Origin of the sequence: Chitinophaga agrisoli, from assembly GCF_008386695.1 — a bacterium.
Classification (GTDB): Bacteria; Bacteroidota; Bacteroidia; order Chitinophagales; family Chitinophagaceae; genus Chitinophaga; species Chitinophaga agrisoli.
On record NZ_VUOC01000004.1, the window covers coordinates 444,168 to 1,366,913 of the forward strand.

Below are 922,746 nucleotides of genomic sequence, written 5' to 3' on the forward strand. Positions count from 1 at the left end.
CGTTTAATACCGGCGAGGTGAACTTACCGGTAAGCAACGGCTTACCATTCACGATCCTCACTGTTTCCTGGTAACGGTCATATACTGATCCGGGCAGCAGGTCTACTTCTCTTGCATTATAACCGCCATATCCCGGAGGCCAGCCCCAATTTAGATCGTGCGCTTTAAACAGCTTCTCCAGCTCTGCGGATTTCCGCGCATTAAATAGTTTATAACCCTCCTCACAAATATCCCTTGGCACTACGCCCTCACTGTCAAAGGTTGCAATGAACTCATCCAGCGTGTACTCGGGTTTTATCACGGCGCCGGCATCAGGTACCGCTTCCGCCAGCACGGCTGTATTACCGGATTCAATCTTCAGTTTTCCCGAAGGAGACTTTACATATTCTATCTCTATATATCCATCCGCTTCCAGTTTTTCCCAATCCCAGGATCCGTCAGATGGGAACTTAAAGCGTGTTTGGACGCCGCCGCCCTCCCAACCGTGCCAGGGGATAATGTCAGCATCTTCGCCTTTGAATGGCAGTTTCTTTTTGATCGTGATCCGTATATACAGATCATAATCCTTCTCCATGCCTTTTAAGGCGCGCGCTTCGTAACTGAACGGCTGGCCGTTTAATACCGGCGAGGTGAATCTACCGGTAAGCAACGGCTTACCATTCACGATCCTCACTGTTTCCTGGTAGCGGTCATATACTGATCCGGGAAGCAGATCTACCTCTTTAAAATTATAACCGCCATATCCCGGAGGCCAGCCCCCGTTGAGATCATGCGCCTTGAACAGCTTCTCCAGCTCTGCGGATTTCCGTGCATTGAACAGCTGATAAGCTTCTTCAGAAATCTCTCTCGGCACTACGCCCTTACTGTCAAAGGTTGCAATAAACTCATCCAGCGTGTAGTCCACCCTTTTAGACCCTGCTACCACTTCCTCAAATGCCTTGGACCTTGCCAACACCTCATCCAGCTGCAGCTCGTCCTTCACCGCCTGCGGAACAGTGGCATCCGCCTCCAGCGCCGCGGCTTCCGCTGCTACCGGTTTAAAGGCTTTGTACACTGCTTCGCCCACTACCTGTGTAATACGGGCTACACAATAGTACTTGTTGGCTGCGGACCACGCATCGAGATATTTATGGGTAGCAGGATATTTATCGCGTATCTCCCTGTATCTTCCTGTGTTCTCGAATAGCCCATGCAGCGCCACTTCCAGGTCTGCCGCAGCCAATACCCATCTCCAGCCTTTGACAGCATTTAATTCGCCTATCCCCAACATTACAAAGGGGATATTGATAGAGAAGCCTGTAAACTGTGCAGACGCCTGGTTTACCCTTTCTTTATACAGCGAGTAAAACCGCATGGCGGAGATCTTCAGTCCATTCGGGTAATCAGACTTCTTATAAATGGTAGTACCGTTAACCTTCAGGTCTTCATGCAACAGTAGTATAACGCTGCTATAGGCGTCTATGGTAACATTACCATTGTAGGCCGGATCGTCATCCGGTAGTATCTCATTGGCAAAGCGGCTGCGGTAATGGAATTGCAACTGGTTCCCGGACATAGCCATGGGCGCGTAATCCACATAGGCCTGCCTATTTAGTATATTATCCAGCCAGGAGTCCTGGGAAATGTAATTGAATACATTTCCGTCCTCCACCGCATGATCTTTTACCTGGCTGTTGCTTTGCAGGTAACTGATCAGCGTATTGAAGAAATCGCTGTAAAGAAGCCCGTGCCCGCCTGCAAATTCTTTATCCAGTATCTCCAGGTAAGCACTATCGTGGAAGGTAGCCAACAGGCTTTCTGCCTGCGTGCTATCCATTTGCGCCATGAGCTTATAGATCGAGCCCGCATGGCCGCCATTGAATTTACCCGGTTCGATGTCTTTTATCAACACTTCCAGCGCCACATTTCTCCTGTCCCATGCCAGCGTCTGGCAATCGTAGTCTGATATATTTGCGACCGCTTTCTCTACCAGTGTCACACTACAGCGCACAGTAAGCGTATCAAAGAAGCTCTTGTCATCCGCATTATGCGCAGTAACGTAATCAGACAGGTCCGTAAGCATTTCCCGGAAGAACAGCGGTTGCTGCGCTTCGTTATCATAGTAACCTGCCAGGCGGCCATCGGCCTCACCGTCTATTTTCGCGCCCCAGATCCCGTTTGATACCCTGTCCGTGATCGTACCTCTTTCTCCCTGAACCAGCTTTTCCGGTTTAGCCCAATCGTCCTTCACGGAGGTGAATGCCGAGAAATATGCCGGGAAGGCTTTTCTTATCTGCGCAATTTTGGAGATATAGATCAGCGAAGGTTTTGCACAATAGCCGGAGGCCATACTTGCCACCGTTTCATCATAGCACCACTGGCAGTCTACGCTTTGAACATTGAGCTTATAGGACAGCTGTTTGCCGTTTGCATCCTTCAATACAGTATTAGCAGCGGAGAAAGGCTGTACCGGGAAATCTATCTCATTCTTAGCGGCAAACGATACTTTGGGATCATATTGCGTAAGACCAGGCGCGGCCAGCTTATAGGCCACCAGCGAGTTTTCACAGGGAAGGGCCATGATCACGCCTTCCAGCTGTTTCGCATCCACCTTATTTTCGTATACAACGCCAGCCGCATTCTTATAAAGCACACTACCGTTAATGGCCGCGCTGTACTTTTCACCCTTCCATTCAAATCCCTGCAGTACGCCGGTGGTCAGGTTATGGGTACCTCTGAAATCGGTAATGCCAAAATGGAAAATAAAGTTGCTGGCTTCTTTAGGCAGGCAAATGTATTGGCCCGCATAGGTCACAAAGGTCCAGGTATTATCCTTATCCAGGAAGCTGGCGGGCAGGCTTTTTACCGTTTGGCTTTGCGATTCTCCATCCCCCTCAAACACGCCCCACACATTCCCCGGGTCATGCACCACATCCCATTGATACTTCAACAACCCATAGCCATCGTTATAATCCATGAGATTATCGGTGCTCCCCTTAGCCAAACCTATCCCTGCGCTGAACGTATGTTCCAACGTGTACGCGCCGTGCCCCGTCTCATGCGCTACCGTACGGCCTATATCCGCTGCCGCCGCGCCTTTTGTAAAGATGAGCCCAAACTGGCTCTGGCGCGGCATCTTACCCAACAGGTCCCCATCCTTCAAAGCCGCTTCATTCACCAGGAACAGGTATACCGCATCATCATCCAGGCTGCGGCCTTTGCTGTAAGCCTGTTTCATGGCCTTTTCCTCGCCGGTGAAATTATTGCTCAGGAAAGCACTCTTTGTATCCTGCAGTATTTGATTATGATCCAGGTCCCAGCTGGTATCACCGCGGAAGCTGTTATCGGTGATTACACTATAATCAACGGCTATTGTATTATAGGCTTGTTGCAGCTTGCTTAAGATCTCCTGCTCCGGCACGGTGGCGCCGCCAACCGGGATCAATACCACTTTATGTTGTAAGGGCGCGTAACTGGCTACCAGCAGTTTACCCAGGCTTTTGTATTTGCTGCTATCCTGGTATACGGCATATACTTCCTGCGCATCGCCCGCAGGGCCGCCGGTAATAGTGACCGTATAGCTGTTACCCTTCCTTTCAACAGGATAGCTAATGCCTTTACCACTTACAAAGCTGATCTTAGCCGCCAGATCTGAAGCGGCATTCTGCAGGGTGGCAATAACGGTTTCCTGCACGCCGGGCGTTATGGCCTTGGCGCTTACGCGGTATTTGCCGTCGGCTAGTTTTTCGTAGCTGGAGTCCAGCACCGGTTTACCGGCATAGCTGTCTTTCCACGCGTCAAAGGCGTATTTGTTACCGGTACCGGCGGCAAAACTTACCATGCCCTTATCCAGGCGCAGCGTATCCAGCGCAGCCAGGGCGGCGGTATTGCCGGCCAGGTCATGATTACGGGCGCCTGCGGCTGTTACATGGCCGTTCTTGTCTATGTTATAGAGGTTACCATCCGCATCTTCTACTACCATGGGCAGGGTTTTGCCCTTGTCCTGGTAGTTGAACACTTCCTGTGGGTTACCGTCTTTATCTGTGAGGGTGATGGTACCAGCCGCGGTATCTACTTTTATCTGCTGCGGGCTAAAGATGTGGAGGTTCGTTTTAATATCCGGCACGATATCGCCGGTTTTCACCTGGCCTACATCATTACCGCCACGCTCCTCTTTTACGGCGTCGCTGGTAAATTTATCGATGCCCTGTGTTACGGCCTGCATCTCTCCTTTTGTCATCACCATGTTTTCGTTGATGGTGATCTTGTTAAAGGTGAGGGACAGGCCAATACCAAAGCCGGGAGTGATAATACGGCCCTTGCCGCTGAATACGCCGTTAGCGCCGCTAACCTCCGTAAGTATTACATCAAAGAAACCATTCTTTACAATATTACCTATGCTGGCGCTGGCCAGGGGTTTTGCATTGGCTGCCGGCGGCGTAGGGCCGCCATCGTTACAGTCAAATGCGCGGGCGGAATCTGTCGTCACTTTTACCAGCTCGCTAAGGGGGCCGTATACGCCGGCTACTTTCCATTGCAGCTGGGCTTCATAAGTGCGGCCCGGTTCCAGGCTGTTGAGGTCCAGGACGGTATCGCGCTGTTTTTCTTCCGTATGCCAGTCAAACTCTACGCCGTCTTTCTTAGCCGCGCGGTATTGGATCCGGTAGGATTCTACATCGTAGAACACGTTCTCCGGCGCCAGCGGCCAGTAAAGGTGTACGGTACGTTCGCCGGTGGCTTTGCCGTAGAATTTGGGCTTGCCAATATTGTTGGCGGTAAAGGGATTGGTACCCAGGTAGGTGAACTTACAGCTCTGGCTAAGGCCCTGGTTACTGAACAGGTCACGGCCGCTTTTATCACGGGCCTGCACTGCCCATACGTATTCCATGCTGTCTATAAGCGCAGGCTCACCGGGCCCATAGACAATGGTATTGCTTTCTGTAACGGTAGTATATAAAGGGCGCGCGCTGCGGAGGATATAATCCGCATTGCTGCCTTTAGGTTTTATTTCATAAAGAGAGAAAACATATTCCGTAGCGCTGTTTGCAAAAGGGCTGGGCGTATTACGACTGCTCCAGTTAAAGGTAAGGAACTGGGGATCGTGTTTTTCCACGCGGCTGCCGCAAACGGGCAGGTTCAGCAAAGGCGGGTCATTCTTCTGGAAGAAGAAGATATTGGCCCCGGTATTACTTACCTGTACCTGCGGACGGTTATAGTCAAACGCGGTAAAGCTAATGCGGTAAGCGCCCTCCGGTAAGGATTTGGTGCGCTCATAATCGTTGGCGCTAAAACCGTTGCTGAATACAATGTTCTGCGTTTGCAGGTAATCGTACAGGTCTGTACCGCCAATGATGGTGGGCACGCCGGCGCTGAGCGTAAGGGCTCTGGGCCGGAAAGTGGGCGCGCTGCGCATGATCACGGCGCCATTCCTCTCTACCGTCATCTGCAGCCGTATATCATAAGAGGGCTGCGTAAGATCGTTCTGCACCAGTATTACGCGCAACTTATCGCTGCCTGGCACGGCATAATCCGGCAGATACACGCTGTAAGGCGGTATGATCTGCGTACTGGCTGTTATAGGGTATTGCCCCTGCGCCTGCGCGGTCTGTTTTACTGTTACAAACAACAGCAGGCATAACAGGTATCTGAATATATAGGACATGCCGGATCTTGAAGTATACATTGGTATCAAAACGAATAGGTATAGTTGATGGTAGTGGTCAGTTCATTATAACCGGGCTGTGAGGCGGCTGCGCCCCGCATAAGCCACATAACGGTAGCGCCGAAATTATGCGTGTGCCGGTTGGGGAATAGCTTTACCTGTTTTCCTTCTCCCGTGCTGGTTGTTTGCTGCCGCGGCTTGGGCGAGTAGTTAAGGCTCAATCCCGTATTGAACAAGGAGCTGGTGGTGCTGCTATTCAGACCCGCTGTTTCTGTAGTGGCCTTTGTGACGTTATAGGTAGCCGTTACCCCGGTACGCAGCGTTTTATCAAAGTACTGTTTATTAACGCTTACGGCAGGGCCCATGAACGTAGTATTCAACCCTGCGGCCGTGTTCTTGTAATAGTTCACGGCCCCTGTCATGGACAATGCCTTGGGCTGCAGGTTATAGGAATAACCAAGGTTAGCCGTAAAGAAACGGCTCAGGCTCTCTACCGCATCTGCCGCCGTGCTTTTATCGCTCGCGTACTGGTAAGAGGTATTTAACGTGATGGCATGCTGCCGCTCTTTGGTGCCGGTACGGTACATGACCATACCGTTATAGGTGTTATTCACCTGGTAAAAATCAAGCGTATCCAGTGGGTTGTTAAAATAAGGATCGATCAGCGGCCGTATGCGGGTATAGTTACTGAAGTTGGAGTATCCGCCGTTAAAGGCCCAATGTTCGTTAGGCGTAAAGCCGGCATTGATATTGGCCACCCAGCGTTTGGTATCGCTTGTCTTGCTATCATCCAGGTTATTTACCTGCATGCCGGCATTGGCGGAGAGGTTCAGCTTTCCGCCCAGCAGCTGCACGGTAGGCGCTACCGTAATATTGCGCATATCATTCACCACATTATAAGCGCCCAGTGTTACAAAATCCGGCGCTACCCGTTCATAACGCAGCTGTACGGTATAAAAGCTGCCGGTATATCCCAGGCCGGCCTGCAGGGCGTCAAAATAGCGGGTGGTGGCGGTAGGCCCCAGCAGTTTGCCCAGCAGGTTGGAGGTGCCCCGGGTGCTGTCGAAATTATCCTTCTCTGCCCGTACATCGCGGTTAAGGGCGGAAATGGAATATTCCATATCTACAAACACCCGGCCTATAAGGGTCTGGCGCACATTAAACGCCACGGCCAGGTTTTCCCTGGGCGTAAGGGTGGCGTCATCCGGTATATAGGGAACAGAGGCTGCATTGTCTTTGGCATGGAACAGGGAAATGCTGTAGGCGTTACCGTTATCCTCATAACCCAGCTTAATACCCTCCCCTTTGCGTTCAAAGGCCGCACGGCTATAACTTTCCGGGCTCAGCACGTCAAAAGGCACCGCTTTCAGCAAGGTGCCATACATGGCGGAGATGCGCCATTTACCAGGGCTCAGCTCCAGCCCTACCCCATCAAACATATGACCGGCCAGCGTATAATTGCTGAACTGCATGCTGGTAGTGCCAAAATAAGCCCTGGCCCATTTATAGGAAGGCGCAAAACGGAACTGGTTAAACGGCTGTGAGTAGTTACGCCCCTGGTTGCTGTAGTTAAAGGAAAAAGGCATATCATACCCAAACAGGTTGATGTTGATATTACCATTGAGATACCAGGCCAGCGGATCGCGCCGGCTTTCAATACCGCTGGCGGTATAGGCCGTGGCGCTGGCGTTAATGGATCCGCTCATGGAAACGCCTTTTTTTACGCCCAGCTGGTCCAGCGCCTGTGACCAGGCATTGGGCGCAGCTGTGAGCATTAAAAAGCTTAATATGGCATAGGATAGGTACCGGTTCATGTTTTTCTTCAATTCTTTTATCTCGTGATAATAAACCGCACGTCCCGGCTTTCGTTTTCTGCAATTACTCTTAATATATAGGCGCCCGGGATCACATTACCCAGCGCAAACTGGTCATCTATCTGCACGCCGGGCGAATACTGTTTGATAGCAGCACGGGCGCCGTTCACATCTATCACATATACCACTACCTGCTGCGATCTGTTCAGCTTGATCCTGAAACGGAAATTGCCGTTGTTGGGATTGGGCGACAGCGTAACCGTATCGATCACATGTACCGGCATAGAATAACCCGGGCCTGCAATAGGATCATACGGACTAATGGAGACCTCTTTCTGCAGCGTATAGGTACAACCGCCAAAAAGGGCTTCCATCCGGATCCAATAAGTACCGGCTGCTGAGAACTTAATAAGCGGGGTACTGCCGTCCATGCCCAGGAAAGTAGCTTCCGGAGCGTAGGTCCAGGTGATATTATCCGGCGCAGGCAGGCTGATATCTTTTATAACCAGTGTATCCGTTGCGTTCTTACGGGTGGCTACCAGGAAGTTCACATATGGTTTTACATTGTTCTTTTGAATGGTCAGGTCTTTGCTGATGGTACAGCCATTGGCATCCTGCACGGTTACTTTATAGTCGCCGGCATCCAGGTGCTCAAAGCTGCCACTGCCCTGCCAAACCCCTTCGTTCAGCATATACTGGTAAGGGGTGGTACCACCTTCTACCGCCGCATTAATAGCGCCATCGCTAACACCGTCGCAGATGGCAGGGGCCGTAGTTTGCAGGGTAAGCAGGTCCGGCTGCTCTACCTGGTAGGTATAGGAATCCCCACAACCGGTACCATCGGTTACTTTAACGGTATACCCGCCGGCGCGCAGCCGCTGAGGGTTAGGGCCGGTAATGCCCGGCGTGGTCCATTGGTAATTATAGTTGCCATCGCCGCCGGTCACATTTACTTTAAGTGCGCCGTTGGTCTCGCCAAAACAGTTTACCGGCGTAATATCTGTAGTTACCGCAATGGCAGGCAACAGGGCTTTAATGGCAGCGGTATTGCCGGCTATACAACCATTGAGGTCCAATACCTGCAGCTTGTAGTTGCCGGCTGATAATGCCTCAAACTGGGGCTGGTTGGCCCAGCCGCCGTTATTGATTGAGTAGGTATACGGCACCCGGCCACCGCTTGCCTCCACGCTGATCTTACCGGTGGGATTAGCGCCACAGAGCAGATCATCTACCTTAGTAACAGTGAGCGCCAGCGGAGCGGCTGCCTGTTTCAACTCCACATTATCCGTTATGATACAACCGCGGCCATCTTTTACTTTGATGGCATAGCTACCGGCGGTTAAACCGGTATAGTTACTGTTGGGCGTATAAGCGCTGTTATTGATACTATATTGGTATCCCGTATAAGCGCCGCCGTTACCACCCGTCACAGCCAGGTCAATAACGCCGTCTGCCAGTCCGTAACAGGAGATCTGTACGCCATTAAAATCAGAAGTGGTGACGGTAGCCTTTAATGCTGCCGCGGGCGCGGTAATGGTAAGGGGATCTGATTCCGTAGAGGAACAGCCCACCGCATCCGTTACCCGTACCTTATAGGTGCCGGGGGCCAGCGGCGTAGTATTATCAAAAGGCAGGAACGCGCCGCCGTTCAGCGAATACTCGCTGGTGAGCGCGCCATTACCGCCATGCGCCTGTATATTGATGGTACCCTTTTCACCAAAACAAACAATGTCGTTGCTTACCACGTTGTCAAGGCTGATGAGCGGCACCAGGGCATTTACCTGTACCGGCAGGGAGATGCCGCAGCTATTGGCATCCCTTACCTGTATAATATAGTTGCCCGCTCCCAGACCGCTGAACACCGGATCTGTTTGCCAGTTGGTATTATCAAGGCTATACTGCAGGCCGCCAGCACCACCGGTGCCCGCCACCGTAATACTGCCGTTAGTAGCCAGCGCGCAGGATACATCCTGTTTGCTTACCAGGGTAATATCCAATGCCAGGGTGGCCTCTGTAAAGTTATAGGTAGCGTTCACCTCGCAACCACGGCCATCCTTTACGCGGATGATATGGCCGCCGGCCTTGATGCGCTCTATACGCGCCGCTGCCGTAAACGGACCGTTATCTATGGCATAGGTATAACCGCTGTAGGCAGCGCCATTACCGCCCGTGGCGGTGATCTCCGCATAACCGTTATCACCGCCTTTGCAGGAAATATTATATCCGCTGTAATCAGACAATGTAGCGGTAAAACTTACCGGCGCTGCAGGCGTAGTGATAGATAGTACATTGCTGTGATCCGTCGTACAACCCTGGCCATCCGTTACCCGCAGGGCATAATTGCCGGCAGGCAGGCTGGCGCCGCTGGTATAGGCTGTTTGGGTAGCCCAGTTGTCTGTACTGGTCCAGTAATTAAATACGCCATCGCCACCGGTGGCAGACAAGGTAATATTACCGGTGGCGCCAAAGCACACAATATCTTTTACTACCGCGTTGGTGATACTTAACTGCGGGTAGCTGTAATTAATGGTGATCGTAGTATCCTTGCTGCAATTGTTCGCGTCCGTTACATGCAGGGCATAGACCCCCTGGGGCAGGTTGCCCATGGGTTGGTCTAACGGCATGGGCTGCCCGTTGATGGTAAGCGTGTAAGGCTCTGCGCCGCCGGATACCGGGGCCAGGATGCTGCCGGTGGCTTGTCCGTAACATTTTATATCCTCCTTGCTGGCATTGAACATGATGGAAGGCTGGGTAAGCCGCACACTACGGGATATTACACAACCGCGGGCGTCCATCACCTTAAAGATATATATGCCCGCAGCCAGGCCGGTAAAGGTGCCGTTTGTCTGCAGGGGCCCTGTATCCAGCTGGTAGTGGTAGCCGGTATAGGGACCACCGTTACCACCGGTAGCTGTAAGGGTAATACGGCCATCCCTCGCATTCATACAGGACACGTTAAATCCGCCATTATACACGGATCGGTCTATCGCAAAATCCAGCTGCCCATCCGGCAGGGAAATATCATAGGTATTGCTGGCCTCCGCGGTACATCCCTTCGCATCTTTTACCTGCAGGGTGTAAGTACCGGGGGTGTATAAACGCGTATCTTTTGTAAAGATGGTATAGTTGTTACCACCGTCTACAGACCAGCCAAAGGAATAATTTGGCGTGCCGCCGGCAGCCGTGATCTCTATGGCAGCGCCTTCATCACAAATAGCCTCTGTTACTTTAACATCAGTGATGGACAAGGCCGGCGGCTCAGTGATCGTTACTTCGTCAGAGGTAACGGTACAACCGGTAGACCTGTTATCGTTTATTATTACACGGTAAGTACCGGGTTTCAGGGCGTCGATCTTAGTATAGGAGCTAAACCAGAATGGATCTGTTACCCAGGCGCCGTTCACCAGTTGTTGCCAGGTATAGCTGTAGAAGGTGGAACCACCGCTTACCAGCGCGATAACCTCGCCGTTACTGGCGCCGTTACAATCAATATCTCTGGTCTGCAGCTGCACCTGTAAGGGGCGGCGCTCGTATACATCAAAAGTTTGCGTAATCTGGTCTGAACAGCCGGGCAGTTGGTTGGTCAGCTTTACGGAGTAACTGCCCGCGGTAAGACCGGTAAAATTACCGGTGGTGGATGTTACCGCGGTACCGCCGGTTTTGGTAAGCGTAAACTGGTAGCTGCCGGAGCCGCCGGCGGCAGTAAACTGCAGGCGGCCATCGTTTCCGCCAAAGCAGGTAACGGAATCGCGGGCGGTGAGCTGTAAAGACAGGGCGGTGGCCGTATTAACTGTTATCGGGCGGCGCACTCCGCCGCATAATGGCTGGTCCACATCCAATATCTCTACAGAGTAATTATCACCGCTAAGGCCGTTAAAAGTATAGCTTTGGTTAGTGGTGATACCGGATTGCTGCAGCAAAGTGGTTGCGCCCCGGTACAGATTGTATCTATACCGCAGGCCGGGCGTCACAGCTGTTACCGTGACGCTGCCATTACCCGGCACATTACAGGTAGGCCTTACAGATGTAACGCTGCCATCGATAATCTTGGGAGATCCTACTTCTATCAAAGCGCTGATGGCGGTGGCATTGCAGGTACCGCCATCGATCACCGCCGCGTAATATTTACCAGCTGGCAGGCCTTGCCAAAACATCGTAGCCCCATTACCAAACGCCTGCTGGCGTACGGTATTATGCGCTTCATTCTGCAGCGTAAAATAATAGCCGTTGGCAGGATTAGAACCAGTGGCGGTTACGCCAATGCTGCCATCCGCATTACCGGCGCAGGTAACGGCTTTTGTTTGCGGGGCGCCGTTATCAGTTACCTGTAACTGGGAAAATGAAGCAACGTCTATGTCAGGAATGGCCGTCATACAGTTGCCTACGGTACCGGAAGGGTTCAGCAACCATAAGGTATAGGTCCCGGCAGCGAGGATAGGCCTTGTTTGCACGCCTGATGAAATGCTCACGGCCCCCAGGCTTTGATCCGGTATTAAGCCACAGTTCTCCAGGTCCGGGTCGCAGGGGGTGGTCACATTACCGGGGCGCACCAGCCAGCGCATATTACCGGTGCCGGTGATATCACTGCCAGCCACCGTTATGCTCGCCGTAGACAGGCCAAAACAGCTCTTTGTTACGATAACCCGGTCAGGGTCTACGGTAGGCGCCGGCGGAGCAATAGTATAAGAGCCCGTTGCTGCGGTATAATTGGAATAATACACTTTTCCCGCACTCGCATACCTTGCCCGGATCCGGCAGCGGAAACGTGCATTGTGCACCGCTGTCCTTATTTCCGGGATCTTATCCGCCGGCTTAAAGTACAAGAGAAAACTAGCCGAACTGGTATCCATCTCCTGCCAGTTACCCGTGTTATCAAGACTATACTCCCAGCACAAAGCCGTAGTTACCACAGCATTTGAAAAGAGGTGCAGATCAGTATTTTCGGAGTACAGCTGCATCTGTTCATTGCCACAAACAGTAGCGGGCGCGGTTACCGTAATATCCCGGGGCGGCAGCATGTCATACGCGAAACGCGCGTTCATACAGCTATACGTTGCATAAGGGCCAAAAAACGGCACATCGGCGCCTGTTCTCCTGATGGGATATAACTGCCCTGCGCTGATGGTGCCGGATCCCCCTGAGCCACAGGACATACCAAACTGCCCAAAAAATGCTACCGGACCTCCCCATAAACGGCCCTGCCCGTCTTCCGGGTCCAGCACCCCATCCGCCAGCTGATAACTTTGCAGGGACGTGACGGTGATATTGGTGGGCGCGTTAAAATCAGTGCCGGGCTGAGAATTGATAAACAGGTTCGTTGTCCGGTTTTGCGCCCGGACGGTGAAACTGCCTGTCATGCCTAAGCATATCAGCAACAGCACCTGTAAAGACCTACGCGTAAAATTATCTCTCATTGCAATGTTTTAAAATTTAACCTCCAGCACCCGGCTCATCTCCGTTTTCACATCCCCTTTCAATACCGCGGTGATCCTGTACCGGTATATATTACCCAGGTGCACCTCTTCATCCGCCCATTCATGCGGGCCTTCGTTCTGCGTAGCATACAGCGTAAAGGGCTCGTTATTTTTTGCGCGGTAAATGCGGTACTGTTTCACATCCTGCAGCGTATGCCGCCAGCTAAGCAATACCTGGTGCTTCCGGTCGTTCACGGTGGCTTTCCAATCCGTGATAGCGGCGCGTTTACCGGTCTCAAACCATACATCGCCGCTTAATTCCCTTGCCTGGTTACCGGCGCCGTCCCAGGCGCTGAGCTCATAGTAATAGGTATTGCCCAGCTGTACGGCGGTATCTGCAAAAGCCTCGCGTTTATTGGTGGAGTCCCAGGCGGCGGCCAGCCCACGGGTACTGTCTTTTGTATTAATACGGTATAGGGTATACTTCACTACATCTGTACTGGCGCTGTTACGCCATTGCAGCACAATAGCGCGCAGGCTGTCAGACCGGAAGGCATTGGTGATCAGCGGTGCGGATGGCGCAATGGTATCCGGTCTTTTGATCTCCAGGAAAGCCGTGTAGTCAGAGGTGTTATAGTTCTTATCCACCGCAATAATGCGGTAGTATACTTTCGAAGTAAGGGTATGCAGGGTAACCGTATCTGTAAACTGCGGCTGCGGCATAATATCCCGGGTTACCTCAATGAACTCTTCTTTAGCGCTATTGGCGCGGAACACGCGGTACCCCTGCAGGTCTTTTTCCCGGTTCTGCGCCCATTGCAGGGTAACAATACCCAGGGAGTCTATTTTGCCCGCCAGGCCGGTAGGCATAGCCGGGGGAATGGTATCTATGATCTGTGCAAAATACGGGAAGGAATAGATGGTCTTCCCGTTTTTAGTAACACCTTTTATACGATAGTAATTAGTGCCCTGGGGCTTCTCATCCACAAATTCATATACCGGCGTTTTAAACGTGGCAATAGGCAAAAACGGCCCTTTACTGTTATCCGCGCGGGTAACCATTACCTGCGACAACTGTTTGGACAGCTTGCCCGGCAACTGCCAGCGCAACGTTATCTGCTTATTATCCTTTACGATGATGGTATCTACAATGGGGCGGTCTGCCACATCCGTAACGCCTGTACCTTCTACCGTTTGCGACCAGGGGCCGTTATCCCCAAAAGGTGTGATGCCCCTTACGCGGTAGCTATATTTTGTTTCGTTATCCGGCAGGGAATCCTGGTAGTAGGAAAAACCAGCCGCATCCGGGCCAGTAGGCAGTATGGGCAGCGGCGTTACCGGGCGGAAATTTTTACCGTCCGTAGCGCGCTCAATAGTATACGCCGTATACAGCTGTTTGCTGTAGCTGGTCAACCAACCCAGGGTAGCTGTTCTGTCCGCACATACAATGGCCAGCTCCTGCGGCCTGACCAGCCGCGTAGGCTCATCCAGCGAAGCGGCAACGATGGCAGTATCAATCACCAGGTTAGCCGGCTGTTTGGCCAATGCAATACGGTATACATAGCGTTCGCCTCGTTTTACATTATGATCTTCCAGGTAAAGACCGGCGCTCTTGGCTACGTCTATAGACATATCGCAGGAGAGCAAGGCCATGGCCATACGCCAGTTCAGCTGATTCTGGTTCTCAAACCAGGCGCCAATACCTTCTTCCGGTCTTATCTTCTCTACCTTGTCGCCATACAGCATTTCTGCCACCACGGCAATACGCGGCTCCTGCTGGGCGGCTGTTTCCATCTGGAACAGCGTATAGGGCGCCAACGGCCTGGGCGTAAGCAGTACAGGCTTAGGTTGTTCTATCAACTGGCCGTTGGCGGCAATGGTGAAACGTTCTACCGTATAGCCATATTTGTTACCCATTTCCCAGGCTACATAACTAGCCGGCGACCAGCGCAGCCGGATGGTCCTTTTATCTGGCTGGGCATCGGCCACACCCACAATACGGTGCTCCTGCTGGGCAGCAGCATCCGGCAAACCAACCAGCAACAACAGCAGCAAAAACAGGGCGGAGGATAGTATGCGGTACATGGATGTTATAATTTGTAGTAAATGTTTTTAGTGACGGACGAGGTGATCTTGTTAACGCCGGGCAGGTTATACCGCAGCTCCACGGGATAGTTCATATTGCCATCCGGGTCCGGGAAAAGGCTTACCAGCAGGCGTTTTATGGCTGCTGATGCGCCGCCGCCATTAATATACAGGCGGTTGGCCTTATTCAGCAGCTCATGATAATCATCATTCGCCACCATGGACACATAATACATAAAGCGGCTGGCGCCGGGCTTTGACTGGGCAAATCCGCCGGTGATATCGGCGTCCATCAGCTGGTACAGCGAGGCGTCGTTATTATATAACTTCACCGCGCCCAGGGGCGGCACGCCGCCGGTAGCGGCCGTATCGCGGGATACCGTGAGCGAGGGATGGAAGGGATAACCATTATATAATAAGGGCAGTATTTTATTCTGCAGCCAGCTGTTATTGGTACCGGCCCGTAACTGCACCAGGGGCCGGGTGGCAAACACCGCATCGCCCTGGATCTCGAACTTGTCAAATGTTTCCGGCACAATAAACCGCTGGCCAATAACGGTAACAAGACCGGTAGCCACATCCCATATATTTTCCCCTTCGCCGGCCGCGTTCATTTTTTCGGTAAAGCTGCTATAGCGGCTGGTGCGGAAACTATAGCTGATCACCTCTTTGCTGATACCGGATACGGCGTTGCCTTTTAAGGTAGTTTGCGTGATGGTGGTGGTATCCCCATCCGCAGAGATCCCGGTTTGCGCCTGCCTGGTAACATTATTACCGGCCGTCTCCCCATCCCGCGAAGTACGCATGATATTAAAGGTGTAGATCGTTTCTTTGGAAAGATTATCCGGCATCAAGAAATTCAGCTGGGCAGCGTTTTCATCATAGCTCAGCTTTACCGGTACCGGGGCGCCGGTAGCCGGCGTAAGGGCCGCGGTGACCTGCCATTTCTTGCCCTTCGCATCTACGGGCCGGAACAGTTCCGGTATGCCACGCTTTAATTTAATATAGCCGCTGCCGTATTCCTTTGGCAGGAAATTGAACTGCCGTTTTACCGGGTAGGCATAGGCCACATTATCCCAGTCAATATGATCCGGCGATTCACCGGTAGTGAAAGTAGCGGCTTTGGTTTCGTAATCTGTTTGTTTACTGTCATTCTGCAACGCATCCCAGGCCGCGCCGTTCTGCCTTTCTATATGGATCTTAGCAGCAGCGGTGAGCGTGCTTAACGGCGGCAGGATATCGCGCAGGGTGAGCGCGGCGGAGTTACCATCCGCGCTGATCTCCGTAGCGCCTTTTATTTCCGCGCTGCCGTTCATCAGTTTCAGCTCATCCAGCTGTATGCGGTAAGTGGCCACTTCGTCAAACTCATTGAGCATGGAAAAAGGTTTGGCCACCGGTATATTAAAGGCCACCTGCGGCGTGGCAAACACGCTTACATCCGTACCCTTGTCATCCGGTTTAATATCGCTGATGACCATGATATTCAGCTCTTTGGCGCCTACGATCTCACATTGTGAGCCCAGCTCTACCCTGATATTGGCGTTGCCTTTAATAAGGCCGCCCAGCACCGCGTACTTAACGCCTACATTGCCGCTGAACCAGCTGGGGTTAGGCAGCTTGGCCTGCAGCAACACGGCGGCGGCGAGGGAGGCAATGGAGAAACCGCGTTTTTTACCAAATACCTTTACGCGGATGCCAACATCCCCTTTCAGGAATACATAGGCCTGGCCCGCGGCATACCAGCCATTTAAACCGATCACGCTGTTGCTGCCTTTACAACGCGCCTCGCCATAATCCCGTAATAATATATCTGTACCGGCGCCAATGGCAAACTCGCCATATACGCCATAATCGAATTTAAAACCTGCTTTAAAATGCGCGCCAAAACCAAACCCTTTACCGGTGCTCATGGTATTTTCCATGGCCATGAAATTGGTATTGATATTGTCAAACAGCTCGCTTACTTCCTGCGGCGGCGGTGGCATATCTTCCACATGGCTGCCCATCATGAAATAGGATTTCACCTCTGCCAGGCCGGCAATGGACAGGCCAAACATCTGCGAAGGACGGCCTATATAGAAATACCAGTCATCCTGGCCAATATGCAACGCCGCCTCTCCCACCAGGCCATCCTCATTGATACCTTTGAGGATGCCGGCTATGTTTACATAGGTTTTCATATTGGCGTCGAACGTACTGTTCACATTATCATAGCGCATCTTAAACTGCACCCATACCGGCGCGGTCTTATCCGCCGCCGCATCCTGCTGGCTGCTGGCCTTTATAGGCAAATGCACCACATAACCGGCGCCGTCAAACTGGGCATAGCGGAAACCGCCGTCTGTACCAAACTGTACTTCCAGGGCCACATTCACATTTACCACCATCTGTTGTACAAATGCCATAGATACGCCGCCCATAAAACCAAGGCCGGCTTCTTTTACCGGCACATACTGGAATACCTCGGTGAGGTCTTTCATGCCGCCGTTTTTATCCATAGCATTACGGGTGCTGTAAGGATCAAAATTGGAAGGCCTTTCCATATGGTAAGACATGCCGCCCATTAACCCGGTGAGCTGCAGCATGGGCGGTATGGGAATGGTAACCCCAATATAGGCGTCTACATGCCAGTAGCGGTAATCATCCTTAGAACCAAAATAGGCCGTGGCCTTGGCTTTGGGGATGGGCCCCGGTATGGAGAAATCCAGGTAACCGCGGAAGCCATTGCCATACACCGGATGATTGTCGAAAATGCTGAGGATCCCGTGCAGTTTAAACGCGGTAACCTTTACTTCCAGGTCAATATCATTGATGGTTACCTTATCCAGGGACCAATGCGTGGTGATTTTCTCCACCGGGCTCCCACCCACCGTAATGGTCTGGGTTTCCTTATCCTGTTTGGCCGTTACTACAAAGGAAGTGGCAGCTGCGAAGCCTTTGTCCTTTGAATCCATAAAGCTGAGCCTAACGGTACCGCCTACCCCGATCTTACCTTCGGAAATACCAATATGCAGGCTGTCAAAACCAATAGGGAAACCGCTCATTTTAGAGCTGCCGCCGCTGTTGGTGATATCAAAAGCGCCGCTGTGCACATAAGGGCTTTGGGTAGAAAGGGTCAGATCCTGGAAAGCGATGTTATTGACATTCAGCACGCTTTTGTTAAGCGTTACCTTTCCGTTCAGGGTGGCCACCGGCAGAAAATCCTTTTCTGTTTTGGACACTTCTATACGGGAGTTCTTATTAAGGGTGATGGTACCGGCAAAGAACTCATAGTTTTTATCCGCGGTGGTATTGATCGCAAATGAGTAATAGGTGTCGTTGCCCCGCATGCTCACGGAGGCGGCATAACCCAGCGGGTCTTCGCCCAGGAAACCGATCTTCATCAGGCCGCCCAGCTCTCCGCCGTTCAGTTTATTCTTGCTAAAGCTAAGGCCCACTTTATCTATGGACAAGGGCCAGCCGCCGGCGCTGGCTTCGCCCAGCGCGACGATATTGGTGGCGGTGATAGTGCCGCTAACACCCTGGTCATCTATAATAAAGTTCTTTACCGTTACCGCCGGCCGGCCTTTTTGGGTGGCCAGCTGTTTGGGCAGGCCCACTTCCATTTCCTGGAGGTAGAAGCCGCGCCACAGCAGCGGACTGCCGGCATCTTCCAGCATATCCTTGGAGGGGGTGAAACCGGCGGGGTTGGCCAGATCGCTCATATCCGCCACGGCGTTCTTTACTTTAAAGCTAAAGTCCTGCAGGCCGGCAATATGAAAAGCCGGTATGTCTACCGTGGCCATGAGGTTGCTCAGATCCGTTACATTTACTTTCAGCGCCGCCCTCACTTTATCCGCGGCCTTATCTTCCGGCTGCAGCCAGGTTTTGTCAAACTCGAAGGTAGCGTTGATATTGGCGTCCTTAAAGCCTTTACAGTCCCATTCCACATAGTTGCTGCCATCCCCGGGAAAAACCAGGTCCAGGTGCTCATTCAGCGGAATATCCTTGCCTTTGAGCAGCACCAGTTTGGTAGACTTGCCTGCGCCTATGCCGCCGGGCGTAAATGCGATATCCTTGCCGCCAAAGATCAGTTCCGCTGTGGTGCCGGGAAACGTAAACCGGAAATAGGCATTGAAAGAAGCGCCGGCGGGCGTTACCCGTGCGCTATCGATAGCGATCACGTAGGTCTTTCCATTGATCTCACGCACCAGGCCCACGGGCAGCTCTCCCATTTCTTCGCTGGTAAGGGTGCTCAGGAAACGGCTTTTCTCCTTTATTCTATTGTAAAGCGCAGTAATGTATCCGTCTATATCGCTGGTCTGTGAAGTATCTACCGGGTTTGTCCATGCAGCGGCTGCGTAACCGGGTTTCCAACAGGTTAACAAAACCACCAATATCACCATCCAAAGCGCGGGCATAGGGCCGCAAATTTTTATTCGCATGCTGTCTTAATAAAGATATATCCCCCCAAAACAAGGGCTCAATTAAACAGCAAAAATATATTAAAACGTCATAATGTAAATATTATTATAATGCGTATAAATGTAATAATAATATAAAACCCACGTAACCATATTGTTACGTGGGTCTTTTTTTTGAAGAGGCCGCTGCATAGGCACTTATTTTAGCGGCGGCTTCGCATGATTATCGTAGGCCGGTTGCAGTTACACCGTTTGAGTAAATATCCTGTGTATTGCATCGTAACTGCTTAGCAACGTTACTGCAACTGCATTGCAACGTTACTCCCTACCACCAGATGCGGGGTAGCGTTACCCTGCCACGCCTTGGTACCCTTTCACAGCCGCAGCAATTTCAATGTGTTTACCACCTGTTTTGTATCCTCATCGTAGATCGTTAGCATGTATACGCCACTGCCGGGGCTTGCCGGGGTGATGATAGCCCTTGTTTGTCCGGTAATACGCTGATTCAGTACCGGGCGGCCCTGCTGATCATACAATGATAAGATATACCTGCCGGCTGGCGACAGGCCTGTTACGGTAAACTGCTGGCTAAAGGGGCTGGGGAATGCGGTAAGCGTTCCTTTCTCCGGCAGCCCGGTCATCTTGGCGGCAAAAGCCTGCTGCAATGCGCCATTAATGATGAAGCTGCGGGAAATGCTGATCGTATCCAGCGGGTGCCAGAAAGTGACCTTCAGCTGATGGGCGCCGGGGGTATAAGCCGCCGGGTCTATGATAAATGTGTTATCCGGGTTCACCGGCAGCACGGTAGCGCCATCTACCACCACGCTCACCTCCGTATGCCAGCGGGTGGCCGGATAATTGGCAATAAGGATCGTATCCGGGTCACCGGCAACGCTGTATTGGGCCTCCAGGGTACGCAGGATAGGCGGTGTGCTTAATACCGGGTAGATCTGTAACGCCACAGAGGTATCATACTTCGTATACGTAAGCCCGTTAAATGCCTTCCATTGCAGCGTATCTACGCCTACGATGCCGGGATTGGGCGTATATTTCATACTATCCAGCTCTGCCCGGGTGATCACGTTGCTGCGCCCCCAGAATACCACGTCTCCTTTTACCGTAAGGCGGCCAAACCGCGGCTGGGAAGTGATCTGGACACTTTCCAGCTGTCCCGGCCCGGTATGCGGCCCGTTATAATGATTGATAAAATCATTGGCCGTAAACTGGATAAACGTATTCGTGAAGGCCTGTTTGCTAAACGGCGTAATATTCTGATCCAGTAAGGTATCCGTGGCAATCAGGTACAAGATGCTATCCTGACGCATGTACCAGCGGTCACTGTTCAGGTAAACCTTGTGGCTGAGATTAGTGGTAATAAGCCTTGGGCTGCTATCGCGGGGAATATAATACAAGCCGCCGGGATTGAGGGCTTTTGTGACCATCAGGTCCCCATTGGGCGCAAGCCCTTCTATAAATGTCATGGCAAAATCGTTATACTTACCGCCCAGCTCTTCAAATGCTACGCGTGTATTGCCGGTGGAATCCCGCAGATAAGTAAGGGTATGCGCAAATCCCCCGCCTTCCCGCTCCCTGTACACCCAGGCGGTATAACCATTACTGATGGCCTGCTGTTCCTCATAAAGGTTTTCATCTGTGGCGGCCGTCTGACCAAGTGTATCAATGGTGCTTCCGTTGTAGAGGGAAACAATGGCACGGCCCTGTAATGCCGATAAGAACAGTATCCGGCCCTCATCCGGCATGGGAAAATTGAGATACAGGGGTCCTAAGCCCGGCGTGCTGAGCACGGTAGTAATGCTGCCATTTTCGTATTTATAGAGCACATGATCTTTAGTGAATACCACCATGCCTTCTTTTGACACATTGGTTTTCGTCTCATACATATCTGTGCTTATACTATCGGCAATTAAAACATTCTGTTTAGTGACCAGGTTCCTTAGATACAGGGCGCCAAAGGCCGGGCCGGGTCCCTGGCTGGGCCCCTGGATGCGCAGCCAGCTCACGTAATTGCCCGCCACCTTTACCATATCAGCACTTGGGTCTACCAGTGTTAAGGCGCCCTGGTTCCATTCATAAATGGCAACGGAATGGAAGGCATCGCCGGGGTAGGTAGTAAGAATTGCGCCGGTGGGCGTGCTCCATACATCGGCTTTTTGACCACCAAGCGGGATCAATGTGTCCGTATGCTGCTGCACATTGATAAGACGGTAAGTAGAATCCTTTGCGATCAGCAGGTGATCATACTTAAAATCACGGATAGTATAACCGGTGGGCGCTGTATAGTACCGGGACAGCAACGGGTTATTATCATTATTCTGGGCAAAAAGGTATTGCTGGCATAATAATACCAGTAACAAGAGGGGGTAGCGTTTTCTCATGGTTAATCCGGGTTGATAGATTGAGCAATAGAATAGATTATAAATATAATATTCCCCCGCTGCGCCGCAATTGCTTGTTCTATGTATAAATAAAGTAAAAGGCGGCGCAATTGTTTACTTAAACAAGTATAAACATTGCACCGCCTTGCAAAGGCTTATGTTAAGGGAAAATTACCTTTTTACGGCTACGGTATTTATCAGCTTACCGATGGGCTCAATCGTGATCTCCACCACATCCCCTTCCTGCAGGGTAAACCCGCTGTCCGGCACCAGGCAGGTGCCTGTCATCAGGTAGCAGCCATCGGGGAAACTGCATTCGCGGAACAGGAATTCCGCCAGCTCCTCATGCGTGCGTTTCATCTGGCTGATAGGCACCGCGTCTTTATACTGCTGCTCGCCCGCGCGGAAGATCTGCATCTGGATAAGCGTATCTGAAGCAATGGGATTTTCCGGCACCATCAGGCAGGGGCCAATGGCCGCGCTGCGCTCATATACCTTGGCCTGCGGCAGGTACAGCGGGTTCTCTCCTTCTATGCTGCGGGAGCTCATATCATTACCAATAGTGTAGCCCTGGATAGCGCCGGTGTTATTGATAAAAAGCGTTAATTCCGGCTCCGGCACATCCCAGGTGGAATCTTTGCGGATATGCACATTATGCCCATGCCCTACCGCGCGGCGGGCGGTGGATTTAAAGAACAGCTCCGGTCGCTCTGCTTCATATACCAGGTCGTAGAAAGTAGCGCCGCCGGAATCTTCTGACTCTTCCATACGGGCTACCCTGCTGCGGTAGTAGGTAACGCCTGCAGCCCAGATCTCCTGCAGCCCGATAGGCGGCAACAGGTGTTGCCGGATGGCGGTTTCCACATCTTTAGCGGCAGGCTGGCCTTCAACGGCAGCCTGCAGGTGTTTAAAAAGATGCGGCGTATTCACCAGGGCGTCCCAATCCTGTTCAATATGCGTATAACGGTCACGGTAGAATGCAAACACGCCGTCTGTTGTGTTATAAAGCAGAAAGTATTCCATATCTTTTGTTTCAGTTTATATCCTATTTCATGCCAGCAATTTCGCTGATAGAACGTTTAAAGAGTTGTTGTGCCAGGGAGTCCATGACGGCCTTCTCCCCTTCCAGGTGCACCGTGGTCTGACGGTATACCATAGAATCACCCGGCGCCAGCGGCCTTGCGGCTGAAGAGGATTCCAGCTCATAGAAAGGCCCCATCTGCGTACCATCTGCCAGCGGACCATCGTTATAACAATTGGCCACATCTCCTTTATAAGGTTCTTTTTGTTGTTCCCATTTGGAGTTTACATAACGCCCGCCGGGCTGTATGCTAAAGAGGATAAGGGTGATAGCCCCGCTTTCCGTATCCACGCTGCCAGACATGGGCAGGGCCACTTCCGGCGCCAGGCCTATCTTGCCCCGGTGACGGCCATCCGCCTTCATGAGCAGGATGCTGTCCTTTACCTGGAGATAATCCGGCGGGATCTTGCCAAAATAATCGTCGTGGATACCGGCATGCGCATCCGGCCCGCCTTTAAAAGGCACTACGATCATGGTCTTATCAGAAGGCGTATACATGCCCAACAGCCAGATGGACAAGAGACCGGTACTTTCCTGCCAGGCCTTACTACCCTTATTCACGAGTGTATTTTCTGTTTGATAGGCCACTGCTTTTACGCCTGCGGGCAGATCGATATGCAGCTGCGCGGGCAGGGTCTCTTTTTCCAGCAGGCGGATGCTGCGGGTAATGCCTACATTGAATGTGGTACCGGCATAGTTCGTTAACGTACCCTCTTTCACGTAGGTCACGGCATCACCGCTTTGATCACGCAGCTGAAAAACAGCGGTATCGATAAGACCGGGCGTTTGCCAGGTATCAAAATTCATAGGCTTGCCGGACGGGAAGAACAGCCCGTACTGGCCGCCCTCCGGCCCCAGCCAGAAACGCTCTTCGCCGCCATAGGCATTAATATGCGGGTTATATTTACCGGAGGAGATAAGCTGGTAGTTCAGCCATCCATAGCTTTTGCCGGCAAGGCCATTGGCGCTGCTGGTCATTACGCGGGCCTGGTAACTGCCGGTAACGGCTACCATGCCGCTGTCTGCCGCATGCTGCAACAGTATCACATCACCCGGCTGACGGCGCAGAAAGGCCACATCATCACCAAAAGTATTGCCGCCCTGCGGCGGTTGTGTGGATTGTGCCGGTGGTTTTGTACCGGACTGACAAGCGAATAAACCCAGGAACAGGCAGTAGTGAACAAACCTCATATTAATTACTAATTACGAATTACTGATTACGAATGAAATGCAGCGGATATGGTTCCGCGTGCTGTGGGATATTTGTTTTTCATGTTAGGGCTGCAGATGTTTTGCAGCCGTGGAATTTTTATCCCATTAAAATACTAATTAAATTGAATGGCAGGCATAATTTTTAATCCGCCGCCGCTTATCCCAATTACTGGCGCATATGGCCGGTTATTTGTAACTTATATAACAACATATCATCTCCTGTTGCCATGCCCGTTAAACCGGTGCTTTATATTATCCTGTTACATGCTTTTTTGCTGCCGGCAAGCGCCCAGCAGGTGCGGCTGGTTACGCTGGATGAGCTGGAACGGCGGTTTACCGCGGGCGGCGATACCACGTATGTGATCAATTTCTGGGCTACCTGGTGTGGCCCCTGTGTGGATGAGCTGCCACATTTTGAAAAGTTCCGGCAAACCTTCAAGGACGAGCCTGTAAGGGTATTGCTGGTAAGCCTGGATGCGCGGTCCAAACTACGGGGACAGGTACTGCCTTTTGTGAAGAAAGCCAGGCTGCAGAACGAGGTGATACTTTTAAACGAAACAGATCAACAGCAATATATAGATCGCATTAGCCCGGAATGGTCCGGCAGCCTGCCTGCCACCCTTTTTGTCAACAAAGGCAAACAACTGCGCCGGTTGCAGGAAAGGGAATTCACCTATGACCAATTGGTAGCAACGTTCCGATCACTAAAATAATACCGTTATGAAACGCTTACTCATGCTCTCTTTACTGGCGCTGGCGCTGATGGCCCTTGCGCAGGAAACAGGTTACCAGGTAGGCCAGGTGGTAACCGATTTCACCCTTAAGAATACAGATCAGCAAACCGTATCGCTGGCCGGCTATCCGCAGGCCAAAGGTTATATTGTGATCTTTGGCTGTAATACCTGCCCCGTATCCCGCGGATACGAGAACCGGATGGTAGCCCTGCAGGATAAGTTTGCGGCCAGGGGCTACCCGGTGATCATGATCAACCCCAATGACCCCGAAGCCCAGCCGGGGGAATCTTTTGAGGATATGCAGCAGCATGCGCAGAAAAGCAAGCTGAACTTCCCCTACCTGGAAGATCCCGGACAGGTGATCACCCGGCGTTTTGGCGCGCTGCGCACGCCGCATGTATTTGTATTGCAAAAGACCCCAAAGGGGAATGTAGTGGCTTATATTGGCGCTATAGACAATGACCCGGATAATGGGAATAACAGTAAGATCAATTATGTGCAGAATGCGGTAACCGCTTTGCTGGCCGGGCAACAGCCGGAGGTAACGTTTACCAAGGCGGTAGGATGCGGGGTGAAGAGCAGGAGGAGTTAACATTAAAATGCAAAGGTCCATCATGCCATAGACTATCCTTTACTATGCACGATGGACCTTGTATATGGTGAGTAAGCTGCTTAGAAATTCCAGCCGGCTTTCAGGCCAAAGAAGCTCATATTGCCGTCTTTGAACCACATTTCATATTTGGCCTGCAGGTCAAAGCCTAATACGCGCAAACCTAAGCCGGGAGAAAAGATAGCAGCGGTGGTCTTATTGTCGCCGGTAATATTGGCAACGCCGCCTTCTGCTTTCAGATACAGCAGGGGCAGGAATTTATATTTCAGGCCCAAACGTACGGGAACAGCATTCAGGGCATCATACTTGGCAGAGCCCACGCCCGGAACGTCGAAAGATTTACCGCCAAAACGCATATAGCTTACGGAACCGGTTACGCCCAGGCCGGCTATCAATTTAATATCTGCTCCCAGACCAATACCGTAGCCGGTATTATAGACATCCTTCATGTCGCCAACCGGGAATCCTGCTTCCACAAACGGGCCGATACTGAATCTTTTCAATTGTGCGTTGGAAATGCTGCTGGTCGCGCAGAGGATCAACAACATGCAAGTGATGGTAGAAAGGATCTTTTTCATCAAACTGTTTTTTACAGGAAAGGTTATTATAAATTTTATGTAAATGTAAGTAATTATTTAATATTATAGATACGGGAATATATCCCCCTTTAACGAGGACGGCCCAACGCCCATTCAACCATTCCCTGTTAATAAGTGTTAACTGATTAAACTATCCATGGGGCCGCCCGTCTTTATAAAGGAAAAAGGGGTAGCCAGGCATTAGCTGTTAACTACTGTTAACGACTGTTAAATACTACTAACAAAATATACAGGCGATCTGATAAGCACAGTTATTTGCATGATCCGGCTATCCCTATACCACCTTTCTACTCATAGCCGATGGCATTATGTATTACGAACAGGAAAAACCATGAACAGAATAGCAGTCTTGATGGCGATGCTACTCATCGCCGGCGTGCGGCCCCTCTTGGCACAGCAGGACACCACTACCGCCGGGCTACCGGATAAATGGACACTGCAGCAATGCCTGGATTATGCACGGGCGCGCAATATACAGCTCAATACCCTGCGGCTAACGGAGCAATCGAGCCAGCAGGACCTGTTACAGTCCAAAGCAGCCAGACTGCCCAGTCTTTCCGGCACCGTATCCCAATCTGTTACCAATTCCAAGAACACCAACCCGGTGGTGGGCGGTTTCCAGACACAGTCCAGCCTGGCCAGCAACTATGCCCTTAACTCGCAGGTGATCCTGTACCAGGGCGGCTATCTGCGGAGCGATATCAAGGAAAAGGGCCTGTTACTACAGGCAGCCAACCTGGATGTATTACAGGCGGAGAACGATATTACCCTGCAGATCACCCAGGCTTATCTGAACATCCTGCTGGCTAATGAGAACATTATTTATGCCAAAGAGCTGGTACAGACTTCCACCGCGCAACTGGAACGCGGACAACAGCTGTTCAACGCAGGCAGCCTGGCCCGCAAGGACTTTGTGCTGCTGCAGGGCCAACAGGCGGCAGACCAGTACTCCCTGGTAACAGCAGAGAATAGCTACCGCCTGAACCTGCTGACGCTGAAGCAGATCTTACAGCTGCCCAGCACTTTTACTTTCACCATTGTGCAGCCGGACAGCCTGCGGGCCACTAAACCGGTACCCAGCCTGGAAGAAGCCCAACGGCAGGCATTGCTTACCCGGCCGGAAGTCAAATACGGCGAGGTATCCCTGGCCATTGCAGAAGTAGGCCTGGAGAAAGCCCGCTCCGGCTATAAACCCACCCTGAGCCTGGGCGCTGCTTTATCCAGCGGTTTTTCTGATAATAACTCCACCGCCTATTGGCAGCAGCTGGATAATAACTTTTACCAGCGCGCAGGCCTTACCCTGGGCATCCCCATCTTCAGCAACCGGGTAAACAAGACCAATGAGGCCAAGGCTAAAATATCCATAGACCAGGCTAAATTATCACTGCAAGGCACCAAAACGGCGCTGACGCAGGTGGTAGAGCAGGCATACATTAACCTGCAGAATGCGCAGGCGCAGTATACCGCTGCTCAAAGACAGCTGGAGGCGAATGAAGAAGCTTATCATATCAGTATAGAGCAGCTTAAAATAGGCGCTATGAATATTGTAGACCTGCAGGTGCAGAAGAACCTGTATGTGCAGGCGTTGCAGGCGTTTATACAGGCTAAATACAGCGCGATATTGAATACAAGGATCTATGAATTCTATATGGGGGAACCAGTGGCGGAGAATTAGTTGATGTGCAGATGTGCAAATATGCGGATGTGCAGATGAATTTATGTATAGATGAAATCTTAAGGTTATAAAAAAGACAAATCAGTTCAAATGAAGCGATATAAATGGTTGATCATAAGCATAGCCATCATATTGATAGTAGCTATCTGGTTCTGGAAGTTCAGGAGTAAAGCCGCACCGGTGCTAGTGGAAACGGAAAAGCCAACCTACGGGTTCATTGCCAATGCCATTACGGCCACGGGCACTATACAGCCGGTTGATACGGTGTCCGTAGGTACCCAGGTATCCGGCACCATCAAGTATATCTATGCCGATTTTAACACCACGGTAAAAAAGGACCAGTTAGTAGCGGAGCTGGATAAATCCCTGCTGCAGGCGCAGGTAGACCAATACAAGGCCAACCTTAGCGCAGCGCGGGATCAGCTGGCGTACCAGCAAAGCAATTTTGCCCGGCAAACGCAGCTCTTCCAGGTAGGCGCTATCAGCAAAGCGGATTTTGAAACGGCGCAGTTCCAGTTTAACAGCGCCAAAGCCAATGTAGCCGCCATACAGGCGCAACTGGCCTCCGCTACGCAAAACCTGGCTTATACAAACATTTACTCTCCTATTGACGGCGTGGTGCTAAGCCGGAATGTAAATATAGGCCAGACCGTAGCCGCCAGCTTCAATACCCCTACCCTGTTCATCATCGCCAAAGACCTGACCAAAATGCAGGTACAGGCCAGCGTAGACGAAGCAGATATTGGCAATGTGGAAAAAGGCCAGCGCGTAACATTCACCGTTGATGCTTTCCCGGACGATGTATTTAACGGCACCGTACAGGAAGTACGCCTGCAGCCCAGCACCAGCGCCAACGTGGTTACCTATGTAACCATCATTGACGCGCCCAATAATGATCTTCGCCTGAAACCGGGTATGACGGCCAATATCACCATCTATACCAAAGAAGTCAAAAACGCCATGCTGGTAAGCGCCAAAGCGCTGAAGTTCAAACCAGACTCCGCCCTGCTGAAAGACTATATTATCGTAGGCCGCGGCGATACCAGCCACGCGCGTAAAGAGCCCGGCTTTTACCGCAGCAAACGTCCGGATACGCTGAAAACAGCAACCGATACCAGCAAACGCCTTACCTCTCCGGATGAAGCAGCCCACCCTGCTTCCGTATGGCTGAAACATGGCGATACCATCATCCGCAGGCGCATCCTGACCGGCATGAATGATGAAACGAATGTGCAGGTAGTACATGGGCTGGATACATCAGATATTATTGTGAATGACGCCAGGCAGGTAACGAAAAAAGAGAAGGCCGCGGCTGCCAAAAGCCCTTTTATGCCATCAAGACCAAGAAGAGGGGGGAGATAATGTGCGGATGTGCGGATGTGCTGATGGATTGAAGCGGATAAGATGATTGCATGATGATTTAATGTGCAACTATGAACAACAGTAATAACAACAATAAGATACTGGAGATAAAAGAGCTCAAACGGGAGTTCCGGATGGGCACGGAGATCGTCCGGGCGTTGAAGGGCGTAAGCTTTGATGTATCCCCGGGGGAGTTTGTGACCATCATGGGTAGTAGCGGCAGCGGTAAAACCACGCTGCTGAATGTGCTGGGTTGCCTGGATAAACCGTCTGACGGCACTTACCTGCTGGATGGCGTAAATATAGGCCAGCTATCGCGGGATGAACTGGCCCGCCTGCGCAACCGGAAGATAGGTTTTGTTTTCCAGGCATATAACCTGCTGGCCCGTACCAGCGCCCTGGAGAATGTGGAACTGCCGCTTTTCTATAACTCCGCACTCACTGCCAGCGATAGAAGGGAACGCGCCATTAAGGCCCTGGAAGCCGTGAAACTGGCAGAGCGCCTGGATCACATGCCTAACCAGCTTTCCGGCGGACAACAACAGCGTGTGGCCATTGCCCGCGCCCTGGTGAACGAGCCGGTGATGATATTGGCGGATGAGGCTACCGGTAACCTGGATACCCGTACTTCTTACGAGATCATGGCGCTGTTGCAGGAGCTGAACCAGAACGGCAAAACGATCGTGTTTGTAACGCACGAGCCAGATATTGCCGCTTTTAGCAGCCGAACGGTTATGCTGCGCGATGGCCGGGTGATCAAGGATAGTAAGAACGAAAATATTAAGTCGGCGCGGCAGGCGCTGGCAGATTTGCCGGTAACGGATGATTATTGATGTGCTGATATGCTAATGTGCTGATGTGCTAATGAATCGAAGCGAATGTTGATGATTGAATGAAAATTAGCTTCCAATACGCAACCAGCATATTAACATACAGGATATTAACATTAGCACATTAGCATATCAGCAAATTAGCACATTAGACCATGAACTTCTTTAATCTTATACGTATTGCGTTAAGGGCCTTGCAGCGGAATAAGCTGCGGGCATTCCTGACAATGCTGGGCATTATCATAGGCGTGGGCGCTGTGATAGCCATGGTGGCCATTGGGCAGGGCTCCAAACAAAGCATACAGGACCAGCTGTCCAGTATGGGCTCTAATATGATCACCATACGGCCTAACAGTAATAGCACGGTAGGCGGCGGCGCGCGGCTGGATGCCACCAACCTGCAAACGCTGAAGCTGGAGGATGTACAGGCCATAGAACGGCAGGCTAAATTTATAACGGCGGTCTCACCGCAGGTATCCGGCCGGGGGCAGGCCATCAGCGGCGCTTTAAACTGGCCTACCTCTATCCAGGGCGTAGCGCCCAATTACCTGGATATACGCGATTGGGAACTGAAAGACGGCGTGCCCTTCTCTGATAACGATGTAAAAGCGGCCAGCAAGGTTTGCCTGATCGGCCAAACGGTGGTAGAGAACCTGTTTAGCGCCGGCGAAAGTCCCGTGGGCAAAACCATCCGCTTTAACAAGATCCCTTTTAAAGTGATAGGCGTATTGAGCGAGAAAGGCGAAAACGCTTTTGGACAGGACCAGGACGATATCATACTGGCCCCCTATTCCACCGTACAGAAACGTATCCTCGCCATCCCTTATATACAGAATATTTATGCGGCGGCATTGGATGAGAACAGCTCTGCACAAGCTACCGCAGAGGTATCGGAGATATTACGCACCGCACATAAGCTAAAGGCGACCGATGATGACGATTTTACCGTTCGTACACAGGCGGAGCTGATCAATACCTTTAGCTCTACCAGCCAGCTGCTGACAGTGCTGCTGGCGGCCATTGCGGGCATTTCACTGGTGGTGGGCGGTATTGGCATCATGAACATCATGTATGTATCTGTAACAGAGCGTACCAAGGAGATAGGTTTACGAATGTCCATTGGCGCCAGGGGGATCGATATCCTGTTACAGTTCCTGATAGAGGCGATACTCATCAGCATCACCGGCGGTATCATCGGTATTATACTGGGTATTACGGCATCAAGGCTGATCACCGTGTTCCTCTCCTGGCCTACGCTGGTATCAGAGAGCTCTATTGTGTTGTCATTCCTCGTGTGTACGGTAACGGGGGTGTTCTTTGGATACTATCCGGCGGTAAAGGCGTCACGGCTGGATCCGATAGAGGCGCTGCGGTACGAGTGATCATTTACAATCATAAAAGGAGCGGGCGTTGAACCTTATGGTTGAACGCCCGCTCCTTTTTTGTTAGTATGCATATCATTTCGCCATTGCGGTGATCTCGTCCAGCTTTGCACTAAACTTATTCATCGCTCCCGCTACTACCTGGATCTGTTCCTGTGCTTCTTTCCAGTTACGTTGTTCGATCGCCTCGCGGATGCCGGGGAGCGTTTTCACCCCATAACCCGTATAAAAACCCGGGGCATAAATGGTGTGTTTGAACCAGGGCCTTTTAGGCAGGCCTTGCGCTACCAACAGGCTTTGCTCCGCCTGGAACAACGCTTCGTTTACACGCTGCCGTGTACCTGCCGGCACCGTAGTATGCGATAAGGTATCGCTTAAGGCGCTGCTGGCCCTATCCAGCGTTACCAGGGCGTTCTGCAGGGCGGAGAAATCCAGGAACGGCACTTCCGCTTTGGCTACCGGCGCGGTAAAAGGTTTGGTAGGATCAGCCGCCAGCTGGTAAGTGCGGTCTTTGATCATTTTATTCTCTATCAGGGTGCTTTCCCGCAGCTGGTCTGCCTGGTCTGTGAGCTCTTTTACATAGCCGCTGATGGTTTTGTACAGGTCTGTGAAATCAAAAGGCAACACTTCCGCATCTGCCAGGCGCAGCACCGCATGACCGGCCACCTGGGCCAGGGCAACGCCATAGCTGAAGTCCGGGTCTTTAAACCGGGTATAATCATCATAAGAATCGTAGATAGAATGATACTCGCCGCCATCATCCTCCCCGCCAAAACCCAGGTTAAGGGAAGGGATGCCCAGGTGCTGGAAGAACGGGGAATAGTCAGAGCCGGAGCCCAATGCGCCCAGGCTCAGGGTTTTCTTCTCCATCACGTTCTTGCGGGCCGCAGGCGCAGCCATGACGATATTGGCCGCCCGTCTCCGTTCATATACGCTTACTTTGGTCTGCGGGTCTGTTACGTCTCTGGCAACACCGTCCATCAGCTTTGTGAGCGCATGCGAGCCGCCCGCGCCCAGGAAACCGCGGCCGTTACCGTCTGTATTAATATAGGCCACTGCTTTCTTTTGCAGCTCTGCCGCATGGTCTTCCACCCATTCTGTGGAGCCGATAAGGCCCGGTTCTTCTCCATCCCAGGCGCAGTATACCAGCGTGCGTTTGGGTTTATAACCTGCTTTTACCAGCCCGCCAATGGATTTGGCTTCTTCCAGTAAGGAGGCCAGGCCGCTGATGGGATCTCCAGCCCCGTTTACCCACGCATCGTGGTGGTTGCCACGTACGATCCACTCATCCGGGTATTCCGCGCCTTTCATGGTAGCCACTACATCATACGCGGGCACCATGTTCCAGTTGGACTCTACCTGCAGGTGCACCGTAGCTTTGCCCGGACCGGTGTGGTAGGTAATGGGCAGCGCGCCACGCCAGTCTTCCGGCGCTACCGGGCCTTCGAGCGCTGCCAGTAAAGGTTGCGCGTCATGATAGCTGATGGGCAGCACAGGTATCTTCAGGATAGTGGCCGCTAGTGAGCGCTCCAGGCGTTTAGCACTGGCCGTAGCGCCTTCGCCGGGCGTTAAGGGATCACCGGGATAAATGACCATATCCATCACGGAGCCGCGTTGTACGCCATATTCGCTTTTGAAGGCGCCTTTGGGGTATACTTCCCCTTCGTAATAACCGTCTTCTTTAGGATCAGAATAGATGATACAGCCAATAGCGCCATGTTCCGCCGCTACTTTTGGTTTGATCCCCCTCCAGGAACGGCCGTAGCGTGCAATGGCGATCTTGCCTTTAACACTTACGCCCAAACGCTCCAGGCGCTCGTAATCTTCCGGAAGGCCATAGTTCACGTATACCAGCTCCGCGGTCACGTTACCATCGCCGCCCCAGGCGTTATAGGTAGGCAGCTGGCCCTCCTGGCCGGAGGTAGCATCTTCCGGCAGGGCGGGCTCCTTTAGCAGGGCCTTGTATTTGGTAGGCGCTGTGAGCTCCAGTACCCTTGTTTTAGGTGTGGGGAACAATACCTGGTAAGTTTCTATGCGGGCATCCCAGCCGTAGCTTTTAAACTTTTCGAGGATGGTATTGGCCACTACTTTTCCTTCCGCAGAGCCCAGGTGATGCGGTTTGGCGGATAATGTCTTAATAGTAGCGCCTACATTGGCGCTGCTAAGCTGTTGGTCGAACCGGGTTTCCAACTGTGCGGTGGCTGTTTTCTGCTGAGCGGCTGCGGGATACAGGTATCCGAGCGCTACAACTGCCATGGCAAGCGTAATAGGTTTGTGCATCGTCATTAATTTGTTTCGCAGATGGTAAGAGATCGTTTAGATTTTGGTTGGCACGGGTTATCGTGTCCGTAGCATGTTAATAATACGCCGAATTAGGAGATTATGCAAATTAAATGGGATGGGTGATGGATGGCCAGGGTTGGCGTAAGCAGGGTTTAGCGCACAGGCTTTTATTGCGGTACCCGGCCGGTGCTATCTGGCTGCGGCGTGTGTACGCTATCCGGTAATGCGGGCGCGGCGGTGCTGTCTGTTACGGCAGTCCGGCGGGTGGTATCCGGTTTAATGCCATAGAGGATGCTATCGGCCTTGGCAGGAGAGATCTTTTCTGTAGGCGCATCCCGAGGCCCCTGGCTGGGGAGGACGCCCATCTTCTGCATATCCTGCCGTTCCTTTTTGCTGAACAGCTGCTGGGGATGTTTTTCCCGCCGCAGGCCTTCATCAAAACGGGATTCCGCGCCAATGGCGGGCGCCTGGTATATATGTTCCTTCTTCTGGAAAACGCTCCTGGAAAAAATGCCCCTGGAACAACTATACAGCAGAACGGCAAAAGACAGGATGGTTACTACACGCAGTGAAGAACGCATATGGCCTGTGTTTAATACGATTGGATATAATAATGACTCTTGGGTGTTAACGCGGGATTGGAAGGGTTTATTGTGCGGATGGGTGGATGGGCGGATGGGCACATCCACCCATCTGCACATTATAACACGATGGCTTCCAGTATATTATCGTTTGTTAAGGTGTAGAAGGTGGTTTTCTTTTTGCCATCTTTCGTGGAGTACAGCTTATTCCGGTTAGAGAAGTAATAGGTGAGTTTTGAATACCCAAACCATAGAAAGTCCATTTGCGGCACATTCTCCAGGAGCTTGCGCCGTTTTCCGCCCTGCAGGTCATAGGCGAACATGCTGCCGTTGCTGTTTTGTTTCTCGGATTTGTAGTATATCAAGTATTGATCATTCTGGCCCCAGCCGGCAGTATTAAGCCTATCCGCATTCACGAACCATTCCCTTTTACCGGCGCTGGCAACATCAAGGGTCCTGGCCGTTTCAGATTTAAGGTCATACACTTTCAGGTACTCCGTTTGCTGCGTTCCCTTATTAAAATTTTTGGTATCAATAAAGCTTAAGCGCTGGCCATTACGGGAAACCGTGAGATTAGTGATAGTAGTGCCTGGTGACAAGTAAATATCCTTACGGTCACCGGTGGTCAGGTTGATACGGACCAGCTTTACGCCGGGAGCATGCCTGCCGTTCAGGTCTGCATTCGCGTTCGTAGGGTTATAAGCCACATACGCATAATTGCCCCTTACTGCCAGTTCCAGCACGAAGGATAATTTTGATGCGATCAGTTTACTGGAGCCATTGGCGGAGTTTAGTTTGTAGAGATTCTCTCCATTTGTCCAGTAGATGATATTGCCGGCGCCTACGCCCCAATAGGTCATAAAGTCGATATTGGCGTTCTTTAAGACGGTATAATCGCAATGTAATTTTTTAGCGGTGCGTTTGTCGTGGTCTATTTGCACGAAATCTACGCCATTTTTGCCACTGGCTGAGAATAACCGGAGGAAGATCTGTTGGCTGTACAGACGGGTGCTGCAGGCTAATAATACTGCCAATAGGTAGTATTTCATAGGACTAATGGGATGAGTTAGTATTAATATCTGGTGGGCGAAGGTACGAAAATATGGGGCTTTGTGATAGCTTATCATGAAATAATATAAAAAAGAGCCCTGGATAACTCCATGGCTCTCATTATTTCAAGTAGATTTAAGCGTTCTATCATAGACTTTTGCATGATATCCTGTTAGTGGGATAAAAGCAATATGACAACTTAACGGTGTGGTATAGACACTACACAATATATGCCTAGCAGCACATTTGCTAATACAGCACAGGCAACTATTTTGTTAAAGGCCTTAGCATTTAAACTGCTACAATCGCCCGTGGCATGCCGGTAAAATACAATATAGAACAAAGTATACATTACATTAAGGCACAACAAATAAAGCACCACAAACGGCAGCATAAAAAAGCTCACAGCGGCGCTATTTAAAAACCTCATAAGTACCAGGCAAATCACACCCGTTATAACAGTGTAAATGTTAAAGATCATTCTGTGTGATTCCCACCATTTCCTTATTTCTTTATTCATGACAGTAATTAACATTAAAATCTTTAGTACTCCCGCATAAACAAATTGTGCTATTGAACAGGCAAATATTCCCCTTCAATAGCACAATCAATTATTTATGTTTAGCAAGATACGTCACTTCACCACAAATCCCTTCTCCAGCACCATCTCATTCGCATTCTTCCCAACTGCCACGGTATACTGTCCCTTGTACAGCTTCCACTGATGCGTATTCAGATCCCATTTCTGCAGATCGCTTACCGGTATACTTAACTCCACGGTCTGTTGTCCGCCCTTATTCACGGTCACACGTTTAAAGGCTTTCAGCTCTTTTAAAGGCATCCTGTCTACCTGTGGGTAACGGATATACACCTGTACTACTTCATCGCCATCATAGCTGCCGGCGTTTGTTACGTTTACGGATACACGGATGGTATCGCGCAGCTTATAATCGGCTTTAGGCGCCTGTGACCAGCCATAGTTAAAGCTAGTATAGCTAAGGCCAAACCCAAACGGATACTGTACCGGGCCGTTATAATAACGGTAGGTACGGCCTTTCATGCTATAGTCCTTATAGTCCGGCAGATCGCTGAGGGAGCGGTAGAACGTAACGGGCAGACGGCCAGAGGGCGATACCTTACCAAAGACGATATCTGCCAGGGCGCGGCCACCTTGTTCGCCGGGATACCAGGCCAGGATGATAGCGTCTGCATACGGCTCAATGGCAGAGATATCTACGGCGCTGCCGGCGGTCACTACCGCAATAAGCGGCTTTTTGTGCGCGGCACGCAGCTTTTTCATAAAGGCGATCTGTGAGGCAGGCAGGCTTAGCGTAGCTTTATCGCCACCGGAAGCGGACAGGAATGCATCTCCCTCCTCGCCTTCCAGCACGGGCGTGAGGCCTATAACGGCAATGGATACATCGCTGTTCTCAGCCGCCCATATACCGCCAAAATGTACGGTGTCCTTATAATCGCTGCCCATGTCATATTGTACCGCAGTAGCAGGGCCGGCGGCAGCGGCAATACCTTCTGCAAAGGTCACCAGGTTGCCATTGATGCCATGGTAGTTAGCCACCAGCGCATCCGGGGCGGCAGCATTGGAGCCCAGTACCATGATGGAGCTGTATTTCTCTGGTTGCAGCGGCAGTACGCCGTTGTTTTTGAGCAGTACCATACCCTGTTCTGCCGCTTTACGGGCCAGGGTAATATGATAATCGTTATGCACGCTGTCTGCGCCATAACGGTTATAAGGCGCCAGGCCGTTATCGTCGAACATGCCCAGTTTCATCTGGGTACGCAGGTTTTCTACTAACGCGCTGTCTACATCGGCTTGGGTCAGCATGCCTTTTGTTACGGCTTCTTTTACATCTTCTTGCAGGATAGTGCCACATTCCATATTTACATGGGCTTTTACAGCGGCAACGGCTGTCTCCAGGCGGGTGGGTATGGCTTTGTGACGCGCATAGATATCGTTCAGCGCGCCGCAGTCCGTTACCACCTGGCCATTGAAGTTCCATTCATCGCGCAGGATGGTTTGCAGCAGGGTTTTACCCGTGCAGCAAGGTTCGCCGTTTACGCGGTTATAGGCGCACATGACAGACGCCACATTAGCGTCTACCAGGTGTTTAAAGGCGTATAAATAAGTTTCGCGGAGGTCTTTTTCATCTATCAACACGTTAAACGTGTGCCGGTCTGCTTCCGGGCCGCTGTGCACGGCAAAATGTTTGGCGCAGGCGGCTGTTTTTAGGTGGGCAGGATCGGTACCCTGCAGGCCGGTGATAAAAGAGGTACCGATGGAAGCGGTCAGGAAAGGATCTTCGCCATAGGTTTCCTGTCCCCTGCCCCAGCGCGGATCGCGGAACAGGTTGATATTGGGCGTCCAGAAATCCAGGCCCATGTACCACAGGCGGCGGTTCATGGCTACGGACAGGTTATACTTCGCGCGAGCTTCGGTAGAGATGGTATTGGCCACTTCCTGTACCAGCGCCTGGTTAAAAGTAGCAGACATACCAATCGCCTGCGGGTAAATAGTAGCCTCGCCGGCGCGGGCAATGCCGTGCAGTGCTTCATTCCACCAGTTATAGGTGGGTATCTGCAGCCGGTCGATAGCCGGGTTCTGATAGCCTAATAAAGAGATCTTCTCTTCCAGGGTAAGCGCTTTCAGGAGGTCCTGGACGCGTGCGTTTACGGGTGCCTGCGCATTCCGGAATAAAGGTTGCTGCTGGGCGGTTACCTGCGTTATGGCCACCAGTAATAGCAGTGTTAAAAGTCTGTACGTTCTATTCAACATGAGAAAAATTTACGAGTTCACTGTAAGCGGGGAACAAAATAGGTAATCGTGGGTAATTAAGAAAGGGGAATCTGGCAGGTGGCAATAACAACCGGATAACATTTAGCCATCCGTTTAGCACACTATTTGCAGCTACCCTAATATGGAAAAGCATATCATCACCATCGTACTGAACGATAAGCCGTACCAGCTTTTTATTTCCATTGACCACCAGGAGGAAGAGATCACATACCGTGTAGAACCGGGCGCTGACGAGGCAGAACTGGAAGAAGTGATCCCTGACAAACTGGAGTTCAAAGTAAATGGGCATATTAAGTTTGACGAACGGCTGAAGACTGTGGAAAGCGAGCAAATAGCCCGCCTTATCTGGCAGGAAATACTGGACAAACTCAAGTAGATCCGCGCCTGTGGCGGAATGTAATAAAGCGGTATAAAGTGAGGCGCATACACACTCCTCCCTTTGTACCGCTCATTTTTTCCCGGCAGCCACAACGTGTATTTATTTCCTCATTATCGTATCTTTCTGCAAAACTCAACAGATGCAAGCAGGATTCATTGGATTAGGCAATTTAGGCATAGCCATAGCAGAAAATTTATTAATGCACCGCCAACCGTTATATGTATATAACAGAACGGCAGCAAAAGCGCAACCATTGGTAGAAAAAGGCGCGGTGATCTGTACCTCCGTAAAGGAACTGGCAGCTACCTGCGATGTGGTGATCAGCATCGTATCTGACGATGCGGCGCTAAGGCATATCACAGAAGGCCCGGAAGGCATTGCGGCTAATCTTAAAGCAGGCGGTATACATGTATGTATGAGCACCATCCTGCCAGCTACCGCTACCAGCCTGGAAATAGTACACCAGCAACATGGCAACCACTATATCACCGCGCCGCTGATGGGCCGCCCGGATGCCGCCAGGGCCCGGAAACTGAATTTCCTGGTATCCGGCGACAATGCCGCGCTGGAACAGGTAAAACCATTATTGACAGAAGCCGGCGGAGCCGCTATATGGGAATTTGGCGAAGCTGTGAGCGCAGGGGCTGCCGCCAAGCTATGCAGTAATTTCCTGGTGCTCTCCAGCGTAACGGCCATGGCGGAGGGGATCCAATTAGCCCGCCAGAGCGGTATTGATCCTGCACAATGGCTACAGATGCTGACAAGCACCCTTTTCAGCGGGCCGGTGCACCAGGGTTATGGCGCGGCCCTATTAAAAGAGGGCCATCAGCCGGCTGGTTTTAGCTTAAAGCTGGCCCTGAAAGATGCTAACCTTATCATTGCACAGTCACAAAATGCCCATGCTGCCATGCCGGTAGGCAAACAGGTGCAGACCTTGTTACAGCAGGCAGTAGCGGAAGGGTTTGGGGATTATGATGTAACGTCTGTTAAGGACGCCATACGGGATTAATGCCTGTATGCTGGTCTTTAGCCGCCGGGAAACAGTGACCGGCGGTTAAAGACCAGGTTTCGTTCCATCAACCTAATCCCGGGCCAAAAGGCTGCGGCGTATCTGCCGCCTGATCCTGGATGGCTTTCCAGATCTCCTCTGTAATACGCCTGCCTTCCAGGCTCATCACCTTGGGAGAGCATCCCAGGCCGTCTTTGGTCGTAAACAGGATCAGGTTATCGGGCAACTCGCCGTCAAAAAGGGTGGATAATTCTTTATCTGTGACATAATAGGCCGGCTTGCCGTTATAGGCTTCCTGCTCCACATGCAGATCATGCAAGCGGCCATTGATCTTTACATTGATAGTTTGGGACGACATGTGTGATGTTTAACTGAAAGGGCCACAAGGATCATTCCAGTCTCAAACTTTTCACGGGGTCCATCAACGCAGCCTTTATACTCTGGTAGCTAACGGTAAGGATGGTCATCAGCACTATTCCGGCAGCCGTTATTACAAATGCCCACCAGGGTAATGCCACATGGTAATTGTACCGCTGCAGCCAGGTATCCATGCTATAATAAGCAAGAGGCGCAGCAATACCAAGCGCGATGGTTACCAGCACAATAAAATCCTTGCTGAGCAGGCACCATACATTAAATACAGAGGCGCCCATCACCTTACGCACCCCTATCTCCTTAAACCGCTGCTCCGCCATAAAAGAGGCCATTCCAAACAATCCCAGGCAACTGATAAAAATGGCCAGGATGGCAAAACAACCCGCCAGCTTGCCGGTACGCTCCTCATTGCTGAATTTCTTTGCATACTCATCATCCGCAAAGCGATAGGAGAAAGGGCTGGCAGGCGCATAGATCTTACAGGCAGCTTCTATCTTACGCAGCGCTGCATGGGTGCTTAGCTTTGGATTGATGCGGAGATTGATATATCCCTCGTTATCGGGACTAATGAAGAATAACGTCTGTTTCATGGGATCATAGGGCGATTGCATGACCATATCCTTTACCACCCCAATTACGCTGAGCTCCCGTTTGCCCACGCGCAGGACCTGCCCTACCGGATCTTTAAGACCCATATATTTTACAGCGGCTTCGTTCAGGATCACGGCCGTTGAATCTGTGCGGAAAGCGGCGGAGAAATCCCTGCCGGCGGCTAACTGCCAGCCAATGGCTTTGCCATAGTCTGTTGTTACCCGGATATTGTTAAACTCAACACTCATATTAGGGTCTTTGCCTTTCCAGCTGACATCGCTCCGCTGGTTATTAACGCCGGTAACCGGGCTGGAAGACTCCGCGATGGCGGTAACGGCCCCGGATTGCAGCAGGTCAGCCTGCAAGGCATTAAAATGATCGTGCAGCTCATTGCTGCTGGTGGCTATCTGTAATAAACCGTCGCGGCTATAACCTACGGGGCGGTCCTTTACAAACTGTACCTGTTTAAAAACGATCATGGTACCGATGATGAGCACCGCGGACACGGTAAACTGCATCACCACCAGCACCCGGCGGGGCGTGGCCGCAAACCGGCCTGCTTTAAAAGTGCCTTTTAACACTTTTACCGGTCTGAACGAAGAGAGGTACAAAGCGGGATAACTGCCGGCTATCACGCCGGTAAACAGCGTAAAGCCGATACATATTAACCAGAACAGCGGGCTGCCCCAGCGGATAAACATGTCTTTCCCCACCAGCTGGTTAAACAATGGCAGCGTAAGGGCCACCATCAACAGGGATAATATAAATGCCAGCACGGCCACCAGCAGGGACTCTGCATAAAACTGCCCTACCAGCTGCATCCGCAGGGATCCAATGGCCTTGCGGATGCCCACCTCTTTTGCCCGTTTCTCGCTACGGGCGGTGCTAAGGTTCATAAAATTGATACAGGCCAGCAGCAGCACAAATAAACCCAGGATCCCAAACAGCCATACATACTGCACGGCGCCGCCTTTATTAATACCATTCTTAAACGAGGAAAACAGATGCCATTTGCGCATGGGCTGCAGGAATATTTCCGTTTGCAGGCCGGCCTCACCCGGCGCCTTGCCCCGCATGATATGGCTGATCTTCTCTGATACCCGGTCCATATCCGCATGATCGGTTATCTGCACATAGAGCAGGAAATAATCGTCTGTCCAATCTGTAGCCGCCCGCGCCAGCCAGTCTTCTGAATTTATATAATAATCCCAGGGAGCTATAAAATCAAGGTTGTGTAAAGTAGTGTTCCGGGGCAGGTCTTCATACACGCCGGACACCAGGAAACCGGCTTTGTTATCGATCCTGACCATTTTGCCGCTGGGGTCTGCGGCGCCAAACAATGCGGTGGCTACGGATTGGGAAATAAGCAAACCGGAAGGGCCTTGCAAACCTTTACGGGAGCCTTTTAGCATCTGCAGTCCCAGCATCTCCGGCGCATCTGATCCCATATAGCTGCCACGGTAGGATACTTTTTTCTCGCCGGCGCTCAGCACATGACTATCTGCCCAGCTGGAGACCACGATGTGTTTAAAATCGCTGCCGTATTGCTCCCGCATAGCGGCATGCAGCGGCAGGGGAATGGCCGCGCCGGTGCCTATATTCCCATTCACGGTGCGGTGTTGCATTACCTGGGCAATGCGGTCATAATTGCCGTGGTAGCGGTCAAAAGAAAGCTCGTCCCATACCCACAGGCCTATCAGCATAGCTACGCCCATGCCCACGGCCAGGCCGGTAATGTTTATGAAAGAGTGTGCTTTGTGTTTGCGCAACCCGCGCAGGGCAGTCCTGAAATAGTTCTTCAGCATAATGGCGGCATTAGGCCAGCGGATGTTCAAAAAAAATGCCTGACCAATGGCTGCTTATCAATCAACCATTTACGTTATACACGCTGTGCAGTAACGTCCATTTCCGGACAAAGACTGTCCCCAGCCGTACATCACCAGCTCATAACGACCCTTACCCCTTCGCTGCGGTTGATGAACATCACCAGGGCGGTATGCGTATCCTCGTCCCATTCTATTTCTATCTCCTCCGGCTGTTCGCCGGGTCCCGCAATGGTCACACTGGTAGGCTCCGCGGGCAGCAATACGCGCATAGCGTTCTGCGTGCCGGAAGGGCTGCGGGCCACAAAAGAATAGCTATGATCAGAAGGCCTCTCCTCCTCGTATACACGGGCAGCGCCGCATAATACTTTAGGATGTTTACGGTCCTTTACCCGGTTCAGGTTATAGAGATAGGCCTGTTCACCGGGGCGTACCACTTTCTCTGCCAGCACAGGCAACCCGGGATCAAATAGGTCGATCACCGGGCCAGGCAAATGCAGGGGTTGGGTACTTATGCTTTCGTCCATTACGGCGGCAATATCATAGGGGCCGCGTTCTACATAAAAATAGTGTTTGGTCTCCAGCGGACCGGCCTTCGCATCCTGCTCATAGGCCTCGCTAACAAGACGCACAAATTCGCCGTCTTTGCCGGGCTCCAGCACCAGTTCCTTAGGATCCTGGCGGATGATGAATACGGAGCCTTTGCCGCAGGTATAACGGGTGGTACCTTCTACCGGCAGGATGCGCAGCTGGATGAACAGGTCTTCTGAAGGAGCGCTGTAATGCAGGTTATCGCTGTTCCACCATTCCTTTACCTGCTGGAAAGGATCGTTATCCCGCCCGTAATAGATCAATACCCCGCCTTTCTCTACCCATTCCGTCAGGTATTTATGTACTTCCTGCGACTGTGGTTTCATATTGGAATAGCTCATGATGAGCACCTTCAGATCTTTAAGGGTGGCGGGGAAGGATAGGTTCTCCATATGCACCATCTCTACCGGAACGCCTTTTTTGAGCAGTGGCAATGCCATACCATAGAAATTAGACAGCTGCGGATCCTCATAACTGGCATGGGTGGGAAAACGCTGGAACATCAGGGAATTGCCCATCAGCACACCGATTCCTTTAGAGCCGTTCACCCGGTTTTTGGAAGCCGGCAGGTCGTTGAGGGAGTTAACCATTACCTGCATCTGCGTTGCGTAAGCAGGCGCAATGGGCTGCGGTTCGTTCATCCCTTCCACCTTGAATTTACCCAGGTAGATGCGGTTAGGCCAGGGCATTACCTCAAAATGGTCTACGGCGGGGTACATGATCTCTGCGGTAAAAGTAGCCTGGTAATTACGTTTATAATCATCCCAGCTGCGGCGGGCGTCTTCGATTGGATCTGTGAGGAAATACATCTGCCGGCCGGTGGGCGCGGTCATGGATAACATAGTGCCATATTCCAGGAAGGCGTTCTCGAACACCCTTTCCTTTTTTACGCCATTATAATACACCGGCTCCCGGGAGGTGCCGGTCCATACCTGCGCAATATACCCATCCATACCCGGCAGGGCGGCCAGGCTGGCTTCCGGGCTTACAATCTGCCAGGAGGCGTAGTTGATCAGGGAGTGGGTAGGCACAAAACACTTTACGGTGCGGCCCAGGCTTTCGCCATAGGATTTAGCGTAGGCAAACACTTCCTTTAAGGCATTGAAATATAAATGGTATTTAAGCTTGGACGAGAGATAGGTGGCCTCCGGCGATTCGTGCTGGGCCATCCAGGGAAAACCATAGAACTTTTGCCATTCCCGGTCAAACGCAGCGCCATACCCGGCCCTGGCCCAGAACTCCGGCTCTTCCAGGTAGATGGTGGTAATACCGGCGTCTATCACCTTTTTGATGATGGACTTCATATACTGGAGATAATTGGCGGAAGGCAGGATATACGGCACATTATGGCCATGCCAGATGGTATCGCCGCGGCGCTGGATCTGGGCGTCTTCCCAGTGGGTCTTGCCATCGAATTTGCCCATAAAATAATCCTGGTACTCGCCCCAGGCAATGCCCGTCATGAACTGCACATTATAACCCTGGGCGCGGTACCCCTGCACCCTTTCCAGAAAATCCGGGCTCATACCGTATACAATAGCGATATCTGAGCGCACATCATAGGCCGGTTTCCAGGGCGCCGCGATCTGGAAAGAGGTTTTTTCTTTCAGCTCCTGCGCCTGGGCGGAAAAAAACAGGCAGCAACAGGCAGCGATCAGGATACATCTCAACGTTGGCACAGTCAATGGGTTTTATAAGTGATGGTTCCGGTTAAAAAAACAAGATACAAAATCCGCTGGCTTGTCTACAAAAACGCCCCTCTCATCTACTACTTTGCCGGCAAGGCCCTGCTATGGATAAATTTGTTAACTTATAGCTGCATCATGAAGAGCACAAATGCTACATACGGTATCCTTGCGTTACATGTACTTATCTGGGGCGCGCTGCTGGCCCTGCCCCATCTGCTGATCAGCAGCGGACAAACAGCCCCGGGCACCCTGCCGGGGGATTTCTGGCTGATCAGCAGCCTGATACACATCGGGGCCTTTTACCTGAATGCCTATGTGCTGTATCCCCGCTGGATGACCCGGCAGCGCTGGTGGCTGTACATCCTGAGCCTGGTGGCCATTGTGCTGGGCGTTAACTATATTAAAATTGGCATACTTACTACTTTCTACCCCAGCATCCCAATCGGCGGCTCTACCCGGCCTATGCTGTTTTTCCCGGTCTTCCTGTTCCTGGTAGCCAGTATTGTATACCGGCTGGTGATCGATAAGATCCGTTATGAGAAAACGCAGAAGGAGCAACAGGCGGCCCAGCTGGCTATGGAGCTAAAGTTCCTGCGCTCGCAGATCAGCCCCCATTTCCTGTTCAATGTGCTCACCAACCTGGTATCCCTGGCCCGGAAAAAGTCTGACCAGATGGAGCCTTCCCTTATTATGCTCTCTGAGCTGATGCGGTACATGCTCTATGACTCTGAAGGAAAAAAAGTGCCGCTTGATAAGGAAATTGCCTATCTGAAAAGTTATATAGAGCTGCAGAAACTGCGTTTTGGGGATGATACCCGTATTACGACCGAGATTGAACTGGCGGACAATGGCCACCATAGTATTGAGCCCATGCTGCTGATCCCTTTTGTGGAAAATGCCTTTAAACACGGCATTGGCTGGATCGAAGACCCGTTCATCTATATAAAGCTGGTAGTGGCGGAAAACCGGCTCACCTTCACCGTTAAGAATAAGTTCAGCGCCAATGGCGCCACTGACAGCAAAGATAGCAATTCCGGCATAGGGCTGGCCAATGTAAGCTCCCGGCTGAAGCTGCTGTACCCGGACCAGCACATACTAGCCGTGCAGCAGGAAAATGATATCTTCGTTACCGTACTAACCTTACAGTTAAAATGATGCAATGCCTGGCCATAGACGATGAAAAGCTGGTGCTGGAACTGTTGGAAGATAATATCCGGCAGGTGCCTTTCCTGCATCTTGTAAAATCCTGCCGCAATGCCATGGAGGCCACCGCTATATTACAAAACACACAGATTGACCTGTTATTCCTGGATATCCAGATGCCGGGGCTGAACGGGTTGCAATTCCTGCAAACCTTGCCCCACCCGCCCATGGCCATACTGGTAACGGCCTACGAACAGTATGCGCTGGAAGGTTATAACCTGGATGTAGTGGATTACCTGCTGAAGCCCGTATCGTTTGAGCGTTTTATGAAGGCCTGTAATAAGGCCCATGACCGTTTCCGGCGGCAGCAGCTACCGGCCTCCCCTGCCCCGGCGGAAACAGCGCCGGATCATTTCTTTGTGAATGTGGAATACTCCCTGGTAAAGGTGACGCTGGCGGATATACTGTATATAGAGGGGCTGAAGGATTATATCAAGATCCATGTAGCCTCCTCCAAAAAGCCGGTGATCACCCGGATGAGCATGAAAGCCATTGAAGAGAAACTACCCCCTGCCCAGTTTGTGCGTACCCATAAGTCCTTCATTATTGCCGCCCCGCGTATTACAGCTATTAAGCGGGACCTGGTTTGCCTGGGTGAGCTGGAGTTGCCCCTGAGCGAGTTTTATAAGGGGAATTTGGAGAAGGTGATCAACCGGTAACAAAAAGTTGCTGCCTGCTATAAGGCCATCAATTTTAACGACCTGCGCACGCTGAACCCCCAACCTGCGGGTGGATAGCGCCCTGCAGGATAAAAAAGGCTACTCCGCGGATATTGGTTTCCGTAAAAGCACGGGCCTGCTGCATTTTGATGTGAGCCTGTTCCTGATCAATTACAACAACAAAATAGGCAGTATCCTATCTACCGATACCGTAAACTTCCTGATCTATAACCTGCGCACCAATGTGGCGCAATCCCGCCATTACGGGCTGGAATCTTATGTAGAAGCAGATGTATGGCGTTGGTTGCATGGCCTGCAAAGCAAGACCAGCGTAATGTTGTTCTCTAACTTCTCCTTGATCAGCGCTAAATATGTACATAGCAAGGAAACGGTGATAGAAGGCAAGCGGGTAGAGTTTGTGCCGGATGTGGTATTTAAGACAGGGTTAGCGTTGCGCCGGCCTAAATGGGCGGCCAGTTACCAGTTCTCTTATACCGGGAAACAGTATACGGATGCCACGAATGCTATTTTCACGGCAAATGCAATAGATGGCCTGGTGCCGGGATATAAGGTGATGGATCTTTCTGCCGAGTATCATTTTAACCGCATGTTTACGGTGAGCGGGTCTGTGAATAATTTGGCGGATGCCAGGTATTTTACGCGGCGGGCGGATAGTTACCCGGGGCCTGGGATTGTGCCGGCAGATGCAAGGAGTTTTTATGTGACGTTACAGGTGCATTTGTAAAGGTAATACCACAGACGTTACTAACATAATACGGCTATGAGATACAAAAGATCCTCATAGCCGTATTAGCTAACATTAATTGCCCGCAGCGATGCTGCATTTAATTTAACGGCAGGTAAGCCTCCACTGACGCTTACGCTTACATTGCCATTCTAATGCCAAAGGCATCCTGCAATGCTCTTTTATAGATTCCCGGGCCTCAATAACCGCGTGATATAAAAACTGAGTACGAAACTAGTCAAACATACAATATGGATCAGGAAGCTAATACTCTTCAAATCCAGTCCTGCAAGGATTTCCTTTATTAACTCGAGCGTTAGGAACTGATTAGCGAATATCAGTGGGAAAATATTGATCAATACTATACAAACAAGTGCTCTTATGAGTACCACTCCCTTGTCTTCTGCAATTCTGTTTTGCACAAAAAATCGTATCAGCTGCACTACAATCATACCCAAAACCAACTCCGCAATATAAAACCAGAATAGATATGACAATATCTCAAATGATACAATATTGAAAATAAATTTTGCCAGTAGTATTATAAGCAAAGCACATACATGGTATACTACAATAAACAAAAAAAGATTTCTCATAGTGTTTGACTTAACATTCCTGCCATAATGATCATTACTTTCATCAACGTATTTATTAACAGCTTTCACCTGGTTGTCTTCCACCCTATCGGCCGACTTCATCCTTTCATAGACAGAAAACAGGCTAATATACATGCAACTGAAACCATCAGCCAGGCAGTTGTTTTACGCATTCTTTAATCAGTCAGATTTTGGGTGGACAAGTTTCATCACAGGCTGCTTTATGTATTCCGTTAATAAGTCTGTTAACAATGACTGTAAATTATCGCCATCCCGCCTGATCATCTTCTTTTGTTTCTCCACTGGGAACGTTATAAATATTGTATACTTTTTTTCAGTCCTGGCCCCATCCATTTTGATTGTCAAAATATCCTCATTTGCGCCTACCAATTCCACGCATTCCATCAGCTTTTCGATGGAGATATTGTCAACGGCTAGTATCTCTTTTATCTTGTTTATGTAGGTTAGCATATTTATGTTGCGATAAGGACTGTAAGATATAATTATTTTATATTGATTGATATAGCCGCTCTCAGGTCATATTGTTATTAGTTTTTACCCTTAATATCAGCGTCACAGTCAGGAAAGTAATCAGGATAACCACTATCCCCCATCCCCCTTCCTCTGATTCCGCTATCCAGTGCAGTGTAACCGTCCACCAGGATGGCGATGATCGTATTACGCCGATTGGCGCTGTTACTACATCGTTAAACAACCGCTCATCCATCTTCCTGGTAACCGGCTCCTCCGGCTCCTCCATGAAATAGATATCCTCATTCAACACCACATACCACTGCGCCCGCTCAATGGCCAGGATATTCAATACCCATACAAAATCACCATACGTGGCATCTGCTGTAAATTTAAAATGTACGCCACGGACGGTGTCGTTACGAGCCATTATCTCGCGGACAGACAATTGCGCAAAATCCAACCTGATCCTATTATATGCCTGGTTGCCCGTAAGTACGATATCTACGTAATTACGCTGTGGGGGAAAATGGCCCCCGGCATCCATTAACCATTCCGGATGTGCTTTAAACAGGGGCGCTATCATGATAAAATCCATTGTACGGGGCCGCGGTTCCTGCTGGAACAACGTACACAGGATCAATACAAAGGGCAGGTAAATAAAGCTGATAATGCCCGGGGTATAGAAGATCTTCCGCCATTTATAAATATTCATACGACCAGGTACAGGTTTTCATAAAGATGCAACGCCACCACAATTCCATATCGCAACAATTCTCCTTTTTGTCTCCACAACTCCCCCATAGCTATATTCCGCCCCAACCGCCTTGGCAGGCCCGCTAGTTTTGTGTGTATAAAACATACGCCATATGAAACCGATCGTACTGTTATTAAGCATCTGGAGCCTTTGCCTTAGCGCTACCGCCCAGATATCCATTTCCGGGCAGGTAAGCAGCCAACAGGGGCTGGCCATTGCCGGCGCCAGCGTAAGCATCAAAGGCGCTACGGCCGGGGCCACTACAGACAGCAGCGGGCATTTCCATTTTACTACCAAGCTAACCGGTAAACAAGTACTGCGGGCCAGCTCCATTGGGTATAAAAAACAGGAACAGGACATCCTTATCGCGGATAGCGGTATTACGGTGGATATTATCCTGCCGGCCAACCATCAAACCCTGGGCGAGGTGGTAATCTCTGCGGGCGCATTTGAAGCCAGCGATAAAGCTAAAGGCGCTTCTCTTACACCCATGGACGCCATGACCGTAGCCGGTAATGGCGGCGATATAGCCAACTCCCTGCGTTCCCTGCCGGGCGCACAACAGGTGGGCGAGCGGGAAGGCCTGTTTGTAAGAGGCGGCACCAGCGAAGAAGCCAAACAATTTGTAGATGGCACCCTGTTAAAGAATCCCAACTACAGCAGCGTGCCGGGCGTGCTGCAGCCGGCTCGGATCAACCCTTTCCTGTTTAAGGGTGTGCTGTTCAGCACCGGGGGCTACTCTGCCCAATATGGCCAGGCTATGAGCAGCGCGCTGATACTGGAGACCATGGACCTGCCGGACGAATCGTCTGCCAGCCTGCACCTGTTCCCTACCAGCAGCGGATTAGGGTTTCAGAAGCTAGCTAATAACAAACAAAGCAGCTATGGCCTGAATGTAAACTATGGCAACCAGGCAGCTTATAACAGCATCGTAAAACAAAGGCCGGATTATTTCCTGGGACCTGAATACGGGAATGCGGAAGCCAATTACCGGGTAAAAACCAGCAAGACCGGTATGCTTAAGATCTATGTGAACGCCAGTTTGAGCAATATAGGACTGCGCAATCCGGATGTAGACAGTATGGCGCTGAAAAGCGCATTTAAGCTGAACAGCAGCAATGTATACACCAATATCAGCTACCGTGAGATGCTGGGCAAGGACTGGAAGCTACAGGCCGGCGCGGCCTACAGCTATAACCAGGATAAGATAGGGCTGCAATTACAGGATGGCGCCCATCAACCGGTATACCTGGCGGGCGCGCCCTATGCCTGGAAGAACCGGGATATGAACACCACTACCAATTTTGCACAGGGACGCGTAGTGTTATCCCGGCTGTTCTCCCGGAACCAGGCCTTACATATCGGCGCAGAGCATTTTTATGCGGAAGACCGGTACCACAGCGGAGATAGCTTATACCCGCTCACGGATCAGCTAACCGCCGGTTTTGTGGAAGGCGATATTTACCTGGCCAATAACCTGATGGCCCGGGTGGGCGTTCGCGGAGAGCATTCTACCCTGCTAAAAAAATCTACCGTTGCGCCTAGGGCCAGCCTGGCCTACCGGTTCGGGGATGGCGGGCAGTTGAACCTGGCTTATGGCATCTTCTATCAGAAACCGGAAAACCAGTTCCTGTATCAGCAACGTGATCTGCGGTTTTCAAAGGCTACGCATTACCTGGTGAATTATACTAAAAAAGCCGGTAACCGCTTGCTACGTTTGGAAGCTTACTACAAACGCTACGCAGAATTACCTAAAACCATACCCTTTGTAAACAGCAACGGCAGCGGCGACGCCAAAGGTATTGAGTTGTTCTGGCGGGATAAGCGCAGCATCAAAAACCTGGACTACTGGATCAGTTATACTTACCTGGATACCAAACGCGATTACCTGAATTACCCATATGCGCTGCAACCATATTATGCCACTCCGCATACCGCTTCCGTAGCCGTGAAGCGCTACTTTGAGAATATTAACCTGAACGTAAACCTGGTCTACAATTTTGCCACCGGCCGCCCCTATTATGATATCCGCTCCCCGCAAGGGAATGAGCATACACAGGTGTTTGACCATGGCACTACGCGGGCTTATCATAATATTAATCTTAGCGGCGCTTACCTGTTTAATCTCTTCAAGGGCAAATGGAAACATCCGGGTTTTGGCGGTATTGGTTTTGGCGTGAATAATATACTGGGCACGCGGCAGATCTTCAACTATCAATACAGCTATAACGGCATGAATAAAATACCGGTGATACCCACCGCTGCACGGAGTTTTTACCTGGGCGTGTTTATGAGCTTTGGGATAGACAGGACAGAAGATTTTATCAATGATAACCTGTAGGCAACAACGCCGTCGATGGAGGTCCTCACGGATAAACTACACCATACTTTATTTCATCATTCATTATTTATAATTCTTATTATCATGAAAAAAATGTTTTTAATGCTGACCGCGGTAGTTATGTTACTGCAGGTCTACGCACAGGATAACCAGCTGACAGCAACGGTAGCCCAACTGGATAAAGCGAAGACTGTAAAAGATTACCAGGCGCTGGCGACGAAATTTGCATCGGCCGCTAATACACAAAAGACCAACTGGCTGCCCTTCTATTATGCAGCTTACTGTAACGCCAGGATCGGGTTTATGCTGGAAGACGATGGAGAACGCGTAGAACCTTTTGCCAATGACGCGGAAACCTATGGCAAACAGGCAGAGGCCCTGCTTAAGGGAAGCACTGACAAACACCAACAGGCCGAGTTATACGCCGTGTTATTTATGGTATACCGCAGCCGGGTATTCATCAACCCCATGACCTATGGCCGGGAATATGGCATCCGTTCACAGCAATACCTGGATAAGGCCGCGCAACTGGACCCGCAGAATCCGCGTGTGCTGTACCTGCAATCCTGGGTAAAATACTATACGCCAAAAATGTGGGGCGGCGACAAGGAAAAAGCCAAAACGCTGGCCACGGAAGCGCTCAGCAAGCTGCAGGCGCAAACGGCCACTGGCGAACAGCCGCACTGGGGCAAGGCAGAAAGCGAAGAAATATTAGCGAAATATAACCGCTAGGGTTTTATTTACGATAGATGTAGAACGGGCGCTCCATTATTGGGGCGCCTTTCTGGCTACCTGCAGTACTGTCGCAGGCCCTTTACGATAAATTTGTAATTTAGCCCCCACAAAACTACCGGTATGCTTTCTGTGAGCTATGAAGCCTTTTACGAGACCGCCCGCCTGCTGAGCTTTTCCAAAGCGGCAGAGGTGCTGTATATGACACAACCCTCCGTGAGCAAACATATACGGCTGCTGGAGAACCAGTTTAACCTGAGCTTCTTTGAGCGTAAAGGCAGCACCGTACAGTTAACCGCCGCCGGTAAGATCCTTTTTGATCACCTAAAGCAGGCCAAGGAGCTGCAACGTAATATGCAGTTCAACCTCAGCAGCCTGTATGGGCGGCAGCAGGCTAAAGGATCGCTGGTGGTAGGCGCCAGCACTACGGTGGCCCTGTATGTGATACCAGGCATCCTATCCAGTTTTCACCAGCAATATCCCCATATCCAGCTGCGGCTGCTGAACAGTAATTCTGAGAACATCCTGCGCGCCCTGCTGGAGCAGGAAATAGACCTGGGTATTACCGAGAGCCGGAACAAACACACCACCGTGCAGTACAAGTTCTTTATGAAGGACGAAGTAATACCGGTTTGTCATCATAAAAGCCCGCTGGCCAAGAAAAAGCGGGTAACAGTAGAAGAGCTGAAGAACATTCCCGTGGCCCTGCGGGAACGCGGCAGCGGCACCCTGGCCGCAGTGGCGGAGGCGCTGGCCCCTTTTAACATCTCTATACAGGACATTAATAACCGGATCATCCTGGGCGGCACGGAGGCCCTAAAGAACTTCCTGATGAGCGATACCTGCCTGGGATTTTTGCCGCAGCGCTCCGTAGAGCATCTGATCAGCACCGGCGAGCTGGTACGCATTGATATTCCGGGGTTAAGGATCCAACGCTCCTTCTTTTTTATGCAGCGCCAGGGCACCAATAATGACCAGATCAACAACACCTTCATCAAACTGGCTAAAAAGCAGTATAACCCCAGGTAATAGTATATGCCTTTTTAGTATAACCTAGGAATAACACTTCTGACTACATTTGAGGTGTGGATATGCTTATGAGCAAATGTGCAGGCGAATTGCCGCGGAACTACCTTGCACCATTTGCGGGATAATATTTGCACACCGTCTGAATATTCCCACATTATTTATTATGAGAACAATAGAAACGTTGTCGCTGTTGTCATCGCTTGAATGCAGCAACTGCGGCCAATATCACGACCCGCATAAATTGCACCAGACTTCTGTATGTTGCAACGCGCCCTTAGTGGCTGCTTATGATTCTTCTGATGTATTCCCGCTTTCAAAGGAGGTGCTGCCTGCGCACTCTGATAATATGTGGCGTTACCTGGAAATGCTGCCGGTTTTCGATGTGAATAATATCGTTACCCTTGGCGAAGGCATGACGCCCTTACAGACCTTATACCGCATACCTCAAATGCTGGGGTTTGACAGGTTATACTGGAAGGATGAGTCGCTGAACCCCACCGGTTCCTTTAAGGCCCGTGGTTTAAGCGCGGCTATCTCCAAAGCAAAAGAGTTTGGCGTAGAGAGCTGTATTGTGCCCACGGCTGGTAATGCGGGCGGCGCTATGGCGGCTTATTGCGCTGCTGCCGGTATAGATGCGGTAGTGGTCATGCCAAGGCATACGCCTAAGATCTTTAAGGAAGAGTGCTGGATGTACGGCGCAGAAGTGATCCTGGTAGATGGTCTTATCAATGATTGCGCAGCGGTAGCGGCTAAGATCCGCGAGGAACGCGGCTCCTTTGATGTGTCCACTTTTAAGGAACCCTACCGCCTGGAAGGCAAAAAGACCATGGGCTATGAAATAGCGGAACAGCTGCATTGGAACCTGCCGGATGTGATCCTGTATCCAACCGGTGGCGGCACCGGCCTGATAGGTTTGTGGAAAGCGTTCCAGGAAATGCTGGCCCTGGGCTGGATCCCTGATAAGATGCCCCGGCTCATTGCTGTACAGGCGGCTAATTGTCAGCCGATAGTAGCCAGCTGGCAAGGCATACAGCCTAATGCGAAGAAGTATAACGGTCAGCCTTCTATTGCCAATGGCCTGGCGGTGCCCCGCCCGTTTGCGGAGCCGCTGATCATGGACGTGTTGAAACAGTCCCATGGTCATAGCCTGGCGATCACTGAAGATGATCTCAAAAAATATATGCAGCTGCTGGCCCGTAAAGAGGGTATGCTGGCTGCGCCGGAAGGCGCCGCCCTGGTAGCTGCCTTGCCGAAACTGCTGGAAGAGGGGTTGATATTGCATGATGAGAACATCCTGCTGCTCAACACCGGCTCCGGGTACAAATACCTGGAGAACCTGCAGATACCGGTCTGAAAGCGTCTTTTATCTTTAAGCATTACTTATCATCCCCGGCGGCCGCTTTTCGGCTACCGGCCATTTTTAGATAAGCCGCTTTTATTATTTCGGATAGGACAGTTGAACAATAAAAGGGATCACTCAACAGCCGTGGAAACGCGGCTGTTTGTTTTTTTTGGACAATTTTTTCTGTATGCAAAAAATAATGTAAATTGATTATCAATACACAAAATCTAAACGCGAACCGAAGCACGATAGCACAGCAAATCTGAAATATCATTATTTACCAAGACTGTTATGCCACTACGCCCATTGGGCGCCACGTTATTGTATTGCTATGTTGCTATGTTAGCCTGTAGTTTAACCATTTACCATAATAATTAACCAAAATTGATTATCCATGAGCAAAAAAGTCAGCACACTCCTGGCGGCCTGCCTGTTAACCGGGGCCCTCTTTGTTTCCTGTCAGAAAGATCAATCCAGCAATCAAACGCCTGCTACTGTTTCACAAGACGCGCTGAGCCGTATCAGCGCACTGGGCTTTAATGTAGCGGATGCCCGCAAGGTAGAAGGCGGCTACCTGGTAGAAGGCGATATCCTGCTGAGCGAAGAAGACCTGGCCAGCACGCCGGCTACGCCTAATTTACGGATTGCGGAAACGGAGCAGTACCGCACCAACAATCTTGTTACTTCCCTCCCACGCACTATTACCGTACGGGTAACCGGCCTGCCGGACGCTTATGTACAAGGCACAGACGAAGCTATCCGGCGCTATAATGCGCTGAACCTGCGCATCCAGTTCCAGCGGACCACAGGCCGCAAGGCGGATATTACCATCCAGGGCTTTTACCAGGGCCCCAGCGGCGGGTTTATTACCCTTGGCTCCTCCGGGTTCCCCACCAAAAATGGCAGCCCGTATAAAACGGTGTCTATGAATACGCACCCGGACGCTTATGGCTCCAACCCGGATGTGTTATATGTAGCCTCTGTGATACAGCACGAAGTGGGGCATTGCATTGGTTTCCGGCATACGGACTATATGGACCGTTCCTTTAGCTGCGGCCCTGCCGGCGCGGGTAATGAAGGCGCCAGCAATATAGGTGCTGTGCATATTCCAGGCACGCCTACCGGTCCGGACCAGGCCTCCTGGATGCTGGCCTGCTCTAATGGCGGCAACCGTACTTTTAATGCCAATGATGTGATAGCGCTGAATTATTTGTATTAAGCGGTTGGCGGTTAGCACTACTGCACGCAGATGATATAATGAAGAGAGGCAAGGTGATGTACCTTGCCTCTTTTTGTATCATTTAATAACGTTGTTAAAAACCAGCATGGGCGACAGGCATTTTCTTTGCCGGCCCATACAAGGGCATACCGCTTCTTACCCCCGTATGCTGTCCATTCTCCAGCTCGAGCTGGCCATTCACCAGCACATACTGAAAACCGGTGGAGTACTGGTGCGGTACATCAAAAGTGGCTTTGTCGATGATCTGTTGTTCATCGAAGATCACGATATCTGCGGCCATGCCTTCGCGCAGCAGGCCCCTGTCCTTTAGCTGGAATTTCTGGGCGGCCAGGGAGGTCATACGGCGGATGGCTTCTTCCAGCGGGATTAGCTGCGCCTCCCGTACATATCTGCCCAGGATACGGGCATTGCTGCCGTAGGCACGCGGATGGGGCATACCTTTGCCGGGCGTAGGCACGCCGGCGTCTGCGCCTACCATACAGAAAGGATATTCCATAATGTAGCGCACATCCTTTTCATCCATGCCATGATAGACCATCTGCGCGCCGCCTTTTTCGATCATATCCATGATGGTCTCCGCTTCGTTCTTTGCATTGCTTTTGCGGCCCATCAGTTTGTTGATATCGGTGATGCTTTTGCCGTTGTAGGTGCTGTCTGCGGAGTAGTTAGCCACTACGCAATAGCTGTAATTCTTGTATTTATAATCATGCAGCTGCTCCAGCATTTCCTTTTTGATCTGTGCACGGATAGCGGGATTGTGCAGGCGGGCGTTTACGGAGTCCTGTCCGCCGGCCAGGGCCCAGTCTGGCAAACGTACGCCCAGGTTGGTGCTGCTGGCGGTATAAGGATACTGGTCAATGGTTACATCCCAACCTTCTTTACGGGCTTGTGTGACCAGGTTCAATGTTTCGTGCGAGCGGCCCCAGTTGGCTTTGCCGCTTACCTTAAAATGCGAGATCTCTACGGGCATATTAGCCGCTTTGCCAATACTGATGGCTTCATTTACGGCATCTACCACGGTGTTCTCTTCATTGCGGATATGCGAAGCGTATACGCCGTTATATTTAGCGGAGGCCTTTGCCAGGCCTACTACTTCATCTGTTTTGGAGAATGCGCCGGGAATATAGATGAGGCCTGTGGAGAAGCCTACCGCGCCATCTTCCATGGCTTTGGCCACCAGGGCTTCCATCTGCTGCTGTTCCGCGGGCGTGGGCGCGCGGTTGTCCCGGTGCATGACCTGCTCACGCACTGTATTATGCCCTATCAGGGAAGCGATGTTCATACCGGGATGCAGGCTATCCAGGCGGCTGAAGAACTGCTGCAGATCACGGGCAGAGCTGCCGCAGTTACCGGTAACGATGGTGGTAACGCCATCATAGATATAATTATCCGCCGTAGGGCGGTCAAAAATGCCGGACTCCACATGCCCGTGCACATCAATAAAACCGGGGGCTACGATCATCTTTTTTGCATCGATCTCTTTGGCAGCGGTGTAGCCGGACAATTTGCCTACGGCCAGGATCTTACCATCCTTTACGGCCACATCCCCATAAAACCAGGAGTTACCGGTACCGTCTACGATCCGGCCATTGCGGATCAGCACATCGCAGCTTTGCTGTGCAAATGCGGCGGCGGTGAATAACAGCTGTATGCCAATAGTCAGTGCTATGGCTCCTTTTCCTGGTGTCTTATTTTTCAAGCGTTTGATCATACGTTGTACTATTTTTTGCTGTTTGCAGTAAATACGCGGATGAAGTTGCCGCCTAAGATCTTTCGTACGTCTTTTTTTGAGTAACCCCGTTCCAGCAGCGCTTTGGTGACCAGGGGATAATCCTGCACGCCGTTCAGCTCCCTGGGCGCGGAGTCTATGCCGTCAAAGTCTGAGCCTAATCCTACATGATCCACACCGGCGAGTTGGACGATATAATCAATATGATCTATCAGCAAACTTAGTGGCGCGCGCAAATCCTGTACTTCCGCAGCATATTTGGCGGAAAGGGTTTCCATGATCTCGTATTCCGCTTTGCCGGCGCTTTTCATGGCGTCTGCTTCCTGCTTATGGACGGCCAGGAAATTGTTCATTTTACGGAAGTAACTGCTATCGAGGAAACCGGAGTAGAAGTTTACCTGTATTACGCCGCCGTTCTGCCCCACGGCGCGGATCTGGTCATCTTTCAGGTTACGGAATACGGGGCAGATATGGTACGCGCAGCTATGTGATACGAGCACAGGTTTGGTGGTAATATGGATCGCATCCCAGAAGGTCTGTTCACCTACATGGGAAAGATCTACCATCATACCCAATGCATTCATATGCTGTACCAGCTGTTTGCCAAAATCATTAAGGCCTTTATGCGGAAGGTTGGCTTGTGTTTCATCTTTTGCGGAACTGGCCCAGGAAGTGGAGTTGTTCCAGGTAAGCGTCAAATAACGCGCGCCGCGTTTGTAAAGGCTATCCAGCTTATCCATACTCTCCTCTATCATATGCCCGCCTTCCACGCCGATCATGGCAGCCAGTTTATGTTGTTTAACGGCTTTCTTTAATGCGGCCGGCGTAAAAACCATGGCCATTTCATTGGGATGGCGGGCAGCGATGGCATACAGGGAATCTATTTCTATGTTGGCAAATTTAAACGCGGTATCCTTACCAAAACGCTCATCGCAGAAGATGGAGAACATCTGCACATCTACGCCGCCTTTGCGAAAACGGGCCAGGTCTGAATGCGTACGGCCGCTGAGGTCCTGCCCTATATCCAGCCCTTTCATGGTAGCGCTGGATAACACATCGTTATGCGTATCCACCAGTACGGCCTTGTAATGTAATTTCTCATAAGACTGAGCGGCCACCGTTAATACAGAAAATAAGCAAACGCCGCCACATAGGGCCAGGCGCTTATAATGGGTCATCAACATCAAGCGTTAGATTTGGTTGTCAATATGTCCCTTAAATAAAACAAAAAACCGCATAAAACATAATGTTTATGCGGTTTTTACAGGAGTGGTCAGTTTTATAATGCGATCTTCTTACCTTCTTTAGCGGACTTGCGGGCAGCTTCCAGGATCCTTACCACGATCAGGTTATTCTCCAGGGAAGAGAGGTCGTTGCCGGGTTTATAGCCCTTCTTTAACACATCTTCCAGGTAAGTGAGGTTATCCTGGTATTTGGCGGTCTTTACCGGTACGGTATAGGTGCTATCCTTCTGGCGGCCCGTCATATCATTCATATTCAGGGCATGCAGGTAACCGGTCTTTCCAAATACTTCCATGTCCTTAATGCTATAGGGCCAGTTCCAGGACGCTTCTATGATACCGGTAGCCTCCGGGTATTCCAGCAGGATGGTAGCGTCATCGTCTACCTTGGGATAAACATCCGGTTTTATCTGGTGGGTAATGGCCATAACCGCTATGGGGGCTTTACCGTGCATGAGCCAAGTCATGAGGTTAGCGCCATAACAGCCAAAATCCACCAGCGCACCGGCGCCGTTCTTTGCGGGATCTGTAAGCCATTTCAGGAAATCCGGGCTACAGCCTATTTCTTTAGGGCCCTGGTGGCCGTCGTGTACGATCATTTTACGGATAGGGCCAATGGCCTGCTGATCATTCACCATCTCGTTCACCTGCTGGTTGGTATTGTACCAGGTTGTTTCGTAATTGGTGAGCACAGGCACATGGTATTGTTTGGATAGCGCCTCAATACGCTGCGCCTGCTGTACGGATACGGCCAGCGGTTTCTCTACCATTACGGGGATGCCTTTAGGCGCGCAGGCTTCTACTACGGCCAGGTGGTCCACAATGGCATTATAAGCCAATACAGCGTCTGGTTTTATCTTTTGCAGCATGGAGGGCACATCGTTGTAGAAGATATTATCCGGCAGGTTATACCGTTTCTTCATGCGGGCTATCAGCTGGGCGTCATTTTCGGCAATGCCGATGATCTTTACTTCGCCCTTCCTGTAGCGGGACAGGATCAGGTGCACATGGTCATGGTTCAAACCGGCCAGGGCCACCTGCAGGGATACCTGCTGTGCCGTAGCGGCAAAATGGAACAAGAGTACGATTAATAATAAACGGCAGCGCTTCATCAGATCAGTTTTAATGTAAAAATTCTGCTTACAAAGTATAAAGTAAAAGTATGCGGGGCATACTATTAAATTAATGAGTATGGGCTAACGCATCTTTACCCTGAGCACATAGTTATCCGCGGTGATATACAGCACTTTATCATCTTCTGCCAGGGCGCAGTTGGAGGTAGCTACCGGCGCTTTGATCTTACCCAGGAGTTTGCCGCCGCTGTTAAAGATCCATACGCCGCCCGGGCCTGTTGCGAAAATATTGCCCTGGCGGTCTATTTTAAACCCATCCGGCAGGCCGGTCTCTGTTTTGGCTTCTTCGGTCACATCGCGCAGCAAACGCGGGTTCACCAGGGAATCGTTCTCCGCTATATCAAACATGTACCATACGGCTTTGTTGGGGTCTGAATTGGCCACGATCAGCGTTTTCTCATCTGGCGTAAAGGCCAGTCCGTTGGGGCGTGTAAGGGTATCCGTAAGCAGGGTTACCTTACCGTCTGTACTCACTTTAAATACGCCGTGGAACGGCAGCTCGCGGGCAGGGTCTTTCTCCTGCTGCTCCATGCCATAAGGCGGATCGGTAAAGAACAGATCGCCGTTGCTGCGGAATACCGCATCATTGGGACTGTTGAATTTTTTGCCGTCATAGTTATCCGCCAGCGATACGAACCGGGATGCGGGATGGTCCAGCGGGGCATCCATACGGGCCATGCGGCGGTCGCCATGCTGGCACATCACCAGTCTGCCTTGCTTATCCAGGATAAGGGCATTGGAGCCCAGCTCTCCCCCACGGGGTTTGGCCCCGGTATAGCCGGAGGGTGTGAGATAGGTTTCCAGTCCGCCGGCCTCCGTCCATTTACAGATCTTATTCTGCGGAATGTCTGAGAACAGCAGCATATTAGCGCCAGGGATCCATAAAGGCCCTTCGGACCAGTCGAATCCTTCTGCGATCACTTCTACCTTAGCGTCTTTGCTGATGATGGAAAGCAGGCTGCTGTCTGCCTGTTCAATGGTTCCTATTGTTTTCATACCGGGTTGTTTGCATGCACTGAAAAGCAATACTGTAATAACGTGGAAAATATAATAGCGCCTCATACGGGAATTTGTTATCTCTTCTTAAGCGGCTCCAACAAGTATGCGAGCCCGTTGGTCTTGATCACGTACAATGTTTCCAGCAGCATACCCAGTTTGCCTTTGGGGAAACCGCCTTTACGCGGAAACCATTCCAGGTAGGATACGGGCAGGTCGCAAAGCACGGTATCTTTATACTTGCCAAAGGGCATCTTCATGGTCACTAACTGTTGTAACAGTTCCGGGTTAGGCTGTGCTGATTCCATAGGGGTCAAATTTATAGAAATAAACGAGTAATTTATGGAAATTACCGTATCTATGCATCCTGAGTACATATTTGAGGCCTTATTCATTAATTAAACCCAATTCCCTTACCCAAATCAAAATGTAGTAGCATTATGAAGATCCATTTTGTGCTGGCACTACTGTGCAGCGTTACCCTCATGTCTTGTTACAAAACCCAATTGTCCCCTGCAACAGCTGTTAATGATCCGCGTGAAAAGAATGGGACCGGCCAACTGGCGTTGGCGGGCGTAACCTATTATGTAGCCACTACAGGCAGTGACGCCAATGATGGCAGCCTGGGCGCGCCTTTCCTTACCATCAACAAAGCGCTTACGGTAGTAGCGCCGGGCGATGTAGTGCAGGTACGGGGCGGCACTTATAACGAAAAAGTGCATTTCCCGGTGAACGGCGCCAAAGCCAACCCCATCACCCTTACTGCCTACCCGGGCGAAACGCCCGTGATCAGCGGCCAGGGATTAAGCGTAAGCGGCACCGAAGGGCTTATTACCCTGGACAGCGCGGCGTACATTAACATCAACGGACTGGAGATCACCGGGTTGAGCGCCAGCAGCGGCACGCCGGTGGGGATCCTGATCATGCATGGCAGTGATTACATCCATCTTACTAACAATCACCTGCATGATATAGACAATGCAGGCGGCAGCAGTTATGCCATCCTGGTGGATACGGAAGAGGAAGCCATCTGGATGGAGATTGACGGCAACACGATCCATGACTGTGCTACCGGAACCGGCGGCAACCTGGTGCTGAATGGTTTCATCACCTCGTTCTCTATTACCAACAACACCATCTATAACGGTGTTGGCACCGGTATTAGCGCTACCGGCGATTTTGCAACGAACGGTTCCTTTTCTCCTGTAAACCATGGAGATTTTACCGGAAATACCATTTACAACCTGCATGGTACGGACGCCACGGGCATCTTCATCAGCAATGGCCTGGATATGATCATAGACCGGAACCGGATATCTGATACGGACCAGGGCATAGTGCTCACCAGCGTAAACCCTAACTGGTTCACGCAACAGAGTTATATCCGCAACAATTTCGTGCATAACTGCAGCCGTAGCGGCATATCACTGGGCCACCCCAGTGCCGGCGTCAATAGCATCATGAGTAACAATTTTGTGGTGAATAATACCCTACTCTTTAACGGCGCGGCAGGTAGTGATGCGGAACTGACGGTATGGAGCAATGCCAGGCAGAACTACATACGCAACAATATTATCTACGCGCGGCCGGCTGGTATTTTCTTTGACCTGAATCCCGGTGGCACCATTTCAAATACAGGCAATAATGCCTACTATACCATCGGCGTCCAACAATGGCGAAGGAACGGCGCCATCAGCAACACACTGGCCAACTGGAAACTGGCCAGCGGTGTGCAGGAGATAAGCTCCACGGAGGGCATAGACCCCCTGCTGGTTAGTACCGTGGCCGGCGCAGAGGATCTGCACCTGCAACCTAACTCCCCGGCAAAAAATACAGGGTCGTTCAGCTATTCTGGTACGCTAGACATTGATGGTCAACCCCGTGTCGTGAACTTTACAGACAAAGGGGCCGACGAGCTCCAATAAGCAGGAAAATCCGGGAGTGCATCTCCCGGATTTTTCTTAGTTTCACCGCTATTATGTTTAAGCAGGAAATCTATTCAGCCAGAAGAAGCCAACTAAAGGCCACTGTTAACCAGGGCCTTATTTTATTGTTAGGCAACGAGGAAAGCAGTATGAACTACAAGGACAACCTGTACCATTTCCGGCAGGACAGCTCCTTCCTGTATTTCTTTGGTATTGACAGGCCCTCGCTGGCGGCGGTGATAGATCTTGATAATGACCGGGAAATTGTGTTTGGCGATGAGCTGACCATGGACGATATTATCTGGACGGGGCCTAAGGAAACCATCCGGGAGCAGGCCGCAAAAGCAGGCGTTGCAACTACCCAGCCCTGGGCAGCCTTAGAAAGCCTGCTAAAGAAGGCGCTGGCTGCCGGGCAAACCATCCATTTCCTGCCACCCTACCGGGCTGATAACGCGCAAAAACTTGCCGACTGGCTTACTATCCCCTACCATACTTTAAAAAGCCGCGCCTCTGTACCGCTGATCAAAGCGGTGATAGCACAACGGGCCATAAAAGCGCCGGAAGAGATCGCGGAGATCGAAAAGGCAATTGGCATTACTGTAGATATGCAGCTGGAGGCCATCCGCCACGCACAGGAAGGCATGACGGAATCCCAGCTGGCCGGCCGTTTAAACGGGGTAGCCATCAGCGCCGGCGGCAATCTTTCTTTCCCTATCATCCTTACGGTGAACGGGCATGTATTACATAACCACTACCAGGATACGGTATTACAGGATGGGCAGATGGTGCTGTGCGACTGTGGCGCAGAAACGAATATGCATTATGCCGGCGACCTGACCCGCACCTTTCCGGTGAATGGCAGTTTTAGCACCCGGCAACGGATGGTGTACGATATTGTAGCCGCCGCACAACAAGCAGCCATTGATGCGCTACGCCCCGGTATCCTGTTCCGGGATGTGCACCTGCTGGCCTGCGAAAAGCTGGCAGAAGGGCTCAAGGACCTGGGGCTGATGAAAGGCGATGTAAAAGCCGCCGTAGCCGAAGGCGCACATACCCTGTTCTTCCAGTGCGGCCTGGGTCATATGATGGGCCTGGATGTACATGATATGGAAGACCTGGGCGAACAATATGTAGGCTATACGGAAACGCTGCAGAAGAGCACCGAATTTGGCCTTAAATCCCTGCGCCTGGGGCGTGCCCTGGAACCGGGCTTTGTGCTGACAATAGAACCGGGATTATATTTTATACCGGAGCTGATAGATAGCTGGAAAGCTTCCAAAGTACATACGGACTTCATTAATTACGATAAGGTGGATGCGTTCCGCGATTTTGGCGGCATCCGCATAGAAGAAGATTTCCTGATCACGGATAGCGGCAGCCGTTTACTGGGTAAACCGCTGTACAAAACCGCGTCTGCTATAGAAGCGCTGCGATAGACCGACTAACTGAAATGACCATAGAAAAGCCTACAAACATAGGGTTATTTACCACCATCCGGCGCCTGGGCGGCCTGCAGTGGCGCCTTAAAAAACAGGAGCGCTATTTTAATGAACAGCTGCCACCCATACTGGCATCACTAAGCGCCGGCCCAGACGGAACACTCAGTACCGGTACCATTAAACGGATCAATAAATACTGGCAGTTATCACTGAACGTGATCTGCAACAGTCTTTATGAACTTACCGGCCGTACCCTCAGCGATGCGGAACAGCGCCGTATCCTGCTGCTTAGCATCTTTGGGCCATTGTATGACGATCTGTTTGATGACCAGATCCTGCACTATGAACAGATAGCCGCCTTTACCCTGGAACCGGAGCAACATACGCCTGCCAGCTTTAAGGAACACGTAGTAAAAACCGTGTATGTGCAGGTGCTGCAGGAATCGCCTGACCGGCAACGGGTGATCAAACACCTGCACGATGTGTTCATCTGGCAGAAGGCTTCCCTGAAACAGCTTTCGCCGGATATTGACGAAGCGGAGCTATACGAGATCACCTACAAAAAAAGTTATTACTCCGTACTCTTAGCCTACTCTATACTGGACCACTACCCTACGCCCACCATGCTGGAAATGCTTTATCCCATGGCCGGGCTGTTACAGCTTACCAACGATGCGTTTGACGTGTACAAGGATGTACAGGGCGGCGTATACACCATCCCTAACCTGTACCGGAATTTTGATAAGCTGCAACAACATTTTATGGCCGATGTGGCGAAGTTTAACCATACGCTGCGCGACCTGCCTGTTATGCAATCCGCCAAAGCCGCGTACGCCATCACCATCCACGCTTTACACGGTATGGGTTGTATTGCCATGGAGCAGTTAAAAGCCGTTACCCGCGATGTGCAAAGCACGGCGGAACTGGCTACCCTGAGCCGGCAGGCATTGGTATGCGATATGGATTCTTTCCGTCAGAAATTAAGGTGGGTAAAACAAGTACGTGACCTGGTCAATTACCGGCAGTAACGGGCGCCGCCATACGGTGCAGCAATTCCGCTGTAGTTAACACGGTGGCAAATTCATCCTGTAAAGTAGCCAGGGTGAGCTGGTGCACCAGCTCTGCGTCAAAACGCTGCCCGTTTACGCCTGTTTTATTGAAGGCGGCTGTTGCATCGGAGATGATGAAGGTGTGATAACCCAGGTTGCCCGCCATACGTGTGGTAGTGGATACACAATGTTCTGTGCTAAACCCGATGACTATTACGGTATCTATTTTTTGTTCTTCGAGACGGGCCTGCAGATCCGTATTGATAAAGGCGCTGTTCACACTTCTCACTAATACCGGCTCTCCCGGCAGGGGCGCTACTTCTTTTTTAAAGGCAAAACCGGTATGCTGCGGTCTTAACGGCGACAGCGCATTTAAAGAGCTATACTGGATATGGAATAGGGGCAGCTGGTGCTGCCGCCAGTAAGCCAGCAATTCCTGCGCGCGTTGTTCTGCCTGCGGGTTATTACGCTCTCCGCCATAATATTCCTTTTCATCAAATCCCTGCTGGATATCGATCAGCAGTAAGGCCGGACGGCCCTGGAGTACATCTTGCATATATTGGGTTTTAGCATGTTAAAATAAATGCGCCTTCCTTATCCGCTGAAGCTGCCGCACGTTCTCAAATCCGCATTGGGCGGCAATGGCATCCATGGTGATACCTGGCGTGTGCTGTAAAGTACGCGCCCGTTCTACCCGCAGCAGGGTTATATACTCATGTACGCTGATGCCCGTTTGCTGTTTAAAGGTGCGGGTAAGGTTACGGCTGCTCATATTCACTACCTGCGCCATCTCCTCTATCGTGCTTTTGGTGGCCAGGTGCTCAATCAGCCAGTCCTGCAACTGGTGAATACCCTGGTGCAGATGGTTGCGGTAGTTGAGGTATACGCTTTCCTGGGTATGCTGTCCGCTGCGGCGGAAATATACCACCAGCTCCCGCGCGATCTTATGTACAAACAGCGCATCATGATTCTCTTCGAGTATAAACAAGGCCAGATCTATGCCGGCGCTGATACCCGCGCTCGTGTAGATGTTGTCATCCTTTACAAACAACTGATCATCCAGCACCTCTGTATTACGCAACTCTTTCCTGAACTCTTTGAGCATGCTCCAGTGGGTGGTGCATTTGCGGCCGTTGAGCAAACCGGCCCTGCCCAGCACAAAGGAGCCGATGCAGACGGAGCAGAGGTTCACCCCTAGCTCATGCTGTTGCCGCAGCCAGGCGTAAAAATCATCCCATTGCTGCTGGTGCCGTTTATCCGGCAGCAGGCGTTTGTCAAAGCCGGGTATAAAAAGATAATCCCCTGCTTGCAGGGATAATTGGGAATAATGCTCCAGCCTGGCGAAGTGCAGGCCGGAGGCATCATCTATATCAGGTTGAAAGGCGCAATATAACAGCTTGTAATTACCACCCAGGCGGGCTGCTTCGAAAAAGGTCTGTATAGGGCCCGACAGATCGAGCATGTGTACGCCCGGGGGGATGAAAAAGACAATTTGTGTGTGATGGCCCATATGATCTGTGTTCTGTACAAAGGTAAGGGGGTTGGTATTAGTGGGAAAGGACAAATACCCGACATTTTGGGCCATGGGGAGAAAAGGAGGCAATAATTCGTACATTAGCGCGTCATGGTTAAGTTCTCCACCACCATATTAACCTTTGGTCAAAACGGCGATAAAACCGGCTGGACCTATGTAATAGTGCCGGTAGATATTGCGCAGCAGATAAAGCCTAATAACAAAAAGTCTTTCCGGGTAAAAGGCAAACTGGATAAACATCCTATTACCGCTGTGGCGATGTTGCCCATGGGCGGCGGCGATTTTATGATCCCGCTGAATGCGGATATGCGTAAAGCCATTGGCAAACGCAAGGGCGCTACGTTGCAGCTGCAGCTGGAAGAGGATACGAACCCCAATGCTGTAAGCAGCCCGGAGCTGATGGAATGCCTGGCGGATGATCCCGAAGCGCTGGCATTCTTTAATAAACTGACCATGTCTCACCGGAACTATTTTATGAAGTGGATAGAGAGCGCGAAGACGGAATCGACTAAAGCGAAACGCCTGGCGCAAACAATGGTGGCGCTGGGTAAAGGGCAGAACTATCCCGAGATGATCCGCGCGCAGAAAGCGCAGAAAGATGATCTGATGGAGTGGTAGGATCCCTGCCTTCACATAAAAAATCCCCTAAATTGTTGTCTAGTTGCAAACGATTGCATATCTTCATACCGTACGGTAATGGTGAACACCTATAGCACCAGATAGAAGAGATAAAACACGTCAGCTTAACAATGAAAACCTTACCATGCCGTATCTCCGCCTTACATCATACAATGATCGTGCGCCGTCATCCGCACCCATCGTGTAGTGTACCATACCATCGTTTAACCTGGCCTTGAAACCAATAATAACCATGAAAAACCTACTGTACAGACACGTCATCACGGGCGTATATACCAGTACCGTATATACGTAGCAACGGTATCACAAACCGGTGCGTACCAATTATTCACCTATAATTTTTATGTATGATCCATTCCACCACCGGGGCGGGAAGGGTGCTGTTACGCCTTTGCCTGCTCCTGCTGCTGCACTGTACTATGCAGCCAGCCCTGTATGCCACTGACCGGTTTGTCACTACCACCGCCCAGCTGAATACCGCCATTGGCGCAGCACAGCCGGGAGACAACATCATCCTCAAGAACGGTACCTGGAATAATGTGACCATTAACTTCAGCTCTACGGGCACCGCCGCCAACCCTATCACCCTGCGGGCAGAAACAGCAGGATCAGTCACTATCATCGGCGCTTCTACCATGACCATCACCGGCAGCTACCTGGTAGTGAGCGGGCTGCAATGGACCAATGGCAATATAGACGCCAATATCCTGACCATCAAAGGCAGTAATAACCGGGTAACCCAATGCGCTATGATCAATTATAACGCTGGCAAAAAATGGATCGTGCTGGATGGTTTTAAATGCCGGGTAGACCATTGCCGTTTTGAAGGTAAAAATACCATTGATCCCACCATGCAGATAGAAGTACGCGATAAAACGGCGGACTATCACCTGGTGGATCATAACCATTTTGCACATAGGCCCCTGCTGGGCGGCAACGGCGGGGAAACTGTGCGCGTGGGATACAGCGGCCAGATGGACAATATCTCCCGTACGATCTTTGAATACAACCTGTTTGAAGAATGCGATGGCGAGAATGAGATCATCTCCAACAAATCCTGCGAGAACCTTTACCGTTATAATACCTTCCGGCGCTCCAAGGGACAGTTCTGTTTCCGCCATGGCGACCGCAATATAGTGTATGGCAATTTCTTCCTGGGAGAAGGCGTATCCGGCACCGGCGGTATCCGCGTGATAGGCTCTAAGAACTATATCGTCAATAACTTTTTCTATAACCTGGATGCGGCCAACAGCACCGGTGGCGCGGTGATCGTGCTGCAAAAGGGAGAAAGCTATTCCGCCGGCGAAGTACGTTTTAACGCACAGGTAGACAGCTGCGTGATCGTATACAATACCATTATTGATTTTACCAGCGGCAGCGCGCTGCATCTGAACCAGGGCACCCGCCCGCTATCGCCCCTGCATGTGGTGGTGGCTAACAACATCATCAAAGACGCCAATAATACCCTGATTGCCGGCATTACCGGTGATGAGACCTGGATCGCCAACATGACGCAGGGCCCATTGGGTATTAACAAACCGGATGGCATTTATGTAGCGGATCCGCTGCTGGAAGCCGCCAGCTGGCGCCTCAGCTCCGCCTCCCCTGCTATTGACGCCGGCGTGGCCGGATGGGGCAAGGTGCGCACCATTGATGGCCTGCCAGTGGATATAAAGATGGAAAAGGATCTTGATGGCCAAACCCGTACCAGTAAAAAAGATACCGGTTGTGATGAATATGTGACCGGCGCAGCTGCCAACCGGCCTTTAACGGCTGCGGATGTAGGCCCGGCCTACCTGGGCGGTCCTGCTGCGCAGTAATAAATAACTAAGGAAGGGCAACCGGCCGGCCGGTTGCGCCTTCCGCTATTGAACATCGCATGTTACTAACCTATATATAGCATCGTTTCTATCAAACCTAAACCATATGCGAAAGATCAACACCCTATTCTTACTGTTCAGCTTTATGCTGTGCGCATCGCGCAATGTCTTTTCCCAAACGCCTGTAGCCCGCAACGGACAGTTACGGGTGATAGGCACCAAACTATGTAACCAGTCCGGCAACCCTATCCAGTTGCGCGGCATGAGCACCCATGGCATACAATGGTATGGCTGGGGCAGCTGTTTAACGGAAAACTCGCTGAATGCGCTGGCCAATGACTGGGGCGCGGACATTCTGCGTATTTCCCTGTATGTGCAGGAAGGCGGTTATGAGACCAACCCTTCCGGTTATACGGCGCAGGTGAACACCCTGGTAGAAGAAGCCACGGAGCGCGGCATGTACGCCCTGGTAGACTGGCATCAGCTGGATCCGGGCGATCCCAATTACAACCTGGCCCGCGCCAAAACGTTCTTTACGGCTATTGCCAACCAGCACAAGAACAAGAACAACATTATTTACGACATCTGTAATGAGCCTAATGGCGTAAGCTGGAACACCATTAAGTCCTATGCAGACCAGATCATCCCGGTGATCCGCGCCATTGACCCGGATGCGGTGATCCTGATCGGCACCCATGGCTGGTCATCCTTTGGGATCTCTGACGGCCGTACGGCGCAGGATATCGTGAACAACCCGGTCACGTTCCCCAACATCATGTATACTTTCCATTTTTATGCGGCCTCGCATCAGAATGAATATTACAATGAGCTGAACTGGGCTTCTGACCGCCTGCCGGTGTTTGTAACCGAGTTTGGCACCCAGGAGTACACCGGCGATGGCCCGAATGACTTTACCATGTCCCAGCGGTATATTGACCTGCTGCGTACTAAAAAGATCAGCTGGACCAACTGGAACTACTCTGATGATTTCCGCAGCGGCGCCGTGTGGACCACCGGCACCTGTTCCAACGGCCCCTGGACCACTGCCCGTCTGAAACCCGCCGGCGCCTGGATCCGAGAGCGTATGCTGAACCCGGCGGATGATTTTCCGGGCGGCACCACGCCCCCACCCTGCGTACCGGTAAGCGCCAGCACAGATGATGGTAACGTGCCGTCCAATGTACAGGACAACGACTATAATACCCGCTGGTCTGCCGATGGCAATGGCCAGTGGATCCAGTTCTGCCTGAACAGCAGCGCTACTGTTACCGGCGTGGATATTGCTTTTTACCAGGGCAATACCCGTACCGCCACCTTTGATGTACAGACCAGCACCGATGGCAGCAATTTTGCCAATGCCGCCACCAACCTGCACAGCAACGGTACTTCCAATGCCCTGCAAACCTTTAGCTTTACCGGCCGTACGGCTAAATATGTGCGTATCATTGGCCGCGGCAACTCCGTAAGTACCTGGAACAGCTATACGGAAGTACGTATCCGTACCACCACCAGCCTGGCCGCCAAAACTGCGGATTTCACGGGCGCGGCTAAAACAAGCGCGCAGCCGCTGGAAATAAAGACGTATCCTAACCCCTTCCGGGGCAATATAAGTGTCAACTTTACGTTAAAAGAAGCGAGCTTTACTACGCTGGGTATTTTTGATATGAATGGCAAAGCAGTAACGCCGCAGGTTAACGAGCGCCTGCCAGCCGGCCAGCATAACAAATCCCTGCAAGCGGGCAATATACCTCCGGGTACATACCTGCTGAAAGTGATCACTAACGGAAAGGTTACCACGAAAAAATTATCGAAGCAATAACGTCCTGACTTTCCTCAAATAAAAGAAGGTGTCTCAACGCGAACTGAGACACCTTTCTTTTTTAATGAGGGAAAAGAAGGCGGCCGGCGTTCTGCTAGTCCGCCAGCCGGGGCCTTCATTGGACTGAAAAAAGATTTCAATAACCGGGGTTCTGCTCTGCCGCCCGTTCATCCGGCGTTAACGGCACGCCATCTTTAAACAACCGGTCTATATGCTGCTGCGGTATGGGCCGCAGCTTATGGAAAGGCAGTATAGCGCCCGCGGACGGATTAAACAGCTTCGTTCTTTCCACCAGGCTTTCTGTACGGGCCAGGTCCATCCAGCGGTAGAACTCACCCAGCAGCTCCCGTGTTCTTTCATTGAGCATAAAGGCGATAAAACGTTTTCCCTTGTCGTTGGCGGAGGGCGGGTAATTCTCGTGCGGATCGTTCACGTCAAAAGCGGCTTCTGTTACCTGTACCAGGTTTTCCGTGCCGTTCAGGTCTCCCATGGCCCCGCCTTCCGAGATCCAGTACTGCGGCGATTTAGGCTCTCCCTGTTTATAGGCCGCGCGGCGGCGCAGGGTATTTATGTATTCCAGCGCGCGGGCATAATTGCCCTGGCGGCCGTAGGCTTCTGCGGCAATAAGATAGGTCTCGCCCAGGCGGGCATAGATGCCATCACGGCCGGCGGTCTCTGTAGAGATATCCAGGCGGGTGGGATCCAGGTGTTTGACCAGGGTCAGGAAATCCTGTTTGTTGAACTTGTTGCGCGGGATCCACAGGTAAGGCTTCTTTGCGATGTCCGCATCGCTGATGTTCTTGTGCATAGTGAGGAATACGGCGGTATCGCCTAAATGGAACTTGGGCTGTCCTACCAGCGAGGGGTCCGGCGCATTGGCGGCCGTCCATTTGGGAATGCTGGGCTCGTGATTGGACAGGTATACCGTGCGGAAGCTTTTATAGAAGCGGGAATCATTCTTACGGTCAAAGATATCCATGGTATAGTCCGTAGGCATGAGGCGGCGGAAAGGGCGGCCATTAAGGATATCCCGTTGCATACCAGGTTTACCCACATCGTACACCATCTGGAAATACAGGTGCGCCCGGTTGCCGGAGCCATTAAGCATAAAGGCGTTATTATTGAACTGGGCGGCCAGGATCACTTCCCGGTTCTCCTGGTTGTTGATGTTCCAGAGATCGGCATAGTTATCCAGCAGTTGGTAAGGCCCGTCTGTGATCACCAGGTTAGCCCAATAGGCGGCGCTGTCCATATCCGTGCCTTTTTGCCCGCGCTGTTCTGTTACCGCGCTGCCCCTGGTCAGGTACACCTTGGCCAGGAAATGCCGGGCGGCGCCTTTGGTAATACGCCCGTACTGGGATTGGGTAGCCGGCAGGATGGATTCCGCAAAACGCAGGTCGCTGATGATGCTTTCATATACCGCGGGCACCGGTGTGCGGGAAAATTCCAGCCGTACGGTAATATCGCCCTGCAGCGTTAGCGGCACCGCGCCAAACTGCTGTACCAGCATGAAATAATAGAACCCGCGCAGGAAGCGCAGCTCCGCAATGCGCAGGTTCTTGTTTGTTTCGTTGATATAAAATTGCTGTCCATTAATACCGGGGATCTTTTCAATGCCGATGTTACAGGCATTGATGGCGCGGTAGTAGGCTGTCCACATATCATGCAGGTAAGCTGCGGATGATGGGTTCAGCTGCGCCGTATAGTCGTCAAAATATTTGTTCTGCCCGTCGGCTGCCTGGGTGTACTCGTCCACGCCGTAGTTGAACAGGGTAAAACTCTGTTCCCCGTTAAACAGGTAGCGCAGCTCGCTGTAGGCGCCATCTACCAGGTCTTCTATACCGGCTTCTGTTTCGTAATACTCGTAAGAGATCTGTGTGACCATCTCTTCATCCAGGAACTTTTTACAGGCGCCCAGCAGTATAAGGGCCATGATTATATATAAGCTCTTTTGCATCGTATTCAGTTTATGGGTGGATGGGTTAGAAACCTACGCGCAGGCCTATCACCATGCTTTTATCGCTCAGGTTGTTTTCTATCAGCTGGTCGTTCACGTTCACCATATAGTTGGCGGAGAACTCAGGGTCCAGTCCTTTGAAGTCTGTGATCAGCCATTGATTGTATGCCGTTACGTATACCCGCAGGCTTTGCATGCGCAGGCGGGTAAGCCAGCTTTTAGGCAGGTTATATGCCAGCGATACATTCCGCAGTTTGATGAAGGAGGCCTTCTGGTAGAGATAGGATTCCGGGTAATCGATCCGCTCCTGGTCCTGGCGGGGCCGTGGGTACACATTAGAGGGGTTGATGGGCGTCCAGTAATCCAGCTTCATCTCTGTATAACGGCCGGCGAGGGAGGGGCGGTAATAAGCGCTGGCCACCATCTGCCCCATACGAGCGTAAAAGAAGAAGGAGAGCTCCACCCCTTTGTAGGCAAACGTGTTCACGATACTGCCGGACCAATCCGGCACGTTATTGCCAATGATCATCCGGTCGCGGGCGTCTATCACCTTATCATTATTTACATCCAGGATCTTGGCCTGGCCCGGTTTACGGTTGTATACGGAGGCTGCGTCTGCCTCATTGGTTTGCCAGATGCCAATAGGTTTCCAATCGTAATACACCGTAGTTGGCTGCCCTATAAACCAGCGGTTGGCGATATCATCATTCTGCATACCATACAGCTCTGTGATCTCTTCTTTGTTTCTCGCAAAAACAAGGTCTGTATTCCAGCGGAAGCCGCCATTGGTTTCCAGGTTTACGGTAGAGAGGCTTATTTCCACGCCGCGGTTGCGGGTAGAGCCAATGTTTTCCTGTATAAACCCAAAGCCGGATGCTGTGGGCACCTGCCGGTCCATAATAAGGTCTTTTGTTTTAGCCTGGTACCAGTCTACGGTACCGCTTATACGCCCTTTGGCAAAAGAGAAATCCACGCCGCCGTTCAGCTGGTAAGTAGCTTCCCATTTCAGGTTAGGATTGGCGATCAGGTTGGGCAGGTATCCCCAGGCGGGATTATCGCCCCATACATAACGTGTTTTTGCCAGGCGGCCCTGCACCGTATAGGGGCTTATGGCGGAGTTGCCCGTTTTGCCATAACCTACGCGCAGCTTCAGCTCATCCAGGAAAGAAAGCCCTTTGAGAAAAGACTCTTCCTGCATTTTCCAGGCCAGCGCAAAAGAAGGGAAGAACTCCCATTTATTACCGGGGGCCAGCACGGAGGAGCCGTCAAAACGGCCGGACACGGTGAGCAGGTAGCGGTTCAGCAACGTATAGTTCACCCGGCCCATGTAAGACATCAAGCGGCGGCGGGTATAGTCGCTGCTAAAAGCATCCGGCCCGCTGTTATTGGTAGAGCCCAGGTTATAGAACAGCTGCTTATCATAGGGCAGATTGGTGACCGTGATACCGGAGGCCTCATAGCGGTCATTCTGGATACTATGCAGCAGCGTAAGGCCCAGGCTATGCCGGCGGTTAAATGTTTTATCATAATACAGCAGGTTTTCCAGCACATAGGAGAAACGTTGCTGCTGATCGTAAATGGCCTGGGAGGTGCCGCGGTTACGGTTAGTGCTCAGCGATCCATAGAACTGCCCGCGGCGGTAATGGCGGTAATCCGGCCCAAAGTTCATGCGGAAACGCAGACCATCCAGCAGTTGTACCTCGCCATAATAACTGCCCATCACATGGGTGGTACGGCGCTCGTCAATCACGTTCTCCAGGTTAAACAGCGGATTAAAGATAAGCGGGTCGCCACCGGGCTGATAGATGCGCTCACCTGTGCTATCGTAAGGAACAGCTATAGGCAATTCCCCAATGGCATTAAAGTACATAGGCGCGCCATATTGCTGGTTGGCCACACTGGCCATGGTAGAGCCGCCTACGCGGATGATCTTACTCACGTTATAATCCAGCCCCAACCGCACGTTATAGCGCTCAAAGGACTGCGTTTTCTGGATACCGCTTTCGTTATAATACCCCAGGGAAAGCACTACCCTTACTTTCTCCGTACCGCCGGATACGCTTACCTGGTGGTCTTGTTTGATGCCCGTGCGCAGGGCCAGCTTAGCCCAGTCTGTGGTACGTACTTTCTTTGGATCGTATACCGGTACTGAATCAAAAGAGCCAAAACCGTAGGCCGCAAACTGCTGCCGCTCCTGGTCTGTTGCCGCGCGGTATTTAGGGATTAGGTTAGCCTTATCTACCCACTCATATCCCTGCGCCACGGATTCCCACATATACGGGTCCGATTTGAACAGGAAATTATAATCCTGCACCGGGTTAGGGAATGGCGTGGTATAATCATCCAGCCGGCTGTTATTGCGGTAGGCCTCCCGCCGCAGCTCCGCAAACTCGCCGCCGTCCATCATATCCAGGGTGGTTAACGGTTTGGAGAAACCTACATATCCATCATAGGTAACGGAAGGCGCGCCCGCTTTACCTTTTTTCATGCTGACCAGGATCACGCCATTGGCGCCCCTGGAACCATAGATGGCGGTAGCGGATGCATCTTTGAGTATTTCGATGGAGGCAATGTCTGAAGGGTTAAAATCATTGATGCTGGAGCTATCCGGCAAGGGTATGCCATCCAGCACCACCAGGGGATAGTTGGTAGCTTTGAGGGAGCGGTTACCGCGGATCCGGATCTGCGGGTTATCGCCGGGCCGGAAGCTGCTGGCCGCCACATCTACCCCCGCAGCACGCCCCTGCAATGCCTGGGAGATACTTTGTACCGGCACCTGTTTGAGCTGCTGGGCGCTTACCGAGGAGAGCGAACCTGTTACATCACTTTTTTTACGGGTGCCATACCCTACGACCACCACCTCTTCAATAGCGGCCAGGTCTTGCGAAAGCGTGATGTTGATGGAACTACGGTTGTTGATGGCTTCCTCTTTTTTTACATAACCAATAAAGGAAAATACCAGCGTGCCCTGGTTATCGCTGACGGTGATACGGTAATGGCCGTTCTGGTCTGTAACGGTACCTGTGCTGCTGCCTTTCAGGGCCACGGTCACGCCCGGTAGCGGACTGTTGGTCTCTGCAGCGGTGACCCGGCCGGTGATTGTGAGCGGCGGTATTACCGCAGCGAGTGAACGGAGGCTGCTACAGGCGAGTAAGGCAAAAATGAAAATTGCCGCAAATGGGAAGGGCGTCCCACTGCGTGATGTGGATGTACACATAGTGTTTCAGATTTTGGGTGTTCGTGGAATCGGATATACGTACTACACTACAGCGGGTTCACAATAAAAGTCGCAATACAGGTTCGTTGGCGCTAATGTAGGATAAAGCGAGTGGGAGAAGAATGGAAAATTGTACAGATGTATGGAGAAATTGGTGGGAAGCCGGGAGAAAAATCGTAACTTAGGTAATCCGAAAATGATATTATATGAAAAGGAAACTAAAGAAAGTAGTAGTCCGGCATTATGGCAATAGTATCATGAAGATAGAAGAACCTGCAGTTGATTACCATGCCCGCCGCGCAGATAATTTTTTTCTTCGCCAGCTTAAAAATAGCGATCTCAGCGAAATAGAAGACCACAATTTCGATATTTTCTTCTCCATAATAGGAGAAAGAGCTGCCACCAATGCTATTAATGAAAACAGGGCTTTGGGACTACCAATTACCTATTTAAAAGATGATTGGGTGGTACGCGAAATGCCAGACGGCAGTTTTGAATACATCGAGCACATCCCCCAAAAACCACAACAGCAATTTAAGAAAGGCCAGGTACTCCATGTTAAAAAAACGCACTAAACGTTTGCGGGTTTTTGCCGGCCCTAATGGCTCCAAAAAGATAAGATTTGGCGCCGAATAATCCCTAACCATCTTCCTACAACCGCTCATAATCCGCCGGCGTATCCACATCCACACTGCCTAATGGAAACGGCACCGCGGTAACCTCATCCTCATATTGATATAATAATTTTTTAGCGCCCTCCTCTCCTGCCAGCGATAACAGCGCCGGAAAGAATGCTTTATCAAACAATGCCGGTACGCCCATCGTATCATTATAGTAGCTGGCGATGATCCCTTTACCGGTTTCCAGCTTTTTGAGCATGAGGCCGTTGAGATGCGCTGCTTCTACATAGGGTTGATCGCAGAGCATGAGGATCACGCCGGTGGCGGCGGGGGCTTTTTGTTGCAGGGCGGAGATACCGGTGCGGATGGAGGAAGCCAGTCCCTCCTGCCAGTTGGGATTATCTATGATAGAGACCCTGTCTGCCGGGAGGTTTTCCGGGGAGATGATCACGGCGTGCGCGCCTTTGACCACGATCACGGGTGTGCAGTGCGATTCGATGGCGGTGTCGATGGCGTGCTGCAGCAGCGTTTTACCTTTAAATACCAAATTCTGTTTCGGGGCGCCCATCCGGGTGGAGGCGCCGGCCGCTAATATGATCAATCCTGTCATGATAAAGCTGATATCGTTTATACAGCGCTGGAAGTGACCGGCGCAGTGATAGGTGAATGGATAGGTGCGTTCTTGTCGCGCAGGGAGGTACCTTTAAGACCTGCCAGTACCGCTTTTATCTCTGATAAGACGGAGAGCGCGATCTCTTCGGAGCCTTCAGCGCCAATGTCAAGGCCTGTGGGGCCGTATACTTTTTCCAGCTGCTCCGGGAGGATGATCTCTCCGGCTTCGCGCAGCTCGTCCAGCATACGTTCCAGTTTTTTCTTGGGGCCCAGGGAGCCTATATAAGCCAGCTGCAGGGGCAGTAATTGCCGCAGCATGGCCAGGTCGTAGTTATAGTTGTGCGTCATGAGCACGGCGGCTGTACGCTCGTCGATATCGAGCTGCTGCAACGCCTGATCCGGTTTGGATACCAGCACACGGCCGGCTTTGGGGAAGCGCTGCGCGGTGGCGTAGGCAGGGCGGCCGTCTATCACGGTGGTGTCCCATCCCAGTACGGTGGCCATGGCGGTGAGGGGAATGGCATCGTTGCCTGCGCCAAAGATGAGCAGGCGCGGCGCCGGTTCCAGCACCTCTATAAAAGCGGTGAAGGTAGCGGTAAATGTATATTCCCGGGTACGGTGCAAGCGGGTGCGGAGGGCTTCGCGGGCGTCTTCTACCAGGGCATTATCCGGCCAGTCTGCATTATCCAGGAAGGCATTGCGCGTTATGCCGGTTTCTGTGAGCAGTAAAGCGGTGCCTGGCTGCGCGCCTTTTTTATCTTCCAGGGAAAATAACGTAGTAAGCACCGCGGTCTGGCGTTGGTGCAGCCATTCCTTTAACAGCTGCAGCGGATGCTGCGGGTCTGCGGTAAGGATAGGTTCTATTAATATATGGATGATGCCGTTACAGCCCAGTCCTACCCCTAATTTGGCGTCGTCTTCGTCTGTTGTGTCATAGGTTACCAGCATGGCTTTCTGTTTGTACATCACCTGCTGGGCTTTCCGTAGTGCATCTCCTTCCAGGCAGCCGCCGCTGATAGCGCCGGTTAGCTGGCCGTTTTCCGTTATCAGCATACGGGCGCCGGGGCGGCGGTAGGCAGAGCCTTCTACCAATACCACCGTAGCCAGGGCCGTTTGCTGTCCTTGCTGTTGTGCCTTATCAAAAGCGGCCACAATATCTTTGAGCTCCTTCATCATATCGCTAAATTACGAAATACCGGGAAGTTCTGCATGGGGAGCTGGGCGTTGTTCGTCGTTCATTGCCGCCGTTAGTCGAAAATTGGGTACCCAGGCTGCAACGGCATCTACTATTATTTTTTTGAAAAGTGATCATAACAGGTTTATCGGACGCCTGCCACATTAATGGAAATAGGTGATCATAAGGCTATCCTGCCCGCTGGCACTGGACGCGATGTTTTTCTTTATAAGCCGCTGATGAGTATCATACTGGTTTTGAATAGTCGTGACTTCCGTAATATTGAGATACTGCCGCACCTTACCGGTACTGTTATGCTCACTGAATATATATTCCCAGAAAAAGGTTTCTTCCACAAACATCACAAACAGGCCGTCAATGTAGTGCAGCGGATTCTGGTACGCGTCAAATGTAAAGGTTGTTACCTCCCGGGAACCCCAGTCCTGCGTCCAGCGCTGCAGGTCATTGCGATGGTTAAATGTAAGGGTATCCAGGTCTGTGCCACCAGTGGAATTGCGTGTTATGGTGGCAATATTCCCGGAGGGCCCGTAAGTTAACGTGATCACGGAAGGAAATGGCTGGTAGAAGGCGTATAGATAATAAGTAAACCCGATGATCCGGCCCTTCTGGTCATACCGGATATCCGCATTGGTGGATTCAACGGCGCCATTCCGTATAAGGGCTACGGAATCGATCCTGGCGCCATGGCGCGCCACCTGGTATACATAGGAAAATCCGTGCACGCCGGATACAGCGATAGTGTCTATAAAACCATCATGGTCGTACCGGAAGGCATAATTACGATCTCCGTATTTCAGCTCTTTTACCAGGAACCGTTTGTCTTTGGGGATGTTGGGGAGATCGTGTTTGTTGCAGGCGGCCATGAACAGGGCAGCACATGCAAAGGCAATAACAAAACATTGTTTTTTCATAATGAGGGATTTTATGTTAACAATAAGTCTGCTTATTTGAGGCAGGTGCAGCGTGTAACGGGAAAAAGGGGTAATGTCCGGGGTGTAAGGGGCTATAGGGACCCGGGGTACGACCGGCAGATGGTACATCGCCATCTGCCGGTTTGTCCCGATTGATCAATATACAAAAAAATATTGACGCTTGTTAGAAAAATGCACCCATTATTTTGTCAGGGTGCTGACCTGCTGTTTCAGCTCAGCTATCTCTTTTTGTTGCCGGATCATATACAGGGTGAGCTCTTCGACCTTCTGCAACAATTTCCGGTTCATTTCTTCCACATCCATGCCATTCTCCTTTATTTCCGCGGCGGGCGGCATATCCGGCAGGTGTTTGTTGGTTTTAATGAACTGTTCTACTTCTGCGAGGGAAGGTAAGGCATAGTTTCCTTCAAAGACATAGTCCGGCCAGGTGGTGAACGTTTTTACTATTATCTTAGTAAAAATGGCATCCCCATTTACGGCCAGCTTATAACCCCTGGTATCTGTGGTGCCTATTCCCACATTGCCGTTAACAGCGTTGCGCGCGCCGGCCAGTATAATATCACCGTTGGATTTGAGCAGCAGGGGCGCATAGTATCCGCCGCCTTTATTCAGCGAATAGAATTCCAGGGTAGGACCTGTAAGGTCCGCGCTGAAATAACCGTCTTTGCGCAGGGAGGCTTCCCACAGCTGCGGCTTGCCTGTGGCGATGTTTGTGACCGTTTTTACGCTCAGCTTAAAATCTGTATAAGCCATGCCATCACCATCGCTGGTGATATTGAAAACGCCCCGGGTGGCCCCCATGTCCACCGTTACCTTATCTCCTGTGGCGGACCCTCCTATTCCAACATTGCCGGTCGTGGAAAGGCCGCCTTTGACGGACAAATTACCGAGACCATCCAGGAACATAAGCAGGTCCGTATCCAGGGAATAATCAATGGCGCCATTATCGTGCGCGAGCCAGCGATAGCGGAAACTATTGGCCTTTGCGCCAGTGAGGCCAAAGTTGATAGATCCATTGCTCTCGTTAACAAGGCCGGAGCGGTAATTGGATGTAAACAACCTCGTGGTGATGGTGTTAACATACGTGTTAGGGAGATTGATCGTCTGGTATGTGCCAACCTGGGCCTGGGCGGCAAGGCCGGCGAATAATAGGGTCGAAAAACCAAAGACTGCTTTCATCATAATATATCAGGTTACATTTAATACTGTGGTTGTGTGGGCGTCTGTTCCTCCCGGACATGCAGATTACCATCTATGTTCTTATATGATATTACTACTCCTGCTTTAAAAGTAACTACGCCGTTCCCATAGGACCATGTCTCATCATCTTTATACTTCATAGTAGTTTACTGCCGTTGTTCAGGTCAGGGTGGTATAACTTGGAAGGCTTCCGGTGGGCTGCCTTAATGGCTTCAATGTCCGCAAAATCCTCCAGTTCCAGGATTTCGTAATAGTTAGTCATGATAATAGGTACGGGTGAATGGGCTCAATCAAATGACGATCTTATCCGGCAAAAATATGCATTCTGTTGCAAATGACACAGGCGGACAAGACTGCGGGCGGAGGAATAGCTGATTATTTACCTGGACCTACTCATCTTTTTTGTTGATAACTTCGGATCTGATATAACTTCTGACGACTTCATAATTATCTACCGGCTGGCCGTCAAAGTTATCGTCATCAAAATCCCAATCGACCGTTCTGTTATAATAAACCTCCCATTCAACGAACGGAAAATATGCAGGGGTTTCCGTTATCCAAAAGTTCCCGTAGCCGCCGGAATAACTTCCCACTGGTTTAAAATAGGCATTAAAAAGACGTCCGTCAACGTTTTGGAAATAAAAGCTCCGAAGCTTGAACGTGTCTATCATGAATGGGTTAGTAAACTGGAAGACGAAAAAGACCAACGCGCCAGCAACAGCTACCCCAATAAATCTCCTAAGCGTTATCGAGCGTCTGGATCCATCGCCTCTCCTAAACAAAAATACCTCCGTTAAAGTAAACAACAGACTGAAACAAATGATATCTGTCCAGAAGCCGGTCAGTGAAATATCTGTGAATATAATCACGCACAAATAAAATACCAGCAGTATAGGGATGATCTTCTTAAAACGGGTGCTCATAATTCATTGACAAATATCCTGTAAAGATATCAAACACACATTATGTAACAGATTTAATTGTAATTTAACGCACTTAAATCCCTATACTGAAGATCCCTATAAATGCAATGAAAACAGCTCTTTTTTTAACCGTCCTGCTCTTATGAAAAGGGCCATGGGAAGACGGCACCAAAGATAATAAACCATGTTACAAAGCAGCTCACCCCGGATGATTGGAACGCTTTATTGAAAGGCATTCACTATGCAGATTTCTGGGGATTGAAGACAGATAACGGCAGGGAAGGCTGCGATGGCTCAGAACTGGTGGTGACAGGATATACAAAGCCAGTAAATGGTACGGAAGGAAAATATAACATGGTTCGCCGCTGGGCCGCAGAATCGACCGCCCTTGCGGCCGTATTCAATAAGTTCCTTGCATGTTCCGGCGTGCGGGGAGGCTGCTTCTATCTCGATGAAGATGAAATATGAAGCCGCTGGCCATCAGCAGCTTTAAGTTGCCAATAACCAACGGCCTATTTCCAAAAACCTTTTTACTTATACTTCCGTTTTCTTCTGCATGCTAAACACCTCTTCATGTTTAATGAAGGGCTGCGACCTTAACCGTTGTCCGGTGGCCGCGAATATGGCATTACTCAATGCGGCGGCTACCGGCGGCAGGGCGGGCTCTCCCAGGCCTGTGGGATCTATGGTGTTTTCCATAAAATGTATCTCTACGGGAGGCGCTTCGCGCATGCGGATCAGGCGGTATGTGTCGTAGTTGTGCTGGTCCGGTTTGCCTTTGGTGAGGGTCAGCTCACCGTACATGGCGTGGCCCAGCCCATCGATCATGGCGCCTTCTGCCTGGTTCATAGCGCCGGTTTTATTGACCACGATGCCGCAGTCAATGGCGCAGTAGATCTTATTGATCTTCAATTGTCCGTTTACGTTAGCCAGTTCCACCACCTGCGCAGCATAGGAGCTAAAGGAGAAATGGGAGCCAAAGCCCAGGTATACGCCCGGTTTATTAGTACCCCAGCCAGCCATTTCCGCCGCTTTTTTGATTACGGCGGCATAGCGGTCCGCATCGTAATCCACTTTGCCTACGGGATTTGCTTTTGCCTGCGCCAGCAGTTCCAGGCGCAGTTGCACCGGATCTTTGCCTGTGCTGTGGGCTATCTCGTCCAGGAAGGACTCTTCTGAGTAGGCAATATAGTTATGGATGGGCGCTCTCCAGGGACCGGTGGTCACGGGCGATTTGTACTCATGGGTATCCACCTGCAGGTTGGCAACAGCGCCGGCGGGGAAATTGTTTTCCCGGGCGGTATTGCCGGTTACGCCAACGGAGTGGTGATGCCAGGCGATAAGCTTATTATTGGCGTCTACCGCGGCTTTGTATTTATACAGGGCCATGGGCCGGTAAAAACCGCCGCTCATATCATCTTCACGTTTCCAGATCACGTTTACGGGCGCTTTGGCCAGCTGGGACACGGCTACTGCCTCTTCTATAAAGTCTGTCATCAATCTTCTGCCAAAGCCGCCGCCCATGCGGGTGGTCATCACCGTGATCTTTTCCTTGGGGAACTTGAATTTATCTGCGATGGTATTACGCGCTTTTTCCGGCAGCTGTATAGGACCGTGCAGCTCTACCCCGCCGTCTTTTACGTGGGCAAAGAAATTCATGGGCTCCATGGTGTTGTGCGGGATGAAAGGACATTCGTAGGCCGCCTCCACTATCTTTGCCGCGCCGGCAAATCCTTTTTTGATATTGCCATCCTTACGTTTGGGCTCATCCGGCAGTTTGGCCAGCGTTTTCTCGAAGTTCTTTTTATAGTCGTCTGTGCTTTCGAGCGTACCATCGTCTTTCCATTCCGCCTTAATGGCTTTGGCGGCCTGCATTACTTCCCAGGTGCTGCGGCCCAGTACGGCTATTTTGTTATCGAAACGCACTACGTTGGATACGCCGTTCATCTTACGCGCGGCGCTATCGTCAAAAGAGACCAGTGTTTGTCCAAACGCCGGCGGGCGTACGATGGTAGCGTACAACATGCCTTCGCGTTTGGTATCGATACCGTATTTCTGTTTACCGGTCACAATGTCTTTCAGATCATAATTGGTTTTGCTGGTGCCCACGATCTTAAAGGATTTTGGATCCTTCAGTTTTACGTCTTTAGGTACCGGCATGGTAGCGGCTTTTTCTGCCAGCTCGCCATAGGTAGCTTTTTTACCGCTGGCCTTGTGGTATACCACGCCCTCTTCCGTGGTACAGGCAGCAGGGTCTACTTTCCATTTATCTGCCGCGGCATTTACGAGTAATTGGCGGCCGGTTGCGCCTGCCTGACGGAAAGGGGCCCAGCTGCTTTTTACGGAGCCGCTGCCGCCGGCCACCTGGCGGGTATATTTATCTGTGTCCAGGGCGGCCTGTTCGATGATCACCTTTTTCCAGTCCACATCCAGCTCTTCCGCTACGATCATGGGCAGGGCGGTTTTTACGCCCTGGCCTATTTCCGGGTTGGGGGCCATGATAGTGATGAGGCCATCGGTCCCTATCCTGATAAACGCGTTGAGTGTTTGCATGGTAGCCGGGCCGCTGGCGCCGGGATGACAGGCAGCCAGCCATTCCATCCCGATCAGTAGTCCGCCGCCGGCGGTGGCGCCTATCTTCAGGAAATTCCTTCTGTTCATCGTGGCGTTACTCATGATCACCTCCTTTAGCCGCCAGCTGTATGGCTTTTTTGATCCGGTTATAGGTGCCGCAGCGGCAGATATTGCCGGACATCATGTTATCAATTTCCGCATCGGTAGGGTGCGGTTTATCTTTCAGGAAGGAGGCAGCGTTCATGATCTGTCCGGCCTGGCAGTAACCGCATTGCGGCACATCTGTTTCTTCCCAGGCCAGCTGCAGCGGGTGATCGCCTTTTTCCGACAACCCTTCGATGGTCACTACTTTCTGTGTGCCTATGGAAGAAACGGGAATAGAGCAGGACCGCACTGCCGTGCCATCCAGGTGCACTGTGCAGGCGCCGCACTGCGCAATACCGCAGCCATATTTGGTGCCGGTTAATCCCGCAAAATCGCGGATCACCCAGAGCAGCGGCATCTGAGGGTCTACATCTACTTTGTAGTCCTCCTTGTTGATGGTTAAATTGAATACAGCCATATTGATGCTAATGTGGATTTAGAGGGTATTTCCAGAAATATAGCACAATATTCCAGACTGGTAAAGTGAAAATACATTGACGGTAAACAAGGCTGCAGACCGCCTGCTACTACTTACCTATTTAATTAAATAGCAGGCATAAAAAAGGGGCTGAAACCCGCTATAGGAGCCAGCCCCGTTATATATACAAATACTACTCGTTAAGCATTCACGCCGCCGTCAACTGTTAAGGTTGCACCATTAATGGAACGGCCTTCTTCGCTGGCTATTAAAGCAACCATGGCTGCAATATTTTCCGCGGAGCCATATTTGGGGATGGCCATTTTGCCGCGCTGATAGTCCGCATACTGGCCGTTGGCCGGGTTCATATCCGTATCTGTGGGGCCGGGCGCCACCAGGTTTACGGTGATCTCCTTTGCGCCCAGATCGCGGGCCAGGCCTTTGGTAAGGCCTATCAGCGCTGATTTACTCATGGAGTAGAGCGTCATGCCCGGCGCGCCTACCAGGTCTGCCAGGTTACTGCCCAGGGTGATGATACGGCCGCCGTTGGGCATATGTGGCAGGGCAGCCTGTATGGCTACGTATACCGCCCTTACGTTTATGTCCATCATACGGTCATAATCCTCCATGGTATGCGTTTCAAACGGCCGGGCGTCAAAGATGCCGGCGCTGTTAACGAGGATGTCTACACGCCCAAGCTCCGCTACCGTTTTATTTACGGCGGCGGTCACCGCTTCGGGATCGGCGTTATCAGCCGCAATGACCAGGCTTTTACGGCCTGTAGCGTCAATTTCTTTGGCTACGGCCTGCGCTTTCTCCGGGGAGCTTACATATGTAATGGCTACGTCTGCGCCTTCTGCCGCCAGGCGTTTTGCAATAGCTGCGCCAATACCACGACTACCGCCCGTTACCAGGGCTACTTTATTTTCTAAACGTTTCATAGATTGATGTTTTGAGTCTTTATAGATGCTAAATAATGTGTTATTATACGGGCAAGCCGGCCCCCCGTCCTGTTATAAATTATCTATAACAGAACGATCGTTCAATAATCAGACATAAAAAAAGGCTTAATGCCTTACTACTTCAATTAAGAAGTCTGCCATCTGCCTGACCAGCTTTTTGTTATTGGAAATAATATTTGTCTGCCACAGCCCGGTAAAACTGGCTACAATGAAGTTTGCCAGCATCACGGTGTCTCTTTCCGCGGGGATCTCGCCGGCGGCCTGCGCTTTTGCCAGCAGCTCCTCACACACTTTTATGAGCCGGGCGCCATCTTTTTTCAGCACGCTATGCACTTCCTTATCCCCCTCTGCCAGCTCGAAGGATGATTTTACCACCATACAGGCTTTGCCTTCTTCAATTGCGCGGTCCATGGCCCTGCGGATGATACACTCCACCGCTTTAATGGGCGAGGGCGCATCTACTGCAGCGGCTTTATAATCCTCCAGCGTATCCGCGCCATAATTGGTGAGGCATTGCATAAACAGGGCATGTTTATCGCCATAGGTATCATAGATGCTGCCACGGTTCAGGCGCATTGCTTCTACCAGGTCCTGCATGGAAGTGGCATGGTAGCCCTTTTCCCAAAACAGGTCGCGGGCTTTTTCCAATCTTTCTCCGGGATCAAATGCTTTACTACGTGCCATGATGTTGCAAAATTACAATACTTGAACGAATGTTCCAAATAGCAATTACAGGGATTGTTCTTTTACATAGGTGTTAAGGGCGCGGCTCAGGGCGGTGGTGATCTTACCGGGCTGGCCGTTGCCAATCACCAGCCCATCCAGCTGCAATACGGGCATCACATGTTTGGTGGTGCTGGTGATAAACGCCTCTTTGGCTTGCAGGGCTTCTTCCAGCGTTACATCCCGCTCTTCTACCGGGTAGATAGCCCGGGCCAGCTCCAGCGTTTTTTTGCGGATCACCCCTTTGAGCACATTACGGCCGGCGGTTACCACGGTATCATCCTGGGTAACGATAAAAAAATTGGCGCGGGGGCATTCTGAGAGCAGGCCGTGCCGGTGATAAAGTATATCGTCTACCCCTTGTTCTTTTATAACAGGTTGCATCCAAACGGCCACGAGGTAGTCGATGGTCTTTATTTCCGGCAGCTGGCGCTGGTGTACATGGCTGATGAGCCGGAGGCCTTTCTGAAAAGCTGCTTCTGCGGGCATTTTCAGCTCGTACTGGGTGATGACCAGGTTGGGAGCGGTCATACTGTACCCATCTTCTGCATAACCGCCGGTGAGCAAGATCTTGATACCGGCATCCGGCGCGCCATTGCGTTGCAGGAGCTCCGACAAGATAGCTTTTAAGCCTTCGCGGTCCTGCGGAATGGCCAGGCGCATATAGCTGGCGGAATTATAGAAGCGGTCCAGGTGATCATCCAGGAAAATGGGGCGGCCATTGAGGACCTTACAGAAATCAAAGATGCCATAACCGCGCTGGAGGGCGAGATCGGACACGCCCAGGCTGGCCTCCGTGGCGGGCACAAAACTATGGTTGACGAACGAGTATAACACCTGCTTTATTTTTGTTGAAGATACTGCGCTGGATTTTATTTGCATAGCGGTATCTTGCGGCGATAAAGACCGCTGTTCCATGGATCTGCAAAAAGCTATTATCCAACGCCTGCTGGCCTATGCCGCACAACGGGATGTGCCGCCGCAGGAGCTGTGCGCCCTGGCGGACATATCCCTGCAGGCGGTGCAGCACAACAGCAGTACGCCCCTGGCCCTGAGACCGCAGCAGCTGGAAGCTTTATGGCAACATGCCTGCGCGCTGAGCAAGGATGCGCTGTTTGGCCTGCACCTGGGCGAATCTATGCAGGCAACTGCATTAGGCGCGGTGGGGCTGATCATACAACACAGCGCCACTGTAGGCGAAGCGCTTACGCAGGCGGCGGGTTTCACCCATCTTATTACGGATCTGTTTGGCATGCAGGTAAGCCATGATAAATTGGGCTGCCGGGTGGAGTTTATTCCTTTTGCCACTCATTCAACCGCTACTGGTTTTGCCTTCCGGCAGATGATGGACCTGTTCATGGCCTATACCCTGCATGAGCTGGATGGGCTGGTGCTGGAAAAGATAAGCCCTTTGCGTGTGAAGATGCCCGTAACGGCGGAACATCTCCCGGAATACCAGCGGGTGCTGCGCTGCCATACTGTTGAACATTCGCCGGACTATGTGCTGGACTTTGCGCCCCGGTTATGGGAGCTACCCATCCTGAGCGCCAATTATGAACTGCAGCAGCTGTTGCTGCAAAAAGTAAGCGCCCTGCAGGATGGCATCTCCCAGATCCCCCACCTGCGCACCCGGCTTAGCAGTTACCTGCTGGCCAACGCCTACCTGGGCATTCCCACCCTGGAAGACCTGGCGGCTAATTTCAACACCAGCGCCCGCACGCTGCAGCGCCGCCTGCAGGAAGAAGGCATCACCTACCAGCAGCTGGCAGAGGGGGTGCGCAAGTCACTGGCCCTGCATTACCTGGCCTCCGGCACCTATCCTATAAAAGAGATCTCCTATATACTGGGTTATAATGAGCTAAGCGCGTTTACCCGGGCATTTAAACGCTGGACCGGCAGCAGCCCGGCCAATTATCAGAAAAATTAGATAAATTGTAGTTACTAAACAGGAAGCAGTAGCATCCTTCCTGGCCTTCAAGTAACCACCGCATTCCATATGTTATGAAAGATGCCTGTCGTTTGTTCGACTGTCTTACGCATTTTCCCGACCATGCCCCATTGCCGGATATGCTGGCTGCCAAGGAGCAGGGCGCCTGGAGAAGCTATTCCTCCCAGGAGATCACGGATACCGTTATACGCCTGAGCGCCGGCCTGTTGCAGGCAGGCATCAGCGGACGGGATATGGATCCGGAGCACCGGGATAAGATCGCCATTATCTGTAACAACCGCCCGGAATGGGTGATGCTGGACCTGGCCGTACAACGCTGCGGCGCGGTACTGGTACCCATCTACCCTACCATCCATCTCACAGAGCTGGCTTTTATATTAAAAGACGCCGCCGTAAAGATGGTCTTTGTGCAGGACGCGGAACTATTCCGCCAGGTGCAGTATTTGCAGGCGCAATTGCCGACGCTGGAGACCATCTACAGTTTTGACCCCGTAACAGATGCGCCACATTGGTCGCAGCTACCCGAGCGGGCAGACGCCGCCTCCATAACCCGGGCAGCAGCTATCGCCAATAGCATCCGCGAGGAAGACCTGGCCACTATCCTTTACACCTCCGGTACTACGGGCACTCCCAAAGGGGTGATGCTGTCGCACGGGAATATCCTCAGTAATATAAAGGCCTGTTTGCCATTGATCCCTCCTTTTACGCACCGGCCCCGGGCGCTGAGCTTTTTACCGCTGAACCACATCTTTGAAAGGATGATGACTTACCTGTACCTGTTCCAGGGTATACCGGTGTATTATGCGGAAAACCTGGACGCCATTGGCGAGAACCTGCGGGAGGTTTGTCCGGATGCATTTACCACCGTACCCCGCCTGCTGGAAAAAGTATATGAGCGCATCATGGAAAAAGGCGCGCAGCTGACAGGCCCTAAAAAGCGGCTCTTCTACTGGGCGCATGACCTGGCCTGCCGGTATGAGATCAACCAACCGCAGGCACTTAGTTACCGCCTGCAACTGGCATTGGCTAACCGGCTGGTATTCAGCAAATGGCGGCAGGCGCTTGGCAATAATATCAAAGGCATTATCATAGGCGGCGCGGCCTGCCAGGTACGGCTGATCCGGCTGTTCACCGCCGCCCGTATTCCTATACTGGAGGGCTATGGGCTTACGGAGACCTCGCCAGTGATCAGCGTGAACCGTTACGAAGTAACCGATCGTATGTTCGGCACCGTTGGGCCCCTGTTGGATGGTATTGAGATAAGGATAGCGGAGGACGGGGAGATCTTATGCAAGGGCCCCAATGTGATGATGGGTTATTATAAACGCCCGGACCTGACCGCAGACACCATCCGGGACGGCTGGTGCCATACCGGGGATATAGGCGAGCTGATAGCAGGTAAATACCTGAAGATCACAGACCGCAAGAAGGAGATCTTTAAAACCAGTGGAGGCAAATACGTAGCCCCGTTGCCGGTAGAGAACAAACTAAAGGAATCACTATTTATAGAACATGCCATGGTGCTGGGCGCTGACCGGAAATACACCGCTGCGCTGATCGTGCCCGCGTTTAGCCCTTTACGTGCCTGGGCCACGCGGCACGGCATCCCCTTCAGTTCCAACGAAACATTAATCCATCACCCAAGGGTGATTGAATTATATACAGGTATCGTGACGGGCTTCAACCAATACTTTAGCTCACCGGAGCGGGTGAAGAAATTTACCTTGCTGGCGGATGAGTGGAATGTAGCGAATGGGGAGCTGACGCCGAAGTTGAGTTTGCGAAGGAAGGTGATATTGGAGAAGTATGGGGAGGCGGTGGAGGGGATGTATGCACCTTAAAACAGTTCCAGCTGCTGGCCGTTCGAGGGCGGTAAGATCTCTCCGAAATTGGATAAGCCGACGCCCAGCAGGCGGATCTTCTTATCTTCCGGATCAGTGCCGAGGAGCAATTGTTTTGCGGTGGACAGGATGGTTTGCAGGTCATTGAACGGCTGCGGAAAAGACTGATTACGAGTGATCTGCCGGAAATCACTGTACTTTATTTTAAGCGTAACGGTGCGCCCTTTCAGATTATACTTTAACAGGCGCGTATGTACGATCTGCGCGATCTTATCCAGCGCTTCATTCATTTCATCGATGGTGGTAAGATCATAGGCGAAGGTATCTTCTGCGCTCATGGATTTTGTTTCGCGGTGGGGCTCCACGGGGCGGTCGTCCAGACCGCGCACAATGCGGTAATAAAAGCGGCCCGTTTTACCGAAGTGCTGTACCAGGTCTGACTCTGAGAGCTTTTTTAGATCTGCCCCCGTGTACAGGCCCATACGTTTCATCTTATCTGCCGTGACCTTACCTACGCCATGGAATTTTTCCACGGCCAGTTTTTCCATAAAAGCCTCCACGCCGGATGGGCCAATGAAGGTGAGGCCGTCCGGTTTCTGGAGATCTGAAGCGATCTTGGCTACGAACTTATTGACAGACACGCCCGCGGAAGCGGTGAGCTGTAATTCGTCCTTAATGGCCTGTTTGATCAATTTGGCGATCTCGATGGCGGAGCCTATCTGTAGTTTGTCTTCTGTAACATCCAGGTAGGCCTCATCGAGGGATAACGGCTCTATGAGATCCGTGTAACGATGGAAGATCTCGCGGATATGGCGGGAGACCTCTTTATATACATCGAACCGGGGGCGTACAAAAATGGCTTCCGGACATAACTGCTGCGCTTTTTTGGAAGGCATGGCGGAACGCACCCCAAATTTGCGTGCCTCATAACTGGCGGTGGCCACTACCCCGCCCCGCCCTTCTGGTGAGCCGCCTACTACAATGGCTTTGCCGCGCAGCTCGGGAAAGTCCCGTTGCTCTATAGATGCGTAAAAAGCATCCATATCGATGTGGATGATCTTACGCAGCGGTGGTGGAGTGGTGGTTTGCATGACGGTTTGGCGGTACAAAGATAAGGGAAGACCGGTACCCATCACAGGCCCATCAACCGGGGCAAGGCTGGATTGATCCTGTATAGCTTTTTCAGCTTGTTCTCATCAAAGGCATATAACCTATCATCGATAAATAGTTTTTTGTATGGGGTAACCCAAATATAACCCGCTAGCTTTCCTTTCCGGAAAAACTCAATACCCAGCCTGATATCCAGATAGTTAGCAGATAATTTTTGCAGGAATTAATCCTTTATTCCGTTTTGAAACAGGGCATAGGCTGCATCTGCATTGGCACTATCCAGCACAATTATGGTGTCTGCCTGGTTCCGTACCAGGTCTCTTGTTATACGAACGGTGAATGTTGCCTTCATATGGAGGGGAAAGACCCTTGCACTATCAAAATCCTGTGCAATGGCCTTGTAACCAGCCCAAAGGATCAGTATTACTGTAAATATGATAAACCTGTTCATATTATATCCCCGTTAGTGTTTTTGCGTTTGATCCTCCGTTTATAACGTACAAATATAAACAGGAACAACCTGGCATCCCCCAAAATGCAAGGCCCAATTGCACTGCGATACACTGATGCACCGCGGCGCAATTGGGCCTTTGATATCTAACAGGATAACCTATTTACATTACATTATTGTCCCCGGGTTTACTGTTTAACCAGCTTTTGCTGCGATAAGCGCTGGTTACGGACCATCAGCTCCAGCACATAAATGCCGGGGGCTAAAGCCGCCGGCGCCTTTATATTCATTGTATTGGCGCCAGCATTCAATTTTTCCCGGGTTGTAAGCACTGTTCTGCCATTTATATCAACCAGCCTTACCTGTACCTGTTCCGCTGTTTTTAACTGTACCTGCAGGTTCAGGTCTTCATGGAACGGGTTGGGGCGTACGCGAACGCTTCCCATGGGGCTGAGCTGTACGGTATCAGAGTAGGTAATCTGACCGCTTTTTTGCACCACTTTCAAGCGGTAGTTGCTTAAACCGGTAAGCGGGTTGGACTTGTCAATCAGCTGATGTTTAGGGAGCTTAGTTATACCGGAGTTTACCCTGGCTACCGGGTTAAACTGGCTGCTGTTACCGGCGGCGTATTCCACTTCATAATGGTCGATATTATCTTCTTTTTCCACAGACCATTGCAATAGCGGCTGGTTGTTGCTGAGGGTACCGGTGAACATAGGCGTACAACCACAGATCACGCCATCGGAGAAAAAGCAGTTGGATTCTATGCCGTTCTGAGCCGGCATATTGGCCGGCAAGGTTATTATGGCGCCATCTATACCGGGGTAGATAACCTGCGGATAATTGCAGACAGGTTTTAGCGGGTCTGTTGTTACCTGGAATTTTATCACCACATTATTGCCCGGTACAACCATGCCGGTCGTCGCCCCGGTGGAATTGACCAGCCGGCCGCCTGTAACGGTAAAAGGCATTTTACCGTTTACGTCCGCCACGGGAACACCATTCATGGTGGTGGAATTGGCAAGATAATGGGCAAATCCGGGAATGGTATCAAACACTTTTACGTTGGTGGCACTCATATTGCCGATGTTGCCCACTTCAATGGAGTACTCCACAGTATCGCCGGCGAGGACAAAGAGATGTCCGCTTTTATTCAGATAAGACTGGTTGGCTGTCATTAAATGCGCCAGTACAGGAATGTTAACACTGGCGAAATCACTATTTATATAGCCGGAGGCGCCCACAAGCGTAGCCGTCATGGTAACCAGGTTAGCGGTAAATATGCTGGAAGGCGCGACGCCTGATGATGGCGGAAAGTTACCACCGATATACAACGTGCCATTATTATCCATTGCTGCCGATTTGATACCGGAAGCAGGCAGGTTGCTGATGGTGCCCATGTAAAGCGTTACCAGCGTAGCGGGGTTTATCCGGTACAGTTTACCAGAACCGGAAAGCAGATATAATTTTCCTTCGGAAGCGGCAAACAGATCCCCGCCGGTTTCCGCCAGTACGTCGTTGGCGCCATTCGAAGGATCATTCACCAGGGGCCCCAGGTTGAGAATGTTTGGAGCGCCGGAGCTGGTGATGCTAAATTGTGTCAAATCCTGGCCATTATCTGTAAGCGCGTAAAAGAATCCATTAGATGCCGCCGTCATCTTGTCAATAATGTAACCGGGACCACTCAGATCCGGTTCTACCTGAAACCCGCTATATGTTTGTGCATTGGGATTATTATTGGTTGGAAAGTAAATAAAATTGAGATCGCCGCCCACAGGGACCTGATATCTGTTAATAAAATAGAGCCGCTGCCCGGTGATGTCCATAGCGATGGCGCGTGTATCACTTAATAGGGAGCCACTTTGATATTGTACCCCGGTAAGCGCATCAAAACAAGGGTTTGCACGGCCATTATACAAGAACGTTCCAAACTGGTCCCTGAGAACATAATAAGTCGAATCGTCGGGCTGCTCATCAGTGACCTGATAAATTATGCCGGCCTTAGGCCCGCCATCAATATGGCTGGATGCTCCCGTGGCATTTTGAACAATATTATTTACGCCCTGGGTTCCCCTTAGTGTGGCGTAATCCGTTATAAACCCTGCGCTGGCGCTTACCTGCGCATTGAAATCTATTGTTGTAGTTGCGCCGGCAGCAAGACTACCAGTGCCTATTAATGTTCCCGCAGGGTTGGAAAAGCGCATTTTGCCACTGGCATCCGGTACCGGAACGTTGTTTACCCTGGTAGTGCCTAACTGGTAGGTGACGCCTGCCGGGATAGCATTGTATAATTTAACGTTCGTGAGTGTTGTGCTTCCAGTGTTTTTGGCCGTAATAGTAAACTTCAGGATGTTGTTAACCCCGGGGTTATCGGCGCTTCCCCCGGCTGTGGTGTTTGTACGGGTGATGGTTAACGAGGCTTGCTGAGCGCGCAGCGCGGTGCTGGCGCTTGCCAGAAATAACAATAGGACCAAAAAGGGTTTGATAGGATAAAATTTTTTGTACATAAAAAAGGATTATGGGTGAATGAATAAACTGTCAAACAGGAAGATATGCAGCTAATACTGCTGGCAAGGTTCACGGGTTGAACATATACTGGTTTTTCATTTACGGGCTTGTGCTGAAGGAGATGGAGCTGCGCTTAACCGGTTATTTAGAGGATACAATTCAGGGCTTCATCTTATCTCATAGGCAGGGCCACACGTATTATTTATTTACAATATAAAGCTACATAAATTTCTGATCCGCGGAGAGAAATTTTGGTAGGTGACTGTCAGGAGATTAGAGGTGGATAAGCTTTTTTGAATAGTTTAGTTTTTGAATGGCGGTAGCTTTTTTATTTCCGGTTGGTAGCTATAACAAAACGACGGAACGTTCGTCCATCGACTTCTCCACTATGATGAACTACGCCATCCAGGACTCCGATAAGGTGGTGGTTGTGCTATCCCGGGCCTATAAACGGAAGGCGGAGGAGAATAAAGGCGGCGTAGGCGTAGAGTATAACCTGATCCTGGGTGATATTGATAAACATACGAACAAATATTGACTCGCCGGAAGGTGGGGAAACGGCGTATATTTTAATAGATGAGGGTTATCTGCAAAAGCAGCTGGCGGAGTTGAGGAAATTATTGTCTATATAAGGGCTGGCAACAACAGTTCCCCCTTACGTGTGATAGGCGGTTTACATTAATTTGTTTTTTTTGCACTATTATTACTGTAATTATTGGGACTAACCATTGATCTGTACCGAAATCAGACCTATATTATGTGAACGATCCCGTGAAGCTTCTGGTACGCATCACCCCCGTCTTTCTTGAAAACCCCTGCGCGGGCTGGTGATCTGTCACGGCCGGCAATAAAACGTTCAAAATACCAATACCTGTTTTACAAATCCCGTATTTATGAAAAGAGCACTCTTATTCTTTTTTGTGGCATTTAATTTCCTGTACGTAAAGACCTTTGGCCAGATCGTGGATATCGATTACCGGGCGGCCTATAAACGGGCGGCGTTGGTAAATCCCCAGAAGGATTACAAAGAAGCAGATGTGCAGGTCCTAAAAAACGGCTTCGTGGACTTTCTTACCGATGGTAATATCCTGGCATCTGCACGCTTACTGCGCATCAACATTGGCGAGCGGGATAAATTCTACCTGCCCCTGTTCATTTACACCGGCGCCTCCGGGAATGCGTTTGGCAGCGACAAATTAAATGAGACCACCGTTTCTAATTTATTAAACCCCATTGGCGGTACTGTAAACCTATCGTTTAGCGGGTTGCAGTTAATCATTCCATCCACCACGGTCACAAGACTTGAGTTTGCCTACCAGGCAGGCGGGCGGTTGATCAACGGGAAAGACAGCATTACGGGTGAAAACCTCCATTTCTTTAATGGGATGATCAATGCCGGCCTTTCTTTCCAAACCGGCGCCTGGACGCCTGACGACCCCGAAAATATGGGCATCTTCTACGCACAGGCAAAGTTTGTAGCCGCCATTTCATCACAGGGGGAATATGAGCGCATGTTTGGGAAGGGTTTGATCGACAATGGCTATCTATTGGGTTATGCCATTGATGCGGGAATAGAAATAAACCGGGTTATCAGCGCAAAACTGGGCGTTTATCAGTATACAAATCACGGCAATATTGAATTATTAAAATCGCCGGTGGTAAAGTTCTCACTGGATTATACCCTGCGTAAATAACAGATAGCTCATTCACCTCAAAACATTGGTTATGAAACGGCTTACTTTACTTGCGCTGGCGCTGACCGCTTTTGCGGCCTGCGGACAGCATGATACCTATTATGGCGAGAACGGGGAACCATGCCTGGATACCGGCACTGTACAACTGCTGCTGCCATCCGGCGCTCCTATTGAAACCTCCGCCTGTCTTTGCACAGACAGCCTTATACTTATGGAAGGCGATATTGTGCTGCCAGAAGATGCTGCCCTCCCTCCGCTACGTGGCACTATCACTATTGGCAGGCTTTGGGCAGATGGGGTGGTACCCTATCAGCTATCAGCGGAGCTGCCCAACCGCATTAAAACAAATATACAGGAAGCCATCGCCCACTGGCAGGAGAAAACAAAGATCCGTTTTGTGCCTTATGATAGTAAAAGGGATGCGGACTATATTGTTTTTATTAAACACGCTTCTGCCACCACCGGCGCTTCCAATGTGGGTAATTACCATGGAAAACAATATATCCGCCTTGGCTCCCAAACGTCAAGGGCCGTTGCCATCCACGAGATAGGTCATAGCCTGGGGCTGTTTCACGAGCAAAGCAGGCCAGACCGTGACCAGTATGTTACGATCAAGTGGGACAATATCCGGGTAAAACACCAGGGCAATTTCAAGATAAAGGGGGAAGCAGTTGGACCTTATGATTTTCACTCCCGTATGCATTATCCCCCCACCACCTTTGCGCGGAACCGTAATAAACCCACCATCGTTCCCAAAGATCCCGCCAACCAGATCGAAAATGACGGCTGGCTGAGCCCAGGGGATATACAGGCAGTGAACACCCTTTATCATTTCTAAAAATAACTATGTATGAAGCAGATCATATTGACCGCCGCCTGCCTGCTGGCATTTGTTACCACGATCCTCAGCCAGGCCATAAAAAAGGATACGCTTTTCCCTTTTGAGCTGATCCCCCGCGACACCGCGTTTCCAACAGGGCGGCTATTGTTCAATGACTCCAATGAGGAATTCCTGCTACCCCGGCAAATTGACACCGCGATAATAAACGCTGCCATCCGGTCCAGGCAGCCATTGGTCATCGATTACCATGAAACCGACAATTCAATACAACGGATAAAGCCACTAGCTGTTCCGGGACAACAGCTATTTAAGTGGGTATACCCCCAGGCGGACTCCGTTGGTTTTAAATATGACAAAAAGAAAGCCTTCCAGCTGAATGAGAAAGTATTCGTGGATCTTTTTGCGCCACCACCTCCGGCGCTCCGCGATATTATCGGCATTGACAGTTTACCGCTATTGTTTAACCTGTTCACCAGCCGGTCCTGTGAGATCATACAGACCTGCAACCGGGACAATCCGTGCATCACATTTGACTATAAAACAGATGGATGTTATGCAAGGGCGCATCTGATGCGGAAAATAATGGCAGACTCTTTTCAGCTTGACTCCCGGAAGATATTTGTATATGGCGCTCTACGCGCTGTTAATACCGGCGCATGCGGCGGCAGTTGCGTAAAATGGGGCTACCATGTAGCGCCTATTATCAAAGCGGCCGATGCAACCGGGGCGGTTACCGAATGGGTGATGGACCCCTCGCTCTCGGCCCAGGCCCTCACAAAAGAGGCCTGGATGGCATTGCAGCAATCCAGGTGTTGCAATACCTGCAATGCCGGCACAGTAAGCAGGTCTGAAATTACAGATGGCGCGCAATATTTTCCCAATGGCACTAAAGATCCCAACTATGTAAAAACGCTGAAAACATTACGTGACTATTGCAGGAGATGTCATTGAGCGGTGAAGGGGACTGGTTTTGGTTTGCAGGCGGTTTTGCCTATTATTCCCGCACAATCCCTATATTTGACTACGCAAGCAAACCAGGCGCAGCAGACCAGACAATACATGAAGGACAATAGCTAATCCCAATTTCAGCCACCACCCCATGTTTCATTCCGCTAAACCCCCAATTATCTCATATGCGTTACGATTCTCTACCGCAGCTGGAAGAGCGTTTCCGTACGGAAGCCGCCGCCTTCCTGAAGCCATTTGCATTGCCGGTACCCAATGAGCCCGGCCTTACGCTGAACGGCGTATTGTACAACCCGCCCAAACGGGATTATTTCTTTTCCGCGGAGCACCCCAAACAGCGGATCGTGCTGCATTTTACAGCGGGCAATACCCGCTCTGACATGATGAGCCTTACGCAGGATGGCCGGCATGTATCTGTACCATTTGTGATTGCCCGGGATGGCACTATCTACCAGCTCTTCCCTTCTGCCGCATGGTCTGGCCATCTGGGCGCCGGCGTGGGCAACCAGGGCACGGGCAATGCGCAGGATAAAGCGTCCATTGGTATTGAGATCTCCAATTATGGTTACCTGGTACCACGGGATGGCAACCTGGAAACGGTGTACTCCCGCGTTAAAAATACCAGTACCGGCGCGGTGAGCCCTCCGGACCCGTACTGTACCCTGGCGCAAAAGGAGGCATACCAGCAGATCACTACGCCTTTCCGGGACCAGACATTCTATGCGTCCTTTACGCCGGAGCAGCTGGAAAGCGTGATCATCCTGCTGCTGTTCCTGACCAATAAGTTCAATATTCCCCGGCAGTTCCTGCCGGAAGATAAACGCTATATCACCACTAATGATGTATTACAGTTTAAAGGCATTGTGTCGCATATCAATTACCGTAGTTCCGGTAAATGGGATATAGGCCCGGCCTTTGACTGGGCCGGCCTGATAGCCGGCGTACAGGCGCCGCAATTTGTGCCAAAAGCAGCCGGTACCCGTGGCCTGGTGATTCCTGCTCTGAGCAGCGAGGAGGAAATTAATGCGCTGTTCCCTGCGCAGAAGGGTTTTGTGAACGAGTTGGCGGAGGCCACCGATAATGAAGGATACGATCCAAACATGTTCGAAGATGCCCCCGTACACGACGAAGGCCATGGCGCTGGTAACGGCAAACTGCGCGCATTGCTGATAGGCATCAATGATTATGACAAGGTGAACCGGCTAACCGGCTGTTTGCATGATGTAGAAGAGATGGAACGCTACCTGCGTGAGCGCAGCAGTTTTAGCCCGGCGGCGGAAGACATCCGGATACTCCGGAATGAGGAAGCCACCCGCGCCAATATCATCGAGGGCATCCACAGTTTCCTGGCGGAAGGCGCCCAGCCGGAAGATACGTTGATGCTCTATTATTCCGGCCACGGGGTACAGGAGTTTGCGGACCCGCTTTGGGAAGAAGCGGATGATACGCTGGAGTGCCTGGTATGTTATGATGGCGGCGTAACGGACACCGCGGATTTCCTGCTGGCGGATAAAGAGCTGCGCTACTTGCTGCATGGGCTTTATGAACAAACCAAAGCGCATATCATCACCATATTTGACTGCTGCCACTCCGGCGATAATACCCGTGGCGAAATGATCAGCGCCGCATTTAATGGGGAGATGGTGCAAAGCCGCCGCGTGCCCTATATAGCGCCCCGGCGTAACTGGGAGCAGTTTGTATTTGCTGCACAGCTGCCGTATGCTGCTGTGCAAGGCAAAAAAACGGCGGAGTTCCTGCCGGAAGGCGCGCATGTGCAGATGGCCGCCTGTGAAGATGATCAGCTGTCCATAGAAATAAACCGGGCCGGCGTGTTTACCAAAACGCTGCTGGCCACGCTGGATGCCGTGAACAGTAATATCTCCTACTCCACCCTGCGCGACCGCATCCGGCAATCTATGCGTTTTGCCTACGATCAAACGCCCCGGGTATATGCGGCTAAAAATGCGCCGGCCCTGCTGGCCAAAGGTTTTCTGAACCAGCCGGTAGACCAGCATACTTTTGTGTCTGAGATCACGTTTAACCAAACGGCCGGCTGGCAGCTGAATTTTGGCGCTATCCATGGCCTGCAGAAAGAGAGCACCGTAACAATCGTAGACCGCCATGATGCGCAAAAGACCTATAAAGCCACGATCCGCGAGATCAATGTAGATTTTGCCAAAGTGGATGTGGAAGGCAGCGAACAACCGGATACCACCGGCGCGCATAAAGCCGTGGTGAAGGGGATCATGAGCGGCGCGCTGCAACTGGAGCTTGATAACGTGAATGGCCATCCGAAAGATATGGAGCAGCTGGTAACCCTGCTGCAGACAGACGCGGATAACTACTATAGTTTTGCTTCCGGCGGACAGGATGGCCCTACCAACCGTGCGCCGGATTATACCCTGCATATCCGCGGGGGCGACGCCGTACTTACCCGCCCCGCAGATCCCTACCGCCCCATGTTCCGGCCCATTCCCCTGGTTACCGCGGATGATAATGAGCTGGTAGCAGCGGCGCTGCAGCAGGTATCCCGCTGGCATTTTATCAGGAACCTGCGCAATCCTGACCTACCGGCTGGTTTCCCCGTTAGCCCGCTGAACGTACAGGTGAACCAGGTAGCGCTGGATGGGACCAAACAACCTGCGACCATCAACAACGATACCGTAACGCTCAACTATGCGTATGATACGGAGCTCAAATTATGGGCTGGCCAGGTGGAGATCACCATCACCAATACCACCCAGCAGCCGCTGTTTGTGGCGGCCGTATTCCTGAGCAACCTGTTTGGCGCCACAACCGCTTTTTTAGCCGGCGATGGCGTGATGAAACTGGAGCCCGGTAAACCGGAAACGCTGCACCTGGATAACAGCACCTACCTGGAGCTGGAACTGGAGACCTATGTGCAGGAATATAACTGGCCGGATACCACTGAACATTTTAAATTTATAGTAAGCACGGAGCGTTTTAGCGCAGACGCGCTACAGCTGGACCTGATGGAGCCGCCGTATACCACGGATGATTTCTACCCCGCCGGCGAGCAGATGGAAGCAGACCGCGGTATTAAAGCCACCAGAGGCGGCCCCATACCGCTGAAAGGCTGGACCACCCAGCACCTGCAGATACAGTTCATTAACCCGCTATACAATACCATCAGCGCGCCTACTTTACAGGCATTGATGGAACACGAAGAGACCGCCTATTATGCTTCCGGGCTGTATTATAATATGGTACTGGATGAGAACGGGCAGCCTACCCGACTGGAGCTGAAACCGGAGATCACCATCATTGCCCAGAAAGGATTTGCAGGCGAGGTAGGGCTTTGGCTGGCCAACCAGGTGGAAACGCTGGTACGCCGCAAACTTTACAAACGGCTGAAGAAAACGGACCGGATCCGGATCGTGGCAGAAGGCGACTCCTGGTTCCAATACCCTATTGTGGTACAGGATACACTGGACCATCTGTACCGTATTTATGCCATCCGCAGCCTGGCGCTGGCGGGCGATACCCTCGAACATTATATGGCCCACCGGGATTATGTGGCCGCCATTGGCGAAGAGGAAGCCCATATCTTCCTGGTGAGCGGCGGCGGTAATGACATACTGGGCAGCCAGTTTGAAGGCTTCCTGCGGGAAACGCCGGATCCCACGGATAATACGCCCAAACGTTATCTGCAGGACTCTTTCTTTACCAAACTGCAATTACTGGAAGACTGGTATGTAGAGATGTTCCGCGAGCTGCTGATCCGCTACCCGGACCTGCATATCCTGAGCCATAGCTATGATTATATCATACCCGTGGATACGGAGCAGTTCCCGAAGAAAAAGAGCTGGCTGGGACAGTATATGGTTAAAAAAGGCATAGTGCCGCAGGCAGAAAGGGAGCAGCTGATCCGGTATATCCTGGATGAGTTTAATGTACACCTGAAACGCGCGCTGGACCAGTTCCCTGATAATGCGACGTATATAGACGCCCGCGGGCTGGTGAACCGGGAGAGCTGGCATGATGAGATACACCCCACGAATGAAGGGTTTGGGTTGATAGCGGACAGGTTTACTGCGGCGATCAGGAAGCGGAAAGAGGCGGGAGCGACGGCAACGGAGGCAGGGGGCGTATGATCAGATAATGTGCATCCCTATATATATGTAACGCCCGGGACATGATGCCCCGGGCGTTGTTTTTATAGCCTGGTGAGGGAACAGCCTGTTGCTTAATCCTGCGGCGCGGCTACATCTTTGTCTACATTTACTACTTCTAACTCTATCATGCTGCTTTCCGGATAAACGTACACGCCAGGAGGCGCCTCCGTTCCGTCTTCAGCGTCAACCGGCCGCAATTCGCGCGTGAGCCCAAAAGAAATAAACCCGTCTTCGTCTACTTCACAACGGATGGCGGAGAAAGCAAAGGCCAACGGCGTAGGCCCGGTAAATGAAATAGAGGTGCTGCCGGAAGATTTTACCGTTATACCGGCATTGAGATCCCCTATGATCTGCTGAATGGCCGGCACATCTATCTGCACGCTATTATCGCTCAGCTTCTCTGCGTTAATTGTAAAGTTGTTACTTACGATAGTAGAATCAACAATAAGGCAAGTAGCTTCCTGCTCCATAAAAAGCCTGGCGGCGGGATTCTCCTTATTGAATTGTTTGCCAGCAAAGAAATTTCCTAATTCGCCGATATCCAGGTGATGCCGTTTCACATCCTGGAACGAGAACGATACTTTTTGTACCCCGGAGAAGCTGGCCTTTAAACTGGCTCCTTCCATGCCCATGCCTCTTAAAAAGCCAGAAAGCAGTTCAAAACCCAGGTCAAAATCTACTTCTTTTGTTTTGGTACCGCTAACGTCTGCCATTTGCGAAATGTCAGGCTCCTTATCAAAGGGCGTAGTTACTGTTAAGAGGTTTTCTATGCGCCCAAAGAATTTGTGGGTATCCCCTTTTGCCGCGATGGCGCCCAATGGTTTAAAACGTTCTTCCGGAATACGGATAGGCGTTGCCTGGAATGTTTTCTTTAGCAGTTTCATTACGGGATCTCCCGAACATAAATTAAATACGCTCATACAATTTGGTTTTGGGGTGAGATTTATCACACATTATTGTGGGATTCGATTTCATTGGCCAGCGAGGGAAAATGCTGCTGTACATGCGCTAAAATAGCGGTGAGCTGCGTGCCTACATTGATGTAGGCTGTTGTTTTTCCCTGGAATTGTACATTTTGGGCATGCAGCGAAGCCCGGTGCAATGCTACTACCTGCCATTGATCATTTAATACGGGCGACCCGGAGGAGCCGCTTTCCGTATCGGTAAAATACCGCAGATCATTTGTGGTGGCGGCGCTTACCAGATTATTGCGGATGGCATATCGTTTTCCGAGGCCGCCCGGGTGTTGAATAATATTAACGGGGATAGGCTCATTACCCAGGCTTACCGCGGCGGCAGCCCTGCGCAAGGGCCGGCGGTTGGTTGCCGGGACCCGCAGAATAGCATAATCCAGGGTTTCATCCCAGCCTTCCAACGATACAGTATTCATCACCGATCCTTCGATGAGATCACTGTCAAAATCCAGGATGGCCTTAGTATGCTGCGCCTGTAATTTGAGATCTGACACCGTTGCCGGCGGCTCCTCTTCCTTGCGCGCGTTTATAACATGATGATTGGTCATGATCAGCGACCCTGTTAATAACCAGGCCGTTCCGTTCGCCAATATAAAATCGCCGCCGGGCAGGGTACGTTGCGTGCCATTTTCAAAAGAAGGCACTTTTAATTTCATCACCGCTGCACCGGCCTTTACGGCTTCCTGCATAAATCCATAGGTCACCATATCATTTTTGTAAATGATGACCTGTTTTCTCTCCGGTACCTGGGTTATATCTATCTTTGGCGCGCCACTAGCCCGCTGTATCACTATTTGTTTTTTCTCCTTTATGATATTCTGCTGTACCGGGGCGCCTGCCAGCAAAAAGTCCGCGTTGCGGAGATAGATCTCGAGCGGAATATCGCCATTGGCCAGGCGCTCTACCATGTTCATGAACCCCAGATCCATGAGCAACTGCGCATTAGCGGGCAGGCCGCCCGGTATGCCTGCAAAGAAAAAAGGGTTGATGCCCCGGAACAATGTTCCCCGCAGCGCGTTGGTATCTATACCGCTGGCGATCATCGCATTGGCGATGTCCAGTATTTCTTGTTGTGTGAGTAGTGCCATCAGACTAAAGCTTCAAATCTCATGTTATCTTCTTCTTCCTCCCAGGCCTCCCGGTAAGGTTCCATACCGCGCAGGTTTTCTGTTAACAGCAAATGCGCGGAGATCTCCACTTGCGGATCTGCCTCCAGTGCAAAGCGGGCTGCTGTTTCCGGAAATTCATCTGCCAGGAGCTGTACGATCAGGGAGCAGATAAATGCCGGTCTGTTGGCGGCGGAGAAGTCCATACGACTGCATGCCGTGCTAAGCCGGTTCCGCAATATGGCGGCGCCTTCGGGATCGTTGGTCAGGAACACCTGGCGCAGGATCAGCCGCTGACAGAGAATGTGGACCAGCGGCAGCGGATCTGATGCATTTGCCATGGCTATCTCCGCATTGGCCAGGTATTCATCCGCGCGTAAATGATCGTTTTCCATCAATGCTACCTGGGATAACAGCCACCATAATTCCGCCAGCCGGCCCCTGTTGGAGGAGCGGGTCAGCTGTTCAATGCCCTGCTTTAGTACCGCTGTTGCATGGGACAGGTCTTCGAGCAGCATATCAGTTTTTGCCTCCAGCGCAAACAAAGGGCTGGCCTCTGTGCGCTCCCTGCGTTCGAAGAGCAGTTCCCTGGCCCATGTTAATTGATTTTCCTGTAAGGCCCTTTTTACTTTACGGGTAACGTTACGTTCCCAATCCGCCACATCTGCATTCAGCAGAATTTCGCGGGGCACCTCAATATTCACCCGGGTGGAAAGCCAGGCTTTCATACGGTCCGAATATTCTTCGAGGTTAGATATAACGGATGTTTCGATACCTGGTATCCAGCGCTCCGCCAACTGCCAGGTTTCATCTTCGTCCAGCACCAGCCGGTGGTACATTTCCTCCGCCCGGTCTGTAAGATCATCCTTCTGAAAATAGAACATGACAACCGCCCGGTGCAGCGCGCGCACTTCCGTAAATTTATCCTGCGTGAGCAGGCGGATCATTGCCTGGCGGATCTCCGGCCGGTAGATCAATGTGCCTGCGCTGCCTGTTTCCACGAGGGCATGCTCCCGTTTTAATTCTTCAAACAGCTGTGTGGCATGATCCATATCCGCTACCTCAATGCCGCAAACCGGCGCCAGTACTTCCCAGATCAGCTCAGGATATACCACCCGCAGCACCATGCCGGGGTGGGCAATCTTGCGCAGGTCCGGGTTATGGATATGCTCCAGGATCCTTTTGTAAAGCTGGCCCTGGATCAGCTGCTCGTCTACCTGGAACAACAGCCATTTCCGGGTATTGAGCCCGGTGATGCCTTTTTTACCGGCCGCCTGCTGGTCTGTTTTAATAAGACCCGCTGCCAGCCGCAGGGATAAGGGATTTCCGCCCACCTGGTCCGCCACCGCCTCTGCCACGTCCTTATCTGCAACACCCATTTTTCCCAACAACGTTACCCTATCTGTTCTTACCAATCCATCCAATGGAATTTCCATAACAACACCGGCATACTGCGTCCATGACTTCAGTGTGCCCCTGCCTGTAATAATTACTTTGAACTGAGGATAATATCCGACGATGGTGGTGAGCATGCGCCAGAAAGCGTTCAGGTCTTCGCGATTGCGGTACTGCACTTCCTCAAAGGTATCCAGGGTTAACAGTACCGGCGACATGGCGGCCTGGTTAGCCCGTGCGCTGTTCAGCTGAACCAACAGATAGGCAAACTGCTCATACAGGGACGTTTCCGTGGCATGTGATTCCTGGATCCGGATACCTTTTGACACGGATGTATGCCTTCTTTCCACTACATCGCTTACACTATCCCTGTACCTGCGAACGCTATCATGAAAGGCCTCTATCTCCTTTGTATGCTCCGGAAACTGGAGCCCGAGTTGCGCCGCCATTTCGACCAGCACCGTAAACGGCCGGTCGATACGCAGCCCTTGCTGATCAAAGGTGAGGTAGGCAAAAGGAATACGATCCGGCCCGGAGAGCTGAGACAGTTCCGACAACAGGCGGCCTATCAATGCAGACTTGCCAATGCCGCCGGGGCCATAGATGGATAAAATGGGCTCTGTGCCCTCCTGCATGAGCTTACCCCACAGATCAGCTACCGCTCCCAGAAAACGTTTAGTTTCGTTCGCCAGTCCCAGATATTTGCGCAGTGTTTCCAGCTCCCGCTGGCGCCCGGTAAAATTAGCATCGACCAGGTGCTCAAACGGGGACAGGATACTTTTGCGGCGTACCAGGTCCTGCACTACTGCAGGATCTGGCAGGCCCGGTAACAGCCCCTCTACCCAGATCATGATCTGGCGCAGGTTCACCAGCTGCTGGTAGCCCATACCTTCCAGCGGCGCCAAGGTTCCTGACCGGAGGTAACCCTCCCACATATTTTGCAATTCCGTGCACTCCCTGTTGGGGTTTGCGGCCAATGCTGCGTTCATGGCGGCACGCGAGCCCAGCATGTGCAGCGCCTGTTTCCGGATCTCCGGTTTCAGGGTGTACAGCTTATGCGGCGCCTCACCCGAAATATAGACCAGGTCTCCGTACATCAATTCCGCCACTTGTTTGTGCTCCCATTGCGCAGCCAGCGGGCGCAGCGTGCCCGGGGAAAACAGGTGCAGCACAGCGGCCGCCTGACGGTAAGACCAGCGCTGCTCCTCACCGGTATCCTGCGGCGCAGCCTGGCTATCCGGCAAGGCTGCTTCCATATCCGGCAACATAGCGCGCCCCTGCAGCGCTGTTTTTAACGACCTTTTAGCCGTATACTTGTCTAACAGCTGTTTAGTAAGATCCTGCATAGTATCAATGCTAATTGGAACTATTCCGTAAATCTGTAATGCGGTCTTGTAGTTCTTTCATCCCATCCTTACCCGGCGGCAACCCGTCCAACATCACAAACAATATTGTTTCAAAGTTGACTCCCGGCCGGGTACGTAAGATCTCTTCTATTTCTATGATAGCATAATGAAGCGCACGTAAGCGCCAGTTCAACATCATCATACGGTTGCTATCAACAGGCAAACTGTTATAGATAAATGCTTTGACGCGCTCGATGGGTAAACCTACCGGCGCATGGGCAATAATTTCAGCAATGGCAATATCAATCTCCGCCACCGGACAGGCGTCTGTTTTATCCTGCTCAATAAGACCTGCATCCACGGTAAGGGTTGCACGATCGATCCCGATCAGGATAAGGCGGCATGTTTGCGGGAATACGCCATTTGGCACTTCGGCGCTGAGGGCCAGCAGAAAATCCCTGGCGTCCTGTCTTACTTTTTCATGCTGAAAATTATCCAATACGAACCAGCTCTGCCACCTGGTTTGGGCGGCTTCGCTCAGTACCCACAAGGCCAGCCGTTGCGCGTATAATTTGACATTGGTATTTTTTTCCGGCGCTGTTGATAATGGCCGGCCCATGAGAGACACCAGTTTTTTTGCCACTTCTTCCGCGCCCAGATCGGCTGCCAGGTCCGGATCAAATTCAACGATATAGGGTATGATACTTAATTGCGCACCGGGTTGCGGCGTATTTGTAAAATGGGAAATATATTTTACTGAATATGATTTTCCGCTTCTATACTCCCCATTCACCACCAGGATAGGCCTTGTGTTGGTAGCTGCCGTACTGAATTTTTTTAAATGTGTGCGCAGCGACCTGCGGTTTACGAATGGCGCGCCATCCATGAGAATAGTGCTATCCAGCGGATTAGCCAGCGGCGGCGGCGGTATACTGATCCGTTGCAGGATGGCCGCCACGTTAGGATCCACATCCCGGTAAGGCGAAAGTAATATGGATAACCAGGTAGGATTACTTCTCCATCCATCATTCATACAAAGATGGACTGCCTGTACTATCAGCACCCCCGGCGCGCCTTCTCCCAACAGCCCTGGAAAGGCGGTGCCTACGAAGCCTGCCGTCAGGGCGCTCCGGGGCTGCCCTGAGGGCCCGATGAACCTGACCAGCAGGTCGATCACATACTGTTTTTCTGTTTCGTCTTTAAACATAGGTCAGTTTATTCAGTGTACCATGATTGCCAGGGAACGCGTACCATACCTAGCGGCGTGGGGCCGGTTTCCGGCGCCAGCACCGGCTGTATTTCCTGTGCGCGGGCGATGGGCCTGGAGAGATTATCCCAATCAAATAAAAACACTTCCGTATAGTATTTGGTAATAGGCCTTGAGTAGAAGACCAGGCTGGTATCACGGTTATACTGCGTACCATCGGAAGACCAGTTATTACTACCTACCACGGCTATCTTCCCATCTACCAGCACGCCTTTATTGTGCATTTTGTTCTTTTGCATACGGAACATACTGCGTTTCCAGTGGCGGGTGGCAATGAGCAGGTCTGCGCTTTCGGCTTTCTGGTTATTGCTGACCAGTATGCGCACATCCAGCCCATCCTTCATTTTTTGTGTGATGGCGCTGATAATATCGTTGAAGATGGCGGCAGAAGGTTGATTGATATAAGAGAACTGCAGGTAAAGGGATTGTTCCGCGCCCTGGATCAGCTGCAGGATGGTGGCCGCGTAATTATCAGGGCTCATCAGCGGCATTACTTTTACCGGCTTACCGGTAGCGGCAAATGTTTTGGGCAGGAAGGGATGGGGTTGTATCACATCCGCTTCTGCTTCCAGCATGGATTCCGGGATCAGGAGGTCCGGCATAAGCGGCGCCGCCTCCGGTAGTGCACCCTCGCGTGCCTTTTCCATATCATACAGGATGAACTTTTCGTACATCTGCGCCAGGGGCTCGTCTTCGATGATCACATGCCACTCGCGGTTGCCGTTCTTGTAGGTAAAGTTTTCCGTTCCGGGTTTTAACACCGGCTGGCTGTTGGGGCTCCAGTTGCCGCTGGACAACCAGAACGCGCTGGAATCACGCACGGCCACTTTGGTATGATAAGAATTATTAAAGATCCTGTTGGGCCCTCTTACCAGCGCCGGCACCAGCTGCAGGCGATCCCCCCAATGCTCCCGCAGCGTTTCTTCGATCGTAAGATCGTTCTTATCCACCTGGAGGATCATATTCAGCGTTGCATCTGTTTCGCTGCCCAATGCGGTAACGGCGTCTATGATATGTTGCGCATAAAACTCGTACATGGCCACCGTGAGGCTGGTGGTGGTACCATCCAGGAAAGACTTTAAGGTAGTCCACCCGGAGTCTGGACCTATATGACAGGTGATATTGGATACAGACATTTCTTCGAGGGCTACCCTATCTGCCGGCGGTGGCTCATAGTTAATAGCCGGCGGGCCAGCTTCCGCCACCGCATTTTCCCAGGCGCTCAGGGGCAGTATGCCCTGCAGCTGTTCCTGTGCGGAAGCAGTACGTAACTCTATAGCGATACCGTTCAACTGAGCCGGTAAACCTGTGGGTGAGGCGCCTGGTTGTGTGACCACGAGGATCACCGGGTCTGGCGTATCTGTGCGCTCTTTATTGCTAAAACCGGGGCGTACGCCCAATACGCCATCTACCTGCAGCTGATCGCCCAGATCCCTTATGGCGTCAATGACCTTTTCTATTGATGGCGGCGAAGGCTGGGGCGATACCTCGCCATTTTCGATCCGGATAATGCCCTGGTAGTTGCCCATACATGCTATTTTAAAAATGAGTGATCAGTACATTTCATCAATCCCTTTTCCAGGATTCCAGGTTATTGTATACCTGGTCTGTTATACGGGTGCCTGAGTTAGCGGTGAGCCCGCCGTAGGCATGGATGGCCACGGCAATCCGTTTTCTATCCTTGATCCGGTACACGACGGTGCCGCTTTGTCCGCCATAGGTATCTGCCGCGTAATACACTTTATCCGCCTTCACGGTGCCGACATTCCTTTTATCGTACCAGATGGTGCCGGAAGATTTATCTGATGGATAACCGGCCACATTGACCATTAATTTATTCAGCTCATCATCCGGGTAAACGCCATACCCAAATGTGCCCAGCTCCTGCGGGAAGGCGGCCGGCAGGATAATAGCGCCATAGTCGTAGTTTTCCAGGCCTTTATCGCCCCAGCCCTGCACGGTCCAGAACTCGCTGGCGGTGATGCCTCCAAACGGCAGCTCGTTCCCATTACGCCCCGGCATTACCTGGATCTTTTTTACCCAGCCATCTCGCCCGGGTATGTCGCTGTGTTTGATATATACACAGTGGCCGGCTGTGATGAGCGTACGCGGGCTGATGAACCATGCGCTGCCTACCCATTGGGAATTATCTGCCGCCGTTATCAATAAAGATGCGGATGCGCGCCAGGGATATTTCCGGTTGTCCTTTACCTGGATCCTTTCATCTGTTCCGATGATGGCTTCCCGTAACGGAACCGGCTGAAAAGAGGCCACGCCAATATCTGCGAGCCCGGTTGTATCCGGCGCTTTAAAATCGATCTGCACCATTCCCATTTCGCGGATGATCCGGGGCACCAGCTCCGTGCCTTCTGTTTCATCGATCTCCTGCTCTTCTCCCACTCCTGCGGAGCCAATGGTTTCCCTTAATGCATTTACGGTGGATTCTGTTGCGACAATATTAGTCATAGGGGTATGCAGGCTTACTACCTGTGGAGTATTAGGCATATAGTTAGGATTTGTAAATGACTACATTTAATTGATTCCTACGAGCATTGAGATCAACCAGGCATTTGGGATATACGTTCCTTCTATCTGTCCGTTAAAGATTGAAATATTATCAGTCAGGGGCCCTACTGTACCAGATTGTAACTTAATTGAAAGCGTTCGATGTTTTGAGGTTAAAATTTTTTCGAGGTTACGGAAATAATATTAGCTATTTTTTTGAAACTGGACAAATTTTTCTTGCAGGCTGTTATCAGCTATCACTGCTGTTTCCCTCTCCCGGCTCTTCCGCCATGTCATAATTCTCATCCGGCGCCTCCGTTTCCCAGTTGTCATATTGCTGCTGATATGCTTCCATGTCAAAATCCTCTTCCACGTCTTCTGCTGGATCCTTTTTGTTGTCCTGTTGTGTTAACGCATGTAAACGCTGCATCTCCAGCATCTCTGGCGTTATTTCCTTAGGCCCGCCGGAATTATCTATCTGCTTAAACCATATCACCACCTGGTTGGCCATCCGCATAGCATACCCCGGTTTCACGGCGCCATAACCAAAATGAAGATTACCGGCGTTTATCAGATAGGCAATATTGCCTTTACCGATCAGCTCTATATCAAAACATGTGCGGTTTTCATTATCCGGATCTTTGGCGTTCTGGAGGGTACTGATCACGATCAGTGTAGCCTCAGCGCCCAGCAATGCGAGTATCTGCGGAATATCGCCTGTATCCAGCAGCTCATCTGCCGCTACCTTCTTGTTTTCCCGGATGGTCTTTCCAATTTCAACGATCCTTTCAACGGATGTGGGCAATTTGAGCACGCGCACGATCGAAAAGATCAGGCAATTATGCAGTTCGCCATCTGCATTGTAGAGTTCCATGTATTCATCCAGGCCAACTTTTTCGCCAGAGAGCGAAAAACTTTGCTGTTGGCCGAATGTGAGCAGGCTTTCTTCCCTGGCTCTCCGGAGGGCATCCCAGCCACCGAAGCCGGGGAAATGACTGTCTTCATTATTTGACACGGGGACCGGCGGGGATGCTAACAATTCGCCCAGCGCATCTTCCATTACCCATCCCATGCTAAGCAGCACTTTTATGACAACCTGCTGTTCATGCGAATCTTTTTCCGGCATATGCAGCAGCCGTAGTATCATATAGGTGTTGGGGGCCTGATTGGTCTCTTTCCAGGTATAGGTCAGCATCTCCATAAAGTCCGGCAGCTGTTTTACCTGCAGGCGGCCCAGCACTATCTGTAAAAACGGCATTACCTGTTCCGGCACGCCTATTCTTGCCAGGGCGGCTGCGGTGAAAAAGGCGATCTTAAGATCCTGCAAAGCCTCTGCCGCCAATGGCTGCAGCAGCTTTGCGGGGGCCACGCCATATTTGTGGATGAGCAGCTCCAGGATGTGCAGCGCCTGATCCGGGCCATTCATCGCTACACGCGCCAACGGCCCTTTCATAGCGGATAAAATCTGCGACTCGCGGGCGCGGAACAGCGGGTATACCTGCTCCTGCTCCTTAAAGAGGATATCCCAGATCTTATCTCCCTGGTCTGCCAGCTGGATCAGCTGGTCCAGGAGATACTGCTCTTGTTCCGCGAGCTCCGGTTGCGGGGGCAGCGAGGGCTGTTTACCTGGTATTGGCTCCTTCTCTTTAGGCACCAGTGCAGGATCTGTACTTTCCGGCTCCACATCCTCCGGGCGGAAGACAACCAGCTGTTCCGCCTCCTCCATTTTCTTTTGTTTGATCAACGCCTGTTCCAGCGTTTGGATCTGGGCAATAAAGCCCTGGATACTGATCCATTGTACGGTAGGATCCTGGCTCTCGTCTTCCTGCATAGTGTCTGGGCCGGAAGTTTCCGGGCTTTTTTTCCGGAGGGCCGCCAGGCGTTCTTTGAGAAAAACCAGCGCCAGCGTGAGGCGTTGTTTTTTAAACCCTTCCAGACCGCCTATGTCTGTGCCCTTTTCTCCCAGCTCCTGCAGGTATACGGTCACATAATCATCATATCCCGGCGGATCTATCTTTGCGGTTGGATCAATAGCAGCTATCAAACCGGGCAGCTTTTTGAAATAAGCCATCAGCCGGTTCTTGCTACGTTTTTTATCAGACAGTTTAGGCAGTTTATCGTATTGCGCTTCTAACAGCCGGATCTTATGCAGGTATACTTTGGCCGTCATCTCATCGCTATGTTCCTCTTCTGTTTTATCCGGTTGGTTTTGTTGCTGTATGGTCCTGAGCAGATCCCGTATATACTGGAAAGCAAACATGTTGATATTTGCCTGTTTGGCGGTATCCTCCGCTTTTTCATCTTCTACAAATGCCTGGCTCAGTAAAGCCATTACGGCCTCCTCGTCCTTAGGCGCGGTGGAGAAGATACCGCCTACGGGGAAGTGATCACTGAAATGCTGCCAGTATTTGGAGTGCCGCAGGTCTTCCGCATCTGTGGTAACCATTTTGCCGCCCGGCCGCATGATGCCCGCTTTGGTGGTTTGCCAGCCCTGGTCTATAAAGAAATCAGCGATCTGCAGCTTACTCCATTCTGTAAGCGGATCTTCTTTGGGGTTGGTACCTGATATGGACTGTGTGAGGTGCAGGTCCAGCGCTTCTACGCGGTGTTTGGTGGTGGTTTTGTTCACATTTCGCAGGATCTGTTTTTCTTTCCTGTATTCTGTGAGCATGATCAGCTTTTTATCCCTTTCTGCCTGCAGCAGGGTCTCTTTCGTGAACAGGGCGTCCAGCTCCTCTACGGAGCCCACCTCGTACTTCTTTAAAATGATGTTGATAGCGGCTTCCGCATCCGAGATCCAGCCATTCCTCAGCTCCATGAATTTCTGGCTTTTCAGGTCCCTGGCAGCTATTTCCTGCTTTGCGGTAGCGATGATGCCCAGCTGGGTCTCCACTTCCTGCAGGTCTTCCCAAAAAGTGACCATCCATTCCTTTTTCCGGGTGAGCTGGTCAAATTGCCTGTCGGTACCCTCTTTCACCTCGTTTACGGTCTCTTTATTCTCCGCTTCTTTTTTATCATCCCTTTTGCGTTTCCTGCTTTTTTCCGCCACCACGGCTTCCGCGGTGAGGTAATAATCGCCGCCAATGATCAATGGTATTCCCTTATCCTTTGCCTGTGCGGAGAGCGTAGCCAGGCCTTTTTTAATTTCGTTATAGATGTTGATGCGGTTAAACTCCGCTACGCCGGAATCTGTTTCCGGTGTAGTATGCACCACGCCTATCCATACTTTCTCTTTTTTATCCGAATCCTTCACCGGCCTTTCCAATTCATAGACCATTATGGGCCGGTAGCTGCCGGCGCTTTTGTCCCAATCCACATCTTCGTAAGGCGCTGGTTTTTTCTCCTGTTTCTCTTTCTCTTCGTCTTCCTGTTTATCCTGCTCCTCTGCTTCCTTTACCGATATTTTATTCCCTTTGGTATTTACATAGAATATGGCGGACACTGTAAAACCGGAGCCTTTGCGGATGAGGATGGGGTAATACTCTTTCTGCGGATTTTCTCCGCCGGACACCATCTGCGGGCCGGTATCCATATCATAGGATGATCCGGACTGCTCGAGCAGGGAGGGATTATTGACCTCCTGTAATACCATGATATCCAGCCAGGAGTTGTTGGCGAACATCTGCTCTGCCTGTAAGGCAATATTGCGGGTGTGCAGGGCCCTGGCCAGCTCCTCTATCTCTGCGCGGTTGAGCAGTTTACGCAGCAGGCCTTTTTTCTCCTGGAGGGATTCCAGGCTAATCAGGCGCTCCTCCTCCGTTCTTGGGTCTGTGTCGTCTTTTGACGGCCCTTCCTGCACATAGGAAGACATATTTCTCAGGAAAGTAGCCGCTTTTATATCCGGCCCCCAGATCTTTGTGACCGATTTAAGCACGTTGATCAGGTTATCCAGGTATTCGCGGCCAAATGCCCGGAAATCCTTTACTTTTTGCGCCAGCGGCGCTTTTTTGAGGTTATCTTTCAGTGCCTCTTCATAGGCTTCGTTCCATTTGAAATTGATATACTCGCCCAATCCCGCAAACAACCCGCCGGAGCCGGCCAGCTGCTCTTTGGCCGCCAGCGCACCCCTTTCCAGCCGCTCCCTGGTGTCTTTACGGTTATGGACCCCTTTCCAGAGCTTATCATTCCCTTTGTACTTTTCTATGGCGGCTATAAAGGCCTCTGCCTCTTTGCGGAATACATCCCAGTCTTCCATTACCTTCCGGAACTTTTGCAGGATCTGTTGCAGCCGCTCCTGGAAACCGCGCCGGGTAATGGCTTCTACGGGCTCGTCCTGATCGGTTTCGTCTGTGTTGCCTTTTGCTTTGCCTTTGGGTTTAGGGGCCGTTTCTTTTACTGTTTCTTTATCGCTGAAGTGGGCTACGTTCCAGGTAACGATACCGATCTGGCTTTTCTGTGGTGTTTTTAATTCCTTTTCCGTTTCCATGGCCTGGGAGCCCAACGCCTGCTGGAGATCGATATTACCGGGGATGATGGGGCTTGATTCGCTGGTGAACTTTGTGTCAGTGAGTTTTTTCTTTTTCCTGACATGATCATCCTGTTCTTCGCTGTTGTTCCCTTCTTTTGTTTCGCCCTGTGATCCGAGCTCCTTTTTTTCTTCGTCCGTCATGAAAGTGGACCAATTGTGGCCGTAGACCTCTACCAACATTTCCTCTATCTGCAGGCGTTCCATTAACTGCTCCGGTCCCATAGCCTCGCTACGCGCGAAGAACAGCGCCGCTTCCATCTCCGGGTAATTATCCCGGTTAAAATAGGGCAGGTCTTTGCCGGATTGCTGGTACAGGGCGTATAACTCCGTGGTATCTCCGTTAACGTCCTGGTCGTTGCCCATTGTTTCGCTGGCCCGTACTTTTATGCGCACCCGTTGTATGACGGGTTGGGTGGTTTTGGATTGGCGCTGTACTACGGTATGCCAGGGGGTGATGGGTGTGTGCTGGGGTGATGGGGTGTTGGTAATTGGCAGCCGAAAGGGTGTGGGGGCGGCGGGTATGTTGGTAGGCTGCCGTTGGATGATGTTGGCAAGCGGTGGTGGCGGCGGTGTGGCGCCGGATGGTTGCTGTGGTGTTTGTGATGCCGGTTGCAGCTGGACGGGCGCGGGTATGGCTATTCCGCCAGCAGCAGGTTGATGTGCTGAGGAGCGAATAGGTACAGGCGTAGCCGGCGTTTGCTGGTGTTGATCTGGCATGCGGTTGAGGGAACAGATTAGGGACAATCGTGTTATGGCGGAAAGCTACAAAATTTCATGGGTAAGGCATATTTTTCGCTAAAATTTTCAGCGGGCTGTGTTTTGGCTGGGTCTCCCTCCCCATTTTTTCCTTATCTTTATCTCAACACCCCATAACGTTAACGCACCCAAATGTGAACCGCAATGCACGCCAAGCACCCCAAAAACGCTGAACCGCAGCCTGCCGCTGCTTCCCAACATGCTATACAGCCACCGCAAACCGCACCCTTGCGTATTATGCCGCAACTGACCGTAGGCGCTATCGATGATCCTTACGAGCGTGAAGCCGATGCCATGGCCGACCGGGTCATGCGCAAAGCCCAGCCTTTTGCTATTCAGCGTAAATGCGCCCATTGTGAAGAAGAAGAGAAAGCCCAGCGTACACCGTTTATCCAACGGCAGACCACCACTAACGATACAGCCACGCAGGCCCCGGATAGCATAACCCAGGGCATCCGCTCCAGCGCTGGTAAAGGCGCAGCCATGAGCCAGGACACCCGTTCTTTTATGGAATCCCGCTTTGGCGCGGACTTCTCCGGCGTGCGTATCCATACAGGCAGCGAAGCCGCCGGCCTGGCGGACAGCATACAAGCCAAAGCGTTTACTGTAGGTAACGATATCTGGTTTAACAGCGGGGCCTACGAGCCGGGTACCGCAGCGGGCCAGCACCTGCTGGCGCATGAGCTCACGCATACACTACAGCAAGGCGGCGCCATCCGCCGGCAGACCAAAAGCACCAAATGCCCGGATGCCGTAGTGGAGCAGCTGAACAAGGAAATGCATGAATATTATAATAAAAACCGCAGCTGTACAGACCAGGGCGATACCTGCGTAAGCGCCACCGCCAAGGTGGCCGCGGGTTATGGCGCGGTGATGGGCCGGGTAATCCTGCAACAGAAATGTTTCTCGCCCGGTGACCTGGATTACGAGGAGCATATGAAAAAGATCTCCGAGACCTTCAAGACCCTGCGTAACTGCGAGCGTATCATGATGGAAAAGTGTGGGCCTCCCATGCTGGCGGCAGCCGCTGCGGCGCTGGCAGCCGTAGGCGCTAAAAAAGGCGCGGGTAAGGCCCTGAAACGTATGGCAGAAAGCATGGGAGGCAAGGTAGCCGGTAAAGCGCTGATATATGCATCTGCCGCAGCGGCGGTGCTGCTGCTGATGTCTGGCAAGGCGGAAGCCAAGATCTCCCTGGAGGGCGATGATCCGCTGGTAGCACTTTTTAAGGCCATGGAACAGGATGGGGAGCCAGTGCCGGAAGAATTCAAGGCCCTGATAGCAAGCGATCCTGAGCTGAAGAAAGCCCTGGAAGACGCCGCCCGTAAAGGCAATATGTCTGAAGCGCAGAAGGCCATGGCGAAAAGTTATACGGACTTCCTGCGTAAACATATGGATGAATTCAGCGAAGAAGAGCTGAAGGCGCTGATGAGCACTACAGAGCAGGTAAGCGGACAGCTACCCAAAGACCTGAAAGTGGAGGATCTGAAACAGGCCCTTAAACAAAAAGCCGCCCAGAAAGCCGGCGAGGGTAAAGGCGGCGCCGGTGGCGGCGGAGCAGCCAGCGACAGCCCGCAACAGGTAGCAGACGCGGTAAAGGATATCACCAAAGGTGTTCCCCTGCCCCAGCCTGCTGCAGACGCCCTTAAAGAAGCTGCCAAAGCAGAAGGCAGCACGCCCCAGCAAACGCCTGTTAAACCGGAGACCACGCCACCGGCTACCGATGCGTTTAAAAACCTGAGCGAAGAAAACCGGAAAAAGATCCAAGGGGCGCCTGCCCCGGTGGCAGATCTGTTTAAAGCTTTTACCAGCGCTACGGAAGGCGATGTAAAACTCTCTGACGAAGCGGTGAAACAATTCTTTGCCGTAGTGCCGGCAGACCTGAGCAAAGAGGAATCCGCCACGCTGGCTGGCCAGTTAACTTCCTCTACTGGCAAAACACTGGCCCAACTGATAGAGAACCTGCGTAAAGGCGTAGAAGCCGTACGTAAAACCAAAGATGCCCCCGCAGGCGGCGAAACCGCCGGCCAACCCGCAGACCCGGATAAACCGGCGCAAACGGAAGCGGACCAGATAGCGGCACTGAAAGAGATGGCCATTAAAACAGATTTCAGCAAATTGCCCATGAACCAGGTAGTGATCCGGGATTTTGTGAGCAAGGTGACCGGCACGCGCTTCAGCTCTTATGTATTTGTGAATAATAATGGCAAAGGCATGGTGGCGGTGATTAGCGGGGAAGTGGCCGGCGGCAAAGATGTGACCAAACTAAAAAAAGGCGAAAAATTCACTATCAAGATCACGTCACTGTCCAAATTCGTGGATAAACAGGGCGTAACCCATAACATAAAGATAGACACTACGTTCACGATGTCTAAATAAACAGCTTCATGGAACATCATACCAAACCCCAACCTGCCAACGATATACGGCCCGCCGCTACGAATGTGCAAGCTACGCCGGCGAGCTTTCAACGTATTATGCCCCAACTGACCGTAGGCCCGGTAGACGATCCCTATGAACGGCAAGCCGACGCCATGGCGGACCAGGTAATGCGCAAAGCGGAGCCATTTGCCATCCAACGGAAATGCGCACATTGTGAGGAGGAAGAAAAAGCGCAGCGTATGCCTTTTATCCAGCGGCAGGCTAATGGCGACAGCGCGCCCGCTTCCGAAGCGGTTACGCAGGGCATCCATTCCAGCGCCGGCCAGGGCCAGGCATTGGCCACCGATACCCGCTCGTTTATGGAATCCCGTTTGGGCGCGGATTTTTCCGGGGTACGCGTGCATACGGACAGTCAGGCGGCGGAGCTGAACCAGGAGCTGCAGGCTAAAGCATTTACCGTAGGTAAGGATATCTGGTTCAACAGCGGTAACTACCAGCCCGGCTCCACGGAAGGCCAGCACCTGCTGGCGCATGAGCTCACGCATGTGCTGCAGCAAAGCCCTGCCATCCAACGGAAAGAAGATCCCAAGGCGGTGACTGAAGCCTGTCTGAAGAACAAGGACAGCATACTACCCGGCAAAACGGGCCTGGTAGGCGCTATTGACCGGGACCTGATGCTGGAAGCCATGTTGGGATCCGAACGGGCGGAGATAGAAGCCGCCATCCGTAAAGACCCCGCCGCGCACCTGTTTGTATGCGAGTATGGGATGACCGCCATTGCCGCGCTGATAGAAACCAGCCAGGGCAAGACCTTTAATGTGCCCGCCGCCAGAAAAGAAGCTACCGATCCAACCAATAAGGAACACTACAGCCGTAAAAGCCTTTCCGGCTGGCGGATAGCCGACCGGCGTAAAGAGCAGCTACGATCCAGCGCAGATGACCTGGGTGGCTGGGCAGAGCGCCAGCATAAAGGCAATAAAGACATTCCTACGGCATCTGCCGCTTTGAATATGCCGGCCGCACAGGTAGCGGATATCACGGCCATGATCCACAGCGTAGAACAGCTAAGCCGCAGCTTTGGCAACCTGTCGCCCATGATCGAAAAAGGACAGCAACAACTGGATGATATCTTTAATAGCTTCAAAGCGCTGGGCGATGCCCGGATCACCGAGGACTATGGCACAGAAGTAATAGATGGGCTGGAGAAAACAGATGCACTGATCGACGCCGTAGGCCGTACCATCTTCTCCATCAGCGCCGGCCGTACGGACCTGGATACGCTGCTGACTGCCGTAAGCGGTATTAAACAAGACAGTAAGACCATCCAGGACAATGCCCGCCAGGAACGCCGGGCGCTGGTGAATGGGGGATCGCCGGATTTCTCTTCTGTAAAATCCTCTATTAACCAGGTGCGCCGCGGCTCGCTGAAAGACCTGCGCGAAGCCTATAAGCAAGCCACCCAATCCCTGCCGGATATCTTTAAACACGCGGAGCCGCTGCTGTTTGTGCTGCGTTATTTCCGCGCGCTGAATGACCCTAAGGCCACACCGCCTTCAGAGGCCGATATGAAGAAATTCAAGGACAGCATTGCTATCATTGAAACCTCGCCGTTCTTTGGCGGTGGCCCGGTGAATGTGGGCGCTGACCTGATGAAGAGTGTGATAGGTTTTATAAGCAGACAAGTGAACATGCGCCTGCAGATGCAGAGCGGTACCGGCGCCCTGCCGGGGATGATACCTACGCTGTCTGAAGCGCAGGCTTATTTTGCCACGCTGGATAAACCGGGCATCAGCAATGCTGTTGTACGCAAGGCCTATACGGATTTTGCCACTGCCTGGTTCCAGCACCGGGTGATCACCACACCGGCAGATATGGCAGTGGACGCGGTAGACGATGTGTTTAAGATGCCGCCCAGTATCGCGGGCGCGCGGTCTATTGTGTGTAGCGGTTATGCCCAGATGGGCGCTGCGCTGATGTTAAAAGCGGGCGCTAACAGGTCTATTACGTTCACTACGGCAGTAAGGGCTTCTGATGAACAGATCAAGGCCAACCAGATCAGCGATGGCCATGCCATTGCGAAGATCACACGGCAGGGTAAGAGTTTCTTTATTACCAACTATCTCACGGCTGATACAGAGACTGAGGCGATGAATGTAGCCTGGCAGTTCCCGAATTTGCCATTGCATAAGGCTACTGGGCCGACGAATAAGGCATCGCTGGATGCGCTGGTGGCGAAGCTGGCGAAGAAGATGTGATACTGCTCCCCCTACAATGAAAAAACCACTGGCGCGAACTTCCAGTGGCTTTTCGTCTGATCTGTAAATACCGAGGTAACTAACGGATGTAAGCCGGTTTACAAACGGATGAATCGGGGGAGATAACGAACATATGTATTACTTGGTATGATGCGGTTTTAATTCCAGGTGGATAGCACCGCTGATATCCATATAGTAGCTGTCTACCTTACCATTGTCTTTCAGACTTTTCAGGAAGGCCTCCAGCGGTTCTGTTCTATTGATCGCGCCTGAGTAGGTGAGCTTTGCCAACTCTTCACTATCAAACTTAATCTGTACGTCGTACCAGCGTTCCGCCACTTCGCATACATCGCGCAAGGGCTGCTGGCGAAAGCGGTACAAGCCATACAGCCAGCTCACTACGTGATGGTCTGACAGGTCTGTTACGGTAAAACTATTGGTAAACTCATCCAGGGTGGCGGTTTGGCAGGGCGCTATCTTCACAGGCGCGCTGTTGTTCTGCGCTACCGTTACGGCGCCGGATAACAGGGACAGCTTAAACCTGCTATCGTAGGTGTTGATGTTAAACGCGGTGCCCAGCACATTGATATCCCCTTTCTGGGTGTGTACAATGAAGGGCTGATCCGGGTTATGGGCAACGGTGAAGAAGGCTTCGCCATCCAGGTACACTTCGCGCTTTTGGCCATTGAAGGCAAAGGGGAAGCGCAGGGAGGTAGCTGCGTTCATATGTACAACGGTGCCGTCTGCCAGGGTAACGCTGTAAGTGTTGCCGGCGGGCACACGCAGGGTATTGAGCTTATCTTCTTTGGCGCCATGATCTTTGGCCGTGAAACGCAGCATATTGCTGTTAGTCTGGATGCGGGCCGTTTGCGTGTTGATCATATCGCTGGCGCCCGTTAAGGGAAGGGAGCCGCCTTTGGCCAGCTGCAGCATGACGCCATTTTGCGGCATGGTGATGGCGCTGATGGCGGCCTCCTCCTGCTGATGCATGGATAGCGGGATATACAGGGCGGCGCCCGCGGTGGCCACGGCCACCAATACGGCGGCGGCTACGTTGAGATACCGTTTTTTGCGGGTAGGCTGCAGGTCTGCCAGGCTTTCATCCAGGCGGCTGCTAATGTCTATATCCTTGAATGCGTGCCGGAAATGAGTGCCCAGGGGGGCATTTTCCTTAACGAGGAAGGTCTCTTTGACGTCTTCAAGCAGTTGACGTGCTATGGCGCTGCTGCGCAGCGTACGTTCGATGTACAACTCTTCTTCCCAGCTGGTACAATTTTCCAGTTGGCGTAGCAAGAGCACTAAAAATTCATCCTGGTCAAAAAAATGCATAACCACAATTTGATTGTTCGCAATAGGGATTTTCAACCTGGGATATGGTCTAAAAAAGGGGTCATGCCGTTTAACGTGTGCTCACTCTTCAGTTTTCAAGGCAATAGGCATTTCAATGGTACATTTCAACTTTATATTCACATGTACCTCTATTATACCCCCTAAACAATGAAACGTACTATCCGGTTCAAATTTTTTTTCGGCGTTTCAACATAATTCTATGATTCTTAATACTGGGGTAACAAAAAAGTCCCGCTCTGAGAGCGGGACCTTCGTACCTATTGGCAAAAAATATAATGGGTGACTACTGCAGGTGCAGCACATCATGGCTATCGAAATAATAGGAGATCTTACGGGTTTTGGCCAGGTTATCCAGGAAAACAGCCACAGGTTTATGGCGGTCCATCATCCCAGCAAAACGTTCGCCGGCCAGGTTGGGATTGTCTATCACTACTTCCAGCCCGTACCAGCGGGGCAGGATGTTGGTGATCTGCTCCAGGGAGGCATCGCTGAAATAATATTTGCCCTCGCGCCAGCTGAGCACTTCTTCCGGGTCGAAGGTTTGCACGGTGATACCTTTATTTAAGGTATACGTGGCGGATCTGCCGGGCTGGAGCTGCACCTTATTATTGCCGGCATCGAGCCTTACGGCGCCATCTACCAGGGCTACCTCTACGGTGCCGGGGTCGTAAGCGTTTACATTAAAGGACGTGCCTAAGACCTGTACGGTACCATAGGGCGTATGTACGAGGAAGGGCTGGTCTGCCTTGGGGGCCACTTTCAGGAAGGCCTCCCCTGCTATGGTAATTTCGCGGGTGGCGCCTGTGAACCGGAAAGGGAACTGCAGGCTGGTAGCCGAGTTTAACCATACTTCCGTACCGTCTGACAGGGTAATTTTATAATCTTTGCCGATGGGCACTTTCAGCTTATTAAGGGCGGTGGCGCCGGCGGGGTTGCCTGCCAGCGTGTAGGCCATCGACTTGCTGGTGCTGTTGAGCCGGGCCTCGTCCGTTTGCAGATCCTGCTGGTCTTGCGAGAGGTTAATGGTTTTACCATTGGCCAGCTGCAAGGCGATGATCTTCTTGTTTTCCGGCTGTACCGTGCTACGGTCTGCCATGGGTGGCGGCACAGGCGCAACGGTATGTGTGTTCTGGTAGTACAGCAGGGCGGCGCTACCGATGACCCCGGCCACAATAGCGGCGGCCCACCCGGCATGCCGGAGCATACGGATGACGGGTTTTCGTTTAGGCTGGTGCTGAGGGTGGCTGGTGATCTCCTCCGCGGGGATCCAGGGCAGGTTTTCATAGCGGCTAAAGCTCTGCTGAACATCTTCTGGTGAGAATCTGGACTGCAGCTCTTTCCAGGTTTCCCTGACGGCCGGGTCTTCTGCTATCAGTTGCTTTAAATACAGCGCTTCCTCCTCGCTGATATCACCAGTGAGCCAGGAGGTCATTAACGCATGTATATGGCGCGGGTCACGCTTCATCATGTCTTAATACAGGTTTCCGATGGTAATTGTACTACCGGCGGGTGAATTTATACTTTTTTTAATTGGGTCCTCAGGATCTTCACAGCTCTAACTAATTGATTTTTAACGGTGTTGGGACTAACCCCCATTACGGTAGCTATTTCAGTGCGGCTTTTATGCTGAATGTAGGCTAACTCAAATACTTTGGCAGACAGGGGCGGCACCTTATTAATGGCGGCAGCGAGGGAGGCGCCCAGCTGTTGCTGGCGTTCCTGTGCTTCCAGCCGGTTTTCCGGGGGACAGACCACTTCCGGCGTTGGCATGCTATCCATGCGGCGCTGGCGGGTTTTCCGTAAACCCAGGCGGTCCATACACCTATTAAAGATAATACGATGCACGTAATTTTTTATCACCACCTCTTCCCTTTTATTCTGATCCGGATCTATTTTGGCATAGAGCTTCTTTTCCCAGAAGTCGATAAAGAATTCCTGTACCAGATCCTGTGCTTCCATTTCGTCGTCTAACAGGGAGATGGCTACGACCATGAGATATTTACGGTATTTCTCGTAAAAGTCAGCAAAGGCGCCCGTGTTACCGGCTTTAAGTTGTGTCAATAATATAAGGTCCTGTTCGTACACTGGCATGATTTGGTTGTGATTACTGTACGTTGTGCCTAATGGTAATATGGTAAAGATAATATTTTACCTTAAGAACAAAGTGAATTATTAGTTAATAAGTGGCTAAAATGCATACATAGGGGTGTTTTTTGCAAATGTTTGGTTAACGGGTAGTACGGGGGATTTTTGGGGCGGTATAGTTTATAAAGGCTTAAAAATAATTTAATGAAAGTTTAATGCGGGGGAAGTAGTACGAGCGTTTTGGATAAGGAAGCTACTTCTCTGTGAGCGCAACGGAGTGCAAATTAAATTTGCTACTACCTAAGGAACCATGTTTAGTAATAATTGACCATATACTTTATTTTCCCTCTCTTTTCCCATTTGCTATAGCACTCCAGTTTCTCATAAGAGATATCGATCCCTCCGTTTAGAAAAAATTACTGATCCAACCAAATCCACGTGTATGCTTAAACTGTTACTTCGAGGCCGTGTGCTATGCGGTTCTCTATGCCAACTATTTTCCCTAGTCTGTGTAAGTTTTTGTTTTTCTAACGTTTCTGTAGCTTCTGTTGTTGATCATCGCTTAGTCGGTGATATTATAGCTTCTTCTCTTTTTCAGAATGAGCATCCAGTTACGCTGACGGGGAATGGGATTCCATTGCGGGCTGTGTTTAAGGCCATTAAAAAGCAGACGGGTTATGCGGTGATGTATAGTACATCTGCGACTTCTTTGAATCAGGATGAAAAGGTGACGGTGAATTTTAAAGAGACACCGTTGGATGACGTGCTGGGCACTTTGTTTAAGGGAAGAAATCTGGAATGGCAGTACAGTGACGATATACTGCTGATCCGTAAGAAAGAATTTACCGTGCCAAAAAAAAACGAAGTGGATAGCACGGTTACACCGGTTTCTCTAACCGGGAAGGTGACAGATGCCAATGGAACGCCGTTGCCTGGGGTGACGGTGATACTCAAAGGGACGAGCTTAGGGACGACAACGGATGGAGACGGGAGGTTCTCCTTGCCCAAGGTTGATATTGGAAAAATTCTAGTCTTTTCCAGCATTGGTTTCGAAAGAAGGGAGACCACAGTGAAGGGGAAAAGTCTTCTGGTAGAGATGGCCACACTGATGAGCACGCTGGATGAAAAGGTGATTATTGCATATGGAACGACGACGCAAAGATTAAGTACAGGAAACATCGGTGTAGTAAGAGCTAAAGACATCGAAAAGCAACCTGTAACTAATCCGCTATTAGCATTGCAGGGCAGAGTACCAGGGCTGTTTATTACACAGACAAATGGATTACCAGGAGGTGGCGTTACTGTACGTATACAAGGGCAAAATAGTATTATGAACGGCAGCGATCCATTGTATGTAATAGATGGTGTGCCCTATTCTTCGCAACTTCCAGGCACTGGTCTAGATGGCATTTTGGGTACTTCGGGAGGGCCGATACTAACAAATATTACAGGAAATGGAAATCCCTTGAGTTACATTAATCCTGCCGATATTGAGAGTATCCAAGTGCTAAAAGATGCTGACGCCACCGCAATATATGGCTCGCGCGCAGCCAATGGAGCCATCCTCATTACGACCAAAAAAGGCAAAGCTGGACCTATAAAGTTAGATATTGATTTTCAGCGCGGCTGGGGAAAGATAACACGTAGGCTGAATATGCTCAATACTCAACAGTATCTACAAATGCGAAAGGAGGCTAAAATGAATGACAGTGAACCCATTTATGAAACTGATTACGACATTAATGGGCTCTGGGATACTACACGATATACCGACTGGCAAAAAGTTTTAATCGGTAAAACCTCGCAATATACACACGCCAACGCAAGTATTTCTGGCGGCACAGCAGTTTCACAATATCTCATAGGAAGCAGTTATCATAGAGAAACTTCCGTATTTCCCGGCAATTTCGTCGACGAAAGAGCATCAATACACTTCAACATTACGAGCGTCTCTTCCAATCAAAAATTCAACATCCAACTATCTGGAAATTATCTAGTAGACAATAACAAGCTACCAAGCGCAGATTTAACTAATCAAGCACTGTTATTAGAACCTAACGCTCCCCAGCTTTATAACGCCGACGGCAGTCTCAACTGGGAGCCAGATGTCACCGGCTTTTCGAGTTGGAATAACCCTCTCCGGCTTCTACACCAGACTTATAAGAACAAAACTAATAATCTACTGGGCAACATCAATTTAAGCTATCACATTCTCCCCTCACTTGAATTTAAAAGTAGCTTAGGCTATACTAATATGCAAACAAATGATTTCCAATCCCAACCCATAACAACTGTAAAGCCTGAATCCCGTCCATTTTCTTCAAACTTGGCAAGATTCGGCAACAGAGTCCTTAACTCTTGGACCGTTGAGCCCCAAGTCATTTATGATAGGAATTTCGGAAAAGGCAAACTTAATGCACTGTTGGGCATGACTATCCAGCAAAATAGCAATAAAGGTGAGACGTTACTCGGCGAGGGATTTAGTACAGAACTCGTATTAGAGGATATTAAATCAGCGGCATCTGTTGCCGTCCTCTCTTCATTTGCTACAAAATATAAATACAATGCCTTCTTTAGCCGCTTGAATTATAACTATAACGACAAATATATAGTTAATCTCACTGCTCGCAGGGATGGCAGCAGCCGTTTCGGCTCCGAAAACCAATTTCACAATTTCGCAAGCGTAGGCGCTGCCTGGATCTTTAGCCAAGAAAACCTCTTTAAAAAAAGGATCCCAGTTCTCAGCTTCGGTAAACTGAGAGCCAGTTTTGGCACTACGGGAAATGACCAAATTGGTGACTATAATTTTATGAATCTCTATTTTCCTATCACCGCTGGAGTAGCATATCAAAATGTGACCTCCATCGCCCCGCTTGGCCTCCCCAATCCATATCTGCAATGGGAAGAAACTAAAAAGCTACAATTAGGAATAGATCTCGGCCTTTTTAAGGATCGGATATTAATTAATGCTGTCTATGCACGTAATCGTTCTTCTAACCAATTACTACCCTACAGGCTTCCGACTATGACAGGCTTTTCGGTGATAAATAAAAATCTGCCAGCCACAGTTCAAAATACCAACTGGGAATTCTCATTAAACACCGTAAATTATCGCAAGGAAAATTTCACTTGGACGAGCTATATTAACCTCACTGTCCCACAAAATAAGCTCATTTCATTTCCTACACTTGCAACATCCACGGTTGCCTCCAGCCTGATTATTGGTCAACCAATTAACATCACCAAAACTTTTCCCTTTCTGGGAGTAGACCCTGAAAGCGGGAAGTATCAATTCTCTGATAAAGATGGCAAACCGACATTCTCTCCAAACTTTTCCACTGACAGAACGGCCATCATTAATACCTCTCCAAAGTTCTATGGAGGTTTTCAAAATAGCTTCAATTACAAAAACTTCCAGCTTGATATCCTATTCCAATTTGTGAAGCAAACGGGAGCAAATGTTCTATTCTTCAATGGAAATCTTCTTCCTGGTCAATTCTATCCTGGTTTCAGCAACCAACCAAATACTGTTTTAAATAACTGGAAAAAGACCAACGACATCGCTCCAATTCAAAAATACAGCACCTTATTTGATGAAACCGTCATAACTACTAGTAGTTATGCCTACAGCGATGCATCTTACGTACGGCTGAAAAATCTTTCCATTTCCTATCAAATACCAAATGAATTGACGCGAAAAGCACATCTAAAAAGCAGCAGGTTATACATGCAAGGACAAAACCTTATAACAATTACCGGCTATAAAGGATTGGATCCCGAAAACAAGGGCAACAATTCTCTTCCTCCATTACGAGTAATAACATTTGGTTTGCAAATAGGGCTTTAGAACGTAAACATTTTTCATACTTCTTTAAATGCAAAACGGATTTTATGCAATTTAGAAATAAACCTTATCACACATATCGACACTTATACACAAAAAAATATTTCGCGGTAAGCTTCCTCCTTCTTTTACTAATGATTATTTCAGAAGCTAGCATTCTAACAAGCTGTAAAAAACTAGTTGAGGTCGAGCCCCCCGTTACAAGTATCACTGGCACTAACGTCTACACCTCCGATGCAACCGCAATTGGAGTATTATCTGGGATCTATTTAACGATGAGCTCTGGAAATATAGCATTTGCAACTGGCCCGCGAGGAATCTCATTCTATTCTGGTCTATCAGCCGATGAATTATCGTTGTACGATGGTATAGCCAGCAACTCTGCAAGTTACCACTATTATAGAAATTCACTATTCGCCAATAAAACTACCACAACTCCGGGCACAGAGTTTTGGTCTCCAGCCTACAATTTAATCTTCGTCTGCAATTCTGCAATTGAAGGCTTAACCAGTTCCTCTACCTTGACGACTCAGGTAAAGCAACAATTGACAGGAGAAGCAAAATTCCTGCGCGCGTTTTTCTATTTCTATTTGGTCAATCTTTACGGCGATGTCCCTTTAGTTCTCACATCAGACTATACCGTGAACTCGACTCTTCGTCGCTCGCCCAAAGAAGAAGTCTATAATCAGATTATAATCGATTTGAAAGATTCCCAAGCTCTACTTAATGAGAATTATCTAAATGGAAAACTGGAAAAATATTCAGATATTCCTGAAAGAGTACGTCCTACCAAGTGGGTCGCCACTGCTCTACTCGCTCGAGCTTATTTGTATCTAAAGGATTATAAAAATTCCGAAATGGAAGCCACGAGAATAATCAACAATAGAACTCTTTTTGGCCTAACCCCTTTGAATAGTACATTTTTAAAAAATAGCAATGAGGCTATCTGGCAATTGCAGCCAGTTTTAAGTGGATGGAATACTGAAGATGCTTTAGCCTTCATCATTCCCGAAACCGGACTAAATGATAATCCTGCTTACCTAAGCGCGGGTCTATTAAATAGCTTCGAACTAAATGATCAAAGAAGAAACAACTGGATTGGCAATGTAACTATTAGCAATGATACATTTTATTTTCCTTATAAATACAAAGTCAATATGCAAGACGCCCCGGTCACCGAATACTTAATGGTTTTTAGATTGAGTGAGCAGTATCTAATAAGAGCAGAAGCAAGAGCTCAATTGGGAAATGCTACAGAGGCGGTAGCAGACTTGAATGCAATTCGCAAAAGAGCGGGGCTCGCCAACACGACCGCTGTTACAATACCCAATATTTTAAAGGATATCTATCATGAACGAAAAGTGGAACTCTTTACAGAATGGGGCCATCGTTGGTTCGATCTAAAAAGAACAGGAGCCGTGAATGAGGTTATGAACACAGTCACACCATTGAAAGGTGGGATTTGGACTTCTAATGCCGCACTATATCCGCTGCCACTAAACGAGATTCTAAAAAACACAAATTTAACACAAAATCCAGGATATTAGCCATCCTAGATGAGAGTTGAAAGTAGTTCTTTGACTATTGATCTTTCAATGGTCATCCGATCTTGATAAGCGGCCCAACTTAGGCGATGTAATATTTTTCACCGATAATACTCAGCGCTGGTTTTGACACCGTCTCAATCACATTGAGGTCTCCATCGTGTCTTCCCATTATTGTATTCTTAACACCAACCTGATCCGATTCGTAGTCAGATCTTTTTTTAAAGCCTACAAGCACGCTCTACCTTGAAGCAGCTAAAGATGGTTGAGCACAACACATGATCACTTGTTGCTGCGGTATCTGCGCATAGAAAGTTGGAGCTTAATCGAGGCGTTTAAGGAAATAGGAAAAATTTTTCGTCACAATGCCATGGGATGGTGCACAAGGTCAAGTAATATACGCAATCCCATATTATTCTAATCACAATTATGCATTAGGTATCGAGCAGCACAGCCAAAACGGGTTAGATAATCCGGTGGCAGCTGTATCTGGCGAAAACGAATATTGTTTAAGGGACAAGAACAGAAGGCAAGTAGGGTATTATCGTAAGACGTCATGACTCTAATTGACATGCTCTGGTTTACTAGGGCATTCCAAAAACGCCTTCGAATATCGAAGGTCTAATATCCATTAAAACCAAACCTTTGAACATGAGAATATTAATCCAATTAGCAATATGTATTCCACTTATCGCAAACGCCCAACAAAATAACGGTATTAAATTCGAGGAATCGCTCAGCTGGGACCAAGTTAAAGAAAAGGCAAAGGCCCAGAATAAATACATATTCGTCGACTGTTATACGACCTGGTGTGGCCCCTGTAAGATGATGGACAAAAAAGTCTACTCCAATGACACTGTTGGTAACTATATGAACAACAAGTACATATCAATAAAAATACAAATGGACACATCAGCACGGGACAACGAACATGTTAAGAAATGGCATACAATCGCTAATTTCCTTCGCCAACAAACTAAAATACCTGCTTATCCCGCCTACCTATTTTTTTCACCCAATGGCGATATGGTACACAAAGATATCGGATATAAAAGCCCAAGCAATTTTGTTGATTTAGCCAGTATAGCCACTGATCCCAATAAACAATACTATACTCTTATTGAAAATTATCGGAGCGGAAAAATGGACTTCTCCGAAATGCCATACCTAATTTCGATGGCTACAGCGCTAATGGATAATGAACTCGTTAGCGTTATTGCACAAGATTATATTGACAACTATCTTCTAAACTTAGAAGAAGACACCCTTTACACGAAAAAAAACATACTGTTTATTTCCAACTACATCAACAGTTCAAAAGCCAAATATTTCGCTCTTTTTTCCCGCGAAAGTGAGAGAATAGATGCCGTAATGGCGAAAAAAGGGTATTCCCAAAAGATTGTGGACCAAGTAATTAAAAATGAGGAAATTATTCCCGTGCTCACGGTCGCAAGTCAAACGGGAGAAGAGCCAAACTGGAATAAAGTGTATAAAATAATTCAAAAGAATTTCAGCACTGAATATGCAGAACGAAATATCCTAACAGGAAAAGAACTTTGGTATAAATATAATGCGGAAAAATATGATAAAAACTGGTCAGAGTACATTAAATATGCTATCCAAAAAGTAGAAAAATATGGAACCGACACTACTGATTTCTGGCAAGATAATTACCTCAACGACATCGCTTGGTTCGGAATATTTCTTCATGGAAATGATATAAAACAAATAGGCACAGGTATTAAATGGATGAAAAACGTTATCCAAAGAAACCCAAATCAACCAGGCTTTAAGGATACCTACGCAAATTTGCTTTATAAGGCAGGCCATACTAGGGAGGCAATTTCCCTGGAAGAGGAGGTCGTCAAACAAGACCCTCAAAACGCCGAATTTAGAACTACTCTCCAAAAAATGCAGAGAGGAGAACCAACTTGGACTATCCCTGAAGTTAAGCACTGACTGCAAAATAACATTCCAAGTATTTAGGCGCATCATCGATTTTATAAAAGTGCTTGTTCATCCATAAATTATTTGTAACTTAAAAAAACCCTGAAGTATGTTCACCTCTTTGAAACCATTCAACTATGAAGTTTTCCTTTGCACTTTATACCCTAATCATCGTTACAGTCAACTCCTTCGCTCAAAAGCCTCGGCTAGACACCCAGGTCTTGAACAAATGGCCATATCTTTACGCACCCAGCATCAGCAACGATGGGAAGTATGCCTCCTATACAATAGGAAAACAGCCCACCGCGAATCATACCTTAGTCGTCCAAAGTACTTCTGGCTCATGGAAAAAGGAGTACGTGAACGCATCTGAAGGCCTATTCACACCGGACAACAAACGGTTCATTTACGCCTCAAAGGACACATTATTTTCTGTTAAACTGGGTAGCGATACTGCGATTTATTTAGCTACCATTAAATCGTACAAACGACCGCAAAGAAAAAAAGATGCATGGTTAGCCTATCTTTTGAAGAACCCTCAAAACGAATTAATACTTGTAAATCTTCTTTCCGGCGAAGAAAAGCACTATTTCGCCGTCGCAGACTATTTCTTTGATGACACGGGGAAAGTACTACTTTTAAAATCGACTAATGACGAAACTTCAAGCTTCAACACTAATCTTAAATGGGTGGCCCTTCAAGGGAATAACGAACATATTATATGGTCTTCAAAATCCCTCCCATATAACTATCGATTCGATTCAAAAGGATCGCAATTAACATTTATGACAACAGAAACAATAGACGGTCGGTCCACTAATTCGATTTGGTATTACAAAAACGGGAATGATAAAGCGACAATATACGCAAATGATCGATCTACCTCGATAGGGTCAGAATTGTCAATATGTAGCGACCCTCCAGAATTCAGTGCAAATGGACGCTATATATTTTTTAACTTACAACCTGTAGTAGAAACCTATACGCCCAAACAGAATAGAGTTAATGTAGACATTTGGAGCACCGAAGACCTACAACTCCAATCAACCCAACTGCTTGATCCAAACGTGCTGAATAAATACACTGCAGTAATTAACATTGACAACAACCAGATACGTCAATTAGAGAATGATGACGAAAGAATACTTACCCATCCATATCAGTTAACGGGAGACTTCATAGTTATAGAAGACAAACATTCAAGTGATAAGTTCTGGTTAAATAAATACAGATCATACTATTATGTTTCACTAAAGAATGGTTCTAAAAAATTATTAAAAAAAGGCCGCCTACTTTCTTTCTCATTCTCACCGAAGGGAAACTATTTGATTTATTATGACACAAATCAGCACCACTATTTCAGCTATAATATAACAAACAACCAAACAACGAACATTTCAAAGGGGATTTCCACTAAGCTTGATAATGAGTATAGTGATACACCTATTTTCGAAGGACCAGTAGGTGTGGCCGGTTGGATAACATCAGACACATCATTATTGGTCTATGACAATTATGACGTTTGGCGTTTAAGCCCCACGAAAAAAAGGGCTCCACTTAACATTACAAACGGTTATGGACAACGTAATCATATCAAACTTAGATTAGTATATGAAGAGGATACACTAGAAATTGCTAGTGGAGACCAATCTCTTTTATTAACAGCTTTCAATACAATCACCAAAGATAATGGTTTTTATGTTACGTCCTTGGCTAAACAGGGAACCCCCAAACTGTTAACAACAGGCCCTTGGATGTTGTATCACTCTAGTTCTCAACTTCCAAGGGGATTATCCCAGGAAATGCGCCCTCTAAAGGCGTCAAATGCGACGTGTTGGCTCGTACAGCGTCAGTCCGCTACTGATGCCCCGAATTATTATATGACAACTAATTTTAAAAGCTTTCGAGCCCTAACAGCCCTACAACCCCAAAAAAAATATAACTGGTTAACAGCTGAACTAATCACATGGAAGCAACCCAATGGAAAGGTTTCTCAAGGAATACTATACAAACCAGAAGATTTTACGCCAGATAAACAGTATCCCATTATCTTTAACTATTATGAAAAAGTATCACATAGCTTGCATCAATATCTACAACCAGGATTTACTGAAGGCAGTATAAATATCCCTTGGTTTGTAAGTCGTGGCTATCTGGTATTTACCCCAGACATTAATTATACAATTGGCAAACCCGGTGCAAGCGCCCTAAAATCAGTCGTTTCTGCTGCGAAATATTTGGTAAAATTTCCTTGGGTAAATGGTTCAAGGATGGGTATTCAAGGCCATAGCTGGGGAGGATACGAAACAAATTACATTATTTGCCACACGAATCTTTTTGCCGCAGCTGCTTCAGCGGCTGGGCTCTCCGACTTCGTCAGTGGCTATGGCTCTTTGCTACTGGGGTCAGGGGAAAGTGCTCAATTTCTGTACGAAACACACCAAAATCGAATGGCGGCAACGCTTTGGCAGCGACCTGAGCTATATATAGATAACTCCCCCATTTTTAAAGGTAACGCAGTAACAACACCTCTACTAATTATGCACAATAAAGCCGATGCCATTGTTCCATGGAACCAAAGCGTTGAATTCTTTACAGCACTACGTCGCCTAAATAAAAAAGCATGGATGTTACAATATGATAAAAGCGGTCACACTGTCACTGGACAGAACGCAGCAGATTATACCATTCGCCTCACGCAGTTCTTCGATCACTATTTGAAGGGAGTTCCAGCCCCTATGTGGATGACAAAAGGTGTTCCTGCGTCAAGGAAAGGTGACGTTATGGCCTTCGAACTTGACACAACTGATTTTTGAAGTCGCGTTAATGTGCACATTACACGCAAATATTTTTTATTATTTTTCGTAACAAGAATGGCTCAAAGAAGTTCCCCTTTGCGATAGGCTAAGATCAGCACGACCGCACATTTGTTGCTTAGTGTAAAGCTTAGGGACCACGTATTGATATATTGAATGTCTCACCTAATTTTAAAACTTGTTCTGTTGCCCATGATTGGATATAGCCATTGCCTCCAAATCTAAAATATTGAGCTTAAACATATCACTGCGTGGTTCCCGAAGGCTATGCACTCCTAAATAGAAGAGACCGCCTCTTATTTGAGACGGCCCCTTCGACAGAGAGCAATGAAAACACATAAGAACAAGAACAAACGAGATTCAATCCTCATGAATGTTTTCACTTTAAAGAGTACCTATCAATAAACAGTTATCTGTTTATTGCTCACGCTGTATATTGCCAGATAATGAACATGGTGTGTCATCAGTACACAAATTAAGATCACTCACTTGGACATACTTAACATTAGTTCCTGATGTAAAAGTTCTATTTTGTATGCCATTGGGGCAAACACTAGATCCACTTGGTCCAGTACAAAATTTCAAACCATTTACTCTACTAGCATTAAGGGCGAGAGCACCACCAACGATTGCCAATACACCAATAGCGGTAAACATAATTTTAATCTTCTTCATAAACTAAGCGCTTTTTAGATCAAAAAGCAAAACTTTAACTTAAATAAAAATGCCTACTCGTTTATTAAGGTTTTCGGCTTCCCCTTTTGCTCGTAACAGCTTCAATTAGAGTCTCTCTAATCATCAACCACATAACCATCTTCGAAGTCCTGGCTTAACGGCTAACGACACTTTATTGAGTACTTCAAATACTCAGACGACTCCACATCGACAAACTGTACATTAAATCTTGCCACCACCCCATTTTACCTCCACACTGCAAGGATAATCTCGTATGAATACTCCTTGCCGTTTGGTTAAAGTATCCGATCATTTAATATTTTCTCCATTTAAGAACATAAAATTTAAGACAGCACACAAAGAGCATTATAACACATCAACCACAGTTGATTCTTTCTGTCCCGAAAATCTAAAATAAACTGTATATTCACCACACCAGCAATTCGCCTCATATATGTTTTGATACTTACCATCGAACATTACAACAGGGACATCTTAACGGCTTTCGCTGATAAAACCTAACCATGCATAAGCTATTTAACGATTTCCATATTGAACTCCATCATGCAACGTTGTTCCTCTTAATACCATAACGCTCACTCTTTTTCCGCAATCACCTTTATCCTTTCAGCAAAAACACTCCCTAAAAAAGCTCCTTTTAGCTTTCTATCTGTTCCATAAATCGCCATATATGGGACACCTTTTATTTGAAAGTATTTCGAAAAAAAATCATCAACATCCAGTCCCATTGAAACATTCGGATACTTCCCCAATTGATACTTTTCATAAAAAGACTTCATTTCAGAAAACTCATAAGATGTAAAAATTAAAAATTTTATCTCCTTTAGAAGATCCATTCTTCGGATAATTTCTTCCATTTGGGCACGACAAAACGGACAATTAGGGCTAAAACAGAATAACACTACAGGATACCCAGTTGGGGTATCATTTACTTTTAAGTAGGTAATACTATCTTTGAGTAGTAGCCTAAATTCCGGAAGGGATGTTCCTTCTAAACCAGTTTTTTCAAGTTCTTTTACTCTACATCCGACTATCGCAAAAACAAAAGCGATAAATATTATAGCTCTCATGCTAAATAATTATTAATAGAAAAAAAACTTTGAACCAAAAGCTCTTGAATATCCTCTACTCACACACCTTTAATTTTCATCTTAGTTCATTCTTCTTTTGAGACAGACAACGATATCTTAGCTATGTATTGTATTATCAATATAACAAACACGATAGTAATTATCATTGGAAATAATTGATACCGCAATTCAATTGGAGCAGCTATTACACCAAAAAACAGATTACTCATCCATACCACAAGAAATAACCACAGAAAACCCTTGCCCGAAAAAACACTTTTACAAAAACCAGATAAGTATATAAATGCAGCAAAACCAAGCACTACAAAAATATTAGCCAGTGCCCAAAATATGGAACAATATTCAGTTACCAGTATTCTTTTATCCTTGTAGTATGTTGACACTTTATTACTTTTCAATTCAAACCATCTTACTACAATTGGATCCACCGTCTCCATCCGTAGATTATAAACACTTAAAAATTTGGCTGGAGGAACATAATACTTAATCAAATTTGGCCATAGATAATATCTCATAAAACCAAACGGATGTTTCAAAATAAGATACCAGCCATATTCTGCATACAAAGGAGCGACTTTGGCCCATCTTTCAAAGTAGGGCAAAGAACTATCAGCAGCTGTTTGGGAATGCAAATACGTTACCAAAGGCGATTGTTCGTCCCATAAATAGTAAATAGCTACCTCCCTATCTGGCCTTACAACAAGGTCACGAATAGAGTCCATATGCCGATTCACTAGCACATGAAGCGGCCGGAATTTCAAAGGTACCATCTCGGGCGCGTCAGGTATTGCATGTGCATATCCGTACAAGGCATTGGCTGCGATCTGCCAACCACCAAAGGCAGAATATTGATTAGTCCCTGTTTCCGTATAGTAATGGTATTTAGTATGCCAGATAAAGCCGCCCAGCAGTAGTACAATAAGACCTATATTAACCAATTTTCCGCGTACACACAAGGGCGCTAGTAGTATTACAGAAATGCTTATTAACGGGTAAAACAATGCATTATATCGAACTATAAAAGCCAGAAGTAATGTCAATGAATGAAACAATAACAAACGTCTAGTGGGAAGATAAAGTATTGTTAACAATTGCGTGAACCATATGAGGCTCAATCCAGCAAACAAGGCATCGCTAGAAACCAAATTACTAACATGAGGCAACAATGGGTTCAACACACTGCACCCAATTATTATCCGGAAGGTCCATTTCCCTATAAAAACCAAATATTTTATAGTAAACAGAAAATAAAGCACCGCAGCTTGTAATAAAATGTATTGAAATGAAATCAATGCAAAATGAGAGCTAGTAAAGCTACTGACTAAACGCAAGAACTTTGAATACCCTATAGCCCACATATTGATACTTTGGTTATCTAATGCGGCGACAATATAGGAAATGGAATCCGGTGGCATAAAATTGGGATATGGATACAAAGTCTTAAACAATATAAATTGCGCTATCACAAGCAGCATGGAAAATTTAACAAGCATCCTATTCTCCATATCCTGCCTTAGCCATATTAGAAATGATTTATGCGCTATATTTCTTTCCGTTAACATAATATAAACTACGTTTATTTTACATCTAGACAGCCTGCGAATATCTTCTTAAATCTGAAATTATGTCCCCATTTTGTACGGAAAACTTTGTTTCGCTTCTATTTTCCCCACCGCCCACAAGTAGTCTATCAATAAAAAAGTGAAGACAACGGTAACCACTATAAAAAATGACTGAAACCGCAAAGCAGCTGAGGAGGATGAAATTGTAAATACAGCATTTAAAGACCATATTATTGTTCCCAACAACAGTCCCTTATTAAACAGAATGCTTCTCTTAAATCCTTTAAGTAACGTAAAACATACTATACCGACTATTAGCACCGTGTTGGTCAAACCAAATAAAATGGGGTAAAAATACAATACTTCTACGTTCGGGCTCCGCAATCTTGTATAGACATTATTGGTTTTGTAATTAAACCATCGCTGAGCAATGGAGTCTACATGGCTATATCCAGAGTTATAGCTATTTAAGTACTCCAACGGTGGCGCATAGTACCTAATTGCATTTGGCAGAAGAAAGTACTTACAGTACTCCCAAGGGTACTGTTTTATAATGCATATACCATAATCTGCATAAATCGGTGCCACAGTTGCCCATTTCTTAAGCCTACTGGCAACTGTATCGTCTTTGAATCTTATGTCCTTATATTTAGATAACGGTAAACTTGCGGACCACATATAAAAGGTACCAGCCTTAATAGCCTCATTCGGGTATCGCGTAAAATCGCGTGTGCTATCAAAATGCGTACGAACCATATTGTCTAAATCCCTAAATCTAGCAGGCACCGGCTTACGATTGGTGTTGTCGACATACCTATAAGCATACATAGCGTTATTTGCTACTTGCCAGCCGCCAAAAGGCGAGTATTGCCAGACTCCCGTTAATTCTTTATACCTATTACCTGTATAGAAAACAAAAATTGAACACACTAATACGCTAGCGACAATCCCTACAATTTTCCTTTCAGTCACCTGATTGGACAATAAGAAAGCAAGCGCAGATATCGCAGGATAAATTAAGGCATTGTAGCGAACCGAAAAAGCAATAAACAGTACTAGAGTATGCCAAATAAGTATTTGCGTATTAGGACGATGAATAATCCATATTAGCAGCCCCAGCCAAATAAAACTGACTGCTGCAAAAAAAGCGTCACTAGATATCAAATTGGCCAAATATAGAAAAAGCGGATTGATTATAATAAAGCCTATTAATACTATCCGTACTAGTCTTCCTGGCTTATAAAAATAAAACAGAGTGAACAAAAAGAATAAACAGCTACACTGTATAAATAAATATTGAAATGCTACAAGCCCAGTGTCTGAACCACAGAACACACTAAATAACCTCAGAAACCGAGAATAACCAACCATATAAAAATTAATATCCAAATTATCGTATGCCGTTTCCAGATAGGCGAAAGAATCTCCGTGAATATAGCTTGCGTATGGATAGAAATACTTGAATACAATGAACTGAGTGAGAACCGTCATTGCTAGTAAGCAAAGAGCCAATCTTTTTCGCCGGGCTCCAAATAAATATCGCTCAAATGACTCTTCAGGAATTATATATGGCATTACACGCACTTTGTCCATAACTAACAAATTGATATAAAACTGGTATTTAGCTTAAACACTTCTAAACTGTCCATCGCCTATCATGATTTCTCGATTATTGCCCTAAAGTCTCCATCCGTACTTAATAATACACCACACAGTCCTCACGCCATCCTTCCACCCAATCTTCTTTCCTTCCTGATACGTCCTCCCATAATAAGATATACCCACCTCATAAATCCTTACCCTCGGTACCTTCGCTACCTTCATCGTAACCTCCGGCTCAAATCCAAATCGCCTCTCTTGCAGCACTATCCCCTGAATAATATCCGTCCGGAAAACCTTATAGCCCGTCTCCATATCCGTCAAATTCAAATTCGAAAACATATTGCATAAGAACGTCAATATCGCGTTTCCTATAGAATGCCAAAAGAAAAGTATTCGATGCGCACTTCCGCCCATAAACCTTGATCCGTACACCACATCTGCAAACCCGTTCACAATCGGCTTAAGCAATGTATTATACTCCTCAGGATCATACTCCTGATCTGCATCCTGTATCAGCAAATATTCCCCCGTAGCATGTAAAATCCCTGTATGTATCGCCGCGCCTTTTCCCATATTCACCTCATGAGCCAAATACTTCAACGGCAGTTCTGGGCTCGTTAAACTATATAACTTTACCGCCTGTTCTGTCCCATCCTTAGAACAGTCATTTACGATAATTACTTCCTTCTCGATATTTCGTATTAACTCCACCTGCCGAATCTTATCCAAGATCAGCCCGATAGACTTCTCCTCATTATAAGCCGGAATAATAATCGACAACTTACGAATGCCTATCTTAGCCGCTGATCGTCCATTGGAAGAACTATAATCCGCCTGCTGCCCGTTCGTAGGCGCAGTTGTAGCTGCGGGAGCTTCTGGCATCGGCGCCGGCGGATCTATTTGACTCAAAATTGTCTCCATACAATAAATTAATAAGCTGAACACCGCACTCATCTCCCTCCTTCCCTTCTGAATTGGCCGAAGGGAGGCAGTACGATAATAAAAATGAAAAAAGCAACATGTAAATTCAGTGCAGCAAAGTCTACAAGCTGAGCCTACCGGTAAAGCGGTAGTATATGGGAGTATTCTCCTTTAGTCGTAAATATGTGATGGTAAATAACAAACCATTACCAGGATTTTTATGTGGAATGAGGTATAACATAGTAATAGTCTAGATTAAGTCAATCGGTCATTAATGATTATGATGTAAAGATGCACCTAATATTTTGATCCGGAGGTAGACTATCAGTTCAATTGAGGTGGAAAATCAGGTCAATTTTTTTTAGTCCACTTCTCATTCCATACAAAGGATTTGAACACGAAAAAGTTGTCATATGCCAAATTTTAGATACCAAACTATCCTTTAAACCCTACAGCTCTATAATTTCTTGACATTTGACAAGTTTTTGAATTAATTCATTTCCTATATTCGCGCTGCTGCGTTCTCACTCATTTTGGCATCCCCTATCACGACTAATATGACAACTGGTGTATACCAGGCAATAGAAGGATTAACTACCCTAATCCTCTCTTAATGCCTTGCTGCGCCTTATTGGATAGCTATTTATTAACTAAAACGATCAATTATGAAAATCCACCGCTCTCCTCTCAGGAGGAAACTATCAAGGATGCGGCATTTACCGACACTCTTTCCGCCCAGCTTCAGCAGAATACCCAATGCCTCTGCTGCTAAGGAGTAAACAGATCGTAAAGATCTTCTACGCATCGCCACATGAGTTGCGCCTCATGCGCAAATACGGTATCATTTCCGCCGTAAAAAGGAAAAGCTGTCATCATTACAATCCAAATGACGTATTGGATTTATTACTAACACAAAATTTGAATTAATGAATTACATCTCCCACTTAAATGCCTTCTTCCAGCTGCAGCGTAACGGATCCAATCTTGCGGCGCCGGAATTCTGTTTGTATATGGCGCTATTCGATCAATGGAATACCAGGCGGTTCGAAAATCCCTTCATACTGGATAGCAACCGCCTGATGACCGCAAGCGGCATTCAATCAGATAATACCTACCGCAAGTATCTCAAAGCATTGCAGGAAAAGGGATATATCACGTATACGCCCGGTCCAAACTTTGCCTGGGTCACGATGCGGCCACTAATGCCTGCCGCACCAGATGCGGGCACCCCTCAGCTGATGGGGAGGCAAACCAACCATCTCCCGATGATGCAGAGGGCAATTCGTGCGCTGATACCCAGCAGGACATGAGGGGTAACCCGGATACAACTCAATCTGCTCCCCCAACAGATGCGCCTAATAGTAAACAATCTTTAAATCGGGTAGATGGGGAGAGACGGGGGCACACTCCAAAATCACATTTTAAAAATTCAGGCCAAAGAAATCCCGAAACTTCCGCCGCGGCCTCCTCATCCCGTGCGCCAAACTCCAGCGAGGCATCTGGCTTCAATAATTTCGCTACAGTGCCATCGCCACCTACCCTCGAGGAGTTAAAGCCTATTTCGCCGCTAACTGCTACCCTCCCAACGAGGCGGCCTGCTTTTTCTACCATTACGAGAACACTGATTGGCATACCAGGGACAATAAACCCGTCAGAAAATGGCGCGCCGTAGCAGAAAAGTGGGTATCAAATAATATCAGCGAGCAAAGATCTAATAACAAAAAAAATAATAATTCATCTTACAATGCAAACAAAGACTATGGAGCCTTTTAACTACGAGCAAGCTCTCCGGGTGATTATAAAACGGGGTAAAGCCCTTTGTGGTCCCGATTATGATATATCTGAGGAACAGGAGCCCATTGTGCGTAAATTGCTCACCTGGTTTTTGCACGATGAGGCCCAGGCGGCCGTGGAAGGTATCTCATTAGAGAAAGGAATTTTACTCAGCCGGCCTGTTGGTTGTGGCAAAACAACTATCATGACCATCCTTCAGAGCCTGAGCAGAAAAAAGCGTCCTTTTATGATAGTAGCCTGTTATGATGTAGCAATCGACTACGCGGATATGGGATCCCGGCTATCAAACCGCATACTCGTAACTCGTTTGCGGATGCCAGAACGCCATTAACCATATGCTTCGATGACCTTGGAGCGGAGGAGGAGTTATCACATTTCGGCACCAAACCAACTATATTTCTATAGCTCATTTGCCGTTATTTTTTCATGAAACCGCCTACAGACATCCACCACTCTCGACTGTAGGGAAATAACCCGTGAAAATCAAATCACTGCAACACTCTAGCACCAGTTTCCTGTAACTTAGCTAAAAGCCCCGAGGATAACGATAAGACGACCGTTAATCCGTCAGGGGCTCATTAACCCGGTTCCGGGCTAATGTTAATAACCAATATCTCCTGGCTCGGTTGTATTAACCTTCCGATTTTTGTCGGCGCCCTCTGCTGGCTAGCAGGGGGCTTTTTGATTATTTAAAAGCCCTGCTACCGCCCCGGCCATCTAACCACGAAACCTACTACTCCCAAGCAGCCTACCGTCCACAAAAAGGAGAGGGCCACATCAAATGATGCAGCCCTCTTGCCATCAATCATTACCTCACATTAAACCCAGCAACACAAACCATCAATAAGTAGCGCTTCCGGACTTCTTCCTACCTCCCTTCTTCACCGTCAATGCCGGCGGAGCCACCTCTGGTCCAGGATCAGGAGCAGCAGGCGTAACTACGCTGTTCTCCACGGTTAACTGGCTCACTGCGCTTAACACACCGCCGCCAACCACCAGATACGCAGCCACTGACACTACTACCTGGGGCAAATTAGCGGCTACGCCTAATACTGAGACGCCGGCCGCTGTTAATACCAGCCCCGCAGCCCGGAGCTTTTTAAACAGCCGGGGCGTGGGCGCTGCCAGCCTTTGTAAAATGTTCATGTGATTGAATTTTAATTGTGAAACCATACATCTGAAAACCTTGCAAAGGCGTCTATGCCGCGGTGCTTATCTCCACAATAGACAGCGCGTTGAAGGACTGCGTTTTCAATTCGTAGTCCTTGTCATTGGTGTCTATGGAGAAGCGCAGACCAAGGAACAGGAACACCGGCCTGGTAGTACCTGCAGCAAAGGCATTGCTCAGGGTAATAGCGGGCACCGTTGCCATACCCAACGCCAGCTCCTGGGATTCCAAGGTATTGACGGTCTTGGCCCCGGTCACAAAATCGATCTCGGCTACGCCGGATAAAATCGTGACATGGGTGGCGCCGAGTGGCCGTTTCATCATCCTTTCCGGAATAAAATCCGGGATATTGATGGTAGCCGTGCCGGCAGCCCGGTCTATCACCGCGGAAAAAGGAGCAAAGAGGATAGAGCTCAGCTTTGCCCCTTTGTTGAAATTAAAACCTCTCAGCAGCGGGATGCCGCCGGATGTGATAGTTCTCATGCCACGGTCACTCAGGCGATCCGCGTTAATCACCTTCTTCATTACTTCCACCACACGCGAGAAGGTTTCCTTGTCATTGGCAATATGCGACATTGCCCTTGCTGAATCGAACAGCATTTTCCCAGTTTCTCCACTGTGGCCAAACTCGGCTGCATTTTCGCGGACGCGCACATACTTGGGATTGTTTTTGAAGCGCTTTTTTTGTTTACTTGCCATAAAATTTTTTTTTAAACTATTAATAATCTGCAGCATGTTCCGGGGCACATGCTACTTAAGCCCTCATCATGATGAAACTCTTTACTGAAATGAATTTCAGGTCATCTTATACGGTGATATTTTTTCGCTTTATTTTGATAATGCAATAGTAAACCGCATCGCAGGCTGAAAAAAATTCACCTAACGTTTCTGGCGTTTTTATCATATTTTGGTCAAAGTGGGCATTATTGATGCGAAGGATCTATAGATTATACAGACCAACCATTCGATGGGGAAAAACGGCCGTCTTAATGCCGGCCTTTCTAAGCAAAGAGGCATACAACGCCCAGGTGGTGACAGCCGGACATACGCAGCGAAACGACATTTTGTTATGCGGAAAATTCAGTAAAGAGTAATCAGTGATGGGGCAACAATGGAGCTCGGTTGTGTTATTGGGGTTTTAGAGGGAAACGTAGAAAAATTACGGAGAAATTAATAGGATCTACTATTCGTATTAAATGAAAAAGGGCCTTTCGGCCCATTCCAATTCTATATAGCCAGACCCAATGACTGATCTGATCAGATACTTAAGGATCACATACCATTACCCTTATCATTTCCCATAAGACGCCGGATAAAGGCTACCAGCTTGTTAATGGTTCTCCCCCATCCATTGGCGCTGACGGTTCTCTGACCATTTGCAAGGTGGTTACTATCCCTCTTTACCGGCATTGGGGCGGGCGGATCAATTTGACTCAAAACTGTTTCCATAAAAATTGGTTAGGGTAAAGTAACCGCGCCACCTCCCTCCTCCTCTTCTGAACTGGCCTCAGGAGGCAGCACGGTAATAAAAATGAAAAAAGCAGTATGTAAATTCAGTGCAGTAAAAGTCCATAAACTGCACCTACCGGTAAAGGCAGTAAATGGTTATTTTTAGTTTGGTAAAGCTTTGCCGTTAATGATTACGATGTAAAGATCGCTGAATATTTTTGACCTCCCGGTAGACAATCGGGTCAATTTTGGTGGAAAATCAGGTCAATTTTGACCATTTGGGCTGCAAGGTGGGCAATCTGGGGTCAGGCGCCTGACAGCTGGCCCCAAAAAAGAAGGGCCGCGTTGAATGCCCCTTTCTAACATTCTAAAACAACTATGAAACAAAAGAAAACAGACGCCAGACAATGGCTTTTACGCCGGAGGACTGACTTCAACGATAGACAGCGCATTGAAGGCTCTTCCCAATAGCTTGTAATCCTTATTATTAATGCTCGTAATAAAACGCAGGCCCAACATCAGGAACACCGGATTGGAGCCGTTTGCCACAAATTCATGGTTCAGGGTAATGGGATCCCCGGTTGGCGCGTCCGATGGCAGCACTATTGATTTTGTTCCATCGACCATCTTTTCACCTTTCGTAAAATCGATCACTGCCGCACCGGATACGATGATAACATGTGTGGCGCCGGCCGGCCGTTTCATCATCCGCTCAGGGATAAATCTGGGAATAGTGATCGTAGCCATGCCGGCGGCCCGGTCTATTCCTGCAGCAAAAGGAGCGAAAAAGATGGATGTCAGCTTTGCATCCTGGTTAAAATTAAAACCCCTCAGCAGCGAAATACCATCTGACGTGATGGTTCTCATGCCAAGACCATGCACGCGGTCCTTTTCGATCACCAATCTCATGACCTGGTGCAATCTCGAGATAACTTTATTATCAAGGCCATCGGCAGATACGTATTTCGCTGAATCGAGCAGTAGTTTACCGGCTTTCGTACAACGGGCAAATTCAGCCGCAACTTTTCTGGTCTGTTCGTATACGGGATCATTAAGGAAGCGTTCCTTCTCTATGCCTTTCATAAAAAGTAGCTTTAAAAGGTTAAATAATCTGTATCCTGCTCCTGGATACATACCACCGAAGTCCTTATCACAATGAGACCTTTGTTGGAAAGGATCTGAGTGATATTATACTCCAATACTTTATTCTTTTCGGTTGATGGTGCAATAGTAAACTACCGCTGAACGTGAAAAAAATTCACCTGACATTTCTGGCGTTTTTATCCGTTTTTGTGCAAAACGGGCGTTTTGGACAGGCGGGGTTTCTATCTCTGTGGGTAAAAACCAGGCATTTCAAATAAGAGAATTATACGCCATGGTGGAGGATCTACCCATCTAAATCCCAGGTTCTTCAGGGATATCACAAACGGTGAAAATCCAGCCACTTCCCCTTGCTTAATACATTATAAAAACACATATACTTTGGATATATTTCCGGTTGAGCATGTTTATTAACGATTTAATTTGCTGCCTGTAAAACACCATATCAATTTGAGATTAATTGTCTACAAACAAACATATCCATGATTCCTAATGAACTTAACCCTGACCAGCAAATGATCAAAGACGCGGTTTTAAACACAGTATTAGCCATTCTTGCCGGCAAGGGCCAACTTACGCCCCTGCTTAGCAGCCGCGAGATCATCCGGATCTTCCGGTTATCCGCCAGAGAGCTCTGTATGTTACGTGAACGCGGGCTTATACCCACCGCTAAGATCAGCCGCAGCTTCCGGTATAACCCGGCCGATGTACTTGAACTATTACTTCATCAAGATCTGAATTAATATGGTCTGTCATTATTCCTTTGCCTCGCCCAGGGATGACCACCTGCGATACTTAATAGCCGCCAGATACGGTGGTACACCTTATCGCAGAGGCGATTGCTCTTAACAATTTTTTACACCAAATCAATCTTACATGAAAAAGAATATACCTCAGCGGGTGGTTATTCACTCAAAGGACATCCAGAATCTTACCGGGAAAAGCCGGCAATACGCAGGACAGTTGCTCCATGATATGAAGAAAGAACTTGGAAGAGAAAAGCGTCAATATATTACGGTCGCGGAGTTCTGCGCGTTTACAGGTATAACAGTTGAAGCAGTTATGAAGTCTATGAGAAACTAAAATGAATGCTCATCCGCAATATTGGTGTTATTGAATATAGCCTCGTGTAGCGGATGAGTATTTACATTTGATTAACAGCTTGATATTGACATTATCAATATTTTTATGACCTCAAAATACTATTGAAGAACCAAACCCCGATTGTTATGTTATCGTATCTTATGAAAACCCTGGATGGCGTACACCGTCCTTTATCATTCGAGCTAAGAGAAGCTATTGCCGGCATCGTTCAGCACGCTAACTTCCGTAAAGGCGAGTACCTCCTTAAGCCCAGACAAACCTGTAACTACCTCTATTTTGTGCAATCCGGACTAGTAAGGGCCTACGAAAAAGTGGAAAATGGGGAGATCACCCACTGGTTTATGCAGGAAGGAGATATGATCACCGCTCCCGAAAGTTTCTTCAACCAGGTTCCCAGCGATGAATATGTACAAGCACTGGAGGATGTAGAAGTGTATTATATTTCCTATGAAGAAACAATGCGTCTTGTTGCGGAATACCGGGAATTTCTGCTGATATATGCTATACTGATGGTCCGGTATTATCTCAAAAGTATACAACGGGAACGGGGATTGAGGCGATCTGCGGCAATCCGGTTTGCATCATTTGCTGTAAATCACCCCGAGTTAGCCAAACGGGTACCGCAGAAGTATATTGCCTCGTTCCTCGGGATGACAGAGCGGACTTATGGGCAGGTGAAGAAAGGAAGTACATTCAGACCATGGGTATTATTATCCTTAATTTATATGCAACTGTTAAGCTTCTTTCATTGGCGGTAGAGATACGGGCAATTGTTGCCTTAATAGGAAAAGTCCCCTCATTGTACCACATCTTTGGCTTCGATACTACTATAGGGATTGAGTATCCCTTCGGGATCCGAGCACAGGGGTCTAATTCCGGGCGCCAAGTGCCCAGAATTGCCCTACCTGCAGACTCTTGTGACAACTACACACAGATAATTAACCTTACAATATAATCGTGCAGCTCCTGGCGCCGGGCCACATCCTTGGTAATGGCCAGCCGGCGGTGCAGGTTGCTAAGCGCACACATATTGCAATGGCAATCAAGACGCGGGGAATAGGTAAATACCTTACCGCAGACCATACAGATGAACTGTCCATATTCGGCCTCCAGGGAGGCACTTCTGTACCATAATAACTCCATGGTTAAAAACATTTAGATGGTAAAAAAAAAGCAAGCAGCAAAAAACAGCTTAGCGACCAGCCATTAGCGGCGTAAGCCCAGGCCAAAAGGAACGCGGAATAAATGCGTGGATTGATGCCGATGATGACTTGATGCGGCTGGTGCAGGATGCCCGGGCGGAGCGAAGCGGAGACGGGGTTAGCTGAGAGTTAGCACTGAAGCTTTATGCCGAACCTTTTGGCGGCCCTGTGCGTGGGACGCCGCAATAAATTTGCGAGGCTGTTTTTTGGCAGGTAGTTTAGTCCTTTTGCTGGAATAACTTTAGCACATTCTATGAATAGAAGATAAACGTTTGACCGCGAACAATCTGGGAGTACTTTCTCATATTTGCCCTATTAAGTTTGAAATTCTCTCTAACCTAGCGGAGTAGTTTTGGGAAAGCGTAAATATTTTACACCACCATCATGCATTGCCAATTCGGTGTATTTAAGAGATCTATTTATTTATCGTAAATCTTCAGTATATTGACTGTAACTATACCTAACCGTTGAAAACTTACATTCCAAATATTCGGGTAGAGAGCTTGGGCGAATGGTATTTTTTACTCCTTTCTTATAAACAATAAGCTCATCATTCGCTATTTGATCAAGACAAGTAAGAACTAAATGCTTTTTAAGACCAGAACTAAAATTCATATCGCAACTTAGTGCATAATTAAGCTTATCAATGTCCAAATAGTTGATTCGGAACGGTCCTTGAAATTCATTCTTTTTGTTAGTCTCAAATTGGCAATTTTTCAGTTCAATTTTAGGTCTGTATTCTGCGAATGGTCCATTTCCATGACGCGTTTGATAAGCTCTAGAAACGTACACCACCTCTATTTCCGAATGTCTATCCCAATTATTATTAGCCAGTAACTCAATGGCATTCTGACAGGTTGTGTTGCTCTTTGTAATGTAGGGGTAATTTCCAAAATTCCTATCTAATAAAATCCCCTGAGCCCCTTCAAAGATGAAAGTTCCCCATTTGTTAAATGTATTAAAGATCTCCTTTTCCTGGACCATTTGAATAATGTTATTAGTCATTAGACCATAAAGTTTTTCTATATACCCCTCAAATTTCCGGTCCTCCGAATTATGATCAAATTGATCAAAGTCAAACCTTGTTTCCTCATTAATCTTATCTTTATAATACTTTCTAATTTCCTTTAAGATCTTACCACGTTGCGAAACGGACAGTAGATCATTAAAAACTAGCGTCAGCCCAGTATTATCCAGTCTATCAATGGTAGCACCAAACCCTAGCCCGCAACTCCCATATTTTCCGGCTCCACGGGTTGCTTCCAGTGCTCTGTTATAAAGTACATCATAATGAGTTGTTATTGGGCACAAATTATCCACGTATAATTTTGGGACAACGGAGAGTGTTTGATATTCATAAAGCAAATATGCAGGGGAAAGCGTACAAAAACGACTCCAGTATGTTGGCACATTTCGAAGCGTACCAGATCCAAAGCTGGAGAAAACATGTTTTTGGCCCATTTTAGTTACAACTGTATGGCCTGCCTGATGCCCTCCGTTATAACGTATAACTATTGGGTTCTGAGAATTCATGCATAAATAGTCTGTTGTTAGCCCTTTCCCCTCATCCCCAAATGCCAAACCCACAACAATAAACGTTTTAACCGCCATCAATTACATTTTAAGAGAAGCTTTACCAAGAGGCCTTGTATACAGCAGTTGACAAATCATTGGTTATCTCGCAATTTGAACCCTCAAGCATCAAAAGATCTACCTCATTTATATTCTCCGCCAATAGTACCACTCTTTTACCAATTGCCCTCGCATAGCCCACTTCGAATAAAGTCCCTGGGTCCAAACCATTAACTATGGCAAATATAACGTCAGCACTTTTTATGCCTTCTAAGTCCTGGCACGCAATGTCCAACGATTCTCCAAATCCAACATCATGAAATGGAGAAAACACCTGGTTTCCAAAACTTAATAAACAACTCCTGACTTCATTGATCAACCATCTCTCAGCGATGTTAAAAAAAGGTCCAGCAAGATATATTTTCTTTTTTTTCGATCGATCCGATAAAGCTTCGTAATGAGGGATATCGGTAGGAAGTGGTAGAAGCCTAGATTCACAATAATATGCCGTGAAACGCGATGCATACATCGCGGAGTCAAATGCAGACTCTTTCTCAAGCATCCATTTCCAAGCAAAAGCGGCCGAAAATATATCACCTGATCCAATAGGCCAAACAGCTGATGTAGCAAAAACCGGTATTTTATGAATTCCACTGTCTTCTATGACTAACGCTCCACTTGATCCATTTTTTATGACAACCACCTCCGCTCCCTGGCTTTCCAAGAGGCTTCTTCCTATTTGCTCCAGGTCCACACTGTCTTTAAGTCCAGATATCAAACGCGCTTCATTCTGATTAACCAAAATTGCCAAATGTTCTGCAGTAGATTCAGTTTCTCTGAACCCTATACTATTTTGGGCATCATAAACTGCAAAGTCGCAAGAAACCTTGGCGGTTGCCTCTATCATTCCGTAATAAAGAATATTTTCCGCATCGATATCTGGCAAACTTACTTTTGGGCGGTCAAATATGGAAGATTGAAAAATAGGTGAAGATAATGGATGATAGTAATGGAACGAGACTGTCTCCTCAATAAGCTTAAAATTTGACACAATATTAAAATTATCGCATATACTTTTAGCAGCATCATATTTGTCTTTGCCAATACAGCTTGTAAACGATATTTTCTTACCGGTGTTTGACAATGCCACGGCCGCCCTCAACCCCGAACCGTACAATTCACGGTATTGGGGCTCGATACAAAGTTCTAGGTACGTACCTCCTAAAATTTTAAACATAAATAGCTATTTTTGAGGTTTAACTACAACCTCGCAAGTATTTCCTCGTTTATTCTTGACAAGGGCAATGAAGACTTTTCCCTTTTTAAGGCATTTAACTACCTCTTCCGATTCTGCCAGAATCAGATCGCCACAAATCTCATCCTCTAGATTATAAACAGATATACTGTTCTTCAGCCCCAGTCGCACAGAGAGACGGTCTCCAACATTCACCTTTCTTACTCCTGGTTTGACATTTTGGATAAGTGTATTCAGAACTAATCCATCGCAGTCATCTCCATTGGCATTTCCATTTAATTCAGATGCTGACCGTGTTATTGGGTTCGTGTATTGAGAGTAGGGTTCGGCATCGCGCTGATAGTTACTGCGGCCACCGCCTTTTGCTGTCATATTATATTAATTAATGTTTATTATAACTACTTTAAATATATAGCTTAGCTATGGGTGGAGGCAGTAACGTCATCCACCACTCTTTTTCCGAGGCTGTTGAGTGACACCCCACTTTTTACGGCTGCAAATATGTCCTTTACCCAGCGACGACCATCGGAATTACGCCATCTGCCGAGGCCAAATTCCGACGACGATTCGAGATATATGAGAACTGCAGCATCGCATTGAAACCGTTTTACAAATTCTTCCAGAACTTGTTCATCAGTTAAGTCATTAAGGTAAGCTTGCTTCTTTAACATGGAAATATATTTAATGAATACACAAAATTAACGGACTAGCATCGCGCAGCCTATGGGATTAGATTTGTATCACCATAACATTATTATCACCTCGGCTATCACCTTTTGAGTAAGTTTAGTATATTTTGCCGACAGCTCGTTTCCTGACCTATTTCTTTCTTTGTTTAACACAAATACAAAACATGCATTATTAGCAAGTACTTCAACGAAGAATATTAATACGTTTATTTTGAGGAATCTCCAATCTAATCGTTCCAATACAACAAATCTGTTTGAACAGTACATTCAAATCGATTAATAATTGACTTCTTTGATTGCTGATCGCCCTGACGTGAAAGATACTAGTTCCATATAATTTGAACGATTTGAGCCAACAACTTGTGCCTCTCCTCAATCTCATCAGGGCCAAATTTAGACGGTATAGCACGCATATTAAGCTGATGCGCTCTAATCAGCTCTAATAAATCAAGCTTCGATTTATAAGTATCTGCTCTCAACGTCTCGTTCCAATACAGCGTATTAGCATAAGACCTCAGTTTATTCGTGTAAACTTCATCATTGCTCGATTGATTGTCCCGTCCCTTTAGCAACAACAGCCCACCCAGTCTATTACGTTCTCTATAAAACAGCTCCTCGTCTTCATCAAAAAGAGCGAAGTTTTCGTCGTTATCAGCGATAATATGCTCAATATGAAACCCGTTTACCGAGCCAGTTTTGGTCACGAGATCACTAAATGTGTGCTTCATTTTCAATTTCATTCCAACTGCAAGAAATTCTTCGATCCGCGCGTAGAAATACCGCAAAAATCGACTAGGCAAATCTTTACCGGTAATATCTTTAAAATATAGATAAGAGAAAGCCTTATCTATCGTATTTACTTCGTTATGATAGTTAAGTTCTTTAATCAAATACGTATCAAAAATGTACCGATAAGCAGTTACATCCGCGTCCCTTATTTTAATAATTATTTCCCATACAATATCGTTGAACCTATTACTATCATATGCTCGTTGTAACCTCAATAGTGAAAAAAGCCTGTCCATTTCTGCTGATATGGTCATTATCTTCTCTTCTTCTTGTTCATCATTTAGTCGACAACAGGACATAAAGAGCATAAACTGCGTATCTTGATCATTCAGCTGATTGTAGTAGACATGGGGATACTTAGGATCCAGCTGATTGTAAGCTGTTAATATTCTAATATATAGATCACTATAATAGGTAAATTCGTTTTGCAAAAAATGCTTAATGGCACCAGGGTTATTCTTTAATTTTAACTTTTTGTTAAAGTCATCAGTAAAAATAACTCTATGATAATTACTCTCGGAAACTTTATTAAAGTCAGCCTTATTGTCAGTATACCTTGCCCTAATAAACGACCAAAAGAAAAAATCAATTTCATTTTCATTTTGTAAATTTATCGCTTGCACCTTTGCCTCCCATAATTCATTAAGTGCCAATCTATCAAGATCGATCTTATCCACCAATCCAAGTAATTTCCCTTTCAATATTTCGTAGGGTTTTAGCTTCACACCACGATCGTTAATCACCTCAAAAACCATTGGAACGTTTGTTTGCTCTACTGTTAGATTAATCAGCACAAGTCTATACAGGAAATAAAATATGAACGTTTCAAGTTTTTGTTTTGATCTTATATCATCGTCCAACCACTTGGAAATAACAGCGTAGTTGGCAAGTATATTCTCTGCTCCTAAACCCGACTTAGCAGGTATTTTCTTTAAATCCTCATCGCTTTTAAGCAATCCTTCCAGAGTTGAAATATGTTTTACATGATTCATCCAGAACTCCTTTTTCGGACCAGAATATCCAATTATCTTCCTTTCAACCCATGGCATTAATTCAGAATCGTATTGTTTAGTCATATGGTACAACTTCAACAAAATCAGTGTTAACGTAGTTAATCTCTGTTGCCCATCAACTACGTATACTTTTCCTTCAATAACATTTGTCACATAGGTATTTAGATAATACCACGGATAGTAAGCCGTTACCACCTCTTTTGATGGAATTAACTCTTCGTGCTCTCTAGATGAATATTCAAGATTGAATTTGAAGAAAATATCATCTAAAAGCCGCTCGACAGGATCCCTATTCCATTTATACTCACGTTGATAAAAATCAATATAGTAAGTAGTGCTCGCGAATAAGGTATCAATATTTTGTTTGTCTGGTGATATATCCATATATAGCAAATTTTCCTCCCGTTGCTGATTCAACAGGATGCACAAGAGATAAGTTTTTTTTGATTTATAAGCAGGTACTGCTCATGGTTAGCTTAAATGGTTATTGTAATTTTGAGTTTATGGAATACACTATCGCACCGGTATAGGTGTTTCTGGCTTTGCAAATAATGACACGGGTAAAATTGAACTTGGACGACAAATAGAAGTATTGTCCTTACTCAAAATTACACTTATTTATGAATTAACCAAATGAATGGTGGGTTGACAAGCAAAATCTTAGCAAGAGAAATAATTTGACGCCGTTCTACCATTCCATACCCATTAAATCCCCTATCAGCGATATTACTCCTCATGATTATGCCGATGTACCAAGCCATGTTATGTCCACCGGTCTGCGCGATGTCTCTAACTGATACTAACTTAATTCTGAAGACATTATAATATTTAGTAAATTTACCGCAACCTAATTAAGCGGACAATATACCTATACGTCTATGAGAGACTATTATTACATCCTGGGAATCGAATCCACAGCAACCGAAACAGAAATTAAATCTGCCTACAGAAAACTCTCCCAAAAATTCCATCCTGACAAAAACAATGGAGAATCGTTTTTTGAGGAAAGATTTAAAGCTGTACAGGAAGCTTATGAGACTCTATCCAATGCCGCCAGGAGGAGGCTATATGACGAGAAGCTAAGACAATTTAACTCCTCAAAGGTAAATAGCGACGATTTGAAAAGATTCGAAGAGGCATTAAAAAGAAAGTTCGAAGAGGAGTTTAGGAAGCGGGAGCAAGACCTTAGAAACGACTATACAAGGAAAGAGCAGCGTCTCAAAGAAGAGGCCGAGCAAAATAGGCGTGCCCAAGAGGAGGTCACGCAATCGGAGGCCGCCTCTCAAGATAACGGGGGGAGCTATGTGATAGTTACCTGCGTATCAATTGTAATTGCCATTATCATATTGGGTGTATTCCTGAATAGGCAACCCAGCGCCTCCAATACTCCTCCCCCAGCCGTCTCCGACCATCCAACCACGCCCGCCCCTGATTTTGTAAAATTAGTAGACGATTGGAACAAAGCTCATAACACAAGGGACATAAGCCTTTTTTTTGTGCTTTTTGACAATTCTGTTCTTTTGTATGGCACACAATCGGACAAAAATACCTGTATTGAAAGCAAACTTTCGCTATTGAAGAAATACAGGTACTTTAATCAGCAGATTAATGGTGGTGTACAAACTGAACTACAGGAAAATGGAGACGTGAAATGCTTGTTTACAAAACATGTCACTATAAATGAAGAGCTAGATAAAGAATATGCTGCATACCTGATATTCCGGAAGGTGGGATATGATTGGAAGATCATTACAGAGGGCGACTTAACAACAGATAAAAATCTAGCTAAAAAAAAGCAGGCCTTAACACAAGGTGAGGTAAAAGGAGACTTCAATGGAGATGGCCAAACTGAATCCGTATCCGTAGTTCCACCGAAGGAAGACGACACCGGGATGGATTGCGTTGGAGATTGCACCACCTATTTACAGTTCTCAGATACAAATCTTCCCGGAATAAAAATTGAAAATAGTCTGGGAGGCATGGTAAGCAATGTAGGGGATCTTAACGGGGACGGAAGAGATGAATTAGGCTTTTTACCGGGATGGTTCACTAGCTGTTGGAGGCAGTATCACGTATTTACCTATAAAGATGACAACTGGTTGAATGCGGTCCCGTCCTTTTCCACGCACTGCAACCAATGGGAGCAAGGCATTAAACCAATCGAAACCGATATAAATATATCCGGGAATGTGATCATCAGATATAGCGAATTCACCGGGGATGACATTGTTGTAAAAAATAAATCCGTGCCAATAGAATAGCTCGTTACATATTAAGCTTGTCATACACATATATTAAAACCCACTATGCAATTGGCATAAAATCTGGCGACAGTATAGATAATTGGTTCTGCATTGCTATTAATCCGTACACTACAAACTCCTTCATTAAAACTTAAATGCATGGCGCCAGGTTATAGCATGTTTTGTTTCTACCGTCATCGCCAGCCTGTTATTATATACTTATATTGATACCTTCCTATCGTGGGAGGATAAAAACTCCGCTGCAATCGCCTAGCACCACGTCTCCGTAACTTAGTCAAACGAGACTAGAAAAACAGTAAGACACTCCCTGATCAATGAAAACCGACAGTAAACTGATAATAACGCACATCCCGGCAAGGTATGATTACCTTTGGATGCTTGTTGGCTAGCTCTGTCTTCTGGCAGAGGGCCTTTTATAGTTTAAAGATTTTATCAATACTTGGCTATCCAACGATAAAAAAGCTTACTGGCTGCCGTTGGTGGCAGGAGCGGTAAGGGTGGAGATCTTTAGATACAATGAAAAAGGGCCTTTCGGCCCATTCTGATTCTATATAGCCAGATCCATAGATTGATCTGATTAGATACTTAAGGATTATTATCAATATTTCGCCTGTTATTGCCAGTAATGCCCCGGATAAAGGCAAGCACCCTGTTAAAAGCCCGCTCCCATCCATTGGCACCGATCATCCACTGAGCATTTCCATGCCCATTAGCCTCCATCTTTACCGGCATTGGGGCTGGCGTTGACTCAAACTGTTTCCATAAAAACAAATTAGTTAAGGTAAGATGCCGTACCACTCCCTACTCCTCTTCTGAACTGGCCTCAGGACGCAGCACGGCAATAAAAATGAAAAAAGCAGTATGTAAATTCAGTGCAGTAAAGTCCATAAACTGCACCTACCGGTAAAGGCAGTAAATGGTCATCATAATCATATCACAAATTCTTCCTATGCAATATTCCGGTAAAGGCACGTCTTATACTAACCAAGGCATAATATATTAGGTGATACCCATAAGCCAGCCGTTAATGATTACAATATAAAGGTCGTTTAATATTTTCATCTCCCGGTGGACAATCAGGTCAATTGCGGTGCAAAATTGAGTCAACTGCGGTGTTTTCCCGGCCACCAGACGACCACCGCGGACAGGCAAAAGGATTATTTCCCATCTCATGTTATCATATCTGATGAAGGACGATGTACACCGTGCTTCACCACCTGAGCAGTAAATTACTCCGCGGTGGGAAACGGGTTTCACGGCTGGTCGGATCTATGAAATGACCATCATTTATTTCTGCCAGCTCTTTATCCGAAGCCTGCAAGTCTACAGCATCTTCCATTCTTTGGTCCAACTCCCGATGGCAATCACCTAATGCCTATGCAACTTTCCACCTCCGCCTGCAGCTGCAATGACCGGCCTAAATACCATTGTAATATTAACCAACTTAGGTATACCAAAATTATTAACCAAATAAAGAGCCGTTATTAGTAGTACAACCGGTTTAAATTTGCGTATAGTGTTATTAGAAAGAAATTGAAACTATGATCGTTCAGATCTTTGGTGGGAAACACCCAAAAAAACGATGGTGCAATATCTGGCCACTATTAAACCTACCTGCGTTCATCTCTAGCAATCGAAATTTAGGAGCTGGAAATAGGTGAAAATGAAAACAAATAAAATAATAATACAATTATTAACGAAGCGTTCACTACTAACAGTTATTAGTTACCTAACATTGCATATGATTTCATCTCTTATAAGATGAAATTATAATAATCATATTATTTCACCCCATAATCAAGAGAAAACTATTCCGTCGCCGTTGAAATTTATATGTAATGCTGAGAATATTAACAAAGGACCATTATGCCCCTATCCTCAAGATTCCCTTTTTATCTGTAAGAATGGTCGGTTCCTGGCGCCAACTTAGACATACAGCGTATGTCCCAGGCGATAATATCCTAAAGCCTGTAAGCTTACAGCATATATATCAGGGAGATTCGTGTCATATATAGCCGATCAGCAAGGTATCCACATAGATACTCATATATAAAACCACCATTAGTGAAATTCCACACGAATATGCGCAGGCGACACCCTGCCTATTTCCTGTTTATTTCCAAAAACGATGGTGATACACCCTATAAATATTATGGACAACCAATAAAATCAAACTGTACAGATGGGAAGACTAACAACACGCTACAAATCAGCCAATAATTATAGAATAGATAAACCAATAATTTTTATGAAAAAGAAATGGCAAGAAAGCGACATCAGCGCACTAATTGAAGAATTTGAACAACTGCTCTTTAAGAACAACATGGGAATCGCCACCGAAGAAGAGAACTGCCGTTTAAGTGAACTTATCAAGATAAAGGAAGTGCGAGCATGGTATTACAAAATCAGAGACAGATATCCAAATGCACAGTTTAAGATCGAATGTGAGCCGAAACGCAGGCAAATGAAGCGTATTGTAGCATCCATTGTTTCCTTGTTACTATTCTGTGTATTATTATATGCGATTCATCTCGTTACGAAAGACCCTACGCCTGCACGTAAATCAGAGCACGGATTTTACGGCACGCCGTTAAAAGATCTCGTAACAAAAGCCAGCAAGCAATATGGCAAGACCATCGTCCTGGACCAGCCTCAGATCGGAGACATACCTGTAAGTGGCGGGTTTGAGTTTGAGAGTGATATACGACTGGACGATTTTCTATACAATTCAACTTACCCCTACGATCTGAGGTATTATACAGATTCGTTGGGAGTAATTCATATCTCATATTAATTGCCATAATACTGCTCCCCCAGGTCATGGTTCCAGATCATGTCCTGGGGGAAAATTGGTACGCATGGTTGACCTTACAGACATTTATCATATTAACAAATTACGCCATGACGTCGCATTGACAAAACAGGGATGGTACGGACGTTCTCATTTTCCAGTATATTTTATTAGAATGATACTAAATGTTTATGGCCGTTCGATTAGTTGGCCGTCAAATTTGCAAATGTTATGGTACCATATCTCATCACCATAAAAATCTGTGCATGCTCACTTACTGAAAAATGAAAAGCAAATGCCGTGGCACATCGAACCAGCCTAACGATGCTCACTGTTAATATACGCCTGATGCACACGGCTATCTACCGCACGCCGGACTTTTAACGCTCACGGGACACAGAAGCGCTCCATAGCTGTGCACACTTTCGTATTAACCAACCACTAAATAATAATCTAAATCAATGATGGGAAGAGAAAATTTCAACGTCAAGATATTCCTTGACCTGCTGGAGAAGAAGCAACTTGGCTTTACAATAGACGAAGAGGACCACTATTTAATCGAGCTGATAGCCACAAACGATGAGGCGGAATATTGGTATAAAGTTTACACACGCCAATTTCCAGAGCCGCGGCTCAATCTTGGACGCAAACGGGCCGTTACAACAAATTACCCGATAATAATATTCGCACTCCTATTACTCGGTATTTCCGTATATGGATACTTCTATCTTAATAAAAAAGCAGCACCGGTACAGAGGATAGAACAGCGGTTCTCCGGTACATCATTTAAAGATATAATGGAGGAAGCTGAAAAGGATTATGGAGTACATATAGTCTTTGATGAGGTCAACATCCAGGAAATGCGTGCCAGTGGCGTCCGCGCCCCGGATAAAATATCGCTTGTCCAGTTCCTTGATTATCTGACCCAGCCCACTGGCCTAAGATATTATAAAGATCCATCGGGCACCATTCATATTTCAAGGTAAGGAGGAAATAGCCGTGCGTTCCGCAAGGATACCAATACCTGCTGCTACCGCGGCTGTCAAAAAAAATGACCGGGGAACACTGCCCCGGTCATTTTTTCCTGCTTCAAGGCAACCGGTAATAGGGCGTTTGGCACGCATCCTGGTACCAGGTGCGGGTGGCCGCTCCAAAAGCCGTAGTACAGACAGTACCCGTTACTGAAGGGCCGCAAACATCGGGAAGCGTGGTAAAGGGGAAACACGCCGCGCCCAGGTTACTCTGTTTGTACCGCCCCTGCAGGAATACTTTGGCTTGCAATTTGACCGTTGCCGAAATACCAGCAACCATAAGACACACGATTAATACTCTGATTTTTACATTTTTCATACTCCAAGGTTTTAAGTATTAGAAAATAAAAGATAACACATGCTATCTGCATCATTCAAATACCACAACGAACATCAGGCTTAGCCTATACGGCGCCTTGTCCGTCCCGGAAAGAGTAAAAACTGAAGTAGCCAAAGATTAAATAGCGCCTGTGAAACGGTTAGTGATTTCCTTCTGATCCTAAAGACTGAGCTGGATCCCCGCTGTCATGACCCTTAGCGAAGGGTAGATATCCTCATCGGTAATTAGTTCCGGGTCCCTCCCCTTGTAATTTGTTATAGTGAAAAGATTTACGCCCTGTAAATATAGCCTGCAGCTGCTGATCTTCATCCTCTTTAAAAGCCTATCTGACCATTGATACCCTAACATCAGGCTTTGCAGCCGCAGATAGTTCACCGCTGCTATCCGCTTATCGCTTAATAGCGCAAATTTATAAAGCCGTCCCGCCACTGTTCCTGTGTTGGTGGTATACCTTTGAACCGGAACATTATCTCCCCCCTCCTGCCATCTATCCAGGACTGTTACCGGCTGATTATACATTGTTCCGGGGGCCTCCGGCGCTAATCCAAAGTCAGCGTTGTAATTATTCTGCCGGGCAAACCTGAACAGGAGATCCAATTGAAATCCTTTATAGACGATGTTATTTTGAAATCCGCCATAGAACACGGGAACCAGGCTTTTAGCATAAGGTCTTTTTTGAATAACTTGCGGATCACTGCCACCATATGCAAATTTGTATAAGCCGGCGCCGGCATCTACCCCCTCCATTCCATAGGTAAGCGCTACATCCAGCGGCGCTCCAATACGGTAAAAATTCCGATAATCCTGCTCTTCAATATGCGGAAAATCTAAAAGTTTGGTGTCAGGGAAAGATATGTTGATGGAGCTATTGATCCTTAAGGGGCCAGAACGGAACCATTGAGCCGCCACATCCACTTCCACCCCTCTATTTACGATAACTGCCGGATAATTAACGGGAATACCGACATTGAGGGCATTTGAATACACGGCAGTTAACAGTTGGTCCCAGCTCCTATTATTATAGTAGCAAATAGTCCCGGTCAGCTTATCATCTAAAAAGCCCATTTCAACGGCAATTTCCGCTTTGCGGATTTTCTCCGCATGAGGGGCGCGTGCAAGTGAATTCCCAAAGCCGGCCAGAAGATCCATTAGCACTATTTGTTTACTGGTATCCGCCCTCTCCCGGTACTGATCATTTCCTGAATACCCCCAACTGCCATGAAGCCGCCCGTAGCTAAAGAAACTGCTATCATTGAACCAACGTTCCCTGCTAAATACCCAGGCAGCGCCTACGGTCCCATATACGGCGCTATAGTTCTGATTATTTATCCTGTTCGAATTGTCCCTGCTTGCGGTAAACGTTACTATATATTTATCGTTCCTTTTTACCTCCGCCCTCGCATAAATAGATCCAGCACGAAAATTACTATCCGGTTTAAAAAGCTCCAGGGTTCCAATTGCGCCGGATCTACCATAGAGGGAAGCATCATTTGCGAAATACTCCTGCACACCTTCCTGCTGCATATGCTCCCAGAATAACCTGGTACCGAACAGCACACTAACGCGGGTATTGTTAAACTGTTTTTTCCATTGAGTGCTTGCATCGAACATTGTTGTCTGATAGCGGTTATCCAAAAAATTGGAATATGCGGTCATGCTATCCTTCGGATTAAACGAGCTCATTGGATATACCTGCACTTGCCGGTTCTTCATGTAATTAAAGCCGAATGCAGCGTTGATCAGCCATCCTGCCGCAGGTGCATATGTATTTCTTATGAATCCCTGCCCGATGCTGGACTTTTCCGTCGATTTCTGTAAAAAATTAACATATGGATTATTCCCAAAATCATTCGCGAAGTTCAGCTTTCCACCGGCATACAACTCCGGTGTTGTTGGAGGGGTGGTTGAAAAGGACGTCACGTCTACCGCCGGTAATATATTCCTATCTGCTACATAACTTACCGAGGCAGCCGTCTTTATTTTTCCTTTTTTGTCGCTATAATTGAGTTGCGCCCTTCCACTCCCTTTCCTGTAATTAAATTGGGAAGACGGGTACACCGTACTTTCTGCTCTGTATAACCCGCTCAACCGCCAGAACAGCTGCCTCCGGCTGCCCTTAATTTCCAGACTGGCATCTGTAATATGAGCAGTTCCTCCGATCATCCTTCTCTGCCAATCTGTATACTTAGTAGTATCCCAAAGCAAAATGTCGTAATCACTGATCGTGGAAGCAGCCCTGCCGTCATTTCTAATTGCCTGCCGCCTCATTTCTGTATACTGTTTACTATCCAGGAGCCGCAGGAACCTGGTGGCTTGTCCTATCCCGGAATAGATATTTACCGTAAGCGACTGTTCTCCGGGCGCCGGCGTCTTACTAATTATAAGAATAACACCATTAGCGCCTTTAGTTCCGTATAATGCAGTAGCATCAGCATCTTTCAACACCTCTATACTTGCGATATCGTGGATGGAAAGCAGATTTAACGGACTGGAAGCAATATTGGCAAGCGGGATCAATTGCACATCTTGCTGGAGTATCGTCTTTTGCTTTTCAAAAAAGTTATTCGTCAGAAGAGGCGGCAACGGCACCCCATCTATCAAAATTAATGGATCAGTAATGCTTTCAATACTATTCCTGCCCCTTAAGCGGATATTATATCCGCCACCTGGTAAACCAGTTGTTTGGTTAATATAAAGCCCAGATACCCTACCTTGTATTATACTTAACACATTACTGGCGGGCTGGGTCTCTATATCCTTTTCGCTTACGCCGCTTATAGAAGCGGTCAACTGGCGCTGTTGCGTACCACTTACATCTATCAACTTCAGGGGCGCCACCAGGGCAATCAATTGAATGCTGATGGAATCTGCATAGGAAGAAAGCAGCATTGGCTTGTAACCAGATTTTCTCACCTGCAGGATACTACCTCGTTTCATATCCGCCAATTTGAATCTTCCGTTTGCATCGGTTACGCTGCCGATGGTATCGGTAAATACCGAAACGCCAGGTAATGGCCGCATCTTCTCGTCACAGACAATACCGGTAACAGACCGGGTATTAGCCGCTACTATAATTCTACTAAGGGCGGTATCACTATTCTTTTTTATAGGAAAGATCACAAACGTTCCTCTGCGATAGGACCATGTTAACCGTCTTTTATTTAAAAGCCATGCTAATGCCTTGTCGAGGGGAACATTTTTGAAGTCAACGGAGATGATTTCATAGCTATCCAACTGTTCATCATTGTAGAATGCCTGTAACCTGGTTTGTTCCCAAACCGTCTCGAAGAAGTCTTTTATCCTTATTTTCCGGGCTGTGTATGTAATTGTCCGCTCACCAGGAGGAATAACCTGTGATTGCGCTGTTAGTGGAATTGCTGTTAGAAAAGCCAGAATGGCTATTATACTGAATTTGGGGATTAGGCGCCGCATTCACATGTTTCTTTTGGCCTGTAGATTAATATACGATGCTTCCAATAATACGGTTTTTTATATTTAAAATAAAGTGGCGATGGGTGATTGGCTAACATAACACCTACTTAAATAAGCGAGTGAAATACCGCAGACCAGCAACGAATTCATATTTAATTCAATTTCAATTTATGTTCATATAGCATATATAATTTTCTTAAAAACAAATAACCTGCAAGCAGTGGTATTAAATCCAGTACTACAGCACTTGTTGAAACTTATACTGAAATTAAGCAATCACCCGACTCATAATGGTACTCACTCCTATTTTTTGCGTTATTAGCCGTGATAACAACAATCTTTTCGTATAGGTATCAAAAACATAATTTGCCCGATATGTTATTAATACAATTAAAAGAATAAACCGTCTCAGCCACGCGCCATTGGTCGCGAACGATATTGCTTTAGACAGCACCCTATCATCAAATATATTAGGTGATAATTACAGCATCTTAATACCAACTGAATAAATACTTAAACAAACTCATGTCTGGATGCTCCGGCGGTTATTTGCCGTCATTCAAAAAAGCTCAAGCCTTCCTTGCAGCCCACTCCCCTTTAGAACAATATTGACGTATCCTGATCCAGCGACAGCGTCGTATTGATTTTTCTATCCGGGATCTACAAAACGTATTCCATAAAACAAGCATTGGGATTACAACAAGAAATCTGATTTAAAATGAAATGGGAAAAATTACTATCAGCCAAACGTTGGGGAAATGAGGCCAATTACAGCGAGGATCATAATGAAGCCAGATCAAATTTCACAAGAGATTACGACAGGTTAATATTCTCCTCCCCTTTCCGGAGATTGCAGAATAAAACGCAAGTTTTCCCACTCCCCGGAAGCATATTCGTTCATAATAGATTGACACATAGCCTGGAAGTGGCAAGCGTTGGACGATCCTTAGGAAACATCTTTTACAATAAGATAAAAACCAGGGACCCTAAAGTCGATGAGTCAGTTCAATTCATGAGCGAGATAGGAAATATTGTTGCAGCCGCGTGCCTCGCCCATGACCTGGGAAACCCTGCCTTTGGACACTCTGGAGAAGCAGCGATCTCAAGGTACTTTACGGATGGTGATGGCAAAAAATACCAAAATACCTTAACCGATAAACAATGGAATGACCTCACTCATTTTGAAGGAAATGCAAATGCATTCAGAATGCTCACTCATCCATATATCGGAAAAGGGTATGGGGCATTCTGCTTAACCTATTCTACGCTCGCATCAATCGTTAAATATCCATGTTCATCAATTGCGGGTCACGACAAAACAAAAATAAACAGAAAAAAATACGGCTTCTTTCAGTCCGAAGAAAAGTCGTTCGAAAAGATAGCGGCAGAACTGGGCTTAACAAGAACACAGGAAATCCCCTTGATTTACAAGCGCCACCCACTGGTATATCTGGTAGAAGCAGCGGATGACATTTGTTACACAATAATTGATCTGGAGGACGCCCATCGATTAAAAATATTGACATATCCTCAGGTCGAAGAGTTATTGTTTCCTCTATGCGAGGATGACAAATTAAGGAACAGACTAGATAACATCGAAGACCTTGACGCAAAGGTCAGCCTTTTAAGAGCAAAGGCCATTAACTCCCTTGTTTTGGATTGTTCCGAAAAATTCTTTGATAATCAAAATGTAATACTTCAAAGCGAATACAATAAATCACTAACTGAAGATTTAAAACCAACATTACAGCCAATATGGGATAATATATGCAAAATATCGAGGGAAAAGATCTACAACTATTCCTCTGTTGTACAAATTGAAGTAGCCGGCTACAAGGTTATCGGCGGGCTGTTAGAGGAGTTTATACCCGCTCTGATTAACAACAATACTCATTATTATGAAAAGCTCGTCAAGTTAATACCGCCTCAATTTAAAAGTAAAACTCCCGATACTTATTCGAATATCCAAAGTGTTCTGGATTTTATATCCGGGATGACAGATCTATATGCCGTCGAACTATTTAGAAAAATAAAGGGTATTTCATTCCCTACTATTGACTAATTACTCAAACGAAAAGCATGCCTAACGATCCCAGACACCTAACAAAAAGCCGTTTCAAGCTGGCCCTCGAATGCCCGGCCAAACTTTATTACACAAACAAGCAAGAATATGTAAATAAAAAGCTAAATGATACTTTTCTTCAGGCCTTAGCCGAAGGAGGTTTTCAAGTAGGGGAACTGGCCAAACTATACTATCCAAACGGGCAAAACGCTGAGGCCCCTGATCACGAAGAGTGCCTCAGGATCACAAATGAGTTATTACAACAGGAGAATATAGTAATTTTTGAGGCTGCTTTCCGATTTGAAAATCTTTATATCAGGGCCGATATCGTAATAAAAGAAGGTAATACTCTGCACTTAATTGAAGTTAAATCCAAATCCTATGATCCCGATACCGATAGCATCACGACATCGAAAGGTTCGATCAGCTCCAAATGGAAGTCTTATATTTATGATATAGCTTTCCAAAAGTATGTAGCTACCAAATCGTTCCCCCAATTTAATGTGACCGCTTTTCTTTGCCTGGTTGACAAAAGTAAAAATGCTTCCATCGATGGCCTAAACCAAATGTTCTTACTATCAAAAAGTGATGGAAGAACCCGGGTAATCGTGCGCAAAACAGAAAACGCTGCCGATTTAGGACAAAAGATATTGATTGAATTAAATGTGGACGATATCGTCAATAGCATATTAACGTCTAAAATATTACCGGATAACTTCTACGATAGTTTCGATAACAGAATTGCCTCCTACTCTAAACATTATTTCAACGATACAAAGATGGACGCAGCAATTACGGGTCAATGCAAAACTTGCGAGTTCAGCGCCACTTCAAATGATATAGCGTCAGGGCATAAATCAGGCTTACACGAATGTTTAACAACGATTGCTAAATTTCAAGAAGCTGATTTTGAAAGGCCTCTGTTATGGGATATCTGGTATTTTCGCAAGACAAATGAATTCATCCAATCCGGAAGATATTTTATGGATCAAATATCAGCGCAGGATCTGGAAAGCAGATCCACAAAAAAACAGGTTCCAGCCGGGCTATCAAGAGTAGACAGACAGGCTCTGCAGCTCGAAAAGGCTGTCTCAGGTGATCACCAACAATTCATCGATACCAACGGGTTGAGGACCGAAATGGATAAATGGACTTTCCCACTTCATTTTATTGACTTTGAAACCACCGCCGTTGCAATTCCCTTCAATTCCGGACGCAGACCTTATGAGCCAATAGCCTTTCAATTCTCACATCACCAGGTAAATAAAGATGGAACTATTGAACATGCCGGAGAATGGATAAATACCCAAGCTGGTATCTTTCCTAATTTCGAGTTCATTAGAAATTTAAAATCCCAGTTAGAGAAAGACGAAGGTACCATTTTGAGATATGGGCCTTATGAGAATTCAATACTAAACTCAATTTATACCCAACTACAAAATTCGACTGAAAAGGATAAGGACATATTAATGGAATGGATTAAAACCGTTACTCAATCTAAAGCGGACAGCGCAGAAAGTTGGCAAGGTAACAGGAATATGGTTGATCTGCTGGATCTGGTAAAGAGATATTACTACCATCCCTCCACCAAAGGCTCAAATTCCTTAAAAGATATATTACCTGCCGTATTAAATGAAAGTAATTATCTAAAGGAAAAGTACGCTCAACCGATATATGGACAAACAATCGGGAGTCTGAACTACAAAAAACATTCATGGATCAAGCTAGATGAAGAAGGCCAGGTTATCAATCCGTATGCCCTACTTCCAAGGATAATTGACGGCTATAACAACGATACCCTGGACACAATCGCGGTTGATGACGAGGGAGAAATTTCTGACGGCGGCGCCGCAATGATCGCATATGCGAAAATGCAGTTTACAGAAATGACTGATAAAGAGAGAGAAATGATCTCTAAAGCGCTGTTGAGATACTGCGAACTGGATACGTTTGCCATGGTGATGATCTGGGAGGCCTGGACTCATTGGTGTAAATAATTATACGACTCCAATCATTTGTATTATCTGAGCTATCATATTATCTTAATAAAAACAGATTAAGGGAAAACTACCTATCTCAATCTAATCCTCTATTTAAATCTACTGAGATTCTAAAACATTCGCTCTTTCCCACAATTCTTCGGCGGATACCGCTGGATCAAGGCCAACATGCTTCATCCATATGGCTAACCATTGAAACATTCGATTCGGACTTTCCAGTCCGTTCTCACCAGTTAACCGTAAACTGCACAACAGGATCGCCTCCATCATTTTTGACAAATTATCGGAGGACTCTTTCCAATCCTCCACAATTCCAAGAATGGTGCAAAAATTTAACGTCAGGCGAAGATCATTAAATTCTAATTTTCTGTGGCCCAACTCATTTATCAAAAGCCAAGCCCATTCTGAAATGGTTCGACCATATGGCGTCAGGCATATTACCTTCATGATATAGAATAATTTTACAATAACCCGTCCAGGATCATCCCTAACACACCCTGGGTTGCTCTGTGTTGCAGAAAATCGCACGATGTATTCCAAGATCGAATGTCGAAGATCTACCAGCGCGTACGCAAACGCCGTTTCATCCAAAGATGGATGGACGGCTATTTCAGGATACTTTTCAATATACATTCCCAAAGTCCAAATAGTACGGCCGATATACTCTCCGTGTCCAATATCTTTAAAGCCCTCAATCGTCCTGAAAAAATATGGAAAGCTTTCCAACTCATGGCCAATCTTATAAAGACATCTGGCGTAACAATGCAGATTAGCCAATAGATCATCCTTGTAAAAATGTTCCTCCATAAAAGGGAGTATCGCATCAAACAGGACAATAGCTTTCTGAGGCTCCTTCAGTTGGTAATAAGCCATAGCCATTTCGGCCTTTATATAGTTCGCCTCATGATCATGCATCTCCGAGTCATTATTATTTTTATCTATCTCCACAAGACGTAGGGCTTCCTCATACAAGACAATGGCGGCTTTGTGATTACCTTTATTACGCTCAAGATTCGCGCGGGCCTTAGTGGCCATTATCCGGATTGAAAGGATCTGCGTGCTTTGCGCGAGCTCATCTAACTCATCTATAGTCTTCTCCTGTCCTTCAATATCAAACTGTCTTGATTGCATCGACGTCAATCCCAAATAATTATTAGCGGCTCCTTCAAACTCGCCTAGCTCCAAACTGGCCTGAATCCCCGCCCTATTTAGTATTACTCCATATTCAAAAAATCCTCTTAAAAAACAATATCTCCCTAACAAATCATTTATAAGCTGGATGATAACAAGATATTTATTACGCTGCTCCTGGTCCTGATCTGCTCTGGAAACAATGATCTCTTCGCGTGCTATCCGAAACCCTTCTAAAAGATTAAGCAGCTCTTCATCAATCCATCTAAATATCAAAGCTAGATTTCCGTTATTGCCACCACCGGAAAAGCGCTCACTCACAAACCAACACTGCCATACTATCTGATTAATGGCTGCATTTCTTAACTGAACAAAACCTGTCGTTTCCAACATTTTTTCTTTTAAAAAAGGTCGAACAGGGTTAGCGACAAATATTCTATCCTCTTTAACTTCCACAAAGAAAAATTGCATGAGAACAGCAACGGCAGTAGAAAAATCCGGCACCTGAGTATGAAGCGTTACTAACTTTAGGTTCAACCCACCAATAAATACTTGCAAATATTGCAAAGTCTCCTTCTGTTCTTCCGTCAATATATCATAAACGGTCGATAGACAGAGATCAAGCGCATTAGATTTATCATGCTTATTCAACATAGGTCGTTTGAGCGCCCCTGTCTTTTTCAGTTGCGCTACAACTTCCGGCTCAGATTTATAGAAAATTAACAGTGAAGCCACAAGCTTCAACGACAGCGGATGTCCACTGCAAAAATCGAGCAACCACCTTGGGTTCCCCCCAATTATCCCCGCATGTCCCACCATCAACGTCTCTAATAGTTGAAGGCTTTTTTGCACATCCAGGCCATCCACCGCAACTATTGTTTTGGGATAATCTATAAGTGACAGATCAATCTGGGAAGTCGCTATTATCTTTGGCGCCTGGGTTTGAGCAAGAAGTGTCCGGATAAATTCTTCTGTCTCGCTCCGTTGATGGATCAACAGTTTCTCCAAACTATCAAATACAAGGACTATCTGTAGCTTATCAAGGATTTCAAACAGCGAACTGCCAATATGTTCGCCCGTCAAACGAGATAATTGATTAATTAATACAATATTCAGATCATTAACATTGTTCACTGTTTCAACATCAATCCATAAGACGTGGCAATCAGCAGGTATACTTTTCAACGCATTTAGCAACAACTCTGTTTTGCCGATGCCGCCCAAGCCCTCAATTACTATGAACCGTTTCAGCGAAATCGCCCCGATCAATTCCGCTAGCTTTTCCTCCCTTCCTATAAATACCGGATGTGGGTTAGGGGCTTTAAACATTGTTCCAGCGTCCAGATCCCGCCTTAGTTGATCGCGCAGTCTTTCTATTAGCCTATCTTTTGTTTCTCGTAGTAACTGCCTTGAAATAACAGCATTATCGGCCTTAGTATGTTCTTCCTTTGCAACACGCACCAGATTATGATGATGGTGACTCAGCGACTCTGCATATCCTACGATGTGAGCGTTTTCTAAGGGATAGCCCTTTCCTGTGATTGGGCATTTACCTTGTATTTCTGTTTTCAGATAATCCTCAATATACCTAGGAATAGCTGGCCGCATCTGATCCGGGGCCGACCAGGGTTCCTTAAGGTACCCGTCAAATTCCAGGAGTTCCTTCTCTACAAAATAATTTTTACCTGCTATTACTTTGGACGCCAATTTCCTGGTATGCCCCAGGTTCAACTTAGGAGCATTTCTCACATAGGCATATAATAACTCTTTTGTAATCCCCAAAAAAAGGGCGGCTTCTGTGTCATTTAATAACTTCTCTATAGCTTCCATAGCTTAAAAATTATACCCCCAAAATAATCGTCATTTTCCCGTATGCTCAAAGTTAGTAGACATAGGTGTCTGTTGGTCATATATAAAATTTTTACCTGACTATATATACGATTGAGTATCCAATACGGATTCACGGGCAGCAAAATACCTCCGTCTGAACTTTAATAAGCTTCCCCAACCTCACCGCGTTAACAACTAATTCACATTTAAGTCCCCCAAATAATTGTATCCTTGCTGCCGCGTCTTGTTCCACACTTTTCAGGAGTACAGTGATAGTTAAAGAGAATAAGGAACTGACCACGTAAACCAATCGCTCATATTATGTTCACGTTACGCTTCGAACTCAAAAAACCTCGCCGCAGATCTACTTCGGAACTCTTTACACAAAGAATTTAATACGATTTTATCTCCAGGCAAGCGAATGTAAACTTCCCGTTATGTGAATCTCATGTGAAAACAGGGTTTTCAGCGATCATTATTACTATATAGGAACCACGTATAAAACTAACCAAAACAATCAACAACACCGCGTTATGGCAAGGATCATAAAGCCCCCCTATTTTGAATCGGTTGTAAATGCCGGAGAAAAGCGCCTGCTTGATTACCTGGAGGTAAACCTCCCGGACAGCTTTTACCTGGTGCCTAATGTGGAGATCGCCTCCACCAATCCCCGTAACAACCGTATTCAGTATTGGGAGTATGACCTGTTGGTCGTTAGCCCGCATGCCATTTATAATATAGAGAATAAGGACTGGAAAGGCCGTATAGAGGGAGATGACAACTATTGGTATATAAATGACCGCCAGCGCCAAAACCCGTTGAAGACCGGGAGGCAAAAAACAGCCGTCTTAACCACCCGGCTCAGAGAGCAGGATTCCTCCTGGGGGAGGGCATGGATCCAAAACATGGTCACGCTGTCTTATCCAAACACGTTTACCCCGTCCTTATGGCAGGAAGCCGGCCGGCTCAGTTTCCAGCTCAATGAGCAGCTGATCAGCTTTCTGACAGACCCCGCAAATGTGGGTAAAACAGAAAATGATATTGCAGACATTTACAGGGATATTGTAAAATACCTGGATGGTAGCCTCAGCAAAAAAGCGCCGGATGCAAAACGGGAGGTAGCAGGGTATGAAATAATAGAAATATTGCAGCAGGAGCCCAACTTCACGGAATACCTGGTAAAACCCAAAGGCGTGATCTCCTCTATTCAAAAAAGAGTAAAAGAATACTCTTTACAGGTAGCGGGCCTCTCACAACAAGCGCTCCTCCGGCGGGAAGAAGTTATAAAGAACCAGTATAAGGCCCTGCACAAGATCAAGGCAAAACCTTTTATCCTTAATGTGGAGTTTAAAATAGATGAAGAGAACCACCTGTTTTACGAAATATCTGATTTCCTGGATGAGAATTCCCTAAGGGCGGAGGCCAGGTCTAAAACATTCACCTTCCAGGAAAAGATCGGCATTCTCCGTAATATAATGGCCGCCCTGAAGGAAGCCCATAAGGAAAACATCTTCCACCGGGATATTAACCCGGATAATATCTATGTGATCAGCGGTTATGCCTATCTGGGGAATTTTGGAAAGTCTTACTTTACGGATCATAACCACCAGGGGTATACGGTAATGGCCACCATCAACGAATCTAATGCCACCCCCTATCATCCATTGGAGTTAACGGTTGGGAATGCATCCCGCGCCTCTGATATCTATTCGCTGGGGGTGCTCGCCTATTGGCTTTTTGTGGGCGAAGAACCATTCAATACCCCTTATGATCTTGACAGGATGGGTGGAAAGCTGTCTATAGATAAACTACCCTCTTCCCTTAACAAGGCTTTGCCCAAATGGCTGGATGAGCTGTGCAACCAAACCATTCTCACGGATGACCTGAAGCGGATTGAAAGCATTGAAGCAGCAGAAATGCTGATCGAAGAATCTTTAAAAGAGAATGATAGCCTCGCTCCTACCCCACCAAATCCCCCCATCATTCAAACGTCTTCCATAGGCGCCTATGATCTGAAGGTGGGCGATAAGATAGGGGATTATGTTATTCATCAGATCTTAGGTAATGGCGGGTACTCAAGGGTCTTTAAAGTGAAACACCAGTTACAGGGGAAATATTATGCGTTAAAACTCTTTCATGAAAGTGTGAACGCAAGTTCCGTTATTGATGAATATAATGCCCTGGTAGGGTTAAGTCATCATAATATAGTCCGGTTTGTATGGAATGGCGAAACGCCCAACGGACAATTTTATACATTGATGGAGTTCCTGGAAGGGGAAAACCTGAGTACCTACTCAAAAACGGACGCCAGGCTGCCCATTTACAGGGTATATCAGCTGGCCAGGGATATCCTCAGCGCGCTCACCACCATGCAGCGCCTTGCCAAGCCCATCCTGCACCGGGATATAAAACCCCAGAACATTATCTGGGACAGTGAAAAACGCTTTGTGCTGATAGACTTTAATGTGGCGTCTTTTGTTGATGATAACCGGGACTTTGTAGGCACCAACCCCTACCTGGCGCCAGATCTTATTACCGATGGCTATAAAGTGAACTGGGATAAGTCCGCAGATACTTTTGCCCTGGGCATTACGCTCTATGAGCTGGTGTGCAAACAATACCCCTGGGCGCCCAAGAAAATGCCGGCCATGAGCATTGCCCCCATCCATCCCCGGGAATGGGAGCCCCGCCTGTCCACCGCTTTTGCCGCATTCCTGAACAAAGCGGTGAACCCAAGATCGGCGGAGCGGTTTCCCAACGCCCAGGAGATGCTGAACGCCCTGCTGGCCATTGGGGAAGATGATATCATGCAGGAGCCCGGCATACCCGTGCCTTCCATAAAGACCCGGGATAATGAGGGGAATTTCATTAAATATCTTAACTCCCTGTTTAGCCAGTCCAAAGCGGGGAACTTTGGCACCCGGGCGAGCGAAAACATCAGCGGATTTGATAAGCTTACCTACACCGCGTCAAAACTGGATAAGAAGCTGCTGCCGGATATACTCGCCGGCAAATACAAGCTGGTGATCATTACCGGCAACGCCGGAGACGGTAAAACGGCTTTTATTAAACGGATAGAACACGATCATTCCATAAAAGACCTCCGCCTGCACCACCATAAAAACGGCGCACAGTTTAAGATAGGCGGGGTGCCGTTTGAAAGCAATTATGACGGATCGCAGGACGAGCTGCAACAGGCCAATAACGAGGTGCTGGAACGTTTCTTCAGCCCGTTTTCAGATCTGTCAGATTATAATAATGCCGCTGAAGGCAGGATCATCGCCATCAATGAAGGGCGCCTGGTAGAGTTCCTGAAAACCACCAATAAACATAGGTTCCTGCATGATACCATAGAAAACTATTTTTATAACGAAGGGCATCATGAGCTGCCGCCCGGTTTGATGATCATTAACCTTAACCTGCGGTCCGTAGCCGCCCAGGACAGCCAGGAGCCCAGCCTGTTAAGAAGCCAGATCAAAGCGCTCACCAATAAAGAGCGCTGGCATAAATGTGATAGCTGCGCTTTGGCGAAAAAATGTTTTATCCGGTATAATGTCGCCTCCTTTAATGACTCTGCCGCAGGTGAAGAGGTTATTACGCGGATGGAATGGCTGCTTAGAACCGCCAGTTTTAAACGGGAGCTGCATATTACCATGCGTGACCTGCGCTCGTTTATTGCGTATACCCTTACCAGGGACCATGAATGCGCGGATATTGAAACGCTGCTCTCCAACACCCAGACAAAACCGGAGCATTACTGGCAATATTATTATTTTAATATCACCAACCCATCCGTTGACGACTCGGGCAACCAGGACAGGCTCATAAAACTGCTACGGGAAACAGATATTGGCGAGGTAGCCATCCCGGACCGCGACCGTGACCTGTTCTTTAGCCATCATCAGTCCAACGACTACCTGGAGTTCTCTGACCGGGGATCAAGCCTGATCGATGAGTTCAATCAAAATAAGATCTGGGGGCCGGCACATGAGCAAGACAGCGCACTGATACAAAGGATCCGCACCAACCAGAAAGTATTTATCCGCCATCAGTATTTTGAAGGAAAATCGCAGCTGCTTTCTGTGGAAAACGGTTATGCATCCGCCGCCACCGATTCCTCCGAAACCATGTTCTCCTCCTACCTGCTTAGATTGCCCTACCACTCCGTTTTTAAATTTGTACGGGTGCTGGCACAGGGGGATGACGGCGCCTATACCAAATCCAGTATTTCAAGAGCGATATCCCTTAATGAAGGATGCGACAACCGGGGCATAGATAAGGACCACCTGGTACTGGCGTCCACGGATATCCGGGACCCCTATAGCAAATCTTTCAGGTTATTTGATCTCAACGATTTTGAGCTGTTTGTGAACAGGACCGATCACCTGGTGAAATACCTGGAATATGCGCCGGACAGCCTCACCTTCCGGCACAGATCGCAAAAGCATATTAAACTGACCATTTCCCTTGATCTCTATGAGATGCTTTATTTTATTCAGCAGGGCTTTAGCCCCTCATTAAATGACCTGAGGGGGAAATTCGTGGAATTGATCATTTTCAAAAACCTGTTGGAGAACCTGACTTATAAGGAAGTAGTAGTGACCAGTGACAATATGGATTTTTTCCGGATCAGCAAAGACGGGAGCCGTCTTTACATAGCACCAATGCAAGCATAGTTATGGGCATAAAATTAAACAGGGATGAGACCTCGTTCCGCAATGAACTGATCTTCACCGCGGACGCAAAGGCCGTAAATATAGACAATACGCTGGTGAACCTCTATATGCTCCTGAAGCACAATGGGATAAGACCCAAACAGCGGTCCGGGGAAAAGAACAATTCATTCGTGGACCTGGAAACATTGAAAGTTGTTTTCTCCAAACTGGAGGAAGAAGGCGCTATAACTGGATTTAGCAGCAACCCGGAGGCCGCCGAGCTATGGATGCGCAGCAATCTCGTAAACATGGTGTATAGGGGGAACCTGGATAAAGAGAAGATCTCTTCCCTAAGACCCATTCACCTGGAGAGCTATAGGGTTAGAAATGCGGCCAATACGAGGGACTACAATACAGCCGACCAGGTTTACCTGATGCTGAACGCCAACCCCGCTGTAAGGGAAGAGCTAAAACAGTTCTTAATGGAAGGCTGGAACCAGGCCACCGGCGAGATCACTGCCGGATCTGAACTGGATGTGGACAGCCTGGGCTTGCTGCACATCATCAAAAAAGTTAAACAAGGTTTCCTGGACAGCAGCTCCAGCCTGAACCAGATCCGGCCGCTGCTGCATGAGCTTTCTGAGCTTTATTGTGACGATGTAAAAAGATTGCTGGTCTATAAGCGATTAATACCCAGGAATGTGTTGATCGACTATTTTAAGACCCTCACCTCGTTCCATCTCTCCATTTACATGCAGAAACTGATCTATACGCTGCCTCAAATGGTGGAATCAGGTTCTGATGCGGCGAGGGCGGACTGGAATATAGTTGTGGACGCCACGGATAATTTTGAAAGCAAAGTGGCCCGTATTTCCGCGGGTGATGCGGAGGCGCTGAGCAATAATATGTATGATTATATTAAATCCACTTTCCAGATCAACGCCGCACTGAGAAGGTTAAAATTGGACAAAAACAATTCAGACCATCTTGCCAAGGCCCTTCGCATCCTGAAGGACAAACCACAGGATTTTGAAATATACTTTGAGACCCAGTGGGATAACCTGTATAATATCCTGAATGAAGAAGATAAAGCGCCGATAAATGATATTGTGAAATATGAGGCCACCTATTTTGACCGCTATATTGAACTGATCCTGAAAGCGAGAAGCGCCTACCAGTTCCGCTATCATATGCAGCTGCTTGACAACCTGTCTCAAAAGAATAATGAGCGGGGTTTTATTGCCCAGGGCCGCAGCAGGAAACACCCCAGGAGGTATGTGATGGGCACCCGGTTACTGGAAACACTTGTTCAGATACTGGTCCTTGAGCCGGATGGGGCCGGATTTCAGACAAAAGTGCTGGCCATAGAAGACCTGATCCAGAAGATCAGGGAACGGTATGGGCTCATCATCAATGGCCTGTCTGAAGAGCGGTTCAAAGACGCCAACCTTAACACACACCTTGCATTTAAGGAAAATGTGGAGGCATTCAAATTAAAACTCCGGCAAATAGGATTCTATAACGATCTAAGCGACGCCTATATACTTCAAAGAATAAGACCCCGCTACGAACTAAATGCTTAACGGAATGCAACAGACAACGCAGATAAATACCTATTATAAACGGATCATTGACCTGATACTGGAGCTGTATCATGATGATCTGAGCAAAGCTATTCCAGGCCATTGTATGAAGATCACCGGATTGGGCCTGCATGAGCTGGAATTCCTATGGGAACTGATCCGGAGCAAATACAGCAATATCAATACCTTTATCATTGGCGAACAATCCACCGCTGATGAAAGGTTTATCACCGCCACCAAACTTATTGAATTAAGGAATAAACAAGACGCGCCGCTGTTAGTGCTGGTGCCATCCAATAGCCGCACATCCGCGGAAGACTCCTATGGAAATGCTACATTCAAAGAAATATCCCTGGAGGGCATTGAGCAAAGACTAAGGGAACAACTGATCAATAATATTCCCCTGGAATTTTCCGCCATCCTGAAGAACGAGATCCTGGGATCGCTTAATATGTCGCAGGTAGACCCGGTGAACGTTGTTAACTACTTACTTTCCCTGGAACAAACAGGATATTCAACAACCTCCATCGGCAACCAGCTGTATCTCCTGAACCTGTTGCCGGACGCCGCATTATTGCTGCAGCACGATAAGATACGATCCCGACTGAACTTCAACAATAAAAGCACTACGCTGCTGGCCACCTTTCATAAGCCGCTGTATGACCGGATTGCCGAACTGCCATTGGAATCCAACTCGCTTCAGAAAGAGCTGGTAACATTCCTGAAGACTGAAAATAATGCCAGGAGTGCAGCCGATATATGCCGCATTGTGTATCAACACTATCCTAACCTGAATTTTTCCAACTGGCAGATCCCTGACCTGGATTTCCGGCATATCAAACTTTTTGCCGAAGAGATCAGGTCCGTTGATTTCTCGCAGGAGGAAGGCCGGCAGGTGCTTAAAGCGCAGGAGCGTACTTCTACTAAAGTAAGGGTAAGATTCTCTATGAGTCAAAACCCTAAAGAGATCTCCGGCCTTGCCTATTTTAAGGTGATCCTTATGGCGGTGAATGGCGGCGCCGGCGATGAGATGCAGGTAGTACGGAAGATCAAGAACTCCACATCCAACAAGCCCTACCGGGATGTTACCGTGGAGCTGAACCCGAATATGATGGAAGAAGGCTCCTATTTCTTTAAAATATGGGCGGAGGACGAGCATGGCAATATACTTAACAGCGATGATGATTTCAAAGAGCCTAAGATCCAGGCCGCCTGGAAAGAGGCGAAAGAAAAAAACAGCGCTACCCTGAAAAGCGCTTTCGACTATAAACTTACCAGCGACACCAGCGATTTTGATTATGTGGTGGAAGAAAATTCCGAACGGGAAGAAAACCAGCGGAAGGACAAACTGAACAATATACTCCAGGCTTTCTTCAAATTCCGGATCGAGAAAATAAAATCAGAGGGAGAAACGGAAACGCCCAGGCCCTCCGAAACCTCCAACCTATGGATCACAGACCCGTCAAAACATACGTCTACTTTCCATATCAATTATTCAGACAGGCATAACTACCAGGTGAACCTGTCTTCCAAATTGCGGATGATAGAAGACCTGTTCCTAAAGAACAAGGAATGTTTTGGATGCATAAAAGTGCATCTCAGGAACAGCTCATCCGCCATAGGATTTGAATCCATGAGCTTCATCGCCAGCGAGATCTCGTCCCTTATACCCAAAGAGATCATCGCCCTCCGGAGCGGCATATATACCCGGATCCAGCAGTCCAACGCTGCCGGAAACGGCGTTTTAGAAACGGCTGATATCTTTAATTTCCCGGACCTGATCAGCGAATATATTCAAAAGCTCACGGAGTGGACCACGGGGCTGCAGCTGCAGATCCTGGAAGCCGATAAACAGGACGCTGAACAACCCAGCATCCAGGACCTGCTGGCAGCAATACAGATGCTTGACCTGGTGAAGGTTAAAACAAAACTGCCGGATGGTAAACCGGTGGAGGCATTTTTACTGTCTCCGCTTCACCCGCTGCGGTTAGCCTGGTGGACTGAACTGATGGACGTTTTTGCGGCATGGGAAACGCGCACACAAGGTTACCCGGGCTATAAGGAATCCTGGTCCAAGGGATTGGCCAACTTATTTGAAGGCCAGCTTACGCCGGAGAACAACCCGCTGATCTTCGTTGAGCCGGGTACGTTTAAGGCGTTCCATTACTCCGGCGAGCTGGCATATGGCTGGGGCCTGTACCTGAACGTACTGACGGAAGAGCCCCAAAATGGGATCACCTCCGTTTCCCGGCAGATGAAACATTATTTCCGGCAGCTGTTCAATATCACCAAAGAGAACTATGTGGAGACGGAGATCAACCAAAGCCTGGTGGTAAGGCATATCAGGAATTACCTGTCGCAGCACCCCTATACCGACAAACTGATCATCAACCTATTTAATGCGGGAGACGCCGGGGTATTTGCGGACTCGCTGGTGGAGCTGGAAAAAGAAACCAGTTTTCAGCATATTAAGTTTGAGGTGAGGATATTTAAAGGAGATGATAACATCATTGAACATGGCGAAGCGCTGAGAACCCTGATCAACCCGGAATCGAATACCACGGAAGAGGCGGAAGCATTTTCACAGCCATCATCCAACAGGTTATTCCCTAAGATGCGGTTTTCCATCAACAATATCCTGGATTATCTTAAATCTCCCGCGCAGTTCTCGTCCCATCTGAGTTTCTTAACCAGCCCCTTCCCTATTACAGTAGAGCTGATCAAACCCTATAAACATGACCGGAACTTTTATCTGAATGGCCTGATAGTGGCGCCCACGATCGTTGTAAATGAGTCTGGCAATGAGATAAAGTGGAACAGGTATATACAGGAAAAAAGCGTGCCCGATCATCAGCCATCCGGCTGCAATGGGGTTAGCCTGTTTAACCATCTCCAGACGTTTATTGCCGGCGCATTGGCGTCGAAATTTACAGAGTCTGTGCCCTCTACCCGGCTACGGCTGAATGATAAGGAAAAAGTGCTGCTTACCCATTTACATGATTACTCAGACTGGGTGATCACTTTTGATAAGAACCTGGGGCCGCAGATGTTTGACCAGCCTTCTAAAGATGGCAAAATACCTTTTCTGCTGGATTATGTTCCGGGGGAAGAGGTGACCGGTATATCTTCCTACCTGACCACCCGCCCTACTTCTGAAATACTGGGGCTCCTGGGACCGCATTTCGAGGAGTTCAATATTGACATCCATAACCCGGAAGATGAGAAAAAAGTAAAGATCCTGCTGGAAGACCTGAGAGCGCTTTCCAGCTCGCTGGTGTTGCAGCTTAATTCTTCCAGGAACAAAGCGTTTGAGGTGGTGGGATCTGCCTTTACCAAAAGGGTGCTTGAAAAGAAAGGCTTGCTGAAAGAATCGTTTCTTATCCCCATTGACCTGCATCATAACTTATTTGAAAGCCTGCCTACCGAAAGTAAAAGCAGGGCCGACAGCCTGCTGGTCTCCATAGACCCTGAGACGAGGGAGATCCGGATCACCGTTATAGAGATCAAATGCCGGAAGAGTATAGGAACCGCCGAGGCGGACGGCCTGAAACTGAAGATGCGCGAACAGATAGAAAATACCATACTGGCCTTACGCATGCATTTTGACCCTGAATACCAGCGCTCATTTGACCGGCTGGACCGGGAGATCAAAAACAAAGAATTTAAATCATTACTGAACTTTTATATTGAACGGGCATACCGGTATGAATATCTCAGCGAAAGCGCCTACGCCAGCTACAGCACGTTCCTGCAAACGCTGAATGCCGGGTTCCGGCTGTCATTCAAACAACTGGGGCTGATCTTTAACTTTTCCGCCAGCAAAAAACATTACAAGGAATCTGTTGACGATGACCTGACATTCTTCACATTTGGCGGCAACCTCATAGAACAGATCCTTGATCCCAATTCTGACCTGAATACCAACCGGCTGGAAGATGTGGAACTGGATAATGAATTAGGCGCGGCCGTTGGGATCAACACTCAGCTTCGGCCATTTGTAGCGCAGCTTACCTCAAAACAACCCGAACAGGAGGAACCTGCACTGCCTGAAATTGCGGAAGAGCCGGTCCAAAACCTGTCCGATAGCGAGCTTGTTGCCGCTGAGATCATGGCCAGCAGCCATGCCGGCATTGAAACCGGCGCCCCTAAATATGATATACTGGTGGGTAAGAACTCCGTGAGCGAGCAATATGGCATATTGGGAGAAAGCGCTCATGGCAGAAAGATTGCCATTGATCTGAGCGAAACAAATACGATCAGCCTGTTTGGCGTTCAGGGAGGAGGAAAAAGTTATACCATTGGCACCATATCAGAAATGGTATTGAAACAGATCAATCATGTAAATAAACTACCGTCGCCGCTGGCAGGGATCATTTTCCATTATAGCGAAAGCATGGATTATGAACCGGAGTTCACTTCTATACAACAACCCAATGACAAACAATCCGAATTAAGCAAGCTGAAAGAGCGGTATGGCGCGCAGCCGGACCGGATCGATGATGTAGTTATACTTACGCCCAAAGATAAGATCGAGGAAAGAAGGGCGGAATACCCTTCTATTGACGTAAAACCCATTGCGTTTAATTCCAAAGAGCTCAATGTACAGGACTGGATGTTTTTGCTGGGCGCTGTGACGAATGACTCTACCTATATTAAACAGCTAAAGGCGATCATGAAAACGCTTAGAAAGGACCTGACATTATCCGGGATCACCCAAAGCGTGGAAGATTCCGTATTATTAACCAACGCTCAAAAAGCGCTGGCCAGGCAAAAGCTAAGTTTTGCGAGGGAGTATATAGATGACCAGTTTATGCTAAGGGATATGCTGAAACCCGGCCGGATGATCATTGTGGATCTCAGGGATGAGTTCATTGTTAAAGACGAGGCGCTGGGACTGTTCGTTATTATGCTCAATATTTTCTCTTCCGTTAAAAATGTTGACGGCACTCATTTTAATAAATTCATCGTTTTTGATGAGGCGCATAAATACATGGATAATAAAGACCTCACGGGCAATATTGTTGACGCCATCCGGGAAATGCGCCATAAAGGGGTGAGTATTATGATTGCCAGCCAGGACCCGCCAAGTTTGCCGAATGAAATTATTGAGCTGAGCTCGATAGTGCTGCTGCATAAATTTAACAGTCCGCAGTGGCTGAAGCATATCCAGAAATCTGTTACACAATTATCCTCCCTCTCCCCCTCTGATATGAGCGCTCTTTTACCCGGAGAGGGATTTTTATGGGCTACAAGAGCTACGGATCGTGGCATCTTGTCAAACCCGTTAAAAATATCAACCAGGCCCAGGGTAACTAAACATGGGGGCACCACCATTCAAGCCATCGGAGAAAAATGAATATATTAACCATCTCCCACAAAGGAAGAAGAGCATTTAACCAGGATCTGATCTTTACACAAACCTATAATGACGGCTCTTATCTGCTGGCCGTGGCAGATGGTATGGGGGGATACGAACATGGCGGGCTGGCCGCTCAACTGGTTGTTGACAATATTACTGCCTATCTTTCCACGGTTGATGTCATTAACGCTTTCCAGATCCAGAAAGCTATTAATAAATCGAATCTTGCGATTCGCCAGAAAAGCGCAGATCTTTCCACAAAGATGGGGGCTACGGTTGGCGGGGTGGTGATTAATAATGCAACGGTTCTATTTTTTTGGGTCGGCGATGTGAAGGTGTGGCATTTCCGGGATCATGGTTTAATTGCGGAGACGGTTAGTCATAACCTGGTGAATAACCTGGTGGCTAATGGCGCGGTGGCGGCAGTGTCTCAGCTGTCTAAGTACAAACATGTTGTTACGCGTTCTATCCAGGGGGATATTAAGCCCCCGCTGGTTGAAATATGTATGGGTGATTTTCAGGTTGACAGGGATGTGATCATTGTTTGTTCCGATGGGGTGCATGATGTGTTGGATGGGTTGCAGATGGAGGGTATTTTGCGGAGTAATGGCAGTGCAGCGGGGGCGTTTGAAGCGGTTAAGCTGCGGTTGCTGGATGAGGGGGTGGATAATTTTTCGCTGATCGTTTTGTCTCAGTGAGTGCAGAGCGATCTTAGATCTATTTGTCCTCCCCAGCAGCATCAAATAACAAAACACGCGTTAAAAGGATTTGCAGAAATTATCGAAAGCCTCTTTATGTTCGGTCCAGTCCGGGTGATCCCGGAACGTTTCTACCAAACCTTTAAGCATGGTTTGCAGTCTGGTTAAAAAATCAGCGGGTAATCTGTTGTGTAGTTCGGAAATGACAATCACCACGCTAATACCTGCTTCCAGGAAAGCTTTCGGATGCTGCATGCGGTCTGCTAACGGAATCATCTCGGACAGTAGCAACCGGAGGCCACCTTCTGCATTAGCATTGATCTTAATATTAAAGTAGATAGACCGCCCAATTGTCTTAGCTTGTATAAGTAATAGTTCCTCGAAAGGATGCTGTATTGCCAGCGATTTAATATCATCGTAGCAGGCCGTAGCTCCAGGGTTTATACAAAGATGATATACGGCATTTGCCTGCTCAATAAGTATTTCTTTTTCCTGGTATTGCATTCCCAGTGAGCGCAGTTCCTCATAATAAGGAAGAATGTAATGGAAGTCTATTGCATGTAATCCGGCAATTATAGCCGAATAAGTACGTACAACAGCCATTACTAGTTCTTTGGTGGAATTTTCCGTTAGAACCTGTTTAATACTTTCAAGATAGTATGCCGATACAGGCAGGTTAGATAAGCCAAAATGAACGATTATGAATGCACAGGACTCAAGCTGCTGGGAAACGATCCGGTCCGTTTTCGCTTTTTGGGATATCAATTCAATTTCACTGTAGAGGGATTGAACAAGTTCTACTTCATTAGTACAGGCCGTTTTGATCAAATAATGCGCCGAAATAACATGAACAACGTACAAGTCATCTAATGTAAATTGTTGTGTAAGCTTTCGCATATCCTCATAATAAAAAACCGCCTTGTTAAAATCTTTCTCGCGGTGGATTTCAACCATGTATGCAATAGCCTGCGCATATTTAACCAGCAATTCAGGGAAAGCATGGGCGAATGCCAATTCCCTGATCTCCTCGTAATAAGGTACGATATCGACCGATGTGTCATCAAAAAGATGAGTAATAATATTCAATGCAGCGTTTGCCTGTAAATGCATCAACTCGTTTGTCAGGTATTTTTGGGCCAATGATTGAATTGATCTATAGCAGCTTATTACGTAAGTTGGTTCAGATTTGCCTAAAAAACCCATGGTATTAACAGCCGTTTGGGCCTGGTACAATATTATTTTTTCGACAGGTTTTTCACTTGACAGATCGCTTATGTACTCATAGAAGGCTTTTGTATTTCCGTGATTGTGATTTCCGAATTCAGCAGATAAATTAAAAGCCAACCTAGCTAATTCTGTATATATGGTTTCCAATGGATGGATGGCAGCCATTTTTTTGCATTCTTCAAAGTAGTAAAGCGCCTTTGCTGGATTATCCGCTGCAAATGAAAATGCCAGTCTGCCTGCACAAGTGGCCTGTATCGCCACTATTTCCTCTGTGGGGTGAGCCAGGGCGATAGCGCTGATATCATCGTAAATTTTGAGCGACATAGCGGGTTCCTTATCCAGGAAAGCCCTCAGGAGAATAGTAGCAATTTTGCAAATGTCAGTGATCCAGGGTGTTTCAATAACATTCCGCTGGATCATAAACAGGCAATCTTCATAAACAGGTAATAACAGTGAAGGGGGCTGATTGCAGAAGTGTTGCATAATGGCGCCTACAAGGACCATCTGCATGCCAAAGACAGGTTCCACATTCAGCTCTCTGGCCAACGCTGAATAAGCATTATATACATCCAGCGTTGCATCAAAATCTCCATTTTTCGCTATGACCGGGAGTATTTCTTTGGCCGCCCATACCCAGATATGCTTGTGTTTCTGAGAGCTCTCTGGCCCCGGCGACCGCATCATGTCTGTTTTGAGGGGATGACCATAGAAGTCGTTATACACTCTTTTACAGGTTAAGAACATTTCGAAGGCATAATTCTCCCATGCAAATGTCACTAACTGTTCATTCTTTTCTTTGTCTTTCAACGGGTGTACCTTATCCGGCGCTAACTGTTGTAATATCAAATACTCTCCAACAATATCAGGTTCATATGGCCGATAAGATTTAGTGTCGGGCTCCACCTCAATGTAGTGGGCAATACATTTGAACAGCTCCGTATTTACCTGCTCCGGCTTGGGAAGCCAAGCAAAACCCATACTGGTGATGGTAGCTACATCAGCCTGTTTCAAACCGTTCGTCATAGTAGCCAGCGCCACCAGGTTTTTGTGCTGTTCTATAAGTACCGGATCATTATACTGCACCCGCCAGATATGCTTTTCCTCCCTTGAGAGCTGGTACTGCACCAGGTGCTCTACATTCCAGTTTCTGATGTTCTCCCCGTCTGACAACGCTATTGCAGCAAAAAAAGCAAATAAAGGGCGGCCCTGTTTATCTATGCTTTTCAGTCTGGCCAGGGTTTGCTCCCGGTCAGGCAGCACCTTATTTGCCTGTGTTAAGGTAAAGTCCATGATCTTCCATAGTGCCGCATCCCCTAATTCGGGTAATACAAGAGGGGCTGCATTAAAGACAGGGGGTATATCTTTCAGGAGCTGGTAACTCTTTTCAAACTCCTCCCACCATTTCCCTTCTGCGTACCGCTCCAATAAAAGGAACCTGACGGGATGTTTTAGCTGCAGCATCCTTTCCTTCAAAATGGTCAGGATGTTGATCAAACGCTCGTAATAACCTGCGGCATAGTCCACAATGATCAGCGTAGGAGCTAGTGGCTGCCAGTTGTTCCAGTCAATATTCAGTTGCTGGCTGTTCAATAGCCCTGCGTCCCATTGTTTACCGTAATAGCTCATGTTATAACATAACTCGAGCGCCAGCCTGCTCTTGCCGGAACCGCCAGCCGCGGTTATGACCCACCATTCCAGTCTTTTGGGGCTGTCAATGAAATTTTCTAATGTTTCCAGCTCCTGCTCCCGTCCTACAAATGGCGTATACCTTGATTTAAAATGGGCATTGTGATAATCTATTCCTTCAAAATTATACCGTAAGCGCAGTGGCGATTCAAGCAGGGTTAATACTTTGTCAATACTTTCACTTGTTTCAACGCAATCCTTTCCTATTTCCTTCAGCTCCGCCGCCATACCGGCGGAAACGCTTCTAATGATATTCGCATTTTCTGCAATTCCGGCCAGCCATTCCCTTTCAACGCTTGCACTAAGATCTTTGTCGGCAGTAAGCACTGCATGAAAATGGCCGCTCATAAAGGAAAAAAGGGTGAACTGGCTCTCGCCCTCGACCCATCCGTCCCGCAGCATCTTTTCCAGGGATGGCGGCACACATCCTTTTCCCTTAGCATACAAATGGGCATTCAGTTCGTAGATCAGGCTATTGCTTAAATGGCAATCGATATCTTCGATGGACGATGTCTCATGTAAATGATCCAGTTTTTTCAGCAGATAACCGTACACCTTATCTGTTGTATTTTCTTCCAGTGGGCTATAGGACAGATCTTGTGCTTTCTTTAGCTCATTTTTCAGGTATCGTATTATTTCTTCAAGCGCCTGCCTTTCAGTATTGTTATCATATAAGCTATTCCTGTAGCATAGTTTTGCAGGGTAGATCGCTGCCAGTAAAAACGATTTCCTGATATTTCTCTGGATCGTAATATCGGCAGATAACCCGTCTTGCTTCAATTTGTTAACAAGGGATACTATTTTTTCACTTGCATAATTGCCGGTAACGCCGTTTACCAGGTTGCCCAGGAAACCGCCTATAACATCGCATACACCAACGTCGTCACTGTTGCCAATTGTTTTAACGGATTTATTAACGATCCTGTAGCCTATTCCGGCTAAAAAAAGTAAATCAAGGGGCATAAGATACCTAATTATTATTTCCCTTTTGCAATACGTGTCGCCCTCACGAAATCAATTGTGGGCTGAATTGCATTCACAAGGTTGAAGCAACACCTGACTCTACCCATCACTGCTATTAACCTTTCTTCAATCCCCTCTGGATAAATACTTAACTTCTTCAACGCCTCGCAACAATCTGAAAAATAATAAGCCTTATCACAATAATGAGGAGCGTCAGACAAACATGCGTTTAAAATTAAGTCACCGTATTTTGTCATGATGTCGGCCCCCAGGCGGCCGTACAAAATATTCCGGAAAATGCTCTTTTCCCGGTACATATCGTCCAAATCCCCCACAACCATCAATACGTTTACAGGTACTCCTTTTATCTTTAGTTGTTCAATAGCCGCCTCAGAAGCTATATATCCCTCCAGTTCAGGTAAATTTGAGATTCTTTCTATTACCTCAACAATGGCCCCGGCACTTTCGATAGGTTGTTGATTAATATTCCCTATTGCTGTGACGACATCATCAATAACATAATCATTTCGTTCTTTCAGTTTTTCAAAAAGCACCGGCAATGCACTTGCAGCATCATTCCCAAATTTAGCAAGCAATTCCAGCAGCTCTTCACAGTCGAAATCGTTACAATGCTTTAAATCTTCAACCAGATACGGTAGTACTATTTTACTTGAATCCGGATATGATTGGAGCGCTTTATAAAAATAACGTTTAGTCTTTTGTCCCACATTGGGAAGCGCATTAAATATCGCGGGCACTGCTTTGGGACCGATATTACCCAATGCTGTAGACAGAGGAAAGTAAAGTTCTGTACCTTTATCGTTTCGCATGAGGTCAACCAACACAGGAATCGCCTCTGCTGCAGAAGGCCCATAGCTACCTATTGCGTAAATGATACTCTCTAAGGACTGATCGAGCTGTTTATTATCTTCTGCCTGTTTAATTATAGCCAAATAAAGCTTCAATACCTCTGGAGATCGCCTCCCCCGTTCAGCCAAAACGCCAGCCAGTTCCGCCTTAAATTCAAGACTTGATCTTTCCGTGTTTAAAGAGTCAATAATAATCTTTGATGGATCAAAGGGCATAGCAACCAGACTCTTTCGGGCAAGATCTGCGGGACTGTCATCGTAATTCCCACCTTTAGCCTGAAGACAGTGAATAAGATAAGGAACTGCATTTTTCCCATATAGCTGCATTTTCTCGTTGCAGTCGTCCCTCAGATCATGCCCTTCATACACCGCCTCTGCCATTATCTCCATAGCCCTGGTATTCAATAAAGACGGAGGCAAAGCAACGGCGGACATAATCCTGATATCATTATCTTCACTGTTAAAATTATTGATCAGGAACGTATTGACTTCCTTCGATGCAAATTCGGGTCTGCTTAACGCTTGTAAAATGGCCACTTTTGACCATTTATTATTTACTCTCTGGCAGCTGCCGATCAATTCTCTGCCTGTAGTTCGTCCTGTATAAGAAAGCAATTCAGTGCAAATTGCATCGTGCAATTCATCTGTCCCGAAGTTAACTTCAGATGGATGGGCTTCAAATATTGCATCAATACAATTAAGTGCCCTGCTACCGAATGCACTTAATTCAAAAACTGCCCTCAATTTTTCTGTATAAGGATTCTTTTTGAAACAAATGACGTCTTGGAGGCTCTTCATTCTCGTTGCAGACAGGTCCATGTTTCTCCCTAATACCCTTGATACATAATTTAACCTGGTTCCAGCATTTTTAGCAGGAAGTATTCCTAATGGGCTGTTGTATGTTCTATTAGCTATTCTGCTATTTCTTATACCGGCATTGGCTGTTCTTTCAGCAAGCACAGCCGAATTAAATAAATTCACAATTTCCCTACCGGGGAAATATAATGAATGTACCCCATTTCCTGCCGCTATCAACAGCTGTTCTCCTCCAGGACTGAATAAGACCCTTTCCACAGGATTCGTGAAAGACAAATAAGAATAATCACCTACGGTATTCGATATTGGCCAGATCCTGACTGATCTGTCTCTGCTGCCGGAAGCTACATATTCCCCATCGCGGCTAAAGGCAACTGAGCTAACATAACGGGAATGCCTTCCTAATATACGCTCGTAGTTATCAACAAATGAATAGTGATATACTTCCCCAGTTCTGCCAGCTGCAACTATCGATCTGCCATTGGGGCTTATATCGAACGAGTAACCTGTGATGTCCTTTATATACAGAAATGACTTCGCCAGTTTCAAGCTTACAATCCCAATTGCCGGGCCATCATGATAACAAGGAAATGCGAAGGCCTCCTCATTGTCAGAGAACTTTAGCTCTTCCATATTGGGACCAGCGGTTCCAACAAAATCGTATGACTGATAAGGAGAATTGGGGTTATCTGTGTTCCAGATAACGAGTTTTTGATCGGACAAATTATACCAAACAAAATATTTTCCACTAGCAGAAAATCTACCGAATGCTGTTCGTGAAGAATCCACTTTCCCCGAAAACCCGTGCAAGATAAGCCTGGATGACTGCACCACCTCCACAAAATGCTTCATATCTCCATCTAAAAAATAAAGTTTTTCAGTGGAATCAAGAGCACTCCGTTTAATTCTTTCAATTGGCCTTAATCGTCCTTTCCATTCCCACACAGTAGCACTATCACCATAATCAATTGAATAAAGGATATTCTTTTCCTTATCGAAAATAATATCCCGGCAGAGTCCCAGTTCCTGCCTGATCACAGCCCGGGTAAGATCCCCTCCCTCATCCCATGTAACATCGGGAACAGCTTTTTCATTTCTGGGGCGCCAGGGATTACTCGAAATATTGAATCGAAGGCTTTCTGAAAGGTTATAAGCCAATAGCGTTCCATCTGTGCTTGCCGAAATAAGGCTACCGGATCTATCGAATTGGGCTTTCACAACGCCCCTTTTACTTCCCCAAAGGGCAATATTACTACTTTCGTTCAATGACCACAGTCTGGCAGAATTATCCTCACCGCTCGTTACAAGCCATTTTCTATCCGGGCTTATTGACAAACAATTAATCTTTCCAGTATGTCCAATAAAGTCCTGGGCTCCAAAATTCCTCCACGCTGTATTACCATCAAGTACAATGTTGTTTCTACCGGAATCGCCCTTTAATGATAACAGCGTAATAAGATTGTCACTCCGTGTAACAGCAATATTATTGTCGTCAACAAAAATAACCTGCTCGCAATACGCCTGAGCGCTTACGGTAAATGAACTGACGATCCAATCATCTCCCTCCCGCGTCAGTACTGTGACCCGGTTATCGTCTCCAACACAAGCAATTTGCCGCCGGTCAGGACTTACTGACATATCGTTAATTGAAGACCAGTGTCTCCCTATTTTTCTTCGGGTATTATTTTTTAAGTCGATAATATATACGTCATCAGTTCCATCTCTTACAATTTCCTCCTTATTGAGCATCAGCGTTATTGCCCTGTAATGACCGAATGAAGATAGTTCTTCGTCTCCCACGTCATGCATTATTTTCCCGCTGCTAAGGTCAATCCATGTTCTCAGATGATGTGGCATAGCGTTACTTATTGAACGCATGTAGCTTTCAGATGCATAGCCACTTAGTATCATATATTTCTCATCACTGGTAAAGTCAATCCTGGAATAATTGCGGGCATCATAGACAGAAGAATCCCGGACACTCAGAAACCCGCCCTGATTTTTAATAGCAATACTCCTTATACGAATGGTATCCAGAGGTTTTAAGGTGTTCGAAAATTTAATAACACCTGCTTCATACTCGTATTTTGCATCAAGGTTAGCGCCTTTTATGAGCTCATACTTAAGTTGCGTTGCTGCATATAAATACTTTCCATCGGGGCTGAAGGCAAACGCCATAAACCTTCCATCAACTTCGGCAACCGATTTTTGCTTTCTGTTTAACAATTTTAATTTCGCCTCCTGCCGGTAATTATCAACAAATCCCAGGTAAGCAACTATATTTTCGTCAGCAGGGTTTATGCTAAAGTCTGATATCGCATCCATTTTGTCCAACAAGGAAGGAGGTATTTTATTCAAAACCTGGGAAATTAATAACTCTGCTTCGCGGGATCTTCCAATTTTCAGGCTGCTATCGATGTTGACAATCGCCGTATTAAAGTCATTATTGGATAAAGCGATCCTGGCTTTCGCCAAATACTTATCACCTAGTAGGTTCTGGGCTATTTCATATTGTTTTTTTGTCTCCCTGTTTGCCTTCTTTTCCCGTTCCCCAAGGTCTATGGCAATTTTCTTTTGCCGCAATGCTTCGTTTCTTGCTTCAACTGCTGAATCTCTTTCTGCCCTGATAAGATCAAAAACGTATAAGATCGTCCTATCCGCCTCTGGTGCGGCCTCCGGATCACAGATTTTATAAGCTCTTAATTTTGTCAACGCTAAGCTAAAGTCCCTTTTTTCGATTGCTGTATTTGCTTTCTGCAATATAAGTAAACAGTCTTTTGTACTTTGACTGAATACTTTAAATGGGGGCGCCCAAAGAAGAACAATAATCAGATATCTCATATGGGTGTCATTTTGATGATGATGGCTGCCATCCTACTGCCTTGTTTTACTTATCCAGCTTAAATGCCTCTACATATGATTGAAAACCGGTCCGACTAACTTCTTTCCGTATGGTAGGATCTGCCGACAGCTGCTTATATATGTTATAGGCGTTGCTAAATTGAATTTTGGCGAGTCTATGCTCTTTCGCTTCCATGTAGACGATCCCATTCTGCACATTCTCTTTAAACCGGGCAATTTGATAGCTTTTAAGGTTGTTATCAGCCGCATTTTTTAATACAAATAGAAATATAGCTGCGGCTGTCAGCAAAACGAATGTAATCGTCACCGCCGACACTGTAACCCTTTTGGACCGGATTTTCCGGGCATAAGCTTTAGACACAAAGGCATTCTCCGCTTTGTTGAGCTGATCTCCGATTTGATCTTTTACCTGCAACAGCTTGGGATGCTTTGACCATGAATCCAGATAACCTTTCTGTTCCTCAACAGAAGCCGAGGCAAACCTGGAACTGATGTCACTGACAGATTTCAGTAATTGTATTTCTTCCTGAATATTAGTATTCAGGACATTATTTCTCCTTTTTAACCATTCCGCCAGTATTCCCCATGATCTTAACAATGCATCATGTGATGGTTCAATAAATGGTTGATTTTTTTCGTCGACATCCGTTTTCAGTAAGCCCGCCGACACCAAATTTCCGGCGATAGACTTGAACCTGGCCGTTTTACCAGCGTTGTCGAATTCAAGCTCATCATTCTCCGTGAGTCTTTCAATATGCGTATAAATCCGCTTTTTAGATATGCGTCCTGATTCGAAAGATATCATTCTATAAATAAGGTATCTAAAAAACGTTTCGGATACGGAATCTCCGCTTAACTTCTTATATTCATTTGTAGCTTTACGGTCTAATATACCACTCAGGCCTCCAAACTTATCATATACCTCTTCTAATAAATTATTTCCATCCCGGTTTTCGTAGATTTCACTTAACGCCATGGATAGCAACGGTAGCGAGCCCGGGTTCTGATAAGCATCATCGACTATTCTATCAATAAATTTATCGGATGATTTACCATTATTGCCAATGCCTTTAAATTCGAGGACTTCCTGCACTGCGGGTTGTACCACAATTTCCTCAATTTCTTCCCTTAGAAAAGGCGGCACTATAAATCGATATTTTCCTGCATTTTCCTTTTCGATATTTAGCAAAGCGGACTCTCTGAACTGGCTCTCGAAGTCGGTTCTAATGGTTATAACCACCAGGTGCCTGCTGACAAGCCCGAGCAGTTCCATTTCAAAATCCGTTCGTTCACTTTCCTCCGTACTCGTAGTGATCAATTCCTCATACTGATCCACAAGTAGCACTTCCCGTTCCTCTGAAGCTTTGAGTTTGTTTAGCAGGCTTCTATTAGAAGTCATCGGTGTTTTACCTGGCCGGATCTCATGCACTGTCTGGCTTTTCTTATAATACGCCAGCAGCCCCGCCTTTGCCAAAGAGGATTTACCAATACCTGAAGGACCGGCCAATACGATTAGATTATACTGCTGCGCAGCCTCGATCAACCCAATATTTTTACCAGCGCCATCATGCCACCCATCCAGGACACGTTGCCGCCCATAGAATATAGAAGCATCACCAATATTATAAGAATCCAATCCCTTATAGGGGTTGGTCTTTGTAACGCTTTTTAAGTCAGCAATACCATCTTTCATAGAAGGATTGATGAAAAAAAACTCGCCCTTTCCATGCTGATCTTTGCTGGCATCAATTATTGGAAACAGCATTGGCAATTGCCGCTTATTACCTTTGATGCCGGCGTTGTATAACCGTTCAAAGATCCTATTTTGCAGGTAAAAACTTAATTCAGTGGCAGTGATAATACCATCAGGAGGAGCATTTCCAAAACTTAAGTCAGCTGAGCCATCCTTCAGCGCTTTCACCAGTACTTCCGCAAAAGGTGAAAGCATACCTTTATCATCACCTTCGCGCTTTCCCAGGCGAAGCGTATCTACGGCCTTCTGGTCATGAGCCGAGGATGTTAAAACCTGCCAGGCCTTATTAGTTGCATACTGTCTAAATCGCTCGAAGTAAATATTTTTGGGCACATCGCATATTATGCCCCGCGTCCTATTTGCCCATCGAAATGCACCCGCATAGCAGCAATCGAGGATTAAAAACAAATGCTTACATTTTAAATTGTTTAACACTTTAAATATATCACTCATTTTCAGGAAAGTATCCCATTCTCCAGGTTGCGCATCAGCAGCCAGTAAATATCCCTCCGGCTCGCCTTCGCTGTCTATTGCAATACCATGGCAGCCGAAATATATTATAATACGTCCCGTTTCTTCAACGTCAATGCTGGAAAGGAAAGAAAGGATCTCAAGTGAAGTGGGTGAAGCCACATCTACTCCCGCGTTTTGCTTTACATTATCATGCCGATCGCGGATATCGAAAGAAGTAAACCCATGATATTTCTCTAAAACCTCCTTTATCGCCCTTACGTCATTTGACGGGCTTTCCAGGTCGTTGATCGAGCTGGAGGAATACTTGTCTACAGGTATAAAGTAGGCTTGACTGGAAGAGAAATATTGATTTATTGAAACCTGGGGCATATAAGGAATTATTTATGTTGTAATGCTGATTTCCTATAGTACAGGGGCACCGATAACTGATAGAAGTATGCCGGATGGCACTATAAAAGGAGAGAAAGCGTTACATAAGGCTGCAGTTTAGTTATCTTTGGGGTAAGATTCTACATCTTTTTTCTTCGATAAACAGTCATTTTGATTGATAGACAAGGTCAAATTACACCAGTTCATGATATTTACCAAAAAATTCCGGTAAGGAGCACTACTTTCCTCCATAGATCTCCAGATCGACCACATAGGAACTCTTTGTGATATGCCAGAGGCTGATCTGCCCAACTGCAACACCGTTCCTGTTTTCAATATCCCAGTCCCGCCGTTCTTCATCTTCATCCTCCTGTTCGCTGACCTTATACCGCTTGCTGGTCAGGCTAGCGATAATGCGCGCCACAATGGCCTCCGCAGCCGCATTATCCGTGCCATAATAATATTCTGCCTCCAGGCTAAACGTTCCCTTTTTTTTGTTATAGTGAATCTTTGTTTCTGTAGTAGACGGTATCTGGATCTTACTGCGGTAGTAAATATCATCGGCCGGCTCATCATCCAATATTGTTCCCACATTCCCGATATAGTCTGAAAGATAACCCCGCAGCCGGATCAACCCATCGAGAACAACATTGTCATCACCGTTTCCCGCATCGCTATAATGTTGGGCAGCCACTGTCTGCTCACCTTTATCAGACAGGCTGGAGCAGAATAAAAGTGACCCGCCCTCCCCGGGATATACAAACCGCGGCATGAGCTCCCTGCTAGCCATCCATTGCATACTATCTGCGATAGTCCGGGACTCCCCGGCCGGCAGGGTGATGGAATACCCTTTTGTGGCGCGCAGGTCCCAATAAAGGGTATTGGACGGATCGTCCCGCAAAACCGTATAGATCTGGCTATAGAAATTAACTGTTATAGTCCTGGCGCCCTGGTTGTATATTTTGTGATTATAGAACAAAAACGGATGGCTGGATTTAGTATCCCAATCCCACGTCGTATTGATAATGATATCCCGGCAGTTGACCATTGGGTCATGAATGATCTTTTTTGCATGTCGCATGGACCAGGTGACCAGGTTATCACCGGGAAGATAATACAGGATCTTCTTATACGCCTCCTCCGTTGCCCTATATGTTTGGTTATACGCGTTTGTATTTCCCGGAACATCCGGATTATTAATGATCTCTCCATATAACCATATATTTCCATAGGCAATACCATCCCTTAATGCAAGCCGCCGCTGTTCGCTTGTTGGATGGGAATTATTGAAATTGTAATTCTGCCCTAAGTCAAAGATAGCAGTAAGCCCTGCGTACATTTCGTTTTTCAACACATCCAGCTTTTGCTTAACCCGGGGATCGTTTATGTTGCTGATGCGGGCGTCTTCCATCCACTTAAAAAATTCTTTGGCCATCATTTGATAAAGCAGGAAGCCGGCAATGATATCAGCTTGGCACTCCATAAGCAATCCACTGGCAATAGTATGATAAAAACGATACTGGACCTGGTGCCCTAATTCATGCGCCAGTAAGAGCCGGATCAGGGCGGTTTGATGTTGTTTGCCAACCTTGCGGACCATCTCCTGCAGCTGGGGGATATTGAGCACCACCCGGCCTCCCTGCAGGGATGAGGAAGACATGTTTGCCTCGTAGTCAAATTCCAGCCGTGCGGCCGGATCTTTTGCATAGTACTTAAGCGTATCGAAATCATACCGGATCTGATCAGTTAGCTGATGATCCTGCGCCAGCGCCGGTGCACCTGACAACAAGACGAGGAGGCAGGCCGCTGAGGCCAACAAGAGGAGCCTAGGCGCTACTGTTATCTTTTTCATAACAAAATATTGACTGGATAATGGATATAATAAAACAAGCCACTCCAATTACGCATAATACGTACAGACAGAACATAATGTAAAAATGCGTCCGGATCTCGGCTATGGGCCATATAAGCTGCGTATCCCCTTCCCTTGCACTTACAAAAAGCTCGTCATCTACAAAAGGAAGCCCAAGTTTTTTAGCCACTTCTTTTTTTTGTTCGACCGCTTCCGCAAACATGGTTTTACCTGTTGCCAGCACTTTGTTGTTATAGAATTTAACGGACCAATTGTTCCGGGTAACGGCGTATAGGCCAATGAAAACCAGGCAGATAATAAACGATGCGATAGCCACCCGGTACCATAATCTATAGTCTTTATGAGCGGACCGCTTTTTTATAACGATAAATATAATGGCAATGAGGCCGGCAATAATAAACCGGGTAAGCGGCGTTACCGGCGAGGTATCGTTCCGGTTCAATAAGGGCGGCGCGATCAGGAATGTACCTGCTATGGCCATGATCCAGATAGCGGCTTGCGCAAATCCGGCCCATTTGCTTTTTATATAATCCGGGAACATGGAGATGGATTTAAGGGATATTAAACTCTACCAGGCTGTCTTTTTCCGGGCTGATCTCTATTGCCAGCGTTTGCAGGACGTTATAATCGTTTGACCCTGTGATCCACATCTCATAATAACCGGGCACCATTTTATCCGTAGCCGGGCTGGAAAGGCCCAGGAAATTATACCGTGGGCGCTCATAGTTGACCTTATATCCCAATGGAGCATACCGTACCCGCAGGGAGCTGATAACATTTCCATTCCTTTTGGTTACTACTTTTACCGCTATGAGATCAGTGGCCACCGTTGAGCCCAGTTTCCCGGACCGTGTGCCAAACTTAAGGTTGAGATCTTTAGAGAGCATGCCGAGCAATTGTCGTTGTTGCCCCGCATCCTGTTGCTCAATTCCCTGGCAGAGGTCAATGATGTCATCCAGCGTTTTGCCGTACAGGACGGGAAAGTCCTTCGTATAGAGACTAACATTGGTAATAGCGTCCGCAATGGCATGCTGGCAGGCCTTAAGCAGCTCTTCTGTTTCCGGGGAGGGGTTGGTGATCCTGCTGATCCCGTCGCTGATCATTTCCAGTTTATCCGTGATAGCATCCTGGTTTATTCTGCCCTGGCCGGCAGCTATGAAGCGCAACATCAGCAGCAGAACCAGACAATATATACGGAGCATAGTTTCAGGGTTTTATATAAAGTCCGATTACTCTGTCATCCTCAGTAAAGGTGGCCTCCAATGTGGCGTTTTCATTCTTAAACTTACAACGTAGCTTTACCTGGTTAAACCCTTGTACAGTTGCCATGGTAGTGGATAATACCTTTTCAAACGGGCCATTGACATCAATAGTGCTTTTCCATACTTCAGCGATCTTTTCCGCAGGCAGGCCGGCTTTGAGGCTGGAGTGGAAATCCTTTCTTACGTCATCATACTTTTCGCTTACCAGGTTATTAAGGATCTCATTGGTTATCTTTTTCCGGCTTTCTTCATCATTACCGGGATGTAGATTGGATTTGCCTGCATATAGCGTAAACGCCAGTGCAATAATGGACAGTAAAAGGATGAATCTTTTCATATGTATAGCTTTTATTAGAGATGAACAATTTGGATTGGATCAATACGGTATAGGACCGTGCCCTGTAAGCACACAGTTATAAATTTATTATTGGGGCCCCGGCTAATGGCTGATAACAATCTATAATGAATGAGTGAGCACACCTAAGGCAGTTTTTATTGGCAAGGTTTTGAGGTTATTGCTTTAGGTTGAAAATGTTCAACTAATTCCATGCTGTTCTGGGGCTATCGGTATTTTAACATCGAAAATGTACGAATTGTTTTGGTTACTTTCAAAATTTTGTAAATCTGTTACCGGCTTTTGCGAACAGCACCCAGTTTTCCGGGCGGCAGATTGTGATGACAGCTATCAGGAATGCGGCTTTTGGGTAAACTGATCCATATGCGCATCCACATAATCCACGATCTTTTTGAAAAATTGTTTTTTATACGCCTCCTGGTAAAAGTAAGCCTTGATCTTATCCGCTGTTTTCAAGTCCTTATGGGCTGAACGAAAATCCGCCAATTTTTGCTGTGGGTTGCCGGCCGGATCATTCAGGATGCTGGTCTTTTTAGCAAAGCTGTTCTTTGTACGTAAAAACTCATCCAGGCATTTTGCATAGTCCGCGGAGATAACCCCTGCCTGCAGCTCCTTAAAAACCTCCGTTACCGCAAAGGCAAGCTCGGGGTAATTAAAAAAGAACTGATAAACGCCACCGTTATCCGTTTCGTTGTTGAATATCACTACAGTATATAACAATTTCTGTCCTTTCGTGAGGCTGTCCAGGTATTGCTGGCGGCTGGCCACTTTCCCTTCCGCCAATACCGGCAGCGTATCCAGCAGGCCACTTACATAGACCCAAAACTTGTTACTATACTGATCAAAATGCTCCCAGGAATATTTCGTATTCACTTGCTGCAGCCATTGGCTGTTATAAGCCGGCGCAAAAATAACTGTATCCTGGTTGCCCGCATAAATACTAAAAAAACGGGATGGAGCGGCCGGTTCCGGAGAGAGCGCAGCTTCCGCAAGCATTTGTTGTGCGGCCACCGCCGGTGCTGCTCTTTTCCCAATCAAACTGATAACGGACAAATAGATAAAAATAGATACTGCGGTTATGACGGCAAGGGATAGGATGATGATCCTGGCTAATTTCATAGGATGTATTTGCTCAAATATAAACATTCAGATATAACAACCGGACCAAATGCAAAATATTGCCGCGGGGTGCAGGCAGCTGCCGGCGATCAAAATTAATTTAATACCTTACAGTAGCTATTACGCCAATCCCTCAAAAATATGCCACACAAAAAAAGGAATGCTGACCCGGCGCCTGCTTCTTCCGCTGCCGCGTACCATCATCGCTCTTCAGGACTATCCCAGCCCGCCGTTGCGGCGCTTCAGCTGACTGCGGCAGGAAATCAGCCCGGCAATGAAGACCAGCATGCCCGGAACATATTGCCCTTCCAGTTAAAATTCAATAACACCGGCCAGCCGGATAACCTGGCGGCCAGCCGGCGCCGTTCCCCGAAGCCTGGCCTATTGTTCAACAGAAAAACGACCGGGCTAATGCCGCCAGGCAGCTGCAACCGGCAGCCCAGGTAGAAACGGCCGCTGACCGGGGCCATTTTATACAGTTTAAAAAGCCTAAGCCCGTTAAGGAGATGCTGTACGACCGGATCCTCAAGCACCCAGGGGCAAAAGCGGAGATCCAGGGGCTGCTGACCGCTGCCCGTAAACCGCTTCCTTCTGATGAGCAAAAGGACCAATCCGTATTTGCCGATGCGGCCCAAGGCGGCTACTCCGTGCTGGACAAAGTTATTGGCGCCTATGCCCCATATGTGCCCCGCACTAAAACACTGATCAAAGCCTGGCTGGACAAAGCCGCTACTTACGGTAAGAAAAGCAACGGGGTGAAGTATTTCCTGAAAAAGTTCCGGGAGGCAGCCACCAGCGAAGCCGACGAGGTAGCAGCCTTATTGCAATGGTATTTTAAACAAGCCCGCGACAAAGGCGAAGCCGCCGCTTTAGCAGGCGCCTTCATGCGCCTGAAAGGGCATCAGCAGGATGGCAGCTTTGACGACTCTGCCATTGATGCTTCTTTCTTAGACGCCGGCAGCACGGATACCGTTAAAGGCGAGATCAGCGGCCCGCAGGGCATTTACAAGGACGGCGATACCTTTGACGTGGAGAACAAACGCGCCAACGCCATGCTGGAGCGGACCAAGGGCATGACGCCTATACAGCGGTATTATACCATTGCCCGGTACATCATAGAAAACCATGCAGACGGCGCTGACTATAAACACCGCACCGCACTAATCCTGGAAGATTATCTACGCACTAACCTGCTAGCCTATATCTACCAGGTACCGCCGCCCACGCCGGGCCGGCTGGATGGCATACGGCTGACCAATGATGTGAAGTATGCCAACGATAATAGCGTTGTGCCTACCACCGCCGGTATCTATACGAATGTACAACAGGCCTGGAACCAGATAAGCCGGGCTGTTTCACCGGCCATACTCGAAACCGCCGGGCAATGCGGCGTACGGGTAAGGCGCCGGCAAAGCATCCGGGATTATTTGTTTATGCGGGCTTTTGCCAGCAACCGGCAGATCTCTGTTGGCGAGAATGGCACCATTGGGCAGATACTGCATGAATACGGGCATCATATCGAAGATTATGGTAAAACCAGCCGCTGGCTGAAGCTGCAGCAACTGCTGCATGAGCGGAGTAAAGGGCTGGATCTGAGATCTATATTCCCGGTATCTATTCCCGGGGTGATAGGGACAGAGGAACTGCAGTATGCCGCTACCATGCCCGCTGCAACGTATGCCGGCGGATATTTTGGGTATAGCGCTAAGTATTATGACTGGGGAAGCACGGAGCTGGTTTCTACGGTATTGGAGGTATGGAACAGGCCGGATAGGATTGTGAACATTGCGCTGGCGGATCCGGATCTGTTTATGGCGGTACTGGGGGTGCTGAGGGGGTAGGGAGAGTGGTCAACCACTATTTCCCATACCTTGTCGCTTCGTTCCTGATATAGGCTATCAATCTATCCACTAAAATATACACCCTGGTATAGGGACAAGATCTGGAAGGCAGCCTGCCCTTATGCAACTGCTCAAGTTCATATGCCCAAGATAAAGCCCGGTCCACATTCCCTTCTGTATGTATACGCTTTATAAGAGCGACACTGTTCTTTTGGTATTCTACACCCAGATAATCTGATAGCTTCGCGATATAATCACTTCGGTGGAGAGCGCTTTGTAAAAACTCAAAATGCAGTATATACCATAATTCAAAAGACTGGTTAGAATGGGCGCTCTCTATTTCTTCCCGTTGGGCAAGCGCTATGGCTTCATGAAAGTTTTTATCCGGGAAATCATCTTTATCGTACACCGCCCACACTTCATCAAATTTTGGCAGTTCGGGATTTTTCAACCTTTCGTTACGCATTGCTATAGCCTTTCTCACCACATTAACAGTATTGTCACCAGCTCCCTTTACTGAAACAGTCTCAATAAGATGCCGTGGCAACATGCCAGCTAAATATTTAAAATAATTTGGTTCTGTTCTTATTCCCTCGCTTACAATCAGAAAATACTTGCGTTCTTCCCTTTCATCGACCTTGGGCATTGTTCCCTTACTGGCGGTTAACTCTCTTAACATATCAGCAAAAGAAGGCTCCTTTTGCTTATTTCTTTTCCCCATCCTTCAGTAGGCTTTCAAAGTTTTCAATAAATGGTATGCCACCGTATTTGCCCTCAAGGTAGTTCTTATCGAATGGGGTTTCCTTCCGGACTTTATATTCAACGAGATTTACTATTTTGGTGGCAGCAAATCTGTCTTTTTCCACTATATAGATTTGATCACGCCTCAATAAATCTCTATCCATAATGGCTGTATCATGGGCCACAGCAAAAAGCTGCGCCTCAGTTTTTATATCGTTTGCGTTAAATACCCGGATTATTGCTTTAGTAAGTAAGGTATGCAGTCTTGCATCCAGCTCATCTATTACCACAACCCGGCCATTCTTCACTGCATACAGTATGACTCCTATGATATTATAAAACTTTTGGGTACCTTCTGACTCGTGAACCGCCATATCGAATGCGATTTCATCTATTACATTTCCTAGTTCATCATAGGCGTAGTGTTTTGTGAGGACGGGACTAGCATCCTGATCAATTACACGGCCTACTGACTCCTTTAAATTATCCGGGGTATTCATTAAAATCCTTTTCTTATCCTCTTCGGTGATTTCTATCACTTCGATGGAATTGATGCCGAGATCAGCTTTTTGCATCATCTGATTGATCAGGACTTTGTATTCAGGGTCTTTTATCAGTTCGTTAGTATGTTCTTTGTACTCGTCATCCATTAATCCATGGATAGTATAGATGTCATAAAACCAACTATATATGTTCTTTGCCAGTGGAACAGCCCATTGATCCGCCACAGACAAGAAAAGTGCATTTTCGTTGCACTTTGTTTCCAGGTGCTCAGCATTCAGAAATTTTTTATACTCAACCTGAAACCTCTGCCCGATCCTGAGAAATATTGACGTTTGCGTAGTTGCCTTCACTTCCAGCAGCCATTCTTTTCTAATCGATTTTTCATCCGCCTCAAATCCGTACCTATATCGTTTATTCTTTAAAATGAATTCCGTTTCAAAATATGACGGTTGCTCTCTTGTATCTGCATTAAGGTCAAACGGTATTACGGGAACGCGCCTGGTACTGTTGTAGCCAGCAGAATCTAAAATCAAAGCCCTATATATCACAAAGGCATCTAAAATCTTGGACTTACCACTTGCATTAGCGCCATAAAGCAATACCGTCTTTAATAGCTTGGTTTTCCCCTTCTCAAAAACATTCGTATCCTGATGTTCATTGATAGCAGTAGCAGCAAAATTTATAACTATCGGATCTTTAATAGATTTATAATTTCCGACCTTAAAATACACTAGCATTTGTGCGGATTTCCTACAAATTAATGCAATTATTTATTATAATCTCCAAAAAAACCGCCCAGTTTGCATAAAATCCGCATAAATAACAAATTTCAATAACAGGCAACCATCTCCAGCTTTCCAGCGAATGCATAAAAAAGCCGCTCCAACAGGAACGGCCTCCATCAAAAAATACTTGAATTCAAAAACTACCGGTTTCGCTTCCGGACCACAATTTATTGTATGAGATTTAAAGATATACCATCTACTAAGAGGGTAAAATCCACGATCTGGTTACTGCGCTTCATCAAACGCCGTCTTCTTATTCCGCATAGCCGTCTGCCACCCATTTGGGAAAATAGCATGCTGGTTTTTCACCATCTGCTCCATCTTTTGCCGTACCGCTGCCTGTATCGACGCCGGCAGGTTGTAAAACGCGGCATCTACCTGGGTAGATCTTTCGTCGTCCAATACCCCGTTCTGGTGCCGGATAGCCACTTTCTGTCCTCTATAGTAGATCAGGATCTTAGCGCGCCCGTCGTCATAACCATTTGAGCCGCGGGTGCCATATATAATGATAGGATCTACCAGGCCATCATGATCATAATCCAGGAACTCCACATACTTGGTCCAAAACCAGATAGAGCTTTCCTCATTCACCTCCGGGGTGAAATTGTCATTTAACTCCCAGGTCTTAGTGAATTTCCCGTCTACCATCTTCAGGTTCACGGCTTTTATCCGCTGGTTGATGGTATCGTGTTCCGTAACGGTGTTGCGGCTTTCGGTGAGCACACAATAGTACTGCCCGGACTGATCCGCATATTGATACACCCTGTAAATGGGATATGACATTTTAAATTCCTGCCTAACATTGTCCGTGATCAGCGCAGCCGCTTTAGCGGAACTGAGTATGACAGGCGCCGGAAAGGACGTTTGAGCAATGGCGTGGTGAACGTTGATAACCAGGAGCGAAAGAAATAGTGTATAAAAGCCTTTCAGGCATTTGGGATGTAGATGGGTAACGAAAAATGTTCTCATAAAAAAGGGCAAAGTTTGCGAAAGATAAAGGGATTATTATTTGGAAGCAAATTTCGAAAAATTGCTGCCTAATAAAACCGCCTTCTTCATTTCACAAACACGCTTTACAAATATGCCGGCTTATTTCCTCTATAAGCCCGCTGTCTATGATATTTTCCTCGTACACTGCGTGCAGGCAGTCGTCTTCCGTGGAGAGGAACAAAATATCATGCCCGGCCACATGGGCCATTATCCGGCAGTCGCCGGTTTCGTGGCTTAACGTTACCGTAACATCGTAGTTAATTCCCTTATACGGAATGGTGACCTGGTGGGTATCCATGTTTTTATAGTTATGAAGTTGAGCTTTAGGTGTTTCAAGTCGCCGTACCCTTCAGTTCCCAATGATCCTTGATCAACTGCCCCTCCCGGTCATATTTAAGCGTGCGGGCATACCGCTCGCCTTTTATATTCCCATCCGGGCCTCGTTTGCCGATAAAGAGCAAGATCGCATGGCCGTTTCCGTCCGTTTTAAAGGAAAGATCATTGCCTTTATATTCCATGTCCACCATGGTGGAGGGTGGGTAAGACTGTCCCAGCTTTTTTATCAGGTGCTCACGCAATTTCATACACTATACTTTTGAGCTGTTTTACAATTATTTACCTCTCCCCGTCTTTTCTTGCAGCTCTTCGATCTTTTTGGACGCCTGCGCCTTGGTCATGTTTTCATCGATCTCTTCCTTTGCTTCTGTTGCCAGGGTATGCAGATAAGAGCGCTGGGCGGCTGTCATGGGCTCGTCTCCTGTAGTCCATTGGTCCGGGTCTTTAGCGGCGTTTCCCTGCGGGTTCTGTATGTCGTCTTTATTTGCCATATACTAACAATTTTAGTAAATAGGGCCACCAAAACTGTGCCATGCCAGATGTGTTGCAAATTGCCCTACCTTTGCTGCTCACAAAAAATCCCTTTCCGCATAACCCGGCAATCCTATGAAGGTAAAATTACCCGTGCCAACTGACACCCCCGAATTCTTCGAAGCATTTAAAAAACGCAGCAATAGCTACTGGGGATATGTTCCTCCCGACGGACCCTACGGTTACGAATTTAAAAAAGGCACGAAATGGCGGCCTGGTCTTACAGACGCTGCGCTAAAGGAATTTGAGCACGCCATGGGTTTCGCTTTTCCCACCCCGCTCCGCAATTTCTACAAAACAATGAATGGATTGGACACACGGGGTACCTGGGAAGACGAAGAAGGGAAAGTGCATTACCATGGAGGATTTTATTCATTTCCGGATGATCTCCAAATAATCAGGGAAACCATACAATGGATCTATGACGCCAACGGCGTAACGGAGGAAAAATTAGTGGCAGATGGCATTTCAAGGATCTTCCCTATATATGCGCACAGGTTCTTATTGATTGATGAGCCGTTGCACCCGGTATTGTCCATGTACGGGAATGATGTTATATATTGGGCGGACAGCCTGAGTAAGACCATTTTATATGCAACCTTAGGAGTGGGTGAAAGTAAAGGATTCAGGAGTAACTACGATACCCAGGTAAAATTCTGGGTAGAGAATAAATAAACTATGCAGCTTTTGACAGCATTTATAGTAGCAAGTATCCTAACCTGCTTTGGGATACCACAAAACGTACACCCACAACAGCCACCATGCCCCACGGAATATGATTCCCTGCTGAAAAAGCGTGTATATATTTTTGTTGATAAGCCGCCAATGTATCCCGGAGAGGATGGTGAAATGGCACATTTCATACTGGCTAATTTCGTTTATCCGGAGCAAGATGTTTTCCAGGCCTCCTTTCAGCTCCAGTTTGTGATTGATGTTACCGGAAAGCTGATCGCGCCGGGCATACAGAATAAACAGCCGGCTCGTTACACCAATGCGGAAAAAGAGTTGCTCCGGGTGTTGTCCATAATGCCTAAATGGCGACCGGGAGAATGCAGGGGTAAAAAAGTGCCGGTAAAAGTAATGTTACCATTGCGGTTCTGATCTTCCAGGATGCAAATCCACTGGTGTTTTTGTATCTTGTCGCCCTATATCATTGCTTAAACGGGGGATAAACCGGTTCCTATGCCTATGAGACGCCTATGCCTGCTCATGATGTCATGTATTATCATCCATTCAAGTTCCTGGTAATTATATGCAACGCTGCATTGGACTACACTGATATGGGTAAGTCTTAATTAAACTACTATACTATGAAGAACAAAAGGGTGCTGGGGGCGTTATGTATGCTCAGTTTCTCTATTACCAGCTACGCACAGCAGTACAAAAGGCAGGAAACCGCCACCGATCTTGCGACGACAAACCACCATATTTTCATGAATGACAGCCATCAATATCTTGTTGTCAGTTTTCCCTATGATGAGGAAGATGGCAGGGAGGTATCAGTGGCAGCATACGATGGCAAGATGAAGCAGGTGTATATGAACAAGCTGGATCAGTTTTCCAGGCAGGAATATCTTACGGGCACTTATAATTCCGGGGGGCTTTTTTTATTTGGTAAAACCTCCGCCGGTCAGGTAATGTGCACCCGGGTAGATGACAAAACAGGAACCGCGGCCGGCGCGCCTGTCACGCTTTACACGGCCAAGGAAGGCAAATTTGAATATGGGATCAATACCGGCAAATCCGCCGATAGCTCACACTATTTTAACGTGCATGCCTATCGTGAAAAGGGCCAGGAAGGCTGGACTGTAGAGGGCGTCGTAATGGACCGGCAGATGAAAGTGCTGTCGCCCTTCCGGTATGCCACCCCTGAAACCGACGACGAGGTGAAAACATGTTATTACCAAATGGCCAATGATGGTACGATGATCATTGTGTTTAAAATGGAGCAAAAGACACAAAAAGATAATTATACTCCTTACAAATACACCGTTGTACAGATAAACAGCAAAGGCAAGTCAACCACTTCAACGCTGAATGGCTTGCCGGTGGGCGCATTTAGCTGTACCAGCTGGAAGCTGGACGGCAGCACGCTCCGCTACACGGGGCTTATGGCAAAAACAAAAAAAGCCGGGTGTACCCATTTTATCACAGGCACGTATGACCTGCAGGCAAAAAAGACGATCACCACGACGGAAACGGAGCTTAAACAGCTGGTAACACCCGCCCAGACATCCAGGTATACAAAGGACATAGCGGAAGACGGGCTGCCATCGGACGCATTCCTGGCAGACAATATCAGCTTTAGCGATGGCTCCCGTGCCATGGTCTTCCAGACCTACAGCAGCTATACTTACCAGAGCTATTATGCCAACGTACATGGCGGCAACAGCTTTAAACCATCCTACAGTGTGAATATGAAAACGAGGGGTAATCTTTATGTGCTGCGGCTGAATGCGGATTACGAGCCGCAGTGGATAAAAGCCGTAGCCATGGACCAGGAGGAGCCGGACCTTGACCTGCACCTTGGCGCCACTTGTGTGCCGGACAGCAAAAATGGCCTCCAGGTATTCTTTTACGATGTTGAGAAAAACGCCAGCGCAGAGCCGGAAAAACGAGTGGCAAAAGTAGGCGCGTCAGATATTAAACATGATAAGCTGGCGGCAGTATCCATTAGTGCGGAAGGAAAAATGAAAAAGTCTTTCCTGTATGATATTGATGAGAGCGATTATCATTTGTCGCCGGAACGGGCATTTTCATTGGTGGATAATCAGCTCGTGTATATAGCGATCCGGCATAAAGGCTTGTCATTCACCGCCCGGAAACTGTTTACCCATGCACAGTACCATCTGGGTACAATAAGCGTGCAGCCATAACAGCAGACAGACGGGATATTATTTATAAAAGCGGCTGTAATGTGATATTACAGCCGCTTTTTTGCTAAGTTGCCGTAGTTAACCTGCCCGGTTTTATGTATATTGTCTTACCCATTTAAAACAATAACCATGCAACAGCGCCTCTCCCTCTTACTCCTGCAGCTTTTTGTATTTACCGCTTTATATGGACAGGATATCAACTACGGAAACAATCCTGCCGCAGGAAAATATGTACCTGTGAACGGTATTCAAATGTACTGCGAGGTGTACGGAGCAGGCAGGCCATTGGTGCTGATGCATGGGAACGGCGGCTCCATACGCACTCAAAAGAACCGCATTATCTTCTTTCAGCAGTATTTTAAGGTAATAGCTATAGACAGCCGCTCGCAGGGGAAAAGCCTTGATCCCGCAGGGAAAAGCCTCACCTATGAGCAAATGGCCAATGATATCAAAGTGCTGCTGGACAGTTTACAGGTAGACAGCGCCTATGTGTGGGGGCAGAGTGATGGCGGCATCCTGGGGCTTATCCTGGCATCCGAATACCCGGTAAAGGTGGCGAAACTGGCGACTTTTGGCGCCAATATCTTTCCCGGCAAAAAGGCTGTTTACCCGGAGATCGTAAATATGATCAAAGACACGCTGAAAACGACCACGGACTTTCAGACACGGAAGCTGAATGAGCTGATGGACCGTCAGCCCCATATAACGACCGCGGCCCTGAGAAGGATCGCGGCGCCCACGCTGATCATGGCAGGCAACCGGGATGCCCGGCGCCACGCATTTTGGGGCCTATGAAAAACCGGATCTGTTTAATATGGTATTGCTTGATTTTTTCCAGCAGCCTTTTACGAACAGGTCAAGTGTGGATATATTTACAGGGAAACACTGACGGCGCCTTACTGATATAAGTATACATCACCAATAATATTACCCCAAAGCTTAAAGTGTAATAAAATCTAATCAGAAAAGATAACAAACTTTTTGGCCCGTTAACCAAACAGAATACGCATTTCACCAACTGAAAGATAAACCCAAATTGCTTTTCATTAATGTTGTGTCACTCAACATTGAGTGCGTTCTATAACTCCCTACACCCCTATTTTCCATCTTCAAAAATTCAACGTAATGAAAACAAACATCTACTTATCGCTTCTGATGATTGCCCTTTTATTTACCGCCTGCAGCAAAAATGATCACCCTAATGCCCCTATTACCTGCCAGGTAGAAAAGGTAACGTATGCCAATTTTGGCCTGCCGGATTCCGCCGTGTTCACCTATAATAAGAAAGGGAACCCCGTGAGCATAAAAAGGGGCCAGAATACCACCGGCTACCCCGATCTGTTATTCCGGTATGACAAACACGACCGCTTAACGGAGTTCATAGGTATTTATGCCGACGGCGATATTTATGAGTTCCGGCATAAATATGCGTTTGACTATAAAGACAGGATCGTGAGCGATACCCAGTATGTATTTGGTTCACTGAGCGGCCAGCCGGACGCGCACCCGGCTACCCTTGCCAATATAGCCACCTATCAGTATGATGCCCGGAACAGGATCATCCGGATGGACCTTATGTGGACTGCTTCTCCGGGCTCCGTTTCCACCTACAATTATATCTACAACCAGCAGGGTAATATTGAAAAGATCACGGACGCCAGCGGGCAGGTAATTTTTACGCCCACTTATGATGATAAGATCAACATGAACAACCTGCATCCTATATGGCAGTTCCTGGCACGGGATTACAGCCGTAATAATCCTTTTACGGCAGAAAACTATGACCCCGAGGGCCTGCCTACCAAAATAGACTTCACGTCCAAGGGTAACACGTTCTTTGCGGGCATCTATTTTACTTATATGTCCCTGGAGTATAAATGCCAGTGACCGGGGTTTAGCCCCTGACTGTATTTTCCAGCCCGAATTTGAAAGCGCCAGCTGTGCCTGTTATCACGATGTCTGCGCTGATGATACCGGAAAGATCGATTTCCGCAGGCGCCTGTGGCAGGCTGTTGACGCTTATCTCCAGGCCTTCTTCTGCCTGTGGCAGCACGCCTATCCAGATAACCGGGCGGATACCAAGCGCGCCCTGTTGTTCCGGCAGCACAAAGGGATAGCCATCCCCCTGGCCCAGCGGACCTATCCCCAGCCAGGCGATCGGAAGCTTATCTGGCACGGCTGCATCGCGTTTGAAAATAATGATCCGGGAATTGTGCAGATCATTGGATTGATTAACGAGCGTCAATTGAATATCCGGCATAACATAGGATTTTAGAGGACCAAAGATAGCCGGTTGCGGAGGATTTATAGCACAGATGGCGGCAAAGGCGGCTTAAGCAGCACGAGCGGTAGCTTTTGCGGGATGAAATTTATCCCTATCTTTCGCCCTACCTAACTATTCCTATGCATTGCTACGATTTTATAACAGACGAATATCAATACCAGCTCAAGGCGCACGCAGCGGCTACCACCCGCTCCGGACGGTTTGAGGACGTGCTCAGGAACTATAAGAACCTTTTTCTGGCTGGCATCGGCCAGCTTAACACCACGGCGCCCTCCGCGTTTATGTCCCTCCGGCTCCAGGAAACCCCTGGTATGAGCGAATGGTTTGATAGCCTTCTGGGGCTGATCAGAACCGATATGGCGAACATCACCAAAATATTTGACGAAGTGATAGACGCCCATCAGCTGTGCCTGCGGAGCAAACATTACCTGGCAGTATTGAAAATGCAGGATCTGCTGGAATGTTTTGACCTGCTGCAGCCGGCCGGTCCATTAAAAATAGCCGCATTTTACCGCGGCCGGGCCATTAGCTTCACCAAAGGCCAGTACTGGAAAGTGGCCGAGGGTGTGGATTGCCGAACCGTGCCGCCCTATTATCACCTGCCGTTTAATATGAGGAATTTATGCGGTCATCACCGGTTCAGTATCTCCGGCGTACCTATGTTATACCTGGGCAACAGTATTATGACGGTGTATTATGAGCTGGGGAACCGGAACCTGGATGCAAAGAACATAGGTATATCCCAATATGGCCAGCTGATAAATGACGACGGAGGGCCTGATAAACAACGCTATTTTGATATTACCAATGACCTGTTTGACCGCATCAACAATATTTTTAGCGGGGTGCTGATCAACGGCGATAAGGCGGTACCGGCGTTTGACGAAGCGGGTAGCCATGCGTTGGTTAAATTATTCCGCCGTTTTATATTGTCCCAGTTATGTACTTTTCCCAGGGCCTCCGACGGCCCTTTTGCAGAAGAATACCTGATCCCGCAAATACTTACGGAGGCGGTGAAGATGCTTCAATTTGACGGCATCCTCTTCCCTTCCACTGAATTTAACCGGGCCGGCGAGATAGTGATCCATTCAGAGATACAGGATCACAGCTTTAAAAATAACCTGGCCGTATTTACGGAGTATGACGGCGTACAGAATTTTGACCGGAAAATTGGCCGGCAGTTTTACCTGCAGGTGGAGAATTTTGAGCAGATAAACGGGATGGACCATGGGGAGGCGCTGGATAACGTGATAACGCTGCTGCAACAGGCCAACCAGATGCTGGCCGTGCGGGTGGCGGGGGAGCTCTCCTACCGGACCGCTATGTTAATTGAAAACATCCGGCGTAAGCTGGAACTGTATGCCGGTTTGTATATCAATGGGCAAAGCTACCTGGATACCTTTGCGGGCAGGATGGAGATCCTGTATATGGAACCTTATATCATGGCCTCCATTGGGAAAGCGCTGCAGCAGATACCGGTGGATAATGATAAAATGAGTATGGTGGAAAGATAAACGGCTGCACCTTTGTAAGGCACAGCCGCTTTTACCTGATCTGATCATTTTCTTTACTGCACAATGATGGTGCTGGTATGTGCTACCACGCCATTGCTCCATTTAATATGGCGACGATGTGAGCCCGGAATTAGGGTTCACGCCCAGGTAGGTAAAGCCGCCAATACTGTAAAAAGCCCCTGGCCCCTGCACCTGGATCATAAAGGTGTTAACGCCATCAGGCGGAACCTCCGCCCGTATCATGGCATCGGACACAATACGGAACCCCGCGGCCCGCCGCGCAATGGTCACTATCATTACGTTCGATAAACCGCTGCCCACAAGGGTGATGCTGTCACCAACATACCCCTGGCCGGGAAAAAAAGTCGTGATCACCGCTTCTCTAAACATGACGCCGGCGTTATCGGCATGATGATCCGGACCGGAACTAACGCTTGCATCTGTGTGTGATGGGACGAAAAAAAGGGTGGACAATAAGGCAATACAAAGCGTGGCTTTTTTGATTGCCTGTGGATAGAAACATGGCATACAAGAATCGGTTAAAATGGTTATAGGCTAAAATTAATAATTTTATTCATATTTAACCAGGATGGTTTTGATAAATGCAGCTGTAATAAACGCATAGTGCGTAGCAGGCCGTCTGTTTTTTTCAGTATATTCAGGTATGAGACAAACATCCCCTCATACTGATGAGCTGCGGCCATGGCAGACAAGGCTGCATGAAATCATTTACGAATCTCATACCGCCGCGGGGAAAGCATTCGATATCATCCTGCTGATCTTCATTATTGTTAGTATTACAGTAGTGATGCTGGATAGTGTAGCGGCGTTGCATATCCGTTATGGCAGGCTTTTCTTTGTACTGGAATGGTTTTTCACCTTGTCTTTTACAGTGGAATACGTGTTAAGGCTGATCTGTATCCGCCAGCCCTGGAAATATATATTCAGCGCGTTGGGGGTAATAGACTTGCTGGCAATCATTCCCAGCTACCTGAGTTTTGTTTATGTTGGGTCGCAATCGCTGCTGGTATTCCGTGCGCTTCGTTTGTTAAGGGTATTCCGGATCTTCCGGCTGGTTCATTTCCTGTCCGAGATGCAGTTTCTGCATGTAGCCATTCTGAATAGTATCCGGAAGATCAGCATCTTTATCCTGTTTGTGCTCAGCACTGTTGTTATCCTGGGCTCCATCATTTACCTGGTGGAGGGGCCCGCCAACGGGTTTACCAGTATTCCGCAGTCTGTTTACTGGGCCATCGTTACCATTACAACCGTGGGGTATGGCGATATAGCGCCTGCAACGCCGTTAGGTAAGCTGATCGCCAGTTTTATTATGTTACTGGGGTACGGGATCCTGGCGGTGCCTACGGGTATTGTTACGACGGAAATGGCGCTGGCGGCCAAAGCGCGGAGACAGGCAAATGAGGCGTGCCCGGGTTGCGGGCGGGAGGGGCATGATCATGATGCGCGGTTTTGTAAGTATTGTGGGGCGTTACTGTAAGAAGTTAAATACAAACTTCCTCTTCTCTTCATCTAACTCTATTTTTACAGGCGGCACATTAAGTCCATAATATTGCGCTAACCAACCTCTCATAGCACAATATATTCCCTCTTCTTGAAAGTGAGCAGCATTAGTATCCAGGGATTGAATATAAAAGCATACCTGAGAACCACCTATTTTCTCATATATCTCATTGGACACATCCCTTATTGCCTGAACTACATACTTATCAATATCCTCCTCTGACAAAAAAGGTATTGGATGGTTCACTCTTAGATAAATTCTCTCCAAAACCGATAAATCGCTATCTAAAATCTGTGGCGACCTGAGCTCTTCCACATCTATGAACATAGCGATACCAATCCCCTTTTTCAAAACAGCAAATTTGAATATCATGATTTATAATTTAGCGCTCACAGCGCTGTGCAACATTATAGTTGCCAAAGTATTTGTCCATAATATACTCTAACATACATATATAATACATCTTTTTTTTCCCTCCTTGCACAGTTTCTGATTAAGTATGACCTAACCCGGTAGTTTTAGTGTTCAAGTAATTAGTCAGCTTCCTCTTTATAAGAAAAGCCAGTGTATATAAGATTTTAAAAAAAGTTGAAAAAAAATTGCGCAATCAAATGGTTGTACATATATTTGCAACCAAATGGTTGTATATGATAGAACGACGAGACGTTTTTCAAGCAATAGCGGACCCCACGAGAAGAGCCATTGTCGTCCTGATTGCATTACAGGCAATGACGCCCAATGCTATTGCCGACAATTTCAAAACCACACGACAAGCTATATCAAAACATTTGCGGGTACTGACCGAATGTGAACTTGTAAAACAAGAGCAAAAAGGCAGAGAAATTTACTACTCTCTTGAAATTGAAAAAATGAAAGAAATAGATCAGTGGTTAGAACAATTTAAAAAGATCTGGGAAAGCCGGTTTAATCAATTAGATAACTTATTAACAACAATTAAAAAAGAAAAAAAATGAGCAACTTACTATTTGACTTTATAGTTGACAAATCAACTAATTCCGTATTCGTAAACAAAGAATTTAACGCAGAACAATCTTTAGTTTGGGACGCATTTACAAAACAGGAACTGCTTGACCAGTGGTGGGCTCCAAAACCCTGGATGTCAAGAACAAAGTCAATGGATTTCAAAGTTGGCGGAGAAAGATTGTATGCTATGGTAAGCCCCGAAGGACAAGAGCATTGGGCCATGCACAGATATACTTCCATTAGCCCCGAAACCAATTTCAAAATGCTCAATGCATTTGCAGATAAAGATGGAAATCCCCAATTGCCGGGCTCTGATTGGGATTTTAATTTCAGTGAACAAAGCGGTATAACAAAAGTTAGCATTGTTATTTACAATGATTCTCTTGAACGCATGGAGAAAATGCTTGAAATGGGCTTCCAGGAAGGATTTACTATGACGTTGAATGAGCTGGAAGAATTATTGAAGCAGGTGAAAAATTGAAATTTTTACAAAAGTGTTAGCTTGAAAAGCCTTATCTGAAGAGCATTTTTCAACAAGCTAATAGTAGGTATATCAGATTAGGTTAGTTCTTCCCGGCCGGGATTATTATTATCTTCCATTTTAAGTAGTTTTCTGGTTAAGCGCGCCTTGTTCCAGATAGTTTCACCTGTGGATCGATCTGCTTTTCATTTTTTAACTGAAAAAATTCATTTTATCCTATACGGATTTAATAGATGGAAGGTAATCTGCCTACTGTGATATAATCCCAAAAATCCCCTTCATCAGGGAAGTTAATCTCTCCTAAAAACCATCTATTATTATAATATAAATCATTCAATACTCTATAATACTTCATCATTGCAACTTCCTGGTCAATAATTATCCATTACCATTTCCCGACTGCTTCATCGCATCCATATACAAAAGAAACAGTTCCGCAATTGGTACGGCTCTCCGCGATACTTTATTCACGTCTTTGCCCTCTACAGAAAACAGGAAAGGATAAAAGCTATATCCTTTATTGCCATCGAGCTGGCTTATTTCCTGTTTCCAATCTTTCCAGCGAAGCGACTGATAAAAGTTATCCAGCTTGCCATTAAAGCAGAACAACAGGAATTCGGAATAGGTTAATTCCATATCTATCCATTGCAGGTGTTCCGGAGACAGGTAGTATACGCTTCCCCGGTCATTACCCAGCCCACCGCCATTCACCGCAAAGAAACCGCCGGCTACATCATCCGCTACAAGGAGGAACGGCGAGGCATCGCCAAACTCTTTGAAGGTGCGCCCTTTATTCCAGTCTGGCATGGAACGGTCCAGCTGCGCGCTGCCTGATCCCAGGATACGGAGCCAGCCATGATCTACCAGCAGGCCGCCGGTATGGTAAATGATCGCGCCCATGGGAGAACGGGTAGTCACCTGCGTGTGATACAGCGCCTCTTTAGCGCGGGCAGGGTCGCAGGGCAGTATCTGTATATCGTTGGTAGCAGAATCTATCCAGGATCGAACGAGGGGCCAGCCTGGCTCTGTCGTATTGATCAGTTCTTCCAGTGTACGCATTTTTTTCTGTGCATTAGTGGAGGAAAAGATAAAAAATAACGGAATAAAAAGGTATAGGTGTTTCATATTGTTTGGAATAACAGGCCGAATGACCGGGGTAAAATTACCATGTGGCAGGGAATTTTTCTAATTTGCCGGAAATTATATGATATCCTATGCCCATGAAAAGTATTTTACTGCTGGCCGGTTGCTTGCTGCTGTTGTTGAATGCCAGCCGTGCCTCCATCCCATCAACACTTTCTAACAAAGAGAAAGAATACGCGCTGGCGGATTCCATGCATTTTCACCATGAGATCATCGAATTACTGCATTTCACTTTCACTGGCGAATTTGCGCGATTTACCGGAAAAACACCTACAAATGCTTTGGCGTTCATCTGCAAGGGCTTTTGGACCCTCCACGATCTTTTGTTGATCAACGCTTATTTAAAAACGATGGGATACCAGTTCTTCTGGACCCAGCAGTCTCATGAACACCTGCGGCCTGATACGTTTGTTCTGATCCAATCCACAGATCAATTTGACATACTGCGCCTCCAGGGCACTTGCAGCCCGCGCAACTCCCTTACCACACAGGGCATTATCAGTACCCTGCAACGGTGGTATAAAAGCGGAGCATTTAATATTATAAGCGCCAACAGCCGCTGGATAGAAGCGAGTTTCGTACTGCTGCCAACACCAACAGACCTGAAAACACTTGTGCAGGAGGAAAGCCGCTTATGCCCGGATATAATGAATGAAAAAGGCATCACGCTGAAGATACTGGAAGAGCGGCATAAAAGATCAAAGGGGTTTTCGCTGCAGTGGGTGGCAGATGACAATAAATATCCCGCTTCCCTCCCATATGCAATTATCATTTTCTTCATATGCACACTGGGAGTAATTTTATTAATTTGGCGCCGGAATTGATACAATTATCAACGGAAACCTTATGCCTCTAAAAAACCTTACCAAACTATTGGCAGCCGCCATGGCAGCCCTATTCAGCGCCTGTGCGCCTAAAAGCGGGCAACCGCCCGCAGTATCTGTGGCACTTGCAAAAGATTATACACTGGCAGACTCCCTGCATTTTGACCATGCTATTATCGATGATCTAAGAAAAGTGACCGATGCTGCATTCAGCAGGCTGGCTTCTAATCCAGATGTGGATGATAGTACTAAACCGCTGCAGCAGGAAGCGCTGCAATTTCCTGTGGACGGCAAAAAAGCGAAAGAGCTGGTGCTGTCTGTACTGGCTGATTTCCGGAAGAAGGGTTACCTTATTTTTTGGTCAGAGCAACATTTTGGCCATGACCAGGATATGATCGCCGTGCTGAAATCCACGGACCAGTTTGACATTGTCCGGTTCCGTGCTACTAATGGCGCTAACTATCAAATTACCACTGATAGTATAATCAGCACGCTTCAGCATTGGTATGAGCAGGCGCCTTTTGAGATCATAGGGGCGGATATGGAAAGTGTGGAAGCGCATTTTACCAAACTGCCGGAAGATGTGACTGCATTTGCGAAAGAGCAATATGCGTTTTGTCCGGATATTGTGGATCAGGGTACTGGAACGCTGGAAACGCTGGAAGAGGAGATTGGGAGGACGCGGATGTTGTTCCTCTGGTGGGATTAAGTGAGTTAAAACGGCCGTCTCAATATTGCGGGACGGCCGTTTTTGCTGATAACAGCTTCATGCCGGCACGTTGATAAGAGAATATTGCAAGAAAATTTTTTATATCAGAAAAATCCCTACATTTGATCGCTTTTCTTTTTGGTATGTAACCCAAGTATCATTACTAAAGCACGATAATTTGTTTATTAACCAATTTGTTAACTAATAAAGCGTTCCATTCCGTCCTTTGAGATGTATTAAAAATTGTTAACCGGCCGGAAGGTGTTTTTAAAATCTATAACCCTCATACCCGATTTTCTTCCAAACAAACATTCATATTTAAACCCTAAGTACCATGAAATCAAGATTATCATTTCTCCTGGCCATTGCCGTTGGCGCAATTGTAAGCATTACCAGCTGTACGAAAGACCCCGTTGACCCGGTTCAGCTGCCGGCCATTACCACAGATGCCGTAACCGGCATTTACACAGACACCGCCGTGGCCCACGCTACTATTACGTCCGATGGCGGCTCCGAAATAACGTTAAGCGGCGTATGCTGGAGCACCGACTCACTGCCCATTATCACAGACGGCCATAGTATAGATGGCCATAGCACGGATGGCGCTGATGATGGTTCATTTACCAGCAAAATCACAGGGCTAACGCCTGGCACTATCTATTACGTGCGCGCTTATACCAAAAATGCCAGTGGCGTTGCGTATGGACAAAGCATCCGTTTCTCTACCTGTGCATCTGATATTGATGGCAATATTTACCGCACGGTTATCATTGGCGAACAGCTATGGATGCAGGAGAACCTGCGCACCACACATTACCGCAATGGCGATGCTATTAACAAGGTATTGGATGGCTACTGGTGGGAGTATTATGTAACTAATCACACCGGCGCTTATAGCAGTTATAACTATGACGATGCTAATGCACCCGTGTATGGATTGTTATATAACCACGGTACTATCACAGACACCAGGAATGTTTGCCCGGTTGGCTGGCATTTACCTACCAATGAAGACTGGCAAACATTGTCAAATTACCTGGGCGGCGACCAGGTAGCTGGTGGAAAAATGAAGGAAGCCGGTACAACGCATTGGCAAGCTCCTAATACCGGCGCTACCAACAGCAGCGGATTTACGGCTTTACCGGCAGGTAATGTTGGTTATGGCGGTTTTTATGCCATGGGGCAGAACTGCGGTTTTTGGTCGGATTATAACCAGGTATTCTCGTATTCGGTGGGCCTTTATTATCAGAGTGAGTGGATTGCAGTTAGCGATAATGGGCCGTCTATACTGGGTTTGAGTATCCGGTGTATTAAAGATTGATGCGTGATTTGCAGCTGATATAAATATCCATCCCCGGCTATACGCAGCCGGGGATTGTGCTAATCCATCCGTAAACTCTTTACCGGATTAGCCACTGCCGCCTTTATAGCCTGAAAACTTACTGTTAACAGCGCAATTACCAGCACCGCCACGCCAGAGAGGGCAAACATCCACCAGCTGACCGGTATCCGGTATGCAAATTCCTGCAGCCATAACCGTGTAGCCCACCAGGCAATGGGTGTAGCAATGACAAAAGCAATCACCACCAGTTTCAGAAAATCTTTTGACAGCAACTGTGCGATCCCCGCCACGCTGGCGCCCAGCACCTTGCGCACGCCTATCTCTTTGCTGCGCTGCTCCGCGCTAAAGGCGGCCAGGCCAAATAAACCCAGACAGGAGATCAGGATGGCCATGCCGGTAAATGAGTTGATGATGCGGGACAGGGTGATCTCCGCTTCATATTGCCGCTGCACATCATCATCCATGAAAGAATAGGAAAAAGGTGAGCCAGGCACATCCTTTTGCCAGAGGGCGGCTATTTGCGCCAGCAACGCCTTATAATCCCGCGTATTGGTACGGGCGATCACGGTAGGCCAGCTATAATCCACCGGTTTTTGTTTCCATACCAGGAACCCGGTTACATCGTTATGCAGCGAGGTATAGTTAAAGTCTTTCATCACCCCCACGATCTCAGCATCCCGGGATTGACTATCGTACAGATGTATGCCTACCGCCGTGGCAGCCGTTAATCCCAGCTGCCGGGCATAGGTTTCGTTGATCAGCACTTTCGAGGAATCTGTAGGCCGGAAATTGCGGCCATTAATGATCCGGATGCCGCTGGCGGGAGCGAAATGCTCGTCCGTTATCACGTAATCCACTGCTTTTGCCTGGGCCTCCTTTTCGCCATTGAGGAAAAAGCCATTGGAGAAAAAGACAGGTCCGCTGAGGCTCACATTGGCATTGCTGACGGCCTTTATACCGGCCAGTTGCCGGAGATCGTTGATAAAAGCAGGGATACCGTTCATATTCTCCTCGGTATGAAAGGAGAAAACAAGCTGCTGGTTTTGATCAAATCCCAGGTCTTTATGCCTGATATAATTCAGCTGGCTATAGATGACAATAATACCGGTGATGAGCACAATAGACAATACAAACTGGAATACTACCAGTGTACGGCGGATACCTGCCGCGGACACATGATTGGTGAAATTACCCTTGAGCACTTTTATTGCCTGGAAAGTGGAGAGGTAAAACGCCGGATAACTACCCGCTACAAAACCGGTCACTATTACCAGCGCTGCCAGCAGCGCCCAAACCTGTATATCCTTTAGAAAGGAAAGGCCGATCTCTGCCTGCGTGATGAGGTTAAGATAGGGCAACAGCAGCAGCAACAAAGGCAATGCGATCAGCACGCCTATGAAGGCCAGCAAAAATGATTCTCCCAGGAACTGTTTGACCAGGTCCCTCCTGCCGGCGCCGGCCACTTTTCTTACGACCACTTCCCGGGCCCGTTTGGCTGCCCTGGCGGTGGACAGGTTCATAAAATTGATGCAGGCTACCAATTGTATGAGAATGGCGATGAGCAGTAAGATGGTCAGGAACGTGGGGCTAACCGGTTTAGTGGGCTGATACCGCAGCAGGCCCGTAGTGGTATGGATAGCGGTAACCGGCTGCAGGTACAAATGAAATGCTTCGCCCCCTTCTTTCAGCTGATCTCCGGCGTAGCGGTTCACCAATGCAGGGAACTTTTTTTCCAGCGATGTTATATTGGCGTCTGGCCGCAGCTTTACATAAGAGGCAATAAAACCGTTCCTGGTCCAGGCATCCGTATGTAGCGCATAATCGCCCAGGAAACCGCTGTTCATGGTGATGAACATATTGGCCTGTATATGTGATTTGCCCAGACTTTCATCTATCACCGCCGTAACTGTAAGATCCCGTTTGAAATATACGTTCTCCATGGTGATGGTCTTGCCAACCGGGTCTTCTGCTCCAAACAATTTACGGGCTGTTGTTTTCAGCAGTACGATGCTATTGGGCGCTTTTAAGGCTGTTAAGGGGTTGCCGTATACAAAATGATAGCTGAATACATCAAAGAAAGTGGAATCTACATACACGGCCTCTTTTTCGTACAGCGCTTTTGCCTTGTAACGCAGCAGGTGCTCATCTGATTGCAAAAAGGGCACCACCCGGGTAAACTGGTCCACTTCCGGAAAGTTTTCTTTGAGCAGTGGCGCTACCGGCGCTACCACCGTGGCATTATTATAAGTGATGCCATGCGTAATGGAGGTCTCCAGGTTGTTGATCCGGTATATATCTGCCGCGTGCACATGGTGTTTGTCATAACTATACTGGTCCTTTACATACAGCATGATGTACAGGCAGCACAGGGTACCCACGGACAATCCAAAGATGTTGATAAAGCTGAATGCCTTATTCTTCCGCATAAAGCGGAAAGCGGTTTTGACATAACTCCTGGTCATGGAAAGGGTGGTTTGTATGTTGGACGCTAAGACAATGCCATTTTATAAATAACTGACCAGCAGCTCGTTCCAAGCGGCTGGTTGTCCGTAAATGAGACAGGGCGCGTTCGTTTATGAACAGCTTACGCTGTTCTCAAATTCTTTACCGGGTTCGTTAGCGCAGCGCGGCCTACCTGGAAGCTGATAGTGAGCAGTGCTATCAGCAAAGCGCCGGCGCCTGCCACCAACAATACCCATCCGTCAAGGCTGGTCCTGTACGGGAAATGCTGCAGGAACAAACGCATGAAAAACCAGGCCAGCGGAGAGGCGATCACGATAGCCACCAGGATGAGCTGCACAAAGCCCCAGGTGAGCAGCGAGGCGATGCTGGCGACACTAGCGCCGAGTACCTTCCGGATACCGATCTCCCTGGTGCGGTTCTCTGCCATATAGGATGATAACCCTAACAGCCCCATGCAGGAAATAAAGATAGCCACGAATGCAAATAGTTTGATGAGCATGGCAACATTCCTGGACTGATGGAATTTGGCGTCATAATCTCTGTCAGCAAATTGCAGGTCAGTGAGGAACCCGGGATTGTATTTCTTTAATATGGCTTCTGTACGCAGGATGTTTTCCGGCAATGAGCCGCCCGCGTTCAGGCGTATATTGATATATCCTGTACTAACGCCGCCTTTTATCAGTACCGGCTGGGCAACCTGGTCCGGATCTCCTACTAAAAAATCCTTTACCACGCCTACGATCTTCCAACGCTCCTCTTCGTCCCGGATAATTTGTCCGACAGGGTCTTTAAACCCGAGGGCTTTTACGCTGGCCTCATTGATGACGCAGGACAGCGTATCATCCGGGTACTTTTCGATGTCTATATCCCTGCCGGCTATGAGCGAGAGGCCATTGGTCCGGATAAAGCCGCCATTTTCCATCATCAATACAAACCCTGGATTGGCGTTGGGATCCATGCCATCCCATTTAAGGCCGGATTCTACGCTGGCAATGCGGGTAACGGTGGCGCTGGACGCAGCGACAGACAAAGCGGCGCCGCTGCCGGTGAGCTCATTTTTAAGGGCGGTATAATTACTGCGGAGCGCAGGCGTAAGCGCATGATAGACGAGATCGTCCCTGGTGAAGCCTACTTCGCGTTGCAGCTCATGCTGTACCTGTTTCTGGTAGATGACGGTAAAATTGATCAGCAAAATGGAGAACACGAATTGTACAATGACCAGCACTTTACGCGGGGTGACGAGGGCATTGCCATTCTGGAAATTACCTTTCAGCACCTGTATAGGTTTGAAGGAAGAAAGGTAGAAAGCGGGGTAACTGCCGGCCAGCAGGCCTGTAAGCAGCACAAAGCCCAATGCGGCCAGCCAGAACAAGGGCGAGGCCCATAGTATTGATAGCTGGGCGCCGATAAGCGTGCTAAAATACGGCAAGGCGAGTTGTACCAGCAACAACGCGATGAGACCAGCCATGAGGGCTATTAGAACAGATTCTCCGATAAACTGGAGGATAAGCGCTCCCCGGACGGCGCCGGTCACTTTTTTTATGCCTACTTCCCTGGCCCGTTTTTCGCTCCTGGCCGTGCTGAGGTTCATGAAGTTAATACAAGCGATCAACAGGATGATGGCTGCCAGGCCGCCCAGCATGCGCAGGTTACTGATATTTCCGCCTGAGGGTTGGCCGTTTTCGAACCGGTTTTCCAGGTAGACTTTTGTGAGCGGGTAAAGAAAAGTGGTTTGTTCTGTAAGCGAAGGACTTCTACTTGCTCCTACCCTGGCGATCTTCCGGTTAACAACATCCAGGTTAACGCCGGGCGTGAGCTCAACAAATGTAGTGACGATCTGAACGTTCCAGGCGCCATCTCCATGTAAATAGGCCCAGGACAACAGGTAATCAAATTTGAACTGTGTATTGGGCGGCAGGTCTTTCAGCACGCCGGTGACCGTAAAATTATCGCCTGTGGGCGTAGTGATGACCTTGTTGATAGCGTTTTGGCTGCCGAAAAGTTTGGCTGCCAGCTGCGCTGTGATAACGATATCATTGGGGCCTTTTAAGGCGGTTTGCGGATTGCCTTGCAACAGGGGGAAACTGAACATGGAGAGAAAAGCCGGATCAGCGAAGTCGCCGTTTGCGGGTAAAATCGTCTCGCCATTGCGGAGCACTTTAGCGGAGCCGGTTAGCCTGGCCACATTCTTTACTTCCGGGTAGTCTTTCAGGGCGGGCCCTAAAAGGCCGGAAGTAACATTCCAGCAGGATACCGCACCGTTTACGATCCCTTTGGTATAGGCTTCGTAAATATGCGCTTTCTTTTCATGAAACTGGTCCATGCTCAGGCCAAATTCAATATTCAGGAGCAGCATGATGGCGGCGGCCATACCCAGGGCTAAGCCGGTCATATTGATCAGGGAATGTACCTTGTTCCTGGCAAAATTGCGGATGGCGATCTTGAAATAGGTTTTAAGCATAAGCGGACTGCATTGGCTATGGCAGGCAGCGATAAAAGTGCCAGAATGATGGAGGGACTGGAAATCAATGAGATAAAGATGCTGTTGGATGTGGAATGTCCGGTTTTAATACATGGGAGTGTTCATAAGTGTACAGGCCTAATCCAATTTTATGCTGCTAGCTATTGCATTTGCAAGCTTTTGCGTTTTCCGCCTGTCTTCCGGTTGAGTGCAAAAGCATTTAATCCTAACACGGGTAAATCCCTTCTTGCTGTAAAAAATCCTATGTTCAGTAACGAAGCCCGTCAGCGTTGCTCTCAAAGTATCTTCATGCATAAAGGATATCATTTCCGTACCATGTTGAAAAATGATACCGCTGTCCAACATCTCCGTACCCGGATCTAGTAAACGTGACAGCCACAGCTCAGCAGACAAATCTTTATTGGTGAAATGCCTGGGGAGCATAGCGCTATCCTCCTTAATTTCAACCTTGATATTTATAGCTGAATCTTTACTTGTGAAATAACCCAGATATCCGGCCTCGCGCTCGAAATTGGGCGGTCCCTTTGTTTCTTTGATACTGTCCGGCAGTGCCATTCTAAAGGCATTATCATAAAACGACATTTTATTTCCGCCGTTCTCTGAACAGGCAACCAATAGTATCAACAAGAAAGTAATGCTATTTTTCATTTTTATTGTTAAGCAGCATATAAAAATAATAATAAATGCGAGCTGACTGTTATTAGGGTTATATTATCAAGAAAAACGGTTAGAAAATAGATTATTTGCTATATTATAGTATCTATTTCCGGCCATTAAACCCACCCTCATGAACAAGGAAATAAGTGCATACAACAGCGAGCAATTGCCCCCGGACAAAGCCATATGTAAAAAACTGGCACAGGAGATCGACAAACATCTCCCGGATGCGGAGAGCAAGATCTGGCACCGGCATCCTGTCTGGTTCCTGAACGGTAATCCTATTGTTGGATACAGTAAATTAAAGGACAGCCTGCGGCTGATGTTCTGGAGCGGCCAGTCATTTGATGAAGCCGGGCTGTTGCCGGAGGGCAGCTTTAAGGCCGCGGAGATCCGTTATACAGATGTAAAGCAGATCAATACGGATGACCTGGCGTGCTGGCTGGCAAAATCGCGGCAGATCCAATGGGATTATAAAAATATTGTGAAGCGGAAAGGCGTGCTGGAGCGGCTGCCGGATACTGATAAGTAACCGCTTTCTATGAAGAAGATATTATTGCTCCACATTGGCTTGATCCTGATCTGCTCCGTGCAGGGGCAACTCAACTATGCCTATGAGGAGGCCATTGCAAGGGCAGGGGTATAAAACAAGATGACAACCCCGGTTTTCACCAGGATTGCCATCATTGATACTAACTAAACTAACCGGGCCTAACCCTTTTAATGCCAGAACAGGCTTTTACTGCTATGCCTTCTGAACTTCCTGATTGCTTCTATATTGCTGCGGAGCATTTTGTTCTGATTGGAGGATTTTGCCTGTTCGTAGGCGCCCACTGATTTGAATGCCATCACCATATCATAATCCATACCTACCTGGCCGGAATCAAAAGGCACATCGCCAGCGTTATCCCTGAACCATAGGTTCCACTGCGCGCTGCCCGGCGTGTACACCAGTAACGAATCTGAAGTAGGGAACGGCGCTGGTAAGAGGAATGATTTAAAGGTATCCTGTGCAGGCAGATGGCAGCTCATACAGGAAGACAGGGCCAGGTTGGTATACTTTTTCTTGGTATTAATATCATAAGCCACCTGGGCCACTGCGCCATCATTGGGACCGCTCAGACGGCCGCCCCAGCCCAGCGTTTCTTTACTGTAGGCCGGCGCTTTAGGATTGATCACGGTTTCATTCAGCTTAGGATAGGGAGGCGCCATAGGGCTGATCACATCCGGATCATTGCCCCACATAGCGCCCAGCGGCACCATTTTATCCCAGGGAGAGCCTTGTGCGTCTTTATCATATACAAAGGTGGAATATACCCATCCTGTTTTAGGCGCGGTTTTGCTGTCCTTTACAATAACATCCAGCTGGAAGAAGCTTACCTTACGCATTTGGTAACCCGTTCTGGGATCTGCCGTAGTGGGCACGGTATCATAGATGTTAAAGGTTTGCGCATGCTCCAGCACCGGCCATTCCGGCGCGTTAATATTGGAAAAGGCCAGCTTTACGATCACACTGCCTTCCGGGAACTGGGCGGCGTTGTTCACCAGGTTCACTTTCTGACCCGTTTTGCCCCAGATCTGCCCTACGGTATAAGCCGCGGTGGAATCGTATAAAACGAGGGTATACCCAGCCTCATCTTCTCTTAAAGTCTTGAACATATTCTTAGGGTTCCCATTACCAAAGTAGGCGCCCAGGATAGCCTCGCGTTGTGACCCCAGCCAGGGCTCATGGAACCAGCCGTTTTTGGCGGCAGACCAGTTGGCATTATCTGTAAAGAATGGCATCAACCGGGGCGCTATATAGGTCTTTAACGAATCCATATAGGCGAATACGTTTGATTCGGAAATGGGCTTTCCGTTTAAAGCCTGCTGCCAGGATGGGTTATCTACCACTGTAACGTTGGCGGGATAATCGTGGCTGAGCACAAACAGCGAATCTGCGTACTGCTGTTTGGAAGGCACGGAATCGCGGTGGTTCAGGAATGCGCCGCTCTCCACGGTAGCTGGTCCGGCAGCCTCCATGGCGCTTTCTGCTGGCTTGTTGTTACTGGCGCAGTTGTAGGCAAGCACGCCCATTGCCACCAGGGCAAACAGCGCGCCTGTAATGCTTGATTTTTTCTTCATATTGTATAGGGTTTGATCTGATAGCTTGTTAATGGTTGGCCAAACGTCATCGCGATTCGGGGTCAAAGATAGCGGGGGGATTGTTAGCTATGGGGGAGATAGCAGCAGTGGTTGGCTGATGGGAATAAGTGGTATGGTGAGGGGTATAAGCGTGCGGGAGGATCGGTTATTCATCCAGCTGTATGCCCTGTGCTTCGATGCGCCGCCTTAGGGCCGGGCCCACAAAGTCATATTTGTCATAAAACCGGACGCAGTCTTTTAATGTTTGCAGCTGGCCGAGGATGGGCAGGATATGCACTTCGAAGTCTGTCCGGCATTCATCTATAAACGCGGCCAGCCTGGTATTATTGGTGATGGTATATCCCAGTCCGCTCCTATACCCGTGCCGGCGCCGTTCTTCCGGGAGATAGGCGTTTTCTCTTACGGGGGTGATGATATCAAAATAGCCTGCTTTTTTCTTTTCCTTATCCCGCAAGAGGGCTGTCAATGCAACGCCTATATTGAAACAAAAGCTCAGGTCTTCTTTGCTGTTCCATTGTGAATTCTGGAGATTGATCACGATGAAGAAATCGCCCTTGTTTTTCCACCAGGTTTGTGCGTTGGTACTATAACCGTGCGCTTTTAATGTGGGTTTTAAATAAGATTTGATAAAAGCTGCTTGTATTTCTTTGGCTGTCATGACGGTTATTATATTTCGCCGGCTAGCGGCAGTAATAATACGCAATAATAGCTAATATCATTATTTAAACACCCCTTTTGCTGTTTACGGAGATTGGCATGGCATAGCTAAGAAAAAAATTTTAATTTAGGCTTTACCCGTTTTCCGGGCAACAACCAAAATCGAGATGATAAGATCCATTGCCTATTTATGCGTTTTATGCCTGATGACGGTTTTCGTACAGGCACAACAGATAGCCTACACCGTTACGCCAGTACAGGCGGACAGTCCGTATTTTAAAGTGGAATTAAGTTACAGCGGATCGCATACCGATTCCCTGGAGTTTCACCTGCCCGCATGGACGCCCGGCTATTATCAACTGATGCATTATGCCGCCGCGGTGCGCAACATGCACGCACAGGACGGGACCGGGCATTCCCTGACCTGCCGGCGGTCTGGCGAAAACAGCTGGCGGCTGTATACGCGGGGTAATACTGTTTTCACCCTGCAATATGAGGTACGCGCTACCCGCCCTTTTGTGGCGGCTAATTTCCTGGCGGCGGACCGCGGGTTTATTTCCCCCGCCGGGATGTTCCTGTATCCCGCGGGCGGTATCGGCCATCCGGTTAAGCTGACCATCCACCCGGCTGCAGGGTGGACCCAGGTGGCCACCGGGCTGGAACCGGTAAAGGGCCAGGCATACAGCTATACAGCTGCCAGTTTTGACGAGCTCTATGATAGCCCTATCCTTATGGGCCAGCTGGAGACGCTCCCTTCTTTTGAGGTGGATGGTAAACTGCACAGTTTTGTGGCCTACCAGCCCGGCAATTTTGACAAAGCAGCATTTATGCAGGACCTGCAAGGGATCGTTAGCGTAGCCGCGGCCATCATGAGGGATCTGCCCTATAAACATTATACCTTCCTGGGCATTGGGCCGGGGCGTGGCGGTATAGAGCACCTGAATTCCACGGCGGTTGGTTTTGATGGCAGCCAGCTGGATAAACGGGAAGAAAGGATCAGGCTGTATCATTTCCTGGCGCATGAATACTTTCATCATTATAATGTGAAACGCATCCGGCCTATAGAGCTGGGGCCATTTGATTATGAACATGGCAGTAAGACCCGGTTGCTATGGCTGTCTGAAGGGTTTACGGTCTATTATGAGTACCTGGTAGTACGGCGGGCGGGTTTTACCACGCGGGAGGAGGTACTACAGGCCTTACAGAAAAACATACACGCGTATGAGTCCAAACCCGGCCATCTGCTGCAGTCTGTGGCCGACGCCAGTTACAATACCTGGCATGATGGCCCTTTTGGGGCCGGCGACAGCAGTATCTCTTACTATGACAAAGGACCTGTACTGGGCGCCATGCTGGACCTGCAGATCCGTCATAACACCCGGAACCGGTATTCGCTGGATGATGTGATGCGTGCGCTGTACCGGGAATTTTACCAGCAAAAAGGGCGTGGATTTACGGAAGCGGAGTTCCGCGCTACAGCAGAAGGTATAGCCGGAGGCTCCCTGGCTGAATGGTTTGACTATGTTAATACCGTTAAGCCACCTGATTATAAACGGTATTTTGGATATGCGGGGTTGGATGTGGACAGCAATTTTGCGATACGTCCGCGCGCTTCAATGGATACACTGCAGGCAGCTATATTGAAGGATTGGCTGCGATAATAATTATTCCATGTTGAATGCGAGTCTTTTCTTCATCTCTTCCAGCACATTATAGATGATCAGACAACGGCCATAGTGCATAAGCATGGCGAACAGCCGGCCGGTAAAATTAGGCTGATGCAGGCCCGGGAACTCGCGGCATTCTGTAAAACGATGTTCGTAGATACTGCAGCAATTGTTATCCAGGAAATGGCAGGGAATGGTATTCATGACCATATTGCCACTGCCGGAGCCGGTTTCGATATACTGTTCCTTTACGTCTGCTTCACTGCGGTTCAGCAAATTGGCCAGGCCGGTCACTTCCTCTGCTGTGACATTGATCATGAGCGAGCGGCAACAGTTACCACAACTGGTACAGTCTATCTGCGGGGTAATAGCGGCATCCAGCTCCTGTACCAGCTGATCGACCGCTGCGGGCTCCTGCGCGCGCAGGAATGCCTTAAACGACTGGTTTTCAGCTTCCTTCTCCCCTGCTGCCTGTGCAATAGCGTCTAGTTGCGTAACGATGTTCATGGCGGCAAAGGTATGTAAAAAGGGAAAATGCCTGTGCTGCCGTAAAACAGGACGCCGGAATGGTAACATCTACCGCTCCGGCGTTTGTTGTTTTGTCCTTAGTTATGCGTATTTAATATTCTGCAGCGTGAATTCGAAGGGTTTTGCATCCGGGCCGCTACCGCCGCCGGTCATTACAATATCCGCGCTGGCGAGACCGAACAGCGAGATCTCTGTGTTTACCTGGGAGATGATGGCGCTGTTCATTACCTCGCCTTCTTCTACCTGTGATACGACGCCTACCCATATGGTGGGTTTGAATTCGAATACGGCTTTCTGACCGGGCGCTACGCTTGTTTTGGTAGCGGTGAGCTTACCATCACGATATACGTTGGCGTTAATGGTTCCCTGGGCCAGCGCATTCAGGATCTCTATCTCATTAGGGTTGCTGGCGGTACCGGTAGCAGTTAATACGTCGCCGGAGGTATCGCGTACCACGGAGAACTGCTGGCCATCCTGGGCGGGCTGCTGCGGGCTGTAGTTGCCCCAGGCATCGCCGGCGCCTACGCTAACGTTCATGGAGTAGGTAAATGGATGCTGCCAGCCCTGACCCAGGTTGCTGATCACCTGCCAGGCCACTGCCAGCTCCTCTACAGAAGTAACGGCGTTTTTCTGGAAGATAACGATCTGGGAATTGTTATGATCGTTGGACTGATTAATGAGATTGAGTTTGATGGCTGTCATAAAATAGGGATTTAGGATTGAAGGCTTGTGAAACCGGGGTGAAGGTAAGGAAGGTTTGCGGGATTTTTTGCGGGGAGGGTGGTAGTGGTGAGTTGGGAGGAATGAGTGGCGGGTGGGGAGGTATGAGACGGCATAAACAGCGGCCGCCTTATACATCCGGCAGCCGCTGTAAGATCAGAAAGCAGGTTTTCTTATTGCTATTCACATCTGCTTAACGCAAGTATACAAGCCCGGGCCAATTCCTCATTGGACACCTCAAAAGGAACATTGATGGTTGGCTCTTCCTTACTCTTATTTACAAACCCTTTGTCGGGAGGTTCTGCATGTTTCGTAGGCGTAAAAATTACAACACCCCGTTTCAGCTCAATATCACAGAAAAAAGTATTCCTTGCATCCAACTCCTTCTGGGATTTTAGTCCCATTTTTTTCAAGAATTCCTTACTTTGTTCAGACCAATTCACCGGATCTGGCACCCTTTCATCACCAACAACATCAAGCACTGACTTTATTGCCTCGCCCAGTGTGTTTTCATTGAAATCAGCTTCATTTATTTGTATATACGGATCTGATGCAAGTGCAAAACCACTGACTGCCAGCTTGTTTGCATGCAGCCAATATCCTTTCTTTTTAAGCTTGTAAATTGCGGCAGTTGCCATGATTATTTCATTGTTGTATAAATCTAAGTTTAAATCCGATAATTGACGTTAGCATATCATATAGCTCTGGCAATCTGCGCCATTAATTAAGGGCTGTACGCCTGAGGCGCTGAACCCGGTGGAACAGGCGTATCGGGATCACATTGTCCCTATTCTTTGCAAACGAGGGCGCTATTGCAATATCTCCGTAAGCTTGTCCAGCATTTTACCCCAGGCGGCTTTGGATGGTTCTACAAAATCGGCCCATTTGGAAGACATTTCGTGGGTGAGGGTGAGCTCGCATCCGTTGATGATGGGCGCGATCTCAATCACGACGCGTGAGGCTTCGCCGGAGGGATCGTCCATGACCTGCCAGGTAAAAACCAGGCGGCGCGGGCGATCGATCTCTATGTATTCTCCTGTATGGTTAAGCTCCTGCCCCTGCCGGCGAACGACGTAAGAGAATTTGCCGCCTTTGTAAGGCTCATTGGCGAGCGAGACGATCTCTTCCGGGCGGAGCTGCGGGCCGAACATGAACTGACCGATCATGGCGGTATCGAGGAAGGCGTCGAAAACACGTTCGGGAGGAACAGAGAAGAGCGCGGTGGCAACGGCGTGGACAGGTAGATTGGTGGACATTACTGTGCGTTTTAATGGTAAGAAAGATAACAAAAAAAGCAACGAAACGGTTTAAGTGGGTAGCCCCGAATATTATGCCAAACCTTAAAGTATAATTAAACCTAATCGAACCTAACAGCCAACGTTTTTCCCCGCTTACGAACCAGAATATACGTTTCACTAATTTTCCACCGCTTCCCCATCCCATTTTTACTAATGTTGTATTATTCAAAATAACGGAGTTGATACTGTAGCCCATTACACCCCTCATTGATAATCCCTTAAACCTGTTCACGTATGAAAACATTCATGGTAGCCCCTTACTGTACCTTTCTTATGGTGACAGCCCTGCTGTTTACCGGTTGCAAAAAAAACGATCAGCCGCATGGCCCCGCACATTGCCAGATCTATAAGGTCAAATTCTATCAATCTTTTAACAGGATGGATTCTGCGGTGTTCACCTATAACAAAAAAGGAGATCCTATCCGTATAACAAGAGGGCTTAACAGCACCGGCGCGCCGGATGCGCTGTTCTGGTACGACAAACGCGGCCGGTTAACGGACTATATTGGCATTTACGCTGGTGGAGATAATTATGAGTTCAGGCACCGGTATACATATGACTATAAGGACAGGATCGTTATCGATACCATGCATGTATTCGGGTTCCTGAGCAGTTACCCGGGCAGTATATCGAGCGTTACCACATATAAGTATGACGCACAGGACAGGATCATCCGGATGGACCGGCGCATGCCTGACTATCCCAAAGCGGGTTATTCATACCTGTACACCTATAACCAACTGGGTAATATTGAAAAGATCACAACAGGCGGAGGTTATCTATCTGCTACGCCTGTTTATGACGATAAGATCAACATGAATAACCTGCACCCGGTATGGCAGTTCCTGTCAATGGATTATAGCCGTAACAACCCGTTCGGGTCAACAGGCCGGGATGAGCAGACAGGCTATGATCAATATGGACTACCCATTGACATAGACAAGGGCTGGGGATCAGAGGGTGAGTTTGTGAATATTTTCTATAGCCGGATGATGGTGGAATATCAATGCCGGTAAGCTGAACGGCCTCCCGGTAATCATTGCTTGCATCGGGATCAATCTCCCTGGCCGGCGTGATTGCCGGGAACAGCCGATCTTTCCCAGGGCTGTTTTATTTTAAGCAAGAGGATGATGTAGGGAATTTTTATTAAGGTCCAAAACAGCTCCGTGACTATATAACGGGCTGGCGTATGCCCGGAAGCCAAATTTTGCACCATACCGGCGGTGCTGGCTATGATCGAAAGCCCGGTTACAACTACAGCAAAGACGATGGCATATTTTCTTTCCAGTAAAATTAACAGGTTTGATAAAAAGATCACTACTCCTATCGTTAGGCTTAACAGGCCCACCACCATCCTTAGCCAGTCCTGACTGGGATCGTCTCCCCACGATGTCAGGACCAGACGGTAAAAGTCAAAAATATTGTACATGTATTTGATCCCCAGGAAGAGAAAAACCCATACGTAGATCTTCAGCGCTAGTGGCAGGAGCTTACTGCGGCGCACATATCTTTCCTGGAGAAAATCCTGGTCAAAAATGGAGGGTGGTTCTGGTTGCATAGGGATACGAAAATTTGCGGCGGGAAAGATAACAAAAAGGGAGCACGCCGGGAGTTATATCTAAAAAAAGTATATTTGATAATATAATCAGACCTATGGGAATTACGAAGATCTATGCCGACATGCAGGACAGGGAATCCGTAGCATGGAAAAAGCTTTGCGAATATATTGAACTGGTTGCAGCTGAAGGCAGAACAGAATTTTACCCGCGGGAGTATTTGGGAACGGAACTTTTTTACCAGATCCATAGTTTGCCCGAAAGTATTGCCAAGCTGAAAAGTGTAACAAAGCTGCGGTTGTATGGCAGCAAACTAACCCGCCTCCCACCGGAGATAGGGCAAATGAGCGCGCTGGAATATTTGAATCTTGATCCTTCCGATGAGCTGTGCTGGTGTCCCTACGAGCTCGTGTACTGTAAGAATCTGCGGGACAGCGACGTACGCACCAGGGCTTTATACGGCAACTTCAAGGGCAGGAAGCCATTTCCTGATCTGAATGAATATACAGTGCGATATACCAGCGACCGGGTTTGTTGTAGCATTTGCAAAAAAGAATTGGGCTATGACCAGGTAAACCAGGCGTGGATCTCCTTATGGATTGGCACAGATGTAATGCCGTTGCTGGCTAACCTATGCTCACCGGCATGTGCAGACGCCCTGCCTACTCCCCCGCCCGGGTATATTCCTTACGCGCATAAGGGGGGCCGGACCATTAGTCAAAAAGGGCTGGATCCTGAGCTTGACGCCTGGCGCTTCCTCTGCGAAAAAAACCCAGAGGGTTTTGTGCGGACCTATGATCCGGAGCACAAGTATAAGCCAACATTATCCTGGTGAACCAGCGATCATGAACGGATAGGATGATAGCCGGCGTATGGTACGCCGGCTATCGTATTTTTATCTTATTCTTCCAAACCCCATTTTTCGATCAGGCTGGCGTTAAAGCTGCCTTCTTCTTTTACGTTGGGCGCTCCTGTGCCGGTAGTGATGAGTGCCTGCAGGCTATCCTGAATGTAATGGGTCCATGCTTCGCGGCATACTTCGTAACATTCATACTGCGGCACCAATCCCTGATGGGTGAACTGCACCTGCGTTTTACCGTCTTTTTCCGTGATATCGAAGATGATCTGCGTGTTTTTCCATTCGGTCTTGTCTTCCGTGAATTTGAAGTAGTTATCCAGCACCAGCCAGCTTACTTTTTGTGCAGGGATCAGTTCAGTGATCTTTATCCTGCAGCGGTGCATATCTGTGTATTGATACAGGAATGCGCTGTTGAGCTGATCTGTGCTGCCTTCGATGTTCTGTGACCACCATCCGCGTACATTATTGATGGCGTCAAAAGCTTGCTGCGGCGTTTGATCAACGGTGAAGGTGGTGGTAAAATCCTGGTTTTGCATGGTTTTGTGTTTTTGGGTGTTTAGAATGGTGTGTATTTGTTAAGGCGAAGGTAGGATGGGAAGAGGAAAGGGAGGGGATAGTAATTGGCCAATGTGGCGGGTGGATTTGGTCAATATAGAGGCAGGGGCCGTAGCCCCTACTCTATTTTTTTCATGTTATCACCCGGGGTCCTGTCCACCAGCATTGCAAACGGATCAATCCCTATCGTTACAGGCTTATCTTTGACCGCGATGGTGAGCTTGTGCGCGCCCCGGGTGAATTTGTATCTTTTAAGGTATAACACGTTTGCCTGTGTTTGCCCATTCTTTCCGGTAGCAGGCGCCCCAAAAATGCCGATATCGATATAGTCATTGAGCGCTGCGGCCGGCACGTCCTTCCCCTTATCATTTGTCCAGGTTTTGTCTACATATACGGTAAACGTCAGGTTGTATCCGTGCTTGCCTGCCATGGGCGTCATAGTTGCCTTTTCTATGCGGTTATCATACACGGTTATCTTTTGCCAGGTATCTGTAAGGTAATATTGTAATGAATCCGGTACCCGTTGCTGCAAATAACGGTACAGGTCGTTAGCGCCTGCAAATGGCGGCTGGTCTTTAAAAGCGTAAGCCGCTCTGAATGCGCGGAGCGCATGATCTATGCTGTCTGCTCCTATGAGGCTGCGTAACCCGTATAATACCACGCTTGCCTTGCCGCTCCATTCAAACCATTTGCTGGCCCGGATAAGGGGCCGCTCCGTTCCCTCCCGGTGGCGGTGCGCAAACAGGTAAGACCATTGCTGGTCCAGGAGTACGGCCCGCATATTTGCTTTCCCGTATTTGCTTTCCGCCATTACCAGCGCATCGTAGCTGGCCAGGCCTTCCGGTATGACCAGGGAGCCTGCCGTTGCGTTAGGCGCCACCTGGAACCGCCACCATTGCTGGGCAAGCAGCCGCGTAGTGGCAAAATACACGTAATCGAACTGGTTGGGATCTGTGAAATGAGCATTCCATCCATTGTTTTCCATATAGGCGTCCAACGTAGCGGTGGATGACTGCCGGGAGGCGTAGATAGAACTTTCTGCCAGCCGGATGTTCTGGAAAGGGTAAGCGCTATAGGCCGCGCTGAAATGCCGCAAGCCATCCTTATAAGCTGCTATAATACGGTCAATATTATCATGGTGGGCGGGGTGATAGTACACATCGATATACACCTGATGGTCCAGTTTAACGCTGTCCCGGCGGTTGGCAAAGCGGGCAGAGATAATGCCCAACGGCAGGTACATACCCGGGCGATCCTGCACATAATGAAAATAATTGCGGCCATTCCGGCGCCATTGTTTTACGAGCACACCGTGGGTCAGCGCGGTTTGATCGCCGGCAGTGCTGACGGTAACATCTAAACGGAATAAGTCTGCAGTGGCGCCGGCCTTCAGCGTGCGCATACCAACCGGATCGTCCTGGGCGATCTCCTCCTCATCTTTGGGTGGCAGGCCTGCCTTCTTACGCATATCGGCGCTGCTGATCTCATCCTCTTCGTCGTACCCCAGGCCAGGCAGGCCACCGGCAAAGAAAAAACCGTTATGCAAATATTGCACCGCATACACACCGTTGGCGAACCCATTATGCTCAATAGCAGAGCGGACCTGCAGCACCAGGGAATCGCCCGGCGCCAGCGCCCGTGGGAAGCGGTATAGCCGGAAGGGGGCAGTATCCTGCCTGGGCCGCAGCCAGTTGAAAACACCACGCGGATACAGCAGCGGGCTGGTATAGGGCAATGGCTGATGGTTTAACGTAATGGAATAAGCGCTTAGCTCATCGCCATCCAGCAACATAGCGGGGATAGGCTGTGCCGTTTTATTCATGATGGTGACCAGCGCGTTTGTAATTGCCTGCTGTTTATCCGGGAAAAGATCCACCTCCATCTTTATGCGGGTAACCTTGGGTAAGGAAAGCGACTGGTACTTTTTAAGGGTTCTTTCATACATCACAGCGCGGTCTTCCTGCTCCCCTTTTGTAAGGTAATTATTCCGGTAGCTGATGTTATAATAGATATATGCGCCCACCATTAAAAACAGCGGCAAAAGCACGGCGGCAAAGATGCGCGTGGTACGGTTAAACCTTGCAGGAATAAGCTGCAAGCGCTCTTTAAAGGAGCTATTTACTCCCCGGTAGTAAAACAATGCCGCTACAATTATCAGCAGCCCGCCATTAAGCAGCCAGTAAAGGTTGAACCATCCTACAGGGCCGGCCATATGCCCCATACCGTCCATATCTGAGATGGGCGCCGGAGGCGTATACCCGTATAGCAACAGATGATAGTCGAACGTTCCCGTGGAATCCAGGAAGAAAAACGCCACCCATAGGGTGACGCCCACTGCATAAGCGGCAAACTTGTTATTGATGACAACGTGTATAAGGTAACAAAATACGACGGACAGCAATAACTTAGGCAACAGTATCCATGCTATATAACCGGCATAGGCTATCATGTTCAGGTGCATAAAACCTTTTGACAGCTGCACCACTACCCCCACCACCAGCGGTATCAGCGACAGGGCCATACTCATGATCAGTAAAGGGATAAGTTTGGCTCCGTTCAACACCCAATTGGGCGGCGGCAATGCATCGTTGATGAACGCATACCGGGTAAGGCGGTCGCGCTGCAGCGTTTCACCGGTGTAGAACATAATGATAAAGAAGATAAAGAATGGAAAGGTATTATTAAAGATTGCCAGTAAGGTAACAGTACGGGGAAAGTCCGGCGCGCCATAGTTCCGTTCCCCCAGCCAGAACACAAAGCCAAGGAACAAACTGCCGCTGGAAACGATGATCCAAAAATAATTGTCCCGCATAATGTTCAGCAGCTCCAGCCTTATGAGGCCTGATAAGGTGCGGCGCTCATATCCGCCGGTAAAACTTATTGCCGGTACAGGCATTATTCTATTAGGGACGGCCACCACTTCGTCAATAGCCGCCTTATCCCGTTTGCCGCTGAAGAACCTTTCGAAGTTGAATCGCAGATAGGTAAAGAGCAGGATGACGGCGCCCAGGCCCGGCCAGAGTAACCGGTTAATGGCCAGCGGACCGGTTAAACGTATGAGCTGGTTATTCTGCTCTGCCGATACAGCTGTCATCATTTGATACCGCACGCCATTAATACCGAAGGGATCGGCTATGCTGATCACCGCAACATTATCCGTATGATTGAGGAAGAACAGCGCAACGAAGTAAAAAAGGAATAACAGGATGCCGCCGAAATAGATCACCTTCACATTCCGGGTAATGGCCACCAAACCAAAAAATAAGGAAGCGGTAAAAAACAGGTTGGGCAATGCCAGCGTAAAAAACGGGTAGAGGTAATACACCAGGAGGTTAGGACCATATTGATCCGGCACTGTTCTACCGGTGAGCGGCCCTATCACGGTTCCCAGCCACACACCCGGCAGTATGGCCAGCGCGATAACGGCCATCATCGTGAACGAACCAAGGTAGCGGCCCCAGAAATAGCCCGCTTTTGTAACGGGATAGGTAAGGTAATAATCCCTGGTCTGGTATTCTATATCCCGGTAGATGGCGGCGCCCATTACCGATGAACTGACGAGCATCATCATCATGGTCATAACCGAGCACCAGAATGCGATGAGGTAGGGCGAATTAATGTGCGCTTTCTCCGCTACCGGCAGCATACCCGCGGCAAAAGAGATAACGGTGAACAGGAATATGGCGGCAAAGTAAAGGTAAAAGGCGGGCCTGCGGATCCGGCAGCGGATCTCGAACAGGAATATTTCCAGGAACATATGTAATTTTTTTTAGTGCATTTACCGGGCGTTCACCTCCACGCGGCCGGCGATATTGCTGAAGTATACATCTTCGAGGTTGGGCGTAGCAGTTATAAAACCGTGCTGTGGGGGCATATCCTGTAAAATACGGATGTGGAGCTTACCGGTCTTGAGCTGGGTGGAGATCACATTGTATATGCTGCGGTAATGGCCGATCTCCGCGCTGGCCACCGCTTTGGTAAAAATCTTTCCATGTAGCTCCTGTACGGCGCTTTCCGGATCGCCGGCGTAGCGTACCTCGCCCTGGCAGATAATGGCAAACTGGTTGCAAAGGGTACTTACATCTTCCACGATATGGGTGGACAGGATCACGATGGTATTTTCGCCCAGTTGGCTCAGGAGGTTATAGAAACGGTTCCGCTCTGCGGGGTCAAGACCGGCCGTGGGCTCATCCACGATGATCAGACGGGGATCGCCGATGAGCGCCTGGGCGATGCCAAAACGTTGTTTCATGCCGCCGGAGTAAGTACCCAGGTGTTTCCTGCGATCGCCCAGCAGGTTCACTTTCTCCAATAACGCCAGCACCAGCTCTTTACGTTCCACACGATTGCCCACACCTTTGAGCCGGGCGATATGATCCAGCATCTGCTCTGCAGAGATGCGGGGGTACACGCCAAACTCCTGGGGCAGATAACCCAGCAGCTGGCGCACGCGGATTTTTTCTTTTAACACATCCAGATCATCGAGGAATACGGTTCCCGTATCCGCTTCCTGCAGCGTGGCAATAGTGCGCATCAGGGATGATTTGCCTGCGCCGTTGGGCCCCAGCAAACCAAACATACCGTTGGACAGCGTAAGCGATACGTTCTTTAACGCATGTACGCCGTTGGCATAAGTTTTTGACAGAGAATTGACGGTTAATTTCATGGCTGCGTAGTTTTTAAAATATGTTGCGCTGCGCCGCTGACGATCAGCTGGGCACTGTCGGCTATATGATAATCGAGTTGATCTATACCGCCGGCCCTGATCCAAAGGCGGCTGCCATGGCGGATATCGAGCCGGGCTGTGCCCAGGCGGTTGTTTTCGCCAAGGACGATGCTGGAAGCGCTGCCGCTGCTGAGGCCCGCCACGGCATCCACCACAGCAATGGTGTCATTACTGAGCAACAGTTTGCTGCCGTGGTCCTGGATGATACGGAGGGAAGGGCTGCTAAACCCGCTGATCTCTGTAACGCGCCGGGAAAAATCTTTGGCCACCGTGTCCGTCAGCTGCTTGCTGCCTATCGTGTATTGCGCATCCGCAATAAATGCAGACAGCTCCGGGCAGGAAATGTACATCACATCTTCGTGCCCCGTGTAATAGAAATTGTATTTAAAATGGGCGTATATGGTAAGGGTGTCTCCATGGCGGGTAGTCTTTATCAGGTCCATTGCCTTTGGCGAGGCCAGTACTTTAAATGGCCCCTTTACCAGTTTTATATTGATAATGCTGGCTGATCTGAGGTTGATGACCTTAAAATCCTGCAGCTGCAAATTTACATAGCCGCTGTAGGGTTTCCTGAACTGACCCGTGTTATACGCTGCCCTGAGCTGAAAGTCATAGATGGTTATCGACACCAGGACCAGTATGACTACGGCTATAAATAGTTTATTACTTGTTTTCATCCTTGCTGTATTTAGGAATTATGGCTTCCGCCCTTTCTGAAATTTGGTATACAACTTACTGATCTCTTCGATGGAGATATCCAGCAGGTACATGTTCTTAAAGAATTCCGGGAGATTCTGCCGCAGAAAGTCCTCTTTACGGTAGGCCTTTACCTTCGCAAAAGCGTCTGCCGCCACAAACAGTCCCAGTCCGCGCTTATTGTATATGATCTCCTGGCCCTGCAGGAACTCATAGGAGCGCATGACGGTGTTGGGGTTTACTTCCAGCTCCACGGCCATATCGCGCACAGAAGGTATCTTCTGATCCGCAGGCCACTTGCCCATCAGTATCTGGTCGCAGACAAATGCCGCTATCTGGAGGTAGATCGCTTCGTTTTCCTTAAATTCCATGATGTTGTTCTTTAAACCTGTTTCTCCCGGAGCCTGCAATAAGCAGCTGTCCAGATCAATACCACTATTAAACACAATACCATCATTACCCAATTGAACTGCACATCTGATAGGGAGACGGAATAATATTCGCCATGCTCTGAAAACTCCAGGTAGCCAAATGGTACCGCCATGAAGACCTGCTGCTTTACCAAAGACCCTAAGAGGAAGGTGTTGCAAAGAATAAGCACCAGCATGCTGATGAAAAAACAAAAGGCCGTCTTAATAAAATGCAGTTTATCAAAAGCAATGGCGCCATATAAGCTGATGGCGTGCAGCAGCGAAAAGATGATAAAAAGGACCAGGAACTTTTCCTGGAAGACATTAAATATCACCATATCAAACCCCGGCCAGCGTCTTATATTAATCAGCGCCAGGAGGACCAGGTAAAACATTACCGTATATACCACAATGAATACCGCATAAGAATACACCCAGCTTACCAGGTATTTTTCGAACGCGGAAGCCGGCAGGGTGAGCGCGGGTATGGCTTTCCTTTTATCGCCCATATCAGAGAAAACGGTGCTGGTGAAAATGCAGCCGGAAACTGGCATCAGCAGCATGAACAAGGAGGTTTGAATGCGTGCGTCCATAGGCTCTTGCATCGTATAAACGATAAAAGCGCCGCCAACTATCATTACGCCGGCCAATACGCTTACTGACATAAGGTAAGTACGGTAATGTTCCGCGCTATGTTTGATGAGCAGGCGCGAGAAACGGGTAAGGCTGAAAAAGTTATTCATGGAACGGAGCGGGATTTAATACGTTTAACAGGTTATTGTTACCGCTGACGGCAGCATTAAAGAGCAGCTCCAGGTCCATTTTACTGACCTTGCCATTGGTGTTACGCAGAATAGCGTGTTTGCCTTTGATCGTTTCTTCTTCGTACAGCACCGGCAATACGGCCGTATCGTCAAAAACGCCAAACACCAGCTTTTCCGTGATCTCGTCTACCGACTGCTCTACCACAATGCGGTGATCATTGAGGATCAGCACTGTATCTATGAGGCTGTCGAGATCGCGTACCTGGTGCGTAGATATGATGATGCAGCGATCTTCGCTGAGCACCGATGCGATGAGTTTGCGGAAGGTTACCTTGGAAGGGATATCGAGGCCGTTGGTAGGCTCGTCCATGATCAGCAAGCCCGTATTGGCAGCCAGGCCAAAAGCGATAATGGTCTTCTTCTGCTGGCCGTATGACATCATACTCATGGGCTGACGCTCATCAATGTCCAGCGTTTGCAGGTAGGTGTAAAAGTCCGCCGCGCTGAACCTGGGATAGAACCCGGCCGTACGTTTGAGGAATTGCGCGGGCGTTAGTACGGGCCCATATACCTCTTCCGCAATAAAATACAGTTCCTGTAATACCGCAAGGGACCTGGAACTGCTGTTTTTGCCATTGATAAGACATTGGCCGGAAACGGGGAAGGCCAGGCCAACAATATTTTTTAACAAGGTAGACTTGCCGGCCCCGTTCCTGCCAAGCAGCCCATAGATATGCCCCGCGCCCAGCGTAAGGTTCAGATCCTTAAACAATGGACGTTTACGGTTATAGCTGAAGTTTAGATCACTGATCTGCACCATTGTAACAGTGTATTAGTTAGGTAGTACACTGCGAATGTAGTAAAAGAAATGAAACCTGCAATGGAATTTTATTTTTGGGGAAGGATATAGTGAGTGTAAGGAGGTATGGGAAGCTATGGGCGTGTGGATTTTTGGAAAGCATCCGGGTACGCAACAGGCGTTACGGCAACTGGTGGCGGAGAACAGGGAGCAGCTGGAGGAGGAGGATAATGCTGATGTGCGCCGGCAGCTGGTGAAGTTGCTGGATGGGTTTACGACGAAGTGAATATTAACGCCGCTCTTCCTCCGTGCGGTGATCTGCATATATAGGATAGTCATATTCATCCCGCTCTCCTGAGAACACGATCTTTTGGTCATCCAGCCAGCCGATGGTATTGTTGATCGCCAGATCCAGCCGGGGAAAAAGCGGCGCGAGCTCCTTTAGCTGTTGCGCGATAGGGGTTCTCTCCCCATGGACGTAATAACCCATCTCCACCCTTAAGCCAAATTGGAGGCCTAAATACTCCAGGAAAAAGTATCCCTTGTAATACATGTCATAAAAGGACATCAACAATTGGGGCAGCGTTTCATCGTGCTGTAATGTCCTTACCAATTTCCGGCGCAGCCGCCAGGTCTCATAGGCTGCCATACCAGTTGCCCTTAGCAGCATTGCATGTAGGTCCCGTCTTGGGAAAGGGGTTGTATAGTTATAAGCTATCAGCTCGAAATAGTCATCCGGAGGCAATATAGTTTCCAGCTCTTTATTGGCATATAACCATGTTTCAAATGCCGGGATGGGCATATCGCCTTCCAATGTTTCGAAGAATACCTGTTGTATATGTGCCGGTAGTTGCATGCTTTGCCTGTCTTTATGCCAAGGGCGGAAATTACAATTCTTTTCCGTATACCGGTTTTCTTCTCAAAATTCCCTATTTTAACCCTCCATCTAACCATCTTAAAACCCGTTTCATAATGCCACGTAAAAAACTCATTACCGTTCTTTATTGTAGCTTATTCCTTATTGGCAGCGCTATCCAGCATTCCTGCGCACAATCATCGCTTAAAACAAAATGGGCAGCCGGCGTTTCCAAAGGGACGCCTTTACCGGAATACCCGCGTCCGCAGCTGCAACGCGCCACCTGGCTTAACCTGAATGGCAGCTGGCAGTATAGCATTTACCCAAAATCCCAGCAGCCGGGGAATTATGCCGGTAATATCCTGGTGCCGTATGCGGTGGAATCTGCGCTTTCCGGTGTACAGAAAACAGTAGGCAAGGATAGCATGCTTTCTTACAAACGCAGCTTTACGCTGCCATCTAATTATAAAAATAAACGGATCCTGCTGCATTTTGGAGCGGTGGACTGGCAAACGACCGTGTTTATTAACGGCCGGCAGGCCGGTACACACGAAGGCGGCTATGATCCGTTCTCTTTTGATATTACTGACCTGTTAAAGAAATCCGGCGCGCAGGAGATCGTGGTGAATGTGTGGGACCCCTCTGACGACGGCCCCCAGCCACGCGGCAAACAAGTGAAAAACCCGCATGGCATCTGGTATACGCCAGTTACCGGCATCTGGCAAACCGTGTGGATAGAACCAGTAGCGCCCACCTATATTACGGCGCTGAAGCCTACGCCGGATATTGACAAACAATCCCTGCAGCTGGCGGTGAGCACTCAAAACCTGCAACCCGGCGATGTTATCAAGGTGAGCGCCACGGATGGCGGACAGGCCGTGGCCAGCGAAACGCTGACTGACAACGGAGCCGTTACGCTGCAGGTCCCGAATGCAAAATTGTGGTCGCCCTCCTCCCCTTTCCTGTATGACCTGACCGTATCCATTGTGCGTAAGGGTAAGGTGATAGATGAAGCAGGCAGTTATTTCGCCATGCGGAAGATCGCTATTGCCCCGGACGAAAAAGGCGTACAGCGCATGATGCTGAATAACCAGTTCGTATTCCAGTTTGGCCCTTTGGACCAGGGCTGGTGGCCGGACGGTCTTTATACCGCGCCCACGGATGAGGCGCTGCGTTTTGATATTGAACAGACCAAGGCCATGGGCTTTAATATGATCCGTAAACATGTAAAGGTAGAACCGGCGCGCTGGTATCATTATGCAGACTCCCTGGGCATGCTGGTATGGCAGGATATGCCCTCCGGCGACCTGGGTAATGGCTGGGAGAACCGGCCCGGCGTAACCGGCCGCGGTACGGATAAGAATCGCGATCAACGGTCTGAAACCATTTACCGTACGGAATGGAAAGCTATTATGGATGCGCTCTATCCTTTTCCCAGCATAGTGGTATGGGTGCCTTTTAACGAAGCCTGGGGCCAGTTTAAAACGGAAGAGATCACCAAATGGACTATGGAGCACGATCCCTCCCGCCTGGTGAACAGCGCCAGCGGCGGGAATTTTTACCAGGTTGGGCATATGATCGACCTGCACAGCTATCCTGACCCGGCGATGCCACGGGCTGACCTGTTTGGCAAACAACAGGCATTGGTGTTAGGCGAGTATGGTGGCCTGGGACTGCCGCTGAATGGCCATACCTGGCGCCAGGAGGATAACTGGGGGTACAGGACGTTTAAGAATGCGGATGAGATGCTGAAGGTGTATAGCGGTTTTTGCGACCGCCTGAAAAAGCTGATCGGAGAAGGGTTGTCTGCGGCGGTGTATACACAGACTACGGATGTGGAGATGGAGGTGAATGGATTGATGACGTATGACCGGGAGGTGATGAAGATGAATGAGGAGGGGTTGAAGGCGGCGAATGAAGCGGTGGTGAATACGAAATGATAACAATTGATTTTAAACGGCACTGCAGGTAATGTTAGTACAGCGTGGGCTGATGGTGACATTACCTGCAGCACCCCAAATATCAGTATTAAATCATCGGACAATAATGATAATTATATTAAAAATTTACTATGTTTGCAACCCTTAGCCAATACTTCTTATGAAGAGAATGTTATGCCTAGAGAAATGATTGGAATGATCCCTATTCAATTATCGTGAGTTAACCGGGTTTCACATGAGAAAATTGTTTATCAGCGATTGCAGCCTGCAAAAAGATGCATGAGTTGTCTTTATTGGTGGGCATCGGTACAGTTCTACTACATCAAATTATCAATTCCCTGTCATAATAATTAATTGGGCATACACCGGTCATTATTAAATATTAAATATCAATCTATGAGAAAATTGTCCCTGGCAGTGTGCGCACTGTCCGTATCCCTTTTTGCCTGTAAAAAAGACGTGGCTCCCGGAACACCTGCCGCCCCCGGCGACGATAAAAAAGTAGCTCTTACTATCCGGACAAATGATTTCCTGCAGCAGGTGGAGGCAATCCCCGGCGCTAACAATAAAACTGCTGGTACAGCGGGAACCGCCGGCGATACTGCACTGGCCACGAAAGTATCCTTTATAAACTACCTGCTGTTTGACGGCGCCGGTAACCTGCTGCACATGAGAAGCCAGCAGGCAGACTGGGATCAGGATTTCGGTACTATTACTGACAGCGCGGCGCCTGGTAACTATACGATAGTTATGACGGCATCCCAGAAACCGGTGGATGAGGGGGCAGTTAGCCAACTGTCAACCTTCATTTTTTATGTACAGTTGGCAGGCATGGGATTCATTGATGCCACGCCTGATATCTTCTACAAAAAAGAAAACATTACTATCACCAACTCCTCTGATCCTGTAGACGTAAACCTGGCTATGGACCGGTTAGTTGGTAACCTCCAAGTGAACATTCTTGATATGCCGCAGCCGGCCGATGGAGATACCACCGCTTCCATACAGATCAGCTCAGAAACGCCCCAGTTCATGGCGTCATCAGGTATAGCCAATTGGGGCACCAGTGGTATTGTTAAGGCAAACGTGAAAAGGGTTGGCCTGAACGCCTTCTCTGCGTATGTGCTGAATACAGTATCCGCTTTTGACGTTACCATCCATTATGTGGATCATACCGGTCAGCCGCAGACTAAGGTCATCAGCAATGTACAGTGTTACAAGAACCGCAGGACCATCCTCAGCGGCTACCTGTTTGGTGGCGCGCCCGCAAACTCCGGCATAAAGGTTACACTCCTCGACTCCTGGAGCGATAATGATAATGAAGTACAGTTTTAATTTCCTGATGCTATTAGAGCCGCCAGGAGACGAGACGCTATTGGCCAGGCGCGTATCTGCCATAAAAGGCCATTGCAATTGCTTAGAAAGGTTACCGCAACTGCATAGAAAGGTTACTCCCTACCACGAAATGCCCCTGCCATAGTAATTAATATTTGACGGAGACAGCGGCCAATGAAAGCTTACCAAACAGGAAATACGGCTTTCTGTTTGGTAAGTTTCAAAAAACAGCCACTATGCCAGCTGTTTCTCCTTTTCCGCAGCCGTTTTATACACCGCATCTGCCACCAGCGCCACTGCCGCCAACAACAGCAGCATCGGAAAATACTGATACCGTAGTGCCGTATCGCCGCTAAATACGCTGCATACAAAATTCACCAGCCAATAGCCGCCAAACAGCCATACCGTCCGCTGGAAGGCGCCATCATGATCGCGCAAACCCGGTAAACACAACAGGCAGCCCAGGAAACAGATATTGCAGATAAGGAACAGGATGGGAAACAATCCCAACACCTTGCCTTGCCCTATAACGGACACGGGTTTCAGCAGATTGCTTTTATATGCGAACCATTCCTGCGCAGGCTCTGCCGCCACATTGGAGCCGCCGTTGTACATGGCATATTTTTCCAGCGGCGGCAGGAAATAACGGCCCGCAGCCGGCCACATAAAATAACGCGCATATGCGCCGGGGTGATGACGGATAAGATAACGGCCGTAGGGGCCAAATACCGTAGCTGCTTTGCCGTAGGCCAGTACCCGGCTATAGTCATTAGTGAGCTTGTAATGCTGATCCCTGTAACGTTTAAGCGGCGCATCCAGCTGTTGCAGGAAATAATGACCTTCTGCAAAAGCAACGGAACCATCAAACCCGGCCGGCAGTTTTGCAAAGTAAGCCTTCGCGGTGCTATCCAGCTCCCGGCTTTCCGCCGGCAAGGCAGCCGTATCTACCCGGATATGCCCATACATATGCAAGGCATTATTGGCCGATTGCCAGCCATTTGCAAAAGCCAGCTGTGGCGCACCGGTCATTTCCCGGGCCGCCTGGCGGGTATAGAGCACATAGGGCAGGATCAGCAACAACGGCAATACAATGCCCGATAATTTTATCCAGGCCTTTTGACGGGACAACAGGAAGGCCATGGCGCTTATCAGCAGATAATAATACGCACGGGTATCCAGCACAAACAATAACAGCAACACGATGGCCACCGCCAATACCTGGCGCCGGTGCGGCGACTGGATGACCCGCACCAGCTGTGCCAACCAGCACAGGCTGAGCCCCGTAAACAAGGCGTCTGCGCTGATATGATTGCCCAGGTAAAGACTAACCGGGTTAAACAGCAGGAACACAAAGAGTATGTTCCGCGCGGTACGTGCCGGTTGGTACAGGTACAGGAAGGTAAAGAAGGCATAGAGCGCCGCCAGCTGCAGGAACATGTACTGGAAGATCACCACAGCTGTATCTGAACTGGTAATGGCATGGAATAAGGCCAGGAACCAGGCATAACCCATGGGTTGTATGCTTACTTCAAGATGGGTACGCGCGGCGAAAATATAGCTATAGGAATCAGAGTAGAAATCCGCGAAGGGATACAATTGTTTAAACACGATGAGCTGTACTATGATCCCGATAAGCGCGATGACCAGGTACCAACGGGCGCCACGGGACAATACATAACGGGGAAAAGAGGACAGACCGTTTTCATGTCTTTTCATACTGGTTAAAAATTGAGGTTAGTGAGCGGATTAAAACTGTTCCGCCTCGACAGGCAGAACTTTATATCCCTCAAAATAACAGACACATCCGGGATAGATCCCGTGTGACCGAAGATCTTTGGGTTATTGTTCCATTGTAAAGGTCTGAAGAATAATTGGGGGGGACGGTAGACTATCAGGTCAATTTGAGGAAAATCAGGTCAATTTGTTGTCTGAATTAGTGATGGGGGGAGGAATGGAGAATTGTCGTGGCGCTGTCACGACAATTTTAGCTGGTCATATGTTTCAGGGCTTTTACCTACAATGCTCCGCTATCAGCTGGTCCACCTCATTTCCATAACGGGCGGTGTAATGCAGACCGGCTGCCCGTTGCAGATCGTCGCAGGCTTTATCCTGTTGTTTCAGCGCCAGGTATACCAATGCGCGGTTCTTATAGGCGTATGAATTATCGGGATAGAGGCTGAGGGAATGTGTGATATCCTTTAAGGCGTCCTGCAGTTTGTTAAGCTTGTATTCGGCATACCCCCGGTTGTTATATGCGAGCGGCTGATCAGGGTCTATTTCCAGCGCATGGTTGAATAGGCGAATGGCTTTTTCGTAGTCTCCCAATGACAGGTAACGGAAGCCCAGGTTGACATTAGCCGGCATATCATCTGGCGAGATATGGATAGCGCGTTCCAGGTACAGGATGGCCTCCTGTTCCCTTCCCAGGTCGTCCAGCACGCCGCCCAGGCTTGACAGGACATCCACATTTGTAGAATCAAAATGGAATCCTTCCATATAATCATCATAAGCGCCCTGGAAATCCCTTTTCATTTTGCGGGCGCTTCCCCGGCTGCAAATAAGTTGGTAACGCATGGTGTCACCATCTACATGAGCTATGGCGAGGTTGTAATCCCTGATCGCCTTGTCCGGCATTTGCATGTCCATGTAGAGGCCAGCTCTATGGGCATAAAATATACTTCTCTTTGGAGACATTTTGATAGCGGTGTTAAAATCCTCCAGCGCACTGTCTGCCTGTTTTTTTTCCTGCTGCAACAGGCCTCTCAGATCATAGAATTCCGGAACATCCTTATGTTTTTTCAGGAGCTGACCGGCGATGGATTGGACAGAATCCAGTTGCTTTGCCGCCAATAGGTCCAGCGAATGGTCAAAAAGGGCGTTGTCGGCATCAGACACCCGGGGATTTGTGCAAAACGGCAACGCCAGTAGTATTAACAGACGGGAAAAGACTTTCATACAGGGATAAGGATATGCGCAATGTTACAATTTTAACTGATGTGATCAAAATGGGTACATATCCTGACCGATCCCTGGGGCACTGATCCGGCCGTATGGTCATTGGATATCAACACCCTGGAGGCGGTTATGGTACGCCGTTTCACCGATTATGCTGATAAACCGTATACGGATGCCGTTATCTGGTAAATAAACCCCATATATCCTCTCCTTTCCTCCCTAATAGCTAAATTTGGCTAAAAACCAAATTTCCGGTATCTTCACGGGATTACTTAGATCGTTATTTGTGCAGATTGACAATACTGACAGATAACCATTAACAACTAACACTGGAGAGTGATTCCCTGTTAGTAAGGCAAACCGGCTTACGCCAGCCGCAAAGGGCTGAGAGCCACATGGCTAACCACTAACAACACCAACCACTACCCAACTAACAACTGAACAACTTGTATTTTCACGAATTTGGCTTTGACGACGATCTGCTGGAAGGTATTTATGCCATGGGCTATGAAACAGCCACCCCAGTACAGGAACAGGTGATACCGCCCATTATTGATGGCCGGGATATTATCGCCTCCGCGCAGACAGGCACCGGTAAAACAGCCGCTTTCCTCCTCCCGGTACTCCATAACCTGCTTACGCTTCCCCGCGACGAACATAGTATTAATGCCCTGGTAGTCGTGCCTACGCGCGAACTGGCCATCCAGATCGCACAGACGCTGGAAGGGATCAGCTATTTCACTAATCTCAGCTCTATTGCCGTATATGGTGGTACGGGCGGCGAATCCTTCGCTATGGAAAAGAAGGCGCTGTCCAAAGGTGTGGACATTGTGATCTGCACCCCCGGGCGCATGATCGCCCACCTGAACATGGGCTATGTGAACCTGAAGAAGCTGAAATACCTGGTGCTGGATGAAGCAGACCGCATGCTGGACATGGGTTTTTTTGACGATATCATCAAGATCATCTCCTTCCTGCCCAAGGAAAGACAGAACCTGATGTTCTCCGCCACCATGCCGCCCAAGATAAAACAGCTGGCACTGAAGATACTGGTAGACCCGGTGAACGTATCCATTGCGCTGGGCAAGGCGCCGGAGAAGATAGCCCAGGAAGTCTTTATTGTACACGAACAACAGAAGATACCGCTGATCAAACAAGTGCTTTCGCACAAACAGTTTGACAGCACCATCATCTTCTGCTCCAGCAAGCATAATGTGAAAGAGCTGTATGCGGAATTGAAGCGCGCGAACTTCTCTATAGAGCTTATCCACTCCGATCTGGAGCAGGAGAAACGCGAACAGGCCCTATTAGACTTTAAGAACAAGAAGCTTAAGATGCTGGTAGCTACCGACATCCTGAGCCGCGGTATAGATATCGAGGATATTGATCTGGTGATCAATTACGACGTGCCCAAGGATGCGGAGGATTATATTCACCGTATTGGGCGTACTGCCCGCGCGGCGTCTGAAGGTACTGCCTATACGTTTGTGAGCGGTAAAGAAATGGGCCGTTTTGCTCGTATAGAAAGAACGTTGGGCCGCCCGGTACCGCGGGGTGTGATCCCTGAAGACCTGGGCCCCGCACCTGTTGAACGGCCCCGCGGTGAAGGCGGTGGCGGCAGAAGGCAGGATGGCGGCAGACGATCTGACGGGGGCCGGAAGGGCGGCGGTAAAGGCGGTAACAGGAATGGCAGGTCTAATGGTAATGGTAATGGCGGAAGAAGACCGGAGGGTGAAGGAAGGCCACGCCAGGATGGACAACGCCGTGAAGGCAGACCGGAAGGCGAAGGAAGGCCACCGAGGCAGGATGGACAGCAAAGGGAAGGCAGACCGGAAGGCGAAGGAAGGCCGGAGGGCGAAGGAAGGCCACCGAGGCAGGATGGACAGCAAAGGGAAGGCGGCGGTCATCGCAAGCCGCGTAATGGTAAGCGGAAGCCCCCGCAGGAGCGTAATGCTTCTGGTAATGGAGAGGCCGGCAGGGCTGCCAGTGAAGAGCAGCAAGCAGGAAATCATTGATGAATGGGCGGCAGGTGCAGATCTGCCGCTTTATATTTGTGAGAGCGGGAAGATTTGTGAGGGGGGTGAAGCAGGCCGGCTGTCAATGAGTTGTTAATAAGCGAGTGAAGGGATCGAGGGGATGTAAGGCGAAAGAATGGGCCACATCTCCACGAGACTGGCCCATTATATTTCTACAGTTTATCGTTATTTCCTGGTAAACAATGATGTAGTAGTTACGACAGTTTGTCTGCCCTACTTAAACAGCAACTAAATCAGCACAAGCGTGTTAGCCTATATATTCATTCAGAACGTTTATTAAAGCAGCCCGCAAATCCTCCCCATCACTCCTAATTATCTCTCTTCCCTTGTTTGGAAATGATATAAATACTGTATATTGATTCCTAGTTCTCTCTCCATCAAATTTAATTGCTGCAACATCTCCATTTGCTTTAACCAAATCGAAACATTCGATCAGCTTTTCAATAGTAATGTCTTTTTGCGCTAGTATATTCTTAATTTCTTCCATACTTTTTATTTTACTAAGATACTTGCAATTTGTGACACATCTGTAATATTCCCCTCCGCCACCTGAGTCGCAACATTTAGCATATCAAGCTCACCAATTGTTGACAATCCATGCTGTTTTGCGAATAATTTGAAAGCAAAAACAGCCGTTCTCTTATTCCCATTTTCAAACATGTGACCATGAGAGATAGACCTGAAAATAGCGGCCCCCTGTTCTGCGGGAGTTTCATAATACATTGCTGTATGAATTGCGGTTGAAAGATCTCCGTTGTAAAATCTTCCTGCTCCTTCAGTAGTTTTGTTAAAGGAAATTACCTCAGTAGCAAATTCCGTAGCATCAAAACTGGCCTCAGCCCCTAGTCTCCCCATAAACGTTACACCTAAATATGTTGCGCCCTGGAGTACCTTATATGTAGCAAACTCCCATGATGCTGCTTCAAGCGTTGATTTTACTACTAAAAAGCTCTGCCCTTCCGCCGTTTCAAAAGTCTTTCTGATCCTCTCCTTCTCCAGGTACCGCCACCTGTACATATCCTGGCAGCCCACGCAGGGATCCTGCGCTGATATTGTAGGTGTTTTCTGGATATCTGCCGAAATATCGGTTAGTGGCGGTGGCGCCTGCGTTTCCAGTGGTTTAAGATCCGGTGGGCGTAAGTTGTCGCGCCCAGATTGGCTCGTAGGGCTTTTTTGAGGATTTATCTTTGCAAGCTCCCTCGACAAATCATTTTTGTCTAAATCAAGAAAACCTTGTGTAACGAAATGCAAATTCAACAATTCACCACCACTATTGACTACTTCTCCCGGGAGACGCTGCCCAACGTATTCATAGGGTTTTGAGGTGTATGTGAAAGCTATTTCTTCCTCTGTATTACCTCCAAACAGCCTTTTAAAGAACCTTGTAAACCAGTTGCCACCATCGCCAGGATCATTTCCCAACGGGTCGGTAAATCCAACAGGATTATTAAAATTACTATTATAGGGGGAGATACCTGCATATTTTCCGGCTGCCGGATCTACTTGCCACCACCTGCCGGTCTGCGGATCCAGATTGCGGTACATGGCGTCATATACTTCCAGATCAAAATCACCGATCTTCTCTATGCCATTATACAGGTAATCATTCTGCAAACGGTTTAAGGCCATACTACTTAGACCCCTGATCTGCAGGCCAAATGGATAATAGGAGTCTTCCTGCAACAGATGTCCGGTAGTATGTTTCACTACCAGGTCATCGAAATAAACATCTGTTGGGCTCTCATTGCTGACATATACATACAGATATCCGTTTTTATTGATATTCATGCTGGCAGCCAGGGGCGCCACAGCATCCGGCTGACTTACCCTTACTACCCCACCGTTCACCATTTTGAAATTATCATCAAACAGCACGTAGTTAAGATAAGCCTTGGGGACTGTTGATGGAGGATTACCGTCCTGTGTGTTATCAACATAGGTGTTAAAGTCCTCCTTATTTAAGATCAGGCCGTTTGAATTGCTCTGTAATATGTTATTTTTTCCGTTTGGAATAACGCTGGCAGGCCCTAACAATAAATTTATCAGCTGGCCAACGATCAGGTCTGCCGGTTGATCCGGGGTATTGTTACTGGCAGCATTTACCGGATAGTAAGACATAACGCCCATTTCCACCTGGTCACCAGCCATCACTTTCAGCACTTTGGCTGTCCCAATCTTCCTGTCGGCATCATTGCCATTGAGGCGGATAAACTTACGGTTAGTGGTGCCATTGTAATCGTAAAATTTATTGCCAACGGGTATGGGGTCCACATTTTTTGGGAAGGTAAACATTTCACGTTCAGGTGCAATTGGCTGCGGTTGCGGATTGTCTTCATGTGTAGCCTTATAGTAAACAATGTTGCTTTCTTCCGTGATAACAGTTCTTGTATTGCCCAGATGATCTGAAATAAAATAGTCATATACGAGGGCGCCATTACTATTCCGCCTTACCCTTCCTTCTGGCTGGGGGAATAACATTAGCACGTCGTCTTTATATACAAACCCGTTGATATAGGTGTATGTGATCGTGTTGGTACCATCTTTCACAATCTTCTGCAACTTCTTACCGGTGGCATCGTATACGAAGGTTATGTTCTTATTGGGATCACTATCTATACTGATCTTCTCCGGTTTATCCAGCAGGTAACTATACGTTACCGTAATTCCTTTATTTTTATCCTTTATCAGGTTGCCGTTTACGTCATAACTGTAATCATCTGTTCCAGTACGGCCGCTATAGTTCTTAAAGTCGCCCTGCTGCTTATTCCCCTGTAAATCTGTTACGCCATCTAGCCGGTTACTCCATTCTCCGTTCTCGTAGTTATATGTCATATCGTCTATGCCAGACTTCACATTTCCCAGCAGCATGCCATCCTGTTTCATCTGCTTGATATTGCCATTTTCGTCATACGATGGTATGCTCACCTTGTAATCCACGAGATCGTTTGTCCAGGCACTTCCGCTATTTTGTGTATAATCTGCTTTGGTAAGGCGGCCTATGTTATCAAAATCATATCCATAGGCATGGTATTCATCTGGATTACCTTTTCTTCTCCAGGTCACGCCGGATGTATTACCGTCCAGACGCGGCATGGCAAAACCATTGTCATAGAACAGTTCCATACCAAAATAGTGGGAGGTATTCTTATCCCTTGCATATTCTGAATTGATCCCCTTTAGCTGTCCCTGGAGGTCATAATCATAGTTCAGGGTTTCCAGCGCGCCTAATTTTCTGGTCTTTATCCGCCCAGCCTCATCGTAGGTGAATTCAGACACGACTTTGGTCTGTGGTGTGGAGCCATTGTACAGTGTGTGATACACCTTCGAAAGCCATCCTGAGGCTGTATATTCGTAACGCAGCTGTACAGGGGTTTCAGGGTTGGCAGTACTCCTGGGGTTTTTGTGCATCAAATAAGAAGAAAGCACTTTCCCGGAGAAGTTATACTGGGTGGTCATAATATCAGTTCCACCGCTTATATTCTCACTTTGCGCCTGTATGGCCCTACCCTGATCATCATAAAATACAGTCTGGGACAGCCATTGATCTTTCCCAACGACCTTCACCTTTACACCGGTCACCTGCCCTGTGGGGTTACTGGCAGGCGTAACCGGCATTGGATACAGGTTGCTACCCGCGTTGACATTAAAGGCGGTATTGAATTTTTTAGCGCCGGGCCAATCATAGTTGTCATAATAACTTATCACCAACGGCTCAAAACCCGTAATAGATGGGAGGGGGTTATTAGCGATGATCGTCTCCACTGTTCCGGTAGCGGATGGATTTACCTGTGCATCGAACGTTCCGTTTGTACCACTATCAAAACCCGGGAGAAAACTAACACTGTTCGTTGCCTGATAGGTTGTACTTGCCGGCGTATTTTCATCAACGAATAAGTCAATAGGCGGTGGATTGGTATAGCTTATACTGGCGGAAGGCTGCTCTGTATTCATAAGCGCCTGCAGGCTTTCCCTGGTGGCGCTGACATTTTTGTATAACGCCGCCATAATACGGCGATCCTGGCCATCATACAGGCAGAGCATCCACTCTCCCAGCCCTCTGCCACGCAGTACAGGATCCTGTGTAAATACCAGCCGGTCCCGCACGTCGTACACCATATATACCGGCCCTGCCTGACCGGGTGTTTCCGCGATAATTATCCGGCCCTTTTCGTCATACACATATTTAGACCCCAACTCTTTCAGCACGTTGGAAGCGGCCGTTGATGCGGCAAAGTTCCAGACATTGGAAGTAGTGCAATATTTGATTGCCAATGGAGGAAGCACATAACGGAGATTTCCTATTACATCATATACAAAATAAGTCCGGAGCCCATCTCCTTCCCTATCGGCGTTCAGCTGCGCAGATTTCATCACAACTCTTCCGTCTTTATCGGAGAATTCATATATCCTGGCGCCCTGCGCGTCTGACGTTACGTTAACCTTCAGTGTTCCCGTCTGATAGACGCCACTGCTAGCGGGCATGTCTGTAACATTATCCCCTATTGACCATATACGTACGTTGTCATAGTCATAGTTCATCCTTATGGTTTGCCGTTGCCCTGCGCCATTACCAGCATAGCTTCTCCCGGGTATAGCAGTCTTCGCTGTCCTACTGATCGGAGAAGGTTCCAATTCATCTACGGCATAATAATAATCCTCCTGACCGCCGGTTAAGGTATTGAAGAACAACGGCTGCTGTGTAGCGGCATCGGTACGGAGCTTACCTGCGTTATTTGCATCTGTAGGGGCTATGTACGGCAGATAGGACAACGTCTTCCGGCCAAACTGGTCGTACGTGCCAACGGCTGCAATATCCTTACCTGAAATATTTGCTTTGTACTGGATACGTTGCACCGGCCGGCCGAGCCCATCCAGGTAGGTAGTGCTTTTCTCAAAATCCTGCACGGGGGTAAGATTTGCTATTTGTGCGGGATCTGTTATACCAGGCTTACATATAACCGTACTGGATACTGTATTGAGATCATCTGATGTTATACTGCCATAGGCAGGAATTGTAAATTTGGGCGCAGTAGCCGTTATGGTACTGACGGCGGGCTTATTAAGCACTTCATTTTTTGTCAGAACCTGCAGGGTATTGGACGCGCCTGTTTCCGTACCGGAAGTTACTTTTCTCCTGTAATAGGTTGTTTTGCTGACTGTGCCTGGCTGATAAGCTGCAGCCGTAGCCCCGCTGATAGCGCTCCAGGATATCTCGTCTGCAGATGATTCCCATTGATAGCTGTAGGCGCCTGTGCCGCCGCTGGCAGCGGTTACAGATAACAATTGTGAAGGGGAAGTATTGGATGTAATGATCTGTGAAGGAGAGATCCGGCCTGATTGTAAACCGGCAACGTCTCCCATGGTAATTACATTGGAGTAGGCGAACAACGGACCATTTGCATCTATTGCTTTTCTTCTCAGATATATTTTACCTTTTAAAAAGTTACTACCACCGCCATTTATTGTGGTGGCGCCTGCCACCTCGGACCAGTTGGTTCCATCAAAAGATTCCTCCCATTGGTATTGATAAGTACCACTTCCTCCGGTTGGAGTTACCGTATTAACCACCGTACTATAAGGGAAGTACTCATTCTGCTTATATTGCGTTGTGACAGCAATGGAGCCGCCGGCTACAGCCGGGTAGACATGTACCGTCCAACATTTTAGCACCTGCACACCGTTTTGCGTATAGGTAACCCGGACTTCACTCGAATATCCGGCGCTGGTCCATTTTACGCCCGTATATCTACCATCGGGCCGCTGGTCAACAAGCACTCCATTTCCACTAACCACGCTCCAGAAGGCGTTCGTATAGGAACCTACAGAATAAATATCAAATCCGGTAGTTAATCCAACATAAGCAGCTGCGGGATATACCTCACACTGGGCAAACAACCTGGCGGTAGTAATTAGCTGAAGCAGGAACACCAGCGATCCTATCAACAGGGTACGATAAATATTTCTCATATAATTGATCTCAAGAGGTTATTGTTGATACTTGTATTCATGAGCAGCTATGATATTGCGTTGCCTGTCCCTCACATATTTCAGTTTCCCAAGGTTATCATACTCATAATACGTTGTGATATTGTCGTTACCTGTTTGAGTGGAGACAGTGAGCCAATCGTTAAATGTTTGTGTGGTCATGCTGGCATCCTTTGGCGCTAATCTGAGCTCGTCAATATAGCCGGTACCATTCACCGAAACGGAGGTAGCGCCGGATATGTTGATACGTTTTAAGGTCCAGCCGCCAACCGTAGGCCCGGTTTGTTCAGACTTTTTCGTCCCCCCGGTGACCGTGACTGTTCCACCTTTACTCCAGAAGGAGATTGTTAATTCAACGGCGGCAGTCAATCCGGTTTTAACTATAGACGTTACCTGCGAGAGATTAATTGCCTTTTGTCCGGTTGGCGCCGTAGCATCAGCAATTATTGGCGTTGCGCCCGCTACAGGTGTTATTGTCCAATTTCCCTTGGCATTGTCTTCAAAACTACTGTAAGCCACTACACTCGAACCAGCATTGAGCACTTTAGCAATGACCAGTTGTCCATTGTCGTCATAAATATTACTTTCCAGCCGCCCCTTGTTTGCTGTTTGTATTATGCGCCCCGCGTTATCGTAGGTATAGGTTTCCTGCAGTCTAAACAATCCTGTATTCCTGTTGAGTTTTGTGGGATCAAAAGACCCTATTACACTTTCTGATACGGGCGTGGCACTAGTCAGCTTATAGCCTTTAACCGGTCTCAGATCGCCGTTGGGAATAGCCTGCAAATCTGACACTTCAGCGTCCAGCAATCTGGGCTCAACACCATCTTTAAGCAGCCATGTTTCGATGGCCAGCGCCTGGCCGATCATATTTTTATCTTTTAGCTGCGTTAATACACCGGTAATGTTATAGTCGTAAGGATAATAGGTCCTTTCCTCGATGGTTTCACCCAGACTGTTTGTTGTTGTTTTCTTCTTAATATCATGATAGACCGGATCATAGGTATAGTCTGTACGATCCATCATGTAATCATTGGCATTGCTATAGCTTTTCTGTATGGTAAAGTCGAGCTCCATGCGGCCTATTAATGGATAATAGTATTCTGAGTCAAACCAGATCTTATCGATGTTGGCCAGATAATAGTCTGCAGGACACAACAAGATCCTTGAAGCGGTATATTTTAATGACTGGCAGTCGCTTGTTTTATATTCAGCCACATGATAGGAATACTTATTGTATGCCTCTGAGACCGGCTGGCCGGCCTGATTGTAAACAACCGTACGTTTTAACAATCCATAGGCCCAGGGGAAATAGCGTTGTCTGGCTGAATAAGGCGGTTTAAAATCCGGGACTGGTATTGCAAAGTCCTTGTCAGAGGTATATTCATATACTGTTTTCCCAATATTATCCGCTGCCGTGCCTTTGTATACTTCCACCCTGGAATAGAGAAATGGCAGCGGGTTCTGATTTTTGGGATGATGGCTATAAAAGTTGCTTGTTACGATCTCTTTTGTAGTGGTGCCGGAGAAAAAGAACTGTTTCACAATGAACAGCACCGCGGCAACGAAGACCTCTGTGGCCACATTGAAGGCTATCGCATCTTTTGGTTTTAACACGATCCTGTTATTGCGAAGATATGACGTCATAAAATCCTCCGTTACGGCGCGGGCAAGCGTCATACTTGGGTATGCAGCGTAGTAGCTTCCGCTGCCGGGGACTACCATATAGGTGCGCGACTCCCCCTGGTTCACCGGCGCCTCGTATCCCCAACCGGAGGATTTGCCGACTTCGTCCACATACCGGTATTCGTTCACTATATTTTTTGCAGGATCAATTTTATCGAACTGAGTGACCTTTTTTACCCGGATTCCTCCCATTGCAACATTCGCATTGTTGCTAAGTGCGGTGTTACCCTCATATTCATATTCCAATGTTCCGCCCGTAGGGTATTTGACCGACTTTAATGATCCATTTACGGCTGTTAAAATATTTACTACCCTGAAACGGCTGGCATACAGGTTTTGGAGGTTTTTGTAAATATCCAGGTTATTGTCATAGGGGTAGGTAACGGCGGGATTATAGTAGCCCCAGTAATCCTGCGACGCGGCGTTGCGGGGAGGCACCCAACCCAAAAGACCACCGGATGCGCCGATATTGTAGGAGAACACGTATGGCTGATCAACGGCGTTGGACCGTCCCGTTTTCTGCAGAGAAAGTAGACATAGACGCGCGTTGCCCACCTCATCTGCAGGAAAACTATAGTTGAATGCCCGCAGGGCTGCTTTTGAGAAATATTGATAGGTGAATAGGAACCCTTCGTTTTCTGTAGTGCCGTTTTTGATCGTGATCTGTTTTAAGGCCTTGTCTCCGGGTAAGTCCACTCTCTCCGTATCAAAATATTTAAATACCACCGTTGTGTTGTTTGGCAAGTTAATAGCAGTAATCCTCTTGACAGTGCCGCTGAATCTGGACTGAAACCATTGTGTTGTTTCCTTATAATCACCATCACCTATGTCTTCCGTTGCATTCACAGCGGACTGGCTTGCCATGTAAGCCAGGTCGTAGGCTTCGTAACTGAATGTGATCTTTTTACCGGTCAGCGGGTTCACTATCTCTGACAGATACCAATCCGTTACGATTGCATAATTATTGACATTATAATTTGTACGGCTTAAATAATAGGATTTATTGGCTATTACCGGATCCGTAAAGAACTGTTGGGGCGGCGCACTCTCATAGGAGATGATCTTACTTAGATTTTTGTCGGCGAAAACAAATTGAATCCCTGAGGGTGTTGTGATAATGAACTTACTGATACGGGTAATGATCCTGGCGGCGGACATATCCTCCTCCACTTTTTCGAATTTCAGATTTGTTTCCTTTAAGGACCTGATAGTCCCGTCGCTGCCGATTACAAAACGTCCCTGTTCGCCTTCGAACCGGAAATTGAACACATCCTGTTCCCTGTCTGCGATTGTTTGCGCATCGTGCTTAAAATAATGAAGCGCAGCAGAGGTAAGCGGTAGCCACCCTATTTTTTTGGGCACCGCTGTAAGATCCGTGTGCGTGAGGTACCCGGGGGCGGCTGCATCATAGATGCCGAATGAGGTAGCCACCTGATCATCCGGATCGCCAACAGTAGACCTGGATATGACGCCTCCATATTGCAGCTCCCAGCCCAGCCCGACACTTGAGGCCAGTTCATCCACTTTAACACCCCCACCTCCTGTATAATTCAGGTTAATAGACGTAGAAAGCCTGTTACCATCACTATAACTATAAATGGGAAAATTGAATTCCGCTTTACCTGTGGGTAGATTTACCTGCCCATGGGATAAGTTAAAGGTTAACAGTAGTACTCCTAATAAAAAATGATACTTGTGCATAGTATGTTATTTACCTTGCTGTTTTTTTTCTAATGTAGTCAACCGGTTTTCCAGTGCGTTGTTCTTTTCATTCAACTGAATGATATACAAGGTCAGCTCCTCCACTTTCTGCAACAGTTTTCTGTTCATTTCTTCCACATCCATGCCTTCCTTTTGAACCTCTGCTGCCGAGGGCAGGTCTGGCAGGTGCTTATTATCCTTTATGAAACGGCCTACTTCCGCCAGCGAAGGCAGGGCATAGTTCTCCTCAAAAACATAATCTGGCCAGGTGGCAAAGGTTTTTACTTTTATTTTGGTGAAAATTGCATCGCCGTTCACTGCAAGGCGGTATCCTTTGGTATCGTAGGTACCGAGGCCGATGTTCCCAATGAAGGCCCCGGGGGACAATAGCACAAGCTCTTCTTTTACCTGGTAGCCTTCTGGCGCTGCTGACTGACGATCGCCCGCGTATGCCCAGGTTCCGGTCGTCGTTTCCGTTATTAAGGGGCTCCCTGTTCCAGTATATTGCGGCAATATTGCGTAAAACTCAAATTGACCAGGGGTAATCTGTTTGATCGTCAGCGCGCTCACGATCTTAGCCCTGCCTGTGCAATAAAAGGTGGCAGCGCCCATAAAACCATTGATCGCACTACTCCCATTGCTGGTACGGAAATGAATAAAACATTCGCCGTTCTGATCAATATTGGCGTTATATCCCACACCGGAAGCGATTCTTATAATAGCGTCCTGACCGTTTTGAGGTATAGTGAGTGTTCCGATTTTGTACCAACCGCCCGCGTTTGTTGATACATTAGGCAGGGTGTGAGCTACTACCCCCTGGGCATTCACAAACCGCGGGAGAGAGAGACTTAAAAGAAGAATGACAACAAAATGTTGGAGTTTCAGGATGGGATTTATCATTTTATTCAGTATTTTTTTGCTTGTAACAGGACACACTCTACCTGGCGTTCTTTTACCACCGGATTGTCGCCGCTGGTTAAATTTGCGCTGATCATACTTCATTGGTCATTGCCAATGATTTATACAGGCAAAGTTGTGACTCAGGTACGCAAGGTATCTGCATACCGTTCTCTGGATCTCAAGGTATAATTGCATATAACATGCGGGATCTTTTTGGCAACGCTTAGTTACTATGGAACATCCACGTTAGTTCGCATTTAACAATTGTAGAAAGTCCGGGTTATTTTCTCACGGGTAACAACAGTACTTTCCAGGTATAGTTCGGGCGCAAAACAAAATCATTTTTATAAAACTTGCAACCCCGTTTTTTATATAATATTTATTTACATAAGTATTATATGAAATATCGACATCCCGCGTATTTGATACATGGCATTTGTAGCATGAAGGTGTTATGTAAAACTAAAAATGTTATACCAGGGCGAATGTATGCGGCCGTTTAGGCATCGGTGCGCCTTATTTCGCCAGCAGAATACTACATCTTTCAACCCATATGGGCTGGGAAGTAATATTGAAACAGGGCTGCCTGCGGTAAACAGGCGGCCCTTAATTTTTTGTGGAGGCTCCCTCCTACTCTTCTATCAACCTGATCCCTGTTTGCGTAAACTCGATCTTCTTTTGTTTGTACAGCGCGCCGGTGGTCATTTTAAATGTTTTTTTACTCATGCCAAAGAAGGCATAGATCTCTTCCGGGTCTGATTTATCATGGTAAGGCAGATAACCGTTATTCTCCTGCAACAAGCGGATGATCTTACCGCTTTCGTCTTCCACTTTTTTGTAGCCTGCCTGGCCTAATACCACATCGATCTTGTTTTCTTCTTTAATGGCTTTTACAAAGCCCTTCATGCGGTCGCCGATATCTACGGGGCGGAATACCTCGTTAAAATGCAGCAGGCCCGTATGGCGCTGGTTGATGATCACTACGTAACCAATCTGTGTACGGCGGTAGATGATAAGGTCTACAGGGTCCAGCTCTTTTACGGTGAGGGTATCGTTGCTCAGGTAAGGATCTATTTTTTCTGTGGCGGCTATGCGGCCGGTGAGATTGTCTATGTAGATCATGACCAGGTATTCCTGGCCTTTGCGCATGCGCTGCAGCTGCTGGGATTTGGGCACAAAGAGGTCTTTCATCAGGCCCCAGTCCAGGAAAGCGCCCTGGTCTGTATCGTCAACCGCCTTGAGGCTTACGATATCGCCTACAATGCCTTTGGGCCGTTCTGTAGTGGCGATGAGCCGGTTCTCGGAATCGTGGTACAGGAATACTTCCAGGTCGTTGCCGGGCTCTGTACCGGCGGGCACATAACGTTTAGGCAACAGGATCTCTACGCCATCGCCGCCATCCATGAATACGCCGAAGTCGGCGGCTTTTTTTACTTTGAGTGTATTATAAACCCCTATGTTGATCATGCCGCGAAGTTAGGATTTATTTCGCCAGTACCGCTGCTATCGCGGTCAGCTCTTCTGCGGCAAAAGGGGCGGCCTTGATGCATTGCAGGGTATCCCTGAGCTGTGCCGCGCGGCTGGCGCCCACCAGTACGGAAGTAATGCGCGGGTCCTTTAGCAGCCAGCTAAGGGCCATCTGGGCCAGCGTTTGTCCGCGTTGTTTAGCCATGCCATGCAGGGCGTTGATCTGTTGCAGGCGGTTTTCCGTTACATCCTGTTCTTTGAGGAAGCCATGTGGTTTGGCGGCGCGGGAATCCTGCGGGATGCCGTTCAGGTATTTATCTGTGAGCAGTCCCTGTGCAAGGGGGGAAAAGGGGATACAGCCTACGCCCTGCTGCTCCAGCAGGTCCAGCAGCCCATGCTCTACCCAGCGCTCGAACATCGAATATTTAGGCTGATGGATGAGACAGGGCGTACCTAACTCCCGGAGGAGGGTAATGGCGCGTGCAGCCTGCTCTGCCGGATAGTTGGAGAGGCCTACATACAAGGCCTTGCCCTGGCGCACGATGAGGTCCAGGGCGGTCATGGTCTCTTCCAGCGGCGTTTCCGGGTCCGGGCGGTGATGGTAAAAGATATCTACATAGTTGAGCCGCATACGTTGCAGGCTCTGGTCCAGGCTGGATACGAGGTATTTCTTTGAGCCCCAGTCGCCATAAGGGCCGGGCCACATGGTATAACCTGCCTTGGTGGAGATGATGAGCTCATCGCGATGAGCGCGGAAATCGTTGTGCAAGATCCGTCCGAAGTTCTCCTCTGCAGATCCGGGCGGAGGGCCGTAATTGTTAGCCAGGTCAAAATGGGTGATACCGTTGTCAAACGCGGTGAAGAGTATTTCCCGGTAATTTTCCGGTACGTCTACATGTCCGAAGTTATGCCAGAGGCCTAAAGATATCACCGGCAGTTTAAGGCCGGATCTGCCGCAGCGGCGGTATTCCATCGCGGAATAACGGGAAGAGGAGAACGTCATGACGTAAAGTATATGAAGGATGAATATACATCACAACGGACAATACAGGCTGATATATTTCTTGATGATCCCTACGCGGTCCTGCAGGTAGCGGGTGTTGAAGAAATAGTTGCTCCAATCGTCTTTATGCTCATACTGGAAGCCCAGGTAGAACACCCAGAATATGAAGCCCAGGTAAGGTACGGCGGCGGCTTCCGCGGCGGAGAAGGGTTGTACCTGGCGGTAGGCATCCAGGAACAGGGCGAAGGCGCGGTCCGCTTCCGGTTGGGTCATTTTCTGGGTGGCGGTATGAAAGAAGAAATGCATGTAGAAGGAAGTCACGTCGTGCGCCAGCCAGCCTTTGCCGGCAAAGTCGAAGTCGAAGAAGGTGATGTTATCCTGCTCATCGAAATGGAAGTTCTTGGGCAGGAAATCATAATGGCAGTACCCGGTAGTAAAATCTGCTGTACCCAGGGTATCCAGTTTTTGGATGATCTGGCTGGCAGTGGCGGTCAGGTACGTATGTCCTTCCGGGTAGTCTTTAAATGCGGGGGCCAGGGTTTGCAGCGGTTGCAGCAGCATGCGTTGCAGGTCATAGGTCTCGCGCTCATGCTGCAGGGTGATGGCGGCGCTGACCTGGTGGAAACGGGCCATTTCACGGCCCAGTGCTGTAAGCTGGGCATCGGTGAAATCATATACAGTGCGGCCTTTGGCATATATAAAGAGCACGCCGTAACGCGGGCCTTCTGCCGCATTGAAGTGTTGCAGCTGCTGCCCTTGCAGGTCTGTGATGGGATAGGCCAGTTTAACGCCCTGGGCGTACAGCGTGTTTAGCAGTTCCAGCTCTCCCTGTATGCCATGGGTATCGCGGTGGGAATGGCGGTATACTTTGAATATGTAAGCCGGGTCGTCATCCCTGGTGAGGATATAGGTATCGCTTACGCCATGCATGAGCAGTTTGCAAAACAGACCGGACAGGCCGTAAGCAGCAGCGATATGATCATTTAAGGCAACGGAGGATAAGGTGGAGTACTGGGCGGGGAAAGTATGCATGGGTTAAAAAATTGAGGGCGCAAGGTAAACGAAAAAGTTTAGTTGCGCCCTCTATGGAAGGAGATTTTTTATTACAACAGCAGTACGTCTATCCTGTGCGCCTGTACCATCTGCGCATTCTTTGACCAGGAGAATACGGTAAAGTAGCCATCCTGCGAGGCTACCAGCGCAAGGGAATCCCGCTGGTCATGCACAAACTGGGCCGCGCTGAGGTGGCGGGTGCCTCCCAGGCTGCTGGGATGGATGAGCCGGGGCGTGCTGTCGAGGATAGGCTCCATAAACTGCATCTGGTCCACCGGGGTAGCATAGGCCGCCCGGGTGATCTTGGCCCCGAAGGTGAGCAGCTCGTGACGGTCTGTGATCAGGGTGGCGCCGTCTACGGCGGTAAGGCCGGCTACGTTCTCCACTTCCCTGCGCAGGGCGTTCTGCCAGTAAATATCGCTTACGCTGCGGCTGCAGTTCTGGCGTACCAGGTCTGCAACGCCGGAGAACGCGGGCGCTACCGGGTATTGCAGGGGATGGATGATGGAGGCTTTCCAGCGGTCCTGCAATGCGGGCGTTACCAGCAGGATACCGCCCCGTCCGTGGGCGCGCATGCTAACGGCGATCTGGATGAGGATGTTCACCGGGTCGTTCCATACGGCTGCGGTACTGCTGAGGCCCAGCAGGGAGGTGAGTATCTCCGGGCTATCCGGGAGGAGGCCAATGTTCTCATCCACGACCTTTATCTGGTCGCCACGGAGCACGGCTACGTTGGTGAATTTGCCCAGGCCAATGATGCGGCGTTGTTTTACGACCAGCAGGGCCGGTTCTGATACGTCCAGCACAAAGCAATAATCCGGCAGGCGGATGGTGGTTCCCCAGATATAGAGCTCTGTGCCATCGTGCCAGACGCCCACGTGCACGCCGGCGCGCTCTACGCCGGGCGCCAGTTTGCTCAGCACTTTAGGCGTAAGCTGCAGCGGGCGCTCGAACAGCAGTGGTTTACCCGCTTGTGCGGGGGGCAGAAATGCCAGGGATATCTTGGTGCTATTGCCTTCTTCTTTATGCAGGCTGGCCCAGAAGGCCACATCGATCAACTTCTCTACCACGCGGGCGTCCGGAGCGGCAGCCAGGTTCTCTTCCCCGTTTTCCTGTGCGGCTGCCAGGTGTTTGTAGAAATGAGCGGCTATCAGCCCGGCCACTTTGGAGGCGGCCTGATAGGTGCTATTTTTGTCTGATATCAATTCCATACGAAAACTATTGGATCCGTTGCCCGGAAAGGGCAAATTGCTCACTTTTTTTACAAGACAAAGTTAAACTTTTTTTGGGGCAACAGCGACGCGGTGGAAGGCGGGCTGGCGGCGGGAGTTTCAAAAATTAAAATGCCACCAGCAGTCAGACGCTTTTGGTGGCATTTTTATGGAAAATAGCTATCGTTTAAGCGATTGCAGGTTTGCTTATTTCTTCAGGTAGGTGAAATGCCCTGATTCCACACGGGTTTCGGCATCTCCGTCCAGGAAGGCTGCCTGCGTACGTTTGACCGTATTGGGGGAGCCATCTGTATTATAAGTATACTCGTAAGTACTGGTAATATCGCCAGACAGCCTTGTGGTGGTATAGCGCCAGCCAGCCAGCAGGTGGCTGGAGAAGTAATACGGTTTGTTCTGATCCAAATATGGCACCAACCCCAACAGACGGAAAGGGTTGATCTTATCCAGATAGGTATAAGTAGTGATATCGGTCTCGCCGGTGGAACCATCACCGAAAATGTCTACTACCTTTACAACGTCGCCGCCATCGTAGGTGAACAGGTTGGTAACAGTCAGCATATTAGCACGAAACTGGTACCGCTCCGTCATTTTGCCTCTTATATCGTATATGATCGAATCATGATTTCCGCCATCACCGATCAGCGTGCTGATATTACCTGTATTGTTATAAGCCAGCCGGGAGGCCAGCGTGCTATCACCGGTCAGATAGGGCTTAAAAAAGAAGCGGTCTGCCGTGTCGCCCTTGTAAACCACGTAATATTGGCCAATATTGTTTACCGTGCCCACGCTATTATAGCTGAAGTCTGCATAACGGCGCAGCGTGTTATCCGTATTATAGTCAAAGACGAGGCTATCCCAGTTCGTCACCAGGCTGGCCACCAATAAATTGGAGCCCATGGGAGGATCAACGATGATGGGAGGAGATTGATCATTCTTACTGCAGGCAGCATACATAAATGCTATACCCAACAGGGTAAGCAGGCGTAATTTTTTCATTGTTGCAATTTTGTCTATTATTTGGGCAGATAGGTGATATCAGTTGCTTCCGTGTACACAGTGGGATCTCCTTCAGTTACCTCAGAGGCAGCGAAATGAACCGGGTAACCGTCGCTGTTATATTGGTACTCATAAGTAGTAGTATAGCTATCAGATCCATCTACCAACACTTGTTTTTTTACATTATTCTCAGAATAGTAATAGGGCAGCTCGAAGCTGTTGGTGAAGATACCCAATGTTCTGCCTGTGAAGGGATTCCATTTATCGTCGTAGGTATAGGTATATGTTTCCGTATACGGATTGCCAAAATTAGAATTGGTCATGATCACCTTTGTCACGTTCTTACCTTCCCAGGTAAAAGTCCATACAACACTGTCTGTTTTAGCGGATGTGCCATACATACGTTTGTCAATAATGTGGCCGTCGCTGTTATAGTTATATGCAGTAAATCCGCCATTGGCGGCAGGGGTTACATCATTAGTCCTGATCACCTGGCCGGCGTTATTGTATACAATTTCAAACCGTGGCTCTCCGGCAACATCCGCTGCTGCTCTTGACAGGTAGAGGCTTTTTATACGGCCATTTTCATAGTGCGGGTAGTAAATAAAAGTGTTAATATCAGCCACTCTGCCAAACTCGAATGCGCCCTGGCGTTTCAGCGTTTTGTCTGCATTATATTCAAACACCACGCTATCACCGAAGGTGGTATGGGTTGCCATGCTGGCCACATACGCAATATCGCGCGCGGGCTCCGGCGGGGGGGTGTTTCCGTTGCGGTCAGGCGCATCGTCTTTGGAACAGGCTGCAAACAATAGGGCAAAACCTGCCAGGCATAGGAACGGTACTCTTGTCATGTTTTGTTGTGTGAAGTTGTGCTCAAATGTTGTTTGTTATAAGATGGTAATAGTCTTACGGTATTTTCCGGGTTAAAATTGCGCCTGTTAATAATGCTTGTCCCGGGCATGGGTCAAGTGCTGTTATAACGGCCTATACCTCCAAAAAGTTACAGTTGGGACTTGCATGATCGTTATGCTGCTGGTCATCATTCACTGAACGGGTCTTAACAATGTGCTGCCGGTGACTACCAGCGGCATGGTTTGCGTAACTATCATATCCGGGTACTAATTTCCGGTCTCAAAGTTAAGCATAATATTTAAACATCATAGATACCCATATTATTGTATGCCTGGGGGGAAATAAGCAGAAGATCTCCACAGTTTTTGCGGCCCTTTTTAAAATGCCTTTTCAGTATCAACCAATTAAAGGTTTTTCAAGACAATGTGCATAACTATCGGCCCATTTAACATTACGATAAAATATAACGTATGGGCAAATAACATATATTTGTACCCGTTAGTTCAGTTAACCCTTAAGACATTTATTTATCCCTTATGCCTGAATCAGTACATGGCGCTAAAGACATCCGGTTATTCACTTTTAATATAATTGGATTAATAGCCCTGCCTTGCATCTTTTCCGGGAACCCGTGCATAGAGTCTTTTGCAGAACGGAAACCATTCATTAACACTGCCGATACGCCAGTATTGCCGCAGTTGCCGGTAACGGACACCATCAGCTTCTCTATTGTGGGCGATATGATGGTAGGCTCCAGCTATCCTTCTTCCCTCCTGCTGCCTGTGGACACAGAGGGGAATATCCTGCAGCATGCCATGCCTTTTCTGCAATGCACAGATCTTCGTATAGGCAACCTGGAGAGTGCCGTATCTGATAGCGCAGCGGTGTACAAACAATGCGGCATGACCCAGTGTTTTGCATTCCGTACGCCGGTGAAATGCGCGCAATGGTATAAGGAAGCAGGGTTTGAATACCTCAATCTTTCCAACAACCATTCCTTTGATTTTGGCAGTACCGGCGTGCAACATACACTGGCATTTTTGCGGAATAATAATATCCGCACCAGCGGCGTAACGCAGCATCCGATCGATACTTTAACGATACGGAATGTACGTATCGGTTTTGTATCCTTTGCACCGCATAATAATTGCCTGGACATGAACAATGATTCTGTGGTACAGGCTTATATTGCGCAGGTACGGCCGATGTGCGACCTGCTGGTAGTATTCTTCCATGGCGGCGCAGAAGGCGCGCAACGCATGCATACGCCGCGTAAACGGGAGATCTTTTACGGGCAGAACCGCGGCGATGTAGTACACTTCAGCCGGTTATGCGTAGACGCCGGCGCGGATATGGTGATAGGCTCCGGTCCGCATGTAGTGCGCGGTATGGAACAGTATAAAAAGAAACTGATCGCTTATAGCCTGGGGAACTTTGCCACCTATGGGCAGTTTAACCTGAAACATCCTTCCAATGTAGCACCGCTGCTACAGGTGAAGATCACGAATAAAGGCACGCTGGTGGATCACCAGGTACTTTCTTTTATACAGGAAGGAGAAGGTGTTCCCAAACCGGATACGGCACAACAGGCATTTAAGCTGATACGCTCTTTATCTAAACAGGATTTTGGCTATAACGAAGTGAAAGAGACCTGGGCGCCGGAAGCGGTGCTGCCGGCTGTGGAGGCTACCAGCTTACAGGCTGCTGTGGGGCGTTTGCAGACGGCTAGATGCGTATCCTTATAATTACGGCAAACTTATTAGCAAGGCGCTTGTTACCGGTGGGTAATAAGCGCTTTTTGTTTTCAGGCGGTTGCGGATGACGCCGCCATTTATCATCAGCTATTAGATTCTCTGGAAAAAGATATTATTTTAGTAGCGTACTATTGTGAGGCTACTTAATTCCACCTGTTATGACCACGTTTAACATCAACTCCGGCGGCGTTGCGCAAAATACTTTTGACGCTATTGTGATAGGCTCCGGCATCAGCGGCGGATGGGCCGCCAAGGAGCTCTGCGATCATGGCTTACGTACACTGGTACTGGAAAGGGGCCGCAATGTGGAGCATATCAAGGATTACCCTACCGCTACCAAAGCGCCCTGGGAGTTTAAACACCGCGGACAGCTGACCAAAGACTTCCTGCAGGAGAACCCGCTCATCAGCAAAGCGGCAGGTTTTAGCGAGGATACCGCGCATTTTTTCATCAAGGATAAAGATCACCCTTATATACAGGAAAAACCATTTGACTGGATCCGCGGTTACCAGGTAGGCGGTAAATCGCTGACCTGGGGACGCGCCTGTCAGCGTTGGAGCCCATTTGAGTTTACCGCGCCGGAGCGTTATGGCTACGGCATGAAATGGCCTATAGACTACGATACTATTGCGCCCTGGTACTCCCATGTGGAGCAATTCATTGGCGTATGCGGCACGAAGGACGGTATAGCAGCTATGCCGGATGGCGAGTTCCTGCCGCCATTTGAGCTGAATTGCGGCGAAGCGCTGATACAAAAAAGCATACGTGAAAACTTTAAGGACCGTCACCTGGTGCATGCACGCTGGGCGCATATTACGGAGCCCAAACCCATACACCTGGAACAAGGCCGCGTAAAATGTGTGGCCCGTAACCTGTGTATGCGGGGCTGCCCGTTTGGCGGGTATTTCAGCTCTGTATCCTCTACCCTGCCCTGGGCAAAAAAAACAGGACATCTTACAGTGCGGCCTTTTTCCGTGGTGCATTCCATCATCTATGACGAAAAGAAAGGAAAGGCCACCGGCGTACGTGTGATAGATGCGAATACAAAAGAGACCACTGATTTCTTTGCCTCCGTGATCTTTGTCAATGCATCTGCGCTGAACAGCAACCTGGTGTTATTGAACTCTACATCCGGGCGCTTTCCAAATGGACTGGGCAATGATAACGGGCTGCTGGGCCATTATGTGGGCTTTCATAACTACCGCGCTTCTGTGAACGCGGAACTGGATGGTATGGAAGACAAATATTATTTTGGGCGCAACCCCACAGAGCCCATCATCGCCAATTACCGTAACCTGGAAAAACAGGATACGGATTATGTAGGCGGCTTTACCACGTTTATGGGCGCGCACCGCAGCCGGCTGGATGAATCGCGTTGTACGGAAACCATTGGCGCTACCTATAAAGAACAGCTAACGGAACCCGGCGGCTGGAAAGTGTATATGTACATGCAGGGTGAGACCATTCCCAAAGCCGCCAACCATGTACGTTTGAGCAAAGATCAGAAAGACCAGTGGGGCATACCGCTGCTGGTCATGTCTGTAGGATATGATGATAACGATGAAAAGATGATCAAAGACTTCCTGTCGCAAAGCACCGCCATGCTGGAGAAAGCAGGTTGTAAAAACATTCAGCAGCATGATAACCACCAGGCCCCCGGCCTGGATATACATGAACAGGGCGGCTGCCGTATGGGCAAGGACCCGGCTACTTCGCTGCTGAATGAGCATAACCAACTGCATCACTGTCCGAATGTGTTTGTAACCGATGGGGCCTGTATGACCAGTACCGGCAATCAAAGCCCGTCCCTGCTGTATATGGCATTGACCGCGCGGGCAGCCAATTATGCGGTGAGCGAGCTGAAGAAACGGAACCTGTAGTAAAAGCGGCCGGCGCTGGCCGGCTCCTATTTGCGGAAAAAGTGTTACATTCAGTATTATTATCAACCCCAATACACTACTTATATGTATTCCCATGCTACCCAAAGGCAGACCGGGGACACTTATAGCGCCTCCCCTGCCGGGCACGCCAACGGCGCCTGCACTGCCAATACGCCTAAGATCCAGACAAAACTTACGGTGAACACACCGGGAGATCATCATGAACAGGAAGCAGACGCCATGGCGGACAAGGTGATGCGCATGCCGTCGTCCTCCTCCTGGCTGCAGCGTAAATGCGCGGCGTGTGAGCAGGAAGAAGATCATCACGCGCAGCGTACACCACAATCATCCTCCATAACTCCCTATCTGCAGGCCAAAGGCGGCGATGGTGGTATGGTGAGCGATACGGTACACCAGGGTATAAGCGCTTCACAGGGGCGTGGCAGGCGTATGGATGACAGTACCCTGGACTTTATGTCCGGCCGTTTTGGGGCTGATCTTAGCCAGGTAAATATCCATACCGGCGGAGAAGCGGCACAGCTAAGCGAAGCCCTTAATGCACGGGCTTTTACCACCGGCAATAATATCTATTTTAATAAGGGGGAATATAACCCCGGCACCGCTGCCGGTCAACATTTGCTGGCGCATGAGCTGACCCATGTATTACAACAAGGCGGCGCCAGCACTACCGTACAAAGGGATGATAAAAAGGACCCTAATGCAGAGGAAGCCATCAACCTGGAAAGAGATATACTCAACAGCGCTGCCTATAAGGGCTTACAGGCCGATTCCCAGTCGCGGGTAACCCAGATCATTGCCATTGCCAAAACAAAGCCCCTGGGGCAGGATAAGGGCCAGCGCAACTACTATTTCAAGAAGCTGCAGATAGCGCTTACTACGCCTTTTAACGGCACAGAAACCGGCAAAACGGAATACGATTGCTCTGATAATGCAGAGAAAGAGAATAAAAAGGCGGTGGATGAAGCGCTGAAAATAGAGAAAGAACAATGGAACGGTTTCCTGTGGAATATGGAAGAAAACCTGGTAGCGGAAAGAAAAGATAAGATGGTGACCCGCGCCGGCAAAGGCGGTAAACTGTACCGGGTAGACGCCACCAATCTCCGGAGCATACGGGTGCTGATAAAGGTGCGGCTGATAGGCGCGGACGGCGAAGTAAGGAAAATAAAGGCGCTGGAAGATGCTATAGAGCGCGAGGTATGGAAATCCACCAAAGGGTATTACCTGGATATTGAGTTTGTAGACGCGCCGGGTAATGATGTATTTGATATGACCGTTAAATTCTGCCAGTGGGCCAATGCGGGCAACTGGGCCTCCAAACCGGTGACATTATCCCATGAGGTGCATCATGCGCTGGGACTGACAGACCGCTATGACTATATAGAATCGCATTCCAAAAACAAGGATATGAACGTGGCTATGCGCCTGGTATGGTTCCTGGCGCAGATGAATAAACCCACCAGCGACCGTGACAAGTTCAGCAAAATGTCTACCTCTTCCAATCCGCTATTGGCTGAAGATGTTTGCGCCGTAGCGTTTGCGGATGCCGCGGAACGCAAGAAATGTATTGACGCCCGTAAGGACCTGGATCCTTCCAATGTACCTCCTATCTAAGGAAAAAGGCCTGCCCTTTTGGCAAGCCTTTCCTACATTTCTATCGAATAATCCCGTACGCTTAAACGGGGTGGGTTACAACCAGGCTACCTGTGCAGGCCTTTCTTTTTCAGGTAGGCCAGCAGCTCTTCCGGCAGGTTGGTCTGGATACAGTTGGCATATTTGAAAGTAGCCATCATTGCATCAAAACCGCTGTCTTTCTGCTTTTCTTCCATATCATCATACTTGCCTAAGGCATTGATCCAAACGCGCTCGCCATGCTCGCGCACGCGGGCCATCAGGGTATCAGAGTAGAAAGAGTCATCGATATGGATGGCGGCGTATTTGCCGGACTCCATGATCTTCTCAGTCTCTGCTGCGTTATGAGAACGGGGCATGATGGGGATATTCTTATCCATATCATGCAGCATAGGCGCATATTTGGCGGCATACAGGAAGAACAGTACCTGCGGGGCAGTACCGGTGCTTTCTACCAGGTCTACGGTCTTTTTAGCGGCTTCCGGTGTACCTTCCTTGAAGTCGATATCCAGCATGGCTTTGCCTTTTACTTCGTTCAGGGCCTCTTCGAAAGTAGGTATCTTTTCGTTAGAAGGCTGACCGTTGAACAGCAGTGGGAACTGCTGCAGCTCTGCATAAGTATAATCACGGATCTTGCCGGGTTTGCCCGTGGTACGGGTAACGGTGGCATCGTGCATGATCACCAGTACGCCGTCTTTTGTTTCGTGTACATCCAGCTCAATCACATCTACGCCAATACGGATGGCTTCACGGATAGCGCCGATGGAGTTTTCCGGGTATTTGGCGTGGGCCGCACGGTGGGCGGTTACCAGCACCCGCTCCGGATGATGATAGAAGTCTTCCAGGATATTGTCCAGGTTAGACTGCGCCTGTACCATCAGGCCGCTGCATAACATACAAGCTAGGATCGAAAAGGTACGCTTCATTGGGTTATGAGTTGTTCGTTAATAAAGTAAGCTGTTTACAGGTATCCGTCGTTCTGCGGGAACTCTACGGTAGAAAGGTCACGCTGGGCCTGCGGTATCGGGCGCAGTACATGAAAAGGCTTTATGTTTACCGCGTTAGGATTGTATTTCTTTACGCGGACTACCAGTTTACCGGTACGCACCAGGTCCATCCAGCGGCCTTCTTCGCCACCCAGTTCGCGGGCGCGCTCGTCCAGCACCGCGTCCATATCCAGCTGGGCAGCTGATAAAGGCGCAATGGTGGTACCTGGTTTGGCGGCACGCTGTCTTACTTTGTTGAGGTAGGTGACGCCTTCTTCCGGTTTACCATCCAGCATGAGCGCTTCTGCGGCCAGCAGGTAGGTATCAGAGAGACGGTATACAAAGTAATCGCGGAAACCGTTCAGGTCCTGGGGAGAGGCACGGGTGGGATCGTCGTGCTTTTTAACGCCCCAGTGCATGTTGTCGTTGTTAGGCGCTACCAGGGAAGTTACGCCCGGGCTGATCTGCCATACCACAGTATCGCCCAGCTTTTTGCCGGCGGGCAGGTTAGCCGGGTTGTTATAGAACCAGTACATACGGAAGGTAACATCAAAACGGCTGTCGTTCTTATCAAACAGGTTACGGAAGAACTCTGTAGGACGGAAACGGGTATAGGGACGGCCGCCCTGGTTCACATCGCGCAGCAGACCAAACTGGTCATAAGCGGGCGTGAAGAAGGCATTACCCTGGTTACCGGAGCCATTGAACAGTGCATTATTGATATACTGCACCGAAAACAAGATCTCTGCGTTCTTCTGGTTGTTATAATCAAATACGCTGGCATAAGAAGGCAGCAGCTGGTACGGGCCATCGCTGATCACCTTTTTAGCGGCAGCGGCAGCGCCGGCATAATCTCCCTGCAGCAGGTCTATTACAGCCAGCTGGTGGAGGGCAGCGCCTTTGGTGATACGGCCATAGTCAGGCTGTGTCCAGTCCAGGTTATCTACTGCAAACTGGGTATCCTCATGCATTTTTTTCCAGATATCGGCTTTGGGCGTACGGCCCAGGTCGTTCACCACACCTTTGGTCTCATGCTCCGTAAACACCACATCGCCAAACTGCACGGTGAGCCAGTAGTAGAAGTGGGCGCGGATGAAACGTACTTCGGCTTTATAGCGGTTCTTCAGCGTTTCGTCCATAGGCACCGCATCAATACGGTCCAGGAGGGTATTGGCGGAGTTGATGGTAGCATAGGCGTTATTCCACAGATCGCCCAGGTAGCCGTTGGAGGCATTCAGCGCGGTGCCATAATCATCCATGAATTTATAACCGCCATCTTTACCGTGCTGGAAGATATCGGTGCCCATGGTGGTGATGGTAAAGCCCATCTGGGAACCATAAATATTACGCAGCCCGCTGTATACGCCGGTAACGCCGTTGGCAATACCTGCGGCATCGCTGTAAATGGCTTCCGGCACTGGTTTATACAGGTCTTTCTCCTCCAGGCTGCAGGCGCTGAACCCCAGCCATGCGCATAGCACAGGAATTGAGTATTTTAAAAGTCTTTTGCGTTGCATACAACTGTTTTTGATCATCATTAAAAACCAGCATTCAAGCCGATGGAATACATCTTTGTAACCGGGTACAGGGCGCGGGTGCCATCTGATTCATATTCCGGGTCCTGGCCTTTGTAGGAAGTGAAGGTGAACGGATTTTCCGCGCTTACATTCAGGCGCAGGTTATGGATACCGGCGCGCTGTAGCCATGCCTGGGGCAGGGTGTAAGACAGCATCATGTTCTTTACACGTACAAAGCTGGCGTCTTTAAAGGCGAGCGTAGAGCCCAGGTACACGCTTTCCTGGTTCTTATCCGGGCGCGGGTTATCGTTGGTAGGATTTTCCGGCGTCCAGTAGTTCACATCCAGGTTGTTGTAACGGCCAGCCAGGCGGTTGTTGTTCTCATACCACTGAGAGTACAGCATATAGTCCTGACGGGTATTCAGCACTACGGTCAGTTCCCAGCCTTTATAGAGAAAGTGGTTGGTCAAACCGCCGGTCCAACCCGGCATTAAGGAACCGATCACTTTACGGTCCTTATCGGAATAGGTCTTATCTCCGTTTACATCTTCGATCTTGATCATACCAGGTTTAAAGCCGGCAGCGGTAGCAGCAGCCGCTTCTGACTCCTGCCATACGCCTACTTTGTTATAATAGTAGATCACGTTGATAGGTTGGCCAATCAACCAACTGTTACCCAGATCATCTTTACCATCACCATACAGTTGCACGATCTGGTTTTTATTGAAGGCAAAATTCAGGTCTGTTTTCCATTGGAAACCACTGGGGGTGGTCAGGTTCACCGTAGAAAGACTTACTTCCCAGCCTTTGTTGCGGGTAGCGCCAATGTTCTGTACGACCATTGTATAACCAGTGCTGCCAGGTATGCTCCGGGGCAACAGCAGATTGGATGTATTAGCGATATAATGTTCTACCGAGCCGGATATACGGCCTTTGAATACGCTAAAGTCCACGCCAAAGTTCAGCTCGCGGGTATACTCCCAACGCAGGTCCGGGTTGGCAATAGTGGTAGGCACAAAACCGTTGAACCCTGTTTCTCCAAAAGAATAGGGACTCTTTTCGAGGATAGCAAAGGTTTTATATGGATCAATGCTGTTGTTACCAGTGCTGCCGTAACTTACACGCAGTTTCAATGCGTCTATATTACGCGCATGCTGCATAAAAGGCTCTGCATCTATACGCCAGGCCGCAGCCGCGGAAGGGAAAAAGCCCCATTTATTGCCGGGCGCAAATACGGAGGAACCATCCGCACGGGCGGTCAAGGTCAGTAAATAACGATCTTTATAATCGTAGTTCACACGCGCCATGTAAGACAGCAGCAATTTTTTATAATAGTCGCTGGATACGCCGGTCACTTCGCCTGCTGATTGCAGGTTGTGATAACCCTGCGCTTCATAAGGCAGTTTGTTTACGCTGATGCCAGAGGCGTTGCCTATCTCCTGCTGAGAGCTTTGCAGCAGCGTTACATTCAACCCATGATCCTTATGGAAGCGATGGTTATAACGCAGGATGTTCTCGATGGTGATAGCAAATACATCGCCGGTGGTGTAGCTGGCGGTAGGGTTACCACCCTGGTTAGCATCGGTAAGGCTGCCTTTGAAGATACCTTCGCTAGAGGTTTCCAGCTCAGGGCCTACGTTCAGGCGGTAGGTAAGGTCTTTTAAGATATCCCATTCGCCAAACAGGCTGGCGAGCACGCGGGTCTTATAACGCTGATCGATGGTATTTTTGATCACCATCAGCGGGTTCACACGCTGACCTTCATCATTGGTAGGACGGAACGTTAAAGCGCCGGTGCTGTCATAAGGCACACCCAGCGGGCTGGTGCGGAGCGCGTCATCAAATACGGTGTTGTCAGTAACGTTCTGCACAGAGCGCGTTACGAAAGAAGATACCCCAAAGCGAAGGCGGTCATTTACCTGGTGGTCCAGGTTGATACGAAGGGAACCGCGTGTATAATCCGTTTTATCGATGATACCGTTTTCCTTAAAGTAGTTGAAGGAGATGGCGAACTGTGTACGTTCTTTACCGCCGCTGATAGACAGCTGGTGGTTCTGGCGGTTACCCTGGTGGTAGATCAGGTCCTGCCAGTCTGTAGAGCGGCCCTTAGCAATGGATTCCAGGGCGATGTCGTCAAATAAGGTGTTATCTGCCGGGTACTTGTTATTAGGATCGGCAGTACGGGCAGCTTCGCGGCGCAGTTGTGCAAACTGTGCACCATCCATCAGGTCCAGTGTTTTGGTAATGGAGGTGATGCCGTAATAAGCATCATAGTTTACGTTGGTCTTGCCAACTTTACCACGTTTAGTGGTGATAAGCAGTACGCCGTTAGCGCCGCGGGAACCGTAGATAGCGGTGGAGGAAGCATCCTTCAGCACATCTATGGAAGCGATATCATTAGGGTTAATTTCATTGAGGCTGGCGTTCTGCAAGGGAATACCATCCATTACGATCAGGGGATCATTTTTACCCTGTATAGAACGCTGGCCGCGTATAAGGATAGAAGCAGAACCACCGGGCTCATTGCCACTGCTGGCAATATCCACGCCGGCGATCTTGCCTTTAAGGCCCTGGATGGCGTTAGTAACGGGCAATTCACTGATCTCTTTCCCCTGCACGGTTGACATAGCGCCGGTTACATCGCGTTTCTTTTGTGTACCGTAACCTACTACCACTACCTCTTCCAGGCCTTTGATATCTTCTTGTAGCACGATGTTCAGATCGGCAGTGGCAGTGATCTCACGGCTAATGTAACCGGACATAGATACCACCAGCACCTCTCCTGCGGCCGCCTGTACGAAGAAAGCGCCTGTACCATCGGTCACGCTGCCGCGGCCGGCGCCTTTCACCTGCACCGTAACGCCGGGAAGGGGCGCGCCTTTACCGTCCACTACCCTTCCTTTAAGCTTATCATCGGCCGCTTCCTTCACTACGGCCTTTACGGGGGCCGGGGCCGTTACTTCCTTTTCGAGGATGATCACTTTACCGTTCTGTACCTTGTAGGTAAGGCGGGTATTGCGCAACAGCTCGTTCACCACCCAGGCAATATCTTTCTGGCGGGCGTTGATGCTGATGGCTTTGTAGGGCGCTACTACCTGCTCATTATAGATGAAGAGGTAGCCGCTTTTCTCCTGGATGATGTTAAATGCTTCCTTCAGAGATTTACGCTGAATGGCGAGATCCATTTTCTCTTCCGGTACCTGTCCCCTGGTTGGGGCGGCCTGCATCAGCTGTATGCCAAGGAGCATTCCCATTAATAACAGATGCCCTGTTCTCATGACCTGCTTAATTACAGATACAACATTACTGGTACAAATTTTCATACCTTTGTACGGGTTTTAATAATTGATCAAATCGTTATTGAAAATCAGCCGGAGGATCAATTGGTGATTGGCGTTACGGATTGACCACTTCCAGGCATTGCGCCGGTGAGGATTGCCTTACCGGTTTTTTTATGTGTGTATGTTATCCTTTTACATAGGCGGTGATTTTTAAGGTGATCATTTATTCAGCATGATAGTGTTCCCGTTTACCTGGTAGTGCAGGTTATTAGCCATGCTCAGGGCTTCCAGTACTTCGTTCAGCGGATCAGCTGCCTGGAAGCCGGCAGTGATGCGGTATGCCGCCAGTGATGCATTTGCAAAGCTGATCTTTACCTGGTATTTATACTCCAGCTGCATGGCGATGATATCGAGGCGTTCATTATCAAACAGCAGGCGGCCGCTGGTCCAGCCGTTGATGGACTTTGCATCGATATGTTGCTTTTCCCATACCTGGTCTTTTGTGTGCAGGGTCATCTGCTCATCCGGCAGCAGGATCATCTCCTGCCCTGCCAGCTGGCGTAAGCTATCATCACACCTTACGGATACCTTACCCTGCTGCACCGTTACCTGTAACAATGCGAGGCGCTCATAGGCCCGTACATTGAACACCGTGCCCAATACCCGGGTACGTATACCGCCGGACTTTACGAAGAAAGGATGGTCCGGGTCCTGTTTTACGTCGATATTCATTTCGCCGGTGAGGAGCTGTACTTCGCGCTCGTTGCCTTTAAAAGCGGCGGGGTAGCGTAAACGGGTACCGGCGTTGAGCCATACAATAGAGCCATCGCTCAGCTGCAGGCGTAACGGATTGCCGTGTGCAGCATAAGCCTCCTGCCATTGTATTTTGGCGGGACGTAATTGCTGTACCAGCAGGTAGCCGATACCCAGTAATAATACCAGGGCGGCAGCTACCCTGAGCAAGGGGCGCATGCGTATTATTTTACGCGGCTGCTGTATGCGTTGTAAGAGTTGCTCCTGCAGTCCGGCCTGCTCCGGAGGCGCAATATCGCGGCGTGCGGAAAGTTGCTGCCGGTACCATTCTTCTACCAGTAGTTGCTCTTCCGGCGTGCATTGACCTGCCACGTAGCGCTTTAATAAATCTTTCATTTGTTGGTTATGATGCCAGCGTTTAAGCCAGATACGTATAATAGACAGGTGAAAGGAACGGAAGGGGTAGATGGGTGTATTAAGCTAATGTTAAGAGAATTTTGGGGATGGTGGGTGGTATTAATATGGTATAACGGCAGATCGTACAAGCATAGACGACGGAAGGAGCCAGCATAGTGCAAGGAAAGAGCAAGTCAAGGTGGATAAAAGGTGGACTTTGTATGGAAATTGGGCGAATTTCAGGCGGAAGGTGATTGATGAGGGGTGGATAAGGGGGAGAGCGTGATGCGATAGATTATTGAGGGAGATTTTGGCGATGGATGTAGTGGTTTGAGGAAGATTTGGGGATGATTATAGTGTTTTGAGAAGCGTAAGCGGTGGATGGAGGGCGGGGAAAGCGCGATTTTGATGGCAATGGGCATGAGGGGGCAAATCGCTTGCATTGAGGTAACAGCAATATTGATTGTTGATAAACACGGCTGAGGGTATATCCAGCATCCTGGAAGGAATACCGGCAATATACCAGGATGAAGGACGGCCTATTCCAGTTGCGGAAATGACGGCGACAATTTGCTGTAAGCGTTGGCATTGGCAAAACCGGCCAGCGTATGCGGCATGATGTAGCGCTTCTGCGCCTGGCCGTATGCCGGGCGTTTGCCTTTACCCTTCTTCCCTACCGGCTTTTGTACTGGTACAACAGGCGGTATAACGGTTACGATGTCTGCGGCCATATAACGGCGGTCATGGAAGGGATAGACCTCACCGTTGCAGCTGGTGCAGGCACGTAGTTGCAGGACCACGAACAATGTGCCTTTACCGGGTACAGAAAGCGGGAGATCCAAGCCATTAAAGGGCTGGTCCTGCCCTTTGCAGGATGTATCCAGTTGAATGACTTCGAGGGACTCGTCTATGCCGGTTATGCAGCGCTCTGCAAAGTTGATGCGCACGGCTATGGCATGGACTTCCATATGGGTGGCTTTTTGGGGCATGCGCACCAGCTGGGCGGGTATTTGCAATATACCTTCGGGTGTGTAGGTAGCCGGCTGATTTAATATACCTTCCAGGCCGGTATGAGGATTAAAGCGGAAACCTTTTAGCGACTGCAGCTGATGGTGCTCCGGGTTTGGCAGGGTTTGCGATAAGCGCTGCGATAGCTGATCTGCGGTGGCGTGGCCAGCGAAACGATCGTTTGCAGGCGTATATGATGGAGACACAGGCGGTTCTTTGGCCGCCAGTATCATCGCGCGGTTTAAACGGTTGACCAGCGTACCATCGCTACGGGTATCCAGCAGTGGGACGATTGCCTGGCGGATCAGTTTTCCCTTGCGGCTGATAATGCCGAATGCGTGGGCGGCCTGCCGGGTAGCCGCGGTTTGATGTACGTATTCCGGACGCCGGCGGATGATATGGTCTTTGTTCCGGCGGTAGCCGGTGAAATCACCCAGCTTGCCGGTGAATTTGATAATGCCTGATTGCTTTGCCATAATACATTAAGTTTTTCATTATGAGGTTATTGTTTTTAATGAATAGCATTCAATTTAAGGAAAATGGAGGGATTGCTAAAATTGATTTTTTTTAGCAGAAAGGGGCGGTGGAGGGTGTGCGGATGTGCAGATGTGTGGATGTACGGATCGAGGTAGTCAAGCATGTGGTGAGACGGTAGAGCGTGTGGTGAGGCGGCGGAATTCGGGGAAGTGGCAAGAACTATCAAAACAACAATGGAAAATGCGACAGCTTATGCTTTAGCGTGCGGATGGCATTACTGATCTGTTTCTTTACGGTTTCCTGGGAGAGCTGCAGCTGGCCGGCGATCTCTTTATGAGAGAGGGCGGTTTTCCGGCTCAGTTCAAATACTTCGCGCATGCGGGCGGGCAGCTGGCCTATTTCATATTCTATGTAGGCGGCAAGCTCTTTTTCCGTCATGTGCTGAAGGGTGGAATGATCTGCGCTGGAAAGGAATTGTTTGAGGGAATCCAGGTGATGGCGGTAGGTACGTTTATGCGCGAGCAGGTTAAGCACGCGGTTGCGCACCGCGGTATATAAATAAGCGGCCAGCGGTCCTGATAACTCAATACCGCCGGCTTTTGTCCATATTGTAGTGAAAATTTCCTGTACTACATCCTGGGCATCCTGTTCGTGCTCGAGCATGCGGTATGCCTGGTAATAGAGCACGCCCCAGAAGCGTTTGTACAACTCTTCAAATGCGGGCGCTACGCCTTGCTGGAACTGCAAAAGCAGCTCCTCATCATTTAGTTCACTTAATTGACCAGGAATAGCGACGTGATACATACTGTCCTTGCGTTACAGGCTGCAATATGCGCCTCAGTGCAGGCAAAATTACTCCGGGTAGCGGGATATTTTATATTAAATTAGTATGAACACATGCGCGGAGGCAGCCTACTGCATGGTAAGCAAGGTAACATGTGCGGCAACCGCCTGCCAAACGCCCTTCCTTTTTATATAGAGGTCCGAGTAACAATTTGTGCCATGCATGGTCTGCTGATCTGTCTGAATTGAAAAGTGTGTGTACGAAGTGACCAGCGCTGTTTGTCCGAATACTCTTATGGTGGTGCTGTCAATTTCGGCGGTGGTTGTTATATCTGCCGCGCCTACATTCCGGATGATGTCTGTTTTGTTTAGCTTATTGCCCTTAGGTGCGATCATGATCATATCGTCTGCCAGGATCTGCTGCATGGCAGCCGTGTCTTTTGTGGCATAGCTGGCGATCCAGTTACGATTGAGCCGGCTGATAATAGCGCTGTCTGATTCCTGGCCAAAGCTAGTGAATGGGATCAGTATTAGTGAGAGTAAAAATAAATGGTGCATTGCACGATAAGTTTTAATAAAGATAATTATTCAGCTTATACGCGCTCCGGCTTTTCGTACTAAAAAAAAGAACCGTTCCCAATACCGGGAACGGTCCGTTGTTCACTTACACTATAACAACAAAAACAAATTACCTGGACAGTTCTTCAAATTCTTCGTCGCTCAGGTCTATTTCTGCCGCCTTCAGGTTTTCCAGCAGGTGTGCAAGGGAGCGGGTGCCGGGTATGAGCAGGATGTTGTCTGCACGTTTCAGCAGCCATGCCAGCGCTATCTGGGCGGTGGTTGCCTTATGACTGGCGGCGATACGGTCAATCTTATCCGCCATGGATTCCGGGCCGCTGGCCAGCGGGAACCAGGGAATAAAGGCCATATTGCGGGACACGGTGTAATCCAGCACGTCTTCCCACTGGCGGTTACCCAGGTTGTACAGGTTCTGTACGGATACGATGGGCAGGATCTTCTCTGCCTGTTCGATCTGCGCCACGTTCACTTCTGACAGGCCCACAAAGCGGATCTTGCCGGCTTTAACGGCATCCACCACAGGGGCGAGGGTTTCCTCTACCGGTACATTAGGATCAAAGCGGTGCAGCTGCCACAGGTCGATAGTATCTACCCTGAGGCGTTTAAGGCTGCCTTCGATGTTTTCACGGATAAAGTCCGGTTTGCCATTGGGTATCCACTGGCCGGGGCCGGGGCGGTTAAAGCCGCCTTTAGTGGCGATCACCAAGCCGGGTTTGTAGGGATATAAAGCGTCTGCGATAAGGGATTCGTTCAATTTGGGCCCGTAGGCTTCTGCGGTGTCTATGAAGTTCACCCCATCGGCTACCGCGGCCTGCAAAACCTTTTTTGCATTGTCGCGGTCTGCTGCCTCGCCAAAGACGCCTTCGCCGGTGAGCTGCATACCGCCATATCCCATTCTGTTGATCTCGAGCTGGCCACCCAGTTGGAAGGTCAATGATGTTTTGCTTTTTGTTGTCATTTTGATTAAAGTTTATGGGTATAAAGGTGGGATAAAATTCCGGAGGGATCGTTGTTAAAAACAAAGGTTAACTTATGAATATCAAAGATGGGGTAGCGATGGGACCGCTGTAAGAAAAACGGGGCTGTATCTTACGATACAGCCCCGCCTGTTAGAATGTCTATGATATTATTTAAAAAGATCGATGGTGGCGCCTATCTCATAGGTACCGTCTACATAAGTGCGGATACCGCCTGTTTGCGTGGTGTACATTACCTGCAACCTTACCGTTTGCGCGATATTCACACCAGCGCCGGCGGTGATGCTTTTAGTGGTATGGTACATGGCCATTACGTTGGCTACATTATTCAGGAAGCCTACGTTAAAGCCGGCATCCAGGATATTGTCGTACCCTCTTACGCCGCGATAACAAAGCTTAGGCTCAAAGCTGCTTACTGCGCCCTGTTCCGGTGTGAACTTATAGGAGGCGGCGGAGAAAAAGATGGTACCGCCATCTACGGCTTTATTATCACCGGTAAACAAACTTCTTACGTTAGGCAAGGCGGCCTGGATGTTCCAGTGGCCATCTGTATAGGCCATGCCGTATTCGCCTTCAAAGTAGTTGTCACGGCGGTTAAAAGCGCCCAGTGACGGATCGTCCGCATCCCCGTTCACGCTCTTATAATCCAGGCGCTGCACACTTACAGCCAGGGAAAGGCCAAAGTGCAGGGTTTGCCCGTTATCGCCCAGGGGCAGATGGTAACCATAGGTAAGCGCCACGCGGGTGCGTTGCATCAAGCCTGCTTCATCGTTGAAGAGGTGGATGCCGGCTCCTACCCTACTACCCAGGAGCATGTCTGCGGAGAAGAACTGGGTGCGCGGGGCGCCGTCAATCCCGTTCCACTGGTTGCGGTAGGCCCCGTTTATATGCAGGCCGGTATCTGCGCCCGCCATGGCCGGGTTGGCCAGGTACTGGTTCTGGAAATACTGGGTACCGGAGGGCTCCAGCAGGGCCTGGGTGTTACTCAGGCTCTGCGCCATAGCCTGCTGGCTGCAAAGGCCTGCGGTCAGTAATACACAACAAAACAGTAACGCACGCATATGATTAGTATATAAAAATGAATAACGCATGATATCATAGTTTAACCGGATCATTGCTCGTCCCGGATGATGGTGATATAACCTTTCGCCGTTTTAGCTCCGTCATTAATCCTCAGTATATAATAGTAAGTGCCTTCTGCCAGCGGTTTGCCGTTGAGGGTGCCTAACCAGTCGTTGGCGTAATTCCGTTGCTGGAACACGATACGGCCGGAGCGGTCAAACACCTGTACCTCGTTGTTTGGATAGCTGTCCAGGTTACGGATCACCCACTTATCGTTCCTGCCGTCGCCGTTAGGCGTGAGGATGTTGGTAGCGTCTACCTTGAAGTCCTCTATTACGGTGATGCTGATGCTGGCCGTACCAATACAGCCTGCGGCGCTGGTAGCGGTTACTTCGTAAGTGGCGTTATCCTTTGCCTTGGCTTCCAGTACAGCGGTCTGCTGACCGCTGATGATGCCGTCTATATTGGTCCAGCTGTAAGTGCTGGCGCCGGTGGCGGTGAGGTGGATCACATCGCCTTTGGACACGCTATTGCCTTTATCACTGTTGATGGTGATAGCGGGCAGGTTATTCACCGTAATGGTGAAGGTGCGGCTCAGCTGATCTACAGCGCCGTTGGCGGTACCACCATCGTCCTTAATGGTAACGGTGATGGTAGCTGTGCCGGTGGTTACGGTGCTCTTGAGCTGGTAACTCAGTACACCGGCTGTACTTACGCTCAGCGCATCGAAATAAGGCTGGTTAGACGTTGCCGTGATGGTATATGTCTGACCGGCTTCTACCGCAGACGCGCCAGTAAGTTGGATGGTATGTACATCTGTACCGGTACATACGCTTACATTGCTGATGGCATCCAGGGTAGGCGTTTTATTTACAAATGCCAGGATCACATTGATGGGGATGGCGGTGGCGCCGCTGGTATTGAGCCCATCACTTACCGTTACGCCCAGTACCACGGTGGTACCTGCTTTCGCATCCAGGAGGCTGGCATTCTTCACCGTGATCTTACCGGTGGCATTATCCATTGCAAAGGCGCCGCCGCTCGGGTCTGATGTGATGGTCCAGTCCTGGAATACGTTGCTGGCGTCTGTAGCGGTTATTGTACCTACCGTTGTGCCTACCGGCTCGTTGTTATTTACGGTGAGAGTCTGGGTGTTGATCACCGGCGCTGTTTTATCCACCGTGCGTGCCAGGTTACCGGAGGCGGTATTGTTATTACCACCGTTGTTCACCGCAACATTGGCAGGTACGCTGAGGTTCAGCAAACCATCCGTACCCGGTGTTACTGTCAATGTGTATACGGTATTATCACTGGTCTGCAGGTTGCTGACAGTGGCGTTCACCGCGGTTATACCCGTTGTTGCAAAGCCTGTTACGGCCTCGCTGAAGGTAATGGTAGCGGTAAAGGGCGCATTCACGCGCGCAGCGGCCGCAGATACGATCTGTACGGATGGTTTGGCGGTATTTATACGTACCCCGCTGGTATTGGCAACCCCGTTCAGCGTAAGCACCGCGTTATTGGCAGATGCATCACGGATCCAGCCGCTGTGCAGTATTAAAGCTGTACCCAGGTTGATGCCGTCGAGGTCCATATCCCCATCTACAACGGTGTAGTTGAAGAGCAGATCGCCATTGGTACCGCCGCCACTAACGAAGTTAGCATACACGGTCTTACCATCGAGGATCAGCGGCAATTGTATCTCCTGCGGGGCGGAGGCCATCACGTTCACCGTTTCGCTATAGTGTACGGTGAAGGGAAGTACATCGCCGGCTTTATAATATTTATTAGCCGGTACATCTACGGAGCTGATCGCAGGCGGTGTACCGTCATAATAATAAGAAATGCCGGAAGATGCCGCATTACCTGTACCGGCTACGTTCACCGCTGCATTGGCGGGCACCTTGATCGTTACGGTACCCTGTGCTGCTGGCGTTAAGGTCATGGTATAAGTAATGTTATCGGTCGTTGCGAAATTGGTCAAGGTGGCATTTGTCACCTGTATATCGGAGATATCGAAGCCGGTTACCTTTTCGCTAAAGATAACGCTGAGAGTGAAAGGCGCGTTTGTTACGATACCGGAGAACGTAACGGCCGGTACTATGCTGTATACATATACGGTGCTGGTATTAGGCACGTTATGCAGGGTCAGCAACGCATCATTGCCGATGGCGTCCCGGATAGTGGCGCCATTGAGCTTCAGGTCAGGCGCCAGTTCGATACCATCCAGGTCCTGATCTCCGGGCAGTATGTTATAGTGGAAAGTCAGGGAATTAGCGCTGGTAGCGGTTACAGTAGCTTCGCGGGTAGCGCTGCCTATCAGCACCTCCAGTACAGGTGAGCCGGTAACGGTCACGGTCTCGCTGAAGTATACAGTAAAGAAGAGGTCATTGCCATTTTTATAGTAACCTGGCAATGGCGCGCCTACAGAGGCAACCACCGGTGAAGTGGCGTCTATCTTCACGACATTGGCGGAGATATTATTCAGTACCAGGAGGGCATCATTGCCTGCGGGGTCTTTTATAGTACCGCCAGCCAGCTGGAGGTTAGCGCCCAGTGCGATACCATCCGCATCCAGATCGCCTGGTACCACGGTGTAGCTGAAGCGGAGCGTATTGGTACCGGTACCGCCGGTATAGGTTGCCTGTCCGTTACGGCTGGTCATTATAATATCCAGCTGAGGCGTACCTGTTACTGTTACAGTTTCATTATAGTGTACGTCGAAGTTGAGCACGTCTCCTGCTTTATAGGTGGCAGTAGATGGTTTGTCAACAGCTGTAATGGCCGGCCCTGTACCATCGAAGGTGACGGTAAGCGAACTGGAAGCTGTATTTGGATTACCGCCTATATTAAAGGCTACGCCTGCAGGAACAGTCATTGTTATGTTGCCGCCTGTTGGCGTTATTAATATGGTATAGGTGATGCCATCGTCTGAAGTATTCAGGTTCGATGCAGTGGCATTCGTGACATCCAGGTCAGTTGCCGCGAAACCAGTTACTTTTTCGCTGAAGGTAGCGGTGACCTCAAAAAATCCGTTCACCAGGGGCTGCGGGGCGCTCAGTGTTACAGACGGGATATCTGTATTTACGAACACACCGGCGGTGGGATCAACGTTGTTCAGCGTAAGCACCATATCGTTGCCGTTAACATCCTTCAAACTACCGCCGGCATTCAGGGCGATGATACCAGCCGGCTGGATGCCGTCCATATCCTTATCACCCGGTTGTACGGTATAAGTGAAATTCAGCAGATCGGTGCCAGCACCGCTGGTAAGGACCAGCTGTTTAACAGCCGTGCCGATGGTCACATCTATGGTGGGCGCGCCTGTTACATCTGTAGCTTCGCTGGTATGTACTTTAAATGTGAGCACTTCACCCGCTTTGTGATAGCCATCAGCAGGCACTTCCACGGAAGTAACCACAGGCGCTACGGCGTCTATTTTCACTACGCTGACGCCAACGCCATTTAATGTGAGGTTAGCATCATTGCCGGCGATGTCTTTTATGGTACCGCCTGCAAGCTCCAGCGCTGTACCCAATGTAATGCCATCCGGATCATTATCGCCGGATTGTACCGTGTAGCTGAAATGAAGATCCGTGGTTCCACTGCCGCCTACAAAACCCGCTTGCCCGTTTCCACTATTCATTACAAAAGGTAACACTGGCGTACCGTTAACGACTACGATCTCATGGTAACGTACAATGAAGTCCAGTATATCTCCTGCTTTATAGGTATCCGTGACCGGCACCGCTACTATTGTGATCTGCGGCGGCATATGATCGTAGGTAACATTCACATCACCGGAACCGCTATTAGGATTGCGGCCTATATTGTTGGCTGCGCCTGGCGGAACAGACACGATCACCGGACCATCTCCCGATGGCGTTATCAGCATAGTATAGGTGATACCGCCGTCTGTTGTATTCAGGTTGGACACAGTGCCGTTTGTGATATGCACACCAGCTGCTGTGAAGCCAAATACCTCTTCGCTGAAGGTAGCGGTAACAGTAAATGGCGCATTCACTACGGCAGGCGCGGTGGTAGAGAGGTTTACGGTAGGCGTGGTTGTATTTACGCGCACATTGGTAAGATCGCCCACGCCATTCAGCGCTAATACCAGGTCATTGCCGGCTCCATCTGTGATGATGCCGCTATTCAGCACCAGGGCAGTAAGGGCGATGCCGTCCATATCCTGTTCGTTCGGTTGTACGGTATATTTAAAGGTGAGGACATTGGTGCCGGAACCAACATTAAAATCAGCCTGCACATTAGTAGTACCAATTGTTAAGCTTAGCTGCGGGGTAGCCGTAACTATTACCGTCTCGCTGGTGTGCACCTTTAATTCGAGCACTTCGCCTGCGTGATAATATTTATCAGCCGGTGCATCCACGGAAGTAATGGTGGGCACTATGCCATCTACTATTACAGTGGGGTAGCTGCCAGCCACTGCCGGAACAAGGTCGTTGCCGGCATCGTCGCGGATAGTGCCGCCGTTCAGGCTTAAGGCACTGGCCAGCGTTGGTCCGTCCAGATCCAGGTCTGTGGATTGTATTGTATAGGAGAAGGTAAGGCTGTTTGTACCCGTACCGGATACATAACCAGCCTGGCGATTTTGGCCGCCTATGTCAACACCCAGGTAAGGAGCACCAGTTACGTTTACAGTCTCACTGGTGGCTATCGTGAAGGTGAGCACATCGCCTAATTTATAAACACCGGTGGGCAAGGTAACGTTGTTCACTACCGGAGCGGTACCGTCATAAGTGCGGCCCAGCGGACCGGAAGCGGAATTGGGATTGCCAGCAAGATTCGCTACTACGTTTGCGGGTACCTCTAAGACTACCAGACCATCGGCCGTTGGGGTGATCAGCATATCGTAGATAGCCGGCCCGCCCCCGGCTTGTGCAGGCGTGCCAACGGTAGCCGTACCTGCGAGTATATGTACATCTGATGCCTGGAAAACAAATACGGGTTCGCTGAAGGTAACTCTTAAGACAAACGGCGCATTCACTAACGCAGGAGAGGAGGAAGTAAGTGTAACGGAAGGTATGACCGTATTGACCAATACCTGATTGGTGGGATCTACGTGCTGGAACGTCAGATCCGCATCGTTGCCTGCAGCATCTTTTATAGTACCGCCATTCAGCTCCAGCGCGCCAGCCAGCTGAATGCCATCATCATCATTATCTCCTGACACTACGGTATATGCGAATGTGAGGGTATTGCTACCGGAACCACCTGTCAGGGCAGCATGTACGATAGTTCCGCCAATGGTAACCGGTATATACGGGGTGCCTGTTATGTTTACATTTTCGCTGGCGTGTACTTTGAAGTTGAGCACATCGCCCTCTTTATAATATGCGTTATTGGGTACATCCACGCTGGTAAAGTTTGGCGCAACCGCATCTATGATCACACCGCTATAGTCGCCGGCAGGCAGATTAAGGATAAGGTCATTACCGGCAGGATCACGCATTGTGCTGCCATTCAGCACGATCTGGCTGGCTACTACCGGCCCATCCGGGTCATTATCGCCAGCAGCTACGGTATAACTAAAGGTGAGGTGTTCCGAATCGAAACCACCAGTAAGAACGGCATTGCGGTGCGTGGTACCTACGGTAATATCCAGGTAGGGCAACTCGCCGGAAGGACCGGGTGTGATCTGTTGTATTTCGGAGAAGTCAACAATGAAGTTGATCACATCGCCCAGCGTATATGTTCCGGGTGTAGCGGATATGCCGGTAACTGTAGGGCGCGTGACGTCATAGAAAACAATGAGCTCATTGGACGCCGGACTAGGATTGGTGCCTATGTTGTGCGCCGCGCCGGGAGGTATCTTCACCAGTACCGAACCCTCTGACGTTGGCGCCACATGTACGGTGAATACCTTGTTATCGGATGTGTTAAGCCCGCTAATCGTGGCATTGGTAAAGTTAATATCAGCTAAGTCAAAATCTGCCACCGCATCGGTGAAGGTGATGGTGACGTCAAACGGATGATTTAACAGCGTGCTGGGCGTGGATAAGGTAACATTGGGTATGACGGTATTTACAAGCACCCCGTTAGTGGGGGCTACGCCATTCAATGTAAGCACCAGGTCATTACCGGGTACATCCCTGATAGTGCCGCCATTAAGCTCCAGCGGAGATACGATCTCAATGCCATCATCATCGTTATCACCATTCGCCACCGTATATATGAACTCCAGCGAAGTGGTACCGGAGCCGGATGAGAAATCTGCGCGCCTCACAACTCCGCCAATATTCACGTTGAGGTACGGGCTACCATTTACAACCACATTTTCGCTGGTATTTATGGTAAAGCGGAGCGGGTTACCCTCAACGTAATATTTCGGAGTTGGCACCGCCATGGAAGTAACAACAGGCGGTACAGCATCTACCAAAACAGCTACGTAGTTATTGATGGCTGTAGGGAGTGTGGCGTTGTTGTTCAGGGCGTCTTTGATAGTGGCGCCATTGAGATCGATGGGATTCTCGGTAATGCCATCCAGGTCCAGGTCCCCATTTACTATGGTATAGATGAAGGTGAGCACCTTGCCTGCGCTGCTGGTAAGCGGCACATTGCGCGTATTACCGCCTATGGTGAGTGGCAGTATAGGTGTGCCTGTCACTACCAGGTCCTCATCAAAGGTGAAGGTAAAGGTAAACTGCTGGCCTAACCTATAGACTCCATTTGCCGGGTGGGTTCTGGAAAAGACAGCCGGGCCATGGGTATCGTAGTTGAAATTATATGGAGCGGATGCCGTGTTGCCGTTGGTGGCGATGTTATGTACGACATTAGCTTTCACTGACACGCTGCCAGCGCCTTCTGCATCGGCGGTTGGCGTGATGGTGACCGTCCATTTTTTATGATCTGACGTGCTCAGGTTGGTGATGGTACCGCCTGTGATGTCGAAACTGGCGGCTGTGAGATCGTCTGTTACCGTTTCATCGAAATCAACGGAAATGTCGAATGCTGCGTTATATGGAGAAGCGGTGGCCGGCGTGATGGTAGGATCAGGATGTGTTGTATTGATCTTGATCCCGCTGCCATCGCCAACGCTGTTCAGCGCTGGTACCATGTTATTGCCTGCTGCATCCCTGATGGAGCTGCCGGGAGGGAAATTGAGATTGGCGCCCAGTGTAATACCGGTTTCGGTATTATCGCCGTCCACTATATTATATGTAAAAGTGAGTTGGTTGCCAATGTTGCCAGCATACAACGCCTGCCGGGTAACTCCACCGATATTCACATCCAGGGTTGGGGTACCTGATACGGTTACCGTTTCGCTGGTATTTACCAAAAATACAAGCGGCGTTCCCAACTCATTAATATAATAACCGTTGTGGGAGCCAGGGCCTGGCATGGTTACGGATGCAACGGTGGGCGGGCGGCCATCTATTAATATACCAGTATAGTGGTTGGCTACGCCTATTACAGCGTTGTTACCGACAACGTCCTTGATGCTGCCGCCGTTCAATGCGATCTGGGCGTCCAGGTCAATACCGTCGAGGTCCTGCTCGCCAGCGGCTACAGTATAATTAAAGATCAGTGTACGGGCATTTGCGCCGGCTGTGTAGGCAGCCTGCCTTGTATTGCCGTCTATAATAATTGGCAGTGTAGGCGCACCGGTTACAACCACGTCCTCATCATAGCTGATGGTGAAGCTGACCACGTCGCCGGCTCTGTAATACTTACTAGCGGGCGGAGTGACGGTAATAGCAGGGGCCTTGGTATCCCAGGAAATGCTGAGGGGCGTAGTGGCAGACAGGTTGCCATTGCCGGCTGCATCGTGTACTGTATTAGCCACCACGTTTACTGTACTGCTATTTGTCTCGCCGTTAAGCGGCGTCAGGATGATATCCCAGGTCCTGTTATTAATCTTTGTCAGGGGGCCAACGTTGACTCCCGGGAAACCCAGGTCAGACATATTCAGGTCGTCTACCAGGTCTTCGTCAAAGGTAACCGTGATCGTAAATGCACCGGTTACCGGGAAAGTCGCGGCAGTGGTGATTGTGGGGGTAGGATGTTTGGTATCCACCTTTACCTGTGATAAGTCCGGCGCCGTACCTAAAGACAACAGGGCGTCGTTGCCTGCCAGGTCTCTGATAGTACCGCCGTTCAGCACAATGGCAGGCGTCATGCCGATACCATCCATATCGTTGTCACCGTCCACTACCGGATAACGGAACAGCAGGTCGGTCGAGCCGGAGCCGCTAACATAGGTAGCCTGGCGGGTAGTGCCACCGATATTTATACCGATGGAAGGCGTGCCAGTAACGGTGACATTTTCACTGTATTTAACCGTGAAGTCAAGGTTCTGCGTTGCGCGATAGTAGCCATTGGCAGGCGAAGTAAGGGATACGAAGCCGGGCGACGTATAGTCTGTTGTCCATGTCCAGGTAGCGGGCATTGCATCGGTGTTGCCTAATGCATCTTTGGCGCTTACCAGTAATGTATGACTACCCTCCGTAAGGGTGGCAGGAAGATCGTAAGGGTTAGTAACGGTGGCGAATGCCCCTACTCCATCGAGCTGCGCTAAGTAGGTAACGCCTGATTCGACAGGTGTTACGCTGAATGTGAAATGCCCTCCATGGTTATTGGTAGGGTTAGCCGGTCCTGCGTCTATATTGGTATTAGGCGCAGTTTTGTCGATGGTATAGACTTCGCCGGAGGTATAGGTGCCGCCGAAGATGGTGGGATTAATACCCGTACCCGGCACATCCAGGCGGATGGTACCGCTGCCGCTACCTGTATTAACGGTTACTGTATAAGTATCGCCGCTACCAGTAACGGTTGCAACAGAAGGGCCTGTTACACCGGTTGAAGTAAGGCTGAATGCGGCATTTGTTACGTTTGTAGCGTTACCGCTGAATTTAACGGTATATGTAACTGAGGCAGCATTGGTAGGATTAGCAGATGCACGGGTAACGCTGGTAACGGTGAGGGGTGGCGTTAGTTTCAGAAAACGCCCCTCTCCGGAGGCGCCGCCATCATTCACAAAGATGTTACCAGTGTTGCCTACTACGATGCCCCATGGGTATTCCAGACCTGTTTTGCTAAGTGTGGTAGCAGGGCTGGTAGGCACTTCCACGCCGGTTTGCAGGCCTGTTATCGGTGCTGTATATTTTACAATATGATAGGTCCCATTAGCACCAAGGGCGCCAACAGACTCTAGCGTATACACATTATTTTGTGCATCTACCGTGAGGGAAGAGATATTCTTGCCGGAGGATATTGTGGTAGCCACATTGTAATTAGGGGGTGACAGCTTCAGCAGCTTACCGCCGCCGTTTTCGATGCGGTCGAAAATGTAGATGTTATCCAGGCCATCCACTGCAATGCTCCAAGGATAGGTAGTTGGCTGCCCAGCAACGGTGGAACAGGGAATCCCATCATACAACAGGTCTGGGGCGGCGTTTTCCTGACCAACTTTATATCGCATGAGTTTGTAGGTATCATTGGATGGGTCAACGTCCCCGCGATTATCAAACTCCATTGTCAGCAATCTATTAACATTATCAAATGCAAGGGCACAATAAAAATCACCGCTACGCATCAGGTGCGGGGTATAGGTAACTGCATCCAGCTTTGTGATCTTCCAGCCAGAGAGATTTATCTCTGTAACGAAAACGTCGCCGTTATCGTTCACAGCGAGGCCCCAGGGGTATTGGTCTGCGGCGGCAGTCGGACTATAGAGTGGAGTGCCGGCACCACTGCCGTCTGGCGGAAGCTTAACCACTTCGTATGCAGAGTTAGCCGCATTTTCCCGGACCATAAAAATGTTACCGGCGTTATCTCTTGTCAAGGCGCGATAGCGGCCACCGGTCTGTAGGGAGGTGACAGTATACGCTTGCCCATAAACGTCAACACCCGCCAGCAGGCAGGTGATCATGAGCAGCAGTATGTTCAGACTTTTAGTAAAAGTATGCTTCATATGGATCTATTAAATACAGAGGAAGGGATTTTGCCAGCCGGAAATGTTGTCATCGTGTATGGCAGCCAGTTCTTTAGCATCGAAACGCATTCCTTTTCCCTGATCAACAATGATTTTGCGAATATTAGTGGAGCTAGTTGTTATTTTAATGATATTGGATAAAGGCAGGGCAAAGCCGGAGGCGGGGTAAAAATTCTTTTCACCACGGGGTCCTTTGATAATGCCGGTACGTAATTGCTGCTTTACCGCATCCCAATCTTTCTTCTGGGCATAAGGCAGCACTTCTTTCCATACCAGTCCGGCTTCATAACCCATTAAGGCATATATATTGGCGGGTTGATTGGCGAGTGTTTCAAATTTCTTTACAAAGGCCTGGTTGGCTTTACTTTCATCTTCACGCATCCATAACTGGGAGGTATATATTTCAAGGTTGGCATGTTTTGCATCTTCCAGTATGTCGTCATAGGCCATTGTTTCTGCTACCAGCAGCGGCACTTTTTTATGGAGGCCGCTTTGTACCCATTTTTGCAAAAAACGGGTGCCCATAGTGCCGCAGAAAACAGCGTGCACATAGGCTGGGTGTTGTTTTTCCCATTTGGCGAAAATGCCATCTACGTCCAGTTTGAGGGGATCATTTTCATCAAAAGGCAGCACGGATATTTGCAGTTCCGTACCACCGGCGCTAAATACGCCTTGCTGGAAAGTACTGTTGAGGTGATAACCGGCCTCGTATACGGGCATGATCATATGCCCACCGGGGCCAAAGTTATTGTGCGCCCAGTGGCCCAGCGCATATTGCGACTGCCACAGCTGGTGTGAAGCATAGAATACGTCCGGGCTGAGATAAGGGAAATGCGGTACATATTCCCCCATATCGAAAAAGAAAGCAGGTCTTTTTTCTTTTTCAATCAGGGGAATCAGACCGGGAACGGATTTATAGCTGATAAGGCCGGATAAAATATCGACACGATTAAAGAAAAGCAGCTTACGGGCCGCTTCTTCGTTCATTTTCATGCCGCCCATCTGCGTGTATTCCGGGATAAATTGTATTACGCGTTGTGTAGCCGGATCTAATCCCATCCCCAGCATCCAGCCTGCGAACAGGTGTTGTGAGTAGAAAGGATAGACACCCGAATAGGGCGTAAGGAATCCGACGGTCAGATGAGGGTGCATGTGTTTAAACTTGATAGTAACATTAATAATTTGCCAGCATTAGTTCCTGGAAGGGAAAATACCTGCAGTAGCGATCAGGTAAGAGATAGCCAGTATAGGATTTTGAATGCTAAAAGGCTGTGTACCACCGCTAATGCCAATCTGGATCGTTCCACCTACTTTACCGGGCGCCAGGGTGGTAGTATTATCCTGGGCAGCATAACCGGTGATGGGCAATGCGCCGGGGCCAGTACCCTGGTTAGGCAGCTTAGCAGGCACCATGTTATTAGCTGGCGTAGAGGTTGTACCCGGAGCGGTGCTTGCAGACGGGATAGAAGTCGCCTGGCTCAGGTCCGCAACGTGGTTGTGCGCAGGCATGTTGCCGATGGTCAGCGTGGTGCTGGTAGTACCAGTTACTTCACCAAGGCTGTAATTGCCAAGACCAGGCGCCTGGCCCCAACCCACAGCCGCTCTGCCACGCAGATCAGGCAATGCAAAAGTTGTTTGTCCATTACCACCATAAGTGGTTCCCAAAATAGAAAACAGGGCAGTGTTCTGGGCGATCGACAGGATTTGGCCGTTGCAAAATAACCAGCCGCGGATCTGAAAGTTTCCGCCGAACGCCATAATCATAGCTAGGTACGGTTCCATAGTGTTCTTGTGATGTGTGTGTTAAACAATAAATAATGAGAAAATGTTTAGTATGCTTTACGGTTATTTATTTGATTCTGAGGGTATTATACTGACACCAGGGCACGCGCTCCCTGCACTCTTTATCATTGCACACGACCAAAATGTATAAACCGGGAATGGAGTTTATCCATATTTTAAACGTGGGTTCCCAGGTAACAAGGACAAAATAAGTAAGTAGGAGGCTTCTCAACAATAGGGCTAAAACTACCTTAACTGCAGGTAAAGATATATTTTTCTTTTTATCAAACTAGCAAATTTTGTCATAGATGCCTAATTTGCAGGTATAAGTGGAACACTGTTATGCACGGGAGATATAGAAAAGATATTTATGAAGGCCTTGAAGTGGCTATTATTTTAAAGAAGGATCAACGTACCGGTAAACTTACCCGTGGGGTGGTGCAGGATATACTGACCTCTGCCCCCTATCACTCAAGAGGGATTAAAGTACGGTTGGAAGACGGGCAGGTAGGCCGGGTGGCAGAGATCGAACCGGAAGCAGATTGAGCGGTAGCTGATTGCCTGGATTTTAAGCGAATTTTAACAAATATGCCACTTTCATGGCGGTGAATTTCCTGGTAAAAGTGTAACTTTAACACTCGTTCACCAAAAAAAAGGAGGTATTCATGCAATCTACAGGATATTCATGGAAACCTTCAGTTAGTATCGCCTAACTGGGTTGCTCCATATAAGAAGACTGTTTTAGACGCGGACGCGTCTCCCGGCCACCGGTATACCGGTGGCCTTTTTTATGCCGGCTGGAAATTAACGGGGAATTTTCCGATGCAGGCTACTCCCCTGCTGCTATGCCTTAATTACTACTCATATTCAGCGCCCGGCAATATTTCTTCCGGTAATCCTGGGGGGTAAGACCGGTGATCCGTTTAAAGATCTTCCGGAAAGCCTTTATATCATTATACCCTACGTTGGCCATCAGGTCGCTGATATTCTGGGCGCTTTTTTCCAAAGCTTTTTTAGCGGACTCTATTTTTACCCGTTGCAGGTATTCCAGCGGGGTGCTGCTGGTGGCATGTTTAAACCGGCGGATGAAGTTGCGTTTGCTCATGTTGCTGCGCTCCGCTATCTCCTCTATGGTGATCTGGAGGTGATAATGCTCCTCTATATAGGTCTGGGCCTTACGGATCTCCTCATCTTCATGCTGTTGTTGTCCCATAAACATGGCAAAATGGGCCTGGTTTACGCGATCCATATCTATGGAGAACATTTTGCTGGCCATGACGCCTACTTCGCGACCGCAGAACTTTTCTATTAAATAGAGCATCAGGTTCAGGGAAGAGAAAGCTCCGCCGCTGGTATAGATGCCGTTCTGATCCGTGATCACCAGGTCTGGTAGTACGGTGATATCCGGGTAACGGCGCCGCATGTCCTCGGCGGCCGTCCAGTGGGTAGTACATACTCCGCCGGATAAAAGGCCGGCCTCTGCCAGGAAATAGCTGCCCAGGCATAAACTGGCTATCTCTGCTCCCCTGCGGTGCATCGCATTGATCCATGCGGGCATGGCCCGGTCTTTTTCCAGTGCCGCATCTGCACTGCCGTAAAAGGCGGGCGCTATCACGAGGTCCGTATAGGCTACTTCTGACAGGGTGCGATAGTGGAAAAACTGACCGGGGATATGTAGGGCCGTATTAATGGGCTTTTCGCTAACCAGGGATACTTTAAAGGCCGGGGGCTGGCCAATTTCCTGCAGGATGCGGTTAGCGCCGGAGAGGAGGTCCAACGTACCGGCAATCGATGACAATACAGTATCCTCATAAATAAGCAACGCTATTTCCTTCATAGACTAACTTGTATGAGTGAATAACAAATTTACTTATTTAAACGGCGCAAATACACCCATTGTTACCGTTTATTGTACGCTTATCTTGATCACCACTTTTTTTACCTGGGTGGGCGTACCGGCCATTATGTTGGGCATATGCAGGTCTGTGGGGAAGAAAACAGCGAAATAACCCTGTTCCAGGTGGGAGAAAAACGGCGGTCTTTCTGCGAACAGCATATAGTCCTTGTCTTCATCATAGGCTTTGGAGGGTTGCTGTTGCTGCAGGAAATCATGACCGATCAGTTCTGTGCCTTTTACGATGTACTGCACATCTATGTATTTGCGGTGGGATTCCATCTGTTCATTGGCAGGGTCTACGGTCTCATATTCGTTGATGATGGCAAAGATGTTATCGCCGTCTATCTCATATTTCCCTTTTTCGAGAGCGGCAAGGTCTGTGGCGGCCAGGTATTCAAAGGCTTTTACAAATTTCTGGCCCAGGGCATGGTAGCGTTGGGCATTAGCTAAGGTATCGAGTATCATAGGCGGGTAAGATAGGCTGTTATATGCAAAAAAGCAAAGCCCGCGCCCGGCGCAGGCTTGCTTTGTCCAAAGCACCATCATCACTCTACTGATGCACATGCACGCTCGTTGTTCACATATCAGGTGTACCGGTTGCAGGTTTAGTAATCCATCCTGTAATAATTGGCCAGGAAATTAGCTTCGTGATTGGGTAACACCTGGAATTCACCGGGGGAGGTTTCCTGCACGTCTTCCGCCATATAAATCCTCCCGCATTCTATCTCGCCAAACTTGCAGCCTGCCAGGAGGAAGTCCTGGCTGGCGCCGGCGAATATGCTGGGATAACCTGTTTCATCCAGGTAAAACTGGTAGTACACATCGTCCCTGTCTGCGGCTTTTACGGTAAATGTGCCAATAATGGCCAACACAAAGGCCACGAGGCCCATACGGATCTTTTTCATAGTTCTTGGATAGGTTATTATTATTACAAAGGCGCCTACTCTATTCTACAGGTTTTCGGCTACGCCCTGCTTGTTGCAACAAGATCTCAGATGCGTTCCTGTGCGGGCGTGAACCGCATCACCTTTGCTTCTTCGCGAACCAGCAATTGCAACAAGAAACCCGCCAGTGCGACGAGGGTAAAGATCATATTGAACTTCAGCTGGGCAGGCCAGGATGTAAAGCCGAGCAATCCCTGGCAGGCGCAAGGCACATCGTAATGGCTGTTCAGCAGAAAAATAATGTAACTGGATAAACCGGTCATGAGGATCAGGGAAAGGGTAAAACCTGCAAAATAAGTGCGCGCCCGTATGAGCAGCACAGCGGTTATAAGCTCTACCGCGGGTAATGCCCAGGCAATAAAACCGGCAAAAGGTGATAACAGGGGGTATTCCATCAGCTGGTGGCGGAACGTGGAATAGTCCAGCAGTTTGATCAGGGCTGCATGTGTGAACAGTACGATCAGCAGCAGCGCAATAATATTGATTGTTGTCTTTCTCATAGGTAAAGAGATTTAAATGTTAGTTACTTAGTATTTCAATCTTGATGGTATTCACCATCGCATTATTGTTTTCCTTATCATAGAAAGTGAGCAGGTACATGCCTGCGGGCAGACCGGAGGTGGCGATATTGGTATCGCCGGTAATTGTCCAGGTACCGTGTATCCTGCCGGCTATATCACGCATCACCATCCTGAGCTGATGTTTGATGCCGTAGGTGCTAACCCTGAAGTTGCCGTTATTGGGGTTAGGCCCTACTGTTATCTCTATGTTCCATGGCACTGGTTTTACCGGGGAATAGAAGATCTTTCCGTCTTTTCCAAAGATCTTTAACCGGTAATAGGTCCAGTTGTCGTACAGGTTATCATCATTATAGGCGTATTTGTTACCCTGACCGCTGCCATTAAATGCACGGGGGGCAATACGCGCCACTGTATAGAAGCTGTCTTCGTTTTCCCGGCGGCGTTGCAGCTCGTACCGCAACAGATACCTTTCTTTATAGGCAGTCCAGCGGGTGGTGACCCATCTTCGCGACTGCCGGAAAGCTTCAAAGAACAGGTCTACTTCTGATGATATACCATGTTTATTCTGCACGGTTACGGAGAGGTAATTATTTACCTCCAATCCACCTGAGAATAGACGTTTATTCATGTAGGCATTTGGAAGCGGGGCGCCGCTGGTCAATCTGCCTGCGCTGATACCTTCCTGCGCGGGCAAAGTATCCCAGCCGGTAGCTGCCATGTAGCGGGCAACAAAGCTGCTGTCGCGGCCCGGCGAGAAGGCGCTTCCCTCCTGCTGACGGTCGTACTGCAGCCACACGGTCATGTCGTGCCCGATAGCCGCGTCGCCCCCGATATTCCAGGTTTTCAACACATAATCTTCAGTATAAGCTGCGCCGGTGACGGCCTGCTGGTATACGCTATCGAATACCCTTGCATGCATCTCATGCGGAGCGCCGCCGTTGTTTGTTAAAGCCATTGGCGAGTAGCTGTCTGTACTGGCGCCCAGGGGGAATACCACCATACTATCCGATGTTCCGATCTGCTCCCGGTACAGGAAGCCACCACCTGGCTCCGTACCTGTTACCACAAAGCTCTTTTCGGAATAGCCGGTGATATTGCCCGGGTACCTTTCTCCTACCACTAAGTTCCAACCATTCAACAGCACGTGTCCTTCTTCAAAATGTAGTGTATGCCTTACTTTCAGATCGGTGAGATCATCCAGCAGCAGGCCGTTTTTATTTGCGATGGCCAGGTTAGGGAAGCTGGCGCCGGCCTTAGCACCGGCGCTGTAGCCTCCGTATATATACTGTGCCCCCATGTTCGTTGTTTTTGGCTGCAGGAAGCGGAAGATGCCGCCTGTGCCCCGCAGCGTGCTATTGTTATAGTCATTTTCATCCGGCAGGAGCGCATCGTTGCTGTTCTCCCATTTAGCGCCGTAAAAATTGATCACTGTCCCTTTTACTGAGCCAAAGCGGCCGTCGTTCTTCACGTTGCAAAAGATGCCTACGGTATCCTTTCCCAATACTGCTATATCTGCCTGCGGCGGGATATAGAGCCCATTCTGCGCATGCCCTGCTTTAGCGGCTACTATCAGCAACATGATCATATGAAGGATAATTTTTTTCATCAGAGATTAATAACCGTTACATCAAATGTCACAGTGCCTAGTTTCTGATTACCCAGGGTACCGGCTCCTGAGTTGATAAAATTGATAGTAACGGTGTTTACCGCACTGACATAAGCATAGCTGATGGCCAGTCCAGTGTTTAACGCAGCCCTGGGATTTACGATCACAGAAGCGTTCAGATTGGCGCCGGTTATTGTTACTGTTTTGGTCAAGGGAAACAGGTAGGTTATATTGGTAGTATTGTCCGATAAGGTAGCGTTACCTTTGATAATATTGGTCAATACCGTACCTGCCGCGCCTAGTTTAAAATTACCGCCTACATCCAGCTTAGCCTGCGGGCTTGTTGTTGCGATGCCTACTTCGCCGTTCGGCTCTATGCGCATCGCCTCATTAGTAGTGGCTGTGCCGCCGCTGAATAAGATCAGGTTCTTGCTGCTACTACCATTACCTATCACCATATCATTGCCTGTACCGTAGAGATAAGTGGTATTGTTGCCCTGCAGTATATCTGAGCCACCAAAACCGGCGGAGTTAATACCCATGTTGATATAGTTCTGCGTTTCATTACCATTGTTGGCCGTGGCCACAATATCTGAGCTGGAGTTAGGCCCGCCCTGCGTGTTCTGGATATTGAACTGCAGGTAGTTGTTAATACTGCCCTTTGCCGTGATGAGGTTATAAGATGTGGTAGTACCCGCATCTATCAATAACCGCTCCGGGTAGGTGTTTGTGAATGAGCTGCTGCCTATACCCACATTACCTGCGGTATTGATCCGCATGCGCTCTGTATTGTTCGTAATAAAAGGCAGGTCGTAGTTGCTGGTGGTACCCAGGTTCTGGATGGCGCTTACACTATTACCACCCTGCAACCACGCTGCGCCTGCTCCTGAAGCCAGCGATATCACGCCTGTTGCATTGTTGTAGGCAATACCGCTTCCCGCACTCAATTCAGACCGCACCTTCAGGTGAAAGTTTGCAATGTTCCCTGTGTCTACTGTTGATAATTTATTGTTGAATGAGGTCCAGTCTGTACTGCTTAAATACCCGTTTGTTGTACCAGAAGCCTGGCTGATGCCGATCGTTCCGTTGTTGAAGGTAATGGGAGCTGTTCCGGAGAACAGTCCCCTTACCTTTTGACTAAAGCTGGCAATATTGTTTGTATCTATGGCGCTGAGCTGTTTTTTCCATTGGCCCTGGCTGCGTACCCTCAGGGTATTATCACCCTTAAAGTAGAGGATGGTGCCATCCGGGGCAGTGGTGAGCGGCGCCACGGTAGTATCTGCGATCCTTGTTAATAATAGCCCCTGGTTACTGCTTTCTAACTCCAGCACCGCTGACTTGTTCATGCCGGCCGGATTACCCAGTTTCAGCTGTTGAGCTATGGACAGTAAGGGCAGGCAAAGCAATCCCATTACCGGCAGCAGGTGGTAAAATTTGAATTTCATAGCAACCGATTAAGTGGTGGTGGAGAGAATTTTATTATGCGGTTACTATTTCTTTATCACAAACCAGTTGGTACCGTCCGTTTGCAGTGTTACGAATGTCCAGTCGTTATAGATGATATAATTATTGCCTCCATCTATGGTGCCGCCGGTGGTAGCGATGGTCACTTCCTTATCTATACCGCCGGTACCTATTTTCTTGATGGTATACATACGGCCTGCAATGTTGGTTGGACTAGGCAACGTAACGGTGAGCGCGGCGGTGGTAGCGTCTGCCAGGATGGTATTGTCTGACTCGGAGGCTGCATAGTTGCTGGTAGCCTTGGTTAGGTTAGTAGACATAGACCCTGTAACCTGGAAGGTAGAATTGGCTTTATTGCCTGTGGTAATACCTACGGCCAGGGAGTCCTTGAAGATCTTATCACCACCAAAGGTCTGGTCTGTGGTGTTGACAGCGCCAGGATGAGTAGCATCTGCAGCATGCAGGGTAAGCGTACCGTTGCTGATGCTGATACCGTTGTTATCTGCCGTATTGCTGAATAAGGTGTGCAGGATCTGGAAGCGGGCGGACGAGTCGAAGCGTGCCCAATCCGCATATGAGAGCAAACCGCGGGATGTAGTACCGTTGCCATTCTGCGTAGGCAGGTTGAACGTATGTACGCCGGCAGCGGAAGTAATGGTCAGATCTTTTGTAACGGCGCTGTCTATGGCAAAGGTTTGTGCCGTATCCCGCAGGCCATTCAGCGAAGCGATGGCATTATTGAAGGCAGATGCTGCGATAGTACGCTGTAACAGTTGACCGCTAGTAGGGTCTATCACTATTACCTGTACCTGGTCTGTGCCGGTGGGAATGGTCCCGGAGGCCACTTTAATGTTACCATTGGCCATAAAGCGCAGGCGTTCCGCGTTCTGGGTCTTAAAGATCAGGGCCTGCTGATCAGTGGTACCGAGGAAGTTCTTTGTAGAGTCGAGACCTGCATTACCAGTGGTGTTCCAGTTACCGGCATTGGCTACACTATCTACGGACATGCGCTGCCATAAATTATTCTTGCGGATAAAGAGGCTGGCGGAATCCGTAACGTAGATGATCATACCATCCGGCGCTGCGTTCAGGGGAGCGGAAGTCAAGTTGGTACCCGGAATACGCGGTAGCAGTAAACCCTGACGGCTGCTCTCCAGTTCGAGGATGGAGGCTTTATTGATCTGGCTTGGATTGGAGCCAACTTTTAACTGGCTGAATGCTGTGCCGGAGATCAGCAATAAGAGGGCGGCGAGTATACGTGCTTTCATGGTAGCTATTTGTAGGTGTTTGGTTTATTATCTGATTCGTGTGTCGGTTATTCTGTGCTTTGGAGGCAATGAGCCCGCCGTATTACTACAGCGGCTCATTGATCCAAACGTGTTAATGAAAATCAACCTCAGCAAGCAAACTATTTCATAAGGGTAAATCGGGTGTATTAGCAGGACAGCCCTTGTATTTGTGTTCCATATCCGGTCATCTCGTGTGCTGTATGATGATGTAAAAGTACGTGGGGGGAAGGGGGTGGAAAATGATGGAGGTTAGTGGTGGGGTGATTGTGGTCAGGGGGTGACGGCTCAAGTCAAATATAATGTTGTTTTAATGCATATAACGATTAGTATGTTGGATTTTTTGTAAAAATTATATTCTTTTGTACAGTAATCTATATCTAAAAGAAGCAACATTTTTAGCTATGAAAATATTCCGGCAGTCTATATTTCTTTGTCTATTGTTTTTATTAGGTAACCGGAGCATTCTTCGTTCACAAACTAAGAAGATAAGATTCACCAAGGCGGCAATTGAGTACGAAAGTTTTTTAACATCAACATTTGAGGCTGTAAAATGTCAATACTTTGAATCTACATTTAAGGAAACCATAACAACAATAGCTATCGAAGAGCAAAAGAAAGTTGATAGTTTAACTATTATGGCGATGAAGATGCAGCCAATTGCGCCCACAAAATCCATAGATGTGAGATTGAAATTTATATTATTGGGAGATGGTCATAAAGCATCCTACTGTATGGACAGGTTTGGAGTATTTGTGGATGGCGATGGAAAATTCTTTGAGAATAAGTTACTGTATCGTTTTATTATTAGTAAGATGCTACCCGGGATATGGTGAGAAAAGGCGATCTTCATCTGTATTAATTATTGAAAGCTATTGATATAATCACAGCAAATGAATAAAAATCCCTTCGCATTTAAGAATCTTTTTATTATATACACATTCGGAGGTCTGCCCTTCATGTTGCTATTAGGTTTTTTATCGCTTTTCAAGATGGCGCCTATGTACCTGAACGATGAACCACGTTACGGGCTATTGGGGCTGGCTCTTTCGATCTTATATGTACCATTTTTTGGATTGGTGATGGCTTTTGTAAACTGGATATATTTAAACATAGGGCGGTATTTTTATAATAAATGGTTAAGCATATTGAAAAAGAATAAATAATTTAACTTAACTAAAGCCACTTCGAACTGACTTTAAGCCGCAAATACAATGTCTACTTATGTTCAAAAATAAAATCCGCAGCATTCACTGCGGATTTTATTTTTTCTATTATTTATATACGCTTTCTATACCACTACCCTCTCCTCCAGCCTTAAAAACTGCTTACTCAAAATCTGCCACACAATCACCAGCCACATCACCACACTGGGCAACGCCTTCAGTGCATAAGGCACTACAAAATGATGCTTTACCCAAGGCGTTACCAGGTCTGAATGGGAAAAGCTAGTCCCTATCAATGCAAAAATAAAAAACGCATTCACCCATTTGGTGGGCTTTTGCAGTACGTACCAAATACAGGTGCCGAGGAAGGCAATGATATACGTAGGCGATTCTGAGCTGGTGCTAAAGATAACGGTAAACAGCAGCACAGATGCCAGCAGGTACAGGCAGTAATTGACATTCTCTTTCCAGCGCAGGCGCAGGTAATGGGAAGCAAATAACAACAGGGCCGGTACCAGTACCCATAGGTTACTGAAGTATTTGAGGCGGAATACCCGCTGGATAATTCCCTGCGCGGAGATGTTCTGCAGCAGGATACCTTCGTCCAGCTTAAAGTTCTTCTGGTTCTTTACCACCAGGGCTGTCCACCAGTCCTTATAGGTGTTGATGATATACTGCGCGGAAGAGAGGGCCATCGGCAATACAAACAATACCACTCCCCACAGCAGCATGCTGCCGATAAGGCGCCAGCGGTGTTTGCTGAAGAAGAAAAAGGCCAGGCCTACGATACCGTATAATTTGGTAAGGGTACCTATGACTATAAAAAAAGCGGCCCAGAAATCCTTACCCCTGAGGATGAGCGCAAAGCTAAGGATGATACAGGCGGCTATGGACACATTAAACTGGAAGTAGCTGCTGGCGGCCATCAGCTCATGGCTGGCGAAAATAAGCACCAGGTTTTGCTGAAAACGTGTAATGGGTAGCTGGCGGATGGCGTAGTACAGGAACAATGCATTGGCGGCCACCCATAACATGGCGCCTATGGAAAAGGGCAGCAGGGCAAAGGGCGCAATGATAACACTGAATACCGGCCCGTAATTATTTACGTCAAAATACTCCGGGTAGGCCATGTACAGGTTTTGCTGCGCCCGCACGTGCAGGAATACATGCCGGAAGATGATGAAATTGTTTGTTTCACCGGCAATCAGCTCTCTGGCGGCAATGACAATGGACATTCCGAACCATAGGGAAAGGGCGAGCCAATCCTGCTGCCCTAACCAGTTAAGTGTGAGCCGTTTCTTTGACGGCATCGTATTATTTTTTTCCATAATTGTTCGCAAAAATAGCTTTATTACCGGGGCCTGGTAAACTTATTTTCGTTTGTTACCTGCAGGCCGTGTTCCCGGAACCAGGCTATAAATTTATCCCATTTGTCCTGGTTGGCGATGCGCCAGTCTTCGAACTCCTGCTGGCTACCCAGGCCCAGGGCCCAGTAGTTGTAGGCGTCCAGGTAGCCCAGGCTGCGCAGCTGCCGCTGGTAGTCGAAGATGGGCACGGGAACGGTGAGCTCTTTGCCTTGTTGTGCGTATATGTCCAGGAAGCGGGTGCGGATGCTGTCGAGGGTTTGGAGGTTGATGATCTTCTCCCCTACTACGGACAGCATCAGTGATTGTTCGTATACGCCGGGAAAGGAGCGGTTAAGGGCGCTCATGAGCTGTTTGGCCAGGTCTTCCGGGCCGCTTTTGGGGTCCCATCCTATATTGATCGTGTTATCTTTATGGAAACTAACGGATACGCTGGTATCGTTAGGGAATTGGATCTCTGATTTATAGGTATAGTACAGCAGTTTGCTGATCTCTTCCGTACGTTTGGAGCCCCGCTCCAGGTTGATGAAGATCTCGCCATAGATCATACCCCATACCTCTTCTTCGGACTGGCTGCAGAATATTTTGGCGGCCCAGTAGTAGTTGGAGGTAAAAGTGGGCTCGCCGTTTATACCCGCTTCAAAATAGGCCAGCGCCCTGCCGTATTGTTTGGCCTTCATTTCCATAATGCCTCTTTCCAGGTGCAGGGGACCGGAGCCGGGAAAACGTTCCAGCCCATCGTCATAGCTGTCTATGGCTTTTTTAGGCTTACCCAGGTAATCATAGCAATTGCCCAGGAGCTGGTAAACGCGGTCAGAGACATCCTTATGTTTCTGCAACTTTTTCAGGAGGTCCGCTGCGGCATTATAATCCTTGGTGAGGTATTTGGCGTAGGCCATTTCGTAGGGGAAGTCGATATTGTCCGGGAATAGTTTCCGGCCTTCTTCCAGCAGTATCAGGGAACTGTCTACCTGGCCATTATCCATAAGCGTTACGGCGGCCTGTAACCGGTTGTTGGCTGATTGCTGGTCAGTATCCGACTGGGCGGCGGTGTTTTGGACGCATAAAGCCCCGGCGATAGATAATAAAGAAAAGAGTTTTCGCATACGGTATAGGAATTTAAATTGTCACCCCTTTTGTGGGTGTTTTGCTGTTATGATGCCAGAAGGCCTTAAATTCCATAATGAGGTTTATGGTTTTACCACAGCAATGATCTGTTGCAAGGCTTCCTTATTATCCTTGTGGGCCGTTATTAAGCCAATATTGGCGGTAGCAAAATTAACCAGCTGCTCAGTGGCCAGCTCCGAATGATTATGTTTTTTGTGGCGGATATACAGTATGATCGCCTCTATAGTGCGGATAATGCCGAAGGGGAATCCCCACCAACCCAAAACGAGGGATTGGAGCAAGGCCCCGTTGTTGGCTTTGTCCAGACAAGTGGGACAGCCCACCTTCACCTGCTTTTTGTAACTTGTAAACAGGATAAAGCTCATTACCTCGGCCGTAAGAGTAGCATTCAACGGCGTTGCATTGCTATTACATCCCGGACAGTTCAGGTTCCGGACAAGCATGCAATATTGGTCTACCTCCGATACTGTATACGCTTTATTCTGCGCTTCCAGCGCTTCAGATAAGCGGGGATGAGGCAGCCGCCTTTTCTCCAATTCCGCTTTGGCGGCTTCCAGCGCCTGGGGCGTAAGGCCACTGGCGTCCTGGGTCACGAAATTTATCAACTCATTGTCCGACATTTGCGCATACTGCGCTTTTACTAGTTGGATATCAATTCCTGTACTCATGTGGATAGGGATTATCTTCCAAATGTATATATTTATATTTATAATACATAAAATCCTTTCAATGTCAGAATCCCCCCTTTAGATTGTCGGATTTATACCCCTTCCGCTTATTTGAAGCATAGTAAGTTTACAGTGCAATAAATCACGTATAAAATGCAAACGAAACAAGCCACGCTCCGCTCATTTGAGACCACCTTCACCTCTTTACTCCAGATCCTTTCTGCTTTTAACCAGGAACAGCTGAATACCGTTCCTTTTGAGGGCAGCTGGACAGCAGGCCAGCTAGGCCGGCACCTGCAGAAAGGGGCGATAACAGATACGCTCACCGGCCCATCCAAACCCACTATGCGGCAGCCGGATGAAAAAATGCCCATCATCGAAAGCATTTTCCTGGATTTCAATACCAAAATGCAATCGCCGGATTTTGTGCGGCCGGAGGATATGGTATACGACCGGGACCGGCTGATCCATGAACTGTCGCAGATAGTGGCGCGTACAGAAGCTGCCATCCAGGTACAGGACCTTACCCTCACTTATACGGAATTTGACATACCCGGGATTGGCGAAATGACCCGGATGGAATGGATACATTTTGGCGTTTGTCATGCGCAGCGGCATATCCGTCAGCTTAAGAACATTTATGAGCATGTAGTGGGCGGGAGGGCTTAAAATCCACACTTTGTCCCCTGTGCCCAGTTAACCCGTAATGCCTGAAACAGCCTGCTCAGTGCGGTTTTGCTCCATTCCCGGAAATGGAATGCCGTTTGATCAATAATTCCCTTTTTAACAAAGCAGCGTATCAATTTGTAATAGTAACGGCAGTGTACGCCAGCAACATATTATAAAAAGGAGCAATTATTTCTTATCGCAAAAAAACCGCTAATGGAGTCAATTGAACCATCAGAGAAACCAGTCATTACGAAAGGCATTGATCATTTTTTCTTTAATTTTTACAATATCCTGAAATTCATAGGCCGGTTCTTTGTGGAGGCATTCCGGCCTCCGTATGAGATACGGGAGTTTATCCGGCAGTGTTATTATATTGGTAATAAGTCGCTCCTGCTGATCACCCTTACGGGTTTTATCACCGGCCTTGTATTCACGAAACAGTCACGTCCTTCGCTGGCGGAGTTTGGGGCTACCTCCTGGCTGCCCTCCCTGATCTCCATTGCAGTGCTGCGCGCCCTGGCGCCGCTGGTAACAGCCCTTATCTGCGCGGGCAAGGTAGGCTCCAGCATTGGGGCGGAGCTGGCCTCTATGAAAGTAACGGAACAGATAGACGCCATGGAGGTATCCGCCATCAATCCTTTCAAATACCTGGTAGTGACCCGTATTATGGCCACCACGGTATGCCTGCCCATCTTAATGTTCTATAACGGCATTGTAGCCATGTTTGGATCTTTTGTGGACATACACCTGAATGAGCAGACCAGCCTCACCACTTTTTTCCAGAACGGTTTCCAGAATATCTCTTTCCTGGATTTCACCTCCTCGCTGATCAAGGCCACGGTATATGGCTTTACAGTGGGCATTGTGAGCTGCTACCAGGGCTACCACGCCACACAGGGCACGCAGGGCGTAGGCAAGGCCGCCAACGTATCTGTGGTGATCTCCATGTTCCTGATCTTTATTGAGGAGGTGATTATTGTACAGGTGATCAATGCTTTACGGTAAAACGACGATCGTATGAAGGATTTTACGCCAGAAATAGATTGGAATGATAAAGTGATCTCTATCCGGGGATTGTATAAATCCTTTGGCCCCAATCATGTACTGCAGGGTATAGACCTGGACCTGTACAAAGGGGAGAATATTGTGGTGCTGGGCCGTTCCGGTACCGGTAAATCTGTGCTGATCAAGATCATTTCCCGGCTGTTGTACCCGGATGCCGGCACGGTAAATGTATTGGGACAGGAAGTGCCCAACCTGGACGTGGTGACCCTGCGGGAACTGCGGTTAAAGGTGGGCTTCTGTTTTCAGAACGGGGCTTTGTACGACAGTATGACCGTGGGCGAAAACCTGGCCTTCCCCCTGCGGCGGAATATGCCAGGCATGAGCAAGGCAGAGCGGGACAAACGGGTAGCATTGGTACTGGAGGCCGTAGGGCTTTCACAGACCGTTGACCAGATGCCGTCTGAGCTGTCCGGCGGACAGCGTAAGCGCATTGGCATTGGCCGCACGCTGATCCTGCGGCCGGAGATCATGCTGTACGATGAGCCTACGGCCGGCCTGGACCCTATCACCTGCACAGAGATCAATAACCTGATCAACGAGGTGCAGCGCCGGTTTAAGACCAGCTCGATCATTATTACCCATGATCTTACCTGCGCCAAGGCCACCGGGGACAAGATAGCGGTAATGAAAGGAGGAAAGTTCATCCGCCAGGGCAGTTTTGACGAAGTATTTGGCAGCAACGACGATGAGCTGATCCAGGAATTCTATGACTATAACTTTATACAATAAGCTATGAAAGAAACAAGCAGAAGCAGAGCCGTTAAAGTAGGCATATTCACGTTCCTGGGGTTGGTGATCTTTGCCGCCGGCATACTGGTACTGGGCGGACAACGGAAATCATTTATCACATCGGTACAGGTAAAGACCGTCTTCAGCGATGTGGGTGGCCTGGCCAAGGGGAATAATGTATGGTATTCCGGCGTAAAAGTGGGTCTTATCAAACGGATCACTTTTATTGATCATAACCATATAGAAGTAGTGCTGAATATTGACAAGAACTCCCGCCCTTTTATACATAAGGATGTAAAAGCCCGCGTAAGCTCAGACGGGCTGGTGGGCAATAAGATCATTGCCCTCAGCGGCGGCACCGAAGCGGCGCCTGTGATAGAAGACGGTGATGTAATTGGCGTTGCCAGCAGCATCAGTACGGACGAGATACTGGATACCCTGCAGGTGAACAATAAGAACCTGGTAGAGATCACCGGTAACCTGGCGCGTATTTCCCGGCAGCTGATCGCCGGACAGGGCAGCCTGGGGCGTTTACTAACGGATACGGGCGTATATATGAACCTGAACAACTCATTGGCTACGCTTAACCATGCCGCCGTGAATGCGCAACGCCTTACCAATAACCTGGCCAGCTATAGCGCGCGCCTGCAAACCAAAGGCGTGCTGGCTAATGACCTGGTAACAGATACGGTGGTGTTTGGCCGGCTGCGGAATACGGCTAATAATATGGATTCCGTTACCGCGCGGGCCAATGATGTAGTGGCAGACCTGAAGGCGGCCAGCAGTAGTATCAGTACAAAATTGAACAGCAGCGAATCACCGGCAGGGGTGTTATTAAATGATGACAGCGCGGCGCATGACCTGCTGCTTACTCTCCGCAACCTGGCCAGCAGTACGGGAAAGCTGGATACGAATATGGAGGCGGTACGGCATAATTTCCTGTTCCGCGGGTATTTCAGGCGGTTAGAAAAGAAGCAGCGCAAAGAGCAGGAAGCAAAGGAGAAAGCGGAGCGGGAAGCGGCGGAAGCGGCACAACGCAGCGCGCAATAATTACACAGTCCTGGCCCGTTCCACATCTTTACTATAATATAATTCTTCTGGTATCTGCGCCAATGCAGAGGCGTGTACCTGTTCCCCTAATCCATAGAATTGCTGAAAACTCATGATCAGCGGCCGCCATTTATCCGGGTCTACCTGGTTGGGATGACCGTCCATGATGATATCTGTATGCAGGTGTACGCGTTGTATGCGTAACTCAATATTTACGATACGGCCGCGCTGCGCCGGCTCCTCTTCTGCTACACCATGTATGGCGGCTACGCGGGCTTCCAGGTGTACGGGGCATTCCTGTACGCGGGGCGGTGTTACGGTTACTGAAGGAATGGGCGTAAGGCCCGCTACGCGGAATTTCTCCTGTTCATAATGATATCCTTTTTTTTGTTTGGCCTCCGGTACGGGATTGCTGCCGGTAGTACGGGCCAGGCGATTGACGGCGGCCACCTGGTGTACGGAAGGAAGGTTGAGCACACATTCGCCGGTGCGTATAATGTTCTGTGTAGTTTTGGAAGAGGCGGCCAGGCCCAGGATACAGCGCCAGCCCAGCCAGAAGGCGGATGACATAGGCGCCAGGTTACATGATAAGTCCTCGTTAACGGTGCTGATAAGCACCACCGGCGTACCAAAATAGAGTATGGCCGGTTCACTGCTGATAAACATAACAGGTGACGGTTTTATTTACCCGTCAAAGCTAGCGATAGCCATATGGCAGCACAACCCGTTATTTGCGGTTAAAATTCCGGCACTTCAATTTCCGGCAGCAGCACTTCCAGTTTTTGTAAGGAGTGATAAAAGGCGGCTTCCATCTTTGCCTGTTTGGTGAGCTTAAACAGGAACTGGCGAACGGGGTCCCGGGCTATATAATGTTCCAGCGTGAGACGGGTGGTTTGCTCGTCTATTTTATCCAGTATATAATGGGTGACCTGTCGTTTCTTTTCATCTGTTTCGCCAAAGACGATACGTGTGGCGGGGTCATAAAAGAAGCTGCTGGTGTATACGAACTCCTGGCCATGTTCCGTTACCACGCGGTGGCGGGTGCCTACGCCGGGCAGGAAATGGTTCACTTCATCTACCAGCTTCACCCCTTCCTGCCAGCGGTGACGGAATTCGAAATGTACGGTGGTATAGTAAAGGGATTTGATGTCTACATTGTATTCGCGGGATACGCTTACCATTTTTATCTTATCAGCCGGCTCCAGCTCCGGGGAGGCGTCTTCCCGGATATCATCCTTTAGCGCGCTGAGTTGGGTATAGTGGAAAGGAATGTTGCCGGTCTCTGTTTGTTTGGCGCTGGTATTCCAGCGCATCCATTGGGTAAGGCCGGCCGGCTGCTCGTCCTGCAACAGGCTTTCCGTTACCAGCCAGTATTCATGCTGATCAATATCGTTTTTGAGCAGCTGGTGCGCCACGATAATGTCTTTACCAATCAGCTTGCTGAAGTTCTTTACATTGTAGCTGGTAAACTCCCCGTAATGCGAGATGACCTTGAGGCTGAGATCAATGGCGGATACGCAGGCGGAACACTGGCACAGACGGCGGTGCTCATAGGCATACAGGTGGCGGTGGAATGCGGTGAACATCTTCTCTACCTGGCCGTACAGCTTTTGCAGTTCCAGCGGTGATCCAAACTTGTAAAAAAGGATGGCATCCCCTTCGATCTCGGAGATCTCCAGGCCTGTTTCGTTGGCATTGATCAGGATCTCCAGCAGTTCCTGGATAATAAAACGGCTATGCTCAATCTCTGTTTCGTTAACAAACCGGGTAAAGCCACTTATATCCGGAATAAATAGCAGCCCTTTGTTTTCCATTTTTTATTTTAAAGTTACTATAATTCCAAGGGATGGGAAACAAAAAAGCCACTGTTGCCAGTGGCTTAATGATTTGCTTACCCTACCGTTTAAAAGGTCTTGTTATTAACCTTCGTGGGGCGGTGCGGCGTTGGGGTCCATGAACACATATTCCCACAGGTGGCCATCGAGGTCTTCAAAACCATGGCTGTACATAAAGCCATAATCCTTTGCCTCCGGATAAGGAGTAGCGCCGCCGGCTGTGGCCTTGCCGATGATATCGTCTACTTCCTGACGGCTGTCTGTGCTGAGACAGTTGATCACTTCTGTGGTTTTGGTGGCATCCGCAATCTCTTTTTTGATGAAGCCTTTAAAAAACGGCTCCGTAAGCAGCATGTAATAGATATCCTCGCTGACAATCATACAGGCTGCCTGTTCGTTGGTATACTGGGGATTAAAGGTGTAGCCTAGTTTGCCGAAGAAATCCATTGATTTGTTCAGGTCTTTTACGGGTAAATTAACAAAGATTTTTGTTGCCATGATTTTGCGCGTTTAAGTTTATGATGCAAACATACAGCGATTGCGGAAAACGGATCGCGTGTGAACCCGACATTTTGAGGGGCTGTTCACGACATGCCGTTTAATAGCTGCCATCGCTGATACGAAACCTATCCAGTCTTACCTCATCCTTCTTATCAAGTAAGTGCATAAAGGGCTTCTCCCCTATGTAGCTGGCCCAGTACGTGAAGCTGCTGGCGGGCCCCAGGATATAGTCACACTGCGACATCAGGTAATGATCTGCCACCACGGGGTTGTCAGAGATGGTTACGTTGCCAAATGTACGGATATACAGTTCCTTATCCAGCGCATCGTCATTGGTGAAGATGATCACTTTACAGGGTTTGCCGATACTGGCTTTGAACTGGCTGATCTTTTCCAGGTAGGTATCGTCCTCAAAATAGAATACGCCGTTATAGAACTCTTTATAATCGCCGCGCCGGATGTGCAGGGCCAGGATCACCTCATCCGGCGAGGTCCGTTGCAGGTATTTATCGCGCAGGGCCTGTTTGTCGATGGCGGGATCAAAGAGGTGCTGGTACAGCTGGCGGTATTTTGGCACTGTTTCTATGCTGCGGAAGAACCAGCCTTCGCAGAACAGTTTGCGGCCGCGCAGCAGCTGTAGTTTTTCGCGGTAAGCGGGGCGCTGCTCCTGGTCGTCGAAGTTAAGGACGTTCATCATCCGCAGCCATTTGAGCGGCCGGAACAGCTGCCATCCTGTGTAATCCAGCTTAGCTTTGCGCAGGTTGGGATAATCGTTGTAATACTTCTTCAGCCGGGGATTACGGAACGGGATATTATGTTCCCTGCAAAAGGAGTCCAGGTGGATAAACTGGATAAAATTGTTGCTTGTCTGACCATACAGACTGGTAAGCACGACCATGGGTCTTCTTATTTCAAGGTATAGTAATAGGGTTTCCTGCCGTACAGTTACTTCAGGTCAGGGCAAATATAATGCGGCGGTTTTTAACGTGCAAGGGATTGCCGGCTAGTCTACTATGAAAGGCAGATGAACATCCTGGTAAGCAGGTTTCTGCAACTGCAGTTTCAGTTTTTTGAATGTCTCTGACGGGCCTTTGGTGGCAAACAGGTTTACGAGCCAGGCGGGCAGGCTGCCGCCGGGATCTGTTTCCAGCGTGTAGTCTATAGTCACCGTTTTTTTGCCAACGGGTGTGATGACCCAATGGCCATAAGAGCGCTGCACGCGTACAATATTCTTTTTCTCCGGCACATAGTCCGCCACGGTGGGCCCGTTGATGGTGACCACCTTTGTCTGCGGGTCCTGGGAAGTAATGAGATGGGCCACAAAATCGCGGTTGCTGAGGGGCCACGGCAGGCTTACTTCTGAATAGTAGAAAAGCTCCGAAGGGCTGACCTGTTTTAACAACGTGCTGGATTTGGTACTGTAGACCCATTCGGCCCCGGTGTTAACGTCTAAAATAACGGCTACCAGCTGGGATAAAGTGGCTGGTACGGTACAGCGTACCCGGATGGCTTTAAAGGGGGAGCTCTCTACGTTCTTTGTGTAAATCTCGACATCTCCTTCATGGGCCTTTAAGGTCCATTTGGACTGTCCGTTGGCGTATAGGCAGACTATTAATGCCACACAGGTTAAGATCATTCGCTTGTTCATATGCAATAAGGCCAGGTTGATAGCGTCTAATTCCTTTCTGAGCAACAAAATTACGGAGGAATGGGGATTTATCGCCTTAAAATAAATGGGATACTAAGCGATTAGTTTACAGGCATTTAGCTTTTGCTTTGGTGGGATGGTTACCTTTAGAAAGTGCGTTATCAAGATAAAAACAATGGGCCGGCTTGAATAAGCCAGCCCTTTCTTCACGCTATTGAACAATGAAAAGCGCATGGGTCTTTGCGCTCAGAATAAACGTTACGATAGGCGCCGGATTAGGCAGGCTATGCGGATGATGTTTAAACCCGGGTTTGTGCATCACCGTTATTTCCCCGCCGGCTTCCTTGAAACGCCGCTCAAATAATAAGGTATTTTCTTCCGGCGGCACCGCTTCATCTGCATCTGCACACAGGATGAGGACCGGGTATTTGCCGGCCACAATTTCTTTGATCTTATCTACCGGGCTGCCTTTAAACTGGCGCAACTGCTCATCGGTAGTAATGTTATAATCCTCTTTAAATTGGGCCAGCACAGGAGGATCTGCCGGACGGCCGCCCAGCAGCCCCATGGGCCAGCTTTTAAGGTCCAGCACGGGATTATCTATATACACGCAGGCTACCTTATCCGGGTTCGCCGCCGCCCAGTTGAGCACATAGATACCGCCGCGGCTCATACCTTCCATGGCGGCCTTTTTCCCCAGCCCGGCTTTTTGCAGCAGGGCGTAGAACTGGTTCCAGGTATTGATAGCTACGGAGTTGCCCAGCAGCTCCGCCACATCGCAGTATACTACGTGAAAGCCTCTTTCCAGCAGGGCAATATCTGTTTGCGGCTCATGGCCCCAGAAACGCGCCCGCCAGATCCAGGGATGGCCTTTGGCAGCGATGGTGGGTTTTACCACTTTACAGGCATGGCCATTGAGGGTAAAGTCCGCGCAGGCATAGCCGTAAAAGGAGCTGGTGGTACTGGTTTGTGTGATATGCGGAAAGATATCGAACTGCCGGTCCTGTGGCACTATTAGCTGGGCATACAGGCGTTTGGCCATGATACCGGAGCCTTCCGCGTTAGGGTGGATCTTATCCGGGAACAGGGCCGGTTTATCTACCAGCAAGGAATGCATATCCAGTATTTCCAGGTGTTGTTCATAAGCCACCTCCTGTAAACGGGGGATCACATCGCGCATGATCACCCGGTCCCAGATGCCGGTAGTATCTGTTACAAAGGACACTACGGGCAAGAGCAGGATGATACGCGGATGCGAGGGCAGTTGCGCAAAGGCCTGCACCATATCTCTGCAATCCTGCTGGTACCCGCTGAGGTGCACGCGGTTTATTAGCTTGGCATCGTTGCCGCCCAGGTCTATGAAAACGATATCCGGGTTGCTTTGCAGTGCCTGCTGATATTCTTTAGTGGCCCAATAGGGATGGTCTCCCTTACGCAGCATGGTGGTACCGCTTACGCCGTAATTGCTGACTGCATAACCGTTGCCTAACATGGTTTGCAGCTGGGCGGGAAAAGCGTTGTGCTCCCGGTCATTTACGGTGGCGCCATAGGTGATGCTGGCGCCTATACAGGCCACTTTCTTAATGGCCCGTACAGGAAACGCAGCGGATATTATAATAATAAACAGGACAGTCTGCTTCATGATCATTTGCATAGCTGTTTTAAGATGCTTACCCACGGGTAAACGTATACGTTTTGCCGGGCTGGGTAGCCACATCATATAACACCGTTTCCTTTAGCCCCGGCGCGGGCAGTTTAACCTTATCAGATACAATGGTTGGCGCGGTAGCATCTGTACGGAAAAACGGGTTCGGGTTATTAGACGACAAAACCTGTGATAAACCTTTGCCCGTTAATACATTTGGCACCCGCAGGCGCAAATTGCCGCCCAGGGTGGAGCGGATACTGAGTTTTACCAGCTGTCCTTTTTCCCAAACCATCTCCTGGATCTCAAAGCCACCGCGGGCCCGCAGGCCGCTTACATGGCCCTGCTGCCAATCGTCCGGCAGGGCGGGTAATAGGTTCACCGTGCCATCGTGACTTTGCAGCAGCATTTCTGTAATGCCCGCTGTGCAGCCAAAATTGCCATCTATCTGGAAAGGCGGGTGCGCATCAAACAGGTTATCGTAGGTACCGCCGCCGCTGTTCTCTCCCTTGTTAAGGCCGGCAGGCGTAAGCTGGTTCTTTATCAGCTGCCAGGCATGGTTACCATCCAGCAGGCGGGCCCAGAGGTTTACTTTCCAGCCCATAGACCAGCCGGTGGAGATATCGCCGCGTTGTACCAGGGTGGTGCGGGCGGCGTCAAACAGTTCCGGGGTGCGGTAGGGCGATACCTGGCTGGCCGGGTACAGGCCAAACAGGTGGGAAACGTGGCGGTGTTTATCCTGCGGGTTATCCAGGTCCTGCAGCCACTCCTGCAACTGGCCATACTGGCCAACCTGCATAGGCGGCAGGCGTTTGCGCGCGGCCGTTACCTTAGCGATGAAGTCCTTATCCATATTCAGGGCTTCCGCCGCATGGATGGTGTTGGTGAAGAGATCAAAGACCAGCTGGTTATCCATCGTGGCACCTGCCGTGATAGAAACCCCGGGATGCGCCTTAGGGCTGTTTTCCGGCGAGATGGACGGCACTACCACCAGCCATTGGTGGGTTGGCTCTGGTACCATATAATCCAGGTAGAACTGCGCGGCTCCTTTTAAAGCCGGGTATACGGTCTGCAGGTATTGTTTATCTCCGTTGTACAGGTATTTCTCCCAGAGGTGCCGGCTTAGCCAGGCGCCACCCATGGGCCAGATAGCATAAAAGATAGGGTCCACGGGGCCGGTTATACGCCAGAGGTCTGTATTGTGGTGGGTTACCCATCCGCCGGCCCCATACATGACGCGGGCGGTTTCCTGCCCGGTAACGGAGAGGTCCTTTACCATCTGTACCAGTGGCTGGGCCATTTCCGGGAGATTAGTTTCCTCAGCCGGCCAATAATTCATTTCTGTATTAATGTTGATGGTATACTTGCTGCCCCAGGGCGGATCCATTTTGTTGTTCCAGAGGCCCTGTAAGGTAGCAGGCTGGCCTCCCGGCTGTGAAGCTGCGATCAACAAATAACGGCCAAACTGGAAGTATAAGGTAACGAGCTGCGGATCGTTGGCGTGGGCAAAATCATGCAGGCGGACGTCTGTGGGATTCTTTATGGAATCTGTAGTACCGAGGTCCAGCTGCACGCGGTTAAAGTAGCGTTGATAAGCGCTAATATGTTCTTTAAGCAGCTGTGGATAATCCTTTCCCATGGCCTGTTGCAGGTAAGCGGCCGCACGTTTGGTCTCGTCTGCACTGATATCCGCATAGTTCACGAAGTTGGTAGCGATGGAGATATACAGCGTTACGGCATTGGCATTGTTTACGCTGATGGTTTCGCCGGTGGGTGTTATCTTCCCTCCTGTTGCTTTTATCTTTACTAATGACTGGAACTTTACTTTGCCGGGCACGCCTTCTTTATCACTGCTGATGCCGGAGAGCTGTAATTCATCATTACCTTTTGCGGTGATGGTTGACTTATGTTCGCTGTGCAGGGAGGCGGTAAAACTGATGCTGCCGGGTTTACTGGCGGTCAGGCGTACTACGATGGCCTGCGCGGGTACGGAGGCCAGCACCTCGCGGGTAAAGCTGATACCATTTACCGCGTAGGTGGTTTTGGTGACAGCCGTCTGCAGGTTGAGCTCGCGGTAATAACCGCTTACGTTCTCATGACCGGGAAAATCCAGGTACAGCTCCCCTACCGTCTGGTATTTCATGCCGTTGGCTTTTTTGGTCTGGACCGTTTGTCCGGCCAGCTGGCTGGCTTCTTTGAACTTATTATCAAAGATCAGGCGGCGGATCTCCGGCAGGGCTGCCCTGGCGTCTGGATTGTCGTTGCGGTTAGGGCTGCCGCTCCATACGGTAGATTCATTCAGCTGGATGATCTCGCGTTCCGTATTGCCGTATACCATTGCGCCCAGGCGGCCGTTGCCCACGGGCAGCGCTGCTTCCCATACCTTGCCGGCGGGTTTGTTATACCACAGCTTCAGGTTGTTTTGCTGCGCGGCTACCGGGATGGCCCCAAGCGCCAGTAACAGGCATACGGCGATACTGTTTTTCAAACTCATCATAGCGTGTGTTTAATGCTTATTGATCGTAGAGAAGTCTTCTTTATTGGGCGCCTCTCCCCTAACCACCTGGCTGGTAATGCCAGCCAGTGTGAGGTACCAGTCAGACGGGAGGTTCTTTCCATCCTGGTCCAGTGATACAAAGCTGGCGTTTGCCGGTTTGCTGGCAGTGGTGGGCGCTACTTTAAACATGGCGGTACCTTCATCCACTTCGTCATACATGGCAATGTAGACCATGTTCACACCGGCTTTCACTACGTTGTAGGATTGCCGCCAGAAGAATTGTCCGCCGTTGCGCGGGATCTGGTTAAAAGGCGTTCTGCCATGGCGGAGATTATACCAGGAGAAACCCGGCCATATCACCGGCATGTAATCTATTTTTTGCTGATCACAGTAAGCTTTATCCGGCACTACGGAAGTGCTGGCAAATTTATCTGCGCCTTCCTGATCCTTGTACCGTCCTACGGACCAGGGGCTGATGACATCCAGTTTGTTATAGATGGTTTTCCACGGGTCTGTATGCCCCAGCCAGGTATTGTTCAAACCGCCCATGATGGTAGCGCGGTATTTTGTTTCCGCGCTGTTGTGGAACCAATCCAGCAGGGAATCTGTACCGGCAGCAGTAGCAAAGGTAGTATGGTCAAAGCCCAGGCCCCAGATGGCCACCAGGGGTTTGCCTTTATGATGGAGATAAGACTTGCCTTTTGTTACGTTCAATGAGTCTACCAGGTATTTCCAATCTGCGGTTATCAGCTCGCGCCAGCGGGGACCCGCGCCGGAAATATCGTACATGATACAGTATACGCGGTCATATTTTTCGCTGGCCCGCTGTACGTTACGCACTACCTGGTTAAAGTGTTTGCGGCCATTAGCGCCTTTTATTTCTGTCACGAAACGTTGTTCAAATACACCGTCCAATGCATGCTCCTGCATCCATTTAAAATGGAGGTCTACGGTAGCGTATTTATAGGCGGAGAACAGCTTGGCTTTTTTACCATCGGCATAAGACATGTTAGTAGCTTCCAGGGCCTGGACCGGGTACTCGCTCATATCCGGCCAGTAGTCGAAGGTGGCGTGGGCGGAGTCTGGTTCGTTGTTGCGGAACCAGTGTTTCCAGGCGCCGTTGCCGGAACCGTCGTTGGGGGTGCCAAACCATCCCTGGTAGCCGAACATCACTTTTTTATCGAGGGTAGCCGGATCGGGTTTGTAGGATGTATTGTTTATGTGTGTGGCATTTGAAGGCGGCAGGGGCTGCTGCCTGCTGCTAAGCGCAAATAACAAGATAGCGGCCATAAACAGGCCGGGAATGTACCGTTCCATGCGTGAAATTTATTTGATGCGGAGGCTGAGATCAGTAAAGACATTCCATGCCCTTACTGATCTCTGTCCCCTTACAGTTTATAATTGGGTTGTTTGCTCATCCACAATTTCAGCGTGCCGCCGGCAACAAGGTCCTTGTGCTGGAGCAGCCTGTTCGTATAGGGCTTTCCGTTCAGCTCCATACGTTGTATATAGATATTTTCCGGGCTGTTGTTGATAGCTTCTACGGTGAAGGCTTTCCCGGAAGGGGTTTGGATCACCGCTTTATCCACTGCCGGGCTGCCTATTACATAAGCGCCGGAGGCAGGGAATACCGGGTAAAAGCCCATGGAAGAGAATACATTCCAGGCAGACATTTGCCCGCAGTCTTCGTTGCCGATGATACCATCCGGCTGATCACGGTACATCTCTTTCATGATATAACGCACTTTCTCTTCCGTTTTCCAGGGCTGGCCAGCCAGGGCATATAAGTAAGCAATATGATGGCCCGGCTCGTTGCCGTGTGCATACTGGCCTATGAGGCCGGTGAGATCTGCCAGGGTATGGCCTTCTGCTTTTAGCTGTAAAGTAAAGAAGCTATCCAGCCGGGCAGTGAAGGCATCCCTGCCACCCAACAGCTCAATAAGGCCCGGTACATCACCAGGCACCAGCCAGAGGTACTGCCAGGCATTCCCTTCCGTATAATCCGGGAAGGGGGCCTTCATGGGATCGAAATTGGTCCGTTTGCTGCCATCTGCAAAAATGCCGCGGAAGAATTTTGTTTCCGGGTCATAATACAGCTTGTAGTTCTTTGCGCGTTTCTGGAAGTAGGCGTAGTCCTCTTCATGGTGCAGCGCTTTGGCCATAAGGGCGGTGCTGGCGTCACTTACGCCATATTCCAGGGCGCGGGCTACGGAGCCGCGGAACTTATCTGCCGGAATGGTCTTAAAAGCCTTTACATACATGAGGCCCAGGCTATCGCCCATGGCGGTGCCTTTTACAGCCTCGTAGGCTTTATTTATATCAAAACCTTTGATGCCTTTAAGGTATGCTTCCGCTACGATCTGCATGCTGCTAATGCCCACCATGGTGCCGGTTTCATTGGCATTGAGGTGCCAGATGGGCAGTTTGCCCTGCTGTTGGTAAATAGCCAGCATACTGTTGATCATATCCGCCGTGCGCTCCGGCTCTATGATGGTATACAGCGGATGCGCGGCGCGGTAAGTATCCCACATGGAGAGGATGCTGTAGTTGGCAAAAGGCGCTTTTTCATGCACCTGTTTATCTGCGCCGCGATAATCGCCATTCACATCATTGAAGAGGGCGGGGTCTATCATGGTATGATAGAGGGAGGTGTAGAAGATACGTTTCTCCCGTTCGTCCTTTGTTTCTACTTTGATCTTTGAGAGCTCTTTATTCCATTTAGCGTCTGCCGCGGCGATGATCTGGTGGAAGTTCCAGCCGGGCACTTCCGCCTGCATGTTGGCGAGGGCATTGTCTGCGCTTACGGGCGAGATGCTTACTTTCATCTGCAGGGTAAAAGGCGCATCATCAAAGCTCATAAGACCTTTGATGGCTTTGCCCTGGCCCTTTTGACCAGTCTGTAAAGTATCTTCATTATATACGCTGAACTGTTTTACCGGGATGGAGGTGCGGATAGCGAAATACACGCGCTGATCCTTTGCCCAACCGGATGAATAACGGTAGCCTTTAAACGTAGTAGCATCTACCTGTTCAATGTAGGTGTTGGTGGCACGGTCTGAGGTACCTTCTTTCAGATCAACGATCACCCTTGCGATAGCGCCGCCGGGAAAATGGTATTGATGGCAGGCCGTACGTTCTGTGGCGGTCAGCTCTGCCTTGATGTGATAATCATCCAGCAGTACGGAATAATAACCGGGTCTGGCCTGCTCCTGCCGGTGGCTGTATAAAGAGGAGTAACCTGTTCTGTGATTGGCCTCTGTGCCTTTATCTGTTTTTATATCACCGGTGTAGGGCATGATCACCAGATCGCCCAGATCGCCAATACCGGTACCGTTGAGGTGCAGGTGGGAGAAACCGATCATGATACTATCGCCGTAATTATAACCGGAGTCCCAGTCCCAACCTTTGAAGATATTGGCAGGGCCAGCCTGTACTGCGCCAAAAGGCACGCTGGCGCCTACGAATACGTGTCCATGCCCACCAGAACCAATGTAGGGATCTACATAACGGGTGAGGGATTGTGCGCCAGCGTTTGTAAGGCCGGCGCACATGAAGCCTGCTAATAGATATTTTCCGATCATACTGTTATTTTTCCAATTCTTCTAGTGTCCAGAAACCCTGCCTGTTTGCATTCTGTGCACGTACTTTCTTTACGTCCGCTACGGATACCACCGGCGAGAACTCGCGTTTGCGGGGGCCAAAGGAATAGCGTACATAACTGAGCACGGCGGCGATCCATTCATCATTGTTACCAGCGCCAAAAGGCGCCATTATATCTGTATAGTTTTTGCCGTCAATAGGGCCGGTGAGGCCATTGAGCAGGATCTTCATCAGCTTTACATCATCACCCCCTACCCTTTTAGAGTCTACGAAAGGCGGCGCTGCCGGCGTACCGGTACCTACTACAATGCCTTTACCATCCGGTCCATGACAGGTGGAGCATAATTGTTTGTAGATGTTAGCGCCCTGCAGGATCAGGTTACGATGCGTTGCGGGCATGCCACCCAGGCGGCGGCCAAATAATTTGGTATTGGTATTGATCTCCATGCTATTGGCTACGCTCTGCATAAACTCCTTGTCAGTTGCCTGCTGTAACAGTTCACCGCTAAGGGTTTTGGCGGAAGCATCCTTGCTGTTATAGAGGGATAAGGCCAGCTGCACCTGTACATCGCCGGAAGCATCGTTCTTTAATGCCGCCAGTTGTGCCAGCACGGTCTCATCGTTTTGTTGTAGGTACTGTTCGCTGATCCATACGGCGGTTCTGCGTACCTGGGCATCGTTGTCCTTAAATGCCTGGAATAAGGTTGGCTTGTCGATGGCGTTGAGGCCTTCCAGTGTCCACAGGGCGTGGATACGGGCCAGGGCGCCACCGCGTTTGCCGATGGTAGGATGCGTGCCCAGGGCTACCTGCTGCAGCGCGGGGATCAGGGAGCGGTCGTTACGGGCGATGATCTCTTTCTGTGCGTTCTCTCTCCACCAGCCGTTTGGATGATCGAGGTAAGAGAGCAGCTGTTCACCGCTATCCTCTAACAGATGCGGTTTGGGACCGGGTTTAAAACAATCGTGCACTACGCGGTAAATGCGGCCGCGGCCTATGTTCTTATCCAGGCCTTTGCTGATGATACGCGGGCGCAGGAAGCTGCCTTCCCTGGTCCAGTTGCTTTCCTGGATAATGCCATGGTACATATCCACGATATACAGGCAGCCATCCGGACCGGTGGCGGTATTTACGGGGCGGAAATTCATATCCGTAGAGGCGATGAATTCCTGCTCGTTATAAGCGTTCTTCAGAAATACTTTACCGTTTACGTCTGATACCTTGGCCCGGCGGATGAGGCGGCCTACCGGCTCACAGATGAGCAGGTCGCCTTTCATATCCGGCGGCAGCGCATCACCACGGAATACGGACTGGCCGCAGCTGGCCGTAAAGTGGTTAAGCGTAGTATCCGGGCGAAGGCGGTGCATACCGCCCTGTACATCCGGCGTGGCGATGATGGGCCATACGGCGTTAAATTCATCATTGAACTGATCGCGGGGATTCAGTATTCCATAAGCAGGATTGATCTGGAAGCCCACGGCGGGGATCTCTGCGCCCGCGCTGGAGAAAAACAGGCGGCCGTAATCATCATTACCAACGCCCCATTGCCCGCCGGGAGAGTTAGCCAGGGAATCTGCCACCAGCTGTCCGCCGCGGTATTTGTAACGTACGGGATCGCAGCTTACATAGATCCAGTTATCCAGGTTCCATACCAGGCCGCTTTTCTGGTGTTCCAGGTTGCGGGTATCCGGCGCGTCATTCTTATAGACCTGGATCTTTTCATCTGCTTTGCCATCGCCGTTTTTGTCCTCGTAGCTGAAGATGTTATAGGTATACGTTTCGTTGACCAGCAGCTTGTGCCCTACGCACAGGAGCATACGGGGCAGCACCAGGCTGTCTATAAAGGTGGAACGTTTGTCCATACGGCCATCGCCGTTGGTATCTTCCAGCAGGGATACCTGGCAAATGGGCTGATTTTCATCTGTGCCATCGATGTCCTTCATGTACGTGCGCATTTCCGCCACGTACATTTTAGCGTTGCCATCCCATACAATCGCTACCGGTTCCTGGATCATTGGCTCGCTGGCAACCAGCTCTATATGATAACCGGGTTGGGTATAAATGGTTTGCATGGCGGCCTTTACATCCTTATAGGCCGGGTCCGGGCGCGGGTTTACGATCACCTTGCCAGTAGCATCACGTTTAAGGGCGGGTTGTGTGGTCTTGCACTGGTATACGGCAAAGCTTACTATCAGCAATACGGCTATCATCCATAGTTTGTTACGTTTGCTCATGGGTACTGCTTTATTTGTTCAGTGAAAGGATATATTGTACCATTTTCTTTGCATCGGCCGCTGCCAGCGTAGCATGGGGCGACATGGGCACGGGGCCCCAGTTACCGGCGCCGCCGTTGATCACCTTTGTGGTGAGCAGGGCGATATTATCATCCGTGGCTTTGTATTTTTTGGCTACATCCAGGTAGGCAGGGCCTACCAGCTTGGTATCTTCTTTATGACAGGCCAGGCAATCAGATTTTGACAACAGGGCTTTGCCTTCTGTTGCATCCTGCGCGGAGATAGCCGGTTTGGCGGCCGCTTTTGCAGTAGCTGTTTTGGCAGGGGCTTTTTTAGCGGGCCCCTGTTTAGCCTGGGCATTGACATCCGTAGCATTAAAAAGGGCCATACACATTACAGCGGCCAGAAAGAAATGTTTGGTCATATTTATATCAGTCTTTAGTCTATCGTTATACGCCGTTTGTCAACAGCCGTTAGTGGTTGCGCACCAACGGCTGCCGGCAAACATCATGCGCCCGGTATATTCACCTGTTTGGCCACGTTATAGTTATACCGTTTATTCACGTTATCCGCCGTTCTGGCGCCTACCCTTATATAATATGGGCGGTTGCCGCCCAGCGTGCCTTTGGTGGTGATGGTAACTGTTTGTCCCAGCACGTTATTGCCTTCTGCGCCATTATACTTTACCTGGTTGGAAAACCGGTTATCGTAGCTGGCATTGCTGACAAACTCCGTGGTGGATACATACAGGAATACATCGGTTACATTAAATTGATAGGCCGGGTTTGTGGTACCGCGGGTGAACTTGCACTGTATGGTAATGGTCTTGTCCGGGTTCACTACGGGCTCTCCTATCCATTCCACTTTCAGGAACGGCTCTACCTGGAATTCTACATTTGTTACGCCCTGGATGTCAACTACCTTGCTGTTATCAACGATGGGGGCCGTTGTTGTGACCAGCGGTACAAAAGCGCCATCCATGGGGTACAGTTTAAACTTGCCTTTGAACACCTTTGAGTTATTGAAGGTGCCATCGTACTTGACGTTAAAGTACTGCGGGATCACGCCGGCGCCATTGTTCCAGCTTTGTTCCTCTGCACGCAGGCGGATGCCGCCTGACTCTGTTTGTATGGGCTGCCCGGTGCTCAGGTCTATGATCCGGCCGGTGAGCGTTTCCGCGGGCGCGGTGTAATTATCTTCCTTACTGCAGGCGCTAAAGGATAGCAGCGCCATGCAGGAGAGGATCGTATACAAGATATTTTTTTTCATCGGTTAATGTTTGATTTTGTGACGAGCGGATGGAACCTTTCCGGCTCCCCGCCTGTTTGTTCTACCATCGCCAGTAAATGCCTACTGGTTCTGTACCAGTTTCGGGTTTTTGGTGATCTCCGCATCCGGTATCGGCTCATAGTACCACACCGGGTTAAAGGTGTACTGCTGGTTACCCTCGTACCGCCTTTTGTCGTAGATGTATTTGCCGTTACCCGCTACATAAATGGGGTGCAGCACCATCCATACCCGGTTCTGGATCTCCGCATCCGCGGTACGCCAGCGTTTGATATCCCACCAGATCTTATTCTCAAAGCCCAGCTCCTTGCGTCTTTCATTGCGGATGATGTTGATATCATTCAGGTCTGCCGCGCTGGCGAGCAGGTTGGCCCCTGCCCTGTCGCGGATATCGTTGATACACTGAAAAGCATCCTGCTGGTAGTTGGCGTCTGTTTGTCCGGCAGCCTGTAATTCATAATCTGCCTCTGCGCGGTTCAGCAGCACTTCTGCATACCGCATCTCTATCCATGGCTGGAAAGATTTGTTTACGATCACATCTGCCACAGGTTTGCGCTGATCCAGGTATTTACGCTGGAAGAAACCGGAGATAGTGCCTGCGCCTACTGGCACATTGAAGGTACCGCTTAAGCCGCCGGCGTTCAGGCTTTGGCCATTACCCAGGTCCACAATGGGCGAAGGCAGGTTATTGCTGTTCACCGCCGGCACCATATTGGGATTGTTGGCGTAAGGATTAGTGGTATTTGGATATGGCGGCAGGGCGCCCGGGAAAGGGCCTATACCGCCGCTGATATCACCTTTATAGATACCCCGGCGCACGTCTATCACCTCGCCTTTAAAGGTAGCGCCAGGCATAAGCACGGTGGCCAGCAAGCGCGGTTCCGCATTTTTGAAGAAGGCGTAGCGGTCATCGTAATAGGCGTATTTGCCGGTAGTAGCATCTATCGTTTTCAGCGTGCCGTCGGCGTTACGGGGAAGACCGTCAAACAGCTCCACGTAATCCAGTGTGGGGTTCATGTAGGAGCTGTAACCATCCTTGCCTTTCATCTGGTTGGGAATGGCAAACAGGTCAAAGCTGTGTACGGCATTCAGATCACTGTACTCTTTGGCAAAGATCACTTCCTTATTGGAGGCGGTCACGTCAAAGAACAGGTTGTAATAATTATCCTCTTTATTGGCGGTAGCGCGGTACAGCATGTAACCGCCGGTTTCCACCAGTTTGGAGGCCTCATAACTGGCCTTGAAATAACGCACGGCCTCTGTGGCGGGTATACCCTGCACCTGTTTGCCGGTGTTAGGATCTGAGATGTTCTTGGTATTGTATTTGGCAATGGAACCGGCAAACAGCATGGCCCTGCTCTTAAGCGCTGCGGCGATGTATTTGTTGGCCCGGCCCCGCTGCTCGCTGGTGGGATTCATAAGCAGGATGGCGGAATCCAGGTCCTTTGCAATGTAATCATACACTTCCTGCTCCGAGTTGCGGGGCAGCTGCAGTTGCTCCAGGCTTTCCTGGGGATAGTACTGCACCTCTGTGGTGATAGGTATGCCGCCATACCTTTTTACGAGCTCAAAATAGGTGAAGTCGCGGATAAAGCGGGCCTCGCCCAGCCAGTGGTTTACCTGGTTGGGGTTAAAGTTGAACGCATAACCGGGCAGTGTTTGTATAAAATAGTTGGCGTTGCGGATAATGATATACGCATCCGCGTAGTATTTGGTAAAGCTGCCGGTAGCGCCGCCTACGTTGCGGTTCATCATCTCGCCGGTAAGGTTATTGATGCTGAGGATGTAGTTGAACTGGTTGTAACCATCGTTCATATTATACTTAAAATCCTCTATGGGCAGGCGGTTATACAGGCCTGCGAAATAAGCGGTCACACCGCCCTGGCTGGCAAAGGCATCCTTATCCTGCACTATATTATCCGGCAGGATGCCCAGCTTATTGCAGGAGCATAGTGTAAAAAGGGCAATTATGATCAGATATATCTTTTGCATTGTTAATTGGCTTTAGTTGAAACAACAGTTAAAAGTCCACGCTCATCCCCACGTTATACGTTTTGTTCAGCGGGTATACGTAGCCGTACTGGTATGACGGGTGCTCAGGGTCTACATAACGCACCCCTGTTACTGTCAACAAATTATACCCGTTCACGTACAGCCTGGCTTGTTTCAAACCAGCCTTCCTTGTAATAGACGCCGGAAACACATAGGTATAACCGATCTCTATGCTTTTTAACCTGGCATAGGATGCATTTTTCACCGCGTAGGTGGAGTTGGCATCGTACCCGGTGCCTGTCAGGGCAAAATAACCCGGCACATACTGGGTGTTAGGATCGTAGGGGTCCGCATTGGGATCTGCGGGGTGCCAGCGGTCCATGTATTGCTCCAGCGCGTTACCGTTAAAGTTGAGCGGGGTGGCCAGGGCCTCCGGGTAGGAGATCCATTTCTGGGCGGCGCCCTGGATCAGCGCATTCAGGTCAAAGCCTTTATAGCTGAGCCCTATGCTAAGGCCAAAATTGATAAGCGGCGGATTGGGCGAGGTAGAGCCAAGGTCCGTATTGCCGTTATAGGTAGAGGCAATGGGATGACGGTCCAGGTCATCGATATAACCGTCCTGGTTCCAGTCTTCGTATTTATAGTCCCCGGGAACGTTGCTGCGGTTGCCGCCGCCGTTATCCACATGGTAGCCGTAGATATCGTTAAAGGAATCAAAGCGGCCGGCCTGTCCCCAGCCCCACCAGATATCATTATAGCGGTCGTTTACGTTATTGCGCCAGTTATCATAGGAGTTACCGGCTACGGCGCGCTCATAATGCTGCCACCTGGTGCGGGAGTACGAGATATTGCCGCTTACGTTGTAAAAGATCTTACCAAAATGGCTGCGATGGGTAACTACCAGTTCCACGCCGGAGCTCAGGTCGCTGTTGAGGTTTTCCTGTGGCAGCGCGGCGCCCAGGGAGCCGGGCAGGGACAGCAGGCGGTTAGCCAGCAGCCCATCGCGGTTGCGGCGGAACCAGTCGAACTGGAAGCCAAACAAACCTTTCCACAGGTCTACATCCAGACCAAAGTTGAGGGTCTTGGATTTAAACCAGGTAATGTCCGGGTTGGGCAGTACGCGGAAACCCAGGGCATTGGTATAGCTGCCGTCAAACACGGAGCCGCCGGGCAGGCCCTGCAGGTTACCGGAAGACGGATAGTCATAACCGGTAAGGTATTGGAAGCGCAGGCCGCTGGCATCGCCCATGACGCCGTAGGAGGCGCGGAACTTGATATTATCGATGAACGAGAGGCGGACATTATCCCGGATAAAACTTTCCTCCGAAATACGATATCCCGCAGTAACTGCGGGAAAGAAACCCCATTGGCCGGTGGGCGCAAAACGGGAAGAGCCATCATAACGGCCGCTCAGGTCCAGGAGGTATTTGGCATCGAAATCGTAGTGCACCTTGCCTACAAAACTTTTAGTGGCATAGTTAAAAAGGCCATTCAGGTCCTGGGTGCCCACCTGGTTGGCGGTAGTACCGGTGCCCAGCTGGTCCAGGGTGCCCAGTACCAGGTATCGGCTGGCGTTGAAGTTGTCCTGTTTCTGGGTACGCTCTTCGTAGAGGCCCAGCAGTTCTACATTATGCGCACGGGCAAACGTGTGCGCATAGTTAAGGGAGAATTGCAGCATGGTATTAGGCGCTGCGGAATAAGACCTGTATACGTTGGAAGGCGTTTGCAGCGGTTTGGGCGTGTACGCCGTGCTATCCCCCACCTTTATGGCCTGGTATACGTTAAATGATTTTGCAAAGTTCTTGTTATCTGACAAGGCATAGTCGTAGCTGTATAATGCTTTGGCTTTTAATCCCTCTATAAAAGGCACCTCATAGTTCAGGCTAAACGCGCCCTGGAAGGTATTGGTGGTGGAGCGTTTGTAACCGTCAATAGCTGAATTGGTGAGCGCCAGCACGTTAGTGCCGTTATCATCCAGATAGTTGATATAGGCGGGATTGTTATTCGCATAGAGGGAATAGGTGGGCGGGTGCCGCCACAAGGCCTTGAAGATGCTCCAGGAGTCTTCGTAGGGCGCATTACGGATATCAGAGATACCGGCCAGCTGCAGTTCCGCAGTCAGGTTGCTGGAGATCTTTGCCGTGATGTTGGAGCGTACATTGTACTTTTTGTAATTGAGATCGCCGGATTTCCAGAAACCCTGCTGGCTCAGATACCCCAGGCTCACAAAATAGGTAACCTTGTCTGACCCGCCGGTAGCGGTAAGGCTGTGCGCCGTTTGGGGAGCCGTGTTGCGCACCACAGCCCCGTACCAGTCTGTGCTGGTCTTTGTGCCATTGGCATAGGCGTCAAAATCTGCCTGCGTGTAAACGGGCGCGCCGCCGTTCACGTTGTGCATGGCCCTTTCGTTAAAGAGCTTCATCCAGTCAACCGCGCCCAGTACTTTGGGCAGGCCGCTGGGCTTTTGCATACCAACGGTAACGGTGTAGTTGAGCTGCGTGGTGCCTGCCTTTCCTTTTTTGGTGGTGACCAGTATTACGCCATTGGCCGCCTGTACGCCGTATACGGCTGCGGCGGCGTCCTTGAGCACAGAAATGCTTTCGATGTCGTTAGGATCCAGGCGGTTAAGGTTACCACGGGGCACCCCATCGATGATGATGAGGGGCGCGCCCAGGCCGCGGATATCGAAGCTGTTGCTGAAGGAGCCCGGCTCTGCGGAGTTCTGTACCACGCGTACGCCGGGCAATTTGCCGGAGAGCATGTTCAGTACGTTCTCGTTCCGGGTGGTCTTGATGTCGTCGCCCTTAATGGTGGCGATGGAGCCGGTGATAATGGCTTTTTGCTGCTGGCCGTAGCCTACCACCACTACTTCGCCCAGGCTGCTGTTGTTGCGGGACAAGGCAATGCTAAGTTCCTGATCCCCTGCGATGGCTTCTTTTGATTCGTAGCCGATGAATGTGATGACTAAGGCGGCGCCCCTGGGTGCGGAGAAGCTAAAGCGGCCGTCTGTTCCGGTGACGGCCCCGCCGGTTCCGTTCTTTACTTTAACGGCGGCGCCAATGAGCGGCTCGCCGGCGTCGTCCGTGACCCTGCCCCTGACGGCTATGCTTTGTGCATAGCCCTGCATGACTAATATACATGCCAGTACCATGAATAGCATTCTTTTCATACGTGGTGTTTAAAAATTAGGATTTAGAGAATGGTTTGTTATTCAGCGCAACAATTTAAGCGGACACCGATTAACAAATGCTTAATTGCGGATTAACCGGGCCCGGGAGGCTATTAATAAACCCACTAATTAGTACACTAATGGCTTAAAAAGCGCTTAGCTGTCAGGCTGTTATCCTATTTTAAACACGACGTATGGGAGTTTTATTATTGGTGGCATTATCCCGTTTAGCAGGATTAGCTGACCGTTATTGAGCAGGTTTATTTGTTCCCTTGTTCCAGAAAATAAATGTGCCCCTGTCTGTGGAGGTGACGAGATCCACTTTACCATCCTTATCAAGATCGGTAGCCAGTACATCTGACCCGGCCCCGGAACGGTTATGTATCAGCTCCGGTACCAGCCTTGCACCGCCAGGGGCCTTCGCATCACGTACGGTACGGAACCAATAGAGCACAGGCGCGCCGTAGGGGTCCGGATCAAAATAATTATCAAGATGGGACCAATAGCGTTTGCCGGCCACGAAATCCATCACGCCATCGCCATCCACATCCGCAAAGGCGGTACCGTGCAGTTGGGAGAAGCTGATATCGCCCGGTTTAGCGCCGGTGAGATCGTCCATCACCATGTGTTGCGTAAAGCTGCCGTTCTGCTGCTGCTCAAACCAGGCCAGGCCAAAACCGTGGGCATTGAGGCTGGAGACCACATCGTTACGGCCATCGCCATTTACATCGTATACCGCCATAACGGCCCCGCCAGCGCCGGTGCTGCGATGCCCGTAGCGGGCAAAGGCCGCGGGATGGTACTGCCAGGGCTGACCGTTATCTGCCGTCGGTTGCTCCCACCAGCCGTTGGGATTGACAACATCCGTACGGCCGTCGCCGTTAACATCCCCCACGCCAATACCGTGGCCCATCATGTAACCGTTGCCGGATATGTTATGTACTATCCAGGGTTTGGCAGGATCTGCCGGATCAGGTTTTGCGTAGCGCAGCGTGCCATCCGCCCCATATACCAGCTCCGGTCTACCATCGCCGTCTATATCGCGGAATACGGTGATCTCTGTTTGTACGGAGGGGATCACTTCGAACTTATCCCAGCGGCGGGAGGCGCCCCGGGGATTGAGGTATACCGTAGCACGGGGCGGGCCGGTGAAGATATCCGGCCATCCGTCGCCGTTAAAATCAAATGTATACTGGCAGTTGATCTCTGTAAATTCTTTGGAGGGATTGTAGGCGGCCGCGGGGAAGATCTCGCGCATGCGGGTATAGTCCGGGCCAAAATAGATATAAGGGCCTGCCACGATATCCGTGTTGCCATCCTGGTCAAAATCTGCCGCGGCAGCGCCCCAGGAGTAATACATATCGTTGATGCGCTGTACTTTAAAACGGGGGCCGGTGGTTTCCGCGGGCAATATTTTCTGCGCAATATCCTTCACCCCTATCTCTTTGAAATGTACGGTACCGGTACCTGCTGCATAGAGGGCCACCGGGCCGTAACCGCCGGCATGGTCTTCCGCCGCGGCGCCCATTTCGCGGCCATCGTTGAGGAAGCTGCGGATAATGGAGGCGTCTATAAAGATCTCCGCCTGGTTCCAGGCGTTGTTACGGATGGCGGTTTCCGGGCGTTGTAAAGGCAGCTCCGGCCCTGCGGGGCGCGGGCGGTTAGGCCGGTTGTTGTTAGCTGTTTGCGTAGTAGCCGGCGGCGCCAGGCGTACGATGCTGCCGGCAGGGCGGAGTTTTTCGCGTAGTAGTTCATGGCCTTGTTTATCGAGCGCTATGCGGTAGGTAGCGGCTTCATTGTCTTTGATGGAGACGAGTACGCCGTTGGTGGTATCGTTCCGGGTTTCCAGGCGGAAGAGGAAACCGGCTTCTGTACCTGGCGGACAGGTGAACCAGGCGTGGAAGCCGGCATCCTGGTAGCTGCGGTTAAGGAGGAGGAAGCCGGCGGAGGTGTTGGTGGCGGCAGTGATCTCACCATCCTGCGCGCGCCATTGTGCGCTGCCCAGGGCTTGCCAGTCTTTTAACTGGGAACCGGTGAATGTGTAATCCGGAATGAAACTCCAGCCGGCATTGGGCGGTGGAGGGACATTGGACGATATGCTGCTTTGTGCCTGTGCGGCCATCACCCAACCAGCGTATAATAACAAGAGTGCAAATCCTTTCATGAACGGGAATTGTTTTAGATGGGCTTTTCTCAGATATTATTTTTCACGTGCGTGATGAGCCAATCCCCTACTTTTTCATAATCGATATCCTGGTATTCCGGGCTCCATTGCTCTACGGAGTACACGCCTTTAAAGCCGTGTTTTTCCGCCAGCTGTACGCATTTGTCAAAATCATAAGAAACGTGCTCCAGCTGATCATTGAACTGCATAGCTTTAGCGGAGATGAGGTATGCATAAGGCATGATCTTTTCCAGCGATGCAAACATACGCTCCGTTGGATAGTTGCCAAAATCCGGCAGGGTGTAGATATTCTGCGGGCCGGCTTCTTTTACGATACGGATATGGAGGTCCGGGTTCATTTCTATACCAAAATGGTTCTCCGTTAGCAATACCAGCTTTTTGCTTTTGGCGTACCGGTTGATCTCCTGCATGGAGGCAATGCTTTTTTCTATAGCGCCATTGGGCCTGCCAGGGTTTACCCGTACACATTGTGAACCCAGGTAAGACACCGCGTCTATCCAGCCTTTTACATGCGTGAGACTGCGCTGGCGAGTGGCTTCGTCTGTGGAAGCCAGGTCGTAGTCGCTATCTACCTGCACATTTACCAGGCGGCTGCCGGCGGCTTTGATCTTTGCCTTTAGCCCGCTGAGGTAAGGCTTGTCCAGGGATTCAAAGTGGTTGCTCCAGTACTCCAGTTGCCGCATACCAAAACGTTGGCGGTAATAAGCCGGTACGTCCATTAAAGTGAGCTCCTGCCGGATAGTGCTGATCTCCTTAGGCAGGGTTTGTTTAAAACGGTAGCGGAACAATACCGTGCCCATGGCAATACGATCCATTTTATCCGCTATTACACCCGCGCGTGCAAAAGCGGCGGATGTCCAGACGGATAGTACCAGGCCGGAGGATTGAAAAATGAAACTACGTCTATTCATAAAGAAGGTTTTGATGTTATTTTCACAATTTTACCCTGGTGCTCTCCTTGTCCTCTCTTAGTGCTCTCCTTGTCTTATCGTTGATCCCCGGTATTCCGGGTAAAATCGTATCATAATCCCACAGCATCTTTGGCATATATTTGCAGGTTATTCCGGTAAAGCATATACTACATAACTCCGTGGCAATGCACCTGGCTCCTTAGACCGGTCTACGCTTTCTTCTGTAAAAGGCGCATTGGCGCTTACTACGATATACTGTTTTCCTTTTATCGCATACATAGCCGGCATGCCCTGGGTATCCCAGGAAAGATCCGTGCTCCATAATACCTGGCCGTTATCCGCATCAAACGCATACAGCTTACCCCCTTTGGCCGTGGCGAATAAGAGGCCGGTGGAGGTAACGATCATACCTTTACGCTGAGAGCCATTGGGGATGCCGGTGTTTTGTGCGCCCATCTTTGCGGCCCGCGCATCCTGCCCCAGGGGCGTACGCCATTTCACCGTACCGGTATTCAGATCATATGCTACGATCGATGCCCAGGGAGGGCTCATCAGATTGGAGTATTGCAGGCCGTAATCCGTTACGTAATGGGTTTGCGGGCCAGGTACGCCTTCCGGGTATGTGCGTAAAGGTTTGGCCGGACGTTCGGCAATCTCTTTTGGCACCGGTACCGCGCCGGCGGCTACTACCGGGCCGCTGGGTATTACAGGTTCCGGTCTTGGGGGACGGGCACGGGCCGCTTCTGCACCGGGAATGCCGGCCAGGTAGCCGTAGAGGTCTGTCACTGTTTTCTCGTCTATATGCTGGAAGCCCGGCATCTGGCCCTTGCCTGTCGCCAGCACCGTCTTAAATGTCTCGAAATTTACGCGGCTGCCCAGGTTCAGTAAAGAAGGCCCTAGGCCGCCGGCGCGGGTCTCTCCATGGCAGGACTGGCAGAACTGCGCATAGGTGGCCTGTGCGCGGTTGTTGCGCGCAGCCGTCATAGGCCCGCCGCTGGGCTCCAGCGCTTCCAGCTTAAATACGGAAGGATAATCCTGCGTAGCTACGTATACGATACCCCTGGCAGGGTCGGAGGCGGTATTGCCCAGGTTAGCCCCGCCCGTAGCGCCGGGGATGATCATGGTTTCGTATTTGTCCGAGGGCGGGGTGAATAAGCCTGCCCTTCCGGCTGCCAGGCGTTTGAGCCAGCGCTCTTTTTGCTCCGGGGTGAAATAAGGGTTCAGGTCATCTGCCCTGACCGCCTGCCGCGTAAAAGGCGGCACCACCGTCGGGAAAGGCTGTGTAGGCCAGGCATGCTCCCCGGGCATTTCGCTCGCCGGTACGGGACGTTCTTCTATAGGCCATAAGGGCTGGCCGGTCACCCGGTCGAATACGAAAAGGAAACCTTGTTTGGTAGCCGCAGCTACGGCATCTACCCAACGGCCATTATGCCGGACGGTGATCAGCTGGGGCGCAGCGGTGAGGTCGTAATCCCAGAGATCATGGTGTACCGTCTGGTAATGCCATAGCCGTTTGCCTGTCCTGGCGTCCAGCGCCAGCAGGCAATTGCCAAACAGGTTGCTGCCGGTACGGTCAGCGCCGTAGTAGTCATATGTGGGCGAACCTATAGGGAAATAGGCGATGCCCCGGCGCTCATCCACCGTGATCTCTCCCCAGGTGTTAGCGCCGCCGGCGTATTTATAAGCATCTTTTGGCCAGGTGTCATAACCGTATTCCCCCGGATGCGGGATGGTATGGAATACCCATTCCAGTTTGCCGGTGATAATATTATAAGCACGTACATGGCCTGGTGCAGAGAAGAGATTCTCCCCCGGTGAGGAGCCGAGGAGGATCAGGTCTTCAAATACGCAGCCAGGGGTAGTGCTCTGTACCCTGGCGATGGTGTTAGGGTCCCGGCCGAGGCCTTCTTTTAATGACACGTAGCCATTGACGCCGAAATTGGTTATTGACTTACCGGTGGCGGCGTCTATTTCCTGTAAAGTGTTGTTGATGCAGAAGATGAGGCGGCGGTCTTGTTTATCCTTGCTTTCCCAGTAGTTTAACCCGCGCCAGGTGATGCCGGCGAGGTTAGCATGGATCCAGATCTCTTTACCCGTGGCGGCGTTGAGGGCAACCAGGGAGTTATTTTTGGCGAGTACGTACATGATGGTGTCGATGATCAGCGGGTTGTAGAGGTATTGGACGCTGTCGGCGGTTGGGTAGGTCCACGCTATTTTTAGCTGGGTTACGTTAGATCTGTTGATTTGGCGGAGATCCATGAATTTGGATTGCGCCGGGTTGCCGCCGTATTGATGCCAGCCGGTGTTTGCGGTTTTGTGCAGGTGGTTGTGGCGGTGGGCGGTGTTGCAACTGATGGTTACAGCGAGCAGGAGCGATAGGTGGATTACGTTTTTTAGCATAGTTTTAAGGGAGGCACGTGGATGTTTGTTATTGTTGGTGTGGTGATAAAGTTAGCCGGGGGTGGTTAATAAAAGACTAATAAAGGGTTAATAAGGGCGTTAATGGGGAAATTAATGCGAAGATTTTGGCGGTTAAACGTTTTTCAGGACGGTACCTTGGTGTAGCGGCGGTGGGCTGCTTGGTGGGTGGCGCAGCGGTGGGCCGCTTGGTGGGTGTAGCGGCGGTGGGTCGCTTGGTGGGTGTCACGGCGGTGGGCCGCTTGGTGGGTGTCACGGCGGTGGGCCGCTTGGTGGGTGCAGCGGCGGTGGGCCGCTTGGTGGGTGCAGCGGCGGTGGGCCATGCCGGACAGGGTCAAAATGGCCTGCGCCTGCCGCGGGTAGTTCGTTTTGCAGGTAGGCTGGGTGAACCCGCGCCAGCCAAGGGCCATATTTGACTCCTGTCCGGCAATGCAAAAGGCTGCTGTTCAAGTGTGGTTTGAACGAGAGAGGGCGATGTGCTTCATTTCTGTTCTTCTTACCTACCTTTTACCTACCTTTTACCTACCTTTTACCTTTTACCTCTTACTCTTACTCTTACTCTTACTCTTAGTCTTAGTCTTAGTCTTAGTCTTAGTCTTACTCTTACTTTTAGTTTTCCCTCCTTACTCTTACTCTTATTTTTACTCTTTCTCTTTCTACTTCCTATTTACTCTAATATCTCCTGGAAGTTCTTTTCGAAATCTTCTCCGTATAGGCGTTTGTATTCTTTTCCAAAATGCTCAAAAGTATCCCTGGCTAAGGAGTGTTTGCCCAGGTAGGCCAGAGATTTGCATTTGATGCTCATGGTGTCTTCGTTTACGGGGTCGAAATAGGCTACGTAGTTGGCCAGTTTGATGAGGAAGTCCGGGTCTTCCTTCAGGTCGATGGAGGTGGCGAAGTGCATGTAGGTGTCGATGATCTCGTTGGAGACTTCGGATTTGAAGGGATCGAGCCATTCGTGTTCATCGTTGGAAAGGAAGCTGCCGCGCTGGATGATATCTGCCAGGCTGGTCATACGTTGTTTGGTGAGCTGGCTTTTGTCGCGCACGATGTCGAGGTAGTGGCTGTAGTCAATGTAGACCTGGTTGGGATCAGTGTCTATTTTCCAATATCCGGTGTCTTTGGAGATGCGGATATGGCCTATTCTTTCCAGGATGTGTTTTAGCTTGGCGATGTTGACGGAACGGTTGTTGCGGGCGCTGGCGTCGCTTTTGTCAGACCAGAGGAGCTCTTTGAGTTTTTCTGAAGAGATGCCTCTTTCGCGGCGGATGCTGTATAATAGTATTACCAGGAAGAGCTCACGGATGAGGGGAGTGAATAGTTTGGTCACTTCTTCGCCCGCGCTGTCTACGATACGAAAATCGCCAAAGAGGTAGATGCAGACTTTGATGAGTGGTTGTGTGGGTAACGGCGCTGTATGCTCCGGTGATAGTGGAGCGGGTGTTATCGTTTGGCTATCGTCCTCTTCGTGTATTGGTGTGGCAGGTATTTTCGTTACCGGTACTTGTGGAAGCGGCTCCGGTTGCACGGGTACAGGAGAGTGCCGGTGTGGCGGCATGACCGGTATGGCCGGTGTGGCCGGTTTCGCCGGCGGCGCTGCCTGTGCCTGCTTTTTTCTTCGCTGCAGGTACCAGGCGCTCAGGGCCAGCAGCAGTATGGCGGCGGCGCTGAGCAGGTAAGGCAGCCGGTGTGTTTGCCGTATGGGCGCCGGCGGATGGAGCGGCAATGGAGGGCCATAGAGCGTGTATATATTAACGGTAGTATGTTTACGTTCTTCATCGTAGAAGAGTGCGGGCACGATAAAACGTTTGCCGGTGTTGTCATAGTACAGGTCTGCAAAAGAGCGGATGTCGTGGAAGCGGTAGGGCAGCTTGTCCCCTACGGCTTCGAAACTGGGTTGCTCCAATGACCCGTGGATAAGTTGCAGCTCAGAATCGTATTTATGTTTGGGGAAGATGAGACCGTAGTAAGTGTGGGTGGCTTCGTCAATGACGAGGGAGTTGGCGAATACGTATTCCTCTGTGTCTACTTTCAGGTCGTAGATCTTTTTGAAGGAGCGGGTGGTGGCGTCAAAATAATTAAGATCGTAGAGGTTTTTGGGATTGAGCACCTGCTGGCCGGATACGTTGCCGTAACCGCCCATGATATAAGCGCCATGTGCGGCGGCGCCTAATGCGGCCAGGTAACGGGGCGTCATGCTGCCCTGTATACCTGCTACGGTGCTGAGTGTGGCCGTGGGTATCTGATAGCGGTAGATATCACTTTTGTATAAAAAAAAGCCGTAGCCATTAAAGGTATAGAAAGAGCTGTCTGCCGGGGAATAGTATTTGTTGAAATGGCAGTAGTTGGTACCGTCTGTCTGCTCCGGCAGCCGGGTATTCCAGGCCAGGGTTGGCAGGTCCAGTATGGCCAGGTCCTTCATGTGGATGGAGAAGGTGTAGATCTTCTGTTCCTGCGGCAGGTACCAGGATTGGTACTTGGCGGACATGAACTGTGGGCCGGTGCTATACGCGGCGGCCGTTAGCCTGTTCTGCGGAATGGCATAACTGAACAGCGAATCCTTGCCTAAGATATAAAGGGTTTCTGTGCCCTGGTCAAATGCAACGCTGGCAGCCCCGGGGATCGTAAAGGACTGCATGGCCCGCCAGTTGGTGTGCAACTTCTTTACCCATAAAGGGTTAGTGACAATACCGTAGCTGTTCCTGCCCAGGGAGTCCGTGGCCATATTGCCGGCGTCCTCATTGAGTGGCCAGCAGTGCCGGAGTTTTTTGTCTTCCAGGATGCGTACGTTACGGATCATCATGGGCGGCACGTCAGTATTCTTAAAGCTTTTATAATCGTTGGCCCCAAACAGCAGCTTATAACAGTTACGGCCACGCAGGGCCAGGGGCTGCTCAAAGGCGCGCCCGTCCGCGATCACGCGGAGGGTGCTTTTGGCCGCATCAAACTGCAGGCGGATATTATGCCAGGTATCCGTTGTGCCAATACCGGGCATATTGAATGCGATGGTAGAAAAGGTCTCTCCTGTTACAATCTTAAAGTGTTTGTTGTCAGGGCTTTTATCGTAATCATAAATAAGATCGGTATTACGGCCGTCGTCGGCTATCATCCGGAGGATGTATCCAAAGTAGTTTTTCTGGTTGGGAATGAAAGATATCTCAAAGGATAGTTCAAAGCCATCATCAAAACAGATGGCCTTTTCCATGCCCAGCGCCAGCCCTGTGCGCTGATCCTGGATTGCCTCATGACTGCGGAAGTCCAGGCCGTGTGTTTGCCCCTGCACATGTACAACCGGCAGCAAAAGGATCAGTATGCCGGCGAGTAAATTGTGGAATTTGATCATTGCCCGGTTTTACCCAAATAATTTGTTAGACCATCGTTCGCGTTATAACTATAGCGTGATACAGGGTCGTAATTTAGGAAGTTTTTAAATATTTTTTGTCACCCGTTTTGTGGTGTATGTTCCAGCAGTGAGGACCAACGGCTTACTAAACCGGACAAAACAAAAAAACGATGGATAGCGCTCCGGCAGTGCTGTCCATTCCTTATTTTTGTATATACTGAACCGTATTTGTAGCCTTTATCCGGTAGCCCTCAAAGCCCTTACCGATCTGTAACTGTATTTATTGATCCACGTTCATCAAAACTCTCCATAATGAGAAGCCCTATGTACAAAAAATGTCTGTTGGCGCAACGCATGTGCCTGCTCACTATTGTTAGCCTGTTTTTATGGCCTTTTATCACCCAGGCCCAGCGGCAGCTGGTATGGGAAGACAATTTTACCGGCGGCGCGCTGAACTCCCAGTACTGGACCTATGAAACCGGCGATGGTTGCGCCAAAGGCAACTGCGGCTGGGGAAATGCCGAGCTGGAGTATTATACCAACCGCACGGAGAACGTGCGGATCGAGAACGGCCGCCTGGTGCTGGAAGCGCGGCGCGAGACCATGGGCGGCAAACCCTTTACCTCTGCCCGTATCAAGACCAGCGGAAGGGTATCTTTCCGTTATGGCGCGCTGGAAGCCCGTATTAAAGCGCCGCAGGTGAGCAATGGCCTGTGGCCCGCCTTCTGGCTGCTGGGCGCTACCGGCGGTACCTGGCCGCGCAACGGCGAGGTGGATATCCTGGAAATGGGGTTTGCCGGCGCCCTGGCCGCGGGTAAGGCCGACAAGACCGTTAGCGCCGCCGTACACTGGTGGACAGAGAACCCCGGCGGTTATACCGGGCATGCCACCTATGCCAAAGACACGGTGAATGAAGCGGCCAACCTCAGCGATGATTTCCACCTGTACCGGCTGGAGTGGGACCCGCAGTTCATCACCATCTTCCTGGATAACAGCCCCTACTACCGGATTGCCATTGATGGCAACAACGGGTTTGAAGCTTTCCGCAACCCGTTCTATATCATACTGAACCTGGCGGTAGGCGGCAATTATCCCAATATTCATACAGCCGCCGGCGTTACCGCGCCCCTGCCCGGCCGTATGGAGATAGATTATATAAAGCTGTACCAGGATCTTACCCAGGGCGAAGAGCTGATACTGGGCAGCAACAATGCGCCGGAAGGCAACTACGGCATCTTTACGGATAACACGCCGGTAGACAGCAAAGTAACGTTTGGGCAGGGCGCTAACCTGTTCCTGTGGAATAATATCACCAATATTACGAGCCCCGCCCCTGCCCCGTTTGAAGGCAGCAATGTATGGGCATTTCATGCCAATGCCGGTACCTGGTACGGCCTTGGCGTAGCCAATGACATGATCAACATGAGCAATTACGCCGGCGGCAGCCTTAAATTCCATATGAAGACCAGCTCCTCTGCCCCGTTTAAAGTAGGTATTGCTACAGACGCCGGAGAAGGCTGGGTGAACTTTACCGGCAACGCCTACGGATTGGTACGTGATGGCCAATGGCATGAGGTCACCATTCCCGTAAGCGCTTTTGGCGCGGTAGACCTGGTGCAGGTTACCCAGTTGTTTATGTTCTCCGGCGATGCGCCGGCCGCAGCGGCTGATTTCTATTTTGATAATATCTATTATACCGGTGGCGTATCCGATAATCCCGCGCCTAAGGTGTCCATCACCAACCTGGCCAATGAAGCGGTATTCACCACCCCGGCTGCCATCAATATACAAACCAATGCCAGCGACGCCAATGGCAGCATCAGCAAGGTGGATTTCTTTAATGGCAGCGTATACCTGGGCAGCAAGACCAGCGCGCCTTTTAATTTTACCTGGAACACATCCACCCAAACTGTGGCCACCCTTATTGCCAAGGCTACCGATAACCAGGGCAAGACCACTGCTTCCCAACCGGTAACGGCGCTGGTAGCGGGGCCCAATAATACGCCGCCGCAGGTAAGTATCAGCGCTCCCACTGCCAGCACGCCGTACCGCAAGCCGGCCAATGTGGTGATCAATACAAATATTACGGATAATGGGCTGATCTATAAAGTGGAGTTCTATAATGGAAGCACGCTGCTTGGCACGCTGAATAAACCGCCTTATAATTTCACCTGGGCCAATGTGGATCAAGGCAGTTATACCTTGACCGTAAAAGCTACGGATAACGGTAAACTAAGCACTACCTCCGCTCCGGTAACGATCACGGTGCAGGATAACAAGATCGTGGCGGATAAATTCGGGGTGTACAGCGAGGATGCGGCTATTACGGAAAAGCTTACTTACGGGCTGGACGCCAACCTGTATGTATGGAATAACCTCACCACCATTGCCGGCGCGGCGCCCTATGAGGGCGCACAGGTGATGGCCTTTACCGCGGCAGCCAATAACTGGTTTGGACTGGGCGCCTCTCATGATGTGCGCGACCTGACGCATTTTGCCAATGGCAACCTGAAATTCCGTTTCAAGACCACGTATCAGGGCTCTTTCCGTTTTAGCGTGATCTCCCTGAACGGGCAAACGGATATCAATTTTGCCGGCGGCGAGCAAAAGCTGGGATTGGTGCGTGATGGGCAGTGGCATGAGGTGATCATCCCCGTTAGCTCGCTTACCGGCACCAACCTGGCCACTGTTTCGCAGGCATTTACTTTCTCCGGCGATGCGCCTGCCACTGCTGCTAGCTTCTATATTGATAACGTGTATTATGAAACCTCCACGCCTACCGGCAATGGGCCTAACCTGGCGCTGAACAAACCGGTACGGGTATCCGGATCAGAGAACAGCACGTTCACCGGCCCTAATGCGGTAGATGGGAATACCGGCACCCGCTGGTCCAGCGCGTTCAGCGATCCGCAGTGGATACGGGTAGATCTTGGCGCAGACTATGATATCAACCGGGTAAAGATCACCTGGGAAACAGCTGCCGGCAGGGACTACCTGGTACAGGTATCTAATGATACATTGAACTGGAATTTGTTAAAGAATGTAAGCGGTAATACCGCACTGGTGAATGAGCATACAGGGCTTAGCAACCATGGGCGCTACCTGCGCATCTATGGCACAGCGCGTACAACACCGTATGGTTATTCCATTTTTGAGCTGGAAGCGTATGGGGCATTGCACAGTGCGGGCGCACGGCTGGTTGGCATGGGTAGCCAATCATCCACCGTCCCCGCCACATGGACCGCCGCAGTATATCCGAACCCGGTAGTAAATGACCAGGCGCAGATCCGCAGCAGTGAAGCGATCAAACAGGTGAAAATAGTGGCGCTCACCGGACATGCGTGGATGACCGGTCTATCACAACAAGGTAAGATAGCAGGCACCTACCGGATCGATCTGCGGCAATTACCGGCGGGTATGTATATGGTGCAGCTGATGAATGAAAAGAATGAAGTGTTGGTATTGAAAGTGGTGAAGCAGTAAGATCTGCTATAAGCGAATTGGCCCCGGAGTCTGATACTTTGGGGCCAATTTATATTTAATCGTGTTTTGTTTATAATTCCATCTTACGGATCTGCGCGATCTTTAATAACGTAGCCAGCATCTCCCGGGGGAAGAACGGTTTATTAAGGATATCGAAAATACCCATGCGGGCGAACTTGCGGCGCACTTCCGGCATAATATCCGCCGTAAATACAACGATGTGGATCTCATGGTATTTATTACGGATGATCTCTGCCAGCTCATAACCATCCATACCGGGCATGTGCAGGTCTACCAGCGCAACATCGTAAGTGTTCTCTTCTAATAGTTCCAGCGCTTCCTTACCTCCCTGAGCACAGTCTGGCAAAATGCCAAAATACTCCAGCTGGTTTTTGGCCACCATGATATTGATGGGATTATCCTCCACAAAAAGCACGCGTAAATTCCTGAACCGTTTTGAATAGGCGGAGAGCTCCGTGAGCTGCGCCCGTTTGGGCAGGCGGCTTTTTTTGATGGGCAGCTCAAACACCAGGTCAAAATAGAACTCTGTGCCTACGCCGGGCGTACTTTCCAGGTACAGGCGGCTGTTATGGAGCGCCACCAGCTTGCGGGTAATGGTGAGGCCCAGGCCTGTACCTTCCTGCTCCCTGTAGGCGGCTTGCTGTACCTGGCGGAAGCTTTCGAATACAGTTTCATGGTATTCCTCCGGGATGCCGATACCGGTATCCTTTACGGAAAAATGCACGGTGATCTTGTTCTTTTGCTCAGACTCCAGCAGCTGCAGAGAGATGGTGACCGTTCCTGTATCCGTATACTTTACGGCGTTGCTGACCAGGTTATTCAGGATCTGCGCCAGGCGGATGGGGTCTGCCAGCACTTTATCCGGGATCTCCTTGCCTACCTGGCTCACCAGCTCTATGCCTTTGGTAAGCGCCAGGGATTTAAACTGGTTCCTGATATTACGGATCAGCTGGTGCAGGGAGATTTCTGTATAGGTGAGATCAAACTGCTCCCGCTCCATCTTGTTGAGGTCCAGTATATCGTTGATAAGCTGTAAAAGATGATCTGCGGAAAAGAGCAGGTTATGGATATACTCTTCCTGCTCTGCGGTATAGTTTAATTTAAGCAGGTTGGTGATGCCGATGATACCATTGAGCGGGGTCCTGATCTCGTGGCTCATGATGGAGAGGAAATCGGACTTGGCTTTGGCGGCTTCTTCCGCCATGTCTTTGGCGCGGATGAGCTCCAGCTCTGCTTCCTTCATGCGGGTAATATCCATAAGGGCGCCGCGGATCATCACTACTTCCTCATCCCGGATAACCGGCACGCCTATAGCGCGGATCCATTTGCGTACCCCCATGGCGGTGATAACACGCAGCTCTATATCGTAGGGCCGCCGGTCGTGAATGGCTGCTGCGGTATAAGTGCCCATGGCCATCTGGTCGTCTTCTTCAAAGAAGCTGCGGGTATTCTCCAGGGTGGGCACAAAGTCCGGCGGTACATCGTACAGCAGGTAGGTTTGCCTGGTCCAGAAGATCTGGCCAGTGTGCACGTTATATTCCCAACCACCGGTCTGGCTCAGCTGCTGGCTAACGTCCAGCAGCTGGTTGCTGAGCTCCAGGCGGTCTTTTGTTTCCTGCAGGGAAATCTCTGCCAGTTTCTGGGCGGTAATATCCTGTATGCTGAGCACTATTACCTGGTCTGCCGGGTCCGGCGCCTGGATCACAGGGCGGACGCTGGCGTGGAACCATTGGTTAATGGAGGGGTCGATGTGTTTGTAGGTTACTTCGCGTACTTCGCCGGTGCGGCTTACTTCGTCAATAACGGCGATAAAGGGGGCGGACATGGCGCCCATGACCTCAGACACGGTCTTGCCCAGGAAAAGCTCCCGGGGCATGAACAACAGGCCTTCGTCAGACACCCAAACGTTCTTAAAACGCTGGTTGCCGTCCATCTCAAATACAATATCTTCCAGGGAAGTGAGCAGGGCCTGCAGGTGTGAGGTGAGCTCCTGCTGACGGGCTTCGGCCTCCCGCTCTCCGGTAATATCCTGCAGGTAGCCTATCAGGTAATTGCCAAAAACGCCTGCTACAAACCGGGCGGTAGTAGTGCAATAACGTTTTCCTTTTTGCGGGTGCAGTATGCGGTGCAAAAATTTGAACGGCTCTCCCTGGTTGGCAACGGTAGCCTGCACCACAGTGGCTATTTCAGGGATGTCCTTACCAATTATAACCTGATGCCAGCCTTTACCGGCTGCCTGTTCAAAGGTAAGACCGGTAATATTTTCCCACTCTTTGTTTACGAAGAAGCAATTTCCATCCGTATCTGAAAGAAAAGCGCCAATGGGAGCAAGCTGCAATGCCTGCTGTAAGTATTGTTCATCTCCACTAAGTTTCATCGGATAGGTTTATAGGTATTGCCTAGTATGACTCTCGGTACAATAATAGCATTTTTTTCATAGCATTAATACATATCAGAATATGTAATATTACTATCCTTCTCATTCTTTCACTGTATTTCCCGCTATGATCCTGTTTATAAAACAGGTAATTGTCCCCTATGTATTGTCCCCAAAGATGTTACTGATTAAAGGCCGTTCCAGCAACTTTATTCGTGTAAATATAAAGATTATTGATGATAATGATGGCGATAAACGAGGGCCGGCCAATCGTATGGCCGGCCCCTTGTTTGAATAGGCGTATTTATCAATACGTTACGCCGGGAAAATCCCTTCTTGCCTTGTTGAACTGCGACTCATAGGTGCTGGTCCATCCAAAGGCGGTGGTGGCCTGCGCTTTCAGGTTCCTGCCGGCGGCGCCGCTCCAGAAGTGAACAAACTCTCCCATGTTCAGATCGCGGGCGTAGTTCTGTCCGCTTTTGGGAAAGTACTGGGCAAGCAGCTGAAAGTACTTATTCAGCGTGGCGGAACCACCAGTCTGGTAAATGGGATAGAACCAGTTTTTGAACCACTGGGTACCTGCACGGGGGAAATTATCCGTGTTGTTGATCATGAGGTTATACCAGCGGGTAGCGTCCGCTGTTCTGCCCAGGCCTCTATATACATCGTAGATAAAGATCTCCGCCCATTTGCTATCGCCCCAGATGTTGAAGGCGGGCGAGTTGTGCACGCTTTTGGAAGCGCTTTCCACGATGTGGGCCACCTCGTGGGTGGTGATATCCAGGTCGTTGCCGGTACCGGCCGTCCAGGCATTACTGCTGTTGGAGCCAACATCGATCACATTACGGAAATCGTGGCTGGCGTCGAAGTAGGTAGACGGATGGCCGCCGCTGTACTTGCCCGTATGGAAGATAGCGAACAGGCGCGTATCAGCGCCAAAGGAGCCGTATACGCTTTTGGTATAACGCCACACATCGCCCATATAAGTATTGGGCCAGGTGATGCTGCTGTTCACATCATTATCGAAATATACTGCTACATCGTTATCAAAAAATACGCGGTGCAGGAGCTGTACGTGCTCAAACCAATGCTCCTGCCAGGTAGTGGGAGGATCGGCCAGGAGGGCGGAGGCCTTTACGTTTGGCGTAGCATTATCTGGTGAAAGGGCGGAAGGCGCTGCTTCCTTTTTGCAGGCGGTTGCCAGCAGCAACAGGCCGGACAGCAAGCCAGCCAGGCAAGGTGTTTTTCTCATATGGTCTTGTTTTAAATAAAGGAACAAAAAGCAGAAATAGCGTTGCCGCAAGCGGATCGTTTGCTCATCACTCCCCGGTGTGAGAATAACAGCACGGCAGCGCTACTCCTGTAAAGGTTTAGATCGTTATAAAGCAGGGTTGGCAGAATAATCGGCCCAGAGCTGATCAACGGTTTCACCGGTGAGGGTGCTCCAGGTACTGCTGGTGTAGGTGTGATTACGCAAACGGGTATTCAGGTCGTTCACGATGCTGGGATGCCCATGCCGCTCGATCCATACCAGGAAACGGGCGGTAACACGGTACGCGTCCGTATAGGACTGGCTGGAGGACCAGTTGGGCAATGACCAGCCGGCGCCGGCGTTATCAACGCCATATTTATAGCGCACGTAGTCTGCAATACCTTCCGTGAGCCAGCCGGGCGCGCCGCCCGTATAGGCCTGTACGATATGCATTATTTCGTGGGTAACCACATCTATATCACTGGCATGCGTTTGAAAATAGGACGCGCTATACCGGACTACGGTACCGGAGGTAGCCGCAACGCCGTTATAATTAGGGTCCATAATAAAGGTAACGCTGGTAGCTGCGTTGGTGTTAAAGCGGGTGCGCAGCTGCGGGTATACGCTAAAGAAAGTGTTTACCATCCGTTGACGCAGCGCATCGTCAAGGTTGGAGTAATTGTTGGTGAATACGACAGTGAGGCCGTTGCTGGTATAGGCAACGGAGCCAACGGGCGTAAGGGTCAGCGGGGCGAGGGCGCCGTTTTTTTCGTTTGGTACTGCTGTATTTTGCTGCTCAACGGGTGTAACAAGGGCGGATTTGCTACATGCAGATAATAAAGAGATGCTTACAGCACCTGCGATGAGGACGTGTTTGAGTGGATAGCTCATTTTGATTTCGGGTTTTCGAGGGGAGTGGATATTACAAGCGATCTATTGAAATTAAGCGGATTTTTTTTGATTGTCAATAGGCGAGAAATATAATTTGTAAATTTTAACCACAAATAATATCTTACAGCGTCATATATAGATATTAGCATGTTTGAGTGGCCCATTTTAACCCATTACCATTTTATTACTATTTCCTGTACCTACATTACAATTGTGTTCCCTTGTCACACGATACATTTTTTTACCAAAACCCGGACATTACCGTATGAAAGCACTAAAGTTATTTCCCCTATTAATTTTTATTCTGATCATTGCATCCTGTAAAAAAGATAATGTATCAGCCCCCGATGAAAGTCAGGATTTAGCCTATAAAGAAAAAGTAATACAGCTGTTACATCATAACACTGTAAAGGCAGACTCCATCAAAGATGCTGGCATTACACCTGTTGGTACGCTCAACCTGAACTTTGACACGTATAAAGCAGCCTATGATTATGTCAATAGCTTTGTTGGCAAAGATTTGCAATCTACTGACACCATACAACCGCCAAACAGCCAGGCCGGCGCCAGGGCTCAGGATGCTGAGGTTCCATTAACCCAGGATCCAACGACACCTCCGGTGACTGATCACAATGGCTCCTGGGATATCACTTACACCGCGAATCCAATTGTAACATGTACAATCCAAAACACTTTGCATACTTTTCAGTTTGGTCTGATATATGCTTTAAGAATCAAAGTGCATTATAGCCTTTGGCCGACAGCTGTTGTTGAAAATTACCCTCATGATGCGCAGTTGGCTTATACCGGGCCAGGAACTATTACATCAATTAGTCCGGCAAACCTGGTAACAGCTACACTCCCAACGCTTGGCCCTCCTAATACAGGAAAAATCTCTGGATTAATACAGGGAACTATAGCGGTTGCGGGATCACCTGTGGCTTCACTCCTGTTCGTATTAAGCGGAGGATATACCTGGAATATACCCACACTTATAGGTGAACCGATCATTGTACGTACAACTATGTCGGCCGTTTCTTTTTAAAGTTAATCGACGAGGGAACAATAAGAGGGCGTTGTATCGATATATACAACGCCCTCCATTATATATATTATCATTCTATCTACTTAAGCTGTCTTTACGCCGTTTAGCTTATGTAACGTTATATACGACGCCGCCAGGAATAACAGCATGATCACCGGCATAAAGAAGGGATCGCCGGAAACGCTGTGTGCGATGGTGGCGGAAATAAAGGTAAAAGTGAAACCTGCGTAGGTCCATTCCTTAAAACGCGGGCCTACCGGCGCCAGCAGCAGTACCACGCCAATCAGTTTGGCAATGGCCAGCTGTACGCGGAAATAATCCGGGTAACCCAGGTGATGGAAACCCTGTGCAACAGCAGGATCGGAAAAATAGGCATAGGCTGAGTACACCATCATCAGCGCGACCAATGCAGTAGTTACCCAATAGGTGATTTTAATTCCTTTCATTATTATAATTTTACTGTTGCAAAGCTACCTACATTAAACACCGGTTTGCCCTTAGTATACTACAGGTTAGTGGTTACCAAGGGGTAAGCGAAACTCAGATCTATGGAACATAACGAGCAACCCACCACCTACCCTACCCCGTACGAGTGCCAGAATAGCCTGGGCGCGATCCGTGATGCGCTCTTTGTGATCGGCGGCAAATGGAAGCTGCAGGTCATATCTGCCATAGGCCAGGGACATAACCGGTTTAATGAGCTGCAGCGGGCGCTGACCGGCATCTCTGCCCGGGTATTGTCCGCGGAGCTGAAAGACCTGGAGCTGAATGGTTTTGTGACCAGGAAAGCTGATCCGAATTCTCCTGTCAATGTAGAATATGGGCTTACGGACTATGTGCATACTTTGTATGATGTGCTGCGTTCTTTAACGGAGTGGGGTGAGATGCATGGCAAGAAGATCAGGGGGAAGGATTAAACGGTCCCATCCATTCATTGCATTAATTCTAACATTTTTAGTATTTTTAAGCCCTTAGGCGCAAACAGCGCTATCAAGATAAGATCAAGACAGAGGTTTCCGGAATGCCCGATCATCTAGATAACGAGAAAGTATTATTCCAATTGATTGCTGAAGGGTCACAGGAGGCCTTTGCGGCGGTTTATGCACGTTATCATGAAAAAATCTACTCCCTATCCTTCCATCTCACCAAATCCGAAGTTGTTGCTGAAGAAATAGTACAGGATGTGTTCCTGAAGGTATGGCTGCAGAAACAGGGCCTACCGGAGATCCGCAATTTTGAGTCCTGGCTGTTCATATTAGCCCGTAACCATATTTATACCTGGTTAAAAGCCCGGGCGCAGCGGGTAACGTTGGAGCCGTTGCCGGAGGACTTTGTGTCTGTGGAGCCGGTGGCCGCGGAGTCTGTCATCCACCGTAAAGAGTTTGAAGCCCTGATCAACGCCGCTGTACAGCAGCTGCCGCCCCAGCAGCAGCAGGTCTATAACCTGTCCCGGGAAGAGCACCTTGGCCGGGAGGCGATCGCAGAGCGCCTGGGCGTGTCCCCGGAGACCGTAAAAGTGCATCTTAGCCGGGCCATGCGTTCCATCAGGGCCTACCTGACCGCCCGGATGCCCATTTCCCTGATTTTTCTCCTCATTCTGAATTTTTTGTTAATTTTTTTGCTGGCCATGTAACCCATCCCGCAAAAAAGATAGTCTTTACAAATAACGACGGGTAATTTATGAAAAACGAAAGGCTGATATACTTATTTGAACGTTATGCGCAACAACAGCAAACTGATGTTGAGATGGCGGAGTTACAGCAATTTCTGGCCGATGAACGGAATGAGGAGCAGGTAAAAGCGGTAATTGACGAATACTTTACTGATCAGACGCCGGTCTACAAGATGAAGACAGGCGTGGCAGATGATATATTGACCACCATCCTCCAGACACAGGAGGAAGCTACGACAGCCGTGGTGCGTGCATTGCCGCGCAGGCGGCATACCAGTTGGTGGGCAGCGGCCGCGGTGGTAGCCGTATGCGGCGCGGGCATTTATATATGGCAACGGCCGGCAGCGCAACAGGCAGTGCCTGCGGCGTCTGTAGCGACGCTGAAGCATAATGGCCGGCCTGGCGGTAATAAAGCCACGCTTACCCTGGCGGATGGATCTGTGATCTCCCTGGATAGCACGGGGCACCAGACCATCCCCGTACAGGGAGGCGCTATACAACAGCATAATGGTCAACTGGCATACACGGTGACCCAGCCTAAGGAAGCAAGTTATAATGTCCTTTCTATCCCTCGTGGCGGGCAATTTCAGCTGGTGCTGCCAGACGGCACCAAAGTGTGGCTAAACGCAGCATCCAGCCTGAGATACCCCACGGCATTTACGGGTAAGGAAAGAGTAGTGGAATTAACAGGCGAAGCCTATTTTGAGATAGCACAGAACGAAACGCAGCCATTTAAGGTGACGGTAGGCGTCGCCGCGGTAACGGCATTGGGGACAAGTTTTAATGTTATGGCCTATGCGGATGAAAGCAATATCCATACTACCCTGGTAAGCGGCGCGGTGCAGGTATCCTGCCCGGAAGGCAGCAAGGTATTACAACCGGGCATGCAGTCTGTATGGAACAAAACTACGCATGTCCTGCATATACAGGATGCTGATATAGACAGAACGCTGGCCTGGAAAAGCGGCTTCTTTGAACTGGATAACACCGATCTACCCACTATTATGCGTCAATTGGCGCGGTGGTATGATATAGAGATAATAGATCAATCAAAAGGCAAAACTGCCGGATTATTTGGGGGACGAATCAGTAGGGATGTAAATCTTACAGACGTATTACATGTACTGGAACGATATGGGGTCCGTTTCAGCATAGAGGGTAACAAAGTCACTATTCTGCCTTAGTTATTATACTAATGAAAGTACTATTGTTCTTCCGGGCCATCCCGGGGGAATAGGGGATTTTTTATGCCTGTAAACCAATGCCAATGACGTAAATATACTATCAACTAACATCTAAGAAGGGTGAACATAGAACCGGAGGTGCGCCAACACCTCCGGGAGGAAATGTTTGGCAACAGCCAATAATCTGATTCAGGGACTATTTTCATTACCAAACACCACAAATGTATGTATTCTAATGTTAAGGGGAAAACCCCTTGTGGGAACGTATTATCAACCAGGTCTGTCTACAACGGCGCTACGCCAAAGAACGTTGTAAGTGGATGTTTACGAAGTAAATTATGTAGGGTTATGAGAATGACCGCATCCTTGATGTTACTTGCCTGCCTGCATATTGCAGCCAAAAGCGTATCGCAGGTAGTAACGATCACCGCAAAGAATGAGCCGCTGAAAAGCGTTTTCAGGGAGGTATCCAAACAAACGGGTATCTCGATCCTTTTTAATGAAAAGGAGTTGCAGGAAACCTTGCCGGTGAGCCTTAAAGTAAAAGGCGCATCCGTGCAAACGGTGATGGACGAGCTGTTGAAGGGTCAGCCCCTGACGTATAGCATAGAGAATAAGATCATCATTATTGAAAAGAAGAAGATACAGGATGACTATATAGATGTAGCGCCCACGCCGGTTGTGGCGACGCCCGCCGATACAGTCCGCACCGTTAGTATAATTGGGTTCGTAGTTAGTGAGGAAAGTAAATACCTTTCAGGAGTCACCGTGATGGTAAAGGGTACGCCCCAGGGCTATGTAACGGATAATGAGGGCAAGTTCACTTTGAAGTATGTGCCGGTGAAAGCTACGCTGATCATAACCAGCATTGGCTACGAAACGCAGGAAGTAGCGGTAGGACCGGTTCCCACTGGTTTAACGGAAACCGTGAAGTTCGTTACGCTTAAAAAACATGTGGGCCAGTTGGACGAAACGGTGATACAGGCGTATGGCACTACTACCAAAAGGAAGACCACTGGTAATATCACCACTATTAAAGGTGAGGAAATTGCCAAACAGCCAATAAATAACCCGCTGTTGGCTTTACAGGGCAGGGTGCCCGGCATGGTGATCACGCCACAGAGCGGCTACCAGTTTGGCGGTATTAAAGTGGAGATCAGGGGCCGTGGCGCCATTGATCCTCATATGCCATCAGACCCTTTATATATTGTGGATGGTGTGCCACGCACCATACTGGAACTGAACCCGGGTACAGGGTCACCTGATTACAGCTCCAACATGGTAGGGCAAGGACTGGATCAAACGGGTAATTTTGGCTTCAGCGGCGGTATTAACCAGTTCTTTGGTATGAGCGCCCAGGACATCGCCTCCATAGAAGTGCTGAAAGATGCGGATGCTACTGCTATTTACGGCAGCCGGGGCGCCAACGGGGTGATCCTTATCACCACCAAAAAAGGTAGTCCGGGCAAAACACGGTTTGGCCTTAGCCTGAACCAGGGCCTGAACTTTGTGACTGGCCGTTGGCCCATGCTGAATACGCAGCAATACCTTGCAATGCGCCGGGAAGCCTTCAAAAATGATGGCATTACCCCCAGCGCAGCTCCCGGCTCTGATTTTGCACCGGACCTGTTTAAATTTGACAGCACCCGTTATACGGACTGGCAGAAGTTCTTCTGGGGTGGCACTGGTAAAAACACCAGGCTAAACGCCAGTATGAGCGGGGGCTCAGAACAGAGTTTCTTTTATATAGGCGGCAACATTAACCGCAGCACAGATATAACCAATGCCAAGGGCTCCAGCATGAGCGCCGGCATCTCTGCCAGCATTACCAACCGGGACCGCGCTAACCGCTTCCAGTCCGTGCTGACGATGAACTACAACTTCACCTCCATAAACGCTATTAACGGTTATGGCCAGGCAAATATGTCGCCCAATGCCCCTTCGCCATTTGATAAAAACGGTAAGCCCAACTGGGACGAGTACCGGGGCTTAAATATTCTGGCCCTCCCCTTTGTGAATCTGCTGCAGCCACACACCAGCAGCGGTAATGAGATAAGCGCCAGCCTTGCCTTAAGCTACAAGATATGGAAAGGGCTGGAAGCAAGGACCAACATAGGCTTCACTGCCAATGACGGCCATACCACTGCCATCACCCCCATCACCAGCCAGGACCCGCTGTCGAATACACCGCCTACGGGTAGCAGCAACATTGGCAACACCCAAAGTAAGAACTGGCAGGTGGAACCACAGCTGGCCTACAGTTTTGGCAACAGTGAGCGATATGGTCATTTTGACCTGCTGGCAGGCGGCACATTGCAAAATGCTCATACCAGTGCCACCAATATCACGGGCAGCAAATATACCAACGACGCCCTGTTATACAATATCGGTGCTGCGCCGGCATGGATCGCCTCTGGCGGATCTGCCCAGTACCGGTATGTAGGCACTTTTGCCCGTATTTCTTATGGGTATGAGGATAAATATTACCTGAACCTGAACTGGCGCCGCGATGGCAGCAGCCGTTTTGGAGCAGGCAACCAGTTTGGCAACTTTGGCTCCGTGGGCGCCGCCTGGATCATGAGCGACGAATCATGGATGCGTAAATGGCTGCCTGAATTCATCAGCCTTGTAAAAGTACGTGGCAGCTATGGCCTTACTGGCAGTGATGCGGTAGGTGATTACAAATACCTAACCCAATGGGGCAACGGCGTAGAGGGCACCCAGCTGCTCCCTTATAACGGCATAGGCCCGGTGGTGCCACAGATCCAGCCCAATGCGGATTTTCACTGGCAAACCAATAAGAAGCTGGAAGGCGCGCTGGATATTGCCATGCTGGATGACAGGATCAGCACGGAAATTGCCTGGTACCGCAACCGTTGCGGCGACCAGCTGATCCAGTTCCCTACCCCCAATTTCAGCGGCTTTGCCAATGTAGTTGCCAACTCTCCGGCCAACGTACAGAACAGCGGGGTAGAGTTTTATGTGAATGCGCAGCTTATTAATACCCAGGACGTAAGCCTGAATTTCCGGTTCAACATCAGCCATAACCAGAACACACTTATCTCTTATCCCGACCTGGCGCAATCACCCTACTATACCAAATACAGGATAGGCAAATCACTGGATGCCAATTATTTCTATCACTTTACCGGTATAGATCCCGCAACAGGCGACTATACTTATGAAGACTACAACCATGATGGCAAGATCTATTCCGGCGGCACCGTACCACCGGGCACTGGCGATGATGACAGATATGTAGCCATTAACATGACCCCCAAATATGAAGGCAGCTTTGGTTACAGCGTACGATGGAAAGCGTTGATGCTGAATATGGACTTCCGTTATTCCAAACGTCTTGCGAGCGCCTCTATTACGCCCAGTCCCGGCGGTCCTGAGAACATCTCTGCATGGACATATGAACACCGCTGGACCACTCCGGGACAGATTGCGGAAGCGCCGCGTTTAACCACCCTGCAAACAATGGACAGGATGAATTTCACGGCCTCCGACGGTTTTATAACAGACGCCAGCTATATACGCCTGGGCACTATTGTGCTGGGTTATCAGCTGCCAGCTGAATGGCTGCGCCGCTTTCATATGTCCAGTCTGAGCGCCAATATCAGCGCCCAGAACATCTTTGTATTAACACACTACAGGGGACTGGATCCGGAGATCACTTATTTTGGCTCCATGCCGCCCACCCGGACCATTACGGCAGGTATCTCCTGCGGATTCTGATGATGTGATAAATTTAAAACGACAACGCATGAACTTATTGCAATATAAAAGGAAGGGAACGAAAGTGTTGGCCGCAGCTAGCCTGTTACTGGCCATGTACGGTTTAAACGGCTGTAAAAAGCTGATAGAGATAGACCCGCCCGTTGCCACGGTGCCAACTGAAGAAGCCTTTGCCTCTAATTCACTGGCCAGCGGCGCTTTGGCCGGCTTATATTCCCAGCTGATGTCAAACAGCGGAAGCTCGTATTTCAGCAATGGTTCCACCAGCATTTATGCAGGTCTTTCCGCGGACGAGCTGCAAAGCTTTTCCGGCAACAGCATACCGCAGGAATATCAATTTTACAGCAACACACTTCTCAGAGATAACGCATTTACACAAGGTATTTTCTGGGACCCGGCCTACAAGATCATTTATACCGCCAATGGTATCATAGAGGGTGTAGCCCACTCCACCTCCGTATTTTTGGATGATTCTACCCGGGCTTTGTGCACCGGCGAATCTAAGTTTGTACGCGCCCTCTGTTATTTTTACCTGACTAATATGTTTGGCGATGTACCCATGCCACTGACCACCGATTTCCGTCAAACCACGACCCTTCACAGGAGCCCGCAGGCGGATGTATATAAACAGATGGTACAGGACCTGCAGGATGCCACTAAACTATTGCGCCCGGATTACTCATCTGCCGGCAGCAATGAAAGAGTACGCGTGAATAAGTATGGAGCGGCCGCCTTATTGGCCAGGGTATACCTGTACCAACAGGACTGGAAGAATGCGGAAATACAGGCAGACTCCGTGATCAATAGCGGTTTGTATTCGCTGGCGGCTGATCTGAATAACGTGTTCCTTAAAAACGGCCAGGAGGCTATTTTCCAGTTGAAACAAAATCCATTGGCCAGTCAGCAAGGGGTTATTACAGAAGCCAAGTCTTTTGTGCCAACTGTCCGATTGAGCCAGTTCCCGCCAGCAGATCAGGCTACCTTCCTGGATTCAGCTACATTTAGCCAGTTCGTGTCCCTCTTCATACCGCCTTATTATCTCACCCCTCAGCTAGCGAATGCCTTTGAGCCAGGCGACAAACGGCGCACCACCTGGATAGACAGTGTGCCCACGCCTGCTACTGAGCCTTATCATAGCATTTTCTATTACTATTCCGCTAAGTATCCCGACCAGTTAGGTAGCACCAATACCGAACCTAACCGCTATTATATGGTGCTGCGCCTGGCGGAGCAATACCTGATACGCGCGGAAGCCAGGGCCCAGCAGAATAACACCGGCGGCGCAGCCGCAGACCTGGATATGGTGCGCAACCGCGCCGGCCTGCCCAATACTACAGCAGGCACCAAAGATGCCCTGTTGGCTGCCGTAGCCCATGAGCGCCAAACAGAGCTGTTCACGGAATGGGGCCACCGCTGGCTGGATCTGAAAAGAACAGGGAAAGCCAACCAGGTACTGGGCGCGATACCCAATAAACAGCCGTGGAAACCCTACCAATTGGTCTATCCTATTCCTGTGCTGGAAATCCAGAACGATCCTAACCTGTCACAGAATCCTGAATACTAAACCAGGATGACGTCATATACGGAGATCATGTAAACATCTGAACACTTAAACGAAACAACCAATGAATCTGAGCAAACGTTTACTGTCAGCAGGCGGCCTGCTGTCCCTGGCGGTTACGCTATCTTTCCAGAGCTGTGCGCCTTCCGGCGGTGGCAGCTCACGCAAAAAGATGCCGGAGCTTACCGGCTCGCAAAGCCTGGAATCGTATGTTCCTTACGGTATGCAGCAAGGCAACGCCGCGTTCCCTTTTGCCACCGGGTATGTGGATGTGATGGCTAACGGGCAGATGGAAACCCTGCTTTCCGTTGCCCTGCCGGATGCAGCGGAAGACTCTATGATGCTGAGCATTATAGCACATTACAAACCGCTGGCCACCATGCTGCTTACCCAATGGGCCCAGCAGCAAAAAACAGGCGTATTGATAGACCTGCGCAGCAGCCCTGTCACCACGGCACTGCGCGCGGACTTTATGGTACAAAGGCAGGATGCTTTTTCCCTGCCGGTTGTATTCCTGTGGGACCGTAACTCTGCCCCCAGGGCCGCTGGTTATATGCGCCTGCTGGACTCCGCTCCGGGTTTTAATATAACCCGCCAGTCTGCCAGCCTGGACAACTCTTTTGAAGGACAAAACGGATTTGGCAATTTTTAAACTGCCGCAATAGTATACGCTTACAAACAGCTACCATGCATTTCAGCAAAAGACATATACCACAACTCGTACTACTAACACTGCTATGCTGGGGCGCCGCAACACCGGCCCACAGCCAGCTAAAGATCCTTGACCTCCTGAAGCCTAAACAGGATACCATTAAAAAGGATACAGCCCGTAAGCCGCCACCGCCGCCGGTGAGCGCTTACGACAAAGTGATCAATCCGCATTTTAAGACCCAGCACGGGTTGTTTACTATCCATCAATATAAAGACAGCATTTATTTTGAGATCCCGGATTCCCTGCTGGGCCGGGATATTATGGTGATCAACCGCCTGGCCAAAGGGCCGGCAGGTTATGACGCTTTCCCAGGCGAGGAGCTGGACCAAAAGACCATCCAGTTTGAGAAAGGAAAGGATTCCAGTATCCGTGTGCGTTATGACCTGATCGTAAACCTGGCGGATACCGCCAATGCGATCTACAAAGCCGTGTCAGCGTCCAGCATTAACCCGGTGGTGGTTACCTTTCCCATCAAGGCGTATTCCAAAGACTCCAGCAGCTATGTAATAGACGTGAGCAAGTTCCTGACGGAGAAATCCTTTGTGAATGATATTGATGATAAGACCAGCACAGGTAAGGCGATGAATACGATGCTCATGAAAGATTATCATGTAGAGTCTATCCATACCTACCCTATCAATGTGGAGATCAACATCACCAAGAACACCACTACCAAGCTCAATCAACCGGCTACACTGGAAACGCATACCTCTTTTATTGTGCTGCCCAGAGAGCCTATGCAGCAGCGGATCTTTGACCCGCGCGTAGGTTATTTTGCAGACTACCTGTATGCCTATGGCGATGATCAGCAGAAAATGGAGCGCCGGAGCTTTATCCTGCGCTGGCGCCTGGAGCCTAAGGATGAAGACCGTGCCAAATGGGAGAAAGGCGAGCTGGTGGAGCCCAAACAACCCATCGTGATCTATATAGATCCCGCTACGCCCAAACAATGGCGGCCTTACCTGATACAAGGTATTAACGACTGGCAGAAAGCGTTTGAGCAGGCTGGTTTCAAGAACGCCATTATGGGTAAGGACTGGCCGGCTAACGATAGCACCATGAGCATTGAAGACGCCCGCTACTCCTGGCTGAACTACTTCCCTTCCGCCACCGCTAACGCCTATGGCCCGCAGGTGCATGACCCGCGCAGTGGCGAGATCATCCAGACGCATATAGGCTGGTACCACAACGTAATGAGCCTGCTGCATAACTGGTATATGATACAGGCGGGCGCTGTGGATCCCAAAGCCCGTAAAGCCAAATTTGACGAAGAGCTGATGGGACAACTGATCCGCTTTGTATCCAGCCATGAAGTGGGCCATACCTTAGGTCTGCGCCACAACTTTGGCAGCAGCAGCCGTACGCCGGTAGACAGCATGCGCAGCATCAGCTACCTGAAAGCGCATGGCCATACCGCCAGCATCATGGACTATGCCCGTTTTAACTATGTAGCGCAGCCGGAGGATCATATCCCGGAGGAACTGCTGTTTCCCCGTATAGGCGAATATGACCGCTGGGCTATTGAATGGGGTTACAAGAGCAGCCACGCCAAAACAGCTGAGGAAGATAAAAAGATCACTTATAAATGGATCACTGACCGTAACGCCAAAAACCCGCGCCTGTGGTTTGGTGATGGTGAAGGACAACGCTTTGATCCCCGTAACCAAACGGAAGACCTGGGCGATAATGCGGTGAAAGCCACCGCCTACGGCATTAAAAACTTGCAGCGCATCATGCCTCACCTGCCGGAATGGACCCGCGAGGAAGATGACACCCGTGATAACCTGACGGAAATGTATGGCGAGTTGAAAAACCAGTATACCCGTTATATGACGCACGTGTTGAGAAACATAGGCGGCGTTACGCAAACACTGAAAGCAGACGGTCAGCAAGGCGATGTACTGGCGCCGGTATCAAAAACACTGCAACAGGACGCCATGGACCTGATCGTTGATCAGGTGTTCACCACGCCCACCTGGCTGCTGGACCCCGCGGTACAGAACCAGGTAAACACGCCTAACCTGAGCGCCGGCCTTGCAGGTATTACACCTACGCCCAATTTTGTAGAAGATATACAGATCCGTATGCTTAACAGCCTGCTGGACCTGAAACGCATCAATACCCTGTTGTACCAGGCGGAACAATTTGGCGCGAAGGCCTACCCTGCTGAGAAATATATGATCACCCTGCACCAGGCGATCTGGAAAGAGCTGAAAGGCAGCGGGCCCGTTGTGATAGACCGCTATCATCGCAACCTGCAGAAAGCCTACCTGGGTAATGAAATGGAAGTTGCATTATCACGCAGCGCAGACGCCCTGGAAACAGACGCTTCTACTATGATACGCGTAGACATGCTGACTATACAGAAAGAAATTGAGCAGGCATTGCCCCGCGCTACCGATCTGATGACAAAGGCCCATCTGATGGACCTGCAACACCGGATCAAGAGCGCTACGGCTGACAAGCCCGCGTTTTAAAGAACGATTGATTTATGGTTGATTAAAAGGTGACGGGCCGGTCTATATAGACCGGCCTTTTTTTATCCGGCTGTATCTCATAAAAAAAGCTGCACGAAGCGTTACCCGGTGCAGCTTTCCCATTTAGTTAATTATACTCCTAAAGCTTTATAAACTCCACGCGGCGGTTATTAGCCTTGCCGGCCGGCGTGGTATTATTATCAATGGGTTGGGTCTTTCCTTTACCGTCTGTTTCCATACGGGCCGCGTCAATGCCAAAGGTCCTGGTCAAAGCTTCTTTTACGGCGTCTGCACGGCCTTTGGAGAGGTCCAGGTTTAGCTTATCATCACCATCCGCATCTGTATGGCCTATGATCTTTACGCGTACGGAGGCGTTTTCTTTGAGCACATTGGCGATATCCTGCAGGCTGCCGTAAGAACCCGCCTGGATCTTATCACTGTTCACATCGAACAGGATGCCATGGGTAGTGAACTTACCTTCTGTAATGAGCTTATTACGGGTATCCGGCGCGCCTACTGCCAGGCGGATGTTGCTGACGAAGAAGGCGCCGCCTTCCTTGTCAAAATCCGGTGCGTAGGCATTGAACACTAACGCATTCATCATAGCGCCGGCGTCTAATGCACGGGGCAGGTCCAGCGTTTTATTGCTATCCAGGTATACACGTACCCGTTGTTTCTGCCGCCAGATGGATACTGTCACAAAGTTCTTCCTAGGTACATTGAACTCCGGCAGGTCACTTTTGTTCTGGCTGCCGATCAGGTTTGACGAATAATAGATCTGTCCATCCCCGGAAGATTTAGGACATAATCCCAGTTTGAAATTAGCCATGCGGCTGGAAGAGCTCTCTGCCCGGCCCATGTCGAACCTTGCGTCTGCATCCTTTGCCTGTAGCAGGCCTATGGTGAGCTCCGCAATAGAGGCGATGCCATCGGTAGCCATCACGTCCATTTGCAGGGTAAAATTGTCCGGGAAGTTGGCGTTAATATATTCCGGGTAAAAGCTGCCGTCCTGTTTCATGCTCAGCCATTTACCGGGGCGGTTGCTAACGGTCACCACTTCTGCACCGGAGCGGGTATTCCACTGGGCCGGAAAATCGCCTACGGCATCCTGGGAGAAATCTTCCTGTACGATGATCTTGTCGCCTGGAACAAAATCAAACTTAGAATAGGAAGTAATGTCTGTGCTGGCAGCAGCCGCCGTAGGAATTGCAGTTGTACCATTGTCGCCGGAGGAGCTTGTGCCCGTGTTACCGTTAGAACCGGAACCGTTGGAGGTATCAGTTGATCCTTTTTTCTTTTTGCCCATATTGTCTATGGACTTGTCCACTGCATCGTTCACTTTCTGGTTTACCTTATTCTTGATACGGTCGAATAATTGGGCTTTCGCAGAACCGGTTAACATACATGCGAGGCCTATAACAAATACTTTTTTCATAAAAATTTGGATATAAGGGTACTCTTTTCGGTTACAAAATAGTCAATATTTACAGCTTTTTACAAACCGGGGGGTATCGAAGATACACCATACAAGTATACGATAAAAAAGGACCGCCTTAAAAGGCAGTCCATACGGTTGCGTTATTAAAATGAACAATAAAAATCCTTATTGAGAGCTCCATTGGCCGGTGGTCAGGTCCAGCTGCCAGTCGCCGCTGCAGTGTGTCTATCGTTCCATGGCAGGCATAGGATGCCCCGGAACTTTCGTGAAAGTTTTACATTTCATCCGTTAGTATTTTATTGTTTCTTATGGCCGGATGACCGCCGGCCGGGTAACGTGAGAAAGAAGATTTAAACGGAAATGCACGCATACGCTTGGAAGTTAGCATGAAAATGACTAACTTAATTACTATTGATAACCCCCTCAAAAAACCGTTACCTCAGATGAAAATCGTAGATCATTGGCTACAAGCCGATACTCCGCAGGAAAAAGTCCGCGTATCCCCCTCGCAGAACGCCCGGCCTCCTATTGACCCGGACTATCTTATCCTCCATTACACGGCTACTGATACCGCTGCCGACGCCATTAACTGGTTTATGAACACCCAGTCCAACCCGGACCGCATTGCCGCCCATATTGTGCTGGATTATGATGGCACCATTACGCAGCTGATCCCTTTTAACTGCCGGGCCAACCATGCCGGTTACAGTATCTGGGATGGGGCCAGCGAATTTAATTATCACTCCATTGGCATTGAGATCGTAAACCCGGGTTATGTAGAAAAGATGGATGACGGCAGCTACCGCCGCGCTAAAGGTAAAGTAAACGGCAAAATGGTGTACAAGACCTACCCTGCCTCCAGCGCATCCAGTATTGTAGCGGCGCAGCACAAACACCGTTTCTGGAATGCGAAGGATAACCAGCATTGGTTTGTTTTCCCGCCAGCACAGTTAGAAGCGTTGTATACACTGAGCAAAACGCTGATCGACAAGTACCAGCTGATCACTGCCCTGGGGCATGATGATATAGCTGCCGGCCGTAAGCCGGACCCCGGGCCGGCGTTCCCCTGGGATACCTTCCGCACACGGCTAAACGGTACGGCCAGTCCTATAGGGAAAGTGTTTGTGACCAACCAGCACGGGGTAAATTTCAGAAGCTCCCATTCCACCACCAGCACCGTTATCAAAACCTTATCACAGGGTTATGAAGTGGGGCTGATCGAAACAAATGGACAGTGGTCCAAAGTATACCTGGTGCAGAAACAAACTGAGGTAGTGGATAATGGCCGGAGCGTAAAAGTGGTGGGGTGGATACATTCTTCGCTGCTGACGCCTAAAGCCTGATAGCTTCCTTATTCTGTTCCCCGTCGTATACACCCACTGATCTATCTCTACCCTGTTATGGGTAACCGATATTGGTGATATAAGTGCTGCCTGACGGCCGTTATCCGTTTCCGGATGATTGATATACAACCTGATAGCGGGCCGGCGGCCGGCCCGCGGATTTTGTTTATCCGTCACGGATCCATCAGCCCTAAAAAAAATCTTTTAACTTCAACGCCTATATTGTAATTTACGCCCGCATAAATATATTATGCGTTGCCTTTATCCAGAATGACAGTGAACAAAGAATGGATGCCTATACAGTTTTTTATACCCATATCTTAACAACAAAAACATCCTGATGGAATACCTATTTATGACTATATAACTGATACTATGCCATGTACACGATCATTATGCGACATTATCTGCTGACAACAATCATCTGACGTACACATTACCCGAATACCTTGTCATACTGCCTTAAACAAGCATGTAAGACCACTATGCGACGTAACCCATACATAACGTGTGAGATGACCATATACACAATAGCGAATCTTCTATACAAAACAGTGAAACACTAACATTAACAAAACCCGTCAACGTACAATGAAGAAAAACCTACTCAAATTTAACCGGCTTTTGAGCGCCAACATGCTAAGGCTATCCGCAGCCCTGATCATGTTACTGACCGGCGCCACCTGCGAGGTGTATGCCCAATTACCGGAAGGCTTCACCGCAAAAAAACTGACTGACAACACCATCCAGGAAGGCGTAGAAATGGCCCATGCCCCGGACGGCAGGATCTTTGTGGCCCAGCGGAATGGTATTGTAAAGGTGCTGCAACCAAATGGCATCCTGTCTACCGTGCACACGGTACAGACCACCACCAACAGCGAACAGGGTTTGCTGGGTATTACGCTGCATCCGCAGTTTGCCACCAACGGGAAGATCTACATTTTCTACACCAACCCGCAGAGCACCGTACACTACCTGGATACCTTTGTCGTAAACACGGCTAACCAGGTGCTGAGATCCGGCAGGGTCATGGAGTTTGACCCCATCATCAACGGCGCGCATAATGGCGGCGCTTTGCTATTTAAGCAAGGCCTGTTGTATGTAGCTATCGGCGAAAGCAATGAGCCTACACAGGCGCCCCTGCTGAACACTTACCGCGGTAAGATCCTGCGCCTGACAGAAGACGGTCTGCCGGCTCCCGGCAACCCGTACTATGATGTGCAGAATGCCACCCGTCAGCAGCGCAGCATCTGGGCCATTGGCATGCGTAACCCCTGGAAAATGGCGCTGGACCCCAAGTCCGGCAAGATCTTCGTGGTGAACGTAGGCGGCGGCTGGGAAGAGATCAATGATGTAACCACGCCCGACGCTTCCAAAAATTACAATTATGGCTGGGATGGCGCTGGCCGCTCCGGACGCGAGCAGCTGGCCAATACCATCTTCCCGGTTTTTGCATATCCGCACCCGCCGGATCCTAACCTGGACAAATGGGGTTGCGCTATTACCTCCGGCGTATTCTTTAACCCGCCGGTGACCAACTGGCCGGAAAAGTACCGTAACCGTTTCTATTTCACAGACTGGTGTGAGAACTGGATGCGGAGCGTAGACGCCACCAACCCGGGCCCGGACTCTACCAACTGGACACAGTTCGCCAGCGATGGCTTCCATTCTATCCTGGGCACCAGCGTAGGTATTGATGGTAACCTTTATTATATTGATTACACCGGCAACGGCGCTATTTACCGTATTGAGTTTGATAGCGACGCATTGCCTAATATAGTGAACCAGCCCGCCAACGATACCGTGTTTGAACAGGACGCAGTATCCTTCTCCATAACGGCATCCGGCGCTATTCCCATGACCTTCCAATGGCAGAAGAATAACGTAAACATCGCCGGCGCTACTGCTGCTACCTATAGCATAGCGCAAGCCGCACGGGCAGACTCCGGTTTGTACCGCTGTATCGTCACCAACGTAAATGGTAAGGATACGAGCGAGAATGCCAGACTGGTGGTGAAACCATTTAACGCCAGGCCGGTACCGCATATCCTGACGCCCGCCAGCAGCCTTACCTGGAACGTAGGCACCGTAGTAGCCTTCTCCGGCAATGCCACCGACCAGGAAGATGGTACCCTGCCCGCATCTGCTTATCATTGGGAAGTACAGTTCTTCCACAAGGATAATCCAACCAGCGAGCACCATCACCCCGGACCAGATATCGCACAAGGCGTTAAGTCCGGCACTTTCGTAGCCAGCAACATCGGCGAAACATCTCCCAATGTATGGCTGCGTATACTGCTGACCGTAACGGACTCCAATGGCCGTACCGGTATTGACTCCGTGGACATTCAGCCCAACAAGGTGAACCTGACCGCTGTGTCAAACGTAGCCGGCATACAGCTGGTGCTGAGCGCACAGGCTACCACCCCGGTTACCAAAACCTTTGTGGTGAATACGCCCATTAACCTGCAGGCGGATCCGCTTAGCCAGGTATTAAGGGACAGCGTGTTTGTATTTGATTCCTGGGCAGATGGCGGCGACGCCAAACGTGTGGTAACCGTACCCGCTGTAAATACCACTTATACTGCCAATTACAAGCTGAGCTCTTCCCTGCAGAACCCGTACTTTGGCGCACCGGCCAGCGTACCTGGTAAAATTGAAGCAGAGAATTATGACCGTGGCGGCGAAGGTATTGCCTATCACGATCTTAGCACGAATAACCAGGGCAACCAGTACCGTCTTACTGAAGGCGTAGACCTGGAAGGCACCGGTGACGGCGGCTCTCAGAACTATAACATTGCCTATGTATCTACCGGCGAATGGGTAGAGTATACTATCAATGTAACACAGACATCTTCTTATATCTTCACCGCCCGTATAGCCACGCCTAATACCGGCAGGACATTCCATATTGACATTGACGGACAGACGATCGGCAATCCTATCAATGTTCCGAATACCGGCGGGTTCCAGGCATGGCAGGACGTATCTATCGTTACGCCTGTGCTGACAACCGGCCAGAAGGTATTACGCGTGACCATGGATGGCGCTGATGTGAACTTTAACTATTTCAACTTTGCAGTTTCTGACGGCAGCGGCATTCCGCCCACCGTTAGCCTGACAGGCCCTGCCAATAACGCTACCTTCTTTGCCCAGTCAGATATTGAACTGGATGCCACTGCAGCTGACGCTAACGGTACTGTACGTAAAGTAGAGTTCTTCCATGACGGCGTGAAGCTGGGCGAAGACACTACCAGCCCGTATGAATTTACCTGGATAGGCGTTGCACAAGGCAACTATGTGCTGACGGCAAAAGCTACTGACAGCGAAGGATTAGTCGCTACCTCTTCCCCGGTGAATATTACCGTGAACGCGGTACCCGGCCCTAAAAACATACCCGGCAGAATTGAAGCAGAAGACTTCAGCAGCGCCAGCGATGTAGGTAAGGAAGGCACCGCAGACGCAGGCGGCGGACAGGACGTAGGTTGGATAGGTACCGGCGACTGGATGGATTATGACGTGATCGTAAGCGCAGCAGGCACCTACAATGTAGACCTGCGTATAGCCTGTAACGCAGCCGCAGGCAGCCAATTACAGCTGCAGGCAGGCGGCGCTACCCTGGCTACTGTAAACCTGGCCAGCACCAATGGATGGCAGAACTGGGTAACGGTTAATACGACCGTAAACCTGGCAGCCGGCCACCAGACCCTGCGCGTTTTTGCCAGCGGCCCGGATTGGAATTTCAACTGGATGGAGTTTACTTCTGCTAGTTTGAAAATGCCGCAGGCAAATGCGTTTAGTGTGTATCCGAACCCGACTTCTGCTACGCTGAAAATAAAAGGCGTTCAGAAAGATGGCCTGTTCAACGTGACCAATGTAGCTTCCGGTCAGGTAACACAGATGAGGTCTACCAATGCTACGCTGAATGTGAGCAAACTGCCCGCAGGAACTTATATTATCAAGTCTCCTACTGATAGTAAGGTTACCCAGCGGTTTATTAAGCTGTAAGCGATTGAATGATGATTGATAAAAAAGGGGAGGCCAGGATTGGCCTCCCTTTTTTTAAGGACTGAAAAACTCCGTTATGAGTTTTTGTGTATTTCACGATCTTCTGGATTATATTTCGGGATATTTATACCTATGAATGCGATTCTCTATTACACGTATAAAGTGCTATGGCGCCTATTAGTCGCTTACGGTGCCTCCACCCTGGTCTTTCTTATTATTTGTATTTTTTCCCGCAGCTATAACCATCAGCGGAAGCGCTACCTGGCCACTGCTAATATCATTGCAGCAGGTATAGGCTGTTTATTGGCGGTAACGCTCGTTATCGAATTGATACGGCACTATTATGCTGATCACACATATTTCTTATATAGTTTATCGCCATACCTGTGGAGCATCCTTTTCCTGGTGCTGTTCTCATCTATTGCGCTATCACCTAGCCTACGGCAAAGCGTATTTTTTACATTTCTTTTGATCCTCGGTTTGAATATGGCACTCTATGCGGAACTGCTGCACGAGATTATAGTGAGCTATTTTTCGGTAAGCTATACCTTCGTCAGCTGGTCGTATTATACAAATTACTGGTATGGCATTTTGTACATTGTACCACTTTCCGTCTTATATTTCCTACTGGTTTATAAGATCACGTGGAAGAAACAATAACATGACTTTATCCTACACAACACATATCCTGATCGTACTGGCATTGCTGCTGATCGTTATGGCGCTTTGCATCAAGACCCGCAAACTCTCTGTTCCGGCGGCGCTGGCCGCGGGACTAACCGGGCTGGTGATCTTCCTTGGCACGGGCTACACCGGCGTGCTGCTGCTGTTCTCCTTCTTTATCATGGGCGTACTGGCCACTTCGCATAAAAAGGCACTGAAAGCAAACTTGCATGCAAATGGCGCGCATCCGCAAACGCGGAAGGCCAGCCAGGTATTTGCCAATGGCGGCGTAGCGGCGGTATTGGGCCTGATCGCATTGGCGGATCCATTACACCAAACCCTGTATACGCTAATGCTGGCAGCCAGTATGGCGGCGGCCACCGCGGATACCCTATCTTCTGAGTTGGGTATGGTATATGGGCGGCGCGCCTATAATATCCTGAGCTTTAAAAAAGAACCTGCGGGCCTGGATGGCGTAATAAGCCTGGAAGGCACCTTACTGGGCGCCGCTGGTGCTTTGGTGATAGCAGTGCTGTATGCACTGGCTACCCGTTTTAACATTACCCTTGTTTATGTGACCATTGCCGGTATAATTGGAACGCTGGTAGATTCTATACTGGGCGCGGCGTTTGAACGTAAACATTATATAGGTAACGATACCGTGAACTTTTTAAATACGCTGACCGGCGCGCTGGTAGCATGGGCGCTTTGCCAGCTGTGAAGATGGCCCTAAAAAATGTGCAGCCGCCAGCTGCCTGGGCAACCGCGTGCTGCACGTGCATCAATAGTTCCCCCCTTAGTGCTTTATTTTAAATAAACCTGCCCCATTGGCATAGTTAGCTGAGAAACCGGGTATCTCTGCCTGTGAAGGCTCTTTTGCCGCCAATACGTCCACGTTGTTCAAACGCTTTACATCTACCATATTAAAGACAACGTCTTTAGCGGGCGTTATCTCCATTGTTATAGAGTTGCCTGCGTATTGTCCCACATTCAGGAATTGCGAATGCTCAAAGCGGGTTTTAGGCTGGCTGTCCGGCGCAATGACCCAGAAATAAGGACAGTTGGCCACCATGTTATTACGGAATGTAAACTGTCCGTTCTGCAGCCATACCCACATGGCAGATTCATAGGCCCCATAGATGACGGTATTGGTAACGGAGAAGCCTTCTACCTGTTTAAAGAACAATAAGGCATTCTTACAATTATAGAAAACGCAGTGATCTATAACGGTATTAGGCCCCTGGGACCATACGGCGCCTTGTATGGGCGCGCCATAACGGTTGCCGGAAAAATAACATTGCGATACCTCCAGGCCGCCTATCAGGGAATCCTTTTTGTTGATGGGGTAATAATAATTAACGGCGGGATTGGCATTGCCAGCGAATTTAAGGCCCCGGAAACTAACATCCTCCGTTTGCACCAGGAAACCTACGGCATGCTGGAAACCGGTGGAGAAATTAATGCCAGACACAGACTGGATCACGGGCATTTTCTCCGGCCGCCAGGCGGTATCATCCGGCATAATGGCCGCTTCTATAACATAGCGAAGGCCTTTTGTGCGGGTGGCAGGCAGCCGGAGGGTAAGTTTGTCTGTAAGCATGTACAGGCCAGGTTGCAGTTTAATGGTTACCGGTTCTTTTCCGGAGAAGGCATTGGCGGCCGCCACGGCTTCGGCTAAGGTGGCCATTGGCTTGCCAGCGCTGCCTGCCTGGCTGTCTTTGCCATTAACGGGATCTACAAAGATGGTTTGCGCATTTACCGGCGCGTGGTACATGGACAACAGTAACAGGGCGGTGGAAAATAGTCTGTTCATAACATTCAGCATTTTTCTGGTTTAAAGGGACAATAGGCATTCCCTGAGGCAAATGTAGCTGGAGGCAATGGCGGTCCATGTTCATAGGTGATGCAAGTTATTTCAAGTTATATCATATTGGTTATCAACAGCAGTTTATGATTTATCGGATTTGCCCGATATTGTTTACAATCTCATTACAATAACCACATCAATATATCGGAAAACCCCGATACCTTTGTGCCGTATTTATATTATTTACTGCCAGTGCGGTGATCGCGCGGCCAAACATAAGATCATGAGTGAACAATTGAATTTAGCGGCCTTAACGCCGGTTGAGAAAGTGCTTCATTTCTGGAACAACGTATGGAGCCACCCTTATAATCTGGATCTGATCGATGAACTGATGGTGGAAGATTTTACCATTACTAATGCCGGCACACAGATCAAAGGCCGGGATAATTTTAAACAATGGGTGCATCAATTCCTGCAAACCATCCATAATGCCAATTTAGAGACCCTGGATATTTTTGAGAGTAAAGACGGTACCCGGGTGGTATCCCGCTGGAAGCTGACGGGGATCCATAATGGTATGCTGGGTCTGGCGCCCAATCAGAAACCGGTAGAGCTGTTGGGGACCGCGGTATGGGAGATCAGGGATAATAAGCTGGCGCATAACTGGGTGGAAAGGAATTCGTGGGAGTTGTATCATCAGTTGAAATAGCCAAACTAATGATAATGAATGGATACCGGCGCTTAGCTAACATAATTCCGCATTCGGTCCACTATCTCTATCAACCGGTCGAAATCGTCCAAATCTGTCATTTTTTCAATTAAATCAACGGGGATGCCTTCCATGCCGACAAGCGCCCCTGCTATCTGACCGGCAATGGATGCGTTTGTATCCGTATCACCTCCCGCCTCAATAACAGATTGGAACATACCGTACATGTCCTCGCCACCCTTTACCCGCGAAGCAGCAAAAATGGCGAAAGGAATAGCATTCACCACATAACCATCCGTTCCCAGCGTGGCGATATCTGCTATGCTGGCATTGCGCTCATTTATGGTAATAAACCGGTCCCTTACCAGGGTATCAGGTAATTGCGGGATAATGATTTCCAACAGGTTATTGCTTCCATCCCAGGTCCCTGCTATAGCTGCCCGGATAGCCAGTACTACGGCCAGAGCGCCTACATAGGCCTCTTCATTCCGGTGCGTGATACGGCATAACTGCCTGAGGTCTTCCCTGGACAGGTTTGTTTGAAAAGCAAAGGGAGCTATCCGCATAGCTGCGCCATTTCCTGCAGCATATTCCCCGGAACGGCCTACCTGGCTCCAATGCACACCGGCTTCCAGTTCCCGGATCGCTTTAAGGGTACTGGCGCCTAAACCACTCAGGCGGCGCTGCCGGTAATATTTAACAAAATAACGGGCCAAGATCTCCGGGCTAACCATCTTGTTTTCCAGCAGGGCCTCGCAGGTAGCCATTGTAAGCTGTGTATCGTCTGTAAAGGCCCATTCGCGGATGGGTTCCTTTGGAGGCGCCCAGTAAAACGTTTTCCGGTTATCTACCTTCGGCTGATTTTCAAAAGCGCTGCCCCAGGCATCACCGATTGCACCACCTATCAAACAAGCTACCAGCCGGTCTTCTATTGAAATGTTCTTTTCTTCTGCGTTCAATTGGTGATCATTTGCCGCAAAAATAGCACAAGCATCCCTTAAGACCTTACTTAAAAATCCTTCCGGGTGTTTTACATTTACCTACTAAAGCGGCTGCAATCCGCCCGCTTAAAAACACCCATACATATGCTACAGCAGTTGCTGCAAACAACGCCTGACTATATCTGGACCCTGCTCAGGATCACCGCGGGCGTGATCATCTTCCCTTATGGCATGCAGAAATTAATGGGCTGGTATGATGGCCCGGGATTTAAGGGCGCCCTGGTACAATTAACGGACAGGAAGATACCCATGGTAGTGGCCTATATGATCATACTGGGCCAATCGTTAGGCAGTATAGCGCTGTTGATAGGTTTTGCCGGACGTGCAGCCGCCGTTGGTCATTTTATCATCTTTACCGGGGCCATGATGACGCATGTTAAAGATGGCTGGATGCTAAATTGGTTTGGCAAGAAAAACGGAGAAGGTATTGAGTACTTTGTATTGCTGCTGGTGATACTGCTGGTCATTATCATCAAAGGCAGCGGTGCATTGTCTGTGGACCTGTGGCTTTCGCAGTTATAAACGCCATTATGAAAACCCGTGTTTTTTAGTTATTTTAAACGGCACTCAACCAAATATGCTACTATGAGATCCACCTTCTTCCTGATCGTCACCTGCTGTTTAACGATACACACCCTGGTGGCTGCGCGGTTGCCCCGCATAGCGATCACGGGGCTGGCCATAGAATCGAGCACATTCTCACCGGCTACCACGAATGAAGCGGCTTTTCATGCCAAGTATGGGGAGCAGATCTTTACTTCCTACCCTTTCTTTAAGGCAGATGCACCGCTGCGCAACCGGGCCGTATGGCTGCCGGCTGTTATGGGGCGGTCCCTGCCTGGCGGCGCGGTTACCCGCGAAGCATATGAGTCACTGGTAAAACAGTCGCTGGAGGCCTTAAAGAAGAATGGCCCTTACGACGGGCTTTTCTTTGATATCCATGGGGCTATGAGCGTAGTAGGGCTGGACGATCCGGAAGGCGATTTTATTACCCGCATACGGGAAGTGATAGGAAAAGATGTACTGATCTCCACTTCCATGGACCTGCATGGCAATGTATCCTGGCGGCTGGCTCAAAATACGGACCTTATTACCTGTTACCGGATGGCGCCTCATGAAGACGCCATGGAGACCAAACAGCGCGCGGTAGAGAACCTGCTGAACAGACTGGAAAGCGGTAAAGGGAAACCGGCATATAAAGCCTGGATCCCCATCCCCATCCTGTTGCCTGGCGAAAAGACCAGCACCCGGATAGAACCCGGCAAAAGCGTATACCAGGCGGTAGCACCGGCCTCCAAACAGGAAGGTATTATTGACGCGGCCATTTGGGTGGGCTATGCCTGGGCAGATGAACCGCGTAACCACGCCGTAGTCATGGTAACCGGGGATGATAAGGAAAAAGTGGCCCAGACGGCGGAGCAGCTGGCCAAACGTTTCTGGGAAGCCCGCAGCCGTTATGAATTTGTAGCGCCCACCGGCTCGCTGGATGAGTGCCTGGCCAAAGCGCTGGCCAGTGATAAACACCCTTTCTTTATTAGCGACTCCGGCGATAACCCCACTGCCGGCGGCGCAGGTGATGTGACCTGGACCATTACCCAGATACTGGCCCGTGCGGAGTTTAAAAAAGAAAACGGACCTTCGTTGATATATGCTTCCATCCCCGGTCCTGAACTGGTAAAAAAGGCCATAGCTGTTGGCGTGGGCGGTAAAGTGGACGGTTATGCCGGCGGTATTGTAGACGCCCGTTACGCCCCGCCAGTGCACCTGGTTGGCACCGTTACCGCCATAGAAAAAGGCGATAGGGACGCGGAAGTGGAAGTAGTGGTAAAAGTAGGCAGCGTATCTGTGATCGTTACGCAGAAACGTAAACCTTATCATAAAGAGATCGATTTCACCAGGCTGGGATTACAACCACGGAAGGCGGATATTGTAGTGGTGAAAATAGGTTACCTGGAGCCGGAACTGTATGCCATGCGGGCCGACTGGCTGCTGGCGCTTACGCCCGGCGGCGTGGACCAGGACCTGGAGCGCCTGCCTTACCACCGGATCCAGCGGCCCATGTTCCCGCTGGACAAAGATATGCCAACACCGGACCTGTCTGCCCAGATGGTGCCCGCTGCTGATAAATGACAGACCTATATGACAGCGCAAGACCTGACATTACTGGACAACCCTGTATGGCATTCCTTACAGACCACTCATCGCGCCCTGGCCATGGGCACAACGACCGCGCAACGGTATCCTGCCGATGTACTGTCTTTTGTGGGCTGTGACCGGGAGGCCAGTAACCCGTTGGAGAACATTCAACCCTGGGTAAACAGTGAAGAGCCGGTATTTGTGGTAGGCGATCTGCCGCCCCTTCCCTCCCACTGGTCCGTACAGGCACGGCTGGATTGCGCGCAGATGGTTTGTCATCAGCTACATACAGTGCCGCCAAAAGAACCGGCGGAGATCGTACGGCTAACAGAAGAAGAACGGCCGGAGATGTTTACATTTATCAACAGCATACAGCCAGGATACTTTCTGCTTAATACGCCGTTGTTGGGTAGCTATTATGGTATACGCAACAACGGTCAACTGGTGGCAATAGCCGGGGAACGGATGCGGATGACAGGGCTTACGGAGATCAGCGCGGTATGCACCCATCCGGACTTTACCGGGAAGGGACTGGCGCAGCAGCTGATGATCCATGTCAGCAATAATATCTATGCGCAGGGACGCGTCCCCTTCCTGCATGTGCTGAGCACCAATGAGCGGGCGATACGCCTGTATGAACACTTAGGATTTACTACGAGAAGGGAAATTCCTTTCTGGAAAATAATGCGGTAATTATCGTGTGAATAGTTACACGCCACGTCATCATCAATAATACTTTCTAATGAGACTAACGCTCCTGCGCCGGCTGGTCCTTATGGCGCTGCTATGTATTACCCTCACTGCGGAGGCTTTTTATGTACCTGGATATGGAGGCCCACATATTGCCCGTATCTCTAATGATACCGTGGTGGTCGTTAGCGGCCGTACTTACCGGTATACGGTGGATACGCCGGAAGATAGCGGCCTGGTAAGCACTATTACAACAGTGGAAGCCTTGTTACAGGAGATGGGAGATGGATATACTGTAACGGATGCCCATGGTACACCTAAAGCAGCCGGCCCGCTGGTAACGGGAGACCGGCTGGTAACACAACCTACCGCCAATCATCATCCGGGAGTGAAAAGTTATTATGTGCTGGTACAAGCAATGGCCCTGGGCGGCACGCTCACCGCAACGCGGCCTGCCATCACCCTTAATACCCCGCAAGACATTACGCTCCATTTTACCGCCGGGCAACGCAGTCCGGATGTTACCGTACAGCTATACCTGCCGCCGGGCGTCATTGCTACGATGGAGCATACGATGGTGAATGTGATTGGCCGGGGTACTGTGCTGTTAAAGGACCTGGCCACACAGTCCATTGGCCGTACCGGTATTGGATACCCCTATACCCGGGTAGGCAACGCGACGATTACACCCGGCAGCGATGGCGGCCAGTTGGTTACATTGCAGCATCTCGATCTCCGGCCGGCCAATGGCACGGATGTATTGCTGTTGATAAAAAACGTTACACTTACTAAACCGGGCGCTTATACGATCCGTGCCAGTTATACCACTTCGCAACCAGACAGGTTACAGAGCGCACCCGTCAGCGTTAGCTTAATGGCTGTCCGCACGATCAGCGACCTGGAACGGGTACCGGATAAGCGCACGCCTTACCACGAAACTGCAGACGTTCATCTCCGGTGGACAGCAGGCAAAGGCATGGTAAAATTGCAGCAATCTACAGACAGCGGCCGGCATTGGGTAAGGACTGCTACACAGGCTGACAATGGCCAGGCGCAGATCCGTGGGCTCCGGCCGGCGCAGCTGTACAGCTTTCGTTTGCAGGTAAAGGATGGGCCGCGTAAAGGATATTCTAACGCTGTTTATTATCATAGCGGGCCGCTGGATATCAAACGTTTTGGCGCCAGTGGGGCGGATGGAGAGGATAATACGGCGCAGATCAATACTGCTATCAGTTACCTGCACAGCATAGGCGGCGGTACTTTGCTTTTCAGTAAAGGCGTCTATAATGTACGGACCGTTCACCTGCAAAGCAATGTATGGTTGTATATAGATAAAGACGCAACCATCAAATCGCTGAAAGGCGCTGATGCGCCGGAGACCACCTGGTTCAGCGACTGGCGGTACCGCTCCGGCCTCTCCCCTACAGACATTGGTCCTTATGCGGATCCGGAGAACTATCTTACCAAACAGGATGTGGGCCATCATTATTTCCGGAATGCCATGTTCTTTGGCGAACGGCTGGATAATGTAAAGATCATTGGCAATGGCCGCATCAGCGGTAATAAGAACCTGGTAACGGGCGATAAGGTGATGAACAATGCACCTGATAGCCGGGCAGACAAAATGTTTGTGCTAAAACTATGCACCAACCTGGAGATAGGTGGTTTATACCGCCCGCATGATCTGTGGTATGATTCCCTTAAGGATGTTCCCTTTTATATAAACGGCCCTACCGATACGGACAATATGCTGCATATAGACCAGGCTGGTCATTTTGTACTGCTGGCCACCGGCACAGATACGATCTCTATGCACGATACCTGGCTGGGAAAGGATAATCCTTCCAATGCCCGCGATATTTTTGATTTTATGGCCTGTAACGAGGTAACGGTGACCAATATCTACTCCAGGGTAAGCGCGGATGATATCATAAAACCGGGATCGGATTGCTCACTGGGTTTCACCCGGCCTGCCCGTCATTACCGGGTACGTAACGTGATCGGGGATACGAACTGTAACCTGTTCCAGGTAGGATCTGAAACAGCGGATGATATTATGGATATCTGCGTAGATAATATCTATGTACTGGGCGCCAATAAAGCAGGCTTCTCCATCTCCACCAATGATGGCGCGCACGTAAAGGATATACATCTTAACTGCGGGCATACAGGCCCCATCCACTCCCGCTCCAGGATGTTGCGGACCACTGCCCCGTTCTTTATCTCTATCTCTAACAGGGGCCGCATATTGGGCGCAAAAGCCGGTAAATATGCGTTTACGGAAGATGGCCGAAAACATAATGAGCTGCTGATCCGGAATGTGGCCATTGGCCAGGTGGAAAACATCCTTATCAATGGTATAGATATTTCGGAAGTATATGGCGGCAGCTCATTCCGGGGCGACCGGTGGAAAGCTTATGATGGCACTCAGAAAAAAGCCACTTCTATCATTGCCGGTTATGCGCTGCCGGATGCAGCAGCAGTAAATGGCGGGCTGGATTTCAGGTTGCCGGACGGACGGCATACCGGTTATATTACCAACGTATCGTTTACCGATGTACATATCACGGATAAAGGCGGGCATCCCGCGGCAGATACGCTGCAATCACCGCCAGAGCTGGGCGTAGGCCAGTATAATATTGGCGATCTGAAGGTACAGCCCTCCTATGGCCTGTGGGCACGGCATGTAAAAGGGCTTAGCATCCACCAGTGTTCCTTCCGGTATGAGCAGCCAGACGGCAGGTATGCACTTTTCCTGGATGATGTGGACAGTGCCAGCATAGAGGACGTGCAATTGCTGCCGCCGGCTACGCATGCGCAGGCTGTCAAATTAAGGAACAGTCATGCGGTCAGTATCCGGATGGCGCCTTAGTTACAGGGAACCCAGGCCGCCTGCTATCAGCAGCTCTGCGCCTACCATAAAGGCTGATTCATCTGAGGCCAGGTACAGGGCTGCATTGGCCAGCTCTTCCGGCGTACCTACCCGTTTAAGGGGCGTGAACTCGCCCATCCCATCGCGCATAGCGAGGGCTTCCTCTTTGGAAGCAGCTACCGTATCAAATACCGGGGTATCTACCGGGCCGGGGGTAAGCACATTTACGCGGATCTTACGGCCGATAAGCTCTGCGGAAAAACTGCGGGCCAATGAGCGCACCGCCGCTTTGGAGGCTGCATACACCGCATGGTTAGCTACGCCCATATCTGCTACCACGGAGGATACCAGCACAATAGAAGCGCCATCATTCAGATAGGGCAATGATTTTGTTACGGTGAAGAAAGCGCCTTTGAAGTTGATATCGCTCACTTTATCGAACATCTCTTCTGAAAAATCGCCCAGCGCGCCTAATACATATACTGCCGCATTGGCGATCAGCACATCCACCTTACCCAATTTCTCCTGCACGGTCTTATATAAGCGGTCAATATCTTTCAGATTGGCCACATCGCCCTGTACACCAATAGCGCCATGGCCTATGGCGGCCACCGCTTTATCCAGCGCATCCTGACGCCGGCCGGTAATGGCTACTTTAGCGCCCTGTGCCGCAAACAGCTTAGCTGTTGCCAAACCGATACCACTATTGCCGCCTGTAATTACGGCTACCTTATTATTTAATTTTCCTGACATGATCTTTGCTTTTTTGTTTGAGTTTCTATTGCAAAGTTGCCGGGAATGGCAGCCATTAAAAATGAACCAGATCAGGAAATATGGTTGATGTAGTTCAACCTTTTTTCTTCAGTTTATTGTTGCGGATACGGGAGAGGAATTCTGTGGTCATGCCCAGGTAAGAGGCCAGCGCGTATTGGGGAACCCGCAGCACCATTTGCGGATATTTTTCAAGGAACAGGGTATACCGTTCTTCTGCGGATTGTGTGAGGTTGGCGATCACCCGGCGCTGCTGGTAGGCGGCGGAACGTTCCGCCATGATACGGAACAGCGTTTCATATTTATGATTGACCGCTTTGAGCCTTTTTTCGCTTTCGTAATCTATCTGCAGGATGGTACTGTCTTCCAGCGCGACAACAAACATGGTAGCCGGCTGCTGGAATACATAGCTATTGTAGTCAGAGATCCACCAATCTTCTATGGCCAGCTGAATGGTATGGTCTTCTCCTTTTTCGTCTATTACATAGGCCCTGAAGGCGCCCTCCAGCACATAATTACGGTATTTGGCCACAAACTCCGGCTGGATGATGAATTGTTTCTTTTTGACCTTTTTCATGCTGAAAGCGGCCATTACCTCCTCCAGTTCCGCCGGTGTGAAAGATGGAACCCTATTCTTCAGGTGTGTGAGAAACTGTCCGGACATGTTTGCAGCTGTATTTGACAGGCTAAAATTATAATTTTTTACTTGGCGCAGACCTACTTATTGTCTACCCCAGCCCTGTGCATGGATAAAGGCCACTACACGCTAACCGGGAACATGACGCTGCATGGCGTGACCAAATCGGTAACATTTGACCTGCAGTACCGCGGCACGGTTACCAACCCGCAGACCAACCAGCCCAGCGCAGGATTTATAGCCAGCGGTACATTAAACGCTCTGTATTGGGGTTTGGCAGTAAGTTTGGCGCTCCCCTGCTGAGTGATGAAGTGACGTTCAAGGCATCCGGCGAGTTTGCTAAGAACTAGGTTGAGGGCAGGCTGATTCACCTATCTTTTAAGGGTAATGAATTGATTTTTAATATTATTTTGCAAACACAGAAAATATTTTGCCGGAGTTGTCCAATTCCGCTAAGTGAGGTTGTAGTGTGGTTGTTATTTGATATTAAAACATTAAAACCTTAACAAGATGAAAGACTTCCTTTTTGTATTCAGAGCAGATTATTTGAATATGCCCCAGGTTTCACCTGAAGAGATGCAGGCAATGACCAAACGCTGGATGGATTGGATTGGCGGTATTGCCGCACAGCAGAAGCTGGCAGACCGCGGCAACCGCCTGGAGCGTACCGGCGCGGTGGTACGTGGCGCCAATCTTGTTACGGACGGGCCCTATACAGAGGTGAAGGAAAGTATAGGCGGCTATACGATAGTAAAAGCGGAATCCCTGGAGGAAGCGTCAGAAATGGCCAAGGGATGCCCCATCTTTAATTTTGGCGGCAGCGTAGAAGTACGGGAGATCAGCCCATTGATGTAGTAATAAAAAGCCTTTGTAATACTATCTTTATGGTATTACAAAGGCTTTTAGTTTTATGGAAGGAAACGAACTGATCCCCAACCTGTTCCGGACAGAATACCGGAAGATCGCCGCTGTGTTGTGTAAACACTTTGGCTTTGTGCATATGGAGATAGCGGAAGATATTGTAAGCGATACCTTCCTTACCGCTACGGAAACCTGGGGACTGAAGGGGCTGCCGGAAAATCCCGTGGCCTGGTTATATACCGTAGCCAAAAACAAAGCAAAGAACCTGCTTAAACATGAGGCGGTACACCAAAAAACCGCGAAACTGCTCATTACCCCGGAACAGGAGATCCCTGATACTGATATAGACCTCTCTGATGAGAATATACGGGACAGCCAGCTGCAGATGATGTTTGCGGTATGCCATCCCTCCATTCCCGCAGAATCGCAGATAGGCCTGGCCCTACGCATCCTTTGCGGTTTTGGGATAGAGGAAATTGCCGACGCTTTTTTAACGAATAAGGAGACCATCAACAAACGCCTGTTCCGTGCTAAGGAAAAACTGCGGGAAGAAAATATCGCCATTGCCTTTCCTGGTAAAGCAGAGATCAATAAACGGCTGGAGATGGTGCTGCGCACCCTGTACCTGCTGTTTAACGAAGGATACTACTCCGCCAGTCAGAATACCGTTTTACGCAAAGACCTTTGTATGGAAGCCATGCGGCTTACCATTCTGCTATTGGAGAATCCCAGCACTAACCTGCCGCCAGTAAACGCGCTGCTTTCGCTGATGTGTTTCCAGTCGTCCCGGTTTGAGGCGCGTACAGATGCCAGCGGCGAGACCGTATTGTATAATGACCAGGATACAAGCCTGTGGGATCACCAGCTGATCATGCAGGGCGAATATTACCTGAATATGGCCTCGCAAGGCAATGAGCTCTCCAAATACCACCTGGAAGCCGGTATTGCTTACTGGCATACCATTAAGGAAGATACCACTGAGAAATGGGAGCAGATCCTGCAGCTGTACAACCATCTTCTACAACTGGAATACTCCCCTATGGCGGCGCTGAACCGCACCTTTGCCCTTTCTAAAGCCAACGGAAAAGCAGAAGCCATTGTAGAGGCGGAGAAACTGCAGCTGGACAATCATCATCTGTATTATTCCCTGCTGGGGGAATTGTATACCGGCGTAGATAATAACAAGGCCCGGCAGCATTTTGAAAAGGCCTTGCAAATGGCTAAATCCACCGCTGATCAAAAGATCATTACCCAGAAAATACAGGCGTTAGGGTAATGTGTTATATTTAGTTCATGAAACTCATCAGCTCCCTTTTCGTATCCCTGCTTTTTGCCACAGGCGCCTATGCACAAGGAAAGTATACCATCACCGGTCAATTGACCGGCATACCGGACAGCACTATTATTTCCCTTTTGCGGAACGATGGCAACGTATTAACCACCGTCAGTTCAGACACCATTAAAAACGGGGCATTTTCCTTTACCGGCAGCACGGATGAAACCGCTCTTTTTATGATCATGGGAAACAGCGAGGAGTTCCCTTCTGTGTGGCTGGACGTATGGGTAGCCCCCGGCGCTGTTATAAAAATAAGTGGCCATAACAAGCTCGTAAAGACCTGGCAGGTAGAAAGCCCGGTGAAAGAACAACAGGAAGTGACCCATTATACTGCCGCTACTGCTGCCTACCTGGATCAATGGCAGCAATTGACCATTGTACGCAAACAATTGTTTAGAGAAATACTTAAAGATAATATAAGCCCCGAACGGAAGAAACAGCTGAAAGCGGCCATAGATTCCGTAGACGCGAAGAGCAGCGCCGTCTCTACCCAGATCGAAACCAGGGAGATCGCCATCATGCAGCAAACGGCCGTTTCCACCATCTGGCTGAAGAAGCTGAAAAATGTTGCCATAGACGCCAAATATGGGGACAAGCCAGCTTTGCGGGAACAGGCCATTATTTTATACAAGCGTCTTAACAAACAGCAGCGGGCCAGTGTCACAGGCCAGGAGGTATACGTGTTACTATACCCCCCGGTGGTGGTGAAAAAAGGAGAAGCGCTGGCAGACGCTGATTTTAAGGACCTGCAGGGCAAGCTACACCACCTGGCAGATTACAAAGGCAAATACCTGTTGCTGGATTTCTGGAGCGACGGCTGCGGCCCCTGTATTATGGCTATGCCGGAACTGAAGCAACTATCAGACTCCCTGAAGGATCAGCTAACCGTTATCAGCCTGAATGTAGATACAAAAAAACAGGTTTGGAAAGCAGGCTCTGAAAGAGAAGCCATCACCTGGATAAACCTAAGTGATGGCAAGGGTATGGCAGGTATTGCCGCCCGGTACGGGATCAATGGCATACCTCATTATGTAATGATCTCCCCCGAGGGGAAAATACTGGATACCTGGGTGGGCTATGAAAAAGGCAGTCTGCTGGCAAAAGTGCAGGCACACACTAAACGTTAGCCTTATTTTTCAGCTGGTATAAACAACACGCCATCCGCTACTACCACGCCGGTGGCGTTTTTGTTAGAGATGGTCACGCTGGCAGTATTACCTGCCGGTAAGCTCATTTTCCCCAGGTGTACCCATTCACCCGTGGTTTGCCCGTTTACAGTGATCTCCTTCATGTTGATCAATACTTCTTTTTCGTGTTGGCCATCCGACAGCGTAACAGCGGTAGTTGGTGCAAGATCATTCATCTTAGGCAGCACATATGTGTATATATCGTAGCTACCGGCCTTTTTTATGGCAGGAATGAATTTTATTGATTTAGGCTCCTTATTAACAGCGGAGTAATGGGCAGAAGGCCCATAGGTACCACCTTTTTTCAGGGACCATTTACCGGTCACCTGTACATGCGCACTATCGTCATTATCCACCAGTATTTCCGGCGTGGCGCCGTTCATCAATGGGTTGGCCGCCAGGAAGGCCTGTAACTTAGGCACATTTACCTGCTGTACGGAGCTATGTGCGTCTATTGCATAACTGGCGGCAATGGCGGCGGACTGACCCAGCACCATAAATACCGGCTCCATACGGATAGAACCGTAACCGATATGGCTGGCAGATAAACATACCGGTACCAGCAGGTTCTTACACTCGCTTTCTTTGGGGGTAAGCGCGCGATAGGCAATAGGATAAGGCCCTGCCCCGCCTTTTTCTACATCTCCCTCATTCTTGACCATGCCGTTCATGACCAGGCGCTGCGTATTATGAGAGTCCATGCCGTAGGCCGCCATGCCAATACCATCCTGTACAATTTCTTTGCGTTCGCAGTTGGATTGCGTCATTACGTATGCGCCTATCATACGGCGGGCTTCGCGGATGTACATTTGCGGGCTCCAGTTGCCATTATCCTGGTATTCATCTTTAGGATAACCCCAATCCAGCATAAACAGGCGGATGCTGTCCGGGATGCGGGGATCGTGGCCAATAAAGTAGAGCAGCCCCTTGTTATACAGCTCATGCTGTTTTTGTATACGCGCACGGGTGGCATAATCGCCTTCCGGGTAGTCCCAGTTCATGCCTATCATATCTGTGGAGAAACCGCCGCCGTTGTTGATATCTGTTTTGTGATTAGGCATCAGGTCAAACTTCAGGATCTCGCGGATATCGTTCTGCGTATGCAGGCGGGCAATGTAACGCGGCAGCAGTTCGTACCGGGATGGATCATAATCTTCCGGACGGGTGATGGGAATACGGTTAGCCGGATCGTTGGTGAGACAGATCCGGAAATTATAGGCCTGCACGTGTTTATCGCCGCTGCCAATGGGCGCCAGCTTTGCGTTACTGATACCCCATAACAGCCCGCTGGATGGGTTGCCGGGTATCTTATACGGGTCTACGCCATCGGGTACCTGGTTGCCATGCTGCGGAACGGCAGGCGGCTGTACCTGTACACCGTTATAAGATTCATTATACACTGAGGAAGCCTCCCTCCCAACCATATAAGATACGCCGGCTTTTGCCATCAGGTCACCTTCATAGGAACAATCGATAAAAATAGCCGCGCGGACATCCGTGATCTTTTTCGTAGCCGGGTTCTCCAGCTTTATTGTTTGGATGATACCATTCTTTTTCTCCGCAGATACGATCCGGGATTCGAGCAGCACCGGCACATTCGCCTCGTGGATGTATTGCATAAACACATCTTCCGCCACATGCGGCTCAAAGATCCAGGCTTCGAACTGGCCGTAATGACGGCCTACCCGGCGGTAAAAATCCAGGCCCAGACCGGTTACCGCGTATTTGTTGCCAATATCAGTATACCCAAGGCCACCGGAGGACATGCCGCCCAGGCGCCGGCCCGGCTCTACCAGTAATACCGATTTACCCATTTTCTTTGCGGTATAGGCAGCTATTACGCCGCCGGAAGTACCGCCATAGATACATATGTCATATACCTGTTGCGCCCTGGCCGCTATTGCCACCGTAATGGCCAGCGCCAGCAGCGATAGATGTTTCTTTATCATGATGATGCTTTTTATTCTGAATAGTTCAGGTCTTTGGAAAAGGTTTCTTCCATTTTCCATACCGCCAGCAATGCGAGCGTTATGGTGGTAATACCTACAATACCGGCCGCGCCGGTAATACCGGTATGCGTTTTTAACAGCAGGAAAGCCGGCGTAAATATGTTCACGCTACCGCGTACAAAATTGGGTACCGTAGTGGCCACGGTGGCGCGCAGGTTGGTACCAAATTGCTCCGCCGCAATGGTAACAAACAATGCCCAATAGCCGATGGCATATCCCAGCAGCAGGCAAAGCGCGTAGAACAACATGACGCTTTGGGTGCGTTGTACCAGGTACAGGCCTATGGCCAGGCAGGTGAGCAATACGAACACCAGCACCGCTTTGCGGCGGCTGTGCAGGTACTGGCTTAAAAGGCCGCTGCTCATATCACCTAATGAAAGGCCTATATAACAGCACATCACGGCTTTACCGGCCAGTACCGGTTCCACCAGGCCAACGGCCTTACCAAATTCCGGTGAGAAGGTGATGAGGATACCGATCACAAACCAGATAGGCAAGCCTATCATAATACAGCGCAGGTATTTGAAAAAGATCTTACGGGAACGGAAGAGGGCGAAGAAATTACCGCGCGGTTTGTTCTCCTGTTTTACCTGTTTAAAAATGCCGGACTCAAATACATTAAAGCGCAGCACCAATAGCGCCAGGCCTAGTCCGCCGCCAATAAAATAGGCGATCTTCCAGTTAAAGAGGTCTGCTACGAAATACGCCAGCACAGCGCCCAGCACACCTACGGAGGCAACGATGGTAGTGCCATAACCGCGTATCTCTTTTGGCAGGATCTCTGCTACCAGGGTAATACCTGCGCCCAGCTCCCCTGCCAGGCCTACGCCGGCGACGAAACGCAGCATGGCGTATTGATCTACGGTGGTAACAAAACCGTTGATGATGTTGGCCAGCGAGTATAATAAGATGGAGCCGAATAATACGGACAAACGGCCTTTCCTGTCCCCTATCACGCCCCATAATATGCCGCCCAGCAACATACCGGCCATTTGCATATTAATGAGGTACATACCTTGCTCCATTAACTGGTTATCTGCTACCTGTAATGCTTTGAGGCTGGGTATGCGCACAATGCTGAAGAGCAGCAGGTCGTAGATATCCACGAAATACCCCAGGGCCGCAACGATTACAGGAATGGACAGTAAGTGTTTTGCTTTTGTGTCTTTAGTCATGGTAGATAGTAGTCAATAACTTTCGTGTATCTGTTGGGTTATGTTGCATACGCATGCGCCATAACAGCTCTTCCAGTGACACCAGTTGGGTGTTGTGGTCAATCTGGTCTTTGGTCCAGCGGACAGGCGTAACGCCTCTGTTGCCCGTTTTTGTGCCCTTTATGAGGCCCTGGTGCCCGGTACTATCGCTAAAGCGTGACCATGCATGTACGATGGTCCAGCTAAAGGCGGGATCATCCTTGCCAGATGAACGGCTGTCTTCATTGATCCAGCCGGCCAGCGCTGTTGGATTACCGGAGCCTGGTTTTGGCAGATTGGCCCATAGCTGGTATTTGCAGGTTACTACGGGGATCTCTATCCCCTGTTTGTTCTTCACCCAGAATACCTTTCCATAGCCGCTGTTATAAGGGGAGTATTGTACGGCTATCATGCCCGTAAGCCCGTCTATTTCTTCCGCATAGATGTGGTAGGCCTCCATGGCTGCCGGGCTATTCAGATCACGGCAAATGAACCCGAATACTTTAGCCCCGCTGCGTTGCATTTGCTCATTGATCATGGCGGCATAACGACGGAGCAGTTTTGCCGGCTCCGGGCGGGACTGAGCAAAAAGGTCCGGGTAGTAATAACCGCCGCCGTACTCCACCACGGAGGTGTGCGCAGGTTGGGTCTTTACCAGTGTGTTATATACATCGCTGCCGGCCTGGGAAAGATTGGCCAGGCAGGTAGTGAATGACATAGGGATCACCGCATTATCCGGGCTGGCCCAATAATCCCTTTCATGGAGGAAACCGCTAAAAGCCCATTGCATATTATCGCCATCGCTCATTACAAAAGCGTGATAGTTGCCGGTCTTTTTCCAGTTGATGGTCCGCGGGTTCAGCGAGCGTACCTGTGGCAACGGGCCTGCAGCAGGGATGGATAACAGCGCTAAGTTCATACACCAGTCAGACGCGGTATTGATCAGGCCATAACGGGTACAGGGCGCTATATGTTTAAACTCCTCTCCTTTGTTCCAGCCAATTACCGGAGAGAGGGGCGCTACCCAATTAAGGATGGTGTTCAATAAACTATCTACCCCATAATACACCATGCTTTTATGCGCAATAGCATAATCCCGGTTATTGGAGAATGCAGGATTGGCAATGACCAGCAGCCGGTTATTCAATTGTGGCAGTAATGCATTGACAGCAGCGACATCCAGGTTAGCGGCGGTAGCATCGAAGAGTTTTGACAGCCCTTTAGCTTGCGCCTGCGCTTCCTGGCTTACATCTACTAATATGCCTTTCTTCAACGCTGCATATATAGTGGCCAGGTTGATGGAATTATCTGCCTGGCGGCCATCGTACAAGATATATCCTTTAATGATGCCCCTGATCTTATAGCGGTCCACCAGTTGCCAGACGTTGAATTGGCCGGCCATTTTGGCCTTTAAGCGCTTAACCAGCGCGTGGTAATATTGCTGGTAATCCGGGTTAGCGGTCTGGATCCATACGCCTTCTGTGGACAGGCCTTCGTTAAGGGCCTGTGCTGCCAGTCCGGTTATGGACTGTGCCAGGTTCATTTCACGTATATCGGTTGTATGCTGGATACGGACGGTGACGATGGTTTCCGGTGGCTTTTGTTCCGGCCACCAGCCAGCATGGGCCGGCAGCCAGAACAGCGCCAATAAAAGGGCAGCTCTCATTTTATCTATCAATCTATCGATGCGGGTGTGGGCAGGTCGCTCACGGATTTGATCTTTGATTCCAGTTTAACGCCCTGTGCCGCCAGTGCGGCGCCCAGTGCTTTTGTATCTACATCCTGTACGGCTTTATTGCCTTTTACTGCCAGGGCAGCTGCTTCGCCGGCGGCCTGTCCCATGATCATGTATTGCGGCTCCATACGGATGGTGGCATATACCACATGGCTGGCGGAGATACATACGGTTACCAGCAGATTGGCTGCCTCTTTTCTTTTTGGCAACAGCACACGATAAGGGATCTGGTAAGGGATGTGTTTCATACGTTCCGGCTCTGTGCGTTGCAGGCCACCTTCGTATTTAAGGATGCCTTTTTCATTGGCATAGCCCTGCACGCGGTGCACATCCAGGCCATAAGAGCCCAGGCCAATGGGATCAGGTTTCTGCAGCTCCTCCACCACATCCTTTTGGACCATCACCCAGTCTCCGGTCATACGGCGGGCTTCGCGCACATATAGCTCATAAGGCCAGTTGTTGTTGTCTGTGAATTCGTCTTTTGATAAACCCCATTGGTTAAATACCTGGCGGAATGCTTCCGGTAAACGGGGATCATTGGCCAGGAAATACACATAACCCATCACGTAGTTGATATGGTCCTGCCAGATCTCTGCGCGGCGTTTATAAGACCCATCCGGGTAATCCCAGTTGCCACCTACATAGTCTGCGGAGTTCAAGTCTACTTTACTATTGGGGATCTTGCCCATACCGGGAAAGAGTTTGGCCGCAGCGGCTGCCGCACCCAGCTTTTCGATAGCGTCCATCGTAGACGTATACAGCTCCGTATAACGGACCGGATCGTACTGCGTGGGTTTGGGATAGGGTACCTTATTAGCCGGGTTATTGGTGAGGGAAAGACGGAAATTATAGGACTGCGTTTTCTTATCCCCATCGCCTACATGACCGGGAGCGGCCGGTAATATGCCTGGCAGCAATTTGCCATTCTCATAGGCGGAACGGAAACCAGCGCCATCACGGATACCGGCGGAATATTCATCATACTGTTTTTGCGCTTCGCGGCCTACGATATAGGACACGCCGGCAAAGGCCATGAGATCACCCTCATAAGTAGCATCAATGAATACTTTTGCGGTAAAGGCAGCGCCATTCTCCATGGTGATCTCCGTGATCCTGCCGTCTTTCTTTTTCACGCCGCCTTTTTCTTTGAGCCGGTGTTGCAGGAATACGGTCACTTTGGCTTCATGGAGCATATCGTTCAGCATTTGCTCTGCCACATGCGGTTCCGGGAACCAGGCCAGCGTATCTTTTAAGCCGTAGTATTTACCACAGCGCCGGTACAGCTCTTTTGCATAACCGCCAATTACATCTTTACGGCCCAGGTCTGTAGCGGATAAACCACCGGATACCATACCGCCTACATGTTGTTTAGGCTCTATAAGGGCTACCTGTAAGCCATCCCTGGCGGCAGTGATGGCGGCCATAACGCCGGATGCGGTGCCGCCGTACACTACCACATCATACTGTTGCTGCCTGTTTGCCGCCTGTACGAAAAGCGGCAGCATCATACATAGGGCCAGTCTGATCAAAACACGTTTTTGCATTATCAGTAATTTGGATTTTGTTTAAAGTTCTCTTTGTTGGTGGATAGGTCTATCTCCGACTGCGGGATCGGGAACAGGTAATGTTTTGCCGGGTCAAAGCTGGTTCCGGTGTTCACGATCTTTGTATCCGCCGGGTCGCGTGTTTTTTTGAGGAAGGTCTCGAACTTACCCGTACGAGCCAGGTCAAACCAGCGCTGGAACTCAAAACATAACTCGCGGGCACGTTCCATCAGTATTTCATCAATGGTGATATCTGCCGCGGTATAGTCATTAAATCCAGGTGTTTGCGCTGCTGTGACAGGCTGACCTGCAGCATCCAGGCCGCGGGCACGTTGCCTTACGCGGTTAATGGCTGCCAGACCTTCTGCGGAGATAGTCCCGTTCTTTTTATAATCTGCTTCTGCAAACATGAGCAGCACATCTGCAAAACGGAGAATGATCACATTATTGGGACAGTTGGAGTACAGGTATTGGGAAGTGGTTTTCCATGAATCTCCCCACCGGTACTTCGTCATGCCGCAGCGGCCCATGATCGTTTGGTTATAGACATCAGGCGTATATGGAGCGCTCCAGATATAGGTAAGCTTTGAAGGCGCGTTGTTAGCGATGTTGATCAGTGAGTCTGTAAGGTTCCATACCCTTCTCTTATCATAGTCTACCGCATTGGGACTGGCCTTGTAGTAAGTATAGAACTTAGGCACATATACCAGGTTGGTAACGCCTGCCATGGAATTGGTATAATACGGCGGATTACCATTCACGGTGCCCCCGGTGGCCGCCATACCATACTCTTTGGTCCATTGGGTGCCATAGGGCACTATTGGACTGAACTGCAGCTCAAACAGGGATTCTTTATTGACGTTCTTGTTCTCTATCTTAAACACATCACCATATACCGGCAGCAGGTCTGCGCCGCTGTTATCCTTTACATCTTTCAGGGTCTCCCAGGCCTTTGCATACAGCTCCGGTACGCCAGTGGCAATCTCCTTATAACCATCTACCTTGCCCAGCTGTTTAGACATGGCGGTTTCCTTGGCGGAGGCCATGGTGAGATACACCTTGCCCAACAAGGTTTTGGCAGCCCAGTGATTAACATGCCCATTATTTGTTTTTTGTGTGGTAAGGATACCATCCTGCGCGGCGAATGTGAGATCGCTGAGGATAAAATCATACACCTCTTTGAGTGGACGGCGCGTCAGCCCATAATCAAACTTGCCAGAGATAGGCGCGTCTATAATGGGCAGGTCGCCAAATGCCTGCACCAGCCGGAAGTACACAAAGGCGCGAATAAAACGTGCTTCGCCAATGACCACGTTACGGTCCGCATCTGAAATACCGGTCACTTTGGCGGCCGCGCTGATAATGGTATTCGCCCTGGCGGCAATTTCGTAGTGACGGGTCCAATATTCATAAATGGCGCCTTCGCTTACGGAAAAAGTATAGCGGTCAAAATTGAAGCGTACGCCGGAGGTGCCTTTGAACATGGCCTCATCCGTGCCCAGCTGTGTCATGAACAGGGGCGTATTGGTATATACGCCAAACAGGTCTTTGGCAGAGGAGTACATGCCTACAATGCCGGCATCGAGCGTGGTCTTATCTACAAAAAAGTTATCTGCTGTATATTGGCTTTGCGGTTTCTCTTCCAGGAATTTCTTACAGGAAGTGAGCAGGAAGATACCGGCCAAAATGATAATGGCTGTTCTCATAACGGAATTAGAATTGAGCTTTTAAACCAAAAGAGTACACCCTTGAGCGCGGGTAGGAAGCATAGTCCAATGATGGCATCAGGTCGCCAAAACCGCCCTGGCGGGTATTTACCTCCGGATCGTAGCCGGAGTACTTTGTATGGATCCAGAGATTCTTACCGCTGACGAAGAACGTTAAGTTGGCTATATGGAATGCGGACAGGCTATAGGAAAGCGTGATATCGCTGAGGCGGATAAAGCTGCCATCTTCTATCCAGTCTGAAAGCATGAGCAGCTCTTCCGGGCTGCCGGGCATGCGGTACTCGTTGTTAGGATTGCCCTGCTCTACCAGCGCGCCGGTATTCATATCATATAAGGATGGGCGCCAGCTGTTGGCAGAGGCTTTGGCCATATTGTTGGTGCTGCGGCCATGCTCCAGCGCTACGCGGTTGGCATTGTACAGTTTATTACCGTAGCTGTACTGTACTACTATATTCAGGTTAAACCCTTTGTAGTGCAGGGAGTTGGTGATACCGCCGGTAAAGTCCGGCTGCCCTTGTCCCAGTACTACACGGTCTGCGGTATTGATGATGCCATCGCCGTTCTGGTCAATGAATTTGCGGGTGCCGGGTCTTACTTTGGTGATATCCTGTCCGTTGATGGTCTTTAGCCCGGAGGAATTGATCTCTTCCTGTGATTGAAAGATACCGTTTGTCTGGTAACCGAACCACTGGCCAATGGGCTGGCCGTTACGGATGATAGCCGTAGTGCCGATACCGGATACCACGCCGGGGTCCAGGTTAAGATCTGCGCCTACATCAATGGCTTTGGAACGGTTAAAACCAATATTGCCATCCAGCGCCCAGCTGAATTGTTTGGTAGTGATCAGCGGGGAGCTGATATTCAGTTCCAGGCCGCTGTTCTGTACGGAGCCCAGGTTGGCCCAGGCGCTGCGATAGCCGCTGTAACCAGGCGTTACCAGTTCTATCAGCAGGTCTTTGGTGCGTTTAAGGTACCAATCCACGGTGATGTTCACTTTATCATTCCACAGGCCCAGGTCCATACCGGCGTCTACCTGTGTGGTAGTCTCCCATTTAAGGGATCTGTTCTCCGGTCTTTCTACCACTACGCCATAGTTGGGCGTATTACCATCCATAGGAGAAAAATAGGTGGTGATAGTAGACAAGGTAAGGTAGGAAGGGATGGCGGTGTTACCGCTCTGGCCAAGGCTGGCGCGGAACTTCAGGTTACTGATATCATGTATGGCGCGGATAAAACTTTCCTCGCTGGCGCGCCAGGCAATAGCCGCAGAGGGAAAGTATCCCCATTTATTATCCTCGCTGAAACGGGAAGAGCCATCGGCCCGCATGGTAAGCGTGGCCATGTATTTTTGTTTATAGTTGTATTCCGCACGGCCCAGGAAAGAGGCCATGGTCCATTTGGTAATACCGTAGGCAGGGATAACAGGAACGGACCCATTGCTAAGGCCATAGGGGCCTAACAGCTCGATATCATAATGCTGGTTCTCAGCGGTGACCAGGCTGTTTTTATTTACTTCGAAAATAGCGCCGCCCATTATATTGAAAGTATGGTCGCGGCCTATATTGCCCTTGTAGTAAAGGAGGTTTTCGTTCATCATCTTCACCACATCCCCCCTGGCCAGTACGGCGCGGCCGCCAAACTTGGAGCCGGAAGAAGTATTCTTGGGATAATAGGCGTCTGTATTGGTATTCACGGTGGAATAATTGCCGGTGGTGCGGAAGGTGAAGTGGTTATTGATGGCCCAGTCCAGCGCCAGGCGGGTTACCCATTCTGTACTGTATCTTTTATTGGTAACGTTCTTTGCCAGCGAGTAAGGGTTGGTGGTGATATAACCTTCAATACCTTCGTTATCCTCTATATCAGAAAACGTTAACGGTTTGGTGGGCGGCTGGTTGAGCATGCTGGTGATGACGCTGTTAGAGGTGATACCGCCGTTCTGTGAGCCGGAGATAAAACCATCTACACCGGTGCGGCTGCCAGAGATGTTGCTGGTGATGGTCACCGATTTGGATAAACGTTGCTGCAGGTTAAAACGCCCATTAAAGCGCTCATAGCCGCTGTATACGATCAGGCCGCCCTGGTTCAGGTAACCGCCCATAAAGGAGAATTTGGTATCCTTGGAGCCGCCTAGCACATTAATGCGATATTCCTGTACCGCGCTGTTCTGGAACATGGCCTTTTGCCAGTTGGTATTCGCAGAGTCCGGGTTGTTATAGTTATACCAGTCATGATAAGTATTGTCTTCAGCTACGCCCCAGAAGCCGGTAGTTTTGCCCAAAGGGGAATCGCGGTAATAGGTGTAGCCTGCCAGTTCTGAAGCCGGTTTGTTGGGATCGCCGGGATCGGCCGGCGTATAGGTATAGGAAGAAGCCAGGAAGCGGGCCCGCGCATATTCCCTGGCATCCATCACCGCAAACAGATGTCCGGGTTGCTGGAAGCCGGTGTTGGAGTAAAGCTCCACAACCGTCTTGCCTGCTTTACCGGTCTTGGTGGTGATCATGATCACACCGTTAGCGCCGCGCGCGCCGTAGATGGCCGTGCCGGAGGCGTCCTTCAGGATCTCGATGGACTCAATATCGCCGGGGTTGATGCTGTTAGCGTCTTCCTGCATAACCCCATCTATCACGTACAGGGGCGTACTGCCGCCGCTGATGGAGCTGGCGCCACGGATCCGGATGGTGCTTTCTGAGCCGGGCGTGCCATCATTCTGCGTGATCTGTACGCCGGCGGCCTTACCTTTCATAGCATCCGCCAGGGAGAAGATCGTTCTTTCCGACATGGCCTCCTTTGATATGGATGAAACGGAGGCGGTTACGTCTTTTTTCCGCACGGTGCCGTAACCTATTACCACCACATCGTTTAAAGTAGAGCCTTCGCCCATCAGGCTAACATTGATCTGAGAGCGGCTGCGGATGGGCACTTCGCGGGTTTGGAAGCCTATGTAGGACACGATCAGTGTGCCGGCGCCATTGGTCACATCCTGCAGCACATACTCCCCTTTTTCATCTGTGACCACGCCTTTGTCTGTGCCCTTTAGCTTAATGGAAGCGCCCAGCAGCAACTCCCCTTTCTGATCCGTGATCTTACCGGTGATGCGTACAGACGTATCAGTGAGCGCCGGCGTGCTAACGAGCGAATCCCGGGGGGCAGCCTCCTTTTTTTTAATATGGATCACCTTATCCTTTCCTCTCCAGGTGAATGCTTCGCCCAGCAAGGTTTTTAGTATATCCTGTACGGTAACTTCCTTTACGTTCAGGGATACTTTTTGCTGATCGTTGATCTGCTGGTTACTATAAAACAGGGCGTAGCCTGTTTTGGCGGTGATCTGGTTAAAGACCTCCTTTAGCGATACATTCCTGACATTCAATGATATTTTGTCCCCCGGTAGCTGGGCATAGGCCCGTATAGAACAGATACATAACAGGAAAAAGATTGTACTTCGTACAAAATGCGGCATATAGCTTACAATTTTCAGGTACGTGAAATTTCTCCTTAGACACCCGTTTTGCAAAACGGGTGACAAAATTTTAAGCCGCGGTCCCAATTTTTTTTAATTAGGTTTGTAGGGGACGATACAACCAATTTCACGTTAGATTTGCATGTATTAAGATGCCGGAACAAAATCAGGAAACGTTTGGGGAAATATTTTCTATCCATTACAGGAGGCTTGTAATGGAGGCTTATTATTTGCTGCGGGATGAACAGGAGGCAAAGGATGTGGTGCAGGAAATATTTATAGAGCTATGGCGCAGGCAGCAGCTGGATGAGATACAGTCTATCAAGGCCTATCTTACCCAAAGCGTGCGCAACAGGTGTATGAACATCTTAAAATCCGCCCGCTCGCGGGAGCAGCATGAAATAGGCTATCAATATAGCCGGCAGGCGGATATGGAACTGATCCGCGATCATAGCGAGGAAGAGCATACGCAACAGCGTGAGCAGAAGGCGGCGCATCTGTTACGGGCTATTGACGAGCTGCCGCCCAAAACCGCGAAGATCTTCCAGTTGTATTATATAGAGAAGAAAAGCAGAAATGATGTAGCCATGGAGTTAGGGGTAAGCATTAATACGGTAAAGACCGTGCTTTCCCGCGCATTACAATTCTTACGGAAAAAAGTGCTTTAGCATAAAGATATGAATCATACTACAGAAGAGATAAAGAGCCTGATGATCGAGAAACTGGATAACCGCATCAACCCGGAGGATGAGCAGCTATTACAGCAGCTGATCAACGAGCAGGCGGATGTACAGGAGATGTGGACAGAGATGCAGGCGCTCTTTATTGCAGGACCTGGAAAGGAGCTGATGGAGCGGCTGGATACCCGACAGGAATGGCAGATTTTCAACGCCACGCTGCGCAGCGAACGGCGGCGAAAACTGTTCACCTATGGCGGCCTGGCAGCCGGCGCCGCTGCAGCGGCAATTGCCGTGCTCTTGTACATAAACATCTCCTCTCCCATCAACAAAACCACGCCCCCTCTCGTAGCCGTCACGCAAGCGCCTAAGGGCATTTTACTACAGATAGATAATGGCAAGACCATTGACCTTTCTGCACAGGGCAATACCGCCATTACCGCCGGCAGCGCCAGCCTGCATAATAACGGCAAAGTACTGACCTTACAGGGCGGTAACAGCACACAATGGACACGCATCACCGTGCCAACCGGTATGGACTACCAGGTAAAGCTACCGGATAATTCCATTCTCTGGCTGAATGCCGCTACTACCGCACATTTCCCCATGAGTTTCAGCGGCAATACCCGCGAGATAGAAATACACGGGGAGGCTTATCTGCAGGTTGCGAAGGACGAGAACCGGCCCTTTATTGTGCATTTACCCGGCGCAGACGTGCAGGTGTTGGGCACTGCATTCAACATCAACTCCTACGACTCGGGCGTGGTGAAGGTAGCGCTGGTAGAAGGCAGCGTAAACATGCGCGCAGGCGGGGAAACGGTAGGGTTGAAACCTGGCTACCAGGGGCATGCAGCCAATGGCCTCCCAATTAAAGTAGCGCCTTTTGACGCGCAACAGGTGCTTTCCTGGATGAAAGGGCAATATATGTTCTCCAATACGCCGGTGCATGAAATTGTACAATCACTGCAACGCTGGTACGATGTGGAAGTGGTGCTGGACAATACAACAGTGGGCAATAAACGTTTTACCGGCGTTATTAATAAACAGAAAAAGCTGCAGGATTTCCTGGATGATCTGACAGAGACCGCAGAGATCAGCTATTATTTCAAGGACCAGGTTTTACATCTCAGGTAAGCGTTACGAAACATCTACTACTATCTATATGGGCCAACGTACCTATCTATCGAAGATCACACCCAAAAAGGCCGCTACACTGTTTGAGGCCAATAATTTCCTGCCTTTTTTCTGGCTTACGCTTATTCGCGCGGAGCACCTGGCACAGGTAGAACCTGCAATGCGTGAAATGTATGAAATGGCGGAAGATGAAGAGGCCTTCGAAAAATACCAGGATGAAAATACCCTGGATGCGGCCAATATCAATATAAGTAAGAAAGACGCTATTGCCAATATGCAGGGGGCCCTGCCACTGATCAGTGTCGGATACCCGGAGTGGCTGCCCCTTTACCAGGATTTCATAGCGTACATTGATAAGTTTGTGGAGGCGGAGGACCGCCTGGCGCTTGACATTTACGCGCTTTCTGCCTTTACCGACATAGATGATTATATTACGGGCCTCAGGGAAGACCTGCAAGCTATTGCCAACCATGAGCCCGCGAAAGTGACCGGCTATTTTGCCGATGGGCAGTCCATCATACTAACGGGCTATGTGACGCATGAGGCCAGCCAGTTTTCCGGGCAATCCCCCCAATATAAAAAAGCTATTAAACAACCTGTCCAGCGGCCAGCCTCAAAACCACTACCTGTACCAAAGGCAATATTAATGACCGTTATAGCAATCGCCTTGTTATATGTGCCTTACCGCGGGTATTTGAAAGAAGGCTGGAGCTTTACTGTTGTTTGTATGATCGCCGCCCTGCTGGCATTTGTATATTATAGCATTAAACAGCTGTGGCGCGCCATCAGAAAATAAGCCTGCTACGTGCAACCCTACCCGGCTATCCTTTGACGGCGTATTAATTATGTATTATTTTTGTATCAATGGCCATCTACGCATACGATGAAAGGGACCTGCTGCAGCAGGTAGCCGCCGGTGACGAACTGGCTTTTGGCCGGCTGATGGAACAATACCATGTAGCCACCTACCGGGTAGTGATGCGCCTCATGCAGGCCCCCTGGATGGCGGAAGATGTAGTACAGGAGGTGTTCCTGAAAGTGTGGCTGTCCCGCGCTACATTACCAGGCCTCGACAATTTCCAGGCCTGGCTTACCACCGTTACCACCCACCAGGTGTACGACCTGGTACGTAAACAGCAGCGGGAAAGCGCCCGGCTGCAGCAGTGGCAACAGGAATTGCACCTGCCAGACCAGCAGGGCCAAACCGCCACCACAGATTATGAAGAGCTTGTGCAGCAGGCAGTGGCCAAGCTGAGCCCCCGGCAGCAGGCGGTATTCACCCATCTTAAAAAAAAGGCTATAGCCGGGAGGAAACAGCCCGGTTGCTGAATATATCACCAGAAACCGTAAAGACCCATCTTGAGCAGGCTATGCGGCATATCCGCGCCTATTGTATCAGCCGTATAGATTCCCCTTCCTCCCTGGTGCTGATCTCCCTGCTGTTAAAAAAATATTTTTGACCCCCTCCCCCAAATACCTTTTATCCATCGTCTTAATATACAGGGTAAGTTATTTTCCATCATAATAACGCAAGGCATGCCATCCATACAAACACTTTATGAAGCCTGGAAAGCGGGCACTATCAGCGCCAGCGACCATCAGGCGCTGCTGGAGCAGCTATCGCTTCCGGAAAACGAAGCCATTGCCCGGCGCATGATACAAGAGATGGTGGAAGAGGCAACTGGTGCGGAAAATGATATGAAGTTACCACCGGAGCGGCTGGAGCTGCTACGCAGCAGCATTGTGGCCGCAGACCGGATAGTTGCTGAGGAAGCGCCGCCGGCGCGTATACGTACTTTGCGCCCATGGCGCCGGATAGCCGCAGCCGCAGCGGTGGCCTTGCTGATAGCGGCCGGCGCTTACTATCTGCTGCAACGCACCGGCAGCCCACAGGAAGCTACCATAGCATTAACCGACATAAAGCCGGCAGGGCCCAAAGCCACCCTTACCCTGGCAGACGGATCTACGCTTACGCTGGACAGCGCCGGCAGGCAACTCATCCAACAGGGCAGTACGGCAGTACAACAAAACGGGGGGCAGCTGGTATATAACGCGCAAGGGTCTGAAACCGCCCTCCGCTACAATACACTTAGCACCCCGCGCGGCGGCCAGTTTGAAATACAGCTGCCAGACGGTAGCAAGGTGTGGCTGAATGCAGCCTCCTCCCTGCGGTATCCTACCGCATTCACCGGCAAGGAACGGCTGGTGGAAATAACCGGAGAGGCCTATTTTGAAATAGCGCCGCATGCCGGCCAGCCCTTCCGGGTAAATGTAAACGGACAGGCGGAGATAGCAGTGCTTGGCACCCATTTTAACGTAAATGCTTATACTAATGAAAAGGACCTGCAGACCACGCTGCTGGAAGGCGCAGTGCGGGTAAGCAAAGGCCAGGAACAACTGGTCCTGCAACCGGGGCAACAGGCTAACATACAACAGACGGCTGGCCCTACAGCACAAGCGTTGCGCCTTGTAAAAGACCCGGATATAGAGAAAGTGATGGCCTGGCGGCACGGCGTATTTAATTTTGACGGCGCTAGCCTGGAAGAGGTGATGAAACAACTGGAAAGATGGTACGATATAGACGTGGTATATGAAAAAGGTATTCCCGATATCCGCTTTGGAGGAGAGTTAAGTAAAAATATCAACCTGCAGGACCTGCTGATCATCCTGCAAAAAACAGAAGTGCATTACCGGCTGGAAGGGGGACGTAAGCTGATCGTTACACAATAGCAATAAGCAACCAAAAACACATCATATAAATTAAATGCAGATGGCCTGTAAAACATATACAGGACCATGGTGGGAATATCTTGCCCACAAAGTACAGTGAACAATACATGTTGTTTGCGCCAGCAAACATTCATTACAAAGCACCAACCATTAAAAAACCGGAGGTGTTTGCACCACCTCCGGTTCTAATGCCTGGTTGACCGCTATTAAGCACTAGCGAACAATGTCAATTATTAAATCAACCAAACAGTCCAAGTTATGCAAAAAAACGCAATTGGCGGGGGCATGCCAGTCAGGAAACTGGCCATGATATTAACTGCTGTATTGTTACTGGTATGTGCCAGCAGCAGTGCCCAAACAATCACCTTATCTGTGAAAGACGCACCTTTAAAGCAAGTATTGGTTACCATTAAGCAGCAGTCGGGATACCTGGTGTTCTACAACCAGGATGTACTGACGGATGCGAAACCAGTATCTGTAACGGCGCGTAACGTTCCATTAAATGACGCGTTGGACCTGGTCTTAAAAAACCAGCCTGTCAGTTTCCTGATAAGGGGCAAAATGATCATCCTTTCCAGGAAAACGCCGTTACCAGCCACGCCCGCGCCGGATTTGGGGGCAAACCCGGCAGCCAATCCCACACAGCACTTAATTGGGCTGGTGAGGGACGCAGCAGGCGTGCCGCTGGCCGGCGCCTCTGTGATGGTGAAGGGTACCCAAAAAGGCGCCGCCACCAATGCAAAAGGAGAATTCAGGATTGAAGCCAACCCGGACGATATACTGTCCATCTCCCATATTGGTTATGAAACGAGGGAAGTACGCGCGGGTAATGTGCTGTTTATTGTGTTGCAGCCATCCAGCTCCAGGCTGGATGAAGTACAGGTGTTTGCCTATGGCACCACCACCCGGCGTTTGAGCACCGGCAACATCAGCACTATTAAAGCGGAGGAGATTGCCAGGAACCCGGTAGTGAATGTGCTGGAGGCCCTGAAAGGCCGGATCCCCGGTATGTTTGTACAACAGCAGACCGGCCAGCCCGGCACACCTATAGATGTGACCATACGCGGTAAAAGCACGCTTACGGGCAACGGGCAGCCGCTGTATATTGTAGACGGGGTGCCCTACCCCTCCGGCCAGCTTCCGTTTTCATATCCTAGTGTCAACAGTACGACTCCAAATTTTGTGCTCCGCGGTGGCAACGCACTGGATTACCTGAACCCGGCCATGATAGAAAGCATTGATGTGCTAACCGATGCGGATGCAACGGCCATTTACGGCTCCAGAGGCGGATATGGCGTGATCCTGATCACCACTAAAAAAGGTAAGGCCGGGAAGCCGCAACTAAACATCAATGCGCAAACCGGGGTGTCTGTAAGAGGGCGCTCCCCCCGGCTGATGACACTTGATCAATACCTGATGATACGCCGGGAAGCATTTAAGAATGATGAAGCTACCCCTGGCCCCACTGACCTGGACCTGAACGGAACCTGGCCGCTGAACCGGAATACCGACTGGAAAAAACTATCTGCCGGGGCATTTGGCCAGACCAGCCTGTTGAACGCCACTTACAGCGGCGGCGCAGGCAGGATCAATTACCTGATAGGCGGCAACTATAATGTGCAACAGAGTATACAACGGAGCACAGGCGCATTTAAATCCGGCGGGTTGAATTTTAACCTCAATTCCACCTCTCCGGGTGGTAAAGTGTATTTCTCCTTATCCGGCTCCTATACCGCTACCCTGAATGATATGCTGTCTGTAGACTATACCAATGCTACCCTGATGGCGCCTAATGCCCCTAATCCCTTTTTGCCGGACGGCAATATCAATTGGGAACCAGGCGCGAATGGAGAGTCTTTTGCAGCCTTTAAAATGATCAACAAGAACCAGTCAAATAACCTTACCTCTACCGCTGAGTTCAAATACATGCCCATTACCGGGTTGACTATACGGACGGTGATCGGCTTTAATATGCTTAGCGGACGGCAGAACATTGCATATCCCTCCGCCTATTATGACCCTGCCACCAACTTTATCACCAAAGGCAATCTTAACCTGTATAACGTACGTACCTGGAACCTGGATCCCAACATCAACTACCAGTTTGGCCTGGGTAGCAAAGGCCGGCTAAGCGCCACGGCAGGCTTCACCCTGGTAGATAAGGTATCTTACAACCAGAGTACGGACGGTAACGGTTTCCTGAGCGACGATGTGATCTATAATCCCACTTTTACCGGCGCTGATAACTTACAGACAGTTTATACACAGGTACCCGCCAGGAACCTCTCTTATTTTGGCATCCTGAACTATAACTGGGATAATAAATACATCATTAACCTGAACGGGCGTTACGACGGTTCCACGAAATTCGGGCCCGATTACCGTTTCGGTAAGTTCGGCTCCATAGGTGCGGCCTGGATCATGAGCAGCGAAAAATGGTTCAATGGCCTGCTGCCGGTCATAAGTTTTGCCAAAATAAGGGGCAGTATAGGCATTGTGGGCGGGGACGCTATTAACGAATACTCCTACCTGAATACCTACAGCAATGCCAGTGCTTACCAGGGTAATGTAGCCCTTAGCCCCAACAGGCTGGCTAACCCGGCGCTGCATTGGGAAAGAATGCTGAAACGCGAGCTGGCTGCCAACCTTGAGTTCCTGAACGGGCGGATTGGCCTGGACCTTGCGTATTACAACAACCGCAGTGAAAATCAGCTGGTAGGCCTGCCGCTGCCTTCCACCACCGGTTCTGAAACTGTAAATATCAACTCATCGGCGGTGATCGTTAACTCCGGTTACGAATTATCGCTCAATACCACCAACATTAAATCCAGGAATTTTAGCTGGCGGAGCAATTTCACCATTTCTATTAACCGGAACATCCTGCAATCTTATCCTGCCTCCCAGGTATTGACAAGTAACAACTATGTGGTGGGTAAATCCATCCAGGGGATTAAACTATACGATTACGCAGGCGTAGATCCTGAAACCGGCTATTATACTTTTTATAAAGATGGCGTTAAAGGCCAATGGGATCTGTTCAGCCCCACACCTTTGGATCAGATCAAAGACAAAACTGCATTTGTAGACCTGTCGCCCAAATATTTTGGCAGCCTGGTGAATACCCTCTCTTATAAAGGGCTCTCTGCCAGCTTTGTTTTCACCTTCACCAACAGGATGGGCCACAATTACCTGGGATCGCAGACCTACCCTGCAGGCATATTCAACTATAATATGTCAGAAACCTATCTGCAACGCTGGCAAAAACCAGGTGATATAACCGATGTGCAACGGGCCAGCCAGCGCTTTACCGCCGTATTGCTGCAATCGAACTTCGTATCCAGTACAGGCGCCTATAGCCGGGCGTTGTACGCAAGACTGGCCAATGTGAATATCAATTATAATCTGCCCGCTTCCCTGTTTAAAAAATATGTCAGCAGCGTAAGCATCTATGCATCCGGCCAGAACCTGCTCACTATTTCCCAATACAAAGACCTGGACCCGGAGAACCTGGGGGTGGGCATGGCGCCGCTGAGCAAGTTCACCGCAGGTCTTAACATCACGCTTTAAATGCTATCATCATGAAACGTAATCATCACTATAATATGCTCCGCAGATATGCCGCTTTTATTGCGTGCGCCTTGCTGATAAGCAGCTGTAAGAAATACCTGGATATACCGTTACCACTGGATGTAATTGCCGGCGACGCCGCCTATACCAACGATCAATCCAGCGCTGCGGTGCTCAATAACGTGTATGCAAGTATGTTAACTACCAATGAGGGCGCAGACGCCGTGTTTGACGGCAAAAGCACCGCCTATAGCAGCGGCCTGTATACGGACGAACTACAAGCCATAGGACTGCCCACCGCCACAGAGCGCCTCTATTACCAGAACAATATACAGGCGGTTAATACCGGCGGCGCCTGGACTAAACTGTACAAAGGGATCTATAATCTTAACCTGGCCATAGAAGGCATCACCAGGGCGTCTTCCGTTAACCTGCATTACAGGGAACAATGGCTGGGCGAAGCATATTTTATGCGCGCGTTGCTTCATTTTTATCTCGTAAATCTGTATGGCGACTGCGTGCTGGCCATCACCTCCGATTACCGGGTGAACAGCGTGCTGCCCCGCACTACGCCACAGGCGGTATATGTGCAGATCATCAAAGACCTGCAGCAGGCGCAGGGCCTGTTAAGCGATGATTACAAAGACGGTAAGGGCCTCACCACTACCGACAAGGGCAGACCTAACAAAGCCGCCGCCACTGCCTTACTGGCCCGTGTATACCTGTATACCAGCGACTGGAACAATGCAGAGATACAGGCCAGCGCCGTTATTGGCAACAGCAGGTACCAGTTACCCCCATTGGCGCAGGTATTTCTGAAAGCAAGCACAGAAACTATCTGGGCGCTGGCTCCCGGGCAGGGTGCGTTTGTGCGCGACTATTCCGCTTACAACAGCGGTATGGCCCCCTTAGTGCCCACCTTCCCGTCTAATGGTGTGGGGGTGGCCATGAGCGACAACCTGGCCAATACTTTTGAGCCGGGCGACCAACGGCTCAGCGCCTGGACCCGGGTAAGCAGCGATACCGGCAGCACGCCACGTACCTACCGCTTCCCGGATAAATACAAAACAAACGTGCACGACGTGGAATATATAGTGGTATTAAGACTGGCGGAGCAATACCTGATACGCGCCGAAGCCCGCGTGAAACTGAATAAGCTAAGTAATGCGCAGGCAGACCTGAATATAGTAAGAGCGCGCGCCGGACTGGCAGGCACGCCGGCAACCAGCCCAAACGAACTGCTGAACGCCATTGAAAAAGAACGCCGCACAGAACTGTTTACAGAAGCCGGGCATCGCCTGTTTGACCTGCGGAGAACGGACCGCCTCAATGCCCTGATGACGATACTTACACCGCAGAAAGGAGGAACCGGCTGGCAGCAATACATGCAATGGTGGCCTATACCCACCAACGACATTTTTGCCAATCCGAACCTCGTGCAAACCGCGGGATATCAATAACCAATACTAAACCAATCAGATAATATGAAAACAGGAATCATTCTAATGATGATGGCCGTGGCAGGCAGCATGAACAACGTTCAGCCAGCCGCCGCACAAACAGATAAGAAAGAGTTTGTGATCAACGGCACCTTAAAAAATTTTGCTGTAATGCCTGCTAAAGTTTACCTGCGAGGGCTGCTGCCTTCCGAACGTAAAGAAGGCAGGGCACGGGTATTAGACAGCGCCACCGTACAAGCAGGAAAGTTCCACTTTTCCGGTACGGTGGATGGGATATGGGACTTGCAGCTTTCCAGCTATTTCCCGGAAGTCAATGATGGTCCCACCAGGATCAGGTTTGTAGATATGGCGCAGCTACACGTAACCGGGGGCGTGATAAACCTGACTGCCGACGGTAAGTTCGATAAGAATACGGTATCCGGCGAGGGCGCACAGGCAGAGCTGGACTACCGGGAGGCTATGAAAGAAGTGTTTGTACTGGCAGACAGCATACGCACTATTATGCAGTCAGAGGAAGCGCAAACCAATCCAACCATGCAGCTGGTCATGAGCAATATGATGGGCGATGCGATGAACGCGATGGCGGAAGGAGCCAGCGGTTTTTTAAAAACACATCCGGCATCTCCTGCCGCGCCTGTGTTCATGCAGATGCTGATAGGCATGCCTAATATCAGCGCCGCCGCTGACGACAGCCTGCTGCAAACACTACCACCGGCAACAAGGGAGTATGTACTAAGGGAAGCCGGCGAAACGTTGGAAAAAAAGAGAGCCGCCCAGCTAAAGAAACAGCAGGACGAAGCGCTCACCACCCTTGGCAAGCCAGCTATGGATTTTACAGAACAGGACATCAATGGTAAACAAGTGAGCCTCTCCTCCTATCGTGGAAAATATGTACTGATCGATTTCTGGGCCAGCTGGTGCGCACCGTGCCGGGCAGAAAACCCAAATGTGGTAAACGCCTATCAGCGCTTTAAAGACAAAGGCTTTGAGATCCTGGGCGTATCGCTGGATGGAGGAAGCTCCGCCAGTGCATGGAAACAAGCCATAGAAAAGGATGGCCTTAGCTGGACGCAGGTATCTGACCTGAATGGTTTTGATAACGCGGCGGCCAAACTATACGGCGTTACCTCCATCCCGCAGAATTTCCTGGTAGATCCCAATGGGGTCATCATCGCCAAAAACCTGCGCGGCGAAGCATTACATAACAAATTAGCAGAAGTATTAAAATAATCCTCCTCTTACAATGAAAAAATGGTTATGGCTATTGTTGCCGCTTATGCCCGGCGCATTATACGGACAGCAACCGGATAATTTTGAAATAAAGGGCCGGCTGGTGAACGTGACAGCAGATGTTATCTATCTCAGCTCCATGAAAAACGGGAGCCTGGCTACGGATACAGCACATGTACGGGCGGACAACACCTATGTGCTGAAGGGCACAACACCCGGTGGCGAAGCCTCCCTGTTGCGCTATAACCCGGAGACAAAACGGCTGCTGGGTATGGCCCCTTTCTTCCTGTCTGCAGAAAGTTTTGAGATCACGCATACGCAATCCTTTTCAAACATCACGGTTACCGGCTCCACTGCTATGCAGCAGTACAGGCAGGTAAACGAAACGGCGAAAGGCTACAACGCTAAGATCAAATTACTGGAAGAGCAGCTGAATGCCGCCAGCAGCAGCGGTAATACAAAGGAAACCGACCGCCTGCAACAACAGCTGAGCGCAATTAAACAGGAAAAGCTGGATAAGGCGTATGCCAGCTTTATCAAAATGCATCCTTCCTCTCCGGTAGCAGTATATGCGCTGAAGCGGTATACTGTGGCAGCAGATGAGAAGGACGCCGCCCGCGCGTATGCGCTGTATGAACAACTATCTCCCGCGTTGCAGGAAAACTATGAAGCCCAAGAACTGGCCACCGCCCTTAAAGCAAAAGTGGCGTTTAACAGCACCGTAGCTATTGGCCGCCAGGCGCCGGACTTTGCGCAGGCAGATACCGCCGGCCAGCCGGTAAAGCTGTCTTCTTTCCGCGGCAAATATGTGCTGCTGGACTTCTGGGCCAGCTGGTGCGGGCCCTGCCGGGCAGACAATCCCAATATTGTGAAGGCCTACCAGCAGTATCATGATAAAGGTTTTGAGATCCTGAGCGTATCGCTGGACCAACCGGGCGCGCACGATAAATGGGTAAAGGCCATTCATGACGACCATCTTACATGGACGCATGTATCAGATCTGCAATACTGGAAAAATGCGGTAGTAGCACTATATGGCATACGCGGCATACCACAGAACTTCCTGATAGACCCGCAGGGCAAGATCATTGCCCGGAGCTTACGCGGAGAAGACCTTGACAAACAACTAAAAGCGATCTATAATCAATAGTGCCGCTGTATAACAAGTCTTATGTACATCAAACAACTGACCATTAGCACCCTGGCCCTGTTAGGTATGCAACAGGCCATTGCGCAGCGCATACCGGCAGATCCGGCCCTGAAAACGGGCCGGCTGCCTAATGGCTTTACCTATTATATCCGGCATAACGAAATGCCCAGGAACCGTGCGCAGTTTTACCTGGTGAATAAAGCCGGCTCTGTGCTGGAAGATGATGACCAGCGCGGTCTGGCGCATTTCCTGGAGCATATGAATTTTAACGGCACCAAACACTTTCCCAAGAACGAGCTGGTGAACCGGCTGCAGCAGGCGGGCATACAGTTTGGCGCGGAGCTGAACGCTTACACCACTTTTGATGAAACGGTGTACCAGCTGCCTATTGCCACTGACGAAGCAGGCATGGTGGACCTGGCCATGCGGGTAATGCGCGACTGGGCACAGGAAGCCACACTGGACCCGCAGGAAATTGAAAAGGAACGGGGTATTGTGCTGGAAGAAGAGCGGTTAGGTAAAAGCGCTATGGAACGCATGTCGCGGCAAACCTACCCTGTGATGCTGAACCACTCCCGGTATGCAGAGCGGCTGCCCATTGGGATAGACAGCATCCTGCAACATTTTCAGCGCCCGGCCATCAAACGTTTCCTGGATGACTGGTACCGGCCAGACCTGCAGGCATTGATCGTAGTGGGTGATATTGATGTGGCGCAGATCGAGCGGATGATCAAAACACAGTTTGGCAGTTTACGGCAGCCCAAACATCCCCGCCTGCGGCCACGGTATGAGATCCCTCTTGCCGGCACTAACCAGTTTTTAGTGGTAACGGATAAAGAGGCAGACGCCACCCAGCTGCAGCTGATCATCAAACACAAGGCAGCGCCGCTGCGCACGGAAGCGGATTACCTGGCCTCTTTGCAACGCTCGCTGTTTAACCAGCTACTGAACCGGCGGCGTTATATGGAGAGCAGCCAGGAGCGCAACCCTGCCTACGTAAGTGCCAGCATGGGCATACAAGCCTTACTGGGCGACCTGGATGCTTTCCAGTTCTCCGTTACCGCCAAAGAAGGACAGCTGGCCAGCGCCTTCCGCCAAACCTGGGCCATTGTGGAACGGGTAAGAAGGTATGGGTTTACCCCCGGGGAACTAGCCCAGGCTAAACAGCAATATGTACGCAACCTGGAAGCCACGCTGAGCGAAACGGACAAAACGCCCTCTGTGAACTTTGTAAAGGAATACCAACGGCATTTCCTGCAGGGTGAGGCAACACCAGGCATCCGCTGGGAGCATGATTTTGTGCAGGCAAAGATCGATGCCATCACGTTGGACGATATACAGGCGGTAGCCAATAATTACCTGAAAGAAAAAGACCGGGATATACTGATACTGGCGCCGGAGAAAGACCGGAGCAGCCTGCCAGGGGTTGACACGATCGAAACATGGCTGCGGGAAATGGGCAGCACTAAGCTGGATACCTACAAAGAAGACACCACCCAGCGCCCGCTGATGACCACCATTCCCAAGGGGGGCAGCACTGTTTCCACAGATAGCCTTCCATCCATACAGGTGCAAATGCTTACGCTGAGCAATGGCGTAAAAGTAGTATTGAAACCTACCCGCTTTAAGAATGATGAGATCCGGTTTAAAGCATTTGCACCCGGCGGCACTTCGGTATATGACGATAGCCTTTATGACGCTGCCGCCAGCGCAGATAAGCTGATAGGCAGCATGGGCCTGGGCACCCTTAATCCCATGCAGGTCACAGCCGCATTGAACGGGAAGATAGTGGAAGTGGTCCCCTATATCGCCGCAAGGGCGCAGGGCGTACAAGGCGCCTGTTCTCCCCGCGACCTGGAGACCGCGTTGCAGCTAGTGTACCTGCAGTTCACGCAACCGCGTAAGGACACAATATTGTATAACAATATCATCAGCCGGTCGCAGGCTACGCTGCCTAACCGCTATGCGGATCCCAACAATATATTCAATGATACCATGTCTTATGTAATGGGCAGTTATCACTACCGGAATGCGCCGCCGGACCTGGCAAAGTTGAACAGGATCACATTGCAGCGGAGCTTTGACATTTACAAGGAGCGTTTTGCCAATGCGGCTGCTTTTACGTTTGTTTTTACCGGCAGTTTTGATACCGATAGCATCCGGCCCCTGCTGGAGCAATACCTGGGCGCATTGCCCGCCACCGGACATAAGGAAACGGCCATTGACCGGGGTATACACCTGCCCGCAGGCCGGCTGGAAAAAACGGTACGGGCAGGCGCTGCGGATAAAGCGCTTGTAAGACTGATCGTTAGCGGTGACTATCCTTATGGCGCGGTGAACAACCAGGTATTAAACGCGCTGGGCCAGATCCTGCAGATCCGCTTATTGCAGGGGCTGCGGGAAACCGCGGCAGAGGTATACAGCCCCAGCGTACAATTCACCTATAACAAATATCCAAAGAACCGGTATGGCTTTATCATTGCGTTTGGATGCGCGCCCGCTAATGTACAGCACCTGGTAACCCTGGTATTGCAGGAAATGCAGTCTTTACGGGATAAGGGCGCAAGCCCGGAGGAAGTTGAAAAAGTGAAAGCCGCCACCCGGCATAATACGGAGCTGGCCTTAAAAGACAACAGCTTCTGGCTGAGTTACCTGAGCGGCCAGCTGGAAAATAGCGAAGACCTGCTGGAAGTACAGCATGTACAGGAGCGCCTGAACGCGGTAACGCCGCAGGCCCTGCAACACGCCGCCCAACTTTACCTGACAGACAAAAACTTGCTACAGTTCGCACTTTTGCCGGCCGGCCAATAGGTTATGACAAGGACCGGCCAACCATTCTCTATGCAAAACCGGGGGATGTATCCGATTGGGATACATCCCCTCTCTTTTATAGGTTAATCATTTCGTATCTTTGCCCTGCTTTTTTGTCCCCCGCACTATGAACAACCGTACCCGCTATACCATTTTTACCTGGTTTATTACCGCTGTCTGGCTGGCCAATGGCCTGTTCTGTAAGGTACTGCACCTGGTTCCCAGACATCAGCAGATCGTAGCCCGTATTTTAGGCGAGGCCTATGCCGCTCCCCTGACCATCGCTATTGGCGTGGCCGAAACCGGTATGGCCATCTGGATCATCAGCGGCTGGCTGCAACGGCTGAATGTCATCACCCAGATAGTGGTAATAGCCACCATGAACCTGCTGGAGTTCCTGCTGGTGCCGGACCTGTTGTTATGGGGGCGGTTGAATGCCCTGTTTGCCTTTCTTTTTATACTGCTGATCTGGTTTAACGGGTTTATCCTGTACCCGAAAAACATACAAAGCGCTTAGTTATGCTATCCTTCCTGAAAGATCACCCCTTTGCCGTGGAAGCGTTCTTTGAAAGCTCCCTCGTATTTACATTTGCGGTACCGAGAGCTGCTGTGCTGCCCCTGCTGCCGCCCTGCCTGGAGCCGGACACATTCCAGGACAAATGGGCATTTATAGCCGTAGCCATGGTACAGACAAAACACCTGCGGCCTAAAGGGTTCCCTGCTTTTATGGGCAATGATTTTTTCCTTATTGGCTATAGGGTCTTTGTGCGCTACCAGAGCTTGTCCGGGAAAAGGCTCAGAGGGCTGTACATCCTTAAATCAGAAACGGATAAAAGGAAGATGACGTTCTTTGGAAACATCTTCACGCATTATAACTATACCAACACAGATATCGAACAGGTGCACCAGGATGATCTTACCACCATCCGGTCCATACACTCCGGTTTTCATGTAAGCGTTAATACAGCAGACGGCGCTTCCCTGCCGGTGCAATCCCCGTTTGAGGACTGGAAAACAGCCCGGCGTTTTGCAGGGCCGTTGCCTTTTACTTTTACGTATAATGCCGCTACTTCGGAAGTGCTGATCATTGAAGGCGTACGGGAAAACTGGCAGCCAACGCCGGTGAAGGTAACGGACTATCATTTCTCTTTCCTGGATCAATTAAAATTACCGGATATACGGCTGGCCAACGCTTTCATTATCCGTAACATTCCTTATTACTGGAAAAAAGGTAAAACAGAATTATGGCGCCATTAAGAAAACCGTTACAGGGCGTGTGGAATATTGTGCGGTTCAACTGGCATTTCTATGCGCTGAGCGCAGCAGGCATTGTGCTGCTGCTGGGGCTGCGCGCTTACCTGCCAGTAGTGGCAGATGTACTGCTGACGCTGATACTTGCTACCCTGGTTATTTCGTTAGGGGTATCCTGTTATATTTATGATTACTCCGGGCTGTATAACTTATCCTGGCTGGGTAACATCCCGCGAAGCGGAAAAGAGCAGCTGGTTAATATCCATGCCGGTTTTGATGAGACCAGCGTGCTGCTGCAGGACAAGTTCCCGCAAGCTTTCCTTTCCGTATTTGATTTCTATGATCCGTTAAAGCATACGGAAGTGTCCATTAAACGGGCCAGAAAGGCCTACCCGGCATTTCCCGGCACACAGGCCGTACAAACAGATCATCTGCCCATGGCGGATCATAGTGCTGACAAGGTATTTGCGCTACTGGCCGCGCATGAAGTACGGGATGAGCAGGAAAGACAGGTCTTTTTTAAGGAGATCAACCGGATCTTGCAACCGCAGGGATACCTGGTGGTGACGGAACATTTAAGGGATCCGGCTAATTTTTTTGTATATAATATAGGGGCGTTCCATTTCCATAGCCGGGCCACGTGGTTACGGACCTTTACTGCCGGCGGGTTTAGCATCACGCAGGAAATAAAGATCACGCCTTTTATACACACTTTCATACTCCGCAAACATGGAACTACAGCTTAAAATAACAGGCATATTGATGATAGCGCTGGCCTTACTGCACGTGATCTTTCCCAGGTACTTTAACTGGAAACAGGAGCTGATGCCTTTAAGCGTTATTAACCGCGAAATGATGTACGTACATGCTTTCTTTATTGCATTGACGGTACTGTTAATGGGGCTGTTATGCCTTACCTCTGCCGGGGCGCTGCTGGGCACCGCCCTGGGCAGGCGGATATGTTTGGGTTTTGCCCTGTTCTGGATGGCAAGATTGTGTATCCAGTTCTTTGGCTACTCATCCCGTTCCTGGAAAGGCAAACGTTTCGAGACCGCGGTGCATGTGGCATTCTCTTTTCTTTGGTTATACCTGAGCGGCGTGTTTATGTTCACTTACCTGGGTTAACCTGTTTAATATACTCCGCCACCTCTATCATTGGCGCAATCCAGATCTCATTTTGATGCTGTTGTAAAAAATGCAGCAACTGGCTATGCGCATCCATCGTTACGTTGATGGGATGCCCGCCGCCTATGCCATGGAACAGGAATACCAGCAACCCATGCGTGGACATGGCCTGTTTTACCCAGGCGATCATCTCATCGCCAGACTGGTTATTGACCGCATAACAACCAATGTTTTCCAGGTGTACCTGTGAGATCAATGGCATCTCATGTTGTGTGCCCCTGGCTGCAACAAACTGCGGCATCACAGGCGCCAGGTAAAAAGAGTCGCGGATCTTTGTATCGCCGCAGGGGAAGGCAAAGGTGCGGGCGGTTTTACCGTCTATGGCCTTTAGCAGCGTATTGGCCATCTTGATCTCGTCTGTAATACGGCCAAAGGAATAATTGTTCAGGTCATAGTCCGGGGTAACAAAATCCCTGCCGGGGAGCTTACCCAGGCAGGGATGAAAAAAAGTATGATTGCCCAGCTCATGCCCGTTCTTTGCGATAGCGCGCCACTCGTCTGTTCTATTATGCAGGGAGCCAGAATAACCGGACAGGTAAAAACTGGCCTTTAGTCCCAGCGAGTCCAGCACGGGAATGGCATGATCCAGGTCTACATCCAGCGCATCATCATAAGTGAGCACAACGGCGCATTTTTTATGATGCCAGGTAGTATCCTGTTGCGCCATTACAGGGGCGGCTATGGTACAAAAGAAAAGGAGCAATAGTTGGGTTCTCATCATGCATTATTTTTTCAGGGATCAGGATACCGCGTCTTTACCAATTACAGACCAGTCATCATTGCCATGGCCTTTGGCTATCCAGCGGTCCATTTCCTGCGCTACGGCGGGTATTACGGCCAGGTTAATGCCGGCTTTAGCGGCGGCCTCCATAAACAGGCCGGTATCTTTGCGGGCCATGTTCAGTTCCCAGGAAGGATTATCATATACGCCGGTAGACATGCGTTTCATACGGGCAGGTAATCCAGCGCCCGGGTTCCAGGCCGCAAACAGGTTATTGAGATCGTCCTGCGGGATCTGTAATGCCTTGGCCAGCGCCAGCATATCTGCAATACCTGCGGTAAAAGTAACCAGGAAAGAGTTGCCGATAAGCTTCATACCGGCAGCACGGCCTTCTTCCGGGCCAAAGTTGATAAGCTTGCCCGTCATCTGCGACAGTATGGGCTCAAATTTAGCGACTATGGCCTGATCGCCGGATACCAGCATATAACCGGTGCTTTCCAGCGCATTCTGCGGGCCCATGAACACCGGCGCATGCAGGTAGGTGAATCCTTTTGCCTTCCACTCGCGGGTACGTTGGATAGCGCCCGGCGCAGAGGTAGTCGTGTGATCAATGATCACTGCGCCTGGCTGTAAACCAGGTGCTGCCATCGCCAGCACTTCATCTACAGTACTGTCATCTTTCAGGGTAAGATGCACCACGTCTGCGCCTTTTACGGCGGCGGTAACATCTGCAAATGCCTTAGCGCCATCTGCCTCCAGTGCGGTAGCCTTAGCAGCCGTTCTGTTCCATACCTGCACCTGGTTGCCTTTTTTTATCAACGCCTTTACAAAATTAGAGCCCAACAGGCCCATGCCTAAGAATGCTATCATGGTTTGCTAGTTTATATACTAAAGATAGAGAATCGTTTATTGGGTAGGTGTGGCTATTTTATAAAGTTGCGGATAGCGCGGTGCTGACCTACATAAAAAGCCAGCTCAAACAGCAGGGGCATTTTTGACATCCATTTAAGCACGCCAGCCTTACGGCCCATCTCCGCGCCTACCATACGGTAAAGCTCCTGTTCATAGGTTTTCATATAGGCGGCGGAGAAATTGCCGCTTTGGAAGCACCTGATGGCCTGCTCTGCCGCCAGCTTGCCGCTGAGCACCGCATTACCTATACCATCGCCGCTAACGGGATCAATAAGCGAGGCGGCATCCCCTGCCAGCAGAAAGCGGTCGCCGCTCATCTGCACCCATCTTGATCCTAGTGGCAGGCCACAGCCCTGCAGCGGGCCGACAGGCACGGCGTCTTTGAACCGGCTTTTTAGTATGGGGGACCTGTCTATAAAATCGTAAAAAGCCTTCTTTACATCTATATGGTGGCGTACCAGCTCTGCGGACAGGATACCCAGCCCTACATTCACCAGCCCGCCTTTTATGGGGAATACCCACAGGTAACCAGGCAGGTATTTTTTATCGAAGTATATTTCTGTACAGTTATCTTCCATGCCGGCCACGCCGGTATAGTAAGCGCGTACGGCGGCTACATGATGCCTGCGGTCCATCTGGTAACCCGCCAGCCGTTTGGCGGAGAGGCCGTTAACCCCGTCTGCGCCGATCAGCAGGGTACAGTCCAATGTACTGTTATCATTTTTTGTGGTGAGGATATAGCCATTATCTGTGCTGTTGATCTGTTTTACTTCCACCCCTTCCAGCACGGTGGTATTGGTATGCGATTTTACCAGGGAAAACAGGAAATGGTCAAAGTCCATACGGGTAGCGGTATAGGCCTCCAGGCTCCAGGAGAATTCCAGCTGCTTTCCTTTATAATAACAGCGGGTACGCTGGGTGACCAGTTTTTCCGGGAAGCTGCGCACGGCCGCGCCAAAAGCGGGGTTCATTGCCTGCAGGCATTTGATGGCCCTGCCGGGGATCGCATCGCCGCAGACCTTATCCCGCGGAAAGATATGTTTGTCTATGATAGCCACGCGGAGACCTGCGTTCCTTAATCCCAGGGCACAGGCAGTGCCCGCGGGACCAGCCCCGATGATGATCACATCATAGTGTTGATTCATGGTCATGCTCGTTTAGGCTAAAGGCAGCTCGTGGAATGCCTGTCTGTTACGGATGGCAGGGTGGTCAGAAAAAGCTGTGACGAATATACATTTATTTTCTTTTGGGGCCATTTTAATAACGGACATCCATTGTATTAAAAGCGGACAGTACGCCGCTGCCCCCTATATATAACCCATTAATTTACAATGGAGATGCACACTGGTATACTTCTTGAACCCGGTCCGGCAGCCTGCATTTGCAGCTAGTAATCTTACCCGCATGCTGAAGAACTATTTCAAAACCGCCCTGCGCCATCTCCTTAAGAATAAGGGATATTCCTTTATCAATATTGCCGGCCTTTCCATAGGTATGGCAGTAGCCCTGCTAATAGGATTATGGGTATGGGATCAGCTATCCTTTGATCAATACCATCAACATTGTAACCGGATCGCACAGGTAATGCAAAACCAGACCTTTAACGGCAAGGTAAATACCGGTAAAGGCATCCCCATGCCGCTGGGCAGGGAGTTACGGATGAACTATGGCAGCGATTTTAAGCAGGTGGTACTTTCTACCTGGAGCATGAACTCCATGGTAACCGTGGGGGATAAAAAAGTGAACATCCAGGGCAACTATATGGAGCCCGGAGCGGCGGATATGTTTACGCTGCGGATGCTGCGGGGCGCCAGATCCGGTCTTAAGGAACACGCTACCATATTACTGTCACAAAGCCTGGCAAAAAGCCTTTTTGGAGATACAGACCCTATGGGGAAGATCGTTACCGTGGATGGCGACATGGTGGAAACAGTGGCCGGCGTATACGAAGACCTGCCGCGTAACAGCAGCCTGCACCATGTTGCCTTTATTGCGCCGTTCCTGGACCTCACCAGCTGGACAAAAGGCCAGGAAGACAACTGGGGCAATAATTCCTTCCAGGCGTTTGTATTACTGGCAGATAAAGCAGACATGTCAACCGTTTCTGCCAGGATCAGGGATGTAAAACTGCGGCGGGAAGGGGAACAGGAAGCCAGCTCACAAAGCGCCTTATTCCTGCAGCCTATGCATAAATGGTATTTGTATGATGAGTTCAAAGACGGCGTCAACACCGGCGGCGCTATCCGGTATGTTTGGCTGTTTAGCATTATCGGCGGATTTGTGTTATTGCTGGCCTGTATCAATTTTATGAACCTGAGCACCGCCCGCAGCGAAAAGCGCGCGCGGGAGGTGGGCGTACGCAAGGCTGTTGGCTCTTTAAAAAGCCAGTTGGTCAACCAATTCTTTTTTGAATCGCTGTTATCCGTATTCTTTTCCTTAGGCTGTGCATTGGTGCTGGTAACGCTCATGCTACCGCTTTTTAACCAGATTGCGGGCAAACAGCTTTCCGTTGCCTGGGGCCATCCTTATTTCTGGCTTGCCTGCGTGGGCTTTAGCGTACTTACCGGCTTAATATCCGGCAGCTATCCGGCTTTTTACCTGTCATCCTTTAAACCTATCAAAGTATTAAAAGGCACTTTTAAAGCAGGGCCTAATGCCGCTATACCCCGTAAAATGCTGGTAGTGCTGCAGTTTACGGTGTCTGTTATCCTGATGATCGCCACTATTGTGGTGTACCGGCAGGTGCAATACACGAAGGACCGGCCTACCGGTTATAACGCCAGCGGTTTAATTACCATTATTATGCGCACAGCTAACTATCACAACAGTTTTGCGGCCCTGCGTAATGATGCGCTGGCCTCCGGCGCGGTTACTGAAATGGCGGAGTCCAATACGCCCATTACGGAAAACGACCATTCGGATAACTCCTTTAGCTGGCAGGGGAAAGACGCCACGGTCAAAGCATCGTTCAATACCATTGGCATTACGCCTGCATATGGCAATGCGGTAGGCTGGCAAATAACGGCGGGCCGGGATTTCTCCAACGGTTTCCGTACAGACTCCACCGGTATTATATTAAACGAAGCGGCCGTTAAATATATGGGATTGAAAAAACCTATAGGCGAAACGGTAAGATGGGGCAACAAACCCTTTACCGTGTTAGGCGTGATAAACGATGTGCTGATGGAAAGCCCTTATGAACCGGTAAAACAAAGCATTTTTTACCTGAGCTCCCCTGCTGATGGCGGCATCCTCAACATCCGGCTGAACCCGCGTTTAAGCACAGCCGCCGCACTGGCCAAACTGGAAGCCGTGTGTAAAAAATATTCCCCTGAAGAACTATTTGATTATCAGTTTGTGGATGCGGACTATGCCGCTAAATTCGCCGATGAGCAGCGTGTTGGCAGACTGGCCGGTATCTTTACCATGCTGGCTATCTTTATCTCCGCGCTGGGTTTGTTTGGGATGGCTTCATTTGTAGCAGAGCAGCGCATTAAGGAAATAGGGATCCGGAAATTGTTTGGCGCCAGCGTGTTTAATTTATGGGGAATGCTGACAAAGGATTTTGTGGTGCTGGTGGTAATAGCGCTGTTTATTGCCATTCCCGCTGCCTGGCTTTTTATGCAAAACTGGCTGGGGCATTATACCTACCGCACCAACCTGAGTTGGTGGATCTTTGCCGCTACGGGCTCCTGCGTGATCCTGATCACACTGCTTACGGTCAGCTATCAAAGCATCCGGGCGGCACAATCCAACCCGGTAAAATGTTTAAAGACGGAATAATGTTATGCAGTATAGTATGTTTTGAACAAAGGCTACCTCTTATGGGTAGCCTTCCGTTTATCATAAAAAACTGATAGCTTTGTTCATTCTTTACCAAACCCTCATTATCCAATGGAAAACCATCCTGGTAACAGCAAGCCTGTAAAGGGCCACCCGCATCTTTCCACCACTATTTCGCCGGAAGAAGCCGTAGCGCGTACCACCACCTGGCGCGATTTTATTGCCAAACATACCGGCCTGCCGGAGAACCTGATACCGCGCGGCGTACACATCTCCATGGACGATATTATACAGCTAAGCAAAGACCCGCGTTTTAACAATGGGAATGTAAGCGGCGTAAGGGCTTATTTTACCTGCGCCAACGGTGATACGCCGGACCATGTTACGGAGATCTCCCTGGTGTTTGTACCTATTGACCAGGAGGGGCATGATATACTGGTGATCAGCACACCCGGTGGGGAAGATATCTCTATGTCTGCCGTGGAGGATTTTACCAAACCTTGTCCCAGCGCATGTGATCTTGACAGTCCGCTGTATAAGAATCCCCGCTAGTATTATCACGCGCTTATGCCTTCCTTTACTTCATTATACCTGGGTGTAGTGGTACCTGCCGCTACCCTGATACCTATTACCATGGGTATCTTTAAATTCCGCGCGCTAACGCCCCGGTTGCGGGCCCTGTGGCTATACCTGTGCATGGCCGCGGTGATCAATGCTATTGCCAGCATTTACTCCCACCACAATAACCTGCCGCTGCTGCATGTGTATACCATGCTGGAGCTTATTTTCCTGGTGCGGTATTACCTGCTGCTGTTTACGCATAAACGGATCCTTTTTTTCCTGAAAGCGGTACTGATCCTGTTCCCCCTTTACTGCGTGATCAACTTTCTTTTTATACAGGATATCTACAGTTTTAATTCGTATACCCGTCCGGTAGAGGCGATCATCCTGATCGCCTGCAGCCTGCTGTATTTTATGGCATCTTCCCGGGAGGATGATGAGGAGCGGTGGACGGCGGTACCGGATAACTGGGTGAATGCGGGCATCCTGCTGTATTTTTCCGGGGCGCTGGGACAGTTTGCCTTTAGCAATGTGGTGGAAGCCACCACTGCCAAACCGGTGATCCTGCTTATATGGGTGCTGCATGCCACCCTGGTGCTGATCATGTATATACTGTTTACTATAAGCTTTAGTAAATGCAGGCTTTAACAGACAATATCTATGTACTGGTGATACTGGTGATGGGCGGCACCTTTCTGATCGTGGGCAGCCTGCTGATCCTGCATGCGTATAACCGCAACCGGTTGCTGCGGCAGAAACAGCTGTTACAGCAACAGGAATTACAGCACCAGCGGCAACTGCTGCTCACCATCTTCTCTTCCCAGGAAGAAGAAAGGCGGCGTATTGGCAGCGACCTGCACGACAGCGTAGGCGCGGCATTATCTTCCCTACGGCTTACGCTGGACCATATGGGCACCGCGCAGGCGCAACAGCTGATTGACCGCATTATTGGGGATGTGCGCAATATTGCGCATAATATCTCCCCGGCTATCCTGAACCTATACGGCTTATCAGAAGCGGTAGAAGAACTGGCGGATATGATCAACCAGGGCAAGCAGCTGGCCGTGGAGGTAGATAACCAGGCGGAGGCCGGACTAAGCGCCCTCTCCCATCCTGTTATGCTGAGCATTTACCGGGTGCTGGAAGAGCTGTTGAATAATACCATCCGCCATGCCGGCGCTACCACGGTACTGATCCGTTTTTTTAAGGAGGATGAACAGCTGGTGATGACGTATGCAGACAATGGCAAAGGCCTGGCAGCAGACCTACGGAAAGGCATGGGCCTGGTAAATATCACTAACCGGCTGGAGGTAGCCGGCGCGGGCTGGGAATTGGGGACCGCACCGCAACAGGGGTTCTTTATAAGGGTAACGCTTGTCCTGAAAAATAATCAATGACCATGAGCCGTATAAAAATAGCCATCACAGATGATCATACCTTATTCCGGCAAAGCCTGGCCTTACTGCTGCAACAATCCGCAGATATGGAACTGGTGCTGGAGGCGGCAGATGGTCCTGCGATGCTGGAAGCGCTGGCCACCGGCAGCCAGCTGCCGGATATAGCGCTGATCGATATAGACATGCCCGGTATGAACGGCGTAGAATTGAATGAGCAGCTGCAGACACGTTACCCGGACATAAAAGTGGTCGTACTATCCATCTACACCCAGGAAAGGATCATTTCCCGGATGATCAACGCCGGGGCGGCGGCCTATCTGTTTAAGAACTGTGAGAAGGAGGAATTTATACAGGCCATACACACCGTGCACAAAAGCGGGTTTTATGTAAACAAGCCGGTATTTGAGGCGCTGCAGCGGTTCAGGAAACAAAACAACGAGCTGCGGAATATCAATGCCATTGCCATTGAGCTCACCAACCGGGAAACAGAGATCCTGCGCCTCATTTGCCAGGAATACAGCAACCCGGAGATCGCGGATAAGCTGTCGCTGAGCGTAAGAACGGTAGAGGGGCACCGGAATAACCTGTTGCTAAAAACAGGCTGCCGCAATACGGCGGGGTTGGTACTGTTTGCCATCCGGTACGGGTTCTTTATTGTATAGTGATACTATATTAACCAACTGCCTCAAGTGAACGATAGGCGAACCTTAAGCGAAGCTAAACCGAAGGACAGCATTTTCTAAAAACTGTTAAAATAATATCAGCATTTCTGAACCAGGTAGAAATACCTGGTTTTTTATTGGGTAGTTCTGCGCTGAAGGCAGGTAGGAGAAATTGGCAATTTGCAGGCATAAAGGTAACCATTATTTACGATGGGATTCATTCACTACTCAAAAAACCAAACACCATGAAAAGCACTGCAAAACTGGTAGCCAGCTCTCCTACCTCCCAGCAACTGGCGGATTATGCCAATGCGATGATCGCCATTAACAGTTACGCTTATGCTGTTACGAACCAGCAATTACCGGTATTGAACCAGCCCCCGGAAGATTACGGGGCTTTTGTGACCGCTTTTCAGCCTGCCAAACAGCTTGCGCTGGACTGGTCTACAGACATTTTTGTAACCATGATACAGTTCCCGGACATTATTGCAAACCAGGCCAGCAGCCTGTTTAACCTGGAAAGCAGCTATATAGGCACGTACCTGAATGAGCTGATCGCCAACCCCAATAACCAGCCTGCCAAATCTGGATTACAGACGGCGCTAACCACCATGCAAAGCATGATACAAGTCCAGATGACTACCATTTCCGACATTCAGCAACAGCTGGACACATTCACCAGCAATATACAGGCAGACGCGCAAACGTTGGCGCAGATAGCCCAGGCTGCACTCGCAGACGCCGGTACTGACCAGCAAGCTATTGAGCAGCTGGTACAGGACATTAAAAACCTGAATACGCAGGTAAAGACTTATCAAACATTGATCACCGTTTCTGAGATCGGTATTCCACTGTCTATTTTTGTAGGGCTGATAGGTGGCGTATTATGCGCCATTCCCGGCGCACAAGGCGCTGGCCTTGGTTTGATCGCGCTGGGCGTAGCCGGCACCGGCGTATCCATAGCTGGTACGGTACTGGCCTCCCAACAGGTAAAGGCATTACAGAACGCCATCACCGCAGAAAAGGACCAGATCTCCGGCCTTAACCAGGACGTGATACAGCTGCAAGGCGTAAGCACGCAGTTCACCGCCCTGTACGACGCTAATGTGCAGGCACAGGATGCGCTGAACACCATAGCCGGTATGTGGCGTTTACTGGATACTGTAATTGATGAGGTGAACGTGGACCTTGGAGATGTGAATACGGAAATAACCGCCGCTGAATACCAGCAGGCGCTTACTGATTTCCAGCTGGCGGAAAACAACTGGAAGGAAGTAGTGAGCTTTGCCACGGGCCTGGCCAGCATCAACTATTCCTGGCAGGATACCAGCGGTAACTGGCACCAGTATGGTACGCAGAACCCTGCCTCCAATAATGGCAATATAAACCAACTACCTACGTCTTCTACCGTGGCCGCATAGAGCTCTCATCACCAGGTCCCTGCGGCGCCTCCGGTACCGCAGGGATCTTTATTTTTATTCAACCGCCGCTTACCGCACATACCCATTTATATCTATTCATAAAAAATATTACGAGGGCGATTTTTTTTAGTATATCTTAATCAGCTTCTGAAAGCGATAATTTATACTTTCCTCCATATGAAAAGACTGATGATTTTAAGGGCGCCCGCGTTGGCATTGCTGCTTTTCGGCGCAGCCTGCAAACAAACAACAGCGCCCACAGACAAGCGCATAAAACGGATGGATACCACCCTCACCGCCCACCTGGCGGACTCCATTGGCGCTATGGTAAAACCCGAACTGGCGGATAATCTGTCCCTTAGCTTATGGGGCATTGATTCGCTGGTGATATCGCCGGTAGCTATTGATGTGGATGACCAGGGTAAGGTATACTACACCACCACCGACCGGCAGAAGCATTCTGAATTTGATATACGCGGCCACCGCGACTGGGAGATCCCCTCCATTAGCCTGCAAACGGTAGAAGACCGCCGCGCTTTCCTGCACAAGGAACTATCCCCGGAGAACAGTAAAAAGAACCTTTGGCTGGATGATCTGAACGGCGACAGCTCTCATGACTGGCGCGACCTGACCATAGAAAAGGAGCATGTATACCGCATGGAAGACGTTTCCGGCGATGGCGTAGCAGACCTTTCACAAATGGTGGTAGATGATTTTCATGACGAAGTAAGCGATGTAGCCGGCGGCGTGTTAAGCGAAGGCGATGACCTGTATGTAGCCGTAGCGCCGGATCTGTGGCGTATAAAGGATAAGGATCATGACGGCATTGCGGATGAGAAAACATCTATCTCCCACGGTTATGGCGTACATATTGGCTTTAGCGGCCATGGTATGTCTGGCGTGGAGATGGGGCCCGATGGCCGTATCTACTGGCAGATAGGCGATATTGGTTTTAACGGCAAAGGGCCGGATGGCAAAGAATGGCCTTACCCCAACTGTGGCGTACTGGCCCGTTCCAACCCGGATGGCAGCGATTTTGAGATCTTTGCCGCCGGTATCCGCAATACACATGAGTTTTCATTTGACGAATACGGCAACATCATCAGCGAAGACAATGACGGCGACCACCCCGGTGAGAAAGAGCGCCTGGTGTACCTGGTAAACGGCTCTGACCAGGGCTGGCGCAGCAACTGGCAATACGGCAAGTACCGGGACCCGGACAATAATACCTATAAGGTGTGGATGGATGAAAAGATGTACCTGCCCCGTTTTGAAGGTCAGGCCGCTTATATCACCCCCTGTATCAGCAATTTTGTGAGCGGCCCCGCCGGTTTTGTATACAATCCCGGTACCGCATTAGGCCCTGCTTACAGGAATACATTCTTTGTAGCGGAGTTTGTAGGCAACCCTTCCAACTCCGGCATACACAGTTTTAAATTAAACCCTAAAGGCGCCACCTTTGAGCTGGGCGAGCATAAAAAAGTACTGGGAGGCATACTGGCCACCGGTATTGATTTTGGGCCGGATGGCGCACTGTATGTAGCAGACTGGATCGATGGCTGGAATACGCATAATTATGGCCGCATCTGGAAACTGGATGAAAAAGGCGAAGCCAATACCCCGGAGCGTAAAGCCACCAAATCTTTACTGGCAGAAGACTTCAGCAAACGTAAAGAAGCGGAGCTGGGCGGGTTATTACGGAACCCGGATATGCGCGTGCGGATGAAAGCCCAGTTTGAGCTGGTGAAACGTAAGGAAAAAGGCGCTGAGATCTTTAAACAGGCGCTGCAGCAAACACAGGATCAACTGGCAAGGGTACACGCTATCTGGGGACTGGCACAGCTGGCCCGCCAGGATCAGCAATATGCAAAGGTACTTGTACCGGTGCTGAAGGATAGCGATCCGGAAATACGGGCGCAGGCCGCCAAATGGCTGGGCGATATCCGCTACAAGGACGCCGGCGCCGCATTGGTACCCGTGTTAAAGGATACTGCCAGCCGCGCGCGTTTCTTTGCCGCGGAGGCACTGGGCAGGATCCAGTATGCACCCGCCGTACAGCCCATCATCGCCATGCTGGAAGCTAATAACGATGAAGACGCCTACCTGCGCCATGCCGGCGCACTGGCATTATCACGTATAGGCCAGGCAGACCCGCTGACCGCACTGGCGCACAGCCCTTCCCGCGCGTTGCGTATAGCCGCGGTGGTCGCGCTGCGCAGGATGAGCAATCCCGGCATAGCCGTTTTCCTGAATGATACGGATGAATTTGTGGTAACAGAAACCGCCCGCGCCATCAATGATGATCTTTCTATAAAAGACGCATTGCCTGCGCTTGCCAACCTGCTGACCACCACGCATTTTACCAATGAGGCGCTGCTGCGCCGCGTTATTAATGCCAACCTGCGCGTAGGTACGGATAGCGCCATGCAGCATTTGATCAGCTATGCCGCCAAAGCAGGCAGCCCCGCCGCTATGCGTGCAGAGGCTGTTGACGCGCTGAGCGTTTGGCCTAAACCCTCTGTACTGGACCGTGTAGACGGTCGCCTGCGTGGCGAGGTAAAAAGGGATGCAGGGCCGGTGGTGCACCTCACTACTACCCCGCTCACCGCGTTACTGAAGGATAAGGACCTGCCGGTACGGATCAGCGCCGCCAACGCCATCAGCAAACTGCAGATAAAACAGGCAGGCCCGCAACTGCTGGCCGCCTTAAAAGCAGACCGGGAACCAGATATGCGCGTAGCCACGCTGCAAGCCCTGGTAAACCTGCAGGACCCGGGCGTAGAACAGGCTATCCGTTATGCGCTTACCGATAAGGAAAAGACCGTGCGCGTAGCCGGGCTGGACCTGCTGGAGAAAATGCATATACCGGAAAATGTAATGGTAAGCCTGCTGGCAGATGTGATCAACAGCAAGACCATGGAAGAAAAACAGGCCGCCCTGTTAACGCTGGGCAAACTGCCTGCGCAACATACGGAACCTACCTTTACCAAACTGCTGGATAAAATGGCCGCCCATCAGCTGGACCCGGACATTTACCTGGAGCTGGGCGAAGCTATTGACAGCAGCCGCTCCACGCAGCTGGCCGCCCGTTACAAAGAGATCAGCAGTAAGTTATCACCCAATGACCAACTGGCCGCTTATACCAGCTGTTTACTGGGCGGTGATCCCAGGCGGGGACGGCAGATCTTTTTCCATAATGAGAACTCCCAGTGTATGCGCTGCCACTCCTATAATGACCGGGGCGGTAATGCCGGCCCACGGCTGAATGGCGTAGCAGGCCGTATTACGCGGGAGCAGATACTGCAGGCGCTCATCTCCCCCAGCGCACGCCTGGCGCCGGGATTTGGCATGGTAACGCTGGAACTGAAGGATGGCAAGAAACTGAGCGCCATCTTAAAAGGCGAAACCAAAGCGGGTATCACCATCAAAGAAGGCACGGAACCGGAAAGGACCATTACCAGCGACCAGATCGTGCATAAGGAGTATGCGCAATCCAGTATGCCTAATATGACGTTGCTGTTGTCTAAAAAAGAGATACGTGATGTGGTGAGCTTTTTAGCGGAGCAGAAGGAAGACAACTAACAGGAATACATAATAAGAATAAAACGGGGCTGACCATGTGGTCAGCCCCGTTTTTTATCAGCAGTTAATGTGTTATTTCATCTAACCCGCTATATCAGTTTGGCTGCCTCCACCAATTCCAGTGGCAGCACTACATGCAGATAGCCGGCATAATTTTCCGGATGGTGTTGCTGGGCTGCCTGAAGGAGGAAATCTTCGATGGTATTCTCCGTATACATTTTATCCAGCCCGGCAGAGAACAGCACATACCCATGCTTTTGTTGCCTGTAAGCGTATCCGGCCAGTACGATGGCCATTCCCTGGAAGGCTAACTGCAGGCTAAGCGTTACACCATCAACAACTGTGGTAATTGCTGCCGCGGAAGGGCCAGGGTTGTACAAGTTACCAACGTCAAAAACGGAGGTACCTACCGGGAATTTAGGCACGATATCGTTGGTATTCTCATAGTGCCAGGCATGCATGATCTTGTCATCCAGATCTTTTGAAAAATCGCTGTTACCGGCAGCAGGCGCTGCAAAAGTGATCAGCGAAGTGTTGTTGTAAAATGACTGTCCTTCCCGGGCCAGCGCGGTTACAAAATAAGACGCATATACGTTGGCGATATTGGCGCCCAGGCTATGGCCGGTAATGATCACCTGTTTGCCCCCTTTAACGGCATGAGCTTTCAGGTAGTCATAGATGTTAAGCCCGGAGCCCAGCTGGTCCTGCATGCCCTGCACCTCTGTAAATGCCCTGTTAGTGCCGCTTGCGATGAGCGCATTCGCAGTGCTGGCATAAGGCCAGTTTACGCGCGTTACCACATCAAAGTCGTCCAGTATCCAGTTAGCGAAAGCAGCCCAACTGTAAAATATGTCCTTAGGAGGTAATGAGCCCCGGATGGCCAGTACATAGGTATTGGCAGTAGGGTCAAGGGCAATAAAACCATAGTTGCCATCTGTTGTTTCCAGGCCATTCCAGACAATGGACCAACCCGGAAGATACCTGACAATATCCCCTACCGCATTTTTGCTGTAAGCAAGGGCTGACAATAAGATGGCTGTTTGTTGTGACGTAAATGCATCCGTACCGGTAAGGACGCCTGTGTTTGTAGTCATGGTGTTGAGTTTAAGATGATTAAATTTTGAGGGATATAAAGGCGGGAACGCAGCCAGGTATAGACCGTGCTTTCCCGGATAGGCAAGTTAAGGTATTTCCGTATACAAAACGGGCGCTCTTCTCAGAGAAAAGCGCCCGTTTTTATTCAATTATAGCTTTATACCAGCCGGCTTTGTTCCACCAGCGTTTGCGGCAGATTTACGTTCAGGTTAGTGGCATAATGCACCACCTCATGCTGATAACCTGCCTGGTTAAAAAAGTCACCAATGGTATTCTGCGTATAAGCACTGTCCGTAGGTGTGTTGAATGTATTATAGTTCAGTGCCTGCTGCTGGTAATCGTAAACGGCAAATATGCCGGCCAGCAGCATAAACGCATCCCGCAGGCTTACTGTCTTTCCTTTATACGTGCAGGTGATCCCGCTGGCGGAGGGACCGCCTATATACATGAAACCTATCAGCAACACGGATAAGGATACCGGGAACTTAGGCACGATATCATTATCATTTTCATAGTGCCATGCATTGGGCAGCTTGGCGTCCAGGTCAGTGGCAAAATCGCTGTTGCCGGCGGCGGGAGCGGCAAAAGTCACCAGCGCTGTATTGGTGAAAGTGGAACTGGCGGCGGCCAGCTGCGATATAAAATAGGAAGCGTATACATTGGCCACATTACCACCCAGGCTATGACCGGTAATGATCACCTGGTTACCCGCCACTGCGCCGTTGGCCTGCAGGTATTCCAGGATCGTTTTTTGGGAGCCCAGTGAATCTACCATGTTCTGTACCTGGCCAAAAGCACGGTTAGTGCCGCTGGCAATAAGGGCATTGCTGCCGGAATTTGTTACGTATGGCCAGCTTACGCGGGTTACTACATCCATATCTTCCAGTATCCAGTTATCAAAAGCCGCCCAATCCTTAAAAACATCAAAAGGAGGCAATGAGCCACGGATGGCCAGGGCATAGATGGTGGAGGTAGGATCAAGGGCAATAAAGGCATAGTTGCCATCGGAAGTTTGGGTACCGTCCCAAACGATGGACCAGCCGGGGAGATAGGTTGCGATGTCTGATTGCGGGTCCGTGCTGTAAGTAACGGCGCAGAGCAGAACGGCCAGCTGTTGTGTGGTGAAGGTAGTACCACTGGCGAGGATGCCGGTGTTGGCGGTTGTCATAGTGTTTGGATTTAAGGTGAATGAATTTTGAGGGATCTACAGGGATCCATAGCATTGACTCGAAAAAGAAAGTTCTACAATCAGCAAGTTACCTTATTTTCCCTCAATTCATTCACCTTAATCCATCATTTAAAAGAATATATCGACATAATCCACTACAGAGTTGCCGCCGCAATTGTCCATCTCCTGCAGGCGCCAGTATTTACGTTCGCCTTTTGCCAGGAAATGATAAGTGCCGGTCTTATCGCACACCTGTCCGTTGTTAATGTCGCTATACCTGGTTTGAATAGTGCCTTCGAACAACAGTTCCTGCGCGGAGAGCACTTTCAGCGTACCACTGATGGTCACAAAATCTGCTTTATCCGCGCTGCGTTGTTCACCCGTCACAAAATACAGGTCTCCGCTTTTATGGGTGATCTGTACTTTGCCGGGATTCTCCCAGCCTATCCATTGCAGGCTAAAATTGTGGGCGCCTTCGCGCAATTGTTTCGGATCTGTTGCTTTGGGCTGTGCATGGCTGGCAATAGCCCCCAGCAATAAGAATAATATCAGGATACGTTTCATACTTGTCCTTCTGCCGGTTTTGATTCGCCTGGTGTAGCTGGCGTGCCGTTATCTGATGCGGTAATGACGCTATCCGGCGGCGTGCCCGGTTCCGCGGGCAGCTCTGTCAGCACGGCTTCGTTCAGGGCGCCATCGGCCGTATTATTGTCCGCATATTGTGTGTCAAAACCATTGCCAAAGCCAGCGTCCTTAGGCTCTTTTGCGGCTTTTTTACCGGTGAACAGGCGTTTAAAGAACCCTGCCAGTGCGGCAAAGCCTAACAGTACGAACTTCCAGCCGGCTGCCAGGAACTTTACGATAATGGCAAAGAAACCTACTTTAGCCAGTACCTTACCGGCTACCAGGCCGCCAATGGTCCATGCGGCCACATTGTCGATCTTGGGGTTAAAATCAGCGTAGGCGTTACCATCTGTAAAAGTAGCCATGTGCAGCACCTTGTTAATGTCTGCCTTTACCATGGGTAATTCGTGCATGGTACACACCGCATTGAGGGACAGGATACCGTGCCGGCCCAGGATACGGACCTCATAATTCAGCGTGTTGTTCCCATCGTTATCGTCGCCGAATTTGATCTCCTTGGCCCAGTGCAGGATCTTGTTCTCTTTGTCATAGAAAGGCTTTTGCGCCCAGCCAATAATGTGGATGCTGGGATACCCTTCTTTTAAACGCTGAAGGTTCGCTTCTTTTTCATCCTTTTGCAGGTTGGTCATCATTTCATCGTAGTCGATCTTTTCCGCATCATCATCCTTCACATAACCAATGTCTTCGAATTCTACAATGAAAGCATAATTGCTGTCTGCAAACGGATCTGAGTTTTCCGGGAAGATCATTCCCAATGTGTTTTCCGCATTCGCCGGCGGATTGCCCCATAATTCTGTTAGTACGTACTTGCTCTGTTCCTTGTTCAGGAACTTAAACCCTTTTGGAACGTTTATCTCCGCTTTACCACCGGGCAGGGAGATAAGGCCCGTTTCGTACTTTTGTGCGCTCTTTACTGAATCAACGAAAGCTTCTATTTGCTGCTTCTCGATCTCAGTGGAGTCTTCAGGGGAGGCTGCCTTCAGGCATAGGGTCACAAACATGAACCCAATGAGGTACAGGAACTTTTGCATAAGTTGATAGCTATTTGGTACCCCAAAATGCGACAAATATTTTTAAAAAGGAAATATGTAACGCATTATACTGCCCACTCCTTCTTCATCTTCCTGGAAAGCAAGTTGTTAGCCGCGGCATTATTGGTTATCTGTTCCTTTTCAGGGTTCCACTGCAGCGGCGCATTCAGCTCATAGGCGATATTGGCAAGGTTGCACACGGTAGCGCTGCGGTGGCCTGTTTCTACGTCTGCGATTGGTTTGGTCCTCCCTTTTATTGCCTGCAGGAAATCCAGGTAGTGGTTGCTGCTGTGGTATACCTGTTTTTCATTGCTGCCTATCACCTTCTCCTTCAGCGTTTCCGGCGTGGTAACCAGCTTATTGCGCTGGATCTCTATTACGCCCTGCGTGCCATTGAACTGAATACCGTGCGGTCTGCCCCAGTTTTCGTGTGTAACGGTGATGCCGTTGCTGTATACCATGGTCAGGTGCTGCAGATCCCTGCCATCCGGCGGCGTAATGGATACGGGGCCGGTGTTGTCCATATCCAGCGCCCATTGTACAATATCAAACATATGCGCGCCCCAATCGGTTATATCACCGCCGCCCAGGCCTTTAAAATCGCGCCAGCGGCCCCAGGTAGCATCGCCTATTACAGGGTTCAGCTGATGGTTGTAATGCACGTATTCGTTTGGTCCCAGCCATAACTGCCAGTCCAGGTCATTGGGCAGGGTTTCCTCCGGCAGGTCATAAGGCACGGGAGGGCCGCCAATGCTCACTTTTACGTTCTTTATATCGCCTATATACCCGTTGCGGATCAGCTCCGCTGCTTGGCGGAACTCCGGGCGGGAGCGTTGCATGCTGCCCGTCTGGAAAACGCGTTTATGTTTTCTTACCGCATTCACCATGGCCCGGCCTTCCGCTACGGTAAGGGATAGGGGTTTTTCGCTGTAGATATCCTTACCGGCGGCAGCAGCCCTATCGGTCATGGCGGCGTGCCAGTGATCCGGCGTGGCGATCACCACGGCGTCTATATCCTTATTTTCCAGCAGGTCCGTAAACCGCTGATAGGTAGTACAGCCTTTATACCCGGACTGATCATTCTGCGCGGCATAATAATCGTTCACCAGGTGGCTGAAATTATCCACTTTGGACTGGTATACATCACAGGCGGCTATGATCCGGCCTTCTGCCAGCGGCAGAAAAGCTTTTTGCAGCGTCAGCGACTGACGCCCGGAGCCAATAAAGCCCAGGTTGATCCGGTCACTGGGCGCTATAAACCCTTTACCGCCCAGCACATGCCGGGGCACTATCATAAAGGCGGATAAAGCCGCCGCATTCCCAAGGAATTTGCGGCGGCTCATACCCTGGCCTTGTTGCTTTATTTCTTTTTCCATGCTTATGCTTTAACGAGGTTCTGACAATAGGCGATACATTTACGCAGCTCTTCCACGGTATCTGCCCCCTTGTACTCATATTCTATATTCGCCGGTATAGGCCAGCCATTATCCCGTATGAGGTGCAGTACGGGGCCTATGGGCGTATCCCCCTGACCTAGCGGCAGGTTGTCGCCCTGGTCCTTTTTACGGTCTTTTACATGTATGCAGATGATCTGTTTGTGGTGCTCCTTCATAAACGCCACCGCATCAAAATTAGCGGCGGTAAAGTGGCCAATATCCAGGTTGATCTTAATGTACTCAGACAGGCCCTGCATACCGCGGGCAAAACTATCGGGCGTGGCAAACTCATTGGGCTGCTCCACATGTGCATGGTTATGCATACCCACCTGGATCTTATACTTTTTAGCATATACATCCACCCTTTTCATTACGCTTACCGTGGCGGAAGTAGTGATGCTATCCGTGCCCAATGCCTGCGCTATCTGGAACTGCTGCTCCAGGTCGTGCTCAGAGATGCTATCCTTAATGCTGGCGGTATATGCCTGTATGCGGATACCGGCGGCCTTAAATTTATCACGGATGGCATGGATCTCGTCCATCTTCAGATTGGCGCGCCATTCTTCCAGCAACGCTTTTTTCTGCTTGTTCTGTTCCGGCGTGCTGTTGCGTTGCCATTGGGCCGCCTGTGGCTCTACATGGCCACCCCATAATTCGCAGCTTTTAATGCCCAGGCTTACCATGGCAGCCAGGGCTTCATCCAGCGGCCGGTCGCGCAGGCTATAGGATTGCAGGCCAATCGTAACGGACCCGGGTTTATGGAATGCAAATGCCTTAGGGATCATCAGTCCCGCCACACCGGTAAGTGTTAGCTTACTCCATTCGCGCCTGTTGAGTGTTTTCATATACGAGGGTTTTAGTTCCTGAAATACTTAGCCTTGGAGGATTTACCCTGTTGTAAAGGCATCAGCGCTGCGCCGCCTTCAATGCCCAGGTCTGCCTCAATTACATCCGCCCCGTGGTCAATAAGGTTTAAATAACCCTGATTCAGCTGCGCTGCATTGATCTTGCCGGTGGTGTACTGGTGGTCAATATTACGGGAGCTGCCCAGGATGCACATCGCGCCGCGTTTATGCACTTCGTCGAAAATGGCTTTATTTTCCGGCAGCTGGTGGCTTACAAAACCAATCACATTGCTCCAGGGCACGCCGCTTTTATCCATGGCTGTCACATTCTCTTCTTTGCCCATCATCACTTCCATGATGATATCCTTGCTAAGCGCGTAACATTTCTTCGTGTCTTCGTCAGAGTAAGAGATCACGATCGCGTTGGCCGTGGCCTTATTGTCGATGATCTTCTGTGCGCGCACTTCGATCGGCACATCCTTAGCGTCTATGATCAGGATGGTCTTTCCTTTGGCCCATTGCAAGGCCTCATCCAGGGTAGGGATCTGGTAATCTGTAAGGTTACCTTCGGTATCTTTTAAACGCAGTTTCCGCAGCTCTTCCAGTGTGTAGTCCGCAATTTTACCATGGCCGTTAGAGGTACGGTCCAGGGTGGGATCATGCATGAGCACGATCTTACCATCTTTGGTATAATGCGGGTCTATTTCCAGCATGGAAGGGTTATGGCTCAATGTGTTCTCAAACGTGGCAATGCAGTTCTCCGGGAAGCCCTTTCTGGGGCCGCCGCGGTGGGAGCTCATAAAAGGAATGCGGTCTGGCGTGTAATGAAAAAAATCTTTCAGCTCTGCTGCGTTGTGGGTTTTGAAGGTGTGCAGCGCAACGGTTTGTTTAAAGCTGTATATGCCTGTAAGGACAAAAACAATCAATGCCGGGAACATAAATTTCTTAAGCATAGTAGTAAGTTAAAAAAGGTTTTTTAATGTTTATACGGAAAAAAGGGTGCGTTGGCGATAGTGGCTTTGGCCAGCAGCTCCCTGACGTGTTTTACCAGTTCCGGATGGGCGGCGGCCAGGTCCTTTGACTCTGCAGGATCTGTGGCCAGGTTAAACAGCTCCACCGTTCCGGCTGCATCTGCGGCCGTGCTTTTGATCACTGCTTTCCAGTCACCAAAACGCAGGGCCCGGCTCTCCAGCCAGTTACGGGGCTGTTCGCTGCCCTTGCCGGGTTTGTTCCAGTTATAGTTGTAGGTATAGTATTCCCAGTAGAGGTAATCATGCTCCGCCTGTTTGCCGGTGTTAAACAGGCTGGGATAAAAAGAAACGCCATCAATACCGGCGGGCGTTTTAATGCCTGCCGCCTGGCAGATGGTGGGCAATACGTCCCAACCGGCGGTTACATGATCAGATACCTGTCCGGCTTTGATCCTGCCGGGCCAGTAGGCGATGAAAGGCTCGCGGATGCCGCCTTCATACAGGTTGGTCTTAAAGCCACGCAATGATCCGTTGCTTTTAAAGAATTTGGCAAAACCGGGATTGGCGCCGTTATCGCTCATGAACAGGATGAGGGTATTTTCATCCAGCCCTTTTGCTTTTAAGGCGCTGATAATACGGGCCACATCCTGGTCCAGCAGGGTGATCATGGCGGCGTAGTTCTTAAACTGCTCCGGCCAGTCCTTGCCGGCGTAGACGGAATTGTCCGGTATCACATGATCGCCATGCGGAATAGTGTATGGCAGGTAAAGGAAGAAAGGTTTATCCTGGGGGCTATCCAGGAACGCCAGCGTTTTATCTACAAAGAGATTGTGGCTGTAAGCGCCTTTTTTGCCATCGGCATTCTCCGGCAGCATCACTTTCTTGCCGTTCTCATACAGGAATGGCGGGTAGTAGTTATGCGCCTGGATCTGGTCCAGGTAACCATAGGAGTAGTCAAACCCCTGGGTATCGGGGCTATGCTGTTCGCCGCCCAGGCCCCATTTGCCAATAAGCGCGGTACGATAGCCCGCTTTTTTCAGCAGCTCCGCAATGGTCACTTTTTCTGACGGCATGGCCGGGTCTTCCTGTTCATCCGTCAGGAAATTGCCGCGGATGTAGGTATGTCCCGTATGCATGCCCGTTAGTAAGGCCTCCCGCGAGGGGGCGCATACGGTATTGCCCGCATAATAATGCGTTAAGCGCAGGCCTTGTTTGGCCAGCGCATCAATATGCGGGGTCTGGATCATTTGCTGCCCGTAGCAGCCAAGGTCACCGTAACCCATATCATCTGCCATGATGAGCACGATGTTGGGTTTTACAGGAAGGCTTCTTTTTACAGAAGCCTTCCTGAATCCAAATGCGGTGAGCAGTACCAGCCCTGCGCCGGTGATGGATAAGATGTTGTATACTTTCATTTGCTTATGGTTGTCCGAATAATACGCCACGGCCGCCGGTACCTACATAGATACGGCCAAACACGTTACGGTCGCCGGCCAGCGCTTTTACGCCTGCGGGGAACAGCTGTGTGCCGTTATCGATACGGTCCCAGTTAGCGCCCAGGTCTGTAGAGCGGTACAGGCCTTTAGCACCGGAAAAAGTGCCATAGCTGTACACCGCCGGTGTGGTAGAACCGGAAGGCGGCGCGCCAAAGGCAAAAGCCGTGGAGGTGGTTAATGCGGTTACCTTGGTGATAGTAGTACCGCCATTGGTAGTGCGGTACAGGCCATTACCGTCAAGGCTCATCCATACTTCGCCAGCCACGCCGGGACGGGCGGCTACGAACAGGTAAGAGGTCCTGTTGGGGATAGCAGTAGCGTTTTGCTGAGTCCAGGTAGCACCGCCATTCGTAGAAGCGTACAGGTAACCACCTTTGAAGATGTAGAACGTATTGGCTGCGGCGCCATCGGCTACCAGGGCAAAATCCTTGCTCCATACATCAATAGCGGGTACGGAACCGGTAGGTGCGCCGGTAGCGGCCGTCCAGGAAGCGCCGCTGTTGGCGCTGTAATATACACCGCCGCCTGTACCGCCGGCTACATATACCATCTTAGCCGGGTCAGTAGCGGAAATGGCTATACGGCCAAGTTTTACACCGCCGGGTAAGGTGCGGGTGGTCCAGGAGCTGCCGCTGTTGGAAGAGGTAGCCAGGATAGTACCCGTACCGTCATTGCCGGTAGCGCCCAGGATGGCGATATTGGCAGGCTGTGTTTCGCAGAAGGCAATGCTGAAACCTTCATTGATATTATACAGCCTTGTTGGGTAATTATTTACATCATCATGTTTAAAACCAAATTCATCTGCCACGCCGGAGTACAGGGATACGCCGCCGGGAGGCGCTGCCAGTGTTAATACCACGGTCTCTTCATCGCCCTTGATACGGGTGCTCCATGCTACGGAACCGGTAGCCCAGGCATCAGAGGTGTACCATACGCCAAACCAGTCTGTATAATACAGATCGCCATGGTGCAGGGGATCAAAGATAATGGCGGAGGTAGCGCTGGAGAACCAGCTGTTGGGCCACCAGGCCGCTTCCAGCGTTTTGGTGATGGGCAGCGAGGTAGTGTTCATCTGCTGCCAGGTAGTACCACCATCGGAAGAACGGTACATAGGATTATTGAAGGTGCCATAGCGCTGACATACCGCTATCTTCAGCGGATCTGATGCTTCTATGGAGATACCGCAATAGTTCTTACCTGCGCCGGTGGAAGGCGTAATATCCTTCCAGCTGCTGCCGTTCCAAACGGTAACGCCGGTGGAATGGGCTACATACAGTTTGCCGCCCACTACCTGCATACGGTTGGGGGAAGCAGGCGCTCCGGATAACGCGGAGAAAGTAGCGCCGCCATCTGTACTGCGGTAAATGCCTGTGCCGGGGATACCTACATACACGATCGCAGAGCGGCCGCTTACGGTAGTGGCAGGGTCTATTACTACGGTGCGTACGCCATTGGCGCCGCCATTAGGCACGCTGGCCACTTTAGCCCAGGTGCTGCCGGTGTTGGTGCTGCGGTACAGACCATCTGAACGGGTGCCGGCATAGACCGTAGTGCTGGTCAGCGGGTCTACGGCCAGGCATTCGCCGGTCCAGCGCATATCACCGTTACCGTTATAGGTGGCGGTCAGCACTTTGGTCCAGCTTTGGCCAATGTTCTCAGAACGGTAGATACCATCGTTCAGGGCCAGGTACACGCGGTCAGGCGCGTTGGCGTCCAGCGCAATACCATCAACATGCGTGCTCAGGCTTTCCAGCATGGGCACCCAGGTAAATACCTGGTTATCCCATTTGTAAGCGCCGCCCACGTCTGTACGGATGTACATGCGGTTGGACTGTGTAGGGTGGATAACGATACCGGTCACATAACCACCGCCGCCGATGGCTACGTTCTTCCAGTTGTAAGGCAGCATAGCGCCAGCGGAGCTGACAGCCATTTTGCGGGCGCCGGCGGGTTCGTCCGTCAGCTCCTTAGCGGGCTTTCTACAGGCGGTAATGGCATACAGCATTACCAACCCTGTAGCAAACAGGGCAATTTTGGGTTTTTTCATAAGGGTAGTTTTTAATAGTTCGGGTTCTGCTCTATTTTAGGATTTTGAGCTATTACGGTTTGTGGTATTGGCATCCGGTAATTTTTGGTAGCAACGAATGTGATCTTACCGCCGCCGGCGTTCACTTTCTCATAGGTAAGGTTGGTACCGGTACCGGTGATTTTCATCGCGCGCAGCGGTTTGCTGAACACCTGCTCTGCTATCTTCCAGCGCCACAGGTCAAACAAACGCTTACCTTCAAACGCCATTTCTATACGGCGCTCACGGCGTATACGGGCGCGCATCTGCGCCTGGGTAAGACCCGCAGGTAAGGCAGGCAGACCAGCCCTGGCGCGTACTTTATTCATTGCGTCATATACGGTAGCATCTGCGCCTGAAGCCTCGTTCTGGGCTTCTGCATAGTTCAGCAGCACTTCTGCATACCGCCAGATAATGGAGTTAGCGCCGCTGCTTACGCCGGGCACAATTGCCGGATCCACCATCTTCTTGAGGAAGTAACCGGTACGGCCTTTACCGCCCGCGCCGGCAGCATCCAGCTCATTAGAGTTATTAGGTACGCCCAGGCGGGTGTAGATGATACCGCTTTTCCAGGCAGAATTATCATGGATGATGGTAGCCTCAAAACGTTTATCCCTGTTATCATAAGGGTGGGCAGGGTCAAACATGGCGGAGCCCTCTCCTTCTGTTTTACCATCCAGGAACTCATAATCATCCACCAGGTCCTGGGTGGGATTTACAGCGCCCCAGCCGCCACCATCGGATACTTTTACGGGGTTCCAGTATTTTTCCTTGATCTCTCCTTTTACGTTGGCTGCATATTGCACATCAAAGATCACTTCCTGGTTGTCTTCATTAGCAGGCAGGAACAATTGTCCGTAGTCCGGGTACAGGTCATAACCTGCGCCGGCGTTCATGATCTTCAGGTTCACGGCCGCAGCTTCTGTCCATTTACCGGCATACAACAGCTGCTCGCCTTCCAGCGCCCATGCAGCGCCTTTGGTGGCACGGCCGGCGTCTTTGGCGGCCACTTTCAACGGCAGGTCCGCAGCGGCTTCTTCACATTCTTTCTGGATGAAGGCCGTACATTCTTCGAAGGTGTTACGCGGGTTAAAGATGGCGTCTCCCTGCTCTTCGCGGTTCAGGGGCACGGTGATGATAGGCACGCCGCCGTAAAGGTCCATCAGGGATTTGTAATAATATGCCCGCAGGAACCTGGCCTGGGCCAGCATGGGCTTTTTGGTGGCATCATCAAAATCTGCCGCAGTCACGTTCTCAATGAACACGTTACACTTCCGGATGTTGGCGTACATGTTCTTCCAATGTGGCGTAAAGATAGGCGCTGAAGGCCCGTAGGAACCCTGCGCAAAGGCCTCATAGGATGGGATGCCTGCCAGCGGCCCGCTGATGCTGTTATCAGAGAAGTTATCCAGCGGATCGTTGCTGATCTCTGACGGTACGTTGGTGAATACCGTTGACTGCGGGCCGGGATTCAGTGCATTATAGATATCGTTCAGGAACAGGTTGGCGTTGCTGGGCGTTTTCCACACGGTAGCATCTGTGAGCTGATCTGTAGGCTCCACATCCAGCTTGCTCTCACAGGCGGTAAATAAAAGTGCGGAAGCCGCAATATATAGAATACTTGCTTTTTTCATGATGGTTCGATTGATGATGTTAGAAATTGGCATTTAACCCAAAGGAGAACACCTTTTGCTGGAAGTAGTACCGGGCCCTTTTGCTGGCGCTGCTCACGCCAATTTCGGGATCCAGGTAACTTTCTGCGGAGAAGGTGAGCAGGTTCTGCGCCGCGCCATAGAAACGGATGGAATGGATACGCAGGCGGCTCATGATGCCGGCAGGAATAGTATACCCTATTTCTGCTGTCTTCAACCTTAAATAAGCGCCGTTACGCTGCCACCAGGAAGATACCTGCTGACTGTTGGTGCTGGGAGAAGGCAGGATGACAGGATATTTTGCATCGCGGTTATCCGGCGTCCAGTAGTCCAGCTGATCGCTGAAGATCTTAGCGCCGTTAAAGAAAGGATTGGATGCTTCGTTCGTAAGCTGGAAACTGCTTTTAGCGGCGCCCTGCCACAGCATGCTGATATCAAACCCTTTCCAGCTTACATTGGCGGTGAAACCGTAGATGATCTGCGGGAAAGCAGGATCGCCGATCACTACTTCGTCATTGGCGTCTATTTTCTTATCCTGGTTTGTATCCTGGTAGCGGATATCGCCGGGTTGCACGGTACCAAATTGTTTTGGCGCGTGGTCTATCTCATCCTGGGACTGGAACAGGCCAATGGCCTTTAAGCCAAACTGGGTATCCAGCGGGCGGCCGGTACGGCGCCTGTTAGGATCGTTGAGTGTAGAAGCATTCTCAAACGTCTGCACCAGTTTGTTCTTAGCGTAGGAGAAGTTAAGACCGGCGTTTACGGTAATACCGTTCTTGAATGTATTGGTAGTGTTGATCGCAAAATCAAAACCTTTGTTGTCCATAATACCGGCATTCACCTGGGAGATACCGATACCGTATTCCACGGGCACTACTGCATTGGGGGTTACCAGCATGTCTGAACGGCGCTCTTTGAAGAAGTCCAGCTCAAAGCCCAGTTTACCACGCCAGAAGCTGCCTTCCAGGCCAACGTCTGCTTTCTTAGCGGTTTCCCAGGTAATGTTGGGATTGGGCTCGCTTCTTTCATACACACCCTGTACCTGGCCAAACTGCGTACCGCCAAAACCGTAGCTGCTGCTTAAACCGTAGCTGCTCAGGTACTGGAAGGGAGCGCCCGCCAGGTTACCGGATACGCCATAAGAGCCACGCAGCTTCAGGTTATCGATCCATTTATAATTATCCTTGATAAAACTTTCTTCTGACAAGCGCCAGCCCAGTGAAAAGGCGGGGAAGAAGGCAAAGCGTTTACCGGGGGCAAAATAATAGTGCCCGTCATAACGGCCAGAGGCTTCTACCATATATTTCTCATCAAACGCATATCCTACACGGTATACAAAACCCAGCTGTTTGAAGGAATTGGAAGAGCCATAGTTATCCAGGTCTGTTTTGGAGGAGCTACCCAGGGAAAGCTCGTCCAGGTTCACCTGGTAATTAAGGCGGGAAGCGCCGAACCTGTTACCGCTACCCTGGCGCCATTCTGCCACGGCCAATGCATTGATACCGTGTTTGCCGAAGGTATTGTTATAGGTGATATAACCCTGTAAAGTGGTATTGATAAACTGCTGGTAGCCCTGGCTAAGCTGCGGGGAAGGTACGCCTGCTTTTGTTTCTACGAATTTATCATTCGCATCCAGGGAATAGAAGCTATAGGGGAGCTGCCAGTTCTTGATGGTACTGTCGCTTTTATCATAAGCGCCAACAGCTTTGAATGAAAGGCCGGGTATTGCGGGTACTTTTTGCTCGATAGATAACTGGGAGAAGAAGATATTCTTATTCACGTTGTTATAGCCGCTTTCATAAATGGAAGGCAGCAGGCCGTTGCCGGGCAGGCCGTTGGAGAACTGCAGCTGCTGGTTCAATAGCGGCGAGTTCTTGGTAACGGAGGTATAGATGCCGGTGCCGCTCTGTGAACCGGGGTTCTTGGTCACTTCCAGGCTGGCTTTGATATCCAGTGATACGGTAGTGGTTTTAGTGGCATTTACATCCACGTTAGAAGCCACGTTATAACGGGAGTAATTGATCGCATCTACGGAGCCCTGCTGGTACAGGTGGCCCAGTGCGGCAAAGAAGCGCACTTTTTCAGAACCGCCGGAGAGGTTCAGGCTCTGGCTGTTCATGGGAGCGGCAAAATCCAACACTTCGCGCATCCAGTCATGATCCGGGTAGTGGTCAGGATCAGAATGGTCTTTATATTTCTGCAGCTGCTCGTCCGTATAAGCGGCGGGCAGACCGGCATTTTTATTGGCAGCATTCAGGGTGCTGGCAAAATCGTAGGAGTTCAGATAATGCGGGTATTGGGTAGGCTTTTGAAAACCATACCAGGTATTAAAGCTCATATCTACCCGGCCAGCCTTACCTCTTTTGGTAGTGATCAGCAGTACGCCGTTAGCGCCAGCCAGGCCGTAAGGCGCAATGGCGGCGGCATCTTTTAACACGGTGATGCTTTCTATCTCATTAGGGTTGATCTGGGAATAATCGCGGGGGATACCGTCCACAATAGCCAGGGGGCCACTGTTAGCGCCGGTGGTGCCTATGCCCCTTACCCTTATTACGGAAGCATCTACCCCCGGCTCACCGCTGCCCTGGAAGGCGAGCACGCCAGACACGCGGCCTGCTATACTGTTATTCAGGTTAGCCACCGGGGCTTTTGTGATATCGCTGCCCTTAAGGGTAGATACCGCTGCGGTAGTAGAGACCTTTTTCTGGGTGCCATAACCTACTACGATCACTTCGCCCAGGCCTTTGGACTCATCCTGCAGGGTAACGTTCAGCGTGGTCTTTCCATTCACGGAAAGCTCCTGCGCCTGGAAACCGATATAGGAAATTACCAGTACGGCATCTGCGGGAACATCTATCTGGTAGCGGCCCTGTGCATTGGTCACCGCGCCGGTGTTGGCGCCTTTCACCTTAATAGAAACGCCCGGCAGGGGTACGCCCTTGCTGTCGGTAACAATACCTTCCACGGTGGAAAACCGTATATCGCGGGAGGCGGTGATGGCAATTACATTATTGGAGAGCAGACGGTAATTCAGGTTAACGGAAGACAACAGATTGCTGAGCACATCGGTGAGCTCCTGGGTGCCGTTGGTGCTTACGGATACCAGCTTATTCAGCGGCACTTCCTTGGCATTGTAGAAAAAGCGGCAACCGGTAGCGGTCTCTATTTTATCCAGGGCCTTTGACAGGCGCACATCCTTCACATCCATGGAAAGCTTTATGTCTTTCTGGGAGTACACCTTGGCGGATAACTGCATGCAAAACAGAAAAACAGAAAGTAGCGTCAGGCGCATAGTTCTTTCAATTAGCTTAACATTAACAAAAGGGCATGACCAACCCTTAAGTAGATTTTTTTTCATACTTTTAGCTTTTACGGTTTTTTGGAAGACGCGTGTCGCAATGTGGCTTCCAATAAAATTGAATACTCCGGAGGGGGATGTTAGCGCATCTCCCTTCCTATTTTCCTGGTTGGCAGTAACTTAACCTGAATCGTTACTATTTATTGATAATAACCTGTCCATTGTTCAATTTAAATTTAAACGGTACTATTACCTGCAGGAGCTTTAAAGCATCCGTTATATCTTCATCCTTAAATATCCCCGTTACCTGGTAGTTCCGTATCACTTCATCCTTAATGACGATAGCGATATTATACCGTCTTTCCATCATCAGGGCCAGGTCTTCAAAGCGTTCGTTACGGAAGATGAGCTTATTCTCTACCCAGGCAGTTTCCACGATATCATTGGTTTTTGCATAAGGCACGATCTTAGACACTTCGAACACGGGCGCGGGTTGCTCCGGTTGCTGTTGGGCCTGGGCCTGTTTATTATGCAGCACCAGCTTTTCGCCCGGCGACATCCGTATTTTCCGGGCCGGCTCCTGCTCCAGCGACACTTCAATGGCGCCTTCTATCAGCGTAGCCTCTGTAATGCGGCTGCCGGTATAGGCCTTTACATTAAAGGTGGTGCCCAGGTCTTTGATCGTAGCATCGGGGGTATGAACAATGAAGGAATGTTCGTCGTCATGCGGCACTTTAAAATAAGCCTCACCCGCCAGGTAAACTTCCCTGTTCTCCAGGCTGAAGTTCTTGGGATATTTTAGCTTACTGCCGGCATTGAGCCAGATAGCGGTACCATCTGCCAATACAATATGCGTCTTAGAGCCTTTTGGCGCGATGATCTCGCTCATAGCCAGATCTGTGGTGGTCTTCTGCCGGGCCGTTTGACGGAACAGCGCAATACTGGCCAGCGTCATTACGGCAATACCGCCTAAAGCGGCCGCCACCCGGAACAGGGTCCGGAATTTTGAGGGAGCAGCCGGGGACGTTTCCGGCACAGTGGCCTCCGGTCTGATAAGCAGTAAGGTGTTGAGCTTTTCCGGTTCCAGCTTACTATCCAACAGTGATCTGATCTCCTGCACATATTCCTGGGTAACATCATCCAGACTATTAACTGCCTGTATCAGCTCATAAGCATACCAGAGCTCCGGATCGGCAGCCAGCAGCTCTTTCAGCTCTTCTGCCTCGGCAGGGGTAATAGTGTGGGATAATTCCTTGCCCATCAAGAAATAGATCCTGTCGGTGTCTTTCATTTATATATTACGTTTGGTGCTTTCGCAGATATGATTGCATCAGCCTTAATAAAAAGGCGCCATATCTATGCGTTTATCATTAAGACAGGGGAATAAATACATTCTACTAAGCAGGATGAAAAAAAATTTTACGGGGAATGGATGGCTGGTATCTAAGGGGATAAACTGCTACGAACGGGAGGATGAAAGCGGATGACGGCTGTTAAACGCAGATACGGCCTGCACCAGTCTTTTGAGGGCGATGGCCAGCTGCGCATCGATGGTATTAATAGAGATATTCAGCTGCGCGGCCACGTCTTTATTCCGCAGGCCCTCTATACGCACCATTTCATAGATCTGTTTACAACGGGGGGGCAGGGCATTAATGGCATTGCGGATACAATCATGCAGCTCCATAGATATAATAATGCTCTCCGGATCTTCTGTGGTAAGGTCTTTGAAGGGCACGGCAGACATAAGCCCCTGCTCCTCCTTCTGTTTAGCCAGCTGGTTTAAACAGGCATTCCTTACCGCGGTAAAGAGATAGGCGCGGAGATTACTGATCTCCACGATCGTTTCTTTCTTTTGCCATACTTTATAGAGGACGTCATTCACAATCTCTTCCGCAGGTTCCTTTGCTTTCAGGTAAGCAGCTGCGAACTGTAATAATGTAATGTGGTATTGCTTGTATAACAGCTGATAAGCGTCCCCCTCCCTCTTTTCAGCAATAAGATCAATAAAGGCTTGCGTAACGGATTCCAACATACAAAGTGCCAGATATAATGCTGCAATATCCGGAACCAATGCTGGATATTGGAACAAAACAACATTGTATTTATGTTAACAATACTGTTTCATTCGTCCGGGCGAAAAATCCAAATATTGCAAATGATGTAATTGTTAATTATTTAGTGCGGTTCATGATAAAACCCCTGTCTTCTTTGGTGAACCCTACTTTGGGATAATAATCCATAGCGCCGGGCACGGAGAGCAACAGGATCATGGCCTGCTCCCCTATTCTTTCGCGGGTAAGGCGGATGAGCTCTTTGCCAATACCGGATTCTTTATAATCCGGGCTTACGGCCAGATCTGCCAGGTAGCTGCACCATACCCAGTCTGTAATAGTGCGGCTAATGCCTACCAGTTTTTCGCCATCCCAGGCAGATACCACCAGGTTGGAATGCTGGAACATCGTTTTCATCCGCTCTGCGTCATTTGTAGGTCTTGGAAGGCCGGCGGCGTTGTACAGTTCTATGATCTTATCTACCGGCGGCATTACGTCATTTTTGTATGTTATTTCCATATCGTGGATTTTTGGCGGTTTAATAGACAGCTACAGTGCCATCTAAAATACTAAACAAACGTTAAAAAAAAGCAGTTTCCGCAGATTTCCGGTGAGACGTGCACCAGCCTGGGTTTTATGAATTATGCAGCGTTTAACGGACCTGGCGCCACAACAACATTTGTTGTACGTTATCCGGTTATCCTTCTCTTTCCGGTAAATGACAGAATGGCTACTGTGGCCTATCCCACAGGAAGATACCGGCAACAGCAGGCGCTAAGCCGGTTGCCGGCTTGCTGGTAAAGATTTATTTGGTTGTTTATCCGATTAATAGTCCTACCTTTAAAATACAACAGGATGACGCTGATCATTTCTCTTTATTCCCACATCTACACTATTACCCCTTGCTCTTGATCTACAGCGTTTTTCACCATTGTATTTCTTTATTGCTAAAACATTATATCATGAATCTGTACGTGTCTAATTTAATGTCCCATATCACCGCAGAAGATCTTAAAAAGTTGTTCCTGCCTTTTGGCTATGTAGCATCTACTAAGGTGATCACTGACAAATTCACCGGCGTTTCGCGCGGTTTTGGATTTGTTGTGATGCCACAGCAGGAAGAAGCAGATAAGGCCATGCGCGAGCTGGAGGGCAAAAATGTAGACGGCCGTAACATCTCCGTTGCAGAGGCAAGGGAGCGTACAGACAGACGTTCTTATTAACCGTGCACTTGTATTAGCGACCAGGATTGTATTCATAAAGTTGTTGTAGCATGGCTTTAAGGGTTCTTCCTGATTATCTCACAAAAAAGAACCGCTCATGATGAACATTCTAATAGTAGACGATGAAATAAATATCTGTACCCTGCTTAATAAAATACTGACAGGCGCCGGATACCTGGTGGATACCACCCTCTCCGGCCTCGCCGCCGTTAAGATGGTGAAGGAAAAAGTGTATGACCTGGTATTCTGCGATTACCGTCTCAGGGACAAGGAAAAAGATGGCGCTTCGCTGATGGAGGAGATACGTGGGATCAATCCGCATACAAAAGTGGTGATCATGACGGGTTATCCCGATGTAAGGATCGCCATCCGCCTGATCAAAGAGGGCGCATTTGACTATTTATTGAAACCTTTTAACCGGGATCAGATACTGGCCCTGGTAAAAACGATGCAGGGGGCCGCAGCCAGCGGCATTTGCGAAGAATTGCCGGCAATAGAGCTGGCAGCGCCTGCAACCGCCAAAGCCGGCAAGCCTGTTGTAGTAAATCGTAACCTCAACTATATCTATGGCGAAAGCCAGGTTTCCAAACAGTTATATGAACATATCCACCTGGTGGCGCCCACTGATTATAGTATCATTATCACAGGCGAGACTGGCGTAGGCAAAGAAGCCGTGGCCCGTTTGGTGCACGTGCACAGCAAACGCTGCGACTACCCTTTTGTGGCACTGGATTGCGGATGCCTGTCAGACGAGCTGGCATCCAGCGAGCTGTTTGGCCATGAAAAAGGCGCTTTTACCGGTGCCATCAATTCCCTGAAAGGCGCTTTTGAACAGGCGCAGGGCGGCACCCTTTTCCTGGATGAGGTCACTAACCTCAGCTATGCTGTACAGGTAGCTCTGTTACGCGTGATCCAGGAACGGGTAGTACGGCCGGTAGGCAGTTTAAAGGAGATCCCTGTGGATATCCGGCTGGTAGTGGCCTCTAATGAAAATCTGCAGGAAGCAGCGCTTGCCGGTAAGTTCCGCCAGGACCTGTTCTTCCGCCTGAATGAGTTCAGTATTACCGTACCGCCGCTACGTACGCGTTTACAGGATCTTCCCTTGTTTATAGCCAACTTTTTAAAGGAAATAGGCGAAGAACTGGCGCAACCGCTTCCCCCCTTCTCCCATGAAGCGCAGGAGTGCATGTACCGCCATACCTGGCCGGGTAATATACGGGAGCTGAAGAATGTGGTACGCCGGGCCTGTTTGCTGGCCGCCGGCGAACCGGAGATCCCGGTAAGCGCTTTACCGCCGGACCTGAGGGGCACTGCTGTTTTACCGGAACAGGAACCGGTTATGCCGGATGCTTTGCCGGAGAACCTTAAGTCCGCTGCCCGGCAGGCAGAATATCAAAAGATCATTTCCGTGATGAAAACGGTGCGCTATAATAAGACCAAAGCAGCGCAGTTATTGAATATTGACCGCAAAACTTTATATAATAAGCTCAATATGTTTAATATTGAGCTATAGTGGAGCCGTGCACAATAAAAGCGTAAAAAGAGTGTATCAAGTCTGCGAGACTTCTTTTGGAGTAGCAGCGAGATACACTCTTTTTTGTTGGGTAATTTATCTTGCGTGATAGTTATATAGTAATGCCTGAATCCCTCCTATAAAAACAGCTTCCAACAGGTTCAGCAGGAAGTTTGTTATCTTTACCGCCGTAATAAAACTACCCCACGTGCAATTCAAAATAGGTATCGGTGTTATCATCCACCAATCCGGTAAAGTATTAATGGGCCTGCGGGCAGGCAGTCATGGCGCTAATACCTGGTCTTGTCCCGGCGGGCATATGGAAGCCGGTGAAATACCGGAAATTACGGCTAAAAGGGAAGTGTTCGAAGAAACGGGACTTGTAGTGGATCAGCTGTGCCCGTGCGGTTTTACCTATGATCATTTTGAAGAGATTGATACGGATTACCTGACGCTGTTTTATAGTTGTGAATGTGAGCATGGTACGCCGGTGATCATGGAAAAGGAGAAGTGCCTGGAATGGCGGTGGGTGTACCCGGATGCGTTGCCGCAGCCGTTGTTTAAGCCGGTGGCTAGTTTGATGGCGCAGGGAGGGTTGTGATGAGGTATTAATCTTCCTTCATCTTCCTGAACGTAAGGCTCATCCGCCCTTCGTCCGTATCCGCAGCGGGAATAGCATGCTGCCACACTCCCTGTAGTTCCTGCGTCATATAGATCAATGAACCCGAAGGCAGGGGAAAATCCACTACCTGCTCCTTATCTGCTATGTTCCTGAAACGCAGCACGCGCGTAGCGCCCAGCGAAATAATAACCACGCCGGTACCTGCGGCCAGTATATCCGTCTGATCTGAATGATACCCCATTTTTGAAGTACCATCCATATAAAAGTTAATCAGGCAATTATTGGGCGTAAAACCAAGGGCTCCGTGTATACAACGGACCATTGACGGCTACCGGGAAGCCCTTTTCCAGAAATTTCATGTGCAGAGCCGCGTGGGCCTTTGCCTGGAAGCCCTGCGTAAGGAATTTATTAGTTTATAAACCGCTAAGTCTTAATTTTACGGCATGCCTTCACCATTGGAGACGCTGTAAAAATCAACAATAGCTTGGCAACAAAACTGTTTCAGAACCTTTCCGCCAATACCATTCAACTTGTAGTGAACCAGCTCTGCGGAGTGGCGATCTTCTACCTGCTTTCCCGCCAGCTTACTAAGAATGATTTTGGACAGCTGAACCTTGCCTTAGCCTCCCTGATGCTGGCATTTAATATGCTCTCCCTGGGCATTGACCAGGTCACCATCCGCAGGGTAGCCATGGGGCATAATATCAAAAGGCTGTTATCCGTATACCTGTTCCATGTGCTGATCACCGGGCTGCTGTTTTATGCCATACTTGTACTATGCGCTGTTGGCTTTTCGCAACGGAATGACCTGTTTATCATCCTGCTGGTGCTGGGCCTGGGCAAGCTGATGATCTTCCTGTCCCTGCCCTTTAAACAGGTAGCTATCGGCATGGAAAGGTTTAAGGTACTGGCAGCCATGCTTATTACCTGTAACGTAGCGCGGACCGCGGGCCTGATCATCTGGGCCATTTTTGCCCCGCTTACGCTGCATATTGCCATTGTGCTGTTTGTGCTGGGCGACCTGGCAGAAAGCGTTTTTACCGTATACCTCTTTAAACGGCAGCTGAAGGTCCCCATCGTTTTTAAATGGTATAAGACCTATTACGCAGGGCTGTTGCGGGAATCATTACCGCAAACGGGCGTGGTGATCCTCACCTCCGCCATTGCGCGGTTTGACTGGATCTTTATTGGCGTGATGGTATCCTCCGTAAAGCTGGCGGAATATAGTTTTGCCTATAAAGCATTCGAGGTATCTACGCTGCCCCTGCAGGCGGTGGCCCCTTTGCTGTTGCCCTGGCTTACGCGGCTGTTCAGGAACGGGCAGCCGGAAGGAAGCCGCCTCCGCTTTCTGCTACGGATGGAGCTATCTGTGGCCGTGCTTACGGCCCTGGGGCTTAATATCCTGTGGGCGCCGGTAATAGATACGATCACTGCCGGTAAATATGGCGCGGTGAATGTGCCTGTTATCTTTTTCCTCTCCTTATGTATCCCCTTTTTATACCTCAATAATTTCCTCTGGAGCATCTATTTTGCCCAGGGCCGTATGCGTATGCTGCTGGTGGGTTTTGCTATTACCTTCCTGGTGAATGCCGGACTGGATATGCTGCTTATTCCCTTTTATGGAAATGAAGGCGCAGCCGTGGCATTCCTGGCCTCCTGTATGGCGCAAACCGGCTACTACCTGGCTAAAAATGAAGAGCCGGGGCTGCGGACCGTATGGCAGGACCTGCTGCTCTGTATAACCTGTGCCCTGGCAGGCGGCTTTGTGGCCAGGGCCTGTTTTACCAGCTATTATGCGGTGCTGCCCACGGCGCTCGTCTTATGCGTTGGTTTACTGTTCCTTGCCCGCCAGTTGCGGCGGAGTGATACCGGCCAGCTAAGGGGTCTTTTAGGGCGATAAAAGCCCATTTCAGCCCGGTGTTCAACTGCTTTATTCCCCGTTTTTTAAGCTGACAGGCAACCCATTATATATTCCAATCGTATTGTTTGCGGAGCAGATTCCCTTTTGACCGTAAACATATGTATATAACATGAGCACCGGCGCCAGTTTTGATCTGAAAAGATGGAAGGACTATATAGACTGGAAGCTGTTTATACTACTACTATTATTCCTGAATGTAAAGCTGGCGGTAAAGATACCGGCTATTGTGCTGGTCTATTGCCTGCAGCCCAATTTCAGGTTCGGCTTCCGCCTCAGGGATCCCAGGCTGCCGCTTTTTTACCCGCTGATCATCGCAGTGGCCTTATTGGGCATGCTGGTAAACGGCGACTTCCGCGAGCCCAACTACCTGCTGGTGTTCCTTACCGGCGCAGGCTTCTGGCTGCTTTGCCTGCTGGCCATTCACCAGGTAAAGCTATCGGTTGACCAGCAAAGCACGGAAAAGATCCATCATACCCTGCTGGTGTTCTTTGTGCTGAATGCCGCCGTATCTGCCGGCAACCTGCTTAGTATTATATGGGAGATCAGGGACCTGAACCCCTATACCTACCAGGCGCAATACCAGAAATACTTTATTAATACCGGGGATTATATCCGCGGGCTTACATTTGATACCTCCACTACCAATGCGGTGATCAATGCCATGGGCATTATCTATTTCTTCACGCGCAAACAATATCTATGGCTGCTGGTATGTATGGCTGCCCTGCTGCTTACGGCCAGCAATATCCTCAACATTGCCGTAGTGCTGATACTGGGCTTCCTGTTCTGTTTCCGCAGCAACCGGGATCAGAAAAGCTTTGTAGTGGTATGCCTCATTTTCCTGCTGGTGTTTATGTCAAAAGTATCGCCCCAGAACCTGGAATATGTGGGCAATAATATAGAGAAGATGGCGGGCATGGAAAAGCCGGCAGCACCTCACCGCGAGGTTTCCCTGCTGGAAATGGCGCAACAGCCGGATTCCGTATTGACAGCAGAGCAACGGCGGCAAAAGACCGCTATCCTTTATATGGATAGCCTGACCAGGGTATGGCACGCGGAGCTAAAAAGGCTGCACCCAAATGTCCAGCCGGCTGAGGAACAGCTGCTGTTACCGGAACCGCCAATCCATTCCGCCTCCTATCAATCTATTAAAGATCCCGTATCATTAGAGGACCCCATTGTACAATTTATACACCGCTATAGCCCTGTGTTGCCATATGCCACGGGGGCCATACCCACCCCGCATTTGCCGGGTAAAGCGATTGGCCTGCTGCAGACCGCTAGTTTTATCGTACAGCACCCGGGCCATATACTGCTGGGCAACGGTATGGGCAATTTCTCTTCCAAACTGGCATTCAGGGTCACCGGGCTTGGGTTTGCCGGCGGTTTCCCGCAAAAGCATACCTATATCAATACTGATTTTATGCACAACCACCTGGATCTGTACCTGAACTTTTTTAGCCGGCAGTCTGGTTACCACTCCCTGGTCAATACGCCTTTTTCTGTGTATGACCAGCTGTTATCAGAATACGGCGTACTGGGCCTGCTATTGTTCCTGGCGGCATACCTGGGCTTTTTCTGGCGGCATTACCGCAGGCTTACCTACGGCATTCCGCTGTTACTGCTGATGATGGGCATCTTCTTTATTGATTATTGGTTTGAGCAGCTGTCCGTACTGGTATTATTTGAACTATTACTGCTATTAAACATAAAGGAAACGGCTACGGTACAGGGAGGGCCCGCTTATGACTGATCCCCGCGTCACCGTGCTGATGCCGGTATACAACGCCGGCAAATACATAGGCGAAGCCATCCGCTCCGTGATGGAACAATCCTTTACGGATTTTGAGCTGCTGATCGTGAATGATGGCTCTACGGATGATACCTTATCCGTGATCAACACGTTTAATGATGCCCGGATCCGTGTCATTAACCAGGAGAATAGAGGCGTAGCCGCCGCTTTGAACAAGGGGCTTCACTATGCGCGCGCCCCTTATATAGCCCGTTTTGATGCGGACGATATCTGTTACCCGGAGCGGCTGCAGGTGCAGTATGATTTCCTGACGGCTAATACCGGCTATAGCCTGGTGGGCGCATCAGTGGATTATATTGATGTAACAGGCAATTACGTATTCACCTATCACCCCACCGGCAACAATAGTGAAGAGATGAACCGGCTTATTTACCGGGTGTGCCCTTTTATACACTCCAGCGTATTTTATAAAAAAGAAGCCGTGCTGCGGATGGGCGGTTATAATGAACATGCCTATACGTTTGAGGACCACCTGTTATGGGCCAGTATGCTGAAACAGGAAAATGCCTGCAACCTGCAGGAGGTACTGATCAAAGTACGGTTAAACCCGGAATCCGTGACCATTGATGAAAGATGGCGCACACCGCTTTTCCGCCGGATCAAGTACGAGGCGTTAAGCAAAGGCAACATCACCAGAGAAGATGGCCAGGAGCTGCTGAAGATAGGCAAACGGCAACATGCGCCCCGTATTAAAGAAGGCGCTTATCATGCCCTGCTGGGTAAAAAATACCTGTGGAATAATTACCAGCCTGCCAGGGCGCGGGCCCACCTGCTGCAGGTAATGCGGCTCAGCCCATTTCATATAAAGAACTACCTGTTGCTGCTCATGTCGTTTTTACCGGAGCAAACGCTGCGCGTGTTCTATCATTCCGTAAAGACCAATTTTGGCAAAGAGGAAACAGGTTATATCAATAGTGCCGCTAACAGTAAAAAGGTGATCTATGAGGGATAGCCGGCTGACATTATTTGTAGATGCGCACGTATTTGACCGTGAGTTCCAGGGGGCGCAAACCTTTCTGCGGGAATTGTATACGCAGCTGATGGCAGACCATCCTGAGCTGGATATTTATTTTGGCGCACGGAATGTGCAGCATATACAGTCCGTATTTCCCCAGCTGCCGGCCAGCCATATATTACCTTACCAGAAAAAAAGCGCGGGCCTGCTCCGTTATATTTTTGATATACCGGCTTATATACGGCAGTACCGGTTTGATTTTGCGCATTTTCAATACATCAGCCCCAGGAATACCGCCGGTTGCCGGTATATTGTCACCCTGCATGATGTGTTGTTCAATGATTTTAAAACGGCCTTCTCCCCTTTCTTCCGCCTGAGCCGCCATGTGTTGTTTGGCAGAAGCATTAAACAGGCGCAGATCAAGACCACGGTATCAGCTTATTCCAGGCAGCGCATCAGCAATCATTATAACATTCCCGCGCAGGCATTGCACGTGATCCCTAATGGCACCAGCGATGGGTTTTTACAACAGCAAACCTCCCGGCAGGAGGCTGCGGACCTGGTCTATGAGAAATTTGGCATCAGCAATTATATCCTGTACGTAAGCCGTATAGAGCCGCGTAAGAACCAGCTGCTGCTGTTGCAGAAATACCTGCGGCTACGCCTGTACCGGCGTGGTATAACGCTGGTGTTTATTGGCAAGGAATCCGTACAGGTGCCCGCCCTTACGCAATTAATTGCCGGGTTAGACAGTGAACAAAAACATTATTTCCATTGGCTGCCACAGGTAACACAGGCAGACCTGGCCGCTTTTTACCGGGCCTGCCGCCTGTTTGTATACCCTTCCCGGGCAGAAGGTTTTGGCATACCGCCGCTGGAGGCGGCCATTTGCCAGGCGCCGGTATTATGCTCTTCCGCCACCGCCATGGAAGACTTTAACTTCTTTGCGCCCTATACGTTTGACCCGGATAACGAGGCAGAGTTTGAACAGAAATTAGCCGATATCATAGATGCGCCGCCGGACGATACGTTCACCCAAGGGGTGGCGCAGCATATACATAAGCACTATAACTGGAAACATAGCAGTGAGCTATTCTATAGCCTGCTACAACCAAAAAATTATTTATGAAACTAAAGCTTGCTATTTTAGGAACAAGAGGTATCCCTAACAATTATGGGGGGTTTGAGCACATTGCCGAATATGTGTCTGAAGGACTGGTGCAGAGAGGGCATGAGGTAACCGTGTACAACTCCCACAACCATCCCTACCAGGAAAAAACATGGAACGGCGTACAGGTAGTGCATTGTTATGACCCGGAGTATAAGATAGGCACCGCCGGACAATTCATCTACGATCTTAACTGCCTGATGGACGCCCGCCGCCGGCAGTTTGACGTGATCCTGCTGATGGGTTATACCAGCAGCTCCGTATGGGGCATGCTGTATCCTAAAAACAGCGTGATCATCAGCAATATGGACGGGCTGGAATGGAACCGCGCCAAATACGCCAAACCCGTACAGCGCTTCCTGAAATACGCGGAAAAGCTGGCCGTAAAATACAGCCAGTTCTATATAGCAGATTCCCTGGTGATCAAATCTTACCTGCAGGAGAAATACCATATCGACAGCCAGTACATCCCCTATGGCGCGGATGTGTATACGGAACAGGAAAGGAAAATGTTTGACAGCGACCGTAGCCGGGTAAAGGAAGACTATTTTCTGCTGATGGCCCGCATGGAACCGGAGAACAATATTGAGCTGATCCTGGACGGTTTCAGCAACAGTAATTCTGATAAGTCCTTCAAAGTGCTGGGCAATACCAATACCAAATTTGGCAAGTTCATTACCCAGAAATTCCAGCATGATGAGCGGATCCAGTTCAAAGGCTCCAATTTTGACAACAGCGTGGTACGCTCCCTGCAGAATAATTCTTACCTGTATTTTCACGGGCATAGTGTTGGCGGCACCAACCCTTCCCTATTGGAAGCTATGGCCAGCGAGGCGCTGATAGCCGCGCACAACAACCCGTTCAACAAATCCGTACTTACCACAGACGCTTTTTATTTTAATGACGCATCGGACGTGCGGCAGCTGGTAGAAACCGTACAACGGGAAGATACAGAGCGGATCATGATACAGAACAACCTGCATAAGATCCAGTACCAGTTTAACTGGGAGAAAGTGATCAACGAGTATGAGGCTTTTATACTGGAAAGTTATCAAAAAAGCAAGGCATGAAGCAGCTATTTTGCATAGAAGACGGTTTGGCCAATAAGATCAGCTATTTCCATATCATGTTGTTCCTGGTAAGTTTGCCGTTCGACATGTTCTATAGCCATATCATATTGATCAGCCTTATTGCGCATACGTTGATCCATCTGCGTAAAAAGGATATAAAGCCGGTGATAAGCTGGCGGAATATGCTGCTGTCCTCTGTGTTCTTCCTCACGCTGCTAAGCCTTATATACACCGGCAGCCGGCCGGAGGGGCTGAATGAGCTAAGTATGCAGGTCACCATTCTGCTACTGCCGCTGGTCTTTAGCCTTAACCCGCTGGACCTGGGTAAATACCGGGATAACCTGCTGCAAGTATTCATGCTTACCTGTGCGGCGGTAACCGCTTACCTGTTCCTGCATGCGCTGGTCACTATCGGGTATTATCATCAAAGCCTCCCGCTGTTGTTTACACCGGCTTTCCTCAATCATAATTTTTCATTACCCGTGGGTATGCACGCTACCTACCTGGCTATGCAGGTGGCCGTAGCGCTGGTATATGCCCTGTACCTTTTGACAAAAGCTACTACGAGCCCTCAACGGCTTTTTTACCTGGCCTGCTGTGGCTTATTGGCAGCAGGCATTATACAGTTGAGCTCCCGGGCGGTGTTCATTGCCCTGTTCCTGGTCATTAACCTGGCCGTACCTTATTTCCTGCTGAGCGGCAAACGCCGGCTGCGCTTTGTGATGGTGGTAATACCGTTATCGCTGCTGATCATAGCGGGGATCTATACCGCCAGCAATTTCCGGGAGCGTTATGTAACGGAACTGGAAAAGGACCTGCGCAGGGGTAACCCCGGGGAGCTCACGGATCCCCGTATGGCCCGCTGGGATATTGCGATGCGGATAGGCGTGCAGTCGCCCGTTATTGGCTATGGTGCAGGATCAGAGGTGGCGCTGCTGCGGGAAGGATATTTCCAGCATAAGTTCTACCGCTCGTATTTAACTAACCTGAATGCGCATAACCAGTTCATCAGCTTCTTTATTAAGTTTGGCACTATTGGGCTGCTGATCTTTGTATGTACGCTGGTATATGGTTTCCGGGCCTCCTTCCGCCATAAGGACCTGTTGTTGTTTGCGTTCCTGGCCGTTACCACGGCCGTGTGCCTGTCTGAGAACATTATGGACCGCGACAAAGGCATTTTCTTTTATGCCGCCTTTTTCTCCCTACTGATCTTTTCCCATTACCCGATACACCACAAAGAATCATCAGCACTATGTTAAGGATCAAAGACAACATACTGGCTACGCTTGCATATTTTGATATGTTTGACTACCCGTTAACGTTTGACGAGATATACGCCTTCCTGGAAAACAGCTGCGAACCGGCCACTTTCCGGGCGGCCCTGGAAGCGCTAACGGAGCAACAGCTTGTTTTCCATATCCAGGATTACTATTCCCTCAAAAACAACACGGATATAGCGGCCCGGCGCAGTAAGGGCAACCGCAAGGCGCTGGAGCTGCTGCACAAGGCGGAACGGGTGGGCGCATGGCTGATCCGTTTCCCTTATGTGCGCGGCATAGGCGTATCCGGTTCACTTTCCAAGAATTTTGCGGATGAGAATTCTGACATCGATCTTTTCATCATCACACAACGCAACCGGCTCTGGATTGCGCGCAGTATTATGCATTGTTTTAAGAAGCTTACCTTCCTGGTGAACAAACAGCATTATTACTGTATGAACTATTATGTGGATGAGGCCCAGCTGCAGATCGTGGAAAAGAATATCTATACCGCCATTGAAGTGGTGACCCTTATTCCCTTACAAGGCAGGGACGCATTCACTGCTTTTTATAACGCCAATGACTGGGCGCATCACTATCTGCCTAATAAGGATATGGATGCGGCCACCGTAGCGCCCTTACAAAAACATAGCTCCAAAAGCCTGGTGGAAAAGATACTGAATAATGGCCTTGGTAACTGGATGGAAAATGTATTGATGAAGATCACCGCCAAACGGTGGCATAAGAAAACGCTGTTGCAGAAGCTGAATTTAAGGGGCACCGTGATGAGCATGTCCGCCAGCGCGCATGTGGCCAAACCAGACCCCGGCGCATTCCAGGAGAAGCTGATAGAACGTTACGAGCGTAAGGTATTTTCCCTGCTGGAGCAATCAGCGTTACGGTAAATAACCGCCAATATCAGCACTCTGATAACAGTGTGCTACCTCTTTTTCGCAGGGAGATGATATAATAATCCCCTATACCCCGCCAGGGCCAGGCGCTCTTCCACTTATCTTCCAGCCTGGTCATTCCTTTATACAACACCGGATGTTTTTCTGCAAACCCTTCTATATAGGATGGCGGCACAATGGTGCAAAGCCCTTCTGTGCTGAGCGTGGTAAAATCCGCGGCCAGCTGTTTCCGGATATAGGATGGGGAATAATACCAGCATTTAAAATACACGCCTTCTACATGGGCTGTACGCCCGCGCCGGCTGAAGAAACGGCGGAAAGCCGTCCTGAATTTACCTTTGAGCGCCAGCAGGGTTTCCCACAGGCAAAATCTGGGCAGTACCACCAGGGTGACCATGCCACCAGGTTTTAGCAGGGATGAGAAGGATTGTAAGACCTTATCCAGGTCTTGCGTACAATTAAGCCCTGCAAAATTGGAGAAGATAAGATCATAGGGGCCTTTATTCCGCAGCTGTTCCAGCTGGGTATAGGAACACAATTCATTGCTCACTACATAATGCAGCTGGTGCAGCACCACTTTATCCCGCAATTGCTGCTGCATGCCTGCAGAGATATCCGTGGCATGTACTTTAAACCCTTTTTGTGCGAAAAAGATAGCGTCTTCGCCGGTGCCGCTGTTCAGCTCTAAGATGCTACTGCCGGGCTGCAGATATTTTAATACATGCTGGCGTACGCGCTCCCGTTTATATTGGATGATGGTATTACCGCTGTACAGCGCGTCAAATACGCCGGATTGGCTGCTGAAGGCAGCCTGCGCAAAATGTTCATTACTGCTGGTGATCGCTTTCATGCCGTTGCTTTTTCCAGTCTGTTCAGCTTCTGTTTCTCAATAAAAGTAAGCGGCGCATAATAGACCACAGAGCAGGCGGCCTTTAACCGGGCCATACTAAGCCTGAACGGGTTGCGCAACAGCTGCCGGATATTATGTTTGGCCAGGTGTTTATGATAGTTCTGGTGCACATAGGCATGCAGTTGTTTATAAAAAGCCGGCGGGAAGGTGTTGCGGAACATCAACGCCATTTCATCAGAATCTGTCCAGTTGGTCTTCTTTTGCAGCTCCGCTTTTACGTTCTCGTAGAATACGGTGCCGGGCAGCGGGTAAGATACGGAGATGCCTATCTGGTGCGGCAGCAGCTCATTGATCATATTGATGGTAAGCAGGATATCTTCACGGGTCTCTCCCGGGTAGCCAAATTGGATAAAAAAAGAAGGTTTAACACCATACTGTTTCATCAACCGGGTAGACTCGTGGATCTGGGCGATAGTAGTTCCCTTATCCATAGCGTCCAGTATTTTCTGGGAGCCGCTTTCCGCGCCTATCCACACATTATCACAGGCGGCGCTGGCCAGCGCCTGTACCAAGCCTTCTTCTACCAGCAGATCTGCCCGGGACTGGATCTTGAATTTAATATGCAGGTCTTCCTCCTCCAGGATGCGGGAGAACTCCTTTACCCAGCCGGGTTTTAAGCCAAAGATATCGTCACAGAACCAGATATGTTCTACCTGGTATTTTTCCTTGAGCAGCTTCATCTCCCCTACCACATGCTGCGGGCTACGGGAGTTGTAACGGTTGCCATAAATGGGTTTGGCGCACCAGTTGCATTTAAAGGGGCAACCGCGGGTAGTGCTCATATTAATGGAAAAATAACCGGCGCTTTTGAGCCAGGTTTCTTTATAGCGGTCCATATCTACCAGGTCCCAGGCCGGCAGGGGCAGTATGTCCAGGTCGCGCATAACGGCGCGGCCGGGGGTAGTAACAGGTTTACCATCTGCCTTATAGGCCAGCCCTTTGATGGCGGCAAAATCTGTATGACCGGCTTTTATACGCTCCGTCAATTCCAGCAAGGTTTGTTCGCCTTCGCCTATGATCACAAAATCTGCGCCCTGCGCTAAGTATTCCGCGTAATGGTCTGTAGCGTCTGAGCTGGAAACAATCACCGTACAACCCCGTTCCTTTGCCAGCTTACACATGGTAAAGGCGGCCTCCCGCATATTGGTGAGGCACATTTTGGTGAGATAGTTGAACCCATCGTCATAGATCACGAAAAAGTCCGGGCGGTGTTGGTCCAGCTGTACGCTTACTGCCTGCGGGTCCTGTACGAACATCACATCATATAAGGATACGTTGTAACCATGTTCCCGCATCAGCGCAGCCGCATAGATAGTACCCAGTGGCGGGTATGGCTGCCCTATGGCCCATTGTTTTGGGTCGAACCGGAGATGATAGGAATGGGTGAAGAGTATGTTGTTCATAATGATCGTCAGTTCAATTTAGCCCCTGGCCGTAAATTTAATGCACACACACATTTTACGCAGGTGTCGTCTTTATCCATATCCAGCGACTTACGGAAGGCGATGGCTTTTTTACTGTTGATGATATCCTCCAGCGAGGCGTCCCGGATATTGCCCATCACCTCATGAAAGAAACAGGGGCGCACGCTGCCATCCGCCTCTATAACAGCAGATACCCAGGGGGCGTTACATTTCTTATAAGGAAAGGCGTTATGGCCGTAGAAAGCGCTGTAGTATTGATAGATATGCTGGATCTTCAACGGCGATTCCGCGATGAAGCGGGTATGGAAATCGTCCTTATTGTTGAGGAGGATGTTATCCACGATAGTTTGCAAGGCCGGCAGCTCCGCTTCGGAGATCAGTATCTCATCCTGCCGCGGCTCATCCCAGGCGGTAGGGCGGTTAAAGGCATTGCTGCTCACATCTGCCGGTAAGAAACTGATCTGGTCCAGCTGCAAGGTTTTGGCGGCGGCAATAATAGCCGGCCACTGGCGGTAGTTAAGCCGGTGGATCACCGTTCTGCCGGTGACCCGGAACTGCGGGTTAACTGCTTTTAAGGCGGCTATCCCTTCCTGCAATTTCTTAAACGCGTGGGGGATATTACGGATCTGGTCATGCAACGCTTCATCCCCATCCAGGGAAATGATCACATCATCCACCCATTGCAGGATATCTGCCGCATGGTGTTTTATGGCCAGGCCGGTAGAGAGTAAGCTGATACGGATACCCTGGCTTTTTATGATCTGGCAGAGGCGGAAGAAATTAGGGCTTAATAGCGCCTCGCCGCCAGACATCAGCACCTGTTGTGTACCAAACTTCCGGAGTGCGTTCATCAGGCCATTTACATCCGCTTCTGTCAACTGCTTCAGGTTCTTGTTATCCTTCCAGATATCACACATCACACAACGGCAGTTACAGGCGCTGTGCGGCATCAGTATCACGATGGGCAAGGCCGTTATCCGGTCCGTCTGCAAAGTGCGGTAACGCTGGAAAGTATGGTAGATGGAGGTTCCTGTCATGATTATCTGTTAATACATATCCAGTAAAAAGGATGTTTGCGGAACAGCTTATTAATGAGCTGCGCCGGGTGGAACAGGATGCGGTAGTTAAAACCCTCCAGGTCCTGCAGGCGGTGATGAAAATAATACGCCGCCATAGCGGGATAGCCCTGGCTGGTAAAATGCTCCACGGTACGTTTCTGCGCATCCGCCGCCTGCTCCGGGGTGTAGAACATGGTATCCACGATATGTATTTCCCCATCGGCTGTTAAACATTGCTGTACCTGTTGCAGCATATCTCCCAGCGGAGAGAAGTATTGCAGGGAGGCCGCAAATACCACCACATCGAATTGTATGCCCGGGAAACGGCCAGGCGCAAAATCGTCCGCAACAAACTGCAGGTTATCCTGTTTAAAAACGCGGGCCGCCTGTTGCAGCTCTACCTGGTTAATATCCATGCCGGTTACATTGGCGCCTGCTATACCCGCCAGCATGGCAGAGAGCCAGCCATTGCCGCAACCGATTTCCAGTATGTGCAGGGGCCGGCGTTTGCCGCGCAGGTAATTGAGCAGCCGTGCCGCAGAGCGTTTGCGGATCTCCCACTCCCCCGCATGGCGGTGACTAGGCGTTATATCCGGCAGCCGCCGCAGCTGCTCATCCGTATAGATACGTTGCTCCTGCTGCCGTACGCCCAGGTATAGCTGTTCAAAAGCGACATAAGAGGCGCTTCTTTTTTCCGGCAGTGTCTGACTACATGTACTCATATCAAAAGCCCTGTATTTCCGGTTGCCTGTAACGCCATACCTTATGCAGCAGTTTTATCTCATAAGGGTAGTTATACAAGTTCACCTTATAGCGCAGGCCGGCTACCAGTTTAAGGGCGCGTTTCTTTAACGTGTTCAGCCGTATATCCGTAGCGGTAGGATATACGCCATTTAATACCGTTTCAAAATTCCGGATGCGGTCTATCATCTCCGGTTTTAACCAGGGCGTAAGCGGGTTCTTACGCAGGTCAAAGTTCTCCCAGGCAGGGCTTATCCAGTCTTCCAGTGTTTTAGGGAAGCTAAAGCCGCTGGCCAGTACCTGTTTGTACATCTCTGAGCCTTCCATGGGCACCGGGCTGTAGGTATACATCACGATCTCTGTATTGGGGTTCACCGCTTTTACCTTTTTGATGAAATGCAGGTCAAAATCGATCTGCGCCTGTACCTGCTCCGGCGTAGGCGCGGGCGTGCCCAGTACAAAGGAATATTCCGGGATGATATCAAACTGCTTTAACCGCTCCGCAAACTCGATGATCTGTTTACCGGTTTGGGTGCCGCCTTTATCCAGCTGTTGCAGCACCGCGTCGTTACCGCTTTCTGCTCCAAAGAAGATCATCGTGCAGCCTGCATCGCGCATAGCCGCCAGGGATTCGTCCTTAAAGCGGCTCATGGTATCAATACGGGCCATACCCCACCATTTCATCTTTTCCTTCCCGATCAGTTTGCAGAACTCCACGGTACGTTTCTCTGATACAAAGAAATTGTTATCATGGAACTCAATGGCGTCTGCGCCCCAGTTATCCTTGATGTATTTGATATCGTTATAAGTGCGTTGGGCAGATTTTGCTTTCCAGCGGGCCTCGTAGGTAGGCACCACGGCGCAGAAAGAGCAGGTAAAAGGGCAGCCTATACTGGAATGGTAGGCCATGGTCTTTTCGCCCAGGTAGGTTTTGCCCAGGTAGTGCTTGCGGATGTTATAGAACCCGTTCAGCTTATCATATGGCAGTGCGGGCAGGGTATCCTGCTCTATCAGGTCTTCTTTAGGGGTTTTCTTCACTTTACCGGCCGGATCCAGGTAAATGAGGTTCTTGATCAGCTCATAGGGCGCATTGCTCTCCAGGGCGTCTATAAGGCGGGGAAAGGCATAGTCGCCAGGGCCGTTGATCACAAAATCCACATAACCGGAATTAAGCGTAGGGCCCGGGTGGTTGGTAGGGAAATATCCGCCCCAGATGATCGTTACCTCCGGGTATTGTTCCTTTACCGCTTTGGAAGCGGCAATAGCCCCTTTTAGCTGGGGGCCGGGCATTACCGTAATGCCCACATATTTCAGATCGCCCTGGCCTATGTACGACAATATTGTCGCCACCGGGTCAAGGTCACAGTTGCCGTCTACGATCACCCAGTCATACCTGCCCTCTATAGATGCGGCAATACTTAATATAGCATTGGGAATACGGTGTTTGGCATTGGCGCTTTTAGGATTGAATAATAAGATCTTGCTCATAAAATAACCTGCTTTAACATTAACCTGTATCTGTTGATTATCAATTACTAATCCCTGTATATAAAATGAATGTTTATAATATACGTGCAGTTATGCCGGCGGGTTGCCTGTGGGGTTAAATAAAACACAGGCAACCCCGGGTAATTAACACTCGTATTCAATACATTAGTATATCTGAATTTTAATTAATACCACCTTGCTCAACACGATAAAAAAGATCATCCGCGGGAACATTTTCCAGCCTGTTTTAGTGGAAAAACCTTCAGAAGAGGCCTATGACCTGTGGTCAGAGAATTATGACCAGCAGCCCGGCAACCTGATGCTGGATATGGACGAAGCGCTGTTTCCGGAACTGCTGGGCGGTTTACTGCTGGATGATAAACAGGTAGCGGATATTGGCTGCGGCACCGGCCGGCACTGGGCCAAGCTGTTCCAGGCCAACCCGGGCAGTCTTACGGGGTTTGACGTATCCGGCGGTATGCTGCAACGCCTGCAGGAGAAATTCCCCGCCGCCCATACCCGTAAGATAACGGACAACCGCTTTACGGATGTGGCAAACGGCACGTTCGATGTGATCGTATCTACCCTTACTGTAGCGCATATCCAGGACATTACGGAAGCCCTGAGCGCCTGGAGCCGGATCCTGAAAAAGGAAGCGGATATCATCATCACGGATTTTCACCCGGATGTGCTGGCGCAGGGCGGTAAACGTACTTTCCAGCACCATAACAAACCCATGGCGGTAGCCAATTTTGTACACCATGTAGCGGATATTGAACAGCTGCTGGCCGGGCATGGCTTCCGGCTGGTGGAACGCAAGGAACGTATTGTGGATGAATCTGTAAGGCATTATTATATGGCCAAAAACGCGCTGCCCTTATATGAGCAGTATAAAGGCGCCCGTATGATCTATGGCCTGCATCTGAGAAGGGACTGATCATGATCCTGCAACAACTTATACCAGCAGATAAAGGCCGGGGGGAGCCGGTGAATGTGCGCATCAGCAGCGGCACCATATCCGCCGTATCTGCTGCGCCCATACTGCCGGGTGTTACCGGGCCCCTACGCCTTCATTTTGAGGATGCGCTGGTATTTCCGGGCCTGATCAATTCCCATGACCACCTGGACTTTAACCTGTTTCCCCAGCTGGGCAGCCAGTTTTACCGCAGTTATACAGAATGGGGCAAACATATCCATACACATCATAAAGAAGAGATAGCCCGGGTGCTGAAAGTACCGTTAGTCCTGCGGGAACAATGGGGCGTACTCAAAAACCTGGTATGCGGCGTTACCACGGTGGTGAACCACGGCGCGCCGGTAACACTGCAGGAGCGGCTGATCAGTATTAACGAGCACTATCATTGCCTGCACTCCATACAGTTTGAGCAGCAGTGGAAGCTAAAGCTCAATAACCCGGCAAAACTGGGCCGCCCGGTAGTGATACATGTAGGCGAGGGCACCAATGAAGCCGCCAGCCAGGAGATAGACCAGCTTACCCGCTGGAACCTGCTGGGCAAACCGCTCATCGGCGTACATGCCGTAGCCATGTCTGAAGCCCAGGCCCGTAAATTTGAGGCCATTGTATGGTGCCCGCAATCCAACTATTTCCTGCTGGATGAAACCGCCCCGGTAGATCAGCTGCAGAAACATACCCGGGTGCTTTTTGGCACTGACTCAACCCTTACCAGCCACTGGGATATATGGGAGCATATCCGTACCGCGCGCGCCACCGGGCTGCTGGCAGATATGGAACTGTACCAGACCCTTAACGCCAACCCCGCCGCCATATGGAGAACACAGAACGACCGTATACAACCGGGCTATAAGGCAGACCTGGTAGTGAGCAAACGCAAAGACCCGGAAAGCGGCATAGCCTCTTTTTTCGCCAACGGACCGGAAGACCTGTTACTGGTGGTGCACCAGGGCAACATACGCCTGTTTGATGAAAGCCTGCTGCCGCAATTGAACACCATGGACCTGGCCGGCTTTAGCAGGATACATATTAACGGCGCCCGTAAATATGTACAGGCGGATGTACCGGCGCTGATCAGGAACATACGGCACTATTACCCGGAAGCCCCCTTCCCATTTACCGCAGATGAGCCATGAAGTTTGTATTCGCCAGTTATATCACCATACCAGATTTTAACGAGCCGGAGGCCTGGTTACACCGCATACGCGCCTATGCCGGTATACACGCGGCTTTAAGCAGGGAACATGAAGTAGTTTGCGTGGAACAGATCAACTACGAAGGCGTACATATGAAAAATGGCGCACAGTATCATTTCCTGCGGCTGCCATCCGCCCAGAAATTCTTTCCCAAACAGCTGCACCGTTTTATAAAGGAGCAGTTGCCGGATGTAGTGGTCATCCATAGCCTGTATTATCCCCTGCAGGTAATGCAGCTGCGCCGTTACCTGGGCGATAAGGTAAAGATCATTATCCAGCACCATGCGGAGCAGCCGTATACCGGCCTTAAGAAATACCTGCAGCGCCGCGCAGATAACGCGGTAGACGCTTACCTGTTTGCCTCCCGGGAAATGGGGCTGGATTGGATCCGCAGGGGCAACCTGGGCAACCCGGATAAGATCAACGAGGTAATGGAGCTCTCCTCCGTATTTTACCCGATAGATAAAACAGCGGCCCTAACCCGGACAAAAGCCGGCGGAGCACCGGTATACCTCTGGGTGGGCCGTTTAAATGATAATAAAGACCCCTTGAATGTAGTACGGGCCTTTCTGCAATTTGCCGCCCATCAGCCGGCGGCAAAGCTGTATATGATCTACCATACTACAGAGTTGTTAGGCGAGATCCAACAGCTGCTGCACAACCATCCGCAGCAACATGCCATTGTGCTTACAGGGCAGGTACCGCATGATGCGTTGTTATACTGGTATAACAGTGCGGACTATATTATTTCCGGCTCTTATTACGAAGGCAGCGGTACGGCTATCTGTGAGGCCATGTCCTGCGGTTGTATACCCATAGTGACCAATATCCCCTCTTTCCGGATGATGACGGATCATGGCCGTTGCGGCTTTTTGTATGAAGCAGGGAATGAGGAGGCTTTATTACAGGTTCTGCAACAAACCATCTCATTGGATAGCGCGGCTAAAAAGCAGTTATGCCTGGATTTTTTCCGCACCCATCTTTCCTTCCAGGCCATTGCCCGGCGGATGCAGGAGATCGCAGGGGGGCTGGTTAAATAATTATAAATGGGGAAGCATTCCCGGGTCAAACAGGCGGATAATAGCGCGGGCAGTATCCTGCACCCGGTAAGGTACAAAGGAAGGATAGGCAGTTGGCTGCTGCCGCAGCATGTCTTTTAAGAGGGCCTGCATATGCGCCTGGTCAGTGGCAATGCTCCAGTTGGGGATATTAGCTTCCATGGGGCGTATAAAACTTAGCACCCTGGCGCCCGCGCATAAAGCTTCCAGGCAAACGGTGGAGAAACCTTCGTAGTTGGATGGGTGCAGAAAGATCTTTGCCTGCTGCATCAGGCGCAATACATCCGCATGGGGGCGCTCGCCTATTAACGATACATTATCCGTTATACCCAGCTCCTTTACTTTAGCGCGCAGGTGTTCCATTTCCGGCCCGTCCCCACATATAACAGTTCTGAGATGCGGGTGGCTATCCCGCAGGGCCTTTATCAGCTCCAGGAAAATATGATATTGTTTTAAAGGGATCAGCGATCCCGCTCCCAGTATATCAATATCCTTTTCGACTGCCGCCGCATCAAACAAGGCTGTATTTACGCCTACGGGGATCACATGCTGCGGTAATACCCCATAGTTACCATGCAGGTTGCGGGCTACAAAGTCAGAGATAGCCACCAGCGATGCGCCATCCGGTTTGATGCGATGAAAGAAGCGGTTACCGGCTTTAGCATCCTGTCCTAATAACCAGCAGTAATGCTGCAGGCCATGTCTTTTGGCAAAGATCTCCGCTACAAAGGCGCTCTTATCCAGCCAAAAGCTAAGCAGGCCTGCCACCTTGTGTTTTCTCCTGATCTGCCGGAGGCGGCGCCACACGCGCAGCATTACCAGCGCCCGGTAAGGCCTGCTGCTTTTCTCCGTACCAAAGGAAATCACCTGTACGCCATGCCAATCGTAGGTGCGGGAAAAGAAAGGGTATTGCAGCGTTAACACAATCACATGCAGTTCCGGGCTCACTTCCTTCAAGGCCTTTACAAATACCTGCTGTGGCGGGATACAGGTGCTGTCCGCCTCATCTGCCGGAAAACCGGGACTGATGATCACCAGGGTTTTACGCGTATTGCTCATTGTCCAGTAGTATCGTTTTGTTACAGTAAGCCAGGCTGGCTTTGTTATGCGTAATAAACAGGATCATCTTGCCTTCCTGCGCCAGATGGGCCAGTTGGGTAAGGATAACGCTTTCTGCCGCTTCGTCCATTTCGCTGAAGGGCTCATCGAGTATCAGCAGGTCAAAATCATGGTACAAAGCCCTGGCCAGGGCAATACGCTGACGCTGGCCACCGCTGATATTTTTGCCGTTCTCTGTGATCTGTTTATCCAGCCCTTCCGGGTACTGGTGCAGCATTTTATCTATGCCACATAAAGAGAGCGCTGTTTGCAACCGGTGAAGATCATAGGCCCCGTCTGTAAGCACCACGTTCCTGAGTACGGAATCATTGATAAAAAAAGGCTGCTGTTTTACATAAGAGATACGGGGCCAGTACTGCTGCCGTGCGGCTGCGCCGGTAATAGCATCGTTTATGCAGATAGCGCCCTGCTGCTGTTCCAAAAAGCCCAATATTAAATGAATGAGGGTGGTCTTACCCCTGCCGGAGCGGCCTGAAATGCCGGCAAAATCGCCAGGGGCTAACGTAAAGCTGCAGTTATGCAGGATCCGGTGGCGGTCATACCGGAAGGAGACATTATCAAAGCGCAGGGAGCGGATATGCTCATGTGCTGATGTGTCAATGTGCTGATGTGCTGCCTGTGACATATGGAATGCCGGCAAAAGATCGTCCAGCACAAACGCGTACGTCTTTATCTGGCCAGTGCTGTTCAGGATCTTCACAATACCAGGAATGATCTTATAAGCACCGGCCACAAATACACCTATAGATAACAGATCAATGTACGGCGTATTCACCATCCATTGATGGATAGCCACCAGGATCAGGAACCCCAATATGGCAAATACTTCTATCAACCGCGCGGGCAGCTCCTGCAAACTATGTTGTATGCCAATATTATGGTTCAGCCGCTGCTGGTAAGTAGCATAACGGTCTATAAAAAAAGGATGTTTGTTATAGATATTACTTTCTATAAAACCAGATAAGGATTCTTGCAGGTACTGGATGGTCTTTTCGCTGGTACGTTTATTACTGGCGCGCACCTGCCTTAGCTGTTTCCGGATCAGGCCTCCCAGCAGCACCACCGGCAGTAATAACAACGCAAACAGCAACAGGAACAATACCGGGTGATAGAACAGGATAGCCGTAATGGTACAGGCGATCAGCATTAGCTGGGATACCACCTGCTGCACATTGGTGAGTATATAGGTGCTGAACTCAATAGGCTGCTGGCTGATCTTACGGATCAGCACAGAAGAATCCGTATGTATAAAATGGGTATAATCATCCCGCATATAATTCCAGAGATTGCGGCGGGATAAGCGGGAAGCTACCTGGTGAAAAAAGGTATGCTGCCAGGCAGAGATCCGGTAGCCCAGCCAGTTCTTCACGCTAAACAGCAGAAAGAAAACCAGGAGCAGCAGCAGGGGGTTGTTATCAGTAAAAAGCCGGAGTAGCAGCGGGTAATCAGGCGCCGCCTTTTTTGTATAGAAATTGATCACCAGTAACAGCCCGCCCAGGAACAGGATATCCAGCACGCTTATAACAAAGGCCCATGCAATAAGCTTGCACAGCCGGACCTTCTCTTGCTGATCCAGGATACGCAGGATGGCTGATACCAGGTATTTCAACGTTTAAATAATTAGCTTTTTTTATTGTAGATCATCACAATGGTCTTCATCATGATCTTAATATCCATGCCTAATGACCAGTGATTGATATAATACAGATCAAATTTCAGCTTCTGTTCTATCTCCTGCAGGCGGGCAGCAGGCCCGTAATACCCCAGGGATTGCGCCAGGCCGGTAATGCCTGGTTTTACAAAATGCCGGTCGTTATAGTAATTGAATAATATATTGTATTTGATGTTCTCTGCCACCATATGCGGCCGGGGGCCTATCACAGACATATCTCCCCAAAGCACGTTCAGGAACTGGGGCAGCTCATCCAGGTGGCTGATCCGCAGAAAATTGCCCAATGCGGTGATGCGTTTATCATTAAAAGTGGCCGTCATGGTATCCGCCTCCGGGTTCACCACCATGGTACGTAGCTTAATGCAGGCAAAGCGGCCGCCTTTCTGTTTATTGCGCTGTTGGAGAAAGAATACCGGTCCCCGGGAATCCAGTTTGATGAGCAGGGCCAGAATGGGCAATAGCCATGAAAGCAGGCATACGATGACCAGCAGGGATATGGTGATATCAAAAAGACGTTTGAGGATTATATTATGAGGCCTGGCGAGCGGCGAGCACCTGATAGCGGTAATAAGACCGGCAGGCGCCGCCCTGATAGCGGTTGGCAGCTGTTGGTCATTGTTCCCGGCATAGGTGAAAGGGTGGCTCGCTTTTAACAGTTCGTTGCTCATTAAATATGCTTTTACCGTAAACATTCACAACGTTATACGGGTATATTGCATATTTAGTTGCCTGTCTTTGCGAGGAAAAGTTAAGCAGGCCGCGGGTGAGTGGTATATGATCTTATTTATTTACTAATGGCTTCAGTTTTGTCCCTATCAGCTCAATGGATCGCATCAGCTTCTCATGCGAGAGGGAGGCCGTATCCATCTGGAAAGTAAGCCGGGAAATACCACCCAGCGCTTCTGCATGGCGCAGGATCTTTTCCGCGATCTCCTCTACCCCACCTATCAGCAGGGCGCCGCCGGGCCCCATCTGGGAATCAAAACGGGCGCGGGTCATGGGCGGCCAGCCCCGCTCTTTGCCTACATTGGTCATGGCGGTGGCATAACCGGGGTAAAACTCTTCGACTGCCTCTTCGTGGGTATTGGCAATATATCCCAGGGAGTGCAGGCCTACCGTGAGCTTTTCCGGCGCATGCCCGGCCTTTCTGCCGGCCTCGCGGTACAGGTCTACCAACGGGCGGAAACGGTGCGTTTCGCCGCCAATAATAGCTACCATCAATGGCAGCCCCAGTATGCCCGCGCGCACAAACGATTCCGGGGTGCCGCCTACGCCTACCCATATAGGCAGGGAGGGCTGCAAAGGTCTTGGATATACCGGCTGGTCCCGGAGAGCCGGCCGGAACTTGCCGGACCAGGTCACAAACTCATTATCGCGGATCTTTAGTAAAAGCTTCAGCTTTTCTTCAAAAAGGGCGTCGTAATCATTTACGTTGTAACCAAATAAAGGGAAGGCGTCCACAAAGGAGCCACGGCCCACCACCATCTCTGCCCGGCCCTGGGAAATAAGGTCCAGGGTGGCAAAATGCTGGAAGGCCCTTACCGGGTCTATAGCGCTCAGCACTGTTACGGCGCTGGTAAGTTTTATCTGTTTGGTGCGGGCGGCCGCAGCGGCCAGTATCATAGTAGGGGCAGAATCCAGGAAGCCCTTGCGGTGGTGCTCTCCAATGCCAAATACATCCAGCCCGGAGCGGTCTGCATGCTCCATTCTTTCCAGTAACTGGGCCATAGCGTCTTTATCCTGTAAAGTAGTGCTGGCGTTTTCATCAAACCGGGCGGCGAAACTATCTATTCCTATTTCCATCATATTCACTGTCTTTATTAATGGAAGCAAAGGTAACAGGTAATTCCTGCATGGCATGCCGGGAGGCGGTTACCTATAGGTAAGTGAAGTTAATGTGTCAATGTGCTAATATGCTAATGTGCTGATGATAAAGCGGATGGCCCCACATTAGCACATTAGCACATCAGCACATTAATTCTAGCGCCGCGGATGTTCAATATTCCACTGCTCGGCAAAATACCTGCCGGCGTCCTTTATATATTGATAGTAGGCGTATTCGTTCTCAAAATGTTGCAGCATCATATAATTGGGCCGGTACATGCGCATAAAGGCATCCAGCGCGGGCGATTCCAGGCCGGTGATCTTTTGCACCAGGTCCTTATTAAAGCGGTGATCTACATACTTCTCCTGCTCATAACGTTCCAGCCGCCCGCGGAATACTTCCATCCGTTTGATCTTCCGCAGGCTGAAAAGCGCGTCCAGGTTTACGCCGGCGCCGCCATTACCGGACATCAGGTACTCCGGCGCAAGATCGAAGTATTTCCGGTATTCATTACGGTGCTGCAGGGAGTCAAAAGAGTAGCTGAGGGGTGGCGCGGATACCGTTACCGTAGGTAAGGTATGCACATCCACATGCAAGCTTACATCATAAGCGCGGCGGGCATTGATCTCTTTTACAGGAAATTTCTGGGTGGCCTTTCCCTGGTAGGAAAAGCTCAGGGAATCCTTAGTCCCCAGCTGAATGGTGTACCGTCCGGCGGAATCCGTGACCGTACCGCCACCGGCGCTGTTTAATACGCTTACGCCGGATATGCCTATTTTGGCTGTCCGGTCATATACGGTGCCGGAAATCCGCACCTGTGCGCAGACAGTCAGGCAACACAGGAGCAATACCGGTAAGACGGCTATCTTTTTTAAGAAACGAGGGATTCCCATTTCGCCTCAATCTAGGGCAGTCTAAAAATATAAACAAGTGCCCGTCAAATATTAACATTTCATTTCATCTTTCGGCTGATCTTATCCTGGGTGGTGGCCAGCAGGCTAATGGCCTGTCCCAGGCGGTCGTATGCCACACTACCATCCAGGGCCATATCCTTCTTACTTACTTCCAGTCCGGCCAGGAAAGCCTCCAGGTAAGAAAGGTACTGGGCGCCCTCGCTGTTCAGTACGTTGTAGATCTGGTCGTTCAGGCGGTCGCCTTCTGCCCGTAACTCGTTATTGGTGAGGTCCGTAACACTGCGCATCTGCCTTATTACTTCGCCCATCTGCGTTTTTAGCAGCTCCAGGTTATCCGCGTCTTTTTTGCCGGGGGCTATATTCTTACGGAAAATACTATCGGAAAGACGTTTCCTGGAATTCATATAAATGGCAAGGTCCCGCCGGAGGGCTTCGAAATTACGGGTCAGCTCCTCTCCTTTTTCACGGGTGTAATATTTATCCACATCTGTGTTGAGGTGTTTGGTCCAGTTGAGCAGGCTCATAGACACATCTACCACGGGCAAAGACTGGCCAGCGGCTTGGGCAGCAAAAAACAGACAGGTGCAGAGGGTTACTATACGGCGCAGGATCATCGTTGTTTTTTGGGGATGAAAATAAGGAATTTATGGGATGAGCAGTGCTATTACGGAAACGCAGTCTGTATAATAACTGTTTTATGGGGCGGATCGTATTTGATCCGCCTCTTTTTAGCCATTGTGCCGCTTAATATCAATGTATAATAACAGTATAATAGGAACATCTTTTCAAACAGGGGTATACGTCAGTATCATCTTTTCCACGTTTTAACCCATGATAAATACAATAAAGATCCAGGCTCTCGACGCCATGGTTCTTTAAAAAGGCCCTGGCAGACAAAGGTTTGTGCTCAGCTTCCTCGTATTCCTTTCTTACATCGCGCAACAAGCTCATAAAGTCATTCCCTAGAAAGCCTCTTAAACGGTAGCTTTTGCCATTATCTGTATTCACACATAACACATATCCCTCACAATTGCCCGTAGGTGTAAGCATATAATCAGTCTCCCGCGTTTTGCCATAGACAATTGTACTATCACTCCAGCTTTTCTTATTCTCAATACCAGGAACTGATAAAAACACATATTCTTCCTCAAATCCTTGCGATCTGAGGGTATCGCATTTTATAAACATATTTTTCTGATAGGATGCGAACAGGGAGGCGTCTTTAGATGGAAAAACATTTTGCGTGCGATAATTCGCGTTGACATGCTCCATAAAGAACCAGCTTTTAAACAGGAAGATGCCATCGGTGGTCCTCTGGGAAAAAGCTGCCTGGCTGATCACCATACAGATGGTCAACAAAAACATTCTTATCATTATGGTCTTTTTAGGTATAGAAACTGCATCCCGCCACTTGTTAATAAAACTTTTACGCAATGTACTACCCACTTAACCCTTCCCTGATCCCCGCCAGATGATGATCATCATGCTCCGCTACAAAATAGGCATGATCAATTACCCGCATAGGCGTTTTTAACCGGGGATGTAACGCCGTATTCAATAATTGCGCATCCGTAAGGCTTGCCAGTTTTTGTACCAGCAGTAACCGCTGTTCCCGGAACCGTTGCAACAATGTTGTCGCCGGAGTGACATTATGATTGGCGTTATGAGTGATTTGATTCGTGAGATCTGCTGCCCGCAGCTCCGTAGCCTGCTGCAGAAAATCATCTAAACGGCCCAGCCATAGCGGCTCCATATCTGCCAGATGGCCTGCTTCTTCCTGCACGCTCCATTTATCACCGCGCTTTGCGATCAACAATGCAGGATCCGCAGAACGGAAGATCTCTTCCAGGCGGGCCGGTGTGCCGCTGAGGCGTTCAATGATGGCAGGTAATACGCCATTATCTTCCATAACAGGAAACTTTCTTTTGAACCATTCCATTCTTTGCATAAGGGTCTGAATTTACCATACTATATTACGTACAAATTCTTAACCCGATACATGAAAAGATCTTTTTTGCTACCCGGCCTCTTATTATGCACGCTGTTTGTATCCGCACAGCAATCATTAAACGCCCGTCTGCAACAAATTGCCGCCACCATAAAAGGTAAGGTAGGCGTAAGCGCCCTGCTGCTGGAAACCGGCCAAACGGCGGAGCTCAACGCACAGCAGCATTATCCTATGCAAAGCGTGTACAAGTTCCCTATTGCCCTGGCTATCCTGCAACAGGTAGATAAAGGGAAGCTGCAGCTAAACCAGCCGGTACAGATCGCAAAAGCGGAACTGATCCCCACCGGCCATAGCCCTATCCGTGACAATCACCCTGATGGCGTTACCATGCCGCTGCGCGAAGTACTGCGCTATAATGTAACGGAAAGCGATGGCACCGCCTGTGATGTATTATTGCGGCTGTTAGGCGGCACAAAGGCCACGCAAAAAGCCATAGAGGCCCTGGGCATAAAAGATATTGCCATTGCCACCACAGAAATGGTACAGGTATCAGATGAACTGGTGCAATACCGCAACTGGAGCACGCCCATTGCTATGACCCGGCTGCTGCGTATTTTTTATACAAAGGAGGTGTTATCCCCCGCCAGTAAAGCATTGTTGTTAAAAGATATGACAGAAACGCCGGTAGGGCCGCAACGGCTAAAAGGATTATTACCTAAGGGGATCACCGTAGCGCATAAGACCGGTACTTCCGGCACGGTTGATGGGCTTACCCGCGCTACCAATGATGCGGGTATTATTACATTGCCGGATGGCAGGCACCTGATCATTACGGTATATGTATCAGACGCCCATGGCACTACGGCGGAAAAAGAAGGGATCATTGCAAAAATGGCCAAAGCCTGTTATGATGAATGGGTGAAGGGCTGAAAACGCCCTCAGGCCGGCAGCCCCGCTTTTAACAACCGGATATTTTCCTCCTTCTGCTGACCTAACAAAGCGCGGCAATAAGCCGTATAAAAATTATGTCCCTCTATAAAACGGAGGGTGAACTGCCTTTTCCTGTTAAAGGTTGTTTGCAGCCGCAGCTCCAGCTCTTGCCATACCAGCGCATCCATTTTACGGAACTCCGGTGTGCCCAGGTGGTAGGTATCTGCATCACAGAGGATCATCTCTACCAGGGTGACCGGTTTTACGGGCATCCTGGTAGCCATGATGGCCTGTCCAATAACCTCTATGGCGCCTTCATCCACCCCTTTATCCCTGCAATAGGCTTGCATGATCTTTACGCCACGTTCTTCATGCGTGGCCATTTCGCCCCATAAATGCCCCGTATCATGGAACCAGGCGGCAGTCAGCAGTACAAACAACAACTCTTCCTCCACCATACAATGACCAGCTATTTCCTTTGCATGTTTTACCACCTGCTGCGTATGTGCAAGATTATGATACAGCAGCAGCGGATTGGCAAAAGTGGTAAATAACCCTTTCACGTAAGCACTCATATCTTTAAGCAATTCCTCTCTTTCCATAAGCTGACAGATGGTACCGCTATGGCGCCATTTACAAACATCCTATAAGATTCTGAAGTAATTCTAAAGTTGCGCCACCGTTAATGGATAAATATGTTAACAGCCTGAAAAAACTGTGCCTGATAATTTCGCTTATTTCGCGATGATAATCATCTACTTATACTACCTATGGTGATAATGCTATTGTTAAACGGTTGTTCAGCTAATAATTTTAGCATATAATTGCTAAAAATATTGGTTAATAACGATAGGAAACAATCCCACCCATGCCCGCTACGAAAAGAGAGATGATTGCTCAATTGCAAAAGGAACTGTTGCTGTTGCAGGGGTTCAAACCGCCTGCCGCCAACGCGGTCCAGATTGGCCTGGGGCCGGTGGAAACCGCTTTTCCTAATGCCGTCTTTCCTACAGGGGCCATTCATGAATTTATAAGTGATGCAGCAGAAGGCGTGGCCGCTACCGGCGGTTTTGTTGCCGGCCTGCTGGCGCCATTGATGCAACAGGGCAATGTTTGCCTCTGGATCAGCGCCTCCCGTACGCTTTTTCCCCCGGCTTTAAAAGCTTTTGGCGTAAGCCCTGATCAGGTACTTTTTATAGACCTGGCCCGGGAAAAGGATGTATTATGGGTGATGGAAGAAGCCCTGAAATGCGAGGGGCTGGCAGCGGTAGTGGGCGAAATAAAGGAGATAGACCTCACCGCATCCCGGCGGCTGCAGCTGGCTGCGGAACAAAGCAGGGTAACGGGTCTTATACTGCGGTATCAACCGCGCCGCCTCAGCACTATTGCGTGTGTGGCCCGCTGGAAAATTACGCCGCTGGCCAGCGAGCCAGGCAACGGTATGCCCGGCGTGGGTTTTCCCCGCTGGCAGGTAGCCTTACTAAAGGTACGTAATGGCCAACCCGGCGTATGGCAGCTGGAATGGTCTGCCGGCCGTTTCCTTTCCGTTACGCCGCACAGGATAGCGCCGCCGGTGGCGGAGATCCGCAAAATAGGATAAATATGCCCGCACGTTTTGTATCCATATGGTTCCGTCATTTACTCACGGATTGGCTCACCATCCGCCGGCCTGACCTGCAAGGCCAGGCTTTTGTGCTGGCAGCACCCGATCATGGGCGGCTGGTGATCACGGCGGCCAGCAAGGCCGTACTGTCACAGGGCATAAGCGAAGGCATGGTAGTAGCAGACGCCAGGGCCCTTATTCCCCAGCTACAGGTATTTAATGACCGCCCGGGATTGGCGGAGCAGCTGTTGCAAGCGCTCTGTAAATGGTGCATAAGGTATACGCCCATAGCCGCCGTAGATAAACCGGATGGCCTGGTGCTGGATGCAAGCGGCTGCGCGCATCTCTGGGGCGGGGAAAAACCTTACCTGGAAGCGATCGTGGCCCAGCTGAATGCTTTTGGTTATGATGTGCGGGTTGCTATGGCGGATACTGTTGGCGCAGCCTGGGCAGTGGCGCGGTTTGGCAATGGAGGGCAGGGTATTATCCCCTCCGGCCAGCAAACCGACGCCCTGCTCCCCCTCCCGCCCGCTGCCCTGCGCCTGGAGCCGGATACACTGGAGCGCCTGCAAAAGCTGGGCCTTTACCAGGTAAGCAGTTTTATCACCATGCCCCGCTCTGTACTACGCCGCCGTTTTGGAGCGGCATTGCTGCTACGGGTAGACCAGGCCAGCGGTTGGGAAGAAGAAGTGATACAGCCCCTGCTGCCTCCCCTGCCCTTCCAGGAACGCCTGCCCTGCCTGGAGCCTATCCTTACCCGCACAGGTATAGAGATTGCGCTTAAACGCCTGCTGGATACCCTCTGCGATCAGCTGCAACAAAAAGGCAAAGGATTGCGCAGCGCCGTATTTAAAGGCTACCGGGTAGATGGTAAGCTGGAACAGGTAGAGATAGGCACCCACCGCGCTACCCATAACGTACAGCACCTGTTCAAACTCTTTGAAGATAAGATCCCCACCATCAGACCTGCGCTGGGCATAGAGCTGTTCATACTGGAAGCGCCCAAGGTAGAAGACCTGGCGCCCCTGCAGGAATCGCTCTGGAGCGGCGGCTGCAGCCTGGAAAGTATAGGGCTGGCGGCGCTGGTAGACCGTATTACCAGTAAGCTGGGCGAACAGGTTATTCACCGTTACCTGCCGGAACAGTGTTACTGGCCGGAACGCTCTTTTAAACAAACAGACTCCCTGCTGGAGAAAGCCACCACAGAATGGCGCAACGATATTCCCCGCCCGGTACGGCTGTTACCTGAACCGGAGCCGGTAACCGTGAGCGCGCCCATACCAGATTACCCGCCTATGTTGTTCACCTACAAAGGACAGATACATTATATCAAACGGGCAGATGGCCCGGAGCGTATTGCGCGGGAATGGTGGGTAGAAGCAGGGCCGCACCGCGACTACTATACGGTAGAAGATCAGGAAGGCCGCCGGTACTGGCTTTTCAGATCAGGGCATTATGATGCGGATAACCCGCCCTGCTGGTTTATCCATGGTTTTTTTGCGTGAAAGAAATAAGGACAATGCACTACACAGAATTACAGGTCACTACTAATTTCAGCTTCCTGCGGGGCGCCTCTCACCCGGAGGAGCTGGTGGCGCAGGCGCAGCTGCTGGGCTATGAACGGATCGCTATTACAGACCGCAATACGTTAGCCGGCATTGTACGTGCCCATGCCGCAGCCAGAACAAACGGCGTGCGTATTATCCCCGCCTGCCGCCTGGACCTGCTGGATGGCCCCTCCCTGCTGGCCTACCCTACGGATAAAGCCGCCTATAGCCGCTTATCTGCCCTGTTAACCGTGGGCAATCTGCGGGCGGAGAAAGGGCAATGCCATCTGTATAAAGCAGATGTATACGCGCATGCGCAAGGGATCAAATTTGTGGTGGTACCGCCACCGGCGCTTACCGCCAGCTTTGGTTTTGAGCCGGCTTTTACGCAGGCATTACAGGAATACCGCAAGGCCTTTGGCGAACAGCTTTACCTGGCCGCCACCCGTACCTACCAGGGACATGACACTAAAAAGCTGTATGTACTGGCGCAACTCTCTGCCAGTTTTAACATTCCCCTCACCGCCACCAACGATGTATATTATCATGATCCCCAGCGGCGCGAGCTACAGGATGTGCTTACCTGCGTACGCGAGAAATGCACCATCCATAACGCCGGTTTCCGGCTGCATGCCAATGCGGAAAGACACCTGAAACCCATAGAGGAGATGCTGCGTTTATTCCGCCTGTACCCGGATGCCATCGCACGTACGCAGGAGATCGCCCATGCCTGCCAGTTCACCCTGGATAGCCTGGAATATGTATACCCGCAGGAGATCACCAGCGAAGGCCGCAGCCCGCAGGAGGAACTGGAGTTCCTCACGGAGCAGGGAGTTGCCGAACTGTTTCCCAATGGTATTTCGCAAAAAACACAGAATACCATCCGGAAGGAGCTGGATTTTATTAAAGAGAAGAACTACGCTTCGTACTTTCTCACCGTACATGATATTGTACGCTTTGCCCGCTCGCAGGATATTCTGTGCCAGGGCCGTGGCTCTGCCGCTAATTCTACCGTTTGTTACTGCCTGGGCATTACCTCCGTAAACCCGGAAGAGTTTGACCTGTTGTTTGAACGCTTTCTCTCCGCCGCGCGCGATGAGCCGCCGGATATTGATGTAGACTTTGAGCACGAGCGACGGGAGGAAGTGATCCAATACATCTATAAAAAGTACGGCCGTGACCGTGCGGCCATTGTGGCTACCGTTACACAACAGCATCAGAAAGGCGCTATCCGCGATGTGGGCAAGGTGATGGGATTATCTGTAGATACTATTAACCGCCTCTCCGCCTCCATCTGGGAGTTTACGGAAGAATGGTTTGACGAGCCGCGCATCCTTGAGCAGGGGTTAAATCCCAATGATCCCTTGCTACGGAAAGTATTACAGCTCACCTGGCAGATGATGGGCTTTCCACGCCAGCTGGGACAGCATACAGGCGGTTTTGTGATCACGCAGGGTAAACTGTCTGACCTATGTCCCATAATGAACGCCCGTATGGAAGACCGGACCTGTATTGAATGGAATAAGGATGATATTGACGCCCTGGGGTTCCTGAAGATAGACGTACTGGCGCTGGGTATGCTGACCTGTATCCGTAAGGCTTTTGACCTGGCAAAAGCGCATCATAACAAGCATTTTACGCTGGCTAATATCCCGCAGAAGGATGAAAAAGTATATGACATGATCAGTCATGCGGACACCATAGGCGTGTTCCAGATAGAAAGCCGCGCGCAACAGGCTATGTTGCCACGGTTAAGGCCAAGGAAGTTTTATGACCTGGTGATAGAAGTGGCCATTGTAAGACCCGGCCCTATACAGGGGGATATGGTGCATCCTTATTTGCGCCGGCGTAATAACGAGGAAGAGGTAACCTATCCTTCCAAAGCACTGGAAGAGATCCTGCATCGCACGTTAGGCGTACCCCTATTCCAGGAGCAGGCCATGAAGATCGCTATTGTAGCCGCCAACTTTACCCCTACGGAGGCAGATGAGCTGCGGCGCAGCATGGCTACCTTCAAAGCAGTAGGTAAGGTAAGCGGCTTTGAACGGAAACTGATTGACGGGATGACCGCTAATGGCTATACCCTGGAATTTGCCCAACGCATCTTTAAACAGATAGAAGGCTTTGGCAGCTATGGTTTCCCGGAAAGCCACGCCGTTAGCTTTGCTTTATTGGTATATGTATCTTCCTACCTGAAATGTCATTACCCGGATGTATTTGCCTGCGCACTGCTCAACAGTATGCCCATGGGCTTTTATCAACCGGCGCAGATCGTAAGCGACGCCAGGAAACATGATGTAATAGTAAGACCGGTGGATGTGAACCACTCTTACTGGGATAATACCCTGGAAGAAAAAGAAGGCCCCTATTGCGCATTACGCCTGGGTTTCCGCCAGGTAAAAGGTATAAAGGAAGATGACGTGCAGGCGCTGGTAACCGGCCGTACAAAGCCTTATAACACCATTACCGCCCTGCGGGATGCGGGTGTGCCACACAGCACCCTGGAAAAGCTGGCGGATGCAGACGCTTTCCGCTCACTGGGACTTGACAGAAGGCGGGCCTTATGGGAAGTAACCGCACTGCATGACCGCCCCATAGCGCTGTTTACCGGCACGCCATCAGAAAGCGCCCTGGAAACATCCGTAACATTACCGGAAATGTCTGCCGCAGAACATGTGGTACAGGATTATGCCACCACCTCCTTATCCCTGAAATCCCATCCGGTTAGTTTTGTACGGGAAAAATTGCAGCTGCTGCATATTGTATCTGCCAGTGATCTGGGTAATTTAAGTGATGGTATGCCCGTAAAGGTTGCCGGCCTGGTGCTAGTGCGCCAACGGCCGGGAACCGCCAGCGGCGTTTGTTTCATCACCATTGAAGATGAAACGGGCTGCGCCAACCTGGTGGTGTTTCAAAACCTGTTTGATAAATACCGGAAAGAGATCCTGCAATCCCGGTTATTAATGGTAGAAGGCACGCTGCAGCGCGAAGGCGAGGTGATACATGTTGTAGTGAAACACTGTCATAACCTAACCGGCATGTTGCGCCAGCTAACGGCCAGGAAACAGGAAGACCCTGCCGTGCTTACCCTTTCCCGTGCGGATGAAAGAAAGCCCTTTCCTCCCTCGCATAAACAACCGGCCGTACAGCAGGATGTATTTCACAAAGGACGGAACTTTAAATAAGGCGCACCTATCTATTCCATTGATCAGCAAGCACTTCAGGCACGTTAATTGCGGCCCATAGGGCCATAACGAATGGATGATGAAGTGTATACCTGTTATATTACTACTGCTGTTATGCCGCCTCAGCGCCTTTGCACAGTTCAGCGACTCTACGCATTACTATGTAAAGTATGCTTCTACCGGCTCCATAAACCGCACCAATGACGGTAACTCTTACCTGCTGAACAATGCGCTGGCATTTAAGATCAGCAAGAAAAAAGTGGTGCTGAACGCTGATGGGGGCTATGTGTACGGCCAGCAGGACAAACAACTGACCAATAACGATGTAACCGCCTCCCTTAATTTTAACCTGTACCGGGATGACCGCCGTTTCTTTTACTGGGGGCTCACCAGTTATGATAAAAGCTATTCCCTGAAGATCAATAACCGTTTCCAGGGCGGCGGCGGCATTGCATATGATATCATCAGCAAACCTAATGCAACTGTAAACCTGAGTGACGGGATCCTGTTTGAGACCAGCGACCTGTACCTGCATGATACCATCCCGGATATTTACCATACATTCCGTAACTCTTTCCGGGTCTATTACAAATGGACCATTAAAGGGATCATTGTGCTGGAGGGCGCCCAGTTCCTGCAGCAATCCCTGTCACATGGCAATGATCTCATCATTAAGAGCAATAATTCCCTTTCCATTAAGCTAAGCTCGTGGCTGGCTATTACCGCAGCGCTGAGCTATAATAAACTAAACCGTACAGACAGGGAAAATTTACTGATCAATTACGGATTAACGATAGAGAAGTACTTCTGATAAAAAAGACCGGCGTAAAAAATAAGGTATCTTATTTTTTTTAAGGAAGCTGTTATCGTATTTTGTATCAGGAACGAAAAGAACAGGAGCATATGACAATGGCAGATAAAAATATATTTACAGCGCACAGGCAGCTAGAGATCACCGGTAAAGACAATAATTTCCCCTTCCCGGTATTAATTCAGTATCCAACGCATGTACCGTCAATAACTACCAGCATTGGCCCCTACCAGATGGATGTAAGTGTGGACGCGGATATTATAACCGGCCAGCGGTTTCCGTTGGTGATCCTGTCACATGGTAATAATGGCTCCCCTTTTTTTTACAGGACCATCAGCACCTGGCTGGCACAAAAAGGCTTTATTGTTGCGCTGCCAGCGCACTATGGCAATAATAGCAATGCCCCCAGTGCGCCAGGCACGGTTGAGAATTTAACATTACGGCCCAGACATATGAGCCTGGTCATAGACCATATACTGGCGGATCCTTCTTTTGCGGATAGCATAGATACCAGCAAAATAGCCGTAATCGGGCACTCTATAGGCGCCTATACCGCGCTGGCCCTGGCTGGCGGCCAGGCCAAAACAGAAGATGGAGCGCCGGTAGCAATATTCCCTGACAGCAGGATAAAAGCAATGGTATTGCTGGCGCCTGCCACCGTTTGGTTAAATGATTCCGGTAAAAATGTTAACATTCCCATACTGCTATTAACCGCAGAACACGATGACAGGGCGCCGGCCTGGCATGCAGAGATCGTTTTTAAAATAGTGACCGATCCGGCATTGATCGATTTCCGGGAGATAAAGAACGCGGGGCACTATTCTTTTCTCAGCCCTTTTCCGGAGACAATGAAAAAAACCGATTTTCCTTTGTCCACCGATCCTGACGGTTTTGACAGAGCGGCATTCCACCAGGAGCTGCCGGTTATGATACTCGATTTTCTGAAAGAAAAACTGGATGTTTCTACTATAAACGAGTAAAGTATGGAAACCTATTTAACAGATCTTATCCAACGGATGCTGGATAAAAGCGACCAGGATACGGTCCGGATCAGTTCCGATACTATTTCATGGAAAGCATTGCGGGAAGCGGAGAAAATAGCCAACGATCGCTATATTCCCCAGCTTATTGATTTTATCGACAACGAAAAAGATAAGGAAAAGCGGGGCCGTGCCTATTTTTTGCTGGGACATATCACCCGGAACACCCAAAACGCTACGGCCACCGGATACCTGATCAGCAGGATCGATAAGGAAAAAGACAAGTATGTTCTCTCCACACTGTTAGACAGGATCCAATACCTGGATAAACCGCTCAATACAGACATAACGCCCATCATACATGCTACCCGCTCCAATCAATGGCAGATCAGGGATAGCGCAATAAGCGCATTAAAAGGTTCCAAAGATCCATTAGCGGAAGATACGCTGATCGATATCATCAAAGATCCAGGCAGCAAAAACGGCTTATGGTATGTTAATTCAACGTTAGCCAATATTGGTACGCGCAAAAGTATCCCCTATTTGCTGGCACTGCTGGACCACAAGCAGCAAGATGTTTCAGGGACCGCGTTAAACGCCATCCTGGCCATTTCTGACGCATCTGACCTGCCGGTCTTTATAACACAACTCGAAAAAGGTAAAAATAAATTCACCGCGCTTTTAGGCGTCATCAGGTATGGAAATGCTACAGTGATCCCAAATGTTGTGAAGCGGATAAAAGAGCTGGTCAGTAAAAAAAGGCCTGTTTATACCGTTGGCGCTAATGGTAATACAGAGATCGTTTATGCGATGGAGTTTTTATCTGGTTTCGCGGCAACAACTGCCGAGCCCAAACAAATGTTCGATCTATTAACTACAAAGAAGCAGGATCTGTTATGGGACAGTGAAAAAGACTGGCTTGCTCAAAACCGGGACAAATTTGATAAATAAAGTATTACCCATTCTTCCCACCCCAGCCCATCAATAACTTAAAATAAAAAGAAGGTTGCTGTAATTTCTTACGGAGGGTCTCTTCATGGAACATACCAGACAGCAGCTCCTGCAGCTGTTGATTACGGGCGCCTTGTTTTATGACCAGGTTGATGAACCAGGGATAGTTCACCATTTTTTGTAGTTTGGCGCTGAGCAGCAACTCAGGCCGCAGCACCCGCCGGATGCTGGCGTCATACCCTGCCAGGGCAGCGGCAGAGCAATCATTGGCGGCCAGCGCCTGCGCTGCCTGCCGGGCGGCCAGGCAGCCGGAATGTAATGCATTGCCAATGCCTTCGCCGGTAAAGGGATTAATAAGGCTGGCGGCATCGCCGGTAAGCATATAACGCTCTCCGGAGAGGGTGCGGTCTTTGCTGCCAAAAGGCAATCCATATCCTTTTATATCACCCATACGCTCCGCATACCGGAAACGCTCCCGCATTACGGGGTCGCCCTCCAGCGTGTCCATCATCAACTTTTTCAGGTCAGCTTTTTTACGCCTGGCCACTTTGCTCAGCATACCTACGCCCACATTCACTTCTCCGTTGGGTAGCGGAAACAGCCACAGGTAACCGGGCAACATATTTTTCAGGAAATGCAGCTCCAGGAAATTATCCGGGTGCACGCCCTGCACATTCCTGTAATAGGCCCTTACACCGGCGGCATAATGCGCGGGCTCCATACGGATGCCGGCCACTTCTTTTGTAAAGCCGGAGTGGGCCCCGTTGGCCACGATCACCAGCCGGGCCTTGATGGCAAACTGGCCGGTACGGTCCGTTAGCAGGTAACCATCCGGCTGCAGCTCATAACGCTCAATGCCCCTGCCTTCCAGCAGCTGTATTTCCGGACGGCGTTTCAGCTCCTCTACCAGGAAATTGTCAAAATCTATCCGTTTGCATACCAGCCCGTGCGGCTCATGCGGCAGCTTCTGATAACGGGGTTTATACATAATATGCATGCCAATACGATTGGGGGCGGTAAAAGTAATGCCCCAGCTGTCCAGCTTCAGCAGGGATTCCCGCAGGCGCTCGCCTATACCCTTATCAATACGGGTAAGCAGCGTAAGCACCTTGCCGCTCAGGCCGTCGCCACATACCTTATCCCGCGGAAAAACCGCCTTATCCACTATTACAGACGGAATGCCCATTACAGCCAGTTGCAGGGCTGCGGCTGCGCCGGCAGGCCCGGCTCCGATAATACAAATGCCGGTTGAGATCATTGTTGTTGATGATTGGGGTAAGCGCTATATACTGGTATCATGCTGTAAGCTGGCGTATCGGTTAAAGGCCAAAAAACGTGTATTGAACGTTCAAATGAACCCGGTCCTTTTAAAAGACCATCCTATATAAATGTATCGAATTTTTCGCATTTATTAACCTTCCTTAACATTAAAGCAAGGCTTGTTAACCTCCTTTTGCAGACCACCGCGCTACTTTCAACACCAGTACCATCAACACTATCGCCATGCATAAAATTTACCTCCTGCTTGCAGCCTGTTGCCTGGGCCTGACCGTACACGCGCAAAGGAACGGGACTGTTAGCGGCGTAGTAACGGATACCATCGCACAGCAACCCGTTATATCCGCTACTATTACAATGCTGAAAAAGAAAGATTCCTCCCTGGTTAGTTTTACCATGACGGACAACAAGGGGCATTTTACGATCAGCAACATCCCCGTGGGGGATTATCGCCTGCTGATCACACATATCAATTACCACGCCGCCGCACGGCCCATCACCATCAGCGCCACGGCCCCGGCAGTACAGCTGCCTGCCATTATACTGCAGGACCTGAGCAGAACGCTCAAAGAAGTGGCCGTTACGGCAGAAGCGCCGCCCGTAACGCTGATAGACGATACCATCCAATACAATGCCGGCTCTTTCAGAACGCCGCCCAATGCCAGCGTGGAACAGCTGCTGAAAAAGCTGCCCGGCGTACAGGTAGATAAAGACGGCACCGTAAAGGCCCAGGGCCAAAAAGTAGGCAAAGTATTGGTGGATGGTAAGGAGTTCTTTGGTAATGATCCCAAAATGGCGACCAAAAACCTGCCTGCAGACGCGGTTGATAAAATACAGGTATTTGACCGCCTGAGCGACGCGGCACAACTTACCGGCTTTGACGATGGCAACAGCGAAAAGACCATCAACCTGAAACTAAAAGAAGACAAAAAGAAAGGCCAATTCGGTAAGATCAACGCAGGCGCCGGTACGAACGACCGTTATGAAGGGCGTTTTAATATAAACTCCTTCGAGGGCGCCCGGCAGCTATCCGCTATTGGCCTGGCCAATAACGTTAACGCGGAAGGTTTTTCTTTTATGGATCTTATGAACTTTAGCGGGGAGCAAAGCCGTATGCAGCAAAGCGGCAATGGCAGCATGAGCTTTAAAATGGATGGCAATGACCTCGCCAGCACCCTGATGGGCAGCGGTAGTGGCAACGGCATCAAGACCATCTGGGGCGGCGGCGTAAACTATAACAATAGCATTGGCGCTCAATCAAACCTGAACGGCAGCTATTTCTACAACCGTTATAACCCGCACCAGGAGAGCACCGTGCAGCGGCAATACTTTCTGCCGGATTCGTCTTATTTCTATAACCAGCAAGCCGTCACCGATAACCTGAATAACAGCCACCGCCTTAACCTGGTAGCGGAGATAGGCATTGACTCCTTTCACTCCATCAAGATCTCCCCTTCCGTAGGTTACCAGGAAACCCGCAACAGCAGCTCCAGCAACTATACTACTTTACTGGAAAACGGGCAGCTGGCCAACCAGGGGCACAGCAATAACTCCAACAACGGGCATGGCAGCAATTTCAGGAACGACCTGCTGTTCCGTAAGAAATTTCACCGTAAAGGCAGGACCTTGTCCCTTAGCCTGCAAAACAGCATAAATGAAAGCCAAAGCCATGGCAGCCTGGAAACAGTGAACCAGTTCTACAACCGCAGCGCCTCTTTACCGGCATATGACTCCATTGACCAACGGAACTATACCTCCGGCAAATTTAACAGCTATAATGCCCGGGCCGTGTATACAGAGCCCCTGTTTAAACATTCCCTGCTGGAACTAAGCCTGGGTCACAGCAACAACCACAGCACATCCGACAAAGTAACCTATGATTACAACGGGTTAAACGGCAAGTTTGACCAGCTGAATCCCGCGCTCACCAATAACTTTGAAAACGATTATGGTTATACCAATGCAGGCCTCCGCCTGCGCACACAACGTAAACGACTTAGTCTGGCGGCGGGCATTAACTGGCAGCAGGCCACGCTGCAGGGTAAGATCATAGCCGGCGCCACGGACTCTGTGATCCGCAAGACCTTTTACAATATGCTGCCCACCTTCCGGTTCAAGTACGATTTTACCCGTTTCCGCCATCTCAGCATCAACTATGCGGCGCTCACCAACCAGCCCACCCTCGCACAACTGCAGCCCGTGCCGGATATTACAGACCCGCTCAATATCCACGCAGGCAACCCGGACCTGCAGCAGGAGCTTACGCATGCCGTACAGCTGAACTATGTATCTGTGGATCCTTTCCGGAATAAGAACCTGTTCGCCTTTTTTAACCTGCAGGAAACGCAGCATAAGATCGTGAATTATGATGTGGTGGATAGCCTGGGCGTAAAACGCAGCCAGCCGGTGAATGTAAACGGCGTATATAACATGACGGGCAATATTAGCCTGGGTTTGCCCCTGCCGGTCGTGAACGGCACGGTGAACATCAGCACCAACCTGGGATACAGCAAAACAAAACAGTTCATCAATACAGCCCCTAACACCATCCGCACCTTTACCATGGGGCCTGCCGCGCGTTTTGACCTGCAGCCGTATGACAAACTGGACCTTTCGTTAAGCGCCGGGCTTAATTATTACAGCACCATCTATACCCTGCAGGCGGCTTTTAATACCCGGTATTTCTCACAACAGTATGCCGCGGAGATCGACTGGCAGCTGCCGGCAAATTATTATCTGAATACCAGCTTCACCTATACGCTGAATGGCGACCGTGCCGCCGGCTTTAATGCACACGTACCTTTATGGAACGCCTCCTTTAGCAAGCAGTTCCTGCGTTTTAACCGGGGAGAGTTAAAGCTGAGCGTATTTGACCTGCTGAACCAGAATGTAGGCATCAGCCGCAGCAGCAACCAGAACTATGTAGAAGACAGCCGGGTCACCAACCTGCAGCGTTTTTTTATGCTGAGCTTTACGTATAGTCTGAGCAAAACAGGGTTAACCACAAGGGATAAGGGCCGGGGCTTAAAGATGATACGGCCGTAAAGCAGGCGTCACGGCGGCTGCTATCCTCCTATACGTATATTCCCGCCCCTGCCAACATTGCGTTGCATGGCCGCCATAAACTTCTTCCGTTCTGCCGCAAACTCCGCTGCGCTGAGGGATTTACCTTTAGCCGGCGGCTTTATGGCTGCCAGATCTGTTTTAGCGGATAGCTCCACCGCCTGGTACATAACACGGCCATTATCCATCTCCAGGCCCAGGATAAGACCGGGTAATTGCCCCTGGTACTCCGGGCCAGCCGGCGCAGGTACAGACAGGGTGAACCACGCAGTGACGGTGACCGTATCGGGCGCTTCCAGCATCTTCATCATCCCATTTTCCAGACCAGGCCGCATACGTATGCCAATACGCTGCGCTACCGCCTGCTGGCAGGGGTAGTTGAGGATAGTGGATGTACGGCCGGTCAGCTTCCAGTTTAACCGCTGTATGGTATCCGTAATAACATAGTTACGGCCTCCCAGCTCCCGTTGCGACACTACCTTACCGGCGGCAAAATCAGTAAAGGTTTCATTATCACTGCCGCCACCGGGCGCAATTACATCCAGGTGCATACCGCCGCCGCTGGCTTCCATCGCTTCCGGCAGCTCATCATCGATAGCGCGGCGCAGGCATTGCCCATTGCCAAACAGCACTTCCAGCCGGTCCTTGCGGGTAGAGGGCGGCATACGTTGCGGGGCGGCGCCGGGCGGCAAAAATAGCTGCAGCTGTAATGTGCGCTCGTATACTACCCGGCCGCCTGTTTGCTGGCCATGTACGGATAACAGTACCAGGCCCATGGAAAATGTTAAGCAGATCTTTTTCATACGCATGCTTTTAGGCAATAAAGCTATCCCCTTATGACCGCAAGGCAGGTTAATAAGCCTTGCAGCAAGGTTAATGAAGGTTAATATTTATTGAAGTGGGAAAAGGATCTGGCACAATTGCCGTAGTATTGTCCTGTAAACCGTTCCATGCGTGCGATATAAACTTTCCATACCGGTGACCGTTTCCCTGATCATGCTTACGATCCTGGTGATCACTGCTTTCCAGGCCTATTGGCTGCGCAAGAACTACCGGGATGAGCAACGGCTTTTCACCACGCGCACCAACCTGCTTTTCCGGGCCACCGTTTTCCGCCTGCAGGCATATCATATGAAGCTGGATACCAATATCCGCATCCGCATGGATGAACGGGAGGGCATGATAGGCATGGCCAATGTACTGGAAGAGAAGATGCGCCATGCGGATGCCGCCAGCGGCACAAAACGCACCATGTTCATCCGGTTCAATGATGCCGGCGTTCCGCCAGGCAGCCCCCCGCTGCAGCGCGCACCCGGCGACAGACGGCCACTTAAAGACTCGCTGGATATCCAGTACCGGCGTGCCAAAGCCCCCGGTGAGGACAGGTTTGATTACCTGGTGAACGTAGACTCCCTGCATGATACCCTGGCTGTAAAGGATATAACACGCCGCTACCAACTGGCGCTGGCCCGGGAAAAGATCCCGGTAGCCTTCCAGATCCAGGCTTTTCCGGCAGACACCTCCCAACGCAGGATAGGGCCTTTCCCGGATGACCTGGAAAACAATACCGTTACCCTGGGTTTTGCCACTCCCATCAGCTACCGCGTTAACTTTGAGAATAATACCTGGTACCTGCTGCGGCGTATCAGTCAGCCTATACTCATTTCCGCCTTCCTGCTGGGCGTAACAGGCCTCTCCTTCCTGTTGCTCTACCGCAACCTGCAACAGCAGCAAAAGCTGGCCCAGCAGAAGAACGACTTCATCAGCAATATGACGCATGAGCTCAAAACGCCCATCGCCACCGTGAGCGTAGCCATTGAGGCGTTACGCAATTTCCAGGTGCTCGATGACCCGCAGGCCACGCATGAATACCTGGAGATCTCCGCCAATGAAATGCAGCGCCTGAGCCTACTGGTGGATAAGGTGCTGAAGCTCTCCATGTTCGAGAACCGCGAGATAGCGCTGAACAAAGAGACCTTTGACCTGCGCGCCCTGGCCAGGAGCGTAATGGCCTCCATGAAACTGCAGTTTGAGCAACGGCAGGCTACCACTGCTTTAAAGACCACCGGCAGCAATTTTATCATCAACGCGGATAAGCTGCATATGTCCAGCGTACTGTATAACCTGCTGGACAATGCCCTGAAATACAGCCTTAACAACCCGGACATACTCGTGCATATCATCGACCATAAACAATACATAGAACTGCGGGTAAGCGATAACGGCATAGGCATTGCCGGGGAATACCGGAACAGGATCTTTGAAAAGTTCTTCCGGGTGCCTAGCAGCGGCAACCGGCATAACATCAAAGGGTATGGACTGGGCTTAAGTTATGTATCGCATATCCTGCAACGCCACATGGGCTTTATAGAGGTAAGCAGCGAACTGGGTAAAGGCAGCATCTTTTCCGTGAAACTGCCTTTTGCGGAGGCTCCCGTTGTTTACTATGATAATGGCCGCCGTATAGGCTCAAAAAACAATATAATATGAGCGCCAGGATCCTATATGCAGAAGACGAGCTATCATTGGGCAAGATCGTAAAAGAAAGCCTGCAGCGCAGGGGATTTGAGGTGATACTGGAAAGCGATGGCGGCAAAGTGCTATCCCTGTTCCGGGAGCTGCGCCCCACCGTTTGCGTGCTGGATGTGATGCTGCCCAACCGCGATGGCTTTGAGATAGCGGAAGATATACGCGCCCTGGACCCCGAAGTGCCCATCCTGTTCCTTACCGCTAAAACACAGACCGCGGACCTGGTAAAGGGTTTTACCCTGGGCGGTAATGACTATATCCGCAAGCCCTTTAGCCTGGAAGAGCTGATCGTGCGTATAGACAATGTACTGCGCAGAGCAGAAAAGCCGGCGGCCATATCGCCGGCAGACCATATCCGGATAGGCAAATTCCGCTTTTATACCAACCGCCAGCTGCTGGCCCATGGCGATACAGAACAAAAACTATCCTACCGGGAAAGCGAGCTCCTGCGGCTGCTGTATGAGCACCGCGATAGCCTGATAGACCGTAAAGTGATACTGGAATTATTATGGGGCCATGATGGCTTCTTTAACAGCCGTAACCTGGATGTGTATATCGCCCGGCTACGGGTGCGCCTCCGGGAGGATGATCAGCTGGAGATCCTAACCATTAAAGGCAAAGGCTATCGTTTTGTGCTGGGTTAAGGCCTTATCTCATCCACCCTTCGATCTTATACACTTTCTCCATTAATTTCCTTTCCGGGCCGCCATCCGCCGGGTCAAACCATACCTCAAAGCGGGCGGCATAGGGCTTACCCCAGTCGCCTTCGTAGATGGTAAAATCACCTGTAGTCTCATAGCGGGTATAGTGCTCCCCTGCAGCACTGTCAATTGTTATGGAAGAGCGGCTCCGTAATGTTTCTACGGACAATGCATCATTATGGGTTACTTCATATGCCTTTAGGAAAACATGGCCACGGCCGGTGTTTTTTAACCAGCAATCATATTCAAATATTCCCGGTTGGATCCCATTGTACAGCTGAAAATCCATTTTTTCCTTCAGCAGTCCGGTAATGGAATCCGGCCGGTTATGCTCAAAACCCAGGTTAACAGGATCGTTGATAACTATATTGTCTGGTATCTTCAACTTGTCCGCATACCCATCCCCGGATGTATCGCCGGCCGCCTCCAGCACAACGGCAATTACAAAAATAATAAGCCCCGTGATCGTGATCATGGGCGTCAGGAAACTTATAACAGCCGGTATCCATCTCCTCCTTATAAGCAGGCGCAGGCCGGAAGCCAGCACAGCTATCAGGGTTAAAACTGTTAATACCAGTAAGGTGATCTCCAGGGTAGGCTGCTGATACAGCACGCTGGGAATAAAACAGGCAAGCATGATGATAAAGAATAACAAGGGCCGTCCCCATTTGTCAAAATACCAGGTCCAGATTTTCTTCATTGTTCCGCTTTTAGGTAAGGGTATTACAATATAAGAAAAATTGGGGAGTTAATGCGTAGATCAGTGTAGGTTATAAGCAATTGGTAACATTGGTCACTGATCAGCGGTGAACAACATTTTACCTTTGCCTTGCAACTAAAAAACTAAACATATGTCAGACGCTATTCAACTCATCCCCAATAATTCTTTGATAACAGCCTCCCCGGAAGAAGGCAGACAGCTGGCCATAAAAATGGCAAGACTGATCATTAAGGCCACCCAGCCGGATGCAGCTGTGCGGGAGCGATTAAGAGGCGTATACGCGGAAGACGCGGGCATGCTGATCGCCATTGGCCAGACAGTAGCGGTAGAATTTGCCACTATTGCAGCGGCTAACAATTACTGGAAATAAAAAAGTGGAGTATCAGTTTTTTGATACTCCCTTTTTACTGCTATTCCTTTAAGGCTGCCGTTACCGTTACTTCCAAATGGGCGCCCAGTGCCATGTAACAATTGTTACCGAACCATGTATGATAATTTTATTTCTTTGCAACAGCGGACTTATTAAAATCCACCGGCTATGGCGATAGAAGCGCAGCATGCGGAAAAAATGAAAACTTGTCTTACAGACCTTAAACAGGACCTGCTGGATGAGATGTTGGAACACGGCAGCATAAAAGCATACCAGGCCGGCGATTTTGTGGTGAAACAGGACGAACAGGTAAAATACCTGCCCATTCTGCTGGAGGGCTGCATAAAAGTATATAGCGACGAAGATGGGGTAAGCTTTTTGCTGTATCATATATTCCCGGCCGGCTCCTGCATCTTCAGCTTTGCCCATTTATTCACCAAAGGGAGCGCCAACTTTTCCGCACAGGCAGCAGACGATTCCCTGCTGTTGCTGATCCCCGCCTTTAAAGTAGCGGAATGGCAAACAAAATATCCCGCCTTTAATGCCCTCATCCTCCGGGAATATCAAAAACACTACCTGGACCTGCTGGAAACCACCCGCCAGGTAGTATACCATAACCTGGAAGACCGGCTGCTCTCCTACCTGCAGGTCAAATCCCTGCACCTGGGGTCTGATCTCCTGGCTATCTCGCACCAGACCATTGCCAACGATTTTGCCACCTCCCGCGAGGTTATCTCCCGGGTGATGAAGAAGATGGAAAAGGATGGCAAGCTGGTACAGGAAGGGCGCAGGATAAGGTTGTTGGGGTGAGGAAAATAACCCATAAAACACCATAAGATTTCCGGGGTGGGGCTACACACAAACACCGGTAAAAACAGCAAGACAAAAAGCACCTTACAATGCAACGCGCTCGCCAGGAGGGAGTATCCGCAAGTGCTCGCCGATACCCAAGGCATTAAACGATTGCTGCAGCATTTCGCCGGTTTCCGTATAGTGGGACCATCCCTCAAAATGCACGGGAATAATAGTAGCCTGTGGAAAAGTAAAGGCAGTATCAATAGCATCGTTAGTACCCATGGTAACGTTAAAAGGCCCACGGGGTTTGGCCGCACCGGCAAAAATAAAGATATGCTGCGGCGCAAAGCGGGCCGCCACTTCCTTAATGCCTTCGTAAAACACCGTGTCGCCGGTAATGTACAGCTGCCGGTCCTGATAGCTTACTACAAAACCCGTTACATCGCCGGTGATCTTTTCCACTCCCATGGGGCCATGCCGGGCAGGGGTACCGGTGATGGTGATCTCCCCTCCTTCCGGCGCCGGCACAGTCACGCTTTCCCAGGGGGCTAAGCCCAGGGCATTACCCTGCAACCTTTCCGCGCCTATTTTAGTAGTGTAGGTGACAGGCGCCGCCTTCATCAGCTCCCGGCCGGCATTATCCAGGTTATCCCCGTGCTGGTCATGGCTCAATAACACCACGTCTATCGGGGGAATGTCTGTAATAGCCGGTCCGGCAGATTTCCAGTAGGCTGGTTTACCATTGATAGAGAAGGTTTCCCCTTTGGGGTCCAGGGTCGGATCGGTCATCAGCCGCAAACCGCCTATCTCCAGGATAACGGTAGGCCCGCCGATATAAATTACGTTCATTGCACTTTTCATACCATTCAGTTTATACGCCGTTTTATCAGCTGATGTCTGAGATCATCTTATTGACAATCACCCAACGGCCATCTAATTTATGAAAGGCCAGGAATTCATCATAATAAAAATCATACATTTTAACGCGTACCCGGGCGGTAGCAATGGTATTGACCGCATCTACGCCAATGATCTCGCCTTTAAAAGGCTTACCGGAATCACGGGGGCTTTGCCGGTTAGCTACGCCATCCAGGTACTGATCCAGCGTTTTGGCATAAGGCTGGCCCTTTACATCGCCAAACAACAGCGTGCCGGGGTGCATTACCTGCCGTAGCATGTCTGTATTCCCTTCATAAATGCCTGTAAAGTACAACTGCTCCAGGGCAGCGCTGATCTGTTCATTGGAAGTTTCCATAACAATTGTTGTTTAAAAAAAGCAGTGGTTAGATCCTTAGTTCAGGTTATGCCCTGCAGCCATACCGCCATCTACGTTAATAATGGCGCCGCTGATAAAACGGCTCTTGGCCACGGTATATACCATTTCTGCAATGTCCTCTACTTCGCCTACACGGTTCAGCAAATGTAAACCAGCGCTCTGGTCTGCATTTTCCCCATGCATGGGCGTACGGATAACGCCAGGCGCCACGGTATTTACGCGGATATTGCGTTTACCAAATTCTGCCGCCAGCTGTACAGTAAGGGAGTGGATAGCGCCTTTGCTGGTCAACGGCGCAGAAGAGGGCGCTCCGCCAAAAGCATGATTAACAAGCGGCGTGCCTATATTAATAACAACGCCGTCCTGCTGTTGCAGCATCTGGGGGATAACTGCCTGTGTGGTGAAATAAGTGCCTTTGAGATTGGTGCTCAGGAAGCGGTCCAGGTAAGCTTCGTCTACTTCCAGGAAAGGCCGGGTCTCAAAAATACCTGCATTATTGATCAGTACGTCTGCTGAGCCAAACCGGGCCACGGCGGTAGCTACCAGTTGTTCGCCGGTGGCTTTTTTGCTCACATCCCCGGCTACCATAGCCAGGTTTTCGCCCCCGCCCAGTTCATTGAACACCTGTTGCAGCTTTTCCGGGGTGGTAGAATTGATCACTACCTTATCGCCCCTTTCCAGGAAATACCGGGCTATCTCTTTGCCTATGCCGGATGATGCTCCGGTGACTATTATAGTTTGCTTTTTCATGTTGTAAATTTTTACAACACAAAGGACGGAAGTATAGCGGAGCTGGTTACGTGATGTACATCACTTTCTGTAAATGGCTATTGTCTGCCCTCCGCTATTATCCGCTTATAAAGCCCCCGTGCGTACTTCAATAATACCTGCTCCTTTTCGGTGAATGCCGGATCCCTTTCTGCCTTTATCTTATGCTCCTTATCTATCCAGCGGATCATTTTGTTATTATAGAAATAGGTACGGTCTTCCGCGATCTGCGTCTCCTTCTCATCAAAGGTGGAGTCATACATAGGCCGGCTATATTTATAATCCCGGTCATAAATAAATACGGGGGCGGCATGGTCAAAATATATCTCCGTGCGCGTTTTACCCATTTCCCCATACACATCCTCCACAATAAGCATCACGGTGTCTTTAGACAGGTAGCCGGTAACTGCGCCACCTTCTGAGCTTTCTTCCTCAGACTCAATTTCAATATGCCGGTAGGTGGAGATCTTTGCATTGATCTGCTGGTACCGCTCACGGATATGGTCCACGCGGCTATCGGCCTGCAGCCATAGAAAGGGGATCAATAACAGGTAAACTAATTTCATTTGGGTTATATATTTTTAATGGTGTTTATCCCGTTATCAGGCCAGGTCGTCAGAATACAGCGCTTTATCCATATTGGCCCTTATTTGCGCCAGTAACGGATTATACGCTTTATTGGCAACGGGGCCTACTACGTTCTGCGCCAGATCCAGGAAATTGGTTTTCTTTAGCGCGCCCGCTGTGGTTCCCTTGGTATTGCTCACTGCTATCAGCCGGCCCATGATAAATTTATCTGCGCCCAGCTGTTCATGTTTGGTAAGACTTTCCACAATAATGAAATTCTTAGGCATATCGCCCAGATTATTTACAGCATCTATGCTGCTATTGGTAATATCCAGGATGGGTATTACATCATCATGCTCCACATTGCCATCCACATCCTGCCAGGTGCGGCTTATACCGGCGTCTATTTCCGCTCTGGGTTTAGGTTCGCTTGCGTCCTGCGTGATCACGGGGGACAGGTCACCATGTACGATCTTAGCCCCACTATCCACCTGTCTCAGGTTGGAGCGGCTATCGCCATTAAATACGCCTATCTCAAAATAGGGGTTCCTGCTGATATAGGGGCTTGCAGGCACATTGGTTTCCGCATGATCCTTGCCCTGTGTAAACCTGTTGGCCAGCAAACCGGCCACTATCAGCGCCTGTTCCCCGCTATCCAGGTAAAACATACGGTAGTCTGTGGCCCCCAGCTTTGACACCACTTTTTTCTCGTACACATCATCGTCGTTCTTAAACTTACCCGCCCGGTCGTGATCCTTGTTGGGGTTTGTGGTAGCCTCCAGGGTAGCTGCGGTATATAACATGGTATATTCCTGCAACTTATCCGTCATATCAGTGGTGATCAGGAAATGTTTGTTCTTTTCCTGCTGGGTATCTTTAGATCCTACCTTATAAAGCCCGGTGGCCTTATCCAATAAAATACCTGACTGCTGTAGTTTGATCAGGATCCTGGTCCTTAGCCATTCAGACACCCGTTTCTTTTCAGCAGGGGCGCCGCCGGCTATCTTTTTCTCCAGCGCGATGAATGCATGACGCATGGCAGTTTTTAACGCCTCTACATAGGCAACCGGTTTGGTGTTATCGGTGGTCAGGGCGTCTATCTGGCCTATATTTGTCAACGCCCGGGCCGACGGGCGCTTATCCTTGCTGGAGAGCTTTTCTACCAGCACTTTAAGACCGTTCCGCAAAGCCTCTACCGGCGTATATCCAGGCCACAAGCGCACAGAGTCTCCTGTATCTGCCAGCGTGGGTCTTTGAAAACCAAAGCTGCCCCTTTCCGTGATCTTCACCTCCTGGTCGCTTGCCAGGTTAAAATCAGTGACCATACCCGGTATCAGTGGCTTGGTCCTATTGTAGGTAGTAGTAACGCCATCATAGATAAACTTACCACCGCCGCTTTTAGGAACTTTAAGGATCAGGCTGGGGTGCCCTTCGGAGCCTATAGCCTCCAACGTCTGCGCACCACCGGATATGGAGTTGATCACATTACTGATCCTGGTCACCAGCTGTCCCCTGTCCTCCAGGAAACCGTCGTGGAAATTGCCATAATCCGCATGGGTAGTGATCTTACCTGCCAGGGCGGTTTTCTGCTTCTCCAGTAAACTATCTGTGGTGGCCGCTTTTTCGCCCACGGTGCGGCTCAGGTCCGGGGCTACATCATGCTCCGGCGCATCAAATAGTTTTTCCTTTGCAGCCTTCTTATTCGGAGCGCCGCCAATGCTGCCAATAATACCCTGCTGGTCTTCCAGGACCCTTAAGTTATGCGAGGGCAGCCCTGCGGAAGCAACAGAAATATCTCCGGTGGTATAGGAAGTGGCGCCTCCCCCGAATGTCCTGGTAGTGGGCGCCCTTCTGTTCTTTGAAGTAGCTCCTTTATCCTGCAGCGCCAGCAAAGCGGGATTAATGGGTTGCAACAGGCTGGATACATCTACCCCATTACTGCCCAACAGCGATGTATACTGCTCATTCAGCGCGTGGTCTGTGCTACTCCTGGCATACAGGCCTCCCCCTCTCCCCTCCCGGTCAAAACCCCGCCCGCCCTGTGCGTTAAAGGAAGCAATGTGTTTATGGAAGAAAACCAGCATGGAGAGGAAATCGCCCTGGATATTATCAAAGCTGATGTTGCCCAGGCCTGTCAGATCCTCTTTGCCCATCAATGCATATAACAGCTGCGTATATTTCTTTTTTGCCTTTTTGGTGGATGATAGCTTAGCGGGTTTATGGTCCTTATACCAATCTTCATTGGCAAAACTATTAAGCCTAGCGGTAGCCCTTACTTCTTCCGGTTTATCCTGGAGCAGCGGTTCCTTCTGCGCAACTACCGCCCAACGCTCTGCGGTCACATTCCCATCATTCTCCGCGCATTCCATTACCAATGCCAGCAGCTTGGCTTTGTCCCAACCGGTAACGCTTAATAGTTTAGTGTAGTCTGCGGCCTTGCTTTTCCCTTTTGTGGTAGCGAAAGCCAGGCCTATCTTCACGGCGTCTGTGGCGTAAGTGCCCGGAATGCCGCCTGCTTTGAGTAGTTCCGTAACGCTTTCAACCTTGTTATTAGTTTTGGCCGCGGCATATACGGGTTTAATTGCATCCAGGTTACCGTATTTACCGGCTTCTTTCACAAAATCTGTGATGTCCTTGATGGCCGTGTAAGTTATAGCCACCAGGAAGGCCGCCATGGCCATAGGCCCGGGCGTACCCGTAACCGTCTTAGCGCCATCATAAAAAGCTTTAATGGCTTTTATATCTCCTTTGGCGCCAACGGCATCGATCAACCCCAGTGTATGCGCCAGGTTATCTGTACCAGCGGCGGTGATCAGCGCCACGGCATCCGTAATATCATCTGAGCGGTGATGTTTATTGAGCTGCGTGAAGATGCTGATCTGTTTGGGCACATCGTCTGTAAACAGTGCAGTGACCGCTTCTTTTCTGGCCTTTGAACCAGCCATCAATAGCACCACCGTACTATTTCTCTGCGTATCATCATCAGGGGCGTCTGTTGTTTTTTTGATCTCCCCTCCCTGGTTGGTGTACTTGGTGGCTAAACCTTTGTTTTTTGTGAGGTATCCATCCAGGGCTTCAAAAGAGACAGGCGCCAGTTTTGTATTGCCAATTTCGCCGGTATCTGCTTTCTTTTTACCGTAATTATAGCTGATATCCGTATCACCGGCTACTTTGGTTTTAAATTTATTGATCGTGTTATAGATCCCGGAATGTAAAGCGTATGCGTTTTTTTGTGCAGCGGCCTTCCGGTCCAATTCCTCTTTTAAAGGCGCCACCTCGCCATCTGCTTTGGCTTGCAGCTTAGCCGCAATCTGATCATACAAGGCGGTATATTCAGCATCATAAGTGATATACATGTCCTTGTAATAAGCCAGCATGGTATCCATTTTCCCTTTCAGGCTGGCATTATATCCATCAATGATAGCGCGCATAGACGCGGTTGCCTTTATCATATGGCCGTTATAGATCTTATCAGCGCCATCCCTGTGCCGTCCGGCAATATCTGCCATGATCAGCCTTGCTGCCTGATAGTCTGCCCATGCTTCTTCATATTGGTTGGCATTGATCTTCCCAACGGCCTTTATCTTTTCTGCGTCCAGTTTTCCTAATTCCTCATCTATATCCCACTGCAGCTGAATAACCTGGCGTTGTACCGGCGCATTGGACGGTACGCGGGCCTGTTTACGCTGCGCAACCGGCCATCCGTCATAGGGCAGCGCCGTTCCCGCGGCAGTAGGTATATAATTGACTGCAGCGCCTCCATATGCTAGCCCGCCCATTTCCGCTGCTCCCGGACCCGCTGACCGTGCTGACGGCATATTGAAGGAAGCAGCAATGATGTCTGCGTGTGGCAGCAGGCTACCCGCCGGCTGTGCACCAGCCGCCTGTTCCGCCAATGGTTGGCCTCCCAGGGACTGACCAGCCGCTGACTGGCCCGCTGGCGGGTCTTCCCGCTCTATTTTTAACTGAAATGGCGGTATTGCCTGCATGGCCGGTCCTGGCTCCTGTGGCGGCGTGAATATACCAATATCCGCCCTTGGCGCCGTTACCTGCTGTACCGGGGCCTCCCCCTCCTGCGAGGTCGTTTTCAATTGCGGTACCGGAGCAACGGTAGCCCTGGCAATGCCGGATGACTGCTGGTTGTGCGCAACTGCACGCGAGGTAGTTGGTATAGGAACTGCATTTTTAGGATCGTGCGCCATGCATAGAGGGAATTGGATAGATATTCAGTTCAGGCAAAATACAATTTATTCCATTATGCAGAGATACTAATTATCAACGGGCTATACGGCTAGTAACCAGGAATGCGGCATTGGGGTGACCAAAAAAACAAAAAGCCCGTCCCCGCTGGAGGCAACGCATCGCTGCCTCCAAACGGGCGAAGGGCCGCATCAAAATTCCACTACCATCCTATTCGCACTTCTTTAAAATGCTTGCTAACATCCGGGATGTTACTCCCCCCTTGTGCAGATAGCAGGGGATGGCGGGCCTTTTTATACAAAGGGCCATGACCGGCGCCATGGCCCTTTGTAGGTATGATGCTTAATACCGGTATTTTATCAATAACCAGGGTTCTTTTTCAGGTTGGGATTAACTGCCAGCTGTTGACTGGGAATGGGGAACAGCAGGTACTTGGGATCATCCGTGGGCTTTTCCTGCCAGGGCAGCAGGAACTTTCCAAAACGGATCAGGTCCATGCGCCTGGAAGACTCCCAATAGAACTCCCGTCCTCTTTCATCCAGCAGCTGATCCAGGGTTACAGCGCCCAGCGCGGTAGCCCCACGGGCTGTACGTACCTGGTTTACCAGCGGTAATGCGCCACCGGTATTTCCCTGGCGCGCCAGTGCTTCTGCTTTCATGAGCAGCACATCCGGATAACGGTAGTATACAAAATCATTATTCACTTTACCATTACCGTCGTTTACGAAATCCGGGCTGTATTTCACTACCCGGATACCTGTTTGCTCCAGGTTGCCGCCGGTTTCAATCGTGCTAACTTCTGCGGTAAAGATCAGCGGCGCGTTAGTACGATCCTTCAAGGGCGCATCAGTTTTCAGGTCATACTGTTGACCGATCAGAAAGCCCACATTTACACGGTTACCTGGGTTAGCCGGACCACCGTCTGCGGTAACATCATAGGCCAGGCCCCTTCTTTTATCGGCCGCTTCAAATTTGTTGTAGAAGTCAGACAAGGTGGTCCAACCGTTCCAACCGGCAGGGTTCTGATTATAATGCATAACCGTATGCCAGATGGCATTAAGGCCGCCGGCATCTACACCGCCCTGGTTTTCTGCGGTAAAGATGTTCTCCTTAGAGAGGGCGCCGTTACGGGGAGAGAAATTGTCAAAGTAGTTATCGCTGAAAGTATACTTACCGCTATTGATGATCTGGTCTGCCAATGCAACTACCTGGCCCATATCCGCATTGTCAAAGGTAGGGGCAGCACGGTTGGCTATCACGCCTTTATTCAGATAACACTTCATCAGTAACATCCGGGCCGCATCTTTATTGGCCCTGGTAATATTTAAGTTAGCTGCGCCAACATCCGGCAGGGCAGCCATCACAGCATTTACTTCGCTGATAATATAATCCAGCGCTTCTGTGCCGGTACGTACCTTGGCAGGTTCCGTTACTTTTTCTCCAGGTTCGCGGTAAGGTACCTGGTCATACAGGTCCAGTACACTAAACATGGCAAAAGCACGCAGGAACCTGGCCTCCGCGGCCTGTTGAGCCGTGGGATTGAACTGCAGGATATTGGTAGCCGTATATATTACCCCACCAAGGTTATTAAAGCAATCACGGATATGGATATTATCCCCGTCCCAGGCGTGTGCATGTATCACGCGCCAGGCGCCGTTATCATCCCAGTCGCCACCGCGGGTGGGCGCTATCTGTTCATCTGTGCTCATTTCTGAAAGGGCAAATACCTGGTCGTTGTTCTGATAAGGCAAACGCATGGAATTGTATACGCCTCTCAGCAACGCGTCTGCAGAACCGCCGCTGCCGCCCACCTGTTCCTCTGTGGCCTGGCCCTGGAGCTTCTCCTCCAGTTTGGTACATCCTGTCGATAGCAGGATAGCTGAGACCATAAAAAGTATGCTTAAATGTTTCATGTTAGCCGTTTTTTTGATTAAAGAGAAAAATTAACCCCCAGTGTGAACGTACGGGCAGAAGGATAAGGCTGATATTCTATACCAGCGGAAGGCACGCCGCCAGAGGTAGACATACCAGTCTTAGAGTCTGCGCCAGGGGCGCCGCTGCTTTTGTCTACGTTCACTTCGGGATCAAACCCTTTAAACTTGGTGAACACCAGCAGGTTCTGTCCTGTGAGGTATACATTCAGGCCTTTCACTACGCCGGCAATATCGCCTACCGCATAGGTAAGGGTTACGTTGGCCAGCTTCAGGTAATTGCCGCTCTCAATAAACCGGGAAGAAGAGGTAACCCGGTTAGACAATGCTTCCAGGGTGGGCGCATTGTAAAACTCTTCTGCAATGTTACGCGCGCCCCGCAGATTACTTACATTCACTACGTTGTTGAACGTATTGTTATAGATCTTATGACCGAAAGCGCCGTTCAGGTTAGCCGTGAGGGTGATCTTCTTAAACCCTACCGTAGTGCTGATGCCCAGCAATTTGGTAGGATTAGGGTTACCCTGGAAGCTTAAGCTATCGCCATTAGGGTAAATGGATTGACCATCTTTATCCAATCCCCCATAAGTACGGGTATAATACGCGTTAATAGGCATGTCATTATAGATGATCTCTACCAGTGTGCCGGAAACGCCCTGGCCATTAAGCTGACCGGTATAAATTGGCGCCGTCATACCCGTTACATTATTCTTAAGGAAGGTAGCGTTCACGCCCAGATCCCAATAAAAATTCTTATGCTGTACGATAGTGGCGTTGATGGCAGCTTCTACGCCTTTATTGATGATCTCTCCATCCAGGTTCTTCCAGGTCACTACAGACTGGGAAGCTGCTGGCTGTATGGCAGTGGTGGGATATAACAGGTCGGAGGTGGTTTTGTGGAAGTAGTCTACTGAACCGCTGATCCGGCCATCCATTAAACCAAAGTCCAGGCCGATGTTATACTGTTTATCAGACTGCCATTTCAGATCCGGGTTGGCATTGGATTGCTGTGATATGGCGCCGTTGTTTTGAAACGCCCAGCCTGCCTGGGATGCCCCGGAAGGGAATTCCTGGTTACCGGTCCTGCCCCATCCTCCCCGTATTTTCAGGTTATTCACAAACCCTTTGCTAAAAAAGTCCTCGTTGCTGATATTCCAGGCTGCTGCAAAGGATGGGAATAAACCATGGCGGTTGTTTTTGCCAAATTTAGTAGAACCATCTGAACGGAGGGTACCAGTCAGCAGATACCGCTCCTTTAAATTCAGGGTCACCCTGCCAAAATAAGACTGTAACTCGGACCCCGGATCGGCAAAGGATGTGATATTCCGCCCGGCCGCATTGGAGAACTGAATATAATCTGTCAGGTCGAGGCCATAATTACCAAAACCGCCCGCCTGTGCAGGGCCTAAACCATTCATATACGAACCACGGTTGGTAAATTTCATGTACTCATACCCCACCAGTGCATTCAGGTGCAGGTCTTCCGTTACATCTTTATTATAAGTTAAGGTATTGGTGAACTGTTGTGTGGTCAGCTCATTATTGCCAATATTTGCCCAACCAAGACCGGAAGGCGGATTAGCATTGATACCAAAGGTGTTGAAGTTGATATTACCGTCCACAGCCGTTCTTCTGATGCCGCTGCTATAGTTGACACTATATTGCATACGGTATTCCAGGTCGTCAGTGATCTTAAAGTAAGGAGAAACACTTCCCAGGATGGTAGTTACCCTGGAACGGTCATGGTATACGTTCTGCAGGGCTACCGGGTTCACGGCCGCGCTGCCCTGTTTGATATTCAGGCTGCCATCTGCTTTATAGAGGGACTCTGTAGGATTCCACTGCAGGGCCTGTCCCATGAGGCTGTTACCAAAGCCGGCATCGTTAGTGATGGGCGGTATGTTTTCCGTGTATTGATTGGCGATCACATTCAGATCTACACCCAGCCTTTTGCTGCGCAGGAACTTAAAGGAGGAATTCAGCCCTACCGTGTATTTCTTAAAATCTGATTTTTTAACGATCCCCTGCTGGTCCAGCATACCCGCGGAGAAACGGTATTTGGCATTCTCTGTACCACCGCTTATACCGGCGTTGTAATTTTGGGTAACGGCAGTGCGCAGAATAGCGTCCAGCGCATCCACATCGCCGCCCAGATCATTGGTATTATCCAGTCCCCATTTTTGCAGGGCCTGACGGTATTGGTTGCCGTCCAGCACATTTATGCGTCTCATCAGTGTGCTAACGCCCACAGAAGCGCCTACATCCAGCTTAGGTTCGCCTACCTGGCCTTTTTTGGTGGTGATGAGTACCACGCCATAGGCGGCACGGGAACCATAAATGGCAGTAGCAGACGCATCTTTTAATACATCTACAGAAGCAATATCAAAAGGATTGATGAAGTTCAACGCGTTGCCTCCGGGAACGTTGCCCAGTTCCGGCACATTTAAACCGGGCCTGGCGGAACGGCCGTCCAGTGGCACCCCATCCACCACATACAGTGGCTGGCCGGTACCTGTTAAAGCAGCATTACCCCTGATCCTTACAGTAGTAGCAGCACCAGGCTGACCGCTATTGGCCAGCACCTGTACGCCGGCCACTTTACCCTGGATCAGCTGGTCCGGAGCCGTGAAAGTGCCTTTATTAAAGTCTTTGGCCTGTATGGAAGCTACAGCGCCGGTAAGGTCCTTTTTACGCACCGTACCATAACCTACTACCACCACATCCGTCAGCTGGGTGCTGCCGGCCTGCAGTACAATGTTTACGCTGGACTTGCCAACGATATCCACATCCTGGCTGGAGAAACCTACATAAGAAATAATAAGTGTAGTGGCATTGGCGGGGGCATTTAATTTAAATGTACCATCTGCGCCTGCTGCTGTACCGGCGTTTGTGCCTTTGATCTGGATGGTGGCGCCTGGTACCGGATCGCCCTTTTCGTCTGTTACCTTCCCGGTAACAGATCTGGTCTGTGCGTTGGCTATGCCTGCTATCAGCAGCAATAACGAGCATAACATACGCACCCTGCGAAATAGAACTCTGTTCATAAGATGGATTTTATTTGTTTGTGGAATATTGATGCCTGGATTAATGAAAAAAAGAAGCGGCGCCCTCACATAACGTGGCCGTTTCCCATACGTGAAATATTATACCCTAACTGATATTATTTTTTAGTTTAAATAATAAGTGATTTGGAAAAACAAAGCATGTTCGTTTTCATAACGGATCTTCTTCATAACGGATACTTTAGATTTTGGATCTGGTACAACTGCGCTAAAGGCTCAAATTAAATCAGGATTAAACATGTTAGCAATTTATATGGTCAATATATAGAAAATATTACTAAAATTGGCGTCTTTATGGAAAATAAATCATTGATGTTCAATAGATAGCAGTAATATTAAACTATATTTACATACAAGTACTTTCCGCCCTGTTTTGCTGGTCATTCTGTCGCTTTAAAGGGCTTTTATCTCCATGAGCCGCTCCTCAAATTCGTCTTTGGGTATGACGGCCTTGTTCTTTATTTTGGTTTTATATGTATAAATGGTGTTGACAGAATACCCCAATATCTGGGCCACCTTTACATTATCGCTGATGCCAATACGGATCAGCGCAAAAATGCGGAGGTCGGTATTCAGTAACTCGTTATCTTTTAGCCGTATCTGGTCCTCTTCCCGGAAAAAGGAATTGAACACCGGTACAAACTGCGGGAATATTTTAAGGAAGATGCGGTCAAAGTTCCGGAACAGCTCTTCCCGTTCTTCCCGCAGGTCTATATTATTTACCAGGAACTTTGCCTCCCCATATTTATTGTCTATCAATTTTTGCTCCACAGTCTTCTTAAATTTCGTCATTTTATCGATATAAGACGAATTTAACTGGAAACAGTAGCCTATATACTCCTCTTTGATCTTATTAGCCTCCATCAGCAGCTCGTTGATCTCCTGCTGGCGGGCATGCGCCGCAGTAATCACCTCCTGGGCAGCTTTGAGCTTCCTGATCTGGCGGAAGATGATGACCGCCAGCCATACAAGTGCCAGCAGCAACAGGGTAACGATGGCCGCATATACGAAAAGCAGCTTTTTCTGCGCTTCTACCGTATTTACCTTCTCCCCTTCTATGATTGGCAGTATCGCGCTTACCTGTACTTTGCGCAGGCGGGCCCCGTAAAAGGAAGCATCGGCTACGGCATACTCTATACAACGGGAGGCATGTTTTACATCCCCTTCTTTAAAGAGCAGCCCAGCCAATATGAACATAGCGGTGGTTTCTTTAGTGCTGGAGCGGATATCTGCCATGGCCGCCCGGGCCATCAGTACCAGCGCGCTATCCATATGACCGCGGCGTATGTAAATGTTGCCCAGAGAGGAAGTGGCAATGGCCGTTTGGTGCCAGGTAAGATCTGTATGGGCTACGGTTAGCTTATAATAGTATTGGGCACTATCTATATTCCCCGCTTTGTGGTAGCGTATGCCATAATTATAATCATAGTCAAAGGAATGTGGTTTAAAAAGCATCAGCGCGCTGTCTGTACAGGCGGTACCCATCCGGGTATATGCCGGGGCAAAGAACCCATCATTACTATAATCAGCCAGGTCATAATAAAAGCGGCTTTTCAGCTGGTAGTATTCCGCTTTGGCGCTATCCGGCAACAGCGCCACATGAATGTCTGCCAGGTAATCGCCCGTTTCCTTGAACATACCGGAGGAGAGCAGCACAAAAGCCAGTTTCAGACCGGCATAACTGCTCAGTTCAGCATTATTCATCTCATGGGCCAGGGCTTGCATTTGCTGCGCATAGGCAAAGGCGGAGTCATATTGGTATACCTTAAATTGCTCAAACAGCTGCCGGCAGATCTCAAACCGTATTGTAGGATCCGCCCGCTCTGCCCTGTGCAGCGCCTGCCGCCAGGCAGTGATCTGCTTTATCCGGCCGGCGTCAAATACCGGCGCCGCTTCAATGGTCTTATTGAGCCTGTCCAGCAGGGTGTCATTATCCGCCCCATAGACCCCTGTAACCAGTAAAAGCAATACCAGCACCTTTAATATATACTTCATAGGTCCCGCTGGCGTCTTGATCATGAATAGCTTCTCCCCCAGTCTTTTATCAACAGATAGCACAGTTTTTTTTCAAAATGTAGCAAAAAAACTTTAGATAGCTATTAAAGATTGCCATAAAAAAAGACTGCTCCTTTCGGGAGCAGCCTGGCAAAATTGAAGATCTTTTATTTACGGCCAATAAGCCGTTTTTGAAACCATTATTCCTTTTCGGGAGCAGCGTCTTTATCTCCTGCTTCAGGATTGTCTGCTTTTTTCTTACGCTGATCAGGCGGCAGGGAGGTAAGATTCCCATCCTCATCCAGGTAAGCCATCATATTTTCCAGGCTGGTATCCTTTCCGGCGCTATTTTTCCGTTCCTGCATCTTCTCTTCTTTCTTCTTCTTCGCTTGTCTTTTTTTGTTTTCTCTTTCTTTCTTATTCCATGTCATTGCCATAAGCGATAATTTTAGTGATTCAATGTTGTTATACAATAATAGGCATGCAGTTAACAGCATTCATAACGGTATTGCGGTTGCATACTGTGGATGAAACTATTATTTACTGTCTGTTCAGATACACTGGCGGCCATACGGGCCTTATGCTATTACTGAGGATAAAGGTACTTCAGCTACGTCCGCAGCAATTTTACCAACGGCGGTTATTAGAATACCGGTTATTGTTATTGTTGGGCCGTTCTTCGCGGGGCCTTGCTTCTGATACATTGATGCTGCGGCCTTCTATTACAAAACCATTTAAATTTTCAATGGCTTTTTCTGCTTCGGCCTGGTCAGGCATTTCTACGAATGCAAAGCCTTTGCTTTTATTGGTGAATTTGTCGGTGATCACTTTGCAGGAAGATACTGCGCCATATTCCATAAAAAGGGTAACAAGTTCTTCTGTCTGGCAGTTAAAACCCAGGTTGGATACGTAAATGTTCATAATATTCAAATTAGAAGTGAAGAAATATTTGAGAAAAATGCAGGTGTAAAAAAGAAAACTGCGTGAGAGTAATGGTAGCTTACAAAAGCGATAGACCTCAAATTATTCGGTTAAAGATACGTTTAATTTACATGTAATCCGTTTTTCTTTTTATTTGCAGGGGGTTACGCAGGTTTCATTATACCGCCGTACATCATGGCCAGGCATGCAAAAGCCGCATAGATCTCCTGATCTACACGGCTTTCGTACGGTCTTTGCACCGCTTTTGCGAGCGATATATCTTATGGCCTGGGCGCTACCGGCTTAGTGCTGTCGCTTTCCGGCGCTTTTTCAATCAGGTCCATGAACTGGTCAAGCTTGGGCGTAATAATGATCTGTGTACGCCTGTTCTGTGTCCTGCCGGCATCTGTGTCGTTAGATGCAATGGGGTTGTACTCTCCCCTGCCGCCGGCGGTTAACCTTTTAGGATCTACGCCATGGTCATTCTGCAGTGACTGCACAACAGAAGACGCTCTCAATGCGCTCAGATCCCAGTTATTACGGATATTCTTCTGTGAAATGGGCACATTATCCGTATTACCCTCTATCAGCACATCATAATCCTTATAATCCATAATGATCTTTGCGATCTTACTGAGGGTAGCGCCTGCGGCGGATGAGATCTCGTAGCTGCCGGATTTATACAGCATATTATCAGAGAGCGATATATACACCACCCCTTTTAATACCTGTACATCCACATCACGCATCTCTTCCCTGCTTAAAGAACGGGTAAGGTTGTTGGTGAGCACCATGTTAAGCGAGTCACTTTTGTTCTTGGTATTCACCAGGTGTTGTATGTACTTATTGGAAGCGTTGATCTCATCAACCAGTTTTGAGATATTTACATTTCCCTCGCTGGTGGAGTTCAAACACTTATCCAATGCTGCCTGTAAAGAGGCCAGGCCTGTGCGCTGCGCGGCTATCTGCTCTTCCAGGCTTTGCACCCGTGTGCTGGCGCCGGTGAGATTCCGCTGGCACTCCTGGTACTTGCCATCCAGGGCCCTGTTCCGGTTTTCCAGCTCGTTATAACTGGATTGTAGTTGGGAAAATTTCTTGTTGCTTACGCAACCGGTACCTAGTATAACCATCATCAGGGAGCCTGATAATAAAAAGCGTATGTTCATATATCAGCTATTTAATAAATAAATACTCAACTTAATAGGATAACAACCCCGTAAAAGCAAAGGTTGTGCCATCAAAGAAAAGAAATATATGAAGGGGCATGACATTTATGGGATTGCTTGCTAAATCGTAACTATACAGCGATCTTATACATATTTAAAATATAAAATTAGTAAAAAGCACCTTACGATCTGACATAACCCAAACAGTATAAGAGACCTATATGGCATTCTAAATGTCGAGGCGAAAAACAAAGATCCCTCGTAGCTTAATGCAACCACCCCTCCTGCTTCAGGGAGCTAATTAAACGGGGATCATCTACAGACAGCGGCGGCAGCCAGTAAGCGCTTACCCGCGTACGGCGCCACCAGCGGCCATTGGCCCCCCCTGGTTTGGCAAAACTGTAACGATATAAGACCGCCCGGATAAAACGGGGCGGTTTATCCGGAAAAGGATTGCCGGCAAATAGCCCCAGCATGGCCGGATCATTATGCAGCAATTTCCAGATGAGGTGTAAGGTCCATGGATATTGATCCGGCGTTGACATAGCGGCAAACCACATCTGCCAATCCAGGCGGGGCTGATAAGGCGCAATCTGCGGCGGCCGTTTGTTGAGCGCAACCGGCAGCCCCTTATACGGATAAGCTTTCCAATGAGCGCTATCATCCGGATATTCATCCATCGTACCTTCAAATACTACATTAAAACGCTCGCTCCCCACGGAACCAAATGCGCCGTAGGTATTTACAAGATCCAGCGGATCAAAGGAAGCATTCATTACCTGCCGCGAAGAGATCAGGTTGACGGTGGGCTGTATGCTCAGTAACGCTACCAATACAGTAATGGCCCAGGCGGTGATCTGCATGGGCGCTGATGGTTCCGCACGGTCATTGGCCCTTACAGCCATCCGCACCAGCCTTGCTGGCAGCAGCTTTGCCCAGAAGGCGTCATCAAAACAAGCTAAGGCCGGAACTATCGTTAGCCAGTTAAGAAACGATAGATTGCCGCTGCAGATAAGCACCACCTGTAAAGCAATGACCAGCACGCCCGCAATATAACGGCCTATACGCGGCCAGAACACAAACCATGGCGCAACCAGCTCCACCAGGTGATTGAACCATACGCCGGCCTTTAACACTGCAGGCGGCAGGAAATGGAACAGGCGGCTCAGCGGGCCAGGAATGGGCTGCGTTTCAAAATGATAGTAAAGGGCGGTGCCGTTACGCCACACATCATCCCCCCGCAGCTTTATTAAGCCCGCTCCCAGCATGATCCGGAAGATGAGCCAGCGGAATAACACGATGATCAACAGTGGTGGCGCCCGTTTGGGAAACGGGCGCATGTCCAGCAAGGGACAAAGGAATATAGCCAGGAAGCCCGTTTCCAGTAACTGTATCTCCCATCCATATCCATACCATTCCTGCCCTACATGCACAAAGGACATATACAGCAACCATAAAACCGCCAATATTAGCGCATTGGCAAAACCAGCCAGCACTACGCAGGAAAGCGCAAACCCCGTCCATGCAGCTGTCAGCAGCGCGGCATCCGTATGAATGAACCAGAATATAGAAGGTAGCTGCCGGAAGCCGGCGCCCGTTGATCCAAACCGCCCGCTCACACGTTCCAGGAATAGCCCAATGGGGAGCAGCCCGTTTTCACCTATCAGGGGAACGGCCTGGTTAATGGCCACAAGAAACGCCACGGCGTAGATCACCCCCAGCAGGCGAAGCATCAGAAAACGCGTAAGCCAGTAAGCAGGGCGGAGATCCTGTACCTGGGGGGCCGTGTTCATAGTATACCGGTTTCTATGGTACTAAGTTACTGATTCGGTAACCAAACCATATACGGGTACATCCCCCTGTTCCCCAGCGCATAGAAGGGAATTGCTTTGAAAGGCGCTTTACCTTCCCCCACAGCCAGGCTGCCAGAGATGACATTTACCCCGCCGGCTATTTCCGGGTGATAGGCCGCCTGCATGGCGGTGTTTTCATTAATACGGTAATTATTCATCTCCGGGTTATCTGTTCCCTCAATGGCATATACCAGCGGCCCGGCGGCTATGCACTGCTTGCCCTTAATAGTGGATACTGCCGGCGCAGGAGCCACCAGCCGGGGTTGCACGGGCAGGTTCAGTTCGATCACATCGCCTTTTTTCCATGTCCGGTTTAATGCTACATATCCATTCACCGGCCGTACAGCTATATTGCGCCCGTTTACTTGTAAGGATACTTTACCGGCAACAGCAGAGGTATACAGGTCAAAGGGATTCTCCTTTCCGCCGGCCCAACCGGGTATGCGTACATACACGTTAAAAGCGGCCGCATGTTCCGGCGTAACGGTGATCTGTGTATGGCCCTGCCATGGATACTGAGTGGTCTGCTTCAGCCGGACTTTGTTTTTATCCAGATCCACCTGCGCTTCGCTGCCAATAAAAAGGTTCACATAAATATCCTGCCGGTCCTTTGCATAGATAAACCCGGGCAGCGCGCCTACCATTTTAAGGATCATCGGCGGGCAACAAGGGCAGCTGTGCCATGCCCAGCGCTTATGTGCGGTGGCTACCAGCGGGTTTTCATAGTGATAATGCTCCCCGTCAATAGCCACACCGGATAACATATTATTATACAGCACCCGCTCCAGTTCGTCTATATATTTTCCATTTGCCTGCAGCTGGTTCATCCGCTCACTGAAAAAACCCGCGCCGATGGAGGCACAGGTTTCGAGGTAAGCAGACTCCGGGAGGAAATAATCTGCGCCAAACTTCTCATCCTGCGCAATCGCGCCCTGTCCGCCCGTGATGAACATACGTTTGCCGGTCATGTTATTCCAGTAGTTATTAGCCGTGGTAATATACCGGTCATCGTGGTTATAGGCTGCCATGGCGGCAACAGCGGTACCCAGCAGGGTGGCCCTTACCGCATGGCCTTCTATGGTGGTTTGTTCGAACACCGGCAGCTGGTCCTGGTTATAGCTGCCGTAGTTGGTGCGTTTCCGTGATCCGTCCGCATCAGCGTATACCCCGCGCTGTTCTATCCAGAACTTTACCAGGCTGTAATAGTCCGCTTCGTTAACCGGTGCATGTATGCGCTGTTGCAGCGCCGGATCGTTTTTAAAGAGCAGGTACATTTGCAGCAATGCTTCTTCCGGGCCTGCATGCCCGGGGATGATATTTTGTTTAGGCGCTGCCCCCATCACTTTACACATATAATTGGTCATCTTTACCGCCACTTCCAGCAGGGCTGTTTTACCGGTGGCGCTATAATAATGCACGCCTGCCTCAATGAGCATACCGGCATTATAGATATCATGCTGCCAGCGCTCATCACCACCATTGGTCCCCCATCGCTGGTTTGGCCGGTTAAGGGTGGTATAGGTGTTGATATAACCGTCAGGATCGGCTGCCTGTGCGGCGGCTATACGGGTTATATACGCGTCCAGCTTCTGCTCCAGGCGGGCGTCCGGATAAACGGTAAGTAAGTCAGCAGCGCCGCGTATGGTTTCATATACCAGTCCATCATACCAGGGAGGACCATCGCTGGCGCCGGTATTCTTTTTACCCTGCGCTACCAGGTCAAAATTCAGGAACGCATCCCTGGTGCGGCCACGGGTAGCTTTTTCCTTAATAAGGTCTTCCCGGTCCGGCTCATACTTCCCTTCCAGCTTGTCCAGTACATCGTATACCGTACGGGTATCCCATAGCCGCAATTTGGGCGACCAGAAGCTATCTGCAATCTGTACATCCTTTAACGGCAATGGTGATACCGTATGGACCTGTGCAAAGGAAAAACCTGTAAAGAAAACGGATAATGTAAATAACGCGGTTCTGGTAGGCAGCATATACTGTATTTTATCTTTCATATTTATTGCATCCGCCATCAATTATGCTAATTGTGTATTAATTTGTCCAAAAATGCGGGATAAAACCGGGAATATCTAACACCCTTTTGCCCATTTCTTGAACAATATTGACCATATGAAATTATATGTTGAAAATATATTTACGGGAGACAGATTGTTCGTGATAAAGGAAGAGTTCTTTCCCTATAACGATTTTCCCCTGCATGTGCACCCGGAGTATGAGCTGCTCCTGGTGCTGAAAAGCAGCGGCAAACGTTATGTAGGCGATCATATCGCCGATTTTTACCCAGGCGATCTTTGTCTTTTTGGCCCTAACCTGCCCCATACTTATTATAACAAGCACCTGCCGGCAGACCGCGAAGTACACCAGATCGTGATCCAGTTCCGGGAAGACTGTCTGGGTGATGGTTTCTTTGACAAACCGCCTTTCCGGCGGATCAAAGCCCTCCTGGAACGTTCCAGCCATGGCATCGCATTTAGCGGAGCTACCCGCAGCCAGGCCGCGCAAAAAATCCAGGACATGACCGGTATGGACGAGGCAGAAGCCGCCGCCGCCATCATTAGCCTGCTCAACCTCCTGTCCGGGTCAGATAGCTACGAGCTGCTGTCCACGCAGGAAAAGCTGGCTTCCAGCATTCAAAAAGATACGGAACGGATGCACCGCATTTACCATTACCTGTTGGATAATTTCAAAAAGGAGATCAGCCTGGAAGAGATTGCCGGCATCGCAAATTTATCCCCGGCTGCATTTTGCAGGTATTTCAAAAAGCATACCCGCAAAACGCTGTCCGGGTTTGTAAATGACCTGCGTATCAGTTATGCCTGCCGGCTGCTGCAACAGGGGCAGCTAAGCGTACTGCAGGTATGTTACGAAAGCGGGTTTAACAACATTTCCTATTTTAACCGGCAATTCAAGCTGCAGCTATCCGCATCGCCACTGAAATATCAAAAGCGCTTACAGATGATGGAAGAAAAACTGTAGGGGTCAAACAGGCGTACCGTTTACCGGAAAAGCTGCCTGCTTTGCAGGCCTGCTGCCGGGAGGACCTAATATAACATCGCCTATCTTATCTGAATAACGCATAAATGCCTGCAGATCATCCGCAGCATCCGGGCGGAGGCCATGCAGTTCCCCCGGCTGGCCAACATTACGGATCAGATCCGCAAACCCGCTGGGAGAAGCCACCGTCAATGCCCTGGCAGCCGTCTTGCCGGAAGATGCTACTGCATGCGGAGCGCCCAGCGGAATAAAAATATGATCACCGGGCTTTAATACAAAAGTCCCTTTTTCCATGTATACGGTACACTCGCCTTCTAGTACATAAATGCTTTCTGCATACCGGCCATGAATGTGCAGCGGGGTTTCAATGCCGGGTGGGATAACGCCTTCTATCAGGTCATAACGGCGGTTGGTGTTTTTCTCCTCATCAATGATGGTGAGGAAGGTATCAAATAACCAGAATGAATTGTTCACTGTTCCTGAATTTACAATGCGCAAAGCTACTAAGTATCTGCACCCGGAAATTGTACAGATCAATCGGGGAATTGTAAGAATCAATCCGTCATGCTTATATCCTAATATTGCAGATATGAACCGGGATTGAAAGAATAGTTTTACTATTGCGTTTGAAAAACACCAGGACAGGAACAATAAAATGGCGTCATGAGAAGCACACAGACCATGCAGCACTTTAGAGAGAGTGAAGCCAACAGCCTACGGGATAAATTTAGTACGGAGGATGGCCATTTTAACCTCTTCCGGAATAAGGGCTATACCGGCCCAATGGAACTAGCCTACCAGCGACGGGATTTTTACTCCATTAGCCTTGTGGATGGGCCCATTAACATTGACTACGGAGATCAGTCAGTAACCGTTAACAAAAATGCATTGTTTATTACCAGCCCACGCGAGCCCTTTGGCTGGCAATTACTGGAACGGCTGCCAAACGGATTTGCCTGTATCTTCTCCAATGTTTTCCTTGACAAATGCAATCATGTGCGGGATTATACCATATTCCAACCGGGCAACTACCCTATATTTTCCCTTTCCAACTGCCAGATGGCGGAAATAAGCCTGCTCTTTGAAAAAATAGCCACTGAACTGCAGGGAAATTTTATTTACAAGTATGATGCGATCCTGAACCTGGTGTTGCAGATCTTCTTTAAGGCGTTAAAGCTATCTCCTGTGATCCAGTGCCAGGGCTCTTATCCTGACAAACCCTCCCTGGTGGTGAGCTCCTTCATAAAATTACTGGACGGACAGTTTATGGCAGGCATGCCTTCACCGGAAACGCTGATCCGCTGCCCGGCAACGTTTGCCCAACGGCTGGCCATCAGCGTAAATTATCTTAACCGCAAGATCAAGGAGGCTACGGGCAAAACCACCTCGCAGTTGATCACAGAGCGGCTTATCCGCGAGGCAAAAGGTTTGTTAAAACACTCAGACCGGAGCATAAAAGAAATTTCATGCGCCCTGGGGTTTGACGATGTGGCGCATTTTATCCATTCCTTTAAAAAGATGGAGGGCATTACGCCCAGGTCTTACCGGAAACACGCATTGATCTGATAAAGCCAATAAAGGCCACGTACGCGCTTACGACTTACGGGCCGCCGCAGCCAGCTGCTCAAACAACGCAAGCGGCTGCAATCCCGGGATCAGCTGGCCCGCCATGAACCATGCCGGCGTACCCCTTACGCCAGCATTAACGGCCAGCGCTTCACTTGCCGATACGGCTGCTTCGCCGTTACCATCCGCCCACACTTGTTGCAAAGGGGCGGTATCAATACCATTTGCTACGGCAATACCCAATATGGTGTCAGCGTCGCCTATATCACGCCCGGCGGCAAAATGCGCATTAAACAGGTCGTGTAAAAAAGATGGGAACGCAGCCGGCTGGTGTTGCCGCGCCCATTCTGCGGCCATCAGCGCCTTGCGCGAATTAGGCAGTTTATCCTGCCAGTGAAGCGGCAAACCGGTTTCCGCGGCCTGCTGTTCAATTGTTGTATACATCGGGCCCTTACGCGGTCCCATATACACGCCCGCAGCAGGGATATCCGGATGCGCCTGAAAAGGCAGCTCTATTACGGTAAGTCCCTGTGAGATCAGGTATTCATTGCGCTTTTGGCCAAGATAGCAAAAAGGACAGGTCAGGTCATACCAATGCAATACCAGGTTGGAACCTTCCTTTACTTCCGCTAAAGCAGGTATGGACTGGTTAAGGGCGTTTCCTGTATTATTATCTGTTAATTGAAAAGACCGCTGATCCGCGGCGGGTAACTGGCAGGCATTATCCGCTGCACAGGTACCATCGGTGGGTACATCATTTCCATTGCTCATCGTACTTGCTCCTCTTATTTTGGTTTACAAATATCCTATTTTTCTTGCAGAAAACCTGAAGCCGCGGTTTGCACATGTCTCAGTCAACCGTTACCTGGCCGTTTCCTTCCTGCTGATACCCTTTTCCCCATTTGTATACATACCGTCTTACTAATGTGAACTTGCCTTTTTTGTTCTTCACGTAAGCTTGTACAGTAAAAAAGTGTCGCTGATATTTTTAATCTGCAGATCTGTGCTCTGGGATTGCGCCGTAACGGTAAGGGCTATGCCAATAGCGCATAGCAACAAAGGAACATTCTTTTCATAGCAATAAATAGTCGGGGATAAAGATAATCATCTGCGCGGTTATAACTTATCTCTGAATTTCTTGGGAGATACACCCATTACCAATTTAAATGACCGGGAAAAAGCGTAGGGATCCGGGTATCCCATCTCTACAGCAATCTCTTTTACAGTAAGCCGCGTTTCTTTCAGCAGCTGGCTGGCTTTCTGCATACGCAGGGATGTAAACAGCTGGATGGGCGAATAACGTGTCTTCTCTTTAAACAAGGCAGACAGATAGGAGGCAGACAACTGCGTTTCCCTGGATAGATCTGCCAGTGTAAGCGGGCGGTCGAGCTTTTGTTTCATGAGCTGGATACATTGCTCAATAATATTATCGGCCCCTTTCTTCATGTAATTGAAAACGGTAAGCCGGAAAGTCCCCAGGAAACTGTAGAAGCGGAAATTGGCGTACAACAGGTTCTCAATATTATTCATCAGGTCCAGATGATGCAGGATATCATCAAACTGGGCATTGCGGCCCACCAATGGCGGAATAGTGCGCGGTTTGATGCCGTTGCCCAGGTAATTGAAAATATCATCTGCCAGCAGGCCGGAAAACTGCACTGTGTAAATGCGCCACGGCGCCTCAGGGTCCGGCCAGGAGCGGAAGCGCGTATTTTTCGGGATCACCAGGTATTGGCTGGGCTGCACACGGCTCTTTTTTTTGCCGGTCTCCAGCCATCCTTTGCCCTGTGCGGCATATAGTAAGGTGTATACCAGCGCGCCCTTTGGCTCGCTGATCTCCCTGGCCGCATTTTCCGGGTAGAAGCCAATGGCCGTTATATACAAGTTCCTTCCAAGCGGGTGCTTTTCCAGCTTGCGCTTTAGCTGTTCCGGTAAGATCCGTGTGATGGGCGCGCTAATAGACGGGTTATTCATCGCCACAGTAATTTAAGCCATTCTTTTTGTAATTGAAAACATTGTTTGATCCATAAAATTTGGCAACCTTCGCAAAAGACAGGATGTTTTCCTGTTCATTATCCACGTATGAAATCCGGAAACTGATATGCGCCAATTGCCTGTAATTGATCTGGCCGTGATTGCCATTTACCTGTTGGGAATGATCCTGATCGGCGTGCGGTTTTCGCGGAAGAATAAGAGCGCTGCACAGTTTACCACAGCATCGGGAACAATTCCCGGCTGGGCGCTGGGGCTTTCTTTGTATGCCACTTTTTTAAGCAGCAATACTTTCCTGGGCGTTCCGGGAAAAGCCTTCGGCAGCAACTGGAATGCCTTTACTTTCAGTTTGTCCATGCCGCTGGCAGCGTTCATTGCAGCAAAGTATTTTGTGCCATTTTACCGGAGAAGCGGAGCAGTAAGCGCATATACGCACCTGGAGCAACGGTTTGGCCCCTGGGCCAGGACCTACACTACCGTGTGTTTTATCCTGATGCAGCTGGCGCGGATGGGCTCCATCTTTTTTGGCGCGGCGCTGGCGCTGCAGGCCCTTACAGGATTGGAGATGCGCACCATTATCTGGGTCACCGGCATATGTATTATTATATACACAGTGCTGGGCGGTATGGAAGCGGTGATCTGGACAGAAGTATTACAGGGTATTGTTAAAACCACCGGGGCCCTCGTAATTCTATACCTGGTGATTAAAGGCATGAATAATGGCGTGGGGGATATTTTCCGTATTGGCGGAGCCGATGGGAAATTTTCTCCTGGCAGTTTCAACCTGGGCGATTTTAGTCATTCCACTTTTTGGGTGGTGTTCCTATATGGGTTCTTTATTAACCTGAATAATTTCGGGATGGACCAGAACTATGTGCAGCGTTACCATACCGCCAGGTCGGAGAAGGAAGCTTCCCGCAGCATCTGGTTATGCGTGTACTGGTACGTACCGGTGAGCATGGTGTTCTTTTTTATTGGCACCGCACTGTATGCCTATGCACAGCAGCACCCGGATGTATTACTGGCCGTCAAACAACAAGCGGCGGCAGAGCGGCATATCCCCGTATCCATGCTGCAGCCGGCAGATTATGGCGATAAGGTGTTGCCCTGGTTCATGGTCACCAAAGTGCCATCCGGACTGATGGGATTGATAGTGGCCGCTATTTTATCCGCCGCCATGAGCACCGTCAGCAGCGGTATGAACAGCACCGCCACCGTTTTCCTGAAGGATATCTACCAGCGTTATATTGATCCTGAGGTGACGCCCAAAAGGGAAATGCGGGTACTCTATTCCGCCGCCTCCCTGGCAGGTGTATTCGCCATCATTGCGGGCATATCCATGATAGGCGTAGGCAGTATCCTGGATATGTGGTGGGACCTGGCGGGCATCTTTGCCGGCGGCATGCTGGGGTTGTTTCTCCTGGGAATGGTATCCGGCATCAAAAACGCAGCGGCGGTAATAGCCACTATTATCGGTATCCTGATCATTGTGTGGATGTCTTTATCCAAATATCTGCCCGCAGAATGGGTGCATATACACAGCCATCTGCACGCGCATATGATCATCGTGGTGGGCACGCTGTCCATCTTCCTGACCGGTATGCTGCTTACCAGTGTGCAACGCTTAAAAACTTCCTGATTATAAAAGCTTTTTTTATGCAAAAGAAATTTGTACCGGTGATGATCACCCCTTTTAACCTGAAAGCGCAGATCGACCTGGGGATGGTAGAGCACCTGATCCATTTCTACCTGGACGCCGGCGTGAGTGGTTTCTTTGCCAACTGTTTATCTTCCGAAATGTACAGCATCAGTGAGGACGAGCGGCTGGCGCTCACCAGGCATGTGGTAGAATGTGTAAACGGCCGCGTTCCCGTGGTGGCCACAGGGTCCTTTGGCCTCACCATAGAAGATAAAGCCGAGTTCACAAAAAAGATCTATGACACCGGCGTAGATTCCGTGATCATGATCACCGGGCATTTTGCCAATATAGATGAGCCGGACAGCACATTATTGCAGCGTTTTGAAAAACTGTTTTCCCTCACCCACGATATTCCGCTGGGCTTGTACGAATGTCCCGCGCCCTATAAACGCATTATCACGCCGGAAATACTGCAAACACTCCTGGCTACCAACCGGCTGGTTTACCACAAGGATACCTCCTGCAACGTAGAGAATGTGCGTGCCAAACTGGCCGTTACCGCCGGCAGCAACCTGGAGTTCTATGACGCCCATACGCCCAATGCAGTGGCCTCCATGCAGATGGGCGCGGCGGGTATGTCTTCCATTTCCGGGAACTTTTACCCGGAGGTATTGGTATGGCTCTGCAATAATGTGAACGACGAAAGCAAACAGGAGGATGTACGCTGGATCCAATCCGAACTGCAAAGAGTAGACCCGCTGATCCATATTGCATATCCGCTCAGCGCGAAATATTTCCTCCAGCTGCGGGGCCTTCCCGTGCGCACCATCAGCCGTGCGCACGCGCTGGAATTAACGCCGGAACAAAAACAGACCTTACAGCAGATCCACCGTGATTTCGAAGGCTGGTGTGATCGCTTACAGATACGGCATTCCGTGCCGGCGACAGAACTGGGGGCATAAGTTTATACAACGAATAAGCCGCATACATCTTAATAATGTATGCGGCTTTATTTTTACCGGCTACTTGTAGCAGGCTTCCTGTCTATACTTTAAAAATATAATTCTTTATCCTGAATTCCTCTTTAAAACCCAGCTTCAGGTAAAGGCCTTTTCCCATAGCCGACGCCTGCAAGGTAGCATAACTGGCGCCCAGCGCAATCGCCCTGTTAAGGATAAAGACCATCATATCATCTGCAATCCCTTTTCTTCTCATTCCCGGGATAACGCCTACGGCATGGATGCCCGCAATATCCCCAGTGGTGTACAGCATAGCGGTACCCGCAGGTTGATCCTGGTAATAGGCAAGGTAGTACTCGATCCCGTTACCCGTCCGCATCAGTATCTCTGGGCTAATCAGGTATCCAAAGGCCTGCCCAAAAATATCAGACCATAGCTGCGCTGCAGCATCGTCCGTCACCCGCCGGTAATCCAGGCCTGGCCGCTGTAGAAAAGGCTGCTCCAGCTTTAATGACATCCCTATCTGCTCAGACTTTTGCTGATACCCCAGCGTATCCAGTATCTGGAAGGATCCGCTGTTATAGATATCCCAATACGGGAGCGTAAATGCGGAAGACTTGTCATCAATAGCCGCAGCGGCTGTTTTTATCAGCTCTGGCGTAATATCCTGGTTAAACCATAACCGGTTAGGCCATCCGGAGTGTTCAACATGGCAGTAATTAAAGGCCGCAGATCCAAAACAGCCATTAAATGGGCGGCTGGCCTGTTGCCAGAGGGCGGTAAGATTATCGATATTGGATTGAATGGTATTCAATGTTATTGTATTTTATTTTGGCCGGGTAAACTTACAACTCCCCTTGCATCACCCCAAATTTTATTAAGATGGACATTCATTGCCTATAAAACATAGATGCGCTGCCTCCATAGGAAAGCAGCGCATCTAATGTCGTCAAAAGGCAACAAGGTTATTATTGTTCCTTTGCTACAGCCTTCGTATAAATATATTCGAGCATAAAATCGTTCTCCCCGTTTGACATTTTCTGGAACGATAATTTACCATCAGCATCGTAAGTATTCGTAAAATTAGTTGTAGCGGTAACACCGTCCTTATCCTTTGTGGTAACGCTAAACAAGCTGCTCTTACCCAAAGAGAATATATCTATATCATTATGCATAATGACCATCAGCTGAGGATTCCGCGAAAACACTTCCAGAAACGGGTTAGGATTAGCGCTATTATCGTAGGTGTAATTGGATTCGCTGGTTTCATTCCGGCTTATCCCGCCAAAATAGGTCTCATAATGATGATAAAGAAGTTGGCCGGATTACCGTCGCTATTATAGGTAAATTCCGTATAGTCGAGCATTTTGGTATCCATCTCTATCAAAGTATCTTTACTTCCCAGCAGGGCTACCTTATTATCACTGCCCAATGTCATGGAGCTGCTGTTCCACACACGATGATCATCCGGGTCCAGCCGGTATATAGTTACTTTATTACCAGTATACGCCAGGGAATCCAGCTCCCTGATGTTATTATTATCCCCATTGAACCAGGTTACTGTAGTGCATTGCTTATTACTATTATACCCGAACTGGATACGGTATTCCCACTGTTGGTTATCCAAGCCGTCCATAAATAATGTTCCAACCGAATAGTCACCATTATACACAAGGCTGTCCAGTATCACTCTTTGTTTGCTGCCATTCTGTTCTACGGTATAAGAAACTGAAACGGGCAGGAATGTGGGTTTTCCAGGCTCGCGACCCGGGTCGTCGTCCTTCTTACAACCGGCCGCCAATGCAATAACCGCCAAAACCAGCATTTGGGCTACGGATAATTTTTTCATAGGGTTCTATCTTGTTGTTTGATTTCCATTTTTTGTTACATGACAAACCTCCGGGGTTTATTTGGGTTATCCTCTCCCCTACGGGCTTCCGTTTCTTTCGTATATAGATTATTGACGGCGAAAGATACAAAAGTTTATCTTTTTAACCATTCCATTTTATAACAGACGGGGTATGACGCCTCCCTGCCCATTTGTGCCAAATTGTATAATTTCGCCTATAATGTAAAAACATGCAGCTGGTGATACAACGTCTGATAGATCATATCAAAAAGATCTACCCCATTGAAACGGAAAAATTAGGCTTACTGGAACCGTTCTTTGAGCACAGAACATATAAGAAAAAGGAGGTATTACTAAGCGAGGGCAGCCGGTGTTATGAAAAGTTCTTCATTGCCAAAGGATGTACACATATATACTATGTAAGGAAAAATGGAACAGAGCAGACCATCGATTTTGCCATAGAGGACTGGTGGACATCAGATTTCATGGCGTTCCAGCAGGGAGCTGCGGCACAATTCTCGATTCGTGCTATTGAAACCACGGAAGTACTGTGCATCAGCACTGACCGGCAGCGCGAACTACTGGATAAAATCCCGGAATTGAACGGCTATTTTCATCTTGTTTTCCAAAAGGCCTATGCTGCTTCTCAAATGAGGTTCAGAACCTTATATGAGCTCTCTAAGGAAGAATTATATCATGATTTTAGCCGGCAGTTTCCCGCCTTTATGCAACGTGTTCCACAATATCTACTGGCGTCTTTTCTGGGTTTCACCCCTGAATACCTAAGCGAGATCAGGAAGAAGTATCTTCCTTAAATTCGCTGTCATAAAAGATAAGATGAAGGATATGGGAATTTCCATAAATTATTATTAAAAGCTATTACGGACAACCAGGTAAAATACATTTCCCATATCTTCAATTTACCAAAAGACGCCATATATGAAACCCGGTTTAATGTTGCCACTGCCACGGCTTTGACAGCCGTTCCCTTACATTTCTCTTATTTAATTAAAGCGTGAAATCCCTTTCACGCAAGGATACCTCGTTTTCGTTAATCATCAAACTATAATTATTATGACCAAAAAAGCTTTATTGACCCTGATCATTGCCTGTTTTTACCACTTTGTGCTTTATGCCGAGAACATTGCTGATTTCTCTATACCCGCCACCTATCTCGAAAACGGGAAAGTAAGGCTGAATGCTGCAGGGAGTACTTCCTTTAAATTTACTGTTTCCTGCTTGCGCAGCGTTGTAGGGGGGACAAGCGATTATGAGCCTGCAAACATAAGTGTCACCCTGGTCGCATATCACCCTGGCTCAAATGGCGCACCGGTAATGGTAAATTTAGGCGGGCCTTATACCATTAAAACCGCTGATTTTAACAATACTATTGCAACAAAATCATTTGATGCCGTTACTTCCTACACTGGCATACAAAATGAAACGGGTATTGCCTTGCTGTGGAGCTCCAATCAGTTCCCTACTCCCAGCCTTTATAACAAATCATATCAATTTGTCCCCTATACCCCTCCGGCAGATCCGATTTCCAATAATACCATCGCGTTCAATACTCCTTATGTTTACATGAACAATTTAGACGTTTCCGGATCTACGCCTGCAGTACAAACGGGGAGCTATACCTATTACTGGCACTTTGATATGGGAGGCGACGTTAATAACCCTGCCGACTATACCGTCATTGCAAATACGGTGAATAGTTTACAGCTAGCGCCCTCTAACCGTTTGATCAACGGCACTTACCGTCTTACCAGGGTTATCACGGACGCCAATGGTGTTATTAATACAAGTAATGAACTTGTATTAACCCGTCCTTCCTCCAGTATTATTTTAAATGTTGTCGAACTACCCGGCAACACAAAACAAGGAGATGCATTTCTAGTCGGGACCGTAGCGCATCTGGGCATTTCAAATCCCACTCCCGGTATTAAATACCTCTGGTATTATTATCATTGGTATATACCGGTAAATGTTGGCTACATACAATTAGCATCTGGCGAGGGAACATCTTTTGATTTTACGCTTAGCCCAACAAGGCTTCCATTTCCTAACGCCCGCCCAGAAAATATTTATGTATGGGGCAGTGACGGGTCAACAGGTAATTTTGGAATACAACTAATTAATTAACTGTTAATAATCTTAGCATATGAAAAATAATCTTTTAAAAATATTCTATCTATTAGCTGTTATATGTTTATTGTTTGGTTGCCTTAAAAAAGAAAACAACATAAGCAATATCAAAAGCAAACCTGACAATAGCAGCATCGATACGAAGATCAAAGACATTGCCGTTTCACAGGCAGCTTTTGATGATATGGCTAAAACCATACTCACAGAAAAATTTGACACCGTTGTAGACTATTCCATAAAACAAATAGATATCAAATCTATTGAGCAATTCAAAATTGCCGAAGTGGAAATAACCGCGGCTGGCAGCGAGTTCAACTACTTTATACTTACGCCTGCCGTATTTAAGGAAAAGCCTCAGAAGGAGAAATATGTTTTAAAGCCGGTTACGGATATGGTTTCCAATGCCAGGATACTGGTCTTTGCGGCCGGTAAACCATCGGCGCGTAGCGATATTTCTTACGATGACAGTACTTTTACCATCAGCAGCCGGAACAATACCTTGTATTTCTTAACTGCCAACGCTGGTAAATAACAGCCGTATTGCGTGAGAGAGGCTGTATACCTTAAACAGTATACAGCCTCTTTTTATTCTCTCATGTAAACTAAGTCGCAAATCACCCCTCTTTTGTCTTATATAGCCTCCATGCGAATCCAATTTTTCATCCATCTTTGTTGTGTTGAAATTAATCACTAACAATCAAAATAGATCTTATGTCAAACAACGCTGTTTCACTGCACAGAGTCCTTAAAGCCTCCCCGGAAAAGGTATACCGCGCATTTACCGACGCCCTGGCAATTGCATCCTGGTTACCTCCTTATGGATTTCTTTGCACCGTTCATGAAATGAATGTAGAGACTGGTGGCTCCTTTAAAATGTCATTCCAGAATTTCACCACTGGTAACGGCCATTCATTTGGCGGTACTTACTTAGAGCTCAAACCTAATGAGTTTCTGAAATACACTGACAAATTTGATGATCCTAACCTGCCGGGAGAAATGATCACCACTGTTTCCCTCCGGAAAACCATTGCCGGTACAGAAATAAAGATCGCCCAGGAAGGGATCCCTGCAGCCATACCTGCTGAAATGTGTTATTTAGGCTGGCAGGAATCACTGGAAAAGCTTACTAAACTGGTAGAACCTGAAATACCGGACGCCTGATCCGGCAAACAAGGACCATATCGCTTTCTCAGACCATCACGCATAACGTTGCCGATGGTCTTTTTTTGCAAAAAAAAGGAATTGAGCAGCGCCCAATTCCTTTTTTCACATACGTACAATATACTATTTGCAAGTGCTGTTATAATCACTAAAGATCTGAGTACCCATTATCAGCAATTTATCACCGGCCCTGTCTACCTCACCTTTGATCAATTTACCGAATGTGCTTTTCTTCTTTTCCTCCTTTGCAGGATCATAAGAGCTGTAACCACCGGCTGCCAGCTTATCCGCTACAGTTTGACAATCGCTTACCAGCTTTTTGATATCGGAAGCAGTCAGCTCTTTGGGCTTGTCGTCACCTTTCTGTACCAGTACATCAGGGTTCTCACGAAGATTCACCTCATCTGCTTCCGCAGCGGCAACATCATTATTGCCCGCAGCCACCGGCGTGGGATAACCATAAAGACGGTACATCTTAATAGGGCCGTCAACAATTACCTCTGCCATGTGCGTAGTGGACGACAGGTTCTTGATTGTTTTGATCTGACCACCTAATCCGCCGGTCGTGTTCAACAAACCTTGTCTTTTGTTGACGAATTTAATGAGGCGGAAATGCCTTTCGGTGCTATCATCAACAGCAACATACTCCTTCATGTCATCAGCGTCATACACTTTGAATTTCTGCTTTTTTTTCTCGGGGTTGATAGATTCTTTAGGGACGAATCTAACTTTTTTCTGGTTCATCCAGGGGTTTTGCGCTGTGCCAACCAGCTTTACAATACCCTCAATCTTTTGGTCGTCTTTGGTAATAATGTAACCTTGTTTTTCATTTCCTTTAAGTTCGTACTCGTCGTTGTCGTTGTCCTTGTCCTGGGCAAAAGAAAGGATGGAAAGGGATAACAGGCCCACTGTTAAAAATGTTGCTTTCATAGATATTTAAAAAAATTTGCGCAAATGTAATATTATTATTTAACCACATATAAAATAATTGCGCATATATGCTATACCGTGCCCAGTTGCCGGTATCAAGGGCCTAACTTAACTGGCTTAAATAATATAAAAGGGTAATTATCAACCTCAAAAGGATTATATAAACAAAATGTTAAATGTTTTTACTTTTAAAATCTAAATATGTCATCCAATGTTATAACATGTCTTCCGGGCGGAAGAACTTTAGGCTCTGTAATTGATCAAACCGTGTTTTTCCTGAACTCATTAGGAGTAAGACCGGTATTCTTTTTAAAAAAATAGTTAAAATTCGGCTGGTCTGAAAAACCGACAGCATAACTGACCTGCTCCAGCGTCCAGTTGGTTTGCAACAGTAAAGCCTTGCACTCATCCAATATCCTGCCCTTAATATGCACACTAACGTTTTGCCCCGTGTACTTTTTCAATACCCGGTTAAGATAGTTTGGGTGCAGGGCCATCGACGAAGCAAATTCCTTTGCTGTTCGCATACTCAGCGGTTCATCGCAGTTTATTTTCGAAATTTTCGTTTCAAGCAGCTGAAAAAAATGATGTACGTGACCGTATTCTTCGTCAGTGGATACCGGTTCAGGGATACCAGACATCCTTGCACAATCGATCATCATCAACTGCATATAAGCCTGTATTGCATCATAGCCCAACTGTGTTGTATTGTGCTGTTCATTATACATGGATTCCCATAACCGGTTAAAGCCCGGAACAACTCCCTCATCCAATGTGATCACACTTTTCGATTTATCTGTAAATAAACCTAAACGATCCATTACAGCCCTCAGCGCAGGCTGTTGATTAACAAAGTCCTTCCTGAACAAAATGTAATAACCCACGGACTCGCCGGCGGTTTTCTGCCAGGATATGATATCATTTGGATGAATGAACATAATGGTAGGCCTGTCAACAAAATATTTATTGAGCCCCATGGTAAAATAGCCGTCCCCACCGGTGATCATCAGCACCTTATAAAACTCCCTCCGGTTGGCGGAGAGGTAATTACGGCAGTCTTCGGTTTCACGGTTAAACACACGCACCAGCGTTGACGTAAAACTTTCCCGCAGAATAGGCGTAATACCGGGAAAATCTCTAAGCATATCTATAGTAGCACTTCCCTTTATCATGCAACCAAATTAGGAAAAAAAGGGAATATGATGGAAAGGTTTGATTTTCATAAAAACAGGGATACTCTTCCTATAAACCTGTCCGGATATCCAAAATACCTTTGATCTATCAAACTGAAACAACAATAGTCACAAAAAATTCATTATGGAAATCAATTTAAACGAAACACGGCAAGTGATACAGCTGGCGAAAGCCAAAGCTGTTCAGCTTAATGTAAATGTGAATATAGCCGTATTGGATACCGCCGGCCATCTTAAAGCCTTTGAGCGGATGGACTGCGCTTTTTTAGGCGCCATGGAACTGGCGCTAAAGAAGGCCAAAACAGCCAGCCTGTTCCGTACCAGCAGCGAAGCAGTGGGTGAGTTTCTGAAGCCGGAATCCGGTACATATGGGATGGTAAACACGAATGGCGGATTAATAGGGTTTGCTGGTGGATTGCCCATAAAAAATGGAAATGATATTGTGGGGTACATCGGGGTATCTGGCGGAGCCATATCTGAAGACCTTGCGATAGCCACCGCGGGAGTGTCGCTATTTGACCAGGCAACAATTTAATTAAGAACAACTAAAGACAATCACTCATTAAACAACAAACCAATGAAACCAAAAACAATTCTGATCACCGGAGCCGGTTCCGGATTTGGAGAAGGAGCAGCAATCGGGCTGGCTAAGGCTGGGCACAAAGTGATCGCGGGCGTGCAGATCTCTCCCCAGGTAACAGCGCTACGTAAAAAGGTGGAGGAATTAGGCTTGCAGGATAATCTACAGGTAGAGCGCCTGGACATCCTGGACCCGTATGACGTAAAGTATGCGCTAACCTGGGATATTGATATCCTGTTCAGCAACGCCGGTATGGGAGAAGCCGGCCCTACTTTTGAGATCCCTGTTGACCTGGTGCGCCGTAACTTTGAAACCAACGTGTTTGCGCCGTTGGCACTGGCCCAGCAATTCATAGCCAAATTCATCAATGAAAAACGTACAGGAAAGGTTGTCTTTACCTCGTCAATGGGTGGCTTGTTTACACCTCCGGGATATGGTATCTATGTATCCACCAAACATGCGTTGGAAGCCATTGCAGAGGCGATGCAAGACGAGCTTAAAAAGTACGGGATACAGATACAGACCATTAATCCCGGCGCCTACCTTACCGGTTATAACGAAACCATGGCGGATAATCCCTTCCGCTGGCTGGACGACAACAAGAACTTCACCAAACGCGCCGAGATGCGGGAAGTGTTCGACAGCCTCTTAGGCACGCCGCAGGGCCGGCTGGACCCGCAGGAAATGATCGACGCCATGATCAGGATCGTTCCGTCAGATACGGGTAAGTTTAGGAATGTTGTACCGCAGTTTGTAGAAGACATGTTAAAAGAGCATCAGCAAAAAGCCTGGGATAATACAATATAACGACGTTTCATCAGGCAGGCCGGGTAAACCTGGCCTGCCTGTATCCAAAACAATAAGGCTGAGCTTCCTAAAAACCATGCCCTCTCCTTCCAAAAAACTATGGTAGCTTTGACAAACGCATATATCATTTTAATCCCAAATAAACTAAATGATTATGGCTACCATAAACCTTCTAAAAACATTTCCATCAATTGCATTAATTATTTTATCTGTACTTATTGCAAATCCGGTATTCGCCCAAAACACCGGGGACTCTACAGACAGACAGTTTCATGACGACCTTCTGGATCATTTCATTGGCAAATGGGATGTTGATGCAATGGTGCACGGTCAAAAATTCACGTTGGACTTGGAGGCAGCATGGGTGATGGACCATCAATACCTCCATATTCGCTTTAAGAGCCATGAGGTAATTCCGTGGCTAAAGATCCCGTTTGAAGGAGAATATTTTTTTGGATACAACCGGTTAAGCAAACGTTATGCAGTGCATGAATTTAATGTACATGGCGAAGCGCGGGTTGAAACCTTTTTCTATGCTGACCGGATCGATAATGAATTTAAGCTGACGAAAAAAATTATCGGTACAGACAGCCTTATTGTACAGCGGTTTACATGGGAGCCGGCATCAAATTCCTGGCGTAATGAATCGAGATTGCTGGTAGACGGGAAAGAAGGCACCGTTTATATAAATATGAAATTGGTAGCAATAAAGCCACCATCAGAATAGGAAATTGGAAATATAAAAGCCGCATAGATCCTACGATCTATACGGCTTTATTATTTTCTAAATGGATGAAGGCCGGCTATTCAATCGCGAAACTAACTGCCAGCGTGATATATTGATCTTCCACCGGCCTGAAGTAAAAATTCTCTTCCACTGTGGTTTCCTGGGGGGTAAGATCCGTAACCATTAACACAGGCCCCAGCTTTTTATCCATTGCTTTTGCAATGACGCCGGCTTTATCCCTGCAATTGAGAAACGCGGTCTCGAATTGTTTCGCATCTTTCGCAACTGGTTTGAACTTTACACGTGTACTTGTGATATTGATAACGGTGCCGTTGGCCAGTTTTGCTGCCTTTAACAGTTCGTCGAGGGAGCGGGCTTTTAAAGTATATAAACTGCCTTCCCTGTAAAGCTGTAACGCCTGGTAAGCCAATTTGTCTTCTTTAAACTGGCTTTCGTCCAGACCGGCTTCCTTTGCCTTGGTAAAAAAGCTCTTTTTTAGTTCTTCAAAAGGCTTTTTGCTGTCTGACTCCCCATAATCCGCAGCTATAGCAATATCCATCAGGTAATATTCTGCTTCGCGCTCTATTTTGGCAACGCCACTAACCTGGATAGAGTGGTTTTGCTGTTCCTGGGCATAGCTGCCCAATGCCGACATCAATATGGTGGCGGCCAGTATTATCTTTTTCATCGGTTAAAATTTTACTTTGTAAAAGAACAACGTTACGCAATCGTAAAGAGGAAGGACGCAGCTATCATCCATGCGCCAACGATGATACCCAATATGCCAAGTTTACCTTGCTTAGGCGCTACTTTTTCCCGGATACGCACTGCTTTTTCCCTTGCCTTTTCATTACCGGAGAGAAAAAGCTTGTTGATGAGTGGGAATCCGAGTAAGAAACCAAGACATGCCTCTACCAGGCTACCTGCGGCCAATGTAATCCACCAGATAGGCGCCGAGGTAAGCCAGCCAATGTGTAAAACAGCGGTTACAAGCCCCCATATACCCCAGAAACAGAAAACAATCCCAATCCATCCCTGGTAGGGCTCTACTTTCTCCAACAGCTCCTTTGCGTTAGGCTTTTTAGATAAGATCAGGGAGGGAACGGCAATGATGCTCAGCAGGATTAATGTTATTCCGTAGATCATAATGTTGCATTTTTTAGTTAAAGGATTGTTTGAATTATTATGCAACAAAGGTAGCCGGGTACGATGGGGGCAGCAACATCGTATTCAGTGAAAATGCACCCCCTGTTTTCAGGGGGTTAACTGAGGAGGCCTAATTTAACGGCATACCTGGTCAGGCCAGCCAGGTTACGCACTTTCAATTTCAGGATAAGGGTCTTGCGGTAACTTTCAATAGTATGTTTGCTGAGGAAGAGTTTATCGGCGATTTCCTGGGTGGTATATTCTTCCGCGATCAGTTTCAGTACATCCTTTTCGCGGGAAGTGAGCATTTCAAGCGTTTCCTTTTCCTTGTTGAAAACGCTCTTGAGATACTCCTGTTTCACGGCCTCTGAAAAGTACTTCCCTCCTTTGAGGATCGTTTTGATTGCTTCCAGTAATTCATCTGAATCTGCATTTTTTGATAAAAAACCGTCAACATTATTCTGGATAAGCATATCGATCATATTGCTGTCGGTATGCATGCTTATTACCAGGGTACTGATCTCCGGTCTTTTTTCTTTGATATAATTATTCAATGTAATGCCATCCATGTCAGGCATACTGATATCGGTAATAACGAGATCCACCTGTTCGGCCGGGTGCTGATCAAGATAGTTCATGACCATTCTGCCATTATGGGCATAATAGCGTACATGAAGGTCCTTTTCTTGTGCTATTAACCTCATAACGCCTTCCAGGAACAATTTATGATCGTCCGCAAGGATAATATTATGCTTCATACCATTCCGCGTTTAAGGGTATTTCAATGTCAATTACTGTGCCTTTTGAGGGGAAAGAGTCTATGGAAAATACGCCGTCGAATAATCGCAACCGCTCACGAATATTCTGAAACCCAATGCCGAATTGCACTGTCTCCACGGAAAAGCCCTGGCCATTATCTTCAAACAGCAATTTAAGCATGCCATCCAACCGGGTCAGTTGTATCTCTACTTTCGACGCCTGACTGTGTTTCTGGGCATTCGTGATCAATTCCTGGATAATTTTATAGATCTCCACTTTCAGCGAAGTTCCAATCCGGTCAACTTCTTCAGCAGGAAAGGCATGGAAGGTGATAATGGCGCTACCGGGCGCCTCAAATTGCCTGATATAGCCGGAAATGAGCTCGGTAAAGCCTGTGTTGCCGAATTTATACGGAACAAGATCATGGGAAAGATCACGTACCTGGTGGTAAGTATCCTCTACCTGCCGGATAAGCGCTTCCGGTCTATTCACCCCGGTTTGGTTACAAAGCTGGAGTTTGATGGCAGCGAGGTTGCCGCCAATGCTGTCGTGCAGTTCAGCCGCAATCCGTTTCCGCTCCTTTTCCTGGCCGCTAAAGGAGGCTTTAAGCAGTTCCAGTTCCTTATCCTTCAGCAACGCCGCGATTTTCTGCCGGTTCATTTCCTCCATGGTAGTATTTAGTTTGCTTTGAGCCTGCAGTTTCTGGTAATACATATACAGCAAACCTATGATGGGCAACAGGATAACGAGAAAACCGATCAGCAGGCTGTATTTCAGCGTTTTCTGATGGCTTAATTGGTTCTCTTTATTTAATATTTCTTTCTCTTTCTGGGCGGTCTGGTACTTTATTTCAAGTTCGTTGACCTCCCTTTTATTCTGCCTGTTCAATACTTCCCGGGAAATGCCCAGGTACTGTGTCATGAGTGCATAGGCGTTCTGATAATCGCCCATTGCCGCGTGCAGGTTACGAAGACTGTTCAGTACCTTCAGCTGCGCTTCCAGGTCGTTCCATTCAAGCGCGTTAGCGTATACCAGGGACAGCAAAACTTTTGCGTTATCATAATCCTTTCGGTCGGTCAGCAGGTCCCCCGTCCTTTGCCCCGCATTGATATATAGATCAAAAAACTGATGTTGCTGCGCCTTATTTGTTACCTCATTGTAAATGGAATACGCCTCTTCGTCTTGATGGCTGAATTCCGCGATGATGCCGAGCGTCAGTTTCGCCTGCAATTCCTTTTTCTCCTGATGCTGCTGTTGGAAATAAAGCAGCGCTTTCCGGGTGTAGTCTTTCGCCTGCACCAGGTCTTTCCGTTCTAGAAAAATGATGCCCAGCCGTTCATACACCAATTGTATCAGTTGTTCGTCCCGGCTTGTATTCAGCAGCTCCATATATGCTGCAATGGCTTTATCGTGTTCATTGCGGGCAGCATATACGTTGGCTATCCCCAGCTTATTTTCATTGACGGCGCTCTTATTGCCCAGCGCATCCGCAATCCCCGCGCCCTGCAGGTAAAAGCGTAAGGCTTCATCGTACAGTCCTTCCTCACTATAAGCGTTAGCCAGTGTAAGATAAAGGGACACCTGGTAGGAACGTTTATCAGCAGCTGGCAGATCGCTTTGATTAAGACTGTCGATGAGCCGTTGCGCATAAAGGATCACCGAGTCCGTAGTGCCATGGGCGGCATGGAAAGCTAATAGCGGCTGTACCGCCAGTATTTTCGCCTTGATACCGGTGGCAAGATGTATTTTCCGCAAAAGGGAATCGGGCGTTTTTACCGGCACCTCTCCGTACCCGGTGAAAGCAGCGTCATTTTGAGCCAGGCAGGAACAGGAAACCGCCAGCAGGCCAGCAATAAGCAGGGCTAACACGTTGTTTCTTCTGGTTCGGGTTAATATGGCAACTTCCATGACTAAGAACAATACCTATATTTAGACCGGGAAGATAATAATTAAACGTATCATTTTTGCCAGTGTCAGCCTACAATAACATGATATCAATATATTGAGCAACCGGCTTATACCAGGTTATTGTTCCAATTTGTTATCATGCTCTATACATGACTGCTTTAGGGCAATCATCCCTCCTAAGGGTAGCTAACAGCTTGAAAATTATCTCAGGAAGGCCAGCCCTAAAGCATGTCATTAAACTGCCGGCCCGGTCATTTTTTGATTAACCAATCCTCAACAGCTCTTGAAAAATCAGCTACATCGATCGGGTGCCTGCTGGTGATCATATTGCCGTCAGTAACCACGGGTTCATCGGTTACAGTACCACCCGCATTTTTCAGGTCAACCTGGATATTCCAGTAGCCCGTCAGTTTTCTCCCTTTCAGGATATCAGCCGACGCCAATACCACCGGTGCATGACAAATGGCCGCGATCAGCTTTCCGGACTTGTTGAAGTCCTGGATAAATTTGATCACATCTTTATCATAGCGAAGATTATCCGGGTTCCAGGCGCCGCCGGGAATAAACACCGCATCATAATCGCTTACTTTCACCTGGTCTGCTGTACGGTCAAATTTGATCCATCCTGCAGGTTGCAGATATTGAATAGCCATGATATGCGTTTTGGACATCTCCGGGTAACTTAAACCATATCTCGCCGGAGCGGGATTAAACTTTGGCGCTACAATGTCAACGCTGGCGCCTAATTGCTTAAAATACCAAACCGGGCCTGTTAATTCAATTTCCTCAAAACCGTCCGCTGCTATCACTGCGATCTTCTTTCCCTGCAGCGTTTTCTCCTTGACCGGTGTGAAAAAGAATGCCTTCATCGCCTCATTACCGGGTGCGTTCAGCAATTGGGATACAGGCATGTTGACAACGGCGGTAGAAGTAGTCAACTGATTGATTACTTCCAGTTCATACGACTTTCCTTGTTCTGCTTTCATGTTTGTCTGGGCATTTATGTTAACGACAGAAGATATGCTTAATAGACCTGTCATCAGGATTTGATAGATCGGTTTCATTTCTTAAATGTTTGGATATTAGTGTAATGGAGTGTAATTATGGACGGATAACCGGGGCAAACCCGATCAACCTGTGCAGGCCTGCTTCGAAAGGCTGTTTTTTGATGCTGGTATGCAGGTAGTCGATCACAGGTTGTATAGGTGGAAAATTCAGATGATACTGAAACGCATCTTCGTTCCTGAATTTTTCATACGTAACAAATTGGGTAATGTCGTCCTCCAACTGCGAGAGCTGGTAATTAATGACCCCCGGTTCGCTGCGGAACTGCGGCATGGCAGTGTGATAGACTTCTTTGAAATTATTTTCTGTCCCTGGTTTTGCATCCACAAACAACATAATGGTCAGCGGCTGGTCCTGTTTTCCGGTAACACTGCGCCATTGCGATTTGGGAAGTGGTTCAAGGTCTTTCACATAGATCGTCTTTGCCGGCTGTTTCAGTGAATTGCGTGATAAAGATTCGATGGTTTTGAATGCAGTACTTTTACCGGCTTCGTCCAGCGCGTCTTTGGTGCCCCACCTTTCAATAAGCCACAGCACGGTTGTATCTGCCTGCTCATAATAGGCTTCCGATAAAACATTCGTTTCTGATTGCAGTGAATGAGCTACATAATCGCTTACCGCCTGGCGGAATGCGGCCTGATATGCCGGGTGCACTTCATAGCGGATCAGCCGTGCCACAACGCTATCCAACTGGTCCGGTTGCTCATCCTTTCCAATTTTTAACAGCAGGCCGGAAACCTCATGCGGCCGGGACAAAAAAGGAGAATGGCTGGTATTGACGGTGTAGACAGTTTTAATACCTGCTGCGGCGATCATACGGTCCTGAAGCCCGGGTGAGATGACCATATCCTGGAGTGTCTTGATATACACTTTCTTCACCGCACCGAAATTTTCCGCCGTAAGTGCAACCTTGCCGGTAAAGGGAATGGCCGGCTCAGCACGATAGTTGTCAAGTACGCGTTGTTTGACGGCTTCGGATCCTTCACTGATGAAAAGATAGGTCAGGCTGTCCCGTTTGACATCAAGTGTTAACTGATCGGCGGAGGGAACTAGCAAAGGCCCCAGTTTGGAGCCAGGGTCCGAAAATGCGAGATCGGTTAGCGCCTGTCCGGATGAAGGAAGAAAAGCCCCGATGTATACCAGCTTCCTTATCTTTGACGGTATCTTCTCGGCCACATTTGTTATCACCATTCCACCCATGCTATGTCCAACAAGGATCACATTACTATCTGCTTTTGAGATCGCATCGATCACCTTGTCCGTGTACACATCAAGGCTAAGCCCTTGCGGCGCCGTTGTGTCGGCGCCGTGGCCCGGAAGTTCCACTACAATTACTTTGTTGCCGCTTTTTGAAAGATCAGCCTGAACGGAATCCCAAACATAGGGCGCCTGCCATGCGCCATGTACGAGCACATAAGTTTGCGGAACGGCAACCGGTCCTTTCTCATCGCCGGCACATCCGGCTGCTATGGAAAGGACTGCTGCCGCTGAAAGCAGTGATGCTACTGTTTTTGTCATTTTAATTTGTATTAATTGATCATTACATTGTATACTACGCTGTCCTGTCCGGCGCAGGTATATCAAATCCATTCAGGATGATAGCGATGAGACTGTAGCCGGCAATCAGAAAGAACAGTTCCGCAACGCCATCCCGCCCAAGCAGATCTACCGCCTGCTTATAGGTCGCATCCGGAATAATATGACCGCTGATCAGCGAAAAGGCAATAACATGCGCAATGTTCTCTTCTTCATGTAAACCATATGGCTGGCCACCGGCTGCCAGGGCTGCGATATTGGCGGATGAAATACCGGACACTTTTGCCATGATCTCATGTGCATATAATTCAAAGCGGGCTCCATAGGCGCCCCCTACTGTAAGGATGGCTACTTCACGAACTGTTTTGGCCAATGTAGACTGTGTATCGAGCGTTCGCAGAAAGCTCAGCGCGGGTATGCCGAACTGTGGATAATGCAGCATTGGTATAAAGGGCCCCAGCAATGCGCCTGCCGGATCAAGCATGTTTACCTGGCTTTGACTCCGGCCAACAAGACTGGCGGCCTCGTCATGCACGTAACGGACTTCAGGACCAAGGCTGTCTGGTGGTATGGGTTTGATACGCATAGTTGACATTTCAGTATTAGGAGATTTCATCGGTAAACTGTCCATCGACCAGGATAAAGGCCATCCGGCAGATCTTCCCGGAGCGGTTTGCCCAGGCATGGTTTGTTCCGCATTGAACAACTATATCACCGGTATAAATGGTGGCCTCGCCACGATCAAGGACCAGCGTTATTTCGCCTTCCAGCACGATCCCGTAATCAACTGTTTGTGTCCGGTGCATTAATGGGTGGGGTGCGCCTGCTGCAGATGTAGAAGCTTTTTCATCCCCCATAGCGCTGAATTTTGCCGCGGCGTCAGTTCCTGTCAGTTTTCGGATTTCCTCGCCTTCCGGCGGAAATTCGATAACACGCATCCTTGTCCCTTTTTTGGGTGGAGATAACATTAATCCGTTTTCATCAGGCTCCTGGGGCTGTGCATGAATTAAGGCGGGCGCTTCCAGCGTGTGCCATACCTCGAAAAAGGTAGGGCCGCCGGGGCCGCCGATCAATTGGGTATGAACAGGCGGGGCATCGGAAATAATGATGGCTTTCCCTTCAGCATCATGCCCTGTTACAACGCGTCTGAATGTTTTTTGTGGCTGATCCATGGTTATGTTTTTTAGTTTTTTCCGGATTTTTTAAAAACAAATACACCGAGGTAGTGAAACATCACTCCTACTGCCCATGCGGGAGTAGACCATAATGGCCATGGATACGTTCTATCGGTTAAATACCATACCAGCCAGATAGCCGGAGTGGTCAGCAGGAATACGATTAAATGAATTTTGAACCCTTTTGCTGCCTGGGCGGGTGTAGGGGTGGTCCATTGATTTGAATGTGTCATACTAGTGGTTTTGGCCCATTGTGGCTATTTGTATGCCATTCAATCAAAACAGCAAAGACGTGAAAGCAAACGGTTGGTAATACTTTGGAAATCAATTTACCTGTATTAACAGGTGACAGGGAAGCACAAAAAAGCCGAAGTTATAGCCCCCGGAAATATCGGGGGCTATCCTTAAATACCCCGAAAATTCCGGGGTATACTATTATCAAGGCTATAAGTTTTCAGAGGAATCGATAAAATCCTGTCTTTTAATATTCAGTTTTGTCATTTTTGATTCGAGGGTGCTGGGTTTGATATTTAATAATTCCGCAGCGCCTCCGGCGCCCCGTATACGGCCCTTTGTTTTTTTCAGAAATGCAGTGATGTATTCCCTTTCTGTTTGTTGCTGAATATGCTTTACCTCTTCAAAGGTATTGACAGCCGTTTTGCCGGCCGGTTCCGGGGTTACCGTACTAAAGCTCCGCATCAATTGTAATTGGGATCTGCCATCATTGAGCACAACAGATTGCTCAATAATATTTTCCAGTTCACGGATATTCCCCGGCCAGTGATAGCCATACAATTTTTTCATCATCGGATCAGCAATGCCATTAAATGGTTTGTTCAATGCCTCGCAAAATCTGTGTGCAAAAAATAATGCCAGGGCTTCGATATCGGTTTCCCGTTCACGAAGTGGGGGGAGCGTGAGCGGGAACACATTCAGCCGGTAATACAGATCAAGGCGAAAATTCTGTGCTGCTATTTCCTTTTCCAGGTTTCGGTTGGTCGCGGCCACTACGCGAACATTTACCTTTACTGTTTTACTGCCGCCTACGTATTCGATCTCCCGTTCCTGCAAAACACGCAGTAATTTCACCTGCATGCCGGGAGGTAATTCCCCGATCTCGTCTAAAAAGATAGTTCCCCCGTCAGCCAGCTCAAATTTTCCTTTTCTTTTTTCGGCAGCGCCAGTGAAGGCGCCTTTTTCATGACCAAACAATTCTGACTCTATCAATGTCGCAGGAATAGCCGCACAATTCACTTTTATAAATGGGCCATTTTTACGGGGCGACAGCATGTGAATGGCCTGCGCCACCCCTTCTTTCCCCGTGCCACTTTCACCTAATATCAGAACAGATGTGTTATAGGGCGCAACCTGCGCCACCAGGTCCAGCGCCGACAACAATAGATGATGATTGCCAATAATGCCTTTGAACGCCTGGTTCCCTGCCGCCTTATCCTGCTTCTTTTCAGCAGGAAGCGGCTGACGAAGGTGTTCAATCGAAGATGTTTCAGCATATATTGTTTTATTAGCCAACTCTTCCAGGCATATTTTCAACCGGTTTAACAGGGCGATATGATCTTTACTATAGCTATTAGCATGCCGGCTGTAAAAGAAATAATGTACAGATAACCCATAACCGATCGCCACGGGGAATACGAGATAGGATTCCATCCGCAGGCAATCCATCAGCTTTCTCTGCAGCAAATTATTAGTGGTGTTTTCCGTGATCCCGTGGTTATAAATACCGGCATTATTGTCGCTGTCGCTGCGTTCAATGATGCCGGAAAATGCGGATTGGTTTAAACCTGAAATGGTCTCCAGTTCTTTTTCGCCAATAAACTGATATTCATCGAACCCGGTGCGCAAATAACCCGTATCCGTGAACTTTTTTGCATCCAGCGGTCTGATCCCGCACGCAATAAAGTCAAATGGTATATAGCATCGCATCACTTCCGCAAGCTTCAACAGTGATTGCCGGGCATCCAGCGCTTCATTGCCTATGTCCGTTATGCTTTTCTGCAGTTGTTCTTCCCGCCTCAATTTTGATTCAAGGCTATGCTGATGCAGGTACCACGCAATTTCCAGCGCCACCAGCAGGTCCTTTTCCCTGACCGGCTTCACCAGAAATCCATAAGGCTCTGTTGTCTTTGCCTCTTCCAGTATATCCTGGTTGGCATAGGCAGATAAGTAAATAAACGGAATATGACCGGCCCTTAATTTCCGGGCGATATCAATACCGGATAATTTCCCCTTAAGCCTGATATCAAGGAGCACCAGATCAGGTTTACATTGTTGAATATGCTCTTGCGCTTCCCGGGCCGAAGCAGCAATGCCATTTATTGTATAACCGGCTTCCTCCAGTATCATCTGCAGGTTGTTGGCTACAATAAATTCATCTTCTACGATCAATATTTTTTTAGTCATACGACTGGTTATTTAGAGCGCTAAACCGGACCGATATATGCAGACCATTGTTGCTTTCAATATTAAAAACCCCATCTAGTTGTCTGGCAAGACCACGCATCAGACTGAACCCCAGTGAGCCCCGTTTTGACACATCAACGTCCGGAGGCAGGCCTGTACCATTATCTGATATATTGAGCGCCAAATGACCGGCCCCGTTATATTTCAAACTGATCCGTACAATACCTTGCTGCTCTCCGGGAAATGCATATTTAATGGCGTTTACAATACCTTCGTTTATGATCAGGCCCAGCGGAATGGCTTTCGCCACGTCCAGTTGCAAGGGTTCAATATCCTGCTCTATGATGGTACGATTGCCGGTATCAAAGCTGTCCTGCAGGTAACTAAGCAGTTCATCTATATAATGAGGCATATCGATGGAGGAAGTATTTTCAGATTGATACAGCTTCTGATGGATCAGGGATATGGCCTGTACTCTCCGCTGGCTGTCATTTATAGCCATGAGCGCTGCATCATTATCTATATACCTGGATTGTGAATCGAGCAGGCTCATGATAACCTGGAGATTGTTCTTGATCCGGTGATGTATCTCTTTTAATAGCCACTCTTTGTCCGCTACCAGGTGCTGCAGTTGTTCATTCTTATAGGTAATTATTTTATTGCTCTTTTGCTTTAAACGGTTTTGGCGGTATAACAACACTACAATGATCCCTGTTGCGACAATACCTGCAAGGGTGAGGTTCTTTATAAGTTTTGATTGTTTTGCGTCCTGGTTCAGCGCAGCGATCTGGCTTTCTTTTTCCTGTGTTTCGTAACTGATCTGGAGCTCTTCTGCCTGTCGTGTTTTTGTAGCCGTGAAATTGGAATCAAGCAATTTTATGTATTCCTTATAATGGGATATTACTGCATCTTTATTACCAAGCGCGGAATCTGTATCGATCAGCGAACGGTAGATTGCCAGGTCATTCATCAGGGTCCGGTGGCCATAAGAAACGATTTCGAAGTGGTTTTCGAGATATTCTTTTGCCTTTTGATATTGCCCGCGTTGAAAGAAAAGCATTGCGTAATGTTCGTTGACCGCTCCTCTTCTTAGCGGTCCCCGGATAACTTCTGCCTCCGTCTCAAGAGAATCCATCTTTTTGATATGTATTTCCGCTGAATCCAACTTTTTCAAGGCTGAATAACACGTAGAGAGCGCTGAATGATAATAAAACAGATCTGACATACTCACGGGAGCATTCACCTCTTTTGAAATATTGAATACAAGATCGAGCGCTTCTCTTGCGTGGCCTTGCTGATTCATAAAATCAATTACGACCTGCACAATATTGTATACGGCCGGATTGCGATCTATAATAAATCGCTTTATTGATTTTTGTGCCATGTCTGCCGCCTCCTGCTGTCTGCCCTCAACATCATATAAAAGCGCCAGCCGGCCGTAAAAAAGCGCCCACCCGACGCTGTCGCGGCAGTTTTCGGCAACTTTAATTGCCTGATGTATATACCGTAGTGGTTCTCCGAATTTCCCCTGATACATGGTGATATTGGCAAGGGCCTCCGTAATGTAATGGGTATATGGATATTGGATGGACGTAGCCAGTGATAGCGCTCTCGAGAAAAAATCATAGGCGCTTTGATGCTGGCCTGCGGCCATCACCACATACCCAAGGTCCATCAGCATATTGATCTCATTTTCAATATCGCCCATGCTGTGATAAAGGTCCGCAGCCTCTTGCAGATCGGATAACTTTCTTTGAAAGGTGGTTTGTCTGGGGGCCGTGTATATACCACGATAGGCAATTGCCCTGGCTGCTGCTGCTTTATCGCCTGTTTTCCTGCATTGTGCTATCAGTTGATGATAGATGGAGTCGCCTCTATCATCGCAAGCCTGCAGATATATTTTTCCCAGCAGGCAAAGCGCCAACAGATGCAATCTTTCATCCTTCAACGTTTTACTTTCCGTTATCGCTTTATTTAAAAAATATTCAACACTGTCTTTATACCGGGAATAACCGGCGGGTTGGAAGGCGTAATAAGAACCAAGCAGCAACAATAATTGCAAATGTTTTTTACCGGTTGCTTTTGACAGAAAACGAATGCCTGTGCCTGGATCGCCCTGATCGATCCATTTTGATTGCTCCCGCAATTTTTCATCCCCAAATCCTTCTGCCAATATGGAAAACCGGCTCAGGCCCAGATAATGGCCGGCTATTAATAAACAACTATCCTGGTCAGTCAGGGCTTCTTTGGCAATATAGAGATACGTGGAACTAAGCCATAAATTCAGCCGTTGCCAGGATGCTTTATCCTGATCTGGCGGGTAATAGGAATACGCTGACACCTCCGGCTGCACTGTAGATTGGGGCCGGGCTTCAGTAGATATCAATAAACCGGATAGCAGGCCAATTAGAACCACCCTTAACATAGTTTTCTTTTTGAGACCGGAACGGTCAGACAGAACATAGTGCCCGCAATTTAGCGAATTCGCTGATGATGTCAAAAGAGAAAGATATCCACGCGATATTTTATAAGGTGCAGTGTAGATAAGCATTTCGGTGAAAAAAGGTTACACAGATTCTGGATCGGGCTGTGTAACCTTTTTTGTTGCCTTTTAGATTGGGTTATTGTGGCTTGATAACCTCCTCGACCATCGAGAACACGAACTTTATAACCTATGTTTACCTTTATTGATTCTTCCTTAATTCTTCTATCTGCATCCCCTGCTCTGTTATCAACTGTTGTTGATCAGATATCAGTTGTTGCTGCGACTCTAATTTCTTATTAAGGTCGATTAAATATAATGTCAGCTCTTCGATCTTCTTCAACAATTTAGCTTGGTTTTCACCTAAATCTAACCCATTTTTTTCCAACTCTTTAGCAGAGGGAATCTCCGCTAAATGCTTGAATTTTTTAATATAACATTCCGTTTCTTCCAGCGAAGGCAAAGTATAAATTGAGTCAAATACATAGTCCGGCCAACCACTTTGCAACGCTACTTTTACTCTTTCAGCAATCACACTACCACCAACTGCAAGCTTAAAGCCCTTAGTATCAACGACGCCAATACCAACATTTCCGCCTTGACTGATGTACATCAAAGATTTGTTAAGACTGGAATTATAAAATTCCCATCCCCCACTAGCATCAACAGAAGAACAGTCAAACCGTACAGTTCTATAACCTGCATTAAGTGGTCTTATAAAGTGGGCTTTTGTAGTATATCCGGTTGAAGCATCAACACCAATGCTAAGCCCTTGCGCATTACTAATATTTATGCTATTTGTAGTTGTATTTCCTGAATCCGTTACTTGTTGCAGGGTTTGGGAAGTTGCAGAGATACACGATAATAAAAACACACAAAGAATGAATGAAATCCTTTTATTCATAGGTCATTTTGTTAGAAAGATACAAAACAGCGTATAGATTGCACAATTTTTTTTGAGATATTCCTTCATGAAGCCAGCGAAAAGGTGATCTACTTACAACTATACGCTTCAAGGGATAAAAAAAATGATATAAAATATAAAAAGAGTGCGAATTTTGTAATAACCTGATCACAGGTTAGTGGTCATTATATGACGACACTCTACAAACCTCGAGCAAATAATATGCAAGAACAAAAAGGGAAACATGAGGACTCACAGCATGATGAGCTGGGAATAAAGATGCGCTCAAACGACAATCCTTATCTTCCGGTTGATAATCAAAAAAAACAGCTGCCACCGCGCAGACTATCTTCTTATTTCATTATATTAATTGAAAGCGGTTCAATTACCTATAATATAGACTCACAAGACTTTACGCTTACTGATGGGCATCTGCTTTTTGCAATGCCCAATCAATTTTTTACGCCACCCGCTAAAGCAGACGATCTTAAATATTTCAAACTGCTGTTTGATGAAAATACATTGGCATTGTTGCCACAACAATTTCCTTTTTTGGTCAACCCCCTAAACGCACAAACCATAGTGCTTGAAAATGCTGCAAAAGAAAGGGTAATAAAGGTTTTTGGCATTTTTCGGTATCTCCTACTTTAAGTTTAACCAGCGGGTGATTAGGCAAGTTCCTGATCTCGAAATTGACAACGGCCAATAAATAGCTTTTCGCCACGCAGAAAATCCTTTGACAATTTCCGTTGTGGTGTGTTTTTATAAAATGTAATTTTTCTCTTCAGATAGTCAAGCTTAAGGATATATCCCTTAAAAAAAATCATATCCGATAAAGCCGAGAAAATCCGGCGTAACTTTATTCTCCAGCCAGCCATAGTTGCTGCTCTCAACATTGATAAGGTTATTATATGTCACGCCATTGCTGAATTTGACCGTGGATATCGTATCATTCACGTTTATCATAAATGATTGTCCGCTCCCTGCAGCTCCTTTCCGCACCTCTTTTCTATGAGGAAGGTTCACGTAATTATGATTTATGCTAAGCGCCTGACGTGTGCCGGTATCAAACATGAATTGCCTTTAATGCCATTTACCTCTCCAGATATGAGCCGATAGGCGTTTACCAGCATAATCGGAAAAATGACACTATCGCTATGCAGAAAAATCAGGATGGCCCTTTTCATATGTCCAAGTATTAATCGATCTATTTTTTTGAAAATTCACGCCTGATCCTGCTCAATGATGTATCGGTAACATTCAGGTAAGAAGCGATCTGCTTAAGCTGGGCATATTGAAACACCTCTTTATTATTGACCATAAGATTTTCGTAACGAGCTTCGCCGCTCAGATTGATCAGCTCAAGGGCCCTTTTTTTAAACAGCACATATTCTTTGGCCAGCATCTTTACCCCATATGCCCTAAACTCTGGAATCGTATGCAATAGCAAATTCAGCTGGTCGTAGGTAATTGCAAAACCCCAACAATCTGTCACCGCTTGAATATTCTCTGTTGAAGGCGTTTTCAAATAAAAAGAGGATACTTCAAATACCACACTGTCTCTTTGATAGAAATTGGTAGTTACTTCGTTTCCATCGGTATCATGTGTAAAAGCTCTCATAAACCCACTCTGCAAAAAGAAATAACAATCATTGATCTTTCCTTCCATAAGAAAATACTCGTTTTTCGAAATAGTAAGCTCCTGGAAATATTCAACCACCCGATCTAATGTGCGGTCCGGGAATGACAGATTTTTTATAATATAATTTTTTAGCCCCTGCTTATCCATTACAAATTATTTTACGAAAGTTACTATGGATTATCGTAGTAATAAAAAAAATGCGAACCACGGCCCAATATGGTCCATGTCCCCGCGAGTTATATACCAGTATAAAAATGAATTACAGATACCGGTTGCTGCTGCCTTGGGCTAGCTTTCCAGGCATGACGTTACTTGTCTTTGTCTGATTAAAGCCATTCGTCCGGATAGCGCAGCAACCGGTATCATCATTTAATATTTACTTAATTCAACAGGAACGTGTTTGCCTGCTCAACAAAATCCTTCCTGTGTTGGAAAATGCCTCCATGGCCGGAGTCACTCCAGAGCACCAGTTTAGCCTGAGGGATATGCTGAAGCATGATATAGGAGTTAATAGAATCGACCATAATGTCTTCATTACCGTTAAAGATGAGTACTGGTTGTTGGATAGACTGTAACAGCCTGTAACCTTCATCTGTTGCCAAACCATATCCTACAATGGCCTTGGCTTGATTGGTGATGGTTTCCTGGCTGCTCGGCGTATCTCTGTCTATCTCCCTTTCAGCCAATCTTCCCAGGAAATCTTCGCCGGCTTTAATGCTGGTGGGTGTTTTGCTGAAAAACAAGTTGATCAATACCCGGTCCGGGCCATCTGCAAAAGCTTTTTGCAAGTGTGATTCCAGCTGTGCAATGCCCTTTCCACCCAATGGCCCAGTACCTGCCAATATCAGCTTATGTACGAGCTCAGGATAGTCCACCGCAATCCGCTGGCCGATGAAACCACCCAAAGAGAACCCTAAAAGATTAACTTTATTATACCCTAACGCCTGGATGAAACTTACTGCATCCTGTGCCATTGCTAGAACATTGTCTGGAGTAGTTCCTTTGGAGCTGCCTACTCCCCGGTTGTTAAAAAGAATTACCCGGTGTTTGGCGGCTATCGCATTCGTGACCTCGGGGTCCCAATTGTCCATATTCCCGGTGAAATGTTGCAAAAACACAACCGGTATTTCAGTCTCCTTGCCGAAGGAGCGATAGGTAAAATCCAGTCCGTTTACCATTATTGACCTGGTAGGTGCTGTCTGATGATTAAATTCCTGCTGAGCGGAACTTTGTTCTTTCGTATTCATTTGTCTGATATATTAACTGATAAATTTTATAATAGGACCATCAATTATTGAAAGATAGCTTTGGAACGAATGGTCCTTAACGCCGAAAGAATTTTTACTTGAGCTGCCTGTTACTTTGTTTCCAGCTCAATGATCTGGGCTAAAACGTGCGGGAACATTACAAAAGGAGTATGGCTTGACGGAAGGGAATATAATCTCTGGATACCCGCATCCCTGACCATTTTTTGTTGAAGTGTATAACCGATCGTATGGTCATTAAGGCTGTAAATAAAAACCTTATCAATTTTCCCAAACTTTGTGTCTGTCAGTGTAACTGGAGTAGCCAAAGGCGCTAAAGGTTCGGGTTTAATATTATTGCTTACATAATCAGCCACCTGTTTAGGCGCATCGGCGAGAAAAACATCGGCTACCCCTTCTTTGCGTATTGAAGCAATCCCTGCTTGCTTATCAACAACAAGATTTTTACCAACATGGCTCTCACTGTCAGTTTGAGCCAGGGAAAGAAGGCTTTCGCCATTTTTAGGCACATAAGCCGCAACATAGATCAACTTTTTGATTTGTGGTGCGATCTCCTCTGCTACCTGGCTCGCAACGATACCGCCGAAACTGTGGCCTACTAAAACTACATCCTGTTTGTCACCGATGGTCTTTTTAACCTCATCCACATATAATTTTAAGCTGATCGCCGGGATAGCCGTTTTATCGCTGCCATGCCCGGGAAGATTAACGGCAATGACGGGGTTACCGGATGCAGTCAGATCGTCAACAACGTGCTGCCAGTCAGCGGATGACGACCATGCGCCATGCACAATCACGATAGTGCTCTTGTTATTGGATTTTGCAGTTTGTGAAAATGCTGTGAATGTGGAAAACAAAAGTGCTGTTACAAAGAGAAAGATATTTTTCATGATTTATGTATTTATTCGTTTTATACTAGTTGTTTGCTGCCTGAGTAAGAAGTGATGTCAGCGCATCGGGCTGTGAAAGGAATGGACAATGTCCGGTGTTTATCTGGTATACAGATTTAACTACGCCCGCTGTGATCATTTTATCTTGCAGATATGGCGATATAACATGGTCCTGTAAAGTTTTGATGTAAACCTTTTTAACCGATCCAAAATTTCCTTCAGTCAATGTAACAGGATTTATAAATGGAATAAGCGGCTCTGTGCGGTAATTCTGCAGTACCAGCTGCTGAATTTCGGGAGTACCGTCCTGGATAAACAGATTTACAATATGGTCGTGCTTTACATCCACCGTATAATTTGCATTGTTAAAAATGAGAACGCTATCGACAAGCTGAGAATCGCGGTCCGTATGTGCCAATTGGTCGAGGGTTTGGCCAGAAACCGGCAGGTAGGCGGCCACATAAACCAGTTTTTCAATTTTCGAAGGAATGGCCTCTGCCACAGATGAAATGATCATTCCGCCAAGACTGTGGCCTACCAGAATAACTTTACCATTCATTTTAGAGATGGCGTCTATCACTTTATCTCTATAAACATCTAAAGTAATCGTACCGGGGATTGTCTGATCATCACCATGTCCCGGCAACTCGACAACAACGACTTTATTCCCTTGTTTTTCGAGATTATTCTTAACTGTCTGCCATGCGTAAGGCGCCTGCCAGGCCCCATGAACAAGTACATAATTACTGGATTGTTGAAGTGGCTTATCGTCCTTCGAGCAAGAGGATAAGATGAATATAAAGACCACAGTAAGGAATTGGATCAATTTTAACTTTTTCATGATTGTTTTATTGTAGTGTTATGTTGTTATTAGTTGTGAGTCAATTGGCTTCCACGGTTATAATATCTGATAGTAATTGAGGGAATACGATAAAGGGAGTGTGGCTGGATGGCAATGAGTACGTTCTGACAATGCCGGCATCTTCTACCATCTTTTGTTGTAGTGAATAGCCAATGGTGTGGTCATGCTGACTGTGAACATATACTTTGGGGGTTTTTCCAAAATTGCCATGGGTCAAATCCACCGGTGTGGCCAGCGGAACAAGGGGCTCAGGCCTGAGATTATCGGTAACGTATTTCGCAATATGTGCGGGTGCATCGGCCAGAAATACGTCCGTAACAGCTTCCCTTACTATACTGGCAAGACCTGCGTTCTCGTCCACGATAAGGTTTCTACCCACATGACTCTGTTTGTCAGATTGAGCCAGTGACATTAAACTATCTCCATTTTGGGGAACAAAAGCGGCGATATAAATTATTTTCTTTATCTGCGGTGCGATCAGTTCCGCTACCTGGCTTGCAACTATTCCACCGAAGCTATGACCGACCAAAGTGACATCCCTTTCGTCGCCGATGGCCTTTAAGACTTCGTAGACATAAAGCTGCAGGCTGATGTTTGAAATAGGTGTTTCATCACTTCCGTGGCCAGGAAGATTTACTGTGATCAGCTTATTGCCATGGGACATCAGGTGACTCGCAACATGGAGCCAATCGTTTGCGGAAGACCAGGCCCCGTGAACAATTACGATTGTGCTGCTGCTTTTATTCAATGCCGGATTTAAATCTTCCTGGTTATTATTTTTTTCGCTTTGCATAATGTTAGTTGTTTATTACAATGCAAAGGAAGGGGAAATAAAACCCACACCACTTGTCCTGTGACAAGTAATGAAAATCAGGGTCGCCGGGCTAAGAATTTCAATTGTTAACCCAACGCTTAAGAGGAAGGCGAATTGCGATCCAGGGAACCTGCTCAGGAAACGGCAGGGGGTGGAGGTGACTTCACGGGAAATAACAGATACATTGGTAGTTGGGCAGGCAACATCATTTCCGCGGAGTTTGCCAGAGATGGACATCCTTTGATATGGAAATTTTTCAAAAACCGCTACAGTGGCATATATAAACGAAAAAGGCATTCTAAAGAATGCCTTTTGTGATCCCGCTGGGAGAATTTCAGCCCTACGGGAACTTGCTACGGAGCGTATTTTCAAACAACCATCTATAGCCAACCCTTTTTCCTACCCTCGTTGGTTGATGGTATTTGTTTGTTTTTTAGAGCAAAGAACTATTACTGCAAATGTATTAAATTATGTTTTTCTCTTTAACCTTCCTTTGAAGGTGTTTTTTAAAATAATCTAGGTCTTCCTTGAGCCGTTGGCGGTCATTTTCCACCCTGATCAATTGCCCTTAAAATCTAAATTGCAGCCCTGCTCCGGCGTAAAGCGATCCCCGGAAGGAATATCCCTTATCCTGAAAAATTGTCTTCAAACTCCTGTCGGTTATTTGTGCGGTACGTGTAGCATTTAAGCCGAAAGTGAGAGGGATGGTCACGCGTTTCCCTAACTTTATTTCCGGGCGTAATCCGAAGACGACATATTGATGGGTGAATATTTTATCCTTTCCTTCCTGCTCCAGCAAGGCCATCTGCCCGTTAACCTCCATCACCAGGTTTAGCTTGAAGTTTGTATTAAACTGGTAGCCCGCCGACACTTCAAGGCCATCCCTTAGTGAAGCCTGTACCGAATAACGTCCTGAGGTTCTCCAGTTAAGGTAAAAAGCGGGAAATAGCATGGGGAATCCAAAAGAGTTGTTTAGAGCAAGGCCACCACCCAGGTCAAGGTTGGGTTTTAAATGACGGATAAATACCGCGCTAACGCTGCCCAATACATTTTTGAACCTTATTTGCGACAGATCAGTAGTGGGCATAAAGATTCCGCCACCGACACCCGTCCTGAGCGACCACCGGTCATTTAATGGCCGCTGGTAATTCAAACTCACACCTATATTTAGAACCTTGTCGACAACCAACGGTGCGGTAAAATTCTTGTTGTTAAGACCAACATAGGCTCCCCCAACACCGATAGACCACATGGTTGGACGATTCAATTCGTTTAATTTTTTGGACAGGGGAATGTTGATACCTGCCTGGTAGACAATGGCCGAGCCTTTGCTATTTCCTATCCGCCGACTGGAATCGCCTTCCGTCATCTGATAGCCCGATGTTCCAAAATACTCGGTCTTTAAAAAGGCCTGTGCATTGCTTCTTGTAGAAGCAACACCTATAATAAACACACATATCAATAATGATCTCATAGCTTTTAAATAAACTGTTTCCATTAAACCAGACGTTTTTGGCGTCCACTGGAACAAAGATGAAGCAGGTAGCTGCATGATAGAAATTATTTTGACCGATAGGCGTTTCGCTTTGACGCCTGGTAATCAGGCTGTAGACTATTACCCTTAACTTTGCCGCATGACGCTGTTAAAAAAATATGACCGGTTTGTAATTTTGATCTGGATTTTTCTGACCATTGTTTTCTGGTTCCGGTATATACCGGACTCCTCTATGCTGGAAGGTGGTTTGCTGGCAATCTGCATCATGTCATGTTTATACCCGTTCACCACTTATTTGAGCAAAAACCTGTTGCAAAAGGCAATGAGACAACAGCGGATGCTTTTGTTTGCCGGACAGTTTTTTCTGGTATCAGCGATATCTGCCCTATTTATACCGGCTGTTCTACATGGTTTTCTTTATCTGGAACAAAGCGGCTTTCTTCCCCCGTCTGAACTCTTGTTAGGGAGGAACCTCTTCAGCATTATGTATATAAATGCACTGGTGGTGGCTTTATTTGTGAATTTCGGATTTTGTGGGTTGAGGTTCCATGAGGAAAGCATGAAATTGCACGAAGCATTGGTTGAATCCCAATTACAGATACTTCAGCAACAGATCAGCCCCCATTTCATGTTCAATGTATTGAACCACATTAATATATTGATGCAGGAGGATGTAGCTTTGGCATCTTCATTGCTGATAAGGTATTCCAAGATACTGCGTTATCAACTGGATAGTGACAAAAACAGCAAGGTAAGCGTAGCGCAGGAGGTGCAATTTTTAAAAGACTTTATTGAGATAGAAAAAGTGAGATGGGGAAATGAGCTGACCATCAATTGTTCGTGGAAGATCGAGGATAACCATAAAGCATTCCCCCCTTTATTATTAATCACCTTTATTGAAAATGCCTTCAAACATGTGGCCCGGGGTATATCAGAAATGGCTTATGTGAACATATCTTTGGAACAAACAGCTAATTCAATTTGTTTAGAGGTTGAAAACTCTAAATCAGACATTAAACAGGAAAAAGACCCCGTTTCGGGAATAGGACTTGAAAATGCGAAGAAACGTCTAGAAATTCTTTACGGAGCGCATTACGATTTAATGATCAAAGACGCTAAAACAACTTATTATACTAAACTGGTTATCAAATTATAGGTGTTATGGGAGAAATAATATCAAAACAAACAAGCAGCCCGCTTTTAAGGTGCCTCGTCGTGGATGATGAGCCGATCGCCATAAAGGGGGTGGTTAACTTTATTAACCAGTTGGATTTCCTGGAGGTTGCAGATACCTGCACCTCTGCCATAAAAGCAACGGAGATCCTGAAAGCGAAGGATATTGACCTTATGTTCCTGGATATCAATATGCCGATGCTTTCCGGACTTGAGTTTTTACAGTCTTTGGATAAATCTCCACTTGCCATCTTAACCACTGCTTACTCCGAGCACGCACTGGAAGGCTTTCGGTTGAATGTGGTGGATTACCTGATGAAGCCTTTAGAGTTTCAGCGCTTTTTCCAGGCAGCAAACAAGGCATTGAGTATATTCCAATCCCGTCTCATTTTACAAAATAGTAAGGAAGGGGCGGATTCCGATATGTATATCCGGCAGGGAGACACCTTTCTGAGAATTATCTGGGAGGATATTCTATTTGTGGAAGGAATGCAGAATTACCTGAAACTGCATTTTAAAGAAAAGACCTTCATTATCCATCAAACTATGACCTCCCTGGAGGAAATGCTGCCTAAAGACTCTTTTTTCAGGATCCATCAATCCTACCTGATCAACACTCGTAAAATTGATGCTATTTCAGGCGGGCGGGTTTTTATTGATGGCAAACAGCTTCCTGTTTCACGCCACAGAAAAGAAGCGCTACTTAAAGCGGTGGTGTACCTTAAGTTGATAAGTAAATGAGACTCCGGCCCCTATTATTTCCCAAGATATACACTGGTAATAAGCATAATATTGCACTACATAATTAAACCTAATGGTTAATATTTTAGATAACGTTATTGCAAGAATAGCTTTTAAGTGATTTAATGGATGTTTAATTGGTCTACTCTTATTATGTGAGTCTCATGGGTGCATCTTAATTATCAGTTAAATGCCTGCCGGAACTCAAGCGGTGACAAGCTGGTTTTCTTCTTAAACAGCGTACTGAACGATTGTGCGTGTTCAAAGCCTAATGTATAAGCAATTTCACTTACCGATAAATTTGTAGTCGAGAGTTTTTCCTTCGCCTTTTCAATTAACCTCTGATGTATATGCTGTTGTGTATTTTGCCCTGTATGCATGCGCAGTAGATCGCTCAGGTAGTTTGGAGACAGGCTCATAAGTTCGGCCACGCGTTGTACCGTTAATAGTTCCGGTTGCTTTGTTGTACTGCTGTCAAAATACTCATCAACAAGGCGTTCAAATTTGGCAAGCAGTTGATGATTGTAGTTTTTCCGGGTGATAAACTGCCGCTCGTAAAATCGATTGGAATAATTGAGCAACAACTCAATTTGCGATAGGATAATTTCCTGAGTATATTTATCAATATGCAGGCATTCCTTATCGATCTTGTTCAATATTGTAACAAGATCATCTTCTTCTTCAGCAGAAAGATGCAGAGCCTCATTTACGGCGTAAGAAAAGAAGTTGTAACTGTTGATGTTACTTGCCAGAGGATGGGCCAGCAAAAAGTCAGGATGGAAAATAAGCAGGTAACCTGACCCGCATTCTAGGTTGTTCAGATCCAGGTACTGAACTTGATTAGGTGCAGTAAAGCTCAGAACACCCTTATTGTAATCATAATGCTGCTGACCATATCGTATTTTACCCTTGACTTCCCTTTTGAGGGCAACACAATAAAATCTATTCACAAAACCTTTCCATACATCATCTTCCAGGAAAATACTTTCGGCGAGGTTGATCACACTTACCAATGGGTGGCGTGGCTCGGGCAAAGAGAGTAACCGGTGAAATTCTGAGACTGATCTGATGGCATTCATAATGTTAATTTAAACATTTTAATGTGAAGAGTAGTGGTTGCATCCTTAAATGCAATCGTATAAATACTCTAATCAATAAGCCCCATACTAAACTCATCGTATGGATTGCCGGTATCAGTACCCAACGGCACAATGCTTTCGAGTTTCGACAGATCAGCTTCGTTTAATTCAATTTCGGTGGCAGCTATGTTTTGCTCTAAATATTTTCTTCGTTTGGTGCCCGGAATAGGTAAGATGCCCTTATTTATAATCCAAGCCAGTGCTAACTGTGATGTGGTTATTTTTTTCTCTTCGGCCATTACCTCAATTGCCTTAACCAACTCAATATTCTTGTAAAAATGAGCTTCCTGAAAACGTGGAATTGCCCGGCGAAAATCATTTTCCGGCAAGTCATCTATGGTTCGTATCTGTCCTGATAAAAAACCACGTCCTAATGGGGAATAAGCAACAAAACCTATCCCAAGTTCATTCAGAGTATTCAGTATGCCACGTTGTTCAGTTGTTCGCTCAAATAAAGAATATTCACTTTGTACCGCTGTAATCGGGTGAACCGCGTGAGCTCTTTTTACAGTTTCTGAAGATACTTCTGATAGTCCGAGATAACCCAGTTTTCCTTCCTTCACCAGCTCGCTCATCGCCTCAATGGTTTCTTCGATGGGCGTGTTTTTATCAAGTCGGTGCATATAGTACAAATCGATATACGCCGTGTTAAGGTTTTTAAGAGAACGTTCCACCGCTTTTTTTACATACTCTTTTTTGCCATTAATAGCCCAGGTCACTTTGTTGTTATCATCTATTTCCCAGCCGAATTTTGTCGCGATAATATATTTGTTCCTATTACCATATATTGCTTTAGCAATCAACTGCTCATTTTTGAAAGGGCCGTACAAATCAGCAGTATCTAAAAAATTGCCGCCTAATTCGAGCGATCTGTGAATGGTGGCAATAGCTTCTTGCTCATCTGCCTCTCCATACATATTTCCTTCTTCAAAACCCGTCATACCCATACAGCCCAAACCTATAATTGGTACAACCAAACCTTCGCTTCCCAAATTTATTTTCTTCATTACCATACTAACTATTTTAATAGGTCAAAGTTCGCTAAGAACACTTTAATAGCTGTATGCAAAGCCCTGAAAGTTGTATGCAAATCAAGGATCGGCTAAATATGGTTAAGCGAAAAACGCTAAAGATTAAATCTGATGTTGTCATAGGGATACGCTACTACCTTTTAATAAGCCCCTCCAAAAACCATATTTATAATGCTTATAATTTTTTGCTGACACTTTTTTATATTATTTATTAAGTATATATTTGAAGATGATAATTGTATATATCCCATATTTATGAAACATGTTTTCGTTCTCTTTATACCTTTCTTGTTTACGTTTTGTCACAGTAATAATGTAACCAGTAGTAAATCAGATGCAATTGTATCCCCAACAGAAACGCCTCCCATTGAAGATACCACTTGGGTGCAAAAGGCGCCCATTCCTCCGGATAGCACCTATTTTGTGATAAATAAAGAGTTTCCATGGTTGGGTGATACCATTCGCAGTTATATACAACTATCAACAAATGAAACGGTGAAGTTATTTGTTAAGGACAGCTCTATTGTGTTTATGTATGATGGGTACGAAAAAACAGATACCAGTGGGTATGTTAGCGTACGATTAGGTGCAGACAGCTTTAACGGAGAAGGTACAGTATTTACAACAGCTGAATTGATATCAGTCGATATCTTAAGTCGTGAAATAACTGTGTATGATATTGCTACTGATTCCAGCCATCTGTGGGTCAGGCCAGAATAGCTCAATAGTAGTAATGCCGGTGAACGGAATGCGACGCAACGATGCTAAATAGAAATCCTAATGCTCGATCCATTAAAGTGTGGTATTTCAAGACATGTGAGATAAAGTATCTATTGTTTTGTCACTCAGTTAAATATTTGATGATAATGTAATTTTAGTTAAAATTATACCTACAAATAGAAACCTATGTCAGATCTCTTTCCTGATATTCAAGGCCCTCTCAGTGATAGCCACCTGAAGGCGCTCCTCCTGATGCACGATTCAAATACAGATGATTTCAAAAAGGTATTTGAACTGATTACAGAAGAACAAAGAAAGCAATTTGCAGAGATGCTGAAGAAAACCGCACAGATGAAATGGAAAACCATGAGAAATGAACAGCGCTCTATAAGAGCAGAGGAGAAAGAAAAACAACGGCAAAATTCACCTCACCCATTTTATGGTAATATGGGAGAACCTGAGAACAGGGAAGAGTACAAAGCAAAATATGGTGTGTACCCGAATTGATTGGACACTATTCCATTCAGACTGGTTTGGGGTGGTTTAGCTTTGTAGCCGGCTTTGATACTGTTGAATCTTCTTGTTGTGACCCCATGGGTGTAAAGTTCGAACTCTTTACTACGACCTGAATATAGATGAGCTGCAGGATGATACTTTACGGGACTTTTACTTTTTTAAGTATGTTTTGGTCAGATAATAAAATCCGTCATATGAAATTCACCATTATTTGTTTTGTTGCCTTATTGGTAACACATAACATTACTGCACAAACTGCACAGGTAAGCTTAAAAATTATCCAGGATGGCAAAACCTACCTGCCTGACAAAAACGAAATTCAACTGCAACGAAAGCCATTTGTAGTAGAAGTAACACTGCAAAGTACACCAGGTGTGTTTGTTAAAGCCGATTTTACAGACAGTATGTACCGACTGAAAGACGATGAGCCGGTACCTGATCTGGAAAAATTATTCAGCGAAACTATGACAGAGGAAAATTATAATAAAGACAAAGAAATAGCGATTAGCACGGAGGGTTGGTCAAATTGGTCTTATCAGCCTAAAGAGAAATGGAGTTCTTTTGATAAAGAGGTGAAAATTGTAAACGACTATACTGTAACTGGCAGTAGAACCGTTCAACAATTTTATACCGATGACCAGCAAACCATAAAAGTGGAAGACATAAAAACGCCGCTGTACCTGTTTTTTTTAACCACCACCAACGACATGAAAACGGAATTAAAGCGACAAAAAATAAAAATAAGCTGGCGGTAAAAGTAAATAAAAGCCAAGTGTTCACTCAACTATGTGGGGTATTGACAGTATCGTTCTTCCTGCCAGTGGGGAAGTAATCTATACACCGCCATGTTGTGAGTGAGGACGTATTAAGGGAGAAACTGGCAGCTTCGGAACGGTTTATCACGATTCTGAAGCATCACCGCTAGATGCATTAATAAAAAAGGCAATTGGCATGATTGGATTATGTACATGCTTACAGCATAATAGAAACTGTACAGCTAACTACAAAAAAATAAGGAGCATGCTTTACTTAAAAGAAGAAAAGGAGAATGCCATAAATTGGCGAAATAAAAGTTATGATTGATTCAAATGCCCTTTAGGTACTCGGACTTCCCTTACTACTGGTAATCAACATTTAAAGTTGAAAGTAAAAATAGGAGATAAAGAACAGGAGAACAAAAAAGCCTTCAAATTCAAAGACTTGAAGGCTTTCTATTTTTTCTGTGATCCCGCTGGGACTACGACAAGTACCTCAAACGCCTTATATATCGCTGATTTCCAGAGATTGAAAAGGTTACGTAACCTTTTTCGTCACCTTCTCGATTAGCTTACTTTAGTTGTATTTTAAAGAACTTTAACTATCACAAAGGTACGAAAAATGTACGTCAAAGTAAGGCAAATCAGTATATATGATATTAATTGTCAGTAAGATAAGATGGTATTGGAGATGGAAGTCTCATCCGCTTTTCAAGCGCTAATTAATTAGCCGGAGTTTTTCCATGCCAGCCCCTTACCAGCTAGAACTTCCCCGTCCCTTTATGTGCCAGAACACTCTAAACGCGCTTTAAACAGGAAGATGATACGATGTACTAATGCACCAAAAAACAGGTTATTTCCTCTTCTTTTAGCCCAGCGAACTGACAAAATTCTGTGATGGTTACAAACTGTCCCGGCTTCTTCCCATAAATTTTACGGATACGCTGCAAGAGCAGACGAGCTGTCCGCCCCTTTCGACCGGTGATATTTTCTACATCACGGGCATAAATCACTATGCGATTTGGGATCAATTTCTTCATTATCGGCATAAACGGCATGCGAATTTTTCTCGTTAAAAATGCCGGCGTAGCTTGATGTGGTAATTGCAAATTTACAACATCCTGCGCAGATGTAAGCCTAACGGGCATGGCTACGTAAACTGCCTTATTTCAAATAAAATTGTATTAAGATGGCAAAGCAAACAGGGATTTTACCCTTAGAAGGTACCATTGGAAATGTAACCTTCTATAAAACGAAGGCAGGGTACCTGGCAAGACAGAAAGGTGGCGTAGATGGTCGCCGTATTGCAACGGATCCTGCCTTCCAGCGCACCCGTGAAAACGGTAGTGAGTTTGGCAGGGCAGGAAAGGCCAGCAAACTGTTACGCACGGCATTCCGGGCGTTGCTGTTGACGGCAAGCGACAGTTATCTGGCCAGCCGGCTAACGGCAGCAATGGTGAAGGTGATCCGTGCGGATGCTACCAATGTCCGCGGACAACGTAATGTGATCGATGGAGAGGCGGAGCTGCTGAGCGGCTTTGAATTTAATCCGGCGGGACGCCTGGGCGGCACTCTTTATGCTCCCTTTACGCCAGCAATTAACCGCGTATCCGGTGCGCTGACTGTGTTTATACCTCCTTTCATACCAGTTAATATGCTGGCAGCTCCTGCAGGCGCTACCCACTTTAAAATTGTGGCGGCCGGCGCTGAGGTGAACTTTGAGGCAGACCAGTTTGTGTATGGTGCCGCTGCCAGTGAGCAGCTGGAGATCAATGCCACCGCTACGGCTGAACTGAACTTGTCCATTGAAGTCACTCCAAACAGCACAAATCCGCTGTTTGTTGTCCTGGGCATTGAGTTCTACCAGCAGGTAAACGGTTCGCTGTATAGCCTTAAAAATGGTGCCTACAATGCCCTGGCTATTGTGATGGTATCAGGTGCTACGGCTATAGCTGAAGGGACGCCTCCCGCAACTCCTCCGGCTCCCTGATGGGGATCCGCTGGTAGGCTCTAAGGGATGTATTTTTTAACAATTAAAAAAGTGCATATGAAATTAACGGATCGGTTATTGGCGCCCACTCCACCTTTCTTTGCGAAGGTTCGGAATATAGGGCTCATCCTGACTGCTGTTAGTTCCGCAGTCCTCGGATTACCCGTCCTGGCGGCGTTGCCGGCCATTATAGGGAAAGTGGCTGCTTACCTGGCTGTCGCAGGTACGGTGATGAGTGGTGTAAGCCAGACAGCAGTTGACACTGACGCTGATTAGTGTTTATCAGAATAGTTTCCGGCGAGGGTGTGGTTACCTTCGGATGTTTGGTGTAAGGGCCTCCGCATATGCGGGGGCCTTTTTATTCTACCCCAGTAGTGATTGTAATTTAGCTTTAATAAGAAATGCCTCCATCACGGCGAGTAAATGAGCTTGATCATCGGGATGCAGCTGATTGAATTGTTGCAGCTGAGCAGGGAGCTCACCGGTTAATTCATTACCAGGGCTTGCGATGCCATTTACGAGGTAATCCAATGAGGTATTTAGTGCCTTTGCGAATTTGGCGGCGATATCGATGGAAGGAGTTGGTACTCCTCGTTCATATTTGCTTACTATGTCACCGCTGTATCCTACAAGTATGCCTAACTCGGCCTGAGTCATCTTTTTAAGTTTGCGGACAATAGCTACACGTTCGCCGAAGGTCATAACAGGATATTGGGTTATCAGGTTAATTAAAGTAAAATTTCAATTGCTAATCTACCAACAATTTATTGAATTACAGACGTATTAGCATATTGAACAATATTATTTAGCAATATCATACTACATAAATGACTTATATATAGTATAAATATGCCAAAAAAAGCCTTACTATGCTTTTCCAATACTGGTATAATCGTTATATTTGTAGTATAATTATACCATTTATGAAAACTGATTTCAAGTCTCGTGAGTTGTCGATATCTTATATGCCCGGCAGCTCCAATCACTCCCCGTTTATACGATTATCAGGTCAGTGGCTGCAAAAGGCAGGCTTTAGTATTGGTGATAAGGTAATTGTGAACGTAGAGCATGAACATATAGTAATAAAGCGGGTGATGCCGGCTGCACCGCCGAAACCAATTAACTTTAAGACGAAGAAACGCGGAAAGCGCGTGATGCAGGATATTCAGCGAAATTGCCCGGTATTAGGGCTTTGTTAACCCTTTATTGTTAACCCACGGCGGTCGGAAGGCTATAGCTGGCCGCCCGTGGTTAACGGTTGTCATGTTTTCCCAGCTTCATTTTTTAACCCCCTTTCCTTTTTGTAATTTTATGGTAGTGTATACAGATACGTCTGTTATAGGCGGCTGCTTTGATCCTGAGTTTATGGAGCACAGCCAGGCGCTTTTCAAGGAATTTAAGACCGGCCTTAAAATACTACAGCTGTCGGACCTGGTGTTACTGGAGCTGCAGGAAGCTGGTAAAGATGTGATGGCTCAATTAGCAGAGGTGCCCCGGTGTTATAAGATAGAGGTAAAAAGTACCGTGAAGGCTGTAAGGCTGGCTAAAACATATATCGCGGAGGGGGCGCTGAGTAATAAGAGTTACAACGATGCCTTGCATATTGCCTTAGCTACCCTCCATAGTGCGGACGTGCTGGCATCCTGGAATTTTAAGCACATTGTAAACCTCGACCGGATTAAACTATATAACGCCATTAATACCCGTATGGGATACCGGATTATTGAGATCAGGACGCCCCGGGAGATTCTAAAGTCTGTATAAGATGAGAAAAGGTAAAAAATATGATGCTGTCGCCGCGGTACGGAAGGTACGCGAGAAGTTAAGCGTAAAGTACTGGGACAGGCCAGATCTGTTATTAAAGGATCTGAAGGCAGCCATGCAAAAATATCATAGTGAAATGCAGGGACGTTAGTTCCTGTATACACATTAATTGAAGGTCGGGCATTACTGGCCCCGACCTGTTAACCACAATGTATGAGCCGCCTCATATTCTCCCTCATTTCCACCCGCTGGGTTTCATCTTGTATTAATAAGAGATCGTGCTGCAGTGTGCTAAATGCACATTTATTGCAGTGACAATCAAGCCTCGGCGAATAATTGAACCCTATGCCGCAGATAATGCAAAAGAACTCCCCGAAATAAACGTTGATTGAGGACTTATGATACCAGAACAATTTCATAATAAAAGGTTTTGTTGGTGAAAAAATGACAAGCAGCAAAAAACAGCTTAGCGACCAGCCATTTGCGGCGTATGCCCAGGCCAAAAGGAACGCGGAATAAATGCGTGGATTGATCTGGCTGATGGCTTGATGACGCTGGTGCAGGATATGTGGTTGAGAGTTAGTACTAAAGCTTTATGCCGAACCTTTTGGCGGCTTTGTGCGCGGGCACGCCGCAATAAATTTGCGATGCTGTTTTTTGCCTGTAGGTAAGGATATGCTGATCCTTCCAGAGTTGATATATTTTAGCTTTCAGTCTGCGCTAAGGTTGTTCGTCGGTTGATGGATCAGGGGATGATGCTGGGTAGCTATGATCTGTCGCTTAATAGGATTCCCGCCGCCCCCCGCCATCGCTGCCCCGGCCGCAGGACCAGGAGCGTGAGCCGCTGGGGAGGCATGGTGCGGGGGGCGGCGAGCGCGGGGGACTGCAGGCCGCGCCTTCGACCTCAGTGTAGCCGGGAGCGGAGCGGACGGCAGATCAAAAAGAGAAAGGCCGGGGCAGCAAGGCGGGTGGCGGACGAATATGGGCAGCGGTCGGATGGCAAAAGGCCGGATAAAATTGGAGGACATTTTTTGAAAGCCCACAAGGCCTTTGCCAGACGCCGGTAGCTGCCCGAACGGAGGGAGCGGCAGTTGCAAGCCGCGTGACAGGTGGCGCCGACGAAGGAGGCGCAGGCGTAGGCGCGTGGAGCGATGTGGAGCGAAGCGAAACAGAGCGGAACGCGACTTAAGCCGGCACCTGGCGCGTCGGGTTGCCTGCCGTGACCGCAGTGAGACCGCTTTCCCGGTTAGTTGAGGAATGGTGATGGAGATGGGAAGAGGGACTGCTTAATAGTAGCAATGCGGATGAACGGAGTGCGACGCAACGATGCTAAATAGTAGCACTGAAGCCGGATCACGAGATCTATAATTATTACGCACCTTGGCTTCTATATCAGTGTTTTGGGCATTTGTTTACTTATATTTAGATTTATAATAGATTTCAGAAAAACGGAGTATTTAAAAATAAGCAGAGAATAGTTTAAATTATATGTAATGTCATACAATGATTTTCGTACTCAGGTCACATACATGGTGACCGTTATAGAAAATGATTTAGAAAAGCTTAAGAGCCTTGCGGAAGATGCGAATGGAAAAATATCGACGATGTCTTCAACAACAACAAATGAAACGACTAAGGCGCCGGGGGACTGGGTTGGGCAGAGCCAGGAGTCGAGGACCCTTATAAATGTCTCCAGATGCACGATACCGATAGCTATGGTTTGTTTTTCAGTAATTGATATGATGGGGCAGTGGATGAAAGTAAAACATGATGATGATTTTGGGAGCTCGGCCCATACATTTTTTGCTGAATTGGCAGGAAGAAATGAGTTGAGTAACGAGGACAGGAAACAAAAGATTAAAGAATATTTCAGGCATGGTGTAATGCATTCCTTTTTTATGAGAGAGCGATGCAGCGTTGCATATCCACCATATGATACAAATACATTGTTTGTTGATTTTGAGATAAATAAATGTACAATGGATGTTCGGTTCTTGCTCCAGGTTGTGCAAACTGGAATGAAGAATATGTTGACCTATCTGGAGGATGAGACTAATCCCAAAGCGCAGCAGGCGTTTAATGGACATCAAATTTGGGAGCAAGCTCATTGATCTTAATTATCGCTTTTGGGCTGCTTGAGAGGTCGCTGACACAAAATTGGCATATTCAATTACACAGAAATTCGCAGCACATTTGCCATGAACTTTTTGTGCCTAGATTACACATTGTTGACAGACCTCACATTTTGACACATTTATGACCGATCTATTGCGCGTATTAGTTTAACAGTCCACAGCGTATACTACATACTTCACTTTCTTACTTTTTGGCGTCCTTAATTAGCGATGTGAACTCCAGATGTTAATGTGAAATAACAATTCATATTTAACTTCATGATTATTTTGTTAGATTTCAATAATTAAGGTGTTGTATAAATATATATATGTTATTTAACGATAAAAAAATCGTCAAATTGATAACGATAAAAAAATCGTCAGTACATTTGCAGTGCAAAAATTATAAATGAGAAGGGACTATGATATATTGTTAAAGAATAATTCCGGCGCGAAATCTAAGGCTGGACTCATCGAGGGCTTTGTTGTACGGCTTGGCGAATATGAGCGTCTTCTGAGCCTTGCAAGAAAAGCTTTGGCAAATAATAGCCCTTATAATCTCATTGTCATCGGTCCCAAAGGCTCTGGTAAGACGACATTGCTGCATCGGCTTAAATATGGAATTGAGGACGAAGGCTTGAGTAGCTCATTTCTGCTCGTTATGTTTAAAGAAGAGCAATATAACATCGTTGATACGCTCACTCTATGGCTACGTGTCATCGAGTATGGAGAGGATTGGTTTGACTGGCCCCAGCTTGTGAGGGAGGCAAACGTATTACGGAACACCCGAAAGGTCAATGGTCGGGACATATTGGCTCTAATAACTCAACAATTAAAAAATGATAGCAAGCGGTTAATCATTTTTGTCGAAAACATTAACGAGCTCTTTAAAAAGCTTGGAACAGAGGGCCAGCAACAAATTGACGATTTGGCTACTGAAGGCTTGATCAATTTTGTAGGTTCGAGTACTGCGGCCAGCGATGGTTACATTGATTTTCATGATGAAAAGTTCGCATACTTTGATAAATTGGTATTGTCTGGTCTTAACCAACAAGAATGCGAACATTTGCTTATGCGAATAGGCCGGGAATATGGAAAGGAGCATGAGATCGAAACAATCTTAAAAAATCACCCGGGGCGTGTGGAAGCACTGCGGCGTTTAACTGGAGGAGTTCCTCGTATAATAGTTTATCTGTTTCAAATATTTTTGGATAATGCGGCTGGCAGAGCTATGCGGGATCTATACAAACTAGTAGATGATCTTACGGATCTTTATAAGGGTGAGTTAAATCGGTTGTCTACTCAACAGTTGCAAGTTGTCGATGTTTTAGCCAAGAATTGGGATGCTATTGCGGTTAAAGAAATCGCGGGAGATACAATGATTGAGAGCAAAAACATTTCCTCCATACTTTCTGCACTGGAGAGGTTTTCTGTTGTGGAGAGGGTCAAAATGGAAGGTAAAAACAAGCTCTACAGAATCAAGGACAGATTCCTCAATATCTGGTATCTGATGCGCCATGGTAGAAGAGCCGAAAGGGAAAATGTTAAATGGCTGGTTCGGTTTTTCGATATCTGGTGTGATGAAGATGAGTTGGTACGCAGGGTCAATGAGTACCTGAACGAACTCAAGGAGGGTACTCTTGACGCAGAAACCGCCATAGATATGGGAAACACCTATCTATCTTGTAAAAAACTGCCAGCGACAGTAAAATATTCTCTATTTGATGAATCTCAAAAAGTTTTACCCCAACGTGTCGCCAGAACATTACGATTGTCCGCACAAGATCTCTATAGCCAGATTGATGAGCTAATAAAGCTTGGTAAAGGTGATGAAGCGAAATTGGCCCTCGAACGAATAGGAAACAAGGATCCTGCGTATTATCCAGTTAAGGCGTATTTACATATGGAACTTGCTGAATTTGAAATGGCGGTGGAATCATTCAAAAAATTTTTGGAAATAAACCCTGTGGATGGGAAGGCTTCATTGACACTAGGTCTTTTGTATGACGACTTTTTGGATGACCCAATCACGGCTGAACAGTATTTCGATATAGCTCTAAAGGCGAAACATTTCTATGCGGCCGCCAGACTTGGTGATATCGCGTACTATATTCATAAAGACATTGAACAGGCCGAACGGTACCATCGATTGGCCATTAAGAAAAAGTTCAAGGAATCTTACGCTCAGCTATGGGCTATATTCGACAAGGAGGGAGAATATGAAAAAGCGCTTGAGCTCTCTCTTGAAGAAGTAGGAAAGGGTATGTTAGGAGCCTACACAAGACTGGGTAAAGCCTATCGCCGTCTGAAAATGGATAGTGAGGCTGAAGCAGTATTCGAAATCGCCATGAAGTCGGGGGAATTGGAAGCCATCGACAATCTCGCATTCTTACAGCTCGGGAAACCGGAGCCGGATCTCGATTCAGCAGAGGCACTGTTTAAAAAAGGAGTTGAGAATAAAAGCCCCAATGGCCACTTCCATTTAGGATCGTTCTACCTTTATGAGAGGAAGGATATGGAAAGAGCAGAAGAGATTTGGATGAAAGGTGTTGCCGCGGGCGATCGGCAAAGTGCTCACAGACTCGGGCACTATTTTGATGAAACCGGTGACTACGAAAAATCAGACATCTATTTTTTGGAGGCCATCCGTTTAGGGTTTACTGGAGCAATATTTTGCATAGTTGCTGCCATCTATCGCAGGCGGCGATCAGATAAAAAGGGAATTGCATTACAACTCCTAAGGGATCACGAGGCAGAGGTTAATAAAAGTACTCCACAAGGTATCATCTGGTATGCTATTATCCTGTTATGGAATAACTTCCAGGCCGAAGCATTGGAAAAATTTAAATCTACTTATCCAAAAATAAAGTACATCTTAGATGATGATGATGATGATGATGAACGTGAAGAAGATCTTGCTACCATTGCCCAGTTGATGACAGATTTCATGATTCACATGTTAGCACGGCGTGAGTATGCTGAATGTTTACAACTTTTTGAGGAAAGTTATGATGGCGTCGATTTGAAGGTGATACTTAAGCCTGTTTACTTTATGCTTATGGAGGAAATGAAAGACAAGTTTCCAAATGAATATCTGAAAGCTGGGACTGAGCTGCAGGACACTATAATTGAAATAAGACAAAAAACAAACGCCTTAATCAATGAGCTGAACTATAATTAAAAAAAATGGAGGCCTTGACATTGGCCTCCGTCAACCGAAAATTTTTTTCTGCTTGGGGAAGCGATAAAGATGGGCTGTTCACCCATTGTAAATTCAGGTTGTTAGGCCAAACATACAATTATTTTCTGGATGGCCAAAATGTCCGGCAAAATCTAGCTCCGACAAATAAACGCTGGACGAGACAAAAAAATAAACTATGATCACATAGTAGTATTTCTTCCATTCATCACCGTAAATTCCCCCACGCTTATACAGCGGAAGCTGTAGGTAGGGAAAGTGTTTGCTCATTTCTAATGAAATCACACTTAAAACAGTTATACGAAAACTTACTTTCGTAATGGGACATTATTTTTAAAATTTTAACAGCTTACAAAATGGCACTTAACTATAATAAGCGTCTTCAAAACATACAAAACAGAAAATTCGACTCTTTCCTTAATGAGAGGCTCACTTCTAGAAATTTTAGCACATCTGCCCTGTCGGGAAAAGTGAAGTATTTACTTGAAGCGATGATGCCTATTGGTCCAAAATCTAATGCAAGAACCATCCAGGCTTCGCAGAATGTAAAAAATCACTTGGAGTCGAGTCTAGACTTACACTTCGAGCGTGATTATGAGCGGCAAGGTTCTGTAGAAACTGATACAAACATCCGGGTCAGCGACGTAGATTTACTGGCGTTGATTAGACGATATCATTTTATTCATCCGGGAATGCCCAATGACTCTCCTTATACGGAATCTGACCCTAATCAGGATATTGCGGAATTTAGAAGGCAAGCCGTTAAAATACTGAAGGCACAATATGATGATGTAACCGAGAAAGACAAGTGCGTCACTATTCAGAACAAGCACCTTGGCCGTTATGTCGATGTAGTGTTTGCATTCTGGCATAACACCCCTGAATATGAAGGAACCAACGATATCTACTACCGCGGAATAAAGATCGGTTCCCGGCATGCCAAAGTAGACTATCCTTTTGCTCATATACGTAGTGTGAATAAAAAAGGAGGTGATACTGCGGATGGATCCAGACGAGCCATTAGGCTGTTAAAAACATTAGTTGAGGACTGTGAAACTGCAAAGATCGAAAATCTAAGTAGTTTCCATCTGACGACTATCGTTCACCAAATGGAAAACTATCAGCTGCTATATACCCCTGGCACCATCGCGGACTTAGAAATCGCTAAGGCTGTATCGACAATGCTTCACAAGATAATTAACAATGAGGAGTTCCGTAACTCCCTACGAAGCCCTAACGGCTGTGAAAGACCGTTATCAGGCCAGAATCTAGTTCGTGAACTAAACATTATCAAAAACGATCTAGACGAGTTGATTGCTGATGTCGAAGTTGAGATCATGACAAATTTCATGACGAAATCAAGAATTTTAACTTATTAAACGACTGACTGCTGATCATCCTGAAATTGTTGATCAGCAGTCTTACTTGAACTACATATGGATTTTACACCGAAAATTTTTGTGGGTTCCTCTTCAGAAGGGAAGCCCGTTGCAGATAAGATTGTTGCCGCCATGGCCGACATTGCAGAAGCAGACATTTGGTCGACAATATTTGAATTTAACGTTAGTAACTACGATAATCTTCAATCGCAAATACCGTTCTATGACTATGCGGTTTTGGTGGGCACCGCCGATGACGTTACTATCAGCCGTTCTAAATCGTTCGATACTGCTCGTGATAATGTCATCTTCGAGTTTGGCCTTTTTGCCGGTGGCCTAGGGCGAGAAAAAGTATTATATGTGGTCGAAGAAGGTGTAAAAATACCCTCCGACCTTTCAGGTATCACCTTGCCTTTCATTCCCAAGCAAACCGATCCAAAATTTGAAGATGGCTTAAATGACGTAATCTGCAAAATTAAAAAGTACATCGCTGATCGAGAAAAAACATTCCATCTTAGCTTCTTGCCTTCCTCAATAATGGCGCACGGATACTTTAAAAACTTCGTTGAACAGGCTGTTTCGGAGTTGTTACGTTGCAAAAACGATCGGCGCCCAGTGACATTCAATGACAAAGATGAGGTCTTGATCAAAGATTTTACATTCTCGATCTTGATTCCTACAGACTTGACGGAAGACATGTACAACAAGATATCTGCTAAACGCTTACGACAGGGTTGGAAAAAGGTCAAGATTAAGGCTATCGGAATCAGGGACTTTGACTTTTCTGTTGATGTAGATAAAGCATCCGACGGAACATTGCATCTAGTAGATGTTCCCATTACGTTGAATTCGCTAAATACGGCGATCGAATTATATTCGGGGAAGCGTCATATAGGTCAAACGTTCAAAGAGGCGACAATGGAACGGAGAGAAATTCGTAATTTTTATCGGACACTTCAATACCTCATCAAAAAGAGCAGTATTACCCGTGATATTGTAAATATTGATCTGGTAGAGATCTAATGATAACACATTATTTTTTACAATTTATTCATCGACAAAAGGTTGCGCCTACTGGAAGGGCGCAACCTTTTGATGTATCTCGAATATCTTTATCCTGATACTTTCTCGGATGACGCTAGAGGTGCTATCCTAATGTTGCTCGCTGACATGCTGTTAGTAAAGACAATGGATTGGCTCAGGTTGCAATCATAGAAAGAACTAAAGGCTATTGTGTGGCTCGATCGGTAAGCGGTGAGGAAATATCCAAGTGAGGTGAGCCATGAGAGGGAATATGACAATTTACGTAATAGCCGTTATGGCTCACAGTGGCATTTTCTTCGGCCATGAGACGTTAAATAGTAGTCTATATAGTATGCATCAGAGTCACTAATTTGTTATATAATTCGATACCAAAATTCCTGAAATGCCTCCAGGAGGCGGTCCTTACTGGTTCCGACTCCTGGAATAAGCAATGCTGGAAGAACGTTCAGCCTTGCTTTCTATGATTTGAGAATATCCTGGTGTTTTCCTTCAGGCAGTATCTATACCCTTCGACGAACAAATGTTTGGCCGGTGCGAACTCTCTATGGATCACCCGCTCCACGAAATGCCGGCATGATTTCATGCTCTCCAGATCTTTGTATGGCAAGTTATGGCCGTGCTGGTGATTCTCCCGGATCCAGCTGCGGAGGTGCACGATACGATCGTAAGTGACCTGATGCGGCCTCCAGCGGCTGGCCAGGTTTATAGCTTCGTCGATATGGGTATCGAATGGATAGACCACATATTTTTTACCGCAGATGATCAGTATCAGATTACCGCGTTCGTCGAAGCCCTTTTCCTTAACAAAGGATGGATAAAGAAACGCATTTTCGAGTTCGGCGCCTGGATCCGTTTCCGGGTTATCATCGCCTTTTGTCCGTCGTTTCGGAAGGAAAAGCAAAAAGATTGAACATAGCGCGCATACGGCTTCGCAGCCGATTGCCATATATCCCTTCCAGTTCATTGCTATTAAGGTTAGTAGTAACATGTGTGATCATTTTGTGTGAAATAAAAAGGTCATATCTGGATAGCAGGATCTCTGCCAGTACGTTGCAGCTGCTGCCCCAATAGGTGACGTTAGTTTCCAGGCCCAGGTCATCAAAGCAGTATACCCGCGGGATACTGGTGTATGGGTAGAAGGAGCTGGTACTGTACCGCCGGAGGATGTCAAACCCCTCTTTGCCGAACTCGAAGCAAATGTGCCTGCAGGAGATAATGATAGGTTTATAGGCCTCCTGCGTTATCAGGCGCATGATGTTCATAAGGGAGGTCTTGCCGCAGCCCACGCGGCCGGTGAGCAGGATACCTTTGTGCAGGTCTATCCCCTCAGTTAGCGCTACCTGTTCGTCCTGCAGGAAGTAAGCCAGGAGTTTAAGGATCACCGGGCGGTCTATGTCCTGCAGGGCGAAATGGGCGCCGTAAATGGTCTTACCCTGTTGTTCCAGTGCCTGGAGGAGCTCGTGGTAGTTATAAGGGGTCCTCGTAGCTTTTGTCTTCTTCGGCGTGGAGTCGTCCGGGTTTGTCTGCTGATCGTTTGCTATCATGGTTTTCTGGTTTTAAAAATTTTTCGTTTAACATCCATTTGTGGCTGGCCGCCTGCCAGTCCGTGATTGGGTTTCCGTTGCCCTGGCGCCAGCCATTGGCCTGGTAGTGATGGAAAAATTTGCGGCCCTCCATGTCCGGGTAGCTGGTGTCCCGAAAGAACCCCAGTACTTGGTCCAGGACTGGTGGGGGGCCAGCCGGCGGCACGGCGGGCCCCTTTGTCGGTTTGCGCGAATGATTTTCATGCTCATGATCTTTAGATTTTTTTGCGTGGGAGCGCGTGTTTACTATCTCTCGTTTATTACTGTTTGTTTGTTTATTATTAGGCAGTCGCAATTTTGCGACTGATCCAGTATCGATTTTGCGACTGGTATCAGTATCGATTTTGCGATTGACAGTCGCAATTTTGAGACTGTTACCGGTTTCATTTTCGCAATTAACAGTCGCAATTTTGAGACTGGTGACAGTATCGATTTTGCGACTGGCAGTCTCAATTTTGCGGCTGATACGGGGATCAGTTTTTCGGGATGATTGTGCTTTAATCGGCTGCCCGATGATGGCGTGACTGCATGAGGGAAAGGGCATTTCGAGAAGAATGCCGGGGAACAACGACAGCTGGGCAGTATTAATTTTTTTTTCGGGTTCACTGTCCAGGCGCCGGATACTAATAAGGCTGGGGGCTCCCCGCTTTGGTCCTGGCTGGTAAAGGATATACCCAAATACGTGCAGATCCTTCAGGCATTGCGTGTAGGTGTTTGCGGAACCTATATGGCACAGGTCTATGACTTCTTCGCGCAGGATGGGAAAAGGATTCTGGAAACGGTGTTCGTTCCATATCTGGAAAAGGGATACATAAAGGCTGATATGGTTAGCGTGTAACCGTTTATCCTGCCGGCCCTGGGCGAAGAAGGCATTGAGGTGCCGGATATAGTTCGTTTGTACCGGCATACTTAATGGGCGCGTTGTGGTTTACCTGCAGATTTTTTGTCCTTTTCCATGAGCTTGATGATATCATCATAGTCATAGAAAATGAGCCCACCTATTTTGCTGTAGGCGATGGTGCCATTAATGCGCATGTTCTGGAGCGTGCCGGGGGAGATGTTCAACATTTCCCGGACTTCGTAGGATTTAACCCATTTTTTTGTGGCGGGCGCCTTAGTGGAGGTAAATAGCTCGTGGAGTTCCTGTATAAGTTCCCGCTTAAAGAGGGCCAGATCTTCCCGTGTAATAATCTCTACTGCCATAGTTCCGGTGTTTGGTTATGGCTGCAAAAGAATAGGGATTAAACACGTGGGAACAGTGGCGGGAGGGGTAACGGTACCCCCTTAACTTATTGTAAATGAGATTACATTAAGAAAATAAAATTGTCAAAATGGTAAAATAAAGGTCATTTTGAATGACTATCACTCTTTAGAGTGGGAGATTAATTGCTGAAGGATACTGCGGACGCTCTCGGAAACGGCGGCATCTTCGGCGTAAAAATTCTTCCGCAGGCTGCCGGCGGCGATGTTCTTTTGCTGTACGGTAGAAAAATAACAGGAGCAAAACTCCAGGAGCTCTGTTTTATTCTCATTGAGAATAAAGCCCCCATTGACCAGTAGCTTTAGGATATTACCCAATTGGGGGACGGAAAGCTGGGTGGAGATCTTGAAATTTTTCCAGCGGTGGGCTTCTTCGGAGGACGGGTTATTAACAGCGAGTTGAGATAGTTCCTTCAGGTAGTTCATTTCTGCAGTGATCCAGTTGTGCAGGTGTTGTTTGAGGCTGATATCTAAAGGCTGATAGATAAGACCCGGCTGGACGGGTACCTGGTTGATGTGCTTTTGCCATTTTATAAGCCATTCCATTTGTTCCCGTAATGGGAGGCCTTCCATTTCTTTTTTTGCTTCTGCAGTCAGGTACTTATAATATTCGGGATGGTTAAAGTTAAATTCCAGGAGGAGATCATGCAGGTGACTGTTGGGATCTATGTTTTCGAAAGAAGACGATCCAATTAAACTAAATCTTTCGATGGATCTTTTAAGATAAAAGAGGCGATGGTACGTGGTAGTAGAAGAGGCGCCGTTTGGGAAAATGTCAACAAAAGATTCCAAAATGATATCTACTAAAATTGCATTAATCCCACACTTTGTAAATCCTTTGGAAATAGAATAAACTGACTTGCTGTAACGCTCTTTTATAGCGTATAAATGCGCGATTGGCACTTTAATGTGAATATCAAAGTACGAGGCGTAGGACCTTTCAATGTTCAAAAGGAGACCCGACAACGAATTATAGATAACGTGAACAATATTTGTTTCAGTAAGACGCCCGCCAGTCCTGTTAATCTCAACTATATCGGCTATTCGCATCCGTTTAGCAAGTCTATCAAGTGAGAATATTATATGCTGCATTAGGGTATTGACCTGTTGTGCTATTTCATTTGGATCACTGATATAACATAGGGATGTTGCAAATGAGTGTAGGATACGGGGCCCTTCTTCCCTTATTTTTTCGAGGGTGGTAAAAGGAATGGATATTTTGGATCGGCCTTTCTTTGATATTATTTGGTTGATTAGTTTTTCAAAAAAAGATAGGTGGTTATTTGCCATAAGTTAGATAGTGGTTTGATTTAACATATAGATGCAGTTGTGAGCAATAAAAGATCTCCAATAATAGAATAGTTGGTATGGGCTACTGGATTGATCGCACAACGTGATTCGCTACAATTGCAATTAACTGATAAACAATGTGTCTATCAGTTAATTTGCTGTTAACTGAAACGTTTATACGTAAATACGAAGTATACATCTGCGTTTTTACGCAGCTGACTCGAATAGCGAGTTAGGTAATGAGAGCTTAAAGTTTTCCTTTAATGCCTTCATATCCTTGCTCACTTTGGCCGCAACGATCTTTGCGTAGATCTGTGTTGTTCGTATAGATTTATGGCCCAGCATGGCGCTAACAGTTTCAATGGGAACACCATTAGCGAGGGTAACGGTCGTAGCGAACGTATGGCGGGCTGTATGGGTGGTGAGATTCTTTTTGATGCTGCAAATGTCTGCGACCTCTTTGAGATAACTGTTAAAGCGCTGGTTGCTGTTAATTGGCAGGAGCCGGTTGTTGGCGATACAATACGGGTGGTTCCTATATTTCTGCAGTATTTCTTTAGCAAGCGGTAGTAAGGGCACATTTTCCCGGCACCAGGTCTTTTCTCGGTTTTTTATGATCCAGTCTTCACCATCGAAGAATTTGGCGAGGTGCTCAGGTTCTAATATCAATACGTCCTGGTAGGCGTAACCCGTAAGAGCCATAAATACGTATGCGTCTCTAACTTCTGCCAACCGGGGATTGGTTATGTTTTTATAGTATAACGTGCTGAGCTCTGCCATATCCAGGATGTCCCGCTCAGGATCCACATAGGAACATTTATATCCATGCCATGGATTAATAGCTATCCACTTCCGTTGTGCTGCCAGCTTCAATACTTGCTTTGTGTTTTTAAGGTATTTGGATGCGGTGTTATCTGTTATGCCTTCCGTAAGGGTCAGATAGTCAAAGAAATCTTCGGCACAGGAATAATCAATTTTTTCCAGGGGAATATCAGGCAATTTGAAGATGGCTTTTAAAAATGCTTTCAGTTTATCCTTTGTGGTGTACCACTTTTTAAGCGTAGCCTCAGACTTTTTTCCTGCATCTACTTTTTCTTTGAATTTGGTATTGTGAAATTCAATAGTCTGCAATAATGTTTTCCTCTCTTTGCCAATTCCCTGAAAGGCATTGGCTATCATTCGAGGAGTGACGGTCGGTCCTTCAGCTTTAAGAAGATTATAGTAGCGGATCAGTTCCCCTCTGACATGCAATATATGTTTGTTGATTTCGATGGCCTCTAAGGATTTGCCGGTGACCTCTGCTGCTTTGCGGTTGAATTTCTGGGGGTCTATTTGATATCCCAGGGAAATATCGACCTTGGGGTATCCAGTAATAATTATGCGCGCTGTTATGGCCGGTAACGATCCAGGATTTTTGTCGTACTTCCTCAGCCAGAATGAAATTGCTAACTCTTGACTCACTTTCATGGCGAATGTGTTTTTTGGTTACTTTTTTGCGTTTGGTTTGGTGTTGTTTGGTTTGTTTTAATTCTTTAAACGCATTATGGGTAAGCCTTTCGGAGAAAAAAGGTGACGTAAAAATAGGTTAGAGTCACGTCACCTTTTTCGCGACCATTTAGATTGGTTTGGGGTGGTTTAGCTTTATATGCTAAAAATAGAAAAGCCGCGTAAATCCTGCGATTTATGCGGCTTTGATACTGTATAACTTTGTTCTCGTGATCCCGCTGGGACTCGAACCCAGGACCCATACATTAAAAGTGTATTGCTCTACCAACTGAGCTACGGAATCCTCACCTACATCAAATCTTTTCTCTGTAAGCGGGTGCAAAAATAGCCATATTTCTATTCCAAACAAGTTTTTGTCTAAAAAAGTTATTCCCATTCCCCCAAACCCGCTACAGCAAAGTATTCCAACCCACCACCCCCAAAACCCGTGTATAACAAAATTACGGCGCCTCCTCTCCTTCCACTACTTTTGCACCCGCAAAAAAGCAAAAACTTATGTTCAAAAACCAGGTGGCTGTTATAACAGGTGGATCTTCCGGTATCGGCAAAGCGCTTGCCTTCGCATTCCTCCGCACGGGCGCTAAAGTCGCTATCTGCGGCAGGAACAAGGAAACCCTTGACGCCCTCAAAAATCAACCAGGAACAGACAACCTATTCACCTTCATCGCAGACGTGAGTAAAGAAGAAGACTGCAAAGCCTTTATCGATGCCTCCCTTCAGCGCTTCGGCCAGATCAACATCCTGGTGAACAATGCAGGTATGTCAATGCGCGCTTTGTTCAAGGATGCCGATTTAAAGGTGCTAAAAACACTGATAGACGTTAACTTCTGGGGTACCGTCTACTGCACTAAATTCGCCTTACCCGCTATCCTTGCCACCAAAGGTACTGTTGTGGGCATCTCTTCCATTGCCGGCTACCGCGGTCTGCCGGCGCGTACCGGTTATTCCGCTTCCAAGTTCGCCATGCAGGGCTTCCTCGAGGCACTGCGCACGGAAAATCTGCATACAGGCGTTAACGTCATGTGGGTATGCCCTGGTTTTACGGAATCCAATATACGCAATACCGCCCTGGACCAGCATGGCCAGTCGCAGAAAGAAACGCCGCTGGATGAAAGTAAGCTGATGACGGCCGCTGAAGTGGCCCGCCATACCCTCACCGCCATTGCCAAACGCAAGCGCCAGCTGGTGCTCACACGCACAGGCAAGCTGGCGGTGCTACTTAACCGCTTTATGCCGGGTCTGGCGGATAAGATGGTATTCAACGTGTTCCGGAAAGAGCCTGATTCGCCGCTAAAGTAGGTCCACAACCAGCGATTTAACTACACAGCATATTACCAGCCAGCCTGAAACTGCCCGCTGTAAACTGTTGCAGAATAATCGCCAACTCACTTTTTTTACTTTTCTTTGCACTTAAATTTCGTTTAAGCCCCACCTGGCACTATTTTGGGAATGTTCGCCCGGTCGGGATAAGGAGCCGCATCCACTTTTTACATGTCCATCATTACGCTAACATCAGACATCGGTTATCAGGACTACCTCGTGGGGGCCATTAAAGGCCTCCTCTGGCAGGATTGTCCCAATTGCCATGTAGCGGACATTACCCATCACATCTCCCCGTTTAACCTCCCGCAGGCTACGTATATCTGTAAAAGTGCCTTTGCCTGGTACCCGGCCGGTACTTTTCATATGGTGCTTATTAACCTGTTTGATAAAAAAGCGGATCATGTATTGCTGGCGGAATGGAACGGACAATATATCGGTTGTGCGGATAACGGCCTTATTACCATGATCACCGGCGGCCAGGCCACCCAGGTGCGTAAGCTGCCCCTGGATACTACCCAGCCCAAAAACACCTTTACCATCATCAAATGTTTCAGCCAGGCATTGCAGACCTTACAGGCCGGCCAGCCCCTGGAGCAGATTGGGATGCCGGCTACAGATATCACCATTAAGAATAATCTGCAGCCCCTTACCGGTCATGACTATATCGAAGGGCAGATCATCCACATCGATAACTTTGAGAATGTGGTGGTTAACATTACCCGCGAGCAGTTCAATACCCACCGCGGGAACCGCAAGTTCCGGATCTTTTTCCGTCGGGATGAGGTCATTAACCAGGTCTCAGAGACCTATGCCGATGTACCGGAAGGTCATAAACTGGCCTTGTTTAACGCCGCCGGCTATCTCGAGATTGCCATTAATAAGGGCAATGCCGCCGGTCTGTTCGGTCTCCAGAGCTTCCACCGTGATCAGCTTACCCAACCCTCCGGCTACCAGAACCTGTCTTTTTACCAAACGGTCCGGATCATCTTTGAATGATCACCGGCCGGGTAGGCCCTTCCCCAAAATGTTTCCTGCCTCCCTCCCTGGCCAAATTGCCACCCTCACAGCGCCTCATTGTACCAAAACAGCATCAAAACTGCATTGACATTGCTATAACATTGCTATGACATTGCTATGAAAGGTTATTGCAACCCTATTGCAACGTTACTGAAACGTTACTGCAACGTTACTCCCCCCAAGGCTTGCGGGGTATATCCACATTGATCAGAATTTGCCAAAAAAGCGTTAAAATCTTCTTCCGGCAACCCATAAACCCGGCAAATCCCCTCTCGCCTAAATCCTAACAGCTTAAGAAAAAATTAAAACTGTTTACCGAAATACCATAATTTGCTACTTTTTCTATTTTTGTCGGACTTTAAACCCAACGTATGAATTTTAAAAGGACGAATAACATTGTAGGCTGGGTCATTTGCATTATTGCCTGCATTGTGTATATCATGACAATGGAAGCCACCGGCAGCTTATGGGACTGCGGTGAGTTCATTTCCAGCGTTTACAAAGTGCAGGTACCTCACCCGCCCGGCGCTCCATTGTTCGTGTTGCTTGGACGACTGTTCACCATGTTCCTGAGCCCCTCTCAAGCCGCATTAGGCGTAAACCTGATGTCTGCCCTCTCTAGTGGTTTCACGATCCTTTTCCTCTTCTGGACCATTACCCACTTTGCCCGCCGCATCATGGTATCTGCCGGCGAAGTGATCAGCCGTGAAAAGATGATCGCCATCATGGGCGCCGGTGTAGTAGGCGCACTGGCCTATACCTTCTCCGACTCTTTTTGGTTCTCTGCAGTAGAGGGCGAAGTATACGCCATGTCCTCCCTGTTCACCGCCCTGGTATTCTGGGCCATCCTGAAATGGGAACATGAGGCAGACGAGCCCTATGCCGACCGCTGGATCGTATTCATCGCTTTTATGATGGGCCTTTCTATTGGCGTGCACTTGCTGAACCTGCTCACCATTCCCGCCATGGTAATGGTATACTACTTCAAACGTTATAAAGTTACGCCCTGGGGTACCTTCTGGGCGTTTGTTATAGGTTGCGGCCTCACCGGCCTGGTACAGAAATTCGTGATCCAGGATACGATCAAAGCCTCCGGCTATATGGACGTATTCTTCGTGAATTCCCTGCACATGCCGTTCTTCTCCGGTTTTGCCTTCTATTTTATTGCCTTAGTGGCCGTATTGATATATGGTTACAGGAAACCGAAACTGGGGCTGTACGCGCCGCTGATCCTCATCGCTTCTGTGATCGTTATCCCCGCCTTTAATAATGACGGTGGCGGAATGATCTTCTTTAAGCTGATAATAGCCGCCGCGGTGCTCTTCATCCCTTATTTCATGAAGCTGGCCAATATAAAGCCTACTTCCTCCAGCGCTGATCACTATATCCGTCTTACGATCTCCTGTATCCTGTTCCTGTTACTGGGTTACTCCACTTATATTACCACCATGGTGCGCTCTACCGCCAACCCTTCCGTGGATATGTATAATGTGGACAATCCCATTTCACTGGTTGGTTACCTGGGCCGTGAGCAGTACGGGGATTTCCCGCTGGTATATGGCCAGGTGTTCACCGCCCGTCCTACTGAGTACAAAGAAACCGGTAACGTATATGCCCGTGGCAAGGATAAATATGAGGTGGCCGGCAAAAAAGTAGAGCCGGTATACGCCCCGGAAGATAAAATGCTGTTCCCCCGCGTATGGGACGCCAGCAACGACCAGGGCCATGCGGACTACTACCGTATTTACCTGGGCCTGCAACAGGGCGAGAAACCGTCCTTTGCGGATAACATCAAGTTCTTCCTGGGTTACCAGGTGAATTTTATGTACTTCCGCTACTTCATGTGGAACTTCGTGGGTAAACAGAATGATACCCAGGGCTATGGCAATGTACGCGATGGCAACTGGGTCTCTGGCATTCCCATTGTCGATAATGTCCTTTACGGCGACCAGTCCACCATGCCGGACAGCCTTAAAGAGAACAAGGCCCATAACCGCCTGTTCTTCCTGCCGCTGATCCTGGGCATCCTTGGTCTCCTTTATCATTATAAGAAACACCGCAGGGATAGCCTCATCGTAGGCCTGCTCTTCTTCTTTACCGGCTTCGCGATCGTAATATACCTGAACCAGGCCGGTAACCAGCCCCGCGAACGTGACTATGCCTACGTTGGCTCCTTCTACGCCTTTGCGGTTTGGATAGGTCTGGGGGTACTGTCCCTTTATGACATCTTAAAGAAGCAGATGAAGGGATCCGTCATAGCTGCGCCCCTGTCTGCAGTGATCTGTATCCTGGCGGTACCTGTGCTGATGGGCTTCCAGGAATGGGATGATCACGACCGTTCCACCAAGACCGTTGCCCGTGACGTAGCCAAGGATTACCTCGAGTCCTGCGCGCCTAACGCCATCCTCTTTACCGTAGGCGATAACGATACCTACCCGCTGTGGTATGCGCAGGAAGTGGAAAATATCCGTCCGGATGTGCGCGTGATCAACCTCAGCCTCCTGGGTGTGGACTGGTATATCGATCAGCAGCGTCAGAAAGTGAACAACAGCGATCCTGTTCCCATGACCTGGAGCGCGGACAAATACCGTGGAGAGAACCGCAACTACATCCGCTTCTACGACGCCGGCGTTTTCCCGCAGGATAAATTCTATAACCTGAAGGAAGTGATGGGCTTCATGGCTTCTGACGATCCCCGCGCTAAACTGTCTACTACAGATGGTAGCCAGGAGAACTTCCTGCCCACACAGAAACTGTTCATCCCGGTGAACGTAGCACAGGTAATTAAAAGTGGTGTGGTAGATGTGACAGATACCGCCAAGGTAATGTCCCAGCTGCCCTTCCAGATCTCCAAAAGTTACCTGCTGAAGAATGACCTGGCAGTATATGACATCATTGCGGCCAACGACTGGAAACGTCCTATCTACTTTACAAGTCCTACGGACCTGGGTATCAATGATTACCTGCAGATGGACGGCCTCACCTACCGCCTGGTGCCCATACACAAGGAACCTAACAATGATATGCTGGGTGCGGACTTTAACGTGAATAAGGAAGTAATGTACAAGAACCTGATGACGAAGTTCGCCTTTGGCGGCGCTGAGAAAAACGGCACCTACTTTGACGAGCCTAACAGGAAACTGCTCCAGTACCTCCGTAACGCATATACCCGCTTAGGTACCACCCTGGCCCAGGACGGCGAAAAAGACACCGCCCTGATAGTGCTGAACAAGGCAGATAAAGGCCTGCTGGAAGCCAATTTCCCGTACGCCATGACATCGCCCAATAACATGCACAACTATAGCTCCCTGCAAACCGCCTACGCCTACTACCTGGCCGGCGACATTAAAAAAGCAGACGAGATAGCCGGTAAGATCACTCGCGATTGCCAGCAACAGCTGCAATACTACCGTGGCCTGCCGCCGTCCAGGTTGAGCAACGACCTTCAGCACGATGGTCAGCTGGCAGAACAGTTCATTTCCCTGCTGCAGCGCATGAAGAACGACTTCAGCGGCGACAGCACCAAACAAAGGGAACTGCCTGCCAATATGAATACCGGTCCGGACTCCCCTAAAGGTCCAGCCGATTCCGGTAAATAAATTGTAATACCATCTATAACATAAAAAAGGTGATGAAAGCGTACTTTCATCACCTTTTTTTATGATACTAATCACGACCAAGCAAATCTCCGCTTCATTCGTAATTTGTAATTCGTAATTACAGCTTGCTGACCTGGTCCCACCAGAACGCAGCGCTGGCCTTTACATCCGGTACGCTGTTATCCCAATGATACTCATATTCAGCGGAGAATGGCCCTTTAAAATGCTGTCTTTTCAGCTCTTTTAACACGCCCGGGATGTTGCTTACCCCATTGCCCCACACCACATCATGCGCTTCCGGTGATTTTTCGTTCATATCTTTTATATGGAGGCTCATTACATGCCCCTGCAGCTTCCGGATGCACTCCACCGGATCCAGTCCGGAACGTACCCAGTGACCAATATCCGCACAGGCGCCAAACAGCGGGCTTCTGCCCTTTATTGCCGTCAGCACGCTATCCGGGTGCCAGTAATGGCTGGGACGCGGGTGATCATGGATGGCTACTTTGATCTGGTATTTGTCACACAGTTTGGAGATCAGGTCCCAATGTTCATTCTTAGGCTCTGCGGTGATCACCAGTATCCCCATATCCTTGGCAAAGTCAAACACCTGCTGCCATTCAGTTTCATTGTTGGGAGATACCACCCCGTATGCCACCAGTGTTTTATGTTTCTTTTTTAACAAAGCTTTTACCTGGTCACGGGTAGCGGCGTCCATCTTGAAATCCGTTGTACCCTCAATACCGCCGCCTATCTTTTGGCCGGGGTAACACTCCACATACTGTAATCCGCAGCTATCCAGCTTATCCAGCGTTTGCGCCAGGGTAAAACGGTTAAAGGTATAGGCCTGCGCGCCCAATTTCCAGCCCATATCATCCGCCTTGGCACGGCCTTTTCCCTGGGCATTCGCCGGCTGCCATGCGGCAGCGGTAGCCGTCAGGGCCCCGGCCAGCAAAAAGGCATTCATCAGTTTTTGCATCTTTCTAGGTTTTTAGTTAGATAGTTGAAGATCAACATCGATCAGCAGGAAAAATAATCGCTTTTACCGAAGAATGCAAACCGCCCACCACAAACCGGCCCGCCCCTGCTTATCCCTGCCAGTACGCCACCGGCCCCTTAAGGCTGCCACCCCGGACACCCCATCTATCAATTGATAAGTTTTTTCAGTAATTTTATTCTGGGAGACGCATTAAAACACGGAAAAAGAATGCTTAACTAAAAATCAGTGAACGGCAGTACGCGCAATGTCTACCACGGAAACCATTGATGCATTATCCTGGAAACCGTTGTAATGCAACGCCTTACCACCATTACGAAACAAAGGATGAAACAATAATCAGATGAGAGGAACACAATTTTCCAGGTTTGTGCCTGGTGAGGATGACAAATCGCCCTTTGAGAAGCTGCTGAACCTTTTTACCCAGCTACTTACTTATACCAGTGGCGATGTTTCGGAGGCCCTGCAATGGCTCACAGAACTGGATAAAGAATATAACCTGACCAACGAGGAGTACGGTATAGGCGATTTTATACAGGAGCTCAGGGACAAAGGCTATATCCGGGAAAATGAAGAGAACGGCCAGATCAGCATCACCGCCAAGACCGAACAGGATATACGCAAAAAAGCCCTCGAGGAGATCTTCGGCAAACTCAAGAAATCTAACGTAGGCGACCATAATATCCGCAAATCCGGCCAGGGCGACGAGCTCAACGCCGATACCCGCGCCTACCAGTTCGGCGACCCGCTGGAACAGATAGACGTCACCGCTTCCCTCCGCAATGCCCAGATCAATCATGGTATCGAATCCTTCTCCATTAACCAGGACGACCTGGAGATCAAGGAGACAGATTTCAAAACGCAGACTTCCACTGCGCTTATGATCGATATTTCGCATTCCATGATCCTGTACGGAGAGGACCGCATTACGCCCGCCAAAAAAGTGGCCATGGCCCTCAGTGAGCTGATCACTACCCGCTATCCCAAGGATACGCTGGATATCATCGTGTTTGGCAACGATGCCTGGCAGATAGAGATCAAAGACCTGCCCTACCTGCAGGTAGGCCCCTTCCATACCAATACGGTAGCCGGCCTGGAGCTGGCCATGGATATACTGCGCCGCCGCCGTAATCCTAACAAGCAGATCTTTATGATCACGGATGGTAAGCCCACCTGCCTTAAAGACGGCAAGCAGTACTATAAAAACAGCTTTGGCCTGGACCGCAAGATCCTGAACCGCACGCTCAACCTCGCCGCTCAGTGCAAAAAGCTGAAGATACCTATCACCACCTTTATGGTAGCCACTGACCCGTGGCTCCAGAAATTTGTAACAGAATTCACGGAAACCAATAACGGTAAAGCCTTCTTCTCCGGCACCGATAAGCTGGGACAGTTCCTGTTCTACGATTTTGAAAGCGGGAAGAAAAAGCTACTGTAAACTTTAGAGCACAATCATTCATTAGATTAATTAAGCACATGAACACGAACATAAGAACGCTGGGAGAACTGAAAAAGAGCGGCTATAAACCTAAGTCGGTAAAAGAAGAGATCAGGCAGAACCTCATTCGCAAACTGCAACAGAAAGAAACTACCTTCCCCGGTATCATCGGTTATGACGATACCGTAATACCAGATACAGAACGGGCCCTGCTATCACGCCACAACATCCTTTTCCTGGGGCTGCGCGGCCAGGCAAAGACCCGTATGGCCCGCCAGATGATAGAGCTGCTGGATGAGTACATCCCCATCGTGGATGGCTCTGAAGTGAACGATAGCCCATTTGAGCCCCTCTCCCGCTATGCGCGCGACCTGGTGGCAGAAATGGGCGATCTTACTCCCATCACCTGGCTGTCCCGCGAGGCCCGCTACGGCGAAAAGCTGGCTACGCCCGATGTGTCCGTTGCCGATCTGATCGGTGATATTGACCCCATCAAAGCGGCCAACCTTAAGCTGAACTATGCCGATGAGCGCGTGATCCATTTTGGTATCATTCCCCGCTCCAACCGCGGCATTTTTGTGATCAATGAGCTGCCGGACCTCCAGGCCCGTATACAGGTGGCGCTGTTCAATATCCTCCAGGAAGGCGATATCCAGATCAGGGGCTTCAAAGTACGTATGCCGCTTGATATCCTGTTTGTATTTACAGCCAACCCGGAAGATTACACGAACCGTGGCGCCATCGTTACACCGCTGAAGGACCGTATCGAAAGCCAGATCGTGACCCACTATCCAAAGAACGTGGAGAACTCCCTGCTGATCACAGAACAGGAAGCAGACGTACATACCGATCAGAAAGGCCGGATCCACCTGGCAGATCTTATCAAACGCCTCATTGAGCAGGTAGCTTTCGAAGCCCGCAACAGCGAGTATGTAGATAAGAAAAGCGGCGTTTCCGCCCGTTTGACCATTGCGGCCTATGAGAATGCAGTAAGCGCCGGCGAGCGCAGGGCCATCCTGAACAAGGAAAAAGAGACCCATGTGCGCATCTCCGACCTCCAGGGCATTGTACCGGCCATTACCGGTAAAATAGAGCTGGTATACGAAGGGGAACAGGAAGGCCCCCTGCAGGTAGCTTTTAACCTGCTGGATAAAGCCATGCGTACCCTTTTCGCCAACTACTTCCCTAACCCGGATAGTTTCAAAAAACGCAAGCAGAGCGCGGCAGCCGCACAGGAAAACCCTTACCGCACCATTATCCAGTGGTTCGATAAAGGCAATACCGTGCACCTCATGCAGGATGTAAGCGATAAACAATATGAAACCTCCCTCCAGAAAGTAGAAGGCCTGAAAGACCTGATCAAGACCAAATTCCCCCACGGCAACAATAAGGAACAGCTGCTGCTGATGGAATTTGTGCTGCATGGCCTGGCCGCCTATTCGCTGATCAGCAAAAAACAGGTGGAGAACGAGACCCGTTTCAGCGATCTGCTGGGCACCATGATGAACTTCAGCATGGGCAACGAAGAACAGGAAGAAGACACTTTTTAATGACTGATAAGTAACAAGATGTTAGCTGACGGTTTCAACGCGGTCAGCTAACATCTTTTCTTTTTGGGAGCCCCTCCCATTTGCACATTTGCACATCCGCACATTTTTATTATCTTGTTTATCGTTCCACGCGTTAACACAACTAACAACTAATAAAACCTTATTCTCACCGTTATGACTCATTCCAGAAGACACTTCATCCGGTCCGCCTCTACCCTGATGGCCGCCGCCGCCGTGCCCAATGCATTGCATGCAATACCCAGACTCGTATCACCCAGTGATCGCCTCAATGTTGCCGCCATCGGCATCAATGGCATGGGCTGGTCCGATCTGACCGCCATGATCAAAAACCCGGAAGTACAGTGCGTAGCACTGTGCGATGTAGACAAAAATGTATTGGATAAACGGGTAGCCGAGCTGGCCCAGAAAGGCATAAAGGTAAAAGCGTATAGCGACTACCGTAAACTGCTGGAGGATAAAGATATTGACGCCGTTATCATTGGCACGCCGGACCACTGGCACTGTCTGGCCATGACCGATGCCTGCGCCGCCGGCAAAGACGTGTATGTAGAAAAACCCATCGGCAACTCCATAGAGGAATGCCATATCATGGTAGCTGCGCAGGAGCGGCACAAAAAGGCTGTACAGGTAGGCCAGTGGCAACGCAGCCAGCAGCACTTTAAAGACGCCATAGATTTTGTTTACTCTGGTAAGCTGGGCCAGATCCGCCTGTCAAAAGCATGGGCCTACCAGGGTTGGATGAAATCTATCCCTAAAAAACCAGACAGCGCCCCCCCTCCCGGCGTGGATTACGCCATGTGGCTGGGCCCTGCGGAAAAGCGTGCATTCAACCCTAATCGTTTCCACTTCAATTTCCGCTGGTATTGGGATTATGCAGGCGGCCTTATGACAGACTGGGGCGTGCACCTGCTGGATTATGCGCTGCTGGGCATGAAAGCCAGCAATCCCCGCTCTATTATGGCGGCAGGCGGTAAGTTCGCCTACCCGGATGATGCGGCAGAAACACCGGATACCCTGACCACGGTATACGAATTCGACAACTTCAATATTCAATGGGAACATGCTACCGGTATCGATGGCGGCCCTTATGGCCGTGATCATGGCATCGCCTTCATTGGCAACAACGGCACCCTGGTAGTGGATCGCGGCGGCTGGGAAGTGATCCCCGAAAAGGACAAGATGGAGGCCGTGCCCCGCAAACCCAAAGTGGATAATGGCCTGGACCTGCATACCAAAAACTTTGTGGAGGTGGTGAAGTCCCGCAATTTTGCAGACCTGCATACGCCCATCCAGGCTGGCGCCAATGTCGCTATCAATGCGCAGATGGGCAATATCGCCTTCAAAACCGGCCAGAAGATCCACTGGGACGCTGCTGCCGGCCGCTTCAAGGAATCAGAGGCTAACAAATATTTGGCCGCCACCTATCACAATGGCTATCAATTACCGAAATAATGCACATCCGCATATTAACTCATTAGCACATTAGCATATCAGCACATTAACTCATTAACTCATGCGTAGCACAATTCTTGCACTCTCCGCCTGTACGCTCTTTACAATAACCGCACAAGCACAACAGAGTATGAAACCGGAAGAAACAGAAGTATGGGAACCCGTGCCCAAAGTGGTAACACCCGGCACATCCACCAACACCGCTCCTGGCGATGCCATCAAACTATTCGACGGCAGTAACCTGGATCAATGGGAAGCGGAAAAAGGCGGCCCTGCCAAATGGGAAGTGAAAGATGGAATTTTAACGGTAGTAAAAGGCGCCGGCGTGATCCAGACCAAACAACATTTCGAAGACTACCAGCTGCATGTAGAATGGCGCACCCCTTCCAAAGTAGTAGGCGAAAGCCAGGGCCGCGGCAACAGCGGCATCTTTATGCAGGGCCTCTATGAGCTGCAGGTGCTGGATAACTATAATAACCGTACCTACTCCAACGGGCAGGCGGGCAGCTTTTATAAACAGAAGATCCCTTTGGTGAATGTGTGTAAACAACCCGGTGAGTGGCAAACTTATGATGTGATCTGGACGGCGCCGCGTTTTAATGCAGATGGTTCGCTGAAATCGCCGGCACGCGCTACCGTGCTGCAGAATGGGGTATTGGTGCAAAATAATGTAGAACTGGAAGGACCTACCCTCTATATCGGGAAGCCGGCTTACAAACAACATGGCCCAGGCCCTATTACATTGCAGGACCATGGTAATCCGGTAAGCTACCGGAATATATGGATCAGGACCCTATAATCCGTCCTCTTCCAGCGTCATAGACAGGTATACCGCGTTGCTGATAGGATTGTCGTAATAAGCGGCAATAGGCTGAAATCCCAGCGCGGTATACAGGTCTATCGCAGGCCGCATATGCGCCAGCGTATCCAGCAGCATACGATGATAACCCAGCTCCTTACCCGCCTCAATGGCTTTACCAGCCAGCTTTTTACCAACACCATGGCCTTTATAGGCATCGCGTACGAATAAACGCTTCATCTCGCAGGTGGTATTGTCAAAACGGCGTACGGCCACGCAGCCTGCCGGATGCCCATCCATTTTAGCCATAAATAACGCGCCTTCCGGTGCGGCATAATTCTCTGGTAACGCCAGCATCTCCTCCTCAAAACGCTGAAAGCTCAGGTCTACGCTCAGCCATGCCGCATACTCGCGGAAAAGGGCTTTCACCTGCTCCAGTTCTTCAGCGCTGCTCTTGTTAGTTATTTGAATGATCTCAAGCATACTCTTTATTTTGGGTTGTGCCTGTAACGCAAAAAGCCTCCTGAGTTTCAGAAGGCTTTTTATCCGGTGAGGTATCGAGCGGATTCGAACCGCTGTACGAGGTTTTGCAGACCTCTGCCTAGCCACTCGGCCACGATACCATTCCTTGTTTTTTGATCCTCCTATCCGCCTCAGGCGAACACGGAACCATTGATTTTTGTAGGACTGCAAAGGTAGGGAATTTTAAATATTTATCAAATAAAAATCTGTTTTTATTGCAAAACACCCATCCCTTCCCGGCAATCACCGATCCCTTATCTTTGTCCCTCAATATCGTAACCATGAACGTAACGCAACGCATCCCGGAATCGGAAATGATCCTCAACAGCCGCGGCGCCGTATATCATCTTGATGTGCGCCCGGAAGAACTGGCCCACACCATTATCACCGTTGGCGACCCGGACCGTGTACAACAGGTAAGCCGCCATTTTGATAAAGTGGAAGCAACATTCCAGCACCGGGAGTTCGTTACCCATACCGGCTATATCGGCAGCAAACGCCTCTCTGTGGTATCCACCGGTATTGGCACAGATAATATCGATATTGTGCTGAATGAGCTGGACGCCCTGGTAAATATCGACTTTAATGACCGTACCATTAAACAGGACCTCACCCGCCTGCAGATCATCCGCCTGGGAACCTCCGGCGCGCTCAATGAAAACATCCCGGTAGACGCTTTTGTCGTATCCTCCCATGGCCTGGGCCTGGATAACCTGCTGCCCTGGTATGCGTTTGAAAATACAGCGGAAGAACGCGCATTGCTCAATGCCTTCCGCGAACAGGTAAGCCTGCAGCCTGGCAGCTGTAATCCCTACCTGGTCACCGCAGCCCAAAGCCTCGCCAGCCGTTTCACCACCGGCTATCACGCAGGTATCACCGTTACCTGTCCCGGCTTCTATGCCCCCCAGGGCCGCGCTTTAAGGGGCAGGCTCTCCCACCCGCAACTACTGGAGCAGCTAACGGCTTTTCACCATCAAACTGACCGTATTACCAATTTTGAGATGGAAACCGCCGGTATTTACGGCATGGGCCGCGTACTGGATCACGATTGCCTCTCTATCAGCACCATCGTGGCCAACCGTATCCGCCAGGAATTCAGCAAAGACGCCGGCGCCGCCATAGACCGCATGATCACGCAGTCCCTGGAGATCATCTCCCAATTATAATAAACAAAGCTATTTCCAACATATAACAGCCCCCCCCCATTAGCACATCCGCACATCATTGCTTATCTTTGCCCCGCTATGAACCTCCACTTCTATAAATACCAGGGCACCGGCAATGATTTTGTGATCATGGATAACCGGGATGGCCGTTATGATGCGCTTACCAATCAACAGGTACACGATCTGTGCCACCGGCGTTTTGGAATTGGGGCGGATGGCTTAATGCTTCTCAATACCCAGCCAGGCTACGATTTTGGCATGAAATACTATAATGCAGACGGCAACGAAAGCAGCATGTGCGGCAACGGTGGCCGCTGCCTCGTGGCCTTTGCCCGTAAAATGGGCCTGCGCCAGGATACCCTCCGTTTCCTGGCGGTAGACGGTCCTCACGAAGCCTCCTTTAAAGGCGACGATTGGGTGAACCTCAAAATGCAGGATGTAGACTGGGTAGAACAGGGCAACCTGTACTACTACCTCAATACCGGATCCCCCCATTTTGTAAAGTATGTGGACGATGTACAGGCCATAGACGTATTTGCAGATGGCCGCCAGATCCGCTATAACGACCGCTTTGCACAGGAAGGTACCAATGTGAACTTTGTACAGGCCACGGATAACGGCATCTTTGTACGTACCTACGAACGGGGCGTGGAAGATGAGACCTACTCCTGCGGTACCGGCGTAACTGCCGCTGCGCTTACCTCCGCCGGGACAGAAGAAAAAACATACCGCATCCCCGTACAAACACTCGGCGGCGGACTGGAAGTATTGTTCACCAAAACAGGCGAACGCTCCTACCGCGATATCTGGCTCTGTGGCCCGGCTACCCTGGTGTTCGAAGGGAACGTCACCATTTAAAGACAGAACCGCCTGCGCCTTTAGTTAAGGAATGATTAATAATCCTTACCCCTTATTAATTATGCAGGCTTACTGATTAATTATTCTACCTTTGCGCCCGGATGATCCAGTATTTCATAAATAAGGAAGGCCGTACAGTAGAAATACATGAACCGGAAAACGGAGCATGGGTGAATATTGCGCCGCCCCTGAAACAGGCCGAGTTTGAACAACTGTCAGAAGAACTGGATATCCCCCTGGACTTCCTTACAGACTCCCTGGATATTGATGAAAAATCACGTTACGAGCTGGAGGACGATGTAAAGCTGATCGTAATCAAAACCCCCACGGAAAACAATTCCATCAACGAAAGCGACGCCTACTACATCACCATCCCCATTGTGATCATCCTTACCCACAACCAGATCCTCACCGTTAATTCTTTCGATAACGCCGCTATCAAAAAGTTCCTGAACACCTTCCATAACCGCCACCCCGAAAAGCGGAATATGATGGTGCTGAAGATCTTTGAGAAAGTGGTAATGAACTTCCTGGATTACCTGAAGGAGATCAACCAGCGCCGCAACCAGCTGGAGCAAAAGCTGTACGATAGCAACCGTAACGAGGAGCTGCTGTACCTGATGCGGATCCAGAAAAGCCTGGTGTACTTTGTAACTGCGCTGCGCAGCAATGAGCTGGTGTTAATGAAACTGGAGCGTACCAATTTCCTGGGCCTGAACGAAGATGAGAAAGAGTTCCTGAATGACCTGATCGTAGATACCTCCCAGGCATTGGAAATGGCCAACGTATATACCAACATCCTGAGCAGCACCATGGATGCTTTTGCCAGCATCATTTCCAATAACCTTAACCTGGTGATGAAACGCCTTACCTCCATCACCATCGTGCTCACTTTTCCCGTGTTGGTATCCAGTATCTATGGCATGAACGTAGATATCCCCTACCAGCACTCCCCCCATGCTTTTTATATCCCCGTGATCTTGTCCATCGTTATCTCTGTGATCATGAGCTGGTACTTCATGAAAAAGAAATGGTTCTGATCCCATCCCATTCACCATCTATCCGCTCAATTCATCTGCACATCCGCACATTAGCACATCCGCACATCATTCATTATCTTTACCCCCGCTTTTAATTAAGAAACTATGGCTTGCTTTAACGTGCGCGTATACGGTATTATGATCAATGATCAACGTCAGATCCTGGTAAGTGATGAATACATCCGTGGCGGTTACTATACCAAATTCCCCGGCGGTGGCCTGGAGTTTGGAGAAGGTACGCTGGAATGTATCATCCGCGAATGGCAGGAGGAGCTGAGCCAACAGGTAGAAGTAGTAGAACATCTCTATACAACAGATTTCTTCCAGATCTCCGCCTTTGATAACACCTCACAGATCATCTCTATCTATTACCTGGTAAAGCCTACGTCCCCGTTTACTGCGCCTATCCTCAGTCAGCCATTTGATTTTGAGATCCCCGAAGGCGTTACAGAAGTAGAAGGCGTACGCTGGATCAACTGGGACGAGTTCTCCGCACAAAGCGTTACCCTCCCCATCGATAAGGTAGTGGCAGACATGATCAAGGTTAAATACTAGTACTTACACAAACACCATCAAGATCCCCTCCTGCTGCGCCCCGTTTGCAGTAACTGCGCCATCTTCCGTGCGCCTATTTCGTATATCCGCACCCCTGTTTTTCCCCCTTCAATAAACTACATATACAAAGCTTCCGCGATCGACTCAGCAACACATTATCCTACACATTAATAAAAATAAAATTCATTATATTAATTTATAATTTCTATTTTTCTATACAGAAGTGAACAAGATAAAATTACTTGTACAAGTAGCTATATATCAACCAACATCAACCAAAATCTAATCTAAACCCTACACGCATGTTAAAAAAGTTAATGTGTATACTTTTCGCGACCCTATTAGCGAATTTCAGCTCTTTTGGACAAGTTTCACCCGTTTCCGGCAAAGTACTGGATGAAACAGGCGTTCCGCTTATTGGCGCCACCGTCGTTGAAAAAGGGACCAGAAGCGGCACCGTCACCCAACCAGACGGCTCCTTTAAACTATCCGTAAAAACCAACGCCAGACTTGTAGTATCCGCCATCGGTTTTGCCACCCAGGAAGTACCCGCTGGCCCCAATCTCCTCATCCAACTGCATCTCGATACCAGATCCCTTGGCGAAATAGTGGTGACCGGCGTAGGCGTAGCTACCAGTAAAAAGAAACTGGCCTTTGCCGTAGAATCTGTTACCGCGGATAAGTTACCGCAGGCGCCTACGGCCTCCGTAGACCAGGCCCTGGTGGGTAAGATACCCGGCGCGCAGATCTCCAGTACCAGCGGCCTGCCCGGCGCCCCGGTGAACATACTGCTCAGGGGTGTTAATACCATCAACGCACAGGGCCGCGGTACCACGCCCATGATCATGCTGGATGGGATACAGTTAAGCGCTACCTCCCTTAATAGTATTGATCTCAACGCCATTGAGCGCGTAGAAGTGGTACAGGGCGCAGCCGCTGCTACCATCTACGGCGCACAGGGCGCTAACGGGGTTATCCAGCTGTTCTCTAAAAAAGGTAAACCGGGTAAATTTAATGTGGATGTATCTTCCAGCATCTCCCGTAACGAGATCCTGAACGTGGGCGGCCTGCGCAAATCCAGGCTGCATAATTTTGCCACCAATGCCGCCGGCGATGTGATAGGCTCTTCCGGCGCGCCGCTGGCATGGGACCCTAACACCGGCGTGTATACGGAAAATCCCATCTACGACGCTCTCGACCCGGAAGGCAAGGCAGACAAACCTTTTAACAGGAACCTGCAATACTATGATCATTTCGATATGTTCTTCCGCCCCACCACTACCTACAACACTTCCATTGTGGTATCCGGCGCCAGCGAAAAAATAGACTATGCCTTTTCCGTATCCAATAACCACCAGGAAAGCATCTTCAAGGACAACGGCGGCTTTGACCGCAGCAACTTCTCCGCCAACATCGGCACGGAGCTGTACAAAGGCCTCCGGTTCAGAAGCACTACCTATCTAGTGTACACCAAAAACACCATAGAGAACCAGAACGTGATCTATGCCATCAATAATGCCCGCCCCTTTGCTAATTATGACCAACGCATGAGCGATGGCAACTTTGCCGATTACTACGGCGATGCGGTGGGCGTTAACGCGCAGAACCCAAACTTCTTCAGCCAATATTCGGACGCATCAGGTAATAAGGTAGATTTGTTCCAGACATTTAACCTGAATTATAAACTCCCCCGCTTCCTCGAACTGGACGCAAAATATGGTATCAACTACCAGCGGAACGATTCTACCTTTACCTATGCGGACCAATCTGCCAACCTGAATGTGATCAACCAGGCTACCTGGTTATCCAATTACAACAACACAGACGCTACCGGCGAAATGGCCGTTTACAACGTAAACGTGTTCTTCCAGCACTTCACCGGCACCGCTACCTTCAGTACAGATCTCGAAAAGGATTTTGGGTTGAACATCCCCATCAGAACTACTACCATGGGCGCTTTTGACTGGCGCTACAACAAGTTCAAACAATATATTTCGCATGGCGAAGGCACGCCTTCTTTTTCGCCGTTTACCCTGAAGGATTTTGCTACGCGGAATATAGACATGGACTTCAAGGAGCCCTTTGTGACCTTTGGTTATGTAGTGAACCAGCGTATTGAATATGGCGATATTGCCGGCATTTCCGGCGGTTTCAGAAGTGATTATTCCTCCGCATTTGGCCGGGGCTCTAAACCCTTCACCTTCCCCCGGGGCGATGCCTATATAAGGCTCTCCTCCTTTAATTTCTGGCAGCAGGCAGGCGTAGACGGTATTATACCGGAGTTTAAACTGCGCGCCGCATATGGCGAAGCCGGTATCCAGCCCGGCCCTTTCCAGCGTTATACGGTGGTAACGCCCCGCAGCGCAGGCGCCGGCAGCGTATTATACCCCGCTCCTGCCCAACGTAACCCAGACCTGGATGTGGAGGTGTCAGAGGAGTTTGAAGCCGGTACAGACATCACCTTTAATATATTAAAGAACGACTGGCTAAAAAATGCTAACCTCTCCGTTTCCTATTGGAAACGCAGCACCAATAACGCCATCTATGATACGGATGCGCCGGCATCATCCGGTACCGGTACCCTGGTGGCGAACGCCTTCTCCCTGGCCTCCAAAGGCTGGCAGGCCTCATTGAACCTGGCCGTGTTGTCCGCCAAAAGCTTCTCCTGGGACTTTACCACCAACTTTGGTAAACAATCCTCAGAGATCACGGAAGTAAGCGGCAATCCCGTGGTGATCCTCTCCTCCGCCGGCAGCACCAACTACACACTGGCGCCCGGTTTAAAGGTGGGCCAGATCTTTGGCAATAAAGCCATCCACTCACTGGATGCCGTAGACGCTAATGGCAACCGTTACATTCCGGAGGCGGATAAAGGCAAGTATGAAGTAGCCAGCAACGGGTACGTGGTAGACAAAGCCACCAAACAGCCTATTTTCACGCCGGAGAAAACCAGCTTCGGCGATCCTAACCCGAAGTTCAACATGTCCTTCATCAACTACTTTTCCTTTAAGGAATTTATCACCTTCTCCATGCAATGGGATTGGGTGGAAGGCAGCCATCTTTACAACCAGACCAAGGAATGGATGTACCGCGATGGTATCCATAGCGATTATGAAAAGCCTATCACCATCAATGGCGAAACAGGCGCCTGGACGGCATTCTACAGAGGCGTTTACCAGGCGCAGGGCAATAACGGCACCAAGGACTATTTCTATGAAGATGCTTCCTTTATGCGTTTAAGGAACCTCTCCCTGGGCTTCGACTTTGCCCGCTGTTTTCATATAAAGGGCATCCGCAAACTACAGCTGGTACTTACCGGCCGCAACCTGGTCACCTTTACCGGCTATACCGGCATGGACCCGGAAGCAAGCTCCGGCACCGCCAACTCCCCCTGGGACCGTGGTACAGACCATAACACCCTGCCCAACTACAAGTCTTACCAGGTAGGCCTCAACCTGGGATTTTAATGCTCACCTTAAACGCACACAATTATGACCACTATCAATAAACGAACCTTTCCTATTATACTCGCCCTGCTCTTTGCCTGCAAAAGCCAGCTGGATGTAAGTGATCCCAACCAGCCCTCGCCGGAGAGCGCCCAAACGGAAAAAGGCATACTTGCCCTGGGCCAGGGCATCTACGTAAGCGGCTTCTATGATCTCAAGTATTTCGACGGTGTAATAGGCCGTTTCTGGTCCGGCGCTATCGGCTTTCATGAGCAGATGGGCGATGTAATAGGTATGGAGGCCGCCAATGAATATATGAACCAGCTGGGCTGCCCGGATAAGGTAACCCTGGACAATGGCAGTGTTGTATTAAGCCCCGGCTTTCCTGCCAGGCAACTGGCGCTGATAAGGGCCATCAATAGTAACGGGGAAGCCGGTCAAAACCCGCTCTTCTATGAATGGGCCTATATGTACCAGCTCAATAAAAGCTGTAACCTGGTACTGGCTTCGCTGGATGCGGTGCCCTTCTCCGGCGACGCCAACACAAAAAGAGCAGTTATCAGGGCATGGGCCTACTGGTGGAAAGGATATGTGTATTCCCGCATCGGCTCTATGTATTATGCCGGCATTGTGAATGATGCGCTGGATGTGGTGGACAATCCCACCTCCACCAACAACAATTACCTGTCAAAAGAAGCCATGATAACAGCGGCCAATGCCAAGCTGGATACCGCCGCCATGATCCTCAATGGCCTTACAGCCAATGCGGATTATAATGCGGCCCTCAGCAAGCTTATTCCCGCGTTTTACCAGGTAGGTAAGGGCGGCGTGCTGGCGCCGGATGTATGGATCAGGAATATCAATACCCTCAAGGCCCGCAACCTGCTCGTAAATACCACTGTAGACGCTATGCCGGCCAGCCGCTGGGATAGTATCCTTACCCTGGCCAATAACGGTATCCGCGAAAACGATTTTGTATTCACCGCCCGCTCAGACCAGCAGGGTGATATCATTGCCGCCTCAGACGGTACCGTGGCCGCCCGGGTAGCCAGTACCGCGCCTGGCGCCGGCGGGTATAAAGTAAGTGAAAGACTGATCCAGGACTATAAACCCGGCGACAAACGCCTGGAGAACAACTTCATTACCGGCACCACCTGGATAGGCAATGCGGACAGGGGCAACTCCTTCAACACCAACCACGCATTGGTAGATGGCGGCAAAGGCCTGGCCGGCGTAATTATATACAGTAATAAACAGGTAGGCGCCGCAGAATTATACCTGGCAGGCACCTGGGAAGAGAATGAGCTCATGAAGGCAGAAGCTATGATGTATAAGGATAATTTCAGCCCCGCCGCCATTACCGCCGGCATGGCCTTGATAGATGAAGTACGCAATGGCCAGGGCGCCGGTTTGCCCGCTACCGTGGCCGCCACCGCTGCTGCCGCTAAGGAAGAGCTGCGTAAGGAAAGAAGGGTGGCCCTTGTATTCCGCGCCCTCTCCTTCTACGATGCACGCCGCTGGAAAGTGATCGACCCTGTTGCCAAAGGCGGCGGCCGCACCGGCTGCGTGGTCATCGACAAAAGCGGTAACATCCATATTAACGCTACCATCGAATACAGCTTCCTTGACTATTGGGACGTACCGGACAATGAGCTGGCTAACAACCGCCCTTCGTCCGGCAGCGCAGCTGTAAAGAATCCCCGCACAGACTGATGCGTGGAGTAAAGATGGATTGACACGAACAAAAAATGAGCGCCACACTTTTCTAAGTACGGCGCTCATCCTTTCTATCTGTAGTAACATATTATCGCTCCATTGCTCCCGCTTTCATCTTCGCGGTGAGCTCCTTGCCAAAATACCGCTCAATCCCCATTTCTACCAGGTAAATTACCGGCGTAAGTATAATAGCCATGGTGAATTTATAGGTATAGTTCACGATGCCAATGGCCAGGATCAGCTGCCAGGGGAATACGCCGCTAAAGGCGATGAACAGTACGATATAACTGTCTACAAACTGGGACACAACCGTGGAACCGGTGGCGCGCAGCCATACATGTTTTTCGCCGGTGCGCCGCTTAATATGGTGAAACACCGTCACATCCACGATCTGGCTCACCAGGAAGGCCACCAGGCTGCCCACAATGATACGCATACCCTGTCCGAATATACCGCTAAAGGCAAACTGCATATTAGGTACGCCGTTCTGCGCCTGGCTGCTTACCCAAAAATCCGCCGGCGGTACGCCAATAGCCAGGTAAAACATCAGGAACGCATAAGAGATCAGCGCCACCGCTGTATAGGAAATACGGCGCACCGCCTTGGCGCCGTAATATTCATTCACAATATCCGTCATCACAAACTCCAGCGGCCACAACAGAACGCCACAGGTAAGGCTAAACGATAAATTGTCCTGCCCAAACAGTGAAAAGGAGGGTATTTTGAGGTTAAACACACTTTCCAGGATCGCATTCAGGGAAAAGATCTTTCCGCCTATACATTCCGCTATCAGCGCGTTCGCCACAAAAAAACAGGAAAAGATCACGAATAGCTTGGTGGGCTTGTCTTTCAGGATATTACTAATCATACGAGTATTTGAACGATCAATATTATAATGTTAAGGATAAGCAGGTAACCGGGTAGCTCTTTCCACGTAACCTTGTTAGCCAGCAGCAGGATGAATGCCAGCAGGATAGTTAGGATATTCACAGGCATGGCCACTATATAGCCCAATACCACCATATGTTTGAACACTCCTGACAGATCTCCGTGCCGCTCCGTAATACGTAAAAACCACCCCACGAGGTAGCAAAGATTGCATATAAATACGAATTTCAACAAAAATTTAACAAGACCCATAAAGGCGAAAATAGTAACCGAAAATAATATATTTGCTACTTATCCTTTTAAAGCACACCATTAAATATGAAGAACAACCGGCTGAAGGCGTTGTTGCCACATCTGATAGCAGTAGTTGCCCTCCTGGTACTGGCGGTACTGTATTGCAAACCAGCGCTGGACGGCAAAGTATTGAGCCAGAGCGATGTTACGCAATGGACGGCCATGGCCAAGGAATCAAACGATTATAAGGCTACACACGGCATTACGCCGCTGTGGACCACCTCCATGTTTGGCGGTATGCCTACCTACCAGCTTTCTATGGAAACTGGTTACTCCTTTGGCAGCATTATACCCACCATCCTCACGCTGGGCCTGCCAAAGCCCATTAATGTGCTGTTCCTGGCGGCCCTTTGTTTCTATTTCCTGTGTGTTGTGCTGGGGGCCCGCTCCTGGATAGGATTCCTGGGCGCGGTGGCCTATACCTATTCCAGTTACGATCCCATCATCATCAGCGCGGGTCACGATACCAAAATGCTGGCCCTGGCCTATCTGCCGGCGGTAGTAGCAGGTATTGTGCTTATCACCCGCAAAAGATATATACTGGGCGGCGCTATCGCGGCCCTGTCGATCACCTACCTGATCTCGGCCAACCACCTGCAGATGACCTATTATTTCTTCCTGCTGCTGGGTGTTATTGGCATTGCTTACGTGGTATACTGTATCCTGCATAAAGAGATCAAACACCTGATCATCAGCGCGGCGGTACTGCTGGGCGCTGTAGTATTGGGCATGGGCTCTAACGCCACTACCCTGTGGACTACCTACGAGTACTCCCACGCCAGTAACCGTGGCGGTAAATCAGAATTAACGCCGCTGCCCGGTACAGAAGGCCAGAAAACATCCGGCGGCCTGGATAAGGACTATGCCTTCCAGTGGAGCTATGGCAAACTGGAAACCCTTACCCTGCTGGCCCCCAATATCTATGGCGGTAGTTCCGGCGGATCCCTGGGCACCAATTCAGAAACCTATAAGGTCATGACCGGCATGGGCTACCCTGCCCCCCAGGTAGAACAAATGATCAAATCCTGGCCTTTATACTGGGGCGATCAATCTGCCTCCATAGGCACTGCCGGTCCGGTATACTTTGGCGTAGTTATATGTTTACTGGCGATCTTAGGCCTGTTCATTGTACGCTCCTGGCATAAATGGTGGCTGATAGGCGTAAGCGTATTTGCCATTTTCCTGGCCTGGGGCAGCAACCTGCAGGCTTTCAACTACTTCCTGTTTGATCACCTGCCTTTATACAGCAAGTTCCGCGCCCCGGCGCAAGCGCTGGTGATCCCGCAGCTTACCTTTGCCATCCTGGCTGTAATGGCCCTCAATGAACTGGTAACAGGCTCCCTGCCCAAAGCAGCACTGCTGAAACACGTTAAATGGAGCGGTATGATCGTTGGCGGCCTGCTGGTGATATTGTTGCTTATCTCCGGCTCCATGTCCTATACCAACGCTACCAATAACCCGGATAAACCCGGCGGCGATGACTACTTCCGCATGCAGATAACACAGGCCACGCAAAACAATGCCACGGCTACGGATAGTATCATGAAAGCCCTGCGGGAGGACCGCGAATCCCTGTACCGCAACGATGTGCTGCGTTCCCTGCTTATTGGCGGTATCGCTTTTGCCCTGCTCTGGTTCTTCCTCAAAGGCAAAGTGAATCCGAATCTCCTCATCGGCGGCATGATCGTGCTGGTGATGTTTGACCTGCTGCAGGTGGACCAACGCTACCTGAGCAACGACGATTTTAAGGACGCCAATACGTACAGTAGTTATTTCCAGCCCTCGCCTGCAGATCAGCAGATCCTGCAGGATAAGGACCCGTATTACCGTGTATACAATACCACCAGCCCCAGCGGCCCGTTCTCCGATGCGATGACCTCCTACTTCCACAAAAGCATAGGCGGTTACCACGCGGCTAAGCTCCAGTTATACCTGGACCTCATTGAGCGCCAGATCTCTAAGAATAACATCCAGGTGCTGAACATGCTGAACACCAAATATGTGATCCAGCAAGGCCCGGACGGACAGCCGGTGGCACATCGTAATCCGGACGCACTGGGTAATGTATGGTTTGTAAAACATATCCAATGGGTACCAAACGCAGATGCGGAAATGGGCGCTCTGGACCACATCAACCCGAAAGATACAGTCGTGATAGACCAGCGCTATAAAGCAGACGTAAAAGGCGAGCCTGCCTATGATTCCACTGCCAGCATCCGGCTCGTTGCCAATGACCTGAATAAGATCTCCTACAGCTATAAGGCCTCCACACCGCAATTTGCGGTATTCTCTGAGATCTATTATGAGAAAGGCTGGAAAGCGTTCATCGATGGTCAGCAAGCGCCTTATGCCAGGGTTAACTACGTACTGAGAGGCATGCTGGTACCCGCAGGCAGCCATACTATTGAGTTCCGCTTTGAACCAGCGTCTTACTACACTGGCAATAAGATCACGCTTATAAGTTACCTTGTTATGTTCATCGCATTAGCAGGCGGTATTTTCATCAGCATACGTAACCAGAAAAAGCAACAACAACCGGCAGCTGCATAATGCGTATACTCGGCATTGTATCATATAAATACCTGCCCGCCCGTACCGGTGGAGAGATATGCATAGCAGATTTTCATGCATACCTGACCAGGTATTGCGAGCATACGGTGGCTTCCGTAGAGGCCAACAGGCCGGAAAGCCCCCTGCCCTACAAACTATGGCCGGCGTTTTCCAATAGCCCTTTCCGCTATATGGATCCGCGTAATATCAGTACCCTGGCGGCCGCCATACGGCAACAGGGCGTCCAGATCCTGCATATAGAGCATCCTTATACCGGCTGGCTGGCCGTGCTGCTCAAAGCGCGTACCCGCTGCAAACTGGTGGTACATTCCCGTAATATAGAGGCAGACCGTTTCCGCAGCTTAGGCAAGTGGTGGTGGCCCCTGCTTCGTGCCTATGAAGGCTGGGTACACCGCCAGGCCCATCACAGCTTCTTCATTAGCCAGGAAGACGCTGACCGGGCCATTGCCCTTTACAGGCTCGCGCCTCAGAAAGTGAGCGTGGCTACATTCGGCGTTACCCCGCCCGCTACCCCGCCAGACCGGGACTTACTGCGCCCGCAGATCTGCGCGGCACACGGCATACCGGAAAATAGCATCATCTATTGCTTTAACGGGGCCATGGGCTACCTTCCCAACCAACGGGCCGTACGTGTGATACTTACGGAAATATACCCGCTGCTGCAGGCGCATCCGGATCATCCGTATGTGATCATGATCAGCGGAAAAGGATTGCCGGAAGAGCTGGTACAACAAATAACCGCCACCAACGGTAAAGTGATCTACACCGGCTTTGTGCCCAGCATAGCAGAATACCTGGTAGCGGCGGATGTTTTTATCAACCCCGTGATAGAAGGCGGCGGCATAAAGACCAAGGTAGTAGAAGCGCTTTCCTACAATAAAACAATTGTATCCACTGCCAGCGGGGCCATGGGCGTAAATACCGCTGTATGCGGCGATAAGCTGCGGATAGCGCCGGATAAGGACTGGCATCAGTTTGTACGGCTCATGAAACAGCATGAGAACATCACCGATCCAACACCGCCCGCTTTCTTCGATTACTACAGCAATGATAACATTGCCCGCGGCGCAGCAGCCACCATGCAAACATTGATCTAAGCTTATTACATAAACAAAACGGCCGTCCCCTGTCTGGAGACGGCCGTTTTATTTTAATACTTATGTACCGCTATTGTGCCACCACGATCCCTTTGCTCCGGATCGCCTTACCATCGCTCCACACGATCTTATAATAGCCGTTGGGTATACCGCTCAGGCTTAGCTGTGTTTTAACAGTACCCGGCGCTATCACCGCTGTTTTGATCACATGCCCCAGCAGGTCTGTTACCTGTAATAAAGCGCTGCCGGTTATAGCCGGATGCTCTACCCAGGTATAACCCGCGGCGGGGTTGGGGTATACTTTTACATCACCCGTAACTGCTGATGCAGAAGATATCTTTTGAGGCCCCGCCAAACGCGCACCCTGTGCCAATGGCGAGGGTATATAATTGAAGAAACTACCAGGGAAAAAGCCACCAGCCGTTATCACAACTATAGGTCCCGTTTCGCCCTGTCCAACCACCGCTATGATCATATTGGGAGAAACAACCTGGAAAGACGCAGCGGGCTGGTTATTGAAGCGTACCTGTGTACTGCTGCCGGGCATAAAATTGGCCCCGTTAATCGTAACAATAGTACCTGGCCCTCCACTTTGGGGCGAGGCAGAAAAGATCACCGGTGCGGGAATCAATCCCAGCCAATTATAGCTAGCAGTTCCCGTTGGGGCAACTACCTGTATGGTAATGTTAGTACCCTGCAGGTTAAACGGCACAAAGACCCTGATCACAGAATCAGCCTGCACATAAAAACTGGCCGCCATTCCGCTGAAATAAACGGCTGTTGTACCGGTAAAGTTTTTCCCATAGATGTAAACCTGAGCTCCGGCAGCGGCTGCATAGGGATTCAGTTGCGTAATTGTCGGCGGTGGTAAATAGGTGAAGCCGCCCAATTGATTACTGCCGTTAGCGGTGACTACTGTCACAGCGCCGCTGGCGCCCTGCCCCACCGTTGCAAGGATAACCCCGTCAGACTGTACGCTGAATGAGGTAGCGGCAACGCCGCCAAAACGTACCGCCGTAGCGCCCGTAAACCGTTTGCCGGTGATCGTTACCTGTGTGCCTGTTGCCGCAGATGCAGGACTGATCTGGTTGATAAGCGGCAGGTTATGGCCAAATACAAACCCGCCCTTACTACCTGTTCCATTCACCGTAGTAACGGTTACCGGCCCGCTGGCGCCGCTGCCCACTTTTGCTGTAATAAGCCTTGCTGACTGAAACGAGAACGAGGCGGCCGGTGTTCCTCCAAACGTCACGGCGGTAACGCCGGCAAAGTTAGCGCCATTAATAGTGACAGTAGCGTCCTCCGTACCCAGCGTTGGTGTAAAGGAAGTGATAACCGGTACATACTGGTAGGTAAATCCATCCTTGGTGGCGCTTTGGCCATTATCTGCCGTTACGGTAACAACGAGCGGCGTACTGCTGAAACCATCAATACCCACCACTGCTTTAAGCTCCGAAGATGACACCCTTATAACAGAAAGGGCGGGTATATTTCCGAAGCGCACATTGCTTGACAACAGCCCTGTGCCTACGATCGTAACGGTATCGTATGGTTTGGCGGCCGTAGGGCTGAATGACGATATTTTAGGTAACCATCCAAAACTGGAGGGAAGGTTGGTTATACCCACTTGTGTGGCCACAACGACATCCCCACCCGTTCCGTGTTTGGATACCACCGCTTTTATGATCGTGTCTGATACTACAATAAATGACGACGCCAGCGTATCCCCAAAAGTTACGCCTACGGCGCTGGTAAAATTGATCCCTTTAAGCGTAACGGTATCCCCACTGGCAGCCATACTGGGCGTAATGGATGTAAGCACCGGCTGCCCCGCTTTAGTAGCCTTATTCCATATGATGGTGATCATGCTGGTAAATGGCTCTGTAGTAGCGGCCCCTATCAGGTCCGGCCGGCCATCTCCATCCAGGTCGCCCGCGGCAATACCACCCAATACTGCAGCAGAGAAGTCCGTCCGGGCCGCAAAAGCCAGGCTTCCTGCGCTGCTGTTATTCTTAAATACTGAATAAACATTATTGCTGGCCGCTATCAGGTCCGCCTTACCGTCGCCGTTATAATCGCAAACAGTTACGTCAATAGCGGGTCCCGCTGTGGCATAACTTACCGCTGCATCAAAACTTATAGTGCCAACGCTGCTGGTATTACGGAAAACAGCTACACCATTGGCCGTACTGACGATCACATCCGGCCGGCCGTCTCCATCCACATCGCCGCTTACAACAGTTTGCGCCGTGCTGTCTGCCGTCAATTCCATCCTGTCACTGAAAGAAACCATGCCAGACGCGCTGGAATTCCGTACTACAGAGATCAGGCGGGTGCCTGCATTCACAACGGCGGCATCTGCCCGCCCATCTCCGTCAAAATCATCTAATGCGAGAGAGGAAGCACTGTCATATACAGGCGTGCTCACTGCTGAGTCAAAGCTGAACGCAGACCCCGTGGTAGTATTCCTGAAAACAGCCAGCCGGTCATCACTCAGTAGTATCACATCCGGCTTTCCGTCACCATCAAAATCCCTTATCCGTACGCCGGTGGGTCTACCGTTTACAGGCACGCTGGTCGTGGTAAAAGAGAACGGAGCTTCAAAAATGCTGGTGTTTCTCTGCGCCACAAATACATTCGATTGGCTATACGTTGACACTATGTCCAGCCGGGTGTCACCGTCCAAGTCTCCCACGTCGGCGCTTGTTAGCTGACCGGCCACAGGCGCATTTAGATGCTGCTTTACCGCAAAACTGATAAGACCATGATCGCTGATGTTCCTGCTTAAACTAATACCGTTGGGATCAGGTACGATCAGGTCCGGAAAACGGTCCGAATCAAGATCTCCCAGAAGAGGCCTTTTAAGAACACCGGCGCCCATCACCCAATAAAAGTTAAATTTAAAGGATGCATTTGTCAGAACGGTATCCGTGCCATCAAAGGTCGGCATAAAGGCCCGGCGGGTATACGCGGTGCTGCCATTTACGGTTACTGCAATAGGCGCATAAGTGGCGCCCATCGGCACGTATACCACAATCGAATCGGCCGTTACCGTTCTTAAAGCCGCCCGTACCGCACCAAAATAAACGTTAATGTTTTGTCCTGACGTTGGCTTAAGATTACTTCCACGGATCGTCACCAACGTTTCGGGCTTACCGGAAGCAGGATTAAAATCAGTAATGCTCGTTTGGGCAAAAAGTGAAGCGGTAATTAAAAAAGATGTGAACAAAGCACAAATAAACTTCCATATAGGTGTAGGAAGTGGGTACAAACATTTCATAGTAGGGTTTATTTAAATTCGCATAAAGATAAATAACAATTGATCGCCAAATTATATTTGTCGTCCAAAATACTACATTCGTGGTACCGTCAACTTATCTCTGAAAATCCAAAACGCTCCCCTACAATACTTTATAAAAATGCGGCCTGTTACGTATGATCGTAGGCGTTAATGCCCATAACCGCAGCATATTCCCCGTAAATTTAGCCGCCTGGCCCCAGTATTTAAAAGGATTCCTGCCATGAAACAGGTTATCAAAAAAGCTGCACACAAAAAACACCGGCACAGCAAACGTATAATTCAGCAGCAATACCAGGAACCATAATACCCCATATTGCTTACGTACGCGTAAATGATTGGATACCATCAGCTGCAGGCCCTTGCGGCTATACAGGTCATAATAGCCCTGCCCCGTGGCGGCAAATGTGGCATTGGCGGTTGCCCCCTGCAGGTGTATCACATGCAGGTCTCCATATACCACCAGTTTGCCCACCCGCATAATACGGCTGCACCACTCCGTTTCCTCCGCATACAGGAAAAAGTCCTCGTCCATCAGGCCGGCCTGCTGTATGGTAGCCTTTTTTACCATCAGGAAAGCCCCGTTGATCCAGTCCACCTCCTGTGCGGCGCCGGCTGCTTCCACACTGGGCGCTTTGGTTTTCATGGCAAAGGCCACGCTGCGCAGCAACCTGCCCCAGTAAGGCAAAGGCAGTAAATGATTCAGTCCGCCTTTCATAAAATAGGCGCCGGTGATCTGGGGGCTACCGTCTTCATTCAACAGCTGTACGCCGCAGGCAGCTACGCCTAACGTATCTCTGAAGCGCTGTACGCAACGGTCCAGCGCACGGTCCAGCACAATCGTATCCGGGTTCAGGAGTAGCAGGTGTTCGCCTTGCGCAATACGTAAACCGGCATTATTGGCACGTGCAAAACCGGCATTATTATCCATCTGTACCCACCGTACCTGCGGAAAAACCTGCAGGATCACCTCCCGGCTCTCATCCTGCGAATGATTATCCACCACAATGATCTCATAGCTAAGATCCTGTGTTTCTGCGATAACGGAGCGTATACAACCGGTAATAAGCTGGTAACTGCGATAATTGACAATGATAATGGACAGCTGCATGGGTTGCAAAATAAATAATATCTTTAAACCTTAATCACCAGCCAAGCTATATGAGCGAAGTCAGGAAAAAGAGCCTCGTAGCAACAGTATATATCTATATCGGTTTTGTTTTCGGCGCCATTAATATATTTTTATTCTCACGGTTCTTTTTGCCGGAACAGTATGGCCTCACCCGCGTGCTCCTGGACCTCACCATCCTGTTTGCCAGTATGGCCGCCCTTGGTTCTCCTACCCTGCTCACCAAGTTCTACCCTTATTACCGCGACCGGTTGCCGGCTAAAAACATAGATCTGATCGTGCTGGCCCTTGCAGTGGGCACGGTTGGCCTTATACTCCTTATTATAGGCATCCTGGCGTTTAAACCGCTGATCATCCGTAAATTCTCCGGTAAATCGCCCCTGCTGGTGGATTATTTCTATATGGTTATTCCGCTAACCATGTTCCTGGTATATTTTACTATACTGGAAGCCCATGCCTGGAACCAGTTCAGAAGCGTAGTCTCCAACCTGTTCAGGGAAGTGGTTTTCCGTATCGCCAACCTGGTGATCATTGTGGCCTACCTGTTGCACTGGATCAGCTTCCACACCTTTATCGTCCTTTTCAGCTGCCTGTATATTGTCTGTTTCCTTGGGCTGCTGACTTATATGCTGTATAAGAAAGAGCTGCCGCTCAGTTTCCGTATTAGTCCCTTAACACGGCGTTTATGGAAAAAAATGACGCCTTATGTGCTTTTTATCCTGGGTGGCAATATTGTGTTAATGCTCAGCCAAACCATAGATGGGATCATTATCAGTAGTATGCTGGGTCTGGAATATACCGCTGTTTTTGCGCTGGCCAGCTATTTATGTACGGTCATTGTAGTGCCGCAACGCAGCGTGGTAAGCCTGGCTTTTCCCATTGTGGCAAGGGCGTGGAAAGAGCGGGATATGGCCAAGCTGGAAGATGTTTACCGCAAATCCTCCATTAACCTGCTGCTGATAGCCGCCTTCCTGTTCACCATTATCTGGATCAATTTTGACGACGCGCTGACGGTACTGAAACTGGATCCCCTGTACCGCGAAAGTAAACCTGCCCTGCTATTCCTGGCCCTGGCCAAGATAGTGGAGCTGGGCACGGGGGTAAACGGACAGATCATCATCACCTCCCGTAAATGGAAGTTTGAACTGTACTCCAATATTATCCTGCTGATATTTATGCTGCCGGTGAATTATATCCTCATCAAATATTACGGGTTGATAGGCGCCGGTATTGCCAGCTTTCTGTCGCTTACCCTGTTCAATACCATCCGCTTCCTGTTCCTGCAGCGTAATTTTCAGCTGCAGCCCTTTACGGCTAAGACCATTATGGCGGTAATATTACCGGTGGCGGCCTATTTCCTGATCGTATACCTGGTAAATATCCCCAATCCCTGGCTCAACATCTTTGTACGCTCCGTGCTTTTTGTAGGCATATATGCCTTTGCCGTGTTCAAATGGCGGATCTCTGAAGATGCTATCCAGGTATTCCACACCCTCCGCGGCCGGGTAGCCAGGATGCGTAGGCGCTGATAAGCTTAGCCTTTGGTTTGTTTTTTGGGGGTGAACAGCAACTGCAAAAGGTTCATGACAATAGCAAAGGAGACTTTGAATAGTTGTGCCGTCTTCATCACGATCACATACCCAACCGTTACAAAAACCTGTGCCTTTGACATGGCATACAGCTTTTCCAGGTAGTATTTTACCTTGCCGGTGTTATTCTTGTACAATGCATAGTATACCGCGTATTTGCGGTAAAAAAGCATTTGATCCCGTTCACTGATATGCTGCATTAATAAGGGCAACTGCCTTTCCACTACGATCTTCTGTATATCCATCACTGCGCTGGCCATGGTACCGGTCAGGGATGCCGGATGGTAGCGGTAATAATAGAGCTCATGGTTATTTAAGTGATAGAACTTACTGTGCAGGCTGGCCCGCAGGAAAAAATCGTAGTCCTCTATCAGGAAGGTGGATACCGCATACCCTTTATTACGGGTATGCACCGCCGCCTTATACAGGAAACAGGCCCCGCAGCCATCCCACATGGCCACGCTGTCATTAATATCTTTAAAATGCCTGTAGCCGGTGATCTTGTCATCATTATCCACCTCATAATAATCCGCATACACCAGGTCAATATCCGGTTGTTGCTCCAATACCGCCACCATTTTGGCAATGGCATCCGGGGCATAATAATTATCGTCAGATGTCCAGGTGTAATAACGGCCGCTCGCCGCTGAAAACCCTATGTTCAGGGAGGCGGGTAAGCGCTGGTTAGTGGCGTTATTGATCACTTTTATGCGCGGGTCCCGTTGTGCATATTCTTTGATGATAGCGGGCGTTTCATCTGTAGAGCAATCATTCACAATGATCAGCTCTATATCACGAAAGGTCTGCGCCAGACAGCTATCCAGGGATTGTCTTATAAAACGGGCGCCATTATACGTAGGTAATATGATCGAAACAACAGGAGACATTACTTGACAGTTTGTAGTTGTTTAGCCAGGATGTTCATGATCAGCTCCGCGCTCTTCCCGTCGCCATAGGGGTTCTTGGCCTGCGCCATCTGCTGGTATAAGGATGCGTCTTCCAGCAGCGCCACCGTGCTGTCGATAATATCCTGCTGACGGGTCCCTACCAGTTTGGCGGTCCCCGCCTCAATACCCTCTGTTCTTTCCGTTACTTCCCGCATTACGAGCACGGGTTTACCCAGGGAAGGCGCTTCTTCCTGGATACCGCCGGAGTCCGTAAGCACCAGGTAACTCTGCTGCATGAGCCATATGAGATAAGGATATTCCAGCGGGTCTATCAGGTGTATATTGGGATGGTTGCCCAGTATGCGCCGTACCGGCTCCTGTACCTGTGGGTTTAAATGCACTGGGTATACGATCTGCACACTGTCCGCATATTTTTCTGCAATGGTCTTGATAGCCGTGCACATCTCTTCAAAAGGCTGTCCAAAGCTCTCGCGGCGATGACCGGTGAGCAGGATGATCTTTTTATCCGGCTGCAGGAAAGAGAAGTAGGCCGCATATTCCGGTTTATCCTTCATTTGCTCCAGCGCCAGGAATAGCGCATCTATTACCGTATTGCCGGTTACATATACCTGGGCGGTAATGTTCTCCTGCTGCAGGTTATGCTCCGCATTGGGGGTGGGCGCAAAATGAAAATCCGCAATGGCCCCTGCCAGTTTGCGGTTCATCTCCTCCGGAAAAGGTGAGTATTTATTGCCGCTGCGCAGGCCGGCCTCTATATGCGCTACTTTTATCTGTTTATAATAGGCTGCCAGCGCGCCGGTGAATGCAGAGGTAGTATCGCCCTGCACCACTACTACATCCGGCTGCTCCCGCTCCAGCAGAGCCTTCATTTTCTGCAGGCCATCTGCCGTGATATCAAATAAGGTCTGGTTAGGCTTCATCAAAGCCAGGTCTTCATCCGGCTGCACCTCAAAGAAGCTAAGCACCTGCGCCAGCATCTGCTTGTGCTGCCCGGTAACGCATACACGTGTTTGCCATATATCCGGATGTTTTTCACATTCCTTGATCAGCGGAATCATTTTAATAGCTTCCGGCCGGGTGCCAAATAAAAAGAGTACTTTCTTCAATGTAATTGCTTTTCCTTGTCTGATAATAGCCTATACCTGAGGTATTAATTAGTGCTCATATGCTCCCTTGTCAGATAATAGCTTGTACACGATGTATCAATTAATGCGCTTCTTTTTCTAATAAGATCTCCCATAGGGTTTTACCCGGCTGCGGATCATATTGGGCAATAGCTCTTTCATGCGCAGCCCTGCCCATTGCCTCCCAGTTATCCCGGGCCTGCCAGGCACGTTCCATTGCATTACCCAGCGAATCTACGGAGGTGGCCTCCGCTACAAATCCCTCCTTCCCTTCACTGATCCATTCTTTATGTCCGCCTATATCCGTTACCACAGCAGGCCTTGCGCACAGCATCGCTTCTACAATGGCCAGGGGCATGCCTTCTATCAGGGAGGGCATCAGCAGCAGCTGATTAACGGCCCATAAACCGCGTATATCGCTTACCCGGCCATGAAAGACCACTTTTTCCCGTATGCCGTAATAGTCGCACAGCCGTTCCAGGTAGGCCCTGTCAGATCCATCTCCATACAGGTTCAACTGCCAGTTGCGTTGTTTCCATTCCGGGCGGCCCAGTACTGCCAGCGCCAGGTCCTGGCCTTTATGCAGGGTGATGAGGTTACCCACCATCGCCATCTGTACGGTAGTATTGACAGGAAAAGGCAAAGGTGATTTTTCCTCCATATTTACCGGGTTGCGTATGACTTTTGCATTTTCCACGGTAGTGCATAAATGCCTTTGCGCGGTTTGCAGGTTACGGGCCGATACAAAGAACACGCGCTCCGCTTTCCGGTACGCCTGCCGTATCACCTCCGCTTCCTCGTCAGAGATAGGCCGGATCACCTCTTCATTGAGCTGCGTTATAATAAAAAAACGGGCTTTCCCCGTACGCATTTCCTGTAATAACCGCCTGTCCTTCGCAATGGAATAACAGGTGCCGCTGTATACAACGATGTCTGGCCCTGGTTTCAACACTTTACGGTAAGCGCCCAATAACCGGTGCTGTATATAGTAATAACCCAGTACCAGCACTCTTTTTACGATGCCGGTGCCGGGTGGCAGCGCCTTTTTACGGTAGCTTACCTGTAAACCTTTTTCCATCAGCCGCTGCAACTTGGGGTGTGGCTCGCCGGTGTCAAGCGCCGACAGATATACCTCATGCCCTTCTTTTAATGCTTCCGTTGCAGTAGCAGCCCAGAGTTCTTCACTTCCGCCCCATGGTGTGCGGGCCATTGTAATAATAGCAAGTCTTATATTTTTTCGCACAGTACGATGTTGTTCAGATAAAAGTCGTGCCTTTTTGGAAATACACGGTCCAGCAGCAACGCCACCAGGTTCATCCACGTATAGACCACGAACCGCAGGCCGCTGCGCACAACCGGGATCTTACGCACAAATGGCATCAGGTGCAGATGCACGTACATAATACGCATCTGCATAATGGCCAGCACAAAGCTGCTGGATTTCCGGGTCTCCACTACCCTGAACCCCTGTTTCTCCAACATATGCCTTAATGCAAACATGGTATAACGCGCAAAATCATTCGGCACTTCATGCTCACTGATCACAAAGGGGCAGGTGAATAGCAGTTTCGCTCCTTTCTTCATTACCCGGTGCACCTCTGCCAGGATCTCCTCCAGGTTAAAAATATGTTCAAATACTTCGCTGCTGAAAACTCCGTCAAAATGTTCATCGGGGAAAGGTAGCGTTTTACCATCGTAAAACACATCTATCGGCTCCCCGTCATGCGGGTGCCCTTCACTGTTGTAATCTACGCCTATATACTCATCCACATTAAACAGGCTCCGATAAGGTTTCGATCCACATCCCAGGTCCATCAGGCGTCCGCTGAACAGCGGGCTGAAATGACGGATCCCCTTTAATACCCCGTTCCGGGCAAGATAGTGCGGATAACGGACATCCGGATCAAATGCATAAGGGATCCTTTGTTCTTGCATAAAGACATGGTTTACCTGAGATTATGATTTGACGAAGACAGCAACAATATTTGTTCCAGCAATAAATGGCGATCCCACTTTTAACATTATCTTATACAGCGGGCGCGGTATAGCCGCCAGGACCTTGCCCCAGAGCGGGTTTCGCTGCAGATGGTAATCCCTTTGCACCTCATACCACTCGCGGTACTGCCCCCATTCATTGTGTAATCGCTCCACAAATAACTTGTCCAGGGTCATGTCAAAATGCTCAGGCAGGGTCTTGAAAACCGCTGGCGTCCATAATCCGGCGTGGTGTGGCGGCAGGTTCCGCAAATGCCAGCGGTCATGTTTATACATAAAAGGATTGCTGTTAGGCACCCCTATGATCAGCTTTCCGCCTTTCTTTAACGCCAGCAGGCACGATTGCAGGTAGTCCCTTACATCGTATATATGTTCGAGTACCTGGAACGTGCAAACCGCATCGTATTCGCCTACATGTTGTTGCGCATGATCCTGTATCATCTCACCGTCCAGCTGTAGTCCTTGCGCACGGCCTGTTTCAATCGCTTTTGGATTCAGCTCCAGCCCCCTTGCCGCAATCCCCTTCTCCTTTAATATCTTTAAAAAGAATCCATCTCCTGCGCCAACTTCCAGCACCCGGTCAGTTGACTTCAGCTGCTTTGCGGCAAACAGGTGCTCTGGCTTCCCTGTAGGGTAATAGTGCTCATCATCCCCCTGCAGATCTGCATAAAACTGCCCGTCGCCGAATACCGTATCCGGATAATAGAAGCGGTAACCGGTCTCCCCGCACTCATACAGGTCGATCGTAGGCGTATCTCTAAAGAAACGCTCCACGGATATGCCTTGCTGCCGGTATTCTTCCACGATCCTTTCAGTAGGGAACTGCGTGATGAGCGCCACCCGCTCGCCATGCGTTACAGGGCTCTTGATAGTCATAAGGTTGCTGTTGATTAAGAATCTATTATTAAACCAGTGAAGATATAAATTTATAATTAAACGCCCTCACTCTACCCGGCCCGCGCCGGTATAATACCGGGTCCAGTAAGCCTCATTCAGATCGCTGATCATCACCCCCGCACTGCTGGATGCATGTACAAAGCGGTCATGGTCCAGGTAAATGCCTACATGCGATACCCGCTTCTGGCCTATGCTAAAGAACACCAGGTCCCCTTCCTGCAGCTCGCTGCGTGACCGCAGTCTTTTGGCATGCTCATACATTTGCTGGGAGGTGCCGCTGAAACTCAACTGGAATACTACAGACATCAGCGTTGTAACAAAACCGGAACAATCAATCCCCTCCTTGTTTTTACCGCCCATACGGTAAGGCGTGCCCCACCAATCCTCTATAAAACCATATAAACGGTAATTGTTCACCTCTTCCACCGCTACATCCAGCATCTGAGCATATTTGAACTGCCAGGCCTGCGCTTTCTCCAGGTCCGTACTGGCGCCGGTAATGGTCAGACTAACAGGAGTAGTGGGATAACTGCGGGCTTTAGTGGACTTCAGGGAATTTAAAGACACCCGGCTCTTACTGGCTGGCTGGCTTACCGGCTTTTTAACGAGAGAACAGGAACTCAATCCCCACACACTCATAACGATAACAATACACCAGGTTCCTTTTCTTATACCCATAAAGCGTCGGTTAAAAATTTTCGCCAAGTTAATGATAAAATTGTAATATATGAATAAGTAGCTATTGGCAACCAGCGGTTACTGGCAGCGCTTCCGTATGATAGCCCCGGTGGCTCCCCTATGAATTATCAACATGAACCTTAAGCGATTGTGGAAAAGTAACCGGCTTGAAATAGGTATTACTTTTTTCAAGTCGTATTTTTGCGTTTAAGAGTTACACTTACGGACAGTCAAAAAGGCAAACAGGTAAATCAGATCATGCAATTCTCTCACTTACACGTACACACCCAATACTCACTGCTGGACGGTGCGGCAGACATAAAATCGTTGTATAAGAAAGCCATGGCAGATAATATGCCCGCCCTGGCCATTACAGACCACGGTAATATGTTTGGGGTATTCCAGTTTGTGGCAGAAGCATATAATAATAAGCTCAATCCCTCAGACCCAAAGGATAAACGCCTCAAAGTAAAGCCCATTGTGGGTTGCGAGTTCTACCTGGTAGAAAACCGCCACAAACGCGCATTTACCCGGGAAGAGAAGGATCTCCGCTACCACCAGGTACTTCTTGCCAAAAACGAGCAGGGTTACCGCAACCTTATTAAACTCTGCTCCCTGGGTTATATAGAGGGGTTGTATGGCAAATACCCCCGTATTGATAAGGAGCTCATCCTCCAGTACCATGAAGGGCTGATAGCTACCACCTGCTGCCTGGGCGCCTCCGTGCCCAAGACCATCCTCAAAAAAGGAGAAGAAGCAGGCGAAGAGGAATTCAAATGGTGGCTCAATATCTTTGGCGAGGACTTTTATGTAGAAATGCAGCGCCACGGCATCCCAGAGCAGGAGAAAGTGAACATATCGCTGCTGCGTTATGCAGAAAAACACAATGTAAAGATCATTGCGTCCAACGACTCCCACTACGTGGACCAGGAAGACGCCAACGCCCATGATATCCTCCTTTGTATCAACACCGGCGAAAAGAAAGCCACCCCCACCATCAAGGAGTTTACAGATGACGATGTAGCCATCAAGAACAGACGCTTTGCCTTCTATAACGACCAGTTCTATTTCAAGAAACAGGACGAGATGGCCAAACTGTTCCATGATCTGCCCATGGCCATTGACAATACCAATGAGATCGTGGACAAAGTAGAGCTGCTGGACCTGAAGAAGGATATCCTGCTGCCCAACTTCCCCATCCCCCCTGAGTTCTTTACGCAGGACCAGTACCTGCGCCACCTCACTTACGAAGGCGCCCGCTCCCGCTACCAGGAAATGACGCCCGAGATCGAGGAGCGCCTCAACTTTGAGCTGCAGGTAATTGAGAACATGGGATTCGCCGGTTACTTCCTTATCGTATCGGACTTTATCAAAGCCGGCCGCGATCTGGGCGTATTTATCGGCCCCGGCCGTGGCTCCGCCGCAGGCTCTGCAGTGGCCTTCTGTATTGGCATCACCAATATAGACCCCATCAAGTACAACCTCCTGTTCGAACGTTTCCTGAACCCGGAACGTAAGAGCATGCCCGATATTGATACGGACTTCGATGATGAAGGCCGTCAGAAAGTTATAGATTACGTAGTACAGAAATATGGCCGCAACCAGGTAGCGCAGATCATCACCTACGGTACCATGGCGGCCAAAATGAGTATAAAGGACGTGGCCCGTGTAATGGACCTGCCCCTGCCGGAAAGTAACGCCCTGGCCAAACTGGTGCCGGAAAAACCCGGTATTCAGCTGGACCGTATCTTCAACGCCCCCATAGACGGAGGAGAAAAAAGCCTGGCAGAAAAAGAAGGCCTGGGCGGCGAAGAGCTCGAGAACGTGAAGAAACTCCGCGAGCTGATCAAAGGGCAGGACCTGGCCGGCGAAGTACTGCGCGAGGCCTGTGTACTGGAAGGCTCCGTACGTAATACGGGTATCCACGCGGCAGGTATCATCATCGCCCCTAAAGACCTTTCAGAGCTCATTCCCGTGTCTACCGCGCGGGACTCTGACCTGCTGGTAACCCAGTTTGAAGGCAGCATTATCGAGAGCGCCGGCGTAATTAAGATGGACTTCCTGGGTCTCAAGACCCTTACCATCATCAAAGGCGCACTGGAACTGATCAAAAAGAACCACGGCATAGAGATCGACATAGACTACATCCCGCTGGACGATGCTAAAACATATGAACTGTACCAAAAGGCGGAGACCAACGGTACGTTCCAGTTCGAGTCGCCCGGCATGCAGAAATACCTCCGTGAGCTCAAACCTGACCGGTTCGATGACCTTATCGCCATGAACGCCCTGTACCGCCCGGGGCCGCTGGAGTACATCCCCACATTCATCCGCCGTAAACACGGCCTGGAACCGGTGATCTATGATATTGCGGAAATGGAGGAATACCTCAATGATACCTATGGTATCACGGTATACCAGGAACAGGTGATGCTGCTGAGCCAGAAACTGGCCGGCTTCTCCAAAGGGGATGCGGACGTACTCCGTAAAGCCATGGGTAAAAAGCAAAAGGCCGTACTGGACAAAATGAAATCCCAGTTCATGGATGGCTGCGCTAAAAACGGCCACGACGCCAAGGTGTGTGATAAGGTATGGACAGACTGGGAAGCTTTCGCCTCCTACGCCTTTAACAAATCCCACTCCACCTGCTATGCCTTTGTGGCCTACCAGACCGCTTATCTCAAAGCCCACTACCCGGCAGAATATATGGCGGCTGTACTGAACAACGCCAGCAACATTGAAAAGATCACCTTCTTTATGGAAGAGTGTAAACGCATGGGCCTGGATGTATTACCGCCAGATGTGAACGAGTCTTTCAAAGGTTTTGCGGTGAATAAGAAAGGGCAGGTCCGTTTTGGCCTGGCCGGTCTGAAAGGCGTGGGCGAAGCCGCCATCGAGAACCTGCTGGAAGAGCGCCAGGCCGGCGGCGCCTATACCAGCGTATTTGATATGATCAAACGCGTAAACCAACGCGCTGTAAATAAAAAATCATTGGAAGCCCTGGCCATGTCAGGCGCTTTTGACTGTTTCCCGGCCCTGCACCGCGCCCAGTACTTTAATAAAGTAGAGGGCGAAAATATGACCGGCCTGGATAAGATCGTGAAGTTCGGCCAGCAGGTATCTGCCGGCTCCCAATCCGTAGGCAGCCTTTTTGGCGTGGAAGAAATGCCCGATATAGAGCCGCCTAAGATCGCCCCTTGCGATCCATGGCCCCTGATCCTGAAGCTGAACAATGAGCGGGACGTAACCGGTATCTACATCTCCGGCCACCCGCTGGATGATTACCGTTTTGAAAGCCGGTATTACCATATGAACGCCGTATCTGAGCTGGTGGAATACCAGGCGGATATCTCCGCCCCCGGTGGCGGCGGCAAAGGCAAAGAGCGCAATTTCCGGCTGGCGGTATATGTGACCACCGCTATGGAGCGCATTTCCCGTAATAACCGCCAGTTTGGTATCATGGCCATAGAAGACTACAGCGGCAAATTCGAGTTTGCCCTGTGGAGCGAGGACTTTATCCGCTTTGCGCCTTATATGAAAGCAGGTCTTTGCCTGTACGTAAACGGCGGCTTTAAGCCCAAACGCTTTAACGAGGCAGAGTACGAGTTTAAGGTGAACAGCATGCAATTGCTGCAGGAAGTGAAGAAAACGCATACCAAACAGATCATCCTGGTGACCATGCCTAAATTCGTGACCCGCGAGGTGGTGGATTTCCTGGTAGATAACGCCGCCAAATACCCCGGCGCCAGCGAGCTGTATATGCAGCTTATTGACCGGGATAATGAGCTGGCGGTAAAGCTGCACACTTTTAACCGCCACCTGGAAATGAATGACGAGTTGGCACAGTTCCTGGCAAAACAACCGGATATTGACGTATATATAGAACCGGTCAGCAGATAGCGCGCTCCTCTAAGAGTTGTTGCAACAGCAATACCGGCATAGATACAATCGATAAGTGGGGTGTCAAAAATGCAGTAACTTGCGCCTTGGATTAGAAATTGCAGTATAGAAAAACGTGAATATGAAAACAACAGAGCGGTAAAGGAACCAAGAGTAAGGATCAAGAAACACCAGCTTCCTGTTTAGAGACATTGAATACCATAAACTTTAAATAACATATATATGGCTTTAGAATTCACTGATTCCAACTTCCAGACAGAAGTTTTAACGTCTGATAAATTGACTGTGGTCGATTTCTGGGCAGAGTGGTGTGGCCCTTGTCGCGCAATAGGTCCGGTTATCGAGGACCTGTCTAAAGATTATGCCGGTAAGGTAAATATTGGTAAAGTAAACGTGGACCAGAATCCGCAGTTGTCCATCAACTACGGTATCACCAGCATCCCTGCTATCCTGTTCATCAAAGGTGGCCAGGTAGTTGACAAACAGGTAGGTGCTGCTCCCCGTGCCCTCCTGGAAAAGAAAATACAGTCACACCTGTAATATACCAGATAAACGAATGTTAAAAGCCCCGGATGTATGTCCGGGGCTTTTTTATTGCCTGCATGGCTATGCCAGGACGAGTCATTTGTTACTTCTTAATTAGTTAGCCCCTGCCAGGGAGTAATTTTTTGTAACTTCCCTATCCCAAAAAATATCTCCATGCAAAATAATCTGTCTCAGCATTTTCAGGAAAAAGAATTACAGGATCTATTGGAGCATACCAGCAAGTCCATTCCAAAGGAACAGCTTCATCTGCCCGGCCCTGATTTTATGGAAAGGATCTTCCTGAACAGTAACCGCTCCCCGCAGGTGCTGCGTAACCTGGCCGCCCTTTTTCATCACGGCCGTTTATCGGGCACGGGTTATGCCTCCATCCTGCCGGTGGACCAGGATATTGAGCATAGCGCAGGCAGCGCCTTTGCGCCCAATCCCATCTATTTTGACCCGGAGAACATCCTTAAACTGGCCGTAGAAGGCGGCTGCAATGCCGTAGCCACCACCTTTGGCCACCTGGCCCTGTTTTCCCGCAACTACGCCCACAGGATCCCTTTTATCGTAAAGATCAATCATAATGAACTGCTCACCTACCCTAACAAATATGACCAGATCATGTTTGGTACGGTAAAGGATGCATGGAACCTGGGTGCGGCCGCAGTAGGCGCTACCATCTATTTTGGCAGCGAAGAATCAGACCGCCAGATCACGGAAGTGGCGCGGGCATTTGAAGAGGCCCACAGCCTGGGCATGGCCACTATCCTTTGGTGCTACACCCGTAATAAGGATTTTGTAAAAGATGGCAAGGACTATCACACGGCGGCAGACCTTACCGGCCAGGCTAACCATATAGGCGCAACTATCCAGGCAGACCTGGTGAAGCAGAAGCTGCCTACCCTTAATGGCGGTTTTACGGCCTTAAAGTTTGGTAAATCGCACCCGGCCATGTATGGTCAGCTTAGTACAGATCATCCCATTGATATGTGCCGTTACCAGGTGCTGAACGGGTATGCCGGCCGTATTGGCCTCATCAACTCCGGCGGCGAGTCCAAAGGGGAAAAAGACCTGACAGAAGCGCTGCGCTCTGCCATCATCAACAAACGCGCCGGCGGTACTGGTCTTATCCTGGGCCGTAAAGCGTTCCAGCGCCCTTTTAAAGAGGGTGTAGCCCTGTTACAGGCCGTACAGGATGTTTACCTGGATAAGAGCATTACGATCGCTTAAAGCGCTCTTACACGCAGTACAAATACTTCATTCAAATACACAGCCCTGCCAGCTAATAGATCTGGCAGGGCTGTTTTGCTTATAGTATCATTCCTTATGTCAATAAGTTGCCCCCCTTTGCATGAACCGTTATTGCTCCACCAGGGCCAGATAACGCTGGCATTGCGTTTCAAAGCTAAACTTAGGATCAGTAGCGATACCGGCCGCCTTTTCCCGCAGCAAGGCGGGGTTTGCGGCTAGTTTGTGCAACAATGCCACCAGTTCCGCCGCCTGGTAAAAGACGGCATGCCGGCGCAGATCCTCCCAGGAGGCAAAGGAATCTTCCATAAGCAACGGTATCCGGTAGCCAAAGGAGAGATTATAAGCCCCGGAAATACGGGTGGTATGGTATTCTGCAAACTTATCCACCCCCGGGTGTAAAAGCGGCAATATAGCGTCTGCCTGCCGCAGCCAGGCGTCAAATACCGGCTGTGGTACCAGCCCGGGCGCAAAAGTCACCAATTGATCCTGGAAGGGCAGCCTACCCAGCTGCATGGCCAGGTTGGAGTGCCTGAGCGTGGCTTGCTCCGGGTCATACCCGCCCAGGAAGATCAGCTTCATATTAGCAGGCAGCCCTTGTTTTTCAAGCTGATCCAGCAGCGCGGGATAGTCCCGGCGGCCCAGTTCAATACTGCCGGGTATGCATACCCAGCACTCGCCGGGCGCTTTTGGCGCTGGCCCCTCTCCTGCCGGTAAAGGCCCGGGCTGAGGGAAGAACGCGGGGTAAAAGCTGCGCACCGTTGCGCCTTTGGGCGGATGGATATGGGGCAGCTGGGCATCATTCAGCACAAAGAACTTTTTCATTTTCAGGCCGGTGAGCTTACGCAGGGTAAAACCCTTATTGAGCTTACGGGCATTGTGCACCAGGCCGGTAAGGCTTATTTTCCGGAACAGCAGCCCCAGGGCCAGCTCCCGGATGCCAGTGGCCTCTGTGGTGTTGATCACGGCCCGCTGTATCCCATGCTGACGCAGGTATGTTTTGATAGCGCGCACGGCCCGCATGCGGCTTTTAGAGGAGGCGTCTATATCATGCAGCTGATGGCCGGTTATCCCTTCCATCCGCTCCAGCAGCGGCCATAGGTGGCGGTTACAGATCACATGCACCTCATATTGCGCATGATGCAGGAAGCTGATCTGCGCATACAGGCATTCCGCATGCGATCCGCCCAGCTCTATGAGGGCCGCTTTCTTTTTGATAGTGGTGTTCATAGCAGGCAGCAAAGGTGGAGAAAATAATGTAAAAACTTTGTTTGTAGCAACAAGTAAACGTATTTTCCGTTTTATTTGCTCCTTATTTGAATAACTCTATCTGAATGATGTCTTTTCACTGGTATAACCTCCTGCGCGGCGGTATAGGCATGCTCTTCCTGGTGGCGGTATGTTTCCTGCTCAGCACCAACCGCAGGGCGGTAGACTGGAAGCTGGTAGGCATGGGCGTTTTTGCCCAGCTGATGTTCGCCATGGGCGTGCTTAATACCCGTATCGGCGATCAGCCGGTATTCTGGCTGGCTTTCGGCGTTATTATCCTTTACACGATCTATAACCGGTTAAAGAACATCCGGCAAAAGCCCCTGGAGGCAGATGCTCCGGGCATAGCCCTGGGTTTGGGCGTAGTGCTGGTGTTTTTCTTTGGCGTGATCCGCTGCACGCAATTCACCCTGCCAAATCTTTCTATAACCCTTAGCCTGGGCCTTATCTGGCTGCTCATCTGGTTATTGTACAAACGCGGTAAGATAGAGATCATTAAATGGTGTATCCTTACGGTTTGCCTGCTGCTAACGGTATCCGTATACACGAAATTATGTCCGCCGGATATCTTTAAGATCATCCTGGAAAAGGTATCCGCTTCTTTTGTAGACCTGATCAACCTGAGCCACAAAGGCACAGAGTTCATCTTTGGCAACCTGGCAGACGCCAGCGGTAGCTGGGCCTATATCTTTGCTGTACAGGTATTGCCGAATATCATCTTCTTTGCAGCTCTGTCCTCCATCCTTTATTACCTGGGCGTGCTGCAAAAGGTCGTATATGTATTTGCGTACCTGCTTAATAAGCTCAAGATCTCCGGTGCGGAAAGCCTTTCCACCGCAGCCAATATATTCCTGGGACAAACAGAGGCCCCACTGATGATACGCCCTTACCTGGAAGCCATGAACCGTTCAGAGATCCTCTGTATCATGGTGGGCGGTATGGCCAATACGGCCGGCAGCGTGCTGGCGGCCTATGTAGGTATGCTGGGCGGTACAGACCCGGTACAGCAGAACTTTTTTGCGTTGCACATGCTGAGCCAGTCCATCATGAGCGCGCCGGCCGCCATTGTGGTATCTAAATTATTATTCCCGCAAACCAATAATGAACAGGTATCCAAGGAGTTGAAGATACCCAAGGAAAAACTGGGCGATAATTTCCTGGACGCTTTATCCCTGGGCACTACAGATGGTCTTAAGCTGGCCGTGAACGTAGGCGCTATGCTGCTGGTATTCACCGCCATGATGTATGTAGCCAATGCCCTGATGGGATGGATAGGCAATATTACCGGTATTAACGGCCAGATAGCCACGCTGACCAGCGGCCGTTACCAGGAGCTATCGTTGCAGATGATACTGGGGTATGTATTTTCGCCGGTGGCCTGGCTGATCGGCGTGGCCCAGCAGGATATCATCTACATAGGGCAGCTCCTGGGGGAAAAGACCATCCTCAACGAATTCCTGGCCTATCAGACGCTGGGCAGCATGAAGGCGGCCAATGTGATCCAGGACCCTAAGTCCATCCTCATTGCCACCTATGCCCTTTCCGGTTTTGCCAACTTTGCTTCCATTGGTATACAGATTGGCGGTATCAGTCAGCTGGCGCCCAACCAACGCAGGAACCTGACGGAACTGGGCGTAAAATCGCTTATTGGGGGTACTATCGCCTGTTTAATGTGCGCCTGCATTGCGGGAGCGCTGATATAATAGCTATTAGCTTTTAGCGTTTAGTTGTTAGCGAAGCAGGCGGAAGTACAAGATGACCGCCTCAGACGCTAAACGCTGACAGTTGATTCCTCTACCATAAAAAAAACAGAAACTATTGCGCACCTTCATCCTGGCCATCCTATGCTTATGGTTTACCCAACCTTTGCTGGCGCAACGTTCCTGCGCCACGGAAGATGCTATACGCTATAAGATCAAACAAAGCCCTTATTTACAACAACAGCGCGATGCTTTAGAACAGCGTCTGATCTCCGGCGTGCTGCAGAAAAGATTGCTGAGAGGCGCCGTGGAGCCTACCGTTACCATTCCCGTAGTCGTACATATCGTATTATCTGACCCGAATGTGGTAACAGATGCGCAGGTATACTCGCAGTTGGCTGTACTGAACGGGGACTATACCGGTGATAACCCGGATACCAGCGCGGTACCCGCCGTATGGAAACCGCTGATCGGCAATTCCGGCATCAAGTTCTGCCTGGCCCAGCGCACGCCGGATGGCGATCCCACCACAGGCATTGTGCGGGTACGCAGCAATCATATCCCTTTTGACGGCTTCAATGCTGCATATGAAGCTAAATACAATGCCACCGGCGGATCTGACGCATGGGATGCCAGCAGATACCTGAATATATGGGTGTGTAACCTCTCCAACGGCTACCTGGGCGTGGCCACCATGCCAGACAATACCTTCCCTGCCGCAGAGCAGGGCGTGGTGATCCTGTATACCGCTTTTGGCACCACCGGCACTGCAGCGGGCGCCTATAACGGCGGCCGTACCGTTACCCACGAAGTAGGCCACTACTTTGGCCTGCGCCATATCTGGGGCGATGACGACGGCGCAACCGGCGGCAGCCCGCGCTGTACCGCCGCTGATGGTATTACCGGCAGTGACGGTATTGGTGATACCCCGGACCAGGGCGCCCGTACCTACGGCTGCCCATCCTTTCCGCAGCTGGATGGCTGCTCAAAGACCTTTCCCGGCTTTATGTTCATGAACTATATGGACTATACGGACGATGCCTGTATGCACCTCTTTACCACAGAACAGGCAGACCGTATGCGGTTTGTATTAGACAATATACGCTCCAGCCTGTTGAGCTCCGATGGCTGCGTGCCGGTAAACCTGCTGTCCAATGACGCCAGCGTGGCGGAGATCAACGCCCCCCTGGGCCAACTTTGCAGCACGGGCTTTACACCGGTAGTGATGCTCAAAAATAAAGGCGCGCAGCCCCTGCAAACCGTGCAGATCACCTACCAGGTGGATGGCGGCGCCACACAGACCTTTAACTGGAGCGGCCATCTCACCAGCCTGCAGCAAACCAGCGTTTCCCTGCCGGCAGGCGCCACCGGCCCCGGCGAACACCTGCTGACCGCCTGGACCAATCTTCCCAATGGGGTGACAGATGACGCACCAGAGAACGACACCGCTACCAGCAGCTTCCGCTATTTTACACCTGCTACCCTGCCATTTACAGAAGGTTTTGAAAACACGGTCTTCCCCCCGCCCAATGGCTGGGACCAGTGGAACCCGGATGGCAGCTTTACCTGGGAGCTTACCCGCGATGCCGCCCGCTCCGGCAGCCAATCTGTTGTGATGCGTAACCTGGGATATAATATCAACGGAGCTATTGACGACCTTATCTCCCCGGAGATCAATGTACAGGGCTATGATTCCGTATTCCTGTTCTTTGATGTAGCAGCGGCCACACAATCCAATGTATCAGACGCAGGCAATCCTTGGGATACATTGCAGATCCTGGCAACTACGGACTGTGGCTTTACACTGAACCAGCTATACAGTAAATGGGGACCAACCCTGGTAACCGTTGACACGCCTGTTCTCAACGAATTTATACCTAAGCCCTCCCAATGGCGGCGCGATTCCGTGAACCTCACCCGCTTTATCCCCTCCGGAAGGGTGCGGCTGATATTCCGTAACATCTCTAACTACGAGAACAATATTTACCTGGATAATATTAACATCGTCACGAAGAAAACATACCCGGCATTGTTAGAACGGGGCTTTATGGTAACGCCTAACCCTACTAACAGCCTGGTACTGATCACTTTCCTGCAACCGCCGGCAGACCTGGAAGCACTGGCGCTGTATAATACAGCCGGCCAGCTGCTGCAATGGAAAAAGGCCGCGGCCATAGATAGTAACAACCGTTTCAGCTTCGATTTGGTAAATGAGCCAAATGGTGTTTATTTTGTAAAGTTAATTTACAAGAACAGGAGCAAGACCGTTAAAATACTTAAAGTTCGATGACGATGAGAAGAACCGATTATCCTGCTGTGGATTCCTTGCTGCAGCAACCTAACCTGGATGCCACGCTTAAACAGATTGGAGGAAAAGTAATTGCACAACAGCGCCTTACGCCCGAAGAGGGATTGATCTTATTCGAAAAAGGAGAGCTGGGTTTCCTGGGCGCCCTCGCCAACCATGTAAGAGAAAGGCTCCATGGCCATAAGACCTACTTCAACCGTAATTTCCATATAGAACCTACCAATGTTTGCGTATTTGCCTGCAAGTTCTGCGCCTACTCCCGTTTATACAAAAACCGTGAGGAAGGCTGGGAGCTCAGCACAGAAGAGATGCTGGACATTGTGAAAAAGTATGATGGCCAACCGGTAACAGAAGTGCATATCGTAGGCGGCGTGCATCCCAAAATGAATATGGAGTTCTTTATGGACCTGATGCGTAAGATCAGGGCGCACCGTCCGGACCTGCATATTAAAGGTTTTACCGCGGTAGAGCTGGACTACATGTTCCGCAAAGCCAAAGTAAGCGTACAGGAAGGCATGAAGCTCATGAACGAAGCCGGTCTGCAATCCATGCCCGGCGGCGGCGCAGAGATCTTTCACCCGGATATCCGCGCGCAGATCTGTCATGATAAAGTAGACGCTGATGGCTGGCTGGAGATCCACAAAACAGCCCATGAGCTGGGCATGGTGACCAACGCCACCATGTTATACGGCCATGTGGAGCAATACCATCACCGTATTGACCATATGGAGCGTCTGCGCCAGCTGCAGGATCAGACCCATGGTTTTAACACCTTTATTCCGCTGAAATTCCGCAATAAGGATAACGAAATGTCAAATATACCGGAGACTTCCATTGTGGAAGACCTGCGTTTATATGCCATTTCCCGCCTGTATATGGATAATTTCCCGCACCTGAAGGCCTACTGGCCTATGTTGGGCAGGAACACCGCCCAGCTGACCCTGGCCTTTGGCGTAAATGACCTGGACGGCACTATTGACGATACTACGAAGATCTATTCTATGGCCGGCGCAGAGGAGCAACGTCCTTCGCTGAGCACCGCCCAGCTGGCCATGCTTATCAAACAAGCCGGCAGAAGGCCTGTAGAGCGTGATACGGTTTATAACGAGATCAAAGATTACACGGATGAAGTGTTTACGGACGAAGAGCTCGTAGGCGCTAAATGATCAACATAACTCTTTACGAATAAAGGCAGCGGTATTACTCCGCTGCCTTTATTTTATAGGTTAGTTCCTGTTACACCGGGTATTCCCATTCTCCCCTATACTTCCTCTGCAGCAGCCCATTTGCTTCCTCATCATTTTTGATCAGCTGTTTCTCTCCATCCCATTCAATACTACGGCCCAGCTTATGGGATACCATCCCTAAAAGGCTCATATTGGTAGAGCGCTGGCCAACGGCAATTTCGCATACCGGCTGGGTACCATTGGTAACGGCTTCTATAAAATTCGCCCACAGCTCCGGAATGTTCTGCTCATCCGGTTTATGCAGTTTGGGGCCTTCGTGTATAATGGATTTGTTCTTATCTGATGGATAGAAGGTCCAGCCATCCAGCCAGCCCATATGGAAAGTACCTTCCGTGCCATAGAAATAGCAGCCTACATTGCTTTTCTCCGCTTCATTGCCGCCATATAGCCGGTGTTCCCAGGAAGCGGTAAAGGATTCAAACTCAAAGACCACGTTTTGCGTATCCGGCGCATCTGTATTGTCTTTTTTGATAAAACGGTTTGCGGAAGAAAAGATCCGGCGGGGATACTGTTCTTCCGTCCACCACAGGATCTGGTCCATCCAGTGTATGCCCCAGTCGCCCAGCTGGCCGTTGGCATAATCCAGGTATTGCCGGAATCCTTTAGGGTGGATGGTAGGGTTATAAGGGCGCATAGGCGCCGGCCCGCACCACATGTCCCAGTTCAGGCCCTGCGGAGGCGCTTCATCCGGTACCAGTTTGCCTTCGTTCCCACCGTAATGCACAAAGGCCCTTACGCTGCCTATTTTGCCCGCTTTGCCGGATTTAAGGAATTCCATACCGGAAATATTATGGGGTGATACCCGGCGGTGCGTACCTACCTGTACCACGCGGTTATATTTACGCGCCGCCTTTACCATGGCTTTGCCTTCGTTGATGGTATGGCAGATGGGCTTTTCCACGTACACATGGGCGCCCTGCTGCATAGCTGCAATGGCAATAAGCGGATGCCAGTGATCCGGCGTGGCCACGATCACGATCTCCGGTTTCTCTTTCTGCAGCAGCTCACGGTAATCCCTGTACGTCTTAGGCCGGTCAGCGGTGAGGGTATTGATCACGGTCTGGGCTGCGGCGGCCTGCCGCTCGTCAACATCGCAAATGGCGATCAGTTTGCAGCCCCCGTGCGCCAGGGCGCTGCGCAATATGTTCATGCCCCACCAGCCGGAGCCTATCAGCGCCAGCTTGTAAGCCGCCGTACGTTGTAATGATGGTAACAAGGGTAGTGCGGAATATGCCACTCCCGCCTGGGCTGTTGTTTTGAGGAATTCTCTGCGATGCATAAGTGGAATTTTAGAACCGCCTCAAAATAAAAAACTTTCCTAACTTCAGTGTCATGAGACCTGTAAAAATGCTGATCACTACTTCCAAATGGTTCTTTAACATGGCTTTTGTCCTGTATATTGCCGGCTGCGGTAATCGTACAGGTAACACGTCCACCACTACGGCCTCCGATACGGCCGCCTCCGCTACCACCGCCCCTGCGGTTGACAATGGCCCCCAATTCAAAAAAGAAGGGGAATTGTACTTTATTGGCAAGGCAAAAAATGATACCCTGCGCAAGATAGATATTGAGCTGGCGGAAACAGACGACGAACGCGCCACGGGCCTCATGAACCGCAAGTCCATGACCGATGACCAGGGTATGTTATTCATATTCTCCCAGGCAGAGGAGCAGTCTTTCTGGATGAAGGATACCTATATCTCACTGGACATCCTTTATGTGGATGATAAACAGGAGATCGTATCCTTCCGCAAATATGCCACTCCCCTTTCTGAAGAAAGCCTGTCTTCTTTTAAGAAAGCTATGTATGTGGTAGAAGTAAATGCCGGCTTTTGCGATAAATACCATGTAAACGTGGGCGACAAGATCGCCTATACGAAGCTGTAAGCGCTACGCATAAGAGGCCGTTCCAACATACGTTGGAACGGCCTCTTTATTTTTATCCGGTTATTAGCCGGTCTATTTCAGCTCTTCTACTGTAAAGGATTTCTGGCGGCCTTTGTACTGCTGCCTTATCTGCTGTATATCCTTCTCTGTCACCTTTTCCGCTTTATTGGTCCATGCATTACGGATAAAACTGATCACCTGCGCAATATCATCATCAGAGAATTCGTCATTGCTGCCAATACCCGGCATTTCACCGCTTACTTCCGGCGCTTTGTATACTTTGCCATTTACCGGTACGGGGCCGGTAAGACCATAGAGTACAATGGAGATCATCTTGTTCTTATCACCCAATACCCATTGCGACTGGTTCAGCGGCGGCGCCAGGGATTGAATGCCTTCTCCGTCTGCGCCATGGCAGGTCTGGCATACTGTTTTAAAGATATGGTTACCGCGGGGATACAGCTTGGCCAGCGCTGCGTTGGCTTTGGCATTACGCTGTTTGGCGGCATCCTTTATTGTCTTCTGCAGACGGCGGGTGATCACCAGGTTGGTATCCGCATTCCATTTAGTGACCTGTTGCAGCAGCTCCTGCTCATGCCCGGCATTATTGCTGATAATGGCATCCGCCACATAACGGTCGCTGGCATAACTATGTAACAACTGCGTTTGCAGCTGGCTGGCTGCAGCGGCATTCACTTTCTTGATATATGGCAGCAGCAGGGCGATGGAAGGCGCCTGCAACACGCTTTGCTGTAAAGGCGCAATAACAGACAGTACCTGGCTGGCCTGCTGCGGCGTGATCACAGCCGGCATAGCCGCCAGTGCCTGTACCCGCAGGTAAGGGTTCGCCTGTTGTATTACGGCCGTTACATCTGCCAATTGCAGCTGGCCCAGACCTTCCAGGGTCCACATAGCGTGCAGTAAACCCCAGGGCTTCTTAGGATCATCATGCCGCAGCCTTTCCCGCAGCTGGGGCGCCAGCGTGGTATAGTGATTGTCTACGATCATCTGCTGTGCCTTATCCCTTACCCAGCCATTGGGATGGTCTAACAGCGCCAGCAGCTTGGCGGGATCATTCTCTAAGGTTACCATCTGTACGGCGGTATCCTTTTCCGGCACTACGCGGTAAATACGCCCGCAGTTCAGCGGGGTGGTAAGCCGGCGCGTTTTGATCTCATTACGTAAATAAGGCGTGAGGTATGTTTTGTGCTGTATAATGCCGCGGTACATATCCAGTATGTACAGGGCGCCATCCGGTCCTTCATAGAGGTTCACCGGGCGGAAACGTTCATCCGTGCTGGCCAGGAACTCCCGCTCCTTGTAGGCCTGTTCACCTTTTACAATGTAGCCGCTATCCTGCAACAGGTTACGTTTAATGAGGTTGGCAGAGGGCTCCGCCACAAAGGCATTACCTTCAAAGCCATCACCCAGCAGGTTGGCGCGGTAAATAAGCACGCCACAGGCCGCGGTAAAATTCACCAGGCGCAGGCTATCATCCAGTACGCCCTTCATATACCCGCGGTTCACGCCTGGCGTGGCCCGGATGGGGTATACACGATTATCCGGCACAATATGCTCGTCATAACCGGCTACATTCTTCTGCGCCTCGTTAGATGCGCCCAGACCCGGGCTAAAATAATCGCCCAGCAGGTTCTCTGAGTTATTATTATAGAACAGGCGGCCATAGTTATCCTGGGAGATCCCCCATTGGCCACGGAAATGGGTATGCTCTATCAGCCATTTATTGCCTGCCTTACGGTAACGCTTATCTGATTTGGCGTTATAGATCCAGTTATCCATAGCGCGGAATAGCCCATTGGGCTGGTGCTCCACGTTACCGCCTTCCGCATATTTATCATCTACCAGCGTTTTTTTGCCGGCACGGTCATGATCATTTTCAATGAACCACAGTTTAGGCGGTTCTGCTACCAGTATGCCGTTCTCCACCATACAGATGGCCCTGGGCAATACAAGGGAGTCTGTAAAGGTGGTGCGGGTATCCACGGTACCATCATGATTAGCGTCTTCCAGGATCACTACCCGGCCGTTACGCATGTCTTCTCCGGTACCAACGGTATCCGGCATATAGCCCATCATTTCCACTACCCACATACGCCCACGTTCGTCAAAGGTCATGGCCACCGGTACGGATACCTGCGGCTCTGCGGCCACCAGCTGCACTTTCAGGCCTTTCTCCACCTGTATATGCTGCAGGGAGGTTTCGGGATCCAGTGTGGGTGATTCCGCGTACTTTTCCCGCATGGCAAGGGAGTCCGATTGTTTTTTGTCTTTTGTCTCCGGTGGGTTGGATTGGCAGGCGGTCATCCATAGAGCGCCTGCGGCTAATAAGCTGTAAGTGTAGAACCAGTTTTTCATTCCGCGCTGCTGTTTACATCGATTGCAAAACCCAAAATAAGTCACGAGATGTGAATATTCAAATTTAGGGGAATGGAAAATGATGAGAGGTAGAAATTGATGGTGAGGGTAGTGAATTTTTTAATTACAGGCATAGGAGGTATATTCGAATATGCCTGATATGTACATTATCGTTATTCAAAAACAAGCAAACTATCATGGAAAATAATCAGACCTATATTAGTGAGCTATCAGAGAAGGTGCTGAAAGGTGTGGAGAAAGCAATAAGAAAACTGGTGCATGAAAACGCCGCATTGGATAAAATGATGGTTATTAAAGACGAAGACGGCAATATTAAGCATGTCCCGGCCAAAGACCTTCTCAAAAACCTGCCACCCCAATAGGCATCCTGCAATATCCTTTTCGCGCTTAGTCAGATATAATCTTGACGCAGCTGCTTTTCAGCGGTAATGCCCTTGTGATAACCTCTGTGCGGAGGCCTTCATTTGCACATCCGCACATCTTCACATCAATTCAAACTCCTGAAATCCACCGGCACCAGCTTACTCACCCCCGGCTCCTGCATCGTCACCCCATAGATCACATCCACCGCAGCCATCGTTTGCTTATTATGCGTTACAATAATAAACTGTGAGTTATCAGAGAACTTGCGGATCATATTCGTGAACTTACCTACGTTGGCATCATCCAGCGGGGCGTCCACCTCATCCAGGATACAGAACGGCGCGGGTTTTATCAGGTAAATAGCAAATAGCAGCGCGGTAGCGGTAAGCGTCTTCTCTCCACCGGATAACTGCGTAATAGCAGCCGGGCGTTTGCCTTTAGGTTTGGCGATGATCTCGATACCGGTTTCCGCTAGGTTCTCCGGCTCGTTCAGGATCAGGTCACACTGGTCTTCTTCCGTGAACAGTGCCTTGAACACACGGATAAAGTTCTCTTTTACGGTATTGAAAGTATCCAGGAACTTCTGGTTGGCGGTAGATTCTACTTCCTGTATAGTGGCCATCAGGGATTCCTTGGCGGCTACCAGGTCGTTCTTTTGCTCCAGGATGAATTCGTAACGTTTCTTCATTTCCTGGAAGGCCTCAATGGCTGTTGGGTTGATCTCACCCATGTTCTCCAGGCGTTTCTTGAGGCGTTCTGCGCTGCCTTGCAGCTCATCTACGGCGAGGGTGCTGGAACGGGCGTCGTCCAGGATCTCGTCCAGGTTCACCTTGAACTCTACGCTCAGCCTTTCCTTCATGGAGGCCAGTTGCAGTTTCAGCTCGTTCACTTTGTCCTTGATGGCGGTCAGGGCCTGCTCCAGCTGCTCTTTGGCACGCTGACGGGCACGCAGGGCGCTTTCCTTTTCCTGCAGGTGGTTGCGGAAGTTGTAGTACTCCTGGTCCTTTTCGTTCAGGGCTTTCTCTTCCTCTTCGCGCTGACGGAACAGGTCTACCAGGCCATCTTCTGCCAGTCCCAGTTTGTCTTCTGCCGCGGAAATGTTGGCCACGGCGTCTTCCAGCTGGGATTTATTATTGGTGATCTGCGTGTGCAGGTCGCTCAGTTGTTTGCGTTTAAATTCCAGTTCCTGTTTCAGGCCCTGCACTTTACTGTGCTGGCGGGTATGTTGCAGGTTCTGGTTATTGTACTGTACGTTGGCCTGGTTAAACTGCTGCTCTGCATCCTGGGAGGCGCGTTCCGCGGCTACGATATTATCATGCAGGGCATGTACGCGATCGTTCAGGATCTCCAGCTCATCCCGCACGCCGGAGATACTTTCCTGGTTGGTTTCCAGGGATTGCTGCATTTCCGCCAGGCGTTTATCGCCAGTCTCTATGAGGTGATGGAAGTTCTCGATACGGTTTTGCAGGCCAAACAGCTGGTTATTGAGCTGGTTGATCTTTTCGCGGGCCGTATTGATGTTCTTATCATTCAGCTGGCTGTTATAGCCTAATACTTCGTTGTGTTTGTCCTGGATCTGCTGGCGCAGGGTGTTCACGGTAGTTTCCAGCGCTTTGATCTCCGCATCCAGCTTTTCGAGGTTCTTGGCGCGGCCCAGTTTTTTGCCTTCGAACAGGCCTACGGAACCGCCGCTAAAGCTGTATTTGCCGCGGTACATACGGCCGCTTTTTTCTACCACCAGCGCATCCTGGTCCGGCAGCTGGCCAAAGTCCAGCGCGCTTACATCATCTGCCACAAATACTTTACCCAGCAGATAGTTGCCCAGCCCTTTATAACGTTCGTCTATCTCTACCACCTCCAGCGCCGGGATGGTACCGGGAGGGGTGAACAGCTGTCCGCCCTGATGGTGGAACTGGTCCAGTATAAAGAAATTGGCTTTACCTTTTTTGTTGCCATCCAGCAGGCGGATGGCCTGGATGGCCTCTTCCGCATTATTTACCACATAGTAGTTCAGGTAAGGCTCCAGCAGGTTCTCTATACAGGTGCGGTAGTCTTCCTTACAGAAGAATATATCACTGAGGATAGGCGCCTTATTATTCCACTCGTTGTTCTTTTTCAGGAACTTGATGCTTTCTGGGTACCCTTCCAGGCTGTCTACCAGTGATTTTAAGAGGTCGTATTCGTTCTTTTTAGCGTCCAGGGTACGGTTCTCGTCCACCAGTTTATCGCGCAGGCCCTCTATGTCTGACTGGGTAGCCAGGATCTTGCCTTTGGTCTCTTCCTGGAAACGGATCATCTCCTCCAGGTTGGCCTTGCTGTCTTCGAGGGTGTCCTGCAGGATCTCCTTCTCTTCTGCCAGTTGGGTGATCTGGGCCTGACGGCTCACCTTTTCCTCCTGGAGCTGTTGTATGCTGCGTTGCAGGTTCTGTACGGAGGTATCTGCCACCGCCACTTTCTTTTCTGCCTCAAACTGCTGGCGTTGCCATTGCTGCTGATCGCGGCGCAGGGTTTCCAGGGATTGTTTCTTGTCGTTGAAAGCGTGTTTCTTGTCCTCCACCATATCGTGCAGGGTTTCCAGTTCGTCCTGCATGCTGTCAAACACTTCCTGCTCTTCTACGGATTGTTTCTCTGTAAAGGCGATGGAATCTGTGAGGCCCTGCAGCTGTCCTTCTGCATTGTTCAGGAAATCGCTCAGGTTCTTTTCCCGCTCACGCAGGTAAGTAAGCTGCTGGGTGGCCAGGTTCTTATCCCCCTCTTTGGTACGGATGGTGGCTACCAGCTCATTAAAGGATTTCTGTAATACCTGCAGTTCCCTTTCTTTGGCTACAAAATGCAGCTTATCGTCTTCCACGGCCGCTTCGTCGGTGGCTATCTCTGCTTCCAGGGCCATCTTGCGGTCGCTTTCTGTCTGCTGTTGTTCAGTAAGGTCCTTGAAGGTGATGTTAAAGCCTTCCAGGGCGGCTTTGGCCAGCTCAATGCTGATCTCCCGGTATTCCTTTTTTACCTCGTAATAACGTTCTGCCTTACGGGCCTGGCTTTCCAGGGTCTTCAGGTTGTTGTTGATCTCAAACAGCAGGTCCTCAATACGGTTAAGGTCACCTTCTGTAGCATCCAGTTTGGTCTTAGCTTCCTTTTTACGGGTTTTATAGATGGAGATGCCGGCTGCCTGCTCCAACATGCGGCGGCGGCTGTTTTCTTTATCCTTGATGATATCATCCACCATGCCCAGCTCAATAATGGCATAGGAGTCCGTACTTACGCCGGTGTCCATGAACAGGTTATGGATATCCTTTAAACGGCAGGCTACATCGTTCAGGCGGTATTCGCTATCGCCGTTCTTATAGAATTTACGTGTGATGGTTACCGTGGTAAACTCAGTGGGGAGTACGTTACGTGTGTTCTCAAAGGTGAGGCTCACTTCTGCCATACCGCTGGCGGAACGGCTTTTGGAGCCGTTAAATACCAGGCCGGCCTGGTTATCTGAGCGCAGGTTGCTGATCTTGTGCTCCCCTATCACCCAGCGTATGGAGTCGATGATATTACTCTTGCCGCAACCATTAGGCCCAATAACGCCGGTGATACCTTCGTCAAAGTTCAAAACGGTCTTATCGGCGAAACTTTTGAAGCCTTTGATTTCTAATGTTTTTAAACGCACGGTTGCTCCTGGTTTGGTTTTTTAAGCTGTCAAAGATAATTACGATTCACATATTGCCTGCACGTAATTTGTCCAAATCAATTAGTAATTTAACAGCCTGTGGCCGATTACCGGTTTTTATTTATACACAACTGTGAATAAATTGTCATTAAACCATTTCTTTTATGCTGACTAACAACCAATTATGCAAAACTAGCTAAATTTTACTTTAGATGTATCCATCCGGCCCTACGCCCTCAATAAACGTATATAATGCTTAATTTGCCTTTGCCTGAGCGGATGGATATACTGTAGTAACACCCGATTGAAAGACCCGATGAAAAACCTTATTACTATCTAAACCCGGCGCGTTTTGTCCGTTAACACGCACATGCCCTATGAAGCATCGCTTCTTTACCTTGTTGACCGGCATCCTTTCATGCCCCTTCTTTGCCTACGCCCAGCGGCCAGCTGCTTTCCGTATCACCGGCGTTGTGGCTGACAGTGCCAAACAACTCAAGCAGGTGACCATTACCGCGCAAAAGGCCCTGCTGGAAGTAAAGGACGGCCGGCTGGTATACAATGTAGCCAATGACCTGAATAAAGATAACCTGTCCGCCGCAGAGATGCTGCGCCGTGTGCCGCTGGTGACCGTGGAGCCGGACGGTACTATCCTGCTCAAAGGCAGCGAACAGTTCAAGGTGCTGCTGAATGGCAAAAGCACCTCCCTGCTGGCCAAAAGTCCCCGGGATGCGTTACGCTCCCTTCCCGCCAGCGTGATCAAAAGCATAGAGATCATTACCCAACCCTCTGCCCGTTACGATGTGGAAGGCACAGCAGGTATCATCAATATCATTACCCGGCAACCCTTTAGCGGGTACAATGGCAGCCTTTCCGGCAGCTATAATAGCCTGAGATATGCCAACGGCACCGCCACGCTCAACGCCAAAACTGGCCGCCTGGGCATTGCCGGTTTTGTAACCGTTAATACCTTCCGTAACAAGGGCCGGTCAGAAGGCCTGCGGAGAAGCCATGTACCCAATTATGAAAACACGCTGGCACAAACCGGCAGCAGTGTATTTGACGGCACTTCCTATTACGCCAGCCTGGAGCTGAGCTATGACCTGGACAGCACCAGCAGTCTTAGCCTGTACAGTAACAATAATATTGGCCGCAATACCAATAATGCGCCCCAGCTAAACCTGCTGTACCCGGACCAGCAGCCCGTACAAACCGGCCAGTATACCAGCTATACCCGGTACAGCAACAACAGTTATGACCTGGGGCTGGATTACCAGAAAAGGTTCCGGCAGCAAGGGCATACCCTCAGCCTGTCCCTGAACCGGAACACCGGCCGTAACACCATCCATGCAGATAATGCGCAGTTGAACGAGCCAGGCCCGGATAATTACCTGGAGAACTATAACGGGGAGTTTAATACGGAAAACACTGTGCAGCTGGACTATGCCCGGCCATTGCCGGGTAACGGACAATTGGAGAGCGGCATTAAAACCATCTTCCGCACCATTGAAAGTGATTATAACCAGCACCTGCATCCTGACCCTGACCGGGCGCTCAGACAGGTTAACCGGGCGGATACCTACCGCTACCGGCAGGATGTACTGGCCGCCTACACCACCTACCGGTTTAAGATAAAAAAGCGGGTAGGCGTACAACTGGGCGCGCGCCTGGAAAAGACCAATACCAGTGCTCATTTTATTTCCAGTGACACGACAATACACATTGATTATCTGCACTTTATACCAACTACTAATATTACCATTCCCATATCCGGCACGCAAACCCTGCGCGTTTCCTACAGCCGGCGCCTGCAGCGTCCCTGGATAACGGGGCTAAACCCTTATGTGAATGATAATGACCCGTATAATGTATCACATGGCAATCCTAACCTGCAGCCGGAGACCAGTCATAGTGTTGGCATGAACTACCAGGTTATGATCGGTGGCGTAAGCCTGCTGGTAAACCCGGACTACACCATTACCCACCATGCCATAGAAGCATTCCTGAGCGTAGGCGCCGACTCCAGCACAATTGCCGCTTCTGTGGCCAATATAGACCGGCGCAGCGCCGCCGGGCTGGACCTGGTGGTAGGCGCGCAGCTAAACCCGCACTGGAGCATCAACGGTAATATAAGGCCGGTGTATACCTCCCTGCAAAATGAGACCGGCCGCAGCCTGCATAATACCGGTTGGAGCGCCACCAGCTATGTCAGCAGTGATTATGACCTGGGCGCGGGCCTGAAGGTGGAGCTCTCATTTTACCTGAATAGCAGCCGGCCGGCGTTGCAGGGCCGTATGCAGGGGTACTCCAGCCACACCGTTAGCCTGCGTAAAGAGCTGTTCCACCGCCGGGCTACCCTTAGCCTTTACCTGGACCAGCTATTCCAGCGGGAGATTGCCTGGCGCAGCGTGATCCATGACCCCTTATTTGAGCAGACCAGCACTTTTTATTACCCGGTGCGGGCGGCCCGCCTGGGATTTAACTGGAAGTTTGGCCAGCTAAAGGAGGCGGTTACACGTAAAAAAGGCGTAAAGAATGATGATGTGAAGAGAAGTGATGATAATCACTGAAAATCAACAACATATACAATCACTACAAATACCCGGGCAAATGCAGGAATTGAATAACTTTGCATCCTGCATGTCCCTTTGTAATCCGTAATTTATATTGAATGCGCGTCCGTGACTGGCTTACTGCAATAAAGAGTTTCCTTTACAGTTACCATTTCAGTAATGGGCTACGTACCACCATCAGCGTAGTGGTGCCCTCGCTGGTATGCTTTAGTATGGGCCAGCTTATTGCGGGCATTGCCATCTCTACGGGGGCCTTATGCGCCGCCTTGTCAGACCAACCCGGCACTTTTGTGCATAAAACAAACGGAGCGCTGATCAGTATTGGCCTCATCTCTATCACGGCGCTGGGCACCGGCCTGGCATCCCCCTATCCCTGGGCCATGACGCCCTGGATCGTTATCTGCTGTTTTATATTCAGTATGCTGCTGGTCTATGGTAACCGGGGCGGCAATATAGGCGTGGCCTGTTTGCTGGTGATGATCGTGATCCTGGGCGACCCGCAGGATACTGCGCGGGAGGCGGTGATTAACAGCCTGCTGGTATTACTGGGCGCAGTATGGCATGGGTTCCTGGCCCTTATCTTATGGCAGATACGCCCCTACCTGAACGTGCAGCAGACCCTAGGCGAGTGTATACTGGAAACCGCCAGGTACCTGGAGCTGCGCGCCGGCTTTTACGTAAAGGACGCAGACATAGAGGAGATCTATAAATCCGTACTGGAGCAACAGGTACTGGTAAACGAAAAACAGGAAGCCGTGCGGGAACTGCTGCTCAAACGCCGCTCCGCCCAGCTGGGCACCAGTACCATCAGCAAAAGCATGGTGCTTATTTTCCTGGATATGGTAGACCTGCAGGAGCATATCATGGCCTCGCAAACGGACTATAAATCCCTACACCAGTATTTTGGAGAGCAGGAGATCCTGGAAAAAATGCACGGGCTGATCCTGGAGTTTGTAGAAGAAATGCGCAATATAGGCCGGGCGGTAATGGCCGGCCAACGCTCCCTACCGCGGGAGAACCTGCGCCATGATATAGATAAGGTACAACAGGCCATTACAGAAATAAGGAAGACCCTGCCCACCCTGCAGGAAAGGAACCGCCTGTTTGTGCTCACCAACATACTAAACAACCTGCAGGATATTGCCAACCGCATGTATAACCTGCACCGCCTTACCCGGCTGGAGCGGGTAAAAGAGGCCACCCTGGACGAGCGGCTGGAACTATCCCGTTTTACCACCAGTAACCGTTATGACCTGGAGGTATTTCGCAATAACCTCACCTTCCAGTCGCATATCTTCCGCCATGCCGTGCGGGTAGCCCTGGCCACCACCATTGGTTATCTATTAGGGCTGGCCCTGCACCTGGACAGGGTATACTGGATCCTGCTCACCATTGTGGTGATCCTGAAACCCGGTTTTGGGCTGACCAAATCCCGCAGTTACCAGCGTATTACCGGCACGGTGGTAGGCGCTTTGTTTGCCATTGCGGTGCTGCTGCTGGTGAAGAACCCTCCCGTCATCTTTGCCATTATGCTGTTCTGTATCCTGGGCGCATATAGCTTTATGAGCCTGCAATACACGGTGAGCGTGATCTTTACCACCCCATTCGTGATCTTTCTGCTGCATTTCCTGCACCCGGCAGACCTGCATTATGCCACGCAACGGGTGCTGGATACTTTTATAGGCGGCACCCTGGCCTTTGTGGCCAATATTGCCCTGTGGCCCAGCTGGGAGCATAAGTATTTGCCCAGTTATATGGAAAAGATGATCCGGTCTAACCGGCAGTACCTGGAGCAGGTAATGAAGCTATACACCGGTGAGCAAATGGCGGTGGTAGACTATAAACTGGCCCGTAAAGAGACCTATGTAAATACGGCCAATATGATGGGCGCTTTTCAGCGTATGTTAAGCGAGCCAAAAAGTAAACAGAAGAATACCTCTCAATTATACCATTTTGTGGTGCTGAACCACACACTCAGCTCCCGTATAGCCGCATTAGCGGCCTATGGCCTGGGACATAAGGTCAATTATCCCCGCCCGGAATACCAGCTTATTACCCGCTACCTGCTGCAATGCCTGGATCAGATCGCGGATCTAAGCATCAACCCCGGCGCAGTACTACCAGAATTACCCCAGAATATTGAAGCATTTGAAACATTGGAGATCTGTGTGGAAAGCCTGGAACGCAGGCGCCAGGAAGAGATCAATGCCGGCAAGGGCGAAACCCCGGTACGGGATGAGATGCTGGAGGTAAAACAGGTCCGTGACCAGCTGCATAGCATAGCCGGTATCCTGAAGGATATGCGCAAATCAACAAAATGATGGTAAAAACGGTACCCCGCATTTCGTGGTAGGGAGTAACGTTTACATGCAGTTGCAGTAACGTTGCTAAGCAGTTGCGATGCAATTCCCGTAAACTGAGCCGGCCAATTATCTTATTCGTAAATGATCACCAGTTCGTCCGTAAGCGGTTTCATATCTGCCAGGATCCTGTCAAACAGGGCCGGGCCTTCATGAATATACCAGGGCATAAAATTCTCCTTACGTTCCTGCAGGGAGCCGGCGGGGAATAACTTGGTACGCAGCTGCCGGATCTCGTCCGTTTGCCAGGCAAACTTCTTTTTCTCCGCTTTCAGGAACTTATGCTCCAGTTTACCAATGCTTTTTACGGCCTTATGGCGTTCTGCCGCAATGGAGGCCACCAGGGTCACATCTATACTACGGGCCTTTTCTTCCAGCTCATCAAACAGCTGGTCCAGCACATCGTATTCTTTTTTGAGCACCAGGGCGGCATTGGTACGCTGCATCACAAAATTGTTGATCAGCTCTTCCACATTGCCAAACAGGTCTTTTATACAAAGGCCCAGTTTGTTCAGCCATTTTTTGGACACCGGATCTACCAGCAGGAAAGAGTTACGCAATACCAGCATAGGGTATGGCACCCGGTGATGGTTAAACAGGTCCCGCAGCTCCAGCCAGTAAGCGATCTCGCCGCCCCCGCCAATAAAGGCGATATTGGGCAGGATGGTCTCCTGGAGGATGCCCCGCAGGATCACATTGGGGCTAAAGCGTTCCGGATGCGCGTGCAGCTCCTGCTCCAGCGTTTCTGCTGTAAAGGAGATATCACTGTGCAGCACTTTCCACAATTCGCCCTCTTTTACGATACGCTCCCGCGCATTGTCCGTGAGGTAAAACAGGTTTATTTCCCGGGGATTGGCCTGTACTTTATAGTGTTGTGAGATCTTTTCGATGGTCTTTGTTACGATGGGGTAAGAGGTCTGCTGCAGCAGCTCCTCTTTCATAACCGGTATGATCTGTTGTTTGAACAACGGGGTGTCCGGGATAAGCACGATCAGCCCATAACGGCCAAACAGCTCATTGGTGAGGTATAAGGTAGCCTGCTGAATGTTATCATGCTCCAGGTAGGCTTTGCGCAGCAGCTGGATCAGCTCTTCTGCATATTTGCCATAGCCCAATGCGGTCTCTACCTGGCTGATCAGCGCATCCATACCCTCCGGCCGCATACGCCCCACGGCGCCGGCCTGAGTGGTAGGCCAGGTAAGAGTTTTGCCATTCAGGTAAATGCTGCCCAGCTCATCCAGGTCATTGTCTTCGCTGCCCATATAATACACCGGTACAAAATTGTACCCGGGGTGCTGCTGGTGCAGCTCTGCCGCCATCTTAATGGTTTGCAGGATCTTATAGGCGAAATAAAGGTACCCGGTAAAGATATTAGGCTGGTGCGCTGTGCAAATAGAAAAGGTATTAGGCAGCTCCAGCAGGCGGATATGCTCCTGTACAGCGGTATGCAGCTCCATGCCGGCATACTGCTGCTGCAAGGCTTTTACCAGCAGATCCCGTTGAAGGGGCTGGGCCTTTTTAGCTTTTATCAGCTCGTCTACATTGGTTTGCAGCGGCGGATAGTTATAAAAAGAACGGATATGCGGATGTTCTGACAGAAAATCTATAACCAGCTGACTGAAATAGCCTGTCTCCTTATAAGTGATACTGTTACAAACTGAAGGCTCCATGCTCCATACTTCCTTTGAAGGCACGAAGTTAGAATAAATTACGATTTGGCAGATACGAATTACAATTTGATGTGATAAGCGGCAAGTGGCAGGAGGAATTACGGATTGATGGCACGTTATATGTTAAATTGTGCATGTAATTCATAACTATGAAGGTTGCCGTATTATCACCCGTAGCCTGGCGCACCCCACCCCGGCATTATGGTCCCTGGGAACAGATGGCCGCTAACCTCACAGAAGGCCTGGTAGCACAGGGGCTGGATGTGACCCTTTTTGCCACAGCCAACTCCGTTACCAGCGGCAAACTGGCCGCTATTTGCCCCATGGGTTATGAGGAAGACCGTGAGCTGGATGCCAAGGTACAAGAGTGTATGCATATCAGTTACCTGATGGAGCAGGCCGGCCAGTTTGATATCATCCATAATCATTTCGATTTTCTGCCCCTTAGCTGGTCAAGGCTCATCCCCACCCCTATTGTGACCACTATACATGGGTTCTCGTCTCCAAAGATCATCCCGGTGTATGCGCGTTATAATGATATATGCCACTATGTATCTATCAGTTATGCGGACCGTAGCCCGGAGCTGCAATATGCCGCCAACGTATATAATGGCATCCGTACGGAAGAGTTCTCCCTGGAAACACAGCCGGAGGACTACCTGCTGTACTTTGGGCGCATACACCCGGATAAAGGCACTTTTGACGCTATACAGATCGCACTGGCAACAGATCACCGGCTGATCATAGCCGGCATTATACAGGATGAAGCTTATTTCCGGGAAAAAGTAAAACCTTTTATTGACGGCAACCAGATCATATTTGCAGGGCCGGTAGGCGGCCAGGAACGCAACCAGGTGCTGGGCCGCGCCAAAGCGCTGCTGCATCCCATCTATTTCGAGGAGCCATTTGGTTTGAGCGTAGCAGAGGCGATGTTATGCGGCACACCGGTAGTTGCCTATCAGCGCGGCGCCATGCCGGAGCTGATACAGCCGGGTAAAACGGGGTTCCTGGTGCTTAACCAGCAGCAGGCCATCAACAGTATAAAGGAAATCTCTGCAATAGACCGGCATTATTGCCATACCTATGCAAAAGAGCGCTTTAGCCAGGAGCAGATGGTAAAAGGATATATGGAGGTGTATGAGCAGGTATTAAGCGGCGGTCAGTCCCGGTAATAATACTTCCTGATCTCGCGCTCCTTCATCTCCCCTTCTTCTGTTTGCCCGTACACAAGGGTAAACTCCAGCAGGCCATTATCATTGTACTCATTACGGAATGTCATTTTTGTCATCTCTTTGTTATGATCATACGGGTGCATGATCTTCATCTCTGTCACGGTGCCTTTATCATCAAAAGTATCAATCTGGCAGCTGCTTGCGTCAAATACCGCGGTTGACAGGAAGTCTTTGGTGTAAAAAGGTAAAATCCCTTCCATATTATTTTTCTTAAGCCATTCATGCAGGGCCGCCAGGTCATAATAACCGATCACCATCTCCAGGTTGGATATCATTGAAAATTTGCTGGTGACCATATTTCCTTTGCGGATGTTTTCCTCTACTTTATACAGCGGGAATTTACCTGCATAGGTACCGTAATATTCCGTCCTGGTTAGCTCCTTACCAGCGTAAAAGTATTTCTTTGAAGTGGAAGTGAATTGTGTGTCCTTATACTTTAATGTGCGGTCTTCCTGCACCAGTTGTCCGTCGCGGTACATATAATTAATGAGGTCCAGGAACTGATCGTTCAACAGTGTGAGTTTCGTTTTTACCTGGCCCTGCTCATAGGTGAAGGTGCTTTTATACACGCTGCCATCTTCTTTTGTCTGGGTCTCAGCTACTTTAACCCCATCCTTATAAGTATAGTTCACCAGCTGTTTGTAATCAAACTGGATATTGTGGTAATGATCAGCCACCATCCGCCCATTTTCAAACTTACATTCCTGTGTGGAATGGGCTTCTTTTATATTATACCAATCCCGTTTACCCGCTAAGAGCAACCCAGGCTGAAAACTGCTGTAACTTTCAGAGCCGGACTCGAACCTGATGATACGATAGTCCTGACCTGAATATTCATATACGCTTAACATACCGTTTTCCGTCCCGTTCTCATTTATGATCGTTCTCTCCCGTGTGGCCAGTATATCTTTTTTATCATTGTAAAAGATCTCTTTTCTGAAGGTGGAGTGCTCATCACGGGTGATTTGTTTGGAAAGTAACATAGGGATCGTGTTATATATTGCCACAATATATGTAGAAATGTATAGTTTTTAGCAATACCTCCTCTTCCTGCTCACATAAAAAAGCGGTTTGCAAACAAATGTCTGCAAACCGCTGTGTGCATAAGCAACTCCCGTTATTGTTCTTGTAACCTATTGCCGGGCTCCTTCATACCGCGTCAATGGTCAGGTCAAAATTACTTACGCATATAGTATTACGCAATCACCATATCCGGGTACTTACGGGTTTGTGCATACGATCTATTCAGTTTTAAACAGGTCCATCTTTTTGAGTCTGCCGGCTATCAGTAAGATCAGCAGTATGGCCAGCGAGGCCAGGACCACGCCTATGCCCAGGTACATATACCATAAGATGGTCCATTGCAGGGCTACTTTGAGGCGGTGTATAAAGCTGATGCTTTGCGGCGCCGCCTCTGCGCCTTCGTACAGGGATAGCTTTACGGTGCAGAACTCGTTCTCCTCATCAAAATTCCCCAGTTCTACGCCCAGCTCCTGCATCCTGTTCTCTATTTCCAGGATCTTATCATGCAGGGTCACCAGGTCTGACAGATCACCACCATGGGAGCGCAGCTCATTAAGCGAGCCCAGGATCTTTTCCAGGGATACTTTTTTGGCGTTCAGCTGTTTGTACTCATTGGTCTTATCCACCTTGGTGATCACGCTGGCCTTTAAGCGGCCAATCTGCTGCACGGCCAGGTAAAAAGAGTCAAAGGCGGCAGGCGCTACGCCTATCAGGAGGTGCAGCTGGCGCTTGCCCTTGAGGCCCATAGCCTGCTCATACTGGATAATGGCGTTAAAGGCGGTCACCTGCTGTTTGACCAGACGGCTGTCATCGTCAAACTTAGCGATCTGTGTGCGCAGGGAAGCGGTCTTCTCGTATTTCTGGCTGGTAGCCGCAAACGCGGAAGGATTGCTGGCCTGCTGCTTTTCTGAGGCGTAGTTCTTCCGGAGGTCGGTGATACCATCAAAATAATCGCTAAAGACGGAGCCTGATTCCGGGGCTGTGGCCACATAGCCATATAACAAACGGAAACAGCACATGACAACAAAAATACCGGCGGCCCATATGGACAGCCGGATAAAACGGGCTTTAAACGAGGCGTTCATAGATTTTTAGGGATTTATAATAATATATTGTTTATGTAGTAACGGACAACTACACCGTGCCCCCCGGCACGCCATCTTCCTTGATCCTGTTCAGCAGCTTCTCCAGGTTAACCGTAGCAAAAGAAGAAGCGTAATCAGACAGGCCATACGGAATAATGAGCTCCTGGTTATGGATCATAGAGCCGCAGGAGTACAGCACGTTGGGCACATAACCTTCGCGCTCATCTTTAGTGGGCATGAGCAACGGTTCCCGCAGGCGGCCTATTTCCTTTTTGGGGTCTTCCAGGTCCAGCAGGGCGGCGCCCAGGCAATAGGTACGCATAGGGCCTACGCCATGCGTGATCAGCAGCCAGCCTTCAGACGTCTCTATGGGCGAGCCGCAGTTGCCTATCTGTACAAACTCCCAGGGGTATTTGGGCGTTTGCAGGATCTCCGGGTTTTCCCAGATATTGATCTTATCGGAGTACATGATGTAATTGTTAATTCCGTCAATGCGGGAGATCATCACATACTTGCCGTTGATCCGGCGGGGAAACAGCGCCAGGTTTTTGTTCTGCGCGCCCTCTCCGTACAGGGGCAGCACCTTGAAATTATAGAAGTCCTTTGTTTGCAGCAGTTTGGGTTGGATGGTAATGCCATCGTAAGCGGTGTAGGTGGCATAATAGGTCACTTCCCCGTTCTCATCATAGAATTTTACAAAGCGGGCGTCTTCAATACCGCGGCTTTCTGATTCTGAGTAAGGAAAGATCACCCGGTCAGAGATATCCGTATCCAGCGAGAAATTGATCTCGTAGTAGGAGTCTGCCAGCCATAACAACCGCTCCAGGGCCTTTTTGATGAGATGGTCTACCTGGTAGCGTTGCTGCATTTCGCGGATCACGCGTTTAAGGGCCAGGTACTCGAAAGGATCCGGCAGGCTGTTCTGCACTTCGCGCATAACGGAGTCCGGCAGCTTGATGGATACGGCATTCTGGAAAAAGCCCTGTTTGTGGTAAATCGAGTTACGGATAATATCAGCCTCCTCCACATAATTACCCGGGGGCGTTAAGGTGATCTCATTTTCCCGGTTGATGGTACCGGTGCGGAAGGCGATGGAAGATATATGCCCCTCGCCTACGGCGCGGAAGCTGATGATCACGCGTTTTTCCCCTTCTTCCAGGCCAGTCTGGTCCGTATCCTCAATAAGGGAAGGGTTAAAAAAGGCGGCAGATTCTATGGAATATTCGTTGGTGAAGTAGGAGCCGATGAGCAGGCGGGTCTTATAATCCACCTCGTCATAATTGATCTGCTGGGATGCGAACAGGTGTTTTACCCGGTCGCAATGCCGTTCAAATACGCGGGTGATATTACGGTGACGGCGGGAGAACTCGCGGAGCAGCGGCGCAAAGCTTTGCGCTACCTCTACTTCGCTCATCGCGGTCACTTGTGCAATAATAGCCTTTGCCCGGGCTTCGCCGTTAAAGAAGAAACGCGCTACTACTCTTTTTAAATCAGGATAGATCTTAGTGGTTTGTCGTTCTAAGGACAGTCGCATACAATTTTAATTTGCTGATGTGCTGATATGCCAATGTGCTGATGTAAAGATGCCCGATACAGGACGGCCGCAATGATGTTCATTTATAGCCGTCATATATCGCGCATCATCAGCAAATGTACTGATCCCGGGTAAAGGCTGCGTAAAAGGATCTCATTTTATACAGCTCCATTAGTTCCCGTATCAACAGCACATCCGCATATCAGCACATTAACACATTAAATCACGTATCCGTCTTCCAAAACCATACCCTTTTTTATCACCACGATCCCATCCTTCACGGTGTATTTGTCATATTCGCCATCAGGCAGGCGTTCGCCCACATTGATCTTTACGCCGTTGCCAATGCTCGCGTTCTTATCGATGATGGCGTCCTGGATCTCGCAATTATCGCCAATACCAATAGGCGGGTGGCCTTTGGCCTGGGCCTTGGCCAGGTCTTCCAGCGTCTGGTAAAAATCACTGCCCATGATGTAGGTATTTTTGATCACAGAGCCCCTGCCTATGCGGGTACGGACGCCCACTACACAACGCTCCAGCGTGCTGTCCAATATAATACAGCCATCGGAAATAATTGTTTTGTTAAGATTGGCGGATATCTTGGCCGGGGGCAACATGCGGGCCCGGGAATAGATGGTCTTTGACTCATCGAACAGGTTAAACTGTGGAATTTCGTCTGTAAGGCCAATGTTGGCTTCCCAGAAGGAGCAGATATTACCGATATCTGTCCAGTAGCCGGTAAACTGGTAGCTTACCACTTTATAATCGGCATTAATGGCATAAGGGATCACTTCCTTACCAAAATCGGTGGAGGTTTCCTGGCCATTGAGCAGGTCGTACAACACCTTACGGCTGAAGAGATAGATACCCATGCTGGCCAGGTAACGGCGGCCGGCGGTTTCCATTTCCGCGCTTACCGGCGATGACCAGGGGCCCAGGGCGTCCTGTTTGGGCTTTTCCGTAAAGGAGGTGATCACGCCTTCCGGGTCCGTTTTAAGGATCCCGAAATCGGAGGCATCCTTGGCGGTCACGGGGATGGTGGCAATGGTCACTTCTGAGCCGGTTTCTATATGGTATTGCAGCATTTCCCGGAAATCCATCTGGTACAGCTGGTCGCCGGAGAGGATGAGCACATATTCGAACTCAAAGTTATCTATATGGTGCAGGCACTGCCGCACGGCGTCTGCAGTACCCTGGTACCAGGTAGGGTTGTCAGGGGTTTGCTCTGCCGCCAGTATATCTACAAAAGCCTTACTGAAATGGCTAAAGTGATAAGTATTCTTGATATGCTTGTTCAGGGAAGCGGAATTGTACTGCGTCAGCACGAAAATGCGGTTCATATCCGCGTTGAGGCAGTTGGAGATAGGTATATCCACCAGCCGGTATTTTCCAGCCAAAGGAACGGCCGGTTTGGAACGGCGGCGTGTTAAGGGATACAGGCGGGTACCAGCCCCTCCACCCAGTATCAGGGAGATAATTGCGTTAGACATATATTTAGATCAATTGTTTTCCATCGGAGAGAAAAATGCAGCTTCATAGCCTTTAGCTGTTAGCTGTTAGCGATTGGCGGCCTGGGCCAGCTGTATAGTTTTTATCCTTAACTATCAGCAATGGGCGGCCATGACAAATAAAATCAGGTGTTCACTTTGGCTATCAGCGATTGCCGGGCTGGATAAATAAAACCAGCTTTGGGCTATCACCAATTAGCAGTTTAACGAAACGAAGACAACAGCTCAAAGCTAACCGCTAACGGATAAAAGCTTTATAGACCGCCAGGTATTCCTGTGCGGCACTGTCCCAGGAGTGATCCAGCTGCATAGCATACTGCCGTATATGCGGCAGGGTAACTATCTCCTGTTCTTCGTACAGGGATACAGCCCGGCCTATTGCCATGCATATATCCCATACTGCTGCATGTATAAAACGTATGCCAAAACCGTTTTCATCCCCAATATCGGTAACGGTATCCTTTAGTCCGCCAACGCTGCGCACAATGGGGATTGTGCCATAGCGGAGGGCGTACATCTGGTTAAGGCCACAGGGCTCTACGCGGGAGGGCATTAACAAAAAGTCACTGCTGGCGTAAATGCGGTGTGACAATACTTCATTATATCCTATCTGTAAATTAAAATGTTCTGCCACATATTGACGGGTTTGGTGTAGAGACCATTCCACATGGGGTTCCCCGCTTCCCAATACCAGGAAGTTCACCTTGCCGGGCAGCTCATAGAGGGCGCGGCCAATGATCTCCGGTAACAGGTCTGCGCCTTTTTCTCCTACCAGCCTGCCTATAAAGGATACCAGCGGTAAGGCGGGGTTCAGGCCAAACTCTTCACAAAGGCGTTGTTTATTTGCTGCTTTGCCGGCGGCAAACGTAGATACATCGTAGTTAGTGCGGATCATGGGGTCTGTGGCGGGGTCCCATACTTTGGTATCAATCCCGTTCAGGATGCCTACCGCTTTGCCTCTTTCGTGGCTGATGAGCGACTCCAGGCCGTTGGCGGAGCCGTAGAGCTCTTCGAGATAGCTGGGCGATACTGTGGTCACGGCCCAGGCGCATTTGATAGCGGCGGCCAGGGGATTAATAGCGCCGCCCCAGTCGAGCATACCGCTTTTCCAGCTGTCGAAATGCGGCAGCAGGTATTGCTGGTCCCAGCCAAACTGGCCCTGGTACTGAGCGTTATGGATAGTGATCACCGTGGGAACGCTGCGCAGGCGGCCGTATTTGTAACCATAATTGAGCAGGAAAGGAATGAGGCCGGTGTGGTGATCATGACAATGGATCACATCCGGGCGGTGTTGCCATTCGTTCACCCAATCCAGGAAAGCGATCTGGAAGGCCAGGAAACGTTCGGTATCGTTATAATAACCATACACGCCATCCGTATCCAGCAAACCGGGAATGTCCACCAGGTAGAGGTCAAAACCCAGGGTATTCTCCTTCTCCTTCCATACGTTAAAGTGAAACCAGCGGTGGCCCAGCCACATGCCGGCCTGGTGCACAATATCAAACTCGTGGGTGTTAAAAAACTTTGTCCTGTACGCAGGCATCACAACCTTGGCATAAATACCTGCCTCGTACTGGTATTTGGGCAATGCACCTACTACATCCCCTAGTCCTCCAACCTTGGCTACCGGGTAACATTCCGCGCTAACGTGTAATACTTCCATGCTAAATAATTAATAGATACATACTTTTAAGTTACCTTAGAAAAACTATATAAACAAACGAACTACCAAATTAATTTTAAGGCACTTAATTCAATAATCCATGGACTTCGGACGCGTTGATACTCCTCTGCTGGACACGATCGATTTTAAACTGCCGGCAGAGCCTGTCTTTAACAAAAAAGCCCTCAAAGGCACGCCGGTAAAAAAGCCGGAACTGTACCTGGGATGCGCCAAATGGGGGCGCAAGGAATGGATAGGCAAGATCTATCCCAAAGGCACAAAAGAAGCCAACTTCCTGGACGAATATGTTCACCATTATAACAGCATTGAGCTCAATGCCACCCATTACCAGGTATACGGACCGGATGTGATCCGTAAATGGGGTGCTAAAGCTACGGGAAAACACTTTAAGTTTTGCCCCAAAGTGTCCCAGTCCATCAGTCATTACAGCCAGCTTACAAATGCCGGGCCGCAGACCACCGCTTTCCTGGAGGGTGTGCTGGCTTTTGGGGACCAGCTGGGCCCCATTTTCCTGCAGGTGAGCGATAAGTTCTCCCCCAACCGGCGGGAGCAGCTGTACGAATACCTGGGCTCCCTGCCCAAGGACCTCCAGTTCTTCCTGGAAGTACGGCATCCGCAATGGTTCAGTGATGAGGCCATCCGTATGGAGCTGCTGAACACCCTGCAGAAGCTGAAAGTAGGTTTTATTATCACGGATACCTCCGGCCGGCGGGATTGCGCGCATATGAACTTGACTGTATCCAAGGCGTTTATACGGTTTGTGGGCAACAGCCTGCACCCAACGGATTATACCCGGATCGATGATTGGGTGAACCGGATCCATTACTGGCTTGAACATGGGCTAAAGGAGCTGTATTTCTTTATGCATATGCATGATGAGGCGTTTTCCCCGGAGCTGACGATCTATATGGTGGATAAGATGAAGGAGGTGTGCGGGATAGATATGCTGCGGCCAAAGTTCGTGGAGAGCGCCAACACCCTGTTCTAAAAATTGCGGAATGATACTATATTAACCAATATGCCTTATTCGAAGCTCAATTAAACCTTAACCGAACCTAAACCGAAGCTAAGGCATTAGCTAACCTGGCTAATATAGTATCATTTCCGTATCGTAGTCTTCCGTATATTCGTAGGTTTATACCTAAACCCGCCCCCACATCTAACCGTTTTTCAAAAAACACCCCTCTTTTCAGAAAACCGTCTAATTAAACCGCAATTTCCCCATCAGCTTATCAGCAAATTAGCTTATTAACGCATTACGCACTAATTTCGCACCGGAAACTGATCCAGAAGAATAGACGACCACACACTATGCGAGAAAAGCTGCGGCAACTGGCCCTGGAATTAGAGGGCATCCTGTATGATGACGATACCATGCGTACTTTATATGCCACGGACGCATCCGCCTACCGCGAGATGCCCCTGGCAGTAGCTATACCGGCGCATGAGCAAGATATACAACGGCTGATCACCTTTGCCCGGGAAAACAAGACCTCCCTGATACCACGCACGGCAGGCACCTCACTGGCCGGACAGGTAGTAGGCAACGGCATTGTGGTGGATGTATCCCGCAGCTTTACCAAAATACTGGAGATCAATACAGAAGAACATTGGGTACGGGTACAACCCGGCGTAGTGCGGGACGAGCTGAACATGTTCCTGAAACCTTACGGCTTTTATTTTGGCCCGGAGACCTCTACGGCCAACCGCGCCATGATAGGCGGCATGGTAGGCAATAACTCCTGCGGCTCCAACTCCGTGGTATACGGCAGCACCCGCGAGCACCTGCTGGAGGTAAAGGCCCTGCTGAGCGATGGCTCCGAGGCGGTGTTCAACTCCCTTAGCCTGGATGAGTTCCATGCCCGCTGCGAGCGTACAGATGGCAGCCTGGAAACCAAAGTCTATCAGCAGATCCGCAGCATACTGGGCCACCACTCCCACCAGGAAGAGATCCGCCGCCAGTTCCCTAAAAAAAGCATTACCCGCCGCAATACCGGCTACGCGATAGACCTGCTGCTGGAAACAGCGCCTTTTACTGCCGGCACAGAGGATTTTAACTTCTGTAAGCTGATAGCCGGCTCAGAGGGCACCCTGGCTTTCCTCACGGAGATAAAATTGAACATATCGCCGCTGCCGCCCAAAGAGACCGGCCTGCTATGCGTACACTTCAACAACATTGATGAATCGCTGCGCGCCAATATCATCGCCATGCGCTACCAACCCAGCGCCAGCGAGCTGATAGACCATTATATACTGGAATGTACCAAGGATAATATCGAACAAAGCAAGAACCGCTTTTTTGTACAAGGCGATCCCGGCGCCATACTGGTGATAGAGTTCTGCCGCGATAACCGCGAGGCTATAACGGAAATTGCTACACGCTTACAACAGGAGCTGCAGGCCGCTGGCCTGGGTTACCATTTTCCCCTGCTGTTTGGAGACGATACCAAAAAGATCTGGGCCCTGCGTAAAGCGGGTCTGGGCCTGCTGAGCAACCTGCCCGGCGATGAGAAAGCCGTACCCGTGATAGAAGATACCGCCATAGCGGTAGAAGACCTGCCGGACTATATCCGCGATTTTAACGAGATACTCAAAAAATATGGCCTGTATGCCGTACACTACGCGCATGCCGGCAGCGGGGAAATACACCTGCGCCCTATCATCAACCTGAAAACAGCGGAAGGCAACCAGCTTTTCCGCACCATTGCAGAGGAGATAGCCACGCTGGTAAAAAAATACCAGGGCTCCCTGAGCGGCGAGCATGGCGACGGCCGCCTGCGGGGCGAGTTTATCCGCCAGATGATAGGCGACCAGAATTATGAGCTGTTACGCCAGGTGAAATATACCTGGGACCCGGAGAATATCTTTAACCCGCATAAGATCGTAGACACCCCGTCTATGAACAGCATGCTGCGGTATGAGCCGGGACAGCAAACGCCTTCCCTGCAAACTATTTTCCATTTCCCGGAGCAGACCATGCTGCAACACGCGGAGCAATGTAACGGCTCCGGCGATTGCCGTAAGACCCAGTTAAGCGGCGGCACCATGTGCCCCAGCTATATGGCCACCCGCAATGAGAAGGATACTACCCGCGCACGCGCCAACATCCTCCGCGAGTTCCTGACCCATTCCAATAAAGAAAACCGCTTTGACCATAAGGAGATCTACGAAGTGCTGGACCTGTGCCTGGCTTGTAAGGGCTGTAAATCAGAATGCCCCTCCAATGTGGATATGGCCAAACTGAAGATGGAGTTCCTGCAGCATTACCAGGACGCCAACGGCGTATCCTTCCGCGCCAGGATGATCACCAATTATAACAGCCTGAATGCGCTGGCCTCCATTGCCCCCGGCATGTATAACTGGCTGGTACGCAATAAGGCCACCAGTAGCCTGATCAAAAAAGTATCCGGTTTTGCGCTGGACCGCTCCCTGCCCGGCCTGCACAACACCACGCTGAAAAGCTGGTTTAAACGCCAATGGCCTAAGGAAAAAACCAGTCTGCCCGCCAATGCGCCGGTAGTGTATATCTTCTGCGACGAGTTCACCAATTTTAATGATACCGCCATCGGCATCAAGACGGTACAGCTGCTGCACCGCCTGGGTTACGAAGTGCGTATGACGGAACACCCGGAGAGCGCCCGCGCCCTGATGTCAAAAGGATTGCTGCGTAAAGCGCGCGAGATCGCGGAGAAGAATGTGCGCATCTTTAGTACCCTCATCAATGAAAATATGCCCCTGCTAGGTATAGAGCCTTCCGCTATCCTGAGCTTCCGGGATGAGTACCCGGACCTGGTGCGGGAAGATCTGCGGAACACCGCCCACCAGTTGAGCAAACATGTATACCTGGTTGACGAGTTCCTGGCAATGGCGGCGGAAAAAGGCCAGCTTCGTCCGGAGCAGTTCAGCACAGAGAAAAAACAGATCAAACTGCACGGGCACTGTCAGCAAAAAGCGTTATCCACCCCGCTGCACAGCAAGAAAATATTGTCATTACCTGCTAATTACACCGTGGAGCTAATTCCTTCCGGCTGCTGTGGTATGGCCGGCTCTTTCGGGTATGAAAAGGAGCATTACGATCTTTCCATGCAGGTAGGCGAACTGGTATTGTTCCCCGCCGTGCGCAATGCTGCGGCGGATACACTGATAGCCGCCCCCGGCACCAGCTGCCGGCACCAGGTAAAGGACGGCACCGGCAAAATAGCCCTGCACCCGATAGAGATATTGCATGCGGCGTTGATATAAAACATACAATGCTTCCTATTTTTTATTAATTTGTCGCAATGAAATATGCGATCCCTATTCTGCTGTTGTTTGCGTGCTCCGGCTGTTTCTTTAAATCAGACGAAAATGGCAGCGCAGATGATATTATCCGTGAATTCCTGTATACGGACAGCGCCGGACAGGTGCTGATCGCTCATGAAAAGGTTTTCCATGCTACCAGTAAAGAATCCGGCGGCGGTGTAACAAGCGTATCCGGCTACAGCAGCACCCGCGTATCCGCCTACGATGTGCACGACGGTCATCTGCTAGCCCGCAAAGTGCTGGGCGATGAACAGGACGAGGCCAGCTCCCTGCTCACCATCAGCGGTAATAAGCTGTGGTATGTTACCCGGAAGAACAAACACTTTGCCCTGGCCACCATGGACCCACGCACACTGAAAGATATTGCCCTGCCAGCCACACTGCTGCAGCAGGCCCCCTTCCTAAATGGGCGCCTGTATCAAACAGACGGGTTTCAGCTAAAACAATATTTCCTGTATGACGCCAACCGTGGTATTGTGCTGAATGATGACCAGGGCTTCCGCTATACGTTGGACCCGGCTACGCTGAAAGTAGAAAAGTTCAATGATCCCGGTTACCAGCCCTTCTTTATCCGTTCGCCGGAGCCTACCACTTCCACTGCCGCTTATGATGATAAGATAAGACTGCAGCTTATTGGCAATCCCCGGAACTATATCAATACCAGTGCAGATGGAAAGCCGTTGGAGCATGATCTCGGCTATCTAAATGGCCGCTTCCTGACGGATGGAAATGTAGACCGCGTGCGTTCCCTGCAAACCAGCCAGCTGCAGGAGATACAAAACCAGGTGAACCTCCTGAAGAAACTGCAAGACTCCCTGAAACAGCTGAAGGTACAGCAGCTAAGCGTAGTACCGGATAAGGACATCAGCACCAACCGCCAAATAGCCATCCTGCAGGTAGGTTACCGCATGGATGATCTGACGCGTAAGGCTGCGCTGATCACCCCCTATCACAGCGCTACCGCTGATATAGACCGGCTGCTGGAGCCAACACCCGGCAACTTCTTTGTTATACATGCCTCTACCGGCGCAAGGGATGCGCAGCTGCTGCTCTCCTACCTGGACTGGACGCCTGGCCAGCCACTCAAACAGCACTGGCAAGCAACTTTACAGGACTTTTTCTTTGATCCGAACAATGCCCGTGAGACCAATATGTTCAAATCAACCTTCTCCAGCGGCAACCCGGAGTTCAACTTTAAATGGGCGGATTTTACGAAACAGCAACTGCTGCTTACGTGGATGCTGCATACTGCCTGCATTGATCTGCAGACAGGGAAAGTGATATGGAAAATAAGACACTAGATAATGTGCAGATGTGCAGATGAGTGGATGTGCAGATGGATGGGCGTAATACGCATCAACCGCGGCATTTCATCTGCACATTTACACATTTACACATTTGCACATTAAATAATTTGCCTATCTTCAAATTTCATAATCATTTTCCCTCAACCTTTAGCACTATGACATCGAACCATATTATCCTGGTAAATGAACAGGATGAAGCCCTCGCCACTATGGAGAAGCTGGAGGCGCATCAGAAGGGATTATTACACAGGGCTTTTTCCGTATTTGTCGTTAACTCGGCCAATGAAATGCTGCTGCATCAGCGCGCTTTTCACAAGTACCATTCCGGCGGTCTCTGGACCAATGCCTGCTGCAGCCATCCTAAACCCGGCGAAGAAGTGGAAGAAGCTGCCCACCGCCGCCTGCAGGAAGAAATGGGCTTTGACTGCCCCCTGCAGAAACTGTTCACTTTTACTTACCATGCTACCTTTGACAATGGCCTGATAGAACATGAATATGATCATGTATTCCTGGGCCGTTTTGATGGCGAAGTTGTCCCCGATATAGCTGAGGTGGATGAATACGGGTTCTTTAGCCTGCAGGAAATAGCCCGCCAGATAAGGGATACGCCGGAGCGTTTCACCTATTGGTTCAAAGTGGCATTTCCCATGGTGGTAGAGCAGCTGGAAAAATAGCTGTCAGCACCCGGTTCCATCACTTTCCCTGCAAGTCTTTCCTGTTTTTCCGCAAGCTGTTTGCCGTTGACGCCGATGGCAGATGGGACATATCCTGATGCGGATGCGCGAGAGCGCAGCGGGCGTGGAAAGCTCAGCGGGCTGCCTTTGCGGGTGATTTAATTGCTTTATCTTTATACTCTCAATATGCTGCATATAGGATAACAGGTAACGCATGTTGTTTTTGTACAAAGAACCGTTACCGGCAGCAGCAACAATACCGCTAAACGGAGTAATAATAGCGCTAAAAGTAAATGGCCATGGCCTACGTGATAAGGCAGGAAGATATGCATCCTTTTATGCGCCGCAGCCCGGTTATCACACCTGGTGCGGCGGTACAACTATACCAGGCGGAGGAGGCGGCGCAACCGCTGCTCTCCCTGGAGCTGGTGCATAAACCATTTGAAAAGGGCAATCTATTCCGTTTCTCCGCCAGCTTTGCGCGCAATGTAATGGTACAGCAGCTGCAGGACGATACCATGCTAAGCATGCATTTTCAGCTGCATGGTTATTCCGACGCCAATATCCGGCATATGGGCGGCTGGCCTTTTGCCGCCAACACCCATAATATCATGTACCTGGAAACCCCGCAGCTGGACCTGCTGTTCCCCGCCCAGGATAAATACCGCTATTTTATCATTACGCTCACAGCCGGGGTGCTGCAGGAAAAATTTGCGCATATACCGGCGGTCATTGCGCCGCTGTGCGAGGCTATCCATCACCAGCGCCCTACCCGGGCATTTGATCAGAACCTGCCCATGCAGCCCGCCATGTACCAGGTGCTGCAGGATATGTATAATAATCCCTTTACCGGCGACTGGCAATCTTTTTACCTGGAAACCAAGACCATGGAGATGCTGGCCCTGCAGGTAGGGCAATATGCCGCCTTATCCCAGGATAAACAGCCCGGGACTGCGCTCTCCGCGCGGGACACGGATACCATGCACGCCATCCGGGCATATGCCACCGCTAATTTCCTGGAGCCGCTATCGCTGCAGGGAGTTGCCCGCAGCTTTGCCATTAATGAGTACCAGCTGAAGAAACAGTTCCGCAGCCTGTTTGGGCAAACGCTTTTCCAGTACATCCATCAATGTAAAATGATATATGCTAAAGAGCAGCTTAACGCCACAGATAAACAGGTGAGCGAAATAGCTTATGAGCTGGGGTACAGCCATCCTTCGCATTTTATCTCATCATTTAGCAAGTATTTTGGCGTACAGCCAGGGAAAAGCCGGTAGGATCAGATCCGCGATCCGCTGAGCTTAATATCCGCCCGGCTAAAGGCTTTATTATAACGCTTTTTTACAGCGCCGGCTTCCTTGCCCCTGCCCTGCCCTTCCAGGCTTTTATACAATCCCATCAGGGCCCATCCGCTTTCCGGAAAGTTTTTCAGGTCTTCCTGGTAGTATTGCTCTGCCATGTTGAATTGTCCGGCCCTCAGCAATACATCACCCAGCAGCTCGCGCACGGGATGGTGCCAGTCTACCGGCTCGTTATACAACAGCGCGTCTTCCAGCTTTACGGCTTCTGTGAGGGTGGCAATGGCGGTGGGATAATCCTTTTGTGCGGCGGCTATCTCGCCCCGTACGATCTTTTCCGCAATGTCCATAATAGCGTAGGAGGAGTTACGCGCGCCGGTCTCTATACTTTTCAGGGAAGTATCTGCGCGGATGGCGGCAATGCTGTCTGCCGCCAGCTGGGCTTTTTCCGGTTGATTGGTGCGGGCATAGGCCACGCCTTGTCCATAAAACCACATAGCGTTCACAAAACGCAGGTGTTTGTCCGGGGCGGGCATCTGCAGCAGGGAATCCCATTTACCAAAACGTACCATGGCAAAAATGGGCGTGCTATACAGGTGCTGGATCACGTAGCCAAAGGGGCTTAACATCATGGAGCGGTCTGCTTTTGATTGCAGGGTACGCGCGGTTTGCAGGGCCAGTTCACTACGGCCTTCCAGGGTAGCGCAGGCCCAGAGGAAATGCACATTATGCGGGTGATAGAAGAGCGCATACAGCCCCTGGGAATGGCACTCCGTAAGATAGGCTTCATCTGCTTTGATAGAAGCCTGGTTGGTCTCCGAGCCTTTGGCATACATGCCGGTACGGATATAGATATGCGAAGGCATATGCACCAGGTGGCCGGCATTTGGCATGAGCGTACGCAGCCGGTCCGCGCTGGCCAGGGCCTTTTGCGGCGTAGCAGAGGCCTCTACCGCATGGATATAGAAGTGGTTGCCGCCGGGATGATCCGGCGCTTTTTGCAGTACGCCTTCCAGTAGGGCTACTATTTCCGGGGCCCAGGGCTGGGCGTCTCCGTTCTTTTGCCAGTAGTCCCACGGGTGCAGGTCCATAAGGGCTTCCGCGGTGAGGGAGGTGATATCCAGGTCTTCCGGGAATTGCTGGTGCGCCTCGCGCATGGCGGCGGCGTAGGCTTCGTCCAGCGGGCGGCGGTCCGCCGGCGGGTTGGCCACATAGCGTTGGGCCAGGGCGCGGATCAGGGCCTTTTCCCGGGGCGTAACCGGCTCCATAAGGGCTACGGCCTGGTTAACGGCTTCTACCACTTTGCCTTCATCCGCGGCATCCATAGGGGCATTGATATTAGGTCCCAGGGTAAGCGCCTGCCCCCAGTAGCTCATGGCAAAACCGGGATCCAGGCGGGCCGCCTCCCGGAAAGCACGGTAGGCCTCCAGGTGATTGAAGCCATAATACAGGCGCAGGCCCTGGTCAAAGAAATCCTGGGCTTCCGGTACTTTGGTGGTAACGGGACAATGATAGGTACCCAGGCCTTCCAGCTTGGGAGCCATGGGCTTGGTGGAGTCTGTTAACAGGTCCAGGGAGGTACGGTCCGTTTTGGCGCACCAGGCATAGAACCGTTCCGGCGCCGTTTTAGCCACGGGGCTTACCCGCCTGGCGGCGTGATAATTTTTTACGGCAGATAATAACAGGATACCCGATAACAGGCAGGCGGAAAAGAATAGGATTCGTCTCATGCTACTTGCAGGTTTGAGGTTAATAAAACATTATGCTACAATACGGCTTTTGGGGGATAGTCACAAAAAGAGAAAATGCAGCGATGCCGTTGGAACGGCTACTTTCGCTGCATTGACCTCTATTGAATAGTTTTTATAAAACGCTGTTATCTATTGAACCGTTACCTGCTGCTACATTGAAAGGATGCTAACACTTCCTGTTCCCTGAACAGCCGGTATATACGCCTGTTACAAACGAACGGTAGCAGGCAGGTATTTAGCGATCAGCTCTTCGTAATACGGCTTCAGTTCCGAGATCACGGGCGGTTTGGGGCTTTTGGAGTACAGATCATACGGGTTGAATTTCTTCACCCATTCAAACATCTCCTTATCATGCGCATCCATCAGGTGCTCGTAAGCATGCTCCCGGTGCTGTGCATAGAAGGAGTGGTAACGGATCATATACAAAGCCGGCTCCGGCAGGTGATCTTTGGTGATGTGGTACAGGTACTCATCATGGCCCCATGACATATGCACGTTCTTCAATCCGCAGTTGGGAGAGTAAACGCCATACTTGGTATTATAGCGCTCATCGTGCGTATCCGGGTTATCTGCAAAGAACTCAGGATATACGATCTTATCAGAGTGCGCGCAGCCTACGGGGAAGGTATCCCCTACTACGGCCCATTGCGCTTCTCCAAACAGGCACAGTACCTTGCCCATATCATGTATGAAACCGGTTAGCACAAACCAGTCCGGGTGACCATCTGCGCGGATGGCCTCTGCGGTTTGCAGCAGGTGCTGCAGCTGGTCCAGGTCTATATCCGGGTCAGAATCATCTACCAGGGTATTCAGGAATTCCATGGCACTCCATACCGGCATTTCCTTGCGGTTAAATTGCAGGAACTCATTCCGCTTTTCCTGTACAAAATCGTACGTCTGGTATTTGTGGTTGAGGCGGTAAAACTCACGTACCGTATCGCGGCCGGGATTGTCGTAATTACGGAATTCCTCTTTGGCTTTGGAAGGTTCTCCCTCTTCAGGATAACGTTTTAATACGTCGTCTTCCCATTGTTCAATGCTGTGCAGAGGCTGCAGCTCTTCGTTCGAAAATTGGTTTGCTACCCTCATAAACGTGAATATTAGTGTGTTTTTTTATGGTCCTGATGGTATTCCATCTCTCTAAATTTACAGTTTTAAGCCGGTTAATCCTAACTTTTTCTATGCTAAAATGCCCCGGTTATTTAGCGGTATCCGCTACCAGAACACAGTGTACAACGCGGTTAAGATCCCCACAATGATCACCGATCCTACCACAAATGCCGGGGAGGTGCGGAACATGGACGTATCGATGGTAATGATACGCGGCAGTAGCTTGCTTTTCCTGTCCAGCAGGGTGATCAGGATCATCAGCGCCACCAGGATCACGAATACGATGGTCATACGGTCCAGGAAAGGATAATCCGGGAAGGCCCCGTTGGTCCATACCGGCAGGAATTTAAGCACAGTAGAGAGCGGGATGGTGAGCAGCGCGGCCGTGAGCGCGGCGGCAGAGGTGGTACGTTTCCACACAAAACCGAGCAGGAAAATGGCCAGTACCCCAGGGGAGATAAAACCTACATATTCCTGTATGAACTGGTAGGCCTGGTCCAGGGAACGCAGCGCCGGGGCTACGATACTGGCTATGACCATAGCGATGATCACCGTATAACGGCCCACCAGCACCAGCTTTTTTTCAGACGCTTCTTTATTAAAGAACCGCTTATAGATATCCAGCGAAAAGATGGTGGAGATACTATTGGCCTTACCAGCCAGGGAGGCCACCACCGCGGCGGTAAGCGCCGCAAAGGCCAGCCCTTTAAGACCGGGCGGTAACAGGTTCATGAGCGTGGGGTAAGCCTGATCAGGTTTAACGACGCCGGCTGCATTGGTCATTTCCTGCGCAAAAACGCCGTTCTTATACAGCACATAGGCCGTAATACCAGGTAATACGGCAATTACGGGGATGAGCAGCTTTAAGAAGGCCGCGAACAGGATACCGCTGCGGGCGGTCTTCAGATCGGCCCCCAGGGCCCGTTGTATAATGTACTGGTTACAGCCCCAGTAGTTCAGGTTATTGATCCACATGCCGCCTATCAGCACAGAAAGCCCCGGCAGGTCCTTATAGTAAGGATGGGAGCTGTCAAAGATCATATGGAAATGGGTGGGCGCTTCTTTTTTGATGATGGACAGGCCTTTGAGGATATCTTTTCCATACCCGAAATGCTCTGATACCAGGTTCAGGGCCAGGTAAGTGGTTACCAGCCCGCCCAGGATCAGTACAAACACCTGCACCACATCCGTATAACCGATCACTTTCATACCGCCCAGCGTCACAAAAACGGCAAATACGGCCAGCCCCGTCACGCACCAGCCAAAATCAATACCGGAAATGGCCGAAATAGCCAATGCCCCCAGGTAAATGATGGAAGTAAGGTTTACGAAAACATATACCAGCAGCCAGAAGATGGCCATGGTAGTACTTACCGCCGCGTTATACCGTTCCAGCAGGAACTGCGGCATAGTATAGATCTTGTTCTTCAGGTATACCGGTATAAAGAACACGGCCACGATAATAAGCGTAGCCGCGGCCATCCACTCATAGGTGGAGATAGCGAGGCCCAGTGCAAAACCGGAGCCGGACATACCAATGAAGTGCTCCGCAGAGATATTGGAAGCGATAAGCGATGCGCCAATGGCCCACCAGGTCAGCGAGCCCTCTGCCAGGAAGAAATCTTTGGTGCTGGTAACGGCCGAACGTTTGCGCCGGTAGATATAATAGCCGTAACCGGCTACGATGATAAAATAGATCAGGAAGACGATGTAATCAGGCGTATGCAGATGATTCATAAAGTGTGGATGTGCTATACCTGCCAATGGGCAGACTTAATCTGCGAATATGGTGATAAATGGTCATAAATGCAAATAGGGCTAAATTAGCGGGATAAGCAGGCATGTTTTATGCTTCTTAGATACCGTCACACAATACTATCTTATGCTGGAAGTAGACCAACGGGAAAACCGCTTATTACAAAAAGCCATTGCACAATGGCAGGAAACGCAGCTCATCAACCGGGAACAGGCGGAGCAGCTGCAGCAAAGCCTGCATGTGCGCGCTAATAATATAGAATGGCAGACCATTACCCTTTATATCTTTATTGCCGCCATCTCCTGCGCGCTGATGGCCTTTGGCTCCCTGGTGCTGGATGAGAAGTGGATAGAGGTATTGCGTAAAAAACTGTCGCTGACGGATGGCATTATTTCAGTGCTGTTTGCCCTGCTGACCATTTTCCTGGCGTATAATGGTTTCCGCCGCAAACAGGCCGCGCCTTCGTTTTCACTGAACCGGGAGCTGTATTGGTTGCTGCCTATCCTTAGTACGGGCGTAACCGTAGTATACCTGGGTAAAAGCCTGCAATACCTGGGCGGTAATTACGGCCTTTTCTGGCTGCTGGCCACCTTTTGTTATGGTGTGCTGGCGCTGGCGGTCCCCTCCCGCCTATTGTGGACCGCTACCCTGCTTTGCCTGGCGCCTGCTTATGTAAAACTCACCTATTATATTACCGGCGACGCCTCGTGGTTCCTGGGCATGAACCTGCCCTGCCGCCTGTTCCTGCTGGCAGTGGTGATGCTGGCCCTGCACCGTTTGGCGCTGCCCAACCGGCGTTACCATAGCGTAGGCCATATTACCTGGGCGGGCGGCTGGCTATTGCTGCTACTGAGCGCCTGGCTGATCTCTATCTTTGGCAATAGCGGCACCTGGAGCGAGTGGCAACAGCTGCGGCAGGTGCGGTTAATATGGTGGGTGGCGGGTTATACAGTGCTGTGCGGCGGCGTTGTTTTACTGGGCATTAAACGGCGTGATGCGATGGTGCGGGATATGGGCGTGATCTTTCTGCTGCTGGATATGTATACCCGTTATTTTGAATACCTGTGGGACCGCACCCATAAAGGGCTTTTCTTTACCATACTGGCCTTATCGTTCTGGTGGATAGGGCGGCGTATTGAGAAATGGAAAAAAGTATAGTAAAAGGGCTGACCAATCATTGAATGGCCAGCCCTTTTTTGGTGATAAACCGATATTTACCGCGGCGTAGTTACCGGTACAGGCGTTGCCTGGTAACGGCCGGTATCCAGCACGCTCCAGTCATAGTTGCCTGTGATCCAGGAACGGAGCACACCTACGTAGCGCAACAGCTCCTCATCTGTTACGGGGTCAAAGGAAGGCAGCAGCTTTTCCAGCGCCGCAAAGATGCGCACCTCTTCATCATGCATACGCACGGTTTCATTGATAGCATCCTGCATGGGCAGGTTACGCTCGTGCATAATGGCCAGCACCAGGTTGTGCACATCGCCTTGTTCCGCCTCTTTACGGCATGACATGATATCGTTTGTCCAGCAAACGATGTTGTTACAGGCCAGGGCCAGACGTTGTACCATGGAGTGTTGCAGCACATGATCCGGCAGGTCTGTACGGTCGCTGAGGGGGATGAGCTCCAGGTCTACAAACAGGGCGCCGGTATAAGGGCGCATGATCACATAATCCGCCACGCCGGGCGCCAGGCCTTGCGCGCGGTTGTTGGCCTCCCAGCGGCAGGCTTTAAAATACTCCTCCATACTGCGTATAAAACGCAGGCGCCAGGCAGGTAAGCTAAAGGGCAGTATACGCTGCCAGATATCTGCCAGGGCAGCCGCAAAGGGGCCTCCACGATCCGGTTCCGCTATTTCGCCTGTCAATATTTCCGTGAAGTAATCTGTTACGGCCTGCAGGTCGCTGGCCTGTTTGCCCAGTTGCGCCTCGTCGCACAGATCATCATGCAGGAATAGCCAGGTATTGAAATTGGCCAGGATACAGAGCTCTTCATAACGGGCATTGGGGAAGGTCCTTGCCACCAACCAGGCAAATTTAGCCTTGCGGAAACGGGCAAGGGCGGCTTCTGTTTTGAGCAGGCCAAAAGTCTGGGCCCATAACGTGTTCTGGTCGTTGGCTTGTTCAGCAAATTGGTTCACAAGGGAAGGGAACGGATATGACATCCGCGGAAGTTGGATCTGTTGCATAATCAATCAGAGATTAATGGTTAAGAGAAAATCGGTTTAGTTACGCGTATACTTTCCCCGCCCGGCATGGCAGCCGGTAGCAGGAAGTTGGCAGTTCGCAGTTGTTAGCAGGTAATGATTGGCCGGCAGCCGGCAAGACAGCAGTTAACAAAGCATGTTTGTTGTTAACTGACCACTACCGGTCACCAGCTATTACGCCGGGGTTAATGTTCGTTTGTGAATACCGTTATAACAGCATTTACGGTATTATGTATTTGTTGGCATATTAATCAGATGTTCCGTTATTGACGGGCAGGCGTGCGGATCATACGGTGATGCGGCTACTCCAGGCTGACATAATGAGCGTTTTGTTGATGGATGGTCCGGTAAATGCATGCCCGCCGGCGTATTAACGGCGTTGTGCTTATCCAGGGATATTGCAGGCATGAAGGCGGAGCGTGAATAGGATTCATATGAGCGGGTTTCATACTTGATGTGTCTTACATGTATCTTAATGTTCTGTATTGAATAAAGAACAGGGAGGATAAAATAGGGTTACTTTCGTACCGGCAGCAGGTGATAGTGTTACTCTTCTAAAGACATTCCATTGCGCTAAAACAGACCATTCCCCCCGTTGGCATCTGCTATAAAATTACAAAACTTTTAGTTGATTTTAGCGGCGGGCTTTAATTTCGCTTCGTATAACCACAACCTGGTTTACCTTTGTATTATGGCAGAAGATCTCAATATCATAAAGGGTAGTAAAGCGGAACAATACACCTCCCTGATCCCGCAGATCAAGGGGCTGATCACCGGGGAACCGGACCTGGTAGCCAACCTGGCAAATGTAGCTGCAGCCCTGAAAGAGCAGTTTGGCTGGTTCTGGACGGGATTTTATCTTGTAAAGCAGGATGAGCTGGTGCTGGGACCTTTCCAGGGGCCGGTAGCCTGTACCCGTATACAGCTGGGGCGCGGCGTATGCGGCGCCAGCTGGGCACAGGCGCGCACCCTTATTGTACCGGATGTAGAGCAGTTTCCGGGGCATATTGCGTGCAGCAGCCTTTCCCGTTCAGAGATCGTAGTACCCATTATCCGCAACGGCGTGGTAGTGGGCGTGCTGGATGTGGACAGCGAGCAGCCGGATCATTTTGACACTACAGACGCGGAATACCTGGAAGCCATCGTGGCCTTGCTGGAGATATAACGTTACCGTACCAACGTAACAGTTCCCTGCAGTGTCTGTGGCTGATCATTGCGGTCGTTATAGGTGCATATATATACATATGCCTCTGCCAGCGAAGGCCGGCCATTATGTATACCATCCCAGCCTTTTTCCGGGTCGTTGCTCTGGAATATGAGCCCGCCCCAGCGGTTATACACGCTGAGTTTAAAATTGCTGATATCGTCATATACTTTGGGGCGGAAAACATCGTTCGTCCCGTCTCCGTTGGGGCTAAAGGCAGAAGGCATGATGACCAGGCAATGCTCCCATGGCGATGTGATCTCATTTGCGCCGCTTAACCCGCAGCCATGCTGGTCCTTTATCTCATATTTATAATAACCCGCCGGCAGCTGCAGAAAAGCGCTGTCCCTTTGCCACAGGCCATTATTGATACGATACTCATATGGCGGCGTGCCGCCCTGCACCAGCGGGATGATCTTACCATTCTGCACCTCCCCGCAACTACACGGCTTTACCGTAAGTTGCACGATGGCTAGCTCCGGTGGATCCAGGGCCGGCAAACTATCCAGCAGATTCTCACATCCCTGCTCATCCCTTACGAGTACCCGGTACATGCCGGATGATAGCGGTCCAAACGCCGGCGTATAGGCGGGATTGGTATTATCTCCCAGGTAATAACGATAAGGCGGTATACCGCCGGTAGTGGTAATATCTATAAGATTATCCGCATCGCCATAACAGCGGGAGGTGGTGATCTTTGCTTCTGAGTGCAGGCTGGATGCTTTTACAATGGCCTGGCCTTTGGTGCTGACGCCTTTACTATCCGTAACGGTAACGGTGTAGGTACCGGCGCCCAGGCGTTCCAGGCGCGGTACATTGGCAGGATCGTGATCCCAATGGTAGGTATAAGGCGGGGTACCGCCGCCTGCTTTCAGGATAATACTGCCGGTGTTACGCTCCGGACAGGTGATGGTGGTACTGAACTCCAGTTTCAGGCGCTCAAAGATGCGGTTGGAGAGATTATCCACCAATACCACCACACCATGATCACTTTTGCTACAGGTATCACTATAACGGGGGCATAATAAGATGTACGTATAATCTGCGGCAGGGCTAAAGAATGGCGTGTAGCGCTGCCAGGTAGTATCCGTATACTCACCGGATGACCAGAGCAACTCCGTGGTATCGCCGGGCGTATTGCTGCCGTAAATGGCCAGGTTGCCATAACAGGCGTTATATCCGTAGAGGGAGTCAAAAGCCAGATCGAAATACATGCTATAGTAATGGCCCGCCCGCATTACGCCCTGCAGTTGCTGGAAGATGCCCTCGTGATACAAAGGCCCGCCGTGCATGCCCAGATAAGTACTGCCATCTGACGGCGGCAATTCCACGCCGTATGTGCCTGGCTGCAGATCCACCGTGTTGATACCGGACCAGCCGGGTGGCGTGCTGTTCTCCCCGGGCGGCCCTTCCATGGATGGATTGATCAACGGGATATCCTGCGCGGCAGCGTTGTAGAAAAGACACAACAATAACAGATGCACCAGTACGAAAAAGATATGGTAACGTGCATCCCTGTATTCACATGTGCTCAATTGGCGGCTAAACTGCATACAGCTTTTTATTCAGGCACAGGTCAGGGGTGCATTTTATCGACAATGAAATAATACAGTCGAGCCTGCAATAGGACTATCTAATAATAATATACATATTTTTATTTTACTAATGGTGTTATTTTCCAGTTAATCCGGGAAAAAGGAATAAAATTTGTAACATTCTCAGCCTTAACACAATCCGTACACATGTTCTTTTTCCGCAAGCGATCATCTGCCACTTCCCATACTGATCTGTTATCCTTTATGGAAACGGATATCCATTCCCACCTGATACCGGGAGTGGACGACGGGGTGCAGGATATTGAAACTTCCCTGGCCTATATTGAACAGCTGCAGGAAATGGGCATCCGCAAGATCATTACCACGCCGCATATCATACTGGACCGTTATCCTAATTCCGTAGATACACTTACGCCGCCTTATCTGCAGGTAAAAGCAGCGCTAAAGGAAAAAGGCGTGGACCTTCCCTTTTCCTTTGCGGCGGAGTATTATATGGACGAGCAGTTTGAACAACTGATCCCCTCTTCCCCGCTGCTTACCCTGCAGGGCAAGCTGATACTGGTGGAGATGTCTTTTATGCAGGCGCCGCCGCAGCTGCACCAATGGCTCTTCAGCCTGGCGGCACATGGGTACCAGCCGGTGCTGGCCCACCCGGAGCGTTATAATCACTACCATCATCAATACGGCGGATATGAGCAGTTAAAGGAATGGGGCTGCCTGTTCCAGATGAACCTGTTATCCATAACCGGATATTACGGCAAACATATCCAGAAGATAGCGGAGAAGCTGATGGCCGATAAGATGATCAACTATATTGGCACAGACCTGCACCATTATAAACACCTGGCGGCGATACAGGCCATCAGCAAGGATAAGAAGCTGCGGAAGCAGCTGGAGGAGTATGGGTTCAAAAACAGGGAGCTGTAATTAATCGATCCTGTATACGGCTGTTTTGCCGGAGAGATAGACCAGGTGGAAATTAGGCGGGGTCAACGGGCTGTTCCGCTGCAGCAGAAAAGCAAATTGCGGCAGCCATTTCCGGGCCGGGCTGTCATATACCAGGTAATCTGCTTTTATGCTATCTATATGCGGGGCGGTAGGGAAACGCGGTGCATAGCCCTTTATTTTGTTGCTTAACCCTTTGAAGGTAATTATCCCACTCACATCGCCACTGTAATACATGGGCAACATGATGAACCCCGTACCCAGGTGATAAGCCCTGCCGGGATGATAGGCCATCAGCGTTTTTGTTTGCAGCTTATCATCCTGTTGTTTGATGGCAGCCGTTACTGCCTGGTTTTCCTCCAGGCCAGCCGGATCGTTCAAATATAAGCGCGTGTGGCGAACGGTGTACCCAAGATCCCAACAGAGGGCTACTGCTATTAAGATGGTGAGGGCCTTTTTTATAAAATTGCTACGAGGCCTTATTGGGTTTTCTTTTGCATGTGAGCCCGCCCCTATTAATTCATAGAACGACCAGGCGCCGTACAGGATGGCCAGCACCATCCAGCTCAGGAATACTTCTGCAAAAACAAAAGCCTGTGATACCAGCAGCAGGAAAACAACAAAGGTGATGAGCAGGGGCAGCACCTTTCTGCTACGCAATACCAACCATCTGTTCCTGCTGCCGTAGTAGAACATGAATAGGCCGCAAGCTACCAGGCAAACTATCGTCACGGCGCCCCCTTTGTACAGGATAAGGGCGGGGCCGTACACCAGGTTCCGGAAGAAATTACGGAGGTATAAGCCGGGCGCATGCCGGAACACATCTCCCGTTGAATTAAAATGATCTATACCTGACCACCACCATTTAAAATTATCCGCCGCAAAGATGCCTGCCCCAATGTTCATGTACTGCCAGGTAGCAAAAGGACTGCCGTTGTGTATGGTATTGACGATCCACCAGGGGGCGGAGAGTACAGCAAACCCCAGCAGCACCAGCAGCCCATACCTGACCGCTGTTTTAAATGGATAATACAGGCATAAGGTGATCACAGTGGCTGGTATCAGGGCATAGCTGGTATACCGGGTGAGACCCGCCAGCGCACATAGCATACCCAGGAGCAGGTAACGGCGGTTTAAATTGAGGGGCGGCAGGCCATCGAGGTTCTTTAGCAGTAAAAACAGGGCCGATATAAAAAACAGGGAATCCAGCATATGATCTTCCGCCTGTATGCTTATATGCACAAATACGTAGATTACGGCTACCAGGCATTGCGCCAGGCAGCCCGCCGCGCTGCTGCCGGACAGCCAGCGCACAAACCGGTGCACGACATACAATAGCAATGCAGCCGATATAACGGACACCATTTTTAAGGCGGCGGCACCATCCATAACCCGTGCAAGTAACCCGCCCAGCAGCGGGTATAAAGGCGGCCAGAAATGGGATTGCCAGCCATGATATCCTTTTCCGCTGTAGATCTCTACCGCGGAAAAATAATGCATGGGACCATCCCAATCCACAAAAAGCTGGTGCTGCACGGCAATTATACCCAGCCCAATAAGATACACCACCGGTATCAGCACACCGTTCAATAACAGTTGCCTGATGCCAGACAAGACGCTGCTGCGCATAATTGGGGTACTGTTTAGACTTAGATCAGCTATACACTAAAATTGGCTTATTATACTTAAATCAGCTTATTCCTTAAATATACTTTTTCTGCTGTTTTAATCCTTTGTTCTACATATGGTATATCCCTGATGTAGATCATATTGTGCTTAACGGAAGCCGGCGATGCGATGAGCTTGCGTATGAACGGATCGTAGGTGTAGGGCCGGAAACCGTGCCCATTCAGCAAAGCGCGCACCTTATCTTCATCATAACCAAAACGCGCGCCTAATCCGTTAAGCTCAATAATAATGGCTTTGAGCGACTGTTTCCTCAGCGTTTCATCCGCGCCTGCCAGCACGGCCGTCTCAAAACCTTCCACGTCTATCTTCATGATAGCGGGGAACAGGTCTGCCAGTATATGATCCAGGGTATCCACTTCTACTTCGATGATATTGTCATCATCTGCGGTAGCAATATGGTTGGCATTACCCAGGTGACTGGTGATGGACACTGTTCCTTTTTCCGCACCCAGCGCAATATTGAAAGCGCGTACCCGCCTGGCTATGCTATTGAGCGCAATATTGCGGTTAAGATGGGAAAAAGTAGCGGGGATAGGCTCTACTGCCACTGTATCTGCCCCCAGGTGGGCTGCAGACAGGATGGTGTACATGCCAATATTGGCCCCTACATCGATAAAAAGGTCTTCCTGCCGCAGGACATGGAGCAGGAAAGCCATATCATTAAATTCGTACAGGCCGCAATACACGGACCCTGTAGCGCTGGTCATACCCTTTTCTACTACCAGTTTAGATTTTGTTGTAAACGAGTAGATGATCGGGTAAGGCATTAACCTGGCGCCTATCTGCCACTTTACGAAACGGGCCAGGGCGCCAAATTTGTTGCCGCGGTTGAGGGGATGTTCAACGATGAATTTGAGGGTGTTGATCAGGCTCATAAAATAGGTTTCATGCAGTTATAAAATGCGTCCCGGACTGCCGGCCGGATATTGATACACAATTGGCAGTATTAATCCCAAAGGTTATTTATCAGGTCTGTTACGTCTTGTAAGTCCTGTATACTAAGGTTTGATCCACTTGGTAAACATAAGCCGGTATCAAACAGCCTTGCAGCTGTACCGTTCACGTAGGCGGGGGCGCCTGCAAATACCGGTTGCAGGTGCATGGGTTTCCATAAGGGCCGGGCTTCTATATTCTCTTTTTCCAGGGCCAGGCGGATGGTCTCGCGGGTAATGCCGCGGCTTAGCACCGGATCTACCAGGATAGTGGAGAGCCAGCGGTTGCTGGAGCTGCCCTCCGGTTCTGGTAAAAAACCAACGCCTGGCAAAGCGGCCAGCTGTTCTACATAATGCGCATAGTTGGCGCGGCGTTGCGCTATGCGGGCCGGCAACACCAGCATCTGTCCGCGGCCTATACCAGCGCATATATTACTCATACGGTAGTTAAAGCCAATATGGCTATGCTGGTAATGCGGGGCCGGATCCCTGGCCTGGCAGGCCAGGAACCGGGCCATTTTTATAAGGTCTTCCTCATTGCCCAGCAGGGCGCCGCCGCCGCTGGTAGTAATGATCTTGTTGCCGTTAAAGCTAAGGATCCCCATGCGGCCCAGCGCACCGCAGGGCCGTCCCTTATACAGGGAGCCCAATGCTTCTGCCGCGTCTTCTATCACCGGTATATCGTACTTAGCGGCCACCGCCAGGATCTCATCCATTTTTGCGGGCATGCCGTATAAATGCACGGGGATAATGGCTTTGGGCTTACGGCCTTTTGACAGCCGGTCCTGTATGGCGGTTTCCAGCAGTTGCGGGTCCATATTCCAGGTATCTTCCTCGCTGTCTATAAACACAGGGGTAGCGCCCTGGTATACGATGGGATTGGCGGATGCGGAAAAGGTCATACTCTGGCAGATAACCTCATCCCCTTTTTCTACCCCCAGCAGTATCAACGCCAGGTGCAGGGCGGCGGTGCCGGAGGATAATACCGCGGCGTGCCCTGCGCCGGTAAAAGTGGCCAGGTCTTTTTCAAAACCATCCACATAAGGCCCCAGGGGAGCTATCCAGTTACTATCAAAAACATCTGTCACAAATTCCCGTTCCTTAGTGCCCATATGGGGGGATGATAGCCATATCTTTTCTCTCATGGAATTATCAATTTCTAATTATCAATGCAGCGGTTCTGTGGGGCGGGGCCATGCTATGTTTACTATGCCATGCGGTGCGTGTTATGCCATGCGATGTTTGGTTGGTTACCAGGTTATAAAGTATCTGGTACGGCCTGGTTGTATTTGATGATGCGCCCGGGGTTGCCTACGATCACGGCATGATCCGGCACATCTGTGATGACTACGGTACCGGCGCCAATGGTGACCCATTTGCCGATGATAAGGCCTTGTATCACACAGGCGCCAATCCCGATCTGGGTGCCCTCCCCTATCCTTACATTACCTGCCAGCGCGGCGTTGGGAGAAACGTGCACAAAATCGCCCAATACGCAGTCATGATCTATGGAGCAGTTGGTGTTAAGGATATTGTGTTTCCCTATCACGGAATTACAGTTAATACTTACGCCGGCCATTATTACGGAGCCTTCGCCTACGCGGCTGCGGGCAGAGATATTGGCGGACGGGTGGATGGCGGTACCGAAGCTGGTGTCCAGCTCGCGCGCTTTCTTTTTACGGATACGGTTGTTACCAATAGAGATGATCACTTGTTTGTCTTTGGGATATTTAGCGGCGTCAAAGGGCCCCAGCACCGGGTAATCCAATAATTGCTGGCGTGCCGGATCATCATCGAACACGCCTGATATGGTGGCGCCATTGTTTTCGAGGATCTCTGCGATCACTTTCCCATGGCCGCTGGCCCCTATCAGATAAATGTTGTCCATAATTAATTTAAATAACAGTATTACCGGTAAACTTCTGCATAGTGGCATGTCCTTCCTGACTGATCCCTTCTGAGCGGAAAACCCTGGCAATGGTTAACCACATTATCTTCAAATCCAGGCGCCAGCTCACATTATCCGCATACCACACATCGTATTCAAATTTCTGTTCCCAGCTGATGGCATTCCTGCCATTCACCTGTGCCCAGCCGGTGATGCCGGGACGTACATTATGCCGCCTGCGCTGCTGCGGGTTATAAAGCGGCAGGTATTCCACCAGCAGCGGCCGGGGGCCTACCAGGCTCATATCGCCCCTGAGCACATTGAGCAGCTGCGGTATCTCATCCAGCGATGTTCTGCGCACCAGGGCGCCCAGGGCGGTAAGGCGCTGCTCATCCGGCAACAGCTCTCCGCGTGCATTCCGCTGATCCGTCATGGTGCGGAACTTAATAACGCGGAACACCCGGCCCTGCAGCCCGGGCCGTTGCTGAAAGAAGAAGGGCTTACCGCTGTTGTTAAACCATAACAACAGCGTTAGCACCAGCCATACCGGCGATAGCAGGATGAGGGCTACCAACGCCAGCAGCCTGTCCAGCAGTGGTTTTATGATATTGTTATACCCATGCATTAGCGGCTATCCTGTTTTTAACTACTTTCTGTTGTATCAGATCCAGGTAGCGCGTAGCCAATACCTGTCTGTCAAAATTCTCCTTTGCATACCGGAAGCCGTTCTCCCCCTCCTGTGCCAGGCGGGCGGGGTCCTGCAGGTACTGGCGGATGACGCGGCTGTACTCTGCCGCATTCTCCGGCTCTACATAACAACCTGCCGCCGCTTTTTCCACCAGCTCCCGCGATACGCCATCTATCGCCATGAGGATGGGCTTTTTGCAGGCCATGTAATCAAAGGTCTTGTTAGAATATACGGTCTTGAAAGTATCCACCTTCTTTAGTACAGAGGCGCCCATATCTGAGGCCAGTATGTACTTGAACACCTCCTGTTTTGGCACCGCATCCAGGAACAGCACATTGTTTACCTGCCGTTCCCTTGCCAGTTGCTGCAGGCGGTTCTTTTCCATTCCCTGGCCAATAAGCTGGAACAGCACGGGCGTATCTTCCAATTGTTTGCCCGCATCCAGCAGCTGTTCCAGGTGGTTGGCCACGCCATGCGCACCTACATAGGTGATCACAAAACGGCCTTCGAGGCCATGCATACGGCGGAAACCCACCGGATCAAAACTGGCCATCAAATTGTCCGACAGGGAGAAGTCTGCCGCATTGGGGATAAAGATCAGCTTCTCTTCCGGCACCTGTTTCTGATCGCGCAGCGTGTTGTAAAAGGCCGGCGTAAGCACATTGATAAGCGTTGCTTTTTTGTAGATGAACTTTTCCACCGCATAAGCCAGGCGGATGATAAGCCGGTTCTTTAAAACGCCGGTATCGATGGCGGATTCCGGCCAGAGGTCCCGCACCTCAAATACAAAAGGCGTACGTTTAAGACGGGATACCAGGTAACCGGAGATGCCTACAAATAAAGGCGGCGAGGTAACCACTACTACATCGTAACGGCCTTTTGCCTTGAATAACCCCGCCCAAAGGGAAAAGAACATAAAAGAAAAGTACCCCCATAACCTGCCCAGGAAGTTCCTGTTATATGATTCTGACACATGGCAGCGCCACACATTAACAGCTCCCTGCTGTTTTTGTTTAAAATAACGGCCTTTATATTCTGCGCGTTTTTCTGAGCCGTTGTAATGCATCATGCCGGCCAGCACGGTTACGGTGTGCCCACCGGCTGTCCAGGCGCGGGTGATCTCATTCCAGCGGGAGCCTCCGGGATCGTCTTCTTCCAGAAAATACTGATGTATTAAGAGGATATTCATTTGCTGGCTTTTAATGATTTGCGTTTGATGCGAATCACGGATGATTGTTGATGATCAATTCTGTTACGATACGATCCTGGTCTGTTGTGAAAATGATCTCCCGGCTATCTTCCATTACGCCGTATAAGGGGGCGTGTTTTCCATCACCGCCAACGGGCAGCAGTATATTGCCTGCGCTGTCTGTTGCGCGACAGTGCAGCCGTTCCGGCGCGGTGGTATGCCATAGCTGGCGCAGGTGCAGTCCTGCTGGTTTGTGCAGCACCTCATCCTCAATGATCCAGATGGGGAAGCCTTTACGTTTGCGGATACGGCGCTGGTGGCGGATGGCTTTACCTATGTGCCGGAATGCGCTGATACTGCCTTCCCAGATATACTCCTCTGCCGTTTCATAGAGGGCAGCGTTGTTACACTGTGTCCAGTCATACCAGATAAAGCGCGGGCCTTTTTCCATCTGGTCATGATCATCCAGCATGACCGTGTTATGGGAGGCGGTGCCCATGAAGTAACGCAGGGTGCGCTCATCTGTGTTGTACTTATAGCTGCCGGCATCCAGCAGGATGTTCTTTCCGTGGTACCAGATGTCCAGGTGCAGGTTATCTGCCTGGGAGGGCCGGTCTTTGTGGTTGCCGCAGCGCAGAAAAGTAAGTGTATCCGGTTCCCGGCAAACATAATAGCCGCCAGCGGGAAAACTGTAACAGGACCTGGCGGGGTGCAGCACGGGCATGGCGCCTGTTACGGCTGTTTTACCATACCAATAGCCGTCCTCATATTGTTCCGGGAAACCAGAGTCCAGATCCAGGAGCGCGGCCAGCGCCTGCAGTTGCGGGCGATAGTCGCGGTAATGCTGTTCATTCAGGCGGAAGAACAAAGCGCCGTCGTTAGCGCCATAGTTTGGCAGCCATCCGTCCCCGTCGTTCATGCTCACGCGCAAGAACAACAGGGAACGGCGGGCTTTTTCTTTCAGGTCCTCACTCCATTGTTCCCCATTCAGCGCTCCGAGGCGCAACGCCCAGGTAAGCAGCTGAACTACCACGCGGTGGTAGTTCATGGAGAATTGCAGGAAGGTACCATCCTCGTATACCTGGTAGGCTATTTCCTGTTCAAACCAGGCCTTGCCGTCTGCTTTCCAGGCAGCAGCGCCGGGCAGCGCGGGATACAACAGGCCGCCCAGGTAAAGGGCCAGCGTTTCTGTGAGGGCATGATTATTTCTTACCGCTATGCGGGAGAAGTTGATGTTATGGTACACATGGTGCAGCTGCCAGTAGATGGCAAACTGGATCTTATCAAACACAGCTGTCGTCAGCGCCGGGGCGTTGCGGTAATAGCAAAGGGCAAAGGTCCAGTTCAATACGCGCAGGCTAATCTCCTGGCTGCATTTATAATGCGGGCCGCTGTTCACCGGGTTGGCGTCTATCCAGGACAGTATTTCCTGGAATACATAGGCGGCGCAATCCTCGTTAAAATGATAGTCGTAGCGGATAATATCGTACAGGAAGGCAAAACGCGCTTTTTCCCATACGTACTTGATATCGCCGGCATCGCTGGAGTAATCGTTGACCAGGCTCCAGTGCTGTGACGCATTGTATAGGTAGCCGGTCTGGGGGTGCCGCATCCAGTTATAGGGCTGGTCCAATTGTACCATGGGGCCACTGAAGAAGGAGAACCATCCCTGGCGCAGCTGCTGGTATCTTTTTGCCAGCGCGGGCTGCGGTTGGCGTGGCATGGCCAGCGCTTCCCTGCTTTGGAAGAAGAAGCGCACCGGCTGGGCCTTCCATGTTTCCAGGGAAAGATAGCGGCGGAAAGGCGGATCCTGCGGGAATTGTTTGCGCAAACGGCCGCTTTTGCGCTGCAGCTCATATACAGAGCGGAAGGCCATGTAGCGCCAGCCCATATTGCGGGCTACGCTCACGCCGCTGCGTAGTGTGCTCCAGCGGCTCATGCTACGGTGGCGGTTTTAGCTTCCAGGGCAAAAAGCGTTACCAGGTGTTCAGCAATACGCTGGGCGGTATGGCCGTCCCACATGGGGGGAATGCCGCCTTTCTGCCATTGGCCGGCAAACAGTTTATCCATGGCAGGCTTTAACGCAGCGGGGTCTGTGCCTAAGAGGGCGTTGGTGCCCAGGGTACAGGTCTCCGGCCGTTCTGTAGAGTCGCGGAGGGTCATGCAGGGCACGCCCATTACCGTGGTTTCTTCTGTAATACCGCCGCTGTCTGTGATCACCGCTTTGGCATGTTCTACCAGGTAATTGAACTCCAGGTAACTCATGGGCGGCGTAAGGTGCAGGCGGGGCTGTGCAACCGCAATACGCTCCAGCTGTTTGGCCGTGCGGGGATGTACGGGGAAGATGACTGGCAAGCCGTGGTTGTTCTGCATGATCTCGTTGATCAGCAGGGCCAGGTTCTGCTCCTCATCCACATTAGCGGGGCGGTGCAGGGTCATGACCAGGTAATGGCCCGGCTGCAGGCCAGCCTGCTCCCATACGGGCGGCGCGGTAAAGCGATGCCGGTGTTTGAGCAGGGTATCTATCATGGTATTGCCAACAAAAAAGAGCTGGTCTTCTGACTTGCCCTCTTTACGGAGGTTGGCATTTGCTATTTCTGAAGTAGTGAAGAAGTAGTCTGTAATGGCGTCTGTGACCATGCGGTTGATCTCTTCCGGCATGGTGATATCGCCGGAGCGGATACCCGCTTCCACATGGGCTACTTTTACGTGCATCTTTTTTGCCACGATGGAGCAGGCCAGTGTAGAGGTAACATCGCCCACCACCAGCACCAGCTGCGCCGGGTTGGCCGCCAGCTCTTTTTCAAAGCGGGTCATAATGCCGGCGGTTTGTTCCGCCTGCGAGCCGCCGCCGGCTTCGAGGTTTACATGCGGCTGCGGAATACCCAGCTGCTCAAAAAATGACTGACTCATGTTGGCATCGTAATGCTGGCCGGTGTGCACCAGGCGGTAGCTGATATTGTAGCCTTGCTGCTGTTTTTCTTCCAGCGCGCTGATGATGGGGGCAATCTTCATAAAGTTGGGCCGTGCCCCTGCAATGATGGTAATGTTCATCCCGTACCTGTTTTAGTTTTTCAATTGATGTATTTACGCTTTGAGCTGAGCGCCGTTGACATACATAATATCCCCTGGTTCCTCGTTGTCCGATGGTGGCTGTAATGATACCCAGCCGCCTTGCTGCAGGCTTTCTATGGCCGCAAAACTGGCCAGGGTGGTGTTTACGATCTCATTAAAAGGTATTAAGGAGGGGCCGCCTTGCTGTACCCGTTCTGCAAAGAGGCGGAACTGGGCGGAGTGGCCCTTATCCAGGGAGGTCTTTAGTTTGGAGAAGCCTTTAAAGCCGTAACCCTGTGTAACGCGGAAATTGTCAATAATGGCGGTACGCTCCTGTGTATATACCTCTATCCTTTCTTTAGCATAAGCCCTGGAGCCGTTGGCAAAATAGTTTATGACGCCGGTAGCGCCGTTCTCATACCTGAGCAGTATGGTAGCATTGTCTGTGGTGGAGGAAGGATGCAGGCCCATGGCATTCATACATACGGCCTTTACCCGGCTGCCGGTGAAATAAGTGATGAGGTCTATAAAATGGCAGGCTTCGCCAATGATACGGCCACCGCCTACTTTGGGGTCATGCACCCAGGTGCTGGCGGGAATAGATCCGGCATTCATGGTGGCCACCACGTTCATGGCGGCATTACCTACCAGTTCTTTTACCTGCCGCGCGTGTGGCGAAAAGCGCCGGTTAAAACCCACCGTTAATGTTATGCGGCCTTTATAGGCCCGTTGTATGGCCTCCAGCTCATCGCGGGTAAGGGCCAGCGGTTTCTCTACAAATACATGTTTGCCTGCCTGCAGCGCCTGTATGACCATAGACGCGTGGGTATTATGCCGGGTGGTGATGAGCACTGCATCCACTTCCGGATCCTGCAGCAGCTCGTTATGGTTGGTGGTGCTGATGGCAATGCGGTGCTTGCGGGCCAGCGCGGTGCCGGTAACGCCGCTGGCGCTGGCAATATACTTGATGCGCGCGCCTGCTTTTTGCAAGGCCGGCAGCATGGTCATTTTTGTGAAGTTGCCCGCGCCAATAATACCCAGCACGCCTTTGGTACCCGCAAAGGAAGCTTCCGGCACAATCTGTACCACGGGCGTATGCGGGGTATTTTGCGGGTAGACCAGTATAGAGGCGATGGAGCGGCTCTGGCCAATGTGCTCGTAGATCTGCCGGTAGTCTTCCAGCGGTACTTTTTCCGTGATAAGGGAGGCTACGCGCAGTTTGCAGGTAGCAATGGCCTGCAGCACCGCTTCGAAATTACGTTGCTCGGTCCAGCGGACAAAAGGCAGCGGGTAGTCCTGGCCTTTTTGCTCATAGCCCTCATCATACCTGCCGGGGCCATAGGAACAGGAAACCTGGAAGCTGAGCTCCTTTTCATAAAAAGCGGCCCGGTTTATATGCAGGCCTACCACCCCTACGAGGATGATGCGGCCGCGTTTGCGGCTCATGGTAGCCGCCTGGGCGATGATATCGTCTGTTTTAGCGGAGGCGGTGATAATGATCCCATCTGCGCCCACGCCGTTGGTGAGCTCCGTTATGTACTTCACCACATCTGTACCGGTAGCCGGGCTAATGGCGATGATACCTTTTGCACGGGCTATCTCCAGCTTGGCCGGATCCAGGTCTACGCCTATTACACGGCAGCCGTTGGCGACCAGCAGCTCTGCGGTAATGAGGCCTATAAGACCCAGGCCTATCACTACGATGGTCTCTCCAAAAGTGGGGTTGCACAGGCGAATGCCCTGCAGGCCAATAGCGCCTATCACGGTAAATGCGGCTTCATCGTCTGACACATCATCCGGTACGCGGGCCGCCAGGTGTTTGGGCACACTTACAAACTCCGCGTGCGGGCCATTGGAGGCCACGCGGTCGCCGGGTTTAAATTCCGTTACGCCCTCTCCTACGGCTATCACCTTGCCTACGTTACAATAGCCCAGGGGCAGGGGCTGTTCCAGCTTATTGAACACCGCTTCCAGGGTAGGCATTAAACCGTCTGTTTTGATCTTGTCCAGCACCTGTCTTACTTTTTCCGGCTGCTGGCGCGCCTTCTGTACCAGGTTGGCCTTGCCAAACTCCACCAGCATACGCTCTGTGCCCAGGGATACGAGGCTGCGGCTGGTCTGTATGAGTATGCCGCCCCGGCTTACCTGTGGGGCGGGCACCTCTTCGAGGATGGTGGCGCCTGTCTTGAAGGATTGGATCAGTTGCTTCATTTTTTATATTTAATTATGCCTGGCTATGCCATGCAGGAATGATAGTGTTTCGTTGGAAGCGCTTTCCCAGGAAAACTGCTTCGCTTTTTCAAAGGCCGCCTGCGCAATGTGCTCCCGCCGTTGCTGGTCCAGCAGCAGGGCCTCCAGCTGGCGGGTGGTATCTGCTACATTGGTAGGGTCAAAATAATCGCCTGCTTCCTGCAGGATCTCCGGCATAGGCCCATAGCTGGATGACAGGATGGGCAGGCCGGCAGACATGGCCTCTACCAATATGTTGGGCATGTTCTCGCAGGTGGAGGCAAACACAAACAGGTCTGCCTGCTGGTAGGTGGCATTGATCTGCTCATACCCGATCTTACCCGCATATTTTACACAATGGCCCAGCTGCTGCAGCTTTTCCCGGAAGGCTTTTTCCAGGGCCGGGTTCAGGGGGCCTACCAGCTCCAGCGAAATATGGTAGCCTTTGCGGTGCAGCTGCTCTACGGCATCCATGAGCACCAACTGGTGTTTATAATAGTTGATGATGGACACATACAGGATCTTAAAAGGCTGCTGTGCACTAAAAGCCGCAACGGGCCGCTGTGCACGGGGCGCCTGCTGAAAGCGGGCGGATACGCCGTGATAGATGACCGTATGCTGTTTTTCCTTCAGCTGCGGTACGCTGTGCAGGATATAATCCCGCGCATAACGCGAGATAAAGATGATACCCTGCGCATGGCTGAAAGAACGTGTTTGTAATACATTCAGCGCCAGGTAACGCAACTTGTTCAGCGAAAAGGGGAAACGGTCGCGCTCCTGTTTTTCGAATACCAGCATATTCTGCGACATGCTTACATAAGGCCGGAATCTGCCTGCATACGTACCGCCGGGCGCCAGCAGCACATCTACCCCATGCCGGCGCAGGGCTTTGTTAAAGTGGTTCATTTTCCATAACTGCACTTTAAAGGCAGGGCCATTCATTTCCGGTACCAGCTGTTTATCGATCCAGGGCAGATCCGGCAGCTGCTGCAGCTGGGCGCCGCCCCATACCACCACTTTCTCAAAGCCATAACGGGCAGGCTCCGCATACCGCAGGATGTTGCTGATATGCGTAATGCCGCCGCCGGCGCGTATGTTTGAGCAGTCAATACCCAGGATCATTGGCTTTTACTTTTATTGTTCTTTCCGGGACCACGGATCTCATTTATCTTTTGCTGTACATCCTGCACTTTGCTTTTATCCCCCGCATCCCCTTTCGCATTAGGCGAAAAGAAGCTTGCGCCAAAATCGCAATTGCTGAACATGGCCTTACCGTTCTGATAGGTTTCTATGGTAAGGCGCTGCGTTTCCGGCGCTACCTTTTTAGCAGGCGGCCCCACGGAGCGTGAGAGTGCTTGTGCAGCCGGCGCGTTCAGGTTCTTTGTAATGTCCGGGCCAAAGTCTGCCACGGAAGTATCTTTCAGTTCAAAGACCTGTTTGGCGTTCATAAACCTGTTCTGCCGGAATATGATATTGCGGGGATAGTCATTACACTGTTCGCCGGCTTTTAATACCCGCAGCCCCAGATGGTTTACGAATACATTGTCTTCAATGGTCACATCCGCCACCGTGCCATAACCACAGCCCCGGGGATCACCGCCTACCATCAGCACCAGGCCGCCGTTGGAAGTAGATACCGGCGCATTGAAGAAGTAATTATTGGTTATTTTATGACCGCTGCCGGCCATACGTAACGCGTTCTTAGTGTTATAGAAGCGGTTATCTGTGACGATATCATTATTGCCGCCGCGCAGGGAGATACCGGAGCGGCAGTCCACGAAATAGTTGCCGGACATCGTATTACCGCTGGATTTACAGCTAAGCGTTTCTGAATCGCCAAAACACCTGCGGAAGATATTATCCTTTACCATGGCGCCGGAAACACCGTGGCCCAGGCCAATGCGGATAGCCTCCAGGGCCTCGCCGGGATGCACCGGCACATCTGTAAAGGTGTTATTGGACAGTATATTATTATCCGGCTGGTCATCATCCACATCTACATGCACAATGGGATTACGGTTGGTTTTGCCTTTAAAGAGGCAACCGGTGACCATATTGTTCTGGCCAAATACTTCGAGCCAGGAATAAGAATGCGGGGATACCTGCCCCGGGTCCTGCACAAACTGCACGTTGCGGAGGGTGCAGTTGTTACCTGTGGTCTTTTTATAGCGGAAGGATACTACGGAGCGGATACCCTGTTCCAGATTGGGGTTCTGCACTTTTATATTCTGCACAATAATGTATTTGCCCAGCAGGTACAGCTGGTTATTGCCGGTAAGCACTGTTTTACCGCCGCCATCCACTACAGCGGGGCTGGCGGCGGTACCGCCGCCCTGTATGAGCAATACATCATTATCCTGATAGCTGGCCTGCAGGTTCACTGTCTGGCCGGCTTTGGCGGTGATGACCACCTCATTCTGCGCGTTTGCCTGCCAGCAGCAGCCTGCCGTCAGCAAAAACGTTACAATCCATTTACACCTGGTTCTCCATGAAAACTTGTACATCTCATTAGTTTTTTACGTCATCAATACTGTTTCCGCAGGACTGGTCTTAATCCTGCAGGATGACCTCGATCAATGATTGCGCCATTTGCTCTACCCGGCGCTTGCCGTGGTAGTATACATAGGCGTTGTAGGCCACCCGCTGGTTAGCCAGGGGGTCCCGGATGATCTGTAACAGCTTGTTTTCCAGGTCGTTTATTTCGCCATTATAATAGTAGCCGGTGCGATTATCTGTTATGTTAAACTTTTCGCCGCCGGTGACGGCGTTTACTGAAGTAAGGAAGGGGCAGCCCATGGCCATGGCGTGTAATACGCTCAGGCCGGCCTGTGTGGGCGATACGGATACGAGCGCATTTTTCAGGATGGGCCAGATCTTAGCGTCCTCCTCTATTCTGCCGTGGAAGATCACCCGTTCCGTTATACCCCGTTCCTGTGCCATTTGTTGTAAGAGCGGGCCGTCTTCCCCATCGCCAATAAAATCGAGCGTGATCTCCTCCGGTATGCGGTTAATAATATTGGCAAATGCGGTTACCAGGTCCGGCAGCCGTTTGTTCTTTTTAAAAGTGCCCAGGGATACAATACGGGTGCGTTTCTCGTCTGAAAACGGGAAATGCTGCACCTCTATGGAGTTGTGCGCCACATACACCTTATTAGGGCGTGATACGCGGCGGCGGTAGATCTCCGCTACATGCGCGGAGTACAGGATGGTGCCATCTGACCAGTCATTGAGCCAATACCGGATCTTATCCGCCAGGGGCCTTTCGCGCAGGCCGTTTGAAGAAGAGAGGCCAATACCCCAGCAATAGACCTTTTGCCGTTTGCTGGGCACCAGTGAGGAAATGATAGGTACCACCAGGTGCAGATCGCCCTGGAAGATGACCACATCATAACCTGCCGTCAATGCGCGCAGGTCGCGGATCTTTTGCAGGGGACCCAGGAATTTGGCTTTTTCATACGCTATTACATCAAAGGCCATCTTTGCCGGGTCGAGGCGGCAGTTGGCACGTTCCATCTTTTTGTCGTAAGCCACTGTTAAGCTAATACCAGGATGGCTGCCGATGAAATTGAACAGCGGCACCCTGTAATGCGTAATCACAGTTTGCAGGATCAATACCTTCCTGTTGGACATTATCATACATTTAATGGTACAACACTATGCGCTGTTTGCCTGCTATCCTTCAAGGTGAGAAAATACCAGTTCTTCAGTACGAGATACAGGATCCATATGGCCGGCATAGCTACGAAATAATAGAGTAGCCACATATCCAGACCGGAACCGCGCACGAACTGAATGAAGGTGATGAACAGAAAAACCGCGCTCATATTCCTGAATGACAATACGCCTTGCCTGAGCTGGGTAAAGGCGGTATAACACCACAGATTAAAATAACGGTAGAAGAGAAAAAGCAGCGGTAAGCCCAGCAAGTGGAAGTTCCATAATACTTCGCCGTAGAGCACTATAGGCAGGGAGCCCCCATCGCGCCGGAAGGCGGGCACAAACTTAGCCGTATAGATGTCTACCATGCTTCTGGGTTTATTGGGATAAACGGAGCGGGGTATAGGTATGAATAAGACCTTTGCAAATGTGCTGCCTCTGAGGAGACGGGTATGCCCGTCAAAGATGTACCCGGCGCCATTGGCAGAATTGCCGTATACGGCGCCTACTTCCAGGTTGCTGACCAATGCATCCTTAAAATAGTCCTCGTTCATGTACACGCTCACATACTTAGTAGCATCCCATACGCCTTTTACATTATAACCACCATAACCGCGCAGCAGGGATGAAAGGATGATGATATAGAATACGCCTGCTCCCAGCACGCCAAACAGGATCCATTTTTTGAAGGAGAGGTCCAGCCGGATCCAGCCCCGCACTACTTCTGCCAGGAAGATGAGGATGAGGATGAACAGTATCTCCCGTTTGGAGCCATAGTGGCCAGCCAGGAACAGCCCAATCATCAACAGGTATAAAGGCCAGCGGTACTTTTTGCCTTCTATGGCCAGCATAAAACATAACGGAATGGCTATCGCCACCTGGAACACATAGCTAAAATTGCCGCTCCCACCCAGGAAGGACAGGTTTATGTTTGCAAAGCTGAGCCCCAACAGGGCCAGACAGCTAATGATAAAATACCCTTTATTACTGCTTACCATGATCCAGCGCATTGGTGGCGGCGGCGCCGGTGCTGTTGGCTTCCTGCCTTTTATGAGCCAGGCTGGGATAGCCATATATACCAGCAGGTTGCAGCCCAGGAAATAAGCGGTGATATAGTCCAGATGGCGGGCCGTTTGTACCGCTACATAGTAGGTATCAGACATACCGTAATTCCTGGAAATAGCATACTCCCCTGCGGCGAAATTGAGGTTCAGGTATAAGAGCGTTATGAATGAAGGCGTAAGAAAGAGGAATGATTTGTTGGAGGACTTACTTGAATGGATGAGGAATAATCCCAGCTGTATAAAGTAAAAACACCATGAATTCCTGAACAGGAACTCATGATCGCCCCAGAAGGCGATGCCCAGGAGCAATGCATTGAGACTATAGAATACCAGGTTATTCAACGGCTACTGTTTTACTGGTTAAAATTTCAGACACGGTATCCTTATACCGGCTTAGTGAAAAAAACTCGTTTGCTTTGCGTGTATAGTCCGTGTACTGGCCATCTATTTTACGGATGGCGCCCACTACGCTTTCTATGTCTTCTGTATTGATACAAACGCCGGCCTTATTGTATTCTACGGTAAAGCGCAGGCCCGGTATATCGTTACAGATCATAGGCTTGGATACATAGGAGTATTCCCAGATCTTATTGGGCGCGCAAAAGATGTTATTAAGGTTGGTGTAGTTGTATACTACGATGCCTATATAGGCCATTTGTGTAATGATCAGGTGGTAGGGCGCGGGGATGGCCGGGATCCAGATGGTAGCTGGGTTCACCGCTTTCAGCTGCTCCACATAATTTTCGTATTGTGGGCCCAGCACAACAAACAGGTAATCCTCCCCGGAGAGGCGGCCTACGGCAGCGGCTATTTCATCCAGCCGGCGGCGCGGCGTGATAAGGCCCTGGTACAGGATGATCTTTCGGCCGCGGCTCTGTTGTTCCAGGTTGCTGATGATCTCCTGGTAACGCTGCGCCATATCTTCCTTCTGCACCACCTCAATATTGTAGGGGGCATTGGGCAGGATAAAAGGCGTTTTACGCAAGCCCCACCAGGTGCGGAAAATGCAGGCCCGGTTATATTCCGGCACTACTACCGCCAGCGCATTGCGGGCGTAGTTCCTGAGGAGCTTACGGTGCCAGGGCAGGGTATCATACAGTTCCAGCACGTTGAGGTAGTATACCTCCTGCTGCAGTTTTTTGCCCAGGCAGAGAGCCGTATCCGCGGAACCTATCCAGAGCGCATCGTAACTGCCGGCCTGGCGTTTCAGGTAGTCCCATACCCTTTTGCGGAATTTATACCAGTAGGCCAGCTTACTGAAGCGGTCTTTGCCTTTGGCGCGTATATCGAGGTTGATGACTTCCAGGCGCGGGCAACTACCCTGCAGGTATTGCAGGGTATCTGCCGCCACATCCGCACAGATGAGCCGCAGGCGTATGCCAAGGTCATTGGCCGACTGCAGGAAGTTTAGCTGCGGCGGCGATTGGGTGATATTACCTTTGAAAATAACGATCAGGTCTTTTATATTTTTTGTCATTTTTCTATCTTATGCATATACCGGGCAAATGCGGTGAGCATATTGTTTGCCCGGTCCCTTAACCGCTGCACGGAGGCCGCGCAATCAAATTCCCGGTTGTAAAAAATGTCCATTTGTTCCTTTAGTTCTTCTTTCCGGAAGGGCTTGCGCCAGAGGCGCATTTCCGGCACCTGTTCTGTCAGGATCTCCAGTTTGGGCTCTATCTCTATACAGATGGCCGGTTTATTCAGCAGGGCTGCAAACACAGCGCCGTGATACCGGGCGGTAATGAATCCATCAAACGTATTGAGCTGCGCCATAAAGGCCGGTATACTCTGTGTTGCAGGATCCCATGATATATACGGTTTATTCCGCTCGCTCAGCAGCCGGCGCCACATTTTATCCTTTACCGGCGAGAAGATGATGAAGACAAATTCATCGTTGCCATTCATCTCCTCCATAGCCCTCAACAGCGGTTCGTAATATGCCCTGCCTTCCTGCTCATGATCCCAATCGCGCACGATCACGCCGATCTTTCTTTTATCGCCGGGGCCTTTGGGATGAAAGCCGTTTAATGGCAGCACCCCTGCGGTGCCATAGCTGGAGAAGCAGATATCCGCGCCCAGGCCTGCCTTGTGCATGCACCATTGGTGACAGTATTCCAGCGATACTTCGTCCCGTACGTACAGGTACTCCAGGCTATTTACCAGGTGTTTTATATCCTTTACCCGGGTGTTATCGTCGTTGAAAGGCCCCAATCCAAGTCCCAGCCCCGCCACATGTGCGGCCTTAATGCCTTCCAGCTGCGTTCCGAATAGCTTCCGGTGGATCTTTTTTACCAGCACGCCCGGATTGGAGCGCAGCAAACGGGTAAAGTTCTGCGCATGGTACCTGATACCGGATCTGTTACCATTGAATAAAAAGAACTGTGTTCCGCCGCCATACACCATTACATCCACCTCCATTTCCTTTAGCTTGCTGTAATTGATAAAGCCCGCCCTGGATAACAGCTTTGCACAATAGTCCCCTTCATTGCCTGCGCTGAACCAAACGTCCAGTTCCGGGAACTGGTCATTAAAGAAGCGCTCAATGGTCCACATTAATGCGTCGTCACCAAAATTGGCATGGCCATAGGCGCCCTTGACCAATACCTTCAATTTATTTTTCACCATGTACGATAATCTTTTACGATTTCATAACACGGTGTATCCGGTTTAGGAAGCGTACTTTCTATAGTACCTTATCAGTAGTGTAAATATCAGTCCCAGTACAATGATCAGCATAAAGGCACGTACCAGTATGCTGCTTACGGTAATAAAATATAATGTGGTAAAGCTTATGAAGATCAATGCCCAAATGCCCATAGACTCAGGAGCGGCGATAAAGTCACGATCGCATAAACCTTTCTTAAAAAAGAACGGGATAAATATGACGGTGTTGACCACATACGCCACACCAAAAGCGGCGGCCCTGCCTTCTGCGCCCTGATGTTTAAGCAGGAACATGACAATAAGCGCTGCCAGCCCCCAGGTAGCGTTACTGAGCATGCTCCACCACATATAGCTACCGGCGGCAAAATTGCGCGTAATGCCCTGCCGGTGCGCGAGTATGATGGTGCTGATCATAATGATCATGATGGTGGCGTGCAATTCCGAACCGGAGAAGCTTTTGCCAAAGAGCAGGTCGCCAATTTCCGGTATAAACATAAACGGCATCGCCATCATGATCCCTATGGCCCAGGGCATCATATTGTTCAGCATCTCAAACTTGCGGTTGCGGGTCTGGAAGTTCTGCACCGCATAGGGCAGCAGCACCTGACCCAGCATATTATTGACCACATTCACCATGATCATCATATTGAGGCCGGCATTATACACGCCCAGCTCCTTAAACCCATCCGGCTGTTTTACCAGCATGGCGTTGCAGCACCAGGTAACGGGCACTACCAGCATATTGCTGATCACTGCCGGCAGGCTAAAACTGGTCAGTATCTTAGACTCCTTTAAAGCGCCGGGCTCATTTACGTTGATATCGAACCGGGCGGCCACTTTCCTTACTTCAAAGAACCCTACTATGGCAATCATCACCGCATTGGTAGCCAGGCCTATTACCGCGCCCTGTACGCCCAATTTCCAGGCTAAGACCAGGGAAATGGGAAAGTTGACCACCCCGGCGATCATATTCATACGGGCCACGCTTTTAAAGGCCTCAAAGCCGGCCAGTGTGCCATTCTGCGCGCCGTTGATGGAATAAAAGAGGATGGCCACCGCGCCAAACCGCAGATCATTGGCCAGGTCCGGCGCATGCAGCGACTTATCCGCCAGCAGCTGCGCACTGCCCATTAGTGCCAGGCCAACAATGGAGCCTACCGTCCATGATACATAGGAAGAGAGGCGGATGATGCGGCCTGTCTTTATCTTATCCGTAGCCTTATACTGCGCCACAAACCGGGTAGTGGTCAACCCCAGGCCAAAGCCTGCAAACGCCACAAACATATCCACGGTGGACCTTACCATGCCAAACTCGCCAAACCCTCCCCTGTTCAGTATCCTGGCCACGCAAATGGAAGTAAGGAATACGATCCCCCGGAACACCACGGTGCTAAAGAAGGTCCAGAATACCCCCTGGGAGATCTTCTTAGCCAGGTTTGACTTTAAATTATCCTTCACCACCGCGCGTAACCGCTTTGGCATCAATGGCGCTATCTTCTCCTGTATTCCATACATAAACTGACTATCGCTTTATCTGTCTGCTAGTTTTTCCTATTTGTTGTTAAAAGGCGGCCTGCATCATTGCCGGGTCCAGGCTATGGGCAATATGCTCGACAATACGCCGGCAGGCCTGTCCGTCCCCATAGGGATTCACCGCTTTTTGCATGGCTGCATACTCCTCCGGAGATGATAACAATAATGACAGCCTGCTTATGATCATCTCCTTATCCGTACCCACCAGCTTTACGGTACCGGCCAGCACTGCTTCCGGGCGTTCTGTGGTATCCCGCATGACCAGCACCGGTTTGCCCAGCCCCGGCGCTTCTTCCTGTATGCCGCCGCTATCTGTAAGCACCACATAACTTTTGCTCATGAGGTATACAAAGGGCAGGTATTCCAGCGGTTGTATGATATAGATATTAGCGGGCTGGTCTTGCTGCAGTATTTCCGCCACGGGTTTGCGTACGTTGGGATTCAAGTGCACCGGGTATACAAAATCCACATCCGGATACTGTTGCGCCAGGGCGCGGATGGCCTCGCAGATATTAGCGAACCCCCCGCCAAAGTTCTCGCGGCGGTGGCCGGTGATCAGCACGAGACGGCGGCTGCCAGCGCCTTCTGTACCCCATTCTTTCAGGCGCTCCAGTGGCAGGCCCAGTAACGCCAGTTCTGCCGTTACCTGCTGTTGTATACCAGACTGCTGGCGCATTTTATCCAGCACCAGATACAGGGCATCTATTACCGTATTACCGGTAACATGGATCTGAGCGGATGGTATGCCTTCTTCCAGCAGGTTATTACGGGAAGTAGCAGTGGGCGCAAAATGATGGGTAGCGATCCGGCCTGTGATACTGCGGTTCATTTCTTCCGGCCAGGGGCTGTAGATATTACGGGTGCGGAGGCCGGCTTCTATATGCCCTACGGGGATCTGTTTATAGAAAGCCGCCATGGCTGCCGCGGTGGAGGTAGTAGTATCCCCATGTACCAGCATCATGTCTGGCGCGGCCTGCTCCAGGACCTGGCGCATGCCCATGAGCACTCCGGAGGTAACATCGTAGAGGTCCTGTCCGTGTTTCATGATATTGAGGTCATAATCCGGCGTTATGTCAAAGATCTTTAGTACCTGGTCCAGCATTTCGCGGTGCTGGCCTGTTACGCATACCTGGATCTGAAAGCGGCGCGGCTGTGCTTCAAAGGCCCTGATGAGCGGGGCCATCTTAATGGCCTCAGGGCGGGTCCCAAAAACAATCAGTATTTTCATCCGTTCGGGCATTGGCATTATCTTTTACAGCTATCCGGCAGTTCACCCGGCAGGGCTGTGATGACTCTATAATCTGGCATCCACCAGGCTTCTGTCCAGGCAGGCCTTGGCGTCGAATATTACTCCGTTGTTCCTTTTAACTTTGCGGTAGTCGAAGTTGAGGAATTCGTTATGCGCCACGGCTACGATAATGGCATCGTACACTACGGCGGGATCCAGTTTCTGGAGGATCCTTATATCGTATTCCCTTTCTACTTCATCCACATCTGCCCATGGATCAAATACATCCACATCCAGCCCAAACTGTTTGAGCTCGTGGTAGATATCCACTACGCGGGTATTGCGCACATCCGGGCAATTCTCTTTAAAAGCAATGCCCATAATGAGGGCCCGGGAGCCTTTTATCTTATGATCCTTTTCGATCATCAGCTTCAGTACCTTATTGGCCACAAACTGGCCCATGCAGTCGTTGACCCGCCGTCCGGAAAGGATCACCTGCGGGTGGTAGCCCAGGGACTGGGCTTTATGCGCCAGGTAATACGGGTCTACACCTATACAGTGGCCGCCTACGAGGCCGGGTTTGTATTTAAGGAAGTTCCATTTGGTGCCGGCCGCTTCGATCACATCATTGGTATCTATACCCATGCGGTCGAAGATCAGGGAAAGCTCATTGATGAAGGAGATATTTACATCGCGCTGCGCGTTCTCGATGGCTTTGGAGGCTTCTGCCACTTTTATACAGGGCGCTTTGTGCGTACCGGCGGTGATGATAGAGCGGTAGAGATCATCCACGCGATCCGCTATCTCCCTGGTGGAACCGCTGGTTACCTTCCGGATCTTGGTAAGGGTGTTGATCTTATCGCCGGGATTGATCCTTTCCGGCGAGTAGCCTGCAAAGAAGTCTTTATTAAAGCGCAGGCCAGACGCCCGTTCCAGTACTGGCACACAGTCTTCTTCTGTACAGCCGGGGTATACGGTGGATTCATAGATCACCAGGTCACCGGGCTTTAAAACAGCGCCAATCATGGCGGAGGCTTTTAGCAGGGGCGTAAGGTCCGGCGCCTTGAACTGGTCAATAGGCGTGGGAACCGTTACGATAAAGGTGTTGTATTCCCTTAAGACCTCTTTATCATCAGAGAACCGGAGGCCGGTGCGATGGCCGTTCTTTTTACCGGTACCGTTCTGGCAGATGACCTGTTTGAGGGTCTCGATATCTGCCTCCCGGGTCCTGTCTTTGCCTGCCGACAGCTCCTCTACCCTTTCTTTGTTGATGTCGAACCCTAGAACATTGTATTTTTTTGCGAACTCTATAGCCAATGGCAATCCAACGTATCCTAATCCTATAATTGCGATGTTGGCATTTTCTACGCTGCGCTGTTGCTGACTCATATATTTTGCTTGTTGTATGTATTTACTAGTTGCCAATAAAAGTCTTTTTTACGCGGCCCAGGACACTCTTGTCCTCTTTCTGGTCATAGTAGCCATAGCCATAACCGGCGCCATAGCCATAACCGTAGCCGTAGGCGCTTGCTTTCTTCACATCATTCACGACCAGTTCCATTTTGGGCATCCGTTTATACACGTACAGGTCTTTTGTGAACTGCAGCTGTTGTTTGAAGGTGTGGCCCTGCCGTATCACGAACAAGGTCACATCCGCAAAGCGGCCCAGCAGCTGCGCATCTGTTACCAGGCCAATGGGAGCGGTATCTATAATGACGTAATCAAAACGGCGGCGCAGCTCCTGGAACATTTCCGATGTCTGGTTCAGCAACATGAGCTCTGCGGGGTTGGGCGGCACGGGGCCTGAGCTGATGAGCCAACAGTTATCATGGATGCCGGAGGGGCGGATGATCTCATTGAGCGAGGCCTTACCAATGGAATAGTTACTAAAGCCCAGCTGATTGCTGAGGTGCAGCTTTTCCGAGATCTTGGGTTTGCGCAAGTCCATTTCCAGCAGTACTACTTTTTTGCCGGAAACGGCTAATATGGCTGCCAGATTGGTGGCGATAAAGGATTTACCCTCACCGCTCATGCTGGAGGTAAGCAGGATCACCTTTTCGTTTGCGCCGGTGAGCACAAACTGCAGGTTGGTACGCATGGCCCGGAATTGTTCCGCCACCGGGGTGCGGGCGTTGGCGGTAACCACTACCATGTCTTTATCGTCACTATGTCCTATTTCCGCAAGGATGGGCACCGGGGTATGCTGCAGGATATCGTCCTTATCCAGCACCCGCCTGTTCAGTACTTCTTTCAGGTATAAGAAAGCGGCAGGTACCACTACGCCCAGTATAAGGCCCACCAGGTAGATGAGGATCCTTTTTGGGGTAAAGGGCAGGGCATCGCTTTTAGCGGGGTCTATGACCCTTGCCACCGCCATATTGGAGGTCTTGGAAATAGCAGATTCTTCCCGCTTCTTTAAGAGATAGAGGTAAAGCTCCTGTTTTATGGTCTGCTGACGGGAATAATCGAGAAAAACGCGCTCTTTGGCGGGCACCTGGCGTATGCGGGTGGTGAGCATACCGGCATTACGCTCCAGCTCCTGTACGCTGGCCTGTACGCCGGCCTTAAAGGAGAGCAGGTTATTGAGTATATCTGTACGGAGGCCGGCCAGCTGCTGGTCCATATTACGGACCATAGGGTTGGATTCCGTACTGGACATGAGCTGCCGTTCCCTTTCCAGCTGCAGGGTATTGTATTTCTCTACCAGGCCGGTAAAGGTGGGATCCTGTACCACCAGGGAGGTGGGCACAATGCGTTTATTGTTCTTTTCGTCCTTTATATACTGTTCCAGGCCATCTACTACGCTTAGTTTTACCTGCTGCTCCGTTAGCTGTTTGGCAAAATCGCCGGAGCCGGTTACCAGCTGTTTGGCCTGTTCATCCAGGTCTGTGAGCTCATTGGCCTGTTTAAAGTTCTGGATGCCCTGTTCTACGCCAGCCAGTTCGCGGCTAACGATCACCAGCCTGCGGTCTATAAAATCGATGGTACTGTCCGCGATCCTGTTCTTATCTTCCACGCTGGCGGCCAGGTAGGTTTGCAGCAGGCGGCTGAGCACCAGCTCCCCTTTTTCCGGCACTGCGTAGACCAGGTTCAGGTCTATGGTGCTTACCTGGCGGTTTGGCACATTAAACTCCACCAGGCCTTTGTATTCCGCCACGGCATCGTCAATGGATTTAATGCGCACCAGATAAGCAGGTTGCTCCAGGGGGAAACGCGCGGTCCTTTCCACACGTATCAGCCCTTCCGGCAGCTGTACGGTATCACCCCAGCGGGTGGTACGGGCAAGATCGCCTTTCGTCAGGCGGAAGCCTTTTTCCCCATCCGGCTCCAGTATATAGGTAACCGGTTTGAGGGTATCTTTCAGGTACAGCACATGTACATGAAAGGGCAGATTGCCGTACTGCTCTGATTTCTTGACACGCCCCTGCACATAACAGGTCACGTTCAGCTCCATGGTCTTTACCACCCTTTCCATAAGGGAGCGGGAGTTGAGGATCTCCACTTCGTTATCTACATTGCTCTTGTTATCAAAGAGCTGCATCTGCTCCATGATCTCCTCGCCAGCGCCGCCGCCTTTCTGGGCATCCTGCACCAGCACCTTGGCGGTGATATTATAATAGGCCGTGGAATAGCGCAGATATAACCAGGCCCCTATAACGCCCAGTATAGCACAGATAATAAAGAGGTACCAATAGCGAAGGTATTTATCCAATACTTTTCTCAGGTTAGGGGCATTACTCTCCGGCTGGTCTGTAGGGTAGAGACCATTTGTGCCAGATTTACCATTACTGTATATGTTGTCCTGCATAAAAAAGAAATAAAGACTAAAATTTGATCCGGGAAATAAGGATAGCCAGCAGGGTGGTTACGGACGTTATAATGGTAATGGTCCTTAACCTTGCGGCGTCTGTAGCTACAATACGGGCCTTATTAGGCTCTACATATACCACATCTCCCTGTTGCAGATAATAATACGGCGAGGTAAATAACTGGCTGTTGTTAAGGTTGAAGCGTACAAACTCCTTTTTACCCTCCTTTTCCCGGATGAGCAGCACATTTTCCCTTTTGCCGTAAATAGTCAGATCTCCTGCCATGCCCAGTGCGTCGAGCAGTGTAACTTTCTCGTTTGGCATTACGTAGGTGGAAGGTCTGGCGACCTCGCCCAGCACGGTTATCTTGAAGTTGGCGAAGCGAACGTTCACCACGGGATCCTTGTAGTATTCGGCTGCCTTATCGCGGATCTCATCCCGTACTTTGTCTGTGGTCTTGCCTTTTACCAGCACCTTACCAATAAGCGGTAGCAGCACGTAGCCCTCCTTATCCACCAGGTAACCGCTAACGCCGCCGCTACCGGAGCTCCCGGTGGCCGGCGTGCCGGTAACCTGCCAGTTAGCCGTATTCTGCTGGTTGAGCAACGCGGTAGCCGCGGGGTCCAGTGTCTGGATACTCACCTGCAGGATATCATCCGGCTGTATGACGGGGGCGTAAAAGGCCGCCTTCTCCATTGTCCGTAGTTTAATTGTATCCGGCAAGTCCCTGAAATAAGTGACATTCTTTGTGGTTACGCATGAGGTACACAGTAGAACGCATATGCCTATAAAGAAAAAATGGTGTGCCAACGGCTGTCTGATCATATATTCCTATCTGGATTTTATCATTAATATGCTTTTAACCTCCGGTGGTGGCCGGAAGCTGAAGCGTGAGGTATGTTGTTATATCTTTATCTTGTCTTTATCCAATTGCTCATATGCGGAGTTTTTGCTGATGAACTCCGGCACCAGTTTTTTCATGAGGGCTACGGTTGGCGTGATGTAATGCTTGTGTGCAGAGTTAATTAACTGTTTGATACTCTCTTCTACTTCCATAAAATCGTATTCGCGTACCCTGGCTATGAGGATCTTTTCGTGATAGGTGGGCATTGTATTTTCTGCCGTGTTCAGTAATTCTTCGTACAGTTTTTCTCCCGGGCGCAGGCCGGAGTAGATGATCTGGATATCCTTTCCGGGCTCCTTGCCGCTCATACGGATCATCTTTTTAGCCAGGTCTGAGATCTTTACGGGCATCCCCATATCAAAAACGAAGATCTCTCCTCCATGCCCCATGGCGCCGGCTTCCAGCACCAGCTGGCAGGCTTCGGGGATGGTCATGAAGTAACGGGTTATATCCGGATGGGTAACCGTAAGCGGTCCGCCATGTTCCAATTGTTTTTTAAAGCGGGGAATGACGGAGCCGTTAGAGCCCAGCACATTCCCGAAGCGGGTGGTGATAAAACGGGTGGGCGGCACTTCGCCTACGTTGCCCATTTTCTGGAACCTATCGTGCAGGTAATGGTTATACGACTGTGTAAAAATTTCCGCAATCCGTTTAGACGCCCCCATCACATTGGTGGGATTTACCGCTTTATCTGTGGAGACCATTACGAATTTCTCCACGTCAAATTGAACGGCTATTTCTGCCAGCACTTTGGTGCCCATTACGTTGTTGAGCACTGCGATGGAAGGATTCTTTTCCATCATAGGCACATGTTTATAAGCGGCGGCATGGTATACAATAGAGGGGTTGTAGATCTCAAACAGCTGCTGCATGCGGTTCCTGTCGCATACATTACCGATGAAAGGCACTACGGGAAGATCCGGCGCTATGTCGGACAACTCCAGTTCCAGCTCATATAAGGGAGATTCTGCTTTATCGCAGATGATCACTGCGCCGGGGTTTTGTTTTACCAGCTGGCGAACCAGCTCACTACCTATTGATCCGGCGGCGCCGGTAACCAGCACGGACTTACCTTCCAGCTCCCTGCTGATCTGTTTATTCTGTATTTCTATAACAGACCTTTCGAGGAGGTCTTCGATATTTACATCCTTTAACTGGTTATTATTCCAGCCAGTGTTGATCCATTTGTCCACAGGCAGTACTTTTTGCACGCGGATGTTGAGTGCCACACATTGGTCTACCAGTTCATTGAGCAGTGCGGGCTCTATCTGTTCATCTGCGATGATCAGCAGCTTTACGCGTTCCTGCTTCGCGAGGCGTTGTAGTGACGCCGTACAGGCGGAGTAGATAGGCAACCCTTCGAGGCGTTTGCCTGCTAATGCCCATCCGTTTTCGAGGAAGGCGACTACCCTGATATCTACGTTCCTGTCTTCCGCAATACCTTTGCGCACCATTAACCCGCAGTGGCCGGTATTATAGATAGCAGCGCGGATCTTATTTTCGTTGCTCTTACGCCAGTAGAAGCGGAAGAACCATTTTACCACGAGGCGGTATGACAACCATATTACGGTGCTGATAAAGAAGTTGATAACGATCACGGACAGCGGGAATACATCTCTGTTGGGAGCGAGTATCCGTGAGCTGTCGATATAATAATACAATACTGCGCAAAAGGCCCCCAGACACGATATACGGCCTATATCCGCTACGCTGGTATAACGTACGATTCCGGTATAAGTACGGAAAAGTAAGGAAAGTAAGAGGGTAACGCCAATGGCTACCCATACAATAGTTGCCAACGGGTACTGTCTGAATGCATCCAGGTCGAAATTCAACCTTAGGAGCAGTGCGAGACAGATGGCTATGCCAGCGCAACCGAGGTCTAACAATAAAATCAGCCATGAGGGGGTTATCCAAGATTTTTTAATCATGGGCACTTATAGATAAGGTTAAAACTAGATTTGTCTAGATCATCGTTTAGCGATTAACATCATCAATGTTAATGCCGTTTTTAAGCATCACGATACAGTGTAATGAAACTTTTGGTGATTAGTTGAAGTAAACTCATTGATTGCCTATAACTTGTAACAGTCTCTATTTTTTTTATCATCCCTTTTTGGAGCAATACCGCGCTAAAACAACCTGTGCTTACTTCCGTGGAATCTGATTTGCGGTTTGACAATCCCGCTTGCAAAATAAGCATATAAAGCAAAAGTTCCATTAACCGACCTTGAACATTCAAACATCTTTTAAAAAGAAATATCTAATAACTATCATATTATAACGATGAGAGAAAGTCATGCACGCTCAACACTGCTTTATCACTGACTTTGCGCAAAGTATACACACTAATAAAAGATCGTTAAAAGCGCTTACTTAATATTTTACTCTCAGTAGGGTTGTCCGGTAGGAAGTAGTGTAACTTGGTGTGGTGTTAGCATAGTATGTAAAGCTAAAACAACAGCCACCTGCTTTTAAAGGTGATTTAACTTTGTGGGGTGTAGACGGCCGTTGGTTTTATATAACAATCAAATTTACTTTTTGTTTTCTTAAAAATCATAAAAAAAGCGTAGACAGTGCATTTAATTTTTTTGTTGGAGGGGTATACCGGATAAAAGGCGGAGGGTGAATGGTAAAAGGATTTCGTTTGTTGGCGGGGTATGCCGGATAGAAGGCGGAGCGTGAATGGTAAAAGGATTTCGTGATTTTCACTATATTTCAATCATGAAACCGCTGCATATAGATACGAACAGCAAAGTTCCCGTGTACCTACAGATTGTAGATTCCATAATGGCCGCTGTGCGGGACGGGGATTTGCGGAGGGATGAGCAGATACCGTCTATCAATGAATTCAGCGAGCAATACCTGTTATCCAGGGGAACCGTGGAAAAGGCGTATAAGGAGCTGCGGGATAAGAAGGTGATCCTGTCTGTTAAGGGTAAAGGGTATTTTATACACCGTACGGATGTGAATATGCCTTTGCGGGTATTATTGCTGTTTAATAAGATCAGTAATTATAAGAAGCAGATATACAATACGTTTGTGAAAACCCTGGGGGAAGGGGTGTTTGTTGACCTGCATATCCATCACTCCAATGTGCAGCTATTTGACAATCTCATCAGTAATCATTTAGGGGATTATGACCATTATGTAATTATGCCGCATTTCTACGAGCAGCCGGAGAAGGTGCTGCAGATCATCCAACAGATCCCGGAGCAGCAGTTACTGTTGCTAGACAAAGACCTGCCGGAGCTCCATGGGAAATATGCGGCTGTATATCAGAACTTTGAGAAGGATATCTATGAAGCGCTGTATGAAGCTTTGCCCCAGCTGCGGAAATACAGCAGCCTGGTATTTGTGAATGCCGGTAACATTGTCCCTTATCCGCCGGAAATCCGCAAAGGGTTCCAGTATTTTTGCCGGATGCATGATTTTGATTTTTCCGTGCTGGAGGGGATTGAGATGAGTACACCGGTGAAAAAGGGGCAGGCGTTTATTGTGATAGAGGAGACGGATCTTGTGAACCTGGTTAAAATTTGCAGGAATAATCAGTTGAATATTGGGACGGATGTAGGGGTGGTGTCTTATAATGAGACGCTTTTAAAGGAGATCCTGCTGGATGGCATCACGGTCATCTCTACTGATCATGAGCAGATGGGGGCGACGGCGGCGCGGATGATACTGGAGAAGAGTGCGGAGAAGGTGAAGAATCCGTTTAAGTTGATATTACGAAGATCTTTATAGTTAGTCCATGTGGAAGACTTGTTCCAAGGGTTCGCTTATGGGGGAGTTATCCGGGTTGGTGAGCATCAGGTCTGACATGTAGGCCCACCAGCGTTGGACGATAGGGTCTGCGCCGAGGTCCTGGGAGGAGGAGTTGTTGGACTGGTGCTGGACGGCGAAGAGGGTGTTGGTGGATTCGTCCAGGAAGATGGTGTAGTCTGCGATGCCGTTTTGCGTTAATAGTTGTTTGAGCTCTGGCCAGATGGCGGCGTGGCGGGAGCGGTATTCTTCTTTGCAACCGGGTTTGAGGTGCATTTTGAAGGCTGTTTTCATGAGGGTAATATAGGGGTTTTAGGTGATATGGGGGGTGTTTGTTGTGTATTAGATGACGTATTCCCTGCCTTTGGGTACGGCGCCAGTGAGGTATCTCGCCTTCCGGGGGCTATGCCGGTAGGGTGTTAAAAACGGCTGCGCCCGCCGCGGGTAGGCTGCTCAGGAAGTTGGCTGTAGGAGCCGCGCCGGCCAAGGCCGTTTTTCACACCTACCGGCAATGCAGGATGGCTGCAGGATGAGTGGTGGGATGCCGTGGTTTATTAGCCCAATTAATTATTTAAGGGTATGCACGGACGATTAATGTATCAACGACCATCATATGTCTATCGGCGACCATTAATACATGGGGGAATATATCAAAGACCAGTGATACACTGATACACTAAACTGATATACTAAACTGATATACCAAACTGATATACTGATAGATTAACAACTAGTAGTGCACAATGACATTAATATTTAACAAAATAGCTAACTATGACGGTCTTTGTATTGTACAGGCTGGTCGTATCTTTGTGAACAATTGAAAAAAATCAGATAGTGAGAGAGAAAAGATTTAACCTGGTACACAGGGTTTTACACTGGGCCATTGCTTTTACCATACTATTTTTACTTTTGACGGTGCTGCTGCGTATGGGGTGGATGAATAAGGATGGCGTTGGGGAGATTATCCGGCAGCAGCTGGATAAGTCCGGGACAGACCTGAGTAGTAAGGATGCAGGACTCATTGGGAAGGCGGTACGCCTGCCTATGTGGAAATGGCATTATGTAGCGGGGTATGTGATGATAGGGCTTTACCTGATCCGGATGGTGGTTATGCTGGTTCAGGGAGTGGCCTATGAACATCCTTTTAAGAAAGGGCTTTCTGCTACCGTTAGGTTTAAGGGCTGGACGTATGTTGTTTTTTATGTGTTGCTGGCAGCGAGCCTGTTTACGGGTATGATGTCGCTGTATGGGCCTAAAAGCTGGCATCATGGTATGTCGGTGGTGCATATTAAGTCGTTGTATTATGTGGCGACGTTTATAATTTTGCATATTGGCGGCGTGCTGATAGCAGATGCAGGGGCCGAAAGAGGGATTATTTCAAAGATAATTAGTGGGGATGGGCCAGTGGATAATGGGGCTGGTGCAGTGGTATCGAGGGATAAGGCGGCTTAGTGGCTGAGATTTGAAGTGTAGCAATAAATAAAACGCCCGGACGCATGTAGTGCAGTCCGGGCGTTTTGATTTTATGTTGACGGGTTAAAGCCCGTTTTGTGCTGTTTGTTGTGGGCCTGTTTATTGGCTTGACAGGCGGTGGCTTTACCCCTTTATAAAGATGGTGAGGCTTTTTGCGCCGTGGGCGCCTAATACCAGGGATTGCTCTATATCGGCGGTTTTGGAGGGGCCGGCAATGAATACGCCGAAGCCGGTCTGGGGGCCACCTATTCTTTCGTAGGCATGGTGCATGGTGGGCACGATGGCGCTTTGGTCCAGGACTACGGCGAGGTGTTGGGAGATAAAGGGCAGTACACGGACCTGGAGCTCTGCTTCTGTTAGCCAAAGGGCGCCGTTTTCGGCTACGCCTACCTGGGCCCTTACAATGGCCAGGTCTGCGTCCTGTAGCTGGCGGCCATCGCCGGTTTGCCAGTTGAGGGGCGCGGCGATGTCGTATAAGGAGGGGTCTGTGGCTACGACTTGCTGGATATTGGCATCTGAATAATACTGCTTCAGGAGAGCGGGGATCTCCGATTCATCTTTGATCTCCAGTATATGGCTGCCCATACCTGCCGCTACCTTGCGGAAGGTTTCCAGACTGGCCGGAGCAGGGCTGATGAAGGCCTGTAAGTCCGGTAAGGTGGCGACATCCGGTTGGTTGGCCTTTACGGCTTGTAATATGCGATCTCTGCTGTTCATTGTCGGTGCTGTAATTAGGTTTTGCCGCTATACTGGTTTTGTTGCTGGTTGCTGTTCTCCCCTATTCGTTTCTATTCTCCCTGGCGCTTTCTGTTCTCCGTTATTGTTTCCGGTTTTCTTTGTACCAGTCTGCAAAGGAGGTTTTTGGCGCAGCGGGTAGTTCCCGTTGTTTGGACCAGGGATTAAAGCGGTTATTGGCTACGCCGGGCGCCAGGCGTAGGACCCAGCGGGCGGTTTTGCCGGCAAATTTATAGAGGCCGGGGCGTGAGAGGACGGAGGTCATCATCTTCATGCCGGCAGCTTTAGCGCCGGAGGCCTGGCCTTCCTGTGTTACCACCTGCCGCCATTTATAGAGCTGCTGGTGGATATCGATCTTTACCGGGCATACGTTGGAGCAGGAGCCGCATAAGGTGGATGCGAAGGGCAGATCTGCGTACTGCTTCATATCCAGGTTGGGCGCCAGGATAGCGCCTATGGGCCCCGCTATGGCGTTGTGGTAGCTATGTCCGCCGCTGCGGCGGTATACGGGGCAGGTATTCATACAGGCCCCGCAACGGATGCATTTGAGTGAGTTGCGGAAATCTTCCCGGCCCAGTTGCCGGCTGCGGCCATTGTCAACCAGTATGATATGCAGTTGCTGACCCGGTTTGGGCGTGCGGAAATGGCTGCTGTAGGTAGTGATGGGCTGACCGGTAGCGCTGCGGGCCAACAGGCGAAGAAAAACGCCCAGGTGGCGGCGCTGGGGAATGATCTTTTCAATGCCCATACAGGCAATGTGCACATCCGCCAGGTGGGCGCCCATGTCTGCATTGCCTTCGTTGGTGCATACAACCATCTCCCCTGTTTCTGCCACGGCAAAGTTTACGCCGGTAATGGCTACCCGGGACTGGATGAACTCCGAGCGCAGGTGGGCACGGGCAGCGGCCGTCAGGAACTGGGGGTCTGCGTTGCCGGCAGGCGTGCCCAGGTGCTCATGGAACAGGTCGCCGATCTCCTCTTTCTTTTTATGGATGCAGGGTAATACGATGTGACTGGGCGGTTCCTTGGCCAGCTGCACGATGCGCTCACCCAGGTCCGTATCGATCACTTCTATGCCGTGGTCTGCGAGGTAGTGGTTCAGGTGGCACTCTTCCGTGAGCATGGATTTACTTTTGACCATGCGTTTTACGTTCTGTTCCTGCAACAGGCCCAGGACGATACGGTTATGCTCTTCCGCATCCGCGGCCCAATGCACGGTAGCGCCGTTCTGCTGCGCGTTACGCTCAAACTCCAGGAGGTAATCGTGCAGGTTGCCCAGCACGTTATGTTTTATGCGGGAAGCGGCTTCCCGCAGCTCTTCCCATTCCGGAATGCTCCAGGCCATCTTGTCGCGCTTCTGACGAACCCACCAGAGGGTTTCATCGTGCCAGTTTACACGGGGCTCGTTGGCATTGAATTGTTCTGCTAAGGCAGCGTGATCTTTTATGCTTGTGTCCATGGGTAGTGCTGATGTTAGCGGATCATTATTATCCGTGATTCAGAATTTCTGCGATGTGTAAAACCTTTACCGGGCTATTCTGGCGGCGGAGGATGCCTTCCATATGCATCAGGCAGCTTACATCGTTACTGGTGATGTATTCTGCGCCGTGCTGGATATGGTCTTCTACGCGGTCTTTGCCCATTTTTACGGATACGGCCTCCTCGAAAACGCAGAAGGTACCGCCAAAACCGCAACATTCATCGGCACGGCTTAATTCCACTAATTCCAGCCCATTCACCATGTTCAGCAGCTGCTGCGGTTTGGAGAAGGGCTGACCTACCAGTTCGGTCATCTGCGACAGATGCAGGCCACGCTGGCCGTGGCAGGCCTGGTGTATACCTACCCGATGCGGGAACCTGGCGGTGAGCTGTTTTACCTGCAGCACGTCTGTGAGGAATTCCGACAGCTCGTAAATATGCTGGCGGATATGGGTAGCGGCTTTTTCGTTGTCCGCCACATGCAGGTGATCCTTGATGTGCAGCACACAGCTGCCGGAAGGGCCTACTATGTAGTCGTAATCCTTAAAATGATCGGTGAACAGGTGGTTGCAGCCATCTGTCAGGTGCTCAAACCCTGAGTTGGCCATGGGCTGTCCGCAGCAGGTTTGCCCGGACGGGTAGCCTACTTCGCAACCCAGTTTTTCCAGTAACTGTAATGTAGCAATGCCAACCTGCGGGTAGAACTGATCAATGTAACATGGAATAAATAATCCCACCTTCATATAATTCCTGTTTAAGCTATTGGGAAAGGTAGTACGCCTACCAGTCATGATATTATGCTTTCTTACCTAATGTTTGTTCCTTTTTGCCTTTTTACACCTGTTGGATGCTTTCTGTCTTGTAGTACTTCAGTTCCACCAGGTCGCCGGGTAAGGAGCGGGGGTTCCAGTGACGGTGGATGGCCAGCGCTGCGCCAACGGCGGTAGCCTGGGCCACGGAAGCGGCGTAGACCTCCAGCTGAGGGAAGGCTGCGGCCAGCAGGTGCATATATAACGGGTTGCGGCTAAAGCCGCCATCGACAAAAATACGTTTCACGGGGGTATTGTCAAGGACCAGCTGGGTGGACTGCAGTTGTGCGGCCACCAGGTCTATCATCAGCTGGTGATAAGCCCTTTCATAATCAGGGAAACCGGCCAATGGGCGGTTAGAGAAGTGTGATAAGGCGGGGGCAACGGGTATATCGAGGGTGCGGGCCAGCAGCGGGTCAAACTCCACCTGTTTGTAATAATCCGGCGCTACCTGGAAATGGGCGGCCAGCAGGCGGGTCTGCAGTTCGTGCTCCTGTCCGGCGAAGAGGCGGGACGCTTTTACAGGGCGGCCCTGGTATTCCATATAACAGAGGCAGTCCTGTTGCAGCTCTTCTGCTGTCAGGGGACGATGGTTGAACGGGTTGAGGGTGATGCACCAGGTACCGGTAGAGATGAGCGCAAAAGGCTCCGTAAAAGTGGCCAGGTACGGGATGAGCGCGGCGGAGCTATCGTGCAGGCCGGCGCCGGCCACCAAACGATCGTTCTCCAGCTGCGCGGTCATCACGGCATCTGAAGGGAAGATGGGCGGCAGTTTATCCGTAATGCCCTCCTGCCCTACCCAGTGATGGTATTTTTGCTGTGGAAAATCCCATAACATGGTATGGCAGCCAATGCTGGTAATATCCGTGCAGGCATGTCCGGTGACCAGGTAACTGATGTACTGCGGCAGGTGCAGTGCATGGCGGGTAGCCTGGTACAGGGCCGGTTGCTGGTATTTAAGCCTGTACAGTTGCAGCCCTGAATTAAGGCTGCCCAGCACCGGCGAAGCCGTGATACCGGGCAGCTCGTCAGCCGTGTTATAATCGGCAAAAAATTTATCTTGCAGGTCCGGCGGAAAAGGTTTGAGGTAATTATACAAAGGGGCTATTACCTGCCCTTCTTCATTGATCAACACAAAACTGGCGCCGTAGGCGGAACAATTGAACGCTTTTACCCGGTATTGCCGCAAAGCCAGCATTTCCTGCAAGGTTTGGCGCACCCAGGCGGCGAGGGCCTGCACATCTTCGCAGGCATCCCCATCTTCGTCTGTTATTTCCGGGAAACGGCAGTTGTTTTCCCATACGATCCGGTAATGTTCGTCTATAAGGAAGCCCTTTTTGTTTGTTTTACCTATGTCTAATATAGCTACTACAGGTAGCCTCTCCGGACCTCGATCCATACAAATCTATTTAAAAGAAAAACCTTGTTGAACGCTTTTAACCCGGCGTTGAACGCTTTTAACCCGGGGGTTGAACGCTTTTAATACGAGTAGCACACGGGTTGCATATAAGTTTACAACCCAGTTGCCACCGTCTTCGCTCCTCTTTCCCTGATCAGCTGATCCCTTACTTTAAGACTGCGGTACAGTTTTACCGGCTGGATAGCGGCGCCGCTGAGCAGCCTTGCCTGGGCAACCAGGGGACGTACATCTGTACGGTAGGCTTCCTGGAGTATTTCCTGGGCGGTCACCACGTCGTTTGACTGGCGGGCCGCTTCCAGGGCTTTGGCATCTACCAAAAGCGCCTGCGCGTAGGCGATCATGATGGCCTCTACGGATTGCAGCAGGTCTTCCAGCGGGTCTTTTACATTGTGGGAGGCGTCTATCATCCAGCCCAGGTCTGTAGCGTGGCGCATGCCGCGGGCGTCCATACCTTCTACCAATTCGTTGAAGATGAGGAACAGCTGGTAGGGGTTGATGCTGCCTACGGTGAGGTCATCATCCCCGTACTTGGAATCATTAAAGTGGAAACCGGCCAGTTTGCCTTCCATCAGCAGTAAAGCTACGATCTGCTCAATGTTGGCATTGGGCAGGTGGTGGCCAAGATCTACCAGGGTAAGGGCCTTGCTGCCCAGTTTGTTGGCCAGCATAAGGGATTGTCCCCAGTCTGCAATGGTAGTGGAGTAGAAATTGGGCTCGCTGCATTTGTATTCGATATACAACTTCCAATCGTCCGGCAGGGCGGCATAGATCTCCTGCAGGCTTTCCAGGGTGCGCTGAAACGCCTGGCGGAAATTGAGCTGTCCCGGGAAGTTGGAGCCGTCTGACAGCCAGAGGCTCAGTACATCTGAGCCCAGCTCAATACCGTATTTGACCACCTCTATATTATGTTCAATGGCTTGTTTGCGCACGGCTTTATCCGTGTGGTGCAGGGAGCCGAACTTATAGCTATGCGCCTGGCCGGGCTGGTCCTGGAAGGTGTTGGAGTTCACCGCATCAAAGCGCAGGTCGTGCTGGGCAGCCAGGGCTTTAATGGCAGGCGCGTTCTCCGGGATATCCCAGGGAATGTGCAGGGAAATGGAGCCGCTGGAGCGGTTGAGGGCGTGCAGCAGGCCTACATCCCCGATCTTCTCTTCCAGGTTACGGGGCTCACCGCCGCCGGAAAAACGGCCAAAACGGGTACCGCCGGTGCCTAATGCCCAGCTGGGAATGGCTACCTGGAATTCCTGCAACTGCTGCAGCACGTATTGTATATCGGGCACTTTATCTGCCAAATGGAGGAAAGCGCGGTCATGGTCCTTATGCGAGTCGCTGTTAAAGCTGTCTATATGATGCTGGTCGAGTTTCATAACGGATGATCGTTTTAATCAAATTAAGCATTAAGCAGGAATAATTAATGAACATGGCCGCCTGTCACCGGAGGTAAAAGGGGCCATGTATCATTAATTATCCATTGTTCATTGTTGATTATCTAACAAAAGCGGTGGCTACGCCGCCGTCTACATTCAGGACGTTGCCGGTAGATTTGTTCAACAGTCCGCCTACGAAAGCGAAGCAGGCTGCAGCAATATCTTCCGGTAAGATCACCTCATTGAGGAGGGTGCGTTTGGCATAGAAGGACGGCAGTTCTTCCACTTTGATGCCGTATGCTTTGGCGCGGCCTTCTGCCCAGGCGCCTTCCCAGATCTTGCTGTCTGCTATTACGGCGTCCGGGTTGATCACGTTCACGCGGATGCGGTCTTTGCCCAGCTCAGCCGCATTAAGGCGGCTCAGGTGCAGCTGTGCCGCTTTAGCAGAGCCGTAGCCGGCATTATTGGGGCCGGACATGAGGGCGTTCTTGCTCACGATGTTCAGTACATCGCCGCCGGTATCCTGCTTACGCATGATATTTACGCCTTCCTGTGTAACGAGGAACTGGCCTTTTACCAGTACATCATATAAGAGGTCCCAATCTTTTTCTGTATGCTCTTCGATGGGTTTGGAGATGGAAAGGCCGGCGCAGTTCACTACCAGGTCTACCCCGCCAAAAGCCAGGGCAGCTGTTTTGTAGGCGTTGCGGATATCTTCGCCGCTGGTCACATCCAGGATGGCGGTAGCAAATACATCTGCAGAATAGCTTTTGCCAAAATCCGCTTTAGCGGCTTCCAGGCGGCCAGCGTCGTTGTCGTTGATGACCACACAGGCGCCTTCATCTGCAAACTTTTTAGCGATCGCCTTACCGATGCCGCCCGCGCTACCGGTGATGAGCGCAATACGGCCGGATAAAGGCTTAGGTTTGGGCATACGCTGGAGCTTTGCTTCTTCCAGCAGCCAGTATTCGATATTAAACGCTTCCTGACGGGGCAGGGAGGTATATTCAGAGATGGCTTCTGATCCCCTCATTACATTAATGGCATTAATGTAAAACTCAGCGGCTACCCTGGCGGTCTGCTTATCCTTGGAGAAGGTGAACATACCGATACCAGGATAAAGGATCACCACCGGGTTCGCATCGCGGATAGCGGGCGAATTGGGATGTTTGCAGCTGTTATAGTAGTCCGCATACATCTTGCGGTATTCTTCGAACTGGGGGGCCAGTTTAGCTTTAAGGGCGGTTACATCTGACAGGTCTTCTTCCGGCTGCAGGTTCAGCACGAGGGGGCTGATCTTGGTGCGGAGGAAGTGATCCGGGCAGCTGGTACCCATGGGGGCCAGGCGATCCAGATCGTTGGAGTTGATGAAGTTCAGCACGCGCTCATCATCCGTAAAATGACCCACCATGCGGGTATGACCGGAGCAAAGGCCGCGTAATACGGGCGCCAGTGCCGCCGCCTGTTGGGTGCGGATCTCTTTAGCCGCGGGCTGGATACGGGCGCCGCCAAATACGGGGCGTTTTTTGCCATAGTTTGCTTCCAGGTAGTCTGCACAACGCTCTATTACTTCGAGGGTATTGATATAACTTTCGTAAGCGGTATCGCCCCAGGTGAACAGGCCATGGGAGCCTAACATGATACCACGGATACCGGGGTTATCGTTCAGGCACTGGCGCAGTTTGAGGCCCAGGTCAAAACCGGGGCGCTGCCATTCTACCCAGCCAATGGTACCGTTAAACAGCTCCTGCGTAATGCGTTTGCCGTCCTTAGCCGCCGCGATAGCGATAGCCGCATCCGGGTGCAGGTGATCGATATGTTTGAAGGGCAGGAAGCCATGCAGGGGCGTATCGATAGACGGCGCTTTGGAGCTGAGGTCAAAGATACAGTGGTTAAAGAGCTCCACCATTTCATCTTCATGATCGATGCCGCGGTAGATATTCTCCAGGCTGCGCAGGCGCTCCACGTACAATGCTGCCAGTCCGCTTTTTTTCAATGTCCCCAGGTCACCGCCGGAGCCTTTTACCCACATTACTTCTGTTTGACGGCCAGTAAGCGGATCTGTGGACATTACCTTGCAGGAGGTATTACCGCCGCCATAATTGGTAAGGCGCAGATCGGCGCCCAGGAGGTTGGAGCGGTAAATTAACAATGCCACTTCATCGCCGGCCAGCGCAGCGGCCCTGGCTTCATCCCATAAGTAGCTTACATGTTTGAATGTTGATGCAGAAACTGACATTTATATTAGCTTTTAGTAGTTAGCTGTTAGCTTTTAGATTGAATTCCCATATCCTACCAATAATACAGAGATCATAATGGTGAGGATACCTAGTAATATTGTGCTGAATGTTTTCTTACTTACGCCTTTCCACTCGCGGAGGGTGATGCCCCAGAGGCTGGATACCATAATGATAAAGGCCATATGCAAGATCCAGGAGCTGGCGCCGTTGCCCAGCTTACTTTCGCCCATGCCATAGAAAAAGAATTGCAGGAACCAGGTGGTGCCTGCCACCGCGGCAAAGAAATAGTTGCTGGCCAGCGGAGTGGCTTTATTGGTATAATCACCGAAGGTACGGTTGCGCACATTCAACAATACACACCATAAAAGATTGGTGGTCAACCCACCCCAGAGCAGTACTACAAAGATCACATTGTTCTGGAATAAGGGGTTGCTGCCCTGCTGAACAGCTATCTCCGCCATAGGTTTGCCGGCCTCTATACCAAAATTGAAACAGGCGCTGAGGATACCGGAGATGGTAGCTACAATCAGGCCTTTGCGCAGGTTAAATTCCTGGATGCTTTCTTTTTTCTGCTCTTCCGGCAGCTCGCGTTCTTTCATAACGCCTGCCTTACCGCAGATGGCGATACCCAGCAAACATACTACTACGCCCGCCAGTACCATCAGGCCGCTGTTGCTGTGCAACATGGAGGAGAAGGTAACGGCGCCTGCTTCACTGCTAACCAGATCGCGGTAAATGGGCGGGATAAGGGAGCCGAAAGCGGAGGTATACCCCAGGGCTACGGACATCCCTAATGAGAGCCCCAGGTAACGCATGGCCAGGCCAAAGGTAAGGCCGCCAATGCCCCAGAGGATGCCCATGAAATAAGTCCAGAACAGGGTACTGCTTTCCGTATTGCGGATAATGGCCATAAAGTCCGGCACGGTGATCCAGGCTGCCAGGAAAGGGACGATGAGCCAGGAGAAAAAGCCGCCTACGATCCAATAGCTTTCCCAGGCCCAGTTCTTTACTTTCTTAAATGGTATATAAAAACTGCCGGAAGCAAAGCCGCCGATGAAATGGAAAAAAACGCCTAAAATAGCTTGCATAAGTGTGGAATTGTATTTAAATCAGTCGATTGAGGGAATACCGTTTGCATTCCATGGGCTGAATATTCCAAAAATAAAGAAAGGGGTGCGGGGAACTGTCCCACACCATCTTAGTTGATGGAGGGGATAAAGCATAATGGGTTGACGGGGGACGTTTGGGGCGGGTCAGGACTCTTTGGCCAGGCGGCAATGGGATTGTACGGCACGGATCTCTGCGTAACTAACGGCGTCGCCTAAGCGGTGTTTGATAGGCGTTGTAGCGGTGAGGCCCAGTTCATTCACGAGCGGCATGATGAGGTTTACTTTTTCCGGGGATACGAAGCTGCCGAGCGCCAGTTCACCGGCGCCTATGCATTGGGCCAGGTGGCTTTCTACGGTGCTGACAGCCAGCTGGCGGATGTCTGCGATCTCCGCTATGGTTTTACCACCCAGGTAGAGCTCCAGGCTGCCACGGCGGCTGCCACCTACTTCTGCCTTCTGCTTTTCCGGTTTGGCGGCGGTGGTTTGCTGGCCGCGTTGTTTTGCATAATCTGTAAGGCCCCCGTTAAAATGGGTATCGCCGTAGGAGGCTTCCCATACCTGTTGCAGCTTGTGCCAAACAGCCGCTTCCACTGTTTGCAACTGCGCCTGGTATTTGCGGTGTTTGGCGCCTTTTACGGTAGCGGAATGGGCCTGCAGGGGTTTTATGAGCTCATCATGCAGGGATTGTGTGAAATAGCCAATGGCTTTTTTAAGCCGGTCTTCTATGGAGCTGGTATCGGCAGTTTGTACGACAGCATCGAGTAAGGGCGATAGCTGCTGTCTGAACTTCTGGGCTACGTTTTGCTGGGCGGCGGCTTTTTGCTGGAGCACTACGCCCAGGGTAAGGGCGGCATCCATATCTGCCAGTTTTTTACCGGGGAGCCAGGCCATGTGTTCCTGTAAGATGGCCAATAGTTTAGTCCAGTTGAAGACCTGTAAGAGGCTGTTGGCCCAGAAGACGAGTTTTTCCTTATCCAGGAGGGATTGCAGCTCATTAGCGGCATTCTCGCGGGCCGCAAAGGCCATCACCTGGTCATCATTACGGATGGCAGCGGGATGGATGCGGGAGTGCAGGACCAGCCCTTCGAGAGAGGTACAGCGGCTGAGGGCTACGTATACCTGTCCGGCGGCAAAAGCGCTGCCGGCGTCGATGATGGCTTTTTCGAAGGTAAGACCCTGGCTTTTATGGATGGTAATGGCCCATGCCAGGCGAATGGGGTACTGGGTAAAACTGCCCAGCTCCTCTTCCTCGATCCGGTTATCGGCCTTGTTATGGGTGTAGCGGATGTTGCGCCAGGTTTCCTTTTCCAGCTGCAGGTCTTCGCGGCTGCCGGCCAGCGTAACGATGATACGATCCGCCGTAATGGACTTCACCGTGGCGATCTTACCGTTGTAATAACGTTTTACCTCTGCCAGATCGTTCTTGATGAACATGACCTGTGCGCCGGGTTTTAACTGCAGCACGAGCTCTGTAGGCAGGGCCTTATCGTTGAACTCTCCGTCTATGCTGCCTTCAAAGCGGTGTATAGCGCCCGGCATGGCGGCCAGGCGGGAGGCGTTGATCTCATCTGCCCGGCGGTTATGCGTGGTGAGCACGATGTATTGCTCATCCTGTCCCTGGCCAGTAAAACCAGGCTGGTAGCGCTGGTTCAACAACTCCAGTTGTTCCTGGGTGGCGGCGTTGTTACGGATACCGTTAAGCAGGTCTATAAACGAGGCTTCGTTCTGCCGGTAGATCTTTTTGAGCTCTACGTATAAAGGGGGCGCTTGTTCCAGCACTTTAGCATGGAAGAAGAACATGCCGTCGTAATATTCTTTGAGCAGCTGCCATTCTGAATCCGGCACTACGGGGGGCAACTGGAAAAGGTCGCCGATGAAGAGCACCTGCACCCCGCCAAAAGGCAGGAGCGGCTGGTTGCGGAAATGGCGGAGGATATGATCGATGGCATCCAGGGAATCTGCGCGCACCATGCTCACCTCATCGATAATAAGCAGCTCCAGATCGCGCAGGAGCTCTTTTTTGTCGTGGTTGAAGCGGATGCTGCGGAAGAGTGCATGGGCATCCATGCTGATATCATCCCCTTCTCCGAAACCTCTTTTGGTACCGGGAATAAAAGGGCCAAAGGGCAGCTGGAAGAAAGAATGCATGGTAACGCCGCCGGCATTGATCGCCGCTACACCGGTGGGAGCTATTACTACCGTGTTCTTGGCAGTGACCTCCCTGATGTGTTTAAGGAAAGTGGTTTTGCCCGTACCGGCCTTGCCGGTCAGGAAGATATGGCGGTTGGTTTCACGTATAAAATCTGCCGCCAGCTGAAACATTGTATTGCTCTTGTCTGGTTGGGGCATATGTAAAAATTTGAGGGGCGAAGGTAAGGAAAAAAAAATTGCCTGGATGTTCGCATATCCAGGCAAATTAACAGTGTGAACGTTTATAGGTATAGGTTAACAAGACTCAGACGAAAGGCCGGCGATAAACAAATCAGTTTTTATCATCCTTTTTAGTTTTAAGCTGATCGAGTAGTTGCAATCCCAGCAGGCCGCTGATAGGGCCGTTAGCGCCATCGTTGCCACCTATGAGGACATCCGGCATGATACGTACATTCTGTGCGCCGATGGATTCCATCACCTTCAGTTGGGTGAAGTTATCGCCGCCCATGGCTTCTACAGCCAGGCGGTAAGCTTCTGCGCTGGACTTACCGATGGCCAGGATCTTTTCCGCTTCCGCATTACCGGTAAGCGAGATCTTTTCCGCATCTGCTTTAGCGGTCCATTCTGTACGCTCTGCTTCCGCTTTAGCCAGCAGCCTTACTTTTTCCGCCTCGCCGCCCGCCAGCAGTTTGAGCCTGTCTGCCTCTGCGTTGGCCTGGAGCCTTACGCTGTTAGCATCACCCGTAGCTTTCTTCACAGAAGCATCTGCGATCCTTTCTGCGATCAGTACGCCCTGGTCTGCCTTTACGATCTCTTTCTGCATTTCTGCGATGGCAGTCTCTTTTTCCAAGGTCTGACGGGTTTCCTGGGCCTTCATCTGCGTTTCGTAGGTGACCTTTTGCTCCTCTGCCAGTTTCCGGTCTGTTAAGGTCTTCATCAGGCTTTCCGGCGGCACGATATCACCAATGAGGGTATCCACGCCAAATACATTGTATTGTTCCAGCACATGACCGATATGCTCTTTGGCTGACTCCTGTCTTTCCTTACGGCTTTTCAGGAAGTCGATAGCGCCTGCATCCTGGGCGGAGTTACGGAAATAGTTACCGATGGTAGGCTCCAGCACCTGTGTAACCAGGTTACTCATGTTACCGAAGCGGGCAATCACTTTTGGCGCTTCCGTAGTAGGAATGTGGATGATCTGGGCCACGTCCAGGTTAAAGGTAAAGCCGTCCTTACTCCTTACGGTGATGGTAGAGAGGTTCTTATCCAGCTGGTGCGCCTCACTACGGGCAGAGGCCCAGTTGAGCACCAGGTTGGTAGTAGGCACCATCTCTATTTTCATGATGTAAGGATTGATAGGATATTTACCGGGACCCAGGGGATCTGCCCATACACCTTTTGAGTTGCGGGCCACGATGTTGCCGTGCTTAAATTCCGCGCCGCTCAGGTCTACGCCTTCCTGGCCCACGTAGGAGATCACCACGCCTACATGGCCGATGGGGATCTCTGTCATCTTCACCATCTCTACCCGCACGAACCATGGGTTCAGGAAATAGGAGCCGGCCAGCACCACCTGTTCCTGCAGGCCTTTGTAGCCACCATTGGAGAGGAAGGTATCCACATCCTGGAATTTGTTGTGGGCGCCTATTACTTTACCGGCTATCTGCCCCTCTTCGATAGCGCGGCCTTCGAAGGTGGTGACAATACCTACGGCATTTTCCGGTATATTGATCAAATCTGTTATCTCTACCTCGAACAGGAAAGTATTGATACGATACGAACCGGGCGTAATGATAGCGGTTTGCCGGCCTTTACGGCCACCGTTGATCAGGAAGGCGCTGGCGTCCTGGAAGCCATCGCAAGGCACTTTACGGGCCAGGATGGAACCTGTTTCCAGCTCTGCGCCGTCCTTTGCGAGCACCAATCCTATTTTACCGGTGGGAATAACGGTAAAGGGCTGAAAGGTGATAGAGAATTGCCAGATCCATTTCCAGAAGTATACGCCCGGGGCGAGTGTTTGCCCCTGGAAGCCCGCTTCTCCCTCGAGTGCGATGATACGGCCCTCTGGCAGGGCCTGTTTACCAAAAAGGCGGAACTTTTTAGTCACCAGGCCTATACGGTCTTCCGGTACAATGACCACGCCGAAGCATATGCGCAGGATAAGCCGGTAAAAAATAAGACATAGTAAGGGCACGCCGATGAGCAACACCCATCGCAGGATTTCTGTGTTTTGCATAGTTGTAGTGGATTATAGATTGATTGTAGTAAGGGATAAATGCAGACAGACCATATCCGGGGACTATGCTCCATGGCGCATAATCCTGGCCGTTCTGTACGGCAGTTGCGAGTACTGTTTACGCGTGGACAGACCTATGCCTGTGAAGCGTTAGCAGTTCCTTTCCTGTTTTTTATTGTGAATGCAGGGGGTGAAGTGTTGAATCGTGCAGCAACAAACTGTTTGAAGAAGTTGATCGAGTGATCGTCGGTGTTCATCGTTAAATAAATTAACTACACGAAGGTTATACATTTTTTTGATCTGTACAAATAAATTGTGAAAATATGCAGACGTGAAAATGTGAAAATGTGCTGATATGCTGATGTGCTAATTTGCTGATGTAGGAATGGCGACCGTGACAGTGGGCGGATGGGCGGGCTGGCATGGGTAAATTTCACGGCGTATTGGTAAAAAAACGTTATTTTACATGCAGCCTATGCTGCAACCAGCGGGAATTTATACTGTGGGAAGGGGATCAATCAATGTTTAACCGTATGCAAAGGGAATAGCTGCTGCTGCTTATAGATAGCAGGCCATTTACCGGCAACCTACAACTGTTAGAGGAATCAAAATAACCGACCCTAAAAAGGCGTCCTTATGAGTAACCGGCTTTACACATCCATCAAGAGCAGGATCAGCGCATTTGCGTTGAAGGCGCAACGCGCGCTATTGCCCATCTATGCACCCATTATCAACGCCGGCACCGCGGGGCTGTCAGACGAAGCCGCCAAACGGGTGGTGATCGTGAATAGTATCAGTTTTATAACTGCGTTGCTGGCATTTGTGATCGGGAACCTGTTCTATGTTTATACTGGTCTGGCACAAGTACAGATCCCTGCCATTATAGAAAGCGTACTATTTTGCGGTATCATCCTTTTAAACCGGTACCGGTTATATAGTATAGCCAGCGTAAGCGTGCTTGTGGTACACTGCGCCTGCGCCGTTTATTTTGGCATTCTGCTGGGGCAGCTCATTAATATATCACTGATAGCGGTGTTTATGTTTGGAATGAGCTTCCTGGTATATTCGAAACCCCAGCAACAGATAGTGGGCATCTGCGCTACGTTGCTGACCTTATTTCTGCTGGAACTGAACTTCTATTATAAGCTATTTCCTTCTTTACAGCTGGCGATGGCTGATCAATACCTGCTACGTTGGGTGGCCCTCCCCTGCTTTCTGCTGTTTGACGTGATCGTGATGCTGTACTATGTACGAGAGAACAAGGCCTTGTATAACCGGCTGAAGATGTTTGTGTACAAGGTATCCCACGAGATCAGGAACCAGCTGAACGCCATGGCGCTGGTGGCGCAGCTTATTAAGAGGGAAATCAAACTGGATGATCATCTGAAAAAGATAGAGCCTTATGTGGACCTGCTATTGACAGCTGTTAACAATATGCGCAATGTGATCAATAATGTGCTGGACGTGGCGCAGATAGAAGCGGGTAAAGAGGAAGAAGTGGAAGAAGATACTTTTGCGTTACGCTCGCTGATACAGAAGATCATCAACCTGAATAAAGTAAGCGCGCGCTCCCGGGGCTTGCAATTAAGCCTCAGCGTAGCGCCGGATGTACCGGATGTACTGGTGACCGATACGCTGAAGCTGACCATGATCGTTACCAACCTGCTAGGTAACGCTATTAAGTATGCGGATAAAAACAGCGAGGTAAAACTGCAGATCCACCGCTCCGGCAACAATTTCGTGATGACCTTCAGCAATGAATGCCCGGATATTTCTGCAGAAAGGCAGGCGGTATTGTTTGACAGTTATACTACGGATAAAAAGAGCCGGCATATTGAAGGCACCGGGCTGGGACTGTATATTACACGCAGTAAGGTAGACAGCCTGGGCGGCAAGGTGAAACTGAGCAGCGAAGGCGGTCATACTTCGTTTACGGTGACACTGCCCTTAAAAGAAGGTCATACCCCCGATATAGAAGAGGAAGTAACGGAAGCGGATATTGACCTCAGCAATATTCATATACTGCTGGCGGATGATAATGAAATGAACAATATGCTATTCTCCAAATATCTCACGCTGTATGGCTGTAATGTTACCTGCACTACATCCGGACGGGAGGCGATGGAGCACCTGAAGAAAACCCGCCACCTGCCGGAGATCATTATCCTGGATCACCAGATGCCGGAGCTGGATGGGGAGCAAACCTTATTGCTGCTGAAAAAACATGCGGCGTTTAAACACATCCCCGTACTGATCTGCACCGGTGGCACACAGTATGAGAAACCCCTGATGGCAGCCGGCGCCGCCGCTGTTATCCTGAAGCCCATCAATCCCCGTTTTCTGTTTAAAGTGATAAGCCAGCATTTACCCCATATAGATGAGGTAAACACCGGCTCAATTGATTAAACTGGTTTAGCTTTGATTAACACGTTTAGTAATTGATATGTCTAACGCTGATCAATCTATTTCAGCAATGATTAAACGGATTTAATATCGATCACACTATTTAGACCGCCAGCGACTGTCCCTTTTTAAGATCAGCAGAAGGATGCCCACCAGTTTTGTACCTTTCTGTAAATGTGTGTGTCCAATGTAAATATCCATGGATCATAAGGGCGAGGTTCTCCACATAATCCACTACCGGGGCGGTATACAGCCCAAAATCCGGCAATGCCTGTTTTAAAAGGCAGAAAGTGGCCACATCCCGATCATGTACTTCTATTGCGGCCGCATAGGCTGCTTCCAGCGGGCAGTTACGCTCGTGCTGTAAGATCAGCACAAGGTTCAATACATCATTCCCCTGTTCCAGGTGGGCGGAGAAATAGTCATTGCTCCATGAGAGGATACGGCAGGTAAGTTGTGCCAGGCGTTGTAACACCGGGTGCTCCAATACGCCGGCCGGTAATATGTGACCGGTAATGGCCTGGGCCAGATCTACCAGCGGGTATACATTTACGGATTGTTCGCGAATAGTTACAAACTCGTCAAATGCAGGAAAGACCATATTCTTGCGGTAGGGGATTTCCTGCTGCAGGCCATCGAAATAACCATTAAGGCTATGACAGAACCGCTCCAGCCATATTTCCGCGCCAATAGACAACAGATCCTGGCGCAGGAGCGGCAGTTGCTGGTATAGGATCTCATCCGGCTGCGGCTGGCTGCCCCGCAGTACTTCTAACGAGCGGTGACGGATCACTTCCAGTTCTTCTACAGTTGCGAATTCAAAGGTATCATCGATCATAAAGGCCCATACATAAAAGCGGCATACGGCCGTAAGCTGGGCATTGCTGGCACGAGGGAACATACATCCGCCTGCATGGCCTACGCCGGTATGCAGGTATTTTTTTATGGCCTTTTCCGGCAGGTAGCTATAAGGGCCGGCCAGCCATTCCCTGATCTTCAGTTCCATATTTTCCGCGTGCGGGTTGGTGGCATACCCAAACGGGTAATGCAGTGCATTTGCATTGAATGCATTTTTCATGACAAAGTGTTTTTAGGTTTAGAAAATTGGTTAAGCGTGTTCGATGTGAGCTATATGTACAGCATGGTTATTTTGCCGGAAGGCGGGGGCCCCCGGAGTCTCTCCAGATTAACAATCCACATAACTTACCTGATTTTAAATGGTTATATTCTAATTAATGGCTTATTACTATAATAAGTTACGTATTTATTGCAGGAAATGGGGGTTAACTGCGAAGAGGTAGCAGTGTTAATGTGCAGATGTGCAGATGGGTGGATGCGGTGTTTAGTAGGTTGGCGAGAATTCGTTCTGGTTGGCGGTATTGAGCAGCACGATGGTTTGGGGGATCCTGGCTTCTGCGTCGTTCTTGCGGTTATGGGAAAAATCATAGTTTGTTACGGACCTCCGGAGGTCTTCTTCGCATGCTACGAGGGCTTGTTGTATTTTTTCGCTTAATGACCTGATCTGATCATTTACGCGCTCTACTTCATTGAGTTTTTCGCAGAGCTGTTGTATGGCCACGTTCTTCCTTTCCAGGAAGCCGCGCATGCGGGCTTCGTCTTCCGCATGGGGCCCCAGGAACCGGGCGTTTATATCCGCGGCGGCCGTATCATCCCACTGAGCGGTCAGGGAGTTGCGGTAGTCCTGGAAATCCTGTGCAGACCGGTTGAGATGCCAGCAACTATTGTCTGTAAAATGATTGAGCACGCGGTAAATACAACTGGCGTATTTCATAATAAACGGATGGTTTATAGGTTACCCGGCGTGAAGCCAAACTCTTTGAGGAGATCCACTTTCCTGTCTATCTCCTCTCCTGCCCTGCTGCCGTAAGACTGTACATCTGCGGAGAGACTGCTGGCGCGGGCAAAGCTGGTACTGGCATCGCTGGAAAAGTTCTGCGCGGTAGCCAAATGGGCTTTGTTTTCCTGTACCAGCGCATCCTGTTGTGCGTTCAGTTCTTTTGTCCTGCTGATGATCTCCCCTGCGGACCGTACTTCTTCCAGGCCTCTCCTGCAAAAGTTATCGGCATCGAGGATGATATTTATGCTAACGGCGTTCATGTCTGTTGCCTGTCTAATGAGGGACAGGGCCTCTTCGCAGCGTCTTACCCGGGCTTCTGCCGCCGCTACTTCTACCTCTGCTTCCCTTTTCTCCAGTTCCCAACGCCGGACCTCATCCTGGGCAATGGATACCTGGTGGCGGGCATTGGCTACTTCCCGCTGGTGACCGGAGCAATCGTTGTAAATACGCCGGCCGTTACTATCTGTACGGTAGCTGTTCTGGCAGCTGCTTAGCGCACTCTGTGCACGGTTTAAGCGGGCTTCTGCCGCCTGCAGGCTGCTAATAGCAATATTGAGGTTGTTAATAGCAGTAGCTAGCCTGTTTTTGGCCCGCCGCAGCCAGGCTACAGCTATATCGTGTTCTTTATTCCAGTGCTGGGCAGACTGGTTACAGGCCCTGCGGATACCATTGAGGCGGTTATGTGTTGCCTCAATGCCTTGCAGCAGGCGGTTCAGCTTATTGCGCATGCTGGTGGTCTCGTTATCCCAATAGTCTATTTTTTCCGCGTCTTCGTCCTTGATATTGGCCACGTAGTTGGTCTCAAAGGTAGCCTGGTTGGTCTGGTCCACCGCCACATCCACCAGGCGCCGGGCATCGTCTATGGCATAAGAGATGCGGTGATTGAGGTACCGGACCTTTTGCGACAGCTGATCTAGCAGCGGGTATAATATGTCAGGGTTGTTTAATGCCATGATCTTTTATTTATCCTGCTCCAGCCAGCTTACCCGCTCTTCGAGGAAGCTGCCCAGCAGCACGGTCTGATCTATGTATTCCTCAAACCAACGGGCGGTGGCCATCCAGGACGCTTTGAATGTCTCTGCCGCCTGCCCTTCATAAGCCGGCTGCAATGCCGCGAACAATGCGCTCAGCTCCCTGAAATCCTCCTGGAGAGAACTGTTGTGCGTATGCAGGCAATTGATATAATCTTTTAGCCCGTTTGTTAACAGGTCTACATTACCAGCCATGCAGGTATCGTTTGATAAGGTTTATCTTATGCAGCAGTATATCGCTGTAGTTATTACCATCGGTGGTGACGTACTGTTTCATTTTGTCCTCCAGGGGTTTCCACCTGATCTCATATTCGTTCCGCATGCTATCCTGCCACCAGGGGTGTACCGTCTCATGGTACCTGGTAAGCTGATCGAAGGAAACCTTGAGCTTATCGTTAAAGATCTCCAGGTTCCGCTGGAATTGCTGCAGCCTGTCATGTACTTCATCCATTGACCAGTTTTTTAGCTATTTCTTTTACAAAGGTTTCTGACATGCCCTTGCTAACGATATATGGCTTGAATACGGAAGATTTATTGCTGCCAATATCAATATAAAATGCGGCGATGGGTTTATTGCCATGCGCCTGCAACCTGGAGGCCTCGCGGCGGCGCACGAGGTCAAAAGCATCCTGTTCTGACATCTGCAGGGCTACGCGGTGGCGGAAGAATTCGAGATTACGTTTGTTGAATACATTATACATGGGTAATACGCCTTCAAAGCTGATAAAGGCATGTATGCCCAGGGCGGGACCTTCTGTTATTACCTGACGCAGCATTTTGCCTGCTTCTGTTTCTTCCGGGGAGCCGTATTTGTTCATCTGGAGGTTGAGACTGTCGATCCTGTCGAGGTCAGCCGCCATGAAGATGATGGTAGGCAGCTGCGGCCTTTCCTCTTCCGGGATATCTTTCCTGGCTGCTACTTCTGCGGTAAGGGTCTGCAACATGTTTATGACCTCTGTATTCTTTCCTGCAAATTGCTGGCGGTACTTCATCTCCTGGATGAGGCCATTGCAGAAATTGGGCAATACATTGCTCCAGGGCGCGCCCGGTATGCTTTTATCTGCTATATAGAAGTGCACATCCGTATTGGGCGCATTTAATACCGCGCTGGAAAGGATACCGAACATAATACCGTAGCGGGCGTCGTTATTATCGCCTATGATCAGTACGTTCTCCCGCTGGCGCCTGCGGGTGACCACGTTTGAATGGCCTCTGACATTAAACTCCTGTCCCAGCCAGAAGACAAAAGGCGTTTCGCCGGAGAACCAGCCTATTTCGCCAATACCACCGTGGTAGATCTCTTTGCGCGCAAACTGCTCCATCTCCTGTTTATCCATCCAGTGGTTGTGGTTTAACAACTGGGCAAGCTGGGTATTATCGATAATATGCGGCTGTTCTGTACCATTGAAAATATTGGTGATAAGCAATTCCGGGGGAATATGCTGCTCCATGGATTTAGCCGTTAGCTCAGCGATCACCTGCAGGCGGTCGTCTTTTTTGATGATGGCTACTTTACCTAGTTTGTTATGGCCGTCGTTACCGCCACGGTCATTCACCACTACTTTACCCGGGAGGTCGCAGTTAGCCAGGAGGTCTTTGCCTTCTTTACCGAATTCTGTGAGCGCGAGCCTGTCTGATAATGACAGCTTCATGGCGATCCGCATTTCTATATTGGCAAAAATGGAAGCAGCATACATGAGGTTAGCGGCGCCAAAGCGCTGGGAACCTAATAACATGTGGATGCCGGCGCTACGGCCTTTTTCCGCGATGAGCCGCAGGTGGGCGGAGGCCTCCGCATTCACATCGCCCTCCAGGAGCTCCTGGTATTCATCCACGATCAACAGGATACGTGGCAGGATCAGTTTACCACCGGATTTAAGCCGGAAGTTCTCGTATTTATCTACCCCGTATTCTTCGCTGAACAGTTTATTCCTGCGCGCTATCTCTTCTGTAAGATCAGACAGGATGCTGCGGGATAAACCAGGCAATGATTTGAGAGATACGACGGCGGCGTGCGGCAACTGTTTATAGTCCTGGAACTCTACGCCGTCCTTACCATCTATCAGGTACAGCGATACCTCTTCCGGGCTATACCTGCAGGCCAGGCTCAGTATAAAAGCATGATAGAAATTTGATTTCCCGGAGCCTGTCATGCCCGCCAATATCGCATGGCTGCATTCCCGGCTATCCTCGCTGTGTTTATGACCGAACCAGATATTAAGGGGCGATCTGTTGCCGCTGATGCCTACCGTTGTTTCTATCACCTGGGTAGCTGTTTCTTTCCAATAATTAGCGGGTTTGATGGCCTTCCAATCTATCGGGTTCTCCTTGGGGATACTGCTTTTTATTTTCTTTATGACCAGGTCTGTGATCTCGTCTGTGGGCTTTTCATCCGGCCACCAGTATAAGGGAATGGACTGGCGGTTGCCCATTTTCCAGCTGAACTCATCGCCGCTGATGGCGACGCGGTGCGCGTTGGCGATCCCATCCAGCGAGATATCCCTGGGCAATTCTTCGCAGGTATTGTGGTGTATGAAAACGTATTTACCGGCTACGGGCCCCTGCTCCGCTATTTTCAGCAGCTTTTCTATTACCCGTCTGTCATAATCCTTTAGGAAATTGGCTACGAAAATGACCTCAAACTTCTCGTTGATCAATACGGCATCCGCAATGGAATCAAACATGCGGTCGTCTGAGAGCCCGTAGGTTTGGTTGATACGGGTAATATCCCGCCCTATCTCTTCCAGTAGCCGGAAAAGATCGCCGGAGTCTACCCGGGTATTGAGCTGTCTGGCTATGGGGAATGCCTTACCAAAACCAGAGGGGTCTATGAAGGTAAAGTTTACATTATGCAGGAGCCTGGCGTTGATGCGCAGGGCCATTGATTGAAAGAAGGCGTATACATCATTACATTCTTCCGGGCCGCTCTCCACAATGACGCATTTATTATGGCCGATAAAATCCATTATTGTGGGGATACCGAATACCTGGTCTGTATCCGGCAACGGGGTGGTCATCAACCCAAAATATAAGGGTGTATGGATGTCCTGCTTTTGAGGCTCCCAGGCGTTCCAGGCTTCTGCCTCCCAGGCGGGTTTGTTATAGGGAGATAATGTATCCAGGTGCTTATCTGCCTTGTCCTTATTCTCCAGCAACTGCCCATTAAAGAATTGCAGGGCCGCAACTGTGAACGAGGATTTAATGGCATTAAAGGATCGGGTAAGTTCCATCCGCTCTTCTTTAAGCGCCTGGACGCGCGCATTACCCTGCGCAATGCGGGACTGTAGTTGCCTGATGGCCTGGTTATAAAAAAACATGTTAGCTATTTTTTGGGATGTATGTTATCGCATCAGCATGGCGATAACGAGGATAACAAAAACCGCTATAAGCATGAGGGAAAAAACCTTTGATCTTTTCCGCAGGGCGGCTATCTGGAGATCTGCCTCTGCGGCCTGTTTTAGCAGTGCCTGTTCTTCCTGCTCATTGGTCTTTATGCGGGACATGACGCCGTTTAGCTGGTCTACGTATGCTGTGGCGCCTGGTAACTGTGAGAAGCCGTTATTATCTATGTGGTCTCTGATCCTGTCGATGTCGTCTTTTGTGGCATCCCTTTTTTCGATTAAGGCGGTACGCTCTTTTAGTAGTTCGAAAGAGCGCTCGTCCAGCTTTAATGGAAGTTCTTTCATGATCAAAAATATTTAGCAGCTTTGAAGATGGGGTATAGAATGGTTATTGACGCTTGATTATCTGCGATAACATTTCTAAGATAGAAAAAAAAGGATGGTATACAAAATGATTTTTGCGCTATAGGTTGGGAATGGGGTGGTTACAGGGGGATAATTGGTAATATGAGTGGTGGGATGGTGGGCTTGGCACGAAGGGATAGCGGTGAGGGATAGCGGGACTGCAGGAGCTGGCATGGAGGAATGACAGGGAGGAATCGCATGGCTGGACGGGCTGACTGCGAGGGATGGCAAAAAAAAGAGCCGGATGGATATCCAGCTCCTTATCTGCTACTCCAGCTTTAGCCCCAGTTCTTATTGCTAATAACCGGGATCTAAAAATTTAAATGGAACGTGTACGCGTAATGATCGTACAACGCAATCAATGTTTTATTAAATACGCGAAAACTGCGCATTTTCCCGTTCTCCAGGTTGGGCAGATAAAAGCTGAAATGATAGCTGCCATCCCTTAGAGAATACACATCCACGACAGATACTTTGTCAAACTCCCTTTTCTTTTCGTTGTTGGCCATTAGCTTTGAGTTCACATATACCCATTTATCGTCCATACAGCTCATCCTGTTCACTACCGCGCCCGGCGTAGAGAGCGTGGTTTTACCCAATGCCGTCAGCGAGGCCACTTTTATATTAGCATGGCTGACGGTGTCTATTGTTCTCCCTTTATATTGCACTACCAGGTTGGTATCCATACAGAGGAACTGGTTGCGGTAGTAGTATACGTACACCAGCCTGTTGGAACCAGGTTGATAAAGCAGGGAGCCATCTGTACAGAAGACGCCATCTATCTGTTTTTCCAGCACAGGCGTGCGGGGCAGCAGGTAAGATGTGTCCAGCGTACGTTTGGCCAGGATATTCTGATGCCAGGCGCTATCGTACATGCGGAGGATAAACGAAGCGCCGGACAAAGGCCGGGCGTTGAAGAACTGGCGTTTGCCATCCGGCAGGCGATGGAGGGTGAGATCATTGAGGGAAGCGTGTAAAAGGGCTCCCTGTGTACCTTCCATCATGTATACATCGGGCGTATCGACGGAGACCATTGCAGGCCCCTGCAAGCTGGTACCGGGCGACATCGTTAAGCGTAGATATGCCGTATCTGATAAATCGTAATTCATTCTTAAGAGCAAAGTGGCGGCAGTTGCATTTCCCAGGTATATATGGGTAGCGGTAGCGCCGGCAATGTAGTACGAGTTATACCGGATGTTGAGCAATTTGGCCGGAGTGGCCATATGCGGCGGAACCAGACGGATGAAGCCATTGGGCCGGTGATTGATCTTATCTGACGCGATGTATAGGAGCCAGACGGCGGCGATGCTCAGGAGAAAGCTGGCGAGGGCCAGGAGGAGGCGTTTCCTTTGCGAGAGTGAGCGATGGCGACGGTTGGGCATATGGGTTGGGTTTGGGAGTGGCGGTTAGTTTTATTGGCGATAGTAGGGGGTGATGCAGGAACCGTCCTGGTAGTATCTATATGTTGACCCTAATGTGGTACTACAAACAGTTCCAGTAACAGATATACTACAATTTGATGGCAAGGCTCTAGGAAAAAGGCAAACATTAGGAATAGCAGTATCCGTATAACTCACGTTCAAAAATTTGGCGTTGGCTTTGGACATCAACGCGCCTGTAATAACCAGAATAAAAGCACAGGCAGTTAGAATCAATCTTTTTTTCATAATCCGGATTTTGGTTTTATTTGGCATGACCTTATCTTTTACAGGTTTAGGTATTCCTGTTTCAATTCTTGCTGATCATAAGATTCGTTCTGGTGTAGTATGTATAATAGAAAATACGTACAGGGATGAGCATTCTCCTGTCAATCCGTTTCACGCAATAAATCTAAAGCCGTAATTTCTCCTACGGGAATTAGTTGAGCATATCTACGATTATCATTTAAGTTGCATAGTCACTTTATAGTGCATCTCAATATTTCACGACGTTAATATCCGATATTTTGTGTCAAATTCTTATTTAAAGCTCGTTCTTTTTGTGGAATGGGATACAGCGTATCTGTTGCCTGCCAGGTGGAGGCTTTTTCTGCACTTAATATAGTATTGGCACGATTTGTACGTTTTAGATCTAACCAGCGATGCCCCCACTCTGTGAACAGTTCTACTTGCCTTTCATGCGCAATCGCTATTAAAAGTTCTGTGGTTGTATTCGCTCTGGTACCAAGTAGCCCTGCACGCTGGCGAATAATATCCAGATCTTCTTTTGCTCCATCTATCTGTCCAAGGCGTGCACGTGCTTCTGCTCGTATCAAATACTGCTCCGCCAAACGGAAAACCATGGAGTATTCCTTCAGTTCATTCCCATTTTGTATTTTATACTTATATGGAAAATAGTACACTCCGCCAGCATCGCTTTTAATGCTGTCTACCCATTTTATCCTACGTAGGTCCCCGGGTTCAAAAGCTTGGAGCAAATAGGGGCCTAAAACGACAGAATTGCTTTCATCTGTGGTAGGCAACAAGGTCAATATAAAATTTTTCCCTTCCCAGGTATTGTAACCGGTATTAGCGTTAGGCATTAACTGCCAGATAGTTTCTTTGCTATCTTTTAAGAACACGCCGTTTAAGGAATCCAGGCCATAATAGGTAGTATACTCGATCACCGCGTTTGCCTGTATTTCCGCCTCCTTCCAATTGGCCATATATAAATATACCCTCGCCAGAAAAGCCGTAGCTGTAAATTTGTTTGGACGTACTCTACCAGTTATGCCACCTGCTGCGGTATATGTTTCCTTCAGTTTTCCCTGCGCCTCTTTCAAGTCTGCGACGATCAGTTGATACACCCTATCTTTGAGCGTTCTAGCCATTACAATATTGGTCTTATAATCTGTATTGGTTAAATAAGGTATATCTCCAAAAAGGTTCACCAGGTAAAAATGGCAAAATGCACGAATAAATAGTGCTTCTCCTTCTAATTGCATTTTGGTGCCGTCAGATACGCCATTGGGGTTACTCAAGCCTTCAAGGGCTGCGTTCGCCGCATAAATATACTGATACGCCTCATCCCAAAAAGCCGTTTCTATTGCAGTGTTATTGATATTAATGGAATTTTCATAGAATTCCCTCGGTATTGTAAGCGCAGAGTAATTTTCTAGCTCATCGGCGGAAAGCCCGCTTAGTAAAGTAACACTACGAGTATTGCCGCTCGCCCAGGCATTATTGGTAATCATCTTACCATAAATGCCTATTATAGCCCCCGTTGCATTTATATCATTGCTAAAGATGACATCAGGAAAGCTTTCGGTATTCGGTAATGGCACCTCTATAAATTTTCTGCAGCCGAATATAGAGAACAACAATGCAAGCAACAAACTTCCTGTTACCCATACAGCCTTCCGCTTCAACCGGCTTTTGCCACAAGATTGATGGAGTTTCATGAGCTGTTGGTATAAATATCTCATACGTTGATAGTTGTAGTATTTAGAGCGCCAATTGCAGTCCAAACGTCCAAATTCTTAAAGGAGGATAAGTATCTGCATCAAAAGCCACTTCCGGATCTCTCCCTTTAAAAGAGGTAATAGTAAACAGATTCTGCGCTTGCAAATAAAACCGAACACTCTGCAAATGTGCCTTCTGTATATATTTTACCGGCAACTGATAACTCAAGCTTAAATTCTTCCAACGTATAAAAGAGGCATCCACTACTGCACCATCACTTTTAAGGGCGTTAAAAAAGGGAGCGAAAGCAGCCGGCCCTTGTGAGTATCGTTGAATACTTGAATGATCTCCCTCCTTTCTCCACCGTTCCAGCACCTCCACAGGTTGATTACTATTAAACGTACCCGGCATTCCATTAATATACAGGTAATTAAATCCGTTTTGCCTTACAAACTGAAATAAGAAATCTAGTTGCCAATTTTCATATTGTAAACTATTTTGTAGCCCACCATAAAAAAATGGCCCCATCCTTTTAGTAGAAGCATAATCTCCGGAATAAGTTATAATATTCCCGTCCTTATCCACATCCTCGAATTGATATAGTCCGGTTGTTGGATTTACTCCATTCCAATGAAATCCCTTAAATATATTTAATGGCTGCCCAACCGTATAATAATTATTATAAATGGTAGATTCCAATCCAGGGAATTGCAATAATTTATTATTAGGTACGCTAAGATTCAAAGAAGTGCTCCAATCAAAATTCTTGTGCTTTATATTGAGGCTACTTAGCTCTATTTCCAGGCCAGTATTTTGCACTAAAGCAGAAAAATTATTCAAGATTGAATTAAAGCCGCTTAATCCAGATAGCGAATAATCGACTAACTGCTTAGAAGAACGGTTGCGGTAATAGCTAGCCCTGAACAAGACTTTGTCCTGTCTGAAACCTAACTCTATTCCTGCTTCCAATTTTTTGTTCAATTCCCAGCCATAGTCAGGGTTGAATAAGCGGCTTGGCGATTGCCCACTAAAACCCTGATAAGGCGCAGAACGCATATAAGTAGCATTGTACCCATAGTCTTTAATCTGATCATTACCAGTGCTGCCATAGCTCGCTCGCAGTTTGCCAAAGCTTAGGAACGGAAAAAAATCTTTGCTCCATTTTTCTTTAGAGAATACCCATGCTATTCCAACAGCACCGAAATTGGCAAACTGTCTTCCTGGACCAAAACGGCTGGACCCATCCCGTCTACCGGTCAGATTTAGAATATATTTCCCGTCCCAATTATAATTAACACGCCCAAATATAGCGTTATAACGGTATTGGTAATAGGCACTAGCCACACCTCCTACTCTTCCTGCCGCGGATAGATTATCCAATGTAGCATCGCTGGTAAAACCGGTGGCATATAGTGCTTCTTGATCTCTCACCTCCTGTTGAAAAGTAGAGCCAACTAATACATTGAGCTCCCCCTTAGCCAACTTACCCCTATAATTAACCTGTGGTTCAATAATCCAACTTTTGATATTACCATTCACAAAAAAGGTATTACCGCTAGTGATTGTAGTAGCTGGATTAAATGACGCAAAAGGATTTATTTGTATTTCATCCATCAGCATTTTATTGAAGCCAAAACTGCTTTTCAGCTCCACCTTATGCTTATCTCCATCCAACACCCAATAATTTAATACCGCATTCGTCAGTAGATTGTTTGTATTAGCTTTGTATGTTCGTAATAACCAGGCCATAGGGTTGATGCCAAAGGCGCCCTCATCCCAGTTTAAGCTACCATTCGGCTTGTAAGGTTCTGGCGTATTGGGAGAAGTTACAGATAACCCCGCCAGATCTATTGAAGGTAGAAGATTCTTATCTGCTACATAGTCGACACCTAATGTTAACCTTCCACGGCCATTTAATGTGGATATCCCCAGGTTAGCGAGGGCTGCAGCTTTTCCGTAGTTAAAATCACCCGGATATACCGTCGTTTCCTGTCGGTACCCACCACTAATCCGGAATTGCATATTTATATCTTTCATAGCACCACCACCAGAAATAGCCAATTGCCCGTCTGCAATGTGAGAGCTCCCTCCTAATAGCTTTTTCTGCCAATCTGTGTAGCTAGCACTATCCCAACGTTTTAAATCATAATCGTTATCATGTATTGGAAGCCCATCATTTGCAAATGCTTCCTTACGCATTTGTATGTATTGCTGCGTGTTCATGTATTTGGGGCTATGCGCCATCTGCCCAATTCCTGTATAGAAATTCGCGTCTAGCTTAGTTTTTCCCGGTTTACCCGTTTTTGTGGTAATTAATATCACACCGTTAGCCCCCCTTGACCCATAAATAGCAGTTGCATCCGCATCTTTCAACACATCAATGCTTTCTATATCTGCCACATTGATCATATTCAAAGGATTTGATGCTCCTAAAGGGCTAATCGATCCATCCTCCATAATGTTATTCAAAGTAAGCGACGTTCCCGGAAACGGTACCCCATCCACGATATACAGCGGGTTATTCCCCGCTGCAATACTATTCCGCCCACGTAATTCCACCTTCACTGCTCCGCCCTGCAAACCTGTTAGTTGTGTTATGTGTAAACCCGGTACCCTGCCCTGCATGGCTAGTAACGGATCGGCTACTGGTTGGCTTGCGATGTCTTCCCCGGTTATCCGGCTCACACTCCCCGTTAAAAACCGCCTTGTGCTCGTGCCATACGCGATCACCAACACCTCGTCCAGGCCAGTTATCAAGGCGGCCAACTGGACCCTGGTGGTGGTGTCACCATTTATAAGCACTTCTTTAGGGGAATATCCTACGCAACTGATCATCAAGGCTGTGTTTTTCTTGATCCGGGTAAGTATGAATTTTCCGTCTTTATCAGTCTGTACGCCCCGTTGGGCGCCTTTTATGAGCACAGATGCATTTTGCAAGGCAACTCCTTCCTTGTCAGTAACAAGGCCGGTGATATTGATAGTAGGTTCTTCGGGTATTTTGCCCAGGTCTGGGTCGCCTGGTTTTTTAGGCAGGATCACGAATGTTTCTTCGCGATAGTACCAGGTGAGGCCTCTCTTGCGTAAGAGCCAGGCCAGCACATTGTCTAATGGTTCATTTTTGAAGTAGACGTTTATTTTCTCTTCGCTGCTTATCTGCTCATCATTATAGAAGGCTTGCAGGTGGGTCTGGTCCCATACTATGCTAAAAAAATCCGCCAGCTTAATGCCTGTATGTTCACAGGTGACGGGGCGTTCTCCCGGTCTGAACTGCGCGTTTAGACCGGGAAGTAGTGTCCCCATTATTACGAAGAAGAGAAAAGTGAATTTATAAGGCATTTTGAGCAGGGGTTCATAAAATTTCTGCATACAGGGAAAATGATACTCAACTTGTATATACGTTAATTCCTGGAAAATATATTTCCGGAATCCAGCAGCGGACCGGCCCCTCTCAAATTTTTTAAATAAAATCTATAGTAAGGACACTTTTTAACCCCCAAATGGTCTATTCAGCAGAAAAAACTTGCAATTCCTTCAATATTCCGTCTCATTATTTCGTCAGGTTCTAAGGCTCGTCCATAAATGTGGGGGCTCTGGCGCTATCCCGTTTGTACAGGCTGGTTTGCTACTAATATAGGGAATGCCCCGGATATAAAAAAAATGGTCCGGCAGCGGGAGGCTACCGGACCGGTGTTCTTAGTTGTGTTATGTGACGGTGTTAAATGTGCCGGTTGATCAGGTTTTCCAGGTATTCCTGGCGGCCGCTGGCAGATGCCGGCTCGCCTTTTTCGATGGCGTAGGCGCGGAGGTCTTCGAGCGACAGTTTGCCGGCCTCAAAGTCCTTACCCTTACCGCTGTCGTAGGAGGCGTACCGGTCCTGACGGATCTTGCGGTATTCAGATTTCTGCAGTACAGCGTCTGCCACTACCAGGGCGCGCGCAAAAGTATCTATACCGCCTATGTGGGCATGGAACAGGTCTGCCGGATCGGTAGAGTTCCTGCGGATCTTAGCGTCAAAGTTGATGCCGCCGCCTTTGAAGCCACCGGCTTCGAGGATGATGAGCATATATTCCGCTACCTCATTGATATTGTTCGGGAACTGGTCTGTATCCCAGCCGTTCTGCTGATCGCCCCTGTTGGCGTCTATAGAGCCCAGGAGGCCGGCGTCTGCAGCTATCTGCAGCTCGTGCTGGAAGGTGTGGCCGGCCAGTGTGGCGTGGTTTACCTCCAGGTTCAGCTTAAAGTCGTTCAGCAGGTCGTACTGGCGCAGGAAGCCAATTACGGTAGCCGCGTCAAAGTCGTATTGATGTTTAGTAGGCTCGCAGGGTTTAGGCTCTATGAAGAAAGTGCCTTTGAAGCCCTGTTTGCGGGCATAGTCGCGGGCCGTTTGCAGGAAACGGGCCAGGTGCTCCTGTTCGCGCTTTACGTCTGTGTTCAGGAGGCTCATATAACCTTCGCGGCCCCCCCAGAACACGTAGTTTTCGCCGCCCAGGGCGATGGTAGCATCCAACGCCGCCTTTACCTGTGCGCCGGCGTGGGCCAGCACATGGAAGTCCGGGTTGGTGGCTGCGCCGTTCATATAGCGGCGGTGGGAGAACAGGTTAGCGGTGCCCCAAAGCAGTTTAACGCCGCTATCGGCCTGCTTAACCTTGGCATAGTCCACCAGGGTTTGCAGCCTTTTGTCGTTATCGGCCACGTCATTGCCATAATCCACCACGTCTACGTCGTGGAAGCAATAATAGGGCATGCCCAGTTTCGTGATGAACTCAAAAGCTGCGTCCATCTTATCTTTAGCCCTTTCTACAGGGTCGCTTTTCTCATCCCAGGGGAAGATGTGGGTAGGGCCGCCAAAGGGATCGGCGCCGGTGCCGCAGAATGAGTGCCAATAGGCTACTGCGAAGCGCAGGTGGTCTTTCATGGTCTTACCTGCCACTACCTTGGTCTCATCATACCAGCGGTATGCCAGCGGGTTGTCTGTGGAAGGCCCTTCATAACGGATCTCTCCTATGCCTTTGAAGAATTCTTTGCTGCCTGTGACAATTTTTGCCATGGTCTTGTATCAGTTTTAAAGATTAGTGGTTAAGGACGCTTTTATGCCAACGTTGGCATAAAAATAAAAGAAACCATGAAAAAACAAAAACCTATTCTTAAAATTGTAGTACAAGATGAAAAAACCAACAATCCACGATATAGCCCGGGAGCTGAACATCACTTTTTCGACCGTAGCGCGGGCGCTGCGCAACCATCCCGGCATCAGCGAGGCCACCAAAGCGGCTGTGCGCCAGATGGCGGAGAAACTGAACTACCGGCAGAACAAGCTGGCCTCCTCCCTGCGCTCCGGCAACACCTACATTATAGGGGTAATTGTGCCCAGCCTGCATGTGAGCTTTTTTAGCTCCGTGGTGCACGGCATTGAAAAGGTAATGAATGAGAACGGTTACAGCATATTGCTTTACCAGAGCAATGAACTGCTGCAGCAGGAGATCCGGGGCATTGACACCTTTTTGCAATCGCATGTGGATGGCATTATCTCTTCCGTGACCCTGGAAACGGAGGCATACAGCCATTACGAGGAGATCAAGAACCGTAATATCCCGCTTATCTTTTTTGACCGCGCCATTGCGGCCCTGGAAACGCCGGCGGTGACCATAGACGACTACCAGGGTGGTTTTATTGCCACGGAGCACCTGATCCAGCAGGGTTACCGGCGGATCGTACATATTACGGCGGAGCAGTCCCTGCCCATCTTTAAAGAACGGCTACGCGGGTACCAGGATGCGCTGCAACGTTACGGCATCCCGGTGCAGGAAGAGCTGATCCTGCAGGGACAGTTTTCCCTGGAGTACGGGCGGGCCTGTGTACAGCAGTTGCGGGAGCAGGGCATAGCCTTTGACGCCGTGTTTGCCCTGGAAGATTATACCGCCATGGGGGTTATTCAGCAGCTGCTGGCCTATGGCGTAAAGATACCGGAGGAAACAGGGGTGATCGGTTTTGCCAATGAAGCTTTTGGCGCGCTGGTACAGCCCGGACTATCTACCATTGACCAGCAAACCGTAAAAATGGGCCAGGAAGCGGCGCGTTTGTTCCTGAAACAGATCCGGGACAAACAGGGCACTGAAGGGCGGCCACCGGAGCAGATTGTACTTGCGCCGGGATTAATTGTAAGGGGATCATCCAGGCGGATGGGATAACCAGGTTCGGGCATTACAGGGAACATAATCAGCACAATAGATCATCATTTCCTACCTTTGTTGCCTGTTACCAACCGAACCAACCAACCATGACAATCTTAACTTTTACGCTTATCCTCCTGGGCGGCGCTTTCCTGGCGGGTTTGCTAGGGTCCCTCACGGGCCTTGGAGGAGGCGTAGTCATTATTCCACTTCTTACACTCGGATTCCATACTGATATCCGTTATGCCATCGGTACCGCACTTGTTGCCGCCATTGCTACCTCGTCAGGCTCTGCTTCCGCCTATGTAAAGGAAGGTATCACCAACATACGGCTGGGCATGTTCCTGGAAATTGCCACTACCACGGGCGCTGTGGCGGGGGCCTTGCTGGCCGTGTTCCTGCCTACCAGCCTGGTGGCGGTGATCTTTGGCGTAGTGCTGATCATTTCTGCCGTGCTTTCCATCCGGCCTAAAGGCAATCACCTGGAAACGGAAGATAAAAGCCAATGGGCGCAACAGTTGCGGCTGAACGGCCACTACCCTACCCCAGAGGGCACTGTTGATTACAAAGTACGGCATGTGCCTGGCGGTTATATTATGATGACGGTAGCCGGCGTGCTTTCCGGGCTGCTGGGCATTGGCTCCGGCGCACTGAAGGTGCTGGCCATGGATAACATGATGCGGGTACCCTTTAAGGTATCTACCACGACCAGCAATTTTATGATCGGCGTAACGGCGGCAGCCAGTGCGGTGGTGTACCTGCAGCGCGGGTATATTGATCCGGGGCTGTGCTTTCCAGTAGTGCTGGGCGTACTGGCCGGCGCATTGGGCGGCACTAAAATACTGGCCAAAGCTAATACGAAGTGGCTGCGGATCGTCTTCTCTGTGGTGATCACATTACTGGCCCTGCAAATGATGTATAACGGAATCAGCGGAAAACTATAATACTGATGAAACGACTGTTCTCTAAAACCTATTGGGCGGATAAAGACGTTGAGATCTTACTGGGTACTTTATTGCGCTATGGCGTGGTACTTTCCAGCATAGTAGTGCTGGCCGGCGGCGCTATCTATCTTATCCGGCATGGCCATGAGCTGCCGGAATACCGGGCCTTTGCCGGGCCCAATAACCGTTGGGATAACCTGCCAGCCATCCTGCACGGCGTATGGCTGGGTCATGGGCGGGAGATCATACAACTGGGGGTAGTGATGCTGATAGGTACGCCTATTGCGCGGATCATATTTTCCGTTTTTGCTTTTAGTGTGGAGAAGGACTACCTGTATATTGTTATTACGCTGGTGGTACTGGGCGTTATTACGTTTAGTATGCTGGGGGGATTGGGTGGATAGTGCCCAATTCCCTCAAAGTTGCAACCAGCTTTATTACATCCCTTATTTTCCCAGATACAGCTTCGTCTAAATCGAGCAGATTTTTATTTACGCCCTGGTATTGAAATATTACCTCTCCTTTTCGCTTAATTATACAGATAGAGTATGCTATCCGGGACGAATTCAGATCACATATACAGACGTAACTATTCTTCTCAGTTTTGCATAGCTGCTTTTTAAACATTTCTGTCTCAAGCTTATCATATCGCCTCTCCTTCAAATTAACCGCGGTTCCTGACTGGACCATGCTAATGCTATCCACTGCGTTGTAATATAAAAGATGCCCATAGGAATCATCATATGGCATAGAAATACCAATTACCTGCAGATCACTGGTATCATTTTTTTCAAACTGTTCATAATATGGCGTATAGTTTATAATTTCCCTAAACGGTTTAGCCATCTTTACTTCCATCAGCTTACATGTGTCCCCTCCTGTGCACCCATTGGCCTTAGCAGGAGGCATCAAGAAGAATGGCAGCCATAGAAAAAGAATGTGCATATATAAACTTACTCTTGATCTAAAAATCATTTAGTTCTCAGTTTTAACAAATCAAAATAGCCGGGACTAACGTTATTATAATCAAACCCCGGTTTAACAGTAGGCCATCTGTCGCCTTTCCAAGATGGCGCCTGGTAAAATTGCCTTAACCGATCTCCCCCGATCAATTGCGCTCTCATGATGTTCTCTATATGTGAAGCCGATGTTTCCACTCCTTTCCTCCATTCCATTTTCTGGTCTATATGTCTATTTACCTTATCAAACTCCATGATATTACCCTTAAATTCACCAGGCGCCGCTTTTACCAACCCATTATCTATTTCCCAGGCATGTCCCAGTTCATGTCCTAAAACCAGGGTTTGCTGGGTTGACGCCGATTGATCCGGCAGATCCCATTTCCTGTCATTCAGGTCAAACGTAATATTAGTACCGTCTCCTTTTTCCGTTATGTTTTCATTTCCTCCTTTCGCCTCGGTATTACTATTCGAGTTTCCGTCTTTCTGGGGCTCATTTTTGGTAACTGTTATTGTATGAAGATGGTCTGAGCGCTTCAAATCTTTGTAAACTTTGTTAAATGCGCTGGATTCCCTTCTGGCGGCCCTAGCCAGCCTTTTAGCTTCCCTGACATCTTTTCTTGTGACGCCATCTCCTTTCTTCCACTCTATTTCCATTCCGTCAGGGTCCACTAACATCACAGGGTTATCCGCCACATAGCTATAAACAGATACGCTTGTGTATTTAAACGCCATAGGATCAGGCGCATGCCATCTTCCTATCTGCTGGTCATACATTCTTGCTCCATAATCATACCATTCCAATCCAGTTCCATCACCAAACTCATTATTCTGCAGCTCTTTGCCATTATACTTCATCCTGTTCTCCGGGTAATTCATGCCTTTCAACGCATTGCTGCTTATTGCCGCCATCGTTAACCCAAAGGGGTAATAATGCGTTTCCTCCAGCAAAGGCCCGGAGGCAACCCCTAACGTTACATTATCAAAGAACACATCCTGCGTTGTCTCGTTACTGGTGTAAGCATACAGGAAACCGCTTTTCTTCACCACCATCTTATCCACCGCCAGCGTTTGCAGTTCATCCGGCTCGCCTTTTACCTGCCGTACGCCACTATTATCCTCTACTAAATTAAACTGCTCATCGAATAATGCAAAATTCAGATAAGCCTTCGGTTTATCCGCCCGGTTCTGATCCGGGTCTTTTTCCTTTAAGCGCTGGTAATCATTGCTATTAAAGTTTCTAAACGGAGACAGCTGGTCTGCCTGACGGGCACCATGTTCCGCAGCTGCAGCAGCGCCGCCACCTAACGCACTTAACAGGGAGGCCACCATATCCTCTGGTGTAGCCGGCTTATTGTTGCCTGGGCCAACTGATTTGTAGAATGTCCGGGCGCCTATCTGGATAGTATCTCCCGCCATTACCCTTAACACTATGGAAGGGCCTATCTTTTTACCGCCTTCTTTAGCGCTCAGCTTTGCTACAGACTTATTTTGCGGGCTAGTTTCATCCTGGGGATAACCGGCCGGTTTATCTGTACGGGTCTCCTCCGTGTTGCTAAACAAAGCAGCCTCTTTCGCAGCGCTTTCTGTTTCCATGGTGGCGGTATACATGCTGAAGTCTGTTTGTTCTGTCAGCACGGTCCGCACGTTACCCAGGTGGTCTTTCAGGAAATAATCATATACATAGGATACCGGGTTACCCGTTTTAAACACGGTACGGATCCGCCCTTCTTCATGAGCCAGGAACTGCAGCGTATCGTTCTGATATACCAAACCATCAATATAAGTGGTGGTAATTATTTTTGGCGTGGTCCCCAGATTGTCCGTCACCACCTTTTGCAGTTTCCTGCCGGTGGCATCGTATTTATATTGAACGCTCCCTTTACCGGTAACAGTGATGAGCTCCGGCAGGTTCAGATGGTTGTAGGTAATACTGCTGATCCCTTTATTAAGGTCCATGCTCAGGTTACCATTGACGTCATAATCATAATCGTCACCGGTATTGGCGCCATTTATAAAATCGCCCAGTTTGGCGGAGGCAGTCGCCTTGGTATCCCCTACAGCTGCCAGCCGGTTACTGGCTTCACTGATCTTATAACGATAACTCAGCTGATCAATCAACTGTGGGGGCTGTGCTCCTATCATGCCCATCTGGTTCATTGTTATGATGTTACCATTGGCGTCATAAGTAAGATTGCTTACAGAAAAATCCATCTGGTCCTTTGTCCAGCTGCTGCTACCGTTGTTCTGCTGCGTGTAATCCGCTGCCGTTAAACGATTGGCATTGTCATAACTATAGCCATAAGAGCGCTGGATACCGTTGCTCTTGCTTTTCCACTTTATACCGGCTATGTTGCCATTGTACTGATTACTGGTATAACCATAATCGTAGCTCAGGTCCTGCCCAAACCAGTTAGCGGTACTGGCGATTGTGCTTACAAAGGCTTTGTTGATGCTTTTTAGCCAGCCACGAAGGTTATATTCATAGTTCAACGTTTCCAGCTGGGTACTGGCGCCGGTAACCCCTAGCCTTTTTGTTCTTAGCTGTCCTAATTCATCATAGCTGTTTTCCGCAATGGTTTTAACCGCGCCCGCGTCGTTCATCTGTTTTTTGATGGCTGTCACTCTGCCGGCGGCATCATACAGCTGTTGCGTCATTACCGTAGTTTGCGGCGTTGTGCCGCTACGCGGGTTATTATGCCGCAGGTAGGTGCTGAGCAGTTTGCCGCTAAAATCATAAAGACTGGTCACTATATCCTTTCCACCGCTTATGTTATCAGCGATCGTCTGGAGGGTACGGCCTTTATCGGTATAGTAAACGGTAGTCGTCAGCCACTGGTCTGTGCCAAGTACCCGTACCTTACTGCCGGTAACCAGCCCTTTGGTCATACTGCTGGTGGTGGTAATTACTTCTGCATAGGAGCTGCCACTATATTGCGGTTTTGTAAAATCTCCCGTCACCGCATTTTCCTTACCGGTAAAGCTGTAATCATCGTAAAAGGTGTAGGTAAGCGGGGTTAATGCGCTGGCGGGGATATTAGGCAGCGGGTTAGTAACGGTGATATTTGTCACCCCATCGTTGGCAGATGGATTGATCTCTGCGAGCATTTCGCCGGTACCGGATTCAAAACCATTCACAAAAGAAATACTATTTGTGGCTTCATATTCCGCCCGGCCATCATAGTTAGCCACCACCAGGTCTGCTGTGCCGGGAAAAGTGTAGCCGATGCTCTGGCTATTACCGGTGGCGCTGTTCATACTGGCCTGCAACGCATCGCGGGTAGCTGCCGAATTATACAACGCAGTCATGGTGGGGCGGTTGAGCCCATCGTAAAAGGTGGCCATCCATTTAGAAGCATTCTTCAGATTACCGTCACGGCTAAACACCGGGCGGTCCCGTACGTCGTACACCATTTCTACCGTAGCGGCGCCCGGCACCTTTTTCAAGATCATACGGTTGCGGCCATCATATTGGTACTGAAAACAAAGCTCATCAGCAATTGACTGCGAAATTACCCAGCTGGCCGAAATCAAACCCACTGCCTTGGGAGGGATCACGAAACGCAGATTTCCCAGGTCATCGTATACATAATAAGTACATAACCAGCCAGTATGCCCATCAGCAGCGCCTGTAGTGATCTCTACCCTTTTCATTACCACCCGGCCCTCGTTATCCTTGAACTCCACTACACGGAGGCCTCTTTCATCTTTTATGATGTTCTTATAGAGCGTTCCGACGGTATATACGCGGTTTGTTCCACTGGTAGGGATAGTAGCGCCAGCCGCCAGATCCCAGATCCGTACGCCATCAGCAGCTGTATTCACTTGATATTGCAGCGTAACGGGGTGACTGCCGCCCTCCTTTGCCCAGCTATTACCGGCCGCGTATGTTTTTGACACGCGGTCCAGCGGGGAGGATTCGTATTCCGTTTGTCCGTAGTAGATACTTTCCCCTGCGGCGCCGGGCGCCAGCGTAGCATCCTGGTAAAAGGCCTTCTGCCCGTTAAAAGGATCGGCTTTAAACTTACCATCGTTAGTATTGCCAGTTTTAGGCACATAGGGCAGGTACTTATATTGTTCCCGGCCAAATGCGTCATATACCACCGGCGCCACCAGGTCCCTGGCGCCAGGGGTAATGGCTTTTGTTACAGTCTGCAAGGGCCTTCCCAGCCCATCAAAGTATTGAGTGCTTTGCTTTACTGCATTTACATCTGTGGATGCGCTTACCGCGGCCGGATCTGCAGCAGGCATACTGGGCTCCCAGGCACGGATATAATTGATGGTGGTATTGGTATAGGCGGAGGGTACCGTATTAGCGGTTGCCACAGGCCGGGTACTGGTATTGGGCACATTCTGGGCAAATGCTGATCCCGTTACAAACAACAGGCATAATACAGTTGAGATCTTCTTCATTTATACTGGTATAAGGACATTTAACAAAATAATAACTGCGACGCGCAGTAGTAAGGCATAACAAACCATTCCGTTATTTAAAAGGTATATACATCACACAAAGAGCTATCCAGCTCAAACAGGCACGATCCAGCGAACAAACTGAGAAGTATGGGTTATACGCTTGCGGGAAACAACAATACTCTCCAGGTATAGCTTTAGCACAAAGAAAGAAAATCTTTGTAATTATTGCAATAAGCGGTTATTGATATTCTGTTATTTAGTAGACATAAACATCCCAATATTCCGCCCGAACGACTATCTGGCGAAATATATAGCATCAACGTGTTAGCGTCAAAAAAACGGATAAGGCTAAAAATCCACCGGCTCCATTTTAGGCGTCAGGAAATGAATGAGCAACCATGCCAGCAGGAAGGACAGGCTACAGAAAATAAAGATGATGTTATACCCGGCCGTGATATTATTCAGGGCTTTGTAATGGTCCAGCACTGCGCCTATGCCAATGGGAAACAGCACCCCGCCTATGGCGCCTGCCATGCCCCCGATGCCTATTACAGAGCTAACGGCTTTTGAAGGCAGCATATCTGATACAATGGTGTAAATATTTGCACTCCAGGCGGCATTGCCTGCAATGGAAAGACTTATCAACCCCACTACCACCCAAATATCCTGGGTATAACGCGATGCAAAAATGGGCAGCACCACCAACGCAGATATCAGCAACGCATATTTACGCGCTTTATACACGGCCCATCCTTTTTTTATGAGCGTGGAGGAAAGATACCCACCACCCAGCGCGCCCAGGGTGGCGGCCGTGTAAATGATGATCAGGGGCGGCGTTGGCTTTTTGAGATCCAGGTGAAAGGCGCTGGAAAAATAGGAAGGCAGCCAATACATGAAAAAATACCAGATGGGATCTGTAAAGAACTTACCGATGATGAAGGCCCAGGTTTGTTTGAGGCCAAATAATTTAAACCAGGGCAAGCCGGGCTTCGCTGCCTCTGACTGGTCATCATCGCTTTTTATATAGGCCAGTTCCGCAGCAGATAACTGCTTGTGTTTGTCTGGTACATTATACATAAATAACCAGGCCATCAGCCATAAAAGGCCCAGCCCGCCGGTGATCATAAAAGCAGCCTGCCAGCCGTAAACGCCCAGTAACCAGGGTATTATTACGGGGGCCAGCACTGCGCCGATGTTAGCGCCGGAGTCAAAGAACCCGGTGGCCAGCGCCCTTTCCTTTTTAGGAAACCAGGCTACCACTGTTTTAATGGCAGATGGAAAATTGCCGGACTCGCCCAGGCCCAGCGTGGCCCTTACAATGCCGAAGCCCAGCGTGGTCTTTACTACCGCATGTAACATAGCGGCTATACTCCATACGGCAATGGAGATAGTATAGCCCATTTTGCTGCCCAGCTTATCGATAATACGGCCAAACAGCAGCAAGCCTACGGCATATGCAGCGGTAAAGGCCATTACAATATGGCTATAGTCTGTTTCTGTCCAGTTGAATTGTTTTTCCAGTATAGGTTTCAGGTAGCCTACCACCTGCCTGTCGAGGTAATTGATCGTAGTAGCGAAGAACAACAGGCTGCAAATGGCCCAGCGGTAATGTCCTGGTTTGTTTGTCATGGATCGTTATTTAGCCCGTTTCATTCCTGTATAGCTATAATAGAGCAGGAACAGGTATCCCGGTATGAGTATACAATAAGCGTATTGGTTGTTGAAAACAGTAGCCAGCCACCCGTAGATCAGCGGCAGCAGCGCCCCGCCGGCAATGCCCATGATCAGTACAGCAGAGCCGCGGGCCAGGGCTTTTCCTTCCAGCCCATTCAGCGCCTGGGGCCAGATAGCAGGCCATAACATGGCATTGGCCAGCCCCAATAAGGCTACACAGCCAATGGAGGCTTTTTGTGGCAACAAGATCACCGCGGCCGTTAGTATCAATCCCAGCCAGGCGGAGGCATAAAAGGCCTTTTGCTGCGAGATGTAACGCGGTATGGCCCATACACCGGCGATGTACCCCAGCATCATACAGAACAATGCATAAGAGGTGAAATTTTTGGCTATATCCAGGCTTATACCATGGTAGAGACCATAGTTGCCAATGGTATCACCGGCCAACACCTCTGCGCCCACAGCGAAAAAGATAGCGGTAAAACCCGGCAGAAAGCGGATGTTGCCGGCAATGGGTACGGTATCTGCACCGGCAGGCGCAGCGGGCTTAAGATCCGGTAAATGGGCAAAGCGCAGCAGTATTGCTACAAGCACTAGTATGGCGGTCAATATGCAATAAGGCAGTATAACATCATGCGCCAGCTCATCCAGCCGCAGCTTTTTTTGCTCCGCTGTCATGCTTGCCAGCTCACTGATGAGGCCTCCCGAGTTCTTAAGGATGATACTGCCCATTATCAGCGGGGCTAGTATACCGGCCACCTTGTTACAGATGCCCATGATGCTGATGCGGCTGGCGGCGCTATTGGCCGGTCCCAGTAAAGTAACATAAGGATTAACGGCTGTTTGCAACAGGGTTAGCCCGCCACCGGTAAGGAACAGCCCTGATAAAAAGAGACTGTAGCTGCGGGTAAGGGCGGCGGGTATGAACAGGGCGCAGCCGGCGGCCATAATATACAGGCCTAAACTCATGCCTTTGATCATACCGGTTTGCTGCAGCAGGCGGCTGGCGGGTATGGCCATAGCCGTGTAGGAAATATAAAAAGCAAAGGTCACCAGGTAAGCCTGCCATTCCTGTAGCTCACAAGCTATTTTCAGGTAAGGGATCAGCGTGCCATTGATCCAGCTGATGAAACCAAAGATGAAAAAGAAAATGCCGATCAGCAGCAGGTTCTTCCTGTAGCTGCCGGTAGCATTCCTTTCCGCTGCGTTCATAGTTATTGCCATACCTGCTGTTTACAAATTGTTTAATGCCTCCTGTACGCTACCATGCAGCTGCAGCAGTGCGCGGGCTTTTTCATAATCGCTGATGCCGGCGGCTTCCATGAGCATGCGGGTACCGCGGTCCGTTAGTTTCTGGTTGGTGATCTGCATGTAGACCATGCGGTTATCAGATACGCGGCCCAGGCGGATCATCAGGGCGGTAGAGATCATATTCAGCACCATCTTTTGCGCAGTGCCGCTTTTCATGCGGGTACTGCCGGTAATAAACTCCGGGCCGGTGATCACCTCTATGGGATAATCAGCTTCCGCCGCTACCGGAGCGCCGGGATTGCACACGATACAGCCAGTGGCAATATTATGTTTGCGGCATTCCCGCAGTGCGCCCACTACATAGGGAGTGGTACCGCTGGCGGCTATGCCTATTACAAAATCGCCCGGGTGTACGTTGTTGGCCTGCAAGTCCTGCCAGCCAGTTTCGTAGCTGTCTTCCGCATCTTCTATCCCAAAACGCAGCGCGGCATCGCCGCCGGCCATGAGCCCATTTATAATGCCGGCATCCACGCCATAAGTGGGCGGGCATTCGCTGGCATCCAGCACGCCTAAACGACCGCTGGTGCCGGCGCCCAGATAAAATACGCGGCCGCCGGCCGCCAGCAGTGGAGCAGCTGCATTGATCAATGCTGTGATAGCGGGCAGCGCAGCCTTTACGGCCGGCGCTACTTTGTGGTCCTCTTCGTTAATATGTTGTACAATATCTTCTGTAGACATTTGCTCTATATGACGATAGAGCGATGGAGACTCGGTTATCCTGGTGTTTTGCATTACTGGAACGGGTTGTGATTATAGCGGCTGCTCAATAATGAGCGCATGTAACAATTTATTTCCCACTGGCTGGCTACGGGCTGCTGCGTATACGGCAGCACGGGCATGTAAGGCGGCGGCCCAAATTCCGCCGTTATGGTCAGCTGTTTGGCGCCGGCATCCTTGTGCAGGCGGTAGATCTTATCCCAGCAAGCCAGGTGCAGGTTCAGCACTTCTTCCCATTCCGGCGCACGGGGATCGCTTATCTGCGGGCCTTCCGGATGCCCTACCCTGGCATGGATATGACGCGTACGCTCAATGGCCAGTGATACGGCGGGCTGCTGTTCTGCCAGCAGGCTTTCCGCTACTGCTAACCAATGGGAAAGGTCCAGCGTAAGTTGCAGTTCAGGCACCTGCTGCAGGAAAGCATGTGTGATGTGCGCGGCAAAGCTGAACTTACCGCGGTGCGTTTCGTGGTACACCGGTATGCCGGTGGCCGCTGCTACCTCTGCCGCGGCAGTGATGAGCCGGATATTCTGTTCCATGGGAAAAAAGTCGCGGCCGGTCTGTGAGTTGATGAACAGCGGCGCCACTGCTGCCATACGATGCAGCCTTTCCACGTATGCGGCCAGGTGTGCCTCGAAATCCGGCGTAACGGTTTCCCAATGCTGGGCTACCAATAGCAGGCCGTTGGCAGCCAATGCCTCCAGCATCGTGTCACGTTCCCTATCATCTGCCGGCACACCTGCTTCTACGCCATTGTATCCCACGTCTTTTACCTGTTTGGCAAATACCGGCCAGGGTACATGCTCCTGTCCCCAGCGGGGACAAAAAAATAATACATCCATTATAGCTGTTATTGTGCATTTGCCGGGTTAAAAAGCAGCGGGTAAAACTGTCCCTCCATTTTGTGTCCTTTGAGTATACGGGTTGTATTGGCCAGCAGCTCATCATCTGAGTTAGACAAGGTGCCATCTGCAAATACATTCAGCACAAATGCCCGGCGGGCTTGTGGTGATTTGTTGGCGTATGAGCCATGGACCATGAGCGGGTGATGGAATGCAGCATACCCTTTTTTCAGCTCAATGGGTACGGGTTTAAATGCCGCCTTCTGCTCCGGCGTGAGGTAGTCTAATACGCCTTCCATATCACCGGCCAGTTCTGGTTTGTCGAGCAATCCCCAGTTCTGGCTGTAAGGCACATAATACAGGCAGCCATTATCTGTGGTGGCATCATCCAGCCCCACCCAGCAGGTAAGGTGCTGCAGGGGCGTTGTGCGGGTCCAGTAAGAATAATCCTGGTGCCACGCTACTACGCCGCCATGCCGGGCCGGTTTACAGAAAAGCTGGTCATGCCAGAAACGTACTGCCCGGTTGCCCAGCAGCTGGCTGGCCGCCATTACAAAAGCGGGGTTCCACAAAATATCATGGAATCCCCGTGTAATACGCCAGGCGCCCAAAGCATGGAATAACACGGTGTTTACATCAGTTGATTCATTGGACGCGAACTGGTAGAACAGCGGATTGCCGGGATGCGCCGGGTCTGCGATGTCTGCCAGCTCTTCATTCAGGCGGTCTATCTGCCACTCTTCCAGCAGTTTTATGCCGCTTACGTAGCCGTATTCATTAAAATGTGCTACCTGTTCCGGTGAAAGACGGTACTGTTCCCATTCTGCAGCGGTTTGCGGCCATTTAAACAAGTCGCCTACCAGCTGGTGATGTACTGAAAGGTCTTCAACTAGCTGTTTCATATACATGAATTTTAAGGTTTGCCTTTTTTAATATAGGCAAAAAAGGGCAAAGGGCCTATACTATCCTTTGCGCGCTGTGCCGGTCAAGGAACAGTATGGCGTCCGGATGGGTTCTTAGAATGGTGGAAGGATACTGTGGCGTTATCTCATCTTTCAGCGTATGCAGCACGGCCTCTGCCTTGGTGGCGCCGGGCACCATGCAAAAAATATGGCGTGCCTGTAGCAAGGCAGGGATGGTGAGCGTATAGGCGTCTATGGGTACTTCTCCGGTGTACTCAAAACAGCCTTCGTTCACCTGTTGTTGTTTACAGGCTTCGTCCAGGTCTACGATCTTCACCAGGCTGGGATCGTTAAAATCTGCTACGTGCGGATCGTTAAAGGCCAGGTGACTGTTCTCCCCAATACCCATACACGTTATATCCACGGGGTACGTGCGCAACAGCGCTGCATATCTTTCACATTCCGCCGCCCTGTCTTTGGCCTGTCCGTTAATGTAGTACACGTGCCGGAAGGGCACCTTGCCGAAGATCCTTTCTTTCAGGAATACGCCAAACAGGCGGTTATCGTTTTCCGGTAGCATGGTGTACTCATCCATATGAAACGCCTGTATACGTTGCCAGTCGATATCCTGTTCTACCAGCGCATCCAGGAACTCGTTCTGGGAGGCTGCGGCGGCAAAAATGATGTTCACCATCTCCTGCTCCTGCAGCAGCTCCCGGATGCGGGCAGCAGCCATTTCGGCCGCCGCCCTTCCCAGGGTTGTCCTATTCTCGTAGATCTGTACTTTTAACTGCTCTGCTAATAACTCTGTCATTTTTGTATGTTGTATTGTTTAGTTATGTCTTAATGGTCTTTACAGTCTGAATTTCACGCCCGCACGGCCCCAGTAGGAATAGAACTGTTTTTCATAGAGGCGGGATTTCTGGCCGAAATAATCCCTTTGCGGCGCGTTGGTGAGGTTCTGCGCTTCCACATAAATGGTAAACCATTTATTGATCTGGTAAGAAGCGTTGGCATCTATCTGGGTACGTGCATCGCGGATCACATCCGTTTCTGCATCCTCGCCCAGGCTTACAATGTAGGAGCCGTTGTAGTTAAGGTTGCCCTGTATAGTGAACCCTTTCAGGGAATAAGCCAGGGAAGCGTTGGCGCTGTGCGTAGCCTGACCAGGCAGTCTCAGTTTGGTGCGGAATTGCGCATCTGCATCGGAATGGCTATAGGTATAGTTGGCAAATACGGTAAAACCTTTCAGTATACCGGGCAGGAAAGTAAGGTTAGCCTGCGCGTTCAGTTCCAGGCCGTACACTTTAGCGGTATTACCGTTCAGGATCTGGTAGTAGCGCCAGTCTGTATACTTGTCAGCCCCATCAAATTCATTGCCTTTTAGTGTGGTAACGCTGTTGTACTGAAACTTGTCAATCTTTTTATAGAATACGCCGGCAGACAGGATACCCAGGTTAGACAGGTATTTCTCCGCCATCAGGTCCAGGTTGGTGGAGAATGCGGGCTTCAGCTCCGGGTTACCGTCTGTAATGATCTCACTAAGTATGCTTATGATACGGCCCGGCACGAGGTCCACAAAATTGGGACGGGAGTAGCCGAATGTTAAACCGCCACGAATAAGGGATGATTTGGTGATATCATATTTGGCCTGGATATTAGGCAGGAAGCGGGTGTAGCTGTTCTTTTTCTGTGTAAGCGTGGTAGAGGCCCATTCTTCATTCTGATCCTGTTCAATGATGTTGCCTTTATAATCCACATCTGTTTTTTCCACGCGCAAACCACCCAACAGCATTAAGCGGTTAAACTGTATACGGTTCATGAGGTAACCGGCGGTAACGGTCTCCACCGCGTCATAGTAATACGCATCCTGGCTAATGCGGGTACCGGAAACGCTTTCCGTAAAAATGCCGTTATCCAGGTTCTCATTCTCATTGAAGAAGTTGATCGTTTTATCGCGGTCTACGCCTAATCCAAAGTTCATATTACCATCCAGCAGGTGATCGTCTACCTGGCTAAGGCCGGAGAAGTTGGTCAGTTTACCTGCAGCTGCATCGCCCGTGTAGTTGCTTACAATAGTATTAGGCAGTTTAAAACGCCTGTTGTGCATGCGTTTTACTTTAGCCCCCGCTTTAAACATGGCGGCATTGTTCCCTATTTTATAGGGCAATTCGCCATTCAGTTTGGCCACAAAGTTGTTGCCTTCTGTATTCCAGTAATCCCGTTCAACGGTATTATAAGTGAACAAAGACGCATCGTTGCGCCAGTCTGCGCCGGTGGTCATCAGGTAATCACTGGATACGTCGCGGATGCTAAGCGGAATATTACCGGTAATGAAGTTGAAGGTATTGGCCCTGTTCTCAAATTTTGAATTGCTGTAGAACAGGCCTGCATCCAGCTTCAGGCGGCCTATCTGTGTTTCGCCCTGCAGGTTGTAGTTAATGTTCATGTTATCTTCCGTACCTGCTTTTACCTCGTTATAGGAACGGCCTTTGGTCGTGATGTACTCGCCATCATCATCCACGGTGGTGTTCTTGGTTTGCATGCGGGTACGCTTGCGGTAACGGGTCAGTTCGTTATCACGGTCGCTGTACATGATATTGGCCACAATGCTGGTCACCGGGCTGAAATTATAGTCAATGGTAGCAGACGCGCCGGTACGGGTACGCTGATTTTCCACATAGAGGTAACGCATATCCGTAGGGAAATACACATCACCTTTGCCGTTCTCAAAATCATGTTTTTCCCAGACCTGTGCATTCACCTCATCATAACCGTTGGTGGTACGGTAGTAGCTGCCGGTGAGTATTACGCCCAAACGGCCGTTGGGATTAGCCGCATTCTGCAGGAAGCGTTTGCCTACAGACAGGTTGCCAATGCCATTGGATTTTCCGCGCAGGTGGTTATAACCCAAACCAGCATCCACGGCCAGCCTTGTTTTCAAGGAGGTGGCGGTGGGTGATTTCATGTTAATGGCGCCGGCGATAGCGTCACCGTCCAGATCGGGCGTAAGGGTCTTCACTACTTCCATGGAGGATAATACGTTTACAGGTATAAGGTCGAGTGTGGCATTCCTTTCGCCATTCTCGCCGGTGCCCATGATCTGTTCGCCATTTACATTGATGTTGGTAAAATTGCCGGGGGTACCCCTCAGCTGTACGGTAGAACCTTCGCCGCTGCTGTTGCGGCCAATGGTAACGCCAGGCAGGCGCTGCATAGACTCTGCCACGTTCAGGTCCGGAAAGCGGCCCATTACATCTGCGGATACCACCTGTTTGATGTTATCGGCATTCCGTTGCTGGTTCAGCGCTTTCTGCTGGCCTTCCAGTACGCTGGACACGGTTACTGTAGACAGGTCCCTGGCGTTTGAAGCCATCTTCAGGTCTTTTACCGTGGTCTTACCACCAGCTACCTGTACGGTGATCTCTGCGGGTTTGTAGCCCATGTAGTTAACGACCAGCGTATAGCTGCCTTCTTTTACGCCCAGCAGCTCAAAGTTGCCGGCGGTGCTGGTGGCGGCGCCCCGGGTAGTGCCTTTTATCTGTACAGAAGCGCCGGGCAAAACATTGCCTTCCGCATCGGTCACCTGTCCCTTGATATTGCCAAGCGTTTGCTGCGCCGATGCGTTATTTGCGCCACAAACCAGCAGTGCCAGTAAAAATACCAGCGACAGCATTTGATGAATACGTTGTTTCATTTGGCTGAGTTTTTGGATTGATAAAATGAAGTGTTGGTTGTTATTTATACTTTAAATGCAGGTAATCTGCAAAGAACCTTACGGCAAAAGAGGTTCCTATATCCCGGTTGGTGAGCCATATTTTTCCTTCCTTTGAACGTGTGCGCGTTTCCAGTACGGCGCCCCGTAAGTTGGGGTCCGGGTGGTTTTGCGCATAACGATTCAGCATGAGCCATTGGGCTGATTTCTCTATATTCTTATCAAACTCCTTATATCCGTTCTCTGACAATGCTATCCATACAATGCCGGCCAGCGCCGCTGCTGATCCGGTGGCAGATCCTTTGTCTGATGGCCTTCCGTTTAAATAGTTATCGTACCAGATGGTGCCATCCTTTTTCTGCGCCTTTGCAAAAGTGCGGGCGGTACGGGCAGCCCCTTCCAGGTATTTTTTATCGTGTGTTAGCTTGTAACATTCTATCAACGACTCTGCATACCATAGCGGAAAGCGCGGGTGAAAAGAATGCTCCGCCTCTGAGTTGGGCATAAAGCGCATCCATACCCCATCTGGCCCCTGCAGGTTCAGCAGGCTGTTACACAGGTTAATGAAGGCGTTGCGGAAAGCGGTATCACCAGACACCTCATAGGCGTCTTTGAACAGTGAGCCTTCTGTATTAGGCCGGGACACGTCATACAGTTCCTGGTCTTTCATAGCCTTTTCTTTCCAGAAGGGGCTGTATTCCTTGAGCACCTCGCCTGTTTTGATGTTCAGGTTATCATAACAGACCCCTTTATCCCGGTCGTACATGTTTGCCATCATCCAGCGGGCAGCATTGGTAGCTACCTGCGCATATTTAGGATCTTTGGTCACGCGGGACAGCTCATAGATGCCGGGCGTACCATCTGACACGGTGGCAAACACTACAAAGTCAGGGCCTAACACATCCCCGTGAATGGCTTTTACCATGCCTTTCATTTTAGGATCGTCCTTTATTTCCAGGCCTATCCAGTAGTTGCCGCCGTTTTTAGCCGCATCCAGGTAAGCCTGGTTGCCGGTCACCTTGTAGGCTTCCAGCAGGGCATATACGGCCTGACCAGTATGCCAGGGCACTTCGTAAGGGTACCATTTGCCTTCGGTAAGGTTATAATCGCAACGTGATTTTCCTTCTTCATCCAACAGTACGTTAGACACATAGCCGGCTGTTTCATTGATTGCGGTGATGATCTCCTCCTTTTTCAGCTGAGCGCTGACTTGTTGGGTGGGGAGTAAAGCGGCGGCTGTTAACGCAGTACATGCCGTTCTACTAATCCACTTCATAACGGGTGCTTTTAGCATTCAGTTGATATTTATGTTTATGATTGGTGATAGCTATATCGTCTTCCAGGCGAAAAGTAAAGTACCAGGGCTGCTGTTGCGCGTTGCCCATTTTTAGTAGTATATGGTTCACGCCGGCTTTTAGCGGCAATGACAGGCGTTGTTCTCCCCCACCGGGTATTTCGCCACAGGCAACACCATTGCAGTATACCAGCGTGCGGACGCCGGCGTCCAGGTAGGCGGTCACTGTGGCGGCGCTGTCTGTTTTTATCTGGCAATAGGCGTAGGTTATAGCAGCGCCGCCTTTATAGTGATATTTTTCATCCAGATCGATGATGCCGCCGTTCATGGATGGAAATTTTTGCCAGTTATAGATCTTTCCCGCGTAGCGTATAAAATCACCGGGCGAGGGCGTTTTTTTATCCGTTTTATCGGGCGTGTATAGAAAGTCAGGCACATCGCCATACTGTTTCACCGGCAGCGGGCCACATAACATCCAGTTCCGGAAATAACTGCGGTCTGTGACCATAATGTTCAGGTGTGTTGTGGTGATATCCGGGAGCTTATGCTGTGCTGCTGCCTGGCGTAGTTGCCCCTCGAGCTGGGCAAGAGCAGCGGACTTCTTTTCGTATGGCTCCAGTACTACATTGAGCCAGTAAGGCTGGTTTTCCTGCAGCCAGGCTTTTTTAAAACAGGCAGCCGCCGCTTGGTAACGTTTGGTCAGGGCCTGCAGCGTGTCTGCACAGGCCAGTATTTTTACGCTGGCCTGCTGTGGATTGGCCGGCATTAGCGCGGTAGCAGTGGTGTATTCGGTTACCATACCGGCTAAAAGCAGCCGGGTGGTGATCATGAGTTTATACTGGCTTATGGCGAACTGCAGGGCTGCTATATCTGCCGCATGGCTGCGCGGCGCGGCGGCGGCAATATCGCTTTCCGCCTGCTCCACTAACGCCAGGGCCGCTGTAGCGCTTGTATTGTTCAGGATGAGCTTTTTACCGTTTGCGGGTAAGATCTCCTGCTGCCACAGCTGATCGTTGAGATTGTAGGTAAGCGGTAAGGCGCGCAGCTCCATCAATTTAAATAAAGCCTTTACATACTGGCCGTTGCTGGTCTGGTAGGCGGTGGTCTCATAGCGCTGGTCAAAGCTGGCGTTCTGTGCGGTATCCAGGTTCCAGCTTCTGTCCGCCGTCATATATACTCCGTACCAGTCTGCATCAAAGAGATAGGCGCCGCCATCGTCCCATATGGTAGTGAAAGCGCCGGTAGCACCGTCTTGTTTGCCTTGCCGGAAAAAGCCGTTGATATTTGCTTTGGCCATTGCCATATCCGGGAACATGCGGTAGGAGTTGAGGATACCTGCGCATACCATGAACTGCAGGCCGCGTTTGGCGAAAGGTTTTGTCCAGGCGTCAAAATTGGGTTGATCGCCGTATTCCCAGGTCAGGTAGATCACGTCTTTAGGCAGCATGTCCAGCACGTCTTCATGTTGCAGGGCAATATCTCCCCACATCATCATCTGTTTGCCGTGCTGTTTTATCACATCGTACAGGAATTTCAAATGATCTGCGTAGAACTTAGCCACGCCTACGCTATCTACATAAGCTTTGGAGCGGCCTTTTCCTAGGCCAAAGGTCTCGTCACAGTTCACGTTGAACCAGGGCGCGCTGAAAGCGCCGCACAGCTCCCCTATCACATCTGCCAGGAATTTGCGCGCTTTAGGGTCCCGCGGCGATATTAAACTGCTGCTCTCCCCCATGGCGTGGTATTGCGGTAATGAGAGTATTTTCTCAAAATGCCCAAATGACTGGAAGCTGCCTATTAATTGCATATGATAATTGGCTGCATAGGCGCTTAGCTCCTTTATCTGCGCAATGGTGAGCTTTCCATTAGCGGGCGCAAAATCAGGATGGGACAGCGGCTGTACTACATGCTCTATATAAAAGGAGAGGTAGTTGATCTTTAGCTCCGCCATTCTGGCGATCTGCTTTTTGATATAAGGCACTGTGGAGATGGGGCCGCGGCTGATATCGTCAAATATAACGCGGCGGCTGTAGGCCGGCCAGTCTACAATGCTAACATCCGTATGCCAACCGCCACGTGTAAGCTGCTTTAGTGTTTGCAGACCGTAAAACAACCCTGTTTCTGTATTAGCGGCAATAAACCGGTCTTTGGTATTGACCACCAGCACATATCCCTCCTGCCCTATGCTATCCAGGCTGCTGCCGGCATATTCTTTAGCCAGTCTATTATCCTTATCCAGTAATATAAGCGTAACAAGGGCTGGTTGTCCTTTTGCTTTCCCGCTGGTTGCAAATTGCTGCCAGTGAGCTGCCAGGCGGGCCTGCATTTGCTGGTCCGGGCCTGCACTTTGCCATTTCAGCTGCGTAGGAAATGATACCGGTTCCTGCCCGATGCTGCATTGCTGCGGATAAGGCATTACAGGCAATACAGCCGCTTTGACGTATGCTATATGCAATAGCATAGCCATTAATAGAAAAATCTTTCTACAAACAGTCATTATCTATGTCCTTGAAATTTTGCTTCTCTGATCCAGCTACGTGGTTAGTTTTCCCGTGAAATAAAAATAAAAATGTCCCCCCAATCTAAATGTTAAACTCCTGATGAGAAAAAGAGAAAAACTTACTTTAAAAAACTCTACTACTCTAATATAAAACAATTTTCCGGTAACGTACCCGGAAATCTTAAAAATTATTCTTTCGTGTTATTACCTGCCCTGAAATATACGCCGGCCGCATTGTTTAGCTGCGTAATTTCCGGCTGCCGGCAAGCAGTTGATAACTTCACGAAATGCCTGCCAGCTGGCAATTTCAGCGTAAACTCAATCTTTTTAATGCGTGGTTGCAGATCATTGGGCGCTTCCAGCTGAGGAATGATTACGCTGTCTTTTAACGCATGGTCACCGGGCAGCATCACATCAACATAGACCTTTACATTTTCAGCGGTTGTATTGCCTATGTTATGTATGACTGCCTGTACCACATATGTGTGAGGCTGTGCGCCACCGTGAATACTAATATCCTTCTCTGCAAGCGCAAGATCGGCCAGTTGTTGAGCATTATGAGGATAAGCCTGCAGCTGCTTTACCGCAATTACCAGCAATTGTTTGCCGGGCAGTGTTAGCGTAACATCTTTTACACGCTCTGTGACGGTAAATGTGTCTGTAGTTAATACTTCCTGTATATTGTCGTTCCCGTTTTTACTAAGCCCTGTGCGTATCTGATATACGCCTGGATCGAGTTGCCAGGTACGCATTTGCACGTTGCGCGACTGTCCGAAATTGTATACAGCAGCCTGCAGGGAATGATGATCGCCACCATGCACTAATATGGCCGCATCTTTACCGGTATTTTTCCATGAGACCAGCAGCGAGGGATACTCATACCCCGCGCCAAAATGCCCCAGGTACATGCCGGCCAGCAGCGTGTTATCGGGGATGTATACGCGGTCTGTAAATTTTGCCTCACTGGTGTTGAGCGGAAAATTATAACGCAGGCCATTCAGCATTTGCTGTAAAGCCTTTTCCAGTACCTGCTTGTTGTGACAGAGCGTATAGCGGTTATATGCGGCGCCATATTTTCCTATGAGCGTATCATAGTTGCTGTTGTTACTGAGGTTTTTTGCCATGGCAAATAGTTTGCCCATTGGGTTCACCCCTGCTGCATGATCTGAACCACCGCTTTGTAGCTGTTGTTGTACCCATGGCAGTGAACCTGGCGTTGCCACGTCTTTTTGCAGCAAAGGTTTGGACATCAGTGCCGCATTGAAACTCACGGTTTGCAGGAAAAGCGTTTTTTGGGTAAGGCCGTATAAACCGGTAAGCAGGTATTGCAGCTCATTCACATGCCCCAGGTGATCCCAGTTGTAATAGGTGTAGGTGAGCTCCGGATCATACCATTGCGCAGCGTGGCCGCCTATCCGGTCGCCATCGAAGGCTACCGCTGAAGGTATAACACCTGCCGGCTTACCGTTCGCTGCCCTGTTGGCATCGGCTACCCATGCCTGTCCCAATTCACCTAATAGTCGTAGTAATTCCGGGTTGCGGTTATACCAGGCGGCCCACAGGCCGGGCAGCAGTGCGCGGGCATTCATGGCTACATCCACATCATAAGGCGCGTATGCAGATACGGCTGTTGCGGATAGATAGTAGGAACGAAAATGCCGGTGGCCCAGGATGGTGATGCCGGTCCATACGTCGCGGAAATTCTGCATACTGGTCAAGCATCTTTCTATGTATTCCGGGTTACCGTATTCCAGCAATAACATGCCCGGATGTGTATCCCTGAAGAGCTCTGCGGCGTGCTCCACATCATCTATCCTTTTTGAAAAACCGCGTTCCAGCTGTCCGCTGTTCCATACGCCATCTGCCAGGCGGATATAACCAGTACGCGCCAGGCTGTCATCTACGCCCAGTACGGCAGGCAACCACCAGCGCAACATCTCTACATCATCTCCGTATTTGCCGCCCAACTCGCCGTTTGGCGCTTGTTTTACCGTTATCCACCAATGTATCAGTCTGAGCAAACGGGCCATTACCTCCCGCTGGGATACGGCCCAGGCAGGCGCGTTTGGCGGAGGGGCGGCCATGGTGAAGGTATCTGCCACCTGCTGTCCCAGGTACATTTTCAGGAGGTCATTATCCTGGTATTTTGATTGTAATTGTGTGAATAGTTGCCGGGCCCTGGATTGCTGCCAGGAATTATCATCTTCCTGATCGAGCCAGTAATAGGTGCGGGCCAGCAGGTAGCGTGCACGGTCATACAGCGGATCATCCGGATCTGCAATAACCTGTTCCAGCAGATCTGCTGCCGCGAACATCCGGTAGATAAGGCTCAGGCCTGTTTGTTTTACTGTCTGTGACCAGCCACCGCCATCAAAATAGTAGCAAGCCAGCAGGTATTTGCGGACCATAGCGGCCTGGTTGCGCAGGGCGATATTGCTGCTGTCTTTTTCCAGCTGTTGCGTGGTATGCCGCAGCCAGCTGCTTATGGCAGCTGTATCTTCTTCCAGCGGTGTAGTAGTGTTTATGCTTTGGTTATGTGTACATGGGTAAAATTCGAGTGCGTATATGCCTACCGGGGTACCCAACCCGGTTATGCTTACGATCACTTTAGCGTTCTGCACGGTTATTTTAGTACGCAGGGTACGGTAAGGCAGCCGGTAGAACGGCGTGCTAAGCGTATCTGGCAATAGTTTGTGATCTACAGCTACCGTCATGTTCATCAATACGGAATCAATACTACCTCCGCTGATGATCATGAAATAATCACCATCCGGCAGGTTGGCCTGGAATACCAGGCTATCTTTTGCCCATACGCCGCTTTGGAATATGGGGCTATAGAGCTTATGGTTGGCGCTATCAAATGCACGTGCGGGCGCCTGCAGCCAGCCGTAACCGGTTGCAGGATCATAATGCAGCTGTGGCGTTATGCGGGTATAACCCGGCGCAGCATTGTGCCCGGCGCTACCCATATCAAACAGGTAGTTTGATCGCCGGTCGTTGCAAGCGCAAAGCAGTAAAGCGCCAATTATCAGGTATAAAAAGGTGTATCGCAATTGCTAATGTTGGATGTTTTGTTGTTGCAGCGCCGCTATGGCGGTTCCTGCCATGATCACCGCGCCCAGTCCCCGCGGGTCGTTGTCTATTGTTTTCCGATGCCGGTAAAAATCTTCATTACTGCCAATTTCCGTACCCTGACAAATGCCGTGCACTACTCCCCCATCGTCTACTTTACCGGCTACTGCTTCCCATGCTTTTATTGCGGGCGCTTTATAACGTTGCGGCAACCAGCCATGCAATACCCCAGTAGCCATGGTATAGGCGAATATGGCGGTGCAGGAGGTTTCTTCGTAACTGTCAGGTTTGTCCAACAGCTGATGCCACATACCATCCTGTGCCTGGTATGGCAGCAGTGCGGCCATATGTGATTGGAATGCGCGTTTTATTTCCTTGTATGCAGGATGTGCGGTTGGCAATGTTTGCAGTAATACCACTGTGGCCCATGCCACCCAGCCGTTGGCACGGCCCCAGTAAGCCACTGACTGCTGTCGCGTGGTACTGAACCAACCGTGTTTATATAAACCGGTTTGTGGGTTGAGCAGGTATTTGCGGAACTGTAGTACCTGGCGCACGGCCTCAGCCAGGTATAACTGCCGGCCGGTAGCCTTTGCCATTGTAACCAGGAAAGGCACGCTCATGAAGAGATCATCTGCCCACAAAGTAAACTCCACTGGCTCCGGGCGGCAGAACGTGCCATCGCTTAAACGCGCTTGTTTTTCTGTGATGTATTGTAGTAATGGCCCCAGGAGCCGGTTATATAACAGGCTGTCCTTTTGCTGCAGATACATAGCGGCCAATGGCAATGCAGCGGCGCCGGCATCATCCAGCATAGTACGGCGGAATATGCGGTGGTAGCTACCACGCCAGGCGTACAGGGAGTCATATTGAAATTGCAGGTCAGCATAGTTATCCAGCAGGAACTGCTTATATTTTTTTATGAAGTTGCCATAACGCGCGTCGCCTGTTGCCTGTTCTAAGGCCAGCAGTGTCCACATGGCGGTACCGTGGGAATAGTGCCAGTTGGCATAGGATTCCCGCTGGTAAGCGGCCTGGCTGTCTATCACCAGCTCCGGCAGCCAATGTTGCGGGGCGGTTTGCCAGTATTGGTAGTTTGCTCCGGTGGCCGGTGTGGCAGGTAAATCCGCTGAGTGAGCGCTGCTGTACCACCATTCCTTTACAAGGGGATGTGCCGTAAACGATACGGCTGTCTCCTCATCCCCGGCGGGCGTTACAGCCCGCAGGAATATCACCGGCAATACCGCCGGCGCTGCCGTATAACGGACCAGGATCTCATTACTGCCTTTTTCCAGGGGCGCTGTAAAGTATTGGCTGAAAGTGAAACGGTTGTAGGCTATTTCTACCGGGTTGGTAACAGTGGTCTTGTCCTGCTGGTATACCTGATGGCGGTTCAAATACACCTGTACCGGCGCGGCGGTGGTGATCCCAAAACGTATCACGGTATCTTTTGCTGCTACGGCATACCGCAGCGCAAAAGCCTTATGATCCGGGGAGATGTTCAGAAAGCGGAAGTCCAGCACCTGCATGCCCAGTACCTCTTTCTGTGGCTCCCAACGCCATTCAAACCGGGTGTCTTTCATGAACCGGTCTGCTACCCTGGCTGCCGTAGCCAGCGCGGACGGCTGTTGTGCGGCAGCTGAGTGGAAGAGGAACACTACCAGGCAGATCATGTATGCTATTTTACCTGGCTGTTGCATCGGTTTGTATATTCTTTGATACAATATCCTGCAGCAAGCGGCGCTGCGCAGGCCAGGCGTTCCGGCTGTTGGACACATTACCATCCTGGCTGTTGCTGATGTATACGGCGGTTGGCGTAGCTGCGGAGGTTTGTATATCCAGGCCATTTAGCGTGAACTGTTGTGTGTTATGCACCACTATACCGGGGCGTGTTTCTGCCGTGGGTGAGCGAAGGGTGATATCAGACAGCCGCACATCTTTTGCATAGCGGATAAACAATCCGTATGCAGGCAGGTTGCCAAACATGGTACCCTCCGGATATTCTGTTTCCCTTTCCGGTACGGGCACATGCAGGTCTACATTGGTGGCTGCTTTTGTTTCGATATAGATATGTGCCAGTGAAACATTCTCAATAGGTACCTGGGCCAAACCACTGATGGAACAGCCGGTGGAATCTGCGCCCTTAGCCGTGATGTTAGACAGGAATATATTACGCGCACGGCCGGGCGACGGTACCGGCCCGCCCTGCTTATAAGGACGCGCCCTGTTGCCGAGCCGTACAAACAGCGGCACCTGCGGTCCTTCTATCATGATGTTGTTAATAGTGATGTTCTCCATGATGCCGCCGTCTACCATCTCCAGGGAAATGCCGCCGTTACCTGCGGGCAGGCCGTAAATGGTAGTCTGCTGCGCCGAAGGTTTTATCACACAATTGCTTACCACAATGTTCCTGAACCCGCCGGTAGACTCTGTTCCCAGCTTGAGCGCGTTACAATGACTGCTGATCACACAGTTGCTGATGGTAACGTTTTCCGTTATACGCGGTGATGTACTTTTGATGGTAATGCCGTCATCGTCTGAATCTCCTGTGATGTTGGAGATATGTACATTACGGCAACCATCAATATCCATCATATCATTGTTCTTATTGGAATGGTTCCAAATATGCAGGCCATCTATCCATACGTCTTCGCAGCCCAGGTAATGCTGCATCCAGAAGGCGGAGTTGCGCAGTGATACATCCCGCACTTTTACGTTTTTGCAGTTTATGAACCATAATAAATAAGGGCGGTTGCGGTAACGGTCTGGCTTTTTTGTGGTGTTAATAACGAATGCGGCGCCCTGGCCATCAATAGTACCGCCGCCTTCAATGCCTACGTTCTGCTGATCTTTGCAAAAGATCAGGCTTTGGCGGGCCCATTCATCCCCATAAAAACGAATGCCGGCATCCTGGTAGGGATATTGTTTTGTATCCTTATTGCCTAAAATGGTGGCGCCAGCTGCTACATGCAGAATCACGTTGCTTTTCAGGTAAAGCGTGGCGGTGAGGAATTTGCCTGCGGGGAAATATACTTTTCCGCCGGTGGCGGCGCAGGCATCTATTGCTTTTTGTATGGCTTTGGTATTATCTGTGGCACTGTCCCCTACCGCGCCATAGCGGGTTACATCATACCACTGCGCATTAGCAACAGCGGATAAGCCCATTAATAGGCAGCATAGGTACAGGGCGTGGAATATTCGTGGCATTACTTGCATTCGTTTTTCACTTTTACTGACAGATAAGAACTTGAACCGAAAGTAGACAAATATTCGGGTACGTACCCGATATTAATCATTTATTTTGTCCGCCTGTGTATTTAACACCTGCAGGCTGTATGTAACGCTAGTGTTGATTGCCTGTGGACCCGGCGTTATTTCCAGCTCCAGCGGCCAGGCTTTTAGCGCGGGGTAAGGCGTCCAGTAACGGGCTGCCTCCCGGCCTGCTATCCAGCGCGCGTGCCCGGATAAGAGCTTCAGGACCCATTGTTTTTCTCCTGCGCGGATGAATATGGTGCGGTCATCTTTTTGTTGGAACGTCATTCCTGTATCATGTATCAAAGGCTCTATGATGTGCACGACGGGCCTTGTATCATGATAGGTGAGCGTAATTTCTTTTTGCAGCATACTATCTGCGAACAGGTAATCCAGGCGATAGCCTACGCCGCCGCCCAGCTGGTTTTTATCTTTCAGTTCTCCGCTTACTGTTACCACATATTGACGATTGTCTTTTTCTGTGGCTGAGAGGCGGCCATCAAACTCAAACAGGTTGGTAAAATAACCGGTGCTGTCTGTATACTCGATCCTGGGTGTAAGCGGCAGCACCCCCGGAGCTTCGGGGAAACTCATCGGCTCCGGGCGGGTGTATATTGTAGGGCTGGATGCGCTCATAAAACCGTGACCGGCGGCCCAGAGATGGCTAATGGCGCCACCATCCGGGCGGAACATATATTTGCCTTTGGCCCCTGCAGGGTCTTTATAACGGTAAGCGGTGATGGTAGCCATGAATTCCTGTGTGCGTACCTCTACCAGGTCCAGCGTGGGAAAGATCTTCATCCAGCCGCTGCTATCTGCCGGTAGCGGCGCCGCGGTGCGTGTTTCCTTTGTCTCCAGCGCAAAGGCCATGGCCAGGTTCTTGGCTTTGGCGAACGTGGGATAGATACAGGGCGGCGTATTAAATATTGCTGCGTGCTGCGGGCCGTAACCTATTAAACCACTGGCTGTAATATTCTTGCGCAGGAACTGCAGGTTACGCAGGCCTGCAGTTGCATAACGCGGATCCTCGTCCGCATAGAGGCTGAATAAGACCTGGCAACCGTCTGAAGTAGCGCTGCCATAGCCGGTCCATTTATTGGAACGGATGCCCCAGGAGCCATCCAGGGAGCCATCCGGGTAAATAAAGTAGAGATGATTTTTTAGGCCTTTTTTTACACAGGCATCCACCAGGGTATCTGCGGTAAGGCGGGCATACAGGCCCAGGCCCCATAAAGACATTTCCATATCATAACCCAGGTCTACCCCCATTTTACTACCATGGCTACGGCCACCCTCCCCGTTCAGGAATCCGTCTTCATCCATTTTGGCAATGGTGCGGCGGGCCAGCTGCATGGCTTTTTGCGTATAGACAGGCTTATGTAGTAGTACTCCTGCTTTGGCCAGTGTGGCAGTAGTGGTGGCTACATAGTTTATGCTGGCAAACTCCGGCGACATTACGCGGTAGAGGTATGCTGCCGCACTATCCATGGCGCTCAGCCATTGCTGTTGTTTTGTATGGCTTAACTGCGGTTGGAGCTTCTCATAGGAGAGCAGCAGCATCAGCAACTGATCAGTGGTGGTGCCGGTCCATTCTTCGGGTGTTTCTTTCCAGCTGCCGTTGGGCTGCTGCTGGCGGAACAGCCAGGCAGCGGCCTGCTGTGCCGCTTTTGTGTAGCGTTTATTGCCGGTAATAAGGGCGGCCATGGTAAAGGGATAAACAGCTTCTGCGGCGCGGGTATGCCATACCTGGCAATGCGCGCACCAGATACCGCCAGCGTTAGCGCCCGCACTGTCCGGCGCCTGCCGGGCCAGTAACGCATCTGCTAAGGCCAGCAAGGTGGCCGCATATTCTTTTTTTGGTGAAAGCTTTTGTGCATGTATAGGAACAGACAGACAAAACAAGCTTGCCAGTGTGAGAGAAATAACCAGGTGCATCCTGTAAAAGCCTGCGTTTGCGATCATAAGCCTTACTGTTTTTATAAAACCTGCCGATGCCCTATTGTCATATCCCGTTAATTGCGGTAGAAAATGTAGTTCTCGCGGGTAATGATGTCAATAGGCATCAGGTAACTCTTTTCGATGGTATTGGAATATACCAGGTGCTGAAAAAGCGTCATAATACCACGGTAGCCCTGCTCCTGTGGCTTTTCACAGATCAGGAAATCTATATTGCCTGTTTTCAGGTATTGTACGTTATCTGTGGTAAAATCATAACCCAGCAGGATAATATCCTTACGGCCGGCTGCTTCCAGGAAACGCGCCACCAACGATACACGGGAGTTGGTGACAAAAACGGCCCCAATATCCGGCTCCTGTTTAATCAGCTTTGCCAGCTTGCGGGAAACCACCGCGTATTCCGTTTGCAGGGAGTCCAGCGTAAGCAGGCCGTTTGATAAGCCGTGATCCTTGAAATATGCCCGGAACCCTTCTTCCTTACGCAGAATGGCATAGTTATTATCTATTTCCCGGGCAATTTTGGCGATCACCACTTTTTTATTATTCCTGATACCGTAATGTATAAGCTGGGCGGCCAGGTAACCGCTGCGGAATATTTCCGGTCCTATATAGGACATAGCGTCATAACCGGGGATATCTGTATTGATCAGCACATATGGCGTACCGGTGTTGTTGCAGTGCTCTATCAGCCGCAGTGCCGGCTCAGGGAAGGTAGGCGTGAGTAATATGCCCTGCGGGCTCGCCCGCACGATCTTCTTTACCTGCTTTTCAAACGTGTTCTCATCATTCTGATCAAAATAAAAGTAGGTAATGGTTACGCCGTACTGCCTGATCTCTCCGGCGGCCTTGTTGACGCCATCTTTTGGCGCCTGCCAGAACTCTGTTTCCGATGAGATAGCCGGCAGTAATACCGCCAGGTTAATGGCCCCGCGGGCTGCTAATGCGAGGCGCTGCGCCAATACATTGGGCTGATAGCCCAGCTTATCAATGATGGCCTGGATCTTCGCTTTTGTTTTTTCGGAAACCCCTTCCCTATTATGGATCACGCGGTCTACCGTGGCAATGGATACCTGTGCAAGCCTGGCAATTTCCTTTACACCTGCAGCAGCTTTGGCGTTATTTTTCTTCATAAAGTTTTATGACGTATGTAACAAATATAGAAAAATAATCAGCCGCCCGGTTGTTTGCTATTTACTGCTTTGGGCGCCGGTATTACGCACTTCCCGCTCACCGGTATGATCAAAGCCTTGCTCCCGCTCAAATTGCACCATAGCTGCGGGCCTAAAGTTGGTGATGTATGCACGGCGGCGCATAACGGTACTGTTGCCGCGGCTGTAGTGTAAGGTGCCGCCGTGATGCCATATACAGGAACCCGCCTTGATCTCTACGGCTACTCCCTCCTGCTCGTCGGCATCACACATCAGCGCGCCACCACCGGCGCCTGCTGGACGGTGCGTGCGAACGGGCTGCCGGTGGGAACCAGGCACGTACCACATACAACCATTGTCTTTCACCGCATCGTCTAACGCTACCCAGCAACTGGCAGCGCGCGTGTCCGGCATACTGATCCAGTAAGCGCAGTCCTGGTGCCAGGGCGTAGGCGTATTGGTGAAGGGCGCTTTATCTATCAGCATATCAAAATCCAGATCCATATCTTCCCCAAGCAGCTCTTTTGCCATAGCCAATGTCTTTAGGTGCAGCGGCTTTTGCAGCAGGTCCGGCGCCAGTCTGCCCGGCAGCATGATCTGCGTAATGCGTTCCCTGGAAGCGGCTGGTTGGTCATCCCCCAAAAAGCCGCCCAGGTCTGAGCGGAATTTGCCGGTATTGATCCTGTTGTCCAGGAACTGTTCGTATATATCACGATAGTAACCGATCTCCTCCTGCGTGAGCAGGTCTTCCACCACCAGGTAACCATCGCGTTCAAATGCAGCGGCCTGCGATGCAGTTATTATTGCCATAAATATGTTTTTTACGATCCTTTCAAAGGTAAGGTTGTATATTTAAGAACTATTTTAACATTGTACTCCAATACTATTTTATACATGGGTAAAAGCAGGGACCTGGATATTCATTCCACAGCAGAGCGGCATATTATTGATTTCCGGCCATGGGGCTGGAGGGATATTACGGTGTTAGGCAAGTATCATTATAAACAAACACGTGCCGCACTGGACACGCATGCCCACCGTGATATGCTGGAGCTTTGCTTTTGCAGCAAAGGAGAACAGGTGTATAAAGTGGATGGTCATTTATACCGGGTGAAAGGCGGGGACCTGTTTGTTACCTATCCTGGCGAGCTGCATGGTACCGGCGAATTCCCGGAAGAGAAGGGGGAAATGTACTGGATCATCATTAATATGGCAGCTATGGGGAAGGCGAAACGTTTCCTGCAGTTTGACGGGCAGCTGGCCACGGAGTGGAAACGGCAGCTGCTGCAGCTACCCCGCCATTTTAAAGGCAATACCCGGCTAAAGCATATACTGGACCAGGTATTCCATCATCATGCGCAAAATACCGGCTTGCTGGATCATATACGGGTGCAACACCTGCTGGCAGATTTCCTGCTGGCGGTTATCAGCTGCTCACAGGCTGCAGGGGTACGTAAGGTGGAAGCACGCATGGAGAAAATAGACGCTTACCTAAGCACGCACCTGGATGAGCCAGTGATGCTGCCGGTGCTGGCTATGCAGGCAGGACTGTCGCTGTCCAGGTTTAAGAACTGGTTTAAGGAGACTACGGGGACAACGCCGCTGGATTATGTGCTGAAGCGCCGGATACAGCATGCGCAGGAGGCACTGCAGCAAGGGAAGCTGTCTATTACCGCTATTGCTTATGAGACGGGGTTCCAGAATGCGCAGTATTTTTCTACGGTGTTTAAGAAGTTTACGGGGTGTACGCCGGGGGAATATAGGGAAAGGGCGGGGTACTGATCAGCTGGAACCTAAATGCCCCAGCCACACCATAACAATGAAAAATACAACCGGCGAGACTACGACCAGCCCAACTGAAATAACATATCCAACAATTTTTTGCAAGGGGCTTTCTCTATCAAATAGTAACAGCGCTTCCCTAAATTTCTTCTTATTGTAGACACACTTTTTGTTTATATAATGTACGAGATAACCATCTTATATACTACCTTATACAAATGGACATATAAACGCTCATACCATAAATACATATCTATCCTATTATTTGCTAAAATAATACCCCATTACGTAAATAAAAAACCGGAATAAGAATATTCCGGCCTTTACCTAAACCTACAACTGTTACACTGTTAGTAACGCTCTTTAATATTTTCTGAATGTGCGGACATGCAGTATAAAATTTCCCTTGTGCTTGTCTGCATATCCGCACATGATATCTTATTAGTGCATCGCTGATGCATCCAGTTTTCCCTGTTGTTTATTCGATTTTACCAGTAATACAATCGGCACAAAGACCAGGAACAGCACACCCAGGTAAAGGAATACATCCATATAGGATAATACGGTCTGTTGTTTGGTAATAGCGCCTTCCAATGCCTGGTAAGCAGATTTAAGGGCTGTTTGCGCATCCATGCCTTTTTGCATAAAGTTCGCCTGCATGGCGTGAATCCTGTTCATCACCGTTGGGTTGTTCGTATCCAGGTAGCTTACCAGGTCATTACGATGCAGCTGGTTGCGGCGCGATACAAAGGTGGTGATGAGCGCGATACCAAAGGAACCGCCTAATTGCCGCATCATACCCGTGAAAGCTGCGCCTTGCCCGATCTGTACCCCTTTGAGGGAGGAGAGCGACATGGCCGTGATAGGAATGAACAGGAAGCCCAGGCCTACACCACGCACGATCAGCATCCAGAAGAAGTCCGGCTTACCGGTATCCGGCGTGATGATCTTATAACCCCAGAAGCTGTAGATGAAGAAAGAGATCATACCTACGGCTATCAGGTAGGGCTGCGGAATCCCCCTTTCCAGCATTTTACCAATGAGCGGCATCATAAAGGCGGTCATAAGCGCAGCAGGCAGCATGAGCAAACCGGACTGCGTGGCGGTCCACCCCATTAACCCTTGTGTGTACAGGGGTAAAATGAAGGTGGACCCGTACAAACCAAATCCCATGATAAACGATAAAATAGTGCCGATCCGTAAATTGCCATTCTTTAACACACGCAGTTCCACTATTGGGTTCTTGTACACCAATTCTCTCCAGATAAAGAAGAAGAAACTCAAAACCGAGGTCACCGTTAAGATGGTGATCGTTGAATCATTAAACCAGTCGTCTTCCTGCCCGCGTTCCAACACATACTGCAACGAGCCAACCGCTGCGGCCAGGAAACCTATTCCCCACCAATCAATTTCATTCGCCGCTTTCTTTTCTGCATATTTGGGACTACGCACAAATTGCAGTGTCAACAAGGTGGCTATTATTCCTATGGGTATATTGATGTAAAAAATGTTAGGCCAGGAAGCGTGATCTATAATATAGCCGCCCAATGGAGGTCCCAGGGTAGGGCCGATGATCACGCCCAATCCGTAGATAGCCTGGGCCATGCCGCGCTTTTCCGGCGGATAACTTTCTGTAATGATGGTTTGTGAAGTTACCAGCAGGGCGCCACCGCCTACCCCCTGGATGAACCGGAACAGTACCAGTTCCCAGAGCACGCTGGCATTACCACATAAGAAGGATGACACAGTAAATATTACAATGGATACCGCGAAATAGTTACGGCGTCCGAACTGTTGCGCCAGCCAGCTGGTCATGGGTATAATGATCACGTTACCGATGGCATAGGCAGTTACTACCCAGCCCACTTCACTTACCGTAGCACCCAAGTTGCCCTTCATATCATTCAGGGCCACATTCACGATAGTGGTATCCACTATTTCCAGCAGCGCGCAGAATATCGCGGTAATGGTGATGATCACCCTGCGCGCTCCGTATTCTACCAATGATGCCTGTTGTGTCATAAAATCAGTCTTAGTACTTTATTAGTCAAGATGTACGTCTACCAGTACGTTCAAGCCGGCGCGGAGTTGTTTCACTACTGCATCTTCCGGGTTATCGAACTCTATTCTCACGGGCAGGCGTTGTACTACTTTTACAAAGTTACCGGAGGCGTTATCCGGGGGCAGCAGGGCAAAACGTGCGCCGGTGGCCGGGGAGAAAGATGCTACATGGGCATCCAGGTCTTTTTCCGGGAAGGCGTCAATATGGATTTTCACTTTCTGTCCAACCTTCATCCTGTCCAGCTGTGTTTCCTTGAAGTTGGCTACTACCCATATTGCGTTATCCAATACTATGCTGAAGAGGGACTGGCCGGCCTGCAGGTACTGTCCGGACTGTACGTATACTTTAGATACCCTGCCGGATTCCGGCGCGGTGATCACGGTATAAGAGAGGTTCAGTTTAGCGTTGTCCACATCTGCCTGACGTTCTTTGATCGTTGCCTGCGCGGCGCTGATCTGTTTAGCGGTGGCATCGCTCTGAGAGGATACTACGCTGGTCTGACGGGCGGCATACGCTTTTTGCTCCTGTAATACCTGCAGCTGACGCTCAGCTGTTTGTTTAGCGGCCAGGGCCTGCTCGTATTGTTGTTGTGTGATAGAGTGATCCTTTATCAGGTTAGCATAACGGTCATAGTCCTGAGAGGCGCGCCAGAGGTTTACTTTAGCGGCTTCTATCTGCGCATCTACCGTAGCTACATTTGCCTGGGAAGACACGATGTTTGCGCGGGAAGTGGTGGTATTGGCTTCTGCCACACCTACGTTCGCCTCTGCTGCAGCCATGGCGGCTTCTGCCTGTTGTACCTTTATCACCAGGTCACGGTCGTCCAGTACGATCAGGGTATCACCCTTTTTTACCTGCTGGTTATCCTTTACTCTTATCTCTTTCACATAACCGCTCACACGGGGGATCACGGGACTCACATTTGCATCAATCTGTGCATTATCTGTTTCTTCGTGATGCAGACCATGTACATAAGTTTTGATACCGAAGATCGCACCACCGATCACCAGCACACCCAGGATGATAATGAAACGCGGGTTCCTTTTCTTAGGAGCAGGCTCCTGTGCTGCGCCGTTATCTGATTTATGGCTGGCAGATCTTACTTCATTTGCTTTTGTTTCCATAAAGACCTTAAATTGAAATTAGTTGTTGTTTAGTTACTTGTTTGTTATAGCTCAGTTATTCTCTCCCAGTACACCTGCTGCCTGGAGCAGCTTATTATAAGCCACTACGGCGTCTGCGCGTGCAGAGGTGTAGTTCAGTTTGGCCTGCAGTTCCGCGACATCTGCTTCGAGCAGGTCAGTGGTGGTTGCCAGGCTGTTGGTGTGCTTGTTCTTTGTGATGCGGTAATTCTCATCCGCCTGCTCGATTGCCGTTTCGTACATGTCAATCTTCTTGCGGCTTACAACGTAGTTTTCGTAGGCCTGATTCACCTGGAGGTGAATATTATCCGTTAGCATCTCTTCATTGATCTGTACTGCCTTAAGCCTGTTCTTTGCATCTTCTACCTTGTCTCCGGTCTTCCACAGGGAAGACAGGTTATATTTCAGGCCTACGCCTACGTTTACTGCATTGGTGACCGTAATTACGTTGGGGATATATGCTGCTACATAACCGCCGGTGAGCGCCAGTGAAGGATAGTAATCTGCCTTAGCAGATTTAATATCTGCGTTGGCGGCTTTTTCGTGCGCCTGCAGAGAGGCAGCGTCCTTACGCTTTTGCACGGCCAGCTGTTCCCACTCGATCACATTCTTTTCTGTGGCGCCGTTGTTTCCCAGGAAAGTGGTATCCAGTTCCAATTTGGTATCTTCCGGAAGGCCCAGCAGTATATCCATATTTACATTGGCTATATTCCGGTCGCTTTCTGCCTGGGTTAAGGCTACTTCAACATTGGACTGTTGCAGTTGCGCCTTTAACAGATCGTTGCGGGCCATGATGCCATTCTTCTCCATGCTCACAAAATCGCTTACGCGCTGTTGTGACTGTTTAAGGTTTTCCTGTACCAGGTTCACGGCTACGGTAGCTTTATACAGGTTGCTGTAAGCGGCTACGGTGTTCTGGATCACTGCTTCGCGGTCATGATCTGCATCCAGTTTAGTGGCTTCCGCCAAATAGCGGGCAGATTCTTTGCCGGCCTGTAATTTAAAGCCTGAAAACAGGGGCACTGTTACGGTGGCTAAACCATAGGCTACCTGGTCTACCTTAGGGAAGCTTTCGCCGCCCCCGCCGTTGTTGTCGTCTGATTTCATTTTCAGATCCACATTGGGCTGGTTGATGCGCAGGTAGGACCCTGATACGCTGGCCTCCGGCAATTGTGCAGCGTTGGCTGATTTTACGGCATTCAGGGCTGAGGTGATCTTCGTCTGGTTTAATTTAAGCTGTTTGCTGTTCTTTATACCTAATTCAATTGCCTCATTCAATGAAAGGCTTTTACTGGTTTGTGCTTCTCCTGGTAAACTCCAGGCCAGCAGCATTCCCAGGAACATTATCCATGACGGTCTGTATAAACTCCTAGCATTCATTGGTTAATACTACTTTAAACAAATTTTTTAAATGAGCACTTATTTTTTCTTTCAGGGTAAGACGGAACTTTTCATCCTGTGTGGCCTCCATGTTCCATAGTTTCCGCAAAAATTTCTCAGAGATGATCATGTGATTGGTAGTACCTACGAGGGTATTTACCATCATCAGGGGATCTACATGATTATTGAACACCCCTTTTTTCTGTCCTTCTGAAAACAGCTTTTTGATCATATCATACATCTGCTTCTTCACTTCCATGATCAGCTCTGTAGCCACACCTTCCTGTGTTGCCTGCGCTCTTACCATTATCCGGCAAAAACTAGGGCGGTCTGTGATCTTAGCCACGAACATGTCTATCAGCCGGTATATTTTCTCCAGTGGGGCCAATTCTTTATTCTTTACCAGCTCGTCCAGACTGCGCTTTACATCCATCACACGGCTGAGAAAAATTGACTCTATAAGCCGGTCCTTAGAACCGAAATAGTAAGATATCATGGCGATGTTCACATCTGCCTCCTGCGCAATGTCCCTGACAGACGCCCCATCGAACCCGCGCATCGCAAAAAGCCGCTCCGCCGTGTCCAGGATCTGTAGTTGTTTTTGATTAAAATCCATTATCGCTTCCTCCATGATTTCAAATGTTGTTAAACACTTAATTCGGACACAAAATTAAACGTTTGTTTAAGTTAAACAAATGTTTAATTGAATTTTATTGGAGATAATTTGTAAGTAATTGATTATCTGAATCAAATAAAATGGGATTATTATACTTCAGCAATGGGTAAAATTATCTACTGTCCCGTTGGCGAAAAATGGGCCTCCTCCCCTTTGGCACAACTGGCGCGTTAATTGAGGCCGGATAAAGCGGCAGTATACCCATATCACGATAAAACACGCTTCCAGTTATGTCATCAAGACCCAAGATTTTTACCTGGCATGTTCACGGCAGTTATCTATATTATCTGTCACAAGCAAATTTTGATATCTATCTCCCGGTGGATGAGACCCGGTCAACGGGCTATATTGGCAGGGGGCCAACCTTCCCTTTTGGCGGGAACGTATATGAGATACCCCTGGAAGACATACCCAAGGCCTCATTTGACTGCATCCTTTACCAGAACTCACGGAATTACCTTACGGACCAGTATACGGCCCTAACGCAGGAACAGCTGCAGCTGCCCCGGATCTACCTGGAACATGACCCGCCCCAGGAGCATCCTACTGACACCAAACACATTGTAGATGATCCTGATGTATTGCTGGTGCATGTAACACATTATAATAAGCTGATGTGGGATAATAACCGCACCCCCAACACGGTGATCCCCCATGGGGTGACCGTACCGCCGGATGTGCATTATACCGGGCAACTGGAAAAAGGTATTGTAGTGGTGAACAACCTGGCCCAGCGGGGGCGCCGGCTTGGGCTGGACATTTACCAGGAGCTGGCCCGGCAGGTACCGCTAGACCTGGTGGGCCTGGAGGCTGAAGCCGCCGGCGGACTGGGAGAAGTACTGCATCCCGTATTACCGGCATTTATAGCGCAGTACCGGTTCTACTTTCACCCCATCCGGTATACCAGCCTTGGGCTGGCGCTTCTTGAGGCGATGATGCTAGGATTACCGGTAGTAGGGTTAGCGACCACGGAACTGGCTACTGTCATCCGTAACGGGCATTCCGGCTTCATTGATACGGATATAAACTGCCTGGCCGAGAAGATGCAGTGGCTGCTGCGCCGCCCGGAACAGGCAGCCCGTATGGGAGAAGAAGGCCGGAAAGTAGCGATGCGGTCATTTAATATAGAGCGGTTTGCGAAAGATTGGGAAAAAGTGGTGAGTAATGTAATGTCCGGCCGCCTGAACGGCTTGAACAATGAGGGCTTTCCTATTGGCAGTGGCGACCGTAGCGGGTCACCGATCATTAGCAACCCATGACGGACAGGCCTATTGCGAAGGTATGATAAACTTTAAGCCACCGCCGGTTGTTAAAACCAGCGGCGGGTATATTTAGTATATTATTTATAAGGATACAGACCAACTATGAGCCAGATCAAAAAGATAGCTATACTGCGGGCCCTTCAGCTGGGCGACCTGATTTGTCTGATCCCGGCGGTGCGGGCACTGAAGAAGGCTTATCCCCGGGCGACCATCACCCTGATAGGATTGCCGGGGCAAAAGGGGTTTGCCACCCGGTTCCGGCATTATTTCGATCATTTTGTGGAGTTTCCCGGCTGGCCGGGGCTGCCGGAACAAAAGCCGGTACTGTCCAGGGTGACCCGTTTTCTGACAGATGCACAATTGCAGCAATATGACCTGGTGCTGCAATTACAGGGCAATGGCACGCATACCAATGAGCTCTGCGAGCTGCTGGGCGGGAAACGGACCGCTGGCCTGCGGCTGGAAGGCGCTTACTGTCCGGATGAGCAGCTATTCCCTGTTATGACGGAAAGCGAGCACGAGATACTACGGTTGCTGAAAGTGGTGCATGCTCTTGGCGTTCCCCTGCAGGGCACAGCACTGGAATTTCCTGTAACCACCAGTGAATATGCCGCGGCTGATAAGATCATGCAGCGCCTGCACCTGACAGCCGGACAGTATGTATGCCTGCACCCTGGCGCACGGGATTGCCGGCGGCGCTGGTCACCCGCTAATTTTGCCGCCATAGGCGATACGCTGGCGGCAGCCGGTTATCAAATATTGGTCACCGGTTCCAAGGAGGAGCAATCCCTGACCAAAGCGGTGGCCGATCAGATGCGATACCGGGCTATTGACCTGGTGGCAAGCATAGGCCATACCGGTATTGGCGAACTGGCGGTGCTGATCCGTGGGGCAGCCGCCCTGCTAAGCAATGACACCGGCGTATCGCATGTAGCAGCAGCGTTGCAGACGCCCAGCGTAGTAGTGTTCTCGCATTTTTCAGATCCGGATCGCTGGGCCCCGCTGGATGCATCACTGCACTTGACCATACCGGCGGCACAGTCACACGACCTGGGCGTTGTGCTGGCAGCTATGGAGAAAGTGCTGCAACGGCCCTTAGCAGCAAATAAAACGGCCGCCCATGTAGTACAGGAGCAGCCGATTGTTTAATAATATGGCAAGGCAACTTTACCTGCTGACCATCGGTACTTATAGTAGCCCGCATTTGGTGGTAGGGTGTAACGTTGCGATGCAGTTGCGATGCAATTACCCGCCTCAGAGCTGTTCAAAATGCGCGATAAAATGCCTCAATAACGGCGTTTCGTAAGTGATCTTATACCCCTTGATGTTATTCCGCCGGTTAAACACCTCCACAATCACCTCAGCTACATAATCTATATGGCTTTGGGTATATACCCTACGGGGAATGGCCAGCCTTACCAGCTCCATAGGCGCTGGAACCAGTGCCCCATCCGGCCCGTATTTACCAAACATAACGGAGCCTATCTCTACGCCACGTACCCCTCCTTCCACATATAAGGCGCCGCATAATGCCTGTCCGGGATACTCGTGGGGCGGGATATGGGGCAGAAAGGCCTTTGCATCCAGGTAAACAGCATGGCCCCCGGTGGGCTTGATATAGGGCACGCCGGCAGCATCCAGCTTCTCCCCGATGTATTCTATGCTGCGGATACGGTATTGCAGGTAATCTTCGTGCAGGACTTCCTCCAGGCCTATGGCAATAGCTTCCAGGTCCCGGCCGGCCAGGCCGCCGTAGGTGGGGAACCCTTCCGTAATGATCAACAGGTTGCGGCATTCCATGGCCAGCTGCTCATCGCGCATGGCCAGGAAACCGCCAATATTGGCAAAGGCGTCCTTTTTTGCGCTCATGGTGCAACCATCCGCATAAGAAAACAATTCCTGGGCAATGGAGAGAATGGTACGGTTTTCATATCCCGCCTCCCGTTTGCGGATAAAATAACAGTTCTCCGCAAAGCGGCAGGCGTCAATGAACAGGCGCACGCCGTAACGATCGCATATTTCCCTTACCGCCTTTACGTTGGCCATACTTACCGGCTGACCGCCGCCGGAATTGTTTGTTACCGTAATAATGACCAGCGGGATATTCTCTGCCCCCTTTTCCCGGATGAATTGCTCCAACGCGGTTACATTCATATTGCCTTTAAAAGGCGCAACTAATGCAGGCTGCTTACCTTCATCACAGAGCAGGTCCACCCCCTCCGCGCCGGAAAACTCAATATTAGCCCGGGTAGTATCAAAAAGGGTATTGCTTATAAAATATTTGCCCTTACCGCCGGTAATGCTGAAAAGGATCTTTTCTGCCGCACGGCCCTGGTGTGTGGGAATGATATAGGGCATGCCTGTGATATTGCGTACAGAGGTCTCAAACCGGAAAAAACTGTCGCTGCCGGCATAACTCTCATCGCCGCGCATGATACCGGCCCATTGCTCACTGCTCATGGCGCTGGTGCCACTGTCTGTAAGCAGGTCTATGATCACATCCCGCGCATGGATCAGGAAGGGATTAAAATGCGCCTGTTGCAGAATCCGGATGCGCTCTTCACGGGTAGTAAAGTAAATAGGCTCTACCGCCTTTATTTTAAAAGGCTCTATAATTGTTTTCATATGTAGTGTCAGGTATTAGATACAGGTATACAAGACAACCCCTGGCGGAGCGCCTTTGTTTAATGGTGATATAATAAAATGGGAAATGAACGCCCGGGTTGGGCGGGGAAGCATCAGGTAGGGCTCTTAATGATATTTTTCCAAAGGTTCATCTAATGCGAAAATAGGGAATTTTTACCAACGAACAGAACGGTTAAAAAAGAAGGCTGTCTTAAAAGTGAAGGTGCCGTTGAGCACCACTTTAAGACAGCCTTTCATTCAACGGGTTAGTCCCTTAATACCGCATAATAGCCGCCATAGGGCTATCTGCAGGCATCTGATGTTTATCTAACATAAATACTTCCGCGCCGGTTTCCACGGCTTTAGCGGCAGTAGCGTTCACCAGGCATTCATCCCCGGGTTGTTCTGTATCATGCAGCTGCAGGTCGTTACGCTGTTCATCAAAAGCGCCCCATAACTGTGCGTCCTTTTGGATGAACAATACGTCTGCGCGTGCGTAATAACTGGCAGGTATCACATCCGCCAATACAGAAGAAGTGCGGCCATTAGCACTGTTGTTAGCGTATCGTTCCAGGGCCTGCCGGCAATGCTGTTCAAAATACGGCTGCATTTTTTCCTTCGCTTTTTCATACAGGTCTGTTATGCGCCCGTGTTCGTAGTTACCTATCAGCGCATCATCCATCATGTGTTTGTACTTTGAGCGTTTTTTGAAAATAGGTATCATATAGTCCACGGCGGCCAGGAGCAGCGGCGTATTTTTGGTGGACAGCACCTCTTTCCAAAGGGTTTCATCCACTTCGTCAAAATACATGGATATGTTTTCTTTATCATCCGGACGGCCTGCGCCCATACCGTGATAATTAGCGCCCTGGCCGGGGCCTGCGCCTCCTGTACGGAAAAAATCTTTACCGTCTTTCTCTTCAAAATGCACTACATCATCCATACCGTTTGGCATCCCATTCACCGGTACTTCCCACATACCAAATGCATCTGCTTCATATAAGGTGGCTTTATGCTTGCTGAGCGCCAGTACATAAAAATGTTCCTTATTGGTGAGCAATGGCAGCAGGGCGCCGATATGGAACGAGTGGTTGATATAACATTGTTCCGCCACACTCATTGGCAGCTGTATATATTTGAAATACCCGTCTGCGATAAACAGGCCTAAGCCATGTTCCTGGCCGCGCCAGAAACTGCTATCCTGCTGGAGGTTAAAGGCTGGTTGCAATACGGCTTCTGCCTCATCTGCGGATAAACCTTTCTGCACCAGCTGCTGCTGGGTTTGTTGAAGTAATTTCTTTAGCAGGATGGCATCCTGCTGTTCATTTACTGCCACACCGGATCTGTGTGTAGGCATATACAAAGTAATGCAGTACCCGGTTGTAGCATGATATGCTGCAATTGTGGTGAAATCTTCCCGGGTTAGGTTACCGGGCAAAGGTTCAGCCTGGCCGGCAACCTGCTGTTTTTTGTAATTAGACTGTGAGGCGTATTCCTCCTCCTCTCCTTTTGCGGTATTCCTGTTAGGGTGCCGCATGTGTACATTAGGCGCCAGTTCATCTTCTCCACTGGTATATCTGGCGGTCATTTCCTCATCTCGTTTTAATCCTTCTTCGTCAATAGTGGGCCTTAATCCCAACCTGGCTTCGCGGCCGGAGCCGGAGGGTTTTCCTTTAAGCGGAATGAATTTTCCTTCTCTATCTTTTCCCATAGTTAACAGTTTTATTACTCAAATAAGGGCACAAACACTATACCATATGAGCTTATATTTGTAGTGTATGCTGGACCAAATACAACAATCATTGAGCCATTTGCCCTCTTGGTTAGGGAATATCATTTTGGCAGCCTGTGCGCTGATCACCGGGTTTGCCATTAAAGGGTTATTATCGTTAGTACTGCACCGCTCTGCCAAAGCGCCGGTAGAAGAATATTCTGTCATACGTTCAATACTGAAACGTTTAGGCACACCGGTTACTTATTTTTTGCCGGTACTGATGTTGAACGCTTTCCTTCCTTTGATGGAGCTCCGGCCCAAAGAGCTGACAGTGTTCAGCTCCATTGTGGAAGTACTGCTGATCATCACTTTTGGCTATATTCTGATCGGCATTGTAAAAGTGTTTGAAGACTATGTAGTACATGCGTATGACCTTAAAAAATCGAATAATCTGCGGGAGCGGAAGATACGGACCCAACTGCAGTTTATCCGGAAATTATCCGTTAGTGTGATCGTTATACTGGTAGTTTGCGCGGTATTACTCAGCTTTGAAAGCCTGCGCAAGATAGGTACCGGTTTGCTGACCGGCGTAGGCGTAGGCGGTATTATTGTGGGTTTTGCGGCGCAGCGTTCCCTGGCTAATTTCCTGGCGGGATTGCAGATCGCTTTTACACAGCCGATACGTATAGATGATGTACTGATCGTAGAAGGGGAATGGGGACGCGTGGAAGAGATTACGTTGACGTATGTGGTGCTGGGCATCTGGGACCAGCGGAAATTGATATTGCCTATTAATTATTTTATAGAGAAGCCTTTTCAGAACTGGACGCGGACGGGCTCTGCGATCCTGGGAACCGTGTTTTTATACCTGGATTATAGTGCGCCGGTGGATGCGCTGCGGGCGGAGTTTGAAAGATTGGTGACGGATCATCCGTTATGGGATAAACGGGTAAAGGTGATGCAGGTGACCAATGCGACGGATAGGACGATGGAGGTTAGGTTGTTGATCAGCGCGGTGAATTCTGGGCAGGCGTTTGATCTAAGGTGTTTTTTGAGGGAAAGGATGATAGCGTTTGTACAGGAGCGGTATCCGGAGAGTTTGCCGAAGGTGAGGGCGGAAATGAGTGGGGAGAAGAAACCGATAGCGGATGAATTAGGAACGGGGAGGTCTGGGATGGAGTTATAGGGGAATATTAAGTTTGTTTATCGTTCTTTTGTTCATAGCTCTTTTTTTACTTCCTCAATCCGTCCATCGGGATACTCCGCCATTAGTTTGCCATTTCTACCAAAATAAATCGGTAATCCTTCGGAAAATGCCTTTTCCTTGGCCCGCCTGAGGATATTTTGGGCGGCTTGTTCAAATTCCTCATCCGTCATTTCAAAGACGGACTTTGAGGCGCCTCCGTAGAGTAATATGATCAAGGACGATAGCCGCTACTTTTCAACGCAAACAATCAATTTTTATCAAGTTCCACCGGCACCGAGCCGCAAAAGTGCCATGGAGAAAGGCCTGTCCCGGGGTCTTTTAAGTACCTGAGGAAGCGTGGAGATAACTTGAATTGGTTACTGCTAAATGTACCTTCATAAGACCTGGAGATGTATAAAGATTCGCCTATTTCCAGCCTGACCCGCATCATGTTCTTATCTTCACCCTGATATTTTAAAGCGAGCAGCAAAACAAACTCTCCCGGGTGCACTTTGAGCCCGAAATGTCCATTTCCGCAAAAATCAAATGATTTACCTTCAATAGGCCGCCAGGACCAGTCCTCCCGATATATAGCTTCCTGAATACCGAAAGCGTAATTATCTTTCCCATAGAAGACCTTTGTTGAGGATGTCTCGTTCACTACATAGATAGGAAAATAATAAAGGCCGTATGGATGGTATTCATTCTTATAATGAACAGATCTCGCATAATCTATGAAAATTTGAAAGCCATCGGTGGAAAGGGTATCACTGGGTGAAGGATGGCTGCGCTCTTTTATAATATCTACTTTCGGTATGGTATCGTCCAATAGAAAACGCTCGCCCAATGAGAGTGTATCTGTAAATTTATGCTTACCTCCAAAAATGAAAGTTTCTTCGTTAATGCAATCCATTTTCTTGTATTCGATCGTATCTGTCGTGGGGGATTGTATTACAACAGGCAGATGAAAATCCCTGGAAATTCCTGCTGACGGCTGATCAGATGAATTACAGCTTATTATCAACGGAAATAAAAGAAATACAATTGCCTGGTATTTTGTCATAGGGATATTGTCTGCTTTCGATAATCTGCTAAAGATAATAAAGAGATGCTGCTATTTTAACGCCCCCTTTACTGTTTTTAATGCTTCCTCTACCCGTAAAAAACAATAATTTTGCGCTGCCGTTATCGTCAAACTCAAATCAGTATGAAAAAGCAGCCGGTACTAAACACCACACCTCCCTGTAAAACAAGAATCCTGGCCATCAAAGACGCCATGGAGATCTTATCCGGAAAATGGAAATTACATATCATTGGCACCCTTATAGAGGGGAACAAATTGCGTTTTATGGATCTGCTCCGGGAGGTGGAAGGCATTGCACCAAAAGTATTGTCAAAGGAATTGCAGGACATGGAGGTGAACCAGCTCATTAGCCGCACGGTTTGCAATACTAAACCCATAACAGTAGAATATGAGATCACTGAGTATGGCAAGACACTGGAGCCGATCATTGATGAAATTGCCAAGTGGGGAATGGCCTATCGGACATCTTTGCTAAAAAAGCTGCCTCAGTGATCAAAATCCGCGAGATGAATATCCCGCGGCTAGCTAATAAATGCTGATAAAATAAACGTCTGGCCTGTCCGGCCAATAATTTTACTTCCTGATCCAGAGCGCGCCATTTTTACTCTCGAAAACGGTCAATTGATCTTCCTTCACCAAATTTACCAGCCGCTGTTCCGCTTCCTGAAAAGTCATGTCACTAAGTTCAGCAAACTCCCGCAGGGTGAGTGTGGGATAAACGGCAAACAGGCTTTTCCAATCTCTGGCATAAACGGCTTTTTCAGCGCCCGCGAACACCTTTTTTATGCCGGCCTCGAAGTTGGCATATGGTTTAACGCCGTAGATTATTTCGGTATCGCCGGAAGCGTTGGAAACAAATAAGGTGGGGAAGCCTCTTACGCCTAGTTTTCTGGCCAGGGCAAGATCTTCATTAAACAATTCTTTGGCTTTACCTTCAAAATCAGCCTTCAATTGCTGGGTATTTAAGCCCGCTTGTGTGCCGGCTTGTTCTATATACTCCCATTTAGTGATGTTTTTCTTTTGCAGGAACACCATTTCCCGCAGCGCCCTGAGAAAGGCAACGGCTTTCAATTTATCCTGCAGCTGAGCGGCCTTACATGCGATGGAAGGAGGATAAGAGGAGTCAAGCGGGTCTGCGAGCCAGACATCCCCATCAATTGGCATTTTGTAATGCAGGCTTACTTCGTCCCAATGATGCGCTACATCTGATGGTTTGCTTATACCACCGCTATTATAGCTCCAGTCGGGCAATAAGCCTCCCATATGATAGTTGATCTCTATATCCCGGCCGTATTCGAGCTTTAGCTTTTTTAACTGCGGTTCTATCCCCCAGCAGGAAGAGCATATAGGATCCGTAAAGTAGACTATTTTAACAGGTTTATTTTCAGCAGTAACATTTTGCGTCTTTCCATCCTGCCCAGTTGCTGGTATTTCGCAGATCCCGGTCTCGGGATCACATAACAGCGGGTTTGTATTCGCTTTCATTTCCGGTGTTTTAATCCGGGGCAAACTTACCGAACAGTCCAGGCATGATCCCCATGGATTCCCTCTATGTAACCAGTTACCTGGAGGTAACTACCGGAAAAAATGGATATATTGGGTAAGCAAATCTTCCCTTTAAGATGATGAACAGGAGGACTTCTTACAAACTGCGGCAGCTGGGGATCATTACGGTCATATGGCTGATAATAGGCTTTTTTATCCCCCTATATGACCGTCTCGCGCTTTCCACCACCAATGCGGTAACCCCTGTGCCTAAATACAGTATTGCCGAAGCCGTGGCCATTAATATGGGCGCCGCCCTGATAGGCGCATTACTGGGCGGCAGCCTGCTGGTCTTTTATGTAAATGTGAAGTTCCGGGACAAGTCTTATGGCTATACCATTCTCACGGTGGTATTGTCCTTCCTGGGGGTGGTGGCGATCGTAAATGTAGTGCTGCGGTTATTTGCCATCCCCTCGGACCCGTTCCGGATACTAAAGAACTGTATGATCTGGGGCGTGATAGTGGCTATTACGCAGCTATTCCTGCAGATCAATAATAAATTCGGACAGGGCGTTTTCTGGAATATTTTGCGGGGCAAGTACAATACGCCTAAGGAAGAAAACAAGATCTTCATGTTCCTGGACCTGAATTCCTCTACTACGATAGCAGAAAAACTGGGCGACAAAAAATACCATGCGTTCCTGAAAGACCTCTTTACAGACATTACCAATCCAATCCTGGATAATAAAGGAGAAATATACCAGTATGTAGGTGATGAAGTGATCGTAGCCTGGAAGCATGACGATGGTATACAGAACAGCAAATGTGTACAATGTTTTTTTGATATCAAATACCACCTGCTACAGCTAAATAACAAGTATATGAAGCTGTACGGGGTAACTCCTATTTTTAAGGCTGGTATCCACTGCGGCAAGGTGGTAGCCGGTGAAGTAGGCATCATTAAAAGAGATATCACTTATTCCGGCGATGTCTTGAACACCACCTCGCGTATACAGGATATGTGTAAAGAGTTTAACCAGGAGGTAATCGTTTCCGGCGATCTGGCGGCCTCCCTGCGGCTGGCTGGCAATTTTGCCACGCAGACACTGGGGTCGATCAAACTGAAAGGCAAACAGAAAGAGATGCTGCTGATCGCATTAAAATCAATCATACCTTAATGAAAAAGGGAAACCCTGTACTAACTACACCACACGGGAGCAGTCTGGAGAGCATATAAGCACCTTAACTAAATTTACTGATCCTTTCCAAAAATACCTTCTGACGTAACATGCCATCTTTCCTGCTTAAGAAAATGCCCATCCAATTCGTCACTGAAAAAGTCCTTAATAAAAATATTACCCTGTCCGTCAATATAGCCATAGCGCTCCTTCCGTTGCAGGTCATCTCCGTTGATGTAAGTGATGACTAACCTGCTGATAATCTTGTTGCCTGATACTGTAAATAACATATTAATGAGCTGCTGCGGCTTATATTCGCATGCGGGGCAAGGAATATCCTCCAGCACTATTGCTGAATAGATAGTTACGCCTGCTGTTTCTGTTATCTTCCGTATCATCAATGAGGCAGTATCGCCTATGGGTTTCAATCCCAGCTTGTGCAGAAATTGCGGCGGAAAGACCCCATCCCTGGGGAGCTCTTTCAGTGGAACGGCATACCGGCCTCCGGTAGAAAAATCCTGATAAGTGAAGATACTCAGCGTATCGATATAGGTGGTTAGGTAATAGGGCGTGCCCGTTGGGGTAACATTGTGCCATTGCTGCGGAAACTGTTTCAGCAAGATCGGGGACCCATAAGGGTAAGAAAACGCGGGAAGGGCATGCAGGGTATGCAGCAGCTCTTGCCTGATGGTATCCGCATCATTTCCCTGGGCCCGGGCATGCAGCGGGAGCAATGTAGATAAGGTTAACAGGAGGCTTAGCAACATTTTATGCTTTGACATTATACTCGGGTTTTGAATTTAAACATAGCGAATCTGAAAGGGCATACTAACTGAGTGTGCTTTCTCCGGGCAAATCTCCTTCGTCGTTATACATATTTTCTGAGATGGTTCGTACATAAAAAAATAGTATTTCTGCTCAAATCATCGTCAATGATCATTCTTTCTTAATTCATTATCAACTGCATGCTAAATGGCGATTAAGGTATCTTAATTTTCCTTTCAGACGCGTTTTTTTAAGGGATCACCCCTTGCCGGCTTTTGTGGTAAATTGACTATTATTCATCAAATAACCATAAAGAAACCATGAAAAAGAAAACGTCCCAACCCAAATTACAGCTGACAAAGATCAAAGTATCCAGCCTGAGCCGCCCGAACAATGAAGCAGCACAGCAACGTACACTGCCCATCACTTTCATCATCATTTGTGGCGGCACTACCACTTCCTGGATCTGCACTAACCTCTAATTACGGAAAAAGAAATCATTTGAAAAGTGAATGAACGGCATGTCCATTCACTTTTCTTTTATGAATATTATTTTATCGTCTCCTTCACCTGCCCGCAGGTCATCATTTCCTCTCCAAAATAAGGGTTTTTAATTTCCTTACTGGCAGACAACCACGCGGCGCCCTTGCTATCATTCGCCATAGGACAGGAATCTACATATAGCTCACCGCTGTTTAAACCGGTTGATCTAACCAATGCGATCATTTCCCTGCTAAGGGCGATGTATTGTGTACGTTGCGCCTCCAGAGAGCCAGCCAGGGCAATCTGCTGTGCGCTCTTAGCGATTGCTGCGCCGCCCGGCAGCTCCTTTGCGCCTGCTTCGATGGCTGTACCGGCTACTTTAGCTTCATTAGCGTCGCTATTGATAAGGGCAGTGGTCAGGTGTACGTAGTGCTGGTAAACTGCCTGGGCTTTTTCGTCTTTTAATTGTACGGGGGCGGCGGCAGCCTGTTGATGCTCCTGTTGCTCTTTTTGTTGTTGCTGCTGTTGTTGCTGTTGTTGTTGTTGTTGTTGCTGGCTGTTTCCGCAGGCGGCCAGTAATATAACGGCCAATACGGGTAATGCTGTTTTAATGGCGTGTTGTAACATGATCGGATCTTTTATTTACGTTAAAAAATTAATGTGCATGTGTTGCTAATGGATTAGCGCCTTTCTTCAATACATATTCGCTGTAAAGCAGATATGCGCCGGTTACCACTACTGTATCGCCGGACTGCAGGCCGGTGGTGATCTCTACCTGGTCCGCCGTCTCTGTGCCTGTTTTCACTACGCGCGGGGCAAAATGGTCTGCGCCTTTTTTTATCCATACATGGGCGCCTTTGCCATCGCGGATCACGGCGTCTACCGGCAGGGTGAGCACATTGCTGCGGGAGGCAGCCGGCAGTAAGATGTTGGCCTGCAGGCCCGGCTGCCAGCGGTGATCCCGGTTACGGATCACACCTCGTAGCTGCGCCAGCTGGGTACCACTTTGCAGGGCGGGGGTAATAAAGTCTATTTGCATATCCACCGGTTCGTTCTCCCAACCGCTAACGGTTACCTTTACCTGCTGGCCGGTCTTTACCTGGCTAAGCTCTGCGGGATATACATCGGCTTCTACCCATAGCTGATCATAATCTTCCAGCTGCAGGATGGTGCTCCCCTCTCCTACATATTGCCCTTCTGTAACGGATACCGCCGCTACTACTCCATTCACCGGCGAGGTATAAGTAAGATAGGGATCTGTTTTCTGCTGTTGTTTGATGCGGTCCAGCGTGGCAGCCGGTACATCGTACAGCAGGAGTTTCTGGCGGGCAGCGGCCTCTATCTGCTGAAAGCGGGCATTATCCGGGAAGGCGGCCGTTTGGGCGGTAGCCACCAGGTATTCCTGCTGCAGGGCGGCCAGCTGCTCCGCATAAATGCGGTACAAGGGCTGTCCTTTACGTACGGCTACGCCAGTTTCTTTTACATACAGTTGTTCTATACGGCCAGCGGCCCGGCTGCTCACGTAAGCCGTACGCTGCGGGTCTGTGACCAGGCGGCCGTTGAGGCGTTTGTACTGGTCCAGGTTACCGGCGCCTATCACCATGGTGGAAATATTGGCCAATGCCATCTGGTTCTGGTCCAGCATTAGTTCCTGCGCGCCGCCGCCGGTGTTTACGGGCACCAGGTCCATACCGCAAATGGGACAGGTACCCGGACCGTGCTGCACCACCTGCGGGTGCATGGGGCAGGTGTAATTAACCTGCTCCGCATGGGTATGCGCCGTTTTTTTATCACTGCTGCAGGCGCTGAAAAATATAAGCGCCGCTATGCTGAGTAATTGGATGATACGTTGCATGTGCGTTACTCTTTTACTTTAATAAAACTCTCGCTATCTACGAGAAAATAAGCGTTGCGGGCTATGTTCCAGCCGGCAATGCTATCCAGTACCTGTACCTGGCCTTTCTCACGGAGGCCGGTGGTCACTGGTACGGGCCTGTATACTGTGCCTTCCTGTTTAAAGATCACGGAGCGGCTGCCCAGTTGCAGTACGGCGGCTGCCGGCAGCCACCAGCCACCCGAGACCGTTATTGGTATGCGGGCGGTCAATAATGTGCCGGCATTAAAGGGTTGCCCCTGCAGGTAGACCCTTACCAGGGTAAAATTCTCACCGTTGCGGAATACCGGTTGTATAAGGCCTACGGTACCTGTTATACCATCGCCGTTGCCGGAAGCGCTTTGCAGCACCAGGGATTGTCCCTTGCTGATATAGCTGGCGGTTACCGGTTCCAGGGCAAATTCGCCTACCAGTTTATCTGCTTTGTAAATGGTAAAAAGGTTCTCGCCGGCGTTTACGTACTGGCCTTCGCGTAATAATACCGGGGTATTGGCAACCGGGGCTGCCGCCGTGGCGGGAGTAGCAGCGCCCATGCCCATGTTATCACCGACAGGAGGCGCGGCGGTAACGGAGGCAGGGGCTGGTTGTGCAGCCTTGTCGATAATATATCCGCTGGCATTGCTGTATACATTTACCCGGTACAGCGGCTGACGGGTCTGCATTACCTGGGCCAGTTGTTGTGCATTCATACCCATGAGCAACAGGCGTTGTTTAGCGCCTTCCAAAAGGGAGGGATTATCATTAGCCGCCTGTATAAACAGCAGTTCGCGTTGCGCGGCTACCAGGTCCGGCGCATATACCTGCATGATCAGCTGGCCTTTTTTTACGGGCTGATAATTGTATTTGATGTACAACTTTTCTATACGGCCGCTTACCCGGCTGGCGATGCCAGTTTCGCTGCGGGTATCATATACCACTGTGCCTTTTATCTCCTTTAGCACAATGCTGTGTGCTTTTTCCGGTTGTACGGCGCCTACCTGTGAGAGGACCTGTTCGTTTACCGGTTGCAGCAGTGGCGCCAGGCTGGTATCCGGTTTTTCCGCCTGCATGTGCTGATGATCGTGCGCGGCAGGTTGTGGTCCCTGCCCGCAAGCGGATAACAGCAAAACAGCGCTTATGTTAACGATATAGTTCCTTTTCATATTCCACTATCATTTCGTAAAATTTGAGCTTTTCGTTCAGCAGGTCTGTCTGCGCCATGGTCAACGCCTCCCAGGCATCAATGATCACGGGCAACTCCAGCTTGTTTTCCTGGTAGGATTGAAAATCCGCATCCAGGGTACGTTGCAGCGTGGGCAGGATCTTGGTTGCTGTAGCATGGATATGCTCCTGCATAGAGACGATCTCTGTTTCCATACCGTACAACATACCCTGTGTTTCCTGCAGCATCCCGGCTTTTTCCATTTGCATGGACTGTACGTTCAGCTCCATGGCCTTTACCTCATTCTTATACATCTTAGAGGCCCAGGGCACAATGGGGATACTTACCATGCCCATGATATTATACTGTCTTGGCTGACCGGCCCGCAGCGGCTCCATATGATCAAAACGGATGCGGAAGTCCGGGCGTTTGGCCAGCTTCATGGCGTCAATATTCAGCTGCATGGATTCGATGCCCGCGTTCATCTTTTGCACATCTTTACGGTTAGCCGCCAGCATGGCGGTATCGTAAGAAGGCGCAGGCGTGAACAAGGGCGCAAAAGCAGTGTCTATCTCGAAGGCCTCTGTGCCGGGGCGGTTCATCAGGCTGTTGAGCCAGGCCCTGGCTTTATCTATGAGCCCCTGCTGCATATGCATCATATTATGGTTTTCCGCTACCCTGCCGGCGGCTTTATAAATGCTGCCCAGCTGCGATTGGTTATAAGGATACCGCACCTCCGCTATCTTCTTCATGGTTTCCATGATCTGCTGATTCTGCTCCAGCAGGCGTATACGCGCCGCGGCGATGACCCAGTTATAGTACAGGCGTTTGGCCTGGGCTTTGAGCTCATTTAAGGTCACTTCCCGGCTGGCTTTTTCGATATTACCCTGGGAGGCGATATAGCGTTTTTTTGCCCGCAGCTTGCTGGTGTTGGGAATATCCTGTTCTACCTGGAACATGATGGCGCCTTTATCCATCGGCATCACATCCTTAATACCCGGGTAGGGCGTCATAAAGGTGCCTGCGCCCACCATGGGCGCCATCCAGGCGGTAGCTGCTTTGGCGCTATATTCATAAGCGGCCGCTTTGAGCGTATAAGCGCCTAATTTCACGTTATTATGATCTATGCGCTGCAGGATAGTATCCAGCGATAAAACGGGCGCCTGCGCGCTGGCAGACAGCGTAACGATACACAGCAGCCAACTTATTTTAATGTTGTGTAGCATACACCTCCAGTTTACCGTATTTGCGTAATTCATATTCTTTTGTCATTAAAAAGATGAGGGGCGTTACCAGCAGGATATGGGTGGAAGAAGTGAGCACACCGCCTATCATCGGCAATACGATCGGCTGCATCACATCCGTACCCACGCCGGAGGCCCATAATACCGGCACCAGCCCAAACAGCGATACACATACGGTCATCAGTTTGGGCCGCAGGCGTTTGGCCGCGCCGGCCACTACGTACTCCCGCAGGTCCTCGCGGGTAATAGTGGCCGCGGAGTTGCCTTTTAGCTTTACCAGCTGCTGCATGGCATCATTGAGATAGATGACCATGACAATACCTGTTTCCACCGCAATACCAAATAAGGCGATAAAGCCCACGGCCACGGCTACGGACAGGTTTACGCCCCAGATATAGATAATATAAGCCCCGCCTATCAATGCAAATGGCACGGTGACCAGGCTCAGGAAGGCTTCGCGGATGGAGTGGAAAGCAAAATACAGAGAGAAGAAGATGATGACCAATACCACGGGCGCAATCCACATCAGCGTTTGTTTGCCGCGGATCAGGTTCTCATATTGCCCGCTCCATTCCAGGAAATAGCCCGCAGGCAATACCTGGTTAGCGCCGCCGGACCGGGCGTTGATCTTATCCATCGCTTCCTGTACAGTGCTGCCCAGATCCCGGCCGCGTACGTTGAACATCACGGCCCCGCGCAGGATAGCGTTCTCTGACAGGATCATGGGCGGGCCGTCTTCAAATCCTATATCAGCCACCTCGCTAAGGGGTATCTCGCCAAAAGCCGGAGAGCGCAGCGGTATTCTGCGGATCTGCGCCAGGCTGTTGCGGAAGTCCTGCGCCAGCCGGACACTGATAGAGAAACGCCGCCGCCCTTCGATGGTATTGCCGATGGACGCGCCGCCCAGGGCTACTTCTACTGTCTGGTTCACATCATCCACACTCAGGCCATAACGGGATAATGCCTCGCGGTTTACGTTAATGGACAGGTATTTGCCGCCAGTGACCGGCTCCACATACAGGTCCTGTATGCCGGGTGTGCCTTCCAGCAATGCTTTCACCCTTGCTGATACGGCGGCAATGGTATCCAGGTTCTGGCCAAATACTTTGATGCCTACATCTGTACGGATGCCCGTAGCCAGCATGTTAATGCGGTTGATGATGGGTTGTGTCCATCCGTTGACCACACCCGGGATCTGCAGTTTTTTATCCAGCTCGCTGATGATATCTTTTTTGGTAATGCCCTTGCGCCATTGTGATTTAGGCTTGAGCATGATGATGGTCTCTATCATGCTGATGGGCGCATTATCCGTGGCGGTATTGGCGCGGCCGGCTTTGCCCAGCACTTTATCCACCTCCGGTATGGTGCGGATGATCTTATCCTGTACCTGCAGCAGGCGTTTGGCTTCCGCATTGCTTACATCCGGCAGGGTAACAGGCATAAACAGGATGCTTTGTTCATCCAGCGGGGGCATAAACTCTGTGCCTAAACGCAGCAGCAGGGGAATGGAGATGAGCAGCGCCAGGATATTAATGGCCAGTGTGGTCTTGCGCCAGCGCAGCACCCAGCGGATCACCGGTTCATATACACGCTCGAGTACCCGGTTTACCGGGTTGGCGTTATCCGGCCGGAACTTACCTTTCATAAAAAATGAAATGAGCACCGGGGCCAGCGTGATGACCAGCACCGCATCTACCAGCATGATGAAGGTCTTGGTGAAAGCCAGCGGGTGGAACAGCTTACCCTCCTGGCCGGTGAGCATAAACACCGGTAAAAAGGAAGTGATAATGATAATGGTGGCAAAGAATACGCCCCTGGACACTTGCTTGCTGGACTGTTCTATGATAGACAGCCGCTCTTCTTCTGTGATCCAGTCCGGTTCCCTGTTGAATATTTTCCTTAATCTTTTCATGGTAATGATTTTAAGCCGCAGTCTCCGCTTTCTTTTGCGCGTAACGCTCTGACAGGTGTTTGTAGGCGTTCTCGCTCATAATGATGCCGTTGTCTACAATCACCCCAATGGCCAGTGCAATACCGGTAAGCGACATAATATTGGAGGATATGCCAAACGCATTTAACAGGATAAAGCTGGCGGCCAACGTAACCGGTATCTGTATGATGATGCTTAACGCGCTACGCCAGTGGAAGAGGAAGATGATCACCACAATAGATACCACGATCATTTCCTCTATCAGCGTACGTTTGATGGAGCTTACGGATTGTTTGATGAGTGCGCCCCTGTCGTATACAATATCAAACTTTACCCCGGGCGGCAGACCTTTAGCCACTTCCAGCATTTTTGCCTTTACGCGGTCTATCACAGCGTCTGCATTTTCGCCATAGCGCATTACTACAATACCGCCTACTTTTTCGCCTTTGCCATCCTGGTCAAAGATGCCCAGGCGGGTTTCGCCGGCCATCTGTACCGTGGCTACATCTGCCACGCGTATGGGAATGGAGTTCTGTGTTTTGATGGGAATGTTGCCGATCTGCTCCAGGGACTGCAGGTAGCCGCTGGTCTTGATGATGTAACCAATACCGCTCATCTCAAACTTACGACCGCCGGACTCGTTATTATTGGTCCGCACGGCATTGAGCACATCTGTGACGGATAATTTATAGTACAACAGCTTATTGGGATCTACGGTTACCTGGTATTGCTGCTGGGCGCCGCCAAAGGAAGCGATCTCGCTTACGCCGGGCACATTTTGCAGGGCAAATTTCACATACCAGTCCTGTATGGCGCGTTGTTCACCCAGGTCTACATCCGGCGCATCCAGGGTATACCAGAGGATGTGCCCTACGCCGGTGCCATCCGGCCCCAGGGTGGGCGTAACGCCTTGTGGCAGCTGGCGGGTAATGGTGCTGAGCTTTTCCAGCACCCGCTCCCGCGCCCAGTAGATGTCCGCGTTGTCATCGAAGATGACAAAGATGAAACTCATCCCGAACATAGAAGTACCGCGTACATACTTCACTTTGGAAATGCCCTGCAGGTTAGTGACCAGGGGATAAGTTACCTGGTCTTCTATCAGCTGCGGGCCACGGCCCATCCATTCTGTAAATACGATCACCTGGTTCTCTGAAAGGTCCGGTATGGCGTCAATAGGGTTCTTTTGCACGGCAAAACAGCCCCAGGCAAATAAACCCGCTGCCAATACGATAACGATGAAACGGTTACGTAACGACCATGTTATGATGTGATGCACCATGGTAGTAAAGCATAATAAAATCGTGAAATAATGAAGATAGGAGCGGTTATATCTGCTCCGGTATATGCAGGTAAGGATTACCTACAGTAATGAGGCGGGGTAGATCAGATACGGAAATTACAGTTCAACAGGAAAACAGGGGCGCCGCTTATTCCGGGGGGCGCTTTAGCCACAGGAAATACCACCGCCAATGAGGTAACCGGCACTACGGGCAGGGTAAAAATGGCTACGGGTGTAGCGGGCAGGGGCGCAAAAGCGAATGGCTGGCTATTTTCCGGTACCCGCTGGTCTTTTTTGAGTTTTAACTCCTTGAATTCATCTTTACAGCAATTCTTTTTGCTGAGCTGTTCGCCGGCTTTGGCCTTTTTCATGCCGCAGGTGTCGCACAGGTCATCTTTGCTATCGCCCAGCCGCCATTCCGTGAGCTTGCCCATGCAGTAGTGCAGGTGCACTGTGGCTCCCATGGCGGTGCTCATGTAAATGATGGCTAATATGACTGCAATGAATCGCTTCATATGAAAACAAAGGTAATGGTTATACCGGAATGGGCAGTTACAGAATTTGTGGTATTTGTTATACTTATGGAATTACAGCGGGCCAGGCACGAACTTTTACCCTACCTGGCCTGCCTTCCTCTTTATAGCTGTTCCGCCTTATAACCGGCTTTTTCTACGGCGCTGATCACCGCCTGGCCGGATAAAGGCTTATCTGTATTGACTACCAGTATCTTATTAGCGCCTTCATCGTTCACTGTCCATTGATCCTTACCGGCCACTGCGTCCAGGAAGGGGGTGGCTGTAGCTATACAGCCGGAACATTTGAAGCTTGTCTTAAATTTTAATGTTTCCATGATCCTTGGTTTTAATCGTTGATTTATAATGCCGCCAGCTTTAAACGCAGGCTGTTGCTTACTACAGAAACGGAGCTTAATGCCATGGCTGCCCCGGCTATCATAGGGTCCAGCAGGAAGCCGTTAAACGGGTATAATATCCCTGCCGCCACCGGTATGCCTATCACGTTATAGATAAAGGCCCAGAAAAGGTTTTGCCGGATGGTGCGCACCGTGTTGCGGGAGAGGCGCAGCACCTGGGGCAGGGTGTTCAGATCGGATGTGATGAGGGTGATCTTGGCCACATCCATGGCAATGTCTGAACCGCGGCCCATGGCAATGCTGACATCCGCCTGGGCCAGGGCCTGGCTATCATTGATCCCATCCCCCACCATGGCCACTACCTTACCCTGCTGTTGCAGGTCTTTGATAAACCCGGCTTTTTCTTCCGGCATTACTCCGGCCTTATAGGCGGTGATGTTCACCTGTCTGGCAACGGCTGCCGCCGTAGCTTCCTGATCGCCGGTGAGCATGTATACGGTAATCCCCTGGCGTTGCAATTCCGTTATGGCAGATGCCGAAGAGGCCTTTACCTGGTCTGCAATGGCCAGTGCGGCCGCGGCCCTTCCATCCACCGCAAATACGATAACGGTGTATGCCTGCGCCTGCCACTCGCCTATCTTGTTAGCCAGTGCGCCTTGCAGGGAGATACCATTACCGGTTACCCAGGCGGTACTGCCTACCTGGTAAGACCGGCCTTTATAACGGGCCTCAATCCCCTTGCCCGTGATGCTGGTAATGCTATCTAAGGTTACCGGGTGTACGCCTTCTGTCTCCAGGGCGGTGGTCACCGCTTTAGCCAGCGGGTGTTCTGACTGCAGCTCCATGGCCAGGAGTATGCTTTTTAACTGCGCCGTATCAGGGGTATTATCATCCGCATTGAAATGTATGGCTGTTAAACCGGGCTTACCGGCCGTGATGGTACCGGTTTTATCCAGTACGATGGCATTAACGCGGTGCGCCAGCTCCAAGCTTTCCGCATCGCGGATGAGCATATGATGGCTCGCGCCCTTACCTACCCCTACCATAATGGCGGTAGGCGTAGCCAGGCCCAGCGCACAGGGACAGGCGATCACCAGCACGGTAACGGCGGTGAGCAACCCATGTGTAAATGCGTTTTGGCCACCGGCTATGATCCAGATCAAAAAAGTAAGGATAGCAATACCCAGTACCGTGGGTACGAAGATACCGGCCACCTTATCCACCAGCTGTTGCACCGGGGCTTTACTGCCCTGGGCTTCCTGTACCAGTTTAATAATACGGGCCAACACGGTGTCCCCGCCTACCTGCTCTGCACGGAAACGGAAACTGCCCTGCTGGTTAATGGTACCGGCAAATACTTTATGTCCGGCTGTTTTATGTACCGGTACCGGTTCGCCGCTGACCATGCTTTCATCTACATAAGACTCACCGGCTGTTAGCACACCATCTACCGGGATCTGTGCGCCTGGTTTTACCAGCAGTATGTCCTGTACGTTTACTTGTGCAATGGACGTTTCCTGCTGCTGACCATTATCGCTTATGCGGATAACGGTTTGCGGCTGCAGGCCCATGAGTTTTTTAATGGCGGAGGAAGTATTGGATTTGGCCTTTTCTTCCAGCAGTTTGCCCAGGGAAATAAAAGCAATGATCACCGCGGCTGCTTCAAAATATACATGGGGGTGCAAACCGCGCTGATGCCAGAATTCAGGGTAAATGGTATTAAATGCGCTGAAAAGCCAGGCGATACCGGTGCTTAATGCCACCAGCGTATCCATATTGGCTTTGCGGAAGCGGGCCTGTTTAGCGGCACTGCTAAAAAAGCTGCGGCCAAAATAAAATACTACCGGGGTAGCCAGTATCATCATGATCCAGTTGGCATAAGGCATATCCATAAAGAACATGCCGATGATCACTACGGGCAGGGCCAGCAGCGAGGACCATATCGTACGCGCTTTGAGTGTTTTATATTGACGTTGTTGTGCGGCCTCCTTGATCTCCTGCGGGCGTTCGGTATCAATTACCAGGTCGTAGCCAACGGAACGTACGGCGCCCTGCAGATCGGTTGGCGTGGTAGCGTTAGGGTTATAGATGACCCAGGCGCTCTGATTGGCGAAGTTAACGCCGGCATCCTGTACGCCGGGTACGCTTTTTAACATGGATTCCACGCTTACGGCGCAGGCCGCACAGGACATTTCCAATACAGGAAAGGAGGCTTTTATCTGTTTATCCTTGATTGTGCTATCGGTAACCATCCTGTTATATTTTACAGCAAAGTTACCGATAGCCCCGGGCGGGGTTGTTACACAATAAAGGGAAAGATGTATATAATTTTAAGGCGTTAGCGCAATACTACCTTCTCCAATTCTTCCAGTGATTTGCCTTTTGTTTCCGGCAATACCTTTACGGCAAATACCAGGTGCAGTATCATCGCCACACAAAAGAAGCCAAAAGCAATGGTACCGCCATTCTTGAGCTGGGCAACTATCGGGAACAGCCAGGTCATTACCGCGGCCCAGAACCAGTGTGTAAAGCTACCCAGCGATTGGCCTTTGGCGCGTACAGAGTTGGGGAAGATCTCTGCCAGGAATACCCAGATAACCGCACCCTGCGAAAAAGCAAAGCTGGCTATAAAGCCCACCAGGTAAATCAGTACGGTATGACCGCCCAGGTTCTGCTGAAAAGCATAGGCCGTTAAACCCAGGAACACGATCATCCCAATAGAGCCCGCTATGAGCAGCGTTTTGCGGCCGAATTTATCAATGATGAACATAGCAATCACCGTGAACACCATATTGGTAACGCCTATCAGCACCGCCTGCAATAAAGCAGCATCGCGGCCCAGGCCCGCCATGGTGAAGATACGCGGCGCATAATACATAAGCGCGTTAATACCGGAGAACTGGTTGAAGGTAGCCAGCAGGATGGCGCACATCACCGCAAAAGAGAATTTACGGGAGAATAACTTTTCCGCATGCCCGCTGCTCTCTTCTTTTAATGAAACAGCAATATCTGTAACAATATCATCCGCGTTCTGATTGCCCAGCGCCAGCAATACCCGGCGGGCATCGTCCGTACGTTGTTGTTTCATGAGCCAACGGGGGCTCTCCGGAATAAAATAGAGTAAGATGAAAAATATAATCGAAGGGATGGCCTGTACGCCCAGCATCCAGCGCCAGGCATCTACCGCCACCCAACGGTTTATAAAATAGTTGGAGAAATAAGCCAGCAGGATGCCCAGTACGATATTGAACTGGAACAGGGCCACCAGGCGGCCGCGCAGGCGGGGCGGCGCTATTTCTGAGATATACATGGGGCCGGCTACGGAAGAAGCGCCAATACCCAGGCCGCCTATAAAGCGGTAGATCAGATACGCTACCCAGGAATGCGAGAGGCCACAACCCAGTGCGGATACAATGTAGAAAATGGCGACGAGCACCAGCACTTTTTTACGGCCATATTTGTCCAGGGGCATACCGCAGGCAATAGAGCCTACAATGGTGCCTATAAGGGCTATGGCATTGGTAAAGCCATGCCAGAACCCGTCTAACTGGAATACTTCCTTAATAGATTGTTCTGCGCCGGAAATAACGGCCGTATCTGCGCCAAATAAGAGCCCGCCAAGGGCGGCTACGAGACAACCGGTAAATAGTTGTTTGTTCATGGTGGAATAATTAATGTACGTTTACACGTAACTGTGGAATGTGGGGCATAAGATACATTATATTTTTTCATTGTTCTAACATGGTGGGGATGTTGTAGATTTGGGAGGATGGCTAAGGTCATCAGCATCGTACAGACTGGTTGTATCTGATATATAATAGTTTCATAAACAACCAGTTATGCCATATTTTGCTTACTTACTACTAAGTCAGTATATTTGTGCCCGGAACTACCAGAAAGATGAGCGATACAAGGGATAAAATAATTGAGCTGGCAGACCTGCTGATACGTACCAAAGGTTTTAATGCCTTTAGTTACGCGGATATTTCCGGGCAGCTGTCTGTCAAAAATGCCGCTATCCACTATCATTTCCCTTCCAAGGCAGACCTGGGCATCAGCGTGATACAGCGCGAGATGGACCAGTTTGAGATACAAAAGCGCAGATGGGAGAAGCTGCCGGAGGATGCGCAGCTGAAAAAGCTGTTTGACGTATTCCAGCGGCGCAGCAAACAGGGCGTGATTTGCCTGGTAGGTTCCCTGACGCCGGATTTTGACACCTTCTCCCCGCCTTTACAAGCGAAGGTACAGGAGATGTGCAGCGGCATACTGGCATGGGTAACCGCCTGCCTGGAGCAGGGCCGGGCTAAGGGGTGCTTCCATTTTGAAGGGGAGGCGGGCGACCGTGCGCTGATGGTGATGTCGAACCTGTCTGCATCCCTGCTTTTTTCCCGGGTATTTGACGGCAGCATCTTTAGCCGGATGAGCGGTCAGCTTACAAAGGACCTTGAATGAACTTCTTGAACGAACATAAAAAACAAACACCAATCAGATGAAAAGAGCAGTTATCACCGGACTTGGCGCATTAACGCCCTTAGGCAACAATGTGGCCACCTTCTGGGAGCAGTTAATAACCGGCAAAAGTGGCCTGGCGCGGATCACAAGGTTTGATCCCAGCCGCTTCAGAACACAGTTTGCCGGTGAAATAAAGGGCTTTAACGCTCAGGAAGTGCTGGAAAAAGGCGATATCCGCAAAACAGATCCGTTTACGCAATATGCGCTGGCAGCAGCCGCAGAAGCCATGCGGGACTCCGGGCTGGACATATCCACCATGGACCCGTTTGACGCCGGCGTGATCTGGGGCTCCGGCCAGGGCGGTATGCAAACATTTGAGGAACAGGTAAAGGAATATACGGAGGGCGATTTTAACCCCCGCTTCAGCCCTTACTTTGTGCCCAAGCTGATTGCCAATATGGCCTCCGGCATGATCTCTATGAAATACGGCCTGATGGGCATCAACTATACAACGGTATCCGCCTGCTCCACTTCCAATACCGCCATTATGGATGCGCTGAACTATATACGCCTGGGCAAAGCGAAGGTGATCATCACCGGCGGCTCTGAGGCGCCTGTAACAGAGGCCTCTGTAGGCGGTTTCTGCGCCATGAAGGCCATGAGCACACGTAATGATGATCCGGCTACGGCCTCCCGTCCTTTTGATGTGCACCGCGATGGTTTTGTGATGGGCGAAGGCGCGGGCGCGCTGGTGCTGGAAGAATACGAGCATGCTAAAGCCCGTGGCGCGCATATCTATGCAGAAGTAGTGGGCGCAGCCATGACGGCAGACGCTTATCATATGACTGCCACCCACCCGGAAGGGCTGGGCGCTTATAAAGCCATGCAGCTGGCGTTGGAAGATGGTGGCCTAAAGCCGGAAGATGTAGATTATCTGAATGCGCATGCGACCTCTACCCCGGTGGGTGATCTGAGCGAGATTGCCGCCATCACCAAAATGTTTGGCAATGCGCCGGCACACCTGCACATCAGCGCTACCAAGTCCATGACAGGGCACCTGCTGGGCGCAGCTGGCGCTATTGAGGCCATTGCCTGTATCCTGAGCATACGGGATAATATCATACCACCCACCATCAATACCACCGAGCTGGACCCGGCCATACCTGCGGGTTTACAGATCGTTACCGGTCAGGCCTTAAAGAAGGACGTAAAAGTAGCCATGAGCAACACGTTCGGCTTTGGCGGGCACAACGGCATCGTGGTGTTTAAGGAACTGTAAGGTTTTTGTTTGTTTATAGTAAGCCGGTTCTCCGTTTAGGGGACCGGCTTCATTTTTTTGAGGCCATCCCCATTATTCGGGAATTATTTACCATTATTCGGGCAATTCTGTCATTTTCTGCCCCAGGCATACCCTTAATTTTACGTATTCATTCACATAAACAAGGAATATGGAAGTATTCCTTGTTGCGGAAAGGGCGGATGTACCCGCAAAGACCGCGGCTGTTTGACAAGCCGGAAAAGATGCTGGACTGGGTACACTACCTACACGACCGGTACTGCCGGTGGGCTATCTGCCGGCCTCTCCGCTGGAACTTAACCAATAATTTATAACGTTTTTAAATACAGATAAATGGCTAACTGGCATCTAAAAAATAAAAAGGCCGTGGTTACCGGCGGTTCTAAAGGCATTGGCAAAGCGATCGTGCAGGAACTACTGGAACTGGGCGCCAGTGTGTTATTCACCGCCCGGCAGGAACCTGAACTGGCAGCAGCCCGGGAAGCATTCAGCGGCAAGGGATTCACCGCGTTTACCCTGGCTGGTGACGTAAACGACCCGGCGCACCGGCACCACATCGTGGAATGGGTACAACAGCATTGGGGCGGCGCACTGGATATATTGGTGAACAATGCTGGCATTAACGTGCGCAAACCGTCCGCCGATTATTCCGAGGCCGAGTACAGGAAAGTGCTGGATATTGACCTGGTGGCGCCTTTTGAGTTATGCCGCCTGTTATACGGCCCCTTACGGCAAAGCGGCCATGGGGCGATCATTAACATTTCGTCTGTAGCCGGCTCGCTGGACGCGCAAACGGGTGCGCCGTATGGCATGGCCAAGGCAGGACTGTTGCAGTTAACACGCAGCCTGGCAAGCGAGTGGGCCGCCTCCGGGATACGGGTAAACAGTGTATCGCCCTGGTTTACGGAAACGCCGTTAACAGCGGGGTTATTGGCCAACCAGGAAAAGCTGGCCGTGATCACAGGCCGAACGCCCATGCGGCGCATTGCCCGGGATGAAGAGGTAGCGGCGGCGGTAGCCTTCCTGGCCATGGACAAAGCCTCTTTTATTACAGGGCAGAACCTGTCAGTTGACGGCGGCGCCACGATCAGCATACTTTAAAGCAACATTATACTGTACAGTATGAAGCTGGAATTTGTGAACAATGCCACGCAGAGCCGGATCATTATGATGATTAATGATCCTCACCTGCGGGGGAAGGCCGTTCAACCGGCGTGCCGGAGCCTGGCAATACGCTGGTGATAAACCGGTCACGGAAGCCGCAACAGGTAACTGTGGATGAGATAGCCTACACAATGCCCGGCCATTCCCTGCTGCCTTTGGTATACCAACCAGCAATTTGTTTTTGAAGAAACTATTACACGATCTATGATAAAAAGTAAATATCAACAACTAGCGCCTTTGTTCTTAAGGCTCATTATCGGGTTTGGATTTATGGCGCATGGCTGGGCAAAGATCAGCCGCGGCACGGGTGGTTTTGAGAAACTGCTTACGCAGGCGGGCGTACCTTTTCCGCATTTAAATGCGCTGATAGCGCCTTATGTTGAATTGCTGGGCGGCCTGGCAATAATACTGGGAGCTTATACGGCTGTTGTGGCGGTACCGCTGATCATTACCATGCTCGTGGCCATGTTCTATGTACAGGGCAACTATGGATTCAGTGCTGTTAAGACGATCGGGTTAACGCCGGAAGGGCCGCAATTTGGTCCTCCGGGGTATGAGATCAACCTGCTGTATATAGGGGGATTATTATCCCTGATGATCACCGGAGCAGGGGCCATATCTATTGATGCGTGGCGGTTGCGGAAAAAAAGCTAAGATCGATTGTCTTCTTTAAGCCGTCATTCATTAAATAAATATACATTTGAGTGACTGCACCGCAGCTGTTGCCGGTGAAGCAATAAAATAACTGCTATGGACAATTTTATGCGCCTTGCAATAGAAGAAGCTTTACAAGGACTTAAAGAAGGCGGGATACCTATTGGATCTGTTTTAGTACATAAGGGAAAAATTATTGGCCGCGGACATAACCGCCGGGTGCAGCAAGGCAGTGTTGTGCTGCATGGGGAAATGGACGCGCTGGAGAACGCGGGCCGGCAGCCGGCGGCTATTTACAGGGAATGCGTGATCTATACTACGTTATCTCCCTGTCCTATGTGTACCGGCGCTATACTGTTATATGGTATTCCTACCGTTGTTATTGGTGAAAACCAGACTTTCATGGGCGCAGAAGTGCTGTTGAAAGAAAACAACGTGGAGGTTATTGTAGCGAATAATAAGGAGTGTATTGAGATGATGCAACAGTTTATTAAGCATAATCCGGAGCTCTGGTATGAGGATATTGGGGAATAACAAAAGGGCCAACCTACTGTCAGCCCCTTATAACCTAATTCATTTCAAGTATCCGCTTAATTATTATCCCGTGCCTTTATCAGCAGCACTGCCGGCACCGGCCTCGGGCCTTTTTTATCTGAAGGCTGGATAGTAGCCTGCCCGCCAGCCCAAAGGGTGGTAGAACCTCCGCCATCCAGGTTCAGCGCTTCTACGCAACCCAGCTCACGCATGATACGTGCCAGCTGCAACAAAGTAGCGCCATCGGCAACGCCCGCATGACGCCCCTCTACCGCCAGGATGATCACCTCGTTATCTGCCGTATACCCGATGGCGGTACGCGGATGTTTATCTAGCTCATGCCAGGCAAAACGGTTTTCCGGCACACTGCTAACATAAGGGAGCAGCACCGGAGCGCCACCGGCAGCCTCCACGACTTTCCACCGTTTGCCACTTTTTGTAGTGGGTTTGGTCCATACACCGTTTTGCGGCGCATTGGGCGCGTCATAGGCATAAGCTTCCTTATTCTTGCCCGCGGGATATACCCAGGCAATATCCGGCCTGCCATCCGGGAGTATACCAAACACGCCCTGCGTAGGATAAATGATCTCAGGGCGGCCGTCAAATGTTTTGATGGTATCTATAACCAGATTGTGTGCGATTGTTTTGCCCTTGCTTACCACCATATTCAGTGAGCTATTATCTGCAAAAGAAAAGAAAGTAGTGTTCACTACGGCATATACCTTGCCGGTTTCCATAGCGGCATACTCGGCTGGCGTGTAACGTTTGCCGTTTCCGGTGCGGCTATCAAAAGAAATGGACTTATCCAATGCAGATGCCTTCAGGTAATAGGCGCGGAAAGGATGCCCATCCAGGCTATCTGTTGTTTCGTATACCCGGATGGAAGCGGGCAGGCTGTCATTATGTTTTGCAGACGGCCGCCAATGTAATTGGGCATGACAAATGGAAGAAAAGCCGGCGAGGATGCTAAGCAATGTTATGCGGGTTGCATATAAACGGAATGTATTCATCATTTAAATTATAGCATGGTTTGTTTTGCGGACGATGTAAAGCCAGCGTAAAAATATTGGTATAATAATCACGATAACAGGTTACGCCGCGACAAAGATTAATATTCAAAAGAGATTCTGATGTTAAAAAATCATTATTACCAGGGCTGCGGGCCTCGTTATGTACCTGGCGTTTTACAGGAGCCATTGGCCGGGCTGCCGGATGATAATGCAGTAATAAACAAAATAACGCCCCAGAAAGTATCTATTCTCCCGGGGCGTGGCTTTTAGCAATTTAAGCCTGTAGACTCCATAGCGGAGCGGAGCCGGTGAATCAGGCGCCGATCAGAACACCACCGATCAGGATGGGCGCCACATCGCCAAGGGTCATCATTTCAAAAAATGCCATCAGGTCTTCGTTTGGATACATCGTCATTTAATTTTTAAGCGTTATGTAAAAGGGTACATTATCTGGCAGGGCCTTTACAATTGCAGGCGTGTGCAACAGATAAATGTAAATTATAAAATAATTGACCAATATTTCCACTCCGTCATCCGGCATACCAGATATCATCCGCTACACGCCATCGACACAAAAAAAAATGCCTATCATGCAATACCCCTGCAAAAAAACAGGGGTGGAAATTTGGAAATTAAAAATTTGTCGTAATATTGCCTCGTGCTGTTGACACTGATAGTACAATGGTTGACCTCGAAAAATCAGATTGTTTACTTCAAATTAAGATTGTTTACCTCAAGTCACTCGTCAGGTTTTATTTTATCAGCAAGGTTTATTAGTTAGTCCCAGGGATCTGTTGCGTAGCAATGGCTTTAGTTTATTCATTCTTTTTATTGAACCGTATCCGATGTATCCACAACCCTGGATATAGGTGGTACCGTATACACCTGATATCAACACATTCCCCTATCGGTTGATTGTATTTGATCCTTTTACAATTAATACAATTGATAGATGATCCGTACTTCTCTGAAGTTCATCAAAAAGGAGCTCGAAACCTATATCGTAGACAGGGAACAGGACCCCTTAAACTATAACATTGGCAATGTTGTAGATCTTAAACCTGTTGTTAAGGCCAATGGTGAGCTCAATGTTACAGATAGCACGCATGTCACCATCATGATGGCCGGTGTGGAAGAAGAGCGCCGCGAAAGCAAACGGCCGGTATTTGTACCCGCGCCAGACAAGAAGATCCTGCGATTGAACCCGCCTGTGGAACTGGATCTGCTGATCCTGTTCATAGCGCATAACAGTGACTATGAGACTGCATTGCGCGACCTCTCCAACGTTGCCAGTTTCTTCCAGGCCAATCCCGTTTTTGATGAGCAGCGTTTTCCAGGTCTCAATGAGTTTGCCACAGAGCCCATCAACAAACCCTGGCAGCTGGTAGAACGGCTTACGTTTAAACTGCTTAGCCTCTCCTTTGAGCAGCAGAATAACCTCTGGGGTATGCTGGGCGGCAAATACATACCCAGCCTGGTATACAAAATGAACATGCTGACGGTGTTCGAGACCAGGAGCCAGGAAAAGATCCAGTCCATCAAAGCACTCAACATCAAAGAAAACTAATTGTATCCCGTTATGAATGGCATACAGGTAACATATACTGAGTTATGCACCCTATCCGTAGAGCAACTGTTTTACCAGAACAAAGTGTGCAGGCAGTATAAGATCAACCCCGTTACAGATTTTGCGTTTACGCCTACCCCCGAATGCCGGGCCCTTATGCTGGATATGGACCTCCTGTTCCGGCCTACGGACACCAGCGGCGGCTTTACCATACTGGCCAATGTTTCCGGGAAAACCGGCGGCGGTAATGACCTGCTGAGATATGCGGTTAAAAAAGGCGCTAAACTTAGCTTCTTCCTTCAGCTCAGGAACCCGGAGCTGATCAACTTCAACGACCTCCCCCTGCTGGGCATTTCAGACCAGGTGTATTATTTCAGCAATATCATTACGGATGCCGGCGCGCCGCGTAACAGCCTGCATCTCACAAAAAGCGATACCGGCGTAGCGGAAGCAGACAGTATGCACAGCAGCGGCCCTGCCTATAGTTTTCATCAGAACGCCCCTGTTACCGCCGGCACCTCCATTATCAAACACCTGCTGACCGGCGCTACCATTGCGGAAAAAACGCTGGTGAACCAGAACGGCGAGGCGGATCTGGGCTTTGATCTGAGGCGGCTGCCAACAGGCGTATGCGAGCTATGGATCAATCATGTAAAGGAAGATACGTTCTATTACCGCGGGCTAACAATAAACACGCCCGTATGGGGCGTGGTGGAGCTGTCCCTATCTTCCGTGCTGGATGCTAATTACCGGCTGGTAGAAGCAGACCGTTCCCTGACCCCGGACCGCCCGCAATATATGCTGCGGTTTGTGAACCGCTCCACCATCTGGCGTTATACCGTGCAGCTGGGCGCTAACAGTCCCCTGTACCTGGAGATGGCGGGCATGAGCCCCGCTGATAAAGCCACCTATCTGGATCAGCTGAATATTGTGAGCAATGATACCAATGTGCATTTTCACCGCGCGGCTGTTACTGACAAGGAAATAGAATTTGTATCAGACAATGCGCTGGCATTACAGGAGAAATATGTGTCATCCTCCGCCAATGTTGGCTTAATCCTGAACCTGAAAAAGTATATCGGTGATCCCAAAGAAACCGTTGTAAAGGCCAACCTGCCTTATCCGGCCACCGGTACTATCGATACCACCACTGACCCTTTTATTTACTCTGACATTTTTCTAACACTTTAACTTTTAAAAAAATGGCAACTTACCGTTCCCCAGGTGTTTATGTAGAAGAAATAGCCTCCTTTCCACCATCCATTGCAGAGGTAGAATCTGCTGTTCCCGCCTTTGTAGGCTACACCCAAAAAGCCGATTCACTGGCCCCGAATGACCTGCGTAAGGTGGCTACCCCCATTACCAGCTGGAGCGAATATCTTACCTACTTCGGCGGGCCCCAGCCGGAAGACCCTGCAAACGTTACTATCGCAGTGGATGAGCAGCGTACCGGCGCCACTACCACCGGTTTTAAAGTAGCTGTTACAATTGCAACGGCTAACCTGCGCAAGCATATTTTTTACCATGCGGTAAAACATTTCTTTGCCAATGGCGGCGGCCGTTGTTACATTGTATCCGTAGGCGGCTACGATGCAGACATCAGCAAAGACGACCTGGACGCCGGCCTGGACCTGGTAGCGCTGGAAGATACGCCTACCATCCTGGTAGTACCGGAGGCCGTACATTTAGGCGCTGATGCGTTCACGGCCATCAACAATAAAATGATCTCCCAGGCTGCCAGCCTCAAAGACCGTTTTGCTGTGCTGGATACACAGAAAACTACCGTGCCTAAAACCCCATCTTCCATTACGGATGATGTAAAGGGAACGATAGAGAACATACCTGTAGGCGACGCTACCCGTTATGCCGCGGTATATTATCCCTGGCTGCGCACTGCTTACTCCTACGAATTTGATTTCGACAACCTGACGCTGAGCGATCATAAGATCAATGGCGCAGACGCCGCCGGCGCTGACAATAAGGAAGGCCTGCTTTCTGCCCTGAAAGGCAGCGCGCTGTATAATGCTATAAAAGCTGAAACGTTAAAATATACCCTTACCCTCCCTCCTTCTGCAGCCATTGCCGGCGTATATGCCCGCACAGACCGTGACAGGGGCGTATGGAAAGCGCCTGCCAATATAGGCTTGATCGATGTGGTTAAACCCCTGGTCACCATCTCCCGTCAGGATCATGACCTGCTGAACATCAATACCACCAGCGGCAAATCTGTAAACGCCATATTGAACGTGCCTGGTTTTGGCAGCGTGGTAATGGGCGGCAGAACCCTGGACGGCAACAGCAATGACTGGAAATACATTAACGTACGCCGCTTCTTCAGCGTGGTAGAAGAGTCTATCAAAAAATCCATCAACTGGGTGGTATTTGAACCCAACACCGCCGGCACCTGGACCAAGGTACAGGCCATGATCGAGAACTACCTGTTCCTGAAATTCAGGGAAGGCGCACTGGCTGGCGCTACACCAGAGCAGGCTTACCAGGTGAATGTAGGTCTTGGCAAAACCATGAACTCCGTAGACATACTGGAAGGCCGCATGATCGTAGAAGTGAAGATGGCGGTAGCAAGACCGGCAGAATTCATTGTACTGCAGTTTGTACAGATCATGCAAACCGCTTAATACGGCGTCTTTATTTATTCAACCATCATTCAATCTTAAATTCTTTATACAATGGCTTATCCTTTAACGGTCTTCCATTTCAGCGTATCCTGGGGTGGAGAAAATTTAGGTTTCTCTGAAGTAAGTGGTCTTTCACAGGAAATACAGGCAATTGAATACCGCGATGGCCTGATGAGCGGCAATACCCTGCCGCTGAAAAGACCCGGCATGCGGAAAGCAGGCAACATCACCCTCAAAAAAGGGATGGTAGCCGATAACAATGATTTTTACACCTGGCTTATAAACAGCGGTAACCCCAATGTAGAGCGCCGCGACCTGGTGATCACCCTCATGAATGATGAAGGCGAGCCCATGTTCGTATGGAGCGTTTCACAGGCATGGCCGATAAAATGTGAAGGCCCGGGTTTGAAGGCATCCGGCAATGATATCGCTATCGAGTCTGTGGACCTGGTGCATGAAGGCATCACCTTAAAAACGGCGTAAACAATGCCCGCTTATTATCCGCCAACGGGTTTTTATTTCCGTGTTGAATTCCTGGGCGTAACGGACGACGATACGGAGCAACGCTTCCAGGAAGTGAGTGGTCTTTCTGTGGAGGTAGAGACGGAGGAGCTGCGGGAAGGCGGTGAGAACCGCTTTGTTTACAAGCTGCCCAAACGGGCCAAGTATCCTAACCTGGTGCTGAAGCGCGGCCTGCTTAAAAGCACGGCCCTGCAGAACTGGTTGGATGATGCGCTCCGTACTTACTTCACCGTAGTGATCTACAGCTTCAAACCTGCCGATATGATCATCACGCTGCTGGACGAATCCGGCGCGCAGGTGGCCATCTGGAAGGTAGTGCAGGCGTACCCGGTGAAATGGTCCACTGCGGACCTGCGGGCAACGGAAAACGCCGTTCTGGTAGAGACAATAGAATTGGCCTACCAGTATTTTGAACGAGTACCGGTATCAGACGCACCGGTGAAATAAGCAGTTAGCTTTTAGCGGTTAGCCTTTAGCCGTAATTAAAAGCTAACCACACAATAGCTAAAAGCTAACTGCTAACAGCAAAAAGCTAATCATCATGCCTGTACAAATCAACGAAGTGATCATCCGGGCGGTAGTAGACCCCAACTCCGGCGATAACAGGAGCACCGGTACCACCACGCAGCCGGAGTGCCCTCCAGCCACTGCGGGAAACCCGGAAGACGAGCTGGCCGGTAAGATCCTAGACATCCTTCGGGAACAAAAAGAAAGATAATGGACACCCAAAGCCTGGCAAAACTGCCTTTTAACCTGAAGATCATTCCGGTAAATTCCGGAAGCTTCCCCATCGGTATCCCCTTTGTGGCCATGTTCAACCCGGACAGCCTAGCCATTAAGGAAGACCTAAACTGGGTAAGCGATTGTCCGCCCGGTAAACAGGGCGCCACGGTTAAATACAAGAATACCAAACCGCGGACCTTTACCATAGAGTTCATGATCGACGGCACTGGCGTAAACACCAACGGCGTAAAGATACCCGTTACGGCCCAGGTAGCGCTGTTCCGTGCTGCCACTACGGGCGTAAGGGGCGCTTTACATAGCCCGGCCTACCTGATCGTACAATATGGCCTGTTCATCTGCACCTGCGTAATGAACAGCTCCACGGTTACCTACACCATGTTCGACTTCACGGGCCTGCCCATCCGGGCCAAGGTAAACGCTTCCTTTACGGAGCATACCATTGAGCCCCTGGATGATATCCTGGGCATGCTCTCCTCCCCGGACCTTACCCATGAGGTAGTGGTGAAGGAAGGCGACCTGCTGCCCCTGCTTACACACCAGATCTACAACGATCAGCGGTATTATATACAGGTGGCAAAGGCTAACCGCCTTAAGAACTTCAGGAAGCTGGAAGCCGGCTCCAAGCTGCTATTCCCGCCGATGGACGACAGTAACAGCCCTTCTAAACCATCAACGAAATGATCGTATGACAGCGAGCTTAGACAGCCTGACGCCCGGTACGGAGCGATCCAGGACCTCCATCACGCGCAAGGTATTCATTAACGGTACCGTGTTGAGCAACGAGATACGGCTCTCACAGATCACCGTAAACAGATCCTTTAACAAGATAGCGTATGCGCGCCTGGTGTTTGCAGACGGATCTGCCGCCAACCGCGACTTTCCGCTGAGCAATGATGACAAATTCAAACCCGGTAATGAGATCCGTGTACAACTGGGATATGAAGGCAGCGCCGATACCATCTTTGAAGGCATTATTGTGAAACATGGCATTAAAGTAACCCAGCAGGGCAGCTCCCTGCTGCTGATAGAGGCCAAGGACAAAGCCATTAAACTGACCGCTACCCGCAAGCATGCGTACCACATCAATAAATCAGACAGCGACGTGATCTCCGAACTGGCGAGCGGCGGCAGCCTGACGCCCGATGTGGAAAGCACCAATGTGCCGCATAAGCAGCTGGTGCAGTTTGACGCTACGGACTGGGACTTTATCGTTACCCGCGCAGAAGCCAACGGTATGCTGGTATTAACCGATGATGGCAAACTGGTGGCAAAAAAACCCAGCACCACAGCCCCTCCGGTAGTAACGGCCACCTTTGGCAGTAATATCTGGGAGTTTGAAGCGGATATGGACGCGCGCCGCCAGGTGCAAGCCGTTACTGCCCACTCCTGGGATTATACAAAACAAGAACCTGAAACATCTGAAGCCGGTACCGCCACCTTCACGGAGAACGGCAATATCCCCTCTTCTGAACTGGGCGGCGTGCTGGGCGCCGAGCTGCAATTAAGCCATCCCGGCCATCTTACACAGCAGCAGCTGCAAAGCTGGTCAGATGCGGTAGCCATGCGCAATCATCTCTCCAAAGCTATTGGCAGGGTACGCATTGCAGGCAACGCCACCGTAAAACCGGGTAGCATGATCACGCTGGCCGGCGTAGGCGACCGCTTTAACGGCAATGTATTTGTGACTGGCGTGCTGCACCATTTTGAAGGCAACTGGCAAACAGATATACAGTTTGGCTGGCGCGATGACTGGTTCTATAAAAAAGAGAACGTGATGGATAAACCGGCCGCAGGGCTATTACCCGGCGTAAGCGGTTTACAGATAGGCACCGTGGTGGATCTGGACGACCAGGAAGAAGGCGGCCAGTACCGCGTAAAGGTGCATATCCCCTCCATTACATCCGGCAATGAAGGCATCTGGGCCAGGGTAGCCACCCTGGACGCGGGCGCCAACCGGGGCGTGTATTTCCGCCCGCAGGTTACGGACGAAGTAGTGCTGGGTTTCCTGAATGACGATCCCCGCGAACCGGTGATCGTGGGTTACCTGCACAGCAAGGACAGCAAACAGTCCCCCCTGCCGGAGCAAAGCGGTTCATTACAATACGGCTTTGTAACGGAACAGGGTATTAAGCTGGTGTTTGACGATACCAATAAACGCCTGACGGTGCTGGTACCTACCGGCTCCGGTGAGAAATCACTGATCATTAATGACGCCAGCGGCGCTATGGAGCTGAAGGACGAGCACCAGAACAGTATCAAGATGAATGCACAAGGCATTACGATACAGGCCGGCGCTAATGTGGTGATCAAAGGCACACAGGTGATGATCAACTAGCGGACCGCTGTACACCAAACGATTTTATCATTCTACCATATTAAAACCAGGTAACAATGCCTCCTGCAGCACGTGTAACAGATAATCATACCTGCCCCATGGCAAACCCCGGCAGTGGTAACCCGCATACCGGCGGGCCTATTATGCCGCCTGGCGTGCCTACGGTACTGATTGGCGGACAGCCCGCCGCGGTAGCAGGCGGCATGTGCGCATGCGCCGGTCCGCCGGATAGCATTACCAAAGGTTCCGCTACAGTGCTCATAGGCGGCATGCAGGCCGCGCGCCAGGGCGATATGACAGCACATGGCGGCAGCATTGCCGCCGGTTTCCCCTCCGTTCTGATAGGAGGCTGATTTTTATTCACCACTCATTAACCGCAAATTATATGGCATCGATAGACAGATCTTTCTTAGGCACCGGGTGGAGTTTTCCGCCCACCTTCCGCAGGGAATGGTATGGCCCGGAAATGCTTACGGAAGAAGCCGATGTAAAAAGCAGCATACAGATCATCCTTGCCACCATCACCGGTGAGCGGGTGATGCTGCCCACCTTTGGCTGTAACCTCCAGCCCCACGTATTTGATCAGATGAACGTGCCTACCATCGCCATGATAGAAAAGATCGTGCGCGAAGCGCTGGTATTCCACGAACCACGGATCATTGTGGAAAGCCTGACCACTACCCCATTCCAGGGAGAGGGCCGGCTGGAGATCAACATAGAATACAGTATCATCAAGACCAATACCCGTTACAATTATGTGTTCCCCTTCTATATCACGGAGGCCACGAACATTGAAACGGTGAAACCGGTATGATGCCGCTATACTTAACCCCAATGAACTATTCACCCATCCTTTAATTATGACGTTCAGATGAGCAATTGTCATTGTCATACCACTATTAACCGCGACGGATCTGGCCAGCTGGGCCGGTACCTGAAAGCGCTGGACCCCGGTTATGCGCCGGTAGACGGCCGCAGCATGGAAGACCTGCTGGTATTTGCAAAAAGATATGCCGCCCAGATCCGGTTCTATGATGTACCGGACGCCCAGGTGGAAGATGATACCCCGCCCGGACAGGTAAGCTGGAAAGAGTTCTTCCGGCGTGATATGGCCGTTATTGCGGCCTCTATTGGCACTATAGACATGCCCCAGATCAAAAAGGACTATGATGAGAACCGCACGAAGCTGGATGCAAAACCCAGCGCCACCGCCTTCTCCAACCTGTTTGATCCCATCATTGGCATGCTGGTGCGCCTGGACAGCTGGTACTCCCTGGCCATTACGGAAAACCCTTTGTATGCTGACCTGCAACTGGCTATACAATCCAGCCTGCAGGAGCAGGTAAAGAAGATGATCGCCTATGAAGAAGGCTTTAAGGTGGTAGACGCCAAGAACAGCTTTACGCTGGACTTCTCCGCCATCCAGAACGATGATGTATGGAAAGTGAATGACGCCGTAGATCCTGATATCAGTATCTATGAAGGCAATACACCGGAAGATAAGATCCGTTACGCCGCGCTGTTTGTAGACTCCATTTTCCTGAGCTTTTATGGCGTTATGAGTCAGCTGGTAACTGACTCCGAAAAATACCTGCAGTTTGCATTGCAGCAATACCCCGCGCACCAGCCGCATATGGCGCTGTTCATCAGCTTCCTGCAGCTTTTCCGGCTGGCCCAGGAGCAAATGAATACGCTTACTGGCCGGGTGCTGGACTTCTATTACCGCGAAGTGCTGCAACTGACGGAAAAACCATCCATCCCCGACCGCGCTTTTGTAGTATTTGAACTGGCCAGGGATGTGGCCAGCTTTGACGTAGCCCCCGGCACCGCACTGGACGCCGGCAAGGACGCCGCCGGAAAAGTACAGACGTACAAAACGGAGAGCGGGCTGGTAGTGAACCAGGCCAAAGTAAAAGAGCTGAAGACCTTGTTTATAGAAAAACTGCCGCCGGAGGTAGCGCAGGAAGATAAGACCATCCAGGCATTATATGCCCGCCCGGTGGCCAACTCCCTGGACGGCTATGGTGAAAAGTTCGCTGATCCGTATCCCAAATGGCCTACGTTTGGTAAAGGCAGCAATCATCCCGGCGAGGCACAGAACATTTGTGAAGCGCTGGAGATCATCAACGAAGAACTGCATACTAAGAATGATACAGCGGTTGGTTTTTCCATTGCCTCTCCGCAGTTATTGCTGCAGGGCGGCAACCGCCTCATTACCATAAAACTTTACCGCCTGCATGAGCTGTTCACTGCTGATAATAACGCCGCTATATGGCTGAGCGCTGAAGATGGCTGGCTGAAGATAGCGCAGGAAAGGCCCGCGGCCGATTTTGCAAAGCTGGTGCAGGAGGAAGTTTTCTTTGCGGAAGGATGGCAGGCTGCTTATGGCGTTAACAACGATAGCGATGAAGTATATATCTTTCTGCCGGTGTCTGAAAAAGCAGTCATCAATTTTGATGCAAAGCTGCATACCGGCTACGCTTATCCCACCATTCACCCGGTAATGCAGGTGATGGTAGGCCCGGAAGTGGGCCTGGATGCGGACCGTTTCAAGGACCTGTCACTGTATGGCCTGTCTATTGCCGTAAAGGTAGGTTCCATTAACAAATATGTTTCCCCTAACGTGACAGGCGCGGCGGCCTTTGGCGATTATGGCAATTTTGACGGACTAAAGGTGTTGACGTTATTTAATGATGACGGCCCGTTATCGCCTGATAAACCCTTTGATCCCTTTGGCGCCTATCCCAAGGTAGGTAGCGCCATGTATATAGGCAGCCCGGAGGTCTTCAACAAGTCCCTGCAGGAACTGACTGTAAACGTGCAACCGGTAACCAGCGGTGGCAATCAGACGCCCAATTACAAGCTGAACCTGTTACAGGACCGGCAATGGACAGCATTATCATCCCAGTACACCAGTAACGCCACATTCCCGTCTGTTGGCATGACATTCGATATGCTGTACACAGGCGTTGGCGGCTACTCCGGCAGCGGCATGAACCAGATAGACACCAACCGCCTGCCCCTCACCTACCCTGCCACCTGGGAAAATACCAAAACGGTGAAGGGATTTTTGCAGCTGGTGAATGCCACCACTCCTAACACCGATACTAAAGGCATTTTTGAACAGTCTGCAGAGTTGGCGGCATTGCTGAAAACACGCGAGATATCCATCAGCTACACCTCAGCGCTCTACTCACTGGAAGCGGGTATAGACCAGTTCTTTCATGTATACCCCTTTGGCGTGGCAGAAATAGATACCGCTACGCCGGATAACTGGCTAACGGACAATACCGCCGCGGGAGTACCCGTAAAGGACCTGGCCGTACTGCGTAAAACAGTTAAAGGCGCGCCGGTAAAAGCCAATGGCTCCCTGCTGCCGCAGTTCACCTGGTTAAGCCCTTATAGCGCATATAACCTGGACGATGATAATACGGAGGATACCAATTCCGGCCTCACCACCCATAACGCCGGCAGTAAGGCAGCAACCAAAGCAGCCGGGCAGCGTTATCTTACAAAGCTGATGTTAAGCGCCAGCGGACTGGATGCCTCACAGCAGTATAATCAGTACTCCGGCCGTATACAGGAAGAAGGCATGTTATTCATTGGCCTTGAAAAAGCACAGCCGTTACAAACACTGTCGCTCCTGTTCCAGTTTGCAGAAGGTACCGCAGAAGATGAAGAAAATGATCCGCCGCAGGTGCACTGGTCTTACCTGAGCAATAATGAATGGCGGCCCTTACGCGGAGAAGCCATTGTATTTGACGGCACCTACGATTTCCAGACCACCGGTATTATAAAAATAGATTTGCCGGAGGATGCGACCAATGACAACACTATCATCACCGGCGGCCTGCATTGGCTTTGCGCCAGCGTAACAGAGTATGCCAACCGTTTCCCCTACCTGGTGGATGTGGTGGCACAGGTTACGGAAGCGGTGTTTGAAGATAACGGCAACGCACCCTCCCATTTTGATAATGCCCTGCCGGCCGGCAGCATCAGCAAACTGGCGGTAAAGGTGGCAGAGATCAGTAAAGTACAACAACCCTTTGCTTCCTTTGATGGCAAACACCAGGAGGTTGGCAAGGAATTCTATACCCGTGTAAGCGAACGGCTGCGCCATAAAGGGCGGGCAGTGAATGCATGGGATTATGAGCACCTGGTGCTGGACCGTTTTCCCAGTATCTATAAGGTGAAATGTATTCCGCATACAGACCCGAACTGTGGTTGCAGAGACCATGCGGAAATGGTGAACGGCCAGGAACAGACCACCTGCTGTGGTCCGCAGGTGGCCCCTGGACATGTATTGGTGGTAGCCATCGCCAATCTTAAGAACCGCAACGCCATTGACCCGTTACGGCCTAAAACGAGCCGCCGCACCCTGCTGGCCATAGAGGATTACCTGAAACAACGCAGCTCCCCCTTTGTACAGATACGGGCCCGCAACCCGGTGTATGAGCAGGTGCTGACCTTTTTCCGTGTAAAATTCATCAGCGGTACGGATAAAGGTTATTACCTGAAAAAGCTGAACGAAGAGCTGGTACAGTTCCTTACGCCCTGGGCCTTTGACGAGAATGCCGAGGTAAAGTTCGGGCAGAAGATCTATGCATCTGCCATTGTGAACTTTATTGAAGAAAGGCCATATGTGGATTTTATTACGGACTTCCTGCTGTTTGTGTGCCGGGATGAATGCTGCCCTTCTACCAGCCTGCGTGGCACGGACGCCGAAGCAGCAGCCAGCCAGGACAATAACGACGATATGCCGGCGGTGCTGGATAAACTGGATAGCTGTGATGATGTAGAACATTTCCTGCAGGAGCAGCTGAACTTTATAGGCGTAGTAGTGGCGCAGCCGGCCACTCCCCGCTCGATACTGGTATCTGTGCCCAAACATATTATTGTGCCTTATGAAGAGCCGTTACGCCCCACCCGCTGTGAGCAACGCGCGGCCGGCCGAGTAGTGCCGGGTGGTGTAGATATGGGCCGGGAAAAAGTAACCACCGCTGAACTGGCAAAAGAAGCCGCGGAGAAGAATACTGTTAAAGCAAGTACTACTAAAGCGGAAACAGCTACCGCAGCGGCTACTGCTGCTAAAGACGCCAAGGCCGAAGCGGCAAAAACAGATGCTGGCGCAACCGCTGCAAAAGCAGAGACGCTGAAACCGCAGATCGCAAAAGAGACGGCGACGGGTGAATTAGTGAAAGCAGTGGCTGATAAATTGACTGCGGATAAGGCGGCGGCTGATAAGGCTGCAGCAGAAAAGGATGTCACCAAGCCATCCGGCAGCAGGGGCGCTGACCTGGGCGCTAAACCCGCCAAAAAAGCCGCCACTCCCCGGAAAAAGAAAGACAAGAATAATCCTAAATGATCATCCATCCCCATAAACTAAACTGACATGCAAGAGCCAGTTACCATACCAAAGTCCAACCCATTGCTCCCAGCGGAAGATTATACCGCATTGCGCGACAAAGGCATTCAATCCATCGCAAAGCTGGGCAGCGATATCTGGACGGATTATAATAACTCAGACCCCGGCATATCTATCCTGGAGGCGGTTTGTTATGCGATCACCGACCTTGCCTACCGCACAGATTTTGACGTAAAGGACCTGCTGGCGCCGGAAAACCTGAATAACAACACCTGGAAACAGGTGTTCTATACCGCCCGCCAGATACTCCATAACAACCCGCTTACCATTAACGACTACCGTAAGCTGGTCATAGACATCAAAGGCGTGCGCAATGCCTGGATAGAGCCCAGTAAGGACTATGAGGTACCGGTATGGATAGACTATAATGATGTAACGATAAAAGACGAACCGGGCTGCTCCTGCGACGACGCGGAAGAGCAGATCTGTTATGGCAAACTGGGCGTAGCTTCCCTGAGCACAGAACAGGTACAGGCTTACCGCAATACCCGTTCGCAGGAAACCAAAGCGGCCATTGACAAACTGGCCCAGGAAAAGACCGCGCTGGAAACAAAGATCACCGATCTTACCACGCAGATAGACATGCCGGATATAGACCCCACTAAAAAGGCCACACTCATAGCAGAAAGGGAGCAGCTGCAGGACCAGGTGAAAGACATTGACAGAAAGGTGAAGGCGTTGAATGTGGTAATGGCCTACCTGTCACCAGACAGGCCGGTGCTGCCCTCCAAGATCGTTGAATTTGAAGGGCTGTATAATGTGATGATAGAATATGAAGAGGATGTGCTGATCGCCGATCAGCGGGAAGAAGTACGGCAGCTGGTGCTGGACCGCCTGTCCCGCCACCGCAACCTCTGCGAGGATTTCCTGAGCATTAACGGCGTGGAGTACCAGGACTTTGGGATCATGGCCTCCATTGCGTTGGAAGAATATGCAGACCCTGACCAGGTACTGTCACAGGTATTCTTTATCATCTACAAATACTTCACCCCTTCCGTACCCTTTTACACCATTGATCAGATGCAGGGAAAAGGGTACCTGATAGATGAGATCTTTGAAGGCCCGGCATTAAAACATGGCTTTATCGATGACGAAGCGCTGGAGCGTACGGACTTTTTCCGCGACATCCGCCTGTCTGATATCATCAACGAGATAGCGGACATCAAAGGCATTAAGGCCATTACCTACCTGCACCTATCAGACGGTAAGGATACCGGAGACGCCGCAGCGGATAAACACTTTTTTTACCAATGGCTCAACTACCTGCGCGAGCAGCGTAAAGTAGCCAGGATACAGCCTTCCCTCTCCCCCATCATCTTCTGTAAAGAGCGGGAGCTGATCACCTACAACACCGGCAGGCAGGCAGACCGCCGTCCGGAGCGTATGCTGAAACTCTTTAACGACTTAAAAGTGCTGGAGCGTAAGTATAAGCTGGAAGGCCATCCCACAGACCTGCCCATCCCCACCGGGGAATATATGGAGCTGGAGGACTATTACCCCGTTACCTACTCCCTGCCTATGTGCTATGGGGTAAGCGACCGTGCGGGCCTCCCCCCGGGGGCCGATGAGAAACGGCAGGTACAGGCGCTGCAGCTGAGAGGTTACCTGCTGTTCTTTGAACAGCTGCTGGCCGGCTACCTGGTGCAGCTGAACCACCTGCGCGACCTGTTCACTTTTGATGATACAGTAAAGTATACCTATTTCACCCGCGCCCTTACCGAGATAGCAGACCTTAAGGACCTGGTAATAGATCACGGCACGCCCGGAGAATGGAACGATGTGCTGGCAGAATTCACCAGCGTGCTCAAAAACCTGATAGAAACGCCCAAACTGTTCCAGGAGCGCCGTAACGATTTCCTGGATCATATGCTGGCTCGCTTTAGCGAGGACCTGAGCGAATATGAAACACTAAGCGGCTGGCTCACGCCTTATAAGGTAAAAGAGCGGATGATACAGGACAAGATCCGTATACTCAAAGATGGCGAGTACTACCAGATCAGCACCAACCGGTCTAAAGCCTATAACTATGCCCAGCCGGATATATGGGATACCCCTAACGTATCCGGTACAGAAAGAAGGGTAAGCCGTCTACTGGGTTTCCGCAACGCCAAACGCCGTACGCTGGCCCCTGATTTTATTGTAGTAGAACCGGTGATGGAAACAGATGAAAAAACAAAAAGCCAGGTATGGAAAAAGAATAAAAAAGGCCAGTACCTGAACGTAGTAAAAGTAGTAGATCCGGAGAACCACGAAACGGTACTGCTGACCAGTATAGAAGTAGCTGACGGTTGCTGTACGGAAATGCTCATCTCCCAACTGCTGGAGTATGCGGATGAGCGCAATAATTTCCGGTTCCATGATGAGCTCCGCCAGCGCAGCCGCAAATCCGCCGGACAGATAGGCACCTTCTGGTTTGAGCTGTGGGACGGTACCGATCCCGAAAACGCCAGCGTTATTGCCAATGGCGAGAAGTTTGACAAACAGGAAGACCGGGAGAAAGCCTTTAAACGCTTGCAGCATGTGCTGGATGAGCTGAATGATAACGAGGGCATGCACCTGGTGGAGCACCTGCTGTTACGCCCTAAATTTGACGGCGCGCTGGATGAAGCAGGCAATCCCATCCCAGTAGGGTTGCCGGATATTTGCCTGGACCTGTGCGACCTGGGCCGCGGGCTGAATCAAAATACAGAAGTACCCCCCTATAAGAAAAGGGTATACCGTATACCGGCAGAAAAATGTTATGACAACCTGCCTTGGGTGCTGGAGTTCATCCGTAAGAACGACAATCCCAATGTAGGGGAACAATCCTTCCTGTTCCAGGAAGCTTTCCCGGATGGCGCCGCGCCTGTACCGCTGAAGTTCCGCCGCTACGAGAACCTGGCCAAACGGGTAAAAGACCTGCAGGAGTATGGTTCTGAACGGGTGAACTATACCATCGTTTCCAACGGGGAAGAAGATCCTGCCAAAGCAAAATACAGTTTCATTATACATGGGGATAAAGATGTGGTGCTGGCACAGAGCAGCTTTATCTTTAACATGAAATCAAAAAAAGAAGGCGCGCCAGAAGTGGCGGATGATATTGAGAAAGAGATTGCCCTGCTGATGCGCTATTTTGGCTACCTGCTGGACCTGTATTGCGAGGCAGACGCCTGCGATAATAACGAAGACCCCTACTCTTTCCGCGCTACCATCCTGTTTCCCTGCTGGCCTAAACGCTTCCGGGATAAGACCTTCCGCAACCTGGTAGAAAAGACCCTGCAAACAGAATCACCGGCGCATGTATACCTGCATGTGATGTGGGTAGGCATTAATGAAATGCAGCGTTTTGAGAAGGTGTATTTTGACTGGCTGCAGGAAATGGCGCAAACGGAAATGCCCAGTTATGAAAAGGTAAACCCGCTGGTAGATGTGCTGAATACGCTGCAACCATGCGGCGTGTGTGAAGATGATTGCGGTCAGTGATCTATAACGGCTGACTGTTAAACGTGATGGACGGTTATAAAAAAGTCCGGTATCCCTAAATGTAGCATGCATGAACCACCTGATCAATAAACTGCTGTTTGAAGTGACCTGTGCAGATGAGGAGCTGGCGCTGAACCTGCGCCATAACTTTGCCCTCACCTACCAGGACCAGATCATGGATATAGTGGACCAGGTATGCGCTAAATATACCGGGGAAGATGAATGGCTGCGTATAGAAAGGCTGGAGATCAACCTGGGCAGGTTTAGCCCACATGGTTTCAGCACCCATTTTGCCACGGTGTTCCTGGAAAAGTTTGAGCAGGCCTTTCAGCAGAAGCTGGCCGGCATCTCGCTAACAGAACGGCAGGAAGCACGGCAACTATCCCAGGTAGAAATGCTGCAGTATTTCCTGTTAAAGGGTACGCTACCCTGGTGGGTGCAGGAAGACACGCTGCAGCTGCAGGAAACAGCGCTGCTACTATTGCAGGAGCAACCGCAAACCTTGCTGCATTTTCTGCAGGAGAACCGCCTGCAGACAAGATTATGGCGGCGTTTAGCCTTCCAGTTCAACAACACAGTCCGTACCGCTATAATGGCGCTGTTCCCGGACCTGCAGGCAGCTTATGCGCTGGTCAATGACTGGCGCGGGCAACTGCTGTCGCAGGCCGATACGGTAACCGCCGGCCATCAAACACTAGCGCCCCTTATTAGCCTGCTACTGGAAAACGCCCCGGAGATCTTTAAACAGGGGGGCAATAAACAGCTGGCCTGGCAGTTCTTTCAGGCACACCTGCCCATGATACTGGCCATCCCGCCGGAGGCGGTACAGGCGCTGCAACCCCAGGTATTACAGCTGGCCAAAGCGCAGGGGATGGACCCCGCTCCTGCCGTTGCGGAACAGCAACAATGGGCACTGCAACCGGAAGAGCTGTTCCAGTTTGAATACAGCACCACCACAACGGAGACAAAGTATACCGTACGACATGCCGGTCTGGTGCTGCTGGCTGCTTTTCTGAAACCCTTTTTTACCAAACTGGAACTATGGCAAGGGGCAGAATGGCGGGACCGGGACGCCTGTTACCGCGCCGTGCACCTGTTAAAATACCTTTGCACAGGCGAACAACAACCGCCGGAATACAGCCTGGTACTGGAGAAGGTGTTCTGCGGCCTCTCGCCGGATGATCCCGTGCCGCTGGATATTGAGCTGCAGGAAGCGGAAATGAAGGAAGCAGCCGTGCTGCTGGAATCTGTAATAGAGCATTGGAAAATATTAAAAAACACTTCTATAACCGGGCTGCGGGAAACCTTCCTGAAAAGGGATGGCATCCTGCAGCATAAGGACAATAGCGCCTGGCGTTTACAGGTAGAGCAGAAAACGCTGGACGTATTACTGGATAGCATTCCGTGGGGGTACTCTACCATCAGCCTGCCCTGGAATGGTTATCTGATCTTTGTGGAATGGTGATTTAACAAAACAATTTACATTATGAATGGCTTGATGGAAGCGCCGGTTATTAACGGCAGCGCGCTGGATCAGAATGCGGATAGCCTTTCGCGGGAGATCACCTGGTTTGCCCAGGTAGTGAATGCCCGCCTGCAGGCCTATTTTAACCCGGAAGATATTACCGCCGGTACGGATGACAGCACCCCGGACCTATCCGGCGACCACTCCGTATACGCGGATTTTGTGAACTATTATCACCTGAACAGGGATGAGCGCCTGTTGCTGATGTTAACCCTGATACCCCATATACAGCCGCACCTGCTGGATGTTTTCTTTACGGTGAATAAAGCCTCCGGCCGTGGGCACACAGAGTTTGGCGGTATTAAGGGCACGCGCCACAGCGGTTTCCTGCCCACCATAGAAACAGCGTTATTCCTGCTGGCAGGCAATGACCTGGGGCACCGTTTCCGGCTGTATAAAATGTTTGAACCGGAGCATATCTTCTCCGCCCACCAGATCATTACCATAGATCCCGCGCCGGGCAGTGAGCCTTTTTACAGCAGCCCGGTCAGCATCTCTGAAGAATATGTGGACTTCTTTACCACAGGACATTTCAGGAAACCCAATTTCAGTATGGAATTCCCCGCACGGCGCCTTACGACAGGCCTGCAATGGTCTGACCTGGTAGTGGATGATCATACCGCGCAACAGCTGGATGAGCTGCGTATATGGATCCAACACGGCGCCACGCTTAATGAGGACTGGGGTATGTCGCAAAAGCTGAAACCCGGCTACAAAGTGCTGTTCCATGGTCCGCCTGGTACAGGTAAGACCTTAACAGCCTCCCTGCTGGGCAAACTGTACCAGCTGGATGTATACCGGGTAGACCTCTCTATGGTGATCTCCAAGTATATAGGCGAAACAGAGAAGAACCTGGAAAAGGTATTCCGCAAAGCGGAGAATAAAAACTGGATCCTCTTCTTTGACGAAGCGGACGCGCTGTTTGGCAAACGTACCAATATCTCTGACTCGCATGACAAATATGCGAACCAGGAGATCGCCTACCTGCTGCAACGCCTGGAAGATTACCGCGGCCTGGTGATACTGGCCTCTAACATGCGTAATAATGTAGACGAGGCCTTTACGCGCCGGCTGCAGGCGATCATACATTTCCAGCAGCCACAGGCCAGGGAGCGTTTGCGCTTATGGCAGAACTCTTTTAGCCGGGAATGCCAGCCTCCTGCCCGTGCGGAACTGGAGCGTATTGCCCACCAGTATGAGCTGTCTGGCGGTTCGATAATGAACGTGGTGCAGTTTGCATCGCTGATGGCATTGAACCGTAACGATCGTCATATCCTTACGGAGGATGTGCTGCAAGGCATCCGGAAAGAACTAAAAAAAGAAGGTAAAACTATCTAAAACCCTTAGTATGCATAACCCACAACACGCAACACAGGGAGGATCTGGCGCTACGCCCGCTGCTGCACATACAGCGCTTACTGTTGGCGCGGTGAACGATCCGCAGGAAGCAGAGGCAGACGCCGTAGCAGACCATATTATGCGCATGCCGGCAGACACGCTGGTACAACGGCAGGAAGCCGGTATTGAAGAAGAAGAAAAAGTACAACGGCAGGTTATGCCTGCTTTTATACAACGTAAATGCGCCGCCTGTTCCGCAGAAGAAACGGTACAACGACAGGTGCTGCCCAGTTTTATTCAACGCAAATGCGCCCAATGCGAAGAAGAGGAGAAAGCGCAACGGAGCCCGCTGCCTTCCTTTATACAGCGGAAGGAAAACGGCGGCGAGAGCAAAGCCAGTGACGCGGTAACCAGTGGCATACGCGCCACCCGGGGCAACGGCCGTTCCCTGCCGGAAGGCACAAAAAGTTTTATGGAAAGCCGCTTTGGAACGGATTTCTCTGATGTACGCATCCATACAGGCGGATATGCCAGCCAGCTCTCCAACGATCTGCAGGCGCAGGCGTTTACCGTAGGAAACGATATTTATTTCAACAGCGGCAAGTTTGCCCCGGAATCTGACAGCGGCAAACACCTGCTGGCGCATGAGCTTACGCACGTAGTGCAACAGTCCGGCGGCATAGGCCGTAAGATACAGCGGCTGGGCGCTAATCCGGGATGTACCGCCACCCAGCGGCGCGATATCCATCAGTTTATATTTGACGCCGGCGCCTGGGTACGGAATGCACTGGTAAAACTGGAAACCAGGCCGATAACAGCACAGGTGCGCGCCGCAATGACCCGGCATTTCGGCATCGCCGCTACCGAAGCCAATATAGCTACCATTGCGGCCAGGTTACGCACTGCCCGCACAGAAATGTATACGGTAGATATTAACTGCCTGGATGCTGCGGGCCATGCCCTTTGCGCTGACCGCGGCGGATTGACCCTGGTACCCGGCGGACATGCCTTTAGCATTTGCACCAATATAGCCTTTGGCCCCACAGCAGACGCCACTTACCGCAGGGCGCTGGTATTGCATGAGGCCTTCCACTCCGCCTTTGCCGCTATGGGCGCTGCGGACGACGCCTATTCCGGCTGGCGCGGGCATTCCGGCACTACAGCAGGTTATCCCGGCCCTACGCCGCTTAATAATGCAGACGCGTATACATCCCTGGTGATCGATCTATCGTAATGTTCTGTTTGTCAACACCGGCCGTTCCCTCAAAATCCTATAATTATGTACACCAGCAAACCCGCTATCCACACAGGTAGTACCGCTACACCAGCAGCGGCTAATACGCAGCTTGTCATTGGGCCGGTAGATGCCCCGCAGGAAAGAGAAGCCGACGCCATAGCCGAACGTGTGATACGTATGCCCATCCCCTCCTTTATTCAACGGAAATGCGCCCATTGCGAACAGGAAGAGCAGGCGCAGCGTAAACCGCTGGCATCCTTTATCCAGAGAAAAGAAGCATCAGGCAATGCCACGGCCAGCGCAGCCGTTACGCAACAGATCCATGCCACGCAAGGCGGCGGCAGCGCTATGTCTGGCAGCACCCGTAGTTTTATGGAAAGCCGTTTTGGCGCTGATTTTTCCAGTGTGCGCATCCATACCGGCACGGATGCGGTACAACTCTCCCGCGATCTTAATGCGCAGGCATTTACGGTAGGCAATGATATTTACTTTAACTCCGGCAAGTATGCCCCGGAATCTACGGAAGGCAAACACCTGCTGGCGCATGAGCTCACCCATACCCTGCAGCAAAGCGGCGGTATAGGCCGTAAAATGATCCAGCGGATGGCGCCTTGTCCCCCACATTTGAACGCCACTGATCCTGCTCCGCCCGGATGGCGCCCTTATCATGGCGCAGTAGGCAGTCATATGTTCCATTGTGGCTTCAGGGGCATCCTGGAAGACAGGCAACCTTCTCCCGGAGACCCAATGAATGAGTGCTTTTATGATCACAGCGGCAACTTAGTGGATGACTCCCATGAATTTTCAGGATGCGCCGGTACGGCAAACGATTATGACGGAGGTGTAAATCCATTATTACATTTCTTTCCTGATCCGGGCGGCATTGTGCGGAGCGGGCCGCGTGCCTTTGTAGAATCCAGGATACATGAACAGGCCCAGCAAGCCATGCAACAGATTGAATGTAACCGTGCATGCGACACACTGGAATCCTGGTGGCAGCGGGCATTTTGTTATATAGGATGTAACCCGCGTAGTATGATGCCTTAATAAATTCCTCAAAATATGCCAGAACAAACAATGATAGCCACACTGGCCAATGGTAACCCTATTCCCGCCGCGGAAGCGCATATAACAACGCAAGACACGGAGCACACACAGGAATATTATGCCCCATGGGCATTGACACGTTTGCCTGTACAACGGAAGTTAGCTATAGGCGCGGTAGATGATCCATTGGAAAGAGAGGCCGATAGCATGGCGGATAAAGTAATGCGCATGCCCATTCCTTCGTTCATTCAACGCAAATGTGCGCATTGCGAAGAAGAAAAAAAAGCCCAGCGCAAACCGCTGGCTGCTTTTATCCAGAAAAAAGGAACAGAAGGCAATAGTTATACAAGCAATGCCGTTGCCAGCCAGATACAGGCTACAAAAGGCAGTGGCAGCACACTGCTCCGCAACACCAAAAGCTTTATGGAAAGCCGTTTTGGCGCTGATTTCTCCCGCGTACGCCTCCATACCGGCGATTATGCGGCGCAAATGTCTACCGAACTGAATGCACAGGCATTCACGGTAGGCAATGATATTTATTTCAATGCCGGGAAGTTTTCGCCTGAGACATCCAGCGGACAATATTTGCTGGCGCATGAGCTGACGCATACCATTCAGCAGCGTGGTGGCGATACGGCGATAAGGCGATTTGGGTCTGATGAGCACCGGCGTATGGGTGACAGCGCTGTGGGTGGGCATGTATTTGTGACCGCTTACGGCCGGTTCTCTTTTGGCGAGATGGTAGCCATGGCGGGCGATTATTTTGAAAGTGTGGACGAGATTGCCCGTTTAGCAGAAAGCGGCAATCCAACTGACAGGGAACAGATTGAATATGTGCTCTGGAAAGTAAATCCCACCCGTCCCATGCCGGTGGTGAGCGAAAGCGCGATAGCAATGGTTATGAACCGGTACTACCGGCTGGCGGCCGCCAATGAAACCCATTTTTCTACTGGCGGCACTTTAGGCAACAGCAACCGGGCACGATATATCAGCCTGCACATGAATGCGCTCAATGAAGCATTTGCTGAGGGGCGTAACCCGGTAACCCCAAGAAGATGGACCTGGCAGACCACTGAAGGATTTGCGCAACACTACCTGACGGATGCATTTTCCGCGGGTCATGTCAGAACCGAACGTGGTAATATACAACGGCACTGGAATGGCCTTTATCCCAACTTTACCAATAACCTGGTTAGCATGATAAGTTGCTACATGGCCGCCCATATCAATGCCCGGGATGCCGTGGGTTACTTCAGTTCGGTAGACGGGTTGGCAACGGATATAGCTCCTGTTATAAGGGGGCAGGCAGGTAATGTACTTTCAGCCTTCTCAATTGGGGACCTCATTTCAATAGTGCTGCATGACGCGGACAATGCAGGCCTGGATGTTGTAAGCCCCAGAGGCCCCGCCGGCACCACCTTTCCCTCGCCTTTCCATTGGAGAGCGGTGGGCGATGAAAACCTTTTCCCCAGAACAGGGACTGCCAGCACCGCCCAGCAGCAAACGCAGCAAATGATGTCGGAGGCTATGTTCTTAAGTCATGATGAAGGCAGGCAGGCTTATACTGCCGGTATTTCCAATGATATAAGTACACTCGCCAGACTGACGGATCTGATGAATTTCAGGGCATTGTCACTGATCCCTTCAGAAGATACATCATCTACCACCAACCCTGTATATGTATGGCGGGCAGCCAATCTTGCCGCACTGCCGACCAATATCCAGGCATTAATAACGGCGGCATTTCTGCCGGACACAGAGATAAGAAAAGAATTGGACGCATTGGCCATTCCCTGCATTACACCGGCAAGCGGATTTGATCTGCATACCCGTGACGCTTTCTTATGCTTTAAACAAAAACTGCTGGCAGATGTGTGGGGCACTATCCAGGAAATTGCAGCAGGGGGCACGGCATTATGTCCGCCGGGGCAGAATGATTTTTGCCCCACACTGAGGAATTCCTGCCAACCATCGGCACAATTAGGAGGACACTAAAAAACGGGATACAGCAAACGTACTGATAACTTTGTCCGGGTGGAAAACTGTAGCAGATGGAGCGCAGCAGGCGCTGGCAAGGCCGTTTGCGATACAGGGATAGTGCTAAGGAGCTGATGTTAGAGAGGACGGAGGACGCGTGTGACTGGAGCAAATAAAACAAGGGTGTACCCTAACATTTACGATACACCCTTTTCTTGTTCACCGGTCTATTTCACAGCTTTGGTCCCCGCTTCTGCTACTGTATGATCATTTTCTACGGTGCTGCCGGATACCCCGATAGCGCCAATCACCTCACCCTTACTGTTTTTGATAGGGATACCACCGGGAAAGGTGATCAATCCGCCATTGGAGTGCTCAATGTTATACAATGAGCCTCCCGGCTGAGAGAGCTGCCCAATATCACCCGTGTTCATGTTAAAGAAACGCGCGGTGCGGGCCTTGCGGATCGCAATGTCTATAGAGCCCAGCCATGCCCCGTCCATACGGGCAAAAGCGGTAAGGTTAGCGCCGGCGTCTACGACGGCGATGTTCATTAAGGTGCCGATATCCGCTGCTTTTTTTTGGGCGGCCTTTACGGCTTCCATTGCCTGTTCTAGAGTGATATTCATATAGTGTAAATAAGGTTTGCTGTAAGGGCCACGGGCCGCAGCCGTTGATCCTGATCTGTTGCCCGTGGCGGTGGTTGTTTAATTTGGAATCATTCCATTTGGATCCAGTACGAACTTTTTAGCCGCTCCTTTGTCGAAATCGTGATAGCCTCCCGGTGCGTCATCCAACCTGATCACCTGTACATTTACAGCTTTGGCGATCTGGATTTTATCATAGATTATGGTGTTCATCAGCTGACGATGATATTTCATGACCGGGCACTGGCCGGTGGCAAAGGAAAGGGATTTGGCCCAACCAAGGCCCAGGCGAAGGCTCAGGTTGCCGGTTTTGGCGGCTTCCTCGTGCGCGCCGGGGTCCTCTGTTACATAGAGGCCCGGGATGCCAACGGCGCCGCCGGCCCGGGTGATCTGCATGGCCGCGTTTAATACCGTAGCCGGTTGTTCTGTGCCGGCGGCATGCCCGTGTCCCCGTGCTTCAAACCCCACACAATCCACCGCAGCATCTACTTCGGGCACGCCTATGATGCCGGCTATCTGGTCCGGCAACGGTGTATCACTGCGCAGGTCCACTATTTCGCAGCCAAAGCTCCGGGCCTGTTCCAACCGTTCGGGGATCATATCCCCTACGATCACTACGGCGGCACCTAAGAGATGACAGGAAGCAGCGCAAGCCAACCCTACGGGGCCGGCGCCTGCCACATATACCACGGAGCCCGGCCCTACGCCGGCCGTTACTGCCCCGTGAAAACCTGTGGGGAAAATATCGGAAAGTAAAGTAAGATCGCGGATCTTGGCCATGGCCTGGTCTTTATCCGGGAACTTGAGCAGGTTAAAATCCGCATATGGCACCATCACATACTCCGCCTGGCCGCCTACCCATCCGCCCATATCCACATAACCATAGGCAGCGCCCGGCCGCGACGGGTTTACATTCAGACAAATGCCCGTTTGCCCCGCCTTACAGTTACGACAGCGGCCACAGGCAATATTAAAAGGTACGGATACGAGGTCGCCTGCCTTGATGAATTCCACATCCCGGCCGGCTTCCAACACTACGCCGGTGATCTCGTGGCCCAGCACCAGACCGGCAGGAGCGGTTGTACGCCCTCTTACCATATGCTGATCACTGCCGCAGATATTAGTGGAAACAATCTGGAGAATAACGCCATGCTCGCATTTACGGTTACCCAGGGCCAGTTTGGGGAAGTCGATGGACTGCACCTCTACCACGCCGGGTTTAATATAAACTACACCTCGATTGGTACTCATAACGCTGGATTTGGCGGCAAGATCCCCCATTACCCTCCGATATGGTAGCATTATGATACATTTCCGGTTACACTATCGTACAAATATCGGACGGTTAGGAAAAAAGCGTTAACTTACTACTATGACAACCGCTAACTCACAGGCTCAGCCTGCCATAGAGCAGCGCCGTGTTTACAGCTACCCCCAATGCGAGCTGAACGTTTTTGAGACCACGCAACAGGCGGCCGCCATACCGCTTAGGTTCAGCCATCTTACCATCATGTCTATGATGCGGGGGAAAAAGATCATGCACCTGGATGATCAGCGCCCGTTTGATTATCTGCCCGGTGAATCATTGATCATCCCAGCGCATCAACACATGCTGATCGATTACCCGGAAGCCAATCTCCACGATCCCACCCAATGCACCGCGCTGGTGCTGGAAGATCATTTTATACAGCAGACCTTCTCACAGCTGGACATGCACTACCAGGCATTTGACAATAACCATAGCTGGATAATGCCTTCCAGCGCATTCCATTTTGTGAACAGCGCGGAGATCACCGCCATCATCAGCAAAATTGTGCGCCTGAGCATGGACCATAAACCCATGAATGAGCTGCGGATAGAACTGTCATTAAAGGAACTGCTGGTACTGATCGCGCAACAGCAGCACCTCTCCCACCTGGAGCAAACCGGCGGTTATACTAATGGCGACGACCATTTTTCACATGTGGTACATTTTATTAAACAACATCTTTCAGAGAAGATCAGTATTGATAAGTTAAGCCGGCTGGCGTATATGAGCCGTACTAATTTCTTCAAATCGTTTAAGATGTATCTGGGGCTTTCCCCGGCGGATTATATCCTGCGGGAACGGATATCGCTGGCTAAACAGCTGTTGCAGGACCCTACGATCAGTATTGCGGAAGTGGCGTACCAGAGCGGGTTTAATAATATCCCTTATTTTATACGGCAGTTCAAGAAACAGGAAAGGTTAACCCCGGGGGAATATAGGGTGGGGAGTTGATGGAACATGCAAACGACAGTTCGCACTATTGAAAATCCAAACTGATTGCATATCCATCTGGTGTTATTGTTTAAAATAATGCCAATGCAGCAATATACTGTCTGCCTCTCTCCTGTCAACCGGGCGGCGATCATTACCCGCCGGCCCCGTGTAAAAGCATTTCCAATGATTTGTACTGTCATAATAATACTCCATAGACAACCATTCTTTCCTGCCTTTATCTGTACGGATGATATTATCCTCTTCATAAGATAAACTATCCTCTCCAATGATCATTATCTTAGAAGTGTGTGTAACGGCGCCTTGGGTCGTATCCGGCGGCAGCCAAACCTGTGATGATGAAGCATTGTCTTCTGTTGTCCAGGTGGAAGGGAGCGGCAGAATACCGCGTACTGCCCTTTGCCTGTTAAATGCGGCGCCGTATTCATTACCTACCGGGAAAAATGTGTACCAGATGGTTTCTATGTTGATGGTTAGGCCGATCAATATGATAATGATAACGTTCCTGGATATATCCTTAATCGTATACTTCATTGTGTATGCAGCTATTTATCACGATGCCGGCCGCAAGTAACGAATTTCCGGGATAATAATGGCATATTGACCGGGATAATGGCAACCGCCGGCGTACCGGCGGCTTTAGCAATATGATAACGGCCGGTTCATTTTGTATGCCCTGCCCGGATTAGATCCCGCAGCTCTTCATTTTGTTTCTTAAGCTCCGTCAGCTGTTTTTGCTGATCGATCAGGTATAACGTCAGCTCCTCTACTTTCTTTACCAGTGCGCTGTTTACCTCACCCACGTCTATTCCATCCTTCGTTACTTCTGCGGCAGCGGGCAGATCCGGCAGGTGACTATTTTCTTTTATCTAATCAGCTACTACGGATAATGGGGGCAATTGGTAATCGTGTGCGAACACATAATCCGGCCAGGCGGTCTTCAGCTTCACTTTAACTCTTTCTGCAATCATGCTGCCGCCTACGGCCAATTTATAGCCTTTGGTATCTGTAACGCCGATGCCCATACTGCCATCTGCCTTTACCACCAGGACACTTTGTGCGAAATTGGCTATGGCGAACAAATTGGTATTTGTCAAGGCGGTGCTGGCTTTGCTTCTACTGTCTATTACAACCGCAGCCATGCCCGCTTCACCGGCAATTGGAACCACATCCTCCGCTTCGCCTGTAAGATAAAGGCCAAAGGGCCTGCCTGGAGCTTTAGCGCGTCCTGTGATATTTGGAATGAAGGAACCGTCAACACTGGTAGCATTGATAAGTTTCAGGTAAGCGTCTGAGGATGATACCTCTGCCGTGGAAAACCTCACTATGGGCGCGCCTTCTGTCCCTCTCACATCCAGCCTCGCGGCCGGTACTGATGTCCCTATGCCGACATAACCGGTTCTATCCACGATCATCTTACTATCCTCGCTATTAAAACCTGCTCCCCCGATAAAAACGGGCATAGCATCGCCTTTATTCTGATAATAACCCTTTATCCAGATCCCTACCTGGTCATTGAAATCATTGCCAGTGCCTGCGGTACTTATATATGATTTCCTATGCAGGCCTATAATCGCGGAAGCCTGGTTAACTGAGCTAGTCATTGAAAAAAGCTGTAATCCAGCGGGTTTGGTAGCTGTTCCCTGTACATCCAGACTACCGAGCACGATGGTGCCGGAGAAATTGCCAGGAGTCTGGCTATGTCCAAGTAAATAACATAAGCATAAACTGCTGCTAAAAAATATCTTCTTTATCATAGGTAAAAATTATACTCGTAAAAACATCACTATATGTAACAGGATAAACTTATGATGCGGGATCACTTGTATTGCCGGGAACAAACATAAGGTATCAGCATCCTGCTAAACTCGTTACTGTAATGACTCTTAATTATTACATAGGTCTCAGGGATCTCCGGGTTAAACTACCAGTTGAAGTCCTAAGCGTTGATGTTACAAACATAGATATCTTTTTGAAAAAACAAAAATCAGCATCCGGGCTGCGACCAGAAACCCCCATCCCCACAATCTTCGCCATCCCTGATACTTTCTTCTCCCCACCTTCCCTTTTCCCCTTATTTTACCTAATTTGTTTATACACCCAACTATTTACCCTCCACACTATGAAACCCTATCACCGTTAATCCAAACCAGCATCATTCACGTTAAAATTCTACGGTATGAAAAAACGCATACGCGCCTTAAGCACATGGCTGCTACTGCTATCCTGCCTGTTCATACAGGCCGCCTACGGGCAAACTTCGCAAAACATTACGGTTACCGGACAGGTAAAAGACGGCAAAGGCACTCCCCTGCCAGGCGTCACGGTGGTGGTAACGGGCAGCGGACAGCAAACCGGCGCCCAAACAGACGCCACCGGCCATTATCGCATCAGCGCCCCGGCAAACAGTACCCTGCAGTTCAGTTTTGTAGGTTACGCTACCAACACCATGCCGCTGAACGGCCGGCAGCAATTGGACATTACCCTCACGGAAACAGCCACGGCGCTTAACGACGTGATAGTCGTGGGGTATGGCACCCAAAAGAAGATCAACCTTACCGGCGCGGTGGTGACCGCTAATGCGGATGTGCTGAACAAACGCGTGGTTACCAGCCCGGCCTCCCTGCTGCAGGGCAGGTTACCAGGCCTGAGTGTTACGGAGAACTCCGGCGAGCCCGGGAACGAAGGCATCTCACTCAAGGTGCGCGGCGTAGGGACTTTCAGCGGCGCAGGCACAGACCCGCTGGTGATCATTGATGGCATACCCGGTAACCTGGAGGCCATCAACCCTAACGACATCTCCTCCGTATCCGTACTGAAAGACGCCGCCTCCGCGGCCATTTACGGGGCACGCGCCGCTAACGGCGTAATACTGGTGACCACCAAAAAAGGCGGCGGCAACGGCTTTCACCTGGAGTACAGCTACAATATGGGGATTACCTCTGCTACCCGCCTGCCCAAGCTGATCACCAACTCCGTGGAGTATATGGAGCTGTATAACACAGCGCTGGAGCATTCCGGTCAGGCCAGGGCCTATCCGGTTGATTTTATTAACCAGTACCGTGATGCTACGGACAAGACAAAATTCCCGGATGTCAACTGGCTGGATGTGGTGTTCCGCACTGTATACACCCAGAATCATTACCTGAACGTAAGCGGAGGCCGTAACGGCACTACCTATAACGTGGGCATGGGTTATATAGACCAGCCGGGCACTATGCTGGGTTTTGATTTTAAGAAGTATACGCTGCAGTTCAATATCAATTCCGAAGTAAATAAACGGGTAACCTTTGGGGCGAATGTGAACTTCAATTATGGCGACCGCCGTTATCCGCGGCAGGGCAGCCAGGATCAATTCCTGGCCGCGCTTTCACAGGCGCCCATGTATGGCCCCGTTGTGCCGGATGGCAGCGGCCATTACACCTATCGCGGCGATCCTTATGTATACCATAACAAGAACCCTGTGGCCATTGCGGAGAATGTGCAGGCTACAGACCGTTCCTATTATGTGCAAAGCAATCTTTTTGTGAACGTAAAACTGCTGGATGGCCTTACCTGGGAAACACGGGGCGGCTTTAACTTCAGCTTTGAGCAGGTGAAGGACTTCCGGCCGGTGGTGCCCCAGTATGACTGGTTTACCGGCGCGTTTGCCACTTACCTGGATGTGGGCGAGAAAGGACTGCAGGTAAATAATAACAACACCATCTACCCTATCCTGTACACACAGCTTACCTACGATAAACAGCTGGGCCAGCATCATATTAAACTGTTGGGTGGCGCACAGGAAGAGTATTACCGGGCTGATAACCTGGAAGGCTACAGGCGCGATTTTCCCAATAATGACCTGCGGGAGCTGCATGCGGCGGGCACAGACGGGCAAAGCACAGATGGCAGCGCCTATGAATGGGCCCTGCGCTCGTTTTACGGGCGATTGAACTACGACTATCATGACAAATACCTGTTTGAGGCCAATATGCGTTACGATGGTTCTTCCCGCTTTGCCAATGATACCCGCTGGGGTTTCTTTCCTTCTTTCTCTGCCGGCTGGCGTATTGGACAGGAGGCTTTCCTGCAATCCGCTAACTGGCTGGATGATCTGAAGCTGCGCGCTTCCTGGGGAAAGCTGGGCAACCAGAACATAGGTAATTATCCTTATCAGAATGTGCTGCAGCTGGGCGCTAACTATCCGCTGGATAACAGCGCGGTGTACCTGGGCACAAAACGTCAGAACCTGGTAGACGCCAATATCCGCTGGGAGACCACCCGCGTATTTGATATAGGTGTAGACATAACCGTGCTGAATAACCGCTTAACGCTGAATGCAGACTGGTATAATAAAAAGACCTACGATATCCTGCGCACCGCACAGGTACCCGGCTGGCTGGGCCTGAACGGCCCGGTGATCAATGGCGGCACCATGCGCAATATTGGCTGGGAGTTTGGCCTGCAGTACCAGGATAAGATCGGGGAATTTGCCTATGGCGCAGGCATTAACTTTCAGACGTTTAAGAATGAGCTGATAAAGTTTGGCGCCAGGGAGATCGATAACAATGTGATCCGTGAAGAAGGGCACCCGTATAATACATACTATGTGTATCAGGTAGAAGGTATTTTCCAGTCTGATGAAGATATCCGCAATTCCCCCGTACAGGCCTTTAATCCTAAACCGGGTGATCTGAAGTTTAAAGACATCAATGGCGATAAGCTCATAGATGCGAAGGACCGTACGTATGTAGATGGCGCTTACCCCTCCTACTCCTATTCGCTGAACCTGAATGCCAGCTACAAACATTTTGACCTGGCAGCCATGTTCTATGGCGTAGAAGGACAGAAATTCTACGTCACCGGTTGGGGCATAGAGCCTTTTACGCAATCTACCCCGCCAACAGAAGAATGGCGCAATGCATGGACGCCTCAGAACACCGGCGCTACGTTGCCCGCGATCTATGTACAGGGGTATGGCCCCATCTCTGGCGTGGCCTCTACTTACCTGTTACGGGATGCTTCATTCCTGCGGCTTAAGAACGTGCAGCTGGGTTATAACCTGCAGGCGCCCTGGCTGCAACGGGCCGGTATCAGCAACCTGCGCGTATATTTTGCGGGGGATAACCTGTTCACTATTACCAACTATCCATCGCTTGATCCTGAACGTGGCGGCAGCGGCAATTTTGTGAATTACCCGCAGAACAGGATCTATTCCTTTGGCGCAAGGGTAACGTTCTAAGCGAATACAATTGTTCATGCAAATACAGATCATCATGTCTACACGATATATAACCTTACTATGCAGCCTGGTAATACTGCTGACAGCAGGCTGTAAAAGCAGTTTCCTGGATAAATACCCGTTGGACCAGCCATCGGCGGAGAATTTCTGGCATACAGAAGACGATATTAAACTGGCGCTTACCGGCTGTTATGCGCCATTGTCTGTGAACCAGGATCAGTCAGTAGCAGAAGGTTTTGGCGCTTTTACCATTTACTGGGACGCCATTTCCGACAACGCGTATCCCCGCAACGGTAACTTTGTGAACATTGCCCTGGGGCAGCTGGAGGCCACCAGCGGCGGTATTGTGAATGACTGGTACAATCTCAACTACCAGGCCATTGCCAGTTGCAATTATTTCCTGGCCAATGCAGATAAGGTACCGCTGGATGCCAATACATTGGCGCAGTACAAGGCGGAAGTACATTTCCTGCGGGCCTACTATTATTTTCAACTGACCAATATCTATGGCGGCGTTATCATCACCCTGCAACCGGAGCAGCTGGATTATATGAAAGGCAAACCAAAGAACAGTAAAGCGGAAGTCATGAACCTGGTACTCGCAGACCTGGATACTGCTATACAACACCTGCCGGATGGCCCTTACAGCGGCCGGGTGGTTAAAGGCGCGGCACTGGGATTTAAAGCCAGGGTATTGCTGTACAACAGCTCCTTTGCAGAAGCTGCGGCCACGGCAAAACAAGTGATAGACGGCGGACAGTTTCACCTGTATGACAGCTACTATGGGCTATTTGTAAAACCCGGGCAGACCAATAACCCGGAGATCATGTTCTCTGCGCGTTACCAGCTGCCCAATATGTTCAGTACCCTGGATTACCAGATGGGCTGGGATCAGTGGGAACGGGTACAGCCTATTAAAAGCCTGGTTGACGCCTATGAGTGCACGGATGGCCTGCCCATCAGCCAATCGCCTTTATATGACCCTGCCCATCCTTATGAGCACCGCGATCCCCGCCTGCGCAGAACGGTATACGTACCCGGCGATCCCTGGAAGTACAGCGCGGATGGCATTTTTGATCCTAGTAAGGATGGTAATAACCGTACCGGCTTCCTGGTGAAGAAATACCTGGATACCAGCCGCGCCCCCACCAACTACTCTACCCGCAGCGACCAGGATTTTGTGCTGTTGCGTTATGCGGATATCCTGCTGATGTATGCGGAAGCGCAGAATGAGACCAGCGGCCCGGATCAAAGCGTATACGATGCGGTAAATGCGGTGCGGGCGCGGCCAGGTGTTAATATGCCGCCGTTGCCTGCAGGCTTGTCACAAACAGATATGCGGCAGCGTATCCGCCAGGAAAGACGGGTGGAGTTTGCGCTGGAAGGCACACGTTATTTTGACCTGTTACGCTGGCGTACAGCTAAGGATGTGCTTAGTGCGATCGTCAACCCCGGTGGGGCGCACCGGCAGTTCCTGGATAAGAATTATCTGTTCCCTTTTCCCCAATCGGAAGTGGATATCTATGGGATAGAACAAAATATGGGGTATTAGCTATTGCTCCGCCATTATCAGCTGGATGATCTCATTGCGCTGCAGGTGCTGCGCCCAGCCTAAAGGGGTACCGTTATAGCGCTTATCTGTAATGGTGAGGTCCGGATGGGCAGCCAGGGCCAGTTTTGCCAGCGCCAGATCATTACGCTCTGCCGCCAGGTGCAGCAATGTAGCCTGCCAGTCGCCGTACTGTTGGTTGGCCTGCTCCGGGTGGGTGGCCAGCAGTGCGGCGGCTTTGTCTTTCCAGCCCAGGTCCCAGGCATCCAGGGCGCTGTAGCCTACCCCGCGCTCCACTAACCAGGCGGCTGCGGCGGGCTGCTGGCATTGTACGGCCAGTTGCATCAGCGTCATGCCATTGGCCAGGATGGTATGCAGGTCCTGCGTTTCAAAACTGCCATTGGCGGGTATTATCCCCCTGCCAATGGCTTCTGCCAGCGCGATCTGCTGTGCCTTAGGCGGATGTTTGCGGAAAAGATCGCCATGCAGCCACCAGGTATATCCATCGCCTATCCAGCTGAACCCTACCTGGTTATACATACGGCGGCCGGTAGCATTTAATACGGCATAATGATAACCCTGTTCCTTTGCATACTGACAGGCGGCTATTACAACCGCCTTGCCAATACCTTTTTCCCGGGCATGAGGCACTACGCCCACGTTATAAATGCCTGCGGCGCCGTAAGGGCCGGTAGTCAGGAATACGCAGCTATGCCCTACTACCTGTCCATTAAGGGTGGCAATAAAACGTTGTGCGATTTCCGGTTGCTGTTGTAGTAAAGCCGGCGATATGGCGCCGTCTTCGCCCGCATAAGGCAGGTTAGGCGTAAGATCAATGCCGGTGGTGTTATCCGCGTGCAGTTCCAGGCCGGCGGGTACGGGATGTGCGGTCTGGATCTTTTGCAGGTCCAGCCCCATCCAGCAGGGCCGCCATCCACGTTTAAAGCCACGCGCCAGCAGGCGTATGCCAAGATCTGCAGGCTGTGGCGGGTGCAGCGACCAGCAACCAATGCCGTTAGGCGGATATTGCCGGTACCAGTCCATCATCGCATCCAGCTGCCCGCCTGCGCCGGCGGCTTCCAATACCGGGAAGCCCACCATGGCCTCCTTATCCGGACCACCATACGTGCAGGTAAGCCCGGCACTGGTCTTTACCAACCCTCCCTGCGCCATTGCGTTACGGGTGAACAGTTCCTGGTGGTTAAAAGCAGCGGCTTGTTCCAATTGGGCAGCCGTTGCATTTTTTAGAACGGGAAAATATGTAGCCATGGGTGGTAGCAATAGCGGTGATAATTGTGAATGCGGTTTACGCCGTAAAAGTACGGGAACCGGCCTGGTTTCCTATCAGCGGTAGTGGCTTTTTTGTGTGATGCCGGCTTGTGAAAGAACTGTTAAGTTGTGCATCTATACTTACCATTTATACTTTTTTTGCTTTGATCCCAGCGGTATAATTTTTAGTTTTGCGGCATCAATTGTGGAACATGTCCACAGTTTTGCGAACTATGGTGAAAAAGAAACACATACCATTCAGGTGGCTATGCTGTATGCTGTTGCTCAGCTTACGGCAGGTAGTGGGTCTTTTCCCGGACAGCGGCGCGTTGCAAATGCCTGCCACGGCACATCAGAAGCAGGTATCCGCTTCGCAGCAGCTGTTTACCGATACGCTTTTCACCCATGCGGTATCGGAGATCTTATCCGAAGAAGCCGCCGGTGAAACAGCCGATGTATTACGCGCCAGTCATCCAAAACCGCGTAAACAACGGTACTACCTCAATGCCTCCACGCAGCAGTTCAGCTGCAGCCCACGCATCTTGTACCAGGATGATCGCCAGGGCTATTATGTACAGGTAAAAGAAAACAAAGGCGGCGAGTATCAATGGCATGATTGCTTTTTGCCAGCCTATTACACCTTCCTCTTCCGGTTCACCTTGTTTTGAGCCGCTTCTCCTTTTATACACCGCTTCGATTGTAACCGCTGAAAAGCGCAAGGGCATTGGTTTGTCATACATAGTCATTTATGGCTGTATGATACAGGGGACTTATTGCAAATAAACATTTGCCATCTGCGGCGTGCGATCACGCGCCCGGATAACTATGCCCACGCTATTGCCACAGCGGCAGTACAGCTATTCATATTCTTAACCGGCGCTTCCCTATAGCGCATCAACTAAAAACAGGCTCATGAACATGCAGCGTTATTTCTGGATCATAACAGGATGGACGGCGATAGCCGTATATGGATGCACCACCAACGGCAACACAGACGCCGGCAAAAAAGAGGCGCAGCCTTTCCCCGTCACCCGCCTGGCGGTCAAAGACACTTTATTAAAACACAACTATGTAGCCGGTTTGCAGGCCGTGCGGAATGTAGAAGTAAGGGCACGTGTGAACGGCTTCCTGGAAAAGATCTATATAGACGAAGGACAGCATGTCACTAAAGGACAACTGCTTTTCTCCATTAACGCAGAGGAATATAAGGCGCAGCTGGCCGCCGCCAACGCCAATTTAAGCAGCGCTATTGCAGAAGCCAAAGCAGCCGCGGTAGATGCGCGGCGTATAAAACTGCTGGTAGAGAAAAAAGTGATCGCCACTACGGAGCTGGAAGTAGCGGAAGCACGGCTGGCGGCGGTAGATGCACGGGTAGACGAAGCCCGCTCTGCCGTTAGCAGGGCCACCATGCACCTGGGTTATACGGATGTACGCGCGCCATTTGACGGCATTATTGACCGTATTCCTCTAAAAACCGGCAGCCTGGTAGAAGACGGCGCTTTGCTCACCACCGTGTCCGATACGCATGAGATGTACGCCTATTTCAATGTATCTGAAACAGAGTACCTGGAATACCAGAAATCACATAAAGGGCCCAGCAACAAGACCGTAGGTCTTATACTGGCTGATGGCACGCCTTACGCATGGCCGGGTAAGGTAGAGACCATAGAAGGGGAATTTGAGTCCTCCACGGGCGCTATCGCCTTCCGCGCCCGCTTTCCTAATCCGCAACGGCTGCTGAAACATGGCGCGACCGGCAATATCCAGCTGGAGAACACTTTGGATGACGCGCTGATCATCCCCCAGAAAGCCGTATTTGAAATGCAGGACAAAAACTATGTGTTTGTAGTAGGTGATGGCGACAAGGTGAGCATGCGCAGCATTTCGCCCAGCGCAAGGCTTTCCAACTGCTACATCGTAAAAGAAGGGCTGCAGCCCAATGAGCGGATCGTGTGCGAGGGTATCCAGAGCATACGCGACGGCATGCACATACATCCTGTAAACATTCCGCTGGACAGCCTGCTGAAAATGTAAGCGTTCCCGGACCAAAAACGAGAAAAACATGTTTGATACTTTTATAAAGCGGCCGGTGTTGTCGCTCGTGATCTCTTTGATCATAACCCTCGTAGGCTTACTGGCGCTGTTTACGCTGCCCGTTACCCAGTTCCCGGATATTGTACCGCCTTCTGTAACAGTGACCGCCAAATACACCGGCGCCAATGCAGAGGTATGCGCCAAAGCGGTGGCCACTCCCCTGGAGCGCGCCATTAACGGCGTGCCGGGTATGACGTATATGTCGTCTGTATCCAGTAACAACGGTATTACGCTGATACAGATCTTCTTTAAAGTAGGCACTGATCCGGACCAGGCAGCCGTAAACGTACAGAACCGTGTAGCCACTATCATTGACGAGCTGCCGGAAGAGGTGATCAAAGCCGGCGTGACCACGGAAAAAGAGGTGAACAGTATGCTGCTGTACCTGAATGTGATGAGCGATGATCCCCGGCTGGACGAGCAGTTCATCTACAATTTTGCGGACATTAACGTGCTGCAGGAGCTCAAACGTATTGACGGCGTAGGCTTTGCAGAGATCATGGGCGCTAAGGAATATGCCATGCGCGTGTGGCTGAAACCGGACCGTATGCTGGCGTACAATATCTCTACAGAGGAGATCATCGCCGCCATCCGCAGGCAGAATATAGAAGCGGCGCCGGGTAAAACCGGCGAGAGCTCTGATAAATCGCCGCAGCTGCTGCAATATGTGTTGCGGTATACCGGTAAATTCTTTGAGCCTTCCCAATACGCCCATATTATCCTGCGCACGGAGAAAAACGGTTCTATGCTACGCCTGCAGGATGTAGCGGAGCTGGAATTTGGCTCGCTGAGTTATGGCATGGTATCCAAGACGAATGGTAAACCATCTGCCTCTATCATGCTTAAACAGCGGCCCGGCTCCAATGCACGGGAAGTGATACAGAACGTAAAAGACCGTATGGCTACATTAAAGGCCAGCTCCTTTCCGCCGGGTATGACCTATAATTTTAACTATGACGTATCCCGTTTCCTGGATGCATCTATACACGAGGTAGTGCGTACGTTGTTTGAAGCTTTTCTGCTGGTGTTCCTGGTGGTGTTCCTGTTCCTGCAGGATTTCCGTTCCACCCTTATTCCCGCGCTGGCGGTACCGGTGGCATTGATAGGCACATTGTGCTTTATGCAGCTGCTGGGCTTTTCCATTAACCTGTTAACGCTGTTTGCGCTGGTGCTGGCCATTGGTATTGTGGTGGATAATGCCATTGTGGTGGTGGAGGCCGTGCACGTAAAGATGACGGAGGAGCACCTGCCGCCCATGGAAGCCACGCTGGCAGCCATGCGGGAGATCAGCGGCGCCATTGTGGCCATTACGCTGGTGATGTCTGCCGTGTTTGTACCGGTAGCATTCCTCTCTGGCCCTGTAGGGGTATTTTACCGGCAGTTCTCCCTTACGCTGGCCTTTGCGATTGTTATATCCGGTATTAATGCGGTAACCCTCACGCCCGCGCTTTGCGCGCTGATGTTAAAACATGCCCATGGCGAACCGGGACGTAAAGGACCATTGCAACGTTTCTTCCGTGGTTTCAACAACGGGTACGAAGCCACCGCAGGCCGCTACCGGCGGCTGATAGGTGTTATTGCCGGCAGGCGTTTTGTTACCGTGGTATTGCTGCTGTTCTTCTTCCTGGCCACCTGGGGCGTAAGCGCGGTACTGCCTTCTGGCTTTATACCATCAGAAGACCAGGGCATGATCTATGTGAACGTGACCACGCCGCCCGGCGCTACCGTAGAACGTACAGAGGAAGTGCTGGACCAGGTATATGCCGCCACCAAAGATATGGACGCAGTAGAATCTGCTTCTACCCTTGCGGGTTATAGCCTTGTAAATGAAGTGGCCGGCGCTTCTTATGGTATGGGTATGATCAATCTGAAACCCTGGGAAGAACGGAAGGAGTCTGTAACGGAGCTGATAACAAAGCTGCAGCAAAAAGTAGCGCATATCAAAGACGCGAGCATTGAATTCTTTCCGCCGCCAACAGTGCCCGGCTTTGGTAATGCCAGCGGTTTTGAGCTGCGCGTGCTGGATAAGACCGGTACCGGTAACCTGCAGCAAACCGCCAAGGTGACCAATGATTTTATACTGGCGCTGGAAAAGCGGCCGGAGATCGGCAATGCCTTTACCAGTTTTGATCCCAGCTTTCCGCAATACCTGATACATGTAGACCAGGAAAGGGCCGCGCAGAAAGGCGTAAGCATTGAAACGGCCATGAATACGCTACAGACATTACTGGGCAGCTATTATGCTTCCAACTTTATCCGCTTTGGACAGATGTATAAGGTAATGGTGCAGGCAGCGCCCCAATACCGCGCCAGACCAGAGGATGTGCTGCACCTGTATGTGAAGAATGACCAGGGCGAGATGGTGCCGTTCTCTAACTTCATCCGCATGGAACGGGTGTACGGCCCCGAACAGCTGACCCGTTATAACATGTATACCGCCGCTATGATCAACGGCGATGCCGCGGCCGGTTATAGCAGCGGAGACGCCATCAAGGCCATACAGGAAACCGCCAAACAGCTGCCCAGGGGCTATAGTTATGAATGGAGCGGTATGACGCGGGAACAGATCCTGTCCGGCAACCAGGCCATCTACATCTTCCTGCTCTGCATCGTGTTTGTGTATCTGTTACTGGCCGCGCAGTATGAAAGCTTCCTGCTGCCGCTACCGGTGTTGCTATCCCTGCCAGCGGGCATATTTGGCGCATTCCTCTCATTGAAGCTGTTGGGACTGGAGAATAATATCTATGCGCAGGTGGCGCTGGTCATGCTGATAGGTTTGCTGGGCAAGAATGCTATCCTGATCGTGGAGTTCGCCATTCAGCGCAACAAGGAAGGATTAACGCCGCTGGAAGCCGCCAAAGAAGGAGCGGTGAGCCGTTTACGCCCCATCCTCATGACCTCCTTTGCCTTTATTGCGGGGCTTATCCCCCTTTGTGTGGCCAGTGGCGCAGGCGCTATGGGTAACCGTTCCATTGGCACCGCCGCTGCAGGAGGTATGTTGATAGGCACCGTGTTTGGCGTGCTGGTGATACCGGGGTTGTATGTATTGTTTGCCGCCGCTACCCGCAAGCCACCGCGGAAACAACAGCAAAAAGAGGCCATAGCGGCCGCGCAAGTTTAACCAGATAATTTGAGTTATGAATAAAAACTGTTTCTCTATATATAAATATGCCCCGGCGCTGTTGTTATCCGCAGCGCTGGGCTGCCGCCTGCCGCAACCGCTGGTGACCCCGGCGGGACAATCATTGCCGGCTGCTTTTGGCACGGATACAGCATTTAGTGATGTTGATACCAGCGGTATTGGTAACCAACCCTGGCAGCAATTCTTTAAGGATCCGCAGCTACGCGCGCTCATAGACACCGCGCTGCATAATAATTATGAACTGATGACCGCTAAGGAGCAGGTAAAGATCAGCGGCGCCGTACTACTGGCAGCACGGCGGGCCTGGCTGCCCTCACTGGATATTAATGCCAGCGCCGGAATAGATAAGTATGGTAAGTATACCATGAACGGCGTAGGCAATTTTGATACGAACCTTTCCTCTAACATCAGCAAAGACCAGCATGTACCGGAAAGCCCTACGCCAGATCTGTTCCTGGGCTTACGCAGTAACTGGGAGCTGGACCTGTGGGGTAAGCTGCGGCAACGTAAATATGCCGCACAGGCAAGATACCTGGCCAGCGCACAGGGCCAACGCCTGGTAAGCACCCTGCTCGTATCCGCGGTAGCGGCGCATTATTATGAGCTCATCGCGCTGGATAATGAGCTGGCCATTATCCAAAAGAATATAACGCTGCAGGAAACTGCATTGGCCACCGTGCAGATACAACAGTCTGCCGGTAAGGCCACCCTATTGGCTAGCCAGCAATTTGAAGCCCAGCTGCTGGATACCCGCAGCCTGGAGTTTGCCACCCGTCAGCGCATGCTGGCAGTAGAAACAGAGCTGAACTACCTGCTGGGCCGCTTTCCGCAACCGGTGGCCCGCGCTTCAGCGCTTACAGTGGATACCCTGGCAGCCGCCTGGCAACCGGGCGTACCTGCTTCCCTGCTGATCAACCGGCCGGATATAAAACAGGCGGAACTGGAGCTGACCGCAGCGAAGGCGGATGTAAACGCGGCGCGGGCCGCTTTTCTACCCTCGCTGAATATTACACCTTATGCGGGATACAATGCGTTTAAGGCAGGATTATTATTAGAGCCCGCTTCTTTTGCTTATGGTGTGCTAGGCAGCATTACGGCGCCGCTATTCAATCAAAAACAACTGCAGGCGCAGTACCGCATTAACGAATCAGGGGGTAAGATCTCTTTCTATAATTACCAGCAAAAGATCTTGCAGGCTTACCAGGAGGTAGCCGTAGCCATGGGTAATGTGTATAACCAGCGGCAGGTATTAGCCCTCAGATCAAAAGAAGTAGGTGTGCTGCAAAGCGCGGTATCTACCGCTAATGACCTGTTCCTGGGAGGTTATGCATCTTACCTGGAGATCATCACCGCACAGAAAAGCGTACTGGAGGCAGAGCTGGCGTTAATACACACACGCCGGGAAGTGCTGGCCGGAACGGTACGGTTGTACCAGGCATTAGGCGGCGGATGGATGTAATATAATAGTGTACCGGTAGCCGTTGGTGCAGCATGTTATATTGCGCCGGCGGCTATCGATCCATTATTTATATGATCATCGATTAACTTTTGTGACGATTGACTACCCACATCTGCTACATGCTGTCCAACGCCTTTATCTAACGTTCATTGATACAAATATCACTACTCATTTAAGCAACCCGCTTAACAATTGTATACAAGACAATCATCCATCATGCTCGTTGCAACAACCATCCAGCCTGCATTGCGATCGATTGCGACTACGTATATCTGTGTTGCTTGTTTGCGTTTATACGTGGCGGCCAATCTGGAGATTTCTACATGCTATATTTCATGTAATAGCCCTCTTACAAAAGTTAATAATAAATAAACCCGCTACATAAATCCTCATCATTCCTTTCCAGTTAAGCATCTACGGATATGACAAAATAATATATTCTTAACAGGAATGGAGAACATGTTTTGATAACACAACTAACACTGACAACATTTTGTTTTTTTTGTAATTTCATGTACGAAATACACAAACGATGCCCTATGAACCTAAATTCTTTTCGAGTCACTAACCGTGAAATTACGTACATACTTGTTTTAGCAGCTCCCTTTGAACAACAGCCGGACTAGCAAAAATATTCCTATTGTGAATATCTATTATTGTAACCGGACTTGTTAAAGAACATGTGAACAACATGCATACGTGTGAATTTTACAGATAGGATTTTATATTCAAGGACTATATCTTTTAAATACGGCCATATTAATTTCATGCTCTTTTGAACAATTGAAAGACCGTTACTGCTTTGTCTTAAAGCAGTGCTGGACTGGTTTTACCTATAAAGCTGTGGAAAAATAATAATGATATAATTGCAACCCAACCAGCCAGTTAGACCGTATATATAGGAATAATAGGAACCGCTATTTACCGACAGCCACAAAAGAATCTACCGGTACAAACATTAACATTACTGCAGTTAACTGAATACACACCATGTTAACCAGTGAATTGTCGTGCCGGGAAAAACCTAAATCATGGGAAAAATGAAAATTATCGGAGCTACTCCCTTTGAAAAACCGGACGTAGGGCTTGTATTGGCACTGCTCAAAGCCAAAGCCTTCCCTGTACTTCAACTGGGCCGTGATAAGCAGCAGGCACTCGAAGCGCTGGCCACCCTTACTGCACGAACTGACGCCCCCTTTGGCGTATGCTTTACAGATGAACGCCTTGCCGGCATAACCCTACCGGCACAAGTATCACTGGCCATCATGCCCTATGGCATGAAAATTACCCTGCCCAAAAATGTACAGTTATTTTATCAGATATTCAGCGTAGGCGAAGCGCATAAAGCCAAAGCTGCGCATGCGAATGGTATTATCATTAAAGGCAATGAAGGCGCAGGCAGTGTGAGCGATGAATCTTCCTTTATACTCTTTCAACGGATTATCCGCGAAATAAGCGGTTTGGATATTTGGGTACAGGGAGGTATAGGTTTACATACCGCCGCTGCTGCAGCTGCTTTAGGCGCTACCGGCGTGGTGCTGGACAGCCAGCTGGTATTGTTCCCGGAGTGCAGCGCGCCCGCGCCCATTAAAAATATATGTGAGAAGCTGAATGGCAATGAAACACGCGTAGTTGATCATTACCGGGTATTAGTGCGCCCGAACTCGCCCGCTTTGCCGGAAAAGATCAGCCAGACAGCGCTTGTACCTTATCTCGATACATTAGACCTTGACAAAGGTTATCTGCCGCTTGGGCAGGATATAGCCATTGGTATAGATCTGGCACAGCGGTTCAAAAAGCTGAGCCGCCTGGTGTTTGGTCTGCAGGAAGCAGCCCATGGCCATTTACAACAGGCCAAAGCATTAAATGTATTACGTCCCGGTAATGCATTGGCTACAGAACTGCAGATCCCCTACCCCATTGCACAAGGCCCTATGACCCGTGTAAGCGATGTACCCGCATTTGCCGCGGATGTTGCCAATGCGGGCGGGTTGCCATTTGTAGCATTGTCTTTATTAAAAGGAGAAGCTGCGCGCGCGTTGATCCGGGATACCAAAACCCTGGCCGGGGATCGTTCCTGGGGAGTGGGTATACTGGGGTTTGCGCCGCCTGAGTTACGTGAAGAACAAATTAACTATATCAGGGAAGAGAAACCGCCTATCGTATTGATAGCCGGCGGACGGCCCTCACAGGCAAAAGCCCTGGAGCAGGATGGTATCAAGACCTTCCTGCATGTACCTTCTACTTCCTTACTGGATATGTTCATTAAAGAAGGCGCTAAACGTTTTGTGTTTGAAGGCCGGGAATGCGGCGGGCACGTAGGCCCGCTATCCAGCCTGGTATTGTGGGAGCGGCAGGTAACGCGCCTGCTGCAGGAAGAAAACCCGGAACAGTTCAGCGTATTCTTTGCAGGCGGTATACACGATCCGCTTTCCGCGGCCTTTATTGCCGTACTGGCGGCGCCGTTAGCAGCCAGGGGCGCAAAGGTGGGCGTGCTGATGGGCACCGCTTATATCTATACCCGCGAAGCGGTGAGCAGTGGCGCTATCCTGCCACAGTTCCAGGAACAGGCTATTACACAAAAAGATACCATCCTGCTGGAAACAGCTCCCGGTCATGAGACCCGTTGCCTGTATACTCCCTTTGCAGACCAGTTTAGCGAAGAAAAAGAACGCCTGCAAAATACAGGCGTAGATAAAAAAGAGATCTGGGCGCAACTGGAGCAACTGAATGTAGGCCGCCTGCGTATAGCCGCCAAAGGCATAGAGCGCCGGGGCGATGAACTGGTAACCATTGCGGAAACAGAACAGTTGCAGTCCGGCATGTATATGATAGGCCAGGTGGCCGCCCTACGTGACCGGATCGTATCCATTGCAGATTTACACAGCGCCGTAGCGGAAGGCAATTATACGCTGATACAGGACGCCGCTCTACCCGTAGCGCCACAAGCGCCGGAAAAAGCGCTGAATGTGGCTATTGTGGGCATGGCCTGTATTTACCCCGGCGCCAGGAATATAGAAGAGTACTGGCGTAATATCCTGATGGGTAAGGATTGTATTACGGAAGTGCCGGATGAGCGCTGGAACAAGTCCTTGTACTATGATCCTGCTTCTAACAACGGAGAGAAAACACCTTCCAAATGGGGTGGTTTTATTCCCAAAATAGATTTTGACCCGGTACAATTTGGTATACCGCCGCAATCACTGGCAGCCATCGATCCTTCTCAGCTGCTAAGCTTACTGGTGGCCAAACAGGCATTGGATAATGCCGGTTATGGATCGCTGAACATAAACCGCGAAAATATATCCGTGATCATTGGCACAGAAGCAGGTACAGACCTGGCCAATAGTTATGGCTTCCGCTCCCTGTTCACCCAGATCTTTGGCGAGATACCGCCAGAGCTGGACGAGGCGCTGCCTAAATTAACAGAAGACTCTTTCCCCGGCGTGCTGGCCAACGTGATCTCTGGCCGTATCACTAACCGCCTGGACCTGGGCGGCCGTAACTATACCGTAGATGCTGCCTGCGCCTCTTCCCTGGCTGCCATTGACCTGGCCTGCCAGGAACTGGTAATGGAAAAATCAGACATGGTGATAGCCGGCGCGGCAGACCTGCACAACAGCATTAATGACTACCTGATGTTTGCCAGCACCCATGCCCTCTCCCGCCAGGGCAAGTGCGCCACGTTTGACGCCAATGCAGACGGCACCACGCTGGGAGAAGGCATTGCCATGATGGTACTGAAAAGATATGACGACGCTAAACGTGATGGAGATACGATCTATGCGGTGATCAAAGGCGTGGGCGGCTCCAGCGATGGTAAGAGCCTTGGCCTCACAGCGCCGCGTAAAGCCGGGCAAACACGCGCATTGGAGCGTGCCTATGAGCAGGCAGGTATCTCCCCCGCGGCTATAGGCCTGCTGGAAGCGCATGGCACCGGCACTGTGGTAGGCGATAAAACGGAACTAGGCGCAGTTTCAGACATGCTGTTACATTCCGGGGCCACCCGGGCGCAAACCTACCTGGGCTCTGTTAAAACGCAGATAGGCCATACTAAATGCGCCGCCGGTCTGGCTGGCCTTATTAAGGCTGCCTTATCCGTATACCATGGCGTAAAACCGCCTACCCTTCACCTGAAAACGCCTAATAGTTTCTACAACGCACAATACAGCCCTTTCGCCTTTAATACACAGGCCGGCATATGGACGGAAGATAAACGGGTAGCCGGCATCAGCGCTTTCGGTTTTGGCGGCACCAATTTCCATGCGGTAATAGAAAATGAGCACAGTGTGCCCCAGCCGGCTACGGCCCTGGGCGCCTGGCCAACAGAGCTGTTTGTATTCCGGGGCGATAGCTATGCCGCGGCACAGGAAGGACTGCACCAAGTAAAAGCCTTATTGGAAAAGAATGATCAGCTACCGCTGAAAGATATCGCTTACAGCCTTTATAAATACCACCCAACAGCGCCCGTGCAGCTGTGTATTGTAGCAGACAGCCCGGAAGATCTTTTGCTGAAGCTGGACCTTGCTTTATCTGGCGCTGCTACCAATGGCGTATACATTACGCAGCAGCTCGAGGGTAAAGTAGCCTTCCTGTTCCCCGGACAGGGCAGTCAGCGTGTGAATATGGCCCGCGACCTATTTGTAGCCTTCCCGGCTATGCGCCGCCTGTTAAAGGATAAACCGCAGTACGAACAGGTATTGTTTCCCCCGGCTGTGTTTGATGAAGCCACTGCTAAAGCGCAGAAAGCTGCGATCAAAGATACCCGTATGGCGCAGCCCCTGCTGGGTATTGTAGATATGGCCATTGCCAGCTTCCTGCAGGAACTGGGCATTGTGCCGGATATGCTGGCAGGGCATAGCTACGGAGAGCTGCCCGCTTTATGTTTTGCGAAAGTATTTGCAGAAGACCAGCTGACCAGCTTGAGCGAAAAACGCGCGGCCGCCATACTGGACGCCGTAGGCGCAGATAAAGGCGCAATGCTGGCCATCAGCTGTAAAGAAGAAATACTGAAAGAGGCGGTTACCGATGTGGAAGATGTGTGGCTGGTGAACCATAACTCGCCCTTACAGTGGGTAGTGGCGGGCACCACGCCTGCTATCAAAGCCCTGTCAGAGAAATTACAGGCTGCGCATATCTCCTTCCAGCCGCTCGAAGTAGCCTGCGCTTTCCATAGCCCTTTACTGGTAGGCGCTAAAGCGCTGTACAGTGAGGCGCTTAGCGATGTTACATTTAATACCCCTGCCCTGCCGGTATGGTCTAATACCACAGCGGCCGTATATCCTACAGATCCTGCGGCTATCAAAGAAAGACTGGCCAACCACCTGGTAGCGCCGGTGAAGTTTACAGAAGAGATAGAACAGATGTATGCACAGGGCGCCCGTATATTCATTGAAGTGGGGCCAGGTAAGGTGTTAAGCAATCTTACCAGGGCTATCATTGGCGAAGATGATCTGATACTGCATACAGAAGATAAGGACCAGCCAGGCATTTCGCAGCTGCTGCATACCATTGCCAAATATATGGCCAGCGGACGCGCCGTACAGCTGGACAAACTATTTGAAAGCCGCGCCGCCCGGAACCTGGACCTCGATGCGCCGGAACAATATAAAAAGAGCAGCACCATCTGGCATGTAAATGGCCAGCTGGCCGTACCGGCTGTTGGTAAGCTGCCGGCTCATGGCGCATTACCTATTGTAACGCCGCTGCAGCTTAAAAGCACGGCTACGCCCAATACGGTGGTTATTAACCAGGGCGGCGCAGAGCAGATGGTAGCAGCTTACCTGAATAGCGTAAAACACATTGTACAGGCACAACGGGATGTGATACTGGGCTACCTGGGCCATACACCACAACATTTTAATAACACGGAACTGCCGGACCTTACGCCGCGCAAAACCATCCCGGTACAAACGCCGGTCAGTGGCAACGGCAATGCTTATACCAACGGCGCGTACAGTAATGGCAACGGCTATACCAACGGCAGTTATAGCAATGGTAATGGCCATCATCCCGCTGCTAACGGTGCGGTTATCACACCGGCTGCAGTAGTGGTGAAAGATGTAAAAACTATCCTGCTGGCGGTGATCAGCGACAAGACCGGCTATCCAACAGATATGCTGGGTATGGAAATGGACCTGGAAGCAGACCTGAGCATCGACTCCATTAAACGTATGGAGATCATTGGCGAGCTGAAAACCCGCCTGGGTGGTTTTAACAGCAATGGCAGCAGTGATGAAGCCGTGGTGGAACAACTGGCGGCTATCAAGACGCTGAAAGGTCTGGTGGATTGGTTAACGGCTAATGGCGGTGAAGCGGCGGGGGGCGTGACCGCAGGCACGGTGATGGCAGAAATACCAGCAGCAACGGAAGCAATAGCTGCACCTACAGATCCGGCCAGCAAAGGCTGGAGCGACGCTGAGCTACAAAACATCCTGCTTAACATTGTCAGTGAAAAAACCGGCTACCCCACAGATATGCTGGGTCTTGAGCTGGACCTGGAGGCAGACCTGAGCATAGACTCCATAAAACGTATGGAGATCATAGGCGAGCTAAAGACCCGCCTGGGTGGCCTGCAACAAGCCGCTAATAAAGGCGAAGAGCTAACGGAACAGCTGGCCGCCATCAAAACCTTACAGGGCCTGATCAACTGGCTGGTAGAAAATACCCGCAGCCATTTTGAACCGGTACAGGAAGCCCTTAAGATCATAGAGCAGGGCTTTGTAAATGGGGTAGAAAAAGAACAGCTTTCCCGCCTGCGTTTTGAGCTAACGCCATCCCTGCTGCAACCGGCAGATCATGCACAATTGGCCGGGATAAGATTTGCCATTACGGACGATGGCGGACCAGTGGCCATTGCGATACAGCAACTGCTGGAAGCACAGGGCGCCACGGCTAATATTATCCATGATACGGATACGCTGGACGCTTATCAAGGTCTTATTATACTGGATATTTTCTCTTCCCCTAAAAGGAACGATATCATCAGCTCCTTCTCCATGGTAAAGAAGCTGGACTTTGAGAAAGTGAAATGGGTATATGCTCTTTCCGATTTTGACGGCCATTTGGGCCAGGATGCGGACCTGCAACTGTTACAACATTTCCAGGGCTATACCGGCTTCTTTAAAAGCCTGGATAAAGAATATGAACATACCAAATGCCGTACCATCAACCTGGCGGATAAACTAACGCCGGAGAGGATAGCCGCCATTGCGCTGGATGAGATCCTGCATCCGGAAGGGCCTGCAGAAGTGATCTATCATAACAACACGCGGCAAACCAGGGAACCGGTACCCTCACAGCTCACCATTGGCGGCACGCCGGATATACAGCTGAACAAACAATCTGTAGTGCTGGTATTGGGCGGCGCCCAAGGTATTACTGCAGAGCTGATGATCCGCTTTTCCAAGGAGTATCCCTGTCATTATATCCTGGTGGGCCGCTCCCCCGATCCGCGTAAGGTAGCGCAGGAAAGCTATGCATCCCTGCAAACCAAAGACGAGATCCGCCAGTACCTGGTATCACAGGGGCAACTGAAAAAGCCGGCGGAGATAGAGAAACGCGCGGCAGAGATCCATAAGAATAACCAGATCCTGCAAACCCTTAGCTCACTGGAGCATAACGGCGCTACGGTAAGCTACCACTCCCTTGACCTGCGTGATGCAGATGGGTTGCGCGCCTTTATACAAGGCGTGTACAAGGAGTATGGCCGTATAGATGGCGTAGTGCATGGCGCCGGCCTGCTGGAGGATAAACTGTTCCACCAGAAAACGCCGGAATCCTTTGAGCGCGTATTTTCTACCAAGGTAACACCGCTGCGTGTACTGGCAGAACAACTGAAAGCGGACACGCAGTTTGTGATCCTGTTCTCCAGCGTAGCCTCTGTATACGGCAACCGCGGACAAACTGACTATGCTGCCGCCAACAGCGTAATGGACCGTTATGCCCGGGTATTGCAACAGCAGCTCAAAGCCAAGGTGATGGCCATTAACTGGGGCCCGTGGAAAGGCGCCGGCATGGTATCCGCCTCGCTGGAAAAAGAATACGAGCGCAGGGGCATTGCACTGATCCCCCTAACAGATGGTATGGAAACATTTATTGATGAACTGAAATATGGCAACGAAAGCCAGGTATTGATCATGGCGGGGAGTATCACCTTTTGAAAAAAACAGCACGGATGAACGACAATGTAGATGTAGCTATCATAGGCATGTCCTGCATATTCCCGGGCGCCGGTGATGTAGCTGCTTTCTGGAAAAATATCATCAGCAAGGTAGACGCTATACAGACCGTACCGGAGCACCGCATGGAAAGCATGTTCTTTGACGGCGAAGTAGCCGTGGACCGTTTCTATTGCCGCCGCGGTGGATTCATAGACGATTTTGCAGAATTTGATCCCATACAATTTGGTATACTGCCCCTGGTGGTAGACAGTACGGAACCCGAGCAATTGCTGGCGCTGAGCCTTGCCTATAAGGCCCTGGTGGATGCAGACGTGTTTGAGAAGCAGCTGCCGCTGGAACGCGCCGGTATTATCATTGGCAAAGGCAATTATCCTGGTCCGGGCGCTGTGCGGGGCATTGAGATCATCCGCACGGGCGAGCAGATCGTACGCGTGTTACAGGACCTGCTGCCTAATCTCACGCCCGAAGAGCTGGACCGGGTAAAAAAAGAGTTCCAGGTAAAAAAAGGCCGCTTTGAACCGGATACAGCCATGGGGCTGATCCCTAACCTGGTAGCCTCGCTGGTGGCCAACCGCCTGAACCTGGGCGGCACCGCCTATACGCTGGATGCTGCCTGCGCCAGCTCGCTCATAGCCGTAGAACATGCCATGCAGGAACTGAACAGCCGCCGTGCGGATCTGATCATAGCCGGCGGCGTACATGCCTCTCAAAACGCGCCTTTCTGGAGCATTTTCACCCAGCTGGGCGCACTCTCCCGTGAACAAAAGATACGACCCTTTGACCAGCGCGCGGACGGTGTGCTGATAGGCGAAGGCTGCGGTTTTGTGGTACTGAAAAGATTAGAAGACGCCATCCGCGACGGGCACCGCATCTATGCCGTAATAAAAGGCGCAGGCGTAAGCAGCGATGGCGCAGGAGTAAGCGTGATGAGCCCCTCCGTAAAAGGACAGGCCCGCGCCATACAACAGGCCTGGCAGCAAGCCAAAACAGATCTTAACAGCATAGGTTATTTAGAGGCCCATGGCACCGCTACGCAGCTGGGCGACAAAACAGAGCTGGAAACATTACAACAGGTATTTGGTAATGATGCCGCGCTGCCTAAAGCTGGTATTGGCACCATTAAGTCCATGATAGGGCATGCCATGCCCGCCGCCGGTATAGCGGGCCTTATTAAAACGGCCCTGGCTATTTACCATGGTCAGCTGCCTCCTACCCTGCATTGCGAAGAACCGCTGCCTTTTATGCAGCAAACGCGTTTTGCGCCGGTACAGGAGGCCATGCCCTGGGATGAGAGCGGCCTGCCGCGCAGGGCCGGCATCAATGCTTTTGGGTTTGGCGGTATTAATGCGCATGTGGTGCTGGAAGACCTGGCGCTGAATACTACGGTTGGTAAAAAAAGCTTTAATGGTATTGGTACTACCGTACAGAAAGACCCGGTACTGCTGCTGGCTAGGCATAGCCAGGCAGCCCTGTTAAACGCCTTAGAAACCAATGACACCACCACTGGCGAGGGGAATTACCGTATTGCGGTATTTGATCCCAGCCCTGAACGTATACAACGCGCCATTAAGATCGTAACAAAGAATAAGCCCTGGCGTAACCGCCAGGACATCTGGTATACCAATGAGCCACTGCTATTGAAGGGCGGTAAGACCGCTTTCCTGTTCCCCGGGCTGGATGCTTTATCAGGTGGGGAAACGGCCAGTGTGGCCAGCTACTTTAAGCTGCCGGGATTGCCCCGCGCAAATGGCGCTGGTACTAATGGCGTATTAGGCGCTGCCCAGCAACAGATGGAAGACTGCGGTATACTGGACGCCGCGCTAAAACAGCTGGGCGTACAACCAGATCTGAATGCCGGGCATAGCCTGGGTGAATGGCTGGCCGGCCGCGCCGCCGGTATGGTGGAGGAACAATCCTTGCTACAACTACAGGAACAGCTGGATCCCGCCTTATTTGAACAAAAGAACGCCACGTTTCTAGTGGCCGGCTGCGGGTACGAAAAACTGCAACCTTTGCTGGCAGCCGCTAAGGATATCTATCTTTCCATTGATAACTGTCCGCAGCAGGTGATCCTTTGCGGCGCTAACGCGGCGGTAGAACAGTTCGTGAGCACCTTAAAGACGGAACAGATCTTTTACCAGGTGCTGCCCTTCCAATCCGGTTTCCACTCCCCTTTTGTGCGGGAAAAGCTGGACCTGCTGCTGGCCGGTATGCAGCAATTGCAGTTCCGTAAAGCGCAGGTACCGGTATGGTCCGCCACCACTTTAAGCACCTATCCGGAAGCCGTGGCAGATATTCGGGAGCTGAGCGTAGAACATCTTTTACAACCAGTACGTTTCCGCCAGCTGATAGAAAAACTTTATGACAGCGGCGTACGGATGTTTATACAGGTAGGCGCCGGCGGCCTGATAGGTTTTACAGATGATACGTTAAAAAATAAGGACTATAGCGCAGTAGCCGCCAGCGTACCCACCCGCAGCGGTATACAGCAACTACAACGGGTGCTGGCCGCCTTGTTTGCCGAAGGCCAGGCAGTAGATACCGCATTTATGGAAACGGCAGCTACCGCGGGCAAAACCGCCCAAAAGACCGGCGCGCCGGTAAAGCTGAAATTAGGCTCTCCTATCTTGCGGGAACTAAGCGCCCTTAAAGAATTATCCATGCCGGCTACCAGGCGCGAAGCCGTTCCGGAAACAGCTGGCTCTCCCGTAATGCAGGCGCTGCTGGACAATTTTGCAGAGATCTCCGATATACAAAGCTCCCTGCTGGAAATGTTCCACCAGAAGGGCAATACGCATAATGGCACTAATGGGCATAGTGCTACTACTTTATCCAGTCAGCCAAAAACACTGCAACATCCCCTGGATATATCCCTGCAAAGCCATCCTTATCTAACAGATCATTCCCTGATACGGCAACGGCCCGGCTGGCGCTATGCGGAAGATATGGAGCCGGTGATCCCCATGACCATGATACTGGAACTGTTTGGCGATATAGCACAGGCCCGGCAACCGCAATTACGGGTACAGAAGATCCAGCAGGTAAAAGTATTCCAATGGATGAATGTAGCCAGCCCTTTCCGTGAGACCGTTCATGGCGAATGGAAAACCGCAGACCGGGTATACCTGAACCTGGAGAAATACGCCAATGCGGAGGTACAACTGTCCACCCAATACGGTACGCCCGACAGGACAAGCGCGGATCTTGGCGCGCCGCTGGATCTGCATATTATGCCGCAGCAGATCTATAGTCAGCGTATGTTCCATGGCCCCGCCTACCAGGGCATCATAGAAGTATCTGTAATAGCAGAAAAAGGCATCCGGGGCAAGATCACCGGCGGCGCAGGCAAAGGCTCCCTACTGGATAATGCCGGCCAGCTGTTTGGCTTATGGCTGCAGCTTACCCTGCCAAAGGACCGTATTGCCTTTCCCGTGAAGATCCAGGAAGTGGAGTTCTATGGCCCTATGGAAGACCAGACGGGTTTGTTTGAATGCACCTGTGCGCTCACCTCTCTTAACGATGAATTTGCCTTTGCAGACTTTATACTGCGGCGGGATAATAAAGTATGGGCCATTATCCGGGGCTGGCAGAACCGCCGCCTGGAAATAGACGAGCGCCTGTGGAATGCGCTCATATCGCCTGCACATCCGCTGTCCACAGAGATCGTGCCCGGTGTTTTTATGTTCCATAACGCCTATAACCGCGTAAACTCCTGGGACTTTATCGTAAAACGTTATTTTAACCAGGCAGAAAAACAGCATCACAACAGCTTATCCCTGCATAAGAAAAAAGAATGGGTGATCAGCCGCGTAGCGGTAAAGGATGCGGTAAAAGCCCTGCTCTTCCGCAGCCATAATGAACAATATTACCCGGTGGAGTTTGCCATTCAATCTAATGAAGTAGGACAACCATTTGCCACGGGCGATATGATCCAAAACCTGCACATCTCCCTGGCGCATAAAAATACGGACGCCGTAGCCATTGCCCGTTACGGACAGCCCGTAGGCATAGACATAGAGGAGATACGGGAGCATAATACCGCCTTTAAAGAGCTGGTATTTGATCCCGCGGAACTGGCCCTGCTGGGCGACCGGGACCAGCCGGAATGGCTAACCCGTTTCTGGGTAGCCAAGGAAGCCTATGGCAAATACCTGGGCAAGGGGCTGCAGGGCAATCCCAAAGGTTATAAGGTAAGCGCCATCAATGGCGACACCCTTACCATTAACGATGTACTTATTCATACCATACACTATAAAAACTACATTATCGGATGGACCAGTTAACGCACCCTACCCAATTACAGGAAGAAGAGATCCTGAACGTCCTGAAACAATTCATTACGGAAGTGATAGGCGAAGAATTTGTGGAAGACATAGATATCACCCCGCAAAGCTCCTTTACCAAAGACCTGGAAATGGACAGCATTGAGATCGTGGCCTTTTCAGAAAAAGTGAAAGCGCATTTTGGCAAAGACATTGACTTTACCGGCTGGCTGTCCAATATGGACCTGGACGAGATCATCAACCTGAACCTGGGCGATATTACCAAATACATCCGCTCATGCCTGTAGTGGCACTCCCACATACCCGCCTGCATGTGCAGGAAATGAATGCCGGCGCACCGGAAACAGTGCTGCTGGTGCATGGCATGTTCACCAACCTGTCTATCTGGTATTTCAATATTGCGCCGCTACTGGCGCAACATTTTCATGTGGTGCTGTATGATCTCAAAGGCCATGGCATGAGCGATAAAGCAGGCAGCGGTTACGGGCTGCAGGTCATGAGCGAAGAACTGCTGGCGCTGATGGATACGCTGCAGCTGGATACCGTACACCTGTGCGGTTATAGCTACGGCGGGCTTATTGCTTTACAGACCGCCATCCATCACCCGGAAAGGATCAAACGGCTTGCGGTGATCGAAAGCCCTGATCCGCAGGAACAGGAGACCATGAACATCGTGGACATTTACAGCAAAGAACTGTTGACCCACTTTGTAAACGGACAGCCTGCCGGCGCTGGCGCGCCACTGGGCAAAAGACAACTGGAACGCCGGCACCGGATGTATGAGTTCCTGCTAAAGGAAAGCACCATCCGGCAGGACATGCAGCAGGAGCAGCATTTCTTTGAACAGGCGGCTATCACCCGCATTCCGCATGATACGCTGCTGATCTATGGCAGCGACTCTGATTGTGTGCCGGCCGGACAAGCCCTGCAGGAAAAGATCAGCCGCGCCAGCCTGTTATATGTGAATGGCGACCATAACATACCCGTGCAATCCCCTTTTGTGATTGGCGAGGCGTTACAAGACTTTTTCGTAAACGGTCCGGTGAAAAACACAACGGCCGCTTACGTAACTGATAAAGCAGACCTGAACATTAACCTATCCTAACGACAAAGCCTATGGCAAAATTTGTTTTTGTTGTACCTCCCTTAACGGGCCATATCAACCCTACCCTGAGCGTGGGCGCTGAGCTGCTGCTGCGCGGGCATTCCGTTGGCTGGATAAGCCTGGAGCCCGGTTTACAGGAAAAGCTGCCGCCCGGCGGCCAACTGTTACTGATAGACTATAAAGCCGGTGATAATGCGGATGAACAGCCTTATCTCGACGCCATACAGCAAAAAAATGTATATGGCGTGGAAAGCATCAAGTTCCTGTATGATGATGTGCTGATCCCCCTGAACCGGCATATGTATGCCGGTATCCTGCATTGGCTGGATGCTTTTGAACCCGATGTAGTGATCAATGACCATGAATTGTTTGCCGGCGCTATGGCGGCTGTAAAACGCGGCATCCCTTATGCCACGGCAGTAACCGCCCCTGCAGCTGTACGGGCCATGGATGATCTGCCCAAGGTGAAGGAATGGGGCGATCAGAAGATCATGGCATTACAACAGTCCTTAGGGCTGGAGGCGGAGTATCCCATCCAGTGTTCTGATACCATGACGCTGGTATTCACCTCTAAAACATTCTTTGGCGATACAGACCTGCCGCCTGCCTACCGTTTCCCCGGCCCGGTGATACAACACCGCCCGGCGGCCATCCCGTTTGAATGGGAACGGTTTTACCATATGGGCGCGCCGCATAAAGTGCTGGTCTCTATCGGCACCACCTTTGACCATACCTACAAAAAGGAATTCTTTAGTAAGGTAATTGCCGCACTGGGTAACGAGCCCCTTACGGCCGTGGTAGTATCTGATCCGGACCTGTTTGACAGCTGGCCGGATAATTTTATTGTACAGCCCAAAGTACCGCAGCTGGCCTTACTGCCCCATCTGGATGCGGTGATCTGTCACGGCGGGCATAATACCGTATGCGAAACCATTTCGCATGGCTTGCCCCTGGTGGTGATCCCTATTGCGTATGACCAGTCGTTTGTAGCCGGCTGTGTTACGGCTACGGGTTGCGGCCTGCGGCTGAACTTTAAACGTTTTAAACCGGATCATCTGAAACAGGCGGTATGGGAAATATTACAGGAACCTTCTTATACCAATGCCGCGTTGCAGGTAAAACAATCCTTTGAAGCAGCCGGCGGCACCGCTAAAACGGCGGATCTGCTGGAGCAATGTGCGAATGTGCTGATATGCTAATACCCATCATTCATTGTACCCCGTATGTTAAAAAAACTATTACGCATGGCTAAATATTTATTTGTCGTTCCTCCCTTCTTCGGGCATATCAGCCCCACGCTAAGCGTGGGCGGCAGCCTGCTGGCAAAAGGGCACCAGGTGGTATGGACCGGTATCCAGGAGATTGCCGCCGCACATGTGCCGCCCGGAGGCCGTTTTATAGTGCCGCATGCCGAACTGGAGGAATATTTGCCGGAAATACAGCGCATCCTTAAAAGACAGGATGATGGCCCGCACATTACCGGTGCGGAAACGCTGAAGCTGGCTTTGGAAGAGACCTATATCCCTTTTTGCCGTTTTCATATGAAGGGTTTATCCCGTATTGTGGATGAGTTTCAGCCGGATGTGATCGTGAGCGATTGTATTACGTTTGCCGGCGCCCTTTGCGCCCATATAAAAGGCATACCCTGCGTCACCACTACGCCGGTACCGCCAGATGTAGGCGGCGACGCCATCAGCGCGCCTAAGATCCATGCCTGGTGGCAACAGCACATACTGCGTTTACAGCAGGAGTTTGGCGTATATACACCGGAAAGCGTAGTAAACTCCAACCAGATGAACCTGGTCTTTACCTCGCAGGAGTTTGCCCGGATCCTGGAGCCGCCCACACAGCTCAAATTTGTAGGTCCCGTAAAAGGCAGGCCTAATGATACCCCGTTTAACTGGGAACGGCTACGCGCCGCTACCACGCCTAAAGTATATGTATCCCTGGGCACGCTGCTGGTGGATATCCGTAAGGAGTTCTTCAGCAAGCTGGTAGAAGCGTTTGCCGGGGAACCACTGACCATTGTGGCTGCTACCCCGCCGGAGATCTTTGAGCAATGGCCGGATAATTTTATTGTACAAGGGTTTGTGCCGCAAACACAGCTGATGCCGGAGATGGACGCCGTGATCTGCCATGGCGGGTTTAATACGGTGAATGATACCTTCATGAATGGCCTGCCCATGCTGATCACCCCTATTGCGTATGATCATTTCCATACCGCATCACTGATTGAAAAAGCAGGCTGTGGTATTAAACTGCGCTACAAACGGTTAAAGGTGAACGACCTCAAGACCGCCATGTGGGAAATATTGGACAATCCAAAATACCGCGCAGCGGCGCGCCATGTACGGGATACCTTTATCAGCGCCGGCGGCAATGACAAAGCAGTGGAACACCTGGAGGCTTTTGCGGCCGCCAACAGTTTGACGATGGCTCAAAAATAAAACCCATTACAAACGCATGAAACGAAAACTACTTTTCCTGGAACGGTTCATCTATGGGGATGGCAGCATACCCAAGAACGTCACCTTTACCATAAAGATCCGCGGCGCTTTTACCGGAGACGCACTGCGGAATGCCTTATCAAAAGTACAGGCTAAACACCCGGCGCTTACCGTAGGCGTGCAACCGGATCAACAGGGCATGCCCTGGTTCGTATCTCCGTTGCCGGTACCGGAAATACCGCTGCGCATCATGGAGCGCACGGCGGAAGACCAGTGGATGCGGGAGTCCGAAAAAGAATGCCAGCAGCCTTTTGATATGCAGAACGGGCCGCTGTTGCGTATGGTATGGTTACAATCCGGCGTGGTATCTGACCTGATCCTGGTATGCCATCACTGTATCTGTGATGGCGCTTCTATCGTGACCCTGTTCCGTGAAATACTGAATGTGCTGGACCAGCCGGACCTGGCCATTGGACAATACGAGACATTTAATACCGTGCATGAGCTGGTGCCGGAGCCGGTCCTGCAGGATAAAAAGCTACAGCGCAAAGGCAAAGTGATTGCCGCCCTGCTGCGGGTGTTCCTCTTCTTTGTGCCGGGTAAGAAACAGATTCCCTGGGGTAAGGACTATACCCTGCGCTGGAAGCTGGATAAAGCGGCCACTGCCGCACTGGTACGGCGCTGCAAAACACAGCATACCACCATGCATGCTGCCCTGTGCACAGCTTTCCTGAGCGCTTTCCGCGCAGTAAAAGGCAGCAAGGCTAAGAACCAGGTATTTTGCCCGGTAAACCTGCGGCGTTATATACCGGAGATAAAAGAAGATATGCTGTTTGGCTTTGCCACCAGCACCACCCTTTCCCTGGATAAAGACCCTGCGCTGGATTTTGATGCCCAGGTAAAGCGGCTGAATGAGCAGCTGTCTGAGAAGCTGTCCGGCCTTAAGGTGTATGAGGAGATCATGCTCAATGAGTATTATCACCCGGTGGTGAAAAAACTGTCGCAATACCTGGGCACGGCCAGGGGCAATAATGATCTTACTTTTTCCAATATGGGAAGGCTGGATATCCCTAAAAAGTATCACAGCTTTGAAGTGGAGACCATTCATAATCCCATATTGATCTTTAAATCTGCTAACCCGAACGGCATTATTACCAGCACCTTTGATGAGCAGCTGAACTTTTCGTTCCTCTCCAATGATGCGTATCTGTCCGGGGAAGAAGCCATGGCCATACGGGACAAGGCCATGGAATTACTTACAACTGTGATACCGGCGCAATCAAAGCCGCTAGTGGGGGTGAACAGCGAAGCGTAGCATAATACCTATACAGCTTTAGAGGCATAACATATGCCAGCTTTCTATTGGATTAAAAAAATCCTTTTTATCATGAATAGAAAGCTATTGTTTCTGGAGCGCTTCATTTATGGAGATGGTACCATCCCTAAAAACATCACATTCACCGTAAAAATGCGCGGAACAATTACCTGGAACAACCTACGTCAAGCGCTTGCCAAGGTGCAGGCCAAACACCCTGTGCTGGCTGCCGGCGTAGTGGAAGACGGCACAGGCGTTCCCTGGTTTGTAACGCCGGCGGCCGTTATGCCCGTTCCCATCCGCGTAGCCGAAAGGTATACGGATGATGACTGGCTGGCCGTATCCGAAGAAGAATGCGCACGGCCCTTTGATATGCGCAATGGCCCGCTGATGCGTTTTGTATGGCTGCGGGGCGCAAACATATCTGACCTGATGCTGGTATGCCATCACTGCATCTGCGATGGCGCATCTATCGTAACCGTTATGCGGGAGCTACTGTTGCTGCTGGATCAGCCAGACGCTGAGATTGGCAGTTATAACAGTTTTAACAGTATACGGGACGTGGTGCCGGTGGAGGTGTTGACAAACGCCGGCGTCCGCTTCCGTGGTAAGCTGGTAAGCCTGCTGCTGCGTATATTCCTGTTCTTTGCCGCTTCCGCCAAACCTATTAAATGGGGCCGGTCTTACTTCGTGCGCTGGCAATTAAGCCAGGAAGAAACGGCTATGCTGACAGAGCGTTGCCGGCAAGAGGAGGTAACGGTGCATGCCGCGTTGTGCGTGGTATTCCTCTGCGCCTTCCGGCAGGTAAAAGGGCATCAGGCCGGCCGTAAAGTGTTTTGCCCGGTAAACCTGCGGCGTTATATCCCGGCCATACAGCCGGATATGTTGCTGGGATTTGCCACCAGCACTACCCTTACCATGGATGCTAACCCCGAGCTGCCCTTATTTGAAAAGATCCGCCGGTTAAACGCACGCCTCACCAACCAGCTGGAGCATATGGATGTATATGGTAAACTAGCCACCTGCGAATACCAGCACCCGCTGGCCAACCGCCTGGAACGTTTTTTCAGCAATGCCAAAGGCAACCACGATCTCACGTTCTCCAACATGGGCCGGCTGGACATTCCCAAATATTATGATTTGTTTGAGGTAGACACGGTGCACAATCCCATCCTGATATTTAAATCCGCCAATCCCAATGGTATTATCGCCAGCACATTCAACGAACAGCTGAGCTTCTCCCTGCTGTCTAATGACGCGTATCTTCCGGAGGAAGAAGCCGTAGCCATTAAAGACGCCGCCATGGAGCTGCTGTTTAAAGAGCTGATGGAGCTGGCCGCCATACAGGCTGCCATTCAGGGATCATGAACTATCAAACACAACTAACAGATGAAAAGACAACTCATCATTGGTGAAAGGATCATGTACTGCGACGGTCAAACGCCGTTGAACAGCGCTTTTGTAGCCCGGATAAGGGGCGCTATCCCACCGGAGCAGTTACGGCATGCTTTAACGAAAGTGCAGGCCAAACATCCTTTGCTCAAAGCAGGCGTAGCGCCTGGTAAAAACGGGCGGCCTCATTTTATTACCAATGCGCAGATAACGGAAATACCGCTGCGTATAACCACGCGTAAAAGCGATGAAGACTGGCAGCAGGAGTCTGCTATGGAGTGGCGCACGCCATTTGATATGCAGAATGGCCCGCTGTGCAGGCTGGTATGGGTACGGGGCGCAGACATTTCCGAACTGATACTGGTTTGCCATCACTGCATCTGCGATGGCGCGTCCGTAGCCAGCCTGCTGCGCGAAGTGCTGATCTTAACAGATGAACCGGATACGGACCTGCCGCCTTATGAAAGCTTTGGCGATATTAAAGAACTGATACCCGCCCCCTACCTGCAGAATAAACAATTGATCTGGAAAGGCAGAAAATCTGCCGTGCTGTTATGGGGCGGCCTGGCTTTTTTGTTATGGCGTAAAAAAACGCCGTCCAAAGGCCAGGACTATATGGTACATTGGAAACTGGACAAAGATATTACCGCCGCTTTTGTAAAACGTTGTAAAACAGAAGGCGCCAGCGTGCATGCGGCGTTATGCGTAGCCTTCCTGCGGGCCTTTCAGCAGGTAAAAGGAACGGAGGCTAAAAACCGCGTGATCACGCCGGTGGATATACGCCGCTATATCACCAACTTGCAGCCGGACCACCTGTTTGCCTACGCCCCTACCGTAAACCTGTCGTTGAACACCGCAGCCCCCGTCACCGCCAAAAGCTTTTGGGTACAGGCCTACCAGGTAAAAGAAGACCTGCAGCAAAAAGTAGCGGAGCTGAATGTATTTATACAGCTTATGCTGGGCGAATACCTGCACGCCTCTGTGAAAAAGCTCTCAAAGCTCTTGCGCGTTACAGATGGCAATCATGATGTAACGTTATCGAATATGGGACGGTTAAATATTCCTGAAAACTTCCGCTCGTTTGAAGTAGAGACCATCATGAGCCCAACTGTAGCATTTCCCTGGCGAAACCCCAATACGCTGGTGACCACTACCTACAAAGGACAGATGGATTTCACCTTTACCTCTAATGAACATTTTTTACCGTATGAACAGGCCGTGGCCGTTAAAGAGGCCGCCATGGCATTGTTGGTAAAGGAAGCGGCAATGGTAGCGGTATTGTGAGCGTTAACATTCCCGTTAACGAATGATTATCTAATTCGTGTAAACTAAATACTAAATTAGAATTGACATTAAATGAATTTTCCTATTTCATCAGTGGGGCTGGATTTCAATCCGGCCCCGATCTTTTTTATACCTACACGCTCATTCACACAAAAAAAACATAACGTTAACTTCTGATTAGCTTCATTGTCTAGCCTACACGTTAATTTTAATGCGGGATTTTTTAATATCTTATTTTGAGGAATAAGGGATAACCCCGCTCTTCTGCGCGGGGTTTTTTATTTTGTATCTTGCCGCATGAACTATGCTGCCGGCTCGATAAGAATATTATTCATTACTGTTAGCTATCTATTCTGCTCCTGCACCTTCTGCCATGCCCAACAGCTGCTCAGGAAAACCGTGACCGTGAATGTAAAAAAGCAACCTTTGGTAAGGGTACTCAATGATATCAGCCAGCAAGGGCAATTCCATTTCTCGTATAGCAGTGACGCCGTGCGGAATGACAGCCTCGTCACCCTTTCTGCACAGCATAAGACCGTAAAACAAGTATTGGATATGTTGTTTGCCAACAGCCGGCAATACCGGGAGGTAAGCGACCATATCATTATCCAGGCGCCGGACCTGTCCCGTACCTATACCATAAGCGGTTATGTAAATGACCGGGAAACCGGTATGCGGATCACCAATGCCACGGTGTATGAAAAGCAGCAGTTCATCTCCACCCTTACTAATGATCAGGGATTTTTCCGGATAAAATTAAAAAGCACAGACCGGTATGCAGCCGCCATTACGGTAAGTAAAGATCTATACCGGGATACTACGCTTACCGTGCATGCGGGCTATGACCAGGAAATGGATGTTACCATCAAACCGGCGCCGCCAGTGATGCTGGCCCCGGTGAATATAGGGGTGGAAAAAACATGGTTAGGCCATTTCCTGCTCTCCTCCAGGCAGCGTATGCAGAGCCTGAACCTGAGCCGTTTCTTTGCAGATAAACCTTTTCAGTCTTCCATCGTGCCAGGCCTGGGCAGTCATGGCCGGTTGGATGGCCAGGTGATCAATAAAGTCTCCTTTAATCTGCTGGGTGGTTATGCCGCCGGTCTAAACGGCGTGGAAGTAGGCGGCATCTTCAACATTAATAAAAAAGATGTGGTGGGCGTGGAAACCGCCGGCGTATTTAACATGGTGGGCGGTAATGTAACAGGCGTGCAGCTGGCAGGGGTATATAATTCTGTGCTGGATGCTATCTCAGGCGGCGTACAGGCCGGCGGGGTATTGAACGTAGTAAAGGGCCGCACCAGGGGCGTACAGCTGGCAGGCGTATACAACCGCACCCGGGACACGTTACAGGGCATGCAGGCCGCCGGGGCTATCAACTCAACCAAAAAGATCATGGAAGGCGTGCAACTGGCCGGCGCGCTGAACCTGTCACGCGGTAAGGTACAGGGTTTCCAGGCGGCGGGCATGGGCAACGTTGGCCGGGATAGTGTGCAGGGCATGCAGATAGCCGGCTTGTTTAACTATGCCAAAACATTAAAGGGCATGCAGATCGGGATTGTGAACATTGCAGATACCTCCTCCGGGTACAGCCTGGGACTGATCAATATCATAAAAAAAGGCGGCCTGCACCAGCTGGCCATTTCAGCCAACGAGACCACGTTGTTGAATGTATCTGTTAAAACCGGCACTAAAAAACTATATGGCATCTTAACCGCCGGTATGAACCCGGTACCGGATAAAAAGACCGTTGTATTTGGTTATGGCCTGGGCAATGCCATTAGCTTCTCCAATAAACTGCTGCTTACTACAGAATTGACTTCACTAAATGTATACCTGGGCGACTGGGAGCACCTGCCATTGATGGTGCGCCTGCAGCCCGCCCTTAATTACCGGCTGGGTAAAATATGTACCTTGTTTGCCGGACCGGCAGTATCCATTTTTGCAGAGCAGGATACCCAGGCCAAGACGGGTTACAGAAGCAAGCTAACCAACAATATAGGCTGGAACGCCGGGATCAGCATTTTTTAGTTAATTTGGATATTATTCATTCAACCGTCTATATTTCTGCTTATGAGAAGAATCCTTTTTACTGCAGCAGCTGCGATGCTGTTGCCCATTTGCCTGTTTGCACAGGAGGAGCCGGTGGACCAGGCCATGATGCAAAAGATCAGGACTGAGGGCCTGGAACATTCACAGATCGCCGTTATTGCCCATTACCTCACAGATGTGAACGGGCCCAGGCTCACTAACTCACCCGGTTATAAAAATGCCGCCAAATGGGCCGCACAGACCATGCAGCAATGGGGCATCAAAAATACCGCCCTGGAGCCCTGGGGCGAGTTTGGCAAAAGCTGGAGCCTGGCGCAATCCTACCTGTCATTAAAAGCGCCGTATTTCCAACCTGTCATTGCCTATCCAAAAGCATGGTCCATTGGTACCAAGGGCGCTGTAACGGCTGATGTGATCATGCTGGATACGCTTTCCGAAGCGGCCATTGATCAGGCAGGCGCCGCCATTAAAGGTAAGATCGTGATCATACGCCCCCGGGATACCACCATTGTATCCGCCTTTAAGGCTTATGCCACCCGTTATACGGATACTACAGACCTGAATAAGCTGCCGGATATGTACATGGTGCATGGAAGCCTGAGCCAATACAAGGAATACTTCGAAAAGGTCTACGCTGTACGGCGATACCTGGCCGCCAAAGGCGCCGTAGCGCTGCTGAAAGCCAATCCCCATGGCAGGGACGGTACCTTGTTTGCAGACGGGGGGCAATATTATGCCAAAGGATATAACTCTCCCCTCCCGGAAATGATAGTAGGCACAGAAGAGCTGCTGCGTATGTACCGCCTTATCAACTCCGGGCATAGGGTACAGCTGGAAATGAATATCCAGAGCAAATCGGACTCTACTGATACCAAAGGTTATAACGTAGTGGGCGAAATTCCCGGCACAGATAAAGACCTGAAAAGCCAGCTGGTGATGATAGGCGGCCACCTGGATTCCTGGCACAGCGGCACCGGCGCTACGGATGATGGCGCAGGCTGTATTGTGATGATGGAGGTAATGCGCATCCTGAAAACGCTGGGCGTACAACCTAAACGTACGATCCGTATTGCTTTATGGGGCGGTGAAGAACAGGGCCTGCTAGGCTCTTTTGGCTACGTAAAAAAACATTACGGTAATCCTGCGGATATGCAGCTGAAACCGGAGCAAAAGAATGTATCTGCTTATTATAACCTGGATAACGGCTCCGGTAAGATCAGGGGTATCTTTATACAGGGCAACGAAGCGGTACGCCCTATCTTTAAAAGCTGGCTGGCGCCTTTTGCGGACCTGGGCGCTACCGGCATTACCAGCAGCAATACCGGCTCTACAGACCACCTTTCCTTTGATGCGGTAGGCATTCCGGGTTTCCAGTTCATACAGGACCCGCTGGAGTATGAGACCAGGACCCACCATAGCAATATGGATACCTACGATCACCTTTCTATGGACGATATGAAACAGGCGGCTACCATTATTGCCGCATTTGTATACAATACGGCGCAACGTGCGGAGATGATGCCGCGTAAGCCTTTACCAAAGCCAGAGCGCTTTGTGTTTGACCTGGATTTCCCGTTATAACTATCCGGTGATTGCAGTATCCGTGAGGCCGTATCAGACAACATGATACGGCCTCTTTTTATCCGGTTACCGCATTTATTTTTATTTTCTGAACAGCATTGCCGGATAATATCAATATCTGAATTAGTAAGAGCGTGTACAAAATCTAATCAAAAAAGCAGACATTTGATTACTTTATAATACCTATGTGCCCTTTTTATCCCAGACCTATTATCATATCCCTGATATGCCTGCTTTTATTTTCTACTGCCGAGGCGCAGATAACGGTGACTGCCAGCGCAGGCACCCCTGGCCCAATCACTTATACTACGCTGAAAGCATCATTTGATGCCATCAATGCGGGAACCCACCAGGGAAATATCATCATAACCATTGATGCCAGTACCACTGAACCAGCCGTAGCTATACTGGAAGGGAGCGGTACAGGAGCAGCCAGTTATTCGGGCATCCTGATTAAACCGGCGGCAGGCGCGACACCTGTAGTATCCGGCAATTTCACGAATAATAATCCGGTCATCCGCCTGCGCAACGCCAGCAATGTAACTATAGACGGCTCCAATAACGGTACTGCCAGCAAGGACCTTACACTCACTAATACCGGTGGCATACGATCATATGTTATCCAAATCGGCTCCAATATTGCTGCTGCACCGGCATCCGGCATAACCGTAAAGAATACCAATATCGTGAACGCCCCCCAGCTGTCCAACGCAGCAATAGCAATAGGCAACGGAAACATCTCAATAGGGTATTTCAAAAACATTGCTATACTGAACAATTCCATACGAAGAGCCGGGCAGGGCATTACCCTGTCTGCGGTGAGGACGGCCGGAAATGGGAGTGGCACCGTTATATCGGGGAATGAGCTGATTGCAACCGGCACTGAGTGCATCAGGAATTCGGGCATCATCTGTGATGGCGTAACCGGTATAACCATCAGCGATAATAAAATAGGCAATTTTGACAATATTGGTCAGGAGACGGATATCGCCATTTTCCTGACCAACGGAACTATTGATGCCACCGTATCCAACAACACGATCTCTAACATGTCATATACCGGACCTATAGGCACATTCGGACCTATAGGCATCCAGATTACACCTTACGTAACCGACTGTAATATCCGTGTTACCGATAATACGATCAGCGATCTTAGCACCAACGCAACCTTTATACCTACCGGCATTCAATTGATCGGCGCTACCGGCGCCACGATCGCCCGTAACCAGATCAGTAACATCGTGAACACTTATGCCGGAGGGTATAGTGCTGCGGGTATTTTAATGGATGCTTTATATAACGGCGACGATAACAGGGTATATAATAATTTCATCCGGAATGTTGCCGCTGTTGGCAAAGTTGGTTATACACTGTTAGATAATGCTTATGGCATCGCGGTGACCAGAGGTAGCTTTGACATCAATTTTAATACCGTCGTACTTACCTCTAATGCTACGACCGGCAGTGCCAGCCGTTCCTCAGCCATCCTGATCGGCGATAATGCGGGAGGCCCCATAAGCCTGCGCAACAACATCCTGGTCAACTTGCAAACGGATGGCAGCAACAATAAGGGCATAGCGCTGTCGAATGTATCACCGTCGGGATCGTATGTGTTCCGGGAAATAGACCATAACGATTATTACAGCGCATCCAATATCCTTTCCAGTGACGGCAACGATGCTACCCTGGCCGGTACGCTTACACAGTTGCAGGCGATGCTAGGCAGCAATGCCAACTCAAAGAGCCTGCTGCCCACGTTCGTATCTGCCACTGACCTGCACCTGGCCGCTACCGGGAACACTGGTATTGAGGACGCTGCTATCCCCCTGACCGGCATCACTGATGATATTGATAAAGAAACAAGGAGTACCGTCACGCCGGATATTGGCGCAGACGAACGCCTGTGTTTGCCACCGGTGATCAGTACGCCACCGGCGGCCAGCACTATTACAGTAGGCGATAATACTTCCTTTTCTGTAGCGGCTACAGGCGCCCCGGCGCTTTCATATCAATGGGAGGTGAATACAGGCAGCGGCTTTACCCCGCTTACGGATAATGCGCCCTATAGCAATACCACCACCCCTACCCTGAACATCACCAACGCAAATGCAGGCATGAACGGATACCATTACCGCTGCGTGGTAACAAATGCCTGTACACCTCCTGCCACCAGTACAGACGCTTTACTCACGGTAACAAAGATGGCGCAGCAAATAACGTTTCAAACGCAAACGCCGGGCAGTGTGATCACGGTTACCTATGGCGATCCGCCCATTAATGGCGCAGCTACCGCCTCATCCGGCCTACCGGTCAGCTACAGCAGCTCCGATAAACAGGTAGCCATTGTTGATGCAGCCGGTCAGGTGATCATCACAGGCGCAGGCGCTGCCGTAATCACAGTATCACAGGCCGGCGACAACCGTTATTTGCCTGCGGCAGATATCAGCATTACTATCACGGTCAATAAAAAAGATCTTTACCTTACCGCGGATGATAAAACACGGCCTTATGGAAGTCCTGATCCGGTGCTTACCATTACATACAGCGGTTTTGTAAATGGAGAAGATGCATCCCTTATTACGGCGCCTGCTATCGCTACTACCGCCACGCCTGCAAGCCTGCCGGGAACGTATGATATAACGTTGTCTGGTGGCGCTGCGGCCAATTATAACATTATTTTAACCAACGGCACGTTAACCATCACTGAAATTCCCGTGCAGATCCGGCAGGAGCCCGCTAACGGCAACGCCTGCAAGAACAGTCCTGCAACATTCTCCGTTACTGCCAGCGCCTTGTCCACCATACAATACCAGTGGCAGGAGAGCGCTGATAACCTGAATTGGCAAAATATCAATGGCGCTATCAGCAGCACTTATACGGCGCCCGGCAATGCTACCCGTTATCTACGTTGTGCGCTAACGGCTTCCGGCATGACAAGCTATTCCCGCGCGGCACAATTCACGGTATATGCATTACCGGATGTGCAGATCACCCGGTCAGACTATACTGATTGTACCAACAGCAGCGTACAGCTCCGGGCTTCCGGCGCCGTCGCCTATACGTGGTTACCGGCAGCCGGCCTTAGCGATGCGAATAGCGCCAGCCCGGTTGCATCGCCGTTAACCAGTACCGTTTATATGGTAGCTGGAACGGATGCCAATGGCTGCCAGGGCAAGGCAACAGTTGAAATAAAAGTTGGCCGGAACTACGAGATGGCCAACGCCTTTACGCCGGATGGAAATGGGACTAACGACTGCTTTGGCATACGCTCATGGGGACCATTGCTGAAGGTGAGCTTCAGTATCTATAACCGCTGGGGTGAGCGCATCTTCTGGTCTACCAACCCCAATGCCTGTTGGGATGGCCGTTACCAGGGCAAGAAACAGGAGGTTGGCACCTATATCTATTACATCACAGCGGTAACGGAATGCGGGGCCATAGAACGGAAGGGAACAGTTACATTAATACGGTAAACTCATATAAACACATGCAGAATTAATACGCCTATCAGGCCTACAACAGACACGATGGTTTCCATAATGGACCAGGAGCGGAATGTATCTTTCAGGGAAAGGTTAAAGTATTCTTTGAACAGCCAGAAACCGGCGTCATTTACATGTGAGAAGAACAGGCTGCCTGCGCCTATGGACAGTACCATCAGGCTGGGGTGTACATGCAGCTGTGTGGTCATGGGCGCCAGTATGCCGGCAGTGGTTAAACCAGCCACCGTAGCAGAGCCCAGGGCCAGGCGTATTACCGCGGCAATGAGCCAGCCCAGTACCAGGGGTTGTATATCCCAACCCTGCAATATGGCGGCGATCTGTGTACTTACGCCGCTGTCTACGAACATTTGTTTTAAGATGCCGGAGCCGCTAACGATCAGCAGTACCATGGCTACATCCTTTACGGCTTCGCCATAGATGTTCATGACCGCTTGCATGCTTTTGCCCATATTAATGCCCAGTGAAAAAGTAGCGATGATGATGGTGATGAGCATTACGATACCTGGCTCGCCCAGAAAGGTAAGCAAGGTCTTTAATGGCCCATCGCCCGGTATCGCAAATAAACAGGCGGTGGTCACGATCAGCATCAGCACCGGCAGCAGGGAGGAGATAAAACTATTAAACACACCCGGCAGCTGTGATTCCGGCAATGGTTCCGCCGCAAAACTTTGCAATGGCTTAGCGGCTATCTTCTTTAAAGTCTGGGAGAATAAGGGCCCGGCTATGATCACCGCCGGTATGGCCACCAGCACGCCCAGCATCAGCGTAACGCCCATATTGGCATGGAACTGCCCCACCAGGGCCGCGGGTGAAGGGTGCGGCGGTAAAAAGCCATGCGTAACAGATAACGAGGCTAACATAGGCAAGCCTATATATACCGCGGGCAGTTTATATTGATAAGCTACCGAAAAAATGAGCGGTATGATCAGCACAAAACCTACATTGTAAAACAGCGGGATGCCTATTACAAAACCAGTGAGCATTAACGCCAGCTGGATATATTTAACGCCAAACAGTTTCATGAGCACGGAGGAGATGCGTTGCGCCGCGCCGCTTTCCGCCACCAGTTTGCCCAGCATCGCCCCCAGTACGATCACCACCACCAGCGATCCCAATGTATCGCCAATGCCTTTGTATACAGATTGCGGGATGTTATTGAAGGGGATGCCCAGCGCCAGCCCGGTGCCAATGGATACCAGCAGGAACGCCAGGAAGGCGTTCACCTTACCCCAGGAGATCAGTAATATAAGCGCAACAATACAAAGGAAGATGATCAGTAGTGTCATAATACGAGTGCTGTTTTTAGTGCGAATCCCTGGTTACTTCGGAGCCTGATCCGCCAACCAGGAAATCAAAATCGGCGCCTTTATCCGCCTGTAATACATGGTTTACATACAGGCTTACATAACCCCTGTTCATAGGCTGGTTCATTTTTTGCCAGCGTTCCCGGCGTTCCTGCAGCACAGCCTCCGCCACATCCAGGTGCAGGCGGCGGCTGGCTACATCCAGCTCTATCTGGTCGCCGTTCTCTACCAGCGCCAGCGTGCCGCCAATGGCAGATTCCGGGGATACGTGCAGTACCACGGTGCCATAGGCGGTACCGCTCATACGGCCATCGGAGATACGCACCATGTCTGTTACGCCTTTGTCCAGCAATTTTTTGGGCAGGGCCATATTACCTACTTCCGGCATACCGGGATAACCTACCGGCCCTACATGTTTTAAGACCATTACACAGCTCTCGTCAATATCCAGCGCCGGATCATCTACCCGGGCATGATAGTCCTCAATGCTTTCAAATACAACCGCGCGGCCCCGGTGCTGCATAAGCCCCGGGGTAGCGGCTGAAGGTTTTATAACGCAGCCATTTTCTGCCAGGTTACCTTTTAATACGGCAATTCCCGCTTCTTTAATTAAGGGCTGCTCATAGGCATAGATCACATCGCGATTGTAACAGGTTATGTTATCCTGTATATTTTCTGCATGGCTTTTACCGGTAACGGTAATAACGTCCATATGCAGATGCTCTTTTAATTCATTAATGATCACCGGAAGGCCGCCCGCATAGTAGAAGTCCTCCATCAGGTATTTACCGGAGGGCATCAGGTTCAGCAACAGCGGCACATGGCTGCCCAGCTGGTCAAAATCGTCCAGGTTCAGCTCCACGCCCAAACGGCCGGCTATAGCAGTTAAATGTATAATGAAGTTGGTGGAACCGCCTACGGCGGCATTTACCTTGATCGCATTTTCAAAGGCCTGGCGCGTCAGGATCTTGGACATCTTCAGGTCTTCCTTTACCATTTCCACGATCCTCCTGCCGGAGAGATGGGCCAGTACTTTTTTGCGGGAGTCCACTGCCGGTATGGCCGCAGCGCCAGACAGGCTCATACCCAGGGACTCTACCATACAGGCCATCGTAGAGGCCGTGCCCATGGTCATACAGTGCCCTGCGCTCCTTGACATACAGCTTTCCGCAAACAGGTAATCCTTGGGCGTCATGTTGCCCTTTTTCATTTCATCCGCAAACTTCCAAACATGCGTGCCGGAGCCGATCTGCTCTCCCTGGAAACGGCCATTGAGCATAGGTCCGCCGGGTACCACAATGGTAGGCAGATCTACGCTGGCGGCGCCCATCATCGTAGAGGGTGTGGTCTTATCGCAGCCGGTCAGCAGCACTACCCCATCTACCGGATTGCCGCGGATGGACTCTTCCGCGTCCATACTGGCCAGGTTGCGGAATAACATGGCAGTGGGCTTTAGCAGGGTCTCGCCCAGGGACATGATGGGAAATTCTACGGGGAAACCGCCGGCTTCATATACGCCGCGTTTCACAACTTCAGCAATATCGCGGAGGTGGGCATTACAAGGTGTGAGCTCTGACCAGGTATTACAGATCCCGATCACAGGCCTGCCATCAAAGAGGTCTTCCGGGAAACCCTGGTTTTTCATCCAGCTCCGGTAAATGAACCCCATCTTATCTTTTTTACCAAACCAATTAGCGCTTCTGTACGTGGACATGCTTTTATTTTGACGTGTGAACAACAGGAGGTATGAACTTACAAAAGTTCATTCATTATTTCCAAAAAAATGTGAGGAAGCGCCGCCGGAATACCGTGTTATGGACCATGGGATTTTTTGCCTACATTAGCGCAGACCGCCGCCTGTGGCGTAAAAAGAAGTGACATATTTATGCTGAACGTTTATTTGCTGCGGCATGGGCAAACGCCGTATAATGCAGACGGTACCCGCTACTCCGGGGGATATACAGATATACCGCTGACAGAAAAAGGGATTGAGCAGGCTCACATTTCAAGGGAGCAGTTAAAGCACATCCAGCTGGACGCCGTTTATTCCTCACCGTTAATAAGGGCTTACCGCACCGCGGAGATAGCCAGCAATTACCAAACCGTTATTACAGATGAACGGTTGCGGGAGGCCAATTTTGGCGCCTGGGAAGGTAAAAGGCAGGAAGAGTTTGTGCCGGAGAATGAACAGCTCTGGGCCGACTGGAACCGCGACCCCGGCGTTACAAAAGCAGGCGGCACCGGCGAAACCGCTCTGCAGATCGTAGCACGGGTGAACGACTTCTTTGAATCCATCCGCCAGAAACATAACAGCGGCAATATATTGGTAGCCGGCCATAACGGCACCAACCGCTTTTACCTGTGCCACAAGCTGGATATGCCGTTAAAGCATTACCGCAAGATCGTACAGCTGAACGCCGCCATTACCATGTTCACCCTCGATGAGGAAGGCGGGCTTACGCTGCAGCTGCTGAACAGTAAATTATAAATGGTATCAATCGTTGTAATAGCTGCGGATCTTGCGTTCGTACATCTTTTCCGGTAGCAGCCGTTTCATGATCACCAGTAACTTTTCCAGCGGCCTGCCTACGCGGTAATACCGCTTTACATAAGGGCTGTTGATGATCTTTTCCACTACAGGGCCAAAGATCTCCGGCGCGGAGCCATGGTCTATGCTGGCGTCAATGGCTGCATAGATTTTGGTAAAGCTGTTCTTATAGGGAGAATCGTCCGGTACGGGTGTTTTAAGACGGTGCGCATTAATGCCGGTATGTACTGCGCCGGGCTGCAGGCAGCAGGCCTGAATGCCGTAGTCTCTGATCTCCAGCCGCAGGGCCTCTGTAAAACGGTCTACCGCTGCTTTGGTAGCGCTGTAAACGCCGCGGTAAGGCAATCCTACCTCCGATCCTATAGAGCTAATATTGATAATAAGCCCTTTGCCCTGTTTGCGCATATGGGGTAATACCGCCTTACAGACCCGTATCAGCCCAAATACATTGGTGTCAAACGTACGCTCCACATCCGGCAGGGACAGATGCTCTGTAACGCCGGCAATACTTAACCCGGCGTTATTGATCAGCACATCTATACGCTGCTGCTCCTGTAACACGGTATTAATGGCCTGCTGTATGCTTTCTTCGCTACGTACATCCATTTGCAGGGTGCGGAACTTACCGCCGGCCTGTATGCTGCGCGAGGTGCCGTATACGGTAAAGCCTTTGTCTGTTAGATAATTGGCGATGGTAGCGCCTAATCCGGCAGAGGCGCCGGTGATGAGTACTACTCCGGGCATATGGTGTTATCGGTTATTTTTATAAGTGTTATATTTTTCTACCAGCGTTTTAAAAATAGTCGCCAGTTCTTCCCAGCGCCCTTCTTCTATCAGCTGTTTCTGGAACAGCTGGCTGCCTAAACCCAGGCCTTTAGCCCCGGCATCCAGGAACTCCGTAAAATTATCCGGCGTTACGCCGCCGGTAGGCAGCAGCTGCAGGTATTCCATAGGCGCCATTACTTCCTTTATATACGCCGCGCCCAGTTTGGTGGCAGGGAATACCTTTACCATGGTAGCGCCCAGGTGCCAGGCCTTATAGATCTCTGAGGGCGAATAAGCGCCGGGGAATATGGGGATCTGCTCCTGCACGCAGGTTTTGATCACCTCTTCCTGCAGGATGGGCGTAACGATGAATTGGGCGCCGGCGGTCAGGGCTTTTTCCAGGTCCTGCGGCGTACAAACGGTGCCTGCGCCAATATTCATTTGCCCGTCAAATTCCTGCGCCAGGCGGGTAATGGTGGTAAAAGCCTCCGGCGAGTTGATGGTCACTTCCAGGGTAGTGAGCCCCGCCGCACAATAGTCCCGCGCCAGTACGGGCACCGTTAAGGGTGGTACGTTCCGGAGGATCCCTACAATAGGGATCCTGTCAAACAGTTCCCTGGAGAATTTATGTGGCATAACTAGGTTTTAAACGGTTCCATATTTTGTATTGTCCCCTCACCACGGCTTCCTCTATCCAGTTTGCGGGGAATACCACCGCAGCTGTATGGCCCAGGGCATACAGGGCAACGGTATACCGCTCCTGCAGGTGAGCGCCACCACAAAGGTAAGTGCTACCGGCGTCTGCCGGTAATAATTCCTTTAGTTCTGTGCCTATCAGCAGGCCGCTCAGGTAATCGAAGTTCTCCGTGCCGGACAAACGGCCAAATAGCTGGTTGGTCCTTACCTGGAAAATGGCGTTCAGCAAAGGATAACGGCCGGCGTCTGTTACCCCCTGCAGGTAGCTGGCCTCATGAAAAGCCCCCTCCTGCCCTGTTATGGCGCCCTTCAATATGCTATGCCTGCGTAACAGGTCAAACAGCTCACCGGTCATAAACGTCCGGAAATCCTTCACCTTATCCCCTTGTACCCAGATATGTTTGGAGTGTGTACCCGGGAAGATGAAATTACGGGGCCGGCTGGCATCCATATCTTCCGTGATACAACCTATCAACTGTGTTTCCTCTCCCCGCATCACATCCCGTTCACTACATACCCCGGAGATCAGTAATACCTCATGCGGAAAATCTGCGGTAGCGGGCAGCTGCTGCGTATATACCTGGTCACCATCTGTTGCAAAGGGTAGTTTACCGTAGGGCAGCTCCATCATACCGATGGAGGCAGAAGCCATGCCTGAAATGATCAGCGGTACCTGCTGCAATGATTGGCCGCTGCGTTGTGCCAGCGCCGTAATGGCCTCGCTGATCACCTGCAGGTAAAAAGCCGCCCTGCCGGCACGCTCTGGCGGGCCACCGGCTTCCCATGCCTGGAAGGTAGCGGCAATGCCCTGTGTGGAATGTTCGGCCGCCAGTGTGATCAGCTCCGGCGTTTGTATCAGTCTTAGCCTGAAGGAGGAGGTCCCCCAATCGCAGCTTAGGAAAAGTCCCATGGGGGAAAATTAGTAATTACTAATTACAAATTACTAATTGAATGCCGGGAAGGGGTAGAAACGTGATACCGGCAACACGTGCTACTTTGTAATTAGTAATTAACGGATACGTTTTACTTCGTAATTCGTAATTTGTAATTCAACCAAAATCGGCCCCTCATGAAGAAACATCTGCTTGTACTGTTATGGCTCATAGCTCCTGTGTTAGTATTTGCGCAGCTCAAAGAGCTGGACCAGCGTATAGCCGGCGTAAAAGATTCTGTTATCGCCTGGCGAAGATCCATCCACCAGCATCCGGAACTATCCAACCGGGAATATCATACCGCCGCCTTTGTAGCGGAGCATCTTAAAAAACTGGGACTGGAGGTACAGACCGGCATTGGTAAAACCGGCGTAGTCGGTATCTTAAAAGGCGGCAAACCCGGTCCGGTAGTGGCCCTGCGAGCTGATATGGATGCCCTGCCCGTATATGAAAGAGGCACATTAGCTTTTAAATCCACTGACTCTGCGGAATACCTGGGCCAGCGGGTGCCCGTGATGCATGCCTGCGGGCATGATTCCCATATCGCCATCCTGTTAGGCACGGCAGAAGTGCTGAGCAGCCTTAAAAAAGACGTACCGGGTACGGTAAAGTTCATTTTCCAGCCGGCAGAAGAAGGCCCGCCCGGTGAGGAAGAAGGCGGCGCTCCCCTGATGATCAAAGAAGGCGTAATGGACAATCCCAAAGTGGACGCCATTTTTGGCCTGCATATCAATTCACAGACGCCCATTGGTAAGATAAAATACAAATCCGGCGCGGAAATGGCCTCCAGCGACTGGTTCACGGTAACGGTTAAAGGCAAACAATCACATGGCTCGCAGCCCTGGAGCGGTATTGACCCGGTGGTAGTGGCGGCCCAGATCATACAGGGTTTCCAGACCATTGTAAGCCGCCAGGCGGAGCTTACCAAGGCCCCGGTAGTGATCACGGTAGGTAAGATCCACAGCGGCGTGCGCAGCAATATTATCCCGGAAGAGCTGGTGATGGAAGGCACCATCCGTACGCTGGACAGTAAAATGCAGCAACAGGTGCATGAACGTATGAAGCTGATGGCCACCAATATTGCAGCCGCCTCCGGCGCTACTGCCACCGTAAGTATTGATACCAAGACCAAGGTCACGTATAACGATCCCACCCTGGTAAAACGGATGGCCCCTTCCCTGGAAGCAGCCGCCGGTAAAGACAATGTATCAGAAACAGAATGGACCACCGGCGCAGAAGATTTCTCGTTCTTTGGCGATAAAGCCCCGGCATTCTTCTTTTTCCTGGGCGGCATGCCTGCGGGACAAGACCCCGCCAAGGCGGCAGCGCATCATACCCCGGATTTTTATATTGATGATGCTAAGCTGGATGTAGGCGTAAAAGCTTTCTGCCAGCTGGTATTTGATTATGGGAAGAAGGGATAAGCAAACAAAACGGGCTGACCAAAGCATCAAAGACTTTAGTCAGCCCGTTTAATATTTACATGTCAACTGCATAGCAGCCTACAAGCTAAAGGCTAATCACTAACAGCTGGCAGCTAGTTCTTCACCGGCTCTTTCACCGCCTGCCTGCCCAGCAGTTTCCATTCGCCGCCTTCTTTTGCCCATACCAGCATTACACGTAGGTGCACGGTACCGGGTTTACCGCTATCATTGGTATCCGCAGCCAGCTTATGCCGTACGATAGCGGTATTACCAACGATGGTAACGGTTTGTTCTGTGAGATCCATGGTTACGAAATCAGAATGGCCGCTTACGATCTGTTTTACAAAAGTAGCCTGGTCTTCCAGGTTACCACCAGAATGGCCGTAACTGAGGCGGGCGTCCGTAAGCTTTTCCAGCATGGCCTTGTCAGCGTCTACCATGGCTTTGCGCAGGTTCTCAACTGCCTGGGTCACGGCTTTTTCATCTTTGGATTGTGCATAGCTAACTTCCATCATTGAACAAATAACGAGGAATAATAAAAGACGTTTCATTTGGATATTTTTAATTAGTAATACTTTCATCTTATCATTTTGCCAGGTAGGCCGTCAGCACATCTTCCCGCATCTTATTCAGGTCCACAGCATCTGTATTGGCCAGCAGTATCAGCGTAATGTCTTTGTCCACCAGGTGCACCCAGTTGGAATGAAAGCCATACCCACCGCCCTGTCTTTCTGCAAACAGCGTATTCACACTCCCCAGCTTTTTAGGATATACCCAAAAGCCCAGGGAAACATCACCCAATTCCGGGTAGGCGGTCAGCATCAGGTCTACTGTTTCTTTTTTCAGGAGGGTATGATGAAAAATGGCCTGGTCAAATTTCAGCAGGTCCTCCGGGGTGGAGTACATAGCGCCTGCGGCGGACAGGTTATCGATATAATAATTGGTAGGCGTGTAAAACCGGTGGGTACAGGTATCGCAATACGCATAACCTTCCGCCATGCCTTTGATAATATCTTCATGATGCAGATAACCGGAATGCTCCATATGTAACGGTTGCAGGATCTTTTCACGCAGCACGGTCTCATAAGGCTGTCCGTACAGTTGCTCCAAGATCTTACCCAGGATAATAAAATCGCCATTGCTATAATTGAATTTGGTACCTGGCGTGTCCACCAGCTTACCAGAGCAGTATTTTGCAATAAAGGTATCGATAGACCGCAGATCGTTGCTGTAAACCTCCAGGAAATCCCGCATCTCCTGCAGGTCCCGGCCACTGCTGTAAGTAAGCAGGTTACGTATGCTTACCTTATGGGCTGCCTCACCCCGGTAGTCCGGCAGATAAGCGGATATGGTGGAGTCCAGGTTAACGCGGCCCTGCTCATACAGCTGCATGATCAGCGCAGCGGTAAAAGTTTTGGTAACAGAAAAGATATGGAAAATCGTCCTGGTGGAAAATGGTATATCTTCCCGGCGGTTGGCCATACCCGTATATTTCAGGTAATTTACCTTCCCATGATCAGCAATCAGTACCGCGCCATTAAAATCCTTCCGGATACAGGAATCCATTACCTGCGTCAATCTTTTTGATTGTGCAAAAGCAACCTGCGTTAACAACAGTAATAAGATAACGGGAAAGCAACGGTTTACGCGCATACTAAACTTTAAGGGTCTCTAAATTAGTTAAATAATTTAATTCTATCCGGCTATTTTAAGCTCCCCGCTCCCTATGGCCAGCCGGGATTTAACTTTTTGCTTACCGCAAAAAAGGCTAATTTTGTAGTAATTACTCTAAAACTATAGTATGGGACGGCCACAGGCATTTAATGAAGACGAAGTGATAGATAAGGCATTGGACGTATTCTGGGAAAAAGGTTTCCTGGGCGCCTCCACCAGGGACCTTATAGACGCTACCGGCATCAGCAACGGCAGTTTTTTTAACAGCTTTGGCGATAAGAAACAGTTGTACCTGAAATGCCTGCAAAAGTATAACAAGGTCTATGTATCCTCCCTGGAGCACCTGCTGGGCTCCAACCTCCCCTTTAAGGAAAAGATCCGGAAAACCCTGCAGGCCGCGTCCCGGAAAACGGTGGGCAAAGACCTGTATAGCGGCTGTTTCCTGTACAATACCCTTATCGATAAAGGCGTGGACGATGTTAACATCACGGAGACCTCCCGGGAGATCAATGCCCGTATGGACCAGGCATTTATCAACGCCGTGGAGCTGGCCAAAAAGAATAAAGAACTGCTCCCTGCTGTAAAAGTGACCCCATTTGCCCAATACCTCTCCAATGTGGCGGGCGGCATTCGTATACTGGTCCTCCATAACCCGTCAGAAGCCCATATAAACAATGTGATCCAGCAAACGCTGGCATTCCTGCCCCTTCGCGAAGAAGAATAAGCGCAAAAATTTATTTTGGAGCAATCAATCCAAATACTACCTTTGTACTGTTATGGAGCAAATGATCTAAAACATGGGGCCCAATTTTGGAGCAATTAATCCACAACTAATATCTCTTAAACGACGCTTATTAAACGTTACTAAAAAATATTGTCATGAATATTGAAAATAAAACAGCATTGATCACCGGCGGTGGTTCCGGTATAGGCTTAGCCATTGCAACGGCATTTGCCGCCAAAGGCGCACGTATCATATTAACCGGCAGGAATGAAGCTAAATTAAAAGATGCGGTAGCCACGCTGAGCAATGCTTCTTATATAGTGGCAGATGTAGCCAATGCTACAGACGTTGCACGCCTGGTACAACGGGTAAAAGAGCTTTACGGCAAACTGGATATACTGGTGAATAACGCCGGTATATCTAACGGTCAGCTGCCGGATAGCGCTACCATTTATGAACTGGGTAAAGAAGAAATGGATATCAACTTTTTGTCCATCCTGCGCCTGAACCAGCTGTTCCTGCCCCTGTTAAAAGAAAGCGGAGACGCCGCCATCGTCAATATCCAGTCTGTGCTCTCTTATGTGCCCAGCCTTATCAGCGTTACCTATAGTGCTACCAAGGCAGCCCTACATTCCTATTCCCAGTCATTACGGCTGTTCCTGGAACAGCAGGGCCACGCCATTAAAGTATTTGAAGTATTTCCTCCTTTAACAGAAACCGCCATGGCTAAAAGGATAGACGCAGCGAAGCTGACGCCGGAAGAAATAGGCAACGATGTAGCAGCAGGCGTAGAGAGCGATACATTCGCCATCCGGAGCGGTATCACAAAGGATGTGTATAAAGCGGTATTACAATCCCCGGAAACTGCTTTACTGGCCATAAATGGCATGTTGGATGCAAAAGCTGCCAGCTAAGCCTGGCCGGTCTGTAACTGCGCGCCAGCAGCTGCACTACCTGCAATGGTAATAGGTTGCCATTGCAGGTAGGTTAGCGAACGATAGCGTGTCCTATGGCGTTTCCCGCTCTTCCAGGTGCTGCATGATCTCCTCCCGATGCAGCCAGGGTGTGCGCATTTTCTTTTGTGATAATAGTTCCAGCTGGTCGCCCACGTGTTTATTTCCCGGCTGTGAGGCGTTGCCATAACTGAGCAGCACCTGCGCTTTTAATGGCTTGCTGAAATCCACCACGGCTACATAACTGTCACCACCCTCGGCGGTGTATTTGTTATCCTTGCCTTTATTGTAATCTATCACGCGGAAAATGCCATAACTACCGGAGCCACCATTGGCCGGGTAGTTCTTATCCTTTATTACAAACCGGTGTATTTCGCCCCAGGGAATATCTATACGGCCATATTGCTTTTGCAACTCGCTGGCGGCGGCCGCCAGCAGTTTTACGGCGCCGGCGGGGTCCTTGAGGCCCGCAGGCGTAGTGTATGGCTGGTCAGGGGCCCAGGGGGTGCGGTAATTATTCCATCCTAATTTATCAAACCAGCGGGTAAAGAGCATGGCGCCCTTGCTGTCTGCATCCGCGGTACGGTCCCATTGTTGTAATACCGCTGCCGCACGGGTAGCCAGGGTATCAGGGTATTGGGCCACAGCAGCCAGCAGCTCATCCAGGAAACGGTCTGCCGCTTCCATACGTGTGCTGTATTTATAGGCCACCAGCTCATCAAAGGTGATGGAACTATCGTTGGCGATCATATGTACGGCACGCTGGGGGCGCAGGAGCATCCGGCGGGAGGCCATATAGGGCGGAAACTTAGCAGGGTCCAGTATAGCCGGGTAGGTATTGGTCCAGGGCGGGTCATTGGCATTTTGTAAGAAGCCGGTAGCCGGGTTCAATAGTTTTGGAAGATCCTCGTAAGGGTGTGTTTGCTGCCAAATGTATTTTGACTGGCTGCCATCTACCTTATGCTGCCAGAAATCCCAGTCCCCTTCTTTACGTACCGGCACATTGCCCGCAAAGAGGTAGGCAATATTCCTGGCGTCATCCGCATATAATACGTTAAACATGGGCAGCTGCATCATCTTCAAAGCTGCCTCAAATTCCGCCCAGTTCTTTGCGGCGCCCATCTGGTGCCACTGGTAGATCATCTGGGGGCGGTCGTGCATACCTGCAATACGCACGGCGTAGCGGTGCACGCTATCCGGCCCCATTACAGGCCCCTGTTTGCTATATTGCAGGGGAACCGTTTCTTCTTTCAGGGTACCATTCTCCTGTTTTACTTTCAGCTTTACCGGGCGGATGGTATAGGGTGTTGATACCCCATCCAGCAGGTAATGGTCTTTGCCGGATTGTTTCAGCGTATACACATCGGCGCCGTCAATAGTATTAACGGTATGCGTCCAGCCCAGGTGTTCATTAAAGGCAATGGCCAGGGTGGGCATGCCTATCAGTGTTACGCCATAGGCATTATAATCCGGCGCATTAAGGTGCGCCTCAAAGAAGAGATAGAGGTCCACCCAGGGCAGGTGCGGGTTGGCCAGCAACATGGCGTTACCATCCGCGGAACGGGAGGGGCCAATAGCATAGGCATTAGAGCCGCGTTGTTTCGGCGGTTCCAGCGCCAGGTCTATATCATCTATAGCCAGGAACTGGATATAAAGCACCCGTAGCGCGTGGGCCATGATATCCGGTCCGGTAACGGGCAATATTTGTTTAAACTCCGGCCCAATAGCTTCCGGGTGCGCTTTGGCATAGGCGTTTACGCCGCTCACAAAAGCATCCAGACAGGACTTAAAGGCGGCAGGCTGCTGCGCGTATTGCGTTTCTGCCAGCGCAGGGATCTCCAACAGGTGAATGATCTGATCAAAGAAAAGATGGCGCGCTCCCCAATACTCCGCGGCGCGGCCCCTGGCCTGCCCGTATAGCTGCAGCACCAGGTTGGCATGGTTATGCATCTGGGCCCAGCCCATGCCGTAATACATATCAGCATCGGTTTTACCATACACATGAGGCACACCGTAGGTATCCCAAAGTATCTCTGTTTTAGGTGATTGGGCGGAGGCAGTGCAGGCGCCCATTATCAGCAGGAGGGGTAAGATCCATTGCTTGCAGGAAAACATAGGTATTATCTTTTACAGATGATAATATACTACATTTCCCTAAGATAATGGGGCGGCTTATTTATTTTTTCGTGGAGGCCTGGCCGTTACATAGCCATTGAACATGATAGGCTGCCGGTTATTGCTCGTCACGTTCAGCGTGCCATACCCGTCTTCTGAGATCATAAAAGAGAGCTGGCGCACATCATTGGCGTCTTTAGGCGAAAGCAGGATGGTCCAGCCGCCTTTTTTCCCGGGCGTTACTTTATAGTCAAATTGCCGGGAGGTGAATTGTATGCCGCCCTGGGTAGGATCCAGCGGAGCTGTATAAGCGCGGCCAAAATACGGCAAGTAACTGATCACAGAGTCCTTGGCAACTTTTACGTCGTAATCGCTGGTCAGCTGCCGGCTGCGGCCACCCATGGGCAATGCCATCTGTGCTTTGAATACGTACTCCTGTGCGGCTATCAGGTCCTTTATAACGGGTTTTTTATTGTCCTGGGCAGATAAGGGGCCATAACAAAGAATGGCCAGTAACAAACATAGCATTCCGTTCATTTGCTTTCTCATAACACTGTTCTTTTTATAAATTTACGCTAACTTTCTAATATGCGGACCGTCATCCTATTACTCGTAGCAACCCTGCTGTGCCGTATTCCTGTCAGCGCACAGCAAATGGATTCCATCCCTTCGGCACATGGTTATCTGTATTATCATATTTACGGCGCTGGTACGCCTGTTATTATGCTGACCGGCGGTCCGGGCAACTCCTACCTGCAGCAGGAAGAAGTGGCCATTACCCTTGGCAGCGTGTATAAAGGCATATTACTGGAGCAACGCGGCACCGGGCGCTCCATTCCTACCCCGTTTGACTCTACCACTATTAACCTTCATAACGCTATTGAAGATGTGAAATTGTTGCTGGATCATCTGCATGTGCCCAAGGCCATCATTTACGGGCATTCCTGGGGCGGTATGCTGGCGATGTGTTTTGCCGCCACCTATCCAGGCAGGGTAAAGGCATTAGTGCTGGCGTCTCCCGGTTATTACCGCATAGGCAATGATATATTTGCCGTCCATATAGCCAACCAGCGCGCACGCTACGGTCTGGCGGAGCTGGACCAGCTGGATAGCCTGCAGGCCCGCATGACCGGGAAACGGGCCAATGCCGCAGATACTATGAATGCGGACCGCCTTAACCGGCTTACCTATATCTATGACAAACGCCTGCTGGATAGTATGCTCAAAAAGATCAATGCCGGCCCCCATTACGCCCAAATGCGGATCCTGATGATCAATGACCTGTTCCGCGTGCATTATGACCTGCGCAGCTACCCCCTGCTTGCCCGCTACAAAGGCCCCCTCCACATTATTTCCGGCAGCCAGGACGCGCTGGCATTTTATACCTATGAGCTAAAGATCATCCACCCCGCTGCCCAGCTACATTGGATCCAGGAAAGCGGCCATTTTCCTATGTTTGAGCAGGCAAAAGCGTTTAACGACAGCCTGTTTACCGTGCTTAAACAGGTACAATAAGTTTTACCAGTTGTAACACAACGGTTTAGCTACTTTAGCTTTTATTTAACACCCTGCTAAGGGGCAAATTTTCGCGCATTTGTTCATTATCCACCTTCGTGGCGTAATTTTGTCATAGCATATTTTTAACCCTATGCCCAAACTTTAAAATTCTTACACTATGGACAAGCAACAGCTCCGCGAAGCGTACAAGCTATATTGGCTCGAGAATGGAAAACCACCCGTTTCCGTATATGCATTTTGTAAGATAGCAGGCATGCCCGAGCCCGCTTTCTACGATCTTTACAGCTCCCTGGAGGCTGTTGAGAAAGACATCTGGCTGGCCATTTTTGAGGATACCGTAAACCAGCTGAAAGCGGATGAGACCTACCTGAAGTATTCTGCCCGCGAAAAGCTGCTGACCTTTTACTTTATGTGGGTACAGAAGCTGAAGGCTGACCGTAGCTATGTACTGCTGCAGAAGGAAAAATTTGGTTTCCCCGTACTGCACCAGGCCCAGCTGGATAACTTCCGCAAAGCTTTTCATGGCTATGTAGAAGAGCTGGTGAAAGAAGGTTACCAGACCACAGAGATCAAGGAAAGAAAATACATCTCTGACCAGTATGTACACGGCTTCTGGCTGCAGGCGCTGTTTGTGCTCCGCTACTGGATAGATGATACCAGCGACCAGTTTGAGATGACAGATGCCGCTATTGAAAAAGCCGTGCACCTTAGCTTCCAACTCATAGGCACCACTACATTTGACAGCCTGCTGGATTTCGGGAAATTTATGTTTACAGGAAAACACTAAGCAGGCAGTAGCCGCTTAGGGGACAATGGTTACATCACAAGACTGAGCAATGAAGGAACAAACGAATATACCTACCGGCAAAGTGGAAAGGGCCGGCAGGTTTATCACCACCGGGCTGAAAGTAGGCTCCAATTATCTCAAGCACTATACCCGCAAGCTTATGGACCCTTCTGTAAGCAAAGACGAGTTACACGCAGACAATGCAGAGGATATTTACGATACCCTGAGCCACCTGAAAGGCAGCGCCTTAAAGGTAGCGCAGATGCTGAGCATGGATAAGGGCATGTTGCCCAAGGCCTACTCAGATCTGTTTGCCATGTCGCAGTACAGCGCCCCTCCCCTCTCCGGGCCGCTGGTAGTGAATACTTTCCTGAAAACACTGGGTAAAACGCCCACGCAGTTATACGATAAATTCGATATGACCGCCAGTAACGCGGCATCTATAGGCCAGGTGCATAAAGCCTTTAAAAACGGCAAGCCCCTGGCTATTAAAATACAATATCCCGGCGTGGCCAACAGCGTAAAATCTGACCTGCGTATTGTAAAACCCTTTGCCGTACGCATTGTAGGTATGAGCCAGGTGGATATGGATAAGTATTTTGATGAGATAGAGACCAAACTGCTGGAAGAAACCGATTATAAACTGGAGCTGCGCCGCTCCATGGAATTATCCGCCCAGTGCGCGCATATTCCCAACCTGGTGTTTCCCGGGTATTACCCGGAACTCTCCTCCGATCGTATCATCACCATGGATTGGCTGGAAGGCCATCACCTCAAAGAGTTCCTGCAGCGCAACCCTTCCCAGGAGGCGCGTAACCAGATAGGTCAGGCCCTTTGGGATTTCTATGATTTCCAGATGCACCAGTTAAAGCGCGTTCATGCTGACCCGCACCCCGGCAATTTCCTGATGCGGGATGACGGCACCGTTGGCATCTTTGATTTTGGCTGTATCAAGGAGATCCCGGAGCTATTCTATACGAACTATTTCATGCTCACGGATAAGGAAATATTGAAGGATGAGGCCACCCGCATGCAGATCTATACCAACCTGGAAATGATCCATCCTACGGACACGCAGAAGGAGATCGATTTTTACTCCGGCCTGTTCCAGCAGATGATAGACCTGTTGACGCTGCCCTTTACACAGGAGACCTTTGACTTTGGTAATGAAGCCTATTTCCAGGAGATCTATGCTTATATGGATTACCTGTATAACCTTAAGGAAATACGCGATTCCAAAGTAGCCCGCGGCTCCCGCCACTCGCTGTATGTAAACCGTACTTATTTTGGCCTGTACTCCATACTCAGTGATCTGAAAGCGGAGATCTATACAGGCGCCGGCCGGTTTAAGCTGTTACAACAGCCGCCCGTAGCCGTGTAAGATCGCCGGTTGTTCATGATATTGTCTGCTGAAAATTATAGCCTTTGACAGGTTATCATCCATCCATCCCAAAATAAATAATGAAACCAAGTTGCATTTCCTATATTTGCAACATGGAGCATTTACAACCATTTGACACTATTATCATCGGGGGAAGTTATGCGGGACTTTCTGCCGCTATGGCCCTGGGCCGCTCTTTACGGCGGGTACTGATCATCGACAGCGGGCTGCCCTGTAACCGGCAAACGCCCCATTCGCACAATTTCATCACACATGACGGCGAAACGCCTGCGGCTATTGCCGCAAAGGCCCGGCAACAGGTGCTGGCCTATGATACCATTACGTTTACAAACGGGCTGGCGGTAGCAGCTGTGCCGCAGCTAGCCGGTTTTACCGTGGAAACTGCGGCCGGCGAACAGTATACAGCTAAAACCCTGTTGTTTGCCACCGGCATGACGGATATCATGCCCGCCATACCCGGATTTGCGGAGTGCTGGGGCATATCTGTGCTGCACTGCCCTTACTGCCACGGATACGAAGTACGGGGCGCTGTTACCGGCATCCTCTCCAATGGAGACATAGGTTTTGAATTTGGCCGGCTCATACGCCAATGGACTTCCCGGCTTACCATCTTTACCAATGGCCCGGCTATTTTCTCAGATACACAGGTCAAAGAATTGCAACAACGTAATATTTCCATCGAAGAAAAAGAGATAGCCGCTGTTGCCCATGACCAGGGACAGTTAAACGCCATACATTTCACAGACGGCAGCCAGGCGCCTTTAACCGCCCTGTATGCCAGGCCGGTAATGCAACAGCATTGTCCTATACCGGCCGCCTTACAATGCGAGCTGACGGAAACAGGGCTTATCAAGGTAGATATGATGCAGCACAGCTCCATACCAGGCGTATATGCCGCCGGCGATAGCACCAATCCTTTCCGTAGCCTGGCCATGGCAGTATCCACCGGTACGATGGCAGGCGCAGCCATTAACAGGGACCTTATCCTGGAGGGAAAATAGGTTTTGCCGCCGTTGGTTCCTTTGCGTAATTTGTAGTAGCCATAAAAGGGACCACGTATGAAAATAGGTTTCCTGTGCTGCTGTTGCTGGCTTTTCCTGCATGCCACCCATGCCCAGTCCTCATTGGTACTTACCCATGTTACGGTTATTGATATGACCGGCGCTCCGCCGCGGGCTAATAGTGTGGTGCTGATCACCGGCAACCATATAACCGCCGTTGGGCCGCAGGGCAGCATTCCCATCCCACCGGGCGCCCGTGTGATCAACGCCGCCGGTAAATACCTGATACCCGGGTTATGGGATGCCCATGCCCATTTATCCAAAGCCGGCGAAAACACCCTGCCGCTTTTTATAGCCAATGGCATTACCAGTGTGCGGGATATGGGAGGAGATATTACACAGTTACAGGAATGGCAGCGGAAGATCGCCGCAGGCGCCTACCCAGGGCCCCGTATAAAGATGGCCGGTCCTATGCTGGAAAGCGCTGCCAACGTAGCGCGCAAGCGCCGTGATCGCCAACGGCAAATATTATTCGAAAACAGACCTGCAGGCACTGCTGCAACAGGCAGCAGCAGCGGCGAAAAAGATGAATGCTACTCAGACTTCAAACTCCGCACCGGATCTGCAATAGCCGCTTTTATAGATTGGAAGCTAATGGTAAGCAATGCAATACTGATGGCGGACATGCCCGCCACTACAAAGATCCACCAGCTGATGGTGGTCTGGTAGGCAAAATCCTGCAGCCATAACCGCATACCCCACCAGGCGATGGGTGAGCCCAGTAATACGGCAATGAGCACCAGTTTCAGGAAATCGCGGGAGATAAGCGTGGTTACCTGCGTAACGGAAGCCCCCAGCACTTTGCGGATACTGATCTCTTTACTACGCTGCTCTGCCATGAATGCGGAGAGGGCAAATAAGCCCAGGCAAGCCACCACAATAGCCAATATGGCAAACGTGGTGAAGATACGGCCGGTACGTTCCACATCCGCATACATTTCCGCAAAGCGCTCATCCAGGAAGGAATAACGGAAAGGCTGGTTGGGCGTAAAGTTTTTCCATACGCCGGTAAGGGCCGTCAACAGTTGCTGCATATCAGCGGTGTGCGCCTTTACAGAAATAATAGAAGGGCTGTTACCCAGGGTCATACAAAGCCCGTCTATACGCGTACGCATAGATTCGAAGTTAAAATCACTCACCACGCCAATAACAGTATAGATACCGTTACTATTGGTGATACGTTTGCCCAGCGGATCCTCGCCGTTCGGGAACAGTTTGCCTGCCAGGGTCTGATTCAGGATGGCTGCCGCTGAATCAGTAGACATATCTTTCGAAAAATTACGGCCTGCCGCCATATGCATACCCATGGTGGTGATATAGTCGTGATCCACCGTCCAGAACTGACCATCGGCGGGGTTATCGTCCCTCATCCTGCCGGCTTTCCAGAACTGGTTGCCGTTACGTTTGGTACCGCTTACAGGCAGAAAATCGCTCACCGCAACATGTTGTACGCCCGGCAGCTTCAACAGCTCGTCTTTAAATGCGGTCGCCTGTTTGCCCAGGGAATTAGCCCCCTGGATCATTACCACCTGTTCCTTATCAAAGCCCAGCTTACGATGCAGGAGAAACTGCATTTGCCGGTAAATGACAACCGTGCCAATGATGAGGATCACGGAAGTAGTGAATTGAAACACGACCAGGATGCTTCTTAGATTGGAATTTTTAACACCCCTGCTTACACTTCCTTTTAACACCTTCACAGGCTGGAAAGATGACAGGTAAACGGCCGGGTACAAACCCGCCAGCGTACCCAGGAAAACGGCCGCAGCCGCCAGCACCGGCAATAGCCACCACTCCCGCCAGGGGAACACCAGCGATCTGCCTGCCAGCATATTAAAATAAGGCAGCAGTACCCATGCCAGCAAACAACCCAGCAAAATAGAGAGGAAGCTGAACACCAGTGATTCTGCTATGAACTGTTGTATAAGACTGCTGCGGTCAGCGCCAATGGTTTTCTTCAACCCTACCTCCTTAGCGCGGTTGGCAGACCTGGCAGTGGAAAGGTTGATAAAGTTGATACAGGCTATGATGAGTATAAAACAGGCAATAGCGCTGAACAGCCATACAAAACGGATATCACCACTCTCCGAATCGCCATCCATGTTATAGGAGCGCAGGTGGATATCGCCTACCGGCTGTAGCAGCACATCCAGCTTCAGCGTTTTGCCAAGCCGCTCCACATCTTTAAAGCCAGCCGCCCGCATTGTCGGTATATAGTACTTGTTCAGGATCACCTCCGTCATCTTCTGCTGCAAACGGGCAATATCTGTGCCGGCACGCAACCGCACGTAATTGTGATAATTGCTGGACATCCAGGAAGGCTGCTCCCCGGGCCATAACTCCTTCCCTTTTAAGGTAAGCAGGAAATCAAAACGCTCCAGGTGGCTGTTAGCCGGTATATTTTCCATTACGCCGCCAATGCGGTAAGGTTTGTTTATATTATCATTCAGGATCAGCAGCTTGCCTATGGGGTTCTCATGAGGAAAATATTTATCTGCTTTGCGCTTGGAGATCACGATGGTATTGGGCTCATCCAGCGCATGGGAATTGCCGTAGGCCATAGGCAACTGCAGGAGGTCCATCAGCTCCGGATCTGCATAGGTAAAACCCTCTTCATAGGTGTTCGCCACATCATCTGCCCGCCGCAACTGGTTGCTGCCGGCGCCGTCGAAAAGGCGGTTAGGCATCAAACGGCCCGCCACTTCCACTTCCGCAAAATCTGCCTTTAATGCGCGCGCCATAGGCGGCGGAAAAGATGCGCCCCGCTGTACGTAGCCATTATCGTCCGACATCCCTATTACCCTGTAAATGCGGTCTGCATTGGGATAGGAACGGTCATAGCTTAACTCGTTCTTTACGTAGAGCCCTATCAGCACACAGGCGGCAATGCTAAGCGCAAAGCCGCCTATTTTCACGGCAGCATACATTTTCTGCTTACGCAGCTGCCTGATGGCGATCTTAAAGTAATTTCTGAGCATGATGGGAGATTTCTGGCAGGGGAAGCACAAACCGGATGCCTGCAAATATCTATGTTGATAATCAGTATTTTATCCTATATCCGGCGGTTTGTATGTCCGTTTTTGTGATAAGGCGCGTCCGATTCTGGACACCTGTTTTTAACACGGCCTTAGGGTTTCGTTTGCTACATTTATTCAAATACCCTGCCCAATGAAACTATATGCGCTTGCCTGCATGGCGTTGCTGTTTGCCTGTAAACCCGCTGCTCCTACTGTCTGGCATACCGGCCTTCAATACATTTATGCATATGACAGCAGCCGTCATTTTGATACCGCATCCACTTCTGCCCGGTATTACCGGCCGGTAAAGATAGACCTGTTTTATCCCACTGAAGACAGCAGCGGCACGCCCATTATCTATGGCGATATTATGGACCAGTATGAAAAACGGATGGACTACCAGGTATCTGCCGACAGTTGCAAAAAAAGCAGCCGCATGATAGCATCGATATTTACAGAATATATGCATTTGGATTCCGTGGACCGGCTATTGCGCTACCCGTTGACCATTGGATTAAACCGTACCAGGCCAGCGGGCCATTTCCCCGTCATAATTTATGCCGCCGGCATGAATGGCAGCAGCTGGGAGAATCCCCTGTTATTTGAGCGCCTTACGCAAAAAGGATATGTAGTGGCCGCCGTTAGTTCTGTGGGACTATTTCCCGGCTTTATGAGCGGGGCGGAAGATATAAAAGAGCAGGTGGAAGATATTCTATTTGTCAAGAGATTCCTGCAGGACAGCGTACCGTTTGCGGATACCCGCCATACCGGCCTGCTGAGCTGGAGCCTGGGCGGCACCGCCATTACCAAAGCCGCCATGCTGGATACCAGTATACAATGCCTGCTTTCTTTTGATGGCACAGAAACGCATTATTACGGTTTTGACACTGCCTGGGACCGGCAGTACGATCAAATTTTACAACTGCCGCCCTATACGCCGGAAAAGATCAGGATGCCTTACATGTACCTGAGCAGTGGCCGCTCAGGCGATTCTAATTCCATATACTTCTTCCCGGCGCATATCAATTCCCGTGATAAGTATTTCCTCCGGTTTGCCAATGCGATCCATGAAGACTTTTCCTGCCTGCCATATATCATACAACGGCAGCAGCCATCGATCAAAGGTCCTTATCTGCAGAACACTGCTGATATAAGTCAGTTAACACTGTCATTCTTTGATCAATACCTGCAAAAGCAGCCCAAGGCTAACACCGCCGCACTGATACAAGATCTGGTAAAACGCGATTCCGTGCAATACAGCACCCTTATACCCTCCCCATCAGCGGGTCGGTAAAGGAGGGTTTTCCGGTCTCTACACGGCCGGCATACCGTTGCTCAAATACATCGTTCCCTTTTACCCGTACGCTGCAATCGTACCAGCCATGGCTTTTGCTCAGCTCCAGCACCATACTTTTGGTTTCGCCGGCTGCCAGTACCTGGGCGCGGGCAGCGGTTTTGTAGGCGTTATCTGAGAGTTGTATGGTGATGGTTTCTTTGCCGTTGTTCTTTAACTCCAGCTGGATATTACCACTCAGCTGCGCTTTACCGGCCGCCTGCTGATACTTGCACGCTACCTGCAGCTGCGGGCTATTGGCCGCTCCCATAAACTCCCGGAAAAAGCCATTAGGCCCATGTACCTGTAAATGGTATTGCCCGTTCTCAAAATCCGCCAGGCGCCAGCTATCGCCCAGGTCCGCATTGGCTGCCACGCCATAGGACCATACCCGCATATCCTCCCCTTTAAATTTGCCGGGGGCATATACCAGGAAGGGCGCGCCGGCTGCCTGCTGACCAAATACCGCCTGGCTGGCAGCAAAATGAATATTAAACTGATCATCCTGCAGCTGCCCATCTACATACAGCTCATAAGGCAACGCATTGGCATGGCGAATGCCTTTTTCCTGCTGTGGCAGTTGCGGCGCCATGGCAGGGTTTTTATTGATCTGTGCTATCTCTGCCGCCGTGAGTTGTTTAAAGCCCGCCGGTAAGCCTTTGAATTGCGCTTTATGGATGCTTTCTAAAAAAGCGTCCTTTTCCAGGTACTCCGGCGTATTGATCTTTTCGCCGTTATAGGGCCGGAATACGGAGCTCAGGTCCCCGCATACCGTACGCCGCCAGTCGGTGATATTGGTTTCTGTAATGGCCTTACCTGTTTTATGCTGCAGGAAATGCTCCAGGAACTGTAAGGCGGAGGTATGATCAAATACCTGGGAATTCACCCAGCCGCCACGGCTCCAGGGCGAAGCGATCACCAGCGGCACCCGGTACCCTAAACCTATGGAGCTTTCGCGTTTATGCTGCTCATTCTGCCAGGTACGGCGTGCTTCCTGTGCCTTGTTTACAAATTCCGCGCTGGTATCTATGCCTGCAGATGCCTTGCCGCTGCCCGGATCCTGCGGATTGGGCGCTACAAAAGGCGGCACGTGGTCGAAATAACCATCGTTCTCATCATAGGTAAGCACGAAGATGGTCTTCTTCCATACTTCCGGGTTCTGGGTAAGGATGTCCATTACCTCAGATACATACCAGGCGCCATACCAGGCCGCCCCTGGGTGATCGGAGAAATTCTCCGGCGCTACGATCCAGGATACGGTAGGTAACGCGCCCGTCTTCACATCTTCCCGGAAACGGTGCAGTATATCGCCTTTAGGAACGTTTACTTCGCGGGCGGTATTACCGTCGTTGTATTTTAAAGTGGTCAGCTGGTTAAAGAACTCATCACCAACATTCGTACTGAATGCCTTATTGTGCAGGTTCTTCTGGTAAGGGGTTAGCTGTTCATATTTTTCGCGGGTATAGATCTTTTGTTCTGACTGTACGGTTTTCCATTCCGCTTTTTTCCTGTCCAACTGTCGCTGCAGGCCATCATGGCGTTTATCTGTTGCCGGTACGGCCGCCAGCTGCTGCTCCAGCGCGCTGATCTCTCCCGGTATTTTGGTGGTAGCGTTTTCCAGGTAACGCAGGTATTTGTCTGACAGCCGTACATTATACTGGCTAAAAAACTCAATGGGATTGTCCGTGAAATTGGCCAGCCAGGCGTCTTCTTCTGATGTAAAGCCGCCGCCCGCGCTCACATCATTCTGGTAGATCTTCCAGGAAACGCCGTTCTCTTCCAGCCGTTCCGGGTAGGTTTTCCAGCTTACCATGGAGCCGTAGTCCGCCTCCTCGTTCCATACCAGGGCAGGGCTATTCTCATTTTGCTGCGCGCGGATGGTGCCGCTCCAAAAATACAGGCGGTTAGGCGTAGTACCCGTGAGCGAGGAACAGAAATGCTGATCGCATACGGTGAAGGCATCTGCCAGGCCGTAGTAAAACGGAAGGTCCTGCCGGGTATAATGGCCCATGGTGAGGGGCATTTTTGCAAACTCCGGATGGCCTGCTTTTTTAGCTTCCAGCCACTTATCGTATTTACCGTTATTCCGGGCATCCACCTGGTTGCTCCAGGAGTGGGGCAAAGAGCCCATCCAGGTAATACGGCTGTTTTTTATATCCAAACGGAAAGGGGCATATGTTTCGCCGGCGGCATTACTTTGCAGCCATACCGTATTTTTATTGGGCAGGCGGATAGCGCGGGGATCATTAAAACCACGCACGCCCTGCAAGGCGCCATAACAGTGGTCAAAAGAGCGGTTCTCCTGCATCAGGAATACAACATGCTCCGCATCCAGGTAGGTAGTGCCCAGGGCCGGGTTAATGGCCAGGGCCCGCTGTACGGCTGCCGGTAAAGTTGCAAAACCGGCTGCGCCAGAGAGTAAGGCTGCCTTTTTTATAAAATCCCTTCTGTTATCCATGGTAATCGATAAGTGGTTTGGGTATAAAAATATTGAACATATTGTTAAGTCCCACTGAATTACCAGATTTAAAGAGAAGATAACCTCCGTACCTGAGTAATAATATAATCTGTACTTTAGCGGCCGCAGATATACCTATGAATAAAGAAAAGATTTCCCGGATCATCAAAATTGTTGGTATTCCCTTACTGGTAGCCCTGTTATGCAGAATACTTTTTGGTATTGAAGCGCTGGGCGCATTGGTCTCGGTTATGTCTATTGCCTTCCTGTTTGGCGTTCCCTATGCCATGGGTGCACTAACTATCCATTTTTCGGGTATGAAAAAGGTGGAAGATAAATGGTATTGCATATTTGCGCCATGGGTACCAGTACTGGTCTTCTTTGTTATCACCCTGTTGATCTCTCTGGAAGGCTGGGCATGCTGGGTCATGGCATTACCCATATTCCTGGCCATTTCTTCCCTGGGAGGTATGATAACCGGGCGCACAAAACGCAAAAAACACCAGGGAGAGAACAGCTATATATTACTCGTCACTTTACTGCCTTTACTCCTCTCCCCTATTGAGCGTATGATAGGTAATATACCCGGTACTTATAAAGCCTATACCTATATAGACATTCAAGCGCCGGCGAAGACCATATGGGATCATGTAACCCGGGTAAAAGAAATTAATGCCGCGCAGGATAAGGGATGGCTCACGGCATTCCTGGGATTCCCGCGGCCCGTTAAGGCAGAACTAAATTATGAAGGTGTGGGCGCCTACCGTGAAGCCATCTTTACCAAAGGCCTGGTATTTCATGAGCAGGTGCTTTCTTATAAAGATCAGCAGAAAATGGTGTTTTCCATTAAAGCCAATCCCCAGGAGATCCCATCAACAACCATGGATAAACATGTGGTGATAGGCGGCGACTATTTTGACGTACTGAATGGCACATATGAATTGCAGGCGCTGCCCGGAGGCAACGGTTACCGGCTACATTTGTACAGTCATTTTAAACTTAGCACCACCTTTAATTTCTATGCGAGCTGGTGGGCCAGGTGGATAATGCAGGATATACAAAGCAATATTTTGCAGGTAGTAAAACAGCGGGCAGAAGCAAGACCCTGATCAATGCGCCTTTGGCTGCGTCATACTAAACCAGTTCCCGCAACCATCAGACATAATACATTCTATACCATAAAACTGCTCTACCGGCTCTGATTTGAACTCAACACCCTTGGCCTTCAGTTCCTCATAAGTAGCGCGGCAATCCGGCGTCTGGAATACGCCGGCGCCCATCAGGCCCCTGTCCAGTAAAAGCTGTATAGCTTTTTGCGCCTCCTCATCCAGGCCAACGATCGGCATCAGGATGATCTCCAGGTCCGGCTGGTCCGGCGGATTCAAAGTAAGCCAGCGATAGGCAGCATCCGCGGCTTCCTTGGAGGAGTCTTCGCAGCTGTCTTCCATCATTACATCTGTATTTACTTTAAAGCCCAGCTTATTTACATAAAAATCATAGGCTTTATTCTGGTCCAGTACAAATAAGGTAGTGTGCGACATTTTTGTGATCATAACAGTGTAGTTTTTATGGTGGCAAAACAATAACGGGGCGGGATTATGCTTCAAATGTAACGGTTGTCTGCCGTATTTTATGTATATTCACTACCCCTGTTCCTCTCCCGCTACAAAATAACCAACCATGCAGGAATTTATCCTACTCATCCGCCAAAACGATACGACGCCGGAAGACGCGTTACAACAACGGAGCCGGCTTATTGACCAATGGAGCCAGGAACAGGCGCAACAAGGCAGCTATATCACTGCCCACACATTCTGGGATTACGGTTATACCATCCATCCTATTGAGGGCACACCCCGGCGTAAGGTAGCGCCCGTTTCCGGCGATGCGGAGATCTGCGGGTATGTGATCATACAGACCGGCACCATCCGCGAGGCGGCGGAAATTGCCAAAACCTGGCCCGGGCTGGATTACGGCGACTCCGTAGAAGTGCGGGAACTGCGCGATGCCATACAACAGCAACCCTGGCACATGCCCGCAGAATAGCCGCCGTTTTCCGGTAGTAATTAGCTATCTTGATACCCGCTTAAACGGTACGAATCCATGAACAGGCGAAAGTTTATTGCCAATACAGCCCTTAAGGCACTGGGCACCGCCCTGCCACTATCCTTAAACGCCGCCCGCCGGCGCCCGCCCATCAACGATACTTTTGTGATCAATGCCGGCATAGCCGGTCATAATACCCGGCAGCTGCTAAAACGGCTGGAGAAGGACTGCCTCTCCCACCAGCCGGAGCTGACCATATTACTGGCCGGTACCAACGACAGCCTGAACAGCGGCAATGCAGTGCCACCGGATGAATATGCGGCCAACATGCTGGAACTGGTAACACGCATCCAGGACTGCGGCAGCCAGGTGCTGATGATGACCCTGTTGCCTTTTCATACGCCCTACCTGCTTGGCAGACATCCGGCGGCGTTTTTTGGCACTGAAGGACCGGAGAAGAAACGCACCGCTACAAACGCCATTATACAGCATACCGCGTCCGCCCGGCAAACAGCCCTGCTGGACGTAGGGCGCCTGTTCCGGCAGATAGGCAATATTGGCACGGATAGGACGAGCCTGATACGCAATGAGGCCAATAGCCAGGCAAAGGATGGCGTACACCCAACGGCAGACGGCTACCGGGTAATGGCGCTGGCGCTGTATGATCACATACGGTACCATCTGCTGCCCACGGGGCGCATTGTGTGTTTTGGAGATAGTATAACGCAGGGAATAGGCGTTACGGCTGAGGAGAACTACCCGGCGTACTTAAGGCGGCTGTTATTGGATTGAACCAGTCAGACTCCCGGCGGTGTTTTTTACCCTCCAGCCACTGGCCCATTTTATGGGTGAGGTATGCAGAGCCTGTTCCAATGAGCGCACCAGCCAGCACATCACTGGGATAGTGCTTGCCCAGGTGCATACGGGAATAGCTTACCGTGCCGGCCCAAAGATAAGAGGGCACGATCACATACCATTTAGGATATTGCAGGCTTAAGGAAGTGGCCGTTACAAAGGCGGTAGAGGTATGACCGGAAGGAAAGGAAGGATCACTGCCATAGCTCTCAGGGATGATCATATCCGGATGTTTGGTATAAGGGCGTTGCCGCTGTACCCCATACTTTAATCCATAGGTAGCTACCAGTGTTATACCCAGCGCAGCGGTACTGGTCCAGCCATTACGGATAGTGGTTTGATTACCGGTCGCATAACCAACGACCAATTGCCCAAGCGGCACCCCTATAGATACCGGATACATGCTTTGGCTAAAGCCACACATCATACCATCGAGAGAGGTATTCCTGTCGTTCCGTATATGGTTCAACAGCTTCAGATCAAACTTCTGCGCAGAGGCAGTGGAACAGTGAAACAACATCACAACCAGCACGATACAGCCGGCCCTGGCTTGTAGGTATTTTCTCATGTAACGGTATAAGACTGTAAATTACTATGCTATTCTGAATAAATTCTGTAGCTGGCCACAGTACTGCATCCTACAGCAGTTATATTAATGTTAAAATAAGGATTTCTCTCAAAACGGGCAAATATTCTTGCCATGTGAGACCGCTTACCGTGGGTTAACGTCCAAACAATGCTAATTATTGTATATATGAGGCGTAGATCTTGACATGCCATGATGCAGTTATAGATATCCCCTAACTGATCAGTAGCTGATCTGTAATTAACTGGTAGATAACCCGTATCTATAAAGGGACGGCTTATATACGGGTTACATACGGGTTATATACGGGTTATATACCGGTTATATACCGGTTATCTATAAGTAGGGATCGTACCGGAATAGGGTGGACACCCCTCCCTTTGTTATCTTTGGCTGATAAACATCCCAATATGCCAGAACAGAAAACTAAACCTACTGATGTAAGCGTAAAGGCGTTCCTGGACGCCGTACCCGATGAGCGGAAACGCCGGGACGCCTATGCCATCCTGGAGCTGATGGAGAAGACCACCGGTTATCCCCCGGTCATGTGGGGACCCAGTATTGTAGGATTTGGGAGCTATCACTACAAATATGACAGCGGGCATGAAGGCGACGCTCCTTTAGCCGGTTTCTCTCCCCGGAAAGATGCGCTCACCCTGTATGTGATGCCCGGCGGCGATGAGCGGGAAAAACTGCTGCCTAAACTGGGCAAACATAAGGCCAGTAAAGCCTGTATCTACATAAAAAAGCTGGAGGATGTGGATGTCTCCGTGCTTAAAGAGCTGATAGTCTATTGTGTAAACTTTATGAAAGCAAAATATCCGGATTAATCTTCTGCTGGCAACTGGGCGCAGATCTCCTGCAGGTACTCCAGGCTTCTTTTTTCTGTAGCTGCCTGTAATACAATATCCGCGGTAAAAAGCTGTTCCCTTAGGTAGCGGTACAAGCGCACGCTGTGTTTTAACGCGTCCATAATGGAGCTGGGGTCATAGTCTGCCATGGTGCCAACCAGGTTGTCCAGGTCTTTGCGGGGAAGCGTTTGCTCTACTTTACGCAGGGCCCGGGGCTGCTGCCCGTTCTTGATCTGCAGCAGCGGGGATAGTACCCTGGCGCGGATAAAACCGAGTCCGTCCAATGCTTCGAAATACTCGCCGCGGCCTATTTTACCTGATATGTAATGTACCCAGGTCCAGAAACGGTCTTCCAGCCATTGGTAACCGGGGGCCGGCCATACCGCGGTGGTGCTGTCAATAACGCCGGATAGTTGCTGGTCCTTATCCAACAACAACACGGGATTCTCTACCCGTTCGTGGAACTCCGGCAGGGTCAGGAACTTAATATCTACATGCAACAACGGATTGTCGTATAAACAGATCAGTAACCGGGGCTCTCCCACATGCTCGCCGGTAAAGGCGCTAAGCAGCTGACCAAAACTTTGGGCGTAATCCATCATCTGCTGGCGCTGGCCAGCTACTTTTTCTTTGGTGATGAGCACAAGATCCAGGTCAGAAAAGATATCTATCTCATTAGTGATCCAGGAGCCGGCGGCTGCCAGCCCTATTACGCGGTCGTCGTTCTTTAACAACGCGGTTACCTTGTCAGCAAAATCCTGTTGTATCATAATTGGTGGCATAAAGCACGCAGCAAAAATACCCATTTCTTATCACCTGCTGAAAATGCCCAGGCTCAATTTATACTGATACCGATCATCCAGTCCCTGGCGCCAGTTATGTGTCTGTCCCTACCATGCAGCAAGTGGCTGCCGCCAGTCATGGGATGGCTGCGGGAACACATATCAATATGCGTTATTTTGCTATTAAAATTATAGTGTTTGTAATATCACCCCACAACACCCCACCGCTATGAAACACTTATTATTCCTACTCTTATTTGCCGTGTATTGTATAGCAGGCAACGGCTGTTATTCTTACCGTATTGCCACCAATGCGCAAGAAGGCGCAGAGAAAGCAAAAGTTACCGCGCATAACTGGTTCTGGGGCCTGGCGCAAAGCCCCAAACAGTTGACCACACCGGATTGTGACACACTGGGCTCTCTGGGCATGTCTGAAGTAAGGGTAAAGACCAATCTGGGTTATGCCCTGCTCACGGTAGTCACGCTGGGTATTTACTGCCCGGTACAACTGGAGTATAAATGCAGCAAACCTTGTCCTAAGAATGGCATTTTTTAACAGGCCACCAGCTTACCCCAAACTTTAAAAGCGTACCCCATGAAAATTTTCAAAACCAATGATACCCAATGGGAGAACCGGCACGAGACGTTTAAGCAAGAGATCCGCAACCTTTATAAACTGGCTAATGGAGATGGTGATGCCCTGAGCACTTATCATGCCGCCACCAAAGGTTTTCAAGCGCTGATACAGGAAGCTATCGATACTAACAGCACCCTGCGCGGCCTTGGCTCAGGATGGTCCTGGACGCGCATTGCCGCTACCGATGGCGTGATACTGGATACCAAATCGCTCAACACCGTCTTTGAGATCTCTGTCCGCAGCGTACACCCCAATTATACCGGCGACCGTAGTAAACTATTCCTGGCGCAATGCGGTACCGCTGTCTGGGAGCTATCTGCTTTTCTGCGACAGCGCGGTCTTTCCTTAAAGACCTCCGGCGCCAGTAACGGACAAACCATTTGCGGCGTTATTGCCACCGGCGCGCACGGCTCTGCATTTGACACCGGCGCGGTACAGGATTTTGTAGTAGGGCTGCATATTGTTACGGGCGCTAACCAGCATGTATACCTCGAAAGGGCCTCCTACCCGGTTGTTTCTGACAGCTTTGTAGCCCAGCTGGGCGCAGAACTGAAAAGGGATGATGATCTGTTTAACGCCGCCCTGGTGAGTTTTGGCAGCTTTGGTATTATCCATGGCGTGATGGTGGAAACAGAGGACCTGTTCCTGCTGGAAGGTTATATGGAGCGCCGCCCCTTTGATGCTACGCTGCGTAAGCTTATTTCCACACTGGACTTTTCCCAGGCCAACCTGCCCTGCGGCAACGAACGGCCTTACCATTTCCAGATGCTCATCAACCCCTACGATATTGAAAAAGGCGCGTATGTGACCACCATGTACAAACGGCCTTTCAGCAATGGTTATATACCGCCTATGCCCAACCTCAACGGCTTAGGCCCCGGCGACGACGCTCCCTGTTTTGTAGGTAAGCTCACCAATGCGGTACCCCAGCTGGTGCCCCTGCTGGTAAATAAACTGCTGGCCGGTTCCCTTACGCTGTATAACAAACAAATGGGCACCCTCAGCGAAATGTTCAGCAATACCAGCCTGCATGGCAAGCTGTTAAGCGCCGCCATTGGCGTGCCTATAGAACGGCTGAATGAAGTAATAGACCTATTACTGAGTATGAATAACGGGCCGGATGGCCCATTCTCCGGGCTGTTTGCTTTCCGTTTTATTAAACAGTCCAAAGGTTTGCTGGCGTTTACGCGTTTCCCCTTCACCTGCGTGGTGGAGCTGGATGGCGCTTTTTCTGATAAAACACAGGAGTTCTATAAAGCGGTATGGCAACAGCTGGATGCGCACAACATCCCTTACGCTTTTCACTGGGGTAAGGTAAATGAGCTAACGCCAGCGCGGATGCAGAAAATGTATGGCGCAGACCTGGACAAATGGCTGCAGGCACGGCAACAACTGCTGGAGCCGGCGGCCATGAAAGTATTCACCAATAAGATCATGCAGGAATGGGGCCTATGAGTTACAATAGGCCAGTTTGCGGGCTGCCATATAGGCCATGGCCGCAAATAAAGGCGCGCATACCACATCTGTAGTGTAATGCACATGCTGCACCAGCAACAGGATGGCTACCAGGAAAGTGCTGATACCCGCAATATAGCGGTCCGCCTTTTTCTCACAACACAGGAAGATCAGGAACAACAGGGAGGTATGCCCGGAATAGAACAGGTCTTTACTGATGGCTTGTCCGCCATAAAACACGCCGGTCAGCGGGTCTGTTAAGGCAACCATGTTCACCGGGGGCGCCAGCGGCACTATAAAGATGGTGATGCAGCGGGAAAGCGTGAGCAGTGTATAGGCGATAATAAAGATCAGGAAATTAGCCGGCTTTGCGGTAACACGCACCGTGAATAAACAGATGGTGCCCCAGATGAGGATCATGATAGGGATAGAGACATCTACCGCCGGGATACTGGCCAGCACCCAATCATTCAGTACCGTTCCCTCACGGCGTTCAATAAACTCGAAGTAGATAGGGAGCGTTACAAAGATCAGGACCAGTCCAATAAACCAGGTAGTCAGCTTTGATTTAAATCCCACGATGTCCCAGGAGAGCCTCCAGCTCTTCTTCAATGTCTGTAGTCTTAAAACAACACTCATAGTTGCAGGTATCCAACTTATATGGTGTAATTTTAATGTAAAGACTCCATATAAACAAATTGTTATTTTCTATTGGCTACTACAATTTGTCGGCAAATATGCTTATAAGGTTTAAGCGTAAAAATCGATCAACGCGCCAAAATAGGCATCGCGCCAGCCTTCTACAATGTCTGCGTAGTCTTCGTCGGGGATATTGGTATGCTTTAATTCCGCGGAGGTGCCTTTTTTGTCAGGGTGCAGGATAATGGTCACAATGGACGCCTCTTCCTGCTCGCCAAAATACCATTGCTGCACGATCTTCTTGTCTTCTACAAACTCCAGGTTACGCCCTGCAATGCTGCCTTCCCACAGGGAGAACTCTGTGCCGGGCTCTGTGGTCATTTCTGCCGGTTCGCCTGTCCAAAGCTGTATGGTAGCCGGGTTAGTTAGTGCCCGGTATACATCTTCCGGCGGGGCCGGAACAATAAAATGCTGCTTAAAATCCTTCATATCGATAGTTTAACGCCCTGGAAAGCGTTCGCAAATGTATTTAAATTATGCGAACAGCCAGATGCTCCACAGCGCCAGCAGGGTAAACTCCGCCACTCCATCCGCCAGGTAAATGGGGCGGATAACCTGCCGCACCACATAGATCACATCCACCAGCAGCAGGATAACGGCGCTGCCCATAGCGGCGATGATGGTGGAGGAGCCGGTCTCTCCCCGGATCGCCGCAACGATCAGCAGCATACCTATCAGCCATAATAAGGCCCCAACTGTTTTTACCAGCCATACATCTGTTTTGGGACCGGTCACCTTTTCAAAACTGGCGTAGTGTAAAACGGGCCAGATACCGCTGATCGCAAAGTAGGCCCCCTGTGCCCACAGCAATATGGTAATGGATAAAGTTTCAAACATGGCTCCTTTTTACAGAAATTGCCATAAAAACAATGCCAGCCTGCAACCGTAAGATAGGGCGTAAAGCCGCCCCGGCTTTAACTTCAGGGCATTGTCACCCCATAAAAAAAAGAGCTGGCCAATACGCGTGGCCAGCTCTTTGCCTTTCTATTAGTACAGGATGTTAATTAGTAGCTTACGGCTTTACCGGCATTCAGCTGGCCGTTGCCAAAGAATGCGTCTTTACCGGGTGTGCCATAGTCGTTGGAGCTTTTACGGAAGATAAGATCTACCAGTATGGGCGATGCGAGCCTGCGGTATTTACCATACAGCAGGGCGGCTACGGCGCTGGCATGCGGGGCTGCCATGCTGGTGCCGGCAGACCAGGTGTAGAAGAAAGTGTTGGTGGCTTCATCCCAGGAGCCGATATTGAACACAAAGTCAAAAACATACTCATAGTTCACGATACCGCCCACATTTACAATGGTAAAGTTCGGGGGATCAGTATAGTTACCGCCGGGTGCGCCGTAGGAGATAAAGTTCTTACCATAGTTGGTGAAGATAGAGGGGATGTACAGGGTGGTATCCTGGTTAATACCCCAGCCCAGCGGACCGTTGGAAGAAATGGAGATCACGCCCAGACAAGCAGCCGGGTAGGTGATAAAACGCTTTTCTACATCGTAGTTGTAGGCGTCATTACCAGCAGCAGCTATTACGGTAGTACCCAGCAGGTTGGCGTACAGGGTAGCCCTGTTCATAGCCTTTACCAGGTCTTTTATGTCGCGGTCATATTCCACTACCATGTCATCGGAGGGATCATCCGGGGTACCGTTATCATCCGTAAATGTTTTGCGGGGCAGTTCGCCGCCCAGGCTCATGTTAATAACATTTGCGCCATGGTTTACGGCATAGAAGATACCATCTATGATACCGCTCCAAGGGCCGGAACCTTCATCTGACAATACTTTTACCAGGATCAGTTTAGCTTTGGGCGCTACGCCTACTACGCCCACTTCATCATCCAGCGCAGCAATAGTACCGGCTACGTGGGTGCCATGGCTAAAGCCGTCGGCGCCGTGATACTGTACTTCTTCTCCTTCAATAAAATTGTGGGTTAAGATAATGTTGGGGGCTATTTCCTCATCATTGAGCAGGAAACCGCCATCCAGTACGGCAACCTTAGCGCCTTCTCCCTGGTAGCCTTTTTGCCAGGCCTGGGGCGCTTTTATGGAGTTAAGGCCCCATTGGAGGAAGCTATATGGATTCGTATTAATGAGGGCCTTTCCCTTTCCGGCTGCATTGGCAGCGGACCGGCCTGCCTTCACGGAAGAGCGGTAAAATTTACCCGGGAGGCGCCAGTTCTGCACTAAGTCTATAGCCACCGCTTCTACGTCCTGGATCTTCCTTGCTTTTTCAGGGAAGGAAGGATCCGGGGTCTGTACGTGGATAAGGCCCAGTTCCGGGATAGCTTCTTTTAATTTGAAATTCCTTGCGCCTATTTTCTCCAGGCTGGCAGAAATGGCATCAAGCTTTACGCCTTCTTTGGCGATGATGATAAAACCTCTGTCTTGTTTTGGTCCCCTGGAATTACGGTTCAGGGTGCCGTTGATCTCGTGCAGGTCTTTTTTACAGGAGGCAACAACAATAAGCATCATTAGGGGTAACGCAAGACGCAATAGTGGATTTCTCTTCATAAAGTGATCAAATTTTAATGATTAACAAAATCGAGATTAAAAAACGGTACTAACAGATTGGTGCTCTACTTTTTTGGTTGCTCTATTCTGTGATTAATGGAACGTGCGTATGACTCTTATATACAGTTACACATAGGGCTAATTGAATGTACTTAAATTATTCAGAATAAAAAACTTTAAGCAGGCGAGGAATAAAAATTTAATGCGAACTGCATATTCATGCAAGAAGGGCTACCGGTAAATACCGGTAGCCCTTTGTTTTAGCGGAAGGATGGATCAGCTGACCATTTGCGCAATGCCTTGTCCAAAAGACCAGTTCTCCGATACGTTTTCTGTGAGAATGATGATCACATCGTTAATAGAGAGATCCGTGGTGGCGGCGATCTTCTTCGCAATATCATGATAGAGCGCTTTTTTTGCTTCCACGCTGCGGCCGGCCCTGGCGGTGATCTCTATATACACCAGCTTAGGCGTATGAGGAACGCCCATATAACTGGCCGGAAATAAGAGGTCGTTACCGCCTAGCTCATGCACTACCTGGAAATAATCATCCGCAGGTATGGTGAAGTGTGTCATTAAGCTTTCATGCACTGCATGTGAAATAGCTTTCCTTTCCTCCGGCAGCGTGCTTTGCGGGAGGTTGATCTTTACAAAAGGCATAATAAAAGTTATTCGTGATTAATTAGCGTGGCCGGACCGGTTATTGATCCGTGAATTTTATCAATGACTGCCCCTTTTTTGCCAGGTAGATAGCAATGAACTTACTGGGCTTATCCGTCAGCGCATTTTTGAATACCGTGATCCGCTCGCCGGCCGCTTCGCGAAAGCTATCTCCCGCATGCAGCAGTACCGGCTCCTGCCCATGTACCTGGTAAAGGATCTGCCCTTCTACTACATAGCCATAAACCTCACAGGGATGATAATGATCCGGCGCGCCCGCTCCCGGGCCCAGCGTAAGCCCGTCCATCCGTACTGTTTCTACAGTGGTAGCCGGCAGCTGTTGCTCCAATAATGTCTTGCGAAGGATGCCAGCCGGCGTTTGTGACTGGGCGGACGCCTGTCCCCCACCCAATACGGCCAGACCAGCATACAGCCATTTGGAAAAAGTTTGCATAGTCATTGAAGTTTAATTGAACGCCGGCGTGGGCTCAAAATTAGGGCAATTTCATACTTTTGCGATATTGAAAGATCTGATCTCTCACTTTAATATTATTAAAGTATGATAGGTGATGTAATGGACCTGGACCTGCTGCGCACTTTTGTGCTGGCGGTGGACCTGGACAGCTTTGCCAAAGCCGCGGACCGGGTGGCCCGCTCCCAATCCGCCGTAAGCCTGCAGATGCAACGGCTGGAAGAAATGACCGGGCAGCCCCTGTTCATCAAACAGGGCCGCGGCTGGCGCCTTACCGCCACCGGGGAGCTGCTGCTAGGTTATGCCAAACAATTGCTGGACATCAACGACCGGGCAGTACGCGCGCTGAACGACACGCAACTGGAAGGGCAGGTACGCCTGGGCTTACCCGCTGATTTTGCAGAAAGCGAGCTGCCGGTGATACTGGCCCGCTTTGCCGCCGTATATCCACAGGTGCAGATCACCGTTATGATAGACCGGCAGTTCGTTCTTATACAACAGCTGCAATCCGGCCAACTGGACCTGATCGTGAACCTGGATATGCAGCCACCGCAAGAGGGCACGCTGATAGGACGCCTCCCCCTCCGCTGGATAGGCAATGCCAATACCCGTGTGAATGCGGAACAGCCCCTTCCCCTCCTGCTGTTTGAAGCGCCCTGTATTATACGGCAGGCCGGGCTGGATGCCCTGGACCAGGTGCAACGCTCCTGGCGTGCGGTGCTCACCAGCCACAGCCTGGCCGGTTTATGGGCCGCGGCACAAGCCGGATTAGGTCTGACCCTGCGCACGGAAATAGGCATGCCTGCTGGATGCAAGACGCTGAACGCCGGGCTGCCACCCCTACCCTTTATTTATATTTTCCTGCAGCACCAACAGCAGCACCCCGCCCCGGCAGTGGCCCGCCTGGCGGAGATCTTAACAGAAACGATCCGGGAACAGATCCAATCTATCCGGAAGACATAAAAAAACGGTTTCTTTGCAGTGTCATGGCATTATTCATTACATCACTCAACTCAGGCAGCAACGGGAATTGCTATTATATTGGCAACGACCAGGAAGCAGTGCTGGTAGACGCAGGGATCTCCTGCCGGGAAACAGAGAAACGTATGAAGCGGTTGGGCTTATCCATGCAAAAGGTAAAAGCCATTTTTGTTTCCCACGAACATAGCGATCATATCAGGGGCATACCCATCCTGGCTAAAAAATACAAACTGCCGGTATACATTACCCAGGCCACTATGGTGAGCGGCGGCCTGCAATTACATTTACATGCACAACAGGTGGTTTCCTTCAGCGCCTATACGCCGGTGGAGATCGGCGCGCTGACCGTGACCGCATTTCCAAAATTTCACGATGCTTCTGAACCGCATAGCTTTATCATCACCAGTGGCGGTATTAATATTGGCGTATTCACCGATATTGGCGCGCCCTGCGAACATGTGGTCCGCCATTTTCAACAATGCCATGCGGCTTTCCTGGAGGCTAACTATGATGAGCAGATGCTGGAACAAGGGCGGTATCCTTACGTGCTGAAGAAACGGATCCGCGGCGGACAGGGACACCTCTCAAATAAACAGGCATTAGAGCTGTTTACATCGCACCGGCCGGCGTTTATGAGCCATTTATTATTGGCGCATCTTTCACAGGAGAATAATAATCCGGAGCTGGTGGAAGCGATGTTCAATGCGCATGCGAAAGGTACGGAGATCGTAGTGGCATCACGGTATGCGGAGACGGCCGTGTATGCGGTGGGTGGCGTGAAGACGGTACGGGTAGTGCAGACGGCATTGTTTTAATGAATGAAGTTTCAATAAGTTGAGAATTATATTTGGAAGAAAAAGATTAATTACTATCTTTGCACTCCCGAATACGAAAAAAGGGAATGATTCCGTAGCTCAGTTGGTAGAGCAATACACTTTTAATGTATGGGTCCTGGGTTCGAGTCCCAGCGGGATCACAGAAAAGAAGAAGGCCGTATAGATCGCAAGATTTATGCGGCTTTTGTGTTTTAGGTTACACAGCCCCACCCTGAATTTGTGTAACCTTTTTTCCCGGAAACGCTTATCATCATTGGAGTTAAAGCACTGAAAAACTGAGTTAAATTATACCAACCCAAAATTGCTAACCTTAACACACCTTATTGATGAAAGTAAGTCAAGGGAAGTAGGCAAACATTTCCAATGAGCGTTAGCTATAAAGACCACATGGATCCGGCCTATCTCCAGGATCGGCTAAATAATTTCTACTGCATCTACTGCGGATCTAAATTGACCGTTGAGAAATTGGAAAAGTATCAACCTATTCCTTCAAGATCTTAAACTCCGACAGTGTAGAATTTGATCATACAACCATCAAGAAATTATTCTTTACTAAGGCATGCCCATAACAGTCTATAGACCGATAAACAATAAATATCCCCATAAACAGTAAATATTTATTGTTTATCGATAAATATTTACTACATTTGGATTGCGTCTAAATCCAAAAATGATCATGAAAAGAATTTCAACCATCTTTCTTCAGGGAGTTATTGTGCTTATCGGCATTGTGGCGCTTGCCATTTTAATCCGGTTTCCGTTAACCGAAGGAAGAGCCGCACAATTAGACCTGTTCAGCATTTACGCTGACCCGTTCATCTTGTATGGATATGCAGCATCAATCGCTTTTTTTGTTGCACTATATAAGGCGTTTAAATTGCTTGGAAACATCGGTCGAAATAAGGCATTCTCATCAAACTCCGTTGGGACATTGAAGAGTATAAAGTACTGTGCAATTGTATTAGGTATTTTAATCGTGGCAGCAGGGCTATACATAAAGATATTCCATAGTAAAGACGACGATCCGGCTGGTTTTCTCGCCATTTGTATCGTAACAACGCTTGTTTCTATCGTAGTTGCAACCGCTGCAGCAATATTTGAAAAAATATTGCAGAATGCCATCGACATGAAATCTGAAAATGACCTGACAATTTAAGCGATGCCAATCATTGTAAACTGCTGATCTATTTATGCTGTAACACTCTCTGGCAGGTTGATGAAAACTTAATCCGGTTCCCGGATTTCTCAGCATTACCATTCCATCACAAACTCGCTTTCATAACCTAATGAGTTGATATTATTCGCCTCCATCAGCTTTTTAAATGTATCAGAAACCACGATCCTATTATCATGAATGGACCTGGCGATGTGATATTCGACCCCATATTCATCCAATGGGCCGCTACTCAATATCAATTCATAATGCATACATATATTTAGCGAGATCCTGGGGGATAATAACTTTCTATTAAGTCGTAATCGCCCCTTTAGATTGTCGTTGCTGCCCCCCACGGCCTGAGATGATGCGCTGTACATTTGTAAAACAAATCCGTTAATTATGCGAAAGTTAATCATGAATATGTCCGTCTCACTTGACGGTTTCGTAGCCGGCGCTGAGGGCGAAAAAGATTGGGTATTCAAGACCGGGGATGAAGAGTCGCTGGCCTGGAAGGTGGGCGAAATCCACCAGGCAGGGTTGATCATTATGGGCAGGAAATCGTTTGAGACGATGGCCACTTACTGGCCCACTGCGCCCGGGCCATTTGCCGCGCCGATGAACGAGATCCCCAAGGCCGTTTTTACAAAGAATGGATTTAAACCCATTGATGCGCTGCAAAGCATTATCGGTAACCAGTCGCCTGCCGTGGCCTCCTGGGCCGAAACGCAGGTCTTCGACGGCGATCTTGCTGAAGAGATCAGGGAACTTAAAGCCCAGCCAGGGAAGCCGATCTTAGCACTTGGCGGCGCGGGATTTATGCAAAACCTGATAGCAACAGGCCTTATTGACGAATACCATCTGGCCATTCATCCGATAGTATTAGGCTCGGGGCAGCCCATCTTCACCGGTTTAAAAATACCGCTGTACCTGAAGCTGGCAGAGGTAAAGGCTTTTCCAAAGGGAATTATAGCCAAAACTTACCACGTGTAGGTTCATACTATCTGGCATTAAACAGACGGCCTAGCTCAATATCATGGAGCCAACCTCCAGATCCGTCTGTTGTATTGGCAGGAACAGACGACCCTAACTGCTAATTATGAACTTATTGGCTTTTTGGCCGGGCGGCATTTACACATGGATATATAGTAAATGTTGATGAAATTACGGTTTACTGGGAGGCGGCTGACGAGTTTATTTGTGGAGCAAAATTCTCTATTAAGGAAATTCTCCCCCATTTACAACCTGTATAGGATCAAATTGAAAAATTGGCGAACGACTTCTGTATGTACTAAATCTTCAAACCTGTGGTCAGGGCGGAGAAATCCCCTTCGCAGCTGACTAAAGATCTGCTTTTAGCTGCTTATATGGCGGGCTCGGCCAAGACGTGGTATTGCTTTGGCGCGGCCTTTGTGTTAGTTACAGCATTATTAACAGCAAAAAAGACAAAATTATGGTGACTACAGATAATACGATCGAGGTGCTAAATGACCTGATTGAGATCAATAATGACAGGATTGTAGGCTACGAGAAATCATTGGAAGAGCTCAATGAAAACGATGCGAATTTAAAGAGCTATTTCTTAAAATATATAGATCAGAGCAGGCAGCTGAAACTCGCATTGGGAACTGAGGTGCAGGCACTTCGCGGTACGATGGAATCGGGCACGACCACAAGCGGTAAGCTGTATCGCGCCTGGATGGATATCAAAGCAGCGTTTTCCGGCCGAGATGAAAAAACAGTATTGGATAGTGCTGAGTATGGCGAGGACGCAGCCCAGAAGGCTTACGCATCGGCGCTGGAAGACGATCTGCCTCAGTATATCAGGGACCTGGTCGAATCCCAACGACAGGAACTTAAACAGGCACACGATGAAGTAAAGGCATTAAGGGACCAACAAAGCCGATAAGTTGTATAAATATTGAGAGGCTGCCCCCGGGTGGCCTCTTTTTTCTACCCCCGGCAGCAGCTATCCGTTATCCGGCTGCTATCAATGTTTGCGGGGCAGCTGATCTCATCCTTGTGTAAATCCAGGACAGCTGCCTTTTTGATTGCCGTTCTATTTCTTCGCAGGTTAACATCAGCGCATCATCCCGCAAACCTGCAGCTCCCTGTTGCAATATAGCACAGCAAACCTCCGCCTCACTTACTATTAAATACAAGTCGTGAAGGTCTCTTAAAAGCGCCATTCCACCTTTGCGTGCTTTCTTTAATAAGGTCTGCGTTAGCCTGTCGGGTTCATCATCATTTTCTTCGCCATATTTCTCTGCAAAAATCTGAACATCATCAGAAAGACTTTGAGACCATGACGACAACAGCATGCAGATCTGATAAACGTCCACCTCATCTCTATGTGCATCCGCCACCAGCCTGAATGCTTTTACGAGATCAATTTCTGTTCTATGAACTAAGCTAATGTACTTTCCGATATGCATTGTTATGTCTCCCCTGGTTTAAATTTTTCTTTAATGGTTTCGATTGCTTCGCCTATCTTATCAAGTATCCCGCCTGTTTTACTTATTTTTACAGCTGCATATTTAAAATGGGGTTGCTTACTCACGGCATCCCACTCCGTAATTGTCAATTCATTTGCTGCGCGTGGACGCTCTTCGTTATCCCAATAGCCATAATGGAAAGGTACAAACACAATCCCTGGTCCGATGCCCCCGATCTTTGCAGGTTCAACTATCTTTCCCCGCCGGGATGCGACTTCTATCATATCGCCCTCTGCAATGTTATACTTTGCCGCGTCCTCTTCTGAAATTTGTACATATCCGTCAGGGGCAGCCTCATGCAGCTCTTTAGACCGCCCTGTCTTTGTCCTGGTATGAAAATGATAAACGAGTCTACCCGTAGTTAACCATAGAGGATATTCCTCATCAGGGGCTTCGTGAGGTGGAATATAATCTGATCCCTTCAGAAACGCTTTCCCGTTTGGATCTATAGCTTTATATTCTTCTTGTGTAACTGCAGCACCTGTATCTAAATCATGCCCATAAGTTTCGCAGTAATCAGCCGCGGTGTTGAATACACCGTCTGTATAAAGATGATGTGAACCCTCGGGGAACTTTTCATTGCAAGGCCACTGAATGCCCGATCCACCGGTAAGTTTCGAATAGCTCATTCCCGTATAATCGCAAGGTCTGCCCCTGGTACATTCCTTCCATGCTTCAAAAGCTTCTTCAGGCGTATTCCATTTTATCAGATCAGCGCCATCTTTATCCTTAAAACCCATTCTACGGCTGTAATCAATAAAAATATCAAAGTCTGATCTCGCTTCTCCTGGTGGTTCAACTGCCTTGTGTGAAATGTGCACTGTTCTGTCTACATTGGTATAACAGCCTGTTTTTTCTCCCCATATTGCCGCAGGAAGCACAACATCTGCAAATTTCGTTGTTTCAGTCATGAATGCATCCTGCGCCACTACAAACAAATCCTCCTTCTGCAAAATTTCCCGTATGCGTGACAGTTCCGGCATAGATACCGCAGGGTTTGTACCACTTATCCAAAGCATCTTTATGGAACCAGCTTCGGCAAATCGCCAGATCTGCATTGCGTGTGTCGGAGGAGACCAATGAGGGATCTTATGCAATTCAACGTTCCACAAACCGGCAAGTTGTTGTACATGCTCTTTATTACTCCAATTTCTAAATGCCGGTAAATCACCATCTGCTCCACATTCTCTCGTATTCTGTGCGGTTGGCTGTCCGTTCATTTGATAGATACCACAACCGTCACTTCCAATAAGTCCACGTACCAGGTGCAGATTGTTTATTTGAACGGCGGCTGCTGTTGCCTGCATTGATTGATAGACTCCCTGCAAAACAGTAGAGACCAGCGATCTGGTTGTACCTAATATGCGGGCCGCTTCCCGCAATTTAGCTGCAGGCACACCGCTTAGTTTTTCCACTCTTTCAGGTGGCCATTCAGTAACAATTTTTTCCAACTCTTCAAAACCAACGGTATGTGCATCTATATATGCCCTGTTGATGTGCCCAGCCGTTATGATCAAATGAAGCAACCCATTCATTACCGGGATATTCGTTCCAGGTTTGGGCGCTAAATGTACCGTTGCCTTTTGAGCAGTATATGTTTCCCTTGGGTCTATAACAACCACCTTCGGCGGGTTAGGGCCTGCAAGTCTGTCTAAAATCCGCATCCACAAGACTGTCTGTTGTGATGCTATATTATGGCCAAAATGCAGGACACAGTCAGTTGTATCAATGTCTGAATAGGAACCAGGTTGACCATCAGATCCAAAAGACGCTTTCAATGCAGCAGCAGAAGTAGCTGTACAAAGCCTCGTATTTCCGTCCATGTGCGGAGTGCCCAAACCAGCCTTGCCAATCACACCCAGCGTATAATACTCCTCTAAAAAAAGTTGTCCTGAAGTGTAAAATCCAATACCAAGGCTTGTTTGCTTTTCTATAATCTCCTTTGATCTTTGTACGATGAGGTTCATTGCCTCGTCCCAGCCGGCCTCCCGCAATTTACCGTTTTCTCTTATCAAAGGTTTCGTCAACCTGTCCTTACTGTTGTTAGCCACCCATCCATGCAAACCTTTTGGCCCCATTCTTCCAAAATTTACGATATCCTCTTTACGGCCGCGAACTCCTACTATCCGTCCATTCTTCACCCCAATATCTATCCCGCAGCCATTGGAGCATAAGACACAGGCAGATTGCACCCAATGGTCAGGTTCTTCACTTGTACATTGGTCTACTCTCACTGGCCATTCACCTCTATAGGGGCTCCGTTCACCCCAAATATCGATGATGCTATCGCGGCTTGCCTGCATAAGCGTTCAATTTTATTTCTGTTACGGTGATCCCTAAGATATGTTGAGCGCGTAAAAAGATTTGCTGTCAATGCTCCGAAGAATTGGCGGTGGTAAGGTTGCCTCGCATACTCCAACGACTTGCCGCAATAATCATGCTAACCAACAATCCCGGTTGCGGGTCTTGCAGGCTCAACTATTGTACAAATGGCATCAGATATTGAAGTAATCACTTTATCTTTAAACCGGGCACTTCCGGGCGCCATTTATCTGCCGGAAGTTCTCCTTCATCTTATGAAAGCATGTATCTGTTGATGAATAAATGTATAGCAAGTGGACATCAGTAAGCTCACGTTTACAATAGACGATTTCGGTTATTTTATACCTGATGAACCTATCAGGCCCCCATTTTGGGAGAACGAAATGGAATTATGGGTTGATTCCGAACATGGAGGACAACAGCAGCCGTCTGCTAACCAGTATCATGCGCTGTCTCAGTTCTTTCAGCTTGATCCCCATCAATTATTGCTGTTGCGTGAGCATCTTGCCCTTTATAAAGAGGAATTGAAAGCTGACCGGAGAATACTAAAGAAGAGCAAAAAATTCAATCTTACCGATATAACATTTACGGTTATCCTCATCCCCCGACAGGACCGGTCTGCCAATCAATACGTAATAGTTTTGGCGGACACCAACTGGAAAATACGCCGTAGCCAATTCACCATTGAGCTGGAAGTATTGTTCACGAATAACCAATTCCAGGTTGTGCAGGAGATGACCGGCTTATGGGGCCGTTTAGAATGGGAGACCGATTTTAATGCGTAACGATCAGCTATTTTAAGGTTACATCCAGGTAAACTGAGTAACGCCCGTATGTTTCATAAAAGGGTTTAAAGACCACATCGTCAATCTTGAACTCCAACTGCTCGGGGTCACCTTTAATAGATTTACCCAGGTCTTGCGCATCCAGGGTTATTTTACGCCATTCTTTTCTTGCTTCCGGCTCCTGGGCTGCCAGTAATACCGGTCCGTAAAACAGGCTGGCTATGTTCTGCTGATCCATAACCGGGTCCAGGTGAAACTGGAAAGGCATTTTCAGCGCTATAACATCGCCATCTTTCCATTTGCGGCTTATTTTCAAATAACTGCCCGGCTTAGCCTGCAGCTGCTGTTCTTTACCGTTGATCTTTACAAAGAAGCCTTTGGTTGCCCAGCCAGGTACCCGCACATTGATATCAAACTGCCCGCTCCCCTTAATAGTCAGCCGGGTGCTATCGTCCTTGGGGAAATTTGTTGTCTGTATCACCTGTACTTTACGCGCTGTCCAATCCAGCGTAGAGGGGATGAATAGATTCACATACAGCGCCTGGTCATCCTTGCTTTTAAAGTAGATGGAATTCTGCAGTTTAGTACTACTTTCTATGGCGGTGCCGTTGCAACAGGTAAAACCTTTCATATCCGGGTTACCGAACTGTTTAACAGATCCTGGCCTGAGCGGTACGTGATAAGTATTGGCAGGAGTATTCTCTGCCACAGAGGCCAGGATATGATTGTACAACGCACGCTCGTAATAGTCCATATACGCCGCCTGCTGATTGAAGAGGAACAGGTCGCTGGTCAGTTTAAGCATGTTGTAGGTAGCGCAGGTCTCGTTCTGTCCGCCGGAAGAGAAACCGTTCTCATACAATGTTCCCGGCTGACTGATAAAACATTCCGCATTGGCGGGATTACGCGCACCGGCAACGCCGCCAATGCTGTACATGTAATCGTTGACCGCCTTGTACCAGAAATTATCCGCCACCTTGTAATACTCCGGCTTGTTGGAAACACGGTACATTTCGATACTGCCTATGATCTGGGGTATATGTTGATTGGCATGCAATCCACGGAAAATATCCACGTTTTTGGCCAGCCCGTTCGAATGTGCCGTATCGCCAAAGAACACCCTGATATTATCAAATAACTGTGCCGTTTTCAGGTAATCGGCATTACCGGTAAGCCGGTACAGACGGGCCATAACCTCGTTCATCCCTCCAAACTCACCGGCAATATAGGTATTCCACATCCTGATAAGCGTGTCCGTGGGCACCTTGCTCAGGCGGGCATACACCCACTCCCCCATGCCACTGGCTATTGCAAGCGCTTTTTTATTACCGCTCACTTCATATACATCCATCAGGCCGGCCAGGATCTTATGCAGGGTATAGTAGGGCGCCCAGATCTGGGTCTTCTGTCCTCCGTATTTGGCTCCTTTTTCTAACATGATAAACTGGTCCGGGGGATAAGCGCTGATGAATCCTTTGCCCCAGTTCCAATAATCCGTGCGGATGCCTGTTTCACTAAGATCTGAGTCATAATCTGATTTTCCGGGACCGGTGGGCACCGCCGCCGGGTCAGACACAAACGTGCCGCCTGCTTCTTTGGCATTTCCGGATAGTTGTGATAAGTCGTACAGGGTATTTACCACATACTCCATTTTCCCGGAGAAATTAGCCTGGAGCGCTTTGTCGTACCCTGTGCTGGCGTATGCCTGTGCGATGGCGGTCAGGTAGTGACCGGTGGCATGCCCTCTTAATTTGGTGTCCCGGCTGTCCCACACACCCAACGGCTTTGCGCCTGCTGGTTGTTGCTGGCCAAAGGCGTCGCGGAACATATAAAGAAAGGAGTTGGGATCGGTTGTAGCTAATGTATTTATGAACTTATCGCGGTTCTCCACAAATTTTGTTTCGTGGCCAAACGCATCGGTATTTAGGGTTACCTGGCTCAGATCAAAGGTCTCCAGCTTTAATGCGGGCGTGGTTGTTTTTTTTGCCGCTTTTATGGTGACCAATGCTTTGGGGTGAAAATCTGTTCCTGCCACATGCCCCGTAATCGTATAACGCCCGGGTTTAAGCACGGCGGTATTGTCAATGGCGGCAGGCCACACCACCCGTACTTTAGGGCCTTTTATACCATCCCTGTAAGTTCCGGAGACATAACCCGGCAACCGTGGTAAATTGCCTGTTTCCGTTTCCACTTCCACATCTGACACCCCGGTTAAATAAGTATTGTACAGTTGCGCTGTGGTGGGAGAAAAATGGGGCAGATCATCCTCTTTTTTACCCGTGGTATTTACTGAGCCTTCATTGACGCCTCTTTGGGCATGCCGGTAAATTCCCGCCACCTGTCTGCTACTCAGCGGAACGCGGTAAATGCGGAAGTCATGGATCATGCCATTGAGATAGGGATCTCCGGGCAACAGGGATCTTCCTATATAGAGCAATTGTTCTCCCGGCTGCTGACCAAATACAGCTGTTAACTCCGCCGGAAGATCCTTCGCTTCCCCCACGGGTTTACTATCCACATAGGTAATCATGGATCTTGAAGGAACGTCTATTACTATGGCCAGATGCACCCATTTATTGATGGCTATAGCCGGCGAGACTGCGCCTTTCTCATTGGCTGCTCCTGCGGTTATTAATGCCTCGAAGCCTTTTTCCTGCGCATTTTCGCCAACAGGGGCCGCAAAAAAATGTTTGCCGGCATCCTTTCCAAAATCAAAAAATCGCTGGCCAGGTTGGTCTGAGCGCAGGTAGATCCATCCTGATATACTGAGTGATTCCAGGTCCGTTAACGTTTCTCCCGGAATTGTAACAAAAGCACTATTATCCCCCGGGAGTGACAAAACTTTTCCAAACCGGTTGTCGTTGACAAATTTGGCTTCGGCGCCCTGCAGTCTGGCATGCAGATTATTGCGGGACCAGTCTTTGGCGTCTCCATTAAACAGGTACCGGGCAATCATTCCTGTTTCGCCGATCCCGTCCAGGATCTGGTCTCCATTTTGTGCCTGGGCAATGTTAATATCCTGCGCGAGAAAAGCAATAAGCAGGATAAACCGGAAGAATACGTTGTAGGACCAATTCATTTTATAAAACTATGGAGGATCCATGTTTTTCTATAGGTCGATTTTAGCCAATCATTAAACGATATTAACAGGTGTTTTAGCTTCAGTTATTGCCGTAGATCTTTGGCCCAATTAAGATATCCGTTAATTTATCGGGCGCTTCTCTCATTATATTGTGGGCGCAATGAACGGTTTCGACATGCCAATCTTCCGCAGCTTTCAGATTTTCGTATTGTCTTTTAAAAGGCGTTTGTTCCCATCCACTCAGATAGATAAATGTCCGGTTACGGACCCGCAGGTAATCTCCGGTCAATTGCAAATTTTGCATAAACGTAGCCAATGGATGGGGCCTTCTCCTGGTCTCTGCCCCTGGTGGAACGGCGACTGTAAAACCGTCTGCGCCTGCGCCACTCGCAAAAACATGCCTATATGCCTCTGAGGTAAGCCGCCAGCAGGAGTCGCCATCTTCCGGAACATATGCATCAATATAAACAAGGGAATATATTCTTTCGGGGATCTTGTCTGCAACGCCGGTCATCACCATGCCGGCATAACTGTGACCACACAAGATCACGTTGGCAATATTTGCATTTAATATAAAGTCAACTACATATTGAATATGTGTATCCAGGTTGATGATCCCGTTTTGTACAGCAGGTGCCGGTTCCAGGCCCGGTAAAGTTATTGCAATACATTTCTTTCCCAGCTTCCCTAATCTTTCCGTTATTGGATCAAACGCCCATCCGCCATGCCATCCTCCGGGAATGAAGATGTATGTCTTTTCAATTTCTGTCAGCATCCGTATATTTTTTCTATCAGTAATCCGTCTAACTCCACAATTTAAGAAAATACGGTTGTATAGCTATTTCCGGACGGGTGTCCGGAAATGGACATGATAACGCCAAAAGCGGACATCTTCACCCAGTCGCCTGTATAATAAGCAATTAAAAATGAACACTTTACTATTATTGTATTGTTTTTGTGACAATCCCCGTAACAATCCCTTCCCGTATGCTGAAAAACTATCTCAAAACTGCTTTCCGGAGCTTGTGGCGTAACAAGCGCTATGCCTTTCTGAACATCACCGGCCTTAGTCTGGGCATCACCGTGTGCCTGGTGATCTATGTTATCATTCAGTACGAGCAAGGTTTCGATATGTTCCATACGAAGAAAGACCGGATCTACAGGGTGCTTACGGTATCGCCGGGAGAAAATGGTAAGACCAACTACTCACAGGCCATCCCTTTCCCGGTACCCACCACGTTGCCAAATGATTTCCCCGAATTTGAGCAGGTAGCCGGCATTATACAAACGGGTAAGCGCCTGGTAACACTGGAGGACGGCCACGGCAATATTCAAAAGAAATTCAAACCACTGGTATATTTCCTGCCACCCTCATTCTTTAACATATTTGATTACAAATGGCTGGCAGGCAATAAAGCCACCGCGCTCAATGATCCCAATTCCACGGTGCTGGCCCGCTCCACCGCAGAAAAGTATTTTGGAGACTGGCACAAGGCTATAGGGCAGGTCATCAAACTTGATCAGCACTTTGACCTGACAGTAACCGGCATACTGGATGATCCGCCTAAGAACACAGAGTTCCAGTTTGAGATGGTAGCCACTTATGCCTTGCTAAAAATAAACGAGATAAAGGACTGGGTAACGATAGACGATGTTCATAATTGTTATGTGCTGGTGCGCCCGGGGCAGGATATAGCGAAGATCAACAGACGGTTGATCGCTTTCTCCCAAAAATATAAAGATCCCAAGAACAAGGCTACGCATATGCTGCAGCCTTTAGCGGGCGTACATTCTGATAAACGTACGGCGAACTTCATTGGCCGGGTGGTACCACCGGAACGGATAAGCATGCTGTGGATGATCGCTGGATTTATCCTGCTTATTGCCTGTGTGAACTTTATCAACCTGGCCACCGCCCAGGCGGTGAACCGCGCGCGGGAGATCGGAGTGCGCAAGGTATTAGGGAGTAACCGCTGGCAGCTTAAAATACAATTCCTGTCTGAAACTGCCATGCTGGTGTTAACTTCCCTCCTGCTGGCCGTATTGCTGGCCCTGTGCGGGCTTCCCTTCATAAGCAGGGTAATGGACCTGCCGCTGGGCCCAGGCATGCTGGCTACCTATGATGTATACGCGATACTGCTGCTCATCTTCCTGACCGTTACCTTACTGGCAGGGTTCTACCCTTCTATCGTTGTGTCTGCATTCAATCCCATCAATGCGTTGAAAAGTAAGATAGCGGCCAGCAAAAGGAATGGCGGCATTTCCCTGCGGCGTAGCCTGGTGGTTATCCAGTTCGTTATTGCACAGGCACTGATCATTGGTACGCTCATCATCCTGCAGCAAATGAATTATTTTAACAAACAATCTATGGGTTTTACGCGGGATGCTATTGTAAATGTACCTTTCCGTAATGACAGCGCGGGCAATGCAAAGATCCCGTATCTCCGGGACCAGCTGCAACATATTAAAGGCATCCAGGAGGTGAGTTTTTCCGCGGAGGCGCCTTCCAACGATGGTAACTGGTGGACGGGTTTTAAATTCGATCATCAGACGGAGGATGTTAATTTTGCCGCCGTCACACGCTGGGTGGATTATAATTTCCTCAACACTTACGATATCAGACTTGTAGCAGGCCGTAACCTTACCCGCACAGATTCCGTGCGTGAATTCCTGGTGAATGAAACCCTGGTGCAAAAATTAGGTTTGAAACCAGCGGATGTGCTCAATAAAGATATGGATGTATGGGACGGGCGGATCAAAGGCCCGATTGTAGGGGTAGTTAAGGACTTTGCGGCCGGTACGCTGAAAGAGGCGGTGGCGCCTGTATTTATGAGCAATATAAAACGGCGTTTTGGCAGCGTGGGAGTAAGGCTGGCAGCCGGCGCCGATGCAAAAGCTTCCCTAAAAGCGATTGAAAAACTCTGGAGCGACAACTTTCCCGAACAGATCTTCGAATACCAGTTCCTGGACGAGCGTATAGCAGCCTATTATAAGGAGGAACGCCAGCTGGCGCATTTGTACGAGATCTTTGCAGGCATAGCCATCTTCCTTAGCTGCCTGGGCCTGTACGGTCTGGCATCGTTCATGGCGGTACAGCGTGTAAAGGAAGTAGGCGTGCGCAAAGTGCTGGGGGCAACGCCGGCGCATATCGTATATCTTTTTTCGAAGGAGTTTATCCTGCTGATAGGTATCGCTTTTATAATAGCCACTCCGCTGGTATGGTATTTCATGCACAACTGGCTCAATAATTTCGTGAACCGGGTAGATATTAACTGGGGCGTGTTCGTAGCCGGCGGTATGGCAGCGGTGGTGATAGCGCTGATCACCGTTAGCTCGCAGGCTATCCGGGCGGCTATGATGAACCCTGTAAATAGTTTGAAAGCAGATTGATAAATACCATCAAGGCCGATAAATGTTGTTTTGAGACACTTGTGGCAAGAGCGCTGCCTGCCTCTCTTTACGCTTTGGCCGGTCCATTTTTGCTCTGACAAATCCGGGAACGAAACAAATTACCAGGTGCGCACGTTTCCAACGGTAACATTTCTGGAAAAAGAACATAGCAGCAAAGAGGAATACCGCCGCGCCAACAGCTATCTGAAAAGGATAAGCCAGCACTTCACTTTCCGGAATGATCATTGGAACAAGGGCAATGGCGCTGGCGGGAACAAACAATTTACCGACAATCTCAAAAAGTATGAACACGCATACGGACAGTAGCAGCGCCGTATATGCTTCCGAAACACCCAACACTATATGCAGGTAATACTGGAAGATGGCGCCTACTGTTGCGGCTATCACCACCAGCAAATAGACCTGAAAAGGACGGTTACGGAAACCCGCGGCAGATGAACTGAATTCTATAAACATCACTATCAACGGTGGCACGATAAAAAGCGGCTTTCCAATATATAGCGGAAGCGCTGCTATCAGCAGCACATACAGGAGCAATTTAGTCCAGTGCTTAGGGTTATGCCCCTTGTGTGTTGCCTTTTTGCCGGAAATAATCACCTGCCGTAACGCGCTTTTCTCCAGCAGCCATTGTCCGGCAACTACTATAATACACATAATGAAAACAGAAAGCGGGTAGACCAGCGAATCTGTTCCAAATAATAATGGCAACATGGCGGCGGATGTTACCGGCACCAAAGTGGTGCGTGTTATGATAAGGGATAAGGAAGTAAAGACAAAGGAAATGGCAACGTTTATGAGCATGGGAAACGGAGAATAGCGCACCAGCAGCACGCCAAAAACAGCGCAGACCGTCATCAAAATCACCAGCATAGGTCTGCTGACCAACCAGATCCTTTTATCCGCCACCCATAAACCAAGGGCCAATGCGGCCATCTCAGGAAATAAAACCTCTGGCTGCTCCAGCCATTGTGAAACGCCCACCATTAAGCCAATCATCATAAGCGCCAGGGCGTATCTAATTAATTTAAGCCTAGTCATTTCTTACATCCGATTTTTAGTGGACAAAGGTACCGTGGGCATGCATGTAATTATGGTATTAATCAGGACATTTACGGCACTTTTTACTTGTTCACAGGCTATCAAAAGCCAAACGGCTTAAGCCCGGTAAGGACCGCACTTAAGCCGTTTAGTTATTTAAGCTGTTTTATCAGGAAACCGTACGTCCGATCAGTGGATCACTAAAGCTTTCTTTACCTGTTTCCACATGGCCGGCGTATCTTCTTTCATACGTGGCGTTCCCTTCTACCCGTACGGTACAATCATACCAGCAATGGTTTTTAGCCAGGTCTACCACGAGATCCGCGGTTTCGCCGGCTTTTAATATTTTGCTGACCGTTGCGCTGCCATAAGCGTTATCGGTAACCGTTACGACCATCGTATCCTGCTGGTGGGCATTACGTACGCGCAGCTGGAGATTGCCGGTCAGTGTTTTTTTAGTCAACAGACCGCGCTGGTACTCACAGGCAATATGCAGCGCAGGGTCGTTGACGCCGCCTGCAAATACGCGGTAAAAACCATTGGGGCCGTATACTTCCAGTTTGTACTGCTCATGCTCAAAGTCTGCCAGGGACCAGCTATCGGCAATGGTGTCTCCCGGCGTTACCGCGTAGTTCCAGGTTCTCATGCCCTGCATTGTTTTCTGCAGGCCGGGCATATCTTTCCAGCTGCCGGTAGCATATACCAGGAAGGGAGAACCTGCGGTATTGTTACCAAAGATCTCTTTTGAAGCCGTAAAAGAAAGATCGAATTTTTTGCGGCTGCTATCCAGTTTTCCCTCTACGTACAGCTGGTAAGGCAGCGGGCGCGCGGGGCGGGTACCTTTCTCCTGGTGAGGCATCAGCGCGGACATCAGCGGATCGTTATTGATCTGCGTTATATCCGCTTCTGACAGCGGCCGGAAGCCGGATAAGACCTCCTTATATTTTGCATTGGTGATCAGTTCTATATGATCATTCTTCTTTACAGGCTCCGGTGTGGGCAGCGGTTCGCTGTTATATGGTTTGAATATGGAAGTGAGGTCTCCGCACACTGCACGGCGCCAGTTGCTGATGTTCTCTTCTTTGATAGGTTTGCCGGATTTATGGCTGGCAAATTTTTCGAGGAACTGTAATATGGAGGTATGATCAAATACCTGGGAGCATACGGCGCCGCCCCTGGACCAGGGCGAAGCTACCACCAGCGGCACCCGGAAGCCCAGGCCAATGGAGCCGGTACGTCCTTCCCTTCCAAACCCGGGACCAGGGTACATTTTTGACCGTTCCAGCTCCTGCTCTGCGGATACCTGTTCCACGCTGCCATCAATACTTGCAGATGTTTTTCCGGCGCCAGGCATCCGGGGATCGGGCGCTGTGAACGGCGGCACGTGATCGAAATAACCATCGTTCTCATCGTAGCACAAAATGAAAATGGTCTTTTTCCATACTTCGGGGTTCTTGGTCAGGATGTCTATGCACTCTGACAAATACCAAACGCCATACCAGGGGCCGCCCGGGTGATCAGAGAACCTAGCCGGCGCCACGATCCATGATACCTGCGGCAGCTCGCCATTTGTCACGTCCGCCCTGAATTGGTGCAACACATCGCCCTTGGGAATGTTGATCTCACGTTCTACGCCATTATCGAGGTATTTATACGGCGTAAGCTCATGGTAATAGGGATCATTGATGTTTGTAGAAAGCCCTTTGTTATGGAGGTTCTTTTCGTGCTGCGACAGCTTTTCAAACGCTTCTTTATTCCATTTGGGCATTTCGCCCGCTATTTTTGCGAGTGTATCCTGCCGGAATTTGATACCTTTTTCCAACCGGTCTTTTTCTTCCGCTGTGCCGTTGAAATTCTTAAGCTGTTCATTCAGGCCTTCCAGCTCTTTGGTCACTCTTTCATGATGCCTTTCCAGGAATGGGTGGTAGCCGGGCGTATACCGCACATTATATTGCTCGAACCATTCCAGTGGGTTATCGGTAAAATTGGCCAGCCAGGCGTCTTCTTCCCTATCCAGCCCAACATTAAGGCTTAACTCGTTCTGGTACACTTTCCATGAAACGCCATTTTCTTCCAGCCTTTCAGGGAAGGTTTTCCAGGATACCCATCTGCCATAGTCCACATCGCTGTTCCGCACATTGGCCTTGGCGCTGATATGAGGCTTTTCACGTACGGTACCAGACCACAGGTACAGGCGGTTAGGCGTAGTACCGGTCAGCGATGAGCAGAAATTCTGATCGCATACGGTAAAAGCATCTGCCAGCGCGTAATAGAAGGGGATATCCTCCCGGGTGTAATAGCCCATGGCCAACGGCATTTTTTTATAGTCCGCATTGCCGGATTTCTTCACTTCCAGCCACCGGTCGTGCCGGCCGTTGTTACGCGCATCCACCTGGTCTTCCCATGAATGCGGCAAAGAGCTCATCCAGGTTATTCTGGTGTCCTTGAGGTTATAGCGGAATGGCGCGTAGGTGTCTTTTGCTTCATCCGTTTGCAGCCATACTTTATTCTTATTGGGCAGTGTAATGGCCCTGGGGTCATCGAAGCCACGAACGCCTTTCAATGTACCATAAGCGTGATCGAAGGACCTGTTCTCCTGCATCAGGATCACTACATGTTCCGCATCTTTCCAGGTGCTGCCTGCAGGCGGGTTAATGGCAAATGCCTTCTGTATAGCATCCGGCAGTATATTGGAAATAGCGGCCGATCCGGATAACAGGGCGGCCTTCTTGACGAATTCTCTTCTTGTATCCATGTTGATTTGAGTAAGATTGAGGATAACGGCAACTGCCGGGTATTAGTACCCGGCAGCAGTTCCATCTTTTCTGAATTCCGTAGCGCCGTAATACACGCCGTTGGTAGAGTCTTTCATGATGGCCTGGTATCCACCGTAGCCACCATAATCATGCACGATCACATGTCCTCTTTTCAACAGCCCGCCAATCGCATTCACGGAAAAGCCAGGTTCCAGGCTTACGACGCCTTTGCCCTTCATCACATCACCGGTGGGAGAACCGGAGCCCGTATGGTTGATGCGCGCGGCATCGCCCGCTTCCTGGAGGTTCATGCCAAAATCTATCAGGTTTACCAGTACCTGTACCTGGCCAAGCGGCTGCATATCAGCCCCCATTACGCCAAAACTCATCAGCGGTTTGCCATTGCGTGTAACAAAACCGGGGATCAGTGTATGGAAAGGGCGTTTGCCCGGCTCATAGGTATTGGGCCTGCCTTTGGTCAGATTGAAAGAGCAACCGCGGTTCTGCAGGCTAAAGCCGCAGCCGTCCGGTACAATGCCTGAGCCCATGCCGGCGAAATTGCTCTGGATCAGGGATACCATGTTGCCGTAACGGTCTGCCACCGTCATGTAGATGGTGTTACCAAAACGGGCGGGGTCTCCTGCTACCAGGTCGCTGGAGGCGCGGTTGGGGTCTATCAGCTTTGCCCTTTCCGCTGCATATTCCTTGCTGATCAGGCCTTTCAGGGGAATTTTGGTAAACTCCGGATCTGCATAGTACAGTGCCCTGTCTTCATAGGTGAGCTTTTTTGCTTCGATAAACAGGTGCATGTATTCCGCGGAACCGAATCCCATCTCTTTGATGTTATAACGCTCCAGGATGTTCAGCATCTGCAGCACGGAAATACCCTGTGTATTGGGCGCAAGCTCCCATACATCATATCCCCGGTAGTTGGTGGAAACAGGCTCCACCCAGTCTGCGTGGTGCGCTGCAAGGTCTTCTTTTGATAAAAAGCCACCTTCGCGCTTCACTGTTTTTTCAATGGAGTCCGCGATAGGGCCTTTGTAGAAAGCGTCCCTTCCGTATTTCTGGAGCAGTTTAAAGCAATTGGCCAGATCTGGGTTACGGAAGATCTGCCCCTTTTTAGGCGTTTGGCCATTGGGCATATATGTTTTCTTGTAGCCATCGAACCGCTGTAACGAGCGGGCATACCCTTTCCAGGCGGAGGCGATCACCTCTGTTACAGGGTAGCCATTGGTGGCGTAGTCGATAACAGGCTGGAACAGTTCGTTGATCGGTATTTTACCAAAACGTTTGTGGAGCGTGTACCATCCGTCCACGCAGCCGGGAACGGAAACGGAAAGCGCGCCGGAACCGGGTATTTTGGTATATCCTTTTTCCAGGAGATAATCCAGCGTCATTCCTTTGGGAGAATGGCCGCTGCCGTTGAGGCCATAGAGCTTCTGCGTTTTCTCGTCCCATACAATGGCGAAGATATCGCCGCCTATGCCGTTGCCGGTGGGCTCTACCAGGCCCAGTACCGCATTAGCTGCAATAGCGGCATCCATCGCTGTGCCACCGCGTTTTAAGATCTCAATACCCACTTGTGTTGCAAGGGGCTGACTGGTAGCTACCATGCCATATTGGCCAATGGCTTCTGAGCGGCTGGAGAAATTGCCGCTGGCATAACGCCATTGTGCGTTGGCAATGCCGGAAATAAGCAACAAGGCTATTACCAGGTATTTGCGCATGTGGTTGTCCGTTCTGTTCATCATTATAATACTGGTTATGGGTTAAATTAAATACCGCTTATTTGAGCAGCCAGGTTTTGGTATTGATGTCATCTATTCCTTGTGCCTTTACCGCATCTTCATAGCTTTGCCTGTTGGTCACCTGTACATCAGAAGGGTAGATCAGCCTAACCGGGATACGGTTGCCGTTGAAATTCACAATGGAAGGCGTGAGCACCGGGAAGCCGGTACGTTTCCATTCATGCCAGGCCTGCCAGTCGTTAAAGAACATAGCGATCCAGCGTTGTGTACCGATCAGCTCCAGGGCCTTTGCATCATTGAAAGCAACGCCCGGCTGGCTCAGGTAGGCAGGCGTTATAGCGATGTTGACGCCGGATATCGTTTTATAATACTCTGCAGATGCTTTGATCCCATCTTCATAGAATTGTTTTGCATCTCCTGTGATATAACCTTTTACCACACTTTCTGCGAGGATGAACTTCAGCTCTGACACCAGCATGATAAGCCCCTGGGCAGGTACGGCCACCTGCTGGCCGTTGTAGTAGATCACGCCTATTGCGGATACTTTATTATCGATATCGCTGCTAAGGTTGGCATCTTCTTCCCCATTGCGCACACCTGCAAATATTGGGGCGCCATTGTCAACAGATTCAACGGTTGGCTGTCCAAAGATCTGCATGCGGGGGTCCTGCAGGGCATTCATTTTATCTGCAAATGTTTTAGCGATGCGGCGCTGCAGGAAGAAGGCGGCACGTTGCCCGGTAACAGGGAAAAGATTGGGAGATTCTACGTATTTCAGGGCTGCATTGTCAGCAACTGCGTCCATGATAGGATATACAGTAGGGTTGCTAATGATCTCCCGCATGTCTGCGGTAGGGTCCACTTTGGCGGATCTTCTCAGCAGTAAGCGCAGGCGCAGGCTGTTCGCGAACTTTTTCCATTTCAGCACATCGCCATTGAAGAGGATATCATTCTTAATAACTTCGCCATTTGCTGTTAACAGCTCGTTGGCCTGTTTCAGCTCATTGATCAGCCCCTGGTAGATCTCTTGTTGTGAATCAAATTTAGGCGTATAAATGGGATCGCCGCCGTCTTTCCCATTCTTACCCTGTAATGCCTCGCTGTATGGCAGGTCGCCATAACAATCCGTCATGCGGGAAAATATGAGTGCGCGCATCACCATTGCAATGCCTTTGTAGTTGTTCAGGTTCCTCTCCACCGCGATATCATACAAGTTCTGCACGTTCCTGAGATTGGAGTACCCGTTGCTCCACACGTTGTAAGCGCCCAGGCGGTAACGGTCTATACCCGGCTCGCGGATCTCAGCAGAGTACTGCATCAATATGTTCCCGCGCTCAAAGGCGTCGTTGGCCATTTCGGTAACCACTCCCCTGATGATGTTCACCATCAGCAGCTCCGGGTTGATGACCTCCGGGTTATTGGGGTTGGCGTTGATGGATTCAAAATCCTTTTTACAACCTGCCAACGCAACAGTTATAAAGATGACAAATGGTAGGAATAATTTTTTCATATCGAAAGAGATGATTATGATCAGAATTTAAAATTGAGATTGAGGCCGAAGCTTCTGGCGGAAGGCAGTGAGAAGTTCTCGTCACCAGCCACCACGGCGTCACCGGACATAGAAGAAGTATCCGGATCAACATGCGGCACTTTGGTCCAGAGCAGGAGGTTCCTGCCTACGAACATGATAGAGATATCTTTGATAGGGAACCTGCCCAGCACCCGGCGGGGGATCACATAACCCAGTTTCACTTCTCTTAATTTGAGCCAGGTAGCGTCGAAGGTGCCTGATTCGCCATTGAAATAACCGCCCCAATAGGTTTCTGCGGACACATTTACATTATTGGGCACATATTTGCCATCCTGGGCAAGCATCACGCCTTTACCTACGATACCGTGCTCACGGCCTTCCAGCGACTCAATCAGCTGACCGGCTTCGTTGCCGCGCACATACATATAATCATAGATCTGGCCACCGTATTTCCAATCGAGCAGGAAGCTGGCAACAAAACCTTTATAGTTAAAGGTGTTGGAGATACCTGCTATCCAGTCCGGGTTGTAGTTGCCCAGCTTTTTAAGGGTAGGATCGTCCTGCGGAAGCCCGTTCAGGTAAATAATATTACCATCAGCATCCCTTTTGTAGGTGGTGCCGTACATATCGCCCATTCTTCCGCCAACCCTGGCCTGGTTAGACAGGTGGCCGCTAGGCAGGGAATAAGTGTCCAGGCCGTCTACCAACTCTACTACTTTTGCCCTGCTGGCAGACCAGTTCACCATTATATCCCACTGGAAGTTTTTGGATCTTACAGGCGCCAGGTTCAGCATCACCTCAAAACCATGGCTCTGGATCTTACCGGCATTCAGGAAACGGGTTGTGTACCCGGATGTCTGGTCCAGCGGCAGGCTCAGGATCTGGTTTTTGCTGACAGTATTATAATAGGTGAAGTCGAGGCCCACCCTGTTGTTGAAGAACTTCAGCTCTGTCCCCATCTCATAGGTATCCAGCATTTCCGGCAGCAGGTCCGCGTTTGCGATAGACGACGGTTCCGCCACTGTTTGCAGGCTGCTCCATGCTGTAGAGTAGCCGTATACGTTACGCAGCCTGTAAGGGCGGGTATCATTACCTACCCTTGCCCAGCTCAATCGTACCTTACCAAAGCTAAGCGGTGAATTCGCAGGCAGTTTCATGAAATCCGTAAATACGCCGCTCAATGATACGGAAGGATAGAAATAGGAGTTGTTGGCGGCTGGCAATGAAGAAGACCAGTCGTTCCTGGCGGTAACATCCAGGAAGATAGCGTTTTTATAAGCTGCCTGGCCATAACCATACAAGCTGTTGATGGCATATTTCTGATCATATTGTGAACCTGCCAGGGGTAAGCTGGAGTTACCCAGGTTATAAACGCCCGGTACGCTCAGCTGGCCTGCGGTGGCAGAGATATCTTCCTGTTTCTGGCGCATCTGGTTACCGCCTACGGATCCTTTAATGGTCCAGTCGCTGTTCAGCGATTTCTGGTAGGTCAGCAGGAAGTCGGAGTTCCTTTCCTGGAACAGCAGCTTTTCCAGCCTGTACATACCCTGGCGGTATGAGTTGGTACCCTGGGAGCGGCGGGTATCCCTTCTTTCATTGCTTTGGTCCATACCGGTCCGCACCATCAGGCTCAGTTCCGGTGTGAATTGGTAGTTCAGTGAAACATTACCGATCCACCGGTCCTTTTGCATACCATTAAGGTTTTCGTATGCGCCAAAATATGGGTTATCGTTCAGCGTGTAGTTATAGGTAAAAGGCTGTGTACCCTCATATCCCTTAAACCAGTAATCGCGCATCTTGTCTGTGCGTACCTGCCTGCCTTCCCAGATCCAGGTGTACACAGGGCTTTCGTTACCGTAGCCGATCACCGTTCTGTTCTTGCTGTTTGTATTAATATAATTAACCGCCGTATTGATGGTAAGCTTGTCGGTGATCTTATAACCGGCATTTAGTGCAACGTTGTCCCTTTTCTGATCAGTATTGGGTACAAGGCCGGTTTGGTTCAAATTGGTATAGGAAACCCGGAAAGTTCCTTTATCATTACCGCCGGATACTGCCACATTATTGGTAAGCGTGCGGCCGGTCTGGTAGAATTCCTTTACGTTATCGGGATAGGGTACCCATTTAACCACTTCCCCATTTTTAGGCGGATACTCTGTGTTAACCGGCACTTTCATATCCCTGCCATCCAACGGAGGGCCCCAGCTTCTGCCGCCGTCGCCGATGTTATATACACCGCCGCGTCCCTGGCCATATCCATTCTGATAGGTAGGCAGCAACATCACGGTTTCAATGCTGGTAGTGGAGTTAACAGAAACGCCTATACCCTGGCCAGCCTTTCCTTTTTTGGTGGTGATCAGCACCACGCCGTTACCGGCCCTTGAGCCATACAAAGCTGCGGCGGTGGGGCCTTTCAGCACGGAGATGTTCTCAATATCGTCCGGGTTGATCTCGCCGGCGCCATTGCCATAGTCGATCTTCATGCCTGTGGAGGATACGCTGTTGGAGTTGTCGATGGGAATACCATCTACCACGAACAAGGGCTGGTTGTTCCCGGCCAGGGAGGTTTCTCCCCTGATAACGATCTTGGAAGAGCCGCCAATGCTATTGGAGCCGTTCACGATGTTCACACCTGCTACCCTACCGGCCAGCGCGTTCACCAGGTTGGTTTCCCGGGCCTGTGTCATGGTCTCGCCCTTTACTTCCTGGATGGAGTATCCAACGGCCCTTTTCTTGCTGGTAATACCCAGCGCTGTTACTACCACATCCTGCAGCTGGCGGGAAGTGGCGTTCATTGTAATGTTTACAAAACCGTCTTTAACGGTGACGTGCTGTTGCTCATACCCAATGGATGAAATGATCAGTACCGCGTCTTTTTCCGCGTTTAGTGAGAATGTACCGTCTGCAAGTGTTCTTGCCCCTTTTGTTGTCCCCTGGATTACTACTGTTGCCCCTTCTATACTCTGTTGTGTGGCGGCATCTAAGACTTTGCCTTTTAGTTGTGCTTCCTGTGCCTCGGAGAGAAGAGGCCATGAGCCAAGGCTCAAAATCAGTGCAAAGATCTTGAGCAAGTGTTTTTTAGTTCGTTGCATCATATTAGATTGTTATAGGGGACAAATGTATTCGCGGGATGTTAACTTATAGTATTAGAAATGTTAAGTGATAGTAAACAAAATATTAACAGGGACCTACAAGAAAAGATTAGGCTGATTCTGTTCTATGGCATGACAATATCCTCTGCCACAGCGGACGTACTGGCTTAACGTCCTAGCCTATACGTTCTATGACAGCATTTATATGCGCTATTATGCTAAGTACTTAATATGGGTAAAATAATACGTAAAGTTTACAATTAATAAACAATGGGGGTTATCTGTATATTACCATTTGGGGATCATGTCCTGTACTGGTTTTTCTATGGGAACCTGACATACGTCAGAATTACTTATGCTTCCTGTGCTTATACCCGTACTTACTATATTTAAAAAGACCGCCTCAAAATTAGTTTTGAGACGGTCTTTTTTTTATTATACCAACTAGTTCATATTCGGCTCCGGGTTAGCAAATGGGGATGGCGTATAAACGCCGCCGGCTTCTCTGAGGTCCTCTGCCAGATTGCCTGCCGTCCATACGAGAAAGGGCGGGTAAGGCATATTTTCCCTTGTTAAGGAGAAGCCAAATGCTTCCTGGGCTACCAGGTAACCCAGGTAATGGTCATTGGTATCGCCTATATCAAAGGTACCGGTACCTGCTTCATAGATCAGGTCGTAGATGCGCACAAACTGATGGCCATCAATATCCCCGTCTAATTTGATCGTGTAGTAATACCATTCCGTATTGCCCAACTGCGCGGGCGCAACGGGATGATCTGTATTGACGGAATGCGAAGGGAATACACCTACGGATCTGCGCACTATACGCCCATTCACGGTTTGCTCCAGGGTTATGAAGGTGCCTCCCAGGTAGGCGCCGGATGAGCCAATCCTCGACCCCCAAACCGGTTGCGCCACGTAAATAGTCACTTTACCGGGCACGGTCTGAGACAGATCAAATGGGGCCAGATACTGGCTGATGTTTTCTATAGGATACGATGCCGACGGTGTAGACACCATATAAGGTACCGGATCCACACCTTCCTCCGGATCGTCAGACCCGCCGCCACCAGGGCTATAAGGCCCGGTTGGACATCCCGGCGCAGACGGGGTTATCAGGCAATCCGGCTTATCATCTTCCCAAGTGGTGGTGCATACTTCGTATACGTTCAGTACTATTACATCAACACACTCATCACCTTCATGCATGCTGCCATCTGGTTCATCAACCATTACCTTAATACATTGCTGTTCCCATGAGATAATAACACTCTCTGTGGTGCAGGTCTCTACCCATCTGGCGTTTTTCTTACGGGCTTCTTCCCGTACCACCTTATTAAAATCCAGCCTGGAGACCATTTTGGCATTCTTCACCTTATAGGCCAGTATGGGTTTACCATCCAGCGTGCGTTGCACCAGGTAACCGGAAAAGTCCTTATCCAGCGCCCACAAGGTATTCTGACTGGCATCATACTGGTGACGGGCCATATAATTTGTCTCCGGCATGTAGGTCACCAGCTTTTCGGTGATAGAACCATCTGCGAATTTATAAAACACCAGGCGGTCAAAATTAGCCAGTTCCTGCTTGCCAGGCCCGGTAGTTCTGGCGATAGTATCACCTTGTGGCGCTAAACGGATAGCCATGATCTGCCGTTTCTCAAAATAGACAGGCACTTCAATGATCTGGCAATCACTTCCCTGAAAGGTTTGGGCCTTATCCCATACAGGGTAGAGCTTAACGGGACCCGTGGGCCTTACCTGCTGTTTCATAGCGGGACGTACTTCTTTGTAGAAATGCCGGCGTGCTTCCTTTACTGTAAATACACGGGAAGCACCGCTATCTTTTTTGCCGGGGGCATTGGCCTCTTTATGGCACGCAACAAAAACTCCCGCCATGGTCGCACCTAATAGTAGCAACAAGACAAGGGGTGATCTTAGTTTCATAAGTGGAATTTTGGTATAGGTTGAGAAATAAGAGAAAAAGGGTTTAAAATCATTGGCTACAGGTAACCAGGGCACAAATCAATCTGCCTGAAGTTAATAACGGGAAAGCATATCTGCAAATTTTGTAAGGGAAATTTTTAAAATAAGTAATACCATCCGGACAGTAAGCGGGAAAATAATTATATTGAAACCATAATTCCACCTATGCGATACCCTATACCCCTTTTACTGGTAGCCTGTATCTTTTTATCCTGCCATCACTTACCCTCCCGTGTAAACGCCGTGTTGGAAATGGCCGGTAATAACCGCGCTGAATTGGAGAAAGTGATCACTCATTACAGGAACGAACCGGAAAAATTACGTGCAGCCTACTTCCTGATCAGCAACATGCCTGGCCATTTTACGTATGAGGGCGATGCGGTGCAGCATTTCAGCGGTATTTTCACCGTACTGGATTCCCTGCACAGGAAAGGCATTAAAGTGCCTACTACTTCGCCTATACTAAAACATGCCTGGGATTCCCTGGTGAGCGCCTATGGCAGCAGGCCCACGACACAGGAAGCAGAAGTACATCCGGATTATCTTTCGCTATCTGCCAGCTTCCTTATATCGCATATCGATGCTTCTTTTAAGGTATGGAAAGAAAGCCCCTGGTGTAAACAGCTCCGCTTTGAACAGTTCTGTGAATACCTGCTACCCTACCGCGCCGGCCGGGAAAGACCGGAACTGTTCCATAACCGCCTGCGTGAGCGCTTTGCTTTATTGCGCGATACTTCCAGGGCAAAGAACAGTTATGACTTCACCGATCAGTTTAACCAGCAGATAAGGGCTTTTATAGGACTTAACAATACCATGCGCCTCTATCCTTTTGATATGAGCGTGAGCGAAATGGAAAAGGCGCGCAGAGGCTCCTGCGCCCATCTCTGTCAATACGAAACACAAGCCCTGCGAGCCAATGGCATACCAGCCGCGGTAGACTATGTGCCGGTATGGGGCGATCTGAACCGCGGACATGAATGGGTGGCACTGTTGCAGGAAAACGGCAAATGTTTTGCATTTAATGCAGGTGGCGCCGGCTTTGGCGGCATTTATGATTGCCCCTACCGTTACAGTAAAGTATATCGCAAAACCTTTGCGCTGCAGGAAACCGGCGAAGCCCCACCCGGACAGCAAGTACCTGAGTCA

At 49.5% G+C, this 922,746-nt stretch carries 689 protein-coding genes and 3 tRNA genes (1 of these 692 cut by a window edge); 289 read left to right on the top strand and 403 right to left on the bottom strand.

Annotated features, from left to right (window positions below; translation table 11 throughout):
- The 8 genes from F0L74_RS21045 to F0L74_RS21080 form a co-directional block, all read right to left on the bottom strand.
- Positions 1 to 5,641, bottom strand: a 5,641-nt coding sequence (locus F0L74_RS21045; RefSeq protein WP_188316097.1) for a hypothetical protein, incomplete at its 3' end; no start/stop codon positions are given.
- A 26-nt stretch (positions 5,642 to 5,667) separates the two neighbouring features.
- Positions 5,668 to 7,455 (bottom strand): hypothetical protein, encoded by a 1,788-nt coding sequence (locus F0L74_RS21050; RefSeq protein ID WP_149839887.1) that lies wholly within the window; start codon positions 7,453 to 7,455, stop codon positions 5,668 to 5,670.
- Positions 7,456 to 7,472: 17 nt separating this feature from the next.
- Positions 7,473 to 12,869 carry a T9SS type A sorting domain-containing protein gene (locus F0L74_RS21055; RefSeq protein WP_149839888.1) on the bottom strand — a complete coding sequence of 1,799 codons (5,397 nt, stop codon included), beginning with the start codon at positions 12,867 to 12,869 and terminating at the stop codon, positions 7,473 to 7,475.
- A 9-nt stretch (positions 12,870 to 12,878) separates the two neighbouring features.
- The gene (locus F0L74_RS21060) at positions 12,879 to 14,954 is read right to left on the bottom strand and encodes a fibronectin type III domain-containing protein (protein ID WP_149839889.1); all 2,076 of its coding nucleotides are present in this window, start codon (positions 14,952 to 14,954) and stop codon (positions 12,879 to 12,881) included.
- A gap of 5 nt (positions 14,955 to 14,959) precedes the next feature.
- Positions 14,960 to 19,354 carry a hypothetical protein gene (locus F0L74_RS21065; RefSeq protein WP_149839890.1) on the bottom strand — a complete coding sequence of 1,465 codons (4,395 nt, stop codon included), beginning with the start codon at positions 19,352 to 19,354 and terminating at the stop codon, positions 14,960 to 14,962.
- A gap of 377 nt (positions 19,355 to 19,731) precedes the next feature.
- The gene (locus tag F0L74_RS21070; RefSeq protein WP_149839891.1) at positions 19,732 to 21,753 is read right to left on the bottom strand and encodes a T9SS type A sorting domain-containing protein; all 2,022 of its coding nucleotides are present in this window, start codon (positions 21,751 to 21,753) and stop codon (positions 19,732 to 19,734) included.
- A 171-nt stretch (positions 21,754 to 21,924) separates the two neighbouring features.
- Positions 21,925 to 22,776: a fumarylacetoacetate hydrolase family protein gene (locus F0L74_RS21075; protein WP_149839892.1), complete on the bottom strand. Its 852-nt coding sequence runs from the start codon at positions 22,774 to 22,776 to the stop codon at positions 21,925 to 21,927.
- Between the two features lie 22 nt (positions 22,777 to 22,798).
- On the bottom strand, positions 22,799 to 24,025 hold the full coding sequence (locus F0L74_RS21080; RefSeq protein WP_149839893.1) for a DUF6786 family protein: 1,227 nt from the start codon (positions 24,023 to 24,025) through the stop codon (positions 22,799 to 22,801).
- A gap of 248 nt (positions 24,026 to 24,273) precedes the next feature.
- Between F0L74_RS21080 and F0L74_RS21085 the strand changes: the two genes are divergently transcribed.
- On the top strand, positions 24,274 to 24,759 hold the full coding sequence (locus F0L74_RS21085) for a TlpA disulfide reductase family protein (protein WP_149839894.1): 486 nt from the start codon (positions 24,274 to 24,276) through the stop codon (positions 24,757 to 24,759).
- Between the two features lie 7 nt (positions 24,760 to 24,766).
- Positions 24,767 to 25,372, top strand: a complete 606-nt coding sequence (locus F0L74_RS21090) for a thioredoxin family protein (RefSeq protein ID WP_149839895.1) — start codon at positions 24,767 to 24,769, stop codon at positions 25,370 to 25,372.
- 80 nt (positions 25,373 to 25,452) lie between these two features.
- On the opposite strand, the gene F0L74_RS21095 is transcribed toward F0L74_RS21090, so the two are convergent.
- Positions 25,453 to 25,968, bottom strand: a complete 516-nt coding sequence (locus F0L74_RS21095; protein WP_246197782.1) for a hypothetical protein — start codon at positions 25,966 to 25,968, stop codon at positions 25,453 to 25,455.
- A 352-nt stretch (positions 25,969 to 26,320) separates the two neighbouring features.
- On the opposite strand from F0L74_RS21095, the gene F0L74_RS21100 reads away from it, so the two are divergent.
- The 4 genes from F0L74_RS21100 to F0L74_RS21115 all read left to right on the top strand — a co-directional run bounded on the left by F0L74_RS21100 (position 26,321) and on the right by F0L74_RS21115 (position 31,238).
- Positions 26,321 to 27,664, top strand: a complete 1,344-nt coding sequence (locus F0L74_RS21100; protein ID WP_149839896.1) for a TolC family protein — start codon at positions 26,321 to 26,323, stop codon at positions 27,662 to 27,664.
- A 90-nt stretch (positions 27,665 to 27,754) separates the two neighbouring features.
- Positions 27,755 to 29,026: an efflux RND transporter periplasmic adaptor subunit gene (locus F0L74_RS21105; protein ID WP_149839897.1), complete on the top strand. Its 1,272-nt coding sequence runs from the start codon at positions 27,755 to 27,757 to the stop codon at positions 29,024 to 29,026.
- Positions 29,027 to 29,097: 71 nt separating this feature from the next.
- Positions 29,098 to 29,859: an ABC transporter ATP-binding protein gene (locus F0L74_RS21110; protein WP_149839898.1), complete on the top strand. Its 762-nt coding sequence runs from the start codon at positions 29,098 to 29,100 to the stop codon at positions 29,857 to 29,859.
- A 152-nt stretch (positions 29,860 to 30,011) separates the two neighbouring features.
- The gene (locus F0L74_RS21115) at positions 30,012 to 31,238 is read left to right on the top strand and encodes an ABC transporter permease (protein ID WP_149839899.1); all 1,227 of its coding nucleotides are present in this window, start codon (positions 30,012 to 30,014) and stop codon (positions 31,236 to 31,238) included.
- Positions 31,239 to 31,313: 75 nt separating this feature from the next.
- Here the strand turns inward: F0L74_RS21115 and F0L74_RS21120 are convergent, their stop codons facing one another.
- The 4 genes from F0L74_RS21120 to F0L74_RS21135 form a co-directional block, all read right to left on the bottom strand.
- Positions 31,314 to 33,518: a transferrin receptor-like dimerization domain-containing protein gene (locus F0L74_RS21120; RefSeq protein WP_149839900.1), complete on the bottom strand. Its 2,205-nt coding sequence runs from the start codon at positions 33,516 to 33,518 to the stop codon at positions 31,314 to 31,316.
- Positions 33,519 to 33,688: 170 nt separating this feature from the next.
- The gene (locus F0L74_RS21125; RefSeq protein WP_149839901.1) at positions 33,689 to 34,102 is read right to left on the bottom strand and encodes a hypothetical protein; all 414 of its coding nucleotides are present in this window, start codon (positions 34,100 to 34,102) and stop codon (positions 33,689 to 33,691) included.
- A gap of 119 nt (positions 34,103 to 34,221) precedes the next feature.
- On the bottom strand, positions 34,222 to 35,151 hold the full coding sequence (locus F0L74_RS21130; RefSeq protein ID WP_149839902.1) for a hypothetical protein: 930 nt from the start codon (positions 35,149 to 35,151) through the stop codon (positions 34,222 to 34,224).
- A gap of 635 nt (positions 35,152 to 35,786) precedes the next feature.
- Positions 35,787 to 37,943 (bottom strand): glycoside hydrolase family 3 N-terminal domain-containing protein, encoded by a 2,157-nt coding sequence (locus F0L74_RS21135; RefSeq protein WP_149839903.1) that lies wholly within the window; start codon positions 37,941 to 37,943, stop codon positions 35,787 to 35,789.
- 142 nt (positions 37,944 to 38,085) lie between these two features.
- On the opposite strand from F0L74_RS21135, the gene F0L74_RS21140 reads away from it, so the two are divergent.
- Positions 38,086 to 38,340: a hypothetical protein gene (locus F0L74_RS21140; protein ID WP_149839904.1), complete on the top strand. Its 255-nt coding sequence runs from the start codon at positions 38,086 to 38,088 to the stop codon at positions 38,338 to 38,340.
- 142 nt (positions 38,341 to 38,482) lie between these two features.
- Complete coding sequence (locus F0L74_RS21145) at positions 38,483 to 39,352, top strand: NAD(P)-dependent oxidoreductase (RefSeq protein WP_149839905.1); 870 nt, start codon at positions 38,483 to 38,485, stop codon at positions 39,350 to 39,352.
- A gap of 67 nt (positions 39,353 to 39,419) precedes the next feature.
- On the opposite strand, the gene F0L74_RS21150 is transcribed toward F0L74_RS21145, so the two are convergent.
- The 3 genes from F0L74_RS21150 to F0L74_RS21160 form a co-directional block, all read right to left on the bottom strand.
- Positions 39,420 to 39,710 carry a hypothetical protein gene (locus tag F0L74_RS21150; RefSeq protein WP_149839906.1) on the bottom strand — a complete coding sequence of 97 codons (291 nt, stop codon included), beginning with the start codon at positions 39,708 to 39,710 and terminating at the stop codon, positions 39,420 to 39,422.
- 31 nt (positions 39,711 to 39,741) lie between these two features.
- Positions 39,742 to 42,123, bottom strand: coding sequence for an ABC transporter permease (locus tag F0L74_RS21155; RefSeq protein ID WP_149839907.1), 2,382 nt, complete (start codon positions 42,121 to 42,123; stop codon positions 39,742 to 39,744).
- Between the two features lie 131 nt (positions 42,124 to 42,254).
- The gene (locus F0L74_RS21160) at positions 42,255 to 44,411 is read right to left on the bottom strand and encodes a hypothetical protein (protein WP_246197783.1); all 2,157 of its coding nucleotides are present in this window, start codon (positions 44,409 to 44,411) and stop codon (positions 42,255 to 42,257) included.
- A gap of 144 nt (positions 44,412 to 44,555) precedes the next feature.
- Between F0L74_RS21160 and F0L74_RS21165 the strand changes: the two genes are divergently transcribed.
- From F0L74_RS21165 to F0L74_RS21175, 3 genes are all read left to right on the top strand, one after another.
- A complete protein-coding gene (locus F0L74_RS21165) occupies positions 44,556 to 45,575 on the top strand; it encodes a sensor histidine kinase (protein WP_149839908.1) in 1,020 nt (339 codons plus the stop codon).
- Positions 45,572 to 46,282: a LytR/AlgR family response regulator transcription factor gene (locus F0L74_RS21170; protein ID WP_149839909.1), complete on the top strand. Its 711-nt coding sequence runs from the start codon at positions 45,572 to 45,574 to the stop codon at positions 46,280 to 46,282. The genes F0L74_RS21165 and F0L74_RS21170 overlap by 4 nt, the downstream gene beginning before the upstream one ends.
- Positions 46,283 to 46,352: 70 nt before the next feature.
- The gene (locus F0L74_RS21175; protein ID WP_188316098.1) at positions 46,353 to 47,027 is read left to right on the top strand and encodes a TonB-dependent receptor; all 675 of its coding nucleotides are present in this window, start codon (positions 46,353 to 46,355) and stop codon (positions 47,025 to 47,027) included.
- Between the two features lie 776 nt (positions 47,028 to 47,803).
- On the opposite strand, the gene F0L74_RS21180 is transcribed toward F0L74_RS21175, so the two are convergent.
- Together F0L74_RS21180 and F0L74_RS21185 are read right to left on the bottom strand one after the other, a co-directional pair.
- Positions 47,804 to 48,094 (bottom strand): hypothetical protein, encoded by a 291-nt coding sequence (locus F0L74_RS21180; protein WP_149839911.1) that lies wholly within the window; start codon positions 48,092 to 48,094, stop codon positions 47,804 to 47,806.
- 61 nt (positions 48,095 to 48,155) lie between these two features.
- The gene (locus F0L74_RS21185; RefSeq protein WP_149839912.1) at positions 48,156 to 48,809 is read right to left on the bottom strand and encodes a hypothetical protein; all 654 of its coding nucleotides are present in this window, start codon (positions 48,807 to 48,809) and stop codon (positions 48,156 to 48,158) included.
- Between the two features lie 154 nt (positions 48,810 to 48,963).
- Here F0L74_RS21185 and F0L74_RS21190 point away from each other — a divergent pair, with 154 nt between their 5' ends.
- The 5 genes from F0L74_RS21190 (at position 48,964) to F0L74_RS21210 (ending at position 55,514) form a co-directional block, all read left to right on the top strand.
- On the top strand, positions 48,964 to 51,192 hold the full coding sequence (locus tag F0L74_RS21190) for a TonB-dependent receptor (RefSeq protein WP_149839913.1): 2,229 nt from the start codon (positions 48,964 to 48,966) through the stop codon (positions 51,190 to 51,192).
- A gap of 84 nt (positions 51,193 to 51,276) precedes the next feature.
- Positions 51,277 to 51,924 carry a hypothetical protein gene (locus F0L74_RS21195; protein ID WP_149839914.1) on the top strand — a complete coding sequence of 216 codons (648 nt, stop codon included), beginning with the start codon at positions 51,277 to 51,279 and terminating at the stop codon, positions 51,922 to 51,924.
- 123 nt (positions 51,925 to 52,047) lie between these two features.
- The gene (locus F0L74_RS21200; protein WP_149839915.1) at positions 52,048 to 52,953 is read left to right on the top strand and encodes a LysR substrate-binding domain-containing protein; all 906 of its coding nucleotides are present in this window, start codon (positions 52,048 to 52,050) and stop codon (positions 52,951 to 52,953) included.
- Positions 52,954 to 53,116: 163 nt separating this feature from the next.
- Positions 53,117 to 54,307 (top strand): threonine synthase, encoded by a 1,191-nt coding sequence (locus F0L74_RS21205; protein WP_149839916.1) that lies wholly within the window; start codon positions 53,117 to 53,119, stop codon positions 54,305 to 54,307.
- A 382-nt stretch (positions 54,308 to 54,689) separates the two neighbouring features.
- Complete coding sequence (locus F0L74_RS21210; RefSeq protein WP_149839917.1) at positions 54,690 to 55,514, top strand: M57 family metalloprotease; 825 nt, start codon at positions 54,690 to 54,692, stop codon at positions 55,512 to 55,514.
- A gap of 94 nt (positions 55,515 to 55,608) precedes the next feature.
- Here F0L74_RS21210 and F0L74_RS21215 read toward each other — a convergent pair whose 3' ends face one another.
- The 5 genes from F0L74_RS21215 to F0L74_RS21235 all read right to left on the bottom strand — a co-directional run bounded on the left by F0L74_RS21215 (position 55,609) and on the right by F0L74_RS21235 (position 60,942).
- Positions 55,609 to 57,246, bottom strand: coding sequence for an N-acyl-D-amino-acid deacylase family protein (locus F0L74_RS21215; RefSeq protein WP_149839918.1), 1,638 nt, complete (start codon positions 57,244 to 57,246; stop codon positions 55,609 to 55,611).
- A gap of 8 nt (positions 57,247 to 57,254) precedes the next feature.
- Positions 57,255 to 58,442, bottom strand: a complete 1,188-nt coding sequence (locus F0L74_RS21220) for a dipeptidase (protein ID WP_246197784.1) — start codon at positions 58,440 to 58,442, stop codon at positions 57,255 to 57,257.
- A 101-nt stretch (positions 58,443 to 58,543) separates the two neighbouring features.
- Complete coding sequence (locus tag F0L74_RS21225; RefSeq protein ID WP_149839920.1) at positions 58,544 to 59,617, bottom strand: Gfo/Idh/MocA family protein; 1,074 nt, start codon at positions 59,615 to 59,617, stop codon at positions 58,544 to 58,546.
- Between the two features lie 84 nt (positions 59,618 to 59,701).
- A complete protein-coding gene (locus F0L74_RS21230; RefSeq protein ID WP_213087045.1) occupies positions 59,702 to 60,634 on the bottom strand; it encodes an SMP-30/gluconolactonase/LRE family protein in 933 nt (310 codons plus the stop codon).
- A 77-nt stretch (positions 60,635 to 60,711) separates the two neighbouring features.
- Positions 60,712 to 60,942, bottom strand: coding sequence for a DUF3820 family protein (locus F0L74_RS21235; RefSeq protein ID WP_149839922.1), 231 nt, complete (start codon positions 60,940 to 60,942; stop codon positions 60,712 to 60,714).
- Positions 60,943 to 61,074: 132 nt separating this feature from the next.
- Between F0L74_RS21235 and F0L74_RS21240 the strand changes: the two genes are divergently transcribed.
- The 3 genes from F0L74_RS21240 to F0L74_RS21250 are packed head-to-tail and all read left to right on the top strand — an operon-like array spanning position 61,075 to position 65,026.
- Complete coding sequence (locus F0L74_RS21240; RefSeq protein WP_149839923.1) at positions 61,075 to 62,559, top strand: right-handed parallel beta-helix repeat-containing protein; 1,485 nt, start codon at positions 61,075 to 61,077, stop codon at positions 62,557 to 62,559.
- Between the two features lie 53 nt (positions 62,560 to 62,612).
- Positions 62,613 to 63,995 carry an aminopeptidase P family protein gene (locus F0L74_RS21245; protein ID WP_149839924.1) on the top strand — a complete coding sequence of 461 codons (1,383 nt, stop codon included), beginning with the start codon at positions 62,613 to 62,615 and terminating at the stop codon, positions 63,993 to 63,995.
- Between the two features lie 14 nt (positions 63,996 to 64,009).
- Positions 64,010 to 65,026 (top strand): class 1 isoprenoid biosynthesis enzyme, encoded by a 1,017-nt coding sequence (locus F0L74_RS21250; protein ID WP_149839925.1) that lies wholly within the window; start codon positions 64,010 to 64,012, stop codon positions 65,024 to 65,026.
- Here the strand turns inward: F0L74_RS21250 and F0L74_RS21255 are convergent.
- The gene (locus F0L74_RS21255) at positions 65,010 to 65,603 is read right to left on the bottom strand and encodes a cysteine hydrolase family protein (protein ID WP_149839926.1); all 594 of its coding nucleotides are present in this window, start codon (positions 65,601 to 65,603) and stop codon (positions 65,010 to 65,012) included. The two genes, F0L74_RS21250 and F0L74_RS21255, sit on opposite strands and share 17 nt — an antisense overlap.
- Before the next feature lie 18 nt (positions 65,604 to 65,621).
- On the bottom strand, positions 65,622 to 66,611 hold the full coding sequence (locus F0L74_RS21260; protein ID WP_213087046.1) for a GlxA family transcriptional regulator: 990 nt from the start codon (positions 66,609 to 66,611) through the stop codon (positions 65,622 to 65,624).
- 60 nt (positions 66,612 to 66,671) lie between these two features.
- On the opposite strand from F0L74_RS21260, the gene F0L74_RS21265 reads away from it, so the two are divergent.
- From F0L74_RS21265 to F0L74_RS21275, 3 genes are all read left to right on the top strand, one after another.
- A complete protein-coding gene (locus F0L74_RS21265) occupies positions 66,672 to 67,199 on the top strand; it encodes a YdeI/OmpD-associated family protein (protein ID WP_149839927.1) in 528 nt (175 codons plus the stop codon).
- Positions 67,200 to 67,567: 368 nt separating this feature from the next.
- Entirely contained in the window at positions 67,568 to 69,040 is a 1,473-nt protein-coding gene (locus F0L74_RS21270) for a polysaccharide lyase 6 family protein (protein WP_149839928.1), read from the top strand.
- A gap of 106 nt (positions 69,041 to 69,146) precedes the next feature.
- A complete protein-coding gene (locus tag F0L74_RS21275) occupies positions 69,147 to 70,859 on the top strand; it encodes a cellulase family glycosylhydrolase (protein ID WP_149839929.1) in 1,713 nt (570 codons plus the stop codon).
- 136 nt (positions 70,860 to 70,995) lie between these two features.
- Here F0L74_RS21275 and F0L74_RS21280 read toward each other — a convergent pair whose 3' ends face one another.
- Together F0L74_RS21280 and F0L74_RS21285 are read right to left on the bottom strand one after the other, a co-directional pair.
- The gene (locus F0L74_RS21280; protein ID WP_149839930.1) at positions 70,996 to 72,816 is read right to left on the bottom strand and encodes a RagB/SusD family nutrient uptake outer membrane protein; all 1,821 of its coding nucleotides are present in this window, start codon (positions 72,814 to 72,816) and stop codon (positions 70,996 to 70,998) included.
- A gap of 25 nt (positions 72,817 to 72,841) precedes the next feature.
- The gene (locus F0L74_RS21285; RefSeq protein ID WP_149839931.1) at positions 72,842 to 76,033 is read right to left on the bottom strand and encodes a SusC/RagA family TonB-linked outer membrane protein; all 3,192 of its coding nucleotides are present in this window, start codon (positions 76,031 to 76,033) and stop codon (positions 72,842 to 72,844) included.
- 206 nt (positions 76,034 to 76,239) lie between these two features.
- Between F0L74_RS21285 and F0L74_RS21290 the strand changes: the two genes are divergently transcribed.
- Positions 76,240 to 76,608, top strand: coding sequence for a hypothetical protein (locus F0L74_RS21290; protein WP_149839932.1), 369 nt, complete (start codon positions 76,240 to 76,242; stop codon positions 76,606 to 76,608).
- 76 nt (positions 76,609 to 76,684) lie between these two features.
- Here the strand turns inward: F0L74_RS21290 and F0L74_RS21295 are convergent, their stop codons facing one another.
- From F0L74_RS21295 to F0L74_RS21320, 7 genes are all read right to left on the bottom strand, one after another.
- Positions 76,685 to 77,263, bottom strand: coding sequence for a nucleotidyltransferase family protein (locus tag F0L74_RS21295; RefSeq protein WP_149839933.1), 579 nt, complete (start codon positions 77,261 to 77,263; stop codon positions 76,685 to 76,687).
- A gap of 17 nt (positions 77,264 to 77,280) precedes the next feature.
- Positions 77,281 to 78,441, bottom strand: a complete 1,161-nt coding sequence (locus tag F0L74_RS21300) for an XdhC family protein (RefSeq protein WP_246197785.1) — start codon at positions 78,439 to 78,441, stop codon at positions 77,281 to 77,283.
- Positions 78,442 to 78,603: 162 nt separating this feature from the next.
- A complete protein-coding gene (locus tag F0L74_RS21305; RefSeq protein WP_149839934.1) occupies positions 78,604 to 79,371 on the bottom strand; it encodes a hypothetical protein in 768 nt (255 codons plus the stop codon).
- A 201-nt stretch (positions 79,372 to 79,572) separates the two neighbouring features.
- Entirely contained in the window at positions 79,573 to 80,574 is a 1,002-nt protein-coding gene (locus F0L74_RS21310; protein WP_149839935.1) for a hypothetical protein, read from the bottom strand.
- 17 nt (positions 80,575 to 80,591) lie between these two features.
- A complete protein-coding gene (locus tag F0L74_RS33350) occupies positions 80,592 to 80,732 on the bottom strand; it encodes a hypothetical protein (RefSeq protein WP_188316099.1) in 141 nt (46 codons plus the stop codon).
- Positions 80,729 to 80,854: a J domain-containing protein gene (locus F0L74_RS21315; RefSeq protein WP_149839936.1), complete on the bottom strand. Its 126-nt coding sequence runs from the start codon at positions 80,852 to 80,854 to the stop codon at positions 80,729 to 80,731. The genes F0L74_RS33350 and F0L74_RS21315 overlap by 4 nt, the downstream gene beginning before the upstream one ends.
- Before the next feature lie 127 nt (positions 80,855 to 80,981).
- On the bottom strand, positions 80,982 to 81,515 hold the full coding sequence (locus F0L74_RS21320) for a hypothetical protein (protein ID WP_149839937.1): 534 nt from the start codon (positions 81,513 to 81,515) through the stop codon (positions 80,982 to 80,984).
- Positions 81,516 to 81,773: 258 nt separating this feature from the next.
- On the opposite strand from F0L74_RS21320, the gene F0L74_RS21325 reads away from it, so the two are divergent.
- Positions 81,774 to 81,983, top strand: a complete 210-nt coding sequence (locus F0L74_RS21325) for a hypothetical protein (RefSeq protein ID WP_149839938.1) — start codon at positions 81,774 to 81,776, stop codon at positions 81,981 to 81,983.
- Between the two features lie 66 nt (positions 81,984 to 82,049).
- On the opposite strand, the gene F0L74_RS21330 is transcribed toward F0L74_RS21325, so the two are convergent.
- The 5 genes from F0L74_RS21330 to F0L74_RS21350 all read right to left on the bottom strand — a co-directional run bounded on the left by F0L74_RS21330 (position 82,050) and on the right by F0L74_RS21350 (position 87,173).
- On the bottom strand, positions 82,050 to 84,191 hold the full coding sequence (locus tag F0L74_RS21330; RefSeq protein ID WP_149839939.1) for a xanthine dehydrogenase family protein molybdopterin-binding subunit: 2,142 nt from the start codon (positions 84,189 to 84,191) through the stop codon (positions 82,050 to 82,052).
- Positions 84,184 to 84,651 (bottom strand): (2Fe-2S)-binding protein, encoded by a 468-nt coding sequence (locus tag F0L74_RS21335; RefSeq protein ID WP_149839940.1) that lies wholly within the window; start codon positions 84,649 to 84,651, stop codon positions 84,184 to 84,186. Before F0L74_RS21335 ends, F0L74_RS21330 begins: the two co-directional genes overlap by 8 nt.
- Before the next feature lie 200 nt (positions 84,652 to 84,851).
- Positions 84,852 to 85,592 carry an SDR family NAD(P)-dependent oxidoreductase gene (locus F0L74_RS21340; RefSeq protein WP_149839941.1) on the bottom strand — a complete coding sequence of 247 codons (741 nt, stop codon included), beginning with the start codon at positions 85,590 to 85,592 and terminating at the stop codon, positions 84,852 to 84,854.
- Positions 85,593 to 85,718: 126 nt separating this feature from the next.
- Positions 85,719 to 86,297, bottom strand: coding sequence for a TetR/AcrR family transcriptional regulator (locus tag F0L74_RS21345; RefSeq protein ID WP_149839942.1), 579 nt, complete (start codon positions 86,295 to 86,297; stop codon positions 85,719 to 85,721).
- Positions 86,298 to 86,342: 45 nt separating this feature from the next.
- On the bottom strand, positions 86,343 to 87,173 hold the full coding sequence (locus tag F0L74_RS21350; RefSeq protein WP_188316101.1) for an aminotransferase class IV: 831 nt from the start codon (positions 87,171 to 87,173) through the stop codon (positions 86,343 to 86,345).
- Positions 87,174 to 87,252: 79 nt separating this feature from the next.
- On the opposite strand from F0L74_RS21350, the gene F0L74_RS21355 reads away from it, so the two are divergent.
- Positions 87,253 to 88,263, top strand: coding sequence for a helix-turn-helix domain-containing protein (locus tag F0L74_RS21355; protein ID WP_149839944.1), 1,011 nt, complete (start codon positions 87,253 to 87,255; stop codon positions 88,261 to 88,263).
- Positions 88,264 to 88,337: 74 nt separating this feature from the next.
- A complete protein-coding gene (locus F0L74_RS21360; RefSeq protein ID WP_149839945.1) occupies positions 88,338 to 90,125 on the top strand; it encodes an AMP-dependent synthetase/ligase in 1,788 nt (595 codons plus the stop codon).
- On the opposite strand, the gene dinB is transcribed toward F0L74_RS21360, so the two are convergent.
- From dinB to F0L74_RS21375, 3 genes are all read right to left on the bottom strand, one after another.
- A complete protein-coding gene (dinB, locus tag F0L74_RS21365; protein WP_149839946.1) occupies positions 90,122 to 91,216 on the bottom strand; it encodes a DNA polymerase IV in 1,095 nt (364 codons plus the stop codon). The genes F0L74_RS21360 and dinB overlap by 4 nt on opposite strands.
- Before the next feature lie 242 nt (positions 91,217 to 91,458).
- A complete protein-coding gene (locus F0L74_RS21370) occupies positions 91,459 to 91,686 on the bottom strand; it encodes a hypothetical protein (protein WP_149839947.1) in 228 nt (75 codons plus the stop codon).
- Positions 91,687 to 91,874: 188 nt separating this feature from the next.
- Positions 91,875 to 94,193, bottom strand: coding sequence for a T9SS type A sorting domain-containing protein (locus tag F0L74_RS21375; RefSeq protein WP_149839948.1), 2,319 nt, complete (start codon positions 94,191 to 94,193; stop codon positions 91,875 to 91,877).
- A 314-nt stretch (positions 94,194 to 94,507) separates the two neighbouring features.
- On the opposite strand from F0L74_RS21375, the gene F0L74_RS21380 reads away from it, so the two are divergent.
- From F0L74_RS21380 to F0L74_RS21400, 5 genes are all read left to right on the top strand, one after another.
- Complete coding sequence (locus tag F0L74_RS21380) at positions 94,508 to 94,732, top strand: toll/interleukin-1 receptor domain-containing protein (RefSeq protein WP_149839949.1); 225 nt, start codon at positions 94,508 to 94,510, stop codon at positions 94,730 to 94,732.
- A 355-nt stretch (positions 94,733 to 95,087) separates the two neighbouring features.
- On the top strand, positions 95,088 to 95,888 hold the full coding sequence (locus F0L74_RS21385) for a hypothetical protein (protein ID WP_149839950.1): 801 nt from the start codon (positions 95,088 to 95,090) through the stop codon (positions 95,886 to 95,888).
- Between the two features lie 31 nt (positions 95,889 to 95,919).
- Positions 95,920 to 96,726 (top strand): M12 family metallopeptidase, encoded by an 807-nt coding sequence (locus tag F0L74_RS21390; RefSeq protein ID WP_149839951.1) that lies wholly within the window; start codon positions 95,920 to 95,922, stop codon positions 96,724 to 96,726.
- 12 nt (positions 96,727 to 96,738) lie between these two features.
- Entirely contained in the window at positions 96,739 to 97,680 is a 942-nt protein-coding gene (locus F0L74_RS21395) for a protein-glutamine glutaminase family protein (protein WP_149839952.1), read from the top strand.
- Positions 97,681 to 97,862: 182 nt separating this feature from the next.
- Positions 97,863 to 101,810, top strand: a complete 3,948-nt coding sequence (locus F0L74_RS21400) for a caspase family protein (RefSeq protein ID WP_149839953.1) — start codon at positions 97,863 to 97,865, stop codon at positions 101,808 to 101,810.
- A gap of 92 nt (positions 101,811 to 101,902) precedes the next feature.
- Here the strand turns inward: F0L74_RS21400 and F0L74_RS21405 are convergent, their stop codons facing one another.
- The 7 genes from F0L74_RS21405 to F0L74_RS21435 form a co-directional block, all read right to left on the bottom strand.
- Positions 101,903 to 102,751 carry a gasdermin gene (locus tag F0L74_RS21405; RefSeq protein ID WP_149839954.1) on the bottom strand — a complete coding sequence of 283 codons (849 nt, stop codon included), beginning with the start codon at positions 102,749 to 102,751 and terminating at the stop codon, positions 101,903 to 101,905.
- Positions 102,752 to 102,777: 26 nt separating this feature from the next.
- A complete protein-coding gene (locus tag F0L74_RS21410; RefSeq protein ID WP_149839955.1) occupies positions 102,778 to 103,893 on the bottom strand; it encodes a trypsin-like peptidase domain-containing protein in 1,116 nt (371 codons plus the stop codon).
- Complete coding sequence (locus F0L74_RS21415) at positions 103,893 to 106,652, bottom strand: AAA family ATPase (protein ID WP_149839956.1); 2,760 nt, start codon at positions 106,650 to 106,652, stop codon at positions 103,893 to 103,895. The genes F0L74_RS21410 and F0L74_RS21415 overlap by 1 nt, the downstream gene beginning before the upstream one ends.
- A gap of 10 nt (positions 106,653 to 106,662) precedes the next feature.
- A complete protein-coding gene (locus F0L74_RS21420) occupies positions 106,663 to 107,859 on the bottom strand; it encodes a hypothetical protein (protein ID WP_149839957.1) in 1,197 nt (398 codons plus the stop codon).
- Positions 107,860 to 107,867: 8 nt separating this feature from the next.
- Positions 107,868 to 109,448, bottom strand: a complete 1,581-nt coding sequence (locus F0L74_RS21425; RefSeq protein ID WP_149839958.1) for a phospholipase D-like domain-containing protein — start codon at positions 109,446 to 109,448, stop codon at positions 107,868 to 107,870.
- A 37-nt stretch (positions 109,449 to 109,485) separates the two neighbouring features.
- Positions 109,486 to 110,424: a trypsin-like serine peptidase gene (locus F0L74_RS21430; protein WP_149839959.1), complete on the bottom strand. Its 939-nt coding sequence runs from the start codon at positions 110,422 to 110,424 to the stop codon at positions 109,486 to 109,488.
- 250 nt (positions 110,425 to 110,674) lie between these two features.
- On the bottom strand, positions 110,675 to 115,609 hold the full coding sequence (locus tag F0L74_RS21435) for a hypothetical protein (RefSeq protein ID WP_149839960.1): 4,935 nt from the start codon (positions 115,607 to 115,609) through the stop codon (positions 110,675 to 110,677).
- Positions 115,610 to 115,792: 183 nt separating this feature from the next.
- Here F0L74_RS21435 and F0L74_RS21440 point away from each other — a divergent pair, with 183 nt between their 5' ends.
- Both F0L74_RS21440 and F0L74_RS21445 read left to right on the top strand, forming a co-directional pair.
- Positions 115,793 to 118,024, top strand: a complete 2,232-nt coding sequence (locus F0L74_RS21440) for an eCIS core domain-containing protein (protein WP_149839961.1) — start codon at positions 115,793 to 115,795, stop codon at positions 118,022 to 118,024.
- An 8-nt stretch (positions 118,025 to 118,032) separates the two neighbouring features.
- Positions 118,033 to 120,282, top strand: a complete 2,250-nt coding sequence (locus F0L74_RS21445; RefSeq protein WP_149839962.1) for an eCIS core domain-containing protein — start codon at positions 118,033 to 118,035, stop codon at positions 120,280 to 120,282.
- Between the two features lie 138 nt (positions 120,283 to 120,420).
- Here the strand turns inward: F0L74_RS21445 and F0L74_RS21450 are convergent, their stop codons facing one another.
- From F0L74_RS21450 to F0L74_RS21460, 3 genes are all read right to left on the bottom strand, one after another.
- The gene (locus F0L74_RS21450; protein WP_149839963.1) at positions 120,421 to 121,611 is read right to left on the bottom strand and encodes a FecR family protein; all 1,191 of its coding nucleotides are present in this window, start codon (positions 121,609 to 121,611) and stop codon (positions 120,421 to 120,423) included.
- Between the two features lie 304 nt (positions 121,612 to 121,915).
- Positions 121,916 to 123,100 carry a FecR family protein gene (locus tag F0L74_RS21455; RefSeq protein ID WP_149839964.1) on the bottom strand — a complete coding sequence of 395 codons (1,185 nt, stop codon included), beginning with the start codon at positions 123,098 to 123,100 and terminating at the stop codon, positions 121,916 to 121,918.
- 47 nt (positions 123,101 to 123,147) lie between these two features.
- Positions 123,148 to 123,723: an RNA polymerase sigma factor gene (locus F0L74_RS21460; protein ID WP_149839965.1), complete on the bottom strand. Its 576-nt coding sequence runs from the start codon at positions 123,721 to 123,723 to the stop codon at positions 123,148 to 123,150.
- Between the two features lie 436 nt (positions 123,724 to 124,159).
- Here F0L74_RS21460 and F0L74_RS21465 point away from each other — a divergent pair, with 436 nt between their 5' ends.
- From F0L74_RS21465 to F0L74_RS21480, 4 genes are all read left to right on the top strand, one after another.
- A complete protein-coding gene (locus F0L74_RS21465; RefSeq protein ID WP_149839966.1) occupies positions 124,160 to 127,564 on the top strand; it encodes a SusC/RagA family TonB-linked outer membrane protein in 3,405 nt (1,134 codons plus the stop codon).
- Positions 127,565 to 127,608: 44 nt separating this feature from the next.
- Positions 127,609 to 129,108 carry a RagB/SusD family nutrient uptake outer membrane protein gene (locus F0L74_RS21470; RefSeq protein WP_149839967.1) on the top strand — a complete coding sequence of 500 codons (1,500 nt, stop codon included), beginning with the start codon at positions 127,609 to 127,611 and terminating at the stop codon, positions 129,106 to 129,108.
- A 648-nt stretch (positions 129,109 to 129,756) separates the two neighbouring features.
- Complete coding sequence (locus F0L74_RS21475) at positions 129,757 to 131,064, top strand: thioredoxin family protein (RefSeq protein WP_149839968.1); 1,308 nt, start codon at positions 129,757 to 129,759, stop codon at positions 131,062 to 131,064.
- 125 nt (positions 131,065 to 131,189) lie between these two features.
- Positions 131,190 to 133,868, top strand: coding sequence for an alpha/beta hydrolase family protein (locus F0L74_RS21480; protein WP_149839969.1), 2,679 nt, complete (start codon positions 131,190 to 131,192; stop codon positions 133,866 to 133,868).
- A gap of 417 nt (positions 133,869 to 134,285) precedes the next feature.
- Here F0L74_RS21480 and F0L74_RS21485 read toward each other — a convergent pair whose 3' ends face one another.
- The 5 genes from F0L74_RS21485 to F0L74_RS21505 all read right to left on the bottom strand — a co-directional run bounded on the left by F0L74_RS21485 (position 134,286) and on the right by F0L74_RS21505 (position 139,740).
- Entirely contained in the window at positions 134,286 to 134,543 is a 258-nt protein-coding gene (locus F0L74_RS21485) for a hypothetical protein (protein ID WP_149839970.1), read from the bottom strand.
- Positions 134,544 to 135,139: 596 nt separating this feature from the next.
- Entirely contained in the window at positions 135,140 to 135,634 is a 495-nt protein-coding gene (locus tag F0L74_RS21490; RefSeq protein WP_149839971.1) for a TlpA family protein disulfide reductase, read from the bottom strand.
- 86 nt (positions 135,635 to 135,720) lie between these two features.
- Positions 135,721 to 137,217 (bottom strand): hypothetical protein, encoded by a 1,497-nt coding sequence (locus F0L74_RS21495; RefSeq protein WP_149839972.1) that lies wholly within the window; start codon positions 137,215 to 137,217, stop codon positions 135,721 to 135,723.
- 60 nt (positions 137,218 to 137,277) lie between these two features.
- A complete protein-coding gene (locus tag F0L74_RS21500) occupies positions 137,278 to 138,810 on the bottom strand; it encodes a hypothetical protein (protein ID WP_149839973.1) in 1,533 nt (510 codons plus the stop codon).
- 84 nt (positions 138,811 to 138,894) lie between these two features.
- A complete protein-coding gene (locus F0L74_RS21505) occupies positions 138,895 to 139,740 on the bottom strand; it encodes a glycosyltransferase family 2 protein (protein ID WP_246197786.1) in 846 nt (281 codons plus the stop codon).
- Positions 139,741 to 140,666: 926 nt separating this feature from the next.
- Between F0L74_RS21505 and F0L74_RS21510 the strand changes: the two genes are divergently transcribed.
- Entirely contained in the window at positions 140,667 to 141,050 is a 384-nt protein-coding gene (locus F0L74_RS21510) for a hypothetical protein (RefSeq protein ID WP_149839974.1), read from the top strand.
- A gap of 19 nt (positions 141,051 to 141,069) precedes the next feature.
- On the opposite strand, the gene F0L74_RS21515 is transcribed toward F0L74_RS21510, so the two are convergent.
- Complete coding sequence (locus F0L74_RS21515; RefSeq protein WP_149839975.1) at positions 141,070 to 141,372, bottom strand: hypothetical protein; 303 nt, start codon at positions 141,370 to 141,372, stop codon at positions 141,070 to 141,072.
- Positions 141,373 to 141,484: 112 nt separating this feature from the next.
- On the opposite strand from F0L74_RS21515, the gene F0L74_RS21520 reads away from it, so the two are divergent.
- Positions 141,485 to 141,865, top strand: coding sequence for a hypothetical protein (locus F0L74_RS21520; RefSeq protein WP_149839976.1), 381 nt, complete (start codon positions 141,485 to 141,487; stop codon positions 141,863 to 141,865).
- Positions 141,866 to 142,374: 509 nt separating this feature from the next.
- On the opposite strand, the gene F0L74_RS33670 is transcribed toward F0L74_RS21520, so the two are convergent.
- The 3 genes from F0L74_RS33670 to F0L74_RS21535 all read right to left on the bottom strand — a co-directional run bounded on the left by F0L74_RS33670 (position 142,375) and on the right by F0L74_RS21535 (position 145,234).
- Entirely contained in the window at positions 142,375 to 142,680 is a 306-nt protein-coding gene (locus F0L74_RS33670) for a hypothetical protein (RefSeq protein ID WP_213087047.1), read from the bottom strand.
- A 52-nt stretch (positions 142,681 to 142,732) separates the two neighbouring features.
- The gene (locus tag F0L74_RS21530; protein WP_149839977.1) at positions 142,733 to 143,401 is read right to left on the bottom strand and encodes a hypothetical protein; all 669 of its coding nucleotides are present in this window, start codon (positions 143,399 to 143,401) and stop codon (positions 142,733 to 142,735) included.
- Positions 143,402 to 144,565: 1,164 nt separating this feature from the next.
- Positions 144,566 to 145,234, bottom strand: a complete 669-nt coding sequence (locus F0L74_RS21535) for a hypothetical protein (RefSeq protein ID WP_149839978.1) — start codon at positions 145,232 to 145,234, stop codon at positions 144,566 to 144,568.
- A 500-nt stretch (positions 145,235 to 145,734) separates the two neighbouring features.
- Here F0L74_RS21535 and F0L74_RS21540 point away from each other — a divergent pair, with 500 nt between their 5' ends.
- The 3 genes from F0L74_RS21540 to F0L74_RS21550 all read left to right on the top strand — a co-directional run bounded on the left by F0L74_RS21540 (position 145,735) and on the right by F0L74_RS21550 (position 147,114).
- Positions 145,735 to 145,995, top strand: a complete 261-nt coding sequence (locus tag F0L74_RS21540; RefSeq protein ID WP_149839979.1) for a helix-turn-helix domain-containing protein — start codon at positions 145,735 to 145,737, stop codon at positions 145,993 to 145,995.
- A gap of 133 nt (positions 145,996 to 146,128) precedes the next feature.
- Positions 146,129 to 146,335 carry a hypothetical protein gene (locus tag F0L74_RS21545; RefSeq protein ID WP_149839980.1) on the top strand — a complete coding sequence of 69 codons (207 nt, stop codon included), beginning with the start codon at positions 146,129 to 146,131 and terminating at the stop codon, positions 146,333 to 146,335.
- A gap of 146 nt (positions 146,336 to 146,481) precedes the next feature.
- Positions 146,482 to 147,114 (top strand): Crp/Fnr family transcriptional regulator, encoded by a 633-nt coding sequence (locus tag F0L74_RS21550; RefSeq protein ID WP_149839981.1) that lies wholly within the window; start codon positions 146,482 to 146,484, stop codon positions 147,112 to 147,114.
- Between the two features lie 166 nt (positions 147,115 to 147,280).
- Here F0L74_RS21550 and F0L74_RS21555 read toward each other — a convergent pair whose 3' ends face one another.
- The 6 genes from F0L74_RS21555 to F0L74_RS21580 all read right to left on the bottom strand — a co-directional run bounded on the left by F0L74_RS21555 (position 147,281) and on the right by F0L74_RS21580 (position 153,260).
- The gene (locus tag F0L74_RS21555) at positions 147,281 to 147,499 is read right to left on the bottom strand and encodes a hypothetical protein (protein ID WP_149839982.1); all 219 of its coding nucleotides are present in this window, start codon (positions 147,497 to 147,499) and stop codon (positions 147,281 to 147,283) included.
- A gap of 482 nt (positions 147,500 to 147,981) precedes the next feature.
- Complete coding sequence (locus tag F0L74_RS21560; protein WP_149839983.1) at positions 147,982 to 149,169, bottom strand: adenylosuccinate synthetase; 1,188 nt, start codon at positions 149,167 to 149,169, stop codon at positions 147,982 to 147,984.
- Positions 149,170 to 149,191: 22 nt separating this feature from the next.
- Positions 149,192 to 150,367: a PfkB family carbohydrate kinase gene (locus tag F0L74_RS21565; protein ID WP_149839984.1), complete on the bottom strand. Its 1,176-nt coding sequence runs from the start codon at positions 150,365 to 150,367 to the stop codon at positions 149,192 to 149,194.
- 6 nt (positions 150,368 to 150,373) lie between these two features.
- Complete coding sequence (locus F0L74_RS21570) at positions 150,374 to 150,757, bottom strand: hypothetical protein (protein WP_149839985.1); 384 nt, start codon at positions 150,755 to 150,757, stop codon at positions 150,374 to 150,376.
- 44 nt (positions 150,758 to 150,801) lie between these two features.
- Positions 150,802 to 151,056, bottom strand: coding sequence for a hypothetical protein (locus tag F0L74_RS21575; protein WP_149839986.1), 255 nt, complete (start codon positions 151,054 to 151,056; stop codon positions 150,802 to 150,804).
- A 341-nt stretch (positions 151,057 to 151,397) separates the two neighbouring features.
- Positions 151,398 to 153,260 (bottom strand): DUF262 domain-containing protein, encoded by a 1,863-nt coding sequence (locus F0L74_RS21580; protein WP_149839987.1) that lies wholly within the window; start codon positions 153,258 to 153,260, stop codon positions 151,398 to 151,400.
- 494 nt (positions 153,261 to 153,754) lie between these two features.
- Between F0L74_RS21580 and F0L74_RS21585 the strand changes: the two genes are divergently transcribed.
- The 3 genes from F0L74_RS21585 to F0L74_RS21595 all read left to right on the top strand — a co-directional run bounded on the left by F0L74_RS21585 (position 153,755) and on the right by F0L74_RS21595 (position 158,917).
- Positions 153,755 to 155,137 (top strand): DnaJ domain-containing protein, encoded by a 1,383-nt coding sequence (locus F0L74_RS21585; RefSeq protein ID WP_149839988.1) that lies wholly within the window; start codon positions 153,755 to 153,757, stop codon positions 155,135 to 155,137.
- Between the two features lie 2,251 nt (positions 155,138 to 157,388).
- Positions 157,389 to 157,934, top strand: coding sequence for a FecR family protein (locus tag F0L74_RS21590; RefSeq protein WP_149839989.1), 546 nt, complete (start codon positions 157,389 to 157,391; stop codon positions 157,932 to 157,934).
- A 458-nt stretch (positions 157,935 to 158,392) separates the two neighbouring features.
- Entirely contained in the window at positions 158,393 to 158,917 is a 525-nt protein-coding gene (locus F0L74_RS21595) for a DUF4974 domain-containing protein (RefSeq protein WP_149839990.1), read from the top strand.
- A 103-nt stretch (positions 158,918 to 159,020) separates the two neighbouring features.
- Here F0L74_RS21595 and F0L74_RS21600 read toward each other — a convergent pair whose 3' ends face one another.
- Positions 159,021 to 159,242: a hypothetical protein gene (locus F0L74_RS21600; RefSeq protein ID WP_149839991.1), complete on the bottom strand. Its 222-nt coding sequence runs from the start codon at positions 159,240 to 159,242 to the stop codon at positions 159,021 to 159,023.
- A 219-nt stretch (positions 159,243 to 159,461) separates the two neighbouring features.
- Complete coding sequence (locus F0L74_RS21605; RefSeq protein ID WP_149839992.1) at positions 159,462 to 162,734, bottom strand: SusC/RagA family TonB-linked outer membrane protein; 3,273 nt, start codon at positions 162,732 to 162,734, stop codon at positions 159,462 to 159,464.
- Between the two features lie 718 nt (positions 162,735 to 163,452).
- Between F0L74_RS21605 and F0L74_RS21610 the strand changes: the two genes are divergently transcribed.
- Both F0L74_RS21610 and F0L74_RS21615 read left to right on the top strand, forming a co-directional pair.
- On the top strand, positions 163,453 to 164,796 hold the full coding sequence (locus F0L74_RS21610; protein WP_149839993.1) for a deoxyguanosinetriphosphate triphosphohydrolase: 1,344 nt from the start codon (positions 163,453 to 163,455) through the stop codon (positions 164,794 to 164,796).
- 17 nt (positions 164,797 to 164,813) lie between these two features.
- Positions 164,814 to 166,793 carry a DUF2779 domain-containing protein gene (locus tag F0L74_RS21615; RefSeq protein ID WP_149839994.1) on the top strand — a complete coding sequence of 660 codons (1,980 nt, stop codon included), beginning with the start codon at positions 164,814 to 164,816 and terminating at the stop codon, positions 166,791 to 166,793.
- A 102-nt stretch (positions 166,794 to 166,895) separates the two neighbouring features.
- On the opposite strand, the gene F0L74_RS21620 is transcribed toward F0L74_RS21615, so the two are convergent.
- Positions 166,896 to 169,757, bottom strand: a complete 2,862-nt coding sequence (locus F0L74_RS21620; RefSeq protein WP_149839995.1) for a tetratricopeptide repeat protein — start codon at positions 169,755 to 169,757, stop codon at positions 166,896 to 166,898.
- A gap of 533 nt (positions 169,758 to 170,290) precedes the next feature.
- On the opposite strand from F0L74_RS21620, the gene mads6 reads away from it, so the two are divergent.
- Genes mads6 through F0L74_RS21640 form a run of 4 tightly spaced genes read left to right on the top strand, consistent with a single transcriptional unit; the run spans position 170,291 to position 182,052 of the window.
- Positions 170,291 to 174,433 carry a methylation-associated defense system protein kinase MAD6 gene (gene mads6, locus F0L74_RS21625; protein WP_149839996.1) on the top strand — a complete coding sequence of 1,381 codons (4,143 nt, stop codon included), beginning with the start codon at positions 170,291 to 170,293 and terminating at the stop codon, positions 174,431 to 174,433.
- A gap of 2 nt (positions 174,434 to 174,435) precedes the next feature.
- Positions 174,436 to 175,995, top strand: a complete 1,560-nt coding sequence (mads7, locus tag F0L74_RS21630; RefSeq protein ID WP_149839997.1) for a methylation-associated defense system protein MAD7 — start codon at positions 174,436 to 174,438, stop codon at positions 175,993 to 175,995.
- Positions 175,996 to 175,999: 4 nt separating this feature from the next.
- Positions 176,000 to 181,351, top strand: a complete 5,352-nt coding sequence (gene mads8, locus F0L74_RS21635) for a methylation-associated defense system ATP-binding protein MAD8 (protein WP_213087048.1) — start codon at positions 176,000 to 176,002, stop codon at positions 181,349 to 181,351.
- On the top strand, positions 181,348 to 182,052 hold the full coding sequence (locus F0L74_RS21640) for a PP2C family protein-serine/threonine phosphatase (protein WP_149839999.1): 705 nt from the start codon (positions 181,348 to 181,350) through the stop codon (positions 182,050 to 182,052). The genes mads8 and F0L74_RS21640 overlap by 4 nt, the downstream gene beginning before the upstream one ends.
- A 60-nt stretch (positions 182,053 to 182,112) precedes the next feature.
- On the opposite strand, the gene F0L74_RS21645 is transcribed toward F0L74_RS21640, so the two are convergent.
- The 8 genes from F0L74_RS21645 to F0L74_RS21680 form a co-directional block, all read right to left on the bottom strand.
- Positions 182,113 to 185,928, bottom strand: coding sequence for an ATP-binding protein (locus F0L74_RS21645; RefSeq protein ID WP_149840000.1), 3,816 nt, complete (start codon positions 185,926 to 185,928; stop codon positions 182,113 to 182,115).
- A gap of 14 nt (positions 185,929 to 185,942) precedes the next feature.
- The gene (locus tag F0L74_RS21650; protein WP_149840001.1) at positions 185,943 to 190,454 is read right to left on the bottom strand and encodes a WD40 repeat domain-containing protein; all 4,512 of its coding nucleotides are present in this window, start codon (positions 190,452 to 190,454) and stop codon (positions 185,943 to 185,945) included.
- 46 nt (positions 190,455 to 190,500) lie between these two features.
- Complete coding sequence (locus F0L74_RS21655; protein WP_149840002.1) at positions 190,501 to 193,071, bottom strand: nSTAND1 domain-containing NTPase; 2,571 nt, start codon at positions 193,069 to 193,071, stop codon at positions 190,501 to 190,503.
- 238 nt (positions 193,072 to 193,309) lie between these two features.
- Positions 193,310 to 194,923, bottom strand: a complete 1,614-nt coding sequence (locus F0L74_RS21660) for a hypothetical protein (RefSeq protein ID WP_149840003.1) — start codon at positions 194,921 to 194,923, stop codon at positions 193,310 to 193,312.
- Positions 194,898 to 195,485: a hypothetical protein gene (locus F0L74_RS21665; RefSeq protein WP_149840004.1), complete on the bottom strand. Its 588-nt coding sequence runs from the start codon at positions 195,483 to 195,485 to the stop codon at positions 194,898 to 194,900. Before F0L74_RS21665 ends, F0L74_RS21660 begins: the two co-directional genes overlap by 26 nt.
- A 10-nt stretch (positions 195,486 to 195,495) precedes the next feature.
- A complete protein-coding gene (locus F0L74_RS21670) occupies positions 195,496 to 196,146 on the bottom strand; it encodes a hypothetical protein (protein WP_149840005.1) in 651 nt (216 codons plus the stop codon).
- A 4-nt stretch (positions 196,147 to 196,150) separates the two neighbouring features.
- Positions 196,151 to 196,543 carry a DUF3887 domain-containing protein gene (locus F0L74_RS21675; protein ID WP_149840006.1) on the bottom strand — a complete coding sequence of 131 codons (393 nt, stop codon included), beginning with the start codon at positions 196,541 to 196,543 and terminating at the stop codon, positions 196,151 to 196,153.
- A gap of 348 nt (positions 196,544 to 196,891) precedes the next feature.
- Entirely contained in the window at positions 196,892 to 197,680 is a 789-nt protein-coding gene (locus tag F0L74_RS21680; RefSeq protein ID WP_188316102.1) for a DMP19 family protein, read from the bottom strand.
- A 141-nt stretch (positions 197,681 to 197,821) separates the two neighbouring features.
- On the opposite strand from F0L74_RS21680, the gene F0L74_RS21685 reads away from it, so the two are divergent.
- Entirely contained in the window at positions 197,822 to 198,127 is a 306-nt protein-coding gene (locus F0L74_RS21685; RefSeq protein ID WP_149840008.1) for a hypothetical protein, read from the top strand.
- Positions 198,128 to 198,186: 59 nt separating this feature from the next.
- Positions 198,187 to 199,521 carry a hypothetical protein gene (locus tag F0L74_RS21690; RefSeq protein ID WP_149840009.1) on the top strand — a complete coding sequence of 445 codons (1,335 nt, stop codon included), beginning with the start codon at positions 198,187 to 198,189 and terminating at the stop codon, positions 199,519 to 199,521.
- A 16-nt stretch (positions 199,522 to 199,537) separates the two neighbouring features.
- On the opposite strand, the gene F0L74_RS21695 is transcribed toward F0L74_RS21690, so the two are convergent.
- From F0L74_RS21695 to F0L74_RS21720, 6 genes are all read right to left on the bottom strand, one after another.
- Complete coding sequence (locus F0L74_RS21695; protein WP_149840010.1) at positions 199,538 to 200,242, bottom strand: RloB family protein; 705 nt, start codon at positions 200,240 to 200,242, stop codon at positions 199,538 to 199,540.
- Entirely contained in the window at positions 200,226 to 201,503 is a 1,278-nt protein-coding gene (locus tag F0L74_RS21700) for an AAA family ATPase (protein ID WP_149840011.1), read from the bottom strand. The genes F0L74_RS21695 and F0L74_RS21700 overlap by 17 nt, the downstream gene beginning before the upstream one ends.
- 273 nt (positions 201,504 to 201,776) lie before the next feature.
- Positions 201,777 to 202,520: a M949_RS01915 family surface polysaccharide biosynthesis protein gene (locus tag F0L74_RS21705; protein WP_149840012.1), complete on the bottom strand. Its 744-nt coding sequence runs from the start codon at positions 202,518 to 202,520 to the stop codon at positions 201,777 to 201,779.
- Between the two features lie 91 nt (positions 202,521 to 202,611).
- Entirely contained in the window at positions 202,612 to 202,839 is a 228-nt protein-coding gene (locus F0L74_RS21710; protein WP_149840013.1) for a hypothetical protein, read from the bottom strand.
- Positions 202,840 to 202,873: 34 nt separating this feature from the next.
- Entirely contained in the window at positions 202,874 to 203,125 is a 252-nt protein-coding gene (locus tag F0L74_RS21715) for a hypothetical protein (protein WP_149840014.1), read from the bottom strand.
- Between the two features lie 27 nt (positions 203,126 to 203,152).
- Positions 203,153 to 203,368 (bottom strand): DUF3072 domain-containing protein, encoded by a 216-nt coding sequence (locus F0L74_RS21720; RefSeq protein WP_149840015.1) that lies wholly within the window; start codon positions 203,366 to 203,368, stop codon positions 203,153 to 203,155.
- A gap of 115 nt (positions 203,369 to 203,483) precedes the next feature.
- Here F0L74_RS21720 and F0L74_RS21725 point away from each other — a divergent pair, with 115 nt between their 5' ends.
- The 5 genes from F0L74_RS21725 to F0L74_RS21745 all read left to right on the top strand — a co-directional run bounded on the left by F0L74_RS21725 (position 203,484) and on the right by F0L74_RS21745 (position 208,171).
- A complete protein-coding gene (locus F0L74_RS21725; RefSeq protein ID WP_149840016.1) occupies positions 203,484 to 204,083 on the top strand; it encodes an SMI1/KNR4 family protein in 600 nt (199 codons plus the stop codon).
- Positions 204,084 to 204,257: 174 nt separating this feature from the next.
- On the top strand, positions 204,258 to 204,509 hold the full coding sequence (locus tag F0L74_RS21730; protein WP_149840017.1) for a hypothetical protein: 252 nt from the start codon (positions 204,258 to 204,260) through the stop codon (positions 204,507 to 204,509).
- A 209-nt stretch (positions 204,510 to 204,718) separates the two neighbouring features.
- On the top strand, positions 204,719 to 206,284 hold the full coding sequence (locus F0L74_RS21735) for a hypothetical protein (protein WP_149840018.1): 1,566 nt from the start codon (positions 204,719 to 204,721) through the stop codon (positions 206,282 to 206,284).
- A gap of 129 nt (positions 206,285 to 206,413) precedes the next feature.
- Positions 206,414 to 207,079, top strand: a complete 666-nt coding sequence (locus tag F0L74_RS21740) for an alpha/beta fold hydrolase (RefSeq protein WP_149840019.1) — start codon at positions 206,414 to 206,416, stop codon at positions 207,077 to 207,079.
- 330 nt (positions 207,080 to 207,409) lie between these two features.
- A complete protein-coding gene (locus tag F0L74_RS21745; RefSeq protein ID WP_149840020.1) occupies positions 207,410 to 208,171 on the top strand; it encodes a hypothetical protein in 762 nt (253 codons plus the stop codon).
- 7 nt (positions 208,172 to 208,178) lie between these two features.
- Here F0L74_RS21745 and F0L74_RS21750 read toward each other — a convergent pair whose 3' ends face one another.
- Entirely contained in the window at positions 208,179 to 208,544 is a 366-nt protein-coding gene (locus F0L74_RS21750) for a hypothetical protein (RefSeq protein ID WP_149840021.1), read from the bottom strand.
- Between the two features lie 143 nt (positions 208,545 to 208,687).
- On the opposite strand from F0L74_RS21750, the gene F0L74_RS21755 reads away from it, so the two are divergent.
- Positions 208,688 to 210,082: an RES domain-containing protein gene (locus tag F0L74_RS21755; RefSeq protein ID WP_149840022.1), complete on the top strand. Its 1,395-nt coding sequence runs from the start codon at positions 208,688 to 208,690 to the stop codon at positions 210,080 to 210,082.
- Positions 210,083 to 210,184: 102 nt separating this feature from the next.
- Here F0L74_RS21755 and F0L74_RS21760 read toward each other — a convergent pair whose 3' ends face one another.
- Complete coding sequence (locus F0L74_RS21760; RefSeq protein ID WP_188316103.1) at positions 210,185 to 210,472, bottom strand: IPT/TIG domain-containing protein; 288 nt, start codon at positions 210,470 to 210,472, stop codon at positions 210,185 to 210,187.
- Positions 210,473 to 210,746: 274 nt separating this feature from the next.
- On the opposite strand from F0L74_RS21760, the gene F0L74_RS21765 reads away from it, so the two are divergent.
- Positions 210,747 to 211,580: an ion transporter gene (locus tag F0L74_RS21765; RefSeq protein WP_149840024.1), complete on the top strand. Its 834-nt coding sequence runs from the start codon at positions 210,747 to 210,749 to the stop codon at positions 211,578 to 211,580.
- Here the strand turns inward: F0L74_RS21765 and F0L74_RS21770 are convergent.
- The gene (locus tag F0L74_RS21770) at positions 211,572 to 211,976 is read right to left on the bottom strand and encodes a hypothetical protein (protein ID WP_149840025.1); all 405 of its coding nucleotides are present in this window, start codon (positions 211,974 to 211,976) and stop codon (positions 211,572 to 211,574) included. The genes F0L74_RS21765 and F0L74_RS21770 overlap by 9 nt on opposite strands.
- Positions 211,977 to 212,251: 275 nt before the next feature.
- Here F0L74_RS21770 and F0L74_RS21775 point away from each other — a divergent pair, with 275 nt between their 5' ends.
- Both F0L74_RS21775 and F0L74_RS21780 read left to right on the top strand, forming a co-directional pair.
- On the top strand, positions 212,252 to 212,578 hold the full coding sequence (locus tag F0L74_RS21775; protein WP_149840026.1) for an ArsR/SmtB family transcription factor: 327 nt from the start codon (positions 212,252 to 212,254) through the stop codon (positions 212,576 to 212,578).
- Positions 212,575 to 213,069 (top strand): SRPBCC family protein, encoded by a 495-nt coding sequence (locus F0L74_RS21780; RefSeq protein WP_149840027.1) that lies wholly within the window; start codon positions 212,575 to 212,577, stop codon positions 213,067 to 213,069. Before F0L74_RS21775 ends, F0L74_RS21780 begins: the two co-directional genes overlap by 4 nt.
- 378 nt (positions 213,070 to 213,447) lie before the next feature.
- Here the strand turns inward: F0L74_RS21780 and F0L74_RS21785 are convergent, their stop codons facing one another.
- Positions 213,448 to 214,194 (bottom strand): DUF2625 domain-containing protein, encoded by a 747-nt coding sequence (locus F0L74_RS21785; protein ID WP_213087049.1) that lies wholly within the window; start codon positions 214,192 to 214,194, stop codon positions 213,448 to 213,450.
- 95 nt (positions 214,195 to 214,289) lie between these two features.
- On the opposite strand from F0L74_RS21785, the gene F0L74_RS21790 reads away from it, so the two are divergent.
- The 3 genes from F0L74_RS21790 to F0L74_RS21800 all read left to right on the top strand — a co-directional run bounded on the left by F0L74_RS21790 (position 214,290) and on the right by F0L74_RS21800 (position 217,066).
- Positions 214,290 to 215,036, top strand: a complete 747-nt coding sequence (locus tag F0L74_RS21790; RefSeq protein ID WP_188316104.1) for a DUF4253 domain-containing protein — start codon at positions 214,290 to 214,292, stop codon at positions 215,034 to 215,036.
- Between the two features lie 22 nt (positions 215,037 to 215,058).
- The gene (locus tag F0L74_RS21795) at positions 215,059 to 215,745 is read left to right on the top strand and encodes a DUF4253 domain-containing protein (protein ID WP_149840029.1); all 687 of its coding nucleotides are present in this window, start codon (positions 215,059 to 215,061) and stop codon (positions 215,743 to 215,745) included.
- A gap of 334 nt (positions 215,746 to 216,079) precedes the next feature.
- Positions 216,080 to 217,066, top strand: a complete 987-nt coding sequence (locus tag F0L74_RS21800; protein ID WP_149840030.1) for a fibrobacter succinogenes major paralogous domain-containing protein — start codon at positions 216,080 to 216,082, stop codon at positions 217,064 to 217,066.
- Positions 217,067 to 217,125: 59 nt separating this feature from the next.
- On the opposite strand, the gene F0L74_RS21805 is transcribed toward F0L74_RS21800, so the two are convergent.
- From F0L74_RS21805 to F0L74_RS21815, 3 genes are all read right to left on the bottom strand, one after another.
- Positions 217,126 to 219,549 carry an ABC transporter permease gene (locus F0L74_RS21805; protein WP_149840031.1) on the bottom strand — a complete coding sequence of 808 codons (2,424 nt, stop codon included), beginning with the start codon at positions 219,547 to 219,549 and terminating at the stop codon, positions 217,126 to 217,128.
- A gap of 122 nt (positions 219,550 to 219,671) precedes the next feature.
- Positions 219,672 to 222,011, bottom strand: a complete 2,340-nt coding sequence (locus F0L74_RS21810) for an ABC transporter permease (protein ID WP_149840032.1) — start codon at positions 222,009 to 222,011, stop codon at positions 219,672 to 219,674.
- Between the two features lie 138 nt (positions 222,012 to 222,149).
- Positions 222,150 to 222,680, bottom strand: a complete 531-nt coding sequence (locus tag F0L74_RS21815) for a hypothetical protein (protein WP_149840033.1) — start codon at positions 222,678 to 222,680, stop codon at positions 222,150 to 222,152.
- Between the two features lie 139 nt (positions 222,681 to 222,819).
- On the opposite strand from F0L74_RS21815, the gene F0L74_RS21820 reads away from it, so the two are divergent.
- The gene (locus F0L74_RS21820) at positions 222,820 to 223,221 is read left to right on the top strand and encodes a DUF1801 domain-containing protein (RefSeq protein WP_149840034.1); all 402 of its coding nucleotides are present in this window, start codon (positions 222,820 to 222,822) and stop codon (positions 223,219 to 223,221) included.
- A 188-nt stretch (positions 223,222 to 223,409) separates the two neighbouring features.
- On the opposite strand, the gene F0L74_RS21825 is transcribed toward F0L74_RS21820, so the two are convergent.
- Positions 223,410 to 224,813 (bottom strand): hypothetical protein, encoded by a 1,404-nt coding sequence (locus F0L74_RS21825; protein ID WP_149840035.1) that lies wholly within the window; start codon positions 224,811 to 224,813, stop codon positions 223,410 to 223,412.
- A 166-nt stretch (positions 224,814 to 224,979) separates the two neighbouring features.
- Positions 224,980 to 225,492: a DUF4304 domain-containing protein gene (locus F0L74_RS21830; protein WP_149840036.1), complete on the bottom strand. Its 513-nt coding sequence runs from the start codon at positions 225,490 to 225,492 to the stop codon at positions 224,980 to 224,982.
- A 166-nt stretch (positions 225,493 to 225,658) separates the two neighbouring features.
- Between F0L74_RS21830 and F0L74_RS21835 the strand changes: the two genes are divergently transcribed.
- On the top strand, positions 225,659 to 227,152 hold the full coding sequence (locus tag F0L74_RS21835; RefSeq protein ID WP_149840037.1) for a M61 family metallopeptidase: 1,494 nt from the start codon (positions 225,659 to 225,661) through the stop codon (positions 227,150 to 227,152).
- Between the two features lie 3 nt (positions 227,153 to 227,155).
- Here the strand turns inward: F0L74_RS21835 and F0L74_RS21840 are convergent, their stop codons facing one another.
- From F0L74_RS21840 to F0L74_RS21855, 4 genes are all read right to left on the bottom strand, one after another.
- Positions 227,156 to 227,665: a YkgJ family cysteine cluster protein gene (locus tag F0L74_RS21840; RefSeq protein ID WP_188316105.1), complete on the bottom strand. Its 510-nt coding sequence runs from the start codon at positions 227,663 to 227,665 to the stop codon at positions 227,156 to 227,158.
- A gap of 102 nt (positions 227,666 to 227,767) precedes the next feature.
- Complete coding sequence (locus F0L74_RS21845) at positions 227,768 to 228,388, bottom strand: hypothetical protein (RefSeq protein ID WP_149840039.1); 621 nt, start codon at positions 228,386 to 228,388, stop codon at positions 227,768 to 227,770.
- 197 nt (positions 228,389 to 228,585) lie between these two features.
- On the bottom strand, positions 228,586 to 229,044 hold the full coding sequence (locus F0L74_RS21850; protein ID WP_149840040.1) for a contact-dependent growth inhibition system immunity protein: 459 nt from the start codon (positions 229,042 to 229,044) through the stop codon (positions 228,586 to 228,588).
- A 171-nt stretch (positions 229,045 to 229,215) separates the two neighbouring features.
- On the bottom strand, positions 229,216 to 229,662 hold the full coding sequence (locus tag F0L74_RS21855; protein WP_149840041.1) for an SRPBCC family protein: 447 nt from the start codon (positions 229,660 to 229,662) through the stop codon (positions 229,216 to 229,218).
- Between the two features lie 276 nt (positions 229,663 to 229,938).
- On the opposite strand from F0L74_RS21855, the gene F0L74_RS21860 reads away from it, so the two are divergent.
- Positions 229,939 to 230,721, top strand: coding sequence for a hypothetical protein (locus F0L74_RS21860; protein ID WP_149840042.1), 783 nt, complete (start codon positions 229,939 to 229,941; stop codon positions 230,719 to 230,721).
- 38 nt (positions 230,722 to 230,759) lie between these two features.
- Here F0L74_RS21860 and F0L74_RS21865 read toward each other — a convergent pair whose 3' ends face one another.
- Entirely contained in the window at positions 230,760 to 231,263 is a 504-nt protein-coding gene (locus F0L74_RS21865) for a hypothetical protein (RefSeq protein WP_149840043.1), read from the bottom strand.
- A gap of 95 nt (positions 231,264 to 231,358) precedes the next feature.
- Between F0L74_RS21865 and F0L74_RS21870 the strand changes: the two genes are divergently transcribed.
- Positions 231,359 to 232,096: a leucine-rich repeat domain-containing protein gene (locus F0L74_RS21870; protein WP_149840044.1), complete on the top strand. Its 738-nt coding sequence runs from the start codon at positions 231,359 to 231,361 to the stop codon at positions 232,094 to 232,096.
- Positions 232,097 to 232,161: 65 nt separating this feature from the next.
- Here F0L74_RS21870 and F0L74_RS21875 read toward each other — a convergent pair whose 3' ends face one another.
- The 7 genes from F0L74_RS21875 to F0L74_RS21905 form a co-directional block, all read right to left on the bottom strand.
- Positions 232,162 to 232,656, bottom strand: coding sequence for an SRPBCC family protein (locus F0L74_RS21875; protein WP_149840045.1), 495 nt, complete (start codon positions 232,654 to 232,656; stop codon positions 232,162 to 232,164).
- A 137-nt stretch (positions 232,657 to 232,793) separates the two neighbouring features.
- On the bottom strand, positions 232,794 to 236,432 hold the full coding sequence (locus tag F0L74_RS21880) for a hypothetical protein (protein WP_149840046.1): 3,639 nt from the start codon (positions 236,430 to 236,432) through the stop codon (positions 232,794 to 232,796).
- Positions 236,433 to 236,453: 21 nt separating this feature from the next.
- A complete protein-coding gene (locus tag F0L74_RS21885) occupies positions 236,454 to 237,341 on the bottom strand; it encodes an ABC transporter ATP-binding protein (protein ID WP_149840047.1) in 888 nt (295 codons plus the stop codon).
- Complete coding sequence (locus F0L74_RS21890) at positions 237,338 to 238,078, bottom strand: hypothetical protein (RefSeq protein WP_149840048.1); 741 nt, start codon at positions 238,076 to 238,078, stop codon at positions 237,338 to 237,340. Before F0L74_RS21890 ends, F0L74_RS21885 begins: the two co-directional genes overlap by 4 nt.
- Positions 238,079 to 238,096: 18 nt before the next feature.
- Positions 238,097 to 238,468 carry a GntR family transcriptional regulator gene (locus tag F0L74_RS21895; protein ID WP_149840049.1) on the bottom strand — a complete coding sequence of 124 codons (372 nt, stop codon included), beginning with the start codon at positions 238,466 to 238,468 and terminating at the stop codon, positions 238,097 to 238,099.
- A gap of 11 nt (positions 238,469 to 238,479) precedes the next feature.
- Positions 238,480 to 239,250 (bottom strand): hypothetical protein, encoded by a 771-nt coding sequence (locus F0L74_RS21900; RefSeq protein WP_149840050.1) that lies wholly within the window; start codon positions 239,248 to 239,250, stop codon positions 238,480 to 238,482.
- Positions 239,243 to 240,091, bottom strand: a complete 849-nt coding sequence (locus F0L74_RS21905; protein ID WP_149840051.1) for an ABC transporter ATP-binding protein — start codon at positions 240,089 to 240,091, stop codon at positions 239,243 to 239,245. Before F0L74_RS21905 ends, F0L74_RS21900 begins: the two co-directional genes overlap by 8 nt.
- 115 nt (positions 240,092 to 240,206) lie before the next feature.
- Between F0L74_RS21905 and F0L74_RS33355 the strand changes: the two genes are divergently transcribed.
- Positions 240,207 to 240,356, top strand: coding sequence for a hypothetical protein (locus tag F0L74_RS33355; RefSeq protein WP_188316106.1), 150 nt, complete (start codon positions 240,207 to 240,209; stop codon positions 240,354 to 240,356).
- A 3-nt stretch (positions 240,357 to 240,359) separates the two neighbouring features.
- Here F0L74_RS33355 and F0L74_RS21910 read toward each other — a convergent pair whose 3' ends face one another.
- Positions 240,360 to 240,926 (bottom strand): hypothetical protein, encoded by a 567-nt coding sequence (locus F0L74_RS21910; RefSeq protein ID WP_149840052.1) that lies wholly within the window; start codon positions 240,924 to 240,926, stop codon positions 240,360 to 240,362.
- A 116-nt stretch (positions 240,927 to 241,042) separates the two neighbouring features.
- Between F0L74_RS21910 and F0L74_RS21915 the strand changes: the two genes are divergently transcribed.
- Together F0L74_RS21915 and F0L74_RS21920 are read left to right on the top strand one after the other, a co-directional pair.
- Entirely contained in the window at positions 241,043 to 242,866 is a 1,824-nt protein-coding gene (locus F0L74_RS21915; RefSeq protein ID WP_149840053.1) for a glycoside hydrolase family 2 protein, read from the top strand.
- A 396-nt stretch (positions 242,867 to 243,262) separates the two neighbouring features.
- The gene (locus F0L74_RS21920; protein WP_149840054.1) at positions 243,263 to 244,201 is read left to right on the top strand and encodes a FimB/Mfa2 family fimbrial subunit; all 939 of its coding nucleotides are present in this window, start codon (positions 243,263 to 243,265) and stop codon (positions 244,199 to 244,201) included.
- 234 nt (positions 244,202 to 244,435) lie between these two features.
- Here the strand turns inward: F0L74_RS21920 and F0L74_RS21925 are convergent, their stop codons facing one another.
- Together F0L74_RS21925 and F0L74_RS21930 are read right to left on the bottom strand one after the other, a co-directional pair.
- Positions 244,436 to 245,917: a hypothetical protein gene (locus F0L74_RS21925; RefSeq protein ID WP_149840055.1), complete on the bottom strand. Its 1,482-nt coding sequence runs from the start codon at positions 245,915 to 245,917 to the stop codon at positions 244,436 to 244,438.
- Between the two features lie 294 nt (positions 245,918 to 246,211).
- Positions 246,212 to 247,156, bottom strand: a complete 945-nt coding sequence (locus F0L74_RS21930) for a tetratricopeptide repeat protein (protein WP_149840056.1) — start codon at positions 247,154 to 247,156, stop codon at positions 246,212 to 246,214.
- A gap of 446 nt (positions 247,157 to 247,602) precedes the next feature.
- Between F0L74_RS21930 and F0L74_RS21935 the strand changes: the two genes are divergently transcribed.
- Positions 247,603 to 249,171 carry a DEAD/DEAH box helicase gene (locus F0L74_RS21935; RefSeq protein WP_213087050.1) on the top strand — a complete coding sequence of 523 codons (1,569 nt, stop codon included), beginning with the start codon at positions 247,603 to 247,605 and terminating at the stop codon, positions 249,169 to 249,171.
- Positions 249,172 to 249,439: 268 nt separating this feature from the next.
- Here the strand turns inward: F0L74_RS21935 and F0L74_RS21940 are convergent, their stop codons facing one another.
- The 10 genes from F0L74_RS21940 to F0L74_RS21985 form a co-directional block, all read right to left on the bottom strand.
- Positions 249,440 to 249,679, bottom strand: coding sequence for a hypothetical protein (locus tag F0L74_RS21940; RefSeq protein WP_149840057.1), 240 nt, complete (start codon positions 249,677 to 249,679; stop codon positions 249,440 to 249,442).
- A gap of 5 nt (positions 249,680 to 249,684) precedes the next feature.
- Positions 249,685 to 255,159 carry a DUF6443 domain-containing protein gene (locus F0L74_RS21945; protein WP_149840058.1) on the bottom strand — a complete coding sequence of 1,825 codons (5,475 nt, stop codon included), beginning with the start codon at positions 255,157 to 255,159 and terminating at the stop codon, positions 249,685 to 249,687.
- 18 nt (positions 255,160 to 255,177) lie between these two features.
- Positions 255,178 to 258,564: a hypothetical protein gene (locus F0L74_RS21950; protein ID WP_149840059.1), complete on the bottom strand. Its 3,387-nt coding sequence runs from the start codon at positions 258,562 to 258,564 to the stop codon at positions 255,178 to 255,180.
- Positions 258,565 to 258,570: 6 nt separating this feature from the next.
- Complete coding sequence (locus F0L74_RS21955; protein WP_149840060.1) at positions 258,571 to 259,566, bottom strand: hypothetical protein; 996 nt, start codon at positions 259,564 to 259,566, stop codon at positions 258,571 to 258,573.
- 528 nt (positions 259,567 to 260,094) lie between these two features.
- Positions 260,095 to 260,931, bottom strand: a complete 837-nt coding sequence (locus tag F0L74_RS21960) for a CvfB family protein (protein WP_149840061.1) — start codon at positions 260,929 to 260,931, stop codon at positions 260,095 to 260,097.
- A 16-nt stretch (positions 260,932 to 260,947) separates the two neighbouring features.
- On the bottom strand, positions 260,948 to 261,934 hold the full coding sequence (gene mgrA, locus F0L74_RS21965; protein ID WP_149840062.1) for an L-glyceraldehyde 3-phosphate reductase: 987 nt from the start codon (positions 261,932 to 261,934) through the stop codon (positions 260,948 to 260,950).
- 30 nt (positions 261,935 to 261,964) lie between these two features.
- Entirely contained in the window at positions 261,965 to 262,966 is a 1,002-nt protein-coding gene (locus F0L74_RS21970) for a phosphotransferase enzyme family protein (protein WP_149840063.1), read from the bottom strand.
- 71 nt (positions 262,967 to 263,037) lie between these two features.
- Entirely contained in the window at positions 263,038 to 264,198 is a 1,161-nt protein-coding gene (locus F0L74_RS21975) for a putative sensor domain DACNV-containing protein (RefSeq protein WP_149840064.1), read from the bottom strand.
- Between the two features lie 207 nt (positions 264,199 to 264,405).
- On the bottom strand, positions 264,406 to 265,215 hold the full coding sequence (locus tag F0L74_RS21980; protein ID WP_149840065.1) for a hypothetical protein: 810 nt from the start codon (positions 265,213 to 265,215) through the stop codon (positions 264,406 to 264,408).
- A gap of 17 nt (positions 265,216 to 265,232) precedes the next feature.
- Entirely contained in the window at positions 265,233 to 266,069 is an 837-nt protein-coding gene (locus tag F0L74_RS21985) for a hypothetical protein (protein ID WP_149840066.1), read from the bottom strand.
- A 537-nt stretch (positions 266,070 to 266,606) separates the two neighbouring features.
- On the opposite strand from F0L74_RS21985, the gene F0L74_RS21990 reads away from it, so the two are divergent.
- From F0L74_RS21990 to F0L74_RS22000, 3 genes are all read left to right on the top strand, one after another.
- On the top strand, positions 266,607 to 267,815 hold the full coding sequence (locus F0L74_RS21990) for a CapA family protein (RefSeq protein WP_149840067.1): 1,209 nt from the start codon (positions 266,607 to 266,609) through the stop codon (positions 267,813 to 267,815).
- A 167-nt stretch (positions 267,816 to 267,982) separates the two neighbouring features.
- Positions 267,983 to 269,704, top strand: a complete 1,722-nt coding sequence (locus F0L74_RS21995; protein ID WP_149840068.1) for a GMC oxidoreductase — start codon at positions 267,983 to 267,985, stop codon at positions 269,702 to 269,704.
- A gap of 84 nt (positions 269,705 to 269,788) precedes the next feature.
- On the top strand, positions 269,789 to 271,336 hold the full coding sequence (locus tag F0L74_RS22000) for an eCIS core domain-containing protein (protein WP_149840069.1): 1,548 nt from the start codon (positions 269,789 to 269,791) through the stop codon (positions 271,334 to 271,336).
- Positions 271,337 to 271,422: 86 nt separating this feature from the next.
- Here F0L74_RS22000 and F0L74_RS22005 read toward each other — a convergent pair whose 3' ends face one another.
- From F0L74_RS22005 to F0L74_RS22060, 12 genes are all read right to left on the bottom strand, one after another.
- Positions 271,423 to 272,280 carry a glycerophosphodiester phosphodiesterase family protein gene (locus tag F0L74_RS22005; protein ID WP_149840070.1) on the bottom strand — a complete coding sequence of 286 codons (858 nt, stop codon included), beginning with the start codon at positions 272,278 to 272,280 and terminating at the stop codon, positions 271,423 to 271,425.
- A 35-nt stretch (positions 272,281 to 272,315) separates the two neighbouring features.
- Positions 272,316 to 273,857 (bottom strand): RagB/SusD family nutrient uptake outer membrane protein, encoded by a 1,542-nt coding sequence (locus tag F0L74_RS22010; RefSeq protein ID WP_188316107.1) that lies wholly within the window; start codon positions 273,855 to 273,857, stop codon positions 272,316 to 272,318.
- Between the two features lie 20 nt (positions 273,858 to 273,877).
- Positions 273,878 to 277,135 carry a TonB-dependent receptor gene (locus F0L74_RS22015; protein WP_188316108.1) on the bottom strand — a complete coding sequence of 1,086 codons (3,258 nt, stop codon included), beginning with the start codon at positions 277,133 to 277,135 and terminating at the stop codon, positions 273,878 to 273,880.
- A 222-nt stretch (positions 277,136 to 277,357) separates the two neighbouring features.
- Positions 277,358 to 278,287, bottom strand: coding sequence for a FecR family protein (locus tag F0L74_RS22020; RefSeq protein WP_149840073.1), 930 nt, complete (start codon positions 278,285 to 278,287; stop codon positions 277,358 to 277,360).
- Positions 278,288 to 278,826: 539 nt separating this feature from the next.
- Entirely contained in the window at positions 278,827 to 279,771 is a 945-nt protein-coding gene (locus tag F0L74_RS22025; protein WP_149840074.1) for a hypothetical protein, read from the bottom strand.
- 223 nt (positions 279,772 to 279,994) lie between these two features.
- Positions 279,995 to 280,576 carry an RNA polymerase sigma factor gene (locus F0L74_RS22030; protein WP_149840075.1) on the bottom strand — a complete coding sequence of 194 codons (582 nt, stop codon included), beginning with the start codon at positions 280,574 to 280,576 and terminating at the stop codon, positions 279,995 to 279,997.
- A 108-nt stretch (positions 280,577 to 280,684) separates the two neighbouring features.
- Positions 280,685 to 281,113, bottom strand: a complete 429-nt coding sequence (locus tag F0L74_RS22035; RefSeq protein ID WP_149840076.1) for a nuclear transport factor 2 family protein — start codon at positions 281,111 to 281,113, stop codon at positions 280,685 to 280,687.
- 130 nt (positions 281,114 to 281,243) lie between these two features.
- Complete coding sequence (locus tag F0L74_RS22040; RefSeq protein ID WP_149840077.1) at positions 281,244 to 282,092, bottom strand: aldo/keto reductase; 849 nt, start codon at positions 282,090 to 282,092, stop codon at positions 281,244 to 281,246.
- A 168-nt stretch (positions 282,093 to 282,260) separates the two neighbouring features.
- Positions 282,261 to 283,172 carry a PorP/SprF family type IX secretion system membrane protein gene (locus tag F0L74_RS22045; RefSeq protein ID WP_188316109.1) on the bottom strand — a complete coding sequence of 304 codons (912 nt, stop codon included), beginning with the start codon at positions 283,170 to 283,172 and terminating at the stop codon, positions 282,261 to 282,263.
- A gap of 50 nt (positions 283,173 to 283,222) precedes the next feature.
- Positions 283,223 to 293,104: an Ig-like domain-containing protein gene (locus F0L74_RS22050; protein WP_149840079.1), complete on the bottom strand. Its 9,882-nt coding sequence runs from the start codon at positions 293,102 to 293,104 to the stop codon at positions 283,223 to 283,225.
- 9 nt (positions 293,105 to 293,113) lie between these two features.
- Positions 293,114 to 294,277, bottom strand: a complete 1,164-nt coding sequence (locus tag F0L74_RS22055) for an ABC transporter substrate-binding protein (RefSeq protein WP_149840080.1) — start codon at positions 294,275 to 294,277, stop codon at positions 293,114 to 293,116.
- A gap of 39 nt (positions 294,278 to 294,316) precedes the next feature.
- The gene (locus F0L74_RS22060; RefSeq protein WP_149840081.1) at positions 294,317 to 294,907 is read right to left on the bottom strand and encodes a phage tail protein; all 591 of its coding nucleotides are present in this window, start codon (positions 294,905 to 294,907) and stop codon (positions 294,317 to 294,319) included.
- A 342-nt stretch (positions 294,908 to 295,249) separates the two neighbouring features.
- Here F0L74_RS22060 and F0L74_RS22065 point away from each other — a divergent pair, with 342 nt between their 5' ends.
- The gene (locus tag F0L74_RS22065; RefSeq protein ID WP_149840082.1) at positions 295,250 to 295,453 is read left to right on the top strand and encodes a YwbE family protein; all 204 of its coding nucleotides are present in this window, start codon (positions 295,250 to 295,252) and stop codon (positions 295,451 to 295,453) included.
- Positions 295,454 to 295,757: 304 nt separating this feature from the next.
- On the opposite strand, the gene F0L74_RS22070 is transcribed toward F0L74_RS22065, so the two are convergent.
- From F0L74_RS22070 to F0L74_RS22100, 7 genes are all read right to left on the bottom strand, one after another.
- Positions 295,758 to 296,744 carry a GlxA family transcriptional regulator gene (locus F0L74_RS22070; protein WP_149840083.1) on the bottom strand — a complete coding sequence of 329 codons (987 nt, stop codon included), beginning with the start codon at positions 296,742 to 296,744 and terminating at the stop codon, positions 295,758 to 295,760.
- Between the two features lie 69 nt (positions 296,745 to 296,813).
- The gene (locus F0L74_RS22075) at positions 296,814 to 297,269 is read right to left on the bottom strand and encodes a NanQ anomerase/TabA/YiaL family protein (protein WP_149840084.1); all 456 of its coding nucleotides are present in this window, start codon (positions 297,267 to 297,269) and stop codon (positions 296,814 to 296,816) included.
- Between the two features lie 140 nt (positions 297,270 to 297,409).
- The gene (locus tag F0L74_RS22080) at positions 297,410 to 297,709 is read right to left on the bottom strand and encodes a hypothetical protein (protein WP_149840085.1); all 300 of its coding nucleotides are present in this window, start codon (positions 297,707 to 297,709) and stop codon (positions 297,410 to 297,412) included.
- Positions 297,710 to 297,795: 86 nt separating this feature from the next.
- The gene (locus tag F0L74_RS22085; RefSeq protein ID WP_149840086.1) at positions 297,796 to 298,248 is read right to left on the bottom strand and encodes a MauE/DoxX family redox-associated membrane protein; all 453 of its coding nucleotides are present in this window, start codon (positions 298,246 to 298,248) and stop codon (positions 297,796 to 297,798) included.
- A 19-nt stretch (positions 298,249 to 298,267) separates the two neighbouring features.
- Positions 298,268 to 299,875 carry a T9SS type A sorting domain-containing protein gene (locus F0L74_RS22090; RefSeq protein ID WP_149840087.1) on the bottom strand — a complete coding sequence of 536 codons (1,608 nt, stop codon included), beginning with the start codon at positions 299,873 to 299,875 and terminating at the stop codon, positions 298,268 to 298,270.
- Positions 299,875 to 301,320: an autotransporter outer membrane beta-barrel domain-containing protein gene (locus tag F0L74_RS22095; RefSeq protein WP_149840088.1), complete on the bottom strand. Its 1,446-nt coding sequence runs from the start codon at positions 301,318 to 301,320 to the stop codon at positions 299,875 to 299,877. The genes F0L74_RS22090 and F0L74_RS22095 overlap by 1 nt, the downstream gene beginning before the upstream one ends.
- 45 nt (positions 301,321 to 301,365) lie before the next feature.
- Positions 301,366 to 302,607: a phage tail-like protein gene (locus F0L74_RS22100; RefSeq protein ID WP_149840089.1), complete on the bottom strand. Its 1,242-nt coding sequence runs from the start codon at positions 302,605 to 302,607 to the stop codon at positions 301,366 to 301,368.
- Positions 302,608 to 302,987: 380 nt separating this feature from the next.
- On the opposite strand from F0L74_RS22100, the gene F0L74_RS22105 reads away from it, so the two are divergent.
- The gene (locus F0L74_RS22105; RefSeq protein WP_149840090.1) at positions 302,988 to 303,461 is read left to right on the top strand and encodes a hypothetical protein; all 474 of its coding nucleotides are present in this window, start codon (positions 302,988 to 302,990) and stop codon (positions 303,459 to 303,461) included.
- Positions 303,462 to 303,916: 455 nt separating this feature from the next.
- On the opposite strand, the gene F0L74_RS22110 is transcribed toward F0L74_RS22105, so the two are convergent.
- From F0L74_RS22110 to F0L74_RS22120, 3 genes are all read right to left on the bottom strand, one after another.
- Positions 303,917 to 305,101, bottom strand: coding sequence for a glycosyltransferase family 87 protein (locus F0L74_RS22110; protein WP_149840091.1), 1,185 nt, complete (start codon positions 305,099 to 305,101; stop codon positions 303,917 to 303,919).
- Between the two features lie 41 nt (positions 305,102 to 305,142).
- On the bottom strand, positions 305,143 to 306,261 hold the full coding sequence (locus tag F0L74_RS22115; RefSeq protein WP_149840092.1) for a tetratricopeptide repeat protein: 1,119 nt from the start codon (positions 306,259 to 306,261) through the stop codon (positions 305,143 to 305,145).
- A gap of 84 nt (positions 306,262 to 306,345) precedes the next feature.
- Positions 306,346 to 306,951, bottom strand: coding sequence for a hypothetical protein (locus F0L74_RS22120; RefSeq protein ID WP_149840093.1), 606 nt, complete (start codon positions 306,949 to 306,951; stop codon positions 306,346 to 306,348).
- Between the two features lie 153 nt (positions 306,952 to 307,104).
- Here F0L74_RS22120 and F0L74_RS22125 point away from each other — a divergent pair, with 153 nt between their 5' ends.
- From F0L74_RS22125 to F0L74_RS22140, 4 genes are all read left to right on the top strand, one after another.
- The gene (locus tag F0L74_RS22125) at positions 307,105 to 307,620 is read left to right on the top strand and encodes a DinB family protein (protein ID WP_149840094.1); all 516 of its coding nucleotides are present in this window, start codon (positions 307,105 to 307,107) and stop codon (positions 307,618 to 307,620) included.
- 213 nt (positions 307,621 to 307,833) lie between these two features.
- The gene (locus tag F0L74_RS22130; protein ID WP_149840095.1) at positions 307,834 to 308,625 is read left to right on the top strand and encodes an MlaE family ABC transporter permease; all 792 of its coding nucleotides are present in this window, start codon (positions 307,834 to 307,836) and stop codon (positions 308,623 to 308,625) included.
- A gap of 12 nt (positions 308,626 to 308,637) precedes the next feature.
- Positions 308,638 to 309,414 (top strand): ABC transporter ATP-binding protein, encoded by a 777-nt coding sequence (locus tag F0L74_RS22135; protein WP_149840096.1) that lies wholly within the window; start codon positions 308,638 to 308,640, stop codon positions 309,412 to 309,414.
- A 3-nt stretch (positions 309,415 to 309,417) separates the two neighbouring features.
- On the top strand, positions 309,418 to 310,464 hold the full coding sequence (locus tag F0L74_RS22140; protein ID WP_149840097.1) for an MlaD family protein: 1,047 nt from the start codon (positions 309,418 to 309,420) through the stop codon (positions 310,462 to 310,464).
- Here F0L74_RS22140 and F0L74_RS22145 read toward each other — a convergent pair whose 3' ends face one another.
- The 18 genes from F0L74_RS22145 to F0L74_RS22230 all read right to left on the bottom strand — a co-directional run bounded on the left by F0L74_RS22145 (position 310,465) and on the right by F0L74_RS22230 (position 339,727).
- Positions 310,465 to 311,130, bottom strand: a complete 666-nt coding sequence (locus F0L74_RS22145) for a flavin reductase family protein (protein ID WP_149840098.1) — start codon at positions 311,128 to 311,130, stop codon at positions 310,465 to 310,467. It abuts the gene before it with no gap.
- 71 nt (positions 311,131 to 311,201) lie between these two features.
- On the bottom strand, positions 311,202 to 312,278 hold the full coding sequence (locus F0L74_RS22150) for a DUF2652 domain-containing protein (protein WP_149840099.1): 1,077 nt from the start codon (positions 312,276 to 312,278) through the stop codon (positions 311,202 to 311,204).
- A gap of 105 nt (positions 312,279 to 312,383) precedes the next feature.
- Positions 312,384 to 312,797: a VOC family protein gene (locus tag F0L74_RS22155; RefSeq protein ID WP_149840100.1), complete on the bottom strand. Its 414-nt coding sequence runs from the start codon at positions 312,795 to 312,797 to the stop codon at positions 312,384 to 312,386.
- Positions 312,798 to 312,897: 100 nt separating this feature from the next.
- Positions 312,898 to 313,698, bottom strand: coding sequence for an alpha-1,2-fucosyltransferase (locus F0L74_RS22160; protein WP_149840101.1), 801 nt, complete (start codon positions 313,696 to 313,698; stop codon positions 312,898 to 312,900).
- Between the two features lie 105 nt (positions 313,699 to 313,803).
- On the bottom strand, positions 313,804 to 314,448 hold the full coding sequence (locus F0L74_RS22165; RefSeq protein ID WP_149840102.1) for an START domain-containing protein: 645 nt from the start codon (positions 314,446 to 314,448) through the stop codon (positions 313,804 to 313,806).
- 211 nt (positions 314,449 to 314,659) lie between these two features.
- A complete protein-coding gene (locus F0L74_RS22170; protein ID WP_438502957.1) occupies positions 314,660 to 316,024 on the bottom strand; it encodes a GDSL-type esterase/lipase family protein in 1,365 nt (454 codons plus the stop codon).
- A 94-nt stretch (positions 316,025 to 316,118) separates the two neighbouring features.
- Positions 316,119 to 318,590, bottom strand: a complete 2,472-nt coding sequence (locus F0L74_RS22175) for a glycoside hydrolase family 95 protein (RefSeq protein ID WP_149840104.1) — start codon at positions 318,588 to 318,590, stop codon at positions 316,119 to 316,121.
- Between the two features lie 9 nt (positions 318,591 to 318,599).
- The gene (locus tag F0L74_RS22180; RefSeq protein ID WP_149840105.1) at positions 318,600 to 319,907 is read right to left on the bottom strand and encodes a glycoside hydrolase family 99 protein; all 1,308 of its coding nucleotides are present in this window, start codon (positions 319,905 to 319,907) and stop codon (positions 318,600 to 318,602) included.
- 71 nt (positions 319,908 to 319,978) lie between these two features.
- Entirely contained in the window at positions 319,979 to 322,171 is a 2,193-nt protein-coding gene (locus F0L74_RS22185) for a GH92 family glycosyl hydrolase (RefSeq protein WP_149840106.1), read from the bottom strand.
- A gap of 4 nt (positions 322,172 to 322,175) precedes the next feature.
- Positions 322,176 to 324,422, bottom strand: coding sequence for a DUF7133 domain-containing protein (locus tag F0L74_RS22190; RefSeq protein ID WP_149840107.1), 2,247 nt, complete (start codon positions 324,420 to 324,422; stop codon positions 322,176 to 322,178).
- A gap of 10 nt (positions 324,423 to 324,432) precedes the next feature.
- Positions 324,433 to 324,846, bottom strand: coding sequence for a c-type cytochrome (locus F0L74_RS22195; RefSeq protein ID WP_213087051.1), 414 nt, complete (start codon positions 324,844 to 324,846; stop codon positions 324,433 to 324,435).
- 83 nt (positions 324,847 to 324,929) lie between these two features.
- The gene (locus F0L74_RS22200) at positions 324,930 to 325,691 is read right to left on the bottom strand and encodes a DUF3823 domain-containing protein (protein ID WP_149840108.1); all 762 of its coding nucleotides are present in this window, start codon (positions 325,689 to 325,691) and stop codon (positions 324,930 to 324,932) included.
- Positions 325,692 to 325,772: 81 nt separating this feature from the next.
- A complete protein-coding gene (locus F0L74_RS22205; protein WP_149840109.1) occupies positions 325,773 to 327,701 on the bottom strand; it encodes a RagB/SusD family nutrient uptake outer membrane protein in 1,929 nt (642 codons plus the stop codon).
- Positions 327,702 to 327,729: 28 nt separating this feature from the next.
- Positions 327,730 to 330,870 (bottom strand): SusC/RagA family TonB-linked outer membrane protein, encoded by a 3,141-nt coding sequence (locus tag F0L74_RS22210; RefSeq protein ID WP_149840110.1) that lies wholly within the window; start codon positions 330,868 to 330,870, stop codon positions 327,730 to 327,732.
- A 247-nt stretch (positions 330,871 to 331,117) separates the two neighbouring features.
- Complete coding sequence (locus tag F0L74_RS22215; RefSeq protein ID WP_149840111.1) at positions 331,118 to 333,034, bottom strand: FG-GAP-like repeat-containing protein; 1,917 nt, start codon at positions 333,032 to 333,034, stop codon at positions 331,118 to 331,120.
- Positions 333,035 to 333,063: 29 nt separating this feature from the next.
- Positions 333,064 to 333,966, bottom strand: a complete 903-nt coding sequence (locus F0L74_RS22220) for a sugar phosphate isomerase/epimerase family protein (protein WP_149840112.1) — start codon at positions 333,964 to 333,966, stop codon at positions 333,064 to 333,066.
- Positions 333,967 to 334,113: 147 nt separating this feature from the next.
- Positions 334,114 to 336,366, bottom strand: coding sequence for an outer membrane protein assembly factor BamB family protein (locus tag F0L74_RS22225; RefSeq protein ID WP_149840113.1), 2,253 nt, complete (start codon positions 336,364 to 336,366; stop codon positions 334,114 to 334,116).
- A gap of 685 nt (positions 336,367 to 337,051) precedes the next feature.
- Positions 337,052 to 339,727 (bottom strand): AfsR/SARP family transcriptional regulator, encoded by a 2,676-nt coding sequence (locus F0L74_RS22230; RefSeq protein WP_149840114.1) that lies wholly within the window; start codon positions 339,725 to 339,727, stop codon positions 337,052 to 337,054.
- A gap of 324 nt (positions 339,728 to 340,051) precedes the next feature.
- Here F0L74_RS22230 and F0L74_RS22235 point away from each other — a divergent pair, with 324 nt between their 5' ends.
- Positions 340,052 to 343,210 carry an Ig-like domain-containing protein gene (locus F0L74_RS22235; RefSeq protein ID WP_188316110.1) on the top strand — a complete coding sequence of 1,053 codons (3,159 nt, stop codon included), beginning with the start codon at positions 340,052 to 340,054 and terminating at the stop codon, positions 343,208 to 343,210.
- A 70-nt stretch (positions 343,211 to 343,280) separates the two neighbouring features.
- Here F0L74_RS22235 and F0L74_RS22240 read toward each other — a convergent pair whose 3' ends face one another.
- The 3 genes from F0L74_RS22240 to F0L74_RS22250 all read right to left on the bottom strand — a co-directional run bounded on the left by F0L74_RS22240 (position 343,281) and on the right by F0L74_RS22250 (position 347,751).
- Positions 343,281 to 345,608, bottom strand: coding sequence for a PAS domain-containing hybrid sensor histidine kinase/response regulator (locus tag F0L74_RS22240; RefSeq protein ID WP_149840116.1), 2,328 nt, complete (start codon positions 345,606 to 345,608; stop codon positions 343,281 to 343,283).
- A 307-nt stretch (positions 345,609 to 345,915) separates the two neighbouring features.
- Positions 345,916 to 346,860: a hypothetical protein gene (locus tag F0L74_RS22245; protein WP_149840117.1), complete on the bottom strand. Its 945-nt coding sequence runs from the start codon at positions 346,858 to 346,860 to the stop codon at positions 345,916 to 345,918.
- 126 nt (positions 346,861 to 346,986) lie between these two features.
- Positions 346,987 to 347,751 carry a basic secretory protein-like protein gene (locus F0L74_RS22250; protein WP_149840118.1) on the bottom strand — a complete coding sequence of 255 codons (765 nt, stop codon included), beginning with the start codon at positions 347,749 to 347,751 and terminating at the stop codon, positions 346,987 to 346,989.
- Between the two features lie 265 nt (positions 347,752 to 348,016).
- Between F0L74_RS22250 and F0L74_RS22255 the strand changes: the two genes are divergently transcribed.
- On the top strand, positions 348,017 to 348,796 hold the full coding sequence (locus tag F0L74_RS22255) for a hypothetical protein (protein ID WP_149840119.1): 780 nt from the start codon (positions 348,017 to 348,019) through the stop codon (positions 348,794 to 348,796).
- 83 nt (positions 348,797 to 348,879) lie between these two features.
- On the opposite strand, the gene F0L74_RS22260 is transcribed toward F0L74_RS22255, so the two are convergent.
- Positions 348,880 to 349,242, bottom strand: a complete 363-nt coding sequence (locus F0L74_RS22260; RefSeq protein WP_149840120.1) for a DoxX family protein — start codon at positions 349,240 to 349,242, stop codon at positions 348,880 to 348,882.
- A 102-nt stretch (positions 349,243 to 349,344) separates the two neighbouring features.
- Here F0L74_RS22260 and F0L74_RS22265 point away from each other — a divergent pair, with 102 nt between their 5' ends.
- From F0L74_RS22265 to F0L74_RS22295, 7 genes are all read left to right on the top strand, one after another.
- On the top strand, positions 349,345 to 349,713 hold the full coding sequence (locus tag F0L74_RS22265) for a winged helix-turn-helix transcriptional regulator (protein WP_149840121.1): 369 nt from the start codon (positions 349,345 to 349,347) through the stop codon (positions 349,711 to 349,713).
- A 104-nt stretch (positions 349,714 to 349,817) separates the two neighbouring features.
- Positions 349,818 to 350,429, top strand: coding sequence for an RNA polymerase sigma factor (locus F0L74_RS22270; protein ID WP_149840122.1), 612 nt, complete (start codon positions 349,818 to 349,820; stop codon positions 350,427 to 350,429).
- 47 nt (positions 350,430 to 350,476) lie between these two features.
- On the top strand, positions 350,477 to 351,652 hold the full coding sequence (locus tag F0L74_RS22275) for a FecR family protein (protein ID WP_149840123.1): 1,176 nt from the start codon (positions 350,477 to 350,479) through the stop codon (positions 351,650 to 351,652).
- 348 nt (positions 351,653 to 352,000) lie between these two features.
- A complete protein-coding gene (locus F0L74_RS22280; protein ID WP_188316111.1) occupies positions 352,001 to 355,393 on the top strand; it encodes a SusC/RagA family TonB-linked outer membrane protein in 3,393 nt (1,130 codons plus the stop codon).
- A 28-nt stretch (positions 355,394 to 355,421) separates the two neighbouring features.
- Positions 355,422 to 356,957: a RagB/SusD family nutrient uptake outer membrane protein gene (locus F0L74_RS33930; protein ID WP_149840125.1), complete on the top strand. Its 1,536-nt coding sequence runs from the start codon at positions 355,422 to 355,424 to the stop codon at positions 356,955 to 356,957.
- Positions 356,958 to 357,018: 61 nt separating this feature from the next.
- Entirely contained in the window at positions 357,019 to 357,606 is a 588-nt protein-coding gene (locus F0L74_RS22290) for a hypothetical protein (protein ID WP_149840126.1), read from the top strand.
- Between the two features lie 35 nt (positions 357,607 to 357,641).
- Entirely contained in the window at positions 357,642 to 360,143 is a 2,502-nt protein-coding gene (locus F0L74_RS22295; protein ID WP_149840127.1) for a zinc-dependent metalloprotease, read from the top strand.
- 139 nt (positions 360,144 to 360,282) lie between these two features.
- Here F0L74_RS22295 and F0L74_RS22300 read toward each other — a convergent pair whose 3' ends face one another.
- On the bottom strand, positions 360,283 to 361,578 hold the full coding sequence (locus F0L74_RS22300) for an OmpA family protein (protein WP_188316112.1): 1,296 nt from the start codon (positions 361,576 to 361,578) through the stop codon (positions 360,283 to 360,285).
- A gap of 446 nt (positions 361,579 to 362,024) precedes the next feature.
- Between F0L74_RS22300 and F0L74_RS22310 the strand changes: the two genes are divergently transcribed.
- The 3 genes from F0L74_RS22310 to F0L74_RS22320 all read left to right on the top strand — a co-directional run bounded on the left by F0L74_RS22310 (position 362,025) and on the right by F0L74_RS22320 (position 368,316).
- The gene (locus F0L74_RS22310) at positions 362,025 to 362,924 is read left to right on the top strand and encodes an N-acetylmuramoyl-L-alanine amidase (protein WP_188316113.1); all 900 of its coding nucleotides are present in this window, start codon (positions 362,025 to 362,027) and stop codon (positions 362,922 to 362,924) included.
- A gap of 591 nt (positions 362,925 to 363,515) precedes the next feature.
- Positions 363,516 to 366,932: a carbohydrate-binding protein gene (locus F0L74_RS22315; RefSeq protein ID WP_149840131.1), complete on the top strand. Its 3,417-nt coding sequence runs from the start codon at positions 363,516 to 363,518 to the stop codon at positions 366,930 to 366,932.
- Positions 366,933 to 367,593: 661 nt separating this feature from the next.
- The gene (locus tag F0L74_RS22320) at positions 367,594 to 368,316 is read left to right on the top strand and encodes a DUF92 domain-containing protein (protein ID WP_149840132.1); all 723 of its coding nucleotides are present in this window, start codon (positions 367,594 to 367,596) and stop codon (positions 368,314 to 368,316) included.
- Positions 368,317 to 368,391: 75 nt separating this feature from the next.
- On the opposite strand, the gene F0L74_RS22325 is transcribed toward F0L74_RS22320, so the two are convergent.
- On the bottom strand, positions 368,392 to 369,408 hold the full coding sequence (locus tag F0L74_RS22325; protein WP_188316114.1) for a right-handed parallel beta-helix repeat-containing protein: 1,017 nt from the start codon (positions 369,406 to 369,408) through the stop codon (positions 368,392 to 368,394).
- Positions 369,409 to 369,685: 277 nt separating this feature from the next.
- On the opposite strand from F0L74_RS22325, the gene F0L74_RS22330 reads away from it, so the two are divergent.
- Positions 369,686 to 370,111: an ester cyclase gene (locus F0L74_RS22330; protein WP_149840134.1), complete on the top strand. Its 426-nt coding sequence runs from the start codon at positions 369,686 to 369,688 to the stop codon at positions 370,109 to 370,111.
- A 32-nt stretch (positions 370,112 to 370,143) separates the two neighbouring features.
- Here F0L74_RS22330 and F0L74_RS22335 read toward each other — a convergent pair whose 3' ends face one another.
- Positions 370,144 to 371,070 (bottom strand): ADP-ribosylglycohydrolase family protein, encoded by a 927-nt coding sequence (locus tag F0L74_RS22335; RefSeq protein WP_188316115.1) that lies wholly within the window; start codon positions 371,068 to 371,070, stop codon positions 370,144 to 370,146.
- A 126-nt stretch (positions 371,071 to 371,196) separates the two neighbouring features.
- On the opposite strand from F0L74_RS22335, the gene F0L74_RS22340 reads away from it, so the two are divergent.
- The 4 genes from F0L74_RS22340 to F0L74_RS22355 all read left to right on the top strand — a co-directional run bounded on the left by F0L74_RS22340 (position 371,197) and on the right by F0L74_RS22355 (position 376,810).
- Entirely contained in the window at positions 371,197 to 371,634 is a 438-nt protein-coding gene (locus F0L74_RS22340) for a DoxX family protein (protein ID WP_149840136.1), read from the top strand.
- Positions 371,635 to 371,697: 63 nt separating this feature from the next.
- Entirely contained in the window at positions 371,698 to 373,242 is a 1,545-nt protein-coding gene (locus F0L74_RS22345; protein WP_149840137.1) for a M81 family metallopeptidase, read from the top strand.
- 9 nt (positions 373,243 to 373,251) lie between these two features.
- A complete protein-coding gene (locus F0L74_RS22350) occupies positions 373,252 to 373,941 on the top strand; it encodes a GNAT family N-acetyltransferase (RefSeq protein ID WP_149840138.1) in 690 nt (229 codons plus the stop codon).
- 49 nt (positions 373,942 to 373,990) lie between these two features.
- Positions 373,991 to 376,810 (top strand): endopygalactorunase, encoded by a 2,820-nt coding sequence (locus F0L74_RS22355; RefSeq protein WP_213087052.1) that lies wholly within the window; start codon positions 373,991 to 373,993, stop codon positions 376,808 to 376,810.
- Here F0L74_RS22355 and F0L74_RS22360 read toward each other — a convergent pair whose 3' ends face one another.
- Both F0L74_RS22360 and F0L74_RS22365 read right to left on the bottom strand, forming a co-directional pair.
- On the bottom strand, positions 376,811 to 377,563 hold the full coding sequence (locus tag F0L74_RS22360) for an SDR family oxidoreductase (RefSeq protein WP_149840139.1): 753 nt from the start codon (positions 377,561 to 377,563) through the stop codon (positions 376,811 to 376,813).
- Positions 377,564 to 377,657: 94 nt separating this feature from the next.
- Positions 377,658 to 378,245, bottom strand: coding sequence for a Crp/Fnr family transcriptional regulator (locus F0L74_RS22365; RefSeq protein ID WP_149840140.1), 588 nt, complete (start codon positions 378,243 to 378,245; stop codon positions 377,658 to 377,660).
- A gap of 42 nt (positions 378,246 to 378,287) precedes the next feature.
- Between F0L74_RS22365 and F0L74_RS22370 the strand changes: the two genes are divergently transcribed.
- The 4 genes from F0L74_RS22370 to F0L74_RS22385 all read left to right on the top strand — a co-directional run bounded on the left by F0L74_RS22370 (position 378,288) and on the right by F0L74_RS22385 (position 381,542).
- Positions 378,288 to 378,521: a YceI family protein gene (locus F0L74_RS22370; protein ID WP_149840141.1), complete on the top strand. Its 234-nt coding sequence runs from the start codon at positions 378,288 to 378,290 to the stop codon at positions 378,519 to 378,521.
- A gap of 207 nt (positions 378,522 to 378,728) precedes the next feature.
- Entirely contained in the window at positions 378,729 to 379,073 is a 345-nt protein-coding gene (locus F0L74_RS22375) for a YciI family protein (RefSeq protein WP_149840142.1), read from the top strand.
- Positions 379,074 to 379,128: 55 nt separating this feature from the next.
- Positions 379,129 to 380,355 (top strand): RNA polymerase sigma factor, encoded by a 1,227-nt coding sequence (locus tag F0L74_RS22380; RefSeq protein WP_149840143.1) that lies wholly within the window; start codon positions 379,129 to 379,131, stop codon positions 380,353 to 380,355.
- Positions 380,356 to 380,372: 17 nt separating this feature from the next.
- A complete protein-coding gene (locus F0L74_RS22385) occupies positions 380,373 to 381,542 on the top strand; it encodes a TlpA disulfide reductase family protein (RefSeq protein ID WP_149840144.1) in 1,170 nt (389 codons plus the stop codon).
- 2 nt (positions 381,543 to 381,544) lie between these two features.
- Here F0L74_RS22385 and F0L74_RS22390 read toward each other — a convergent pair whose 3' ends face one another.
- The 6 genes from F0L74_RS22390 to F0L74_RS22415 are packed head-to-tail and all read right to left on the bottom strand — an operon-like array spanning position 381,545 to position 393,267.
- The gene (locus F0L74_RS22390) at positions 381,545 to 383,551 is read right to left on the bottom strand and encodes an FAD-dependent oxidoreductase (RefSeq protein WP_149840145.1); all 2,007 of its coding nucleotides are present in this window, start codon (positions 383,549 to 383,551) and stop codon (positions 381,545 to 381,547) included.
- Positions 383,552 to 383,562: 11 nt separating this feature from the next.
- Complete coding sequence (locus F0L74_RS22395; protein ID WP_149840146.1) at positions 383,563 to 384,786, bottom strand: MFS transporter; 1,224 nt, start codon at positions 384,784 to 384,786, stop codon at positions 383,563 to 383,565.
- Positions 384,779 to 386,470 (bottom strand): GxGYxYP domain-containing protein, encoded by a 1,692-nt coding sequence (locus F0L74_RS22400; RefSeq protein WP_149840147.1) that lies wholly within the window; start codon positions 386,468 to 386,470, stop codon positions 384,779 to 384,781. The genes F0L74_RS22395 and F0L74_RS22400 overlap by 8 nt, the downstream gene beginning before the upstream one ends.
- Positions 386,471 to 386,478: 8 nt before the next feature.
- On the bottom strand, positions 386,479 to 388,083 hold the full coding sequence (locus F0L74_RS22405; RefSeq protein ID WP_149840148.1) for an FAD-dependent oxidoreductase: 1,605 nt from the start codon (positions 388,081 to 388,083) through the stop codon (positions 386,479 to 386,481).
- 2 nt (positions 388,084 to 388,085) lie between these two features.
- Positions 388,086 to 389,789, bottom strand: coding sequence for a RagB/SusD family nutrient uptake outer membrane protein (locus F0L74_RS22410; RefSeq protein WP_149840149.1), 1,704 nt, complete (start codon positions 389,787 to 389,789; stop codon positions 388,086 to 388,088).
- A 7-nt stretch (positions 389,790 to 389,796) separates the two neighbouring features.
- On the bottom strand, positions 389,797 to 393,267 hold the full coding sequence (locus F0L74_RS22415; RefSeq protein ID WP_149840150.1) for a TonB-dependent receptor: 3,471 nt from the start codon (positions 393,265 to 393,267) through the stop codon (positions 389,797 to 389,799).
- Between the two features lie 152 nt (positions 393,268 to 393,419).
- On the opposite strand from F0L74_RS22415, the gene F0L74_RS22420 reads away from it, so the two are divergent.
- From F0L74_RS22420 to F0L74_RS22490, 15 genes are all read left to right on the top strand, one after another.
- Positions 393,420 to 393,935 carry an RNA polymerase sigma factor gene (locus tag F0L74_RS22420; RefSeq protein WP_149840151.1) on the top strand — a complete coding sequence of 172 codons (516 nt, stop codon included), beginning with the start codon at positions 393,420 to 393,422 and terminating at the stop codon, positions 393,933 to 393,935.
- A gap of 9 nt (positions 393,936 to 393,944) precedes the next feature.
- Positions 393,945 to 395,078 (top strand): FecR family protein, encoded by a 1,134-nt coding sequence (locus F0L74_RS22425; protein WP_149840152.1) that lies wholly within the window; start codon positions 393,945 to 393,947, stop codon positions 395,076 to 395,078.
- A 28-nt stretch (positions 395,079 to 395,106) separates the two neighbouring features.
- Positions 395,107 to 395,874, top strand: a complete 768-nt coding sequence (locus F0L74_RS22430; RefSeq protein ID WP_149840153.1) for a hypothetical protein — start codon at positions 395,107 to 395,109, stop codon at positions 395,872 to 395,874.
- A 68-nt stretch (positions 395,875 to 395,942) separates the two neighbouring features.
- Entirely contained in the window at positions 395,943 to 396,407 is a 465-nt protein-coding gene (locus F0L74_RS22435) for an RNA polymerase sigma factor (protein WP_149840154.1), read from the top strand.
- Positions 396,401 to 396,538 carry a hypothetical protein gene (locus F0L74_RS22440; protein WP_149840155.1) on the top strand — a complete coding sequence of 46 codons (138 nt, stop codon included), beginning with the start codon at positions 396,401 to 396,403 and terminating at the stop codon, positions 396,536 to 396,538. The genes F0L74_RS22435 and F0L74_RS22440 overlap by 7 nt, the downstream gene beginning before the upstream one ends.
- A gap of 76 nt (positions 396,539 to 396,614) precedes the next feature.
- Positions 396,615 to 397,808: a FecR family protein gene (locus F0L74_RS22445; protein WP_149840156.1), complete on the top strand. Its 1,194-nt coding sequence runs from the start codon at positions 396,615 to 396,617 to the stop codon at positions 397,806 to 397,808.
- Positions 397,809 to 398,066: 258 nt separating this feature from the next.
- Complete coding sequence (locus F0L74_RS22450; RefSeq protein ID WP_149840157.1) at positions 398,067 to 401,375, top strand: SusC/RagA family TonB-linked outer membrane protein; 3,309 nt, start codon at positions 398,067 to 398,069, stop codon at positions 401,373 to 401,375.
- Positions 401,376 to 401,386: 11 nt separating this feature from the next.
- Entirely contained in the window at positions 401,387 to 402,835 is a 1,449-nt protein-coding gene (locus F0L74_RS22455) for a RagB/SusD family nutrient uptake outer membrane protein (RefSeq protein WP_149840158.1), read from the top strand.
- Between the two features lie 24 nt (positions 402,836 to 402,859).
- Positions 402,860 to 404,065: a TlpA disulfide reductase family protein gene (locus F0L74_RS22460; protein WP_149840159.1), complete on the top strand. Its 1,206-nt coding sequence runs from the start codon at positions 402,860 to 402,862 to the stop codon at positions 404,063 to 404,065.
- A 13-nt stretch (positions 404,066 to 404,078) separates the two neighbouring features.
- The gene (locus F0L74_RS22465) at positions 404,079 to 405,215 is read left to right on the top strand and encodes a TlpA disulfide reductase family protein (RefSeq protein WP_149840160.1); all 1,137 of its coding nucleotides are present in this window, start codon (positions 404,079 to 404,081) and stop codon (positions 405,213 to 405,215) included.
- 21 nt (positions 405,216 to 405,236) lie between these two features.
- Complete coding sequence (locus F0L74_RS22470) at positions 405,237 to 408,026, top strand: M16 family metallopeptidase (protein WP_149840161.1); 2,790 nt, start codon at positions 405,237 to 405,239, stop codon at positions 408,024 to 408,026.
- Positions 408,027 to 408,153: 127 nt separating this feature from the next.
- A complete protein-coding gene (locus F0L74_RS22475; RefSeq protein WP_149840162.1) occupies positions 408,154 to 408,543 on the top strand; it encodes a DoxX-like family protein in 390 nt (129 codons plus the stop codon).
- A gap of 2 nt (positions 408,544 to 408,545) precedes the next feature.
- On the top strand, positions 408,546 to 409,283 hold the full coding sequence (locus F0L74_RS22480; protein WP_149840163.1) for a DUF2071 domain-containing protein: 738 nt from the start codon (positions 408,546 to 408,548) through the stop codon (positions 409,281 to 409,283).
- Positions 409,271 to 410,023 carry a methyltransferase domain-containing protein gene (locus F0L74_RS22485; protein WP_149840164.1) on the top strand — a complete coding sequence of 251 codons (753 nt, stop codon included), beginning with the start codon at positions 409,271 to 409,273 and terminating at the stop codon, positions 410,021 to 410,023. The genes F0L74_RS22480 and F0L74_RS22485 overlap by 13 nt, the downstream gene beginning before the upstream one ends.
- Entirely contained in the window at positions 410,007 to 410,402 is a 396-nt protein-coding gene (locus F0L74_RS22490) for a hypothetical protein (protein WP_149840165.1), read from the top strand. The genes F0L74_RS22485 and F0L74_RS22490 overlap by 17 nt, the downstream gene beginning before the upstream one ends.
- Here F0L74_RS22490 and F0L74_RS22495 read toward each other — a convergent pair.
- From F0L74_RS22495 to F0L74_RS22505, 3 genes are read right to left on the bottom strand one after another with little or no spacing between them, the layout of a single operon-like run.
- Complete coding sequence (locus tag F0L74_RS22495) at positions 410,386 to 411,183, bottom strand: polysaccharide deacetylase family protein (RefSeq protein ID WP_213087053.1); 798 nt, start codon at positions 411,181 to 411,183, stop codon at positions 410,386 to 410,388. The genes F0L74_RS22490 and F0L74_RS22495 overlap by 17 nt on opposite strands.
- A gap of 18 nt (positions 411,184 to 411,201) precedes the next feature.
- A complete protein-coding gene (locus F0L74_RS22500) occupies positions 411,202 to 412,053 on the bottom strand; it encodes an NAD(P)-dependent oxidoreductase (protein WP_149840166.1) in 852 nt (283 codons plus the stop codon).
- Between the two features lie 53 nt (positions 412,054 to 412,106).
- On the bottom strand, positions 412,107 to 413,240 hold the full coding sequence (locus tag F0L74_RS22505) for a geranylgeranyl reductase family protein (RefSeq protein ID WP_188316116.1): 1,134 nt from the start codon (positions 413,238 to 413,240) through the stop codon (positions 412,107 to 412,109).
- Positions 413,241 to 413,499: 259 nt separating this feature from the next.
- Between F0L74_RS22505 and F0L74_RS22510 the strand changes: the two genes are divergently transcribed.
- The 7 genes from F0L74_RS22510 to F0L74_RS22540 all read left to right on the top strand — a co-directional run bounded on the left by F0L74_RS22510 (position 413,500) and on the right by F0L74_RS22540 (position 423,501).
- On the top strand, positions 413,500 to 415,878 hold the full coding sequence (locus tag F0L74_RS22510) for an ABC transporter permease (RefSeq protein ID WP_149840168.1): 2,379 nt from the start codon (positions 413,500 to 413,502) through the stop codon (positions 415,876 to 415,878).
- Positions 415,879 to 415,989: 111 nt separating this feature from the next.
- On the top strand, positions 415,990 to 416,430 hold the full coding sequence (locus tag F0L74_RS22515) for a hypothetical protein (protein WP_149840169.1): 441 nt from the start codon (positions 415,990 to 415,992) through the stop codon (positions 416,428 to 416,430).
- A gap of 15 nt (positions 416,431 to 416,445) precedes the next feature.
- Complete coding sequence (locus tag F0L74_RS22520) at positions 416,446 to 417,087, top strand: hypothetical protein (RefSeq protein ID WP_149840170.1); 642 nt, start codon at positions 416,446 to 416,448, stop codon at positions 417,085 to 417,087.
- On the top strand, positions 417,075 to 417,836 hold the full coding sequence (locus F0L74_RS22525) for a sensor histidine kinase (protein WP_149840171.1): 762 nt from the start codon (positions 417,075 to 417,077) through the stop codon (positions 417,834 to 417,836). The genes F0L74_RS22520 and F0L74_RS22525 overlap by 13 nt, the downstream gene beginning before the upstream one ends.
- Before the next feature lie 2 nt (positions 417,837 to 417,838).
- A complete protein-coding gene (locus tag F0L74_RS22530) occupies positions 417,839 to 418,498 on the top strand; it encodes a response regulator transcription factor (protein WP_188316117.1) in 660 nt (219 codons plus the stop codon).
- Positions 418,499 to 418,743: 245 nt separating this feature from the next.
- Positions 418,744 to 419,919: a hypothetical protein gene (locus tag F0L74_RS22535; RefSeq protein ID WP_149840173.1), complete on the top strand. Its 1,176-nt coding sequence runs from the start codon at positions 418,744 to 418,746 to the stop codon at positions 419,917 to 419,919.
- Positions 419,920 to 420,096: 177 nt separating this feature from the next.
- Complete coding sequence (locus F0L74_RS22540) at positions 420,097 to 423,501, top strand: HEAT repeat domain-containing protein (RefSeq protein ID WP_149840174.1); 3,405 nt, start codon at positions 420,097 to 420,099, stop codon at positions 423,499 to 423,501.
- A gap of 89 nt (positions 423,502 to 423,590) precedes the next feature.
- Here F0L74_RS22540 and F0L74_RS22545 read toward each other — a convergent pair whose 3' ends face one another.
- From F0L74_RS22545 to F0L74_RS22610, 14 genes are all read right to left on the bottom strand, one after another.
- Positions 423,591 to 424,595 carry a lipase family protein gene (locus tag F0L74_RS22545; RefSeq protein WP_149840175.1) on the bottom strand — a complete coding sequence of 335 codons (1,005 nt, stop codon included), beginning with the start codon at positions 424,593 to 424,595 and terminating at the stop codon, positions 423,591 to 423,593.
- 158 nt (positions 424,596 to 424,753) lie between these two features.
- Positions 424,754 to 425,764 carry a lipase family protein gene (locus F0L74_RS22550; RefSeq protein WP_149840176.1) on the bottom strand — a complete coding sequence of 337 codons (1,011 nt, stop codon included), beginning with the start codon at positions 425,762 to 425,764 and terminating at the stop codon, positions 424,754 to 424,756.
- 129 nt (positions 425,765 to 425,893) lie between these two features.
- A complete protein-coding gene (locus F0L74_RS22555) occupies positions 425,894 to 426,328 on the bottom strand; it encodes a hypothetical protein (RefSeq protein WP_149840177.1) in 435 nt (144 codons plus the stop codon).
- The gene (locus F0L74_RS22560; protein ID WP_149840178.1) at positions 426,325 to 427,440 is read right to left on the bottom strand and encodes a DUF2167 domain-containing protein; all 1,116 of its coding nucleotides are present in this window, start codon (positions 427,438 to 427,440) and stop codon (positions 426,325 to 426,327) included. The genes F0L74_RS22555 and F0L74_RS22560 overlap by 4 nt, the downstream gene beginning before the upstream one ends.
- A gap of 65 nt (positions 427,441 to 427,505) precedes the next feature.
- Entirely contained in the window at positions 427,506 to 428,816 is a 1,311-nt protein-coding gene (locus F0L74_RS22565) for a Gfo/Idh/MocA family protein (protein ID WP_149840179.1), read from the bottom strand.
- A gap of 2 nt (positions 428,817 to 428,818) precedes the next feature.
- A complete protein-coding gene (locus tag F0L74_RS22570) occupies positions 428,819 to 429,721 on the bottom strand; it encodes a sugar phosphate isomerase/epimerase family protein (protein ID WP_149840180.1) in 903 nt (300 codons plus the stop codon).
- Between the two features lie 11 nt (positions 429,722 to 429,732).
- Positions 429,733 to 430,674: a glycerophosphodiester phosphodiesterase family protein gene (locus F0L74_RS22575; RefSeq protein WP_149840181.1), complete on the bottom strand. Its 942-nt coding sequence runs from the start codon at positions 430,672 to 430,674 to the stop codon at positions 429,733 to 429,735.
- Positions 430,675 to 430,697: 23 nt separating this feature from the next.
- Positions 430,698 to 432,107 carry an arylsulfatase gene (locus F0L74_RS22580; RefSeq protein ID WP_149840182.1) on the bottom strand — a complete coding sequence of 470 codons (1,410 nt, stop codon included), beginning with the start codon at positions 432,105 to 432,107 and terminating at the stop codon, positions 430,698 to 430,700.
- A gap of 4 nt (positions 432,108 to 432,111) precedes the next feature.
- Positions 432,112 to 434,235, bottom strand: a complete 2,124-nt coding sequence (locus tag F0L74_RS22585) for a WD40/YVTN/BNR-like repeat-containing protein (protein WP_149840183.1) — start codon at positions 434,233 to 434,235, stop codon at positions 432,112 to 432,114.
- An 11-nt stretch (positions 434,236 to 434,246) separates the two neighbouring features.
- On the bottom strand, positions 434,247 to 435,887 hold the full coding sequence (locus F0L74_RS22590) for a RagB/SusD family nutrient uptake outer membrane protein (RefSeq protein WP_188316118.1): 1,641 nt from the start codon (positions 435,885 to 435,887) through the stop codon (positions 434,247 to 434,249).
- Between the two features lie 19 nt (positions 435,888 to 435,906).
- Positions 435,907 to 439,197, bottom strand: coding sequence for a SusC/RagA family TonB-linked outer membrane protein (locus F0L74_RS22595; RefSeq protein WP_188316119.1), 3,291 nt, complete (start codon positions 439,195 to 439,197; stop codon positions 435,907 to 435,909).
- Between the two features lie 202 nt (positions 439,198 to 439,399).
- Positions 439,400 to 440,494 carry a FecR family protein gene (locus F0L74_RS22600; RefSeq protein ID WP_149840186.1) on the bottom strand — a complete coding sequence of 365 codons (1,095 nt, stop codon included), beginning with the start codon at positions 440,492 to 440,494 and terminating at the stop codon, positions 439,400 to 439,402.
- Positions 440,495 to 440,662: 168 nt separating this feature from the next.
- On the bottom strand, positions 440,663 to 441,238 hold the full coding sequence (locus F0L74_RS22605; protein ID WP_149840187.1) for an RNA polymerase sigma-70 factor: 576 nt from the start codon (positions 441,236 to 441,238) through the stop codon (positions 440,663 to 440,665).
- 139 nt (positions 441,239 to 441,377) lie between these two features.
- Positions 441,378 to 441,776, bottom strand: a complete 399-nt coding sequence (locus F0L74_RS22610) for a GNAT family N-acetyltransferase (protein ID WP_149840188.1) — start codon at positions 441,774 to 441,776, stop codon at positions 441,378 to 441,380.
- Positions 441,777 to 442,219: 443 nt separating this feature from the next.
- Here F0L74_RS22610 and F0L74_RS22615 point away from each other — a divergent pair, with 443 nt between their 5' ends.
- The 3 genes from F0L74_RS22615 (at position 442,220) to F0L74_RS22625 (ending at position 444,594) form a co-directional block, all read left to right on the top strand.
- On the top strand, positions 442,220 to 442,480 hold the full coding sequence (locus F0L74_RS22615) for an RNA recognition motif domain-containing protein (protein WP_149840189.1): 261 nt from the start codon (positions 442,220 to 442,222) through the stop codon (positions 442,478 to 442,480).
- A 97-nt stretch (positions 442,481 to 442,577) separates the two neighbouring features.
- Positions 442,578 to 443,993, top strand: coding sequence for a sigma-54-dependent transcriptional regulator (locus F0L74_RS22620; protein ID WP_149840190.1), 1,416 nt, complete (start codon positions 442,578 to 442,580; stop codon positions 443,991 to 443,993).
- Positions 443,994 to 444,201: 208 nt separating this feature from the next.
- Positions 444,202 to 444,594 carry a nucleotide triphosphate diphosphatase NUDT15 gene (locus F0L74_RS22625; RefSeq protein WP_213087054.1) on the top strand — a complete coding sequence of 131 codons (393 nt, stop codon included), beginning with the start codon at positions 444,202 to 444,204 and terminating at the stop codon, positions 444,592 to 444,594.
- Positions 444,595 to 444,601: 7 nt separating this feature from the next.
- Here the strand turns inward: F0L74_RS22625 and F0L74_RS22630 are convergent, their stop codons facing one another.
- A complete protein-coding gene (locus tag F0L74_RS22630; protein WP_149840191.1) occupies positions 444,602 to 444,937 on the bottom strand; it encodes an alpha-ketoglutarate-dependent dioxygenase AlkB in 336 nt (111 codons plus the stop codon).
- A 162-nt stretch (positions 444,938 to 445,099) separates the two neighbouring features.
- Here F0L74_RS22630 and F0L74_RS22640 point away from each other — a divergent pair, with 162 nt between their 5' ends.
- The 7 genes from F0L74_RS22640 (at position 445,100) to F0L74_RS22670 (ending at position 453,706) form a co-directional block, all read left to right on the top strand.
- Entirely contained in the window at positions 445,100 to 446,515 is a 1,416-nt protein-coding gene (locus F0L74_RS22640; protein ID WP_149840192.1) for an oligosaccharide flippase family protein, read from the top strand.
- A gap of 130 nt (positions 446,516 to 446,645) precedes the next feature.
- A complete protein-coding gene (locus tag F0L74_RS22645; RefSeq protein WP_149840193.1) occupies positions 446,646 to 448,289 on the top strand; it encodes an O-antigen ligase family protein in 1,644 nt (547 codons plus the stop codon).
- The gene (locus F0L74_RS22650) at positions 448,282 to 449,301 is read left to right on the top strand and encodes a glycosyltransferase family 2 protein (RefSeq protein ID WP_149840194.1); all 1,020 of its coding nucleotides are present in this window, start codon (positions 448,282 to 448,284) and stop codon (positions 449,299 to 449,301) included. Before F0L74_RS22645 ends, F0L74_RS22650 begins: the two co-directional genes overlap by 8 nt.
- Positions 449,291 to 450,433 carry a glycosyltransferase family 4 protein gene (locus tag F0L74_RS22655; protein ID WP_149840195.1) on the top strand — a complete coding sequence of 381 codons (1,143 nt, stop codon included), beginning with the start codon at positions 449,291 to 449,293 and terminating at the stop codon, positions 450,431 to 450,433. The genes F0L74_RS22650 and F0L74_RS22655 overlap by 11 nt, the downstream gene beginning before the upstream one ends.
- The gene (locus tag F0L74_RS22660; RefSeq protein WP_149840196.1) at positions 450,430 to 451,542 is read left to right on the top strand and encodes a DUF1972 domain-containing protein; all 1,113 of its coding nucleotides are present in this window, start codon (positions 450,430 to 450,432) and stop codon (positions 451,540 to 451,542) included. Before F0L74_RS22655 ends, F0L74_RS22660 begins: the two co-directional genes overlap by 4 nt.
- Entirely contained in the window at positions 451,539 to 452,801 is a 1,263-nt protein-coding gene (locus tag F0L74_RS22665) for an O-antigen ligase family protein (protein ID WP_149840197.1), read from the top strand. Before F0L74_RS22660 ends, F0L74_RS22665 begins: the two co-directional genes overlap by 4 nt.
- A complete protein-coding gene (locus tag F0L74_RS22670) occupies positions 452,795 to 453,706 on the top strand; it encodes a nucleotidyltransferase domain-containing protein (protein WP_149840198.1) in 912 nt (303 codons plus the stop codon). Before F0L74_RS22665 ends, F0L74_RS22670 begins: the two co-directional genes overlap by 7 nt.
- Positions 453,707 to 453,719: 13 nt before the next feature.
- On the opposite strand, the gene F0L74_RS22675 is transcribed toward F0L74_RS22670, so the two are convergent.
- Genes F0L74_RS22675 through F0L74_RS22695 form a run of 5 tightly spaced genes read right to left on the bottom strand, consistent with a single transcriptional unit; the run spans position 453,720 to position 459,333 of the window.
- Positions 453,720 to 454,562 carry a class I SAM-dependent methyltransferase gene (locus F0L74_RS22675; RefSeq protein WP_149840199.1) on the bottom strand — a complete coding sequence of 281 codons (843 nt, stop codon included), beginning with the start codon at positions 454,560 to 454,562 and terminating at the stop codon, positions 453,720 to 453,722.
- Positions 454,559 to 456,025, bottom strand: coding sequence for a B12-binding domain-containing radical SAM protein (locus tag F0L74_RS22680; RefSeq protein ID WP_149840200.1), 1,467 nt, complete (start codon positions 456,023 to 456,025; stop codon positions 454,559 to 454,561). Before F0L74_RS22680 ends, F0L74_RS22675 begins: the two co-directional genes overlap by 4 nt.
- Positions 456,026 to 456,033: 8 nt before the next feature.
- Complete coding sequence (locus F0L74_RS22685; RefSeq protein WP_149840201.1) at positions 456,034 to 457,083, bottom strand: radical SAM protein; 1,050 nt, start codon at positions 457,081 to 457,083, stop codon at positions 456,034 to 456,036.
- Positions 457,084 to 457,085: 2 nt separating this feature from the next.
- Positions 457,086 to 457,826, bottom strand: a complete 741-nt coding sequence (locus tag F0L74_RS22690; protein ID WP_149840202.1) for a class I SAM-dependent methyltransferase — start codon at positions 457,824 to 457,826, stop codon at positions 457,086 to 457,088.
- Position 457,827: 1 nt separating this feature from the next.
- Positions 457,828 to 459,333, bottom strand: coding sequence for a B12-binding domain-containing radical SAM protein (locus tag F0L74_RS22695; protein WP_149840203.1), 1,506 nt, complete (start codon positions 459,331 to 459,333; stop codon positions 457,828 to 457,830).
- A 196-nt stretch (positions 459,334 to 459,529) separates the two neighbouring features.
- Here F0L74_RS22695 and F0L74_RS22700 point away from each other — a divergent pair, with 196 nt between their 5' ends.
- The 3 genes from F0L74_RS22700 to F0L74_RS22710 are packed head-to-tail and all read left to right on the top strand — an operon-like array spanning position 459,530 to position 462,542.
- Positions 459,530 to 460,270 (top strand): class I SAM-dependent methyltransferase, encoded by a 741-nt coding sequence (locus F0L74_RS22700; RefSeq protein WP_149840204.1) that lies wholly within the window; start codon positions 459,530 to 459,532, stop codon positions 460,268 to 460,270.
- 2 nt (positions 460,271 to 460,272) lie between these two features.
- A complete protein-coding gene (locus tag F0L74_RS22705) occupies positions 460,273 to 461,442 on the top strand; it encodes an amidohydrolase family protein (protein WP_149840205.1) in 1,170 nt (389 codons plus the stop codon).
- Positions 461,439 to 462,542 carry a glycosyltransferase family 4 protein gene (locus F0L74_RS22710; RefSeq protein WP_149840206.1) on the top strand — a complete coding sequence of 368 codons (1,104 nt, stop codon included), beginning with the start codon at positions 461,439 to 461,441 and terminating at the stop codon, positions 462,540 to 462,542. The genes F0L74_RS22705 and F0L74_RS22710 overlap by 4 nt, the downstream gene beginning before the upstream one ends.
- Here F0L74_RS22710 and F0L74_RS22715 read toward each other — a convergent pair whose 3' ends face one another.
- From F0L74_RS22715 to F0L74_RS22750, 8 genes are all read right to left on the bottom strand, one after another.
- Positions 462,543 to 463,619: a glycosyltransferase gene (locus F0L74_RS22715; RefSeq protein WP_149840207.1), complete on the bottom strand. Its 1,077-nt coding sequence runs from the start codon at positions 463,617 to 463,619 to the stop codon at positions 462,543 to 462,545. It lies immediately after the preceding gene.
- Positions 463,603 to 465,288, bottom strand: a complete 1,686-nt coding sequence (locus F0L74_RS22720) for an ATP-binding cassette domain-containing protein (RefSeq protein WP_149840208.1) — start codon at positions 465,286 to 465,288, stop codon at positions 463,603 to 463,605. The genes F0L74_RS22715 and F0L74_RS22720 overlap by 17 nt, the downstream gene beginning before the upstream one ends.
- An 11-nt stretch (positions 465,289 to 465,299) precedes the next feature.
- Positions 465,300 to 466,019 carry a sugar transferase gene (locus F0L74_RS22725; protein WP_188316120.1) on the bottom strand — a complete coding sequence of 240 codons (720 nt, stop codon included), beginning with the start codon at positions 466,017 to 466,019 and terminating at the stop codon, positions 465,300 to 465,302.
- Positions 466,020 to 466,131: 112 nt separating this feature from the next.
- Positions 466,132 to 467,157 (bottom strand): LLM class flavin-dependent oxidoreductase, encoded by a 1,026-nt coding sequence (locus tag F0L74_RS22730; RefSeq protein WP_246197790.1) that lies wholly within the window; start codon positions 467,155 to 467,157, stop codon positions 466,132 to 466,134.
- A gap of 174 nt (positions 467,158 to 467,331) precedes the next feature.
- On the bottom strand, positions 467,332 to 468,069 hold the full coding sequence (locus F0L74_RS22735; RefSeq protein WP_149840210.1) for a carboxypeptidase-like regulatory domain-containing protein: 738 nt from the start codon (positions 468,067 to 468,069) through the stop codon (positions 467,332 to 467,334).
- A gap of 59 nt (positions 468,070 to 468,128) precedes the next feature.
- Positions 468,129 to 468,704 carry a hypothetical protein gene (locus F0L74_RS22740; protein ID WP_149840211.1) on the bottom strand — a complete coding sequence of 192 codons (576 nt, stop codon included), beginning with the start codon at positions 468,702 to 468,704 and terminating at the stop codon, positions 468,129 to 468,131.
- Between the two features lie 136 nt (positions 468,705 to 468,840).
- Positions 468,841 to 469,464 carry a hypothetical protein gene (locus tag F0L74_RS22745; protein WP_149840212.1) on the bottom strand — a complete coding sequence of 208 codons (624 nt, stop codon included), beginning with the start codon at positions 469,462 to 469,464 and terminating at the stop codon, positions 468,841 to 468,843.
- 64 nt (positions 469,465 to 469,528) lie between these two features.
- Positions 469,529 to 470,038 (bottom strand): DinB family protein, encoded by a 510-nt coding sequence (locus tag F0L74_RS22750; RefSeq protein WP_149840213.1) that lies wholly within the window; start codon positions 470,036 to 470,038, stop codon positions 469,529 to 469,531.
- Between the two features lie 51 nt (positions 470,039 to 470,089).
- Between F0L74_RS22750 and bla the strand changes: the two genes are divergently transcribed.
- The gene (gene bla / locus F0L74_RS22755) at positions 470,090 to 470,968 is read left to right on the top strand and encodes a class A beta-lactamase (protein ID WP_149840214.1); all 879 of its coding nucleotides are present in this window, start codon (positions 470,090 to 470,092) and stop codon (positions 470,966 to 470,968) included.
- An 8-nt stretch (positions 470,969 to 470,976) separates the two neighbouring features.
- Here the strand turns inward: bla and F0L74_RS22760 are convergent, their stop codons facing one another.
- Positions 470,977 to 471,570 (bottom strand): HD domain-containing protein, encoded by a 594-nt coding sequence (locus tag F0L74_RS22760; protein ID WP_149840215.1) that lies wholly within the window; start codon positions 471,568 to 471,570, stop codon positions 470,977 to 470,979.
- Positions 471,571 to 471,836: 266 nt separating this feature from the next.
- Between F0L74_RS22760 and F0L74_RS22765 the strand changes: the two genes are divergently transcribed.
- The 6 genes from F0L74_RS22765 to F0L74_RS22790 all read left to right on the top strand — a co-directional run bounded on the left by F0L74_RS22765 (position 471,837) and on the right by F0L74_RS22790 (position 480,045).
- On the top strand, positions 471,837 to 472,568 hold the full coding sequence (locus tag F0L74_RS22765; RefSeq protein WP_149840216.1) for an ImuA family protein: 732 nt from the start codon (positions 471,837 to 471,839) through the stop codon (positions 472,566 to 472,568).
- 2 nt (positions 472,569 to 472,570) lie between these two features.
- Positions 472,571 to 474,076: a Y-family DNA polymerase gene (locus tag F0L74_RS22770; RefSeq protein ID WP_149840217.1), complete on the top strand. Its 1,506-nt coding sequence runs from the start codon at positions 472,571 to 472,573 to the stop codon at positions 474,074 to 474,076.
- A gap of 14 nt (positions 474,077 to 474,090) precedes the next feature.
- Complete coding sequence (locus F0L74_RS22775) at positions 474,091 to 477,303, top strand: error-prone DNA polymerase (protein WP_149840218.1); 3,213 nt, start codon at positions 474,091 to 474,093, stop codon at positions 477,301 to 477,303.
- A 76-nt stretch (positions 477,304 to 477,379) separates the two neighbouring features.
- The gene (locus F0L74_RS22780; protein ID WP_246197791.1) at positions 477,380 to 478,114 is read left to right on the top strand and encodes a DUF481 domain-containing protein; all 735 of its coding nucleotides are present in this window, start codon (positions 477,380 to 477,382) and stop codon (positions 478,112 to 478,114) included.
- A gap of 98 nt (positions 478,115 to 478,212) precedes the next feature.
- Positions 478,213 to 479,094: an alpha/beta hydrolase family protein gene (locus F0L74_RS22785; protein ID WP_213087055.1), complete on the top strand. Its 882-nt coding sequence runs from the start codon at positions 478,213 to 478,215 to the stop codon at positions 479,092 to 479,094.
- Positions 479,095 to 479,097: 3 nt separating this feature from the next.
- Positions 479,098 to 480,045, top strand: a complete 948-nt coding sequence (locus F0L74_RS22790) for a HEAT repeat domain-containing protein (RefSeq protein WP_149840220.1) — start codon at positions 479,098 to 479,100, stop codon at positions 480,043 to 480,045.
- A gap of 4 nt (positions 480,046 to 480,049) precedes the next feature.
- Here F0L74_RS22790 and F0L74_RS22795 read toward each other — a convergent pair whose 3' ends face one another.
- Entirely contained in the window at positions 480,050 to 481,303 is a 1,254-nt protein-coding gene (locus tag F0L74_RS22795) for an NAD(P)/FAD-dependent oxidoreductase (protein ID WP_149840221.1), read from the bottom strand.
- A 245-nt stretch (positions 481,304 to 481,548) separates the two neighbouring features.
- On the opposite strand from F0L74_RS22795, the gene F0L74_RS22800 reads away from it, so the two are divergent.
- The gene (locus F0L74_RS22800) at positions 481,549 to 484,368 is read left to right on the top strand and encodes a TonB dependent receptor (protein WP_149840222.1); all 2,820 of its coding nucleotides are present in this window, start codon (positions 481,549 to 481,551) and stop codon (positions 484,366 to 484,368) included.
- A gap of 20 nt (positions 484,369 to 484,388) precedes the next feature.
- On the opposite strand, the gene F0L74_RS22805 is transcribed toward F0L74_RS22800, so the two are convergent.
- Positions 484,389 to 485,189, bottom strand: a complete 801-nt coding sequence (locus F0L74_RS22805; protein ID WP_188316121.1) for a GLPGLI family protein — start codon at positions 485,187 to 485,189, stop codon at positions 484,389 to 484,391.
- 151 nt (positions 485,190 to 485,340) lie between these two features.
- On the opposite strand from F0L74_RS22805, the gene F0L74_RS22810 reads away from it, so the two are divergent.
- Together F0L74_RS22810 and F0L74_RS22815 are read left to right on the top strand one after the other, a co-directional pair.
- Positions 485,341 to 486,876, top strand: coding sequence for a sensor histidine kinase (locus F0L74_RS22810; protein WP_149840224.1), 1,536 nt, complete (start codon positions 485,341 to 485,343; stop codon positions 486,874 to 486,876).
- The gene (locus F0L74_RS22815; RefSeq protein ID WP_149840225.1) at positions 486,873 to 487,559 is read left to right on the top strand and encodes a response regulator transcription factor; all 687 of its coding nucleotides are present in this window, start codon (positions 486,873 to 486,875) and stop codon (positions 487,557 to 487,559) included. The genes F0L74_RS22810 and F0L74_RS22815 overlap by 4 nt, the downstream gene beginning before the upstream one ends.
- A gap of 4 nt (positions 487,560 to 487,563) precedes the next feature.
- Here the strand turns inward: F0L74_RS22815 and F0L74_RS22820 are convergent, their stop codons facing one another.
- Complete coding sequence (locus F0L74_RS22820; protein ID WP_149840226.1) at positions 487,564 to 488,316, bottom strand: hypothetical protein; 753 nt, start codon at positions 488,314 to 488,316, stop codon at positions 487,564 to 487,566.
- A 151-nt stretch (positions 488,317 to 488,467) separates the two neighbouring features.
- Between F0L74_RS22820 and F0L74_RS22825 the strand changes: the two genes are divergently transcribed.
- Complete coding sequence (locus tag F0L74_RS22825) at positions 488,468 to 488,707, top strand: hexameric tyrosine-coordinated heme protein (RefSeq protein WP_149840227.1); 240 nt, start codon at positions 488,468 to 488,470, stop codon at positions 488,705 to 488,707.
- A 168-nt stretch (positions 488,708 to 488,875) separates the two neighbouring features.
- Entirely contained in the window at positions 488,876 to 489,517 is a 642-nt protein-coding gene (locus F0L74_RS22830; protein WP_149840228.1) for a Crp/Fnr family transcriptional regulator, read from the top strand.
- A gap of 84 nt (positions 489,518 to 489,601) precedes the next feature.
- Here F0L74_RS22830 and F0L74_RS22835 read toward each other — a convergent pair whose 3' ends face one another.
- The 13 genes from F0L74_RS22835 to F0L74_RS22895 all read right to left on the bottom strand — a co-directional run bounded on the left by F0L74_RS22835 (position 489,602) and on the right by F0L74_RS22895 (position 509,226).
- A complete protein-coding gene (locus F0L74_RS22835; protein ID WP_149840229.1) occupies positions 489,602 to 490,363 on the bottom strand; it encodes an MBL fold metallo-hydrolase in 762 nt (253 codons plus the stop codon).
- A gap of 25 nt (positions 490,364 to 490,388) precedes the next feature.
- Positions 490,389 to 490,757, bottom strand: coding sequence for a nuclear transport factor 2 family protein (locus tag F0L74_RS22840; protein ID WP_149840230.1), 369 nt, complete (start codon positions 490,755 to 490,757; stop codon positions 490,389 to 490,391).
- Positions 490,758 to 490,793: 36 nt separating this feature from the next.
- Positions 490,794 to 491,528, bottom strand: a complete 735-nt coding sequence (locus F0L74_RS22845; RefSeq protein WP_149840231.1) for an SDR family NAD(P)-dependent oxidoreductase — start codon at positions 491,526 to 491,528, stop codon at positions 490,794 to 490,796.
- A gap of 77 nt (positions 491,529 to 491,605) precedes the next feature.
- Positions 491,606 to 492,112 carry a hypothetical protein gene (locus tag F0L74_RS22850; protein WP_149840232.1) on the bottom strand — a complete coding sequence of 169 codons (507 nt, stop codon included), beginning with the start codon at positions 492,110 to 492,112 and terminating at the stop codon, positions 491,606 to 491,608.
- Positions 492,113 to 492,148: 36 nt separating this feature from the next.
- Positions 492,149 to 496,315: a hypothetical protein gene (locus tag F0L74_RS22855; protein ID WP_149840233.1), complete on the bottom strand. Its 4,167-nt coding sequence runs from the start codon at positions 496,313 to 496,315 to the stop codon at positions 492,149 to 492,151.
- 357 nt (positions 496,316 to 496,672) lie between these two features.
- On the bottom strand, positions 496,673 to 498,226 hold the full coding sequence (locus F0L74_RS22860; RefSeq protein ID WP_149840234.1) for a RagB/SusD family nutrient uptake outer membrane protein: 1,554 nt from the start codon (positions 498,224 to 498,226) through the stop codon (positions 496,673 to 496,675).
- Positions 498,227 to 498,243: 17 nt separating this feature from the next.
- Entirely contained in the window at positions 498,244 to 501,288 is a 3,045-nt protein-coding gene (locus tag F0L74_RS22865; RefSeq protein ID WP_149840235.1) for a SusC/RagA family TonB-linked outer membrane protein, read from the bottom strand.
- Positions 501,289 to 501,699: 411 nt separating this feature from the next.
- The gene (gene susR, locus F0L74_RS22870; RefSeq protein ID WP_149840236.1) at positions 501,700 to 503,301 is read right to left on the bottom strand and encodes a SusR family glycan utilization regulator; all 1,602 of its coding nucleotides are present in this window, start codon (positions 503,299 to 503,301) and stop codon (positions 501,700 to 501,702) included.
- A gap of 200 nt (positions 503,302 to 503,501) precedes the next feature.
- Positions 503,502 to 503,738 (bottom strand): hypothetical protein, encoded by a 237-nt coding sequence (locus F0L74_RS22875; protein ID WP_149840237.1) that lies wholly within the window; start codon positions 503,736 to 503,738, stop codon positions 503,502 to 503,504.
- 190 nt (positions 503,739 to 503,928) lie between these two features.
- Entirely contained in the window at positions 503,929 to 504,222 is a 294-nt protein-coding gene (gene rbp, locus F0L74_RS22880; RefSeq protein WP_149840238.1) for an RNA-binding regulator, read from the bottom strand.
- Positions 504,223 to 504,503: 281 nt separating this feature from the next.
- Positions 504,504 to 505,388, bottom strand: a complete 885-nt coding sequence (locus F0L74_RS22885) for an OmpA/MotB family protein (RefSeq protein ID WP_149840239.1) — start codon at positions 505,386 to 505,388, stop codon at positions 504,504 to 504,506.
- Between the two features lie 266 nt (positions 505,389 to 505,654).
- Positions 505,655 to 507,181, bottom strand: coding sequence for a lipase maturation factor family protein (locus F0L74_RS22890; RefSeq protein ID WP_149840240.1), 1,527 nt, complete (start codon positions 507,179 to 507,181; stop codon positions 505,655 to 505,657).
- A 26-nt stretch (positions 507,182 to 507,207) separates the two neighbouring features.
- Entirely contained in the window at positions 507,208 to 509,226 is a 2,019-nt protein-coding gene (locus F0L74_RS22895) for a glycoside hydrolase family 127 protein (RefSeq protein WP_149840241.1), read from the bottom strand.
- Between the two features lie 136 nt (positions 509,227 to 509,362).
- Between F0L74_RS22895 and F0L74_RS22900 the strand changes: the two genes are divergently transcribed.
- Positions 509,363 to 510,229, top strand: coding sequence for an AraC family transcriptional regulator (locus F0L74_RS22900; protein ID WP_149840242.1), 867 nt, complete (start codon positions 509,363 to 509,365; stop codon positions 510,227 to 510,229).
- Between the two features lie 3 nt (positions 510,230 to 510,232).
- Here the strand turns inward: F0L74_RS22900 and F0L74_RS22905 are convergent, their stop codons facing one another.
- Positions 510,233 to 510,721, bottom strand: a complete 489-nt coding sequence (locus F0L74_RS22905) for a cupin domain-containing protein (protein ID WP_188316122.1) — start codon at positions 510,719 to 510,721, stop codon at positions 510,233 to 510,235.
- A gap of 189 nt (positions 510,722 to 510,910) precedes the next feature.
- On the opposite strand from F0L74_RS22905, the gene F0L74_RS22910 reads away from it, so the two are divergent.
- Positions 510,911 to 511,813 (top strand): AraC family transcriptional regulator, encoded by a 903-nt coding sequence (locus tag F0L74_RS22910; protein WP_149840244.1) that lies wholly within the window; start codon positions 510,911 to 510,913, stop codon positions 511,811 to 511,813.
- Between the two features lie 27 nt (positions 511,814 to 511,840).
- Here the strand turns inward: F0L74_RS22910 and F0L74_RS22915 are convergent, their stop codons facing one another.
- Positions 511,841 to 512,584 carry a DsbA family oxidoreductase gene (locus F0L74_RS22915; RefSeq protein ID WP_149840245.1) on the bottom strand — a complete coding sequence of 248 codons (744 nt, stop codon included), beginning with the start codon at positions 512,582 to 512,584 and terminating at the stop codon, positions 511,841 to 511,843.
- A 345-nt stretch (positions 512,585 to 512,929) separates the two neighbouring features.
- Positions 512,930 to 513,787 carry an AraC family transcriptional regulator gene (locus F0L74_RS22920; RefSeq protein ID WP_149840246.1) on the bottom strand — a complete coding sequence of 286 codons (858 nt, stop codon included), beginning with the start codon at positions 513,785 to 513,787 and terminating at the stop codon, positions 512,930 to 512,932.
- A 127-nt stretch (positions 513,788 to 513,914) separates the two neighbouring features.
- Here F0L74_RS22920 and F0L74_RS22925 point away from each other — a divergent pair, with 127 nt between their 5' ends.
- The gene (locus F0L74_RS22925; RefSeq protein ID WP_149840247.1) at positions 513,915 to 515,444 is read left to right on the top strand and encodes a sodium:solute symporter family protein; all 1,530 of its coding nucleotides are present in this window, start codon (positions 513,915 to 513,917) and stop codon (positions 515,442 to 515,444) included.
- 17 nt (positions 515,445 to 515,461) lie between these two features.
- Positions 515,462 to 516,406 carry a dihydrodipicolinate synthase family protein gene (locus F0L74_RS22930; RefSeq protein ID WP_149840248.1) on the top strand — a complete coding sequence of 315 codons (945 nt, stop codon included), beginning with the start codon at positions 515,462 to 515,464 and terminating at the stop codon, positions 516,404 to 516,406.
- A gap of 82 nt (positions 516,407 to 516,488) precedes the next feature.
- Here the strand turns inward: F0L74_RS22930 and F0L74_RS22935 are convergent, their stop codons facing one another.
- From F0L74_RS22935 to F0L74_RS22945, 3 genes are all read right to left on the bottom strand, one after another.
- Entirely contained in the window at positions 516,489 to 517,217 is a 729-nt protein-coding gene (locus F0L74_RS22935; RefSeq protein ID WP_149840249.1) for a GNAT family N-acetyltransferase, read from the bottom strand.
- A gap of 154 nt (positions 517,218 to 517,371) precedes the next feature.
- Positions 517,372 to 517,587, bottom strand: coding sequence for a hypothetical protein (locus F0L74_RS22940; RefSeq protein WP_149840250.1), 216 nt, complete (start codon positions 517,585 to 517,587; stop codon positions 517,372 to 517,374).
- 92 nt (positions 517,588 to 517,679) lie between these two features.
- Positions 517,680 to 518,252: a hypothetical protein gene (locus tag F0L74_RS22945; RefSeq protein ID WP_149840251.1), complete on the bottom strand. Its 573-nt coding sequence runs from the start codon at positions 518,250 to 518,252 to the stop codon at positions 517,680 to 517,682.
- Between the two features lie 239 nt (positions 518,253 to 518,491).
- On the opposite strand from F0L74_RS22945, the gene F0L74_RS22950 reads away from it, so the two are divergent.
- The 4 genes from F0L74_RS22950 (at position 518,492) to F0L74_RS22965 (ending at position 521,561) form a co-directional block, all read left to right on the top strand.
- A complete protein-coding gene (locus F0L74_RS22950) occupies positions 518,492 to 519,067 on the top strand; it encodes a Crp/Fnr family transcriptional regulator (protein ID WP_213087057.1) in 576 nt (191 codons plus the stop codon).
- A gap of 259 nt (positions 519,068 to 519,326) precedes the next feature.
- Complete coding sequence (locus F0L74_RS22955; protein WP_149840253.1) at positions 519,327 to 520,397, top strand: hypothetical protein; 1,071 nt, start codon at positions 519,327 to 519,329, stop codon at positions 520,395 to 520,397.
- A 19-nt stretch (positions 520,398 to 520,416) separates the two neighbouring features.
- Positions 520,417 to 520,932 (top strand): hypothetical protein, encoded by a 516-nt coding sequence (locus F0L74_RS22960; protein WP_149840254.1) that lies wholly within the window; start codon positions 520,417 to 520,419, stop codon positions 520,930 to 520,932.
- 179 nt (positions 520,933 to 521,111) lie between these two features.
- Positions 521,112 to 521,561 (top strand): SRPBCC family protein, encoded by a 450-nt coding sequence (locus F0L74_RS22965; RefSeq protein WP_149840255.1) that lies wholly within the window; start codon positions 521,112 to 521,114, stop codon positions 521,559 to 521,561.
- Positions 521,562 to 521,684: 123 nt separating this feature from the next.
- On the opposite strand, the gene F0L74_RS22970 is transcribed toward F0L74_RS22965, so the two are convergent.
- Together F0L74_RS22970 and F0L74_RS22975 are read right to left on the bottom strand one after the other, a co-directional pair.
- Positions 521,685 to 522,491: a hypothetical protein gene (locus F0L74_RS22970; protein WP_149840256.1), complete on the bottom strand. Its 807-nt coding sequence runs from the start codon at positions 522,489 to 522,491 to the stop codon at positions 521,685 to 521,687.
- A gap of 260 nt (positions 522,492 to 522,751) precedes the next feature.
- Positions 522,752 to 523,663 (bottom strand): helix-turn-helix domain-containing protein, encoded by a 912-nt coding sequence (locus tag F0L74_RS22975; RefSeq protein ID WP_149840257.1) that lies wholly within the window; start codon positions 523,661 to 523,663, stop codon positions 522,752 to 522,754.
- 145 nt (positions 523,664 to 523,808) lie between these two features.
- Here F0L74_RS22975 and F0L74_RS22980 point away from each other — a divergent pair, with 145 nt between their 5' ends.
- The 3 genes from F0L74_RS22980 to F0L74_RS22990 all read left to right on the top strand — a co-directional run bounded on the left by F0L74_RS22980 (position 523,809) and on the right by F0L74_RS22990 (position 525,798).
- Positions 523,809 to 524,219, top strand: coding sequence for a GlcG/HbpS family heme-binding protein (locus F0L74_RS22980; protein WP_149840258.1), 411 nt, complete (start codon positions 523,809 to 523,811; stop codon positions 524,217 to 524,219).
- A gap of 42 nt (positions 524,220 to 524,261) precedes the next feature.
- Positions 524,262 to 525,071, top strand: coding sequence for an SDR family oxidoreductase (locus F0L74_RS22985; protein WP_149840259.1), 810 nt, complete (start codon positions 524,262 to 524,264; stop codon positions 525,069 to 525,071).
- 154 nt (positions 525,072 to 525,225) lie between these two features.
- Entirely contained in the window at positions 525,226 to 525,798 is a 573-nt protein-coding gene (locus tag F0L74_RS22990; RefSeq protein WP_149840260.1) for a hypothetical protein, read from the top strand.
- A 76-nt stretch (positions 525,799 to 525,874) separates the two neighbouring features.
- On the opposite strand, the gene F0L74_RS22995 is transcribed toward F0L74_RS22990, so the two are convergent.
- The 12 genes from F0L74_RS22995 to F0L74_RS23050 form a co-directional block, all read right to left on the bottom strand.
- Positions 525,875 to 526,486 carry an SIMPL domain-containing protein gene (locus F0L74_RS22995; protein ID WP_149840261.1) on the bottom strand — a complete coding sequence of 204 codons (612 nt, stop codon included), beginning with the start codon at positions 526,484 to 526,486 and terminating at the stop codon, positions 525,875 to 525,877.
- A 32-nt stretch (positions 526,487 to 526,518) separates the two neighbouring features.
- The gene (locus tag F0L74_RS23000) at positions 526,519 to 526,944 is read right to left on the bottom strand and encodes a hypothetical protein (RefSeq protein ID WP_149840262.1); all 426 of its coding nucleotides are present in this window, start codon (positions 526,942 to 526,944) and stop codon (positions 526,519 to 526,521) included.
- Positions 526,945 to 527,060: 116 nt separating this feature from the next.
- Positions 527,061 to 527,702, bottom strand: coding sequence for a response regulator (locus F0L74_RS23005; protein WP_149840263.1), 642 nt, complete (start codon positions 527,700 to 527,702; stop codon positions 527,061 to 527,063).
- A complete protein-coding gene (locus tag F0L74_RS23010) occupies positions 527,692 to 529,572 on the bottom strand; it encodes a tetratricopeptide repeat-containing sensor histidine kinase (protein WP_188316124.1) in 1,881 nt (626 codons plus the stop codon). The genes F0L74_RS23005 and F0L74_RS23010 overlap by 11 nt, the downstream gene beginning before the upstream one ends.
- Positions 529,573 to 529,862: 290 nt before the next feature.
- A complete protein-coding gene (locus F0L74_RS23015) occupies positions 529,863 to 530,597 on the bottom strand; it encodes a DJ-1/PfpI/YhbO family deglycase/protease (RefSeq protein WP_213087058.1) in 735 nt (244 codons plus the stop codon).
- Positions 530,598 to 530,712: 115 nt separating this feature from the next.
- On the bottom strand, positions 530,713 to 532,194 hold the full coding sequence (locus tag F0L74_RS23020; RefSeq protein WP_149840266.1) for an alpha/beta fold hydrolase: 1,482 nt from the start codon (positions 532,192 to 532,194) through the stop codon (positions 530,713 to 530,715).
- A 34-nt stretch (positions 532,195 to 532,228) separates the two neighbouring features.
- Entirely contained in the window at positions 532,229 to 532,798 is a 570-nt protein-coding gene (locus F0L74_RS23025) for a carboxymuconolactone decarboxylase family protein (RefSeq protein WP_149840267.1), read from the bottom strand.
- A 16-nt stretch (positions 532,799 to 532,814) separates the two neighbouring features.
- Positions 532,815 to 533,384, bottom strand: coding sequence for a cupin domain-containing protein (locus F0L74_RS23030; protein WP_149840268.1), 570 nt, complete (start codon positions 533,382 to 533,384; stop codon positions 532,815 to 532,817).
- Positions 533,385 to 533,395: 11 nt separating this feature from the next.
- Positions 533,396 to 533,620: a 2TM domain-containing protein gene (locus F0L74_RS23035; RefSeq protein WP_149840269.1), complete on the bottom strand. Its 225-nt coding sequence runs from the start codon at positions 533,618 to 533,620 to the stop codon at positions 533,396 to 533,398.
- Between the two features lie 211 nt (positions 533,621 to 533,831).
- Entirely contained in the window at positions 533,832 to 535,808 is a 1,977-nt protein-coding gene (locus F0L74_RS23040) for a sigma-54-dependent transcriptional regulator (RefSeq protein WP_149840270.1), read from the bottom strand.
- Positions 535,801 to 538,359 carry a tetratricopeptide repeat-containing sensor histidine kinase gene (locus F0L74_RS23045; RefSeq protein WP_149840271.1) on the bottom strand — a complete coding sequence of 853 codons (2,559 nt, stop codon included), beginning with the start codon at positions 538,357 to 538,359 and terminating at the stop codon, positions 535,801 to 535,803. Before F0L74_RS23045 ends, F0L74_RS23040 begins: the two co-directional genes overlap by 8 nt.
- Positions 538,360 to 538,492: 133 nt before the next feature.
- Entirely contained in the window at positions 538,493 to 539,194 is a 702-nt protein-coding gene (locus F0L74_RS23050; RefSeq protein WP_149840272.1) for a hypothetical protein, read from the bottom strand.
- A gap of 222 nt (positions 539,195 to 539,416) precedes the next feature.
- On the opposite strand from F0L74_RS23050, the gene F0L74_RS23055 reads away from it, so the two are divergent.
- Complete coding sequence (locus tag F0L74_RS23055) at positions 539,417 to 539,845, top strand: hypothetical protein (protein ID WP_188316125.1); 429 nt, start codon at positions 539,417 to 539,419, stop codon at positions 539,843 to 539,845.
- 162 nt (positions 539,846 to 540,007) lie between these two features.
- Here F0L74_RS23055 and F0L74_RS23060 read toward each other — a convergent pair whose 3' ends face one another.
- From F0L74_RS23060 to F0L74_RS23090, 7 genes are all read right to left on the bottom strand, one after another.
- Positions 540,008 to 540,268: a hypothetical protein gene (locus F0L74_RS23060; protein ID WP_149840273.1), complete on the bottom strand. Its 261-nt coding sequence runs from the start codon at positions 540,266 to 540,268 to the stop codon at positions 540,008 to 540,010.
- A gap of 133 nt (positions 540,269 to 540,401) precedes the next feature.
- Complete coding sequence (locus F0L74_RS23065; RefSeq protein WP_149840274.1) at positions 540,402 to 540,983, bottom strand: Crp/Fnr family transcriptional regulator; 582 nt, start codon at positions 540,981 to 540,983, stop codon at positions 540,402 to 540,404.
- Between the two features lie 233 nt (positions 540,984 to 541,216).
- Entirely contained in the window at positions 541,217 to 542,083 is an 867-nt protein-coding gene (locus F0L74_RS23070; protein ID WP_149840275.1) for an alpha/beta fold hydrolase, read from the bottom strand.
- Positions 542,084 to 542,193: 110 nt separating this feature from the next.
- Entirely contained in the window at positions 542,194 to 542,991 is a 798-nt protein-coding gene (locus tag F0L74_RS23075) for an alpha/beta fold hydrolase (protein ID WP_149840276.1), read from the bottom strand.
- 25 nt (positions 542,992 to 543,016) lie between these two features.
- On the bottom strand, positions 543,017 to 543,832 hold the full coding sequence (locus F0L74_RS23080; RefSeq protein WP_149840277.1) for an alpha/beta fold hydrolase: 816 nt from the start codon (positions 543,830 to 543,832) through the stop codon (positions 543,017 to 543,019).
- A gap of 40 nt (positions 543,833 to 543,872) precedes the next feature.
- Positions 543,873 to 544,646, bottom strand: coding sequence for an alpha/beta fold hydrolase (locus F0L74_RS23085; RefSeq protein WP_149840278.1), 774 nt, complete (start codon positions 544,644 to 544,646; stop codon positions 543,873 to 543,875).
- Positions 544,647 to 545,235: 589 nt separating this feature from the next.
- Complete coding sequence (locus F0L74_RS23090) at positions 545,236 to 546,219, bottom strand: DUF6268 family outer membrane beta-barrel protein (RefSeq protein WP_213087059.1); 984 nt, start codon at positions 546,217 to 546,219, stop codon at positions 545,236 to 545,238.
- 82 nt (positions 546,220 to 546,301) lie between these two features.
- Between F0L74_RS23090 and F0L74_RS23095 the strand changes: the two genes are divergently transcribed.
- Positions 546,302 to 547,318, top strand: a complete 1,017-nt coding sequence (locus F0L74_RS23095; RefSeq protein ID WP_149840279.1) for a sensor histidine kinase — start codon at positions 546,302 to 546,304, stop codon at positions 547,316 to 547,318.
- Between the two features lie 5 nt (positions 547,319 to 547,323).
- Positions 547,324 to 548,076 carry a LytR/AlgR family response regulator transcription factor gene (locus F0L74_RS23100; protein ID WP_149840280.1) on the top strand — a complete coding sequence of 251 codons (753 nt, stop codon included), beginning with the start codon at positions 547,324 to 547,326 and terminating at the stop codon, positions 548,074 to 548,076.
- Positions 548,077 to 548,258: 182 nt separating this feature from the next.
- Here F0L74_RS23100 and F0L74_RS23105 read toward each other — a convergent pair whose 3' ends face one another.
- Positions 548,259 to 549,155, bottom strand: coding sequence for a helix-turn-helix domain-containing protein (locus F0L74_RS23105; RefSeq protein ID WP_149840281.1), 897 nt, complete (start codon positions 549,153 to 549,155; stop codon positions 548,259 to 548,261).
- A gap of 68 nt (positions 549,156 to 549,223) precedes the next feature.
- The gene (locus F0L74_RS23110) at positions 549,224 to 550,228 is read right to left on the bottom strand and encodes an aldo/keto reductase (protein WP_149840282.1); all 1,005 of its coding nucleotides are present in this window, start codon (positions 550,226 to 550,228) and stop codon (positions 549,224 to 549,226) included.
- A 273-nt stretch (positions 550,229 to 550,501) separates the two neighbouring features.
- On the opposite strand from F0L74_RS23110, the gene F0L74_RS23115 reads away from it, so the two are divergent.
- The 3 genes from F0L74_RS23115 to F0L74_RS23125 all read left to right on the top strand — a co-directional run bounded on the left by F0L74_RS23115 (position 550,502) and on the right by F0L74_RS23125 (position 552,237).
- A complete protein-coding gene (locus F0L74_RS23115) occupies positions 550,502 to 550,966 on the top strand; it encodes a hypothetical protein (RefSeq protein WP_149840283.1) in 465 nt (154 codons plus the stop codon).
- A 186-nt stretch (positions 550,967 to 551,152) separates the two neighbouring features.
- The gene (locus F0L74_RS23120) at positions 551,153 to 551,473 is read left to right on the top strand and encodes a hypothetical protein (RefSeq protein ID WP_149840284.1); all 321 of its coding nucleotides are present in this window, start codon (positions 551,153 to 551,155) and stop codon (positions 551,471 to 551,473) included.
- Between the two features lie 203 nt (positions 551,474 to 551,676).
- Positions 551,677 to 552,237 (top strand): hypothetical protein, encoded by a 561-nt coding sequence (locus tag F0L74_RS23125; protein WP_149840285.1) that lies wholly within the window; start codon positions 551,677 to 551,679, stop codon positions 552,235 to 552,237.
- Positions 552,238 to 553,070: 833 nt separating this feature from the next.
- On the opposite strand, the gene F0L74_RS23130 is transcribed toward F0L74_RS23125, so the two are convergent.
- A complete protein-coding gene (locus F0L74_RS23130; RefSeq protein WP_149840286.1) occupies positions 553,071 to 553,277 on the bottom strand; it encodes a hypothetical protein in 207 nt (68 codons plus the stop codon).
- Between the two features lie 149 nt (positions 553,278 to 553,426).
- On the opposite strand from F0L74_RS23130, the gene F0L74_RS23135 reads away from it, so the two are divergent.
- Both F0L74_RS23135 and F0L74_RS23140 read left to right on the top strand, forming a co-directional pair.
- Positions 553,427 to 554,227: a hypothetical protein gene (locus F0L74_RS23135; RefSeq protein ID WP_149840287.1), complete on the top strand. Its 801-nt coding sequence runs from the start codon at positions 553,427 to 553,429 to the stop codon at positions 554,225 to 554,227.
- 57 nt (positions 554,228 to 554,284) lie between these two features.
- Complete coding sequence (locus F0L74_RS23140; protein ID WP_149840288.1) at positions 554,285 to 554,503, top strand: hypothetical protein; 219 nt, start codon at positions 554,285 to 554,287, stop codon at positions 554,501 to 554,503.
- Between the two features lie 87 nt (positions 554,504 to 554,590).
- Here F0L74_RS23140 and F0L74_RS23145 read toward each other — a convergent pair whose 3' ends face one another.
- A complete protein-coding gene (locus tag F0L74_RS23145) occupies positions 554,591 to 554,929 on the bottom strand; it encodes a helix-turn-helix domain-containing protein (protein ID WP_149840289.1) in 339 nt (112 codons plus the stop codon).
- Between the two features lie 221 nt (positions 554,930 to 555,150).
- Here F0L74_RS23145 and F0L74_RS23150 point away from each other — a divergent pair, with 221 nt between their 5' ends.
- The 7 genes from F0L74_RS23150 (at position 555,151) to F0L74_RS23175 (ending at position 563,706) form a co-directional block, all read left to right on the top strand.
- Positions 555,151 to 555,426, top strand: coding sequence for a SymE family type I addiction module toxin (locus F0L74_RS23150; protein ID WP_188316126.1), 276 nt, complete (start codon positions 555,151 to 555,153; stop codon positions 555,424 to 555,426).
- Positions 555,427 to 555,538: 112 nt separating this feature from the next.
- Positions 555,539 to 555,991, top strand: a complete 453-nt coding sequence (locus tag F0L74_RS23155; RefSeq protein ID WP_149840291.1) for a PIN domain-containing protein — start codon at positions 555,539 to 555,541, stop codon at positions 555,989 to 555,991.
- Position 555,992: 1 nt separating this feature from the next.
- Positions 555,993 to 556,142 carry a hypothetical protein gene (locus tag F0L74_RS33360; protein WP_188316127.1) on the top strand — a complete coding sequence of 50 codons (150 nt, stop codon included), beginning with the start codon at positions 555,993 to 555,995 and terminating at the stop codon, positions 556,140 to 556,142.
- Positions 556,143 to 557,484: 1,342 nt separating this feature from the next.
- Complete coding sequence (locus tag F0L74_RS23160) at positions 557,485 to 558,102, top strand: hypothetical protein (protein ID WP_149840292.1); 618 nt, start codon at positions 557,485 to 557,487, stop codon at positions 558,100 to 558,102.
- 412 nt (positions 558,103 to 558,514) lie between these two features.
- Positions 558,515 to 561,286: a hypothetical protein gene (locus tag F0L74_RS23165; RefSeq protein WP_149840293.1), complete on the top strand. Its 2,772-nt coding sequence runs from the start codon at positions 558,515 to 558,517 to the stop codon at positions 561,284 to 561,286.
- A gap of 374 nt (positions 561,287 to 561,660) precedes the next feature.
- Positions 561,661 to 562,683, top strand: a complete 1,023-nt coding sequence (locus tag F0L74_RS23170) for a nucleotidyltransferase family protein (protein ID WP_149840294.1) — start codon at positions 561,661 to 561,663, stop codon at positions 562,681 to 562,683.
- Between the two features lie 57 nt (positions 562,684 to 562,740).
- A complete protein-coding gene (locus tag F0L74_RS23175; protein ID WP_149840295.1) occupies positions 562,741 to 563,706 on the top strand; it encodes an STING domain-containing protein in 966 nt (321 codons plus the stop codon).
- Positions 563,707 to 564,172: 466 nt separating this feature from the next.
- Here F0L74_RS23175 and F0L74_RS23180 read toward each other — a convergent pair whose 3' ends face one another.
- The 7 genes from F0L74_RS23180 to F0L74_RS23210 all read right to left on the bottom strand — a co-directional run bounded on the left by F0L74_RS23180 (position 564,173) and on the right by F0L74_RS23210 (position 569,649).
- The gene (locus tag F0L74_RS23180) at positions 564,173 to 564,628 is read right to left on the bottom strand and encodes a hypothetical protein (RefSeq protein ID WP_188316128.1); all 456 of its coding nucleotides are present in this window, start codon (positions 564,626 to 564,628) and stop codon (positions 564,173 to 564,175) included.
- Entirely contained in the window at positions 564,591 to 565,271 is a 681-nt protein-coding gene (locus tag F0L74_RS23185) for a P-loop NTPase family protein (RefSeq protein ID WP_213087060.1), read from the bottom strand. The genes F0L74_RS23180 and F0L74_RS23185 overlap by 38 nt, the downstream gene beginning before the upstream one ends.
- On the bottom strand, positions 565,195 to 566,217 hold the full coding sequence (locus tag F0L74_RS23190) for a hypothetical protein (RefSeq protein WP_149840297.1): 1,023 nt from the start codon (positions 566,215 to 566,217) through the stop codon (positions 565,195 to 565,197). Before F0L74_RS23190 ends, F0L74_RS23185 begins: the two co-directional genes overlap by 77 nt.
- Before the next feature lie 2 nt (positions 566,218 to 566,219).
- Positions 566,220 to 566,513 (bottom strand): helix-turn-helix domain-containing protein, encoded by a 294-nt coding sequence (locus tag F0L74_RS23195; protein WP_149840298.1) that lies wholly within the window; start codon positions 566,511 to 566,513, stop codon positions 566,220 to 566,222.
- Positions 566,514 to 566,672: 159 nt separating this feature from the next.
- Entirely contained in the window at positions 566,673 to 567,362 is a 690-nt protein-coding gene (locus F0L74_RS23200; RefSeq protein WP_149840299.1) for a hypothetical protein, read from the bottom strand.
- A gap of 705 nt (positions 567,363 to 568,067) precedes the next feature.
- Complete coding sequence (locus tag F0L74_RS23205) at positions 568,068 to 569,327, bottom strand: site-specific integrase (RefSeq protein ID WP_149840300.1); 1,260 nt, start codon at positions 569,325 to 569,327, stop codon at positions 568,068 to 568,070.
- Positions 569,328 to 569,576: 249 nt separating this feature from the next.
- Positions 569,577 to 569,649: transfer RNA gene (locus tag F0L74_RS23210), tRNA-Lys, on the bottom strand.
- Between the two features lie 212 nt (positions 569,650 to 569,861).
- Here F0L74_RS23210 and F0L74_RS23215 point away from each other — a divergent pair.
- The 3 genes from F0L74_RS23215 to F0L74_RS23225 all read left to right on the top strand — a co-directional run bounded on the left by F0L74_RS23215 (position 569,862) and on the right by F0L74_RS23225 (position 575,305).
- On the top strand, positions 569,862 to 570,665 hold the full coding sequence (locus tag F0L74_RS23215) for an SDR family oxidoreductase (RefSeq protein WP_149840301.1): 804 nt from the start codon (positions 569,862 to 569,864) through the stop codon (positions 570,663 to 570,665).
- 192 nt (positions 570,666 to 570,857) lie between these two features.
- Entirely contained in the window at positions 570,858 to 571,685 is an 828-nt protein-coding gene (locus tag F0L74_RS23220) for an SAM hydrolase/SAM-dependent halogenase family protein (protein WP_149840302.1), read from the top strand.
- Between the two features lie 392 nt (positions 571,686 to 572,077).
- Complete coding sequence (locus F0L74_RS23225) at positions 572,078 to 575,305, top strand: glycosyltransferase family 117 protein (RefSeq protein ID WP_149840303.1); 3,228 nt, start codon at positions 572,078 to 572,080, stop codon at positions 575,303 to 575,305.
- Positions 575,306 to 575,423: 118 nt separating this feature from the next.
- Here F0L74_RS23225 and F0L74_RS23230 read toward each other — a convergent pair whose 3' ends face one another.
- The gene (locus F0L74_RS23230; RefSeq protein ID WP_149840304.1) at positions 575,424 to 576,284 is read right to left on the bottom strand and encodes a sugar phosphate isomerase/epimerase family protein; all 861 of its coding nucleotides are present in this window, start codon (positions 576,282 to 576,284) and stop codon (positions 575,424 to 575,426) included.
- A 361-nt stretch (positions 576,285 to 576,645) separates the two neighbouring features.
- Between F0L74_RS23230 and F0L74_RS23235 the strand changes: the two genes are divergently transcribed.
- The 4 genes from F0L74_RS23235 (at position 576,646) to F0L74_RS23250 (ending at position 581,562) form a co-directional block, all read left to right on the top strand.
- Positions 576,646 to 577,740: a vWA domain-containing protein gene (locus F0L74_RS23235; protein ID WP_149840305.1), complete on the top strand. Its 1,095-nt coding sequence runs from the start codon at positions 576,646 to 576,648 to the stop codon at positions 577,738 to 577,740.
- Between the two features lie 38 nt (positions 577,741 to 577,778).
- Positions 577,779 to 579,290 (top strand): magnesium chelatase ATPase subunit I, encoded by a 1,512-nt coding sequence (locus tag F0L74_RS23240; protein ID WP_149840306.1) that lies wholly within the window; start codon positions 577,779 to 577,781, stop codon positions 579,288 to 579,290.
- Positions 579,291 to 579,464: 174 nt separating this feature from the next.
- A complete protein-coding gene (locus F0L74_RS23245) occupies positions 579,465 to 580,763 on the top strand; it encodes a Gfo/Idh/MocA family protein (RefSeq protein ID WP_149840307.1) in 1,299 nt (432 codons plus the stop codon).
- Between the two features lie 61 nt (positions 580,764 to 580,824).
- Positions 580,825 to 581,562: a 3-keto-disaccharide hydrolase gene (locus tag F0L74_RS23250; protein WP_149840308.1), complete on the top strand. Its 738-nt coding sequence runs from the start codon at positions 580,825 to 580,827 to the stop codon at positions 581,560 to 581,562.
- On the opposite strand, the gene F0L74_RS23255 is transcribed toward F0L74_RS23250, so the two are convergent.
- Positions 581,557 to 582,045: a GNAT family N-acetyltransferase gene (locus F0L74_RS23255; RefSeq protein WP_149840309.1), complete on the bottom strand. Its 489-nt coding sequence runs from the start codon at positions 582,043 to 582,045 to the stop codon at positions 581,557 to 581,559. The genes F0L74_RS23250 and F0L74_RS23255 overlap by 6 nt on opposite strands.
- A gap of 69 nt (positions 582,046 to 582,114) precedes the next feature.
- Positions 582,115 to 582,185 (bottom strand) — tRNA-Cys (locus F0L74_RS23260).
- A 114-nt stretch (positions 582,186 to 582,299) separates the two neighbouring features.
- Here F0L74_RS23260 and F0L74_RS23265 point away from each other — a divergent pair.
- The 6 genes from F0L74_RS23265 (at position 582,300) to F0L74_RS23290 (ending at position 590,862) form a co-directional block, all read left to right on the top strand.
- The gene (locus F0L74_RS23265) at positions 582,300 to 583,250 is read left to right on the top strand and encodes a nucleoside phosphorylase (RefSeq protein WP_246197792.1); all 951 of its coding nucleotides are present in this window, start codon (positions 582,300 to 582,302) and stop codon (positions 583,248 to 583,250) included.
- 78 nt (positions 583,251 to 583,328) lie between these two features.
- Positions 583,329 to 584,108 carry a diaminopimelate epimerase gene (gene dapF / locus F0L74_RS23270; RefSeq protein WP_149840310.1) on the top strand — a complete coding sequence of 260 codons (780 nt, stop codon included), beginning with the start codon at positions 583,329 to 583,331 and terminating at the stop codon, positions 584,106 to 584,108.
- 101 nt (positions 584,109 to 584,209) lie between these two features.
- A complete protein-coding gene (locus F0L74_RS23275; RefSeq protein ID WP_149840311.1) occupies positions 584,210 to 585,148 on the top strand; it encodes a magnesium transporter CorA family protein in 939 nt (312 codons plus the stop codon).
- Positions 585,149 to 585,253: 105 nt separating this feature from the next.
- Entirely contained in the window at positions 585,254 to 585,703 is a 450-nt protein-coding gene (locus F0L74_RS23280; RefSeq protein ID WP_149840312.1) for an NUDIX domain-containing protein, read from the top strand.
- 302 nt (positions 585,704 to 586,005) lie between these two features.
- The gene (locus tag F0L74_RS23285) at positions 586,006 to 589,170 is read left to right on the top strand and encodes a SusC/RagA family TonB-linked outer membrane protein (protein ID WP_149840313.1); all 3,165 of its coding nucleotides are present in this window, start codon (positions 586,006 to 586,008) and stop codon (positions 589,168 to 589,170) included.
- Between the two features lie 24 nt (positions 589,171 to 589,194).
- Positions 589,195 to 590,862: a RagB/SusD family nutrient uptake outer membrane protein gene (locus F0L74_RS23290; RefSeq protein ID WP_149840314.1), complete on the top strand. Its 1,668-nt coding sequence runs from the start codon at positions 589,195 to 589,197 to the stop codon at positions 590,860 to 590,862.
- A 91-nt stretch (positions 590,863 to 590,953) separates the two neighbouring features.
- Here the strand turns inward: F0L74_RS23290 and F0L74_RS23295 are convergent, their stop codons facing one another.
- On the bottom strand, positions 590,954 to 591,733 hold the full coding sequence (locus F0L74_RS23295) for a queuosine precursor transporter (RefSeq protein WP_149840315.1): 780 nt from the start codon (positions 591,731 to 591,733) through the stop codon (positions 590,954 to 590,956).
- Positions 591,730 to 591,948, bottom strand: a complete 219-nt coding sequence (locus tag F0L74_RS23300) for a hypothetical protein (RefSeq protein ID WP_149840316.1) — start codon at positions 591,946 to 591,948, stop codon at positions 591,730 to 591,732. The genes F0L74_RS23295 and F0L74_RS23300 overlap by 4 nt, the downstream gene beginning before the upstream one ends.
- A gap of 123 nt (positions 591,949 to 592,071) precedes the next feature.
- On the opposite strand from F0L74_RS23300, the gene F0L74_RS23305 reads away from it, so the two are divergent.
- Together F0L74_RS23305 and F0L74_RS23310 are read left to right on the top strand one after the other, a co-directional pair.
- On the top strand, positions 592,072 to 594,597 hold the full coding sequence (locus F0L74_RS23305; protein WP_149840317.1) for a YfhO family protein: 2,526 nt from the start codon (positions 592,072 to 592,074) through the stop codon (positions 594,595 to 594,597).
- On the top strand, positions 594,597 to 595,715 hold the full coding sequence (locus tag F0L74_RS23310; protein ID WP_149840318.1) for a glycosyltransferase family 4 protein: 1,119 nt from the start codon (positions 594,597 to 594,599) through the stop codon (positions 595,713 to 595,715). Before F0L74_RS23305 ends, F0L74_RS23310 begins: the two co-directional genes overlap by 1 nt.
- Before the next feature lie 70 nt (positions 595,716 to 595,785).
- On the opposite strand, the gene F0L74_RS23315 is transcribed toward F0L74_RS23310, so the two are convergent.
- Both F0L74_RS23315 and F0L74_RS23320 read right to left on the bottom strand, forming a co-directional pair.
- Complete coding sequence (locus F0L74_RS23315; RefSeq protein ID WP_149840319.1) at positions 595,786 to 598,995, bottom strand: IPT/TIG domain-containing protein; 3,210 nt, start codon at positions 598,993 to 598,995, stop codon at positions 595,786 to 595,788.
- Between the two features lie 121 nt (positions 598,996 to 599,116).
- Positions 599,117 to 600,124, bottom strand: a complete 1,008-nt coding sequence (locus tag F0L74_RS23320) for a glycosyltransferase family 2 protein (RefSeq protein ID WP_149840320.1) — start codon at positions 600,122 to 600,124, stop codon at positions 599,117 to 599,119.
- 50 nt (positions 600,125 to 600,174) lie between these two features.
- Between F0L74_RS23320 and F0L74_RS23325 the strand changes: the two genes are divergently transcribed.
- Positions 600,175 to 601,671 carry a lipopolysaccharide biosynthesis protein gene (locus F0L74_RS23325; protein ID WP_149840321.1) on the top strand — a complete coding sequence of 499 codons (1,497 nt, stop codon included), beginning with the start codon at positions 600,175 to 600,177 and terminating at the stop codon, positions 601,669 to 601,671.
- A 5-nt stretch (positions 601,672 to 601,676) separates the two neighbouring features.
- Here the strand turns inward: F0L74_RS23325 and F0L74_RS23330 are convergent, their stop codons facing one another.
- From F0L74_RS23330 to F0L74_RS23355, 6 genes are all read right to left on the bottom strand, one after another.
- A complete protein-coding gene (locus F0L74_RS23330; protein WP_149840322.1) occupies positions 601,677 to 602,618 on the bottom strand; it encodes a glycosyltransferase family 2 protein in 942 nt (313 codons plus the stop codon).
- The gene (gene wecB / locus F0L74_RS23335; protein ID WP_149840323.1) at positions 602,618 to 603,745 is read right to left on the bottom strand and encodes a non-hydrolyzing UDP-N-acetylglucosamine 2-epimerase; all 1,128 of its coding nucleotides are present in this window, start codon (positions 603,743 to 603,745) and stop codon (positions 602,618 to 602,620) included. Before wecB (F0L74_RS23335) ends, F0L74_RS23330 begins: the two co-directional genes overlap by 1 nt.
- Positions 603,746 to 603,845: 100 nt before the next feature.
- Entirely contained in the window at positions 603,846 to 604,973 is a 1,128-nt protein-coding gene (locus tag F0L74_RS23340; protein ID WP_149840324.1) for a glycosyltransferase family 4 protein, read from the bottom strand.
- A gap of 17 nt (positions 604,974 to 604,990) precedes the next feature.
- The gene (locus F0L74_RS23345) at positions 604,991 to 605,698 is read right to left on the bottom strand and encodes a class I SAM-dependent methyltransferase (protein WP_149840325.1); all 708 of its coding nucleotides are present in this window, start codon (positions 605,696 to 605,698) and stop codon (positions 604,991 to 604,993) included.
- Positions 605,699 to 605,719: 21 nt separating this feature from the next.
- Complete coding sequence (locus F0L74_RS23350; protein ID WP_149840326.1) at positions 605,720 to 606,634, bottom strand: class I SAM-dependent methyltransferase; 915 nt, start codon at positions 606,632 to 606,634, stop codon at positions 605,720 to 605,722.
- Between the two features lie 66 nt (positions 606,635 to 606,700).
- Positions 606,701 to 607,333 (bottom strand): C40 family peptidase, encoded by a 633-nt coding sequence (locus tag F0L74_RS23355; RefSeq protein WP_149840327.1) that lies wholly within the window; start codon positions 607,331 to 607,333, stop codon positions 606,701 to 606,703.
- Positions 607,334 to 607,534: 201 nt separating this feature from the next.
- Here F0L74_RS23355 and dnaE point away from each other — a divergent pair, with 201 nt between their 5' ends.
- From dnaE to F0L74_RS23370, 3 genes are all read left to right on the top strand, one after another.
- Complete coding sequence (dnaE, locus tag F0L74_RS23360; protein ID WP_246197794.1) at positions 607,535 to 611,233, top strand: DNA polymerase III subunit alpha; 3,699 nt, start codon at positions 607,535 to 607,537, stop codon at positions 611,231 to 611,233.
- 216 nt (positions 611,234 to 611,449) lie between these two features.
- Positions 611,450 to 611,773 carry a thioredoxin gene (gene trxA / locus F0L74_RS23365; protein WP_306462956.1) on the top strand — a complete coding sequence of 108 codons (324 nt, stop codon included), beginning with the start codon at positions 611,450 to 611,452 and terminating at the stop codon, positions 611,771 to 611,773.
- Positions 611,774 to 611,932: 159 nt separating this feature from the next.
- Positions 611,933 to 612,991, top strand: coding sequence for a class I fructose-bisphosphate aldolase (locus F0L74_RS23370; protein WP_149840329.1), 1,059 nt, complete (start codon positions 611,933 to 611,935; stop codon positions 612,989 to 612,991).
- 129 nt (positions 612,992 to 613,120) lie between these two features.
- On the opposite strand, the gene F0L74_RS23375 is transcribed toward F0L74_RS23370, so the two are convergent.
- Positions 613,121 to 614,239 (bottom strand): glycosyltransferase family protein, encoded by a 1,119-nt coding sequence (locus tag F0L74_RS23375; RefSeq protein WP_149840330.1) that lies wholly within the window; start codon positions 614,237 to 614,239, stop codon positions 613,121 to 613,123.
- Between the two features lie 104 nt (positions 614,240 to 614,343).
- Between F0L74_RS23375 and F0L74_RS23380 the strand changes: the two genes are divergently transcribed.
- From F0L74_RS23380 to mqnE, 3 genes are all read left to right on the top strand, one after another.
- Positions 614,344 to 615,981 carry a NupC/NupG family nucleoside CNT transporter gene (locus F0L74_RS23380; protein ID WP_149840331.1) on the top strand — a complete coding sequence of 546 codons (1,638 nt, stop codon included), beginning with the start codon at positions 614,344 to 614,346 and terminating at the stop codon, positions 615,979 to 615,981.
- A 115-nt stretch (positions 615,982 to 616,096) separates the two neighbouring features.
- Positions 616,097 to 618,268 carry a M43 family zinc metalloprotease gene (locus tag F0L74_RS23385; RefSeq protein ID WP_149840332.1) on the top strand — a complete coding sequence of 724 codons (2,172 nt, stop codon included), beginning with the start codon at positions 616,097 to 616,099 and terminating at the stop codon, positions 618,266 to 618,268.
- A gap of 2 nt (positions 618,269 to 618,270) precedes the next feature.
- Entirely contained in the window at positions 618,271 to 619,452 is a 1,182-nt protein-coding gene (mqnE, locus tag F0L74_RS23390) for an aminofutalosine synthase MqnE (RefSeq protein WP_246197795.1), read from the top strand.
- 70 nt (positions 619,453 to 619,522) lie between these two features.
- Here mqnE and F0L74_RS23395 read toward each other — a convergent pair whose 3' ends face one another.
- Positions 619,523 to 620,812, bottom strand: coding sequence for a Gfo/Idh/MocA family protein (locus F0L74_RS23395; RefSeq protein WP_149840334.1), 1,290 nt, complete (start codon positions 620,810 to 620,812; stop codon positions 619,523 to 619,525).
- A 53-nt stretch (positions 620,813 to 620,865) separates the two neighbouring features.
- Between F0L74_RS23395 and F0L74_RS23400 the strand changes: the two genes are divergently transcribed.
- Positions 620,866 to 621,420, top strand: coding sequence for a DUF192 domain-containing protein (locus tag F0L74_RS23400; protein WP_246197796.1), 555 nt, complete (start codon positions 620,866 to 620,868; stop codon positions 621,418 to 621,420).
- A gap of 72 nt (positions 621,421 to 621,492) precedes the next feature.
- Here F0L74_RS23400 and F0L74_RS23405 read toward each other — a convergent pair whose 3' ends face one another.
- Complete coding sequence (locus F0L74_RS23405; protein WP_149840335.1) at positions 621,493 to 623,796, bottom strand: DUF7133 domain-containing protein; 2,304 nt, start codon at positions 623,794 to 623,796, stop codon at positions 621,493 to 621,495.
- Positions 623,797 to 623,993: 197 nt separating this feature from the next.
- On the opposite strand from F0L74_RS23405, the gene F0L74_RS23410 reads away from it, so the two are divergent.
- Positions 623,994 to 624,179 carry a DUF8506 family protein gene (locus tag F0L74_RS23410; protein ID WP_149840336.1) on the top strand — a complete coding sequence of 62 codons (186 nt, stop codon included), beginning with the start codon at positions 623,994 to 623,996 and terminating at the stop codon, positions 624,177 to 624,179.
- A gap of 125 nt (positions 624,180 to 624,304) precedes the next feature.
- On the opposite strand, the gene smc is transcribed toward F0L74_RS23410, so the two are convergent.
- The gene (gene smc, locus F0L74_RS23415; protein ID WP_149840337.1) at positions 624,305 to 627,835 is read right to left on the bottom strand and encodes a chromosome segregation protein SMC; all 3,531 of its coding nucleotides are present in this window, start codon (positions 627,833 to 627,835) and stop codon (positions 624,305 to 624,307) included.
- 377 nt (positions 627,836 to 628,212) lie between these two features.
- Here smc and F0L74_RS23420 point away from each other — a divergent pair, with 377 nt between their 5' ends.
- Positions 628,213 to 630,405 (top strand): TonB-dependent receptor domain-containing protein, encoded by a 2,193-nt coding sequence (locus F0L74_RS23420; protein ID WP_149840338.1) that lies wholly within the window; start codon positions 628,213 to 628,215, stop codon positions 630,403 to 630,405.
- 101 nt (positions 630,406 to 630,506) lie between these two features.
- Positions 630,507 to 632,729, top strand: coding sequence for an FUSC family protein (locus F0L74_RS23425; protein ID WP_149840339.1), 2,223 nt, complete (start codon positions 630,507 to 630,509; stop codon positions 632,727 to 632,729).
- A gap of 113 nt (positions 632,730 to 632,842) precedes the next feature.
- Here the strand turns inward: F0L74_RS23425 and bshC are convergent, their stop codons facing one another.
- Positions 632,843 to 634,438, bottom strand: a complete 1,596-nt coding sequence (bshC, locus tag F0L74_RS23430; RefSeq protein ID WP_149840340.1) for a bacillithiol biosynthesis cysteine-adding enzyme BshC — start codon at positions 634,436 to 634,438, stop codon at positions 632,843 to 632,845.
- Positions 634,439 to 634,587: 149 nt separating this feature from the next.
- Between bshC and F0L74_RS23435 the strand changes: the two genes are divergently transcribed.
- Complete coding sequence (locus tag F0L74_RS23435) at positions 634,588 to 635,610, top strand: glycosyltransferase family 4 protein (protein WP_149840341.1); 1,023 nt, start codon at positions 634,588 to 634,590, stop codon at positions 635,608 to 635,610.
- On the opposite strand, the gene F0L74_RS23440 is transcribed toward F0L74_RS23435, so the two are convergent.
- The 5 genes from F0L74_RS23440 to F0L74_RS23460 form a co-directional block, all read right to left on the bottom strand.
- The gene (locus tag F0L74_RS23440; RefSeq protein WP_149840342.1) at positions 635,598 to 636,653 is read right to left on the bottom strand and encodes a hypothetical protein; all 1,056 of its coding nucleotides are present in this window, start codon (positions 636,651 to 636,653) and stop codon (positions 635,598 to 635,600) included. The two genes, F0L74_RS23435 and F0L74_RS23440, sit on opposite strands and share 13 nt — an antisense overlap.
- A gap of 258 nt (positions 636,654 to 636,911) precedes the next feature.
- A complete protein-coding gene (locus F0L74_RS23445) occupies positions 636,912 to 637,778 on the bottom strand; it encodes a DUF4349 domain-containing protein (RefSeq protein ID WP_149840343.1) in 867 nt (288 codons plus the stop codon).
- Positions 637,779 to 637,827: 49 nt separating this feature from the next.
- A complete protein-coding gene (locus F0L74_RS23450) occupies positions 637,828 to 639,312 on the bottom strand; it encodes a glycoside hydrolase family 130 protein (RefSeq protein ID WP_149840344.1) in 1,485 nt (494 codons plus the stop codon).
- Between the two features lie 218 nt (positions 639,313 to 639,530).
- Positions 639,531 to 640,802, bottom strand: a complete 1,272-nt coding sequence (locus F0L74_RS23455; RefSeq protein ID WP_149840345.1) for a glucose-1-phosphate adenylyltransferase — start codon at positions 640,800 to 640,802, stop codon at positions 639,531 to 639,533.
- A gap of 256 nt (positions 640,803 to 641,058) precedes the next feature.
- Positions 641,059 to 642,483, bottom strand: a complete 1,425-nt coding sequence (locus tag F0L74_RS23460) for a glycogen synthase (RefSeq protein WP_149840346.1) — start codon at positions 642,481 to 642,483, stop codon at positions 641,059 to 641,061.
- A gap of 100 nt (positions 642,484 to 642,583) precedes the next feature.
- On the opposite strand from F0L74_RS23460, the gene F0L74_RS23465 reads away from it, so the two are divergent.
- From F0L74_RS23465 to F0L74_RS23485, 5 genes are all read left to right on the top strand, one after another.
- Positions 642,584 to 643,492 carry a DUF72 domain-containing protein gene (locus F0L74_RS23465; RefSeq protein WP_149840347.1) on the top strand — a complete coding sequence of 303 codons (909 nt, stop codon included), beginning with the start codon at positions 642,584 to 642,586 and terminating at the stop codon, positions 643,490 to 643,492.
- Positions 643,493 to 643,815: 323 nt separating this feature from the next.
- Positions 643,816 to 646,746, top strand: coding sequence for an FAD-binding and (Fe-S)-binding domain-containing protein (locus tag F0L74_RS23470; RefSeq protein WP_149840348.1), 2,931 nt, complete (start codon positions 643,816 to 643,818; stop codon positions 646,744 to 646,746).
- A gap of 38 nt (positions 646,747 to 646,784) precedes the next feature.
- Complete coding sequence (locus F0L74_RS23475) at positions 646,785 to 648,107, top strand: PA2928 family protein (protein ID WP_149840349.1); 1,323 nt, start codon at positions 646,785 to 646,787, stop codon at positions 648,105 to 648,107.
- Between the two features lie 161 nt (positions 648,108 to 648,268).
- Positions 648,269 to 648,787, top strand: coding sequence for an isopentenyl-diphosphate Delta-isomerase (gene idi, locus F0L74_RS23480; protein WP_149840350.1), 519 nt, complete (start codon positions 648,269 to 648,271; stop codon positions 648,785 to 648,787).
- A 299-nt stretch (positions 648,788 to 649,086) separates the two neighbouring features.
- The gene (locus F0L74_RS23485; protein ID WP_188316130.1) at positions 649,087 to 650,064 is read left to right on the top strand and encodes a helix-turn-helix transcriptional regulator; all 978 of its coding nucleotides are present in this window, start codon (positions 649,087 to 649,089) and stop codon (positions 650,062 to 650,064) included.
- Positions 650,065 to 650,066: 2 nt separating this feature from the next.
- On the opposite strand, the gene F0L74_RS23490 is transcribed toward F0L74_RS23485, so the two are convergent.
- From F0L74_RS23490 to F0L74_RS23500, 3 genes are all read right to left on the bottom strand, one after another.
- The gene (locus tag F0L74_RS23490) at positions 650,067 to 651,815 is read right to left on the bottom strand and encodes a tetratricopeptide repeat protein (protein ID WP_149840352.1); all 1,749 of its coding nucleotides are present in this window, start codon (positions 651,813 to 651,815) and stop codon (positions 650,067 to 650,069) included.
- Between the two features lie 228 nt (positions 651,816 to 652,043).
- A complete protein-coding gene (locus F0L74_RS23495) occupies positions 652,044 to 652,925 on the bottom strand; it encodes an inositol oxygenase family protein (RefSeq protein WP_149840353.1) in 882 nt (293 codons plus the stop codon).
- Between the two features lie 126 nt (positions 652,926 to 653,051).
- On the bottom strand, positions 653,052 to 654,683 hold the full coding sequence (locus F0L74_RS23500) for a sodium/sugar symporter (protein ID WP_149840354.1): 1,632 nt from the start codon (positions 654,681 to 654,683) through the stop codon (positions 653,052 to 653,054).
- A gap of 145 nt (positions 654,684 to 654,828) precedes the next feature.
- Between F0L74_RS23500 and F0L74_RS23505 the strand changes: the two genes are divergently transcribed.
- The gene (locus F0L74_RS23505) at positions 654,829 to 655,860 is read left to right on the top strand and encodes a hypothetical protein (protein WP_149840355.1); all 1,032 of its coding nucleotides are present in this window, start codon (positions 654,829 to 654,831) and stop codon (positions 655,858 to 655,860) included.
- Between the two features lie 56 nt (positions 655,861 to 655,916).
- Here the strand turns inward: F0L74_RS23505 and F0L74_RS23510 are convergent, their stop codons facing one another.
- On the bottom strand, positions 655,917 to 656,891 hold the full coding sequence (locus F0L74_RS23510) for a terpene synthase family protein (RefSeq protein WP_149840356.1): 975 nt from the start codon (positions 656,889 to 656,891) through the stop codon (positions 655,917 to 655,919).
- 709 nt (positions 656,892 to 657,600) lie between these two features.
- On the opposite strand from F0L74_RS23510, the gene F0L74_RS23515 reads away from it, so the two are divergent.
- On the top strand, positions 657,601 to 658,074 hold the full coding sequence (locus F0L74_RS23515) for a GAF domain-containing protein (protein WP_149840357.1): 474 nt from the start codon (positions 657,601 to 657,603) through the stop codon (positions 658,072 to 658,074).
- A gap of 2 nt (positions 658,075 to 658,076) precedes the next feature.
- Here F0L74_RS23515 and F0L74_RS23520 read toward each other — a convergent pair whose 3' ends face one another.
- Positions 658,077 to 659,666, bottom strand: a complete 1,590-nt coding sequence (locus tag F0L74_RS23520; RefSeq protein WP_149840358.1) for a T9SS type B sorting domain-containing protein — start codon at positions 659,664 to 659,666, stop codon at positions 658,077 to 658,079.
- A gap of 189 nt (positions 659,667 to 659,855) precedes the next feature.
- On the opposite strand from F0L74_RS23520, the gene F0L74_RS23525 reads away from it, so the two are divergent.
- Entirely contained in the window at positions 659,856 to 660,596 is a 741-nt protein-coding gene (locus tag F0L74_RS23525; protein ID WP_149840359.1) for a tyrosine-protein phosphatase, read from the top strand.
- Here the strand turns inward: F0L74_RS23525 and F0L74_RS23530 are convergent, their stop codons facing one another.
- The 21 genes from F0L74_RS23530 to F0L74_RS23630 all read right to left on the bottom strand — a co-directional run bounded on the left by F0L74_RS23530 (position 660,597) and on the right by F0L74_RS23630 (position 688,980).
- Positions 660,597 to 662,243: a glycosyltransferase family protein gene (locus tag F0L74_RS23530; RefSeq protein ID WP_149840360.1), complete on the bottom strand. Its 1,647-nt coding sequence runs from the start codon at positions 662,241 to 662,243 to the stop codon at positions 660,597 to 660,599.
- Positions 662,244 to 662,299: 56 nt separating this feature from the next.
- Entirely contained in the window at positions 662,300 to 663,178 is an 879-nt protein-coding gene (locus F0L74_RS23535) for an FkbM family methyltransferase (protein ID WP_149840361.1), read from the bottom strand.
- A 71-nt stretch (positions 663,179 to 663,249) separates the two neighbouring features.
- A complete protein-coding gene (locus F0L74_RS23540; RefSeq protein ID WP_149840362.1) occupies positions 663,250 to 664,380 on the bottom strand; it encodes an aminotransferase class I/II-fold pyridoxal phosphate-dependent enzyme in 1,131 nt (376 codons plus the stop codon).
- Positions 664,381 to 664,493: 113 nt separating this feature from the next.
- Entirely contained in the window at positions 664,494 to 665,123 is a 630-nt protein-coding gene (locus F0L74_RS23545; protein ID WP_246197798.1) for an acetyltransferase, read from the bottom strand.
- Between the two features lie 7 nt (positions 665,124 to 665,130).
- A complete protein-coding gene (locus tag F0L74_RS23550; protein WP_149840363.1) occupies positions 665,131 to 665,748 on the bottom strand; it encodes a sugar transferase in 618 nt (205 codons plus the stop codon).
- The gene (locus tag F0L74_RS23555) at positions 665,735 to 667,000 is read right to left on the bottom strand and encodes a glycosyltransferase family 4 protein (RefSeq protein ID WP_149840364.1); all 1,266 of its coding nucleotides are present in this window, start codon (positions 666,998 to 667,000) and stop codon (positions 665,735 to 665,737) included. Before F0L74_RS23555 ends, F0L74_RS23550 begins: the two co-directional genes overlap by 14 nt.
- Positions 667,001 to 667,034: 34 nt before the next feature.
- On the bottom strand, positions 667,035 to 668,939 hold the full coding sequence (locus F0L74_RS23560; protein WP_149840365.1) for an alginate lyase family protein: 1,905 nt from the start codon (positions 668,937 to 668,939) through the stop codon (positions 667,035 to 667,037).
- Entirely contained in the window at positions 668,936 to 670,054 is a 1,119-nt protein-coding gene (gene wecB / locus F0L74_RS23565) for a non-hydrolyzing UDP-N-acetylglucosamine 2-epimerase (protein ID WP_149840366.1), read from the bottom strand. Before wecB (F0L74_RS23565) ends, F0L74_RS23560 begins: the two co-directional genes overlap by 4 nt.
- Before the next feature lie 33 nt (positions 670,055 to 670,087).
- Positions 670,088 to 672,265 (bottom strand): bi-domain-containing oxidoreductase, encoded by a 2,178-nt coding sequence (locus F0L74_RS23570; protein WP_149840367.1) that lies wholly within the window; start codon positions 672,263 to 672,265, stop codon positions 670,088 to 670,090.
- 9 nt (positions 672,266 to 672,274) lie between these two features.
- Positions 672,275 to 673,405, bottom strand: a complete 1,131-nt coding sequence (locus F0L74_RS23575) for a glycosyltransferase family 4 protein (RefSeq protein ID WP_149840368.1) — start codon at positions 673,403 to 673,405, stop codon at positions 672,275 to 672,277.
- Positions 673,402 to 674,787 carry a chondroitinase-B domain-containing protein gene (locus tag F0L74_RS23580; RefSeq protein ID WP_149840369.1) on the bottom strand — a complete coding sequence of 462 codons (1,386 nt, stop codon included), beginning with the start codon at positions 674,785 to 674,787 and terminating at the stop codon, positions 673,402 to 673,404. Before F0L74_RS23580 ends, F0L74_RS23575 begins: the two co-directional genes overlap by 4 nt.
- 46 nt (positions 674,788 to 674,833) lie before the next feature.
- Positions 674,834 to 675,913, bottom strand: a complete 1,080-nt coding sequence (locus F0L74_RS23585) for a glycosyltransferase family 4 protein (RefSeq protein ID WP_188316132.1) — start codon at positions 675,911 to 675,913, stop codon at positions 674,834 to 674,836.
- 2 nt (positions 675,914 to 675,915) lie between these two features.
- Positions 675,916 to 677,346, bottom strand: a complete 1,431-nt coding sequence (locus F0L74_RS23590; RefSeq protein ID WP_149840371.1) for a hypothetical protein — start codon at positions 677,344 to 677,346, stop codon at positions 675,916 to 675,918.
- Positions 677,339 to 678,481 (bottom strand): glycosyltransferase, encoded by a 1,143-nt coding sequence (locus F0L74_RS23595; RefSeq protein WP_149840372.1) that lies wholly within the window; start codon positions 678,479 to 678,481, stop codon positions 677,339 to 677,341. Before F0L74_RS23595 ends, F0L74_RS23590 begins: the two co-directional genes overlap by 8 nt.
- Positions 678,478 to 679,632: a polysaccharide pyruvyl transferase family protein gene (locus tag F0L74_RS23600; RefSeq protein ID WP_149840373.1), complete on the bottom strand. Its 1,155-nt coding sequence runs from the start codon at positions 679,630 to 679,632 to the stop codon at positions 678,478 to 678,480. Before F0L74_RS23600 ends, F0L74_RS23595 begins: the two co-directional genes overlap by 4 nt.
- 42 nt (positions 679,633 to 679,674) lie before the next feature.
- Positions 679,675 to 681,186 (bottom strand): oligosaccharide flippase family protein, encoded by a 1,512-nt coding sequence (locus F0L74_RS23605; RefSeq protein ID WP_149840374.1) that lies wholly within the window; start codon positions 681,184 to 681,186, stop codon positions 679,675 to 679,677.
- Positions 681,187 to 681,232: 46 nt separating this feature from the next.
- Entirely contained in the window at positions 681,233 to 682,432 is a 1,200-nt protein-coding gene (gene wecB, locus F0L74_RS23610) for a non-hydrolyzing UDP-N-acetylglucosamine 2-epimerase (RefSeq protein WP_149840375.1), read from the bottom strand.
- 66 nt (positions 682,433 to 682,498) lie between these two features.
- A complete protein-coding gene (locus F0L74_RS23615) occupies positions 682,499 to 683,821 on the bottom strand; it encodes a nucleotide sugar dehydrogenase (RefSeq protein ID WP_149840376.1) in 1,323 nt (440 codons plus the stop codon).
- 25 nt (positions 683,822 to 683,846) lie between these two features.
- Complete coding sequence (locus F0L74_RS23620) at positions 683,847 to 686,240, bottom strand: GumC family protein (protein ID WP_149840377.1); 2,394 nt, start codon at positions 686,238 to 686,240, stop codon at positions 683,847 to 683,849.
- A 16-nt stretch (positions 686,241 to 686,256) separates the two neighbouring features.
- Positions 686,257 to 686,937, bottom strand: coding sequence for a polysaccharide biosynthesis/export family protein (locus F0L74_RS23625; protein WP_246197799.1), 681 nt, complete (start codon positions 686,935 to 686,937; stop codon positions 686,257 to 686,259).
- Positions 686,938 to 687,144: 207 nt separating this feature from the next.
- Complete coding sequence (locus tag F0L74_RS23630) at positions 687,145 to 688,980, bottom strand: polysaccharide biosynthesis protein (protein WP_246197800.1); 1,836 nt, start codon at positions 688,978 to 688,980, stop codon at positions 687,145 to 687,147.
- Positions 688,981 to 689,869: 889 nt separating this feature from the next.
- On the opposite strand from F0L74_RS23630, the gene F0L74_RS23635 reads away from it, so the two are divergent.
- Positions 689,870 to 690,889: a GntR family transcriptional regulator gene (locus tag F0L74_RS23635; RefSeq protein WP_149840380.1), complete on the top strand. Its 1,020-nt coding sequence runs from the start codon at positions 689,870 to 689,872 to the stop codon at positions 690,887 to 690,889.
- On the opposite strand, the gene rhaM is transcribed toward F0L74_RS23635, so the two are convergent.
- On the bottom strand, positions 690,890 to 691,201 hold the full coding sequence (gene rhaM, locus F0L74_RS23640) for an L-rhamnose mutarotase (RefSeq protein ID WP_149840381.1): 312 nt from the start codon (positions 691,199 to 691,201) through the stop codon (positions 690,890 to 690,892).
- Positions 691,202 to 691,744: 543 nt separating this feature from the next.
- On the opposite strand from rhaM, the gene F0L74_RS23645 reads away from it, so the two are divergent.
- The gene (locus F0L74_RS23645; protein WP_149840382.1) at positions 691,745 to 692,362 is read left to right on the top strand and encodes a cytochrome b/b6 domain-containing protein; all 618 of its coding nucleotides are present in this window, start codon (positions 691,745 to 691,747) and stop codon (positions 692,360 to 692,362) included.
- A gap of 144 nt (positions 692,363 to 692,506) precedes the next feature.
- Here the strand turns inward: F0L74_RS23645 and F0L74_RS23650 are convergent, their stop codons facing one another.
- The 9 genes from F0L74_RS23650 to F0L74_RS23690 all read right to left on the bottom strand — a co-directional run bounded on the left by F0L74_RS23650 (position 692,507) and on the right by F0L74_RS23690 (position 705,929).
- The gene (locus F0L74_RS23650) at positions 692,507 to 693,100 is read right to left on the bottom strand and encodes a LutC/YkgG family protein (protein WP_149840383.1); all 594 of its coding nucleotides are present in this window, start codon (positions 693,098 to 693,100) and stop codon (positions 692,507 to 692,509) included.
- A gap of 100 nt (positions 693,101 to 693,200) precedes the next feature.
- Positions 693,201 to 694,577: a LutB/LldF family L-lactate oxidation iron-sulfur protein gene (locus tag F0L74_RS23655; protein WP_149840384.1), complete on the bottom strand. Its 1,377-nt coding sequence runs from the start codon at positions 694,575 to 694,577 to the stop codon at positions 693,201 to 693,203.
- 28 nt (positions 694,578 to 694,605) lie between these two features.
- Complete coding sequence (locus tag F0L74_RS23660; RefSeq protein ID WP_149840385.1) at positions 694,606 to 695,340, bottom strand: (Fe-S)-binding protein; 735 nt, start codon at positions 695,338 to 695,340, stop codon at positions 694,606 to 694,608.
- A gap of 91 nt (positions 695,341 to 695,431) precedes the next feature.
- A complete protein-coding gene (locus F0L74_RS23665) occupies positions 695,432 to 696,805 on the bottom strand; it encodes an FGGY-family carbohydrate kinase (protein ID WP_149840386.1) in 1,374 nt (457 codons plus the stop codon).
- Positions 696,806 to 696,918: 113 nt separating this feature from the next.
- Positions 696,919 to 698,193, bottom strand: a complete 1,275-nt coding sequence (locus tag F0L74_RS23670; RefSeq protein WP_149840387.1) for a sugar isomerase — start codon at positions 698,191 to 698,193, stop codon at positions 696,919 to 696,921.
- 118 nt (positions 698,194 to 698,311) lie between these two features.
- Positions 698,312 to 700,432 (bottom strand): bifunctional aldolase/short-chain dehydrogenase, encoded by a 2,121-nt coding sequence (locus F0L74_RS23675; RefSeq protein ID WP_149840388.1) that lies wholly within the window; start codon positions 700,430 to 700,432, stop codon positions 698,312 to 698,314.
- A 33-nt stretch (positions 700,433 to 700,465) separates the two neighbouring features.
- On the bottom strand, positions 700,466 to 701,521 hold the full coding sequence (gene rhaT, locus F0L74_RS23680; protein ID WP_149840389.1) for an L-rhamnose/proton symporter RhaT: 1,056 nt from the start codon (positions 701,519 to 701,521) through the stop codon (positions 700,466 to 700,468).
- Positions 701,522 to 701,686: 165 nt separating this feature from the next.
- Positions 701,687 to 703,891, bottom strand: coding sequence for a helix-turn-helix domain-containing protein (locus F0L74_RS23685; protein ID WP_149840390.1), 2,205 nt, complete (start codon positions 703,889 to 703,891; stop codon positions 701,687 to 701,689).
- A gap of 133 nt (positions 703,892 to 704,024) precedes the next feature.
- Positions 704,025 to 705,929: an SPFH domain-containing protein gene (locus F0L74_RS23690; protein ID WP_149840391.1), complete on the bottom strand. Its 1,905-nt coding sequence runs from the start codon at positions 705,927 to 705,929 to the stop codon at positions 704,025 to 704,027.
- 636 nt (positions 705,930 to 706,565) lie between these two features.
- Between F0L74_RS23690 and F0L74_RS23695 the strand changes: the two genes are divergently transcribed.
- A complete protein-coding gene (locus F0L74_RS23695) occupies positions 706,566 to 708,335 on the top strand; it encodes a hybrid sensor histidine kinase/response regulator (RefSeq protein WP_149840392.1) in 1,770 nt (589 codons plus the stop codon).
- Between the two features lie 100 nt (positions 708,336 to 708,435).
- Here the strand turns inward: F0L74_RS23695 and F0L74_RS23700 are convergent, their stop codons facing one another.
- The 11 genes from F0L74_RS23700 to xylA form a co-directional block, all read right to left on the bottom strand.
- Entirely contained in the window at positions 708,436 to 709,410 is a 975-nt protein-coding gene (locus tag F0L74_RS23700; RefSeq protein WP_149840393.1) for a terpene synthase family protein, read from the bottom strand.
- Positions 709,411 to 709,674: 264 nt separating this feature from the next.
- Entirely contained in the window at positions 709,675 to 710,124 is a 450-nt protein-coding gene (locus F0L74_RS23705; RefSeq protein WP_149840394.1) for a hypothetical protein, read from the bottom strand.
- Between the two features lie 14 nt (positions 710,125 to 710,138).
- Positions 710,139 to 711,143 carry a hypothetical protein gene (locus tag F0L74_RS23710; protein ID WP_149840395.1) on the bottom strand — a complete coding sequence of 335 codons (1,005 nt, stop codon included), beginning with the start codon at positions 711,141 to 711,143 and terminating at the stop codon, positions 710,139 to 710,141.
- Positions 711,144 to 711,149: 6 nt separating this feature from the next.
- A complete protein-coding gene (locus F0L74_RS23715) occupies positions 711,150 to 711,416 on the bottom strand; it encodes a hypothetical protein (RefSeq protein WP_149840396.1) in 267 nt (88 codons plus the stop codon).
- Positions 711,406 to 711,672, bottom strand: coding sequence for a hypothetical protein (locus F0L74_RS23720; protein WP_149840397.1), 267 nt, complete (start codon positions 711,670 to 711,672; stop codon positions 711,406 to 711,408). The genes F0L74_RS23715 and F0L74_RS23720 overlap by 11 nt, the downstream gene beginning before the upstream one ends.
- Positions 711,665 to 714,538, bottom strand: a complete 2,874-nt coding sequence (locus tag F0L74_RS23725; protein WP_149840398.1) for an FtsK/SpoIIIE domain-containing protein — start codon at positions 714,536 to 714,538, stop codon at positions 711,665 to 711,667. The genes F0L74_RS23720 and F0L74_RS23725 overlap by 8 nt, the downstream gene beginning before the upstream one ends.
- A 24-nt stretch (positions 714,539 to 714,562) precedes the next feature.
- Positions 714,563 to 714,907 (bottom strand): hypothetical protein, encoded by a 345-nt coding sequence (locus F0L74_RS23730; protein ID WP_149840399.1) that lies wholly within the window; start codon positions 714,905 to 714,907, stop codon positions 714,563 to 714,565.
- Positions 714,908 to 715,278: 371 nt separating this feature from the next.
- On the bottom strand, positions 715,279 to 716,349 hold the full coding sequence (locus tag F0L74_RS23735; RefSeq protein WP_149840400.1) for a hypothetical protein: 1,071 nt from the start codon (positions 716,347 to 716,349) through the stop codon (positions 715,279 to 715,281).
- 548 nt (positions 716,350 to 716,897) lie between these two features.
- Positions 716,898 to 718,346, bottom strand: a complete 1,449-nt coding sequence (locus tag F0L74_RS23740) for a RagB/SusD family nutrient uptake outer membrane protein (protein ID WP_188316133.1) — start codon at positions 718,344 to 718,346, stop codon at positions 716,898 to 716,900.
- Positions 718,347 to 718,389: 43 nt separating this feature from the next.
- A complete protein-coding gene (locus F0L74_RS23745; protein ID WP_149840402.1) occupies positions 718,390 to 721,713 on the bottom strand; it encodes a SusC/RagA family TonB-linked outer membrane protein in 3,324 nt (1,107 codons plus the stop codon).
- Positions 721,714 to 722,062: 349 nt separating this feature from the next.
- Positions 722,063 to 723,394 carry a xylose isomerase gene (gene xylA / locus F0L74_RS23750; protein WP_149840403.1) on the bottom strand — a complete coding sequence of 444 codons (1,332 nt, stop codon included), beginning with the start codon at positions 723,392 to 723,394 and terminating at the stop codon, positions 722,063 to 722,065.
- Between the two features lie 115 nt (positions 723,395 to 723,509).
- On the opposite strand from xylA, the gene F0L74_RS23755 reads away from it, so the two are divergent.
- From F0L74_RS23755 to F0L74_RS23765, 3 genes are all read left to right on the top strand, one after another.
- Positions 723,510 to 724,535: a LacI family DNA-binding transcriptional regulator gene (locus tag F0L74_RS23755; protein WP_149840404.1), complete on the top strand. Its 1,026-nt coding sequence runs from the start codon at positions 723,510 to 723,512 to the stop codon at positions 724,533 to 724,535.
- A gap of 89 nt (positions 724,536 to 724,624) precedes the next feature.
- Entirely contained in the window at positions 724,625 to 725,461 is an 837-nt protein-coding gene (locus tag F0L74_RS23760; protein WP_149840405.1) for a sulfite exporter TauE/SafE family protein, read from the top strand.
- A gap of 5 nt (positions 725,462 to 725,466) precedes the next feature.
- Positions 725,467 to 725,865: a DUF1634 domain-containing protein gene (locus tag F0L74_RS23765; protein ID WP_149840406.1), complete on the top strand. Its 399-nt coding sequence runs from the start codon at positions 725,467 to 725,469 to the stop codon at positions 725,863 to 725,865.
- On the opposite strand, the gene F0L74_RS23770 is transcribed toward F0L74_RS23765, so the two are convergent.
- From F0L74_RS23770 to F0L74_RS23850, 17 genes are all read right to left on the bottom strand, one after another.
- Positions 725,837 to 726,319, bottom strand: coding sequence for a hypothetical protein (locus tag F0L74_RS23770; RefSeq protein ID WP_149840407.1), 483 nt, complete (start codon positions 726,317 to 726,319; stop codon positions 725,837 to 725,839). The two genes, F0L74_RS23765 and F0L74_RS23770, sit on opposite strands and share 29 nt — an antisense overlap.
- A 113-nt stretch (positions 726,320 to 726,432) precedes the next feature.
- Entirely contained in the window at positions 726,433 to 730,833 is a 4,401-nt protein-coding gene (locus tag F0L74_RS23775; protein ID WP_149840408.1) for a DUF6443 domain-containing protein, read from the bottom strand.
- Positions 730,834 to 731,184: 351 nt separating this feature from the next.
- Positions 731,185 to 732,465 carry an MFS transporter gene (locus F0L74_RS23780; RefSeq protein ID WP_149840409.1) on the bottom strand — a complete coding sequence of 427 codons (1,281 nt, stop codon included), beginning with the start codon at positions 732,463 to 732,465 and terminating at the stop codon, positions 731,185 to 731,187.
- Positions 732,466 to 732,471: 6 nt separating this feature from the next.
- Positions 732,472 to 733,734, bottom strand: a complete 1,263-nt coding sequence (locus F0L74_RS23785; protein ID WP_149840410.1) for a sugar MFS transporter — start codon at positions 733,732 to 733,734, stop codon at positions 732,472 to 732,474.
- Between the two features lie 9 nt (positions 733,735 to 733,743).
- Positions 733,744 to 734,553, bottom strand: coding sequence for an N-acetylmuramic acid 6-phosphate etherase (gene murQ / locus F0L74_RS23790; protein ID WP_149840411.1), 810 nt, complete (start codon positions 734,551 to 734,553; stop codon positions 733,744 to 733,746).
- On the bottom strand, positions 734,553 to 735,380 hold the full coding sequence (locus tag F0L74_RS23795) for a sugar phosphate isomerase/epimerase family protein (RefSeq protein WP_149840412.1): 828 nt from the start codon (positions 735,378 to 735,380) through the stop codon (positions 734,553 to 734,555). Before F0L74_RS23795 ends, murQ begins: the two co-directional genes overlap by 1 nt.
- An 8-nt stretch (positions 735,381 to 735,388) precedes the next feature.
- Positions 735,389 to 736,282, bottom strand: a complete 894-nt coding sequence (locus F0L74_RS23800) for a phytanoyl-CoA dioxygenase family protein (protein WP_246197801.1) — start codon at positions 736,280 to 736,282, stop codon at positions 735,389 to 735,391.
- A 55-nt stretch (positions 736,283 to 736,337) separates the two neighbouring features.
- On the bottom strand, positions 736,338 to 737,096 hold the full coding sequence (locus F0L74_RS23805) for a glucosamine-6-phosphate deaminase (RefSeq protein WP_149840414.1): 759 nt from the start codon (positions 737,094 to 737,096) through the stop codon (positions 736,338 to 736,340).
- A gap of 39 nt (positions 737,097 to 737,135) precedes the next feature.
- Positions 737,136 to 739,979, bottom strand: a complete 2,844-nt coding sequence (locus tag F0L74_RS23810) for a TonB-dependent receptor (protein WP_149840415.1) — start codon at positions 739,977 to 739,979, stop codon at positions 737,136 to 737,138.
- Between the two features lie 40 nt (positions 739,980 to 740,019).
- On the bottom strand, positions 740,020 to 741,273 hold the full coding sequence (locus F0L74_RS23815) for a glycoside hydrolase family 88 protein (protein WP_149840416.1): 1,254 nt from the start codon (positions 741,271 to 741,273) through the stop codon (positions 740,020 to 740,022).
- Positions 741,260 to 743,746: a glycoside hydrolase family 20 zincin-like fold domain-containing protein gene (locus F0L74_RS23820; RefSeq protein WP_213087062.1), complete on the bottom strand. Its 2,487-nt coding sequence runs from the start codon at positions 743,744 to 743,746 to the stop codon at positions 741,260 to 741,262. Before F0L74_RS23820 ends, F0L74_RS23815 begins: the two co-directional genes overlap by 14 nt.
- Positions 743,747 to 743,979: 233 nt before the next feature.
- Entirely contained in the window at positions 743,980 to 746,844 is a 2,865-nt protein-coding gene (locus tag F0L74_RS23825) for a tetratricopeptide repeat protein (protein WP_149840418.1), read from the bottom strand.
- Positions 746,845 to 746,847: 3 nt separating this feature from the next.
- A complete protein-coding gene (locus F0L74_RS23830; RefSeq protein WP_188316134.1) occupies positions 746,848 to 748,536 on the bottom strand; it encodes a glycoside hydrolase family 88/105 protein in 1,689 nt (562 codons plus the stop codon).
- A 10-nt stretch (positions 748,537 to 748,546) separates the two neighbouring features.
- Positions 748,547 to 750,070 carry a glycoside hydrolase family 28 protein gene (locus F0L74_RS23835; RefSeq protein WP_149840420.1) on the bottom strand — a complete coding sequence of 508 codons (1,524 nt, stop codon included), beginning with the start codon at positions 750,068 to 750,070 and terminating at the stop codon, positions 748,547 to 748,549.
- A gap of 81 nt (positions 750,071 to 750,151) precedes the next feature.
- Positions 750,152 to 752,077: an ulvan lysase-like protein gene (locus tag F0L74_RS23840; protein WP_149840421.1), complete on the bottom strand. Its 1,926-nt coding sequence runs from the start codon at positions 752,075 to 752,077 to the stop codon at positions 750,152 to 750,154.
- Positions 752,078 to 752,127: 50 nt separating this feature from the next.
- Complete coding sequence (locus tag F0L74_RS23845; RefSeq protein WP_149840422.1) at positions 752,128 to 753,201, bottom strand: LacI family DNA-binding transcriptional regulator; 1,074 nt, start codon at positions 753,199 to 753,201, stop codon at positions 752,128 to 752,130.
- 57 nt (positions 753,202 to 753,258) lie between these two features.
- A complete protein-coding gene (locus F0L74_RS23850; protein WP_149840423.1) occupies positions 753,259 to 754,029 on the bottom strand; it encodes a phytanoyl-CoA dioxygenase family protein in 771 nt (256 codons plus the stop codon).
- Between the two features lie 84 nt (positions 754,030 to 754,113).
- On the opposite strand from F0L74_RS23850, the gene F0L74_RS23855 reads away from it, so the two are divergent.
- Complete coding sequence (locus tag F0L74_RS23855; RefSeq protein WP_149840424.1) at positions 754,114 to 755,001, top strand: AraC family transcriptional regulator; 888 nt, start codon at positions 754,114 to 754,116, stop codon at positions 754,999 to 755,001.
- Between the two features lie 441 nt (positions 755,002 to 755,442).
- Here the strand turns inward: F0L74_RS23855 and F0L74_RS23860 are convergent, their stop codons facing one another.
- The 4 genes from F0L74_RS23860 to F0L74_RS23875 are packed head-to-tail and all read right to left on the bottom strand — an operon-like array spanning position 755,443 to position 760,216.
- Entirely contained in the window at positions 755,443 to 757,023 is a 1,581-nt protein-coding gene (locus F0L74_RS23860) for a DHA2 family efflux MFS transporter permease subunit (protein ID WP_149840425.1), read from the bottom strand.
- A 21-nt stretch (positions 757,024 to 757,044) separates the two neighbouring features.
- On the bottom strand, positions 757,045 to 758,187 hold the full coding sequence (locus F0L74_RS23865; protein ID WP_149840426.1) for an HlyD family secretion protein: 1,143 nt from the start codon (positions 758,185 to 758,187) through the stop codon (positions 757,045 to 757,047).
- 51 nt (positions 758,188 to 758,238) lie between these two features.
- A complete protein-coding gene (locus tag F0L74_RS23870) occupies positions 758,239 to 759,549 on the bottom strand; it encodes a TolC family protein (RefSeq protein ID WP_246197802.1) in 1,311 nt (436 codons plus the stop codon).
- 25 nt (positions 759,550 to 759,574) lie between these two features.
- Positions 759,575 to 760,216, bottom strand: a complete 642-nt coding sequence (locus tag F0L74_RS23875; RefSeq protein WP_149840428.1) for a TetR/AcrR family transcriptional regulator — start codon at positions 760,214 to 760,216, stop codon at positions 759,575 to 759,577.
- A gap of 275 nt (positions 760,217 to 760,491) precedes the next feature.
- Between F0L74_RS23875 and F0L74_RS23880 the strand changes: the two genes are divergently transcribed.
- Both F0L74_RS23880 and F0L74_RS23885 read left to right on the top strand, forming a co-directional pair.
- Positions 760,492 to 761,520, top strand: coding sequence for a glycosyltransferase (locus F0L74_RS23880; RefSeq protein WP_149840429.1), 1,029 nt, complete (start codon positions 760,492 to 760,494; stop codon positions 761,518 to 761,520).
- A 105-nt stretch (positions 761,521 to 761,625) separates the two neighbouring features.
- Positions 761,626 to 762,672, top strand: coding sequence for a glycosyltransferase family 9 protein (locus F0L74_RS23885; RefSeq protein WP_149840430.1), 1,047 nt, complete (start codon positions 761,626 to 761,628; stop codon positions 762,670 to 762,672).
- A gap of 105 nt (positions 762,673 to 762,777) precedes the next feature.
- Here the strand turns inward: F0L74_RS23885 and F0L74_RS23890 are convergent, their stop codons facing one another.
- Positions 762,778 to 764,148, bottom strand: coding sequence for a tryptophanase (locus F0L74_RS23890; protein WP_149840431.1), 1,371 nt, complete (start codon positions 764,146 to 764,148; stop codon positions 762,778 to 762,780).
- A 274-nt stretch (positions 764,149 to 764,422) separates the two neighbouring features.
- Entirely contained in the window at positions 764,423 to 765,859 is a 1,437-nt protein-coding gene (locus F0L74_RS23895; protein ID WP_149840432.1) for a baeRF7 domain-containing protein, read from the bottom strand.
- Positions 765,860 to 765,926: 67 nt separating this feature from the next.
- On the opposite strand from F0L74_RS23895, the gene F0L74_RS23900 reads away from it, so the two are divergent.
- The gene (locus tag F0L74_RS23900; protein WP_149840433.1) at positions 765,927 to 767,048 is read left to right on the top strand and encodes a mechanosensitive ion channel family protein; all 1,122 of its coding nucleotides are present in this window, start codon (positions 765,927 to 765,929) and stop codon (positions 767,046 to 767,048) included.
- A 32-nt stretch (positions 767,049 to 767,080) separates the two neighbouring features.
- Here the strand turns inward: F0L74_RS23900 and F0L74_RS23905 are convergent, their stop codons facing one another.
- Positions 767,081 to 767,239 carry a hypothetical protein gene (locus tag F0L74_RS23905; RefSeq protein ID WP_246197803.1) on the bottom strand — a complete coding sequence of 53 codons (159 nt, stop codon included), beginning with the start codon at positions 767,237 to 767,239 and terminating at the stop codon, positions 767,081 to 767,083.
- A gap of 77 nt (positions 767,240 to 767,316) precedes the next feature.
- Positions 767,317 to 768,111, bottom strand: a complete 795-nt coding sequence (locus F0L74_RS23910) for a hypothetical protein (protein WP_149840435.1) — start codon at positions 768,109 to 768,111, stop codon at positions 767,317 to 767,319.
- A 144-nt stretch (positions 768,112 to 768,255) separates the two neighbouring features.
- On the opposite strand from F0L74_RS23910, the gene F0L74_RS23915 reads away from it, so the two are divergent.
- The gene (locus F0L74_RS23915) at positions 768,256 to 768,624 is read left to right on the top strand and encodes a winged helix-turn-helix transcriptional regulator (protein WP_149840436.1); all 369 of its coding nucleotides are present in this window, start codon (positions 768,256 to 768,258) and stop codon (positions 768,622 to 768,624) included.
- A gap of 81 nt (positions 768,625 to 768,705) precedes the next feature.
- Here F0L74_RS23915 and F0L74_RS23920 read toward each other — a convergent pair whose 3' ends face one another.
- Positions 768,706 to 769,617, bottom strand: coding sequence for a ClpXP adapter SpxH family protein (locus tag F0L74_RS23920; RefSeq protein WP_149840437.1), 912 nt, complete (start codon positions 769,615 to 769,617; stop codon positions 768,706 to 768,708).
- Between the two features lie 137 nt (positions 769,618 to 769,754).
- Between F0L74_RS23920 and F0L74_RS23925 the strand changes: the two genes are divergently transcribed.
- Complete coding sequence (locus tag F0L74_RS23925; RefSeq protein ID WP_213087063.1) at positions 769,755 to 770,795, top strand: adenylate/guanylate cyclase domain-containing protein; 1,041 nt, start codon at positions 769,755 to 769,757, stop codon at positions 770,793 to 770,795.
- A gap of 74 nt (positions 770,796 to 770,869) precedes the next feature.
- Here the strand turns inward: F0L74_RS23925 and F0L74_RS23930 are convergent, their stop codons facing one another.
- Complete coding sequence (locus F0L74_RS23930; protein WP_149840438.1) at positions 770,870 to 771,577, bottom strand: hypothetical protein; 708 nt, start codon at positions 771,575 to 771,577, stop codon at positions 770,870 to 770,872.
- A 303-nt stretch (positions 771,578 to 771,880) separates the two neighbouring features.
- Here F0L74_RS23930 and F0L74_RS33365 point away from each other — a divergent pair, with 303 nt between their 5' ends.
- Positions 771,881 to 772,042: a hypothetical protein gene (locus F0L74_RS33365; RefSeq protein WP_188316135.1), complete on the top strand. Its 162-nt coding sequence runs from the start codon at positions 771,881 to 771,883 to the stop codon at positions 772,040 to 772,042.
- Between the two features lie 67 nt (positions 772,043 to 772,109).
- Here the strand turns inward: F0L74_RS33365 and F0L74_RS23935 are convergent, their stop codons facing one another.
- The 10 genes from F0L74_RS23935 to F0L74_RS23980 all read right to left on the bottom strand — a co-directional run bounded on the left by F0L74_RS23935 (position 772,110) and on the right by F0L74_RS23980 (position 784,063).
- Complete coding sequence (locus F0L74_RS23935) at positions 772,110 to 772,670, bottom strand: DUF3347 domain-containing protein (protein WP_149840439.1); 561 nt, start codon at positions 772,668 to 772,670, stop codon at positions 772,110 to 772,112.
- 28 nt (positions 772,671 to 772,698) lie between these two features.
- Positions 772,699 to 773,898 carry an efflux RND transporter periplasmic adaptor subunit gene (locus F0L74_RS23940; protein WP_149840440.1) on the bottom strand — a complete coding sequence of 400 codons (1,200 nt, stop codon included), beginning with the start codon at positions 773,896 to 773,898 and terminating at the stop codon, positions 772,699 to 772,701.
- A gap of 5 nt (positions 773,899 to 773,903) precedes the next feature.
- Positions 773,904 to 775,079 carry an efflux RND transporter periplasmic adaptor subunit gene (locus F0L74_RS23945; protein ID WP_149840441.1) on the bottom strand — a complete coding sequence of 392 codons (1,176 nt, stop codon included), beginning with the start codon at positions 775,077 to 775,079 and terminating at the stop codon, positions 773,904 to 773,906.
- Positions 775,057 to 776,304 (bottom strand): TolC family protein, encoded by a 1,248-nt coding sequence (locus tag F0L74_RS23950; protein ID WP_213087064.1) that lies wholly within the window; start codon positions 776,302 to 776,304, stop codon positions 775,057 to 775,059. Before F0L74_RS23950 ends, F0L74_RS23945 begins: the two co-directional genes overlap by 23 nt.
- Entirely contained in the window at positions 776,288 to 778,234 is a 1,947-nt protein-coding gene (locus F0L74_RS23955; protein ID WP_149840443.1) for an efflux RND transporter permease subunit, read from the bottom strand. The genes F0L74_RS23950 and F0L74_RS23955 overlap by 17 nt, the downstream gene beginning before the upstream one ends.
- Positions 778,235 to 778,244: 10 nt before the next feature.
- Entirely contained in the window at positions 778,245 to 779,531 is a 1,287-nt protein-coding gene (locus F0L74_RS23960) for an efflux RND transporter permease subunit (RefSeq protein WP_149840444.1), read from the bottom strand.
- Positions 779,532 to 779,635: 104 nt separating this feature from the next.
- Positions 779,636 to 780,046, bottom strand: a complete 411-nt coding sequence (locus F0L74_RS23965; protein WP_149840445.1) for an HYC_CC_PP family protein — start codon at positions 780,044 to 780,046, stop codon at positions 779,636 to 779,638.
- A 122-nt stretch (positions 780,047 to 780,168) separates the two neighbouring features.
- Entirely contained in the window at positions 780,169 to 780,381 is a 213-nt protein-coding gene (locus F0L74_RS23970) for a heavy-metal-associated domain-containing protein (protein ID WP_149840446.1), read from the bottom strand.
- Positions 780,382 to 780,404: 23 nt separating this feature from the next.
- Entirely contained in the window at positions 780,405 to 782,654 is a 2,250-nt protein-coding gene (locus F0L74_RS23975; protein WP_213087065.1) for a heavy metal translocating P-type ATPase, read from the bottom strand.
- A gap of 86 nt (positions 782,655 to 782,740) precedes the next feature.
- Positions 782,741 to 784,063: a sugar porter family MFS transporter gene (locus F0L74_RS23980; RefSeq protein ID WP_149840447.1), complete on the bottom strand. Its 1,323-nt coding sequence runs from the start codon at positions 784,061 to 784,063 to the stop codon at positions 782,741 to 782,743.
- A 239-nt stretch (positions 784,064 to 784,302) separates the two neighbouring features.
- On the opposite strand from F0L74_RS23980, the gene F0L74_RS23985 reads away from it, so the two are divergent.
- From F0L74_RS23985 to F0L74_RS24005, 5 genes are all read left to right on the top strand, one after another.
- Positions 784,303 to 784,854 (top strand): TetR/AcrR family transcriptional regulator, encoded by a 552-nt coding sequence (locus F0L74_RS23985; RefSeq protein WP_149840448.1) that lies wholly within the window; start codon positions 784,303 to 784,305, stop codon positions 784,852 to 784,854.
- Positions 784,855 to 784,891: 37 nt separating this feature from the next.
- Positions 784,892 to 786,133, top strand: coding sequence for a beta-ketoacyl-ACP synthase II (gene fabF, locus F0L74_RS23990; protein WP_149840449.1), 1,242 nt, complete (start codon positions 784,892 to 784,894; stop codon positions 786,131 to 786,133).
- 351 nt (positions 786,134 to 786,484) lie between these two features.
- A complete protein-coding gene (locus F0L74_RS23995) occupies positions 786,485 to 787,252 on the top strand; it encodes an SDR family oxidoreductase (protein ID WP_149840450.1) in 768 nt (255 codons plus the stop codon).
- Positions 787,253 to 787,519: 267 nt separating this feature from the next.
- Positions 787,520 to 787,969 carry a DoxX family protein gene (locus tag F0L74_RS24000; RefSeq protein WP_149840451.1) on the top strand — a complete coding sequence of 150 codons (450 nt, stop codon included), beginning with the start codon at positions 787,520 to 787,522 and terminating at the stop codon, positions 787,967 to 787,969.
- 96 nt (positions 787,970 to 788,065) lie between these two features.
- The gene (locus F0L74_RS24005; protein WP_149840452.1) at positions 788,066 to 788,503 is read left to right on the top strand and encodes a nucleoside deaminase; all 438 of its coding nucleotides are present in this window, start codon (positions 788,066 to 788,068) and stop codon (positions 788,501 to 788,503) included.
- 56 nt (positions 788,504 to 788,559) lie between these two features.
- Here F0L74_RS24005 and F0L74_RS24010 read toward each other — a convergent pair whose 3' ends face one another.
- Complete coding sequence (locus tag F0L74_RS24010; protein WP_149840453.1) at positions 788,560 to 789,516, bottom strand: phosphodiester glycosidase family protein; 957 nt, start codon at positions 789,514 to 789,516, stop codon at positions 788,560 to 788,562.
- 949 nt (positions 789,517 to 790,465) lie between these two features.
- Between F0L74_RS24010 and F0L74_RS24015 the strand changes: the two genes are divergently transcribed.
- The 17 genes from F0L74_RS24015 (at position 790,466) to F0L74_RS24090 (ending at position 813,346) form a co-directional block, all read left to right on the top strand.
- Positions 790,466 to 791,080 (top strand): Pvc16 family protein, encoded by a 615-nt coding sequence (locus F0L74_RS24015; protein WP_149840454.1) that lies wholly within the window; start codon positions 790,466 to 790,468, stop codon positions 791,078 to 791,080.
- A gap of 12 nt (positions 791,081 to 791,092) precedes the next feature.
- Positions 791,093 to 792,271, top strand: a complete 1,179-nt coding sequence (locus tag F0L74_RS24020) for a hypothetical protein (RefSeq protein WP_149840455.1) — start codon at positions 791,093 to 791,095, stop codon at positions 792,269 to 792,271.
- 11 nt (positions 792,272 to 792,282) lie between these two features.
- Positions 792,283 to 793,716, top strand: coding sequence for a phage tail sheath family protein (locus F0L74_RS24025; RefSeq protein ID WP_149840456.1), 1,434 nt, complete (start codon positions 792,283 to 792,285; stop codon positions 793,714 to 793,716).
- Between the two features lie 51 nt (positions 793,717 to 793,767).
- A complete protein-coding gene (locus F0L74_RS24030; protein WP_149840457.1) occupies positions 793,768 to 794,199 on the top strand; it encodes a phage tail protein in 432 nt (143 codons plus the stop codon).
- Between the two features lie 3 nt (positions 794,200 to 794,202).
- Positions 794,203 to 794,685 (top strand): phage tail protein, encoded by a 483-nt coding sequence (locus F0L74_RS24035; protein WP_149840458.1) that lies wholly within the window; start codon positions 794,203 to 794,205, stop codon positions 794,683 to 794,685.
- A gap of 94 nt (positions 794,686 to 794,779) precedes the next feature.
- A complete protein-coding gene (locus F0L74_RS33370) occupies positions 794,780 to 794,956 on the top strand; it encodes a DUF5908 family protein (protein WP_188316136.1) in 177 nt (58 codons plus the stop codon).
- Positions 794,956 to 795,663, top strand: coding sequence for a CIS tube protein (locus F0L74_RS24040; RefSeq protein WP_149840459.1), 708 nt, complete (start codon positions 794,956 to 794,958; stop codon positions 795,661 to 795,663). The genes F0L74_RS33370 and F0L74_RS24040 overlap by 1 nt, the downstream gene beginning before the upstream one ends.
- A gap of 4 nt (positions 795,664 to 795,667) precedes the next feature.
- Positions 795,668 to 797,317, top strand: coding sequence for a type VI secretion system tip protein VgrG (vgrG, locus tag F0L74_RS24045; RefSeq protein WP_149840460.1), 1,650 nt, complete (start codon positions 795,668 to 795,670; stop codon positions 797,315 to 797,317).
- Between the two features lie 56 nt (positions 797,318 to 797,373).
- Positions 797,374 to 797,670, top strand: coding sequence for a PAAR domain-containing protein (locus F0L74_RS24050; protein WP_149840461.1), 297 nt, complete (start codon positions 797,374 to 797,376; stop codon positions 797,668 to 797,670).
- 32 nt (positions 797,671 to 797,702) lie between these two features.
- The gene (locus F0L74_RS24055) at positions 797,703 to 798,131 is read left to right on the top strand and encodes a GPW/gp25 family protein (protein ID WP_149840462.1); all 429 of its coding nucleotides are present in this window, start codon (positions 797,703 to 797,705) and stop codon (positions 798,129 to 798,131) included.
- A gap of 57 nt (positions 798,132 to 798,188) precedes the next feature.
- Positions 798,189 to 802,682, top strand: a complete 4,494-nt coding sequence (locus F0L74_RS24060) for a baseplate J/gp47 family protein (RefSeq protein ID WP_149840463.1) — start codon at positions 798,189 to 798,191, stop codon at positions 802,680 to 802,682.
- Positions 802,683 to 802,709: 27 nt separating this feature from the next.
- Positions 802,710 to 806,204, top strand: coding sequence for a baseplate wedge protein (locus tag F0L74_RS24065; protein WP_149840464.1), 3,495 nt, complete (start codon positions 802,710 to 802,712; stop codon positions 806,202 to 806,204).
- Positions 806,205 to 806,274: 70 nt separating this feature from the next.
- Entirely contained in the window at positions 806,275 to 807,669 is a 1,395-nt protein-coding gene (locus F0L74_RS24070) for a contractile injection system tape measure protein (RefSeq protein ID WP_149840465.1), read from the top strand.
- Between the two features lie 21 nt (positions 807,670 to 807,690).
- Positions 807,691 to 809,067, top strand: a complete 1,377-nt coding sequence (locus tag F0L74_RS24075) for an ATP-binding protein (RefSeq protein WP_213087066.1) — start codon at positions 807,691 to 807,693, stop codon at positions 809,065 to 809,067.
- A gap of 10 nt (positions 809,068 to 809,077) precedes the next feature.
- A complete protein-coding gene (locus F0L74_RS24080; protein WP_149840466.1) occupies positions 809,078 to 810,301 on the top strand; it encodes an eCIS core domain-containing protein in 1,224 nt (407 codons plus the stop codon).
- A 45-nt stretch (positions 810,302 to 810,346) separates the two neighbouring features.
- Positions 810,347 to 811,351 carry an eCIS core domain-containing protein gene (locus tag F0L74_RS24085; RefSeq protein ID WP_149840467.1) on the top strand — a complete coding sequence of 335 codons (1,005 nt, stop codon included), beginning with the start codon at positions 810,347 to 810,349 and terminating at the stop codon, positions 811,349 to 811,351.
- A 15-nt stretch (positions 811,352 to 811,366) separates the two neighbouring features.
- Positions 811,367 to 813,346 carry an eCIS core domain-containing protein gene (locus tag F0L74_RS24090; protein ID WP_149840468.1) on the top strand — a complete coding sequence of 660 codons (1,980 nt, stop codon included), beginning with the start codon at positions 811,367 to 811,369 and terminating at the stop codon, positions 813,344 to 813,346.
- 209 nt (positions 813,347 to 813,555) lie between these two features.
- On the opposite strand, the gene F0L74_RS24095 is transcribed toward F0L74_RS24090, so the two are convergent.
- Positions 813,556 to 813,957, bottom strand: a complete 402-nt coding sequence (locus tag F0L74_RS24095; RefSeq protein WP_149840469.1) for a GlcG/HbpS family heme-binding protein — start codon at positions 813,955 to 813,957, stop codon at positions 813,556 to 813,558.
- A gap of 78 nt (positions 813,958 to 814,035) precedes the next feature.
- Positions 814,036 to 815,226 (bottom strand): formaldehyde dehydrogenase, glutathione-independent, encoded by a 1,191-nt coding sequence (gene fdhA / locus F0L74_RS24100; RefSeq protein WP_149840470.1) that lies wholly within the window; start codon positions 815,224 to 815,226, stop codon positions 814,036 to 814,038.
- Between the two features lie 121 nt (positions 815,227 to 815,347).
- Between fdhA and F0L74_RS24105 the strand changes: the two genes are divergently transcribed.
- A complete protein-coding gene (locus tag F0L74_RS24105; protein WP_149840471.1) occupies positions 815,348 to 816,235 on the top strand; it encodes an AraC family transcriptional regulator in 888 nt (295 codons plus the stop codon).
- Positions 816,236 to 816,298: 63 nt separating this feature from the next.
- On the opposite strand, the gene F0L74_RS24110 is transcribed toward F0L74_RS24105, so the two are convergent.
- Positions 816,299 to 816,769: a hypothetical protein gene (locus F0L74_RS24110; protein WP_149840472.1), complete on the bottom strand. Its 471-nt coding sequence runs from the start codon at positions 816,767 to 816,769 to the stop codon at positions 816,299 to 816,301.
- Positions 816,770 to 817,104: 335 nt separating this feature from the next.
- Complete coding sequence (locus F0L74_RS24115; RefSeq protein WP_149840473.1) at positions 817,105 to 817,839, bottom strand: hypothetical protein; 735 nt, start codon at positions 817,837 to 817,839, stop codon at positions 817,105 to 817,107.
- A 575-nt stretch (positions 817,840 to 818,414) separates the two neighbouring features.
- Here F0L74_RS24115 and F0L74_RS24120 point away from each other — a divergent pair.
- Together F0L74_RS24120 and F0L74_RS24125 are read left to right on the top strand one after the other, a co-directional pair.
- Positions 818,415 to 821,459, top strand: coding sequence for a SusC/RagA family TonB-linked outer membrane protein (locus F0L74_RS24120; protein ID WP_149840474.1), 3,045 nt, complete (start codon positions 818,415 to 818,417; stop codon positions 821,457 to 821,459).
- A gap of 34 nt (positions 821,460 to 821,493) precedes the next feature.
- Positions 821,494 to 823,011, top strand: a complete 1,518-nt coding sequence (locus F0L74_RS24125; protein ID WP_188316137.1) for a RagB/SusD family nutrient uptake outer membrane protein — start codon at positions 821,494 to 821,496, stop codon at positions 823,009 to 823,011.
- On the opposite strand, the gene F0L74_RS24130 is transcribed toward F0L74_RS24125, so the two are convergent.
- The gene (locus F0L74_RS24130; protein ID WP_149840476.1) at positions 823,012 to 824,277 is read right to left on the bottom strand and encodes a GNAT family N-acetyltransferase; all 1,266 of its coding nucleotides are present in this window, start codon (positions 824,275 to 824,277) and stop codon (positions 823,012 to 823,014) included.
- 212 nt (positions 824,278 to 824,489) lie between these two features.
- Between F0L74_RS24130 and F0L74_RS24135 the strand changes: the two genes are divergently transcribed.
- The 16 genes from F0L74_RS24135 to F0L74_RS24210 all read left to right on the top strand — a co-directional run bounded on the left by F0L74_RS24135 (position 824,490) and on the right by F0L74_RS24210 (position 858,087).
- Positions 824,490 to 824,945 carry a hypothetical protein gene (locus F0L74_RS24135; protein ID WP_149840477.1) on the top strand — a complete coding sequence of 152 codons (456 nt, stop codon included), beginning with the start codon at positions 824,490 to 824,492 and terminating at the stop codon, positions 824,943 to 824,945.
- Between the two features lie 244 nt (positions 824,946 to 825,189).
- Positions 825,190 to 826,311: an efflux RND transporter periplasmic adaptor subunit gene (locus F0L74_RS24140; RefSeq protein ID WP_246197804.1), complete on the top strand. Its 1,122-nt coding sequence runs from the start codon at positions 825,190 to 825,192 to the stop codon at positions 826,309 to 826,311.
- Positions 826,312 to 826,339: 28 nt separating this feature from the next.
- Complete coding sequence (locus F0L74_RS24145; RefSeq protein ID WP_149840478.1) at positions 826,340 to 829,492, top strand: efflux RND transporter permease subunit; 3,153 nt, start codon at positions 826,340 to 826,342, stop codon at positions 829,490 to 829,492.
- A 16-nt stretch (positions 829,493 to 829,508) separates the two neighbouring features.
- Complete coding sequence (locus F0L74_RS24150) at positions 829,509 to 830,972, top strand: TolC family protein (protein WP_149840479.1); 1,464 nt, start codon at positions 829,509 to 829,511, stop codon at positions 830,970 to 830,972.
- Positions 830,973 to 832,003: 1,031 nt separating this feature from the next.
- The gene (locus F0L74_RS24155) at positions 832,004 to 839,134 is read left to right on the top strand and encodes a type I polyketide synthase (protein WP_149840480.1); all 7,131 of its coding nucleotides are present in this window, start codon (positions 832,004 to 832,006) and stop codon (positions 839,132 to 839,134) included.
- Positions 839,135 to 839,148: 14 nt separating this feature from the next.
- The gene (locus F0L74_RS24160; RefSeq protein WP_149840481.1) at positions 839,149 to 843,438 is read left to right on the top strand and encodes a type I polyketide synthase; all 4,290 of its coding nucleotides are present in this window, start codon (positions 839,149 to 839,151) and stop codon (positions 843,436 to 843,438) included.
- Complete coding sequence (locus tag F0L74_RS24165; RefSeq protein ID WP_149840482.1) at positions 843,426 to 843,725, top strand: acyl carrier protein; 300 nt, start codon at positions 843,426 to 843,428, stop codon at positions 843,723 to 843,725. The genes F0L74_RS24160 and F0L74_RS24165 overlap by 13 nt, the downstream gene beginning before the upstream one ends.
- Positions 843,716 to 844,543, top strand: coding sequence for an alpha/beta fold hydrolase (locus tag F0L74_RS24170; protein ID WP_149840483.1), 828 nt, complete (start codon positions 843,716 to 843,718; stop codon positions 844,541 to 844,543). Before F0L74_RS24165 ends, F0L74_RS24170 begins: the two co-directional genes overlap by 10 nt.
- A gap of 11 nt (positions 844,544 to 844,554) precedes the next feature.
- Positions 844,555 to 845,742, top strand: a complete 1,188-nt coding sequence (locus F0L74_RS24175) for a glycosyltransferase (RefSeq protein WP_149840484.1) — start codon at positions 844,555 to 844,557, stop codon at positions 845,740 to 845,742.
- A 45-nt stretch (positions 845,743 to 845,787) separates the two neighbouring features.
- Positions 845,788 to 846,990 (top strand): glycosyltransferase, encoded by a 1,203-nt coding sequence (locus tag F0L74_RS24180; protein WP_149840485.1) that lies wholly within the window; start codon positions 845,788 to 845,790, stop codon positions 846,988 to 846,990.
- 16 nt (positions 846,991 to 847,006) lie between these two features.
- A complete protein-coding gene (locus F0L74_RS24185) occupies positions 847,007 to 848,305 on the top strand; it encodes a condensation domain-containing protein (protein WP_149840486.1) in 1,299 nt (432 codons plus the stop codon).
- A gap of 72 nt (positions 848,306 to 848,377) precedes the next feature.
- Entirely contained in the window at positions 848,378 to 849,673 is a 1,296-nt protein-coding gene (locus tag F0L74_RS24190; RefSeq protein WP_188316139.1) for a condensation domain-containing protein, read from the top strand.
- 21 nt (positions 849,674 to 849,694) lie between these two features.
- Positions 849,695 to 850,981 carry a condensation domain-containing protein gene (locus F0L74_RS24195; protein WP_149840488.1) on the top strand — a complete coding sequence of 429 codons (1,287 nt, stop codon included), beginning with the start codon at positions 849,695 to 849,697 and terminating at the stop codon, positions 850,979 to 850,981.
- Between the two features lie 405 nt (positions 850,982 to 851,386).
- Entirely contained in the window at positions 851,387 to 853,009 is a 1,623-nt protein-coding gene (locus F0L74_RS24200) for an STN and carboxypeptidase regulatory-like domain-containing protein (RefSeq protein WP_149840489.1), read from the top strand.
- Between the two features lie 42 nt (positions 853,010 to 853,051).
- Positions 853,052 to 854,611 carry a M20/M25/M40 family metallo-hydrolase gene (locus tag F0L74_RS24205; RefSeq protein WP_149840490.1) on the top strand — a complete coding sequence of 520 codons (1,560 nt, stop codon included), beginning with the start codon at positions 853,052 to 853,054 and terminating at the stop codon, positions 854,609 to 854,611.
- A 185-nt stretch (positions 854,612 to 854,796) separates the two neighbouring features.
- Positions 854,797 to 858,087, top strand: a complete 3,291-nt coding sequence (locus tag F0L74_RS24210; protein WP_149840491.1) for an MBG domain-containing protein — start codon at positions 854,797 to 854,799, stop codon at positions 858,085 to 858,087.
- 2 nt (positions 858,088 to 858,089) lie between these two features.
- On the opposite strand, the gene F0L74_RS24215 is transcribed toward F0L74_RS24210, so the two are convergent.
- Both F0L74_RS24215 and F0L74_RS24220 read right to left on the bottom strand, forming a co-directional pair.
- A complete protein-coding gene (locus tag F0L74_RS24215) occupies positions 858,090 to 859,403 on the bottom strand; it encodes a gluconate:H+ symporter (protein WP_149840492.1) in 1,314 nt (437 codons plus the stop codon).
- Positions 859,404 to 859,419: 16 nt separating this feature from the next.
- Positions 859,420 to 861,135, bottom strand: coding sequence for an IlvD/Edd family dehydratase (locus F0L74_RS24220; RefSeq protein WP_149840493.1), 1,716 nt, complete (start codon positions 861,133 to 861,135; stop codon positions 859,420 to 859,422).
- Positions 861,136 to 861,306: 171 nt separating this feature from the next.
- Here F0L74_RS24220 and F0L74_RS24225 point away from each other — a divergent pair, with 171 nt between their 5' ends.
- Entirely contained in the window at positions 861,307 to 861,909 is a 603-nt protein-coding gene (locus tag F0L74_RS24225) for a histidine phosphatase family protein (protein ID WP_149840494.1), read from the top strand.
- A gap of 6 nt (positions 861,910 to 861,915) precedes the next feature.
- Here the strand turns inward: F0L74_RS24225 and F0L74_RS24230 are convergent, their stop codons facing one another.
- From F0L74_RS24230 to F0L74_RS24240, 3 genes are read right to left on the bottom strand one after another with little or no spacing between them, the layout of a single operon-like run.
- Entirely contained in the window at positions 861,916 to 862,713 is a 798-nt protein-coding gene (locus F0L74_RS24230) for an SDR family oxidoreductase (RefSeq protein WP_149840495.1), read from the bottom strand.
- Between the two features lie 6 nt (positions 862,714 to 862,719).
- On the bottom strand, positions 862,720 to 863,370 hold the full coding sequence (locus F0L74_RS24235) for a bifunctional 4-hydroxy-2-oxoglutarate aldolase/2-dehydro-3-deoxy-phosphogluconate aldolase (RefSeq protein ID WP_149840496.1): 651 nt from the start codon (positions 863,368 to 863,370) through the stop codon (positions 862,720 to 862,722).
- Positions 863,360 to 864,340 (bottom strand): 2-dehydro-3-deoxygalactonokinase, encoded by a 981-nt coding sequence (locus tag F0L74_RS24240; protein WP_149840497.1) that lies wholly within the window; start codon positions 864,338 to 864,340, stop codon positions 863,360 to 863,362. Before F0L74_RS24240 ends, F0L74_RS24235 begins: the two co-directional genes overlap by 11 nt.
- A 159-nt stretch (positions 864,341 to 864,499) precedes the next feature.
- On the opposite strand from F0L74_RS24240, the gene F0L74_RS24245 reads away from it, so the two are divergent.
- A complete protein-coding gene (locus F0L74_RS24245) occupies positions 864,500 to 865,786 on the top strand; it encodes an amidohydrolase (RefSeq protein WP_149840498.1) in 1,287 nt (428 codons plus the stop codon).
- Between the two features lie 113 nt (positions 865,787 to 865,899).
- On the opposite strand, the gene F0L74_RS24250 is transcribed toward F0L74_RS24245, so the two are convergent.
- Together F0L74_RS24250 and F0L74_RS24255 are read right to left on the bottom strand one after the other, a co-directional pair.
- Entirely contained in the window at positions 865,900 to 866,337 is a 438-nt protein-coding gene (locus tag F0L74_RS24250; protein WP_149840499.1) for a nuclear transport factor 2 family protein, read from the bottom strand.
- Positions 866,338 to 866,371: 34 nt separating this feature from the next.
- Positions 866,372 to 867,352 (bottom strand): serine hydrolase domain-containing protein, encoded by a 981-nt coding sequence (locus tag F0L74_RS24255; protein WP_213087067.1) that lies wholly within the window; start codon positions 867,350 to 867,352, stop codon positions 866,372 to 866,374.
- Positions 867,353 to 867,587: 235 nt separating this feature from the next.
- Between F0L74_RS24255 and F0L74_RS24260 the strand changes: the two genes are divergently transcribed.
- Complete coding sequence (locus tag F0L74_RS24260) at positions 867,588 to 868,184, top strand: TetR/AcrR family transcriptional regulator (RefSeq protein ID WP_149840501.1); 597 nt, start codon at positions 867,588 to 867,590, stop codon at positions 868,182 to 868,184.
- A gap of 155 nt (positions 868,185 to 868,339) precedes the next feature.
- Positions 868,340 to 869,098, top strand: coding sequence for an SDR family oxidoreductase (locus F0L74_RS24265; protein ID WP_149840502.1), 759 nt, complete (start codon positions 868,340 to 868,342; stop codon positions 869,096 to 869,098).
- A 93-nt stretch (positions 869,099 to 869,191) separates the two neighbouring features.
- Here F0L74_RS24265 and F0L74_RS24270 read toward each other — a convergent pair whose 3' ends face one another.
- Both F0L74_RS24270 and F0L74_RS24275 read right to left on the bottom strand, forming a co-directional pair.
- Positions 869,192 to 871,252, bottom strand: a complete 2,061-nt coding sequence (locus tag F0L74_RS24270) for an acylase (protein ID WP_149840503.1) — start codon at positions 871,250 to 871,252, stop codon at positions 869,192 to 869,194.
- A 57-nt stretch (positions 871,253 to 871,309) separates the two neighbouring features.
- Positions 871,310 to 871,801 carry a DUF4251 domain-containing protein gene (locus F0L74_RS24275; RefSeq protein ID WP_149840504.1) on the bottom strand — a complete coding sequence of 164 codons (492 nt, stop codon included), beginning with the start codon at positions 871,799 to 871,801 and terminating at the stop codon, positions 871,310 to 871,312.
- Positions 871,802 to 871,840: 39 nt separating this feature from the next.
- Between F0L74_RS24275 and F0L74_RS24280 the strand changes: the two genes are divergently transcribed.
- The 4 genes from F0L74_RS24280 to F0L74_RS24295 all read left to right on the top strand — a co-directional run bounded on the left by F0L74_RS24280 (position 871,841) and on the right by F0L74_RS24295 (position 875,960).
- Positions 871,841 to 872,767, top strand: coding sequence for an alpha/beta fold hydrolase (locus F0L74_RS24280; protein WP_149840505.1), 927 nt, complete (start codon positions 871,841 to 871,843; stop codon positions 872,765 to 872,767).
- A gap of 160 nt (positions 872,768 to 872,927) precedes the next feature.
- Entirely contained in the window at positions 872,928 to 873,557 is a 630-nt protein-coding gene (locus tag F0L74_RS24285) for a TetR/AcrR family transcriptional regulator (RefSeq protein ID WP_149840506.1), read from the top strand.
- Between the two features lie 49 nt (positions 873,558 to 873,606).
- Positions 873,607 to 874,938, top strand: coding sequence for an ABC1 kinase family protein (locus tag F0L74_RS24290; RefSeq protein WP_149840507.1), 1,332 nt, complete (start codon positions 873,607 to 873,609; stop codon positions 874,936 to 874,938).
- A 113-nt stretch (positions 874,939 to 875,051) separates the two neighbouring features.
- Positions 875,052 to 875,960 (top strand): NAD(P)/FAD-dependent oxidoreductase, encoded by a 909-nt coding sequence (locus tag F0L74_RS24295; protein ID WP_149840508.1) that lies wholly within the window; start codon positions 875,052 to 875,054, stop codon positions 875,958 to 875,960.
- Positions 875,961 to 876,553: 593 nt separating this feature from the next.
- Here the strand turns inward: F0L74_RS24295 and F0L74_RS24300 are convergent.
- Positions 876,554 to 878,998 (bottom strand): ABC transporter permease, encoded by a 2,445-nt coding sequence (locus F0L74_RS24300; RefSeq protein ID WP_149840509.1) that lies wholly within the window; start codon positions 878,996 to 878,998, stop codon positions 876,554 to 876,556.
- A gap of 190 nt (positions 878,999 to 879,188) precedes the next feature.
- Between F0L74_RS24300 and F0L74_RS24305 the strand changes: the two genes are divergently transcribed.
- Positions 879,189 to 880,331, top strand: a complete 1,143-nt coding sequence (locus F0L74_RS24305) for an alpha/beta hydrolase (protein ID WP_149840510.1) — start codon at positions 879,189 to 879,191, stop codon at positions 880,329 to 880,331.
- Here F0L74_RS24305 and F0L74_RS24310 read toward each other — a convergent pair.
- Positions 880,303 to 882,828, bottom strand: coding sequence for a phosphocholine-specific phospholipase C (locus F0L74_RS24310; RefSeq protein ID WP_149840511.1), 2,526 nt, complete (start codon positions 882,826 to 882,828; stop codon positions 880,303 to 880,305). The genes F0L74_RS24305 and F0L74_RS24310 overlap by 29 nt on opposite strands.
- A 137-nt stretch (positions 882,829 to 882,965) precedes the next feature.
- Here F0L74_RS24310 and F0L74_RS24315 point away from each other — a divergent pair, with 137 nt between their 5' ends.
- Positions 882,966 to 883,937 (top strand): SRPBCC family protein, encoded by a 972-nt coding sequence (locus F0L74_RS24315; protein WP_149840512.1) that lies wholly within the window; start codon positions 882,966 to 882,968, stop codon positions 883,935 to 883,937.
- On the opposite strand, the gene F0L74_RS24320 is transcribed toward F0L74_RS24315, so the two are convergent.
- Positions 883,938 to 884,381, bottom strand: a complete 444-nt coding sequence (locus F0L74_RS24320) for a VOC family protein (protein WP_149840513.1) — start codon at positions 884,379 to 884,381, stop codon at positions 883,938 to 883,940.
- Positions 884,382 to 884,508: 127 nt separating this feature from the next.
- Here F0L74_RS24320 and F0L74_RS24325 point away from each other — a divergent pair, with 127 nt between their 5' ends.
- A complete protein-coding gene (locus tag F0L74_RS24325; protein WP_149840514.1) occupies positions 884,509 to 884,874 on the top strand; it encodes a YciI family protein in 366 nt (121 codons plus the stop codon).
- Positions 884,875 to 884,931: 57 nt separating this feature from the next.
- Entirely contained in the window at positions 884,932 to 885,666 is a 735-nt protein-coding gene (locus tag F0L74_RS24330) for an SGNH/GDSL hydrolase family protein (protein WP_149840515.1), read from the top strand.
- Here the strand turns inward: F0L74_RS24330 and F0L74_RS24335 are convergent.
- Positions 885,614 to 886,297 (bottom strand): phosphatase PAP2 family protein, encoded by a 684-nt coding sequence (locus tag F0L74_RS24335; RefSeq protein WP_246197806.1) that lies wholly within the window; start codon positions 886,295 to 886,297, stop codon positions 885,614 to 885,616. The two genes, F0L74_RS24330 and F0L74_RS24335, sit on opposite strands and share 53 nt — an antisense overlap.
- Positions 886,298 to 886,725: 428 nt before the next feature.
- Between F0L74_RS24335 and F0L74_RS24340 the strand changes: the two genes are divergently transcribed.
- Complete coding sequence (locus F0L74_RS24340) at positions 886,726 to 887,145, top strand: DUF1801 domain-containing protein (RefSeq protein ID WP_149840516.1); 420 nt, start codon at positions 886,726 to 886,728, stop codon at positions 887,143 to 887,145.
- On the opposite strand, the gene F0L74_RS24345 is transcribed toward F0L74_RS24340, so the two are convergent.
- The gene (locus tag F0L74_RS24345; RefSeq protein WP_149840517.1) at positions 887,142 to 887,936 is read right to left on the bottom strand and encodes an aminoglycoside 6-adenylyltransferase; all 795 of its coding nucleotides are present in this window, start codon (positions 887,934 to 887,936) and stop codon (positions 887,142 to 887,144) included. The genes F0L74_RS24340 and F0L74_RS24345 overlap by 4 nt on opposite strands.
- 241 nt (positions 887,937 to 888,177) lie before the next feature.
- Here F0L74_RS24345 and F0L74_RS24350 point away from each other — a divergent pair, with 241 nt between their 5' ends.
- Both F0L74_RS24350 and F0L74_RS24355 read left to right on the top strand, forming a co-directional pair.
- Entirely contained in the window at positions 888,178 to 888,504 is a 327-nt protein-coding gene (locus F0L74_RS24350; RefSeq protein ID WP_149840518.1) for a Bor/Iss family lipoprotein, read from the top strand.
- A 39-nt stretch (positions 888,505 to 888,543) separates the two neighbouring features.
- A complete protein-coding gene (locus F0L74_RS24355) occupies positions 888,544 to 890,040 on the top strand; it encodes an FAD-binding protein (RefSeq protein ID WP_149840519.1) in 1,497 nt (498 codons plus the stop codon).
- On the opposite strand, the gene F0L74_RS24360 is transcribed toward F0L74_RS24355, so the two are convergent.
- The 6 genes from F0L74_RS24360 to F0L74_RS24385 all read right to left on the bottom strand — a co-directional run bounded on the left by F0L74_RS24360 (position 890,035) and on the right by F0L74_RS24385 (position 894,363).
- Positions 890,035 to 890,679 carry a phosphatase PAP2-related protein gene (locus F0L74_RS24360; RefSeq protein ID WP_149840520.1) on the bottom strand — a complete coding sequence of 215 codons (645 nt, stop codon included), beginning with the start codon at positions 890,677 to 890,679 and terminating at the stop codon, positions 890,035 to 890,037. The genes F0L74_RS24355 and F0L74_RS24360 overlap by 6 nt on opposite strands.
- Before the next feature lie 111 nt (positions 890,680 to 890,790).
- Positions 890,791 to 891,168 (bottom strand): SRPBCC domain-containing protein, encoded by a 378-nt coding sequence (locus tag F0L74_RS24365; RefSeq protein WP_149840521.1) that lies wholly within the window; start codon positions 891,166 to 891,168, stop codon positions 890,791 to 890,793.
- Between the two features lie 45 nt (positions 891,169 to 891,213).
- A complete protein-coding gene (locus F0L74_RS24370; RefSeq protein ID WP_149840522.1) occupies positions 891,214 to 891,576 on the bottom strand; it encodes a hypothetical protein in 363 nt (120 codons plus the stop codon).
- A 167-nt stretch (positions 891,577 to 891,743) separates the two neighbouring features.
- The gene (locus F0L74_RS24375) at positions 891,744 to 893,249 is read right to left on the bottom strand and encodes a S8 family peptidase (RefSeq protein WP_149840523.1); all 1,506 of its coding nucleotides are present in this window, start codon (positions 893,247 to 893,249) and stop codon (positions 891,744 to 891,746) included.
- A 276-nt stretch (positions 893,250 to 893,525) separates the two neighbouring features.
- On the bottom strand, positions 893,526 to 893,909 hold the full coding sequence (locus F0L74_RS24380) for a tautomerase family protein (protein ID WP_149840524.1): 384 nt from the start codon (positions 893,907 to 893,909) through the stop codon (positions 893,526 to 893,528).
- A gap of 40 nt (positions 893,910 to 893,949) precedes the next feature.
- Entirely contained in the window at positions 893,950 to 894,363 is a 414-nt protein-coding gene (locus F0L74_RS24385; RefSeq protein WP_188316141.1) for a cupin domain-containing protein, read from the bottom strand.
- Positions 894,364 to 894,468: 105 nt separating this feature from the next.
- On the opposite strand from F0L74_RS24385, the gene F0L74_RS24390 reads away from it, so the two are divergent.
- The 4 genes from F0L74_RS24390 (at position 894,469) to F0L74_RS24405 (ending at position 897,354) form a co-directional block, all read left to right on the top strand.
- Positions 894,469 to 895,344 (top strand): LysR substrate-binding domain-containing protein, encoded by an 876-nt coding sequence (locus tag F0L74_RS24390; RefSeq protein WP_149840526.1) that lies wholly within the window; start codon positions 894,469 to 894,471, stop codon positions 895,342 to 895,344.
- A 23-nt stretch (positions 895,345 to 895,367) separates the two neighbouring features.
- Positions 895,368 to 896,177 (top strand): MBL fold metallo-hydrolase, encoded by an 810-nt coding sequence (locus F0L74_RS24395; RefSeq protein ID WP_149840527.1) that lies wholly within the window; start codon positions 895,368 to 895,370, stop codon positions 896,175 to 896,177.
- An 88-nt stretch (positions 896,178 to 896,265) separates the two neighbouring features.
- A tRNA-Lys gene (locus F0L74_RS24400) sits at positions 896,266 to 896,338 on the top strand.
- 536 nt (positions 896,339 to 896,874) lie between these two features.
- Entirely contained in the window at positions 896,875 to 897,354 is a 480-nt protein-coding gene (locus F0L74_RS24405) for a DUF2975 domain-containing protein (RefSeq protein ID WP_149840528.1), read from the top strand.
- A 95-nt stretch (positions 897,355 to 897,449) separates the two neighbouring features.
- Here F0L74_RS24405 and F0L74_RS33375 read toward each other — a convergent pair whose 3' ends face one another.
- Positions 897,450 to 897,626 (bottom strand): hypothetical protein, encoded by a 177-nt coding sequence (locus tag F0L74_RS33375; RefSeq protein ID WP_188316142.1) that lies wholly within the window; start codon positions 897,624 to 897,626, stop codon positions 897,450 to 897,452.
- Between the two features lie 130 nt (positions 897,627 to 897,756).
- Here F0L74_RS33375 and F0L74_RS24410 point away from each other — a divergent pair, with 130 nt between their 5' ends.
- Positions 897,757 to 898,347 (top strand): dihydrofolate reductase family protein, encoded by a 591-nt coding sequence (locus F0L74_RS24410; protein WP_149840529.1) that lies wholly within the window; start codon positions 897,757 to 897,759, stop codon positions 898,345 to 898,347.
- A 460-nt stretch (positions 898,348 to 898,807) separates the two neighbouring features.
- Complete coding sequence (locus tag F0L74_RS24415; protein ID WP_149840530.1) at positions 898,808 to 899,263, top strand: PA2169 family four-helix-bundle protein; 456 nt, start codon at positions 898,808 to 898,810, stop codon at positions 899,261 to 899,263.
- Positions 899,264 to 899,330: 67 nt separating this feature from the next.
- Here the strand turns inward: F0L74_RS24415 and F0L74_RS24420 are convergent, their stop codons facing one another.
- A complete protein-coding gene (locus F0L74_RS24420) occupies positions 899,331 to 899,789 on the bottom strand; it encodes a molybdopterin oxidoreductase (protein WP_149840531.1) in 459 nt (152 codons plus the stop codon).
- A 2-nt stretch (positions 899,790 to 899,791) separates the two neighbouring features.
- The gene (locus tag F0L74_RS24425) at positions 899,792 to 902,152 is read right to left on the bottom strand and encodes a molybdopterin oxidoreductase family protein (protein ID WP_149840532.1); all 2,361 of its coding nucleotides are present in this window, start codon (positions 902,150 to 902,152) and stop codon (positions 899,792 to 899,794) included.
- A gap of 312 nt (positions 902,153 to 902,464) precedes the next feature.
- Between F0L74_RS24425 and F0L74_RS24430 the strand changes: the two genes are divergently transcribed.
- Positions 902,465 to 902,956 (top strand): hypothetical protein, encoded by a 492-nt coding sequence (locus F0L74_RS24430; RefSeq protein ID WP_149840533.1) that lies wholly within the window; start codon positions 902,465 to 902,467, stop codon positions 902,954 to 902,956.
- Positions 902,957 to 902,963: 7 nt separating this feature from the next.
- Here F0L74_RS24430 and F0L74_RS24435 read toward each other — a convergent pair whose 3' ends face one another.
- Both F0L74_RS24435 and F0L74_RS24440 read right to left on the bottom strand, forming a co-directional pair.
- Entirely contained in the window at positions 902,964 to 906,035 is a 3,072-nt protein-coding gene (locus tag F0L74_RS24435) for a beta-L-arabinofuranosidase domain-containing protein (RefSeq protein WP_149840534.1), read from the bottom strand.
- A gap of 82 nt (positions 906,036 to 906,117) precedes the next feature.
- Entirely contained in the window at positions 906,118 to 906,813 is a 696-nt protein-coding gene (locus tag F0L74_RS24440) for an alpha/beta fold hydrolase (RefSeq protein WP_149840535.1), read from the bottom strand.
- 212 nt (positions 906,814 to 907,025) lie between these two features.
- Here F0L74_RS24440 and F0L74_RS24445 point away from each other — a divergent pair, with 212 nt between their 5' ends.
- A complete protein-coding gene (locus tag F0L74_RS24445) occupies positions 907,026 to 909,428 on the top strand; it encodes an ABC transporter permease (RefSeq protein ID WP_149840536.1) in 2,403 nt (800 codons plus the stop codon).
- 9 nt (positions 909,429 to 909,437) lie between these two features.
- Here the strand turns inward: F0L74_RS24445 and F0L74_RS24450 are convergent, their stop codons facing one another.
- The 6 genes from F0L74_RS24450 to F0L74_RS24475 form a co-directional block, all read right to left on the bottom strand.
- The gene (locus F0L74_RS24450; RefSeq protein WP_149840537.1) at positions 909,438 to 910,487 is read right to left on the bottom strand and encodes an HPP family protein; all 1,050 of its coding nucleotides are present in this window, start codon (positions 910,485 to 910,487) and stop codon (positions 909,438 to 909,440) included.
- Positions 910,488 to 910,656: 169 nt separating this feature from the next.
- A complete protein-coding gene (locus tag F0L74_RS24455; RefSeq protein ID WP_149840538.1) occupies positions 910,657 to 913,242 on the bottom strand; it encodes a phosphocholine-specific phospholipase C in 2,586 nt (861 codons plus the stop codon).
- A 42-nt stretch (positions 913,243 to 913,284) separates the two neighbouring features.
- Positions 913,285 to 914,997, bottom strand: coding sequence for a gamma-glutamyltransferase (gene ggt, locus F0L74_RS24460; protein WP_213087068.1), 1,713 nt, complete (start codon positions 914,995 to 914,997; stop codon positions 913,285 to 913,287).
- A gap of 34 nt (positions 914,998 to 915,031) precedes the next feature.
- The gene (locus F0L74_RS24465; RefSeq protein WP_149840539.1) at positions 915,032 to 916,504 is read right to left on the bottom strand and encodes a SusD/RagB family nutrient-binding outer membrane lipoprotein; all 1,473 of its coding nucleotides are present in this window, start codon (positions 916,502 to 916,504) and stop codon (positions 915,032 to 915,034) included.
- Between the two features lie 20 nt (positions 916,505 to 916,524).
- Complete coding sequence (locus F0L74_RS24470) at positions 916,525 to 919,620, bottom strand: SusC/RagA family TonB-linked outer membrane protein (protein WP_149840540.1); 3,096 nt, start codon at positions 919,618 to 919,620, stop codon at positions 916,525 to 916,527.
- A 441-nt stretch (positions 919,621 to 920,061) separates the two neighbouring features.
- A complete protein-coding gene (locus F0L74_RS24475; protein ID WP_149840541.1) occupies positions 920,062 to 921,561 on the bottom strand; it encodes a hypothetical protein in 1,500 nt (499 codons plus the stop codon).
- A 204-nt stretch (positions 921,562 to 921,765) separates the two neighbouring features.
- Here F0L74_RS24475 and F0L74_RS24480 point away from each other — a divergent pair, with 204 nt between their 5' ends.
- Positions 921,766 to 922,746, top strand: the 5' portion of a protein-coding gene (locus tag F0L74_RS24480; protein WP_149840542.1) for a discoidin domain-containing protein. Its footprint extends 966 nt past the window's final position; the window shows 981 of its 1,947 coding nt (coding positions 1–981); it begins with the start codon at positions 921,766 to 921,768; the stop codon falls past the right edge of the window.

Bases quoted from the DNA above. Each gene is read 5' to 3' on its own strand.
- F0L74_RS22455 (WP_149840158.1), top strand. From the start codon at position 401,387: ATGAAACGTAATCATCACTATAATATGCTCCGCAGATATGCCGCTTTT.
- F0L74_RS22095 (WP_149840088.1), bottom strand. From the start codon at position 301,320: ATGAAATTCAAATTTTACCACCTGCTGCCGGTAATGGGATTGCTTTGC.
- F0L74_RS23310 (WP_149840318.1), top strand. From the start codon at position 594,597: ATGCGTATACTCGGCATTGTATCATATAAATACCTGCCCGCCCGTACC.
- F0L74_RS23615 (WP_149840376.1), bottom strand. From the start codon at position 683,821: ATGAGTCAGCAACAGCGCAGCGTAGAAAATGCCAACATCGCAATTATA.
- F0L74_RS22805 (WP_188316121.1), bottom strand. From the start codon at position 485,189: ATGAAAAAGATCTGCTTAACATTTTCCATGGGCCTGGTACTGTTATCC.
- F0L74_RS21800 (WP_149840030.1), top strand. From the start codon at position 216,080: ATGAAATCAAGATTATCATTTCTCCTGGCCATTGCCGTTGGCGCAATT.
- F0L74_RS23305 (WP_149840317.1), top strand. From the start codon at position 592,072: ATGAAGAACAACCGGCTGAAGGCGTTGTTGCCACATCTGATAGCAGTA.
- F0L74_RS24320 (WP_149840513.1), bottom strand. From the start codon at position 884,381: ATGATCACAAAAATGTCGCACACTACCTTATTTGTACTGGACCAGAAT.
- F0L74_RS22975 (WP_149840257.1), bottom strand. From the start codon at position 523,663: ATGATAAAGGGAAGTGCTACTATAGATATGCTTAGAGATTTTCCCGGT.
- F0L74_RS23320 (WP_149840320.1), bottom strand. From the start codon at position 600,124: ATGCAGCTGTCCATTATCATTGTCAATTATCGCAGTTACCAGCTTATT.
- F0L74_RS21125 (WP_149839901.1), bottom strand. From the start codon at position 34,102: ATGCGTTCTTCACTGCGTGTAGTAACCATCCTGTCTTTTGCCGTTCTG.
- F0L74_RS24070 (WP_149840465.1), top strand. From the start codon at position 806,275: ATGAACCACCTGATCAATAAACTGCTGTTTGAAGTGACCTGTGCAGAT.
- F0L74_RS24080 (WP_149840466.1), top strand. From the start codon at position 809,078: ATGCATAACCCACAACACGCAACACAGGGAGGATCTGGCGCTACGCCC.
- F0L74_RS21455 (WP_149839964.1), bottom strand. From the start codon at position 123,100: ATGATGAAGCGTGACCCGCGCCATATACATGCGTTAATGACCTCCTGG.
- F0L74_RS21120 (WP_149839900.1), bottom strand. From the start codon at position 33,518: ATGCACAAACCTATTACGCTTGCCATGGCAGTTGTAGCGCTCGGATAC.
- F0L74_RS23985 (WP_149840448.1), top strand. From the start codon at position 784,303: ATGAGCGATACAAGGGATAAAATAATTGAGCTGGCAGACCTGCTGATA.
- F0L74_RS22605 (WP_149840187.1), bottom strand. From the start codon at position 441,238: ATGTTGGAATCCGTTACGCAAGCCTTTATTGATCTTATTGCTGAAAAG.
- F0L74_RS21560 (WP_149839983.1), bottom strand. From the start codon at position 149,169: ATGGCGGTTAAAACGTTTATTGTTGTGGGTTTGGCATTTGGGGATGAG.
- F0L74_RS21530 (WP_149839977.1), bottom strand. From the start codon at position 143,401: ATGGCAAGTAAACAAAAAAAGCGCTTCAAAAACAATCCCAAGTATGTG.
- F0L74_RS22145 (WP_149840098.1), bottom strand. From the start codon at position 311,130: ATGTTTATCAGCAGTGAACCGGCCATACTCTATTTTGGTACGCCGGTG.
- F0L74_RS23805 (WP_149840414.1), bottom strand. From the start codon at position 737,096: ATGACAGAGTTATTAGCAGAGCAGTTAAAAGTACAGATCTACGAGAAT.
- F0L74_RS24165 (WP_149840482.1), top strand. From the start codon at position 843,426: ATGGACCAGTTAACGCACCCTACCCAATTACAGGAAGAAGAGATCCTG.
- F0L74_RS21185 (WP_149839912.1), bottom strand. From the start codon at position 48,809: ATGAATATTTATAAATGGCGGAAGATCTTCTATACCCCGGGCATTATC.
- F0L74_RS22385 (WP_149840144.1), top strand. From the start codon at position 380,373: ATGAAACTCATCAGCTCCCTTTTCGTATCCCTGCTTTTTGCCACAGGC.
- F0L74_RS21310 (WP_149839935.1), bottom strand. From the start codon at position 80,574: ATGATGAAAGCAGTCTTTGGTTTTTCGACCCTATTATTCGCCGGCCTT.
- F0L74_RS21795 (WP_149840029.1), top strand. From the start codon at position 215,059: ATGCCTCTAAAAAACCTTACCAAACTATTGGCAGCCGCCATGGCAGCC.
- F0L74_RS23620 (WP_149840377.1), bottom strand. From the start codon at position 686,240: ATGCAGGACAACATATACAGTAATGGTAAATCTGGCACAAATGGTCTC.
- F0L74_RS21805 (WP_149840031.1), bottom strand. From the start codon at position 219,549: ATGACCAGGAGTTATGTCAAAACCGCTTTCCGCTTTATGCGGAAGAAT.
- F0L74_RS22970 (WP_149840256.1), bottom strand. From the start codon at position 522,491: ATGAAAGCAACATTTTTAACAGTGGGCCTGTTATCCCTTTCCATCCTT.
- F0L74_RS22495 (WP_213087053.1), bottom strand. From the start codon at position 411,183: ATGATGAGAACCCAACTATTGCTCCTTTTCTTTTGTACCATAGCCGCC.
- F0L74_RS21930 (WP_149840056.1), bottom strand. From the start codon at position 247,156: ATGAAAGTCTTTTCCCGTCTGTTAATACTACTGGCGTTGCCGTTTTGC.
- F0L74_RS22760 (WP_149840215.1), bottom strand. From the start codon at position 471,570: ATGGAAAGAGAGGAATTGCTTAAAGATATGAGTGCTTACGTGAAAGGG.
- F0L74_RS21890 (WP_149840048.1), bottom strand. From the start codon at position 238,078: ATGAAAACAAGTAATAAACTATTTATAGCCGTAGTCATACTGGTCCTG.
- F0L74_RS22655 (WP_149840195.1), top strand. From the start codon at position 449,291: ATGAGGGATAGCCGGCTGACATTATTTGTAGATGCGCACGTATTTGAC.
- F0L74_RS21390 (WP_149839951.1), top strand. From the start codon at position 95,920: ATGAAACGGCTTACTTTACTTGCGCTGGCGCTGACCGCTTTTGCGGCC.
- F0L74_RS21505 (WP_246197786.1), bottom strand. From the start codon at position 139,740: ATGGAGACAATTTTGAGTCAAATAGATCCGCCGGCGCCGATGCCAGAA.
- F0L74_RS22685 (WP_149840201.1), bottom strand. From the start codon at position 457,083: ATGACAGGAACCTCCATCTACCATACTTTCCAGCGTTACCGCACTTTG.
- F0L74_RS24355 (WP_149840519.1), top strand. From the start codon at position 888,544: ATGAAAATTTTCAAAACCAATGATACCCAATGGGAGAACCGGCACGAG.
- F0L74_RS21585 (WP_149839988.1), top strand. From the start codon at position 153,755: ATGAGAGACTATTATTACATCCTGGGAATCGAATCCACAGCAACCGAA.
- F0L74_RS21280 (WP_149839930.1), bottom strand. From the start codon at position 72,816: ATGCAAAAGAGCTTATATATAATCATGGCCCTTATACTGCTGGGCGCC.
- F0L74_RS23585 (WP_188316132.1), bottom strand. From the start codon at position 675,913: ATGTCCAACAGGAAGGTATTGATCCTGCAAACTGTGATTACGCATTAC.
- F0L74_RS21330 (WP_149839939.1), bottom strand. From the start codon at position 84,191: ATGAGTAACGCCACGATGAACAGAAGGAATTTCCTGAAGATAGGCGCC.
- F0L74_RS22705 (WP_149840205.1), top strand. From the start codon at position 460,273: ATGATCCTGCAACAACTTATACCAGCAGATAAAGGCCGGGGGGAGCCG.
- F0L74_RS21410 (WP_149839955.1), bottom strand. From the start codon at position 103,893: ATGGCACTACTCACACAACAAGAAATACTGGACATCGCCAATGCGATG.
- F0L74_RS21755 (WP_149840022.1), top strand. From the start codon at position 208,688: ATGCATTGCTACGATTTTATAACAGACGAATATCAATACCAGCTCAAG.
- F0L74_RS24265 (WP_149840502.1), top strand. From the start codon at position 868,340: ATGAATATTGAAAATAAAACAGCATTGATCACCGGCGGTGGTTCCGGT.
- F0L74_RS23730 (WP_149840399.1), bottom strand. From the start codon at position 714,907: ATGAAAGAACTTCCATTAAAGCTGGACGAGCGCTCTTTCGAACTACTA.
- F0L74_RS23540 (WP_149840362.1), bottom strand. From the start codon at position 664,380: ATGAGAGAAAAGATATGGCTATCATCCCCCCATATGGGCACTAAGGAA.
- F0L74_RS23960 (WP_149840444.1), bottom strand. From the start codon at position 779,531: ATGGTGCATCACATCATAACATGGTCGTTACGTAACCGTTTCATCGTT.
- F0L74_RS23425 (WP_149840339.1), top strand. From the start codon at position 630,507: ATGCGCGTCCGTGACTGGCTTACTGCAATAAAGAGTTTCCTTTACAGT.
- F0L74_RS22580 (WP_149840182.1), bottom strand. From the start codon at position 432,107: ATGAAAGTATACAACATCTTATCCATCACCGGCGCAGGGCTGGTACTG.
- F0L74_RS23050 (WP_149840272.1), bottom strand. From the start codon at position 539,194: ATGAATAAAAGGATTTCATTCATTCTTTGTGTGTTTTTATTATCGTGT.
- F0L74_RS23965 (WP_149840445.1), bottom strand. From the start codon at position 780,046: ATGAAGCGATTCATTGCAGTCATATTAGCCATCATTTACATGAGCACC.
- F0L74_RS24235 (WP_149840496.1), bottom strand. From the start codon at position 863,370: ATGCCACATAAATTCTCCAGGGAACTGTTTGACAGGATCCCTATTGTA.
- F0L74_RS22470 (WP_149840161.1), top strand. From the start codon at position 405,237: ATGTACATCAAACAACTGACCATTAGCACCCTGGCCCTGTTAGGTATG.
- F0L74_RS23445 (WP_149840343.1), bottom strand. From the start codon at position 637,778: ATGAACGCCTCGTTTAAAGCCCGTTTTATCCGGCTGTCCATATGGGCC.
- F0L74_RS22575 (WP_149840181.1), bottom strand. From the start codon at position 430,674: ATGCTTAAGAAATTTATGTTCCCGGCATTGATTGTTTTTGTCCTTACA.
- mads7 (WP_149839997.1), top strand. From the start codon at position 174,436: ATGGGCATAAAATTAAACAGGGATGAGACCTCGTTCCGCAATGAACTG.
- F0L74_RS23770 (WP_149840407.1), bottom strand. From the start codon at position 726,319: ATGGAAGTAAAGATGGCTAAACCGTTTAGGGAAATTATAAACTATACG.
- F0L74_RS24170 (WP_149840483.1), top strand. From the start codon at position 843,716: ATGCCTGTAGTGGCACTCCCACATACCCGCCTGCATGTGCAGGAAATG.
- F0L74_RS24185 (WP_149840486.1), top strand. From the start codon at position 847,007: ATGAAACGAAAACTACTTTTCCTGGAACGGTTCATCTATGGGGATGGC.
- F0L74_RS24140 (WP_246197804.1), top strand. From the start codon at position 825,190: ATGAACATGCAGCGTTATTTCTGGATCATAACAGGATGGACGGCGATA.
- F0L74_RS22775 (WP_149840218.1), top strand. From the start codon at position 474,091: ATGCACTACACAGAATTACAGGTCACTACTAATTTCAGCTTCCTGCGG.
- F0L74_RS24150 (WP_149840479.1), top strand. From the start codon at position 829,509: ATGAATAAAAACTGTTTCTCTATATATAAATATGCCCCGGCGCTGTTG.
- F0L74_RS23410 (WP_149840336.1), top strand. From the start codon at position 623,994: ATGGAAAATAATCAGACCTATATTAGTGAGCTATCAGAGAAGGTGCTG.
- F0L74_RS22395 (WP_149840146.1), bottom strand. From the start codon at position 384,786: ATGACTAAAGACACAAAAGCAAAACACTTACTGTCCATTCCTGTAATC.
- F0L74_RS24425 (WP_149840532.1), bottom strand. From the start codon at position 902,152: ATGCAGGCAAGCCGCGATAGCATCATCGATATTTGGGGTGAACGGAGC.
- F0L74_RS24330 (WP_149840515.1), top strand. From the start codon at position 884,932: ATGAACAGGCGAAAGTTTATTGCCAATACAGCCCTTAAGGCACTGGGC.
- F0L74_RS23000 (WP_149840262.1), bottom strand. From the start codon at position 526,944: ATGATCTACGGAATAACATTAATCCTGCTGAGCATCATTGCCGTTCCC.
- F0L74_RS21535 (WP_149839978.1), bottom strand. From the start codon at position 145,234: ATGAAAGGCATAGAGAAGGAACGCTTCCTTAATGATCCCGTATACGAA.
- F0L74_RS23395 (WP_149840334.1), bottom strand. From the start codon at position 620,812: ATGCATCGCAGAGAATTCCTCAAAACAACAGCCCAGGCGGGAGTGGCA.
- F0L74_RS23900 (WP_149840433.1), top strand. From the start codon at position 765,927: ATGCTGGACCAAATACAACAATCATTGAGCCATTTGCCCTCTTGGTTA.
- F0L74_RS22945 (WP_149840251.1), bottom strand. From the start codon at position 518,252: ATGAAAAAATTATCCGTAGCCCAAATGCTGGTTTTGGCGGTTATTGCA.
- F0L74_RS23400 (WP_246197796.1), top strand. From the start codon at position 620,866: ATGAGACCTGTAAAAATGCTGATCACTACTTCCAAATGGTTCTTTAAC.
- F0L74_RS22715 (WP_149840207.1), bottom strand. From the start codon at position 463,619: ATGAGCAATACGCGTAAAACCCTGGTGATCATCAGTCCCGGTTTTCCG.
- F0L74_RS23120 (WP_149840284.1), top strand. From the start codon at position 551,153: ATGTCAGATCTCTTTCCTGATATTCAAGGCCCTCTCAGTGATAGCCAC.
- F0L74_RS23635 (WP_149840380.1), top strand. From the start codon at position 689,870: ATGAAACCGCTGCATATAGATACGAACAGCAAAGTTCCCGTGTACCTA.
- F0L74_RS21555 (WP_149839982.1), bottom strand. From the start codon at position 147,499: ATGGAGTTATTATGGTACAGAAGTGCCTCCCTGGAGGCCGAATATGGA.
- F0L74_RS21575 (WP_149839986.1), bottom strand. From the start codon at position 151,056: ATGTTAAAGAAGCAAGCTTACCTTAATGACTTAACTGATGAACAAGTT.
- F0L74_RS22225 (WP_149840113.1), bottom strand. From the start codon at position 336,366: ATGCTAAAAAACGTAATCCACCTATCGCTCCTGCTCGCTGTAACCATC.
- F0L74_RS22790 (WP_149840220.1), top strand. From the start codon at position 479,098: ATGGAAACCTATTTAACAGATCTTATCCAACGGATGCTGGATAAAAGC.
- F0L74_RS23575 (WP_149840368.1), bottom strand. From the start codon at position 673,405: ATGATCCTGGGTATTGACTGCTCAAACATACGCGCCGGCGGCGGCATT.
- F0L74_RS22345 (WP_149840137.1), top strand. From the start codon at position 371,698: ATGAGATCCACCTTCTTCCTGATCGTCACCTGCTGTTTAACGATACAC.
- F0L74_RS22940 (WP_149840250.1), bottom strand. From the start codon at position 517,587: ATGGTCATTATGCATAATGATATAGATATATTCTCTTTGGGTAAGAGC.
- F0L74_RS21540 (WP_149839979.1), top strand. From the start codon at position 145,735: ATGATTCCTAATGAACTTAACCCTGACCAGCAAATGATCAAAGACGCG.
- F0L74_RS22040 (WP_149840077.1), bottom strand. From the start codon at position 282,092: ATGACAACAAAAAGCAAAACATCATTGACCTTCCAACTGGGTGGCCAG.
- F0L74_RS24035 (WP_149840458.1), top strand. From the start codon at position 794,203: ATGCCCGCTTATTATCCGCCAACGGGTTTTTATTTCCGTGTTGAATTC.
- F0L74_RS21520 (WP_149839976.1), top strand. From the start codon at position 141,485: ATGCAAACAAAGACTATGGAGCCTTTTAACTACGAGCAAGCTCTCCGG.
- F0L74_RS21545 (WP_149839980.1), top strand. From the start codon at position 146,129: ATGAAAAAGAATATACCTCAGCGGGTGGTTATTCACTCAAAGGACATC.
- F0L74_RS24300 (WP_149840509.1), bottom strand. From the start codon at position 878,998: ATGCTCAGAAATTACTTTAAGATCGCCATCAGGCAGCTGCGTAAGCAG.
- F0L74_RS24360 (WP_149840520.1), bottom strand. From the start codon at position 890,679: ATGAGTGTTGTTTTAAGACTACAGACATTGAAGAAGAGCTGGAGGCTC.
- F0L74_RS24210 (WP_149840491.1), top strand. From the start codon at position 854,797: ATGTGCCCTTTTTATCCCAGACCTATTATCATATCCCTGATATGCCTG.
- F0L74_RS21655 (WP_149840002.1), bottom strand. From the start codon at position 193,071: ATGCCCCAGGTTTCAATAAATCAATATTTCTCTTCCAGTCAAGCCTAC.
- F0L74_RS23105 (WP_149840281.1), bottom strand. From the start codon at position 549,155: ATGAATGCCATCAGATCAGTCTCAGAATTTCACCGGTTACTCTCTTTG.
- F0L74_RS21790 (WP_188316104.1), top strand. From the start codon at position 214,290: ATGAAAAGTATTTTACTGCTGGCCGGTTGCTTGCTGCTGTTGTTGAAT.
- F0L74_RS21900 (WP_149840050.1), bottom strand. From the start codon at position 239,250: ATGAATAACTTTTTCAGCCTTACCCGTTTCTCGCGCCTGCTCATCAAA.
- F0L74_RS23875 (WP_149840428.1), bottom strand. From the start codon at position 760,216: ATGGAGGAAGCGATAATGGATTTTAATCAAAAACAACTACAGATCCTG.
- F0L74_RS21395 (WP_149839952.1), top strand. From the start codon at position 96,739: ATGAAGCAGATCATATTGACCGCCGCCTGCCTGCTGGCATTTGTTACC.
- F0L74_RS21785 (WP_213087049.1), bottom strand. From the start codon at position 214,194: ATGAAACACCTATACCTTTTTATTCCGTTATTTTTTATCTTTTCCTCC.
- F0L74_RS22445 (WP_149840156.1), top strand. From the start codon at position 396,615: ATGCCATCCATACAAACACTTTATGAAGCCTGGAAAGCGGGCACTATC.
- F0L74_RS22410 (WP_149840149.1), bottom strand. From the start codon at position 389,789: ATGAGAACAGCCATTATCATTTTGGCCGGTATCTTCCTGCTCACTTCC.
- F0L74_RS24340 (WP_149840516.1), top strand. From the start codon at position 886,726: ATGCCAGAACAGAAAACTAAACCTACTGATGTAAGCGTAAAGGCGTTC.
- F0L74_RS23950 (WP_213087064.1), bottom strand. From the start codon at position 776,304: ATGCTACACAACATTAAAATAAGTTGGCTGCTGTGTATCGTTACGCTG.
- F0L74_RS22855 (WP_149840233.1), bottom strand. From the start codon at position 496,315: ATGGCGCACGATCCTAAAAATGCAGTTCCTATACCAACTACCTCGCGT.
- F0L74_RS23655 (WP_149840384.1), bottom strand. From the start codon at position 694,577: ATGGACACAAGCATAAAAGATCACGCTGCCTTAGCAGAACAATTCAAT.
- F0L74_RS23330 (WP_149840322.1), bottom strand. From the start codon at position 602,618: ATGTCTCCTGTTGTTTCGATCATATTACCTACGTATAATGGCGCCCGT.
- bla (WP_149840214.1), top strand. From the start codon at position 470,090: ATGAAAAGATCTTTTTTGCTACCCGGCCTCTTATTATGCACGCTGTTT.
- F0L74_RS21140 (WP_149839904.1), top strand. From the start codon at position 38,086: ATGGAAAAGCATATCATCACCATCGTACTGAACGATAAGCCGTACCAG.
- F0L74_RS21595 (WP_149839990.1), top strand. From the start codon at position 158,393: ATGATGGGAAGAGAAAATTTCAACGTCAAGATATTCCTTGACCTGCTG.
- F0L74_RS23115 (WP_149840283.1), top strand. From the start codon at position 550,502: ATGAAACATGTTTTCGTTCTCTTTATACCTTTCTTGTTTACGTTTTGT.
- F0L74_RS21995 (WP_149840068.1), top strand. From the start codon at position 267,983: ATGACCACGTTTAACATCAACTCCGGCGGCGTTGCGCAAAATACTTTT.
- F0L74_RS21940 (WP_149840057.1), bottom strand. From the start codon at position 249,679: ATGGAAGAAATTAAGAATATACTAGCGCAAAAAGACATTACTATTGAA.
- F0L74_RS23220 (WP_149840302.1), top strand. From the start codon at position 570,858: ATGTCCATCATTACGCTAACATCAGACATCGGTTATCAGGACTACCTC.
- F0L74_RS21685 (WP_149840008.1), top strand. From the start codon at position 197,822: ATGCCACACAAAAAAAGGAATGCTGACCCGGCGCCTGCTTCTTCCGCT.
- F0L74_RS21820 (WP_149840034.1), top strand. From the start codon at position 222,820: ATGAACAAGGAAATAAGTGCATACAACAGCGAGCAATTGCCCCCGGAC.
- F0L74_RS22825 (WP_149840227.1), top strand. From the start codon at position 488,468: ATGTCAGACGCTATTCAACTCATCCCCAATAATTCTTTGATAACAGCC.
- F0L74_RS24315 (WP_149840512.1), top strand. From the start codon at position 882,966: ATGAATAAAGAAAAGATTTCCCGGATCATCAAAATTGTTGGTATTCCC.
- F0L74_RS23940 (WP_149840440.1), bottom strand. From the start codon at position 773,898: ATGCAACGTATCATCCAATTACTCAGCATAGCGGCGCTTATATTTTTC.
- F0L74_RS22405 (WP_149840148.1), bottom strand. From the start codon at position 388,083: ATGCAAAAACGTGTTTTGATCAGACTGGCCCTATGTATGATGCTGCCG.
- F0L74_RS23085 (WP_149840278.1), bottom strand. From the start codon at position 544,646: ATGCAAAGCGAAAAAAATAATAACCAGGAAGATTTAAATCCGGCATTG.
- F0L74_RS24285 (WP_149840506.1), top strand. From the start codon at position 872,928: ATGGACAAGCAACAGCTCCGCGAAGCGTACAAGCTATATTGGCTCGAG.
- F0L74_RS22255 (WP_149840119.1), top strand. From the start codon at position 348,017: ATGAAAGCACTAAAGTTATTTCCCCTATTAATTTTTATTCTGATCATT.
- F0L74_RS22175 (WP_149840104.1), bottom strand. From the start codon at position 318,590: ATGATGAGTTTGAAAAACAGTATCGCCGTATGCCTGTTACTGGCGCTT.
- F0L74_RS21650 (WP_149840001.1), bottom strand. From the start codon at position 190,454: ATGAGATATCTGATTATTGTTCTTCTTTGGGCGCCCCCATTTAAAGTA.
- F0L74_RS23150 (WP_188316126.1), top strand. From the start codon at position 555,151: ATGAAAACTGATTTCAAGTCTCGTGAGTTGTCGATATCTTATATGCCC.
- F0L74_RS23670 (WP_149840387.1), bottom strand. From the start codon at position 698,193: ATGAAACTCGACCAGCATCATATAGACAGCTTTAACAGCGACTCGCAT.
- F0L74_RS33365 (WP_188316135.1), top strand. From the start codon at position 771,881: ATGAAAAAGAAAACGTCCCAACCCAAATTACAGCTGACAAAGATCAAA.
- F0L74_RS21925 (WP_149840055.1), bottom strand. From the start codon at position 245,917: ATGAAAAGACATGAAAACGGTCTGTCCTCTTTTCCCCGTTATGTATTG.
- F0L74_RS22535 (WP_149840173.1), top strand. From the start codon at position 418,744: ATGAAAAGCACTGCAAAACTGGTAGCCAGCTCTCCTACCTCCCAGCAA.
- F0L74_RS23090 (WP_213087059.1), bottom strand. From the start codon at position 546,219: ATGCAGCTACCTGCTTCATCTTTGTTCCAGTGGACGCCAAAAACGTCT.
- F0L74_RS21680 (WP_188316102.1), bottom strand. From the start codon at position 197,680: ATGAAATTAGCCAGGATCATCATCCTATCCCTTGCCGTCATAACCGCA.
- F0L74_RS23155 (WP_149840291.1), top strand. From the start codon at position 555,539: ATGGTAGTGTATACAGATACGTCTGTTATAGGCGGCTGCTTTGATCCT.
- F0L74_RS21665 (WP_149840004.1), bottom strand. From the start codon at position 195,485: ATGTTCCCGGATTATATAAAAAGCAAATGGGCCGGATTTGCGCAAGCC.
- F0L74_RS22955 (WP_149840253.1), top strand. From the start codon at position 519,327: ATGACCAAAAAAGCTTTATTGACCCTGATCATTGCCTGTTTTTACCAC.
- F0L74_RS24310 (WP_149840511.1), bottom strand. From the start codon at position 882,828: ATGGATAACAGAAGGGATTTTATAAAAAAGGCAGCCTTACTCTCTGGC.
- F0L74_RS21060 (WP_149839889.1), bottom strand. From the start codon at position 14,954: ATGTACCGCATACTATCCTCCGCCCTGTTTTTGCTGCTGTTGTTGCTG.
- F0L74_RS23510 (WP_149840356.1), bottom strand. From the start codon at position 656,891: ATGCAACAGATCCAACTTCCGCGGATGTCATATCCGTTCCCTTCCCTT.
- F0L74_RS22505 (WP_188316116.1), bottom strand. From the start codon at position 413,240: ATGAATCAACACTATGATGTGATCATCATCGGGGCTGGTCCCGCGGGC.
- F0L74_RS22210 (WP_149840110.1), bottom strand. From the start codon at position 330,870: ATGAAAAGAATGCTATTCATGGTACTGGCATGTATATTAGTCATGCAG.
- F0L74_RS33930 (WP_149840125.1), top strand. From the start codon at position 355,422: ATGAACTTATTGCAATATAAAAGGAAGGGAACGAAAGTGTTGGCCGCA.
- F0L74_RS24465 (WP_149840539.1), bottom strand. From the start codon at position 916,504: ATGAAAAAATTATTCCTACCATTTGTCATCTTTATAACTGTTGCGTTG.
- F0L74_RS21870 (WP_149840044.1), top strand. From the start codon at position 231,359: ATGGGAATTACGAAGATCTATGCCGACATGCAGGACAGGGAATCCGTA.
- F0L74_RS24335 (WP_246197806.1), bottom strand. From the start codon at position 886,297: ATGAGAAAATACCTACAAGCCAGGGCCGGCTGTATCGTGCTGGTTGTG.
- F0L74_RS22915 (WP_149840245.1), bottom strand. From the start codon at position 512,584: ATGAGCAATGGAAATGATGTACCCACCGATGGTACCTGTGCAGCGGAT.
- F0L74_RS23555 (WP_149840364.1), bottom strand. From the start codon at position 667,000: ATGAATATCCTCTTAATACATCAGTATTTTCTGGAAGAAGACGATCCC.
- F0L74_RS22750 (WP_149840213.1), bottom strand. From the start codon at position 470,038: ATGCAAAGAATGGAATGGTTCAAAAGAAAGTTTCCTGTTATGGAAGAT.
- F0L74_RS23420 (WP_149840338.1), top strand. From the start codon at position 628,213: ATGAAGCATCGCTTCTTTACCTTGTTGACCGGCATCCTTTCATGCCCC.
- F0L74_RS22985 (WP_149840259.1), top strand. From the start codon at position 524,262: ATGAAACCAAAAACAATTCTGATCACCGGAGCCGGTTCCGGATTTGGA.
- F0L74_RS23520 (WP_149840358.1), bottom strand. From the start codon at position 659,666: ATGCAGTTTAGCCGCCAATTGAGCACATGTGAATACAGGGATGCACGT.
- F0L74_RS23760 (WP_149840405.1), top strand. From the start codon at position 724,625: ATGACAATCTTAACTTTTACGCTTATCCTCCTGGGCGGCGCTTTCCTG.
- F0L74_RS24155 (WP_149840480.1), top strand. From the start codon at position 832,004: ATGGGAAAAATGAAAATTATCGGAGCTACTCCCTTTGAAAAACCGGAC.
- F0L74_RS24450 (WP_149840537.1), bottom strand. From the start codon at position 910,487: ATGACTAGGCTTAAATTAATTAGATACGCCCTGGCGCTTATGATGATT.
- F0L74_RS21190 (WP_149839913.1), top strand. From the start codon at position 48,964: ATGAAACCGATCGTACTGTTATTAAGCATCTGGAGCCTTTGCCTTAGC.
- F0L74_RS21845 (WP_149840039.1), bottom strand. From the start codon at position 228,388: ATGACAGCCATCAAACTCAATCTCATTAATCAGTCCAACGATCATAAC.
- F0L74_RS33375 (WP_188316142.1), bottom strand. From the start codon at position 897,626: ATGCATTATGAATTGATATTGAGTAGCGGCCCATTGGATGAATATGGG.
- F0L74_RS22910 (WP_149840244.1), top strand. From the start codon at position 510,911: ATGAGAAGCACACAGACCATGCAGCACTTTAGAGAGAGTGAAGCCAAC.
- F0L74_RS21250 (WP_149839925.1), top strand. From the start codon at position 64,010: ATGACCATAGAAAAGCCTACAAACATAGGGTTATTTACCACCATCCGG.
- F0L74_RS21945 (WP_149840058.1), bottom strand. From the start codon at position 255,159: ATGAGAAATATTTATCGTACCCTGTTGATAGGATCGCTGGTGTTCCTG.
- F0L74_RS23895 (WP_149840432.1), bottom strand. From the start codon at position 765,859: ATGGGAAAAGATAGAGAAGGAAAATTCATTCCGCTTAAAGGAAAACCC.
- F0L74_RS21425 (WP_149839958.1), bottom strand. From the start codon at position 109,448: ATGGGCAACTACCAGGGCATTATCCGGATCGAAAATGGCGAGGTATCG.
- F0L74_RS22230 (WP_149840114.1), bottom strand. From the start codon at position 339,727: ATGATCAAATTCCACAATTTACTCGCCGGCATACTGATCCTTTTGCTG.
- F0L74_RS22045 (WP_188316109.1), bottom strand. From the start codon at position 283,172: ATGCGTGCGTTACTGTTTTGTTGTGTATTACTGACCGCAGGCCTTTGC.
- F0L74_RS21110 (WP_149839898.1), top strand. From the start codon at position 29,098: ATGAACAACAGTAATAACAACAATAAGATACTGGAGATAAAAGAGCTC.
- F0L74_RS22065 (WP_149840082.1), top strand. From the start codon at position 295,250: ATGCACGGGAGATATAGAAAAGATATTTATGAAGGCCTTGAAGTGGCT.
- F0L74_RS22645 (WP_149840193.1), top strand. From the start codon at position 446,646: ATGAGCACCGGCGCCAGTTTTGATCTGAAAAGATGGAAGGACTATATA.
- F0L74_RS21370 (WP_149839947.1), bottom strand. From the start codon at position 91,686: ATGAACAGGTTTATCATATTTACAGTAATACTGATCCTTTGGGCTGGT.
- F0L74_RS23175 (WP_149840295.1), top strand. From the start codon at position 562,741: ATGGATTTTACACCGAAAATTTTTGTGGGTTCCTCTTCAGAAGGGAAG.
- F0L74_RS22830 (WP_149840228.1), top strand. From the start codon at position 488,876: ATGGCGATAGAAGCGCAGCATGCGGAAAAAATGAAAACTTGTCTTACA.
- F0L74_RS21200 (WP_149839915.1), top strand. From the start codon at position 52,048: ATGCTTTCTGTGAGCTATGAAGCCTTTTACGAGACCGCCCGCCTGCTG.
- F0L74_RS21700 (WP_149840011.1), bottom strand. From the start codon at position 201,503: ATGCTAGTGTATTTTAAGGTCGGAAATTATAAATCTATTAAAGATCCG.
- F0L74_RS33370 (WP_188316136.1), top strand. From the start codon at position 794,780: ATGCCTGTACAAATCAACGAAGTGATCATCCGGGCGGTAGTAGACCCC.
- F0L74_RS23075 (WP_149840276.1), bottom strand. From the start codon at position 542,991: ATGAAAAATATCTTTCTCTTTGTAACAGCACTTTTGTTTTCCACATTC.
- F0L74_RS22400 (WP_149840147.1), bottom strand. From the start codon at position 386,470: ATGAGAGCTGCCCTTTTATTGGCGCTGTTCTGGCTGCCGGCCCATGCT.
- F0L74_RS21405 (WP_149839954.1), bottom strand. From the start codon at position 102,751: ATGAGCGTATTTAATTTATGTTCGGGAGATCCCGTAATGAAACTGCTA.
- F0L74_RS22035 (WP_149840076.1), bottom strand. From the start codon at position 281,113: ATGCACCATTTATTTTTACTCTCACTAATACTGATCCCATTCACTAGC.
- F0L74_RS22005 (WP_149840070.1), bottom strand. From the start codon at position 272,280: ATGAAGCGTACCTTTTCGATCCTAGCTTGTATGTTATGCAGCGGCCTG.
- F0L74_RS22050 (WP_149840079.1), bottom strand. From the start codon at position 293,104: ATGAAGCATACTTTTACTAAAAGTCTGAACATACTGCTGCTCATGATC.
- F0L74_RS22630 (WP_149840191.1), bottom strand. From the start codon at position 444,937: ATGGTCCGTTGTATACACGGAGCCCTTGGTTTTACGCCCAATAATTGC.
- F0L74_RS22080 (WP_149840085.1), bottom strand. From the start codon at position 297,709: ATGAAAAAGATCCGTATGGGCCTCGTGGCCTTTGTGTTGGCCATTATT.
- F0L74_RS21675 (WP_149840006.1), bottom strand. From the start codon at position 196,543: ATGAAAAGATTCATCCTTTTACTGTCCATTATTGCACTGGCGTTTACG.
- F0L74_RS22490 (WP_149840165.1), top strand. From the start codon at position 410,007: ATGGAACTACAGCTTAAAATAACAGGCATATTGATGATAGCGCTGGCC.
- F0L74_RS22675 (WP_149840199.1), bottom strand. From the start codon at position 454,562: ATGAAAGCGATCACCAGCAGTAATGAACATTTTGCGCAGGCTGCCTTC.
- F0L74_RS23835 (WP_149840420.1), bottom strand. From the start codon at position 750,070: ATGCCACGAATATTCCACGCCCTGTACCTATGCTGCCTATTAATGGGC.
- F0L74_RS22340 (WP_149840136.1), top strand. From the start codon at position 371,197: ATGCTACAGCAGTTGCTGCAAACAACGCCTGACTATATCTGGACCCTG.
- F0L74_RS22560 (WP_149840178.1), bottom strand. From the start codon at position 427,440: ATGCAAAAGTTCCTGTACCTCATTGGGTTCATGTTTGTGACCCTATGC.
- idi (WP_149840350.1), top strand. From the start codon at position 648,269: ATGACATCGAACCATATTATCCTGGTAAATGAACAGGATGAAGCCCTC.
- F0L74_RS22745 (WP_149840212.1), bottom strand. From the start codon at position 469,464: ATGATAAGAATGTTTTTGTTGACCATCTGTATGGTGATCAGCCAGGCA.
- F0L74_RS22290 (WP_149840126.1), top strand. From the start codon at position 357,019: ATGAATCTGAGCAAACGTTTACTGTCAGCAGGCGGCCTGCTGTCCCTG.
- F0L74_RS22150 (WP_149840099.1), bottom strand. From the start codon at position 312,278: ATGGAAAACAAAGGGCTGCTATTTATTCCGGATATAAGTGGCTTTACC.
- F0L74_RS23500 (WP_149840354.1), bottom strand. From the start codon at position 654,683: ATGAATCATCTGCATACGCCTGATTACATCGTCTTCCTGATCTATTTT.
- F0L74_RS24180 (WP_149840485.1), top strand. From the start codon at position 845,788: ATGGCTAAATATTTATTTGTCGTTCCTCCCTTCTTCGGGCATATCAGC.
- F0L74_RS22070 (WP_149840083.1), bottom strand. From the start codon at position 296,744: ATGAAGGAAATAGCGTTGCTTATTTATGAGGATACTGTATTGTCATCG.
- F0L74_RS24125 (WP_188316137.1), top strand. From the start codon at position 821,494: ATGTCTACACGATATATAACCTTACTATGCAGCCTGGTAATACTGCTG.
- mads6 (WP_149839996.1), top strand. From the start codon at position 170,291: ATGGCAAGGATCATAAAGCCCCCCTATTTTGAATCGGTTGTAAATGCC.
- F0L74_RS21510 (WP_149839974.1), top strand. From the start codon at position 140,667: ATGAATTACATCTCCCACTTAAATGCCTTCTTCCAGCTGCAGCGTAAC.
- F0L74_RS22570 (WP_149840180.1), bottom strand. From the start codon at position 429,721: ATGAAAACACTCAACAGGCGCGAATGGAGTAAGCTAACACTTACCGGT.
- F0L74_RS21580 (WP_149839987.1), bottom strand. From the start codon at position 153,260: ATGGATATATCACCAGACAAACAAAATATTGATACCTTATTCGCGAGC.
- F0L74_RS23280 (WP_149840312.1), top strand. From the start codon at position 585,254: ATGGCTTGCTTTAACGTGCGCGTATACGGTATTATGATCAATGATCAA.
- F0L74_RS23475 (WP_149840349.1), top strand. From the start codon at position 646,785: ATGAAATATGCGATCCCTATTCTGCTGTTGTTTGCGTGCTCCGGCTGT.
- F0L74_RS23190 (WP_149840297.1), bottom strand. From the start codon at position 566,217: ATGCCGGTACAAACGAACTATATCCGGCACCTCAATGCCTTCTTCGCC.
- F0L74_RS21565 (WP_149839984.1), bottom strand. From the start codon at position 150,367: ATGTTTAAAATTTTAGGAGGTACGTACCTAGAACTTTGTATCGAGCCC.
- F0L74_RS21345 (WP_149839942.1), bottom strand. From the start codon at position 86,297: ATGGCACGTAGTAAAGCATTTGATCCCGGAGAAAGATTGGAAAAAGCC.
- F0L74_RS24435 (WP_149840534.1), bottom strand. From the start codon at position 906,035: ATGAATTGGTCCTACAACGTATTCTTCCGGTTTATCCTGCTTATTGCT.
- F0L74_RS23145 (WP_149840289.1), bottom strand. From the start codon at position 554,929: ATGACCTTCGGCGAACGTGTAGCTATTGTCCGCAAACTTAAAAAGATG.
- F0L74_RS23030 (WP_149840268.1), bottom strand. From the start codon at position 533,384: ATGGATCAGCCACAAAAAACATTCAGACGCGTTGTAACAGGGCATGAT.
- F0L74_RS21275 (WP_149839929.1), top strand. From the start codon at position 69,147: ATGCGAAAGATCAACACCCTATTCTTACTGTTCAGCTTTATGCTGTGC.
- F0L74_RS23295 (WP_149840315.1), bottom strand. From the start codon at position 591,733: ATGATTAGTAATATCCTGAAAGACAAGCCCACCAAGCTATTCGTGATC.
- F0L74_RS24215 (WP_149840492.1), bottom strand. From the start codon at position 859,403: ATGACACTACTGATCATCTTCCTTTGTATTGTTGCGCTTATATTACTG.
- F0L74_RS22010 (WP_188316107.1), bottom strand. From the start codon at position 273,857: ATGCAACGCAAAAGACTTTTAAAATACTCAATTCCTGTGCTATGCGCA.
- F0L74_RS22990 (WP_149840260.1), top strand. From the start codon at position 525,226: ATGGCTACCATAAACCTTCTAAAAACATTTCCATCAATTGCATTAATT.
- F0L74_RS23205 (WP_149840300.1), bottom strand. From the start codon at position 569,327: ATGAAAGTGAGTCAAGAGTTAGCAATTTCATTCTGGCTGAGGAAGTAC.
- F0L74_RS23165 (WP_149840293.1), top strand. From the start codon at position 558,515: ATGAGAAGGGACTATGATATATTGTTAAAGAATAATTCCGGCGCGAAA.
- F0L74_RS23650 (WP_149840383.1), bottom strand. From the start codon at position 693,100: ATGAACAGCAGAGATCGCATATTACAAGCCGTAAAGGCCAACCAACCG.
- F0L74_RS21825 (WP_149840035.1), bottom strand. From the start codon at position 224,813: ATGAAGAAAAAATCAAGCATTACAGGCGCGCTGTTTGCCCTGGTGGCA.
- F0L74_RS23545 (WP_246197798.1), bottom strand. From the start codon at position 665,123: ATGGACAACATTTATCTGATAGGGGCCAGCGGCCATGGGAAAGTGATC.
- F0L74_RS23885 (WP_149840430.1), top strand. From the start codon at position 761,626: ATGAGCCAGATCAAAAAGATAGCTATACTGCGGGCCCTTCAGCTGGGC.
- F0L74_RS24010 (WP_149840453.1), bottom strand. From the start codon at position 789,516: ATGATGAATACATTCCGTTTATATGCAACCCGCATAACATTGCTTAGC.
- F0L74_RS22475 (WP_149840162.1), top strand. From the start codon at position 408,154: ATGAACAACCGTACCCGCTATACCATTTTTACCTGGTTTATTACCGCT.
- susR (WP_149840236.1), bottom strand. From the start codon at position 503,301: ATGAAGTATATATTAAAGGTGCTGGTATTGCTTTTACTGGTTACAGGG.
- F0L74_RS22415 (WP_149840150.1), bottom strand. From the start codon at position 393,267: ATGCCGCATTTTGTACGAAGTACAATCTTTTTCCTGTTATGTATCTGT.
- F0L74_RS23660 (WP_149840385.1), bottom strand. From the start codon at position 695,340: ATGAAGGTGGGATTATTTATTCCATGTTACATTGATCAGTTCTACCCG.
- mgrA (WP_149840062.1), bottom strand. From the start codon at position 261,934: ATGACGTTCTCCTCTTCCCGTTATTCCGCGATGGAATACCGCCGCTGC.
- F0L74_RS24405 (WP_149840528.1), top strand. From the start codon at position 896,875: ATGAAAAGAATTTCAACCATCTTTCTTCAGGGAGTTATTGTGCTTATC.
- F0L74_RS23065 (WP_149840274.1), bottom strand. From the start codon at position 540,983: ATGGATAAGCAGGGGCTAAAAAATTATATTATAAAAAATCTGTCATTC.
- F0L74_RS24020 (WP_149840455.1), top strand. From the start codon at position 791,093: ATGAATGGCATACAGGTAACATATACTGAGTTATGCACCCTATCCGTA.
- F0L74_RS24380 (WP_149840524.1), bottom strand. From the start codon at position 893,909: ATGCCTTTTGTAAAGATCAACCTCCCGCAAAGCACGCTGCCGGAGGAA.
- F0L74_RS21240 (WP_149839923.1), top strand. From the start codon at position 61,075: ATGAAGATCCATTTTGTGCTGGCACTACTGTGCAGCGTTACCCTCATG.
- F0L74_RS22850 (WP_149840232.1), bottom strand. From the start codon at position 492,112: ATGAAATTAGTTTACCTGTTATTGATCCCCTTTCTATGGCTGCAGGCC.
- F0L74_RS23275 (WP_149840311.1), top strand. From the start codon at position 584,210: ATGATCCAGTATTTCATAAATAAGGAAGGCCGTACAGTAGAAATACAT.
- F0L74_RS21780 (WP_149840027.1), top strand. From the start codon at position 212,575: ATGAGCAACTTACTATTTGACTTTATAGTTGACAAATCAACTAATTCC.
- F0L74_RS23195 (WP_149840298.1), bottom strand. From the start codon at position 566,513: ATGGCAGTAGAGATTATTACACGGGAAGATCTGGCCCTCTTTAAGCGG.
- F0L74_RS22885 (WP_149840239.1), bottom strand. From the start codon at position 505,388: ATGAACATACGCTTTTTATTATCAGGCTCCCTGATGATGGTTATACTA.
- F0L74_RS22565 (WP_149840179.1), bottom strand. From the start codon at position 428,816: ATGGAAAAAGAAATAAAGCAACAAGGCCAGGGTATGAGCCGCCGCAAA.
- F0L74_RS22270 (WP_149840122.1), top strand. From the start codon at position 349,818: ATGCCCGATCATCTAGATAACGAGAAAGTATTATTCCAATTGATTGCT.
- F0L74_RS23240 (WP_149840306.1), top strand. From the start codon at position 577,779: ATGAACACGAACATAAGAACGCTGGGAGAACTGAAAAAGAGCGGCTAT.
- mqnE (WP_246197795.1), top strand. From the start codon at position 618,271: ATGAGAAGAACCGATTATCCTGCTGTGGATTCCTTGCTGCAGCAACCT.
- F0L74_RS21660 (WP_149840003.1), bottom strand. From the start codon at position 194,923: ATGAAAAAGATAACAGTAGCGCCTAGGCTCCTCTTGTTGGCCTCAGCG.
- F0L74_RS21315 (WP_149839936.1), bottom strand. From the start codon at position 80,854: ATGACTAACTATTACGAAATCCTGGAACTGGAGGATTTTGCGGACATT.
- F0L74_RS21130 (WP_149839902.1), bottom strand. From the start codon at position 35,151: ATGAAATACTACCTATTGGCAGTATTATTAGCCTGCAGCACCCGTCTG.
- F0L74_RS23865 (WP_149840426.1), bottom strand. From the start codon at position 758,187: ATGGAAACAAAAGCAAATGAAGTAAGATCTGCCAGCCATAAATCAGAT.
- F0L74_RS21255 (WP_149839926.1), bottom strand. From the start codon at position 65,603: ATGCAAGATGTACTCCAGGGCCGTCCGGCCTTACTGCTGATCGATATC.
- F0L74_RS22900 (WP_149840242.1), top strand. From the start codon at position 509,363: ATGAAATTATATGTTGAAAATATATTTACGGGAGACAGATTGTTCGTG.
- F0L74_RS23025 (WP_149840267.1), bottom strand. From the start codon at position 532,798: ATGCGTATCAAACCCATACCACCAGACAGCCTTGGTCCTGAAGTCCGT.
- F0L74_RS21775 (WP_149840026.1), top strand. From the start codon at position 212,252: ATGATAGAACGACGAGACGTTTTTCAAGCAATAGCGGACCCCACGAGA.
- F0L74_RS24040 (WP_149840459.1), top strand. From the start codon at position 794,956: ATGGACACCCAAAGCCTGGCAAAACTGCCTTTTAACCTGAAGATCATT.
- F0L74_RS21270 (WP_149839928.1), top strand. From the start codon at position 67,568: ATGATCCATTCCACCACCGGGGCGGGAAGGGTGCTGTTACGCCTTTGC.
- F0L74_RS21095 (WP_246197782.1), bottom strand. From the start codon at position 25,968: ATGAAAAAGATCCTTTCTACCATCACTTGCATGTTGTTGATCCTCTGC.
- F0L74_RS23740 (WP_188316133.1), bottom strand. From the start codon at position 718,346: ATGAAACTCCATCAATCTTGTGGCAAAAGCCGGTTGAAGCGGAAGGCT.
- F0L74_RS23490 (WP_149840352.1), bottom strand. From the start codon at position 651,815: ATGAGACGAATCCTATTCTTTTCCGCCTGCCTGTTATCGGGTATCCTG.
- F0L74_RS24280 (WP_149840505.1), top strand. From the start codon at position 871,841: ATGCGGACCGTCATCCTATTACTCGTAGCAACCCTGCTGTGCCGTATT.
- F0L74_RS21515 (WP_149839975.1), bottom strand. From the start codon at position 141,372: ATGCCAATCAGTGTTCTCGTAATGGTAGAAAAAGCAGGCCGCCTCGTT.
- F0L74_RS21210 (WP_149839917.1), top strand. From the start codon at position 54,690: ATGAGCAAAAAAGTCAGCACACTCCTGGCGGCCTGCCTGTTAACCGGG.
- F0L74_RS24440 (WP_149840535.1), bottom strand. From the start codon at position 906,813: ATGCTGACAGAAATTGAAAAGACATACATCTTCATTCCCGGAGGATGG.
- F0L74_RS21165 (WP_149839908.1), top strand. From the start codon at position 44,556: ATGAAGAGCACAAATGCTACATACGGTATCCTTGCGTTACATGTACTT.
- F0L74_RS22085 (WP_149840086.1), bottom strand. From the start codon at position 298,248: ATGAGAAAGACAACAATCAATATTATTGCGCTGCTGCTGATCGTACTG.
- dapF (WP_149840310.1), top strand. From the start codon at position 583,329: ATGAACCTCCACTTCTATAAATACCAGGGCACCGGCAATGATTTTGTG.
- F0L74_RS24475 (WP_149840541.1), bottom strand. From the start codon at position 921,561: ATGAAACTAAGATCACCCCTTGTCTTGTTGCTACTATTAGGTGCGACC.
- F0L74_RS22160 (WP_149840101.1), bottom strand. From the start codon at position 313,698: ATGGTCGTGCTTACCAGTCTGTATGGTCAGACAAGCAACAATTTTATC.
- rhaM (WP_149840381.1), bottom strand. From the start codon at position 691,201: ATGAAAACAGCCTTCAAAATGCACCTCAAACCCGGTTGCAAAGAAGAA.
- F0L74_RS22265 (WP_149840121.1), top strand. From the start codon at position 349,345: ATGGAACATAACGAGCAACCCACCACCTACCCTACCCCGTACGAGTGC.
- F0L74_RS24120 (WP_149840474.1), top strand. From the start codon at position 818,415: ATGAAAAAACGCATACGCGCCTTAAGCACATGGCTGCTACTGCTATCC.
- F0L74_RS24345 (WP_149840517.1), bottom strand. From the start codon at position 887,936: ATGATACAACAGGATTTTGCTGACAAGGTAACCGCGTTGTTAAAGAAC.
- wecB (WP_149840366.1), bottom strand. From the start codon at position 670,054: ATGAACATTACCATCATTGCAGGGGCACGGCCCAACTTTATGAAGATT.
- F0L74_RS24220 (WP_149840493.1), bottom strand. From the start codon at position 861,135: ATGTCCACGTACAGAAGCGCTAATTGGTTTGGTAAAAAAGATAAGATG.
- F0L74_RS23460 (WP_149840346.1), bottom strand. From the start codon at position 642,483: ATGGAAGTATTACACGTTAGCGCGGAATGTTACCCGGTAGCCAAGGTT.
- F0L74_RS23325 (WP_149840321.1), top strand. From the start codon at position 600,175: ATGAGCGAAGTCAGGAAAAAGAGCCTCGTAGCAACAGTATATATCTAT.
- F0L74_RS24105 (WP_149840471.1), top strand. From the start codon at position 815,348: ATGACAACCGCTAACTCACAGGCTCAGCCTGCCATAGAGCAGCGCCGT.
- F0L74_RS23315 (WP_149840319.1), bottom strand. From the start codon at position 598,995: ATGAAATGTTTGTACCCACTTCCTACACCTATATGGAAGTTTATTTGT.
- F0L74_RS22995 (WP_149840261.1), bottom strand. From the start codon at position 526,486: ATGAAAAAGATAATACTGGCCGCCACCATATTGATGTCGGCATTGGGC.
- F0L74_RS23535 (WP_149840361.1), bottom strand. From the start codon at position 663,178: ATGAGCCTGATCAACACCCTCAAATTCATCGTTGAACATCCCCTCAAC.
- F0L74_RS24030 (WP_149840457.1), top strand. From the start codon at position 793,768: ATGGCTTATCCTTTAACGGTCTTCCATTTCAGCGTATCCTGGGGTGGA.
- F0L74_RS22315 (WP_149840131.1), top strand. From the start codon at position 363,516: ATGAAGAAAAACCTACTCAAATTTAACCGGCTTTTGAGCGCCAACATG.
- F0L74_RS22275 (WP_149840123.1), top strand. From the start codon at position 350,477: ATGAAAAACGAAAGGCTGATATACTTATTTGAACGTTATGCGCAACAA.
- F0L74_RS24000 (WP_149840451.1), top strand. From the start codon at position 787,520: ATGATAAAAAGTAAATATCAACAACTAGCGCCTTTGTTCTTAAGGCTC.
- F0L74_RS23915 (WP_149840436.1), top strand. From the start codon at position 768,256: ATGAAAAAGCAGCCGGTACTAAACACCACACCTCCCTGTAAAACAAGA.
- F0L74_RS23225 (WP_149840303.1), top strand. From the start codon at position 572,078: ATGAATTTTAAAAGGACGAATAACATTGTAGGCTGGGTCATTTGCATT.
- F0L74_RS23340 (WP_149840324.1), bottom strand. From the start codon at position 604,973: ATGGCCCGCACACCATGGGGCGGAAGTGAAGAACTCTGGGCTGCTACT.
- F0L74_RS21295 (WP_149839933.1), bottom strand. From the start codon at position 77,263: ATGACAGGATTGATCATATTAGCGGCCGGCGCCTCCACCCGGATGGGC.
- F0L74_RS21970 (WP_149840063.1), bottom strand. From the start codon at position 262,966: ATGCATACTTTCCCCGCCCAGTACTCCACCTTATCCTCCGTTGCCTTA.
- F0L74_RS22025 (WP_149840074.1), bottom strand. From the start codon at position 279,771: ATGGCAAAGCAATCAGGCATTATCAAATTCACCGGCAAGCTGGGTGAT.
- F0L74_RS22055 (WP_149840080.1), bottom strand. From the start codon at position 294,277: ATGCACCCTCATCTGACCGTCGGATTCCTTACGCCCTATTCGGGTGTC.
- F0L74_RS21600 (WP_149839991.1), bottom strand. From the start codon at position 159,242: ATGGTTGCTGGTATTTCGGCAACGGTCAAATTGCAAGCCAAAGTATTC.
- F0L74_RS23235 (WP_149840305.1), top strand. From the start codon at position 576,646: ATGAGAGGAACACAATTTTCCAGGTTTGTGCCTGGTGAGGATGACAAA.
- F0L74_RS23595 (WP_149840372.1), bottom strand. From the start codon at position 678,481: ATGACAAAAAATATAAAAGACCTGATCGTTATTTTCAAAGGTAATATC.
- F0L74_RS23440 (WP_149840342.1), bottom strand. From the start codon at position 636,653: ATGTTACTTTCCAAACAAATCACCCGTGATGAGCACTCCACCTTCAGA.
- F0L74_RS22355 (WP_213087052.1), top strand. From the start codon at position 373,991: ATGAGACTAACGCTCCTGCGCCGGCTGGTCCTTATGGCGCTGCTATGT.
- F0L74_RS22375 (WP_149840142.1), top strand. From the start codon at position 378,729: ATGAAAGACTTCCTTTTTGTATTCAGAGCAGATTATTTGAATATGCCC.
- F0L74_RS23350 (WP_149840326.1), bottom strand. From the start codon at position 606,634: ATGACTATCAAGAGCCCTGTAACGCATGGCGAGCGGGTGGCGCTCATC.
- F0L74_RS23290 (WP_149840314.1), top strand. From the start codon at position 589,195: ATGACCACTATCAATAAACGAACCTTTCCTATTATACTCGCCCTGCTC.
- F0L74_RS21290 (WP_149839932.1), top strand. From the start codon at position 76,240: ATGAAAAGGAAACTAAAGAAAGTAGTAGTCCGGCATTATGGCAATAGT.
- F0L74_RS22250 (WP_149840118.1), bottom strand. From the start codon at position 347,751: ATGAGCTATCCACTCAAACACGTCCTCATCGCAGGTGCTGTAAGCATC.
- F0L74_RS22215 (WP_149840111.1), bottom strand. From the start codon at position 333,034: ATGAAAGGATTTGCACTCTTGTTATTATACGCTGGTTGGGTGATGGCC.
- F0L74_RS21090 (WP_149839895.1), top strand. From the start codon at position 24,767: ATGAAACGCTTACTCATGCTCTCTTTACTGGCGCTGGCGCTGATGGCC.
- F0L74_RS22540 (WP_149840174.1), top strand. From the start codon at position 420,097: ATGAAAAGACTGATGATTTTAAGGGCGCCCGCGTTGGCATTGCTGCTT.
- F0L74_RS23040 (WP_149840270.1), bottom strand. From the start codon at position 535,808: ATGACTAAAAAAATATTGATCGTAGAAGATGAATTTATTGTAGCCAAC.
- F0L74_RS22710 (WP_149840206.1), top strand. From the start codon at position 461,439: ATGAAGTTTGTATTCGCCAGTTATATCACCATACCAGATTTTAACGAG.
- F0L74_RS23125 (WP_149840285.1), top strand. From the start codon at position 551,677: ATGAAATTCACCATTATTTGTTTTGTTGCCTTATTGGTAACACATAAC.
- F0L74_RS22325 (WP_188316114.1), bottom strand. From the start codon at position 369,408: ATGAACAGACTATTTTCCACCGCCCTGTTACTGTTGTCCATGTACCAC.
- F0L74_RS21440 (WP_149839961.1), top strand. From the start codon at position 115,793: ATGCACGCCAAGCACCCCAAAAACGCTGAACCGCAGCCTGCCGCTGCT.
- F0L74_RS24190 (WP_188316139.1), top strand. From the start codon at position 848,378: ATGAATAGAAAGCTATTGTTTCTGGAGCGCTTCATTTATGGAGATGGT.
- F0L74_RS24090 (WP_149840468.1), top strand. From the start codon at position 811,367: ATGCCAGAACAAACAATGATAGCCACACTGGCCAATGGTAACCCTATT.
- F0L74_RS24085 (WP_149840467.1), top strand. From the start codon at position 810,347: ATGTACACCAGCAAACCCGCTATCCACACAGGTAGTACCGCTACACCA.
- F0L74_RS22555 (WP_149840177.1), bottom strand. From the start codon at position 426,328: ATGAAACGTATCCTGATATTATTCTTATTGCTGGGGGCTATTGCCAGC.
- F0L74_RS23580 (WP_149840369.1), bottom strand. From the start codon at position 674,787: ATGTACAAGTTTTCATGGAGAACCAGGTGTAAATGGATTGTAACGTTT.
- F0L74_RS23710 (WP_149840395.1), bottom strand. From the start codon at position 711,143: ATGGCATTAAACAACCCTGACATATTATACCCGCTGCTAGATCAGCTG.
- F0L74_RS22500 (WP_149840166.1), bottom strand. From the start codon at position 412,053: ATGATAGCATTCTTAGGCATGGGCCTGTTGGGCTCTAATTTTGTAAAG.
- F0L74_RS22360 (WP_149840139.1), bottom strand. From the start codon at position 377,563: ATGTCAGGAAAATTAAATAATAAGGTAGCCGTAATTACAGGCGGCAAT.
- F0L74_RS23020 (WP_149840266.1), bottom strand. From the start codon at position 532,194: ATGACAAAAACAGTAGCATCACTGCTTTCAGCGGCAGCAGTCCTTTCC.
- F0L74_RS21645 (WP_149840000.1), bottom strand. From the start codon at position 185,928: ATGCCCCTTGATTTACTTTTTTTAGCCGGAATAGGCTACAGGATCGTT.
- F0L74_RS22390 (WP_149840145.1), bottom strand. From the start codon at position 383,551: ATGATAAAGAAACATCTATCGCTGCTGGCGCTGGCCATTACGGTGGCA.
- F0L74_RS23215 (WP_149840301.1), top strand. From the start codon at position 569,862: ATGTTCAAAAACCAGGTGGCTGTTATAACAGGTGGATCTTCCGGTATC.
- F0L74_RS21955 (WP_149840060.1), bottom strand. From the start codon at position 259,566: ATGAAGTATGATCAGCGCAAATTTAACCAGCGGCGACAATCCGGTGGT.
- F0L74_RS21855 (WP_149840041.1), bottom strand. From the start codon at position 229,662: ATGTCCACCAATCTACCTGTCCACGCCGTTGCCACCGCGCTCTTCTCT.
- F0L74_RS21990 (WP_149840067.1), top strand. From the start codon at position 266,607: ATGCCTGAATCAGTACATGGCGCTAAAGACATCCGGTTATTCACTTTT.
- F0L74_RS23785 (WP_149840410.1), bottom strand. From the start codon at position 733,734: ATGGCAATAACTATGAACGCAGCGGAAAGGAATGCTACCGGCAGCTAC.
- F0L74_RS21690 (WP_149840009.1), top strand. From the start codon at position 198,187: ATGCTGTACGACCGGATCCTCAAGCACCCAGGGGCAAAAGCGGAGATC.
- F0L74_RS21385 (WP_149839950.1), top strand. From the start codon at position 95,088: ATGAAAAGAGCACTCTTATTCTTTTTTGTGGCATTTAATTTCCTGTAC.
- F0L74_RS21055 (WP_149839888.1), bottom strand. From the start codon at position 12,869: ATGAGAGATAATTTTACGCGTAGGTCTTTACAGGTGCTGTTGCTGATA.
- fdhA (WP_149840470.1), bottom strand. From the start codon at position 815,226: ATGAGTACCAATCGAGGTGTAGTTTATATTAAACCCGGCGTGGTAGAG.
- F0L74_RS23855 (WP_149840424.1), top strand. From the start codon at position 754,114: ATGGGTAAAAGCAGGGACCTGGATATTCATTCCACAGCAGAGCGGCAT.
- F0L74_RS24270 (WP_149840503.1), bottom strand. From the start codon at position 871,252: ATGTTTTCCTGCAAGCAATGGATCTTACCCCTCCTGCTGATAATGGGC.
- F0L74_RS24025 (WP_149840456.1), top strand. From the start codon at position 792,283: ATGGCAACTTACCGTTCCCCAGGTGTTTATGTAGAAGAAATAGCCTCC.
- F0L74_RS21710 (WP_149840013.1), bottom strand. From the start codon at position 202,839: ATGGATACCCACCAGGTCACCATTCCGTATAAGGGAATTAACTACGAT.
- F0L74_RS24290 (WP_149840507.1), top strand. From the start codon at position 873,607: ATGAAGGAACAAACGAATATACCTACCGGCAAAGTGGAAAGGGCCGGC.
- F0L74_RS24350 (WP_149840518.1), top strand. From the start codon at position 888,178: ATGAAACACTTATTATTCCTACTCTTATTTGCCGTGTATTGTATAGCA.
- F0L74_RS22670 (WP_149840198.1), top strand. From the start codon at position 452,795: ATGTTAAGGATCAAAGACAACATACTGGCTACGCTTGCATATTTTGAT.
- F0L74_RS21070 (WP_149839891.1), bottom strand. From the start codon at position 21,753: ATGAGAAAACGCTACCCCCTCTTGTTACTGGTATTATTATGCCAGCAA.
- F0L74_RS21500 (WP_149839973.1), bottom strand. From the start codon at position 138,810: ATGGACAAAGTGCGTGTAATGCCATATATAATTCCTGAAGAGTCATTT.
- F0L74_RS23250 (WP_149840308.1), top strand. From the start codon at position 580,825: ATGCGTAGCACAATTCTTGCACTCTCCGCCTGTACGCTCTTTACAATA.
- F0L74_RS22020 (WP_149840073.1), bottom strand. From the start codon at position 278,287: ATGAAAGATTTATTAAAGCGCTACGTGGCAGGTCAATGCACGCCGGAA.
- F0L74_RS24305 (WP_149840510.1), top strand. From the start codon at position 879,189: ATGAAACTATATGCGCTTGCCTGCATGGCGTTGCTGTTTGCCTGTAAA.
- F0L74_RS21205 (WP_149839916.1), top strand. From the start codon at position 53,117: ATGAGAACAATAGAAACGTTGTCGCTGTTGTCATCGCTTGAATGCAGC.
- F0L74_RS22460 (WP_149840159.1), top strand. From the start codon at position 402,860: ATGAAAACAGGAATCATTCTAATGATGATGGCCGTGGCAGGCAGCATG.
- F0L74_RS22450 (WP_149840157.1), top strand. From the start codon at position 398,067: ATGCAAAAAAACGCAATTGGCGGGGGCATGCCAGTCAGGAAACTGGCC.
- F0L74_RS23675 (WP_149840388.1), bottom strand. From the start codon at position 700,432: ATGTCAGTTTCTGCATCAACATTCAAACATGTAAGCTACTTATGGGAT.
- F0L74_RS24115 (WP_149840473.1), bottom strand. From the start codon at position 817,839: ATGACTAGCTCAGTTAACCAGGCTTCCGCGATTATAGGCCTGCATAGG.
- F0L74_RS24245 (WP_149840498.1), top strand. From the start codon at position 864,500: ATGAAGAAACATCTGCTTGTACTGTTATGGCTCATAGCTCCTGTGTTA.
- F0L74_RS21640 (WP_149839999.1), top strand. From the start codon at position 181,348: ATGAATATATTAACCATCTCCCACAAAGGAAGAAGAGCATTTAACCAG.
- F0L74_RS22770 (WP_149840217.1), top strand. From the start codon at position 472,571: ATGCCCGCACGTTTTGTATCCATATGGTTCCGTCATTTACTCACGGAT.
- F0L74_RS22680 (WP_149840200.1), bottom strand. From the start codon at position 456,025: ATGAACAACATACTCTTCACCCATTCCTATCATCTCCGGTTCGACCCA.
- F0L74_RS22965 (WP_149840255.1), top strand. From the start codon at position 521,112: ATGTCAAACAACGCTGTTTCACTGCACAGAGTCCTTAAAGCCTCCCCG.
- F0L74_RS23800 (WP_246197801.1), bottom strand. From the start codon at position 736,282: ATGAAACAGCTAGTTGAAGACCTTTCAGTACATCACCAGCTGGTAGGC.
- F0L74_RS21360 (WP_149839945.1), top strand. From the start codon at position 88,338: ATGAAAGATGCCTGTCGTTTGTTCGACTGTCTTACGCATTTTCCCGAC.
- F0L74_RS21080 (WP_149839893.1), bottom strand. From the start codon at position 24,025: ATGAGGTTTGTTCACTACTGCCTGTTCCTGGGTTTATTCGCTTGTCAG.
- F0L74_RS22015 (WP_188316108.1), bottom strand. From the start codon at position 277,135: ATGAGAACAGGGCATCTGTTATTAATGGGAATGCTCCTTGGCATACAG.
- F0L74_RS24060 (WP_149840463.1), top strand. From the start codon at position 798,189: ATGAGCAATTGTCATTGTCATACCACTATTAACCGCGACGGATCTGGC.
- F0L74_RS21105 (WP_149839897.1), top strand. From the start codon at position 27,755: ATGAAGCGATATAAATGGTTGATCATAAGCATAGCCATCATATTGATA.
- F0L74_RS24005 (WP_149840452.1), top strand. From the start codon at position 788,066: ATGGACAATTTTATGCGCCTTGCAATAGAAGAAGCTTTACAAGGACTT.
- F0L74_RS21840 (WP_188316105.1), bottom strand. From the start codon at position 227,665: ATGAACATCGTTACGCAACTAGACGCTATTGCACAGGCAGCAGGGGAG.
- F0L74_RS22185 (WP_149840106.1), bottom strand. From the start codon at position 322,171: ATGATCGGAAAATATCTATTAGCAGGCTTCATGTGCGCCGGCCTTACA.
- F0L74_RS22485 (WP_149840164.1), top strand. From the start codon at position 409,271: ATGGCGCCATTAAGAAAACCGTTACAGGGCGTGTGGAATATTGTGCGG.
- F0L74_RS23840 (WP_149840421.1), bottom strand. From the start codon at position 752,077: ATGATCGCAAACGCAGGCTTTTACAGGATGCACCTGGTTATTTCTCTC.
- F0L74_RS22380 (WP_149840143.1), top strand. From the start codon at position 379,129: ATGGAAGGAAACGAACTGATCCCCAACCTGTTCCGGACAGAATACCGG.
- F0L74_RS33355 (WP_188316106.1), top strand. From the start codon at position 240,207: ATGGGCGTGTGGATTTTTGGAAAGCATCCGGGTACGCAACAGGCGTTA.
- F0L74_RS24015 (WP_149840454.1), top strand. From the start codon at position 790,466: ATGATCCGTACTTCTCTGAAGTTCATCAAAAAGGAGCTCGAAACCTAT.
- F0L74_RS23925 (WP_213087063.1), top strand. From the start codon at position 769,755: ATGATGAACAGGAGGACTTCTTACAAACTGCGGCAGCTGGGGATCATT.
- F0L74_RS22610 (WP_149840188.1), bottom strand. From the start codon at position 441,776: ATGGAAATAACATACAAAAATGACGTAATGCCGCCGGTAGATAAGATC.
- F0L74_RS21230 (WP_213087045.1), bottom strand. From the start codon at position 60,634: ATGAAAACAATAGGAACCATTGAACAGGCAGACAGCAGCCTGCTTTCC.
- F0L74_RS23860 (WP_149840425.1), bottom strand. From the start codon at position 757,023: ATGACACAACAGGCATCATTGGTAGAATACGGAGCGCGCAGGGTGATC.
- F0L74_RS23765 (WP_149840406.1), top strand. From the start codon at position 725,467: ATGAAACGACTGTTCTCTAAAACCTATTGGGCGGATAAAGACGTTGAG.
- F0L74_RS22730 (WP_246197790.1), bottom strand. From the start codon at position 467,157: ATGATGGAAATAGGAATAGATAGTTTCGCCGCCCGGTTTGATGAAAAC.
- F0L74_RS21810 (WP_149840032.1), bottom strand. From the start codon at position 222,011: ATGCTTAAAACCTATTTCAAGATCGCCATCCGCAATTTTGCCAGGAAC.
- F0L74_RS21835 (WP_149840037.1), top strand. From the start codon at position 225,659: ATGATAAGATCCATTGCCTATTTATGCGTTTTATGCCTGATGACGGTT.
- F0L74_RS22060 (WP_149840081.1), bottom strand. From the start codon at position 294,907: ATGGAACCGTACCTAGCTATGATTATGGCGTTCGGCGGAAACTTTCAG.
- F0L74_RS22190 (WP_149840107.1), bottom strand. From the start codon at position 324,422: ATGAGCAAACGTAACAAACTATGGATGATAGCCGTATTGCTGATAGTA.
- F0L74_RS22860 (WP_149840234.1), bottom strand. From the start codon at position 498,226: ATGAAACATTTAAGCATACTTTTTATGGTCTCAGCTATCCTGCTATCG.
- F0L74_RS22220 (WP_149840112.1), bottom strand. From the start codon at position 333,966: ATGAATAGACGTAGTTTCATTTTTCAATCCTCCGGCCTGGTACTATCC.
- F0L74_RS23745 (WP_149840402.1), bottom strand. From the start codon at position 721,713: ATGCAGAAATTTTATGAACCCCTGCTCAAAATGCCTTATAAATTCACT.
- F0L74_RS21170 (WP_149839909.1), top strand. From the start codon at position 45,572: ATGATGCAATGCCTGGCCATAGACGATGAAAAGCTGGTGCTGGAACTG.
- ggt (WP_213087068.1), bottom strand. From the start codon at position 914,997: ATGATGAACAGAACGGACAACCACATGCGCAAATACCTGGTAATAGCC.
- F0L74_RS22795 (WP_149840221.1), bottom strand. From the start codon at position 481,303: ATGATCTCAACCGGCATTTGTATTATCGGAGCCGGGCCTGCCGGCGCA.
- F0L74_RS24375 (WP_149840523.1), bottom strand. From the start codon at position 893,249: ATGAAGAGAAATCCACTATTGCGTCTTGCGTTACCCCTAATGATGCTT.
- F0L74_RS22620 (WP_149840190.1), top strand. From the start codon at position 442,578: ATGATGAACATTCTAATAGTAGACGATGAAATAAATATCTGTACCCTG.
- F0L74_RS21465 (WP_149839966.1), top strand. From the start codon at position 124,160: ATGCTTAAACTGTTACTTCGAGGCCGTGTGCTATGCGGTTCTCTATGC.
- F0L74_RS24410 (WP_149840529.1), top strand. From the start codon at position 897,757: ATGCGAAAGTTAATCATGAATATGTCCGTCTCACTTGACGGTTTCGTA.
- F0L74_RS21485 (WP_149839970.1), bottom strand. From the start codon at position 134,543: ATGAAGAAGATTAAAATTATGTTTACCGCTATTGGTGTATTGGCAATC.
- F0L74_RS23355 (WP_149840327.1), bottom strand. From the start codon at position 607,333: ATGGGTATAAGAAAAGGAACCTGGTGTATTGTTATCGTTATGAGTGTG.
- F0L74_RS21975 (WP_149840064.1), bottom strand. From the start codon at position 264,198: ATGGAATTGATATCAGACAAAAATAGCACCTATCAGGCCGCCTCCAAA.
- F0L74_RS23470 (WP_149840348.1), top strand. From the start codon at position 643,816: ATGCGAGAAAAGCTGCGGCAACTGGCCCTGGAATTAGAGGGCATCCTG.
- F0L74_RS33350 (WP_188316099.1), bottom strand. From the start codon at position 80,732: ATGAAGTATAAAGATGATGAGACATGGTCCTATGGGAACGGCGTAGTT.
- F0L74_RS22525 (WP_149840171.1), top strand. From the start codon at position 417,075: ATGCAGGCTTTAACAGACAATATCTATGTACTGGTGATACTGGTGATG.
- F0L74_RS21735 (WP_149840018.1), top strand. From the start codon at position 204,719: ATGAAGAACAAAAGGGTGCTGGGGGCGTTATGTATGCTCAGTTTCTCT.
- F0L74_RS21050 (WP_149839887.1), bottom strand. From the start codon at position 7,455: ATGAACCGGTACCTATCCTATGCCATATTAAGCTTTTTAATGCTCACA.
- F0L74_RS21420 (WP_149839957.1), bottom strand. From the start codon at position 107,859: ATGTTTAAAGACGAAACAGAAAAACAGTATGTGATCGACCTGCTGGTC.
- F0L74_RS21615 (WP_149839994.1), top strand. From the start codon at position 164,814: ATGCCTAACGATCCCAGACACCTAACAAAAAGCCGTTTCAAGCTGGCC.
- F0L74_RS22200 (WP_149840108.1), bottom strand. From the start codon at position 325,691: ATGAAAAAAAATATCTTGTATACGATCCTCTCCTGCATGGCGCTGCTA.
- F0L74_RS21885 (WP_149840047.1), bottom strand. From the start codon at position 237,341: ATGAAATTAACCGTCAATTCTCTGTCAAAAACTTATGCCAACGGCGTA.
- F0L74_RS24055 (WP_149840462.1), top strand. From the start codon at position 797,703: ATGGCATCGATAGACAGATCTTTCTTAGGCACCGGGTGGAGTTTTCCG.
- F0L74_RS22320 (WP_149840132.1), top strand. From the start codon at position 367,594: ATGACTTTATCCTACACAACACATATCCTGATCGTACTGGCATTGCTG.
- F0L74_RS23370 (WP_149840329.1), top strand. From the start codon at position 611,933: ATGCAAAATAATCTGTCTCAGCATTTTCAGGAAAAAGAATTACAGGAT.
- F0L74_RS22890 (WP_149840240.1), bottom strand. From the start codon at position 507,181: ATGAACACGGCCCCCCAGGTACAGGATCTCCGCCCTGCTTACTGGCTT.
- F0L74_RS22585 (WP_149840183.1), bottom strand. From the start codon at position 434,235: ATGAAAAAACCCAAAATTGCCCTGTTTGCTACAGGGTTGGTAATGCTG.
- F0L74_RS21490 (WP_149839971.1), bottom strand. From the start codon at position 135,634: ATGAGAGCTATAATATTTATCGCTTTTGTTTTTGCGATAGTCGGATGT.
- F0L74_RS21705 (WP_149840012.1), bottom strand. From the start codon at position 202,520: ATGAGAACATTTTTCGTTACCCATCTACATCCCAAATGCCTGAAAGGC.
- F0L74_RS23810 (WP_149840415.1), bottom strand. From the start codon at position 739,979: ATGAAACAACGTATTCATCAAATGCTGTCGCTGGTATTTTTACTGGCA.
- F0L74_RS24445 (WP_149840536.1), top strand. From the start codon at position 907,026: ATGCTGAAAAACTATCTCAAAACTGCTTTCCGGAGCTTGTGGCGTAAC.
- F0L74_RS21320 (WP_149839937.1), bottom strand. From the start codon at position 81,515: ATGAGCACCCGTTTTAAGAAGATCATCCCTATACTGCTGGTATTTTAT.
- F0L74_RS22925 (WP_149840247.1), top strand. From the start codon at position 513,915: ATGCGCCAATTGCCTGTAATTGATCTGGCCGTGATTGCCATTTACCTG.
- F0L74_RS24470 (WP_149840540.1), bottom strand. From the start codon at position 919,620: ATGATGCAACGAACTAAAAAACACTTGCTCAAGATCTTTGCACTGATT.
- F0L74_RS23910 (WP_149840435.1), bottom strand. From the start codon at position 768,111: ATGACAAAATACCAGGCAATTGTATTTCTTTTATTTCCGTTGATAATA.
- F0L74_RS24390 (WP_149840526.1), top strand. From the start codon at position 894,469: ATGATAGGTGATGTAATGGACCTGGACCTGCTGCGCACTTTTGTGCTG.
- F0L74_RS22780 (WP_246197791.1), top strand. From the start codon at position 477,380: ATGATGAAGTGTATACCTGTTATATTACTACTGCTGTTATGCCGCCTC.
- F0L74_RS23890 (WP_149840431.1), bottom strand. From the start codon at position 764,148: ATGAAAACAATTATAGAGCCTTTTAAAATAAAGGCGGTAGAGCCTATT.
- F0L74_RS21770 (WP_149840025.1), bottom strand. From the start codon at position 211,976: ATGATATTCAAATTTGCTGTTTTGAAAAAGGGGATTGGTATCGCTATG.
- F0L74_RS24455 (WP_149840538.1), bottom strand. From the start codon at position 913,242: ATGGATACAAGAAGAGAATTCGTCAAGAAGGCCGCCCTGTTATCCGGA.
- F0L74_RS23795 (WP_149840412.1), bottom strand. From the start codon at position 735,380: ATGGATGTATTATTTTTTTGTCCCCGCTGGGGACAGGAGCATGTACCC.
- F0L74_RS22125 (WP_149840094.1), top strand. From the start codon at position 307,105: ATGCAAACGAAACAAGCCACGCTCCGCTCATTTGAGACCACCTTCACC.
- F0L74_RS21225 (WP_149839920.1), bottom strand. From the start codon at position 59,617: ATGAAGCGCTGCCGTTTATTATTAATCGTACTCTTGTTCCATTTTGCC.
- F0L74_RS22545 (WP_149840175.1), bottom strand. From the start codon at position 424,595: ATGACTACAAACACAGGCGTCCTTACCGGTACGGATGCATTTACGTCA.
- F0L74_RS23505 (WP_149840355.1), top strand. From the start codon at position 654,829: ATGCTGGAAGTAGACCAACGGGAAAACCGCTTATTACAAAAAGCCATT.
- mads8 (WP_213087048.1), top strand. From the start codon at position 176,000: ATGCAACAGACAACGCAGATAAATACCTATTATAAACGGATCATTGAC.
- F0L74_RS23130 (WP_149840286.1), bottom strand. From the start codon at position 553,277: ATGAAGAAATTGATCCCAAATCGCATAGTGATTTATGCCCGTGATGTA.
- F0L74_RS21380 (WP_149839949.1), top strand. From the start codon at position 94,508: ATGGCGGTAGCTTTTTTATTTCCGGTTGGTAGCTATAACAAAACGACG.
- F0L74_RS23995 (WP_149840450.1), top strand. From the start codon at position 786,485: ATGGCTAACTGGCATCTAAAAAATAAAAAGGCCGTGGTTACCGGCGGT.
- F0L74_RS23700 (WP_149840393.1), bottom strand. From the start codon at position 709,410: ATGAAAAATGCATTCAATGCAAATGCACTGCATTACCCGTTTGGGTAT.
- F0L74_RS22155 (WP_149840100.1), bottom strand. From the start codon at position 312,797: ATGGCAACAAAAATCTTTGTTAATTTACCCGTAAAAGACCTGAACAAA.
- F0L74_RS21265 (WP_149839927.1), top strand. From the start codon at position 66,672: ATGGTTAAGTTCTCCACCACCATATTAACCTTTGGTCAAAACGGCGAT.
- F0L74_RS22205 (WP_149840109.1), bottom strand. From the start codon at position 327,701: ATGCAAAAGATATATCTGATCATAATTGCCCTTTTTACACTATGCTCC.
- F0L74_RS21415 (WP_149839956.1), bottom strand. From the start codon at position 106,652: ATGCAGGATCTTACTAAACAGCTGTTAGACAAGTATACGGCTAAAAGG.
- F0L74_RS23015 (WP_213087058.1), bottom strand. From the start codon at position 530,597: ATGAAAGCAGAACAAGGAAAGTCGTATGAACTGGAAGTAATCAATCAG.
- F0L74_RS23465 (WP_149840347.1), top strand. From the start codon at position 642,584: ATGGACTTCGGACGCGTTGATACTCCTCTGCTGGACACGATCGATTTT.
- F0L74_RS21875 (WP_149840045.1), bottom strand. From the start codon at position 232,656: ATGCAAAACCAGGATTTTACCACCACCTTCACCGTTGATCAAACGCCG.
- F0L74_RS23070 (WP_149840275.1), bottom strand. From the start codon at position 542,083: ATGAATACGAAAGAACAAAGTTCCGCTCAGCAGGAATTTAATCATCAG.
- F0L74_RS21765 (WP_149840024.1), top strand. From the start codon at position 210,747: ATGAGACAAACATCCCCTCATACTGATGAGCTGCGGCCATGGCAGACA.
- F0L74_RS23080 (WP_149840277.1), bottom strand. From the start codon at position 543,832: ATGAAAAAGTTAAAATTGATCCAATTCCTTACTGTGGTCTTTATATTC.
- F0L74_RS23720 (WP_149840397.1), bottom strand. From the start codon at position 711,672: ATGGATGAAGTACATGACAGGCTGCAGCAATTCCAGCGGAACCTGGAG.
- F0L74_RS22520 (WP_149840170.1), top strand. From the start codon at position 416,446: ATGCCTTCCTTTACTTCATTATACCTGGGTGTAGTGGTACCTGCCGCT.
- F0L74_RS21590 (WP_149839989.1), top strand. From the start codon at position 157,389: ATGAAAAAGAAATGGCAAGAAAGCGACATCAGCGCACTAATTGAAGAA.
- F0L74_RS22330 (WP_149840134.1), top strand. From the start codon at position 369,686: ATGAGTGAACAATTGAATTTAGCGGCCTTAACGCCGGTTGAGAAAGTG.
- F0L74_RS23405 (WP_149840335.1), bottom strand. From the start codon at position 623,796: ATGAAAAACTGGTTCTACACTTACAGCTTATTAGCCGCAGGCGCTCTA.
- F0L74_RS23955 (WP_149840443.1), bottom strand. From the start codon at position 778,234: ATGAAAAGATTAAGGAAAATATTCAACAGGGAACCGGACTGGATCACA.
- F0L74_RS22600 (WP_149840186.1), bottom strand. From the start codon at position 440,494: ATGAAAGACACCGACAGGATCTATTTCTTGATGGGCAAGGAATTATCC.
- F0L74_RS23690 (WP_149840391.1), bottom strand. From the start codon at position 705,929: ATGCAAAACACAGAAATCCTGCGATGGGTGTTGCTCATCGGCGTGCCC.
- F0L74_RS22530 (WP_188316117.1), top strand. From the start codon at position 417,839: ATGAGCCGTATAAAAATAGCCATCACAGATGATCATACCTTATTCCGG.
- F0L74_RS23525 (WP_149840359.1), top strand. From the start codon at position 659,856: ATGTTCTTTTTCCGCAAGCGATCATCTGCCACTTCCCATACTGATCTG.
- F0L74_RS21335 (WP_149839940.1), bottom strand. From the start codon at position 84,651: ATGGCTGTATTCAATTTAACCATCAACAAGGAGGACTACAAAGTAGAT.
- F0L74_RS23530 (WP_149840360.1), bottom strand. From the start codon at position 662,243: ATGCGCAGCAGCGTCTTGTCTGGCATCAGGCAACTGTTATTGAACGGT.
- F0L74_RS22100 (WP_149840089.1), bottom strand. From the start codon at position 302,607: ATGAAAGCACGTATACTCGCCGCCCTCTTATTGCTGATCTCCGGCACA.
- F0L74_RS22235 (WP_188316110.1), top strand. From the start codon at position 340,052: ATGTACAAAAAATGTCTGTTGGCGCAACGCATGTGCCTGCTCACTATT.
- F0L74_RS22695 (WP_149840203.1), bottom strand. From the start codon at position 459,333: ATGAGCAAGATCTTATTATTCAATCCTAAAAGCGCCAATGCCAAACAC.
- wecB (WP_149840375.1), bottom strand. From the start codon at position 682,432: ATGAAAATACTGATTGTTTTTGGGACCCGCCCTGAGGCCATTAAGATG.
- F0L74_RS23945 (WP_149840441.1), bottom strand. From the start codon at position 775,079: ATGAAAAGGAACTATATCGTTAACATAAGCGCTGTTTTGCTGTTATCC.
- F0L74_RS23515 (WP_149840357.1), top strand. From the start codon at position 657,601: ATGGCAGAAGATCTCAATATCATAAAGGGTAGTAAAGCGGAACAATAC.
- F0L74_RS21075 (WP_149839892.1), bottom strand. From the start codon at position 22,776: ATGGAATACTTTCTGCTTTATAACACAACAGACGGCGTGTTTGCATTC.
- F0L74_RS24145 (WP_149840478.1), top strand. From the start codon at position 826,340: ATGTTTGATACTTTTATAAAGCGGCCGGTGTTGTCGCTCGTGATCTCT.
- F0L74_RS22430 (WP_149840153.1), top strand. From the start codon at position 395,107: ATGGGCCAACGTACCTATCTATCGAAGATCACACCCAAAAAGGCCGCT.
- F0L74_RS22845 (WP_149840231.1), bottom strand. From the start codon at position 491,528: ATGAAAAAGCAAACTATAATAGTCACCGGAGCATCATCCGGCATAGGC.
- F0L74_RS24260 (WP_149840501.1), top strand. From the start codon at position 867,588: ATGGGACGGCCACAGGCATTTAATGAAGACGAAGTGATAGATAAGGCA.
- F0L74_RS22240 (WP_149840116.1), bottom strand. From the start codon at position 345,608: ATGAAACTTAGTGGAGATGAACAATACTTACAGCAGGCATTGCAGCTT.
- F0L74_RS23170 (WP_149840294.1), top strand. From the start codon at position 561,661: ATGGCACTTAACTATAATAAGCGTCTTCAAAACATACAAAACAGAAAA.
- F0L74_RS23435 (WP_149840341.1), top strand. From the start codon at position 634,588: ATGAAGGTTGCCGTATTATCACCCGTAGCCTGGCGCACCCCACCCCGG.
- F0L74_RS23035 (WP_149840269.1), bottom strand. From the start codon at position 533,620: ATGACACATTCAAATCAATGGACCACCCCTACACCCGCCCAGGCAGCA.
- rbp (WP_149840238.1), bottom strand. From the start codon at position 504,222: ATGAACATTTACGTATCCAACCTGGGTTTTAACTGCCAGACAGAAGAA.
- F0L74_RS21340 (WP_149839941.1), bottom strand. From the start codon at position 85,592: ATGAAACGTTTAGAAAATAAAGTAGCCCTGGTAACGGGCGGTAGTCGT.
- F0L74_RS22665 (WP_149840197.1), top strand. From the start codon at position 451,539: ATGAAGCAGCTATTTTGCATAGAAGACGGTTTGGCCAATAAGATCAGC.
- F0L74_RS22135 (WP_149840096.1), top strand. From the start codon at position 308,638: ATGAAGGATTTTACGCCAGAAATAGATTGGAATGATAAAGTGATCTCT.
- F0L74_RS22300 (WP_188316112.1), bottom strand. From the start codon at position 361,578: ATGAAAAAAGTATTTGTTATAGGCCTCGCATGTATGTTAACCGGTTCT.
- F0L74_RS21150 (WP_149839906.1), bottom strand. From the start codon at position 39,710: ATGTCGTCCCAAACTATCAATGTAAAGATCAATGGCCGCTTGCATGAT.
- F0L74_RS21605 (WP_149839992.1), bottom strand. From the start codon at position 162,734: ATGCGGCGCCTAATCCCCAAATTCAGTATAATAGCCATTCTGGCTTTT.
- F0L74_RS22480 (WP_149840163.1), top strand. From the start codon at position 408,546: ATGCTATCCTTCCTGAAAGATCACCCCTTTGCCGTGGAAGCGTTCTTT.
- F0L74_RS21445 (WP_149839962.1), top strand. From the start codon at position 118,033: ATGGAACATCATACCAAACCCCAACCTGCCAACGATATACGGCCCGCC.
- F0L74_RS24385 (WP_188316141.1), bottom strand. From the start codon at position 894,363: ATGCAAACTTTTTCCAAATGGCTGTATGCTGGTCTGGCCGTATTGGGT.
- F0L74_RS22115 (WP_149840092.1), bottom strand. From the start codon at position 306,261: ATGCGAAAACTCTTTTCTTTATTATCTATCGCCGGGGCTTTATGCGTC.
- F0L74_RS24325 (WP_149840514.1), top strand. From the start codon at position 884,509: ATGCAGGAATTTATCCTACTCATCCGCCAAAACGATACGACGCCGGAA.
- F0L74_RS22815 (WP_149840225.1), top strand. From the start codon at position 486,873: ATGAGCGCCAGGATCCTATATGCAGAAGACGAGCTATCATTGGGCAAG.
- F0L74_RS24110 (WP_149840472.1), bottom strand. From the start codon at position 816,769: ATGAAGTATACGATTAAGGATATATCCAGGAACGTTATCATTATCATA.
- F0L74_RS24395 (WP_149840527.1), top strand. From the start codon at position 895,368: ATGGCATTATTCATTACATCACTCAACTCAGGCAGCAACGGGAATTGC.
- F0L74_RS23570 (WP_149840367.1), bottom strand. From the start codon at position 672,265: ATGAAGCAACTGATCCAATCCTTCAAGACAGGCGCCACCATCCTCGAA.
- F0L74_RS22595 (WP_188316119.1), bottom strand. From the start codon at position 439,197: ATGCGCCTGACGCTACTTTCTGTTTTTCTGTTTTGCATGCAGTTATCC.
- F0L74_RS21235 (WP_149839922.1), bottom strand. From the start codon at position 60,942: ATGGAATCAGCACAGCCTAACCCGGAACTGTTACAACAGTTAGTGACC.
- F0L74_RS23815 (WP_149840416.1), bottom strand. From the start codon at position 741,273: ATGAAGTGGATTAGTAGAACGGCATGTACTGCGTTAACAGCCGCCGCT.
- F0L74_RS22840 (WP_149840230.1), bottom strand. From the start codon at position 490,757: ATGGAAACTTCCAATGAACAGATCAGCGCTGCCCTGGAGCAGTTGTAC.
- F0L74_RS22515 (WP_149840169.1), top strand. From the start codon at position 415,990: ATGGAAAACCATCCTGGTAACAGCAAGCCTGTAAAGGGCCACCCGCAT.
- F0L74_RS21895 (WP_149840049.1), bottom strand. From the start codon at position 238,468: ATGGAATTTAAGGAAAACGAAGCGATCTACCTCCAGATAGCGGCATTT.
- F0L74_RS22510 (WP_149840168.1), top strand. From the start codon at position 413,500: ATGCTGAAGAACTATTTCAAAACCGCCCTGCGCCATCTCCTTAAGAAT.
- F0L74_RS24225 (WP_149840494.1), top strand. From the start codon at position 861,307: ATGCTGAACGTTTATTTGCTGCGGCATGGGCAAACGCCGTATAATGCA.
- F0L74_RS21400 (WP_149839953.1), top strand. From the start codon at position 97,863: ATGCGTTACGATTCTCTACCGCAGCTGGAAGAGCGTTTCCGTACGGAA.
- F0L74_RS21375 (WP_149839948.1), bottom strand. From the start codon at position 94,193: ATGTACAAAAAATTTTATCCTATCAAACCCTTTTTGGTCCTATTGTTA.
- F0L74_RS23685 (WP_149840390.1), bottom strand. From the start codon at position 703,891: ATGCCCCAACCAGACAAGAGCAATACAATGTTTCAGCTGGCGGCAGAT.
- F0L74_RS24050 (WP_149840461.1), top strand. From the start codon at position 797,374: ATGCCTCCTGCAGCACGTGTAACAGATAATCATACCTGCCCCATGGCA.
- F0L74_RS24205 (WP_149840490.1), top strand. From the start codon at position 853,052: ATGAGAAGAATCCTTTTTACTGCAGCAGCTGCGATGCTGTTGCCCATT.
- F0L74_RS22835 (WP_149840229.1), bottom strand. From the start codon at position 490,363: ATGAAAAGTGCAATGAACGTAATTTATATCGGCGGGCCTACCGTTATC.
- F0L74_RS21960 (WP_149840061.1), bottom strand. From the start codon at position 260,931: ATGATCAACATAGGGGTTTATAATACACTCAAAGTAAAAAAAGCCGCC.
- F0L74_RS22690 (WP_149840202.1), bottom strand. From the start codon at position 457,826: ATGAGTACATGTAGTCAGACACTGCCGGAAAAAAGAAGCGCCTCTTAT.
- F0L74_RS23970 (WP_149840446.1), bottom strand. From the start codon at position 780,381: ATGGAAACATTAAAATTTAAGACAAGCTTCAAATGTTCCGGCTGTATA.
- F0L74_RS24365 (WP_149840521.1), bottom strand. From the start codon at position 891,168: ATGAAGGATTTTAAGCAGCATTTTATTGTTCCGGCCCCGCCGGAAGAT.
- F0L74_RS22590 (WP_188316118.1), bottom strand. From the start codon at position 435,887: ATGAAAAAAGCAAGTATTCTATATATTGCGGCTTCCGCACTTTTATTT.
- bshC (WP_149840340.1), bottom strand. From the start codon at position 634,438: ATGGAGCCTTCAGTTTGTAACAGTATCACTTATAAGGAGACAGGCTAT.
- F0L74_RS22130 (WP_149840095.1), top strand. From the start codon at position 307,834: ATGGAGTCAATTGAACCATCAGAGAAACCAGTCATTACGAAAGGCATT.
- F0L74_RS21495 (WP_149839972.1), bottom strand. From the start codon at position 137,217: ATGTTAACGGAAAGAAATATAGCGCATAAATCATTTCTAATATGGCTA.
- xylA (WP_149840403.1), bottom strand. From the start codon at position 723,394: ATGGCAAAAATTGTCACAGGCAGCAAAGAATTCTTCAAAGGCATAGGA.
- F0L74_RS23830 (WP_188316134.1), bottom strand. From the start codon at position 748,536: ATGATCTGCCTGGTAGTGTTCCTCTTCCACTCAGCTGCCGCACAACAG.
- F0L74_RS23345 (WP_149840325.1), bottom strand. From the start codon at position 605,698: ATGCAAGAACAAAGGATCCCTTATGCATTTGATCCGGATGTCCGTTAT.
- murQ (WP_149840411.1), bottom strand. From the start codon at position 734,553: ATGCAAAACACCAGGATAACCGAGTCTCCATCGCTCTATCGTCATATA.
- F0L74_RS22740 (WP_149840211.1), bottom strand. From the start codon at position 468,704: ATGATCCTGCGCCGTATAGTAACCCTCTGCACCTGTCTGTTTTTTGCT.
- F0L74_RS24255 (WP_213087067.1), bottom strand. From the start codon at position 867,352: ATGGATTCCTGTATCCGGAAGGATTTTAATGGCGCGGTACTGATTGCT.
- F0L74_RS21720 (WP_149840015.1), bottom strand. From the start codon at position 203,368: ATGGCAAATAAAGACGACATACAGAACCCGCAGGGAAACGCCGCTAAA.
- F0L74_RS22295 (WP_149840127.1), top strand. From the start codon at position 357,642: ATGCATTTCAGCAAAAGACATATACCACAACTCGTACTACTAACACTG.
- F0L74_RS21850 (WP_149840040.1), bottom strand. From the start codon at position 229,044: ATGGCAACTGCCGCAATTTACAAGCTTAAAAAGAAAGGATATTGGCTG.
- F0L74_RS23550 (WP_149840363.1), bottom strand. From the start codon at position 665,748: ATGCATGGGTATAACAATATCATAAAACCACTGCTGGACAGGCTGCTG.
- F0L74_RS21920 (WP_149840054.1), top strand. From the start codon at position 243,263: ATGAGAAAATTGTCCCTGGCAGTGTGCGCACTGTCCGTATCCCTTTTT.
- F0L74_RS22735 (WP_149840210.1), bottom strand. From the start codon at position 468,069: ATGGGAATCCCTCGTTTCTTAAAAAAGATAGCCGTCTTACCGGTATTG.
- F0L74_RS21670 (WP_149840005.1), bottom strand. From the start codon at position 196,146: ATGCTCCGTATATATTGTCTGGTTCTGCTGCTGATGTTGCGCTTCATA.
- F0L74_RS22465 (WP_149840160.1), top strand. From the start codon at position 404,079: ATGAAAAAATGGTTATGGCTATTGTTGCCGCTTATGCCCGGCGCATTA.
- F0L74_RS23055 (WP_188316125.1), top strand. From the start codon at position 539,417: ATGCAAGAACAAAAAGGGAAACATGAGGACTCACAGCATGATGAGCTG.
- F0L74_RS21430 (WP_149839959.1), bottom strand. From the start codon at position 110,424: ATGCCTAATACTCCACAGGTAGTAAGCCTGCATACCCCTATGACTAAT.
- F0L74_RS24065 (WP_149840464.1), top strand. From the start codon at position 802,710: ATGCAAGAGCCAGTTACCATACCAAAGTCCAACCCATTGCTCCCAGCG.
- F0L74_RS23850 (WP_149840423.1), bottom strand. From the start codon at position 754,029: ATGGCAATAATAACTGCATCGCAGGCCGCTGCATTTGAACGCGATGGT.
- F0L74_RS23375 (WP_149840330.1), bottom strand. From the start codon at position 614,239: ATGAACACCACTATCAAAAAGAAAGCGGCCCTCATAGAGCTGGGCGGA.
- F0L74_RS22000 (WP_149840069.1), top strand. From the start codon at position 269,789: ATGTATTCCCATGCTACCCAAAGGCAGACCGGGGACACTTATAGCGCC.
- F0L74_RS23930 (WP_149840438.1), bottom strand. From the start codon at position 771,577: ATGTCAAAGCATAAAATGTTGCTAAGCCTCCTGTTAACCTTATCTACA.
- F0L74_RS21695 (WP_149840010.1), bottom strand. From the start codon at position 200,242: ATGGGGAAAAGAAATAAGCAAAAGGAGCCTTCTTTTGCTGATATGTTA.
- F0L74_RS21460 (WP_149839965.1), bottom strand. From the start codon at position 123,723: ATGCCAGTGTACGAACAGGACCTTATATTATTGACACAACTTAAAGCC.
- F0L74_RS22725 (WP_188316120.1), bottom strand. From the start codon at position 466,019: ATGAGCAACGAACTGTTAAAAGCGAGCCACCCTTTCACCTATGCCGGG.
- F0L74_RS21715 (WP_149840014.1), bottom strand. From the start codon at position 203,125: ATGAAATTGCGTGAGCACCTGATAAAAAAGCTGGGACAGTCTTACCCA.
- F0L74_RS22930 (WP_149840248.1), top strand. From the start codon at position 515,462: ATGCAAAAGAAATTTGTACCGGTGATGATCACCCCTTTTAACCTGAAA.
- F0L74_RS22120 (WP_149840093.1), bottom strand. From the start codon at position 306,951: ATGAGTACAGGAATTGATATCCAACTAGTAAAAGCGCAGTATGCGCAA.
- F0L74_RS21815 (WP_149840033.1), bottom strand. From the start codon at position 222,680: ATGAAAAATAGCATTACTTTCTTGTTGATACTATTGGTTGCCTGTTCA.
- F0L74_RS21730 (WP_149840017.1), top strand. From the start codon at position 204,258: ATGGCACATTTCATACTGGCTAATTTCGTTTATCCGGAGCAAGATGTT.
- F0L74_RS24160 (WP_149840481.1), top strand. From the start codon at position 839,149: ATGAACGACAATGTAGATGTAGCTATCATAGGCATGTCCTGCATATTC.
- F0L74_RS21620 (WP_149839995.1), bottom strand. From the start codon at position 169,757: ATGGAAGCTATAGAGAAGTTATTAAATGACACAGAAGCCGCCCTTTTT.
- F0L74_RS23905 (WP_246197803.1), bottom strand. From the start codon at position 767,239: ATGACGGATGAGGAATTTGAACAAGCCGCCCAAAATATCCTCAGGCGG.
- F0L74_RS23725 (WP_149840398.1), bottom strand. From the start codon at position 714,538: ATGTTTTTTTATAACCAGGCCATCAGGCAACTACAGTCCCGCATTGCG.
- F0L74_RS22260 (WP_149840120.1), bottom strand. From the start codon at position 349,242: ATGAAAGGAATTAAAATCACCTATTGGGTAACTACTGCATTGGTCGCG.
- F0L74_RS21155 (WP_149839907.1), bottom strand. From the start codon at position 42,123: ATGCTGAAGAACTATTTCAGGACTGCCCTGCGCGGGTTGCGCAAACAC.
- F0L74_RS23100 (WP_149840280.1), top strand. From the start codon at position 547,324: ATGGGAGAAATAATATCAAAACAAACAAGCAGCCCGCTTTTAAGGTGC.
- F0L74_RS21285 (WP_149839931.1), bottom strand. From the start codon at position 76,033: ATGTGTACATCCACATCACGCAGTGGGACGCCCTTCCCATTTGCGGCA.
- F0L74_RS21760 (WP_188316103.1), bottom strand. From the start codon at position 210,472: ATGTTTAGAGAAGCGGTGATCACGACTTTTTTTCCCGGCCAGGGGTAT.
- F0L74_RS23780 (WP_149840409.1), bottom strand. From the start codon at position 732,465: ATGACAAACAAACCAGGACATTACCGCTGGGCCATTTGCAGCCTGTTG.
- F0L74_RS24250 (WP_149840499.1), bottom strand. From the start codon at position 866,337: ATGAAACGTCTTTTATTATTCCTCGTTATTTGTTCAATGATGGAAGTT.
- F0L74_RS22350 (WP_149840138.1), top strand. From the start codon at position 373,252: ATGACAGCGCAAGACCTGACATTACTGGACAACCCTGTATGGCATTCC.
- F0L74_RS21740 (WP_149840019.1), top strand. From the start codon at position 206,414: ATGCAACAGCGCCTCTCCCTCTTACTCCTGCAGCTTTTTGTATTTACC.
- F0L74_RS24195 (WP_149840488.1), top strand. From the start codon at position 849,695: ATGAAAAGACAACTCATCATTGGTGAAAGGATCATGTACTGCGACGGT.
- F0L74_RS21220 (WP_246197784.1), bottom strand. From the start codon at position 58,442: ATGACCCATTATAAGCGCCTGGCCCTATGTGGCGGCGTTTGCTTATTT.
- F0L74_RS21985 (WP_149840066.1), bottom strand. From the start codon at position 266,069: ATGACAAGAGTACCGTTCCTATGCCTGGCAGGTTTTGCCCTATTGTTT.
- F0L74_RS22195 (WP_213087051.1), bottom strand. From the start codon at position 324,846: ATGACCAAACATTTCTTTCTGGCCGCTGTAATGTGTATGGCCCTTTTT.
- F0L74_RS23935 (WP_149840439.1), bottom strand. From the start codon at position 772,670: ATGTTACAACACGCCATTAAAACAGCATTACCCGTATTGGCCGTTATA.
- F0L74_RS22550 (WP_149840176.1), bottom strand. From the start codon at position 425,764: ATGACAACCGCCAACACCGGCATCCTCGCCAGTGGTACTACCTTCACC.
- F0L74_RS23450 (WP_149840344.1), bottom strand. From the start codon at position 639,312: ATGCGACTGTCCTTAGAACGACAAACCACTAAGATCTATCCTGATTTA.
- F0L74_RS24175 (WP_149840484.1), top strand. From the start codon at position 844,555: ATGGCAAAATTTGTTTTTGTTGTACCTCCCTTAACGGGCCATATCAAC.
- F0L74_RS23735 (WP_149840400.1), bottom strand. From the start codon at position 716,349: ATGCCCAACCGTCGCCATCGCTCACTCTCGCAAAGGAAACGCCTCCTC.
- F0L74_RS22090 (WP_149840087.1), bottom strand. From the start codon at position 299,875: ATGAAAAAAATTATCCTTCATATGATCATGTTGCTGATAGTAGCCGCT.
- F0L74_RS21915 (WP_149840053.1), top strand. From the start codon at position 241,043: ATGCCACGTAAAAAACTCATTACCGTTCTTTATTGTAGCTTATTCCTT.
- F0L74_RS22030 (WP_149840075.1), bottom strand. From the start codon at position 280,576: ATGTATCACGTCGCTATTCCTGGTCAATTAAGTGAACTAAATGATGAG.
- F0L74_RS21475 (WP_149839968.1), top strand. From the start codon at position 129,757: ATGAGAATATTAATCCAATTAGCAATATGTATTCCACTTATCGCAAAC.
- F0L74_RS21180 (WP_149839911.1), bottom strand. From the start codon at position 48,094: ATGCTAACCTACATAAACAAGATAAAAGAGATACTAGCCGTTGACAAT.
- F0L74_RS23060 (WP_149840273.1), bottom strand. From the start codon at position 540,268: ATGTTTGATACCGGCACACGTCAGGCGCTTAGCATAAATCATAATTAC.
- F0L74_RS21305 (WP_149839934.1), bottom strand. From the start codon at position 79,371: ATGAAAAAACAATGTTTTGTTATTGCCTTTGCATGTGCTGCCCTGTTC.
- F0L74_RS23845 (WP_149840422.1), bottom strand. From the start codon at position 753,201: ATGAAGAAAAATAACGCCAAAGCTGCTGCAGGTGTAAAGGAAATTGCC.
- F0L74_RS24275 (WP_149840504.1), bottom strand. From the start codon at position 871,801: ATGAGAAAGCAAATGAACGGAATGCTATGTTTGTTACTGGCCATTCTT.
- F0L74_RS23380 (WP_149840331.1), top strand. From the start codon at position 614,344: ATGATGTCTTTTCACTGGTATAACCTCCTGCGCGGCGGTATAGGCATG.
- F0L74_RS21145 (WP_149839905.1), top strand. From the start codon at position 38,483: ATGCAAGCAGGATTCATTGGATTAGGCAATTTAGGCATAGCCATAGCA.
- F0L74_RS23695 (WP_149840392.1), top strand. From the start codon at position 706,566: ATGAGTAACCGGCTTTACACATCCATCAAGAGCAGGATCAGCGCATTT.
- F0L74_RS21950 (WP_149840059.1), bottom strand. From the start codon at position 258,564: ATGCACAAGTATCATTTTTTATTAGGAGTACTACTGTTAACCTTTAAC.
- F0L74_RS21745 (WP_149840020.1), top strand. From the start codon at position 207,410: ATGAAAACAAACATCTACTTATCGCTTCTGATGATTGCCCTTTTATTT.
- F0L74_RS24420 (WP_149840531.1), bottom strand. From the start codon at position 899,789: ATGCATATCGGAAAGTACATTAGCTTAGTTCATAGAACAGAAATTGAT.
- F0L74_RS22895 (WP_149840241.1), bottom strand. From the start codon at position 509,226: ATGCTGCCTACCAGAACCGCGTTATTTACATTATCCGTTTTCTTTACA.
- F0L74_RS21245 (WP_149839924.1), top strand. From the start codon at position 62,613: ATGTTTAAGCAGGAAATCTATTCAGCCAGAAGAAGCCAACTAAAGGCC.
- F0L74_RS21300 (WP_246197785.1), bottom strand. From the start codon at position 78,441: ATGATGAAGGAGCTCAAAGATATTGTGGCCGCTTTTGATAAGGCACAA.
- F0L74_RS23005 (WP_149840263.1), bottom strand. From the start codon at position 527,702: ATGAAGCATAATATTATCCTTGCGGACGATCATAAATTGTTCCTGGAA.
- F0L74_RS21860 (WP_149840042.1), top strand. From the start codon at position 229,939: ATGAAAACATTCATGGTAGCCCCTTACTGTACCTTTCTTATGGTGACA.
- F0L74_RS22920 (WP_149840246.1), bottom strand. From the start codon at position 513,787: ATGAATAACCCGTCTATTAGCGCGCCCATCACACGGATCTTACCGGAA.
- F0L74_RS23980 (WP_149840447.1), bottom strand. From the start codon at position 784,063: ATGAACAAACAACTATTTACCGGTTGTCTCGTAGCCGCCCTTGGCGGG.
- F0L74_RS33670 (WP_213087047.1), bottom strand. From the start codon at position 142,680: ATGAACATTTTACAAAGGCTGGCAGCGCCCACGCCCCGGCTGTTTAAA.
- F0L74_RS24095 (WP_149840469.1), bottom strand. From the start codon at position 813,957: ATGAATATCACTCTAGAACAGGCAATGGAAGCCGTAAAGGCCGCCCAA.
- F0L74_RS22365 (WP_149840140.1), bottom strand. From the start codon at position 378,245: ATGTCCGGACAGTTTCTCACACACCTGAAGAATAGGGTTCCATCTTTC.
- F0L74_RS21905 (WP_149840051.1), bottom strand. From the start codon at position 240,091: ATGGTGCAGATCAGTGATCTAAACTTCAGCTATAACCGTAAACGTCCA.
- F0L74_RS23775 (WP_149840408.1), bottom strand. From the start codon at position 730,833: ATGAAGAAGATCTCAACTGTATTATGCCTGTTGTTTGTAACGGGATCA.
- F0L74_RS24415 (WP_149840530.1), top strand. From the start codon at position 898,808: ATGGTGACTACAGATAATACGATCGAGGTGCTAAATGACCTGATTGAG.
- F0L74_RS21450 (WP_149839963.1), bottom strand. From the start codon at position 121,611: ATGCATTTTTTTGACCAGGATGAATTTTTAGTGCTCTTGCTACGCCAA.
- F0L74_RS21115 (WP_149839899.1), top strand. From the start codon at position 30,012: ATGAACTTCTTTAATCTTATACGTATTGCGTTAAGGGCCTTGCAGCGG.
- F0L74_RS24230 (WP_149840495.1), bottom strand. From the start codon at position 862,713: ATGCCCGGAGTAGTACTCATCACCGGCGCCTCTGCCGGATTAGGCGCT.
- F0L74_RS22785 (WP_213087055.1), top strand. From the start codon at position 478,213: ATGGCAGATAAAAATATATTTACAGCGCACAGGCAGCTAGAGATCACC.
- F0L74_RS21980 (WP_149840065.1), bottom strand. From the start codon at position 265,215: ATGAAAAAATTACGCCTGCTTACCCTGTTGGGTATAGCATTTATGTAT.
- F0L74_RS23705 (WP_149840394.1), bottom strand. From the start codon at position 710,124: ATGAAATACGCCAGTTGTATTTACCGCGTGCTCAATCATTTTACAGAC.
- F0L74_RS21550 (WP_149839981.1), top strand. From the start codon at position 146,482: ATGTTATCGTATCTTATGAAAACCCTGGATGGCGTACACCGTCCTTTA.
- F0L74_RS22280 (WP_188316111.1), top strand. From the start codon at position 352,001: ATGAGAATGACCGCATCCTTGATGTTACTTGCCTGCCTGCATATTGCA.
- F0L74_RS22420 (WP_149840151.1), top strand. From the start codon at position 393,420: ATGCCGGAACAAAATCAGGAAACGTTTGGGGAAATATTTTCTATCCAT.
- F0L74_RS22960 (WP_149840254.1), top strand. From the start codon at position 520,417: ATGAAAAATAATCTTTTAAAAATATTCTATCTATTAGCTGTTATATGT.
- F0L74_RS24130 (WP_149840476.1), bottom strand. From the start codon at position 824,277: ATGGCTACATATTTTCCCGTTCTAAAAAATGCAACGGCTGCCCAATTG.
- F0L74_RS22245 (WP_149840117.1), bottom strand. From the start codon at position 346,860: ATGAGAAAAACACCTTGCCTGGCTGGCTTGCTGTCCGGCCTGTTGCTG.
- F0L74_RS21435 (WP_149839960.1), bottom strand. From the start codon at position 115,609: ATGCCAGATCAACACCAGCAAACGCCGGCTACGCCTGTACCTATTCGC.
- F0L74_RS23110 (WP_149840282.1), bottom strand. From the start codon at position 550,228: ATGGTAATGAAGAAAATAAATTTGGGAAGCGAAGGTTTGGTTGTACCA.
- F0L74_RS22165 (WP_149840102.1), bottom strand. From the start codon at position 314,448: ATGAACAAGCGAATGATCTTAACCTGTGTGGCATTAATAGTCTGCCTA.
- F0L74_RS23245 (WP_149840307.1), top strand. From the start codon at position 579,465: ATGACTCATTCCAGAAGACACTTCATCCGGTCCGCCTCTACCCTGATG.
- F0L74_RS21570 (WP_149839985.1), bottom strand. From the start codon at position 150,757: ATGACAGCAAAAGGCGGTGGCCGCAGTAACTATCAGCGCGATGCCGAA.
- F0L74_RS22765 (WP_149840216.1), top strand. From the start codon at position 471,837: ATGCCCGCTACGAAAAGAGAGATGATTGCTCAATTGCAAAAGGAACTG.
- F0L74_RS23755 (WP_149840404.1), top strand. From the start codon at position 723,510: ATGAAAAAACCAACAATCCACGATATAGCCCGGGAGCTGAACATCACT.
- F0L74_RS21085 (WP_149839894.1), top strand. From the start codon at position 24,274: ATGCCCGTTAAACCGGTGCTTTATATTATCCTGTTACATGCTTTTTTG.
- F0L74_RS23285 (WP_149840313.1), top strand. From the start codon at position 586,006: ATGTTAAAAAAGTTAATGTGTATACTTTTCGCGACCCTATTAGCGAAT.
- F0L74_RS21215 (WP_149839918.1), bottom strand. From the start codon at position 57,246: ATGATCAAACGCTTGAAAAATAAGACACCAGGAAAAGGAGCCATAGCA.
- F0L74_RS22980 (WP_149840258.1), top strand. From the start codon at position 523,809: ATGGAAATCAATTTAAACGAAACACGGCAAGTGATACAGCTGGCGAAA.
- F0L74_RS23255 (WP_149840309.1), bottom strand. From the start codon at position 582,045: ATGCTTGAGATCATTCAAATAACTAACAAGAGCAGCGCTGAAGAACTG.
- F0L74_RS21610 (WP_149839993.1), top strand. From the start codon at position 163,453: ATGAAATGGGAAAAATTACTATCAGCCAAACGTTGGGGAAATGAGGCC.
- F0L74_RS22660 (WP_149840196.1), top strand. From the start codon at position 450,430: ATGAAACTAAAGCTTGCTATTTTAGGAACAAGAGGTATCCCTAACAAT.
- F0L74_RS23975 (WP_213087065.1), bottom strand. From the start codon at position 782,654: ATGGTTACCGATAGCACAATCAAGGATAAACAGATAAAAGCCTCCTTT.
- F0L74_RS23140 (WP_149840288.1), top strand. From the start codon at position 554,285: ATGAAATTAACGGATCGGTTATTGGCGCCCACTCCACCTTTCTTTGCG.
- F0L74_RS23665 (WP_149840386.1), bottom strand. From the start codon at position 696,805: ATGGATCGAGGTCCGGAGAGGCTACCTGTAGTAGCTATATTAGACATA.
- F0L74_RS23715 (WP_149840396.1), bottom strand. From the start codon at position 711,416: ATGGCTGGTAATGTAGACCTGTTAACAAACGGGCTAAAAGATTATATC.
- F0L74_RS23495 (WP_149840353.1), bottom strand. From the start codon at position 652,925: ATGAGGGTAGCAAACCAATTTTCGAACGAAGAGCTGCAGCCTCTGCAC.
- F0L74_RS21830 (WP_149840036.1), bottom strand. From the start codon at position 225,492: ATGACAGCCAAAGAAATACAAGCAGCTTTTATCAAATCTTATTTAAAA.
- F0L74_RS22820 (WP_149840226.1), bottom strand. From the start codon at position 488,316: ATGAAGAAAATCTGGACCTGGTATTTTGACAAATGGGGACGGCCCTTG.
- dinB (WP_149839946.1), bottom strand. From the start codon at position 91,216: ATGCAAACCACCACTCCACCACCGCTGCGTAAGATCATCCACATCGAT.
- F0L74_RS23605 (WP_149840374.1), bottom strand. From the start codon at position 681,186: ATGTATGGAATACAGGAGAAGATAGCGCCATTGATGCCAAAGCGGTTA.
- F0L74_RS22435 (WP_149840154.1), top strand. From the start codon at position 395,943: ATGGCCATCTACGCATACGATGAAAGGGACCTGCTGCAGCAGGTAGCC.
- F0L74_RS33360 (WP_188316127.1), top strand. From the start codon at position 555,993: ATGAGAAAAGGTAAAAAATATGATGCTGTCGCCGCGGTACGGAAGGTA.
- F0L74_RS23560 (WP_149840365.1), bottom strand. From the start codon at position 668,939: ATGAGCCGCTGGAGCACACTACGCAGCGGCGTGAGCGTAGCCCGCAAT.
- F0L74_RS21100 (WP_149839896.1), top strand. From the start codon at position 26,321: ATGAACAGAATAGCAGTCTTGATGGCGATGCTACTCATCGCCGGCGTG.
- F0L74_RS21195 (WP_149839914.1), top strand. From the start codon at position 51,277: ATGAAAAAAATGTTTTTAATGCTGACCGCGGTAGTTATGTTACTGCAG.
- F0L74_RS21725 (WP_149840016.1), top strand. From the start codon at position 203,484: ATGAAGGTAAAATTACCCGTGCCAACTGACACCCCCGAATTCTTCGAA.
- F0L74_RS21880 (WP_149840046.1), bottom strand. From the start codon at position 236,432: ATGTTCCTGGAAATATTCCTGTTCGAGATCCGCTGCCGGATCCGCAGG.
- F0L74_RS24075 (WP_213087066.1), top strand. From the start codon at position 807,691: ATGAATGGCTTGATGGAAGCGCCGGTTATTAACGGCAGCGCGCTGGAT.
- F0L74_RS23230 (WP_149840304.1), bottom strand. From the start codon at position 576,284: ATGCAAAAACTGATGAATGCCTTTTTGCTGGCCGGGGCCCTGACGGCT.
- F0L74_RS23455 (WP_149840345.1), bottom strand. From the start codon at position 640,802: ATGTCTAACGCAATTATCTCCCTGATACTGGGTGGAGGGGCTGGTACC.
- F0L74_RS23880 (WP_149840429.1), top strand. From the start codon at position 760,492: ATGTCATCAAGACCCAAGATTTTTACCTGGCATGTTCACGGCAGTTAT.
- F0L74_RS22180 (WP_149840105.1), bottom strand. From the start codon at position 319,907: ATGGAACGGTACATTCCCGGCCTGTTTATGGCCGCTATCTTGTTATTT.
- F0L74_RS23185 (WP_213087060.1), bottom strand. From the start codon at position 565,271: ATGATAGCAAACGATCAGCAGACAAACCCGGACGACTCCACGCCGAAG.
- F0L74_RS22865 (WP_149840235.1), bottom strand. From the start codon at position 501,288: ATGAACAGAGTTCTATTTCGCAGGGTGCGTATGTTATGCTCGTTATTG.
- F0L74_RS23920 (WP_149840437.1), bottom strand. From the start codon at position 769,617: ATGAAAGCGAATACAAACCCGCTGTTATGTGATCCCGAGACCGGGATC.
- F0L74_RS22615 (WP_149840189.1), top strand. From the start codon at position 442,220: ATGAATCTGTACGTGTCTAATTTAATGTCCCATATCACCGCAGAAGAT.
- F0L74_RS22650 (WP_149840194.1), top strand. From the start codon at position 448,282: ATGACTGATCCCCGCGTCACCGTGCTGATGCCGGTATACAACGCCGGC.
- F0L74_RS22140 (WP_149840097.1), top strand. From the start codon at position 309,418: ATGAAAGAAACAAGCAGAAGCAGAGCCGTTAAAGTAGGCATATTCACG.
- F0L74_RS23485 (WP_188316130.1), top strand. From the start codon at position 649,087: ATGGCCTACGTGATAAGGCAGGAAGATATGCATCCTTTTATGCGCCGC.
- F0L74_RS23135 (WP_149840287.1), top strand. From the start codon at position 553,427: ATGGCAAAGCAAACAGGGATTTTACCCTTAGAAGGTACCATTGGAAAT.
- F0L74_RS23160 (WP_149840292.1), top strand. From the start codon at position 557,485: ATGTCATACAATGATTTTCGTACTCAGGTCACATACATGGTGACCGTT.
- F0L74_RS22800 (WP_149840222.1), top strand. From the start codon at position 481,549: ATGCATAAAATTTACCTCCTGCTTGCAGCCTGTTGCCTGGGCCTGACC.
- F0L74_RS23600 (WP_149840373.1), bottom strand. From the start codon at position 679,632: ATGGTGAAAAATAAATTGAAGGTATTGGTCAAGGGCGCCTATGGCCAT.
- F0L74_RS23095 (WP_149840279.1), top strand. From the start codon at position 546,302: ATGACGCTGTTAAAAAAATATGACCGGTTTGTAATTTTGATCTGGATT.
- F0L74_RS23625 (WP_246197799.1), bottom strand. From the start codon at position 686,937: ATGGAGAAGGCGGCCTTTTACGCCCCCGTCATACAGCCGGATGATATC.
- fabF (WP_149840449.1), top strand. From the start codon at position 784,892: ATGAAAAGAGCAGTTATCACCGGACTTGGCGCATTAACGCCCTTAGGC.
- F0L74_RS22875 (WP_149840237.1), bottom strand. From the start codon at position 503,738: ATGGCAATGACATGGAATAAGAAAGAAAGAGAAAACAAAAAAAGACAA.
- F0L74_RS22310 (WP_188316113.1), top strand. From the start codon at position 362,025: ATGAAAATCGTAGATCATTGGCTACAAGCCGATACTCCGCAGGAAAAA.
- F0L74_RS22110 (WP_149840091.1), bottom strand. From the start codon at position 305,101: ATGCCGTCAAAGAAACGGCTCACACTTAACTGGTTAGGGCAGCAGGAT.
- vgrG (WP_149840460.1), top strand. From the start codon at position 795,668: ATGACAGCGAGCTTAGACAGCCTGACGCCCGGTACGGAGCGATCCAGG.
- F0L74_RS23870 (WP_246197802.1), bottom strand. From the start codon at position 759,549: ATGTTCCTGGGAATGCTGCTGGCCTGGAGTTTACCAGGAGAAGCACAA.
- F0L74_RS21750 (WP_149840021.1), bottom strand. From the start codon at position 208,544: ATGCCGGATATTCAATTGACGCTCGTTAATCAATCCAATGATCTGCAC.
- F0L74_RS22075 (WP_149840084.1), bottom strand. From the start codon at position 297,269: ATGATACTCGATACCTTAGCTAATGCCCAACGCTACCATGCCCTGGGC.
- F0L74_RS24135 (WP_149840477.1), top strand. From the start codon at position 824,490: ATGTCCACAGTTTTGCGAACTATGGTGAAAAAGAAACACATACCATTC.
- F0L74_RS24295 (WP_149840508.1), top strand. From the start codon at position 875,052: ATGGAGCATTTACAACCATTTGACACTATTATCATCGGGGGAAGTTAT.
- rhaT (WP_149840389.1), bottom strand. From the start codon at position 701,521: ATGCAAGCTATTTTAGGCGTTTTTTTCCATTTCATCGGCGGCTTTGCT.
- F0L74_RS21865 (WP_149840043.1), bottom strand. From the start codon at position 231,263: ATGCAACCAGAACCACCCTCCATTTTTGACCAGGATTTTCTCCAGGAA.
- F0L74_RS24240 (WP_149840497.1), bottom strand. From the start codon at position 864,340: ATGGGACTTTTCCTAAGCTGCGATTGGGGGACCTCCTCCTTCAGGCTA.
- F0L74_RS24370 (WP_149840522.1), bottom strand. From the start codon at position 891,576: ATGTTTGAAACTTTATCCATTACCATATTGCTGTGGGCACAGGGGGCC.
- F0L74_RS21480 (WP_149839969.1), top strand. From the start codon at position 131,190: ATGAAGTTTTCCTTTGCACTTTATACCCTAATCATCGTTACAGTCAAC.
- F0L74_RS23045 (WP_149840271.1), bottom strand. From the start codon at position 538,359: ATGCTTATCTACACTGCACCTTATAAAATATCGCGTGGATATCTTTCT.
- F0L74_RS22425 (WP_149840152.1), top strand. From the start codon at position 393,945: ATGAATCATACTACAGAAGAGATAAAGAGCCTGATGATCGAGAAACTG.
- F0L74_RS21135 (WP_149839903.1), bottom strand. From the start codon at position 37,943: ATGTTGAATAGAACGTACAGACTTTTAACACTGCTATTACTGGTGGCC.
- F0L74_RS21910 (WP_149840052.1), bottom strand. From the start codon at position 240,926: ATGCAACTACCGGCACATATACAACAGGTATTCTTCGAAACATTGGAA.
- F0L74_RS21355 (WP_149839944.1), top strand. From the start codon at position 87,253: ATGGATCTGCAAAAAGCTATTATCCAACGCCTGCTGGCCTATGCCGCA.
- F0L74_RS21470 (WP_149839967.1), top strand. From the start codon at position 127,609: ATGCAATTTAGAAATAAACCTTATCACACATATCGACACTTATACACA.
- F0L74_RS21065 (WP_149839890.1), bottom strand. From the start codon at position 19,354: ATGCCCGCGCTTTGGATGGTGATATTGGTGGTTTTGTTAACCTGTTGG.